General features: G+C 63.3%; 608 protein-coding genes, 9 tRNA genes, 2 pseudogenes and 5 riboswitches. Of the genes and pseudogenes, 277 read left to right on the top strand and 342 right to left on the bottom strand.

Annotated elements, in window-relative coordinates:
- The first annotated feature begins 212 nt into the window (after positions 1–212).
- The 3 genes from AC1RRJ_RS12300 to AC1RRJ_RS12290 are packed head-to-tail and all read left to right on the top strand — an operon-like array spanning position 213 to position 2593.
- Complete coding sequence (locus tag AC1RRJ_RS12300; RefSeq protein WP_493123024.1) at positions 213–563, top strand: PepSY domain-containing protein; 351 nt, start codon at positions 213–215, stop codon at positions 561–563.
- Positions 564–1229: a response regulator transcription factor gene (locus tag AC1RRJ_RS12295; RefSeq protein WP_493123022.1), complete on the top strand. Its 666-nt coding sequence runs from the start codon at positions 564–566 to the stop codon at positions 1227–1229.
- Positions 1226–2593: an ATP-binding protein gene (locus AC1RRJ_RS12290; RefSeq protein ID WP_493123020.1), complete on the top strand. Its 1368-nt coding sequence runs from the start codon at positions 1226–1228 to the stop codon at positions 2591–2593. The genes AC1RRJ_RS12295 and AC1RRJ_RS12290 overlap by 4 nt, the downstream gene beginning before the upstream one ends.
- Here the strand turns inward: AC1RRJ_RS12290 and AC1RRJ_RS12285 are convergent.
- The 3 genes from AC1RRJ_RS12285 to AC1RRJ_RS12275 all read right to left on the bottom strand — a co-directional run bounded on the left by AC1RRJ_RS12285 (position 2554) and on the right by AC1RRJ_RS12275 (position 7488).
- Complete coding sequence (locus AC1RRJ_RS12285) at positions 2554–4587, bottom strand: TonB-dependent receptor domain-containing protein (RefSeq protein ID WP_493123019.1); 2034 nt, start codon at positions 4585–4587, stop codon at positions 2554–2556. The two genes, AC1RRJ_RS12290 and AC1RRJ_RS12285, sit on opposite strands and share 40 nt — an antisense overlap.
- A gap of 107 nt (positions 4588–4694) precedes the next feature.
- Complete coding sequence (locus AC1RRJ_RS12280) at positions 4695–6875, bottom strand: TonB-dependent receptor (RefSeq protein ID WP_493123017.1); 2181 nt, start codon at positions 6873–6875, stop codon at positions 4695–4697.
- A gap of 79 nt (positions 6876–6954) precedes the next feature.
- Positions 6955–7488, bottom strand: a complete 534-nt coding sequence (locus AC1RRJ_RS12275) for a helix-turn-helix transcriptional regulator (RefSeq protein ID WP_493123015.1) — start codon at positions 7486–7488, stop codon at positions 6955–6957.
- Positions 7489–7603: 115 nt separating this feature from the next.
- Here AC1RRJ_RS12275 and AC1RRJ_RS12270 point away from each other — a divergent pair, with 115 nt between their 5' ends.
- Together AC1RRJ_RS12270 and AC1RRJ_RS12265 are read left to right on the top strand one after the other, a co-directional pair.
- Positions 7604–8365 (top strand): COG4705 family protein, encoded by a 762-nt coding sequence (locus AC1RRJ_RS12270; protein ID WP_493123014.1) that lies wholly within the window; start codon positions 7604–7606, stop codon positions 8363–8365.
- Positions 8362–9129, top strand: a complete 768-nt coding sequence (locus tag AC1RRJ_RS12265) for a transporter family protein (RefSeq protein ID WP_493123012.1) — start codon at positions 8362–8364, stop codon at positions 9127–9129. Before AC1RRJ_RS12270 ends, AC1RRJ_RS12265 begins: the two co-directional genes overlap by 4 nt.
- A gap of 20 nt (positions 9130–9149) precedes the next feature.
- On the opposite strand, the gene AC1RRJ_RS12260 is transcribed toward AC1RRJ_RS12265, so the two are convergent.
- Positions 9150–9314, bottom strand: coding sequence for a hypothetical protein (locus AC1RRJ_RS12260; protein WP_493123010.1), 165 nt, complete (start codon positions 9312–9314; stop codon positions 9150–9152).
- Between the two features lie 200 nt (positions 9315–9514).
- A tRNA-Gly gene (locus AC1RRJ_RS12255) sits at positions 9515–9588 on the bottom strand.
- A 112-nt stretch (positions 9589–9700) separates the two neighbouring features.
- Between AC1RRJ_RS12255 and dinB the strand changes: the two genes are divergently transcribed.
- Positions 9701–10822, top strand: a complete 1122-nt coding sequence (gene dinB, locus AC1RRJ_RS12250) for a DNA polymerase IV (RefSeq protein ID WP_493123008.1) — start codon at positions 9701–9703, stop codon at positions 10820–10822.
- A gap of 5 nt (positions 10823–10827) precedes the next feature.
- Here dinB and AC1RRJ_RS12245 read toward each other — a convergent pair whose 3' ends face one another.
- Entirely contained in the window at positions 10828–12423 is a 1596-nt protein-coding gene (locus AC1RRJ_RS12245) for a peptide chain release factor 3 (RefSeq protein WP_493123006.1), read from the bottom strand.
- 77 nt (positions 12424–12500) lie between these two features.
- On the opposite strand from AC1RRJ_RS12245, the gene AC1RRJ_RS12240 reads away from it, so the two are divergent.
- A complete protein-coding gene (locus AC1RRJ_RS12240; RefSeq protein WP_493123004.1) occupies positions 12501–13151 on the top strand; it encodes a hypothetical protein in 651 nt (216 codons plus the stop codon).
- A gap of 197 nt (positions 13152–13348) precedes the next feature.
- Here the strand turns inward: AC1RRJ_RS12240 and AC1RRJ_RS12235 are convergent, their stop codons facing one another.
- Positions 13349–13936 carry a DUF3885 domain-containing protein gene (locus AC1RRJ_RS12235; RefSeq protein WP_493123002.1) on the bottom strand — a complete coding sequence of 196 codons (588 nt, stop codon included), beginning with the start codon at positions 13934–13936 and terminating at the stop codon, positions 13349–13351.
- 339 nt (positions 13937–14275) lie between these two features.
- Between AC1RRJ_RS12235 and AC1RRJ_RS12230 the strand changes: the two genes are divergently transcribed.
- On the top strand, positions 14276–15076 hold the full coding sequence (locus AC1RRJ_RS12230) for an enoyl-CoA hydratase-related protein (RefSeq protein WP_493123000.1): 801 nt from the start codon (positions 14276–14278) through the stop codon (positions 15074–15076).
- An 82-nt stretch (positions 15077–15158) separates the two neighbouring features.
- On the opposite strand, the gene AC1RRJ_RS12225 is transcribed toward AC1RRJ_RS12230, so the two are convergent.
- The 3 genes from AC1RRJ_RS12225 to AC1RRJ_RS12215 form a co-directional block, all read right to left on the bottom strand.
- Positions 15159–15761: an HD domain-containing protein gene (locus AC1RRJ_RS12225; RefSeq protein ID WP_493122998.1), complete on the bottom strand. Its 603-nt coding sequence runs from the start codon at positions 15759–15761 to the stop codon at positions 15159–15161.
- Positions 15762–15825: 64 nt separating this feature from the next.
- On the bottom strand, positions 15826–16551 hold the full coding sequence (locus AC1RRJ_RS12220) for a COG3904 family protein (RefSeq protein ID WP_493122996.1): 726 nt from the start codon (positions 16549–16551) through the stop codon (positions 15826–15828).
- Entirely contained in the window at positions 16535–17110 is a 576-nt protein-coding gene (locus AC1RRJ_RS12215; protein WP_493122994.1) for a hypothetical protein, read from the bottom strand. The genes AC1RRJ_RS12220 and AC1RRJ_RS12215 overlap by 17 nt, the downstream gene beginning before the upstream one ends.
- 148 nt (positions 17111–17258) lie before the next feature.
- On the opposite strand from AC1RRJ_RS12215, the gene AC1RRJ_RS12210 reads away from it, so the two are divergent.
- Complete coding sequence (locus AC1RRJ_RS12210; RefSeq protein WP_493122992.1) at positions 17259–17705, top strand: RrF2 family transcriptional regulator; 447 nt, start codon at positions 17259–17261, stop codon at positions 17703–17705.
- A gap of 149 nt (positions 17706–17854) precedes the next feature.
- Here AC1RRJ_RS12210 and AC1RRJ_RS12205 read toward each other — a convergent pair.
- Both AC1RRJ_RS12205 and AC1RRJ_RS12200 read right to left on the bottom strand, forming a co-directional pair.
- Positions 17855–17930: transfer RNA gene (locus tag AC1RRJ_RS12205), tRNA-Ala, on the bottom strand.
- Positions 17931–18051: 121 nt separating this feature from the next.
- Positions 18052–18378 carry a TIGR02300 family protein gene (locus tag AC1RRJ_RS12200; RefSeq protein WP_493122990.1) on the bottom strand — a complete coding sequence of 109 codons (327 nt, stop codon included), beginning with the start codon at positions 18376–18378 and terminating at the stop codon, positions 18052–18054.
- Between the two features lie 124 nt (positions 18379–18502).
- Here AC1RRJ_RS12200 and aroA point away from each other — a divergent pair, with 124 nt between their 5' ends.
- The 5 genes from aroA (at position 18503) to AC1RRJ_RS12175 (ending at position 23587) form a co-directional block, all read left to right on the top strand.
- Complete coding sequence (gene aroA, locus AC1RRJ_RS12195) at positions 18503–19840, top strand: 3-phosphoshikimate 1-carboxyvinyltransferase (RefSeq protein WP_493122988.1); 1338 nt, start codon at positions 18503–18505, stop codon at positions 19838–19840.
- A gap of 112 nt (positions 19841–19952) precedes the next feature.
- On the top strand, positions 19953–20474 hold the full coding sequence (locus AC1RRJ_RS12190; protein WP_493122986.1) for a hypothetical protein: 522 nt from the start codon (positions 19953–19955) through the stop codon (positions 20472–20474).
- Positions 20474–21106, top strand: coding sequence for a (d)CMP kinase (locus AC1RRJ_RS12185; RefSeq protein WP_493122984.1), 633 nt, complete (start codon positions 20474–20476; stop codon positions 21104–21106). The genes AC1RRJ_RS12190 and AC1RRJ_RS12185 overlap by 1 nt, the downstream gene beginning before the upstream one ends.
- A gap of 288 nt (positions 21107–21394) precedes the next feature.
- The gene (gene rpsA / locus AC1RRJ_RS12180) at positions 21395–23107 is read left to right on the top strand and encodes a 30S ribosomal protein S1 (protein ID WP_493122982.1); all 1713 of its coding nucleotides are present in this window, start codon (positions 21395–21397) and stop codon (positions 23105–23107) included.
- A 201-nt stretch (positions 23108–23308) separates the two neighbouring features.
- Entirely contained in the window at positions 23309–23587 is a 279-nt protein-coding gene (locus AC1RRJ_RS12175) for an integration host factor subunit beta (RefSeq protein ID WP_493122980.1), read from the top strand.
- A gap of 112 nt (positions 23588–23699) precedes the next feature.
- Here AC1RRJ_RS12175 and AC1RRJ_RS12170 read toward each other — a convergent pair whose 3' ends face one another.
- On the bottom strand, positions 23700–24467 hold the full coding sequence (locus tag AC1RRJ_RS12170; RefSeq protein ID WP_493122978.1) for an ABC transporter permease: 768 nt from the start codon (positions 24465–24467) through the stop codon (positions 23700–23702).
- Positions 24464–25420 carry an ABC transporter ATP-binding protein gene (locus AC1RRJ_RS12165; RefSeq protein ID WP_493122976.1) on the bottom strand — a complete coding sequence of 319 codons (957 nt, stop codon included), beginning with the start codon at positions 25418–25420 and terminating at the stop codon, positions 24464–24466. Before AC1RRJ_RS12165 ends, AC1RRJ_RS12170 begins: the two co-directional genes overlap by 4 nt.
- Positions 25421–25511: 91 nt before the next feature.
- Between AC1RRJ_RS12165 and AC1RRJ_RS12160 the strand changes: the two genes are divergently transcribed.
- The 7 genes from AC1RRJ_RS12160 (at position 25512) to AC1RRJ_RS12130 (ending at position 32647) form a co-directional block, all read left to right on the top strand.
- Positions 25512–25597: transfer RNA gene (locus tag AC1RRJ_RS12160), tRNA-Leu, on the top strand.
- Positions 25598–25715: 118 nt separating this feature from the next.
- Positions 25716–27188, top strand: a complete 1473-nt coding sequence (locus tag AC1RRJ_RS12155; RefSeq protein ID WP_493122974.1) for an ABC transporter substrate-binding protein — start codon at positions 25716–25718, stop codon at positions 27186–27188.
- Positions 27189–27229: 41 nt separating this feature from the next.
- The gene (locus tag AC1RRJ_RS12150) at positions 27230–27652 is read left to right on the top strand and encodes a DUF4112 domain-containing protein (RefSeq protein ID WP_493122972.1); all 423 of its coding nucleotides are present in this window, start codon (positions 27230–27232) and stop codon (positions 27650–27652) included.
- Between the two features lie 67 nt (positions 27653–27719).
- Positions 27720–29840, top strand: a complete 2121-nt coding sequence (locus AC1RRJ_RS12145; RefSeq protein WP_493122970.1) for a prolyl oligopeptidase family serine peptidase — start codon at positions 27720–27722, stop codon at positions 29838–29840.
- Between the two features lie 131 nt (positions 29841–29971).
- Positions 29972–30688 (top strand): HAD family hydrolase, encoded by a 717-nt coding sequence (locus AC1RRJ_RS12140; RefSeq protein WP_493122968.1) that lies wholly within the window; start codon positions 29972–29974, stop codon positions 30686–30688.
- A 4-nt stretch (positions 30689–30692) separates the two neighbouring features.
- Positions 30693–31847, top strand: a complete 1155-nt coding sequence (locus AC1RRJ_RS12135; protein WP_493122966.1) for a CDP-glycerol glycerophosphotransferase family protein — start codon at positions 30693–30695, stop codon at positions 31845–31847.
- The gene (locus AC1RRJ_RS12130; protein WP_493122964.1) at positions 31844–32647 is read left to right on the top strand and encodes an FkbM family methyltransferase; all 804 of its coding nucleotides are present in this window, start codon (positions 31844–31846) and stop codon (positions 32645–32647) included. Before AC1RRJ_RS12135 ends, AC1RRJ_RS12130 begins: the two co-directional genes overlap by 4 nt.
- Positions 32648–32734: 87 nt before the next feature.
- On the opposite strand, the gene AC1RRJ_RS12125 is transcribed toward AC1RRJ_RS12130, so the two are convergent.
- The 5 genes from AC1RRJ_RS12125 to AC1RRJ_RS12105 all read right to left on the bottom strand — a co-directional run bounded on the left by AC1RRJ_RS12125 (position 32735) and on the right by AC1RRJ_RS12105 (position 38064).
- Positions 32735–33406, bottom strand: coding sequence for a hypothetical protein (locus AC1RRJ_RS12125; RefSeq protein ID WP_493122962.1), 672 nt, complete (start codon positions 33404–33406; stop codon positions 32735–32737).
- Between the two features lie 96 nt (positions 33407–33502).
- The gene (locus tag AC1RRJ_RS12120; RefSeq protein ID WP_493122960.1) at positions 33503–35236 is read right to left on the bottom strand and encodes a class I adenylate-forming enzyme family protein; all 1734 of its coding nucleotides are present in this window, start codon (positions 35234–35236) and stop codon (positions 33503–33505) included.
- Between the two features lie 317 nt (positions 35237–35553).
- Complete coding sequence (locus AC1RRJ_RS12115) at positions 35554–36408, bottom strand: DMT family transporter (protein ID WP_493122958.1); 855 nt, start codon at positions 36406–36408, stop codon at positions 35554–35556.
- 62 nt (positions 36409–36470) lie between these two features.
- Positions 36471–36611 carry a hypothetical protein gene (locus AC1RRJ_RS12110; RefSeq protein WP_493122956.1) on the bottom strand — a complete coding sequence of 47 codons (141 nt, stop codon included), beginning with the start codon at positions 36609–36611 and terminating at the stop codon, positions 36471–36473.
- 229 nt (positions 36612–36840) lie between these two features.
- Positions 36841–38064: an NADH:flavin oxidoreductase/NADH oxidase family protein gene (locus AC1RRJ_RS12105; protein WP_493122954.1), complete on the bottom strand. Its 1224-nt coding sequence runs from the start codon at positions 38062–38064 to the stop codon at positions 36841–36843.
- A 75-nt stretch (positions 38065–38139) separates the two neighbouring features.
- Between AC1RRJ_RS12105 and AC1RRJ_RS12100 the strand changes: the two genes are divergently transcribed.
- Both AC1RRJ_RS12100 and AC1RRJ_RS12095 read left to right on the top strand, forming a co-directional pair.
- On the top strand, positions 38140–38562 hold the full coding sequence (locus tag AC1RRJ_RS12100; protein ID WP_493122952.1) for a MerR family transcriptional regulator: 423 nt from the start codon (positions 38140–38142) through the stop codon (positions 38560–38562).
- A 253-nt stretch (positions 38563–38815) separates the two neighbouring features.
- Positions 38816–39631, top strand: a complete 816-nt coding sequence (locus AC1RRJ_RS12095) for an APH(3')-I family aminoglycoside O-phosphotransferase (RefSeq protein ID WP_493122950.1) — start codon at positions 38816–38818, stop codon at positions 39629–39631.
- Between the two features lie 172 nt (positions 39632–39803).
- Here the strand turns inward: AC1RRJ_RS12095 and AC1RRJ_RS12090 are convergent, their stop codons facing one another.
- Positions 39804–40244, bottom strand: coding sequence for a MarR family winged helix-turn-helix transcriptional regulator (locus tag AC1RRJ_RS12090; RefSeq protein ID WP_493122948.1), 441 nt, complete (start codon positions 40242–40244; stop codon positions 39804–39806).
- A 141-nt stretch (positions 40245–40385) separates the two neighbouring features.
- Between AC1RRJ_RS12090 and AC1RRJ_RS12085 the strand changes: the two genes are divergently transcribed.
- Positions 40386–41150: an alpha/beta fold hydrolase gene (locus AC1RRJ_RS12085; RefSeq protein ID WP_493122946.1), complete on the top strand. Its 765-nt coding sequence runs from the start codon at positions 40386–40388 to the stop codon at positions 41148–41150.
- A gap of 59 nt (positions 41151–41209) precedes the next feature.
- Here the strand turns inward: AC1RRJ_RS12085 and AC1RRJ_RS12080 are convergent, their stop codons facing one another.
- The 4 genes from AC1RRJ_RS12080 to AC1RRJ_RS12065 are packed head-to-tail and all read right to left on the bottom strand — an operon-like array spanning position 41210 to position 46522.
- The gene (locus AC1RRJ_RS12080; RefSeq protein WP_493122944.1) at positions 41210–42652 is read right to left on the bottom strand and encodes a CYTH and CHAD domain-containing protein; all 1443 of its coding nucleotides are present in this window, start codon (positions 42650–42652) and stop codon (positions 41210–41212) included.
- Positions 42631–42945, bottom strand: coding sequence for a hypothetical protein (locus tag AC1RRJ_RS12075; RefSeq protein WP_493122942.1), 315 nt, complete (start codon positions 42943–42945; stop codon positions 42631–42633). Before AC1RRJ_RS12075 ends, AC1RRJ_RS12080 begins: the two co-directional genes overlap by 22 nt.
- A complete protein-coding gene (locus AC1RRJ_RS12070; protein WP_493122940.1) occupies positions 42942–44219 on the bottom strand; it encodes a metallophosphoesterase family protein in 1278 nt (425 codons plus the stop codon). The genes AC1RRJ_RS12075 and AC1RRJ_RS12070 overlap by 4 nt, the downstream gene beginning before the upstream one ends.
- Before the next feature lie 35 nt (positions 44220–44254).
- Entirely contained in the window at positions 44255–46522 is a 2268-nt protein-coding gene (locus tag AC1RRJ_RS12065) for a TonB-dependent receptor (RefSeq protein WP_493122938.1), read from the bottom strand.
- Positions 46523–46684: 162 nt separating this feature from the next.
- Between AC1RRJ_RS12065 and AC1RRJ_RS12060 the strand changes: the two genes are divergently transcribed.
- On the top strand, positions 46685–47314 hold the full coding sequence (locus AC1RRJ_RS12060) for a TetR/AcrR family transcriptional regulator (RefSeq protein ID WP_493122936.1): 630 nt from the start codon (positions 46685–46687) through the stop codon (positions 47312–47314).
- Positions 47315–47534: 220 nt separating this feature from the next.
- Here AC1RRJ_RS12060 and AC1RRJ_RS12055 read toward each other — a convergent pair whose 3' ends face one another.
- Positions 47535–51812: an autotransporter outer membrane beta-barrel domain-containing protein gene (locus tag AC1RRJ_RS12055; RefSeq protein WP_493122934.1), complete on the bottom strand. Its 4278-nt coding sequence runs from the start codon at positions 51810–51812 to the stop codon at positions 47535–47537.
- Between the two features lie 1076 nt (positions 51813–52888).
- Between AC1RRJ_RS12055 and AC1RRJ_RS12050 the strand changes: the two genes are divergently transcribed.
- Complete coding sequence (locus AC1RRJ_RS12050) at positions 52889–53668, top strand: sulfite exporter TauE/SafE family protein (RefSeq protein ID WP_493122932.1); 780 nt, start codon at positions 52889–52891, stop codon at positions 53666–53668.
- Positions 53669–53828: 160 nt separating this feature from the next.
- Here the strand turns inward: AC1RRJ_RS12050 and AC1RRJ_RS12045 are convergent, their stop codons facing one another.
- Positions 53829–54122: a hypothetical protein gene (locus AC1RRJ_RS12045; RefSeq protein ID WP_493122930.1), complete on the bottom strand. Its 294-nt coding sequence runs from the start codon at positions 54120–54122 to the stop codon at positions 53829–53831.
- A 251-nt stretch (positions 54123–54373) separates the two neighbouring features.
- Between AC1RRJ_RS12045 and AC1RRJ_RS12040 the strand changes: the two genes are divergently transcribed.
- Genes AC1RRJ_RS12040 through AC1RRJ_RS12020 form a run of 5 tightly spaced genes read left to right on the top strand, consistent with a single transcriptional unit; the run spans position 54374 to position 60260 of the window.
- Entirely contained in the window at positions 54374–55102 is a 729-nt protein-coding gene (locus AC1RRJ_RS12040; RefSeq protein WP_493122928.1) for an AcvB/VirJ family lysyl-phosphatidylglycerol hydrolase, read from the top strand.
- A 1-nt stretch (position 55103) separates the two neighbouring features.
- Positions 55104–55499: a DUF2147 domain-containing protein gene (locus AC1RRJ_RS12035; RefSeq protein WP_493122926.1), complete on the top strand. Its 396-nt coding sequence runs from the start codon at positions 55104–55106 to the stop codon at positions 55497–55499.
- On the top strand, positions 55496–58141 hold the full coding sequence (gene mprF, locus AC1RRJ_RS12030; RefSeq protein WP_493122924.1) for a bifunctional lysylphosphatidylglycerol flippase/synthetase MprF: 2646 nt from the start codon (positions 55496–55498) through the stop codon (positions 58139–58141). Before AC1RRJ_RS12035 ends, mprF begins: the two co-directional genes overlap by 4 nt.
- A gap of 41 nt (positions 58142–58182) precedes the next feature.
- Positions 58183–58869, top strand: coding sequence for a winged helix-turn-helix domain-containing protein (locus tag AC1RRJ_RS12025; RefSeq protein ID WP_493122922.1), 687 nt, complete (start codon positions 58183–58185; stop codon positions 58867–58869).
- Between the two features lie 5 nt (positions 58870–58874).
- Positions 58875–60260 (top strand): sensor histidine kinase, encoded by a 1386-nt coding sequence (locus AC1RRJ_RS12020; RefSeq protein WP_493122920.1) that lies wholly within the window; start codon positions 58875–58877, stop codon positions 60258–60260.
- Here AC1RRJ_RS12020 and AC1RRJ_RS12015 read toward each other — a convergent pair.
- From AC1RRJ_RS12015 to AC1RRJ_RS11925, 19 genes are all read right to left on the bottom strand, one after another.
- Positions 60257–60589, bottom strand: coding sequence for a hypothetical protein (locus tag AC1RRJ_RS12015; RefSeq protein WP_493122918.1), 333 nt, complete (start codon positions 60587–60589; stop codon positions 60257–60259). The two genes, AC1RRJ_RS12020 and AC1RRJ_RS12015, sit on opposite strands and share 4 nt — an antisense overlap.
- Positions 60590–60736: 147 nt before the next feature.
- A complete protein-coding gene (locus tag AC1RRJ_RS12010) occupies positions 60737–61456 on the bottom strand; it encodes an anti-sigma factor family protein (protein WP_493122916.1) in 720 nt (239 codons plus the stop codon).
- Positions 61446–61982 carry a sigma-70 family RNA polymerase sigma factor gene (locus AC1RRJ_RS12005; RefSeq protein ID WP_493122914.1) on the bottom strand — a complete coding sequence of 179 codons (537 nt, stop codon included), beginning with the start codon at positions 61980–61982 and terminating at the stop codon, positions 61446–61448. The genes AC1RRJ_RS12010 and AC1RRJ_RS12005 overlap by 11 nt, the downstream gene beginning before the upstream one ends.
- A gap of 43 nt (positions 61983–62025) precedes the next feature.
- On the bottom strand, positions 62026–63231 hold the full coding sequence (locus AC1RRJ_RS12000; protein WP_493122912.1) for a glycosyltransferase family 4 protein: 1206 nt from the start codon (positions 63229–63231) through the stop codon (positions 62026–62028).
- Positions 63232–63372: 141 nt separating this feature from the next.
- A complete protein-coding gene (locus AC1RRJ_RS11995; RefSeq protein WP_493122910.1) occupies positions 63373–63819 on the bottom strand; it encodes an SRPBCC family protein in 447 nt (148 codons plus the stop codon).
- 4 nt (positions 63820–63823) lie between these two features.
- A complete protein-coding gene (locus AC1RRJ_RS11990; protein WP_493122908.1) occupies positions 63824–64225 on the bottom strand; it encodes a YybH family protein in 402 nt (133 codons plus the stop codon).
- 19 nt (positions 64226–64244) lie between these two features.
- Complete coding sequence (locus AC1RRJ_RS11985) at positions 64245–65288, bottom strand: Rieske 2Fe-2S domain-containing protein (RefSeq protein ID WP_493122906.1); 1044 nt, start codon at positions 65286–65288, stop codon at positions 64245–64247.
- 163 nt (positions 65289–65451) lie between these two features.
- Positions 65452–66483, bottom strand: a complete 1032-nt coding sequence (locus AC1RRJ_RS11980) for a Rieske 2Fe-2S domain-containing protein (protein WP_493122904.1) — start codon at positions 66481–66483, stop codon at positions 65452–65454.
- Positions 66483–66911, bottom strand: a complete 429-nt coding sequence (locus AC1RRJ_RS11975; RefSeq protein WP_493122902.1) for an SRPBCC family protein — start codon at positions 66909–66911, stop codon at positions 66483–66485. The genes AC1RRJ_RS11980 and AC1RRJ_RS11975 overlap by 1 nt, the downstream gene beginning before the upstream one ends.
- Positions 66912–66913: 2 nt before the next feature.
- Positions 66914–68251: an NAD(P)/FAD-dependent oxidoreductase gene (locus AC1RRJ_RS11970; RefSeq protein WP_493122900.1), complete on the bottom strand. Its 1338-nt coding sequence runs from the start codon at positions 68249–68251 to the stop codon at positions 66914–66916.
- Positions 68252–68253: 2 nt separating this feature from the next.
- On the bottom strand, positions 68254–68721 hold the full coding sequence (locus AC1RRJ_RS11965) for an SRPBCC family protein (RefSeq protein WP_493122898.1): 468 nt from the start codon (positions 68719–68721) through the stop codon (positions 68254–68256).
- A 71-nt stretch (positions 68722–68792) separates the two neighbouring features.
- Complete coding sequence (locus AC1RRJ_RS11960; protein ID WP_493122896.1) at positions 68793–70925, bottom strand: TonB-dependent receptor; 2133 nt, start codon at positions 70923–70925, stop codon at positions 68793–68795.
- 265 nt (positions 70926–71190) lie between these two features.
- A complete protein-coding gene (locus AC1RRJ_RS11955) occupies positions 71191–73872 on the bottom strand; it encodes a LuxR C-terminal-related transcriptional regulator (protein WP_493122894.1) in 2682 nt (893 codons plus the stop codon).
- Between the two features lie 130 nt (positions 73873–74002).
- Positions 74003–74710: a type 1 glutamine amidotransferase domain-containing protein gene (locus AC1RRJ_RS11950; protein ID WP_493122892.1), complete on the bottom strand. Its 708-nt coding sequence runs from the start codon at positions 74708–74710 to the stop codon at positions 74003–74005.
- Positions 74711–74973: 263 nt separating this feature from the next.
- A complete protein-coding gene (locus AC1RRJ_RS11945) occupies positions 74974–76086 on the bottom strand; it encodes an NAD(P)-dependent alcohol dehydrogenase (protein WP_493122890.1) in 1113 nt (370 codons plus the stop codon).
- A gap of 10 nt (positions 76087–76096) precedes the next feature.
- The gene (locus tag AC1RRJ_RS11940; RefSeq protein WP_493122888.1) at positions 76097–76987 is read right to left on the bottom strand and encodes a helix-turn-helix domain-containing protein; all 891 of its coding nucleotides are present in this window, start codon (positions 76985–76987) and stop codon (positions 76097–76099) included.
- The gene (locus AC1RRJ_RS11935; protein WP_493122886.1) at positions 76984–78201 is read right to left on the bottom strand and encodes a cytochrome P450; all 1218 of its coding nucleotides are present in this window, start codon (positions 78199–78201) and stop codon (positions 76984–76986) included. Before AC1RRJ_RS11935 ends, AC1RRJ_RS11940 begins: the two co-directional genes overlap by 4 nt.
- Positions 78202–78203: 2 nt before the next feature.
- Positions 78204–80423, bottom strand: coding sequence for a TonB-dependent receptor (locus tag AC1RRJ_RS11930; RefSeq protein WP_493122884.1), 2220 nt, complete (start codon positions 80421–80423; stop codon positions 78204–78206).
- A 218-nt stretch (positions 80424–80641) separates the two neighbouring features.
- Positions 80642–81523 (bottom strand): LysR family transcriptional regulator, encoded by an 882-nt coding sequence (locus AC1RRJ_RS11925; RefSeq protein WP_493122882.1) that lies wholly within the window; start codon positions 81521–81523, stop codon positions 80642–80644.
- Between the two features lie 75 nt (positions 81524–81598).
- Here AC1RRJ_RS11925 and AC1RRJ_RS11920 point away from each other — a divergent pair, with 75 nt between their 5' ends.
- The 3 genes from AC1RRJ_RS11920 (at position 81599) to AC1RRJ_RS11910 (ending at position 84041) form a co-directional block, all read left to right on the top strand.
- The gene (locus tag AC1RRJ_RS11920) at positions 81599–83047 is read left to right on the top strand and encodes an amidohydrolase family protein (protein WP_493122880.1); all 1449 of its coding nucleotides are present in this window, start codon (positions 81599–81601) and stop codon (positions 83045–83047) included.
- Position 83048: 1 nt separating this feature from the next.
- Entirely contained in the window at positions 83049–83537 is a 489-nt protein-coding gene (locus AC1RRJ_RS11915) for a nucleoside deaminase (RefSeq protein WP_493122878.1), read from the top strand.
- 165 nt (positions 83538–83702) lie between these two features.
- On the top strand, positions 83703–84041 hold the full coding sequence (locus AC1RRJ_RS11910; RefSeq protein WP_493122876.1) for a hypothetical protein: 339 nt from the start codon (positions 83703–83705) through the stop codon (positions 84039–84041).
- Between the two features lie 305 nt (positions 84042–84346).
- Here the strand turns inward: AC1RRJ_RS11910 and dmpG are convergent, their stop codons facing one another.
- The 14 genes from dmpG to AC1RRJ_RS11840 form a co-directional block, all read right to left on the bottom strand.
- Positions 84347–85369 carry a 4-hydroxy-2-oxovalerate aldolase gene (gene dmpG / locus AC1RRJ_RS11905; protein WP_493122873.1) on the bottom strand — a complete coding sequence of 341 codons (1023 nt, stop codon included), beginning with the start codon at positions 85367–85369 and terminating at the stop codon, positions 84347–84349.
- Positions 85366–86295 (bottom strand): acetaldehyde dehydrogenase (acetylating), encoded by a 930-nt coding sequence (locus tag AC1RRJ_RS11900; protein ID WP_493122871.1) that lies wholly within the window; start codon positions 86293–86295, stop codon positions 85366–85368. Before AC1RRJ_RS11900 ends, dmpG begins: the two co-directional genes overlap by 4 nt.
- Positions 86296–86299: 4 nt before the next feature.
- On the bottom strand, positions 86300–87082 hold the full coding sequence (locus AC1RRJ_RS11895; RefSeq protein ID WP_493122869.1) for a 2-keto-4-pentenoate hydratase: 783 nt from the start codon (positions 87080–87082) through the stop codon (positions 86300–86302).
- Positions 87083–87086: 4 nt separating this feature from the next.
- Positions 87087–87626: a 3-hydroxyanthranilate 3,4-dioxygenase gene (locus AC1RRJ_RS11890; protein WP_493122867.1), complete on the bottom strand. Its 540-nt coding sequence runs from the start codon at positions 87624–87626 to the stop codon at positions 87087–87089.
- Positions 87627–87641: 15 nt separating this feature from the next.
- Positions 87642–88082 carry a RidA family protein gene (locus tag AC1RRJ_RS11885; RefSeq protein ID WP_493122865.1) on the bottom strand — a complete coding sequence of 147 codons (441 nt, stop codon included), beginning with the start codon at positions 88080–88082 and terminating at the stop codon, positions 87642–87644.
- On the bottom strand, positions 88079–88858 hold the full coding sequence (locus AC1RRJ_RS11880) for a 2-keto-4-pentenoate hydratase (RefSeq protein ID WP_493122863.1): 780 nt from the start codon (positions 88856–88858) through the stop codon (positions 88079–88081). Before AC1RRJ_RS11880 ends, AC1RRJ_RS11885 begins: the two co-directional genes overlap by 4 nt.
- A 12-nt stretch (positions 88859–88870) precedes the next feature.
- Positions 88871–90349: a 2-hydroxymuconic semialdehyde dehydrogenase gene (locus AC1RRJ_RS11875; RefSeq protein ID WP_493122861.1), complete on the bottom strand. Its 1479-nt coding sequence runs from the start codon at positions 90347–90349 to the stop codon at positions 88871–88873.
- Positions 90346–91176 (bottom strand): alpha/beta fold hydrolase, encoded by an 831-nt coding sequence (locus tag AC1RRJ_RS11870; protein ID WP_493122858.1) that lies wholly within the window; start codon positions 91174–91176, stop codon positions 90346–90348. Before AC1RRJ_RS11870 ends, AC1RRJ_RS11875 begins: the two co-directional genes overlap by 4 nt.
- Positions 91173–91934, bottom strand: coding sequence for an ABC transporter ATP-binding protein (locus AC1RRJ_RS11865; RefSeq protein ID WP_493122856.1), 762 nt, complete (start codon positions 91932–91934; stop codon positions 91173–91175). The genes AC1RRJ_RS11870 and AC1RRJ_RS11865 overlap by 4 nt, the downstream gene beginning before the upstream one ends.
- The gene (locus AC1RRJ_RS11860) at positions 91919–92671 is read right to left on the bottom strand and encodes an ABC transporter permease (protein WP_493122854.1); all 753 of its coding nucleotides are present in this window, start codon (positions 92669–92671) and stop codon (positions 91919–91921) included. The genes AC1RRJ_RS11865 and AC1RRJ_RS11860 overlap by 16 nt, the downstream gene beginning before the upstream one ends.
- Positions 92668–93225, bottom strand: coding sequence for a VOC family protein (locus tag AC1RRJ_RS11855; protein ID WP_493122852.1), 558 nt, complete (start codon positions 93223–93225; stop codon positions 92668–92670). Before AC1RRJ_RS11855 ends, AC1RRJ_RS11860 begins: the two co-directional genes overlap by 4 nt.
- Complete coding sequence (locus AC1RRJ_RS11850; protein ID WP_493122850.1) at positions 93222–94265, bottom strand: ABC transporter substrate-binding protein; 1044 nt, start codon at positions 94263–94265, stop codon at positions 93222–93224. Before AC1RRJ_RS11850 ends, AC1RRJ_RS11855 begins: the two co-directional genes overlap by 4 nt.
- 2 nt (positions 94266–94267) lie before the next feature.
- Positions 94268–95188, bottom strand: a complete 921-nt coding sequence (locus AC1RRJ_RS11845) for a fumarylacetoacetate hydrolase family protein (protein ID WP_493122848.1) — start codon at positions 95186–95188, stop codon at positions 94268–94270.
- A gap of 140 nt (positions 95189–95328) precedes the next feature.
- Positions 95329–96156, bottom strand: coding sequence for a sulfite exporter TauE/SafE family protein (locus AC1RRJ_RS11840; protein WP_493122845.1), 828 nt, complete (start codon positions 96154–96156; stop codon positions 95329–95331).
- 183 nt (positions 96157–96339) lie between these two features.
- Between AC1RRJ_RS11840 and AC1RRJ_RS11835 the strand changes: the two genes are divergently transcribed.
- Together AC1RRJ_RS11835 and AC1RRJ_RS11830 are read left to right on the top strand one after the other, a co-directional pair.
- The gene (locus tag AC1RRJ_RS11835; protein ID WP_493122843.1) at positions 96340–97143 is read left to right on the top strand and encodes an aspartate dehydrogenase; all 804 of its coding nucleotides are present in this window, start codon (positions 96340–96342) and stop codon (positions 97141–97143) included.
- Between the two features lie 24 nt (positions 97144–97167).
- Positions 97168–97614, top strand: coding sequence for a VOC family protein (locus tag AC1RRJ_RS11830; protein WP_438322016.1), 447 nt, complete (start codon positions 97168–97170; stop codon positions 97612–97614).
- A gap of 324 nt (positions 97615–97938) precedes the next feature.
- Here the strand turns inward: AC1RRJ_RS11830 and AC1RRJ_RS11825 are convergent, their stop codons facing one another.
- Entirely contained in the window at positions 97939–98427 is a 489-nt protein-coding gene (locus AC1RRJ_RS11825; RefSeq protein ID WP_493122841.1) for a hypothetical protein, read from the bottom strand.
- A 94-nt stretch (positions 98428–98521) separates the two neighbouring features.
- The gene (locus AC1RRJ_RS11820; RefSeq protein WP_493122839.1) at positions 98522–99514 is read right to left on the bottom strand and encodes an amidohydrolase family protein; all 993 of its coding nucleotides are present in this window, start codon (positions 99512–99514) and stop codon (positions 98522–98524) included.
- Positions 99515–99699: 185 nt separating this feature from the next.
- Between AC1RRJ_RS11820 and AC1RRJ_RS11815 the strand changes: the two genes are divergently transcribed.
- Positions 99700–100647, top strand: a complete 948-nt coding sequence (locus AC1RRJ_RS11815) for a LysR family transcriptional regulator (protein WP_493122837.1) — start codon at positions 99700–99702, stop codon at positions 100645–100647.
- On the opposite strand, the gene AC1RRJ_RS11810 is transcribed toward AC1RRJ_RS11815, so the two are convergent.
- The 8 genes from AC1RRJ_RS11810 to AC1RRJ_RS11775 all read right to left on the bottom strand — a co-directional run bounded on the left by AC1RRJ_RS11810 (position 100644) and on the right by AC1RRJ_RS11775 (position 112329).
- Positions 100644–102035, bottom strand: coding sequence for an amino acid permease (locus tag AC1RRJ_RS11810; RefSeq protein ID WP_493122835.1), 1392 nt, complete (start codon positions 102033–102035; stop codon positions 100644–100646). The two genes, AC1RRJ_RS11815 and AC1RRJ_RS11810, sit on opposite strands and share 4 nt — an antisense overlap.
- A 17-nt stretch (positions 102036–102052) precedes the next feature.
- The gene (kynU, locus tag AC1RRJ_RS11805) at positions 102053–103261 is read right to left on the bottom strand and encodes a kynureninase (protein WP_493123052.1); all 1209 of its coding nucleotides are present in this window, start codon (positions 103259–103261) and stop codon (positions 102053–102055) included.
- A gap of 52 nt (positions 103262–103313) precedes the next feature.
- A complete protein-coding gene (locus AC1RRJ_RS11800) occupies positions 103314–104756 on the bottom strand; it encodes an aldehyde dehydrogenase family protein (RefSeq protein WP_493122833.1) in 1443 nt (480 codons plus the stop codon).
- Positions 104753–106381 (bottom strand): thiamine pyrophosphate-binding protein, encoded by a 1629-nt coding sequence (locus AC1RRJ_RS11795; RefSeq protein WP_493122831.1) that lies wholly within the window; start codon positions 106379–106381, stop codon positions 104753–104755. Before AC1RRJ_RS11795 ends, AC1RRJ_RS11800 begins: the two co-directional genes overlap by 4 nt.
- 113 nt (positions 106382–106494) lie before the next feature.
- Complete coding sequence (locus AC1RRJ_RS11790; protein ID WP_493122829.1) at positions 106495–107178, bottom strand: fumarylacetoacetate hydrolase family protein; 684 nt, start codon at positions 107176–107178, stop codon at positions 106495–106497.
- Between the two features lie 13 nt (positions 107179–107191).
- Entirely contained in the window at positions 107192–108106 is a 915-nt protein-coding gene (locus AC1RRJ_RS11785; RefSeq protein WP_493122827.1) for a hypothetical protein, read from the bottom strand.
- A 23-nt stretch (positions 108107–108129) separates the two neighbouring features.
- Positions 108130–109890, bottom strand: coding sequence for an LVIVD repeat-containing protein (locus AC1RRJ_RS11780; protein WP_493122825.1), 1761 nt, complete (start codon positions 109888–109890; stop codon positions 108130–108132).
- Between the two features lie 57 nt (positions 109891–109947).
- On the bottom strand, positions 109948–112329 hold the full coding sequence (locus AC1RRJ_RS11775) for a TonB-dependent receptor (protein ID WP_493122823.1): 2382 nt from the start codon (positions 112327–112329) through the stop codon (positions 109948–109950).
- A gap of 347 nt (positions 112330–112676) precedes the next feature.
- Between AC1RRJ_RS11775 and AC1RRJ_RS11770 the strand changes: the two genes are divergently transcribed.
- Complete coding sequence (locus AC1RRJ_RS11770) at positions 112677–114458, top strand: LVIVD repeat-containing protein (protein WP_493122821.1); 1782 nt, start codon at positions 112677–112679, stop codon at positions 114456–114458.
- A 13-nt stretch (positions 114459–114471) separates the two neighbouring features.
- On the opposite strand, the gene AC1RRJ_RS11765 is transcribed toward AC1RRJ_RS11770, so the two are convergent.
- The 3 genes from AC1RRJ_RS11765 to AC1RRJ_RS11755 are packed head-to-tail and all read right to left on the bottom strand — an operon-like array spanning position 114472 to position 118829.
- Positions 114472–115797 carry an MFS transporter gene (locus AC1RRJ_RS11765; protein WP_493122819.1) on the bottom strand — a complete coding sequence of 442 codons (1326 nt, stop codon included), beginning with the start codon at positions 115795–115797 and terminating at the stop codon, positions 114472–114474.
- The gene (locus AC1RRJ_RS11760) at positions 115794–116555 is read right to left on the bottom strand and encodes an aspartate dehydrogenase domain-containing protein (RefSeq protein WP_493122817.1); all 762 of its coding nucleotides are present in this window, start codon (positions 116553–116555) and stop codon (positions 115794–115796) included. The genes AC1RRJ_RS11765 and AC1RRJ_RS11760 overlap by 4 nt, the downstream gene beginning before the upstream one ends.
- Positions 116556–116576: 21 nt before the next feature.
- Entirely contained in the window at positions 116577–118829 is a 2253-nt protein-coding gene (locus AC1RRJ_RS11755; RefSeq protein ID WP_493122815.1) for a TonB-dependent receptor, read from the bottom strand.
- A gap of 146 nt (positions 118830–118975) precedes the next feature.
- Here AC1RRJ_RS11755 and AC1RRJ_RS11750 point away from each other — a divergent pair, with 146 nt between their 5' ends.
- Positions 118976–120862 (top strand): tetratricopeptide repeat protein, encoded by a 1887-nt coding sequence (locus AC1RRJ_RS11750; protein ID WP_493122813.1) that lies wholly within the window; start codon positions 118976–118978, stop codon positions 120860–120862.
- Between the two features lie 46 nt (positions 120863–120908).
- Here AC1RRJ_RS11750 and AC1RRJ_RS11745 read toward each other — a convergent pair whose 3' ends face one another.
- Positions 120909–122063, bottom strand: coding sequence for a CapA family protein (locus AC1RRJ_RS11745; RefSeq protein ID WP_493122811.1), 1155 nt, complete (start codon positions 122061–122063; stop codon positions 120909–120911).
- Between the two features lie 158 nt (positions 122064–122221).
- Here AC1RRJ_RS11745 and AC1RRJ_RS11740 point away from each other — a divergent pair, with 158 nt between their 5' ends.
- The 4 genes from AC1RRJ_RS11740 to AC1RRJ_RS11725 all read left to right on the top strand — a co-directional run bounded on the left by AC1RRJ_RS11740 (position 122222) and on the right by AC1RRJ_RS11725 (position 129504).
- Complete coding sequence (locus AC1RRJ_RS11740) at positions 122222–125116, top strand: TonB-dependent receptor (protein WP_493122809.1); 2895 nt, start codon at positions 122222–122224, stop codon at positions 125114–125116.
- Between the two features lie 77 nt (positions 125117–125193).
- Positions 125194–126732, top strand: coding sequence for an AbgT family transporter (locus tag AC1RRJ_RS11735; RefSeq protein WP_493122807.1), 1539 nt, complete (start codon positions 125194–125196; stop codon positions 126730–126732).
- 5 nt (positions 126733–126737) lie between these two features.
- Entirely contained in the window at positions 126738–128576 is a 1839-nt protein-coding gene (locus tag AC1RRJ_RS11730; RefSeq protein WP_493123050.1) for a CocE/NonD family hydrolase, read from the top strand.
- A gap of 1 nt (position 128577) precedes the next feature.
- Entirely contained in the window at positions 128578–129504 is a 927-nt protein-coding gene (locus AC1RRJ_RS11725; RefSeq protein WP_493122805.1) for a LysR family transcriptional regulator, read from the top strand.
- Between the two features lie 18 nt (positions 129505–129522).
- On the opposite strand, the gene AC1RRJ_RS11720 is transcribed toward AC1RRJ_RS11725, so the two are convergent.
- Genes AC1RRJ_RS11720 through AC1RRJ_RS11675 form a run of 10 tightly spaced genes read right to left on the bottom strand, consistent with a single transcriptional unit; the run spans position 129523 to position 140178 of the window.
- Positions 129523–131172 carry an AMP-binding protein gene (locus tag AC1RRJ_RS11720; RefSeq protein ID WP_493122803.1) on the bottom strand — a complete coding sequence of 550 codons (1650 nt, stop codon included), beginning with the start codon at positions 131170–131172 and terminating at the stop codon, positions 129523–129525.
- Entirely contained in the window at positions 131169–132761 is a 1593-nt protein-coding gene (locus tag AC1RRJ_RS11715) for an AMP-binding protein (protein ID WP_493122801.1), read from the bottom strand. Before AC1RRJ_RS11715 ends, AC1RRJ_RS11720 begins: the two co-directional genes overlap by 4 nt.
- Positions 132758–134167 (bottom strand): aldehyde dehydrogenase family protein, encoded by a 1410-nt coding sequence (locus AC1RRJ_RS11710; protein ID WP_493122799.1) that lies wholly within the window; start codon positions 134165–134167, stop codon positions 132758–132760. Before AC1RRJ_RS11710 ends, AC1RRJ_RS11715 begins: the two co-directional genes overlap by 4 nt.
- A gap of 12 nt (positions 134168–134179) precedes the next feature.
- Positions 134180–136396: a TonB-dependent receptor gene (locus AC1RRJ_RS11705; protein WP_493122797.1), complete on the bottom strand. Its 2217-nt coding sequence runs from the start codon at positions 136394–136396 to the stop codon at positions 134180–134182.
- 12 nt (positions 136397–136408) lie between these two features.
- Complete coding sequence (locus AC1RRJ_RS11700; protein ID WP_493122795.1) at positions 136409–136879, bottom strand: cytochrome C; 471 nt, start codon at positions 136877–136879, stop codon at positions 136409–136411.
- Positions 136876–137322: a c-type cytochrome gene (locus AC1RRJ_RS11695; RefSeq protein WP_493122794.1), complete on the bottom strand. Its 447-nt coding sequence runs from the start codon at positions 137320–137322 to the stop codon at positions 136876–136878. The genes AC1RRJ_RS11700 and AC1RRJ_RS11695 overlap by 4 nt, the downstream gene beginning before the upstream one ends.
- Positions 137319–137882, bottom strand: coding sequence for a methylamine dehydrogenase light chain (locus tag AC1RRJ_RS11690; RefSeq protein ID WP_493122792.1), 564 nt, complete (start codon positions 137880–137882; stop codon positions 137319–137321). The genes AC1RRJ_RS11695 and AC1RRJ_RS11690 overlap by 4 nt, the downstream gene beginning before the upstream one ends.
- Positions 137883–137912: 30 nt before the next feature.
- Positions 137913–138503 (bottom strand): redoxin family protein, encoded by a 591-nt coding sequence (locus tag AC1RRJ_RS11685; protein ID WP_493122790.1) that lies wholly within the window; start codon positions 138501–138503, stop codon positions 137913–137915.
- The gene (locus AC1RRJ_RS11680; protein WP_493122788.1) at positions 138500–139012 is read right to left on the bottom strand and encodes a MauE/DoxX family redox-associated membrane protein; all 513 of its coding nucleotides are present in this window, start codon (positions 139010–139012) and stop codon (positions 138500–138502) included. Before AC1RRJ_RS11680 ends, AC1RRJ_RS11685 begins: the two co-directional genes overlap by 4 nt.
- Positions 139012–140178 carry an amine dehydrogenase large subunit gene (locus AC1RRJ_RS11675; protein WP_493122786.1) on the bottom strand — a complete coding sequence of 389 codons (1167 nt, stop codon included), beginning with the start codon at positions 140176–140178 and terminating at the stop codon, positions 139012–139014. The genes AC1RRJ_RS11680 and AC1RRJ_RS11675 overlap by 1 nt, the downstream gene beginning before the upstream one ends.
- Before the next feature lie 150 nt (positions 140179–140328).
- Between AC1RRJ_RS11675 and AC1RRJ_RS11670 the strand changes: the two genes are divergently transcribed.
- From AC1RRJ_RS11670 to AC1RRJ_RS11630, 9 genes are all read left to right on the top strand, one after another.
- Positions 140329–141006: a TetR/AcrR family transcriptional regulator gene (locus AC1RRJ_RS11670; protein WP_493122784.1), complete on the top strand. Its 678-nt coding sequence runs from the start codon at positions 140329–140331 to the stop codon at positions 141004–141006.
- A 112-nt stretch (positions 141007–141118) separates the two neighbouring features.
- Positions 141119–141607 carry a hypothetical protein gene (locus tag AC1RRJ_RS11665; RefSeq protein ID WP_493122782.1) on the top strand — a complete coding sequence of 163 codons (489 nt, stop codon included), beginning with the start codon at positions 141119–141121 and terminating at the stop codon, positions 141605–141607.
- Positions 141608–141715: 108 nt separating this feature from the next.
- Positions 141716–142714 carry an acyl-CoA desaturase gene (locus AC1RRJ_RS11660; protein ID WP_493122780.1) on the top strand — a complete coding sequence of 333 codons (999 nt, stop codon included), beginning with the start codon at positions 141716–141718 and terminating at the stop codon, positions 142712–142714.
- Entirely contained in the window at positions 142698–143066 is a 369-nt protein-coding gene (locus AC1RRJ_RS11655) for a hypothetical protein (protein WP_493122777.1), read from the top strand. Before AC1RRJ_RS11660 ends, AC1RRJ_RS11655 begins: the two co-directional genes overlap by 17 nt.
- A gap of 234 nt (positions 143067–143300) precedes the next feature.
- On the top strand, positions 143301–143549 hold the full coding sequence (locus AC1RRJ_RS11650; protein ID WP_493122775.1) for a hypothetical protein: 249 nt from the start codon (positions 143301–143303) through the stop codon (positions 143547–143549).
- 53 nt (positions 143550–143602) lie between these two features.
- A complete protein-coding gene (locus tag AC1RRJ_RS11645; protein WP_493122773.1) occupies positions 143603–144868 on the top strand; it encodes a L,D-transpeptidase scaffold domain-containing protein in 1266 nt (421 codons plus the stop codon).
- Positions 144869–144914: 46 nt separating this feature from the next.
- Positions 144915–145793 carry a Rossmann-like and DUF2520 domain-containing protein gene (locus tag AC1RRJ_RS11640; protein WP_493122771.1) on the top strand — a complete coding sequence of 293 codons (879 nt, stop codon included), beginning with the start codon at positions 144915–144917 and terminating at the stop codon, positions 145791–145793.
- 89 nt (positions 145794–145882) lie between these two features.
- On the top strand, positions 145883–146341 hold the full coding sequence (locus AC1RRJ_RS11635) for a MaoC/PaaZ C-terminal domain-containing protein (protein WP_493122769.1): 459 nt from the start codon (positions 145883–145885) through the stop codon (positions 146339–146341).
- A 52-nt stretch (positions 146342–146393) separates the two neighbouring features.
- A complete protein-coding gene (locus AC1RRJ_RS11630; RefSeq protein ID WP_493122767.1) occupies positions 146394–146600 on the top strand; it encodes a hypothetical protein in 207 nt (68 codons plus the stop codon).
- 36 nt (positions 146601–146636) lie between these two features.
- Here AC1RRJ_RS11630 and AC1RRJ_RS11625 read toward each other — a convergent pair whose 3' ends face one another.
- The gene (locus AC1RRJ_RS11625; RefSeq protein WP_493122765.1) at positions 146637–146966 is read right to left on the bottom strand and encodes an SMR family transporter; all 330 of its coding nucleotides are present in this window, start codon (positions 146964–146966) and stop codon (positions 146637–146639) included.
- 140 nt (positions 146967–147106) lie between these two features.
- On the opposite strand from AC1RRJ_RS11625, the gene galE reads away from it, so the two are divergent.
- Positions 147107–148126: a UDP-glucose 4-epimerase GalE gene (gene galE / locus AC1RRJ_RS11620; RefSeq protein ID WP_493122763.1), complete on the top strand. Its 1020-nt coding sequence runs from the start codon at positions 147107–147109 to the stop codon at positions 148124–148126.
- A gap of 25 nt (positions 148127–148151) precedes the next feature.
- Here the strand turns inward: galE and AC1RRJ_RS11615 are convergent, their stop codons facing one another.
- The 7 genes from AC1RRJ_RS11615 to AC1RRJ_RS11585 all read right to left on the bottom strand — a co-directional run bounded on the left by AC1RRJ_RS11615 (position 148152) and on the right by AC1RRJ_RS11585 (position 160167).
- On the bottom strand, positions 148152–148724 hold the full coding sequence (locus AC1RRJ_RS11615) for a TMEM165/GDT1 family protein (RefSeq protein WP_493122762.1): 573 nt from the start codon (positions 148722–148724) through the stop codon (positions 148152–148154).
- Between the two features lie 17 nt (positions 148725–148741).
- Positions 148742–148921, bottom strand: a riboswitch (yybP-ykoY riboswitch).
- On the bottom strand, positions 148900–149106 hold the full coding sequence (locus tag AC1RRJ_RS11610; RefSeq protein WP_493122760.1) for a hypothetical protein: 207 nt from the start codon (positions 149104–149106) through the stop codon (positions 148900–148902). Its footprint overlaps the riboswitch before it by 22 nt.
- Complete coding sequence (locus AC1RRJ_RS11605; RefSeq protein ID WP_493122758.1) at positions 149106–153314, bottom strand: translocation/assembly module TamB domain-containing protein; 4209 nt, start codon at positions 153312–153314, stop codon at positions 149106–149108. The genes AC1RRJ_RS11610 and AC1RRJ_RS11605 overlap by 1 nt, the downstream gene beginning before the upstream one ends.
- 17 nt (positions 153315–153331) lie before the next feature.
- The gene (locus tag AC1RRJ_RS11600) at positions 153332–155518 is read right to left on the bottom strand and encodes an autotransporter assembly complex protein TamA (protein WP_493123048.1); all 2187 of its coding nucleotides are present in this window, start codon (positions 155516–155518) and stop codon (positions 153332–153334) included.
- Between the two features lie 301 nt (positions 155519–155819).
- Positions 155820–156989 (bottom strand): nucleotide sugar dehydrogenase, encoded by a 1170-nt coding sequence (locus AC1RRJ_RS11595; RefSeq protein ID WP_493122756.1) that lies wholly within the window; start codon positions 156987–156989, stop codon positions 155820–155822.
- A 115-nt stretch (positions 156990–157104) separates the two neighbouring features.
- Positions 157105–158568: a protein adenylyltransferase SelO gene (locus AC1RRJ_RS11590; RefSeq protein ID WP_493122754.1), complete on the bottom strand. Its 1464-nt coding sequence runs from the start codon at positions 158566–158568 to the stop codon at positions 157105–157107.
- Positions 158569–158700: 132 nt separating this feature from the next.
- Complete coding sequence (locus tag AC1RRJ_RS11585) at positions 158701–160167, bottom strand: hypothetical protein (RefSeq protein WP_493122752.1); 1467 nt, start codon at positions 160165–160167, stop codon at positions 158701–158703.
- Positions 160168–160320: 153 nt separating this feature from the next.
- Here AC1RRJ_RS11585 and AC1RRJ_RS11580 point away from each other — a divergent pair, with 153 nt between their 5' ends.
- The 4 genes and pseudogenes from AC1RRJ_RS11580 to AC1RRJ_RS11565 all read left to right on the top strand — a co-directional run.
- Entirely contained in the window at positions 160321–161364 is a 1044-nt protein-coding gene (locus AC1RRJ_RS11580) for an NAD-dependent epimerase/dehydratase family protein (RefSeq protein WP_493122750.1), read from the top strand.
- 92 nt (positions 161365–161456) lie between these two features.
- Positions 161457–162881, top strand: coding sequence for an O-antigen ligase family protein (locus tag AC1RRJ_RS11575; protein WP_493122748.1), 1425 nt, complete (start codon positions 161457–161459; stop codon positions 162879–162881).
- Positions 162882–162922: 41 nt separating this feature from the next.
- On the top strand, positions 162923–163666 hold the full coding sequence (locus AC1RRJ_RS11570) for a polysaccharide biosynthesis/export family protein (RefSeq protein WP_493122745.1): 744 nt from the start codon (positions 162923–162925) through the stop codon (positions 163664–163666).
- Positions 163667–163689: 23 nt separating this feature from the next.
- Positions 163690–163983 (top strand): annotated as a pseudogene (locus tag AC1RRJ_RS11565) (Wzz/FepE/Etk N-terminal domain-containing protein); the annotation flags it as partial.
- A gap of 30 nt (positions 163984–164013) precedes the next feature.
- Here AC1RRJ_RS11565 and AC1RRJ_RS11560 read toward each other — a convergent pair.
- Positions 164014–164196 carry a hypothetical protein gene (locus AC1RRJ_RS11560; protein ID WP_493123054.1) on the bottom strand — a complete coding sequence of 61 codons (183 nt, stop codon included), beginning with the start codon at positions 164194–164196 and terminating at the stop codon, positions 164014–164016.
- Positions 164197–164274: 78 nt separating this feature from the next.
- Here AC1RRJ_RS11560 and AC1RRJ_RS11555 point away from each other — a divergent pair, with 78 nt between their 5' ends.
- From AC1RRJ_RS11555 to AC1RRJ_RS11475, 17 genes are all read left to right on the top strand, one after another.
- A complete protein-coding gene (locus AC1RRJ_RS11555) occupies positions 164275–165903 on the top strand; it encodes a GumC family protein (protein WP_493123046.1) in 1629 nt (542 codons plus the stop codon).
- 27 nt (positions 165904–165930) lie between these two features.
- Entirely contained in the window at positions 165931–167205 is a 1275-nt protein-coding gene (locus tag AC1RRJ_RS11550) for a tetratricopeptide repeat protein (RefSeq protein WP_493122743.1), read from the top strand.
- The gene (gene hldE, locus AC1RRJ_RS11545; protein ID WP_493122741.1) at positions 167202–168656 is read left to right on the top strand and encodes a bifunctional D-glycero-beta-D-manno-heptose-7-phosphate kinase/D-glycero-beta-D-manno-heptose 1-phosphate adenylyltransferase HldE; all 1455 of its coding nucleotides are present in this window, start codon (positions 167202–167204) and stop codon (positions 168654–168656) included. The genes AC1RRJ_RS11550 and hldE overlap by 4 nt, the downstream gene beginning before the upstream one ends.
- A complete protein-coding gene (gene rfaD / locus AC1RRJ_RS11540; RefSeq protein ID WP_493122739.1) occupies positions 168653–169594 on the top strand; it encodes an ADP-glyceromanno-heptose 6-epimerase in 942 nt (313 codons plus the stop codon). The genes hldE and rfaD overlap by 4 nt, the downstream gene beginning before the upstream one ends.
- 87 nt (positions 169595–169681) lie before the next feature.
- Complete coding sequence (locus AC1RRJ_RS11535; protein WP_493122737.1) at positions 169682–170854, top strand: DegT/DnrJ/EryC1/StrS family aminotransferase; 1173 nt, start codon at positions 169682–169684, stop codon at positions 170852–170854.
- Between the two features lie 35 nt (positions 170855–170889).
- Positions 170890–172119 (top strand): hypothetical protein, encoded by a 1230-nt coding sequence (locus AC1RRJ_RS11530; protein ID WP_493122735.1) that lies wholly within the window; start codon positions 170890–170892, stop codon positions 172117–172119.
- The gene (locus AC1RRJ_RS11525) at positions 172116–172706 is read left to right on the top strand and encodes a D-glycero-alpha-D-manno-heptose-1,7-bisphosphate 7-phosphatase (RefSeq protein WP_493122733.1); all 591 of its coding nucleotides are present in this window, start codon (positions 172116–172118) and stop codon (positions 172704–172706) included. The genes AC1RRJ_RS11530 and AC1RRJ_RS11525 overlap by 4 nt, the downstream gene beginning before the upstream one ends.
- A 53-nt stretch (positions 172707–172759) precedes the next feature.
- Positions 172760–173491 carry an FkbM family methyltransferase gene (locus tag AC1RRJ_RS11520; protein WP_493122731.1) on the top strand — a complete coding sequence of 244 codons (732 nt, stop codon included), beginning with the start codon at positions 172760–172762 and terminating at the stop codon, positions 173489–173491.
- Between the two features lie 2 nt (positions 173492–173493).
- Positions 173494–174654 carry an AGE family epimerase/isomerase gene (locus AC1RRJ_RS11515; protein WP_493122729.1) on the top strand — a complete coding sequence of 387 codons (1161 nt, stop codon included), beginning with the start codon at positions 173494–173496 and terminating at the stop codon, positions 174652–174654.
- Between the two features lie 112 nt (positions 174655–174766).
- Complete coding sequence (locus AC1RRJ_RS11510; protein ID WP_493122727.1) at positions 174767–175648, top strand: class I SAM-dependent methyltransferase; 882 nt, start codon at positions 174767–174769, stop codon at positions 175646–175648.
- Positions 175649–175665: 17 nt separating this feature from the next.
- Entirely contained in the window at positions 175666–176730 is a 1065-nt protein-coding gene (gene gmd, locus AC1RRJ_RS11505; protein ID WP_493122725.1) for a GDP-mannose 4,6-dehydratase, read from the top strand.
- A 2-nt stretch (positions 176731–176732) separates the two neighbouring features.
- Positions 176733–177668 carry a GDP-L-fucose synthase gene (fcl, locus tag AC1RRJ_RS11500; RefSeq protein WP_493122723.1) on the top strand — a complete coding sequence of 312 codons (936 nt, stop codon included), beginning with the start codon at positions 176733–176735 and terminating at the stop codon, positions 177666–177668.
- Positions 177665–178468 carry a hypothetical protein gene (locus AC1RRJ_RS11495; RefSeq protein WP_493122721.1) on the top strand — a complete coding sequence of 268 codons (804 nt, stop codon included), beginning with the start codon at positions 177665–177667 and terminating at the stop codon, positions 178466–178468. The genes fcl and AC1RRJ_RS11495 overlap by 4 nt, the downstream gene beginning before the upstream one ends.
- A gap of 15 nt (positions 178469–178483) precedes the next feature.
- Positions 178484–179827, top strand: a complete 1344-nt coding sequence (locus AC1RRJ_RS11490; RefSeq protein ID WP_493122719.1) for a lipid II flippase MurJ — start codon at positions 178484–178486, stop codon at positions 179825–179827.
- Entirely contained in the window at positions 179824–180435 is a 612-nt protein-coding gene (locus AC1RRJ_RS11485; protein WP_493122717.1) for a sugar transferase, read from the top strand. Before AC1RRJ_RS11490 ends, AC1RRJ_RS11485 begins: the two co-directional genes overlap by 4 nt.
- Positions 180436–180521: 86 nt before the next feature.
- Positions 180522–181547: a glycosyltransferase family 9 protein gene (locus tag AC1RRJ_RS11480; protein WP_493122715.1), complete on the top strand. Its 1026-nt coding sequence runs from the start codon at positions 180522–180524 to the stop codon at positions 181545–181547.
- Positions 181529–182767: a glycosyltransferase family 4 protein gene (locus AC1RRJ_RS11475; RefSeq protein WP_493122713.1), complete on the top strand. Its 1239-nt coding sequence runs from the start codon at positions 181529–181531 to the stop codon at positions 182765–182767. The genes AC1RRJ_RS11480 and AC1RRJ_RS11475 overlap by 19 nt, the downstream gene beginning before the upstream one ends.
- 30 nt (positions 182768–182797) lie before the next feature.
- Here the strand turns inward: AC1RRJ_RS11475 and AC1RRJ_RS11470 are convergent, their stop codons facing one another.
- On the bottom strand, positions 182798–183754 hold the full coding sequence (locus AC1RRJ_RS11470) for a UDP-glucuronic acid decarboxylase family protein (RefSeq protein WP_493122711.1): 957 nt from the start codon (positions 183752–183754) through the stop codon (positions 182798–182800).
- A 376-nt stretch (positions 183755–184130) separates the two neighbouring features.
- On the bottom strand, positions 184131–186119 hold the full coding sequence (locus tag AC1RRJ_RS11465; protein WP_493122709.1) for a polysaccharide biosynthesis protein: 1989 nt from the start codon (positions 186117–186119) through the stop codon (positions 184131–184133).
- A 254-nt stretch (positions 186120–186373) separates the two neighbouring features.
- Between AC1RRJ_RS11465 and AC1RRJ_RS11460 the strand changes: the two genes are divergently transcribed.
- From AC1RRJ_RS11460 to AC1RRJ_RS11435, 6 genes are read left to right on the top strand one after another with little or no spacing between them, the layout of a single operon-like run.
- Entirely contained in the window at positions 186374–186988 is a 615-nt protein-coding gene (locus tag AC1RRJ_RS11460; RefSeq protein ID WP_493122707.1) for an acyltransferase, read from the top strand.
- 11 nt (positions 186989–186999) lie between these two features.
- Complete coding sequence (locus AC1RRJ_RS11455) at positions 187000–187224, top strand: acyl carrier protein (protein ID WP_493122705.1); 225 nt, start codon at positions 187000–187002, stop codon at positions 187222–187224.
- Positions 187217–187975, top strand: coding sequence for an SDR family oxidoreductase (locus AC1RRJ_RS11450; RefSeq protein ID WP_493122703.1), 759 nt, complete (start codon positions 187217–187219; stop codon positions 187973–187975). The genes AC1RRJ_RS11455 and AC1RRJ_RS11450 overlap by 8 nt, the downstream gene beginning before the upstream one ends.
- Before the next feature lie 2 nt (positions 187976–187977).
- Entirely contained in the window at positions 187978–189372 is a 1395-nt protein-coding gene (locus AC1RRJ_RS11445; protein ID WP_493122701.1) for an AMP-binding protein, read from the top strand.
- The gene (locus AC1RRJ_RS11440) at positions 189369–190451 is read left to right on the top strand and encodes a LuxE/PaaK family acyltransferase (protein WP_493122699.1); all 1083 of its coding nucleotides are present in this window, start codon (positions 189369–189371) and stop codon (positions 190449–190451) included. The genes AC1RRJ_RS11445 and AC1RRJ_RS11440 overlap by 4 nt, the downstream gene beginning before the upstream one ends.
- Complete coding sequence (locus tag AC1RRJ_RS11435) at positions 190448–191677, top strand: acyl-CoA reductase (RefSeq protein ID WP_493122697.1); 1230 nt, start codon at positions 190448–190450, stop codon at positions 191675–191677. The genes AC1RRJ_RS11440 and AC1RRJ_RS11435 overlap by 4 nt, the downstream gene beginning before the upstream one ends.
- Positions 191678–191681: 4 nt before the next feature.
- Here the strand turns inward: AC1RRJ_RS11435 and AC1RRJ_RS11430 are convergent, their stop codons facing one another.
- The gene (locus AC1RRJ_RS11430; protein WP_493122695.1) at positions 191682–192395 is read right to left on the bottom strand and encodes a metallophosphoesterase; all 714 of its coding nucleotides are present in this window, start codon (positions 192393–192395) and stop codon (positions 191682–191684) included.
- 349 nt (positions 192396–192744) lie between these two features.
- On the opposite strand from AC1RRJ_RS11430, the gene wecB reads away from it, so the two are divergent.
- From wecB to AC1RRJ_RS11370, 12 genes are all read left to right on the top strand, one after another.
- Positions 192745–193815: a non-hydrolyzing UDP-N-acetylglucosamine 2-epimerase gene (gene wecB / locus AC1RRJ_RS11425; protein WP_493122693.1), complete on the top strand. Its 1071-nt coding sequence runs from the start codon at positions 192745–192747 to the stop codon at positions 193813–193815.
- The gene (gene wecC / locus AC1RRJ_RS11420) at positions 193805–195100 is read left to right on the top strand and encodes a UDP-N-acetyl-D-mannosamine dehydrogenase (RefSeq protein WP_493122691.1); all 1296 of its coding nucleotides are present in this window, start codon (positions 193805–193807) and stop codon (positions 195098–195100) included. Before wecB ends, wecC begins: the two co-directional genes overlap by 11 nt.
- 67 nt (positions 195101–195167) lie before the next feature.
- Positions 195168–196235: a mannose-1-phosphate guanylyltransferase/mannose-6-phosphate isomerase gene (locus tag AC1RRJ_RS11415; protein WP_493122689.1), complete on the top strand. Its 1068-nt coding sequence runs from the start codon at positions 195168–195170 to the stop codon at positions 196233–196235.
- 50 nt (positions 196236–196285) lie between these two features.
- Positions 196286–196852: an ATP-dependent protease subunit HslV gene (gene hslV / locus AC1RRJ_RS11410; RefSeq protein ID WP_493122687.1), complete on the top strand. Its 567-nt coding sequence runs from the start codon at positions 196286–196288 to the stop codon at positions 196850–196852.
- 4 nt (positions 196853–196856) lie between these two features.
- Entirely contained in the window at positions 196857–198158 is a 1302-nt protein-coding gene (gene hslU, locus AC1RRJ_RS11405) for an ATP-dependent protease ATPase subunit HslU (protein WP_493122685.1), read from the top strand.
- 156 nt (positions 198159–198314) lie between these two features.
- Positions 198315–199175 carry a helix-turn-helix domain-containing protein gene (locus AC1RRJ_RS11400; protein WP_493122683.1) on the top strand — a complete coding sequence of 287 codons (861 nt, stop codon included), beginning with the start codon at positions 198315–198317 and terminating at the stop codon, positions 199173–199175.
- Positions 199176–199303: 128 nt separating this feature from the next.
- Entirely contained in the window at positions 199304–200245 is a 942-nt protein-coding gene (locus AC1RRJ_RS11395; protein WP_493122681.1) for a tetratricopeptide repeat protein, read from the top strand.
- A complete protein-coding gene (gene tilS, locus AC1RRJ_RS11390) occupies positions 200199–201203 on the top strand; it encodes a tRNA lysidine(34) synthetase TilS (RefSeq protein WP_493122679.1) in 1005 nt (334 codons plus the stop codon). Before AC1RRJ_RS11395 ends, tilS begins: the two co-directional genes overlap by 47 nt.
- A gap of 82 nt (positions 201204–201285) precedes the next feature.
- The gene (gene ftsH / locus AC1RRJ_RS11385) at positions 201286–203232 is read left to right on the top strand and encodes an ATP-dependent zinc metalloprotease FtsH (protein ID WP_493122678.1); all 1947 of its coding nucleotides are present in this window, start codon (positions 201286–201288) and stop codon (positions 203230–203232) included.
- A gap of 49 nt (positions 203233–203281) precedes the next feature.
- Positions 203282–203638, top strand: a complete 357-nt coding sequence (locus AC1RRJ_RS11380) for a hypothetical protein (protein WP_493122676.1) — start codon at positions 203282–203284, stop codon at positions 203636–203638.
- 59 nt (positions 203639–203697) lie between these two features.
- The gene (locus AC1RRJ_RS11375) at positions 203698–204303 is read left to right on the top strand and encodes a DUF3800 domain-containing protein (protein ID WP_493122674.1); all 606 of its coding nucleotides are present in this window, start codon (positions 203698–203700) and stop codon (positions 204301–204303) included.
- Between the two features lie 383 nt (positions 204304–204686).
- Positions 204687–205025, top strand: a complete 339-nt coding sequence (locus AC1RRJ_RS11370; RefSeq protein ID WP_493122672.1) for a hypothetical protein — start codon at positions 204687–204689, stop codon at positions 205023–205025.
- 85 nt (positions 205026–205110) lie between these two features.
- Here the strand turns inward: AC1RRJ_RS11370 and AC1RRJ_RS11365 are convergent, their stop codons facing one another.
- From AC1RRJ_RS11365 to AC1RRJ_RS11350, 4 genes are all read right to left on the bottom strand, one after another.
- A complete protein-coding gene (locus AC1RRJ_RS11365) occupies positions 205111–205383 on the bottom strand; it encodes a hypothetical protein (protein ID WP_493122670.1) in 273 nt (90 codons plus the stop codon).
- Positions 205384–205460: 77 nt separating this feature from the next.
- Positions 205461–206432, bottom strand: a complete 972-nt coding sequence (locus AC1RRJ_RS11360) for an ornithine cyclodeaminase family protein (RefSeq protein ID WP_493122668.1) — start codon at positions 206430–206432, stop codon at positions 205461–205463.
- Positions 206429–207322: a bile acid:sodium symporter family protein gene (locus tag AC1RRJ_RS11355; protein WP_493122666.1), complete on the bottom strand. Its 894-nt coding sequence runs from the start codon at positions 207320–207322 to the stop codon at positions 206429–206431. Before AC1RRJ_RS11355 ends, AC1RRJ_RS11360 begins: the two co-directional genes overlap by 4 nt.
- Before the next feature lie 54 nt (positions 207323–207376).
- Positions 207377–208528: a dipeptidase gene (locus tag AC1RRJ_RS11350; protein ID WP_493122664.1), complete on the bottom strand. Its 1152-nt coding sequence runs from the start codon at positions 208526–208528 to the stop codon at positions 207377–207379.
- A gap of 615 nt (positions 208529–209143) precedes the next feature.
- Between AC1RRJ_RS11350 and AC1RRJ_RS11345 the strand changes: the two genes are divergently transcribed.
- From AC1RRJ_RS11345 to AC1RRJ_RS11335, 3 genes are read left to right on the top strand one after another with little or no spacing between them, the layout of a single operon-like run.
- Complete coding sequence (locus AC1RRJ_RS11345) at positions 209144–211471, top strand: TonB-dependent receptor (RefSeq protein WP_493122662.1); 2328 nt, start codon at positions 209144–209146, stop codon at positions 211469–211471.
- A 48-nt stretch (positions 211472–211519) separates the two neighbouring features.
- Positions 211520–212842: a metal-dependent hydrolase family protein gene (locus AC1RRJ_RS11340; protein ID WP_493122660.1), complete on the top strand. Its 1323-nt coding sequence runs from the start codon at positions 211520–211522 to the stop codon at positions 212840–212842.
- Between the two features lie 39 nt (positions 212843–212881).
- Positions 212882–213358 carry an Lrp/AsnC family transcriptional regulator gene (locus AC1RRJ_RS11335; protein WP_493122658.1) on the top strand — a complete coding sequence of 159 codons (477 nt, stop codon included), beginning with the start codon at positions 212882–212884 and terminating at the stop codon, positions 213356–213358.
- Positions 213359–213565: 207 nt separating this feature from the next.
- Here the strand turns inward: AC1RRJ_RS11335 and rpoZ are convergent, their stop codons facing one another.
- Positions 213566–213910 (bottom strand): DNA-directed RNA polymerase subunit omega, encoded by a 345-nt coding sequence (gene rpoZ, locus AC1RRJ_RS11330; RefSeq protein ID WP_493122656.1) that lies wholly within the window; start codon positions 213908–213910, stop codon positions 213566–213568.
- Between the two features lie 156 nt (positions 213911–214066).
- On the opposite strand from rpoZ, the gene AC1RRJ_RS11325 reads away from it, so the two are divergent.
- The gene (locus AC1RRJ_RS11325; protein ID WP_493122654.1) at positions 214067–215263 is read left to right on the top strand and encodes a phospholipase D-like domain-containing protein; all 1197 of its coding nucleotides are present in this window, start codon (positions 214067–214069) and stop codon (positions 215261–215263) included.
- Here AC1RRJ_RS11325 and AC1RRJ_RS11320 read toward each other — a convergent pair.
- Entirely contained in the window at positions 215260–215898 is a 639-nt protein-coding gene (locus AC1RRJ_RS11320; RefSeq protein ID WP_493122652.1) for a class I SAM-dependent methyltransferase, read from the bottom strand. The two genes, AC1RRJ_RS11325 and AC1RRJ_RS11320, sit on opposite strands and share 4 nt — an antisense overlap.
- A 151-nt stretch (positions 215899–216049) precedes the next feature.
- Between AC1RRJ_RS11320 and AC1RRJ_RS11315 the strand changes: the two genes are divergently transcribed.
- A complete protein-coding gene (locus AC1RRJ_RS11315) occupies positions 216050–217348 on the top strand; it encodes an MFS transporter (RefSeq protein ID WP_493122650.1) in 1299 nt (432 codons plus the stop codon).
- On the opposite strand, the gene AC1RRJ_RS11310 is transcribed toward AC1RRJ_RS11315, so the two are convergent.
- On the bottom strand, positions 217345–219669 hold the full coding sequence (locus tag AC1RRJ_RS11310; protein WP_493122648.1) for a CDC48 family AAA ATPase: 2325 nt from the start codon (positions 219667–219669) through the stop codon (positions 217345–217347). The two genes, AC1RRJ_RS11315 and AC1RRJ_RS11310, sit on opposite strands and share 4 nt — an antisense overlap.
- 158 nt (positions 219670–219827) lie before the next feature.
- Between AC1RRJ_RS11310 and AC1RRJ_RS11305 the strand changes: the two genes are divergently transcribed.
- A complete protein-coding gene (locus AC1RRJ_RS11305; RefSeq protein WP_493122646.1) occupies positions 219828–220706 on the top strand; it encodes a LysR substrate-binding domain-containing protein in 879 nt (292 codons plus the stop codon).
- 8 nt (positions 220707–220714) lie between these two features.
- Here the strand turns inward: AC1RRJ_RS11305 and AC1RRJ_RS11300 are convergent, their stop codons facing one another.
- Together AC1RRJ_RS11300 and AC1RRJ_RS11295 are read right to left on the bottom strand one after the other, a co-directional pair.
- The gene (locus AC1RRJ_RS11300) at positions 220715–221800 is read right to left on the bottom strand and encodes an AI-2E family transporter (RefSeq protein ID WP_493122644.1); all 1086 of its coding nucleotides are present in this window, start codon (positions 221798–221800) and stop codon (positions 220715–220717) included.
- Between the two features lie 91 nt (positions 221801–221891).
- Positions 221892–221966 (bottom strand) — tRNA-Thr (locus tag AC1RRJ_RS11295).
- Positions 221967–222082: 116 nt separating this feature from the next.
- Between AC1RRJ_RS11295 and AC1RRJ_RS11290 the strand changes: the two genes are divergently transcribed.
- Positions 222083–222211, top strand: coding sequence for a hypothetical protein (locus AC1RRJ_RS11290; RefSeq protein WP_493122642.1), 129 nt, complete (start codon positions 222083–222085; stop codon positions 222209–222211).
- On the opposite strand, the gene AC1RRJ_RS11285 is transcribed toward AC1RRJ_RS11290, so the two are convergent.
- Positions 222201–222515: a DUF1905 domain-containing protein gene (locus tag AC1RRJ_RS11285; RefSeq protein WP_493122640.1), complete on the bottom strand. Its 315-nt coding sequence runs from the start codon at positions 222513–222515 to the stop codon at positions 222201–222203. The two genes, AC1RRJ_RS11290 and AC1RRJ_RS11285, sit on opposite strands and share 11 nt — an antisense overlap.
- A gap of 4 nt (positions 222516–222519) precedes the next feature.
- Positions 222520–223524, bottom strand: coding sequence for a peptidylprolyl isomerase (locus AC1RRJ_RS11280; RefSeq protein ID WP_493122638.1), 1005 nt, complete (start codon positions 223522–223524; stop codon positions 222520–222522).
- A 74-nt stretch (positions 223525–223598) separates the two neighbouring features.
- Here AC1RRJ_RS11280 and AC1RRJ_RS11275 point away from each other — a divergent pair.
- A tRNA-Ser gene (locus AC1RRJ_RS11275) sits at positions 223599–223689 on the top strand.
- Between the two features lie 40 nt (positions 223690–223729).
- On the opposite strand, the gene AC1RRJ_RS11270 is transcribed toward AC1RRJ_RS11275, so the two are convergent.
- The 3 genes from AC1RRJ_RS11270 to AC1RRJ_RS11260 form a co-directional block, all read right to left on the bottom strand.
- Positions 223730–224260 carry a dihydrofolate reductase family protein gene (locus tag AC1RRJ_RS11270; protein WP_493122636.1) on the bottom strand — a complete coding sequence of 177 codons (531 nt, stop codon included), beginning with the start codon at positions 224258–224260 and terminating at the stop codon, positions 223730–223732.
- Between the two features lie 176 nt (positions 224261–224436).
- Positions 224437–224646, bottom strand: coding sequence for a hypothetical protein (locus AC1RRJ_RS11265; protein WP_493122634.1), 210 nt, complete (start codon positions 224644–224646; stop codon positions 224437–224439).
- 158 nt (positions 224647–224804) lie between these two features.
- Positions 224805–225722, bottom strand: a complete 918-nt coding sequence (locus AC1RRJ_RS11260) for a LysR substrate-binding domain-containing protein (protein WP_493122632.1) — start codon at positions 225720–225722, stop codon at positions 224805–224807.
- Between the two features lie 117 nt (positions 225723–225839).
- Between AC1RRJ_RS11260 and AC1RRJ_RS11255 the strand changes: the two genes are divergently transcribed.
- The 6 genes from AC1RRJ_RS11255 to AC1RRJ_RS11230 all read left to right on the top strand — a co-directional run bounded on the left by AC1RRJ_RS11255 (position 225840) and on the right by AC1RRJ_RS11230 (position 229911).
- Entirely contained in the window at positions 225840–226709 is an 870-nt protein-coding gene (locus AC1RRJ_RS11255; RefSeq protein ID WP_493122630.1) for a pirin family protein, read from the top strand.
- A 147-nt stretch (positions 226710–226856) separates the two neighbouring features.
- The gene (locus AC1RRJ_RS11250) at positions 226857–227498 is read left to right on the top strand and encodes a hydrolase (RefSeq protein ID WP_493122628.1); all 642 of its coding nucleotides are present in this window, start codon (positions 226857–226859) and stop codon (positions 227496–227498) included.
- A 59-nt stretch (positions 227499–227557) separates the two neighbouring features.
- Positions 227558–228238 (top strand): hydrolase, encoded by a 681-nt coding sequence (locus AC1RRJ_RS11245; protein ID WP_493122626.1) that lies wholly within the window; start codon positions 227558–227560, stop codon positions 228236–228238.
- Between the two features lie 17 nt (positions 228239–228255).
- Entirely contained in the window at positions 228256–228537 is a 282-nt protein-coding gene (locus AC1RRJ_RS11240; RefSeq protein ID WP_493122624.1) for a GNAT family N-acetyltransferase, read from the top strand.
- 22 nt (positions 228538–228559) lie between these two features.
- Positions 228560–229447, top strand: a complete 888-nt coding sequence (locus AC1RRJ_RS11235; protein ID WP_493122622.1) for a pirin family protein — start codon at positions 228560–228562, stop codon at positions 229445–229447.
- A gap of 26 nt (positions 229448–229473) precedes the next feature.
- On the top strand, positions 229474–229911 hold the full coding sequence (locus AC1RRJ_RS11230) for an OsmC family protein (RefSeq protein ID WP_493122620.1): 438 nt from the start codon (positions 229474–229476) through the stop codon (positions 229909–229911).
- Positions 229912–229913: 2 nt separating this feature from the next.
- On the opposite strand, the gene AC1RRJ_RS11225 is transcribed toward AC1RRJ_RS11230, so the two are convergent.
- The 7 genes from AC1RRJ_RS11225 to AC1RRJ_RS11195 form a co-directional block, all read right to left on the bottom strand.
- Positions 229914–230849, bottom strand: a complete 936-nt coding sequence (locus AC1RRJ_RS11225) for a cation diffusion facilitator family transporter (protein WP_493122618.1) — start codon at positions 230847–230849, stop codon at positions 229914–229916.
- Between the two features lies 1 nt (position 230850).
- Positions 230851–234117: an efflux RND transporter permease subunit gene (locus tag AC1RRJ_RS11220; protein WP_493122616.1), complete on the bottom strand. Its 3267-nt coding sequence runs from the start codon at positions 234115–234117 to the stop codon at positions 230851–230853.
- 1 nt (position 234118) lies between these two features.
- Complete coding sequence (locus AC1RRJ_RS11215) at positions 234119–235288, bottom strand: efflux RND transporter periplasmic adaptor subunit (RefSeq protein ID WP_493122614.1); 1170 nt, start codon at positions 235286–235288, stop codon at positions 234119–234121.
- An 8-nt stretch (positions 235289–235296) separates the two neighbouring features.
- A complete protein-coding gene (locus AC1RRJ_RS11210; protein ID WP_493122612.1) occupies positions 235297–236505 on the bottom strand; it encodes a TolC family protein in 1209 nt (402 codons plus the stop codon).
- Positions 236506–236560: 55 nt separating this feature from the next.
- Positions 236561–236935: a hypothetical protein gene (locus AC1RRJ_RS11205; RefSeq protein ID WP_493122610.1), complete on the bottom strand. Its 375-nt coding sequence runs from the start codon at positions 236933–236935 to the stop codon at positions 236561–236563.
- A 128-nt stretch (positions 236936–237063) separates the two neighbouring features.
- Entirely contained in the window at positions 237064–237510 is a 447-nt protein-coding gene (locus AC1RRJ_RS11200) for an Lrp/AsnC family transcriptional regulator (protein WP_493122608.1), read from the bottom strand.
- Positions 237510–239450, bottom strand: a complete 1941-nt coding sequence (locus tag AC1RRJ_RS11195; RefSeq protein ID WP_493122606.1) for an isoaspartyl peptidase/L-asparaginase — start codon at positions 239448–239450, stop codon at positions 237510–237512. The genes AC1RRJ_RS11200 and AC1RRJ_RS11195 overlap by 1 nt, the downstream gene beginning before the upstream one ends.
- Before the next feature lie 184 nt (positions 239451–239634).
- Between AC1RRJ_RS11195 and AC1RRJ_RS11190 the strand changes: the two genes are divergently transcribed.
- From AC1RRJ_RS11190 to cobU, 17 genes are all read left to right on the top strand, one after another.
- Positions 239635–242364, top strand: coding sequence for a TonB-dependent receptor plug domain-containing protein (locus AC1RRJ_RS11190; RefSeq protein ID WP_493122604.1), 2730 nt, complete (start codon positions 239635–239637; stop codon positions 242362–242364).
- Positions 242365–242451: 87 nt separating this feature from the next.
- Positions 242452–242681, top strand: a riboswitch (cobalamin riboswitch).
- A gap of 182 nt (positions 242682–242863) precedes the next feature.
- Complete coding sequence (locus tag AC1RRJ_RS11185) at positions 242864–244810, top strand: TonB-dependent receptor plug domain-containing protein (protein ID WP_493122602.1); 1947 nt, start codon at positions 242864–242866, stop codon at positions 244808–244810.
- A 47-nt stretch (positions 244811–244857) separates the two neighbouring features.
- Positions 244858–245466, top strand: a complete 609-nt coding sequence (gene cobO, locus AC1RRJ_RS11180; protein WP_493122600.1) for a cob(I)yrinic acid a,c-diamide adenosyltransferase — start codon at positions 244858–244860, stop codon at positions 245464–245466.
- A gap of 32 nt (positions 245467–245498) precedes the next feature.
- Complete coding sequence (locus AC1RRJ_RS11175) at positions 245499–246320, top strand: ABC transporter substrate-binding protein (protein WP_493123044.1); 822 nt, start codon at positions 245499–245501, stop codon at positions 246318–246320.
- Positions 246317–247318 carry a FecCD family ABC transporter permease gene (locus AC1RRJ_RS11170; protein WP_493122599.1) on the top strand — a complete coding sequence of 334 codons (1002 nt, stop codon included), beginning with the start codon at positions 246317–246319 and terminating at the stop codon, positions 247316–247318. The genes AC1RRJ_RS11175 and AC1RRJ_RS11170 overlap by 4 nt, the downstream gene beginning before the upstream one ends.
- Positions 247312–248088, top strand: coding sequence for an ABC transporter ATP-binding protein (locus AC1RRJ_RS11165; protein WP_493122597.1), 777 nt, complete (start codon positions 247312–247314; stop codon positions 248086–248088). The genes AC1RRJ_RS11170 and AC1RRJ_RS11165 overlap by 7 nt, the downstream gene beginning before the upstream one ends.
- A complete protein-coding gene (locus AC1RRJ_RS11160; RefSeq protein ID WP_493122595.1) occupies positions 248085–248777 on the top strand; it encodes a phytanoyl-CoA dioxygenase family protein in 693 nt (230 codons plus the stop codon). Before AC1RRJ_RS11165 ends, AC1RRJ_RS11160 begins: the two co-directional genes overlap by 4 nt.
- 44 nt (positions 248778–248821) lie before the next feature.
- A riboswitch (cobalamin riboswitch) is annotated at positions 248822–249013 on the top strand.
- Positions 249014–249157: 144 nt separating this feature from the next.
- Positions 249158–251131 carry a TonB-dependent receptor plug domain-containing protein gene (locus AC1RRJ_RS11155; RefSeq protein WP_493122593.1) on the top strand — a complete coding sequence of 658 codons (1974 nt, stop codon included), beginning with the start codon at positions 249158–249160 and terminating at the stop codon, positions 251129–251131.
- Positions 251131–251679, top strand: a complete 549-nt coding sequence (locus tag AC1RRJ_RS11150; protein ID WP_493122591.1) for a hypothetical protein — start codon at positions 251131–251133, stop codon at positions 251677–251679. The genes AC1RRJ_RS11155 and AC1RRJ_RS11150 overlap by 1 nt, the downstream gene beginning before the upstream one ends.
- A gap of 1 nt (position 251680) precedes the next feature.
- Positions 251681–252088 (top strand): DUF1636 domain-containing protein, encoded by a 408-nt coding sequence (locus AC1RRJ_RS11145; protein WP_493122589.1) that lies wholly within the window; start codon positions 251681–251683, stop codon positions 252086–252088.
- Positions 252085–253101, top strand: a complete 1017-nt coding sequence (gene cobT, locus AC1RRJ_RS11140) for a nicotinate-nucleotide--dimethylbenzimidazole phosphoribosyltransferase (protein ID WP_493122587.1) — start codon at positions 252085–252087, stop codon at positions 253099–253101. The genes AC1RRJ_RS11145 and cobT overlap by 4 nt, the downstream gene beginning before the upstream one ends.
- The gene (locus AC1RRJ_RS11135) at positions 253098–253667 is read left to right on the top strand and encodes a histidine phosphatase family protein (RefSeq protein WP_493122585.1); all 570 of its coding nucleotides are present in this window, start codon (positions 253098–253100) and stop codon (positions 253665–253667) included. The genes cobT and AC1RRJ_RS11135 overlap by 4 nt, the downstream gene beginning before the upstream one ends.
- Positions 253664–254383 (top strand): adenosylcobinamide-GDP ribazoletransferase, encoded by a 720-nt coding sequence (locus AC1RRJ_RS11130; RefSeq protein ID WP_493122583.1) that lies wholly within the window; start codon positions 253664–253666, stop codon positions 254381–254383. The genes AC1RRJ_RS11135 and AC1RRJ_RS11130 overlap by 4 nt, the downstream gene beginning before the upstream one ends.
- Complete coding sequence (locus tag AC1RRJ_RS11125; protein WP_493122581.1) at positions 254380–255354, top strand: threonine-phosphate decarboxylase; 975 nt, start codon at positions 254380–254382, stop codon at positions 255352–255354. The genes AC1RRJ_RS11130 and AC1RRJ_RS11125 overlap by 4 nt, the downstream gene beginning before the upstream one ends.
- Complete coding sequence (gene cbiB, locus AC1RRJ_RS11120) at positions 255347–256279, top strand: adenosylcobinamide-phosphate synthase CbiB (RefSeq protein ID WP_493122579.1); 933 nt, start codon at positions 255347–255349, stop codon at positions 256277–256279. The genes AC1RRJ_RS11125 and cbiB overlap by 8 nt, the downstream gene beginning before the upstream one ends.
- The gene (locus tag AC1RRJ_RS11115; protein ID WP_493122577.1) at positions 256267–257724 is read left to right on the top strand and encodes a cobyric acid synthase; all 1458 of its coding nucleotides are present in this window, start codon (positions 256267–256269) and stop codon (positions 257722–257724) included. The genes cbiB and AC1RRJ_RS11115 overlap by 13 nt, the downstream gene beginning before the upstream one ends.
- Positions 257721–258233: a bifunctional adenosylcobinamide kinase/adenosylcobinamide-phosphate guanylyltransferase gene (cobU, locus tag AC1RRJ_RS11110; RefSeq protein WP_493122575.1), complete on the top strand. Its 513-nt coding sequence runs from the start codon at positions 257721–257723 to the stop codon at positions 258231–258233. Before AC1RRJ_RS11115 ends, cobU begins: the two co-directional genes overlap by 4 nt.
- Before the next feature lie 4 nt (positions 258234–258237).
- On the opposite strand, the gene AC1RRJ_RS11105 is transcribed toward cobU, so the two are convergent.
- Genes AC1RRJ_RS11105 through AC1RRJ_RS11095 form a run of 3 tightly spaced genes read right to left on the bottom strand, consistent with a single transcriptional unit; the run spans position 258238 to position 264019 of the window.
- Positions 258238–259653 (bottom strand): efflux transporter outer membrane subunit, encoded by a 1416-nt coding sequence (locus AC1RRJ_RS11105; RefSeq protein ID WP_493122573.1) that lies wholly within the window; start codon positions 259651–259653, stop codon positions 258238–258240.
- On the bottom strand, positions 259653–262850 hold the full coding sequence (locus AC1RRJ_RS11100; RefSeq protein WP_493122571.1) for an efflux RND transporter permease subunit: 3198 nt from the start codon (positions 262848–262850) through the stop codon (positions 259653–259655). The genes AC1RRJ_RS11105 and AC1RRJ_RS11100 overlap by 1 nt, the downstream gene beginning before the upstream one ends.
- Positions 262847–264019, bottom strand: coding sequence for an efflux RND transporter periplasmic adaptor subunit (locus tag AC1RRJ_RS11095; RefSeq protein ID WP_493122569.1), 1173 nt, complete (start codon positions 264017–264019; stop codon positions 262847–262849). The genes AC1RRJ_RS11100 and AC1RRJ_RS11095 overlap by 4 nt, the downstream gene beginning before the upstream one ends.
- Before the next feature lie 151 nt (positions 264020–264170).
- Here AC1RRJ_RS11095 and AC1RRJ_RS11090 point away from each other — a divergent pair, with 151 nt between their 5' ends.
- The 12 genes from AC1RRJ_RS11090 to AC1RRJ_RS11035 all read left to right on the top strand — a co-directional run bounded on the left by AC1RRJ_RS11090 (position 264171) and on the right by AC1RRJ_RS11035 (position 279910).
- Positions 264171–264752 (top strand): TetR/AcrR family transcriptional regulator, encoded by a 582-nt coding sequence (locus tag AC1RRJ_RS11090; protein WP_493122567.1) that lies wholly within the window; start codon positions 264171–264173, stop codon positions 264750–264752.
- Positions 264753–264989: 237 nt separating this feature from the next.
- On the top strand, positions 264990–267179 hold the full coding sequence (locus AC1RRJ_RS11085) for a polysaccharide lyase 6 family protein (protein WP_493122565.1): 2190 nt from the start codon (positions 264990–264992) through the stop codon (positions 267177–267179).
- Positions 267176–269341 (top strand): heparinase II/III domain-containing protein, encoded by a 2166-nt coding sequence (locus AC1RRJ_RS11080; RefSeq protein WP_493122563.1) that lies wholly within the window; start codon positions 267176–267178, stop codon positions 269339–269341. The genes AC1RRJ_RS11085 and AC1RRJ_RS11080 overlap by 4 nt, the downstream gene beginning before the upstream one ends.
- Positions 269338–270621 (top strand): MFS transporter, encoded by a 1284-nt coding sequence (locus tag AC1RRJ_RS11075; RefSeq protein WP_493122561.1) that lies wholly within the window; start codon positions 269338–269340, stop codon positions 270619–270621. Before AC1RRJ_RS11080 ends, AC1RRJ_RS11075 begins: the two co-directional genes overlap by 4 nt.
- 12 nt (positions 270622–270633) lie before the next feature.
- Positions 270634–271386: an SDR family NAD(P)-dependent oxidoreductase gene (locus AC1RRJ_RS11070; protein WP_493122559.1), complete on the top strand. Its 753-nt coding sequence runs from the start codon at positions 270634–270636 to the stop codon at positions 271384–271386.
- 21 nt (positions 271387–271407) lie between these two features.
- The gene (locus AC1RRJ_RS11065; RefSeq protein ID WP_493122557.1) at positions 271408–272247 is read left to right on the top strand and encodes a rhamnogalacturonan acetylesterase; all 840 of its coding nucleotides are present in this window, start codon (positions 271408–271410) and stop codon (positions 272245–272247) included.
- 120 nt (positions 272248–272367) lie between these two features.
- Entirely contained in the window at positions 272368–275193 is a 2826-nt protein-coding gene (locus AC1RRJ_RS11060) for a TonB-dependent receptor (RefSeq protein ID WP_493122555.1), read from the top strand.
- Positions 275194–275200: 7 nt separating this feature from the next.
- Positions 275201–276103 carry an alpha/beta hydrolase fold domain-containing protein gene (locus AC1RRJ_RS11055; protein ID WP_493122553.1) on the top strand — a complete coding sequence of 301 codons (903 nt, stop codon included), beginning with the start codon at positions 275201–275203 and terminating at the stop codon, positions 276101–276103.
- A gap of 83 nt (positions 276104–276186) precedes the next feature.
- A complete protein-coding gene (locus AC1RRJ_RS11050) occupies positions 276187–276933 on the top strand; it encodes a FadR/GntR family transcriptional regulator (protein ID WP_493122550.1) in 747 nt (248 codons plus the stop codon).
- 19 nt (positions 276934–276952) lie between these two features.
- Positions 276953–277744 carry a 2-keto-4-pentenoate hydratase gene (locus tag AC1RRJ_RS11045; RefSeq protein WP_493122548.1) on the top strand — a complete coding sequence of 264 codons (792 nt, stop codon included), beginning with the start codon at positions 276953–276955 and terminating at the stop codon, positions 277742–277744.
- The gene (locus AC1RRJ_RS11040; RefSeq protein WP_493122546.1) at positions 277741–278760 is read left to right on the top strand and encodes a sugar kinase; all 1020 of its coding nucleotides are present in this window, start codon (positions 277741–277743) and stop codon (positions 278758–278760) included. The genes AC1RRJ_RS11045 and AC1RRJ_RS11040 overlap by 4 nt, the downstream gene beginning before the upstream one ends.
- A gap of 166 nt (positions 278761–278926) precedes the next feature.
- Positions 278927–279910 (top strand): GGDEF domain-containing protein, encoded by a 984-nt coding sequence (locus AC1RRJ_RS11035; RefSeq protein ID WP_493122544.1) that lies wholly within the window; start codon positions 278927–278929, stop codon positions 279908–279910.
- An 84-nt stretch (positions 279911–279994) separates the two neighbouring features.
- Here the strand turns inward: AC1RRJ_RS11035 and AC1RRJ_RS11030 are convergent, their stop codons facing one another.
- Positions 279995–281290, bottom strand: a complete 1296-nt coding sequence (locus AC1RRJ_RS11030; RefSeq protein ID WP_493122542.1) for a sugar MFS transporter — start codon at positions 281288–281290, stop codon at positions 279995–279997.
- 113 nt (positions 281291–281403) lie between these two features.
- Complete coding sequence (locus AC1RRJ_RS11025) at positions 281404–281679, bottom strand: hypothetical protein (RefSeq protein ID WP_493122540.1); 276 nt, start codon at positions 281677–281679, stop codon at positions 281404–281406.
- 23 nt (positions 281680–281702) lie between these two features.
- On the opposite strand from AC1RRJ_RS11025, the gene AC1RRJ_RS11020 reads away from it, so the two are divergent.
- The gene (locus AC1RRJ_RS11020) at positions 281703–284381 is read left to right on the top strand and encodes a TonB-dependent receptor (protein WP_493122538.1); all 2679 of its coding nucleotides are present in this window, start codon (positions 281703–281705) and stop codon (positions 284379–284381) included.
- Between the two features lie 64 nt (positions 284382–284445).
- On the opposite strand, the gene AC1RRJ_RS11015 is transcribed toward AC1RRJ_RS11020, so the two are convergent.
- The 10 genes from AC1RRJ_RS11015 to coxB all read right to left on the bottom strand — a co-directional run bounded on the left by AC1RRJ_RS11015 (position 284446) and on the right by coxB (position 293189).
- Positions 284446–285336: a class I SAM-dependent methyltransferase gene (locus AC1RRJ_RS11015; RefSeq protein ID WP_493122536.1), complete on the bottom strand. Its 891-nt coding sequence runs from the start codon at positions 285334–285336 to the stop codon at positions 284446–284448.
- Positions 285329–286726, bottom strand: coding sequence for a threonine synthase (thrC, locus tag AC1RRJ_RS11010; protein ID WP_493122533.1), 1398 nt, complete (start codon positions 286724–286726; stop codon positions 285329–285331). The genes AC1RRJ_RS11015 and thrC overlap by 8 nt, the downstream gene beginning before the upstream one ends.
- A gap of 26 nt (positions 286727–286752) precedes the next feature.
- A complete protein-coding gene (locus AC1RRJ_RS11005; protein ID WP_493122532.1) occupies positions 286753–287394 on the bottom strand; it encodes an SURF1 family protein in 642 nt (213 codons plus the stop codon).
- Entirely contained in the window at positions 287387–287782 is a 396-nt protein-coding gene (locus AC1RRJ_RS11000) for a DUF983 domain-containing protein (protein WP_493122531.1), read from the bottom strand. The genes AC1RRJ_RS11005 and AC1RRJ_RS11000 overlap by 8 nt, the downstream gene beginning before the upstream one ends.
- Before the next feature lies 1 nt (position 287783).
- On the bottom strand, positions 287784–288659 hold the full coding sequence (locus AC1RRJ_RS10995; protein ID WP_493122530.1) for a cytochrome c oxidase subunit 3: 876 nt from the start codon (positions 288657–288659) through the stop codon (positions 287784–287786).
- Between the two features lie 80 nt (positions 288660–288739).
- On the bottom strand, positions 288740–289303 hold the full coding sequence (locus tag AC1RRJ_RS10990) for a cytochrome c oxidase assembly protein (protein WP_493122529.1): 564 nt from the start codon (positions 289301–289303) through the stop codon (positions 288740–288742).
- Complete coding sequence (locus AC1RRJ_RS10985) at positions 289300–289449, bottom strand: cytochrome c oxidase system small membrane protein (RefSeq protein WP_493122528.1); 150 nt, start codon at positions 289447–289449, stop codon at positions 289300–289302. Before AC1RRJ_RS10985 ends, AC1RRJ_RS10990 begins: the two co-directional genes overlap by 4 nt.
- The gene (locus AC1RRJ_RS10980) at positions 289446–290357 is read right to left on the bottom strand and encodes a heme o synthase (protein WP_493122527.1); all 912 of its coding nucleotides are present in this window, start codon (positions 290355–290357) and stop codon (positions 289446–289448) included. The genes AC1RRJ_RS10985 and AC1RRJ_RS10980 overlap by 4 nt, the downstream gene beginning before the upstream one ends.
- Before the next feature lie 60 nt (positions 290358–290417).
- The gene (ctaD, locus tag AC1RRJ_RS10975) at positions 290418–292082 is read right to left on the bottom strand and encodes a cytochrome c oxidase subunit I (RefSeq protein WP_088471516.1); all 1665 of its coding nucleotides are present in this window, start codon (positions 292080–292082) and stop codon (positions 290418–290420) included.
- Between the two features lie 15 nt (positions 292083–292097).
- A complete protein-coding gene (gene coxB, locus AC1RRJ_RS10970; protein ID WP_493122526.1) occupies positions 292098–293189 on the bottom strand; it encodes a cytochrome c oxidase subunit II in 1092 nt (363 codons plus the stop codon).
- Positions 293190–293421: 232 nt separating this feature from the next.
- Here coxB and pyrE point away from each other — a divergent pair, with 232 nt between their 5' ends.
- From pyrE to AC1RRJ_RS10945, 5 genes are read left to right on the top strand one after another with little or no spacing between them, the layout of a single operon-like run.
- Positions 293422–294009, top strand: coding sequence for an orotate phosphoribosyltransferase (gene pyrE, locus AC1RRJ_RS10965; RefSeq protein WP_493122525.1), 588 nt, complete (start codon positions 293422–293424; stop codon positions 294007–294009).
- The gene (locus tag AC1RRJ_RS10960) at positions 294006–294755 is read left to right on the top strand and encodes a pyridoxine 5'-phosphate synthase (RefSeq protein WP_493122523.1); all 750 of its coding nucleotides are present in this window, start codon (positions 294006–294008) and stop codon (positions 294753–294755) included. Before pyrE ends, AC1RRJ_RS10960 begins: the two co-directional genes overlap by 4 nt.
- Positions 294752–295153: a holo-ACP synthase gene (acpS, locus tag AC1RRJ_RS10955; protein ID WP_493122520.1), complete on the top strand. Its 402-nt coding sequence runs from the start codon at positions 294752–294754 to the stop codon at positions 295151–295153. The genes AC1RRJ_RS10960 and acpS overlap by 4 nt, the downstream gene beginning before the upstream one ends.
- A gap of 6 nt (positions 295154–295159) precedes the next feature.
- Positions 295160–296008 carry a signal peptidase I gene (gene lepB / locus AC1RRJ_RS10950; RefSeq protein WP_493122518.1) on the top strand — a complete coding sequence of 283 codons (849 nt, stop codon included), beginning with the start codon at positions 295160–295162 and terminating at the stop codon, positions 296006–296008.
- An 11-nt stretch (positions 296009–296019) separates the two neighbouring features.
- Positions 296020–297093 carry an AI-2E family transporter gene (locus tag AC1RRJ_RS10945; RefSeq protein WP_493122516.1) on the top strand — a complete coding sequence of 358 codons (1074 nt, stop codon included), beginning with the start codon at positions 296020–296022 and terminating at the stop codon, positions 297091–297093.
- A 63-nt stretch (positions 297094–297156) separates the two neighbouring features.
- On the opposite strand, the gene AC1RRJ_RS10940 is transcribed toward AC1RRJ_RS10945, so the two are convergent.
- Positions 297157–297681: an FKBP-type peptidyl-prolyl cis-trans isomerase gene (locus tag AC1RRJ_RS10940; protein ID WP_493122514.1), complete on the bottom strand. Its 525-nt coding sequence runs from the start codon at positions 297679–297681 to the stop codon at positions 297157–297159.
- Positions 297682–297863: 182 nt separating this feature from the next.
- The gene (gene rpsU / locus AC1RRJ_RS10935; protein ID WP_003047635.1) at positions 297864–298070 is read right to left on the bottom strand and encodes a 30S ribosomal protein S21; all 207 of its coding nucleotides are present in this window, start codon (positions 298068–298070) and stop codon (positions 297864–297866) included.
- A 277-nt stretch (positions 298071–298347) separates the two neighbouring features.
- On the opposite strand from rpsU, the gene AC1RRJ_RS10930 reads away from it, so the two are divergent.
- The 4 genes from AC1RRJ_RS10930 to AC1RRJ_RS10915 all read left to right on the top strand — a co-directional run bounded on the left by AC1RRJ_RS10930 (position 298348) and on the right by AC1RRJ_RS10915 (position 301985).
- Positions 298348–299115: a class II aldolase/adducin family protein gene (locus AC1RRJ_RS10930; protein WP_493122511.1), complete on the top strand. Its 768-nt coding sequence runs from the start codon at positions 298348–298350 to the stop codon at positions 299113–299115.
- Positions 299116–299142: 27 nt separating this feature from the next.
- Positions 299143–299688 (top strand): (2Fe-2S)-binding protein, encoded by a 546-nt coding sequence (locus AC1RRJ_RS10925; RefSeq protein WP_493122509.1) that lies wholly within the window; start codon positions 299143–299145, stop codon positions 299686–299688.
- Positions 299689–299821: 133 nt separating this feature from the next.
- On the top strand, positions 299822–300778 hold the full coding sequence (locus AC1RRJ_RS10920) for an RcnB family protein (RefSeq protein WP_493122507.1): 957 nt from the start codon (positions 299822–299824) through the stop codon (positions 300776–300778).
- A 151-nt stretch (positions 300779–300929) separates the two neighbouring features.
- The gene (locus AC1RRJ_RS10915; protein WP_493122505.1) at positions 300930–301985 is read left to right on the top strand and encodes a fatty acid desaturase family protein; all 1056 of its coding nucleotides are present in this window, start codon (positions 300930–300932) and stop codon (positions 301983–301985) included.
- 3 nt (positions 301986–301988) lie between these two features.
- Here the strand turns inward: AC1RRJ_RS10915 and AC1RRJ_RS10910 are convergent, their stop codons facing one another.
- From AC1RRJ_RS10910 to AC1RRJ_RS10895, 4 genes are all read right to left on the bottom strand, one after another.
- Positions 301989–302468, bottom strand: a complete 480-nt coding sequence (locus AC1RRJ_RS10910) for an asparaginase domain-containing protein (RefSeq protein ID WP_493123042.1) — start codon at positions 302466–302468, stop codon at positions 301989–301991.
- Between the two features lie 8 nt (positions 302469–302476).
- Positions 302477–302962: a DUF3291 domain-containing protein gene (locus AC1RRJ_RS10905; protein WP_493122503.1), complete on the bottom strand. Its 486-nt coding sequence runs from the start codon at positions 302960–302962 to the stop codon at positions 302477–302479.
- An 11-nt stretch (positions 302963–302973) separates the two neighbouring features.
- Positions 302974–304575 (bottom strand): lysine--tRNA ligase, encoded by a 1602-nt coding sequence (locus tag AC1RRJ_RS10900; RefSeq protein ID WP_493122500.1) that lies wholly within the window; start codon positions 304573–304575, stop codon positions 302974–302976.
- 253 nt (positions 304576–304828) lie between these two features.
- Positions 304829–305944, bottom strand: coding sequence for a hypothetical protein (locus AC1RRJ_RS10895; RefSeq protein WP_493122498.1), 1116 nt, complete (start codon positions 305942–305944; stop codon positions 304829–304831).
- A gap of 154 nt (positions 305945–306098) precedes the next feature.
- Between AC1RRJ_RS10895 and AC1RRJ_RS10890 the strand changes: the two genes are divergently transcribed.
- The 3 genes from AC1RRJ_RS10890 to AC1RRJ_RS10880 all read left to right on the top strand — a co-directional run bounded on the left by AC1RRJ_RS10890 (position 306099) and on the right by AC1RRJ_RS10880 (position 309888).
- A complete protein-coding gene (locus AC1RRJ_RS10890) occupies positions 306099–306467 on the top strand; it encodes a PilZ domain-containing protein (RefSeq protein WP_493122496.1) in 369 nt (122 codons plus the stop codon).
- An 89-nt stretch (positions 306468–306556) separates the two neighbouring features.
- Complete coding sequence (locus AC1RRJ_RS10885) at positions 306557–309286, top strand: ATP-dependent DNA helicase (RefSeq protein ID WP_493123040.1); 2730 nt, start codon at positions 306557–306559, stop codon at positions 309284–309286.
- 56 nt (positions 309287–309342) lie between these two features.
- Positions 309343–309888 (top strand): SixA phosphatase family protein, encoded by a 546-nt coding sequence (locus tag AC1RRJ_RS10880; protein ID WP_493122494.1) that lies wholly within the window; start codon positions 309343–309345, stop codon positions 309886–309888.
- A gap of 4 nt (positions 309889–309892) precedes the next feature.
- On the opposite strand, the gene AC1RRJ_RS10875 is transcribed toward AC1RRJ_RS10880, so the two are convergent.
- The 5 genes from AC1RRJ_RS10875 to rpmF all read right to left on the bottom strand — a co-directional run bounded on the left by AC1RRJ_RS10875 (position 309893) and on the right by rpmF (position 313008).
- Entirely contained in the window at positions 309893–310318 is a 426-nt protein-coding gene (locus AC1RRJ_RS10875) for a MerR family transcriptional regulator (RefSeq protein ID WP_493122492.1), read from the bottom strand.
- A gap of 14 nt (positions 310319–310332) precedes the next feature.
- A complete protein-coding gene (locus tag AC1RRJ_RS10870) occupies positions 310333–310629 on the bottom strand; it encodes an integration host factor subunit alpha (RefSeq protein ID WP_493122490.1) in 297 nt (98 codons plus the stop codon).
- Between the two features lie 180 nt (positions 310630–310809).
- Positions 310810–311775 carry a beta-ketoacyl-ACP synthase III gene (locus AC1RRJ_RS10865; RefSeq protein WP_493122489.1) on the bottom strand — a complete coding sequence of 322 codons (966 nt, stop codon included), beginning with the start codon at positions 311773–311775 and terminating at the stop codon, positions 310810–310812.
- Complete coding sequence (gene plsX, locus AC1RRJ_RS10860; RefSeq protein WP_493122486.1) at positions 311772–312806, bottom strand: phosphate acyltransferase PlsX; 1035 nt, start codon at positions 312804–312806, stop codon at positions 311772–311774. Before plsX ends, AC1RRJ_RS10865 begins: the two co-directional genes overlap by 4 nt.
- A 22-nt stretch (positions 312807–312828) precedes the next feature.
- Positions 312829–313008: a 50S ribosomal protein L32 gene (gene rpmF, locus AC1RRJ_RS10855; protein WP_011541714.1), complete on the bottom strand. Its 180-nt coding sequence runs from the start codon at positions 313006–313008 to the stop codon at positions 312829–312831.
- 336 nt (positions 313009–313344) lie between these two features.
- Here rpmF and AC1RRJ_RS10850 point away from each other — a divergent pair, with 336 nt between their 5' ends.
- On the top strand, positions 313345–313785 hold the full coding sequence (locus AC1RRJ_RS10850) for an MAPEG family protein (RefSeq protein ID WP_493122483.1): 441 nt from the start codon (positions 313345–313347) through the stop codon (positions 313783–313785).
- A gap of 29 nt (positions 313786–313814) precedes the next feature.
- On the opposite strand, the gene AC1RRJ_RS10845 is transcribed toward AC1RRJ_RS10850, so the two are convergent.
- The 4 genes from AC1RRJ_RS10845 to ygfZ form a co-directional block, all read right to left on the bottom strand.
- Positions 313815–314486, bottom strand: coding sequence for an MBL fold metallo-hydrolase (locus AC1RRJ_RS10845; RefSeq protein WP_493122481.1), 672 nt, complete (start codon positions 314484–314486; stop codon positions 313815–313817).
- A gap of 47 nt (positions 314487–314533) precedes the next feature.
- A complete protein-coding gene (locus AC1RRJ_RS10840) occupies positions 314534–315082 on the bottom strand; it encodes a retropepsin-like aspartic protease family protein (protein WP_493122479.1) in 549 nt (182 codons plus the stop codon).
- Positions 315083–315134: 52 nt separating this feature from the next.
- Positions 315135–315752: a hypothetical protein gene (locus tag AC1RRJ_RS10835; RefSeq protein WP_493122477.1), complete on the bottom strand. Its 618-nt coding sequence runs from the start codon at positions 315750–315752 to the stop codon at positions 315135–315137.
- Between the two features lie 201 nt (positions 315753–315953).
- On the bottom strand, positions 315954–316679 hold the full coding sequence (gene ygfZ / locus AC1RRJ_RS10830; RefSeq protein WP_493122474.1) for a CAF17-like 4Fe-4S cluster assembly/insertion protein YgfZ: 726 nt from the start codon (positions 316677–316679) through the stop codon (positions 315954–315956).
- Positions 316680–316739: 60 nt separating this feature from the next.
- Between ygfZ and pyrC the strand changes: the two genes are divergently transcribed.
- Complete coding sequence (gene pyrC, locus AC1RRJ_RS10825; protein ID WP_493122472.1) at positions 316740–317762, top strand: dihydroorotase; 1023 nt, start codon at positions 316740–316742, stop codon at positions 317760–317762.
- Positions 317763–317850: 88 nt separating this feature from the next.
- Here pyrC and rarD read toward each other — a convergent pair whose 3' ends face one another.
- Entirely contained in the window at positions 317851–318774 is a 924-nt protein-coding gene (gene rarD, locus AC1RRJ_RS10820; protein WP_493122469.1) for an EamA family transporter RarD, read from the bottom strand.
- Positions 318775–318796: 22 nt separating this feature from the next.
- Entirely contained in the window at positions 318797–319018 is a 222-nt protein-coding gene (locus tag AC1RRJ_RS10815) for a hypothetical protein (RefSeq protein WP_493122467.1), read from the bottom strand.
- 180 nt (positions 319019–319198) lie between these two features.
- Here AC1RRJ_RS10815 and AC1RRJ_RS10810 point away from each other — a divergent pair, with 180 nt between their 5' ends.
- From AC1RRJ_RS10810 to AC1RRJ_RS10795, 4 genes are all read left to right on the top strand, one after another.
- Complete coding sequence (locus AC1RRJ_RS10810) at positions 319199–319600, top strand: glycine zipper 2TM domain-containing protein (protein WP_493122465.1); 402 nt, start codon at positions 319199–319201, stop codon at positions 319598–319600.
- Between the two features lie 182 nt (positions 319601–319782).
- Positions 319783–320334, top strand: a complete 552-nt coding sequence (locus AC1RRJ_RS10805) for a GNAT family N-acetyltransferase (protein ID WP_493122463.1) — start codon at positions 319783–319785, stop codon at positions 320332–320334.
- Complete coding sequence (locus tag AC1RRJ_RS10800; protein WP_493122461.1) at positions 320331–320783, top strand: DUF1330 domain-containing protein; 453 nt, start codon at positions 320331–320333, stop codon at positions 320781–320783. Before AC1RRJ_RS10805 ends, AC1RRJ_RS10800 begins: the two co-directional genes overlap by 4 nt.
- Positions 320784–320869: 86 nt before the next feature.
- Positions 320870–321619 (top strand): hypothetical protein, encoded by a 750-nt coding sequence (locus AC1RRJ_RS10795; RefSeq protein WP_493122459.1) that lies wholly within the window; start codon positions 320870–320872, stop codon positions 321617–321619.
- A gap of 64 nt (positions 321620–321683) precedes the next feature.
- Here AC1RRJ_RS10795 and AC1RRJ_RS10790 read toward each other — a convergent pair whose 3' ends face one another.
- A complete protein-coding gene (locus AC1RRJ_RS10790; protein ID WP_493122457.1) occupies positions 321684–321866 on the bottom strand; it encodes a CsbD family protein in 183 nt (60 codons plus the stop codon).
- Positions 321867–322078: 212 nt separating this feature from the next.
- Between AC1RRJ_RS10790 and AC1RRJ_RS10785 the strand changes: the two genes are divergently transcribed.
- Positions 322079–322816, top strand: coding sequence for a pentapeptide repeat-containing protein (locus AC1RRJ_RS10785; protein WP_493122455.1), 738 nt, complete (start codon positions 322079–322081; stop codon positions 322814–322816).
- A 65-nt stretch (positions 322817–322881) separates the two neighbouring features.
- Here AC1RRJ_RS10785 and AC1RRJ_RS10780 read toward each other — a convergent pair whose 3' ends face one another.
- Together AC1RRJ_RS10780 and thiS are read right to left on the bottom strand one after the other, a co-directional pair.
- Complete coding sequence (locus AC1RRJ_RS10780; protein WP_493122453.1) at positions 322882–323652, bottom strand: thiazole synthase; 771 nt, start codon at positions 323650–323652, stop codon at positions 322882–322884.
- Positions 323649–323942 (bottom strand): sulfur carrier protein ThiS, encoded by a 294-nt coding sequence (gene thiS / locus AC1RRJ_RS10775; RefSeq protein ID WP_493122452.1) that lies wholly within the window; start codon positions 323940–323942, stop codon positions 323649–323651. The genes AC1RRJ_RS10780 and thiS overlap by 4 nt, the downstream gene beginning before the upstream one ends.
- Here thiS and AC1RRJ_RS10770 point away from each other — a divergent pair.
- From AC1RRJ_RS10770 to AC1RRJ_RS10755, 4 genes are all read left to right on the top strand, one after another.
- Positions 323932–324372 (top strand): type II 3-dehydroquinate dehydratase, encoded by a 441-nt coding sequence (locus tag AC1RRJ_RS10770; RefSeq protein ID WP_493122450.1) that lies wholly within the window; start codon positions 323932–323934, stop codon positions 324370–324372. The two genes, thiS and AC1RRJ_RS10770, sit on opposite strands and share 11 nt — an antisense overlap.
- A 69-nt stretch (positions 324373–324441) precedes the next feature.
- Entirely contained in the window at positions 324442–324918 is a 477-nt protein-coding gene (gene accB / locus AC1RRJ_RS10765) for an acetyl-CoA carboxylase biotin carboxyl carrier protein (protein ID WP_493122449.1), read from the top strand.
- Between the two features lie 10 nt (positions 324919–324928).
- Positions 324929–326290, top strand: a complete 1362-nt coding sequence (gene accC / locus AC1RRJ_RS10760) for an acetyl-CoA carboxylase biotin carboxylase subunit (RefSeq protein WP_493122447.1) — start codon at positions 324929–324931, stop codon at positions 326288–326290.
- A gap of 86 nt (positions 326291–326376) precedes the next feature.
- Positions 326377–327741, top strand: a complete 1365-nt coding sequence (locus AC1RRJ_RS10755; protein ID WP_493122445.1) for a L,D-transpeptidase family protein — start codon at positions 326377–326379, stop codon at positions 327739–327741.
- A gap of 92 nt (positions 327742–327833) precedes the next feature.
- Here the strand turns inward: AC1RRJ_RS10755 and AC1RRJ_RS10750 are convergent, their stop codons facing one another.
- Positions 327834–328565, bottom strand: a complete 732-nt coding sequence (locus tag AC1RRJ_RS10750; protein WP_493122443.1) for a murein L,D-transpeptidase catalytic domain family protein — start codon at positions 328563–328565, stop codon at positions 327834–327836.
- Positions 328566–328734: 169 nt separating this feature from the next.
- Between AC1RRJ_RS10750 and AC1RRJ_RS10745 the strand changes: the two genes are divergently transcribed.
- Entirely contained in the window at positions 328735–329079 is a 345-nt protein-coding gene (locus AC1RRJ_RS10745) for an arsenate reductase family protein (RefSeq protein WP_493122441.1), read from the top strand.
- A gap of 69 nt (positions 329080–329148) precedes the next feature.
- Here AC1RRJ_RS10745 and AC1RRJ_RS10740 read toward each other — a convergent pair whose 3' ends face one another.
- From AC1RRJ_RS10740 to AC1RRJ_RS10730, 3 genes are read right to left on the bottom strand one after another with little or no spacing between them, the layout of a single operon-like run.
- The gene (locus tag AC1RRJ_RS10740) at positions 329149–330549 is read right to left on the bottom strand and encodes an SPOR domain-containing protein (RefSeq protein ID WP_493122439.1); all 1401 of its coding nucleotides are present in this window, start codon (positions 330547–330549) and stop codon (positions 329149–329151) included.
- A gap of 22 nt (positions 330550–330571) precedes the next feature.
- Positions 330572–331264 carry a hypothetical protein gene (locus AC1RRJ_RS10735; RefSeq protein ID WP_493122437.1) on the bottom strand — a complete coding sequence of 231 codons (693 nt, stop codon included), beginning with the start codon at positions 331262–331264 and terminating at the stop codon, positions 330572–330574.
- A 17-nt stretch (positions 331265–331281) separates the two neighbouring features.
- On the bottom strand, positions 331282–332004 hold the full coding sequence (locus AC1RRJ_RS10730; RefSeq protein WP_088471555.1) for an AAA family ATPase: 723 nt from the start codon (positions 332002–332004) through the stop codon (positions 331282–331284).
- Positions 332005–332259: 255 nt separating this feature from the next.
- On the opposite strand from AC1RRJ_RS10730, the gene AC1RRJ_RS10725 reads away from it, so the two are divergent.
- Positions 332260–333396, top strand: coding sequence for an SPOR domain-containing protein (locus AC1RRJ_RS10725; RefSeq protein ID WP_493122434.1), 1137 nt, complete (start codon positions 332260–332262; stop codon positions 333394–333396).
- 18 nt (positions 333397–333414) lie between these two features.
- Here the strand turns inward: AC1RRJ_RS10725 and AC1RRJ_RS10720 are convergent, their stop codons facing one another.
- From AC1RRJ_RS10720 to recF, 4 genes are all read right to left on the bottom strand, one after another.
- The gene (locus tag AC1RRJ_RS10720; RefSeq protein ID WP_493122432.1) at positions 333415–334542 is read right to left on the bottom strand and encodes an energy transducer TonB; all 1128 of its coding nucleotides are present in this window, start codon (positions 334540–334542) and stop codon (positions 333415–333417) included.
- A gap of 93 nt (positions 334543–334635) precedes the next feature.
- On the bottom strand, positions 334636–336912 hold the full coding sequence (locus AC1RRJ_RS10715) for a penicillin acylase family protein (protein ID WP_493122430.1): 2277 nt from the start codon (positions 336910–336912) through the stop codon (positions 334636–334638).
- A gap of 122 nt (positions 336913–337034) precedes the next feature.
- Positions 337035–337604: a septal ring lytic transglycosylase RlpA family protein gene (locus AC1RRJ_RS10710; RefSeq protein ID WP_493122428.1), complete on the bottom strand. Its 570-nt coding sequence runs from the start codon at positions 337602–337604 to the stop codon at positions 337035–337037.
- A 70-nt stretch (positions 337605–337674) separates the two neighbouring features.
- Entirely contained in the window at positions 337675–338784 is a 1110-nt protein-coding gene (gene recF, locus AC1RRJ_RS10705) for a DNA replication/repair protein RecF (RefSeq protein WP_493122426.1), read from the bottom strand.
- Positions 338785–339051: 267 nt separating this feature from the next.
- Here recF and AC1RRJ_RS10700 point away from each other — a divergent pair, with 267 nt between their 5' ends.
- Both AC1RRJ_RS10700 and AC1RRJ_RS10695 read left to right on the top strand, forming a co-directional pair.
- Entirely contained in the window at positions 339052–339180 is a 129-nt protein-coding gene (locus AC1RRJ_RS10700; RefSeq protein ID WP_272897605.1) for a hypothetical protein, read from the top strand.
- 58 nt (positions 339181–339238) lie between these two features.
- The gene (locus AC1RRJ_RS10695) at positions 339239–339418 is read left to right on the top strand and encodes a PspC domain-containing protein (RefSeq protein WP_493122423.1); all 180 of its coding nucleotides are present in this window, start codon (positions 339239–339241) and stop codon (positions 339416–339418) included.
- 113 nt (positions 339419–339531) lie between these two features.
- On the opposite strand, the gene AC1RRJ_RS10690 is transcribed toward AC1RRJ_RS10695, so the two are convergent.
- From AC1RRJ_RS10690 to AC1RRJ_RS10675, 4 genes are all read right to left on the bottom strand, one after another.
- A complete protein-coding gene (locus AC1RRJ_RS10690; RefSeq protein WP_493122421.1) occupies positions 339532–340578 on the bottom strand; it encodes an acyltransferase family protein in 1047 nt (348 codons plus the stop codon).
- A gap of 142 nt (positions 340579–340720) precedes the next feature.
- Positions 340721–345004: a DNA-directed RNA polymerase subunit beta' gene (gene rpoC, locus AC1RRJ_RS10685; protein ID WP_493122419.1), complete on the bottom strand. Its 4284-nt coding sequence runs from the start codon at positions 345002–345004 to the stop codon at positions 340721–340723.
- A gap of 52 nt (positions 345005–345056) precedes the next feature.
- The gene (gene rpoB, locus AC1RRJ_RS10680) at positions 345057–349235 is read right to left on the bottom strand and encodes a DNA-directed RNA polymerase subunit beta (protein WP_493122418.1); all 4179 of its coding nucleotides are present in this window, start codon (positions 349233–349235) and stop codon (positions 345057–345059) included.
- Between the two features lie 412 nt (positions 349236–349647).
- The gene (locus AC1RRJ_RS10675; RefSeq protein WP_493122416.1) at positions 349648–350316 is read right to left on the bottom strand and encodes a DUF4197 domain-containing protein; all 669 of its coding nucleotides are present in this window, start codon (positions 350314–350316) and stop codon (positions 349648–349650) included.
- 184 nt (positions 350317–350500) lie between these two features.
- On the opposite strand from AC1RRJ_RS10675, the gene AC1RRJ_RS10670 reads away from it, so the two are divergent.
- From AC1RRJ_RS10670 to AC1RRJ_RS10660, 3 genes are all read left to right on the top strand, one after another.
- Entirely contained in the window at positions 350501–351025 is a 525-nt protein-coding gene (locus tag AC1RRJ_RS10670) for a DUF2975 domain-containing protein (RefSeq protein ID WP_493122414.1), read from the top strand.
- On the top strand, positions 351025–351234 hold the full coding sequence (locus tag AC1RRJ_RS10665; RefSeq protein ID WP_493122412.1) for a helix-turn-helix domain-containing protein: 210 nt from the start codon (positions 351025–351027) through the stop codon (positions 351232–351234). The genes AC1RRJ_RS10670 and AC1RRJ_RS10665 overlap by 1 nt, the downstream gene beginning before the upstream one ends.
- An 86-nt stretch (positions 351235–351320) precedes the next feature.
- A complete protein-coding gene (locus tag AC1RRJ_RS10660) occupies positions 351321–352382 on the top strand; it encodes a type 1 glutamine amidotransferase domain-containing protein (protein WP_493122410.1) in 1062 nt (353 codons plus the stop codon).
- Here AC1RRJ_RS10660 and AC1RRJ_RS10655 read toward each other — a convergent pair.
- Positions 352379–354157, bottom strand: a complete 1779-nt coding sequence (locus AC1RRJ_RS10655) for a sensor domain-containing diguanylate cyclase (RefSeq protein WP_493122408.1) — start codon at positions 354155–354157, stop codon at positions 352379–352381. The genes AC1RRJ_RS10660 and AC1RRJ_RS10655 overlap by 4 nt on opposite strands.
- A gap of 81 nt (positions 354158–354238) precedes the next feature.
- Entirely contained in the window at positions 354239–354847 is a 609-nt protein-coding gene (locus AC1RRJ_RS10650; RefSeq protein WP_493122406.1) for a TetR/AcrR family transcriptional regulator, read from the bottom strand.
- A gap of 76 nt (positions 354848–354923) precedes the next feature.
- Between AC1RRJ_RS10650 and AC1RRJ_RS10645 the strand changes: the two genes are divergently transcribed.
- Together AC1RRJ_RS10645 and AC1RRJ_RS10640 are read left to right on the top strand one after the other, a co-directional pair.
- Complete coding sequence (locus AC1RRJ_RS10645) at positions 354924–356363, top strand: 8'-apo-carotenoid 13,14-cleaving dioxygenase (RefSeq protein WP_493122404.1); 1440 nt, start codon at positions 354924–354926, stop codon at positions 356361–356363.
- A gap of 226 nt (positions 356364–356589) precedes the next feature.
- Positions 356590–357549: a hypothetical protein gene (locus tag AC1RRJ_RS10640; RefSeq protein WP_493122402.1), complete on the top strand. Its 960-nt coding sequence runs from the start codon at positions 356590–356592 to the stop codon at positions 357547–357549.
- A 106-nt stretch (positions 357550–357655) separates the two neighbouring features.
- Here the strand turns inward: AC1RRJ_RS10640 and rplL are convergent, their stop codons facing one another.
- Together rplL and rplJ are read right to left on the bottom strand one after the other, a co-directional pair.
- Positions 357656–358027 carry a 50S ribosomal protein L7/L12 gene (gene rplL / locus AC1RRJ_RS10635; RefSeq protein ID WP_493122400.1) on the bottom strand — a complete coding sequence of 124 codons (372 nt, stop codon included), beginning with the start codon at positions 358025–358027 and terminating at the stop codon, positions 357656–357658.
- Between the two features lie 59 nt (positions 358028–358086).
- The gene (gene rplJ / locus AC1RRJ_RS10630) at positions 358087–358602 is read right to left on the bottom strand and encodes a 50S ribosomal protein L10 (protein ID WP_493122398.1); all 516 of its coding nucleotides are present in this window, start codon (positions 358600–358602) and stop codon (positions 358087–358089) included.
- Positions 358603–358948: 346 nt separating this feature from the next.
- On the opposite strand from rplJ, the gene AC1RRJ_RS10625 reads away from it, so the two are divergent.
- The 3 genes from AC1RRJ_RS10625 (at position 358949) to AC1RRJ_RS10615 (ending at position 360444) form a co-directional block, all read left to right on the top strand.
- Positions 358949–359392 (top strand): acetyltransferase, encoded by a 444-nt coding sequence (locus AC1RRJ_RS10625; protein WP_493122396.1) that lies wholly within the window; start codon positions 358949–358951, stop codon positions 359390–359392.
- Positions 359393–359524: 132 nt separating this feature from the next.
- A complete protein-coding gene (locus AC1RRJ_RS10620) occupies positions 359525–360106 on the top strand; it encodes a PadR family transcriptional regulator (RefSeq protein WP_493122394.1) in 582 nt (193 codons plus the stop codon).
- A gap of 11 nt (positions 360107–360117) precedes the next feature.
- The gene (locus AC1RRJ_RS10615; RefSeq protein ID WP_493122392.1) at positions 360118–360444 is read left to right on the top strand and encodes a DUF2218 domain-containing protein; all 327 of its coding nucleotides are present in this window, start codon (positions 360118–360120) and stop codon (positions 360442–360444) included.
- A gap of 53 nt (positions 360445–360497) precedes the next feature.
- On the opposite strand, the gene AC1RRJ_RS10610 is transcribed toward AC1RRJ_RS10615, so the two are convergent.
- Positions 360498–361895 (bottom strand): amino acid permease, encoded by a 1398-nt coding sequence (locus AC1RRJ_RS10610; RefSeq protein ID WP_493122390.1) that lies wholly within the window; start codon positions 361893–361895, stop codon positions 360498–360500.
- 63 nt (positions 361896–361958) lie between these two features.
- On the bottom strand, positions 361959–362246 hold the full coding sequence (locus AC1RRJ_RS10605; RefSeq protein ID WP_493122388.1) for a 4a-hydroxytetrahydrobiopterin dehydratase: 288 nt from the start codon (positions 362244–362246) through the stop codon (positions 361959–361961).
- Positions 362247–362298: 52 nt separating this feature from the next.
- On the opposite strand from AC1RRJ_RS10605, the gene AC1RRJ_RS10600 reads away from it, so the two are divergent.
- The 5 genes from AC1RRJ_RS10600 to AC1RRJ_RS10580 all read left to right on the top strand — a co-directional run bounded on the left by AC1RRJ_RS10600 (position 362299) and on the right by AC1RRJ_RS10580 (position 365095).
- Entirely contained in the window at positions 362299–362718 is a 420-nt protein-coding gene (locus tag AC1RRJ_RS10600) for a metallopeptidase family protein (protein ID WP_493122386.1), read from the top strand.
- The gene (gene ccmA, locus AC1RRJ_RS10595) at positions 362715–363299 is read left to right on the top strand and encodes a heme ABC exporter ATP-binding protein CcmA (RefSeq protein ID WP_493122384.1); all 585 of its coding nucleotides are present in this window, start codon (positions 362715–362717) and stop codon (positions 363297–363299) included. The genes AC1RRJ_RS10600 and ccmA overlap by 4 nt, the downstream gene beginning before the upstream one ends.
- Before the next feature lie 40 nt (positions 363300–363339).
- Entirely contained in the window at positions 363340–363987 is a 648-nt protein-coding gene (locus AC1RRJ_RS10590) for a heme exporter protein CcmB (protein WP_493122382.1), read from the top strand.
- Positions 363984–364391 (top strand): VOC family protein, encoded by a 408-nt coding sequence (locus AC1RRJ_RS10585; protein ID WP_493122380.1) that lies wholly within the window; start codon positions 363984–363986, stop codon positions 364389–364391. The genes AC1RRJ_RS10590 and AC1RRJ_RS10585 overlap by 4 nt, the downstream gene beginning before the upstream one ends.
- A 101-nt stretch (positions 364392–364492) precedes the next feature.
- Positions 364493–365095, top strand: coding sequence for a histidine phosphatase family protein (locus tag AC1RRJ_RS10580; protein ID WP_493122378.1), 603 nt, complete (start codon positions 364493–364495; stop codon positions 365093–365095).
- Positions 365096–365277: 182 nt separating this feature from the next.
- Here the strand turns inward: AC1RRJ_RS10580 and rplA are convergent, their stop codons facing one another.
- From rplA to AC1RRJ_RS10535, 9 genes are all read right to left on the bottom strand, one after another.
- On the bottom strand, positions 365278–365976 hold the full coding sequence (gene rplA / locus AC1RRJ_RS10575; RefSeq protein ID WP_493122376.1) for a 50S ribosomal protein L1: 699 nt from the start codon (positions 365974–365976) through the stop codon (positions 365278–365280).
- 4 nt (positions 365977–365980) lie between these two features.
- Positions 365981–366412, bottom strand: coding sequence for a 50S ribosomal protein L11 (gene rplK, locus AC1RRJ_RS10570; protein WP_088471583.1), 432 nt, complete (start codon positions 366410–366412; stop codon positions 365981–365983).
- A 165-nt stretch (positions 366413–366577) separates the two neighbouring features.
- Complete coding sequence (locus AC1RRJ_RS10565) at positions 366578–367534, bottom strand: acyl-CoA thioesterase (protein ID WP_493122374.1); 957 nt, start codon at positions 367532–367534, stop codon at positions 366578–366580.
- Between the two features lie 73 nt (positions 367535–367607).
- Positions 367608–368144: a transcription termination/antitermination protein NusG gene (gene nusG, locus AC1RRJ_RS10560; protein ID WP_088471585.1), complete on the bottom strand. Its 537-nt coding sequence runs from the start codon at positions 368142–368144 to the stop codon at positions 367608–367610.
- 34 nt (positions 368145–368178) lie between these two features.
- On the bottom strand, positions 368179–368376 hold the full coding sequence (gene secE / locus AC1RRJ_RS10555) for a preprotein translocase subunit SecE (protein ID WP_493122371.1): 198 nt from the start codon (positions 368374–368376) through the stop codon (positions 368179–368181).
- A gap of 184 nt (positions 368377–368560) precedes the next feature.
- On the bottom strand, positions 368561–369877 hold the full coding sequence (locus AC1RRJ_RS10550; protein WP_493122369.1) for an MFS transporter: 1317 nt from the start codon (positions 369875–369877) through the stop codon (positions 368561–368563).
- 70 nt (positions 369878–369947) lie between these two features.
- Positions 369948–370373, bottom strand: a complete 426-nt coding sequence (locus AC1RRJ_RS10545) for an NADH-quinone oxidoreductase subunit A (RefSeq protein ID WP_493122367.1) — start codon at positions 370371–370373, stop codon at positions 369948–369950.
- 96 nt (positions 370374–370469) lie between these two features.
- On the bottom strand, positions 370470–370790 hold the full coding sequence (locus AC1RRJ_RS10540) for a DMT family transporter (RefSeq protein ID WP_088471589.1): 321 nt from the start codon (positions 370788–370790) through the stop codon (positions 370470–370472).
- Positions 370791–370882: 92 nt separating this feature from the next.
- Positions 370883–370958, bottom strand: a tRNA-Trp gene (locus AC1RRJ_RS10535).
- A 91-nt stretch (positions 370959–371049) separates the two neighbouring features.
- Between AC1RRJ_RS10535 and AC1RRJ_RS10530 the strand changes: the two genes are divergently transcribed.
- Both AC1RRJ_RS10530 and AC1RRJ_RS10525 read left to right on the top strand, forming a co-directional pair.
- A complete protein-coding gene (locus AC1RRJ_RS10530) occupies positions 371050–371982 on the top strand; it encodes a DMT family transporter (protein ID WP_493122365.1) in 933 nt (310 codons plus the stop codon).
- Entirely contained in the window at positions 371979–372605 is a 627-nt protein-coding gene (locus tag AC1RRJ_RS10525; RefSeq protein ID WP_493122363.1) for a glutathione S-transferase family protein, read from the top strand. Before AC1RRJ_RS10530 ends, AC1RRJ_RS10525 begins: the two co-directional genes overlap by 4 nt.
- Here the strand turns inward: AC1RRJ_RS10525 and AC1RRJ_RS10520 are convergent.
- From AC1RRJ_RS10520 to AC1RRJ_RS10355, 34 genes are all read right to left on the bottom strand, one after another.
- A complete protein-coding gene (locus AC1RRJ_RS10520; RefSeq protein WP_493122361.1) occupies positions 372602–374668 on the bottom strand; it encodes a putative bifunctional diguanylate cyclase/phosphodiesterase in 2067 nt (688 codons plus the stop codon). The genes AC1RRJ_RS10525 and AC1RRJ_RS10520 overlap by 4 nt on opposite strands.
- Positions 374669–374774: 106 nt before the next feature.
- Positions 374775–377783 (bottom strand): DUF2339 domain-containing protein, encoded by a 3009-nt coding sequence (locus AC1RRJ_RS10515; protein ID WP_493122359.1) that lies wholly within the window; start codon positions 377781–377783, stop codon positions 374775–374777.
- A 104-nt stretch (positions 377784–377887) separates the two neighbouring features.
- Positions 377888–378559 carry a spermidine synthase gene (locus AC1RRJ_RS10510; protein WP_493123038.1) on the bottom strand — a complete coding sequence of 224 codons (672 nt, stop codon included), beginning with the start codon at positions 378557–378559 and terminating at the stop codon, positions 377888–377890.
- 135 nt (positions 378560–378694) lie between these two features.
- Complete coding sequence (locus AC1RRJ_RS10505) at positions 378695–380149, bottom strand: energy transducer TonB (RefSeq protein WP_493122357.1); 1455 nt, start codon at positions 380147–380149, stop codon at positions 378695–378697.
- Positions 380150–380257: 108 nt separating this feature from the next.
- Positions 380258–381817 carry a fatty acid--CoA ligase gene (locus tag AC1RRJ_RS10500; protein WP_493122355.1) on the bottom strand — a complete coding sequence of 520 codons (1560 nt, stop codon included), beginning with the start codon at positions 381815–381817 and terminating at the stop codon, positions 380258–380260.
- Positions 381818–381917: 100 nt separating this feature from the next.
- Positions 381918–382535: a DUF938 domain-containing protein gene (locus AC1RRJ_RS10495; protein ID WP_493123036.1), complete on the bottom strand. Its 618-nt coding sequence runs from the start codon at positions 382533–382535 to the stop codon at positions 381918–381920.
- A 14-nt stretch (positions 382536–382549) separates the two neighbouring features.
- A complete protein-coding gene (locus tag AC1RRJ_RS10490) occupies positions 382550–383005 on the bottom strand; it encodes an ABA4-like family protein (RefSeq protein ID WP_493122353.1) in 456 nt (151 codons plus the stop codon).
- 13 nt (positions 383006–383018) lie between these two features.
- Positions 383019–383372, bottom strand: a complete 354-nt coding sequence (locus AC1RRJ_RS10485; protein ID WP_493122351.1) for a hypothetical protein — start codon at positions 383370–383372, stop codon at positions 383019–383021.
- Positions 383372–384919 (bottom strand): aminomethyl-transferring glycine dehydrogenase subunit GcvPB, encoded by a 1548-nt coding sequence (gcvPB, locus tag AC1RRJ_RS10480; protein WP_493122349.1) that lies wholly within the window; start codon positions 384917–384919, stop codon positions 383372–383374. Before gcvPB ends, AC1RRJ_RS10485 begins: the two co-directional genes overlap by 1 nt.
- Positions 384916–386274, bottom strand: a complete 1359-nt coding sequence (gene gcvPA / locus AC1RRJ_RS10475) for an aminomethyl-transferring glycine dehydrogenase subunit GcvPA (protein WP_493122347.1) — start codon at positions 386272–386274, stop codon at positions 384916–384918. The genes gcvPB and gcvPA overlap by 4 nt, the downstream gene beginning before the upstream one ends.
- 98 nt (positions 386275–386372) lie before the next feature.
- Positions 386373–386744 carry a glycine cleavage system protein GcvH gene (gcvH, locus tag AC1RRJ_RS10470; RefSeq protein ID WP_493122345.1) on the bottom strand — a complete coding sequence of 124 codons (372 nt, stop codon included), beginning with the start codon at positions 386742–386744 and terminating at the stop codon, positions 386373–386375.
- A gap of 3 nt (positions 386745–386747) precedes the next feature.
- The gene (gene gcvT / locus AC1RRJ_RS10465) at positions 386748–387884 is read right to left on the bottom strand and encodes a glycine cleavage system aminomethyltransferase GcvT (RefSeq protein WP_493122343.1); all 1137 of its coding nucleotides are present in this window, start codon (positions 387882–387884) and stop codon (positions 386748–386750) included.
- A 53-nt stretch (positions 387885–387937) separates the two neighbouring features.
- Positions 387938–388041, bottom strand: a riboswitch (glycine riboswitch).
- A riboswitch (glycine riboswitch) is annotated at positions 388042–388143 on the bottom strand. It lies immediately after the preceding riboswitch.
- Positions 388144–388201: 58 nt separating this feature from the next.
- Positions 388202–388837, bottom strand: a complete 636-nt coding sequence (locus AC1RRJ_RS10460; RefSeq protein WP_493122341.1) for a Rossmann-fold NAD(P)-binding domain-containing protein — start codon at positions 388835–388837, stop codon at positions 388202–388204.
- Entirely contained in the window at positions 388830–390002 is a 1173-nt protein-coding gene (locus tag AC1RRJ_RS10455; protein WP_493122339.1) for a deoxyguanosinetriphosphate triphosphohydrolase, read from the bottom strand. The genes AC1RRJ_RS10460 and AC1RRJ_RS10455 overlap by 8 nt, the downstream gene beginning before the upstream one ends.
- Complete coding sequence (locus AC1RRJ_RS10450; RefSeq protein ID WP_493122336.1) at positions 389999–391975, bottom strand: tetratricopeptide repeat protein; 1977 nt, start codon at positions 391973–391975, stop codon at positions 389999–390001. Before AC1RRJ_RS10450 ends, AC1RRJ_RS10455 begins: the two co-directional genes overlap by 4 nt.
- Positions 391976–392052: 77 nt before the next feature.
- The gene (gene ftsZ / locus AC1RRJ_RS10445) at positions 392053–393498 is read right to left on the bottom strand and encodes a cell division protein FtsZ (protein WP_493122334.1); all 1446 of its coding nucleotides are present in this window, start codon (positions 393496–393498) and stop codon (positions 392053–392055) included.
- 153 nt (positions 393499–393651) lie between these two features.
- Entirely contained in the window at positions 393652–394908 is a 1257-nt protein-coding gene (ftsA, locus tag AC1RRJ_RS10440; RefSeq protein WP_493122331.1) for a cell division protein FtsA, read from the bottom strand.
- A gap of 3 nt (positions 394909–394911) precedes the next feature.
- Entirely contained in the window at positions 394912–395853 is a 942-nt protein-coding gene (locus tag AC1RRJ_RS10435; protein ID WP_493122329.1) for a cell division protein FtsQ/DivIB, read from the bottom strand.
- Complete coding sequence (locus tag AC1RRJ_RS10430) at positions 395850–396776, bottom strand: D-alanine--D-alanine ligase (RefSeq protein WP_493122327.1); 927 nt, start codon at positions 396774–396776, stop codon at positions 395850–395852. Before AC1RRJ_RS10430 ends, AC1RRJ_RS10435 begins: the two co-directional genes overlap by 4 nt.
- On the bottom strand, positions 396773–397708 hold the full coding sequence (murB, locus tag AC1RRJ_RS10425; protein WP_493122325.1) for a UDP-N-acetylmuramate dehydrogenase: 936 nt from the start codon (positions 397706–397708) through the stop codon (positions 396773–396775). The genes AC1RRJ_RS10430 and murB overlap by 4 nt, the downstream gene beginning before the upstream one ends.
- Positions 397705–399135, bottom strand: coding sequence for a UDP-N-acetylmuramate--L-alanine ligase (murC, locus tag AC1RRJ_RS10420; RefSeq protein WP_493122323.1), 1431 nt, complete (start codon positions 399133–399135; stop codon positions 397705–397707). Before murC ends, murB begins: the two co-directional genes overlap by 4 nt.
- Entirely contained in the window at positions 399135–400316 is a 1182-nt protein-coding gene (murG, locus tag AC1RRJ_RS10415) for an undecaprenyldiphospho-muramoylpentapeptide beta-N-acetylglucosaminyltransferase (RefSeq protein WP_493122321.1), read from the bottom strand. Before murG ends, murC begins: the two co-directional genes overlap by 1 nt.
- Positions 400313–401551 (bottom strand): FtsW/RodA/SpoVE family cell cycle protein, encoded by a 1239-nt coding sequence (locus tag AC1RRJ_RS10410; protein WP_493122319.1) that lies wholly within the window; start codon positions 401549–401551, stop codon positions 400313–400315. Before AC1RRJ_RS10410 ends, murG begins: the two co-directional genes overlap by 4 nt.
- Positions 401548–402852: a UDP-N-acetylmuramoyl-L-alanine--D-glutamate ligase gene (gene murD / locus AC1RRJ_RS10405; RefSeq protein ID WP_493122316.1), complete on the bottom strand. Its 1305-nt coding sequence runs from the start codon at positions 402850–402852 to the stop codon at positions 401548–401550. The genes AC1RRJ_RS10410 and murD overlap by 4 nt, the downstream gene beginning before the upstream one ends.
- Positions 402849–403919: a phospho-N-acetylmuramoyl-pentapeptide-transferase gene (gene mraY, locus AC1RRJ_RS10400; RefSeq protein ID WP_493122314.1), complete on the bottom strand. Its 1071-nt coding sequence runs from the start codon at positions 403917–403919 to the stop codon at positions 402849–402851. Before mraY ends, murD begins: the two co-directional genes overlap by 4 nt.
- Complete coding sequence (locus tag AC1RRJ_RS10395; protein ID WP_493122312.1) at positions 403919–405295, bottom strand: UDP-N-acetylmuramoyl-tripeptide--D-alanyl-D-alanine ligase; 1377 nt, start codon at positions 405293–405295, stop codon at positions 403919–403921. The genes mraY and AC1RRJ_RS10395 overlap by 1 nt, the downstream gene beginning before the upstream one ends.
- Positions 405292–406731 (bottom strand): UDP-N-acetylmuramoyl-L-alanyl-D-glutamate--2,6-diaminopimelate ligase, encoded by a 1440-nt coding sequence (locus AC1RRJ_RS10390; protein WP_493122310.1) that lies wholly within the window; start codon positions 406729–406731, stop codon positions 405292–405294. Before AC1RRJ_RS10390 ends, AC1RRJ_RS10395 begins: the two co-directional genes overlap by 4 nt.
- Positions 406731–408425: a peptidoglycan D,D-transpeptidase FtsI family protein gene (locus AC1RRJ_RS10385; protein WP_493122308.1), complete on the bottom strand. Its 1695-nt coding sequence runs from the start codon at positions 408423–408425 to the stop codon at positions 406731–406733. The genes AC1RRJ_RS10390 and AC1RRJ_RS10385 overlap by 1 nt, the downstream gene beginning before the upstream one ends.
- On the bottom strand, positions 408422–409012 hold the full coding sequence (locus AC1RRJ_RS10380) for a hypothetical protein (protein WP_493122306.1): 591 nt from the start codon (positions 409010–409012) through the stop codon (positions 408422–408424). The genes AC1RRJ_RS10385 and AC1RRJ_RS10380 overlap by 4 nt, the downstream gene beginning before the upstream one ends.
- Complete coding sequence (gene rsmH, locus AC1RRJ_RS10375; RefSeq protein ID WP_493122304.1) at positions 409012–410004, bottom strand: 16S rRNA (cytosine(1402)-N(4))-methyltransferase RsmH; 993 nt, start codon at positions 410002–410004, stop codon at positions 409012–409014. The genes AC1RRJ_RS10380 and rsmH overlap by 1 nt, the downstream gene beginning before the upstream one ends.
- Entirely contained in the window at positions 410001–410501 is a 501-nt protein-coding gene (locus tag AC1RRJ_RS10370; protein WP_493122302.1) for a division/cell wall cluster transcriptional repressor MraZ, read from the bottom strand. Before AC1RRJ_RS10370 ends, rsmH begins: the two co-directional genes overlap by 4 nt.
- 272 nt (positions 410502–410773) lie before the next feature.
- Entirely contained in the window at positions 410774–411916 is a 1143-nt protein-coding gene (locus AC1RRJ_RS10365; protein ID WP_493122299.1) for a Gldg family protein, read from the bottom strand.
- Positions 411917–411936: 20 nt separating this feature from the next.
- Positions 411937–412311, bottom strand: coding sequence for a hypothetical protein (locus AC1RRJ_RS10360; protein WP_493122295.1), 375 nt, complete (start codon positions 412309–412311; stop codon positions 411937–411939).
- Entirely contained in the window at positions 412308–413291 is a 984-nt protein-coding gene (locus AC1RRJ_RS10355) for a cysteine synthase A (RefSeq protein ID WP_493122293.1), read from the bottom strand. The genes AC1RRJ_RS10360 and AC1RRJ_RS10355 overlap by 4 nt, the downstream gene beginning before the upstream one ends.
- A gap of 193 nt (positions 413292–413484) precedes the next feature.
- Here AC1RRJ_RS10355 and AC1RRJ_RS10350 point away from each other — a divergent pair, with 193 nt between their 5' ends.
- Complete coding sequence (locus AC1RRJ_RS10350) at positions 413485–415596, top strand: TonB-dependent receptor (RefSeq protein ID WP_493122291.1); 2112 nt, start codon at positions 413485–413487, stop codon at positions 415594–415596.
- On the opposite strand, the gene AC1RRJ_RS10345 is transcribed toward AC1RRJ_RS10350, so the two are convergent.
- The 5 genes from AC1RRJ_RS10345 to AC1RRJ_RS10325 form a co-directional block, all read right to left on the bottom strand.
- On the bottom strand, positions 415574–416458 hold the full coding sequence (locus AC1RRJ_RS10345) for a hypothetical protein (RefSeq protein WP_493122289.1): 885 nt from the start codon (positions 416456–416458) through the stop codon (positions 415574–415576). The genes AC1RRJ_RS10350 and AC1RRJ_RS10345 overlap by 23 nt on opposite strands.
- A 42-nt stretch (positions 416459–416500) precedes the next feature.
- Positions 416501–417241: a 3-oxoacyl-[acyl-carrier-protein] reductase gene (gene fabG, locus AC1RRJ_RS10340; protein WP_493122287.1), complete on the bottom strand. Its 741-nt coding sequence runs from the start codon at positions 417239–417241 to the stop codon at positions 416501–416503.
- A gap of 19 nt (positions 417242–417260) precedes the next feature.
- On the bottom strand, positions 417261–419240 hold the full coding sequence (locus tag AC1RRJ_RS10335; protein ID WP_493122285.1) for a beta-propeller domain-containing protein: 1980 nt from the start codon (positions 419238–419240) through the stop codon (positions 417261–417263).
- Between the two features lie 72 nt (positions 419241–419312).
- Positions 419313–420251, bottom strand: coding sequence for an ACP S-malonyltransferase (fabD, locus tag AC1RRJ_RS10330; protein ID WP_493122283.1), 939 nt, complete (start codon positions 420249–420251; stop codon positions 419313–419315).
- Positions 420252–420295: 44 nt separating this feature from the next.
- Complete coding sequence (locus AC1RRJ_RS10325; protein ID WP_493122280.1) at positions 420296–421123, bottom strand: LD-carboxypeptidase; 828 nt, start codon at positions 421121–421123, stop codon at positions 420296–420298.
- A gap of 91 nt (positions 421124–421214) precedes the next feature.
- On the opposite strand from AC1RRJ_RS10325, the gene AC1RRJ_RS10320 reads away from it, so the two are divergent.
- The 5 genes from AC1RRJ_RS10320 (at position 421215) to AC1RRJ_RS10300 (ending at position 425108) form a co-directional block, all read left to right on the top strand.
- Positions 421215–422603 carry a Mur ligase family protein gene (locus AC1RRJ_RS10320; RefSeq protein ID WP_493122278.1) on the top strand — a complete coding sequence of 463 codons (1389 nt, stop codon included), beginning with the start codon at positions 421215–421217 and terminating at the stop codon, positions 422601–422603.
- 157 nt (positions 422604–422760) lie between these two features.
- The gene (gene rpsF / locus AC1RRJ_RS10315) at positions 422761–423126 is read left to right on the top strand and encodes a 30S ribosomal protein S6 (protein WP_493123034.1); all 366 of its coding nucleotides are present in this window, start codon (positions 422761–422763) and stop codon (positions 423124–423126) included.
- Positions 423127–423138: 12 nt separating this feature from the next.
- On the top strand, positions 423139–423363 hold the full coding sequence (gene rpsR, locus AC1RRJ_RS10310; protein WP_088471631.1) for a 30S ribosomal protein S18: 225 nt from the start codon (positions 423139–423141) through the stop codon (positions 423361–423363).
- 13 nt (positions 423364–423376) lie between these two features.
- Positions 423377–423994, top strand: a complete 618-nt coding sequence (rplI, locus tag AC1RRJ_RS10305; RefSeq protein WP_493122275.1) for a 50S ribosomal protein L9 — start codon at positions 423377–423379, stop codon at positions 423992–423994.
- Between the two features lie 355 nt (positions 423995–424349).
- Positions 424350–425108: an energy transducer TonB gene (locus tag AC1RRJ_RS10300; protein ID WP_493122273.1), complete on the top strand. Its 759-nt coding sequence runs from the start codon at positions 424350–424352 to the stop codon at positions 425106–425108.
- 114 nt (positions 425109–425222) lie between these two features.
- Here the strand turns inward: AC1RRJ_RS10300 and folE are convergent, their stop codons facing one another.
- A complete protein-coding gene (gene folE, locus AC1RRJ_RS10295) occupies positions 425223–425819 on the bottom strand; it encodes a GTP cyclohydrolase I FolE (RefSeq protein WP_493122271.1) in 597 nt (198 codons plus the stop codon).
- A 435-nt stretch (positions 425820–426254) separates the two neighbouring features.
- Here folE and AC1RRJ_RS10290 point away from each other — a divergent pair, with 435 nt between their 5' ends.
- Positions 426255–429296: a TonB-dependent receptor gene (locus AC1RRJ_RS10290; protein ID WP_493122269.1), complete on the top strand. Its 3042-nt coding sequence runs from the start codon at positions 426255–426257 to the stop codon at positions 429294–429296.
- A gap of 118 nt (positions 429297–429414) precedes the next feature.
- On the opposite strand, the gene AC1RRJ_RS10285 is transcribed toward AC1RRJ_RS10290, so the two are convergent.
- Positions 429415–432033, bottom strand: a complete 2619-nt coding sequence (locus AC1RRJ_RS10285; protein ID WP_493122267.1) for a TonB-dependent receptor — start codon at positions 432031–432033, stop codon at positions 429415–429417.
- 357 nt (positions 432034–432390) lie between these two features.
- On the opposite strand from AC1RRJ_RS10285, the gene AC1RRJ_RS10280 reads away from it, so the two are divergent.
- Positions 432391–433179, top strand: coding sequence for a hypothetical protein (locus AC1RRJ_RS10280; RefSeq protein WP_493122265.1), 789 nt, complete (start codon positions 432391–432393; stop codon positions 433177–433179).
- Here AC1RRJ_RS10280 and AC1RRJ_RS10275 read toward each other — a convergent pair.
- Positions 433176–434795, bottom strand: coding sequence for a PP2C family protein-serine/threonine phosphatase (locus AC1RRJ_RS10275; protein ID WP_493122263.1), 1620 nt, complete (start codon positions 434793–434795; stop codon positions 433176–433178). The two genes, AC1RRJ_RS10280 and AC1RRJ_RS10275, sit on opposite strands and share 4 nt — an antisense overlap.
- Positions 434796–434908: 113 nt before the next feature.
- Between AC1RRJ_RS10275 and AC1RRJ_RS10270 the strand changes: the two genes are divergently transcribed.
- The 4 genes from AC1RRJ_RS10270 to AC1RRJ_RS10255 are packed head-to-tail and all read left to right on the top strand — an operon-like array spanning position 434909 to position 440379.
- Positions 434909–437488 (top strand): MFS transporter, encoded by a 2580-nt coding sequence (locus tag AC1RRJ_RS10270; protein WP_493122261.1) that lies wholly within the window; start codon positions 434909–434911, stop codon positions 437486–437488.
- Positions 437478–438767 (top strand): methyl-accepting chemotaxis protein, encoded by a 1290-nt coding sequence (locus AC1RRJ_RS10265; RefSeq protein WP_493122259.1) that lies wholly within the window; start codon positions 437478–437480, stop codon positions 438765–438767. The genes AC1RRJ_RS10270 and AC1RRJ_RS10265 overlap by 11 nt, the downstream gene beginning before the upstream one ends.
- On the top strand, positions 438764–439150 hold the full coding sequence (locus AC1RRJ_RS10260; RefSeq protein WP_493122257.1) for a cyclic nucleotide-binding domain-containing protein: 387 nt from the start codon (positions 438764–438766) through the stop codon (positions 439148–439150). The genes AC1RRJ_RS10265 and AC1RRJ_RS10260 overlap by 4 nt, the downstream gene beginning before the upstream one ends.
- Positions 439147–440379, top strand: coding sequence for a hypothetical protein (locus AC1RRJ_RS10255; RefSeq protein WP_493122255.1), 1233 nt, complete (start codon positions 439147–439149; stop codon positions 440377–440379). Before AC1RRJ_RS10260 ends, AC1RRJ_RS10255 begins: the two co-directional genes overlap by 4 nt.
- Positions 440380–440383: 4 nt before the next feature.
- Here the strand turns inward: AC1RRJ_RS10255 and AC1RRJ_RS10250 are convergent, their stop codons facing one another.
- The gene (locus AC1RRJ_RS10250) at positions 440384–440716 is read right to left on the bottom strand and encodes an STAS domain-containing protein (RefSeq protein ID WP_493122253.1); all 333 of its coding nucleotides are present in this window, start codon (positions 440714–440716) and stop codon (positions 440384–440386) included.
- Between the two features lie 131 nt (positions 440717–440847).
- Here AC1RRJ_RS10250 and AC1RRJ_RS10245 point away from each other — a divergent pair, with 131 nt between their 5' ends.
- The 3 genes from AC1RRJ_RS10245 to AC1RRJ_RS10235 are packed head-to-tail and all read left to right on the top strand — an operon-like array spanning position 440848 to position 443002.
- Positions 440848–441264, top strand: coding sequence for an ATP-binding protein (locus AC1RRJ_RS10245; protein WP_493122251.1), 417 nt, complete (start codon positions 440848–440850; stop codon positions 441262–441264).
- 59 nt (positions 441265–441323) lie between these two features.
- Complete coding sequence (locus tag AC1RRJ_RS10240) at positions 441324–441806, top strand: SET domain-containing protein-lysine N-methyltransferase (RefSeq protein WP_493122249.1); 483 nt, start codon at positions 441324–441326, stop codon at positions 441804–441806.
- Positions 441807–441808: 2 nt separating this feature from the next.
- Positions 441809–443002, top strand: coding sequence for a diaminopimelate decarboxylase (locus tag AC1RRJ_RS10235; RefSeq protein WP_493122247.1), 1194 nt, complete (start codon positions 441809–441811; stop codon positions 443000–443002).
- Between the two features lie 12 nt (positions 443003–443014).
- On the opposite strand, the gene AC1RRJ_RS10230 is transcribed toward AC1RRJ_RS10235, so the two are convergent.
- From AC1RRJ_RS10230 to AC1RRJ_RS10195, 8 genes are all read right to left on the bottom strand, one after another.
- Entirely contained in the window at positions 443015–444370 is a 1356-nt protein-coding gene (locus AC1RRJ_RS10230; RefSeq protein WP_493122245.1) for a serine hydrolase domain-containing protein, read from the bottom strand.
- A 122-nt stretch (positions 444371–444492) separates the two neighbouring features.
- Entirely contained in the window at positions 444493–446043 is a 1551-nt protein-coding gene (locus tag AC1RRJ_RS10225) for an amidase family protein (RefSeq protein WP_493122243.1), read from the bottom strand.
- 55 nt (positions 446044–446098) lie between these two features.
- Complete coding sequence (locus tag AC1RRJ_RS10220) at positions 446099–447580, bottom strand: amidase family protein (RefSeq protein WP_493122241.1); 1482 nt, start codon at positions 447578–447580, stop codon at positions 446099–446101.
- 56 nt (positions 447581–447636) lie between these two features.
- A complete protein-coding gene (locus AC1RRJ_RS10215; RefSeq protein WP_493122239.1) occupies positions 447637–449265 on the bottom strand; it encodes an alkaline phosphatase D family protein in 1629 nt (542 codons plus the stop codon).
- Between the two features lie 40 nt (positions 449266–449305).
- Positions 449306–449716: a hypothetical protein gene (locus AC1RRJ_RS10210; protein WP_493122237.1), complete on the bottom strand. Its 411-nt coding sequence runs from the start codon at positions 449714–449716 to the stop codon at positions 449306–449308.
- Positions 449717–449864: 148 nt separating this feature from the next.
- Positions 449865–450353, bottom strand: coding sequence for a DUF3617 domain-containing protein (locus tag AC1RRJ_RS10205; RefSeq protein WP_493122235.1), 489 nt, complete (start codon positions 450351–450353; stop codon positions 449865–449867).
- Positions 450354–450522: 169 nt separating this feature from the next.
- Positions 450523–451026: a PraA/PraB family alkane oxidation protein activator gene (locus AC1RRJ_RS10200; RefSeq protein ID WP_493122233.1), complete on the bottom strand. Its 504-nt coding sequence runs from the start codon at positions 451024–451026 to the stop codon at positions 450523–450525.
- A 123-nt stretch (positions 451027–451149) separates the two neighbouring features.
- Positions 451150–454407, bottom strand: coding sequence for a TonB-dependent receptor (locus AC1RRJ_RS10195; protein WP_493122231.1), 3258 nt, complete (start codon positions 454405–454407; stop codon positions 451150–451152).
- A gap of 619 nt (positions 454408–455026) precedes the next feature.
- On the opposite strand from AC1RRJ_RS10195, the gene AC1RRJ_RS10190 reads away from it, so the two are divergent.
- Entirely contained in the window at positions 455027–455626 is a 600-nt protein-coding gene (locus AC1RRJ_RS10190; protein WP_493122228.1) for a TetR/AcrR family transcriptional regulator, read from the top strand.
- A 19-nt stretch (positions 455627–455645) separates the two neighbouring features.
- Here the strand turns inward: AC1RRJ_RS10190 and AC1RRJ_RS10185 are convergent, their stop codons facing one another.
- From AC1RRJ_RS10185 to AC1RRJ_RS10165, 5 genes are all read right to left on the bottom strand, one after another.
- Complete coding sequence (locus AC1RRJ_RS10185; protein WP_493122225.1) at positions 455646–456584, bottom strand: sterol desaturase family protein; 939 nt, start codon at positions 456582–456584, stop codon at positions 455646–455648.
- Positions 456577–456984 (bottom strand): hypothetical protein, encoded by a 408-nt coding sequence (locus AC1RRJ_RS10180; protein WP_493122224.1) that lies wholly within the window; start codon positions 456982–456984, stop codon positions 456577–456579. Before AC1RRJ_RS10180 ends, AC1RRJ_RS10185 begins: the two co-directional genes overlap by 8 nt.
- Positions 456981–457835: a hypothetical protein gene (locus AC1RRJ_RS10175; protein ID WP_493122221.1), complete on the bottom strand. Its 855-nt coding sequence runs from the start codon at positions 457833–457835 to the stop codon at positions 456981–456983. Before AC1RRJ_RS10175 ends, AC1RRJ_RS10180 begins: the two co-directional genes overlap by 4 nt.
- A complete protein-coding gene (locus AC1RRJ_RS10170; protein ID WP_493122217.1) occupies positions 457832–459187 on the bottom strand; it encodes a cytochrome P450 in 1356 nt (451 codons plus the stop codon). Before AC1RRJ_RS10170 ends, AC1RRJ_RS10175 begins: the two co-directional genes overlap by 4 nt.
- Positions 459188–459367: 180 nt before the next feature.
- Complete coding sequence (locus tag AC1RRJ_RS10165) at positions 459368–461704, bottom strand: putative bifunctional diguanylate cyclase/phosphodiesterase (RefSeq protein WP_493122214.1); 2337 nt, start codon at positions 461702–461704, stop codon at positions 459368–459370.
- A 555-nt stretch (positions 461705–462259) separates the two neighbouring features.
- Between AC1RRJ_RS10165 and AC1RRJ_RS10160 the strand changes: the two genes are divergently transcribed.
- The 5 genes from AC1RRJ_RS10160 to AC1RRJ_RS10140 all read left to right on the top strand — a co-directional run bounded on the left by AC1RRJ_RS10160 (position 462260) and on the right by AC1RRJ_RS10140 (position 467506).
- Positions 462260–462808, top strand: a complete 549-nt coding sequence (locus tag AC1RRJ_RS10160; protein WP_493122212.1) for a Csu type fimbrial protein — start codon at positions 462260–462262, stop codon at positions 462806–462808.
- 29 nt (positions 462809–462837) lie between these two features.
- Positions 462838–463386 (top strand): Csu type fimbrial protein, encoded by a 549-nt coding sequence (locus AC1RRJ_RS10155; protein ID WP_493122211.1) that lies wholly within the window; start codon positions 462838–462840, stop codon positions 463384–463386.
- A gap of 26 nt (positions 463387–463412) precedes the next feature.
- A complete protein-coding gene (locus AC1RRJ_RS10150) occupies positions 463413–464171 on the top strand; it encodes a fimbrial biogenesis chaperone (RefSeq protein WP_493122209.1) in 759 nt (252 codons plus the stop codon).
- 69 nt (positions 464172–464240) lie between these two features.
- Entirely contained in the window at positions 464241–466520 is a 2280-nt protein-coding gene (locus tag AC1RRJ_RS10145) for a fimbria/pilus outer membrane usher protein (RefSeq protein ID WP_493122207.1), read from the top strand.
- Positions 466508–467506: a Csu type fimbrial protein gene (locus AC1RRJ_RS10140; RefSeq protein ID WP_493122205.1), complete on the top strand. Its 999-nt coding sequence runs from the start codon at positions 466508–466510 to the stop codon at positions 467504–467506. Before AC1RRJ_RS10145 ends, AC1RRJ_RS10140 begins: the two co-directional genes overlap by 13 nt.
- Positions 467507–467512: 6 nt before the next feature.
- On the opposite strand, the gene rsgA is transcribed toward AC1RRJ_RS10140, so the two are convergent.
- The 3 genes from rsgA to rtcR all read right to left on the bottom strand — a co-directional run bounded on the left by rsgA (position 467513) and on the right by rtcR (position 472138).
- The gene (rsgA, locus tag AC1RRJ_RS10135; RefSeq protein ID WP_493122203.1) at positions 467513–468508 is read right to left on the bottom strand and encodes a ribosome small subunit-dependent GTPase A; all 996 of its coding nucleotides are present in this window, start codon (positions 468506–468508) and stop codon (positions 467513–467515) included.
- Between the two features lie 119 nt (positions 468509–468627).
- Positions 468628–470403, bottom strand: a complete 1776-nt coding sequence (locus tag AC1RRJ_RS10130; protein WP_493122200.1) for a hypothetical protein — start codon at positions 470401–470403, stop codon at positions 468628–468630.
- Positions 470404–470548: 145 nt separating this feature from the next.
- Complete coding sequence (gene rtcR, locus AC1RRJ_RS10125) at positions 470549–472138, bottom strand: RNA repair transcriptional activator RtcR (RefSeq protein WP_493122197.1); 1590 nt, start codon at positions 472136–472138, stop codon at positions 470549–470551.
- A 308-nt stretch (positions 472139–472446) separates the two neighbouring features.
- Here rtcR and AC1RRJ_RS10120 point away from each other — a divergent pair, with 308 nt between their 5' ends.
- From AC1RRJ_RS10120 to rtcA, 3 genes are read left to right on the top strand one after another with little or no spacing between them, the layout of a single operon-like run.
- Positions 472447–473673 (top strand): RtcB family protein, encoded by a 1227-nt coding sequence (locus tag AC1RRJ_RS10120; protein WP_493122195.1) that lies wholly within the window; start codon positions 472447–472449, stop codon positions 473671–473673.
- A gap of 31 nt (positions 473674–473704) precedes the next feature.
- Positions 473705–474118 (top strand): hypothetical protein, encoded by a 414-nt coding sequence (locus AC1RRJ_RS10115; RefSeq protein WP_493122193.1) that lies wholly within the window; start codon positions 473705–473707, stop codon positions 474116–474118.
- The gene (rtcA, locus tag AC1RRJ_RS10110) at positions 474115–475134 is read left to right on the top strand and encodes an RNA 3'-terminal phosphate cyclase (RefSeq protein ID WP_493122192.1); all 1020 of its coding nucleotides are present in this window, start codon (positions 474115–474117) and stop codon (positions 475132–475134) included. Before AC1RRJ_RS10115 ends, rtcA begins: the two co-directional genes overlap by 4 nt.
- Before the next feature lie 24 nt (positions 475135–475158).
- Here rtcA and AC1RRJ_RS10105 read toward each other — a convergent pair whose 3' ends face one another.
- The 5 genes from AC1RRJ_RS10105 to AC1RRJ_RS10085 form a co-directional block, all read right to left on the bottom strand.
- The gene (locus AC1RRJ_RS10105; protein WP_493122190.1) at positions 475159–476487 is read right to left on the bottom strand and encodes an erythromycin esterase family protein; all 1329 of its coding nucleotides are present in this window, start codon (positions 476485–476487) and stop codon (positions 475159–475161) included.
- Positions 476484–477995 (bottom strand): serine hydrolase domain-containing protein, encoded by a 1512-nt coding sequence (locus AC1RRJ_RS10100; RefSeq protein WP_493123032.1) that lies wholly within the window; start codon positions 477993–477995, stop codon positions 476484–476486. Before AC1RRJ_RS10100 ends, AC1RRJ_RS10105 begins: the two co-directional genes overlap by 4 nt.
- Positions 477996–478093: 98 nt before the next feature.
- A complete protein-coding gene (locus AC1RRJ_RS10095; protein WP_493122187.1) occupies positions 478094–479113 on the bottom strand; it encodes an N-acetyltransferase DgcN family protein in 1020 nt (339 codons plus the stop codon).
- Positions 479110–480597, bottom strand: coding sequence for an amidohydrolase family protein (locus AC1RRJ_RS10090; RefSeq protein WP_493122185.1), 1488 nt, complete (start codon positions 480595–480597; stop codon positions 479110–479112). Before AC1RRJ_RS10090 ends, AC1RRJ_RS10095 begins: the two co-directional genes overlap by 4 nt.
- A gap of 39 nt (positions 480598–480636) precedes the next feature.
- Positions 480637–482751, bottom strand: coding sequence for a TonB-dependent siderophore receptor (locus AC1RRJ_RS10085; RefSeq protein WP_493122183.1), 2115 nt, complete (start codon positions 482749–482751; stop codon positions 480637–480639).
- Between the two features lie 189 nt (positions 482752–482940).
- Between AC1RRJ_RS10085 and AC1RRJ_RS10080 the strand changes: the two genes are divergently transcribed.
- From AC1RRJ_RS10080 to AC1RRJ_RS10070, 3 genes are all read left to right on the top strand, one after another.
- A complete protein-coding gene (locus AC1RRJ_RS10080; RefSeq protein ID WP_493122181.1) occupies positions 482941–483891 on the top strand; it encodes a MurR/RpiR family transcriptional regulator in 951 nt (316 codons plus the stop codon).
- A gap of 101 nt (positions 483892–483992) precedes the next feature.
- Positions 483993–485054 carry a dipeptide epimerase gene (locus AC1RRJ_RS10075; RefSeq protein WP_493122179.1) on the top strand — a complete coding sequence of 354 codons (1062 nt, stop codon included), beginning with the start codon at positions 483993–483995 and terminating at the stop codon, positions 485052–485054.
- A gap of 117 nt (positions 485055–485171) precedes the next feature.
- Positions 485172–486092, top strand: a complete 921-nt coding sequence (locus tag AC1RRJ_RS10070; RefSeq protein WP_493122177.1) for a M14 family metallopeptidase — start codon at positions 485172–485174, stop codon at positions 486090–486092.
- 136 nt (positions 486093–486228) lie between these two features.
- Here the strand turns inward: AC1RRJ_RS10070 and AC1RRJ_RS10065 are convergent, their stop codons facing one another.
- Positions 486229–493173, bottom strand: a complete 6945-nt coding sequence (locus AC1RRJ_RS10065) for a hypothetical protein (protein WP_493122175.1) — start codon at positions 493171–493173, stop codon at positions 486229–486231.
- A 306-nt stretch (positions 493174–493479) separates the two neighbouring features.
- On the opposite strand from AC1RRJ_RS10065, the gene AC1RRJ_RS10060 reads away from it, so the two are divergent.
- The 6 genes from AC1RRJ_RS10060 to hsdR all read left to right on the top strand — a co-directional run bounded on the left by AC1RRJ_RS10060 (position 493480) and on the right by hsdR (position 502130).
- Positions 493480–494130, top strand: coding sequence for a response regulator transcription factor (locus AC1RRJ_RS10060; protein WP_493122173.1), 651 nt, complete (start codon positions 493480–493482; stop codon positions 494128–494130).
- 13 nt (positions 494131–494143) lie between these two features.
- Positions 494144–496012 (top strand): sensor histidine kinase, encoded by a 1869-nt coding sequence (locus AC1RRJ_RS10055; protein WP_493122171.1) that lies wholly within the window; start codon positions 494144–494146, stop codon positions 496010–496012.
- Positions 496013–496299: 287 nt separating this feature from the next.
- Positions 496300–496375, top strand: a tRNA-Thr gene (locus AC1RRJ_RS10050).
- 222 nt (positions 496376–496597) lie between these two features.
- On the top strand, positions 496598–498049 hold the full coding sequence (locus tag AC1RRJ_RS10045; RefSeq protein ID WP_493122169.1) for a class I SAM-dependent DNA methyltransferase: 1452 nt from the start codon (positions 496598–496600) through the stop codon (positions 498047–498049).
- Complete coding sequence (locus tag AC1RRJ_RS10040; protein ID WP_493122167.1) at positions 498046–499818, top strand: restriction endonuclease subunit S; 1773 nt, start codon at positions 498046–498048, stop codon at positions 499816–499818. Before AC1RRJ_RS10045 ends, AC1RRJ_RS10040 begins: the two co-directional genes overlap by 4 nt.
- Positions 499815–502130 carry an EcoAI/FtnUII family type I restriction enzme subunit R gene (gene hsdR / locus AC1RRJ_RS10035; protein ID WP_493122164.1) on the top strand — a complete coding sequence of 772 codons (2316 nt, stop codon included), beginning with the start codon at positions 499815–499817 and terminating at the stop codon, positions 502128–502130. Before AC1RRJ_RS10040 ends, hsdR begins: the two co-directional genes overlap by 4 nt.
- 259 nt (positions 502131–502389) lie before the next feature.
- On the opposite strand, the gene AC1RRJ_RS10030 is transcribed toward hsdR, so the two are convergent.
- Both AC1RRJ_RS10030 and AC1RRJ_RS10025 read right to left on the bottom strand, forming a co-directional pair.
- Entirely contained in the window at positions 502390–503184 is a 795-nt protein-coding gene (locus AC1RRJ_RS10030; RefSeq protein WP_493122162.1) for a LytR/AlgR family response regulator transcription factor, read from the bottom strand.
- Complete coding sequence (locus AC1RRJ_RS10025; protein WP_493122160.1) at positions 503181–504269, bottom strand: sensor histidine kinase; 1089 nt, start codon at positions 504267–504269, stop codon at positions 503181–503183. The genes AC1RRJ_RS10030 and AC1RRJ_RS10025 overlap by 4 nt, the downstream gene beginning before the upstream one ends.
- A gap of 223 nt (positions 504270–504492) precedes the next feature.
- Between AC1RRJ_RS10025 and AC1RRJ_RS10020 the strand changes: the two genes are divergently transcribed.
- From AC1RRJ_RS10020 to AC1RRJ_RS10010, 3 genes are read left to right on the top strand one after another with little or no spacing between them, the layout of a single operon-like run.
- Entirely contained in the window at positions 504493–505482 is a 990-nt protein-coding gene (locus AC1RRJ_RS10020; RefSeq protein WP_493122157.1) for a hypothetical protein, read from the top strand.
- Positions 505479–506405 (top strand): DUF4189 domain-containing protein, encoded by a 927-nt coding sequence (locus AC1RRJ_RS10015; RefSeq protein WP_493122155.1) that lies wholly within the window; start codon positions 505479–505481, stop codon positions 506403–506405. The genes AC1RRJ_RS10020 and AC1RRJ_RS10015 overlap by 4 nt, the downstream gene beginning before the upstream one ends.
- 17 nt (positions 506406–506422) lie before the next feature.
- Entirely contained in the window at positions 506423–506869 is a 447-nt protein-coding gene (locus AC1RRJ_RS10010) for a hypothetical protein (protein WP_493122154.1), read from the top strand.
- Between the two features lie 121 nt (positions 506870–506990).
- Here the strand turns inward: AC1RRJ_RS10010 and AC1RRJ_RS10005 are convergent, their stop codons facing one another.
- The 5 genes from AC1RRJ_RS10005 to AC1RRJ_RS09985 form a co-directional block, all read right to left on the bottom strand.
- On the bottom strand, positions 506991–508535 hold the full coding sequence (locus AC1RRJ_RS10005; RefSeq protein WP_493122152.1) for a serine hydrolase: 1545 nt from the start codon (positions 508533–508535) through the stop codon (positions 506991–506993).
- Positions 508532–509605 carry an alpha/beta fold hydrolase gene (locus tag AC1RRJ_RS10000; protein ID WP_493122150.1) on the bottom strand — a complete coding sequence of 358 codons (1074 nt, stop codon included), beginning with the start codon at positions 509603–509605 and terminating at the stop codon, positions 508532–508534. The genes AC1RRJ_RS10005 and AC1RRJ_RS10000 overlap by 4 nt, the downstream gene beginning before the upstream one ends.
- Positions 509606–509980: 375 nt before the next feature.
- Positions 509981–511267, bottom strand: a complete 1287-nt coding sequence (gene lysA / locus AC1RRJ_RS09995) for a diaminopimelate decarboxylase (RefSeq protein WP_493122146.1) — start codon at positions 511265–511267, stop codon at positions 509981–509983.
- Positions 511268–511350: 83 nt separating this feature from the next.
- The gene (locus tag AC1RRJ_RS09990; protein WP_493122143.1) at positions 511351–511644 is read right to left on the bottom strand and encodes a hypothetical protein; all 294 of its coding nucleotides are present in this window, start codon (positions 511642–511644) and stop codon (positions 511351–511353) included.
- Positions 511641–512165, bottom strand: a complete 525-nt coding sequence (locus AC1RRJ_RS09985) for a class I SAM-dependent methyltransferase (RefSeq protein WP_493122141.1) — start codon at positions 512163–512165, stop codon at positions 511641–511643. Before AC1RRJ_RS09985 ends, AC1RRJ_RS09990 begins: the two co-directional genes overlap by 4 nt.
- A 638-nt stretch (positions 512166–512803) precedes the next feature.
- On the opposite strand from AC1RRJ_RS09985, the gene AC1RRJ_RS09980 reads away from it, so the two are divergent.
- Entirely contained in the window at positions 512804–513163 is a 360-nt protein-coding gene (locus AC1RRJ_RS09980) for a hypothetical protein (RefSeq protein WP_493122139.1), read from the top strand.
- A 354-nt stretch (positions 513164–513517) separates the two neighbouring features.
- On the opposite strand, the gene acs is transcribed toward AC1RRJ_RS09980, so the two are convergent.
- From acs to AC1RRJ_RS09945, 7 genes are all read right to left on the bottom strand, one after another.
- Positions 513518–515452: an acetate--CoA ligase gene (gene acs, locus AC1RRJ_RS09975; RefSeq protein WP_493122137.1), complete on the bottom strand. Its 1935-nt coding sequence runs from the start codon at positions 515450–515452 to the stop codon at positions 513518–513520.
- A gap of 14 nt (positions 515453–515466) precedes the next feature.
- Positions 515467–516768, bottom strand: coding sequence for an alkaline phosphatase family protein (locus AC1RRJ_RS09970; protein WP_493122135.1), 1302 nt, complete (start codon positions 516766–516768; stop codon positions 515467–515469).
- Positions 516769–516822: 54 nt separating this feature from the next.
- Positions 516823–520026: a TonB-dependent receptor plug domain-containing protein gene (locus AC1RRJ_RS09965; protein WP_493122133.1), complete on the bottom strand. Its 3204-nt coding sequence runs from the start codon at positions 520024–520026 to the stop codon at positions 516823–516825.
- A 155-nt stretch (positions 520027–520181) separates the two neighbouring features.
- Positions 520182–521396 carry an MFS transporter gene (locus AC1RRJ_RS09960; RefSeq protein ID WP_493122131.1) on the bottom strand — a complete coding sequence of 405 codons (1215 nt, stop codon included), beginning with the start codon at positions 521394–521396 and terminating at the stop codon, positions 520182–520184.
- A gap of 170 nt (positions 521397–521566) precedes the next feature.
- Entirely contained in the window at positions 521567–523024 is a 1458-nt protein-coding gene (gene phnY, locus AC1RRJ_RS09955; protein ID WP_493122129.1) for a phosphonoacetaldehyde dehydrogenase, read from the bottom strand.
- A 3-nt stretch (positions 523025–523027) separates the two neighbouring features.
- Entirely contained in the window at positions 523028–524266 is a 1239-nt protein-coding gene (phnA, locus tag AC1RRJ_RS09950; RefSeq protein ID WP_493123030.1) for a phosphonoacetate hydrolase, read from the bottom strand.
- Positions 524267–524285: 19 nt separating this feature from the next.
- Complete coding sequence (locus AC1RRJ_RS09945) at positions 524286–525395, bottom strand: phosphonoacetaldehyde reductase (RefSeq protein ID WP_493122126.1); 1110 nt, start codon at positions 525393–525395, stop codon at positions 524286–524288.
- Positions 525396–525497: 102 nt separating this feature from the next.
- Here AC1RRJ_RS09945 and AC1RRJ_RS09940 point away from each other — a divergent pair, with 102 nt between their 5' ends.
- Entirely contained in the window at positions 525498–526373 is an 876-nt protein-coding gene (locus tag AC1RRJ_RS09940) for a LysR substrate-binding domain-containing protein (protein ID WP_493122124.1), read from the top strand.
- A gap of 229 nt (positions 526374–526602) precedes the next feature.
- On the opposite strand, the gene AC1RRJ_RS09935 is transcribed toward AC1RRJ_RS09940, so the two are convergent.
- A complete protein-coding gene (locus AC1RRJ_RS09935) occupies positions 526603–526800 on the bottom strand; it encodes a hypothetical protein (RefSeq protein ID WP_493122121.1) in 198 nt (65 codons plus the stop codon).
- 115 nt (positions 526801–526915) lie between these two features.
- Here AC1RRJ_RS09935 and AC1RRJ_RS09930 point away from each other — a divergent pair, with 115 nt between their 5' ends.
- From AC1RRJ_RS09930 to AC1RRJ_RS09920, 3 genes are all read left to right on the top strand, one after another.
- Positions 526916–529207 (top strand): TonB-dependent receptor plug domain-containing protein, encoded by a 2292-nt coding sequence (locus AC1RRJ_RS09930; RefSeq protein ID WP_493122119.1) that lies wholly within the window; start codon positions 526916–526918, stop codon positions 529205–529207.
- Positions 529207–530724 (top strand): alkaline phosphatase D family protein, encoded by a 1518-nt coding sequence (locus AC1RRJ_RS09925; RefSeq protein WP_493122117.1) that lies wholly within the window; start codon positions 529207–529209, stop codon positions 530722–530724. The genes AC1RRJ_RS09930 and AC1RRJ_RS09925 overlap by 1 nt, the downstream gene beginning before the upstream one ends.
- Positions 530725–530798: 74 nt before the next feature.
- Complete coding sequence (locus AC1RRJ_RS09920) at positions 530799–531710, top strand: LysR substrate-binding domain-containing protein (protein ID WP_493122115.1); 912 nt, start codon at positions 530799–530801, stop codon at positions 531708–531710.
- 159 nt (positions 531711–531869) lie between these two features.
- Here AC1RRJ_RS09920 and AC1RRJ_RS09915 read toward each other — a convergent pair whose 3' ends face one another.
- The gene (locus AC1RRJ_RS09915; RefSeq protein ID WP_493122113.1) at positions 531870–532937 is read right to left on the bottom strand and encodes a citrate synthase/methylcitrate synthase; all 1068 of its coding nucleotides are present in this window, start codon (positions 532935–532937) and stop codon (positions 531870–531872) included.
- Positions 532938–533015: 78 nt separating this feature from the next.
- Here AC1RRJ_RS09915 and AC1RRJ_RS09910 point away from each other — a divergent pair, with 78 nt between their 5' ends.
- Entirely contained in the window at positions 533016–534140 is a 1125-nt protein-coding gene (locus tag AC1RRJ_RS09910) for a citrate/2-methylcitrate synthase (protein WP_493122111.1), read from the top strand.
- A 424-nt stretch (positions 534141–534564) separates the two neighbouring features.
- Positions 534565–535344, top strand: a complete 780-nt coding sequence (locus AC1RRJ_RS09905) for a hypothetical protein (RefSeq protein WP_493122109.1) — start codon at positions 534565–534567, stop codon at positions 535342–535344.
- 355 nt (positions 535345–535699) lie between these two features.
- Here AC1RRJ_RS09905 and AC1RRJ_RS09900 read toward each other — a convergent pair whose 3' ends face one another.
- Positions 535700–536224 (bottom strand): PraA/PraB family alkane oxidation protein activator, encoded by a 525-nt coding sequence (locus AC1RRJ_RS09900; protein WP_493122107.1) that lies wholly within the window; start codon positions 536222–536224, stop codon positions 535700–535702.
- A 739-nt stretch (positions 536225–536963) separates the two neighbouring features.
- Here AC1RRJ_RS09900 and AC1RRJ_RS09895 point away from each other — a divergent pair.
- Together AC1RRJ_RS09895 and AC1RRJ_RS09890 are read left to right on the top strand one after the other, a co-directional pair.
- The gene (locus AC1RRJ_RS09895; RefSeq protein WP_493122105.1) at positions 536964–537488 is read left to right on the top strand and encodes a PraA/PraB family alkane oxidation protein activator; all 525 of its coding nucleotides are present in this window, start codon (positions 536964–536966) and stop codon (positions 537486–537488) included.
- Between the two features lie 910 nt (positions 537489–538398).
- The gene (locus tag AC1RRJ_RS09890) at positions 538399–544056 is read left to right on the top strand and encodes a putative Ig domain-containing protein (RefSeq protein WP_493122103.1); all 5658 of its coding nucleotides are present in this window, start codon (positions 538399–538401) and stop codon (positions 544054–544056) included.
- Between the two features lie 198 nt (positions 544057–544254).
- On the opposite strand, the gene AC1RRJ_RS09885 is transcribed toward AC1RRJ_RS09890, so the two are convergent.
- Genes AC1RRJ_RS09885 through cyoA form a run of 7 tightly spaced genes read right to left on the bottom strand, consistent with a single transcriptional unit; the run spans position 544255 to position 551021 of the window.
- Positions 544255–544788, bottom strand: a complete 534-nt coding sequence (locus AC1RRJ_RS09885) for a response regulator transcription factor (protein ID WP_493122101.1) — start codon at positions 544786–544788, stop codon at positions 544255–544257.
- A complete protein-coding gene (locus AC1RRJ_RS09880; RefSeq protein ID WP_493123028.1) occupies positions 544785–546092 on the bottom strand; it encodes an ATP-binding protein in 1308 nt (435 codons plus the stop codon). Before AC1RRJ_RS09880 ends, AC1RRJ_RS09885 begins: the two co-directional genes overlap by 4 nt.
- Positions 546089–546814 carry an SURF1 family protein gene (locus AC1RRJ_RS09875; RefSeq protein WP_493122099.1) on the bottom strand — a complete coding sequence of 242 codons (726 nt, stop codon included), beginning with the start codon at positions 546812–546814 and terminating at the stop codon, positions 546089–546091. Before AC1RRJ_RS09875 ends, AC1RRJ_RS09880 begins: the two co-directional genes overlap by 4 nt.
- On the bottom strand, positions 546811–547185 hold the full coding sequence (gene cyoD / locus AC1RRJ_RS09870; protein ID WP_493122097.1) for a cytochrome o ubiquinol oxidase subunit IV: 375 nt from the start codon (positions 547183–547185) through the stop codon (positions 546811–546813). Before cyoD ends, AC1RRJ_RS09875 begins: the two co-directional genes overlap by 4 nt.
- Positions 547182–547811, bottom strand: a complete 630-nt coding sequence (gene cyoC, locus AC1RRJ_RS09865; protein ID WP_493122095.1) for a cytochrome o ubiquinol oxidase subunit III — start codon at positions 547809–547811, stop codon at positions 547182–547184. The genes cyoD and cyoC overlap by 4 nt, the downstream gene beginning before the upstream one ends.
- Positions 547812–547815: 4 nt before the next feature.
- A complete protein-coding gene (gene cyoB, locus AC1RRJ_RS09860) occupies positions 547816–549825 on the bottom strand; it encodes a cytochrome o ubiquinol oxidase subunit I (protein WP_493122093.1) in 2010 nt (669 codons plus the stop codon).
- A 17-nt stretch (positions 549826–549842) separates the two neighbouring features.
- A complete protein-coding gene (gene cyoA / locus AC1RRJ_RS09855; RefSeq protein ID WP_493122091.1) occupies positions 549843–551021 on the bottom strand; it encodes a ubiquinol oxidase subunit II in 1179 nt (392 codons plus the stop codon).
- Positions 551022–551195: 174 nt separating this feature from the next.
- Between cyoA and AC1RRJ_RS09850 the strand changes: the two genes are divergently transcribed.
- A complete protein-coding gene (locus tag AC1RRJ_RS09850) occupies positions 551196–552521 on the top strand; it encodes an MFS transporter (protein WP_493122089.1) in 1326 nt (441 codons plus the stop codon).
- A gap of 229 nt (positions 552522–552750) precedes the next feature.
- Here AC1RRJ_RS09850 and AC1RRJ_RS09845 read toward each other — a convergent pair whose 3' ends face one another.
- The 3 genes from AC1RRJ_RS09845 to AC1RRJ_RS09835 form a co-directional block, all read right to left on the bottom strand.
- Positions 552751–553695, bottom strand: coding sequence for a C-terminal binding protein (locus AC1RRJ_RS09845; RefSeq protein ID WP_493122087.1), 945 nt, complete (start codon positions 553693–553695; stop codon positions 552751–552753).
- Between the two features lie 74 nt (positions 553696–553769).
- Positions 553770–554609: a fumarylacetoacetate hydrolase family protein gene (locus AC1RRJ_RS09840; protein ID WP_493122085.1), complete on the bottom strand. Its 840-nt coding sequence runs from the start codon at positions 554607–554609 to the stop codon at positions 553770–553772.
- 42 nt (positions 554610–554651) lie between these two features.
- Complete coding sequence (locus AC1RRJ_RS09835; protein WP_493122083.1) at positions 554652–555377, bottom strand: SDR family NAD(P)-dependent oxidoreductase; 726 nt, start codon at positions 555375–555377, stop codon at positions 554652–554654.
- A 175-nt stretch (positions 555378–555552) separates the two neighbouring features.
- Between AC1RRJ_RS09835 and lldD the strand changes: the two genes are divergently transcribed.
- Positions 555553–556701, top strand: a complete 1149-nt coding sequence (gene lldD / locus AC1RRJ_RS09830) for an FMN-dependent L-lactate dehydrogenase LldD (protein ID WP_493122081.1) — start codon at positions 555553–555555, stop codon at positions 556699–556701.
- Between the two features lie 88 nt (positions 556702–556789).
- A complete protein-coding gene (locus AC1RRJ_RS09825; protein ID WP_493122079.1) occupies positions 556790–557524 on the top strand; it encodes a FadR/GntR family transcriptional regulator in 735 nt (244 codons plus the stop codon).
- Positions 557525–557531: 7 nt separating this feature from the next.
- Here AC1RRJ_RS09825 and AC1RRJ_RS09820 read toward each other — a convergent pair whose 3' ends face one another.
- From AC1RRJ_RS09820 to AC1RRJ_RS09775, 10 genes are all read right to left on the bottom strand, one after another.
- Entirely contained in the window at positions 557532–558860 is a 1329-nt protein-coding gene (locus tag AC1RRJ_RS09820) for an MFS transporter (protein WP_493122077.1), read from the bottom strand.
- Positions 558861–558972: 112 nt separating this feature from the next.
- On the bottom strand, positions 558973–561603 hold the full coding sequence (locus AC1RRJ_RS09815; protein WP_493122075.1) for a TonB-dependent receptor: 2631 nt from the start codon (positions 561601–561603) through the stop codon (positions 558973–558975).
- Positions 561604–561824: 221 nt separating this feature from the next.
- Positions 561825–562598 (bottom strand): alpha/beta hydrolase family protein, encoded by a 774-nt coding sequence (locus AC1RRJ_RS09810; protein ID WP_493122073.1) that lies wholly within the window; start codon positions 562596–562598, stop codon positions 561825–561827.
- Positions 562595–563443 carry a phytanoyl-CoA dioxygenase family protein gene (locus tag AC1RRJ_RS09805; protein ID WP_493122071.1) on the bottom strand — a complete coding sequence of 283 codons (849 nt, stop codon included), beginning with the start codon at positions 563441–563443 and terminating at the stop codon, positions 562595–562597. Before AC1RRJ_RS09805 ends, AC1RRJ_RS09810 begins: the two co-directional genes overlap by 4 nt.
- Positions 563444–563810: 367 nt before the next feature.
- Entirely contained in the window at positions 563811–565586 is a 1776-nt protein-coding gene (locus AC1RRJ_RS09800) for a DUF885 domain-containing protein (protein WP_493122069.1), read from the bottom strand.
- Positions 565587–565835: 249 nt separating this feature from the next.
- Positions 565836–566054 carry a hypothetical protein gene (locus AC1RRJ_RS09795; protein ID WP_493122067.1) on the bottom strand — a complete coding sequence of 73 codons (219 nt, stop codon included), beginning with the start codon at positions 566052–566054 and terminating at the stop codon, positions 565836–565838.
- A gap of 796 nt (positions 566055–566850) precedes the next feature.
- Positions 566851–568566, bottom strand: coding sequence for a UvrD-helicase domain-containing protein (locus AC1RRJ_RS09790; protein ID WP_493122065.1), 1716 nt, complete (start codon positions 568564–568566; stop codon positions 566851–566853).
- Positions 568563–570692, bottom strand: a complete 2130-nt coding sequence (locus AC1RRJ_RS09785) for an ATP-dependent nuclease (RefSeq protein WP_493122063.1) — start codon at positions 570690–570692, stop codon at positions 568563–568565. The genes AC1RRJ_RS09790 and AC1RRJ_RS09785 overlap by 4 nt, the downstream gene beginning before the upstream one ends.
- A 138-nt stretch (positions 570693–570830) precedes the next feature.
- Positions 570831–573464 (bottom strand): AAA family ATPase, encoded by a 2634-nt coding sequence (locus tag AC1RRJ_RS09780; RefSeq protein ID WP_493122061.1) that lies wholly within the window; start codon positions 573462–573464, stop codon positions 570831–570833.
- Positions 573461–574570 (bottom strand): metallophosphoesterase family protein, encoded by a 1110-nt coding sequence (locus AC1RRJ_RS09775; protein ID WP_493122059.1) that lies wholly within the window; start codon positions 574568–574570, stop codon positions 573461–573463. The genes AC1RRJ_RS09780 and AC1RRJ_RS09775 overlap by 4 nt, the downstream gene beginning before the upstream one ends.
- 301 nt (positions 574571–574871) lie before the next feature.
- On the opposite strand from AC1RRJ_RS09775, the gene AC1RRJ_RS09770 reads away from it, so the two are divergent.
- From AC1RRJ_RS09770 to AC1RRJ_RS09755, 4 genes are all read left to right on the top strand, one after another.
- A complete protein-coding gene (locus tag AC1RRJ_RS09770; protein WP_493122057.1) occupies positions 574872–575900 on the top strand; it encodes a DNA/RNA non-specific endonuclease in 1029 nt (342 codons plus the stop codon).
- A gap of 386 nt (positions 575901–576286) precedes the next feature.
- Positions 576287–578026 (top strand): hypothetical protein, encoded by a 1740-nt coding sequence (locus AC1RRJ_RS09765; protein WP_493122055.1) that lies wholly within the window; start codon positions 576287–576289, stop codon positions 578024–578026.
- A 167-nt stretch (positions 578027–578193) separates the two neighbouring features.
- Complete coding sequence (locus tag AC1RRJ_RS09760; protein WP_493122053.1) at positions 578194–580896, top strand: hypothetical protein; 2703 nt, start codon at positions 578194–578196, stop codon at positions 580894–580896.
- Between the two features lie 103 nt (positions 580897–580999).
- Positions 581000–585025 (top strand): NACHT domain-containing protein, encoded by a 4026-nt coding sequence (locus AC1RRJ_RS09755; protein ID WP_493122051.1) that lies wholly within the window; start codon positions 581000–581002, stop codon positions 585023–585025.
- A gap of 87 nt (positions 585026–585112) precedes the next feature.
- Here the strand turns inward: AC1RRJ_RS09755 and AC1RRJ_RS09750 are convergent, their stop codons facing one another.
- Positions 585113–586012 (bottom strand): helix-turn-helix transcriptional regulator, encoded by a 900-nt coding sequence (locus tag AC1RRJ_RS09750; RefSeq protein WP_493122049.1) that lies wholly within the window; start codon positions 586010–586012, stop codon positions 585113–585115.
- 118 nt (positions 586013–586130) lie between these two features.
- Between AC1RRJ_RS09750 and AC1RRJ_RS09745 the strand changes: the two genes are divergently transcribed.
- Genes AC1RRJ_RS09745 through AC1RRJ_RS09730 form a run of 4 tightly spaced genes read left to right on the top strand, consistent with a single transcriptional unit; the run spans position 586131 to position 589303 of the window.
- Positions 586131–587096 (top strand): CBASS oligonucleotide cyclase, encoded by a 966-nt coding sequence (locus AC1RRJ_RS09745; RefSeq protein ID WP_493122047.1) that lies wholly within the window; start codon positions 586131–586133, stop codon positions 587094–587096.
- A gap of 4 nt (positions 587097–587100) precedes the next feature.
- Positions 587101–587619 carry an HORMA-1 domain-containing protein gene (locus AC1RRJ_RS09740; RefSeq protein ID WP_493122045.1) on the top strand — a complete coding sequence of 173 codons (519 nt, stop codon included), beginning with the start codon at positions 587101–587103 and terminating at the stop codon, positions 587617–587619.
- The gene (locus AC1RRJ_RS09735; RefSeq protein ID WP_493122043.1) at positions 587619–588566 is read left to right on the top strand and encodes an AAA family ATPase; all 948 of its coding nucleotides are present in this window, start codon (positions 587619–587621) and stop codon (positions 588564–588566) included. Before AC1RRJ_RS09740 ends, AC1RRJ_RS09735 begins: the two co-directional genes overlap by 1 nt.
- Positions 588563–589303 carry a DUF6602 domain-containing protein gene (locus tag AC1RRJ_RS09730; RefSeq protein WP_493122041.1) on the top strand — a complete coding sequence of 247 codons (741 nt, stop codon included), beginning with the start codon at positions 588563–588565 and terminating at the stop codon, positions 589301–589303. Before AC1RRJ_RS09735 ends, AC1RRJ_RS09730 begins: the two co-directional genes overlap by 4 nt.
- A gap of 288 nt (positions 589304–589591) precedes the next feature.
- Here AC1RRJ_RS09730 and AC1RRJ_RS09725 read toward each other — a convergent pair whose 3' ends face one another.
- From AC1RRJ_RS09725 to AC1RRJ_RS09695, 7 genes are all read right to left on the bottom strand, one after another.
- Positions 589592–589801, bottom strand: a complete 210-nt coding sequence (locus AC1RRJ_RS09725) for a hypothetical protein (RefSeq protein ID WP_493122039.1) — start codon at positions 589799–589801, stop codon at positions 589592–589594.
- Between the two features lie 149 nt (positions 589802–589950).
- Entirely contained in the window at positions 589951–590172 is a 222-nt protein-coding gene (locus tag AC1RRJ_RS09720; RefSeq protein WP_493122037.1) for a helix-turn-helix transcriptional regulator, read from the bottom strand.
- A 5-nt stretch (positions 590173–590177) separates the two neighbouring features.
- Positions 590178–590591 (bottom strand): CopG family transcriptional regulator, encoded by a 414-nt coding sequence (locus AC1RRJ_RS09715; protein WP_493122035.1) that lies wholly within the window; start codon positions 590589–590591, stop codon positions 590178–590180.
- A gap of 119 nt (positions 590592–590710) precedes the next feature.
- On the bottom strand, positions 590711–592654 hold the full coding sequence (gene rlxS / locus AC1RRJ_RS09710) for a relaxase/mobilization nuclease RlxS (RefSeq protein ID WP_493122033.1): 1944 nt from the start codon (positions 592652–592654) through the stop codon (positions 590711–590713).
- Between the two features lie 266 nt (positions 592655–592920).
- Positions 592921–593814 carry a HEPN domain-containing protein gene (locus tag AC1RRJ_RS09705; protein WP_493122031.1) on the bottom strand — a complete coding sequence of 298 codons (894 nt, stop codon included), beginning with the start codon at positions 593812–593814 and terminating at the stop codon, positions 592921–592923.
- Between the two features lie 124 nt (positions 593815–593938).
- Positions 593939–594295: a hypothetical protein gene (locus AC1RRJ_RS09700; protein WP_493122029.1), complete on the bottom strand. Its 357-nt coding sequence runs from the start codon at positions 594293–594295 to the stop codon at positions 593939–593941.
- Between the two features lie 294 nt (positions 594296–594589).
- On the bottom strand, positions 594590–594913 hold the full coding sequence (locus AC1RRJ_RS09695; protein ID WP_493122027.1) for a DUF736 domain-containing protein: 324 nt from the start codon (positions 594911–594913) through the stop codon (positions 594590–594592).
- Positions 594914–595445: 532 nt separating this feature from the next.
- Between AC1RRJ_RS09695 and AC1RRJ_RS09690 the strand changes: the two genes are divergently transcribed.
- Positions 595446–596264: a hypothetical protein gene (locus AC1RRJ_RS09690; protein WP_493122025.1), complete on the top strand. Its 819-nt coding sequence runs from the start codon at positions 595446–595448 to the stop codon at positions 596262–596264.
- Between the two features lie 108 nt (positions 596265–596372).
- On the opposite strand, the gene AC1RRJ_RS09685 is transcribed toward AC1RRJ_RS09690, so the two are convergent.
- Entirely contained in the window at positions 596373–598199 is a 1827-nt protein-coding gene (locus AC1RRJ_RS09685) for a ParB/RepB/Spo0J family partition protein (RefSeq protein ID WP_493122023.1), read from the bottom strand.
- Between the two features lie 603 nt (positions 598200–598802).
- Here AC1RRJ_RS09685 and AC1RRJ_RS09680 point away from each other — a divergent pair.
- Positions 598803–599825, top strand: coding sequence for a hypothetical protein (locus tag AC1RRJ_RS09680; protein WP_493122021.1), 1023 nt, complete (start codon positions 598803–598805; stop codon positions 599823–599825).
- 249 nt (positions 599826–600074) lie between these two features.
- On the opposite strand, the gene AC1RRJ_RS09675 is transcribed toward AC1RRJ_RS09680, so the two are convergent.
- Entirely contained in the window at positions 600075–600749 is a 675-nt protein-coding gene (locus AC1RRJ_RS09675) for a hypothetical protein (RefSeq protein ID WP_493122019.1), read from the bottom strand.
- 58 nt (positions 600750–600807) lie between these two features.
- On the opposite strand from AC1RRJ_RS09675, the gene AC1RRJ_RS09670 reads away from it, so the two are divergent.
- Together AC1RRJ_RS09670 and AC1RRJ_RS09665 are read left to right on the top strand one after the other, a co-directional pair.
- Positions 600808–601305 carry a hypothetical protein gene (locus AC1RRJ_RS09670; protein ID WP_493122016.1) on the top strand — a complete coding sequence of 166 codons (498 nt, stop codon included), beginning with the start codon at positions 600808–600810 and terminating at the stop codon, positions 601303–601305.
- Complete coding sequence (locus tag AC1RRJ_RS09665; RefSeq protein WP_493122014.1) at positions 601302–602408, top strand: hypothetical protein; 1107 nt, start codon at positions 601302–601304, stop codon at positions 602406–602408. The genes AC1RRJ_RS09670 and AC1RRJ_RS09665 overlap by 4 nt, the downstream gene beginning before the upstream one ends.
- Before the next feature lie 215 nt (positions 602409–602623).
- On the opposite strand, the gene AC1RRJ_RS09660 is transcribed toward AC1RRJ_RS09665, so the two are convergent.
- The 5 genes from AC1RRJ_RS09660 to AC1RRJ_RS09640 all read right to left on the bottom strand — a co-directional run bounded on the left by AC1RRJ_RS09660 (position 602624) and on the right by AC1RRJ_RS09640 (position 606281).
- Positions 602624–603343, bottom strand: a complete 720-nt coding sequence (locus AC1RRJ_RS09660) for a PP2C family protein-serine/threonine phosphatase (protein ID WP_493122012.1) — start codon at positions 603341–603343, stop codon at positions 602624–602626.
- On the bottom strand, positions 603344–604048 hold the full coding sequence (locus AC1RRJ_RS09655) for a hypothetical protein (protein WP_493122010.1): 705 nt from the start codon (positions 604046–604048) through the stop codon (positions 603344–603346).
- Positions 604045–604608, bottom strand: coding sequence for a hypothetical protein (locus AC1RRJ_RS09650; RefSeq protein ID WP_493122008.1), 564 nt, complete (start codon positions 604606–604608; stop codon positions 604045–604047). Before AC1RRJ_RS09650 ends, AC1RRJ_RS09655 begins: the two co-directional genes overlap by 4 nt.
- 135 nt (positions 604609–604743) lie before the next feature.
- Entirely contained in the window at positions 604744–605961 is a 1218-nt protein-coding gene (locus AC1RRJ_RS09645) for a tyrosine-type recombinase/integrase (RefSeq protein ID WP_493122006.1), read from the bottom strand.
- A 233-nt stretch (positions 605962–606194) separates the two neighbouring features.
- Positions 606195–606281, bottom strand: a tRNA-Leu gene (locus AC1RRJ_RS09640).
- A gap of 200 nt (positions 606282–606481) precedes the next feature.
- Here AC1RRJ_RS09640 and AC1RRJ_RS09635 point away from each other — a divergent pair.
- The 8 genes from AC1RRJ_RS09635 to AC1RRJ_RS09600 all read left to right on the top strand — a co-directional run bounded on the left by AC1RRJ_RS09635 (position 606482) and on the right by AC1RRJ_RS09600 (position 617445).
- Positions 606482–607420 carry a complex I NDUFA9 subunit family protein gene (locus AC1RRJ_RS09635; protein WP_493122004.1) on the top strand — a complete coding sequence of 313 codons (939 nt, stop codon included), beginning with the start codon at positions 606482–606484 and terminating at the stop codon, positions 607418–607420.
- Positions 607420–608220 (top strand): undecaprenyl-diphosphate phosphatase, encoded by an 801-nt coding sequence (locus AC1RRJ_RS09630; RefSeq protein ID WP_493122002.1) that lies wholly within the window; start codon positions 607420–607422, stop codon positions 608218–608220. Before AC1RRJ_RS09635 ends, AC1RRJ_RS09630 begins: the two co-directional genes overlap by 1 nt.
- A gap of 157 nt (positions 608221–608377) precedes the next feature.
- Entirely contained in the window at positions 608378–609820 is a 1443-nt protein-coding gene (locus tag AC1RRJ_RS09625; protein ID WP_493122000.1) for an NAD(P)-dependent oxidoreductase, read from the top strand.
- A 23-nt stretch (positions 609821–609843) separates the two neighbouring features.
- Entirely contained in the window at positions 609844–611076 is a 1233-nt protein-coding gene (locus AC1RRJ_RS09620) for a DUF2059 domain-containing protein (protein WP_493121998.1), read from the top strand.
- A 63-nt stretch (positions 611077–611139) separates the two neighbouring features.
- Positions 611140–615672 carry a glutamate synthase large subunit gene (gltB, locus tag AC1RRJ_RS09615; protein ID WP_493121996.1) on the top strand — a complete coding sequence of 1511 codons (4533 nt, stop codon included), beginning with the start codon at positions 611140–611142 and terminating at the stop codon, positions 615670–615672.
- A 163-nt stretch (positions 615673–615835) separates the two neighbouring features.
- Positions 615836–616270 (top strand): hypothetical protein, encoded by a 435-nt coding sequence (locus tag AC1RRJ_RS09610; RefSeq protein ID WP_493121994.1) that lies wholly within the window; start codon positions 615836–615838, stop codon positions 616268–616270.
- A gap of 56 nt (positions 616271–616326) precedes the next feature.
- The gene (locus AC1RRJ_RS09605) at positions 616327–616998 is read left to right on the top strand and encodes a glutathione S-transferase family protein (RefSeq protein ID WP_088474170.1); all 672 of its coding nucleotides are present in this window, start codon (positions 616327–616329) and stop codon (positions 616996–616998) included.
- Between the two features lie 105 nt (positions 616999–617103).
- The gene (locus tag AC1RRJ_RS09600) at positions 617104–617445 is read left to right on the top strand and encodes a hypothetical protein (RefSeq protein WP_493121991.1); all 342 of its coding nucleotides are present in this window, start codon (positions 617104–617106) and stop codon (positions 617443–617445) included.
- A gap of 6 nt (positions 617446–617451) precedes the next feature.
- Here the strand turns inward: AC1RRJ_RS09600 and AC1RRJ_RS09595 are convergent, their stop codons facing one another.
- Together AC1RRJ_RS09595 and ubiG are read right to left on the bottom strand one after the other, a co-directional pair.
- Positions 617452–618054 carry a YdeI/OmpD-associated family protein gene (locus tag AC1RRJ_RS09595; RefSeq protein ID WP_493121989.1) on the bottom strand — a complete coding sequence of 201 codons (603 nt, stop codon included), beginning with the start codon at positions 618052–618054 and terminating at the stop codon, positions 617452–617454.
- Positions 618042–618767: a bifunctional 2-polyprenyl-6-hydroxyphenol methylase/3-demethylubiquinol 3-O-methyltransferase UbiG gene (gene ubiG / locus AC1RRJ_RS09590; RefSeq protein WP_493121987.1), complete on the bottom strand. Its 726-nt coding sequence runs from the start codon at positions 618765–618767 to the stop codon at positions 618042–618044. The genes AC1RRJ_RS09595 and ubiG overlap by 13 nt, the downstream gene beginning before the upstream one ends.
- Positions 618768–618925: 158 nt before the next feature.
- On the opposite strand from ubiG, the gene AC1RRJ_RS09585 reads away from it, so the two are divergent.
- The gene (locus AC1RRJ_RS09585; protein WP_493121985.1) at positions 618926–620173 is read left to right on the top strand and encodes an aspartate kinase; all 1248 of its coding nucleotides are present in this window, start codon (positions 618926–618928) and stop codon (positions 620171–620173) included.
- A 102-nt stretch (positions 620174–620275) separates the two neighbouring features.
- On the opposite strand, the gene pepN is transcribed toward AC1RRJ_RS09585, so the two are convergent.
- Positions 620276–622876 carry an aminopeptidase N gene (gene pepN, locus AC1RRJ_RS09580; protein WP_493121983.1) on the bottom strand — a complete coding sequence of 867 codons (2601 nt, stop codon included), beginning with the start codon at positions 622874–622876 and terminating at the stop codon, positions 620276–620278.
- Between the two features lie 46 nt (positions 622877–622922).
- Between pepN and AC1RRJ_RS09575 the strand changes: the two genes are divergently transcribed.
- Positions 622923–623714: a Rossmann-fold NAD(P)-binding domain-containing protein gene (locus AC1RRJ_RS09575; RefSeq protein WP_493121981.1), complete on the top strand. Its 792-nt coding sequence runs from the start codon at positions 622923–622925 to the stop codon at positions 623712–623714.
- On the opposite strand, the gene AC1RRJ_RS09570 is transcribed toward AC1RRJ_RS09575, so the two are convergent.
- From AC1RRJ_RS09570 to AC1RRJ_RS09495, 16 genes are all read right to left on the bottom strand, one after another.
- Positions 623711–624883, bottom strand: a complete 1173-nt coding sequence (locus AC1RRJ_RS09570) for a DUF445 domain-containing protein (protein ID WP_493123026.1) — start codon at positions 624881–624883, stop codon at positions 623711–623713. The two genes, AC1RRJ_RS09575 and AC1RRJ_RS09570, sit on opposite strands and share 4 nt — an antisense overlap.
- 190 nt (positions 624884–625073) lie before the next feature.
- Positions 625074–628490: an efflux RND transporter permease subunit gene (locus AC1RRJ_RS09565; RefSeq protein ID WP_493121979.1), complete on the bottom strand. Its 3417-nt coding sequence runs from the start codon at positions 628488–628490 to the stop codon at positions 625074–625076.
- Positions 628491–628548: 58 nt separating this feature from the next.
- Positions 628549–629754: an efflux RND transporter periplasmic adaptor subunit gene (locus AC1RRJ_RS09560; protein ID WP_493121977.1), complete on the bottom strand. Its 1206-nt coding sequence runs from the start codon at positions 629752–629754 to the stop codon at positions 628549–628551.
- Between the two features lie 293 nt (positions 629755–630047).
- Complete coding sequence (locus AC1RRJ_RS09555; protein WP_088474148.1) at positions 630048–630317, bottom strand: GlsB/YeaQ/YmgE family stress response membrane protein; 270 nt, start codon at positions 630315–630317, stop codon at positions 630048–630050.
- A gap of 121 nt (positions 630318–630438) precedes the next feature.
- Positions 630439–630702: a GlsB/YeaQ/YmgE family stress response membrane protein gene (locus AC1RRJ_RS09550; RefSeq protein ID WP_493121975.1), complete on the bottom strand. Its 264-nt coding sequence runs from the start codon at positions 630700–630702 to the stop codon at positions 630439–630441.
- 1014 nt (positions 630703–631716) lie between these two features.
- The gene (locus tag AC1RRJ_RS09545; RefSeq protein ID WP_493121973.1) at positions 631717–632889 is read right to left on the bottom strand and encodes a DUF2853 family protein; all 1173 of its coding nucleotides are present in this window, start codon (positions 632887–632889) and stop codon (positions 631717–631719) included.
- 156 nt (positions 632890–633045) lie between these two features.
- Entirely contained in the window at positions 633046–634035 is a 990-nt protein-coding gene (gene nadA, locus AC1RRJ_RS09540) for a quinolinate synthase NadA (protein ID WP_493121971.1), read from the bottom strand.
- Positions 634036–634103: 68 nt separating this feature from the next.
- Entirely contained in the window at positions 634104–634817 is a 714-nt protein-coding gene (locus tag AC1RRJ_RS09535) for an adenylate cyclase (RefSeq protein WP_493121969.1), read from the bottom strand.
- A gap of 69 nt (positions 634818–634886) precedes the next feature.
- Complete coding sequence (locus AC1RRJ_RS09530) at positions 634887–635516, bottom strand: DUF4230 domain-containing protein (protein ID WP_493121968.1); 630 nt, start codon at positions 635514–635516, stop codon at positions 634887–634889.
- A complete protein-coding gene (locus AC1RRJ_RS09525; RefSeq protein ID WP_493121966.1) occupies positions 635513–636313 on the bottom strand; it encodes a hypothetical protein in 801 nt (266 codons plus the stop codon). The genes AC1RRJ_RS09530 and AC1RRJ_RS09525 overlap by 4 nt, the downstream gene beginning before the upstream one ends.
- Positions 636314–637240, bottom strand: coding sequence for an MBL fold metallo-hydrolase (locus tag AC1RRJ_RS09520; RefSeq protein ID WP_493121964.1), 927 nt, complete (start codon positions 637238–637240; stop codon positions 636314–636316).
- A gap of 149 nt (positions 637241–637389) precedes the next feature.
- The gene (locus AC1RRJ_RS09515; protein ID WP_493121962.1) at positions 637390–639078 is read right to left on the bottom strand and encodes a M56 family metallopeptidase; all 1689 of its coding nucleotides are present in this window, start codon (positions 639076–639078) and stop codon (positions 637390–637392) included.
- Positions 639075–639443, bottom strand: a complete 369-nt coding sequence (locus AC1RRJ_RS09510) for a BlaI/MecI/CopY family transcriptional regulator (RefSeq protein ID WP_493121960.1) — start codon at positions 639441–639443, stop codon at positions 639075–639077. Before AC1RRJ_RS09510 ends, AC1RRJ_RS09515 begins: the two co-directional genes overlap by 4 nt.
- A 416-nt stretch (positions 639444–639859) precedes the next feature.
- Entirely contained in the window at positions 639860–640201 is a 342-nt protein-coding gene (gene grxD, locus AC1RRJ_RS09505) for a Grx4 family monothiol glutaredoxin (RefSeq protein ID WP_493121958.1), read from the bottom strand.
- A gap of 55 nt (positions 640202–640256) precedes the next feature.
- Positions 640257–640490 (bottom strand): BolA/IbaG family iron-sulfur metabolism protein, encoded by a 234-nt coding sequence (locus AC1RRJ_RS09500; RefSeq protein WP_493121956.1) that lies wholly within the window; start codon positions 640488–640490, stop codon positions 640257–640259.
- A 12-nt stretch (positions 640491–640502) separates the two neighbouring features.
- Positions 640503–640829, bottom strand: a complete 327-nt coding sequence (locus AC1RRJ_RS09495; protein WP_088474184.1) for a DUF1476 domain-containing protein — start codon at positions 640827–640829, stop codon at positions 640503–640505.
- A gap of 210 nt (positions 640830–641039) precedes the next feature.
- Here AC1RRJ_RS09495 and AC1RRJ_RS09490 point away from each other — a divergent pair, with 210 nt between their 5' ends.
- From AC1RRJ_RS09490 to AC1RRJ_RS09455, 8 genes are all read left to right on the top strand, one after another.
- Positions 641040–644141, top strand: coding sequence for a CHAT domain-containing protein (locus AC1RRJ_RS09490; RefSeq protein WP_493121954.1), 3102 nt, complete (start codon positions 641040–641042; stop codon positions 644139–644141).
- A gap of 3 nt (positions 644142–644144) precedes the next feature.
- Positions 644145–646232 carry a CHASE2 domain-containing protein gene (locus AC1RRJ_RS09485; protein ID WP_493121952.1) on the top strand — a complete coding sequence of 696 codons (2088 nt, stop codon included), beginning with the start codon at positions 644145–644147 and terminating at the stop codon, positions 646230–646232.
- Complete coding sequence (locus tag AC1RRJ_RS09480; RefSeq protein WP_493121950.1) at positions 646219–646983, top strand: hypothetical protein; 765 nt, start codon at positions 646219–646221, stop codon at positions 646981–646983. Before AC1RRJ_RS09485 ends, AC1RRJ_RS09480 begins: the two co-directional genes overlap by 14 nt.
- Positions 646984–647161: 178 nt before the next feature.
- Positions 647162–648946, top strand: coding sequence for a ShlB/FhaC/HecB family hemolysin secretion/activation protein (locus tag AC1RRJ_RS09475; RefSeq protein WP_493121948.1), 1785 nt, complete (start codon positions 647162–647164; stop codon positions 648944–648946).
- A gap of 30 nt (positions 648947–648976) precedes the next feature.
- Entirely contained in the window at positions 648977–656197 is a 7221-nt protein-coding gene (locus AC1RRJ_RS09470) for a hypothetical protein (protein ID WP_493121945.1), read from the top strand.
- Between the two features lie 52 nt (positions 656198–656249).
- Entirely contained in the window at positions 656250–657725 is a 1476-nt protein-coding gene (gene cysS / locus AC1RRJ_RS09465; protein ID WP_493121943.1) for a cysteine--tRNA ligase, read from the top strand.
- Between the two features lie 38 nt (positions 657726–657763).
- Positions 657764–658120, top strand: a complete 357-nt coding sequence (locus AC1RRJ_RS09460) for a hypothetical protein (protein ID WP_493121941.1) — start codon at positions 657764–657766, stop codon at positions 658118–658120.
- Between the two features lie 7 nt (positions 658121–658127).
- Positions 658128–659072, top strand: coding sequence for a D-2-hydroxyacid dehydrogenase (locus AC1RRJ_RS09455; RefSeq protein ID WP_493121939.1), 945 nt, complete (start codon positions 658128–658130; stop codon positions 659070–659072).
- Here AC1RRJ_RS09455 and AC1RRJ_RS09450 read toward each other — a convergent pair.
- The 6 genes from AC1RRJ_RS09450 to pyk form a co-directional block, all read right to left on the bottom strand.
- Positions 659069–659917, bottom strand: a complete 849-nt coding sequence (locus AC1RRJ_RS09450; RefSeq protein ID WP_493121937.1) for a metallophosphoesterase — start codon at positions 659915–659917, stop codon at positions 659069–659071. The genes AC1RRJ_RS09455 and AC1RRJ_RS09450 overlap by 4 nt on opposite strands.
- A gap of 46 nt (positions 659918–659963) precedes the next feature.
- Positions 659964–661898: a cytochrome c3 family protein gene (locus AC1RRJ_RS09445; RefSeq protein ID WP_493121935.1), complete on the bottom strand. Its 1935-nt coding sequence runs from the start codon at positions 661896–661898 to the stop codon at positions 659964–659966.
- A 16-nt stretch (positions 661899–661914) separates the two neighbouring features.
- Positions 661915–662796 (bottom strand): hypothetical protein, encoded by an 882-nt coding sequence (locus AC1RRJ_RS09440; protein ID WP_493121933.1) that lies wholly within the window; start codon positions 662794–662796, stop codon positions 661915–661917.
- Positions 662796–665234 (bottom strand): NAD(P)-binding domain-containing protein, encoded by a 2439-nt coding sequence (locus AC1RRJ_RS09435; protein WP_493121931.1) that lies wholly within the window; start codon positions 665232–665234, stop codon positions 662796–662798. Before AC1RRJ_RS09435 ends, AC1RRJ_RS09440 begins: the two co-directional genes overlap by 1 nt.
- A 204-nt stretch (positions 665235–665438) precedes the next feature.
- On the bottom strand, positions 665439–666212 hold the full coding sequence (locus AC1RRJ_RS09430) for an arginyltransferase (protein ID WP_493121929.1): 774 nt from the start codon (positions 666210–666212) through the stop codon (positions 665439–665441).
- A gap of 179 nt (positions 666213–666391) precedes the next feature.
- Complete coding sequence (pyk, locus tag AC1RRJ_RS09425) at positions 666392–667849, bottom strand: pyruvate kinase (RefSeq protein WP_493121927.1); 1458 nt, start codon at positions 667847–667849, stop codon at positions 666392–666394.
- A gap of 114 nt (positions 667850–667963) precedes the next feature.
- Between pyk and AC1RRJ_RS09420 the strand changes: the two genes are divergently transcribed.
- The 3 genes from AC1RRJ_RS09420 to AC1RRJ_RS09410 all read left to right on the top strand — a co-directional run bounded on the left by AC1RRJ_RS09420 (position 667964) and on the right by AC1RRJ_RS09410 (position 668937).
- The gene (locus AC1RRJ_RS09420) at positions 667964–668284 is read left to right on the top strand and encodes a DUF1244 domain-containing protein (protein ID WP_493121925.1); all 321 of its coding nucleotides are present in this window, start codon (positions 667964–667966) and stop codon (positions 668282–668284) included.
- 63 nt (positions 668285–668347) lie between these two features.
- The gene (locus tag AC1RRJ_RS09415) at positions 668348–668590 is read left to right on the top strand and encodes a DUF2312 domain-containing protein (protein WP_088474124.1); all 243 of its coding nucleotides are present in this window, start codon (positions 668348–668350) and stop codon (positions 668588–668590) included.
- A gap of 29 nt (positions 668591–668619) precedes the next feature.
- A complete protein-coding gene (locus AC1RRJ_RS09410) occupies positions 668620–668937 on the top strand; it encodes a heavy metal-binding domain-containing protein (protein WP_493121922.1) in 318 nt (105 codons plus the stop codon).
- A gap of 22 nt (positions 668938–668959) precedes the next feature.
- Here AC1RRJ_RS09410 and AC1RRJ_RS09405 read toward each other — a convergent pair whose 3' ends face one another.
- Complete coding sequence (locus AC1RRJ_RS09405) at positions 668960–669253, bottom strand: YciI family protein (RefSeq protein ID WP_493121920.1); 294 nt, start codon at positions 669251–669253, stop codon at positions 668960–668962.
- Between the two features lie 115 nt (positions 669254–669368).
- Between AC1RRJ_RS09405 and AC1RRJ_RS09400 the strand changes: the two genes are divergently transcribed.
- The 11 genes from AC1RRJ_RS09400 (at position 669369) to pal (ending at position 677430) form a co-directional block, all read left to right on the top strand.
- On the top strand, positions 669369–670115 hold the full coding sequence (locus AC1RRJ_RS09400; protein WP_493121918.1) for a YebC/PmpR family DNA-binding transcriptional regulator: 747 nt from the start codon (positions 669369–669371) through the stop codon (positions 670113–670115).
- Between the two features lie 106 nt (positions 670116–670221).
- Positions 670222–670716 carry a crossover junction endodeoxyribonuclease RuvC gene (gene ruvC / locus AC1RRJ_RS09395; RefSeq protein ID WP_493121916.1) on the top strand — a complete coding sequence of 165 codons (495 nt, stop codon included), beginning with the start codon at positions 670222–670224 and terminating at the stop codon, positions 670714–670716.
- An 82-nt stretch (positions 670717–670798) separates the two neighbouring features.
- The gene (gene ruvA / locus AC1RRJ_RS09390; protein WP_493121914.1) at positions 670799–671401 is read left to right on the top strand and encodes a Holliday junction branch migration protein RuvA; all 603 of its coding nucleotides are present in this window, start codon (positions 670799–670801) and stop codon (positions 671399–671401) included.
- Positions 671398–671802 (top strand): GFA family protein, encoded by a 405-nt coding sequence (locus AC1RRJ_RS09385; RefSeq protein ID WP_493121912.1) that lies wholly within the window; start codon positions 671398–671400, stop codon positions 671800–671802. The genes ruvA and AC1RRJ_RS09385 overlap by 4 nt, the downstream gene beginning before the upstream one ends.
- Positions 671795–672826 (top strand): Holliday junction branch migration DNA helicase RuvB, encoded by a 1032-nt coding sequence (gene ruvB, locus AC1RRJ_RS09380; RefSeq protein WP_493121909.1) that lies wholly within the window; start codon positions 671795–671797, stop codon positions 672824–672826. The genes AC1RRJ_RS09385 and ruvB overlap by 8 nt, the downstream gene beginning before the upstream one ends.
- Positions 672827–672927: 101 nt before the next feature.
- Positions 672928–673407, top strand: coding sequence for a YbgC/FadM family acyl-CoA thioesterase (locus AC1RRJ_RS09375; RefSeq protein WP_493121907.1), 480 nt, complete (start codon positions 672928–672930; stop codon positions 673405–673407).
- Complete coding sequence (tolQ, locus tag AC1RRJ_RS09370; protein WP_493121905.1) at positions 673401–674099, top strand: protein TolQ; 699 nt, start codon at positions 673401–673403, stop codon at positions 674097–674099. The genes AC1RRJ_RS09375 and tolQ overlap by 7 nt, the downstream gene beginning before the upstream one ends.
- Positions 674099–674608 (top strand): protein TolR, encoded by a 510-nt coding sequence (gene tolR, locus AC1RRJ_RS09365; protein WP_493121903.1) that lies wholly within the window; start codon positions 674099–674101, stop codon positions 674606–674608. The genes tolQ and tolR overlap by 1 nt, the downstream gene beginning before the upstream one ends.
- A 6-nt stretch (positions 674609–674614) precedes the next feature.
- Positions 674615–675439, top strand: coding sequence for a hypothetical protein (locus tag AC1RRJ_RS09360; RefSeq protein WP_493121900.1), 825 nt, complete (start codon positions 674615–674617; stop codon positions 675437–675439).
- 5 nt (positions 675440–675444) lie between these two features.
- Positions 675445–676803, top strand: coding sequence for a Tol-Pal system beta propeller repeat protein TolB (gene tolB, locus AC1RRJ_RS09355; RefSeq protein ID WP_493121898.1), 1359 nt, complete (start codon positions 675445–675447; stop codon positions 676801–676803).
- Positions 676804–676917: 114 nt separating this feature from the next.
- Positions 676918–677430, top strand: a complete 513-nt coding sequence (gene pal / locus AC1RRJ_RS09350) for a peptidoglycan-associated lipoprotein Pal (RefSeq protein WP_493121896.1) — start codon at positions 676918–676920, stop codon at positions 677428–677430.
- Here pal and AC1RRJ_RS09345 read toward each other — a convergent pair.
- The 15 genes from AC1RRJ_RS09345 to AC1RRJ_RS09275 form a co-directional block, all read right to left on the bottom strand.
- On the bottom strand, positions 677417–678187 hold the full coding sequence (locus AC1RRJ_RS09345) for a prepilin peptidase (RefSeq protein ID WP_493121894.1): 771 nt from the start codon (positions 678185–678187) through the stop codon (positions 677417–677419). The genes pal and AC1RRJ_RS09345 overlap by 14 nt on opposite strands.
- Before the next feature lies 1 nt (position 678188).
- Positions 678189–678905, bottom strand: a complete 717-nt coding sequence (locus tag AC1RRJ_RS09340; protein ID WP_493121892.1) for a type II secretion system protein N — start codon at positions 678903–678905, stop codon at positions 678189–678191.
- On the bottom strand, positions 678902–679384 hold the full coding sequence (locus AC1RRJ_RS09335) for a type II secretion system protein M (protein WP_493121890.1): 483 nt from the start codon (positions 679382–679384) through the stop codon (positions 678902–678904). The genes AC1RRJ_RS09340 and AC1RRJ_RS09335 overlap by 4 nt, the downstream gene beginning before the upstream one ends.
- Positions 679381–680526 carry a type II secretion system protein GspL gene (gene gspL, locus AC1RRJ_RS09330; RefSeq protein WP_493121888.1) on the bottom strand — a complete coding sequence of 382 codons (1146 nt, stop codon included), beginning with the start codon at positions 680524–680526 and terminating at the stop codon, positions 679381–679383. Before gspL ends, AC1RRJ_RS09335 begins: the two co-directional genes overlap by 4 nt.
- 1 nt (position 680527) lies before the next feature.
- Entirely contained in the window at positions 680528–681532 is a 1005-nt protein-coding gene (gene gspK, locus AC1RRJ_RS09325) for a type II secretion system minor pseudopilin GspK (RefSeq protein WP_493121885.1), read from the bottom strand.
- On the bottom strand, positions 681529–682155 hold the full coding sequence (gspJ, locus tag AC1RRJ_RS09320; RefSeq protein ID WP_493121884.1) for a type II secretion system minor pseudopilin GspJ: 627 nt from the start codon (positions 682153–682155) through the stop codon (positions 681529–681531). Before gspJ ends, gspK begins: the two co-directional genes overlap by 4 nt.
- Complete coding sequence (gspI, locus tag AC1RRJ_RS09315) at positions 682152–682517, bottom strand: type II secretion system minor pseudopilin GspI (RefSeq protein ID WP_493121882.1); 366 nt, start codon at positions 682515–682517, stop codon at positions 682152–682154. Before gspI ends, gspJ begins: the two co-directional genes overlap by 4 nt.
- A complete protein-coding gene (locus tag AC1RRJ_RS09310; RefSeq protein ID WP_493121879.1) occupies positions 682507–682998 on the bottom strand; it encodes a GspH/FimT family pseudopilin in 492 nt (163 codons plus the stop codon). Before AC1RRJ_RS09310 ends, gspI begins: the two co-directional genes overlap by 11 nt.
- Entirely contained in the window at positions 682973–683455 is a 483-nt protein-coding gene (gene gspG / locus AC1RRJ_RS09305; protein ID WP_493121877.1) for a type II secretion system major pseudopilin GspG, read from the bottom strand. The genes AC1RRJ_RS09310 and gspG overlap by 26 nt, the downstream gene beginning before the upstream one ends.
- 12 nt (positions 683456–683467) lie before the next feature.
- A complete protein-coding gene (gspF, locus tag AC1RRJ_RS09300; protein ID WP_493121875.1) occupies positions 683468–684682 on the bottom strand; it encodes a type II secretion system inner membrane protein GspF in 1215 nt (404 codons plus the stop codon).
- On the bottom strand, positions 684675–686180 hold the full coding sequence (locus AC1RRJ_RS09295; protein WP_493121873.1) for a GspE/PulE family protein: 1506 nt from the start codon (positions 686178–686180) through the stop codon (positions 684675–684677). Before AC1RRJ_RS09295 ends, gspF begins: the two co-directional genes overlap by 8 nt.
- Positions 686177–688378, bottom strand: coding sequence for a type II secretion system secretin GspD (gene gspD, locus AC1RRJ_RS09290; RefSeq protein ID WP_493121871.1), 2202 nt, complete (start codon positions 688376–688378; stop codon positions 686177–686179). The genes AC1RRJ_RS09295 and gspD overlap by 4 nt, the downstream gene beginning before the upstream one ends.
- A 5-nt stretch (positions 688379–688383) precedes the next feature.
- Complete coding sequence (locus AC1RRJ_RS09285) at positions 688384–689268, bottom strand: type II secretion system protein N (protein WP_493121869.1); 885 nt, start codon at positions 689266–689268, stop codon at positions 688384–688386.
- Between the two features lie 209 nt (positions 689269–689477).
- Positions 689478–692150, bottom strand: coding sequence for a TonB-dependent receptor domain-containing protein (locus AC1RRJ_RS09280; RefSeq protein ID WP_493121867.1), 2673 nt, complete (start codon positions 692148–692150; stop codon positions 689478–689480).
- A gap of 86 nt (positions 692151–692236) precedes the next feature.
- Positions 692237–693799 carry a beta-helix domain-containing protein gene (locus AC1RRJ_RS09275; protein WP_493121865.1) on the bottom strand — a complete coding sequence of 521 codons (1563 nt, stop codon included), beginning with the start codon at positions 693797–693799 and terminating at the stop codon, positions 692237–692239.
- Positions 693800–694106: 307 nt separating this feature from the next.
- Here AC1RRJ_RS09275 and AC1RRJ_RS09270 point away from each other — a divergent pair.
- Positions 694107–694193, top strand: a tRNA-Leu gene (locus AC1RRJ_RS09270).
- A gap of 151 nt (positions 694194–694344) precedes the next feature.
- On the opposite strand, the gene AC1RRJ_RS09265 is transcribed toward AC1RRJ_RS09270, so the two are convergent.
- The 3 genes from AC1RRJ_RS09265 to AC1RRJ_RS09255 form a co-directional block, all read right to left on the bottom strand.
- Positions 694345–694593 carry a hypothetical protein gene (locus AC1RRJ_RS09265; protein ID WP_493121863.1) on the bottom strand — a complete coding sequence of 83 codons (249 nt, stop codon included), beginning with the start codon at positions 694591–694593 and terminating at the stop codon, positions 694345–694347.
- Complete coding sequence (locus AC1RRJ_RS09260; RefSeq protein WP_493121861.1) at positions 694586–696385, bottom strand: ABC transporter ATP-binding protein; 1800 nt, start codon at positions 696383–696385, stop codon at positions 694586–694588. The genes AC1RRJ_RS09265 and AC1RRJ_RS09260 overlap by 8 nt, the downstream gene beginning before the upstream one ends.
- Positions 696386–696831: 446 nt before the next feature.
- Complete coding sequence (locus AC1RRJ_RS09255; protein ID WP_493121858.1) at positions 696832–697920, bottom strand: aromatic ring-hydroxylating dioxygenase subunit alpha; 1089 nt, start codon at positions 697918–697920, stop codon at positions 696832–696834.
- 303 nt (positions 697921–698223) lie between these two features.
- Between AC1RRJ_RS09255 and AC1RRJ_RS09250 the strand changes: the two genes are divergently transcribed.
- Complete coding sequence (locus AC1RRJ_RS09250) at positions 698224–699375, top strand: acyl-CoA dehydrogenase family protein (RefSeq protein WP_493121857.1); 1152 nt, start codon at positions 698224–698226, stop codon at positions 699373–699375.
- A gap of 1 nt (position 699376) precedes the next feature.
- Positions 699377–700150, top strand: coding sequence for an SDR family NAD(P)-dependent oxidoreductase (locus AC1RRJ_RS09245; protein WP_493121854.1), 774 nt, complete (start codon positions 699377–699379; stop codon positions 700148–700150).
- Between the two features lie 38 nt (positions 700151–700188).
- Here AC1RRJ_RS09245 and AC1RRJ_RS09240 read toward each other — a convergent pair whose 3' ends face one another.
- The 3 genes from AC1RRJ_RS09240 to AC1RRJ_RS09230 form a co-directional block, all read right to left on the bottom strand.
- Positions 700189–700749, bottom strand: coding sequence for a TetR/AcrR family transcriptional regulator (locus AC1RRJ_RS09240; protein WP_493121852.1), 561 nt, complete (start codon positions 700747–700749; stop codon positions 700189–700191).
- Positions 700750–700989: 240 nt separating this feature from the next.
- On the bottom strand, positions 700990–702117 hold the full coding sequence (locus AC1RRJ_RS09235; RefSeq protein ID WP_493121850.1) for an LLM class flavin-dependent oxidoreductase: 1128 nt from the start codon (positions 702115–702117) through the stop codon (positions 700990–700992).
- A gap of 156 nt (positions 702118–702273) precedes the next feature.
- Positions 702274–703185 (bottom strand): VOC family protein, encoded by a 912-nt coding sequence (locus tag AC1RRJ_RS09230; protein WP_493121848.1) that lies wholly within the window; start codon positions 703183–703185, stop codon positions 702274–702276.
- Between the two features lie 311 nt (positions 703186–703496).
- On the opposite strand from AC1RRJ_RS09230, the gene AC1RRJ_RS09225 reads away from it, so the two are divergent.
- The 4 genes and pseudogenes from AC1RRJ_RS09225 to AC1RRJ_RS09210 all read left to right on the top strand — a co-directional run.
- Positions 703497–704627: an acyl-CoA dehydrogenase family protein gene (locus tag AC1RRJ_RS09225; RefSeq protein ID WP_493121845.1), complete on the top strand. Its 1131-nt coding sequence runs from the start codon at positions 703497–703499 to the stop codon at positions 704625–704627.
- A gap of 27 nt (positions 704628–704654) precedes the next feature.
- Positions 704655–705470: an alpha/beta fold hydrolase gene (locus AC1RRJ_RS09220; RefSeq protein ID WP_493121843.1), complete on the top strand. Its 816-nt coding sequence runs from the start codon at positions 704655–704657 to the stop codon at positions 705468–705470.
- Positions 705457–706248 carry a fumarylacetoacetate hydrolase family protein gene (locus tag AC1RRJ_RS09215; RefSeq protein WP_493121842.1) on the top strand — a complete coding sequence of 264 codons (792 nt, stop codon included), beginning with the start codon at positions 705457–705459 and terminating at the stop codon, positions 706246–706248. The genes AC1RRJ_RS09220 and AC1RRJ_RS09215 overlap by 14 nt, the downstream gene beginning before the upstream one ends.
- 9 nt (positions 706249–706257) lie before the next feature.
- Positions 706258–706625: pseudogene (locus tag AC1RRJ_RS09210) on the top strand (acetaldehyde dehydrogenase (acetylating)); the annotation flags it as partial.

Genomic DNA, 706625 nt, shown 5'->3' with positions numbered 1-706625 from the left:
CGGCGATCGCCCATGCCCTTATCCTCGGCGTTCGCGCCGAAACCAGCTTCAACCTCCTCGGGTTCTAGAGAACGATCAGGACCCAACACCGACCGCTTGAACGGCCTCTAGCCATACAACGGAGCCGCCGTCGTGCCGATCAACACGGCGTCAGCTTCGCATCAGCGAATCACGTCCAATAAGGGGCATCATCGAACAAAGGACCCCGCCCCATGCGTATCATTGCCCCCCTCGCCATTCTGGCGCTCGCCGCGCCACCGCTCGCCTATCTCGCTGCCCCCGCGCTCGCGCACGAATCCGAAAGCAAATTATCGAAGGAAGAACGCAAGCGTGCCGAACAGGACGCAATCCGTCAGGCGGTACAGCGCGGCGAACTCCTCCCCCTGCCCCGCGTGCTCGCGCTCGCGCAGGCCAAGGTTCCCGGCGACGTCGTCAAGGTCGAACTGGACTATGAGACGTGGGGCATTAAATATGAGATCAAGATACTAACGCCGTCGGGCCGCGTACGCGAAGTCGAAATCAATGCGCGGACAGGCGCGATTATCAAGATCGAGGATGACTGAGTGCGTGCGCTTCTCGTCGAAGACGACCCGGACCTCGCCGACGACGTTGCCCGCGCGCTGACCACTGCGGGCTTCGTCGTCGATCGTTGCAGCGACGGCGACACCGCTTGGTTCCAGGGCGATGTCGAGGACTATGCCGTCGCTGTGCTCGACCTCGGCCTCCCGCGCCTCGACGGTTTGAGCGTCCTGCGGCGCTGGCGCAGCGCGGCCAGGAACATGCCCGTAATGGTGCTGACCGCGCGTGGCGACTGGACCGAGAAGGTCGAAGGCATAGAGGCTGGCGCCGACGACTATATGGCCAAGCCCTTCGCGACCGGCGAACTGATCGCTCGCGTCAAGGCGCTCGTGCGCCGCGCTGCAGGGCATGCCAGTCCGGTGCTGACGATTGGCGATCTGGTTATCGACACCTCGCGGATGACGGCAATGATCGGCGGCCAGCTAGCACAACTGTCGCAGCTTGAGTTTCGTCTGCTCAATTATCTGGGCCACCAGCGGGAACGTTATGTCCCCGCCGGCGAAATTGCGGAACATCTCTATGGCGCGGCCGACGGCAACGATACCAACGCGGTCGAGGCCATCGTCACGCGATTGCGGCGCAAAATTGGCGGCGGCATGATCGAAACGCGCCGTGGGCTTGGCTATTTGCTGGCAGGAAAGACTGAATGAAGGGCACGTCGCTGCGCTTGCGATTGCTCGGCGGCGCTGCCGTCGCCATTTTCCTTGCCCTCACGCTCTCGGGCGTCGGTATCGCCTGGCTCTTTCATCAGCATGTCGAGCGACGCGAAACGGCGGAACTGGTAAAACTTGCCGAACAGGTTGTGGCGGGCATGACCCTTGACGCGGCGGGCAAACCCGTCGTCGATCCCGCCCCTGCTGACCCGAAGTTTCAGCCCATCGCGAGCGGAACCTATTGGCAGGTGTCCGCCGCCGCGGGCACGGCCCAATCGCCATCGCTTTGGGATCAGAGCCTGCCCAAGGTGGCCGCCGCGACCGGAGGCTGGGCAACCCATACCGTGGCAGGTCCCTTTGGCAAGCAGCTGACGATGGTCAGCCGCAGCATCCAGCCCGGGCCACGGTCGCCCCACGTTATCGTGCGCGTCGCCAAGGATGACGCAGAGATGCGCGGCGCGCTGCGCGAATTCGACCGAGAACTCGCCCTGTCGCTCCTCCTGCTATGGCTCGTTCTGTCGGTCGCGGCCTATGCGCAGGTCAGTCTCGGTCTGCGACCGCTCTATCAGTTGCGGCTCGATCTCGACCGGCTGCGTCGCAGTCCAAGCGCGCGCCTGTCCGATACTCACCCGCGCGAAATTCGGCCGCTCATCGATGCCATCAACGCACTCGCAGACGCGCGCGAAACCGATCTGGCGCGCGCACGCCGCCGCGCCGCCGACCTCGCACACAGCCTCAAAACCCCATTGGCCGTCCTCGCGGCGCAAAACCGCCGGGCCGGCGAACCGGCACCCGACGGAATCGATCGCGCGATCGACGCGATGGCGGCGGCGCTCGAAGCCGAACTCGCACGTGCCCGCGCCACTGCGGCGCGCGGTGCGGGCGGCGAATCCGTGCCTCACGACATCGCAGAAGGGCTGATCGCCGTGCTCGAGCGAACCGAAGATGGCGAGGCGATTGCGTTTTCGGTCGATATCGACCCGATGCTGCGCCTTCCGGTCGATGGCGCAGACCTCGCCGAGATGCTCGGCGCGCTGGTCGAGAATGCGACGCGCCACGCCCGACGCCATGTTCGCGTTACGGCGCGAAGCGAGGCGGGCCGCCTGACGTTGGGCGTCGAAGATGATGGGCCGGGCATGAGTGGCGATGCCGTTGCCAGGGCAACCCAGCGTGGCGTGCGCCTCGACGAAAGCGGCAGCGGTCACGGACTGGGCCTCGCGATCGTACGCGACCTCGCCGATGCGACCGAGGGAGATTTCCACCTCGACCGCTCGACGATGGGCGGCCTTCGCGCAGAACTCAGCTGGCGCGCGCCCGAAGATCATCCACCAAAGGCCCGCTTGACGGTCAGCCCAAAATAGGCGCCGCTGCGCAGCGTTCGGACGTCCTGATATTTGAAAGCACTCGCCCCGCGCAAACCGGTAAAGATGTCGCGCGTGCGGGTCACAGGGCTGTCGGTCAAATTGCGGCCAAACAAGCGCATCGTCCAGTTTGCATCGGGCTTGTATTCGACGAACAGGTCGAGCCGGCCTTCGACCCGATCGGTCTGGACCTCGCGTACCTTGAAGCTCGCCTCCTTCTCGGCAAACACATAGCTCCCTCCCCAGCGCAGGCGCCATGCCGGAATGTCGTGGGTAACCGATATCTTGGCTTCCAGCGGCGCGTCGTCCGAAATGCGCCGCCGTTCGCCGGTGGTCGGATCGGTCGCCCGGCTCCGGCGAACCAGCGCATCGGCGGTGACGGTGATGCCTTTGAGGCCCATCCGGTCGAGCGGCAGCTTCAGATTGGCCTCTACCTCGTCGCGGCGCGCGTCGCCGATATTGCCGACCGCGTCATAGACGACCCCATCGGCAGCCACCGGAAGCTGGTCGACCAGATCCGAAATCCATTCGCGCCGCGCAACCAGAACGACCGACCCGGCACCGAAGCGACGCTCATAACCGACTTCGCCGCGCCACAGGCTATCGGGTTCAAGGTCGCGATTGCCGGCGCTGATCGTCCCGCTGTTGAGCGAAGCGGCACCCACGAAGTCGCCGAAATCGAGCTGCCCCACCTCGCGCTCAACAAGCAGCCGGAGCTGGTCATTCTTCCCCGGCGACCAGTTCAGTCGAGCCCGCGGTTTCAGAAACGCAAGCGACTTGGTGAGGCTCGTGTCGCCGCTTTGCGACAGCCGTGAAATTTCGTAGCGCAAGCCCGTTTCGGCGGTCAGTTGCGGGCTGAGCGCCCAGCTGGCGTTGGTGAAAAATTCGGCGCGACGCTCCTCGACGCGCACATTGGCGTTGGGCAACGGCACCGCTATATCATCCTCGAACAACCGGTTGCTACTGTCGAGGATATTGATCGCCCCCTCGGCGCCCATCTCCAGCGTCAGTGCACCGCGATGATGCCGGAATGCGGCGCGCAAGATCATCTCGCTGCTTTTCGACGCTTCGTCCGAACGATCGCTTCCCGATGAGGTTACTTCGCTTTCGATCAGGTCCTTCGCAACCGAGCGATAGTTTCCAACAATCTCCAGATCGCTGGCCGCGCCCAGTGCCCGCTCATAGCGAAGCCCCGATTCATAGGTCCGGGTATGTTGCCTTTCGCGGCCGCGGATCGTTTCCATCACCGGTGCGCTGATGTCATAGCCGATGTCGGCGAACATGCGCTTGTCCTGGAGCAGTCCGTTGAGGCGGATCGTGCCGCCCAGCAATGGCTGGCGATAGGCGGCGGTCGCTTCGACGACATCGGTCCCTTCGGGCTGGAAATAGTCGGCAAGACGAAGCGGGGCGCCGCCCGCGGCGAAGCGGTTGCGGGTGCCGAAGCCATGTTCGTCGTCGATCTCGCGATAGATCGCGCCGAACAGGTCGATCGCCCGCTCGCCGAAGTCGAGGTTGAGCTGCACCGACCCGCGCGGCGCCCGATAGCCGTGGCGGTACAGCGCCGCCTCGGCCTCGACCTGTCCGCTGATCCGCCCGCCCGATGCAAGCACAACATTCGCGAGCAACGCATAGCCCTGCATGTCATATCCCGGCACTCCGGCGCGGATCAGTTCGACCCGCTCGACGCGCGCCGCCGGGATACGCTTGAGCAGATTTTCGAGCGTCTCGGCCTTGCCCGCCGGGCGCTGGCCGCCGATCAGGACATTGCCCGCCGCGCCCGAATAGCCGCGCACGTCCGCATCGCCCTCGACAATCCGGAACCCCGGAACAAGCAGCACCATGTCGTAGGCGTTGGTCGGCTGCACCCGCGCAAAAAAGTCGCTCGAAAAGGCCGTGACGCCTTCGCCGGAAGCCTCCTGGGCCGCCGCCTGCGCCGCAGCGCCCACCACCGGCAAAACCAGCGACGCGGCGGCGAGAATATGATTGAAACGCAAAACCCTGCTCCCTGTCCCGGCAGTCGAAGACTTTTCGACTGCCGGGACAGGGCATGCCCGGGGGCGGCTGACGCGAGGCTAGCAGCCCCTGTCAGCAAGGCGTCAGATTACCAGTCGCGCTTGTAGGCGATAGTCAGGGTCGCGCCGTTGGCGGGGACGCGGCTGGTGTTGGTGTTGCTGCGCAAAAGCTGACTGTAGACCGGAAGATACTGGTTGTTCAGCAGGTTCTCGACGCCCACCGTGACCATATCCTTTTCGGTCACATGGAAGCGGGCGATGAGGTCGAGCAGCGCATAGCTTTTCACTTCGCGCCGGCCGAAGCTCGCGGTGCCGTTCAGCCGATAGTCGCGCTCGCCCGAGAACAGCCCCTGAAGGCGCACGTCCCAGCGATCACCCGGAGCATATTGGGCATAGGCGGTGAGCTTGAGCGGCGGGATGCGATAGCCGGTCATATTCTGCCATGCGACCGCGGTCGCCGCCTTCTCGCGCCCGCGCATATAGGTCGCGCTGCCACCGACACGGAAGCTGTCGCCTGCATCGCCGACATCGAGCGTCAGCTCGGCGCCCTTGATGCGCTCGGCAGTCCGCAGCAGGATGAGACCATTGTTGAAGCTCTGGACGTCGCCAAGATCGGATGTGGTGCGGAAGAGCGCGACCGACGCCTTCGCCTGGCCAAAGGTGCCGCGCCAGCCGAGTTCATAGCTGTCGATCTTGACCGGCTGAAGGTCGCTATTGTCGATGCTGAAACCCGCATTGGCGTTGCGGAGCTGAAGACCGATATCGGGCAGCTGGAAGCCTTGCGAGAAGGAAGCGAAAAATTCATGCCCCTGCACTGGCGTCAGCACGGCGCCGGCGTTGAAGGTCCAGCCGTCAAAACTGATCTTGCCGCCCTGCACCGCGACGGGGACCGGCGCGCGCGACTGCGACAGCGGCGTGAAGGTGTCGAACGACGCCTCGGCCCGGTCGTAGCGCACGCCGCCCTCGATCGCGAGCAGATCGGAGAAACGATGCTGCAGCTGGACGAAGCCGCCCTGCGTGTCGGTCGTCAGCTCGGGCATATAGATGAGGGTGCCGGTACGCTTGAAAACGAGGCCGCCGCTCGCGTCGTAAACGGCGGGATCGAACACATCGAGCGGCATGTCGCTGACTTCGCGGCCAAGGTCGCCGCCCCATGTCACCGAGGTTCGCGGCCCGACCGGCGTTTCGATGGTCAGGCGCGCGCCAAAGGTTTTGCTGTTTTGATAGACCTGATCAACGTTGCGCCCGCGGGTGGCGACGCCGCGCGCGTCGAACGGCGTGAAGCGGACGAAAAGATCGCGGTAATAGCCCAGAAGATCGACCCGGCTGCCGAGCACATCGCTGTTCCGGTAGCCGAAGGTCGCGACCGTGCTGCGCACCTGATTCTGTTCGGCGAGTTCCAGCCCCTTGAGCGGCCGCGCGAGCGCGGTTCCCGCCGGCAGGCGGCCGGGAACTGGATCGGCGGCATAGTCGCTGTTCTGATCGGCGCGATAATGATTGAGCGAGGCATGGACATAGCCGTTAGCGCCGACCTGATGGCCGAGCTTGCCGCCGATGTTCCACACATCGCTGTCGATCAGGTCGCCCTGGCTCGGTTCGGGGGCGCGGCGATTGCCGTGCCCGTCAAATCCAGCGCCGATCCGCTGATATCCGCCGTTCAGGGCAAAATCGACCCCGCCCGCCGAGCCCGACACAAATTGCTGGAGCCGCACGCCAAGGCTGTCGTCGGTGAGATTGGAAAGCGACGCGACGCCCGCAATCGTCGTTTCGATGCGCAGCGGCCCGCCCGCAGGGCGCGTGTTGATCGAGATGATGCCGCCGGTCGCCCCGCTGCCATAAATGGCGCTGCCACCGCGAAGCACTTCGACATTTTCAATGTCGTTCGGGTTGACGCTGATCAGGTTGCGCGAGCTGTCGCGGTTGGTGTTGTAGGGTACGCCATCGACCAGGATCAGCGCCCCGCGCCCGCGCAGCGTCTGGCCATAGTCGGTGATCGTGCGGCTCGAATCCGCAAGCCCCGGTACGGTCTTGGCGAGGATCGTCGAGAGCGTGTCCGATGCCCCGCGTCCCGTTTCAATCGCTTCACGATCGAGCGTCGTGATCTGATGGACGGGCGGCGTGATATCGCGGGTCGTGCGCTGAGCGGTGACGATGATCTCGCTGCCCGTCACATCCGCAGCCTCTTCGGCTGCAACCGGAGCCGCGACGACGGCGACGGACAGTGCGGCAAGGCTCGCCGCTGATAGACGAAGATTGAGACCGAATTTCATAGGGAAGACACCAGACTGCAATAGAGAAGCCGCGCCCATATTCGCAAATGCGACTGATTTGCAAGAGTGCAGTTTCGGTTCAGCCGGGAGGATTGGCGTCCAGCAGATCCTCGATGAACAGCGACATCAGCATCGCCTGGCTGCTGACCCCGGCTTTCGCATAGATCTGGCTCAATTGGGACCGCACCGTCCCGGTCGCGGAATTGCGCAGACGCGCAATTTCAGCAACATCGCACCCCTTCAGCGCGAACAGTGCCACCTCGCCTTCGCCGGGGGTGAGCCCCCATTCGACAAAGCGCAGCGCGATATGCTCGCCAAGTGCCCCGCGCGCATTGGCCAGCAACTGATCCTTCCGGCGCAATTCCCCAGTGATGTCGGCGATATGGCGCGAGCCCATCACCACCCCGCCGAGCAGCGCTAAGGCGACGAGGCACTCCATAACGATCTCCATACTGATGCCCGCACTCACCTGCCGGAGCACATCATCGACACCGTCGATCACGAAATAAGCCGCGGCCACCGCCTGAAGCGCCACGATGGCGAGGGGCACGACCACCGCCCGTTCAGGCCATTTGCGTCGCGGGGCGGCGGGGTCGTCGACGGGCCGGGGCATAGGATTTCCGCTTATAGAGAGGGATTTGAGCGCCTGCTTATAGGCGCGATCCTTCGCCGGGCCTAGCTATCGAGACATCACCCTCCCCCGACGTTCAAGCATCAGGAGCCCTTCCATGCCCCATGCCACCCTATCGACGCTGACCAAGGTCCCGGCGATCACCCTGGGATTCTGGATTCTCAAGATTTTGGCGACAACCTTTGGCGAGACCGCAGGCGACACCGTCAGCATGTCGATGAATCTGGGCTATCTGATCGGCACCGGCATATTTGCGACATTGCTCATCATGCTCGTGGCGATGCAAATCCGGGCGAAGCAGTTTCACCCGACCCTCTATTGGGCGACGATCATCGCGTCGACCACCGCCGGAACGACGATGGCCGATTTTGCCACGCGGTCGCTCGGCATCGGCTATCCGGGCGGCTCGCTGTTGCTGCTGGGAACGGTGCTGCTTTCGCTGGCCATTTGGCACCGGGCCTTGGGAACGATTTCGGTCAGTTCGGTGCACGAGCCCAGGGCCGAGATATACTATTGGCTGACGATCACCCTGTCGCAAACGCTGGGCACGGCGCTGGGCGACTGGGTCGCTGACGGCCCGCTGGGCTATCTGGGCGCCGCCGTCATTTTCGGCGCGCTGCTCGCGCTGGTCGCGCTTGCCTATTACCGGACAACGATCAATCGCGTGGCGCTCTTTTGGGCGGCCTTCATCCTGACCCGCCCGCTGGGCGCGGTGGTGGGCGACTTTCTCGACAAACCTGTCGCCCACGGCGGATTGGAACTGAGCCGCGCCGGCGCGTCGCTGGTGATCGGATTGGCGATCGCGACGCTGATCCTCATCATCCCGCAGCGCGCCGCCGAAAAGCAGATCGCGCGGTGACGAGCGCTGTCCGCATGCATCGCCGGGCGCGGATCTTGCTGGCCAATCTGCTGGGCTTGTGCCTGACCCTCCACGCCTCCGCAGCATGGGCGGGGCCGCCCTTTTTGACCGACGACCCCGAACCCACCGACACCGGCCATTGGGAAATCTATGGCCCGCTGATCGAGGGCGAAGGGCGCGGATCGACATTTGAGGGGTCGGCGGGCGTCGAGATCAACTATGGCGCCGCCCCCGACCTGCAACTCACGCTGGGTCTTCCCGCCGGTTTTGCCCATGATGATGCGGGATGGCGCTGGGGCGCGGGCGATATTGCCGTCTCGGCAAAATATCGTTTCTACCATGACGAGCAGGCGGGATTTTCCATCGCGGCCTTCCCCGGCATCACCTTGCCCACCGCGAGCAAGGCTATGGGCAATAGCAAGGTGACCGGCCTTTTGCCCGTCTGGCTGCAAAAGGACGAAGGCGCCTGGTCGGTCTTCGGCGGCGGCGGCTATGCGATCAATCCTGGTGCCGGCAATCGCGATTACTGGACCGGCGGCGCAGCGATCACGCGGCAGGTCAGTCCTAAACTTCTGATCGGCCTGGAAGCCGACCGGCAAGGGCCCGACGCCATCGGCGGGCGCCCCTCGACCAGCGTTGGGCTGGGGGGGATCGTCGGCCTGCCCGCACACTTTCGCCTGTTGATGTCGGGCGGCCCGACCTTCAGCGACGGCGAGGGCACCGACGGTTTTCATGCGTTCCTGGCACTCGGCGCAGACTTCTAGCGCCGGTCGGTGCGCGATCTTCAAGCTGAGCCCCCAAGGGCGTGGCCGTTCGTCTTGCCGCGAAGACTGGTGTCCACTTTGAGCGGCGGTTGGCTGAACCAGCAAAAAAGTCCGAGCGAATCACCCATCTTAAATAGCTTCTCCCGCAGCTTGGCGCTGCGGATCGCGACATCAGAAAGCGCCATTTTTTCAAAGGCCCTCCCTCAAAGTGGCTCCCACGATGGGGCCCACTCGAATTGAGCTACCATCCATGGCCCCCAAAGCGGCCCCAAACACGCTCGGCTGCCTCCGGACGTGGCCGGATGACGACGGATATTGGAAAGGGAATATACCGCAGTTTTCTGCGGTTTTCAAAGACAAGGTCGGACACTGTCGGATGAAAAGTTGGAGCGGGTAGCGGGAATCGAACCCGCCTAGCTAGCTTGGAAGGCTAGAGCATTACCACTATGCTATACCCGCATCTCCAAGGTCGGGGGCGATTGCCATTTTGCTTGGGCCCCGTCAAGCGTTTGCCGCAAACAGTCTGCCACCCGATGTTGAGAACATTGTAGCAACATGCTAATCCGGTGACGTGGAAGACATAGTCGATCCCGGTGACGCGGCGGATGCCCCGGTCCGCAAGATCATCCATGTCGATATGGATGCCTTTTACGCGTCGGTCGAACAGCGCGACAATCCGGCCTTGCGCGGCAAGCCCGTTGCGGTTGGCGGATCGTCACGGCGCGGGGTCGTTGCCGCCGCCAGCTACGAGGCGCGCAAGTTCGGGGTGCGATCGGCGATGCCGAGCATCACCGCGAAGCGCCGATGCCCGGATCTGATCTTCGTGCCGCCACGTTTCGAGGCGTATCGCGAAGTCTCGCATCAGATTCGCGCGATCTTTCGCGACTATGCCGATGAAGTCGAACCGCTGTCGCTCGATGAAGCCTATCTGGACGTCAGCGCCGACAGGATGGGGCTCGGCAGCGCGACCGCGACCGCACGGCTGATCCGCCAGCGCATCCGAGACGAAACCGGTCTCACCGCCTCCGCCGGAGTTTCGTATAACAAGTTCATCGCCAAGCTCGCGTCGGACCAGAACAAGCCCGACGGCATCACGATCATCCCGCCGCGCAAAGGCGCCGCCTTTGTCCAGACGCTGTCGATCCGGCGCTTCCACGGCATCGGCCCGGTAACCGCGGCGAAGATGGAGGGGCTTGGCATTTTTTCAGGCGCCGACCTCGCCGCAAAGGATGGACTCTGGCTCGCGACCCATTTCGGCAACAGCGCCGAATGGCTCTATAATCTGGCTCGCGGGATCGATCATCGGCGGGTGAAGTCGAACCGGCCGCTGAAATCGCTGGGCGGCGAACGCACCTTCTTCAACGATTTGATCAGCGACACCGAAATTCGCGAAGCGCTCGCGCATGTCTGCACCGTTGTGTGGGATCGCGCGGCGAAGAAGGGCGCGCGCGGGCGGACGGTGACACTCAAGCTGCGTTACGCCGATTTCCAGACGATCACGCGGGCGAAATCGACCCCTGCGCCGATTCTCGACGGCACGTCACTGCTGACGGCGGGCGAAGCGATCCTCGCGCCGTTGCTGCCCACCCCGCAGGGGATCCGTTTGCTAGGGGTAACCTTGAGCAAGTTCGAAGGCGAAGAGGATGAGGAGGATGAAGTAGGGGCGCCCGCCGACCTGCTCAGCCTTATCTAAAGCGGTCAGGATTCGACCGCGAACCGCCGCTCCTTGGTCGCCGTAAAGCGGATCGCGGGGTGCCGCTGTGTGACATAGCCGACTTCCCACGCGTCCTTCGCCATGAACACCGGCGCGCCGTCGCGATCGGTCGCTGCGGCGCCACGGTGATCGGCCTGAAACGCCTTCAGCGCCGCGGCATCGTCGCTGGCGATCCAGCGCGCGGTATCCCACGGCGACTGTTCGAGCTTCGCCGCGACCTTATATTCGGCGTCGAGGCGGCTGATCAGCACGTCGAGCTGGAGCTGGCCGACGACCCCGACGATCATGTTCGCGCCGATTTCGGGATAGAAGACCTGAATAATCCCTTCCTCAGCCATGTCGTCGAGCGCCTTGCGCAATTTCTTCGTCTGGGTCGGATCGACCAGCGCGACGCGGCGCAGCAATTCAGGTGCAAAGTTCGGCAGCCCGGTGATCGTGACATCGGTGCGTTCGGACAGCGTGTCGCCGACGCGCAGCGTGCCATGGTTCGGAATGCCGATGATGTCGCCGGGCCAGGCTTCCTCGGCCATTTCGCGGTCCTGCGCGAGGAACAGCATCGGGCGACTGATCGCGATCGCCTTGCCTGTCCCGCCCTGCATCAGGCGCATCCCGCGCTCGAACTTGCCCGAGCACATCCGCATGAAGGCGATGCGATCGCGGTGCGCGGGGTTCATATTCGCCTGCACCTTGAACACGAAGCCGGTGACGGCATCGTCGTCGGGCTGCACCGGCGCGGGTTCGGCGGGCTGCGGCTGCGGCCCCGGCGCGTGGTTGGCGAGCGCCGACAGCAGGTCGATGACGCCGAATTCTTTCAGCGCCGATCCGAAATAGACCGGAGCCAGGTCACCGTTGCGGTAGGCCGCAACGTCGAAGGGCGCGTAGCAGGCCGATGCCAGCTCGGTTTCTTCCTTGAGCAGCGCGAGCGCGCGCTCCGAAAGCTCCGCTGCCAGCGCCGGGTCGTCCAGCCCCCCAACTTTGGCGCGGTGGCCTTCGTACATCCGCGACGCCTCGCCGCCCGGCTTCATGATCGCGGGATCGACCAGATCGTAAATCCCCTCAAACTGTCCGCCCATCCCGGCCGGCCAGTTCATCGGGCACACGTCGAGCGCCAGCCGCTCGGCAATCTCGTCGAGCAGTTCGAACGGCGGCAGGCCTTCGCGATCGACCTTGTTGATAAAGGCAATAATCGGCACCGAACGCAGGCGGCAAACCTCGAATAGCTTGAGCGTCTGCGGCTCGATGCCCTTGGCGGCGTCGATCACCATCACCGCGCTGTCGACCGCGGTCAGGGTGCGATAGGTATCTTCGCTGAAATCCTCATGCCCCGGGGTGTCGAGCAGGTTGAACACCAGTCCCTGATGCTCAAAGGTCATCACCGACGATGTGACCGAAATCCCTCGCTGCTGTTCGATCTTCATCCAGTCGGACCGTGCGCGCCGCGCCTGCCCGCGCGCTTTGACCTCGCCCGCGATATGAATCGCGCCGCCGGCGACGAGCAATTTCTCGGTCAGCGTCGTTTTACCCGCGTCAGGATGCGAGATGATGGCGAAGGTGCGGCGGTCGGGACGTTTCTGGGACATGGCGCGGGCGGGTAGCAGGTGGCGCGGTTTGTGGGAAGGGGCTGGCGCGGTCCGGCGAACCGGCGCAGTATCGGCGGATGCGAAACATCCTGCTTGCCGCCGCCCTCGCCGTCTCGCTCGCGTCCGCCGCCGCGGCGCAAGAATCGCCCCTCGTTGGCGACTATCGGCTGAGCGAAGGCCCCGATGCGGGGGGCGGGTTGCGCATCACCGCCGACGGACATTTCCAATATGGCCTCGCGGTCGGCGCGATGGACGAGCGCGCCGAGGGGCGCTGGGAAGCGCGCGGCGATGCGATCTGCCTGTTCACCGAGCCGACGCCCGTCCCGCCCGCCTTCGCCAAGGCCGCACCCGTCGAGGTCGACGGCGCGGTCCCGACAATCTTCGTCAGCTGGCCGAACGGGCGCGGCGTCGCGGGGGTCGATTTCGTGATCGGCTTCGACCGGGGCGATCCGATCGAGGGCTATACGCAGGTCTATGGCTGGACGATGCCCGAGGGCGACACGCGCGTCCCGCGCTGGGTCAAGCTCAGCGAGCCGATCTACAACATTGCGGCACCGCGGTTCGAGCTGGTCGAGGGCGACAAGGGAAAATTGCACGCCCGGCTGGTTCCCAATGATTTCGGCGTCGCGGCGTTTGATGGCGCCTGTTTTGCGGCGCGCAACAAGGCGTTTATCCTGACCCGGCCGGAAGGCGAGATGCGGTTCGTGCGTGAGGATGGGGACGGCTAGGCTGAGATCTCTACCTTCGTTTGATGCCTGAAAACGACCAACAAAGCCGTTCCCCGGCGAAAGCCGGGGCCCATGGCGCCATGACACGACGCTTGCTCTGAAACTCACTGAGCCCCGGCCTTCGCCGGGGAACAAGGGCGGTCGCTAACGGCCAGTTGCCGACATTCCCGCGTAACTCAGCGAGAGACGTAGGCGACCTAAAGCCCGTCGGGATGCGACGATAGCCAATCGGCATATTTCGATCGCAACTCCTTCGCCTCTGCTTCTGAGGGCAGGAACAGATCTACTCCGCCGTCGTAAGGCGCAAATACTGCGCCGCTCTCTGCAGATACCCAGAGTATGGGCGCCGCCCGATCGTCGGCTATGCGCAAGAGCACTTTACCAAAGCCACCGTGCGTCCATCGAACAGGGGCCGCCATAACGTTCCAAGTAGTAGCAACAGCATCGTCCCCCTCATCAACACTGAACGAGAAGGCGTGCTTGAGTCCTAGCTCACGGGTTTCCCGGAACATCTCAGACTCATCGGTTATTTCGACAAAGCCTTCTGGCGTCATCCAGCACGCTTGCACCATCCAACAAGGGCGGTCGTTACCCAGAGTCGCGCTGGCAAGCGCAGTCTGCCTGCCCAGAAGGATCGAATATTCTTCCTCGGTTTCCGCGTAACGTTTCGAAAGTGGAAGCGAGTGAAAGCGAATCCAGTGCGGGACCTCTGCCGCTCGCATCAGCCAACCTGCAGGCTCAGTGTTAGGGTAGAGCGCTCTCCAAAAATCGGCAAACTCACTCATGCGATGCTCCCGCGCTGCTGCGTTACTTACGCCGCTATGGCGAAATCGACCTTGAGGCTCAATGTCCGCTTACCTCCCCAATTCAGGCATCCCCCTTCGTCATCCCGGACTTGATCCGGGATCCACAGCAGCCCTCGCCTTATGGCCCCCGGATCAAGTCCGGGGTGACGAGAGTTGAAGGACTGTCACGATTTCCTCCCCCTCTGTCGGCAAACGCGTCCGACGACCAAGCTACACCGAAAACCCCCTTCCCCCTTGCACTCGCTTTTCAAATCGGCCACAACTTTACGTGAACGTAAAGGTAAAGCCGAAACGCCAGCGCGAGAGGATTTCTTCCCCATGACCAGCATCCCATCCTTTGACACCATCAAGCTCGAGGTCGCCGACAATGTCGCGACGATCACGCTCAACCGCCCCGAACGGCTCAACTCGATGCCGCCCGCGATGGCCGACGACATCCGCCTCGCGCTCGACCATCTGCCCGGGCTCGGCGCGCGCGCGTTGTTGATCACCGGCGAAGGCCGCGGCTTCTGCTCGGGTGCCGATCTCGGCGGCGACCGCAGCTCGTCGATCAGCGGCGGCGCAAACAGCCGCAAGGCGCTGCGCAACCATTATAATCCGATGCTGCTCGCGCTCGCCAGCCTCGACATTCCCGTCGTCGTTGCAGTCAACGGCCCCGCCGCGGGCGTCGGGTGCAGCTTCGCACTGTCGGGCGATTTCACCATCGCGGGCAAGAGCGCCTATTTCCTTCAGGCTTTCGTCAACATCGGGCTCGTCCCCGACGGCGGATCGTCGTGGATACTGCCGCGCCTGATCGGCGTGCCGCGCGCCACCCAGATGATGATGCTGGGCGAAAAGATCGGCGCCGAACAGGCCGCCGACTGGGGCATGATCTATAAATGCGTCGAGGATGATGCGCTGCTGGCCGAAGCCCGCGCGCTCGCGACGCGCCTTGCCAATGGCCCGACGGTGTCGCTCGGCACGATGCGCAAGATCCTGCGCGATGGCCTGTCGCAAAGCTATGCCGATACACTCGACGCCGAAGCGAAGGGCCAGTTCATCGCGGGCAACAGCGCCGATGCGGCCGAAGGCATCATGGCCTTCCTCGAAAAGCGCAAGACCGCGTTCAAGGGCCAGTAAGGCCGAAACGCGAACCCCGGCCAGTGCCGGGGTTCTATCAGTTACCTGAGGAACCTGCCCCGGCGTTTGCCGGGGCATTTTTTTACGCGGCGGCTTCCTCGACCATCACCTTTTTGTAGATGCTGGTCCTGGGATAGGAGCAGACCCGGATCACCATCGGTTCGAAAAACTCCAGCGGCTCGCTGGCATATTCGGGGTCGAACGCCGGGGCGTCATAGGCTTCGCAGAAATGCGCGCAGGCGGCATAATGCGGGCTATCGCGAAACTGGTCGCGCATGTCGCGGTCGAGGCCCAGATAGTGGAAGAAATAATGGCCCTGGAAAATCCCGTGATGCTGGACGATCCACAGATTTTCTTCTGACAAAAAGGGCTTGAGGATCGCCGCCGCGACATCGGGGTGATTAAACGCGCCCAGCGTATCGCCAATGTCGTGGAGCAGCGCCATCACGACATATTCCTCGTCGCGGCCATCGCGATGCGCGCGCGTCGCGGTTTGCAGGCAATGCTCGAGCCGGTCGACCGGAAAGCCGCCATAATCGCCGCCGAGCAACTTCAGATGGTCGAGGATGCGCTTGCCATTGTTCGGGGCAAACTGCTTCTGCTCGCGCGCGATGATGTCCCAATCCTGCTGCGTCCCGTCGATCATCGATCGGAACGTGGCGTGTTCGTGCGTCATGTCGTTCATGGCCGGCTCTCCCATTACAGGGCCAGTCTACGCCATTCGTTTCTGTTTGCAACCTTGTGCGCCGCTAGTCGGCGGCGGCGTTCGCGACATTATATTGCAGTACCTCGGCCTGGGTCAGGCAGCGGCGGGTCGACTTGTCATCGCCCTGCCCCGCCACCGCCTTCTGCCGGTACATGACGTCGGTCAGCAGCTTGCGCGACACCCCCATGCGGATCAGGAAATCATTATCCTCGCTGGCGAGCAGCGCGGCGTCCTGTTCGATCTCGCCGATCAGTTCGGTCGTGGCATCGGTTCCCATCGCGACGCTCATGTCGATCGTGCCGCGGTCGCCGGTGCGGGTGAACATATGAACCATGAAAATGCCGCCGGGTTCGACGATGCGCAGCTGGCCGCCCATGAACACGAAATTGCACGCGCTGAAACAAACCCACCCCTTGGGAATCCGTGTCACCATGCCGGGATGCTGGCGAATGATCCGGCCTGCGGCATTACCGGCGCGCGCGTCGCCGCCGGGCGAACTCACCCAGAGTTCCTCGACGTCGGGATTGGCCGCAAGCGCGGCATTGAGCCGGTCGGGCAGCCCCGCATCGATGCGCCCTTCGGCCAGCAATATTTTGCGATCGCCCTGCTTGCGCGGGGTGAGCAGCATCGTCTTGTTCAGCGACCATCCGGGGTTCGCCGGGCATGTCTTGTTGACCGGGTCCATCGGCGTCGCGCCGAGCAGCGCCAGCCCGGCGAAGAACGCCGCAGCGGGGCGCAGCAAGCGCCGGCCGTCAGGCCGCGATAACATAGCGCGCTTCCCCCGGCCCCTTGCACATGCGTTTCGACACCGTGGTTTCCTCACCCTCGACGATCACGACATCGGTGACGCTCATGCAGCGCCGGCCACCCCTCTCGTCATTGCGGGCAACGACGGTCGACGATCCGCTGACATTCTCGCGCGTTTCGCTCGTCCAGTTGGCGGTCGCGCCGACCGCCTCGCCCCGCGTAACCTCTTCGGTCGCCGCCGCGGCCTGCACCTGTTCGGCGGGATCGAGCTTGCACGCGATCGCGTCGGTCAACGTCCCCGCGACCTCGGAGGTCGGCAAATAGCTGCCGAAGCCCGTCCGGCCGGCGGCGTCGCCGAGCGTATCGCTCAATATGCCGCCCAATATGTTGCGCCCGGCGCGACTGCCCTTTTTCCCCTTGGGACAGCCGCCATTGTCGCTGTCGGTGCTGGGACTCGGCGTCGGGGTCGGGGTCGGTGACGTCACCTTGCGCAGCAGACCGCCGAACTGCGCCTGTGCCGGCGCAACCGCCAGCATGCACGCGGCGAAAATCGCCGGGGCACCGAATATCTTACGTATCATCCGCTTCACCCTTCTGGTTGCCCTTAACAGGTCGTGCGCGCCCCTTTTATCCTCGCTCCATGCCACCCGCCGTGATTTTCATCAACCGTGCGCGATAATCTCATCCAGACAGGTTGAATTAAGGCTGAATATGTCACAGTAACCCTGCATGCTCTCGCAGAAGACCCGCTATACGATCCGTGCTTTCCAGCATCTTGCCGATCATTGGGGCAAGGGGCAGGTCCAACTCGCGGACATTGCGGAGGCACAGAATATTCCGCCCAAATTTCTGACCGTGATTCTGTCGGAAATGGCGCGCGAGGGATTGCTCATTTCGCAGCGCGGGCGCGATGGCGGCTATCAGTTGGCCTTGCCACCGATCGACATCAGCTATGGCGATCTGGTCCGGCTGACGCGCGGTTCGCTGGCGCTGGTGCCGTGCGCGGCGCGCAACGCGCACGAGCACTGCAAAAACTGCCTGCCCGAAGCCGAATGCCGGATGCGCAGTCTGATGCTGAAGGTCCGCGATGACACCGCGTCGATTCTCGATCGCATCTCGCTGGCCGACCCGATTTCGATGGAGCCGGTGTTCGAAACCGAGGACGCGGCGCAGTAAACACCGCGCAGCAAGAAAGGCAGCACAAGCACGGCCGCCTTTGCAGATTTCCAGTCCGTCGAAATGAAATGACAGAGCCTTGGCGGGCTCAAACCGCCTGTCGCTCGCCTGTCTTGGGAAGCGCTCGTCGGCGCCGGGTTTTGAAGAAGTGGTGGAGCCTAGCGGGATCGAACCGCTGACCTCCTGCATGCCATGCAGGCGCTCTCCCAGCTGAGCTAAGGCCCCACATCTTCAAACGATCGCTGCTGGGTGGCTGCGATCGGGAGGCCGCCTTTACCAGTGCCGGCGACCGATGCAAGGGGCCAAATGCATCATGCGATGCTTTTTTTGGCCCCTCGCGAAAAAATCAGCTCTCGACCTCATTATCATCGTCGGTCGTGGCGACGCCCAGATCGTCGTCGCCGCCGAGGTCGACGTCGTTGTCGGGCGAATCGCTGTCCTCATCGACATCGACGTCCAGATCCAGATCGTCGTCGACCGCCTCTTCCTTGACGACCTTGCCGGGCTTTTCAGCTTCCTCAAACGGCATCGGCTGTTTCGATTTCAGCACCGATTCCGGTATCCAGCTATATCCGCAGCTGATGCAGCTGATCGGATCATCCTTGGTCAAATCGTAGAATCGGGTGGCACATTTCGGGCAGCTGCGCTTGGTGCCCCATTCAGCCTTTACCATATAAGCCTCGTAACCTTCTGGAAACAGGATAGAAATATCGGAAGACGACGGTAGCTGTACAGCTTTCCGTCAAATCGGCGTGCGCCTTGCCAGATTGTAGCGGCGCTGTCAAAAGCCGCTCGCCATGACCCATAGCCCAGCCACCCCGCGCCGCTTTTCCGCCTCCACTCCGCTGAGGGGCAAGATCGCCATTCCCGGCGACAAAAGCATCTCGCATCGCGCGCTGATGCTCTCCGCGCTCGCGGTCGGCGAAAGCCGCGTCACCGGCCTGCTCGAAGGACATGACGTCCTCGCCACCGCCGCCGCGATGCGCGCGATGGGCGCGACGATCGAACGCAAGCACGATGGCGAATGGCGCATCCATGGGGTCGGGGTCGGCGGGCTGCTCCAGCCGCGCGAAGCGCTCGACATGGGCAACAGCGGCACCTCGACCCGCCTGCTCATGGGCCTCGTCGCTACCCACCCGATCACCACGACCTTCATCGGCGACGCCAGCCTGTCGGGCCGCCCGATGGGCCGCGTCATCGATCCGCTCAGCCAAATGGGCGCCGATATCAGCGCCTCGCCCGGTGGCCGCCTGCCGCTGATGGTGCGCGGCCTCGCGCCCGCCGTACCGCTTTCCTATCGCCTTCCTGTCGCCTCGGCGCAGGTGAAGAGCGCGATCCTGCTCGCGGGGCTCAACACCCCCGGCATCACCGAAGTCATCGAGCCCGTGCCGACCCGGGACCATAGCGAGCGCATGCTGCGCGGCTTCGGCGCCGAACTGACCGTCGACGTCGACACCGACGGCACGCGTCATATTCGCATTGTCGGCGAAGCCGAGTTGAAGCCGCAGACGATCACCGTCCCCGGCGACCCGTCGTCAGCCGCCTTCTTCATCGTCGCGGCACTGCTCGTCCCCGGCTCCGACGTCACCATCGCCAATGTCGGGCTCAACCCGACCCGCGCCGGACTGATCGACGTCTTGCAGCAGATGGGTGGAAACATCGAACTGCTCGACCCTCGTGAAGTCGGCGGCGAGCCCGTCGCGGACCTCCGCGTCCGTCACAGCGCTTTGAAGGGTATCGTGGTCGATCCTGCCGTCGTACCGAGCATGGTCGACGAATTCCCCATCCTGTTCGTCGCCGCGGCGCTCGCCGAAGGCCGCACCGTCACCACCGGCCTCGACGAACTGCGCGTCAAGGAAAGTGACCGCATCGCAGTGATGGCAACCGGCCTTGCAGCGATCGGCGCACGCGTTGAGGAGAGCGAAGACGGCCTGGTCATCGACGGCGCCGGTGGCGATCTGCTGCCCGGCGGAGCGACGATCGAGGGCCATCTCGATCACCGCATCTGCATGAGCTTCGCCATTGCCGGGCTCGTCAGCAAGGCGCCGGTGACGATCGACGATATCTCGCCGATTGCCACCAGCTTCCCGAATTTCGAAGCACTGCTCGCAGGCCTTCAGGGGGATCGTGGCTGAGGAGCGGCACCCCTTGCCGCCGACGTTGTGATCCTGATCATCGATTGCCAATTCCGGCTATGTGATCAATGCCCTGTCCGCTTGCCGAACATGCTGCACCGAGGAGTTCCAGATGACCAAACGCCTTCCCGCCACCCTGGTCGCCGCCGCGCTCCTTCTCGGGTTTTCGGGTGCCGCCCACGCCGCTGATCCCGCCTTCGATCGCGCCGACGCCAGCTTCTCGCGCTATCCGCTCAATCTGCCGGGCACCCCGCAGGCGGTCGGCCGACTGGTCAATGGCGACGTCTGCGACGACGACGGCATATCATGCGAATGGGAGGACGAAGTCGGCGTGCGCCACATTTTTGCCGGCGACACCCTCGCGATCAAACTGGTCGACGTCGCCACACTGGGCAATCGCGACATTGCGGCATTGGGTATCGGCGCCGCGCGTTCGCGTCCCGATGTTCTCGCGAAGGTCCGGGCCTTCCTTCCCGGAATCACCGTCGACTGCCTTGAGCCCGGCAAAGCCGGCGAAGGCGACGGCATCGCCTCGTGCAGTGGCGCGTTCGCAAACGACGCCTGGTTCAAACTCCTGTTCGGCCCCGACGACCGGCTGACCAGCGCGCGCATCGACGCGTTCCAGATCAACTGATGATCATCGCGGTCGACGGCCCGACGGCATCGGGCAAAGGCACCATCGCGCGGGCACTTGCCGTGCATTTCGGCCTGCCTGTGCTCGACACCGGGCTGCTCTATCGCGCGGTCGGCTATCAGACGCAGCTCAATCACGGCGACACCGATGATGCCGCCGACGCCCTCGCCGCTTGTGACTTTCCCGACAGCCTGCTCGATGACCCAGCGCTGCGCTACGAGACCACCGGCAGCCTCGCCAGCCGCGTTTCGATCCATCCAGCGGTGCGCGCCGCGCTGTTCCAGCGTCAGGTCGATTTCGCAAACCAGCCCGGCGGCGCGGTTCTCGACGGGCGCGACATCGGCACCGTCATCGCGCCGCACGCCGATGCCAAGCTGTTTGTAACGGCCAGCGCGGAGGAACGCGCGCGCCGCCGCCACGCCGAAATGCAGTCCCGCGGCGTCAATGTGACCTATGACGCCGTGCTCGCCGACATTCACGCCCGCGATGCCCGCGACACCGGCCGCGCCGACGCCCCGCTGCTGCGCGCCGATGATGCAATGCTGCTCGACAACACGAATCTGGATCAGGACGCGGCGATCGCCGCGGCGATCGCCTTCGTTACCGAACGCACCGCCAATACCGGCATATAGGGGCCCCTTCAGGCCACCCTTTTTTCTTTGCCCACAGGCGGCGATTGGACTATAGGCCGCCGCGTCCGACGGGTGTTTTCACCGGTTGAGGCATGGACAGACCGCCGCTCCGACCGAGCGCCGGGCGTGACGGGACGCACCCGTCGCGCGCTTTTTGCTTTACTCATGCCCGACCGCAAAGACGTTCGAAGGATGCCGCGCTCCGCATCCGGCGGGCTTGGCATATCGGCCACAAGACCAGCGGAACCAACCGCTTGGCCGGAACAAATGAAGTAAGGAACACACTCTATGGCCACTACGGCTTTCCCGACGCGCGACGATTTCGCCGCGATGCTCGATGAATCGCTCGGTGGTGCTGACGGCGGCTTTGAAGGCCGCGTCGTCAAGGGCACCGTCACCGCGATCGAAAACGACCTGGCAGTTATCGACATTGGTTTGAAGAGCGAAGGCCGCGTGCCGCTTCGCGAATTCGCCATGCCGGGCCAGAAGGCCGACATCAACGTCGGTGACGAAGTCGAAGTCTATGTCGACCGCGTCGAAAACGCCAATGGCGAAACCATGCTGTCCCGCGATCGCGCTCGCCGCGAAGCCGCCTGGGATCGCCTGGAAGAAGAATTCAACAAGGAAGCACGCGTCGAAGGCGTCATCTTCGGTCGCGTCAAGGGCGGCTTCACCGTCGACCTCGGCGGCGCCGTGGCGTTCCTTCCGGGTTCGCAGGTCGACATCCGCCCCGTGCGCGACGTTGGCCCGCTCATGGACCTGCCGCAGCCTTTCCAGATCCTGAAGATGGATCGTCGCCGCGGCAACATCGTCGTGTCGCGCCGCGCCATCCTCGAAGAAACGCGCGCCGAACAGCGCTCGGGCCTGATCCAGAACCTGGAAGAAGGTCAGATCATCGAAGGCGCCGTCAAGAACATCACCGACTATGGTGCGTTCGTTGACCTCGGCGGCATCGACGGCCTGCTCCATGTCACCGACATGAGCTACAAGCGCGTCAACCACCCGAGCGAAGTCATCAACATCGGTGACACCGTCCGCGTTCAGATCATCCGCATCAACCGCGACACGCAGCGCATCAGCCTCGGCATGAAGCAGCTCGAAAGCGATCCGTGGGAAGGCGTTGCCGCCAAGTATCCCGTCGGCGCGAAGCTGTCGGGCACCGTCACGAACATCACCGACTATGGTGCGTTCGTCGAACTGGAACCCGGCATCGAAGGCCTGGTCCACGTCAGCGAAATGTCGTGGGTCAAGAAGAACGTCCACCCCGGCAAGATCGTTTCGACCAGCCAGGAAGTCGACGTCATCGTCCTCGAAGTCGACAGCGACAAGCGCCGCATCTCGCTGGGCCTCAAGCAGGCTCAGTCGAACCCCTGGGGCGCATTTGCTGACCAGCATCCGGTCGGTTCGGTCGTCGAAGGCGAAGTCAAGAACGCAACCGAATTCGGTCTGTTCGTTGGCCTGCCGGGCGACGTCGACGGCATGGTTCACATGTCGGACATCGCTTGGGGCATCTCGGGCGAAGAAGCGCTGCACCTCCACCGCAAGGGCGAGGCCGTGCAGGTCGTCGTTCTCGACGTCGACGTCGAGAAGGAACGCATCAGCCTCGGCATCAAGCAGCTTGAAAAGGGTGCTCCGGCCGTTGGCGGCGGTACCGCTGCTGCTGGCTCGGTGAAGAAGAACGACGTCGTCACCGTCACCGTTCTCGAAGTCCGCGACAATGGCCTCGAAGTTCAGGCTGGCGACGATGGCGCCACCGGCTTCATCAAGCGCGCCGACCTTGGCCGCGACCGCGACGAACAGCGTGCTGAGCGTTACCAGGTCGGCCAGAAGTTCGATGCGATGGTCATCGGCTTCGACCGTTCGAAGAAGCCGAACTTCTCGGTCAAGGCGATGCAGATCGCCGAAGAGAAGCAGGCTGTCGCTCAGTACGGTTCGTCGGATTCGGGTGCGTCGCTTGGCGACATCCTCGGCGAAGCGCTGAAGGCGGGCAAGAAGGACTAATCCTTCCGCCTGACTAACACCTGATAAAGGCCCGCAGAGTGTCCCTCTGCGGGCCTTTTTCGTTGGGTGATATATTTTTGACCATACAATGAATCGTGATACTCTCGCTTCCGCGGTGGGAGGGGTCCTCACGCGAAAAAAGCCGGCATCGTCCGGATGGCTAGCATTTGCAGGATGCGCGCAAAAAAGCAGGGGAAGCATATGATCCGGTCGGAACTGGTTCAGAAGATCGCGAGTGAAAACAGCGATTTGCGCTTGGAAGAGGTCGAACGGATCGTCGACAGCTTCTTTGATTCCATCGTCGAGCAGCTCGCCGCTGGCGGACGCGTCGAATTGCGCGGTTTCGGGGCGTTTTCAACACGCAGCCGCGACTCGCGTACCGGCCGCAATCCGCGCACGGGGGCTCCGGTGGATGTGCAGGCGAAGGCCGTGCCCTATTTCAAGCCCGGCAAGGAAATGCGCGAGCGTCTGAACGACTGAATTTCGGCCTTCCGGGCCGTTCATGGTACCCCCGGCGAAACCCCGGGGACCAATCCCCCGCTCTCGGCCTGAAGCAAGACCGGGAGCGGGAGATCGCTGTTTTGCAGCCGCCTCAGTTCTTGAGCCGATACCCCGTCCGGAACATCCAGAAGATCACGCCCAGGCACAATGTCAGGAACAGCGCGACCGCGCCCATGCTGACGCCGATCCCGACATCACCCTCGCCAAAGAAGGTCCAGCGGAAACCGCTGATCAGATAGACGACGGGGTTGAACAAGGTCACCGTCCGCCACGCAGCCGGCAGCATGTCGAGCGAGTAGAAGGCGCCGCCCAAAAAGGTCAGCGGATAAACGACGAGCAGCGGAATCACCTGAAGCTGTTCAAAGCTCTGCGCCCATATGCCAATGATGAAGCCGAACAGGCAGAATGTTATCGCCATTAACATCATAAACCCCGCCATCCACAGCGGGTGCGCGACCTGGATATCGACGAACAGATGCGCGGTCGCGAAGATGATCGAACCGATAATCACCGATTTGGTCGCCGCGGCGCCGACATAGGCGATCAACAGCTCGAGCGGCGACATCGGCGCCGACAGCATCTCGTAAATCGTCCCCGTCCACTTCGGCATATAGATGCCGAAACTGGCGTTGCTGATGCTCTCAGTGAACATCGTTAACATCATCAGCCCGGGGACGATGAATGCGCCATAGGGCACGCTGCCGACCTCGGTCATCCGGCTTCCGATCGCCGATCCGAAGACGACAAAATAGAGCGCCGTCGTGATCACCGGCAGCATCAGGCTGGTCCAGAAGGTCCGACCAAAACGCGCCATTTCGAACAGATAGATAGCGCGAATCCCGCGGATATTGGAAATCATGCTGCCTGCTCCGCCCCATTTTGTTTTGGACTGGTTTCATGCACCAGCCCGACGAAAATATCCTCAAGCGAACTTTGCCTGGTGTGGAGATCCTTGAACCCGATACCGATGTCGCTCATCCGCCGCAGCAGCGACGGCACCCCCGTCGCCTCGGCCTGGCTGTCGAATTCATAGACCAGCTCATGCCCCTCCCCCGCCAGCTCCAGCTTCCAGTCGGCCAATTCGCCGGGCACCGTATCCAGCGGCTCGGCGAGGTTGAGCGTCAGCGTCTTGCGCCCCAGTTTCTTGATCAGCGCATTTTTCTCCTCGACCAGGATCAGCTGCCCCTTGCTAATCACCCCCACCCGGTCGGCCATCTCCTCGGCCTCCTCGATATAATGGGTGGTCAGGATGATAGTGACCCCGCGCTCGCGAAGGCCGCGCACCATATTCCACATGTCCCGGCGCAACTCGACGTCGACCCCTGCGGTCGGTTCGTCGAGGAACAGGATTTCGGGCTCATGGCTCAACGCCTTGGCGATCATCACGCGGCGCTTCATTCCGCCCGACAGTTCCATGATCTTCGAATCGCGCTTGTCCCACAGCGACAGGTCGCGCAGCAACTGCTCGATAAAGGCCGGGTTGCGCGGCTTTCCAAACAGCCCGCGCGAGAAGCTCACCGTCGCAATCACGGTTTCGAACGAATCAGTGTGCAATTCCTGCGGCACCAGCCCGATCATCGACCGCGCGGCGCGATAGTCGCGACTGTGGTCGTGCCCGGCGACGGTGACCGTGCCGCGGCTCGCCGTCACAATGCCGCAAACGATGCTGATCAGCGTCGTCTTGCCGGCGCCATTCGGCCCGAGCAGCGCGAAAATTTCGCCCTTCGCAATGTCGAGATCGACGGCGGAAAGCGCCTGATGGCCACTCTTGTAGGTTTTTCCGAGACCGGAAATGCTGAGGACTGTTTCCATGCCCGCCGGTCTAACCGACTGACGCGGCGCGGTGAAGCCCGCAAACACCGCTTGACCTCTTCGCGGTCATCCGCTTGACGGGCGTCGGTGCGCGGACGTGGCGGAACCGGTAGACGCAGCAGACTTAAAATCTGCTTTCCTTTGGAAGTCCGGGTTCGAGTCCCGGCGTCCGCACCACATTCCCCAATACGCTATCGTCCCTTCCGGTTTCGCCGCGGATGGTTATGATCGGCGTTCGCGACGCGGAGGACATAAGCGCATCATGACGACAAGAGGCAGATATGGGCGCACCGCCATGCGAATGGCGGTCGCAGCAGGCCTTGCACTGTCGGTCACAAGCTGCGGCCTGTTCGGCGCGCGCGGCCCGGTACATGTCGCGGCGATCGGCCCGCTAAGCGGCAGCGCAAACCCCTTGAACGGCGAATTGTCGGCCGCCAATGCCGCGCTGCTCGATGCGACGTCGCAGGGTCTTGTCGGTTATGACGGCGAGGGGCAGATCGACACGGGCCTTGCCGAACGCTGGACCGTCACTGCCGACGGGCGCAGCTATATTTTTCGTATCCGCGAGGCGAAATGGACCGACGGGCGCAAGGTAATGGCCGAAGAGGTCGCCGCGATCCTGCGATCCTATCTGGCCGACACCAGCCGCCATGTGCTGAAGGATGATTTTCCGGAGGTCGAGGCGATCCGCGCGATGACCGACACGGTCGTCGAAATTCGCCTGTCGGTGCCGCAGCCCGCCATGCTCGAACTGCTCGCCCAGCCGTCGATGGCGATCGTCGGCAAGGGGCGCGGCTGGGGCCCTATGCGCCCGCGCAGGATCGGCCGGGCCGCGCTGCTGTCGCCCGTCCCCGATCCGCTCGCCGAGGATCCGGAGGCTGCCGAAGCCGCGGCGAACGACCCGGCGGCATCGATCGAACTCGTCGGCACGGACGCAGCAAAGGCGCTCGCCCGTTTCAAAAACGGCTATGCCGACGGCGTGCTGGGCGGACGTTTTTCGACTTTGCCCTATTTCGCTGCCTCCAACATCGGGCGCAACCGGCTGGTCGTCGATCCCGCTCCCGGCCTTTTCGGACTGGCATTTGTTCGCGCCGAAGGCTTCCTCGCCACCGACACCAATCGCGACGCACTGGTCCGCGCGATCCGGCGCGAGCGACTGGTCGAGGCCTTTGGCCTGACCGAATGGCAGTCGCAGGTGACCTTGCGCCCTGCCCTTTTCACCCGCGAGGGCGGCCCTGCCCCGCTCCAGCCCGCCTGGGCCGATTATGACGAGGTATCACGGCAGACACAGGCGCGGCGCGTCGTCGATGCCTGGCGCCACGCGGGGCGCGAGATCGAACCGCTGCGCATCGCGGTTCCGGATTCGCCCGGTGGGCGCATATTATTCGCCTATGTCGCCGCCGACCTGTCAGCGATCGGGGTCTCCAGCATCCGCGTCGGCATGACGTCCTCCGCCGACCTCAAGCTGATCGACGAGGTGATGCCCAACGACGACCCCGTCTGGGCGCTGCGCCGCCTGTCGTGCCGGCGCGACACGCTGTGCAACCGCGACGCGCAAAATCTTATCGACCTCGCCAACCGCAATGTCGACGCCGGGCAGCGCGCGCAGCAGATCGGCGAAGCCGAAGCGATATTGGCGCGCTATGCGCCCTTCATCCCGCTCGCGACTCCACTCCGCTGGTCGGTCGCAGCCCAGCGGCTGACCGGCCTGCGCGCCAACCCCCGTGCCGTCCACCCATTGAATCGCGTGATCGCCGCACCCAATTAATTACCAAGCGTGCCCGTTGGCCCGCACCTGAAAGGACCCGAATGGCCCCTTCGTCCCCCAATCCCGAAGCCATTTTCGAAGCTCTGATCCCGAACCGCAATGATCCCGCCGCGCTGCGCAAGCGCGTCGAGATGCTGGAAATCATTCTCGAACGCAGTTTCATCGTCCCCGGCATCAACCGCCCGATCGGCCTCGACGCGATCGTCGGGCTTGTTCCCGTTGTCGGTGACCTGATCACCGCCGCGATGGGCGCCTATCTGATCTGGGAAGCCCGCAACCTGGGCATGCCGAAATGGAAAATCGTGCGAATGATGGGCAATCTGGGCATCGATACCGCGCTCGGCGCGATCCCGCTGGTCGGCGACGCGTTCGACTTTATGTTCCGGTCGAACACCCGCAATCTGAAAATCATCAAGAAGCATCTCGACAAGCATCACCCCGGAACGATCATCATCGACCAATAGGCTCCGGCTTCCCTTGGGGTGTCTAGCGATGCTAGCACAGCGCCACGACACCCCAATGGAGAATGACATGATCCGCGCCAGCCTTGCCGCGCTTGCCCTTAGCTGTTCGATCGCCGCCGTTGCCGTCGCTGCGCAGGACGACACAGATCCCTGGCTGTGGCTGGAAGATATCGAGGGCGCGAAGGCCCTCGACTGGGTGAAAAAGGAAAATGCCGCGGCCGACAAGCTGTTGCTGAACCGCCCCGGGTTCGAAGCCGACCGCAAGCGCGCGCGCGAAATCCTTGACGATGACCGGCAAATCGCAATGCCCGACGCGGTGATGGGCGACACCGTCACCAATGTCTGGCGCGACGGCGCCAACCCGCGCGGACTGTGGCGGCAAAGCCCGCTCGATGCCTGGCTTGCCGGCAAGCCCGTATGGACGACGCTGATCGACGTCGACGCGCTCGGCAAGGCCGAGAAGCAAAGCTGGGTCTGGCACGGCGCCGACTGCCTCGCCCCCGAATATACGCGCTGCCTTGTCTCGCTGAGCCCCGGCGGTACCGATTCGGATATCGTGCGCGAATGGGACCGCACCACGAAGCGCTTCGTGGAGGGCGGCTTCACGGTGCCGCAGGCGAAGAGCAGCGTGACATGGGAAAACGCCGACACGCTGCTGGTCGCGACCGATTATGGCGAAGGCAGCATGACCGCGTCGGGCTATCCGCGCATCGTCAAGCGCTGGAAGCGCGGCACGCCGCTGTCGGCCGCCGAAACAGTGGCCGAGGGAGAGGCCGAAGATGTCGGGATGAGCGTCTTTGCCGCGATGGACGGCGACACACGCTGGCCGGTGATCAGCCGCGCCAAGACCTTCTACACCACCGACTATAAAATCCCGAACATCGATCGCTCGCGCTACATCAGCACGATCATCCCCGACACCGCCGACTTCCGCGACGTGCTGGGCGGACAGGCGATCATCTTTCTCAACAAGGATTATGCCGGCATAGGTGCAGGCTCGCTGGTCTCGCTGTCGCTCGCCGACATGTCGGCCGACCGCAAGGTCGCGATCGTCAAGGTGATGGAACCGACCAGAGCGCAGGCAATCGAGAGTGTCTCGGCGAGCGATAATGTCTTGTGGGTGAAGGCGCTCGACGATGTCGAGGGCAAGCTGTTCGCGCTGCGCCGCGACCCTGCGACCGGGACATGGAGCCGCAAGGAAGTCCCGCTCGCCGCCAACGCGACGGTCGAGATCGCCGCGACGGTCGGCAAGCGCGACCTCGTCCTCGCAACTGCCGAGACGATGCTCACTCCGCCGACGCTCTATGCCGTCGGCGAAAGTGGAGCACCACACAGCGTCCAGAGCCTGCCCGCAACCTTCGACGCCAAGGATATGCGTGTCGAAAAACGCTTCGCGACGTCGAAGGACGGCACGCGAGTCCCCTATTTCCTCGTCCGCAAGAAAGGCAGCACGGGCCCCGTCCCCGCGCTCGTCCACGCCTATGGCGGCTTCCGCGCCGCGCAAACCCCGGGCTATCTCACCGGTCAGCCCTATCGCGCCGGGCCGCTCGGCCTGTTCTGGGTCGAGGACGGCAACGCCTATGTCCTCGCAGGCATCCGCGGCGGCGGCGAATATGGCCCCGGCTGGCATCAGGCGGCACTGCGCGAGAAGCGTCAGAACAGCTTCGACGACCTTCATGCGGTCGCCGAAGATCTGGTCAAGACCGGTGTGAGCACCAGGGGCAAGATCGCGATTTCGGGCCGCTCGAACGGCGGCGTTCTCGTCGGCGCGGCGATGACGCAGCGCCCCGATCTTTATGGCGCGGTGATCTCGGGATCGCCGCTCAAGGACATGCGCCGCTATAACAAGATGCTCGCGGGCGCATCGTGGGTCGCCGAATATGGCGACCCCGACAATCCCGCCGACTGGGCGTTCATGTCGAAATATTCGCCCTATCAGAATGTCCGCAAGGGCGTGAAATATCCGCCGATCTTCCTTTATCTGTCGACCAAGGACGATCGCGTCCACCCCGGCCACGCGCGCAAATTTGCCGCGCGGCTGAAGGAATATGGCAACAGCGTCTATTATCACGAATATCTGGAGGGCGGTCATTCGGTCGGCGCCGACCATGCCGAGGATGCGGTGCGTGCCGCGATGCTTCACGGCTTTCTCCAGCGCGAACTGGTCGAAAAACCGCAGCCGAAATGACCTTCGTCGCCGCGCGCCCATCAATGACCTAGCGGCGACGGCGAAAAAGACATAATCGTGCGGCCGCGGCAGACATGCCGCGGTCACCGGGCGCCGCGATGGAAGATATGACGATGGATCAGGGGCAAAGAATGACGGATGCGTTCGCACCCGCCGCCGCGCCGCGTCCCATTGCGCTGTCAGTGTTCGATCTCGACCGCACGCTGACGATCCTGCCGACCTATACGCCCTTCCTGCTGTTCGCGGCGCGCACCCGCGCGCCGTGGCGGCTGCTGCTCGCACCGCTGCTGATCCCCGCCGCGCTGCTCTATGCGCTGAAGCTCATCCCGCGCCGGACGATGAAGCCGCTGATGCACCGGCTGATGATCGGCGGTGCGCTGCCGAAGGCCGATGCACAGGCGCTCGCCGACCGCTTTGCCGACCGCTTGCTCGAAAACGGCCTCTATGCCGAAGGCCGCGCGCTGATCGCCGCCGAACGCGCCGCCGGGCGCCGCATCATTCTCGCGACCGCCGCGCCGCATTTCTATGCCGCGACGATCGCCGAGCGGCTCGGGATCGACGATGTCGTCGCGACCGCGTCGAGCTGGCGCGATGGCGTGCTACTCCCCGAACTCGGCGGCACCAACTGCTATGGCGCCGACAAGCTGCGCATGCTGCGCGCCTTCATGGACAGCGCCGGGATCGACCGCGCCGCCGCGCATATCCGCTTTTATTCCGACCATGCCTCCGACCTGCCCCTCTTCGAATTTTCCGACGAGGCTTTTGCGGTCAATCCGTCGTCCAAATTGCGCGCCATCGCAGCGGCGCGCGGCTGGTCGCTCCTCGACTGGGACAAGGACGCCCGCTGACACCATGCACATCGGTTTTCTCTTCAACCATCATGGCGGGCATCAGGTCGCGCATGCGCTGCCGATCGCGTTCCAGTTGCGGCGGCTGGCGCCCGATGCGCGGGTCAGCATCTTCACCGCCGAAGGGACCGAGGCCGAGGTGCGCCGCCTCGCCGCGACCTTCGATGGCCCCGCGCCCGACGTCATCCGCCTCCAGCCAGCATCGGGTCTGGCGCGCGCGATCCACCGCGCGACCGGGCGAGCGATCCCCGCCGACACCATCTCGTCGCTCGGGCGCAATCTCGACCTGTTTCGCGATCTCGACGCGCTTGTTGTGCCCGAGAAGACCTCGCTGATGCTGAAGACGCGCTTCGGTCTGAAATCGCTGAAGATCGTCCACACCCGCCACGGCGCCGGTGACCGCGCGATCGGCTTCGACAAGGCGAGCGGCCAGTTCGACCTTGTCCTGCTGTCGGGCGAGAAGATCCGCGACCGGCTCGCCGAGGCGGGGCTCCTCAACCCCGGCGGCTACGCGATCACCGGCTATCCCAAGTTCGATGTGACCGCGCGCAAGGAGCCGCCGCGCCTGTTCGACAATGACCGACCGACGGTCGTTTATAATCCGCACCCCTCGCCGGCGCTGTCGTCCTGGTATCGCATGGGGCCGCAAATTCTTGACTGGTTTGCCGCCAGCGACCGCTACAACCTGATCTTCGCGCCGCACGTCATGCTGTTCGCCAAGCGGGTGACCGCGTCGCTGTCGCCCTTCGCGCTCGGCTGGAACAAGCCCCCCCGCCCCGATCAATATCCGCAGGATCATATGCTGATCGACATCGGCAGCCCTGCCAGCCTCGACATGACCTACACCGACGCCGCAGACATTTATCTCGGTGACGCGAGCAGCCAGGTGTATGAATTCATCCGCCGCCCGCGGCCGTGCATCTTCCTCAACCCGCATCATCTGGCGTGGCAGGGCAACCGCGACTTCACCCATTGGAGCGCGGGGCCGGTGGTCGAGACGATGGACGAACTCGCCGCCGAACTCGCCGAACCGCCGCTGCTGTCCGACGCGCTGCGCGAACGGCAGGAACAACTCGTCAACTATAGCTTCGATCTCGATAGCCGCCCCTCATCCGAGCGCGCGGCACAGGCAATCCTCGAATATCTGGACCGCAAATGACCGTCATGCCCCACAGCCCGCCCGCGCCGTCGCCTCTCGCCGCCTTCCTCGATTACGGGATCAAGAAGACGCTGCACAAATGGTCGGCGCGCCTCGCCTCCTCCTTTCACCAGTCCAGCGAGAAGGACGTCGTGACATCGCGCTATGGCGTGAAGATGCGCGCCAACTGGCCCGACCGCACCTTCCAATATTGCCGCTATGCAACCTATGGCCGCGTGCTGTCGGACTATCTGGCGGTGCAGGATATTCCGTTCGCCTTCGCCGATATCGGCGCCAATCAGGGGCTTTACAGCCTGCTCGCGGCGAAGAACCCGCATTGCGCCTCGGCTATCGCCTTTGAACCCGTCGCGGCGACCTTTGCGCTGCTCAGCGATAATATCGCACTCAACGACCTCACAGCGAAGATCCAGCCGGTCCACGCTGCGGTCTCGCTGCAATCGGGCACCGCCAGGATCGCGACCGACGCCGCGCACAGCGGTACCGCCAGCCTGCGCGATGCGGGGACGACCGGCAGCGCGGGCACCGAGGAAATCCGCATCCTCGGCATCGCCGATGTCGACATGCTGCTCGCCGGCACGCTCCCGCTGGTCATCAAGATCGATGTCGAGGGGCATGAGGAAACCGTCGTCGAAGCGCTCGTCGCCTCGGCGCACCTCGGCCGCATCGCCGCGATCTTCTATGAAATCGACAGTCGCTGGACCGACGCCGCCGCGATCGAGGCGCATTTGCGCGCCGCGGGATTCACCCGCTTCGCGCGCTTCGGCTTCGGCCGCCATTATGATGTGCTGGCGGAGCGCTAATCGGTTCGTTTTCCGAAAGAGATACGGGCTGCGCGGCGCTGTGATCGATGTTCGCCGGCGTTCGCCACGATCCGCAAATATCGGATGTCAGACAGCTCCTTCCCCCAGCATATAATCTGCCACGCTATATGAGTGGCTGGCCTGATAGGCGTTCCTGCCGCGGTTCATGTGGGTCAGGTTGAATCTCCGAACAGCGCGCAGCGCGCGAGGGGCCGTGAGGAAGGCGCGGATGGACGCGGAGCCTCGTATTTTGATGATGAAGATGTCCGGACCGCTCGGGAACGAATAGCTCAAGTCCCCGGATGCCCCCACGCTCTGCTCGAGAAACGCCTGGTCGATCGCCTCCTGCATGAGTAGTCCGCCGGTGGTGAAATCCGAAAGGTGAACAATGAACCGTGCGCGGAGATCGTCTCCGTCAGCGTAGAGAGTGAACAGCTCCATCCAGCTCGCGTTGACGCGGACCAATGGCTTGTCCGAGGTAGATGGCAGGCAGGAAACCGACCAGTAAGTGCGCTCCATCGCGCGAGGCATGGGAATACAGGTCTGGCCGTACAGCTCGAGAATCCCGAATAGCTCGGGCGCTTGCGGTCGACGAAAAAGCTTCTGGAAGCGGAGCGCATACTTCATCCGCTGCTCTATCGAATCCTGCCGCTCCTCCGCGTCGGGTAATTCCGCCCTCCCCGCCAGCCAGTCCTCCTGCTGCTCGAGATCGAGAAACTGACGCAGCCCCTTGGCGGTCGGGCTAGCCTTCCTGTTCATGCACCAAGAATGCGGGACACGCGCCCAATCATCAATAGCGTCCGCGATTTCCACGCCATTGCGCGAGTGCGCGCTGCCCCGACCTGCGCACCTCGCTCACCTGTCAGCGAAGAGAGCCTTGAGGTCCTTCTTCAATATCTTGCCATTGGCGTTGCGCGGCAATGTTTCGGCGACGAAGCGGATCGCGACGGGCACTTTGAAGGCGGCCAGCCGCGCGCGAACCCAATCCTGCAGTTCGGCCCCGGTCGCCGACATACCGGGCGCGAGATGGACGACGGCGGCGGGTTCCTCGCCGAGCGTGCGATGCGCTAAGCCGATGATCGCGCAGTCCGTCACCGCGGGATGTTCATAGAGGACATTCTCGACCTCCGACGAGTAGATATTCTCGCCGCCGCGCAGCAGCATATCCTTTGCGCGGTCGACGATATAGACGAACCCTTCGTCGTCGAGGCGCGCAAGATCGCCGGTGCGTACCCAACCGTCAACAAAGGTTTCCGCGGTCGCCTCGGGCTTGTTCCAATAGCCTTTCACGATCATCGGCCCCCGCGCCCATAGCTCGCCGACGGAACCGGCAGGAAGCAATGTCACTCCGTCGTCGGCGCGAATTTCAAGATCGGCCACCGCGACCGGCGGCCCGGCGCTCGTCGGCCGGTTCAGATAATCCTCCGACGAGTGATTTGTCACCGTCGCCATCGTTTCGGTCATCCCCCAACCATTGGCCGGCAACGCGCCGAACTCCTCATAGATGCGCTTCACCAGTTCGGGCGCCGACGGCGCGCCGCCATAGGCGATCGCCTCAAGCGACGAGAGGTCATAGCTCGCGCGGTCGGGATGCTCGATCAACTGCCAGGCGATTGTCGGTACACCGCCGGTAATATTGACCTTTTCGCGCTCGATGATTTCCATCGCCTGCACCGGATCCCATTTGCGCATGAAGATCGTCGTATGTCCCGCCGCCATACCGCCCATCAGGCTCGCCGAGCAGGCAGTGACATGGAACATAGGAATGACCGTGAGCACGGTGAGCTGGCGGGGCCCGGGCGGCGTTTCGCCGCGACGCAGAAAGCTGCGCGCGCCCGAATAGCTGCCCGAGAGGATATTGGTGACGAGGTTACGGTGGGTACCGAGCGCGCCCTTTGGATGGCCTGTCGTGCCGCTGGTGTAGAAGATCGTCGCATCGTCGTCGCTATCGAGATCGACGGCAGGCCGGTTGACCGCGGGCAAACGGGACCAGTCTTCCGGGCGGCCGACGATGGTTTCGAGCGCGGTCGCACCGGGAGGCGTTTCGTTCGCCCGCGCGACGATCAGCCGTTCGACGGCGAGCAGTGCGCCGAGATGTTCCGCGATCCGCTCGTGGCGCTCGGCATCGACGACAAGAACCTTCGCACCCGAATCCCTGACCCCGTAGGCAAGCTCGCCGCCAGTCCACCACGCATTGAGCGGTACCGCGATAGCGCCGATCGAAGTGATCGCGAAGAAGATCATCGGCCATTCAGGGAGATTCCGCATGGCAAGGGCAACGCGGTCGCCCTTGGCAACACCCATATCCTGCAGCGCGCGGGCGAACACGGCGACCGCGCGCCAGTTCGCCTCGAAGCTGACCCGCTCGTCGTCCAATATCGTGAATGGCCGCTCGCCATGCGCGCGTGAAATATCAAGCAACGCACCCAGGTCATGCGGCGCATGTTTCCAGACCCGCGTCGGAATGTCACCAATCGCCACCATCTCCATCTCGAACGGCGCCCCCGGCGCAGTGAGCGCGGCGGTCGCCTCGGCAAGCGACATTTTGGGCCACTCGGGATCGAGCGGCACCACGGGTTCGCTGGTCATATCATTCGCCACAGGGCACTCTCTCCATTATGTTGCGCCGGCAGCTTTGTTGCCGCCCAGCCGGGTTACCGCGCAGGATCAATGGCGCGGCGGAAAAAGGCAAGCGAGAGTAAGCGGTCCCAAGCGAGGCCGGGGCGGACATCGGCGGACCCGGACCCGGGCATGCGTTGTGGGCAGCCTGTCGGTGCGATCCGAATTCCTGCCGCCTCGGCGCCAGCTTGGCCGGTTGCGGTCAGGCAGCTTTTGGCAGCACAAAGTGTAATGCCGACGTCCGACCGCTGGGGGGCCCGCTCACGCGAGCCGCGCGCCCTGCAAGGTCAGTCGCCCTTCTCGCGAAAGACGACAAGCAGCCCAACGACGACCAGAGCCAGGCCCGCGATCGCGTGAAGGGACATCGGGTTCCCCAGTATAAACCAGTCCATTGCCGCGGTTACGCCGGGCACCAGATAGAAGAGGCTCGTCACATTCACGAGGTTGCCACGGGCGATGAGCCGGTAGAGAAGGAATGTCGCACCAACAGAAATGACCAGCCCCAGCCACAGAACGGGCAGAACGAACCCGGGCTCCCACGACGCGTGGAGCGGCCCGAACGGCGCTATGGCGCCCGCGAACGCCAATCCGACCATATATTGCATGGGAAGCACGACCCACGGCGCTTGATCCTCGCCTTTCTGAAGGATCGATCCGACCGTAATTCCGACGAGCGACAGGCCCGCGAAGAGAAGGCCCAGCGCGTCGAAGCGTGCAGCAACCAGTCCGTCCCGGACCACGAACATCAGCCCTCCCAGAGCGCAGGCCAGTCCGAACAGCCTTGCCCAGCCAGCCCGCCTTTCGGTCAGCAGAAGAGTGGCGATCGGCTGCACCCCGAGAAGCGTGGCAAGCGCGCCGGGCGTCAGCCCGTTATCGAGCGCGAGAAGATAGCAGGCCGAATAGAGTCCTGCGATCGAGAGGCCGACCAGAAAAACGCGCTTCCGACTTTCGCGTGAAGGCAAGAGCGCGCCGCTCCACGCCGCAAGAGCCGCCAAGGCTGCCAATGCAACAGCATAACGGGCAATCAGAAGAGCAAAGGGCGAACCATATTGAAGTCCGATTTTGGAGACAATCGCGCCGCTGCTCCAAAGGAGCACGAACGCGGTTGTCGGCACAAGTGCCGACGCATGACGAATGAACATGAAAAATCACCTGAAGAATTGTGACGCCTGCGCACACAGCACAGGTTCGCTCGGCCGACGGATTAGCCGGCGTTGATTGTGACGGGTGCGGGCGGCGCCCCGGCAAGCCCGACGAACTTCATCACATCAGGTGGTGAAATGGAGAAAGATGCGGACGCCAACGACCCTGCAAGGTGGTGGTCAAAAATGTCGAACATCAGCATAACCCCGATTTACAAGCTCGTCTCCGTCAATTCAAGGGTCGAAACCGATTGGCGACCCGGCCACCAAATCAAGTTGTCCCGTCTCACGGAGAAGCGGCCGGACTATTGACGTGTCGCTTTTGACCGGGTGGAGACGGGCAATCCGGATCAGAATTTGCAGGCCTGTCTCGCGGGGAAAATCCGCGCGCCGCGCTAGCTCCGAGAACACAACGGGCACGCAGTTATTGGGCTACACTCCCATCCAGCGCCGATATTTCCGCGTGCGTGCCGACGCCTTCAATTGCGAGATGAGCAGGGCTTTTAGCGGCGACACCGTCAGCACAACCGGAAGACCGCGGCTCAGGCGGCGGAGCTGATACTTGACCAGTGCCATGCCAGCGAGTGACGCAAGCGGCTTGCTCTTCCAGTTTATCGGCGGAAGCTCCGGACGCGGATCAAGACCCATCTTCCAGAGCGCCGGCAGGTCAGGACGGATGGCCAGCGCCGTGCCGATCCCGGCCATCGCCACCCTACCGTCCAGTATCTGCTGGACTACGCCCCACCGGCGGATGCCACCCGTGACCATCACCGGCATTTTTGCAGTTGCCGCGATAACTTCGGCAAACTCGAGAAAATAGGCTTCGCGGGCGAGCGTCCGGCCATCGCGCGCGCTACCCTGCATCGCAGGTGCCTCATAACTGCCTCCCGACAACTCGACGAGGTCGACATCAAGATCATTCAGCATGGCAACGACCTGCCTCGCGTCTTCCGCATCGAAGCCGCCGCGCTGGAAGTCCGCCGAATTCAGCTTGATCGCCACCGAAAAACCCGGCGATACGGCAGCGCGCACTGCCTTGATCGTTTCAACCACAATCCGCGCGCGGTTTTCGAGCGAGCCGCCCCAGACATCATTCCGGTGGTTGATCAGCGGCGAGAGGAACTGGCTCAGCAGATAGCCGTGCGCGGCGTGGATCTGAACACCAGCGAATCCTGCCTTTTCGGCGATCGCGGACGCTCGCGCGAAACGCTCGATCACTTCGCCTATCTCGGCTTCGGTCATCGCCCGCGGGGTCGGGAACATCTTCGAATGTTTGCCGAGATCGAGCGGCACCGCCGACGGCGCCCAGGTTTCCTGGCCCATATTCTTCATGACCTGGCGGCCGGGATGATTGAGCTGGAGCCACATCTGCGCGCCCCTCGCCTGCCCCGTCCGGGCCCATTTCTCAAAGATCGCAAGGTTGCGCTCATCCTCCAGCACGACACCGCCGGGGCCCGTCATCGCGCGACGATCGATCATCACATTGCCTGTGAGGATCAGCCCCGCCCCGCCGTCCGCCCACGCTCTATACAGGTTCAGAAGGTCGGCGGACGGCGCATGAACGTCGTCGGCCATATTTTCCTCCATCGCAGCCTTGGCGATGCGGTTCGGAACGATGCTGCCATTAGGCAGGGTGAGCGGATCGAAAGGGGTCATTTGGGTATCCGGCAATTGACATCGCGATTCGTTTAACGTTAAAGTTAAGTTTAAGGTCAACAGAAAACCGGAGCCATGTTGAAGATCGGCGAACTGGCGCGCGATACGGGACTGGCACCGTCCAAAATCCGCTTTTACGAAGCCGAGGGGCTGATCGGGGCGGTGGACCGGACGCCCGGCGGCTATCGCCAATATTCAAATCGCACGAAGCAGATTCTCGAGCTCATCGTCCTCGGACAACAAGCAGGCTTCTCGCTCGGTGAGATCCGCGCCCTGCTACCACAAGTTCGAAAATCCGAGGTGGGCCACGAAAAACTGCTGGCCGGCCTGCGCAAGAAACTGACCGAGGTAGAAGCCTTGCAACGGAAACTCGTCGAGACGCATGCCGGTCTCATGCTGGTCATCGAACGGATCGAGAAAACACCGCCGGGCAGCGATTGTTTCGAGAATGCAGAAGGTGTGCTCGAGGATCTCCGAAGCACGGCGAAATTGGGCTAGCTATTGATGGCCGTTTGGAACCGGCGGCTTTTGGTCGAGGTTGAGAACGCGACGTTCCTCACGATCGAGGAAACGGGCCACAGGACCGGATATATACATGTCCGCGAAGGCGCGAACGATGTCTTGGGCGAGGCATGCGGCTACATTGCCCTCTTAGCAGTCGAAGGAGAGCCGGAAGGCAGAGGCGCCGCGCAGCCTTTCCCAGACGCCTGCCGCGCGCCATAGTCCGTGCCCGGCTGCCATGGGGGTCATTGTGATTAATACGGATCGGGAAGTAATTTGTGCGGTCGCGCTGGTGCCCGCCGGCATGTCGGCCGAGCTGACCGGCTATGAATGGGCGCAGGACACCGTCGGCGAATCCGGTGCTGCCGTTTACCGGCTCCATGGCGCGACCGATGCACCTGAGCTGTTCCTGAAACACGGCAGAGATGCCGTCGCCAGGGATGTGGCCGACGAAATGACAAGACTGAAATGGCTATCGACGCACGTGCCCGTGCCGGATGTCAGGCATTTCGTTCATACACCCGGCGAGGCTTGGCTGCTGATGTCGGCCATGCCTGGACAAACGGCTTATCAGATGATGGAAGCGGAGCCCGCCGCCCATCTTGCCGTGGTGGACGCACTGGCCGCATTCCTGCGCCGCCTGCACGCAATCCCGGTGAACCTGTGCCCCTACAACAGCGATCATGCCTACCGGCTGGCCCTGGCTCGCGAGCGGATCGACGCGGGTTTGGTCGAGGTCGAGGATTTTGATGACGAGCGGCGAGGCTGGACGACCGAACAGGTCTGGGAAGCGATGCAGACCCTGCTGCCTTTTGCGCCCGATCCCGTCGTAACGCATGGCGATTTCTCGCTCGACAATCTCTTCATTCACGCAGGCAAGGTGACTGGTTGCATCGATGTTGGGCGCGCCGGCATCGCTGACCGTTATCAGGACCTCGCCCTAGCATGGAATTGCCTGGGCGAGTTCGGTCCTTCGCTGCAGGCGAGATTCATGCAGCAATATGGCATCGCGGACATGGATCGCTGCAAGCTGCAATTTCACCTAATGCTGGACGAACTTTTCTGAAGGAACAGCGGCCGTTTTCGGGACTGGCCAGCCTCCCGAATGGTCAAGACTGGCCGGGAGCGGACTGGCCAACGCGTAGTAGTTGAACAAGCGCGATTCATCGCAGGCAGTTCAAAAGCGATCTGTTTCTCGAAGCATTAGCTTTGCGTGATGTCGCATCTTGCGGTGCGCCCTATTCGGTCAATGCTGCCCGCAGTCGCTGCACCTGTTCATTTAAGGCGATCATTTCAGGCGCGCTTAGCTTCGAATTGGCAAGCAACGCATCGGTAAGGCAACCGGCCTCTTCGTAGAGCGCCTTGCCCTTGCCAGTGAGGTGCACATGGACCTGTCGCTCGTCGACGGTATTGCGCCGCCGATCGACGAAACCCGCCGCCTCGAGCCGCTTGACCAGCGGCGTAATCGTGCTGGGTTCGAGGCTAAGCCGCTCGGCGATCGCGCCGATCGTCGGCCCATCGCGCTCCCACAGGGTGCTGAGCACCAAATATTGCGGATAGGTGATTCCGAGCGAATCGAGCATCGGTTTATAGAGTCGGTTGATCGCGAGCGTCGTCGAGTAGAGCGAAAAACACAGCTGCGCATCGAGCGGAAGCGGTGCGCCATCGGGTCCGGGCATAAAAACATTCCTTCCAAATCAATGTCATATCGAAATATTATTTATCGCGATAACATTTATCTTTGACAACACTGGAAGTCGAGTCCTAAAAGAATTTATCGCGATAAATGTTATCGCGAAATAATTCTAAGGAGATGCACGATGACCAAGAAAATTCTCGCCGCCGCTGCCGCCTCGCTCGCCCTGGCCGCCGCGCCCTCGATTTCCGCCAGGCAGGCTGAACCCGTCAAATCGATCGTCCTCGTCCATGGAGGTTTCGTCGACGGCTCGGGATGGGCCGACGTCTACAAGCTGCTGAGCAAGGATGGTTACAAGGTCACGGTCGTCCAGAATCCGACCAACTCGCTCGCCGAAGATGTCGCGGTGACCAAGCGCGCGATCGCCGCCGCCGAAGGCAAAGTCATCCTTGTAGGCCACAGCTATGGCGGCGTGGTCGTGTCCGAAGCCGGCACCGATCCGAAGGTTGCAGGCGTCGTCTACATCGCCGCCTTCGCCCCCGACAAAGGGGAATCGGTCGGCTCGCTGATCGCCAATCCGGTACCCGGCGCACCGGTCCCGCCGATCCTGCCGCCGGTCGATGGCTATCTCTTCCTCGACCGCGCCAAGTTCGCCTCAGCCTTTGCGGCGGACGTCGACCCCGGCCTCGCCGCCTTCATGGCCGCGTCGCAGCGCCCTTGGGGCGTCAACGCCCTCGCCGGCGCGGTCACCGCCCCGGCGTGGCGCGAGAAGAAGAGCTGGTACCTCGTTGCCAGCGACGACAGGATGATCCCGCCGCCCGCACAGCGCCACATGGCCGCCCGCGCCGGATCGACGGTCCGCGAAGTCGCCGCCAGCCACTCCCTCTATGTCTCGCAGCCCGCCGCGGTCGCCAGCATCATCGAGGAAGCCGCCAAGGGCGCCGAATAGGCCGCTGCCAGACGATCAAGGCGCCGGGTTCCGCAGGGAGCCCGGCGCTTTGGCGCCTGCTAACGCCAATACCGCTTGTTCGCAAACAGCCGTTCGCAAGCCTCTTCCGCTGCTTTCAGGTGGCGTTTCCTCCGCCCCTTCACCAGCAGCTTGGGCGCATCGGGATCGTTCGAGATTCCCAGTTTTTCCAGCAGATTGGGCGCGGTAGCGAGATCGTTGAGCGCACCGAGCTCATCCTGAAGCGCTTCGAGCGCCGCGACAAATCGCTGGCGACGCTCAGTCCGACGCTTGCCTTCGAACAGGCTCGCAAAAAACTCGGTCGCATAACGCAGAGTCTTGGCAGCCTTGCGAACCGCGTGCCGCGTCTTGTCGTCGAGGCGCGCCAGATCACCGCCCTTCCGCTTCACCTTTCGGCGCAGGCGACCCAGCGCTTCAGCGGCGAATTCGCGCGCTGGAAGGCCGGCGTCCGCTTCATCGTCGGGGGCCGTCCGCGCCGCCATCTCCGCAAGATCGAACGCGAGGCGCCGCGCGCGCGGCAGCGCAAGCATTTCGATGGCCCGGTCGTAAGCCGCTTCGCGCGCTGGCACGATATGATCGCGCAGCGGCCCCGGCCCGGCCCGCTCGAGCAGCACATCGAGATTGCGCGCATCGCCCAGCCCGGAGGCAAGCCAGGCGAGTTCCTCCCGCAAATCGCCACCCTTCTCGCTCACCTTCGGATTAAAGACGGCGAAAGCCGACCGCAGACGACGCAGCGCCACACGCGCCTGATGCAGCGCCCCGGGATCGCGACCTGCCAGCAACAGCGCTTCGTTGATCCGAAACTGCCGCAAACACGCCCCGACAATCTGCCGAAACGCCTGCCCCGCCGTCGTATCCTCGGCGAGGGTGACCGGATCGGCCTTGACCATCGTCGGCGCGGGTTCAGCCAAGCCAAAGCCGCGTTCGGCCTTGGTCAGCACGCCCAGGCGCACGGGCGCAACGGCATCGATCTTGCGCGCGAAAGCGAACAGCGCCGCAGGATCGCCCGACTTCAACTCCAGTTCGATTTCGCAGATTGCGGACTCGCGCTCACCCGCGACGACTTCGCCGCGGTCGAGAACCAGTTCGATCACCGTGTCCCCCTCGGTGAGCAGCCAGCTGCGCCGTTCGATCTTCACCTGAAATGCCGGTGCGACAGCCGCAGCGGTGTCTCCCAGCAAAGCCACGATCGGTGTGGTATCGTCGAGGACCGGTGTGTCGTCCTTGACGGGGCGCTCCCACTCCGAACGCGCGAACAGGCCGGCGGCGCTGGCGCCGCCGGCCTTGACCGTCTGAATCCGCTTCCGCCCCGATCGGCGAATACGCAGCGACACCCCCGCCTTCGCCAGATCCCGAGCGGGAGTATCGAAGTAGATCGACGTCTGCTGCGCCCGCTGTGGCTCTCCCGCCCACAAGCCCGAGGCTTCGACCTGATCGGCCGCTTCGCGCGTCAGTTCGAGCTTCAGTTCGATTTCTTCCGCCATGAACGCCTTTTCCATCCGCCGAGCCCATGTCGGTCCCGCACGCGCCGGAAATATAGCATGGCCTTCGTCACTGAACCGATAACATATTCTTTCGCCGCCAGCGGCGTCCCCCTCTCCCCCACCTTCCGCGCGAACACTTCGTGTTCCGCATCGACAATTAAGCGGCGCAGCTGGCATGCGCACGCGCCGGCATTGATATCGCCGCCGTCCAGCGCCCGCCACAGGGAGCAGTCGGATTGAACCGCAGATGCGCCAACGGCCCGCCGTCGGGGACGACGGGCCGCGTTGCTCATTTCACCTTGGCGGTCGCGTCGAAACGGGCGCGGAAATCGGCAAGGTCGATGCTGAAATCATCTTCGCCATGGAAGGCACTGTCGCTCAGCTTCGGCTTCTCCTGCTGCTTGTACCACGCCGCATAGTCCGGCGCGTCGACGCTCATTGTCTTGTAATGGGTCGAGTAGGTCCGCACCTTGATCGTGGGCGTGGCTGCGGTCATGTCGAAGGTCATCAGCCGCATCCAGCCGTCGCCAATCCCCACCGGCCAGTCGGATTTGACGCCAGCGTCCTTGGCGGTCTGACCCCGGTCCTGATAGTCGGCGAGCACCTGATGCACGTCGTGGCCGAAGCGGTTCTTGTCGGTGCGCCGGGCCTGGCCATGTTCATGGCCGCACAACAGCAGAAAAATCTGGTCGTGCTGGCTGATCAGCTTGTCCCACACCATCTGCGGATTATTGTCCTGCGGATCGGCGGCATGGCCATCAATCATCGGGTTGGCTACGCGCTTGCCTTCATTGTCCATATAGTCGTGGGTCGAGATGATCGTCGGCAGGCCGGGATTCCGGCGGATCATCGTCGCCGCCCATTCCAGCGAGGCGTTGGGCGGATCGAACTGCAGCCCGATGTGCAGGAAGCGATAGCCTCCAGCGGTAAAAATCTGCGCGCTGTCGGCACCGCCGTCATGCGAACCGACATACCAGGGCTTGTCCTTGAAAAAGGGGGTCTGATTGCCGAACACGCTACGGAAATTGTTGAGCCCGCCGGGGTGCAACATGCCCAGGGTCGCAAGATTCTTTGGATCAAAGGTCGCCGCGGGCGGGAATTTGGAATCGGTCCACATCGCATCATAGTCATGATTGCCCGGCACGACGGAAAAGGGCACCTTGCCCATCAGCTTCTCGAAGCCCTTGCGCGCGGTCGGCATCTCGACCGTCAGGACCTTGGGTGTCGGCGCGAAATGCTGGTCGAGGACCGGATTGGGCACGGCCTTGAAGCCCCGCTTTTCATGCTCGGGGTCCATCTTGAGCGTCTGGTGCTGCCAAACGTCGCCCAGCGAGGAAACGAACGCGATATCGCCGCCCGCGCTTTCCACATTGTCGGCGACATATTGCATCTGATCGAGGAACATCTCGCTGGCGTCGAAAGCAAATCCCTCGGCGGTCTGATGGGTGTAATCGGTGTAGTTCTGCGTGTCGGGCAGCACGGCGATGGTGAAGCTGCCGTCCTCCGCCAGTGCAGGCACGGTCAGCGCGAGCGCCGCCGCCAAGAGCGCCACGCGACGATTTTTCATCGTTGGAATCATGAGATCTCTCCTTTTCAGCAAGGTCAGAAGTTAAAGCCGAATTCGGCGCGAAGGGTGCGGCGGGTGCCCGCGATGAAGGTGGGAATGCCGAAATAGTCCCCGGTATTGCCGGCATCGACGAGATATTTTTTGTCGGTCAGATTGTCGCCGACCAGCGCGAACGACCAGCGGGCATCGTCGGGTGCGAAGGTCAGACGGGCGCTCAGCTGGCCAAATCCGTTCTGAAATTCATCAACCGCCCGGTCCGAATAGGCAGCCGGCGTGCGCTGCTGCAAATCGAGCCGGTCATTATCCTCGAAGAAGAACATCTTGGATTGCCAGCTATAGAGCGGCGCGAAGCCGATTTTGCCGCCCGACACGGGGATTTCGAAATTGCCGCCGATCGCAAATTTATGGTCGGGGCTGTTGCGGAAGCGATTGCCGTCATAAAGCCCCGCGCGAAAACGGGCGTGGTTATAGCCATAGCTGCCGAAGATCGAGATGCCCGGCGTCACCGCATAGCTCAGCTGCGCCTCGAAACCCGTGGCGTCGGCCTTGCCAGCATTGACCGTGGCAACGATGCCGTCCTTGAGACCTAGCGTCTGGAAGTTCGAATAGTCATAGTGAAACACCGACGCATCGCCGACGAGATGGCCGTCGAGCAGCCGGACTTTCACCCCCGCTTCCATCGACTTGAGCGTCTCGGCCGGGATGATCTGCGACGGCGTGGTCGGATTGAGCTGCATCACTTCGGGGCGCTTGCCGATGCCATAAACGGCATAGAGGCTGACGTCGGGGGTCAGTTTGTAGCGCAGCCCCGCGCGGCCGGTGATATTGCTCGAACTGTTGCTGCCGGTAATCACCGCCTCGCCCGGTGTCGGCTGCAGAAGCAGGCCGCGGCCGGTGAGCTTTGACACGCCGAGCGGAGTCAGCCCTTGTAGCGTCAGTGCCTTCTTGTCCCACGTCGCGCGCGCGCCGGCGAAGAGCTCCAGCCGGTCGCTCAGATGCGCGGTGACGTCGGCGAAGACGTCATAGGTGGTGATTTTTGCGGTCGTCCGCTGCTGATCGAGATGAAAGGCCTTGAGCGCATTTGCCGCAGGCCCGAGGAGCGCGTTGATCTCGGCATTGGTGAGGCCGCGCGGCGCCAGCTTTTGCAATGTTCCCCCCAGTAGCAGCGCCATCGCGCGTTCGTCATAGCCCATGTCCATCGTCATGCCATTGTCGGCGCGAAACACGCTGGCGCCGACAAAGCCATCAAAGATACCAAGCCCCGTGAAGTTGAGCCGCATTTCCTCGGATAATTGCTCGCCGTAATTGCACTGGTGATAAGCGATGAGGTTCGTCGGCGTTCCGTCATTGTCGCCCGACTGACAGGCATCGAACCAGCGATAACCGGTGATCGAGGTCAGGCCGAAAATATCGTCGAGGCGCCAGTCAGCCGTCCCGCTCAGCCCGAGTATCTCGCGATGGAAATAGGGATCGGGAAGCGTCCCGAAGGTATCGAGATGGGTCGGCGTCCAGAAATTGAGGTCGCCGACGACGGCGCCGGTCGCCTGATCGAGCGGCAGGAAGGTGCGCGACTTGAAAGGAACGCCCCCCTTGGTGTCGTCGACGTCATAGGTTCCGATCAGATGGAAGGCGAAGTCGCTGGAGGGCTCCCAGCTCGCAGCGAAACGATAGGCCTGCGCATTGACCGCATTATAGGTGCCCGACCCGTCGCTATCATCGACAAAGCCATCGCGCTTGCGCAGCAAGGCACCGAAGCGGACCCTGAGCATGTCGTTGACCGGCACATTGGCGACGCCCTGGATGTGAACATAGTTGTAGTTGCCCAGCCCGCCCTTGAGCTCGACGCCCAGATCGGCGGCCGGCCGCTTCTGGAAGATCGAAACGCCGCCATTGAGCGCCGACCGGCCGTGCAGCGTCGATTGCGGCCCCTTTTCGACTTCGATCCGGTCGATGTCGAACAATTCGCCATAGGCCGATGCAGTCTGCACCACCGCGACCCCGTCCTGGAACACCGCGACGCGCTGTTCCGCCTGCGGGGAAAACTCGTTGGACGTAATCCCGCGCACCGAAAAGCCGGGCGCAAACTTGTCCTGAAGCTGGATGACGAAACCCGGCGTGATCGCCGAGATTTTCGAAAGCTCGGTGCCACCGATCTGCTCGAGCAATTCGGCGCCATAAGCGCTGATCGACATCGGAACATCGGTGATACGCTGCTCGCGCTTTTGCGCGGTGACCACAATATCACCCGACGGCGCATCGCCCTCGCCCACCGGCGCTTCGCTCGGTGCCGAATCAGCTGCCACAGCGGTGCCAGCAGTGCCGACGGTCAATGCCAAAAGGCTGGAAAACATGAGAATGCGACACGTCACGATGCAAATTCCTCTATGAAATGCTATTTACGGGACGGGCATGTATCGATATTCTGTGACAGATTTGTGTGAGATCGAGCCGGTGAAAAGGATAGAATGATGGATGCACGGGTTGATCCGTTGGCGCGGGCGCGCGGACGTCCGCGCGACGAGGCCAAGGATGCGGCTATCCGTCATGCCGCCTGGACGGTGCTGGCGGGCAAGGGTTATGAAGCGCTGACCTTCGAGGCTGTGGCCGATATGGCGGGCTGCAGCCGCTCGACCCTCTATCGCCGTTTTTCGTCAAAGGCCGAACTGGTCGAGGCGATCCTCAACGAAACCTCACGCGCCTATGAACCGGCGCTCGACCCGGCTGCCTCGCCGCGCGACGGCTTGCTGGCGCATACGCTGGCGTTACGCGAATATATGTCGGATGTTCGCGGGCCGGCCACTTTAAGCATCTCCGCCAGCGCACCCGGCCATCCGGAATTGCAGGCGGCGCTCGAACGCCATGGCAGCGCCGAACGCGAATATTATTACCGCGAGTTCAGACGGCTGAAGCCGGAGGGGGTGACGCCCGAGGCAATGGAATTCATATTCTTCACGCTGGTCGGCAGCGTCATTTTTCATGTTGCGGTGCGGCGCGCAGCACTGACGGATGCGCAAGTGGCCGTGCTGGTCGATCATGCCATTTTGATGCTGTGCGACGAACCCGTTGCAGGCCGCGATAGCCACCAGTCAGCTTAGCTGACCGCTATCCTCCCTACGGGCGGGCGCAAGGCTCAAGGCCCTGCGCCACCCAATGGCGGCTGGATTGCGGCGTTGCCAGTCAAGTCCGTGGATCGATGGAACGAACCTTGATGAGGCGCGGCCCGCACATATTCACCACGGTGAAACGAAAAGGGCTGCCGCGCGTCGCAGCGCGGCAGCCCATTGATTCACGACCGGTCGCCCGATCTCCTGCCGGTCAGAAGCTGTAGGAGAAGCCCAGCTTCAGGCCCTGGTCGCTCCAGCGATCGGCGACATTTCCGACATAGGAGACACCGAGCGAACCGCCAGGCAGGATATTGGCCTGTACGCCAGCTTCCAGACGCAGCGCGTTGCGCGTGGCGGGCATGCCCTCGATGGAGAAAGCTTTGCCCGTCGAGAGACTGCGATGCCCTTCGGCAGCGACGTCACCAAAGCCGCGCAACCAAGCCGCCGAGACGCGCGGTGTGATCACCGTCTGCTCCGAGACCGGCAGCACCGCGCCCAACCGCAAGCCGAGCGTGGTGTAGGTTACATCGCGCGTATGGCTGCCCACGGTCAGTTTGCTCAATGCGCCGCCGCTTTCGACGAAGGCGTCGGTCTTGAGACGGACATGGTTTGCCCCCGCGAACGGCTCGACCATCAACTTGCCGAGCGAGGCCGCATAGCTCATCTCCGCGAACGCCGAGGCGCTCTTGCCATCATATTCGCCGGAGACATCCTCGGAGACACCGGGGAACGCTATGTTGCGCGTGCCCTTCACGTCCTGCCAGCCATAGGAACCGCCGACACGCGCGCGCAGCTTGCCCCAGCCGCCACCGGCATAGGCCGCGATGGCCGACCCGGTGACTGTCGCGCGGCTGCCACGATCATCTACCTGCACCTTGTCCTCGTTGTGGTTGAACGCCACACCGATCCGCCAGTCGCCCAGCATCGTGTCGATGCCGGTGATGAAGCCGAAGCTGCTCTGCGTCGCGCGTGCAGCATTGCCGTCGTCCTTCGCAGTGTTCCAGCTTCCCAGCGCCTGACCCCAGATGCCGGTGCGCCCGCCATCGGTCTCCCGCGCAGCGTTGCGGGCATTCGACAGCGCATGGCTGATCGTGTCCGCCTGTTCCATACGGCCGACCACCATTTCGCCAAGGCGCCGGGTGCCGTCCACCATGAAGGTGCCCGTCGTCTCCCAAAGTTCGCCGGAAAGCGCGTCGAACGCGCGCGCCGCACTGGCGACATCGGCCTGCCCGGCGACCGCCCGATAGAGAGCACCGGTCGGGATGCTCGCATCCAGCGCAAGCGCGACGGCCCGTTGATTCGCGGTGCCGGCGGCGCTGGCGAAGCTGCGGTCGTTGCGTATCAGCGTCAACGTTACATTATTGGCGCCATAGTTCAGGTAGGGAGACAGGAACGGCAGGTCGACGTTGAGGCCAGCGAATGTACCCGTCACCCCGCCGGCGGCGGTCAGGATCACATAATCGCTGGCCCAGCGATACGCACCGGCTGCCGCGAGCACCGAGACGGTGCCGCCCTGGAGTATGGCCTTTCCGCTCGCATTGACCCGGTCGCTGTTACCTGCTGCGTCTACTTCGACCGCAAAGATCGAACCCGCGTTGAACTGCACATCGCCTGCGACATTGAGCGTGCCTATGGAGTTGCCCGGCGCCAGCGTACCGCCACTCTTCACGACCAGTGTGCCGGTTGTGCCGGTGCCGCCCAGCGTGCCGCCGTTGTTCACTGCGATGCTGCCCGGCATCTTGCCATTGACGGCCAGACGGCCGCTGTTGACATCGACCTGTCCGGTAAAGCTGCTTGTCCCGGTGAGGTTCAGCGATCCCGTGCCCCCTTTGGTGAAGTTGCCCGTGCCGGTGATGCCGCCGCCGAAGCTGGTGTTTTCATTCTGCATCACAATCAGTTCGCCGGTGCCCAGCGCAAGCGTACCGCTCGTGCCGCTCAGACCAGCCACTTGCTGGTCAAGGCCACCGAGATCGAACACGCCCCCGTTCAGGACAAGGTCGGAGTCCGTATCGAGTTGCGAGGTCAGACGAACAATGCCGCCCTCGACCACGGTCGAACCGGTATAACCATAATTGCCCGAAAGGAGCAGCGTGCCCGTGCCCCGCTTGACCAGATTGCCGTTGCCCGAAAGGGCACCGGTATAGTCATAGTCGCCGACCTGGTTGAAAATCAGCGTTCCATTGTTCACGGCGTCGGCGAGCAGATTGCCGTTCTTGATCCCGTCACCGACCTGCAATGTGCCAGCAGTCTCGATCAGCACATCGCCGCCCAGCGAACCGGTGAGCAACACCGTTCCGCCCGCGATGGTCGTATCGCCGGCAAAGCCGCTGCTGTCGCCCGAGAAAGTCGTCGTTCCGACGCCCGATTTCACAACCGAACCCGTGCCGCTGAGCACGCCCCGATATGTGGTCGCCGTGGGGCGTGCGAACACCAATGTGGCCTGGTCAGCAACATAAGCGTTGCTGTTGATCGTGCCCAGAAGCACCGCAGTGCCTTGCTCCACATTGAGCTGCGTGCCGCTGATGGCGCCGGTGAAGGTCGCTGTGTTGGCGCCGGCCTTGATCACCGTTCCTTGGCCGGAGATCTGGCCAGCATAGCTGATGTCGTCGGAGCGATCGAAAACAAGGGTGCCAAAGTTGGTGACGTTTGACGTGATCGAACCGCTGGTGCCGCCCGCACCGATCTTGACGGTGGCGCCATTGCTGATGCCAAGGCCGTTCGTGAAGTCGCTGGCGCCGGTCAGCGTCAGAGTGCCGCCTTCGACCATCAGCCCACCTGTACCGGTGATCTGGCCGGCAAAGGTCTGCGACGCATTTTTCACGTGCAGCCCGGCATTGCCGACGATGATGGTGCCGCTACCGCCCAGGTCCTTGATCTGCGCCGAGCTCGCCGCCCGAACGTCGAACGTACCGTTGACGGTCACGTTGCTGGACTGGTTGATGCGGCCCTGTCCGCTCAGCGCCAGCGTCGCTCCGGCCTCGATGCTGGTCGCGCCGGTGAAGCTGTTCATGCCGCTCAGCGTAATGATGCCGCCCGCAACGGTCAGGCTGCCGCCGCCGCTGATAATGCGATTGTGGAGCAGCGCGTCGGAGCGATTGAAGACCAGCGCGCCATTGTTCACGATATCGCTGTTGAGCGAGCCGCTGGTCCCGCCATTGCCGATCTGCAGCACGCCGCCTGCATTGACCGTGGTGCTCGCAGCCCCGGTCGCCCCGGCCATAATGGCCTTGCCGCCATCCACCGTGAAGCTGCCCGAAAACAGGCTGCTGTCGCCGCTGAAAATTGTCGTCCCGGACAGGACGTCCACCGAGCCGATACCCGAAAGGGGCGCGGCCAGAACATAGTCGGTGTCGGTATGATTGAGGACAAGCCGTCCTGCGCCCGCACCGAATTTGATGCCGCTGACGGCATCGATATGGCCGGCGGCAACTGCGGCTTCTCCGGCCGCGGCGCCGATGTTCAGCGTGCCGTTGGAACCGGCGAGGAAGCCGATGGTTACACCCCGCGCGCCGTCCGCTTTCAGCGTGCCGCCGTTGGAGATCGTCGCCTCGCCATCCTTGCTATAGCCGATCATGACATAGGAGGTGCCCTTGACGACGCTGTTGGCACCATCGACCACCAGCGTACCCGAGCTCGCCGCATCGAAACCAAGAATGACCTTGTCGGCGCTCATGGTCCCGCCATTGTTGACGGTCGCATCGCCCGCGCCGCTAAATCCGACGAAAAGATTCGTTGCGGTCGTCAGCTGACTGCTTCCTCCCGACACCGTCAGGGTTCCGGATCCCGACGCCTGCCGGCCGATGCTGATGTCGCCGGTCGCGGAAACCACCGCGCCGTCACTTATCGTCATGTCGCCGGTGCCACCGCTGCCGATGGAAAGACTTCCGGTTACCGCCCAGTTCGTGTCTGCGCCCGCGATGGTGGCCGTTCCGCTCGAGCCGGCATTGACGCCTAAAGCCGAGGAAGTTGTCTGCATCGAAGTTCCTGCGGACATGACAAGTTCGCCTTCACCGCCGGTGCCGATGTGCAGGCTGCCGCCCTCCAGCCGGCTGCCAGGGTCTGAAAGGGTGATCGTTCCCTTTGCGTCAGCCATCACACCGACCGACGTCGTCGCTCCAATGGTCGCCTTGGCGCCGTCGGCAATGTTCAGCGCGCCGTCGCCATAATAACCGATGGTCAGGCCTCCGACCGAAAGCGCCGAGGCCGTTCCGGTAACGAGGATTGCGCCGCTTTCATCGTTGATGCCGGGAAAGCCGCTGTTGGTGCTGTTGCCGACAATGATATTGTTCGCGTTCAACTGGCCACCGTTGCGGATGGTCAGGTCCGCATGGTCCAGAGAGCCCAGGAAAAGTGCATTGGCCTCGCCCACAACGCCGTCGATCACGGGTGCGGGATCGGAGGCTGAAGGTGCCACAATCGCAGCGGGACCGGTAAGCGAAGGGGCGTCGCCGCCAGACCAATTGTCACCGTCGGTCCAATCGTCGCTCACGGCGCCTTGCCAAGTGGGATTGCCCGGAGCGGCGATCGCTTGACCGCCCGACGCAAGCGCGAACAAGGCTACGCCCAGACTCAGCGCCGCCTTCCGATTGACAGAAAATTTGTAGATATTTGCGTCGTTTTTCCGGTTATTCATTCTTCATTTCCCCACTTGATACAAATATTTTAGAAAAGAAATCACTCTCAAAGCCGCGCAGGCGACCTGGTTCAATTCAACAGGACTAGGATTGCGGGTTCCGGATTTCACGGCGGATCACGTCAGGACACAGGCGGCAGAATCAGCCCTCTGGTGCGCCATCAGTTCTTCCAAGCCATCAGCCATCCCTCCGCTCCTCACGCTCCCCAATTTTTGCCTATTCCACATTGGGTTACGTGTTCAGCTCCCGTTGGAGCGAGATGGCGTCGATGTCGAATAAAATCGTTCCTGCGGAACTTTTTTTGAATCTGCGAGTTTTTAGGCCCGCCGTTCATCACCACGGTATCCGCAAGCAATTTCGAGGGCCGTGTGCGGCTCGAGGTCAATCGGCGCGATGTCGATCGCGCACTCCAGAAGCCCGCGCGATATATATACCCTGCCAGTCACCGACCGGATCAAATCCCAAATATCTGTGACCTCCTTCTCCTTTTGGAATTTTTGTCCAGAAAGGGCGACCCGGTTCCAAGTATCGGTATGGCCAGCCCTGCTGGTATTCTGGTGATCTTCATCGGAGAAGCGCCGATAGACAATTTCGATCCCATTCTTGCGAACGTCCTCAGCAGGCCTCAAACTGTGATCGGATCGCCTGGTCGCTGCTGCTGATCTACGAGAGCGTAGCCTTTCCCCACCCTTGCCGCGCAGATTCCGCAATAGCGCGACAAGCCAAAGCCCCCTATGAATATCGGGACAAAGGAACCGTGCCCGTCCAGAGGAAGGCCCGTAACATGCCGCCACCCGTTGGGATCCTGCCTGCACCTCCCCCGTTTCAGTCGTGCTGATCGCCGAAATGGCCTTGCTGACAATCCCGGCTCGCACATGATCAGCACGCGCAAGGTTCGCCGGGGCACGCCGCGCCTTGAGACCACCAGGCCTTGACCGCCGAGCATTTTTCCCCGGCGTTTATTCTGGCCGGTTTCGGCGTCGGAATTCTCGTCGGACTGACCGGCGTCGGCGGCGGATCATTGATGACGCCATTGTTGATTCTCGCCGGCATCCATCCGGTCAAGGCCGTCGGGACGGACCTGTTGTTCGCGGCCCTGACCAAAACCGCAGGCAGCTCTATCCATCACCGGCTGGGAAGTATCGACTGGCAACTCCTGCGTCTCCTGGCGACGGGCAGCATTCCAGCGGCAACGGCCGCCCTGCTCTGGCTGTGGCAATCCGGCGCCGCGGCGGCCTCGCCGCCCTGGCTCCTGACGGCGCTGGGGGTTGTCCTTGCCTTCACGGGCGTGGGACTATTTTTTCAGGCGCGCCTTTCCCGTTGGGCCAAGGCGCGCGCCAGCCTCCCCGACGCCAAGCGGCGACATCTGACAATCCTCGTCGGAGCGGTCATCGGCGTGGCGGTGGCCTGCACCTCGATCGGAGCCGGGTCGCTGGCCGCGCTCGCGCTGATCGCCCTGTATCCGGAGCTTCCCGCGGCGCGCCTGGCTGGCACGGACATCGCGCACGCAGTGCCGCTCGCGCTCCTCTGCGGCGTGGGTCACTGGATCATGGGAAGCGTCGATTTCATACTTCTTGCCAGCTTGATGGCCGGCTCGATTCCGGGCGTGTTGATCGGGAGCGCATGGGCGCCCCGGATATCCAACCACCGGCTGCGGACGATACTCGGGCTGACGCTGTGCGCCGTAGGCGTACAGATGCTCCTTTCATAACGACCTTTGAGGCGGGCTTTGGCCGGATACCACGCCATAATCTGGTCTGCCCACTCATGCAGGCTGAAGTTCGCTACCGGATATGCCGAACCGGCCGGTTCCCCGGGGTCAGGGAACCGGCCGGACAGCAGGCCAGGTCAGACTGGGCGGGTGCCGGGGTTCAGCCCTTGCAAGCCTGCTTGTTCTTATTGCCCGCGAGGCGGCAGTCATAGGTGACCTTCTTGCCGTTGCTGAGCGTCGCCTTGGCGAGATGCGTGCTTTGCCGGGTAGAAGCGACTCGCTTGGGCGCAGCGGCGGTTGCAGCCTTGGGCGCCACGGCCTGCTTCGCCATCGAATGCGCGACAGGCTTGGCGGCAGTGGTTGTCGAGGCCGCCGGCGTCGAAGCGAAGACCGGGGCGGTGATCATCATCGTCGAGGCAAGACCGAGGCCGACAAGGGTACGAAAGCGTGCCATATTCTTCACTCCAGAAATCCGCGCCGATGCGGATAAGATGAACCGGGATGTCCAGGCGGAACCGGCGGCGGGAGGGAGACAGGGGGACAGCCCCGCCTTGGACGTCCTCCTTCTAACCCCTCCGATCCAACCGGGGCATGGCCGCGACATGACAATATCGTAATCATCGCGCCAGCTTCCCGACGGGGATCTACGCCTATCCTGATCCGGTCGAGGCGCGACGATCACGCCGACGGCGAAGGACATGTCGCATGAAGAAATGGCTTTTCACCCTGCTGCTCGTCATCGGCATCGCATCGGCGACCTGTGCGGGCGCAGTCTATCTGCACGCCGGCTATTATAACGGGCCGTTGTTCCACGACATGCCCGCGGCGGATGCCGGGCCAGCCAGGCCCGCGATCGTCATGCTCTCGGGCGACATGGGCAATCGGGTCGGGATGACGCCGAAACTTTCGGCGCGGCTGAACAATCGCGGCTATGCAGTGGTGACGGTCAATTCGCTGACCTATTTCTCGCCGCGCCGGACGCCGCAAGAAGTCGCACAGTTGATCGCGACGGCGATGACCCGGGCGATGCGGCTGGGAAAGACCGATCATGTCATCCTGATCGGTCAATCCTTTGGCGCCGATATGCTGCACGCGGGGCTCGCGCAATTTCCGGTGAACGCCCGCGAGCCCATCCGCTCGGTCGTGCTGATCGTCCCCGGCGAGGACATCATCTTCCGCGCCTCGCCGATCGAGCTCGCCGGATTCGAAATCCCCGACCAACGCGCGCACCCGACCGCATCGCGACTGAACTGGGTCCCCGTCACCTGCATCCACGGCGCCAAGGAAGCGGGAAGCCTGTGCCCCGAACTTCAGATGCCCAATGTCCGCCGCATCACCCTGCCCGGCGGGCACAAGCTGAATTCCGACGCACGCGCCGTCGAAGCAGCGATCCTGCCCGCGATCGAAGTGGCTCAGGCAGCAAGGAGCAAGTAAGATGAGACTGATAGCAATGGCACTGCTGCTGGCGCTGACCAGCGGGGCCAGCGCCGCGACGATCGCGGCGCCAATCGGGCTATGGCAAAATCCCAAGGGAACGATCGTCGTCCGCACACATGGCTGCGGCCAGCTCTTGTGCGGCGATATCGTCTGGGCTGGTCCAAAGGCGATCGCCGACGCACGCGAGGCCGGCGTGGCGTCGCTGGTGGGCACCGAATTGCTCAGCAATTATCACGCGAGTGGTGCGGGGCGCTGGACGGGGCAGGTCTATGTTCCTGACCAGGGACGTCGCTTTTACTCAACGATCGAAGTAATGAACGCAAACAGCTTGCGTATATCGGGCTGCATCCTGGGCGGGCTGATCTGCAAGCATCAGGAGTGGACCCGGCGATGACGGCATTCGGGGGTAGCATGGCGTGGATCCGGCACAACAAGCGGCTCATATCGATCGGCGCCGCGCTGCTTGTTGCAGCGCTTGGCCTGACGGCGCTGTTCCGGCTGCTCCATTCGGTTCGTCCGCACGAAATTCGCCATGCCTTCGACGCGCTGTCGACGGGCCAGATCGGTGCGGCGCTGCTGCTCACCGCCGCAAGCTATTTGATGCTGACGCTGTACGATCGTTTCGCGCTGCAAGTCATCGACCGGACATTGCCGTGGCGGACCTATGCGCTCGCGTCTTTCACCAGCTACACGCTCAGCCATAATCTGGGGCTGGCGCTGCTCACCGGCGGGTCGGCGCGCTACCGCGTCTATCGTGCGGCGGGGCTGAGCGGCGGCGAGATTGGCAGCGTGATCGCGCTGGCGAGCCTCAGCTTTTGGAACGGCGTTATTCTGCTCGCGGGGCTCGCCGCGGTGGCGAGCACGCATATCCTGCCCTTCTTCGATTGGGGGCTGTCGCTTCACTGGCTGCACCTGGCCGGGCTGGTCGTGCTGACCCTGAGCCTGATCCCGTTGCTGCTGCGTCATTTCGGATTGGAGGTTGTCGACATCGGCGGCTGGCGCACCCCGCTGCCCAATGTGAAGCGCAGCGCCGCGATGACGCTAATCGCCGCGCTCGACCTCGCTGCCGCAAGTGCCGCGCTCTACGTCCTGCTCCCCGCCCCCGACCCCGCCGCCTATCCCGCCTTTTTCCTAGGCTATGCGCTCGCGATCATCGCGGCGCTGATCAGCCACGTCCCCGGCGGGCTGGGGGTGTTCGAGGCGGTGGTGATCGCAACCGTCCCCGGCGACAAAGCGCAGCTGCTGGCGGCGCTGCTCGCCTATCGCGCCATCTATTATCTGTTGCCACTGCTGCTCGCGGCGCTGCTGCTCGCCTGGCACGAAAGCAAGGCGTGGCGGCGGCCAGCGCAGGAGGTCGCCCAAGCCAGTCAATCGCTGCTCCGCGAACTGGCGCCGCCGCTGCTCGCCGCGCTGGTCTTCGCGAGCGGGCTGATCCTGCTGCTATCGGGCGCCACCCCGGCCGAACTCAGCCGCATGCACGAACTCAAACATGTCCTGCCGCTGCCCTTTGTCGAGGCGTCGCATCTCGCCGCCAGCCTGTCGGGGACGCTGCTGCTCTTCCTTGCCCCCGGATTGCTGCGCCGCCTCGACGGCGCCTTTGTCGCGACGCGCGCGCTGCTTCTTGCCGCCATCGTCTTTTCGCTCGCCAAGGGTTTCGACTATGAAGAAGCGCTGATCCTGTCGGCGATATGCGCGGCGCTGCAATGGAGCCGGCCGGCCTTTTACCGCAGCACCTCGCTGCTCGACGCGCCGCTATCGACCGGCTGGATCATCGCCGCGATGACCGCGCTGTTCACTTCGGCTTTCGCAGGCTTTTTTGCTTATAAACATGTCGCTTACACCAGCAGCCTGTGGTGGCAGTTCAGCCTGAACGGCGACGCCCCGCGCTTTCTGCGCGCGCTGTTCGGCGTCGCGGTGCTGGTCGCCGGTCTTGCGATTTGGCGGCTGCTCGCGCCATCGTCGCGGGCAGCCGACGACAATCAGGTCACTGTCGACCAGCTCGGACCGGCGCTGGCCGTTGCCGATCATAGTGATGCCTTTCTTGCCTTCACCGGCGACAAAAAGTTCCTGCTCGCCGACGAAGGCGACGCCTTTTTGATGTACCGGGTTCAGGACGCGAACTGGATCGTGATGGGCGACCCCGTCGGGTGCGAGGACCGCTGGGCCGACCTGCTGTGGAAATTGCGCGAACGCGCCGACAACGCGCAGGGTCGCATCCTTCTCTATCAGATCAGCGCCGCCTGCCTTCCCCACGCGATCGACCTCGGCCTGTCGATCGTCAAATATGGCGAGGAGGCGCGGGTCGATCTTGCCGCCTTTTCGCTGGCGGGATCGCAGGCCAAGTCGCTACGTCATTCGGAGCGCCGCGCGGTTCAGGACGGCGCCATATTCGCCATCATCCCCGCGAACGAGGTGTCGCACCATCTGACCGAGTTCAAGGCGGTATCGGACGATTGGCTCGACGCGAAAAAGCAGCGCGAAAAGGCGTTCAGCCTCGGCAGCTTCGACCCCGCCTATCTGACACGCTTCCCATGCGCGGTAGTGCGCGTCGGCGAACGCATCGTCGCCTTCGCCAATATCCTGGCTACCCCCAATCATGAGGAAATGTCGATCGACCTGATGCGCCATGCGCGCGATATTCCTTATGGCGCGATGGATTTTCTGTTCGTCCGCCTGATCGAGCATGCTCAGGCCGAAGGCTATCGCTGGTTCACGCTGGGGATTGCCCCTTTGTCGGGGATCGACGGCCGAAAGCTCGCTCCGGCCTGGGCACGCGGCGCCGCTTTCCTGTTTCGGCATGGCGAGATGCTCTACGGTTTCGAGGGGCTGCGAAGCTATAAGGCGAAGTTCGCGACCCATTGGGAACCACGCTATATTGCCGGGCCGCGCGGCATGGCCTTTGCGCGCAGCATGACCGCGGTGCATCATATCGTCTCGCGGCCTGCGCGGGCAAAAGAGGGGCGCGCGGTCACCGGGCAAGCATGCGCGCCCGAGCCTGCGGCTTCATCCTCGCCATGCCCCAGCAAGCGGGTATAGATGCTTCCTCGGCACACGCCGTCAGGCTGGAAAGTTTCGCTATGTCGCAAAAGATATTGGTGATCGAGGACGACCAGACAACAGCGGATTTCATCTGCAAAAGCCTGATCGAACAGGGCTTCATGGTCGATCATGCCGCCGACGGACGCGACGGCCTGTTCCATGCGACCGACGGCAGTTACGACGCGATCATCCTCGATCGCATGCTGCCCGGAATGGACGGCATGGCAGTGCTGGCCGCGATGCGCGCCGCGCAAATCGCGACCCCGGTCATCATCCTGTCCTCGCTCGGCGCGGTCGATGCGCGGGTCGAGGGGCTGACCTCGGGAGCGAATGATTATCTGGCCAAGCCTTTCGCTTTTTCGGAGCTGCTCGCGCGGCTGAAGTTGCTGATGGCCAAGCCAATGGGTGGAGTAGCCGCCGAAACCACGCTGGCGTGCGACGATCTGGAAATGAACCTGCTCAACCGCCGCGTGACGCGCGCGGGCCAGCGCGTCGACCTCCAGCCGCGCGAGTTCAGGCTGCTCGAATATCTGCTGCGCCACAAGGATCAGGTCGTGACCCGGACGATGATGCTGGAGGGCGTCTGGGAATATCATTTCGACCCCGGCACCAACGTCGTCGACGTTCATGTCAGCCGCCTGCGCCGCAAGGTCGACGACGGCTTCGACAAGCCGCTCGTCCATACCATTCGCGGCGCGGGCTATATGCTCGGCAACCCGGACTAGCGCGCGTGCGGCACTGGATTTTCGGCAGCACGATCGTCCGCCTGACGCTGATGCTCGTGCTCGCGCAGGTTGCCGCGCTGGCGCTGGGTCTGACCGTGGTGCACCGCTTCACCTCGGCGACGATCCTTGCCGACGCCCGCACCGCCGCCGAGGTCGCGCGCGACGATCTGATCGACGATTATCGGCAGCAAGGCCTGCCGGGTCTGATCGAGGCGATCGATTATCGGTTGAAGGTGCGCGACGACCGCAATTTCATCGTCCTGCTGAAGGGGCCGACCGGCCAGCGGATTGCAGGCAACCTGCATATTTGGCCGGCGACGATCGCCGATACCTCTCACTGGCACCAGATATCGCTTTCCCGCGATGGCGCAGCGGTCGCCGAGCCGATGGGCATGGTGACGACCCGTTTGCCCGGCGGCTATGCCTTGCTGACCGGCGAACTTTTGGAAGCGCAGCACCAGTTGGCGGAGGCCAGCCAGGCAGCCTTTCTTTACGCGCTAGCCGTCGGCATCGCGATCGCGGCACTGATGGCCGGACTCGTGGCATGGATATTGGCGCGGCGCATCGATGTTTTCTCGCGCGCGACGAAGGCGTTTGTCGGCGGCAAGCTCGACACAAGGGTCGAACGCGACGAAACCGGCGACGCGTTCGATCGGCTGGCAATCTCGATCAACGCGATGTTCGGCCGCATTGCGGGACTGGTGCGCGAATTACGCATGGTGACCGATTCGATGGCGCATGACCTGCGCTCGCCGGTGTCGCGGATGAAAGCGCGCCTCGAGCAAGCGCTCGGGCGAACGCATGATGCGGAGGCGCAGGCCGCGATCGCTGGTGCGATCGAAGAGGCCGACAGCCTCCACCGCTTGCTCGACACGGCGCTCGAAATCAGCCGCGCCGAAGCGGGGATCGGCCGCGACCAGTTCACGCGCTTTGCCTTGCACCCGATGTTGGAAGACCTGGCCGAGCTATATGGCCCATTGGCCGAAGATCATGGCTTTGCGATTGTCGTCGATGCGCCGTCCGAAATCGACATATTGGCGCACCGCGAATTGCTGGTGCGTGCGCTTTCGAACCTTGTCGACAATGCGCTCAAATATGCCACCGGCGGATCGACGATCCGAATTGGCGCGCACCATTTGGACGGCAACACCATCGACCTGGTCGTGGACGATGACGGGCCGGGCCTGAACGAGGACCAAATGGTCGACGCGGCGCGGCGCTTTGTCCGTCTCGACCCCGCACGCGGCGGGACCGGCGCGGGGCTTGGCCTGTCGCTCGTCGAAACCATTGCGCATCTACATGGCGGCACGATGCGCATCGAACCCAACCCGCCGCATGGGCTGCTGGTCCGGCTGACCCTGCCGATCGCCGTCGACGGGCGCCTCGCCTAGAGATGGACGGCATAGGTGATGACGAAGCACGCGACCGTCATCAACACCATAGCGGCGATGAAGCTGGCGTCCGCAAGTTGTTCGAGCCGGTGCAGCCGCCGCGACGAATTCAGCCGCAAGGCAAAATAGGATGACAACATCGCGGTCAGGAAAAGCAGCGCGTCAATCGACAACAGATCGTCGGCAAATGTGGAGTGCCGCACAACGCTGATCGTGACCTGCAATATCCCGATCCCCGTCAGGCAGACCCCGACCATCGCCGCCGCGATCGGGCAGATCAAGCGGCAGGTGCGCTCGTCGAGTTCGGCGTTGGATACGGGTAGAGCCATGCCATCCTCCATTCGAAAGGCGTCATAGCTGTGGCCGCCCTACCCCGTCATTGGCGACATATTACGCGTCGGTAATGTTGCAGGTGGCGGCTTTGCAGAGGCGGACCCTGACGGCCCCGATTGGTTTCTCTGCCCTGCGATCGCACTTCACGACCATGTCCGAACAAGCGCCTCCGCTGTCGCGTCCATCGCCCGCGGATCGCTTTCGCCGACAAGGGCGTATGACATGTCACCGCGCCGCCAGTAGGCCACCGACTGCGAACCCGCGCGGACCGCGTCCGGGCGCTCGGGCGCGTCTGTCTTTTCGTTCTGCGCAAAAATCGAAAGACGATCGCCTGCAGTCGTCGTGACGGCCATCAGCAAGGCGGGGCCCCGCTCGGTCGGGAAGAGCTGAACATCGGTGATCTTCCAACCCGCCGGAACCGCCGGAACCGCAATATTGGTCGCCGCGCGAATCTCCTTCGCATCGAACCGGGGCACCTCGATCTGTGAATCCAGTCCTGCCCGCATAATTGCGATGCGGTGCGAAGTCAGCGCATCATCGACATAGTCGGGCCGCCCCTGTGCCACGACGAGCATCAACGCCGCCAGCCCCGCCGCGGACAGACCGCCAAGCGGCGCCCACCGGCGCCAGCGCGGCGGCCGGGCGGCGAAATGCCCGGTCATCAGATCGGTCAGTCCGGACGGCAAGGGCCGTGTGTCGCGAGCCATGAGCTGCAAAGCACTTCGAGTGCCCAAATCGCCCATGATGCGCGCCGCCATCTTCGGATGCTGGCGCAGATAATCTTCGACGGCGAACCGCCCCTCGGTATCGAGCTGGCCGTCGATATAGGCATCGAACTCCAGGTCGCTCGGATCATCGGTCATCGCGTCCTCCCACTATGCGCAGTCCCGCTGCTTCGGGCCGCTCATCTTCCTGCCGCCGCAGCGTTGCCCGCGCCCGCGCCAGTCGCGACATAATGGTCCCGACCGGAACATCGAGCAGCTCGGCGCATTGCTGGTAGCTCAAACCTTCGATCGCCGTCAGGTGCAGAACGGCGCGATGATGCTCGGGGAGCGCCGCGAACCGCTGAGCGATTTCGCTCAATCGGGCATGATGTTCCTGTGGCGCGTCCGAATGGGCCACCAGCGTATCTGCGAAATGATTGTCGCGACGCGCCTCGGCCACCTTGCGCCGCGTTCCGGAAATGAAGACATTATGGACGATCGCCAGCAACCAGCGCCGCCTGCTGCGCCCCGGTTGGAAAGTCGACTGCCGCTCGATCGCGCGCACCAGCGCATCCTGGACCACATCGTCGGCATCATGGTCGTCGCGCGCCAGCGCGCGGGCATAGCGCCGCATGGACGCCAGATCGCCCGTCACATCGTCGTCGCCGTTCCATTTGCCGGTCATCGCCGCCCTATGTGGGTTCGGGGCGGAGCTTTCGCCATCATTTTCAGGCGACCTTGGCAAATGGCAAAGCAATATCACGACCCGCCATCCGGCCATAAACGCGCGCCACCTCGCCCAATATCTCGTCCCAGCAATAGCGGTCGGCCGCCGCGCTGGCCGACCGGCCAAGCGCCCGAAGGCGCGCCGGCTGGCCGATCAGCTCTGCTGCGGCTTCGGCATAGGCCTCCGGCTTGTCGGCCGGGATGAGCATACCGGTGCGGCCATGGTCGATGAGCGTGGAAGCGCTCGCAACATCGGCCGAAAGAACCGCGAGCCCCGATGCCATGGCTTCCAGATTGACGTTTCCGAAAGCTTCGGTGACGCTGGGATTGATGAGAAGGTCGGCACTCGCAACCGCCTGCCCCAGTTCGCGGCCCTCCATGAAGCCCAGGAACGTCACATTGGGCAGATTGCGGGCCAGCCAGTCGCGCGCCGGACCGTCGCCGATGACCATCGGGCGTACCGGATGGCCCTGTGACCGCAGCGCGGCAACGGCCTCAGCGAAGACATCCAGACCCTTTTCGAGCACAAGCCGCCCGAAGAACAAGGGCACGACGTCATCGGGCGAATAGCCGAATTGTGCGCGAAGCGCCTGACTGCGCAATGCCGGGTGAAACATCTCCCGATCGACGCCGCGGGACCAGATCGACACTTTTTCGCTGCCGAACTGCGCCGTCATCTCCGCCATGATGGGCGGTGTGGGCACCAATATCCGGTCGCTGTCGCCATAAAAGCGGTCCAGATAGGCTTCAACGGGACGCTTCAGAAACCCAAGCCGATAATAATCGAGATAGGTTTCGAAGCGTGTATGCAGGCTGGCCACCACGGGGATGCCCGCCGCGCGCGCATATTTCTGCGCCTGCCGGCCAAGCAGATCAGGCGCGGACAGGTGGACGATATCGGGCGCAAACGCCGTCAGGTCTTCGCGCGCGGCGCGCGTAAAGCCGAGCGCCAGCCGATATTCGGGCCGTCCGGGGATGCTGGCCGACTTGACCGGAAAAATATCACCCACCGATGCGAAGGCCTTTTTCGGCGCCGTCGGCGAATAGATACGTACGCGTGCACCGACCTTGGTGAGCAAATAGGCGACGAGGCGGTTCAAGGCGCGGTTCGCACCGTCGCGAACGCAGTCATAATTACCCGAAAACAGCGCGATGCGCAGTGGACGGGTGCGGAGCGCCCGGATTGGGACAATGGTTTTCTCGGTCATATGCCGCTTACGCCCGCGGCATGCGTTCTATTCCATTCTCTCTACCGCCTCCGAACTCGTCACATCGCAGGACCGCCGCAACACCCCGCAGGTCAGGAGTTTCAGATCACAGATTCGACCAGAGCCACAGGAGCCTCCGTCTCAGAGACGGTCAGCTTCAGCAATTTTCCCGCGGATGAAATCGAACACCTGATGTTCGATTGCCAGCCATGACGCCCGCCAATCCTCTTCCGCGACATCGACCAGCGTCGCGCTATGCCCGAACTTCAGGCAACAACCCTCACCCGCCGGCGTCACCACGACCATGCCCTCATAGTCGGTCAACGGGAAAGGCCCCGTATCGACGAGACGATAGCGCTGCGAAAAAACACGGCCTACGCGCTGTTCGATCAGTTCCTCGACGAACGCCGAACCGTCAGGCGTGGTCACCCGGCGAAGCGCGCCGGGTCGCACCTCCGGCCCGGCCGGAAAATCCGCGCTGGTGAAGAACCCGCCCTCGGTCAGCCGGGGCATCCCCTCCCAGCTGACGAAAGACCAGACGACTTCGGCCGGAGCATCGAACCGCGCGGCGACTTCGAAACTTGCCACGGCGTCAGACCAGCGGGCCGGGAGCGAAAAAGTCGGAATCGACCCGCCACGTATCCTCGCACCGCCGCCAGGTCGCGACATAGCGATATTCGACTTCTTCCCCGCCGCCCTTGGGCGTCAGATAGGAGTTCGAAACCTCATAGGCGAGATCACCGTCGGCGCGGATGAAACGCGGTACCTGACGCGCTTTTTCGAACGCGCCCGTAAAGCCTTCGAACAAGGCAGTGATCGCGGCGTGGCCGACGAGCGCCGGGCCTTCGCCGGCCGAGACGAGCGGTTCCATGGCGTCAGGCACATAATAATCGCGTACCAGTCCGGCGGCATCGCCGGCGGCAAAATTGCGTTCGAACAGATCGCTGCGTTCCTTGATGACGGCCTTGATCGGGTCGGGGGCGGTATTGGACATGGTGGTAACTCCAGTAAGATCAGCGAATGAAATCGGCCGAGGGGTGGGCCCGCGGATAATTTTGCAAAAAGCGGAAATATTTGCCGAGCGCGGTATCGGCCTTGGTCAGGAAACCGACGCGGTGGTGGATGCTGTCGAGGATCGGCTTGTCCTCCGCCGCGGTGCGGGCGAGGAGCATTTTTCCATAGTCGAGCCGCTCCTGAATCGTCTTGCCGCCCTCCATCTCGACATTGCGGACGAGCGCCGAGATATACACGACATGCGTCCCCGGCCGCGGCATCGAAAAGCCCGCCGCGATGCCGAGCCACCAGCCGTCGGTCATCCCCTGCTGAAGGAAGATGCTGGTACCATAAATGCCGGCCTCCCACGCCAGTTCCTCGTCATCCTGGTGCCAGGCGTCGATCTTCATGCGGAAGCCCCAATCCTCCCACGCACAGGTCTTCGATGGATCGTCGGCCTTGAAACGGAAACCATGGACGACCGCGACATGCTGGGTGTCGGGGGTGTTCGACGCGAAAATCCACGGATCGCAGTTGTAGAGTTCCGACACGAAGGCGGTGGAGACGAGTTCATCGTCGGCATATTCGAAATCGGGAAGTTGCCACAGGGGCTCGTGGCCGTTGAAGACATAGATGATGCCAAAACGCTCGGTCACCGGAAAGGTGTAGAGGCAGGCGTTCGCCGGGGGCGGAAAGCCCGCGCCGGTTTTCACGCACATGCCGTTTACATCATATTCCCATTTGTGAAACGCACACTGGACGCGGTTTTCGATGACCGTTCCGACCGCCAGATCGGCGCCGATGTGCGGGCAATAAGCGCTCTGGATCCGCGCAACACCGTCGACACCGCGATAGATCACGACGCGGCCATCGAGGAAGTCACGGCCGATGATGGTCCCGACCGGAACCTCCTCCGACAGCGCGATCGGGAACCACGACTGACTGAACAGCCCGTCCTCGCCCTCACGCGGCACGTGCATGCCGGTGACGCGCTTGCGCTCGGACACGGGGATGGGTTCGCGAACATAGAGCTTGTCCTGCGGATTGGCGGTAGGGGCGTTCATGCTTACTCTCCTGACCATATTGCAGCCGGCCCCATCGGATATGGGCCGGTCCTGAAATCGCCCGCGCCCTGTTTGCGCGGTGCGGGATGAATGCGATCATATGGTTTGAAGCGATCCGGCGTAGCCAACCAAAGGGGGGACACCGCCTCCCCCCTTCCGATCGTCAATCGTCGCTTTCCATCGCCTTCAGCTTGTCCAGTATCCGCCGCACCAAAATGCCGGCATGATCGGTTTTCAGCACGACGGGTTTCATGTCCCAGAATGCGCGCCCGGCCATGCGGTCCTGAACCGCCTTGATCATTGGCTCATCTTCCGACCGGAAGGCATAGTTAGCCAAGTCTTCCAATGCCTTGGTGACCTCTGCATTGCCGGGCTGAAAGGTCCGGAACAGCATGTAGCGATAGACGCAATTTTCGGCGTCGACCGGGGTCAGCATATGGACGCTCCCCAGATAATCGCCCTCCGCGCGGGGGCGTCCGGCCAGCGTAACCCCGACTTCCAGATAATAGGCGCCCGGCGGGTCCCAGCGCATCTCGTTCCAGTAATCGACTTTGTCGTCTGCCTGCACGACGCCCGGCAGGACGAACAGCGTCGGGGCGTCGCCATCGGGATTCCAGCGATCCGAATAGACGCGATTGCCCTCCTGCCGCGTCTTGAGCGATCCGGTGGCGATCGATTCATTGCCCAATGTGGCCGGGTGCACGAACTGGCCGTGGGTCAGGTCCATAAGGTTGTCGAGTACCAGCTCATAATCGAGCGGCTGCCGCATCACATGCTCACCCGTCATCGTGTAAACGTCGGTCTGGTTGAGCCACGGAAAGTCGGGGATCAGCGCCTCATCCGCCCGATCGGCATCGCCCATCCAGATCCAGATGAAGCGGTCGCGCTCGACCACGGGATAAGCCGGGATACGAACCGCCAGCAATTTGATATTGGGATCAAAGGGATTGTGCGCGCAGCGTCCCTCGGCGTTGAAACGCAGGCCGTGGTACGGGCATTCGATCGCGTCGCCGACGATCTTGCCCATGTGCAGCGGCGCAAAGCGATGCGGACAGGTGTCGGACAGCGCGATCACTTGCCCCGCCTCCCCACGAAACAGCAGAATATGTTCGCCGATGATCTGCGCGTGGCAGGGCTGACCCTGAACTTCGCTGCTCCACGCCGCAGCGTACCAGCAATTTCTGACGAACCCCATTATGCGCCCGTGAGCTCGCGGATCTGGGCGATGATCGACTGTTCCATCGCGGTCCACGTTTTCGCCCATTCCTCTTCGGTCACCGCAACCGGGGTGAAGGAGCATTCGATCTTCACATGACAGGCGGCGGGACCACAGGGGGTGACCCGCACATAGCCGCAATAGTCGGTGACCGGCAGGTCGCCCTCGTCGATCACACGATAGCGATAGGTGCGATCATCCTCATCCACCGCTTCCAGGCGTTCGAGCACCGGCAGGCCCTCGGCCAGATGGATCAATTTGGTGATGCCCGCGACGGGCGTGTCGCCGAAGAACTCGATCCGCTTGAACAGTCCGCCCTCAAGCTTCGCCACGCCGTGCCAGTTGATATGCTCCCACACCACCTGCGCGGGGGCCTTCACATGTTCGGCAACGGTCACAATCGGCATGATCAATTCTCCTGATAGGCGGATGCCATGCGGCGGTACGAGCGGTCGGTCGCACGGCCGAGCGGCGCCGCGACATGGCGGACAAGAAAAGGGACGGCGCAGCGCATCGGCAGCGCGCGCGGTTCAAAAATGGGCAGACGGCATGCCTCCGGATCACCGCCGCCATCGATCAGTCGCGCATATTCGCGCCCCGCAGCCGTCGCCGCTCCAATGCCCTGGCCCGAAAAGCCGCCGATCGCATGAACCCCCGGCGCCAGCGACAGCAGCCGGGGAATACGCTCGGCCGATATGGCGACGGTGCCGATCCAGAAATGCGACCAGCGCAGCGCCGGCACATCGCCGTAAAGGCGCCGCAGCTTGGCTTCATAAGGCCGCGCGACCTCGGCGGCACTCAGTCCATAGGAACGCGGCGGCAACAGCGAGGCGACGATCCGCCCTTCGGCGGTGGCCATCGACCAGAAGGGATTGCTCTTGTTGGTATCGCTGACCGGGATGCCCACCGGCATCATCCGCACCGCGACCTCGGGCGCCGGTTCCGACGCGATCATGGCCATCGGCACATGATAGCAGCAGCGTTCCAGCCCGGGCCAAAGGGTGACATTCGCCTCATAACCTTCAGTCGCAATCAGGACGCGGGAAGCCGTCACCTCGCCCACTGGCGTCTGCACCCGCCAGCCTTCGCCATCGCGATCGATGCCGATCGCCGGTTGACCGCAATAGATGGAGACCCCGGCATCACATACGGCCTCCGCCAGTCCCGTCGCATAAGCGAAGGGGTTGAGCGTTCCCGCATCGCGGTAGAGTAGTCCCTGGCTGAAACGACAGCTTCCCGTGATGCGGCGCGCCTCCGCATGATCGACGAAATCGACATCGCCGCCGCGCGCGTTCCACGACGCGGCGAGCGCACGCAGCCCCTCGGCCTCCTTCGGCAGTCCCGAGGCCACCAATATCCCCGATCGCCGCATGTCGGCCGCGATGCCGTACGTCTCGATCAGCGAGGGCACCAACCGTGCGCCATCGGCGATCATCCTGTTGAGCGCCTGTCCCGGCGCATCGCCAAGAAGCGCCTCGACATCATTCGGCGTGCGATCGAGATAGGCCGGAATCCAGCCAGCAGCGTTGCGTCCGGAAGCCCCACCGCCGGGCCGGTCGGCCTCGATGATCGCGACCGCCTTCCCCAGTTCGGCAAGGTGCAGCGCCGCCGACAGCCCCGCATAGCCTGCGCCGACGATGACGACGTCGGCCGTTTGCCGTCCGCGGAGCGACTGCCCCGGTTCAAATGGTGCGGTGTGATGCGACCAGAGCGCGGCCGATAGCGACTGCGGGTCGGACTGCGCCACGATCAGGCGGCGGCGTTTTGAGCATCGGGAGCGATATTCTCAACGAGCAGCGAAATCTCGTCCATCAGGCTCGTTTCCATCTCGGTCCATATGCGCTCCCATTCGGCGGCGGTGACGTCGACGGGCGTGTAGTCGCACTCGATCTTCAGGTGACAGGCGTGGGGCCCGGCGGGGGTAACGCGCACATAGCCGCAATAATCGGTAATCGGCAGATCGCCGACATCGAGCAGCCGGTAACGATAGCTGCGTTCTGCGGCGTTCAACTCCTCGAGCCGCTCGAGGATCGGATGGCCGCCAAAGGGATAGATGGTCTTGGTGATGCCGACCTGTTCGACATCGCCGTCGAATTCGATCTTCTCGAAGAAATCGCCGGAATATTGGTCGAGCTTCGACACGCCATGCCAGCGGACATATTGCCAGACCGCATCGGCGGGCGCGGCAAATTTTCTCGCGAGGGTTGCTCTTGCCACCGGACGCTTCCTTTCCTCAAATACGAACCCCGGTACGGTCTTGCAGGACCCGTACCGGGGTTGGCGTGGCCTTAGAAATTGATCCGTGTGCTGATGCCGATCTGCCGCGGCATGTTGCGCGCGCCGAGGCCCAATCCCGCAATATGGCCGCTGGAAGCGGGGGAGACATATTCCATGTCATATTCGACATTGAACAGGTTGGTTGCGAATGCCGCGACCTCGAACCGTTCAGTGCGATAGGTCAGGCGGGCGTTCGCCAGCCAGACGGTGTCGCGCTGATCGGCATTGTCGATCTCCCAAAAATAATGGCCGCCCGACCCGCTGATATCGAAGCGCGGGATCAACTTGCCGCCACCGCCAAGCTCGGCGGTATATTGGACCGCGGCATTGATGCTCCATTCAGGCACCTGATTGAGCCGGTTGCCCTTATAATCGCCGTTGGTGACAGTGCCGGCGAACACGCTCGTGTCATATTCGTCGATGTTGGTGCGCAATATGGTGCCGCCAAAGCTGAGGTTGAGCCCCTGCACCGGCACCGCCGTTACCTCCAGCTCCGCCCCCACGATGTGCGATTTGGGAATGGGATTGGCGATGAACTGCGCGGCACCGATGCGCAGGTCGAGGCCATAGACCTGACGGTCGGTGATCGGCGTGTAGAATGCCGCACCGTTCACATAGAGCTTGCGGTCGGCAAACACGGTTTTGAAGCCGAGTTCATAGTTCCACAATTCTTCCTTCCCGAACTGGCGCGTGACCACCGAATTATTGTTGAACCCGCCGCTGCGGAACCCCTTTGCCGCAGTCGCATAGAGGAGGTTTCCGCCTTCCAGCTTGTAAGCCAGCGACATTTTGGGCTGCAACGAACGGAACGTCGCCTCATAAACGCGGGGCAGGCCCGGAACCGCTGCATAAAGCGGTGTATAGTCGTTCTGGCGTCGATCATCGATGTCGTAGCGCAGCGCCGCGGTCACTTCGAACCGGTCGGTTACGGAATAGACGAGCTGGCCGAACACGGCATAGGCGTTGTTGTCGTCCTTGGTCGCCAGCCGGTCGGCGCGCACCGGGTCAGGAAGCCCGGTGATATCGGGGCGCAGGAACAGGCTGGTATCGATCTTCTGGTCGAGATGCAGGAAATAGACGCCCGCAACCCAGCGCAGACGCGCCGCCGCGTTACTGGACGACAGGCGCAACTCCTGCATCATCGCATTCACCCGGACATCCTGCGTCGCGGCCAGAAGGTCAGCGGGCAGCCAATCCAGATCTTCCGAGATGAAGGAACGCACCGAAGAATAGGCGGTGACCGACTGGAGCGTCACATCGCCGGCATCGAGCTTGAACTTGACCGACGCATCGCCAAGCTTGCGGGTGCCAAGGCCCAATATATTGGCAAGCACGGGCTCGCGCGGACTATTGGCCGGCCCTGTTGAATAATAGGCCGCGCCGCCCTTCTGATCGAGATAGCTGCCCGAAAAGTCGATCTCGACCCGGTCGGTCGGCCGCACCAAAAGCGAACCGCGCACCGTATAGGTTTCATCATAATCGACATTTTCATCGAGCGTCTTGTTGTATATTTGGCCATCGCGATTGCGATAGCTTGCCGCAACGCGAAGGCCGACGTCCTTGCCGATCGGTGTCGAAATGAAACCGCCGATCTTGTAATCATTGCCTTCGGCATAGCTCCCCTGAACGCTGCCCTCAAAATAGTCGCGCGGCTTGCGGGTGACGATGTTGATAGCGCCGCCCAGCGCATTGCGCCCATAAAGCGCGCCTTGCGGCCCCTTCAGAAACTCGATCTGTTCGATATCGAACAGGTCCTGCGTCAGCTGATTGGGCGAAACCTGCTGCACGCCGTCGATGACGACGGCAATCGGCGGTTCGCTGAAGCGGCTCTGGCCGATCCCGCGGATATTGACCATCGAAACGCCGGGCTGTTGTGCCTCGACGACATGGAATCCGGAAACCAGGCTGGACAGGTCGTTGACCGATGTGACCCCGGCCTGTTCCAGCGTATCGCTGCCAAAGGCCTGGATAGCATCGGGAATATCGCGGATGCTTTCGCTCTGCCGCCGCGCGGTCACGACGATGTCGCCGATACCTTCCGCACCGCTATCCGCCTCGGCGGCAGGGGCATTTTGCGCCAGCGCCGTCCCATGACCGCCCACCGTCAAAGCCAGCGCCGACGACATCATCAAAAACTTCTTCATCAGTCCCTCCTCTGTGCGCGTGTTCCTCCGCGCTGTCGGGCCGGACATGATCTTCGCCTTGTCCTGTGCCCATTTGCTCCCCCACCGGGAGATGCGATCTCGTGGTCCCTTCAAACCATGTCGGCACCCACTCCCCTAGCCCTCCAAAAGGGGGATATGGGCGCGCGCGCGCTTTGCCGGCGCGCACGGACGGGCTCCCGCCCGAAGGCCGGCCTCGCATCCTCTGTCACTCCGGAATTTTTCAGCGGAAATCCGCCCGCTTCCGTCAAATGATCAACAATTCGCGCGCTCTTGATATCGCCTGCGACTTACTGATGACCCCCAGTTTTTCATGAATTTTCTTGCGATGGCTCTTGACCGTTCCTTCGGATATCTGGAGCCGCACAGCGATCTCCTTGGTCAGATAGCCTTCAGCGATCAACGCGATGATTTCGGTCTCGCGCGGGCTCAGCGCAAAATTGGGTGTGACCACCGTCGGCCCGCGCCGCGGGCGCCGCCGCAACAGTTCATCGCCTTCGTCAAGTTCGCCCGCGCTGCGCAACACCTCGTTGACGAAGGCCGCGATCGCCTTGGGCACATGGCGACCGTTGCGCACCGACCAGTCGAATACTTCGATCAACGCCAGCCGGTTCGTGATCGCGCGTCGCATCAATCCCGACTGCATCGCCAGCCCGATCGCGACCAGCATATGCTCGACCGCCGCATTGTAGCGCCGCAGCCCGAACACCGCACGCATCGCAAGCAAGCGGAAGGTGAAACGGTGGCGCACATCGCTGTCGTCCAGATAATCCTTGTTTACGCGATCGAGCCACGCAAGCGCTTCCCCCGGGCGCCCCATGTCGAGCGCGAAACGCGCCGCTTCCATTAAAGCCTGTGCCTGGAGCCGCAGCTCGGGCAGGCTATGGCATTCGCGGCCGATCAGATCGGCAAAAACCGGATCGTCGACCCACAGTGCCGCTTCTTTCCACATCCGCGCCCGAACGAGCTCGCGCATGCGCGCGATTGCTATCGATTGAGCGAGGCGCGGCAGGTCGCGTCGCCGGGCGACTCCCTCAGCCGCGACCAGATATTCGTTCGCCGCGTCATAGCCATGGCGGATACCCGCGATCGCTGCCGCGACAGAATGACCCGTCGCGCACAACGCCATCCAGCTTCCGACATGGCTGATCTGCGACATCGTCGCCTCAATCAGCGCCTGGCTGGCTTCCAGTTCATTGGCTTCATAATGAAGCTCAGCGCGCAATATCTGGGTCGCGACGACTTCGTAGAGGCCGAAGTCGCCTTCGAGCCGCGCCAGCCGCAGCCCGTCTTCGATGCACAGCACCGCCTTGCCCACCGTATCCTGCGCCAGCGCAATATTCGCCTGCTGGATGCGCAGGAAGATCGCAACCTTGGTCGGGCCGATCTGGCGAAGTGCGTTGATGCCGATGTCGCAAATCGTCGACGCCTCCGCGAAGCGCGACAATTCGATATAAGCCATCGACAATAGCGAGGCGATGCTGGCTGCGATCACCGGGTCGGACCCCAGATGGTCAGCCATCAATTGTTCGAGCGTCGCGATGCGGGTCGCATCGACCGGGCGATCCTCGGTGATGTCGACGACAATTTCGATGATCCGGGCAAAGCCGCGCACCATTTCGGTATCAGTGCTGCTGTCGAGGAGCGTGAAGCCCTCGGTCCGGGCGCGGAACAGTTCGAACGCCTGGCGGGCCTCGTGCACATGTCCGGTCCGCACCTGAAGATAGACCTGGCTCAGGAACACCATCGGCAGTTCGCAGGCCTGCCTGAAGACCGCCGGCTGTTCGGATTCCATAAAGGGTCCGCGGCCGAGTTCGGCCAGCAGCCCTCCGGCGTCCTCGATGATCCGCGTCGCAAGCTCGCCGTCTGTCAGGCGGCTCGCGTGGCGCATCGCTTCCATCGGGAAGCCATTGTCGCGAAACCACAGCGCGGCGAAGCGCTGCAAGGTGTCGAACCGACGGGCATCTGCACAGCGCAACCGCTCGCGCAGATGCTGTCCGAACGTCGGGTGAAACACGACCCACTGCCGCGCATCGTCAAGATATTGCAGGAAATGCCCGGCACGCAGTTGATCCTCGATCACTTGCCACGAGCAAGTCTGATCGGGAATGCTGGCGAACGCCTCCGGGTTGAACCGGTTCAGGACGCTCGCGTCCATCAGCGCCGCGAGCGTGACTTCGGGGATCGCCGAACAGACGACATCGTCATAATAGTGTGCCATCGCGACTGGAATCGGACCCTGCGTTCCCTTTTCCAGCAGCCGGCGGGTTGCCGCGCCATCCTGCGCCAGAAAACGCAGGCCCGCCGCCCAGCCGTCGACGATGCGATTGATCTGGTTCACCTGCGCGCGGGGCCAATCGCTTCCCAGCAGTTCCCCCGCGGCTTCATCGGTAAAGCGGAAATGATCATGGGTGACACAATGCACCATCCCGCGCAGACGCGCATCGTGCAGCATACCGCTCCGCACGGCGTGCGCAGTGATATAGCAGCCGCTGTCGTCGGGGATGCCCAGAATGAAGGTTTCGATGAGAGTCCGGGCAGGCGGATTCTGGATCCGTTCAAATCCGTCGATGAAAATATGCGCACCTTCGGGCACGCCGGGCAGTTCTGACGGATCGAGCGCCCGCTGAAACGGCCAGTCGGTCCTGGCGACGGCGCTCCCGAATGCGATCGCAAGCTTGCCGATCAGCGTGTCGCGGTCATTATCCTCATCGGTCAGCGTAACCCAGACGACCGTGTCGCCCCGCGCCTCCAGCCGCCGGTAGTGCTGAAGCAGCGCCGTCGATTTTCCGCAGCCGGGCGGACCGAGGAGCAAATTGACTGCATCGGCATGATCGTCGAGCAGTTCGCGGACCCGCGCGACTTCGACCGCCGAGGTTTTGAGCCGCGGCGGCCGGAACAGCGCCGACGAAAAGCCGTGATCAGGCAAGGCTGCACCCTTTGACGGTGGACCCGAAATCGCCACAGGCTTCGTCAAATCCGTCCCCTCCCCGCCGGCCAGCGCCGTATCGAACCTCGCCCACCTGAACTATGTCATGCCTTCGATCGGGCGCCAAGCATCACGCCGGGGCACCGACCCTCGCAGCCAGTTGCTCCACCACCACCTGGGCAACGAACGGTGCCGACGCCGGGTTCTGCCCCGTCACCAGATTGCCGTCGACCGCAACATAGGCACCGAAAGGCTCGGCCGCGCAGCCATAGATGCCGCCGAGCTCGACCAACCGGCTTTCGGGCAGCACCGGCACGACCTTGTCGAAGGTGGTCAGTTCCTCTTCCTTGTTGCTGACCGCCGTCACCTCGCGGCCCGCAACAAGCGGCTTCCCGTCGGCAGTCAGCGCGCTCGTCAACCCGAGAACGCCATGACACACGGCCGACACGACGCCGCCAGCACGATCGATCGCTTCCGCGAGGCGGCGCACATCGACGTCGACAGGGAAATCCCATGCCGCGCCGGCTCCGCCGACATAATAGATCGCACCAAAGCCATCGGCCAAAACATCGGCAAGCCGCGGGGTCGCCGCCAATGCGGCGCTGGCCTTGGCATCCGCCTGGAAGCGCCGGCCGGCATCGGTCAGCCAGGGATCGTCGAGGCTCGCTGGGTCGAGTGGCGCCGCGCCCCCCTGCACCGACGCGAGCCGGACATCATGTCCTGCATCAACCAGCACATAATAGGCAGCGGCCAGTTCTTCGAGCCACGTGCCGGTCTTCTGCCCGGTATCGCCGAGCTCCGCGTGCGACGTCAGGACGAACAGGACGGAATCAGACATGCCAAATTTCCTCTAATCAACAAACCACCGTCAATCTGCATCATTGGCGGGGGCATGGCAGCTCAACCAAAGGGGGGATGCGAACGGCGGCATCCACTCCGCGCGGCGCACGAAAACACACGAAAACCTCGGGCATCGGGCGCGATTGGGAGGCTTCAGCCCCCCCCTGCCGACTTTTGAATCCGTTGAAGCGCCCAAGCAAACTGCCACGGACATGATCGCCGCAGCGTCCGCCGCCGAGCCGAGCTTGCCCGGCTCGTGTTTCAGGGGATCAGCACAACCTTGATGCATTCGCCGCGCGCCTGCGCGGCGATCGCCGTGTTGATCTGGTCGAGCGGGAAGGTCTTGATGAGCTTGTCGAACGGGAAACGCCCCGCCGCATGATGCGCGATAAGTTCGGGAATGAAGCTCTGTGGATCGCTGTCACCCTCGATGATCCCGATAATGCGGTGGCCCGGGGTCATCAGCGCGGCAATATTGACGCTGATCGCGGCGCCTGCCTTCGACGGCACACCGACGAGCCCAATCGCACCATGGCTTCCCAGCGCAGCGAGACCGGCCTCGATGACGGGAACGACGCCGCTGGTGTCGAAGGCGAAGTCGAGCCCCGCCGGAACGATCGCGCGCAGCGCCGCGGTCAGATCATCCGCCCCGGCCGGATCGATGACATGGGTAGCGCCAAGACCGGTCGCGATCGCGCGTCGCGCGGCGACCGGTTCGACGAGGATGATCGTGTCGCAACCCTGAATCACCGCGCCCATCACCGCGGCAAGACCGACCGGGCCACCACCAAAGATCGCGATGGTCGATCCGGCCGGACAGGCCAGCGAACGCATCACCCCGCCTGCGCCGGTCTGGAACCCGCAGCCGAGCGGCCCGAGCAATTCGAGCGCGACCTTCGACGTGTCGACCTTCACGACATTGCGCGCACGCGTAACGGTGAGCGCCGAGAAGGAGGATTGGCCGAAGAAATGCGAGGTGAGGCGCGCGCCATCCTTCGCATAAGCAGTCGATCCGTCCTCGAGCCTCATCCCGGCATAGTTCAGCGGTACGAAGCTCTGGCAATAGCTCGGCAGACGCTCGGCGCAACGCGGACAAGCGCCGCAGCTGGAGAAACCGATGACGACTTCATCGCCCACCGCAAGGCCTTCAACCCCCTCGCCCACCGCCTCGATCACCCCTGCCCCCTCATGGCCGAGCACGCCGGGAAGCGCGAAGGGGGCTAGCTGGTCGCGGAAGATCAGGTCGGTATGGCACAGTCCGACACCGGTGATGCGGACGCGCACCTCGCCTGCGCGCGGCGCCTCGACCGCGATCGTCTCGATGGTGAAATCGCCGCCGGGCTGATGCGCCACGGCTGCTTGTGCCTCGGTCATATCTGTCTCCTCAATCGAGCCGCCGCGCTTCCTGCTGGCGATAGCTGCTCGGCGCCATGCCGAACCAGGCGCGAAAGGCGCGGCTGAAATGGCTTTGGCTGGTGAAACCCGTCGCTTCCGACAGCGCCGCGAGGCTGAGGTCGGTCTGGACCAGCATTTGCTGCGCGCGGTCGAGCCGCGCCTTCATCACATATTGATGCGGCGAGATGCCCGTCGCCTTTTTGAACAGGCGACAGAAATGCGGCGGCGTTACCCCCGCCACCGCAGCCATCGCCTCGAGACTATGTTCCTCTGCCGGGTTCGCGAGCACAGCATTCATGATCTTGTGGAGTCGGTAGGCCGAAAAATCGGACACCGGAATCTCGACCGGATTGCCGTGTGCGGGCGGCCCCGACAGGATATGCGCCTTCAGCGCCCCCACCATTGCCGCGACATAGGCGGTGCGCTCTTCGGCCTGCGGGGCATAAAGTTCGGCAAGAATCTGACGCGTCAGCGCGACCCCCAGCGGGTCGGCAAAGGCAAAGCGCAGCTTGTTGAACTGATCGGCATAGGGCTGCCCCGCAAGCACGTCCGATGACATCGACAGGGTGACGACGTCGAGCTCACCATCGACGAGCCAGCCGGTCGGCATCCCGGCCGGGACGATCGTCGCGCATCCGGGGATCGAACTCGTCTCGGTCCAGCCGTCGCGGTCCCAGGTCTTCACCTGCGGCTTGCCCGCAACATGGACGGTGAAGATCGGCTGCGGCAGCGCGGGCAGAGTATAGCTCCCAACGAACTGGCGCCAGCGACACAGCGACCAGCCATCGCCGATCGACCCCATCTCGACGTCGGGCGCGCGGCCCAGAACGTCGCAGATGATTTCCTTGTTCTGCCAGTCACTGCCTTGTGCTGTCGTCACGCCACCAGCCTGACCTTGAGCCGTTTAAAGCCGTTGATGAAGTTGGAACGCACGCGATCGGGCGTGCCCACCACTTCGAAGCGGCGAACATGCCGCGCCATCTGCGCAAAGGCCAGCCGCAATTGCATCTCGGCCAGTCGCGATCCGACGCAAACATGGGTGCCCGCGCCGAACGCCAGATGCTGACGGATCGGCCGCGTCACGTCGAAAGCGTCGGGGTCGGCGAAGACCGCCTCGTCGCGGTTGCCGCTCGGGTAGAAGACGACGACCTTGTCGCCCTTGCGGATCACCTGCCCGCCCAATTCGGTATCGCGCGTCGCGGTGCGGCGCATGTGGATCACCGGGCTGGCATAGCGGACCATTTCCTTGACCGCATTCGGCAGCAAGCCGGGGTCGGCACGAATCGCATCCCATTGGCCCGGATTATTCGCGAAAGCGATGATGCTGTGGTTGATCGAATTGCGCGTCGTCTCATTGCCACCAACGAGCGCGAGGATCAGATTGCCGACGAAATCGCCGAGCGGCACCGGTTTCCCCTGTATTTCGGTATTGGCAAGCAGCGAGGCGATGTCGGGACCGGGGTTGGCGCGGCGTTCGTCGAACAGCGCCCCCGAGAAGGCCATGAACTCGCCGAGAATTTGTCCCATCGCCTCAGGCGACTGGCGGAATTCGGGATCATCCTCGCCGACGAAGGCATCGGTCCAGCGGTGAAGATCGTGCCACGTCTCGGGCGGCACGCCGAGCAGTTCAGCGAGCGTTAGCAAGGGCAGCGGCACGGTGAACAGCGGCAGGATATCGACCGCCTCACCCAGCGGCACATCGGCGATGAGTCGTTCTACCCGGCTTGCAATCCTCGCCTCAATCCCTTCGAGCCGCCCCGGCGACAGCGCGGGCATCACAAATTTACGATATTGGGTATGCGTCGGCGGATCGTGCGAGATGAAGGGAATGCCGATCGCCGCTTCGCCCGCACCGGTCAGCCCGACCTCATTCTCGTTGAAAATGCGATGCCCGCCATTGGCGTGGGCGGAGGAGAAGAGATCGGCCTGACGCGACACCGCGACGATATCGTCGAACCCCAGCACCGCCCAGAAACCCGCGCCATCGCTTTCCGGATTCCAGTGGACCGAGCCCTTGGCGCGCAGCTCCGCAAGCGCGGTATAGGGCATGCCGCCGACATAGAGATCGGGGTCCTTGAGGTCGACGGCGGCCATCGTCAGAAGCCGTAGCGCAGCGAAACGCCATAGGTCCGCGGCGCGCTGGGCACGAGGAAGTTGTACGGGAAGCCCGCCCCGCGCAGATCAAGACCATAGCCATAGGTTTTGCGCTCGAAGAGATTGTTGGCGAACGCGCGGATCGTCAGATGGTCGTTGCTCCAGCTCAGCGACGCATTGACCTTGGCGTTGGCACCCTGTTGCAGTTCCGCATTGACCTGCGGCGTGCCCGGAGCGTCGATATCATTGAACGGCGAGAAATATTGGCGGCTTGAGTAAGCGACATTGGGCGCAAAGGTCAGCGTACCGCCGCCGATTTGGGCCACATCCCAGTCGAAACCGAATTGCGCAGTGAGTTTGGGTGCGAAGGGAAGTGAATTGCCCGACAGGTCGGCGCCTTGCAGCGTCAGCTCCTTATATTTCGAGTGGAGCCAGCCCAGCGCGGCGTTGATCCGCAATCCGTCGACGGGGCGTAGCGTCGTTTCGACCTCGAACCCGTAAACCTCCGACGACGGCGCATTGACGAGGAAGGAAACCGGCCCCGCGCGCGTGTCCTGCAATTGCTGGTTCGAATAGTCGTAATAGAAAGCGGAAGCGGCATAGGTCAGCAATCGCCCGCCCGCGCGCCCCTTGATCCCGACCTCATAGGCGTTGACGCGCTCGGGCTCGATATAGCCGATCCCCGCCGACGAGGTATAACCGCCGCCATTGACCGCGCCGGCGCGATAGCCGCGGTTGTAGCTGACATAGACGAGCGGGCCGTCGTCAAAGGTGTAGCTCAATGCCACACGCCCGGTCAGTGCATTATTGGTGTCGGCGAGCGCGAAACGCGCGGCCGGATTATAGGCGCAAGTGCCCGCCACCCCCGGACAAGGCACCGTCGTTGCAATCGGCGTCGGCACATCGTCGATCCCGCCGACGAACAAATAGGCAAAGGCGTCGTCGTAGCGCGACTTGTCCTTGGTATAGCGCGCGCCGATCGTCAGAACGAGCCGGTCGGCAAGGTCAATGTCAGCCTGCCCGAACACCGCATAGCTTTTGCGCACCTGCCGGTAGTGCTGGAAAAAGCCGCCCGCCGGGGGCAGCGGCAGGTTGAAGCGGTTGTCGGTGACGTTGCGGTCCCAGCCATAGAAAAGTCCGCCGACGAAGGTGATACCGTCGCCGTTATAATTGGCGCGTAATTCCTGGCTGAACTGGCGGTAGTTCGAGCGCCAGTTGATATCGAGCAGGTCGAGCGGCGAACCGTCGGCGGCCTGCTGCAAATCCTGCTTGCCGCCGTCGTAGCTGGTGATCGAGGTCAGGCTCAGCGTATCGCTGAGTTCGAGCGCGATATTGGCCGAAAAGCCCCACGCGTCGGTGTTGTTGTCGCCGATCCGGTTCTCGTTCGTCTCGAAGAAACCCAGCCCGGCGCGAAAGGGTTCAAGCCCGTGCACCGCGGCCTGTGTCCCGCGATCGCGCCCGGCATAGGCGCGCAGCACCACGTCGAGACTCTCGGTCGGCTTGACGCGGAGCGACACGCGGCCCTGCAACGTATCAACCGACGCCGCGTCGCGGCCGCCTGGAAAGACGTTTTTGATCTGCCCGTCGCCCTTGGCGTAATTCACCGCGAGGCGCAGTCCCGCAACATCCTCGGCCAGCGTCGCCTCGACCGCGCCCTGCGCGGTGATCGTATCGTAATTGGCATAGCCGAGCTGGACATAGCCATTGGTGCCCGACAGATCCGGCTTCCTGGTGATGAAGTTGATTGCGCCACCGGTCGTGTTGCGGCCGAACAACGTCCCCTGCGGCCCGCGCAGCACTTCGATCCGGTCGAGGTCGAACAGCCCCATCCCGTGGCTGGTACGCGGCGCGAGATAGACATCGTCGAGATAGACCCCCACCGGAGAGGCCTGATTGCTGTTATATTCGTTGGCGACCCCGATCCCGCGCAGCGAGAAGTTCGGCTGGGTGTTGCCATAGGGGCTGTTGATCTGAAGATTGGGAACCGCTTCGCCCAGTTGGGCCGAATTGGTGATCCCGCGTTCGGTCAGCGCATCGCCTCCGAGTGCGGTGACCGCCAGCGGCACGTCGAGCAGCGACTGTTCGCGGCGTTGCGCCGTGACGACGATGTCGCCGTCGCTCGCGCCATCGGCTGCAGGCTGCGCGTCCTGCGCCATCGCCAGCGTCGATGTCGAAACCGCCAGCGCCGCAAGCGACGCGCGTATAAATGACAAAGCTGCCACAATCCTTCTCCCTAAAAATCGGAGCTTCTGCGAGCCCGGTTGAGAGAAAATCTAGGGCATCCGATACCCTCTGGCTTTAGCCCCGCTTGCAACGAGTTTTGACATTTCTTGCGCCCGGTTGTGCGTCCCGCGCAAAATTCCGGCCCATTTATCCAGGGCCAACGTCACCACTCGCCGCGGCGCTGTCCAAATCGTACAGCGACCAAGGGCTCATCACATCATCCGATGCTATGGAAGCGATCGACCAGCACATCCGTCATTTGATCGACGAGCGCCCCGATCGGTCCTTCCTTTTCCCACGCATAGATCGAGGCGACCATCGGCGTCGCCACGCCAAGGTCGGCATAGGGCCTGATCCGGTGATCGGCCGCCGCGCCCTTAGGCAGTAGCGATATGCCCAGCCCGGCTTCGACTGCGACAAGAACGCTGCCAAGACTGTTGCCGGTGAAGGCAATGTACCAGCGACGGCGCGCCTGCTCGATCCTCTCGAACATGGCGTCGCGATAGAGTCCTCCGGCGGGGAACGTCACAAGCGGGATCGGGTCGGACCATGGAAGTACGCGTTCCGTACTTTCGAACCAGCCCATCGCCTCCGGGAAGGTCGCACGATGATCGGCACTGGCGGCTTCCTCCTTGACGACCACGATGTCGAATTCGCCCGCGCGGAAACGATGGCTCAGGTCGCGGCTCAGCCCCGTGGTCACCTCCAGACGCACTTCGCGATGCCCCTCTGCGAAATGCGCGAAAATACGGTTCATCGCCGACGTGACAATATCTTCAGGAACGCCGATCCGGATCGCCGCCGTACCCGCGCGGTCCGCCAGCACGGTTTCGGCCTCGCGCTGGAGCGCGAGGATGCGGCGGGCGTAGCCGACCAGACGCTCTCCTGATGCGGTCACGCGGACCGGTCGGGCCGCGCGGTCGATCAGCATCTGGCCGACCGCTTGCTCCAGCCGTCCCAGTTGCTGGCTGATGGTCGATTGTGTGCTGTGCAGTTGTTCAGCCGCCAGCGTGAAACTGCCGCTATCGACGATGGCGACGAAGGCGCGAAGAAGGCGAGGGTCGAGCATCACGGCATTATGAACATAAATGAAATCCATTTAAACATCGCATTGGAGAATGTCTCCACGCGCCGCTATCAGATCCCGTAACTCCATAGTTCGGGATAGCCACGCATGAGAACGCTTCTGGTCGCCGCGCTTGCAGCGCTTGTCCTCGCTCCACTTCCGGCAGCGGCAAAAGGCCGTGCCGACATATTGATCCGTCACGCCACCATCGTCGATGTCGAACGCGCGCGTCTGCTATCGGATCAGGCCGTGGTGACCTCGGGCGACAAAATCGTTGCAGTGGGCAGCGACGCCGAGGTCGCGAAGCAATGGACCGCCAGGCGGACCGTCGATGCCGGCAACCGCTATCTGATCCCCGGCTTGTGGGACATGCATGTCCATTTCGGCGGCGGGCCGCAGTTGATCGCCGAGAATCAGGCGTTGCTCCCGCTCTATGTCGCGCACGGCATCACGACGGTGCGCGATGCTTCGGGCGATCTTCCCGACGATGTGCTGCGCTGGCGCGGTGCAATCGCGGAGGGCAGTTTGTTCGGTCCCACCTTGCTGAGTTCGGGCCCCAAGATCGAAGGTCTCAAACCGGTCTGGAAAGGGACGATCGAAACGGGATCGCAGACCGATGTCGATAGCGCGGTAGCGCGGCTGAAGGCACTCAATGTCGATTTTGTAAAGATCACCGACAGCGCATTGACGCCCGACCTGTTCCTTTATGCGGTGGGCCAAGCGCGCGCCGCTGGCTTCCGCGTTTCGGGGCATATTCCGATGGCACTGACGGTGAGGCAAGCTGTCGATGCCGGGATCAGTTCGATCGAGCATCTCGATTATGCGTTCAAGGCTGGCGTGAAGGACGAGGCCGCGATTGCCGCCGATTTCGCCGCGGGGCGCATCGATCGCGCCGAAGCCAACCGCCGCCTCGACGCGGGCTTTGATCCCGAAACGGCAATGGCCGCCTATCGCAATCTCGCGGCCAGGCGCGTCTTTGTAACACCAACGCTGAACGGCGGGCGGATCATCGCCTATCTCGATCAGGACGACCATCAGAATGACGATTATCTGAGCCTGATCGGACCGGGACTTCGCGCGACCTACAACTGGCGCGTCGAGCGCGCCGCCAAAGTCGACGCGGCGGCGGTCGCGGCGCGCCACGCGCATTTCGAGCGTGAAGCTGCGGTGCTGCCGATGCTTCAGGCAGCGGGCGTAACGATCATGGCGGGGACAGACGCGGGCTTCCTCAACTCGTTCAACTATCCCGGGATCGGCCTGCATGACGAACTGACGCTTTTCGTCGAAAAAGGCCTGACCCCGGCGCAAGCGCTGGCCTCTGCGACACGCGCCGGCCCCGACTGGTTCGGCAAGCTCGATCACTATGGTTCGGTCGATCGCGGCAAGGCCGCGGATCTTGTGCTGCTCGACCGCAATCCGCTGGAGGATATCGCCGCAACGCGGGCAATCCATGCGGTGGTCCTGCGCGGCACCTTGCACGACCGGGCCGCGCTCGACGGCATGCTCGCCGATACGCGCGCCAGGGTCGCCGCCTGGAATGCCGAGGCAGCTCAGTAAGATGGCCGGGCTTGGCAAGACGGAAACCGGGCATTTCCTCCGTGAAGCGATCGCCCTCGCCTATGCCAATGCCCAAAAAGGCGGCCGGCCGTTCGGTGCCGTCGTCGTCAAGGATGGCGTGATCGTTGCGACAGGCGTGAACGAAATCGCCGCCACCGGCGATCCGACCGCCCATGCCGAACTGGGCGCGATCCGCGCCGCGAGCCGGGAACTGGGGACGCCCAACCTCGAAGGCTGCGCGGTCTTCGCCAGCGGCCATCCGTGCCCGATGTGCATGGCGGCGATGCGCCTCGCCGGGATCGGCGAGGTCGCCTATGCCTATGACAATGACGATGGCGCGCCCTTTGGACTTTCGACCGCGGCGATCTATGCCGATCTCGCAAAGCCATTCTCCGAACAGTCGATGACGATCCGCCACATCCCGGTACGGCTAGAAACGCAGACGAACCTCTATGCCGACTGGCAACGGATGCAGGGCGGGAGCGCATAGATCGACCTAGCGCAATCGCACCGCCGGCAGGGTGCACCCAATCTCTACGTCGTCATCGCCCGCGACAGGACAGATTGTGAACTCCCGAGGTGAAGATGCTCATGTGGTAATGTTGATCGCACCGCTATAGGAGGGCCGGGCCAATTCAGGCATTCAGGTAGACGCATGGCCCGCAAACACTCAAAACATGATCCCTATGGAGATTTGCATCGCGAGGAAGAGACTCCCGCAGCGATCATATCCTGCTGGCTCTGCGCCCGCCCCACGGGCAAGACCATTGTCTGGCACCATCCCGTACCGAAGAGCCGCGGCGGCCGCGATGTGGTGCCCATGCACCCTATTTGCCAGCAAACGCTGATTGCCAATTTCACCAATTCCGAACTGCAGCGCCACGGGATGGATGTGGAAGGCCTGCTGGACAACCCCAATGTCCGCAAATTTGTCGATTGGGTGGCGAAAAAAGACCCCGATTTCACCGCAACTACGGCCAAGAAGCAACGCTGATCGGGCTGCGCGTTCGGCCTCCACTCCTCATGCCGGACAGTCTGTGCATCTTTCGGGACTCCGCGAATTTTGGCAAAGAGACGATATGCGCACCCGACTGAGCATTTGCTTAAAGAAGATTTCCTATCGATCAGAGGAAGAGGCCCTCATCGTCGTGCGGCGCTCCGAATGGCAGATCCGCACATATCGCTGTGACCGTTGCCGCAAGTTCCACTTGACGAGCCGCACAAAGGGCAAGCCTTCACCTCGGTGAGGTAAAGGCGCCCTAAGGCGAAGCCCCGGCCAACCTCAATATGGCACAACGCCTATTGTTTCAGCATGTCCAGCGCGACATCGACGATCATATCTTCCTGCCCGCCAACCATCTTGCGGCGGCCAAGTTCGACAAGAATGGCGCGCGTATCCAGCCCATGGTCAGTCGCCGCTTTCTCGGCATGGCGCAGAAAACTGGAGTAAACTCCCGCATAGCCCAGCGTCAGCGTCTCGCGGTCGACGCGCACCGGGCGGTCCTGTAGCGGGCGCACCAACTCCTCGGCGGCGTCCATCAGCGCGAACAGGTCGCAGCCATGGTTCCAGCCATGGACTTCAGCAGCCGCAATGAAGACTTCGAGCGGGGCATTGCCCGCCCCTGCCCCCATGCCCGCGAGGCTGGCGTCGACGCGGATCGCACCATTCTGAACCGCGACGATGCTGTTCGCGACGCCGAGGCTGAGGTTGTGGTGGGCGTGGACCCCGCGCTGGGTCTCGGGCTTCAGCACCCGGTCATAGGCCGCGAGGCGCGCGGCATATTGATCCATCGTCATCGCGCCGCCGCTGTCGGTGACATAGACGCAGTGGGCGCCATAATCTTCCATCAGCTTGGCCTGGCTCGCGAGCGCGTCGGGCGCCGACATATGGCTCATCATCAGGAAGCCCGAGACGTCCATGCCGAGGTTCCGCGCCGCCTCGATATGCTGCTTCGACACATCGGCCTCGGTGCAATGCGTCGCGATGCGTACCGACCGCACGCCAAGCTCATAGGCGCGTTTCAGGTCATGCACCGTCCCGATGCCGGGGAGGAGCAAGGTCGTGAGGATGCTATGTTCGAGCACCTCGGCGACCGCGCCGATCCAGTCCCAGTCGGTGTGGGCGCCGAAACCATAGTTGAAGCTCGATCCCTGAAGCCCGTCGCCGTGCGCGACCTCGATCGCATCGACCTTGGCGCGGTCGAGTGCCTTGGCGATCGCCTTCACATGATCCAGCCCATATTGATGGCGGATCGCGTGCATCCCGTCGCGCAGCGTGACGTCCTGAATATAGAGTTTGGTGGTCGTGGGATCGAAGCTCATGCAGCCATCCTTTCCGCAATCTTCTCGGCGGTCCGCAGCGCGGCCGAGGTCATGATGTCGAGGTTGCCGGCATAGGCGGGCAGATAATGCGCCGCGCCTTCAACCTCGAGGAAGACGCTGACCTTCAGGCCGGTGAAGCTGCCGCCCATTTCGGGGATATGCAGCGGCGCGTTGCTGCCGATGCTTTCGAACTGCACCGCCTGCTTGAGCCGATAACCGGGGACGTAGGACTGAACCTCGGCCACCATCGCCTCAACCGACTGGCGGATCGCGGTGCGGTCGCCATCGTCGCAGAGGCAGTAAACGGTGTCGCGCATGGTCAGCGGCGGTTCGGCGGGATTGAGGACGATGATCGCCTTGCCCCGCGCCGCGCCGCCGACATCGACGATTGCCTGGCTGGTCGTCTCGGTGAACTCGTCGATGTTCGCGCGGGTGCCGGGACCGGCGCTTTTCGACGCGATCGACGCGACGATCTCGCCATAATGGACCTTGGCGACGCGGTTGACGGCCGCGACGATCGGGATCGTCGCCTGCCCGCCGCAGGTCACCATATTGACGTTGGGCGCATCCAGATGCGCGTCGCCGTTGACCGGCGGGATGGTATAGGGCCCGATCGCCGCCGGGGTCAGGTCGATCACGCGCTTGCCGTGCGCGATCAGCACCTCGCTGTGGCGCTTGTGCGCGCCCGCCGAGGTCGCATCGAAGACGATGGCGATGTCGGCAAAGCCCGGCAGCGCGATCAGCCCGTCGAGGCCTTCGGCAGTGATTGCTACGCCCAGCCGTTCGGCACGTTTCAGCCCGTCGGATTCGGGATCGATGCCAACGAAGGCGCCCATTTCGAGGGTCTTCGACAGGCGCATCACCTTGATCATCAGGTCGGTGCCGATATTGCCCGATCCGATGATCGCCACTTTGGTCTTGGTCACCGTATCAACCCTTTGCGTAGGAAAAGCGGCACACGCCGATACCGGCGATCTTCGCTTCGACATGATCGCCCGGCGCCAACGCGACCATCGGTCCCAGCGCGCCCGCGAGCAAGATATCGCCCGCCTTCAGCGGCTCGCCGCGCGCCGCGAGCGTCTGCGCGAGCCAGGCTGCAGCGTTGAGCGGATTGCCCAGCGCCGCGGCGCCGACTCCAGTCGAGACGACCGCGCCATTGATGAGCATCTCCATCGCCGCGCCTTCGAGGTCGAGCCCGGCGAGCGTAAGCCCCGCATCGGCGAGAACGAAAAAGGCCGACGAGCCATTGTCGGCGACGGTGTCGGCAAAACTGATTTTCCAGTCGGTGATGCGGCTGTCGACGATTTCGATCGCGGCGTGGACGCTGGCGACGGCAGCCGCGACCTGCTCGACGCCCGTATCGGCATCGGGAAGGTCGGCGCCGAGGATGAAGGCAATCTCGGCCTCGGCCTTGGGCTGAAGCGTGCGCGCGGGGTCGAGGTGGCCGCCATCGGCGATCCGCATATCGTCGAACAGCACCCCGAAATCGGGCTGATCGACGCCGAGCTGGGTCTGGACCGCCTTCGCCGTCAGCCCGGCCTTGCGCCCGACAATCCGCCGCCCCTGCGCTTCCCAATAGCGCGTGTTGATCGTTTGCACCGCATAGGCGCCGTCGACGTCGGTCGGCTCGAGCGCATCGCGCAGCGGCGCGATGGCGCCGCCCGAATAGGCATCGCGCAGGCGGCGGGCGACGGCTTCATGGCTGATCGTCATCGCGTCAGTCCGCCGCCGGCGGAGCAGATTTGCCCGGGTGGACCGCGCCGCAGCCACCGCAGGTGCGCAATTCCTCGCTGGCGTAGAAGGCCTCGAACAGCGGCGGCAGGTCGCGCACGATGCTTTTGAGCTGGACCTCGACGCGGTGGACGATGGCGCCGCACCCGTCGCAATACCATTGGAAGGCATCGATCAGCCCGTCGGGACGCTTGCGCTCGATCACCAGCCCGACGCTGCCCGCGACGGGGCGCTGCGGCGAATGCGGGACGTTCGGCGGCAACAGGAAGATGTCGCCTTCGCGGATCGGCATATCCTTGGGGCCCTCGTCGGTCCACAGCCGCAAATTCATGTCGCCTTCGAGCTGGTAGAAAAACTCCTCCAGCGGATCGACATGATAGTCGCTGCGCTGGTTGGGACCGCCAACGACGGTGACGATGAAATCGGCATCCTCCCAGATTTGCGCATTGCCCACGGGGGGCTTCAGCACGTCGCGATGCTCCGCGATCCATTCGCGGAAGTTAAAGGGCAGTCCATAGGTCAGCATGAGCGCTATCCTCTCTCAAATCGTGTCGGCGCGCGGGATGAAGGCGGTCGCCTTGATCTCGATCAGCAGGTGCGGATGGGGAAGCTGGTGGACGGCGACGGTCGTGCGCGCCGGGCCGGCTTCGTCAAAATATTCCGCGTAAACGGCGTTATAGCCGCCAAAGTCATTCATGTTGACGAGGAAGCTCGTCACATCGACGACATCGGCGAGCGATCCGCCGGCATCGGCAAGGATTGCGGCAATATTCTCGATCACCGCGCGCGTCTGTTCGTCAATGTCGAGGCTGACCGTGCCAAATTCGTCGGCCGAGGCGCCCGCGAAACTATTGTCGGCGCGGCGCGAGCTTGTGCCCGACACAAAGACGAAATCGCCGGCGCGGCGATAGTGCGGAAAGCGGCCGCGCGGGCGCGCCTTGCCGGGTATCACCCGTCCCCCATCATTTTTGGCCCCGCTCATGCCGCACCGCCTTCGATTGTGAAACCCACCCGGCCCAGATGCCCGGCGTCGAGCGACACCGTGCGCGCCGCGCCGATCGCCGCCGCAGCGGTCGCGCCGCCCAGCATCACGGTCCAGCCCGGCTGGAGCACCAGCCCCGCCGCGCCCGCCAGCCGTGCCGCCGCGACCAGCGAACGGATCGGGTCGCCCAGGATCGCGGCGCTCGACCCGGTTTCGGCGACCGCATCGTCGACGCGCATCGCCATCGCAACATCGCCAACATCGGTATCCGCGGCCAGCCAGGGACCGACGACAAAAGCCGAAGAGGAGGCGTTGTCGGCGATCACATCGCCGAGCGCGAAACGGAAATTCTCGTACCGGCTGTCGATGATTTCGAGCGCCGCAGCGACGGCATCGACCGCCGCCAGCGCTTCCTCGCGCGTCACTTCGCCGGTCAGCGGCGCCTTCAGCCGTACGGCAACCTCGGGCTCGACGCGCGGATGGATGAAGCGCGCGCGGTCGATTGCGCTGCCGTTCGGCACGACCATGTCGGAGGTCAAACGCCCCCAAATCTGATCCTTCAGCCCCATTTGCACCATCTTGGCTTCGCTGGTGAAACCCATCTTCACGCCAACCAGTGTCGCACCGCGCGCCAGCCGATGGTCGATCGCGGCGCGCTGGATTTCATAGGCGTCGGCGAGCGACAATTCGCCCTCCTCGCCCGTTATTTGCGGGATCGCCCGCGCTTCGCGCGCGGCGTCGTCGAGCCTTGCAGCGATTGCGATAATGTCGGCCATGTCGCCTCTTCCCTAAAGTTTCACACAGATATTGGTCGGCTCCGAATAGAAGCCCAGCGAATGTTCGCCGCCCTCGCGCCCGATACCCGATAATTTCATGCCCCCGAACGGTGTGCGCAGGTCGCGCAGGAACCATTCATTGACCCAGACGATGCCCGTTTCCATCTGTGCCGCGACGCGGTGCGCCCGCCCCACGTCGCGCGTCCAGATCGCCGCAGCAAGACCATAGGCGCTGTCGTTCGCCATTTCGATCGCCTCGTCCTCGCGGTCGAAGGGAGCGATGTGGCACACCGGACCGAAAATCTCCTCGCGCACGCAGCGCGCATCCTCGCCAAGGCCAGTCAATATGGTCGGCTGGACAAAGGCCCCCTTGTCCAGCGCACCGCCCAGTTCAGGCACACCACCGCCGGTCACCACCGTAGCGCCCTCTTCGCGCGCGAGGGCGTAATAGCCCAGCACCTTGTCGCGATGGCCGTGCGAGATCAGCGGCCCCATGTCGGCGCCCGACCAGGGATCGCCCACGGTCAGCGCCTCGGCGCGCTCGGCGAGCGCCGCGACGAAGCGGTCGAAGATCGGCCGCTCGACATAGATACGCTCGGTGCACAGGCATACCTGCCCGCAGTTGGAAAAGACCGAACGCACCGTTCCCGCCACCGCCTCGTCGAAATCGCAGTCGGCGAAGACCAGCGCGGCATTCTTGCCGCCAAGCTCGAACGACACCGGCTTCACCCCCGCCGCCGCGACGCGCATGATCGCGCCGCCGGTCGCGGACTCGCCGGTGAAGGTGATCGCGTCGATGTCGGGATTGGCGGTCAGCCATTCGCCCGTTGAATCGGCGCCGAAACCATGGACGAGGTTGAACACGCCGGGGGGCACCCCCACTGCGTCCATCACCTCGGCGAGCAACGTCGCGGTCGAGGGCGTTTCTTCGCTGGGTTTCACGACGACAACATTGCCGCAGGCGAGCGCGGGTGCGACCTTCCAGGTCATCAGCAACAGCGGCAGGTTCCACGGCGAAATGATCGCGACGACGCCGAGCGGGCGCGCGATGGCGTAGTTGATCGCGCTGCGCCCATCGGGCAGGTCGGTGCGGAAACTCGGCATCGCGCGCGCCTCGGCCAATGCCGCGAAAGTACGGAAATTGGCGGCGCCGCGCGGAATATCGATCGTCCGCGCCTGATGCAGCGATTTGCCGGTGTCGGCGATCTCGGCCGCGGCAAATTCGTCGAAGCGCGCCTCGATCCCCTCGGCGACGCGGACGAGCAGCTTGCACCGTTCGGCCTGCGACATCTTGCCCCACGGCCCCTTGAGCGCGCGGCGGCCCGCCGCGACCGCGCGGTCGACGAGCGCCCGGTCGGCGAGCGACACGCGCGCCGCGACTTCGCCCGTCACCGGGTTCACATTGTCGAAATGCGCGCCCGTCGCGGCGAAGGCCCCGTCGACATAATTGCGGATTTCACGCGCTGCGAAGGGATAGCCGGCCGTCGTCATGCCTCGTCCCCGACGCGCACATAGCCCGCGGTGTTGCTGTGCACCGCACCGCCCTTGCCGACATGGCCCGCCATCTGGAGCAGCGAAAGCAGCGTATCGTTGAACTGCACCGGCGCCTCGAGGAAAGCCGAGTGACCGACCTCATTCACCTCGACAAGGAACGAACCCGCGACCTCGCTCTGGACGAGCCGCACCGCCTCGATCGGGAAAATCACATCGTCGACGCCGCAGAGGAAGAGGATCGGAAATCCCTTGCCACCGAGGTCGGCGGCGGGCCGCGCCTCGAAGCGCCCCGTCAGACTGTGGCGGTCGACGGCGTTGAAACTCGCGATCTGCGAATAAAGCATCGCGAGCTCGCGCGGGGCCCCCGTGCCGAGCACGCGGTCGATCTGGTCCAGCCCCCCCGCCTGCGCGCGGGCAGTATCCATGATCGCCTTCACCGCGTCATTCTCTTCTATGCCGTGCAGACTGTCGCAGATCGCCAGCGCCGCGACCCGTTCGGGCGCGCGGTGCGCGAAACCGATGCATGTCCCCGCGCCCATCGACTGGCCGACCAGCGCGACCTTTTCCTCGCCCAGATGGTCGAGCAGCGCCGTCAAATCATCGACAAAGGCATCGCGTCCGCGCCCATCGAGGTCGCGCGACAGGCCGAAGCCGCGATGGTCGAACAATATGACGCGGTTCGATCGCGCCAGCGCGTCGATCTGGCGATACCAGATCGCATGATTGCCGCCGATCCCGTGCGCCAGCACCACCGCCGGCCCCTGACCGTGGGTCTGATAATAGATTTCGGCGCCTTCGGTCGCCACGACCCCGCTTATCATCATGCTACTCCCATTAATTTGCTCAGCCGGACGACATAGTCGCCGAACGCCGGATCCTCGCGCGTGACACTGGGGTCGCGCGGGCGCGGCAGGTCGATGCGGACATCCTCGATGATCGTCCCGGGCCGTTCCGACATCACCAGCACGCGGTCGGACAGCAGCACCGCTTCGGAAATGCTGTGCGTGACGAGCACCACCGTCTTGCGATCGCGCTGCCAGATGCGCAGCAATTCCATGTTGAGCCGGTCGCGCGTCAGCGCATCGAGCGCCCCGAATGGCTCGTCCATCAACAAGACCTGCGGATTGCGTGCCAGCGCCTGACCGATCGCGACGCGGTGCCGCATCCCGCCCGACAGCTGATGCGGGTGGCTCGCCTCGAACCCCGTCAGGCCCAATGTCTCCACAAGGTCGGCGAAGGCGGCGGCGTCGGGGCGCTCCGCCGCGGGGTCGAGATCGACCCCGAGCATCAGATTGTCGCGGACGTTGAGCCACGGCAGCAGGTTCGACGTCTGGAAGACGAAGCCCATATCCGCCGTCGGCTCGACGACCTCCTTGTCGTTGAAGCGGATGCTTCCTTCCTCAAAGGGGATTAAGCCCGCGATCAGCCGCAAAAGCGTGCTCTTGCCGCAGCCCGAGGGGCCGAGCACCGAGACGAACTCGGCCGCGCCAATATCCGCGCTGACCTTGTCCAGCACCTTGCGGCCGTCGAACGCCTTGCCGGCGCCGGCCATGGAGATCACCGCGCTCATGCTGCCCGCCACCAGATGAAGCGTTCCCAATAGGCAACGCCGTAGAAAAGAAGGAGCGACAAGACCGTCACCGCGATCAGCGCCGCAAAGGTCAAGGTCGTGTGGCCCGACCCCGATGCGGTCAGGATGAGATTGCCGAGCCCGTCGTTCGAGCCGACAAATTCGCCGACCACCGCGCCGATGACGGCGAGCGGCATCGCGACCTTGCAGCCGTCGAGGAAGCTCGGCAGCGCCGCCGGGACGCGCAGCCGCCAGAAGCTTTGCATCGGGGTGGCGCGCAGCGCGCGGAAATGCTCTTCGAGATGCGCCGGGGTGCTCGCGAGCCCGCCGAGGGTCGAGATGATGATCGGGAAAAAGGCGAAGAGAAACGCCATGATCAGCTTCGACGTCAGCCCGTAACCGAACCAGACAACGATCAGCGGCGCGAGCCCGATCTTGGGAATGCTCTGCAGCGCGACGAACAGCGGATAGACGGTGCGCTTCGCGGTGCGCGAGAAATAGATCAGCGCCGCGATCGGCACGCCGAGTGCCACCGCGATGATGAAGCCCCAGAACACCTCGGTCAGCGTGACGAGGCTCTGCGACAAGATCGGTCCGCGCGATTGCCAGAGTTCAGCGGCGATCGCGCTCGGTGGTGGCAGCAGATAGGATTGAACCCCCGACCAGCGGACGCCAAATTCCCACGCCAGCCCGAGCAGCGCAAAAAAGCCGACGCTGATCGCCGTGTCGCGATTGAACAGTGCCTTCATTTGCCCTCCTCCCGGTCGATCAGCGCCTGAATGCGCGCGGGCGGTGCGACGAGGAAATGTTCGAGGTTCCAGCGGTCGAAGGTTTCGAGCTGCTTTCCGTCCCACACCGACGGGGCGTAAGGATGATCGGCGTCGATCCGCGTCATGTCGGTGTAAAATTCGACATTATTGCCGTCGGGGTCGCGGAACACGAGGAAGCTGTTCGCGCCCGGCCCATGCTTGCCGATCCCGCGGTCGATGGGAACGCCGCGCGCGATCAGCATCGCCGCGACCTTCTCCATCTCGTCGAGCGTTTCGAGGCGATAGGAGAAATGCTCGACCGCGGGATAATGGCCCTCGGGGATTGCGCTATGCCCCGGCGGCAGCTGGAGCAGCGCCAGATCATGATGATCCTCGCCCGCGCGCAGGAAGACCATATTGTGATCGATCCAGTCGGAGACTTCGAGCCCGACGATCTCGGTATAAAAGGCCAGCGAGCGGTCGATGTCGCGCACCTTGAGGACGAGGTGGCCGAGCCGGGTCGGGCGCGGACGATAGGCGGCAGGATCGGTCATGGCTGCTTCCCCGTGGGCACGAAGTCGTTGGTAAACAGCGACGCCGACTGGTCGAAACCCTTGAGCTGGCCGCCCGCCTGTAGGGTGGTGACGGTGCGCGCGATCTTCTCGGGCTTGAGCTGCTGCGAGCCACCTTCGGCCGCCATCAGCTCAACCGTCTCGCGGATCTGGCGTTCGGTCACCGCTTCGTCGAGCAGCGGATAATGTTTGCGGATCGTGACGAGCGCCGCCTTCGGATCGCGCGCCATATCGGCATAACCGCGATAGGCCGCCGCGAGGAAGGCACGGACGACTTCAGGATCTTTCTCGATCAGCGCGTCGCGCGTTGCGAAGCCGCTGCCGTACACGTCGAGCCCGTAATCGGCATAGGCGATGCGCCCGATCGTCACCCCCTTCGCCTTCGCCGCCTTGTCGAACAAGGCCAGCGAATTGCCGAGCCAGCATTCGGCGGCGTCGATCCGTCCCTCGACAAGCGACGAGACGACGATCGCCGGGTCGAGCTGGATCTGTTCGACGCGCGACGGATCGACGCCATTGCCCTCCAGCCACGCGGGAAGCAGCGCCTGAACCGCCGACGATTGCCCGGCGCCGAAACGCAGGCCGGCCAGATCGGCGGGCTTCGAAACCTTGTGCCGTTCCTTGACGAAGCAGGCACCGGCGGGGAACCGCATGTTGATGCCGCCGACCATCCGTACCGCGCCACCTTTCGCGCGATTGAGCGCGACCGACAGCGGATCGACATAGGCAAATTCGAACATACCCTGATCAAGCTCGTTCGCGGTGCGGATACCGCCAAACCCGCGCACGGGTTCGACGTTCAGCCCGGCGTCGGCGAAATAGCCCTTGTCGATCGCGACGAAGATGCCCGCCTGACTTCCCTGCGGCAGCCACGCCATGTTGTAACGGACCGTGCGCGCGGCCTCTTGCTGCGCGGTCTTGGGCGCAGCGCCGCCACCCGACATGCTCCACAAAGTGGCCCCGGCGATCGCCGCAACGACAAGGACCGGCGCGATGAGCGATTTGCGACTGAAGGCGGCCATCGTCACGCCCCCCGCGGCAGATGCGGCGCCGACACGGGATTGGCGAGTTCGCCGACCCCATCGACCCAAGCGGTCATCACATCGCCGTCTTTCAGGAAGACGCCGCGCCCCATGCCGACGCCCGCAGGGGTACCCGAGGCGATCAGGTCGCCGGGACGCAGCCGCAGGATCGTCGAGAGATAAGCGATCTGTTCATAGATGTTAAAGATCATCTCGGACGTATTGCCGTCCTGCATCGCTTCCTCATTGACGTTGAGGCCCAGCCGGATCGCGTGCGGATCGCCGAGGCAGTCGCGCGGCACGAACACCGGGCCAAGCGGGGTGAAGCTGTCGAAACTCTTGCCGCGGAACCAGTCGTGCGAGAAGGGAAAGTCGGTGCGCCGGGTGCGGTCGCGCGCCGAGACGTCGTTGACGATAGTATAGCCCGCGATCAGATCATGCGCCGCATCGACCGCGACATCCTTGCCCTCGCGGCCCAGCACGACCCCCAGTTCGACCTCCCAGTCGGGGCGCGACACCTGCGGCGGGACAATCACCGTCTCGTCGGGACCGACGACGCTCTCGACGGTCTTCAGGAAGATATAGGGTTCGCTGTCGGCCTTCGCGGCGAGCTTGGTCTGCATTTCCTCGGCATGTTCGATAAAATTCGATGCCGCGCCGAAGATGCGGCGGGGTTCGAACGGCGTCTGGAGTGCCGGTGCCGCTATGGCAGAGCCCGAGGCACTTTCCAGCGCACGGGCGAGCCCGAACAGGCCTTCGCGCCGGGCTTCCCAGTCGCGGATGATCGTTGTGACATCGCCCGCGACCGCAGCAAACCCATGCGCGGCGGCGGTGTCGTGCAGATCGTGGAAGGCGTCGCCGACCTTGATCGTCGGGCGCGGCCCGTCGGGGGTGGCGCGGGTAGCGAGGGCAAACCAGGTCATAGGTCGAACATCCTTCTGAAAAATGCGGGCATGGGCTGGCGCGGCCAGACCGAGCGCGAGGCCGGCGCTGATCCGCGCGATTGCGGTGCGGCGATCGAGCCTGTCTTCTGCACGTGGGGTTGGCGCGTCGGGCATGGCATTCAACCAAAGGCCCGGATCAGCATCCGCGCCGCGACCACGGCGAGGAACAGGCCGAACAAGATGCTCAGGTGCCGCTTCGACAGCGCATGCGCGATCCGCGCGCCCCAAGGTGCGGTGAAATAGGAAACCGGCGCAATGATCGCGAGGCCGATCAGATTGACATAGCCGAGGCTGCCCGGGGGCAGTCCCTCGACATTCCAACCCGCGATGACGAAGGCGACGGTCGCCGGAGCGCTGATCAGCAGGCCGAACAGCGCCGCAGTCCCGACCGCGCGGTGGATCGGGAAATTGAACAAGGTCATGATCGGGACGCTGAGCGTACCGCCGCCGATCCCCATCATGCTGGAAATCCCGCCGATGGTGAAAGGGATGAGCTGCCCGGCGGGCCCGCTCGGGATCGCTTCGGCAATATGCTTGCCCTCAAGCGGCAACAGCATCTTGATCGCGACGAGCAGCGCGACGATGCCGAAAACCGCCGACAGCTCATCGCCGGTCACGCGCGATGCCAGCAGCACCCCCGCGATCGCGCCGAGGAAGATCGCAGCGCCCCAGCGCTTCAGCTGGTCGTGATCGACCGCGCCCTTGGCATTATGCGCGCGCGAGGAGGAAATCGCGGTCGGGATGATCGTCGCCAGCGAGGTCGCGACGGTAACGTGCATCCGCACCGAGGAATCGACATCCAGCGTCGCCAGCACAAGGTCGAGCACCGGCACAATGACAATCCCGCCGCCGACGCCGAGCATCCCGGCAATCACGCCGCCCACCGCACCGGTCAACAACATCATCACCGTCAACGTCAGCAGTTCGTGGCTCAAAAGTTCGTGCATCGGATCCCCCAAAATCAGCGTGATATTGCGGGGCGACCGATATGCAGTCAAAGATAGAAAACAGGTCTTTATATAATCAAAAACATATACAATTGCCGGTCGCGCCTTCTATATCCATTCCGGGATAGCGAAGCGGCCAAAGGATATTATCGCATATAGCAGCGACGCTTTAGCGCCGCAGACATGATCAAAGTGGGCATAGCCGGGTTCGGCACCATCGGCCGCGTTGTCGCGCGCCATATCGAAGCAAGCGCATTGCCGCTGACGCTGGCGGCGGTATCCGCTGGCGACCGCACGCGCGCCGAGACCGCGATGGCACGGCTGCAACAGCCGGTTCCCATCTTGGACACCGCCGACCTCATCGCCGCGTCCGACGTCCTCGTCGATTGCGCACCGACCGCAGCCTTTCGCGATATCGCCGAGACGACGCTGCGCGCCGGCAAGACGCTGGTCACGGTCAGCGGCGCGGCGCTGATGCAATGGCCCGAGGCGGCCGATCTGGCGCGGGCGCATGGCGGACGCATCATATTGGCAACCGGCGCGCTGCTCGGGCTCGACGCGGTGCGCGCGGCGGCGATCGGCACCATTCATTCGGTAACGATGGTGACGCGCAAGCCGGTCAAGTCGCTGGTCAAGGCCGAACATGTCGTCCGCAACAAGATCGACCTGTCGGCGCTGACCGAACCGCTCAAGATTTTCGAAGGCAGCGCGCGAGAAGGCGCCCTCGCCTTCCCCGCCAATGTCAATGTCGCGGCAGCGCTGGGTATGGCGGGCGTGGGGCCCGAACGGACGCGCCTCGAAATCTGGGCCGACCCTGCGCTCGAACGCAACACACACCGCATCGTCGTCGATTCCGACAGCGCGCGGCTCGAGCTCATCATCGAGAATATTCCGACCGACGAGAATCCCGGCACCGGCCGGATCACCGCGCAAAGCATCGTTGCCGCGCTGAATGACCTCGTTAGCCCCATCCGTATCGGAACCTGATTTCCCTAAAGAAAGGCCAATCCTATGACCACCCGCCTGCGCCATGTGGCGATCGCATCCGCCGACCCCGACAATTCGGTCGGCTTCTTCACCGACGTCCTCGGCTGGACCCTCGCCGGCAAAATCGACAGCCGCAACGCGCGCGGATATTATGTGACCGACGGCCACATCAATATCGCACTGCTCTGCTTCAAGAACCGCCCCGCTGCGGGCATGGAATTTCCCGAAGGCTATACCGGGCTGCACCACATCGGTTTTCAGTGCGACGACATCAACGCGGTCGTCGAGCGCTTCGAAAATTCGGGCTATGCGCCGCGCCACGACGTCAATCTGGCGCAGGGCCTTGGCAAGAACCCGGCCAAGGATAATGCCGAATATAAGATGACCGGTCCCGAGAGCGTGATGGTCGACGTGTCCGAACGCGGCTGGGCAGGCACCGAAAGCTATAAGGGCAATCCGCCGGCGGCTTAATCCTCCCGTCGCGAAAATCAAAAGGCCGTCAGAGCATCATGCTCGGGCGGCCTTTTGATTTGGGGAACATGCGCAGAAAATCCTTTGCACATGTGGCTAATTTCAAATGAAACTGACTGCTCCCCGGCACAAGCGTGGTCCAGAGCGCCAGGTTACGACCGAAAGCCGCCCCCGCCTTCCTCGTCATCCCGGACTTGATCCGGGATCCACAGCAGCGTTGAAGTCATAGACCCCGGATCAAGTCCGGGGTGACGAATTGGAAATGGCAGCTAACGACCATCTGTCGTCGTTGAGCATAGAGGCATCGACGCCCGCAAGCCGTCGTTAGCGGGCGAAGGTGAAAACCTCAGCTCCGGTTCCGATGACAAAGGAGCGTCCCGTCGGTGAAAATCCGAACACTCTAATTTCTGGAACGAAGCCAGTGAATACGCGCGGCTCGCAAGCTGTGCCGAGTGGAGCGATCAACCGGACTATATCGTCGCTGCTATTCGAAAGCTCACTCTTCAACCGCCAGCCATCGCCTGTTTCTCGCGGCAAAACGCCACCGTAGACTTCGCCAGCGATAAGAATTTCTTGGCCCACCATCGGACCAATCCCCTCCGCCATGCGGCTGTCTTCATCGAACGGAAACGCAGGGTCGCGATCACGCGCGACCAGTTCTCCGGAGATACAATTGACAACGCCCCTACCATCGTGGGTCGCTATCAATAACAGATCTGAGCCGCTTGCGAAGCCGACGCCGAACAACCCTCCGGCGCTGATGACGTGGCGGATTGGCCATAGTGTCTCGGCATCCTGGTAGGTCTCGTTCATGGCAGAAGCCTAGCGCGACAGATATCCGCTTCCTAACGATTATTGCTCAGAAGCGGGCTGTCTCAAATCCACCCCAAAACCGCCAACACGACGGCTAAAGATTCAGAAACGCCTTCGCATTGCCGCTCAGGATCTTCGCCTTCTGCGCGCCCGACAGGCCGTCGTGCCCGCGCACGAGCGAGCCGATATCCTGCTCGCCCAGCGGGAAAGGATGGTCGGAGCCGAGCAGGACGCGATCCTCGCCCATCACGTCGATCAGCAGGCTGAGCGCGCGCGGATCGAACACCGCTGAATCGACAAAGAAACGGTCGACATAGGTCGAGGGCGGCTGCGGGCAATCGACGCGCACGATATCGCGATGCTTCCACGCGTTCTCGACGCGGCCGAGCAGGAAGGCAAAGCTGCCGCCGCCATGACCGAAGCAGATACGCAGATTCTTCGGCAGGCGCTCGAACGCCCCCGACAGGATCAGCGACAGGATCGACAACTGCGTTTCCGCGGGCATCGCCACCAGCCAGGGCAGCATATATTTGGGCATACGCTCGCGCGCCATCATGTCCCAGGGGTGGATCAGCACCGCGGCGCCGACATCGGCGCAATGGGTGAGGAAGGTCAAAATCCCTTCGTCGTCGAGATTGCGAAGCCCCATATGATTGCCGATCTGGACGCCCAGATGGCCCGTCGCCATCGCGCGGCTGACCTCGGCGCACGACATGTCGATGTCCTGCAACGGCACCTGCGCCAGCGCCTTCATCCGGTGCGGGGCGTAGCCGCAAAAGGCGAGCGCTTCGTCATTGAAGCGCTGCGCGCTGTCGAGCGCGTCCGCCGCGGGGCGGCTGTAACCGAACATGATCGGGGTCGCGCACAGGATTTGCAGGTCGATGCCCTGTTCATCGAGCGCTTCGACGCGCCGTGCCGGATCCCAAAGGATATCCTCGACGGGGCGAAACTCCTTCGCCCCCTGCATGATGAAGCCCTTGCCGCCCCCCGCATCGCGAAGCCACGGCAGGCCATCGGCCTCTGCCCGTGCGCGATAGGCGGCATCCATCGCGGGGAAAAAATGGCTGTGCATGTCGATGACAGCCATTTGCTGTGAAGCCTCTATTGTCATGACTTTCGCCGCACCCCTGTTCAATCGTCATGCCCACAGCCGGTTTTGGCGTGTGGGCCATGAGGTTGAGTAACCGGGGTCAGCTATCAACAATAATCCCGAGACTTGCCCTCGCTATTATAAAAAGGTTATAGCGTTCCCAACGCAGACGGGGGAGCTTCATGCCAAAATTTCACGATAACTTCCTGCTCGGCCGGCTGAAGCTGCGCCAGTTGCGCCTGCTCACCGCGATCGCCGACGAAGGCACGGTGCTGAAAGGATCGCAGGCGCTGAACATCGCTCAGCCCGCCGCGACCAAGAGCATCAAGGAGCTCGAGGACGCGCTGGGCGTCCAGCTGTTCGACCGGTCGTCGCGCGGGGTGACCCCGACCGATTTCGGCAAGGTGATGATCAAACATGCCAAGCTGATTCTGACCCAGCTGCGCCATGCGGGCGAGGAATTGCAGTCGCTCGAAGAAGGGCTGTCGGGCCGCGTCCATGTCGGGACATTGCTCGCGGCATCGACGTCGCTCCTGCCCCGCGCCCTCGCGCGGCTGCGCCAGCAGCGGCCGGGCATCGCGGTGACGGTGGCCGAGGGTACGATCGACCGGCTGATGCCCGCCCTCCGCACCGGCGACATCGACGTGGTTCTGGGACGCCTGCCCGAATATCGCGAGCGCGAAGGCCTGACGCAGGAGGTGCTTTATCTCGACACCGTGTCGATCATGGTGCGCGCCGACCACCCGCTGGCTCAGCGCGCGGCGCTGACGCTTGCCGATCTCGTCGATCAGGCGTGGGTCATGCCGCCGACGCAGACGTCGCTGCGCCGCCAGATCGATCATGCCTTTCGCCACGAAGGGCTGGAACCGCCGCGCGACGTGATCGAATCGGTGTCGATCCTGACCAATCATGCGCTGCTGAAGAGCACCGACATGCTCGCCGCGATGCCGCACCAGGTCGGCATCGGCCAGGCGGGGCTGGTCGCGCTACCGGTCACGCTGGAGGGCGCAAGCTCACGGATCGGGGCCACAACCCACGCGAATGTCGAGATGTCGGCTGCGGTCCGCTATTTCATGGGGGTGATCCATGAAATAGCGGCCGAAATCCGCAGCGAGATGGAGCAGGATTAGCTGGCGGCGGCCGATCCACGCGAAACGCGCCGCCAGATCAAATAGGCGATCGAGATAATGACCAGCCACGGCACGCCCGCAATCACCGCCGTCTGCCAAAAATCGGTGTCGAGCGCCATCGTCACCGTAATCGCGGCGAGCAGTACCAACCCCAGTATCTGGGCATAAGGAAAAAACGGCATCCGCACCGGCAGGTCCGCGCCGTGATGATGGCGGCGAAAGCGAAGATGGCTGACCAATATGGTGCTCCACACGAGCAGCCCGCCGAACAGCACGATCCCGAACAGATAATTATAGGCGAGCGGGGTCAGGATCGACACCGAGGCGGCGGCAAGAATGCCGACGCCGGTGACGATCGTCGCGCGCATCGGCACCTTTTGCGCATTAAGTTCGCCAAAGGCGCGCGGCGCATAGCCACCGCGCGCGAGCGAGAAGAGCATGCGCGAGCCGAGGTAGATGCTGGTGTTCATCGCCGACAGTGCCGCCGAGGCGACTACGAAGTTCATGATGCCCGCCGCATAGGGAATCCCCGCACTCGCGAACATTTTCACGAACGGGCTTTCGGTGACGACCTTCGCCCCGGTCTCGGTCCACGGCATGAAAGCGACGATGATGAACAGCGCGAGAATGTAAAAGATGAAAAGGCGCGCCGCCATCGTGCGCAGCGCCGCCGGGATCGCGGTCTTCGGATCCTTCGCTTCGCTCGCGGTGCCGACGACGAACTCCAGCCCCATGAAGGAAAATAGCGCCATCAGCACCGCCATCCACACACCCGAGAAGCCATTGGGCAGAAAGCCGCCGGCCAGACCGGTGACATTGTGAAGGCCGATGGGATCGCCGACGACGCCAAAAATCCGGCTGAGCCCGACGATGATGAAACCGATGATCGCCGACACTTTGATCACGGTCAGCCAATATTCGACCGATCCGAAATTATGCACCGCGCGGGTGTTGACCCAGACGACGACCGCAGCGCTGCCGATCGCCCACATCCACACCGGCGTATCGGGATACCACCAGCTCATATAAATGCCGACCGCGACCGCCTCACTGCCGATCAGCAACACTTGCTGGATCCAGTATGTATAGCGGACGATGAAGCCCATCATCGGGCCGAGGTAGATTTCGGCATAGGTGCCGAACGATCCCGCGGTCGGGTGAACCACCGCCATTTCGGACAGGCTGAACACCATGATCACCGCGATCAGCGCTGCGATGCCAAAGCTGATGAGGACGGCGGGCCCCGCATAGCCGATCGCGATCCCCGACCCCATGAACAGGCCGGTGCCGATTGCGCCGCCGAGGCCGATCATCGTGATCTGCGCCTTGGTCAGCCCGCGTTCGAGCCCCGCCTCGCGGTCCACATAGGCTTGTTCGTCCATCGCCATTCCCCCTCGCCCTTCGCTCAAGTGACCGCTTCGCGTGCCTGATGCTCGGGTAGTTTCCAGATATCGCCGTCCATGATCGCCACCAGACGTTCGACCGCATCCCAGACGTCGGCATAGCCGACATAGAGCGGGGTGAAGCCGAAACGAACCGTGTCGGGCGCACGAAAGTCACCGATCACGCCGGCGGCAATCAGCGCGCGCATGATCGGATAGCCGTCGGCGTGCGCAAAGGAAACCTGGCTACCACGCGCCGCGGCATCGCGCGGCGACGCCAGCGTGAAGCCATGGCCCGCGCAGCGCTGCTCGACGAGGCGGATGAAGAGGTCGGTCAGCGCCATCGACTTGGCGCGGATCGTCGCCATGTCGGCCGACAGATGAATATCGAGCCCGATTTCGGCGAGCGTCATCGACAGGATCGGCTGGGTGCCGATCAGAAACTGACGCAGCCCCGCTTGCGGGCGATAGCCGGGTTCGAAGGCGAAAGGCGCGGCATGCCCCCACCAGCCGGTGACGGGCTGATGCGCATCGCCCTGATGCCGCGCCGCGACGAACAGGAAAGCAGGCGAGCCGGGACCGCCGTTCAGATATTTATAGGTGCAGCCGACCGCGAAATCGGCATTGCAGCCATTGAGTTCGACCGGCATCGCGCCCGCGCTGTGGCACAGGTCCCAGATCGCGAGCGCCCCCGCCGCCTGCGCGCGCGCGGTGATCGCCGCCATGTCGTGGATATGCCCGCTCTTATAATGGACATGGGTGATCGCGACGGCGATCGTGTTCTCGTCGATCGCGTCGGCAATCTCGTCCTTCTCGCACAAGCGCACAGTAACGCGCCCGCCGGTCGCGGCGGCGACGCCTTCGGCGATATAATTGTTGGTCGGAAAATTGCTGCCTTCGAGGATCAGCACGCTGCGGTCGGGGCGCATCGCGACCGCTGCCGACAGCACCTTGAACAGATTTTGGCTGGTCGAATCGCAGACGATGACCTCGCCCGCCCCGGCACCGATGAGCGGTGCGAGCTTGTCGCCCAGCCGCACCGGCAGGTCGAACCAGCCGGCGCTGTTCCAGCTTTTGATGAGGTCGGTGCCCCATTCGCGCGTCACCACATCGAGCGCGCGGGCGCTCGCCGCCTTGGGCATCGCGCCGAGCGAATTGCCGTCGAGATAGAGCATCCCTTCAGGCAGGACGAACTGCTCGCGCAGCGGCGCCAGCGGGTCCGCACGGTCCATCGCCTCACACCAGGCGCGGTCGGGGGTTTCAGCGATTGCTATCGGGGTCACATCAAGCATCATGGAAGCATATTACCTTCGTCTGGGACATTTCGCGCGCGGCAAAGCGCACGCCCTCGCGTCCCATATTGCCCCGCCCGGCGCCGCCAAAAGGCATGGCGTCGAGGCGGTAATCGGTCGAATCATTGATCATCACCCCGGCGACGCGCAGCCGCCGCGCGGCGTGACGCGCATGACGGAGCGATTCGGTGAAGATCGCGGCGTGGATCGCGTAGTCGGCGCGATTGGCGGCGTCGATGGCCTCGTCGAGGTCGGTGAAGCGAAACAGGCTGACCACCGGGCCAAAGGCTTCGTGGCAGGCGACGCGCGCATCCTCCGGTACGTCGGCGAGCAAGGTCGGCCGGACCAGCGTGCCCGCACGTTCGCCGCCGGTCAGCAGCGTCGCCCCCTGCGCAACCGCCTCGCGCGTCCATTCAACGATGCGCTCGGCCTGCTGCGAACAGATCATCGGGCCGATGTCGGTCGCCGGGTCCATCGGATCGCCGACACGCAAGGCATCGGTCGCCGCGACGATCGCATCGCGAAACGCATCATGGACGAAGTCATGCACATAGATGCGCTGGACCCCGATACAATTCTGCCCCGCCGCCCCGAAGGCGCCCGCTGCGCAAGCCTTTGCAGCCTTGTCGATATCGGCATCGTCCATCACGATCACCGGGCCGTTGCCGCCCAATTCCATCGCGACGCGCTTGATCCCCGCCGAGCGACAAATCGCCTGCCCCACATTGGCGCCGCCGGTGAAGCTGACCATCGCGACATCGTCATGGCTGGTGAGCGCATCGCCGAAATCGCGCCCGCGCCCGGTGAGCAGATTGAGAGCGCCGTCGGGCAGCCCCGTCGCGAGCATCAGCCGCGCGAGCATGATGGCGACCAGCGGCGCCTGTTCGGCAGGCTTCAGCACCACGGCATTTCCCGCAGCAAAGGCGGGACCGATCTTGTGGCAGATCAGGTTCAGAGGATCGTTGAACGGGGTAATCGCCGCGATCACCCCCAGCGGTTCGTGCAGATAATGACCCGACCGCGTCTCGCCGCCCGGAAAGCTATCAAACGCGATCGTCTCGCCCGCCAGCCGCGTCGCTTCTTCCGCCGACAGCCGCAGCGTATTAACCGCGCGCGCGACCTCTCGTGTCGCCGAGCGGATCGGCTTTCCGGTTTCCGCGGTGATCGCGGCAGCAAAGCGGGCCGCGTCGCCTTCCAGCGCCGATGCGGCGCGATGCAGGATGCGCGCGCGCTCTCCGGTCGACAGGTCGGCCATCGCGGCGGCGGCGATCCTCGCACTCGCAACCGCACGTTCGACATGGTCGACGCCCGCGCACGCCACCTCGCCCAGCGCTTCGCCCGAAAAGGGATTGGTCACCGCCATCGTCGCGGCCGCACCCTCCCAGCGCCCGCCGATCAGCAGCGATCGGCCGGCGTCGAACGGGACGTGGATCACGGCTTGTCCTTGCGCAGCACGAGCGCGTCATATTCGCGGCTGTCGAGCAGCGCCTCGACGATTACCGGCCCGTCGGAGGCAAAGCCCGCCTCCAGCGCGGCGCGGAATTCGGCGGGATCGCGCGCGACCGTCACCGGAACGCCGAACAGCGACGGTCCGCCGATCGTCCCCTCGGCGCGCACCGGCGTGCCATAGATCGGGTTCGACTTTTTTTCCTGCTTGATACGGATCAGCGCGAGGTCGTTGTCGGTGAAGATGACGATCACCATGCGCAGCTTCTCGCGCACCGCCGTCGCCAGTTCGCCCGCGGTCATCAGGAAGCCGCCATCGCCCAGTACGCAACAGACGGGCGTGTTGGGGCGACACAGCTTCGCCGCGATCGCCGCTGGTAGGCCGAAACCCATCGCCGACCAGCCGTTGGTCATGATTTGCGTTCCCGGCATCGGGGTGCGCCAATGCTGGCCGATCAAATGCGTGTGTGCGCCAACGTCGCAGGTCATGATGCCATCGTCCGGCAGGACATCGCGCAGCACGTCGAGCGCGGCGCGCGGGCCAAAGGGCCCATTGCTCCCGGCCAGCCGCGCAAACATATCCGCCTTGCGCGCCGCAACTGCCGCAAGATCCCAGTTCTTGAGCGTGCCAGGAAGAGCGAGCAGCGCATCGAGGGCAGGAGCGATGGCACCCACGACTTCGGCCGGCACCGGATGCACCGCACGATCGATGTCTGCAGCAACAATGTCAATGTTAGCGAGCGCGAGGCCATCGCGCATCCAGCCCTCGAAGTTGAACTCGATCGGATCATAACCGACCGCGACCACCAGATCGGCCTCGGCATGCGTCTGCCCGACCAGATCGGAGAGTGCGTGGAAGAGAACCCCCGCATAATTGGGATGCGTCTCCGCGACCATGCCTTTCGCCATCGGGGTCAGCAGAACCGGCAGGCCGAAACGTTCGGCAAGCGCCAAAATCTCATCCTGCACGCCCGCATGGACAGCGCCCAGCCCGATCGCGAGGACCGGCTTTTCGGCCGCAGCGAAGGCGGCGACTAACGCGTCGATATCGGCGGCGGCGGGCGCCGGCACCGGATCGGCGGCGACCGGCGCGATCTGCACCGCATCGACCGCGATCCCGCTCATCCCCTGCGGCAAGCCGACATGGACCGCACCCGGGCGACCCGACAGCGCGATCCGCGCCGCTTCGGCCAGCGTATCGACGGCGGTATCGGCCTCGATCCGCATCGTCGCCTTGGTCAGCGGCGCGAAGAGTGCCTGATGGTCGATCCCCATCTGCACCGTCCGGCCGCGCAGGGCGGCGGGCATTTCGTCGGTCAGTGCGATCATCGGCGAGCGATCGAGCGTCGCACCGCCGACCCCGGTGGCAAGATTGGTCGCGCCCGGCCCGAATGTGCCGAAACAGACCCCCGGCACGCCGGTCAACCGCCCGCAAATATCGGCCATGAAACCCGCGCCGCCCTCATGGCTCGCCAGCACGAAATCAATGCCGTCGGTGGTGCGGATCGCCTCCATATAATCGACCCAGCCGCCGCTCGGTACGCCGAAGACATGACGCACCCCCATGTCGCGAAGCGCCGCAACGACATTGCGGGCAACATTGGTCGATTTCATCCAGGAATCCTTCATCAAAGGCCATTTGCTGCGACCGGCCTAGGCCCGTCCGCCATAAACAAATAATATCAAATAGCCGCCGCGATATGTCATTCGCGTTATAGAAGAAACGATCAGACGAAGCGGTTGGCGATCGCACCTATGCCGTCGATGCCGCCTTCGACAAGGTCGCCCGGGGCGATGCGCCCGACGCCCGCCGGGGTGCCGGTATAGATGAGGTCGCCGGGCTGAAGTTCGACATAGGTCGACAGTTCGGCGATGATGTCGGCGACCGGCCAGATCATGTCGGCGATGTCGCCGTCCTGACGCACCGCGCCATTGACCGACAGCCAGATGCGCGCCGCCGACGGATGGCCGATGTCGGCGGCGGGGCGGATCGGCGACAATATCGCGCTGCGATCGAAGCCTTTGGCCATGTCCCACGGGCGTGCGGTCGCTTTGGCATCGGCCTGCAGGTCGCGGCGGGTCAGGTCGTTGCCGACCGCATAGCCGAACACCGCCGCCGCCGCATCGTCGAGAGCGATGTTCGCGCCGCCCTTGCCGATCGCGACCACCAGCTCGATCTCATGATGCAGATTGGCGGTACGCGGCGGCATGGCGATTTCGGCGGTGCCCGGAACCACCGCATCGGCGGGCTTCGAGAAGAAGAAGGGCGGCTCGCGTTCGGGATCACCGCCCATCTCGCGGGCATGATCGGCGTAATTCTTGCCGACGCAGAAGATGCGCCGAACGGGAAAACGACGATCGCTGCCTGCGATTTCAGCGCTGGGTGCGGCGACTGGAAAAATGTCGGTCATATGGTCCTCTCGATCAGGCCGGCGGATAGAGTGCGGCCTGGCATTTGCCATCGGCGCCTTCCAGCCCCTTTTCGCGGGTCGCGTTCCATGGGCTGCCCATCTTGTCTTCCGGTTGATACCAGAAACCATAGAGCCTGCCGTTCGCAGCGACCAGCGTTGCCGAACCGATACTGCCCTCTTCCTTCGAGAACCAGGAGAGCCGCATGATCCGGCCAAAGATCGTGCCGCGCAGCGTGCCGAGGCCATTGTTGTAACAGCCCCAGATATCCTGCCCCTTTTGCCGCAACGCGATCGGACCATATTCATGGGCATAGACGCCGCTGACGTCGCCCCCCCCCGCAGCGCCGCGCTGCTCGAGCTCGCCGATGACCGCGAGGTCCGACAGACGCGTCGCGCCGCTCCCCGCCCAATTGCTGTCGACGCGCAGCCGCAGCCAGCGCGCCCGGCTTTCCTTGGGCAGATTCACGGTCGTCTGCGCGTCGGCCTTGGCTTCGCCTTCAACGAGGGTTTCGAACGGCCCTTCGGGTCCGGTGGTCGATCCCAGCAGCGCAAAGCGTCGCACAGGCGACCCTTCGGCGGTCTGCGACATCGACCCGTCTTCGCGGACGACCGGTTCGAACCGGCTGTCGATCGCGACCGCGCGCACCTTGCCATTGCCCGCAAGTTCAAAGTTCAGCGTATGGGGAAAGGCGATGTCCTTCGGCGACAGCCAGCCATAGGCCGGGCCGCCATCGACAAGATTGATCGTCCAGGTCGACCAGTGCCGCTTCGCTTCATCGCGATCGGCTTCGGCGATGCCGCCCCAGCTGATGTGAAGGATATTGGCCCCGGCCGGTTCGGCCGGCTTTTCCGCCGCCTTTTTCGCGGGCGCGTTCGAGCATCCGGCGAGGAGCAGGGCTCCCGCCAACGCAAACTTCCATTCGTGCATGTTTTCAGTCCTTCAAGATGGGCCTAGCGCCGTTCGGGCCAGACCTTTGTCGGCGCGCTCAGGCGCGGTTTTCCAAGCAAGGGAGACGACAGCGCGTAAACACCGTTGACCGAGAAAGCCCAGATGATGTTGCGGTCATATTCGGTGAAGACCGCGAAGGTCGAATTGCCGAACGTATATTCGGGCAGTTCCTTGTCGGTCGGAAAGCGCGGGACGAAATAGCCCGCGATCGTCGGCTTGGCCGGGTCCTTCACATCGAAAATCTGGATGCCCGCATTGTAAAAGGCATAGACGGCAAGGCCCTGACGACCGCCCCCCGGTTGCCCCAGCCCGCCCGACCGTTTCGGTCCGAAGCTGCCGCGACGCTGGCAGAAATCGGTGAAGGAGGCGCCGGGTGGCGGGGTCGGCCGCGGGAATTTCGCCGCGACCCGCGGATTGGCGGGATCGCGCACATCGATCGAGTAAATATCCTTGAACGGCTCGTAACAATTCTCGTTCATCGGATAACCGTTGGAGAAGACGAAGCCCGTGCGGTCATATTGGCTGACGTCGATATTGTCGAATTCGGTGCCGGCATAGCTTGGCGGGACGCTGAGATGACCAAGCGTGCGCGGCTGCGCCGGGTTTCCGAGGTCGAAGCTGTAGAAGCCAAGCCCGCCCATGCCGCCGAAACCGATTTTCCCGCCCTCCTCGACCGGCTTGGTGAGCACGATCGGGGTGCGCGATCCCATCCAGCTTGTCCGGTTGCCCGCGCGCGGATTGGCGAGATAAGCGGCCTCGCTCGCCTTGTCGCCGAGCTGCTGCCCCGGCACACTGATCTGCGAGACGAATTTGGGGTTGGCCGGGTCTTCCATGTCCCATACCTGATATCCGGGCGAATAGAGATAATCGGGATATTCGGTCAGCGCATAGCTGTCGTCGGGCGCCGCCGAGAGCAGCATATATTTGCCGCCCCACCAGGTCGCACCGTCGAGCGCACCCGATCCCTGTTGCTGCCCGACCGGTGCGTCAGGATGCTGGATATCGGTCGTGCGCGTCGCGATCAGCTCCCACTTGTCGGGGGTCGGACCGTTCATCACAAAGACCTTGAAGCCCTTGAGCGAATTATAATGCCGCTGTGCTTCGACCTTGTCGGGTTGGCGCCTTTTGTCGTCCATCAGCCCGAAGCGACCGATCTCGTAGGAAGCGACCAGCACATTCCGCTGAAGCTTCTTGTTCCACGCGATGGTGACCCCGCCGAAATAGTCGGTGACAGCCGACGCATCCCAATCCTCGCTCGATCCCTTCGCATTCCAGGCGCCGCCCTGCGACCAGACGATCGTCGCCTTGCGCGGATCAGTGACGTCCATGATCCGCAGATAGTCGCGGTCGTGAGTGTATAGATAACGCTTGCCGTCAAAGTCGACGACGCTAGCCCAAGCATGCCATGGCGAAGTCACCGCGGGATAGAAAGCGACGACATCGACATTCTTCGCGTAGCTGTTCTGGTCCCAATGATCGAGCTGGCCCGGAAAGGATGGTGCCTGCGTGGTCAGCGGGGTCGCGACCGGGTGGCGGAAGGTCCCGGTCGCCGGGTCCATGCCATAATCGACCCCCGGCACCGGCGGGGCCGGCGGGTTTTCAGGGGTCAAATCCTGCCACGCCTTCAGCCAGGGATCGACGATGTTGATCGGCGCGGTATCGTGCCCGCCCTCCCCGCCGCTCGCTGCGGTCAGCACCGTCGCATGGAGCAGCGCCGCGACAACCGCGCCGCCGCCGGCCATGATCCTGAAGCTGCGTTTCATTGGCGATTCCCTCTTATTCTCGATGTGCGCGATTCAAGCGGCTGATGCTCCCGGCCCCTAAAAGCGGAACCGGGCCGTCACGCCATAAGTGCGCGGCGGAATGTACGTGCCATAGATGGTCCCGAACAGGTCGAGCTTGCTGGTGTAGTTCAGCTCGTTGGTCAGGTTTTTCGCCCACGCCGTCAGCTCCCATTTGCTGTCGGTATCGCGCACGCCGATCCGCGCATTGAGCAAAATCTCGGAATCGAATTTCAGGATCGGCGTGTTCGGATTGTCGTAGAAATTGGCGCCGGTGTACTGGAAATCGCTGCCGGCGATCAGGACTATGCTGTCGCTGACCGGCTGGTCGAGATTGGCCGAAACTCCGAACGCATGCTTGGGGGTCCGGCGGCAGGTGTTGCCGTCAAGATCGGTCCCATCATCATCGATGATCAGCTCGCCGGTGAAGTTGCACCGCGAATAGGCATAATTGCCCGAAACACTGAACGTATCGGTCAGACGCGCCTGAATATCGAGTTCAAGACCATAGGCACGCGTACCGTTTTTCGCATTGAACACGAAATTGTCAGGCGGCATACCCGGTCCGGGCGACAGGAACTGGTTGGTCTGGAGATTGTCGTAAAGCGTGTAATAGCCCGCCGCGTTAATGAAGATGCGCCGGTTGGCGAGCGCCACCTTGGCGCCCAGTTCGAAACTGTTGGCGGTCTCAGGCTCGAACGACACCAGCGCCTCTGCGGGAGTGTTCGCATCTTCGCCGGTCCAGCCGCCGGGCTTGTAGCCCTTTGCGTAGCGCGCATAGAGCGTCACATCGTCACTCGGCTCGAACCGCAGCGTCGCGCTGGGCAGCCACGCGTCCCAGCTCCGCTTGTCCGACACGGTGAAATTGACCGGCGCGCCTTCGAAGGATTCGCCTGAGCGGTTGTTCGAATAATTCTTGCGATCATAGGCATAGCGCAGCCCCGCTTCGATGGTGAGCTGGTCGGTCAGATCATAGCTGACCTCACCAAAGATGCCGATATTGTCGTTATTCGACGTGGTGACCGTGTGGTTCGACCCGGGAAACGGTGACGCGGGTGTCCCGCCAAATTCCATGGCGAAGGCAAATTCGGTAATCGCCTGAAAATCGGCGAACAGGAAGTTCACATCCTCGGCGCGGCGGATCTTCTCGCGCAGATAATAGACGCCGCCTTCCAGCCGAAGCGCGCCGCCATTGTCCCAACGCAGGCGCAGTTCCTGCGAGAATTGCTTCACATCCTCGGCCTTGCCGCTGTCGAAATAGCTGTCGGGAACCGTAGCGAGATAGGTACCCAGCCCCGCGAGCATCGCCGGAGTGACGTTGGGCGCATTGGTCGCCGGATCGATCGCGAAATCGAAGAACATTCCCCCGCCATCCTCGCGCGCCGCCAGCGAGGAATCGCGCCAGGCAGTCTGCAGCGCGATGCTGAGGCTATCGCTCGCCTCCCAATCGACCGATCCAGTGACGCCATACATATCCGAATTTTGATAGCCGGTGAAATTATGCGCACCCTCGCGGCGCTTCGCGCTCCGGAACGGCGCGTTGCGGTTCGGCAGGACAAAGCCGGGAAGGCTCGCGATCGGTGGTGCAAAGAAGCTGTTGTACGTCACCTCATGGCTGTCGCCGGGGACGATGATGTCGACCCAGCGTGCGCCGTCGCGATGCCGCGTATAATCGGCCGAAAGATTGATATCGAGCGTCGCGTTCGGTTGCCAGCGAAGCTGCCCGCGCACCGATTGCGTATTCTGATCCTCTTCATCACCGCCACGGGTGTTCTTTGCATAACCGTCGTGCATGCGCGAGCTGACGACCAGACCGAGACCCAGCGTGTCCGACACCGGCCCGCGGACCGAAGCAGCTACGTCGAGCTTGTCATAATTGCCATAGGTCGCCTCGAAGCGCCCTTCGAAATCCTTGCCGGGTCTCTTGGTCACATAGTTGATGAGGCCGCCGACAACGCTTTTCCCGAAGCGCAGCGCCTGCGGCCCTTTGAGCACCTCGACGCGCTCGAGATCATAAAGGTCGAGCAGCGAACCAGTCCCGCGCGACATATAGGCGCCATCGACAAAGATACCGACTGCGCCATCGGCGCCAGCGCCCTGAATGTCCGACCCGATGCCCCGGATGAAAAGCTCTGTATCGACGGCCCGCTCGGCGCTCAGCTTGAGGCCCGGAACGCGATAGGCGATTTCCGAAAAATCCTTGATCCCCGCTTGCTCCAGCGCCGCGCTGCTGAACGCCTGCACCGAAATCGGCACGTCCTGCAGGCTTTCTTCGCGTTTGCGCGCCGTCACCACAATCTCGTCGTTCGACGAAATGCCGACAGCGTCAGCCGGCGCCGATTGCGCCAGCGCTGCGCCCGGCATGGCATAAAGTGCCGCGGTTGCCAGTAGCGCCCGGTGCAAGTTCCTGTTTGATCCCATTGTCCCACTCCCCAGCGGCCAGGCGGGCCTTTTCCTCGTACGGGAAAACGGTCGCGCCGGCCTGATTGATTTGCCGTCTGGACATTACCGGCGTTTGTATATCGATATAATAGATTATGGATTAGTAGATATTCTTATTTGGCTATATCTGACATCGAACCCATCCCCCGTAAGGAGGAAGCCCCTATTCGAATATGAAGCCTGCGTCGCGCGCGACGCACATCGGCCGGGTCATTCCATCGCCGACGATATTTCCAACCCATTATAACGGCCCGGACATCCGCTATTGGATCAATCGTCCGTCAACGCCGACAAGTCCCGGATGTTTGTAATTTGGGGAGGCTGGCATGCGGCGTATCGAGCGTAAATATTGGGGCGTCGGCTACGTCGTTGCCCTCGCGATGGCGAGTTCAATCGCGCCCGCGCAGGCGGACGATCAGCCCGAGGGCGACACACTCTCCCAACCTTCGCTGACGGCATCCGAGCAGGAGATTCCCGACCCGGACATCCGCGCCTGGTGGAACCTCACCTATGACCGCAAGCCCCCTGCCCCCGTTCCGGGCAAGGATTATGGCATGGACGCGGCGAGCGGAAAGTTCGCCCATCCCAAGGCGACACCGCTGGTCAGAAAGGCGCCCGGCTTCCCCGGGCAACTCAGCTATTGGGACCAGAAGAGCTATAAGAAAAATGTCGACGTGCTGGCATTTTACGACTTCATCCCGTCGACCGGACATACGTGGCAGTCGATCGCCGACTTCGGCAACAAGCGCTATATGTATGTCTATTACCGGTCGGGACTGGGCATTTTCGACATCACCGATCCGCGCAAGGCCCAGCTCGTCTATCGCCGCGGCCAGCGTGTCGTCGCGCATGGCAAGCGCGACATCGTCGACCCCTATCCCAAGGGCGACGGATTTGGCGCCGCCAATATCCAATGGCACAAGGGCCTCGGCAAATATGTGATGGTGCAGGCGTTCGAAGTGCCGCGCTACGGCGTGATGGACGCCAAATATCGCGAGCCCGACGGGGTGAAGACGCTCAAGCACTGGAACGGGCTTAAGGGATTTCGCGTCTATGCGATGGACGGCCCGACCCCCGACCAGTGGAAACTGATTGCCGAACGGACCACCGATTATCGCCATCCCGATGCGCCCTATGGTGAGCAGCAGGGATCGGGGGCGCTCGACATTCCGGCGTGGACCGGCGGCAAATATATGTTCCTGTCGACCGCACCCGACGACCGCTTCATGCTGACCGAGTTCGAAGACTATATCTACACGCCGGGATATCAGGTGTGGGACATGAGCGACCCCGCCAACCCCGCCTTTGTCAGCCAGTTCGCAGCGCCGGGGCAGATCTTGGGCGATCCCGGGCATGAGGCAGCCTATCTGCAGAACCCGCGCGCGGGCAATCGGACCTCCTGGTTCGGATCGCGCATGCCGCCGTTCATGACCAAGGCGCCCGACGAAGGCGGCAAGATCGCCTTTGGCGCGATGGCGGGGCTTGGCCTCTATGCGCTCGATGTCAGCAACCCCGCCGAAATCAAAATCGTCGGCCATGTGAATCAGGTGCCCAAATTCGCGGGGACCGAATTCGATAATGTCGACCTCAGCCAATATGAGCGGACCGGCTATATCTTCAGCAACGGCTATCCGATGAACGATGAATGCTATGAGCCCTATAAAGATATTCTGGTGATCGATGCGCGCGATCCGGCCAAGCTGGCGATCGCGGCGAAATTCCCGCGCCCGACCCCGCCCGCCGACGCCGCCTTCACCGATTTCTGCCAGCGGCGCGGCAGCTTCGGGCCGAAACGCTCGGGCTATCTCACGCAGCCGGGGCGCTTCCGCAACGGCATCGTCTCCTATGCCTTCTACAATGCCGGGGTGCAGATTTTCGACGTCAAGGATCCGACCAAACCCGCGATCGCCGGCTATTTCATCCCGCGCTTCCCGACCGAAGCCGAAACCGGCGGGGAATCGCAGGGCAATCTGACTTACGGCGTTTATGCCGAATATGACCGGAACATCCTGTGGGCCTTCACCAACCACGGCTTTTACGCGCTGACCTCGCCGCTGCTCGGCAAGCCGTCGTTCAAGGCGCCCGAAAAGCCATGGCCGCCGCGATGAGAACGGCTTCGGTCTAGCGAGGCCGCGGGGGCATATGCCGGTCAATCAGCATTGCCCCCGCAGCCAATATGGCCAGCGCTGCGGCGACCATCGCGAAGAACAGCCATATGCCATGCGGTTGCGCCAGCAGCACGCCCGCGCCGAATGCGCTCAATATCGCGCCCAACCGGCCAAAGGTGATCGAATAACCGATCCCGGCGGCACGGCATTCGACCGGAAAGACATGCGCCGAGAGGGTGAGCAGCAGGACCTGCAACGACAGGATCGTCGCGCCGGTCAGCGCGAGCCCTGTCAGGATGACCGCAGGCGAAACCCCGGGCATGTGCAGAAGCGTCGCCCACAGCGCGAGCGCGGCCGCCCCGGCGCAGATGGTGCCGATGATCGTCGCTCGCGAACCGATCCGCAGCATCAGCCAGGTCAGTGCGAACGAGGCCGCAACCCCCGACAGGTTGAGGATCATCGCACCGCGGATCGCACGGTCCATTGGAAAGCCAGCGCCCGTCAGCAGGACGGGCACCCAGCTCAGCAGCGCATAGACCCCCATTAACGCCGCAAAGAAAGCGATGCCCATCCCGATCGTCGAACGCCGCAAGGTCGGGCCGAAAACCTGCGCGCCTTCCGCAACGTCGGGAGGCGGAGCGAACGGGCCCGCGGCCGAGCCGCCGGCATCGGCGACCATCTTCGCGATCCGGTCATCGCTGCCGCCGCGCCGCGTCAGCAAGATTGGCGATTCGGGCAAGCCCCACAGCATGACGATGCTCAGCAGCAGCGGCAGCGCGCCGCCGAGCAGGAACGCAGCGGGCCAGCCATAGGCCGGGATCAGCCACGATGCGATCGCGGCGCCAACGATCCCGCCGCACGGCACGCCGACCGAGATGACAGTGACGGCATAGTTGCGCGCCCGCGCCGGCATCCATTCGGCGATCAGCGCCGTCGCGTTGGGCACCGCGGCGCCCAGCCCCAGCCCCGTGACAAAGCGCAGGATCGAAAAGCTCGTCACATCGGTACAGAGCGCGGTGAGCATCGCGGCGGCGCCGAACCACAGCACCGCGCCGATCAGCGCCGGACGACGCCCGAAGCGGTCGCCGATCCGCCCGCCAATGCTGGTCCCGAATGCCATGCCGACGAGCGAGGCCGCCATCACCGGCGCCAGCGCCGCCGAACCGATGCCCCAGTCGGCGAGGATCGCGGGGGCGGCGAAGGCGGCGAGCTGGATGTCGAAACCGTCGAGCAGGATGACCGCCGCGACGAGCGCCAGCACGCGTGCGTGAAACGCCCCGAACGCAAGCCCGTCGACTGTCTGCTGAACAGGCGTCGCGGTCCCGGTCTCGACCTTCATACGAAGGCCATCGGTTCGGACAGTCCGCCCGCGCGCATCACCGATCGATGGGCCGCCGCCGCCATTTCGCTGCCCGACACCCCCACCGCGGGCTGGCAGCGCCGGATCGAAAGCCGCGAGCCGTCGCGCCCGGTTGCCTCGACGGCAAGTTCGAGATGATCGATCGCGGGATCGGCGATCAGCCGCGCGCGGCAGCGATCAAGCCCGGTTGTCGCCAGCGCACAGGCGACCATCGCGTTGACATTGTGCGGATAGCGCGCCGCCGCATCGCGGACGCTGCCGTCGAACAGCAGTTCCTCCCCCGCGCCCTGCGTCACGCCAAGGCTCGCGGGTGGTTTGCGGAAGGTGATCGCCACCTCATCCCACATTTCGCGCCATTCAATCAGGCTATCCATGCCGACGAGCGCGCCATGCGCGATCAGCAGCGACCGCCCCGACTGCGCCGCGGCGCGTTCCAGCCGGTCGCGAAACGCATCGTAGGCGAGCGCGGTGAGCGAGAGCGGCATATAGTCGGTAAAGGCGAGGAACGCCTCGCCATGGCGGCGCGTCACATCGGGGTCCGCCGCCTCGACGATCAGATCGGGGGCGAAGCGCGCTGCATCGGCGAGATCGCCCAGAACCATATCGGGCGGGATCGCGGCGAGACGGCCGGGCGTCCGGTTGTGGACGAAAACGACCTGCCCCGCTCCTGTATCTGCGGCGATGCGCCGGTACAGTTCGGCCCCGATGAAGCCGAAGCCGATCAACCCGATACGCATCGCCGCACCCCCGCTACCGGTTCAATATTTCCACCGGATCGTCGCGCCATAGGTGCGCGGCGGATTGTAGGAGACGAGGACCGAGCCGATCACGTCGGACTTGCCCGATTCATAAAGTTCGTTGGTCAGATTCTTGGCCCACACCCTGAACTCCCATTTGTCGTCTTCGGTCGCGACGCCGATCGAGCCGTTGAGCACACCCACCGACTTCTGGGCGGTGCGCAGGCTGTTCTCATTGTCGAAGAAGAAATCGTCGGTCCAATTATAGTCGGCGCGGACGAAACCGTTGAAGCGCGCACTGAGCGGCACGGTGAGGTCACCGCCGACACTGAACGAATTTTCGGGCGAACGGCGCAGAACATTGCCCTTCAGATTGGTCGGCACGGGCACCGAACAGAAGCAGTCGGGATCATATTGCAGCTCGGTGCTGATCAGGTCGCCGGTGATCTTGGCATCCATATAGGTGTAGTTGGCGAACAGGGTCAGCCCGTCGAAAGGCACCACCATGCTCTCAATCTCAATGCCCTTGACGCGTGCCTTGCCCGCGTTGGAGATGACATTGTCGGCGGGCAGATTGGGATCGAAGATCACGAACTGCTGGGTCTGGAGATCCTTATATTCGGTCCAGAAGCCGGTGATGTTGAAGCGCAGCCGGTTGTCGAGCCAGGTCGTCTTGGCGCCGACCTCATAATTCAGCGCGAATTCGGGGTCGTAAGCGACCCGTGCCTCGCCCGGGTTGGTTGCATTCTCACCGTTCCAGCCGCCCGATTTATAGCCTTTGGAAACAAGCGCATAGAGATAGACATCCTTCGCCGGCTGCCAGTGCAAGTTGATGCTGGGCGTCCAGGCATCCCAGCTCTTTTTGCTGCCCGCCGAGAAAGCACGCGTGAAATTGCCGTCCTCATCCTCGAACTCGGCGCCAAGGAAATCGCCGATCGTCTCGCGATAGACCGAAAAGCGCTTGCGGTCCTTGGTATAGCGGATGCCTGCGGTGACCCCGAGGGTGTCGGTGATGTCGAAGCTGCCCTCGACGAACGCCGCCCAGGTGTCGCTCTTCAGCCCCGTCTCGGCGATTTCCTTGCCCTGCGCGAAGAAGTCGACGAAAATATAGTCGGCGATCTCGCTGCGATCGACCTTCTCATGCTGGTAATAGAGACCCGCAAGCAGGTTGAACGGACCGGAAAAATCCGACCGGAAGCGCAGCTCCTGCGAGAAGCTGTTCGACGTCTCATCCTTGTCGTTGATGTAATAATCGTCGTTGAACGCATCCCGGTCGATCGCACCGAAATCGATCCGGCCGTCGGGGCCATAGATCATCTGCGTGAAATCGATGAAGCTGCCTGCGTCGTTGTTGACCGCCTTGAAGCTGCCCTCGCGATAAGCCGTGATCGAGGTGATCGTGCCGACGCCGACGTCCAGATTGGCGGTCAGATGGACGCCGCCCAAATCGGCATCCTGCTTGCCGTCGATATTGTTCGGCCCGCGACGGCGATCGGGGTTCACGAACGGGATATTGTGATCCGACGGGATCTGGATATCGACCCATTTGCCGCGCGCGCGGCGGCGCGTGAGATCGCCCGTCAACAGGATGTCGAGCTTGTCGTTGGGTTGATAACGCAGCTGCGCGAGTATGCCAAAGGCGGTCAGATCCTCGACGTCATTGCCTGTGAAGCTGTTGAAGGCATAGCCGTCATGGCGCCGCGCGGTCGCTGCGATGCTCCCGGAAAGTCCCTCGGCCAGCCCGCCCGACACATTGGCCTTGATATCAAAGCTGCCATAATTGCCGATCCCCGCCTCGGCGCCCGCACGAAATTCGTCGGTCGGCTTGCGTGTGATGAAGTTGATCGCTCCGCCGACGACATTCTTGCCATAGAGTGTGCCCTGTGGCCCGCGGACGATTTCAACGCGCTCGAGATCGAACAATTCGATCGCGGTGCCCTGCGCGCGTGGCAAATAGACGTCGTTCAGGAAGAATCCGATCGCCGCGTTCGACGCGGCGCTTTCGATATCGGTGCCGATACCGCGCAGGAAGATATTGGGTTCGGAGACATTGTCGGGATTGAGCGTGAACCCAGGAATCCGGCCCGCGATTTCAGAGAATTCGTCGATCCCCGCCTTTTCCAAGGTGTCGCCACTCAGCGCTGCGACCGAAAGCGGGGCCGCTTGCAGATTCTCCGCGCGCTTGCGCGCCGTGACGACAATCTCTTCGAGCCCGCCTGTCGCAGCCACCCCTTGCTGCGCAAGCGCCAGTTCCGGCACTGTCAGCGCCGACATCGCCCCCAGCAACAGCAATGTCCGATTCCCGCCACAAATTTTGCCCATCTCGTCGCCCCCTTCGCGAATGAAATATCCGGTCGCTGCCTGGTTCGCATGCGCAGTCGCAACCTGATCCAGACAGAAAATGAGGGGTCGACGCCTATGTGAAAAATAATATTGCGGCGGCTTTCTATATCGATTCAGCATATCGACATCGCCACAGGAATCCGGCCGACAGCCAAGTCTTTGTGCGGCGCGGGTTTTACCAGCCATCGGCACCAGAATTGTGTCGCATTCCCGCCTGTTGTCAGTTTAAGATTCCGCGCGGGGGATATTGCGCGACGGCTTGCGCAACAAAATCTCATCAACGGTATCCGACAGGCGCCTCAAAGCCGCGAAAGGGTGATTTGATGACTGGCATGCGTGCGAAGCTTTTGGCCGCGGGCTCCGCCCTGCTCTTCGGGCTTTTCTCAACGCAGGCCCAAGCTTCCGACACGGATATTTTTGCCAGCTGCGATGGGCTCGGCAAGCCCGGAAAATCCCCGGGTGGCATAAGCTCGCCTGCCGACACCGCGCGATATAGCGAATATTCAGGCGGCTCTTGGCAAAGCATCGTTACCGCCTGTGATACCGCCTTGGGGCACGCAAAACTGCTGCCCACGCAGGGATTGCGGCGCGCACATCTGCTGCGGGGCCGTGCTATGGCCTATGCCCGCGGTCGCGAGCTGGAAAAGGCGTTGAAGGATATTGAGGATGCCGGAGCAGCGGCCAGCACGGTTGCAAATGATCCGCTCTATTTACGCAGCTTCGCCGTCTCTCTCGATCTGATGCAGGCACTGATCTACGACCAGATGGGCAAGAGCGACGAAGCGCTGCGCCTTGCGCGCCAGAGCGCGGCGGCACGTCCATTCGCTACCGAAGTCCAGCGCGTCGCCGCCCACCTGCTCCAGACCCATCGCCAACAGGATGACAGCGCAAAGGCGACGATCCTGTCCGCCAGCCGTCTGGACCCCGATTTCATTTTTTACCAGACAAGTTTTCTCGCTTCTTTGGGCGATTTCAAGGCCGTGACGGAACTCGAAATTCCTCCACAGGCCCCGGTCGAAGCGTCAGATGACGAGAAGGCCCCGCCATCGGCGCTCGCAAATATGGATGCGGTGCGCGCTCAGCTCCAAAGCCGCCTGACCCTGTCCTATGCGCGCGCGGCCACGGGCGATGTCCAAGGGGCTCGGCGCGATCTTGCCGAAGCCAGATCGGGCTATGCCGCGTTCCAGTCCGCCGTATCGCCTTCGGTACGCGAGGAGGTGCAGACGATCCTCTTCAAGCCCGACCTCGACCTGATCGCATCCTATGAAACCCGGATCGATGCCCGCATCGCCCTGGCGGAGGGGCGCCGGCCGGCTGCGGAAGCGCTGGTCAACGACAAGAACTTTCCGCTCGACCCGGTGACCACGGACCTGTTCTCCGCAATGCAGGACAAGGCAGCCTTGCCAAGCAAGGCGCCGACTGCCGTTTCCGATATCGCCGCCGCGCAATTGACCGGCATGCGCAAGCGGATGTTCAACGGGATGATCCTGCTTGCGGTCGTTGCACCGGAAACCGCGAAGACCAATTCCGTCTACAAGCGCTCGCGGCCCAATGTGCTGGGAGCCCTTGCCAACGCCGCGGTCACAATGGGAATCTCGCTTCTTCAGGGTGTGAAAAAGACGGACGGCTTCGCGGCGAAACAAAATGCCGATGGCAGCGTGCGCGTTTCGCTGACCGGCGCAACGCCGGCGCCTGCCGTCGTCCGCGAGATGACGCTGCTGCGCGCCGCCGAATTTGCGCTGGAGAACGGAAAACCGGCTTTCGTCATTGTCGCGCGCGACGATTACGCGCGCTATCAGACCACCAGCTACCAGGGACGGGAAATCGGCCGCATACCGACCGGCTACAAGAGCGACATCGTCGTCCGCTTCCTTGATGCCGACACGAAAAACGCCCGGGCTTTCGACGCAAAGACGATCGTCGATGCATTGGGGCCATATTATTACACGGACGACAGGAAGTAGGGATAGCGAAGTTGCTTGCGGCCTCCGGCATTCTGCATCGCAAAATCTAATCCGCCGATATCACCGCCGAAACAGGACCGGCATCGCGACCCGATGAACTTGCCTTCCCGAAGGCGACGCCATCGCCCAAAACGGCGCTCAGGGCAGCGACGCGATCGAGGATCGCCTGTGCAGAGGCGCCCGTCGCAAGATTTGGGCTGCCCCGGACAAGCGATCCGTCATGTTCGACACCGCGTGCATCGAGTTGCACGGGAATAATCCGCGCGCGCGCGACTTGGCCCGCGCTGATTTCCAGTTCCGCTATAATCGATTGCCAAGCCTCGGGACCATAGGCGCCGGGCGCTTTTTCCGACTGGAAGACGAACGAGCCCAGCCCGTGAAAAAGCGGAAAGCCGCGGTAATATTCGACGCCTTGCATTTCGGGAACGCCGTGCGCCGCAAAAGCGACAGCCCCGGCATCGACCGCGCGCCGGGCGAGGTCGCGCTGCCACGCGGGGGTGTCCGCCTTGCGCGGCTCCCAATAATGATTGTGAAGATAGGCGATCACGATTGCGCCACGCTTCGCAGCCAGCCGGATCGCGGCGAGATAGCGTTCGACATCGACCGCCTGCAACGCGCCATCATCGCCGCGACGAAGTTCGTTGACGCCGGGCCGGCTGCCGGTCGCGGCGGCCCCGTCGCGGATCGCACCCGCAGCAGCGGCGACGAGCGCAACGCTTGTGCGCCCCTTCAGAAAGCCGGGAGCACTCGCCGCGGCGAGATCGCGTCCGGTGCCCGCAAAGGCGAGCTTGCGCCGCTTGAGCGCATCGATGGTCGACAATATCCCGCCGCTATCGAGGTCCCAGGCATGATTGTTCGACGTTGCGACGATATTGACGCCGATCGCTTGCAGACAGTCGATCACGGCAGGGTCGCCGACATGAAGCACTTCGCTGTCCGCCGGCCGTGTCGACTGTCCGGCCAGCGGTCCCGCGATGACGGTTTCGAGGTCGGTGAAAACAGCGTCGCTCGATTTCAACAGGTTCCGGAACGCGTCCAGCTCCTGCCAGCCGATCGTCCGCAAATCTTTCTTGATCAGCGACTGGCCCAAAAGGCTGATACGGAGCGGGCGGCCGCGCGCGGCGACCGGAACCGACAGGAAGGCGATCGATACACCGGCCGCAAGCAAATGCCTGCGCGTCGGCGTCAGCGGATGGATCATGCTTCTCCCCTTTTTTCTGATACATCCCATACCCAGAGCGCTTTCAGTGCAGCAACCTTATGCGGTTTTGTTATGGGCCCATCCGCAGCCGTCATAATATTTTCCTGTTCTCGGCTTCGCACTAGGTCAAAGGCCGAATCGCAAATGGGGAACAAAATATGACCGCCGTATCCGCTCGCTTCGCTCGGCAGTGCCATCTCGCCAGACTGGCCGCCGCGGCCGGGATCAGCCTGAGCGCCCTCGCTTGGCCGGCTCTCGCCCACGCCCAGATCGCCGAAGAAGAGACGGCTTCGGACGCCCACAGCGGCGGCGACATCATCGTCACCGGCTCGCGCATCGGCCGCAAGGACGCCGACTCGGTTGGCCCCATCCTGACGCTGACCTCGGAAGACATCAGCCGGTCGGGCTCCTCGTCGATCGGCGACCTGCTCCAGAAACTGCCGTCGGCGGGCGTCAGCCTGAACTCGAACGGCACGCAGGGCACCTCCTATGGCGCCAGCTCGATCAACCTGCGCTATCTTGGCGGCGCCGAGGGCAGCGGCAACCGCGTCCTCGTCCTGGTCGACGGGCATCGCTGGGTCGATGGCGTCGGCCAGCGCGGCTTCCGCGACTTCGTTGATCTCAACACCATGCCGCAGGGCATGATCGACGGCATCGAAATACTGAAGGACGGCGCGTCGGCCATTTATGGCGCCGATGCGATTGCCGGCGTCGTCAACATCAAGACAGTGCAGCCGTTCGACGGCCTGCGCGGTTCGGTCCGCGCCGGCATCACCAGCTATGGCGACGGCGCCGAAACATCAGCCATATTGACCGGCGGCAAGACGTGGGACCGCGCGTCGATCATCCTGTCGGCGAGCTATGCCAAATCCAACGCGATCCGCACCGATGCGCGCGACCTGACACGGCTGACGCTGGTACCGCAGACGAGCGTGGGCACCAATCCCAACGGCCTGTTCATTCTGCCCGGCCTCGCCGGCAACGGCTATTTCGGCACCGCAGCGGGCTTTGGCAATTCGTCCAATCCGATCATCCTCAACAATGGGGCAAGCATTGGCGCGGGCAATCTGGCCGACAACGCCTTCCACGTCGGCGCTCTGCCGGGCGACGCCTACAACACCCAGGCGCAGGGCATTTACTCGGCGGGTCCGTCGGAACGCTATGGCTTCTATGGCCGCTTCGACTATGAGCTGACCGACGATGTCACGATCAAGTTCGAGGGCGTCTATAACCGCCGCAAGTCGAGCCAGCTCTTCTCGCCCGTCCTGCTCGATATCGGCGGCAGCGCCGGCACAGTACGCGGCTTCTCCATTCCGGCGGGTCAAGCCTTCAACCCCTTCGGCACCGCCAACGGCGTTCCCGGGGCCAACGCCCTCGGCTTTGGCGCGAACAGCGCCTGGCGCATCCGCAAGGTGATGGGCGACGTCGGCAACCGCAACAATTCGCAGGATGTCGAAACGATCCGCTTCTCGGTCGGCGTCGACGGCACCTTCCAGATCGGCGGCGGCGAATGGCGCTGGGATGTCTATGGATCCTATTCGAAAAACAGCATCCACACCAAGGCCGAAAACGGCATCAACTATGACAATCTGTTCCTGGGTCTGGGATCGCCCGCGATCTGCGCTGCCACCGCGGGCTGCGTGCCGATCAACCTGTTCGGCCCGATGACCGAGCAACAGGCGGACTATATCCGCTACACGACGCGCGAATATAACCGCACCGAACTCTATAACGCTGCGTTCAACGTGACCGGCAATTTGTTCGAACTGCCCGCCGGGCCGGTCGCACTCGCCGTCGGTTACGAATATCGCCAGAACCGCGGTTTCGATGCCCCTGATGCCTTCGTGAATGCCGCCTCACGGTTCCTGGCCGCGCAATATACGACGACCACGTCGCAGACGCGCACAGCAACGGTCGGCAGCTATGACCTGCACGAAGCCTATGCCGAACTCAATGTCCCGATCTTCCGCGACCAGCCCTTCGCCGAAAGCCTCGAGCTCAGCCTCGCGGGCCGCTATTCGGATTATTCGACGGTCGGCAACAAGGCGACGCTGAAGGCCGGTCTCGGTTACCGCCCGATCGAGGATATCCTGATCCGCGGCACCTATTCGCAGGGCTTCCGCGCCCCGTCGATCCTCGAACTGTATCAGGGTGCGCGGCAGACCAGCTTCCAAGGCAATGATCCGTGCAACGGCGGCGCTTCGGCCAACCCGAACCTGCCCGGCTGCGCGGGCGTGCCGACCGGCTATAATCAGGCCAATTACAACCTCAACGGCCTGATCCCCGGCGTCATCAGCGGTAACAACAATCTGAAGCCCGAAACCGCGGACACGTTCAGTGCCGGCGTCGCGATCACACCGAGCGCCGTGCGCGGGCTGTCGCTGACGGTCGATTACTACAAGATCAAGATCAAGGACGCGATCGCGTCGCAGACCCCGACCCAGATCATGCAGCTTTGCGCGGTTCGCGGCGGCGTCTTCTGCGACCTCGTCAGCCGCGACAGCGGGACCGGTGAGATCCTCGAACTGCTGCAGGGCGCACAGAATCTGAATTCGATCGAGACCGACGGCGTCGATGCGACGCTGCGCTATGAATTCGGCACCGGCATCGGTCGCTTCGCGGCGGTCGTCGATGCGTCCTATCTGAATTCGTTCAAGACGACGGCGCCGAACCCGGCGGGCGGCGCCCCGATCGTCGACGAGCGGGCCGGTCGTGGCGACACGCCGCGCGCCACCTATCCGCGCTGGAAGGGCCAGGCCTCGCTGCGCTGGACCGGCGACACGGCGGATGCGACGCTGCGCGGCCGCTATATCGGTCCGACGACGGATGCCGTGAATCCGGTCAAGGACGCCCGGACCGATTCGATCATCTACACAGACGTCGAAATCGGCTTCAACATCAACGACGATGCGGCGCGCTTCAGCCTCGGCGTGAACAACCTGTTCGACAAGGCGCCGCCGGCTTCCTACGCCAACGCGCCGATCAACTATGACATCTACACCTATGATGCGCGTGGCCGCTTCCTCTACGCCAGCTTCTCGGTGAAGATGTAACCGGATCGCCGTGCCGGTTGCCCGTAGGCGACCGGCGCGGCATCCTCTCTGGATCAGGATAGCGGGGCAGCTCGACGATGCCAGCGGACAGCAAAACACGTAAATGGCTCGACCGGGTGGAGCGCTTGGGCAATGCCCTGCCCGACCCGGTCTTCATCTTCCTCGGCCTGATCGCGCTGCTCGTTGCGGTGTCGGTCGCCGCCGCGTTTTTCGGATGGAGCGCGGTCAATCCGATGACCGGCGAGACGCTGGTCGCCAAGAGCCTGCTCTCGCAAGACAATGTCGGCAAGCTGCTGACAGCGATGCCCGACACCATGGCGCATTTCCCCCCGCTCGGGCTGATCCTTGTAGTCATGCTGGGCGCGGCGGTCGCCGAACGCTCGGGGCTGTTTTCGGCGCTGATGACGCGCGCGATGCGCAATGTGCCGAACCGCCTGCTCAGCCCCGCAATCTTCCTGATCGGCCTGCTCTCGCATCAGGCCGCCGACGCTGCCTATGTCGTGCTGATCCCGCTCGCGGCGATCGTCTTTGCTGCCGCCGGGCGCCATCCGCTCGCCGGGATCGCCATCGCTTATGCCGGGATTTCGGGCGCCTTTGCCGCCAATCTCCTTCCCGGCCAGTTCGATGTGCTGATGCTCGGCATCACCAAATCGGCGACCCATTTGCTCGTCCCCGATCATATGCTCAACCCGCTCGGCAATTGGTGGTTCACCGCGACGCTCGGCGTCCTGCTGATCCCCATCACCTGGTATGTGAACGACCGCATCGTCGAACCGCGCCTCGGTGCATGGACCAGCCCGCAATTCAAGGCCGATCCCGCGGAAACGACCGACGCGCGCGCGGAAACCAAAGGTTTGCGGCGTGCAGGCGTTGCCGCGCTGGTGATCGTCCTGCTGTTTGCCGCGCTCACCCTGTGGCCCGGCTATACGCCGCTCATCAACTCCGACGCGGTGGGCCCCGCGCGGCTCGAACCCTTTTACGCCTCGCTCGTCGCGGGCTTCATGCTGCTCTTCCTCGTCTGCGGCTGGGCCTATGGCGCCGCCGTCGGTTCGGTCAGGTCGCACCGCGATGTCGTCAAGATGATGACCGAGGGCCTCGCGACAATGACGCCCTTCCTCGTCATTTCCTTTTTCGCCGCGCATTTCATCGCGATGTTCGCCTGGTCGAACCTTGGCCCGGTGATGGCGATCAACGGCGCCGACTGGCTCCGCGCGCAGCAGCTCGCGACCCCGGTGATGCTGATCATGTTGTTGATGATGTCCTCGGTCTTCGACCTCGTCATCGGGTCGGCCTCGGCGAAATGGAGCGCGATGGCGCCGATCGTCGTGCCGATGCTGATGCTGCTCGGCGTGTCGCCCGAAATGACGACCGCCGCCTATCGCATGGGTGATTCCATCTTCAACATCGTGACCCCCGTCGCATCGAACTTCGTCCTCGTGCTCGTTCTCGCCCAACGCTGGCGTCAGGATTTCGGGGTCGGGTCGCTGATCGCGATGATGCTGCCCTTTTCGATCGCGATCGGCCTTACCGGGCTTTGCCTCGTCGGCCTGTGGACCAGCTTCGATATTCCTGTCGGGCCGGGTGCACCCGCGACCTATGCGGTGACGACGCGGTGACACAGATGATGCCGATCCGGCTGCTCGCCAATGTCATGGTGCCGATGCGCGACGGCGTACATCTGGCCACCGATATTTATCTTCGCGAAGGCGCGGCGGCCCTGCCCGTGCTGCTCGAACGCACCCCCTATGACAAGCAAGGCACGAACCACGCCGATTTTTCGATCGCGAACGACACGCCGCTGTCCAAGCCCGAAATCGCGCGCATCTTTGCCGCCGACGGCTATGCCTTCGTCCTGCAGGATTGCCGCGGCCGTTACGGGTCGGAAGGCGTGTTCCGCAAATATATGTCGGAGGCCGAGGACGGCGCCGACACGCTCGCGTGGATACGCGCGCAAGACTGGTGCAACGGCAAGATCGGGACGATGGGTCTTTCCTATGGCGCGCATGTTCAGGCGGCGCTCGCCAGCCTCGACCCGCCGGGGCTCGCGGCGATGTTTCTCGATTCCGGCGGTTTTTCTAGCGCCTATCACAGCGGTATCCGGCAGGGCGGCGCCTATGAGCTGAAACAGCTGACTTGGGCACTCAAACATGCCCGGCTCGCACGCGCGACAATGGCGGATCCCGCACGGCGCGAAGCGCTCGCGGCGGTCGATATTCGCGACTGGATCGGCGTCGAACGGTGGACGCCCGGCCATTCACCGGTGGCCGCTGCACCCGAATATGAAAGCTTCGTTCTCGAACAATGGAATGAAGAGAATTTCTCCGATTTCTGGAAGCAGCGCGGCCTCTATGCCCGCGGCTGGTATGACGAATTTGCCGACGTGCCGATGGTCCATATGTCGAGCTGGTACGACCCCTATGCGCTGACCGCGATCGAGAATTTCACCGGCCTTGCGGCGCGCAAGCGCGGCCCGGTCAAGCTGATCATGGGTCCGTGGACCCACGGCAAGCGCTCGCTGACCTTCTCGGGCGACGCCGATTTTGGCGCGGCGGCGACGCTCGATCATTTGTTCGGCGACTATATCGGACTGCGCCGCCGCTGGTTCGACCATCATCTGAAGCGGGACGCGACGACCCCCGACCCGTTGCCCGAGCCCGTCTATCTCTTCACCATGGGCGGCGGATCGGGGCGAAAGCTGGCAAACGGCCGTCTCGATCATGGCGGACGCTGGCGCACCGCGACCGCTTGGCCGCTTCCCGAGACGCAGGAAACCCCCTTCTATCTGCACGCCGACGGCGAACTGACCGGCAGGGCGGCGCCAACAGCAGCGCATCGCGGCTTCATCCACGACCCGCATGATCCCGTCCCGACGATCGGCGGCCCGATCGCATCGGGCGCCCCGGTGATGGACGCTGGCGGGTTCGACCAGCGTGAGAGCCCCGATTTCTTCGGCTCGAAGCCGCCTTATCGCCCACTGGCCGAACGTCCCGACGTGCTGGTCTTCGAAACCGCACCGCTGGAGGGCGATATCGAGCTCACCGGACAGGTCGTAGCCGACCTTTTCGTCAGCTCAGACGCGGTCGACACCGATTTCACGATCAAAATCGTTGATGTTTATCCGCCGAGCGCGGATTATCACGATGGCTATGCGCTCAACATCGCGCACGGCATTTTGCGGATGCGGTTCCGAAACTCGTTCGAGACCCCCGAGCCGATGGAAGCCGGAAAGGTCTATCAGGTGCAAATCGCGTCCTTCCCGATGAGCAACCGCTTCGCCGCGGGGCACCGGATTCGGGTCGAGATCGCGGGCAGCAACTTCCCGCACTTCGACATTAATCCGAACAGCGACTGGCGCTTGCCCAACGCACAGCCGCAGCCCGCCGAAAATCGGGTCCATTTCGGGCCGGGCCAAAGCTCGCGCCTCCTCCTGCCCGTCATCTCCGCGACGGAGACCGCCTGACATGCACAAGCCGCTGGCCCCGGTTGGCACCATCGCCGACAAGGAAGTCAGCTTTCGCGCCCTGCGCGTCTTTTCGGAGATCATGCGAACCGGGTCGGCGACCGCCGCGGGCAAGCAATTGTCGCTGTCGCAGCCCGCGGTCAGCCGCCTGATTGCGCAGCTCGAAACCAACGTCGGCTTCGATCTCTTCTACCGCGATAGGGGCAAGCTGGTGCCGACCGCCGACGGCATCAAGCTGTTGCAAGAGGTCGAACTGACGCTGGCGAGCCTCGAACGGTTCAACAGCATGGTCCGCGACATTGCGGGCTATTCGGCCGGGACGGTGCGCGTCGTCGCGCCGCCGAGCTTTGCCGAGGGCGTGCTGCCCGACATCATATCGCAGTTTCGCGAGCGTTTTCCCGGGGTCGAATTCAGCATCGATTCGCGCAGCGTCGAAACCGCGCGCTCGATGATCGCGATGCGCTATGTCGATTGCGGCTTCGTCAAACTCCCGGCCGACGAAAGCGATCTTGCCGTCGAGCAAGTGGTATCGAGCGGGTCGGTGTGCGTGCTGCATGAAGATCATCCGCTCGCGGCGCTCGAGACGATCACCCCCGCCGACATCGGCGACCATGCGCTAATCCTGCTCGGCGCCGGGCGCCATTGGCGCACGCAGGTCGATGCCGCCTTCGCCTCCTTTGGCCTGCGGCCCAGCGTCGCGATCGAAACCCATACCCATGGATCAGCCTGCGCGCTCGCGGCGCGGGGCAATGGGATGGCGATTTTGAACGCACTGCTCGTAAAGCCCTATCTCCACAAGCCGCTCGTCGCCCGCCCCTTCGCACCACCGATCCTGCATCAATATGCCTTTGCGGTGTCGAATGTATCGCGGCCATCGCGCCTGACGCTGGAATTCAAGGCCGAAGTGCTGCGCTATTTTGCCGGATAATGCCCGCGAACGGCTTCGCTAGCCGGCCAGTTCCTTCACCATCTGCTCGCGCATCGCGAATTTTTGAACCTTGCCAGTCACGGTCATCGGAAATTCGTCGACGAAGCGGATGTGGCGCGGAATCTTGTAATGGGCGATGCGGCCCTGACAATGCGCGCGCACATCGGCTTCGGTCAGCACCGCGCCGGGGCGGACGATGATCCAGACGCACAATTCCTCGCCATATTTCTCGTCGGGAATACCGACCCCCTGCACATCGGCGACGCCGGGATGGGTGAGCAAAAACTCCTCGACCTCGCGCGGATAGATATTCTCGCCCCCACGGATCACCAGATCCTTGATGCGCCCGACGATCTGGCCATATCCCGCCTCGTCGATGACCGCGAGGTCGCCGGTGTGCATCCAGCCTTCGGCGTCAATCGCATCAGCCGTGCGTTCGGCGTCGTCCCAATAGCCGAGCATCACCGAATAGCCGCGCGTGCACAGCTCGCCCGTCTCGCCGCGCGCGACGACGTCGCCTGCGAGGTCGATGAGCTTGACCTCCAGATGCGGCTGGACGCGCCCGACGGTCGAGACGCGCAGCGCGAGCGGATCGTCGGTGGCGCTCTGGAAACTCACCGGACTGGTTTCGGTCATGCCATAGGCGATCGTGACCTGATCCATATGCATCCGGTCGATCACTTCGCGCATCACCGCCATCGGGCACGGCGACCCCGCCATGATTCCCGTGCGCAGCGACGACAGGTCGAAGCGCGCAAAATCGGGATGGCCCAGCGCAGCGATGAACATCGTCGGGACGCCGTAAAGCGCGGTGCAGCGCTCGGCCTCGACCGCCTCCAGCACCGCGCCGGGGTCGAAGGCTTCGGACGGATAGACCATCGTCGCGCCGTGGACCGCGCAGGCGAGATTGCCCATCACCATCCCGAAACAATGATAGAGCGGCACCGGGATGCAGATGCGGTCGGTGGCGGAGAGCCCGATCCGCGCACCGACAAAGGCGCCATTGTTCAATATGTTGCGATGCGACAGCGTCGCGCCCTTGGGAAATCCGGTCGTGCCGCTGGTGAACTGAATATTGACCGGCATGCCGGGTTCGATCGCAATATCCGCAAGCGCACCGACATCGTCGCTCGCGAGGTCCGCGAACGGCAGGCAGCCGGCGTAGGCGCCGTCGCCCAGCACGACGACGAGCCGCAGATCTGGCAAGCGCGCGGCGTGCAGCGCGCCCGGCGCCGCGGTCTTCAGCTCAGGTGCGATCTCCCCCAGCATCGCGACATAATCGCTGCTCTTGTGCGAAGGCGCGAGGATCAGCGCCGCGCAGCCGACCTTGTTCAGCGCATAGCCGAGTTCGGGGACGCGATAGGCGGGGTTGATGTTGACGAGGATCAGCCCCGCCTTGGCGGTCGCGAACTGGACGATCACCCATTCGGCGCAGTTGGGCGCCCAGATGCCGACGCGGTCGCCGGGTTTCAGCCCGCGCTGCAACAGTCCCGCCGCGACGGCATCGACCCGCGCGCTAAGTTCGCGCCAGCTCCAGCGGATATTCTGATGGCGGACGACCAGCGCATCGCCGTCGGGATAGCGCGCGACGGTCTGGTCGAAGCGGTCGCCGATCGTCATCTCGATCAGCGGGGCGGTGTCGTCACCGCGAACATAGCTGTCGGTCATGCGTCGGCTTTCCTGAACTCGTCGTCGCGCAATTCCTTGCGCCTGATCTTGCCGCTGACCGTCTTGGGCAGACTGTCGACGAATTCGATGCGGCGGGGATATTTATACGGCGCGGTGGTCGCCTTCACATGATCCTGAAGCGCCTTGGCGAGCTCGTCGGATGGGCTGTGTCCGGCCGCGAGGACGATGAACGCCTTCACCACTTCGCCGCGCGTCGGATCGGGGCTGGCGACGACCGCGCTCTCGGCGACGGCTTCATGTTCGAACAACACGCTTTCGACCTCGAACGGTCCGATGCGATAGCCCGACGACAGGATGACATCGTCGGCGCGGCCGACGAACCAGAAAAAGCCCTCGGCATCGACGGTGGCGCGGTCGCCGGTCAGATACCAGCCGTCGCGAAAGACACTAGCGGTGCGATCGGGGTCGCCGCGATAGCCGAGGAACAGGCCGGGCGGCAGCCCTTCGCCGACGCGCAGTGCGATATCGCCTTCCTGATCGGGCGGCAGGATTTCGCCCGTATCGCCGATCACGGCAAGGTCGATACCGGGCGCGGGGCGCCCCATCGCGCCTTGCCGCGCCGCGCCCGCACGGTTGCAGCACAGCAGCACGGTTTCGGTCTGGCCATAACCGTCGTGGATATCGAGCCCGGTCGCGCGCTTCCACAGGTCGATCACCTCGGGGTTCAGCGGCTCGCCCGCGCTGACGCAGTGGCGCAGATGCGGGAACGCCCGGCCTTCGAGATCGGCGCGCACGAACATGCGATAGGCGGTCGGCGGCGCGCACAAGGTCGTCACCGGATGGCGTTCGAGCAGGTCCATCGCGGCAACCGGATCGAAGCCCGGCGCATGGCTGACGAAGATCGCGGCGCCCATCAGCCACGGCGCGAACAGGCTGCTCCATGCCGCCTTCGCCCAGCCGGTGTCGGACATGTTCCAGTGCAGATCGTCAGGACCAAGGTCGAGCCAGAAGCGCCCGGTAATCTCATGCGCCAGCGGATAGCGCGCGCCATGGATCGTCATCTTGGGCTGGCCGGTCGTGCCGCTGGTGAAATAGCAAAGCGCCGGGTCGTCGAACGCAGTGTCAGCGATCTCGGCCAGCGGCTCGACCGCCGCCTTGACCGCGCCATAGTCGATCCATCCGGGTCGGGCACCGCCGATATGGATCAGCGGAATTGCTGCATCGACCGGCGTTTCGTCGACGCGCGGCGCGACATCGACGCCGGCGACGATGCATCGCGCCTCGGCCGCCCCGCAGCGATAGGCGATGTCCTTCGGCGTCAGCTGTACCGTGCCGGGTGAGGCGATGGCGCCGAGCCGCAAGCAGGCGAGCATCAGCTCCCACCATTCGATCTCGCGCGAAATCAGGATCAGCACGGTGTCGCCGCGCCCGACCCCCGCCGCCTTCAGCACCGCCGCGGCGCGCGCCGAATGGTCCGCCAATTCGGCAAAACTGCGATCGACCACCGCGCCCGATCCGTCGGTCCACAGCATCGCGCGCGCATCGGGCCGCTCGGCGGCGAGCCGCCCGATCGTGTCGCGTGCAAAATTATAATGGGCCGGCGGATCCCAGACGAACGTCTCGCTCATCCGCCACGCGCCATGTTGATCACCGACAATTGCGTATATTCCGCCAAGCCTTCCTCCGCCTGTTCGACGCCGAGGCCCGAGGATTTGACCCCGGCCATCGGTATATGCGGGCCGATCGCGACATGCTGGTTGACCCAGACCGAGCCGCTTTCGATCCGTTCTGCGACCGCCAGCGCCCGGTCGGTATCGCTCGACCAGACCGATGCCCCCAACCCGTAAGGCGAAGCATTGGCGCGCGCGACGACATCGTCAATGTCCGAATAGCGGATCACCGGCAGGATCGGGCCGAATTGTTCCTCGTCGACAATATGGTCGCCATCGGTGACGTCACGGACGATCGTCGGGCGCATGAAATAGCCCGCGCGGTCGATCAGTTCGCCGCCCGCGATGATCGTCCCCTCGGTCCGCGCACGTTCGAGGAAATCCTGCAGCTTTTCAAATTGCGCCCGGTTCTGGATCGGCCCGATCTGCGCGCCCTGCGCCAGCCCGTCGTCGACCACCGCCGCCTCGGCCAATCGCGCGAGTTCATCGCACATCGCGTCATAGATGCTGTCGTGGACATAGGCGCGCTTGATCGCGAGGCAGACCTGCCCGCAGTTGAGGAAGGCGGCGTTGAAAATGCCCTGCGCGGTGGCGCGGACATCGACGTCGTCGAGGACGATCCCCGGGTCGTTTCCGCCGAGTTCCAGCGTCAGCCGCTTCAACCCGTCGGCGGCGCTCGCCATGATCTTCTTGCCCGTCGCGGTCGATCCGGTGAAGCCGATTTTGGCGATGCGCAGATCGGCGGTCAGATAGCCGCCCAGATCATTGGCATCGACGATGATATTGACCACGCCCGCCGGGAAGATTGTCTGGCACAGCTCGCCCAGCATCAGCGCGGTGACCGGCGTCGTCGGCGCGGGCTTGAGCACGATCGTGTTGCCCGCGAGCACCGCCGGCCCGATCTTCCAGCAGGCGACGAGCAGCGGGAAATTCCACGCGATGATCCCCGCGACGACGCCCAGCGGCTTGCGCCGTATCTGGATCAGCCCGTTTTCATCGTCCTGGATCGTTCGCTCGGCGATTTCGAGCGTCGCATAATGGCGCAAATAGCCCTCGGCCCACGCGATTTCGCCCTGCGCTTCGGCGAGCGGCTTCCCCTGCTCCTGCGTCAGCGCGCGGGCGAGCGCGTCGCTGTTGGCGACAATCGCATCGGCCAGCGCGCTGATCTTCGCCCGCCGCTCGGCCATCGGGGTTGCCGCCCATGACGGAAAGGCGGCGGCGGCGGCGGTGATCGCCTCGTCGGCCTGCCGCTCGGAGGCGCGGGCGACGGTGGCGAACACCTCTTCGGTCGCGGGGTTGATGACGTCCATTTGGCTGTCGCCATCGACGAGCTGGCCGCCGATCAGCATCTTGTAGTCAGGCATGTCGCTCTCCGGTCAAAATTTCACGCCGACGGTGACGCCGTAGGTCCGCGGCGTTCCGACATGATTATAGTCGAAGCCGAAACCGGCGAGCAGGTCGACGCGCGAGGTGAAGTAGAATTTGTTGGTCAGATTCTTGCCCCACACCGACGCCGTCCAGCGCCCGTCGCCCGATTCCCAATCGATATGCCCCGACAGAAGGACATATTTATCCTGCCGCAACCGGGGGATGTTGAGCACTTCGAAATATTGGTTCGACGAATAATTAATGTCGCCGTGCAGGCTGATCTCACCGCTGTCATTGTCCATCACCGTCGCGTCGAAACCGCCGGTGAAAGTCAGCTTGGGCGCGTTGGACAGACGGTTGCCGCTGACATCAACCCCGCTGACCATGCCGCGCTTGATCTTGGTATCGAGGATGCCGACCCCGGCGCGCAGCGTCAGCATGTCGGTGGCGCGCGCGGTCAGTTCGGCCTCGCCGCCCAATATCCGCGAGCTTGGGATATTGAGCAATGTCTGGGCAGCACTCGCCGGATCGACGTTGATGAACTGCTGGTTGCTATAGCTGTAATGGAACCCCGCCATGTTCAGCGTGATGCGGCGGTCGGCGAACTGGCTCTTCACGCCGAGTTCGAAGGCGTCGATCTTTTCGGCCTTGGCCACCGACAGTTCGGACGGATCGAAAAAGGCCTGCGCATTGAAGCTCGGCGCGCGATAGCCACGGCTGTAATTGCCATAGACCATCACATCGGGGTTGATCTTGTAATCGGCGCCGATCTTCCCCGACAGATTTTCGGTGGTGTAGTGGAGCGACGAGAGCGGGATCAGGTTCATCACCAACACCTCGTTCGGGCCATAGGCATTGGCCTCGAAGTTGCTCTGCGTCCCCTTGTCGCGCGTGTAGCGCAGCCCGCCGCGCAGCGTCAGCGCGTCGGTCAGCTCAAAGCTCATGTCGGTATAGAGCGCATAGCTTTTCTTGACCTGATCGAAGCTGTTGCGGAACAGGCAGCCCAAGGGAAAGCCGATCGCGCAATCGGCGTCGGTGACACCGGGTAGCCCGTCGGAATCGACGTCCTTGCCGATTTCGAACGTCGTCTGGTTATAGACTTTCTCGCGGTTGAAATAGGCGCCGAGAATGAAGTTGAACGGCCCACCGAAATCGCTGGTCAGGCGCAGATCCTGCGCAAATTGCGATGCGCGGTCGAGGTATGGGATTTCGAGCGTTTCGCTCGCGGTGCCGTCGGTATCCTCGTAAAAGCTCAACCGCCCCTTGTCCCACGAGGTGACGCTGGTGATCGCAAGGCTGTCGCTGACATCGACGGTACCGGTCAGCGCCACCGACCAGGTGCGTGCACGGCGGCGTTCGGTGACATTCGCTTCAATCTCGCGGCGGCCAAGCCCCGGACGGTTGATCGCCTCGGGCTGCGCATAAATGCCATAGTTGCGCGGGTTCTGGTAACTGGTCGAGGCGCGGAGGACAAAGCGTACGCTGTCGGACGGTTCGAACAACAGCGATCCGCGAATGCCATATTCGCGCACGCCCGCCAGATCGGGTTCGCCGGGCAGCTGGTTCTTGAACCAGCCGTCGGCACGCGCGAAGGTGAAGGCGACGCGCGCGGCGAGCGTCTCGCCCAGCGGCACGCTGACCGCGCCATTGGCTTCGTAGCGGCCGTAATTTCCATAACCGAGGTTCAGATAGCCTTCGGTGTCGCCGAGCACCGGCGTCCGGCTGATCAGATTGACCGCGCCGCCGGTGGTGTTCTTGCCATAGAGCGTTCCCTGCGGCCCGCGCAGCACCTCGACGCGTTCGAGGTCGTACATGGCGACGCCGAGGAAAGCGAAGTTACCCTTGTAAACTTCGTCATAATAGGTCGCGACCGGGCTCGCCTGATTGAGGCTGTAATCGGACATCGACACGCCGCGCAGCGCAAAGATCGGGGTGTTGTCGCCGACGGTCGAGGTGAGCTGCAGATTGACGATCTTGCCCGCCAGTTCGTCGGCCTGCGTCACCCGCTGGCGTTCGAGCGCATCGCCGCCGAGCGCGCTGACCGCGATCGGCACGTCCTGCAACCGTTCGGCCCGCTTCTGCGCGGTCACGACGATATCGGTGCCGTCGGTGATCGCGGCGACATCGGCGGCGGGCGTCTCCTGCGCCAGCGCCGGAACCGACACCCCGGCAAGCAGCAGCAGCGCCATGGAGCGCGCCACGCGGCGCTCAGTCATTTTGGTCATTGGTATCCTCCCCTATTTTTTGATTGTTTCTTGGGTTCCGGCGAAGCTCGCGAGCAGTTTTGCCCGCACCGCCGCCGCTTCGGTCCGCAGTGGTTTCTTGCGCAATCGCCCGATTTCGGCGGGCGTGTAGGGCGTGAAGTCAGCAGGCACATGTGCGCGGTCGAAACGCAGGAGCGACCAGTTGAGCACCTCCGCCAGCGCGGCATCGGACAGGGCCGCGGTGGCAACGCCCGGCACCTGCCCCAGATATTCGCGCCCGCCCGGCACGTGCAAAAACTGCCCGACCACTCCTGCCATCGTCGGCGTCGTCTGCGGCGTCCCCGTCGCATCGGCGCGGTGGCAGCCTTGGCATTGCAAAATCCAGTTCTGCCGCGCGCGCAGCGGATCGGCGACGCCCGGCATCGCCTCCACCCCGCCGAAAGCCGGCGCCGTCACCGCCGTGCCGGTCGCCACGATCAGCGCCGAGACGGCCAGCCACTTCATTTCGCGGCGCCGCCCGGCCGCAGGCGGGCGACCGCGGCGCCGTTGAGCGCCGATCCGCCGGCGCGATATCCCGCAACCTCGCGCGGGGTGAAGGCCCGCGCCGACGAACCCTTCACCACATGGTTGAGCACCGCCGCGACCTGCGCATCGTTGAGCCCCGCCTGCGCGGGCATCGTTCCGCGATAGGCTTTGCCCCCGACGGTCAGCGGTCCCGATACGCCGCGGATCACCACCAGCGCCAGATAGCGGCGCCCGGCGGGGGTTGCGGCGAGCGCCTTCGCATCGACCTTCAGCGACGGAAAGGCACCCGGCACGCCCGCGCCATCGGCCAGATGACAGGCGGCGCAGCGTTTGTAGATCGTCGCCCCGTCGTCGGCGCGCGCGACCTGCGCGCCCGCGACCAGCCCGGCCAGCGCCAGCAATATGGCAGCGCGCCGCATCATTTCTGCTCCAGCGCGACGCCGAGGATCACCGCGGTCGAGCAATTGTAGATCGCGCTCGACGTCCCAAGGCACCAGTTGATGTCATTATTGGCCTGCGGACGGACCATCGGCCGGTCGCGCTCGTTGCGGTTGCACAGGCAGCGCCCGCACGAGGATTTGCCGCAGCAGTCGTTATAGCTGATGATATAGGCGCGATTGTCGGCGGGGTTCTGGCAGGTGCCGATCCAGGTGATCGGCGACATTTCGGTCCCCGGCGGGCAACTGCTCGCGGTGCCGCCGCAGCAGCTGCACAAAAAGCCGTCGATTGCGCAGTAACGCCAGTAATCGCACTGGGTCTGGTCGCCCGGGTCCTGCGGATTGCCGGTGGTTTGCGGTGCGATATGACCGCCGCTCCCGCCGCCATGCCCTCCCCCATGGGTCTGCGCTCTCGCGACCGGCAGGACGGGTAGCGTCGCCGCCCCGGTGATCGCACCGCCGATCAGCGTCAGCAGGCTGCGCCGCGATGTGGCGCGCGCGACCTGGCGCGTGACGGTTTCGGAAAATTTGTCCAGACGCGACATATTTGTCCCCTTCTTGTCGGGCCCCGCGGCTCAGCCGCGTGCGAGATATTCCTGAATGGAGGCGACGCGGCGTTCCTTGGCCTCGAACAGGCTTTCCAGATGCTCGCGATTGTTGACGAGGCCGAGCGAGGCGATGCGCCCCTCTTCGTCGATCAGCACCGCATAGGGCAGCTTCGACACGCCCAGCTTGCGGCCCAGATCTTCGGACAGGACATAGTCGAAACCCGCCAGCCCCTCGGCCATCACCAGCCGGCGATGCGCGGCGGCGTCACCATCGCTGGCCAGCACCACGTCGAGCCAGCCGCGCTCCGCCCCGCGCGCCGAACGGACGACGGGCAGCAAGGTTTTGCAGACCGGGCAATCAGGCGAGAGGAAGAAGATCAGCTGCCCGCGCCGCTGGCGCTTGCCGCCGATGACGACCTGTGTCCCCTCGAGCGTGTCGAGCGTCATTTCGGGGGCGGTGTCGCCGACATTGACCTTTTGGTGCAGCGTCAGCGCGCCCGCCGGGGCGATACGTTCATGAAGCACCCCGACCTGCCGGGCGAGCGCCGCGACGAGGACGGCGAGCACCGCGACCGCAATCCACAGCAAAATTTGCGAAGCGAAAACAAAGCCGGTCATCGTGCGGCACTCCTGATGGGAAGATGGGCAATCTCACCCGCTGCGAAGAGCAGCGCGAGAAAAGCGAGGGCGGCGAAGATCGACTGACTGTCGATTGCGCCGCCCCCGGCGGGAGAGAGAAGAAGCGCGAGCGCGGCGGCGGACAGCGCGAAGGCACGCCCGACGACGAAGCGCCCGATGCCCTTGCGCCGCGCGCCAAAGTCGCAGCCGCAGTCCATCGCGGCATCGCCGCGGCGGCGCGCCGCGAACAGCGCCACGCCATATCCGGCCCACAGCAGCGCCGCGAGCAAGGCTCCGGCGGGGCGCGATGCCGGAAAGAGCAGCGCGAGCGCGGCGGCAGCCTCGATCGTCGCGGCGGCCATCGTCATCGGCATCGCGACCGCGGCGTCGATCCGCAGCAGGCCCGCGGTGGCCTGCGCCAACCGGCCGCGCTCGGCGAGTTTGTGCGCCGCGGCGACGCCCAACACGGCGGCAAGGAAGAGGGTCAGGGCGGAGGTGATGATCGCCATCAGCGCGACGCCGTCATCGTCATCGGGTCATGCGCGACATCGACGATCGTGCGAACAAAAGCGCCGCTGGCCGCGTCATAGACGTCCAGCGATCCGTCGGGGCGCGAGGCGACGAGTAGCGGCGCGGCCTGCTGGGTCGCCTCGATCGACACGCTGTGGTTCTTGAGCGCGATGCGGCGGACGACCGTCCGGGTCGCCGGGTCGATCACCCAGGCTTCGGTGCCGCCATCCTTGTGCGACCCTTCGCCGCCCTTGGGGTTCATCAGCACATAGAGCCGTCCGGCGCGGTCGGAGGAGATGACCTGCCACCCGCCCGGCCGCCATTCGGGTTCGCCGCCGGGTTGAGCCGGGATCTGGAAAGCGCCGAGATCGCGCGCCACGGTCCCCGAGAAATCGATCCCGCGGATACCGCCCTTGAAACTGGCGAACCAGGCGGTCTTCCCGACCATCGCGGGGGTCATGAACAGCGGATCGTCGTCGATATTGTTGAACGCCGCGCTCGTCACCGCCTCGCCCGCCTTGCCCGCGGCATCGAGAGTGATGCTGGTCATCGTGCCGTCGGCGCAGAGCGAGGTGAAGCCGCGCGGGCCGGTCGGATAGACCAGCGAACAGCCCGGCAGTTCGATATCGGACAGGATTTTGCGGCCGTCGAGATCGACCACCGTCACCGACGATCCGGGAGTGAAGTTGAACACCAGCGCCCATTTTTCGTCGTTGGTCAGTTGCAGGCTGTTGCGCAGCGTGACGAACAGGCCGCGCTTGGCGCCGGGAAGGATGATCTCGCCCTTCGGCGCCAGCGTCTTGGTGTCCCAGATGGTGATGACATCGGTGCGCTCGCCGCGGGTCAGCCGCGACAGGAACGTTTCGCCGACATAGATTTCGCCGCGCGTCGTCGACGGCAGGATATTGCCGAACTGAGCGACGGGGATCTGCCCGCGCACATGATGATTTTCGGCGGCGACATCCACGACCGCAGCGCGCCCGTCGGGCAGGCTGTTGAAATGCAGATCGTGCACGAGGACCCAGCTGTCGGGATAGTCGGCGGGCAATTCGGCGACCGACGGAACCGGCTCTTCGGCCAGTGGCTGCGGATAGTCCGCTGCTGCCGACATGCTGGCCGATGCCATCAAAATGGCAAAGGCCGCCCCACGTGCGATGCGCTGCATCCTCACTCTCCCTGATCTGTTGTCGATGGCTCTAATGGCCGATTCGGGATAATATTGTTCACTTGTCCAAATTTAGTCAATCGTAAAAATTAGGTCACTTGTCCAAGGAGCGAGAGGCGGTTAACTAGGCCCCCGAAAGGCCACAGAAACTTGACGAATTTCATTGTTCCCGATTTGAAAATCACCCCGCGCACCGGGGGCTATGCCCGCGGCCAAGACGGCTTTGAGCATATTTTGCGCTCGGCGCTGGCGCTGCTGGTGAACCATGGATCGGCCGCGCTGACGCTGCGCCGCATCGCCACCGAGTCGGGGATGAACGTCGGCAACCTCAACTATTATTTCCGGTCGAAGGAAGAGCTGATCCGCGAACTGCTCAACGCGGTGATCAGCAGTTATGAGGAGTCTTTCGACGAGATCGTCCATGAGGCCGGCGCGACCGCCGAAGCGCGGCTTGAAAATCTGGTGATGCTGATCCTCGAGGACATCACGACCAAGAAGACGACGCGTTTCTTCCCCGAGCTATGGGCGATGGCGAACCACGATCCCTTTGTGTACGACCGGATGAACGAGCTTTACGATCGCGCGCGCGTGTCGCTCAACGAGCTGATCGGCGAGATCAACCCGGCACTTCCCGAGGATGAGCGCAAGATATTGGCGCTGTTCATTTCGGCCTCGATGGAGGGAATGACGATGTTCGCCGGTTATGAGAAACCCTGGCGCGCGCAAATGCCGATGCTGGAAATCATCGCACGGCGCAGCTTTATCCAGTTGGTGAGCACGTTGCGCCCCGGCGAGATCAAGGGCGACCTCTCGCCACGCGGATCCTGAATTCAGGCGCGAAAGCGTTCGCCATTTACTGAATGACAGTTCCCGGTATAGTTTAAGACGGCCTTAGCCTTGGCACGTTATGCGGTTCCAAAGCTTGTCACAGGGACCCGAAATGAAACTCGTCTGGAAAATCGCCACCACAAGCTTCGCCATTACCTCTTCGGTTCCAGCTCTGGCCGCCTCAGCCGCCGATCCGGAGATCGCGCTGACCCGATATTGCGAACCCCTCATATCGGGAGCGTCCGCCGCTCAGGCAAGTCAGATCGCCCGGGACGATGGCTTCAAGGAGGAACAGGTCGGAAGTTTCCCTGCACTTGTGCAGGGGGATGTCATCGTGATGCTGTCCGATGCTCCCCGGGTTTGTGCGGTGCAAGCGTCGCCGTCGATGACATTCGCCGAAGGGGTCGCGCTGGTCGATCGCTGGGCATCGCGCCATCCCGATGCGTCCAAGAGCCCGGCCGAAAAAGGTCCGGACGGTGCGCGCATCAAGGCATGGAGTTCAGCGAAGGCGAAGCAATATCTTCTCGTGACGGAACAGACCCACCCGCGCGGGCACAAGCTGTTGAACTTCATCCTCGCCCCGCTGCCATTGGGTCAATAGCGCGATGCCGGGACGCAGCGCCACTCCCCGCAGGCTGGGGTATCTGATCGGCAACGACAGGCGCGCGGCAGGCCTCTTTGACGGAGCCGGTGGCGGGAGGGGACATCCATGAGCGAAGCGGGCGGCGCGGCGGCAGGCGCATTCAAGGTCAATTCGCTGACCGGGCTCGACCGGGCCGACGCCGTGGAAGGCCGCATCCTGTGGGACGCACCGCGATCCCTCTGGAATATGGCGATGCTGGCCGCCGCGTTGCCCCTCGGCCCGTTGACCTTCAGTTGGAGTGCGCTTGCGGTGTTTCTGGTCACCTCGGCCGTAACGCTCTGCGCCGGTCACTCGGTCGGCTTTCACCGGCGATTGATCCACCGCAGTTTCGATTGCCCCAAATGGCTCGAATATATTCTGGTCTGGCTGGGAACCGCCGTCGGAATGGGCGGTCCAATCTGGACGATCCGCCTGCATGACAGCCGCGACTGGGCACAGCGCCAGCCCGACTGCCACTGGTTCCTGCGCCACGCAAAGCCGCTGGTGATCGACGGTTTCTATTATCTCAACTTCCGGCTTCAGCTCGCCCGGCCGCCCGGCTTTGATCCCGGCCCCGGAATCGGCGACGATCGTTTCTATCGCTTCCTCGATCGCTACTGGATGGTGCAGCAGCTTCCAGTCATACTCGCCCTTTATCTGCTCGGCGGCTGGTCGTGGGTTGTCTGGGGGGGCCCGGTCCGCGTTGCCGCCTGTACGACCATGCACTGGTTCATCTCCTATTTCGCGCACACCCGCGGGCCGCAGGACTGGGCGGTCGATGGCGCGGTCATTCAGGCCTATAATGTGCCGATCATGGCCATTCCGACGATGGGGGAAAGCTGGCACAGCAACCACCACGCCTTCCCAAGCTCGGCCCGCCATGGCCTCTACCCCGGTCAGATCGACCTCGGTTATCAGTTCATCCGGCTGCTCGCCCTGTTTGGACTTGCGTCGAACATCAAGCTCCCCGCGAATTTGCCCGCACGTCCGGGAATAACCCCGCTGACCGCACGGGCGCTGAGCGCGGCATCCGGTCAACAGGCAGAGATGCTGGCCGTCCCGGTGCGCGATGACGGGCGGCGCTGATCCGCTGGAAGCTTTGCGCACGGCGCATCGGCTCGAACGACCGGACGCATCACACTGGGTTTTTCATATCGGACCGCTGCGATTCAGGCTTCGCAACTTCGCATGGCGGCAAGCCGCGATCGATGCGCATGATCGCCACCATCTCATGACGGGCTATCCGCTCACGCTCGCGGGAGAGATACAACTCGCGGCCTGGGAATGGGGCGCGGGTCGCTATCCCGACTGGCGCGCGACGTTCTTCTGCGCACCGCTCATTGTCGGCGGAATCATCGCTTTGCCGCGCCGCACATGGCGCGCCTATGTCGCAGGAACACGATCCAAAAGCCTCTATCCCCGTAAAAAACCGGTCTAGAAGTCCCATGACCGAAAACGGTTCCGTATCGGCACCCGCCATGGTGTTTTTGCGAGAAACCTACCTGCTTTCCAGCCCTGATCCGCGCGCCGCCTGACCTGAAGACCATTGTTCAAAAACCCCTCCTGGTTGCGGCGTAGATGACGCGCAACCAATGCCTGCCATGGCGGGTTTCAGTGATTGGGGCACAAGCGCAGAGATGCGGATTTCATGCGCTCTTCGAAGGAATAGCAGATGCGTTTCCAATCCATCCTGTTCACCGCCGGGGCCGCACTGGCGCTTTCGGCCTGTTCGAACAAAGAGGAAGTCGCTGCCGCGCCACCGCCTCCGCCGGGAGCTGTCCCGGGCAGCACCGCCGCCGATCGCGACGGTGACGGCATCGTCGACGGCTATTACACCGCCGACGGCATTTACCATCCCAACGCGCCGATGGCACCGCCTCCGCCGCCTCCCGCGCCAACCCGGCTGGGGGAACGGGGCTGACCGCCATGTTCGGGGGAATGCGGCGGCGCTGCATTCCCCTTTTTCTGGTGTTGGTGGCAACCGGGACGACCATGGCTCCTCCGGCGATGGCGACCGACGCCCGTCCGGCACAGGCTGCTGGCGCGGTCACGACAGCGATGCGCGAGGAGGCCGACGGCGCGGTCAAACGCTTCTACGCCGAACGCGACTTCAAGCCGCTGTGGTTTCGCTCGGGCAAAATCGGGCAGTCGGCGAATATACTGATCGGCTATCTGGAATCTGCTGACCTCGACGGGCTGAAACCATCCACCTATCGGGTCGGCCAACTGCGCACGTTGATCGCAAACGCCAAATCCGGCGATCCCCAAGCGATCGCACGCGCAGAAATCGAACTTTCCAACGTCTTTGCCCGCTATGTCCGTGACGTGCGCCGCCCCGAAAAAGTCGGGATGATCTATGCCGACCGCAGCCTCAAGCCCAGGCGGCCCGACGTCGAAACGGTGCTGCGCGCAGCGGCCTTTCCGAAATCCTTTGACGCCTATCTGACGAGCATGGGCTGGATGAGCGAACATTATGTACGCCTCCGCCGCCTCGTCGGCCAGACCGGGAAACAGGGCGCATCGAAAGCCGCGCTGGCGCGCCTGAACCTGAACCTCGACCGCGCGCGCGTTCTGCCCGGTCCCTGGGTCTCTCATATCGTCGTCGACGCCTCGTCGGGACAGCTTTGGTATTATGGATCGGGAAAGCGCGTCGGGACGATGCGCGTCGTCGTCGGCGCCCCAGCAACGCAAACGCCGATGCTGGCGGGCAATCTGCAATGGGCCATTTTGAACCCCTATTGGAATGTGCCGACCTATCTCGCCAAGGGCAGCATCGCGCCCAAAGTGCTGGGCGGCCGCAGCCTCGCGTCGCTGCGCATGGAAGCGCTGTCCGATTGGGGACCAAACCCGCGCACGCTCGCCGCGTCCGAAATCGACTGGCAGGCGGTGGCGGCAGGCGATCAGGAGCTGCGGCTGCGCGAACTGCCCGGCGGCGCCAATTCGATGGGCCGGGTGAAATTTCTGTTCCCCAATGACGAGGGTATTTATCTTCACGACACGCCCGACCGCGCGCTGCTGAGCAAACCCGACCGGCATTTCAGCAACGGCTGCATACGCCTCGAGGATGCCGCCAGGCTGGGGCAATGGTTGCTGCAAAAGCCAGTGCGCGCGTCATCCGATGCCCCCGAACAGGCGGTCGCGCTGCCCCATCAGGTGCCGGTCTATCTAACCTATATCACCGCCGCCACGACCGCGCGCGGCGTCAGCTTTCGCGAGGATGTGTACGGCCGCGACGGATGAACCGGGAGCGCTGGCAGAGCCGCACCGATCGCGCTAGAGGCGCGGCATGACCGATAGCCCGACCTATCGCCAGATCGGCGTCATTGGCGCCGGCCGGGTGGCCCGCGCCCTCGCCCTCGCGCTTGCGCCCCATTCGGCGGAGTCTCCGCTGCTCTGGGCGCGGTCCGCCGACAGCGCGCGCGCGGCGGTCGATCAAATAGGCCGGGTTGTCGTCCCCGATCGGATCGAGATGCTGGTCCAGAGCTGTGATCTCATCGCCATTACGGTATCCGACGACGCAGTCGCCCCCATCGTCGCAAAGATCGCACCGCTTGTATCGAACGCCACGCCCCCCTTCATCTTCCACGTCAGCGGTCGCAGCGGCGCGGCGATCCTTGGCCCGCTGCGCGACGCAGGGGTCGCAACGGCGGCGATCCATCCCGTCATGACCTTCACCGGCGATCCGCAAAATGAAATTGCACGCATGGCTGGCGCACGCTTTGCGATCACCGGATCGAGCGCCGAGGCGACCGCGCAGGCCGGACAGGTCGTGCGCCTGTTGGGTGGCGTCGGGGTCGAAATCCGCGAAGAGCATCGACCGCTTTATCATGCCGCGCTGTGCCACGCCGCGAACCACCTCGTCACGCTGGTCAGCGGAGCTTCCCACGCCCTGACACGCACGGGCGTCGACGATCCCCACGCATTGCTGGCGCCGCTGGTCCGCGCGGCGCTCGAAAATAGTCTCGAACATGGCTTTGGCGCGCTGTCGGGACCGTTGCTCCGCGGCGACGGCGAAACAATCGGCGGCCATCTGGTGGCGCTCGAACGCGACTGTCCCGAGCTATTGCCCGCCTATCGCGCGATGGCGCGCGCGACGCTCGATGAGCTGGAACGCAGCGGCGCCCCGCCCTCCTCGCTTCGGGCTATGCTGAACGCGAAGAATTGAGCCCAAAGCAATGTCATCATGCGCCAAACGGCGCGCGCCATCTTCGCTGAAGCGAAGGCGAGATTCAAAACCAACGACAGGAAGTAAATATGCAAAATCGCTCGCTCTATCTGGAAGATCTTCATGTCGGTGACGTCTGGACCGGCGGGCCGATCTTGGTGAGCGAAGAGGCGATCATCAAGTTCGCCGCGGAATTTGACCCGCAGCCCATGCATGTCGATCCCGTCTCGTCCGCCGAAGGCCGCTTCGGCGGGATCATCGCGAGCGGCTGGCATATCGCCTCACTGGTGATGCGCGATTTCGTGGATAAGCAACCATTCGGTGCCACCCCGCTGCTCGGGCTGCGGGTCGACGCGCTGCAATGGCTGACCGCCGTGCGCCCCGGCGACACGCTGAACATCCACCGCGAAATCATCGCGGTGACCCGGTCGCGATCAAAGCCCGATCGCGGGACGATCGAAATGAAAATGACCATCACCAACCAGCGCGGCGAGGTCGCGATGAGCTTTCTCAACCTGATCCAGATGCCGGCCGCTGCGCCGGCATAATCTGTCGCCTTCGGGGTGGACGAATCGGCGCCTCCATCGCTACCGACACGCGATGAGTATCATTGCCACGATCATGAACACGACCACCGGTCAGCCCATCCAGAAATTGAGCTTTCAGCGCATGCCGAAGCCCTGGGTGACCTTCCATCTCGAGAGCGGTGAACAGGTTTCCGCCGAGCGCATCGACATCGGCAAACCCGCGCCGGGCAAATTTTCTACGCCGGTCTATATCTGGGTGACGCCCAAGTCGAACGGCTGATGCAGGGCAGCGGCCTCGCGAACGAGACCGCGCCGATCAATGCACCATAGCCTTTGAAAACAGGTTCATCACCGCGACACCCGCAACGATGAGCCCGATACCGGCGATCGCCGGCGCGTCGAGCTTTTGGCCCTGGAACAGCCAGGCGACCGCGACGATCAACACGACCCCGACCCCCGACCAGATCGCATAAGCGATCCCGGTCGGGATGGTCCGGAGCGTCAGCGACAGGAAATAAAAGGCGATGCCATAGCCGACGACGGTCACGACCGACGGCCACAGCCTGGTGAAGCCTTCGGACCATTTGAGGCACGAGGTCGCGACAACCTCTGCGACGATCGCCAACGCGAGATAGGCATAGTTCATCTGCGGAACCTGCCACCGCTTTGACCATGCCGCAACATCCGCCGCTCCGGGGCCTCTCCGATGCCTGATTTTGCAAGATTTTTGCGCTGCGCGCGCTGAGTGATATAGCCGCACCGATACACCTCTAACGGGCGGAAAAGATGAAAATCCTACTGACGGGCGGAACCGGATATATCGGCAGCCACACGGCGGTCGCGCTGGCCGCGCTGGGCCATGACCTCATCTGTTTCGACAATCTGTCGAACAGCTCGGCCGACGTGATCGAACGGGTGGAAAACATCAGCGGGGCCTCTTTCCCGCTAGTCGTTGGCGACATTCGCGACGGTGACGGGCTTCGGCAGGTCATGACCGATCATCGCGTCGAAGCCGTCGTCCATTTCGCCGGATTGAAAGCCGTCGGTGAATCGGTCGCCGATCCCGTCCGCTACTATGACAATAATGTCGGCGGGACGTTGACACTGGTTGGAGCGATGGCCGATTGCGGGGTCAAGATGCTGGTCTTCTCGTCAAGCGCGACCGTCTATGGTCAGCCGCAATATCTTCCGCTCGACGAAAACCACCCGACCTCGGCGACGAATCCCTATGGCCGGACCAAGCTGATGGTCGAAGAGATGCTGACCGACATGGCCGCCGCCGATCCGTCATGGCGCATCGGAATCCTGCGCTATTTCAACCCTGTCGGGGCTCATGACAGCGGAATGATCGGCGAGGATCCGAACGACATTCCCAATAATCTGATGCCCTATATCAGCCGCGTCGCGGGCGGGCGTCTCCCCGAACTGTCGGTGTTCGGCGCTGATTATGACACGCCGGACGGCACCGGGGTTCGCGACTATGTCCACATCCTCGACCTCGCGGCGGGCCATGCCGCCGCGCTCGATGGCCTGGCAAAACTCGACCGGCCGCTGTCGATCTGGAACCTCGGCACAGGTCAGGGCTATTCGGTCCTCGACATGGTAACCGCGTTCGAGCGGGTGAATCAGGTGAAGGTGCCCTATCGGCTTGCGCCGCGCCGCGCCGGTGACGTGGCGAGCTGCTTTGCCAGCCCGGACAAAGCCAGGGCCGAACTGGAGTGGGAGGCCAGCCGCGGGCTCGACGCCATGTGCGCATCAAGCTGGAACTTCGAACGGGCGCGCGCCATGCGCAACACCAAGGCGTAGCGCGCACCCCGTCCTAAAGCCTCGCTTAGCCGAACCAGCCGGCGGTCTGCGCCAATACCCACAGACCAATCACAAGGAACAGAGTCGCCGCGACCATCCGGACCTTGGCGAGATCGACGCGCTTCAGCAGCTCATGACCCAGGAAGATCGCCGGAACATTGGCGATCATCATGCCCAGCGTCGTCCCGGTCGTGACCGCGATGACGTTATGATATTGGGCGCCAAGTGCAATCGTCGCGATCTGCGTCTTGTCGCCCATCTCGACGAGGAAGAAGGCCACCAGTGTCGTCAGAAAAGCGCCGAATCGCGGCTTGGGCGCATCATCATCGTCGAACTTGTCGGGGATCAGCGTCCACGCCGCCATCGCGATGAACGAGGCGCCGATCGCATAGCGGAAGATCGGGCTGTCGAGGAAAGCCGCCGCCTGCGCGCCGAGCAGCGCGGCGAGCGCATGGTTGGCAAGCGTCGCGAACAAAATGCCGAGGATGATCGGCACCGGCTTGTTGAACCGCGTCGCGAGCAGGATCGCGAGCAATTGCGTCTTGTCACCGATTTCGGCAAGGGCGACGACCGCGGTCGAGGTGAAGATGGCTTCCATGAACATACTCCGGGGCCGGGCGGCGGCGAATTCCAACGGTCATCGCTACCCGCCGCCCGGCCTGGACGAAAGGTGCGATGCCATTGGTCTCGCCCAAGCGGTTTCCCGCTTCCACCGCACCACGGCCTCTCGACCGAGTATGTTGACGCGATGGCCCGTCGCGAACGACGGCTGGCTACTCCCCAGATGACTTGGGCGCGTTAGACGGCTTGGCCGCCGGGTGCAAGTCTTCGGCTTTGTCGGATTTGGCAATATCGGCGTCCATCGCCTTTGCCCGCGCCTCAATCTCTTTCGCGGTCTTGTCGTAACGCGCGTCGAAATCGGGCTCCTTCTCGCACGCCGCAAGCAGCAAAAGCGGAAGCAGAAGAACCGTGCGGGGCATCAATAATCCTTGCGATAGCGGATGCTGACGTTCGTCTGCCCCGATCCGCCCGCCTGGCTGAGCAGCGACAGCGCGCGCGTCAGGCTGATTTCCAGCTGGGTCGCGGTATACCCCTTCCCGTCGGTGATGATCTCCAGATAAATATCCTTCGAGATATATTGCCCCGCTGCGATCGCGGTGCCGCGGCCCTCAGTATCGTCGGCGCCCAAAATGCGCAGGCGATCGATCCCCGCCGCCGATTGCAGCGCGCCGAGCGGGCTCAATCCACCGCTTCCGCGCAGCGCGTTGAGCGAGGCGGCAAGCTGCACCGCCTGGATCGGCGACAATTCGGTAATCGAATCGCCGAACAATATGCGCGAAACGATCTCGTCCTGCGGCAGCCCCGGAACGCTCGAGAAAGTAATTTGCGGGTTCTGCGCACGGCCGGAGACATTGACATTCACCGTCACCGTTTCGATCGTGTCCGAAGCGAGCAGCCGGATCGCCGGGTCATAGGCATCGCCGGTCGGGAAATTGATCCGCCCCTCCTCCAGATCGAACGACCGGCCCGCAAAATCCAGTGTCCCGCGCACAAGTTCGATGTCGCCGGTGACACGCGGCGCCTCGGTCGTGCCCTGCAACTTGATATCGGCCTGCCATTCCGAGTCCAGCCCCATGCCCGAGACATAGATTTCATCCTTGGCGCGCAGCCGGATGTCGAGGCGGATGAGGTCGAACAGGCTGCCGCCGACAGCAGCCAGCCCGTCGCCGCTGACACGCGTCCGGCCGGTCGGCGCCTTGCGCCGGACACCAGTCAGCGCGGGAACCGTTGCCGCGGTCGCACGCACGATGCGATAGCGCGTTTCGGGAAGGCGCAGATCCCCTGACAGCAAGGCCGCCTGTCCCGCGACCTTCTCCAGCGTCAGATTGCCCGTCGCGCGCGCCGCGATATTTTCGCTGCGCGCCAGCCGGGCATTGTCGAGCGTCGCGGCGATGTTCATCGGATAGCCCTGATCGGACGCAAGGCTGATATAACCCTTCGCCTTGACGCTGCCCTCACCCGCGGTTGCGGTCAATTCGTCGATCTCCAGCCGGTTGCCGTCGAAGCGGCCGTTGATCGCCATCTTCGTCAGCCGCGTGCCATAAGCCTGATTGTCATAGGTCATGTCCTTGCCGCGCACGACCCCTTGCAGGCAGGGATTGGACAAACGGCAGCTGAAATCGGCGGCAACGGCGACCGGCCCCGTCACATGCTGACCCGCGGGACCAAAGAAGGAATAGAGCGTGTCGGCGGGGCCATTGTAGCGAATGCCGCCGCCGAGCGGTGCAGCCTGAAGCCGCGTCGTCCAGTCGCCCGCGCCGGCATCGAGCGGGCGCAGCGACGCCTGCATCCGGCCGATGACGGTGCCCCGCCGCCGCATCACCGCGCGTGCCTCACCGCCGTCGCTCAGCAGTTTTCCGACGAAATTGACGTCGACCGGCTGGCTCACCGATGCCGCGGTGGTGCGCGTGAAGTCGGTAACCGTCAGCCGCGCATCGGCCCGCGGAAAAGCCTCGCTGCTTGTCTGTTCGAAATCGAGGCTGCCCGTCGCATGACCGCCCAGACCCATATCGGGATATATGGCGTTAAGGATTGCCATGTTGACGCGGTCAAGCCGGCTCTGAAGCATCATCCCGCCGTCGCCGTAACGCCCCGCAATGCGCGCATTGCTGCCGCGCCCCAGATTGACCGTCGTAGGAAGCAGTTCATAGCCGTCTTTTCCGGGAATGATCCGGGCCGGCGAGGTCGTACGGAAACTGATCCCGGTGGCGCGACCCTGCACCGATGTGCGCCACACTTCAGGCTTGAGATCGGCATTCAGCGCGACGCGGAAGGGAACGCCACTCGTCCCTTCGACCAGCGCCTGCGCCTTGCCGCTGCCATCGCGATAGTCGATCTTCACCCGCGCGACCGCGATATCAAAGTTCCGGATGCGGGTGTCGGCAATCTGGATATCGGCGACAACATGCGGTGTCTCGTAAAGCGTAACATCCGCATCGACGACCGCCGCGCCCAGCGCGAGCTTCGCAGCGCCGGGCAGCACGACATTATTGGCGCGGACATTGATCGCCGCCGCCTGATATTGGCCCGCGGCACTGAGGCGCACGAGGCCGCCGAGCCCCTGCCCCGATGCGTTGAGCTGGCCAATGAACGGCCCCGCGTCGCTGCGAACGAGCCGTCCGTTGAACCCGATCCCCGACAGGTCGCCGCGTTCGATATCGATCGTCATGGGCCCCGAGGCCATCAGCAGCACGACATCGGCGGACAGCGGACCATAGTCGGTCTCGCCGGTCGCGGCGAGGCGATAGCCGTTCGGCGCTCCGGTGATTCTCGCGACCAGATTGGCGAGCCCGATGCCCAGCCCCGGGCGCGCGGCGGTCACCGTTGCGCGCGGGTCGGTGATCGTCCCGGCGAGTTCGACACCCACCGGGCCATATTCGGTTGAATGCGCACGCGCGCTCAATTGAACGCGCCCGTCGGGATTATAGCTCCCCTGCCCGCTGGTGACGCGCAGCAAGGGCGCGGTCATTCTGAGATTGCTGAAACGGATAATACCGTCGGTGCCATAGCGCACGTCGCTCGACGCCACCGCATTGCCGCCCAGAAAATCGCGCACACCCGAATTGAACAATTTGGTCGAACGCGCGCGCACCCGGCCCGCGATCGCGAAGCCGCCGCGCGGCGCGGTTTCCAGCTTCACATCGGTATTGATGTCGAAAATGCCAACGCTTTCGACGCGATAATCGTTGATCCGCCCGTCGATCGCGCCGGTGTAGAAACCGCGGTTCATGTCGGCGATCAATATCGCCTTGGCATCGATGCGCAGCGAGCGCAAGCGCAGATTGTCGCTGAGAATACGGCCATTTGCATAGGCAAGATCACCGTCGAGCCGTACCGCGGTCAAGGTGCCGCCCGCGACCGTATCGAGCCCGCGAATCCGCGCCACGCGGCCCGCAACAGGAATGAGGATCTTGTCCGGATCGACGCGCGCGTTGCCCGCGAGGCTGAGCGCCTCGACGACGATGTCGTTGACCGCGAGCATATTGGCATTGGCGGTATACTGAACCGTCGGGAGCGCAAAAGCGCCGTCGAGCCGCGCCGTCGCGCGAACGCCGTTGGCGCGCACCGCCGGAGCGACAGCCCCAGGGCGGAGCAGGTTGAAAGCGAGCCGGAGGTCCTCGTAACGACTTGCCCCCAGATCGACCCCGCCGCTGATCCCGAGCTGGAATGCATTGGACGAAACCCGGCCGTCGAGGGCGGCCTTGCGCTCATCAAGCTTCGCGGTGAGATCGACATCGGTCTGCGGACCAAGCAGTCCGGCAGTCGGGCCGGAAAAGAAACGCGAAACCTGCGTCGTCCCCTTGGCCGCAAAAGTCCCGTCGCGACCGGTCAGTGCGAGACGTGCCAGCGGACGCGCTCCCAGATCGGCAACCAGATTGCCGTTCCAGACCTTCCAGTCGCCGCGCCCGTCAAGCTTGGCCACCAGCGGTTCCTTGAACCCACCCATCGCGGCCAGCACCCCGCCCTGCGGTGCATTGAGATCGAGCGTCACGTCGAAGCGATTGGCTTCCGGCACCGCATCGAGCAACAATGCGAGCTTGTCGCCCTTTGCTTTCGGGCCGATGGTTTCAGCGTTGGCGGTCACCTGCGCGCGGCGGTCGGCGATCGCGATCTTGCCATTGAGGCGCGCTTCCTGCCGTTCGCCGGCGACAGCGGGTTCGAAAATCAGGCGATCGACGCGCACCGTGCGGACGTCGATGTCGATATCGGGCAGCAGCGGTTCTCCGTTGTCGGGCACCACTTTGAATTCGGGTATCCGCTGCATCGTCACCGTCTGCGCAGTCGCCGAGCGAACATCGATATGGTTCGACAAATAGGCGAAGGGACGCCAGTCGACCCGCACCTCGGGCGATGCAACGAACACGCCCTTGGTATCGGACAGCGTCATATTGCGCACGACCATCGCGCCGAACAAGGATCCGTCGAGACGACCGATGCCGATCTTCATCCCGTTTTCGAATTCATATTTTTCGATCTGGGTGACGACGAACCGCCGTCCCGCGTCGCTGTTGAGTCCCACGAGGAACAGCGCGATCAGCAGGACGAGGCCAAGCAAAACGATGCCGATCCCGCGCAGGATTCTCCATGGCCACGAAAGCCGCGGCGCCTTTTCGCTTTCTGCGATCACGGGCGCGTCCTCGGCCATCAGAAGGCCTGTCCGATCGAGACATAGACGCTGATCCGCGATTCACCCGGCTGGCGATCGATCGGGGTCGCGAGGTCGAGCCGCATCGGGCCGAAATTGGTATAGAAGCGCCCGCCGATCCCTGCGCCGTAGCGCATGTTCGAGAAGTTCGGGGTCGAACCGCGATAGACCTGCCCCGCATCGACAAAGCCGACGATACCGAAATTGCCGAAACGATAGCGCGCCTCGACTGCGGCTTCGTTGACGCTGCGCCCGCCGATCGGGTCGAGATTGGGATCCTTCGGGCCCAGTTGCTGATAGCCAAAACCGCGCACCGATCCGCCGCCGCCGGCATAGAAGCGCCGCGACGGCGCGAGCCGCTCGCGCGCCGCGCCAAAGATCGAACCGACGCGAACGCGGCCGGCAAGCACGATGCTATCCGTCACCGGATAATAGCCGCTGACGTCAAGCCGCCCACGCGCATAGGGGGAAAAGCGCCCGGCCAGCGAGCCTTCGGGCTGCACCAGCGCGGTGACACGGAAACCCTTGGTCGGATCGAGCAGGCTGTTCGTGCGGTCGATCCCGACCTGCCCAGTCAGCCCGAGGATCGTATAGAAATCACGTTTGCGCGCGCCCAGGTCGAAATCATAGTCATCCTCGCGGGTCGCAAGCAATTCCACGCCATAGGCATAGGTCAGCTTCTTCTGCCAGATCGGCGTCGAATCATAGCTGACCCGCGCCGCGACGCGGCCGGTGATCGCCTCAAACGCATCATAATTGCTGCGCGTCATATCGGTAATCAGTTCGAACGTCCGGTCGCGGCGCCCGGCATTCGAACGGCGCAAGGTCGCACTGACCCCCTGCTCCTTCGTCCCGATCAGAGCGCGCCCGATCAACGCGCCTTCGGGCGGCAGGAAATTGCGATGGGTCCAGCCGGCCTCGAGCCGGATCCCCTCGCCGGTCCCGTAGCCCGCGCTCGCCGCGATCGTCCGCGGCGGCCCGGCCTGCTGGGTGACCAGCATGTTCACATATTGGGTGTCGTCACCGGCGCTTTCCCCCGTGGGCTGCGCTTCGGCGGAAACCGTCGCAAACAGGCCGGTCGCGACCAGCGCCTGGCGCAGATCGTCGACCTTGCGGCTGTCGTACAGCTCGCCGCGTTTGAAGCGCGCGAGCACGCCGACATGCTCGGCATCGAAGGCGAGCTTCCCCGTCGTCTCGATATTGCCGAAGCGCGCGCGGGTGCCGATATCGACCGGCAGCGTGTAAACGCCGTCGCCGGTCGCGCCGTCGAGCAATATGTCGCGCTGTCCGACCTTGGCAAAAGGATAGCCCTCCTCGGGCAGTTTCAGCGCAATCGCCGCTTCGGCGCCCTGGACGCGCTCGGCAACGATCGGCTCGCCGATGCTCAAGGGGAAATTGTCGGCGATCAGCGTCGGCGGAACCGTCGGCTTGGCATCGATGATGATATCGGAGAAAGTGTAACGCACGCCCGGCGTGACATCGATGACCGCAGTGATCCCCCGCCCGCCTTCGCCAGGCTCGCGATCGACACGCGTTGCGACCTCCGCGTCATAATAGCCCTCCGACGCCAGGATGCGTTGCATCAAGTCGCCGTCGGCACCAAGCCGGGCGCGAACCATCGCCGCATTGTCGGCCTTGCCGTCGCCGTCGTAAAGCGCCGACAGTTCACCGAACAGGCCGGCGAGGTCCGCATCGGTGCTGTCGTCGGCCGCCGCAAGGCCGTTGACCTTGACGGTATAGGCGACGCTGCGGTTCGCTTCATCATCCTCGGCCTCGGCAAATTGCACGGGCTCGACATCGAAACTTTCGAGCGGCGGCAGCGGCGCGGCAAGTTCGCTGTCGGTGATCGGTGCATCGCCGATCACTTCGACCGCATCGCCATCGGCTAGCGCCGGGATCGGTACGCCATCGATCGTGGGCGGCCGGGTTTCCACAACGGCTTCTGCGCCGTCGGCCGAGGCAGTTCCGGCCCTCTTCGCTTCGTCCGTGGCTTGGCGCTTTTCGAAATCGGCGATCGATTCAAGCGGGCGGTCGAGTTCGGGATCACTCTCCGCGCTGATCGGCGGAATCGCCTTCTCGAATTCCTCGTCGCCGATGATCGGCGCCACCTCGGGCAGCTGCACATCGGGCGGCGGTGGCGACGGTGCTGCGATCGGTTCGCTGGCCGGGGTTTCCAGCGTGGGCACGACCTTCGGCGGCTGGACCTCCTGGCCATGGGCGGCGCCCACCCAGCCGACACACAACATCGAAACCGGGACGATCAAAAGCCGACGCGCCCCTACAGCATTGCAACGCATTGATTGTTTGCGATTTTCAGGTGGACGCATCAAAACGTCACCGGTGATGGCTATGTGACTTGCGCGGGACGACGGCGCATCCGGTTTCCACGGCGATGAAGTCCCGATGCACCCTCATTTCGTCGAATATCCCCTGCCCGGTCCGTGGCTTACTCTCCAGAACGAGTCGGTCCCGGTCAAGTTCCGAGATTCAGGAATCGACGCCGAACAAGTCGCGGCTGTATACCTTGTCCGCCACATCGGCCAGTTCTTCGGTCACCCGGTTGGCGATGATCACATCGGCCTCGGCCTTGAAAGCGGCAAGGTCGCGCACGACGCGCGAATTGAACAGCATATCCTCATCGACCAGCGGTTCATAAACGATCACTTCGACCCCCTTGGCCTTGATCCGCTTCATCACGCCCAAAATGCTGCTCGCGCGGAAATTGTCCGATCCGGCCTTCATGGCCAGGCGGTGGATGCCAACCACGCGCGGGCCGTGCTTCAGGACTTCCGATGCGACGAAATCCTTGCGGGTCGTATTCGACGACACGATCGCCTGGATCAGGTTTTGCGGCACGTCCTTGTAATTGGCCAGCATCTGCTTCGTGTCCTTGGGCAGGCAATAGCCGCCGTAGCCGAAGGATGGATTGTTGTAGAATTGTCCGATCCGCGGGTCGAGACCGACACCGTCGATGATTTGCCGCGAATCCGCGCCGTGCATCGCGGCATAGGTGTCGAGTTCGTTGAAGAAGGCGACACGCATCGCGAGATAGGTGTTGGCGAACAGCTTGATCGCCTCGGCTTCGGTATTGCCCGTCTGCAAGACCGTTGTTTCGGGCTTGAGCGATGCGCCGAGCAGCAACTGCGCGAATTCCGCGGCACGCGGATGGCTGTTGCCGATGATGATCCGCGACGGGTGCAAATTGTCGTACAGCGCACGCCCCTCGCGCAGGAATTCGGGGGAAAAGACAATGGCGTTGGTGCCATGCTCGGCACGCATCCGTTCGGTGAAGCCCACCGGGACGGTCGATTTGACGATGATCAGGGCATCGGGCGCCAGTTTCAGCGCATCGGCAATGACCGATTCCACCGAGCCGGTGTTAAAATAGTTGGTATCCGGATCATAATCTGTCGGTGTTGCCACGACCACGAAATCGGCGCCATCATAGGCGACCTGCTTGTCCGTCGTCGCGACAAGATCGAGTTCGCGGTTCGCCAGATATTCCTCAATCTCAGGATCTGCGATGGGCGAAATGCGCGCATTGATCTGCTCGACCTTGCGATTGTCGATATCCAGCGCGACGACGCGATTATGCTGCGCAAGCAGAACGGCATTGGAAATGCCGACATAGCCGGTACCGACAATTGCAATTTTCACCGGGGCGTTCGGCACTGGATATGTTCCTTTTTAATGCGAGCGCGCTCCCTAACAGGCGCGCCCCGATCGCTCAACTCCCACCGCGCGAAGCAACAGCAAGAAAGCGTCGCGGAAATCAGGTTCCGCAAAAAGTTGTGTAAGGTGCGGCTTCCGCGGGCGCCGGCTGCACATAACCGGCCCACTCCGGGCGCGCGACGAACGGGTTTCTGACGACTTCCAGCAGTTCGAGCCATGCGGCAAGGTCACCCGCCTCCGCCGCCGCAAGCGCCGCTTCGACATGATGGTTACGCGGGATATAGAGCGGATTGACGCTGTCCATGGCGTCGGCGCGCTCGCGCGGGTGCATATCCTCGCGCTCGAGCTGCGCCCACCAGTCAGCGATCCACGGCGCCATCGCGTCGGGCTTCGGCAGCAGAGCTTCGAGCGTCGAACCGTCGCCCCGCAGCAGCATGGCGAGCGCGCGAAAGAAGGATGTAAAATCGACGTGATGTTCCTCGAGCGCAGCAAACAGCGCGTCGATCAGGTCGGCGTCGCGGTCGCTCGCTTCCTCCAGCCCCAGCTTGGCGCGCATCCGGTCGAACCAGATCGCGCGGAACCGGTCGGGAATCGCGCCAACCAACGCCTTCGCCGCCTCCACCCCGGCTGGATCGACCGCATTGATCGCGGGCAACAGCGCCTCGGCAAAGCGCGCCATATTCCATTGCAGAATCTGCGGCTGGCGGCCGTAGGCATAGCGGCCATTGGCATCGATCGAACTGAACACCGTATCGACGGCAAAGCGGTCCATGAAGGCGCAGGGACCATAGTCGATCGTCTCGCCGCTGATTGCCACATTGTCGGTATTCATCACGCCATGGATAAAGCCGACGCCCAGCCAATGTGCGACCAGGTCGCATTGCAGGCCGATGACACGGTCGAGCAGCGCGAGAGGCGGGTTCGGCGCGTCGGCCAGATCAGGAAAATGCCGGCGGATGCTGTAGTCCGACAGCCGGGCGATATGATCAACGCCAAAATGCGCAGCAAAGAACTGGAATGTCCCGACCCGAATATGACTGCTCGCAATGCGGGTCAGCACCGCACCGGGATGCGCGCGTTCGCGCTGCACCCGGTCGCCCGTTGCGACTGCGGCGAGGGCACGCGTCGTCGGCACTCCCATCGCGGCCATGGCTTCCGACACGAGAAACTCCCGCAGTACCGGGCCGATCGCCGCCTTGCCGTCGCCGTTGCGTGAAAAGGCGGTGGGCCCCGATCCCTTGAGTTGAACGTCGAACCTGGCCCCGTCTGGCGCGACAATCTCGCCGATCAACAGCGCACGGCCGTCGCCCAACTGCGGCGAAAAATGCCCGAACTGGTGCCCGGCATAGGCAAAGGCGAGCGGATTGGCGCCGTCCGGCAATTCCTGCCCCGAAAAGATGCGCGCGAGTTGTTCGTCGGCGCCCCCGTCAGCAGTGAGACCAAGTCGCGCTGCAAGCGCGTGATTATAGGCCAGAAGCGCCGGCTTCGACGGCTTCGCCGTTTCCGCAGGCGCGTAAAAACCTTCCATCGAATCGTGAAAACTGTTGTCGAACGCAAAATCCATCCTGGGGGCTCCCGTCTTTCGACCATGTCCTGCTTCGGCGCCGGAATTGCAAGTATCGCCCGCTGCCTGCCGGGCGCCCGCAGACCACCCGGCCGCCCGATCGAGAAGACTGCTCCGCTCCCCCCCTGAAGTTCAGCGGTGTTTCCGGGGCAAACGATTCGTGGGATTTCCGACCGACAGGGGATCTCCAGTGTTAAGCCATGTATATTCGGCGATCTCGTTATGCGCTGCACTTTTGCGCAGTGCGACACCCCTCACCTGCCACGGCAGGCTATCCCGAATCTTGATCGAGACAATATTGTAGGAACCGGAGATATCGACAGCAAATGACGCGCCTTGCCCCCCGTTGCGCCCGTCCTCCTTACTGTCGATGATAAAATGATCGTAGCTCCCTTCGATCAACACACTTTGCCCGCCGCTACGCTGTGTCGAGACATCAAAGAAGCATCCGCGCCCGGAAATGGCAGCGCCATTGGGTACCGTGTGTACACCAGGCCCCTGCACATTTTTCGTCCGGACAGTGAATTTGGAGGAGTGAAAACGTCGCCCGACCTGCAGGCCCGCTGTCCGGCAACCGCCATCCACATCGACAATTATCATGTTGTCCTGGCTTGAATTTACCGGCTGATTGCCCGCTGTCATCCCGATTTTGACCGCGTTGAAAACCTTGGCTTCGAGATGATTGTCCCGGCAATTGTCGATCATGCGAGCCCCATGCCAACAATCGGTTACCCGCACCTTCCAGTTGCCATGACTGGAACTGTTGATGTCGAATCCAGGCCGCCCGTCACCATCGACTTGAGAAAATCCGCAATTTTCAACCACGGCCTCACCCACGTGATTATTGCTGTCAATGAACGTTCCAATTCCGCCCAAATGACAGTTTATGGCCCGGATATCATGATAGGTAACATTGCTGTACCGGGTGAAGCTGATGCCCCAGCCATGAAGATCCGTGCGCGGGACCGACGTGTTCGCCCGGTTCCCGTCGACAGTCAGACCGCTGATATGCGCGCCGGTCAGCGGCAACGAACTGTTGCCCAATCCTATGATGTTGAAGTCTACAACACAGGGAACGCCCACCGAATGCTGCTCGCCATTTTCGATCGGCACGCTGTGGCTTGCGCGATCCGGCAATTTGATCGTCGTTCGATCCGAACCGTCGCCGAGTATCCGGATATGGTTGGAGGTAACAGTCAGGAACGCGCGATAGGTCCCGGCCGGGATGCGCACAGGCTGCCGAAGCGCGGCGGCGCGCCGGACCGCGAGGTTCAGCGCGGCATGATCGATCAGATCGTCCAGCGTCATCACATCAGGATAAACCGCCTGGATGGCGCGCAGGCTGGCAAAACGACCGGTCGCAACCCACTCGCGCACCTTGTGCTCGCGACCGTCACCGATCGCGCCCAAATCCCTGACGTTGATTTCTCCGGTGCTGCCTCCCCCCGCAATTGCGTGCGACGACCGCACGAGCATCGAAGTGGAAAGCAGCGAGGCCGCAGCCAGCAAATCGCGCCGCGTGACCGGTGCCCCCCGCTTGTTTCCATCCAGTTCCGCCACAATCGTCCGCTCCATCGTTTCAATCTGCTGTTCCGACATTATTTTGACCTGCAATAATGAACTGGCCCTGTGCGCTCGCCCGACTTGCCATCGCGAAAATTGTCGCGCAGGCGAGTCCTCCCCAACGGGCAGTTAACCCACTGTTTTTCCGCCCGTGCTAACAGATAGACCAGAAACCGGAGAAAGCCGATCATGTCAGTTGTTGTAACGGGAATCGCGGGCTTCGTCGGCATGCACACCGCAGCCCGGCTTCTCCGCCGCGGCGAGACCGTGGTCGGGATCGATGATTTCAACGACTATTACCCGGTGGCCTTGAAAGAAGCACGGATTGCCGAGCTCAAGCGGATCAGCGCCGGGCGCCTGACCATTAACAGGCTCGACATCGGCGACGAATCCGCCATCGCGGCGGCCCTCACCGGGATCGAATTCGACCGCATCGTTCATCTCGCCGCGCAAGCGGGCGTGCGCTACTCGATCGACAATCCGGCAGCCTATGTCCGTTCGAATATTGCCGGCCATCTCAATATTCTGGAGATCGCCCGCCAACGCCAAATCCGTCACCTTGTCTATGCGTCATCCTCGTCGGTTTATGGCGCGAACAAGACCATGCCCTTTCGCGTCGAGGATCGCGTCGATCATCCGGTCTCGCTCTATGCCGCAACGAAGCGCGCCGACGAACTGATGAGCGAGACATATGCCCATCTGTTCCGCATTCCGCAGACAGGACTACGATTTTTCACCGTCTACGGGCCATGGGGGCGCCCGGATATGGCCTTGTGGAAATTTACCGCCAACATCCTCCGGGGCCGACCGATCGACGTCTACAACCACGGAGACATGCTGCGCGACTTCACCTACATCGACGATATCGTGGAAGGCGTGATCCGCAGCCTCGATACACCGCCCGCCGATGACGGGATCGAGAAAGCGGGCGGGTTCACGACCCCGCACCGACTCTACAACATTGGCAACAGCAAGCCCGAACCGCTCATGGAACTCATCGAGACAATCGAAAGCGCATGCGGGCAGAAGGCGAAGCTCAACATGCTGCCGATGCAGGATGGCGATGTTCATGCAACCTTTGCCGATATCGCGGCGATCAATCATGACCTCGGCTACACACCAGCCACACCCATTTCAATCGGCGTACCGGCCTTTGTCGATTGGTATCAGTCGATCGGCGTCACGCTCGTCAATGGCTCGGATGGCGCGGGCGGGAACACGCCCGCAGCTTGATTGACCAACCGGCCTGACTGCTGCTAGTGCCAAGCTATTGCCTGCTTGGCAGGGCTATTCGCAGCAAATATTCACCATAGTCCAGGATATATATGTTAATTGGTCGCAGCGCTGGCTGGCGTCGAGATTTATCCTTTCGCCGGCGCGAGAATATCCCGTTTTTCGCCCTGCTGGTATTTCTCCTGCTGACCTTTCTCACCGGAGGCGGATCGCGAAGCGATATTCAGTCGCTGGTATTCCTGCGGCCGATAGCAATCCTGTTTTGCGGCCTGGCGGTTTTGACGCTGCGCCGCGAGCACCTGCAGTCGCGGTGGGGACTTCTGGCGCTCGCAGCCGGAACATTCCTGCTTGCCGGCATCCAATTGATGCCGCTTCCGCCGGGCATCTGGTCTCAGCTTCCAGGCCGCGAACTGATCGTTCAAATCGACGCCGCTGCGGGCCTTGGGGAAATTTGGCGGCCGCTGACGCTCTCTCCCACCGGCACGCGCAACGCGCTGTTCTCCCTGTTTGTTCCGCTTGCAGTGCTGCTGCTGGGCATCCAGCTGACACGCGAGCAGCTTACGAAAGTCGCGCTTGCGGTCCTCGCAATCGGGTTGGTCAGCGGCCTGATGGGGCTGCTTCAATCGATCGGGTCGGCACAGGGGCCGCTGTATTTTTATCGCGTTACCAATAATGGCTCGGCAGTCGGCCTGTTTTCTAATCGCAACCATCAGGCGATGTTCCTCGCGACGCTCTTTCCGCTCCTCGCACTCTATGCCAGCCAAACCGCGCGATCCCCCGACCACGCCCGTTTCAAGCTTTGGGTGGCACTGGCTTCCGGCCTGTTTCTGGTCCCGCTCCTTTTGGTAACCGGTTCTCGGGCCGGTCTCGTCCTTGGTGTCGTTGCGATCGCAGTCAGCCTCAAATTATACGCCCCGCCCCTTGTGACCGGAGTCGACAGGCGGCGCCACAAGCCGAAGTCGAAAGGCCTCTTCTGGGTGGGTATCGGCGGCGGTGTGGTTGCCCTTGGGCTACTGGGGACACTCATGTCTCGGGCCGAAGCCTTGAAACGAATCGTAAATGACGATGTCGGCGAGGATCTGCGTTTTCAGGTCTGGGGGCCGATTGCGGATATGGCAGTCAAATATTTCCCTGTTGGCGCCGGGCTGGGTTCGTTTCCGAATGTCTATCAAGTCCAGGAAGCCTATGGCCTTCTGAAGCCCAACTACCTGAATCACGCACATAATGATTGGCTGGAGCTGGCCATGGAGGCGGGCCTTCCAGGGCTAATTCTGGCGGGCCTGGCGATCTTCGCCTTTTTGAAAGCTGCGCTGGGCTTGCTGAAAAATGGCACGGCAAAAGCGCCCGACAAGCAACTGGGGCTGATCGGCGCGCTCATCATCATCATTTTTGCCGCAGGCAGCGTGGCCGATTATCCGCTGCGCACGCCGTCAATCGTTTGCGTCGCCGTTCTGGCTGCCTTGTGGATGACGAACTCCCGTGCTCCAAATGCGACCAGCGCCCCAAAAGCCGCCTAAATATCTCTGGAAAAGTCTTGGCCTTGTAGCTAGGGGACGTCATGCTTTACATAGAACATCGGCGTTTTCTGCGGACTTTCGGGCTCGCTTTCACTATTCTGGCGGCATCGGCTTGCAGCTCGAAAGTGGAGCCCCTCGTCGGCTCGACTACGGTCACCGCGGTCCAGTCCGGCGAATTGCCCACGCCGCCTGCCGGGGATACCAAATCCAACCAGCGTTTGTATCGCATCGGCGCTTTGGACAAGCTCTCGGTTCAGATTATCGGCTTGCCGGACCTGAACCTCAAGGAAATCCAGACCGACGCCAGCGGCCGCATTTCTGTTCCGCTCGCGGGTTCGATCGAGGCCGGAGGAAAAACCCCGGCCGAGGTTGAGCAGCTGATCGAAGACCGGTTGCGCGCCGCTCATGTACGAGCTCCCGAGGTGACGGTTAATTTGGTGGAAGCGGTCAGCGAGACTGTGACGGTGGATGGTCAGGTCGAAAAGCCTGGCGTCTATCCCGTTCTGGCGCGGATGACCCTGATGCAGGCGGTTGCGAGCGCCAGCGGGGCGACCGAAGACGCCAAGCTGCAGGATGTCGTCGTTTTCCGGACCGTTGAAGGTCAGCGATATGCCGCACTATACAACATCAAGGCAATCCGCCGCGGATTGTATCAAGATCCGGATATCTATCCGCACGACATCGTGATTGTCGGTGATTCACCGGCGCGCCGCCTCTTCCGCGACATGTTGCAAGTGGTTCCGTTGCTGACCACACCGCTCGTCATCGCGCTGCAGAACAATTAACCCGCATATATTTGAGAAAAAACATGGCGTCGGGAACAGGACTGAATTCCGCGGTGATGGAACCGCAACAGGGCGAAACGCGCAAACAATCGACGGTGACGCCGATGCTGCTGAAATATTGGCAGATCGTTGTTCGCTGGCGGTTCGTGATCGTCAGCATCGTGATTGCGGCGCTAGCCGCCGGGCTTGTCGCAACATTGTTGATGACCCCCCAGTATACGGCTGGCTCGCGGATCGAAATCAGCCGCGATCAGAAAAAAATCACCAATGTCGAGGGTCTTGAGGCTGCGGATGCTGGCCGCGATCTGGAATTTTATCAGACGCAATATTCGTTGTTGCGCGCCCGCTCACTGGCGGAGCGCGTCGTTCGCAAGCTCAAACTGGCGAATGATGACAGTTTCTTCGAAGCGCATGGGGAGTCCGCCGACAGCGGATTGCAGATTTTCGAGGGCAGTGGCGGCGCGCAGCCGGTTTCGAATGCCAGGCGGACGGCGCGCGAACGCAAGGCCGTAAAGCTGCTTCTCGACCATATCGCCATCTCGCCCATACGCGGATCAGCGCTGATCGATATCAATTATAGCAGCGGCAATGCAGAGCTTTCGGCCAAAGTGGCCAACGCCTGGACCGAACAGTTCATCGCCACCAGCAACGATCGCCGTTACGCGTCCACCGCGGACGCACGACAGTTTCTGGAAGGACGCCTGGCCGACCTGCGCGCCCGTCTGGAAATTTCGGAACGCGAACTGGTCAATTATTCATCGAGCAAGGGCATCGTCACGCTCAGCCAGAGCGCTGACAGCAAAGGGGCTATCCGTCCCGATGCCACGCTGGTTCTGCGCGATCTCGAGGTGATGAACGAGGAACTCGCGAAGGCGACTGCGAACCGCATCATCGCGGAAAGCCGCGTCCGCACGGCTGGGACCAACAGCCAGGAAGCCCTGAACAACCTCACGATTTCCAATCTTCGTCAACGGCGCGCGGAGGCTGCGGCCGAATATCAGCGCACCCTCGTCCATTTCGAGCCGGAATACCCGGCCGCACGCGCGCTGGCAGACCAAATTCGATCGATCGACGCAAGCATTCGCCAGGAAGAAGGGCGTGTTTCCGGAACGCGCACGGCTGAATATAACGAAGCCCTGAAACGCGAATCCGCGATGCGGGAGAAAATCGAATCGCTGAAATCGCGGCTGAACGTCGAACAGAGCGACAGCATCCAGTATAATATTTTCCAGCGCGAAGCCGACACCAACCGCCAGTTGTATGAAGCGCTGCTGCAGCGCTACAAGGAAATCGGCGTGGCAGGCGTCGGCGCGAACAATATTTCGATCGTCGATCGCGCTGAAACGCCCCAAAAGCCTTCGGCTCCGAGTTTGCCGTTCAACCTTCTGGTTGCGCTGTTCGCGGGCATCCTGCTTTCGGCCCTGGCTACGCTGGCGCTCGATCAGATCGACGAAGGCATTCGCGAGCCGGGCCAGGTCAACGACCTGCTCAATGTTCCGTTGCTGGGAACCGTGCCCGATATCGACACAAGCAATGTGCTGGAGCTGGTGCGAGATCCAAAGTCCACGGTTTCGGAGGCCTATCTCAGCATCAGGTCCAGCCTGTCTTTCTCGACAGACCATGGCTTGCCGAAGTCTTTCCTGTTCACCAGTACGCGACCCGCCGAGGGCAAGAGCACGTCGAGCTTTGCGGTGGCCACCGTACTCGGCCGCACGGGCAAGAAAGTCTTGCTGATCGACGCGGATATGCGGTCACCCTCGATTCACGGCTTTGTTGACCTGAAGAACGACGTCGGCTTGAGCAATTTCCTGACCGGGAACGACAGTGTTGCCGAGCTGATCAAGAAGACGCCGATCAAGGGGCTGGACGTAATGTCCGCCGGCCTTCCGCCGCCAAGTGCAGCAGAACTGCTCAGCAGCACCCGCATGGCGGCGCTCGTCAAACTGGCGCTGCAGTCCTATGATCATGTGATCATCGACGCACCGCCGGTCCTCGCACTCGCCGACGCCCCGCTGCTGGCCCAGACCGTCGAGGGATGCATCTTCGTCATTGAAGCCGAAGGCGTTGCAGTGCGCGGAATTCAAGCGTCGATCGATCGCCTGCGTGCCGTTCATGCTCATATCTTCGGCGCCATTCTCTCCAAAGTTCAACAACGTCAGGTCGGCTATGGCTACGGCTATGGTTATGGCGACGGCTTCGAATATGGAGACAAGACGGCGACGAGCAGCCAGGACTGACATGCCAATCAAAGATGCATCACGCTCATGAAGCCGGAACGCGCAATCAAGATCCTGGTCGGAACCATGACCCTTGTCGGGGCCGGTTTTGCCGGCGCGAACGCGATCGGCAATGTCAGCCGTATCAGCAACCCGGCATTGGCCGCCCTCGTCGCGCCCAACGACGGACGCGTCATAGCCAATTTGAGCAATGCCAAGGCGCAGCTGCTGCTCGCCAAGAACCGACCTGGACAAAAGCTTCCCTATCTTGCCGCTGACGCGCGCAAGGCATTGCGACTGGAGCCGCTCAACAGCATCGCGCTCCGGTTGCTGGCGTTGGAGCATGAGCAGCGCGGCCGCCTGGACTCCACCCGGAAATTGATCGGCTTGTCGGAATTGATGAGCCGCCGCGATGGCGCGACACAATTATGGCTGATCATGGACAGCGCGAAGCGCGAGGATGTACGATCCTTTGTACGCCATGCAGACATACTTTTGCGCACGCAGCCCGAGGCGGCACCGACCATTGCTCCGATCCTGAACCAGGCCATGGAAGACCCGGCATTCCGCGATGCCATATTGCCCTACGTCAAAAAGAAGTCGCCCTGGATTCCTGACTATCTGAACTTTGCCTCGACCAACGCGCGTCGCCCGGATGCCATCAGCAAGCTGATACTGGCTTCGGGCGGTGTTCCTGATGGTCCGGTGAGACTGGAAACGGAAAGCAACCTTCTTCGCCGGCTCGTCGAATTGGGTTTTTCCACTGAAGCCCTGCGGTTCCTTCCACGTATGAAGGACGCGCGCCCCGAAATAGCCAATACCCTGGCTTTCTCGCGCGCCTCCACCGACGCCCGTTTTGTGCCGATCGCGTGGGAGGCCATGTCCCCCAATGCGATGGTCGCAACGTTCGACGAAGAAGAACAGGGGCGCCTCTCGCTGAATGTTGTTGCGAGTTCGGGCGAACGCGGAATCGTTGCCCGGAAAATGCTGTCGCTCAAGCCCGGCTCTTATCGTTTCTTTCAGCATGTGGCATTGGCGACCGCAGGCGACCGCTACCCCTTTGCGGGCTGGCAAATTCGCTGCGTCGATGCAAAGAATCAGCAACCGATCTGGCGGTCGTCGAACAATTGGCAGGGCGTAGGCAAGCAATGGACCGCAGGTCCGACGATTCCGGCATCCTGCCCCGTGCAGATGCTCGAACTCGAGACGTCAGGCGGCCTCGCTGGCGAGGGAATCGAGCTTTCGATCGCGTCTGTCGAACTGCGGCCCGCTGGCGGCGCGGCCACCCTGCCCGCTTCGTCGCGTTCCGGAAAGAACCAATGACCAAGACCTTGGCGAATGCGCCCGACCACCGGATTCTGGTGGTCGGCGATGTCATGCTCGACCGTTATCTGGAAGGCACGGCAAGCCGACTGTCACCGGAAGCACCTGTTCCCGTCCTGAAAGTCGAACAGGTTTTCGAACGCGCGGGTGGCGCGGCCAACGTCGCGATCAACATCGCCGCATTGGGCGCACGGGTCACGCTCGTGGCATATGTGGGCCAGGACCAGGACGCAGCCCAACTTCAGGCCCTGCTTGAACGGGCGGGCGTCGACTGCCGCTTTATCGTCGCCCGATCGGGCCGCACGATCGTAAAGCTCCGGGCATTGGCGATGCGGCAGCAAATCATGCGCATGGATTTCGAAGACGATTTTGCGGACGAGGATCATGGCGCCCTGCTGGACCGGATCGCGGAACTGGCGCCAACGCACGACCTGCTGGTGCTGTCCGATTACGCGAAGGGAACGCTGACCGAAGCGCAATCCATGATCCGTTCGGTCGTGCCACAAGGCATTCCGATCCTGGTGGACCCCAAGGGGAAAGATTATTCCCGATACGCCGGCGCGACCATGATTACCCCGAATGAAAGCGAATTTGTGGCCGCCGGCGGGTGTGCGGAAACCGACGAGACCTTTCGCAGCAGTGCAAAGGCGATGCTCAACGATCTGGATTTGAGCGCGTTGCTGGTAACACGCGGCGAAAAAGGCATGTCGCTGTGCTTGCCATCGGGCGAGACACATTCGATTCCTGCGGAAGCCCGAGAAGTCTTCGACGTCACAGGCGCGGGCGACACCGTCATTGCAACCTTGGCCACAAAGATTGCGCTCGGCTTTCCTTTTCACGATGCCATGCACTGGGCCAATCAGGCGGCGGCCATCGTCGTTGCCCGCAAGGGTACGGCGTCGGTCAACGCCTTTGAGCTTCAATCGCGCGTCGATGCAGGCCAGTCACGACACGGCCGCACCGATGTGCTGGATTTGATCGAGCAAGCGCGCAAGGCCGGCGAAACGATCGTGATGACCAACGGATGCTTCGACATATTGCACGCTGGCCACGTCACCTATCTGGAGCAAGCTAGGGCACTGGGAGACCGGCTGGTGGTTGCGGTGAACGATGATGCTTCGGTCGGCCGCCTCAAGGGATCCAGCCGGCCTATAAATGCTTTGCCCGATCGGATGATGGTGCTCGAAGCGCTGAGCGCGGTCGATTGGGTCGTCCCCTTTTCTGGCTCAACCGGCCCGGATGGCACGCATGAAGATACGCCGCGAGACCTTATTGCGCGAATACAGCCCAACATCCTGGTCAAGGGCGGCGATTATGTGATTGAAACGGTGGTCGGCGCCGACGACGTGATCGCACGCGGCGGCCGCGTCGAAATCCTGCCCTTCGTGGAGGGGCGATCGACAAGCGCGATCATCGAACAGGCGAAACTATCGTCGGAGGCCGACGCATGATCATCGTGACCGGCGGCGCCGGCATGATCGGCTCGAACATCGTACGGCGCCTCAACGCCGATGGCGAAACCGATATTCTGGTCGTCGACGACCTGACCGACGGCACGAAATTCCGGAATCTGGCGCCGCTCCAGATCGCCGATTATGTCGACAAGGACGATTTTCTCGACTTGCTGGCCAAGCGCCACTTTGGTCAGATCGATGCGATCTTTCATCAAGGCGCCTGTTCGTCGACGACCGAGTGGAACGGCCGGATGATGATGCGCGACAATTATGCCTATTCGCAGTCGCTGCTTCGGCATTGTCAGTCGGACAATATCCCTTTCGTCTATGCCTCATCCGCCGCCGTTTACGGGAATTCGACGGTCTTCGCAGAAGATGGCGGACACGAGGCACCGCTCAACGTCTATGGTTATTCCAAGAAGCTGTTCGACGACTATCTGCGTCGTCAGTGGCATCAGCTTGGCGCACCGGTCGTGGGCCTGCGCTATTTCAACGTCTACGGCCCCAACGAAGCCCATAAGGGTTCGATGGCATCGGTGGCCTTCCATCTGTTCAACCAGGTGATGGCGGGCGAAAATCCTAAACTCTTCGGGGCTTGGGATGGTGTCGAGGCGGGGCAGCAATCGCGCGATTTTGTTCATGTCGCCGACGTCGCGGACGTCAATATCTGGGCTTGGAAATCGGGCGTTTCGGGCATTTTTAACTGCGGCACGGGCCGCGCCGAACCCTTTTTGAACGTCGCCAATGCAGTGATCGAAACGACGGGCCGGGGCACGGTGGAATATATCCCCTTCCCCGATCATTTGAAGGGACGGTATCAGAGCTTCACGCAGGCCGATATTTCGGCGCTGCGCGGCGCCGGCTATAACGGGAATTTCCGGACCGTTGCGGAAGGGACCGGCGAATATGTCGCCGGGCTGAAATCCGGTGAGTGATCCGCACTTGGCCACGTCAATAATTCCCGGGCGCGCCGATGTCGCTGCCCATCTGAATGCCGAGCGAGATTTGGCGGAGATCTGCGCGTGACCCTGCCCTTTCTACCCTACTCATTGCCTGACATCGGCGAAGCCGAACAGGCCGCCGTGCGCGAAACGCTGGCCAGCGGCTGGGTCACCACCGGCCCAAAATGCAAAGAGTTTGAGGAAGCGTTCGCCGCTCACCTGGGCGGCGGTGTTACCGCGCTGGCGGTGAATTCGGCCACCTCGGGCTTGCATCTCGCACTTGAAGCCTTGGGCATCGGCCCCGGAGACGAGGTAATCGTCCCGACCATGACCTTTACCGCGACGGCCGAAATCGTCCGTTATCTGGGCGCCGACGTGCGCTTCGCCGATATCGATCCGGCGACGCTCAACATCGATCCCGCCGATATCCGTCGCAAGATTACCGATCGGACCAAGGCGATCATGGTTGTCCATTATGGCGGCCTGTGCTGCGACATGGACGAGATCGGCGCGATCGCCCGGGAACATGGCCTGCGCGTGGTCGAAGACGCCGCGCATGCCTTTCCAACGACATGGGATGGACGCCTCGTCGGAACGCTCGACAGCGACGCAACGGTATTCAGTTTCTACGCCAACAAGACGATGACTACCGGCGAAGGTGGCATGGTCGTGTCACGCGATGCGGCGATGATCGATCGTATGCGCGCGATGCGCCTGCACGGGATCAACCGCGACGCTTTCGCGCGTTTCCAGTCCAAGTCTCCATCATGGTATTATGAAGTGGTCGCCCCCGGCTTCAAATATAATATGACCGACGTCGCCGCGGCGATGGGGTGCGTCCAGCTGACCCGCATTGGCGAATTCGTCGAAAAGCGCGAGGCGCTGGCGCGGCGATATGACGAGCTTCTGCAAGGCTTGCCACTAATCCTGCCGCCTCGTCCGCGCCAGGGCGACGTCCATGCCTGGCACATCTATGCCATCCGGTTGCAGCACGGAACCGAAACGCTCGACACCCGCGCTCGCTTCATCGAGCAGCTCAGTGAGGCTGGCATCGGGACGAGCGTGCATTATATCCCGTTGCATCGCCAACCCTATTGGCGCGACCGCTATGATCTGAACCCGGCAGAATTCCCGCAGGCTGACCTCGCCTATCATCAGTTCGTCAGCCTGCCGCTTTATACAAAAATGACCCTTGCGGACGTTGATCGCGTAGTTTCGGCCATCCGAAAAATATTCGGGAACAGCATCGCATGATAGCGATCGTCTATACGATATTTTTTGCGTTCACCATGCCGACCCTGTTCTTTCGGAACAGGCTCGCAGGGACGATCTATGCCGTTCTTTACCTGTATAGTATATTCGCGATTGTGGGCTATCTCTATTTTCCCGGGATGTCCGAATCTATATTCGCCTATTTTGGCGATCAGGCAGGCTATATTGGCGCAAGCTTTATCTTTCTGTCGATGGTCGCTTTTTTTGCGATCAACATATTTCTCTATCGCCCACGACCGGCAAATGCTCCGCCCAAGCTAGGTTTCAGAATTTCCTTTGACCGCGAGGACTCGCTATCGGCGTTTTCCGTCCTGCTTGTCTATGGACTGGCTGGCGCATTTGCATTGTTTTTGTATGTGACCTTCGAGGACCTGTCCTGGTCAGAGGTTCAGCAGGAAAATATTCCCGTTCGAGTTGCGGTCTTCATTGCCGCATTTAAACTATCAGTTGGAATATTGTGCTTCCTCTACATTTGCATAATGTCGAAAGTTCCGAAGAACTACATAGCCATTGTACCGGCTTTCATATTTTATCTTGTAGCATTTCTCATCGCCAGCGTAAAATTGGGAAACAGAACCGACCCCGCAGCCCTTATCGTCGGCATATTGTTTTTTGAATCATCGCGAAGAGCACTGGATGCAAAGACGCTCTTGCGATCGATTTTACTCGTGCTGGTCGGGATCGTTGGCCTCAGTGTGATCGAGTTTTTCCGGTATGACACGGAAAGCAGCATTGTATCGTTGACCGACAAGATCATCCAGAACGACTATTTCGCTCCCGCGCACATGCTTTTTGCATCGATTGCATATGATTTCGTCGACTTGAAAGAAGTCATCGATTCAAATTTCAACAATGCACTAATACTTCAGAACTATCCGTACCTTCAACAATCCGTCACCGATCTTTTCAATTTCGGCGTTGCAACACGCTCTGCCGGTTACGCTTTCTATATTTTTTCGGAAGGATATATTGCCTTTGGATTTATAGGATTCCTGTACAATGCGACGGTAACATCTTTCTTTATACGAGTGTGGAACGCCCTATCCTGTACTGACAGTAAATTTTTCAATACGATCATTTTGAGCATTCTCGCGACAATGAGCATCAATGTCTGTCGCGCGCAGAGCTCACAATATGTCAAGATCATATACACCTATTTCATGCCGGTCATGATCTTGATTGTAATAATTCTGGGAGTCCGAATTGGCCTGCAGCGCAAGGTCATTCGCGACGACCTCCTGCAATGACGCACGGCACCATGCCAGACCGCGCGCCTCCCTTTCTCTTGCTTCTAGACCGGGACGGAACCGTCATAGAGGACAAGGGCTATCTTTGCGATCCGGAACAGATCACCTTGGAAAAGGGCGCGATCGAAGGCCTGACAGCTCTCATTGCGCAAGGCGCCGTCCCGGTCATTGTTACCAATCAGTCAGGCGTTGGGCGCGGATATTTTTCGATGGACGATGTCGATGCCGTCCATGGCGCACTGACATCGATGCTGGCCGACCATGATGTCAGCATTGCCGCATATTATGTTTGCCCCCATCATCCGGACGAACGCTGCGCCTGCAGGAAACCCAACCCGGCGCTTGGTTTGCAAGCCGCGGCCGAACTATCCCTTCCGCTGGAAACCGCCGTCGTTGTCGGTGACAAACTCAGCGACGTCGACCTCGCCTCGCAACTCGGTGCACTTGGCGTACTCATCCGGACCGGCGAGGGCTACCTGCATGAAGCGGCCGCCCGCGCAAAAGGACATCCCGTCGTCGATAGCCTTTTGGAGCTCTCGAAAATTTTAGACCAAAGAGATCGGAAACTCAGATGCACGCTGGCATAGGGCGCAAACTCCAAATGCTGTTATCGGCCCCCGCCTTCATTCGAAATCGCGTCATGGTGAGCCGTTATCGCAGCGAAATCGAGAACTCGGGCGAAGCAGAGCTTCGACTTCTCGCAAATTTCGTCGACCCGGACCGGCCGGCCGTCGATGTCGGATGCAATCTGGGCGTTTACGCATTTCGACTCAATCAGCTCGCAAGCGCGGTTTTTGCGTTCGAGCCCAACCCTTCGCTCGCGAAGCTGGTTGAAGACCAGCGTCTCGACAAGGTTCAGGTGAAACGCATCGCCTTGTCCGACAAAAACGGGCGCAGTGAATTATACTTCCCCAAGATGCGCAGCGCACACGTGCTGGCGAGTCTGCGCCATTCGGCACAGGAAGCGCGGGATATGGACACGATCACGGTCGAGACAGCGACACTGGACTCGCTTGCGCTTCCCGACGTCGGCTTCCTGAAAATCGATGTCGAAGGTCATGAAGAGGCCGTCCTGGCCGGCGCAGAGCAAACCATCAAAAAATACATGCCAAACATTCTTTGCGAAATAGAAGAGCGCCACAATAAAGGTGGGATTGAAAGAATTGTTTCAAAATTGAGCAGCCATGGATATCGATGCATATTCTATTTCGAAAAAAAGTGGCATGATATCGATTCATTCGACTATAAAACACATCATGATTACGAATACTCCCATTCAATTGGAGCCAATCGCCGGGAAGACATACCATATTGCAATAATTTTATCTTTATAAAGAAAGGGGCGTCCTTGCCTGAAGAGGGCGCAGCTTAGCGATGCAGACTCTAGCCGACGCGTTTTCCGGGAAGCAAAAATGGCTATTCGACGACGCCCTCCCCTTCTGGTTCGCGAAAGGCACCGACTGGGTTGACGGCGGCTTTCACGAGAAATTCACTCAGGATGGAAAGCTGGTCCATGGCATCCCGCGCCGGACACGCGTCGTCGCGCGCCAGATTTTCGTATTCATGGCAGCCGGACGGCTGGGCTGGGCTGGCGACTGGAGGCGTGCAGTAGATCATGGCGCCTCGGCGCTTTTAGAGCGTTGCATCCAGCCCGACGGGCTAGCGCTTTCGACCTATTGGCCCGACGGAACGCCACAAGATACCGGCTATGATTTCTACGACCATGCCTTCGCCCTGTTCGCGCTGGGCGAACTCGCGACGCTTCCCGAGCATAACACGACCGCTCTGACAACCGCCGAAGCCATGATGGATGCCATGGAACGGCGCTTTCGCCATAGCGCTGCGGGCTTTACCGAGGATCACGCGAGCGCCCTGCCGCTCCGCGCAAATCCGCACATGCACCTGCTGGAAGCCTGCCTTACTTTGGCACGGGCACCGGGCGCGTCGGCACGCTGGCGCCACTGCGCGGACGAGATCGTAGCACTGGCGACCAGCCGCTTTGTCGATCCGGGGCATGGCGGGCTACGCGAATTTTTCGACGCCGGCTGGAATCCCATGCCGGACGACAGCGGACGTCTGATCGAACCCGGGCACCAGTTCGAATGGTCATGGCTTCTCCACCAATGGAATATGGGGGTCGATGACCCCGCCATTGCATCGACCGCAAACCGGCTGTGCGACATCGGGGAAAGCCATGGCCTTGGCATCGACGGCGCCACGGCGATCGACGAATTGTGGGACGATTTTCGCATACGCACCGCCACCGCCCGCAACTGGCCCACCACCGAACGGATCAAAGCCTGCCTTCAGCGCGCCACAATGGCAGATGAGCCTGCCTTGTGGGAAGCACGTGCCGCCGATGGATTGGGCGCATTGTCGCGCTTCCTGCAAACCCAGAATGCAGGCTTGTGGCACGATCGCCTGACCCCCGATCTTGACGCCATTCCGGGCCCTTGCGCGGCATCGAGCCTCTATCATATTGTCTGCGCGCTCGAAACCACATGGAGCTATGTCAGGCGGACCGGTGCAGCTTGACCTGTTTGTCTCGACTGTATAGCGGAACACGAAGAAGATCGGCTTTTTAGGGCCAGACCGATTTCGATCTGTCCGGGCGATCGAGATTCGCATTTGCCCTGATGAGGAAATCATGAATATCGTCGGCAGGGCTTTGAAAAAGATCGATCAGATCGCGAAGCAATACGACTACAGGCTGGGAAATACTCCTTCAAACCTTGCCAGGATCGATCCTGAATCACTACTTTTTTACTATGGAAACATCCATAGCCAGCGCGGACAGGATGGAATTCTTGCCGAGATATTTCGCCGCATAAAAATTTCCAGCGGATTCTTCGTCGAATTTGGCGCATGGGACGGAAAATATCTGAGCAATGCCCGGCGCCTCTATGAGATGGGCTGGTCGGGTTTATTCATCGAAGGAAATAGCCGGCGTTACAAGAAGCTGGTCCGCAACTATCAGAGCATCGACGTTATCTCTTGTGCCCATGATTTTGTCGGAGCCCCCAAATATGGCGTGTCGGGAAAGACGTTGCGCCAGATTATGACGGCTGCCGAACTCGATCCCGATCATATTGATTTTTTGTCGATAGACATAGACGGTTACGACTTGGAAGTTTTCCTGGGATCCGGCGTCAAACCGAAAGTGGTTTTGCTTGAGGGCGGATTTAACTTCACGCCCTGCCTCGGAGACCCCTTGCCCGAGCCAGTGGTTCGCTCGGGCTTGCAGCACCCGCTCGCGCATATCGTGACCGCAGCAGAGAAATTTGGCTATTGTGCCGTCTGCTTTTATCAGGACAGCTTCCTCGTCCGGTCCGACCTGGCGCAGATGGTGACAACCGAACTTCGATCGCCACTGTCTTTATATTCCGACGCTTATTACTTCATGCCCGACGACTTTCGGGACGAGCTTCTCGGGCTTCGGCGCAGAAATGCGGCGATTCAGACGGTCGAAGCGAAGAAATTCGGCTTTTTTCGCGAAAACCCCGTCGATATCGATTATCTTTCGGCATAACTAAGGCCCTCTCCACCATGTCAAAAAAACGCGCGCTCATCACCGGCATCACCGGGCAGGACGGCGCCTATCTGGCCCGCCTGCTCCTCGACAAGGGCTATGAAGTCCATGGCATCAAACGCCGCTCGTCGTCGTTCAACACCGGCCGGATCGAGGACATCTACGAAGATCCGCACATCAACGATCCGCACCTGATCCTGCACTATGGCGACATGACGGACAGCACCAACCTCATCCGCATCATGCAGGAATGCCAGCCCGACGAAATCTATAACCTCGCCGCGCAAAGCCATGTGCAGGTCAGTTTCGAAACGCCCGAATACACGGCGAACGCCGACGCGATCGGCACGCTCCGCCTGCTCGAAGCCATCCGCATCCTCGGACTGGAACAGCGTACACGTTTCTATCAGGCGTCGACGTCGGAACTGTACGGACTGGTACAGGAAGTACCGCAGCGCGAAACGACGCCCTTCTACCCGCGCTCGCCTTATGCGGCCGCAAAACTCTACGGCTACTGGATCGTCGTCAACTATCGCGAAGCCTATGGAATCCACGCGTCGAACGGCATCCTGTTCAATCATGAAAGCCCGCTCCGCGGCGAAACCTTTGTGACGCGCAAGATCACCCGCGCCGCCGCCGCGATCAGCCTAGGACGTCAGAACAAGCTGTATCTGGGCAATATGGATGCCCAGCGCGACTGGGGTCATGCGCGCGAATATGTGCATGGCATGTGGCTGATGCTCCAGCAGGATCAGCCCGACGATTATGTTCTGGCGACAGGGGTCACGACGACGGTCCGGCAGTTCGTCGAATGGGCCTTTGCCGAAGCGGGCATTGATTTGCGCTGGGAAGGCAGCGGCGTCGACGAAATCGGCATCTGCAAGGCCAGTGGACGGACGATCGTTGAGGTCGACCCCCGCTACTTCCGTCCGACCGAAGTCGAACTGCTGCTCGGCGATCCGGCGAAGGCGCGCGCCAAGCTTGGCTGGGAAGCCAGGATTCCCGTACGCGAACTCGCCCGCGAAATGGTGCTCGCGGATCTGGAAGTCATGCGCGACGCCCAAATCCAGAAGGACGCCTGAAAATGGCGCGACTGGGTAAGAGGATTTTTGTTGCAGGCCATCGCGGCATGGTTGGCGGCGCGCTCGTCAAACGACTGGCCGGTGAGGATTGCGAAGTCCTGACTGCGGGCCGCGACACGCTCGACCTGCTCGATCAGGATGCGGTACGGCGCTGGTTCGCTGCCGAACGCCCCGACACGGTGATCCTTGCCGCGGCGAAGGTCGGCGGCATTCTGGCGAACGACAGCTATCCAGCCGACTTCATCTATCAAAATCTTCAGATCGCAACGAACGTGATCGATGCGGCGCATCGCGCCGACGTGAACCGGCTACTCAACCTCGGTTCCAGTTGCATCTATCCGAAATTCGCCGATCAGCCGATCGTTGAGGAGGCGCTGCTGACCGGCGCGCTGGAACCGACGAACGAATGGTATGCGGTGGCGAAAATCGCCGGGCTGAAACTCGCCCAGGCCTATCGCCGCCAGTATGACCGCGACTATATTTCGGGCATGCCGACAAATCTCTATGGCCCGGGCGACAATTATGACCTGGCATCGAGCCATGTCATGCCCGCGCTGATCCACAAGGCGTATCTCGCGAAGGAGCAGGGCGCCGACAGGCTGACGATCTGGGGGACCGGGACGCCGCGGCGCGAGTTTCTGCACGTCGACGACTGTGCGGACGCCTGCGTGTTCCTGCTCCAGAATTATTCGGAGGATATGCACGTCAACATCGGGTCGGGAACCGACATTGCGATTGCCGAACTCGCAGCTCTGGTCGCGCGCGTCGTTGGATTTGAAGGCCGTGTCGTAACCGACCCCACCAAGCCCGACGGCACGCCGCGCAAGCTGATGTCGAACGCCCGGCTGGCCGCGATGGGCTGGACCCCCAGGATTTCGCTTGAGGATGGCATCGCTTCTTCCTGCGCCGACTTCCTGACCGGACGGGTTGCCGCATGAGCGCCCGCCACGACGTCACTTTGCTGGTCAATTCATCGGACGGGTTCGAGGATTGCTGGCCGCCTTTCCTCCATTTTCTTCGCCACTACTGGCCTGCCTGCCCATATCCGATCCTTCTGAACACCGAGACGAAGGATTGGGCGGCTCCCGGCGTCGACCTGCGGACAAGCCGCGTTGGCGAAGGCAGTGCACACCGCCTGTCGTGGAGCGATTGCCTGATCCGCGCGGTTGACCAGATAGATACGCCGCTGATGCTCTATTTTCAGGAAGACTATTTTATCGAACAGCCGGTGCGCGACGACATTGTCTCGCGCGCCGTCCAATTGATGCTGGACCATCCGGAGATCGGCCACATCGCACTGACGCGCCATGGCAGCTTCGGTCCGTTCGCGCCTTCACCCTATCCCGGTTTTTCAGTCATCGGCCGGGACGCCCGTTATCGAATCTCGACCCAGGCGGCGCTGTGGCGGCCGCAGGTTTTGCGCTCATATCTCGACCCCCGGGAAAATGGATGGATGTTCGAGATTCTGGGCACAAAACGCGCCAGCAAGCGAGACGACCTCTTTCTGGTGGCCGATTTCGACGACGCATCGGGTGGTCCTGCAATCGACTATACCCATACCGGAATTATCAAGGGGCAGTGGCACGAAGCGATGCCGAGCCTGTTTGCCCGTCATGGACTCGACGTCGATTTCGCGCGCCGGGGCATCTATTCGGAGCCGCCATATTGGCGGCGGAAATGGGCCGTCTTGCGCAAGCTGGCCGAAGATCCCGTTCACAGCCTCCGACATTTTTTCTGAACGGATGGCGGCGACATGGCCTCGCGCTTACTCTCGAAATCGCAGCTGCTCGGTACGACGATCGTCGTAACCGGCATCACGCTGGCGGGCAGCGTACTGAACTTCGTCGCCCAGGCGACCCTCGCCTATCGGTTCGGCGCGGGCGCCGCGATCGATGCCTATAGTTATGCGATCAGCCTGCCCATCTTCCTGACCGGATTGGCCGCAAGCATTCTCAGCTATACCGCTGTCCCGATGATGGCCAAGGCCAGCGAAGACGGCCACCGCGCACGGCAGATCGGCCGTTCGATTTCGGCGTGGCTGATGTCAATCTGTGCGCTCATCATCTTGCTTGCCGTGCCCGCGATTGCGCTCCAACCGCTGATCGTTCCGCCGGCGCGCGATATCCTTCTGTACCCCGGTCTGAACGGAATGATCATTCTGGCCTGGGCTGCAGGAGCGATTCAGCTTCTCACCGCGCTGGCAGTCGCGCAACTCAATGCCGTCGGGCGGCCCGTGATTGCGGCAAGCCTTGCACTGACAATCAGCAGCGGCACGATTGCTGCCCTGCTGCTGTTCCCCTACGCGGGCATCACCATCGCGATGTTGGGACTTGTTGGCGGGTCCATGATTGGTGCGGCTGCGGGGCTATTTATCACACGTTCCCACCTGCTCCCCCCCGTCTTTTCGGCCGAGGTGAGGCACGAGATGATCGGCCTTGGTAAATCGGCACTATGGGCGGTGCTGGGACTGAGCTGTTTCGCGAGTTTTTTTGTGATCGACGCGATCTGGGCATCGCGGCTCGGCGAAGGTTCGCTCGCCGCGATGGGCTACGCGCATCGGCTGGTGATCGGAATCGGCAGCCTCGTTATTGCCGGCCCATCAGCGTTGTTCATTCCGCGTCTGGCGCGTCTCGTGGCCGCGAACGATAGCGCGGGCTTTCGCCGCTTTCTTTTTCGGGCGGTTGGTCTGGTCGCACTGGCCGGCGGCATTTGCGCGATCGGCATATTCCTGTTCGCGCAGCAACTGGTTGGCATCCTGTTTGAGCGCGGCGCGTTCGACCAGGCCGATACGTTGCTGGTCGCGACCGTCTTGCGGCATATGGCGCCAGGTGTCGTGACAATGCTGGTTTCCGTGATCCTGCTACGCGCAGTTTTTTGTCTGCCCGGGGTGAACATCGCCTCGGCGTTCCTCGGCATCCTGTTCGCGCTATGCTACTTCTCCTTCTCCTGGCTCATGCTCGATCTTGGGGTCGAGGGACTGGCAAACAGCTATTCATTGAGCTGGACGATCTTCGCGCTATGCAATGTGGTCCTGATCATCCGCCGATCGCGGTTTGCGCATGCACCCAATGCCCCGCCGGCGGGGGCCGCGGCATGAGCAAGCGGCTGTTCGATCTTCTGGTTGCCGCAATCGGACTGGTACTTGCCGCCCCCGTCATGGCAGTGATCGCGCTGGCCCTGCTGTCCAGCCGCGACGGCCCGATCCTTTTCCGTCAGGAAAGAGCCGGACGTCACGGCAAGCCGTTCACGATCCTGAAATTCCGGACGATGCGATCCTCACGGCCAGGCGAGGCCTCGATCACGATCGGACAGGACAACCGGATCACACGCCTTGGTAGCGTTCTGCGTCAAACCAAATTGGACGAGCTGCCGCAGCTCTTCAACGTGCTGCGCGGTGACATGAGCCTCGTCGGCCCGCGTCCCGAGGTTCCCGAATATTATGCCCTTTACGACCCGGCGTTGCGCGAACGCATCGCGCGCGTCCGCCCCGGAATCACCGACAGGGCGTCGATCATCTACCGCAACGAGTCTGAAATGCTGGCGGAGCAGGACGATCCGCAAGACTATTATCGAAACATCATATTGCCGCATAAACAGGCTATCGCGGCCGAATATGCCGACAGTCACTCGTTGCGCGGAGACATCGCGATCATCATCGATACAGTCCGGGCTGTCGCCGGCAATTCACGCAGGCCATCGACATGACGACGCGAGGCGGTTCGCCCAAGGAAATCCTGGTTTTCCGGACCTGCGGGCTCGGCGATTTCATTTTGAGCGCCCCGGCGTTCCATATGTTGCGCAAAACTTTCCCCGACGCGCGGATCAGCTTGCTGACCACCCACAGCAGTGAGAAGGCGATGCGAAGCAAGGTCGCGGCCTACGCCGGCGGCGCGAAAGCGGCGCCCTGGATCGAACTGTTGCGCCCCCATCTGATCGACGATGTGGTCCTGATCGACGACGCCCTGTCGCTCGCGGGAATCCGGACGGCGAGGCAGGTGCTTCGCCAGCGGCGATATGATCTGGTCATCCAGATGATGGACGTCGGGCTTCCATGGCGCCGTCGCTTCAAGAAACTTGCCTATATCGTCGCCCTGCTCGGACCCGTACGCCAGATCGGCTGGCGCGGTCGCGGTACGATCGAAATGGGCCATGTGCCTGCGGTCGACCCCAAATTGGGGCATCATATACACGGTCCCCTGCAGTTCATGGGGGAGTTGAACCCCGCCGCACCATATGGCGACGACGACATCCATTTCGATCTGAGGTCTTCAGCTGCCGCGCTGGGATGGGCTGAGGATTGGGTGACGAGCCATGTCGGGGCGGGACGGCGGCTGGCCGTGATAGCGCCCGGGGCGCTTCACGCGCACAAGGATTGGCCGCTCGAAAAATATGCCGCCCTCGCGGCCCAGCTGCTTGCGCGCCATAACGACCTTGTCATTGCAGTCAGCGGATCGCCTGCCGATGCTGCAAAAGGGGACGCACTGATGGCAATCGATCCAAACCGCGTTTTCAACCTGTGCGGCGTCACGAGCATCGACCAGTCAACCGCGCTATTCGGCCAAGCTGCGATGGTTGTCGGAAACGATGGAGGCGCCATGCATATGGCGGATGCCGTTGGCGCCCCCACGATATCGATCGTACCCGGTCTCGAGTTTCCGGACTCGATCGAACCTTGGCACAATCGCGACCGTGCAATCCGTCTGCCGATCGCTTGTGCCCCCTGTTACAGCTTTACCTTCTGCCCCCAGGAACATCGCCGCTGCATGACCGACATTCCGGTCGAGCGGGTGTTCGAAGAATGCGCGAGAATATTGTGAACATCTGGATCGTTAATCCCTACGGCACCCTCCCCTCTGAAGGATGGCGCGAATATCGCAGCGCACAACTCGCGCGCGCGCTCGCCGCGCGAGGGCATCGCGTGACATGGTGGATCGCCGATTTCGAACATCGCAGCAAAATCTACCGCAAGCCGGTGAGCAGCGACCCTCTCCTGCCCGCGTCGGTCGAAATTCGGTGCCTGCCCACGCCGTCCTATCAGCGTCACATCAGCCCGGGACGCATTCGGTTCGAGCAGACCTTCGGCAAAGGCTTCGCGACGGAGGCTGCGAAAACCGAACGTCCCGACGCGATTGTGCTGGCCGAGCCTTCGCTCTTCTTCGGTGTGCCGGTGCGCCGGTTTGCCGCCGAGCGGAATATTCCGCTCGTCATCGATGTCATTGATCTGTGGCCGGAACTCTTCCACATTCTGCTACCCGGCCCCTTCAAGCGGCTCGGAAAAATCGTCTTTTCTCCCCTTTATTCGCGGCGGCGCAAACTGGCGCGTCAGGCGGCAGGAATTGCTGCGGTCACGGGCGACTATCGCGACACCGTCGCGTCCGGCCTCGCCAACAAGCGGACGGGCGTCTTCTATTGGGGTGTCGATTACGCGGCATTTCAGAAGCAATATCCCGAACTTCCACCCCTGTATAAAACCGCTGGGTGGAGCGACGGGTTCGCGGGCGCCACGCTGGCCTATGCCGGCACGCTCGGCGAAGCCTATGACATAGCCACCGCCTGCCAGGCCGCCCGGCTGCTTTGCGAGCGGAATGCGCCAATCCGCTTTGTCTTCGCCGGCGACGGCCCGCTTCGGTCGACGGTCGAGGATCTGGCGCGAGACTATCCTGATCGTGTGTATTTCGCCGGATCGCTCTCGCCCGACCAACTCGTGCCGCTCTACCAGCAAAGCGATATCGGACTGTGCAGCTATGCGCCCGGGTCAACGGTGTCGATGCCGATCAAGATTTTCGACTATCTCGCTGCCGGACTTGCCGTGCTGAGTTCGCTCGGCGGAGAGATCAGCCAGATCGTAAAATCGGGGGTCGGTCTTCAATATGAGGCGGGATCGGCCACCGCGCTTGCCGATGCCATCGCGGGCATTGCTACCGATCCGGTGAAACTGGCTGAAATGAAAAGCCGATCTGCTGGCCTGGGCGAGCAATTCGACAACCAGCGCCAATATGGCGCGTTCGCAGAGTTCATCGAATCGGTGGCGGCATAGCTCGCCGCCACCGGATGTTCTCCTGCCCGTCTAGTCGGCCATGGATTTGAAATAGTCGATCGTCTTCTCGATCCCCTCGCGCAATTGAACGCTCGGCTGCCAGCCAAGCCGCGTTTGCGCGAGACTAATGTCGGGACGGCGCTGTTTCGGATCGTCTTGCGGCAGCGGCAAGTATTCGATCTGCGACCGCGAACCGATCATTTCGACAACAGTTTCGGCCAGCTCCTTGATCGTGAACTCCTCGGGGTTGCCAAGGTTCATCGGTCCGGTAAAATCGGCACCACTGTCCATAAACCGCACAAAGCCGTCGACCAGATCGCTGACGTAGCAGAAACTCCGCGTCTGGCTGCCGTCGCCGTAGATGGTGATCGGATCGCCCTTCAGCGCCTGGATGATGAAGTTCGATACCACACGCCCATCCGACGGATGCATGCGCGGGCCATAGGTGTTGAAAATCCGAACGACCTTGATGTCCAGCTGATGCTGACGGTGATAATCAAAGAACAGCGTCTCGGCGCAGCGCTTGCCTTCGTCATAGCATGACCGCACACCGATCGGATTGACGTTGCCCCAATAGGATTCAACCTGTGGATGAACCGACGGATCGCCATAGACTTCGCTCGTCGACGCCTGGAATATCCGGCACTTCAAGCGCTTTGCGAGACCCAGCATGTTGATCGCGCCGTGGACCGATACCTTGGTCGTTTGAACCGGATCATGCTGATAGTGGATTGGCGATGCCGGGCACGCCAGATTGTAGATTTCATCGACCTCGACATAGAGCGGAAAGCAGACGTCGTGGCGCATGAATTCGAATCGCGGATTGCCATGAAGATGCGCGATGTTCCGCTTGGCCCCGGTAAACAGGTTGTCGACGCACAAAACCTCATGGCCGTCGGCAAGAAGCCGATCGATGAGATGAGAACCTAGGAAGCCTGCGCCGCCGGTGACCAGGATACGCTTGTCGGCGGAATAGTTACGGGCCATTCAATCAACCTTCTGCTAAAAAATGTAGAAATGACGGTTCGGGACACCGTTACAGCGGCGGCGGCGCCGTGCATATGGCGAATGCCTTGAACAGGTACGAAATCGCTGCTCATCGCGTTGCAGCTTCAAAAATCGCAACGTTCAGAGGTTTCGGCGAAGCCGTGCGCGCAACCAATATTCTCCAATTCGGACATGGCGGGTACATGTGGTCATCACACCGACCGCGCAATTTTCTGTCACCGTCCTGGCGAGCCAGGTTTTGCCATCTACCGGATCACGCCACCACAGGCGCGGCGCTCATGTCCCGGTCCGCGAAACTGGCGAGCCATGGCCTCGCCGTCACGAAGAATAGCCGACGATCACGGAAGCCGCCGGTTCAGCGAACCGGGATTGCCGACGACATCGGGACGATGGTGGAAACAGAAGCCTCGCGACCTTTTTTCTCGACACTCGGGACAGGCTCGATGTCTGAAAGCTCCTGCATATATTCTGGGACGACTTGCTCGATTATCCGGTAAATTGCGTCGATGTCGTTTGCCGTCATTGCCGAATCGAGTTCGGCAAGCCGCTTCCTCATGACGGTCGTTTCCAGGAAAAGCTCGTTAGCGCGCATGATCTTGCTGTGTTCAGTCTGCTCCGCATCCGCTCCAATAAGCAACTCTTCATAGAGTTTTTCACCGGGCCGGATTCCGATGATGTCGATTTCGATGTCACCGTCCGGGTTGTCCGCATCGCGTACCGACAGGCCGCTGAGTTCGATCATCCGGCGGGCAAGATCGATAATCCGCACCGCGACGCCCATGTCGAGCACGAAAACTTCGCCGCCATCCGCCATTGCGGCGGCCTGAATCACCAGTTGTGCCGCTTCCGGAATCGTCATGAAATAGCGGGAAATATCGGCGTGCGTGATCGTGATCGGCCCGCCCGCCTTGATCTGTTGGCGAAAGAGGGGGACGACCGAGCCGCTTGACCCCAGAACATTGCCGAAGCGCACCATCGAAAAGCGGGTCTTTGAACGACTGGCGGCAAGGCCCTGCAATATCTGTTCGGCCATGCGCTTGCTGGCGCCCATGACATTGGTGGGACGCACTGCCTTGTCCGTGCTGATCAGCACGAAATCGGTAACACCATGCCGTGCTGCGGCCTCGGCCATGACCCGGGTACCGAACACATTGTTGCGCAATCCTTCCGCCGGATTCATCTCGACCAGCGGAACGTGCTTGTAGGCTGCGGCATGATAGACCGTATCGGGGGACCATTGCGCGAAGATGGCATCCATCCGGGTTTCGTCGAGCACCGACGCAAGCAGCGGAACCAGCTCGACGGGTTCATCGCTGATCTCCGACATCTGTTCGAGTTCGCGGTGGATCGAATAGAGATTGAACTCGCCTTGCTCGACGAGCAGCAGCGTCGTCGGTCCCAGCGCCATGATCTGTCGGCACAATTCGCTGCCGATCGATCCGCCGGCACCCGAAACAAGGACAATCTTTCCCGACACGGTTTTGGACATCAGGATACGATCGGGTGTCACCGTATCGCGGCCAAGAAGCTCGTCAATGTCGAGCTCGCGCAAATCGCTGACCGTTACGCGTCCCTGTGCTAGGTCCATCATGCTGGGAAGGGTGCGGATGACGACACCCGTTCCCTGGACGCTTTCCACGATCTCGCGGCGGCGTTGCCGCGTCGACGACGGAGCCGCCAGCAGCAGATCGTCCACCACAAGATCTTCGACAAGCTCCGCAAGATGCGCCGCAGAATATATCGGCACACCGTTCAGGATATTGTCCTGCAGGGTGCGGTCGTCGTCGACAAACCCGACAACCCGCATCTCGTGCCCGAACGACAAGGCCGCCGCGAGCTGCCGGCCCGCGGCGCCGGCGCCGAATACCAGCACGCGCCGGCGGCTCCCGCCAAGCAAGGCGAATTTGCTGCCGCTCCCCAGCCAGAAACGCGCCGCCCACCGGGTTGCCCCGACTGCCATGAACAACAGTACGGGCTGAAGTATCCCGACCGTTCTTGGCACGCCGTCGATACCGATGACGGCAAACAACGCAGCGTATGCGAGGGCATAGATCGCACAGGCCTTTATGACGCTAACGAACGCGCCCCAACCCGCGTAGCGAAAGATCGCCCGATAGAGGCCCAGGCGAATAAAAATGGGAACCGCGAAGACAAGCGCGAAGATGTAGGAAAGCCATTGGGTGCCTACGGGCCGAGGCCAGTAATCGAGACGAAGCCAATAAGCGACGCTGACCGTTGCGATGCAGAAAAAGGAATCGACGGCCAAGACCAGGGCGCGTTTTTTCGTACGCGAGAGGCCAAGAGCAGATGCCGTCAACCTGTCTGTGGGGGAGAGATTTTTCACGTCAACCTGCTACCCAACGTCGGACGGCAATGCAAATGGCAATGGAGGCCATTCGTCGCTGATATCTGCCGTTTCAAAAGCATTTTGAACCCGCGAGCGGCCATATCGGCCACCACGTTTGCCACCAGCGCCCGATTTGCTATGGGCAAGTGGACGCTTGGCAAGCAACGCACACCAGTTTGCGATAGCCGGAATAAGGAAAGCCCCACATGTTGAGGACGTTATATCTATCGCCGCTTGGGTGGCCGATTTCCATGACTCTCAACCTGATCGCGCGCCTGCTGCGCCCCTTCATGGTCTACGGCTATCGCGACAAGCCGTCGGGGAAATTCCGGAAATTTACGCGGATCAGCTCGACCGTGTCGCTTGGCCATCGGGACAAGATCGCCATCGGCGACCATGTCTGGATCTGGCATCATTCGATCGTCGACGGCAGCAATTCGGTAACGATCGGCGATGGTGTTCAGATTGGAGCGTGGTGCGGGATTTTCACGCATGGCAGCCACGTGGCTATCCGGTTGCTTGGTGCAAGCTACATCTCGGTCGCGGAAAAGGACCGCCCGGGCTATACGCGCGCGCCCGTCGAGATCGGCGAGTACAGCTTTATCGGGACTAGGGCGATCATCATGCCGGGGGCGAAGATCGGCAAGGGCTGCATCATCACGCCCGGCTCGGTCGTGAGCGGCACGATCCCCGACTTCGCAATCGCGAAGGGCGACCCCGCAAAAGTGGTTGGCGACGTGCGCGAATTCGACAAGCGCTTTTTGCGCGATCCGGCGCTTCAACAGACCTATTTCGACGCGAATGAGGTTGCAAACCTAACCTCCAGCGAAGAAAGAGGCCGCAATCAGGAATCACAAACGAAGTAAGGTTTCGCTACATGGAAGATCGCGTATTCGGCTGTTTCAAGGAGGTTATTGGGGTCGAGGATTCGACCGACCGCGCCACCATCGTCTACAATGAACATCCCGGCTGGGATTCGGTGGCGCACATGACTCTCGTTGCGGCGCTGGAAACCGAATTCGATTGCATGATGGAAATGGACGAGATCCTGGACATGAGCTCTTTTGACAAGGCCGTCGAAATCATCGGGAAATATGCCTGATCCCTGCAACCTGACCGATCAAGTCGCGGTCGTCACAGGCGCAACGCGCGGCATCGGTGCCGCGATTGCTGAAAAACTGGCGGCGCATGGCGCGCATCTGGTCCTCAACGGCGCGCGCGACGCCGCGACGCTGGATGCCATCTGCGCCAGACTGGCCGAGACCTATGGTATTCGCACCGTGGGCGTCCTCGGCGACGTCGCCGAGGCGCCGACCGCCGATGCCTTGGCAAAAGCAGCCTTTTCGACCTTCAAGCGGGCCGATATCTGGGTCAACAACGCCGGTATATTGCACGAAGGCCTGCTGGGCATGTCTCCCCCCGCCGAGATGGAACGCACCGTCGCGGTCAATCTGAATTCGGTGCTTCACGGCACCCAGGCGGCGGTCCGCATCATGCGGCGCACGAGCCGCGGTTCGATTGTAAATCTCAGCTCGATCATGGGCCGCTTCGGCAATCGGGGACTGACCGCCTATTGTGCCAGCAAAGCGGGCGTGATCGGGGCCACGACAGCTGCTGCCAAAGAAGTCGCGCCGCTCGGCATTCGTGTCAACGCGGTGGCGCCCGGCTTTATCGACAGCGATATGACCGCGGGCATGGCAGCCGACAAATATCAGGAAAAAATCGATCTGATCGGCATGAAACGCGCCGGAACGGTCGACGAGGTCGCCGACGTGGTCCTGTTCCTCGCAAGCGATCTGTCGCGTTACGTAACCGGGCAGACCATCGGCGTCGATGGCAGCATGATCGTTTGACAATGTCCGGTATTTGGGGCCTTCCGGAGGGAGCCGGTGAATCTGAACGGCCGGCCCTGATAAATGCGGCCGACAAGACGACATGGAGTTACGCGCGCCTCCACGCCACCGCGTCCGCCTGGTGTGACGCCATGTCAGGCGGCAAGGGCCTGTTGTTCCTGATGTGTCGCAATGCCCCCGATGACATTGCTGCGTTGCTCGGCGCGATCAGCGCCGGCCATGTCGTCGCGCTGCTCGATCCCGACCTCCCCCCCGCCGCGCTCGAAGCGCTCGATCATGCCTATCGCCCCGAATGGATCGTCCGGTCGGCCGATCAAGGTCCGCCGGCACGGCAGGCACGGTCCAGGGGCGATGCGGATGCGATCTTCCCGCAGACGGCGCTTCTGCTTTCCACGTCAGGATCGACCGGCAGCCCGAAGATGGTGCGGCTGACGACGGACAATCTGGCGACGAATGCCGCGGCGATCGCCGAGGTGCTCGACATCCGCGCTGAGGAAATTGGCGCAGCCCACCTCCCCCTTCATTATTCCTACGGCCTGTCGGTACTGACGAGCCATCTAATGGCGGGAGCATCGCTCCTCCTCACAAACCGGGGAATGATGGATGCACAGTTCTGGCGCGATCTGGCCGATGCCCCGGTTGCCCATTTGCCCGGCGTTCCCTATCATTATCAGATGATGCTGCGGCTCGGTCTGAAACGCCTCCCGCTCGGCAGCGTTCGTGTCCTGACGCAAGCCGGCGGCGGCCTGCCCATCGAACAGCGACAGCTATTATGGGATTTCATGGATGCCAAGCGCGGGCGTTTTCACATCATGTACGGGCAGACCGAGGCAGCGCCGCGCATGACGACCCTGTCCCACGCCGCCTTCGCGCAAGCGCCGGCATCGGTTGGGGCACCGTTGCCCGGTACCGAAGTCCGCATCGTCGATGATCAGGGACATGCCCTGCCCCCCGGACACGCCGGACTGGTGGAATTTCGCGGGCCCAATGTCATGCTGGGCTATGCCGAGCAGCGGACGGATCTCGCGCATGGTGACGAACAGCACGGCGCCCTGGCGACCGGCGACCTGGGAAAAATCGACAACGACGGCCTCCTCACGCTCACAGGACGCGCCAAGCGCATCGTCAAATATGTCGGATTGCGGATCAATGCCGACGAGTTGGAGATTTCGCTGGCGTCGCTGGGCGAGGTTGCGGTTGTGGGAAAAGACGACCGGCTAGCCCTGTTTTACGTCGCAGACGCCGATCAGAACGATGCGATGATCAAGGAAATCAAGCGCCGGCTTGGCGAAAACGCAAATTTGCCGATGTCCGGCATTTATTTCGAGCGTCTCGACGTCCTTCCGCGAACCGACCGCGGCAAGTTGGATTACCGGGCGCTGGAGGGACGATTGTGACCACACCGCTCGAACTCATGGCTCGCCAGCCCTACTCGATTCCCGCCGCCGAGCGCGCAGCGCTGCTGCTTGGCGAACTCAACGCCCTTTCCATCCATCACTATGAAAACTGCCTGCCCTATCGCCGAATAATCGACGGCGGCTGGCCCGGCAGTCGCACAGCCGAACGGATTGAAGACGTCCCCTATTTGCCCGTTTCGCTGTTCAAAACGCATAATTTGCGGTCGGTAGACGCCGCCGCAGTCAAGATGACCCTGACGTCGAGCGGCACGACCGGCCAGACGCGCAGCACCATCGCGGTCGATGCCGAAACGTCGAACCTCCAACAGCGCGGGCTCGCCAATTCGCTGGCCCATATGCTGGGTCCGAAGCGCCTGCCGCTGCTGGTGATCGATACGCCCGCCGTATTCAAAAACCCCCAACTCATGTCGGCGCGCGGCGCCGGTGTACTGGGCATGATGCGTTTCGGTTATGACTATGCCTATGCGATGGATGAGGCGGAGGCGCCCGACGTCGATGCGGTTCGCGCATTTCTTGCGAAGCACGGCGGCAAACCCTTCTTCATCTTCGGCTTCACCTTCATGGTGTGGGCGCAGCTCTTCGAAACCTTCCGCGACGAAGGGCTCGACCTGTCGAACGGCACGCTGATCCATTCCGGCGGCTGGAAGAAGATGATCGAAAAGGCCGTTGGGAACGAAGAATTTCGTGCCGGCCTGAAAGAGTCCTTCGGGCTTGATCGCATCTTCAATTTCTATGGAATGGTCGAACAGCTCGGCTCGATCTTCGTCGAAGGACCCGGAAACCTGCTCTACCCGCCCAATTTTTCGGATGTGATCATCCGCTGCCCCGAAAGCTGGGCGCCCCTGCCGCCGGGCGAAACGGGCGTGATCCAGGTCTTGTCGCTTCTGCCCCGATCCTACCCGGGCCACAGCCTGCTTACCGAAGATCTCGGCCGTATCGAATGCATCGATCCCGGCGTTGATGGCTGGATGGGCAAGGGACTGAAAATCGAAGGCCGCGTGAAGAATGTCGAACTGCGCGGCTGCAGCGATATTATCGCGACGGCAGCTGCGGCATGATTTCCGTTCTCGACCCGACCCCGCGCGCGATATCGGCGCAGGATTTGCTCGATCGTGTCGATGCGATGACGGGACGCGGCCGTGCGCCGCTGTCCGACGACGCGGCGCAGCTTCTAGCGGCCATTTCCGAACGGATCCTGGCCGACCCGTTCGGCCGCCGGTCGCCGCGCTTCGTCGCGGTCGCCTATTGGCTGAGGCGTGCGGCGATCCAGCGGCTCGTTACCGAGTTGCACGCAAAGCACGAGGCCGACGATATCGTCCTGTCGCCGCGCGGCACGGTCCTTCATCTGCCACCGACAAATGTCGATACGATTTTCCTGTATAGCTGGGCCTTGTCGGTCCTCGCGGGCAACTGCAACGTCGTGCGTATGCCAAGTCAGCCGGATCAGGCTACGCTGTGGCTGACCGAGCTTGTCTGCGCCGTGATTGCCGAGTTCGGCGAAGAAGATCGCCAGCTTTTTTGCGCCTTTCCCCATGGCGGCGACCTGGTAGCGCATATTTCCGCGCGGTGCGACGGCCGCATGATCTGGGGTGGCGATCAGAAAGTACTCGATGTGTCGCGTTTTCCGACGCGGCCGGACGGACTTTCGCTGGGCTTTCCGGATCGCACCTCGATCGCTGTATTTTCGATTGAAGCCTATACGAATGCCAGCGAAGCGGACCGGGCAAAGCTGACCGAAGGCCTGTATAACGACATCTATTGGTTCGATCAGATGGGATGTGGATCGCCGCGTATCCTGTTCTGGATCGGCGATGGGGATCATGGCGCGGTCAGCGACGACCTTGAGCGGCGGCTGGCGGCCAAGGCAGCTGAAAAGGGCTATCATGTCGATACGTCGGTCGCGCTGGGCAAGATCAATCTGGCCGCCGGCGCCTTGGCAGATGGCCTTGCCGGGCAGATGCGCCATCATTCAAACGCCCTCGACGTGCTCGACGTCGCCGACCTCGACCAACTGGGGCGCAAAAAGCACGGCGGCGGCATACTCTATGTCCAGCATGCCCGGTCACTGACGGACGTCACCGCGTGGGCGGACCACAGCCTCCAGACGATCGTGCATTTCGGTTTTCCGCACAGTGAATTGACGGGTTTGGCCGGTGCGCTAGCTGGGCGCGGCGGGTTCAGGCTCGTTCCCCCGGGCGCCGCGCTTCAGTTCCATCCGGTGTGGGATGGCGTTCCCCTTGTCACACATCTGACGCGGCAGATCGTGATCCTTTCCGGAACCTGACGCGTTAATCCGTTGCGGCGACGGGCTCCGTCGAGAGAAAGCTTCGTTCGGCGCCATGCAGGCAGATGGCGGTCAGCCGCCCTGACACATAGGCCCCCGTGTCGATCCCGATCCGGTTCGGCATTTCCTCGACTTGCGGCGAAATCGTATGGCCGTGGACGACCATGGCCCCGTGATCGGCGCGGCTTCCCAGAAATTGTTCGCGAATCCAGCGCAGATCCGATGTATTCTGCTTGTCGAGCGGGATGTTTTCGCGAACCCCGGCGTGAACGAATGCATAATCGCCATAGAGGACCATATCCTCACCGCGCCCCAGAAAATCGACATGTGTCTGCGGAACATGGTCGCGGAAAACCTCTGACAATTCGGCGAATTCCAGCCGCTCATACAAACTATCGTCGCGCAAATAACTGCGAACCGTCGCATCGCCGCCTATACGAACGAAATAGCGCATCGCGCGAATATCGCCCGACAGCGCCGTCAGCATACATTCTTCATGGTTGCCGATAATGTGATGAACCCGGTCGAAGTCTGATCGCAACCCGATGGCGCGCTCGACCACAGCAGCCGAGTCGGGGCCCCGGTCCACAAGGTCGCCCAGCAGGATCAGCACGCATTGGTGGTGACTGCGCGTCTGACGGTCGGCGGCGATCCGCTCGAGCAGTTGGACGAAAAGATCGTCGCAGCCGTGAATATCGCCGATGGCATAAACCAGCATCCCCGCCGGCACGCGAAACTCGGCCGGTACGGGCGATGGAGTTCTACGGAATCGGGCCAGAAAAGACATGAGGCGGGATAAATCCTGAACGGGTTTGAAATTCCAAGCGCCGCGCGCCTTAGCCACAGCAGCAGCGAAATACCAATGTTTCGAGGTGAAGCGATCTATTCATGGCTCCTTGCTGCACGATGAACGCAGCCCGGCAACAATCAGCTAGTGAAAAACAACGCTTACCAGCTAAGAGCCTGAGCGGCGGAGGCGCTCCCTTGCAAGCGCCCCTTTTTTGGAAAGAAACCAGGTGCCTTCTCGTATTGTCATCGTTTTTGGTACCCGGCCGGAAGCGATAAAAATGTTCCCGGTCGTACACGCACTGCGCGAGCAGGATGGCGTGGATGTGCGCGTGTGCGTCACGGCCCAACACCGCGGCATGCTGGACCAGGTGCTGGAAATCGCCCGGATCGCGCCCGACATCGACCTGGATGTCATGCGGGAGAACCAGACGCTCGACGGCCTGCTGGCGCGATTGGTAACAGGACTTGGCGAGGCATTCGACGCAGAAAAGCCCGATCGCATCCTTGTTCACGGCGATACGCTGACGACGATGGCCGCGACGCTTTCGGCCTATTTCCGCAAGATTCCGGTCGGTCATGTCGAGGCTGGCCTGCGCAGCGGCAATATCTATCACCCTTGGCCTGAAGAGGTGAACCGCAAGGTCGCAGGTGCGGTCGCCGACCTGCACTTCGCCCCCACCGCGACCGCGGCGGCGGCGCTGCGCGCTGAAAATATCCCTGCCGACCGGATTCACATCACGGGCAACACCGTTATCGACGCCCTGTTGGCTACGAAAGCGCGGATCGACGGCGAACCGGCGCTGGCGTCGGGACTTGACCCGCTGATCAGCCGCTTTGCCGGCAAGCGGATCATCGCAGTCACATCGCACCGCCGCGAGAATTTCGGCGACGGCATGAAGGCTATCGCCGATGCAATCGCCGCGATCGCGGTGAGAGACGACGTCGCTGTCGTTTTCCCTGTCCATCCCAACCCGCAGGTCCGCAGCACTATGGAGCCGATCCTTGGTGCGCTCCCCAATGTCGCGCTGATCGATCCGCTCGACTATCCGCATTTCGTCCGCCTGCTTGCGACCTCGGAACTGGTACTGACCGACAGCGGCGGTGTGCAGGAAGAAGCCCCCGCGCTCGGCAAGCCTGTGCTGGTCATGCGCGAGACGACCGAGCGTCCCGAAGGCATCGAAGCGGGAACAGCGCGACTTGTCGGGACCGACAAAGCGCGTATCGTTTCCGAAATTTTCAAGCTTTTGGACGACAAGGACGCCTATTCGGCCATGGCCCGCGCCCACAACCCCTTCGGTGACGGCACGGCGGCAAAACAGATTGCGGAGATTGTTGCGCGTGCCCATTGATACGAAACAGACGGTCACGGTCCTCGGGCTCGGATATATCGGCCTGCCCACCGCAGCGCTGATTGCGCGTTCGGGTTGCAAGGTGACCGGCGTCGACGTCAGCCAGAAGGTTGTCGACACGGTCAACGGTGGCAGGGTGCATATCGAGGAAGTCGATCTCGATGGCCTCGTTCAGGGTGTCGTGTCGCGCGGAGCGCTGAAAGCCTCCATCGAGGTCGTCGCCGCCGACACCTTCGTTATCGCCGTCCCGACTCCGCACGACGAAGAGCATCGCCCCGACATCAGCCATGTTCTGTCGGCCGCGCGTGCCATCGCGCCTGTGCTGGAACCCGGCAACCTCGTAATTCTTGAATCAACCTCTCCCGTCGGCACAACCGAAAAGGTCGCAGCTCTGATCGCCAGGCTGCGCCCCGACCTCAAGGTTCCCGGCGCCTGCACCGGCGCAGCCGATGTCTTCATCGCCTATTGCCCCGAGCGCGTGCTTCCGGGCCGCATCCTTGTCGAACTGGTCGACAACGACCGTTGCATCGGCGGCATTACCCCCCGCTGCGCGCGCCGCGCGATGACCTTTTACCGCCAGTTCGTTCGCGGCGCCTGCGTCACGACCTCAGCGCGCGCCGCCGAGATGGTGAAGCTCGTCGAAAACAGCTACCGCGACGTCAACATCGCCTTTGCCAACGAGCTGTCCATGATGGCCGGGCATATGGGCGTGGACGTCTGGGAAGTCATCCGTCTCGCCAACCGCCACCCGCGCGTCAACATCCTCCAGCCGGGCCCCGGCGTCGGCGGCCATTGCATAGCGGTCGACCCCTGGTTCCTCGTCCATGGCGCGCCCGACCATAGCCGCCTGATCCGCACCGCGCGCGAAGTGAACCTTGCCAAGACCGCGCATGTCATCGGCGCGGCCGAAATGCTCGTGTCGCAGCATCCGGAAGCCCGGGTCGCCTGCCTTGGCCTCGCCTTCAAACCCAATATCGACGATTTCAGGGAAAGCCCGGCAGTCGAGGTCGCCGCAGCACTCGCACGCCGCTTCGGCAAGCAGATCCAGATCGTCGAGCCCTATGCGCGGGGCCTGCCGATGGAGTTTTCCGGCACGGGCGCCGAACTGATCGATCTCGACAGTGCACTCGCGACCTGTGACGTGCTGATAGTGCTGGTCGATCACGAACTGTTCAAGTCGATCCCCCTGGAAGAGCGCCGCGACAAGATCGTTTATGATACGCGCGGGCTCTGGCTCGACCAACCGGGCGTCGACGCCGGTGAACGGCTGCGCCGCATCGCTTGAGCAGGCAACATGCTTGACGGCTGGTCCGCCTGATGTTCGCAGAACAACGAGAGAGCAAAAAGACACCATGATCGTCCCCGTCATTCTGTCCGGCGGTTCGGGCACCCGGTTGTGGCCAGTGTCGACCGGCACCGCACCAAAGCAGTTTCAACCGCTAACGGGCAAGGACAGCATGTTCCTGCAAACGCTCGATCGCGCAGTCGACCGTAGCCGCTTTACCGCACCGATGATCGTTTGCGGCCCGGCGCATGTCGCATATGTCGAGGCCGACCTGCTCTCGGCAGGCGTCACCGATGCGCGCATCATTATTGAGCCCGCCGCGCGCAACACGGCGCCGGCGATTGCCCTCGCGGCTTTCGCGGCGCTCGCCCAATATCCCGACGCGACGATCCTCGTCATGCCCGCCGATCATGTGATGGCCGACGCCCCCGCGTTTCTGGACGCCGTCACGGCCGCATTGCCGGCGGTAAAAGGCGGCGCGCTGGCGACGTTCGGCATCGCCCCCTCCCATCCGGAAACCGGCTATGGCTACATAGCCGCCGGCGCGCCCCTCGCCGGGACACCCGGGCTTCACAAGGTCCGGCGTTTCGTCGAAAAGCCACAGCGCGACAAGGCCGAGGCCATGATTGCAGAAGGCGGCCACTACTGGAATGCCGGCATTTTCCTGATGCGCGCCGACGCCTTCATCGCAGAACTCGAAAAACAGCAGCCTGCCATGGCAGCTTCCTGTTCTGCCGCGTTCGCCAATGCCCGGTTGGACGGCGACAAAATCCACCCCGAGGCTGGTTCCTTCCTTTCCAGCCCGTCGGATTCGATCGACTACGCCGTCATGGAAGGCGCCGGACATGTCGTAGTCGCCCCGGTCGATCCCGGCTGGTCCGACGTCGGGGGATGGGCGGCGCTGCACGAGCTTGGCGTCAAGGACGACCGCGACAATGTTTGCACCGGCGACGTCATAGCGATTGGCGCGACAGGCAATTATCTGCGCGCAAGCGATGGGCAACGCATTGCAGTGGTCGGCGTCTCCGACCTTGTCGTCGTTACGCATGGCAACGACATACTGGTCATTCCGCGTGCCCGCGCGCAGGAGGTCAAAGCTGTCGTCGAGTATCTGGCAACCAATCCGGCAAGCTGACTTCTGCCCTGCCCTTGCGGGCCGCCAAGCGATCTCCCATATCGCCGTTCATGAGCGAAACATCAGCGCAGCGTGCCGCGCCCTGGCACGGAACCACCATCCTTTCCGCCCGCACCCCTGAAAAGGTCGTCATCATCGGCGACGGTCAGGTGTCGATGGGCCAGACGGTGATGAAACCCAACGCCCGCAAGGTCCGCCGCCTGCACGACGGCAGTGTCATCGGCGGCTTCGCCGGAGCGACCGCCGACGCTTTCACCCTGTTCGAACGGCTCGAGGCAAAGCTTGAACGGCATAACGGCCAGCTTTTGCGCGCTGCGGTCGAACTCGCCAAGGATTGGCGCACCGACAAATATCTTCGCAACCTCGAAGCAATGATGATCGTCGCTGACAAGGAAGTCACGCTGGTCATCACCGGCAACGGTGACGTACTCGAACCCGAAGGCGGGATCGCTGCGATCGGCTCGGGGGGCAATTTCGCGCTCTCCGCCGCGACCGCACTCGTCGATTATGAAAAAGATGCCGAGGTATTGGTCAAAAAGGCGATGCAGGTCGCAGCGCGCATCTGCGTTTACACCAACGACCAGTTCACCCAAGAAACCATCGAAATTCAGGCCTGACCCCATGAACAAAGATCTGACCCCGAAGGCGATCGTCGCCGCATTGGACACGCATATCATCGGCCAGGACGCCGCCAAGCGCGCAGTCGCCGTCGCGCTGCGCAACCGCTGGCGCCGCCAGCAGCTGTCGTCCGATCTTCGCGACGAAGTGACGCCGAAGAATATCCTGATGATCGGCCCCACGGGCTGCGGTAAGACCGAGATTTCGCGCCGTCTGGCAAAACTCGCCGACGCACCCTTCATCAAGGTCGAGGCGACCAAATTCACCGAAGTCGGCTATGTCGGCCGCGACGTCGAACAGATCGCGCGCGACCTCGTCGAAGAAGCCGTGCGGCTGGAAAAGGACCGCCGCCGCGAAGCTGTGCGCGCCGCCGCCGAAGAAGCCGCGATGGAGAGGCTGCTCGATGTCCTCACCGGCAAGGGCGCCAGCGAAGCGACGCGCCAGAGCTTCCGCCAGCGCATCCGCGAAGGACATCTCGACGACAGCGAAATCGAGATCGAGGTTTCCGACGCCCCCAGCATGCCGTTCGAACTGCCCGGCCAGCCGGGCCAGATGGGCATGATCAACCTGTCGGACATGCTCGGCAAGGCGATGGGCGGCGCGCCCAAGAAGCGCCGCAAGCTGAAGGTCATCGAAGCCGCGACGCGCTTGATCGAGGAAGAGCAGGACAAACGCCTCGACCAGGATGATGTCGCGCGTGTCGCGCTCGCCGATGCCGAGGCCAATGGTATCGTTTTCCTCGACGAAATCGACAAGATCGCGGTCAGCGACGTGCGCGGCGGATCGGTAAGCCGCGAGGGCGTCCAGCGCGACCTGCTGCCACTGATCGAGGGCACGACGGTCGCGACCAAATATGGTCCGATGAAGACCGACCATATCCTCTTCATCGCCTCGGGCGCCTTCCATGTCGCCAAGCCGAGTGATCTGCTCCCCGAACTGCAGGGCCGCCTGCCGATCCGCGTCGAACTGAGCGCACTCACCGAGGCCGATTTCGTTCGTATCCTCAGCGAAACCAAGGCTGGTCTGCCCGAACAATATGTCGCGCTGATCCAGACCGAAGGTGTCACCATCTCCTTCACCGACGACGCGATCGCGCGCGTCGCGAAGCTCGCCGCCGAGGTGAACGAGAAGGTCGAGAATATCGGCGCACGCCGGTTGCAGACGATGATGGAACGGCTGGTCGAGGAAATCAGCTTCGGCGCAGAGGATATGGGTGGAACAACGCTCGAAATCGACGCCGCCTATGTCGACCGCCAGCTTGCCGATGTCGTGGGCGATACCGACCTCAGCAAATATGTCCTCTGATCGCGCCGCATTCTGCCAGGCTTCCGGGTGAACAGGATAAGGTGTCCATTAAGCCGTTCGTTTTGCCGAACTTCATTTGACTTTGCCGCGCCGTCAATGCGATGAACGGTGCGACACGGTCGATATGGGTTGCAGCCGACCGGCACGGAGACAGCAATGGCAGAAGAAGAGGGCGCCACCCAAGGCGAACTGGCGATCACGCGTACCGGCGATCGGCTACGCTTGGCGCGCGAGGCCGCGGGGCTGTCGCTCGCCGATATCGCCACGCGCACGCGCATCACCCAGCGCCATCTTCTGGCCATTGAAAAATCGGAATTTTCGGAACTTCCCGGGCGGACCTATGTCACCGGCTTCGCGCGTGCCTATGCCCGCGCCGTCGACCTTCCTGAAGCCGAGATCGGCGCGGATATCCGCCGCGAGCTCGAAGAAGATCAATATGGCGCGCGCCCGCTGTACGAGGCCTATGAACCGACCGACCCCGATCGCCTGCCGACGGCACGGCTGACGTGGACCCTCGTCGTCGTCGCGCTGATCCTGGTGTCGGCCTATGGCGTGTGGCGTTTCCTGTCGGTCGAACCCGACGAGGCGCTGATCGCGGCGCAGAATCGCGACGCCGATGCGTCCGAAGCGCCCGCAGCCGCTGGCGCACCCGCGACCAAGGCCGGAACTCCGGCCGGACAAACGGCGATTGCAGCCAATGCCCCCGTCGTCCTCACCGGCATTTCGGAAGTCTGGATCGGCTTCGACGACGCCACCGGCAAGACCGAAAACTGGCGCACGCTCGATGCAGGCGAAACCTATGAGGTTCCGCCGGCCTATATCGAACAGTTCACGCTGCGCACCAGCATCCCGCAGGCGCTGAAGGTCACCGTCGGTGGCCGCGATATCGGCGCGGTCGGTCCCGCCGACACGCTGGTCAAGGGTGTGTCGCTGAAACCCGCCGACCTGGTCGCACGGGCCGAGGGCAATGGCGCGCCCGGCACGCCTCCGGCTGCAGCTCCGCTCCCGAAACGCTGATCCCAGGCTCAAACGGCCGCCATTTCGGCGGACCGGAACGACCGCGCGCCGAATTGGGTTTGCGCAGCCGCCGGTTGCGGCGTTATGGGTGCAGAAGTGAATAGTTAATTGTGGGGACCGATCGGCCAATGAAAACGCGTAACATCATGTTCCTGGGCGCAGCGGCAATCGCGCTGACAGCGACGCCCGCGGCGCAGGCCCAGCAGGCCGGAATCGACAAAAGGGTCGAGCGACTGGAAAAGGAAATGCGTGCGGTGCAGCGTTCTGTCTTCCCGGGCGGCGCGCCGACGTTTTTCGAAGGCGAGATCGCACCCGACAATACGCCTGGCACCGGCGTCCGCAGCAACACACCGGTGATCGAGCTGACCACACGCGTCGATGCACTCGAATCCCAGCTTCAGGCGCTGACCGGCCAGACCGAACAAAATGCTTTCCAGCTTCGCGAACTGGAAAAGCAGTTCACTGTCTATAAGGCCGAAATGGACAAGCGCTTCGCGGATCCCGCAGCTGCGGCCGCCGTCGAAACCCCCGCCAGCCTGACCCCGACGGTCAAGCCGCCCGCCGTGACCCCGGTCGTCGCCGCCGCGCCGGCAAAAAAGCCCCCGACAAAGCCGGCCGCTGCAACGACGCCCGATGCCGCGCGACTGGCGCTGGTCAAGAAAGTCGAAGTGCCCGCGACCGGCAATGAAGTCGAGGACGCCTATAATTACGGCTATCGCCTGTGGGAGGCCAAGCTTTACCCCGAAGCGCAAACCCAGCTTAAACAGGTCGTGACCAAATGGCCCAAAGACAACCGGGCGAGCTTCGCCCAGAATCTGCTCGGCCGTGCTTATCTCGACGAAGGCAAGCCCAGCCTCGCCGCGGTCGCCTTCTACAACAATTACAAGGACCGGCCGAGCGGCGCCCGCGCGCCGCACAGCCTGATGTATATGGGGGTTGCGCTCGACAAGCTTGGCCGCAAGGCCGACGCCTGCAAGGCGTTTCGCGAACTCGACGAAGTCTATGGGGCCAAGGCCCCGAAGGATGTCCGGGACGATGCGGCTGCCGCCAAAACAAAAGCTGGCTGCTGACGGCGACGCCGCCGATCGGCTGGCCGGCGATCTGCTGGCGCTGGTCGGCCACGACTGGCACCGGCTACATTATGGCGTCGCCGTTTCGGGCGGACCCGACAGTATGGCACTGCTCTGGCTGATGGCGTCGGTGCTGCCCGGACAAGTCTGGGCGGCAACCGTCGATCATGGCCTGCGCCAGGGATCGGACGAGGAAGCGCGGATGGTGGCGGGATTTTGCGCGCGCGAGCATATCCCCCATTCAACCTTGCGCCCGGCCGAACCGATCAAGGGGTCGTTGCAGGCCGCGGCGCGCACAGAACGTTATCGCCTGCTCGAACAATGGCGTGAAGCCAATGCCCTCGACCATATCGTCACCGCGCATCATGCCGACGACCAGCTCGAGACAATCGTCATGCGCCTCAACCGCAGCAGCGGGGTCGGCGGGCTCGCCGCGATCCGCGCGCGCAACGGCACGCGCCTGCGGCCTTTGCTCCACTGGCGGCGCGATCAGCTCGTCAGGCTGGCGCTCGAAAACGACCTGCCCTTCGTCGATGATCCATCGAACAGCGACAATCGCTTCGACCGTGCGCGGCTGCGCCATGCGCTGCGATCGCAAAGCGTGATCGATCCCGAAGCGGCGGCGCGGTCGGCCCGATGGCTGGGCGAGGCCGACGACGCGATCGACTGGGCAGTCGAACGCCTGATTGCGTCCTGGCCCGACGCGTCAGACATCGCCGTGATCCGCGACGATGGCTATCCACCCGAAATTTTCCGCCGCATCGTGACCCAGCGGCTCCGCGCCAACGCGCCGCAACTGGCGCTGCGCGGCGCCTCGCTCGACGGAGTAATCGCCGCTATGCACGCGGGACGACGCGCGATGGTTGGATCGCTGCTGATCGATGTGGTGCGCGGCCTTCAGGGCACGATTTGGCGCATTTCGCTCGCCCCGCGCCGGAAAGCCCGCACAAAGGCCTGATTGGCTCATTGTCATTTAACCGGATTATCCTATCTTATATGGGTAGGATCGCGACAGACGCGACATTTTGGAAAGATTCCGCATGCAGGACGACAAGGAACCGCAGGGCAACCCCTGGATGAAGAGCGTGATGATCTGGAGCGGCATCTTGCTTGCCATGCTCCTCGTCGCCTCGATGTTCGGCGGTGCAGCACAGCCTGCGGGGAGTGCCCTTGCCTATTCCGAGTTCCGGCAAAAGGTCGAGGAGGGCGCCGTCAAGGACGTCGTTCTGTCCGACGACCGGGTGACGGGCACGCTGTCGAACGGCGACCGTTTCACCGCCAACGTCGTGCGCGATCCCGAACTGCTCAAAATGCTCAACGACAATAATGTCAAATATGACGGAAAGCCGACCGAAACGGGCAATGTCTGGATGTATATGCTCATCCAGATCCTCCCCTTCCTGCTGATCCTGGGCATCGCTTTCTTCGTTTTCCGCCAAGTGCAGAAAAACAACGGCTCGGGCGCGATGGGCTTTGGCAAGTCGCGCGCGAAAATGCTGACCGAAAAGCAGGGCAAGGTGACCTTTGACGATGTCGCCGGCATCGACGAAGCCCGCGAAGAACTCGAAGAAATCGTCGAATTCCTTCGCGACCCGACCAAATTCTCGCGCCTCGGCGGCCAGATTCCGAAGGGCGCATTGCTCGTCGGTTCGCCCGGCACCGGCAAGACCTTGCTCGCCCGCGCAATCGCGGGTGAAGCCGGCGTGCCCTTCTTCACCATTTCGGGTTCGGACTTCGTCGAAATGTTCGTCGGCGTCGGAGCCAGCCGCGTCCGCGACATGTTCGAACAGGCGAAACGCAACGCGCCCTGCATCGTGTTCATCGACGAAATCGACGCGGTCGGCCGCCATCGCGGCGCAGGCCTCGGTAATGGCAATGACGAGCGCGAACAGACGCTGAACCAGTTGCTCGTCGAAATGGACGGCTTCGAGGCGAACGAAGGCATCATCATCGTCGCCGCGACCAACCGCCCCGACGTGCTCGACCCCGCGCTGCTGCGTCCGGGCCGCTTCGACCGTCAGGTCGTCGTGCCGCGTCCCGATATTGAGGGCCGCCAGAAGATCCTCGAAGTCCATACGCGCAAAAAGCCGCTGGCGCCCGACGTCGACCTGCGCCGCGTCGCCCGCGGCACCCCGGGCTTCTCGGGCGCCGATCTGGCTAATCTTTGCAACGAAGCGGCACTGCTCGCCGCCCGCAAAGGCAAGCGCCTGATCGCCAACGACGAGTTCGAGGAAGCCAAGGACAAGGTCATGATGGGCGCCGAGCGCCGATCGATGGTGATGACCGAGGACGAGAAGAAATCGACCGCCTATCACGAAGCCGGCCACGCGCTCGTCTCGCTGCACGTCGAGGGCTGCGATCCGCTCCACAAGGTGACGATCATCCCGCGCGGCCGCGCGCTGGGCGTGACGTGGAACCTGCCCGAACGCGACCGCTATTCGACCAATATGAAGCAGATGAAGGCGCGCCTCGCGCTCTGCTTCGGCGGCCGCATCGCCGAACAGTTGATCTACGGTCAGGATGAACTCAACACCGGCGCATCGAACGACATTCAGCAGGCGACCGACATGGCGCGTTCCATGGTGATGGAATATGGTATGTCGGAAAAGCTCGGCTGGCTGCGCTATCGCGACAATCAGGACGAGGTGTTCCTCGGCCATAGCGTGTCGCGCGCCCAGAATATGTCGGAAGACACCGCGCGCCTCATCGACGCCGAAGTCCGCCGCCTCGTCGAAGAAGGCGAAAATGTCGCGCGCAAGGTGCTGACCGAGCATCTCGACGAGCTCCACCTGCTCGCCGGCGCGCTGCTTGAATATGAGACGCTGTCAGGCGAGGAATCGAAGCGCGCGATCAAAGGCGAAGACATCGGCCGCGAGGATGATGCCGACAAGCGCGGGACGCCCGTGCACGGCCACGCCGGGTCACTGCCGCAGATCAAGCGCAAGAAACCGCGCCCGTTCGGCGACGCCAATCCGCAGGGCGCATAAGCAGCAACCACTTCGCCTAATGTCGATGGGAAGGCTATCATCCGCCACGTTGGCGGTCGGCGCGGGGGTCATGCTGTGCGGCATGGCCCCCGGCGACATGAGCGTCGCCGCCTTCCTGCTCCGCGCCGATTCGGTCAGCCGACTGGGCGCACTCGCGATCGCGACCCCCGAAGGCATCCGCCTCAAGAATGAAGTCGTTGCCGCGGGCAAGCGCTACAAGGCGCGGATCGACGCCCAGCGCCGCGCAGGCCTCAGGACAACGAGCTGTCCGCCCGAAACGGGATCGCTGACTCCCGATCAATGGCTGGCGCATCTGCGCAGCTATCCCGCCCCGACCCGCAAGTCGGTTTCCATCTACGTCGCGTTCGATGCGCTGATGAAGAAACGCTATCCCTGCCCGGCCTGATCCGCCAGGAAAGGCGGGCGACCGATATATGACCGACGAACGGGGAGCCAGCGGCCAAGATGACAATTTATTGCGATGAATCGGGCGGCCTCAACGCCGGCGCCATGACCTTTTCGGCAGTGATGCTGACCCCGCAAGCGGCGGCCGCGATCCACGAGCGATTTCGCGACGTCACCGGGCTGCGAGGCGAGCTGAAAGGCAGCCGGATCAGCATCGTCGAGCGCGCATATCTGCTCGAACTCTTCGACCGCGCCGGCGGCCGTGCCTGGGTCGCAGTCGCCGACCGCGACACCCTCGCGCATAATCCTGGCGGCACCTTGCCCAGCGACCTTGCCCTCTATGCCGCGCTGCTCAACCTCGCGGTCGGGCGCTGGCTTCCCGAAACCGGCGGCGTGTGTACCGACGTCGTGATCGATGACGGCCGGTATGACGCCAAAATCCTGTCGCATGTGCGTGAAGAGATACAGGCAGGCCTCGGCCAATGGGGCCGCGCCTCGCTCGCCGACAGCAAACGCAGCAACGGTGTCCAGATCGCCGACGTGATCGCCAACAGCCTGTTCAACATCGCCGTCGAATCCCCCCGCGCCCACCGTATCCAGCGGATCATCGACCCGATGCTGGCGTCAAAGGCGATCCGCATCGCCGAACTGACGAAGTTCGGCTGAAGCCGCCAGAGCGTCAATGGCGGCTTTGGGGTGGAAAGCGGACACGTCAATTATCCTTTGGTCCCTTAGTAATCGCAACGTGCCTTTGGACCAAAACTTTGCCTACCAAGAGCAGCGCGGCGAAAAAGCCTGGAGAAGCTTGCAACCAAGTCGCGTCAAAAAATGCGATCACCACTAGGCCACCAACGACCAGACCGAGAGCTCCGTGAATAGGCTTAGGCATCGTGTATTCCTAGTCTAGCGGCGTTGCTCATCGTAACGCTAATTCTCCAATGTCCGCAATTGGTCGTTTGCAGTCATTCCGATCAGAACCGTTGCGAACGACCGAAATGGGGTGAGAAGCGGACGTTGCCAGTTAAGCCGCTAAATGGTTAGATACTCGGATGAAGTCGAAAACAGGCAAGCTGCCGAAAGGGCAGAGCTATCCTCTCAAACCCTCCTTTCTCGAGGAGGCACTTGCAAGCGCCGGTATCGTTATTGAAACGCATCTGATGCGGAACCCGGGAAATCTGTTCGACGCGCATTTCTGGCCGCCGAACCAGAATGTGCCATATGAGAGGCTTTATGTCCGCGCCGGATCGGTGCCGATCGAAGACGCTGCAAATGCACGTCACCGGGTTGAAAATCATGCTGTGCCCGCACTTGTTAAGTGGGTCGGCGACATACTGGCGCTGGATCGGGAATCGCCTGTGCGGCGCGAGACACAGCATTTGGGCTTATAGGTTTTTCTGTCTTCTATCGGTCGATTCCGGTCTTTACCACCATTCGGCAGTGCATGATCTAAAAGGGGTGGGAACGAGCGATGGTTCAGGCTGAATCCAGTTTCCAAGGCTCACGCTGAACGAAGATTTTTGGGACGCTGTATTTTTCTGCCCATTCTATCGCAGCGGCTATCGCCAACTCTAAACTGACGTCATCTTCGGATAGCGATCTATAAAACACGTTTTCTCCCGAAGGCTTCCGGGTCCAGCCGGTGCCGTAGAACCCGCCTTCGTCGTTCGCTTCGACGTGTAGCCAACGCTCCTCGTCCGGTGCTTCTGGCGCGTTTTCATGGGGTGCCAAGTAGACGAGTTCGACCATTGGTCTACTACTGGCAAATTCCCGCCAATGTCCACAACCGGTCTTTGCAGACACAGGCATTGGCCAATCTCTGCCTTTCATGATTTACTGCGGCATTCTGTCCCCGCCAACTCGCCATAGATTCGCCAGGCGCTCGCGATGTCCTGCACAACGCTGCCGAGCGACTTGTATAGCGTGACATCCCCGACGCTGGTCCGGCCCGGAAGGGTGCCCGCCATCACCTCGCCGATTTCCCCCAGAACATGATTATCGTCGATCAAGCCCGCTTGCCGGGCGTGGAGAAATTCGGCGCCCTGGGCGAGGACGCCTTCGTGGTGGTCTGCGAAAAAGCGTGCGCGGACGACGAGATCGGTGTCAATCTCGGCTGGGCCGGCGCGGCTCGATCCGACGATGTTGAGATGCGCGCCGGCCGGAACCTGCCGCGCGGAGAGGATCGGTTCCGCGGCAGCGGTGAGCGTGCAGATGATATCGGCATCGGCGACGGCGCTTCCCGTGTCCGGCGCGGCAACAGCATCAATCCCCAGCGTGCGGATTCGTGCGGCCAGAGCCTGCGCACGCTCCCCTGCCCGCCCCCAGATCGTCACCTTTTCCAGGGCGCGAACATGGCGGATCGCCTCGACATGACGCCATGCCTGTTCGCCATAGCCGAGAATGGCGAGCCGGGTCGCGTCAGGCCGGGCCAGCACATCCGTCGCCGCTGCCGAGGCCGCCGCGGTGCGGATCGCTGTGATCTCCCCGGCATCGGCGATGCACACCGGCGCGCCGGTCTCGGGATCGAAAAGCACGACGACCCCCTGATGCGACGGCTTGCCCTGTTCGAAATTGCCGGGATAGACACTGACCAGCTTGGCACCGAACGCGCCGCTGTCCAGCATCGCGCCGGGCATCACCCCGAAGGCATTGCCGCCCTCAAGGTCGATGATACCGCGCAGCAACTGGCGTGTGCGGCCTTGCGAGAGTGCGATCATCGCCTCGCGCATCAGCGGGATGCAGGCTTCATACGACAGATGCCCCGCCACATCGGCGGCGGACAGGACGACGAGGCTCATGCCGCCTCGCTAGCCTGCTCTGCCGTGATCCTCGAGCGGAACCAGCGGATCAGCAGCCCGGCATTGAGCAGCATGACGACGCCATAGATGTTTTGCATGACTGCGAGGGGAAGATTGTCCAGCACGCTGAGCGTGATGAAGATGGCAAGGGTGACGTTGTGGACACCGACCTCGATCGCGATCGTCATCGAATCGCGCGCATTGGCCCCGATGCCGCGCGCGATCAGCAGGCCGACCCCGGTGGCGACGACGTTAAGCGTCCAGATTGCCGGGCCGGCGCGCCAGAGGTTTATGAGGACGGTTTCGAAGCTTACCAGCACCGAGAAGGCGATCACGCCGACCATCACGATCAGCGCGGTCGGCCGGAGCCAGCGACTCATTCGCGCGGCGAGATCGGGCAGATAGCCTCGCACCAGCATGCCGGCGATGACCGGAAGCACGGTGATCCGCACCAACTGCATCACCGTGCTGAAAATCGACAGTTCCGGGATCTTCCCGCCGACCGGGAAGTGCTGCACCGCCCAGCTCAGCAGCAGGGGGATGGTGAACACTGTGATCAGGCTCGACAGCGCGGTGAGCACGACTGCCAGCGCGACATTGCCGCGACCGGCAAAGGTGAGCGCGTTCGAGGTCGTGCCCGCCGGACAGATGCCGAGGATGAACAGGCCGAGCGCGAGCTCGGGCGGGAGCCGGAACAGTACCCCCAGCGCAAGGGCGAGCAGCGGCATCAGCAGGAGCTGGCCGCCAAGGCCGGCGAAGACCAGCTTCGCATTGGTCAGGACCAGCCTGAAATCCCGCAGCGCGAGCGTCAGCCCCAGGCTGAACATGATCAGCATCAGGCCGATCGGTACGAACACCGTATTGACGAACATCACGTAATCGGCCGGCATATATCCCCCAATGCTCTTTTGTTTTATGATATTTTCCGGTGATTTCCCTTTGGCTCAACCGCCGCGGATATCCCCGTAGAGCCGGTAGAAATTGCCGCCGATCACCTTTTCGATGACCCGCGGCGAATGACCGGCGCCGGCAAGATCGGACGCGATCAGCTCGATACGGCGCGATGCATTGAGCTCGGGAACGGTAACCGGGCCCTCAGCCTCGAGCGGAGTCGCGATGCCGGCCGCGGTACGCTGCGCATTGATCGTCCCGACATATTTCATATACTCGGGCGAAATATCGACCGGGGTGGTGCTCTGGTCGCTGCCGATCCCGACATGATCTTCGCCGCACAGCTTCAGTGCGTGCTCAAGATGGCGCAGGAACAGCGCGCGGCTCGCGCTCTTCGGATCCTGGCCAAGAAAGGGCATGAGGTACATGCCGACCACACCGCCGCGGTCCGCCACGGCGCGGAGCGCCTCGTCGGGCGAACTGCGCTGATGATTATAGACCGCACGGCAGCCCGTATGGCTGATCGTGATGGGAGTCTTCGAGGCGGCCGCGGTGTCGATCATCGTGCGAGGATTGGCGTGCGCAACATCGACCAGAATCCGGTTCGCATTGAGCCGCTCCACCGCCTGGCGGCCGAGGTCGGTCAGTCCCCGGGTTTCGGGTTCCGAACTGCCCGCACCAAGCGCGTTGGAGCGGTTATAGGTGAGCTGCATGATCGTCACCGAGAGGTCGAGGAAGGTATCGATCAGCGACAGGTCGGTGCCGATCATGTCCAGCCCCTGGAACCCCAGGATCACCCCCATCCGTCCCTCGCGCTTGGCGGCGTCGATATCGCGGCGTGACGTAACCAGCCGGAGATAATCGGGGTGCCGGGCGATCTCGCCATGCCAGGTTGCGATCTTGCGCACCGCCTCGATGAAATTCGCATCGCTCACGGTCTGATTGAGCGCAGTGATGCCAGAGGCCCGGGCGTTGTCGAGCTGCGCTTGGGTCAACGGGGCGAGTGGCGGATACGGTACGTTGAAGGTGTTGGGCGAGGCGAGCGCGTCGATCACGATCGAGCGGTCATACAGCTTGCGGACGGCCGCGGGCACCGTCGCGTCGAGAGTGGCGGTCTTCGCTTGTGCAGATGTGCCGAAGGCCGTGGCTGCGGCGAGGCCAAGTGCAAATGTGCGCCGGTCAACGGCAAGGTTGGAAAGGGTCAAGCATATCTCCGTCCGCCCTGAGGGCGTGCTGGCGGGTGTCGCGAAACGCCGGCGGCGGAATTGCCGTCGGCGGAAAAACTGAATGGCGCTGCGATCTGTTTTGCGGCGGGGATGTGCCGCAGGTCGGTCTAGAAGATATCCGCTTCTGGCAGCCCGGCCACTTTTAACCCGGGCTTCGGACCGATCGCCACAAACTCGTGCTCTGATCCATGCCGGTTACGCATCTGATATCCCCCCTTATTATTGGACCTGCGCCGAAGCTGTCCCGTTCTTCGCGCAAGACTAGCGCACACGCTATGCACGTGCATTGCTTTTTGACAGGGCAAAACTGCCTGTCACGCACGAATTGTGCAGAAATCTCCGAATTATCGTGTTTATGATGCTGGCAATCGGCATGGTTTTGAAAAAAAGTGGCCCAAACTCACAAAAACATGCGTGCTGATTCCCCGAATCCACTTGACGCAAATGCGGTGATGTCTCACTTGCTTGTCATCAAAAAGAAGCCGGATCGGCGTGTCACGACTGTCTGTCGCTGCTGCCGAATCCGTCCGGGTCAAACTCGGCGAGCCCGTACACACGGCCCCGCCGTCAGCCACATATGGGGGAGGAACTCTAATGTTCTGTGTTTCGAAAACGGCCGCGCTCGGCCGTCCGCTGCGCCTTGTCTTGCTTGCCAGTACCATAAGCGGATTTGCGATTCCGGCCGCTGGGCAGGAGGCCGCCGGAAGTGCGGCTAGCGCCAGCCAGCAGGGAATCGAAGACAGTGCCGATATCGTCGTCACCGCACTAAAGCGCAGCACCAACCTGCAGGAGACGCCGATCTCGATCTCGGCCGTCACCGGCGAGGCGCTCGCCAATTCGGGCGCGCAGAATATTGCCGAAATGGCGGGTTCGGTGCCCAGCCTCAACTTTGTCGATGCAGGCCCCTCGCAGCGCCGCGTTGTGATACGCGGAATCCAAGCGGTCGGCGAACCCACGGTGGGCGTCTATTATGACGAAACCCCGGTGATCGGTGCGATCGGATCGACAAATGATGCCGGGGGCACCACGCCGGAACTCAAGCTGTTCGATGTCGAGCGCGTCGAAGTGCTCCGCGGGCCGCAGGGCACGCTCTATGGCTCGGGGTCGATGGGCGGCACACTGCGCATCATTTACGAAAAACCCTCGTTCGACACGGTGGGCAAGGTCGATGCGACGCTTTCAGCTACCAGGGATGGCGGCGTAAATTATGAAATGAACGGCATGATCAACGCGCCGGTCATCGACGGCAAGGTCGCCTTCCGCGCCACCGGTTTCTACCGCAGCCGCAACGGCTATATCGACAATGTCGCACTTGGCATCGACAATATCAACGACGAGAAGACCTATGGCGGCCGCGCGCTGCTGCGCTTCGCGCCGACCGAGACGCTGACTATCGACCTGGCTGCCTATATCAACCGTTCGCGCACCGACACGCCGTCGTGGAATCCGAGCGCCGGCAAATATAATACCGATCTGCTGTCACGCCAGCCGATCACCGATGATCTCAATCTGTACAGCTTGACTGCCGTGCAGGATCTGGGCGGGGTCGAAGCGACTGCGATCGTGTCATACATGACCCGCGAAATGACCAGCACGACCGACGTGTCGCGCTTCATCCGCACCAACCGGACGCCGGCACGTTGCTCCGCGCTGCTCAACGGCCCGCCGGTCGGCGGGGCCATACCGCCATGTACCCCGACCCAGCTGACGGGTTTCTACACACTGGTCGACAGCCAGTCGAACAGCACATTGTACCCGCAACAGGATATGAACACACTGACCGGCGAGTTCCGCCTGAATTCGAAGGGCGGCGGTGCGCTGAACTGGACCGCCGGCCTGTTCTATTCGCGCCGTCACAGCAATGTTCAAAATCCGCAGGTGAACACCGACCCCGTCACTGGCGAGATCATCTTTCCGCTGCAAACGGCGACAGTTCGCTTCATCGACGACAAGCTGACCCAGCTTGCTGCATTTGGCGAACTTTCCTGGGACCTCACGTCAAAGCTCAACCTGACTGCAGGCATCCGCTATTTCGACTACAAGAAGGACATTCTTGGCGAGACGACACTCGGTTCGATCTTGGTCGGTGCGCGGGTCACGCCGCCAACCACGGCCAACTCGAAGGAAAATGGCACCGTCCTCAAGTTCAACGGCTCCTACAAGATCAGCGACGTCGTGATGATCTATGCCGAGGCCGCGCAGGGCTTCCGCCCGGGCGGCGCCAATCAGGTGCTCGGCCTTGCCGCAGCGCTGACGCCTTATCAGTCCGACAGCCTGTGGAACTATGAAATCGGCATCAAGACGGCTTCCTTCGACCGCAAGCTGCTCGTCAATCTCGACGCGTTCCTGATCGACTGGACCGACATGCAGGTGACCGGCCGCACGCCCAATGGCGCGTTCAGCTATATCACCAACGCCGGTGCGGCGCGCGTGAAGGGCATCGAGTTCGAAATGACCGCACGCCCCGTCTTCGGCCTGTCACTGCAGGCCAATGCTTCCTACATCGATGCCAAGCTGACCGAAAATCAGGCCAATGCGAACCTCAACGCACCCGGCCTCAAGGGTGATCGCATCCCGTTCGTCGCGAAATTCTCGGCCGGGGCCAGCGCGCAATACAGCTGGCCGCTTTCGGAAAATCTGGGCGGCCTGTTCCGGCTCGACTTCAGCCATGTCGGGTCGTCCTATTCCGACTTCCGCCCGACGGCGACCTTCACACGCAAGATCGACTCGTATCAACTGGTCAATCTCCGCACCGGGATTGAGGGCGGCGAAGGCAAATGGGGGGCGTATCTGTTCGTCAGCAACCTGCTGAACGACACGGCGATCACTCGCGCCACGTCGAGCGCCATTCAGGTCAACCAGACCGTCGTGACCAGCGCGGCGCCGCGCACGATAGGCCTCAATCTCCGCGCCGCCTTTTGATCAGCACGGCCGCCCTGCGGGGCGGCTTTTTCCTGGCAGGGACAAATCATGAAAATTATTCGCAAGACCCCGGTTACCCTCGCTCTCACCCTTGTACTCGCGCTCGCGACCGCGCCGTCCGTTGCGGCCAAGACCATCGTCATCCATGCCGGGAAGCTGATCGACGGCCAATCGGCCAAGCCGCGCGCTTCGGTCTCGATCCTGATCACCGATGACCGGATCACTGCTGTTCGTGACGGCTATGAAACACCCGAAGGCGCGGAGGTGGTGGATCTGCGCCATGCAACGGTGCTGCCGGGGTTGATCGACAGCCATGACCACATCACCTTCGAATATAGCGGGAAAAATCCCATCGCCGCGAAATTCACGACGACGGGGGCCGATACGGCCTTCGCATCGGTGAACTATGCTGCGCGGACGCTGGATGCCGGATTCACTGCAGTGCGCGACGTCGGCGGGGATACTCAGATCGTCGTTGCGCTGAAGCGCGCGATCAACAGCGGCGTCATTTCCGGGCCGCGGCTGTTTGTCGCGGGCACGCCGCTGGGTCCGACCGGCGGGCATGGCGATGCGCGCAACGGTCTCGATCCCGAGGTCGATCATCCGCACTGGGACGACAATGTCATCGACGGCCCCGACAGCGCAATGAAGGCAGTTCGCCGCCTCGCCCGCGAAGGCGCCGATCTGATCAAGATCATGCCGAGTGGCGGCGTGCTCAGCGTGGGCGACGATCCCACGCACACGCTGATGAACGATGCAGAGATCAAGGCCGTCGTCGAAACCGCGCATGCGCTGGGGATGCGTGTTGCCGCCCATGCCCATGGCCGCGATGCGATCAACCGCGCCGCCGCGCTGGGAGTCGATTCGATCGAGCATGGCTCGTTCGGCGATCAGGCATCCTATAAGGTGATGAAAGAGCACGGTACGTGGCTCGTGCCGACTCTGCTGGTGGCGGAGACCGTCCAGCAGATCGCGAAGACACGGCCGGAGACGCTCAACCCGTCCTCAGCCAAGAAGGCTCTCGAGGTTGCACCGCTTACCGTCAGCAATCTTGGCGCGGCCTATGCGGCCGGCGTGAAGATTGCGTTCGGGACCGACCAGGCACTGTCTCCGCACGGTCGCAACGGACAGGAGTTCGCGCTGATGGTGCGGGCCGGCATGACCCCGATGGATGCAATCAAGGCGGCCACGGTCAACGCCGCCGAGCTGCTCAACGCGAGCGCCGATATCGGCTCGATCCAGCCGGGGCGCTATGCCGACATCATCGCGGTGGCGGGCGATCCGCTGGCCGACATCACGGTGCTCGAACATGTCGCTTTTGTGATGAAGGGCGGGGCGACCGTGAAAGGTTGGACTGCCCACCCCGACTAGGCTCGGGATCCCAAGGTCCGGACAGGCGAGGATGCAGGCATGACAAAAGATCGTCTCGACACCTTCGACCGCAAAATCCTCGCCGCCCTGCAACAGGATGGCGACCTTGGCCCCGCCGAGCTCAGTGCGATCATCAATCTATCGCCCTCGCAGTGCTCACGCAGGCTGGTTCGATTGAAGAACGAGAAATATATCGAGCGCGTTGTCGCCTTGCTCAGTCCGAAACGACTCAACCTGGGGGTTTCGGCCTATATTGCGGTCAAACTGCGTTCGCATGATATCGAAAATGAGCGCCGCTTTCGCGAACGCGTAGCAAAGCTGTCCGAAGTGACTTCGTGCGAGACCCTGACCGGTGAGGCCGACTTCATGCTCCGCGTCTCCACCCGGGATCTGGAATCCTATAATGCGTTCCTGACGACGAAGCTAAAGGCGGCGGAGATCGACACCGTCCGTTCAAGCATCATTCTCGAAAGCCTGAAATATACGACCGAACTGAGTCTGGATTTCTGTAGCTGACGGGAAAACGGCGCACCAGCGCGGCATGGATTCTAAGGGCCTCTGCGAATGCCACCCGGCAAAATGACCGCTTTCAAACTGTATTCGAACTTGTTCCATCGTCTGGAATCGGTCGCCTGCCACCATTTCTGCAATCGACTTACGGCCCCGCAAACAAAAAGGGCCGCGGTTTCCCGCGGCCCCCTTGGTGATCTTTAGTCGCAGCGCTTATTCGAAGTCGCTGCCGCCACCAGCCGGGCTGCGCGGCGGCGCAGCGGCGGTCAGGCGAAGCGCTTCGGCCGAACGGCTGATCGAGCTGATTTCATCGGGCGTATCGTCATCGTCGACGACAACCTTCTGCAGCGAACCGACCAGCGTTTCTTTCAGATCGGTCGGACGCACGGTCTGTTCGGCGATTTCGCGCAGCGCGACGACGGGGTTTTTATCACGGTCGCGGTCGACGGTCAGCTCCGAACCGCCCGAGATTTCACGCGCGCGATGCGCGGAGAGCAGGACGAGGTCGAAACGGTTCGGAATCTTGTCGACGCAATCCTCGACGGTAACGCGGGCCATGTTGTTTCCTTGATTGAGGAGAGACCAGCCTGGAAGGGCTGGCGGCAAGCGCTGCGCGCTAGCAGCGACAGGCCCAAATGTCAATCTAACGACGCCTCGCTTCCCCCTCGACCACCACCCTTGCCCCGGTCGCAAGCCACCGCCTATGAGCAGGTGATGACCGAAACGCCCGGCCCCGCCCCAACTCCCGACCGACTGACGGCGGATGTTGCCGGCCACCGGCTCGAACTGCTGTTCGACGGCGCCGAGCGACTGGCGCGGCTGATCGCGCTGATCGACGATGCCGCGCACAGTATCGACATCATCATGTATATTTTCGAGCATGACCGCGCCGGAACCGAGGTGCTGGACCGGCTGGTCGCGGCGGCCGAACGCGGCGTGCGCGTGCGCGCGGTGATCGACAGTTTCGGCTCGTCGGATACTCCCGATGCGATCTTCGCCCCGCTGCGCGCTGCGGGCGGCAGCGTGACCTTTTTCTCGCGCCACTGGCGGTCGAGCTATCTGATCCGCAACCATCAGAAGCTGTTGCTGATCGACGGCCGTATCGCCGTGACCGGCGGCTTTAACATCGCCGACGGCTATCTGAGCAACGAAGGCGAAACCTGCTGGTTCGACCTTGGCCTGTTCGTCGAAGGCCCATCACTGTCGCGCATCGTGCAATGGTTCGAGGATATTCATGACTATACCGTCCGGGACGACGGGAAATTGCTGATCCTTCGCCGGATGATCCGCGAATGGCCGATCGCGAACGGGCCGGTGACATGGCTGGTTGGCGGCCCGACCCAGCGCCTGTCGCCATGGGCCCGCGTCGTGCGCGGCGACCTCGACAAGGCGCGGCGGCTCGACATGGCCATGGCCTATTTCTCCCCCGGGCAGGGCATGTTGCGGCGGCTCGGTCGCGTCGCGCGGCGCGGCGCGGCGCGTTTCGTGATGGCGGCCAAGTCGGACAATGCCGCGACGATCGGCGCCTCACGCCTGCTCTATGGCTATTTGCTGCGCAAGAAAGCCACGATCTGGGAATATCGGCCGTGCCGATTGCATATGAAGCTGATCATTATCGACGATGTCGTTTATGTCGGTTCGGCCAATTTCGACATGCGCAGCCTGTTCATGAATGTCGAAGTGATGCTGCGTATCGATGATGCGGGCTTTGCAGAGCAGATGCGCGGTTTTGTCGACGGGCTGGAGGGCGATTGCGACGTCATCACGCCCGCGGTTCACAAGACGCGCGGCACCTTCCTGACGCGGCTGCGCTGGACGCTGGCGTGGTTCGTCGTCGGCCTCGCCGACTATACCGTCACACGCCGGCTGAACTTCGGGCTCACCGAAAGCGATCCGCGGCTGGAACTTTAGTCCTTCCAGCCCCAGAAGAGGAAGCATGGCGGAACATTGACCCATTCGAACGCATTGTCGATGCGGGTAAAATGTGCGGCGAGGAAATCGCGCGCGCGGGCGCGGAACTGATAGACGAGAAAGGCACCGCCGGGGCGCAACGCGCGATGCGTCGCCGCAGCGATCGCCGGGCCAACGCCGGCGGGCAGCGTCGAGAACGGCAGGCCCGAAAGGATATAATCGGCCTTCTCAAAGCCATGCGCGGCGATAATAGCCTCGACATCAGCGGCCGATCCATGAACGGCCACGAAACGGCTGTCGCGAATATCCTTGCGCAGATAGTCGATAAAATCTTCGTTGGTGTCGATCGCGATCAGCATCGCATCGCCCGCCATGCGTTCGAGAACCGGACGGCAGAAGGTGCCGACGCCGGGGCCATATTCGACGAACAGCTTCGTATTTTTCCAGTCGACCGGCCGCAGCATGTGCCGGATCAGCGTCGGCGATGACGGGACGATCGATCCAACCATCACCGGATGCTTGATGAACCCGCGGACAAACATGCCCCATGGTCCGAAAAAGCGTTGCAACCGGGTACGAATCCGGTCGGTCAGCGCGATCTTCGTAGCTTGGGCCTGCGCCCGAGGATTGGTCATGATGGCTTTCGCGTTGTTGCGGGTCCCCATGGCGTGGCAAAATCGACGCGCGGACGCAAGGAAAGAGTCAGTCTTGACTCTGGACAGGCCGCCCTTCGGCTGTAGGGTGGGCGCAAGCTTGCAAGCGATGAGCAACGGGAACGGGGCGAATATGACGACAAAAACCCCTTCCATTCCCGCCGACCGCATGGCGGTCCTCTTCGCGGTCATGCTCGTCGCGGCGGCGGGCAATACGGCTATGCAGTCGATTCTGCCCGCGATCGGTGCCAAGCTTCACATCCCCGACGTCTGGGTCAGTCTGGCATTCAGCTGGTCGGCGCTGCTCTGGGTGCTGACCGCGCCGCACTGGGCGCGCCAGTCGGACAAGCGCGGGCGCAAGGCACTAATGGCGCTTGGCGTGTTCGGTTTCCTGTCGTCGATGGCTTTGTGCGGCATCGTACTGTGGGCCGGACTGAAGGGCCTGATCGGTGCCGGGGTCACCTTCATCGTCTTTGCGCTGTTCCGTAGCCTCTACGGCGGCTTGGGGTCCGCGGCGCCGCCCGCGGTGCAGGCCTATGTCGCATCGCGCACCGAGCCCGAGGAGCGGACGCAGGCCCTGTCGCTCGTTACGTCTTCCTTTGGCATCGGAACGGTCATCGGGCCGGCGGTCGCGCCCTATTTCATCCTGCCGATCGTTGGAATGGCAGGCCCGATGCTGATCTTTGCTCTGATCGGACTGATCGTCCTTGCTCTGCTGCGCTGGCGTCTGCCCAATGATACGCCGCGTTTTGCCGCGCGCGGGGCTATCGCCTCCTACCCCTTGTCCGCCGGCCCCACCGAGCCGACAGGCGAAGCGGAGAATGATCCCGACACCCCCGTGCAAGAACCGCTAGGCTGGCGCGACGGGCGCGTTCGACCATGGCTGTTTGCGGGCCTCCTTGGCGGACAGGCACAAGCGATGGCGATCGGCGTCATCGGATTCCTCGTCCTCGACCGCCTGCATTTGCGAGCCGACCCGGATACGGGCGCGAAGCTGACGGGTACGGTCCTGATGGCGGGGGCCTTCGCGACCCTGCTCGCGCAATGGGGACTGATCCCGCTGTTCAAGATGACACCGCGCCCGACGGTGTTATGGGGTGCCGCGCTCGCCATTTGCGGAATATTGATGACGGGTCTCGCGCAGGATTTGCACAGTATCATTCTCGGCTTCGCTATCGCATCGCTCGGCTTTGGCTTGTTCCGCCCCGGCTTTACCGCGGGCGCTTCGCTCTCGGTCCCGCGCCGCGATCAGGGCGCGGTGGCGGGCATGACCGCGTCGATCAACGGCTCGGCCTATATCATCTCGCCCGCCATCGGCGTGCTGCTCTACAGCTGGCACCCGATGGCCGCTTACGGCCTGATGGCGGCGTTCTGCGGCTGGCTGGTGGCGTGGGGCTGGTCCGCGCTGAGGCTGGACCAGCCGGCCACTTAATCCTTCGCGTCGCCGTCGTGCTTGCGCTCGCGCACGGGTTTGAGCATGCCGGGCGCGAAGAAGCCGATCGGATCGACGCTCATCGCGGCCTGTTTGATCTCACCCTGAATTTTTTCATAATCTCTTTCCATCGCCTCGGTCACCGAGGCGCGGGTGTCCTTCAGCGCAGCTTCGAAATCCTCCATCGTCACCGTTTCGCTGTCGATCGAACGCTTGAGCGCGGCGAGTCCCGCGCGCCGCGTCAGATCTTCCAAGTCGGCGCCAGTGAAACGATCCGACCGTTCGGCGAGCGCCGCCAGATCGACATCCTTCGCCAACGGCATCTTGCCGGTCTGGATTTCGAGGATGCGGCGGCGCCCTTCCTTGTCGGGCACCGCGACATAGATAAGTTCGTCGAGGCGCCCCGGGCGGAGCAACGCCGGGTCGATCAGGTTCGGACGGTTCGTCGCGCCGATGACGACGACCGACTGCATCTCCTCGATCCCGTCCATTTCGGCGAGGATCGTGTTGACGACGCGTTCGGTCACCTGCGGCTCGCCTGACGTGCCGCTACCCCGCGCGGGCACCAGACTGTCGAGCTCGTCGATGAAGACAATGCACGGCGCGACCGCCCTCGCCCGCGCAAACAACCGCGCAATCTGCTGCTCGCTCTCGCCATACCATTTCGAGAGCAGGTCCGACGATTTGATCGAGATGAAATTGGCATCGGATTCGCGTGCGGCGGCTTTCGCGAGCAATGTCTTGCCGGTTCCGGGAGGACCATAGAGCAGAAAGCCCTTGGCCGGGCGGATACCAAGCCGGCGGAACGCCTCGGGATTCTTCAGCGGCAGCTCGATCCCCTCGATCAGCTTGTCGCGCGCGGCGTCGAGACCGCCGATGTCGCTCCAGCGTGTCTTCGGCGCCTGCACCATCACTTCGCGCATCGCCGACGGTTGGACGCGCTTCAGCGCATTGTTGAAATCTTCGCGCGTGACGCGCAATTCCTCGAGCACCTCAGGCGGGATCGTCCCTTCCTCAAGGTTGAGCTTGGGCATGATGCGGCGTACCGCCTCGATCGCCGCCTCCCGCGTCAGTGCCGCCATGTCGGCGCCGACGAAACCAAAAGTCGTACGCGCGAGTTCGGCGAGATCGACATCTTCGGCGAGCGGCATGCCGCGCGTGTGGATGCCAAGGATTTCGCGCCGCCCGCTCTCGTCGGGGACCCCGATCACGATTTCGCGGTCGAAGCGACCCGGACGGCGCAGCGCCTCGTCGATCGCATCAGGACGGTTGGTCGCGGCGATGACTACCAGATTGGTACGCGGCTCCAGCCCGTCCATCAGCGTCAGCAATTGCGCGACGAGGCGCTTCTCGGCCTCGCCCGTCACCTGCCCCCGCTTGGGCGCGATCGAATCAATTTCATCGATGAACAGGATCGACGGCGCGGCCTTGGCCGCCTGTTCGAAAATATCGCGCAGCCGCTTTTCGGATTCGCCATAGGCGCTACCCATGATCTCCGGCCCGTTGATCAGGAAGAATTGCGCTTCGCTTTCATTGGCGACGGCACGCGCAAGGCGCGTCTTGCCGGTGCCCGGCGGGCCATGAAGCAGCACCCCGCGCGGCGGATCGACGCCAAGGCGCCGGAAGAGTTCGGGGTAGCGCAGCGGCAACTCGACCATCTCCCGGAGCTGGTCGATCGTATCGCCAAGCCCGCCAAGATCGTCATAAGTGACATCGGTGCGGCGCGCATCCTGCGGCTCCTGATATTCGGGGAGCAGCTCGACCTCGGTATTCTCGTCGATGAAGACGACGCCTTTGGGGGTCGCCGACACGACGAGGAGGCGAACCTCGGCGAGCGCATAGGCTGGCGCATTGAGCATCTGGCGCAACTGCGGCGGCATATCCCCCGCCGAAACACGCTGCTGCCCCGCGGTCGCGACGGTATCGCCAGCGACGAGCGGGCGGCCGAAGAAACTGCGCTTCAGTGCCATCGCCGAACCTTGCAGCCGCAGATTTTCCTGCGCCGGAGCAAAGACGACGCGGGTCGCCGGACGCGTCTCGACGCGGCTCAGTTGCACCATATCACCCGCGCCCGCCCCCGCATTGGCACGCTGCAGGCCGTCGAGGCGGATAACCTCCAGCCCCTCATCCTCGGGATAGGGCGCGACGACGCGCGACGCAGTCTGGCGCTTGCCGCTGATCTGGATGATATCGCCCTCGGTCACGCCCAGTTCGGCCATCGCCGAGCGCGGGATGCGAGCGATGCCGCCGCCGCTTTCTTCGGCCCGCGCGCTGGCGACCTGCAGCTTGACCTGCTTTTCCTTACCCTCTGCGTCAGCCAATTCGCGTCTCCCTAAAAACGTCAGAATGCGAAGATAGGATGGTCGTTCCCGATTTGCGACCCCCCCTTGCCCGCCATTGGCCCGTCAGGCTTTATGCCGCACTGCACAAATTTCTGGTATGTTCATCAGCAACATGTCATCACTCCGCGGAGACGAACATGCCACGCCTTCCTCCCCTCAGCAGCATGGAGGCCTTTCTGGAGGTCGCCCGCCACGGCACGGTCAAGGCGGCCGCGACCGAGCTTGGCCTGTCGATGCCCGCGCTGTCGCGGCGCATCCAGACGCTCGAGCATGCAGTGGGCCGCCCGTTGTTCAACCGCCACCACCATGGCCTGAGCCTGACCGAAGCCGGACGCGCATTGCAGGACCAGCTATCGCCGATCCTCGACGATTTGCGCGCGGTGATCGGGCAGATCAGCAGCCCCGACGCCTCGCTGCGCCTGCATCTCAACGTCCTGCCGCTCTTTGCCCAGCAGCGCCTTTTTCCGCGCCTGCCTGAATTGCGAAGCGAGCATCCCGAATTCCATATCGATATCGAAACCATCTCGCATGCCGAAGCACGACTAGGCGACGGGATCGACGTTGCGATCGCTCTCGCCCGCTCAATCGACCCGGCGCTCTATGCGGCGCGGCTCGACCAGGACAAGATTTTCCCGATTGCGGCGCGCTCGCTCGCCAGCGGCGATCAGGCGATCACGGTACCCGAACAATTGCAGCGGATGAACATCCTGCTTCACCGCGAAATGCCCGAGACCTTCCTCGAGTGGAAGAAGGTGATCGGCATGCCTTATCTGGAACCAGCGGGGTTCGACTATTTCGATTCGGGGCCGCTGATGCTCGAAGCCGCGGCGCAAGGCATCGGCGTCGCCTTCATGCACGGCCATCACTTCGACGACGCCCACGACCCGCGGCTGGTTCGCCTGTTCGATTTCGACGTCGACAGCCCGTACAGCTACTGGTTTGTGTGCCGCCCGCGCGCGCTGCGTCAGCCTGCGGTGAAAATTTTCCACGACTGGCTGCTCGCAGCGAAAATCTGAACCGGCTGTTACGCGCTGGTTGGCGGCGGTGATTCGGCGCGCATTGTCGTCGCAATGTCCCACACAGCGATGAACATCGCCGCGATCACCGGGCCGATCACGATACCATGAAACCCGAACAGCTGGAGCCCGCCCAGCGTCGTGATCAACACGACATAATCGGGAATGCGCGTCTCGCGTCCGACGAGGATGGGACGAAGCACATTGTCGACCATTCCGATCACGAACAGGCCGCAGAAAATCAGCACCACGCCCTGCCAGACCGCGCCAGTGAACAGCAGATAGAAAGCCATCGGTACCCATACGAGCCCGGTGCCGACCGCAGGCAGCAGCGAAGCCGCGCCCATCAGCACGCCCCACAATAGTGCCGCTTCGATCCCCAGCGCCCACAGCACGATCCCGCCGATCAATCCCTGGAGGATCGCGACGACAAGGCTGCCCTTGATCGTTGCACGCACCACGACGATGAACCGGGTCACCAGCAATTCGAGGTGATCGATACGCAGCGGCACGGCATCGCTGATGCGGCGCTGCAGGCTTTCGCCGTCGCGCAGCAGGAAGAAGGCGAGGTAGAGCATCACCATCAGCTTGACGAACAGGCCCAGCAAGCTCTGCCCCAGCGACAGCGCCTGAGTCAGGATCGCGCGAACACCTTCGGCCGCGCTGCCACCGAGCATCGTCTTGGCGGCAGCGATATTCTCAACCCCCAGCCGCTCCAGAGCCGTCGACATCCAACCCGGCATGCCCGACTGGAACCCCGCCCAAATCTGGGCCGGATTGATATCACCCGACTGGATGCGCTGATAAACCGTCGCCGCTTCTTCCACCAACGCCACGGTCAGAATGGCAGCGGGCAGAATCACGACACCGATGATCGAGAGGAGCGTCAGCAGCGCCGCACCATTGTGCCGGCCCGGCATCCAGACAAGCAAACGGCGATAAAATGGCATGAACAGGATGGTGACGATCACCGCCCAGAGAATCGCCGCGAAAAAGGGCCACAGGATAAGTGCAAAAGCGGCCGAAACGGCGATCAATATGGCCAGAAACGGCCAGCGATCGTTTGTGATGGCGCGCTTGTCCTTACCCGCCATGTTCGCACGCTCCCCAAAACCGCCAAACGGCGTTCGCCGGTTCTAGACCGGCCGCCGAGCGCGCGTAAAGCGCGGAATATATCCGGAAGAATGGTGCTGCTGGGGAGGATTGAACTCCCGACCTCGTCATTACCAATGACGCGCTCTACCACTGAGCTACAGCAGCAGCTGGGCCGTCGCAAACATGTGTTCGCTGGGCAGGCGCGGCCTATGGCTGGGTGCCTTGCCCCTGTCAAGCGGCGAGACTTGACGCCGTGCCGATTTCGCAGGATGGGCTGTGCCGTGAGCAAAACACCCTCTCCTGCCGACCTCGAACGCGAACGCCGTCTGGCGGAGGCGCTCCGCGCCAATTTGCGCAAGCGCAAGGCGCAAGCGCGCGACGTAAAGGCCGACGAGCCGCCTAAAGACTGACGGTCACCGTCACCGCATCGCCCTCGGATATTCCCTCGGCCTTTCGCACCGCAGCTTTTACAGGGAGCAGCCAGCCACCGCTTTCCTTGTGCGGAAAGACCGAGGTTTTCCAGCGCGTGTCGCCAATCTGCACATCGACCCGCGCCGATCCAAATCCCTTGCGGCCATCGAGCCATTGCCCGCTGATCGCTGCCAGCCGAATCTCATCAGCGACATCGCCCGCGATGGTAACGAAAAACCACGCCGCGGGCGCCGTCGCCGATTGCCAGCGCCAGAGCGGGGTGGTGACGGTGAAATCCTCCATTGCGTTACTTCGCCGTCACAGCGCGCACGGGGACCGGAATGTTGCAAATATCGGCCCCGCCCGCTGGCTTGATGAAAAAAGGATCACGCCGGTTCTGGCGCGCGTCGGCATAGCGCGCGAAGCTGTCGCTTTCAGTCGAGAGATATTCAAATTTCGGCTGGTCGGAGGCAGGCATCTCGGTCGCAATTCGGATCGACTTGATCGGCACACGCTCAGCCTCATCTTCATAAAAGCCAAGCGCGCCGGTGCCACGCGGCAGGCTCGACAAATGCTCGATCCCGCTGATCACGCGGCCAACAACGGCAATGTTGCGATCGAGATGGCGCGGCGCATGGCCGATAACGGCATAAAGCTCGGCGCCGCTTCCGGTATCAGGCGACATGTTGCGGCCAACGCCGACCGCGCCATAGCAGTGGACGGGCCAAACTCCTGTCGTGTCTGCAGCCAAAATCCACCCGTCAGCGGCACCCGCAAATGCAGCGTAGCTATCTGTGAATTTCCCATCCGACTTTGGCATTGAGGCCGCCCTGATCGCCTCGTCGGCAGCTTCCTCTGCAGTTGGTACCTTATCCGATTCTTTTGCCAACCGACCGCTAATATATGAATATCCTCGGTCACTTGAAACATACTCCCTCTCCGGCACGATCGCCAACCCCTTCGGCAACGGCTTCTTCTCCGTCGCATCGCCCCATTGCGCCACATAGTTATCCTGCACGCGGTTGACGCTCGTCCCGTCCCACCAGCGCGCCGCCGCGAGCTTGCGGATATTGTCGATCCAGCCCTGGCTGAACGGCGCGGGCATCAGCTGAATGACGACGCGGCGCGCCTTGCCCTTCGCATCGGGCGCAAGCTCCATCACCAGCAGGTCCGAAGGCGCGATGGCGATCCATTCGTCAGCCTTCGCGGCGGCCGAGATCTCACCCGGCGACGGAATCGGCGCGGGCTCCTGCGCCTGAACCGGAAGGGCGAGCGATGCGGCGGCGGCGGCGGCGAGGAGAAGCTGTCTCATGTCCTTGATCTGCCATGTCCATGCGACTTGCGAAAGCCCCGCCAAGCGATTAGGGCGCCTCTTCCAGTGCATGCGGAGCGGTGGCCGAGTGGTCGAAGGCGCTCGCCTGGAAAGTGAGTATACGTCAAAAGCGTATCGTGGGTTCGAATCCCACCCGCTCCGCCATTTACCGCCGCAGATCTGCTGGTCCGGGCGCACAGCGCGATCAAGCGGGAACGTAGGTCAACCTGACCGCCTTCTCACCAATCAAATCGCTGGCAACAAGGCGGAGCGGCGGCCGGGGTCCGGCAAAAAATGCTGTGCCGCATCCAAGCACGACGGGATGAAGATAGAGTCGATACTCGTCGATCAGACCGAATTCGGTCAGGCTTTGCGCCAAATCCGGGCCCGAAACGGCAACCTCCCCGGCAAGTCGATCCCTCAGCCCGCGTATCACCGCCTCGACCTCGTCCGCGACAAGGGTGGCGTTGGGGCCGACGGACGTCAACGAGCGCGACACGACCCATTTCGGCTGGCGCCGCCACGCCGCCGCAAAGTCGCATAATTCTGGCGTCCACGCGGGATCGTCCTCGTCCCAATAGCGCATGATCTCATACATGCGGCGGCCGTAAACACTGCCCGTCAGGCCGCGCACATGCTCTGTCCAGTGGCGGAAAAGTGCGGGATCGGGCGCAAATTTATCGTGGTCGACATAGCCGTCCAGCGACTGGTTCATTCCAAAGACGATCTTTGCCATGCTGCCAAATCTCCGATCCGGATTATTGGACCAGTGTAATTCGCCGGGGCACGAAGGCAAAGTCGGGAGCGCATTGCGCGTAGTTCGACAGGACAGCAACAACATGCGCTATGACATAGCCATGGTCACCGCTTCGCAGGCCTCCGCCCGCCATCGCCCTTCAAGGGGCCCGCCGTCTAGGAACGAGCGCGCCTCCAGCGCAGCCCGACCATCAACACAAAGGGCCAGAAGATCGTATTGATGATATCGAACATCGTGTCGGGCATCCGCCATGCGCCATGTGCCGCCCGGTCGACGGCTTCCTTGGCCAAAGCCGCAGCCAGCACCGTCAGAAACGGCGTCCACGTCGCCAGCGATCGCCGAGTGACCAGGCGTGCCAGAAACATCACCGCCATCCCGGCGTGGACGTGAAGAAGTGAATCGGACGCCCCCGTCCGATCTCCGACACTTTGGACAACAAATTTATAGATTTCAAAATATTCAATCATCGCGTGTCTTTGGACGCGCCGGTCCCGGCTGTCTATTCTCATGCGCCGGCAGGAGGCTATGGCATCGCCTGCGCCGCACGGCCGCGCTGCACCGCGCATTCGCGTGCGAGGAAGTCGAGCAGCGCGCGTACCGACGGCAACAGTCCGCGCCGCGACGGAAAAACCGCGTGGATGATCCCGGCGGGCGGGCGCCAGTCGGGCAGGACATGAAGAAGCCGCCCAGCCTCAATATCCTGCCAGATCATCATAGTCGGCAACTGCACCACCCCGACGCCCCCGATTGCCGCTTCGCGCAGCGCCGCCATGTCGTCGGTGATCAGGCGGGGATGATGGCGAATTGCCGCGATCGCACCGTCAGCATTTTCCAGCTGCCATAGATGGTCGCGATGCGGCGGCCCGAGATCGAGACTGGGAAGCCCCTTGAGGTCGGCGGGAAAGCCGAGCGGCCCGTCGACCAGCACCGGACTTGCGACGAGGCATTGGGTGCTGTCGTCGAGCCGCCGCATCACCAGATGGCTCGATTCGAGCGGCGGGAAGCGCACGCGGATCGCAATATCGAAACCTTCGGCGACGACATCGACGCGGCGATTGCTACCCTCGAGATGAAGCTCGATCGCCGGATTCTCGGCCATGAAGCGCGCAAAGAGCGCCCCGAACTGAAACTGGAGCAATGCAACCGGACAACTGATCCGGATGACCCCGCGCGGCTCGGCGCGGCGTTCGGCGACCAGTTGCTCGGCCGCCTCGGCCTCAACGAGCACCGCGAGGCAACGCTGATAAAAGTCATGGCCGATCTCGGTCACCGAAAAATGGCGCGAGGATCGGTTGAGCAGCCGGACGTCGAGGCGGTCCTCGAGTGCAAGGATGCGGCGGCTGAGCTTCGACTTCTGCAGTCCCAGCGCGCGCGCCGCAGCCGAGAAGCCGCCATGATCGACGACCTGGACGAAATAATAGAGGTCGTTGAGGTCCTGCATCGTTCCAGTGATAGGACGCTGCGTCGGATATCGCAATCTTCTGCGCGCAGCGTTGCTCATTTATATCGGGCTCAACAGCGATGAGGCGCCTTCGTCCGTCGCGCTTGGAGACACGCTATGAGCAAGACCATTTTGGGCCGCTATGGCAATGACCGCGGCCACTGGGTGGGCGACGGCTTTCCCGTTCGCTCGCTCTTTTCGTACAATATGCTGGGCGAACACATCAGTCCGTTCCTGCTGCTCGACTATGCGGGGCCGCATTATTTCGCGCCCACGACCGATCGCCGCGGCGTCGGCCAACACCCGCATCGCGGCTTCGAAACCGTAACGATCGTCTATGACGGCGAGGTCGAGCACAAGGATTCGGCGGGCAATGGCGGCATTATCGGCCCCGGCGACGTCCAGTGGATGACCGCTGCGGGCGGCATCCTGCACGAGGAATATCATTCGCCGGCCTTCGCCAAGACCGGCGGACCGTTCAGGATGGTGCAGCTGTGGGTCAATCTGCCCGCCAGGGACAAGATGGCGCCCGGCGGATATCAGGGCATCGTCGCGGCTGACATTCCGCAGGTTGATCTGCCGCAAGGTGCGGGCACGGCGCGGGTTATCGCAGGCGAACTGCTCGGCGCGAAGGGGCCTGCAAAGACCTTCACCCCGATCAACGTCTGGGACGTCCGGTTGAAAGCCGACGCCAGTGTCACCCTCGACCTGCCCGAAGGCCATACCGCGATGCTGGTCGTGCTTGGTGGCCATGTCACGGTGGGCGGCAGCGAGCCGGCGGGCGAAGCCGAAATGATCATGCTGAGCCGCGAAGGCGGCGATGTGGCGATCCACGCCGACGGCGATGCAACCCTGCTGGTGCTGACCGGCGAACCGATCGACGAGCCGATCTTTGGCCACGGTCCGTTCGTGATGAACACCGAGTCCGAGATCCGCCAGGCGATCGACGACTTCAACAACGGCAGGTTTGCGCAAGTCGCAGCCTGACGCGAACCCGGCTCCCCCCCTCCCCCGTCCTCCCGGCGAGCCGGGTTCATCCTGTTCGGGGCGGCCGCCCGCGCCGCCCAAACCGCCGGACAAGCTCCGCGCGGCATTGATGGCGGGCATCCGACAACCGACGAAAGGAACCCCGACATGTCCAGCGAACCGATCCGCGATCCCGAGGCCGACCATCTGCTCACCCCGCAGAATTCGGCCTTCATCATCATCGATTACCAACCCGTTCAGGTGAATTCGATCGCCTCGATGGACCGGCAATTGCTGCTCAACAATATCGCCGGCTGCGCGCGTGCGGCGGTCGCCTATGACCTGCCGATCGTCCACTCGACGGTGAATGTCGAAACCGGCCTCAACAAGCCGCCGGTGCCGCAGGTCCGCAAGATACTCGGCGACTATCCAACCTATGACCGCACGACGATCAACAGCTGGGAAGATGTCGAGTTCAGGAAGGCGGTCGAGGCGACCGGGCGCAAGAAGCTGATCATGACCGCGCTGTGGACCGAGGCGTGCCTGACCTTCCCCGCGCTCGACGCGCTCGCCGAGGGCTATGAAGTCTATGTCCCGGTCGATGCCGTCGGCGGCACCTCGCTCGCCGCGCACGACGCCGCGCTCCGCCGCATCGAACAGGCCGGCGGCAAGATGATTTCGGTGCCGCAGCTGTTTTGCGAACTCCAGCGCGACTGGAACCGCAGCGAGACGGTTCCCGCCTTCATGAACCTGTTCATCGAAACCGGCGGCACCGCCGGAATCCAGTTTTCGTACGACAAGACCGACTGACACCCTTTGCCCCGCGCCGCCCGGCGCGGGGCCTCCCCCAGAATCTTTGGAGAAGCCCCATGTCCACCCCCGCCAACTTCAACGGCCAGCGCCCGGTGATCGACCCCGATGATGCAGTCATGCTGTTGATCGATCATCAAAGCGGCTTGTTCCAGACCGTCGCCGACATGCCCTTTCCGGTGCTGCGCAACCATGCGACCGCGCTCGCGAAAATGGCGACGCTGACGAACATGCCGGTGATCACCACCGCCTCGGTACCGCAGGGTCCCAATGGCCCGCTGATCCCCGAAATTCACGAAAACGCCCCGCACGCACGATATGTCGCGCGCAAGGGGGAGATTAATGCGTGGGACAATCCCGACTTTGTCGCGGCAGTGAAGGCGACGGGCCGGAACACGCTGATCATCGCGGGCACGATCACCAGCGTCTGCATGGCCTTCCCCGCGATCAGCGCGGTGCAGGAAGGCTATAAGGTCTTCGCCGTGGTCGACGCTTCGGGCACCTATTCGAAGATGGCGGAGGAAATCACGCTCGCGCGCGTGGTGCAGGCCGGGGTTGTCCCGATGGACACCGCCGCGGTCGCCTCCGAACTCCAGCGCACCTGGCACCGCGACGATGCCGCCGAATGGGCACAAGTCTATACGAAGATCTTCCCGCCCTATCAGCTCTTGATCGAAAGCTATGCCAAGGCGCAACAAGTGGCGACCGAGCATGAAATGCTCGACTCGGCGCGCGGCTGAAAACGGGAGATAGAGTGGTGAGCGACCAGATCATCGACAATGTGGACCAGCGACGCTTTGAACTGGCGCTGGACGATGATCTGGTCGCCGCCGCATATTACCGGATCGAGGACGGCCGGGTCGTGCTGACCCATACCGAAGTGCCCTATGAATTTTCTGGCCAGGGGATCGGATCGCAACTCGCGCGCGGCGTGTTCGATGCGATCCGGGCCAGCGGGCGCAAGGCAGTGCTCAAATGCAGTTTCATGGCGCGCTTTTATGCCGCGCATCCCGAATATGCGGATATTGTCGACGGCTGACCGTCGACGGAGGAGAATAAAAATGATCGAAATGGTGATCGAACAGCGGCGGCGCAGCCTTGGCGGCGGGCTCGAGGTCGGCCGGGTGCTGCCCTTCGCCAAGCGGCGCATGGTGGGGCCGTTTGTCTTCTTCGACCATATGGGGCCGCTCGACGTCGCGGCGGGTGCCGGACGCGACCTCGATGTCCGGCCGCATCCGCACATCGGCCTGTCGACCGTGACCTATCTCTTTTCGGGTGAGATCATGCACCGCGACAGCGTCGGGTCGGAGCAGGCGATCCGGCCGCAGGAGGTCAACTGGATGACCGCCGGGAGCGGGATCACCCACAGCGAGCGGTTCGAAAAGGCGCGCGCGACGGGCGACCATCTTCACGGTATCCAGGCATGGGTCGCGCTGCCGACCGCCGACGAAGAAGAAGCCCCCTCCTTTTCGCACCACGCGGGCGCCGATCTGCCGCACTGGAACGATGGAGGGGTCGAGGGGCATCTGATCGCGGGGAGCGCCTATGGCTTGACCGCCGCGGCGCGGACCCATTCGCCGCTTTTCTATGCCCATCTCGACATGGCGCCGGGCGCGGTTGCCGAGATCCCGTCCGATTTTTCGGAACGCGCGCTCTATGTTGCAACCGGTGCCGTCGAATTTGACGGCGCGCGGTACGACGCGGGCAAGATGCTCGTACTCGGCAAAGGCGCGTCAAAACTGCGCGCAACCGAGGCGGCAACGGTGATGCTGCTCGGCGGCGAGCCGATCGGCGAGCGCTTCCTCTACTGGAACTTCGTCTCCTCGTCGCAGGACCGGCTCGTGCAGGCGGCCGAAGACTGGAAGGCGGGCCGGATGAAGCTTCCCGATGCCGACCATGACGAGTTTATCCCGCTGCCCGACGGGCCGCCGCCGCCGACCAAATCCTGAAGCCGCGACCCGCAGGAGGAAAGAATATGACCGACATTGTCAGCGCCACCGTCTCCGAAAGCGGCGAGAGCGATTTTGCCGTGCGCATTACCACCGGGCGCCACAGCCTGACCGGCGACGAGCCTGCCGACATGGGCGGCAAGGACCTTGGCCCGTCGCCCTACCAGCTGCTTGCATCGGCGCTCGGCGAGTGTACCACGATGACGGTACGCTGGTTCGCGCGGCAGCAGAAATGGCCGCTCGACCATGTCGCGACTGAGGTCACGCACCGCAAGGGCGAGGTCGAAGGGCGCACCGGAAAGGTCGACATCTTCAGCAAGACGGTGGCCATCCGCGGCGATGCGCTGACCGACGAGCAGCGTACCCGCCTGCTCGACGTCGCGGCGAAATGCCCGGTGCATCGCACGCTCGAAAATGGCGCACATATCACCACGGAAATGGCCCCGGCCCCCGCGACCGCATGAAGTCAGGGGTGCATAATCCCCTCGCCGTCCTCGCAGGTCTCGGCCTCGGTCTGGATCGTCGCATGGCGAATGTCGAAGCGCGAGGCGAGCATATCGATCACCGCGCGGCGGACCGTCTCGGCATCGCCGCCGCCCGATAGCGCGACATGTGCGGTCAGGCTCGCGTCGTCGCCCGCGACCGACCACAGATGCAGATCGTGGACGTCATCGACCCCCGCAACCTCTTCCATCGCCGCGCGAATGGCCTTGAGGTCGAAGCCGCGCGGAACGCCCTGTAACAGGATATGGGTGGTGTCGCGCAGCAGCACCCAGGTTCGTGGCAACACCCAAAGGCCGATCGCAATCGCGACGATCGGGTCGATCCAGTTGTACCCGGTGAGGTAGATAGCGACCGCCGCACCGATTACCCCGACTGAACCCAGCATATCGGCCCAGACCTCCAGATAGGCGCCCTTGATGTTGAGGCTGCTTTCCTTGCCGCCTGCAAGGATACGCATCGCGATCAGGTTCACGATCAGCCCCAACGACGCGACCGCCAGCATCCCCAGCGATTCGACCGGCCGCGGGTCGAAGAAACGCGCAATCCCTTCGATCGTCACATAGCCCGCGACCGCAAACAGCAGGATCGCGTTGAACGCCGCCGCGAGTATCTCGAACCGGCGATAGCCGAAGGTGCGCTTGTCGTCAGGCGGGCGCTGGCCGATCCGCACCGCAGCCAGGGCAATGGCGAGCGCGGCGGAATCGGTGAACATATGCGCCGCGTCGGACAGCAGCGCGAGGCTGTCGAAGACATAGGCTCCGACCAATTCGGCCACGAGGAAAGTGGACGTCAGCCCCAGCGCGAGGGCGAGCCTTTTGCTGCTCGCCCCCGCACCATGATTGTGACCGGCATGACCACCGCCACCGGCGTGATCCGTATGGGAGTGGGTGTCGCTCACATCACTTCTCCTGGCTGCCTTCGCTCGGGACCGCCGGGCCCCCAAGCGTGGTGACATCGCTATAATCGCCAGCGACATGTTTCCGATATCGCCCGCGCAACAGCAAGTGGCTGATCGCCGGAAGCACGAACAGCGTCAGCAGGGTCGAGGTGATCAGCCCGCCGATCACGACGATCGCGAGCGGCTTCTGCACCTCGGCCCCCGTTCCGGTCGCGAGCGCCATCGGCACGAAGCCGATCGCGGGGACGATCCCCGTCATCAGCACCGCGCGCACACGCTCCATGATCCCCTCGCCAATCGCGACATCGACGGGCTTGCCCTCATCGATGCGCTGATTGATACTCGTCATCACGACCAGCCCGTTGAGCACGGTGACACCCGACAGCACGATGAAGCCCACCGCCGCCGATACCGAAAAGGGCAGCCCGGTCAGCAGCAGTGCAAACACCCCGCCAGCGAGCGCCAGCGGGATCGCCGAATAGACCGCAATCGCCTGTCGCACGCCGCCCAGCGCCATGAACAGGATTCCGAAGATTGCAGCGAAGATCAGCGGAATGACGACCGACAGGCGCGCCGAGGCGGCTTGCAGATTTTCGAACTGCCCGCCCCATTCGATGAAGCTGCCCGACGGCAATTTCACCTGTGCCTTCACCTTCTCCTGCGCTTCGGCGACGAACGAGCCGAGGTCGTTACCGCGGACATTCGCCTGCACCACAACGCGGCGCTTGCCATTTTCGCGGCTGACCTGATTCAGCCCTTCGGAAAAGCTGAATTTGGCGAGTTCGCTCAGCGGCACCGACGCCCGCGTGCCGCCTTCGCCGGGAAGCAGCACCGGAAGTGCCCCGACCGCATCGAGATCGTCACGCGTCGCACCGTCGAGCCGGACGACGATATCGTACCGCCGGTCACCCTCGAATATGATGCCCGCCTCACGCCCGCCGAGCGCCGCCGCAACGGTATCGCTGACATCCTGCAAGGTCAGCCCGTAACGCGCGATGGCATCGCGATCGAACTGGACGTCGAGCACGGGGAAACCCGCCGTCTGTTCGACCTTGACGTCGGCGGCGCCGGGCACGGTGTTCAGGATCGCCGCGACCTGCTGTGCTGCGGCGCCCATTTCATCGAGATCGTCGCCGTAAAGCTTGATCGCGATGTCGCCGCGCACCCCGGCGATCAGCTCGTTGAAACGCAGCTGGATCGGCTGGCTGATTTCAAACGCGTTGCCGACCAGCGGTTCGAGCTGTTTTTCGACCCGCGCGATCACATCATCCTTGGTCCGCACCCCGTCGGGCCACGCGTCGCGCGGCTTCAGGATGATGAACGTATCCGACGCATTGGGCGGCATCGGGTCGCTTGCGACCTCCGCCGTCCCGGTTTTCGAATAGATGAAGGCAACCTCGGGCAGCGTCGCCACCGCCTTTTCGACCTGAAGCTGCATCGCCTGCGACGTCGCGAGCGAGGTCGAGGGGATGCGCAGCGCCTGCATCGCCAGATTGCCTTCGCCGAGCACCGGGATGAACTCGCTGCCGAGCATCCCGAAGGCCAGCACGGCAGCGGCGAAGGTGCCACCGCCCGCACCGATCCACGGCCAAGGCCGCGCGATAACGCGCTCGAGCAGCGGCGCATAGCGGCGTTTGACCCAGCCGATCGCCTTCACTTCCTTTTCGGCGACCTTGCCGCGAATGAGCAGGGCAACCATCGCCGGCACGAAGGTCAGCGAGGCGATGAACGCGCCGCCCAGCGCGAGCAGGACCGTGATCGCCATTGGCGAGAAGGTCTTGCCCTCGACCCCGGTAAAGGTCAGCAACGGCACGAAGACGAGGAAGATGATCGCCTGACCATAGATCGTTGGCTTGATCATTTCGCGCGAGGCTTCGAACACCTCGTGCAACCGCTCGGACAGCGTGAGCAAGCGCCCTTCATAATGCTGTCGTTCGGCAAGGCGTCTGAGGCAGTTTTCGATGATGATGATCGACCCGTCGACGATCAGCCCGAAATCAAGCGCGCCGAGGCTCATCAAATTGCCTGACGTGCCGGTGATGTTCATCCCCGTCCCCATCACAAGGAACGAGATCGGGATGACCAGGGTCGCGATCACAGCGGCGCGAAAATTGCCGAGTAGCCAGAACAGCACGGCGGCCACCAGCAAAGCGCCCTCGGCCAAGTTTTTCTCGACCGTACCGATGGTGGCATCGACCAGTTCCGACCGGTCGAGGACCGGCTTTACCACGATCCCAGCCGGCATCGACCGCGCGACGTCTTTCAACCGCTCGGCCGCCGCCGATGCGACAAGGCGGCTGTTGCCGTTGGCGAGCATCAGCACGGTGCCGACGACCAGCTCCTTGCCATTTTCCGACGCCGATCCGGTGCGCAGTTCGCCGCCGATCACGACCGACGCGACGTCGCGCACCAGCACCGGCACCCCGCCACGGCTCGCCACAGTCGCACGGCCTATCTCGTCGAGGGTACGGATGCGGCCGTCGGCGCGCACGAGGAAAGCTTCGCCCCCGCGCTCGACGAAATGCGCACCGACCGAGATATTGGCGCGCTCCAGCGCTTCGGCGAGTTCGGAAAAGCTGATGCCGTAGCTTGCCAGCTTCGTCGCGTCGGGCTGAACGACGAACTGCTTTTCATAGCCGCCGATCGAATCAATCCCGGCGACACCCGAGACCGAACGCAGTTGCGGGCGGATCACCCAATCCTGCACCGTGCGCAAATAGCCGAGCTTGGCGACCTCATCGGTCAACAACTCGCCCGACGGAGTCATGTACGAACCATCGGGCTGGAACCCCGGCTTGCCCGCGCTCTTCGCCTTGCCCACGCTTCGGTCAAAATCGACCGTGTACATCAGCACTTCGCCAAGCCCGGTCGACACCGGGCCCATTTGCGGTTCGGCACCGTCAGGCAAGGTGCCCTTGGCCTGATTGAGCCGCTCGGCGACCTGCTGCCGCGCGAAATAGAGGTCGGTGTGATCTTCGAAAATCACCGTGACCTGACTGAACCCATTGCGCGAGATCGAGCGCGAGCTTTGCAGGCCCGGAATGCCGGCCATCGCGGTTTCGATCGGAAAGGTGACGAGCCGTTCGATGTCGAGCGGCCCCAGATTGGGTTCGACCGTGTTGATCTGGACCTGTTTGTTGGTGATATCGGGAACGGCATCGATCGGCAGCTTCAGAAGCTGTGTTAGTCCGTAAGCCGAAATGATGAGGGTAAGGAGGACCACCGCCCAGCGAAAGCGTAGCGACGCATCGAGAAGTTTTTCGATCATCTCAATGCTCCGCCTCGCCCTTGCCGAGTTCGGCCTTGAGCATGAAGGCGCCGCGCGTCGCGATCACCGCGCCGGGCTTGACCCCGTCAACGATCTCGATCCGCCCGCCGCCGCGATTACCGGTGACCACCGGAACCGTCTGAAAACCCTTGGAGGTCTTCACAAACACGACGTCGCGTCCCTCGACCGACTGCACCGCCTCGTCGGGTAGCGCGATCGGGCCGGCCGCAGTACCTCCGCGCGGTTTGATCCGTGCGCGCAGTCCCTGCCCCGGCGTCAGTCCGGTCACACTGTCCGGGACCAGAACGACCGTTACGGTCCTGCTTTCGGGATCGAGGCCGGGAGTCGCCGAGCGCACGACGGCGGTGACGGTTTCGCCGCCGGGCAGTTCGACGACCGCCGTGTCGCCGGGCTGGACCCGGCGCGCATCGATGGCGGGCACCGATGCCTCGATCTGAATGCGACGCGGGTCCGACACGCGGAACAGCTCGGTTCCAGCGGGAACATAAGCGCCCAGTCGCGCGTCCGATTTGGTGATCCGGCCGGAGATGAGGCTAGTCACCGCGAGCGTGCGACCATCACCCGACAGGTTGGCGGCCGACGCCGCCGATTGCGAACGCCGCGCTTCGGCTTCGGCTGCGGCGAGCGCTGCCGCCGCGCCTTCCAGATCCTGTTTCGCGGTGATGCGGGCGTCGAACAGCTTCTTTTCACGCGCATAGGTTGACCGTGCAAGCGCCAGCTGCGCCGAAGCCGAGCTGCGTTCCGAGGCAATCGCAGCCGCGTCGCGGCTCTCGATCACCGCAACCGTATCGCCTGCCCGCACAGCATCGCCGAGACGGCGGTGAATGCGGGTGATCGCGCCGTCGGCGCGCGCGGTGAGCACAGCCTCGCCATCGGGCGTCGCCGCGACGATGGCCTGCGCCAATATTTCCGACCCCAGACCGCCCGCCTGAACGGTTTCGGTCATGATGCCGGCGCCCTTCGCGCGGGCTTCATCCATCAATATCTGGCCTTCGACATGCCCCTCTTCTTCGGCTTCGGCGGGTGCCGCAGCGGCAGCAGATGGTGGCGCCATCGACCGGCCGAGCAATATGCCCCCGCCGCCCAACACGAGCGCGCCCACCGCAACCGCGGCGAGCAAATATTTCCGATTTTCCATCATGTTCATCATCACTATCCCTATTGCGCGTTCGCGCGGCCTAGCGCGGCGAGCGCGCGGGCGCGGTCGAGCTGCGCTTCAATGAGTTTGAGGTTGGCGCCGGTCAGCGCTTCTTGCGCGTCGATCAGCTCGACCAGCGTGAACTTGCCCTGCTGGTAACCAATCTCGGCGATGCGTGCGGCCTCGGTCGCCTGCCACAGCCCCGCGCCCGACAGCGCCGACAGCCGTTCGCTTGCGGCGGTCAGCATCAATTCGGCATCGCGGCGCGAGAAGCGCGTGTCGAGCCGCGCCTGGGCCAGCTGCGCTTCGGCCGCCGCACCATCGGCGCGCGCCGCCGCGATATTGCCGCGATTGCGATTACCGAACGGCAGCGGGATCGACACGCCCATCATCACCGCCGTCTCGCCGCCCTCGCGGAAATTGCGCACGCCGCCCGACGCCGTGACGTCGGGGACCCCCTCGGCCTGTGCGAGGCGGATCCGCGCCGACGCCGCGTCGCGCTCAGCCGAAGCCAGCCTTTCGTCGAGACTCTGCACGTCGGCCGCCAGCGCCGGCGGCGCCAGCACATCCTGCGCCACTGCCGACAGTTCGGGATCGTCGCTGCCAATGAGCAGCGCCAGCCGATGACGCGCCGACAAAAACTGTCCGTCGGCGCGCAGTCGTTCGGCGTTTGCCTCGGCGAGCAGCGCATCGGCGCGCAATTTGGTCAGCGGCGGATCGCGCCCGACATCGACAAGCGTTTCGGCGATCCGCGCCAGCTCGGTCGCGCGCGCAAAGACGCTTTGCGCGAGCCCCGCGCGGTCATCGGCCGCCCGCAATTCGGCATGCGCGACGCCGATGTCATAGGCGAGGTCCGCCTCGGCGCGCCGCAAGGCGAGCTGGGCAAAGTCCCGCTCCGCCGCGGCGACCGCCTTTCGCGCCCGGCGCTTGCCGCCCAGCTCGAACTGCTGCGACACCGCAACACTCGTCTCGGTCTGGCCAAAGCTGCGATAAGGGCCGGTGCCGCTGAAGTTTTCAACATTGACGGACAGTTCGGGATTCGGCCGGACACCCGCCTGCATAGCGCGCCCTTCGGCCGCCTTCACTTCGGCGCGCGCCCCAGCGATCCGCGGCGACACATCCTGTCCGCGCGCGAGTGCGTCGGCCAGCGTGACGGGTTCCGCATACGCCGGACTCCCCGTCATGGTCAGCACCCCTGCCAGCAGCAGGGGGCCCAATGATTTCAACATAAATGCTCCTGATCAATGCGTGACGACGCGGGCGAAAACCCGCGCGAAGCAGTGATCAGGCTGAAGGAGGCTGGGTCGGTGGCGCGGTGGCGCGCGAGGAGAGAACTGCCGCGTGCTCACGAAAGAAAAGGCCGCTGAAAACGGGCACATCGTGCGCTTGGGCAAAGCCGTCAAGTTCGATACAGGCCGAACAATGGTGATGGTCAATGTGCAGCGGAGGCGTACCGTCGGGCGCGGTTTCGCTCCCGGCATCATCCGCCTCGGCAAGGCTGCAATCGAGGTCGATCAGTTCCAGCGCATGATGTCCGGGCTCGGCCTTCGCGAGCGCAGGAACCGCCACGCTGCCGAACAGCAGCGAGAAAGCGAGAACAACACGGACGAGAAAAGCCGACATCGGCCGCCATCTAACATGCGCGGCATCGGACGACAATCGGGTCGCCTTTCCCGCATCCATGTTAAAACGGCCAAGCATCGAAAATTCCTGTCGATTGCGTTCGAGTCGAGTCAGCTTATGCACTCTGTAGCTGCTACAGGGTCAAGCGATGAAAATCGGCGGCGCTATCGTTCGACCTTGGTCGCCAATATCACCGACGTTGTCGTGCGTTCGACCCCATCGAGCAGGCCGATCTCGTCGATCAATTCGTTGAGCTGGGCGCCATCCTCGGTCTCAAGCATCGCAATGATGTCATATTCGCCGCTGATCGCATGGATCGCCTGGACCAGCGAAAACTGCGCCAATGCCTGTTCGACTTCGCGATGATAACGCGGCAGCGTCTTGATCATCATATGCGCGCGGACCCGGCTCGCCGCGAATGCGCTGCCGAGCCGGACGGTATAGCCCGCAACGACATGCCCCCCCTCAAGCCGCGCGAGCCGTGCATAAATCTGCCCCCGCGAAATACCGAGCTCCTTGGCGAGCTGAGCGATCGTCTGGCGCGCATCGTCGCGCAGCAGGGTGAGCAGGCGTTCGTCGACTTCGTCGAGGGTGACGCCCGGCTGCGCCATCAGTCCGCCCACTTCTCGTCGGCGAAAATCGCGGTTTCGGCCATTCTCCCGGCGCTCATCCGCCCACGATACATGCCGAGGTCGTTGATGGCAAAGGCGGGGCGGCCGTCGGGGCCCATCGCGATCAGCCCACCGTCGCCGCCGATCGCGCCGACCGCCATGATCGTTTCCTGTGCCGCGTCCTTCAGGCTCTCGCCCTTCCACGCCACGCGGTCACAAACCTGCCGCGCCGCGCTTTCGCGAATGAAATATTCGCCCGATCCGGTCGCCGACACCGCGCACTGGCCATTTTTGGCATAGGTGCCCGCACCGATGATCGGGGAATCGCCGACCCGGCCCCAGCGCTTGCCGGTCATCCCGCCGGTCGAGGTTGCGGCGGCAAGATTGCCGTCGGCATCAATCGCGACCGCGCCAACCGTGCCGAACAAATGGGTCGGGTCGACCGCCCCGAGCTGCTTCTCGCGCCAACGGAGCAGGCCCTGCCAGCGCTCCTCGGTGCGGAACCAGCCGGGATCAACTTGCTCAAGCCCGCGTTCGACCGAGAAGCGGTCGGCGCCAGGCCCCGCCAGCATGACATGCGGGCTTTTGTCCATCACCGCGCGCGCAAGATCGACTGGATGGCGGGTGCGGGTGACGCCGGCAACGGCGCCGGCCTTCTGCGTCTTGCCGTCCATGATCGCGGCGTCGAGTTCATTCTTGCCCTCGGCGGTAAACACCGCGCCGCGCCCGGCGTTGAATAGCGGATTGTCCTCGAGCACGCGGACCGCCGCGGCGACGGCATCGAGCGACGCGCCGCCCTTGTCGAGCACCGCCGCGCCCGCACGAAGCGCTTCGTCGAGCCCGGCGCGATACGCCTTTTCCTTCGCGGGCGGCAGCGAACCCCGTTCGATCACTCCAGCGCCGCCGTGGATCGCGAGCGACCAGCGCGGCACCTCGACCACCTCGCCCGCGCGCACCGCATAGTCGCGAACGAACACCGGCGCGTCGATCCGCCCCGACGGCAGATGAATGACCGATCCCGGCCCAACCCCACTCACGCGGATGCGCGGGGCATCGAGTGGACCGCGGCCGGTTATCCCGCGCAGCGACGCGCCGTCGACGAGCCACGCGAAGCCATCGGACTCGGTGGCATAGATGCGGCCCGACCCGTCGGGTTCGACCGCCAGCGCGGCGCTTTCATCGACGCCAAGGCCGAGCATCGCGGGCTGATCGGCAGCACGGCCGACCTGCGCCTTGGCGACGAAAGCGAACAGGCGTCCGAGCCGGTCGCGTTCCTTGAAATGCGTATCGGTGATCACGCCCTTGAGCAGCGCGAAGCGGAGGAAATTGCCCTCAATCGTGTTCGCGGGGCCCAGCGGATCGGCAAGCGCCTCCACGCTCGTGAGGCTGCCGTCGTCCATCGCTCCGTACAATTTCTCGCCCTGCACCGCGAGGCCCGCGCTTGTCCCCGCGAGCGGTTTGCCCCCCGCGACATGCGCGTTGAGGATTTCTTCGACCGGCGTCCCACGCCAGTATCGGACGTAACGCGCCTGATCGCCGCCAGCGATGAAAATGCCGTCGGCTTTGCGCAGACGTTCGAGGATTTTCTTGTTCGATGCCTGGGCACGGCTGTGAAAAACGAAAATTTCGGTCGACTGGATGCCACCGATATCCTTGTAGAATTCCTGACCGATCTCTTTGCCATAGGATGCGCTGATCACGACGATATGACCGTTGCCGGCCTTGCCAAAGAACCACTTCATCGAATCGATATTGCGATCGCCTCCGCCCATCAACAGCAGGCCGCCCGATACCGGGCCGGGGGTCGGCGTATTGAGCTTTCCGAAGACATAATGCTCGTACGGCTTCGCTTTGGCCTCCTTGGCCCCGGCAGGTGCGAGCGCGAGGCCGACTGCGGCGAGCAATGGCACCACCACCGCCCGCATCATCATCCGCAACATTTCATTCTCCCGACCCGATAGACTGACCGCAGGATGTTACATAATATACACAGTCAAAGACAATATGATTTCACATAATGTCATATTGATTGAAATTATCGACGGTTTCTGGTGAAGGCAGGATGAAATAGGGATTGTGTCGGCGCGACTTGAGTCGCGCCACAAGCAGCAAAAGGGGCATGTCATGAAGGGTCTGGGTCAACACTCGTTGCGCATTATGCTGGGGTTGGGCGTCTGCCTGCCGGCGATGGTCGCACCGGTTTGGGCGCAAGAAGCGGTGAGCGGTGCGGCGGTGAGCGACGAAATCATCGTCACCGGATCGCGCATCCCGACGATCCGCGATCAGGGCCCCTCGCCCGTCACCACGATCGATTCTGATACGATCCGCGCCAATGGCTATACCAGCGTTCCCGAACTGCTAGCGGCGATGACCCAGAACAGCGGCGAAACGCAAAGCCCGCAATCGGGCAGCAGCTCCGACTTCACCCCCGGCGCACAGCAGGTCGATCTGCGCGGGCTTGGCCCCAACCACACGCTGGTGCTGATCAACGGCCGCCGCATCGCCGATTTCCCGCTGCCCTATATCGGCCGCAGCAACTTCACCGACATTTCGAACATCCCGGTCAGCCTGATCGACAAGGTCGAAATCCTGAGCGGAGCGGGCTCGGCAATCTACGGATCGGACGCGATAGCGGGCGTCGTCAACTTCAAGATGAAGGAAAAGCTCGACGGCATCACGCTCGACTATCGCCACGGTCGCACCGAACATGGCGGCGGCATGTCACATCGCTTCACCGCGACCGGCGGTTGGTCGTCGGGCCGCTTCAACATTGTTGGCGGCGTCGAATATCTCGATCAGCGCCCTCTGTGGGCTTATGAACGCAGCATTCAGGATAGCACCGAAGACAGCCCGGTCGCATCGACAAGCATTGCGCGGCGAACTTTCTATCGCGCCAATAAAGCTGTCGACTATCTCACGCCTCCCGATGGCGCATGCGACACCCTGTCCTATCTGAACGGGGGGTCCGTTTTTCTGGCAAACCGCCCGAATTACGGCGACTATTGTGGCAGCAAGACCTCTGTAGGCTACGGCACGATCATTTCGGGCCGCAAAGGCTTTAACAGCTTTGGCACCATGTCCTTTGAGCTGTCCGATAACGTAAAGCTGTTCACCGACTTCCAACTCGGGATCAGCAAGGTCCGCCTGAAATATGACGTCACAAGCTGGGCGTTCGAGCAATCCTCCAGCAGCGCCAACAATGAGTTCTTCAATGAATTCACCGATCAGGTCGAGGATTGGGGTCGTCAGTTCGCACCGGAAGAAACCGGCGGACTGGAGATGCAGCGGAGCAAGCAGACGACCTACAGCATCACGCCCGGCATTCGCGGCAATTTCGGCAAGAGCTGGAATTACGAGCTGTCGTTCAACTACAGCCGCTATCAGTCGGTCGTTCGCTGGCCTCAGATCATCGCGAGCAAGGCAAACGCTCTTTTCCTCGGCACGCAGAACGGCGTCGATGCAGAAGGTCGCCCGATCTTTAATGCCAACCCCGACCGGCTCTATCAGGCGCTTACCCGCGCAGAGTATGAGAGCATTTCGGCCGACACCGTCTATCGGCCCTTCAGCTGGACGAGCAATCTGCAGGCGACGCTGACCAATGGCGAGCTGTTCCAGTTGCCCGCTGGCCCGGTAGGCTTCGCCGCGGTCGCCGAATATGGCAAGCAGGGCTATAACCTCCGTCCTGATCCGCTGGCGCTCACCGATTATTACTACAGCTGGAAAGACAGCGCCGGCGAAGGCAAGCGCAGCCATGCCGCAATCGGCGGCGAGGTCCGCGTGCCAGTGCTTGATTTCGTGACGGTGACGGGCGCTGGCCGCTACGATCATTTCCGCTTCGGCGGGGGAAGTACCGGAAAATTCACCTACAACGGCGGGCTTGAGGTTCGGCCGATGGATAGCCTGCTATTCCGCGCTGCCTATGGCACCGCTTTCCGCGCGCCCGATCTCCACTATGTGTTCACGGGTCCGGGCAATATCGAAGGCAACGTCAACGATTATCGACTCTGCGCCGACAACGGGCAGGAAATCGAGGATTGCGATTTTGCAGATATCGATATGGTCGTGAACCGCACCGGCAACCGCGACCTGAAGTCGGAAACCGGTCGCACACTGACCGCAGGCTTCGTCTTCGCGCCCTCGCGCCGCCTGCATGTTTCGGTAGACTATTTCCGCGTCACGCTCGACAATCAAGTGGACGATCTCAGCATCGACACGCTGGCACGCGACGAAGCAGATTGCGCGGCAAATAAGCTCGATCCGACCTCGCCAACCTGCGTGGACGCGTTCGCCCGTATCAAACGTTTCCCGTCAAATGTTCAGAACGGGCGTATCGAATCGATCCGTGTCAATCCAATCAACATCGCGCGCGAAAAGACGAGCGGTATCGACCTCGCCTTCCGCGGCACGCTGCCCACCAGCTTTGGCGACTTCACCCTTTCGCTCGCGCACAGCCATGTCTTCAAGCATAGCTTCCAGCAATATCCGGGCGATCCGGTCGAAAACAAGCTGGCGGCCGACAGCGGCTATTACCTGCCGCGCGACAAGTCGAACGCCAGCATCAGCTGGGCCGCCGACGGCCTGCAACTGACGGTGTCGGGCACCCGCCTCGGCAAGCTGCCCAATTATGATGAAGACGCCTTCATCAAGGCGAGCACGCTGTTTAACGCCTCGCTGCAATATGATTTCACCGATCATATGCGCGGGTCGCTGACGATCCGGAACCTGTTCAACACCAACCCGGTGAAGGACCCGACCTGGTCGAGCTATCCCTATTATAACACCAGCTGGTTCGACAGCATCGGCCGCAGCGTCTTCCTGCAGCTGACGTACAAGCTGGGCGGTTCGGCGCTCTGATCGTCCCCGCCTCCCCCGGCCGCATACCGGCCGGGGGCTTGCGCAAATGCCCCGCTACGCTATGGGCAGCGCCGTGAGGGCTTTGGCCCCCACATGATCGCGCCGGTGCCCGAAAGGGCTTAATATGGGAACGCGGTGAGAAGGATCTTCCCGGAAGATCCCTCGATTCCGCGGCTGTCCCTGCAACTGTAAGCGGTGAGCGCGATGCACCGTCCCGACTTTTTCGAGGTCCGGGACAGCCACTGGGGGGACCTGGGAAGGCGTGCATCAAGCCCTGACCCGCGAGCCAGGAGACCTGCCGGCGTGGGTCGCTCAATGCCTGGGCCCAGGGAAAGGCCACGGCACGGAGAAGTCCGTCGAGCGACGACCAAGCGGCTGGAGCCGTTTCGGTGCAGGGGACGTGGGCGCATTGCGCCCGCCCGCAGCCCATGCACTGGTCGATCGCCCCCAAGCGCATCGGCAGGCTCCCGCCCTCGTTGCCGGCGTGTGGGGGACTCCCATGTTGAAATTTACGACCACCATTTCCTTGCTGGCACTGACCGCGGCCACCCCCGCCTTTGCCCAATCGGCCGACAGCGCGAAGGCGGCCAAGCCCGGCGACGAGATTATCGTCACCGCATCGCGATCGGGCGAAGGCATCCGCGCGAGCGAACTCGGCGCATCGGTCACCGTCATCGACACCGAAGCGCTGTTGCAGCGTCAGACGCGCATCATTTCGGACGTCCTGCGCGACGTCCCCGGCGTCGCAATCACCCGCATCGGCGGGATTGGCGGCCAGACGCAGATCCGCGTACGCGGCAGCGAGAGCAATCATGTCCTCGTCCTGATCGACGGCATCGAAGCCGCCGACCCCTATCAGGGCGAATTTGATTTCGGAACGATGGTCGCCGACCCTGCCGCGCGCATCGAGGTGCTGCGCGGCCAGCAATCGTCGCTCTATGGCTCAGACGCAATCGGCGGCGTGATCAATTACATCACCCTGTCGGGCCGCGAAGCGCCGGGATATAGCGCACGGATCGAGGGTGGATCCTTCGGCACGATCAGCGGCGCCGCACGCGCCGCCGGGGCGAGTGGCAATTTCGACTATGCCGTCACGGGCTCCTATTATGGCACCGACGGCTATGCCACTGCCCGCGGCGGCTCCCGTGATGTCGGGTCGGACACAATCGGCGCCAGCGCCAAGCTGAACTGGTCGCCGAGCGAAGCGTTCAAGCTCTCCGCCGTGCTCCGCTACAACCATGTCAACGCCGACACGAACAACAGCGACAGCGATGGTCCCACCAAGGACGTGTTCCCCTTCTTTGGCTATACCGTCGACAGCCCTGGGGTCTATTATACGAGCGAGGGTTTTTACGGCCTGCTCTCGGCGCAGCTCAGCGCGCTCGACGGGCGCTGGGTCAACACGCTGTCGGGGCAATTCGCCGACACGACGCGCCAGGGCTACGCGTCCTTCGGCCTCGACTATGGCAACAAGGGGCGGCGCTATAAGGGCAGCTTCACGTCAAGCTTCAGCTTCGGCACCGACACGATCACCCACCGGTTGACCGGCGCAGTCGATGTCGAGCGCGAGACCTTCCGGACACTGACCCCCGGAGCGTTTCAGGGCGAAAAACAGGCCGACAATCTGGGGCTGGTCGGCCAATATGAACTGACCGCGGGCGACCTTTCGCTCGGCGCCTCGGTCCGCCATGACGACAACAACCGCTTCGACGATGCGACAACCTGGCGCGTTCAGGGCAGCTATCGCCTGCCGACCGGAACCCGCGTCCGCGGGGCTTACGGCACGGGGGTCAAGAACCCCGGCTTTTTCGAACTATATGGCTATATGGACGGCAAATATATCGGCAACCCGAACCTGAAGCCCGAAAAGTCGGAGGGCTGGGAAGCAGGTCTCGAGCAGAGCTTCGGCGCCGATGATTGGGCGACGATCGGTGCGACCTATTTCGACGCAAAGCTGACCGACGAGATTTTCACCGATTATCCGGCACCGAACTATGTCGCGACCCCGGCGAACCGCACCACCGACAGCAAACAGCACGGGATCGAAGCTTTCGTTAGCGCCCAACCAATCCCGCAGCTCCGCTTCGACCTCGCTTACACTTGGCTCAAGTCCAGGGAAAATGGCGTCGCCGAAGTACGTCGTCCCAAGCATATTGCCAGCTTCAACACGACAGTATCGAGCGCCGACCAGCGCTTCGCCGGCACGGTGACCATCCGCTACAATGGTCGGACGACCGACACCGCCTATACCGATCCGTCCTATGTGCCGGTGACCGTCGCGATGAGGGACTATGTCCTCGTCAACCTCGGCGCCGACTATAAAATCTCGGACAATTTCTCGCTGTTCGGACGGGTCGAAAATCTGCTGGGTGAGAATTATGAGGAAGTCTTCAGCTTCGTCGCTGCAGGCCGTGCCGCTTATGGCGGCGTCCGCCTGAGCTTCTGATGCCCTGCGCTCGCGCAGAGCCGCCGCGCACCGACGGGAGAAATCGCATGAAGACGCGTACCGACGCCGCACATAATGCGAAGATGAAGAAGATTCAGGCCGCGCAGGCCAAGAAGGTCGCGACCAAGACGATCGAAAAAGGCCTCATTATTGTCCACACAGGTCCCGGCAAGGGCAAGACCTCTGCCGCGCTCGGCATGGCAGTGCGCGCGATCGGACATGACATGAAAGTCGGCGTCGTCCAGTTTGTGAAAGGCGCGATGGCGACTGGTGAGAGGGCGGTATTCGACCAGTTTCCCGACTTGATCGAATTCAAGCCGATGGGCGAAGGCTTCACCTGGGACACGCAGGACCGCGCCCGCGACATCGCGGTCGCGCGCACCGCGTGGGAGGAGGTCAAGCGGATGATCGCCGACCCGTCGTACCGGATGGTCATCGCCGACGAGCTCAACATCGTGCTGCGTTACGACTATCTGCCGACCGACGAGGTGCTGGAGGCGCTCGCCGCCAAGCCCGCGATGACGCACGTCATCATCACCGGCCGCAACGCGCCGCAATCGCTGATCGACGCCGCCGACCTCGTCACCGAGATGGCGCAGGTCAAGCACCCGTTCCGCGAGCAGAATGTCAAAGCGCAGGCGGGGATCGAATTTTGACGCTACGCGCGAGCCTCCTCGCCACGACATTGCTGCTCGGCGGCGCGGGGGCATTGTGGGCGACGACGGCGCCTCCGGTAGCGAAAGCGCCGGCCGTCCCGGAACGCATCGTCTCGATCAACCTGTGCGCCGACCAGCTCGTCCTCGCGCTCGCTGACCGCAAGCAGATCGCCGGGCTGACACACAATGCCGCCGATCCTCAGATGTCAGGCGAAGCGACCGCCGCACGCGGGCTGCTCCTGATGAGCGATTCGGCCGAACAGATATTGGCGATCGACCCCGACCTGATCGTCGGCATGCCCGCCAGCCGCAGCGCGGCGCTCGCCGCCCTGCCGCGCAAAACCTATCCGCTGCTCGACCTCGAGACCGCCGACCAGCTCGACCAGATCTATGCGTCGATCCGCCAGACAGCGGCGGCCGTCGGCCACCCCGCGCGCGGCGAAGCACTCGTCGCGCGGATGGAGGGCGAGCTTGCCGGTCTCCCGAAACCCGGACGCGGCCGGGTCGCGGCCTATTATCAGCGGCGCGGCTATATGACCGGAACGGAAACGCTGATCGACGAGCTGATGACACGCGCCGGCCTCGTCAATCTGGCGGGCAAGCTCGGCAAGCCGCCGCTGTCGCAGCTCAGCCTTGAGGAAATGGTCGCGGCACAGCCCGATTTCCTGATCGTCGAAAGCGCAACCGACGACGTCACCGATCAGGGGAGCGAAATGCTGCACCATCCCGCACTCAAGGGCATCCCGCGCATCAGCGTTCCGCAGGCATGGACCGTGTGCGGCAGCCCCGCCTACACGCAGGCCGCGCGGAGCATCGCTGCCCAGATCGCCCGTATCGACAGGACAACATCATGACGCGCTTCGCCCCGCCCCGCTGGAGCCTGATCGCGCTGCTCGCGGCGCTCACGCTGATCGCCGCCGTCGCGTCGCTCCTGTTCGGCGCCGTCGACCTGTCGGTCGAGCGGCTGATCGCCGCCGCGACGGGCAGCGGTGACGAGGTCGCGACGATCATCCTCTTTGACCTGCGCCTGCCGCGCACCCTGCTCGCACTCGTCGTTGGCGCGATGCTCGGCCTCGCGGGAGCGGGCCTGCAGGGCTATTTGCGCAATCCGCTCGCCGAGCCCTCGGTACTCGGCACTTCGAACGCCGCCGCCCTCGGTGCGGTCGGTGCGATTTACTTCGGGGTCGCCGACCTTCACCCGACGATGCTGCCGATCCTCGCAATCGGTGGCGCGCTGCTGTCGCTCGCCTTGCTTTTCGCACTCGCAGGACGCTCGGAAAGCCCGCTGACCCTGATCCTCGCGGGCATCGCTGTCGGCACCCTCGCAGTCGCCGGGACCAGCCTCGCGCTCAACATGTCGCCCAATCCCTTTGCCGCGATGGAGATCATGACCTGGCTGCTCGGTAGCCTCGAAAACCGGTCATTCCAGCATTTCTGGATCGCCCTGCCCTGTATCGTGATCGGCGGCGCGCTGTTGCTGTGGAACGCCCGCGCGCTCGATGCGCTGACGCTGGGCGAGGATGCCGCGCAAGCGATGGGGGTCAACCTCCGGGCCACGCGCCTGCGCCTGCTGATCGGAACCGCGATCGGGGTCGGCGGCGCGGTCGCGGTGTCGGGATCGATTGGCTTCATCGGCCTGATCGTCCCGCACCTCATCCGCCCGCTGACCGACCGCAGCCCCTCGGCGATCCTGCTGCCCTCTGCAATTGGCGGCGCCGCGCTGCTGACGCTCGCCGACCTTGGCGTAAGGGTCATCCCGACAACGAACGAGCTGAAGCTCGGCGTCGTCACCGCCTTCCTGGGGGTTCCCGTCTTCCTGATCCATCTGATGCGGGAGAAAAGGCTGTGGTAATGCTGACCCTCGAACATGTCGGCGTCCAGCTCGGTCGCCGCAGCGTCGTCCAGGGCGTCGATGCCGCCTTCGCGCCCGGAACGCTGACCGGGATTGTCGGTCCCAATGGCGCAGGCAAATCGACGTTGGCACGCGCGATGCTCGCGCTCGTTCCCGCAACCGGCCGCATATCGATCGATGGCGACGCTGTTGCCACGATGCCGCGCGCGGAACTCGCACGGCGTATCGCCTATTTGCCGCAGGGGCAGACCTTGCACTGGCCGCTGACCGTCGAACGGCTCGTCGGGCTCGGCCGCCTGCCGCACCTCGCCCCGATGTCGAAGATTTCGGACGCCGACGCCGCGGCGATCGAGCGCGCGATGCTTCGCGCCGATGTCGGCGATCTCCGCACCCGGATCGCGACCGAATTGTCCGGCGGCGAACGCGCCCGTGTCCTCTTCGCCCGCGCTTTGGCAGTCGGGGCGCCCGGGCTGATCGCCGACGAACCGCTCGCCAGCCTCGACCCCGGCCACCAGATCGACGTCATGGAACTGATGCGCGCCGAGGCCGATGCCGGGGCGCTGGTGATCGCGGTGCTCCACGACCTGACGATGGCGGCGCGCTATTGCGACCGGTTGCTGCTGATCGACGACGGCCGGATCGTCGCCGACGGCACCCCGCATGAGGTGCTGACCCCGGAGCTTTTGCGCACCGTCTATGGCATCGACGCGCGCGTCGAGAGCGGCGGCGACTGGCCGACAGTCACGACTTTTGGCCGCGCGCGGTCATGACCGCCGAAGCGTTTTATGCCGAACAGGGCTATGCGGCCCTCCCCCTGTTCGATCCCGAACTGATCCGCGCGGCCGAGGCCGATATCGCCGAACACATCAACCGGCTGGCATGTGCGCTGTACCTGCCCTTCGAACGCAGTTGCCCGGACGCGCCGCTCGCGACCCGGCTCGATCGCATCTTTGAGACGGATAGGAGCGTCGCCAACCTGCTGCGCTCCGCAATCTGCACCGACGCGCATCGCGGCCCGCGTTTGCAGGAAATCGCAAACGACCCGCGCCTGATCGAGGCCGCAACCCGTCTCGGTGACCGAAGCCTGTCGGGATCGGTGGTGCGCGTCCGCGCCAGCATCGCGAGCTTTCCCGAGCATCGCCACGCCTGGCATTCTGACGTCGCGCGCGACGACGGAACTGCATGCGGCAAAGTGTGGGTCACCGCCTGGATTCCGCTGAGCGATGCCGGTCCCGCCACCGGCGGTCTCGAGATCATCCCCGGTCGCCGCGCCATGCCGATGGCCGAACTGACGGCACATGGGTATGAAATCCCTGAAGAGCAGATAGCCGGCCTGCCGCGCGTCCAGCCGCTATGTCCGGCGGGAACCACTCTCTTTCTCGACCGCTTCACCCCGCATCGTACCCTTCCGACGACCAACGCACGTTTTGCTTTGGTCGTCTGGATGAAGGCCGCCTGATCTTATTGCAACGCAGCAATTGACCCGCACGCGATATTCGATGTAACGCGCCGCCAGCGACAGGTTCCCCGAAAGGGGATTGAAAGGGAACGGGGACAAAACCCCGGCTGCCCCTGCAACTGTGAGCGGTGAGTCATCAGGCCATATGCCATTGGGATCTTCGACGATCCTGAGAAGGCGGTCCGAACCGGCGTCGACCCGCAAGCCAGGAGACCTGCCCGTCGCCGTCGTCTTTCGCGCGGACAGGGTGTGCCGAGCGGACGGGGGTAAACCCGAGCGACGACAAGTCTGGCCGCGTGTTCACGCGGGCCGATGTCGTGCGCCCTTTCGGCACCCGCATCGCCCCCGCGCGTGCACAACGCCCTGTCGATGGGGTTGTTATGTTCAAGTCAATTTGCCGTTTTTCCGTTTCCTTTGCCGCAATCGCGGCATCGTCCACGTCGTTTGCCCAGCAAGTGCCGGTATCGCATGCCGTCGCGGCGGACAGCGACAGCATTATCGTCACCGCGACCCGCGCGCCGCTGACGCTCGACGAAATTCCCGCGTCGATCACCGCGCTCGACAAGGCCGCGATCGATCGGTCGCAGGATATCGGCGTTACCGAACTGCTGCTGCGCACACCGGGGATCAGTTTTGCGCGCAACGGGGGCTATGGCACCTCGACGTCGCTCCGCATCCGCGGCGCCGAGTCCGATCACACGGTCGTCGTGATCGACGGGGTGAAGCTTAACGATCCGTCGTCGACTGGCGGCGGCTTCAACTTCACCAACCTGCTCGTCGGCGACATTGCCCGGATCGAAGTGCTGCGCGGGCCGCAGTCGATCCTGTGGGGCAGCCAGGCAATCGGCGGCGTCGTCAATATCGTGACCGCCGTACCGCAAAAGGAAATTGAAGGCAGCTTCGACCTCGAAGCCGGATCGCGCGACACCGTCAGCGCGCGGGCCGCAATCGGCGGCCGCACCGGTCCCTTGAGCTGGCGCCTCGGCGGGCAGACTTTCACCACCGACGGCATTTCGTCGCATGCGGCGGCCTTTGGCGGCAAAGAACGCGACGGCTATCGCAACCGCAATGTTTCGGGCCGCGCCGAACTCGAACTCGCCCAGAATATCAGCGTCGATGTGCGCGGCTATTATTCGAGCGGCCGGGTCGAATTCGACGGCTTCAACGCCGACAGCGCCGACTATGGGCTGAACAAGGAATTCGTCGGCTATGCGGGGCTCAATATCGCCCTCGCCGACGGACGCTTCCGCAACCGCTTCGCCTATGCCTACACCGACACCAACCGCGACAATTTCAACCCGACCCGCGCGCGCCAGCAAAGCTTCGACGCCGAAGGGCGCAACAAGCGCTGGGAATATCAGGGCAGTTTTGCGGTCAGCGACGCCATTTCGGCGATCTTCGGGGTCGAAAACGAACGCTCGAACTTCAAGAGCCGCTCCCCTTCGGCCTCGCTCGCAACCCCGCTACCGCCCTTCGCGGTCGGCAAGGCCGAACTCACCAGCGTCTATGGCCAGCTCAGCGTCCAGCCGGTCGAAGGGCTGACCCTCAACGGCGGCGTTCGCTACGACGATCATGATCGCTACGGTGGCCAGACGCTGTTCGCGGCCGGCGGCGTGTGGCGGCTGTCGACGGGAACGGTGCTGCGCGCGAGCTATGGCGAAGGGTTCAAGGCTCCCTCGCTCTATCAGCAGTTCAGCGAGTACGGGAATATCGCGCTCGATCCCGAAGACGCGCACGGCTGGGAAGCGGGGATCGAACAGCAGCTTTTCGATCGCAAACTGGTCGTCGGGGCGACCTGGTTCGATCGCAAAACGACGAACCAGATCATCTACAATGGCTGCCCGGCGCCTTCCACCGACCCTGCAGCCCCTCCTCCCAACCCGATGTGCTTCGTTCCCGGAACGACCACACCGCGCTTCGGTTATTATTCGAACGTCGCGCGCAGCGAAGCGCACGGGATCGAGGCGGCCGCCGCGCTGACCCTCGGCGGGCTGAAGCTCGACGGCAATTACAGCTGGATCGTCTCCGAGGATCGCTCGCCCGGCAACAATTTCGGCAAATGGCTGCCGCGCCGCCCGCGCAATACCGCCAACGCTTCGGTCAGCTATGACTTCGACTTCGGGCTCGGTCTGGGCGCGGCGGTGCGCTGGTCGGGCAAAAGCTTCGACAATGCGACCAATGCGACGCGGCTCGACGATTATACGCTCGTCGACCTGCGCGCCGAATATGCCCTGTCCGAGAGCGTCAAGCTGTTCGCCCGCGCCGAAAACATCTTCGACGAGGAATATATGACGGCGTTTCGTTACGGCTCGCTCGGCCGCAGCATCTATGCCGGCATCCGGGGGCGGTTCTGATGGCCGCGCTGTCGAATCGTGGCGCGTCGGCGCTGTGGGTGTCGCTGCTCACCGCGGCGAGCACCGTGACGACGCTGGCGCTCGCCTGCGCGACCCCCTTCCCGGCGCTTGCGGCGCTCGCGGCGGTGCATATGCGCCGCCGCGACGGCATCGCGCTGATGCTGCTCGCGTGGGCGGCGAGCCAGGCAGTCGGGTTCCTGCTGCTCGGCTATCCGCGCGACGGCAGCACGCTTGGCTGGGGCGCCGGGCTCGGGACGGCAGCGATCGGTTCGGCGCTCGCGGGCTATGCCGTGCTGCGCGCGCTCGATTACAAGTCGACGGCAGCGCGCCTGGCGACGGCCTATGCGGCGGGTTTCACCGCGTTCAAGGGGATAATCCTGCTCTGGGCGCTCGTCCTGGGCGGGCTCCACACCGCGATGGCGCCCGACCTGCTGGTCGAGCAATTCCTGCGCAACGGTGCGATTCTGATTGGGCTGTACGCCCTCTATCGCGCGCTCGTCGCGGTCGGCGTTCCCGCGCCGCCGCGACCGGCGACGGCCGCCGCATGACATGCTGACACCGGTCGATCCCGGACCGGCGGTGGTGGCGTGCAACACATGCCGCTACAGCAAAGAGGCGCGTGACGATGCGAACGGCGTTCGCGGCGGCGCGCGCCTCGTCGCGGCGTTGCGCCGCGTCCAGGCGAGCGATCCGCGCTACGCCGGGGTCGCGGTGCAGGAAATGGCATGCCTGTTCGCGTGCCAGGATTATTGCACGATCCATCTGCGCGCACCCGACAAGGTCGGCTATGTCCTCGGCCGGTTCGACGGCAATGACGACGACGCGCGCGCCATTCTGGACTATGCCGTCCATTATGCGGCGAGCGAGCATGGCCGCGTGCCCTTTTCGCAGTGGCCCGAAGCTGTCAAAGGCCATTTCATCACCCGCACACCACCACCGGGATTTGTTGCCGAATGACAAATTTTGCCTCCGTCGCAGCTTTCGAAACCGCCCTCGCCGATTTACGCGGGCCCGACCCGCGGGCCGAAGGCGCAGCGCGCGAGCGGCAGGCGGTGCTGACCAAGCCGGCCGGGTCGCTGGGGCGGCTGGAGGATCTCGCGATCTTTTTCGCAGGCTGGCAGAGCCGGGCGCGGCCGCGCATCGACCGCGCGCGCGCCGCCATTTTTGCGGGCAACCATGGTGTGACGATCCACGGCGTCAGCGCCTTTCCGGCCAGCGTCACGGCGCAGATGGTCGCCAATTTCGAAAGCGGCGGCGCGGCGATCAATGCACTGGCGGGAGCCGCGGGCATGGAACTCAAGGTCGTCGCGCTCGACCTCGACCGCCCGACCGCCGATTTCACCGTCGCACCGGCGATGAGCGAAGGCGAATGCCTCGAAGCGCTGAACGCCGGGGCCAGTGCGGTCGCCGATGATCTCGACCTGATCGCGGTCGGCGAGATGGGGATCGGCAATTCGACCGCAGCCGCCGCACTTTGCGCGCGCAGCTTTGGTGGCGGCGCGGCATCGTGGGTCGGCCCCGGCACCGGGGTCGATCGCGACGGCATTGCGCGCAAAACCGATGTTATCGAGCGCGCGCTCGCCTTCCACGCCGACGCACCGGCATCAGCCTTCGAAACGCTTCGCCGGGTCGGCGGGCGCGAGATTGCAGCGATTGCGGGGGCCGTCATCCGCGCACGACAGCTGGGCATCCCGGTCGTCCTCGACGGTTTCATCAGTTGCTCGGCGGCCGCCCCGCTCGCCGCCGATAATCCCGCGATCACGGACCACTGCATCGCGGGCCATTCTTCGGTCGAACCCGGCCATGCGGGACTGCTGGAAAAGCTCGACCTGTCTCCGCTCCTCTCGCTGGGTATGCGGCTCGGCGAAGGCAGCGGCGCGGCGGTGGCGACCGGCGTGATCCGCGCTGCGCTCGCCGCGCACGACCAGATGGCGACCTTTGCCGAAGCCGAGGTTTCGGCGTCGCTGTGAGCGGCTTCGCGCTCCATCTGCTGCGGCATGGCGCGCTCGAACAGCCCGGCCTGATGATGGGCCGTACCGATGGTGCACCGACGGCCGCGGGTATCGCCGCTTGTGTCGCGCAAGCGGCGGATCTTGGCGTTGAACAGCTCATCGCCTCCGACCTTCAGCGTGCACGCAAGGCGGGTGCGTCGATCGGCGACGCGCTCGGCCTGCCGCTCGCCATCGACCCGCGCTGGCGCGAGCTCGATTTCGGTGAGTGGGACGGCAAGGCGAGCGCCGAGGTCGATCCCGACACGCTGGGCGCCTTCTGGGACGATCCCGATGCCAACCCGCCCCCCGGCGGCGAGCGCTGGTCGTCGCTCGTCAGCCGCATATCGGCGGCGCTTGCGGACCTCGCGCCGCAAACCACGCTGATCGTCACCCACGGCGGCGCGATGCGCGCGGCGCTGCATGCACTGTGCGGCTTCGACCAGCGCCAGCTCTGGGCGTTCGACCTGCCTTATGCCGCGCGGCTTTCGCTCCGGATCTGGCCGGGCGAACAGCCGAGCGCACAGATTATCGGCCTCACCCGATGAAGGGTCTGGTCGTCGCGATCCAGTTTATGACCCGGCTGCCGACGCCGCGCCTGACCGTGTCGGACGCCGAATTCGCGGCGTCAATGCGCTGGTCTCCCGCGGTCGGACTGATCGTCGGCGCCATTGTCGCGGCGGGCGGCTGGGCGGGCGCGCATCTCGACGCCTGGACCGGTGCGTTTGCGGCGCTGCTATTGTGGGTCGCCGTCACTGGCGCGCTGCACCTCGACGGATTGGGCGATGTCGCGGATGCGAGCGGCGCGGCGCACAAGGATCGCGAACGCATGCTGGCGGTGCTATCCGACCCGCATGTCGGCAGCTTCGCGGTCGTCGTGATCGCTATTCAGCTCATCGCCAAGCTCGTGCTGCTCCACGCGCTGATCGATGCTGAGGCTTTTGCCGCCATCGCGCTCATCCCTTTCGCCGCCCGCATCGGCCCGCTGCTCTGGTCGCGCTGGCTCCCCGATCTCCACTCGGGGCTGGGGTCGCGCTTTCGCGGTGTCGTGCGCCCGATCGACTTTGCGATCTGGATCGCCGCGCTCATCGCCGCCGCCCTCGCCTCGCCATCGCTGCTCGTCACCCCGCTCGCCCTCGCCGGCTGGGGCTGGTGGCTGAAGCGCAAGCTTGGCGGCATTTCGGGCGACGGTCATGGCGCGGGCATCGAAATCACCGAAAGCCTGCTTCTCGCGGCGGCGCTGATCGCGGTGCGTCTGGCATGACCGATCCATGGACGTGGCACGGCGGCAGCCTCGGCGCCGCGCAACGCCATTTCGGCGGCGCAGACTGGATCGACCTGTCGACCGGCATCAACCCCGATCCATGGCCCGGCGCCGACGATATCGAGATCGATTGGCGGCGCCTGCCCGACACTGACGCGCTTCGTCATTTGGAGGAAAGCGCTGCCCGGTTCTTTGGCGTCGCCCCCGAATATGTCTGCGCCGTGCCCGGCACCGAAATCGGCCTGCGCCTGACCGGCACATTGATCGGCGACGAAACGCGATTTATTGCCCCCAGCTATCGCACCCATGGCGAGATGATCGCCGGCGCAGTCGCAATCGACCAGGCTGCCGCCGAACATCATGACGGCACGCTCATCCTCGCCAACCCCAACAATCCCGACGGCCGCGTGATCGAGGCCGTCGTGCTGCACGACATGCTCGACCGGCGCGCACCCGACAGCTGGCTGCTCGTCGACGAAGCCTTTGCCGACCCCGATCCAGCCATTAGCCTCGCGGGGCTGGTAAGCGGCACCCGAAACCTCGTCATCTTCCGCTCGTTCGGGAAATTCTTCGGCCTCGCCGGGGTGCGGCTCGGCTTCGTCCTTGCCCCGCCCTCGATCCTCGATCCGCTACGCCGCCTGCTCGGTGCATGGCCGCTCTCGGCCGCGGCGGCAGGGATCGGCACCGCTGCTTATACCGACGAGGCATGGATCGCCGCGACCCGCCGCCGCCTGCCCGAACAAGCTGCCGCGCTCGACGCGATATTGACCGATGCCGGTCATCGACCGATCGGCGAATGCCCATTGTTTCGCCTGATTGAAGTCGACGACGCCCAATCGCTGTTCGAACGTCTGGCGAAAGCCGCGATCCTCACCCGCCCCTTTGCCGACCAGCCGCAATGGCTGCGCATCGGCCTGCCCGTTGGTGATGAATTGGCGGCGCGCCTGACCGCCGCACTAGTCCATGGCTGAGCCCATCGCGCTCGTTGCGCTGGCCATCGACGCCACGCTCGGCTGGCCGCAGCCGCTCTATCGCCGCATCGGTCATCCGGTCGGGCTGTTTGCGCGGATCATCGACGGGTGCGAGGCACGGTGGAACCGGCCCGAACGGGCCTTCGCAACGCGCCGCGCGCTCGGCATCCTCACCATCCTTTTCCTCATCCTCCTCGTCGCGGGAACCGGCTGGGCGATCCAGTCATGGCTCATCGCCCTCCCTTATGGCTGGGTCGGCGTCGCCATCCTCGCGTGGCCCGCGCTCGCCCAGCGCAGCCTCTACGACCATGTCCGGATCGTCGGTCAGGCACTCGACGGCGACGACCTTCCCGCCGCCCGCACCGCCGTCGGCGCGATCGTCGGCCGCGACACCGCAATATTGGACGAAGCCGGAGTTGCCCGCGCCGCGATCGAGAGCCTCGCCGAAAGTTTTTGCGACGGCGTCGCAGCGCCCTTGTTCTGGCTGCTCCTGTTCGGCCTGCCCGGCGTCTGGGTATATAAGGCGGTCAACACCGCCGACAGCCTGATCGGTCACCGCGAGGCGCGCTGGCGCGCCTTCGGCTGGGCTGCGGCGCGCATCGACGATATGGCCAATTTCCTTCCCGCACGCCTGTCGGGCCTGCTGATCTGCCTCGCAGGTCGCGGCGGATGGCGGACCTTGTGGCGCGATGCGCGCAAGCACGCCTCGCCCAACGCCGGTTGGCCCGAAGCCGCGATGGCGGGTGCTTTGGGAGTTCGCCTCGCGGGGCCCATCGCCTATGACGGCGCAATGCATGACAAGCCCTGGATCGGTGATGGCCGCGCGCAAGCCAATGCCGACGATATCGACCGCGCGCTGCGCTTTTATCTGGGCGCCTGCCTGCTCTTGTGGCTGATCGCGGGAGGCGCGACATGGCTGCGCTGATGCTGCAGGGCACCGGGTCCGACGTCGGCAAGTCGGTGCTTGTCGCGGGGTTGTGCCGCGCGCTTGCCAATCGCGGCCTCACCGTGCGCCCCTTCAAACCCCAGAATATGTCGAACAATGCCGCGGTGACGATCGACGGCGGCGAGATCGGGCGCGCGCAGGCTTTGCAGGCCATCGCCTGCCGCGTCGAAGCGCATAGCGACATGAACCCGGTGCTGCTGAAGCCGCAGGCCGACCGCACGTCGCAATTGATCGTCCATGGCCGGGTGCGCGGCACGCTGGGCTCGGGCAATTTCCGCGAAGCGCGCGGCGCGTTGATCGCCGAGGTCATGCAAAGCTATGACCGCCTTCGTGCGCAGTGCGATATCGTCGTCGTCGAAGGCGCTGGATCGCCCGCCGAGATCAACCTGCGCGCGGGCGACATCGCCAATATGGGCTTCGCGCGCGCCGCCAATGTCCCGGTCATCCTAATCGGCGATATCGACCGCGGCGGCGTGATCGCCTCGATCGTCGGCACCCGGGCGGTGATCGATGCCGATGACGCGGCGATGATCCGCGGTTTTCTGATCAACAAATTCCGCGGCGACCCCGCCCTGTTCGAGGATGGCTATCGCGAAATAGAGCGGCGCGCTGGCTGGGAAGGTTTCGGCGTTATTCCCTGGCTCGCCGCCGCAAAACATCTCCCGAGCGAGGATGCGGTGATCCTCGAACGGCATGGCAAGGCCGAGGACGGGCGTGTGATGATCGCCTGCCCGATTCTGCCGCGCATTTCGAACTTCGACGACCTTGATCCGCTGAAGCTCGAGCCCGCCGTTCGGCTCGTGATGGTGCCGCCGGGACAGCCGATCCCGGCTGAGGCCGCGTTGATCGTCCTGCCCGGATCGAAGGCGACGATCGCTGACCTCGCCGCGCTGCGCAGCGAAGGATGGGATATCGACATCCACGCGCACCGTCGGCGCGGCGGGTTGATCCTTGGTCTGTGCGGGGGATATCAGATGCTCGGCCGCAGCGTCGCCGACCCGGACGGGATCGAGGGCGCGGCGACGCTTTCCGAAGGGCTGGGGCTGCTCGACGTTGGAACGATCCTGTCACCGGCGAAGACGCTGCGCCATGTTCGCGGCTCCGCACTCGGCGCGGCGGTGGAAGGATATGAAATGCATATGGGCGAAACCTCTGGTCCCGACACCGCACGACCATTTGCAACGATCGACGGGCGCGGCGAAGGCGCGATCAGTAGCGATGGTCAGGTGATGGGTAGCTATTTACACGGCCTGTTCGCCAGCGCCGACATACGGCGCGCACTGCTCGAGCGCTTCGGTCAGGTTGCGAGCGGCGCGGATTATGGCGCGGCGGTCGATGCTGCGCTCGACGATATCGCGGCCGAGCTCGAACAGCATGTCGCGATCGACCGGATGCTCGATATTGCGCGGGGTGCGGACCGATGACGGGCTTGTCGCATCTGATCCTCGGTGGGGCGCGCTCGGGCAAGAGTCGCCATGCACAGATGCTCGCCGAAGCCTTTGACGGCGACCTGATTTTCATCGCCACTGGCGAGGCGTTCGATGACGAGATGGCAGAGCGCATCGCGCATCATCGTGCCGACCGCGGGCCGCGCTGGGATACGGTCGAGGTGCCGCTCGCGCTCGGCGACGCCATCCGCATACAGGCGGCGCCCGGAAAATTATTGCTGATCGACTGCCTGACCCTGTGGGTGTCGAATTTGATGCACGCCGAACGCGATATCGCGAGCGCGACCGCCGACCTCGTCGCCGCGATGGGCGAAGCGACGGGACCGTTGATCCTTGTTTCCAATGAGATCGGATTGGGGATCGTCCCCGACAACGCCCTCGCCCGCCGCTTTCGCGACGAGGCCGGCCGCGTCAATCAGGCGGCGGCGGCCGCAGCGAACGAAGTCAGCTTCGTCGCCGCGGGCCTGCCATTGCGCCTGAAATAATCGCTCAGCCCGCGGCAGGGGCTTCCTGCCAGCCGCCGCCGAGCGCGAGGAACAGCGACACCAGATAGGTTCCGCGCTGCTGCTCCGACTGGGCGATGCTCGCCTGAATGCCCGCGAGTGTGCGTTCGGCGTCGAGCACGACCTGGAAGCTCTCGCGACCTGCTTCGTAGCGCAACCGCGCGATCCGCGCCGCCTCGCCCGCTTCGTCCGCCGCCCGGCGCAACGCCGCAAGCCGGTCGAGTTCGCCCGCATAACGCGCGAGCGCGCTTTCGGTTTCCTCGAGCGCGCCAAGCCATGTGCCGTCGAAGGTCGCCAGCGCCGCATCGGCGCCCGCTTCAGCCTGCCCCAGCCGCGCCCGCGCGACCGCCATATTGGGGAAATTCCACGAGATGAGCGGACCGATCGAAAAACGGAAGCCGTCGGACTTGCCGAGTCCCGAAATCGAATTTGCCGTCGATCCGATCGATCCGCCGAGGCTGATGCTGGGATAGAGATCCGCCGTCGCGACATTGACCCGCGCGGCGGCGGCGGCGAGCTGGCGTTCGGCGCGGCGAATGTCGGGACGCCGCGCGAGCAATGATGCGCCATCGCCAACCGGCACCGCCCGATTGAGTTCGGGCGCGGCCTGGCATTGCAGCACCGCTGTCGGCGCCTCTGCCGGCGGCTTGCCGGTCAGCACCGCAAGACGATAAAGCGCCGCCGAGCGCTGTGCGGTCAGCGTCGGGATCGACGCACGCGTCTGTTCGAGCAGCGCGCCCGCCTGCCCGGTTTCGAGCCGGGTCGCGCGCCCCCCCTCATAGAGGCGGCGCGTCAGGTCGAAAGTGCGCTCCTGAATACGCAGCGTCTCTTCGGCCACCGCGACCTGCCGGTTGAACGAACAGACGTCGGTATAGGCGCGCGTCGTTTCAGCGGCGACGGTGATGCGCGTCAAGTCGAACGCCGCCTGCACCGCATCGGCATCGGCCCGGGCAGCGCGGATCGCGCTGCCGACCCGCCCGAACAGGTCGATCTGATAGCCGACGTCGAGCCCGACGTTATAGCTTTCGCCCTCGACCGAACCGGTTCCGAGCGGGCTCGGCTGGCGTGCATAGGTACCGCCGGAACTGATACTGGTCGTCGGCAGGCGTCCGGCGCGCGACTCGTTCAGCACGGCACGCGCCTGCGCGAGGTTCGCCGCGGCAACGCGCAGATCGGTGTTGGCGGCCAGCGCCTCTTTAACCAGCGCGTCGAGCGTGGGATCGGCGAACAGGCTCCACCATTCGCCCGGCGGCTGTTCGCCGGTGAAGGCCGGCGATTTGCCGGTTTCGAGGAACGGCTCCTGCGATGGCGCCGCGGGGGTCGGCGACACGTAGGCCGGACCGACCGTACAGCCGGTCAGCGCGAGCGCGCCAACGGCGGTGAGCAACAATGTGCGGTTCATTATTGAGCCTCCAGCGGCGTTTCGTCCGCATTCTCTGTTTTGTCCGCGCCGCGCCGCGCCACCCGGTCACCGAGGCGACGGCAGACGACATAGAAGACGGGGGTGAAGATCAGACCAAACACGGTCACACCCAGCATGCCGAAGGTCACCGAGGTGCCCAGCGCCTGCCGCATCTCCTGCCCCGGCCCGGTCGCGATCGCGAGCGGGATGACGCCGAAGATGAAGGCAAAGCTGGTCATCAGAATCGGGCGGAGGCGCGACCGCGCGGCATGGACCGCCGCATCGAGCACGTTCATCCCGTCCTGCTCCTCGGCCTGCTTGGCGAACTCGATGATCAGGATCGCATTCTTTGCCGCGAGCGCGATGAGCACGACCAGCCCCACTTGCACGAGGATATTATTGTCCATCCCGCGCAAATTAACCCCGAGCATCGCCGCCAATATGCACATGGGCACGATCAGGATCACTGCGAGCGGTAGCGGCAGTGATTCATATTGCGCCGCGAGCACAAGGAAGACGAACACCACTGCGAGCAGGAAGATCAGCACCGCGCCACTGCCCGCCGCCTTTTCCTGATAGGCGAGGCCTGTCCACTCATAGGTGAAACCCGACGGCAGCGTCTTGGCGGCCAATTGCTCCATCGCGACCAGCGCCGCGCCCGACGAGACGCCCGGCGCCGCAGCCCCCTGCAGTTCGACTGCGGGGAACATGTTGTAACGGACGACACGCGTCGGACCGCTATCGTCGCGGAAGGTCGCGACCGATGCCAGCGGCACCATCTCACCCGAGGTCGAGCGAACCTGCAACCGTCCGACATCCTCGATCTTGCTGCGCGACGTCGGCTCTGCCTGTGCCGTCACGCGGAAGGTGCGACCGAGGAAGTTGAAGTCGTTGACATAGGTCGAGGCCAGATAGGTGCCGAGCGCGGAGTAAACCTGCCCCGGATCGACGCCCAGCATCAACGCCTTGTCGCGATCGACATCGGCAAAGATGCGCGGGCTTCCGGTGTTGAACAGCGAGAAGACCTGCGTCACGTCGGGCTCTTCCTGGGCAGCGCCCATCATCGCGCCGGTCACCTGCTCCAGCTCGCGATAGCTGCCGCCGCCCGATGCCTGAAGCATCATGGTGAAGCCGTTACCGGTGCCAAGACCCGGTACCGCGGGCGGTGCGATGACAAAGGCATTGGTTTCGGGCAGCGCGGCCGCCATGGCGCCCGACAGCTGCTGCGACAACGCCACGGCGCTGCGCTCTTTCCCGCGCTCGCCCCAGTCGGTCAGGCGGATGAACATCGTGCCGGCGTTCGACGCGGTCGAGAAACTCGATCCGTCGAGGCCCGCAAAAGTCGAAATGCTGTCGACGCCTTCGATACCGGCAACGACCTTCTGCGCGCGTTTCAGCACCTCGCTGGTCCGGTCGAGCGACGCACCCGGCGGCAACTGGACCACGCCGATCAGCACGCCCTGATCCTGATCGGGAATGAAGCCCGTCGGCGTGTCGGTCAGCCGCCAGCCAGTGAAGGCGAGCAGCACCGCATAGATGATCAGCATCAGCCCCGTCTTGCGCACCAGCGTCGCCGTCGTGCGGCCATAACGGTCGGCCAGCTTGTCGAATCCGGTGTTGAACTTGTCCGCCGCGCGGCGGCCAAAGCGCATAATCGGGTTCTTCGGCTCTTCGCGATGACCGGTTTCGTGCGGCTTCAGGAACAGCGCCGCCATCGCCGGTGACAACGTCAGCGACGTCAGCAACGAGAACATGGTCGCCGCCGCGATGGTCACCGCGAACTGCTGATAGAAGATGCCGGGGATACCGGGAACGAAAGCCGTCGGCACGAACACCGCGACGAGCACGAGGCTGATCGCGACCAGCGCGCCCGACACTTCGCCCATCGTCCGGTGCGCGGCTTCGCGCGGGCTCAGCCCGTCACGCATATGTTTTTCGACCGCCTCGACGACGACGATCGCGTCATCGACGACGATCCCGACCGCAAGCACCAGCGCAAACAGCGACAGCGAGTTGATCGAATAACCGAGCGCAAGCTGGACGAAGAAGGTGCCGACGAGCGCGACGGGAATCGCGACAATCGGGATGATCGCAGCGCGCCACGTCTGGAGGAAGACGAGCACGACGAGCACGACAAGGATGATCGCCTCGACCAGCGTTTCCTGCACCGCGGTCACCGATGCCTGGACATATTCGGTCGGGTTGAACGGAATCGAATATTCGAGCCCCGGGGGGAAGTCGTCGGAGGCCTTTTTGATTTCCTCCAGCACCAGATTGGCAGCGTTCAGCGAGTTGGCACCAGGCTGCTGAATCACCGCCATGCCGACGCCTTCGCGGCCGTCGAACACGCCGCGTACGCCATAATCCTGGCTGCCAAGCTCGACCCGCGCCACGTCCTTCAACCGGGTGATTGCACCATTTTGGGTGTCGGTCTTGATCACCACGTTCGAAAATTGCTCGGGCGTAACAAGGCGGCCGAGAACTTCGACGGGAAGCTCAAAAGCGGGATTGCCCTTGCCATAAGGCGGAGCGCCAACCGAACCGCCGGCGACCTGTACGTTCTGGCTTTGCAGTGCCGCGATGATTTCGGGCGCAGTCATGTTGCGCGCGGCCGCCTTGTCGGGGTCGATCCACACGCGCATCGAATAATTGCCGCCGCCGAAAATCTGCACGCCGCCGACGCCTTCAAGGCGAAGCAGCCGGTCGCGCAGCGTCGAATTGGCATAGTTGCCGACATAATCGACATCGATCGCCGGGTCGGTCGAGGTCAGCGCGACGATCATCAGAAAGCCGCTTTCCTGCTTGTTCACCTGCACGCCAATCTGGCGCACCTGTTCGGGCAAGCGGGGTTCGGCCAGGGCGACGCGATTCTGCACGAGAACCTGCGCGGCATCGAGGTCGGTCCCGGGCTGGAAAGTGACCGTTATCTGCGCCGCACCCTGCGTCGACGAGGACTGCAGATACAGCATATTTTCAACGCCGTTGATCTCCTGCTCCAGCGTCGCAGCGACCGTTTCGGCGATCGTTTCGGACGAGGCGCCGGGATAGGCGGCGTTGATGCTGATCGTCGGGGGGGCGATCTCCGGATATTGGGCGAGCGGAAGCTGCGGATAGGCGAAGGCGCCAATCAGCGTGATGAAGATCGCGATAACGGCCGCAAAGATCGGCCGGTCGACGAAAAAGCGACTGAAATTCACTTCGCGTCACCCTTGGGCTTGGCGGCGGGCGCGGCGGCCTTCGGCGTCAGCACCTTCCCGTCGGCGCTAATCGTCCCGGCTTCAACCTTTGCGGGCTGGCCCGGCCGCGCGCGCTGAATGCCGTTCACAATGACGCGATCCTGTTCGGTGATCCCCGAACGGACGACCCGCAGGCCGCCGATGACGGGACCGAGCTGAACCGGCCGCGCCTGCACGACGTCCTTTTTGCCAATCACGTAAACGACCCGGCGCGCACCATCGGTGACGATCGCGGTATCGGGCAACATCATCGCCGGACGCGGCGCCGATGCTGCGAGCTGAAGCTGGCCAAACAGGCCTGGACGCAGCTTGCCGTCGGGATTCTGCACCACCGCACGCACCGCGATCGTCCCTGACCCGCTGCTCAGCGCATTATCGACGAAATCGATACGGCCGGTACGCGTATAGTCGGTTTCGCCCTGCAAGCGGATGCGAACCGGCGAACCCTCCAGTTCGTCGCCCTGACGTTCATAGTCGAGCAGGCTCGCTTCCGAACCCTGGAAGGTGAAATGCAGCGGATTGGTCGAAACGATCGTCGTCAGCACCGTCTGGTCGGCAGTGACCGAATTGCCGGGATCGACCAGCCGCTGCGACACACGGCCCGAGATCGGCGCGGTAACGCGAGTGAAACCGACATTGAGTTCGGATCCACGGATCGCGGCGCGGGCGGCGGCGACATCGGCCTCGCCCGTGCGAACGGCGGCGCGGCGTGATTCGACTTCTTCCTGGCTCGCAGCCTGCGACTTGGCGAGCGTTTCGGAACGCGCGAGTTCGGTGCGGGCATTGGCAAGCGTCGCCTGCGAACGCGCCAGTTGAGCGCGGGCCTGGTCGAGCGCAGCCTGCGACGGGCGCGCGTCGATCGTGAACAGCAATTGCCCTGCGCGGACATATTGGCCATCGGTGAAATGCGAGCGCTGGAGGTAACCCGACGCGCGCGGCCGCACCTCGACGCTGTCCACCGCTTCGAAGCGGCCGACATAGTCATCCCATTCGGTGACTTCGCGCACCAGCGGCTTGGCAACCGTCACCGGCAGGGCCGGGGGGCCGCCCTGTGCATCGTCGGCGCCGGAGCAGCCGGTGAGCATGAGCGAAAGGAACAGGAGGGGCGCGAGGGCCTGGCGCTTCATCATGGCTTTGGGATCTTTTCTGTCTGGGCGGTCCGACACCGGGCAGCTGGGAGGGGGGGAGAGCTGCCCGATGCCGGGTTGCGGCGATTAGTCCGGGTTCCTTCGCAAGTCAACGGCTGTTGATTTATTTTCACAAGCGTATAAAGGCAATAGCATGGAGAGTAGCACAACTATAAAAAAACGCGATGCTGTCGCGACCCGCGCCACCATCTTAGCCGCAGCACATCAGCGCTTTCTACGCGAAAGTTATGACAGTGTCGGGTTGCGCGACATTGCCGGCGACGCCCGAGTCGATGTCGCACTGATCAGCCGTTACTTCGGCGGCAAAGAGAATCTGTTCCGCGAAGTCGTGTCAAACGACGCGCGACCCAATTTGTTCCGCGAGCCGCAAAATCTGTCCGAACTTCCAGCCTATCTCGCCCGACTCATTGCCGAAGACGAGGGTGACGATCTGCAGGAACGGATGGAGATGTTCATCATCATGCTGCGATCGGCCTCCTCTCCGCAGGCTGGCGAGATCATCCGCGACCTCGTCCATCTCGACATACTCGGCCCGCTCACCGAATTGATCGGCGGCGAACATGGCGCGCTTCGCGCCAGCATGCTGCTCGCTATCCTGACGGGTGTTAGCGTCCTGCGCACCATCATGATGGTCGATGACGTCAACGATGTCGCCAACCCCGACGAGTGCATCGCGCGCTTCCAGGGCCTGTTCGAGGCCGCCCTGACCTGCTGACCCGTGGCGGGCGCGGCTTGCTGCGCCGCCCCCGGCCCCCGACCCGTTTCGCAACGATCCTGCGTCGGCCATTCGCGCCAGCGCGCCCCCTCGCCTATCTGTCATCTGAATTGGTTCGGAAGATCGCCTATCAAAGTGGGTTGATATCGTCATACCACTTGTATAGTCCAATGACGCATAAGACATTCCTCGGGAAGGGACGCTATGCTGCTGCGGACTGCTTTAACATTGGCGATCATGGCTTCGGCGGCCCACCCGGCGCTCGCCCGCGACATATTGGTCGCCGACCAGGCCCAGTTCAAAGCGGCGGTCAAGGCCGCGAAGGCAGGCGACTCGATCCTTCTCGCCGACGGCGAATGGCGCGACTTCCAGGCCGTGTTCACCGGCGAGGGCCGTGCCGGCAAGCCGATCACCCTCACCGTCCAGACCAAAGGCAAGGTCGTCCTGACCGGCCAGTCGAACCTCCGCCTCGGCGGACGCCATCTGGTCGTATCGGGCCTGATCTTCCGCAACGGCTTCAGCCCGACGAGCGAAGTGATTTCCTTCCGCCGCGATTCCAGGTCATTCGCGCAGGATTCGCGCGTCACCGAAGTCGTGATCGACGGTTACAGCAAGACCGATCGCCGCGCCGAGGATATGTGGGTTGCGCTCTACGGCACCGGCAACCGCGTCGACCATTCGCATTTCGAGGGCAAGACGAATGCGGGCGTCACCCTCGCGGTCATCCGCCGCGCCGGCCAGCCGCTCGATAACCGCCACCGCATCGACCATAATTATTTCGGCCCGCGCCCGCCACTGGGCTCGAACGGCGGCGAAACGATCCGCATCGGCACCAGCGAAGAATCGCTTTCGGCCTCCAACACGATCGTCGAACGCAATATTTTCGACCGCACCAGCGGTGAGGTCGAAATCGTGTCGGTCAAGTCGGGCGGCAATATCCTGCGCGAAAACCTCGTCCTCGCGTCGCAAGGCGCCTTTGTGCTGCGCCACGGAAACGGCAATCTGGTCGAGCGTAACATCTTCTTCGGAAACAACGTCCCCGACAGCGGTGGCGTCCGCATCATCAACCGCGACCAGGTCGTCCGCGACAATTATTTCGAGGGCCTCGCAGGTAAGGATTTAAAGAGCGCAATCAGTGTGATGAACGGTGTTCCTGACTCCGTGATCAACCGCTATCATCAAGTCGCCAACGCCGTGATCGAGCGCAATTCGATCGTCGACAGCGCGCGCATCACCTTTGCCGCAGGCGCCGACGCCGAACGCTCGGCGTCGCCTGTCGGCAGCCGTTTCAGCCACAATCTGATCGCGGGCGTGAACGGCAGCGACCCGTTTCGCGCAGACGGGGACATCGCCGGCATCGCGCTGGCGAGCAATGTCGAGGCCAAAGTCGCCAGGCCCCTGCTGACCAGCGGCGTCGAACAGCGCGACATTGCGCTCGTCCGCGCAGCGAACGGCCTGCTCTATCCGACCGACGACGCACTCGCGAATGTTGGCGCGCCGCGCGATCTGATGCCGGTAAAGCGCGCAGAGGTCGGCGCACCCTGGTATCGGTCGACCACTGCCGAAGCCGCTTTCGGCGCCGGCCGCACCATCCCCCTCGCCCCGGCGGCGTCGCTGGCCGAGGCGATCGGCGCTTCACAGGCCGGCGATACACTGGCACTCGCGCCCGGCGCATATGACGTCATGGCCCCGGTTGCGGTCCATCATCGCCTGACCATCGCAGGCCAGAAGGATGAGAAAACCGTGCTGCACCTCGCCGAAGGCGGATTCGCGCGAATTGCGGCCGGCGGCGGTCTCCGCCTCGAGAATGTCGCGATCGACGCAAGCGCAGCACACACCGACGCAGCGCTCGTTGCGGTCGAAGCGGGTGCCGCACCCAATTACAATATTGCAATGCAAGGCGTCACGGTACGCGGTCCCGGTGCGAAAGCGCGGCTCGACGGCATCGTCATGGCGCCCGGCACCTTCGCCGATGCGATCGACATCACCGGCAGCCGCTTTGCCGATATGGCGGGCGCGGTCGTCCTCGGCACCGGCGAGCAAGCGCCCAAGGGCTGGTATCCGGTCGAGCGGCTGACGATCGCCGACAGCCATTTCGCGCGCGTCGGCATGGTCGCCGACCTGCTGCGCAAGGGCAGCGACGAGAGCACCTTTGGCCCGTGGTTTGCGATGAGCGGATCGCAGGTCATCGACAGCGGCGCCGACGGTGCGTCGCTGCGCCTGACGGGTGTTCAGCACGCCGCGATCACCGGCAATGACTTCACCCGTTCGGCGCCCGTCGCAGTGGTCCATTCGGTCGGCACCCCCGACACACGCATCGCCAAAAACCGCTTTATCGCGACCCCCGAGCCCCGGATCGAGGAACTCGCCTATAAGGGGCCGGTCCGCGCAAACCTGTCAGACAATATCGTGGAGGCCCGCCCGTGACCCGCACCCTCGCCCTTTTGCTCGCCGCCGGCGCGGCAACGCTTGCCATGCCCGCACCGGCGCAGACGCCCCCGGCGACCGCACAGAAGCTGCGCTCGCCGCCGTTCGCGGCCGAGGTCGAGCGCGCGCAAGCAAGCGTCGACGCCTCGATCCGCGCCGGCATTCATGTTCCGGTCCCCAAGGATCCGGGCGGCGGCGTCACCCACGAACAGCATAAGCGCAACTATCGCACTATCTTCGAAGGCGGCCAGTTGTACCGCCTGACCGGCGATGTCCGCTACCGCGACCACGTCCGCGACCTGCTGCTCGCCTATGCCGACCTTTATCCCAAGCTCGGCCCCCACCCCGCCGCCGCCAATCAGATACCCGGCCGGCTGTTCTGGCAGAGTCTGAACGACAGCGTGTTCCTCGTGAATGCGGCGCAGGGCTATGGCGCGATCCGCGACGCGCTCTCTCCGGCCGACCGCGCGCGCATCGACGACAATGTGATCCGCCCGATGGCGCGCTTCCTGTCCGACGGCTCGCCCGAGGTGATCAATCGCATCCACAATCATGCGACCTGGGCGGCAGCCGGCGTCGGCCTTTCGGGCTATTTGCTCGGCGACCGCGATCTCGTCGACAAGGCGCTGCTGGGGCTCGACAAGAGCGGCAAGGCGGGCTTTCTGCGCCAGCTCGACCTGCTCTTTTCGCCCGACGGCTATTATGCCGAAGGCCCCTATTATCAACGCTATGCACTGCAACCTTTTGTCGTGTTCGCATCTGCAATCGCGGCGAACGACCCCGATCGCAAAATTTTCGAATATCGCGACGGCATCGTCCTGAAGGCCGTGCGCGCCGCGATCGACGTCACCCACGACGGCTATTTCCTGCCGCTCAACGACGCGATGCCCGACAAGAGCCTGCGCACCGAAGAACTCTACCACGCGGTCGCTATTGCCTATGCCGCGACGAAAGATCCCAGCTTCCTGTCGATCGCCGACTGGCAAGGCCGCACGGTGCTCACGCCCGCGGGTGAAGCGCTTGCGGCCGACCTCGCGGCGAGTAAACAAAAGCCTTGGCCATTCGCCTCGCGCCTGTTCGGCGACGGCCCTGACGGCAAGCAGGGCGCGCTCGTCCTTTTGCGTAGCAAGCCCGATGCGACAGGGCCGCTGCTTGTCGCGAAGAACAGCGTGCAAGGCATGGGGCATGGCCATTTCGACCGGCTCGGCTGGCTCTATTATGACGAGACCGGCGCGGTCGTGACCGACTATGGCGCCGCGCGCTTCCTGAACGTCGAAGCGAAGCGCGGCGGACGCTACCTGCCCGAAAACGACAGTTGGGCGAGTACGACGGTCGCGCACAACACTCTTGTTGTCGATGAACAAAGCCACTTCGCAGGCAACTGGAAAACAGGCGAAAAATATCCGACGCAGCAGCTCGCTACCGCACTCGACGGTCCGACGCGCTATTCGATCGCCGAGATTGGCACTGCGTACAAGGATGTACGCTTCCGCCGCGCGCTGCTGCTCCTCGACGTCCCTGGCCTCGCCAATCCGCTGACGCTCGACCTGCTTCGCGCATCAAGCGGCACCAGGCACCGCTACGACCTGCCGCTCCATTTTTCGGGGCACATCATCGACAGCGACATCGCCTTTGCCCGCAACCTCGCCGAACGGCCGGTGCTGGGGAAAGCCAATGGCTATCAGCATCTGTGGGTCGATGGCGAAGGAACGAAGGCGGGCAAGGCGCGGCTCACCTGGATGCAGGGAAGCCGCTTCTACAGCTATCATATGGCGCCGCCCGCGGGCGCGCGCTTCATCGTTGCCGAAAGCGGCGCAAATGATCCCGAGTTCAACCTGCGCCGCGAACCCGCGCTGATCCAGCGCGTCGATGGCGCCGGCGACGCGACGTTCGTCAGCCTGCTCGAACCGCATGGCGAATATGACGCGTCGGCCGAAACCACCGTCGCCAGCAGCGCGCGGGTCAGCGCGCTCGAACAGCGCCGCGAAGGCACCGCCGACCTGATCCTCGTCACATTGATCGACGGGCGGCGCCTCGCGATTGCCGTCGCCGACGATGTCGCGGCGGGCACAAAGCATAGCGTGACGGTCGATGGACGCGCGCTCGCGTGGACCGGCCCCGTCGGCCGCTTTGACCTCGCCAAAACCGGAGCGAAGAAATGAGCAATATCAAGGGGCGCTTCCGCTGGTGCGTCATCGGGCTGATCGGCCTGGCGACCGTCATCAACTATATCGACCGCAACGCGCTCGCCGTGATGTGGCCCGAAGTGTCGAAGGACATCGGCGCCACCAAGGAAGATTATGCGCTGCTGGTGACGATCTTCATGATCTTCTACGCCTTCGGCCAGTCGCTCTTCGGGCGAATCTTCGACGCCATCGGCACGCGGATGGGCTTTGCCCTCTCGATCATCGTCTGGTCGCTGTCGATCGCGGCGCACGCCCTCGTCCGTTCGCTGCCGCTGCTCACCGTCCTGCGCGCGACGCTCGGCGTCAGCGAAGCGGGCAACTGGCCCGGCGCGACCAAGGCCAATGCGCTGTGGTTCCCGTCGCGCGAGCGTGCGCTGGCGCAGGGCATCTTCAACGCCGGCGCGTCGCTCGGCGGCATCGTCTCTGCCCCGCTCGTCGCGCTGCTCTTCGTCTATTTCGGCTGGCGCGGGACCTTCCTCGTCATCGGCATATTGGGCTTTCTGTGGCTGCTGCCCTGGCTCTGGTTCTACAAGGCCGATCCCGAAAAGCACCCGGGTCTGAGCGAGGAAGAGCGCGAATATATTCTGACCGGTCGCACCGAGGCGGGCCGCGATGAAGGGCGCCGTATCCCGCTCGGCGAACTGCTGCGCTATCGCCAGAGCTGGGGCGTCATCCTGTCGCGCTTCTTCCTCGACCCCGTGTGGTGGCTCTTCGTATCGTGGCTGCCGATCTATCTCGCCGAAACCTTTGGCTTCGACGTCAAGCAGATCGGCATGTTCGCCTGGGTTCCCTTCGTCGGCGCCATGATCGGCAGCCTGTTCGGCGGCTGGCTGTCGGGACGGATCATCACCGCGGGCGGCGGCGTTCACAAGGCGCGGACGCTGACCATCGCCATCGGCTGCGCGATCATGCTGCCGGCATTGCTGTTCACGATGGGCGCCGATGATCCGCTGACCGCGGTGCTGCTGATCGCGTGCATCCTGTTCGGGTTCCAGATGGCGATCGGCAACATCCAGACGCTGCCAAGCGACTATTTCGGCGGCGGCGCGGTCGGCAGCCTCGCGGGGATCAGCGGCACTGCCGCGGTCGCCGGGACGCTGATCACCACCTGGCTCGTCCCCGTGCTCACCAAGACGAGCTACGCGCCGATCTTCGCGCTGAGCGCGGCGATCGTGCCCATCTCGTTCCTCTGTTTCTGGCTGGTCGGCGGTCGCGTCGAACCGGTCACCACCACCCCCTCTAACACCCAAAAATAAGGAAAAAACAGAATGACTCTCCAGGGCAAAACTGCACTCGTCACCGGCGGCGGACGCGATATCGGCCGCTCGGTCTCGATCGCCCTCGCCCGCGCCGGCGCGCGCGTCGCGATCAACTATAACAGCGGCCGCGAAGCCGCCGAGGAAACGCTGGCGACGATCAAGGCCGCCGGCGGCGACGCCTTCCTGATCCAGGCCGACGTCACCGACAGCGCCGCGGTCAAAACGATGCTCGAAGAAGTCGGCGTCGCGTTCAGCGGCCGGCTCGACATTCTCGTCAACCTTGCGGGCGGCATGGTCGCACGCAAGACGCTGAGCGAAATGGACGAAGCCTTTTTCGACCATGTCATGACGCTGAACCTGAAATCGGTCTTCCTCGTCCTTCAGGCGGCCCAGCCGTTCCTTGGCGAGGGTTCGTCGGTGGTCAACGTGTCGTCGCAGGCCGGACGCGACGGCGGTGGCCCCGGCGCTTCGGTCTATGCGACGGCGAAGGGCGCGCTGATGACCTATACCCGCTCGCTGGCGAAGGAGCTCGGGCCGCAGGGCATCCGCGTCAACGCCGTTTGCCCGGGCCTGATCGGCACCAGCTTCCACGACATCTTCTCGAAGCCCGAAGGCCGCGCCGCCACCGCGGGCAACACCCCGCTGCGCCGCGAAGGCCATCCCGACGAGGTCGCCGAAACCATCGTCTATCTCGCGTCGCCGGCCGCCAGCTTCCTCGCCGGGGTCTGCCTCGACGTGAACGGCGGACTCTATTTTTCCTGATCGCATTTAAGGGAGAGGATTATGCGCCGGCTTCTTACCGGGGTCATGGCCGCTGCACTTGCAAGCGGCGCGCAGGCACAGGAGGGCGAGCGCAGCGATGCGCCGCCCCTTCTGCCCTACAAAGTCATTCTGGTCGGCGATTCGACGATGGCGCCGCACAGCGGCTGGGGCGGTGCCTTTTGCGCACAGCATGTGAAATCGTCGGTCGCGTGCCTGAACACAGGGCGCGGCGGACGCAGCACACGCAGCTATCGCCAGGAAGGCGGATGGGACATCGTCCTCGCGGAGGCGGGCGTGCCCGGTTATCGCGAAACCTATGTCCTCATCCAGTTCGGGCATAATGACCAGTCGACCAAACCCGAACGCCGGACGGACGAGAAAACCGAATTTCCCGCCAATTTGCGCCGCTTCGTCGAAGAGGTCCGCGCCAAGGGCGCAATCCCCGTTCTCGTCACTCCGCTGACCCGGCGCGAGTTCAAGGACGGCAAGCTCAAGAACAGCCTCTCCAGCTGGTCCGATCAGGTGCGCGGCGTTGCGAAGGCGCTCGACGTGCCGCTGGTCGACCTCAACGCGCTCAGCGCGGCGCAGGTGCAGGAAATGGGCGCCGAGATGGCCACCAAGCTCGCGCAGGAAGCGCCTACCCCCGAGGAACTGGCCGCCGCGCGCGCCGGAACCACGCTAACCGCGCGTCCTGCGCCACCTGCTCCGCCGCCGATCGAAGGCGATGGTCCGCGCGGCCAGGTCACCAGCAAGTTCGATTACACCCATGTGGGGAGCATCGGCGCAGAGGTGACCGCACGGCTGGTGACGCAGGGGCTCGCCCGCGTGGCGCCAGGGCTGCGCAGCCAGCTGGTCCGTTAGACGGTACGCTGGATTGCGCCATTGGTTAGTCCAATTTGATAGACACAATTGTTGACAATTTTGTTACGATGCTCAAGTGAATTGGTCAGAACAGATTCGTTTGACCAGGGAGAGACCGAAGTGAATTCTCAGAACCAGACCCGCGTCCGCGCGCTGCGCGCCGCCTTCCTGACCGGCGCGGGATCGACGCTGTTGCTCGTCGCCGTGCCCGCCGTGGCGCAGGACAGCGCCGCCGCCGACATTGCCGCCCCGAGCGACGAGGGCGACGAAATCGTCGTCAGCGGCATCCGCGCGACGATTCAGGATTCGATCAACGTCAAGCGGCAGGAAACCGCGATCGTCGACGCGCTGTCGGCCGACGACATCGGCGACCTTCCCGCGCTTTCGGTTGGCCAGGCGATCCAGACGATTACCGGCGCAACCACCCACCGCGAAAAGGGCGACGCGTCCGAAATCGCGCTGCGCGGCCTCGGGCCCTTCCTTTCGAACGCAACCTTCAACGGCCGCGACGCATCGAACGGCAGCGGCGACCGCTCGGTCAATTTCAACCAGTTCCCCTCGGAGCTGGTGAACAACATCAAAATCTACAAGACGCAGCAGGCCAGCCTCGTTGAAGGCGGCGTCGCCGGAACGATCGAAATCGGTACGCTGCGCCCGCTCGACTTCGGCAAGCGCCGGCTGCAGGGCGAGGTCAAGGCCCAGTACAACCCTTATGGTGACCGTATCGTTGGCGGATCGGGCGGCGTGGGCTGGCGCGGGACGGTGAGCTATGTCGACCAGTTCGCGAACGATACGATCGGCATCGCAATCGGCGCCCAGCGCAACGACAGCAACAACCCCGAAGAAACCTATGCAGCGAGCAGCACCTGGACCGCAATCCGTGACGGCAATGCCGCCGACGCGCCCTTCTACCTCGTCCCCAACGCCTATACCTTCCGCCAGATCAGCGAGACCGACAAGCGCGATGCGGTGTTCGGTTCGATCCAGTGGCGTCCCTCGGACCAGTTCAACATCAACCTCGATGTCCAGTATTCGGACCGCACCTATGTCGAGAGCCGCCGCGACCTCAACCTGTCAGAGGGCCGCAATGCCCTGACCAACGTCGAATATGACGAAAATGGCATCGTGCAGCGGCTGAACGGCCGGAGCGCGCTCGAGTCCAACGGGTCCGAACTGTCGCGCTCGGAAGAGTATCTGGGCGGCGGCCTGTCGATCGAATGGAAGCCGAACGATCGCCTGACGCTGACGGCCGACGGCAGCTATTCACGGACCATTCGCACCGAGGTCGAGCGCAACGTCCGTTTGCGCACCGATCCGATGGACGTCAACGGCGTGCGCACCGTGTTCAACGACATGCGCATCCCCTATACCTATGAAATCAAGCCGGGCAGCTTCGTCCCGACGATCACCATCGATCCGCGCTTCGACCTCAACAACCATGATCTCTTCTGGGACGACGCGCGCCTGCGCCGCGACGAAGTGCGCCGCCACAACGAAATTTTCGCGGGCCGGTTCGATGCCGCTTATGAAATGGACGGCTTCTTCAGCAACATATCGGCCGGTGCCCGCTGGTCGCAGCTGACCTACCGCGACTATGACGTCCGCAACGGCGACTTCAACTACAACCCGGCAATGAGCGAGGACCGCCGGATCAACAATCTGTGCCGCCAGGCCTTCCCGCAGACCGATTATCTGTCGGCAGCCAAGGGCAATGGCATCAACAGCTGGGCGACCTTCGACGTCGATTGCCTGTTCCGCGAATATATGGGGACCGAAGACCCCGGCAACCTCGCCGACACGCGCTCGGACGCAAACCGCGACGTCACCGAACGAACCCTCGCCGGCTATGTGATGGCAGAATATGACGCTGATCTGGGCAATATGCCCGTACGCGGCAACTTCGGCGTCCGCGTCGTCAACACGCGCGTCGTGTCCGACGGTCTGCGCAGCGGCCTCAATGTCGTAACCGATCCCGTCAGCGGCAACATTCAGCTCGTCAGCTCCGGCGAATTCGACACGGTGACGATCAAAAGCAGCAGCACGCGTGTACTGCCCAGCATCAACGCGATCTTCGAAGTTGCACCTGACACCCAAGTGCGCCTCGCAGGCTATCGGGCGATGTCGCGCCCGAACCCCAGTGCGCTCGGCGCCGGCCGCCGCTTCACGCTTGAGGACGGCACGGATTTCAATTCGATCGAAGATGCGATCAAAAACATCACTGCGACGGGCAGCCCGGGGCTGAAGCCGCTGATGTCGTGGAATGCCGACGCTGCGATCGAATGGTATCCGAACAAGGACAGCCTGCTGTCAGCGACCGTCTATTACAAGCAGTTCAGCGGCGGCTTCCAGCCAGTCGTCTATGACGAGACATTCACGATCGACGGGCAACAGATCACCGTTCCGGTGACCCAGACGCGCAACAGCCCCGACAAGTCGCGCATCTACGGCCTCGAACTGACCGCGGCGACGCGCTTCAGCTTCCTGCCCAAGCCGCTCGACGGCCTCGGTGCGAAGGTCAGCTATAATTATGCCGACTCCAATTTCGAGACTCAGGACATTCGCCTTGGCGACATCTACAATCCCGAGACCGACACGGTGACGCCGGGGATCATCCCCCCCGCCAATATCTCGGGCTATTCGAAGCATGTGCTGTCGGCGCAGGCCTATTACGAGATCGGCCCGGTGTCGTTGCAGGCGATCTACAATTATCGTTCGAAATATTTCCAGGACTTCGTCGGCGGCAACAGCCAGCTGCGCTATGTCGGGCCCAGCGAAACCGTCGATTTCCGCGCTTCGCTCAACCTGATGAAAGGCGTGTCGCTCCGCTTCGAGGCGCTCAACCTCTTCAACGAACCGAAGTCGACCTATATGCCGGTATATGGAAGCAGCCGTCAGTATCACTATTATGGCGCGAAATATTTCATCGGCATCCGGGCGCGGATCTAGGCGCGCGATGCAAGGATCCGTTCTTGGTCCGATCGTGGCGGCGGCCTTGCTGGCAACAGCATCGCCTGCCACCGCATCGGACGAGGCGGGCCCGGCGCGGATCGCCAGAGACCTTCCCTATCTGACGATCGCAGGCAAACCGCTCCACCTCGACGTCTATGTCCACCCCGCTGCGGCCAAAGCCCCCACCCCCGTCCTGATCCATTTTCACGGCGGCGGCTGGGCGCGCGGCGCGCGGCCCGAGAGCTGGACAGGCTTTCGTCCCTATCTCGCTGCGGGCATGTCGGTGGTGACCGTCCAATATCGCCTCGCCGGCGAAGCGCGCGCGCCCGCCGCGGTGCAGGACGCGCGCTGCGCGCTCCACTGGATCGGCGCGAATGCAGCGGAATTCGGCTTCGACGCCAGCCGCATCATCATCTCGGGAACTTCGGCGGGCGGGCATCTGGCGCTGATGGCCGGGCTGCTCCCGGCCGGCAATGATATCGACCTCGACGCCTGCAAAGGCGGGCCCAAGGCAGCGGCTATCCTCGACTTTTTTGGCCCCACCGACCTGACGGCGAATGGCACCGACCCGCGCCACCCAACGATCGCAAGCTGGATCGGCGGCGGGGCGGGAGCGGAGGCTCTCGCACACCAGATGTCGCCGGTCACATGGCTTACGCCTGCCAATCCGCCGATCTTCATCGCGCATGGCGATGCCGACCCCATCGTTCCGATCGCCCAGTCGATCGACCTGAAACGGCAGCTCGATGCGCTGTCGGTACCGTCCGATCTTTTCATCGCCGCCGGCGGCGGTCACGGAAAATTCTCGCGCGAACAGCATTCGGCGATGATGAAACGCGCTATCGGCTTTCTGTGCAGCCGGAAGCTGCTTGAAGCACACGCATGCGAAGTCCCGGAGAGAATATGAATTTCACCTTCGTCATGGGCTTCAAACTTGTCATACCTGATTGTATGGACTCCCCAGTACATATGTGGGGAGATGACTAAACCATGGCCGAACGCCGCCTTTTTGAGGATGTCGCCGACACGATCCGGCGCCTGATTCTCGACGGAACCTATCCGCCGGGGACCCGGTTGCCCGGCGAACGCGAATTGTCGGAGCGGTTCGAGGTCAGCCGCGTGACGATCCGCGAGGCTGAAATCGCGCTGCAAGCGACGGGCTGGATCCACATTCGCACCGGCGCCGGCGCCTATGTCCAGCCGCATCTTCCGGGCGACAATGCCCTCCTCCCCTCGGTCAGCGCGTTCGAGCTTACCGAAGCGCGCTCGCTGTTCGAGGCCGAAGCCGCCGCGCTCGCCGCGCCGACAATCTCGGCCGAAACGCTCGAAAAGCTCGAAACCCTGCTGGAAGCGATGGCCGACACCAGCGCCAGCGAGGACGAGATTAACGCGATCGATCGTGAATTTCACATGACGATCGCCGCCGCCTCGAACAACAAGGCGATCATCCATGTGATCGAAAGCCTGTGGCGGATGCGGCTGGAATTGCCCGAGGTACAGCACAGCCATGCAATGGTATGCCAAAAGGACGGCAGCGTGCGCCAGGCCGAACATGCCGATGTCGTCGAGGCACTGCGCAATCGCGACGGCGCCGGCGCGCGACTGGCGATGCGCAAGCATTTCAACCGCCTGATCGAATCGATGCTCGACGAAACCGAAGAGCGCGCGCTCGTCGACCTGCGCCGCCGCGCCGCCGAAAGCCGCGAACGCTATCTGCTCAGCGCCAAGCTCGCCTGATGTCCGGAGATTTTTTCGCATGAGCGCGTCCTCCAACGCGCAGAACATTGTCGCTGCGCTCCTCGAGGCCCGCCTGTCCGGCCGGGCGCTGCCGGCTTTCCCTGCCCCCGTCCCCGCCACCCTCGCAGAGGCCTATGCGATCCAGCACAAGCTGCGCGCCGCGCTTGGCCGGCCGGTGTCCGGATGGAAGCTCGGGCGCGTTCCACCGCCCCTCGTCGCCTTGCTCGACGCGACGCGGCTCGCGGGGCCGGTTTTATATTGCGCCGATCCCCATGCCGAGAATCCCGGCGAAGCGCGTATCTTCGCCGGCGGCGCCAGCGCGATCGAGATCGAGGTGATGCTCCGCCTGCGCAGCGTCCCCGGTCACCGCATCGACAGCGACGACGAGGCGCGGACCTATATCGACGTGGTCCGCGCGGGATTCGAGGTCGCCAGTTCACCTGCGCCCGACGTCTTCGAGCACAGCCCCTTCAGCATCATCGCCGATGTCGGCATCAACAACGGCCTGCTCCTCGGCCCGCAGATCGACCTTGCGGGCTTCGACGAGATCGAGGTTTCGACCGAGATCGACGGCGTGCATGTCGGGACCGGACGGCCGTCAGGCGTGCTCGATGGTCCGCTTGGCGCGCTACGCTTCCTCGTCGAGCTTCATCATGACGGCGTGATCACGCTCGAGCCCGGGCAATGGATCTCGGCCGGGGCGATCACCGGCGTCCATCCGATCGCACCCGGACAGACCGCCACGGCGCGCTTCGGAACCGACGTCCGCATCGCTTGCACCACCATTCCCGACACTGGATACCCACGATGACCTCGCCCACCAAAACCATCGCCTGCTTCGGCGAAACCGTTCTGCGTCTGGCCGTGCCCGCCGGCGAGTTTCCGCTGCAATCGCCACGCCTCGACGCCTATGTCGGCGGCGCCGAAACCAATGTTGCGGTCGCTCTTTCGGCGCTCGGCCATCCGGTGCGGATGCTTGGCGCCGTTCCCGAAGGGCCGATCGGGGACGCCGCGGCCAGCGAATTGCGCCGCCACGGTGTCGACGCTTCGCACATGCTGCGCCCCACCGGACGCATGGGCCTTTATTACCACCTGCCCGGCGGCGCGATGCGCCCCGCCGAAGTCGTCTATGACCGTGCCGATTCGGCCTTTGCCGCGGCGAAAGCCGACGACTGGCGTTGGAACGAACTGCTCGCCGGGGCCGACTGGCTGCACGTCTCGGGCGTGACCCCCGCGCTCGGCCCGCAAAGCGCGGAAGCGACGCTGGCGGCGGTGCGCGCCGCACGCGCTGCCGGCATCCGCATTTCGTTCGACGGCAATTGGCGCGGACGCCTGTGGAGCCGCTGGAACAGCGACCCCGCGGCGACCCTCCGCCCGATCGTCGCCGAAGCCGATGTTCTTTTCGGCAACCACCGCGACGCGACGCTGCTGCTCGGCCGCGATTTTTCGGGCGATGGTCCCGACCGGCGCCGCGACGCCGCGCTGGCGCTCCTCGACGCCTTTCCGAAGCTCGAAACCGTCGCGTCGACCGCCCGGCATATCGTCGAGCCGACGAAGCATCAGATCGTTGCACGCATCGATCGCCGCGACGACTGCGCCCAGACCGAAACGGCCGAAATCGCGCCCATCATCGACCGGATCGGCACCGGTGACGCCTTTGCGGCGGGCGTAATCGACGGCCTTTTGACCACCGAAACATTGGCCGCCGCCGTGCAGCGCGGACTGGCGCTGGCGGCGCTAAAGCACGGACTGCAGGGCGATTTCGCACCCTTCGCACGCCACATGGTCGAAAGCGTTTCGTTCACCGCAGCCGACGTTGCCCGCTAGCATCGCTTAAACCTGCCTCCCAGCGCCCGTTAATGGTCGCATGACCACAAATGCAACATCTCGCGAGCCGGTAGGGCGGCTCCTGGATTGGCTGGGGCTTCGAAACCCACGAAGCGATGCCCCGACAGACGAACCGCCACCCGACCCGCGCCAGGCCAGGCACGCGTTGGCGCAGGCGATCGCGTCCTTCCTGATCGATCATGATCTGGACGTGTCGCCCGCCAATCTGTCGCTGGCACACGCGGCCTTTTCCGGCGCTAATCCCCAACTCGCGCGCAAGATCGCAATGCGGGCGCAATCGGGGGAGGTGATCACCCAGACCTGGTTGAACGAACTCGCGGCCAGCGACGGCGCCATGCCCGATCAGGCCGATCTCGACCGGTTGATCGCGCGGCTCGAAAGCAATCTCGACACATTTTCCACCCACACCAAAGCGGCCCGCACAGTCGCGCACGATTATGGATCCGAACTCGAACAGCATGTCGTCGACCTCGAACAGGTCCAGAAAACCGGTCAGCTCGTCACCAACCTCGCCGGGCTCGCCCGCGCGATGCTCGAACGGACGCGCAAGGCCGAAAATGATATGCGCAAAAGCGAGGATGAAGCCAAGGCGCTACGCCGCAGCCTCGCCCGCGCCAAACGCGACGCCGAAATCGATTATCTGACTGGCCTGCCCAACCGACGTGCTTTTGAAATCCTGCTCGAACATCATTATGCCGAGGCGAAGTCGGAGTGCGAAGCGCTGAGCGTCGCCTTTTGCGACATCGACGAGTTTAAAAAAATCAACGATCTCCACGGACATGAGGCGGGCGACCGGGTGATCAAGCTGATCGCCGACACGCTGGCGAAAATATCCGATGATCATTGTCATGTCGCGCGGCACGGCGGCGAGGAATTCGTCATGCTGTTCCGCGGCCTGCCGCCGGCCGACGCCGCGCAGCGGCTCGACGCGGCGCGCGACAGCCTCGCCGAGCGCAGGCTGATCAACCGCAAGACCGACGAGCCGTTCGGCCAGATCACCTTCTCCGGCGGGGTCGCCGACGTCTTTGGCTATGGCGAGGCGCGCGCCGCGCTGAAAGCCGCCGACGATGCGCTGTACCGCGCCAAGGAAAGCGGGCGGAACCGCATCGAGCTGGCGACCCCGGCCTAAGTTGTCGCTTTTTCCGTGAGGGGGCGGGAGCGCCGCGGGCGATCACTCAGACAAGAGCGATCGCCCGCGGCTATCCGTGTGCGCTCAGACCGCCGGGCGCCGGGCGTAGAAGCCGAACCCTGCGATGACGGCATAGCAGAGTGCCGGGAGCAACAGCGCCGTGGCGAGGCTCCCCGTGAGATCGGCAATCGCACCGGTCGCAAGCGGCACCACCGCCCCGCCAAAGATGGCGACGTTGATGATTCCCGACCCGTCGGCAGCACGGCTGCCGAGCTTTTCGGACGCGAGGCTGAAGATCGTCGGGAACATGATCGAATTCATCAGGCCGATTGCGAGCAGACTATAACCCGAAACGACGCCGACCGTATTGGTCGAGATCAGAATCAGGCTGATCGCACCGCCCGCGACGACGGCGAGGAGCTTGCCGGGGCTGATCAGACGCATCAGGCCCGAACCAATGAACCGGCCGATCATGGCGCCGCCCCAATAGAGGCCGATCAGCTTGCCCGCGGCCTGTTCAGGAAGCGCCATCACGCCCGGCTGCATAAGATAGCTGACAATCAGCGACCCGATCGACACCTCCGCCCCGACATAGAGGAAAATGCACAGAGCGCCGAAGCCGAAGCGCGGACGCTTCAGCAAATCAAGGCCGGCAAGCCCGGCGCTCGCCTCGTGCCGTTCACCCTGCAAGCGATTGCGAAACAGCCACACCGCACCGGCAACCACCGCCAGCGCCACCGCAATGCCCAAATAGCCGTGCACGATCGCCTGGCTTTCAGCGGTACGATAGGCGTCGAGTTCGGCGCCCGACAACTGGTCGGCGCTGACGGTCGCAAGGCTACCGAGAATCAGCACCGAACCGACGATCGGAAAAATGGTGGTGCCCAGTGAATTAAATGCCTGCGCAAAAGTCAGGCGGCTGTGCGCCGTCTCGGGCTTTCCAAGCATGGAAATCAGCGGGTTGGATACGACCTGGACGATCACAACGCCGCTCGCCAGCACGAACAGCGCCAGCAGGAACAGGCCATAGACCGCGTTCTGCGAGGCCGGGATGAAGAGCAGACAGCCGACCATCATCGTCAGCAATCCCGCAACCGCACCGCGCATATAACCGATTTTCTTGACCAGTTTCGCACCGGGAATGCCGATCACCAGATAGGCGGTGAAAAAACAGAATTGAACCAGCATCGCCTGGGTATAATTGAGCGTAAAAAGTTCTTTCAGCTTCGGAATGATCACATCGTTGAGCGACGTGATTCCGCCAAAAATGAAGAACAGCCCCATGACGAACAGGCGCAGTTCGGGTGCATCGACATGCGTCCCGCCGCCTTCGCCAACGGCCGCATCGCCGCGCGGCGCAATCTCTGGCGCAAGTGCCATTTTTCTCTCCCCAATGATTGGCTTGTGCCATCCCGTATTGGGGTCTGATCATTTTGCCGCGGGCGGGCAAGACAGATTATCGCCGATGGCTTCGACATTCGTATGCATCAACGTCACCGCCAGCCCCTTGTCGCCATGGGGGCCACTACCGGAAACCCAGGAAGCGCGAATTTGACCACAGCGGACAAGTTGGCAGAATCCACAGCGACTGCCGCGATCAAGGGCATGTCCTTTGAATCCTCAGGATACATACCAATTGAGTACCAATTTTCGATTTGGCTGATTTCCGGGACGAAACCGCTGATCGACACATCGGAAATGGTCTCAATATTGACTTGCAGGGCAAGATTGTTATGACTTATACATAACCAATCAAGACCAATGCACATAAACCGATCTTTGGGAGGGTCACATGCTAAAATCAAAAGGACTTTTTGCGACTGCAAGCATCATCGCCTACGCGACGTGCCTGTCGCCCGCCATGGCGCAGGATAGTGAAACAGCCGCCGCCGACGAGATCGTCGTCACCGGCTTTCGCGCTTCGGTTGCACAATCGATCGATGCCAAGCGCAACCTCGCCGTCATCGCCGATGTGGTGACCGCCGAGGATATCGGCAAATTCCCCGACAAGAATGTCGCCGAAGCACTCCAGCGCGTTCCCGGCATCGTCGTCAACCGCGAGTTTGGCGAGGGCGAGCGCGTCTCGCTGCGCGGCACCGCGCCCAACCTTACCAAGACTTTGCTCAACGGCCATTCGGTCGCCACCGCCGACTGGTTCATCCTCGATCAGGTCGCCTCGACCCGCAGCTTCAACTATCTGACGCTGCCCGCCGAGATCGTCGGCCGGCTGGAAGTGTACAAGAGCCCGCAGGCCGATGTGGAGGAAGGCGGCGTCGGCGGGACGATCAACGTCCTCACCCGCAACCCGCTCGACCTCGATCCATTCACCGTGTCGGTCTCCGCACAGGCTGCCTATTCCGACCTGTCGGGCAAGGTCGATCCGCAGGTTTCGGGACTGGTCAGCTGGAAAAATGCCGACGAAACTTTCGGCGTCCTGGTCGGCGCCATCTACCAGAAGCGCCGCACGCGCCGCGACGGAATGGAGATTTTCGGTTATCGCTCCGCCCCCGTCGGCGGCGGACAAAGCGCGCTGGTTCCAACACTGATCGGTTCGACGATGTTCGAACAGGATCGCGAGCGCTACGGCGCCAACATCGGCATCCAGTTCCGCCCGTCGGACAAACTCGAAATTAATATCACCGGGCTCTATTCGCGCTTCAACGCCGACAACTTCAACCAGAATTATATCGCCTGGGGCGAGCAGGCACTCTTCCCTGGCAACGGTCCCGCCGGCACAATCACCAACGCAGTGATCGAGGATGGTGTTGCTGTCGCCGGCACCATCGCCTCGGCGAATGGCGGCACCACAGGCTTCGGCGTCGTCTATGACGCCATCGATCGTCAAGCGGTCGCCAAGACCGTTTCGGCCGATTTCGATCTGACCTATCGCCCCACCGATACGCTGATGGTCCATTTCAAGGCCGGCTGGACCAAGGCGAACGGCGACACGAGCAACGAGAATTTCATGGAATTCGCCGGGCCAGGCCGGTTCAGCTATGATTTGCGCAGCGGCCGCCCCGAAGTCAGCTTTGCCAGCCCCGACCCACTCAATCCCGCCGGCGGCATTCGCCCCGACTTTGCGCGCATCCAGTCGGTGACGAATGATGACGAAGAGAAATATTTCTATCTCGATATCGAGAAAGAGGTCGAATGGGGCCCGATGACCGCGCTGAAATTCGGCGTCAAATATACCGATCATGACCGCGTTGCCGAACGCTTCGCCACCAACGGCGGCGTCTTCACACCCAGCATCCGCTGCGGCAGCGTCGCCTGCACGGCGGTCGATTACGCGACCGGCGGAGGGATGCCCGGTGACTTCCTCGACAATATCGCGGCGCCCGGCACGCTGACCGACTACTGGCGCGTCGATCCCGCGAAGCTGCGCGCAATCTATGGTGCGCAAAGCGGGCCGGCGACCGATCGGTTCCTCGTCCCCGGGAACAGCTATTCGATCAACGAGAAAGCCTATGGCGGCTATGGTCTCGCCAAATTCGGCGGCGACGGCTGGCGCGGCAATGTCGGCGTCCGTGTGATCCGTACCGACCAGACCTCCGAAGGCTTTATCATCGGCGGCGCGAACCCCGAATTCACCAATCCCTTTGGCGGTTTCACGCCGAGCACCGCAAAGCGATCCTACACCGATGTCCTGCCGAGCGCGAACCTGTCGGTGGATCTGTCGGACAAGATCGTGCTGCGTTTCGGCGCGGGTAAAACAGTGACGCGTCCCGACTTCGTCGACATCACCCCGGGGGTCGACCTCAACGGCACTCTGCTGACCGGGCGCGGCGGCGACCCGAACCTCGATCCCTATCGCGCCAACCAATATGATTTGTCACTCGAATGGTATCCCGATCGCGAGACGATCGTCGCGGTCGCGCTCTTCTACAAGGATATCCAGTCGTACATCGTCAACACGACCTCGACCGAAATCCTGCCGGGCGTGTTCGTGCCCGGATCGCAGCCCGGCGGCTGCATCGCGGCGGGGGGAAGCAATCCAAATCTGTTCAACTGCCCCTATCAGATCAATCGCCGCAGCAACGGCGACGGCGGTCGCAACCAGGGCTTTGAATTCCAGGTTTCGCGCCCGATTTGGGGCGGCTTCGGCGCGGTGGTCAACTATACCTATTCGGATGCCCAAGCGAATAATGGCGACCCCATCCCGGGCAATTCGAAGCATTCGCTCAACCTGACGGGCTATTATGAAAACGACCTGCTCAGCGCGCGCGTGTCGTATAATTACCGGTCGAAATTCTTCATGGACATCGACCGTTCGGCGCCGCTCAACCAGGCCTCGCTCGCCTCGCTCGATGCATCGGTCAGCGTCAACGTGACCGACAATATCGCGCTCACCGCCGAGGCGGTGAACCTGACCAATGAATCGATCGAGCAATATTCCGGAACCACCTCGCGGCCGCGCGCAATTTTCGACAACGGCCGCCAATTCTACGCCGGTGTCCGAGCAAAATTCTAACTCTGGGCGCAGAGGCCGTATCAGTCCCCTCGGGGGCTGATACGGTGCCTCCGCAAATCGCCGTTCAGCGGCTCCAGCGCGCGAAGATCGCGGTCGGCAGCAACAGCCCCCTCGCCTCCTCGCGCACCGCCAGCTCACCACATTCGATCGTCCCCGGCAGGTCCGCGAACAGCTGGTTCAGTAACTCACCAATCGCCAGCGCCGACATGCGCACCGCATAAACGGTCAGGAACAAAGCCCGGCTGTCGGCATCGAGCAGTTTGCGGCAGTCGGCGAGCAAAGGCGCGAGCCCCTCCTCGAGCTGCCAGCGCTCGCCATCGGGACCGCGACCGAATTTGGGCGGGTCGAGCAAGATCGCATCGTAATGTTTTTCGCGCCGCACTTCGCGCGCCGTGAACTTGCCGGCATCGTCGACAATCCAGCGGATCGGCTTGTCGTCATGCCCCGCCAGCGCAGCATTCTCACGCGCCTGCGACACCGACTTTTTCGACGCGTCAACATGGGTCACCGACGCCCCCGCGGCGGCGAGCGCCTGGCTGCCGACGCCGGTATAGCCGAACAGGTTCAGAAACGCCGGATCGGGCTTGCCGGCGATGCGTTCGCGCAGCCAGTCCCACACCGGCGCCATGTCGGGAAAGAAGCCCAGATGGCGAAAGGGCGTGCAGCTCGCGGTGAAGCGCGTCTCGCGCCAGCCGAGCGGCCAGCCCTCGGTCGGCACCGGTTTGTTATAGTACCAGCGGCCGCCGCCATCATCGTCGGACGCGGGGATGAATTCGCCATCAGCGGCTTCCCAATCCGCCGCGGGCAGCGCGGGCGCCCACATCGCCTGCGGTTCGGGGCGGATGAAGCGAAAGCGACCATAGCGCTCGAGCTTGCGCCCGCCGCCGCTATCGACCAGCCCATAATCGTCCCACGCCTCACCAATCAGCGTCTGGATGGGCTGAAGCTCAGCCACGGGCGACGGTCGCCAGGATATGCGCCTTCACTATGTCATAGTCGCCCGGCAGACGCTCGTAACGCTCTTCGCGCTCGAACAAATTGCCAAGCCGCGCGGGAAGCGGCGGCCGCACCCCGGTCGCACGCTCGACCGCTTCGCGGAACTTTGCGGGATGCGCGGTTGCCAGCGTGACGATCGGTACATCAGCCTCGATGTCGAGCGTGCGCGCCGCGGCAAGCCCGACCGCGCTATGCGGATCGATGATCTGGCCGCCATGTTCCTGCGCCCAGCGCAGCGCGAGCGCCATCGCATCGCCGTCGATGCTGGCGCTTGAGAACAAGCCGCGCGATCCAGCGAGCATATCGCCGGGGATCGTCATCGCGCGGTTTGCGTCGAAATCGCCCATCATGCCGGTGATCGCCGCGCCGTCGCGGCCGGCGAGATCGAAAAGCAAGCGTTCGAAATTGCTGCTGACCTGAATGTCCATGCTCGGGGTCGCGGTCGCGGTGACCGTCCCGGCGCTATAGTCGCCGCTGGTCAGCGCGCGGTGGAGAATGTCGTTGACGTTGGTCGCGACGACCAGCCGCGCGATCGGCAGCCCCATTTGCGCCGCAACATAGCCCGCGAACACATCGCCGAAATTGCCCGTGGGAACGCTGAACGCGACCTTGCGATCGGGTCCGCCCAGCCGCACGGCGGCGTAGAAATAATAGACGACCTGCGCCATCAGCCGCGCCCAGTTGATGCTGTTTACGGCGGAGAGGGTGAGCTGATCGCGCGCCTCGGCATCGCCGAACAGCCGCTTCACCATCGCCTGCGCGTCGTCGAAGCTGCCGTCGATCGCGATATTATAGACGTTGGGCGCGAGCACCGTTGTCATCTGGCGCCGCTGGACGTCGCTGACCCGGCCTTCGGGATGGAGCATGAAGATGCGGATATGCTCGCGGCCCGCCACCGCCTCGATCGCCGCCGATCCGGTGTCGCCCGACGTCGCCCCGACGATCGTGATGTCGGTCTCGCCCCCGCTCAGGAATTTCTCGAACAGCTGGCCGAGCAGTTGCAGCGCGACGTCCTTGAACGCCAGCGTCGGGCCGTGGAAGAGTTCGAGCAGCCAATGGCGATGATCGAGCTGGACCAGCGGGGTCACCGCGTCGTGCCCGAAGCGGCCATAGGCCGCTTTGCACAGCTCGCGCAGTTCGTCCTCGTTCAGCGCGCCCGCGACGAAGGGCGTCATCACCCGCACCGCGGTTTCGACATAGTCGAGCCCCGCGAGCGCGCGGATCTCGTCCTGCGTCATTTGCGGCCAGCGCGCCGGCACATAGAGGCCGCCGTCGTTCGCCAGTCCGGCAAGCGTTGCGGCACGAAAGTCGAGGGTCGGCGCGGAGCCGCGGGTGCTGATATATTCCATGACGAAACGCGCCTAGCGGCGACAAGTCACGGCTGCAAGCGGCGGCGAACAGCGAGGGCGTATATGACGAGCGCGGCGAGCGCGAACAGGAACCATTGCCCGGCATAGGCGAGGTGGTTGTTCGGCGTATCGGCGGCCGATGGCACCGCGCTGGCACGCAGCCCCGGAAGAGGCTTGTCGGCGATCAACATCGCGCGTGCAGGCACCGCCTTGCCTGTCATCCGCTGGATCAGCGACGGCTGTTCGGGACCGGGAACAATCGTCCCCGCCACCGTTCCGCCGCTCCATTTGGGCGGGGTGAAATCGTCGGTGATGCCGACATCGACGAGCACGCCCGGCCCTTCGGCCCCGGTGCGGCAGTCGGCGATCATCCGAAAGCCCGCCTGCCCCTTCGCGTCGCTGCCGCTCCGCGGGTCCCAGCGCACCGGCTCGAGACAGACGACGCTGCTCTTGCGATAGAGCAGCGCATCGGGAACCGGGGGAAGGTCAGGATAGGCGACGGTCGCCGACATCGCCATGTTACGCTGATAGAGCGCGATCAGCGCTTCCTTCTCGGCTTTGCGCTGCAATTGCCAGACACCGAGCGCGACCATGATCGCCACGGCGGCCAGAACCAGGATCGTCGGGACCAGCGGCCAGCGACGGGAAACAACGGTCGGGTCAGTCATGCTCATCCTCCACGCGGCGCCCCTCGGCCGCCTGCCGTTGATGTTCGCTGGCGAGTAGCGCCGCCTTGGCGATACGCAGTCCATAGATCACCGCCGCGGCGGTCAATGGAACCCACAGCAGAATATGCACCCACAGAGGCGGCGCCAAGACCGAATCGAGCGTCAGCGCCAGCACGATCAGCAAGGCGCCGATGATCAGCGTCAGGAATGCGGCAGGGCCGTCGCCGACATTGTAGCGGCCATAGTCGAGCCCGCACGTTTCGCAGCGCTCGCGAAACTGCACCGGCCCGTCGAACAGGCCCGGCGCTCCGCATTCGGGACAAAGGCCAAAAAGGGCGGCACGCCAGACCGGCGGCCGCCCCTTTGGAGTTGGATTGTCTTGCGACAATTTAGTGTGCGGCGACAGGTGCGCCCCAGCCACCCCAGATGTAGACGATGATGAAGAGGAACAGCCACACCACGTCGACGAAGTGCCAGTACCATGCAGCGGCTTCGAAACCGAAATGCTGCTTGGGCGTGAAGTGGCCCTTATAGGTGCGCACGAGGCAGACGATCAGGAAGATCGTGCCGACGAGCACGTGGAAGCCATGGAAGCCGGTCGCCATATAGAAGGCCGAGCTATAGTTGGTCTGACCGAACGGGAACGGCGCGTGCATATATTCATATGCCTGGATCGTTGAGAAAACGACGCCAAGAATGATCGTCAGCCACAGGCCCTTCTTCAGGCCTTCGCGGTCACCGTGGATCAGCGAATGATGCGCCCAGGTGATCGTCGTGCCCGAGCAGAGCAGGATCAGCGTATTGAGCAGCGGCAGCGTGAAGCCGTCGATAACTTCGATGCCCTTCGGCGGCCATTGCGTGATCGCAGCAGCGCCATCCTGGCCGAACAGCGACGTCACCGCGCCGTCAACGACCTCGATCGGCACGGGGAACAGCGAGAAATCGAACCAGGCCCAGAACCAGCCAACGAAGAACATCACTTCCGACGCGATGAACAGGATCATGCCGTAACGCATGTGAAGCTGGACGACCGGAGTATGGTCGCCCGCATGGGCTTCGTTGATGACGTCCGACCACCAGCTGAAGAAGGTGCCGATGACGCCCATCAGGCCCAGGCCGAGCACCCATTTGCCGATACCGCCGAAATGATCCGCGTGCATCGACATCACGAGCCCGAAGAACATCACCAGTGCGGACACCGAACCGATCAGCGGCCATACGCTGGGGTTTACCAGGTGATAATCATGATGTTTGGCACCAGCCATGTCACTATTCCCGTTTTGCAGCCCCAGCGTCGCGATTCCCCATCGCCCGCCGGTCCTTGATTAGACTCTTGATCGCGGCCTTAGCTCGCCTTTTTACCCTCGTCTACAGGGTGGAAGGTGTAGCTGAGGGTGATTTCCTGAACATCGCGCGCGTCGGGGTCATCCATGATCTTGGGATCGACGAAGAACAGCACCGGCATGCGCATTTGCTGCCCCGGCTCCAACCGTTGTTCGGTGAAGCAGAAGCATTGGATCTTGGTAAAATATTTGCCCGCCTGGGTCGGCGTGACGTTGAAGCTCGCCGTCCCGACGACGGGGTGCGACGAATTATTCTCGGCGATGAAAATCGCCATGTCGCGCGCGCCGATGCTGACCGTATCGCGCGGATGTTCGGGATAGAATTTCCACGGCAGCTTGGGCGACACATTGGCGTCGAACCGCACCGACATCGTCTGGTTCAAAATCTCGGGCTCGGCAGCAGCGGCCACCGGATCATAACGCTGCGTCGTACCGCCAAAACCGGTCACGCGGCAGAACAGATCGTAAAGCGGCACCGCGGCAAAGCCGACCCCGACCATCGCCAGCGCTATCGCCGAAGCGAGGCTCGCCGTCTTGGCGTTGGGAGACATTTTTTCGATCTTCATTGGAAAATCTGCATCTTCGCGATGGTGATCAGAAAGAAGAGGATCGCGAGCCCGCCGAGCATCCACGCCATCATATTTGCGCGGCTGCGCTGGCGACGGCGATATTCCGCCTCGTCGAAAGGTTCTTGATTCGGTTCCTGGGTCATAGCGGCCACCAATGGTCGGCAACGACAGCGCCGAACAAAATGAAAAGATAAGCGATCGAATAGGCGAAGAGACGCTTTTCGGGGCGCATCAGATCGCCCTCACCCGTCGTCCGCGTGCCGACCTGAATCGACAGCAATACGAACAGCGCCGAGAGTATGACAGCGGTCCAGCCATAGAGCGCCCCGGTGTAGCCGAGCGGCCACGGCGCAATCGCCGCGACAGCCATGATTACCGCATACACGAGAATCTGGCGGCGGGTCGATTTCTCGCCCGCGACAACCGGCATCATCGGGATGCCGGCGGCGGCATAGTCAGACTTCATGAACAGCGCGAGCGCCCAGAAATGCGGCGGCGTCCACAGGAAGATCAACAGGAACAGCAGCACCGGCAGCGGTGCGAGGCTGCCCGTCGCTGCAACCCAGCCGATCAGCGGCGGAAAGGCCCCGGCCGCACCGCCGATGACGATATTCTGCGGCGTCCGCGGCTTCAGCCACATCGTATAGATGAAGACATAGAAAAGGATCGAAGCTGCCAATAGCAGCGCCGCCTGCCAGTTCGATGCAAACAGCATCAGGAAGACCGAAAAGGCCGCCAGCCCGACACCGAATTGCAGCGCCGTCTGCGGATCGAGCCGCCCGGCGGGAAGCGGCCGATTGGCCGTCCGCTTCATTTTTGAGTCGATCCCGGCTTCATACCATTGGTTGAGCGCGCCCGACGCCCCTGCCCCCAGCGCGATCGCGAGGATCGACGAGAAAGCAAGGATCGGATGGACGTCGCCCGGCGCAGCAAGCAGGCCGCAGAGGGCGGTAAACACCACCAGTGACATTACGCGCGGCTTGGTCAGCGCGAACAGGTCACGCCAGTCGGCGGGAAGCGCCATTTCGCCATGGGTCAGGCTCTGCGCCATGATAACTCCGGCCTGCTGGGAAACGCCCCCTGCCGCAAATTCAGCAGGGGGCGAAACCGGTCAGGCGATACGCGGCAGTTCATTGAACTGGTGGAACGGCGGCGGGCTCGACAGCGTCCATTCGAGCGTCGTCGCACCTTCACCCCACGGATTGTCGGCGGCCTTCTTGCCGGCAACCAGCGAGTAGAGGATGTTCACGAAGAAGATCAGCACACCGACCGCCATGATCACATAGCCGTAGGACGAGATCAGGTGCCAGAAGGCATAGGCTTCGGGATAGTCGGGGTAACGACGCGGCATACCCTGCTGACCCAGGAAGTGCTGGGGGAAGAACAGGACGTTCACGCCGATGAAAAAGATCCAGAAGTGCAGCTGTCCGAGGAACTCGTTGTACATCCGGCCCGACATCTTCGGGAACCAGTAATAGAAGCCGGCGAAGAGCGAGAAGACCGCGCCCAGCGACAACACATAGTGGAAGTGCGCGACGACATAATAGGTGTCGTGCAGCGCGGTATCGACGCCGCCGTTGGCGAGAACGACGCCGGTGACGCCGCCCACGGTGAACATGAAGATGAAGCCGAGCGCCCAAACCATCGGGGTCTTGAAGCTCATCGACCCGCCCCACATGGTAGCGATCCAGCTGAAGATCTTGATGCCCGTCGGAACGGCGATGACCATCGTCGCAGCGGTGAAGTACATCTTGAGGTTCACGCTCATGCCGACCGTGAACATGTGGTGGGCCCACACGATGAAGCCGACGGCGCCGATCGCGACCATGGCGTACGCCATACCCAGATAGCCGAACACCGGCTTGCGGCTGAAGGTCGAGATGATCTGGCTCACGATGCCAAATCCGGGCAGGATCATGATGTACACTTCGGGGTGGCCGAAGAACCAGAAGAGATGCTGGTAGAGAACGGGATCGCCGCCGCCCGTGGCATCATAGAAGGTGGTGCCGAAGTTACGGTCGGTCAGCAGCATGGTGATTGCGGCCGCAAGAACCGGCAGCGCGAGCAGCAGAAGGAAGGCGGTGACGAGCACCGACCACACGAACAGCGGCATTTTGTGCAGGGTCATGCCCGGCGCGCGCATGTTGAAAATGGTGGTGATGAAGTTGATCGCACCCAGGATCGACGCCGCGCCCGCAAGGTGGAGCGAGAAAATCGCCATGTCGACCGCAGGCCCAACCGAGCCGCTGGTCGACAGCGGGGCATAGACCGTCCAGCCGGTGCCGGCACCAAGGCCGCTCCCGCCGGGGACGAACATCGAACCGACCAGCATCACGAACGCAACCGCAGTGAGCCAGAAGGAAACGTTGTTCATGCGCGGGAAGGCCATGTCGGGCGCGCCGATCATCAGCGGCACGAACCAGTTGCCGAAGCCGCCGATCATGGCGGGCATGACCATGAAGAAGACCATGATCAGACCGTGGGCGGTGATCATGACGTTCCAGAAATGCTTGCCCTGGACTTCGCCAGCACCCGCATCGAAGAACTGTGCCCAGCCGGTGAGATACTGAACGCCGGGGTGAGCAAGCTCAAGGCGCATCATCCCCGAGATCACACCGCCGACGATGCCGGCGATGATCGCGAAGATCAGATAGAGAGTGCCAATATCCTTGTGGTTCGTGGACATGAACCAGCGGACAAAAAAGCTCGGCGTATCATGGTCGTCATGCGCATGGTCGTGACCATGTGCGGGTGCAGTCGCTGCAATATCGGTCATCTGTCGGACCCCTTATTAATTCTTGGCGGCCGGGGCAGCGGCGGGAGCCGCAGCCGGGGCTGCTTCGGTCGTGGCGGCAGCGGGCGTCGCAGCCGGTGCCGCAACGGCGGGCGCCGGAGCGGCAGCGGCGGGTGCCGCAGCGGTTTCACCCGAAGGATTGCCGCCCTTCGAACGGACCCAGGCTTCCCACTTGTCGACCGGCAGCACTTCGACCGCGATCGGCATATAGCCATGGTCGACGCCGCACAGTTCCGAACACTGGCCATAATAGACGCCGACCTTGGTCGCGGTGAACGTCGTTTCGTTGGCACGGCCGGGAACGGCGTCCATCTTGGTCCAGAAGGCGGGAACCGCGAAGCTGTGGATCACGTCGGCACCGGTGATGATCAGCTTCACCTGACGACCAACGGGAACGACCATGCGATTGTCGACGGCGAGATGATAAGGCTCGCCAGCGGCTTTGGCCTTGTCTTCAGGAAGAATCTTCGAGACGAATTCGCCGATGCCCTGGTCAGGGTAAGCATAGCCCCAATACCATTGATAGCCCGTGACCTTGATCGTCAGCGCGTCCTTCGACGGCGGCGCATATTGGGCGGCGAGCAGCTTGATCGACGGAACCGCGACCACCGCGAGGATCAGGACCGGAATAGCGGTCCAGATGATTTCGATGAAAGTGTTGTGCGTCGTCTTCGATGGAACCGGGTTCGCCTTGGCGCGGTAACGCGCCATCGCCCAGAGCATCAAACCAAGCACAAGAAGCGTGATCACGGTGATCACCGGCAGCAGGATATAATGATTAAACTCATATGCCTGCTGACCGATCGGCGTAACCTGCGGCTGGAAATTAATCCCGCCATCGACCGGCTGGCCGATACCCGCGGTGGGCTTCATCGGCACGTAGGTCGCGTCGCCAGCAGGCGCTGCCGCGTCGACCTTGGCCGGAGTCGCTGCGGTGGTGACCGCTGCGGGCGCGACCGGCGCCGGATTCGCGGTTGCCGTTGCGACGGGCGCTTCGGCCGGGGCCGTAGCAGGGGCCTGCGCATGGGCCGCACCGACGGCGCCAAGCGACAAAGCTGCCGCAATTACAAGGGTTTTCAAGCTCTTCATAAGGATAGTGCCGCCCGTTGCCTGTTGTTCTTTCGTTGGCCCAGCCCGTCCGCGCCAACCACCGACACAGGTCGGGGCAGCCGGCAGAGGGGCTGAATCTCGCGGGCGCTATAGACCCGCTTGCCGCTTGCCTCAAGCATCTCTAACACTATTTTACGGTCAGCAAATCTGCGCCGCCAAAACCCCGTCGCCCATCAAGAGCGACGCTCTATATATAAAGAACGCACTCCCGATGACCGACGATGAAATCCTGGCCGAATTCCGCGCTGCCGACGCCCTGCTGCAGGGCCACTTCCTGCTCTCCTCCGGACGCCATAGCGAATATTATCTGCAATGCGCGCGCGTACTGATGGACACCGAACGTGCCGGACGCCTCGCCGTCGCGCTCGCCGGGAAGCTGCCGCGTGATCTGAAACAGGCGATCGACGTGGTGGTCTCGCCGGCAATGGGCGGCATTATTATAGGGCATGAGATGGGCCGCGCGCTCGGCAAGCCCGCGATCTTCGTCGAGCGCCCAACTGGCACCTTCGAACTGCGCCGCGGCTTTGCGATCGCACCGGGGACCAAAGTCCTGATGGTCGAGGACGTCGTCACCACCGGTCTGTCGTCGCGCGAAGCGATGGAAGCAGTGCGTGCAGCGGGCGGCGAAGTGCTGGCCGAAGCGGCGCTGGTTGACCGGTCGGCGGGCAGCGTCGACCTGGGCGTTCCTTTCTATCCGCTCGTCGCGATCAATTTCCCGACCTATGCCGAGGATGAGCTTCCCGAGGCTCTGGCGGCGACCCCGGCGATCAAGCCCGGCAGCCGGAGCCCGGCAGCTTGACCCTGCCCCACTCCTCCCGGCTGCGGCTCGGTGTCAACATCGACCATGTGGCGACGATCCGCAACGCACGCGGCGGCGAACATCCCGATCCGGTACGCGCCGCCGAAATCGTCGCAGCGGTCGGCGGCGACGGCATCACCGCGCATCTGCGCGAAGACCGGCGCCATATTCGCGACGACGATCTCGCACGAATTCAGGCCGCGACCGACCTGCCGCTCAACCTCGAAATGGCGGCCACTGACGAGATGGTCGAGATCGCGCTGCGCCACAATCCGCACGCCGCGTGCATCGTCCCCGAAAAGCGCGAAGAGCGCACGACCGAGGGCGGGCTCGACGCAGCGGGGCAGCATAATCACCTCGCCCCCATCGTCGCGCGGCTCAACGATGCCGGCATCCGCGTCAGCCTGTTCATCGAACCCGATGCCCGGCAGATCGAGGCCGCGATGCGGCTGCGCGCGCCCGTCGTCGAATTCCACACCGGCCGCTATGCCCATGTCGAAGGCGAGGAACGCGCGGTGGAACTGCGCCGTCTTGCCGACGCCGCCGCGCTCGCGTGGAAAAACGGCATCGAACCGCATGCCGGGCACGGGCTGACCTATGACAATGTGGTTCCGGTCGCGGCGATCCCGCAGCTCGCCGAACTCAACATCGGCCACTATCTGATCGGCGAGGCAATCTTCACCGGGCTCGATCCTGCGGTGCGGCGGATGCGCACGTTGATGGACGAGGCGAGAGGCGCCGCATGATCATCGGCCTTGGATCCGACCTGTGCAATATAGAGCGTATCCAGGCATCGCTCGACCGTTTCGGCGAACGCTTTGAAAACCGCGTTTTCACGGACGTCGAGCGCGCGAAGGCGGCACGCCGCCCCTTCACCCGCGCCGGCACTTACGCCAAGCGCTTCGCCGCCAAGGAGGCGTTCTCGAAAGCTGTCGGCACCGGATTCAAGCGCGGCGTGTTCATGAAGGACATTGGCGTCGTCAACGCGCCCTCTGGCGCCCCGACGCTCGCGCTGACAGGCGGCGCCGCCGCGCGGCTCGAAGCGATGACCCCGCCGGGGCACAGCGCTCATATCCATCTGACACTGACCGACGATCATCCCTGGGCGCAGGCCTTCGTCATCATCGAAGCAATCAAGGACTGAACGAGCATGGCGAAAAAGGCAGCGAAGGATAAGGCCAAGGACGAAAGCTGGGGCAAGACGATCCGCGACATCGTGGTCATCCTGCTGCTCGTGCTTGGCATCCACAGCTTCATCGCCAAGCCTTTCTATATCCCGTCCGATTCGATGATGCCGGTGTTGCTGTCGGGCGACCGGCTGATCGTCAGCAAATATCCCTATGGCTGGTCCTATGCCTCGGTCAGCTTTCACCTTGCGCCCAAGTTCGCTGGCCGGCTGTTCGCCAAACTGCCCGAACGCGGCGATATCGTCGTGCTCGAACATCCAGTTACCCGCGAGGATTATATCAAGCGCGTCATCGGCCTGCCCGGCGACACCATCGAGGTGAAGGCCGGGGCGCTGTCCATCAACGGCAAGCCGGTGAAGCGCGAGATCCAGCCGATGCTGTCGATCCCCGTCGATGCCAACACGCCGTCGGGCGACGGCAGCCTGTCGCGCAACGTCGCGCGCGGCGCCGACGGCCAGCCGGTGCTTGAAGTCCCGATCGTCCGTGAAACGCTTCCCAACGGCGCGACCTTCGACACCATCGACCTCGGCGCGAGCCAACTCGACGATTATGGCCCGTACAAAGTCCCGGCGGACCATCTGTTCCTGATGGGTGACAACCGCGACGGTAGCGCCGACAGCCGTGCCCCCACCGAAATGAAGGGCCTCGGCGGCGCCGTTCCTTTCGACGCGATCGCCGGTCGCGCGGAGATCATCACCTTTTCAACCGACGGCACCGCCCAATGGTATAATCCGCTGAGCTGGTTTCAGGCACTGAGGTCAGGTCGCGCGGGAACCGACCTGCGCCCCGAACGTGACAGTAAGGGAAAATAGGGAAGAACAGCATGGCGCAGCAGAGCAAGACAACAGCCGAGACCCGCGCCGAAGCCCCCGGCCCCACCGAAATCCAGAGTCATCTGGTCCGTACAGAACTTCTTAAGGCCGGCGTCTGGCTGGGCCTCGCGCTACTGATCGGCGTCTGCATCATCCTCGTTCAGCCAATCTTGCTGATCTTTGCCGGCATCGTCATGGCATCGATGCTCGACGGCGGCACCCGCCTGCTCGGCCGCATCCTGCCAATCGGGCGCGGCTGGCGGCTCGCGATCGTCTGCCTGTCGCTCGTCATGTTCCTGATCTGGACGGTCATGTTCGCGGGATCGCAAATCGCCGATCAGGCCGCGACGCTGCAGCAGGTCATCATGATCCAGGTCGAACGCATCGCCGTCTGGGCCAGCGAGCATGGCATGGGCAATTTCCAGCTCGACACGAAGACCATCACCGACAATCTCGCCGGGACCGTAGGGCGCGTGACAGCCGCTGTGGGTTCGGTCCTCGGCGGGCTGACCAGCCTCGTCATGATCGTCGTGCTCGGCATCTTCATCGCGATCGAACCGCGACTCTATGAGCGCGGCGTTGCGTGGATGCTGCCGATGAAGAGTCGCGAGAATTTCTACATCACCACCGCGCGCATGGGCTTCACGCTGCGCCGATTGATGGCGGGGCGGCTGCTCGGCATGCTCGTCGAAGGCGTCGGAACCTGGCTTGCCTGCCTTGCCGTCGGAATTCCGATGGCGGCACTCATGGGGCTGCTTACCGGCCTCCTCGCTTTCATCCCCAATATCGGCGCGATCGTGTCGGGCGTGCTGCTCGTCCTTGTCGGTTTTTCGGCAGGGATGGATACCGGCCTTTATGCGATCGCGATTTATTTCATCGTCCAGACGGTCGACGGTTATCTGATCGTCCCGATGGTCGCCAAGCAGACCGTCGACCTCGCCCCCGCGCTGGTCCTCGGCGCACAGATATTGCTGGGCGCGCTGCTCGGCCTGATGGGACTGGCGCTCGCCGACCCGATCGTCGCGATGATCAAGGTCGCGCTGGAGCGCGAAGCCGAGCGCAACGCGAAGACCCAGTTCGCATAAAAGAAAACGGCGGCGGACTGATCCAGCCCGCCGCCGTTTTTCGCAGTTTCCTGATCGCGCCGGTTACGGCTGCGGAGCGCCCGGCGGCGGACCTGCCGGGCCGCCCGGAGCGCCGCCCTGCATCTGCTGTTGCTGCTGCATCATCTGCTGCATCTGGCGAACTTCGGCTTCCGAACGGAAATCGAGCAATTCGACCTCGAAATGCAGCGTACTGTTTGCGGGAATCGGCCCGGCTTCGCGGTTGCCATAGCCCAGCTTCGGCGGAATGCTGATCTTGTACTTGCCGCCCTTTTGCATCCGGGTCAGCGCTTCGGAAAAGCCGGGAACGACCTGCGCGACCTGCATCGGCGCCTGTTCATTGGCGTCGAACACCGTGCCATCGTCGAGCTTGCCTTCATATTTGACCAGCACCACGTCGGCGATCGTCGGGCTGGGACCGGTACCGGCCTTCACAACTTCGAAGCCGATGCGCGGAGTGCTGTAATAGGCAAAGGCCGCGCCCGCAGCGAGCAGCGCTACAAGGCCGATCCACAGCAGCCACAAGCCGCCCTTGCCCACCGGGCGCAATGGAACCGTCGTCACACTCATCGTCGCTGATCCTTCCCCTGCCCCCCAAAAGATTTCTGGCGGAGCGTAAATAACGGCACGCCTATAGGCGGAGCGGCGCAGAGCGGTCCAGAGGCAATCGCCTGCGCGCGCAGAACGAAAAAGGGCGCCGCGTTGCCGCAGCGCCCCTTTCACGAACTGGATCCCGAACGGATCGACGGGTTCTACTTGATCCCGTCGCGTTCCATCCGCTTGCGCTCCATCTTGCGGGCGCGGCGAACGGCGGCAGCACGCTCGCGCGCGCGCTTTTCGCTGGGCTTCTCGTAATGACGGCGCAGCTTCATTTCGCGATACACACCCTCACGCTGCAGCTTCTTCTTGAGCGCGCGAAGGGCCTGGTCGACATTATTGTCGCGAACGATGATCTGCATACGCCGTGTCGTCTCCTGTTCGTCGGACGCTCCATGGTTCCGGGAAAAGCCGGTTCGTCATGAATCGCCTATATTCGGGCAATAAAAAGAGCGCCGCAAGCCAGCGACGTTCGGATGAAGCGCCAACTAGAGAGATTCGCGCTCAAATGCAAGCCCCCGCGCGGCGAACCGCGCCCGGGCCGCCGCAAGCCCCGCTTCCCCGCTCCGGGATTGTGCCGCGCCCTTTTCCTGTGGCATAGGTAGCAGGACAAAACCGAAATATGGGAAGAGGACTGTCATGGCGACTCAATTGCAGCGCAACAGCAAATACAGCGAAGCCGAATGGACCGCGCGCCAGGAGCTTGCCGCCTGTTATCGCATCTTTGCGATGATGGGCTGGGACGAGATGATCTTCAACCATATCACGGTGAAGCTGGACGATCAGGAAGGTGCCTTTCTGATCAACCCCTATGGCATGCATTTCAGCGAAGTGACGGCGTCGAGCCTTATCAAGATCGATATCGACGGCAACAAGCTGGATGAGGACAATCCCTGGCACGTCAACAAGGCAGGCTTCGTCCAGCACAGCCTGTTTCACCGCGTCCTCCCCGACGCGCATGCGATCATCCACACCCACACCACCGCAACAATGGCGGTGTGCGGGCTCGAGGGCGGATTGCAGCCGACGAACTTCTACGCCTGCAACTTCATGGGCCAGCTCGCCTATCATGATTTCGAGGGCATCACGGTGCGCGAGGAAGAAGGCACGCGACTCGTCGAGCATCTCGGCGACAAGCGCATCCTGATGCTCCGCAACCACGGTCCCGTCGTGATGGGCAAGTCGCTGTCCGACGCCTTCATCAAATATTGGGCGCTGCAGCGCGCGTGTGAAATCCAGCTCGCGACGATGAGCATGGGCAAGCCGATCCTGATCAGCGACGATGTCGTCAAGGTCCACCAGCGCGACCTCTATATGGCCCAGATTCCCGGCCGCCAGTCGGGAAAGGCTGAATTCGACGCGATGGTGCGCAAGGTGGACAAGATCGACACAAGCTGGCGTGACTAATCCCGCCAGACGGCTAAACCGGCCGGCATGACGCGATTCTCTGTCAACGACCGTCCGGTCGAATATCGCATGGAGCCCGACACGCCCTTGCTGTGGGCGCTGCGCGACGCGTCAAACCTGACGGGCACAAAATATGGCTGCGGGACTGGCGAATGCGGCGCCTGCACCGTCGACATCGATGGTGAGGCAATCCGTAGCTGCATGGTGACGATCGCCGAGTGCGAGGGCCGCTTCGTCACGACGATCGAGGGGCTGGCGCGCGACCGCAGCCATCCGGTGCAGCAGGCGTGGGTCGCCGAACAGGTGCCGCAATGCGGCTTCTGCCAGTCCGGGATGATAATGGCGGCTGCCGCGCTGTTGCGGACGAACAGCAATCCGACCGATGCCGAAATTGACGCCGCAATGACCAACATCTGCCGATGCGGAACCTATCCGCGCATCCGTACCGCGATCCGCCTCGCCGGGCGCGTGCTGCGCGGCGAGGAACGCATCGCCGCGGCCCCGCCCCCGGGCATTCGTCCGGCCGACGCCGCACGCGCAGTGCCCGCACTGCGCCCGACATCGGGAAGCTGAACGGTGCGGTTCATCTAGCTGAACCGCAGGCAACGGCGCGGTCAGCCATCGATCATCTTGTGAGGCGTAAGAATCACTCCATCATCCCGGCTGGTGCCTTCAGCAATCGGGACATGGGTTGGAGAGTGGTGAGATGAAGAAGATGTTCGGAGGGTTGCTCATCGCTGCGACGATTCTGACCCCCATCGTTCCGGCGGCCGCACAGGCTTCGGGCGAACGGGCTCAGATGGCGCAGCGCGGAGAGCGAAGTGACCGTGGCGACCGCGGCGACCGTGGACCGCGCGGTCCCGAAGTGCGTCGCGGCGGCAATTGGGGTGGTCAAGCTCGCCCCGAACGCCAGCAAAGCCAGCAGCAGCAAGTCGAGCGCCAGCAACGTCAGCAGCAATGGCAACAGCGCGGCAATGACCAGCAGCGTCAGGCACAGCGCCAGCAATGGCAGCAGCAGCAGCAGCGCGACAACGACCAGCGCCGCCAGACGCAGCAGACCGATCGTCAGCGCGGCGGCTATGATCGCAACCGCGACGGCCGCACCGACCGTCAGTGGGATCGCAACCGCGATGGTCAGATCGACCGGCGAACCGACCGCAACCGCGACGACCGCACCGGCCGCCAGTGGGACCGCAATCGCGACGGTCAGGTCGACCGGCGAACCGACCGCAACCGCGATGGTCAGATCGACCGCCGCTGGGACCGCAACGACAACAACCGCGTCGACCGGCGCGCCGATCGCTACCGCGACCGCTATAACGACCGGCGCTATCGCGACAATGACCGGAACAATCGCTGGAACCGCGACTGGCGCAGCGACCGGCGTTATGACTGGCGCAGTTATCGTCAGTCGAATCGCAACTATTACCGGATGCCGCGATATTACTCCCCCTACCGGAACCACAATTACACGCGGTTCAGCATCGGATACACCTTGGGGTCGCTCTTCTATGGGCAGCGCTACTGGATCAATGATCCCGGCTATTACCGCCTCCCGCCCGCCTATGGAGGCTATCGCTGGATCCGTTATTATGACGATGCGCTTCTGGTTGACACCTACTCGGGCGAAGTGGTCGACGTTCTCTACGACTTCTTCTGGTAATATCCTTTCGGTTGCCCGAAGACAAACTGAGGGGTCGGCTCGCCGGCCCCTTTTTTACGGGTGGTAACAATGCGCTCACTCGTCAATTTCGCGCTTCGGGTGCCGGAACAGACGCTATTCCGTTTCGCTTAGCAACTTGATACAGTGCTCCATGCCTGCTGTTCGCCTCTTGCCGCCCACCCAGTTTTTCGACCGCGCCGAATGGTGCGCGATCACCACCGCGTCGCGCTGGCGCGGCATCTGGCTGGTGGCGCATGCATGGATCGTCAGCATCACGCTCGTCGGCCTCGCTGCCTGGTCGCAAAACCCCTTCGCATGGCTGCTCGCGGTGATCTTCGTCGGCGGGCGCCAGCTTGGTCTTGCGATCCTGATGCACGACGCGGCGCACGGTGCGCTGCACCCGAACCGGAAAATCAACAATTTCCTTGGCCAGTGGATGACGGGCGCTGCGGTCGGATCCGACCTCATCGCCTATCGCACCTATCATCTGCAGCACCACAAATACACGCAGCAGCCTGAAGACCCCGATCTGTCGCTGTCGAAACCCTTCCCCACCACGCGCGCCAGCCTGTGGCGCAAGGTGCTGCGCGATATGACGGGCCAGACCTTCTTCAAACAGCGCGTGGCGCAGTTCGGATATGCGCTGGTCGGCCTGAAAGCGATGCTCCGCGGCGAGCAGCCGGTGAAGAGTGGCGCGAGCACAAAGGCGGGGACGCCGTTCAACAAACAGTCCGACGACGGCATGACCTCGCCGACGGTCGACGTCGCGGGTGCGATGGCGGTCGCCCGCGCGGTCGGCCGCTTCCTTGTGGTTCAGGCGGTCCTGCTCGCGGCTTCGCTCGCGCTCTATGGCTGGACGCCCTGGCTGCTCTGGCTGGCGGGACTTGCGACAACCTTCCAGCTATACTTGCGCGTCCGCAATATCGCCGAGCATGCGTGTACGACGACGGGCAGCGAAGATCCCTTCACTCACGCGCGCACCACCCAAGCCGGCTGGCTGGCACGGGCAACGGTCGCGCCCTATTGGGTCAATTATCACTCCGAACATCATCTGTTCATGGGCGTTCCCTGCTATCGGCTGCCGGAGGTCCATGCTGCGCTCGACCGCGCCGGCCGGCACGAGGCCATGACGATCGCACCGAACTATGCGGCGGTGCTGCGGCAGGTTACAGCCAAGCCTGTCCTGAGCTCAGTCGAAGGGGGCTGAGCCCTATTCCTCGACGAAGCGCTGCCCGGCGCGATCCTTGACCGTCTTTGCGGGATCAAAGATCAATCCGTTCATCGCAATATAGACCCCGGGCGGCAACGTCTGCACCGCGGCGAGCGCGAAGCCAACATTGAATTCGGCGTCGCTCGCGCGGACCGACGCGGGCTGCATCGCCCCCGTCATCACGATCGTCTTGCCCTGCATGCCCGCCAGCACGCGCCCGGTGACAGGCATAGTGTCGGTGCCATGGGTGACGAGGATGCGCGTGGCTTCGCTCGCCGCGACGGCGGCACGAATGACCTCGCGGTCGGCGTCGTCGAGCTCGAGGCTGTCCTTGCGCATTAGCTGGGTGACGCGGTGCGGGACATGGACATTATGTTCGCGCAGCATGTCGGGGATCGCCGCTGGGCCGATCTGGAATTCGGACAGAGCATCGAAATAGACTTTGTCGATCGTCCCGCCGGTCGTGAAAATCTCGATCATGTCGCTCATCAAGCACACTCGTCCTGGACCGGCAGCGCCGGCGTGCCGTCGGGCGCGCCGAAGGGCCGTTTGAAAGTGAAAGCGTCGGCTGCCGGGCCGTTCGCTTCGAGCATCACGATCCGCGCCATGCCCTCGGCGACGGTCGGGCGATGGCCCGCGGGCACCCACCACAGCGCCTGATAGATGGCGACATGGTCGAACCATTCCTTGCGCCGCCGCATGATCGCGAGATGTTCGGGGTTGCGATAGACATAGGCCGCGAGCGCATCGACGTCGCGCCATACCGACATGTTGGCGATGACGTCCGGGTCGTTGGTCACCGGTACATCGGTCGCGTCATTGCCCTCACCCGTCAGGCGCCAGACGAAGCCGTCGGATGCCTCGGCAAGCGCATTCACGGGATCGAGCGCATCCATGAAGTCGCGGTTGGCGACATGCTCGGCGGGCAGGCGAAAACGCGCAATGTTGATCTGTGCGAGTTCATAAGCCGCCATGCCGCGCTCCCTCAGCCCAATGCCTCGGCAATCAGCCGCCGCGTGTTGTCGATCCCGAACAGCGCGATGAAGCTGCCCATGCGCGGCCCCGCGCTCGATCCGAGCAGGGTTTCGTACAGCGCCTTGAACCAGTCGCGCAGATTTTCAAAGCCATAGGCCTCGTTCTTGCCAATCTCGTACACGATGTTCTGGATATCGTCGGCGCCCGCATCGGCGGGAAGCGCCGCGAGCTTGTCGTCGAGCTCCTTGAGCGCCGCCCCCTCGCCGCCCTGCGGCTTGCGGCGCTGCAAGGTCGGCGCGACATAGTCGCGGTTATACGCCATCGCATTGTCGATCAGCCCGTCGAGTTCGGGATAGGTCGCCGCGTCCGCGCCTTCGACATATTGGCCGAGATAGCGCCAGATCTGGTCCTTCGACGCATCGGCGCCCATCACCCCGACCAGGTTAAGGAGCAGGCCGAAGGTCACCGGAAGTTCCTTTGCGGGCACCGGCTCGCCGCGCGCGACATGGACATGGTGCACCGGGTTGCCGAGCTTCTTGTCGCCGTCCTGCGCCGGATAATTGCCACGCATCTGGAGATATTCGTCGACCGCCTTCGGGATCACCCCGATATGGAGCTGCTTCGCCGCCTTGGGCTCGCGATACGCGAAGAAGGCGAGGCTTTCCTCGCTGCCATAGTCGAGCCATTGTTCGAGGCTGAGGCCATTGCCCTTCGACTTCGAAATCTTCTCGCCCTTTTCGTCGAGGAACATTTCGTAGATCAGCCCCTCGGGCTTGCGGCCGCCGAGCGCCTTGGCGATCTTGCCCGACTGGACGCCGCTGTCGGTCAGATCCTTGCCGTACATTTCATAATCGACGCCCAATGCGACCCAGCGCATCGCCCAGTCGACCTTCCACTGCAGCTTGGCACCGCCGCCGAGGATCGAATGGGTGATCGTCTCGCCCTCGTCCTCGAACGACACGAGCCCCGCGTCGGCATCGACGACGGTGATCGGTACCTGCAGCACGATCCCCGACTTCGGGCTGACCGGCAGGATCGGCGAATAGGTCGCGGCGCGCTCTGCGCGCAGCGTCGGCAGCATGATGTCGAGAATATCCTGATTGTGGCGCAGGACATTCTTCAGCGCATCGTCGAACGCACCCGACTTGTAGCGCTCGGTCGAGCTGACAAATTCATATTCAAAGCCAAAACGGTCGAGAAACTCGCGCAGCATCGCATTGTTATGATGCGCGAAGCTCTCATACTTGCCGAACGGATCGGGAATGTCGGTCAGCGGCTTGCCGAGGTGTGTGCGCAGCATGTCGCCGTTGGGGATATTGTCGGGCACCTTGCGCAGCCCGTCCATATCGTCGCTGAATGCAACCAGCCGCGTCGGTGCACCACCAGTGAGCGCCTCATAGGCGCGGCGGACCATCGTCGTGCGCAGCACTTCGTTGAAGGTGCCGATATGCGGCAGGCCCGAGGGGCCATAGCCGGTTTCGAAAATCACCGCCTCGCCGCCGGGCTTGCCGTCGGGATAGCGTTTCAGCACCTTGCGCGCTTCCTCGAACGGCCAAGCCTTGGAGGTTTGCGCGGATGCGCGCAGGGCGGGATCAAGATGCATATCAGTCATAGGAGCGCCCATAGCGGCAAGAAGGCGCGATGGGAAGAAGGGCGGAATTCTGCGCAACTTCACTCCGGAATCGCCGCGCAGCGCCCACGCCAGTACGGACTAAAGCCACAAAAGCCCCGCATGCGCGCCCGCGAAATGTGCTGTTTGTGGCTTTAGGGGGAAGGGTATCGACCGGCGGCACGGGCCGAATGAAGCATAGCCGGACAATGTAGGAAAGGCCGCATTCCTGCAGCCTTCGGCGAAACCGCACCATTCACGGTTTCAGCGCATTGCCTTTCAGAATTCGGCCAGGAATGGCGGGACGGTCCGGCGCCGCCAATGTCACCGCATCGCCATCGATCGACAGGCTGGCACAGTCCTGGTCGCGAAAATCGCGCCGCTGCTCGGCGATGCACAGCTTGCCGTCGGTCTGCAACAGCCATTTGATCGACGTCGGCGCCCCATCGCGCCATTTCGCCAGACCGGAGCCCTCGCGCAGAAAATAGACGACGCTATCGGTTTCGGCCTGTCGGTCGGCGGCCTTCAACAACATTGTATTGCCGATCAATGCGTCGGCCATCTTTCGGATCGCCGCCCCGGCTGCGGGCGAGAGGTGCCGCGCATCCCCTTTCAAAAACCGGGCATGCAGAGGCCCGATCCTGTCGTCGCGCAAGGTCACGAGGTCGCCGGCAATCGAAATGGCGGCGCAGAAACTTCCCTTCCACTGCCCTCCGCTCAGGCAGAGTTGATCATCCTTTTCGCGGATCGACCATTTTTCGTCGGCCTGAAGCACCCAATGATCGAAATAGGGCTGTTCATTATGCGCCCGTCGGACCTTGCCGGCGGGCATGAAATAATGCGCCCGATATTCCCGGCCGCCGCCCTCCGGAATGAAGACGAGGGTGTTGCCGACCAGCGCGTCGATTGCTGCTCTTCCGACGAAGCTTTCCTTCGAAACCTCCGCCGGGTCGAGCTTCCAGGCATCGCCCTCCAAAACCCGGCCGGGCCAGACCGGCCCGCTCGCCGGGGTCAGCGTCGCACTGGCACCGTCGACCGAGAGGATCCCGCAATCGCCTTCCCAGGATTTGCGCCCGACATCGCTGATACAAAATGTCCCATCCGAAACATTGGCCCATCGAATAGCGCGCGGTTCACTTGCGTCGTCCCGCCCGCGTGTCGCCGCCAGCCCGGTGCCGTCGAGGCGAAGGAAGACGCCGACCTCCTCGCCGGGCCGGTCGGGCCTGACGTAGACGAATGTATTGCCGACCAGCGCACGCGCGGCTTTGTGGGCGGCCTGGGGGTGCAACTCTTCTTCGGCATGCGCCGCAAGGCTCCCCGCGCAAGCGCAGCCCAACAGGGTCGCAGCGACCACCCATGTCCTGATTTGCATGATCTCCACCCGCTGAATTCTTTCCTGATTGCCGCCTATACTGGCCATTATCGCTTGTAATATAGCCTGAATCTTTGTTGCCGTCGGCCGACGGGTGGACGCGCGGCAGATCATGGTTACCCGAAATTTACCATGTTGGGCCTAGGGTGTCCGCATGATGACCTCACACACCCCGCAGCCCCGTGGCCACAAGCGCACCGCCGTTTCGATCGACATCACCGTCAACGGCGTGCTCAATCATGTCGACGGCCGGATCACCGACCTGTCGGAGGGCGGCGCGCGGATCGACGGGGTCAGCCTGCCCGCGCGGTCGCGCTGCGAAATCCATTATGGCGGCGCGGTCGTCTATGCCGTCGTCATGTGGTCCGAATATGACCGCATGGGGGTGCGCTTTCCTTATGAGCTGACCCACGGCCCACTGTTCAATGCCCTCGAACGCGCGCGCAACGCCGCGATGCTCGACCCGGCCAGGATTTTCCTGAGCAATCGGCCTTCGGGTTTTGGACGGCGCGGACTGAGTTAAAGCCCCTTTCATCGTCATTCCCGCGAAATATGGGCTGAGTCGCGCTTGCCGCGTTCGCGCTTTGTCCCTAGTTTGGCGCGGTGCCGCCCATCGCCCTCCCTCCCCTGCCCGCGATCCATGCGAGTCACGTCGGCATCTGGATCGCCAGCCCTGACGGGCGCGTCCAGCGTGTCGGACGCGGCGAGGCGATCGCCGCGGTCGCAGCAACACCGCACCTTCTTCTCGGCGCGACGCTGGCCGGCGACCGGCTTGGCTATCCCGAATTGTCGGGGCTCGATCTGCTCGAGCTGTTCGCTTTCCTCTATCCCGCGCGCTTCGCCGTGCCGACCCCGGCGGGAATAGCCGCCGCGATCGGGCTCGAACCTCCCAAGGCAGAGGAGGATATTGCCGCCTTCCTGCCGCAGGCCGCCGCCGCGATGCTCGCGAGCCTTGCCGACCCCGACTGGCCCGAGCGCGAGGGCGCATGGCACGGCCTGCAAGCACTCGCCCGTCAGCGTTGGCCATGGGCCTCACTGATCCAGCCGCGCCTCGGTTCGCCCGATCAGGCCGACCGCTGGCTGTTCGCGCGCCTCCCCGAATGGGAGGAAGGTGCGCCGCGCCTGCCGCCGCGACAGGTGACGATCAATCCCGACGATGTGACCGCGCGGCTCGACCGGCTGACCGGTGACGGCGCCGAACGGCGGCCGGGGCAACAGGATTATGCCCGCGCGGTCGCGGCGATCTTCGAACCGCGCGAACGCAAGGACGCGCCGCAGATGCTGGTGGCCGAAGCCGGAACCGGGATCGGCAAGACGCTCGGCTATCTTGCCCCCGCGAAACAGTGGATCGACCAGTCGGCGGGCAGCATCTGCATCTCAACCTTCACCAAGGCGTTGCAACGCCAGCTTTCGCGCGAGACCGAGCGGCTGTATCCCGACGCCGCGACGCACCGCGAAAAGGTGGTGGTGCGCAAGGGCCGCGAAAATTACCTCTGCCTCCTCAACCTCGAGGATGCGTTGCAGGGCGGTTTTTCCGGGCGCGCAGCGATTCTTGCGCAATTGGTCGCGCGCTGGGCAACCTACAGCCGCGACGGCGACATGATCGGGGGCGATCTGCCCGGCTGGCTCCCCGCCCTCTTCCGCCGCAACGGCACCACCGCGCTGACCGACCGGCGCGGCGAGTGCATCTATGCCGGCTGCCCGCATTTCCGGAAATGCTTCATCGAACGCTCGGCGCGCGCCGCGACGCAGGCCGAAATCGTCATCGCCAATCATGCGCTGACGATGGTGCAGGCCGCGCGCCCGCGCGACGGCGGCGCCCCCGCGACGCGGCTGATCTTCGACGAAGGCCATCATCTGTGGGACGCCGCCGATTCGATGTTCGCCGCCGCGCTCACCGGGCAGGAAGCTGTCGAAATCCGCCGCTGGGTGCTGGGGCCCGAAGGCAAGTCGCGCGGGCGGCGGCGCGGGCTCGCCGCGCGCCTCGCCGATCTCGCCAGCTATGACGAGGCGGGCGATCGTGCGATCCAGGCAGCGATCGTCGCAGCCGGCGAACTTCCCGGCGACGGCTGGCTCGGCCGGCTGACCGAAAATGATCCATGGGGTGCGGTCGAGCGGCTGCTCGCCGCCGTGCGCGCGATGACCTTCGCCCGCGCGGTCGAAACGAAGACTGCCGACAGCGGCTATGGACTCGAAACCGAACTCGCCGACCCCGATGCGGGGCTGGTCGATGCTGCCGCCGGGGCAAGCGACGCCCTCGATGCGCTGCTCCGCCCGCTGCTGGCGCTCGGCAAGCGGCTCGAGGCGCTGATCGACGATCCGCCCGACTGGCTCGACGGGCAGGCGCGCGCGCGCATCGACGGCGCGCGGCACAGTTTGAACACCCGCATCGACACGCTCGGCGGCTGGTTGTCGCTGCTCGGGCGCATTGGCGGCCCTGCCAACCCCGATTTCGTCGACTGGCTCGCGGTCGATCGCTATGACGGGCGCGAGTTCGACTGCGGCCTGCATCGCCATTGGCTCGACCCCGCACGGCCAATCGCCGAGGCGGTCTATCGCCCCGCGCAGGGCGTACTCGTCACCTCGGCGACGCTCCGCAACGGCGGGCACGGGCATGGCGGCTGGGCCGACGCTGACATTCGCACCGGCGCGCGCCACCTCGACGGCAGTGTCCGGCATTTCGCGGTCCCCAGCCCGTTCGACTATGCCCGCCAGTCGGAAGTGCTGATCGTCACCGACATCGCGCGCGGCGATCTGCCCGCACTCGCCGGCGCTTACAGCCGGTTGATCGAGGCATCAGGCGGCGGCGCGCTGGGACTGTTCAGCGCGATCCGGCGGCTGCGCATCGTCCATGCGCGCGTCGCCGACCGGCTCGCCCGCGCCGGGCTTCCGCTCTATGCCCAGCATGTCGACCCGCTCGATACCGGGACGCTCGTCGATATTTTCCGCGCCGACCCGCACGCCTCGCTGCTCGGCACCGATGCGCTGCGCGACGGGGTCGATGTTCCGGGCGAATCACTGCGGCTGGTGGTGATGGAGGGCGTGCCCTGGCCGCGCCCGACGATCCTCCACGCAGCGCGGCGCGCGGCGCAAGGCGGCAGCACCTATGACGATATGGTCATTCGCGGCCGCATCGGCCAGGCGTTTGGCCGCCTGATCCGCCGCGCCGATGATTTCGGGCAGTTCGTGATGCTGTCCTCGTCTTTCCCGTCGCGATTGCTTGGCGCCTTTCCCGAAGGCACGCCGATCCGCCGCCTGCCGCTCGACGAAGTGGTGAACCATGTCGCTGCCGCGAACGTCGAACGGAGAAAAAGCGCCTTTGCCGCCTTTTCACCGTCATGAGTTTGCGGCACAAGGCGGCGCAACGAGGGAATAGCGCCACGGCGCGGGGAGAGATTTTGAAGAGTTTGACGATCCTGCGCCACGCCAAATCGGGCTGGGACGCCGCCGTAGAGCGCGATTTCGACCGTCCGATCAATGCACGCGGCCAGCGCGGCGCCGAACTGGTCGGCCAATGGCTGAAGCGACAGAAGCTGCCGGTCGATCACATCCTTGCCTCGCCCGCGGTGCGTGTGACCCAAACGCTCGACATCTTCCAGCCTGCCGCCGACCTCGACCAGCTCGAACCGCATTGGGACCGGCGCATCTATCTCGCCTCGGCCGCTACGCTGATCGACGTCATTCGCGAGGGCGGCCGCGACGCGACCCATCTGCTGATCTCGGGGCATAATCCGGGGCTTGAGGATTTGATCCTGATGCTGGTCCCCGAATCGGCCGACGACGAACTGCGCGCCAAGGTGGACCAGAAACTGCCGACCTCGGCACTGGCACGGCTTGAGCTCGATATCGACGATTGGCATGCGCTCGATACCGGAATGGCGCGCTTCACCCAGTTCATCCGGCCACGCGACCTCGATCCGGCGCTGTCGCCGGCGATCGACTGAGCTTTCAGCCGAGCGCGGCCGCGAGCCGGCGGCGGAGTGTTACCAGCGCCTCGACCGGAACCCCAGAAACCCTTTGCACCGGCGCGACGCGTTCCAGCGGCGGCGTAGGCGTTTCAGCAGCGACAGGTGCCACAGCCTGTTCGGCGGCGCCCGTACCCGACAGCGCCTTGCGCGCGCCTTCGACGGTAAAGCCCTGCACATGCAACAAATGATGGATGCGTTCGGCCAGCGCGACATCCTCCGCGCGGTAGTAACGACGACGCCCCGAGCGCTGGAGCGGTTTCAATTGCGGAAAGCGGGTTTCCCAATAGCGCAGCACATGGGTCGGAACGCCGATGCGCGTCGCCAGTTCGCCGATCGCCAGCATAGCGCCGGCAGCTTTACCGCTGTCGTTGGGGCCGCCACCGCCCGCGTCGTCAAAGTCAGACATGGCGGCCACCCATATTATTTACCCGCGACGCGGGCGCGCATCGTCTGGCTGGCGCGAAAGGTCATGACCCGGCGCGGCAGGATTGGCACTTCGATGCCGGTCTTCGGATTGCGGCCGACGCGCTGCGCCTTGTCGCGCAGGACGAAGGTACCAAAGCCCGAAATCTTCACATTCTGTCCGTCAGCGAGCGCATCGGACATATGGTTCAAAATCGATTCGACGATATGCGCCGACTCATTGCGCGACAGGCCAATCTGCTGGTTGATGCGCGCCGCGATATCGGCGCGGGTGAGCGTCCCTGCTGCCATCATCTTCCCTTCCCCCTACTGAAGCGAATGCATATTCGGGATCAGGAAGGCCCCCACCTTCGCGAGTCCCGAAGCACCTTGTAACAAAAGCGAATAAATCCGCCAAACTGAAACGGATGGACGGAAGAGTTGATGCGATGAGATCATCCGGCGGCGCAAATGCGCCAATGTCGGCGATCGCGTCTAAACCCGCAGGGCCGCAGCACCCCAGGTAAAGCCGCCGCCCATCGCCTCGAGCACCACCAGGTCGCCGCGTTGGATGCGCCCGTCGCGCACCGCAAGGTCGAGCGCCAGCGGCACCGAGGCAGCAGACGTGTTGGCGTGCTGATCGACAGTCATCACGACGCGCGCGGGGTCGAGACCCAGCTTTTTGGCGGTCGCGTCGATGATCCTGCGGTTGGCCTGGTGCGGCACGACCCAGTCGACGTCGCTCGGCGACAGGCCGGTATCTTCCAGCACTTCACCCAGTACCGACGCGAGGTTGGTGACCGCGTGACGGAAGACTTCGCGCCCGTGCATGCGGACATGACCGACCGTGCCGGTCGTCGACGGGCCGCCATCGACATAGAGCATGCCCGAATATTTGCCGTCGGCGTGCAGCCGGGTCGCAAGAATACCCTGATCGTCGTCGACATCTTTCGCCGACAGCACAACCGCGCCCGCGCCGTCGCCAAACAGGACGCAGGTCGTGCGGTCTTCCCAGTCGAGAATGCGGCTGAAAGTTTCCGAACCGATGACCAGCGCGTGATTCGCGGCGCCCGTGCGCAGCATCGAATCGGCGACCGTCACCGCATAGAGAAAGCCCGAACAGACTGCGGCAACGTCAAAGGCGATGCAGTCGGGCGCGCCGATCAGCGCCTGCACCTTGGTCGCGCTGGCAGGAAATGTGTTGTCGGGAGTCGCTGTCGCGAGGATGATCAGGCCGATGTCCGAAGGCTGGAGCCCAGCAGCGGCAAGCGCCTGCTGCGCGGCGGCGGCGCCGAGCGTCGCCGTCGTCTCATCGGGCTCTGCGATGTAACGGAAACGGATTCCGGTGCGCTCGACGATCCATTCGTCGCTCGTATCGACGCGCTCGGCGAGTTCGGCGTTCGACACGCGGGTACGGGGCAAAGCCGACCCGGTGCCGGCCAATATGGCACGACGGGTCATGCTGCGTCGCCGCTGCGGAAATTGGCCAGATCCTGCGTCACCTGCCGCGTAATGTCCTTTTCGATCAGTTCGGCGCACAGGTGGACGCAATTGGCGACCCCCTTGGCATCCGCGCTGCCATGGCTTTTCAATACAACGCCGTTCAGTCCGAGGAAGACGGCGCCATTATGGTTGTTGGGATCGAGATGGTGGCGCAACAGCTCGGTCGCCGGGCGCGAAATCAGAAAACCGATCTTCGAGCGGGTCGAACTGGTGAAGGCGCGACGCAGCAGGTCGGTCACAAAGCGCGCCGTCCCCTCGATCGTCTTCAACGCGATATTGCCCGAGAAACCGTCGTGGACGATCACATCGACATCGCCGCGCGACAATTTGTCGCCTTCGATGAAGCCGGTGAAATCCATCGGCAGGCCCTTCGCAGCCCGCAGCATCGCTGCGGCATCGCGAATCTCGTCGGTGCCCTTGAGCTCCTCGGTGCCGATATTGAGCAGCGCGACGCGCGGGCGTTCCAGCCCCATCGCGGTGCGCGCATAGGCGGCGCCCATCACCGCAAATTGCGTGAGATTATTGGCGTCGCAGTCGGTGTTGGCGCCCAGGTCGAGCATCACGACGTCGTTGTCACCGAGCGTCGGAAGGAGCGCGGCCAGCGCCGGCCGGTCGATCCCCGGCATGGTGCGCAACGCGACCTTCGCCATCGCCATCAGCGCGCCGGTATTTCCCGCAGACACGGCGCCGCCGGCATCGCCGCGCTTTACCGCGTCGATCGCCAGCCCCATCGAAGTGCTCTTCGCCTTGCGAAGCGCCTGGCTGGGCTTGTCTTCGCCGGTGACGACACCATCGGTATGGATGATGTCGGTCGCCGCGCGCAGATTCGGGTGGTTTTCGAGGGCAGCCTTGATCCGCACCTCGTCGCCGACGAGGAGGAAGCGGAGGCCGTCATGCTTGTGGCGTGCCATCGCCGCGCCTGCGCACATCACGCGCACGCCGACGTCACCGCCCATCGCATCGATTGCGATTCGCGGTGTCAGGCTCATGATGACGCCCTCCGGCTAATGATTAAGCGCCGACCGACACCACTTCGCGGCCATTGTAATGGCCACAGGCATTGCACAGATTGTGCGGGCGCTTCAGCTCGCCGCAATTCGGGCATTCCTGGAAGGCTTCCACCTTCAGGCTGTCGTGGCTACGACGCATGCCACGCTTCGAGGGCGAGGTTTTTCGCTTGGGGACGGCCATGATATTTCCTGCATTCTTAAATGTTTACACGAATCGGCAAACCCGGATTTGTCGCCCCCGTTGCCGGGAATGACTGGCCCGCCCGCCGTGCCGAAGCCCGTTCCTGCCTGGATATGACAAGAAAAATCTTCCGCCGAAGGGTGCCTCAACGCCTGATGGTGTCGGGTGCCGGATTGGGCGGGGCTATAGCGTTTTTGCCCGCAAAGGCAAGCCCCGGATCGCGTTCCGGGTGACGATGGCCCCGGTGGGCGCGCTTGCCCTTCCCTTATGGGAATGCCACACCTCCCGCCTCGCCGGACCGCAGGGGACGCCGGCCGATCCACTTGGGGGATAATTATGATCTTGTTGCCTGTCAGCCTGACGATCGCCGCCGGAGCGGCGCTGCTCAACATCTGGCTTTCGGTCCGCGTCGGGCGGGTGCGGACAAAAGAGAAGATCTTCGTCGGCGATGGCGGCAACGAACTGGTGATGCGGCGCATGCGCGCGCACAGCAACTATGTCGAAAACACCGCTTTTGTGCTGATTCTTCTCGCGCTCGTCGAACTCGGCCTCGGGTCGTCGATGTGGCTCTGGGGCGCCGGGGCGCTCTATCTGGTCGGCCGCATTCTGCACGCACTGGGCATGGACGGAATGATGTGGGCCCGCCTGGTCGGTACGATCATCACCATGCTGACCCAGCTTGGCCTGGCCGCCACAGCGCTGACCGCAGTCTACCTGACGCCAACGCGCTTCACTTCGGTCGATGTCACCGAGACGGTGGTTCTGGAACAGAAGTAAACTCTTCCCCCCCCCATGCGGGAGGGGGATTAGCCCGCCGTCCCCAGCACCATATCGCCGACGAAGGGATTGCTGCGCCGCTCGTGTGCGAAGCTGCTGTGCGCGCCATGCCCGGGCAGGAAAGTCGTGTCGCCGCCGAGCGGCCACAATTTCTGCGTGATCGAATCAAGCAGTTGCTGATGGTTGCCGCGCGGAAAATCGGTGCGGCCGATCGATCCCTGAAAAATGACATCGCCGACGATTGCGAGCTTCGACGGCGCATGATGGAAGACAACATGGCCGGGCGTGTGGCCGGGGCAATGGATGACATCGATCGTCAGATTGCCGACGGTCACCGTATCGCCATCGACCAGCCAGCGGTCGGGTTCGAACGATTCGCCCACCATTCCGAAGCGGGCACCGTCCTCGGCAAATTGTTCGATCCAGAAACGGTCGTCCTCATGAGGCCCCTCGATCGGTACGCCGAGTTCCTTCGCGAGCATCCCCGCCTGACCGCAATGATCCATATGGCCATGGGTGACGAGGATCTTCTCGACCTCGACCCCGGTCTGCTTAACCGCCTCTTTCAGCTTGTCGAGGTCGCCGCCGGGATCGACGAAGGCCGCCTTGTTCGTTTCGGTACACCAGAGGAGGGTGCAATTCTGCTGAAAGGCGGTGACGGGCACGATCGCGGCGCGCAGCGGAGGATTGGGAGCGTTCATGCCGGCTGATGTGGGCAAAGCCGCGGGATTTGGCAAGCCCGGGCGCCTCAGCGCAGCGTCATCATATCGCCTGCGACATTCACCGAGTCGAGTTTCGAGAGGAAGCTCTGGCCAAGCAGCGACACCCCCATGTCGGCGTCGATCACCGCCGCCTGCACCCCGCGCACTTCGATCCCCTCGATCGCAACGCTGTCGAGCATAACGACCCGCATCGGAACCTCGCCGCCCGCCGTGCGCGCCATCCCGACGACCGGCAGCCCGTCGACGTCGATCCCGATCGCTTCAGCATCGCGGCGCGTCAACGCCACGATCGACGCGCCGGTATCAACCATCATCTTGATGCTCGCCCCGTCGACACGCATATCGGCATAGAAATGCGAATCGCCCGAGCGGCCCAGCCGCACCTCGTCCGACCCGGTTTTGCGGGCCGATGCCGACGACCAGCCGCTTCCGCCGCGCTGACTCCAGCCGCCATCGTCAACGGATTTCACGACCGATTGTCCGGCATCGTCACCGGCGGTCCGGCTGGCGCAGCGCGCCATGCCGACCGATGTAGCCGCGATCACCGCGGCCATAACAAGGATGCGCCCCAACATGAGGGCCGGTGTCGCAAAATTGGGTTGGAGAATCGTTAAACGCCGGCTCCGCTCAGCGCGTCGTCTCGATAAAGCCGCGCCACAGCGGCGCGTCGCCGCGCACCGAATAGGCGATCCGCGCGCAGGCATAGGAGCGATCCCCGCGATTATCCGCTTCGGCAGCAGTCAGCGGCCACGCCGCCGCAGGACGCGCCGACCAGCAGGCGAGCGCCTCAGCCTCAGGCCGGGCGGCGATCTCCGCCTTTTCGGCAGACGAATAGGATGCGGGGATATTCCACCCCAGTATCCGGCGCTCGATCGGCCCCGGCGCCTTCAGCAGCGCACCAAATGCGCCGCAGGGGTCATCGATCATCGACGCGATCGCGCTTCGATCGGCCTCGCCCAGCCAGCGACCGCCGAGCAAGGGCTGCCAACGGCGCTCGTCGCGCGATTGCAGCGCGGAAAATAACTGGTCTGCGGCCGCCTCGAACCGTCCCTGCCAGGGCGAATCGGCTGCCAGCGGCGCGAGCTTCACAGGCTCAATCGGCTCCTCGGGCGCGATCGCGACCAGCGGAGCCGACGCGGCGGCTTCGGGCGTTGAAAGAGGCAAAGTGACGCAACGGCCTTCAGCAGCGGCCGGCGTTGCGACGAAAGCGGCGGCAAGCGCCGACGAAATCAGGAAAGCGCGCATGGCGGTATTTTAGCAGCAAAGGCTGCATCTGTCATGAACTGGCAGCGCGCGACCTTGTAACCAGCTTCGGAGTGCAGACACTTCCCCCACTTTCGTCATGCCGGACTTGATCCGGCATCCATTCGGCGACGGCGCCATGGACCCCGGATCAAGTCCGGGGTGACGACAGAGGGGTAATCAGGCATCCATCTCTGGACGACTTCACTCCCCGACCACAAGCCCTTCGCGCATCCAGCCCGGCGCGCGGGCAGCATCGATATTCTCGACCCGGCGATGCTCGACCGACCAGCCAAGTTCGGGATAAGCGATGACCTGCCGCTTCGCGTCGGCTTCGGCCAGCGGCACGACGACCAGCCGCCGGTTGACCTTTTGCCGCCAGTTCATCCGCGCGGTATTTTCCTGTCCGACATAACAGCCCTTCGAAAAGCTGACCCCGTTGAGTTCGACGGCATTGCATTCGAGCCACAAGGTCGTTCCGTCGCCGATCTCGGCGCGGCCTTCGGTGACCCCGAGCGCCAGTCGATGGGCGCGCCATGCGGCGTCGGCGCCCTCGCCTTCGTCGACCGGGGCCAGCCAGCGCTGGCCGAGGCCGGACAGGCGCGGATCGACGACACCAAGGTCGCCCGCGGGCGCCCAATGAACGCCGATGTCATCCTCGCGCTCGATGACGATCGCGCGGCGCAGGCGATAGAGCTTTAGCCGCTTGGCCAGATCATCCGCCGCATCCTTCTCGCAGTCGATCAAGATATCCTCTTCATCGGCCCAGATCAGGAAATCGAACAAGGCCTTGCCCTGTGCGCTCAGCAACGCGGCCCACACGGGAAGATTGCCCGACACATCATTGGTCACCAGCCCTTGCAGGAAGCCGCGGACATCCTCGCCCGCCAGACGGATGAGCGCGCGATCGTTGAGGGTGGTATTGGTCATGGCGATAATCTAGGGACGCGGCAGCCAAAACCAAGCATCCATTTCACCCGCGAGAGCCATATGACCGACCGCATCACCATCCGCCGCCCCGACGACTGGCACGTCCATCTGCGCGACGGGGCGATGCTCGATCATGTCGTGCCCTATACCGCGCGCCAGTTCGCGCGTGCGATTGTCATGCCGAACCTGTCGCCGCCGGTGACGACGGCGGCCGAGGGGATCGCCTATCGCGACCGCATTCGCGCCGCGGTTCCGGCCGGGGTCGACTTCACTCCGCTGATCGTTGCCTATCTCACCGACAACAGCGACCCCGGGACGATGGCGCGCGGCCATGCCGAGGGCGTATTCACCGCCGCCAAGCTTTATCCCGCCAACGCCACGACGGGCAGCGCGCATGGCGTCACCGATATCGCCAAGATCATGGGCGTGCTCGAACGCATGGCGGAGATCGGCATGCCTTTGCTCATCCACGGCGAAGTCACCGACCATGACGTCGACATCTTCGACCGCGAGGCGGTGTTCATCGAGCGCACACTGGCGCCGCTGGTGAAGCAGCTTCCCACGCTGAAGATCGTCTTCGAACATATCACGACCGCCGAGGCCGCGCAGTTCGTCGCCGACGCCCCCGCCAATGTCGCGGCGACGATCACCCCGCAGCATCTCCACATCAACCGCAATGCGATGCTGGTCGGCGGTATTCGGCCGCACGCTTATTGCCTGCCCGTCGCCAAGCGCGAGGCGCATCGCCTTGCCGTCCGCGCCGCCGCAACCTCGGGCTCGCCCAAATTCTTTCTCGGCACCGACAGCGCGCCGCATGCGGTCCACACGAAGGAATCCGCCTGCGGTTGCGCGGGCATTTTCAACGCGCCCTATGCGCTCGAATCCTATGTTACCGCCTTCGATCAGGACGGCGCACTCGACAAATTCGAGGGGTTCGCCAGCGAACATGGCCCGAACTTCTACGGCCTGCCGCTCAACAGCGGCACGATCACGCTGGAACGCGGCGAAACGATCGTTCCCGACCGCTGCGGCGAGGTTGTGCCCTTCCATGCGGGCGAAACGCTGGGGTGGCGGCTGGTATAAGCCAACCATCGTCACCCCGGACTTGATCCGGGGTCCAGCAACGTCGGCGTAGCTGGATGCCGGATCAAGTCCGGCATGACGAAGATAATTAAGCGACAGCCACCATTTTGTCGGCGCGCATCTTGCGCCACATGTCGAAGCTGAAGATCGCGATGCTGATCCAGATCAGCAGGAAGCAGACGAGCTGTACGGGCTTCAACGGTTCGTTAAACACGAACAGACCGAGCAGGAAAACGATGCTCGGCGCAAGATATTGCACGAAGCCCAGCGCAGCAAAGCTCATCCGCCGTGCCGCCGTGGCGAACAGGAGGAGCGGTACCGCGGTGACGACGCCCCCGGCCGCGAGCAGCAGGCTGATCCCCGTACCCGTTCCAAAGCCGCGACCATCCCCGATCCAGAGATAATAGCCCGCCGCCGCGATCGCCACCGGCATCAGCAATGTCGTCTCGATCGCCAGACCCGGCAGCGCGCCCACCGGTATAACCTTGCGGATCAGACCATAGAAAGCGAAGGTGAAGGCCAGCGTCAGGCTGATCCATAGCGTATCGAGCGCACCCGCAAGCAGGATGGCGACACCCACCGCCGCAAACGCGACAGCAAGCGCCTGCAGGCGACTGAGCCTTTCACCCAGAAAGATCATCCCCAGCATCACATTGACCAGCGGGTTCAGATAATAGCCCAGGCTGGCCGCCAGCACATGATCGGTGAAAATGGCATTGATATAGACCAGCCAGTTCAATGCGATCAGCGCCGAACTCGCGATCAGCATCCGCAGCACGCGCCAATCCTTGAACGCCGCCAGATAATCGCCGATCTGCCGCCGGAAGATCATGATCAGAAAGCATAGAGGCAGCGACCAGATGATCCGCTGCGCCAGCACCTCGACCGGCGGAACGCTGGTCAACAATTTGAAGAAGAGCGGAACAATGCCCCAGATCGCATAGGCGCCGAGGGCATAGGGCAAACCGCCCTGATGGCTTCCCGGGGGGACGGGCGCCGATGGCTTGGTCATGATGCGGCTCGTTTCCGGGAGATCAGATGAGGCCGCCGCCCAGCATCAGGCGGACGACCCCGACGACGACGACGACGATGTTCAAATTGCGCCCGCTTGTCTTGTCCGACATCGCGCCCAGCGCGAGCCCGACCACCGCGAAGGGAATGATCACCCAATTCGCCCAGCCGAGGAACGGGATGAAGGCGAAAACCGCGAGAACAAGCGCGATGACGCCGATAGCGAGCGAGGCGATATTGAGCATGACCGAAGTGTCGCATGCCACCTGCGTTGCAGCAAGGCCTTTCGGTTCATCGCCGCCAGCACTCGGTTCGTCTCGTTGCCTAGGGTTAATGCAACGCCCGGCAGAGTCCAGCCGTTCTGATTTCGAAGCGCCCTTCCCCTTCACCAGGGTTCGAGGCGCAGAACCAGGAAAGGACTTGATATGCGTAGTTTCACCAAGGGCCTGACCGGCGCTTTCATCGCCGCCAGCATCCTCGCAACCGCCCCGGCCTATGCCGGAATCGCCGCCCCCGCGAAGGCGCCGGGCTATCACAATTTCGAGCAGGCGAGCGACTTCCACAAGAAGCGCAAGCATCGCGACCGCCAGTATGCGCGCGACGAGCGCCTCGGTTCGAACAGCCGCGTCTGGCGCGGCAACGACGGCCGTTATCACTGCAAGAAGGATAATGGCACGACCGGCCTGCTCATCGGCGGCGCCGTCGGCGGCCTCGCCGGCAATGAAATCGCCGGCCGCGGCGACAAGCTGCTCGGCACCGTGATCGGTGCGGGTGCTGGCGCCCTGCTCGGCCGCGAGATCGACCGCGACAAATATCGCTGCCGCTAAGCGATTAGCGAAACCATTGCAGGCGCGGGTCCGAGACCCCTCCGCCCGCACCGCGATGGAGGAGGGCGTCAACCTGGTTGGCGCCCTCTACGCGTTCAAAGAGCGCCCCCTTTCGCCTTGCCCCGCCCGGTTTCTTGCCGCAGAAGCGCGCTTTGTTGCGCACCTTCGAAAAAGGACCGACGATGTTGAACGGCCCCCTGCTCGTCACCGAACGGCTGATCCTCCGCCCACCCGCGACAGAGGATTTCGACGCCTTCGCAGAAATGAGCGCCGAAGCCGATACGATGCAGTTCCTCGGAGGCACTTGCCCCCGGTCGCAGGCCTGGCGTCTCTGGTGTACCCTCGCCGGCGCATGGCACATCCGCGGCTTTTCGATGTTTTCGGTGATCGAGCGCGAAACCGGCGAATGGGTCGGGCGGCTTGGTCCGTGGGAACCCGACGGCTGGCCCGCGCCCGAGATCGGCTATGGCGTCCGCGCCAAATTCGCTGGCAAAGGCTATGCGTTCGAGGGCGCGATCGCGGCATGCGACTTCGCGGTCGATTTCCTGAAATGGCCCGAACTGATGCACTGCATCGATCCCGCCAACACGCGATCGCAGGCACTCGCCGCGCGGCTCGGTGCAACGAACAGCGGCCCGACCCGCCTGCCCGCTCCGCTTGAGGACATATCGGTCGATGCATGGAAGCAAAGCGCCGACCAGTGGCGGATGAAGCGCAAGGAATTACGGCCGTGAGCGCCCCCTCCGGCGATCACCATATCGACCCCGAACGCGCGCAGTTCGACGCCTTTAAGGCACTGCCGCGCGATACGCCCATCCACATGCTCAACCTCGTGCGCTTCAAGGGACGGGCGACCTATCCGGCCGACCATGCGCTCGCCGGGCGGAGCCTGAGCGGCGCCGAAGCCTATGCCCATTACGGCGCCGACAGCGGCGCCGTGTTTCAGCGTGTCGGCGGCCGCATCGTCTGGCGCGGGACGATGGAGGCCATGGTGATCGGGCCGGACGGGGAATATTGGGACGCGGTGTTCGTCGCCGAATATCCGAATAGCGGCGCCTTCATGGAAATGGTGACCGATCCCGTCTATCGCATGGCGGTAGTCCATCGGCAGGCTGCGGTCGAAACCTCGCGACTGATCCGCTGCGACCCGAAAGCGTCTCAGGCCGGCACAGTTTTTGGCTGACAAATCCCTGCCCATTCGCGAAATTTGCTCATATTTCCCTGTCCCTGTACCGGTAACTCCGGTGGAAGATTAAGGGAGTGTTCGCAATGATCTCGCGCGGAAAATGGCTGGTAACCGGCTTGCTGATGGCCGCCGCGCCGCTCGCCGGCTGCCGGGACAATCCCGACGCCAAGGCGGACCTCGGTTCGATCGACGAGGGGCTGACCGATGCCGACCCCGCGATCAAGGGCGCACTCGAAGACCGGATCATGGTCGATCCCAAACTGACGGGTCAGGCAAACCGGAACGCCGCAGGGCCAGGGAATCGCCCCGTAGACGGCGGGGTTCCCGGCGTCGCGGGCGGCAAGGCCGCGACCGCCGCGGAGGCCGCCGCCGCGCTGAAAGTCGGCAAATTGCTCCCCACGCCCAAGGCGCTGCCGTTCGAGGCGGGATGCGATGGCTGCGAGGCGAAAGAGCGCCCCGTCACCATCGGCGCGCTCGCCCAGGAGCAATCGAAGGGCGCGTGCGACGCCAAGCTGACCTATGGCAATGCCTGGGCCGAACGCCTGCCCGCCGCCTTCAAAGTCTACCCGCGCGCGACGCTGCGCGAGGCTGCCGGGATCGCTGGCGGCAAATGCAATATTCGCGTCGTCAACTTTCAGACCGCGGCACCGATGCAGGTCGTTCTCGACTATTATCACACGCTGGCGGTGCGCAACGGCTACACCAGCGACCACCGCGTCAACGGCAACGAGCATATGCTCGGCGGAACCAAGGGCGATCTCGCCTACGTCCTCTTCACGCGCCGCGACGGCGGGATGACCGACGTCGATCTGGTCGCCTCAGGCGGGAAATAACAGAACAACAAAAAAGGCCCCGAGGGACCGGGGCCTTTTTCTTGCGTGACGCTCGTAAAGATCGTCAGATTTTGTCGCCGAGCGCGCCCTGGACCTTGCCCTTCAGATTCTGGGCTTCGCCCTTGCGTTCCTGCGCTTCGCCTTCAACGCGGAGGCGCTCGTTGCCGGTGGCCTTGCCGATCGCCTGCTTGGTGTTGCCGGCAGCTTCGTTGGCGAGACCTTTGGCTTTTTCGGTGAATTCACCCATGGGAGTTCTCCTTGATCCTGGCAGAGGCGGCAGTGCCTCTTGCCGGATCAACGACCCTTTACAGCCGACGTTCCCGACTATGGGACCAAGCGTGGCTGGCGAAGGATGGTCCACGGATCGAGGCCATATTTCCGCCCGCGCCACTCATTGTTCTTGATACGTTCCAATCCCGCGTTTATCGACGAAACCTTATTCGGGAGAGGGAGATGATCGTGAAGCTCGAACCCAATTGTGTCGTCCACGATACCGATCTGTCCGACCACGACTTCGCCGATGCCGATCTCGCGGGCGCGGTGCTGACCGACTGCGTGATGCGCGACGTGCAATTTACGGGGACATGCCTGCAGGATGCACGGCTGACGCGATGCCGCCTGATCCGCTGTCGCTTCGCCAATGCCGACCTGCGCGATGCGGTCTTCGAAAATTGCTCCTTCATCGACGATGTGGAGCATAAAGGCGTCCAATTCGCCTTCTCCCGCCTCGAACAGACGCGGTTCAACCGCTGCGATCTCTCCTTCGCGACATTCGATCGTTCGGCGCTGTTCGGGGTCGAGTTGGACGCCTGCAACATGCGCGGCGCCGCTTTCGACAAGGCAGATTTCAGCCGCACGTTCGGGCGCACGCTCGTCAAGACGGCGGCGACCCTGCGCGGCTGTAATCTCGAATTCGCCGATCTCAACGGGGTACGGATGCCCGACTGCGACCTCTCGGGCTCCAGTTTTCGCGAAGCGGTCCTGTTCGACGCCAATCTGGAAGGCGCAGACCTGCGCGGCTGTGATTTCGTCCTGGCGCTAACCGCCGGCGCCAAGCTCGCGCGCGCCGACTTTCGCGGCGCGGAGCTGGCGGGCTTGAACCTGAGGGAATTGGCCAGCCTCGAGGGCATGATCGTATCACCCGATCAGCAGCCCCATTTACTGACCGCGATGGGGCTGGATCTCTCCATGGGGTGAAATCGGCTTACTCGTGGCGGGGGAAAGCTTCGCAAGACATGTCCCCCGCCCTCGTCATCCCGCCGTCAGATCAATCCCGCCAACGGGCTCGACGGATCGGCATAGCGACGCACACCCATCCGCCCGGCGAGATAGGAATCGCGCCCCGCCTCGACCGCCAGCCTCATCGCACGCGCCATGCGGATGGGGTCTTTCGCCTCGGCGATCGCGGTGTTCATCAGCACACCGTCGCAGCCGAGTTCCATGGCCACCGCGGCGTCACTCGCGGTGCCCACCCCGGCATCGACGAGCACCGGCACCGACGCGCCCTCGACGATCAGACGGATCGTGACGCGGTTCTGGATCCCCAGCCCCGACCCGATCGGCGCGCCGAGCGGCATCACCGCGACGGCACCCGCATCCTCCAGCTGCTTCGCCGCGATCGGATCGTCGACGCAATAGACCATCGGGAGGAAGCCCTCCTTGGCCAGCGTCTCGGTCGCGGTCAGCGTTTCGCGCATGTTCGGATAAAGCGTCTTCGCTTCACCCAGCACTTCGAGCTTCACCAGATCCCAACCGCCCGCCTCGCGCGCCAGCCGCAGGGTGCGGATCGCGTCGTCGGCGTTAAAGCAGCCTGCGGTGTTGGGGAGGTAGGTGATCTTCCTGGGATCGATATAATCGGTGAGCATCGGCGCGGTCGGATCGGACACATTGACCCGGCGCACCGCAACGGTAACGATTTCCGCCCCCGATGCCGCGACGGCCGCCGCATTCTGCTCAAAATCCTTATATTTGCCGGTGCCGACAATCAGCCGCGACGTGAATGTCCGTCCGGCCACACTCCATTGATCGGTCAACAACCGCCTCCCACAAAATGTACAATTTCCAGTTCGTCGCCCTCAGCGAGCGCGACATCGGCCAAAGTCGAGCGCGGCACGATTTCGCGGTTGCGCTCGACCGCGACTTTTTTGACATCAAGACCCAGCGATGCGACGAGGTCGGCAATGCTGCCTTCGCGCGCTTGCCTTTGCTCGCCATTGAGCATGATCGAAATCACCGCAACCCTACCTTCTTTGCCTTTTACGATGCAGCCCATATAGGGGGAGCGTCCATCGCCGCAACCGAAAGCCCGCGCATTGTCCGACAAGCCAACCGTCTATGTCCTCTCCGGCCCCAATCTCAACCTGCTCGGCACCCGCGAGCCCGAAATCTATGGCCATGACACACTGAACGACATCCACGCGCGGCTCGAGGCACAGGCCGCCGAACTGGGGCTGCGCGTCGAATGTCGCCAATCGAACCACGAAGGCGTGCTGATCGACTGGCTTCACGAAGCCTATGTCGCGGGCGCACAGGCGGTGTTGCTCAACGCCGGCGGTTATACCCATACGTCGATCGCCCTTCACGACGCGATCAAATCGATCAAGGTGCCGGTGATCGAGGTTCATTTGTCGGACCCGATGAAACGCGAATCCTTTCGCCATATCAGCTACATCGGCATGGCTGCCGTAGCGCATTTCGCCGGACATGGCGCGCAAAGCTATACGCTGGCGCTGGACGCCGCCGCCCGTCTCTGACAAGAGGGCGCCATCATAATCGGGGTCGAGCGTTGCACCAACGACGCCGCAGCAACAGGAAATATTCTCATGGGTGACCATAAAGACAATGGCATCAACATCGATCCGGCATATGTCCGCGCGCTCGCGGAACTGCTCGACGACACGCAGCTTTCGGAAATCGAGGTCGAGGACGGCGATCGAAAGGTGCGCGTCGTCCGCACGCTGACCGCCGCGCCCGTCGCCTATGCCCCCGCGCAGATGGCGGCGCCTGCGGCCCCGGCCGCACCCGCCGCGGCGCCCGCCGCCGCTGCGCCCGCTGCTGACACATTCGCCGACGCGGTGAAGTCGCCGATGGTCGGCACCGTCTACCTCTCGCCCGAACCCGGCGCGCCCAATTTCGCGGCCCCCGGGTCGGCTGTAAAAGCCGGCGACACCGTCCTGATCATCGAAGCAATGAAGGTCATGAACCCGATCGTCGCGCCGGCGTCGGGCACGTTGAAGGCCGTACATGTCGAGAACAGCCAGCCGGTCGAGTTCGACCAGCCGCTGTTCACCATCAGCTAAGGCTCAGCCCATGGCCATCGAAAAGCTTCTGATCGCCAACCGCGGCGAGATCGCGCTGCGCATCCACCGCGCGTGCCACGAAATGGGCATCAAGACGGTCGCGGTCCATTCGACCGCCGATACCGACGCGATGCACGTCCGCCTCGCCGACGAAGCGGTGTGCATCGGCCCCCCCGCGGCGAAGGACAGCTATCTCAACATCCCCGCGATTATCTCGGCGGCCGAAATCACGGGCGCCGACGCCATCCATCCGGGCTATGGCTTTTTGTCGGAAAACGAGCGTTTCGCCGAGATTATCGAAGCGCATGACATGATCTTCGTCGGGCCGAAGCCCGAACATATCCGCACGATGGGCGACAAGGTCGAGGCCAAGCGAACCGCAGTCGCGCTCGGCCTGCCGGTCGTTCCAGGCTCGCCCGGCGCGGTCACCTATGGCGACGAAGCACTCAAGATCGCCGAAAGCATCGGCTATCCGGTGCTGATCAAGGCCGCTTCAGGCGGCGGCGGCAGGGGTATGAAGGTCGTCCCCGATGCCGACAGCCTCGAAAGCCTGATGGGTCAGGCGTCGAGCGAAGCGGCGGCCGCCTTTGGCGACCCGACCGTCTACATGGAAAAATACCTCGGCAACCCGCGCCACATCGAATTTCAGGTGTTTGGCGACGGCAAGGGCCAGGCCATCCATCTGGGCGAGCGCGACTGCTCGCTCCAGCGCCGTCATCAGAAGGTGCTCGAAGAAGCCCCCTCGCCGATCATTTCGGCGGAGGAGCGTGCGCGGATGGGCAAGGTCTGCGCCGATGCGATGGCAGCAATGCATTATCGCGGAGCCGGCACGATCGAGTTTCTCTGGGAAAATGGCGAGTTCTTCTTCATCGAAATGAACACGCGCATTCAGGTCGAGCATCCGGTGACCGAAATGATCACCGGCTTCGACCTCGTCCGCGAACAGATCCGCATCGCGGGTGGCGCGGGTCTGTCGGTAAAACAGGAAGATCTGGAATTTCGCGGCCATGCCATGGAATGCCGCATCAATGCCGAAGATCCGCGGACCTTCATGCCTTCACCGGGCAAGGTCACCAGCTATCACGCCGCGGGCGGCATGCATGTGCGCGTCGATAGCGGGCTCTATGCCGGCTATTCGATCCCGCCCTATTATGACAGCATGATCGGCAAGCTGATCGTTTACGGTCGCACGCGCGAAAGCTGCATGATGCGGATGCGCCGCGCACTCGAGGAAATGGTGATCGGCGGGGTCAAGACCAACATCCCGCTCCATCAGGCGCTGCTCGCCGACCCCGACGTCATTCATGGCGACTATACCATCAAATGGCTCGAGGAATGGCTGGCCCGCGAAGCCGAAGCCGGCGCCGCCTGATATTCATCGTCATCCCGGCTTTCGCCGGGATGACGATGTGAGGTACCTCACTTTAACTGTCGGATTTTTTTGGCTATGGCATCGCCATGGTCAAAACCTCCCCCCATTTCGCACGCCCCGCCACGGCCCTTCTCCTTCCCCTGACCCTGCTCGCGGCGCCCGCGCTGGCACAGCAGGGTGTCAAAGAAGATTCGGTGGTCCTTCAACCCGACAAGGTGAAGGATGACGCCCCCGTCGTCGAGACAGCTGCCGAAGCGAACCTGCCGGACTGGTCGAAGCAGAATGCCGAAGCGCTTCTGACCGCGATCGAACGCATCGGCACCGAAGGCCTGTTCGCGAAGGATTATAATCCCGACGCGCTGGCCGCCGCGATCCTCGGCGACGATCAGGCGCAGCTCGATCGCGTCGCGACCGACACCTTCCTGCTCCTCGCCACACATTTGCGCGACGGCCGCACGCCCAATGCCGCGCGCAAACAATGGTTCATGGTCGACAGCGACAGCAACAGCGAGCCCCTGCTTGCGCTTCTGGCCACCGCCCTGAATGCGGGATCGGTTCGCGAAACGCTCGCGTCGCTCAACCCCGCGCACCCCGATTTCGCCGTGCTCAAGGCCTCGCTCGCCAAGGCAAAAGCCCCCGCCGACGCCAATGCGATCCGCGTCAACATGGAACGCTGGCGCTGGATGCCGCGCGACCTTGGCGCACGCTATGTGGTCAGCAACGTCCCCGAATATCTGACCCGCGTCGTCCACGGCGGCACGATCATCGCGACCCACAAGGCGGTCGTCGGCAAGCCATCGACCCCGACGCCGCAGCTCAATCCGATGGCGACCGGCATCATCGTCAACCCGACCTGGACGCTGCCGCGCAGCATCATCAACGAGGGTATTGGTGCGACGATCGCCAGCAACCCCGCCCGCGCCCGCGCGCAGGGCTATACCTGGACGGGCAGCGGCAAGACATTGTCGGTCGTGCAAAAGGCCGGTCCGGGCAATGCGCTGGGCGTGATGAAGCTCGAAATGCTCAACGAACACGCGATTTACCTGCACGACACGCCGTCGAAGGGCGCCTTCGCCGCCGCCGCACGCGCGTTCAGCCACGGCTGCATCCGTACCGAGCGCGCGCTGCACTTCTCCGGCCTGATGGCGGTGATGTTCGCCGGGCGCAGCCCCGAAGAGTTTGGCGAAGTGGTCGCAAGCGGCAAGACGACGCGCTTCGCCTTCGACGATCCCTTCCCCGTCTATGTCGCTTATTGGACCGTCGTTCCCGACGGCAAGGGCGGCGTGAAGAAGCTCGCCGACATTTATGAGCGCGACGCCCCCGTGGTCGCCAGCTTCGCCAAGCCCGGCCGCCCCACCGCGACGGTCATCGCGCCCAAAGCCCCCTCTGTGATCCCAACCGTGACAACGACCTCCCGCGCAACGACGCCGGGAACTTCAGGGATTTATTGAAAAGATTGCGTCGCCCCCGCGAAGGCGGGGGCCGCTATCGGCGGTGCGCAAGGCTGCCAACGGCCCCGCCTTCGCGGGGGCGACGATTTGCGTTAATCCGCGGTCGTCGGAAACGTCCCGCTGACCGAACCCGCGTGCCGGATATTCTCCGTCCCCGGCGCGGGGATGTCGAACGGCTTGAACGCCGGCGGCGCGATGCTGAGCTTGTCGGCGAACAACAGCCGCCCGGGGCCAAGCTTGTAGAGGATCAGCGGCAGCAATTCCTCGCCGAACACGAAACAGCCCTCGCTGCGCCCCAGTTTGCCCTGCGTCGCGATCAGCGACGGCTCGGCATACCAGGCGCCGTGGACGACGATTGCGCGCGCATCGGCATTGTTGTTGTCGGGCTCCAGCCCCGCGAGCCGCATCGACGATCCGTTGCCGCCCATATAATAGTCGCTGGTACGATAGGCGCCGCGCGAAGTCGCAAGGCTGCCGACACGGTTCGAAAAGCTCTTGAGCCAGCCGTCGTGCTGCGGGTCCGACCCGCGGCCGTGAGTAACCGGGAACATGTCGATCTTCCCCGCCACCATATCGACGAGCGCGAAGCGCGGCCGTGACGACGGCAGGCCGAAATCGACGATCCCGACACGGTCGGTCTGCATGATGTTGCGCCCCTGGCGCGCCAGTTGCGTCCGCGCGATGGCGAGATAATCGACCGGCGGCGCGGCGGGCGCCGGCTGCTGGATCCAGTTTGGCATCTGGGCGCGGGCCGAGGTCGCGGCCAACACACCTGTGCTCGCCAGTCCCGTCAGCATCGCCCTGCGATCAATCAAATTATTCACTTGCAACCCATACCCCGCATTGGCCGCCTTTACGGTCCCTCGATTCCTCACAAATCATGGGTCCGGCCTTCAAAGGCAAGCAGGTGATGCCTCTTCATGCGGGCAAATGTGCCATATATGCCATGAACAGCGGGTTTACGCTGCGGTAAGCCCGCGTTAGGACGCGTCCATGAACGCAACCATCTGGCACAACCCCGCCTGCGGCACCTCGCGCAAGACCCTCGCGATTCTGCAAGAGACGCCCGGCCTCGACGTCACCATCGTCGAATATCTGAAGAATCCCTACGCGGTGGACAAGCTGCGCCAGCTGTTCGCCGACGCCGGCCTCGCCGCGCGCGACGCGCTGCGCCTGCGCGGCACCGATGCCGAGGATCGCGGCCTCAAGGACGCGAGCGAGGACGACATCATCGCCGCGATGGCCGCCAATCCCGCCTATGTCGAACGCCCGATCGTCGAAACCGACAAAGGCGTGCGCCTCTGCCGCCCGCAGGACATGGTGCGCGAGATTCTTTGACAAAAGCGAAAGGGCGCAGCTTCGCAGCCGCGCCCCTTCTCGGTCCACTCCCCCCGGAGTGCCGGTAATTTATCGCGAGGCCATCCGTACCGGGTTGGCTTTTGCTGCCCACTGGATGCTTTCGCCGCCGCCCATCTGGCGGACAAAGCAAGTCTGGCCCTGCGCCCTTAGCTCGTTGCACAAGCTCGTCGCATCGGTGCGGGTCGCAAGGCCGTTGACGGTCAGGCGATAGAAGGTGCGCCCCTTCACCGTCGCAGCGTGGCTCGATGCCGGGAAATTCGCCAGCATGACGCTCCGGCTTTTCAGGCTGCTCCATTTTTCCTTGGCGATGCCCAGACTGTCATAGGCACCGAGTTGCACGGCCCAGCCCGACGGCTTTTTCGAATCGAAGCCCATTGCGGCGGGCATGATGCGCGTCGCCAGTTCCAGCGCCTGTTGCTGATACGGACGCAATCGTTCGCCGGCTTCGCCCGCAACGTGCGGTGCGGCGCGATAAGGCGCGGCGTCGGCCAGGATCACTTCACCTGCGGCCTTCGGTTGTGGCAGTTCGGTCAGCGGCACCACGCCATCGGCGGTACGCTGTGGCATCGGCAGTTCGACGGTCCGGATCGCACTCGATGCGTCGGCCATCACGGGCGGCGGCGGAGCATAAGCGGCGACCGGCGCCGGATCGACATTGGCGAGTTCGACCGCGACGGGTGCGGCGGCCATTTGTGTGTCGGCAAAATTGCCCAGCGCCAGGCGCACCGGCATGCCGGCGTCGCCCTGTACTTTGGCGCCGATCAGACTCGCGACGCGGACCTGTGCATTCGGCTGTTCGGCGAGCTTCGACCATTCGGCCATTCGCCCCTCAAGCTTCGCGGGCGACAGATCCTGCGACGCGAGGATGCGGGCCTGCGCCCAGCGTCCCGACAAAGCGAAGGCCAGTGCCAGATTCTGCCGCGTGCGCGCATCGGCGCCGGGAGCCCGAGCGGCCTCGCTCAGCATATAGATCGCCGATTCGCTGTCGCCGGCCAACGCCATTGCCAAACCGGTGTCCGATGCGGGCACCTTGTCCTGATGCGCACCCAGCAACGCGGCCGCATCGACCGCCTTGCCCTGTGCAATCTGCGCCAACGCCAGCGCGATGATCGTGTTGCTGTCGGTCGCGCCCAGCTGCATCGCTTCGGTCAACGCCGCAGTAGCCGACGCGAAGCGCCCGTCATTCAGATAGGCCTGGCCCAGCAGCGCGCGATAGCCTGCATCGCGCGGGCTTGCGGCAACCGCGGCCTCAGCGAAGCCCACAGCCTTGCCGGGCTTGTCCTGCTCAATCGCCGCACGCGCCTTGTCGGCCGACTTGCCGGCGACGTCGGGCTTGCCCGCCGCATTGGCGGGCGCCGATGCCACCTGCCCCAAGCCGCTGCAACCCGCGGTCGTAGCGGTCAGGACAAAGCCTGATATGGCCAGTTTCATCAACATCTTGCGGTTCATGATATAATCCCCCCTTGCTGGCCTAGCCCTGCGCCGTCCGGCGCGGCGGGCGCGCCGCCGGAAGGCGGCTCGCCATCGCATCGATTTCGGGCAGAGACGCCAGATATTCGTCGAGCAAATCGATCAGGATCAGCTGCGAGGAGCGGTTCGTCACCGCGCTCGCCAGCCGCAGCCGCAAATGACGTTCGGCGTCGAGCCGCAGCGTGAAGGCCGCCTTTTCGCGCGCGAGCAATGTGCGCGGCGCCTTGGCTTTCGGTGCCTTCGGCGCAGGGCGCGCTTCGACCTTGCGTGCCACGGCGGCGACACGGTCGACCAGCGATTCCTGCTGGCGAACGATCTCGGGGATCGCGGGTGCTTCGGCGAAATAATCCGCATCGACGCCCATGATTTCGGCTGGCTCGGCTGGCTCGGCTGGCTCGATCAGCTCGGTCAATTCGCTGCCGACGCCCTCTTCGACCGCCTGTTCGGCCTCGATGTTGTGCGCCAGCACCGATCCGGTAAGCAGCGGCTTCAGATCGAGCATCTGCGCCGGTTCGCCCGACTGGTCGGGATCGACGTCATAGCCCATGTCGTTCCAGCCGAGGTCGTCATAACCGGTGCCGCTCATCGACACGGGACCGCTGCCCAGCGGCTGGCGGCGCATGGCGGGCCGTGCGCCACCCTTGCGGGCCAGCAATCCGGCGCTCAGCGATGCGAGGGGTTTGGGTTCGCCCATGATATCCACTCCCTCTCTCACTGGCCCGCGATGCGGCGGCCGAAACCACCACCCATCGGGCGGACTGCACCATAGCCAGCCTGCGCCGGGATCGGCGAACTGAACACGGTGCGGCGAAAATTCTTCTCGAGGCGGTCGTTCATATAGGTCCACAATTGGCGGATCTCCTCGGCCGACCGGCTGTTCGGATCGACCTCCATCACCGTGCGACCGTCGATCATCGACGCGGCATAATCGGTGCGGTGGTGCAGAGTGATGGGGGCAACGGTACCATGCTGCGACAGCGCGACCGCGGCCTCGCTGGTGATTTTCGCTTTCGGGGTCGCGCCGTTGACGACGAACACCAGCGGCTTTCCGGCGCGTTCGCACAGATCGACGGTGGCACCGACGGCGCGCAGGTCATGCGGGCTCGGCCGGGTCGGAACGACGATCAGTTCGGATACCGAAATCACGCTCTGGATCGCCATGGTGATCGCCGGCGGGGTATCGATGACCGCCAGCTTGAAGCCTTGCTGACGCAGGATTTCGAGATCAGATGCCAGCCGTGCGACGGTGGTCTGGGCAAAGGCGGGAAGGTCGGTTTCGCGTTCGTTCCACCAGTCGGCGAGCGAGCCTTGCGGATCGATGTCGATGAGGACAACCGGCCCCGCTCCCGCAATCTGCGCCTGTACCGCCAGATGCCCCGACAGGGTGGTTTTACCCGACCCGCCCTTTTGTGAAGCCAATGCCAAAACGCGCACAGCCGTCCCCCTGATAAATCCACGAATTGGCGGTGGAATGCCATGCGGGGCGCTAAAATTGGGTTAACGATGATAAAATGATGGTGAACGATCCGTTGGAGGGCGTGGTAAACAAAGGCATAATGCCGCATTGTCCCATTCCGGAGCAAAATTGCCGCTTTTAGGTTTCGCTAACATGATGTTAGCCATTTCCGTCTAACCGGCATGTCGGGATTGCAGCCGCCTCCAGGCGGGGCATGCCATTGGAGACTATTGATGCGCATTTTCCGCACTGCCGGTTCGCTGGCCCTGTCCTTGATCGCCGTCGCTGCGCTCGCTTCGCCTGCCCATGCCGACGTCAAGGCCGGTGTCGATGCGTGGCAGAGCGGCGATTATAAAGCTGCGGTCGCCGAATGGCGCCCGCTCGCGCTCGCTGGTGACGCCGATGCGCAGTTCAACCTGGGGCAAGCCTACAAGCTCGGCCGCGGCGTCCCCACCGACCTCGTTCAGGCCGAAAGCTGGTATCGCCGCGCCGCCAAACAGGGGCATTTGCAGGCCGAGGATAATCTGGGCCTCATCCTTTTCACTGCCAACCGACGCGAAGAAGCGATGCCGTTCATCCTGCGCTCGGCCGAACGTGGCGAACCGCGCGCGCAATATGTCCTCGGCACCGCGCATTTCAACGGCGACCTCGCCAGAGAGGATTTGCCGCGCGCCTATGCGTTGACCAAGCGTGCGAGCGACGCCGGCCTCACCATCGCCTCGGCGCGCCTCGCGCAGCTCGACCAGCTCATCCCGCTCGAACAGCGCCAGCGCGGCCTCGCGATGCTGCCCGAGATCGAAAAGGCCGAACAGCGCGCACGCCTCGCCGCAGTCAATGCCGCCGCGCCGCCCGCGACCAAGGCGACCACCCCCTCGCCAATCAAGGTCGCCAGCGTCCCGCCCTCGGTCCCCGCCGCCCGCCACACCCCGCCGCCGGTGATCGCCCCGGTCAAGCCGAGCCCGCCGAAGCCCGCAATCAATGCATCACAGCTAGGCACCAGCTATCCCGCGCCGCCCGAAAGCGACACGCCGGCGCCCGCACCGGCGAAGCCGGCCCAGGCAACACCCGCCGCGCAAACGAAACCCAAGCCGGTCGTCGCGAAGCCCGCCGCCGCGGCATCGGTGCCAAACGCCGCCGCCAGCCCGTGGCGCGCGCAGCTCGGCGCCTTCGGGGTCGAGGCGAATGCCCGAAACCTGTGGGCATCGCTCGAAAAGAAGAACTCCGCGTTCGCCGGCCGCCAGCCCTATCTGATCAAGAGTGGCAAGGTCACCCGCCTCCAGGCCGGCGGCTTCGCCAGCAAAGCCGAAGCCGAAACCTTCTGCACGGCGGTGCGCAAGGGCGGCCAGGACTGTCTAGTGGTCGACAAATAAGCTCTTCGCGATCGCGGCTCAATATTCCGGCTCGACCGCCTCGCCCTTCGCGGGTGCATCCCCCTTGCGCCCCATCGCGAAGCGCACGGCTTCGACGCAGCCGGTTGCCCCTTGCGACGAAGGCGCGGCGCGGGCGCTGCGGACGATCTGCATCGCCTGCTGGCCAAAATCCTCGGCGGGCTGAGACGCCAGTATCCTTACATTGCCAACCTCGCCCCATGGCGCGAGGTCATAGCCGACAATCGCCCACCCCTCGATCGACCGGTCGCGATAGGGCTCGGGAAAGCGCAGCGTCGGCCGGGTCGTCCATTCGGTCTTCGCGGCGCAGGTCGCGTCAGCCGCGCGGAAGGATTGCAGGTCGGGCCTCTCTGGCGCCTCCAGTATCGCCGGAGCACGCCAATAGGGATACAAACAACCGGATCGCGCGCCTTCGGTAAAGCGCGACTCCCGCACCGCCTTGATCGACGCCTTGTCCAGCGCCGGATTACCGGTGCCATGTGCGACCCGCAAATTGACCGGCTGGCCCTTGTCATTGGTGTTATACGAAATCAGCGACCAGTCGCGCACCCCGGGGGTCGCCGGTACGTCGCGATAATCGGGATAAGCGCGAACCAGCGGTCGCGGCCGCGGGCTGTCTGCGCATGTCCCGACCATGCGAATGCGGTCCCAGCCCCGCCTGGGCATCCGGCCCGAAATCGGGTTGAGGCTATAGGATGTCAGATCCTCGATCGGCGCACTGCCCAGCGGTTCAATATGCGGCACATAGCTGACGCTGCATTTCATGCGCGGTGCCCCCGCCGCAAAACGGCTGGCCGCTAGCGCCGGGCCGACATCGCGCGTGAGAGGCCTGATCCCGGCTCCGTTCCGCACAATCGACAAGGGCCGCCCCGTCCCGTCGATCGCGAAATCCAGCGTCACGGGTTGCGGTGTACGCACCGCTTCCGAAAGCATTTGATTCAACGGGCGACGGATCGGCGTCCCCGCGACGACGGCACCGTCGCACCGAACCTCGCCCGGGGTCCATGAGAGAAGCGTCGGCGGCGATGACGGCGGCGAAACAACTGGCGGCGCTGCAAAAGTCGCACCCCCCGGCACCATCGCAAGCGCTGCCGACAGTCCGAACGCGACCGACCATGGCGGCATCATCGTCCATCTCCCCGTTTTCGCGGCCAGCCTAATCGCATTTTCGGGACATACAATGTTGAAATCAGGGATGTCCAGGTCGGCTATGCGCGCACCTCACTCCCTTATGCGAACGGGCTTGCTGCCGCCATCCGCCGCAATCGCCTTCGCGCCAAATGGCAGGCGATGCCATTGTTTCACTGAATAGAGCCGCGTCTGGTCGGCGTAATGCGGCGACGCCGGGTCGGTCGACTGCGAATAGGACAGCACCGCATCGGCCACCGGCCCCGACGCGTCGAACCCGACGATCTGGATATAGCTCGACCCGTGGAAGGGGACGACCCCGCCGGGCGCCGCCGCGGCATTCTGAAGGTTCAGCACCCCCGCAATACCTTCGCCGCCGTGCACCGGAATCTTCTCGGCGCCCCGCGGCGCGTATTGGACGTCGCCCCAGCGCGCATCGAGCGCGATCCCTTCCTTGTCGAGCTGCGCGGTCGCCGCCGCGAGCGCGGCGAGCAGCTTCGTCCCGACCTCGCCCGTCGTTACCATGTCGCGCGGGGTGTGGACCGGGTCGGCTACGTCGAACTTCACCGCCCACAGGCCGGGCATCTTGTGGACGCTCTTCCAGAAGGCCGTGAACAGATAGGCGCCGCGGCTATCGAGGTTGAAGCGGCGATCCCAGCCGGCCAGTGCCGCGCATCCACGCGCGACCTCGGCCTTGCCGCGGCACAACTCAAGCAGCCGGTCGACCGCAAGGTCTGCGGCGAGGCTCTTGTTTGCCAGCGTCAGCTCCTGGGCGATCTTATGATCGATCTTCACCCCGGGCTTGCCGCCCTCCCCGTTCAGCAAATGGCCCAGCTCGATAAAATTCGACCGGGTGCGCAGCGACAGGACGCTCTCGGCCGGGCCGAGGATCGGTGACAGCGGCTTGTGCGGCGCGCTGGCATTGCTCATCCAGTAACTGTCGTTGCTGTTCGTGACATAGTCACGCCGCGCATAGACTGCCTGCGACGCCGCGGGCAGCAACCCCGGAACCGGCGTGCCCACGGCCACATCCCAGTCGCATTCGGCGCGCGATCCGTCGAGCAAGGTCGCGACACTCGCGGCGAGCGCCGAAAAGGGTGTCGCACAGGCCTTGATCTTGTCCGCGGACAAATTGGGCACCGCGGTCACATCGGCGTGCAAAATGTCGCCGTTGCGATCGGCGACGATCGTGTTGACCCAGGGAATGCCCAGCGTCTCCTCGACCGCGCGGCGTACTTCGCCGACGTTCTTCGCCCGTGCGATGCGAACCCACGTCCCCAGCGCGCGCTGATTGCCGCTATTGACGTCGCGCATGGCAAAGGCGGTCGTCGCGCTCCACGTCAGCCCCGACGACGGCAGCGCAACCAGCGCGCCGAAACGCGTCGTATAGAGCGTACGGCTGACCGGCGCAGCCCCCTCACCCACCGGCACGCTGATCGTCCGTGTGCCCATCTTTTCCGATTTGCCATTGACCAGATAGGCGGTGGGATCGGCAGGATCGAGTTTCAGCTGGAACAGCGTGAAATGCCGCGCCGCGGTCACGGTATGCGTCCAGGCAATGTCGCGGTTAAAACCAAGGATCGGCAGCGGCGTCCCCGCGAGACCAACACCCATCGTATCGACCTGCCCGGGGATCGTCACATGCATCTGCCAGAAACGATTGGGGCCGTTCCACGGAAAGTGCGGATTGCCGATCAGCAGCCCGCGACCGTCCGCCGTCGTCTCGCCGCCGAACGCCCAGCCGTTGCTGCCAAAGCGCGCATCATCGGGTCCGGGCAGCCCGCCCGACAGGCCCGCGATCGCCTTGCCCGGCGGCGCGGCGTTGGCGATCCCGTTAGCCAGCGCCAGCGATCCCGCGAGCAGCATTGTTTTCTCGTTAAGTCGGAGCAGATCGTCGCTGCTGATCGGCCGCACCCACGCCTTGCCCCGACACCCTTCGGGAACACCATTCGGGCCGATCTCCCGCAACCAGCGGTTATATCCCGCAACATATCCATCGACCATCGCGACCATCTCGCGCCCCTGTGCCGCCGCCCCCGCGCGCAGACGCGGCAGGTCGACCGTCGCGCGGAAAAACACGTCCGACGACAGATTATCTATCTCGCTGAAGCCCAGTACAGCCTTGTTCGCGGCACCGAAATGCAGCGACCGCTCGCCTGCAACGGTCGCAAACTCCTCGGCGATCAGGCACAGATTATCCTGTGCATAAGCATAGCCAACGCCATAGCCGAGGCCGCGCCAGTCCTTCGCCTTGATATGCGGGATGCCATAGGTCGTGCGGACGATCGTTGCGTCAAGGCGATCCTTCGCCGCCGCCGGTACAACCGACACCGCACCGGCCAAAGCCGTCGCCACAACCCATTTCATCATACGGAAATCCCCCGACAATTTGCGTTATCCGCGCATCTGGCTCAACTCAGCCCGCAAGTGGCACGCGGCGCGCGGGAGCGTCAAGCGCGCCGACGATACAAATGTCGGCAGCGTCGCCGGTCTTATCGCCCTCCGCCGGCGACCTGCCCCCGCAGCCGCTCCAGCTCGCGTCCCGACACAGGTGCCAGCGATGCCGCGGGCTTGCCCTCGCGCAGACGCTTGCGGTCCTTCCCGGAAGGCTCGACGCGGCGCACCCGCACCATCGCATGGCCCTGCGCTTTCATACCCAGCGCCTCGGCTGCCCCCCTCGACAAGTCGATAATCCGCCCCGCCGCAAACGGCCCGCGATCATTGACCCGCACGATGATCCGCCGCCCGCTATCGAGCGCCGTCACCTCGACATAGGTCGGCAAGGGCAAGGTCGTGTGCGCCGCGGTGATCCAGCCGGGGCGGAATTTCTCGCCATTGGCGGTGCGGTTTCCCGACTCATTTCCGTACCAGCTCGCATAGCCAACCCGGTCATAGTTTGGCGCCGCGGCGGGTACATAGGTCGTGCCTCGGACCGCATAGGCAGACCCGATCCGCACCGGCGTATCACTCACAGGGCGAAAACCGCCACCGCCTGCACAGGCCGAGAGCATCAGAACCAGCGCTGTGGCGCTCACCAATCGGGTTGTTGAATGTCCCTGCATTCGCTCGATCCTAGATACTGCGAGCGTGAGGATAAAGCCCTTTGGCGATTTTCCGTCGCTTGGGCGCGCGCTACCCCGCCGCAATCCGTCCGCCTGCAATGCGAAACCGCGTCACCGGCCCAGGCATATCGGCGAACAACGCCGCTTCGGTACCGGTGAGCCATGCTTGCCCGCCCTGCCCCGCCAGCCGCTCATAAAGCGCGCCGCGACGCGACGGGTCGAGATGCGCCGCGACCTCGTCGAGCAGCAACAGCGGACGCCTGTCCCGCGCCCGCGCGACGCAATCGCTGTGCGCGAGGATGAGCGACAGCAGCATTGCTTTTTGTTCGCCGGTTGAACAACGCGCGGCGCTGCGGCCCGTCACAGCGTGGACCGCCGACAGGTCGTCGCGGTGCGGTCCCACAGTCGCACGTCCCGCCGCCGCGTCGATCCGCCGCCGCCCCGCGAACAGCGCCTTCAGCGCCTCGACCTCGTGCGGCTGCTCGCGGGCCAGGCCGTCGCTGTCGACGAGCGTCAGCAACGGGCGAGCAAAGGGCGCGTCGGGTTGCCCCGCCAGTTCAGCCGACAGCGCGACCAGCATGGACTGCCGCGCGGTATCCATCGCCGCGCCATGTTCGGCAAGCTGCGCCTCGAGGCTCGCGAGCCATTGCGGGTCGGCGGACGACGGGTCGGAAAGCAATTTGCCTCGCGCACGCAGCGCCGCTTCATAGCGGTTGCTGTGCTGCGCGTGGCGCGGATCGAGCGCCAGCACCAGCCGATCGAGGAAGCGCCGCCGGTTCCCCGCAGTCTCGACGAACAGGCGATCCATTGCAGGGGTCAGCCACAGCACCGCGACCCACTCGCCGAGCGACGCCGCCGCCGCCGATGCTCCATTAATCCTTACTATCCGGCGTCCGGGGTGCGCGGGCTCGATCCCCGTCCCCAGCGCGACTGGCGCCAAATCGACGCCCGCCTGCACCTCGGCAAAAATCGCAAAGCCGCCGCTCGCGCCATCGCGCACCATGTCCGACAGCGCTGCGCGGCGCAGCCCGCGGCCCGGCGCGAGAAGCGAGATCGCCTCCAATATATTGGTCTTGCCCGCGCCATTGTCACCGTGAAGCGCAACCAGCCCGGCGTTGGCCGCCATGTCCGCGCCAGCATGATTGCGAAAATCGGTCAGCGAAAGGCGGATGAGCGTCATGTCGCCGTCGTCCTAGGGGATTTCGCAGTTTGAAGGAAAGAACAGTTTCCTTCTTTGCCTTGTGGGCGGCAGACCGCTCACATGAGCCTCAAAAAATTCCCAACATTGGGAAATTTCACCACCTTCGCGCAATTTTTGCAATGACGAGGAAATCAAAAATCCCGAAAACCTCACTTAACCGCCAATGAATGAAATTGGCACGCCTCCTGCATTACCTTTGGCATCCCCCGGATGGTCCGGCGGGAAGGATACAGGAAGGACAATATCATGGCATATTTCAACATCGACTCGCTCCGCAGCTACGCCGTCGCCGCCGTTGCTTCGGTCTATTGCTCGGTCATGCTGCTCGCGATTGCCGGCCAGAATGGTGCGCAGGTTGGTTCGCTGGTCATCTGACCAGCGGCCTCCCCGTCACCCAGAAACGCCGGCGCCAGCCGGGACAGAAAGGAAAGAAATGAAACAGGGTTTTCGCAAGAATCGTCGCGATGGTGTGCTCTTCGGCGTGTGCGCCGGGATGGCAGACCAGTTCGGCATCGACGTCTTGTGGACGCGCGTCGCCTTCGTGGCTCTGACGCTCCTGGGCTTCGGCCTGCCGCTGCTGCTGTACCTCGCCGTCGCGATCCTCGCGCCATAGGACAGCCCGGGCCGGACGCAAGCACGCGGCCGCACCGGCCCGCATATTCCCGAAACCAGGGGCTCACCGGCCACTCCGGTGGGCCCTTTTCTTTTATGTCCGCGACGCCCCCGTCACACTGCAGCCTGCAGGGAGCGAGCCGCCCGGGCGAGGCGCAGCCGCCTGATCCACGCCCTGACGACGCGGTCGGCCGCTGCCGCCGGCCAGGCGAAGAGCACCATGCTCGCGACATAGATCAACAACGCGGCTTCCGCCGAGCCGGTCCATTTCTCTGCGGCGTCCCCGACAAACAGCAGCGGAACATGCAGCACATAAAGCGGATAGGAGATGTCGCCGAGATGCTTTGCGACCTTTTCCAGCGCCGGCGGCAATTCCCAGCGCACCGCCAGCCAGACGAGCAACGGGAACAACAGGAGGACACTCACCCCCTGAACCTCGGCCCGCATCGCCGCGGGAGGCGCCAAACATAGCGTGATCAACACAAGCGCGACCGGAACGAAGGACAGCCAGGTCGAGCGTCGCCTGGTCGCCGCGCCCAGCCGAAAGATCAGCATCCCCGCCAGAAAGGAATAGAGGGTGCGCGGGAACCCACCGAAAAAGGCCGACCATTCCGAGCCCATGTTGAACGAATGGGGCGGCGTCGCCATCACCACCAATACGACACCCGTCACGACCATGACCGCCGTCAGCGTGATGTTTCTCAGCCTCCAAAGACCCAGCGCAAAGGCGAAGTTCACCAGCAGTTCGAAGAACAGCGACCAGCCCGGGATGTTCAGCGGGAATATCGAACGCTCCGAAGGAGCCGGCAGCATCAGAAGATTGGCGACGGTGATACCAGCGAACCATTTCGGCGAGGTTGTCGCCACGCCTTGTGTCAGGAAATAGATCACCGCCACCAGGCAACCGAGCAGCCACAGCGGGTAGAGCCGCTCCAGCCGCAGGGTCATGAAACCGGAGACTCCCAACCCCTGCCCGAGCTTTTCGGAATAGCTCATCGCGATGACGAAGCCGCTCAGGACAAAGAACAGATCGACCGCAAGAAAGCCCATCGCCCCAAAGGCACCCGAATGATAGGCCACGACGACCAGAGCGGCTAAGCCGCGAATGCTGTCCAGTGCATAGAATCTGGTTTCCCCACGCATCGTCAGTCCCTGCTTCATCAAATGCCGAGGGTGGCCCTAGATTGGATTGGCAGAAAAGAAATGAAAAATTCCGAAGCAAAATGGCCAAGAGCAGGCAAGAAAAAACCCCGCCGGATCGCTCCGGCGGGGCTCTTTTCTGTCAGCCTTCAGGCGAAGAAACTTATTCCTCGCCGCCAGCTTCCGGACGATCTTCCACCATCACATCGTCGGTGGTGAAGTCTTCGCCCTGAACCTTGCCCAGCGGATCGTCACCGATCGCGGCTTCGGGGCCCTGCGCCAGTTCGGCGGCATGCTCTTCGGCTGCGGTTTTCGGCGCGATCAGATGCTCCTGGTTCGCGGCGCGCATCGCGGCACGAAGGGCGGCATCCTTGCTCGACGCGGTAACGCGAACGCGGTTCATCGCAGCGCCGGTACCCGCCGGGATGAGACGGCCGACGATGACGTTTTCCTTGAGGCCCTGCAGCGAATCGATCTTGCCCTGCACCGAAGCCTCGGTGAGCACACGGGTCGTTTCCTGGAAGGACGCCGCCGAAACGAAGCTGCGCGTCTGCAGGCTCGCCTTGGTGATGCCGAGGAGGACCGGACGCCCGACGGCGGGACGGCCATTCTTCGGCAGCTTGGCGTTATATTCCATCATCTCCAGATAATCGAGCTGTTCGGCAGGCAGCAACGTGGTGTCGCCGCCGTCTGTGATCTCGACCTTCTGCAGCATCTGGCGAACGATCACCTCGATATGCTTGTCGTTGATCTTCACGCCCTGCAGTCGATAGACTTCCTGGATTTCCGCGACGAGATATTCGGCCAGCGCTTCCACGCCCATGACGTCGAGGATGTCGTGCGGGTTCGGCGAACCGCTGATCAGCGCGTCGCCGCGCTTGACCTGATCGCCTTCCTGCACTTCGAGGACCTTCGACTTGGGAATGAGGTACTCGATCGAATCGCCTTCTTCCGGAACGATCGCGATCTTGCGCTTCGCCTTGTAATCCTTGACGAATTCAATGCGGCCGCTGATCTTCGCGATAACGCTGTTGTCCTTCGGAATACGCGCTTCGAACAGCTCGGCAACACGCGGCAGACCGCCGGTGATGTCGCGCGTCTTCGACGCTTCGCGGCTGACACGTGCCAGGACGTCGCCCGCTTGCACTTCCTGGCCGTCCTCGACCGACAACATCGTGCCGACCGCGAGCAGATAGCGTGCCGCTTCACCCGACTGATCGTCGAGCAAGGTCAGGCGCGGCTGAAGGTCTTCCTTCTTGCTGCGGCCCGCCGAGCGATATTCGATCACGACGCGCTGAGCGATACCCGTCGCTTCGTCGACCTGTTCGATCAGGGTCTTGGTATCTTCCAGATCCTGATACTTCACGATGCCCTGCTTTTCGGTGATCAGCGGCATGGTGAACGGATCCCATTCGGCAATCCGCTCGCCCTTCTTCACCTTGTCGCCATCCTTGTGGAGGATGTGCGCGCCATAGGGCAGCTTGTGCGACGCGCGCTCGCGGCCTTCGCTGTCGATGATCGCGATTTCGCCCGAACGCGCAAGCGCCAGACGACGGCCACGCTGATCGACGATCGTCGGCATGTCACGATATTCGATCGTGCCGTCCGAAATGGCTTCGGCGTTCGACTGTTCGTTGACCTGCGCCGCACCACCGATGTGGAACGTACGCATCGTCAGCTGCGTGCCCGGTTCACCGATCGACTGGGCGGCGATAACGCCGACAGCTTCACCGATGTTGACCGGCGTACCGCGGGCAAGGTCACGGCCATAGCATTTGCCGCAAACACCCAGCACCGCTTCGCAAACCAGCGGCGAACGGATCTTGACCGCCTGAACTTCAGCGTCCTCGATCAACTGCGTCGTCGGTTCGTCAAGCAGCGTGCCCACGGGCGCGATGACATTGCCGTCCTTGTCGACGACGTCTTCGAGCGTCGTGCGGCCGAGGATGCGCTCGCCCAGCGAGGCGATCGTCGAACCGCCCTGGATGATCGCGCGCATTTCCATGCCGCGGGTCGTGCCGCAATCTTCCTCGATCACGACGCAATCCTGCGACACATCGACCAGACGGCGGGTCAGATAGCCCGAGTTCGCCGTCTTGAGCGCCGTATCGGCCAGACCCTTACGGGCACCGTGGGTCGAGTTGAAATACTCGAGAACGGTCAGGCCTTCCTTGAAGTTCGAGATAATCGGGGTTTCGATGATCTCGCCCGACGGCTTGGCCATCAGGCCGCGCATACCCGCGAGCTGCTTCATCTGCGCCTGCGAACCACGGGCACCCGAGTGCGCCATCATATAGATGGAGTTGATCGGGGCCATGCGGCCGTCGGGCAGCTTCGGCGTTGCGCGGATTTCGTCCATCATCGCGTTCGCGACCTTGTCGCCGCACTGCGACCAGGCGTCGATCGCCTTGTTGTACTTTTCCTGCTGCGTGATCAGGCCGTCCTGATACTGCTGCTCGAAATCCTTCACCAGCGCGCGGGTTTCGTCGACCATTCCGACCTTCGACGCCGGAATGATCATGTCATCCTTGCCGAACGAGATGCCCGCCTTGAACGCGTGACGGAAGCCCAGCGCCATGATGGCGTCGGCGAACAGCACGGTCTCTTTCTGGCCGGTGTGACGATAGACCTGATCGATCACGTCGCCGATTTCCTTCTTCGTCAACACGCGGTTGACGACGTCGAAGGGCACGGTGTGCGATTTGGGCAGGCATTCTGCGATCAGCATGCGTCCCGGGGTCGTTTCGAAGCGCTTGAAATATTCATTGCCCTTCTCATCGGTTTGCGGAACGCGGCTGATCACCTTGGTGTGCAGTGTGACCGCGCCAATGAACAGCGCCTGGTGCACTTCGGCCATGTCGGCGAGCAGCATATTCTCGCCGGGTTCGCCTTCGCGCTCCAGCGACAGATAATAGAGCCCGAGGACCATATCCTGCGACGGAACGATGATCGGCTTGCCGTTCGCGGGCGACAGGATGTTGTTCGTCGACATCATCAGGACGCGGCATTCCAGCTGCGCCTCGAGGCTCAGCGGAACGTGAACAGCCATCTGATCGCCGTCAAAGTCGGCGTTGAAAGCCGAGCAGACCAGCGGGTGAAGCTGGATCGCCTTGCCTTCGATCAGCACAGGCTCGAACGCCTGGATGCCCAGACGGTGAAGCGTCGGCGCGCGGTTCAGCATGACCGGGTGCTCGCGAATGACTTCGTCGAGGATGTCCCAGACTTCCTTGCGTTCCTTTTCGACCCACTTTTTCGCCTGCTTCAGGGTCATCGACAGACCCTTGGCGTCAAGGCGCGCGTAGATGAACGGCTTGAACAGCTCGAGCGCCATCTTCTTCGGCAGGCCGCACTGGTGCAGTTTCAGTTCCGGACCGGTCACGATGACCGAACGACCCGAATAGTCGACGCGCTTGCCGAGCAGGTTCTGACGGAACCGGCCCTGCTTGCCCTTGAGCATGTCGGACAGCGACTTCAGCGGACGCTTGTTGGCACCCGTGATCGTGCGGCCGCGACGGCCGTTGTCGAACAGCGCGTCAACGGCTTCCTGAAGCATGCGCTTTTCGTTGCGGACGATGATGTCCGGCGCGCGCAGTTCCATCAGACGCTTCAGGCGGTTGTTGCGGTTGATCACGCGGCGGTAAAGATCGTTAAGGTCGCTTGTCGCGAAGCGGCCGCCGTCGAGCGGCACCAGCGGGCGCAGTTCGGGCGGGATCACGGGGACGACTTCGAGGATCATCCATTCGGGGCGGTTGCCCGAATCGATGAAGCTTTCGACGACCTTCAAGCGCTTGATGATCTTCTTGGGCTTCAGTTCCGACTTGGTCGTCGCCAGATCTTCCAAAAGATCGACGCGCTCCTGTTCGAGATCGAGATTCTCGAGAAGTACGCGGATGGCTTCGGCACCGATGCCGGCGCTGAACGCGTCTTCGCCATGCTCATCCTGTGCGTCGAGCAGTTCGTCCTCGGTCAGAAGCTGGAACTTCTCGAGCGGCGTCAGGCCGGGCTCAAGAACGATATAGGCTTCGAAGTACAGGACGCGCTCGAGCTGCTTGAGCTGCATGTCGAGCAGCAGGCCGATGCGCGAAGGCAGCGACTTCAGGAACCAGATGTGCGCGACCGGCGCGGCGAGCTCGATATGGCCCATGCGCTCGCGGCGGACCTTGGTCACCGTGACTTCGACACCGCATTTTTCGCAGACGATGCCCTTGTATTTCATGCGCTTGTACTTGCCGCACAGGCATTCATAATCCTTGATCGGACCGAAGATGCGCGCGCAGAACAGGCCATCACGCTCGGGCTTGAACGTCCGATAGTTGATGGTTTCGGGCTTCTTGATCTCGCCGAACGACCATGAGCGAATGCGCTCGGGGCTCGCAATGCCGATCTTGATCATGTCGAAGGTTTCGGGCTTCGCGACCGGGTTCATGAAATTGGTAAGCTGGTTCATAATTTAGCTCCACTGCCCCTCCCGCGCGGCGGGAGGGGTGAGGCAATATCTTTTACTCGGCGGCTTCGGGAAGAGCGTCCGGGGCTTCGTCGGGATCCTGCTCCGCATAGGAGGAGAGTTCGACGTTGAGACCCAGCGAGCGCATTTCCTTGACGAGCACGTTGAAGCTTTCGGGAATGCCGGCCTCGAAGGTGTCGTCACCCTTGACGATCGCTTCGTAAACCTTGGTGCGTCCGATCACGTCATCGGACTTCACCGTCAGCATTTCCTGGAGCGTGTATGCGGCGCCATAAGCCTGCAGAGCCCACACTTCCATTTCCCCGAAGCGCTGGCCACCGAACTGGGCCTTACCGCCCAGCGGCTGCTGGGTGACGAGGCTGTAGGGGCCGATCGAACGCGCGTGGATCTTGTCGTCGACGAGGTGATGGAGCTTCAACATATAGATGTAGCCCACGGTCACCTTGCGATCGAAGCGATCCCCGGTGCGGCCATCGTACAGGTCCGACTGACCAGATTCATGCAGGCCCGCGAGGGTCAGCATGTCCGTGACGTCGGCTTCCTTGGCGCCATCGAACACAGGGGTTGCGAACGGCACGCCGACCTTCAGATTTTCGGCGAATTCGACGATGCTTTCGGCACTGCGCGCATTGATGTCGTCGGCATACTCGGCGCCATAGACATATTCCAGCGCTTCACGCACGGGTTCGGGCATCTGGCCACCGGTCGCGTCGGGGTTGGCGTTGCGCCATTCCTCGAGTGCCACCGTCACCTTTTGACCCAGACCGCGCGAAGCCCAACCGAGGTGGGTTTCGAGAATCTGTCCGACGTTCATACGCGACGGCACGCCCAGCGGGTTCAGCACGATATCGACATGGGTGCCGTCTTCGAGGAACGGCATGTCCTCGACCGGCAGCATGCGCGAGATAACGCCCTTGTTGCCGTGACGGCCGGCCATTTTATCGCCCGGCTGCAGCTTGCGCTTCACCGCGACGAAGACCTTGACCATCTTGAGCACGCCCGGTGCGAGTTCATCGCCGCGCTGCAGCTTTTCGACGCGATCTTCATACTTTGCGTTGATGCGCTTGATTGCGTCGTCATACTGCGCCTTGATCGCTTCCAATGCGGTCTGCGCATTGTCTTCGACGACGGCGAGCTTCCACCAGTCGGCACGGTCAATTTCGACCAGCATCTCTTCGGTGACGACATCGCCCTTCTTCAGGCCCTTCGGCACCGCGCTGGTCGTCTGACCGACCAGCAGGTCGCGCAGGCTGGAGAAGGTCGCACGGTTGAGGATCGCGCGCTCATCGTCGGCGTCCTGCTTCAGACGCTCGATTTCCTCGCGTTCGATCGCAATCGCACGTTCGTCCTTGTCGATACCATGACGGTTGAAGACGCGGACTTCGACGACGGTACCCGACACGCCCGGGGGCAGACGAAGCGAGGTGTCGCGCACGTCGCTGGCCTTTTCACCGAAGATGGCGCGCAGCAGCTTTTCTTCCGGCGTCATCGGCGATTCACCCTTGGGGGTGATCTTGCCGGCCAGAATGTCGCCCGGGCCGACTTCGGCACCGATGTAGACGATCCCGGCTTCGTCGAGGTTGCGAAGCGCTTCCTCGCCGACGTTCGGAATATCGCGGGTAATGTCTTCCGGCCCGAGGCGCGTATCGCGCGCGGTGACTTCGAATTCCTCGATGTGGATCGAGGTAAAGACGTCGTCCTTCACGATGCGTTCGCTGATGAGGATACTATCCTCGTAGTTGTAGCCGTTCCACGGCATGAACGCGACGAGGACGTTCTTGCCGAGTGCCAGTTCGCCCAGCTCGGTCGACGGACCGTCGGCGATGATGTCGCCGGTGCGGACGACTTCGCCCACCTTCACCAGCGGACGCTGGTTGATGCAGGTGTTCTGGTTCGAACGCTGGAACTTTTGCAGACGGTAGATGTCGACGCCCGACTTGCCGGGTTCGATCATGTCGGTCGCACGGATCACGATACGCGTCGCATCGACCTGATCGATGATGCCGCCGCGGCGTGCCGCGATGGCAGCGCCCGAGTCACGCGCAACGGTTTCTTCCATGCCGGTCCCGACGACCGGTGCCTCTGCACGAAGCAGCGGCACAGCCTGACGCTGCATGTTCGATCCCATCAGTGCGCGGTTGGCGTCATCGTTTTCCAGGAATGGAATGAGCGATGCGGCGACCGAAACCAGCTGCTTCGGCGACACGTCCATCAGGGTGATCTGATCGCGCGGCGCCATCAGGAATTCGCCCGCTTCGCGTGCCGAGATCAGCTCGTCGATGAAGCTGCCATCGTCGTTGAGGTCGGCGTTCGCCTGCGCAACGGTGTGCTTCTGCTCTTCCATCGCCGACAGATAGACGACGTCGTTGGTCACCTTGCCGTCGATGATCTTGCGATACGGGGTTTCGATGAAGCCGTATTTGTTCACCCGCGCGAAGGTCGCGAGGCTGTTGATCAGACCGATGTTCGGGCCTTCCGGCGTTTCAATCGGGCAGATACGGCCATAATGGGTCGGGTGAACGTCGCGGACTTCGAAGCCCGCGCGTTCGCGCGTCAGACCGCCCGGCCCAAGCGCCGACACGCGGCGTTTGTGGGTGACTTCCGACAGCGGGTTGGTCTGATCCATGAACTGCGAAAGCTGCGACGAACCAAAGAATTCGCGGACAGCAGCCACGGCGGGCTTCGCATTGATCAGGTCGTTCGGCATAACGGTCGACACGTCGACCGAGCTCATACGCTCCTTCACCGCGCGCTCCATGCGGAGCAGGCCGACGCGATACTGGTTCTCGAGCAGTTCGCCGACCGAACGGACACGACGGTTGCCGAGGTTATCGATATCGTCGATTTCGCCCTTGCCGTCCTTCAGGTTCACCAGCTCCTTGACGACGGCGAGGATATCCTCGCTGCGCAGCGTGGTGACCGTGTCCTCGGCGTCGAGGCCGAGGCGCATGTTCAGCTTGACGCGGCCGACGGCCGACAGGTCGTAACGCTCGGGATCGAAGAACAGGCCGCCGAACAAAGCCTCGGCGGTTTCACGCGTCGGCGGTTCGCCGGGGCGCATGACGCGATAGATGTCGCTCAGCGCCTGGTCGCGGTCCTCGGCCTTGTCGGCCTTCAGCGTGTTGCGGATCCACGGACCGGTGTTGTTGTGATCGATGTCGAGCAGCTCGAGCTTTTCGATGCCCGCGGCGTCGATCTTTTCGAGGTTCTCGGCGGTCACTTCGTCGCCGGCTTCGATGTAGATTTCGCCCGTCGCTTCGTTGATCAGGTCATAGGCGCTGTAGCGGCCGAAGATTTCCTCGGTCGGGATCAGCAGCGTGTCGAGACCGTCCTTCGCCGCCTTGTTGGCGAGGCGCGGGCTGATCTTGTGGCCGGCAGCGAAGATAACTTCGCCGGTCTTGGCGTCGACGACGTCGAAGCCGGGCTTCGCACCGCGCCAGTTTTCGAGCATGAACGGAATTTTCCAGCCGTTCGCGTCGCGCTCGAAGATCATCCGGTCATAGAAATGGTTGAGGATTTCCTCGCCCGACATGCCCAGCGCGAACAGCAGGTTGGTCACCGGCAGCTTGCGCTTGCGGTCGATACGGACGTTGACGATGTCCTTGGCGTCGAATTCGAAATCAAGCCACGAACCGCGATACGGAATCACGCGCGCGGCGAACAGGAACTTGCCCGACGAGTGGGTCTTGCCGCGGTCATGGTCGAAAAGCACACCAGGCGAACGGTGCATCTGCGACACGATAACGCGCTCGGTGCCATTGACGAAGAAGGTGCCATTGCCGGTCATGAGCGGCATATCGCCCATGTAAACGTCCTGCTCCTTGATATCGAGAACCGAACGGGTGTCGGTTTCGCTGTCGACTTCAAAGACGATCAGACGCAGCGTGACCTTCATCGGCGCCGCATAGGTGATGCCGCGCTGACGGCACTCGTCGACGTCATATTTCGGCGCTTCGAGTTCGTAATGGACGAAGTCGAGCTCGGCGGTGCCGGCGAAATCGCGGATCGGAAAAACGCTGCGCAGCGTCTTTTCGAGGCCCGAGACATAGCCGACCGACGGATCGGACCGCAGGAACTGCTCATAGGATTCGCGCTGAACCTCGATGAGGTTGGGCATTTCCACGGCTTCATGGATATTGCCGAACAGCTTGCGGATTCGCTTGGTCGCGGTTGCTTCGAGGGACTTGCCCACCGACTTCGCCTTGGTCGCCATAAGTGATTGTCTCGCCTGTCAAAAATCAAAATCGCGAGCGCTCCGACGCGAAAAAAGCCGCAGGCAACCGTCGCCGGTTTACCGCAGCTTTCCACGCCTGTCGAAATCCCCGCCGACCTATCCGTACAGCCCGCTGCGCAAAGTCAGGCTCTATCTCGGACGATGGGGTGTGGAGGCGATATAGGATTTGGGGCGCACGGTGTCAACGGGGTGGGTCGGATACCGCATGGACATGCGCCTCGACGCTGGGGTGGTTAGCGGACCTCCAATTTCGTCATCCCGGGCTGGACCCGGGACCCCGCTTTTTTGAGATATCGACAGGCTTTGGTTTCAGGTGGGACCCCGGATCAAGTCCGGGGTGACGACATATGGATGGTAGCCTCTGGTCGTTTCCGGACATTCAGGCCAAAGCCTAGAAGATACCCTTGAGCAGCCGCGTCGGATCCCGTCGCAACGCCGCCTCCTCGCCCGCCATATAGTGGAAGATGCCTTTCAGCGCCTGTTCGGTCACCGAACGGGTCAGACCGTCACGGGTCAGGCCCGCCGATGCCATCAGCTGATTGCCCTTCGACAGCTGGTCGAGCTGGCGATAGGCGCCGACATTATCGAGTGCCGACCCGATCAACGGCGATACCTTGCCAAACAGCACGTCGCCCGCACTCGACTGAAGATAGCGCGTCGCGCCGTCATTTTTAGACACGAGCGCGGGCGCGTCGGACCAGCGCAGATTGTCGATCGCGGCGCGGAACACCGGCTTGGCCTCGCCCGCTGCCCGGCCACCGGCATCGTTCAGGCTTTTGGTCAAATTGGTCGTGAGGCCCAGCTTGTCACCCATGCCGAACAGCTTCGAGGCAAGCTTTCCGCCCGCGCCAGGCAGCAGAATGCGCACCGCCGTATCGCGATAAAAGGCGCCGGGCACAGCCAATTTGTCGAGCGCCCCGTCGGAGGCATTGCCGATCAAGCCCTTCACGCCGCTGCCCGGCAGCTTCGCCAGGCTCCACGGGGCATAGGCGATCGCCAATACTCCAGCCGCTCCGGAGAGCATCGCCCGTCGTCCGGTCATTTCCTCATCCCATTTCATGGCGCACCTCCGCTGCCCTGCCTTCGGCAATCAGGCTAGCAGCAAAGTTGCGACCGCCAAAGCCCGATAGCCATGCGCCGGAAACACCCGCAGCGCCGATAATTTATCGAAAAACGATATATCGATTGACGACGTGCGATATACAGCATATCGTTATTCAATAAATTGCATATTGGAGTTCGATATGAAGACCGATAATCGCGTTCTCCTCGCCACCCGCGGGTTGATCCTTCTGATCATGGGGCTGGTCGCCGCCGCCGCGCTCGGCTTGACGGCCGCAGCGCTCGCCCTGCCCTTTTATCGAAGCGAGGTCGCCAGCGCGCTGGCCGAGCAAGCGCCGGCGCTCGACATCGGGGCGCTCTACCCGCCGCTCTATGGCGCATTCCTGTTCGGCCTGATCGCGCTGGCCCTCATCTGGGCCACCCTCGGCAAATTGCGGGCGATCGTCGCGAGCGTTTCCGAAGGCGATCCGTTCGTCGCCGCGAACAGCCGGCGGCTGAAGGCGATCGGCTGGCTGATGGTCGCGGGGCAAATCGCCGCCATGGCGCTCGGACTGATGATCGGCCGGGTCGCGAGCCTGACGGGCACGCACGGTGGTGGTTCCGACCTTTCGCTCAACGGCCTCCTCGCGATCCTGCTGGTGTTCGTGCTCGCCGGGGTGTTCGAGCGCGGCGCGCAGATGCGCGAAGAGCTGGAAGGGACCATCTGATGCCCGTTCTGGTCAAACTCGACGACCTGCTGCACGACCGGCGCATGACGCTGACCGAACTCGCCGAGCGCGTCGACATCACCCTCGCCAATCTGTCGATCCTGAAAACCGGCAAGGCAAAGGCGATCCGCTTCTCGACCCTCGCCGCCATCTGCGCCGCGCTCGAATGCCAACCCGGCGACCTTCTGAGCTTTCAACCCGACGAATAGCGCGGAGCCGTATCGATCCTGCCTGTCCACGGCGTCGCCGGCGGCGGTGCCGTACCCTTTCGCGCATCCACATGATGGAGAATGTCATGCGTTCCGTCCTGATCCTTTCGCTCTTCCTGACCAGCCTCCTCCCCTCGGCGGCGGGCGCGGCCGCCGCTAACGCCGACCGGTCGCGCATCCTGCTGGTCGTGAGCAGCCACGGCCGCGATGACGGCAAGACCCAGCCCGGATTCGAGATGGACGAGTTGGCGCAGGCATGGCTGATCTTCCGCGACAACGGCTTCGTCGCCGATATTGCGAGCCCGGAAGGCGGCGTCGCCATCCCCGACGAATATGCCGCCGACAAAGCGTATAACCGCGCCTTCGCCGGCGATCGCGACGCATCGGCACAACTTGCCGCCACGCTGCGCCTGTCGGCGGTCGATCCCGGCCGATACGCCGCCGTCTTCGTCATTGGCGGCAAGGGCGCGATGTTCGATCTGCCGTTCAGCCAGGCACTGGCGCGGCTGATTTCCAGCGTTCATGGCCGCGGCGGAGTGATCGGCGCGGTCTGCCACGGCCCGGCCGTGCTTGCACGGCTGCGCGACGCCGAAGGCAGATCCTTCGTCGCGGGTCGCACCGTCACCGGCTTCACCGACGAAGAGGAAGCACTGTTCGGCAAGAAATGGGTCGCCGAATTCCCCTTCCTGCTCGAAACCGAACTGCGGCGTCTGGGTGCCCGCTTCAGCGAAGCCACGTTCATGCTGCCCCATGTCGTTGTCGACGATCGTGTCGTGACCGGCCAGAACCCCTATTCGGTCGCCCCGGCCGCCGAAGCAGTGGTGACAATGCTGGGGAAGTCCGCCGCCCCGCGCGCGCCATGGCCGGACGAGAGGAGCATGGCACTGCTCGCGTCATCGCTGACGGCAAAACCCGAGGCACTGGTCCGCGCGCTGGCACAGGACAACCAGCAACTCGACATGCCGCTGATCGCGATATGGGGCTATTATCGCACGATCGATGCAGTCGGCGACAGAGCACGCACAGCCGAGGGTTTGCGCGTCATGGAGGCCGCCCGACCGTGGTTCGACGACGACGGACTGGATCAGGCAATCACTGCGGTACGCAAGACCCTTGCGGCACCCGGCAATATGAAACCGCCGAACTAGGCCGCCGTGCGGAGCCGGTTCCGGCCGGAGCGCTTGGCGTCATAGAGCGCCTTGTCGGCGCGCTGGAGCAAATCCTCGATGGTTATTTCACCAGCATAGACGGCGAGGCCGATGCTGACCGTCACGTGCGGCAGCCCGCTGCCATCCTCGGCCTCGACCGCCTTGCGCACCCGTTCGGCGACCATTTCCGACGACAGCGCACTGTCGCCCCGCAATATGCAGACGAACTCCTCACCGCCGAAGCGACCGACCAGATCCGCCTCGCGAAGCGGCGCCTTGGCCCGCTGCGCGACGCGGCGGATCACATTGTCGCCCACGGCATGGCCGTGGCTGTCGTTGATCCGCTTGAAATGGTCGATGTCGAAGATCGCGACCGCCAGCGGTGCCCGATCGTCCCGCGCGGCAGCGAACGCCTTTTCGAGAAAAGCAAGCGTTTGCCGGCGATTGGGCAGACCGGTCAGCATGTCGGTGTTGGCGACCCGTTCCGCCGCGCTGCGCGCCGCCTCCAGGATGCGGGCATTTTCGACCGTCTCGGTCACATCCTGGATCGTTCCGAAAATGCCGATCGCGACGCCATTGCGGTCCATTTCGATCGACCCATGCGACTTGGCGTGGCGCACATCGCCGTCGGCGCGCATGATCCGCCCCTGAAATTCGAACGGCGCGCCGGTCGCAATGGACTGTTTCAGTACCTTGCGCACACGCACCCGATCATCCTCGAGATAGCAGGCGAGGCTGCCCTCAACCGTCATCCCGGCCCCCGGCTCCAGCCCGTGGATGCGATAGGACTGGTCCGACCACTGGATCGTCCGGCGCACCAGATCGACACGCCAGTGGCCGACCAGCGCCACCGCTTCGGCCTGAAGCAGCCAGCGATTGCTTTCCTCGAGCCGCCTGGCGAGCCGCTTTCGCACGACGATCAGCGCCGCGAGCGGCAGCGCAATGGACAGCATCGTCACCAGATAAAACTGCAGGAAGAATATCTTGACCTTCTGCGGCCCGTCGATCGCCGCGATGGGGCCAAGCCCCTGCCCCGTCAGCAACGCGGCAATGACGGCGACGATCAGCATACCCGCCGCCGCGCCAAAGGGGCCGAGCCGATAGGAGGCCAGGATCACCGCAAGGCAGGGAAGGAAGGTCGCCGGAAAATGGGACTGCGAAAAGGAGGCCGCGGTCAACAGAGCCGCACCGGTCAATATTCCGGTCGCCTCGGCCTTCATCGCGATCGTCGCATTGCGCATCGCGTTGGACGTGATCATCCGTGCCAGCATGACGATCGGCGGCGTGACGATCAATATGCCCAGCGCGACCGTACTCAACCATGACAGAAAAAAATCGGCCCCGGTTCCCGCGAGCAGCGTTGCGACCACCGCGCTGACGATGCTCGCCGCCATGGCCGCGATACAAAAGCTTCCGACCGCGCGCGGCACCATGAACGAGATCATGTCGGGTTCGCGGCGCCGGATCACCCACAGTGCAACGACCGACTCGCAGGCATTGGCCAATGTAAAGGCGGCGGCGGTCAACAGCGGAGCGCCGCTCAGCATATTGGCCGACAGGCTGGCCGCGACCATTCCAGCGAACGAGCCGATGCGCATCCGCGCGGGCATCAGCAACAGCAACGCCAGAAAATATCCGCTCGGCGGCCAGATCGCGGCGATATTGTCGGCGCCCTTGGTCGCATGGAGCGAAAGACGCGCCAGCAGGAAATAACCGAGCGCCGTGAGCAGGAGCCAAAAAGCCGCCTCGACTCTGGGTGGGAGCGCTCGCGTCATCCCGCCACGCTACGAGAAGCTGGAAAAGAAGCAATAAACATCATGCACTGGCCATTCCGGCCCCGGCCGGCCGTACAGCAGCTAGTGGATACCGCCGAAGGTCAGGCCAACGACCTCTTCGACCATGGCTTCGTCCCATTGCACCCGTTTGTCGAGGATCAGCATGGCGAGGCCGTGGACAAGTGCCCAGGCATGGAGCGCCGCGGCGTCGGGATTTTCAACCCCGGGCAGCGCCTCGCCCACCCCGGCGCGCAGCAGGTTGTACGCGACTTCGCCATCGCCCTCCCCCTCGGCATAGCGTTCGGGCATTTGCCGCGTGAAACTCAGCCGGAACAACGCCGGCTCGTCATGCGCAAAGCGAACATAGGTGATGCCGATCGCCTTGAAGGCGTCGCGCCCGCCGCCCGCCTTCAACCACGCCTGCGCCTGAAGCGCACCGAGGCGCCGTAGCCCTTCGTCGGCCAGCGCGTCGAGCAGCGCCTCCTTGTCAGGGAAATGGCGATAGAGCGCGGTCGCGCTGACCCCGACGTCGCGGGCCAGCGCGCGCAGCCCCAGTTCGCCGTCGTCGCCGCCCTGCAACCGCTTCAGCCCCGCCGCGATCACCGCCGCGCGCAGATCACCGTGGTGATAAGGGGAGGCGGTTTTGACGTCTGCGCCTTTTATGTTGACACTGTTATCTTCGCTTGCCATGTTGTCACCGTAAACATTTCGAGTCGCCAGCGCAAGCCGCGACCCCCCTGCAACTTTCCGCTTAAGGAGCGTCTCCATGGCTAGCAATGTCGAAAACCTGATCCGCGGCGCGGTGACCAAGGGCATCGTCAAGGTCGCCGAATTCAACCGCAAGCGTCTTCCGAGCCCAACCGACGCGCACCCCTTCCTCACTGGCATCCACACGCCGATGACCGAAGAGTTAACACTGGAAACATTGCACGTCGATGGCGCAATTCCGACGGCGCTGACGGGGCGCTATCTGCGCAATGGCCCCAACCCCGCGGTCGCCCCCGACCCCGCCAGCTATCACTGGTTCACCGGTGCCGGCATGGTCCACGGCATTCGCATCGAAGGCGGCAAAGCCGACTGGTATCGCAACCGCTGGGTGCGCGGCGCCGAGGCCTGCGCAGCGCTCGGCGAAGAATTGCCCCCCGGCCCGCGCGAAACCAGCGACGCGCCGAACACCAATGTCGTCGGCCTCGCAGGCCGCACCTTTGCCATCGTCGAAGCCGGCGGCAAGCCGGTCGAGCTGGACTATGAACTGGGCACGATCGCGCACAACCCCTTCGACGGCACGCTCGCCGGCGCTTATACAGCGCATCCGCATCACGACCCCGCCACCGGCGAAACCCACGCGATCACCTATAAGGGCGATACGCCGACCAGGGTGTGGCACGTCGTGCTCGACAAGGACGCGCATGTGGTCCGCGAAGAAGCAGTAGCGGTCAGCGATGGCCCGTCGATCCACGACTGCGCGATTACCGCAAATTATGCGCTGATCTTCGACCTGCCCGTCACCTTCTCGATGAAGATGCTGCTCGGCGGCTATCGCTTCCCCTATGCGTGGAACGAGGCGCATCCGGCGCGCGTCGGCCTGCTTCCGCGGAACGGCAGCGGCGACAGCGTCATCTGGGTGCCGGTCGAGCCCTGCTATGTCTTCCACCCCGCCAACGCCTATGAAACCGCCGATGGCAAGGTGATCGTCGACGTCGTCGTGCACGACACGATGTTCGCGCAGTCGACGCGCGGCCCCGACAGCGAAAAGTCGCGGATGGAGCGCTGGACGATCGATCCCGTCGCCGGAACCACCGTCCGCAGCATCATCCACGATCATGCGCAGGAGTTCCCGCGCTTTGACGAACGGTTGACGACGCAGCCCTATCGCTATGCCTATACCGTCGCGATGCCCGACGGCGAGAGCATCGAATGGGCGATGGCCGACACCCGCCTGTTCCGGCACGATCTGGAAAAGGGCGTGACCGACATCCATGATTTCGGCCCCGGCCGCCATCCCGGTGAGTTCGCCTTTGTCCCGCGCAGCGCCGACGGGGCCGAAGATGACGGCTGGTTGATCGGGTTGGCCGTCGACATGAACGACGAGACGACCGATCTGGTGATCCTGAACGCCGACGACTTTACCGGCGCACCGCAGGCCGTCGTCCATCTGCCGCACCGGGTTCCGCCGGGCTTCCACGGCAACTGGATTGCCGACTGACGGCCTTGCCGGGATCGGCGGGCGGCCAGAACCGCACCGACCGGTCCCGGCGCCTCACCCGGTCGCAAAAGCGGTCGCTGCGCGCGACCAACCGGGGCAAAATCCTCGCTCAGTCGTCGCACGGCCACGGCTCACCCTGAAAACAGACGCTTTTCGGCATCGCTTTGCGAGCGCCAATCGTTTCCGTCTGACTATGACAAAAGCAATCCCACTCTCCCGCCCCACCATGAGCGCGATTGCCGCGTTCCTGGCCCTTTCCGCCCCGCAGGTCTTTGCGCAGGCCACACCCGCCGATGTCCCGGCGATGGTATCGCCCGTCGCCGCGCCCGAACCGGGTGCGCCCGCACCGGTCGCCGCACCGCAAGTCGCCGAGCCCCCTCCGCCCAAACCCGTCATTCGCCTTCCGATCGACTTGCCAGCCGAACCGGTGGCCAAGACGGCCGAGCGTCCGGCCGTGACTGCCAAGGCCGCACCGCCGCGCGCCGAACGCAGCGCAGCCCGTACGCGCAGCGCTGAACCTGCCGCCGCGAAAACCAACGTCCCGGCCGCAGCCGCTGTGGCGATCAGCGAACCCCTGCCGGTCGCCCCGCCGGTGACGGCGCCGATCGAGCCCGCCGCCAACCTTTCGCCGCTGCCCGTTGAAGCGGCCCCCACAGAGGTCGCCAAGTCGAGCGATGCCTTCCCCTGGGAAATCGCGGGCGGTGCCGCGGCCTTGCTGCTCGTGGGTGGCGCGGGCCTCGCCTTCGCACGCCGTCGCCGAGCGAATGATCGCGCCGACGATGGCGCAATGAGCCTTGAGGAAATGGCGGCTGCGGAGGCGGTTCCCTATAGCCCCCCGCGTACGGAAGCCGCGCCGCAACCCGCGATGCGCAGCACTCCGGGCTTCGCCGCCGCACCGCACGGCAGCATGGGTCGCCACGAAGCATTGGCGCTGACCGGGCCGACGCCTGACAATCCCTTCGCAACGCTCAAGAAGCGGTTGCAGCGTGCGCGCTTTCTCGATCAACAGGAACGGGCGCAATATGAAGCAACACTTGCCGGACAGAAGGACATGCAGCGCAAACCCGTCAGCGCCTGGGAAATCGCGCACCGCATTGTTCCAGCCCCGGCTGAACAGGAAGTACGCCGCCCCGAACGCGGCAGCGCACGCCCCGGCGACCTGCGCCCGGGCCTGATCCGCCACTAAATCGCGGCCCGTTCGCGACATGAAAAAAGGGCGGCGCCTCGCGGCACCGCCCTTTTTTTCGCTGGAACCCGGCCGGATCGAACCGGCCGGGGGCCCGCAAACCGAATTACTTCAGTTCGACGGTGGCGCCAGCGCCTTCGAGGCGCTTCTTCAGCTCTTCAGCTTCAGCCTTGTTAGCAGCTTCCTTGACGACCTTCGGTGCGCCTTCGACCAGCGCCTTGGCTTCGCCGAGGCCCAGACCGGTGATCGCACGGACTTCCTTGATCACGTTGATCTTGTTGCCGCCGTCACCCGTCAGGATGACGTCGAATTCGGTCTGCTCTTCAGCAGCCGGGCCAGCAGCGGCAGCAGCCGGAGCAGCAGCAACAGCAGCAGCAGCCGAAACGCCCCACTTTTCTTCGAGCAGCTTCGACAGGTCAGCCGCTTCGAGGACGGTCAGGGTCGACAGTTCTTCAACGATCTTTGCGAGATCAGCCATGTTATTTCTCCATCAAAACCGGGACATGCCCGGCACTAGTTCAAGTTCGGTTCGAAAGATTATGCAGCTTCTTTGGCGGCATATGCGCCAAAAACCCGCGCCAACTGACCCGCCGGGGCTGCGGCGATTTGCGCAACCTTGGTGGCCGGAGCCTGCACCAGACCAATGATCTTGGCGCGCAGCTCGTCGAGCGAGGGAAGCGAAGCCAGCGCCTTCACGCCATCAACGTCGAGGACCACATCCCCCATGCCGCCGCCAACGATTTCAAGTTTGTCGTTGGTCTTGGCAAATTCCACGGCGATTTTCGCAGCGGCCACCGGATCGGTGGACGATGCAAGCGCCGTGGGTCCGGTCAGCAGATCGCCGATACCGGTGTAGGACGTGCCATCGAGCGCGATTTTGGCAAGACGGTTCTTCGTGACGCGAAAGTCGGCTCCTGCATCACGCATCTGCTGACGCAGCACCGTCGACTGGGCGACGGTCATGCCAAGGTTGCGGACGACCACAACCGAAGCAGCTGACGACAGGGTAGCGTTCAGCGAGGATACGGCTTCGGCCTTTTCCGTACGATCCATGCCTATACTCCACTCATCTGCCCGGATACACACACGCCGAAACGCACGCGCCGCCGGGCGGCTAACACACGCAAATACCGATGCGAGCCAAGGCTCACCTGCATTTGCGCAACGATGTCCGAAGGGGTCGGTCAAGACGCGTCGCCTGATCAAACAGGCGGGCGACCGAAAAAGACTGTTCCCCGTCTCGGCTGGAAATTAAGAAGGGCATATTCCCTTCACCAACTGTCTCGGACGGAATCGCCACCGCCGGAGCGATGACAACACAGTCGCGCCTAATAGCGGCGACGGGCGCGGAGTCAAGTTGCGATGGCGCACCGCAGCAACGTCGGTTAATGCCTCGGCAATGACACGGATCCGTACCTCCACCCCCGCCGACGGCGCGCGCGCGCTCCAGATCTGGCGCGACGCCGTTGATGCGACGCATGACTTTCTGACGCCCGAAGACCGCGTTGCGATCGAACAGGAGGTCGCGAACTTCCTCCCCGCCGCCCCGCTCTGGCTCGCGGTCGATGCGGACGACCGGCCGATCGGCTTCATGCTGCTGGACAGCGCGAGCATGGAGGCGCTGTTTATCGACCCCGCGCATCGCGGCGAAGGCGTCGGGCGTACGCTCGTCATGCATGCGCTGACGCTCCATCCCACGCTGACGACCGAGGTGAACGAGCAGAATGTGCAGGCCGTCTGCTTTTATGAGCGCATGGGCTTCGTCCCCACCGGGCGTTCGGAACGCGATGGCCAGGGGCGCGCTTACCCGCTGATTCGCTTGCGCTTCGGCGCCCGGGACTGACCACACCTCAGGCCGCCAGCATGACAGGATACGAAATTTCACACGCCACCCCTTGCGCATCCGTCATTAAGATATATCTTAGAGCTATCACGAATCACTCTAAGGAACGATATAATGCATTTTCACGGAAGAATGAGCGGACATGGCTGCGACAAGCGGCATGCGATGCACCGCGGCGGGCGCGGCCATGGCTTCGGTCACGGCCGCGGCTTTGGCGGACGCCACCGCGATGACGACGAGGGCCGCGGCCCGCGCCGGCGGATGTTCGACAGCGGCGAGCTGCGGCTCGTCCTGCTCAAGCTGATCGCCGACGAGCCGCGCCACGGATATGATCTGATCCGCCAGATCGAAGAGCTGACCGGCGGCGCCTATGCGCCGAGCCCCGGGGTCATCTATCCCACCCTCACCCTGCTGGGCGACATGGGCCAGATCGAAGCGCAGCAGAGCGACGGCGCGAAAAAGCTGTTCGCAATCACCGCTGACGGCCAGGCCGAACTCGACACCAGCAAGGATGTTGTCGAGGCACTGATCGCGCGCCTCACCGCGTTCGGCGAAGAGCGGCAGCGGACCGACAGCGCATCGGTGCGCCGCGCGATGGGCAATTTGAAGCAAGTGCTGCTCAACCGGCTCGGCCAGCGCGATCTCGACGACGCGACATTGCATGCCGTCGTCGCGCTGATCGACGAAGCGGCGCAGAAGATCGAGCGATTGTAAGGAGCAGCATCATGACGATTTCCGCAACCGCAAGCGTGCCCACCGCGCACGCCAGCAAATATCTGCAACAGCTGTGCAAGCATTGGGAGCATAATCTGTCGGTGGAATTCACCGCCGCGCACGGTACCGTGACCTTTCCCAGGGACGCGCGCGGCGCCGACTGGCCGGGCGATGCCCTCGTCACCTTCGACGCCGGCGCCGATGCGCTGGCGATCCGTATCGACGCCAGCATCGACGGGCAGCTCGAAGCCTTGCAGGGCGCAGTGGCCCGTCACCTCGATCGCTTCGCGTTTCGTGAAGCGCCGCTGCCGTTCGACTGGCGCGCAGCGGAGGGCTAGCAGGACGCCGGAGCGGGGCCTTTTGCGCCCGGCCCCGCGCGACCCGGGGCCGATCAGCCGACCAGCGCGCGCTTCCTTGCATAAAGGAAATAGACCACCAGCCCGCCAATGTTCCACAGCAGGAACCAGAACTGCGTCTGCGCCGGCAGGCTGAAGAAAAGATAGGCACAGCCGAGCACCGCAATGGTGCCGATCACCCACGGCATCGGCGCACGGAAGGTGCGCGGCGCATCGGGGGCGCGGCGGCGCATGATCAGCATGCAGATCGACACCGCGGTGAACGCCGCGAGCGTCCCCGCATTGGCGAGTGCCGCGAGTTCGCCCAGCGGAATGAAGCCCGCGAGCACCGCGACGACCAGTGCGGTGAAGATCGTGATCCGCACCGGGGTTCCCCGCGACGACAGCTTCGCAAGGCTCGCGGGCAATAGTCCGTCGCGCGCCATGGTGAAGAAGATGCGGCTCTGGCCATAGAAGAAGGCAAGGATGACCGTGGGCAGCGCGATGATCGCCGAGACGGCCAGATATTGCGCCGCGAGCGGGCTGCCGAGCTCGCGCAGGATCAGCGCCAACGGCTCCGGGCTGTTGGTGAAACGGGTGTAGGCGATGGCGCCCACGGCAGCGACCGCGACGACGATATAGATGAGCACGCAGGCCAGCATCGAACCGACAATGCCGATCTTCAGGTCGCGGTCGGGATTTTTGGTTTCCTCCGCCGCGGTCGCGATCGCGTCGAAACCATAAAAGGCGAAAAAGATAATCGCCGCGGCCGCCATCACGCCCCGCTCCACACCGTCGGGGCCGACATGCTTGGAAAAGCCATAGGGGCTGAACGGTTCGAAATGGGCGGCGTCAAACGCCGGAAGCGCAACCGCGACGAATACGACCAGCGCAACGATCTTCACGAGCACGAGGATCGCATTGACGGTCGCGCTTTCGCGCGTCCCGACCAGCAGCATGCCTGCAACCACCGCAATAATACCGATGGCCGGCAGGTTGACGATGCCTTCCAGCTCTGGGCCCTGCATCAACGCCATCGGGACGCCGGCCCACGCCTGCAGCAAGGGCGCGGCATAGCCCGACCAGCCGACGGCAACCGCGCTGACCACCAGCGAATATTCGAGGATCAGGCTCCAGCCGACGACCCAGGCGATGATTTCGCCAATGACGACATAGCTGTACGTATAGGCGCTGCCCGACGCCGGGATCATCGTCGCCATTTCGGCATAGGCGAGCGCGGCGCAGGCGCAGATCAGGCCGGCGATGCCGAAGGAGAGGATGACCGCGGGCCCCGCCTTGTCGGCGCCGACGCCGATCAGCGTCAAAATGCCGGTGCCGACGATCGCGCCGACCCCCAAGGCAATCAGATGCGGCCAGCCCAGCGTCCGCGCCAGCCCTTGTCCATCCTGATGCTCGGGAACAATCGCTTTGCGGCGCAGCAGGCTATCGGACATTTTGGGCTTTCCTTTGAGATTTTCGCCGCTTTTAGACCAGCGCTACGACGGCGCAAGGCCGCGTCAGAGCAGCGCCTCGATCGCTTCGGCGAGCTTTGCATCGCGCTCCGACAATCCATCGGCATCGTGCGTCGTCAGCAAAATGTCGACGCGGTTGTAAACATTGGACCATTCGGGGTGATGGTCCATTTTTTCCGCGATGATCGCAACACTCGCCATGAAGCCGAACGCCTGCGCGAAATCGGCAAATTTGAACTGACGGATGATCGCATCGCGAACGGGTTCGTGCGCCCAGCCGGGGAATCGGGCCAACAGAGCGGCGCGCGCCGCATCGTCGAGTTTCTGGATCATCGTCTCTTCTCCCGCTGGCCAATCCGGCCCGCCCGCCATAAGGGTGAGCGCGATGAGCGACAAGCCCACCCTTCCAGACGGCTGGACCGGAGGCCCGCCCGACGCCGACGCGCTGTTCGCGATGGCCGAGGCGGCACTGGAAACCATGCCCGCGGAGTTCCTGCCGCATATCGCAGGTGTGGTGATTGCGATTGAGGAATTCGCCGACGCCGAAACCCTCGCCTCGCTCGACATCGAGCATCCTTACGACCTCACCGGCCTGTACGAAGGCCGCCCACTGACCGAGCGCAGCATCGACCAGAGCGGTGGCATGCCCGACCGCGTCACCCTCTATCGCGTCCCCATCCTCGTCGAATGGATCGAGACCGGCGAGCCGCTTGGCGGCCTCGTGCGCCATGTGCTGATCCACGAAATCGGCCATCATTTCGGTTTTTCGGACGATGATATGCACGCGCTGGAAGATATGGCGTGACGGCGCTGCTGCGGCTCGACCGGGTGGCGTGCATTCGCGGCGACCGCTTGCTGTTCGAGAATCTGTCGCTGACGCTGAACCGCGGCGACGCGCTATGGCTGCGCGGCCCCAATGGCACCGGCAAGTCGAGCCTGATCCGCCTCGCCGCCGGATTGCTGCGCGCCGCCGCGGGCACGGTCGAGCGCCATGAACGCTGCGCGCTGATCGACGAAGCCGCCGCGCTCGACACCGAACTGCCGTTGCGCCGCGCGCTCGATTTCTGGGCGCGGATCGATACGGTCGATGGCCATAGCGTCGACCGCGCGATGAACGTCATGGCGCTGGCGCCGCTCGCCGACGTGCCTGTCGCGATGCTCTCGACCGGCCAGCGCAAGCGTGCCGCGATTGTGCGCGTCATCGCCTCGGGCGCACCAATCTGGCTGCTCGACGAACCCGCGAACGGCATGGACGATGCAGCGCAGGCGCGGCTGGTCGCGGCGATCGCGGCGCACCGCGCGAATGGCGGCGCAGTGCTGCTCGCTTCGCATTTCGCCCTGGGGCTCGACGATCTGGCGGAACTCGACATGGGAGCGCTGGCATGATGGCCCCCAAAGTTCGTCATCGCGATCCCGGGGAAGCGAAGTGACCGCGCTGATCGCCCTCTTCTGGCGCGACCTGCGCCGCGCGTGGGGCAGCGGCGCGCTGTGGTTGCCGGTGCTGTTCTTCCTGCTCGTCGCGACAGCCTTTCCCTTTGCGGTCGGGCCGGACGCACCGCTGCTCGCGCGGACCGGCGGCGGGATGATCTGGGTCGCGGCATTGCTCGCGGCATTGCTGCCGATCGACCGGCTGGTGCGCCCCGACCTCGATGCGGGGGTGCTCGACCAGCTCGCGGTGCGAGGAATATCCGACGAGGTGATCGCTGCGGTCAAGATCGCAGCTCACGCGATCGGTTTCGGCCTGCCGCTGTTGATCGCACTGCCGCCCGCTGCGGCGTTGCTCGCGCAGGACATGGCGCGGGTCGAGATACTCGCGGCGGGCCTCGCTATCACCATCCCCGCGCTCGCCTCACTCGCAGTGCTGAGTGCGGCGCTGACCGCCAACCTCAAGGGCGGCAGCGCGATCGGCGGGCTGTTGATCCTGCCGCTCGCGGTGCCGATGCTGATCTTCGGAGCCGGAATGCTCGATCCGTCAGGACGCGGCGCAATCAAGTTGCTCGGCGCGACGAGTTTGTTGCTGACAGTGATCGGGCCGTTTGCGGCGGGCGCGGCGCTGCGGGGTTTGCGGGAATGAGCCTGGTACGCCAGTCGCTTGCGCACATCGCGCTGGTCGTCCGCGACTATGACGAAGCGATTGAATTCTACGTCGGCACCCTCGGCTTCACCCTCGTCGCCGACCAGTATCAGCCCGAACAGGACAAGCGTTGGGTGCTCGTCGCCCCGCCCGGCAACCCCGATGGCGGTGCAACGATCCTGCTCGCCCGCGCAAGCCATGAAGAGCAGGTCAAATTCATCGGCGATCAGGCGGGCGGACGAGTCTTCCTGTTCCTGCAAACCGACGATTTCCGGCGCGACTATCAGCGCCTGCTCGACAAAGGCGTCAGGATCGAACGCGAACCGGTCGAGGCCGATTATGGCACCGTCGCGGTGTTCCTCGACCTTTACGGCAACAAATGGGATCTGATCGAGTTTCGCTGATCGCCCGTCGCGGCAAAAGCCCTTGCTCGAACCCAGCCGGACGCTTTTCCTTCACGACCTCGTCATCCCGGACTTGATCCGAGGTAACGAATGGCCGGAGGATGGCAGTGGCCGCCGAAGGGCAGCCTTGGCAAGAGTACCGGAACCAGAAGTTGGAGGCATTCGTGGCTATGTCGTCACATAAGGAAATCTATCTGGTTCGGCATGGCGAAACCGAGTGGAACGCCTCTGGCCGCTTCCAGGGAAAGCTGGACTCTCGCCTTACAGAAAGGGGGGCGGAACAGGCAGCTGCATACGGAAGGCACCTTGCCGCAGTCCCGGCCGATATAGATGCGCTGGTAGCAAGTCCGTTGGGCCGAGTGCGCGAAACCACAGCCATTATCAAAAGCTTTGGAAAATTTCCGGAACCACAGTGGGAGCCTCTCATTGCCGAGGTTTCGGTTGGTTCGTGGGACGGTCTTACCCATATGGACATAGACGCCCAGTGGCCTGGCAGGTTAGACGAAACGACCCCGTTCGACTGGTTTTTCCGATCACCTGATGGTGAAAGCTACGATGCTGCCATGGCGCGCGTGACTCAATGGCTGGATAGCTTGCAAGGCGTCGTACTGGCCGTCTCGCATGGATTAACAGGACGTCTCATTCGCGGAGCCTTGGGCTGGCCCAAGATGACGCCCTCGGCTTGCCCGTTCCGCAGGACATGATTTGGCGATTGGCCAATGGGCGGGTTGAGCCCATTCGCCCCAGCTGACGCGCATCGGGAATGTCCGCTGGCCGAGGGGGTCGCTGCCAAACCAGCCAGACCCTGGCTTCGCAATTCGCGAAGCCGCACAAGAAAAGGGCCGGAGTTTCCCCCGGCCCTTCCCTGAATCTGTGCGGATCGAGATCAGACGCCGGCGACGTCGGTCGTGTCGACCTTCACACCCGGGCCCATCGACGACGACAGCGCGATCTTGCGGACATATTTGCCCTTCGCGCCAGCCGGCTTCGACTTGATGATCGCATCGACGAAAGCGTCGAAGTTCTGGCGAAGCTTCTCTTCACCGAACGACAGCTTGCCGAGGCCAGCATGGATGATACCGGCCTTTTCGACGCGGAACTCGATCTGACCGCCCTTGGCGGCCTTCACGGCTTCGGCGACGTTCGGGGTCACGGTGCCCAGCTTCGGGTTCGGCATCAGGCCCTTCGGACCCAGCGTCTTGCCGAGGCGGCCGACGATGCCCATCATGTCCGGCGTCGCGATGACGCGGCCATAGTCGAGGTTACCCGCGAGCATGTCTTCCATCAGGTCTTCGGCACCAACCTTGTCGGCGCCGGCGGCCAGCGCCTTTTCGGCGTTTTCGCCGCGTGCGAACACGGCGACCTTGACGTCCTTGCCGGTACCGGCGGGCAGCGTCACAACGCCGCGGACCATCTGGTCGGCGTGGCGCGGATCGACACCCAGGTTGATCGCAACTTCGAGCGATTCGTCAAACTTGGCCGAGGCCAGTTCGCGAACGGTCTTGATCGCTTCGTCGACAGCGTGAAGCTTCAGCGCGTCAACCTTGCCCTCGAGGGCCTTGAGCTTCTTGGTCAGCTTTGCCATCGGTTCAGCCCTCCGTTACTTCGAGGCCCATCGAGCGCGCGCTGCCCTCGATGATCTTCGTCGCCTGTTCGATGTCGTTGGCGTTCAGATCCTTCATCTTGATCTGGGCGATTTCGGCGAGCTGCGAGCGCGCGATCTTGCCACCACTGATCTTGCCGGGCTCCTTCGAACCCGACTTCAGGTTCGCGGCCTTCTTGATCAGGTAAGTCGCCGGGGGCGTCTTGGTGACGAAGGTGAAGCTCTTGTCGGCGAAGACGGTGATGATGGTCGGGGTAGGCGTACCCTTTTCCATTTCGCCGGTCGCAGCGTTGAACGCCTTGCAGAATTCCATGATGTTCACGCCACGCTGGCCGAGTGCCGGCCCGAGCGGCGGCGAGGGGTTTGCGGTCCCTGCCGGAACTTGCAGCTTGATATAGCCGCTAATCTTCTTGGCCATGATGGCCTCCTTTCAATCTATTGGCCCGCTGTTTCCATCGAGCCTCAAAATAAGCGGTCGAACAGAAGGGCATCACCCCTTCCTCCCGCGCGGAATCACACCCGTATCTGATGCGAAGCGGCGCCGTTAGCGCCAAATGGACGGCAAAGCAAGGATATTGGCGCCTCAGGCAGGCGGCGTCAGCCGCAACAGCCCTTCCTGCACCGCAGAGGCGATCAACGTGCCATCCTGCCGATAGATTGACCCGCGGTTGATACCGCGGCTGCTGCCCGTCCAGTCGCTGTCCATCACAAAGACGAACCACTCGTCGACACGAACCTCGCCATGAAACCACATCGCATGGTCGAGACTCGTCGAAAACAGGCCCGGCGTCGACCAGTTCAGACCATGCGGCAGCATCGCCGAGGACAAGAGCCCCATATCCGACGCAAAGGCGAGGAAGGCGCGATGGATCAGCGGATCGTCGCCGACCGGCGCGGCGACGCGGAACCATTGATAATGCCGGGTCGCCTTTGCCGAGGCGGGCGGACGATGGTTGCGCAGCTCGAACGGACGGCGCCGCGCCATATGGTCGAACGCCTGCTCCGAGACGTGCGGATCGGCGGCGATCGTCTCGAGGAAATCGCGGCACTCCTCGGGCGGCAACAGGTCGGGCATCGACACCTGATGCGACAGCCCCCCGGTCGGCACCTGAAAAGAGGCTGTAAGGTTGAAGATCACCTTGCCGTCCTGCCGCACGACGACACGACGATTGGAAAAGCTGCGTCCGTCAAAATCGCGGTGGACGCGAAAATGCAGCGGCTTCGTCTCGTCACCGCCGCGCAGGAAATAGGCGTGAAGCGAATGGATCTGCTTGTCAGGATCGACGGTTCGCGCTGCTGCAACCATCGCCTGCGCGATCACCTGCCCACCGAAGATGCGCTCGCGCGATGTCGTGGCGAGCGCCGGAAAGTGGAATTCGTCGGGCTCGCCCGCGGGTTCGAGATCGAAAAGTCGCGACACCGCGCCAACGACCTTTTCGACCGCGACGCTGGCGTTGATCGCGCGGGCGCGATCGATGCGCGCCTGAATTTCTTCTGGAGTCAGCGCAGTCACGATGTCGGTTTGCCCCCGCTTCGTCATCCCGGTGAAAGCCGGGATCGCTGGCAAATCCGAAGACCGCCTGCGGCCCCGGCTTTCGCCGGGGCGACGCGTCTTATTTCATGCGTTCGACCTGCTCGAAGTCGAGCTCGACCGGGGTCGCGCGGCCAAAGATCGAAACGCTGACCTTGACGCGCGCCTTTTCGAAGTCGAGTTCCTCGACCAGCCCGTTGAAGCTGGCGAAGGGACCGTCGAGCACCTTGACCTGATCGCCGATTTCGTAATCGACGCGAATTTCCTGCTTCGGACGGGCAGCAGCCTCTTCCTTGCTGTTCAGGATGCGCGCGGCTTCGGCTTCGCTGATCGCCTGCGGCTTGCCCATCGAGCCAAGGAAGCCCGTGACCTTCGGCGTGTTCTTCACCAGGTGATAAACATCGTCGGTCATCGTCAGCTTGGCGAGGACATAGCCGGGGAAGAATTTACGTTCGGCCTGCACCTTTTTGCCGCGTTTCACCTCGGTGACCGTCTCGACGGGCACTTCGACCGCTTCGACGAGCTGGGTCAGCCCCATGCGCTCAGCTTCGGCGAGCACCGAATCGCGCACCTTGTTCTCGAAACCCGAATAGGCGTGAATGATGTACCAGCGCGCCATGTCTATGCCTGTCCTGTCTGAATTATCGCGCTGATCAGCGCGCGAGCGACGTCAGCCAGCTGACGATCGCGTTGAAAACCGTATCGATACCCACGAAGAACAGCGACAGGATCGTCGTCATGATCAGCACCAGAATCGTCGTTTGCACGGTCTCGCGACCCGTGGGCCATACGATCTTGCCGGCTTCGGTCTTCACCTGATTGACGAATTCGCCGATGCTGGTCTTGGCCATGTCGTTCGTCCTGTCCTCGTAAGCGTCCAATAATCGTTCAGATGGGTCACCGCCCCCCGCGCGTCAAGCGCGCTTCGGGCAATAGTCCGCCCACCCTCCCCGAGCAGGTCGGCGAAAGGCGGAAGAAAAACGGCGCATCTGTCCGAATGGGCGGCCTTTACTTGGGCAGCGCAGCGATTGCAAGTCAAAGGCGGGGCGCGATGGTCGGCATATGCCGCCGCATCGCGACGAGCAGGATGATCATGATCGCCCAAGCCGCCGACGGCAGGAGCGCGAACAGCAAATGGAGTTCGCGCGCCGACGCTTCGCCATTCTTCGGATCGAAGCCGACAAGATCGAGCAACGCATAGCTGACCGCGATGGCGGCGGCGACACCGAACTTCTGCATCAGGTTCAAAAGCGCGAACAGAAAGGCCGAGCGGTTGCGCCCGCACCGCCCGGCGTCGCGCGGAATCAGGTCCGCGAGCATCGAGTATGTGAAAAGCAGCCCGACGAACCCGGTCCCCAGCATCAGCGAAAATCCGGCCGCCTGCCCAAAGCCGCGCGGCTGCTGCGCCAACGTCGCGACCAGCAGAACAGAGATCAGCACCCCCATCGCGATCATCATGGATGGCTTGCCATAGCGCCGCGCCAGCCACGTCCACACCGGCGAGGCGATCGCCCCGCCAATGAAACTCGCGAACAGCAGCAATGCACTTTGCGTGTCGAGGCCGAGCACCGCGGCGGCAAAGAAAATGAAAAGCGAGGTCAGCGCCCCGAAGGCGAAGCTGTTGAGGAATTGCACCCCCAGCAACAGCATCAGCGGCGGAAAGGATAGCGAGGCGCGAATCTCTTGTCGCCAACCGATTCCCGGCGCGGCAATCACGGGGCGCGGCGGCACGCGGCGGATCGCGAATAGCGCGACGGGCGCCATGACGAGGAAGATGCTGGCATAGGCCATGATCCGCCCATGCAGGCTGATATCGGGCATCAGGAACTGCGCGGCTGCGGGCGCGGCGAAAGCGACGATCAGCGCGATTTTCGAAAACCAGTCGCGCGCGCCATAGAGCAAGGCACTTTCGGCCGGGGTGCGCACCAGCGCCGAGCCCCACGACAACTGCGCAACATCATAAAGGCTGAAGCTCGAATAAAAGAGGATCATCACGACAAACAGCGCCGCAAAAGGCAGCCTGTCGCCGAGCGTTACGATGACGAGGAGCAGCAACAGCAGTGGCAAAAGCGCGCGCAGCATCCAGCGCCGGTGCGCGCCGACCCCCGTCCCCACCCGGTCAATCATCGTCCCGATCAACGGATCGACGATGCCGTCCCATATGGTGGTGAAGGAGAAGAGCAGCCCGACCAGCGCCACCGCGATCACCCCGCCCTCGGCAATATAGGGCGGCAGATAGACGCTGAACGGCAGGCCGAGGATAACAGTCGGCCCCGCAGTCGCCGCATAGGCCGCCACGGTGCGCGGCCGCAAAACCGGGGGTTCGGCCAATGACGGGACGGTGTTGGCCAAAATACAAAGCTCCCACAGGAAGCACCAAGCTCTCAGCTATTGACAGATGTGTCAACGCGATAGGCCGGTCCTATTCCCAATCGAGCGCGCCCTTCTTCCATTCATAGATGAAACCGACGGTCAATATGCCAAGAAACACCATCATCGCGCCCCACGCTTCCCACCCGAGGTCGGTCACCGTCACTGCCCACGGAAACAGAAAAGCGGCCTCGAGATCGAAGATGATGAACAGGATCGCGACGAGATAGAATCGCACGTCGAACTGCGCGCGCGGCGCTTCGAAGGCAGGAAAGCCGCATTCATATTCGGATGTCTTTTCGGGATCGGGCGCGTGGGTGCCGGTCAATCGCGACACCGCCATCGGGAGAAATACGAACAGCGCCGACAGGATCAGCGCGACTCCCAGGAAAATCAGGATCGGCAGATAGTCGAGCAGCACAAACGACGCGGGTTCGGCGATAGCGGTCGCGGATGACGGAATGGACGGCGTCGGCATGACGGCTCCCCTGTTTCATGGAGCCGGGCCGTCCCGGGCTTGAGCCTGCGGACAAGCGCAGGGGAGGACGTGGCCTCGCTCGCTATTTTGCGCAGGTCAGGCCGGCGACGAGATTTTCATGAGCACGAGACCGCTGACGATCAGCACCGCAGCGCCGATCCGCATCGCATTCGCTTGTTCACCGAGCACAAGAATGCCGACCACAAAGGCGCCAACCGCGCCAATCCCGGTCCAGATCGTATAAGCGGTGCCCAGCGGCAGCGACTTCATCGACAGCGACAGTAGCGCAAAACTCGCGACCATCGTCACCAAGGTGACGAGCGACGGCACCAGCTTCGTAAAGCCTTCCGATTGTTTCATCGAAAAGGCCCAGACGATTTCGAGCACACCAGCGATTGTGAGATAGATCCAAGCCATAAACAGCCTCCTTTGCATCGGGCTGCCGGGCCGTCCCGGACCTGTAACCCGCGACACGCGCGGGCGAGGACGTGGCCTCTGTTCATGTGGCCTGGCAGGGGCAGTAAGACTCGAACTTACGACCCTCGGTTTTGGAGACCGATGCTCTACCAACTGAGCTATACCCCTAGGCCGGATGCGCCCCTAGCCCGATTGGCCGGGCGGGGCAAGAGGGATCACAGGTTGCAACAAGCAATCGGCCTGATATGCGCATTGGCACATGACCGCAGCCCCCTCCTCCGCCGCGCCGCAAAATTATCTGGGCGGAATCGCCCTGCGATTGCTGGCGATGGCCAGCCTTTCGCTGATGTTCGTGCTGGTCAAATATATCGACGAAGCGGGCATCCACATTCTCGAAAGCCTGTTCTGGCGCCAGGCGGTGGTGATTCCCATCGTCTTTGCCTGGGCCGTCTCGCACGGCGGCATCGCATCGCTCCACACCCGTCGAATCGGTGCCCATGCCCGCCGCGCGACGATGGGCCTGATCGGCATGGCGTGCAATTTCGGCGGGATGATCTTCCTGCCGATGGCCGAGGCGACGACGATCAACCTGTCGGTGCCGATCTTCGCCGTGATTTTCGCCGCGCTGCTGCTCGGCGAGCGCACGGGAATCCAGCGATGGAGCGCGGTGATTGTCGGCTTTATCGGCGTCCTCGTCGTGCTCGACCCCAGCACGATTTTCGCAGGCGGATTCAGCGGCGAGCATGGCGTCGGCACGCTAATCGCGCTGTCGGGCGCGATCATGACCGCGCTGATCACCATTGCGGTCCGCGACCTCGGCCGCACCGAAAATGCGACGACGATCGTTTTCTGGTTCAGCCTGCTCTCGATGGTCCCGCTCGGGATCGCGCTGCCCTTCGTCATCACCTCGCATACCATGTACGAGTGGCTGCTGCTGCTAGGCCTCGGGGTTTCGGGCGCGGTGGTGCAAATGTCGCTCACCGGCGCGCTCCGCCTCGCCCCCGTCGCGGTCGTCATCCCGATGGATTATTCGGCTTTGCTCTGGTCGATCGCCTGCGGCTGGTTCTTCTTCGGCACCTTCCCCGCCGAGACGACATGGATCGGCGCGCCGCTGATCATCGCGAGCGGGCTGTTCATCGCGTGGCGCGAGCATCGCCTGCATATCGAACGCACCAAGGATATCACCGCATGACGCTGCCGATTCTTTACCACTGCCCCGACGCCCGTTCGCTGCGCTGCCTGTGGGCGGCCGAAGAAGCGGGCATCGGGATCGACCTCAAGACCCTGCCCTTCCCGCCGCGCGCCTTTGCCCCCGAATATCGCAGTGTTAACCCGCTCATGACGGTACCCGGCTGGGTCGAGGGTGACCGGCTGATGACCGAATCGGCGGCGATCTGCGAACGCATCGCCGAGGGGACCCCACTGGAGGTTCGCCGCGACGAGGCCGATTATTGGGAGTGGCGCAACTGGCTCCACCGCAGCGACGCGACCCTGACCTTCCCGCTCGCGATCATGATTCGTTACACCCGCGTCGAGGCGCCGGAGCGGCGCCTCGCCCAGGCGGTCGACGATTACAAAGCCTTTTTCGGTGGCCGCGCGAAGAGCATCGAGGCGGCTTTGAGCGATGGCCGCGAATGGCTGGTCGCGGGGCGCTTCACCGCCGCCGACATCGTGATCAGCTACGCCGCTTTCCTTGCGACGACGCTGGGCGCAGACGATGTGTTGGGCGAAGCGACGCGGGCGTGGCTGGCGCGCTGCATGGCGCGCGACGGGTTCATCCGCGCCCGCGAACGACAGAAACTTGCAGGAGCCTAGGCAACCCGCTTGCAACCCGCCCGTTGCGGCAGCGGATTGGCATCGCCGAACGGCGACTGCCCCGATACCGGCCCGGATGCCGGATAGCCGAGCAAAAAGCCCTGCGCCTCGTCGCAGCCTTCGCGCTGCAATACCTCGAGTTGCTGATCTGTCTCGATTCCCTCGGCCAGCACGGGGATCGACAGGCTTTTGCCCAGCGCCAGAACCGCGCGAACGATCGCGGTCGCCTCAGGCGAACTTTCGAGTTCGGACGCGAAAATCCGGTCGATCTTGATCTTGTCGAACGGGAAGGCGCGCAGTGTTTCCAGCGATGAATAACCGGTGCCGAAATCGTCGAGCGCAACCCCGACCCCCAGCGCCTTGATCTGGCGCAACACATGAAGCGCACGATCGCGATCGGCCATGATCGCGGTTTCGGTCAGCTCGATTTCCAGCCGCCGCGGCGGCAGCCCGGTGTCGAGCATCACCTGATGGAAGAGTTGTGGCAGGCCGGCATGGGCGAGCTGCATCGGCGAGACGTTGACCGCCACCTTTGTTTGATGATCCCATCCGGTTGCGTCGGCGCACGCGCGCCGCAGCACCCATTCGCCCAGCGACAGGATCAGGCCGTTTTCCTCGGCAATGGCAATGAAGATTTCAGGCGGAACATAGCCGCGCTCGGGATGTGGCCAGCGCAAAAGCGCTTCATACCCGGTCACTTCGCCCGACACGACCGAAGCCTGTACCTGATAATGGACCTCCAGCTGATCGGTATCGATCGCGTGGCGGAGGTCGCTCGCCAGTTCGCGCCGGTCCCGAACCGCATCATCCTGTTCGGGGTCGAAATAGCAGGGACCGAAAATGCTCGATCCCTTGGCCCGGTACATCGCCAGATCGGCATTGTTTATCAGCATTTCCGCAGTCATCGCATCGTGCGGATAGATTGCGACACCAATACTCGCGCTCAAATGCGCGTCGAAACTGCCGAGGCGCAGCGGCGCCTTCAGAACCGCATCCAGCCCGGTCACGAGCGTCGTCAACTCGTCGCGATCGACATAGGGACGCAGCGCAACGAACTCGTCACCGCCCAGCCGCGCGACAAAGCCCTGCCCGCCCACTTCCTGCCGCATGCGGCGCGCGAAGGCGACCAGCACATCGTCCCCCGCCTTGTGGCCGTGGATGTCGTTGACCTCCTTGAACCGGTCGAGGTCTATCGCAATCAGCGCCAATTCGCCGTCTGTGGCACGCGCCTTGTCCATCAGGTCGTTCAATTTTCGCTGAAAGCTGATCCGGTTCGGCAGTCCCGTCAGCGCGTCGTTCATCGCCATATGGTGCAATTGTTCCATCGCATCCGACCGCGTTTGCCGGTCGATGAACGCGGCCGACACTCCGGCAGCAATCACCACCAGCCCGACGAGCGACGTCGCGAGGCCCAGCCCGTGAAGCTGCCCCGGATCGAGCGGTGTCTGGCTGAGCGCAAGCGGCGTAATCCGCAGCGCGGTCATCCCCACGAAATGCAGCAATGCGATTGCGGCGACGAGCAAGACAGCCCCGACAAGACGGCGATATTTGATCGATCGATCGGTGCCCAACATCGCGACCGCCGCGCCCGAAAACAGCGCCGCGCAGACAAGCGACGCGATCACATAGGGCCAGCGCCATTCGACAATTCCGTCCACGCGGTACGCGGCCATCCCGACATAATGCATCGCCGAAATCGCGGCGCCGACGACTAGCCCGCCGATCGCATGAAAAAGAACATGGCGGCGCAGCAAGGCCACGCCGAAACCAAGGCCGGTGCCGACAACCGCGATGATCAACGATGCAATGGTCAGCACCGGATCGAGCGTGACGACGACCTTCGCCTGATAGGCCAGCATGGCGACGAAATGCGTACACCAGATCGTCGCGCCGGCGCCGACCGCCGTCAAAAATGTCCAGCCGGCGCGCTGCGCGCCCACCGTGTTCTGCGCGCGCTCGAACATCTGCACGATCGCAAAGGCACCGCAACAGCAGATGAAAACGGCGAGCAGCACCATCCAGGGATTGTGCTCGACAGCGATGCACAAGGCGAGATTGATCATTGATTGTCCTTGACCGCCATCACCCCAACAGAGCGATTTTGAGCGGTCGAGACCCGTGCAATACCGATGCTTAAATTTCAGTTAAGTTATTGGGCTGCAAACCTATTCAGGGCGATGGCGGCGTCGCCCCCGGCGCCAGCTGGCGGCTGTAAAGCCAGCCGATCCCGATCAGGCTGAAGCCAAGCGCGACGAATGACGCGATGCGGAGCAGTCCCTCAAGGCCCGAGGCGTCGAACAGGAACACTTTTCCGACCGCGCCGAGCATGAGCACCAGCGAGGCGATGCGCCAGTCATGACGCCCGGTACGGATGCCCCACAGGAGGAAACCGATCGCGAGCGCGAGGATCAGGATCGAGCGCAGGATATTCTCGGCCGGCGCAACCCCCGCCCCGTCGAGCAGGCTGCCATGGAACAGCTGGCGCAAGGTAGCCCAGGCGAAGCCCGCGACGAGCAGCATGGTGACAATCTGGACGCCGCGGCCGAGCCATGCGGGCGCCGACGGGAACAATCGCTCGATCCGGGTGACGCCGAACCAGGCCAGCAGGAACAATGGCGCGAGCAAATTGAGGAACGGCCAAGGGCCGACGGCTTGGGTGGCCCAGAGTGGATTGTGATGAAGCAGGCTGTACCACAGGATATGCGCCACTCCTGCGAGGATGAGCGGGCGCGCGAGCGTCACTGCTCCGCGCTTCATCGCGAGCCAGCCGCCGCCGATCAGCAGCGCCTCCCAGACAAGCCGCTGCGCAATGCCGGTCGCGGCGAAATCCTGACCCGCCACCGCGGCAAAGCCGAGGCGATAGAAGCAATGCACCGCAATACCCCCGACAAGGCCGGTCACGCCGAGGCCCGTAAGCACCAACCAGCGTGGCAACTGACCGCGAATCCACCATAGAGATGCGCCAAGCAGCAAGGCGGGAACAAGCAATCGCAGCAGCAGCTGACCGGCCGGCAATCCGGCGGCATCGACCGGCATCGGCACGCCCGAAAGCGAGAGCAGTGCGTTGGTCGACCAGGCCGCAAGCGGCAGCGCCGCCCAACCGAGGCAAAGGACCGCAAAACTCGCCGTAGCACCATCGACACGCGCGAACGTGACCCGGCGCGCCGCGAGGAGTGCCGCCGCACCGCCGAGTGCGGGAACCAGCATGAGTGCCGAGCCGGGGATGATCTGGGCGAACGCACCATAGGCGAGCAACGCGCCGGCGACCTGACCCAGCCGCCGGACGATCGCGCCGTCCGCCCGCACCGCGAAAATCGCGGTGATCAAGCCGAGCGCAGCCCAGCGCAGGAATGCGCGCGCCCCGTCCCCGTCCGCGCCATCGAAGAGCCGCGCCAGCTCGTCGAATACCGACGGGCTAGCGGCCAGCGCGAGGATCGCCGCACCGACAAAGGCTGCGGCAACCGGCTCGATGCGCCGATCCTGCGCGACTTTGCCGAAGAAGAGCAGCGCAGCCGCGACAATTCCGATGCCGATCGGGGCCAGCCAGTGCGGCATGATCAGCACGATCGCGAGCGCCAGCAAGGCGCCGCCGGTCGCGGTCAGCCACGCAAAGCGGCTGTCCGCGGCCCGGCCGCCGGCTTTCCAGCCGCGCGCGATACCCGCGCCGACCAGCGATGCGCCGCCCAGTGCGACCAGCGCCAGACCCGCATCGCCCATGTCCCACATATGCCATTTTGTCAGCGGCGGCAGCGCGAGTGCGATCACGCACAATTCCAGCGTGCGCAGCAGAGCTTTCGAACCATCCCACAGCCGCGCGAGGAGCGGCAAAGCATGGATCGCGAGCAGCGACAGCCCGATCAGGGCGAACCAGAAGGGTGTTGGATCGGGCCACACCGCGATGAGCAAGATCGACAGCGCCGCGCTGATCGTCGGCACGATGGCAAAATTTCGCTCGCGCCAGGCAAGCCACTGCGCCGCCGCAGCGAGCAGCGCGAACAGGCCCCAATGGAGCGGCGCAAAGCCGCCATAGCCAACGAGCAATGCGAGCTGCAGCGCGCCAACGATAGCCGATGTCGCCCGGAGCAAGGCCGCACGCGGTCCGTCGAACGTCATCATCGGTATCGCAATGGCGAGCAGCAGAACGAACCCGCCGATCGAAAGCGAACCCAGCACGTCGAGCGCGCTGTTCGCGAGGATCATCCAGAGCCCCCAGCCCGCGCCGCCGATCAACGCCGCCAGCGCCAGCCACGGCCAGCGCCGCATCCGCGAGACCCCCGCGAGGCCTGCGATCGTCAGCGCCAGATAGACCGCGAGCAGCGGCACATCGGGCGCGACCGCCCCGACCAGCGCCGGCGCGGCGAGACCGCCCGCCAGACCGAGCAGCGCGCTGGGGCTGCCAAAGCGAAGCGACAGCCCCAGCGCTGACGCAGTAACGAGCGCGAGCGAGGCGAAGGCCAGCAAGGGCCCAATCAGTTGATAGACATTCGCCGCAACCATGATCGCGGCGTAAAGCGTCGCGATACCGGCGCCCGCCAGCGCCTGCGGCACGCGCACGTCGCGCAATTTTTCTTCGTTTCGCCAGGCATATTCGGCGCCACCGATCAGCCCCAGCCCGAACAACAGTCCGGCGACGATCTGCACCCCGGGAGTAAAGATGCGCGCGAAGAAGCCGGCGTCGATCGCATAGCGAACGATCAGCACGCCCGCGACCGCAAGTGTGATTCCGCCGGCCCAGATCGGTAGCATCTTGCCGAAGAGATTTTCGAACTGGAGCGACAGGTTGCGGGGAGTTTTGGGGGTTTCCTCACGCGGAGCAGAAGCTTGCTTCGGCGCAACGGCTTCGGGTCTGGCCACGGGAATCACCGGCTCCGCAACCTCGGCAGGTTCGACTTCGGCCGCACCCTGCACCATCGCGGGAAGCGGCGCACTGGCCGCCGCGGCCGATGCCTTTGCGCGAGCATCAACGGGTTCGCCCAAATTGGCGTCGGCAGACGCGATCCCGGGCGCAATTGCTCCGCCCTCGCCTGCCTTGGCAGGCAGCATGCCCGCATGGCGCTGCAACGCGCCGATGCGCTTTGCGGCTTCGTCCAACGTCGCTTCGGCGCGTTTCAAACGGCCCCGCATGTCCATCAGCATGACAAACAGGATGATGATCGCCAAAAACGTCAGTGCGCCCAATATTTTGATCCCTTCGGCTCCTGCCCTCTCTATCAAGCAGGCGGGCGAATGTCGGTCAACTTGTTGTGCGCGTCACCCGCGGTGCCGGATGAGAAAGCGGTCCGCTATCGCGACCGGGCGAACCAGATCATGTGCTTTGCGCCTTTTCCGTTGCTGCGCGCCCGAACGGCGACCGGGTCGACGGCAAAGCCCGCGCTTTCCAGCCGGCGCGTAAATTGCGGATCGGCCGCGGCCGACCATATCGCCAATATGCCCCCGGGCCTCAGCGCCCTTCGCGCCGTCGCGAGGCCCGCCATCGAATAGATGCGATTATTGGCCACACGAGTGAGACCATCGGGGCCATTGTCGACATCGAGGAGGATCGCGTCATAGCGCCCGGTCGCCGCGCCGATCACGCGCGCGACATCGTCCATCACCAGTTCAACGCGGGGATCGTCGAGGCAACCCGCCGTCATCGCGGCCATCGGTCCGCGCGCCCAGTCGATGATTTCAGGCACAAGCTCGGCGACGCTGATCCGCGCCTTTGGCCCAAGCTCGGCCAGCGCAGCGCGCAGCGTAAACCCCATGCCATATCCGCCAATGAGCAGGTGGGGCGCATCGCCGCGCGGCAATCGTTCGCAGCTCATCACCGCCAGCGCCTCTTCCGATCCGCTCATCCGGCTGCTCATCAGCTCGTTGCGATCGAGCGCGATGATGAAGTCATCGCCGCGGCTGAACAGTCGGAGTTCGCTTCCCTGGGGCACCTGCGCGGTGCCGAGCAACGTGCGCGGTATCAAATCATTCAGCCCTTCATCACGCGAAACAGGCATTCCTTCGCCGCGCGGCCGCCGCAATGGGCGCTCGCCTCGGCCGCTGTCAAGGCTGGGTGGCCGGGCAGCGTGTCCGCATGGCGGGTTTATACGGCAAAAATACTAGCTGATTGGAAACTCCAAGTTCGGACGTGGAATACACCAACCGTCGACCAGCAGCGCGCCCTCGATGGCCGGTGTCATCTCTCCTTCGCCGGGGCATGGACGGATGCGGAACTGGACGGGAGGTAGTTTGGCACGGACATAGCGGCCGGGGACGGGAAGCAGATTTTTAACGCGGAGACGGCGCATCACAATCTTTTGCACCTCGTCGCCGATAGTCCTGTCAGGCGATCGGATCACGACAACCATCAGCACGCGGCCCTCGGGGGTGATGATAACCTCGCTTTCGACAACCCCCTCATGTTCCTCGCGTATCGCCCGCGCCGGATAGTCATCATTTGTGATGATGCGTGTCAGATCCGCAGCCTTCAATGTGCCGCCGTCGACAAGACCTCCCGCACGCGCGAAGGCGTTGTTCATCACCTGCTCGGCACCGGGCGTCTTTGCGCTCGTCAGCATGCCAAGGTTGCGCCAGCCGAGTGCCTTGTCGGCCTCATCGCCTTTGCGAAGCGCTGCGTCGATCCAGCGCAACAATGCCGCGACGTCCGTATCGGGATATGCGATCGCATAATCAGTCAGCGCGAGGGCCGCCACGCGCTGATCGTCCCGCACCGGAGCCGCCAGCATCGCTCGATAATGCGGAATCAGCACGGCCCGAATTGCGGCTGCGCCCTGTCCCTTTAAACGCGACCAAGGCGCATATTGCTGCAGCGCCGCAGCGCGGGAGGCGGCATCGGAACTTTTCAATCGCTGGGCGAACATCGGCGCGAGGAGCAGGCCCGCCTCGTCGGCATAGGGCGCGGCCTTCACCAGCAGCGCTTCGGCGCGCGGTGCGTCGCGCGGGAGCCCTGCGCCGTCGAGAAGGAGGCGCGCGGCGCGAACCCACGCCGCACTTTCGTGCCCCGCTTCGATCACCGCGACCCCTTCGGCCGGGGCGTAACGCGGCGACAGCGGGTCGAGCAAGGCTTCGAGCCTCGCTTGCAGACCACTCCATGATTTCTTGGTATCAGACGCGGACAAGAACGCCCAAATATCTTCGCGCACAATGAAAGCGCGCAATTTTTCGGGCGCCCAGTTCGGCTGAAGACCAGTCCGGAAGGCATCTCCGCGCACCCACAAAATGCCTTCGAGTTCGGCGAGTTCTGCACGATCGGCGAGATCAGCGCGTTTCGACAGATAATAGGCAAGCGTATCGACGGTCTCGGCCTCGCGAAGCAGCAACGCCCCATCGCCGACGGCAAAACGCTGCACCGCAATCGCGAGCCCCCTGTCTTTTCGACAGCCTTGGGTGCCATCCCACAGTCGGCCGGCGATTTGAGAGAGCGTATCGACATCCGCTTGCAAGCGATCGAGCCGGTCCGGATAGCCCTGCGCGCGTCGGCACAAACGCACGAGCTTTACGTCTTGCTTGCGTATCTCGCGCAGTTCGCGAGGCGTGGGCTCAGGCAAGAGCATGGGGGCCGTCAAAGCGAGCGGCATTCCGGCCGGCGCGGCCAGAAGTGCAAGGACGAAACCTATGGACATTGCATCGCCATATTATGGGTCAAAGCCGTCGCGCGCCTCTCAATTCACCATCCGCTCATACCCCGCCCAATAGGGCGCGCGCAGATCCTTGCGCAAAATTTTGCCGCTCGCGTTGCGCGGCAGCGCCTCGATCACGTCGATGCTACGCGGGCATTTGAACGGCGCGATGCGTTCGCGCGCCCAGGCGATGATGTCGGCTTCGTCGACGCTCATGCCGGGCTTCGGAACGCAGACTGCCTTGACCGTCTCGCCCCATTTCTCATCGGGAATACCGATGACCGCGACTTCCTGCACCGCAGGGTGGCCGAAGATCGCGCTTTCGACCTCGGCCGGATAGATATTCTCGCCGCCCGAGATGATCATGTCCTTCATCCGGTCGTGGATGAACAAATAGCCGTCGGCGTCGAGATAACCCGCGTCGCCGGTGTGGATCCAGCCGTCGGCGGTCATCGTGTTCGCGGTCGCATCGGGCAGGTTCCAGTAACCTATCATATTATTCGACGATCGCGTGACGATCTCGCCAACCTCCCCCGTCGCGACTTGTTCACCGTCGGGGCCGAGAATGCGGATCTCGACGCCGGGAAGCGGTTTCCCGGCCGAGCGCATCCGCGCATTGCCCTCGGGATCATGATCCTCGGGCGGCAGCATGCAGATCGTGCCGGTCGTTTCGGTCATCCCATAGGCCTGAATGAACTGCGCACCGAACATCTTGATGCACTGGCGCAGCAGTTCGAGCGGGATCGGCGCGGCGCCATAGAGGATATATTTGAGCCGACTGAAATCGACGCTGGCGCAGCGCGGGTGGAGCAGCAGCATGTGGAGCGCCGCGGGTACGATGAAGAAACGCGTCACGCCATGATGCTCGACCGCGTCGAACACCCCGTCGGGGTTGAATTCGGCGAGGATAATGCCCGGAAGACCGGCGCCGAGCGCCATGATGCCCAGCCCTGTGCCGCCGATATGCGCGCACGGCATCGCGACCAGCACCGCCTCGTCATCCTCCCATTTGGTATAGGGCAGGTCGAGTTCGTTCGAATGTTTGCGCAGCGCGAACAGATTGCGGTTCGACAGCACCGCGCCCTTGGGGTTGCCGGTGGTGCCCGATGTGTAGAGTTGAAGCACCGCCTCGTCGGTTCCCGACGGTTCGAACGGTGCGCGTACGGTCGCATCGATCATCGCACGCGCCTCGGCGGCGCCGACGATCGCTGGATTATGGTCCAGCTTTCCGGCAAGCTGCTCGGCCAGCGTATCGAACCCTGGCCCGGCAAAGACCATCTTCGCCTGCGTATCATTGACGATATACGCCCATTCGGTGGGCGACAGGCGCCAGCCGATCGGCGCCATCACGATGCCCGCGCGCGCTGCGCCGAAGAAAAGCGTAAAATAGAGATCGCTGTTCTTGCCGATCCACGCGATGCGGTCGCCCTTCTTAAGCCCTGCGGCGAGTAGCGCCGTCGCCACCTTCGCGGTCCGGTCATCGAGTTCGCCATAGGTGAAGACGCGATCCTCTTCGCGCATCGCGAGGCGGCCGGGCCGCTCACCCGCCCAATGGGTAAGAAATTCGTCAAAGGTGAAAAGCTCCGTAACGTCGCGGGGCATGGCATTCTCTCTCCTCGAATCGCATTTTTCATGCGTTGAGGCGAAGGCTAGCGGCTGGGCGCGCGACGTAAAGCGGCGATCAACAATCCTGTCAGCAACGTCAGGTGCGGCGGAACAGCAGCATCAAATTGTTCGCGGGCATCGCGCAGCGTCCGGCGAAGGCGAAACCGGCATCGGCGGCAGCGGCTTTGACGTCGTCGGTATCGCGCAGACCCCACGCCGGGTCGCGGCCGCGCAGGCTGGCGTCGAACGCGACATTGCTTTCCGCCGTCGGTACGCCGGGCTCGGTATATGGCCCATAGAGGATCAGCGGCGCGGCGGGCGCGAGCAACCGCGATGCACCCGCGAACAGCCCCAGCGTCGCCGCCCACGGGCTGATATGGACCATGTTGATGCACAGAATCGCATCGCTTTGCTCGACGGGCCAAGCATCAGCGGCCGCGTCAAGCGCGAGCGGCGGTGCGATGTTGGCAAGCCCCGCGTCGGCGCACCATGCGGCGATCGAGGTCAGCCCGGCAGGGTCGGGATCGCTCGGCTGCCAGTTCAGTTGCGGAAATTCAGCGGCAAAATGGACGATATGTTCACCCGATCCGCTCGCGACCTCCAGCACCGTTCCAGTCGCAGGTAACCAGTCCGCGAGGACGGCGGCGATAGCATCGCGGTTGCGTAGCGTTGCAGGGGCGTGGCGTTTGACGGCGCGTTCGCCGTCGCCGGGCATCCACGGCTGCGGGGTCACTTTGCCTTCGCCGCCGCCTTGGTCTGCGCGCGCGAACGGCGGTCGCGGACGATCAACCACGCAAACAGGCCGATGGGGCCGACCATCAGGGTCAGGAACAGGAAGGGAAGCTGCACGATGCGGCTGAAACCCTTTTGGTCGGCATCGCGCGCGATCCACATGCCGATGAACAGGTCGAACGCCAGATAATGGGTCCAGCCGATTACCGCGCCGCCCTTGCTGTCGAACAGCGCCATCACACCCGCCAGCGTGGTGAGGTCGGGGGCCTTGCTCGGCCCCCAGCCGCCAAAGAAAAACCCGCCGAACATAATCGCATAGGCCAGGCAGAGCAGCATGACGCCGAGGTAAAGGATCAGCGCGAGGATCTTGGGATTGCGCGGTGCCGCGGCGAGCGCAAGCCAACTGACCAGCGCCCAGCCATTGGTTAGCGAAAATATTGTTTCCCAGCTCATGCCCCGCCCCTTTTCAGATCAACCCGCCCAGCCCAAACAGCGCGACCCCGCCGATCAGCGCCGCGGTGCCGGCGAGCAGGATCAACAATGTCAGCCGTGCCGCCGACGCGCGCCGCGACGCCCAAAGCGCGATCACGGCTCCGCAGCCCATGGCGAACAGCGGCGCATAAAGAAAGACCCAGTCAGAACTGAACTCGCGCCGGACGCGGATCATCGCCCACTGCTCGACCACCAGCCCATAGAGCAGGATCGCGAGCAGCCAGCCGATGATTGCGGTGAAAACGAATAGCGCTACCACGCCGACGCATCCCCAGCCGCGCCCGGTCCGGGGCATATCGTCCGGACCGGGCGGCGGGGTGTCGGTCATCAGCCTTCCCAGGCCAGCACGGGCTTACGGGCCGCCAGCGTCTCGTCGAGGCGCGCGCGCGGCGCAAAATGCGGCGCCGATTTGAGCATCGGATCGCCGTTTTTCGCGCGCAGCGCAATGCTGCGCAACGCGCCGATGAACTGGTCGAGCGCCGCCTTGCTCTCGGTCTCGGTCGGCTCGACGAGCATCGCGCCATGGACGACGAGCGGGAAATAGACCGTCATCGGGTGGTAGCCCTCGTCGATCAGCCCCTTGGCGACGTCGAGCGTCGAGAAGCCCTCGGCGAGCCCCTTGTCGCTAAACAGCGCCTCATGCATGCACGGCCCCGATGCCGCAAAGGGTGCGTCGAGCACATCTTCGAGGCTGCGCAGCATATAGTTCGCGTTCAGAACCGCATCCTCGGCGACCTGCTTGAGCCCGTCGGCGCCGTGGCTGAGGATATAGGTCAGCGCGCGGGTGAACATCCCCATCTGGCCGTGGAAAGCCGTCATCCGCCCGAAGGTCTGCGGATGGTCCTCGCCCGCATTTTCTTCCTCGATCAGCCGGAAGCCGCCGTCGGCCTGCCTGGTGACGAAGGGCAAGGGCGCGAAGGGCGCGAGCGCCGCCGACAGCACGACCGGACCCGAACCAGGGCCGCCGCCGCCGTGCGGGGTCGAGAAGGTCTTGTGCAGGTTGATGTGCATCGCATCGACGCCGAGGTCGCCGGGACGCACCCGGCCGACAATCGCGTTGAAATTGGCGCCATCGCAATAGACATAGCCGCCCACGGCATGGACCGCGTCCGAAATCGCCTTCATGTCGCGCTCGAACAGGCCGCAAGTGTTGGGGTTGGTGACCATCACGCCCGCGACATCGGGACCGAGCCGCGCCTTCAGCGCCGCCAGATCGACGCGGCCTTCGGCGGTCGCCGGAATATCCTCGACCGTGAAGCCCGCAAAGGCTGCGGTCGCGGGGTTGGTACCGTGCGCGCTCTCGGGAACGAGAATGACGCGGCGGTCTTCGCCGCGTGCTTCCAATGCAGCCTTGATGCAGAGGATGCCGCACAGCTCACCGTGCGCGCCGGCCTTCGGCGACATCGCGACACTGTGCATGCCAGTCAGCGTGATGAGCCATTCGGCAAGCTCGTGGATCACCGCATAGGCGCCCTGCACCGTTTCCTGCGGCTGCAACGGGTGCGCGTCGGCAAAGCCGGGCATGCGTGCGACTTTCTCGTTCAGCCGCGGATTATGCTTCATCGTGCAGCTTCCGAGCGGAAAGAGGCCGAGGTCGATCGCGTAATTCTGCCGCGACAGACGCGTGTAATGGCGCACCGTTTCGGATTCGGCGAGGCCCGGCAGGCCGATCGGCGCGGTGCGCGCGAGCGCGCCCATGTCGAAAGCGGGAGCCGCTTCGTCGAAATCAACGCCGGTCGTCTCGGTCGAGCCGATTTCGAAGATCAGCGCCTCTTCGAGCATCAACGCGCGGTTGCCGGTGAAAGTCACATTGTCGTCGGCGCCGCCGGCGACGGTCATTTCAGGGCGCCAGCCGGCGGGGTTAAGTGCGGTCATGCCAGCACCTCCTTCAGGGCAGCGGCAAAGGCGGTGATGTCCGCCTCGGTGACGGTCTCGGTCACCGCGACGACGAGGCCGTTCGCCAGATCATGATTGTCGGGATAGAGGCGGCCGAGCGACACGCCGCCCAATATGTCGCGTTCAGCAAGCTTGTGGATCACCGGCCGCGCCTCGGTCGGAAGCAACAAGGTGAACTCGTTGAAGAAGCCGGTGTTGAGGACAGACACGCCCGGAACCTTCGCCAGTTCGGCTGCGGCCGCCTTGGCACGGCCATGGTTGATCGCCGCGAGCTGGCGCAGCCCGGCTTCGCCGAGCAAGGTCATGTGGATGCTGAACGCCAGCGCGCAAAGCCCCGAGTTGGTGCAGATATTGCTCGTCGCCTTTTCGCGGCGGATATGCTGTTCGCGGGTCGAAAGCGTGAGCACGAAACCGCGCTTGCCATTGGCATCGACCGTCTCACCGCACAGGCGGCCGGGCATCTGGCGGACATATTTGGTCTTGCACGCGAACAGGCCAACATAAGGCCCGCCGAACTGGAGCCCGACGCCGAGCGACTGCCCTTCGCCCACCACGATATCGGCGCCCATTTCGCCGGGCGCCTTGATCAGACCCAAAGCGACGGGTTCGGTGACGACGGCGATCAGCAGCGCACCAGCAGCCTGACAGGCGGCGGCGAGCGCGGTCATGTCGTCAATGCGGCCGAGAATGTCGGGATATTGAACGACGACGCAGCTTGTGTCCTTGCCCACTGCGGAGGCGAGCGCGGCCCAGTCAGTGCCGGCTTCGAGCGTCGGATCGCCATCGACCAGCACGTCGCCGGTATATTTGGCCATCGTCCGCGCGACGCTGCGATAATGCGGATGGAGCCCGGTCGAGAGCAGCGCCTTGTCGCGCTTGGTGATGCGCCGCGCCATGACGATCGCTTCCCAGCAGGCGGTCGAACCGTCGTACATCGACGCATTGGCGACGTCGGTGCCAAGCAGGCGCGCGACCTGCGACTGGAACTCAAACAGCATCTGCAGTGTGCCCTGCGCGATTTCGGGCTGATAGGGCGTGTAGGCGGTCAGAAACTCGCCGCGCTGGATCAGATGATCGACGCTCGCCGGCACATGGTGGCGATAGGCGCCCGCACCGAGGAAGAAAGGCCCGTCACCCGCCGCGCGGTTGCGGCGCGCCAGCGCCCCCATATGGCGTTCGACCGCAAGCTCGCTGGCGTGCATCGGCAGGCCGGCGATCGGGCCATCGAACTGTGCTTCGGCGGGAACGTCGGCGAACAGATCGTCGATCGACGCCGCGCCGATGGTGGCGAGCATCGCCGTGCGATCATCGGGGGTGAGCGGGAGGTAACGCATTTCACTGTCTCCCCCCTCCCGCTTGCGGGAGGGGCTGGGGGTGGGCTTCGCCGCAAAGTTGAACGCGGCCCCCTCCCGCATGCGGGAGGGGAGAAGCATCAAAGATCGTCGCAGAAGGCCTTGTACGCCGCGGCGTTCATCAGCGCGTCGAGCTGACTCTTGTCGCTCAGCGTCATGCGGAAGAACCAGCCTTCGCCTTCGGGATCCGAATTGACGAGCGCGGGGTCTTCCTCGAGCTGGCCATTGCCTTCGGTCACGGTGCCGTCGACGGGCGCGTAGACGTCGCTTGCCGCCTTCACCGATTCAACCACCGCGGCGTCGCCGCCGGCGGTCAGTTCAGCGCCGGTGTCGGGAACCTCCACGAACACGATGTCGCCAAGCTGGCCCTGAGCAAAGTCGGTGATACCAACCGTTGCGATATCGCCATCGACATCAAGCCATTCATGCTCTTCGGTATAATAACGCGGCATCGATCAACCTCCCTGTTTGCGGACATAATTGTGGGGAACAAAGGGCGTCGCGGCGACCGTCACCGGCACCCGCTTGCCGCGCACTTCGGCGGCGATCGCGGTGCCTGGCGCGGCGTGACCGCGCGGAACATAGCCCATAGCGATCGGCGCGCCGACGCTGGGGGCAAAGCCGCCCGAGGTCACGACGCCGATTTCAGTGTTGCCGTCGAACAGCTTGGCGCCTTCGCGGACGGGCATCTTGCCGTCGATCAAAAGGCCGACGCGCTTGCGCGGGCTGCCGTCGGCGAGGTGGCCAAGGATGCGCGCGGCACCCGGAAATCCGCCCTCTTCACGGCGACGCTTCGAGATGGCGAAGGCCAGATCGCCCTCGATGGGGTCAATGCCCTCGTCGAGGTCGTGGCCATAAAGCGGCAGACCGGCTTCAAGACGCAGCGAATCGCGCGCGCCGAGGCCGATCGGCTTCACCTCTTCCATCGCGCACAGCGCATCGGCGAAATCGGCGAGCGCTTCATTCGGCAGCGAGATTTCAAAACCATCCTCGCCGGTATAGCCAGAACGGCTGAACGCGATGGCGTGGCCGTTCCACGTCGCCTTGGCGGCCTGCATAAACACGAGGTCTGCAGCTTCGGGAACCAGTCGCGACAGCGCCGCGACGGCCTTCGGCCCTTGCAGCGCGAGCAGGCCATAGTCCTCATTGTGGTTGAGGGTGATGTCGTCGGGGAGGTTTTCGCGCAGATATCCGATATCTTCCCACTTCACCGCGCCGTTGACGACGATGCCGATCTGGTCGCCCTCGTTGGTGACCATCAGATCGTCGAGAATGCCGCCATCCTCGGCAAGCAGCAGCGAATAGCGCATGCGGCCGGGCTTGAGCGCAGAAATATCACCGGGGACGAGGGTTTCGAGGGCTTCGGCGGCGCCGTCGCCCGACAGGCTGATCTGGCCCATATGACTGACGTCGAACAGGCCCGCATGTTCGCGCACCCACATATGTTCGGCCATGATGCCTTCATACTGGATCGGCATCCAGTAGCCGGCGAATTCGACCATCCGCGCGTCCTTGGCACGGTGCCAGGCGTCGAGCGGCAGCGTCGCGGTTTCCGGCGCTATTTCGGTCGCAACTTCTTCATCTTCGCGCATATCGCACTCCCGTTACTGGCACGGCAAGACGCGGCAAGATGCCGCCCTGTCGCCATGCCCCCTCTGTCACGGGAACCTGAGAGTTTTCCTCCACAAATTATGGAGTTACCCCTTCGGTGGTTCCGGGATGAGCCGGAACGCTTTCCAGAGTGTTCAGTCCAACCGCGCGGTCCTGCTGACCTGAGAGTTTCCGGGGCGGTTGCTCCTTCGGTGGTGGATCGCCAGTTACCCGGCATCCACGCTCTCCCGCGCAGTTGGTCGAATCCCTTGCGGAGATCCAACGAACGCCCGAGCCTTGGCGCTGCGCTTTTGCAGAGTCAATCGGCGAGCCGCTGCATAGCGTCATTTTCATGCACAAATGTGCCCGTTCCGCGCCCGGCCGCCAGCGCGACGATCGCTTTTGCGACGGTGGCGGCGGAAATCGAGCGGTAACGGCGCAGCGATCCGTGCATCAGCATGTCGGCGAGCGGGGCCGCGACCATCGCTATCCCCTCCCCCAGCCGCGCCGGGCCTTCGCGGTCACCGGTGAGCAGGCCGGGGCGCAAGATGTCGAGCCGGTCGAAGCCGAGCGCGCGCAGTTCCTCCTCGGTCTCGCCCTTGATGCGGAGATAGAAGTTGCGGCTGTTGGCCGACGCGCCGACCGAGCTCACCACGATCATATGCGGCGCGCCACCAGCGCGGGCGCCGCGGGCCGCCGCCATGATCAGGTCGTGGTCGACGGCACGAAAGGCAGCTTGCGATCCCGCCTGCCGGATCGTCGTACCGAGGCAGGAAATGAGGACCCCGGGGCGCTCGGCGGCGATGAGATCGCTCCAGCGTTCGGGCGGCGCGACGAGCGCCGACTGTCCCGCAACCTCACGCCGCGCGAGGATCGTCAGCTTGCGCGCGCCGAAACTGCCGACCACCGCCCGCCCGACCAGCCCGGTCGCGCCGACAATGAGCGCGTCAGACATGCGCCAGCGCCGCTGGCACGGCATCGCGGCCGAAGATATCGGCATAACGGTCGATGGCAAAGCGATCGGTCATGCCGGCAATATAGTCACCGATATGGCGTATTGTCGCGCATGTTTCTTCGGGCATACGCCCCGCCCAATCGGCACCCATCAGGCGTGGGTCGTCGGCATAGGCAGCGAACAGCCGACCGACGATGTCGTTCGCTCCCTCGGCGGCAGCGATCTGTTCGGGGTGGTGATAGAGATTGGCGTACATAAAGCGTTTGAGGTCACGCTCGCGCTCGGCAAGTTCAGACGAGAAGCCACCGAGCGTCCGTCCAGCCGCGCGGACCTCCCCGACGCTTTGGACGCCAGCCGCAGCGACATTCGCCTGTGTCGCGGCGATCACGTCATTGACCATCACGCCGATCTGGTCGCGAACAAGTTCGCGCAGCAAACGATCGCGCGGTGCACCGGGAAAGCGGCCCTCGACAGCGCGGAAATTGGCGGCGACGAACGACTGTTCCATCAACTGGTCGATGCAGAGCAGCCCGGCGCGCAGGCCGTCGTCGATGTCGTGATTGTCATAGGCGATATCGTCAGCGACCGCGGCAATCTGCGCCTCGAGGCTGGCGTGGCTCGTCAGGTCGAGTGGAAAGTCCGCGTCGATCCCGGTGAGTGCCCAGCCGGGATTCTTCACCGGGCCATTATGCTTGGCGAGCCCTTCGAGCGTTTCCCACGTCAGGTTGAGCCCGTCGAAACGCGGATAGGGACATTCGAGCAAGGCCAATGTGCGCAGCGTATGGCCATTGTGATCGAAGCCGCCATGCGCCGCCATCGCGGCCTTGAGCGCATCCTCGCCGGCATGGCCGAAGGGCGGATGACCGATGTCGTGCGCGAGGCAAAGCGCCTCGGTCAGATCCTCGTTCAGCCCCAGCGCGCGCGCGATACCGCGACCGACCTGCGCAACCTCGATGCTGTGGGTCAGGCGGACGCGATAATGATCGCCATCCGGAGCAACAAACACCTGCGTCTTGTGGCGCAGGCGGCGAAAGGCGATCGAATGGATGATGCGGTCGCGGTCGCGCTGGAAGTCATCGCGCGGCCCCCGCACCACGCGGCCGAGTTCCTCATAGCGACGCCCGCGGCTTTGCGCGGGGTCGCTGGCGCACTTCGCCACACTCACTTGACGGGATCGACGGACTGGCCCGCCTCGCTGTTGAACGGGAGGCCATCGCCGCCGGCCTTTTTATAGTTCGCAAGCCAATCCTGTGCCGCCTTGCGATCCTTGAACGGACCAACGAGCAGACGACGGATCTTGCCCCATTCGACGATTCCGCCCGACTTGCCCTTGAACAAATCGGGGCTCTTCTTGGCAAACTTGCCATAGTCGGTGGCGAGCGCGCGCGCATTGGCGCCCGCGGCAATCTGCACCCAGATGCGCGCGGGGCTGGCCTTTTTCTCCGCAGCTTCAGCCTTCGCCTTGGCGGCTTGAGCCCTCGCCTCGGCGTCGGCTTCCGCCTTGGCCTTGGCTGCGGCGGCTTCCTTTTCACGCTTAGCCGTTTCGGCAATTTCGGCGCGGCGCTTGTCGTCGAGCAATTTGGCGAGCGTCGCGGCGCCGATCGCATTGTCGGGGCGGCTCAATTCCTCCGCCGGGATTTCGATCGAACCGACAATGTCGGCCAAGGAAGCGAGCGGTGCGGCAGCCGTGAATACAGGCACTGGCGTAGCGGCTGGGATCGACGCGGCAGCGGGGGGAGACCCCGTATCCGCGATGGAATAGCCCGGCCCGATCGCCCCCATATTCTGGTTCATGGCGACGCCGATCGCACCCGGCGTCGCGGCTGCCGGTGGCGGTGCGAATGCAGCAACGGGTGCCTGAGCCAGTGTCGCCGCTTCCAGCGCCGGGCTATTCGCGGACCGGGCCGGTTGAAGCGGCGAGGCAACGGCAAGCTGGCCGCCGGAGACTGCTGGCGCGGGGATGGTCGTCGGCGGTTTCGCTTCAACCGCCCATCCCGGCGCAGGAGCCGGCTGCGGCTGCGGCTGCGGCTGCGGCTTCGCTTCGACGGCCCATCCCGGAGCGGGTTGCGATGGAGCCGGCAGGGTAGCACTCGGCGGGGTCGCGCGCGCAGGCGCAGGCTGCGGCTTCGTTTCGACCGCCCAACCCGGAGCGGGCTGCGATGGCGTCGATCTGGCAGCCGCGACGACCGGATCGGGCTTGGCACGCGTGGGAGCCGGAGTGGCCGATGCCGCGAGCCTGCGCGCGTCGCGTGCAGAGGGGCGCTTACCCGGTGTCGCCACCGCCGGCGGGGGCGGCGGAGCCGCCGCCGCGATCTGTACCGGTTTGCGCTTCGGCCCCAGATTTCCTTCGGGGAAACGACCGAAATGCGCGGCCGCAGCCTGTTGCGCGGGGTTCAGCCGATCAAGCTGAGTCAGATAGGGCATGATATTCTGCGCGAGCGCCGCCGGCATCGTCGCATTGACGATCTCGGTCGCCTCTTTGTCGCGGCCATTCATCGCGAGGATCATCGCGCGCAGTCGCCACGCGCCACGATCTTGCGCGCGCAATTGCGGGGTTAGCATCTGCACCGCTCGATCGGCGTCGCCGCTGATCCCCAGCGACAGCGCGTAGCGGCGCGTGGTTTCGTCGTTGGGCGCCATCGACAGCGCGAGCTGATAATCGCGTTGCGCCGTGTCCTGCTGGCCCAGCAGGTCGCGCGCCAGCCCGCGGTCGGACAGGAATGTCCGCTCGGGCGCGCCAAGCAGCTGCGCCTCGCCGAAATAGTCGAGCGCCCGGGTCGGGTTTTCCATATGGACCATCGCCGAACCCAGCGCGGCCTTGACCGTGCCGTCGCGCGGCGCTGCCTGTTCGGCGCGGAGCAGAAAGCCGAGCGCGGCGCGATAGTCATCCAGCTCGATCGACGCCCGGCCGGCATCGCGCAGCGCCGACACGTCGCTGCTGTTCGCCGCAATGCGCGCAAGCGCGGACGACAACAGACTCCGCGCCGCGGTGCGCTTGTCCATCGCTGCCCTGGTGGCAGCGTCGGGCGATGGCGTCTGCATCGCATGGACCGGCGACAGCACGGCCGACGACAGGAACAGCGCACCGAGCGCGGCAGCATATCGCTGCGCGCGTCCCGGCCCGCCCGTTGATTTCAATCGCCGCTGGGGCAAGTCAGATCATCCCGAATTTCGGCCTGCCCTTGCCCGGAGCAATGGCCTTGGAATTGGCCCTGTTACTGGTTGTTCTGGCGATTCAGGAAACGCGGAATATCAACCCCGTCTTCCTTGCCACCTTCATCGCTGTCGGGTGCGGTCGATCCGCGCGACAGGCGCGACATGCGCTCGAACAGAGTACCACCGCTCGCCGCGCGAGCCGGAGCTTCCTCAACCGGAGCCGGCTGATAGCTGGGCACCGGAGCTGCGGGTTCACCGAGCACCAATTCACCGGCCAGATCGTCATAGGTTGCAGCAACCTGCGACAAGACCATCGGTTCTTCCTCGACCGGAGCCGCCGGGGCTTCGGGCTCGGCATGACCGCCGAGCGAGAAGCCCGGTGCCGGTTCGTTGATCGGAGCCGGAGCCGCTTCGGCAACCGGCACTTCTTCAACGGCCGGCTGGATCGCCTCTTCGACGACCGGAGCGGGCGTTGCAGCGCGCGCCGGAGCGAAGGAGAAGCTGCGTGTCGCGGGTGCGGCGGGAGCTGCCGCTTCGCCATTGTTGTCGATACCGGTCGCGACGACCGACACGCGGATCTTGCCCTGAAGCGATTCGTTGAACGCGCTGCCCCAGATGATGTTGGCGTCTGGATCGACCAGCTCGCGAATATGGTTCGCGGCTTCGTCGACTTCCATCAGGCGCATGTCTTCGCCGCCGACGATCGAGACGATCACGCCCTTGGCGCCCGCCATCGAAACGCCATCGAGCAACGGGTTGGCAATCGCCTTTTGCGCGGCTTCGAGTGCACGGCCGTCGCCTTCGGCTTCGCCGGTGCCCATCATCGCCTTGCCCATTTCGCGCATCACGCTGCGCACGTCGGCAAAGTCGAGGTTGATCAGGCCCGGCATGACCATCAGGTCGGTGATGCCGCGCACGCCCTGCTGCAACACTTCATCGGCCATGGTGAAGGCTTCTTTGAAGGTCGTGTTCGGGTTGGCGACAAGGAACAGATTCTGGTTGGGAATGACGATCAGCGTGTCGACATGTTCCTGCAGCTCGGCGATGCCCGAGTCCGCCGAACGCATGCGGCGCTGACCTTCGAAAGTGAAGGGCTTGGTCACGACGCCGACGGTCAGAATGCCGCGGTCGCGTGCCGCCTTGGCGATGACCGGAGCCGCACCGGTGCCGGTGCCGCCGCCCATGCCGGCTGCGACGAAGCACATATGCGCGCCGTTCAGCGCCTCTTCGACCTGCGCGATGCTTTCTTCGGCCGCCGCGCGCCCGACTTCGGGCCGCGAACCGGCACCCAGCCCCTGGGTGATCTGCGTCCCCAGCTGGATGCGCCGTTCGGCGGGCGAAGCGTTCAGCGCCTGCGCGTCGGTGTTGGCGACGATGAAATCGACACCCTCAACCCGCGCGGCAATCATGTTTGCGATGGCATTGCCCCCAGCGCCGCCGACGCCGATCACCGCGATGCGCGGCTTCAGCTCATCGACCTGCGGCGGGCCAATATTGATGCTCATCAATCAGTCTCCCTGCAGCGGCCAACCATTACCGCTTCCTCACTATGCAACCCTGTCTGAGCGGCGGTCCGACCACCCGACTATCTGTTACCGCATTGCACTATTGTGAAACGGGAATCACCCAAAAAATTAACCTTTTCACGTGCTCTGCCTTCAAAAACTACTTTTCAGTGCCGCCATAAGGCGATGCAGGATCGAACTGCCCTTCGGCCGATAGACGTCTTGCGACATCGTGGGCAGATCGCGCAGGTCGACGGGGTCCGACGCGGCATAGAGAACCAGACCCGCGAGCGTTGCGAAAGCCGGTCCGCTGTGTGCATCGGGCAGGCCGTGCAAGCCGCGCGGTCGCCCGACGCGAGCGGCACGCCCGAGCGCGCTCTGAGTGTAATCGGCGATGCCTTTGAGGTCCGCGCCGCCACCGACGAGGACCACCTGACGCCCGATGGGGCCGACGAAATGCAGGTCCTTCAGCGTCCGGCCAATCTCCCCCATCATCGCATCGAGCCGCTGGCGGATCACCGACACCAGTTGCGCACGCGTGATGCGCGGCGCATCGCTGCCCGCGGGCGCGCCGGGATCGAGTTCGATGATCTCGTTATTGTCGCGCGGGGACGCCGAGGCCGAGCCATAGAAGCTCTGAAGCCGTTGTGCCTGACTGCGGCGAATGCCGAAGGCCGAGGCGATATCGTCGGTGATGTCGGTCGCGCCAAAGGGCAGCGACACCATTTCGACGAGCATGCCGCCAGCATAGAGCGACACGGTGGTGACCGCTGCGCCAAGCTCGACCAGCGCGACGCCAAGGTCGCGCTCCTCGTCGGACAGGCAGGAAAGTCCCGCCGCGATCGGCGAGGCGACGACCGCGTTGACGTCGAGATGCGCCTGTCGCACCGCCGCCTCAAGGTTCCGCACCGGTGCGCCGTCGGCCATGATGATATGGATATCAACGCCGAGCCGGTCGGCGTGGAGGCCGATGGGGTTCCTCACCCCGGTCAGCCCGTCGAGCGTATAGAGCGCGGGCTGGGCGTGGAGGATCATCCGCCCTTCGGGGTCGATCCCGGCGCGGCCTGCGGCGAGCAGATCGTCGACATCTTCCTGTTCGATCCGGTGTCCGCCGAGTTCGCTTTCGATCGGCGCAACGTCGCTCATCAGGCTGCCCGCCGAAAAGCTGACCCAGACATCGTCGATGTTGAGCCCGGCGATACGTTCGGCCTGTTCGATCGCCTCGCGCACGATATGCTCGGTCTGTTCCATGTCGGCAACATAGCCGCGCTGGACCCCGCGGCTTTCGCGCTGGCCGGTACCGAGGACATGGAGCTGGCCATCGGCGGTCTGTCCCGCAATCAGCGCGCAGACCTTCCACGACCCGACATCAAGCGCGGTGATGATTTTCTCGATCCGCGGCGGGGCCATAGCCTATCCCTTCTCCGCCGCGCTGGCGACGGCGACGGCATCGACCGCGGCGCGCGCTTCGTCGAGCTTCGCCGGGGCGACCTGTCCCTCGTGCGGCAGGCGCAGCACGAAGCGGTTTGGATCGCGCATGTCGAAGCGCAATATGCCGCGCCCGAGCAGGCGATTGGCGCCGTCCATATGCGCGAATTTCGCGAGCGCGAGCTTGGCGTCAGCCTCGCCTTCGGGAAGCGACAGCGTCTCGCCGCTGCGGAAGCGCAGGTCCCAGCGGCGATCGCCGACCCAGGTCGCGCCCGCGAGCAATTCCTTGAGGCTGCTCGCTTCGGCCAGCAAGCGGTCGAGATCCTGCGAACGCTGGTTCGCCTTGGGCCCGATCACCAGAGGCAGGTCGGGCATCGTCGCGACGGTGACGGGTTCGAGCACGACGCCCTGTTCGTCGATCAGCGACAGGCGGTTATTATGCTGCCAGATCGCCGCCGGGGTCCGCTCGACGATATCGACGACCAATGTGTCGGGCAGGCGCCGCGACACGCGCGCATCCTTGATCCAGCCATAGCGCATCAGATCGTGGCGCAAATCCTCGATATCGACCGCCGCCATCGAGCGGTCCTTCTGCGCGAGCGCGATGTCATAGACTTTCAGCCGGTCGATGCGGTCAGCGCCGACGACCTCGACCTTCTTGACCTGGAACCCTGCCCGCCCGACGACCTGCGCCCATTCCTCATTGACCTTCGCGGTGACGCCGGTGGCGTGCGCGAGCAGGCCCGCGACCGCGAACAGGCTGAGCCCGATCGTCCAGTTGGCGACCTTTTGCAGCCGCTGCGGGCTGATCGGCAGCGCGTTGATGATTGCGTTAAGGCGCGAGACCTTGACCCGCCGCCGCTTCTTCGGCGTACGCGTCGGCCGCCGTGGCGGCGCGGTGGCCCGCTTGATCCGTGTGCTGCTCATGACAACGCTTCCCCCACGATGCGTTCAACCAGTTCGGCATAGTCCATGCCCACGGCACGGCCCTGTTCAGGAACGAGGCTCAATGGCGTCATCCCCGGCTGGGTGTTGACCTCGAGCAGGAAGATGCCCGCGAGGCCATGTTCGTCGTCCCAGCGGAAGTCCGAGCGCGAAGCGCCCTTGCAGCCTAGCAGGCGGTGCGATTGCAGCGCCAGATCCTTCATCCGCTGCGCCACATCATCGGGCACATCGGCGGGGCAGACATGTTCGGTCAGGCCCTCGGTATATTTGGCGTCATAGTCGTAGAAGCCCGACTTGACGCGCAGCTCGGTGACCGCAAGTGCCTGATCGGCGAGCACCGCAACCGTGAGTTCGCGGCCCTTGATGAAGGGTTCGGCGAGCAGGCGGTCGAATTCCTGCCACGGCCCCACCGCGCCGCGCGCGATCGGGTTGCCGTAATTGCTGTCGTCCTTGACCATCGCGACTCCGACCGACGAGCCTTCGTTGACCGGCTTCAGCACATAGGGGCGCGGCAAAGGGTCAACTGTAAAGAGGCTTTCGCTGTCGACCATCGTCCCCGTCGGCATCGGGATACCATGCGGCACCAGCGCCTGCTTCGTCAATTCCTTGTCGATCGCGATCACCGAGGTGACGAGGCCGCTATGGGTATATTTAAGGCCCATCAGGTCGAGCATGCCCTGCACGGTGCCGTCCTCACCCGGGACGCCGTGGAGCGCGTTGAACACGACGTCGGGTTTGGTTTCGGCGAGACGCAGGGCGACGTCGCGGTCCATGTCGATCCGCGTGACCTTGTGCCCGCGCGATTCCAGCGCGTCGGCGACGCCATTGCCGCTCATCAGCGACACTTCGCGTTCGGCGGACCAGCCGCCCATCAGGACGGCGACATGCCACGGACCCCGGCTCACTTCGCCTTACCCACTTCGTTCTCCTTTGGCGCTCCGGCAAACATGCCGACGCGCTGAATCTCCCAGTGCAGATCGATGCCGCTCTTGTCCTTCACCCGACGGCGAACTTCGTCACCCAGTGCTTCGATATCTGCGCTCGTCGCATCGCCGGTGTTGATCAGGAAATTGGTGTGCTTCTCGCTGACCTGCGCGCCGCCGATGGTGAAGCCGCGGCAACCAGCCTCGTCAACGAGCTGCCAAGCCTTGTGGCCATCGGGGTTTTTGAAGGTCGAGCCGCCGGTTTTGGAGCGCAGCGGCTGCGAGGCTTCGCGGCTCGCCGAGATGCGGTCCATTTCGGCCTGGATGACGGCGGGTTCGCCGGGGCGGCCGCGGAAGGTCGCGCCGATGACGACCGCGCCTTCGGGCAATTCGCTGTGCCGATAGGTGTAGCCGAGCTCGGCGAGCGGTAGCGTGCGACGTTCGCCCGAGCGCAAGACGAGATCGCAATCGACGAGGATATCCTTGACCTCGCTGCCGTAGGCGCCGCCGTTCATGCGGACGAAACCGCCGACGGTGCCCGGGATCGAGCGCAGGAATTCCATTCCCGCGATGCTGGCGTCGCGCGCGGTCGAGGAAACGAGGATGCCCGATGCACCGCCGCCACAGCGCAGCGTCGTTGCGTCAACCGCTTCAACCCTGGCGAACGCCTTGCCGAGCCGGACAACGACACCCGGAAAGCCGCCGTCGCGGACGATCAGGTTCGATCCAAGGCCGAGCGCCATCACGGGCACGGCGGGATCGAGGTCGCGGAGGAAATCGGCGAGGTCATCGGCGTCCTTCGGCTCGAACAGCCAGTCGGCGGGACCGCCCGACTTGAACCAGACGAGCGGCGCCAGCGGGGCCTGCTGCGTCAGCTTGCCGCGTACGGCCGGAAGGGTTTCGACTGCACTCATGCAGCCTCCACCGCCGCAGCCAAGCCCGCCGCGATCTTGGTGATATCGCCTGCGCCGAGGCAGATGATCTTGTCACCCGCGCCAAGTTCGCCGGCCTTCACCGCATCTGCGATGGCTGAAGCGAGCACAGCAGCGTCGGCGACGACATTCGCCTGACGATGCCCCCGATCACGCAATCCCGCCACCAGCGTATCCGAAGAGACGCCGTCAATCGGGCTCTCGCCTGCGGCATAGACGGGCAGCGCGAGCACAATGTCGGCGTCGTTAAACGCCTGCTGGAAATCGTCCATATGGTCGCGCAGGCGCGTGAAGCGGTGCGGCTGGACGACGCCGACGACACGGCCGGTCCCGACGCCTTCGCGTGCAGCCGAGAGGACGGCGCGGATTTCGACGGGGTGGTGGGCATAATCGTCGATCACGGTGACAACGCCCTCACCCGCCGCAATCTCGCCGACCTTGGTGAAGCGGCGCTTGACGCCGGCGAAGCCGTTGAAGCCCGATACGATCTTGTCGTCGCTGACGCCCATGTGGAGCGCGACCGCGATCGCGGCGAGCGCGTTCTGGACATTGTGGCGGCCCGACATCGGCAGGTGAATGGCCTCAATCGTCCGGCTGTTGCCATCGCGGTCGCGCACAACGACGTCGAAGCTGTTGCCCTCGGCGCCGGGCGTCACATTGGTACCACGTACGTCGGCCTGCGCGGAGAAGCCGTAGGTGACAATCCGCCGGTCGCGGATGCGCGGGATGATCGCCTGCACCTCGGGATGGTCGAGGCAGAGCATCGCGGCGCCATAGAAGGGCACATTTTCGATAAACTCGACGAAGGCGTCCTTGATCGCGTCGAAGCTGCCATAATGGTCGAGATGTTCGGGATCGATGTTGGTGACGACCGCGATCGTGCCGTCGAGGCGCAGGAAGCTGCCGTCGCTCTCGTCGGCCTCGACGACCATCCAGTCGCTGGCGCCGAGGCGCGCGTTCGAACCATAATTGTTGATGATGCCGCCATTGATCACCGTCGGGTCGATCCCGCCCGCGTCGAGCAGCGCCGCAACGAGGCTGGTCGTCGTCGTCTTGCCGTGCGTCCCCGCGATAGCGACGGTCGATTTCAGCCGCATCAGTTCGGCGAGCATTTCGGCGCGGCGGACGAGCGGAATGCGCTGCGCCAGTGCGGCCTCAACCTCGGGATTGCCGCGCTTGACCGCGGTCGAGGTGACGACGACCGCGACGCCGTCGACGTTCGATGCCTCATGCCCGATCGCGACCTTGATCCCGCGCTTGCGCAGACCCTCGATGACATAGCCGTCGGCGATGTCGCTGCCCTGCACCTGATAGCCAAGATTGTGCATCACCTCGGCGATGCCCGACATGCCGATGCCGCCGATGCCGATGAAGTGAATAGTGCCGATATCGGTTGCGACGCCGCGCATTATTGAGCTTCCTTGCGTGCAGCGGCGATGCCGCTGGTCCGGGCGCGCTGCGGGGTCGCGCCGAGACGGATCACGTCCATCATCGGCGGTGCAGCGAGCGATTCAACGAGGTCGGCGAGGTCGCGGGTCGCGTCGGGCAGGCCGCAACTCGCCGCGCGTTCGGCCGCTTCCTCGAGTGCGCCGGGTTCGAGCGCCATGCGCTGGATATGCTTAGCCACTGCGCCGGCGGTGAAATCGGGCTGCTGGAACGCCACTGCCCCTCCCGCCTCGACCATGTCGACGACGTTGTAAGTCTGGTGATTATCCATCGCATGCGGATAGGGCACGAAGATCGCCGGCCGTCCAGCGCAGGCGAGTTCGGCGACGGTAGAGGCGCCCGCGCGTGCAATCACCAGATGCGCCCAGCGCAGCCGCTCGGGAAAATCCTGGATATAGGACGCGCATTCGGCGGCGACGCCGAGTTCGGCATATTTGGCGCGCACCGTTTCGATATCATCCTCGCGGCACTGCTGGACGACCTGCAGGCGGTCGAGCAGCGCGCGGGGCAGCATCGCGATCGCGGCGGGGACGACTTCGCTCAGCACCGTTGCGCCCAAACTGCCGCCGACGACGAGCAGGCGGAAAATGCCATCCTCGGGCAGCGGCGGAAAACCGTCGTCGCGGATCGCGATGATTTCCTCGCGCACCGGGTTACCGGTCAGGTGGCGCTTATCCTCACATGCCGCGGGCAGACGCTGGATGTTGTGATAGGCGACCGCGATGGCGTTGACCCGCGAAGCGAGCAGCCGGTTGGTGCGCCCGAGCACGGCATTTTGTTCGTGAACCACGCTCGGCCGCTTTGTCGCGCGCGCGGCGAGCAGACTGGGAAGCGAAGGATAGCCGCCGAAGCCGACCGCGACGGCAGGGTCGAAGTCGCGGATCAGGTCGATCGCCATGGCCCGCCCCTTTCGGATCGCGAGCGCGGCCCTGATCCAGCCGATCGGACCGCCCGACACGCGTCCGGCAGGAAGGACATGGGCTTCCATCTCTGCGGGCGCGCCGGGAATGCGCAGCCCGCGGTCGTCGCTGACAAGCGCGACGCGATGGCCGCGCGCGATCAATTCGCCCGCGAGGGCATAGGCGGGCAGCATATGCCCTCCGGTCCCGCCGGCGGCGAGCAGGAAGTGGCGGGTTGCGGTCATTTCTTGTTCCAGTTGCGGGTCATCGACACCCGTGCCGCATAGGGGTTCCGCCGGGTCAACGACAAGAGCAAACCCATGCCGATCGACAAAGCGATGAAGGACGACCCGCCATAGCTGATGAAGGGCAAGGTCATGCCCTTCGACGGGAAGAGCTGGGTGTTCACCGCCATGTTGATCGTCGCCTGGCCGCCGAACTGTGCGATCAGCCCTGCGACCGCGAGGATCAGGAAGCTGTCTTCTTCGTCAAGCAGGCGCACCAGCACGCGGACGATGATCGCCAGATAGATGGCGACGATCGCGAGGCAGGCGATCATCCCGAACTCTTCGCCGATGACCGAGAAGATATAATCGGTGTGCGCCTCGGGCAGCTGGAATTTGGCGAGCCCCGCGCCGGGACCGGTGCCGACGAGCCCGCCCGCGGTCAGCGTCGCATGCGCCTTGTCGACCTGAAAGCTGTCGCCCTGTGCGAACAGCCAGATGTTGATGCGCTGCTGCGCCACCGGGTAAAAGAAATAAGCGAGGACGAGGCCGGCAAAGCCCGCGCCGACGAGCCCGGCGAGAATGCGCATCGACAGGCCGGCGACGAGCACGAGCACGAACCAGGTCGCGGCGAAGATGATCGTTTGCCCGAGGTCAGGCTGCCCCATCAGCAAGAGCGCGATGACGCCGGTAAAGGCGAGGCTGAGCGGCACGACGGGCAGGCTCTGGTCGTGCAGGCGCAGCGACAGGATCCACGCGAGCGACACCGCGAAAAAGGGTTTCAGAAATTCGGACGGCTGAAGCCGGAGGGCACCGCTGCCGATCCAACGCTGGGCGCCGTTCACCGTCGTTCCCACGAGCGGAACAAGGAACAGCAGCACGACGAAAATCAACGTGCCGTAAATGGCGAAGCGCCGCGCCTGCTGCTTCGGCAGCATCGACACCATCAGCATCACCGGGACGCCGAGGATCACCCACATCAGCTGGCGATAGAAATAATAGAGCGGATCGAGCGAGGCGGTCGAGGTCGACAGCTTTTGCGCCGCCACCGGCGATGCCGCGGCGACCGCGACCAGCCCGACCGCGATGAGGATCGACACGAGAAGCAGCAATACGCGGTCGATTTCCCAGAACCACAGACCCAGCGGGGTGCGGTCGGCGCGGCTGAGGCGCGGGCCGCGGCGCTTGGTCGAGCGCTGTGCCGCGATCACCGGCTTTTCCGGCGTCGCGTCGAGATTGTCCATATTGCCGGTCATGCGTCGAGCTGCCGAACAAGCTCGCGGAACACATCGCCGCGCTGCTCATAATCCTTGAACTGGTCGAATGATGCACAGGCCGGCGACAAGAGAACGATATCGCCCGGCTGGGCAGCGGCGGCAGCGTGGGCGACCGCAGTCGCCATGTCGCCTGAGCGGTCGACCGGGATCGCATCGCCGATCTCAGCGGCGAAGGGCTCCATCGCCTCACCTATCAGATAGGCACGCTTGATGTGCCCGAACCACGGACGGCACGCCTCCAGCCCATCGCCCTTGGCCTTCCCGCCGGCGATCCAGTGGAGACGCTGGTCCGGCGCCGGCGGAAATGCCGCCAGCGCCGGTGCAGCGGAAGCCGCGTTGGTCGCCTTGCTGTCATTAAACCAGCGGGCGCCATGGGCTTCGCCGACCAATTCCATACGGTGCGGCAACGCGTTGTACGTCGCGAGGCCGCGCTCAATCTGTTCGTCGTTCAGGCCGAGCACGCGGCACACTGCGATCGCGCAGACGGCGTTCTGGGCGTTGTGCGGTCCCTGCAGCGCGGGCCAGCGCATCTGGTCGACGGGATCGATATCCTTCGCCGAGACGCGGTGGAGTCGGTGGTTGATACGGCCTGCAACCATCTTCGACGGATCGTCATCGACCGCGACGATCGCGACCTGATCGCGGCGCTGCAGGCTGAACAGCCGCGCCTTCGACGCCGCATAGCCCGCGAAATCATCATAGCGATCGAGGTGATCAGGGGTGATGTTGGTCAGCACCGCGATATCGCAGGCGAGGTCGTGCGACAGGTCGATCTGATAGCTCGACAGTTCGAGGACATAGACCCCGCCCTCGGGGAGCGGGTCGCGCGAGAGAATCGGCAGGCCGATATTGCCGCCCATCAGCGACGGCACGCCCGCGCTTTCAAGCATATGGTGGACCAGCGCGGTGACGGTCGACTTGCCGTTGGTGCCGGTGATGCCGACGACGCGGTGCGGCGGCAGCTCGGCGCGGGCTTCGGCGAACAGCTCGACGTCGCCGATCACCGGGACATGCGCTTCGCGCGCATGGGCAGCGATCGGGTGGCGGTTCAATGGTACTCCGGGCGACACGACGACCCCGGCAAAGCCGATCAGGTCGACGACCAGCGGATCGCCGATGTCGGCGCCGAGCGCCATCGCTTCGTCGCGCGCGGCTTCGCGGTCATCCCACGCGGTGACCCCCGCGCCGCTGGCGATCAGCGCCTCGACGGTCGCCAGCCCCGAGCGCGCCAGCCCCAGCACCGCATAACGGCGACCGGCAAAGGCGCGCGAGGTGATCAACGGAGTTTGAGCGTCGCGAGTCCCGCGAGTGCGAGGACGATCGAGACGATCCAGAAACGGATGACGACGGTGGATTCGGGCCAGCCCAATTGTTCGAAATGATGGTGGATCGGCGCCATGCGGAACACGCGCTTGCCGGTGCGCTTGTACCAGAAAACCTGAATGATCACCGACAGCGCCTCGACCACGAACAGCCCCCCGATGATCACGAGCACCAGTTCATGCTGCGCGGTGACGGCGATGGTTGCGAGCGCGCCGCCCAATGCGAGGCTGCCGGTATCGCCCATGAACACCGCAGCGGGAGGCGCGTTGAACCAGAGAAATGCCAGGCACGCGCCGATGATCGCGGCGGCAAAGATTGCAAGCTCGCCTGCGCCGGGGACATGCGGGATACCCAGATAGCCGGCGAACTTAGCATTGCCCGACAGATAGACGATGATCAGCATCGCCATGCTGGCGATGATCACCGGGAAGGTCGCGAGCCCGTCGAGCCCGTCGGTGAGGTTCACCGCATTGCCGAAGCCGACGATGAGGACCATCGCAAAGACATAGTAAAGCGGCCCGAGCTGGATCACGGTGTCGCTGAAAAAGGGCAGATAGAGGTCGGTCCCGGTGCGCGAGACGATCAGCAGCACCGCGACTCCGGCGATGACAAATTCGATGAGAAGCCGGACGCGGCCGGGAATCCCGCGGTGACTGGCCTTGGTGACCTTGTCGAGATCGTCCATGAAACCGACCGCGGCGAAACCGCCGGTGACGAACAGGCACGCCCAGACGAACCGGTTGGACAGGTCCATCCACAGCAGCGCCGATACCATCAGCGAAATCAGGATCATCAGCCCGCCCATTGTCGGCGTGCCGCGCTTGGCGAGATGGCTTTGCGGGCCGTCTTCGCGGATCGGCTGGCCCTTGCCCTGCCGCATGCGCAGCATCAGGATGAAGCGCGGCCCGATCCACAATCCCAGGATCAGCGCGGTCGCCACGGCGGCGCCCGAGCGGAAACTCAGATAGCGGATGAGATTAAGAACCCCCGGAAAGCCAAGCCATTCCGCTAGCCAGTAAAGCATCAATATTCCCCATTGGTCAGCGCCGTCACAAGATGCGACAGGCCGACACTGTTCGATCCCTTGATCAGCACGGCATCGCCGGCCCGGATCAAGTCGCCCAGCCGCGCCTTGGCAGCCGGTTGGTCGGCCACATGCGCGAAATCGATACGCCCCTCAAGCGCTTTGGCAAGCGGCGCCATCTCTTCGCCGACGAGCAGGGCGAATTGCACTCCCGCCGCGACGAGCGGAGTCGCGAGCGCGGCATGATAGACCTCTCCGTCCGGTCCCAGCTCTTTCATCGCGCCCAGAATCGCCACCCGGCGCATCGCAGATTCGCGGCCGAGCTGTTCGATGGTGACCGCCATCGAGGCGGGGTTGGCATTATAGCTTTCGTCGATCAGCAACAGGTCGCCGCCGGGCACCGCAATCCGGTGCCGCGCGCCGCGCCCGGCAAGCCCGCCCATTTCGGCGAAGGCCAGCCCCGCGGCGGGCAGGTCGCCGCCGACCGCCTTGACCGCCGCCAGCACCGCAAGCGCGTTCGACACCCAATGCGCACCGGCCTGCGAAATGGTGAAGCAGAGCAAGGCTTCCTGCACCTGTGCGGTGACGAGCGAACCACCCTGCCCGTCGGACAGCCAGTCGACCGCGCGAACATCGGCGCCCTCGCCCAGACCAAAGCTGACGACATGCGCAGCATGTTGCTCGGCCTTGGCGCGCAGCCGCGCATAATGCGGGCTGTCGAAGGGGAGGATCGCGGTGCCGCCGGGCTCAAGCCCTTCGAAAATCTCGCCCTTCGCGTCGGCGATCGCCTCTTCGCTGCCGAAATATTCCATATGTGCGGGCGCAATGGTGGTGACGATCGCGACATGCGGGCGGACCATACGGGTCAGCTCGGCGAGTTCGCCGGCATGGTTCATCCCCATTTCGAACACGCCATAATCGGCGGTCGAGGGCATGCGCGCGAGGCTGAGTGGAACGCCGACATGGTTGTTATAGCTTTTGACCGAGCGGTGCGCCCGCCCCGGACGGAAACGGTCGAGCGCGGCGAATAGCGCCTCCTTCGTCCCCGTCTTGCCCGCCGATCCGGTCACACCGATGATCCGCCCATGGCCGCGCGCGCGCGACGCGGTGCCAAGTGCGTTCAGCGCCGCCACGCTGTCGGCGACGAGAATGTGAGGATGGTCGATCGCGGTTTCGCAGACGATGCCCGCAGCGCCCGCAGCGATCGCCTTGTCGATGAACTTATGCCCGTCGGTCGCCTCCCCGCGCATCGCGACGAACAGATCGCCTTTGGTCACTTCGCGCGAGTCAAAGGCAACGCCTTGCAAGGTAAAATCGGCGCTCGCCGTTCCGCCAGTGGCGGCAGCGATAGCGCGGGCAGTCCATAGCGGGGTCATGCGGCACACTCGCGCGCGACGGCGACATCGTCAAAGGGAATGACACGCATCTCGGCGCCCGCGCCGACAATCTGGCCCTGTTCATGCCCCTTGCCGGCGATGCAAATGATGTCATCGGCGCGCGCCTCGGCAATCGCGGCGGCGATCGCGGCGCGCCGGTCGCCGATGATTTGCGCGCCCGGCGCGCCCTTCGCAATGGCGGCACGGATGAGCGCGGGGTCTTCGCCGCGCGGATTATCGTCGGTGATGATCAGAACCTCTGCCTTGGCCGCTGCAACCCTGCCCATTTCGGGGCGCTTCACCTGATCGCGATCGCCACCCGCGCCGAACACCAGGATCAGACGGCCGGTCGCGTGCGGGCGCAGCGCATCGAGGGCGGCCTCGATGGCGTCCGGCGTATGAGCGTAATCGACATAGACCGGCGCACCCGCGCGAGTGATCGCCGCGCGTTCGAGGCGGCCGCGCACCGGCTGGAGCCGCGCGAGATTGGCGAGGGTCTGTGCGACATCGCCGCCGGTCGCGATGACGAGGCCGGCGGAAACGAGCGCATTGGCGACCTGATAGGCGCCGATCAGCGGCAGTTCGACCTTCTGCGTCAGATCGCCCGCGGCGATGACGAGTGACTGGCCAAGCTGGGTCGGAGTGCGCGAGACGAGGCGCAAATCCTTGCCGGTCGCGCCGACGGTCATCAGGCGCACCCCGCGCTTCGTCACCGTTTCTAGGGCGACGGGCGACCAGATATCGTCGTTCCAGAGCACCGCTACACCGTTCGCGTCGACCACTTCGGTAAACAGCCGCATCTTCGCGGCGAGATAGGCCTCCATTGTACCATGATAATCGAGATGATCGTGGCTAAGATTGGTGAAAGCAGCCGCCTTCACCACCAGCCCTTCGGTGCGATATTGGTCGAGGCCGTGGCTCGACGCCTCGAACGCCGCATGGGTAACGCCCTCGGCGGCGAGGCCCGACATATTGCCGAGGAAGGTAACGATGTCGGGGGTCGTGAGGCCAGTCGAGGCGCTCTCGTTCGACGTGGTGATGCCAAGCGTGCCGATCGACGCGGCCTGAAACCCCACCATGCGCCAGAGCTGGCGCGTCATTTCGACGGTCGAGGTCTTGCCGTTGGTGCCGGTGACCGCAACGCAGGTCGCGGGAAAGCGGTGAAAGAAGCGCGCGGCGATATGGGCAAAGGCGCGGCGCGGATTGGCGTCGGCAATATGGACCGCACCCTCGACCCGTGCTTCGGGACGCGCGACGACCGCGATCGCGCCCGCAGCAATCGCAGCTGCGATATAATCTTCGCCGTTGAATTTTTCGCCGACAAAGGCGCCAAAGATCGTTCCCGGTGCGACTTTGCGATGGTCGATGGCGAGCCCGGTCACCACCGGGTCCGCCCCTGCCGGCCCCTGATCGCCGAGCAGAGCGGCGAGGCGCATTACTCGCCTTCCCCGTTTTTCCAGAGCAGCGGCGTCAGTTCGGACACGTCGACGTCGCGGCTCTCGTCGGGGAAGACCCCCAGCATCGGCCCGGCGCGCATCACGACTTTCTGGACGACCGGCGCGACCGTCCAGCCCGCGGTGCGCTGGCCCGAGCTGAAGGCATTGCCCTTGGGCTCGTCGATCATCGCGAGGATGACGTAACGCGGATTGTCCATCGGGAAAGCGGCGGCGAAGGTCGAGACGAGCGAGGTGCGGCGATAGCCACCAGCGCCCGGCTTTTCGGCGCTGCCGGTCTTGCCACCGACGCGGAAGCCGGGGGCATCGGCCTTTTTGCCGGTGCCGTCGGATACGATCAGGCGGAGCAGCTGACGCATCCGCGCGCTGGTCGCGGCCTTGAACACGCGGCGGCCCTGCGGCGGCGCCTTGTCGCCCAGTTTCAAGATGGTCGCGGGGCGATAAATGCCGCCATTGACCAACGCGGCGTAAGCGCTGGCGAGATGCAGCGGGGTCACCGCGATGCCATGGCCATAGCTGGTTGTCATCGTCGTCAGCCGGCCCCAATTTTTGGGCCACAGAGGGAAAGCGCGTTCCTTGAGCTCGATGTCGGGGCGCCCGTCGAATTCAAGGCTGCGGAACATCGCTTCCAATTTTTCGCGGCCAAGCTCGTCGGCGATGCGCGCGGTGGCGATGTTCGAGCTGTGGATCAGCGTTTCGGGAACGTTGAGCCAGCGCCCCATATTGTGCGAATCGCGGATGCGGAAACCCGCAATCGGGAGCGGCTGGGTCGCGTCATAGCGGCGCGCCATGCTGGTAACCGTCCCGGCGTCGATCGCGGCGGCGACCGTCAGCGGCTTGAAGGTCGAACCCAGCTCATAAAGATTATAGGTGACCGCGTTGCGCCGCGTTGCGGGATCGCTGCCCGTCAGCTTGTTCGGGTTGAAGGTCGGCAGCGAGGTCATCGCTACGACTTCGCCGGTGTGGACGTCGAGGATGATCCCTGCCCCGCCGATCGCTTCCAAATTGGTGACGGCGTTGGACAGTTCGCTTTCGAGCACACCCTGTACGCGCGTATCGATCGACAGCGCCAGCGGTTGGCCGCGCGTCGCCTTGTCGATCAGCCGCTGGTCGAACGCGCCTTCGACCCCGGTGACGCCATGGCCTTCGGCATTGAGGAAGCCCATGACATGCGCAGCGAGCGTCAACTGCGGATAAAGCCGCTCTTTTTCGCGCGGGAAGTCGAAACCGACGTCGCCGATCGCATTCACCGCCGCGACCTGATCGGGCAGCGCGCGGCGACGGATATAGGTCGGGCGCGATCCGCTGACCTTGGCCAGCAGCTCCTCGCGGGTCATGTCGGGGAAAATCTTGTGGAGTTCGTCGGCGAGAAACTGCCGGTTGTTGAGCAGTTTCTCGGGCACGACACGGATCGAGTAGCCGTCGATGGTGCGCGCGAGCGGGACGCCGTTGCGGTCGACGATATCGGCACGCGCGGGAATGAAAGCCGCCGAGCCGTTACCGCGCCCCGTTCCGGCGTCAAAGACGACGAAATAGACGAGGCGCACCGACACCAGGAAAAAGGCCGCCATGAACAGCAACATCAGGATCATCAGCCGCTGTTGCGCGGTCAGCAAGATCTGCTGCCGCACCCCTGCGGTGCGAACCCTGGCTGGACGGACGACCAGCGTGTTCATCGGCCGGACTTGCCTCCAGCCGCTTCGGCCGCCGCCGCGCGCTTGAGATCGGCGAGGGTCGATTCAGCGAGTAGCTGATCCTCGATCATCTTCAACTGTTCGCGGCGACGCGTCGGCGTCATGCGCGGCGCGGCGTCGCTGCGAATATCCGAGGCCTCTGCCTGCGCGATCTGGATCGGCTTGGCGGCGGTGACGGGCGTGGCGACCGGGCCGGCCTTTGCCGCCGCGGGCGTTCCGACCGGCGATACCATGGCCATCAGCACCGGCGCGACATCATTCGCCCCGCGCGCGCGCGGCAGGCGATCGAAAGACGCGAGCTGGCGTTCGTTTGACAGATATTGGCCGGCCGACGGCGCCGAATAGCCGAAGGTGTCGGCGTTCCACTGTTCGAGCTGACGCATCGAGGCGCGCACCGCGAGTTCGGATTCGAGATAGCGGATATTGTCGCGCGTCCGGTCGATCTGCTTTTCGATGCGCGACAATTCGCTGCGCGTCGCCGCGACCTTCAGCGACACGGGATAAAGGATCATCGCAAAGACAAGCACGAGCAGGACCAGGCCGATTCCCTGGAGTTTACGAGCAGCCATCAACATGACATCGCCTCCTTCCCTGAATTTCCTTGGGTCGAACTGTCGGGCCAGGCAGGAGCCGCGGTGCGAACCGCGCTGCGCAGCGTCGCCGAACGGGCGCGCGGGTTGCGCGCCTCTTCGGCCTTGCCCGGCCGCACCTTGCGCGCCGGGGTCTCGAAAGTTGCGGCCCGCGCCAGAGGGAGCGGCGCGGGCCGGTGGCGCGAACCGGCGGCATCGCCCCCGCTCCGTTCGCGCAAGAAATTCTTCACGATGCGATCCTCGGTACTGTGGAAGCTGACGACCGCGAGGCGGCCGCCCGGACGGAGAAGGCGTTCGGCGGCGGCGAGACCCGCGTTCAACTCGTCGAGTTCGCCGTTGATATGGATGCGGATCGCCTGAAAACTTTTCGTCGAGGGGTCCTTGGGCGCGCCGGGCGGATGGCGCAGCGCCTTGCGGATCACGACGGCGAGTTCGCCGGTGCGGCTGAGCGGGCGTGCAGCAACGATCGCGCGCGCAACGCGGCGCGACTGGCGCTCGTCGCCATAGTGAAAGAGGATGTCGGCGATCTCGGCCTCGTCCGCACGATTAAGCCATTCGGCGGCGCTTTCGCCGTCCTGCGCCATGCGCATGTCGAGCGGGCCGTCCTTCTGGAAGGAAAAGCCGCGTTCGCTGCGATCAAGCTGCATCGACGACACACCAATGTCGAAAACGATGCCGTCGACCTCAGCAACGCCTTGCTCGGCGAGCAGCCGGTCGATTTCGCCGAAACGGCCGTGGACGAGCCGCAGCCGCCCTTCGCTGGCGTCGACCAGCGCCTGCCCTTCGGCAATCGCGTCGGGGTCGCGGTCGCAGGCGATCACATCGGCGCCCGCAGCAAGCATCGCGCGAGTATAGCCGCCGGCACCAAAGGTCGCGTCGACATGCAACTCGCCGGGGGCAATGGCGAGCGCGGAGACGATTTCATCGCGAAGGACCGGATCATGACGCGGATCGCGCGGAAGGCCGGTCATTTGCGCCCCTTCCCTTTTGCGGCATCCCATGCGGCGGCGAGACGCTGCAAGACGGGATCGGCATCTACACATTCGGCGACGGTCGGCAGCCACCAGATTTCAAAGCGGCGTCCCGACCCCACAAAAGCCGTCGCGCCGGCATCGCCGACGCGGTCGCGGTGGATGAAGCTGGGCAGAAAACGACCGCTATCATCGAGCGCGTAGGGCTCGGTATAGCTGAAGCGTTTCTTGAACTCGGCATCCTCGTCAAAGTCGAGGTTGCGGGCGAGCGCGGTGTCGCGGTCGCGCTCGATTTCGCCGTTCAGCCGGTCATATTGATCCTGGCCATAGGCGACCAGGCAGGGCAGCTTTTCGTGGAAGCCGACCCAGAGCACGCGCTGGCCATCCGCATTCAGGGGCACATTGTTGCGGAATTGTGAGGGGACGGCGATGCGTCCCTTGCCATCGATCGCGGCGAAGTTGGTGCCCGCATATTGACCCGGGGTCACAACCGCCATCGCTTCGCCCCCCGTAATCGCGCCACCGGGCAAAACTTCCCTGATCCCGGAATCGCAGATTCCGGCGCAAAAGACTCAGGTGGAGATTGCCCCTCTCCGATTCCTGACTACCAACTATAGATCGGGGTGAAAAGGGGTAAATTAGGGTGAAATAGGGTTCAGAACCCCATTTCATCGCAAAATGACATCAAAAGCCACCCAAAAGGGCTCGCCTGCGCAAAAGGGTGCGCACGCGGATAGCGAAAATGTTGAAAAGGGGCCGCGGCGGCGGCTTACTCGCCGGGTGCGCGAATCCAGAGCGGGCGCAGCGGCGCGCGGGTCGCCGCATCGCCCCACAAGCGCGCGGCGAGCCATTCCATCGTATCGGCCCGGGTCAGGTGCGACGCACCCGGCACCGCGGGCTGCCAGAGCGGCGCGAAAATCAGGTCGGCATCGCCGACCAGCCACGCCTCACCCTGCCCGATCCGGCAATGCGCGACGCGCCGCCCCGCAAAGGCGCGGCACGATGCAGGCAACCCGTCAAAGCGGCCGACACTGAACAGGCGCAGCCGTGCGCCTTCGACATCGGCCGGCAGCGCGTCCTTTCCACCAACCGCTGCAGCACCGAGGGTGATGCCCCAATGGTCGAGAAGCGGGGTAAGCAAACTGGTGACCGGCGGATTGCGCGGGTCGCCGAGCGGATAGGAAATGGGCCAACCCGACAGCGCATCGGCCAGAACCACGGCGCGCCCGCCGCCGCGCACAAAGGCGTCGATCGCCACCAGTTCGCGCGGGGCAAGGGCGCGCGGATGTGCGAGCAGCAGAACACCGCCGGGCGGCGGGACATGATCGACGAGACTGTCGACGAGCGACACCGGGCCCGCTGCCTGAAGCTGAACAAGCGCCGGATCCTCGCCCGGCCCATTGGCGATCATCGCGGCAATATCACCGCCACCCGCCCAGCGCAGCGGCAGGCTGGTGAGCATGGTGACTGCGGGGGTTCCCGCAGCGACGGGCGCGGCACGATAAAGCGCAGAGAGCAGCGCATGACCTCCGGCGAACCAGCCGGTGACAAGCAATGCGGCGATGACGAGGCGCAGCCCCCTGCCCCACTTGCGGCGCTGCACGAGCGCGTCGGCGATCCAGCCGGCCAGTGCGGCGACCGCGAGGTTCAGGAGAAGTTGCGCCGAGGCGAACGAACCCGCGAGCATGAAAGCGAGCAACGCCTGCCCCGCAGCAAGCATCAGTAGCGCAAGCAGGATCGTCCGCCGCCTGTCGGCGGCGGGATCATCACGCTGCCACCAGCCAAGCAGCAGCATCGGGAAAATGAGCAGAGGCACCGCGAGCGCCGGGTCGATCCGGCCGAGCAACGCCTGCGCGCCGGCCGTCCATGCCAGCGACAGGACCAGCGCCGCCACGACCAAAGCGCGCAACATCGGCCGCCGCAAGGCCGTCATCACTGTTTCGACTGGCGCGCGCGCTCGAGCGTGGGATCGGGTTCAAGGTCGGGGACGCTGGACGTAGTCGGTGCGGCCTGCGGCACCTTCACCGGGGTGACCGCATTTTCATCCTTGGATACCGGCTGGACGCCCAATTCCTCGAGCGGGGTCCCGCTGCTTTTCTGTTCGGCGCCGGGTATCTTGACCTCCCCTGCCGCCACCGCATCGCTGGCCGCCCGTTCGCGCGCACGGTCGCCGATCAGCCCCGCCATGCCGACGAGCAACAGCACGGTCAGCACACCGGCGATACCGATCTGGAGCCGCCGCATCGTGTCGTTCGCGGGCGCAGGCTCTGCCGCGACTGGCCGAACCTCCACCTTTCCGTTCGTCATGCCGGCGTCTCCGCGAGGCCCTTGCTCGCCAGCCATTCGGGGTTGAAAAGCGTCGAGAGATAGCGAAATCCGCTGTCGCACAGGATAGTTGCAATGCGCTTGCCCGGCCCCAATTGCCGCGCCAAAGCCATCGCTCCGGCGACGTTGATCCCCGACGACAGACCCAGACACAGACCTTCCTCGTCGAGCAGGCTGCGAACGACCGCCAGCCCCTCGGCATCCGAGATGCGGAACTGGGTGTCGATCGGCGCACCTTCGAGGTTGGCGGTGATGCGGTTCTGACCGATCCCCTCGGCGACGCTCGACCCTTCGGGCTTGAGTTCGCCGCACTGATAGTAATTATAAAGCCCGGCCCCGTGCGGATCGGTGAGCGCAATAACGATGTCGGCGCTCTTCGCCTTCAGCCCGAGCCCCGTTCCGGCAATCGTGCCGCCCGTCCCGGCAGCGCAGGTAAAGCCGTCGATCCGACCACCCATCTGTTCCCAGATTTCCTCGGCAGTGGTGTGCACATGCGCCTTGCGATTGGCGATATTGTCAAACTGATTGGCCCAGATCGCATTGTCGGTTTCCTCGGCGATACGGCGCGAGGTGTGGACGAAATGGCCGGGATTGGCGAAGGGCGCGGGCGGAACGAGCACCAGTTCGGCGCCCAACGCGCGGATCGTCGCCATTTTCTCGGCACTCTGATTGTCCGGCATGACGATGATCGTCTTGTACCCCAGCGCATTGGCAACAAGCGCGAGGCCGATACCTGTGTTGCCCGCGGTCCCCTCGACGATCGTGCCGCCGGGCTTCAGACTGCCGTTCGCCTCGGCGTCGCGGACGATATACAGCGCGGCGCGGTCCTTCACCGATCCGCCGGGGTTGGCATATTCGCACTTGCCCCAGATTTCGCAGCCAGTGGCTTCGCTCGGGCCGCGCAGCAGCACCAGCGGCGTGTTACCAATCAGCTCGAGGCTGTTTTCAGCAATAGTCGTCATCCCCCTGATCTAAGGCCGCAGCCGGGACGCCGCAAGACAGCTTCGCTTGGCGCCGCGATGTTCGGCCTTTGTCGACCAACCGTACCCTGGTTCCGACCAACGCCCTCGAAGCGGGTTTTCGGGGCTTGTCATTGTAACAGTATATCATTACTGACCCCGGCAACATCTTCCCAACTGACAGGATTTTCCGCCGATGCGACTGCTCTCTTCCGCCGGTTTCACGCTTGCCATCATTCTCTCCGTCCCCGCTTTCGCGCAGGATCGTGCCGTCGCGGGCAGCGACGATGATGTCCATGCCGGCGGACCGATCGTCGTCACCGCGCCCTATGTCCGCAGCCTCGACATCCTGGGCAATGTATCGGTGCTGGAAGGCGACGAGCTGGCGCGCGACATCCGCGGGCAGATCGGTGACACGCTGACCCGCCAGCCCGGCGTCTCGGCAACCAGTTTTGCTCCCGGCGCCTCGCGCCCGGTGCTCCGCGGCTTTTCGGGTGAGCGTGTCCGCGTGCTGACCGACGGCATCGGGTCGATCGACGTGTCGAACACCTCCGCGGACCACGCCGTCACTATCGACCCGCTGACCGTCGAGCGCATCGAAATCCTGCGCGGTCCCGCGGTGCTGCTGTTCGGCAGCCAGGCGATCGGCGGCGCGGTCAATTTGTTCGACCGCCGCATCCCGCGCAAGGTTCCCGCCGACCATGTCCATATCGACGCGATCGGCGGCTATGCCACCGCCGCCAACGACCGCAATGTCGGCGCCTCGGTCGATGTCGCGCTCAGCCCGCAGATCGTCGCGCATGTCGACGGCAGCTGGCGCAAGAGCGGCGACGTCCGCGCGGGCGGCTATGTCTTTGCCCCCGAAATCCGCGGCGACCTGCTCCACCTCGCCGAACATGCGGTCGAGGATGGTCACCAGGACGAAGCCGACGAACTCACCGCCCAGGCCAATTCGCGCGGCAAGGTCGCCAACACCGCCAGCGAAACCTGGACCGCCGGCGGCGGCCTGTCGCTGATCAACGATGGCGGCCAGCTCGGCATTTCGATCGGCTATTTCGACAGCAATTATGGCGTCCCGAGCCGCCCGAACACCTCGCACGACCATGGCGGCGAAGAGGGCGGCCACGACCATGGTGAAGGCCCGGTGACGATTGGCCTGAAACAATGGCGCGCCGATCTGCGCGGCGAAGTCGAACTGGGCGACGGTTTCTTCAGCAAGCTGCGCCTGCGCGGCGGTTTTGCCGACTATGAGCATACCGAATTTGAAGGCGACGAGGTCGGCACGGTCTTTACCAATCAGGGCGTCGAGGGACGGCTGGAACTGGCACAGAACGACCGCGGCGGCTGGCGCGGCGCGAGCGGAGTGCAATATAGCCACCGCGACTTCAACGCGGTCGGCGCCGAAGCCTTCGTCCCGCGTAACCTGACCGATCAGTTCGCGTTGTTCACGTTGCAGGAATGGACGCTGGGCTCGCTCGGGCTCGAGGCCGCTGCACGCTTTGAAACCACCGATGTTCGTGCGCCGGCGCTGGGCATCACCCGCAAGTTCGACACCGTCTCGGGCGCACTTGGCGCCAATTACGAGATTGCGGAGGGTATGAAGTTCGGCGTGTCACTGGCTCGTGCGGTGCGCGCGCCATCCGCCGAAGAGCTCTTCTCGAACGGCCCGCATATCGCAACCCAGTCGTTCGAACTCGGCAACCCCGACCTCAAGCGCGAAGCCAGCTGGGGCGGCGAAGCCTCGTTCAAATTTGCGAGCGACGCGATCAACTTCAGCCTGACCGGCTATGCCAACTGGTTCGACAATTTCATCTATTCCGAAGCGACCGGCGCCGAGGAGGATGAACTGCCCGTCTTCCAGTATTTTCAGCGCGATGCCCGCGTCTATGGCTTTGAGGCCGAGGCGAGCGCACGGCTGGCGCAGATCGGCGGCTTCAACATCGTCGGCGACGTCACCGCCGACATGACCCGCGCCAAGATCAAGGGCGGCGACCATGTTCCGCGCATCCCGCCTCTGCGCGTACTGGGCGGGATCGAGGCGCAGGGCGAGCGGATCGACGCGCGCGCCGAGGTCGAATGGACCGACAACCAGAACCGCAACGCGGCGTTCGAAACCCCGACCAAGGGCTTTACGCTGGTCAACGCCTCGATCAGCTGGCGGCCGCTGCCCGATACAAAGAATCTGACGCTGTCGCTGGCCGCGAACAATATCTTCGACGTCGATGCGCGGCGCCACGCCAGCTTTACCAAGGATTATGTTCCGCTGGCCGGCCGCGATATCCGCATCACAGCTCGGGCGAGCTTTTAACCTCTCCGGGCGGAGCGGGTTCCGGCGATGGCGCCGGGCTCGCTTCGGCCGGTGGTGGTGTGATGATGGCCGGTTCGGGTGTCCGTTCCGGGATCGCCTCCGCCGGTGGCGGCGGGGCGATTACCGGTTCAGAGGGCAGCTCCGGCGCCGGGACCGCCTCCGCCGGTGGAGGTGCGGCAATGGCTGGTTCGGGCGCGGGCTCCGGTACGGGAGCCGGGATCGCAGGCGACGGCGCGGCGGCGGGCCCGGACGCAACTGCCGGTGCGACCGGAGCGAGCCGCGCCGGTTCGGGTACAGCAAGGAGCGATAGCGGCATCACGGTCCACGCAGACAATGCCTGGCGCTGGCGCCAATAGATCGACGACGCGGCCGCATAGGTTCCGACGCTCTCCCACGCCGGCGAGCTGAGGTTTTCGGTATCGATCCCGCTTTCCATGAAGGCCTGGATCAATATTTTGACCTGCTCCTCGCCCATGCCGTCCGACAAGGGGGGATTGCTGCGGCCCGGCCCGAAATCGAGCGCCGTGTCGATGGTCGAAGCCGACAAGCCATAGCTCGCCAACCGTTTGGTCAGCCATTCGCGCAATATGTGGCTGACCCCATAGTCGAGATAGGCCTTTTTCTGCGCAGCATCGAGCACGAAGCCCGCGGTGCAGCCATCGGCGATAGTCGAAAACTGACCCATCAGCCGTTCAAAGCCCAGATTGTCGCCGTCGCCGATCAGCGCTTCGGCGAGCAGATTCCGGAACGCGGGCTCGGCCTTATCGACCGCGCAATCGAGCTTGTCCCCCAACTGCGCCGACGCCGCGACCGGCAGCACTGCCGCCGCCAGCGCCGCACCGCACAACAAGACTCTGATCATGCCGCATCCTCCCCCATCGGGGCGTCATGCACCCCGTCTGGCTCAGGACAGCATGGCCATCCCGCCGTTCACATGCAATGTCTGACCGGTGACATAGCCCGCTTCCTTCGACGCGAGATAGACGACTGCGGCCGCGATGTCGCTCCCCTCGCCCATCCGGCCCGCCGGGATACGCTGATTGAGCGCTTCCTTCTGCGCGTCGGGCAGGTCGTCGGTCATCGCGGTGGCGATGAAGCCCGGTGCGACGCAGTTGGCGGTGACGCCGCGGCTCGCCAGTTCCTGCGCCAGCGCCTTGGTCATGCCGGTAACGCCCGCCTTCGACGCCGCATAATTGGCCTGCCCCGGATTGCCCGTCGCGCCGACGACGCTGGTGACCGAGATGATCCGGCCAAAGCGCGCCTTCATCATCGGCTTGGCGGCGGCGCGCGCGAGACGGAAATTGGCTTCCAGATTGATGCGGATGACATCCATCCACTCCTCATCCTTCATCCGCATGATCAGGTTGTCGCGGGTGACCCCGGCATTGTTGACGAGAATATCGAGCTTGCCGAGCGCCTCGACCGCCGACGGCACGAGCGCATCAACCGCCGCGCCATCGCCCAGATTGCACGGCAGCGCGACATGGTCGCCGCCAAGGCTGTCGCGAAACGCATTGAGCTTGTCGGCGTTGGAACCCGACACCGCAAGCCGCGCGCCCTGCGCCGCCAGCGCCTGCGCAATGGCCGAACCGATGCCGCCGCTTGCGCCAGTCACCAGCGCGGTCATCCCAGTAAGATCGAACATATTCCCGTGTTGCTCCTCATCAACGGCGTCGCTGGCGGTCCGGGGTGAAGTCGATGCGCGCCTTTTCGCGTACCTTCCCGTCCAGCCAGCGGCCTTCGACAAGCTCATAGCCCATCAGCGCGAAGATGCGACCGCCAAAAAACACCGGTCGCGCATCGCCGTACCAGTCAACACACGACGCGAGACAATGGTCGTCGCGCTGCCCCGGCCGGGCGTCGAGCGTACCGGCCAGCGACAGGTCACGCGCGGCGCGGCGCAAATAGAGAATCGACGCGGCACTGCCGAGAAACTTCGTACCGTCACCGCCGCTCCGCATCACCGGCAGGCCGAGCAGCCCGTCGTCACCATTGCCGCCCGGATCGGGGCGATAGAAAAAGGCGTGGCTGCGATTTTCGCCTTCGGCCGCCGCCGGGAAGCTGTAGCGGCTGGCAAGCCGCGGCGTGCGGTCAAGCGCGATGGTCGTAAAGACCAGCGCGTCATCCTTTCCCGCCCCGACGATGATCGCATCGCGGCCCATGATGTCGATACGCCCGACATCATGCCCCGGATCGAACGGCACGACCGCGCCGCCCTTCACTGGCACGGCGTAGAGCGCGGCCTTGTCATCGCTCTCCTTGCGCAGATCGCGCCGGACCGCACCGCCGGCGTAGAGCAGCCAGTCGCCGACGAAACGATTCTGGCGTTCCCAGCCCTCTACCCCCGGCAGCACACGATAATCGGCGGGCGTCACCTTGGCGCCGCCGTTGCCGAAACGCGATGCGGCGAGGCGAAGCAGCGCCATGTCGCCCTTATCACTCGCTTCGGCCTTCCACATCGCATCACCGCCGCCAGCGGCCATCGTCAGCACATTGAGCGCGCCGTCGGCTTCTTCGCGGAAGGAGAATTGATCGAGTGGCATGCCCGCAACTTCGATCGCCTGCGGCGCCGCGCCGTCGAGCGGGATACGATAAAGCATCGCCCGATTGTCGTCGGCGCCCTCGCCCCATTCGGGGCCGAAACCCGTCCAGACATAGACGGCGCCTTGCGAGACGTAGAAGCTGCGCGACCGGCCGCCGAGGACATTGTTCGCCTTGCACCCCATGTCGGCGCTGCCGATGTCGCAGATCATCACGCTGTGCAATATGTCGCCGCCGAACCGGTCGTCACGCCATGCCCGATCGGGCATATAGATTTGCCGGGCGGTGGCGAAGGGTTTGAACCGGCCGACCTTTCCACCCTTTCCCCATGCGGCGAGCGCCGGCATGCTGTCGTCTTGATCGGCATGGAGATGGAGCGGCGCATAGAAGATCAGCTTGTCGCCGATCAAACGCGAGGCGTAGTTGCGCGACGAATAATAATCGCCCGAGCGCAGATAATGGGTGTCGCGCCACGTCAGCTTGCCGTCGGACGACAGCGCGAAGCGGTTCACTTCGGTGCCGCTGCGCGCATAGCTGTAGCCCAGCACCACGACCATGTGCTCGTTGACGAGCATCTCGTCATACCAGGTGGAATCGGGCTCATTCTGCCCCGGGAAGACGTCGACCGCCGCGACCCGGTGCATGCCGCCGCCCGACGTGTCGATGGTGAACAGGCGACCGCGGCGCAACACGATGAGCAAGTCGCCCTGCCTCTTGACGATGCCGCCTTCGTCCACTCCGGTGGTCTGGACATTGGTGATGCCGTCGTCGGGCGACCCTTTGGCGGCGGGCGGGGCTTCGGCGACTTCGAGCGCTGCGGGTGCCGCGGCATCGACGGCCGCGGCATCAACGCCCGGCGCCACCTCGTATTTGACCGCGTCATAGTTGACGTTGGCCGATTCCGCTTTCGCCCGCTCGGCACGTTTGACGAGAAAGGCTTTGAGTTCAGTGTCGCCGGCAAAGGCGCGCATCGTCACGCCGACGCCGGTGATCACTGCGAATTGCCGCGCGAGACCGGCCGGGCCCACCCACAGCGGCGACGCCATCAGCGCCGCGACGAGCACCCATTGCCCGAACGCCCAGATCCGCGTGAACCCGCCCATTGCCCTCTCCCCTCGCTTGAATCGAGAGGGCAATGATATGTTATCTCCTTGATTGAGAAAAGCGATATTTGATCAAAGGCTTTTCAGCAGCGCCTCGATATCGTCCATCGAGATAATGCTGGCGGTCTCCACCTCGCCCGATGCGCTGCGCTTGACCATCGGCGACAGGACTTTGCCGCCGAATTCGACGAAGTGCGTGACGCCGATCGCTTCCATCGCGCCGACGCTCTCGCGCCAGCGGACGCGGCCGGTGATTTGCTGGACGAGCAAGTCGCCGATCGTGGCGGCATCGCTCACCGGGCTTGCGGTGACATTGGCGACGACGGGGATGAGCGGCGCGGCGGGCGGGTTGGCGCCGAGGGCTTCAGCCATCGCGTCGGCGGCGGACTGCATCAGCGGGCAATGGAAGGGCGCCGAGACGGGCAGCAGGACGCCGCGCTTGATGCCATATTCCTTGACCAGCGCGACCGCGCGCTCGACCGCGCCCTTGTGGCCCGAGATCACGACCTGCGACGGGTCATTGTCGTTGGCGACGGTGCAGACTTCACCCTCGGCCGCGGCATCGGCGAGCTTTTGTGCGGTCTCGATATCGGCGCCGAGTAGCGCGGCCATCGCGCCGATGCCCACGGGCACCGCTGCCTGCATCGCCTGCCCGCGCGTCTTCAAAAGGCGCGCGGTGGTCGCGAGGTCGAAGGCTCCGGCGGCGCAGAGCGCGCTATATTCGCCGAGGCTGTGGCCCGCTACATAATCGGCCTTGGCCGATAGCGTCACGCCGCCTTCCTTTTCGAGCACGCGCAAGGTCGCGATGGCGTTGGCCATGATCGCTGGCTGGGCATTTTCGGTAAGGATGAGCTGATCCTCGGGGCCTTCGCTCATCAGCTGGAAGAGTTTCTGGCCGAGCGCCTCGTCGACCTCCTGAAACACTTCGCGCGCGATCGGCGATGCGTCGGCGAGCGCCTTGCCCATGCCGACTGCCTGGCTGCCCTGACCCGGAAAAATAAATGCGCGCATCTTGCGTCCCCTGTGGAGTGATTTGTTGCCCCGCGCCTATTGCTTCACCCGGCGCGATGCAAGCCGAAGGGGACGACCTTGTTATCGGCATCATGCCCGATGTCGGCGCGGCCGAGCCAGGGGATGCCCGCGCGCGCGCACCAGCCCTGCACGATTTCCTCGGCCTCTGCACCGAAAGGCCGGTCGTTTTCAGGCACGTCGCTGACCCGGCCGAGGCGCAAGCCGGCGAGCCCGCGCGGCGCCAGATAACTGGTGACGTGGAAAAGGGCGCGGTCGAAGGCATACAGATATTCGCTGACCTCCTCGACCAGCAGGACATGGCCCGACAAATCGGGTTCAAGCGCGGTGCCGAGCAGCATCGACAGCGTCATCAGATTGAACGCCGCGTGGCGCGCGCCGTGCTGCAACCCCGGCTCGCACGCGGTGGGGTCGCGCGCGACGAGCCAGTCGAGCGCACGCAGCACCGCGGCATCACCGCCCTCGCGGCGGATGTCGGCGACCATCGGCCCATGGGCGACATGGTCGAAACCGTCGCGATAGAGCGCGCCGAGCAAATTGCCCTGATCAGAATAGCCGAGAAACGCCTTGCCGCGCGCGACCGGAGTCATCGCGGCGACGGCATCCTCGGCGATCCGGCACGCGCCATAGCCGCCGCGCGCGAACCAGATCGCGTCGATGTCGGGGCGGTTCGCCATTTCGACGAGCGCCGCGAAGCGATGCCCGTCCTCACCCGCGAAATGGCCGTGGACGGCAAAGCACTGCGGGTCGAACTCCAGCTCGACACCCGGATAGCCGAGGCTGGCGAGCGCGCGCACGGCTTCGGCGTCGTCGGGGAGAATGGGGGTGGAGGGAGCGACGATTCCGATGCGCATAATCTAAGCCAGTCTCTCTGTCGGTTCGCATCAACGGGGTTTGCGGTGGGTGCCGGTTGCAAACCCCTCGCCGAGGCCATAACGCCGGGCCATGACCGAAAACAAATCCTATTTCTTTTGCGGCATCGGCGGGTCGGGCATGTTGCCGCTGGCGATGATCGTCGCGGCGCGCGGCGCCAAGGTTTCGGGGTCGGATCGCAGCCGCGACCAGGGCCGCTCGCCCGAGAAGTTCCAGTGGCTCGCCGATCAGGGGATCGTGCTGTTCCCGCAGGACGGCAGCGGGCCGCAGGCCGGCCAGATCCTCGTCGCCTCGGCGGCGGTCGAGGATAGCGTCCCCGATGTCGCCGCCGCCAATGCCCTCGGTCTGCCGCGCATGACGCGCGCCGACCTCAACGCCGCGCTGTTCAACGCCGCCGACAAAGCGATCGGCGTCGGCGGGACGAGCGGCAAGTCGACCGTTACCGGGATGACCGGCTGGATCCTCGAAAGCGCAGGTCGCAAGCCGACGGTGATGAACGGTGCGGTGATGCGCAATTTCGCGGGCGACGATATGCCCTTTGCGAGCGCGCTGGTCGGCGACGCCGCCTCTTATGTCAGTGAAGTCGATGAAAGCGACGGCTCAATCGCGCTGTACCAGCCCGACGTCGCGGTGGTCACCAATATCAGCCTCGATCACAAGAGCCTGGAAGAGTTGCACCAGCTGTTCGGCGATTTCGCCGCCAAGGCGCGGATCGCGGTGATCAACGCCGACGACACGGAATCGGTGCCGTTGCTGGCGGGCGACAATGTGATGCGCTTTGGCTTTTCGGATGCGGCGGCGATCCGCGGCGGCGATTTCGAGGCGCTGCCCGACGGCTGCCGCTTCACCGTCAGCTTCGCGGGCGACCGCCACGATGTGCGCCTGCGCATGCCGGGGCGCCACAATGCCGCCAACGCCCTCGCCGCGATCGCAGCGGCGCGCGCGGTCAATATTTCGGTCGGGCAATCGGTCGCCGCGCTTGCTGACTTCGCCGGCCTTGCGCGCCGCTACGAAGTGCTGGGACAAGCGAATGGCATCACTGTCATCGACGATTTCGCGCACAATCCCGACAAGGTGGCCGCGACCCTCGCCGCCGTCGCCGAGCTTCCGGGGCGGGCTTTGCTCTTCTTCCAGCCGCACGGCTATGGCCCGCTGCGCCAGATGGGCAAGGAACTGGCGGCGAGCTTTGCGGGCGGGATGCGTTCAGACGACAAGCTGTTCGTTTGCGACCCCGTCTATTTCGGCGGCACCGTCGATCGCAGTATCGGCAGCGAAGCGCTGGTCGCCGATATCGTTGCCGGGGGTGCGGAGGCCGTCCACCTGACCACACGTGCGGCGTGCGGCGCGGCGATGCTGGACGAGGCGAAACCCGGCGACCGCATCCTCATCCTCGGCGCGCGCGACGACACGCTCACCGAATTCGGCCGGGAATTGCTGGGAAAGCTGGCGGTCAGCGCTTGATTATTCCCAGCGACTCTGTATAGGCGCCGGCATCGGGGCGAGGCTCTTTTGCCGTCGCCCCGTTTGCTTTGCACCATTTCGCACAGCAACGACGACAGCCGGAGGGGTGACGCGATTGGCGCGGCACCAGCGATCGGCCAAATTGAGGAAGCGCACCATGCCGTTCTACGAGCATGTTTTTATTGCGCGTCAGGACCTGAGCCAGGCTCAGGTCGACGCGCTGGCGGAAACCGTCACCAACGTCATTACCGAATATAAGGGTCAGGTTCACAAGACCGAAACCTGGGGCCTGAAGCAGCTCGCCTACAAAATCGCAAAGAACCGCAAGGGTCATTATGTGATGCTGTCGGCCGAAGTGTCGGGCGAAGCCGTCGCCGAGATCGAGCGCCAGGCTGCCATCAACGAAGACATCCTTCGCTGGATCACCATCCGCGTCGACGAACTCGAAAAGGGTCCGTCCGTGATGATGCGCAAGCAAGAACGTCGTGGCGGCCGCGGCCGTGACCGCGACGGCGAAGAATAAGGAACAAGCACCATGGCACGACCCTTTTTCCGCCGCCGCAAGACCTGCCCCTTCAGCACGAAGGATGCACCGGTCATCGATTTCAAGGACGTTCGCCTGCTTCAGGGTTACCTGTCGGAGCGTGGCAAGATCGTCCCGTCGCGGATCACCGCGGTGTCCACCAAGAAGCAGCGTGAGCTGGCCCGTGCGATCAAGCGCGCGCGCCACATCGGCCTGCTCCCCTACATTGTGAAGTAAGGAGCGCGGAACGATGGAAATCATCCTGCTCGAACGTATCGAGAAACTGGGCGGTATCGGCGATGTCGTCACCGTCAAGAATGGCTTTGCCCGCAATTTCCTGTTGCCCAACAACAAGGCGCTGCGCGCAAACGAAGCCAACCGCAAGCTGTTCGAAGCCAACCGGTCGAAGATCGAAGCCGACAACGCTGAACGCCGCACCGACGCCGAAGGCCGCGCCAGCGGCATCGACGGCCAGCAGGTCATCCTGATCCGTCAGGCGTCGAACACCGGCCAGCTTTATGGTTCGGTTTCGGTCCGCGACATCGTCGATGCGCTGATCGAAAACGGCGTCGAAGGCGTTGGCAAGGCGATGATCGAGCTGGAACGCCCGATCAAGTCGCTCGGCCTCGTCGACGTCAAGGTCAAGCTGCACCCCGAAGTCATCGTGACCGTCAGCGTCAACGTTGCACGTTCGCCTGACGAAGCAGAAATGCAGAAGCAGGGCATCGACGTCATCGCGGCGATGTTCGAGGAAGAACAGGCCGAGGCAGTCGCCACGGCGCTGGAACCCGACAGCGAAGACGAATTCGAAGAGGGCACGCCCCCTTCGGAAGTCGCTGCAGCGGACGCAGAGGGCGAAGAAGCTTAATCGCTTCCCTCCCGCAAGAGACAGAAAAGGCTCCGGAACATCATGTTCCGGAGCCTTTTTCTTTGATGATGGGTGCTGGCGAGCGCGAACGCAGGCCCTTGCTTTGAGTTGAGAAGCCGTCACAAAGCCCCCACCCTCGTCATTCCGGACTTGATCCGGGGTCCACAGGAGGCAACGGCTGCGATGGATCCCGGATCAAGTCCGGAATGACGAAAAGGGAATGTCTGAATTGGAGTGGGAAGCAGACGTTCCGCTGTTCGCGGCACAAACACCAAGGAGAAAGTGCGGAAACGGCCTGTTAGGAACTCCATCTTATGGGTGTCGTATGATGCCGAGATTGCTGACATTGTGCATATTGGCGCTCGCCGTCGCGAGCATCCCGGCTCAAAGTAGCGCGCAGAGGCGTGTCACTTTTCAGGAATCCAGCGTTACCGTGCAACAACTTGTTTGCCCGCCGAAAGAGAAAGATCTCAAAGAATGCCGGGATCAGGCAACGTTGCGTGGAGATATTGCAACGGCCATAAGGTCAGATGATTACCCTCAGCGTGCGGGAAACGAACAGCGAGGCGGCACAGTCCGTTTTCGCTTGCTGGCTGATCCCAAGGACACGAGCAGGCCCGGAAATTGCTTGATTGTGATGTCGAGTGGTCACGAGGACCTCGACGCGGAAACTTGCAAATGGTTGAAGCGCCGCGTGCGCTTCGAAGCACAATCGGTAAACGCAATGCGAACCGGTGTCGATGGACGAGTGACCTGGGTTCCGCCGTGGTGGGGAACGGCTTATGACCCGCGAGAGCCGATCATTCACACCGGTTTTCTTTTCGGCGACGTATCAGATAAACCCGTATGCTGGACCAACAAGGTACGGCGTGAAGAAACCGGTTTCCGCGTCTACCTCGATCGCCAGCATCCAAATTTTGTTCCCGGTCCGTCGCCCACGCCCGATTTCAGGCCCGAAGAGTTGTCCGACGGGAAGCGGGGCAGTTCCTTTTTTCTGGCCCCCGGCGAGAGCGTGATGATGTCGACCAATCCGCATGACGCATGCACAATGAAAATTGTGCAAAAGGACGGTCGCCCGGCTGTGGAACAACACGCCACGTTCAGTTGGCATTGAGAATTTCAGATCGACGCGGTTGATCCCTTTGCCCGGGTTCGAATTAACATAGAACTTCCGCAACTGGTCGTTAGTGGCCATTCCCGCCATCGCAGGACCGCAAACAGCCCGCCATCAATAGCCCATCAGGCTCAGCACTTCCTTGCGGCTGCGCTGATCATCGAGGAAGCAGCCGAGCAGGCGACTGGTGACCATGCCCACGCCCGGGGTGCGGACGCCGCGCCCGGTCATGCAGCCATGCTGCGCATCGATGACGACCGCGACGCCATGCGGCTGGAGATTGTCCCAGATGCACTTCGCCACCTCGGCGGTCAGCCGTTCCTGCACCTGAAGCCGCCGCGCATAGCCGTTGAGGACGCGGGCGAGTTTCGAGATGCCGACAACGCGGTCCTTGGGCAGATAGGCGATCGACGCCTTGCCGGTGATCGGCGCCATATGATGTTCGCAATGCGACTGAAAGGGAATGTCGCGCAGCAACACGATTTCGTCATAGCCGCCCACCTCTTCGAAGGTCCGCGACAGATACACTGACGGATCTTCGGCATAGCCCTGGCAATACTCCTTCCACGCGCGCGCGACGCGACGCGGCGTGTCAAGCAGCCCTTCGCGCGCCACATCGTCGCCGGTCCATTCGATCAGCGTGCGGACGGCATCCAGCACATGGTCGGGAACAATGATCTTGCCGTCCGGTCCCACTTCAACTTCGCTCATTGCCCCGCTTTCACTGTTGCCTTGATGCCGCACATGTCGGGCCGATTGGCGCGATAAGCAAGGCCGCAGCGACAAGTTTTTGTGACCCGCGACCAAGTTTACGTTGCGGAAACCGAAGTTTTCCCGCGTTGAAACACGATGAAATTTCCGCGCATTTCTGCGCCAAACAAGTGGCTTGACGCTTTCGTCAACTAAGCGCACCTTTGGCTTCATACAGAGCTCGCTCAAGCGAGCCGTATTCCGGAGATGCCGGCGTTTTTCCCCGACGCCGGTGGGAGAGGACGATGACCAGCACTGCTGGCAAGTGGGATACACCATGGAACCGGGCCATCTGGGCCGGGCACCTTGTGCCACATCTGGTCATACCCCCTCCCCTTACCACAGATTGAGTTGGGCGATCCCGCACCTCGCGGGCTCGAAAAAGGGAGGCTATACATGAAGTTCAAGGCACTGATCGGAACGTCGATTCTTGCGATGACGGCGGCGACGCCTGTATTTGCGCAAGATGCAGCTGAAACGGAAAGGGATGCCTTCGGCGGCGAAATCGTCGTCACGGCCCAGCGCCAGTCGGAACGCCTGCAGGACGTGCCGATCGCGGTCAGCGCCTTTTCGACCGAAGCGCTGGAAGCACAGCAGATCAAGACCCCGTCCGATCTTCAGCTGACGCTGCCCAACGTAACCTTCACCAAGACCAACTTCACCGGCGCGAGCTTTACCATTCGCGGCATCGGCGACCTTTGCGTCGGCACGACCTGCGACAGCGCAACCGCGATCCATCTGAATGGCGACCCGCTCTTCTCGACCCGCCTGTTCGAAACCGAATTCTTCGACCTCGAACGCATCGAAGTGCTGCGCGGGCCGCAGGGGACATTGTTCGGTCGCAACGCAACCTCGGGCGTTGTCAACGTCATCACCGCCAAACCCAAACTCGGCGTGTTCGAAGCCGCCGCCGAAGCCGAATATGGCAATTATGACTCCATGAAGGGCAAGGCGATGGTCAACATCCCCTTGGGCGACACCATGGGGCTGCGCGTTGCGGGCATTTATCTCAACCGCGACGGCTATACGAAAAACACCTTCCTCAACACGCGCATCGACGACCGCGACCTTTACTCGGTCCGCGGCTCGTTCCGATGGGAGCCGTCGTCCGACACGACGATCGACCTGATGGGGTCCTATTTCCGCGAAAAAGACCAGCGCACGCGCATCCAGAAACAGCTTTGCCAGCGCGACCCGACCGGCATCCTTGGCTGTTTGAACAACCGCCTCGACGCTTCGCCCTTCAATGGCAACTCCACCTTTACCGCGGTGCTGACATCGAAGGAATTCCTCGCGACGCAGGGCATTCCAGCAGCGTTCGCGCTGGGCAGCATCTATGGCCCCGACGTCTATGCCAACACGACGATCCCCGCCGATTCGCGGACGGTCAACACCGCCTTCACGCCCAGCTATTTCACCAGTGAGCTCACGCTGCAGGGCCGGATCGATCATAATTTCGGGCCAGTGTCGTTGCAGGTGTCGGGCCAGTATCAAAAGATCAAGCTGGAAGCGCAGCAGGACTACAACAGCAATATCGGCAACCGCGCGCTCTATGCGGGCGGTCTCGCGACCTTGCAGGCGGCAGCGAATGGCGCTTTGGGCCCGGCTCTTGCTACCTATTTCGCGCCCGTCGCCAAGGCCCTCATCCCAAACGGTCCGACGGGGGTATTGTGCACCTCGCAATCGGACGATAGCGGCAGGGGCGTTTACGGCGGCAAGGGCATTTGCAGCAACCAATCGCTGCAATTCGACCGGTCAAACCAGTACAACACCAGCTGGTCCGCCGAAGCGATCCTGAACAGCGATCTCGACGGTCCGTTCAACTTCCTGCTCGGCGGCATCTATGCCAATTATCATCTCACCGAAAACAGCTACTATGTGAACGCTTTCCCGATCGACTATCTGACCGGCGTGCTCGGCGCCTTCTCGGCGGCCGGCGCGGGCTTGCCCCCGTCGGTTCTGGGCCAGCCGTTTTTCCGCAACAACACCGACGATCTGAAGATCAAATCCTATGGCATCTTCGGTGAAGCCTATGTCGAGTTCAACGACCGGCTGAAGCTGACCGTCGGTGTGCGGTACAATAATGATAAGAAGGACGTCCGGGCGCGCTCGCTGCTCGCCAGTTCCAACGGCAACATCTTTGCCCCGCATGCCATGACCGGGGGGCTGTTCGACACGCTCTATGGTGCCCGTTTCGATGGCGACAGCGCCACCCTCTGCCCGCCGGGATCGCCCGTCGGTGCCGTGGGCTCGGTCCCGGGCTGCGAAGCCTTCCAGGTTCGCGGCGTTTCCTATGAAAAAGTCACCGGCCGCGCGGTGATCGATTTCAAGGTGACCGACGACAATCTGATCTATGCCTCCTATTCGCGCGGCTATAAATCGGGCGGCATCAACCCGCCGTTGCAGCCCATTTTTGCGGTCCCCGAAACCTTCAAGCCCGAACAGGTCGATGCGTTCGAAATCGGGTCGAAGAACAGCTTTGGCAATGGCGCGCTCCAGCTGAACCTGACGGCCTTCTACTATAAATATAAGGATCTTCAGCTCAGCAAGATCGTCGCCCGCACCGCGGTCAACGACAATGTCAACGCCGACATTTATGGCTTCGAGGTCGAATCCATCGTTCGGCCCGACCCGAATTTGGTGATCAACCTGGGCTTCAGCTATCTGCATAGCAAGGTATCGCAGGACAAATTCACCAGCAATCCGCGCGATTTCGGCGGCGGGCGTTCGGACTCGGTGATTATCAAGGACATCACCAATGGCGCGAACTGCGCCGTCGCACCGGGCACGGCGGGCAATGCCGCAGGCAGCAACGCCTTCGTAAACTTCGTCAACAACAGGATCAACACCACCGGTGTCGACGTGAACCAGAATGGCGTGATCGCGCCGGGCCAGGGCGATATTCTCCCCGGCGCGGGATTGCAGGGCACAACGACTTTCCCGGCCGATGGCGGCATCGCCTCGACCGGCGCATTCGGCATCTGCGGCGTGTTGCAAGCCTTTGCGGCGGCGGCTGGAAACAACTTCGATCCCAATGGAATCCAGGTTTTCTCGGCCGGCATTCCCGTCAACATCAAGGGCAACGAACTGCCGCAGGCACCGAACTACAAGTTCAGCGCCGGGATCCAGTATACGGCGCGTCTGGGCGATGGCGGCATGACGCTCGTCCCGCGCTTCGACCTTGCCTATACCGGTGAAAGCTATGGCAGCATATTCAACGGCAACGTCAACAAGATCGCGGGCTATGCCCAGGTCAACGCCCAACTGCAGCTGAACGGCGCCGACGATAAATGGTATGTGAAGGGGTTCATCCAGAACCTGTTCGACGCCAACAGCGTCACCGGCCAGTATATCACCGACCAGTCGTCGGGGAATTACACCAACATCTTCACCCTCGAACCGCGCCGTTATGGCATCGCGGCCGGCGTGAAATTCTAAACGATCCGGCGGCAACGCCAAAAGAAACCCCGGCCTCTCAGTGGAGAGGCCGGGGTTTTTCCTTGTCCGCTGTTCGTGGCGGCCGGGGCAGCTGGTCAGCCGCCCCGGCCGTCAGCGATCAGAATTTGAAGCGGCCGGTCACGCCATAGGTGCGCGGCTGGTTGGGATAGCCCGATACGCTGCCTGCCTGCGCAACCGCCGGGAAGACCGTCGTCAGATATTTGGCGTTGGTGAGGTTGCGGCCCCACACACCGAGTTCGAGCCCGTTGGTGAGCGCGATGGTGAACGACGCGTTGAGCTGGTTCACTTCGCGCGTCAGGCTCTGCGCGACGCTCGGCGGGAAGCCGTTCAGACCTTCAACGATCTGGACCGGGCTTTCATAATGATAGTCGGCGTGGAAGATCGCGCGCGTTCCACCCGCGAACTCGTGGGTGTAAGTGCCGCCGACTGCCATCGTCAGTTCGGGGATGCCCGCGGGCATGGTTCCCGAAATGTCGCCAAAGGACGAGTTGGTGAACTTGTCATACTTCGGATCGAGATAGGTGACCGCCAGCGTCAGGTTGAGCCCCTGAACCGGACGCACCGAACCGTCGAATTCGATACCGAAGGTCGACTGCTTTTCGGCGTTGACCAGTTCGAAGCCCGTGCCGTTGAAGACGTTCGACTGGAACCCCTTGATCGACTGCTTGAACACCGCAAGGTTCACGGCCGCGACCGACCACTGCCCCTTCAGGCCGATTTCATAGACTTCCGATTCCTCGGGAGTCGCAAAACGGGTACCCGAAGTGAGGTTGGGCGTCGCCTTCCCCGCAGCGATGATGGCCGCCAAATCCGCGGCCAGCGGGCGGCTGTCGCGCGACAGGTTGACCGAGCTTGCCTTGAAGCCCGTTGCATAGGTCGCATAGAGGTTGACCGTGTCGGTCACTTCATAGGCGGCGCGCAAGCTCCATGCGAGATCATTGTCACGGGTCCGGTTGGGCTCGAATGCATTCGGAAGGTTGAAGAAGTCCGGCAGAAACTGGAACGCCTTCAGTGCATTGAGGGGGTTCGCAGCAGGGTTGTTCTGATTGTTGTTGGCATTGGTCTGCGCAGCTGCCGCAATCCCGCCGAACGCGACCGGATTCGCGCCGGCGAAGGTTCCGACTTCCGTTGCCGTCGCAGGGCGATTCAGCCCGAGCGCCTGCCCAACGCCCGCCGCGACACCGCCTTGAAAGAGCAGCTGATTGCGGAACGGCGCATAGGCCCCGGCATCGAGATTGATCTTCGAGAAGGCGTCGCTGCTCACCACGTCGGTCGAGAAACGCTTGCGATCCTGCGTGTAGTTCGCGCCCGCCGACAGCGTCAGGCGATCGGTGACTTCGAAGTCAACGGTGCCGAAGATCGACCAGGCGGTGTTCTTCATGCGATAGCCTTCGTCGAGGCCGGTTCCCACCTTGAAGAAGGAGCCGCTCGGCGCGCCCAAAGCGCCCTCGAGCAAACCGACGTTGAGCAAACCGCCGCTCGCCCCCTGAATCAGCGCATTGCCATAGGCGCGGAAATCATCGCCGAACTTGATCGCGCTCTGCTGCTTCACCTTCTCGTGGAAATAATAGCCGCCGAGCAGGAAGTTAACCGGACCATCGAAGTCGGAGGTCAGGCGGACTTCCTGGGTGAAGGTGTCGATGCCAACCTTGTCGCTCTTTTCGCCGATCAGGTCGGCGCTGGTGAAGTCCGAATCCTGGTTGGTGTCGGCCTGAACCTTGCGATACGCGGTGATCGATGTCAGCGCGAGGCTGCCGAGATCATAGTCGATCTGCGCCGAACCGCCGTAATTCTCGATCTCGTTCGACGACAGGAAGTTGTTGTAGACGTTGTACGAGAAGGGGTTGTTCGCATCGACACTCGGACCACCGACCAGTGCGTTGGTGATGCCGATCGTCGGACCGGCGATGACATTGCCTGCGATGCAGCAATTTTCGTCGATCTTGTCATAATCGCCGATCAGGCGGATCGAGAGCGCGTCGGTCGGTTCGAACAGCAATTGCCCGCGCACGCCCCAGCGGTTGCGGTCGTTGACGTCGGTATCGAGGTTCAGGTCCTGCGCATAGCCGTCGCGGCGGTTGAAATTGCCGGCGAGCGAGAAAGCGATGGTTTCGCTGATCGGGCCGGTGATGCTGGCCTTGGCGGTGATCGCGTCATAATTGCCGTAGCTGACTTCGGCCGAGCCGCCGAATTCAAACTGCGGCTTTTGCGTAACGATGCTGATAACGCCCGCCGAGGCATTTTTGCCAAACAGGGTCGATTGCGGCCCGCGCAGCACTTCGACGCGTTCGAGGTTGGGAAGGTCACCAATCTGCGCGGCCGAACGCGAGCGATAGACCCCGTCGATGAACACGCCGACCGACGGCTCGATCCCGGCGTTGTTGGCGCCGTTGCCGAAACCACGAATGATGAAGTTGGTGTTGGCGCTCGACTGGAGCTGCGACACGCGCAGGCTGGGCACCGCCGACTGCAGGTCGATGAGGTCACGGATCGCCGAATTCTGGATGTCGGCGGCCGAAGTCACCGAAACGGCGATCGGTGTATCTTGCAGCGTCTGCGACCGCTTGCTGGCGGTCACGATGATGTCATTGCCATAGTCGACGTCGCTCGCCGCGGCGGCATCGCCGGCGGGGGTCGCATCCTGGGCAAAGGCATAAACAGGGGTCGTTGCGGCGCACAGCATCGTGGCGCCCAACAAAATATTGCGCAAATTCATGATGTCTCTCTCTCCAAACCGGTAGAAGCGCGGCACGTTGGCCAAGGAGGGAGATGCCCCACCGGTGATTGGTTGCTGTCATATGGCGCACCACGGCGTCAACGCGATGCTTCATGTCCCGCCAAATTTTCCTAAATTTTGTGACCAAAAAGCAACAGTTTGCGCCGCAACATAAGTGTCGCAAAGGATGTGTGTTCGGCGATTTACTGGCTGCGCCCGCCCCGCTAGGGTTCGATCGACGCGCGATACAACGTCAATTGTTAAGACCACGAACATAGATTGCCGTAGCGGCCGATCGACGGCACGCGGATAAATATTAGGGGGGCCGAAATTTCGCCCGCCCATCATGGAGCAGATATGATCCGTCTTTTCCTGTCCGTCGACATGGCCGGCTCGACCGAATTCAAGGCCCGCCTTACCGGTCAGGGCAACAAGGGCTGGCTGGAGACTTTCCGTGTCTTCTTCACCAATTTCCCGCTGATGTTCGCCGGGCAAGTCGGATTCGAATTTCTCGACGATGATTCTACGCCCGCGATCGACGTGTGGAAGGCGATGGGTGACGAGGTGATCTTTGCCGCCCAGCCATCGAGCGCCACCGAACTGGCGTCGATCCTGCGCGCGCTGCTGCGCACAATGACGCTTTACGAGAAGAAATATTTCGAGCGCCTGCCGCTGCGGCTCAAAGGCACGGCGTGGCTGGTCGAATTCGGCGAGCAGAATATCGAACTCGACATCGCCGAACTGGCCGGCGACGGCGGCAGCCATATCGATTTCATCGGACCTGACATCGACCTGGGTTTCCGGCTGTCGAAATTCGCCCGCCCCTCGAGCCTCACCCTCTCACTCGATCTGGTCGAAGTACTGCTCACCGCGCCCAATCGCGATCAGTTGTCGCTCCATCTGCTCGGCAATGAGGAATTGAAGGGCGTGATGTTCGGACGCCCCTATCCGGTCATCTGGGCGTGCGACGCCGATGCGGGCTTCGATTTCCTGCCATGGGAGGTCGAAAGCTGCCCGCTGGTCGCCGCCGCGGCCAGCACCGAACCGACGGCGGCAGCGCCGCTGCAAAAAGCCATCGCCGACATGCGGCTATATCTGCGCAAGATGCACGGCGTCGATCGCGAGCCTCTAGCACTGGGCGCCTAGCGCGCTGCGGCGCCCTCGAAACAGACCACCAAAATCGCGATATCGTCCGACTGCGGCACCGTCCCGACAAAGCTGCGCACACTGTCGGCGAGCCCCTCGGCAATATAGCGCGCCGAAGGGTCTTCGCGCGCCTGTTCCAGTGCGGCCTGGATACGGTCGGTGGTGTAAAGTTCGTCGTCCGCCCCGGTCGCTTCCGAAACACCGTCGGTGAACAGGATCAACGCATCGCCCGGCGCAAGCGCGAAACGGGCGGATTGATAGGCGACATCGTCAAATATCCCCATCGCCATGCCTTGTTGCTTGGTGAGCCGTTCGACGCCACCACCGTTTCGCACGATGAAGGGCGCCTCATGCCCCGCGTCGCTATATTCGACGCTGCCGTCGCGCAGATCCAATATGCCGGCAAAGGCGGTGACGAACATTTCGGCGACATTGTCGCGCGCCAGTTCAGCGTTCACGCGCGTCATGATCGTCGCGGTCGATGCCGCGGACAGCGCCTGCGCTTTGAACAGGGTTGTCGTCATCGCCATGAACAGCGCTGCCGGAACGCCCTTCCCCGACACGTCACCGACAACGAAGAACAGCCGGTGATCGTCGATCAGGAAATAGTCGTAGAGGTCGCCGCCAACCTGCTTTGCCGATTCGAGCATCGCAAAGACATCGACGTCGGAGCGCCCCGGAAAGGGCGGGAATTTGCTGGGCAGCATGCCGACCTGAATATCGCGCGCGGCGGATAATTCGCCTTCGACACGTTCGCGCGCCGCGGTCGCTGCCTCAACCTCGATCAAATAGCGCTGCAACCGCGCGATCATCGCCGCCATCGCTTCGGCGAGGCTGCCGACCTCGTCACCGCGGCCGCTGCCAATGCGCTGGATCGCCTCCATCTCCTGATCGTCGGGGTTGAAGCTGCGCCGTTCCATGTTGCGGGTGAAGGCGGTCAGGCGCACCAGCGGCTCGACAATCCGGCCGATGACCAGCCAACCCACCGCGAGCGACAGCATGAACATGATCATCCCGACGCCAATCGACTGCATCAGCGCCTGATTGAGTTTCCGGTTGAGCTGTCCCAGGTCGACGTCGGCGCCGACGACATAGATGCGGCCATCGGCAGCGCGGACCGGCTTGTACATCGACCGGAACCGGCCGAAAGCGTCGCTATATTCGTCATAGCGCACACGCCCGTCGGCGAAGCTGCGCAGCAACGGAGCGGGCGCGGTGTCATAAAGGGCGAAATAGCGGGTCTGCGACCCCGCCTGCATTTCGGCAGTCGTCGCGCTGGTCGCCACGGTCCGCACCTGCGGCCCGAATTTCATGTAGGTATAGACATAGGCAAGTTCGGAATCGTTCGAGAAGCGTGACAGGCGATCCTGCAATGCGTCAAATTCCGCCGGCGCGACCGAATCCATGTTGGCGATCCGCTCATGATAGCCCGCCGGAATAATCTCCTGCACTGCATTCACCGCGGTTTGCAGCCGGCCATCGATACCGTTCATGATTTCGGCGCGATCGATGCCATAGAGCACGACCGAATAGGCCACGGCCGCGATCAAATTGAGCGCGAACAGCAGCAGCAGCAATTGGGGCTTGAGCCCGATTTTCCGTTTTCGTCCTGTCATTTAGACCCCGCTGCACCCACCATTGCGTCTTTGCGTGGGCCTGACAACTCTGCAGCTAACTTCATCAACAATTTGTTGCTATGCGAACGGACGAAGGCGGGAGGGCGAAGAATTTGATCGACAAACTCAATCGCCTGTTCCGCGTGAACCGGGGCGAATGGCCCAAGCTCGTCCAGTTCGGGTTGTTCGGGTTCCTGCTCCAAATGGGGCTGGGGATCGGGTTCAGCGCGGGCGACGCTGCCTTTCTGAGCCACGTCGGCGCCGACAAATTGCCCGTCATCTTCATGCTCACCCCGCTGGTGATGCTCGTCTACACCGGCATATTTTCGGTGCTGATGGTGCGTTACTCGATCGACCGGATGGTGACGATGACGCTGTTGCTGCTCGTTGCCGGGGGTCTGACGCTCTGGGCCTTGCTCGGCAGTACCGGTGGTAACTCAACGCTTTACTACGCACTGAAGCTCTATCTCGCGATGTGGTATATCGGACTCTACAGCCTGTTCTGGAATTATACCGACGCCTATTTCGATATTCAGGATGCCAAGCGGCTGTTCCCGCTGTTTGCAGCCTTTTGTGCGCTCGGCACCGCGGCCGGGGCGATGATCGTCAACCTCACCGCCGCAGTCATCCCGATACACGGCTTCATGGCGCTGTGGGCCGCGATAGCGCTCGCAACGATCCCGCTCGCGCGGATGCTCGGGCGGCGCTGGCAGCAAATTGCGGAAAATGATGCCGATGCCGGCGACGAGCCGCAGGGCGTAGTTGCGCAGCTGGCGCTGCTCGCGAACAGCTTTCGCACCTCGCGCTACACGGTCGCGTTGACGGCGACGCTGTTCGTCACGCTGCTGATGACCAACCTCGCCGAATTTCAATATTCGACAGTGCTGCAGGCGGGACGGAGCGAGGCCGAGCTCGCGGCGCTGTTCGGCGCGCTTTACGCTGCGTCGAACATCTTCAACCTGATCGTCTGCCTGTTCGTCTTCAACCGGCTGGTGTCGCGCTTCGGCGTTCGCAACATCGCCTTCATCCTGCCTCTGACCTATTTCGCGACCTTCGGTCTCTTTTTTCTCAGCGGCGGCTATGCGGCGGCGATCGCGGCCTTCTTCGCCTATCATGCGGTGCTGACGTCGATCGAATATAACAACCAGAATCTGCTGTTCAACGCTGTCCCCTCGGCGATCAAGCGGCCGCTCAGGACGGTGATCGAAGGGATGTGCGAACCGCTTGCCAGCCTGATCGCCGGCGCCTTCCTGCTCTACGCGGCGACGCGGCTCGATCTGCGCGAACTGTCGGGGATCGGGGTGATATTGGGCGCGGCGCTGATCGCGGTCGTCATCCTGCTTCGCCAGCTCTACCCCGCCGCCATGACCGCGAATATGCGGCGCGGTTGGCTCAATTTCGGCGACCCGGCGCTGACCGCGCCGGCCTTCACTCCGGATGCGGCGGCGCGGTTGCAAAGCGATGCGCGCAGCGGGGATATGGCCGCGCAGTCGTTGCTGGGGCCGACCTATAACGCGTCCACGGCGTTCGAAGGCGACGTCGACGCATTGATCATGGCGCTGCGCAATGGTGACGATAGCGCACTCGACGGGCTGCACGATCTTGCCACGACCGACGACATTTACCTCGTCCCCCTACTCGCCGACCGGCTGGGTCGCTTTCCCCGCAGTCAGCGCCAAAAGGCGATCGCGCTGATCGGCCGGATCGGCGATGTCGAGGCGATCCCCGGCATATTGACGGCCGCGCGAACGCTGGCTCCGCGCGATCGGCGGGCGATCGCGGCGATGCTCGCGGGGCTTGGCGACACCGCCATTCCGCACCTCGTCGCCGCGCTGCGCGATCGACGCTGCGACTATTCCGAACGGTCAATCGCCGCACATGCATTGGCCGAACTTTCCTATGCCCAGTTTGACGCCCAGCTCGACAGGGTGGTCGACCGCGAACTCACCGATGCCCGGGCGTTGATCGAGGGTGCCGCGCGCGCCGTCGATGGTTCGCCCCCCCTCACGCTGCTCCTCCGTGCGCGGCGCGAACGCGCCGAGGCATCGATCGACTTCACGCTCGAGCTATTGGCGCTCGGCGGGCTGTTGCCCAATTTCGACCTGCTGATCGTCTCGCTTCACTCGTCCAATCCCAAGGTGCGCGGCAATGCGCTGGAGGCGATCGAAAGCGGCGTCGGCCACGCCCTGTTCCGCAAGATCGATGCGATTTTGCACCCTCAGGGCAAAGCAACCACGGCGGCCGAGATCGATATTCTCGCGCTGGCCGAGGCCGCGCTCGACAGCGGTCGGTGGATCGAAACTGCGGCGGCGTTGGCGATCCTGCACGATCGCCTGCCCCCCGCCGGCTTCGCCCGGCTGACGAACCGTCTGGTGCGAGCCGACATGCCGGCCGTGCTGCGCCGCCAGTTGCTCTGCCTCCTCGGTCTCGAAAACGACGATGGCCCCGACATGCTGGCGCTCGTCGATGCGCTCTCGCGCATGCCGGGTTTTTCCGCCGCAACGCTGCGCGCGCTCGCCGATCTCGCCGCCGCCGCGCGCGGAGTCATTCCCGACCGCCCTGCGGTCCACGGTCATGCGGCGGGCCGTGATTTCTGGCTCGCGAACGACGATATAATGGAAGTGGCATCGCGCCACCCCGATCTCGCGCTGGTGATGCTACGCGTGCAGGATGGGCGCGCCCATGCTGCCTGAGAAAACGCCGCTCAAGAAGACCATTGGCATCCAGGGGCTCTTGCTGCGCACCTTCCTTCCGCTGGTCGTGGTGGTGGCAATCCTGCTCGCCGCGATCGTCTATAATGCGCTTTATGCCATCACACTGAAGGGGTTCGACGACCGGCTGATCGCGGCGAGTGCGTTGACCGGCGCGCTGATCGATCCCGCGGACCATGACAGGCTGGTCCGCGCGGCAATCGACAGCAAAAGCGACGCCGAAAAGGTCGAGCAGGAGCGGCCTTATCGCCGCAATGTCGAACCAATGCAGCGCATCCGGGACCAGCTTGGCCTGACCTATATCTACACCCAGATCGCGGGCGGCCCCGAAGATGTGCTCTATGTCCTCGACGGCACCGAGGGCGACGACCACACGCTGATCGGCTCGCCCGACAGCCTGCCCGCCGAAACCGTCGCGGGATTGCGGAAGGTACAGCAGAGCGGCAGCATCCACATCTCGCCGGTCGAATATCAGGAGCAATGGGGATTGCTGAAGACTGCCGCCGCGCCGGTCTATGGTGCGGATGGGCGGATCACAGGCACTGCGGGTGCCGACGTCAACGTCTCGGTCATCCAGATCGCGACGCAAAATGCCTTGTTCCAGAGCGCGATGATCGGCCTTGCATCGATCCTCGCCTGCCTGTTCGTGACGCTGCAGATTGTGCGGCGCGTTGCCCGGCCGATCGAGCGGCTGACGCAGGACGCACTCAGGATCGCCGCGGGCGACCATAGCCCACCCACGGCAATCCGCAGTCCGCGCGAAGCCCGCGCGCTGCGCGATGCGCTCGACCGGCTGAGCGGTCATGTCGCCGGTGCGCAGGGCGACGCCGCCATCGCCGCCAACCGGCACCGGCTCGCAGCCGGTGAGCAACTGTTGCGGAGCGAGGCGGGAAATCCCGAAGTGGCGGTCGTGCTGGCGGACAGTCCGGCGCAGCGGCTCATGTGGGTCGCAACGAGCGGGCCGGATCTTGCATCGGCGCTCGCCGCCCGCGCGATGGCGGAGCTGCGCGATCGCGTTGCTGCGCGACCCGGCCTGCTCGATCATATCGAAACGCTCGCCGATCTCGAGCTTGGCGCGTGCCTGGCCTTTGATCCCGCGACCCGCAAGCTCCGCCTGATCGCGAACGCGCCACTGGCCGTCGAAACCGATGGCAGTACGGCAAGACTTTCGCCCGGCGAAACCGCGCATATCCCTGCCGGTGTCACATGGCTGCGGTACGCCCATATCGCGATCGACCTCGAAAGCGGGGCGCCACGATGATCGATGTCGATGTCATCGACCGCATGGCCGCACTCGCGGCGGTCGCCCCGTTCGACCGGTTGACCGAGCACGAACTGCTGATGGTCGCGCAGCATGTCCGGCCGCGTCATTACGAGGACGGGGCGATGCTGATCGAGCAAGGCCAAGTCGCCTACATGCTCTATGTCACGGTCGGCGGCCGGGCGATGGCGGGGAACCTTCGTGCCCCGGCCCTGTTCGATGCGGCATCGCTGCTCTTCACCCTGCCCGCCGCCCATGACTATCGCGCCGGCCCCGACGGGCTCGACGCGCTATGTCTAGCCAAGCCGCATATCTTCACGATCGCGCGCGAATGCCCCGACTTCATTGTCGGGCTGATCGCCATCGAGGCGCTGGCGCGATGAGCATCCGTTCGATCATCCTGTGCGTTTCGATCCCGCTGCTGATCCTCCTCGCGGCGGTGAACGGCGCTTTGCTCTATTTTCAGGGCAAGGCCGCGATGCTCCACGGCCTCGACGATCGCGCGCGCGCCGCGGCGATCACCGGCGCCGAATTCCTCGCGGCCGGAGAGCCGCCCGAAGCGATCGCCAGCGATCCGTTACGCCGGCGCGCGATGGCGGCGGCAGCGCGGCACATCGACGGGCTCGACGGCTATTATCTGATTGGCGGCGGCGCGAAGCCTGTCGCGCTCGTTCCGTCGGCAACGCCATGGGCGATTCCAGCCTGGACACCGCCCGCCGAACCGACCGTCCTGCCCATCGCGCGCGCCGCCGACGGGCGGCGTCATGTCGTGGCGCTGGCGCCGGTATCGCCCGGTCGCTTCGTCGCGGCGCGGGTCGATGCAGAGCCGGTTTTCGTCCAGGTCGATCGTCTGTTGCACTGGATCGAGCTTGGTATTGCGCTCGCCGCCGTGGTCGGCTTGGCGGCAGGCTGGTATGTCGCGCGACGGATCACCCGCGAACTGGATGCGAGCGCCCGGGCCATGCGCGCGCTCGAAGCCGAGGCGGCCGCCGGCAACAAGGAAATGCTTTCGATCACCGAAGCCCGGGATCTGTCCGCAGCTCTGCGGCTGATCGGCGCCAACAGAAGCGCCGCGCGCGATCGGCTGGACCGGCAGTTGCGCCATGAAGATGCAGCGCGCACCGCATCAGAGGCGTGGCGTGCCTATCAACAATCGCGCTTTGCGCCGATTGCGACAACGGTGGCGGGCAGCGATGTCTCGGTGCGCCTGCTCGGCAACGCTCCGCCGGGCTGCTTCTTCGCCTTGTGCAGCGCCGAAGGCGAAGCGGCGCTGGTGATTGGCGAATGCGAGGCGGCGATGGCGCCCGACGCGCTGGCGCTCGCGATCGCGGCGCGCGGATTTTTCGAACGCCAGCTATTTGTGTTGGGCGCCGACGCAGCGCTGGCGCTTGGCCGCGAAGCTTATGCGATCACGCGGATCGAACATCTGGTGTGGCGTGAAGCCGGCCCGCCATCGAATGCTCATTTAATCGTGCTGGCCGAACCAGCGCTTGCGCAGCGCGCGCATGACTATGCCGCAATCGATCCTGCCGCGGACCCGTCAGCGATACTGGATGCGATGGGCGTTCTGCTGGAACCCGACGGCCTGTTCGCCGCCATTCGGCGTAGCTGATCGCTTAGCCTATCGCCGCAAGCCCCGATGCGACGTCGGGTTTGATCGTGAAGATGGCGGTGAAGCCGCTGATGTCGAACACTTCGTGGACCGAGGGCGACAGGCCGGTGAGGACGAGCTTGTGCCCCGTCGCCTTCGCGGTCTTCATGCCTTTCAGGAATACGCGCAGCCCCGCCGAGCTGACATAGGCGACATCAATGAGGTCCATGATCGTCGCGTCATGCTCCTGCACACGGGCCGGCAGTACGGCCTCCAATGCAGCCGCGCTGTTGCTGTCGATCCGACCCTTCGCGGCGACAAGCCACGCGCCATCGAGCTGCTGTTCGCTGATTTCCATTACCGAATTCCTGTTGCGGACGCACGCTCGCCCCGACGCTCCGGCCATTATGTAGAGATTGAGAATTTTTTCCACTCGATTATGTTGGCTTTCCGCAAGCTTAAGCCTTGCCCGTTCAAGGGATCGGTATCGTGGAGACGGAATTTGCTTGCACGCTGTCCAGCGGACGCGCCGGCTTTCAGGCGCTGATGGACGATGCCGAAGCGTTTCTGGCAGGGCGCGACGTGCCGGACGCCACCGCCAGCCAGATCATGATCGCGCTCGACGAAATGATCACCAATATATTGAGCCATGGCGTCCGCGACGGCGAACCGGTCGTGCAGGTCGAACTGCGCGTCGCAGATGGCGAGGTCACCGGCGAGATCCGCGACGATGGCATCGCCTTTGACCCGCTCCAGAATGACGAACCCGATACCAGCCAGTCGGTCGAGGATCGCCCGATCGGCGGCCTCGGCATCCACCTGGTCCGCAAGATGATGGACGGGCTGCGCTATGATCGCCGTCACAGACAGAACCGCTTACAATTCCATAAGAAATTTACTGTATAAGGCGTATCGGGGACCGGACTCGCCGCGTGCGGGGCACACGGCGGTCTATGGGGGTAATAGTGACAATCTTTTCGCCATCGCTGAACGCCATGGTCTGCGACGACGCAGCGACAGAACTGCTCGCGATCGACCATGACGCGATCGTCGGGCTGTGCGTCCGCGCGCTGCGCGACTGTCCGGAAGGAGCGGAGCTCGACCGCTTCAGCGGCGAGATCGGGCCGCAAGTATCGCAGCACAGCCTGCAGGTGCGCGACGGCCAGCATATTTCGAACACACGGTTTATCGGCTATCTTTCGCACGGCTGTGATCCGAACTGCCGCCTCGACATGGCTGATTTCAAGTTGGTTGCGTTGCGCCCTATAGCGGCGAACGAGCGCGTTACGATCGACTATGCCGCGACCGAAGATCGCCTCCATATCCAGTTCGCCTGTTCGTGCGGCGCGCCCGATTGCCGCGGCTGGATCACCGGCCGCGACGATCCCGTCAACGAAAGCGGGCGCCAGCATCTGGCCGCGCTTGCGCTCTGCCCCGCCAGCCTTTGACGATGAGCGCTTTCTGGTGGCAACGCGGCGACCTTGGTCATGTCGACGGCCGGCTGGTCTTCGCGGGGCATGATGTCGCGGCGTTGGCGGCCGACACAGACGGCCCGCTCTACCTCTATTCGGCCGACCGGGTGCGTGCCAATCTGGACCGCGTCCTGGGCGCGCTGACGGACAGCGGACACGCGCACCGCGTCTATTATGCGATGAAGGCCAATCGTCACGGTCCCCTGCTGCAAATGCTGGCGGCAACCGGCCGGTGCGGCGTCGACATCTGCTCGCCGGCCGAGCTCGACCATGCGCTGGCCTGCGGCTTCATCACCGACCGGATCAGCTTCACCGGAACCAGCGTATCACGCCGTGACCTCGAGCGACTGCTCGTTCATCCCGGTCTGACGATCAATTGCGATTCGATCGGCATGATCCGCCGGATCGGCGAACGCACCCCCGGCCGCGCGATCGGTATTCGCGTCAATCCGGCGCGCGGCGTCGGCTATGGCGACAGCGAGCGGTTGACCTATGCCGGTGCGCGAACGACCAAATTCGGCATCTATCGCGAGCAATGGGACGAGGCGGTCGCGGCGGCGCGCGCGCATGACCTTCGCGTCACCAGCCTCCATTTTCACGTCGGCTGCGGCTATCTCGACGCACAACTCGATGACTGGGAGGCGGCGCTGCAAGCCGGCCTCGCTTTCCTCGCCGATTTGCCAGATGTCCACATCGTTAACATAGGCGGAGGCCTTGGCGTCCCCCACCGCGCGTCCGACAAGCCGCTTGACCTCGCGCGCTGGGCCGCGCTGCTGAAGCGCCATTTCGCGGGCCGCAATGTCGAAATCGCGGTCGAGCCGGGCGACTATCTGGTCAAAGATGCCGGGATGCTGCTGCTCGAAGTGACCAATGTCGAGTGCAAGCGCGACACGATGTTCGTCAGCGTCGACGGCGGGTTCAACCTTCACCCGGAACCCGCCTTCTATGCCCTGCCGTGCGAGCCCGTCGCCTGTGTCCCGCGTAGCGGCGCCTCCATCCGCGTCACCATCGCGGGAAATATCAACGAGGCACTGGACCTGTGGGCCGAGGATATTGCGATGCCGCCACTCGAGGAAGGCGACCATGTCGCGTTGCTCAATGCCGGCGGCTATGGCGCGGCGATGAGTTCCAACCATTGCATGCGCGGCGAATTTACCGAATTGATGATCTGACGCCGCGCACCATCACCTGCCCCCGCGACCAGCTTGGGGCTTGAAGCCATAGGCGGCCATATCGGCGAACAGCGTCTTGAGCGTTTCCTCGCGGATCGGCCATTTCTCGCCCGGGAAATAGTTGACCATGATCGTCCCGCGCACCTTCTTCGCCGGATTGACCCATGCGACCGTTCCCGCCGCTCCGCCCCAGCCATAGGCGCCGACATTCATCGCGTTGGCCTTGTCCTCGAGCACGACAAAGCCACCCGCGCCAAAGCCCATCTTCGCATTCATTGGTCCGTCGGCACCGCGGCGGATCATCGTGAATTCAACCCCTGCGGGCAGCAGGTTGGACATGGCGAGCTTCGCGGTTTCCGCCTTCATCACCCGCGCACCGTCGAGTTCGCCGTAATTTTGCAGCATGTGCAGGAAGCGGTCATAGTCGTGCGCCGACATGACAAGGCCCGAGCCGCCGTAGGGAAAGCTGGGCGGATCGAGCCATACCGACGTCGCCGCAGGGTCGAGCGGCGTATGGTTTTCTCCGAAGATCATATAATTGGTGGCGAAGCGCCCCACCTCTCCAGACGGCACCGTCCACAGGCTCGAGCGCATCTTCAGCGGGTCGAAAATGCGTGTCTGGATGAAGCCGTCGAACGACATGCCGCTCGCCTTCTCGACCACCGCGCCGAGAACATCGAGCCCCATCGAATAGCTCCACTTGGTCCCCGGATCGGCGGTGAGCGGCAGCGCCGCCACGCGGTTCGCAAATTCCTGAAGCGACGTGGGGCGCGTCTTGCGCGCCTCGATCTCCATCGCGCGATTGACCTGAGCGGGAGCGATGCCGTTTTTGTTATACTGCTCGAGCAGCGGCCCCATGGTGAGGATATTATAGCCGAGCCCCGCGGTGTGGGTGAGCAGATGCCGTACTGTAATCGGCCGCGCGGCCGGACGCGCTTCCAGCGTATTTTCGTTGAGCTGGACGGTCATATTCCTGAACGCGGGCAATATATCGCCGATCGGCGTGTCGAGTTGAAGCTTGCCGTCCTCGATCAGCAGCATCGCCGCCATGCCGGCGATCGGCTTGGTCATCGAATAGACGCGCCAAAGGCTGTCGGGGCCAGCGGCCGGCGCGCCCGCGTCATAGGATAATTTGCCTTCGGAAATGAAGATGGTCGGCCGGTTGGCCATGCCAAAGGCTCCGACGATGCCGGGCATCTTCTTCGACGCGACATAGGATTGATAGAGCGCCGCGGTCGTCGGAAGCGGGGCGGCCGACGTCGGCCGGGAGATCGGAGCGGGCGCGCTGGTTTCTTGACGCGCTGCGGCGCTGGTGGCCAGCAAGGCCAGAATGAGGCCGCCCGTAACGGGCGCAAAAAACCGACGCATTTACCTGTCTCCCATGATTTCGCGGGGCGTGTCCGCAAAAAGGGCCGGCATCGACACGAGGCCCCCCGACCCCGCCATACCGGCCCTTTCCGTTCGCCAGGCGGCCGAAACCGCCTGTGCGATCAAACGAGTGTGGGTGCCCAGAGCGGCGGACGCCGCGCCGCCCACGGACGCGCAGCCTCCAGTTCGAAAGCCAGTTCGAGCAGATCATAATCGGCGCCCATGCGCGCTGCGAACTGTACGCCCACCGGCAGGCCGGTCTTCGTCCAGTGCATCGGCAGGCTCATCGCCGGGCCGCCGCTCGCATTCTGAAGCATGGTATAATCGCCATAATGATTGAGCCGCTGCATCAGCACCGAAATCGGCAGCGAACCGTTGATCTCTCCGATCCGGACCGGCGGCTTGAGCAGGACCGGGGTGATGAGAATGTCGATCTTGTCGAAGAGAGAGAAATAGGCCTTCGAACACTCCTCGATGCGCCCGTAAGCTTTTTCGACATCTTCCTCGGTCAGGTCGCCGCTGATCCCGACCATGGCAAAGGATGCCGGTTCGACCAGACCCTTCAGAACGGAATCCGGGATTTCCGCACCGGCTGGAAGCATCTTCTTCGCCTCTTGTGCACGCGCGGCATAGATGAGCGTGAAATCTTCGATGAAGCGCTCGCCGGGGAACGGCCATTGCTCTTCGCTGACCTGGTGGCCCAGCGACTGGAGCGCCGCGAGCGTCTTGGTCACGCTTTCCTGAACCTCCGGCGCCGGCACATGCCCGCCCATCCCGTTCATGATATAACCGACGCGCAGCCGCTTTTTGGGCGGCCCCGTGACGGTACGCAGCGGCTGGAAGGGCGCTTGCGCTCCCTTGATCTCGACCAGCGACAACATGTTGGCGGTGTCACGCACGCTGCGCGACAGAACAAAGGATTCGCCAAGGAACGAGCCGACGTTGCGCTTGCCGTCGACAAAGGCGTGATCCCCGACGATCCGGTCGCGCGATGGTTTCAACCCGACAAGCCCGCAATTGCTGGCGGGAATACGCAGCGAACCCGCGCCATCCGACCCGTGCGCCACGGGGATAACCCCCGCAGCAACCGCCACAGCCGCGCCGCCCGACGAACCGCCCGGGACGTGATCGAGGTTCCACGGATTGCGCGTGATGCCATAGGCCAAGGTCTCGGTCGTCGGCAGAATTCCGAATTCGGGCATCGTCGTGCGCCCGAAAATGTTGAAGCCGGATTGTTCCATCAGTTCGACCAGCTGGTCATTTTTGGCCGCCAGCGGCATCATCTTGTCGAGCTTCGACGCGAAATTCTTCTTCGTTCCCGCGACATCGGCTTCGGCCTTGATCAGCATAGGGACGCCGCCGAAAGGCGTCTTGGTGTCGATGATGGCGGCGCGCTTGCGCGCACGTTCGTAAAGTTCTTCACTCAGAAAGTTGGCCTTGGGCTGAATCGCCTGCGCCCGGGCGATCGCCGCATTGATCGCCTCCAGCGGCGAAATCTTGCGTGCGCGGATCGCCGCGGCGAGCGCCGTTGCATCCATATCGGCGAAATCGGTGCCGACCGCGGCCCGAGCCAGACCACCGACCGGGATCAACGCGGCCGCGCTAACCGTTCCCATCGTTTTCAGGAAACCACGCCGCCCCTGTCCGGACGCGTCATAGGAAAAAATAGTCATCTGGCCGCACACTCCCTTGATAAATTATTATTGAATCAACTGGTTATAGAGAAATTCAGACACGCGAAGGCGCCCACAGCGGCGGACGGCGTTGCGCCCAAGGCTGAGCTTTTTCGAGTTCGAAGGCGAGTTCTAGCAAGACGCGCTCGCCCCCCATCGCGCTAGCGAATTGAACGCCGACCGGCAGATTATCCTTCGTCCAATGCATCGGCAGGCTGATCGCCGGGCCGCCACTTGCATTTTGCAACATGGTGTAATCGGCATAATGATTGAGCCGCATCAGCAGGACGGGAAAGGGGATCGAGCCGTTAATCTCTCCAATCTTCGCTGGCGGCGTGAGCAGCACGGGCGTGACCAGAACATCCATCGTGTCGAACAGATGGAAATAGGCCGACGAACTGATCGCCATGCGGACATAGGCCTCTGCAACCTGTTCGTCGGAAAAATCCGAACCCAGCGTGCCGACGTCGAAGGAAACCGATTCAATCAGCCCTTTCAGAATTGCCGGATCGGGAGCCGGGCCGCCCTTGGTCATCCGCGCGCGCGTATTCTTCGCTTTCGCCATATAGGCCAGCATGAAATCCTCGACGAACTGCCTGCCATCGAACGGCCAACGCGCCTCTTCGACCTTGTGATCGAGCGCTTCCAGCAGCTTGACCGTCGACGTGATACTGTTCTGAACTTCCGGCGATGGCCGGTTTCCGCTCAGACCGTTGGTGATGACACCGATCCGCAGCCGCTGCTTCGCGGGACCGGTCACCTGGCCGATTGGCGGATAGGCTGCACCCGCGCCCCGGGTTTCAACGAGCGCCAGTTGGTTCGCCGTGTCACGCACCGTGCGCGACAAGCAGAAGGGTTGCCCCAGGAAGGAACCGCCAACGATGCGGTCGCGCGATGTCTTGAGACCGACCAGTCCGCAATTGCTGGCCGGGATACGCAGCGACCCGGCACCATCGGAACCATGCGCCTTGGGCACGATCCCCGCCGCTACCGCCGCCGCCGCGCCTCCCGACGAACCGCCGGGGACATGATCGAGATTCCACGGATTGCGCGTCACACCATAAGCGAGCGTCTCGGTCGTGGGCAGAATGCCGAATTCGGACATGGTCGTGCGGCCAAAAGGATTGAGGCCGATCTGCTCGCACCGCTCGACCAATATGTCGTTCCGCTTCGCGATCGGCATCACCTTGTCGAGGCGCGACCCGAAATGTTTGGCCTTGCCGACGATGTCGGCTTCATCCTTGATCAGATAGGGAACCCCGGCAAAGGGCGTCGAAAGATCGACCGACGCGGCGCGCCGACGCGCATGATCGAATAATTCTTCAGAGATGCAATTTATCTGAGGCTGCACCGCCTGTGCACGCGCGATCGCCGCATCGACGGCCTCCAGCGGAGAGATTTTGCGCGCCTTGATCGCAGCCGCGAGTTCGGTCGCGTCCATTTCCCCCAACGCCGTCCCCGCCGGGGCCGGTTCGGTTCGCGCAAGCGCCACAGCCGGAAGCAAGGTGGCCACGCTGAGCACGCCGGCCACTTTCATGAAATTGCGCCGCGCGGGAAATGCGCCAGGAGATGAGAGCCAGCCGAATTTGGAGGTCATGCGATGGTCTTCCGGCCGCGTTCGACATGCATCTTATGGCTCGGCTTCGTCGCGAGCGAGCGTGTCGCGATGGTGTCGAGCAGCACCCATTCGCTGGTCACTTTTTCTGGCGTCACTTCGACCGCCATATAGCCACGGTTGCTGGTATCGGCCCATTTCAGCTCGGGGCTCGCGCCCTTGATAAATTGCGCCGTCGCGGCCGGAGGCAGTGCCAGATAGGCTTCGAGTCCGGGCGAGGTCACGCTCTGTCCGCTGAATTCGACCCCGGCGGGTTTTCCGTTTTCCAGCAGATCAAAAGCCCAGGCATTGTGGCTGTCCCCGGACAGGACGACGAGGTCCGCATCGACCGCCTGTGCCGCACCGAGCAGCCGCGCGCGCGCCGCCGGAAATCCGGCCCAGGTGTCGAGATCAGGCGGCAGTCCCGCTTTGGTCGCGGCATCGATCGCTTTGACATAGGCGGCGCCCTCGGGCGGGAGCCGCAAATTCTGCATCAACTCGGGCGGGAGCGGCGGCGCGCGCCATTGCCCCACCAGCACTTGCTGCGCCAAAATCTGCCACGTAGCACCACGCTTCTTCGACCGGGCGAAGCCGTCGTAGAGCCATTTTTCCTGCGCGCTGCCCATCAAGGTCCGTTTCGGATCGGCGAGCGGTCCGTCGCGCAGCGCTTTGAGCTTCTCGACCGGATCGCCCTCCCCGGCGACGATGACCCGCATGTCGAGCGGCTCGCTGCGCGCGGTCAGGCGGGTTTCGGGGCGGAAGATCGTCGCAAGGTCGCCAATGTCATAGCTCGACCAGACCTGGCCCGACACGGGAAGCCATTCATTATAGGCCTTGATCGACGCCCGCTTGCGCGCCTTGAAACTCCCCTCGTCGGGCGAATGATTTTCGGCGCCGCCCGACCAGCTGTCATTGGCCAGTTCATGGTCGTCGCGCTGCGCAATCATCGGGAACATCTGGTGCAGGCGTTGAAGATCGGGGTCGGCGCGATAGCAGGCGAGCCGCAGCCGGTAGTCGGCGAGCTGGATGGCCTCCCCTGCGGGTTCGACCAGGCGGCCCGCGACGGCCTTTGCCGCATCGGGATAATAGCCGCGCTTGAATTCATAGAAATAGTCGCCGGTGTGGACCATCAGATCGATGTCGTCGCGCATCGCGGCGTGGCCATAGGCGTTGAACCAGCCCGAGGGCATGTTGGCGCACGAAAAGACGCCGAGTCCGAAACGCGCGACCGCTCCGACCGGCAGCGTGCGCGTGCGCCCGATCGGCGACACCGCGCCATCGGGGGCGATGAAGCGGTAATAATAGGTGCGGCCGGGATCGAGCCCCTTCACGACAACCCGCGCGGTATGATCATCGGCGCGCTTCGCGACGGCGGTTCCGCCAGCCTTGGGAGCGCTGAAATCCTGGCTGGTCGACAGCTCGACCGTCAGCCGCGCATCGCCGCGCTTGCCCGGCACATAGCGCGTCCACAGCAGAATGGAATCTGAACCGGGCTCGCCGCTCGCAACATTGTGGGTGAAGCCCGTCGCTGTGAGCAGCGCGGCGGCGCCGGGACCTGCGAACGTCAGCGCGGCAAGCCCCAGCGAGCCGGTCAGGATCAAATCGCGCCGATTAATGTCCATTGCCATGTCGGTATCCCACCCGCGCCTGTCGGCGCCCCGTCTGCGGTTAGCGTTGCGGATTGCCCCCGGCGGACGGCGCAGCATCGGCGGACGGCTGCGGCCCCGCCGTCGCGACCGGGGCAGCGGCGCTCGCGGCCGTCTCGGCCGGTGCCGCGGCGTCGGCCGGGATGGCACGCAGCGCCTTGTCGACCGCATCGATCCGCTCGCGCGGCACCGCACCCGGGAACATCGCGTCGAGCGCGTCGAGGCTCATCGTCTTGAACTGTTCATACATCGGATGGCTGGTAAAACCGGGCAGTTCGGCGTCGATCACCGCCCTCGCAGCGGGGTTCGCAGCGATCTTTTCGATCGGCGTCTTGATGCTGAACACCGGCTTGTCATCCTTGGCAAGACCGGGGGTGGCGGCCATCAAGGCCAGGGAGGCGATCACGCCGTGAACGAAAGTCAATTTCCGCATGGAACCACTCCAATTTTATAATAACCCCAACTTCCCTGCCCATTTTCAAGGAACATACTTTGATAGTCAAAACTATCTTTCTCGAAGATGAACAATGGAAAGATATCTACAATAATATCGGGATTTATTCGGCTCTCAAGTCGACGACCTAAGTGCCATTGACAGAATCCGTCACACACGGCCCTGTACGAACGTCGGACATCGACAGAACAACTTCTCCAACCGGGGACTTTCCATTCATCGTCACGACGACATCGGTCTTTTCGGGAAGCGCCGTGCCGACGATCGTCATGTCAAAGATCTGATCCTTAGACGTGCATGCGCCGGCAATATCGACCTGCCCCTTGGCGACGGTCGTTTTCGACCAGGCACATTTGCCGCCCGCGGTCGCCCGGCGAGTCAGATCAGAAAAGACATCTTCCTTGTCGAGATGCTCTTGCGTGAGACACCGGTTCTGACTGGGATTATTTCCCATCATCTCCACCATGCGATCGCGCTGTTCTGGCGGCATGCCGGGCATTTCGAATTTCACGAGCGTCCGGTCCAGCTTCCAGTTGCCAGCTTCCCGTTTGACGGGACCATCGCCCGCAGCCATTAGCACGACACTCAGCGCGGCAATCACCATGACCTGTTTCATATCCGCAAACCTCAAATTCAACCGCCATCCCGATCGGTCTGGCTTTGGATATCCGAAAAACTATGACTTCCGTGCCCAACATGAGCGCACCGGTCGGCCAAGAATTTCAATTTTTTAACAATAATATCAGAAAAAAGGGCGCAGCGGTTACCCGCCACGCCCAATATTATCAAGGAGCGATCTTAACTCCCGTCGCAGTTAGGGTCAAAGAGCTCAATGTGCAAAGAAATCCGATCGGAATACTAGAACCGGTAACCGTCGAATTAGTCGTACCATTTACCCACGCAAGCTTGACATCATACTCTGTGCACAGTCCAAACGGCGCGTTGAAATTGATTTCGGCCACGTTGATCTGCGTTGTGGAGTCCGGCGTCGCGTAGAACGTATCAAAGGTGCCTGACGTGCTGTTGCAAGGCTGATAGGTCGGAAGACCGCCATGATCGTTGGTGAGAACCGAGGTGCCGTTAACGGACGTCATATCCGCGCTGGTTACCGTAAATTCAAAGGTGTCAATCCGACAGTCATAGCTCTTCCCGCCTCCGCCAGCGGTAAGATGCCCAGGTGCGTTATGGGGGTTGGCCCCGGTCGTCACGAAGGTGGCCGCCATGGCCGGAGCGGCGCTAGCAGCCAGAGCTGCGATAGCAAGAAATGCGGTGGATTTATAGAGTTTCATTGTTTTATCCTTTAAAAGATTTGAACAAATATTCAAAAATTATCCAGTAACATTAATACTATTACCTTTCCTCATCGCCCTCTCCTCCTGTTGATAAAATGAAAGATCCTGAAAGAGATAAAATTAAAATCCGACCTTCACGTTCAGACCATAAATACGCGGGTCGAGCGTGAACACATTCGTGAAATTGGATAGCTCATCCGGACCGGTATATGCATCGGTGATCGGAGTGTCGTTCAGGATATTCTTGATATAGAATTGAAACGACAAATCTGATTCAGGGCGACTTAGCGTTAGAGCGACGTTACCGTTGCCCCATCCCTTCAGTTTGTCATAGTCCGTATTGTAAATACGCGCATAGCTACTGCCCTGACGATAATAATCGCCGCGCACCGCCAACTGCCAATCGTCGAAGAAGAAGGTATATTGCGCCCCGACGTTGAAGGTCCAGCTCGGCGCATTCGGCAGCTTGTTCCCGCCGATCGGAGCGGCGAAGCCACGGCCCTGGTTGGGTGCGCCATAATTCTCCTGTTGACCAAGCGTATAATTGCTCGGCTTGCTCGGATCATAGGGTGCGAGCGGATCGAAAACGACACGGGTACGCCTTGCGCCCTCCGCCGGTGTTCCGTCCGGATTAATGGTGAATGGCCTCGACCCAAATCCAAACAAATTGGTCGTTTCGCAGAGCGCTTTAAGGGCGATCCCATTGCTGGACACAAAAACAAGATCGTCGCCTGGCTTCCAGCCAACAGGCGGCTGTCGGGGTAGGCCCACAGCGTTGAGCATGGCTGCGACCGCTTTTTTAGGCGCGATGCAGGTATTGGGGCTTTGCGCCCAAGGACGGATCACCACCCAATCCTTATTGCCCTGGAGACGGTCCATCACATCAATCGAGCTTTGCCCCTTGCCGATCTTGGTATCGAGCAAGCCCAATGTGCCACCGATGCGGAAATGCTTCGACGGAACCCACGCTGCTTCGAACTCGAGCCCCTTGGTCACCGCATCGACATTTTCGGTAAAAAAGCCGCGATTGATAAATTGCGCGATCTGGTAATTTTTATAGTCGTTGAGGAAGGCCGCAATGCTCAGCATGAATTTTCCACCAGCAAAGCTATTCTTGGCGCCGATTTCAAAGGCGTTCACATCTTCCGCTTCGAAGGTATCCGGCAATGTTGTATAGCTCGTGGTGTTCTCGTTGAAATCATTGCCCCTGGGGTTAGCGCCCCCAGCCTTATATCCGCGCGCATAGCTGGCATAGACCAAGGTGCTGTCGGTGAAATCCAGCTCAGGCTTCCAGTCGACCGCGAAGCGCCCGGTGAACCGGCCCCATTTCTGCACCAGTTCCCCATTTTGGGGATAGCGGCTGCCAACGACGCCGCCGCCTGCCTGGCTGTTCGAGGTGAAAAATTGGGTGGGAATGCGCGCCTGCGTCTTTTTGTCGCTCGTATAGCGAAGCCCGGCGGTCACTTTCAGCGTATCAGTCATTTTCCAGTAAATTTCACCAAATCCCGCAAAGCTGCGAATCTTGGCCTGGCTGATATTGCGCAGATAATTATGCCCGTCTTGCGTACCTTCGCCGATCGGATTCTGATCGATAAAAATACATTGTTCCATTTCGCCTTTTGGGGGAGGTGTTAATCCTACGGCGTTTTCACAACCGCCGATATTATCATTGAGCCCCAGCGCCACCATCGTATTAATATTGCTGTAAACAGAATATTCTTCTTTGGTTTTGAAATCGACATAATTGGCGCCAGCGCTGAAATTGATCGGGCCGTCAAACGAGCTTTGCAACCGGAGTTCCTGCGACCATTGCCTGCTCTCCGACCTGGCAACATCGACCGCCACCGCACGGTCGAGGCAGCCATCGCCAGTCGGCGTCAAATTCGTAAATTGCTTATCACAAAAAACGCCAGTCCCGTTCTTGTCCGCTCCCAGAAAAGGGGACCAGTTTTTCCATGTAGAATAGTCTGCAGGGTTGGCGCCTATAGCGGCGAAAGCATCCAGATAACTTTGCCTAGTGGCGAAAATTGGCTGTGAAACGAACCGGAAAAAATCCTGCGACCCATAATAGCTGTCTTCCATATACAGCGTCTGCGACGTCAGCGTCAGATTTTCCGTCGGATCAAATTCCATATTGAACTGGAACAGATCGTTTTTGGCACGAAACACCGGGTCATAGGGTGTCGCAATTTCACGCAAATTGGACGATTGCATGTCGCCGGCCACACGAAACGGATCGATCGCGGGCTTGATATACCGGCCATTCGGATTCTGCTTGCCGCCGAAAAAGGGGGAGCCGAACATCACACCCAGCACCAAGGGATTACCAACCCCATTGGGGACGCCATAAGCCTCGTCGGTGAACAGCGACTTATTCTGACATCCCGGCGTCAGCGTTGACCCTGTCCAAGCATCAAAAAGCGGCGCACTATTGGGATCGAAATGGATAGGATCGATCCTCGGGTTGTTGCTGGGACTGCTGGGATTATCTCGATCTGTATATCCCGCCGGATAATCGAATTTGGCCGGTGTCTCCGCACGCGTGCACAGCTGTTTACCGGTGCGCGAACGATTGTCGTTCTCGTTGAAATGTTCCCAAAAGGCGCTGACCCGGAAATTGTCCGACGGCTCCCACAAGGCCGACAGGCGCGTCGACCACAGGTCGCGGCCGTTCACCTTGCGCGCGGTCACCGTGTTATAATCAAAGCCCTCGCGCTTGGTCCACGAACCCGCGCCGCGAATGGCAAAAGTGTCCCCGAGCGGAACGTTGATCATACCGCGCAGGCGGGTCGAGCCGTAGTTGGCAACCTCACCCTGAATTTCGCCGTCCCACCGGCCAAGCTTCGGCTTGGCGGGGATCATATTGACCACGCCCGCCGTCGCGTTGCGGCCATAGAGTGTGCCCTGCGGCCCGCGCAGAACCTCAAGCCGCTCGATATCGAAATATTCCTGCTCGAACAGGCGGTTGCGCAGCAGGGTCGTGTTGTTGAAGCTGATCGCCACCGCCGGATCGGCGCTCACCGACGTCGCCTTGGTGCCGATACCGCGGATCGAGAAGTTATAGCTGGTGAAGTTATCCTTCGAGAAGTTGACGTTGGGGATCGCGCGGAGCAGTTCCGCGCCGGTCTCGATCTTCTGATCCGCCAGCTGTTCCATCGTAAAGGCCGAGACGGAGATCGGCACGTCAAGGATGCGCTCTTCCATCCGCTGCGCGGTGACGACAATGTCGGTCGAGTTTCGCGGCGCGAGATCGGAGGCTTCCTGAGCCTGTGCCGTACCAGCCACAGCCAGCAGAGCGATCAGCGCGCTACCCTTCAGCGCGCGGCTTTTAATGGTGCTTGCTGACGCATGCCGAGCCACATTCAAAACGAGATTCATTTTTGTTCCCCTGCTCCCCCTGGTGTCGGCTGTTCGGTTGCCCCAAATCATGCCGCATCCAGTAAGCATCAACATATGAAGCATATTTTATATAGTCAACACTAGCTTTATGCATGGACCAAGGGGCCAGAACCGCCTAAATTGCTGGCGTTGAGACCAATCGCTGCAGGAATGGTTCGAATAAATTATGCAAAAAACGGGGCATCCGAGAGGCGACTCGTCACCTTTGCTGACACGAAGGTCAGCATCATCCCATGGGTGATTCGGGCCACGCCGCGATGACGATGGTTGCATCGACGAGCGCCTTGCCGCACAAGATGTCGAAGTGTCGCCCGGGATCGGCACGAGGCGGATTGACCACCCGCGACCCCGGCGACAGTCAAAACAATGATCTCGTCACCCGAATCCTCCTCATTCGGATCACAGCCCGGAGCGCCCGCGACACAGGTCGGCAGGTCGGTCAGGCGCGATCCCTTGAACGAAGTTTGGGAGACTCATATTGCGTCGCGCGACCATGCGAGAATATTTTGGGGAGTGTGGCCCCATCGCATAGAATCCGGAAGCCAAACCCTTGACCAAAACAAACGAAAAACGTGAACCTCCCAAGCGAAAATCGATCATGGTGCCCAAACAGGCACGCGCCATTCAGACGCGCGAACGCCTGCTCGACATCGCCGGCGAACTTCTGGCCGAAGTCGGGCTGGAGGATATTTCAACGAACATGATCTGCGCCCGCGCCGGCGTCAGCCCGCCCGCGCTTTACCGCTATTTCGAGGACAAGCACGCCGTTCTCGAAGCGCTTGGCACGCGCCTGATGGAGAGGCAGAATGATTTGCTGCTCCGCTGGCTCGAGCGCCATGCCCCGCTGGGCATTCAGTCGATGATCGACAATGTCGAGGAAGTTCTGCGCGAAACCGCCGAAGCGACGATCAGCGAGCCAGGCGGCGCATGGATCGCCCGCGTTCTCCACGCCTCGCCCAGATTGGCGCATATTCGTATCGAATCACACCGCCTGGTCACCAATGCCCAGTTGGAAGTCTTCGCCGATATGCTGCCACATATCCCGCGCGAGACCCTGTGGGGGCGCATCCGGATGATGGTCGAGTTCGGCTATGCCGCGCTCGAAATGATGAGTGAAGAAGATCGCATTCCAAGCGACGAGGTGTTCGCCAAAGCCGCCCGCGTGATCAAGTTCACGCTGCTCGAAGGCGAAGCATAGTCCGGACGGCCGTCAGCGCCTAGACGCTCTGGCGGCCGTCGGCGGCGTGATCGCGGTGCAGCGGGTCGGCGGCCCCGCTCTGCGCCGCCCAGCGCGCGAAAATGGCCTCGCTCGTGTCGCGTGACCCGTCGTGGCTCCAACCCGGCGGCGCGACCAGATAGGCGATCTTGTTCTTCAGCCCGGGCGCCGCCCACGCATCCCGCGCCATCTCGACCCATTCGTGGAACGCCGCCCATATCAGATTGAAGCGGCCCAGATTCTTGACGATGCCATAGCGCGGTGCCTCCTCGTCCCGCTCGCTTGCGAATGTCCCGAACAGCCGGTCCCACAGGATGAAGACCCCCGCATAATTTCTATCGAGATAGCGCGGGTTCGTCGCGTGATGGACGCGGTGGTGCGACGGCGTGTTCATCACGCTTTCAAACCAGGCCGGCATACGGCGCACCGCCTCGGTGTGGATCCAGAATTGATAGATGGTGTTCAGGCTGCCGACAAAGAACAGCATCGCCGGCGGGAAGCCGAGCAGGAACAGCGGCAGAAAGAAAATGAAGCCAAGGCTGATCAGCCCGGTCCAGCTCTGCCGGAGCGCGGTCGAAAGATTATAATGCTGGCTGCTATGGTGAATGACATGGCTGGCCCACATCCAGCGAATTCGGTGCGAGGCGCGATGGGCGAAATAAAAAGCGATGTCATAGAGGATGAAGGCGAGCACCCACGCCCACAGGCTGAACGCTATGTCGAAGAGCGCAAACTGCCGCGCCCACAGTCCGATCGCCAGCACCGCCCCAGCCGTCAGGGCACTCGCGACAAGGCTGCCCAGCCCGAGCAACAGCGATATCCAGGTATCCTTGACATTATAGCGCGCCCGATCCTGAAATCGCGCCAGCACCATGTCGGTCAGGACCATCACGATAAAGGCGGGGACCGCATAGGCGATGGGTTCGGGCAGGTCAGGCATGGCTTTTCTTCCCGAGTACTTCGAATCTGGTCACCCATGCGGGCGTCTCTTTCCCCAGATCGAGCGCGACATCGTCGAACATCGTTTCGGCAAACGACAGGATGAGTTCGCCCCGTTCGAGGCGCCACGAGGTGGATGGATCGAGCAGGCGCGAGACGAAATGATTGCCGTGCGGGCGGATCACGATCAGGCGATCGACACGATCGCGGAGCAAGGCCGTCGCGCCATCACGGGCGATCGCGACATCGACCGCCTGAAAGCCGCAACAGGCTTCATCGGCGAGGCGGCGGGCATGATCCGGGTCAATGATACGCGGTTCAACCCCGAGCCCGAGCCAGCCCGCCGCCAATGTCATTGCGATGATCGCCACCAGCGACCCCGCAAGCAGCATCCAGTTCATCGCCCACCCTCGCCCGGCCCGGCATTCTCGCGCCGCCAGTACAGATACATCATCACCGCAGTGACCCCGGCGAGGACGTGCCACAACAAACCGTGCGGCTGGAACCAGCTATGCGGATCACACAGCGGCCCGCCAGTCTGCGACAAGGTCCAGAATAGCGTCGCGGTCGCGATCGCCGCGATGCCGGCGCTCCAATAGCATCGGGCAAGGCGATCGGCGATCAGGCCCGCAAAACCGAATTCGAGCAGCATATAAAGCACCACGGTGATGCCGATCAGGATAACCGAATCCACACCCGCAGCCGAAACCGCAGCGAAAGCCGCCGACGTCAATGGATAACCGATCCAGAAGATCCGGTCGCGCGCCGCAGCGCTCACGCCCGTCCGCACCAATCCCCGGTTCAGCGTGTAAAAGATCAGATAGACGGTGAAGGTGTACATCGACAGGCCGTCGATCCACGACACGTCGCGCGCAATCGAACCGTGCATCCACATGCTGCCGAGGCCGAGGAATAGCACGACGAACACGTAAAGATCAGCGATCGGATCCGCCGACGATATGACATTGGGGGCTGCAGGCGTGCGGCGGTCGCGCGCCATTTGCCAGCCGACAAACAAGCTGGTGCCGATCGCGTAGAGATTGGACCAGGTGTTGACCGGCTGGCGCACTCCCGTCGCGCCGCCAAGGACATCGGCCAGCTCGAAATGCTCGCAATAGCAACCATGGGCAACGCATTGATCGGGCGTCGTTGGCCAGCCGATGCCATAGGCGAAAAAGAGGAACGCCCCCATGACGACGATCAGGCTCGCCCCCCAGACCATCAGGCTGCGCGGGATCGCCCGACCGGTCAAACCGGGCTCACCAGCAGCGGCATCCCGCCCCTCGGCCGCAGCGTCACGCTGCCCACCGGATCGGGCGTGAAGCCCGCAGGGAGTGCGAAGCGCCGCGCGCTCAGCCACTCGGCCATGATCAGCAGCGCCTCCATCGTCGCAAAGCGCGCGCCGACGCAGACGCGCGGCCCTCCGCCGAAGGGAAGATATTGGAACCGGTGCTGCGCAGCGCGGCGCTCGGGCGCGAAGCGGCGATGGTCGAAGCGATCGGGGTCATCCCACAACGCACGATGGCGGTGGATGATCCATGGCCAGATTGACACGAGGTCGCCCTTGGCGATCGGCGTATCCGCCAGTTCATCGGGCGCCTCGGCCTCGCGATCAAAACGCGGCGCGGGTGGATAGAGGCGCAAGGTCTCTTCGAATATCTGTTTCAGCAGCGGCAAATGCTCGAACCGCGTTGCGGCCGGATGAGCCCTCGCCGCCACTGCCTCGGCCCGCGCTTCCTCCTGCAATTCGGGCTGGGCAGCGAGGCAATACATCGTCCATGCGAGGGCATTCGCGGTGGTTTCATGCCCTGCGACATAGAAAGTGATCGCATTGTCCGCCGCCAGCGTCGCGGCCTGCTCGGGTGGATAATGCTCGCCGAGCGAGCGGATCAGGCCACCGAAAAAGTCATCGCCGCCGCCATCCGGACCGCGATCGCGCACCACTTCGGTCAGCGTTTGCCGGAGCCATAAGCGCGACTTGCGGGCGCGCCGCATCACCGGACTGGGGTCCCAATCCTGCCAGCCGAGCAATGTCATGAAACGTGCCTGCCCCGCCGCCGCGAGCATTTGCTCAATGTAGCGCGCCGCCTGCGGATCGACCAGTCGCCGGTCGCCTGCAAACAGGCTGTTCGCGATGATCGCCATCGTCGCGCCGGTCGCCTCGGCAGCGATGTCGATCCGCGCGCTGTCCCTGGGCCATTTCGCCATATTGTCGGTCGTGCACCGCACCATCGTCTCGGCCATATTGGCGACCGCAGTGGGCGCGAAGGTCGGCGCTACTATGCGTCGCTGGGTCCGCCAACCCTCGCCCTCCGCGCTCAGCAAGCCATTGCCGACCAAAGGAGAAAGCAGACGCTGCGCTAAGCGCGGGCGGATGTAATTCGCCTTGTTCCCCAGCAGCACCCGTTCCACCGCGGCCGGATCCATCAGGATGTGCACGGTGAATCCCAAAACCTTGCGCGTGCGGATGGGAATATCGAAGATGGATTCGGGCAGCCCGTAAACGGTATTGCGTAACCGCTCGCCAAAAAGGCCACGCCATACAGGCACCCATTCCGCCGAACGCGGTGGCTGCACCGGAACAAAAGATGATAAGCTAGCCATGACTAGCACTTATCGCATAATAGTAAATCAGGAAAGAGCGATTATGCCGCCTGATCGGCCGATCGACGCATCGTGAAAACCGTCCTCGCCATGAGGTTGGGCCAAGCAATGTTGCGGGAGGGAGCCCGCGCCATGCTCGGGCGCAAAACCCGCGTCGAGATGCCCCGCGCGCCCTCCCGGTCAAATCTCCGCGCGAATGTCGCGACGAGAATCCTCGAGAAACGGGTTCTCGGCCGGATACCCAAAGAAATAGCCCTGCGCCTGCGGGCATCCTTCATCGAGCAACATCTGACGCTGTTCTTCGGTTTCCACGCCTTCGGCCACAATCGGCATGTTGAAGCTGCGCCCCAGCCCGACGATGGCGCGAACGATCGACCGCGCCGCCTCGTCATCAGCGATCGCGGCGATGAAGCTTTTGTCGATCTTGATCTTGTCGAACGGAAAGGCCTTGAGGTTGCTGAGCGACGAATAGCCCGTCCCGAAGTCGTCCATCGCAACCCGCACGCCGAGCGCCCGTATTTCATGCAGCGCCTTCAGCGCGCTCTGCCGGTTGCGCAAAAAGGCGGTTTCAGTGATTTCCAGCTCGAGCCGGCGGGCATCCAGCCCCGATTGCGCGAGGGCATCGCGGACGACGGCGGGCAAATTCGGCACCTGGAACTGGACGGTCGAGACATTGACCGCAATCGAGACATTGTCTGGCCAGGTTGCAGCGACGGCGCAGGCTTCGCGAAGCACCCATTCCCCGATTGCGACGATGGCGCCGGTTTCTTCGGCGATCGGGATGAATTGATCGGGCTCGATTGCGCCCATTTCGGGATGATCCCAGCGGAGCAGCGCCTCATAGCCAACGATCGAACCGAACGCCGTCGCCACAAGCGGCTGAAACACAAGGTGAAGCTGGTCGCGGGCGATAGCATGGCGCAGGTCATGCTCGAGCGCGCGGCGTTCGCGCGCATGTTCGTCCATCTCCTGATCGAAGAAGGCGGCGCTCCCCCGCCCGTTATTCTTGGCGCGATAAAGCGCCGTATCGGCGTTGCGCTGCAGCGTTTCGGCATCCTGACCGTCCTGCGGAAAAAGCGAGACCCCGATGCTCAGACCGACCGCCATCGGGTCGCGCGCGACATCCATCTCGATCGCCAGATTGTCGAGAATACGGCTGGCGAGCTTGCGTGCTTCATCGGGCTCCGAAACCGCCGTCTGGATGATCAGAAACTCGTCGCCGCCCACGCGGGCGATGACATCGTCAGCGCGAGTCGATGCCCTCAAAACATTGGCGACACGGCACAATATCTCATCGCCCGCGCTATGTCCGAAAATGTCGTTGACCGCCTTGAAGCGATCGAGGTCGAGAGCGAACATCGCAAAGGGTTCTTTGGCAAGGAGAGCGGCATCGAGAGCGCGACCGAAATGGGTGCGATTGGCGAGATCGGTCAGCGCATCGTGCGAGGCGAGATGCTCGATCGCGCGCTGCGCCCGCTTCCTGTCGGACAGGTCTCGAATAGCAAGGACCCGGCAGCTGCGGCCCCGATATTCGATGGTCTGGGTCGCGATCTCGAGGATATGATCATCGTCCGAACTGCTGCGGACACGAGCCTCGACGGAACACCCGTCGGGCGTCCCAAACGGACCGCCGTCCACTGCCACGAACCAGTCGGACGGCGCGCTGCCGATCAACGCGCCGCCGCTGACGCCAAGGAGCGTGCAAAGCCGGTGGTTCACCTCGACAATCCGATCGTCGTTGGTGATCGCCAGCGCTTCAAGCGTGGCCTCGGCAAGGCCATGCGCATCGGTGAGCCACCGATCGATGACCGAACCGGCCAGAGCAAGCGCGACAAGCACAAGCGCAGCCAGCACGACGGCCAACACCAACCAGTCGCGATTGAACGCGGTGGAGAATGCGACGGCGCGCGTCGGATCGGGAACCAGTGTGGTCGCGGACATGGCGGTAAAATGCATTACGACGATGGCGAGAACCGAGAACGCGGCCGGCAGGGCCACCTTGCGCCAGCCTGCGGTCTTCGCGAAGCCGAGGAAAGCGACCCAGAAACAAAGACCGGACAGGAATATCGAAACCATTATCGGTACCGGGTCATAGCTCAGCCGTGCGGGTGCGATGATCGACGCCATGCCGGTGAAGTGCATGCCGGCGACTCCGATCGCGGCTCCGGCGCCGGCGCCGGCGCAGCGCCATATACCGGGCGCCTTGCCGAGCCAGCGAAGCGAGCACCAGAAAAACCCGATCGCGATCGCTACCGAAAGGACGGTGAGCCCCACATCGAACCGTATCGGCATCGATCCCCGATAAGCGAGCATCGCGACAAAGTGAGTCGCCCACACGCCCACGCCCTCCGCGACCGCAGCGACGACCAGCCAATGGCGACGACGGATGTCGATGCAGAACGTCGACCGGTTCAGAACAACGAAAAGACAGATATTACCCAGAATACAAACAAGTGCCGCAACAAGAACGAGACGCGGGTCATGCTGATGGGTCACGCATTCGAGAACGCTGAACATATCTTTCCTCCCAGGTCCCCATAGTCTTCTTGAACACAACCGGTAAATATTGCCTTAGCCCTGCTGCCCTTCTCTTGCGGGAGAGTATAGTTCAAATCGGAGAAAAAACGATTTATCGACAGAAGAACAGTCAGTTCGCCATGTCGAATGGCGTGACGAACAGACAACGGCTGAAAGCACATTTTTGATCAGCGGCGCACCTCGAGGCCGTCTGGACTGATGACGTCTCCGGGGAAGATTGCCGTCACATCGAAATCCACCGGCTGCCAGGCCCTATCACTTGGCGACAGCGCCGCTTGGCCGAAAGGAATTCATGCTGCATGCGACAAGGCCACCTGGAATCCTGTTCACCGGAAAGCCGCTGCGCCTTGCCGGAATGGCCTATAAGTCTCTGACTTAACAAAACTATATAAAGTTTCATTCGAAAACCATGTTCTTTCCTATGGATATTTTCCGATTAACTCAAAGGCAAATTATTAACCTGTTTTTTCTAAAGATGATCAAGTCTTGTGGGGAAGACGAATTGAAAGGCACCGACCCTTTTGAGGAGTTTTCATGATGACTATGAAACCTATAATCTCATCCGCGCTTTTTTCTGTCATCGCACTTACTGTTTCACCTGCAAATGCTGCCATCACCGGAACAGTTGATGCGACAATAACGCTGGAAGCAGGTTGCAAAGTCAATGGACAGACTTTCGACAACGGGACGGCAGGCGCCGATTTCGGTACGATCAATTTCGGCACGCAGAACACGCTCTTCGTTCAAGCCGACTCGCAAATATTGAGCGGCGCCTCAGCCTTCACTGTCCAGTGCAGCAACGGCATCACTCCCGTCCTGTCATTCAACGCGGGGCTGCACGATGGTGATGGCGCCGGCCTGGGCCTCCACGCCATGGCGCATCAGACCCAAGCGGGCCAGTTCGTTACCTATAACCTCTATTCAGACGCGACCCGCCTGGCCGTCATTCCGGTTGGCGGCGACGTTGCTCTTGCGGGCGGCGGCGCACAGCAAACCGTCAACATCTACGCCCGCGCCTTTGGCGAAGCTGGCCTGATGCCCGGCGTCTATGCCGACGTCGTCACCGTGGTGCTCGAGCTTTAGGGCGAAGAACCGACGCAGGATCCGCAGCGATGGCACGCGCCCTCCAGCCGACGATGCGCCCTATACTCGCCACCCTCTTCGCGTGCGGGGCAGGCATTCCCGCCGTGAAGGCGGAAACGTCGGCGCAGTTCGAGGTTTCCGCAACGATCGTCGCAGGCTGCCTAGTCGATGGACTGGGCGGTAGCGGCGCCGCCGGAACCATCGGAACGCTGAATTTCGGAACAGATTCGACATTTTCGACCGCGACACACACGGCGACCACGACCGCTTCGCAAGTAATCCGCCTGCGCTGCACCCCTGGCGTCAATCTGACGATCGGCGTCGACGGCGGCAGCCATGCCGCGACGGGCGCGCGCCATTTGCAGCGTGGCGGCGATACAGCGGCACGGATCACCTATGCCCTGTGCCGCGATGCGGCCTGCAGCCAGCCGATCGCAATCGGCGGCTCGGCTGCGATGTTGATCACGGGTACCAACAGCGAAGACGTGCGCCTGCCACTTTTCGCTTCGCTCAATCTCCCAGGCGGGCTGCCGCCGGGAAACTACACCGACACGTTGATGGTCACGCTGACATGGTGATCACCCCTCCTTTTTCGGAGAAGCCGATGAAACACGGTCCTGCCTCCATCGCCCTGTTGCTGGTCGCAGCATTTTTTCTCGTTGCGATACACCGCCCTGCGAGCGCGCAGCAGCCCGGCTCGCTCCTGATCTGGCCGGTCAACCCCGTCATCGAAGGGGACGACCGCGCGGCCGCGCTCTGGCTCGAAAACCCGGGCACCGCGCCGATCACGCTTCAGGTCCGCATCTTTGCCTGGGCCCAGCAAGGCAGCGAAAATGTCTATGCGCCGCAAAACGACGTCGTGGGGACGCCGCCGATCGTCAGCGTTGCAGCCGGCGAACGGCAATTGATACGACTGACGCGCACGACGCCGCCGCCCGAAGTCGCCGAAAAGCCCTACAGGATCGTGGTCGACGAAGTCCCGACCGGAACGGCTTCGACCGCGCCGGGTGCTTCAGTCAGCTTTCGCATGCGCTATTCGCTGCCGCTTTTCTCCTATGCCCAGCGCAGAGACAGCAAGGCCCGGCCTGTGGCGCCCGCACCGCAAATCGCATGGAGCACCAGCGCGGACGATGACGAACGCTTCCTCGAGATCCGCAACACGGGAGCCGGTCATGCACGGCTGACCGACGTGAGCTTTGCAGCAGGATCGAAAAAGTCACCCGTCGCCCAAGGCCTGCTCGGCTATGTTCTTCCCGGCGCATCGATGCGCTGGCCGTTGCCACACGATATCGACACCACGGGCGAGTTGGTCGCAACGGTCAATGGAATGGTCGGAGTTCCCATCGCGCGCCGGCAGGAATGATGACCCATGGCCGGTTTGCTCCATCTGCCGGTGTATTTCCGATGGGCAACGCTGTTTGCGGCCGCACTCATGGCGCCCACCCTGGCCCACGCAACGGATGGGCGTGATGGCTATGGCGACCTGCCGCCGCCGCCTCAGCATATCGATGTCGACGCCAATCAGCAGCTCGAACTGGAACTGTTCGTCAACGGCATGCGCAGTGGCATTGTCGCGGCGGTCGCAAAGCAGGGGATGCGGTTCCAGCTCCGTACCGCCGACATGCGCCGTGCCGGCCTCCAACTGCAAACCGCGGACGAAGCGCTGTTCCTCGACAGCCTCGAGGGCGTTCGCGCCGACTATGACGCCCCGAGCCAGCAATTGCACCTGACCGTGTCGCCCGAATATCTCCCCAACCAGCGGATCGGCCGCGCAGCGAAGAAATTCGAGCGTGCGAAATATGATATGGGGGCGCTGCTGAACTATGACGTCTATGTCAGCGGCGGTGGCACGACGCCCACACAGGCGTCGTTGTGGCATGAAATCCGCGTTTTCGGTCCGGTCGGCATCATGTCGACGACCGGCGCGCTGCGGACAGGCGGCACGAAAAACTATGTCCGTTTCGACACCTATTGGCGCTGGTCCGACGAGCAGAGCATGACGACAGTCGAGGCCGGCGATATCATCACGCGCAGCCTGCCCTGGGCCCCCGCGGTCCGTCTTGGCGGACTTCAGGTCTCACGCGATTTTTCGGTGCGCCCCGACGTCGTCACCTATCCGCTTCCCGAATTCGCCGGCAGCGCCGCACTGCCCTCGGCGGTCGAGCTCGTCGTGGGCGGCCAGCGGATCTCGGGCTCGGAGGTGAACCCCGGCCCCTTCGCGATCGACACGCTGCCGCCGGTCAATGGCTATGGCGAGGCAAATCTGATCGTCACCGACATGCACGGCCGCAGCGTCGCGACCACCATGCCCTTCTATATCAGCAGCGCATTGCTGCGCCCCGGACTCACTGACTATGCGGTGGCCGCCGGTTCCTTTCGCCGCAATTATGGCACCCGCAATTTCGACTATGGCGCAGCCGCTGCCACGGCTTCGGCTCGCCATGGCGTGACCGACAGCGTGACACTCGAAGTGCGCGCCGAGGTCGCCGACGACATGCGCCTCGCCGGCGGCGGCGGCGTCGTCAAGCTCGGCAATTTCGGCGTCCTTAGCGCATCCTACAGCCGCAGCTTTCGCAAGGAGGCCGACGGCGGCGAGCTGACGATCGGCTATGATTTTCAGACGCGCGGCTTTTCGATCGGGCTGCGGCACAGCCGGCGCGACGGCGACTATACCGATCTTGGCCTGCTCGATCGCGGCACTCGAGGTGGCTGGGAGCGGCTGACCGCCGCGACTGCCAGCCTGTCGCTCGGCCACGCGGGCACGCTCGGCATCGGCTATTTCGACCTCGAGCAGGAACAGGGCCGAGACGCCCGCCTCGCGAACATCGCCTGGGCATTGCCGCTCTGGGGCGAAAGCCGCCTCTACACATCCCTGTCGCGCGACTTCGTCGATCGTAGCTGGTCTGGCGCGCTGACGTTGAGCGTCGCGCTAGGCGGCGGCACCTTCGCCGCAGGCGTCGCGCAGGGCGCCGACGGCCGGACCGGACTGCGCGCCGACTATTCGCGCGCAGCCCCGATCGAGGGCGGCATCGGGTGGAATGCAAGCGCAGTGAGCGAAGACGGCGCCAGCCCTTATTGGCGCGGCGACATGACCTGGCGGATGCAGCCGGTCCAGCTACGCGCCGGAGTCTATGGCCGGGGCGACGTCACCGGCTGGATGGCCGCCAGCGGCTCGCTCGTTTTCATGGACGACGCGGTCTTCGCCGCCAATCGCGTCTCCGACGCCTTTGCCGTCGTCAGCACGAATGGCGAACCCGGGATTCCGGTGCGCTATGAAAACCAGCTGATCGGTACCACCAACGAAAAGGGCCAGCTGCTCATTCCCTCGGCGAGCGCCTATTATTCCGCGCGTTACGACATCGACACGCTGGCGCTGCCCGCCAACGTCAAGGCGTCGGTGGTCAGCCAGCACGTCGCCGTCGCGGCGGGCAGCGGTCATGTCATCCGTTTCCCGGTCGAACATGTGACGGCGGCACGCGCGACGATCAGAAGTGTTGCCGGCGAACCGCTGCCCGCCGGATCGGCCGCGACCATCAATGGAACGATTTCGACCTATATCGGCTGGGACGGCCTGCTCTTCATCGAACGGGTGGCCGCCGACAATCTGGTGGAGGTGAAGCTCCCCGACGGCGACACCTGCCACATTGCCTTTGCCGCCGATGCAAAGGCCGACGATCTCATCGAACTGGGGAATCTGACATGCCGACCCTGACGCGCCTTATCTGCGCCCTGTCCGTATTCATCGCTGCGGCGCTGATAACCAGCGCCGCGTCGGCGGCGTGCACGACCGCTACAGCGAGCACCAACCTAGTCAATGCCAGCTCCTATGCCGTCGGCACGACGCCGCAACAGGGAAGCGGATCGGCGGGCCTTCAGTGCGACGTAACGCTCGCCTTGCTCGCCACACATTATATTGCCCTGCGCGTCGATGCATCGACTTTTCTACTCACCGGCCCCACCGGACAGACAATCACCTACGCCGCCTCGCTCACCGCAGGCGGCACGCCGCTGACGGTCGGCAATTTCCAGAATCTGTCCTCGACCAGCCTCCTCAGCCTCTTTTCCGGCACTAACAACAGCATCCCCATCTATATCCGCACCACGGCCACGCCAGGATTGCAGGCTGGGACCTATTCGGGTTTCCTCGATATGCGCTGGTATCATTCGGTCTGTTCGCTGGGCGTGCTCGCGTGCCTCGCCTATTCGAACAGCCCCGGCCTCGTCCGTCCGCTGCTCACTCCGCCGACCGTCTGGGGCACCGGCGTCGCCGTCCGGATCAATGTTGCGCTGGTAGTGGAAAATGATTGCGTCATCACCGCCCCCAATGCGGGCTTCAGCCCGGCGCCGCTCGCCGGCAGCTTCAATCCGATCACGCGCACCATCCTGATCCGTTGCAGCGCGGGGGCGAGCTACACAGTTGGCCTCGGCGACGGCAATAATCCGGATAGTGGCGTGCGCCGCATGCGCAACGGCAGCAATTATCTGCGCTATGAAATCTACAAGGGCACCAACTCAACCGACCGCTGGGGATCGATCGGCACCGCCCGGCGCAGCAGCGGGACGGCCGATGCCAATCCCGGCGTCCATGATTCGGTGACTACGCAGGGCTTCAACTATCGCGCAGCCATCCTTCCGGGTCAGCTCACGCCGCCGCCTGGGCCCTATACCGACACAATAATGGTCGACGTCGCCTTTTGAACCGACCTATCGAGTCCGCTTCGTATAGCGCGCAGCGCTGGCGTCTTCCTCGGCCGCCAGCTTGCGCCAGCGATCGAAACGCTCCGATGTCAGCGCGCCCTCGGCAATGGCCGCCCGAACGGCGCAGCCCGGCTCGACGCCATGTGCGCAGTTCGAGAAGCGGCAGTGTTGCGCCACTTCGATAAAATCGTCGAAAACCTCCGATATTCCTGCGCCCGCGTCGGAAAGCTGCAGCTCGCGCATACCGGGCGTGTCGAGCAGCCAGCCGCCGCGCTCGAGCCGGTGCATTTCGCGTACGGTGGTCGTGTGGCGCCCCGTCCCGTCGCGGGCGCGGATCGCCTGCGTGGCGATGCTGTCCGAACGCCGCAAACCGTTGACGAGGGTGGATTTTCCCACACCCGATGATCCCAGAAGCGCAACGGTTTCGCCCGGGCCGCACCAGGATGCGAGGTGCGCCACGCTGGCGGGATCGCGGCCGTTGACGGTTTCGACGCGCAGCCCCGGCTCGATCGCGCGCGCAGCCGCCGCGAAAACTTCCGGATCGTCCGTCAGATCGGCCTTGGTCAGAACCACCACCGGGTTCACCCCCACTTCGCGTGCCAGCACCAGATAGCGCTCCAGCCGCGCGACGCTGAAATCCTGATTGCACGATGCGACGATGAACAGCGTGTCGACGTTGGCGGCGATCATCTGATCCTTGCGCGGATCGCCCGGTGAGCGACGCTTGAACAGGTTCATCCGGCCAAGGACGCGGACGGGCAGGTCGGTGTGACGATCGACCAGTAACCAGTCACCAACCGTCGGATGATCGTCAGATGGTTTTGCCCCGGGAATATGAGGGGTGATAAAGCCCTGCCCCCCCGCGCCCGCCACGGCAATCTTGCCGCGATGGACGGCCATCACCCGGACGGGATGACATTGCTCCTTTTCGTCGGGCGCGACCTGTTCGCTGAACCAGTCCCTCCAGCCAAGCTCTTCCAGGGTCTCATTGGTTGATTTCATATGGCTGCAGAAGCAGCTTTCATGCGGCCCAACAAGCGGATTCCCCACATTTGACACTCATATGAGCAGATGCCGGCTTCGGAAGGCGGCACGGGGCCGCTTGCTCGATATTGCAAGATCTAGAGCCGCTCCATGCGCAGCCAACTCGCATCACCCTGCCATTCGCGCTCAAACGCCCGGCGCGCCGCCGCGGCTTCGAGACCATGTTTCTGCGCCTCCTCGCTGCGGGTCAGCCCGTAGAGCGCCCAGCCGTTTCGCGGTGTTTGCAAGAGCGCTGCGCGGAAGGCCTGACCGGCTTCGTCATAGCGCCCGGCCTCGAACAGCGCCGCGCCCAGCGACTGGCTGACCGGATAATACCAATAGGCCGGTTCCTGATACGGAATCTTGCCCTCGAAAGTCATCGCTGCGCGATAGTGGCGCACCGCATCGTCGAAGCGTCCCTCAGCCCGCGCAAAACGCCCGCGCGCGACGGCTTCGGCGAGCGAGAGGAGGTCGGGCGCGGGTACGCCCTGTGCGATCATCGACGCAAAGGCATCCGAATTGCGCAGCGCCGCCAGCGCCGCGATTTCGCGGTCAAACGCCGCGCGGTCGCGCCGCCCGGCTTGCGCCACTGCGCGGGCGTAGTGCCGCATCGCCACCGCATAGGGCAGGCGCGGATCGGCTGGCGGCATGGCGAGGATCGCATCGGGCTGCGCGAACTGCGCCATCGCGAGATAGGGCGCGGCATCGATCGCCTGAATCCATGCAATCCGTGCAGATGTTTCGGGGTCGAGCACCGTGCGCAGGCGCTTCGCCTCGCGGATCGCAGTGCCCATGTCGCCCGCCATTTGCGCCGAGGTGACGATGAAATGGATATTGTGCGGATAATAGCCGTAGCGGACGAGGCCGCGATCATCGGTGTCGCGGATGAAAGTTTCGTCGGCGCGCGCCGCCGCGATATTCACTCGCATCGCATCGGCATAGCGCCCCCGGACTGCATAGATATGCGACGGCATATGGACGAGATGCCCCGCGCTCGGCGCGAGCGGCCGGGCGAGCCGGTCGGCGGCGGCTTCGGCGCGCTGCGGATCGGCGCTATTCTCCATCAGGTGGACATAGAGATGCGCGGCCTGAAGATTGCCCGAATTGCGGGCGAGAACGGCCTCGACCAGACGGACTGCCTCGCCGCTGCGGCCCACTGGCGTTTTTTTGTCGGCTTCCCAATAATTCCATGGGCTGGTGTCCATCACCGCCTCGGCCGTCAGCACCGCGACGTCGTCGTCTTTCGGGAAACGGCGCGCGACATCCAGCATCGCATCGGCATAGGCGGCGTCGAGCGCGACGCGGTCGGCGTTCGGGTCGCGCGCATAGCGAAGCGCGATCGCGTCGATCAACGCCCGCTCCATTGGCGACGCCTGCGCACGCAGCGCCAGCGCCCGATCCATCGCGGCCAGCGCCGCATCGCGGTCGCGCTCATCCATCGGCGCGTTGATATTCGGCCCCAAAGCGAGCGCCTCACCCCACCAGCACATCGCACATTTGGGATCGAGCCGCTGCGCTTCGCGGAACGAGCGGACCGCACCCGCATGGTTGAAGCCATAGGTGAGCAACAGGCCCTGATTGAAATAATCGCGCGCCCGCGCGTTGGCCGTCGTGACCGGCATGCGCGGGGCCTTGAGATCGGGGTAGAGCGGTATTGGAGCAGATGCTGCACCGACCGGACCGGCGACCGTCGCCGCGAACGCCAACTCCTGTCGCAGCGTCGCCACGGCGGCCCTGCCGCCGCAAAAAGACGACGCCAGCCGCGTCGGGTCGAGCATCGCGAGCGCTTCCGGCGAGAAATAAGCTCCGGACGATGAACTGGAAAGAAAAGCTGATGAACTTAAAAGTATAGTTCTTTTCAAGAATTTGCGCATTTGACTCTCCACTTCAGGAAATCACCGCACAACAGAGCGCTATTTTTCTATCATTTCGCCACAAAACTCTCAACGTGCGAATAAATGCAACCGCTACGTTTCGAAGCCCATCCAGCTCCCTGTGACCGGCATTGGGAAACAGCGCCTAGCGCGCAGTGACAGCGCTCCAGTCGAGGTCGAAGCGGGCAAGATACTTCCGCAATCGATCCGCATCATTGGTTGACCTGCGCTCCTCCCGCGAGGCCGAGAAGAGCGCCCGCCCGGCGGCGGACAGGCTGCTGTTCTGTCGGCAGATGTCGACGACATAGGCGAGCTGCACCCGGTCGAAAGGATCGATCCGTTTGAGCCGGTCGGACGACAGCCAATGGTCGAGTACGTCGCCCCCGACATCGCCGGTCGACCACAGCGATCGCAGCCTGCCAGTCTCGAAGGCCACCGCATCAGAATCGATGCGCCCCGTCAGGCTGAGTGTCGCCATGCGGGTGACGCTGGCAGCAAGGTCGCGGAAATTGCCTTTCCACAACGCAGCCGCACTCTCGGCGAAGCCCAGATATTTGTCGCGCGCCTCCTTGTTGAAGGTGACCCGGGCCCCCTCGCGTTCGGCGAAGCGCTCCAGCTCGTAATCGAGATTGGGGGCAATGTCCTCGCGGCGCTCGGCGAGCCCCGGCAGACCGAACGTCCAGAGGTTGAGGCGCGCAAACAGATCGTCGCGGAAGCGGCCAGCGGCCACTTCCGCGACGAGGTCGCGGTTGGTGCCGGCGAGCAGCTGGAACTCGCTCTTCGCTTCGCTGTCGGCGCCGACGGGAAGGAAACGTCCTTCCTCGATCGCGCGCAGGATCATCGCCTGCTCGTCGAGGCCGAGTTCGCCGATCTCGTCGAGAAAGAGCAGCCCCTTGTCGGCCGACCTGAGCAGACCGGGGCGATCCTGCGCCGCGCCGGTGAAAGCACCCTTGCGGTGGCCGAACAGCGCCGACATCGCGCTGTCGCCTTTCAGCGTCGCGCAATTCACCTCGACGAATGGTCCTGCAATCTGGTGGCGCAGTTTCTTGAGCTCGTATATTTTACGCGCGAGCTGGCTCTTGCCAGCACCGGTCGGGCCCATCAGCAGGATGGGCGCGCGACTGCGCACCGCGACCTGCTCGATCTCCTCGATCATCCGGTTGAAGGCGGCGTTGCGGGTCTCGATGCCGCTTTTCAGGAAGCTCGTGCTCTCGGCGCTCGCTTCGGCAAAGCGCGTCGCGATACTGTCGTAGCGCGAGAGGTCGAGGTCGATGGCATTCCACGTCCCGATCGGCTGCGGCGCACCGCGCTGTGGCTGGGTCTGCAGAAGGCGCCCCGGCAGATAGCGCGCCTCGGTCAGCAGGAAGAGGCAGATTTGCGCAACATGGGTCCCGGTCGTGATGTGGACCAGATAATCCTGATTGTCGGGATCGAACGGAAAGCCGCGCGCGAAGTCTAGCAGTTTTCCATAGACCTCCTCGAAGTCCCAGGCATCTTCGAAGTCGAGAAGATGCTGTACCACCTCAGTCTCTGGCGACACGTCGCGGATATCGTCGGCGACATGTTCGGCGAGGCGGCGATGATAGCTGCCGTGGAGCAGGATGAAGCGGTCGACCCGCAAATCTTCCTGCATGCAGATGCTGACCGTCGGCCGCCACTTGCTCCAGCGCGACGGGCCAAATTTTGCGGCATCGAGAGTCGAGCCGAGGAATCCGATGACGGTGACGGGCTTCATAGCCAGTTTATATGTCAGGATAAATTACGATACAATATAATCATATTTGTCACACTTCCCATTTCCGCGTTGAAAACGAAATGGAAATTTTTCACCTGATAACAATGAATTATATGATATCATCGTCCACTTTCTGAATTTGGCACGCCTCCTGCAATTCTCTCTTTCGTCGGGGTTCACGTCTCCCGGCACGAGCGGAGCGAAGGGGCGGCCGGAATGGGCTGGCCGCCCCTAAAGTCCTCCAGGCACATAAAATTGTCTCGCTACCTCTGGTTGCTGGCACCATGAAAACAAGAAGGAGGTCAGCCATGACCCAGACGACCTACGAAGTTCAGCACGTCGACGGCGGCAAGCCGGTCAAGATGTGGACCCGCGGTGTCCCGGTCGAGGATGGCGCGCGCGCCCAGCTGGCGCGCGCGGCGCAAATGCCGTTCGTGTTCAAGCATGTCGCGGCGATGCCCGACGTCCATGTCGGGATCGGCGCGACGGTAGGCTCGGTGATCCCGACCAAGGGTGCGGTGATTCCCGCGGCGGTCGGGGTCGACATCGGCTGCGGCATGATGGCGGCGCGCACATCGCTGTTGGCGCACGACCTGCCCGACACGCTCGAAGGTATTCGTTCGGCGATCGAACAGGCGGTTCCGCATGGCCGTTCGGTCGGACGTGGCCGGCGTGACCATGGCTCGTGGGGCGATCCGCCGCCGGCGATCGTCGACGCGTGGGCGACGCTCGCCGAGCGCTTCGGCCATATCGTCGCCAAGCATCCGCGGCTCAAGAACACCAACAACCTCACGCATCTGGGGACGCTCGGCACGGGCAATCATTTCATCGAGCTATGCCTCGATCAGGATGCGCGGGTGTGGGTGATGCTCCATTCGGGGTCGCGCGGGGTCGGCAATGCGATCGGCACCTATTTCATCGAACTGGCGAAGAAGGACATGCGCAAATGGTTCATCAACCTGCCCGATGAAGACCTCGCCTATTTCCCCGAAGGGACCGACCATTTCGACGAATATGTCGAGGCGGTTGGTTGGGCGCAGGACTTTGCCGCGCTCAACCGGCGGATGATGATGGCCAATGTGATCGCAGCGCTGCGGCGCCAGATCGCCAAGCCCTTCGAGGCCGAGATGGAAGCGGTGAATTGCCATCACAATTATGTGACGCGCGAGAACCACTTCGGCGAGAATGTGCTGGTCACCCGCAAGGGCGCGGTGCGTGCGGCGAAGGGAACGCTGGGGATCATTCCGGGCTCGATGGGCGCGAAATCGTTCATCGTGCGCGGGCTCGGCAATCCCGAAAGCTTCGACAGCTGCAGCCACGGCGCCGGCCGCGTGATGAGCCGGACCGCGGCGAAAAAGCTCGTCACGCTCGACGAGCATATCGCCGACACCGCGGGCGTCGAATGTCGCAAGGACGCGGGCGTGATCGATGAGACGCCCAAGGCATACAAGCCGATCGAGGCGGTGATGGCGGCGCAGGCCGACCTCGTCGAGATCGTCCATACGCTGAAGCAGGTGGTGTGCGTGAAGGGGTAACCCTTCACGCCGCCATTACCGGAGATTTTCCGTGAAGCAGATATTGTGCTGTGCCGCCTGCGAGGCGCGATTGACGCACCCACTGAGTATCGTTTCAGGCAAGGCGCCCGGCGTCATTCCGCCAGAGTATGAGGAGGGCAAGCCGCTCACTCCGCGTGGGATCGCGTTCAAAAGCTGGGAAGCGATTGAGCGATCCTATAGCGATGTGCCGGCCCTGCTCGATTTCGTTCCGCAATATTGGCTGAATCCTGACGATCTCACTGAAGCCGTGCGCCAAACGCGCAATGCGCGTCGGCTCAACGGATGTTGTGGACTCGATGGCTGTGACGGTCCCAATCAGATTTGCCAATGCGGCAGCGACGTCGGCACATTGCGCACCGATTGCTGGACGCCGCGGGTATTTGTCCCCGACCCGCATCATACGAACTGGATTACAGAAACATGATCATCATCGACGGCTCCGAAGGCGAAGGCGGCGGACAGGTGCTGCGCTATGCGTGCGCACTGTCGCTGCTCACCGGCGAGCCCTTCACGATCGAGAATATTCGCGGCGGCCGTGAAAAGCCGGGGCTCATGCGCCAGCATGTCACCGCGATCGAGGCCGCGTGTGTCATCGGCGCCGCCGAATGTACGGGCCTCGCGGTCGGATCGACCCGCATCGGCTTCCGGCCCGGCACGGTCATGCCCGGCGACTATCACTTCGCGGTCGGCACCGCGGGCAGCACCGGACTTGTCCTCCAGACGATCCTCGTTCCGCTGATGCTGGCGGACGCACCGTCACGCGTCGTGATCGAGGGCGGCACCCATGCGATGGCGGCGCCGCCGTTCGAGTTTCTCGCGCGCTCGCTGCTCCCCATCATCAACCGCATGGGGCCGACCATATCGGCGCGGCTGGTCCGTCACGGTTTCTTCCCGCGCGGTGGCGGGCGGATCGAGGTCGATATTGCCCCCTCCCCGCTGCGCCCGACCCTGTGCATCGATCGCGGCGAAGCGCGCGGCGTGTCGGCGACCGCGATCGTTGCGGGCGTCCCGTTCGACATCGCCGACCGCGAACTCAAGGCCGCGCGCAAGGTCCTCGCCGACTGGCCCGACAAGGCCTTTGTCGCGCGCCAGCTGCCGGCCGAACAGGGGCCCGGTAACGCCCTGCTGATCGAGGCGGAATTCGATCAGGTGACCGAAGTCATGTCGGGCTTCGGCAAGCTCGGCGTGCCCGCCGAACGGCTGGCGCAGACCGCGGCCAGGCGCATGGCGGGCTATCTCGCGTCGGGCGCCTTTGCCGGTCCCTATCTGCAGGACCAGCTGCTGCTGCCGATGGCGTTCGCGCATGACGGGGCGTTCACGACGGTCAAGCTAAGCGAACACACGCGCACCGCGGCGCGCCTGATCGAACGCTTCACCGGCACCTGTTTCCGCGTGTCCGAGCGGGAGGACGGACGCAATCTGATGGAGGTGATCCGCTAGCCTGTTCGCGCCAATCGCATCGACCTAGGTCGCGGGCGTCAACCGATGATAATAGACGAGCGCATCGAAAGCCGTCGCCGGAGCGACCAGATTTTCGGTATCGAAATTGACCCGCAGCGATTGGGTCTGCGCCAGCCATTGCGCCGCCGGCGCATCCTTTCGCGCCCTCCTCAGGTCGAGAAGAAAATGTTCGAGACCGATCTTGGTCAAGGCGGCGTCGAGGCTTGCGGGCTTCCCCTGGCCCGGCAATTCCCGTGTGACCACACCGCCGCTACTCGCCATGATCAACAACTTTTGGCCCAGCCCGGCACGCAGATGCTCCCCCATCGCGGCGGGGGCCTGCGCATAAACCGACCAGATACCGCCGCGGGTGCGGGCGTTCATGACATGGCCGTTGTGCGCGAAGACCAGGATCCGGCCATGCGTCCCTTCGCGGTCCAGAACCCAGCCGACATTGGCCGCCATCGCTGCATCGCGCGCCGCATCGGCCTTATAGTCGTCGGGCGACAAGCCACCGTCCGCATTCGGCAATCCCGACACTTGAAACAGGGCTTCGAGCTGGCGCGCCGCGACAGCATTCTGACGCGCCCAGTCATAGTCGGTCTGCGATGATGCGGCGATCAACGCCGCGCGATGCCGATCGAAAAAGGCGATCAGGCCGCCGATTTCCGATCGCAGCCTCGCCCGCCCGCTGACCGTCATCCCAATATAGCCGGGAACGCTGAACTGGTCGAGGAACGGCTGAAGACGCCGTATCGCGCGTGCGGATTGCTGCGGCGCAGCCCTCGACAAAAAGGCGAGACTGTCATCCAATGTCGTACGCGCATTCTTCCATGCGCCGCTGGCGTCGCCGCCGCTCATGTCGATGCCGTAGAGGCGGATTTTTCTGCTGTGCGCAGAGTCTGTATTGTAGCTTCGGATCCAGTCGAGCAGTGCGATATTCTCGGGATAGCGCCAGAAGCCCCAGGTGAAACCGCGCCGCGCAATATCGCGCGCATCGCCCGCGCCGCCTGCGGTGTAATCGTGGAGTTGGCGCGATTCGTTCAGGCCGGTTTCGAGCGCGATCGCGGTGAAGCCCTGCTGCTCGACCAGATAGCGGAACAGGCAGTTGCGCAGCGCCAGTGGCTCGCGCATCCCGTGCGCAGGCTCACCGAGCGCGACGACGCGGGCATCGCCGACGGTCTTCGCCAGCACCTTCGATACCGCCGGTTGTGACCACCCATCGCACGCGGGAAGCGCGACCGCGTTCGCACGCGCCCAAGCGACGAAGCCGCTGTCCTCCGACGTCGCATTTGCAGGCGCCGCTACCGACATCGCGCAGGCAAGGCCGGCCAGCCGCAGCCCGAACCTCATGGCAGGTCGATCCGGTAGAGCGGGACACCGCTGAAAGTCAGGCGCTGCGCCTGCCCGTCGATGACCGTGTCGAAAGCGAGCCATTCAGGTGCGTGTTCAGGCATGGCAAAACGGAAGCGGTGCGGCGCCTCCTCGATAAGCGATGTTGCGGAACTCGCGTCGGCGTAGGCCATCGTCAGCTGGCCGCTACGCACGAAGATGCGGACGCCCGGGCCCTCCTCGCCGTGCGCAGCATAGCGCCCCACAAGTGCGCGATAGGCGGCGGGAGCTTCCGCTGGCGGATGCTCGCTGCCCGGCATTGCATAACCCGAAGCCCCCTCCGACACGTCGGTCACCTTGCCCGCCGCATCACGGAAGAAGAGAAAAGCGCGCGGCCCCTTCGGCGTAAGATACAGCCCCCAACTCTGCTTCCCCAAGCGCGCCAGCGGCGCAGACGCACCATCTTGCGCAAGCGCAAGTCCGCCCGGGCGATCGGTCCGGAAAACCAGCTCACGCCCGTCGGCAGCGACGAAGCGACCGGTAAAGCTTTCCGCGTCGGGCCATGCGGTGGTCGGTGATGCGGTCGCCGTTGCAGCCTTGGCTTTCGACAGTCGCGCGACGATGCGTTCGCGCAGCGCCTTGTCGAGCGGACCATTGCCAAGAAATGTCACCGCGAAGCCTTCATCGAGATACGCGATCAGGTAGGCCTGAAACCCCGCGATCGATCCACTGTGCGCAAGCACCCGGCCGCTGTCCAGCACATCGACTCCATAACCATAATCGCCGCGCACTGCGGTCGCGAAGCGGTCGAAGGCGCGTGCCGAAATCAATTGTCCGCCCGGCGCCTTGCCGCGCGCAAGCAACATGCGCGCATAGGCACCCATGTCGGCGGCGTTCGAGACGATCGCACCATCAGCCGACAGATAGTCGAACCACGGCGCCTCGGCATAATCGCCATCGGGGGTGCGCACATAGCTCGTTGCGATCCGGCCGCGCAGCCGGTCGTCGATCTGCGGCGCAGTGGACGTCATGCCCAGCGGGTCCAGCACCCGTTGCTGGAGGGTCAGCGGGAAGGGTCGGTGTTCGATCGCCTCGGCAGCATAGCCGAGCAGCTGATAGCCGGTGTTTGAGTACCAGAAATGTGCGCCGGGAGCATAATGTGGTTCGAAATCGCCGAGCGCCGCGATCAGGAAGCGCATCGAGGCGACATGCGCCAGATAATTGGGAAGCCCCGCGGTGTGCGTCAGCAACGCATGGCCGGTGATCGGCGCGAATTTCGAGCGTGGATGGAAATCGGGAAGATAGCGCGCGATCGGCGCGTCGGGATCGAAGCGCCCCTCGTCGGCCATTTGCATCAGGGCGATCGCGGTGAAGGATTTGGATATCGACCCGATCGCAAAGCGTGTGTCGGGCGTCACCGGCTGCTTGCGTGCGATATCGGCATAGCCGCGCGTCGCGACGAGCCGCATCCGGTCGCGATCGGTGACCGCGACGACGAGGCCGATGTCGGCTGGCGCCGCTTCGACCATTGCCCGCACATCGTCGAGCGCCGATTGCGTAATGCCGCCCTGTGCAGCCGCTCCCGCGCCAAACCCGAGCATTAGCGACAGGGCGAGAAGCAGGCGGATCATGCGAGGCATGCGTCCGCCAGCCGGTCGAACGCCACCCCCGGCCGCATCGGATCGGCAACCGGCACGCCCCACTCGTGCGACAACGCGATGACGGCAACAGCCGCCTCTTCGACTGAAAGTCCAGCGGTGTTGAGCGAGACCCCGGCACAACGCACGTGCGGGTTGGTGAGCCGCGCCTGCTCCAGCGTCACCTCAATCGCGCGGCCAATCGACGGCAGCGGATAATCCGGCAGGCCGACGATGCGCTGGCGCCCGTGGGCGTGGCACAGTATCAGCACATCGGGCTGCGACCCATGCAACAGCCCGAGCGAGACCCCGGCATAGGAAGGGTGGAAGAGCGAACCCTGCCCCTCAATCACGTCCCAATGCGCGGGTTCGGCGTCGGGACTCAGCGCCTCGGCCGCGCCCGCAACGAAATCGCTGACGACGGCGTCGATCGGAATGCCCGATCCCGCAATCATAATCCCCGTCTGCCCCGTCGCGCGAAAATCGGCGTCGACGCCGCGCGCGCGAAAGGCGTCGGCGAGCGCCAGCGCGGTATATTTTTTCCCCAACGCACAGTCGGTGCCAACCGTCAGGAGGCGCTTGCCGCTCCGCCGCCGTCCCGTTGCGATCGGAATTTCCGGCGGGGGTGTCCGCACGTCGATCAGGCGGCGGCCCTTTGCTTCGGCAACGCTTTTGAGGAGCGGGTTGTCCGCCAGCCGATCATGTGCGCCGCTGACGATATCGAGCCCAGCTTCGAGCGCCTCGACCAGATAAGGAATCCATGCCGGGCGGATCGCACCACCGATCGACGCCGCCGAAATGACCAGCGCCCGCGCACCGGCGGAATGGGCCTCACGCGGATGCATCGCGGGCAGGCCGAGCGTGGCCGCGGCGCCGTCGCACTTATGCTCGGCGAGGCACAGATCCGGCGCCCAATCGCGCAGGCCAAGCCCGGTCTTGAGAAAGGTCGTGTCGTCGGCATCGCCGAGGAACAGCAGATAGGGTTGCGGCAGGTCGGTCGTATCGCTCATGGCTTGGCCCGCGAAATGACCGGCCGTCCGGGCCGCACGTCTTCGACCAGCATCCCGCCTTCGACGACCAGCACACCATTGACCATCACATAGTGAAAGCCGTCCGACATGCGCGCAGCGTCGCCATAGGTCGCGTTCGTGCCGACCGTCGCGGGATCGAACAGCACGATATCGGCATCGGCGCCGGACTGGAGCCGCCCCTTGCGCGCCATCGCGGGTACAAACCCCTGCAATCGTCGCGCGGGCATCAGCGTCATCTTGCGGATCGCCTCGTTCAGGCTCAGTGCCTTCGTCTCGCGCACATAGTGGCCGAGCACGCGGGCGAAGCTGCCCGCCGAGCGCGGATGGCCATTCGGACCCTCGATCCGGCCGCCATCGCTCGCGACGATGACCGTCGGGTTGGCCAGCAGCGCTGCAATGGTCGCCTCGCTGTTCATATGCATGATCACGCCGTCGTCGCCGGCACCCAATCGCAGCGCGTCGAATTCGGCCTGCGTCAACCGCTTGCCGGTCACGCGCGACTGAAGGTCGCCGACGCCGACGCCCCAGCGTTTTTCCCAGCCGGGATCGAAGAAATGGCTGCGCACCGCATCGACCGATCCACCCCATGGATAGGTTTCGGTCGAGACATCGACGCCGCGCGCATGCGCGTCGCGGATCAGCCCCGCCATCATCGGCGCATCCGACATCGCCATGCTGTTGATATGCGCGATATGGACGCAGGCACCGGTGATCGCGGCGTTCGCGATATTTTCCTGCACCGCTTCCAATGTGCTGTCGGGCTCGACGAGGCTGCCATGACGGATATGGGTGAAGAGGCAGCTTTGTGTGTTCGCGGCGGCGCGGGTGACGGCCAGCATCTCCTTGTGGCTGATCCCCGCCGCATATTGGGTGCCGCTGCCAATCCCGATCGCGCCCTCGCTTACCCCTTGTTCAAGCAATTGCGACAACCGCGCTGAGGCCGCGTCGGAGATCGGCTGATCAGCCTCGGGCGCGCCGAATTTTTCCATCGGATCGCGAAGCGCCGCAAGCCCCGCCGCGCCCTCACCCTTTTGCACATAGTAACGCACGGGTGTGTGGCCCACACTTGTCCCGTAGTTCAGAAGCTCATGCCCCTGTTTTTTTTCGTACCAGGCCGACACTGGCCAAGTGCCGATCTCCAGCTCGAGCCGGGTCGTCACGCCGTCCTTCACCTGATAGCGCGCGGCTTCGAGGGTAGTTGCGTGCGAATGCAGGTCGATGAAGCCCGGCGCGGCGACCAGACCGCGCGCGTCGATCGTCCGCTTTCCCCTGAGCGGTGTCTCGACCACCGCAACGACCCGGTCGCCGTCGACCGCGATGTTGCGGATCGCATCGAGCCCGGTTTCGGGATCGATCGCGCGCGCGCCGATGAAGACGATGTCATGGACCGGCTCGGCCCGCGCCGCAGCGGGAAGCCCTGCCAGCGCCGCCGCCAGCAGGAGGATCGGTCGCCGCCGCGTCATGACAGCGCGCTTTTCATTGAGCTGACCTACCACGAATGGTCAGAAGTTCGCGCGCAGCGAGACGGTCACGCTGCGCGGTTCACCGACGACATTGCCGTAAAACAGCGTCTGATAATTGTTCACGAAATAATGCTTGTCGAAGAGATTCTTGACGTTCAGCTGCACGCGGAAGCGCTCGAAATCATAACCCGCCGACGCATCGACCAGCGTGTAGGACGCAATGTCGCGTGTCGCGCGGTCGAAGTCAGTCTTGACCGAGCCGACATAACGGATACCGCCGCCAACGAAAGCGCCGCCGCCGAATTCATAGCTGGTGTAGATGCTCGCGGTGCTCCTCGGCAAAAACGTCAAAGTCTTGCCGATCATCGTCGCATCATCATCCTCGCGGATCGTCGGATCGAGAATAGCCACCCCGGCATTGACCTGCCAGCCCTTGGTGATCTCGCCCACCGCCTGCACTTCGAACCCGCGGTGACGGACCTTGCCCACCGGAGCATAGCGGTCGATCAGGTCGATGGTCTGGTCATACCGTGCCTGATTGGCCTGTCGGACGTCGAACAGCGCGGCGGTCAAAAGAATCCGCCGGTCGGGCGATACATATTTGATCCCGAGCTCATATTGCTCGCCGGCAAGCGGCGGCAGGACGTCGCCGACGGCATCGATGAACAGCTGCGGCTGGAAGGATTCGCTATAGGAGGCATAGAAATTCAGCCCTTTCACAGGCTCCAGCGTTGCAGCGAGGCGCAGGCTGGTCTGGCTGTCGCCGCTGAAATCCTGCCAGGGGCCGGTGCGTGACTGCTTGCTGACATCGGGCTTGGCCCATGAAATGCCGCCAAGCAGGGTCAGCGGCTCCGCCACCTTGATGCTCGCCTGCGTCGACAGGGTAAAATAACGAAGCCGGCGGTTCAGGCCATAGTCGAAGCCCGGATAGGTCCGGCTGTTGAAGAGCGCTTCGATCGCGTCGACGCCATCGAAGAGGTTGGCGACATCGCCCTGCGACATGTCGGGGATCGTACCGGCCTGCTGCGTCTCATAATCCTGATAATTGGCCGCGACGGTGATGAAGCTGTCGGCGAGCCCGAGATCGTCGAACTTGTAAACGCCCGACAGCCCGGCGCTGAACGCCTCTGTCGAACTTTTGGTGATCCTGTTGACCGCAATCAGGAAGTCGCCGTTCGGCTGCAGATCATATCCGAAACCGCTTTCGCCCGTCGTGTTCGAGCGGAGATAATTGACCTTGAGGCTGACCGAGAGCGCCGACGACGCCTCCCAGTCGAGGCCGCCATTGACCCGGACCACCGGCGTCACCAGTTCGAAATCGCCGGAGCCAATGAAGAAGGACCGGCCAACCGGCGCAGGTGACCCGTCGGGCAAGGTCGGAATGCCATCGAACGAGGTCCGCCGATAGCGCTCATACCCGCCATGGATATAACCGGTCAGGTTGGACGACAGATCGGCGTCGATGCCTGCATAAAGCACCGTCTTGGCCGAACCGATCCGATCCATGAAACTACCGCCCTCTTCATGGACGGCGATGCCGATGACATGGACTGTCTCCGCAGTGTTCAACGCGCCCGCAAGCTGACCCTCGATACGCCAGCGGTCCCAAGAGCCGCCGAGCAGTTCGATATGCGACGGCGTTCCCGCTCGTGCACTCTTGGTCACCTGATTGATGATGCCGCCCGGATTGGCCGCGCCATACACCACCGACGTCGGCCCCTTGACGATTTCAAGGCGCTCGAGCGTCGCAAAATCGGGCTCATAGTCGAGCGCCCCCACATTCAACCCGTCGATCGCATTGCCTGCCGCGAAACCGCGCAGCTTGATGATCGAAGATGTCCCGCCCGGATTTCCGTCGAACAGGGCGCCCGGCGTATATTGCGCGACATCGCCCAAGGTCTTGGCGTCGGTCGCTTCCAGAAAATCCTCGCTGATCAGCGTGATCGACTGGGGCACTTTCTCCAGCGACAGCGGCAGGCCAGTGGTGCCGCTCGTATCCTCGCTGAGATAGCGACGGCCGCTGACGACGATCGTATCGCCTTCGGCAGTTGCGGCGGGCTCGGCTTCTTGCGCTTGCGCGGGTCCGGCCAAAAGCCCCGCTTGCAACGCGAGCGCGCCCACCACCACCAGATGGCGCCTGCGGCCCGTCCGCATTGCGCTTCCGAAGCCCCCATTCCGCCCAAGCCTGTTCATCGCATATCCCCTCAACAAATTCTGAAATCTGGCGGCCCCCTTCGTTGTTCGGATGACCGATATCCACCCGACTAAAATAGAGTTGCTATATTTCTGTCAATTGATAGTTTTGAAGGGTTAACTAACATAATTGAGATGGGAGAGCTTCGGATGAGTGACAGCCAGCATGGAGCGGCCCCACTGTCCGGTGCATCCAGCGCCGAGCGTCCCGCAATCCCCAATGTCCCGCTGTTGCAGCGACTGCAAACCGACCTGGACAATTATTCGTCCGCCGACCGCGCAGTCGCCGCCTATATGCTGGCGCATTACGCCACCCTCGCCTTTGAAACCGCAATGTCGCTGGCCGACAAGGTCGGGGTCAGCGAAATCACCATCGGTCGCTTTGCCCGCAAGCTGGGCTATCGCAACTTCAAGGCGTTGAAGAACGAGCTCAAGGACAGCAGCGAAGAAGGCTTCCCCTGGCTGATCGGCGACGACCTGGCGGAATTCGTCGAATCCGTCGACGGATCGGACGAAGGCGAAAGCAATATCCAGCGCGAGGTAAAATCGCTCCTTGCGGTCTATCGCCTCGCCGAGACACCGCAATGGGCTGCTGCGGTCGAGTTGCTCGCCAAATCGCGCACCGTCCAAATCGCGGGTTTCCAGACCGAGCGCGGCATCGCGATGCTGCTCGCCAATCATTTGCAATTCATGCGCGACGGGGTCCGGCTCGTTGACCTGAGCGCAGGCAATTATGCCGATGTGTTCGCGAGCGACGAAGAGGATAGCTGCCTGGTTGTCATCGATATCCGCCGCTATTCGCGCCAATCCTATCTGATCGCCGAACAGGCGAGCCAGCATGGCGTTCCACTGATCGTCCTGACCGACCTGTTCTGCGACTGGGCCGGGCGCTTCACCCCGCATGTGCTGGCGGTGCCAACGCAGACCGGGCTGTTCTGGAGCTCGCCCGTGGCGCTGGTGTGTGCGGTCAATCTGATGGTGAACAGCGTCATCAAGGCGATCGGAACGCGAGTCGAACAGCGACTCGAAAAACTGACCCGCCTCCATCAGACCTTCACCGGCTATGCAGGGCACCAGCCGCCGCGCCCGAAAATGTCCTGACCCCATCGCGAAAACCCGCTTCGATCAATGCGATGGATGTGACAGTTTTATATCTTTAAAATTCATAGACAGAAAAAATGCGCTTCGGTAGCCCATCGGGCATGACCAAAGCCCCTCCCTCCGCGCTGGATGCGATCGACCTCGCCACTGCGCTCGCCGCACTCGAACCATGCGCGCCGCGTATCGAGATAGAGATCGCACGGCTTCCGCTGAACGAACCCTTCCGCATCAGCGACCATGTCTTCCAACATATCGAGACGGTTGTACTTCACCTCGAAGCCGACGGCTGTGTCGGTCGCGGCGAAGCGGCCGGGGTTTTCTATCTGGGCGACACGCCTGCAATCATCGCGCAAATGCTGGCCGATGCGCGGCCCGCTGCAACGCAAGGCGTCGATCACGCGCGGCTGGCCCAACTCCTCCCCGCCGGCGGCGCGCGCAACGCCTTCGACTGCGCGCTATGGGATTTGCAAGCGCAGCGCATGGGGACCCCGGTATGGAGCCTGCTCGGCATGGCGCCGCCGGAACCGCTTCTCACAACCTACACTATCGGCTGCGCCACGCCCGAGAAGATGGCCGCTCAGGCTACAGGCTATGCACAGGCGCGGGCGATCAAGATCGAGCTGTGCGGCGACGCAGAGGACGGTAGCCGGATCGCCGCGGTGCGCGCGGCGCGGCCCGACGTGTGGCTGGCGGTCGACGCCAATCGCAGCCTGACCCCCGCGACATTGCGGCATTTGGTCCCTGCCCTCCGCGCCGCCGACGTCCGGCTGGTCGAACAGCCCTTCGCGATCGGCGCCGACGACGCGCTCGCCGGTTTCGACCTGCCGATGGCACTCGCGGCGGACGAAAGCATCCAGACGATCGCCGACCTCGATCGGCTCGCCAGCCTCTACGGCATCGTCAATATCAAACTCGACAAATGCGGGGGCCTCACCGACGGGCTGCGCCTCGCCCGGCGCGCACGATCGCTGGGGCTTGAGGTGATGGTCGGCAATATGCTCGGCACTTCGCTCGCGATGGCGCCCGCATGGCTGCTCGGGCAATTTTGCGAGGTCGTCGATCTCGATGGCCCGATCTTCCTCAAGGCCGATTGCACGCCGGGCGTGATATATGAGGATGGACATATTGATTGCCCCGCCACGCTGTGGGGAAGCGGACGATGACATCACACCGTCGCTTGAAAAGGTAAGCGCGAACGGCAAAGGCTACACTTTCCGTCTGCTCTGGGCTAGCGACCGCAGCATCGCAACCAACGCCCGCAATGAACGAGTGACAACCAGATGACCCATTCCAGCTTCTATCCTGTGGGCACTTTCGGCCAGCCTTGGGGTGAGGCCGAGCTCGACCAATGGCGGGGCCGGCAATCGCGCTTGCGCCGCTATGATGTGGATGTCCTGCCGCGCATCGACGCTTTGGCCGATCGCTATGAGAAGATCGCTTATGGACAGCTCGACTATGCAGGCGAGCGGTACACGTTGTTCGCGCTGCGCGACCGACACTTCGATCCCGCGCTTCCCACCGCGCTGGTGACCGGCGGCGTACACGGATATGAAACCAGCGGCGTCCTCGGCGCGCTCGATTTTCTCGAAACTTGCGCAGCGGATTACGCCGGCCGGATCAACCTTCTGGTCGCGCCTTGCGTCAGCCCGTGGGCATATGAGCGCATCAATCGCTGGAACTATGACGCCATCGACCCCAACCGGAATTTTCGTGCCGATGGGCCGGCGCGCGAAGCCACCGCGCTGATCGAGCTTGTCGGATCGGTGCAGGGTCCGTTCCTGGTGCATGTCGACCTGCACGAGACGACCGATAGCGACGCCAGCGAGTTCGGTCCCGCGCTAGCCGCGCGCGACGGCAAGAGCTATGAGACCGATGCCATTCCCGATGGTTTCTACCTGGTCGACGACAGCGAAAATCCGCAGCCCGAATTTCATCGGTCGATCATCGCCGCGGTCGAACAGGTAACCCACATCGCCCCTGCGGATGCAAAGGGCGAGATTATCGGTTCGACCGTCGTTGCACATGGCGTGATCGAATATCCGATGAAAAAGCTGGCGCTATGCTGTTCGATCGCGGGCGCGCGTTACACGACCACCACCGAAGTCTATCCGGACAGCCCGCGCACAACACCGACAGAATGTGTTCGGGCGCAAGTGGCAACCGTGTGCGCAGCGCTGGACTTCGCACTGACGCACCGCTGATGATGCGTCCGTCGTCCGGGTCCTCCTCGACCGGAAAATCCTGACTTCGCAATCAGGAATGCGGCCCCTGACTCACGCCGGTCCGGTGCAAAAACACCGGACCGGACCGTAGAGACCGCCGCAAAGGGGCGCTTATTTAGAAGTTGAACCGGATCCCGCCATTGACCGTGAAGGCGCGGAAATCCGAACCATCGTCGACATTACCAACGAGGAAGGCTGACACACGCCCGCCCCGCGCGTGGCCCATGATGCCGACCGAATAGCGCTGCGCATCGTCCCAGGTCGTCGTAGCCAGCGAGAAGTTCGTTACAGGAGCCCCGAAGGTGAAGTTCCCCGCATCGTCGCGCGACCAGTTCTTCATCCACGCGGCGCTGGCGAAGGGTTCAATCTGGATCTGGTCCACGCTGCCGGCACGATAGGACAGCCGCAGGCCCGCCCGACCAACCTTGGTCTTGTCGCTGCCCGGCGAATAGACGCTGTTCGCATCGATCGTCAGATCGTCGATCCGGCTGTCGGCATAGCTGAACCCGAGGAACGGCGTCGCGGCGAACCCGCTTTGGCCACCGAAGCGATAGGATGCGTGGACCGATCCGGCGGTAGCCTTGCCATCGACCTCCTGCTTCGTCGCGCCGAAGACCGTCGGCAGAACCAGGTCATAGTCGCGCCATTCGCGGCGTATCTGGCCGTCGATCGTCAACGCCCCGTTGCTGATCGCAACATAGCCGCCGACGAAACTGGTATCCACGGCCAGCCTTTCGGTGACCGACGGACTGGCCGCACCGTCATACCAGCCGCCGGTGATGCCCACGTGAACATTCCAGCCGCTGCCTCCCATATTGAGCAGGCCCAGATCGGCACCCATCTGGATTGCCTGATGCTCGGTCCGCACGTCACCGGCCGGATTGATCGTGAGCCCGCCGCCGGTCAGCGTCGATGCAATCGCCTGCTTCGTGTGGCCGCTGGCCCCGCGCATCCACAAACCGAAACGTTTGTCTCCCGCTGCCGGGTCGCTTCGCACGGTAACATAGGGGCTGATCGGCTCGTCGATCAGCATCGATGCAGCTTCGGCCACATAGCTCATGGCGCCCAATGTCGCCGCCGACGGATTGATCCTCTGGATCAAGCCGAACTGCGTGGCGTTGGCCGGGTTGCGACCGAAGCCTTCGAGAAGGAGCCCGCCGGAGAAAATCGTATTCGAGGTGAAGCTATTGTCCGCCGCAGCCCCGGCAACCGTCACGACCGGCAGGAAGCCGCCCGCGATGAGGTTGGTCCCGCCGACCCGGTTCAGCGTGACATTGGTCGTGCCCGAAGCCGAACCCGCAATATTCAGCCGGTCAGCGGTCATGGTGCCGGTGTTATAATCGGCAAAGAACTGGCCGCCGCCGGTATAGTTGCCCCCGACAGTGACGACATTGGTCGTCAGACCATTTTGCGCGTTGATGATCCCGCCGTTGGTCATCGAGCCATTGGTGGTGAAGGATCCGGCGCCGGCAAAATTGATCCGGTTCATATTGTTGGTGTTGCCAAGGAACAGGACCGTGCCGCCGGCGCCGATATTGGCCGTGCCGGCATTGGCGAAGTTGCCGGAAAAGCTCGATGCGCCTGCACCGAAATTCACCGTGCCGCCCGCCGCATTGTTCATCGTCGAGGTTACGACATTCGATCCGGTCACATTGACCGCGCCATTTAATGTGCCTGTGTTGGTCAGCATAAAGCTGCCATTGTTGAGCGTCGCCTGCACGGCGTTGCCCGTACCGGTGATCGTGCCACTGTTAGTGATCGCAGCACTGCCGCTTCCCGTCGGGGTCAGGCGAATACCGGTCGTGCCGGTGACGAGCCCGGCGTTGGTCACCGCGAGCGCCGCGTTGACGCTGGCGAGATCGATGCCGATCACACCCCGGATCGTGCCGGTGCCAACCTGGTTCACCGTGAGCGCGCCCGCCGCGCCGGCCCCTGTCGAGGTCAGCCGCACCCCGACATTGTCGCCTTCGACCAGGCCGGCATTGTTCACGGTCAGTGCGCCGGAAACGGTCGTCTGGTCGATCCCGACCAGCGGATCGATCACGCCGGTCGCAGCAACGTTGGTGATGATGTTGCCGACGGTCGAAAGGCTGCGAACCCCAGCCGCGCCAGCGTTGATCGTGCCGTTGACGTTGATCGTCGTGGTGCCCGACGACTGACCGCTGTCGGTGAAGATGCCGAATGCCGCCGGTGTATTGGCGATCAGCGTGCGTCCCGCTGTCAGGGTCACGTCGATCGTTCCGCTATTGGCAGCCGCCAGGATGTTCTGCGCCACGACCGCTGTCGTTGTCGTGGACGTCACATTGCCCGCGGTCACCGCAATATTGCCGCCGTTCGCCTCGGCCAATATGCCATTGCCGGTGGTTGCTGCAACCGGCCCGACGGTGGTCACCATGGTCGACCCCGTGCCGAGATTCCGGGCGGAGACGCCGACTCCGGCATTGACCGCCGCATTGGTGGTCACTGCGATATTGCCCGTCCCCGCCGGAGAGATCGCCGCGATGACCCCGGCATTGCCTGCGGCAACGGCCCCGTTTGCCACGATCGTTACATCGGCGGTCGTCGACAGCGTCTGGACGTCGATCCCATTCTTGCCGCCCGTCAGCGCGGTTACTGCCCCGGTGGTGACAGAGATGTCGCCGCCCGCTGCAGTATCCTGAACGAGGATTCCGGTTCCAGCCGCCGAACTGCTCGCCCCCGATATATTGACGACGACCGTGCCATTGCCATTATTCTGGATGCCCGCGCCGTCGCCGGTGCCGCCGACGAAACCGCCCGCGCCGGTCACCGAGATATTGCCGGTCCCGTTGGTCCCGCCAACGAGGTTCAGCCCGCGCGTCGCGCCGGTCACTATATCGCCCGCGACGACGTTCACCGCGCCGTTGCCGGTTATATTGATGCCGGCGGCGGCCGTGCCGTTGACGGTGCCGGTGGTGGTGACGCCGATCGCGCCATTGCCCAGGTTGACCGCCACGACGCCGATCGTCCCCGACACGGTGTCCGCGGTCACGTTCACCGCACCCGCCCCGCCGGGGCCCGTCTGCTGCGCGAAGATCGCGGCTCCGCCGGTCGACGTCACATCACCCGCGTTGACCGTAACGTCGCCGCCGGTCGACAACGCAAAGATGCCATTGCCCGTCGTCGCCGTCACCGGACCGGCCGTCGTCACCTTCGTGTTGCCGGTGCCGAAGTTCTCGGCATCGATCCCGAACCGCGCATCAATCGCGCCATTGGCGGTCACGTCGATATTGCCCGTGCCGCCCGCCGGGAAGATCGCGCCGACGATCCCGGCATTGCCCGCCTTGATGTCGCCGTTCGCAACGATCGTCACATCGCCGGTCAGCGACTGCGTCTGAACGTCGATCCCGTCCTTGCCGCCCGCCAGCGCGGTCACCGCGCCCGTCGTCACGCTGATATTGCCGCCCGCAGCGGTGTCGCGCACCGTAATGCCTTCGCCGGCCGTCGACGAGCTTGCGCCCGATATATCGACCAGCACATTGCCCGAGCCGTTGTTCTGGATCGTCGCCGCATTGCCCGTCCCGCCGGCAAAGCCACCCGCGCCCGTGACACTGATGTCGCCCGCGCCGCCGGTCCCGCCGGTCAGCAGCAGCCCGGTGGTCGCCCCGGTCACCGTGTCGGCGACCTTGATCGTCACCGCATCATTGCCGGTTGCCTTGATGCCTTCGGCGAACGTCCCCGTCACCGCACCGGTGGCGGTGACATTGGTCGCACCGGTCCCGCTGTTGGTCGCCTCGACGCCGGTCGTGCCCGATGTCGTGCCAACGGTTACGTCGATCACGCCCGCACCTGCAGCGCTGGTCTGCCGCGCAATGACGCCGATGTTGCCGGTCGAACTGACGTCGCCCGCCGCCACCGTCACATCGCCGCCCGTCGACAACGCGAAAATGCCATTGCCGGTCGTCGCCGTCACCGGACCAACTGTGGTAACCGATGTGCTGCCGGTGCCGAAGTTCTCGGCGTCGATCCCGAACCGCGCGTCGATCGCGCCGTTCGCGGTCACCTCGATATTGCCCGTGCCCGCTCCCGGGAAGATGGCGCCGACGATCCCGGCATTGCCCGCCTTGACGTCGCCGTTCGCCACGATCGTCACATCGCCGGTCAGCGACTGCGTCTGAACGTCGATCCCGTCCTTGCCGCCCGCCAGCGCGGTCACCGCGCCCGTCGTCACGCTGACATTGCCGCCCGCAGCGGTATCGCGCACCGTAATGCCTTCGCCTGCTGTCGACGAGCTTGCGCCCGATATATCGACCAGCACATTGCCCGAGCCATTGTTCTGGATCGTCGCCGCATTGCCCGTCCCGCCGGCAAAGCCACCCGCGCCCGTGACGCTGATGTCGCCCGCACCGCCGGTCCCGCCGGTCAGCAGCAGCCCGGTGGTCGCCCCGGTCACCGTGTCGGCGACCTTGATCGTCACCGCGTCATTGCCGGTTGCCTTGATGCCTTCGGCAAACGTCCCCGTCACCGCGCCAGTGGCGGTGACGTTGGTCGCACCGGTCCCGCTGTTGGTCGCCTCGACGCCGGTCGTGCCCGATGTCGTGCCGACGGTTACGTCGATGACGCCCGCACCCGCAGCGCTGGTCTGACGCGCAATGACGCCGATGTTGCCGGTCGAACTGACGTCGCCCGCCGCCACTGTCACATCGCCGCCGGTCGACAACGCGAAGATGCCGTTGCCCGTCGTCGCCGTCACCGGACCGACCGTCGTCACCTTCGTGCTGCCGGTGCCAAAGTTCTCGGCATCGATCCCGAACCGCGCGTCAATCGCGCCATTGGCGGTCACATCGATATTGCCGGTACCCCCGGCCGGGAAGATCGCGCCGACGATCCCGGCATTGCCCGCCTTGACGTCGCCATTCGCCACGATCGTCACGTCGCCGGTCAGCGACTGCGTCTGAACGTCGATCCCGTCCTTGCCGCCCGCCAGCGCGGTCACCGCGCCCGTCGTCACGCTGATATTGCCGCCCGCAGCGGTGTCGCGCACCGTAATGCCCTCGCCTGCCGTCGACGAGCTTGCGCCCGATATATCGACCAGCACATTGCCCGAGCCATTGTTCTGGATCGTCGCCGCATTGCCCGTCCCGCCGGCAAAGCCACCCGCGCCCGTGACGCTGATGTCGCCCGCACCGCCGGTCCCGCCGGTCAGCAGCAGCCCGGTGGTCGCCCCGGTCACCGTGTCGGCGACCTTGATCGTCACCGCGTCATTGCCGGTTGCCTTGATGCCTTCGGCGAACGTCCCCGTCACCGCGCCAGTGGCGGTGACGTTGGTCGCACCGGTCCCGCTGTTGGTCGCCTCGACGCCGGTCGTGCCCGATGTCGTGCCAACGGTCACGTCGATCACCCCCGCACCTGCAGCGCTGGTCTGCCGCGCGATGACGCCGATGTTGCCGGTCGAACTGACGTCGCCCGCCGCCACCGTCACATCGCCGCCCGTCGACAACGCGAAAATGCCATTGCCGGTCGTCGCCGTCACCGGACCAACTGTGGTAACCGATGTGCTGCCGGTGCCGAAGTTCTCGGCGTCGATCCCGAACCGCGCGTCAATCGCGCCGTTCGCGGTTACGTCGATATTGCCGGTTCCTGCCGCCGGGAAGATCGCGCCGACGATCCCGGCATTGCCCGCCTTGATGTCGCCATTCGCCACGATCGTCACATCGCCGGTCAGCGACTGCGTCTGAACGTCGATCCCGTCCTTGCCGCCAGCCAGCGCGGTCACCGCGCCCGTCGTCACGCTGATATTGCCGCCCGCAGCGGTGTCGCGCACCGTAATGCCTTCGCCAGCCGTCGACGAGCTTGCGCCCGATATATCGACCAGCACATTGCCCGAGCCATTGTTCTGGATCGTCGCCGCATTGCCCGTCCCGCCGGCAAAGCCACCCGCGCCCGTGACGCTGATGTCGCCCGCGCCGCCGGTCCCGCCGGTCAGCAGCAGCGCGGTGGTCGCCCCGGTCACCGTGTCGGCGACCTTGATCGTCACCGCATCATTGCCGGTTGCCTTGATGCCTTCGGCGAACGTCCCCGTCACCGCACCGGTGGCGGTGACATTGGTCGCACCGGTCCCGCTGTTGGTCGCCTCGACGCCGGTCGTGCCCGATGTCGTGCCGACGGTTACGTCGATCACGCCCGCACCTGCAGCGCTGGTCTGCCGCGCAATGACGCCGATGTTGCCGGTCGAACTGACGTCGCCCGCCGCCACCGTCACATCGCCGCCCGTCGACAACGCGAAGATGCCATTGCCCGTCGTCGCTGTCACCGGGCCGACGGTCGTCACCTTCGTGCTGCCGGTGCCAAAGTTCTCGGCATCGATCCCGAACCGCGCGTCAATCGCGCCATTGGCGGTCACATCGATATTGCCCGTGCCACCCGCCGGGAAGATCGCGCCGACGATTCCGGCGTTGCCCGCCTTGACGTCGCCGTTCGCCACGATCGTCACGTCGCCGGTCAGCAACTGCGTCTGAACGTCGATCCCGTCCTTGCCGCCAGCCAGCGCAGTGACATTGTTGGTGACCACCGAAACGCCAGTGCTGGTTGCGACGTCGCGAACGACGACACCTTCGCCGGTCGCTGCCGTCACATCGCCGGTGAGGGTGATGTCGATCGATCCCACGCCGCCGGTCTGTGTTACATCGAAGCCGTTTCCGGTGCCATTGTTGACGATATTGCCGCCCGTATAGACGATCGGTCCGCCCGCAGCGGTGACTGACAGGGCTGCTGTGCCGCCTGCGGTGGGCGCGTTGCCGGCATCGACGCTGATCGTGCCGTTGTTGGTGACGGTGACACCGCCGGTGCTGATATTGGCAACCGCAAGGCCGTTTCCGCTGACCGTTTCGCCCGCATCGACGTTCAGGATGATCGGCGTCGCTATCGGCCCCTGATAGGCGCGGTCATTGGGGGCGTTGGCGGGAAAGGTCGTGTCGGTGGTGCTGGTCGTGCCGCATTGAACGGTGACGGCGCCGACGGTGCAACTTGCCCAGGCTTGCTCCGGAGCGAGCAGGCTGACGCCGGCCAGGGCGACGATACCGATGGTCGATCGCAGCGCCATCCGGCTCGATTGCGAGAATAATTTCCTTCGGAACGCCGATTTCGACGCATCCTGTTCAGGAACAACAAACAAACGGCCAGCAGGATTGCGATCGCAAATCATAGAAAATCCCCTTAATTATTAAGGAAAATGCCGCTCATTTTTTTGAAGCGTGCTTATCCGATGCTTGGACCCTTCATTTTCGCTAGCACGAACACGGACCATCACCCCCCACATGAACATGTAGGTTCCCCTACCCGTAGGTGTAGGTTTACTGCGGTCCTCACACGCCTATCATAAGGGCGACCTCAAGGACCGGAGACGGCAATGATGATCCGCGTTGCGATTATCGAGGACGATCCCATCCTGTCGGCGCGCTTCGCTGACGCGATCAATGCGGCACCCGACATGATGGTCGTCAACACGGCGAACAGCGTGATCAGCGGCAGCGGCCTCGTCGACGCGGGCGGCTATGACGTGCTGCTGTGCGATCTGGGATTACCCGATGGCGACGGCACCACGCTGATCGCCAGAGAAGCGGCAATGGGTCGCGACACCGATATACTGGTCATCACCCAGTTTGCCGATCAGCAAAAGGTGCTCAACAGCATTCGCGCCGGCGCGCGCGGCTATCTTCTCAAGGACCAGCGGATCGAATCCTGCATCGAGGCGATCCTGGAAATCCGGCGCGGCGGCTCGCCGATATCGCCCGTGATCGCGCGCCGCATCATGGAGCAGATGGTCGAGGGTCGTTCGCCGACGCTACCATCGCCCGTTTCGCCCCTGTCGGAGCGCGAAACCGAGGTCCTGCAACTGCTGGCGCGCGGCTTTTCCTATGCCGAATGCGGGGACATTCTGCATGTTTCGCTCAATACAATTGGTTTTCACGTCAAGAATATCTATCGTAAGCTCGAGGTGAACAGCAGGGCGGAGGCATTGTTTGAAGCTGGGAGCCAAGGCCTTATCTCACGCAATTAGGGCGCTGCTCCTGTTGTTACTCGTTTGGCCGGCGCCAGTTCTGGCCGCGCCCCTGCTCAACAACTTCGTTCGCGAGCATAGCGATGGCGCAGTGATCCTGCGCTTTACCGACGCCGACTATGCGCGCACCGACAGCCCCCGGATACCGACCGAAGGCTGGGAACGCGGCCCGGCACGACGGGGTTTTGCCTTTGAAAAAACGGGTGCGACTTCGGCAACCAAAACGCTATGGCTGCGACTGCGCTTCGATCGCCGGATGCTGCCCGCCGGACCCGTCGCGCTGTATACCGAAAATAACTATGAACGCATCGCGGTCCGGCTGAACGGGCAGGAGATTTTCCGTAACTTCACCGAGGGCGACGACCACGCACTTGGCTGGTATCGCCCCGAGATTGCCAGGCTGCCCGATGCCTTGCTTGCCGAGGGCCTCAACACCTTGCTGGTGAAGGTGGAGAGCAATTACGACCTGGTCAGCGGCGACTATTATCTTGGCCCGGCAGCGGCTCTCGACGCGCGGCACGAGCGAAAGCAATTCTGGCGCATCACGGGTGTCCAGGCGGCCAATCTGACGATGATCGTGCTCGCAGCGGCGGCGCTCTGGTTCTGGCTGCTCCGCCGCGATGAGCCGGAGCTGCTGCTCGTCGCCATCCTGGGTCTGATGTGGTTCGCGCGCGACTATAATTTCACCGCCGTGCGCGCGCCTTTCGATGTCGTCGCCTTCAAGACGATGACCTATTACACCGTCTATCCGGCCATGTCGGCGAGCCTTGCATTTTGCCTCGTCTATGTTCGCCTGCCGGGGTGGAGGCTCCATAGCGTGATATTGCTGACGGCCGGCGTGCTCCTGTGCCTGATACGCTTCGTGACCGTCGAGCAGGGTTGGACCGGCCCCTTTGGAACCGATGCGATCGGGAACATACTTGCCGTAGTCTGCGTCGCCTATACCGCCTTCCTGTTGCTGACCCATTGGTGGCGCACCCGCAGCACTGGCGCCGCCGTCATGACGCTTTGTCTCGCAGCGATCATTGCCGGGACGGCTCACGATATCGGCAGGCAATGGGACAGCCGGCTCTGGGATGGCCTGGGCTTCTTTCTGCAGCCCTATATCGGCAGCCTGTTCTGCCTTGCTCTGCTGCTGTCGTTCGGAAGACGGGCCAACCTCGCCTTCGGGCGGCTGGAAGGCGTCAATGCCGAGCTGGAAGCCAGGGTGGATGAAGCCCGCCTCGCCCTTGAAGAGCGCGAAAAGAAGCTGCGCGAACTGGAAGTCGCACGGGCTCTCGCAACCGAACGCGGCCGCATTATGCAGGAAATGCACGACGGGATCGGGTCCAACCTTGTCGCCGCCCTGACGGTGGCCGAACGGCAGAAGCATCCGGCTGCATCGATCGCCACGCTGAAACGCGCACTGTCCGATCTGAAACTCACAGTGGACTCGCTCGAACCGCTTGCAGGGGATGTCGTGGCATTGCTCGGAAATTTTCGCCACCGCGCTGAACCCGACCTGGTTGAAGCGGGCATCAAACTCCATTGGAGGGTCGACCGATGCGAAAAGATCAGCTGGCTCGACGCGACCAATTCGCTGCACCTGCTGCGCCTGTTCCAGGAAGCGCTGGCCAATGTGATGATGCACTCAAGTGCGACCAGAATCGACCTCGCGTGCGTCGAGGAGACGCGCGACGGCGCTTCCGGAGTGACTGTGTCGATCGAAGACAATGGCTCGGGATTCGACACCGACCGCGCCGAGCCCGGCGGTCAGGGCCTCAGCGGAATGCGCAGCCGGGCCGAAGCGATCGGCGGTACGTTTGCTTTGTCCTCCACCTCGGGCGACGGAACGGTCATCATGGTATGGCTCCCCTATGCTCGGAAAGCCGCAGACCAGTAATCGCCCCGCGCCACAGATCGCCTGCATACTTCCAACCATCGACGAACAGAGCAAATCCACGCCCGTCACCAACGCACTCGCCCGGCCTTCGATGGACACTCGGCAGCACAAGTTCGGCCCACTGGTTGGGGCCGCTCAACAGAGCCAGGACCGAACCGGAACAACGGCTCGCGACAACTCGCCCAACGCCTGACCTTCATTGCGACGGACCGCATGTTTCGGCGCATCAACAAATGCTCATCGGCGCTTGTCATTGGCCAATCACGCTGCTAGTGGCGCCCCTCGTTGCCGCTTTAGCTCAGTTGGTAGAGCACATCATTCGTAATGATGGGGTCACAGGTTCGAGTCCTGTAAGCGGCACCATCCCTTTCAGAAGGGATTTCCAACACATCCGGCGGAAAGGCCTTTCAGCAGGGAACCCATTTGGGTCCGGCTTGCGTCACTTTAGGCAGGGAAATCGGCTCCACCCATGCGACACCCCTTCAAGCCGATGCTAAGTGCTTCAATCTGGCGGAAATAGCTTCGATCTCGGTCAGCGTGCCGATGCTGTTGCGGCCAGCGCTGGTTTCGGGCTAACCCCTGCCCATGTTTGAACAGACCTTCAAGAATATCGACGACGTCCTGCGCAAGGAAGCGGGTTGCACCACCGAGCTGGATTATACCGAGCAAACCAGCTGGATTTTGTTCCTCAAATATCTCGACGAACTGGAAGCTGATCGCGAGATTGAGGCTGAGCTGCGCGGCAAGCCCTATGCGCCGATCATCGACGCCGATCATCGCTGGAGCGTATGGGCTGCGCCCAAGGACGCGGCTGGCAAATTTGATCACAACGCGGCGCTGACCGGGCCGGACTTGATCGACTATGTCGACAAGACCCTGTTTCCCTATCTGCAAGGTTTCAAACAGCGCGCGCCTGCGCCCAATACCATCGAATATAAGATCGGTGAGATTTTCGGAGAAATCAAAAACCGCTTCAACAGCGGCTATTCGCTCCGCGACGCACTGGAACTGATCGACCAGCTATCGTTCCGCAGCCAGGACCAGAAGCACGAACTGAGCCACCTGTACGAAGCCAAGATCAAGAACATGGGCAACGCCGGGCGCAACGGCGGCGAATATTACACCCCGCGCCCGTTGATCCGCGCCATGATCAAGGTGGTGAAGCCGCAGATCGGCGACAAAATTTACGACGGCGCGGTCGGTTCGGCTGGCTTCCTGTGCGAAGCCTATGACTATCTGAAACCACTCGCCAAATCGACCGGCGACAATGAAACTCTCCAGCGCCGCACCTTCTATGGCAAGGAAAAGAAGAGCCTCGCCTATGTGATCGCGATCATGAACATGATCCTGCACGGGATCGAAGCGCCGAACATCCTGCACACCAATACGCTGGGCGAGAATATCAACGACATCCAAGAGAAGGATCGCTTTGACGTAATCCTGGCCAATCCGCCGTTCGGGGGGAAAGAGCGCCCGGAAATCCAGCAGAACTTCCCGATCAAGACCGGCGAAACCGCCTTCCTGTTTCTCCAGCATTTCATCAAATCACTGCGCGCGGGCGGCACCGCCGCCATCGTCATCAAGAATACGTTCCTGTCAAACAGCGACAATGCCAGCGTCGCGCTGCGCAAGGAATTGCTGGAAAGCTGCAACCTCCACACCGTGCTCGATATGCCCGGCGGCACCTTTCAGGGCGCGGGGGTGAAAACCGTGGTGCTGGTCTTCGACAAGGGCGAGCCGACCAAGCGCATCTGGTATTACCAGCTCGATCCAGGTCGCAACATGGGCAAAACCCACCCTCTGAACGACAATGACCTGACGGAGTTTGTGGAGCTGCAAGCTAGCTATGCCAACAGCCCAAAAAGCTGGAGTGTGGAGCGCAGCGAGATCGATCCGATCAGCTTCGACCTGTCGGTCAAAAACCCGGATGCGGGCGAGGAAGTGCCATTGCGCAGCCCGGTAGCAATATTGGAGGAGATCGCCGCGTTGGATAAAGAGAGCGTGGAGATTTTGGCTGAGATCAGGGCACTACTGTGAAGGCGGGGTGGCGTGAAAAACCGCTCGGTGAACTTTGCACCATCCAAAGCGGTAGTTCCAATACGCAGGATGCAGTTAGCGACGGTGCATATGCATTTTTTGATCGGTCAAAGGCACCAAAGCGCAGCAACCGTTATTTGTTCGATTGCGAAGCTCTGATAATCGCCGGTGAAGGTGCGGAGTTTAAACCCAAAAAGTATCACGGAAAGTTCGACCTGCATCAACGCGCATACGCAATCCATGGATTCGGGGACGGCCTGATCGGCGACTATCTCTTCTATTATCTTGAACACACTCACGAATATTTTCAAAAGGTTGCGGTTGGAGCGACGGTCAAGTCGCTTCGGCAACGACACTTTGATCAATTGCCGGTGGTTTTTCCAACTTCCCTCAACGAGCAGCAGCGGATTGTGGCGGCGTTGGACAAGGCCTTTGCAGCCGTCGCCACCGCGACGGCGAATGCGCAGAAAAACCTGACTGACGCCCGCGCCCTTTTTGAAGGCTACCTGCAATCGATCTTCACAGAGCGCGGCAAAGAGTGGGCAGAATATAGCTTCGATCAAATTTGCTCGATTTCATCCAAACTGGTCGATCCGCGATTGGATGCCTATCGCGACTTGCTGCACATTGGCGCGGGCAACATGGAATCGCGCACAGGCGGCATCGTGGATGTTCTCACCGCTCGCGAAGAAGGTTTGAAGTCAGGAAAATTTCTATTTGACCCTTCGATGGTGCTTTACAGCAAAATCCGCCCCTACCTCATGAAGGCTTGCCGTCCCGAATTTTCTGGATTGTGCAGCGCAGACGTTTATCCGCTAGTCCCGAAGGTCGACTTGCTTGATCGCGATATGCTCTTTCACATCTTGATGAGCGACGAATTCACAGCATACGCAGAGGCGGGTTCAGCGCGCGCCGGGATGCCCAAGGTGAACCGGGACCATCTGTTCAAATATTCTGTTTGGTTGCCCGATATTACGACGCAACGGGCTATTTGTCACAAGCTGGACGGTCTGTCAGTGAGGTGTCAGAATTTGGCAGAGGTATTTCAAACCAAACTCGCAGCCCTGACCGAACTCAAACAATCCCTCCTTCAAAGGGCCTTCGCCGGGGAGTTGACGACAGCGGTTGCAACGACAAACAAGTCGGTTGCCAATGACGCTTTCGCCACACCACAAGGTACGGCGCGCATCATCGCTTTTGGATATCGTCGGCACCAAATGCAGAGTCAGCAGCAGACCTATGGCCGCGTTAAAGCTCAGAAATCTTTGCATCTGGTTGAAAGCCTCGGCGGCATTGATCTTGGGCGTCAACCAATGAAGGATGCAGCAGGGCCGAACGACTTCCCGCACATGCTACGCGCTGAGGAGTGGGCAGAAGCACAGGGGTTTTTCAAATTTGTGCCGCGTGCCAGCGGCAATGGCTATGATTTCAAGAAGCTCGCGAATTACGACACTCTGTGGGCGGATGCCGTTGCAGCAACCGAACCTGTTGCGACGGCGCTTGAAAAGGCAATTGATCTTATCGTGCCGATGGTATCACTCGATGCCGAGGTCTTCGCCACCGTTCACGCGGCATGGAATAACTTGATCCGAGATGATGCCGCCATCACCGATGATATTATCGTCAAGGCTGCTCGTGACGACTGGCATTCGGCAAAGCTGAAAATTCCCGAACATAAATTCCGTAACGCGATCCGCATAATCAAAGCCAAGAACATGGAGCCGGACGGTCGTGCCAAATATGTTGATGGACAGGTAAAGCTGATTTGAACGAAGCCGAAACCCGCGCCGAACTGATCGACCCCGCGCTCGCTACCGCTGGCTGGGGTGTGGTGGACGGGAGCCGGACGCGGCGGGAAGTTATCGCTCCCGGCCGGTTGACTGGCTCGGGCAAGCGCAGCACGCCCAAGGCGGCGGACTATGTACTGGTCTATCGCAACACCAAACTCGCATGCGTCGAAGCCAAGGCGGCGACCAAGGGCGTGGGCGAAGGTGTCGGTCAGGCCAAGGATTATGCGGAGCGCCTGCAAACTCGCTTTGCCTATGCGACCAATGGCAAGGCGATTTATCGCATCGACATGGCGACCGGCCGGGAAGGACTGGTGGACCGCTGGCCGACGCCGCAAGAGCTGTGGGACGCCACCTTTGCCGAGGCGAATGACTGGCGTGATCGCTTTGCTGCCGTGCCCTATGAAACTGGCGGAAAATTCGAACCGCGCTATTACCAGTATAATGCCATCGAAAAGACGCTGGCCACCATCGCGGCGGGCAAGGACCGGGTGCTGCTGACCCTCGCCACCGGCACCGGAAAGACTGCCATTGCTTTCCAGATCGCATGGAAGCTGTTTCAGGCCCGCTGGAATTTGCAGGATTGGAAGACCGGAGCGGAACCGACACGCCGCCCCCGCATCCTGTTTCTGGCCGACCGCAACATCCTGGCCGATCAGGCCTACAATAGCTTTTCCGCATTCGATCCCGATGCGCTGGTCCGCATCACGCCCGCCGAAATCCGCAAGAAGGGTCGCGTACCCAAAAATGGCAGTATTTTCTTCACGATCTTCCAGTCGGTGCTGACCGATGGCGGAAAGGAGGAAGAACCGGCCTTCAACTATCAGGATTATCCGCCCGACTTCTTCGATTGCATCATGATCGACGAATGCCACCGCGCCGGGGCCAAGAATGGCAGCGAATGGCGTGGAATTCTCGAATATTTCAAGGCAGCCTTACAGATCGGTCTGACCGCCACCCCCAAGCGCAAGGACAATGTCGATACCTATGCCTATTTCGGCGAGCCGGTTTACACCTATTCGCTAAAACAGGGGATCAACGATGGCTATCTGACCCCGTTCAAGGTCGTCGAGTTGGGCACCACTATCGACGATTATGTCTATACCCCCGACGACGTGGTCGAGGCTGGCGAAGTTGCCGAGGGCAAACGCTATGCCGAGGGCGACTTTAATCGGATCATCGAGATGGAGGCACGCGAACGATACCGCGTCAAAATCTTCATGGAACGGATCACCCAGCGCGAAAAGACGCTGGTATTCTGTGCGACACAAAAACACGCCGCGATCGTCCGCGACCTGATCAATCAGGCAAAACACAACACGGACCCCAATTATTGCGTGCGCGTCACCGCCAATGACGGCGCGATGGGCGAGCAATGGTTGCGCACTTTTCAGGACAACGAAAAGACCATTCCAACGATCCTGACCACTTCCCAGAAGCTGTCCACCGGAGTCGATGCCCGCAACATTCGGAACATCGTCTTGATGCGGCCGGTGACCAACATGATTGAATTCAAGCAGATCATCGGACGCGGCACGCGGTTGTTCGACGGGAAGGACTATTTCACAATTTACGATTTCGTGAAGGCTTATGAGTTGTTCAACGATCCCGAATGGGATGGCGATCCCTTGGAGCCCGATCCCCCCGGTGTGCCCAGACCAAAGCCGCCCGGCGAACCCAATCCGGAACCGCCGGATGATCCCTCGGAACCCAAGGAAAAGCTGGTGATCCGGCTGGCCGACGGGAAAGAGCGCTTGTTCCAGCATATGAGTGCGACAACTTTCTGGGACGCATCGGGCAAGCCAATTTCCGCCGCGCAGTTTATCCAGAATCTGTTCGGTAAACTGCCTGAGTTGTTCCGCGATGAAGACGATCTGCGCCGCATCTGGGGTCAGCCCGATACACGTGCAGGATTGGTCGCCGGGCTGGCGGAGCGCGGCTTTGATGGCGAAGCCTTGGCATCAGTGCGAAAGATGATCGACGCCGAAGATTGCGACCTGTTCGATGTCTTGAACTATATCGCTTACACCAAAGCTCCGATAAAGCGCGCCGAACGTGCCGCCACCCACCGCACAAATATCCTGTCACGCTATGACGCCAAGCAGCAGGCGTTCCTCGAGTTCGTACTTTCACAATATGTGGCTGAGGGCGAAGAGGAACTCGGCACCGACAAGCTGCCCGATTTGCTCGACCTGAAATACGGGTCGCCATCCGATGCGGTGCGCGAATTGGGGAGCGTCGCCGAAATCCGTTCAACCTTCACCGGATTTCAAAAGGGCTTGTACGAGAACTAGCCAAATCCATCGACTCGCCAAGTGCGCGCCGGTCGCTGCCGGAACACCAGAAATCATCACGCGCAGCGTCAGATGCCTTATCTGAATATATTGGATTTCAAATGCGGGGCGTGCGGCTCGATGTCGAGCGCAGCGAGCCGGAGAGTGCTCGCATCCCGTTGTGGAGACGCAAGCCTACCGTTACGCCGGTCTGTTGCTGGCTGAAGAGGCGGCTGAACGGCGACAAGCGATGCGTTCGTCCTGGCGCCCTTCCCGACATTCAGCGCAATTCCGGAAACCTGTCGCGCGCCAGTTCGGCGCGTATTTTGGCCACATAAGTTCGTCCGATGCGTATCTCGCTGCCGCCGGCCAGCTCTGCGATCAGCGCCGAAAATTGCGCAGTCTTCAAACGAACGATGGCGTCCCGGCGGATAATCGCGCCGCGATGGACACGGATGAAAAGCCGGGGCGGAAGGCGTTGCTCCAGCGATGTCAGACTTTCCTGATGCAGGTGGCTTTCGCTGTCGCTGAAAATGCGGACATAATCGCGCTCGGCGATGATGTGGGTGACGTGCTGCAGGGAAAGTCGTCGATAGTCGCCGCGCGATCGCACCCAGAAATCCGGTCCGGCGCTTTCGATCTGCCGGAGCGCCTGACGCAGCGACCGGACCATTTCCTGAAGCTCGCCCATGCGCTCCTCGTTCGAACGGGCGCGCAGTCGGGCACAGGCGCGCGCGACCGCTACCTGCAAGCGGGCCGGCTCGAGCGGCTTGGTCACATAGTCAATCGCATGGGCGTCGAAAGCGCGCTGGGCCTGATGGTCGAATGCGGTCACAAATATTGTTGCCGGCGCCGCGGCACCAAGCCGTTCGAGAAGATCGAAGCCAGTTCCGCCCGGTATCTGAATGTCGAGCGTGATGATGTCGGGGCGCAATCGATCGATCAGCCTTTCCGCCTCATCGAGATTCGCCGCCTCGCCCACGACATGGACATCCGCCATTGTTCCAAGGGCGCGCCGGATGCGGCCACGCGCGAGTGGCTCGTCCTCGATGATCAGGACCGAGAAGCCACTCATTCGGTGCGTAGCGGCATTTCGATCATCGCCTCCCACTCTCCCTTGCCATTATAGCCTGCGCTGCATCGTCCGCGGTCACCGAACCGGGCAACCAGTCTTTCCCCGACATTGGCCAGCCCGATCCCCGTGGAGGGAAGGTCGGCCATTCCGCAACCCGGCGTCACATCATTGATTACCGTCAATATCAGCTTCTGTTCCACCATCCTGGCAGCGACCCGAACCCCGACAGGTGCGCGGGCCTGCCCAACACCATGTTTGATCGCATTTTCAACGAGCGGCTGCAGAATCAAACTGGGCACGAGTGCGCCGGACAGTGGAGCAGGAATATCGAATGCGAAGTTCAGCCGGTCGGAAAAACGTTCGCGTTCGATCGCCAGATAGTCCTGTTGCAGTGCGATTTCCCGGTCCAGGCGCACATCGCTGAACGGATCCAGCGTCAGCGTCGTCCGCAGGAATTCGGACAAAACGACGACCATTCGCTTGGCTTCGTCTGGCATACCTTCCTCGATCAACGCCGCGATGGAGTTGAACGTGTTGAACAGGAAATGCGGATTGATCTGATAGCGCAGCGCTCGCATCTGCGCCGTCAGCGCCTCTTCGCGGATCGCGGCCAGCCGTCGCTCCTGCTGGCGCACCTCATGGCTGTAGAGCATCGCGACGTAGAGGCATGCCCAACCGAAGAAGAAGGAGCTGTTTTCGATCAGGCTATAGACAAAATCGCGCGGCGCGAACGCCGGTTTAGCTGGCCACATATACCAGGATGCGATGAGAAAATCGATGCTCGCGGAAAAAGGCGAGCAGAGCAATGTGAGGGCAAAGCACAATGCGGCCTTGTGCAGGAAGGACAAATGACGCCAGCGAAGGAGCAGTGCCGAAATGCCGAAGGTGATGGCGACGCTTGCGCCGATCCAGACGAGCTTTCCCGGCGCCGATATCCACGCGTCGACGCCGACAAAATGCCAGAGAAGACTGGTGATCAGAAAAACGGAAGACCAGTAGACAGCCCCAAGCTGTCGGGTCATCCGGCGCAGCTCGGTCCGCGAATCCGCGTCTTCGTGCAACGCGCTGAGGCCGTCGGCATTCATCCCATGTCTTATTTGCATGTTGCCCCGCCAAGTCGAGTGCCGTTCGCGGCGATTTCAAGCCGTTCGCAGATTTTTTGCTCCACCAAAGGCCCGAATGCAGCGGATCGCCGAAATTCCCTTTCGGGATGCCTCTTCCCGCTGCGAAAGTTGAACCATGTGTCCATTCCGGCACTGTCGTTCCTCCTCGCCAGCAACGAGAGCCAATATGCCATCGCTTCCCCACATGATGTCCCTGAAAAGATCCGGACTGGCCGCCGCGGCCGTCATCCTTGGCATGGCAACGCCCGCGCACGCCAACCAGTGGCTCGTCTATACCGGCGGCGACCGGCCGAACCGCACCTTCACGGTGATCGACGAGGATTATATCAGCCCCGAATTCAACAGCGACACGAGCTTCAAGGTCGAGGCCGCGACAATTTACGAGGCCGCCTCGCAGCCCGACTGGTCGACCGCCAACTACCATGTCGATTGCACCAAAAAGACGGTACGCATCGATCTTGTCCAGATCAGCCCACGCACCGGCGCGCTGCGCCGCGGCCCCGATGTTGCCGACCATGCGCCCGCCAACGTCACCGAACATCAGATCATCACCTTCGCTTGCGACAAGGGCCCGAAAAAGACCTCCCAGCGCGTCAGCGAGCGCGAGGCCAACAATGATCCGCGCAATTTCATCTACCTTGGGCCGATCAGCCTGCCCAAGGTCGTCGATGTCGCGTGGGAGAAATTATGGACCGATGGAAAGCGGCCCGCCTACAGCAGCGACGTCTCCATCGCGGATCAGAATGCCCAGGTCGAAAAGATCATGAAGGAAAAGCAGGCGCTGGTTGCGCAGGCGGGCGCGATCGCCGGGCAGAGCCAGCGCGATGCCGACGCGATCGCAGCGTCACAAACGCGCCGCAAGGACCGGCTGAAGCGCGAGAAGGAGGTGGCGCCTGCCCTGGAAGAATGGATCGGTAAAAGCGAGGCGGAGGTGACTTCGGCATTTGGCGCTCCGGCAAGCAGCAGCAACCGCGGCGCGTTGCGGGCGCTGGTCTATCGCCGGACCCACAGCGAAACCTATGATGCCCAGGTCGGACAGGTGGGCAAGACGGGCTATTTTGAAAAACGCGAGAATCAGTTCCACTGCGATCTGACGTTCGGTTTCCGCAATGATGTCCTCGAGGATTATTTTACCGAGGGCGACCGGTGCCAAATTCTTTGGGGCCCACGATGATGCGTCACTTCGATCTGTACCGGGTCGGACAAATCCTCCTGATCGGGCTGGCGTGGTGCTTTTGGCCGGCAACGGCACAGGCACAACATTATCCGTGTAACGGACCCGGTCCGGGCGAACGGCTGGTCGGGATGGTTCCCGGTGGTCCCGGCGTCGCCCCGACCCCGCTGTGCGTGCGCGACGATGGCGGCGGGGCGCCTGCACAGCCCTCGGCGCCCAGTGAAAGCCATGCGGCCATCGCCTGGCATGTCGACGCCGCCGACGTCTGGGTCGACGGCAACTACACCGGCGCCAATAATGTCGCCGAACAAGGCGCGCTCGACGCGTGCAACAAGGCAATGGGCGGCGGCTGCACCTCGGCCGGCGCATGGTGGAATTCGTCGATCGCGATCATCCGCGACCGAAGCGGATATTTCTATAAGGGTTGGACCGGCGATGGCGGCGCGGAACGCGACCGGGTGATGGCGGAGTGTTCGGCCAAGCAGTTGCTGCCCTGCGAGCTTTTTGCGACCATCCGCTCCAGCACCAACCGCCGTTTCCCCGGTCCCGCGGTCCGCAAATATTTTGCCGCGTCGGCGTGGGTCGATGGCGGTGCCGCCGATGGATATAACGCCAAACTCTATGTCGCGACCGGCCTTCGCAGCGCCGATGCCGCGACCGCGGCGGCGATCAAGGCGTGCAGCGATGCGACATCGCGTCGCTGCGAAAGCAACGCGCTGACTGGCAACGGATTTATCCAGGCCTATCGACTGAACGGCGACGGCGACAGCGCAACTGTAGAAACCACGGCCAAGCGTGCGAAGGAGGCCGCGCAGGCGAATTGCAAGAAGCAGAAGAGTGTGATGTGCGAACTTCAGGCGCTGTTCGACAGTCGCAAGCCGGGGACGTTTGTGCATGATTTCGCAGGCGCCACGGCGCGATAGCGCCGCCGCTTCTCTCAATGATCTGGAAACGCTTGTCTCTGGCTGCGATCACATTGGCTGGCTTTGCCGATCCGCAAGAACTTCGCCCGGAGTCATCGCCTACTGCGACGCCCGACCGGATTTCCTACGTCGGCACCGGCAATGGCTGGAGTGGCGGACGTACCGAATGGTGGATCAACCGGTCGGGGCGCGGCGCTTACCGCTCGACGATCCGCGTCGAGATGGCCGGCAAGTTCAACGCCGGCCCGGAGGGCTTCGAACGCATCCACGCGATATTGCGCCCGCTCGAAGATGTACACAAATTGCCATGTGCTGGAGCGGTCACCGACCAGGGAATGGGCGCACTCAGCTGGCGACGCGGCGATCATGAAGCCTCACTGCGCTTCGATTTCGGCTGCAACTTTCGCCAGCCTGACGCTGCCCGAACCCGGCCAGTTCAGGCAAGCGAGCTCGTACAGCAGTGAGCAAAGGCGAAATGATCGGAGGAACCCCGACACCCCGGTTCAGGAGCACCTGACCGGGGTTGCTGGCGCGGGAGGTTAGAAGCGGTCATCCGGGATAGGACCGGTAGCCATTCGCGAACGTCTATTTGCGTGTAAATGTGTCGCCGCCGAGTTCCAGAGTGGATATCTCTCCATTCGGGGCGAAGGTGAAACCCACCGGGGTCTGGCCGCCAAGACTCATTTGGCCCGGGCTATTCCACTGCGCCTTGAACATGTCGTTGCGATCATGGTCGAGCACTGCGGTCGCCTGTGGCCGTGCGAGCCTGAGCTTGCCGTCGGCCAACGTGATCGCGACCTCACCGAGCAAGTCGCTCGAATAGGTACCGGCATAACGATCGAGCGGCAGCCGGGTGGGTGCAATTGCCGCAGTAGGCGCTGCGGCCGCTGCCCGTTCACGCGCGATCCGGACCGCGTCGTCGTTCGCCTGCTTCATGACGGCGCTGTGGTCGATCACGGCGCCACCAAGGAAGGCATCCAGCACGCGGAGTTCGACGGCCGCAGCCAGCTTTGTCCGCAGTCCGTTGGTCAGCACGACCACCCCGAGCTTCCTTTCCGGTATCATCCCGACCATGCTCTGCATCCCGTCAATCGCGCCGGAATGCTGGACGACCTTTTGTCCGCGATACTCCTGCACGCCCCAGCCGAGACCATATTCGCTAAACTTGAAGGTTGCGTCGGCCCCTCCGCGCGGGACGATCTGACCGCTATGCATTTCGGTCAGCGTCGAGCGCGCGATCAGCTGCTTGCCCTCGAACGTACCACCGCCCAGTTGCAGGCGCACCCACTGCGCCATGTCGCGCGCACTGGAATTGATCACACCGGCGCCGCCGACATTGTCGATCATGCGATATTCGACCGGTATCACCTTGCCGTCGAGCAGCGCATGCGGGGTCGCGACATTGGCCAGTCCCTTGAGGGCGGAGATACTGGTGCTGGTGCGACGCATGCCGAGCGGTTCAAAGATGCGGCCGGCGATGAACCGGTCAAAGCTGGTACCGGTCACCGCGGGTACGACCTCGCCCGCGACGATGAACATCTCGTTCTGATATTGGAACTGGTTGCGAAAACCGAGCGTTGCAGTCTGGAAGCGCAGCCGCCGGATGATTTCCTTGCGGTCGAATCCCGATCCGTACCAGAGTCCACCATTGGTGACGACGCCGGTACGATGCGACAGCAGGTCGCGCACCGTCACATGACGGGTGACATAGGGATCGTGAAGCTCGAACGACGGCATATAGTCGTGTACCGCGCCATCCCATGCGATCTTCTTCTCGTCGACCAGCATGCCGAGCGCTGCGGCGGTGAACGCCTTGGTCGCAGATCCGATCGCGAAGACCGTGTCGGCATCGACTTTGCCCGGCTTGCCTTCCTCGCGGACGCCGAAGCCCTTGGCATAGACGACCTTGTCATCCTTGACGATAGCGATGGAAAGACCCGGTATCTGCCATGCCTGCCGGGCGCCCTCGATATAGGCGTCGAGCCCTTCGAGCGCCGCTGCGATCGTCGGCGATGCTGTGGACGCCTCGACGGGCATCTCAACGACTGTTTGGGCCAACGCCGGACTGGCGAACAGCGCAAAACTCGCGGCAGACAGAATGATATGTCTCATCGGCGTATTCAGTGTCATGGTTTCGCTCCCTTTTCGGCGCTCACCATATCGACGACCTCGCGAACGGCAGCGGTTACCACTTCGGGACGATCGACCTGGATAAAATGGGTCGCGTCGGGCACGATCTGCTGGCGACCGCGGGTTGAGAAGGCGGCCTGTTCGGCATGAAGCGCCTTCCATTCTTCCTTGAAGCGCGCACCTTGTTCCGGCTTCAATCCCAGCCCGGTCAATTGCTCGGGCTTGAATGGCGCCATCGCGGTCAGCACGATCAGCGGCCGGTTGCCGAAGCTGCGAACCGCGCGCGCCTGTACCTGTGTGCGATCATAGCCATCGAGCTCGGAGGTCCCGCCCTTCACCGACGAGCTCATGTAAGCGAATTTCCTGATCGTCGCATCGCCCAGCTTTTTGGTTTCAGCCACGGTCCGAAGTTTCGGCATTTCGCTACGCGAGGCCACGAAGCGGACGATGCCCGTCCAGCCCAAAGCCGTCGCCGCATGCATCAGTGTCGACGCCTGCTTCGGATGGACATCTATGCCCACCACTTTCCCGAGCCGCGCGACCTGATCGGGATGCGACGGATCGACCATCACCAGCCCGGCGACCTGGTCGCCATATTTGCCAACATAGGTCCGTGTGTAGGGACCGCCGATCGAGTGGCCGACGAGCACCAGCGGACCGGATATCCCGGCGCCCTTCAGCAGCCTGTGCAGATCGTCGGCGACCGCGGCGGCGTCCTGCGGCGTATTCTTGGGATCGCTCCACATGATGCCGGCCCGGTCGTAAGCACAGGTACGGGTAAAGCCCGCAATCTCGTCATGGACAAGCGCCCAGTCGAGCGAGCCCCCGGTGCCGAGGCCCGATTCGAGGATCACCGTCGGGGAACCGGTGCCGCGGCAATCGATGTGCATCTTGCGCCCACCCACATCGACCAGCATTCCGGGCGCAGGAAAGTTCGCCCGGGCGCTTCTGCGTCCCAGCATTTCATAAATCGCGCCCACAGCGACCACGAGGAGAATGAGCGCCAAAAGTCCCAGCAGAATCCGTTTCGCCCAGCGCCGAACGCGCCGCCAGCCTGTCAGTTTCGTCATTTTGCGCTCCGCGGAATGGCAGGCTGAAACCCTTGGCTGTTCTTGGCAAAGCGGCTGTGCCACAGCCCGCATGGACCTGAATTCTGCACACGCCCCCTCTTCCGGTTTCGCCGCCTATCGACGCGAAACAAAATTTCTAAATTGGAAATATTTTCCACTTGAGACATAAATGCCGAATATGGAAATTGTCAATGGCGGCTGAAGATGGGACAGTCATGAGCAGCGCACGGCAGGGCGTTGAAGGCGCCAATCCGGCTTGGAAGCGGGGAAGCAAGGACGCAGGTCCGGCAATATTGAGGCGATGACGTTACTGGCAACCGCAGACGGCCATGAGCGCCGCGATCCCGTCCAGCCGCCGCAAAAGATCGCTCTGGTTCACGCAGCCGCTTGCAGGGTTGGTGTCGGCTTCATCCAGTCAGGAAAATGTTGCGCTGCGAGCATCGCCTCGGGCGCAATCCGGTCCGCAACGACCGCGAACCGGTCGCCATCGACAAGAACCTCCGGCACCAACGCGCGGCAATTATAGGTCGATGCCATCGTCGCACCATAAGCACCCGCCGTCCGGAACACCGCCAGGTCCCCGCGTTCGACAATGTCGATCTCGCGCGCCATCGCGAAGGTGTCGCCGCTCTCGCAAACCGGACCCGCGATGTTGGCGATCATCCGCCACCCATGCCGGCGCACCGCGACGAAATCGTGAAAGGCATCGTAAAGCGCCGGGCGCGCAAGATCGTTCATCGCCGCGTCGACGATGACATAGGGGTGGGTGGCGCCGGGCTTCACCCACAGCACTTCGGTCAGCAGCACCCCGGCCTCGCCCGCGACGAACCGGCCGGGCTCGAACATCAGCATCACGTCCCAATCGGCCGTGACGCGGGCGACCATCGCGCCATAGGCCGCCGGGGTCGGGCAGACATCGCCGGTACGATAGGGAATGCCGAGTCCGCCGCCCAGATCGACATGGGTGATGACATGCCCCGCCGCGCGAAGCCGCCCGATCAACGCGCCAACCCGCCGATAGGCTGCTTCCAGCGGGGCAAGATCGCCAAGCTGACTGCCGATATGGATCGCGATACCGCGCAGATCGAGGCCGTCACGCGGGGCCAGCCGGGCATAGATCGCCTCGGCATCGTCCAACCCGACGCCAAATTTATTGTCGCGGCGACCGGTGGAGATTTTGGCATGGGTGCCGGCGTCCACGTCCGGATTGACCCGCAGCACCGCCGGTGCGCGAATGCCGCGCATGCGGGCGAGATCCGCGAGAATCAGCCCCTCCTCTTCCAGTTCAAGGTTGAACTGTCCGATTCCGGCGGCCAGCGCGGCGTCGAGTTCGCGGCGCGTCTTGCCGACGCCCGAAAAGATGATGCTCTCCGCCGCCATCCCAGCCGCCAGCGCGCGCATCATCTCGCCGCCCGAAACAATGTCGGCGCCATAGCCTTCTTCCGCGAGCAGGCGCAGAACCGCAAGATTGGGATTGGCCTTCACCGCGAAGGCCAGATGCTTGCGTTCGACCGCCGCCAGCCCGTCCCGAAAGGATCGCGCTGATTCCCGGAATGCAGCGGCCGAATAGACATAGGCCGGCGTGCCGACCGTCTTGGCGATCTCGGTCAGCGACACTTGCTCGGCGTGCATGATGCCGACGTGATGGTGGAAATGGGACATGGGAACTCCGTCACGAAACAGGAAGGCGGTGCGGCAGCGGAATGGCGACGCGCCGAACAGCAATGGGAGTAAATGCTTGGGGGTCAGCGCCGGTCGCTGACCCCCGAGGACGGCGACCCCCGTCGCCGTCCCCTGATCTCCCGGATCGCCAGCACCAGATCGCGATGGCGGCTGCGCTCGACGCGCAATATCCGGAAGACGCGATCGCCCTGCACCAGCAGGAGTGCGCCGACGATCGCAAGCGGCATGCCAATCAGGACCGTGACCGCTTCATAGGTCGCGCTGCCGGGGACGAGATAACCGCCCAGAGGAATGGCATAGCCCGCCCCCATCAGCGCCAGTCCGCCAGCGCGCCATGCCCGGTTGCGCGCGTTCATGCCGCCACGCCCTGCATCGGGGCCCGGCGACACGGCGGGCCGGTGATGATGATATATCCCGCGGCCGCGACCGCTTTCGCGACCCGCGTCCGGCAACCGACTTCGCCGCACCATAATATGATGTCGGCGGGGAACTCGGCTTCTTCGGCGAGCGTCGCGACCAGATCCTGCGAATCGAATATGATGCCGATCGCCGGGTCGCTCAGTTCAGACGCCGCCGAACGCCCCCGCTCGACCAGCGCCGGAATCGCATCGATCCCGCGGGCCTCGATCGCCGTGAAGCCGAGCGCGCGGGCGTGCCGCACCGCATGGAGCAGCAGATCGCCCGATCCGCAATCGGCATCGACGATGCGCACGCTATGGCGCCCGGTCGCATGAAGATGCGCCAGTGCTTCGGCGACAGCGGGCCAGCGATCATCGTCGATTTCGGTGACCGCAACCGGTGCAATGGAACGAACCTCGCGGATGAACGCGGCTTGCCGGGCGAACCGCACTGCCGAACGCAATGATGTCCGGTTCATATCCGCGACTCCGCTATCCATTGGGCAGGCGCAGGGCTGCGCGCATATCCGGATGCGGTTTCCCATGGGGCCACGGGAGCGAAAGATATCCGAGGGACCAGCGGCGTCGTGGCGACCGCGATGCAGGCTCCTGGAAATCCGTGCCGCTCGGCACGGGCAAAGCCCATGGCGGCGGCGAAGGAAATGAACCGCCCTTCCAGTCCACCACCGCTTTCCTGAACCAGCCAATGGCCAGCCTCGTCTTGCCCTACGCTAAGGATCGTAATGCGAGAGTCGGGCTCCGGATCGGTAACCGTTGACACTTTTCTTGCTCCTGATGCCGGCGCAAATGCGCCTGTGTGCATCGGCTTCGCGCTCCTCTCCTCACGCTGTCGCGAACGGTGCCAACCGATCCGCCAAAGTTGAGAATGCTTGCGCGTTACCGCGTGCAAACAATCAAGTAGGAGGCGGCGCATAGCGTTGCGAGATCGATTTCGGCGCACCGCATAGAGATTGCGTAAGCTTTTTCGCCTTTTAGCGCCGCGCGCGCCTTCCGGGCGTATAGCTGGCCGGCGGTTGCCGACTGCATCGAACCTGACTTCTGGCTTCTGCCCTCATCTCATCTATTGGGGCAATGCTGACAAGATTTGGAGAGAGTGATGAACAATCCGTCAAAGGCGTGGGATGGGGAGCAGGTCCGAAAATGGCTGGAGCGCCGGTCCGAGGCTTCGAAGCTGGATCAGGCGGCTGCAGACAGGCGCGGGTACGAGGCACAGGACGAGTATGACAAGGCCGCCGCGGAGGAGTGGGTCTGCCGTGCACTGATAGCCGCGCATTGCACGAATGAGCAGACCGCGTTTTCCGGGCGCCTCAAGGAGCTGATCGGCCAGGAAGATTATCAAGCGACGGGCATCTATGACGATACGCGGTTCCAGCGGCATGTTCGCGGCCAGCTTCGGAAACTGGCAAAAATGACCAAGGCAAATGAAGGGTTCGAGAAGACGCTGCGCTATCAGTGAGCGCTACGCGGCGGGGCTCATCGTTTCCGGTATGCGGCCGATCAAGCTCCGCACGGGCAGCGCAGGTTCATGGCGACCATCCGCCGCGACCTTCCGTAGGCAGCGAGCCCGTCTTGCGCTCCAATCTCATCGATCGGACGGCTGTCAATGCACCGATTTCATCATTTTCCAAACGCTCGCCATCGCCAATCGGATCAACTCCCATGCCCCATTTTGGACGAAACGGCACGACGGCTTTGAAACAGATCAGTGCAAAACCAGACGTCGATTACTCGACGTCGCCTTCAATTTTCTCGGCCCGGAAACACTTTGGCAAAGGCGCGCTTGTCTACCGCGGCGTCTTTCCCTCGCTCTTCATCCGCGCCGGTTCACAACCAGATCGTCCACCACCTTCGGATCGGCAAGGGTGCTGGTATCGCCGAGGTTCGCGACGTCGCCTTCGGCTATCTTTCTGAGAATACGGCGCATGATCTTGCCCGAGCGCGTCTTGGGCAGGCCCGGTGCGAACTGCACTGCATCGGGGGTCGCGATTGGACCGATTTCGCTGCGAACCCATTTTACGAGATCGACGCGCAGCGTATCGTCGGAAATGCAGTCGGCATTGAGCGTGACATAGGCGTAAATGCCCTGCCCCTTCACATCGTGCGGCATGCCGACCACCGCGGCCTCGGCAACCTTGGGATGAAGTACGAGCGCGCTTTCGATCTCCGCCGTGCCCATGCGGTGGCCGCTGACGTTGATCACATCATCGACCCGGCCTGTAATCCAGTAGTCGCCGTCAGCATCGCGGCGGCAGCCGTCGCCGGTGAAATATTTGCCGGGGTAGGTCGTAAAATAGGTCTGGAAGAAGCGTTCATGATCGCCCCAAACGGTGCGCATCTGCCCCGGCCAGCTCCGCGCGATCACCAGATTTCCTTCAGCCGCGCCATGCAGGACCGCACCCTCGCTGTCGACGAGTTGCGGATCGACCCCGGGAAGCGGCCGGGTCGCGCTACCGGGCTTGAGGTCGGTCGCACCCGGCATCGGTGCGACCATCGCACCACCGGTCTCGGTCTGCCACCAGGTGTCGATGATCGGGCATCGGGCTTCGCCCACTATCTCATGATACCAGCGCCACGCCTCCGGGTTGATCGGCTCGCCTACCGTGCCGAGCAGTTTCAGCGACTTGCGCGAGGTTGGCGTCACATAGCCGTCACCGTCCTTCATCAGCGCGCGAAGCGCTGTGGGGGCGGTGAAGAGGGTGTGGACGTTGTGGCGATCGACCACCTGCCAGATGCGGCTGGCGTCGGGCCAGTTGGGTAGCCCCTCATACATCAGCGTCGTCGCGCCATTGGCGAGCGGGCCGTAGAGGATATAGCTGTGCCCCGTAACCCAACCGATGTCGGCGGCGCACCACCAGACGTCGCCGGGGCGATAGTCGAAGCACCACTGATGCGTCAGACTCGCCCAGAGCAGATAGCCGCCGCTGGTGTGGAGTACGCCCTTGGGCTTGCCGGTCGATCCTGACGTGTAAAGGATGAACAGCGGATCTTCGGCGCTCATCGCCTCTGCCGGGCAGTCGGCCGAAACTGTCACCACGGCCTCATGATACCAGACATCACGGCCTTCGGTCATCGCGACATCGCCGCCGGTCGCACGAACCACGATCACCGTCTCGAGCGTGGGCGCCCGCTTGGCCGCCTCGTCGACTTGGGCCTTGAGCGCGATGCGCTTGCCGCCGCGGCGGCCCTCGTCCGCTGTCACCACGATCTTGCTGTCGCAATCGGTGATGCGTCCCGCCAGCGCCTCAGGCGAGAAGCCGCCGAAGACGACCGAGTGGATCGCACCGATCCGTGCGCAGGCGAGCATTGCGAACGCCGCCTCGGGGATCATCGGCATATAGATGGTGATGCGGTCGCCCTTCCCGACGCCCTGACCCTTTAGGACATTAGCGAAGCGGCAGACCTCGCGGTGAAGTTCCAGCCAGGTGAAGCGCTTCGGCTCCTCGGCGGGATCGTCGGGCTCCCAAATGATCGCGACATCGCTGCCGCGACTGGCGAGGTGGCGATCGATGCAATTTGCGGCGACGTTAAGCGTGCCGTCGGCGAACCAGTTGATCCGGAAATCGCCCCTGTCGAACGACCAGTCGCCCGCTTTCGCCGGCGCCGTCATCCAGTCGAGCCGCTTCGCCCGCTCGAGCCAGAAAGCGTCGGGTTCCGTCATCGAGCTTTCGTACATCGTACGGTACGCCGCCGCGTCGACGGTTGCCTGCTCTTTCCACTCAGCCGGGACAGGATATACATCGGACACGCGCAGCTCTCCCGTCATTGGCCGCGGATGGGCAAGACGGGCGCCTTTGCGGCGGGAAGCGAAACCTTCAATTCTCCCGCGATCGTCGGGGCAATCTGCCGCATGTCGATCGTACCGAGGTTCTTGCCCGCGACCACCCCCGGCCCGGTGATGAAGAAGGATGAGTGCATGTCCGGACGGACATCCCGCGTCGAAAAGGCACCATGGGCGCCGCCCTTGGACGGTTTCACGAACGATCCTGTCATCGCGTTGCCCATGCGGTATCCGGGCTTGAACGCCACGACATATTCAGCCGCCGGCGGAAGCCCCCGTTTGGCATATTCATCACGGGCGTAGATGCGCTCGATCCCGTTCGCCGGATCGCGCGCCAGATTCTGCAGATATTCCAGCACGCGCTTGCCGGTCTTCTGATCCTTCCGATCCTCCAACACGACTATAGCCGAGCCGCCGATATACCAAATGAACGCCTTCCACGACGTGACCTCGGCATCGTCTCCCGCGCCGCTCAGCTTGATGAAACCCGCCTCGACCAGCGCGGCGTTCAGATTGACCTGATGCGACACCGTGTCGAAGCCGTGATCCGACACGACCGCAACGACGCTGTCGGGATAACGCTGCCGGTGCGCCGCGACGACCCGGCCGAGCGCGGTGTCGATCCGTTCCAGCGCGGCGTTGCCCTCAGCGCTAAACGGACCATGTTCATGCTGCTGATGATCGAGCGACACAAAATGGACGGTCAGCAGTTCGGGGTTCTTCTGTTCGATCAGCGCAATCGCATCGTCGGCGATCTTCTGATCATCCTCGTCATTGCCCTCGACCAGGTTGAAGTCGATGTCGGCCGCCTTCCTGGTAACGGGCCAGAAAATGCTGGCGGTCGTCAACCCCGCGCCCTTCGCCGCACCCCAAAGCGTGAGGGCCTTGATCTGCGCATAGGAGCCATAGCTTTTCGGCAGCTTCGCCGTCGGCGCGAATGGGCGGTTGTTATAGATGCCATGTTCGGCGGGCAGCACCCCGGTCACCAACGTTGCATGGTTGGGGTTGGTGACCGTCGGGTTCACATTGATCACCTGCTGCGCATAGCTGCCCTTCGTCAGGAAGCTGCGCAGCACCGGAATCTTCAGCCCATATTTGTCCGCCTGAAGAACCGCGTCGGGTCTCAGCCCGTCGATCGAGATCAGCAGAACCGGATGGCGGACCGTGACTTCGGCACTTTGCGGTGCGGTGACGGTGCCCGCTTGGGCAGCCGCCGGGCCCGCCGGCAGACTCCCCGCGAGAACGAGTGCGATCGAATATGGGATTGTCGGCCACAATTTCATGACTGGCTCCACAAATGGATGATGGCTGGACGAAGACCGCCGCGCGCGCGAAACCTAGAACCGGTGCTCGAGGCGCAGTTTGAACTGGCGACCGCGCGGATTGGCGGTGCCGACGAAAAAGCCCTCATCCTCGTCCGCGACCGGCGGCCAACTGTCGAACACATTGTTCACGCCGAAAGTGACGCGCGTATCGTCGCCGGGGCCGAAGGCATAGGTCACGCGAAAATTGTGCAGGATCGCTGGCTTCACGCGCATGTAGAAGCGCTTGATGCCATTGTCGTCAAAGGTCATGATGCTCTTCGGCCGGCCGAGCGCTTCGTAGATCGCCTCGGTCGTCGACGCCGACGTGTCGGCATAGGGACCATAATAGCTGGTGAACCAGCCCAGCGACCAGCCGCCGCTCTTCCAGTTGACCGACGCATTGCCCTTCCATTTGGCACGCTTGTTCTTGCCAAGATCGTCATTCACGATGCCGTCTTCAGCCAGTTCTTCGTCCCGCTTCAGATAATGCGTGGCTTCGGCCCTCAGGGTGAACTGGCCGAGGCCGAAGTCAGGGACGCGATATTGCAGGGCAAGATCGAGCCCCGCCAGCTTGCGCGACCCGAGGTTGATATAGTCGTTGATAAGGCTCGTGATTTCGCCAACCACAGCGCGCTTCGTCGCGTTGGTCGGCTGCGCGGCGTTATAGGCGTTAAACGCCGCAATGTCGGTTGCGGTCGGAGCACGGCGGGAAACGCGGCTGTTGCCGGCATAGCCGGCGGTACCCGAACCCAGATCGACCTGATCGATCGTCTTGCCCGACGCGAGCGCGGCCTGGGTCGCAAGGTCGAGCAGCAGCTCGTCGGTTGCCAGCACCTCGGTGTTGCCGAGCGCGGTGATCGCGTCACGCTGGTGCAGGCGCCAATAGTCGGCGGTGAAGGACAGCCCGCGAATGCCCGGGACCTCCATCACGATACCCGCCCCGAAATTCTTTGCCCGCTCGGGATTGAGCTTGTCATTGCCCTGACGGAAGGTGCGGCGCGGCGCGCTGTCATCCGCCGCCGAACCCGTGACATCCTGACGATAGGGATCCGCCGTATAATTCACGCGCAGCAACGGCGTCGTGTTGGTCTGGGCCAAGTTCGGCGCGCGGAAGGATTCATTGTACGATGCACGCAGCTTGAGCCAGGATGCCGGGCCCCAGAGGATGCTGTATTTCGGGGTCGTGCTCGCCCCGTGGATCGAGAAGCGCTCGTGACGGATCGCCGCGCCGATTTCGAGCCGGTTGAACAGGAAGAAGCTGTTGTCCTCGGTGATCAGCGGAAGCGCGACCTCGGCATAGGCCGCCTGCACATTCTGCCGCGCGTTGATATCCGAGTTGGGGCTCATCGCAATGAAGTCGTTGTCGTCTTCGCGAAGATAAGGGAAATCGGCGCCCGAGCCCGGGGGGTTGATGCCTGCAAACGGCGCCTTCCACGCGTGATATTTTTCCCATCGTGCCTCGGCGCCCGCGGCAACCTGAACACGCCCGCCGCCAAAGGGAAGCTGCCACAGTTCGCCTGCAACCTTGGCGTCCCAGACGATTATCTGTGTTTTGCCGTAGCGGTTGTCGGTGTCGTACATCGGATCGGTGACCGAGTCCGGATTGACATAGGGCTGATCGACCACGACGCGATTGTTCACCACTTTGAAGGTGACCGGGAACGGGTTGTAAGCAGTCCCATCGGTGCGGCCGAGCGCCCTGCGCAACAGCGATTCACGATAGATATTTTCTTCGGTCTCGTGGCTGTAGGCGCCGGAAATGAGCAGGCCGCTTTCCCACGACCAACTGTCACCGAACCGGCCGCGCGCGCCGGCCATCGCGCGGTAGAAGCTCGAGTTCACCTGAATATAGCGGTTTTTGGTTCCCGGCGGAATCAGGCCGGACACGATGGTGACGTCGGCCGGCGTACCCAGAATGCGTGTCGTCCCGTCGGCGTTGGGCAGACCTTGCGGGTGATAGAAGCGCGTTCCGAACGGGTTATAGGGGTTGGACGCCGGAACATAGAGCCCCGGTTCGTTGACATTTTGCATATTGGCCGCTTCACGCTGGCTGTGCGAGCGCGACCCCGAATAGATGACGTCGCCGAAGATCGTGAAATCATCGTTGAATTCATGCTCCGCGAAGAAAGCGAGGTTGAGCCGCTTGATCGCGGGGACCACCGTCCGGTTCGGCAGGCGGTTGTCATAATATTCGTCTTCGGGACTGCCGAGCGCACGCGATGGCGCCGTCTGCTTGAAGTTGACCGCACCCTCGGCGCCCGGATAAAGAAAAAAGGTGCCGTCGGTCGCGACCGTAGCCACGCCCCCGGTCGGCGAGGTCGATGTCGAAATGCCGCGGTTGCCATCGGGCCGGCCGCCGTTGAAGGTCAGATAATCCGACTGGATGAACCCGCGCCGATACTGGCCATAATGGGTGATGGTGCTGCCATTATCGAGATCATTGTCGAGCGAGAAATTGGTGCCCGTCGCCGGATTGACGATCGGCAGGCCATTCCAGGGTGCAGGCAGGTCGCGCGTGCGGCGAAGGTCCGACTGCGACCCCCATTTGCGGTCGCCGAAGAGAAGGTCGTTGCGACGGAAAAAATCGAGCGAGATTCCGAGCGACGTCTTGCCGAGCTGGAAGGTCTTCGCTGCGGTGACGCGGAACTCTTCGGCACCACCATGCTGGGTTACCGAGCTTTCCATGGCGATGCGTCCGCGATCCTTTGCCGGATTGATGATGTTGTTGATCACCCCCGCCGCGGCATCGGCGCCGTAAATCGCCGACGCGCCGTCGCGCAGCACCTCGACGCGCGAGACCAGCGCCGTAGGGACCACATTGGCATTAGGCGAGAGCGAGGGTACGCCCTGATCGGTTCCCGACAGCGGGTGCGGCGCCATCCGGCGACCGTTGATCAGAAGCAGTGTGCTGCCCGAGCCGATACCGCGCAAATCGGGAGACGACACGTCGCCGCGCGCGCCCTGCGACGCGATGGTGCCTTCATTGATTTCGGGCGGCGCCGCCGACGGCAGCGTTTCATAGAGGTCGGCCCCCGTCGAACCCCCGCGCAAATCGATGTCCGACTGGTCGATGACGGTGACAGGTAGCGCGCCTTCCTGGGTGCGGCGAAGGTTGGACCCGGTTACGACGATCTCCTCGCCCGGTGCGGCCTTGTCGCCTGCTTCCGGCGCCGTGGCATCAGCAGGCCCTGAAAGATTTTGCGCGTGTGCGGCCGAAGTTGCGGCCAACACGGCCATGATTGCGGTTCCGCATAATATCGAACGACGAGACATTGGTTTTCCCCTTCGCTTTTGAAAAATTGCATTTTTGTCGGGAAGGCGATTGCCCGTTGGCATGACTGCATCCCCTTCGGCAGCGCCGAACTTCACCTGCCCACGCGCCCCGCGGTGGCTCATCGGCGTATGAACAGCGCCACCGTCGCACTCGCCGCGCTCGCTGCCGCGACGATCAGGAACACCAGCGACGTATCGTGATGGGTATCCATGAAACCGCCGATCAGCGGCTCGCCGAGCCCGGCAAAAAGATAGGCGAAGAAGTTCATGATCCCGATTGCGGTCCCCGCCCGCTTGTGCCCGACAAGGTCGGGGCACAGCGCCCAGAAGGAGGATTGCGGGCCGTAGACAAAGAAGCCGCAGAGGAAGAGCGTGGCGAGACCGAGATACACGTCGCTGGCGGGAATTGTGTACATGAACAGCGAGGTCGCGGTGGCGAGCACCATGTAGAGAACGATCGCAAGATAGCGCTTCGACCCGAAGACATTGTCCGAGACCCAGCCGTTGGTGGCGGCACCGATTGCCATTCCTACCGGCAGAGCGACGCTGATCCACTGGGGATCGATGAAGCTGCTGGATGCAGCCGCCGTGTCGCCAGAACCGCCCAGAAAATGGACCGGCACCCAGACCAGCAAGCCGTAGCGCGCCGAGTTCTGGAAACCGATGGCAAGACCACCGAGCAACAACCGCCAGTTGGAGAGGACGGCCTTGTAGCGCGCCCACGAACTTTCGTCATCGGCAACGCCGGCATCATTGCTCTCATCAGCGTCATCGTCGGCGTGCGGCGATTCAAAGCCCATATCCTCGGGGCGTTCACGCGCGATCAGATAGAAGGAAACACCGCCGACCAGCATCAGCAGCACCGGCAGACGGAAAATCCAGCGCCAGTCGAGCTGCAACACATGGACCACGACAATCGAGGTGACGAAGGAGAGGACCGACGCCATGCCGGCCGCGAACACATAGAAACCGAAAACCTTGCCGCGCTCATGCTTGCCGAACCAGTTCGACAACAACCGGCTGCCCGGCGCCCAGCCCATCGCCTGAAAATAGCCGTTGAGCCCCCACAGCGCGCCGAGGCTGAGAACGCCGGTCGCGAAGCTCGCGGCCCAGTTCGCCATGCAGGACAGGATCGCGCCCGCACTCATCACACGGCGTCCACCAAATTTGTCGCCGAGATTGCCGTTGATCGCCTGCCCGATGGCATAGCACCACAAAAGCGCGGCACTGACCCAGCCTAGCGTTTCCTTCGAAACCCCGAATTCGGCCTGGATGCCGGGAATGGCGAAACCGAAAGTCTGCCTTCCCGTATAAAAGAACAAATAGCAAAACATTGCCGCAAAAAGCATACGATGCTGCGCTTTACGAAATAATAATTTACTATCTGCCGAGTTACGGAGATTCGTAACACCTTGCTGAACTATGTTCATTTGCATCAATCCCGTAAACAGGCACTTTATGTGCTCTCTATTTAGTGATTCTTGTAAAACTTTTATGACAGTTATTAAATATTCCAGGGCAAAGACCATGTTCGGACATTGGTGAAGCCCTTCATGGCTTCGACGACACCCTCCTTGTCACCCAACCCCGAATCCTTGATCCCGCCAAAGGGGGACATTTCGATCCGGTAACCAGGGACTTCCCAGACGTTGACGGTGCCGACCTCAAGCTCGGCGACGAAGCGCGAGATATAATCGAGACGGTTGGTGCAGACCCCCGACGACAGGCCATAGGCGGTCGAATTCGATACGCGGATCACCTCCGAAATATCATTCGGGCAGCGGATGATCGGGATCACCGGTCCGAACGTCTCTTCCAGCACCAGTTCGCAGTCGTACGGCACATGGTCGACCACGGTCGGGGCGAACAGCGCACCCTGTCGCGGAGCGCCGTGCAGGATATTCGCACCGTGGGCGACCGCATCATTGACCCGGTTTTCGAACAGGATCGCCGATCGCTCGTTGATCACCGTGCCGACGTCAGTCGCCGGGTCCATCGGGTCGCCGCATTTCAGCTTTTTTGCCTTCTCGGTGACCAGCGCCGAAAATTCGTCGGCGATGCTTTCGACCGCGAGGATGCGTTTGACGGCGGTGCAGCGCTGGCCGGAATTTTTGGTCGCCCCGGCGACCGCAAGCTCAGCCGCCTTGGCGAGGTCGGCGTCTTCCATGACGATCAGCGGATCATTGCCGCCCAGCTCCAGCACGATGCGCTTGTAACCCGCCGTGTTGGCGATGTGCTTGCCGACGCGCACCGATCCGGTGAAGGTCACCAGGTCGGCGTCTGGATCGGTGATCATCGCATCGCCCATCGTCGCCGGATTGCCCGTGACGACCGACAGCATTTCGGGCGGCAGCCCGGCTTCGTACAGCACATCGGCCAGCGCCAGCGCGGTGAGCGGGGTCAGTTCGGTCGGTTTCAGCACGACGCGATTGTTCGTCGCGATCGCAGGCGCCAGCTTGTGGCTCACCATGTTGAGCGGATGGTTGAACGGCGTGATCGCCGACACCACACCCAGCAACGGCACGCGCGTCGTGAAGATCTTGCGCTCCTTGCCCATCGGCGAGATGTCGCAGGCGTAAATCTCGCCATCATCCTTAATCGTCAGCTGTGCCGCGAACGACCATACGTCATAGGCGCGGCTCGCCTCGTACAGCCCGTCCTTCCAGCACAGCCCGGTTTCGGCGACGATCAGCCGGGCGAATTTCTCGCGGCGATCGCGCAGCAATTCGGCGGTGCGCTGCAATATCTGCTGGCGCTCATAGCGGCTGAGCGCGGGCTTGAAGGCCCTCGCCGCGCGAAATGCCTCGCGCACATGTTCGGGGCGCCCCGCAGGGACCATCCCGACCAATGAGCCGTCATAGGGGTTGCGGACCTCGATCGCGTCATCGGTCTGAACGAGCTTGCCCGCGATCCGCATCGATTCAAGCCGGACAGGCTGGCTGGGGGTGGCGTGGATGTTCATGGCTCAGCGCACCAAGTTCAGTGCGATGTCGAACGCATCGAAATTGCGCAGGACGCGGCCGGGCGCGATGTCGGTGGCGCGGTTCGAGATCAGCGGGACATTCTGCTCGGTCAGCCCGCCATGGCTGCGCAGCGGTTCGGTGAGCCCCGAAAAATCGTGCCGCGCGGCGGTCGTGCCCAGCACCTTGTGGCGATCGCAGATGACGACGACATCGCCGATGCGGTCGATCGGCAATTCGAAGCGTGCTCCGGCCTCCACCGCATCAATCGCGACCGTAATGCCCTCGATCGCTGCGGCTGCGTCGATCACCGATTGCACCTTGTCGGCATCGACATAGACGGTCGCGAACGACCCAAGCGCACCGTGATGCGCAACATAGGGATCGGTGATCGGCAAGATCACGCGGGCAACACCCCCACCCAGCGCTTCGTCGAGAACATCCTGAAGATAGATGACGTCCGGCTGCTGGTCGCTGTCATGCTTGTCGTTCATGCCATGGTCGGCGGTGATGACGATCGTGCAACCGGCAGCATCAAGCTCGCCGATATAGCGGTCGAACATCGCGTAAAAATCATTCGCTGCCGGTGCACCCGGCGCGGCCTTGTGCTGCACATAATCGGTCGTCGACAGATACATGATGTCGGGACGGAAGCTGTTCAGCAGCTTCACGCCCGCCGCGAAGATGAATTCGGAGAGGCCCGCCGAATAGACGTCGGGGAGCGGCAGCCCAACGAAACCGAGTACATCTTCGATGCCATTGTCAGCCTTGGTGGCCTTGTCGGCCTTTTCCGACGAAAAGGCGATCGCGGTGCCGCCACTGAAGTCCAGCCCCTTGCCGAGCAGCGTCCGCAATTTGTCCTTTGCGGTCACCACCGCAATCTTCATGCCCGCCTTCTGAAACGCAGCGAAGATCGTCGGAACGCGCAGGAATTTCGCGTCGTTCATCATCACTTCGACGCCCGCCTCGCGGTCATAGAAGAAATTGCCCGAAATCCCGTGCACCGACGGCGGCTGACCGGTGACGATCGACAGATTGTTCGGGTTGGTGAAGGTCGGGACGACCGACAGCGCGGTCCGATTGGTCCCGGTTTTGAGAATCCGGTCGAGGTTCGGCGCAACCCCCGCCTCAATCGCGCGCTCGATATAGCCGGGCTCCGATCCGTCGAGGCAGATGATAACGACCGGCCGGTCGGGGCGGCGATAGCTGCGGTCGTTGACGATGATGTCGGTGGTAATGGGCATGTTCACGGGGGTATTCTCCTCAGGCCGCGCTAGTCAGAAAGGCATCGCGGGTGCCGATAAAATTGCGTCCGCGCTCGCCATCGAGCGCGTCGTCGATCGCGGCGAGCCAGTTTTCGGGGGTGACGCCATAGTCGGTCGCCCGGGTCGATATGCCGAGATCGGTAAGGAAAGCCTCGAGCCGATCGGCACCGGCGACCAGATCGGCACCGAAAATCTGCTGGAGCGCGAGGTCGCAAACCGCATCCTGCCCGATCACGCTGCGCATCACCGCGGGCAGCATGAACGAACAGGCGATGCCGTGGACGGTGCCATGATGCAGCGTCAGATAATAGGACAGCGAATGCGCGAGCGCGGTCTTGGTATTCGAGAAGGCGAGCCCGGCGAAAAGGCTCGCCTGCGCCACCCGGGCGCGCAGTTCGATGTCGCCCAGCCGGTCGACCAGCTTGGGCAGCGCGTCGAGAAGCTCGGTCGCGGCCATAACGGCATGATTGGCCGACACCGGGTTGGCATTGACGTTCCAGATGCTTTCCAGCGCATGCGACAAGGCATCGAGGCCCGTGGCCAGCGTCAATCCGCGCGGCACCCCAAGCGATGTCTTGGGGTCGATGATCGCATGCTCGGGGTAAAGATCCGGGCGGTTCAGCGAATATTTCTTGCGGGCATCGGTGTCCCAGATCGTCGCCCACGACGTAACCTCGCTGCCGGTCCCGAAGGTCGTCGGCACCGCGATGATCGGGGCTGCTTTCACGGCCTCCCCGCTCGAACGCCCCTCAAGGATCGCCTGAACCTGCGAAAAGTCTCCGTCCGAAACCGCCAGCGCCTTCGCGGTGTCGATCACTGACCCGCCACCGAATGCGACGATGACTTCGGGCAGGGTGGCGGCGGAACCGAAGGTGCGGCAGGCGACCCGCAGGCCGTTGAAGCTGGGGTTCGCTTCAACGTCGCGCACCACGACCGCAGGGGCACCAACCCCGGCGGAGATCGCATCGACCATCTCGCCAAAATACGGATGATCATTATAGGTGACGAGGGCATAGGCGCGACCCGCAACCTTGTCCCGGATCGCCGCCACGGCGTCCTCGCAAACCGTCACCTCGACCGGATTTCCGTATTTCCACGCAGCGACCATCGGCGCCTTCCCCTTTTTCCGTGTTTTGTTCTGGGGCCATAAAAGACGAAGGCGATATGATTATCCAATTGATAGTTTTCACCACTTCTATAGAAAAAACCTATGCGATATACCCAGCTCCGATCCTTCCATGCGGTCGCCGAGGCCGAGAGCGTCACCGCTGCGGCGAACCGGCTCAACGTCAGCCAGCCGACGCTGACCACGCAGATCCGCCAGTTGGAGGAGGAATATGCGATCGAGCTGTTCGTGCGGACCGGCCGGCGGATGCGGCTCACCGACGCCGGCCGCCAGCTCCAGCAGATCACCCGCCGAATGATCGCCGACGAGGCCGATGCGCGGCATTTCCTGACCGAGAGCCGCGAACTGCGCACGGGCCGGTTGCGCGTCGGCGCGGTCGGCCCGTTTCACGCGACCGAGATGCTGGTCGCATTCCATGCCCGCTATCCCGAAATCGAAATCTCGGTGTCGGTCGGCAATTCCAATGTCGTTCTGCGCAATCTGCTCGAATTCGAATCCGACGTCGCGGTGCTCGCCTATGTCGAGGATGACGAACGGCTGTGGTTTTCACCCTATAGCCAGAACGAGATTGTCGCGTTCGGGCGCCGCGACCATCCGCTTTTCGCGCCGCACCGCGACGGCATCCGCATCGCCGAACTCCACGACGAACCGATGGTGGCGCGCGAGCATGGATCGAACACCCGCCGCGCCTGCGACGAAGCGATGGCCAAGGCGGACGTCCGGCCAAAGATCGTGATGGAGATCGGAAGCCGCGAGGCCGTGCGGGAGGCAGTGGCGAGCGGGGTCGGCTTTGGCTTCGTCTCCAGCGCCGAATATATCGGCGACGAACGCATCAGGAGCTTGCCCGTCATCGATGCAGAAATCTTCAACCACGCACACATCGTGTGTCGCCAAGATCGAGTGCAGTCGCGATTGATATCCGCATTTCTTGACGTCACGCGCACACTACGCGGCCCGTAAACCCGCTCCGCGCGAGGCGACGACGTTCCGGTTTCCGTTCGAATCTCCGGATATGATCCAGCCATCTGATTCTATCAATGACGCCAGATCAACCGTCTCGCAACACCCCGCCAAGCCCAACGCGCCTTCGACGTAGTCGAACCACCACCATCAACATATGCCCGCGGTCTGTGACTATAGTAAAATAACAATAATTGTACATCGTTGAAAATAGAAATATCAAAAGCAATCAGTGAAATACGACCAATTCGATATCGCACGCAGGGCAGGAAATGGCCGACAGCTGGCCGGATTCTCTGGATATCGGAGTGATTAAAGCTACCACCCGCAAAGCAGGCTCGACGCGACCAAGATTCAAGCCCCAAAAGAGGATACCACCTTTTTCTTTTCCGAAATCATTGAATGATCTGCCATCGACGCGCGCCATATTCGGATAAGGCTGCAGCGTTGCCGCGCACGCAACAACTGTTGCCGACAGAGCGATACCGACCCCTGTTCGATCGAAGCTAGAGGCCCCCGGACCGAAGCATCCGGGGGTAATCATGATTCGTATATTGCTGCTGACCACTGCCGCATTTTCCGCGTTCGCAGCGCACGGCCAGGAAACAGGCCCGGAGGTATCGAGCGGTGACGATATCGTGGTGACGGGTACGCGTACCGAAGGGCGCGCTGCGCTGGAATCTTCGGCGCCGATCGATGTCGTAACGGGCGAGGAGATACTCGACAGCGGCTTTCCGGATATCGGGCGCGCCCTCAACTTCCTCGAGCCCGGGGTGAATTTCGCCCGCGCGGCAACCACGGCGAGCGCAGCGAACACGCGGCCCGTCACATTGCGCGGCCTATCGCCCGACCAGACGCTGGTGCTGGTCAATGGCAAGCGCTGGCATGCCAATGCCGTGCTCAACGTCAACAACAGCGTCGGCCGCGGATCGGCAGGCGTCGATCTCGACACGATCCCGCAAAGCGCCATCCAGCGGATCGAGGTGCTCCGCGACGGCGCGGCAGCGCAATATGGATCGGACGCGATCGCCGGCGTCGTCAACATCATCCTCAAATCCAACGCATCGGGCGGCTATGGCGAATTGCTTGCCGGCATCACGGAAGAAGGCGACGGCGCGAACGCGATGGCCACGGCCAGCGCCGGTTTTGGCCTCGGCGACGGCGGCCATCTGACGCTGACCGTCCTCGCGCGCGGGCAGGAGGCGACCAACCGGGCCTTCGTCGACCGGCGTTTCAACCGCGTGACCTATCGCATCGGCGACCCTGAGGCGAGCGTCGCCAATTTCGCCTTCGATGCCGGCTTGCCGCTCGGCACGGCGGAGCTTTATGCCTTCGGCGCGGTCACCCGGAAGATTTCGAACAATGCCGCCGGGTTTCGCGTACCGGGCTTTTCCCCGCTCTATCCCGACGGCTTCCTTCCGATCATCGAACCGCACATCCAGGATGTCGGCGGGACCGTTGGTGTGCGGACCGAATTCGGCCGGCTGCGCGCCGATATGAGCTATGGTTATGGCGAGAATCAGGCCGACTTCCGCGTGTATGACACCGCCAATGTCTCGCTGGGGCGGGCAAGCCCGACGACTTTTGACTCGGGCGGCGTGACCTATGCCCAACATGTCGGCGACCTCGCCTTGTCACTCCCCCTCGATGGCGTGCTCGCGGGCGGCAATATCGCGGGGGGCGGGCAGTACCGGCGCGAAAGCTACAGCATCCGCAGCGGCGAGCCGCAGGCCTACTTCGGCCTGGGCGCCGACGGCTTCGCGGGTTTCAATCCGCGCAATCCAACCGACGCCCGCCGCGACGCCTATGCCGGCTATTTCGATGTCGAACTGCGGCCGGTCGCGGCGCTGCTGCTGGGCGGGGCGGTGCGCTATGACCATTATGACGATTTCGGCGGCAAAGCCACGTGGCGCGCGACGGCGCGGCTCGACGCCGCCGAAGGCATCGCGCTGCGCGGCACCCTCGGCACCGGGTTCAAGGCACCGTCGCTTCAACAGCAATATTTCAGCGCGGTGCAGGGCGCGACGAGCCAGGGCCAGCTTGTCACCGTCGGCACGCTGCCCGTTTCCGATCCGGTGGCGCGCGCGCTGGGGGCCAACGACCTCAAACCCGAACGCTCGCGCAACGCCACGGTCGGCGTCGTGTTTGGACCGTTCGACGGTTTTTCCTTCACGGCCGACTGGTTCCGCATCCGCATTCGCGACCGGATCGCGCTCAGCGAGCAACTCGGCGGCGCGGCGGTGCAAGCGGTGCTGAAACAGGCCGGAATAACCGGTTTTCAGCAGGTGCGCTTCTTCACCAATGCGGTCGACACCACCACCCAGGGGGTCGAAGTGACCGCGCGCTGGCAGGGCGATCTTGGCCCCGAAACGCACGCATCGGTCCAACTCGGCTATGGCTGGTTCAACTCGAAACTCGACACGCTGCGCGCAAATCCGGCGCTGCCGTCGCTGCCGCTGCTCAGCACCAAATCCATCCTGTTCCTCACCGAGGCGCAGCCGCGCAACAAATTCACCGTACAGGCGAGCCTTGAGCATGGGCCATTTGACCTGCGCGCCAATATCGCGGCCTTCGGCACCTATACGTCAGCGCCGCTGACCGGGGTGCAGACCTTTGGCGGTAAGGAGACGATAGACCTTGCCGCGGGCTATACGCTTGCGGACGGCGTCCGCTTCGTGCTCGGCGTACAAAATATGTTCGATGCCCATTCCGACGAGATCGATGGACAAGAACTGGTCATCGGCGCGACGGGCGGCAGCTTCCCGACCGGCGAAGAAACGCCGATCGGGCTCAACGGGCGCGCCTATTATGCACGCCTGACGGCGCGCTTCTGATGCTCGGGCGGCGACAGTTGCTCCAGCGCGCGGCGGCGCTCGCCGCGACGCAGTTCCTCGTTGGCCCGCTGTATGCCCGCCCGGCGGCAGGTCGCGCGCGGACTGCGGTCGACCCGTTTGCACTGGGCGTCGCGTCGGGCGAACCCGCGGCGGACGGCTTCGTGCTCTGGACACGGATCGCGGGACTGAACGAGGATCGGCTGGTCGGTTACGAGATCGCCGAAGACGAAGGCTTTCGTCGCATCGCCCGGCGGGGAAACGCCCTTGCCGCGCTAGCGCGCGGCGGGGCTGTGCACCTCGAAGCACGCGGACTGAAGGCAGGCCGCCGCTATTATTATCGTTTCCATTTCGCCGGCTCCGTCAGCCGGACCGGGACGGTGGCGACCATCGCCGCAACGCCCGCGCGGTTGCGGCTGGCCCTCACCTCGTGCCAGCATTGGGAACATGGCTGGTTCACCGCCTATCGCGACATGATCGCGAATGATGTCGAGGCCGTGCTGCAGGTCGGCGATTATATCTATGAGCGCTCCTTCGGTGGCGGACCGAATGTGCGAAGCTTTGGCGCACCCGATCCGCAGACGCTCGATGATTATCGTGCGCGCCATGCCCTTTACCGCAGCGATCCCGATCTTGCCGCAGCGCATGCAGCGATGCCGTTCCTGGTGAGCTGGGACGATCATGAGGTCGAGAACGACTATTTTGCCGATCGGGCCGGCTACACCGGCGACCCGCAAGCTTTCGTTCGCCGCCGCGCCGCCGCCTATCGCGCCTATTTCGAACATATGCCGCTCCGCCCCTCGGTGCTCCGTCCCGATGGCGAGGTACGGCTTTATCGCAGCATCAATTGGGGCGACCTAGCTGCGCTGCACATTCTCGACACGCGCCAGTATCGCACGCCAAGCGCCTGCGTCGCACATGATCAGGCAGCGGACGGCCCAATCGCCCGATGCGCACATGTTGGCAAGGACAATGGATCGATGCTCGGGCCCGCGCAGGAGGCATGGTTTGAGCGGGCGGCCGCAGCGCGGCCAGCGCGCTGGTCGCTGGTAACCCAGCAAACCCTGTTTTCGCGGCTCGTGCTGCCCGCAGGCCCCGATTCACTCTATTCGCAGTTCTGGGATGGCTATGCAGCGTCGCGCACGCGGCTGCTCGATGCCCTGGATACTGCAAAAACGCGTAATCCCGTCATCCTCGGCGGCGACGTGCATTCCTTCTGGCTAAATGATGTGAAGCGCGACTTTGCGCGGACCGATGGCGCGACGGTTGCCACCGAAATCGTCACCAGTTGCCTCGCTTCGCACGGCGGGCCCGAGGCATTGTTCGGACCCGCACCGGCGCTAAACCCGCATGTGCGGTTCCGCGACAATGCGAACGCCGGCTATGTCCTGCTCGACATTCAAAGCGATCGCATCGAAGGCAGCCTGCGTGCCGTTTCCAGTCTCGCAGATCCGCAAGCCACGTGCCAGGCATTGTGCAGCTTCGCGATCGAGGATCGCCGCCCCGGCGCGTTGATTTAGCGCGTTCTTCCACACTGCACGGGCTTCGCAGCCTGTGTCGCATAAATGTGACACTCGCCGCCTATGGCGATGCCATGCTTCGGAAGGCACCACCGCTCGAGTCCATCGAGATATTCGTTGCCGCTGCGCAAGGTGAAAGCCTGCGCGCGGTGGGGCGCCGGCTCGCGCTCAGCCCGTCGGCGGTCAGCCGGCGGGTCGGCGCGCTTGAACAATTCCTCGGGACCCGGCTGTTCGACCGTGCCGACCAGTCACTGACCCTGAACGCCGTCGGCGCGCGCTATCTCGAGGATGTGGCGCCGGCGATCCGGAGCATCCAGAATGCGACCGAGGCGATCCGTTTCAGCGAGAATCGCTTGCTGCGCGTCGCCACCTCACACAGCCTCGCGGGTTGGCTTCTCCCGCGCCTTCCAACGCTTCAGGCCCAAGCGGGAGTATCTGTCGAAATCACAGCCACCCGCGACGTTCAAGCGCTCACCTGCGGCGAGGTGGATCTTGCTATCTGGGGCGATCTCAAGGTGCCGTCCGGAATTGAAACAACCCATCTGCTGACCCCGGAGGCGATACCTGTCGCGGCTCCCCGCCTCGCCGACGGGCGCACCGCGCCGCGTATCGAAGCCGAACTGTCCCGCTACCCCCTTGTCTCGGTCCGCAAACCGGTCGGTCTTTGGGAGCGATGGTTCGCCATGGCAGGTCTCGAGGCAAGCGCACTGAGCCTGCGGAGCTTCGACACGCTGCAACTTGCCTATGAGGCTGCGGCCGCTGGAGGCGGGATCACGCTGGCGGTTCCGTTGGTGTCGAACAGCTTCCTTGCCGGCGGCAGGCTGACGGCCTGCACGCGCCGCGCCTTTCCGCTGGGTGCACGCTATCAGTTATACCGTTCGACCGAACGCCGGCGACACCCCCAAGGCGCCCCCTTCAAGGCGTGGCTCCACGAGCAAATCGACAACTCCGTCGCAGAGTTTCGAGACATGTTGCGCGCTCAATAGCATACGGGGCTCGCCTGCATCCGGAACACTTGCGCCCCCGGCTCAGATTGGCCGGTTTGAGACGGTCCGCTTTCAATAAGGAAATACGGAAGTGTCGAAAAGCGGACATCGCGACATATCCCCACATGTCTGTGACCCGCACAAGACGCTGGACTACCTTCAGGCTGCGTCCTTCGTCAAAGGCTCCACATAGCGGGATGCCGGGCGGATCAACCGGCCGGTCAGCGCCTGTTCGCGGGCATGCGCCAGCCAGCCCGCGACGCGGCCCATGGCGAAGACTCCGGTGAATACATGCTTTGGAAATCCCACCGCTTCCAACAGCAATGCCGTATAGAATTCGACATTGGTTTCGAGCACGCGATCGGGTTTGCGACGATGGAGCGCTTCGAGCGCAACCTGCTCGACACCTTCCGCAAAACGCAATCGCGCATCGACATCTCCGAACAACCGGAGCGCGGCCTTGAGCGCATCGGCGCGCGGGTCGCGCGTGCGATAGATACGGTGTCCAAATCCCATAAGCCGTTCGCCCTCGTCCAGCGCACGCTCGATCCAGCCGGCGCTGTCGCCCTCCTCCGCAATCGCATCGAGCATCTCTATGACCGGACCGGGCGCGCCGCCGTGCAGCGGGCCCTTCAGCGCGCCCAGTCCCGCGAGGACAGACGAGGTCAGCCCCGCCTGCGTGGAGGCGACCACCCGTGCAGCGAAGGTCGAGGCGTTCAGACCGTGATCGCTCACAGCAACGAGATAGGTGTCGAGCGCGAGCGCGCCGTCCGATCGGCCCAACATGCGGATGACATCCGCCGCGTGGCCGGCATTGGTCGAAGGCTCGATTGGTTCATCACCAGCCTGCAAACGAATCAACGCCGGAAGGAGCACCGCGGGAGCCGCGAGCAGACGCAACGCATCGGGCAGCACTGTGCCATCGGGCAGCATGGCCATCGCGGCGCGCATACCGTCATAGGCGGGCAGTCTCGACATCGGCCCTAGCAACTCCCGCACCCTTTCGAACACATCGACGCGAGCGGCGCCCAGCCTTGCAGCAAATTCCGCCGCGTCGGGCAAATCGTCGAAGAAGCCGGTAAACAGCAAATGCGCAGTCTGTTCGAAGGTCCAGCGCCCGGCCAATGCGACAAGCGGATATCCGCGGATGATCAACTGCCCCTCGGCACCGCGTACGTCCGACAGGACCGTTTCGGCCGCCACGACGTCTTCAAGACCATTGTTCATTTTCTTCGCTCCTTGACTGGCGAGAAGCAAAATGATCCCTTGAGCATAGTGAATCAATCTTGATCAAATGAATCAATCATGCGCGAATGGATGACCCGGGACGAAGTACTGGCCAGGCTCAACGTCCGGCCCCAGACACTTTATGCCTATGTCAGCCGGGGCCAGATCGAACGGCGCGCCGATCCCGCAGACCCGCGGCGCAGCCTTTATCGGGGCGACGACATTCTGGCGCTGGCCGATCGGCGCGCACGCGGGCGCCGACAGACATCGGTTGCGGCGAGCACATTGGCATGGGGCGAGCCGGTGATCCCCACGGCTATTGCCACGGTCAGTCACGGGGAGTTGATCTATCGCGGCGCGACCGCCACGACCCTCGCCGCGCACATGGGGCTCGAAGAGGTTGCGGCGCTGTTGTGGGAACAACCGGACGTCATTGTCTTTCCGGAAGTCGCCGTTGAAGGCGATCCGTTTCAGGCTCTCGCCGCATTGGCTGGAAGAGCTCGGTCGCTCATCGGCAGGCCCGCCGCGAAGCTGGTGAACGAAGGCGCGATATGTGTTGCCGCGATGGCCTCGGCTTTCGGCGCCGTCGGGAAGGGACCGATCCATGAGCGGCTTTCCGCGGCGTGGGCCGTCGACACTGAGGGCGAGGAACTGGTTCGACAGGCGCTGGTCCTGCTCGCCGATCATGAACTCAACCCATCGACGTTTGCGGTACGTATCGCGGCCTCGACGGGCGCCGGCATGCCCGCCGGCATCCTTGCCGGGCTCGCGACCCTGTCCGGACCGAAACATGGCGGCGCGGGGTCAGCTCTGGAATCGTTGCTCACTGAGGCGACCAATATGGGCGCCGACGCAGCGATAGAGCGCTGGCTCGCGGCCGGGCACGGGCTGCCGGGATTTGGCCACCCGCTTTATCCCTATGGCGACCCGCGTGCGGGCGCCTTGCTCGCGCATATCCAGCCGGACGGAGAGCTTGCGATGCTACGGGATGCCGTCATGGACATGTTGGGACTACAAGCCAACATCGATTTTGCGCTCCTCGCGATCGCGCGCCGATACACCTTGCCACCGCGATCGGGCTTCGCGCTGTTCGCTATCGCCCGAACGGTGGGCTGGGTGGCGCATGCGCTGGAGCAGGCGTCAACCGGCGCAACCATCCGGCCCCGCGCGCGATACCAGGGCCGAAGTCAAAAAAGCACCTGAGCATGGCCTCCCAATATAGTTTTCGATCATGGACCGGACGCCATGCAGAGCGCCCGGCTAAGCCGCGAATGACGATCGACGGGACTGTTCAGCGAACAGCCGGCGGGACCTGACCGTTTTTAGGCCTGTGGAGCTTCAATTTCCACGAGACGATCTCCGCAATCAAGTCAGAAAGCCTTCAGCCGGTGATGCGGGATCGTTGAAACCGGAGGATTCGAGCCGACAATCATTCATCGAGCGCATGCGGCGAAGCCGCAGCCCTTCGAGATTGAGCATCGCGCCAAAGGGCGGTGGCGTCGTGTTTCCCCTGACCATTTGCCGCACCGGGCGACGATGACCGGATTCATGGTTGGCCAGAATGGCTTTGATGCCTTAGAGCCTTATGATCGCGGGGGTTTTGTGGCTTTAAAAGGACAGGATCGGAATGACAGGGATCAAAATGAAATGGCTGGCCAGCGCTGTCGTTGCAGGTGCTTTGAGCTTCGGCGCGCCTGCGCTCGCACAGAAAGCCGACAGGCAATTGCCGGGCCAGCTCGACGAAAACAGCCAACGCGACGGTCGGCCTTATCAGGTGCGCACAATGACGCTTGAAGCCGGTAAGCGCTATGCTTTTACTGCGGAGTCGGAAGAGTTTGATCCCGCACTCAGACTCTCTTTCGCCAATGCCGACGACGAGGAAATCGCCGAAGACGACGATGGTGGCGAAGGCCGCAATGCCTATCTCGAATTTGTACCTGCACGGAGCGGCGAATACCGGTTGCGTGTGATCTCGGTGGGCGACGACATGGGAAGCTATACGCTGAATGTGCGTGAACTGGCGCCTCTACCGGCGCCGCAGCAGCCGGTGGTGGTGGGCAACAGCTCTATCGCCTTCAAACATTATGCCGGTGCCCTTACGCGGACCGACGGCGAAATTCGCGGTCGCCGTGTCGATGATTATCTGTTCCGCTTCGAAGCGGGCAAGCAGGTCATGATCTTCATGGACCGTGACGCCGACGGCCTCGATCCGGTCATCGAAGTCCATGCCGGCAGCGACCGCTATAGCACCGACCCGATCGCGAGCGACGACGATGGCGGTGACGGGATGAACGCCTTTCTGACCTTCACGCCGGAAGAAAGCGGCGAGTATATCGTCCGCGCGACCAGCGCGGGTAGCGAGCGCGCCATTGGCGGCTACAAGCTGCGGGTCGGACAACAGCCCTGATCGACGGGCGGGGGCGCATGGCGCGCGGTTGCGTGCCAGCTCCGGCGCCTGTGCCTTGATGCTCACCATGTGCAGGCCAGCCGCAGCAACGGGCAGTTCGGCGGCCTGCCAATGGGCATGGACCTTTATGGCGAAGTGCCTGGAACAAGGAGGCGAAGATCGTTTGTCCTCGCCGCTGATATCGTGGCTCGAGATCGTCTCCGCGCCATCCTCCACCCGCCGGCCAAGCTTCATTGCGACGGAAGCGATCGATACAAGCGCAGCCTATGCCGGGTGACGGTGAATGGGCGTGATGCTGGCGACGTGCTCGTACGCGAGGGGCACGCCGTGATCAGAAACGATTGGCGCTAGGCAATCAGTTTATGCTGACGTTCCCCGTCATTGAACCAGTCACTCTCAGTCGCGATCCGGCGTGCAAAGTGCACGGTGTGGCTGCTGTTACATTGTACATAAGTACAGCTTCGGATGCTGTAGCATTGAACCAAGGAAAATTAATTGTGGGAGCAATGCAGGTTCCGACTGGCGTGTTTAAATAGACGTTCTGTACTAATACCCATCCGCCCGGTTTCGCCAATAGCTCTATAGGAAGGTCGACATATCCTACGTCATCAGGGTCGCAATTTGACCAAAATCCCAGTGTTGTGTTGGTCAGCATGATAGTGCTCGAGTCCGCGACATAGCCATCGATTGAAACGTTACAGGTCGTCCGGCCTAACCAGCCGAACAGACTGATGTCCAACGAACCGGAAATTTTTATCAACGTACCGGTTGCCAACGGACTCCCGCTCGCATCGGTCCACGTCTGAGCTTGTACCGGAGACGCTGCTGCCATGCCCAACGCAGATATTGCCATGATGCTTTTGATGATGCCCATTTTCATCGACTGCCCCCTCCCAAGTCCGAAATGATTGCGAAGAATCCGCCTCCGCAACTGATAGCATACATCAAAATACGCAGTTTAGATAGTCAATGCTATCGTTTCAAACTTTCGCTGAGGATTGTCGTCATTCGGAACGGCTAGAAGCTAGCCGGCGGCGGGAAGGCTATCAGCTTGCGCGCGATGTGCGGCTTCAGCGAGAGTCAGGCGCGCCTCTTCGGTCTGGATACACAGCGTTTGTGCTATCCTCGTGCGCTCTTCTGTGCTCGCAGCGACAAGCGCTCCCAATCGAGGTGCATGGCGCCGCAGTTCGAAATGACCTGCCCCTTAATCAGGGGCCTATTCCCACGGGCCGCTCGGCGTGGCTAGGCTGTTTCTGAAGATCGATACGACGATAGCCGCGTGGCGGGATCTTCCACGCAATGGCCGCAACTTCGGATACCCGCGCACGCTGGAAACGCGTTCTTGCCAACGGCAGCCCTCGATCTCAGCCACCAATTGTATTACTCTACATACAAATTGACAAATGGGAGGCGTCCGGTCAACTTGCTCCTCAACGAGGAGCTTCCGTGTAAACACCCGGAACGGTGGCAACTCCCACAAACTGACCCTGCTTCGGCGGGGTTTTTCGTACCCCCGAAAAAGATAGTCAGCGCTATCCAAATCTCAAATTTCACGTACAGGGCGATATGCGTAGAGATTAATCTACACATTTTTCTCGTAATTTGAGAGGGGAAAACCGATGAAAATGACATACAGAAGCATAATTTTTGCAATTTCGGTGTTCGGAATGGTCACTTCATCTGAACAAGCTCAAACATGGACCAATTTTAGCGGCACGCCACTGTTACTCGGTGAGATGATAACGGCAACTGGTTCGATAGACGTCAGCGCATTGGGCTGGATGGGCCGTAAAACTTGCAACGTTTCATTCACGGGCCATGTTTCTGGATCAGATGAAATCACCCTCACCAATCAATCCGATGGCTTCATTTCGAACTGCACGATCGATTTTGAAGGAGAGCTAGAACTTCCGATCATTTTAAATGCAGAATATAACGGATCCGGATTTCGAGCAGTTGCCTATAACGTCAACTACCAAACACCAGTCAGTACATGCCTCTTTTTAACGTTTCCGTTTAACTGGAACAATTTTACGTCGACGGCGGCGCTTACGAATAACCTTACGTCCGGGATATGCTCAATTCATAGCTTCTCAAATCTGCATCTGACGGGTGCTACGGTTGGCACCCTCAAAATCAACTGATCGACAGGCCAGAGGAACGGCTCAGCAAGACGATTGCCGGGTAACCATTCTGTTTCGGCATGCGTGGTGCACGCGAGCTCTGCGTTGACCGCATCGACATCTGCCGGAGGCATAAAAATCAATTGACCTATAACATCTGAGCGCCGGCACTCCGGCGAGCCTCGCCGTGCGCTGCCAATATTACATGAGACCGAAAAAGCTCCGTCGAAAGGCGGGGCTTTTTGGTGAGCGCTGACTATCCTGCAAATCCAGGGAACAGTTTCGCAGGGTTGACGGGGAAGTGCCAAACGCGATGCATGACAGCAATCGTGTGCCCCTGATCGTGGTCGACAAATGTCACCATTTGAAATTCACCCGCGCCCAGGCAAGCTAAGGATTTATGAGCCGGCTCCTGTACGGGTGGGAACGACATTGGCGAAGCAGTGACAATCGACGATTGCCCCGCGCTGAAGGAAGTCACGAAAAATCTAATAATTTCAATATGAAAAAATGTAATATTTTGAAATATATGGACATTATTGAAGCCGCCATGAAAATAAATTTCCCAGAATTTTCAACTTATTAAACAAAGTTGTCCGACTTTTTACAGAAGTATTTAAATGAAACCTACTCCTCCGGACAGGAACAATATAATTTCATAGATATAATTTCATTTTGAGCTATAGTTGTTGCGGGGAATGCCGCATGACTGGCATATATATAGTGCAATTCACGGCGCCCGGGTCAGAGTCTTTCACGCATGCCAGCGCCGTCGCGCTGCATAGTGCACGATGAGAAACGGCGGGGGCCAACGATGCAGCAGCGTTTGCAGCGAAACAGCATCCATCACTTTTCCTGGGCAACGCCCGCGAGCATCTTTTTCTTTGCACTCATTGCAGCGATAATATTTCTTGTCGCGCCCGACCGCGCGATGGCTGCGGGCGGAACCTGCAGTATCAATATGGGGACGGTCGCCTATCGCTCTACCGGCAACACCCATGTGCTGAGCGGGACCCAGAACACCGCAGAGTTTCTGGCATGCGATCCGCGATATCCGGCCCCCGACAGCGGCATAGCCGCACCGAACAGTGGCACCACGACCGGAGGCGGATCATGGTCCGCCGTCACCAATGTGGCTGACGATACCATTACCTATACTCCCCATCCGAATTTTTCGGGAACCGATACATTCACAATGTATTTCTGTAACGACGTGAACTGTTCGGGCGCAGGTCGTCTTACCGCAACCGTCACCGTCACCGTCGCTCCACCGGTTCAGACATTGACGCCGACATCCTTGCCGTCGGGCACCGTCGCCATAATCTATAGCGCAAGCACGCTGACGGCATCGGGCGGCGCATCCCCCTATAGCTTCAGCGTTTCCGCCGGCAGCCTGCCCCCCGGCCTTTCGCTGGGAAGCGTTTCTTCGCCCAATGCAACGACAAGCACCGTCGTGCTTTCGGGTACGCCCACGGGCGGCGGCACCTATAATTTCAGCATTCGTGCGCGCGACAGTTCGACGGGCAGTGGTCCCTTCGATGTCATCAATGCCTATACCGTCACCATCGTGGCGCCGACAATTTCGGTTTCACCAGTGACCATCCCCAATGGTACGGTCAACACGGCCTATAGCGCCACGCTGACGGCGTCAGGCGGCACCGCCCCCCGTAGCTGGTCGGTCAGCAGCGGCGCCCTGCCCAGCGGGATGACGCTGAGCGCCGCGGGCGTCATCTCGGGCACACCAACCCAGAGCGGATCCTTCACCTTCGTCGCACGCGCACAGGATAGCAGCAGTGGCGGCGGACCCTATGCCGGAACACGCAGCTATACATTCAGCATCGCCGCCGTTCCCGTCGTGGCCGGTGCGGTCAGCGCGACAGTGGGGCATAACAGCAGCGGCAATCCGGTCACGCTCAACCTCTCGGGCGGCGCGCCGACCAGCGTGGCGGTCGCCACGGCCGCGGCTCACGGAACGGCGACCGCCTCCGGCACAAGCATTACCTACACGCCAACGCCGGGTTACGCCGGTGCGGACAGCTTCACCTATACCGCGACCAACCCGGCCGGCACGTCCGCCCCCGCCACCGTCACCATCACGGTCAGCCCGCCAACGATTACGATTGCACCAGTGACGCTCTCGGCGCCCGTCATTGGTAGCCCGTACAGCGCGACGATCACCGCAAGCGGTGGGCAGCCGAATTATGGTTTCCTTGTGACGGCGGGGGCTTTGCCTACCGGCTTGTCTCTGTCGGGCACGGGCGCGATTTCGGGCACGACAACGGCAACGGGCACCTTCAACTTCACCATTACCGCTACCGACAGTTCGACGGGCACCGGTGCGCCCTTTACGGCCAGCCGCGCCTATGGCTTCACGATCGTAGCACCCGTGGTGACACTGACCCCCGCAGCAGGGGCGCTGCCCGGCGCGACCGCGGGCGTTCCCTATACGCAAAACATCACCGCAACCGGCGGCACGACACCTTATGGTTTTGCGGTGACTGCGGGTTCGCTGCCCGCCGGAGTGACACTGTCCGGCACCGGGGCGCTTGCGGGCACCCCAACGGCAGGCGGCACCTTCAACTTCACCATCACCGCTACCGATGGCAATGGCTTCATCGGGGCGGGGGCATATTCCGTCGCTGTGGCGCTGCCCGCGCTCACGCTCGGCGGGGCATTGCCAAATGGGGTTCCCGGTCAGGCCTATAGCCAGAACGTGAGCGCAAACGGCGGCCTCGCGCCCTATAATTACATGCTGCAATCCGGGACCTTGCCTTCCGGGATCACGCTGTCGGCCACAGGCTTGCTTTCGGGCGTTCCCAGCCAGACGGGCTCGTTCAACCTTGTCATTCGCGCCAATGACAGCACCACGGGAACCGGCCCGGCCCTTGTGGATCAGAGCTTCACCCTGGTCATCGACCCGCCCATACTTGCGATTGCGCCCACAACCCTGCCCGACGGGCTGATCGCCGCCGTTTATAACCAGGGGCTGACGGGCAGTGGCGGCACCACGCCTTACAGCTTTACCCTCGATAACGGTGCGCTTCCGGGCGGGGTGACACTTTCTACGGGCGGCGTGCTGTCGGGTACGCCGACAACGCAGGGCAATTTCGCCTTCGATGTCCGCATGGCCGACAGCACCACGGGCGGCAGCTATAATGTGGTCAGAAGCTATACGATCGCGGTCGCTTCACCGATGTCGGTGACACCGCCAAGCCTGCCTGCCGGACAGGTGGGCAGCGCGTATAGCCAAACCATCGGCGCGATAGACGGCGCGGCACCCTATAGCTTCTCGGTCAGCCCGGGAGCGCTGCCCGCCGGACTCTCGCTGTCAAACGGCGGCGCGCTCACGGGCACGCCCAGCGCCAGCGGCAGTTTCAACTTCACTGTCACCGCCACCGACAATGGCGGCGCAACGGCTACCCGCAACTACACTCTGGTCATTGCCGGAGCCACGCTCACAATTGCACCCTCAACGCTCCCCGCCATGACCTTCGGCACGCCGGTTTCGGCGACGATCACGGCCAGCGGCGGCACCGCTCCCTACAGCTATGCAGTTCCGCCCGGAACTTTGCCGCCCGGCCTCGCGCTCGCGACCGACGGCACGCTTTCGGGCACGCCAGGCGCAGCAGGCAATTTCAGCTTCACCGTCACCGCGACCGACAGTTCGACCGGCGTCGGCGCGCCCTTCTCGGTCAGCCAGGCTTATAGCGTCACCGTCGGCGCCGCGACGCTTCTCATCGCGCCGTCCGGGCTTCCGGCCGCCACAGTCGGAGCCGCCTATAGCCAAAGCGTGTCAGCCAGCGGCGGTACGGCGCCCTATAGTTTCAGCATCGGCACCGGCTCGCTACCCGCAGGACTGACATTGGCGAGCAACGGCGCAATTTCGGGCACGCCCATAGCAGGCGGCAGTTTCGCCTTCACGGTCGACGTCATGGACACGTCGCCTGGCGGCCCCTTTACGGCAACCCAATCCTACACGCTCGCTGTTGCCGCCGCCACGCTCACAATCGCGCCGGCGACGCTGCCCGCGGGGATGGTCGAAGCCTCGTATAGCGCCACGCTCAGCGGATCGGGCGGCACCGCGCCCTATAGCTATGCGATCACATCGGGGGCGCTGCCTGCCGGCCTTTCGCTTTCCCCCACCGGCGTCATTTCGGGCACGCCCGCTGTGCATGGCAGCTTCGCCGTCACCGTGACCGCAACCGACAGTTCGAGCGGCACCGGGCCGTTTACAACGGCACAGAGCTACACTTTGACCATCTCGCCGCCCTTGCCGCCGATCGCCAACAATGTCAGCGCCAACATCGCCTATGGCGCCACAGCGACCCCGATCGCCCTCAGCCTGTCTGGCGGGACCGCGGCGAGCGTCGCCGTGGCGACGCCGCCTTTGCATGGCACCGCGACGATTGCCGGGCTGACCATCAGCTACACCCCCGCGGCGGGCTATGCCGGCCCCGACAGCTTCACCTATGTCGCGGTCAACGACGGCGGCACGTCGGCGCCCGCGACAGCGGCGATCACGATAGGCGCTGCCGTCGTCGCGGTCGGCCCCGCCAGCCTTGCTGCCGGGCAACAGGGCGCCGCCTATTCGGCCACGCTGGCCGCAAACGGGGGCATCGCACCGTACAGCTATGCTGTCAGCGCGGGCGCTTTACCCACCGGCCTGTCGCTCGGCAACGCAGGTGTCATTTCCGGCACCCCGACGCAGAGCGGTGCCTTCGCTTTCACCGTGACCGGAACCGACAGCTCGACTGGCGCGGGGCCGTTCAGCGGCGCCACCGCCTATACGCTCCAGATCGCATTGCCCGCGGCCCCCAGCGCGCGGGATGCGCCCGGCACTTCGGTTCCCGGATCGACGGTTCAGAGCGCCACGTCGGTCGATATCGATCTGTCGGCGCTGGTCGACGGAAACTACAGCAATATCCTTATCGATACCCAGCCGCAGCATGGCGCCGTGACTATCGCAGGCAATTTCGTGGCCACCTATCGCCCGACGCCCGGCTATCAAGGCGCCGACAGCTTTACCTTTGTGGCGACCGGCCCGGGCGGCAGTTCCACGCCGGCGCGCGTGACGCTGTCAGTCGTCGGCGCAGTACCCGTCGCGCGCAGCCTGTCGGCAACATTGCTCAACGGCCGCGAATTGACGCTCGACCTCACGACGGGCGTAGCCGATGGGCCGTTCACCGCCGCAACCATCGTCTCGATCACACCGGCGAATTCGCTTTCGGCCGAACTGGTTCCGGGCGGCAGCGCGAATAATCGCAGCTATGCGATGACATTGAAAGCGATCGGCCGCTTCAGCGGATCGGCGGTGGTGCGCTATACACTCAGCAATGTCTTCGGCACGTCGCAAGTTGCATCGGTCACCGTGATGGTCGAGGCGCGCCCCGACCCCTCGCAGGACCCCGTGGTGAATGCGTTGAGCGCGGCGCAGGTCGAGGCGACACGACGCTTCGCGAGTACCCAGCTCGACAATTTCGCGCGCCGTAACGAACAGCTCCACGGCAACGGCAGCGCAAGCCGCGGAAAACAGCTTGGCATGCGCGTCACCGGCGGCGATCCCACGATAACCCGCGACGGACGGTTGACGGCCGACGGCCGTGACGAACCCGAGACGATCGTCAGCATGCGCGGCCTGCGCGGCGTGCAACTGGCTGATGCGTCAGACGGCACCTCGCCGGTGCTCGCCGACATGGCCACGACGGACGGCGCCACCAACCCGTCGTCGGGCGAACGCCCGACCGGTTCGGTCGAAATGTGGACGGGCGGCGCGCTGTTGATCGGCACACGCGACGCGAGCACGCGGCGATCCAAGCTGCGTATTTCGAGTTCGGGGCTGAGCGCCGGGCTCGACCTCAAAGTCGGCGAGGCTGTGACGATCGGCTTGGGCGGGGGCTATGGCTTCGACCGCACCAAGGTCGGACAAGATGACGAAGGGCGGCTGGATGGAGAAAGCTGGGTGGGAGCGCTCTATGGAAGCGTCACGCCGGCGAAAGGCATGTTCATCGACGGCGTCGTCGGCCTTGGCGGACTGGACTTCAAGACGCGTCGTCTGGTGGGAGCCAATGGCATGACGGCATATGGTCGGCGCGACGGAAGCATGAAATTCGGTTCGCTCGCAACGGGGTTCGAGTGGTCAGGCGATCGCTGGCGCTTTTCCGGCTATGGCCGCGCCGAATATATGGCGGCAAAGCTCAAGGCCTATGCCGAAAGCGGCGCCGACATTTACAACCTCTCCTTCGCGCGGCGCGAACCCGAATCCTTTGCCGGCATACTCGGCGGGCGGGGCTCGATCGCGCTACCCGCGAGCATCGGCCTGCTCACCCCGCGCGGCCGGATCGAGTGGCGCCACGAGTTCAACCGCAGCGGGGCCCAAGCGCTGGATTATGCCGACATCGTCGGCGCCAACGGTCTGGGCTATGGCTATCTGATCGATGACGACCACTGGGCCCGTGACGAGATCCAGCTGGAGATCGGCACCACGCTCGACATCGAGAGCGGCTGGACCTTCGGCATTGACCTTGGTGGACGTTTGGGCTCGGGAACCGCTTTGGGCACCGCCAAAATCAGCGTGGCAAAGGAGTTTTAGGCAGCAGACGCCTTATACAAATGAATGACCGCTTTCGGGCAAAGAGCAATTACGGCTCGAATAACCGATATGGGGCGCAAAGCCGTCAGTCTCCGTCTGGCCGCACGCGGACCAGCGGCACTTGCGCCGCGCACAACAGAAGCAGGCATCTGCAATCTCGCTTTACCTTATCGACAACCGCGCTTGCCCTGCCGCGGATCACCGCACCTGCCGCTTCTCCAGTTTGCGCGCGAGTGTGCGCCGGTGCATGCCGAGCCGGCGGGCGGTCTCGGAAATATTGAAATCCGTTTCGACCAGTGTCTGATGGATATGTTCCCACTCGACTGTCTTGATCGAAGACTGGCGGCCATCGAGCGGGGCCTCGGGATTGCCTTCGGCGCGGTCGAAAGCGGCTTCGATATCGTCGGTATTGGATGGTTTGGCGAGATAATAGGATGCCCCCAGCTTGATCGCCTCGACCGCCGTAGCGATACTGGCAAAGCCGGTCAGCACCACGATCCGCATGGCGGCGTCGACAGCCCGCAATGTCTGGACGCAGGCAAGTCCTGACGCGGCGCCAAGCTTGAGGTCCACGACCGCATAGCCCGGACGATATCCTTCCAGAGCATGCGCCAGCTCTTCGGGACTGTGCGCCACGCGCACATCATAGCCGCGCCGTTCGAACGAACGCTTGAGTGTCCGCGCAAAGGCTTCGTCGTCCTCGACAATCAGCAGTTGTCGTTTGCCACTCATGACGTTTCTCCGTCCGGCCGTGCTATAGACGAAATCGGCAGAAAAATCCGCACCAGCGCCCCCCCTGCATCGCGATTGGATACGCTGGCACCGCCGCCCAGCTTGCGCAGCACATTGACCAGCAGGAACAGCCCCAGCCCGCCGCCGGGCCGCCCCTTGGTCGAACGATAGGGCTGACCGAAGCTTTCGAGCATGTCTTCGCTGAATCCCGGCCCCCGGTCGGCGATTTCGATCACCACCATGTCGCCATCACGCGAGGCCGAGATGCTGGTCCAGTCCGGCGACACTTCCGCGGCATTATCGAGAACATTGCCGATCACCTGCCGCAACGCAGGATCCGACACGATGGCGACATCGGCGCCGAAGCGATCATTAAACTCGACGGTGCCGGGCCGGCGCACGGCACTCGTATGCGCCACCATTTCGGCGAGAAAGGCACGCATAGTCGTCAACTGGGGCGCCTCGCCCCGCGCCTCGCCCGCCGACATCAATATGCCGCTGACGATCGCCTTGCAGCGCCGGACCGCTATGTCCATCTCGACGAGATCTTCCTGAACCTCGCGGTCGTCTGCGAGGCGCGGCACCGCCTTCCAGTCGCCGATCAGGACCGACAGCGTCGAAAGCGGCGTGCCCAGTTCATGCGCCGCGCCCGAAGCCAGCAGGCCCATGCGCACGATATGATCCTCTTCCGCCGCGCGCTGCCGGCTGGCGGCAAGCGCGGCGTCGCGCTCGCTGAGGTTCCGGCTGATCCTGGTGACGAAGGCGACAAGCAGCACCGCGATCAGCACAAAGCACACAAGGCTGCCCGCAAGATACAGGCCCATCGGATCGTCGACATAAGCGGCCGGCAGGACCAGTGGCGTCGGGTCGATGCGCAGCGCGGCGATCGTCACCAGCGTCGCCGTGACGATCATCCACGAAGAGCGCGGCGTCAGCAGGATCGCACCGATCACGATTTGCAGAAGGAAGAGCGAGGCAAAGGGATTGGCGAGGCCGCCGCTGTGATGAAGCTGCCAGCCAAGCACCGCCACATCGAGCAGCAGCGCTGCGGTGAGTTCGATATTGGTAATCGCGCGGCCGCGCTGCAGGAGCAGCTGGCTGGCGAGATTGATTGCGACGAGAATGGCAATTGCGCCGAGCAGCGGAGCCAGCGGCGGCCTGATATCCATCGCCATGCTCACCACCAGGATCGTGAGCAACTGGCCGCCGACCGCGAGCCAGCGCAGCTGGATCAGCAGCGACATGTTGCGGCGTCCGGCGTCGGCCTCGGGCAGCGCGACAGATGGGGTGACGACCTTGCTCATTCGTCCGCCATATTGAACCCGCGCGGCGTCGGGCGCCACAGGCGCCATGCAAAAAAGAGGCTGAGCAAGGCGAGACCGAACCAGGTCAGGGCATAGACCATATGATTGTCGGAAAAGCGCACGACGGTCAGCCCCCCGACGGGATAGCCACCCGCATTGGGCGTAGCGTCGGCATCGATGAAATAGGGCGCAGCATGGCCCAGCCCCCTAGCCTTCGCAATGGCGGCAATGTCACGCGAATACCATCGTCCTGCCGCCGGGTCGTTGGAGCGCAAAAAGGCCCCGCCGGGCTCTGTGATGCGCAACAAGCCGGTGACGGCCACCATCCCCGCGGGATTGCCGGCGGCGCGTGTCGCCGGATCGCGCCGCTCCGGCGGCACGAAACCGCGATTGACTAGCAGCGTAAAGCCGGGCGTTTCAAGCGGCGTCAGCACCCAATAGCCACCGCCGCGACCGGTCACCGCCTGGACGAGCGTCTCGCGGTCGTGATCGAACCGCCCGGTCGCGCGGACGCGGCGATAGGCATGGCTGGCGGCGCCGACAGCCTGCCATTCCCGTGGCCCTGGCGCCGCCGCCGGTTCGGCATGGATGCGTGTTTCGACCGCAGCGACCAGCTCGTGCTTCCACGCGCGCCGATCGAGCTGCCATACGCCCAATGCGACGAGGCAGGTTGTCAGAACCAGTGCCGCCGCGGCAAAAGCTGCGCGGCGCGCGCGCGTCACGGCAGCTGGCTGACGTCGTGCGGCATCGGCATCATATTGGTGTTGAGATGGTGCATTACCCATAGGGATCCCGCGAGCATGATCACGACGACGATGATCGTGAAGACGAGCGAGGTCAGCGACCATCCGCCCTCCGCCTTCGGCGTCATGTGCAGGAAATAGACCATGTGGACGACAATCTGAACCACCGCGAAGGCCATGATGATCGCGGCCGTAGCCCCCGCGCCCATCGGACGCGTCATCACCAGCCAAAAGGGAATGGCGGTCAGGATCACCGAAAGGGCGAAACCGATCGCATAGTCGCGCATCGACGCATGCGGCATCTCGATTTCGTGATGCCCGTCATTGGCGGAGTGATGGTCGGAACTCATCGCAGCATTCCCATGAGGTAGACAAAGGTGAAGACGCCGATCCAGATGACGTCGAGGAAGTGCCAGAACATCGACAGGCACATGACGCGGCGACGGTTCGCGGCGACCAATCCGTGCTTCGACAGCTGGACCGTCAGCGTTATCAGCCAGATGAGGCCGAAAGTGACGTGCAGTCCGTGGGTGCCGACCAGCGTGAAGAAGGCCGACAGAAAGGCGCTGCGCTGCGGCGTCGCGCCCATCTCGATCAGGTGATGAAACTCATAGAGCTCGATCCCCAGAAAGGCGGCGCCGAACAGACCGGTGACGCCGAGCCAGATCTGGGTGAGACGCAGCCTGCCCTGCTGCATCGCCAGCACCGCGAAGCCATAAGTGATCGACGAGAAGAGCAGCATCGCGGTGTTAAGCGCGATGAGGTTGAGGTCGAACAAATCCTTCGGTGCCGGGCCCGCGGCATAGCTGCCGCCGAGTACGGCATAGCAGGCAAAGAGGATCGCAAAGATGAGGCAATCGCTCATCAGATAGATCCAGAAGCCCAGCATCGTGCTGTGACCTTCGGGATGCGGATGCTCGTTCAGTTCATAGAAGGAGACGGGCTCGGCGGTTGCGGGCAGCGTTGTCGTACTCATGGCCTCAGGCTCCGGCCGCCAGCTGGCGGGTGCGCGCATCCTCGACCGCCGCAACGGTCGCGGCGGGAATATGGAAATCGCGCTTGTAGTTGAAGGTGTGGATGATCGCGCCGGCGATCAGGGCGATGAAGCTCCCACCGACGAGCCACCAGATATGCCAGACGAGCGCGAAACCCATAACCAGGGCGATGCCCGACAGGATGATCCCCGCACCGGTGTTGCTCGGCATATGGATGTCGCGGAAGCCCGCAACCGGCCGGTCGTGCCCGCGACGCTTCATGTCGTGCCACGCATCAAGATCGTGAATCACCGGCGTGAAGGCGAAATTATAGTCGGGCGGCGGCGAACTGGTCGCCCATTCCAGCGTACGGCCGTTCCACGGGTCGCCGCTTTCGTCGCGAAGCTGGTCGCGGCGCCAGATGCTGACCGCGAACTGGACGAGCATCGCGGCGATGCCCACAGCAATCACGGCCGCGCCAATGCCGGCGATGACGAACCATATCTGCAGGCCCGGATCGTCGAACACGCGCATCCGGCGGGTGACCCCCATCAGGCCCAGAATATAGAGCGGCATGAAGGCAAGCCAGAAACCGACGACCCAGCACCAGAAGCTGATCTTGCCCCAGAAAACGTCGAGCTTGAAGCCGAAGGCCTTGGGCCACCAGTAGTTGATCGCCGCGAACAGCCCGAACAGCACACCGCCGATGATCACATTATGGAAATGCGCGATCAGAAAGAGCGAATTGTGCAGCACGAAGTCGGCAGGCGGCACTGCGAGCAGCACGCCGGTCATCCCGCCGACGACGAAGGTCAGCATGAAGGCAACCGTCCACATCATCGGCAGATCGAAGCGGATGCGTCCGCGATACATGGTGAAGAGCCAGTTGAAGAGCTTGGCCCCCGTCGGGATCGAAATCACCATCGTCGTGATGCCGAAGAAGCTGTTGACGCTCGCCCCCGACCCCATGGTGAAGAAATGGTGCAGCCAGACGAGATACGACAGGATGGTGATGCACACCGTTGCGTACACCATCGATGTATAGCCGAAGAGCCGCTTGCCCGAGAAGGTCGACGTGATCTCCGAGAAAACGCCGAACAGCGGCAGGATCAGAATATAGACCTCGGGATGACCCCAGATCCAGATCAGGTTCACATACATCATCGGCGATCCGCCGAGGTCGTTGGTGAAGAAATTGGTCCCGGCATAGCGGTCGAGCCCGAGCAGCGCGAGCACGGCGGTCAGCACCGGGAAGGACGCGACGATCAGGATGTTCGCGCACAGGCTGGTCCAGGTGAAGACGGGCATCTTCATCAGCCCCATTCCGGGCGCGCGCAGCTTAAGGATCGTGACGATCAGATTGATGCCCGACAAGGTCGTCCCGACACCGGCTATCTGGAGCGCCCATATATAATAATCGACCCCGACATTGGGGCTGTATGCGATGCCCGACAAGGGCGGATAGGCTAGCCACCCCGTTTGCGCGAACTCGCCGACGAACAATGAAACCATCGTCAGCGCCGCGCCCGAAGCGGTCATCCAGAAGCTGAAATTGTTGAGGAAGGGAAAGCTGACATCGCGCGCGCCGATCTGGAGCGGAACGATATAGTTCATCAGCCCGGTAATGAAGGGCATCGCGACAAAGAAGATCATGATTACGCCGTGTGCAGTAAAGATCTGGTCGTAATGATGGGCGTTCAAATATCCTTCGGACCCGCCGAATGCCATCGCCTGCTGGATGCGCATCATGATCGCATCGGCAAAGCCGCGCAGGAACATGATGAGGCCGAGGATCATGTACATGATCCCGATCCGCTTGTGATCGACGGTGGTGAACCATTCCTTCCACAAATAGCCCCAGAGGCGGAACTTGGTGATCAGGCCGAGCATGGCGATCCCGCCGATCACCACTGCGATGAAAGTGGCAACGAGGATCGGCTCGTGCAGCGGCAGCGCCTCGAGCGACAGTTTGCCGAGGATCGGACCGGTTTCGGGTGCGGGATGCGGAATGGTCATGATGATCTCGGCTCGGTTCAGGACATCGGACGGGTAGCGGCGGCGTTCAGCACCGTGCGCTCGGGCTTCGCCGGGACGGGCAGCCCCTCACCCTTCAGCTTTTCCGGGGCGACCGGCTTCGCGTCGGGACGGTCGTTCGACATCACCGGCGAGCTGCAATAAGCGGCGACATAACGCATGCTCCAGCGTGCAGCGTCGACGGTGCCGCGCGCCGCGAACTTGTCATAGGTGACCTGCCGGACATTCCGGATGCCCGCGATCCCCGCACCGCCCGCGGCGTCGAGCGACATCATGTCGTGCATGCACATCTTGCCAGGCTCGACGCACATGTTCACGACCGCGTCGAACAGCTGCGGATCGCTTGCGGCAAAACGGCGGACGGGTTCTTTCTGCGTCGGCTTTTCGAGCTTCAGATAGGCATCGCGGCTCAGGTCACCCTCGGCCGACGCCTTCGCGGTCGCGACCCATTTGTCGAACTCGCCCGCAGGCAGGCTCTTCACCGCGAAACGCATATTCGAAAAGCCCCAGCCCGAATAATTGGCCGAAAAACCTTCAAACTCTCCGGTCTTGTCGAACACGCCGTGCAGCTTGGTTTCCATGCCGGGCATCGCGTAGATTTGTCCCGCGAGCGCCGGAACATAGAAGCTGTTCATCACCGAAGAGGAAGAGATGCGGAACCGGACCGGCCGGTTCACCGGCAGCGCCAGCTCGTTCACCGTCGCTACGCCCTGTTCGGGATAGATAAACAGCCATTTCCAGTCGAGCGCGACGACCTGTACATCGAGCGGCCTGACGTCCGCCGCGACCGGCTTGCCCGGCGCGGTACGCGCGAGCGGGCGATAGGGGTCGAGCAGATGCGTCGCGACCCAGGTCACCGCGCCCAGACAGATGATGATCAGCAGCGGCGCGGCCCAGATGACAAGCTCGAGCTGGGTCGAATGATCCCAGTCGGGTTTATAGGTCGCCTGCTTGTTCGCAGCGCGGTAGCGCCAGGCGAAAAAGACAATCAACACCATCACCGGCACGATGATCAGCAGCATCAGGACCGTCGAGAGGACGATCAAATCGCCTTGCTGGCGCGCGACATCGCCCGCCGGGTCGAGCACCACCATGCCGCAGCCGGAGAGCAGCGGCAGCGATGCAATCAGGGGCAAAAGCCGGAATCGACCGGCGGAGCGGGAGAGCTTTATGGCCATAGCCGCGCGCCTAGGCCCGCTTTGCTGCACCGCACATAGGACATTTTGTCCAATCCCTTGATCGCCATCAATGACGCAGGGGCATTTCCATGACTGGGGCCCTTGCCCTATAAACCGACTCGCGCTGTCCCTCTGGACATTCCGGGACAGCGCCCGATGCAGGACCGCGACACAATGTCTGCCGATACCGTGCCCACCACCCAGGCCGAACGCGACGCGCGCGCGCTCCACGACGACGGCCATCCGATCGCGCCGGCCGAAATCGCAATCGGCGTCATCATCGGCCGCACGTCGGAATTTTTCGACTTTTTCGTCTATGCCATCGCATCGGTGCTCGTGTTCCCGAAGCTGGTCTTCCCCTATATGGAGCCGCTCGAAGGCACGCTCTGGTCTTTCGCCATCTTCGCCCTCGCCTTCGTCGCGCGTCCCGTCGGTACGATCATCTTCACCGCGATCGACCGCGCCTATGGTCGCGGGGCAAAGCTGACGATCGCGCTTTTCCTGCTCGGCGGATCGACTGCCGCCATCGCCTTCTTGCCCGGTTATGCCTCCATCGGCATCGGCTCGGCGCTGCTGCTCGCACTTTTTCGCATGGGTCAGGGCGTCGCGCTGGGCGGATCATGGGACGGGCTGGCCTCGCTGCTGGCGCTCAATGCGCCCGAAAAGAAGCGCGGCTGGTACGCGATGATCCCGCAACTGGGGGCACCGCTCGGCCTGATCGTCGCGAGCCTGCTCTTCATGTTCCTGATTTCGGCGCTGCCAGCACAGGATTTCCTTGAATGGGGCTGGCGCTATCCCTTCTTCGTCGCCTTTGCGATCAACGTCGTCGCGCTCTTCGCGCGGCTGCGCATCGTGGTCACGCCCGAATATGCCCGCCTGTTCGAGAACCGCGACCTGCAGCCCGCACCGCTGATGGAAACGATGCGCTCGGAATGGAGAATCATCGCCGCAGGGGCTTTCGCCCCGCTTGCCAGCTTCGCCATGTTCCACATGGTGACGGTATATCCGCTGTCATGGGTGTTCCTTTTCACCGACGAGACCCCGGTCCGCTTCCTGATGATCGAAGCGGTCGCCGCGGTCGTCGGCATCTTCTCGATCATCGCCTCGGGCTATCTCGCTGACCGGGTTGGGCGACGGACCGTTCTTGGCGTCACCGCAGCCGCCATTGCCGCCTTCAGCGGCTTCGCTCCGCAATTGCTCGATGCCGGCGAGTTTGGCGAAGCCGCCTTCATGATCCTGGGCTTTGCGCTGCTCGGGCTCTCCTTCGGCCAGTCGTCGGGCGCGCTGTCATCGAACTTCCAGCCGCGCCATCGCTATACGGGTTCGGCCTTCACTTCCGACCTAGCGTGGCTTTTCGGCGCCGGCTTTGCCCCACTCATCGCCCTTTGGCTATCGAGCCAATTCGGGTTGATTGCCGCTGGCGCCTACCTGCTGTCTGGCGCGATCGGAACGCTTGTTGCGCTCTGGCTCAACCGGGAGTTGGCTCGCACCATCGGCTGACATCCGATGCTCAGCCGCTCTGGCCATCGACAGCGCGAGTTCGGCTTTAGATGGCCAACAAGAGCGACAGCATCATATGCTGGGCAAATGGCAATCAAAAACAAGGGCCGCCTGAATGACGTAAAGAGTGCTGCCCCTGTCCCGCAGGAAACTTGCGTCCGCTTTTGGGTACCTATCGGCGACGGATCAGCTGCATTTCATCGACCTTCGCAGCCACCCCCTTCCCGCATTAGTCGCCGGTTGCGGATCGCCGCATCGGCTGCCCCGTGAGATGACGCCTGACTTCGTCGGCCGCAAGCGACTGCAGGCGCTCGATCGCGCTGGTGGAATACCAAGCGGCGTGCGGGGTCAGGATCAAATTCGGGCAATTGCGCAACGCTGAGTCCTGCGGCAGCGGTTCGACCTCGAACACGTCCAGCGCAGCCGCGCGCAACTGACCTGACCCCAGCGCATTGGCGAGTGCGTCCGGGTCGATCAGCCCGCCGCGGGCGGTATTGACCAGCGCAGCCCGGTCCGGTTTGCGGGCCAGCCGTGCGGCGTTCACCACATGCCGCGTCTCGGGCGTAAGCGGGCAATGCAGCGTGACGACGTCGGCGCGGTCGAACAGCGTGTCGAGATCCACGGCCTCGGCGCCCAGTCTGTCCAGCATGTCCGGATCGGCGAAAGGGTCCGCGACGATAGCCTTGAAGCCGAATGGCTTGAGGCGGGCAAGCACCTCCTGCCCGATGCGCCCGAACCCGACGAAGCCTACGGTGGTTTCCGGAAAAGCCCGCAGCGCGCCGGCAACCCCTACCGCGTCCCATTTTCCGTCGCGCACCGACTGGTCCAGCGGCACCACGCAGCGCAGCATGGTAAGGACCAACGCGGTCGTATGATCGGCCACCTCTCCGGTAGCATAGTCGGGCACATAGGCGACCTTCACCCCATGCGCCTGCGCGGCCGCAAGATCGATATTGTCGAGTCCGATGCCATAGCGGACGATCAGCGAACCCGGCGCCAGCCGGGCAATCGCATCCGCCGTGACCTGCGCGAACTGGACGATCAGCACGTCAGTGCCGTCCGCCGCCGCGATGACATCATCAGCGCTGGCGCATTTCGCCTCCACGAACCCGGCGCCGAATTCCTCCGCAACCGCGCGTTCGTGCGCAAGAGATGGAAAGGTCGCGTCGGTCACTGTGATTTTCATGTTTGTTCCTTGGAAAGATCGAGAAGGCGTCGAGGATCTGAAGGGGGAAGCGAGCCGCCCCCCTAGTCCGTCAGACGCACCACCTGCTGCTGGGTGCCGAGCCCCTCGATGCCGAGCGCCACCTGATCGCCCGGTTTCAGATAGACCGGCGGCTGCTTCCCCATGCCCACGCCCGGCGGGGTGCCGGTGGAAATGAGATCGCCCGGCTCGAGCGTCATGAAACGGCTGATATAGGAGACGAGAAATGCCACCTTGAACACCATCGTCCGCGTCGAGCCGTCCTGCATGCGCTGGCCGTTCACGTCGAGATACATCGCCAGATCCTGCGGATCGGCGGCGTCGTCGCGCGTAACGAGCCAGGGGCCGACGGGGCAGAAGCTATCAAGGCTTTTGCCCTTCAGCCATTGCCCGGTTCCTTCCAGCTGGAAACCGCGTTCGGAAACGTCATGGACCACCGTGTATCCGGCGACATGATCCAGCGCCTCCGCCTCGCTCACACGCGTCGTCCGTTTGCCGATGACGACGCCCAGCTCGACCTCCCAATCCACTTTCGTGGCGTCGACCGGGATGCGGATATCGTCATTCGGACCGCAAACCGAGGTATTCGCCTTCATGAACAGAACCGGCTCGACCGGCACCGCCATGTTGGTTTCGGCGGCATGATCCGAATAGTTCAATCCGACGCAGATGACCTTCCCGACCCGCGCAACGGGGCATCCAAGCCGTGCATCTTCGGGCACGGCGGGCAGGTCGCGCGGGTTTACGCGGCCGAGAACTTCAACAACCCTGCCGAAATCGCCAATATCATCGCCCAAAGCCGACGATGCGTCACGAACGACACCGGCGTCGTCCAGCAGGCCATATTGCTCCGCCCCTTCCGGACCGAACCTTAGAATATGCATATCTGTCCCTTCTGATTGTGTCGTCTGTCGGCAGGTTTTGGTTCAATAGGTCGCCCGGCCGCCGGAAAGATCGAAAACTGCCGCGGTAGTGAACGAGTTTTCTTCGGTCGCGAGCCAGCAGATCATCGACGTCGCTTCGGCGATATCGAGCATGCGGCCCCGCGGAATCTTCGAGAGTATATATTCGATATGCTGCGGCGACTGGGTCATCGCGAGCGCGGTTTTTGCGAACGCCGGGGTCACCGCGTTGACCGCAATGTCATGACCGGCCAGTTCCTTGCCGAGCGATTTGGTCAACGCGAGCAGGCCAGCCTTCGCCGAGCTGTAGGCGACGGCGTTGGGATTGCCCTCCTTGCCCGCGATCGAGCTCACATTGACAATCCGGCCATATCCCTTCTGCATCATGTGCGGCACCACCGCGCGGCAGCAATAAAATGCACCCGTCAGCCCCACATGCACGACATCGCGAAAGGCATCGGGCGGATATTCCCAGGTCGGAACATTCGGCCCGACCAGCGCTGCATTGTTGATCAATATGTCGATCCGGCCGAAATGATCGACCGCTTCTTGCGCAGCAGCCTCGACCGCTTCGAGATCGCCTATGTCGACGCGCTGACGCAATATGCTTGCGTTATTGCCGAACCGCGCGCCGGCATCGTCGAGCATCTTGCCGTCGCGATCCCACAGCGCGACCGCCCCGCCACCGGCGACGATACGCTGGGCGACACCGAAACCGATACCCTGCGCACCGCCCGTGACGACAGCCACCCGGCCTTCAAAATCATAATGGTTCCCCCCGGCGTGACCTCGGCCTTCGGCAGGGACGGAACTTTGGGTCGTCATCGCGATCTCATTCTATTAATTACCTTTGATGCGGATAATAAGTATGATTATATACCCACTGTCAAGCCAATATTGAAGGCGTAGGAGGTGTTTTCCGGATATGAGGGTTGCAGCATCGATATTCGACTATCGCGAGCTGGCGCGGCGCCGGCTGCCGAAATTCCTTTTCGAATATGTCGATGGCGGATCCTATGACGAGGTAACGCTCCATCGGAACCGGGCCGAACTGCAGCGCGTAGCGCTGCGCCAGCGCGTACTTCGCGATGTTTCCGACATCGATCTGGGGATCGAGATTTTCGGGCGGCGCCAGTCGATGCCCATCGCATTGGGGCCGATCGGTCTCGCCGGCATGCTTGCCCGCCGCGGTGAGCGGCAGGCGATCGCGGCGGCTGAAAACGCAGGCATTCCTTTCTGCCTGTCGACCGTATCGGCCTGTTCGCTGGCGGAAGTGGCGGCGGCCGCGCGGGCGCCTTTCTGGTTCCAGCTTTACATGATGCGCGATCGCGGCTTCGTGCGCGATCTGCTGGCACAGGCACGCGCACACGGTTGCGCAGTGCTCGTCTTCACCGTGGATATGCCGGTGCCCGGCACGCGCTATCGCGACTACCGGTCGGGTCTTGCCGGCGCCCCCGGCCTGAAAGGAGCTCTTCGCCGCGCATTTCAGGCGCTGCGCCGTCCGCACTGGGCAATGGATGTCGGACTGCTAGGCAGGCCGCACAGCCTTGGCAATGTCGCGCCATTGCTTGGCAAAAGGAGCGGCCTCGACGATTTTCTGGGCTGGATGCGGTGCAATTTCGACCCCGGCGTTACGTGGCGCGATCTGGAATTTATTCGCAGCGAGTGGACGGGCCCGCTGGTCATCAAAGGGATACTCGACCCGGAAGATGCGAGCACCGCCGCAGCGGTCGGCGCCGACGGGATCATCGTCTCGAATCACGGGGGCCGGCAACTCGACGGCGTGCCAGCGACCGCCGAAGCGCTTCCCGCAATTGCCGACGCGGTAGCAGGAAAGCTGAAGGTCCTCGCCGATGGCGGGGTTCGCTCGGGACTCGACGTCGCCCGCCTGCTTTGCCTCGGTGCCGATTGCGTACTTTTGGGCCGGGCCTGGGCCTATGCACTCGGCGCCGGCGGCGAGGCGGCGGTTAATCATATGCTGTCGCTATTCGAAGCAGAGTTGCGCGTTGCGCTCAGCCTTACTGGCGTCAATCTCATAACAGACCTCAATCGCCAAATGCTTGTTCAGCAATAGTGGAGCCGTGACATCAAGGCCTATGTTCGATCATATTTATGTGCCATAATTCCAGTCTTTCATATGTTAACGGGCGAGCCATAAGCCAATGAAAGCCGTTGAAAGCAAAGGACTGCATGGCCGGGTGATCCAGGACCTCGGTCAGGCCATATTGTCCGGAGAATTCGCGCCCGGAGCGACGCTGCCCGGGCAAGAGGAGTGCTGCGCCCGGCTGGGTGTCAGCCGTACCGTGCTCCGCGAAGCGCTGCGCGTGCTCGCAGACAAGGGCCTTGTCGATGCGCGGCCAAAAGCTGGCACCTTCGTGCTCCCGCGCGAGAACTGGAACTTCCTCGACCCGGATATTCTCGAATGGCGGCTTCACTCGGAAGATCGCGATGCAGTCCTCGAGCAATTGTACGAGCTTCGCCATATGGTCGAGCCAACCGCCGCCTTTCTGGCCGCGTCGCGCGCAAAGCTTCACGACTTCCGCCGCATGGGCGAAGCCTTTGATGCGATGGCCGCGGCGGGACGCACGCACGACAGCATCGAATCCGATCTCGCCTTCCACCGCGCCATCATCGAGGCGTCGGGCAATGACCTGTTCGCGTCGCTGGGGCGGGTCGTGGAATCGGCGCTGGTCATCAGCTTCCGGATCGGGGCGGACAATCCCGACGGCACCGAACATTCGCTCGCGATGCACAAGGCCATCCTCGATGCGATTGTCGATCGCAACGGCACAGAGGCCCGCGTCGCGATGCGCAAACTGATCGATTATTCGAAGGGCACGGTCGCGCGCGTGTCGGAGGCGAAGCGAAGCGAAGCCCGCCGCCAGTCGAAACGCTAGCGCCCCGTCAAGGCATGCCGCGAGCGTGCCTCGTGCGCAACCGTTTCGCGATCAGAAGGAGCGCGGCGATCGCAATCGGCGTCCATATCACCATCACGAAAACCAGTGACAGGCCGATCCTCGATTTGTCCTGCAAGACGCCCTCGGTGAACCAGCTTACCATCGTCGGCCCGATGAACAGGCCCATGACCGACAGGAAGGTCACATAGACCGCACCGACACTGGCCCGCAAAGACGCCGGTGTCCCCAGCTGCAACGCAGCCGGCGCATAACCCGCATAGGTATAGGTCACACCCCAGAAGAGAGTCGAGGCGAGCAGAAAAGCCGTCGGACTCCCCGAAAGGATGCCGGCGATCATCGCCGGGATCGAGAGGCATAAGCCGATCGCCGGAACCTTGGCATGCGCATCGGCCATGCCACGATTATAGAGGCGCTCGACCAGCCACCCCATGGCCAGCAGCCCGATCACCCCGGCAATCCCCTGCGTCGCACCATAAGCGATCCCGACTTCTTCGATGTTCCAGCCATAGGTGCGTGCCATGAAGGTCGGCGTCCATACGTGAAACGCCGTCACGATGACATTCACCGATCCGAACGCGAAAGGGTAACCGAGATAGAACAGCGGATCGGTACGGATCAACGCCCACAGGCCTGGTGCCTGCCCGCCATCGGCAGATGTTTCGGATGCCGCCGGACGCAGATTCTCGCGCAACAACAGCGCCAGCGGCGCGGCCAGAATAGTCAGCCCCCCGACCAGCAGGAAGGTCAGCTGCCATGGGTAAAAGTGTCCCAGCAGCGGCACTGCGACCGTCCCCGCGTGCGCCAGCTTGTGAACGAGCCAGCCGCCCCCCACTATCGCGAGACCGCCTCCGGCAAAGGCGCCGATGGTGTAGAAGGAATAGGCTGTAGCAAGGCGTCGACGGGGCACTTGCTCCGCCATGAGCGAATAGGCGGCGGGCGACAGACCCGCCTCCCCGGCGCCGAGACCAAGCCGGCTGGCAAAGAACAGCGAGAAGCTGGTCGCCATGCCCGAGACCGCGGTCGAAAGGCCCCAAAATGCCACCACGCCCATGCACAGCCAGCGCTTGGAATAGCGGTCCATCAGCCGGCCGAGGGGGATACCGGCGGCGGCATAGAAAATACCGAAAGCGGGCCCGAGCAGCAGGCCCATCTCGACATCGGTGAAATCGAGATCGCGCTGAATCGGTTCGACCATCAGCGAGATCAACGCGCGATCGACGAACGACAGGAAGTAGAAGAACATCAGGATGGCGACGAGCGGCCATCCCGAGAGCAAGCCCCTCGTTCTGGGCTCCGGTCCGCTCGCGTCACTCATTCGCCGGCTCCTCCCCACCCCGTCCGTACTGCTATGCGCATCTGATCCGCGGCCCGTCTACCGGTCGCTCGCCCGCGACCGGCCTCGGGCCAGCGGCCAGATGCGCCTTCGCTCAGAGCTTCATCGAGAGGGTGAGATAAAATGCCCGGGGCTGGTTCGGCAGGACCGAAAACAGCTGCTTCGGATCGGCCTCTACCTGCGCCGGCGTCAACGTCTGCCGGTCGAGAGCCGTCAGCAGGCTGCCGCCCTTCGCCCAGCCCATGATACCGACGGTGTTGAACAGGTTGGTGACATTGCCCTGGACGCTGAAGTTGCTGCTCACATCCCATGCAACACCGACGTCGACCGTGCTGAAGGCGGGCAGATACCAGGCATTGCGGCGGTTCGCGGCGCGCTTGCCGAGATAGGAATAGGTGGCGAACAGCGAAACCGACTCGACCGGCCGATAGGTTGCCGTCGCGCGGGCGATGACCTTCGGATTATTGTCGGCCGTTCCCGCCGGAACCGTGCTGACGATGTCGTCGGTGCCGTCACCCTTGGGGCCCTGCGTATAGGTGCTGAACCCGCTCGCCTTCGGGTCTTGCAGCGTCAGATCGGCGTGAAGATTCAGCTGGTCGGTGACGTCGAAATCACCGGAAATCTCGATGCCATAGGTTTCAACCTGACCGAATACCGGCGGCGGCGAGTAATTTGTTCCCGCGTTGGGCGTCCCCGGCTTGTAGGTGAAGGTCTGATTGTCTGCGATATTCGAATTCTTGCTCCAGAACGGGAAGGCCTGGATGAACATGCCGTTGTCGCGATATTTCAGCCCCATCTCGATCTGCTGGATTTTCTCCGCCGACGGGAAAATCGTCGAGATCGCCGCCGTCGTCGTGATCCCCGACAAGATGCCAAAGTCGGGTGCCTTTTTGCCGCTGGTGTAACGGACATAGGCCTGGAACGCGTCGGAGAATTGATAGGCAGCCGAACCCGAGAAGGCGAAATAGTCGTATTTGCGCTTGAACGGCAGCCTTGCACCACGCACCGTGGTTGCGTTGTCGTACAGCGTCAGCGGGTTTCCGTCCCGCCCGCCGGTGGTCAGCTTGTTGCCCGTGAACGGCACGGACAGATACGTATACGAGTCATAGTTCAGGCTTTCATAGCGACCACCGACATCGATGGTGAGCTTGTCCGTCACCTCCCACGTATCGCCGCCATAGACCGCAATGTCGGTCATCTTCGTTCCGCTCTCGCGAATGGCGAGACCCTGCCCGATCCCCGCCCAGCCCGACGAATCCGTGACGAGATAGACCGAACCGTCGGGACGTGTCAGCGTGGTGCTCAAAAGCACCGGCCGCGGCGTCAGGGTCATGACACCGCCGCCAGCGCCCGAAAGACGTTGATGAAAGGTGGACTGATCAAAATAGGCGCCGAGCGAAAGGCGATGGCGCCCGAAGGTTCCCGATATCGTCAACTGGTCCTGAAATGTCTGCGACCGGTAATCCGGCTGATAAGCAAGACCCGCCATAATCCCGCCGGCAAGGATGTTCTGGCTGGGCAAATTGTTGACAACCAGCGTACGCGTCGCGCCCACCTGTGACACCACCGCAGCGACGGAGCCGTCGGGGAGGCGATAAGTATAGGTGCCGTCGATCCCGTTGGTGCTCTGGATCGTTCGAATACCACCGTCGGCGTCGGTCAGGGGCGTCGCGAAGTTAACGGCAACCGTGTTCCAGTGCGCCTTGTTGCGCGAAAAGCGGAAGCTGTTGCTGATCTGGATATTGTCGGTCAGGTCGTGACGCCAGTTCACGTCGAATGCCACCGCCGTACTCTTGACGAGTTTTGATCCGTCCCAGTCGCGAAGCTCCCCGGTTCCGAAATCGGGATAGCTGTGCGGCGATGCGGGAGGAAGAACCGACGACAAATTGGTGTAAGGCGCCAGAATCTTCGGGTCCTTGAAGTCACGCGCCGGCAGCGTCTCGAACCAGCCGTTGTGATCGTTGAGATATTTCGCGCGGACCGTCAGCGATCCTTCGCCATAGTCCCACAGCAGGTTGCCGCGGATCTGGCCGCCCTTGTTGAGCTTGTAACCGGGATAGCGCGCCCCGTCGCTGACGCGATAAAAGCCCCCGATCGCATAATAGAGGTCGCTGTCGGCGATCTGCCCGCCGGTGTAACCATCGAAGCGATAAAGCGGCGATTTGCCATCGCCCTCGAGGCCGAGCTTGAACTGGAACTGCGTGCCCGGCGCGGATTTCCCGGTTTTCGAGATATAGTTGAAAATGCCGCCCGGGGCGTTCGCCCCCGTCACCACTGCCGTGCCGCCACGCAGCGCCTCGATGCGATTGTTCATCAGGTCGAGGCGGCTGAAATAGTCGGGACCGAAGTTCGTCGCCGTCACCGGCTCGACGGGCAAGCCGTCCTCCTGCAACGATATGTAGAAATAGCCGCCAGCCGCCTCAAGCGAGCGTGCGGACACCCCGCGCGAAAAGACGATGTTGCGAATTTCACCCAGCGACGAGTTGACGAACACGCCGGGGACGCTTTTCAAGGCGTCGGCCGAACTGATCGGCGCCTGACGCCGGAGCGCATCTTCGGTTACCGCGGTGATCGAAATCGGTGCCCGTTCAATCGAGGTCGCACTGAAGACGCCGGTGACGATGATCTCCGGATCCTCCGTCCCCGAAGCCTCGCTCTGCGCCGGCGCTGCCGATGCGACCTGCTCCTGGGCATTCGCCACGCCCGCCAGCGACATCATCGCCATTGCGGACACGGATACGAATAGTGCTCTACGCAACATGCTTTCCTCCCATTTGGCCGGCCTGTGATTCCGGCCGATTTATCGTTATCTTAAGACCGCACAATTCCGACTACCGCGAGTCATAATACCATATTGTTTATCATATTATGGAGCATTTAATATGCCCAATTATTTTTGACGTCAAGCCGCTCTTCCATGGCCCATCGATTGCGATGCGTGCAGGATTAGCCGGGCAGCTGGACGTCAGGGCCGCGGCCGGCTTCGAACCATGCCAGCGCCTCGCTCCACATCCACGGGGTGAACCGGTGTGCGATTCCGGGTTGGCGCGCGATCGCCAGATGCCCCGCGCCGTCCGGATATATATTGCCCAGCATCGCGACGAACGCCTCGGCTCCTTCGGGAGGCACCTGCCGATCGTCCGCACCGCAGACAAACAGCATCGCGGGGCAATGCCGATAATGCGCGGGATTGCTCAGCGGATCGAGCCGGCGATACAATGCCCATTGCTCCTCCCCAGCCACGCCCTGTGGTTCCTGCGATCCCGGACGCAACCAGTCCGGCGTAGCCAGAACCGCCGCCACGCGCCCGATGCGGCGATCGATCCCCGCTGACGCGACCGCAATATCTCCCCCCATCGAGATCCCGCCGATGCCCACGCCCCCGGCGCAGCCGAGATGTGCGACGGCCCAGTCGATGATGGCGGGCACCTCTTCGGCCGCCTGCGCCAGAATCGGCCAGAAATGGCGGCGCAGGTCGCTGCGGACACGCAGCCTGATCTCGTCGGGCGTTTCGTCGCTTCGCGCGCCATGTTGCGGCAGATCCCAGCTCACCGCTACAAAGCCACGCGCGGCAAGTTCGAGCAGCTGCGGTGCGACATCCTCCTTCGACCAGCTGAAGGCGTGCAGCCAGAGTACCAACGGCCGCGTGCCCGCGCCTGCCGGTTCGGCCCAGAGGAGGGGAATATCCCCGAGCTGCGCGGTTTGCAGACCGGTTTTCATGGCTCCAGTGCGGCGCGGTCCTCGGCGATCCACCTGCCCCACATCTCTTCATCCGGCCTGAGGAACAGGCTGTTGGCGCGCGCTTCGATCAGGTCGTCGACACCGAAAAGCCGCATCAACCGCCGGTCGTTGCGCACACGCGCCGCTTCGACGATCCGCTGGACGGCTGGTCCCTTGTGATTGTCGCGCGTCGGCAGACCCACGCGATTATAATAGCTACTGAAGAAATAGCGCGGCTTGCCCGAGGTGTTCGGGGTGCCCGAGTGCAGCAACGAGCAATGCGTGAAAACCACGTCGCCTGCCTTCACATTCAGCACCGTTTCTTCCGGATGCGGCAGGGTGCGATGCCCATCGGATTCGATCGTCACCGCTCGCCGATGCGATCCTTCGACGACGCGCAACGGGCCATATTCGTCGGTGAGATCCTGCAGATAGCAGATCGCGTTACAGGCGATGGGGCGGACATATTGCGGCCCATCGGGCATCCAGCCCCAGCGGTCGCGATGCCAGAAGCTGACCCTGCCCTCCGCCTGCTCCTTCGGCTCGGACGGGAAGGCCATGAAGGTGAGATTGTCGAGCTGGACGAAGGGGCCCATGACCCGCTCGGCGAAATCGAGGACCGCCTGATTATTGACCGCCGGCAACATCAGGCCGGGCTCCTGCTCCAGCGCGCTGGTCACGCGCAGGCGCGGCTCGGCCGCACCCGGCGGGGTGTTGCGCCGGACCATATCGTCATACCGATCCTTCCACGCCTGCATCTGCCCCGCATCATAGGCGCCTTCAAAAATCGTATAGCCGCGCTCGCGAAATTCCACGAGACGCTGTTCCAGGGCCTTCACTGACATTCGCCACCTCTCTTGCATGGGTCGCCCGAAGCGATATTCTTTATATGATTATTATCAAGGTCAATTGGTATATAATATGATTATATTTTGCAGCAAGTCAATCCGCAGAGAACCTGCTCGGAAGTTGCAAGGCGCAGGGTGACATGCCGTCCCCGGCACCATAATCCGCCCCCTACAGGCGGCCGCGCCCCCGGTCCCGGAGAGCCATCACCCAAGCGTGCTCAAATTAATACATGCGGCGCCGCGCAAAAGTGCACGACAGCTATCGGAAAATGATCGAGGCTACGGAAACGACGAAATTCGAGCGCAAAGCAGCCCGTCGCAATCTGGTCAAAACAAGCGGCCCGGCTTCTTCGAGCCCCCTCTCCTAGCGCCCCTTCGCGGCGATGTACCTGTCGACCTGCTCCTCAAGCACACTCAGCGGCAACGCTCCCTCGCTCAGTATCGCTTCATGAAACTCGCGGATATCAAAGCGCGATCCCAGGCCGCGTTCGGCACGCGCACGGAGTTCGGCGATCTTGAGCTGACCGACCATGTAGCTCGTCGCCTGCCCCGGCCAGTTGAAATAGCGGTCAACCTCGCGCGCGATATCGGTGTCCGACACCGAGCTGTTCGCACGAAAATAGGCAATCGCCTGCTCGCGTGTCCAGCGCTTCGAATGAATGCCCGTATCGAGTACCAAGCGGATCGCACGCCACACTTGAAGCGACAGCATTCCGAAGCGGTCGTAGGGACCTTTATAGACTCCCATCTCGCCCGCCAGCCGTTCGGAATAGAGTCCCCACCCCTCGACATAGGCGCCATAACCGCCGAACTTGCGGAACTTCGGTATGCCCGCCAATTCCTGCTGACGTGCGATCTGGAAATGATGGCCTGGGGCACCTTCATGTGCTGCAATCCCGGCAACTTGCACCTTCTGGGTCTGATTCATGTCGACCAGGTTGACATAATAGATGCCGGGCCGCGACCCGTCTGCCGAGGGCTGATTGTAGAAGGCCGTTGACGCGGTCGCTTCGCGCCATTTCTCGACCGCGCGCACCTCCAGCGTGGCCTTGGGCAGAACACTGAAATAGCGCGGCGCGGCGGCCATCGCTGCCGCGATCACCGCGCGTGCATCCTTCAGATACTCTTCGCGGCCCGCCTCGGTGTTGGGATATTTGAACTGAGGATCAGTGCGGATATGGTCGAAAAACTGCTCGAGCGTTCCGTCGAAACCGACCTCGTGCTTGACCGCTTCCATTTCCTGGCGGATCGCCGCAACCTGCTTCAACCCGAGGTCGTGGATTTGGTCGGCCGTGAGATCGGTGCTTGTCGAGCTTTTCAGCCGGTCCGCATAATAAGCGTCGCCACCCGGCAAGCTCCAGACGCCGAGATTCCCTTTGGACTGGGGCTCGACCTCGTCGATCGCCGCGATCAGCACATTGTAGCCGTTCCAAAACGGTCCCGTCAGCGCCGTGCTCGCATCGCTCAGCAGCTTCGCCTTCACCGCGGCGGGCGCATCGAGAGCCCCGATCTTCTTTCGGAAATCGGCGAGCAGCGTCGAATCCGGACCGCCGTCGAACGGCGCCCCGACAAGGACCTTCCTTGCGTCTGCGCGGGCGGGCGCGAAGTTGACCTTGTTGGGAATGATACCCGCCGCGGCCTGTTCGCGCATCGTCGCGGCGACCTCGCGCATCACGCGATTGGTATCGCGCAGGCGGGCGATATAAGCCTCGGCATCGGCGACCGTATCGATCTTCTGAGTGTTGATCAGCAGAACCGGAATGTCACCTGCGGGGCTGCCGTTGGTTGTCACCTGGAAACGCAGTTTGCGGAAGGCGAAGGACTCGCGGCGGCGCTCGACGTCATATTCGAACAAACGGAAGCTCACCCGCGCACTGTCGCTCAACTGCTCGGGCCGAAAGCGCGCGCGCATTTCCTTGAGCTGCCGCTCGGCCATATTCTGCTCCTGCACCGCGCCTGCGTCCGTATAGTCGTCGAGGCGGTCGTAGTTCGTCTTGTACCCGAGCTGGGTTTGCGTCTCGGGCTGCAAGTTCGCCCGTTCGTCAAAGGCCTGATCCAGGAACTGGAGCAATGCAGCGTCCAGGGCATTTTCCGGTGCCGCCTGAGCCATCGCGGGCGCACAGACTGAAGCGAGTGGCATTACGGACGTCAGCAGCAAAGCAAGGGCGAGGCGCATGTAATTCTCCTATCGAATGCCCGCTTGTTGCCTACCGCCCCGAGCGACGCAATCGTTCGTCCGTCTTTTCCTGACAATGTCGTCAAACACGCGACGGAGTCTGATAGAAGCGCAAAGCAGCCAATCGCATCCTAGCCCAACGCGGAACACTTGCTTCCCAACACAAAACGGGGAAGCAAACAGATAATTGCAGCCTACTTATCGCCTCCCACGCTAGCGCAGCATGGCGACCCGGCTCGCTGTCAGCGGCACGAGAATCAGCAGGCCCGCGACAATCCGGAATGCGGTCGGCAAGCCCACGGCTTTGCCCAGAAAACCGGTACCAGCCGGGCCGACGAAAATGCCGGCATAACCCAATGTCGTCAGCGCGCTGATGGCAAGCGCCGTCGGCATGCTGCCCTCGACCCCTGTACGCCGGAACAACGCGGGCACGATATTGGATGCCCCCAAATCTATGAGCAGGAAACCCGCCAGTGCGAGAAGGGACCGGGACCGCGAATATGATCGAAAATCCATCACAGCCACCACGCTACAGTCGTGCACCGGTTGGATCGACCTCCAGATAGAGGCTGTTGGCATCGGAAATTTTGTAGACGCGATCCCGCGGTTTTGGGGACCGGGTTTGAACATCGCCAAGAGGCACGGCTCAACTCCTTTAAAAGGGTTAGGACCGGCACCAATCACAGCGCTCGAGGCGAACGGGCCATCGAGCAATACTCACTTCGAAAAAGACGGGCCATTATGGCTTTTTTGATGGCCCGTTTCGGGGTGAGATTGTGTGAGACACCCTCGGACAATTCGGAACAAAACCCACGGAAAACTAACAGATTTCCGGGATTTTGTCGATTGCCCTGAGAAGGGTAAATGGTGCAGAAGAGGAATCGATAGTTAAGCTTATGATTTTGAAAAGAAATTTTTTTCTCTTCAACAGGTAAAGTGATGGCCCCTTCAATGGCCCGCATCAACATTTTGTGGAGTGGCTCGAGTGTTGGAAGGCTCAACAACGCTCGCGAATTCTCATAGCATATCGAACACCAACCCGCAATTAGTACGCGCAGGCATTAGCGTGCCTCGTTCGCTTGCCAGATGATGCGAGGAAGGCGCTCAACGCCCTTGGCGCCCGGTAGGAACCTTCGCGGCGCGCTGCACGGGTCTCGCTGCGCGAAGCATTGAATGCCGCGCCCCTAACTAGACCAGCGGCCGTATCGGCGTGAACGATGCATATTTTCTACAAGGTAAGGCCAACGACATTCTCAGGTCCAAATAGTTTTTCGGCTGTCCCCAACGCCGTTGTAGACATGGTTTGCGTTGCGATCACGGCCAGCCGCACCTTCGGCCGCGATACCGAAACATAGAAGAGATTGCGCGCCCGGTAGTAGCCCTTCTCATTCTTGGATGTCAGGGCACCGGTACTCAGAAGCTCGAGCAGCTGCGGCCAATTATAGTGGTTCCATCCGCCGCCGAGAACGACGATGACGTTCTCGAATTCGGCACCCTTGACGCTATGCTGAGTCGCAAAGGGCGTCTGCCCGTCGATGTATTCGGCAAGCCGGGTGAGTTCCCGATAAGGTGCTTCGCGAACCAGCTTATGCTGCTCCAGGCTTCGGGGGAGCTCCGTCTCTTCATCGGCATTCGCCAATTCCTGCTCCCGTTTCACGATCCGGTCGGGAAGCTGCGGACGCCGGGTCTGCTTGAGAAGATCGATCACATCACCGATACTGCCCTTGTCACGCGCGTCGAGCAGCGAAGCCATATCGGCGGCCCAGCTGGCCTTGTCTTCATGGCTGCGTAGCTCCGGCCGGTTGCCGAGTACGCGAAACATATCGCCGAAACGCTTCTCCGAAAAGGCGAGGGCCATCGGCTCGACCATCTCGACGAGAAAGGCAATGAGGGGGTCCTCCTTTTTCGCAAAGGAGTCATTGTACCGATAGGACGCCGCGATGGTCGGATAACCGCGTTCCGCGGCAATCGCATTGTGCGTGAGCATCAGAATCTTCGTCTTTTGCGGCAAAAGATCCCATCCATCATCCGTCAGCCTCGCCATAAGCTTCGCCATGAAATCGCGGCTGATCTCCGGCGGCGTATCATTCTTTGAGGATGAACTGCTGGTCCTTGCACCTTGATAGGAATTGGCGTGGAAGAAGCGCGCCTCGCCGACGGCTTCCGGGTCCTTGACCGCCTGCTTCAATTCGGGGCGCAGGGCATTCAGGACATTGACGACAGCGGGAACCGAGCGAAAATTCGACCCCTTGTCGATGGGGTCTAGCGACGGATAGCTCACCAGCTGATAGTCGCTGCGGTAGATGGTCTGCCAATGATCGCCGAAGAAGCCGATCTGGGGTCCGGTTCCGGTCGCGAGAAAATGTTCCGCCAGCGCCGACATGAAATGCGGATCGGTGTCCTGATATTCGTCGACAAAGATGACCGGATAGGTGGCAGCGAACAGCGCCCGATATTTGGGATTGTCCAGCAGGCGGGCCATGAAGCGCGGCACATCGTCATGATGCAGGCTGATCCGCTGCTCGTCGATCGCGAAGAAACCGAGCTGATATTGGACGATCTGATCCTTGACTCCGCCAGCCTCCTCGATCTTGTCCTGCCGGTCATCGAGCTCGGCGACGAGCGCGCGCAGTTCCTTCTGGAACCGCGACATGAAGCCCCAGCTAAAGGCGTGAATGGTCTCGACGAGGATTGCGGGGTGCTGCTCGATCTCCCGCGCGATTTCCTCGCGCGCCACCTCTGTATAGGTAATGCAGGAGACCTTCTGGCCCGCGCGCTGCAAATCGCGCCCACGCTCCGTGATCAGCTTCTTGAGCGCGAGGATCAGCGAAAAGGTTTTACCCGCGCCGGCTCCGGCCTCTAGGCGAAAATTGCGCCCTCCATCGAGGCAAGCATCCACACGCGCCTGCGCCTCCTGCGCGGCAACGATAGCCGGATTGGTCACAGGTCGTACTGCGGCCCGGCATCGTCGCCGGCTGCATCGCTATCGTTCGAACCCGGGGTTCCGATTTCGATTGCCGTACCCTCCGTACCGTCGAGAGGGATGGCGGGCGGCTCTTCGGGCGGCGGGGGCGGCTCGGAGAGCCAGGTCAAGCCTTCCCTGATATATCTGGGAACCGCCCAACCCTGTTCCTGGATCGCAAAACGCAGCGCCGTTTCGGACTTGCTGAGGTCCTGCGCCATCTCCCAGGCGATCATTCCATGGTCGCCCTCCGCGGGCAGTTCGAACCGTTCCGGATTGGCGAGGATGAGCGCATCCTCATAGCTTCGCGCGCACCATGGCGAGTCATTCTCGGGAATCTGATAGGCAAGGCGCCGATATCGCTTCAGCTTGTCGTCAGGCGTCTTGGCGCCGAGCGCTTCGATACTGATTTGCGTCCCCTTTCCAACGGCGAACCAGTGACGGATCCCCGCGTTGGAACTATGCTCGCCGATTGCGCACGGGCATTTCACCGCGCGAGGCTTCTCCTTGCTCTTGTCAATCCGTACCGCATCGATGTCGGTGATGATGAGGCTCTTGAGTTCGAGAAAGTCGAGCAGCGGATAGAAGATATGGGCATAGGCCCCGCCAACCTCGATGGTTGTGATATATTGCCGAGCGAGCCGGTTCTCAGGCTCGAGCTCCTCATCGACAATCTTGAGGATACGCGGCATCAGGATGCGTTCGGTGGTGCCTTCAACCAGAATGGCCTTGTCGGCAAAATATAGGTCGCACTGGGTCAGCGTCATATATTGGTGAAGGAAGTCGCGATCTTCCGGCGGAATAGCTGTGCTGCCCTTGCGGAAATCCTTGATCTTGGTGTGCCGGCTCCCTGCCGCGTCGGGCGGCGAACTCAGGAAATAGCGAACAGCTTCAAACGAGGCCGCATTCGCGACATGCGGCGAGTGGGTCGAGATGATGAATTGAACCTGCCAAGCAGGTTCGCCGGCATATTTGGCGGAGAGCGCTGCGACAGCAGCGTTCAACTGGGCGACCAGAACCTCCTGCATCTGGGGATGAAGATGCGCCTCGGGCTCTTCGATGAAGACGAGGTGCGTACCCGGTCGCACCGCGCGCGCACGATACGCTTTGTGAAAGGTCTCGAGCTGCAAAAGCATATAGATGAGGTTGCGTGTGCCGAGACCATTATATCCCTCAGGGAGATGCACGCCATGCTGGCCCGTGTAAAAAATCTTGGTGTGGTCTGAGAGCAGCGTTTCGACGTTGAGCGACGTTTCAGGCCGCAGCTCGGCATCGTTAAGGCCCGGAAACCCGAACACACTGAGTGCCGGAAGCAAGTCCTTGACCATGGTATCGAAGTCGTGCTGGATCGTCTGCTCGATCTGGCTGACCGATGCCTTGAGCGCCGTGGCGAGCGCCTGATCGGCCTCCCCTGCGGTAAGGGAGTTCGCCGTCTGGAACAATGTGCCGAGTAACCGTCCGATGACCGCCGTGTCGCTGGGCTTGTTGCCATCGAGGGTACGCTGCGCGCGCACGAAACCGCATTGCACCAGCGTGGAGAGGGCAGCGGCGCTGTCGAGCGTACGGATATTCGACGGGTCGGTGGGATCGATGGCGGTGACGCTGACGCGATAGGCCCGCGGTAAGGTGTCGCGGAGCTGGCGATAGAAATGCGCGACGCCATCGCCGCCCTCCTCGACCTCCGGGATGTCGAACAAGGTGGCCAGCGATCCGGAGAAGGCGGCATATTCGATACGCGCAATTGCTGTCGAACAGTCAGGATCGAGATCGATCACGAAAGGCGCCAGCGGTCCGAGCTCACCGGCAGCGGGGTCATAGCTGAAGGTGAGCGTCACGGCGATCGTCGGCAGCAGCGCCAAGACCTCTTCCGGGCTGCTGCCGCTATCGCGCTCGGCTTTGGCAGCAAGGAATTTGCCGCGCGTACCGGCGGAAAAATCCTCGAGCCGAAACCTGGGACCCTGTTCGCCCGCGAGGCGGTCGAATATCTCGGTCAGCGAGGTCTTGCCGCTGTTGTTCCGGCCGACAATGACCGTGGCGGTGGGCTCGAGCAAAAGCTCGATATCCCCGAGCAGCCGAAATCCCTCGACCCGAATTTTTTCAACACGCATGGCGAACGATCTCGACGCAAAAATAAGGAGCAACATCGCCCCGGCGAGGGGATAGGAAAGCGTGCGAACAAAGCAAACGCCAAAGCCAATAAATTTTACGTCCGTAGTGGTTATATCGTGCGCGCCGCCACTAGCTAATCAAGTCGCAACGCCCAATATGATCCTATTTCCGGCCACATGCCGGAAGGCGCGATCGCGGCAAGTGAGAAGAATGACCTGCATGCGGGTCGCTGCGTCGCTCAGGATCTCGATCATCGTCTCGAGCCGGCCATCATCGGAATAGACGAGAGGGTCGTCGAGGATCAGCGACACCGGCCGTCCTTGCTCGAGGAGCATGTCGGCGAAGGCGATGCGAGTCAGCACGGCGAGTTGCTCCTGCGTTCCGCGCGACAGATCGGCGCAACTTTCGTCGATGCCGGCGCGGGTCACGCGCTCAAGCGCCAGATCTTCCGAGAATATCAGCTCGCAATCGGGCAAGAGCTGCGCGATGTAGCGCTTCGCTCGTTTCGCGACCGGACCGACGAACTTTGCCGAGGTCTCGCTGCGCGCCGCCTCTAACGTGTCGCGAAGAAGCTTGAGCGTATCGGCTTCCTCGGTGACGCGTTGCAGCGCCTCGCGCGCAGCCTCCAGTTCGTCCTGCGCCGCCGCCGCGCGGTCGGCGAGACCAAGACCGCCTTCGCTCTCGATCGTGCCTTCGAGACGGGCGACATCGGTTTCGAGCCTGGTCCGGGTTTCGACGGCGGTTCGCGCCCGCGCGTCGATGATCTCGACCTTCCGATTGATCGCGGCGACATCATGCGCGGACGCGTCGCGTTTTGCCTCTTCGAGCTTCACGGCCGCCGCGGCAGCATCCTCGCGTGCCTGGACAAGATCCTCTTCAAGCGAGACCCATTCGGGGCGGGCCTTGATCGCCTTAATCAGGTCCGCCGCATTCGCAAGGTCGCTCGCCGCGCCAGCTTCGGCGGCAGCAAGCGGTCCATCCTCTTCTTCGGCACGCTGCAGCGCCTCGATTGCGCTGTCCTGCGCGCCCTCGGCGCGGGCCAGCGCAGTATCGGCCGTATCGAGCGCTTTCTTCAGCGCGGCGATATCGGGAAGCGCACTCTCGGCGTTCGGGATACCATCCTCGAGCGCCGCGACGAACAGCTTCAACGGCTCGGCGCCTGCCGCAAGTCCGATGATCTCGTCGGCGGGCGTCACCGCGCCGATGCGCGCCTCGAGCGTGCGGAGCTCGGCCGCCGCGTCGCGCGCCACTTCATTGCGGGCTCGCGCTGCAGCAAGATCGGCGACCCCCAGTTCCTCCAAGGCGGCATGTCGCTTGCGCAGCGCTGAAGCCAAGGTTTCCTCGGCGCTTGCCGCGGCCGACGGCGGGCTCACTATCAGCTCGACTTGGCCGATCCTGATATGCGCCGCGCGCGCGAGGGTGAGCTCACCCGCCGGCATCGGTTCGCCATCGATGGTGACGCCCTCGGTCGTGCCCGAAAGGGTAAGCCGTGTCGCGCCCGCACTCATGATCGCCTGCGCCTCGGCAACGGCGCGCTCGTTGACCTCGAGCTCGGCGACATCTTCGGCAGCGATCGCCGTGGCAGCGACCGCTTTCGCCTCTCCATATTGCCCTTCGAGCGCCAGAAGTTCCTCATGACGGCGCCGGGCGGCTTCGGTCGCCGCCTGCCTACGGTGATGCAGCAGCCGCTCCTCGCCCGCCGCCAGCGCCGTGCGAGCTTCCTGTCGGGCGGTCCGCGCCGTGTCGAGTTCGGTTCGGACCGACGCGACCTTGCTCTTTGCGGCCGCAAGTGCTTCGGTCACGCTGGCGCGCGCCTCACGTGTAGCGGCGAGCGCGGCAGTCGCCTTCTCATGGGCCGTAGCGGCGGTCTCGTAGCGCTCTTTCAGATCCTCAAGCGTCTGCAGTTTGCCGGCTGCTACCGCCTGTTCGGCCTTCCGCGTCTCGAGGATCTGGGCCGCAGCGCGTGCTACCCCCAACGAGCTCAACAGATCCGACCGCACCTGCGCATCGCTATCGTCCGCGATCTCGCGCTCGACGATCTTGAGCCGGCCACGCACCGCGTCCAGATCGGCGAAGCTGCGTTCAAGGGCGGCGAACCGCTCGCTTGCTTCGCGCGCGGCTGTCTCGGCCGCTTCGGCGCGATCGCGCGCCTCATTCTGGCGCCCGCGCTTCTGGCCGGTCGGGGACCAATGGAGATCGAACTGCGCGTCGATGCGTTGGCGGACGCGGCGATAAGCGTCGCCGCCCATGATCGCCCCGACCTCCGCTTCGAGCGTGGACGCGATCGTGTCGCGGACGATCTGGCCGGGCCCGGATACCGAGAGGGCCTCGGTCTGGCCGACCCACAGTAATCCGAGTGCGCCATAGGTGGAAACGTCGCCGCCGCGGCTTGTGTCGCGCACTGATCCGAGCAGCCCGTTGAGCCGGGCTTCGGCGTCGTCACCCTGGGCCCGGCCTTGCGGACCGGTGATTTCGAGTGAGGCGCTTCGCAGGAAGCGCTTATTGATCGACCAGGAGGCACCATCGACATCGAACCCGACTTTGATCTCGGGGCCGACCGCTTCGCCATAGGGTGCGAAGGATTGGGCAAGCTGGTTGCGCGTATTGTGGCGAACGAAGAAAGCGGCGCGCAGGGCTTCGAGCAGCGTCGACTTGCCGGCCTCATTGGGCTCGATAACGATATTGAGCCCTGCGGCGAGACCCTCGATTGCGAAGGGCTCGCGAAATTTGCGAAAGCCGTCGACCGCGATTTGCCGGATGATGAGGCTCATGCCCGCTCGTCCCGGCCATATTCGACGAACAGCCGCTCAAGGGCGCGCTTAGCCATCAGACCATCGGGCCCGCCTTGCTCGATTCGTGCGTCGAGCTTGGCGGCGGCCGCCCCCAGCATGCCTTCCACCGCGAGCTCGGCCAGATCCTCCGCGCTCGGACGCCCGGCAAGATCATCGGCGCGGACCGCGAGATATCGCAACTGGTGACGCAGGTCATTCTCGAGCCGCCCGAGCATCGCAATCCTGTCGCTAAGACCGGTGATACCGGCAAGCCTCAGCTGCAGCAGCGTATTGGGTGCATCGATCGCAGCGAGCAGCTGGTCACACTCGGCATCGAAGGCCGCGCGATCATTTACCATCCAGTCGCGCATCAGCCACTGGAAGCGGCCAGTCCGGATCGGCGTGACCATCGGCTCGCGGCCCGAATCGACATCGACTACGAGGGCCTGTCCAGGATCGTCACGCTGGAATCGATCGGTCTCCGGCGTGCCAGAGTACCAAGTATGCGCGTCGATCCTCAGCGTCCCATGCCAATCGCCGAGCGCCAAATAGTCAAGATTTGAACGCCGCGCGCGATCGGGCGCAAGCTGGTTCTTGGTCTCTCCCCGCGATCCGAAATCGCGGATCGACCCATGGGCGAGCCCGATCCGCAGCTTGGCGCCCGGCGTCTCCATCATGTCGAAGAGCTCGGTCGGATCTTCAAGGTTGTGACGATGGAGGAGCGGCGCGGGCAGCAGCCAGACACCGGGTTCGATTTCGACCGGCTCCGGCTCCGAGAGAATGGCAATCCCTTCGCCAAGCCGCGGACGGATGCGATCCCACACGCCACCGCTCCGCGCAAAATCATGATTGCCTGGCAGCAACCACCAGCGGCACGCGTGCCGCGACATGCGCGAAATCGCCTGCACGATTGTCCGATCTTCGGGCCCCTCAGTATCGAATATGTCTCCGGCGACGACAATATGCTGCGCGCTTTGTTCGGCCGCCAAGCGGCCGAGTGTATCGATCGCATCGAAACGCGCCTCGGTGAGCGCGGCGCGAACATCGGGTTCGAAGCGGCCATAGGGTTTGCCGAGCTGCCAATCGGCCGAGTGAATGATCTTCATTGCGCCGTTATAGCGGTGCCCGTAGGCGAGGGAATAGGCTGCGGCCTACCCGCCGCTCAGTCTCACGGCGGCTTCACGGCAAACAAAAAGGCGCGGCCACGCGCTCCGGACGGGTCCCGCCAACCATGGCGTCGCCGGCAGTGGAACCATTATGGATGCGATTTGCTACGCGTCGATGCCTTGCTGCGTTACGCGATACACCGAATGTGGTACACGCGAGATGCCTACGCTCGTACCAATCAGTCTGTCGTGATCGATATTGGCAGCATCCATTTTCCGAGTATGGCATTGGGGGGGGTCCATGCGTGGAATAGTGGCTGCGATTCTGCTCGCGGGCTTATCTAGCCCTGCCTTTGCTCAAAGCTTCCCGTGCAGCGGTGCGTCAGTTTCGCCCTATCCGGCGCTTGTTACGACCGACCATGATCATGCCCGTGTTGAACCTAAGGCCGATGGGCTAACAAAGAAATTCACCGCTTTCGTCTCGACGTTCGACACCGCGGACGATGACGACGGCGACGGCAAGGCCGATCTGCGGCTCAACCCAGAATATGTGGCCTACGAACTGCGAGGCGTCGGCCCCGATCCAGAGGGTGACTATGCCGAACCCCGGGTATCGATTGAGAGGCCCGGGCGCTGGTATGCTTCTCCAGAACTGGGACCGCTCGTCGACGCGATACCGGACGTCTCGACCCGCCGGCTCGACGACAGCTACCGCGGAGCGGGCGAAATCTGGAATCGCGGTCATTTCGCAATGAGCGATCACGCGCAGAGAATCAGCCCACAGGCGAGTTGTAACACCCATGTCTTCTGGAACGCCTCGCCACAGGCGAACGATCTCAACCAGGGTCCTTGGCAGCATCTCGAAAATTACTCAGCGGCCGCGTCGAACAAATATCGCAGCCTCTGGGTTGTTGCCGGCCCAATTTTCGATCCTGCCACGCCTCGGCTGACGATCGGCGACGCGGGCGAGCTTCCGGTCGAAATTCCCGATGCCTTCTTCAAGATACTGATCCACGAAAGCCCGTCGGGGATCGATACACTAGCCTTCATATTCGAGCAGCCCAACGCACTCGACAGCAATGGCGTCCCGGTGCCAACGGCAAACTGGGTCAATTGTAAGAAGGCGAGCGATATGGGCCATGTCTTTGATCATCGTCCGCAGCTTGTCAGCATTGCGGACATAGAAGAGCGCACCGGCCTGCGTTTCTTCCCGACAAGGGCCGACCGCAAGGGCCTGGTCGAGGCACGTGCAACGGGGCTCTGGCGGGTTGAGGAGAGATATTGGGACCCGGGCCTAGCGGTATGCGCACGTCAGCGCAGCCACCCTTGAACCCGGGATCGCGGGAGGGGGCATCGACCATGGCGAAGAATATCGTGATCCTGCTCGACGGAACCTCGAATGAGATCAGCTCGGACCGGACCAGCATTTTCGGCTCTACGGCGTGCTCTTCTAAGACGCGAAACAGCTAGTCTATTATGATCCAGGCGTCGGCACGATTGGATCCGCCGCCTCGCGAGTACATAAGGACTTGATTGGAATATGGGGCGCCTATCGTTTCCTCGTTGAGAATTATGGCGATGGGTACCGAACCGATGCGCTAGCCGCACTCGCATAAATTATTCCGTGACAAGTGAAACAGCCGCGGTGCGCGGATTTACCAGCCCGCGTTTAACAGCCATCTCGCTTTTTTTCGAACTTCGGGTTATCGTCGAAGGGTGACAACTGTTCAGGCGTTTCTCGCGATCGATATGGATAGTTTTTCAATTTATGCGCGCCGCAATAGCGTCAAGCGAGCGTGGCTAACGCGCTTCTATGGGGAAGCGCCTCCCGATGGCTGTAGCGACCAGGACTGGAATAAAATCCTGCAATGTGCGGTCCTTGCTCAGTGGCTCGAACGCGAAAAGGTCTACGGCAATAGGTTGATGATCGCCTCCATCAAGGACTTGATGACAAAATTGAATTTTGCAGAGAGACGGGAGACCAGAGCGTTCGCCATAGCCGACGCAAGGCTCATTCAGGGCAGCGCATCGATGATGAAGGCACTATCGCGCCTCGAACGCTTTCTGGAAAAACGCCGCGCGCTGAATCAAATGATCGACGCGGCGTCGCGCGCACGGACGCCTCTGCGCGGCACTCTGGCCCGGCATCTGGTAGGATCACGCGACACGCTTGGTCATGCGCGTTATCAGTTTCCCGTCGGCCAGGGTGGGTTTCACGCCGGAGGCCTGACCTGTCTGCCGAGCCAAGCCCAGTCTTCTTGGTGCGGGGATGACGCGGACCGCATCGCGAATGCTGAATTTCTTTATGTTTATGATTGCGGGAGCGAACCGCGCAGGCATGTCGATCGAGAGATTGCCGAGCTGATCAACGCTCGCAGATCGAGGCAGCTGGATTTTCTCTTTCTGTCACATTTTGATCGTGATCACATCTGCGGCGTATCGAAGCTGCTAGATCCCGATGCCGGAATGAACGTCGACACGATCGTCCTCCCCTTTGTGGACGACGTCGAACGCATGATCGCCTTCGGCCGGGTGGCCGACGCCTATCCAGCTGGCCATCACGGAGGTTTCTTCCGCGACCTTATAATCGACCCTGTCTCGTCGCTCGAGCGTTTTGGCCCGCGGCGGATCATATTCATCGATACGAACGGTGAGGAAGGCCCGGGCGATGGCGGCGAGATTTTTCCGGTCGAGCCGACAGGTGGAGACGGCGACAGGTTCAGCTGGAAGATCCGGGGTGCGCGCTCGGCCGATAGCGGTGCCCGCGGATGGCGCCCCACCGACAGCGGAATTGCGGAAGTCATGATCGATGGCGAGTTTGTAGTGGCTGCCTTGTCGTCGGGACTTGGCTGGAGGCTGAAGCCTTATGTCAGGAAAGCCGACAGGCGCGCCGTGGAAGATTTCAGTCTTTGCGCAGAGCTTCTCCTCGACTGGCCCGCGAACAGCTTTCGCCAGCGCATGAAAAATATCGCCATACGAAAACGGGTCGTTTTTCGTCACAAGAATGTGCTGGCGCGAGCTTACCGCCATGCATTCAGGGACAAAAACCTCACCTCTCTCTGCCTCTATTCCGGCCCGGTTGACCCTGAGAATACTGGCGCGATTTCAGTCGCGCCCGAACTGCCGCCGGCGCCAGAGACGAAGATTGGATGGCTGGGAACCGGCGATGCGCACCTGAAGGACGATGCCTCGATCTATGCGTTCGAGCGTCATTTTCGCAGACAACTCCCCCATATCTCGACATTTGTCCTTCCGCACCATGGGTCGATCCACAACAGCGCGCCGGATCATCTCGTCAGCGAGGCGGAAAACTGGGTGGTATCGGCAGATCCGATCCACCGAAAATGGAAGCATCCCGATCCGGAGCTCGTAAAAGCAGCGAAGGCAAAGGGCACGCTGCGGCACGTCAGGAACAGCGTGGGAACGGGATTTTCGGAATATATGCTCGTGTTCTGAAATACCGCTCCGCGAGTAACGATCACAGCGGACCATCTTTCGCATGCTATGCTCGCCCAAATACAATATGGTTCGAGAGTTATACTGGCTCGACAAGGGGGAGTCGCCATGGACGCCTGCTATCCCGATCGCTCGCGGATCGATCTTCGTTCGAAGAGGGGCAAGCGTTGAGCAAGGCGCCGTCCGCGCCGGCCCCCAAGCCTGTTCGCGCTCGCAAGCCCGCCGCAAAAACCGCCAAGGCGGACGGTGCGGCGGCAGCAGCAGTTCCTGCAGCTGCGCCCGCTGCTGTTCCGCCAGCTGCCCCCGCCGCCGTTCCCGCAGCACCTCCCCCATCTGCTGCGTCCGGGGTCTCGCCCGATGCGACCGATTTCGGCACGATCACTAGCGACGAAGTGATCCGGATCAACGCGCGCCGGAAAAAATATGACATTCCGCTCCATGAACCTCTCGCCGACGAGGCGCAGTCGAGCCACCCCCGCGTGGGCCTCGCCCTCTCGGGCGGCGGGATCCGGAGCGCCACCTTCAGCCTGGGCTTACTCCAGGCGCTGAGCCGGCATGGCTGCATCCCGAGGATCGACTATCTGTCGACGGTTTCGGGAGGGGGTTATGTCGGTTCCTTCTTCGGCGCGCTCTTCATCCCACCCGAGAAACGCGGCGGCGCGGCGATGGACGCCGCGACGCGCAAGGCGTTTCTCGCCGACCCGCTCAGCTCGCCGCACGGACTGGCCGCGGTTCGCCAGCTCAGGGAATCGGGACGCTATCTGACGCCCGGCGGCACCAGCGACGCCTTCTTCGGGGCGGCGATCGTGCTGCGCAACTGGGCCGCGGTGCAGTTCGTCATCGGATCGGTCGCGTTCCTGCTTTTCTGGTTTCTCTTGCTCGCTGACGCGAACGAGATCTTTGAATGGCTCGTCGGCTCAGGGGCCGGAAAATTCAGTGCGACCTTGCTCGCGGTGAGCTTTGCAACCCTCGTCTTCACCCTTTCCGCCGCTATCGGCTACTGGCTCACCAAAAGAGATTGGATCCAGGGTAATCGCCTGTGGCGAACGCTCGCTAATGGCTTCTTCTGGGCAGTCCTCATCCTGTCGGCGGCCGCGATCGGGGCTGGCCTGTCGACAAGGATCGAGCTCTGGTGGCTCGGACCGGTCCAGGGTTCCGGCAGCCGCGGAAGTCTCGTCGCCGGGATCATCGGCCTCGGCGCAATCGCGCTCTATGTGATCGCCGAGGGCTGGCGCGGCGCGGTAGACGGCAATCTCAAGGACCCGAGCGCGCTGGTCGCCGCCGAAGACCGCGTTCGCGCGCTGCTCAGCCGGCTCATGAGCAACGGCCTCTTCCTATTCATCCTGATGGCCGCGCTGCTCCTCGTCGATGCCTTGGGATCGCAGCTTGCCGAGACCTATCAGAAGATCGTCGATCTACAGGCGGATAACGCGATATCCTCGCAAGGCTTTTGGGGTCCCATTTTCGATACGGCCAAGAGCTATTGGGCTATAATCACGGCGATCGCGACGCCGCTGCTGACCATCGCCGGCCATTTCGCACTGAAACGCGAAGGCGAGGCGGGATCGGCGAACCTCAAGCTGTCGCGCCCGACGCGGATCATGATCTGGGGCTTTGCCGTCGTCGGTCTCTGGCTCGCGCTCTGGAGCGCGGTTGCGCATCTTGTCGGATATTATCTCGACACATTTGCTTCGCGGACGATCATGACGATTTGCGCGGTCTTGCTCGTTGCCATCCTCTCGATCTGCTACTCGTTCATCAACCTGTCCTCGCTTGCCACCTTCTACGCAGCGCGACTGCAGCGCGCCTATATCGGCGCGTCGACGCCAGATCGGCCGCATGGGAGCGACGTCGACCTGCCCGGCGACCGGGTCGCATTGAAGACCTATAATGCGAAGGAGAATATCGCCCCCCTCCATCTAATCAATGTGACGATCGCTCAGACTCAGGAGGCCAATTCGAACATCGTGGCGCGCGACCGCAAGGGCAAGCCGATGCATGTGTCGCCTGCCGGCATCGTCTATGAAGGCGACGCGCCCGGTGACACCGACTGTTTCAAGCGCGAGCGCGGCGAGGAGATGCTGGTGGGCAGCTGGATTGCCGTGTCGGGCGCCGCAGCATCTAGCGCGGTGGGGGCCCAAACAACGCTTGGCCTCTCGATCCTCGCGACGATGACCAATGTGCGGCTCGGCTATTGGTGGAACCGGTCCTCGCATCGCAGAGAGCCCGGCGCTTTTTCGCTCGCGAACAGCGTCCAATCCTACCTTCTCAATGAACTGCGCGGCCGGTTCGTCGGCACCAAGGCGCAGCGCTGGTATCTGACCGATGGCGGCCATTTCGAGAATAGCGCGGCCTATGCGCTTCTTCAGCGCGAAATTCCCTATATCATCATCAGCGACAATGGCGCCGACCCCGAATACCGGTTCGACGACCTCGTCCGCCTGATCAATCGGGCCCAGAATGACCTTGGCGTGCGCATCTCGCTTTTTGCCGAAAATGAGCTCAATCAGGAACTCGGCCATTCACCAGCCCTGCGTGAGTGCTTTGGGACCTTCGACCAGCTTGCGCAAAAGCCTGTTCGGGGCACCACGCCTGCACCTTTTGCACTGCTCGCGCGCGTCCAATATAGGGCAGGCGTAGGGCGCCTCCTGATCGTCAAGCCGCGGCTGAGTTTCGCCGAACCGCCGGAGGTCCTAGCCTACCAGGTACGCGAGGAAGGACGAGATTTTCCGCAACAGACGACGGGCGACCAATTTTTCGACGAGGATCAGTGGGAAGCCTATCGGCGGCTTGGCGAGCTCGCCGGCGACCGCCTGTTTGGTGCCCAATCGCCGAGGCAAAACTGGTCACCCGCTCGGGACGTTCGGTAAGCACAAGCCGCCACTCGCCCTTACTCCCCAATGTCATCCAGTCCCGATCCACATAACATGACGGGAAGGCGACATTTGATGGCAACGCCGCTATTCGGCGGCAATGGCCAATGACGACACAGCGACGGAAACAGCCCCGCCAAAGGATGTAAGCGGCGGCAGCCGGGCCGCGGGCGGCCTCGGATTCCAGGCCGATGTGACGGCCTATATGCTTGCTCATCTCCTGACCGGCGAAAGCCTCGGGGGACTGAGCCGCTTTCTCGACGCCGCGCCGGTCGAGGTGACGGCCGAAAGCGGCGGTCCCGGCGACGATATCCGGCTCGAACTTGCCGACGGCCGGGTCATCGAAGCGCAGGTGAAGCGCGGCCTCCGACGTGGCGCCGAGCTTTGGAAAGCGCTGGACGCGCTCGCCGCCGGCATCGACGGCCGCGATATCGATTTCGGTTTACTATTGACCTGCCCGCAGGCCAGCGGGCCGGTGCTGCGCGACCTGGCCCGCGATATCGAACGGCTCGGCGACGGACTTTCCGACGCGCTGAGCGCGATCGGCCGCCAGTGGAAGGACCGGCTCGATAGTGCTGGCATTCCCATCACAGCCTGCGCCCGTATCCGCGTCGCCGCGCTCGCGGTCACTGACACGCAAGGCGGGGATATCCGCGTCGCACAAGGCCTTCTTAGAAGCGTCATTGCCGATCCCGGCGACGCCGCCCGAGCCTGGGCTGGTCTTGCCGAGGACGGCTATCGCCTCATCGAATATCGCGGGCGGCGCACGCTCGAAACCACGCTCTACGCCCTCACCTGCCGCGGCATCGCGATGCGGTCGCTCGACGGCGCCGGTCGCGGCGCTCCGCTCCTAGCCCGCCTGCTCACATGGACGGTCGCGGTCAATTCGACCTATTCGGTTATCGGCATCCCGGCGCCGCTGTCGGTGATGACGAACTGGATCCCGCTTTCTGCGCGCATCCTCGGCGATACCGATAGTACGCCGGCTGATTTCAACGAAGCGCTGCGGCGATATCGCGGCCAGCTCGACGAGACGGCCGACCGGCGCGCCGATCTCGTGCATGGAGAAACCCTCGGCCGCTTCAAGACACGCTGCGTGGTCCTCGCCGGGCCGGGCATGGGCAAAACCACCTTGCTCACCAAATTGGCGCGGACCTATGCCGCGGATGGCTATCCCGTCCTCAAGGCACGCCTCCGTATCCTCGCCGAGCGTATGAACAGCCTCAGCGAAACGTTTGAAGAGGCGCTGTTCGTCTCGGGCCTCGACAAGAGCGGCGTCACGCCGGCCGCGGCGCGCGCAGCCGGCTTTTCGAACTGGGTCATCCTGCTCGATGGTCTCGACGAATGCGGAGACCGGCGCGGCGCGATGGCGCGCCACATCGCGGACTTCACCGCCGCACACCCCCGCTACCGGGTGATCGTGACCAGCCGGTCGATCAGCTATGAGACAGGCGCGCTCGCCGCCTCGCAGCATTATGCGCTATCGAAACTCCCGGACAGCAATCTCAAAACTTCGGTCCGCACGCTGATCGGCCCGACCGATCCGGAAGCCCCACCGGGCACGCCGACCGTCGAGGACATTGCCGCAATCCTCGAGGCGAGCCCTGCTTCGGCGACGATTGGGAGCAATCCGCTCCTGCTCGGGCTCGCGACCGCGCTCGCCTATACGCAAGGGACGATCGGAAAGAGCGAGATCGATCTCTACAAGCGCATCTTTGTCCTGATCGAGGCCTCGGCGAGCGAACGCGCCCACAAGGGCAGCCTCAGCGACGCTGAGCTCACCCGAACGATCGACGTCATCGGCCATTCGCTGATCGCTAATCCTGAACAGTCGGAGGAGGCCGCCCTTGACGGGGTAACGGCGATCCTCGCCGAGGAGCTCGACATGAAACCGCTCGCGGCGCGCCGGAATTGCGAGCTGGCAGTCCATTATTGGCGCGAGACGGGCCTTCTTGAGCGTATCCATCACCAAGGTGCGCAAATGCTCGCCTTTGTCCACAAGACGCTCGGGGAGTTCGCCGCAGCTCGCTTCATCCGCGGCGCGCCCGCGGCGGACCGGCGCGCGCTGCTTGCGCGCGCGGTCGAACTACAGGCGGATCCCGCAATCGAGTTCGCCGCGGCGCTCGGCTGCGGCGCCGATGCCTTTGCTGTGCTCTTCGGCGACCTGAACCCGCTCCCCGTGGAGATCGTCGTGCGCGGACTGTCGCTCGCCGCCTATGCGAGCACGTCCGATCTTGACGATATTCTAGGCCCGCTCGTCATGCGGGCCTTTGAGCTGCTGGCAAGCGAGAACGACGACTGGGCCGAGCGTATCGCCGACGAGCTGCGAGCGCTGGCGCCCTTTTACGGCCAGCAGCTCGCGGCGGTCGCCGCGCACCATCTCGCCGCGCCTGCGAACAACGCGCGCCTCGCTGCCTGGGCGATCATGATCGATGCATGTCCGGGCACGGTCGACACCGCCGCACTTCTCGCCGCGGTGGTCGATGTCGCGGCGCAGCGCGATGAACCTCGAAAGCGCAAGCAAAGCGGGATGGGCCTCCGCCATATCGACCTGCCGCCGGCTTCGGCGCTGCGCCAAGGCTTCGCGCTCGCCGCCGCCAGCTTGCTCCTCGACGTGCACGACGCACGAACCGACGAGGCCCTGATCACCCTGTTCCAGCATCCGAGGCTCAATTCGATGGGCTTCGTTACGCCTTTGCAGGAATTGCTCGAGGAAAAAAGGCGCGCCGATATCATGCAGCAGATGCGTTCCCATTGGTATGGCAGCGCCGACCGCATGAAATTTCCGGCCATCGACTTTGAGGGTTATGACAAGGCAGCGGCGACCAGCGAGATCACACAGCTGACGGCACTCGCCGGCGAGGCGGCACCCGACCCGCGGCTGGTCGCCGAGACGGCCATTCTCCCTCATTTGAGCGCCTTCATGGCGATGACCGAATGGTTCAAGACGCCCGCCAACGATGTCTGGCAATGGGTTGACGAGAATTGGCGGCCCTATGAATATCAGCTCCTGCGCGCCGCCGCGCGCGCCGGCATCGTCGATCCCGACCGGCTCGCGACCGAGGCCGCCTCGATGCTCGCGGTGCGCGAAGAGGCCAAGAAACATCATCTGTTCGCCCTGTTCGAGCGAACCGCGACCGTCGACATTCCGGAAGCCGACTGGTCGAAGGTGCCGGCGCATCTCGTCGATCGCGCCGCATTCGAGTTGATGCTCCATCATGGCGCCGAATATCTGGTGCGGCTTGCCGCGAACATTCTCGATGCCGGCATCGATCAGGAGGAGCGGCGCGGCATCGTCGAACGCACACTCGAAAAAGGCAGCGGCGATACGCTCTGGGCTGCAATCTTCCTCGCCGAGAAATTGCCCGCCGAACAGGCCATCGCCCCTGTCCTGACCCGCCTCACGGTCGATCCGGGCTATGGTGCGGAATATCTCCCCGCCATCTTCGGCACGCATCCCGTGGAAGCCGGGCCCGCACTCACCGCGGCGATGCGGGCCGCGCTTTGGGCCAAGAGGTCCGAAGTCGCCCGCGCAGCGGCGGTCGGCCTACATGCGCTCAGCAAAGCGCCTGCGGACATCCGGCAAATGCTGTTCGACGCGCTGGACCATTGGACCGCCAATCCCCCGGCCGAGCGCAAGGTTGGACAGGCCCCCGACCCCCGGAACGAGATCGCGAACGCAATCGCCGCGATCGGACATCCGGACGATGCCGAACTCATCGCTCTCCAGCGCTACGCCGGCCGGGGAATTGGCCCCGGCACCATCAAGCCGGCATCGGAGACGCGCTGGCGCGAGCGGCCGTCATTCCGCAGCGCCGTCCTCGAAGCCGCCGGCCGCGGCACGCTCGCACCGGACGCCCTGGCCTCCTTCGTCGCGCAACCGGTAACGCTCGACGCCGCCGAGCGCGACGTCGCCCTACGCCTCGCGCGCGAGGGGCCGGCCGATCTGCGTCAGACCCTCGCCGGCCTGTTCGACTGGCCGGGCTTTCTCAACGCCGACAGTGCTCCAACGCTCGCGATCATGGCACGCGATCCCGAACTCGATTTACCCGATCTCGCCACCATGCTAGCCCGCTTCGAAAGCGGGGAACTCCCGCTAGGCGACGATCCCGATGCCGCGTCATAAGGCTCAGCTCGTGCCAGCGCTTGAGATAGGCGCCGCGTTCCTTCCGGGCAGGAAGTGCACCCGGCGCAGCCTTGCGGATAACGCGATCTATTCTACCGGGAACCTAGATCGTTCCGCGATCCGGCGCTCGGTTTCCTCTCTGGCCTCGATGATCGCCCGCTCGACCGCGGCGAGGTTCTTCAGGCTTATCTGTACCCGCGTCGGCGGCAGGTCGGGCAGATCGAGATTCATTCGCTTGATAAAATAATAGGCCATCGACAGGCGAACCTCGATCTCGCGGCACCCGTCCTTCATGTCAAAATCACGCTGAATGGCGAGGCGCTGCTCGTCGGTCAGGCCGGTATGCGGGTGGAGTTCGAGCGTAATCCGCGAATTCCATGCGACATCGTCAGCCGGATCGTAATCTGCTCTCGCTGACGAACCGATTTCGCTGATGCGGCTGAGAACAAAATCGCGGAAATCCGAACGGTCGCACGCCCAGGCGCGCATGTGCCACCGATATCCGTCGAATGCCAACGCGTGCGGCGCCACCTCCCGCCAACGCGAATTGGTGAGCGACTGATAGTGAATGTTGAGGCTTCCGCGCGACTTGATCGCCGCAAGAATGCGCCGCAGGCATTCGGCATCCACATTGCGCGCGATGTCCGGGACCATGTCGATCGAAGGGATCGACTTGAACCACAGGTCCCGATCCTGAAGCGCGCCTGTCAACCAGGCCCGCAGTTGCAGCAACAGCCGATCGGCTGAGATTTTGAGGAAGCGCGGGGCGAAATGCGAACCGGGCAGGAACGCCTTGTTCGACGAATTATACTCGATATTGCGACCCGCCATCTCGCGATACTGGCGAAGATCGACGGATGCCTGAGGCGTCGAGATGTCGAAGACCTGCTCCAAATCCGCGCGGTTCAGCATCCCCTCCCAGAACAATTTCCACTCGATGAACTCCATGCGGCGCTGATGCGTCCACGGCCGTTTGTCGTCGCTCATCCCGAAACATCCCTATAGTATCTTGACGGGTCAAGAAATAATACCCATCTAGTTTTAATGCGGATCACCCGATTCGCTCATTCTGTCTCTCAGGTCAAGGGACGCAAAGGGGATTACAGTGAGCCGGGATCATGTTTCGCATGCCGATATCCAGCGCTTTGCGGTGGACCGGGTAAATCTGCCGAAGGACAAGTCGGACGAATATCGCGCCCAAGCGAAGCGGCTTCGCGAGAAGCTCGAGGGATATCTCGACGAACATCCCGATTTCACGCTCCGCAAGATGATGTTGTCGGGCAGCCTCGCCAAGGGCACGGCGTTGCGCTCGCTCAACGATATCGATGTGGCATGCTATATCAGCGGGGCCGACGCGCCGCATTCGATCGCCGAACTGCTTGACTATCTTGCGGAGCGGCTACGCAAGGCATTCCCGAATTTCACGCCCGATCAGGTCCAGCCGCAAACCTACTCGGTCACCGTCTCGTTCAAGGGGTCGGGGCTCGATGTCGATGTCGTGCCGATCCTCTACGATGGCGACCCGAACTGGTACGGCAATCTGGTGAGCCAGGATGATGGATCCTTTCTCAAGACGAGCATCCCGCTGCACCTCGAATTCGCGAAGAAGCGCAAGCAGGCGCAGGAAAAGCATTTCGCGCAGGTGGTTCGGCTCCTCAAATTCTGGGCGCGGCGGCTCAAACAGGAACAGGATGGCTTCCGCTTCAAATCCTTCATGATCGAGCTGATCGTCGCGAAGCTCTGCGACGATGGCCACGACCTGTCGGACTATCCCGAGGCGCTGCAGCATTTCTTCACCTACATAGCAACGAGCGACCTGCGCCAGCGCATCGCGTTCAGCGACTATTACGACCCGTCGACCGTCGGCACGCTGACCGACCGGCTCCAGATCATCGATCCGGTGAACGCCGAGAATAACGTCAGCCGGCTCTATTCGAACCAGCAGGCCGACGCGATCGTCGAAGCCGCGCTCGACGCCGGCGATGCCATCGATGCCGCGCTTGCGGCCCCCACCAAGCAGCTAACCGTCGCCTATTGGCAGAAGGTCTTCGGCTCCTCCTTCCAGGTGTAATCAGATGTCGAGCTCAAGCTTTACCGATACCGGTTCCGTCACCTTCACCATCACCCACGCACGCCATATGGCAGCGAAGATCGCCACCGACCTCAAGCGCATGCAGCGCCTCTACGGCGGCATTAACGACGATACGATCGCGCTCTTCGAGGCCGAAGCGACGGTACTGATGAAGGCCGGTTTTCTCGACTATGTCATTTATGGCTTCAAGCGCAGCGGCACCTGGATCGAGCCGACGCTGCGCTACGACGCCCGCGATCTCGCGGGCGGCCTCGCCGCAGACGATGATCCGGGCCGCATCCGCCCCGGCAGGGACGTGTCGGGCGCCGAGTTCGCAAGTTTTCTGAGTTACAATGCGGCATATTACGCCGCGTCGCAAAGCGACCGTGAGCAGTTCGCGCGCGATCTTCCCTTCCACCGGTCATCGGGCAGCGAACCGCTGATCAGCGGCGTGCTGCAAAGCGACCGCATCTATTCGGCAGGCGGGCGCTCGCTCGACCGGTCAAGCGTCAGGAGCTACTAATGCAGGGCCAGACCTCTCTCGACGACCTGTTTGAACGGCGCATGACCTATCCCGACATCGAACCGCGCGAACGGCTTGCCCGTCTCATCGGGCTCGACGACCAGAAGCTGCGGCTAACCAAGATGCTCGGCCTCCTCGTCAACCCCGCCGGCCTCGAGAGCTGGTCGAAGACTTTCCACCCGTCGGGTGCCGAGAGGCTGCTCGATACCGTGCTGCGGCGCCCGCCGCTCGTCATCCTGGCGGGCGACGTCGGGTCTGGGAAAACCGAGCTTGCAGAAACGATCGGCGACGCCGTGGCGCGCCAGGAGCGCATCGACATCACACTGTTTCCGCTCAGCCTCGCCGCGCGCGGCGAAGGCCGCGTCGGCGAAATGACCCGGCTGCTTTCCGCAGCCTTCGATCATACGATCGATGCGGCGGCAAAGCTCAAGGCCGGGAGCGGCAAGGCACGCGGCGCGGTCGTTCTCCTCGTCGATGAGGCCGATGCGCTGGCCCAGTCACGCGAATCCGCCCAGATGCACCATGAGGACCGCGCCGGTGTAAACGCCTTCATTCGGGGGATCGACCGCCTGGCCAACCTGCGGCTGCCCGCCGCGGTCATCATGTGCACCAACCGTTTGGGTTCGCTCGACCCTGCGGTGCGGCGCCGCGCGGCCGATATCCTGTCTTTTGCCCGCCCCGATGACGACCAGCGGCGCCACATCCTCACGGAGCAGCTCCGTCCGCTGGGTGTCTCGGCGGCCGACATCGACAGCTTGGTCCGCTTGACCGGCGCCTCCAAAGCGGAGCCCGGCTTCACTTTCTCGGACCTGATGCAGCGCCTGCTTCCGGCTATTGTGCTCGACGCCTACCCCGACCGCGCGATCACCGGCCCCGGCGCGATCGCGATCGCGAAGACCCTGTCGCCCACCCCGCCGTTTCGCGATATCGAAGGAGGCGTCCGATGAGCGCTGCATGGTCCCTCACGACCCTCCTTTCGGGACTCCACGACGATATTCAGCAGCGCCTCTCCACGGCGCGGCAGGCCTTCGCTCACCCGGGAACGAAGGGCGACGCGAGCGAGCGCGTGTGGCTCGCCCTGCTCCAGACCTATCTCCCCGAGCGATACAAGGCGGCATCCGCTCATGTCGTCGACAGCCTCGGAAACTTCAGCGACCAGATCGACGTCGTCGTCTTCGACCGGCAATATTCCCCCTTCATCTTCCAGTTCGAGGGCCAGACGGTGATCCCCGCCGAAAGCGTCTACGCCGTTTTCGAAGCGAAGCAGTCGATCAATGCCGAGCAGGTCGCCTATGCCAAAAAGAAGGTCGCGAGCGTCCGCCGCCTGCGCCGAACGAGCCTTCCCATTCCGCACGCGGGCGGCACCTATCCGCCAAAACCGCTTGCGCCGATAATCGGGGGGCTACTGACGCTCGGCAGCGACTGGAGTCCGCCCCTCGGCGATCCGCTGCGCGGTGCGCTCGCCCTTGGCAGTGACGATGAGATCCTCGACCTGGGGTGCGTCGCGGCGCACGGCATCTTCAGCTGCGACACCGGGCGCGGCCAGATCCTGACGCGCATGAACAAGCCTGCGACCGCGTTCCTATTCGAAATCATTGCGCGATTGCAGGAAAAGGCGACCGTGCCGATGATCGACGTGCGAGCCTATGCAGAATGGCTCGACGTCGAGATTGAAGCCGACTGAACCATCTCGGACTGACGGCCCGCCCCGCCGACAAGCGCACGGTTGGCAAAACAATTGCGCGTCGATCCAGCGCATATGTGCTTCGCCGATGCCGCTGATCGGCGGATCCGCGCAAGCTTGGCCCCGCCAGCCTGCAGGCAGGCAGCGATTTCAGGGTAGATGAAGAGACGTGGGGCGGCTTCGCCCAGTTCGACTTCGACCTGTTGCTGGGCGACATGCGGCTGCGCCAGTGAGGGGCTGCGCTATTATTCTGGATATTTCGCGTACCCGATGCGTTCCTTGCCAGGCCTAAGCGGCTCCAAGCCGCTCCAGAACGTCGATTTGTTCCGCGATCCGGTGCGTCGCCTCGTTCAGACCGGTAATCACTCTATTCTGCTCACCTTCGGTGGTTTCCTTCGTGGCCAATTTTCCCAGCTCACCTTCCCACAGGTTCAGGCGATCAAGCTGAACCTTCAGATTCTGCCTCACCTTTTCAACGCGTTCCTGCCAACTTTCCATTCTTCTTCTCCGATCGATGCAACGTGGGGCCGTTCAGTAAGGCCCATCAGATTGCATCACAATCCTGTCTGGCGAGACCGCCGCCGAGATTCTCGCGAGGTCTACGGAACAGCGGCAACGAGGCAAAACGAAAACCGCGCCGCCCGGCGTTACCCGTCCAGCATGCCCGTGGCGTAAATATTGGTGATCCAAGCATTGACCTCGGACTCGCGCCAGGCCGCGCAGCGCTCGGATATCTTGACCTGCTTCGGGAACGAGCCGTCGGCGATCTTCCGGTAAAGCGTCGCCCGGCTGAACCCCGTGCGGTCGAGCACGACGCCGATCCGCAGGAAGCGCTCTGGTACCGGAAACGTTGCAACATTGTCATCCATGATTGTCACTCCTTGTGGGCATCCGCGGCTTGCCCGCGAGACGATAATCCGGCGACGCCGCCGCGCCGTTCGACGACATCGAGCAGGCGCGCGAACCGCTCGCGGCCGAGCGCGGCGGTTTCGGGATCGAACGGCGGCTGATGTGCGACGAGCGTCAGCTGATGCTGGACGAACACGCCGACGAGTTCGGTGAGCGTATCGACCTTCGTCTCGAGCCGCTCGGCGGCGCGCTGCTGGCGATCGAGACGCGCGCCGAACCGGCCTTCGATTTCAGTGGCGCCAAGGCGCTCGACCCAGGCTGAAAACGCCTCCGCCATGATCGCGGATTTCGTAGCGCCGGGCCGGCTGCCGAGGGCTTCCAGTTTCTCGGACAATTTCTTGTCGAGATAGAGCTGATGACGATATCGCTCGCGCCGCATTTTGCTCTCCTCGTGACAGGGCGTCTCGAATGGAGGCAGGATGGTCGGGCGCGCGGGATGGGAACATAGTCTCTTCGCCGCATTTCAGCGCATGTGAAGGCACGCTATTTCAATGCCGATCACATACTAATTCCGATCCCGCGCGAACGCCCGATGGTCCAGTCGATGCCGCCGGGTTTGGCGGTGCCGGCGATCTCCTTGCCGATCGCTTTTTCCAGCACCGGGCGCCACGGCACGAGGGTAAATTCCTTCGCCTTCTCGATCAGGCCATATTTGCGGTCGCCGATCATCACGCTCCGCGCGAGCTTGCCCTCGACCCGCCCGCCCGCTTTGGGCTCAACAAAGTCGAGTCCGAGTTCGGCGCTGATCTGCGCGGCGACGCGCCGGAGCTCGCGCTGACGGAGCGTCGCGACCATGTTGCGTGCATAGACGGTCCGCTCGCCGTCGGTCTCGGCGAGCCCCTCTTCGATCAGCCACTGGCGGCGGGCATCCTGCGCCCGGCGGACCTCCGCCCCGAAACCGCGCTCGAGCCGCACCGGCTTCGCGGCGGTGAGTTCGCTGTCGAGCCAAGTGGCGCCATCGTGCCGCGCAATGTTCCGCAGCCCGCGCTCGGAAAGTATATCGACGATAACCGGCGTTTGCCTGCGCTGGTCCCGCTCATAAGCGGCGGCGCGCTCGAGATGATCGGGCGCAATCGCCCAGCTGCCATCCGGGTTCCGGTCGGCGGCACGCGCGAGCTTGCGCATCGACTCGAGGCGGCGGATGTGGGCCTCGATAAACTCGGGCGATGCCTTCGGGTCGTGCAGGCAATGGAACTCGGCGCTGTAGCGACCGTCATTGGCCGCCGCGATCGCGGCGACCGTGCGGTCGACCTCGCGCGGCACCGCGGGCCTCGGCGTAATCGAGACGATCGCGCCCGAGAGGGCGCGCTCCTCGCCGGTGCCGATGTCGACATAATGACTGTGTCCGTCGACACCGTCGACGATCAGATAGTGACGATCGGCATGCTCGTCGGCGAGGCCGCGCGTCACGACGCGCCCGACGATCGGCACCCCATGCTTCGGGTCGAAGATCGCCTGGTCGATCGCCGAGCGGCCCGGCAGCTTCGTGCGAAGCTCGCGCTGCATCGCAAGGATGATGTCGCCGCGTTCGCCCATGCGGCGGAGCGTCGCTTCGATCTCGCCGTCGAGCTTCCAGCTCCCCTGCCCGATCTCGGCGGCGAGCCCGAGCTTGCCGAGCGTCTGGAGCCGTCCGGCGCGGAGGCTCTGTTCGTGCGGATCGGGATGCACGGCGCGCGCGATGCCATGCTCGGCCGAGGCGAGCAGCCGGCGATCGATCGCGGTGAAGCGGTGCTGCGTCACCTCGCGCGCGGCGGTGCGCTCGATTTCGAGACGGGTGCGCGGGCCGAGATCCAAGCTCACAATGTCTATGGCGCGCTGGCGCAGGCCATGCGCGATATAGGCGGGCGCGATGACGAGATTGGCGCCGCGGTCGGTGACGCCGCGCAGCATGATATGGCTGTGCGGATGGCCGGTGTTGAAGTGATCGACCGCAACCCAGTCGAGCTTCGTTCCGAGATCGGCTTCGGCCTGCGCCATCAGCCGCCGCACAACGGTCTTGAGGTCGTCATATTGGTCGCCATCCTCGGGCGCGACGATGAAGCGGAACTGGTGACGATCGCCATCGCAGCGTTCGAGGAAAGTCTTGCCATCGGCGGCGTCGGTTTGAGGACCGTATAACACACCGCGTTCGCCCTCGCGCGTCGTGCCGTCGCGCTGCAGATAGGAGAGATGCGCACGCGATGGCCCGATGCCCTTCGCGCCGAGCCGGACGAGCCGCGTCTTGACGATCACGCGGCGCGCGTCCGAATGAGCGAAGCGATCGGATATCGAGAGCAAGGCCGCGACCGGTCCGCCGCGACCGATCCGCTCGCCGGTGAAGCGGCGGCGCGACGACGCCTTCCCTACCCCGGCACGGTTGCGGCGGAGCAGCAGTTCCACCCGCACCGATCGGTCCCGCCCGATGCGGCCGAGCCAGAGGTCGAAGTCATATTCATCGGCCATCGTCGGTTCCTTCCCGTCAAAAGCACCGATGAGGGAGGCGCTGCGCACCGCTTCAAGAGCCTCCACTTTTGTCTCTTCGGAGAGGCGCGGCTAACTGCCGAAAATAGGGAACGAGTCCCGCAGCGTGGAGGCTGCGCCATTTGCAGTCTCCATGTAAAAGGATGTGCAGACAGTGGCTTAGGGTCGACGGAGGAGATCCACCCTGTATCTTGCCATCGCCCTGAATTCCCGACTCCGCGCTCAAATCGTCTCAACCAGCCAAGCGATCAAGCCGACAGGCGCGCCTCGCAGACCTGCTTGACCATGGCTTCGAGGACACCGACGCGCTCGCCGATCCACGCCAGTTCCTCGGCGCTGATCTGGTAATGCGGCGAGTAGCGCGCATTGACATAGGCAAGCCGCAGAAGCTCGAAGCAACGGCGCTCGAACTTGTCGCCGCGCGGCCAGGCCTCGACCAGCTCGGGTGCGATCTGCTCGCATTGCGAGCGCAGGAAATTAAGCCGATGCGACTTGGGGCTGTAGAGCGAAAGCACCAAAAGGACGCAGTGATAGAAGCGCTCCGTGGCCTGATGATAGTTGAAAGCAGCAAGCTTCGCGCTACCCCGGCTACGATGAAATTCGGCACCCGCAAGGAACTCGCTGGCAGTCGAAAACCATTCGTCGAAATGCTTCTGCGCTTCGATTTTGGCTTCATCGGCGGGCAGCTTCCGCGGCTGAGCAAACTCATAGCCTTCGGCTTCGTAGAGTGCGACGCCCTGCTCGACGATATCGATAAAGAAAGGCCGCCCGCGCTCGAGCTGCGCGTTCACATCCTTGAGCGCATGAACGATAAAGCTGACCGGCGCGGTGAGCGTCTGGTTGATCGTGACCTCGCGCATCAGCCGATCTTCCGCCACCGACCAATGCTCGAATTCAGTAAGTCGCTCGTAATTGACCACGACCAGAATGTCATAGTCGGACGTGTAACCGCCGACCGGATCGTCGACCCAGTCGCCGCGCGCGTAGCTGCCGTAGAGGACGATCTTGAAGATGCGACCCTTGCGGTTCCAGTCCGCATTGCCCCGCGCATGCGCCGTTTCAAATTCCTCGAAGAGGATGCGCACCACATCGGCGAGCTCGCGCTGTTTGGACTGCGGAAGATGATCGAGGGACGTGCGCATCAGGAGGCCAGCCTAGCAAGGCGGAGTCGCGAGCGCACCCCGATTATGACCGGGGTGGACGCAATATTTTCGGCGAGGAAAAAGAGAGAAGCAGCGCCCTTGCGGGCGCCGCCTCCCGAAGCGTTCATCGCGCCGCCGTATAGGCATCGAGCGCCTCTGCCTGCGTTTCAAACTCGCGTTTGCCGAGCAGCCCCTGCACCCGATCGCGTTCATCGACGACCACGACCGCGACATAGAAGCTATCGCCCATCTGCCCCATCACGACCATGCGGTCGAGCAATTCATCCTCCTCGTCGAGACTTTCATAGCAGCCGAGCCAGCGCTGCGCATGCCGCGCCTCCCAGGCAAAATCGGCGTCCTCTGCATCGACAAAGTGCCGCGCCAGCCCTTCCGCAGCCTCCCGCCCGAACTCGAATTGCAGCCCTGCAATTAGGCGCTCAAGCACGCGATCCGATGCGGTTTCAATGACCGAATGAAACATGGACTTTCTCCTCCGTAACGTCCTCCTCATCGAGGACATCGTCCCGACGACGGGCGGCGGCGCGGCTGTCAGGGCCGCCGGAGCGCAGCGCAGGCGCCGCGAAGCGGCGGTGGGAGGAGCCGATTTTCGAAGAAAATTGGAGGGCACCCGCCGGCCTTGCACAGCCGCGCCGCCGCCCGTCATACTCGGCCTTGCCGAGCCGAGCCCCCACCCTCCCCGCCTTGCGCCGCCGCCACAGGCGGGCACGGAAAAGCCCCCGCGCCGCGATGGGCGCGGGGGCGTGAAGAACCGCGATCAGTCGGCGGGATTCCAGATGAGCGCATAGGCATCGTCGTCATCTTGGCCCGCCGCGCGGCCGAGGTTCGCGTAGAGGCGGCGCGGCCCGAACTCGGGGGCGGCGAGGCTGAGCGACACATAAGGTTCGCCCGAGATCTGCCCGGTGCGGATCCAGCCGGCGCCGATCTCGACGCCGTCCGAATAGACGCGGTAGTCGGGCTGGACGTCGCCGCTCTTCGAGCGGTTGGGGCGGATTTCGAGGGCGGCGCGGATCGAAAGCGTCTTGAGCTGCCCGACATATCCCTCGCCCATGGTGCCGTTCACAAAGCCGATGGAAGCCATTGGTCGTCTCCTTGGATAGTGCCGGCAGGACCATTCCCGCGGCATGGGCGAACCCGGGGACCGGCGCGCCGGGCGCCCCGCGCACCCGCAGGGCCGCAGCACAGCAAAGGACCGGAGGGACCGCGATTATTTGAAGCGAAGCGTCCGCGAGGAGGCGGCACAGCCGCCGGGGACATAATCGCGGTCCCGATGGTTGGGCGGGGCGCCGCGCCGGTCCAAACGGATCGCCGCTGCGGGATGTCCGGGCGGCAAATCGGGCCGGGACGATCATGGTCCGGCATATGAACGGTAACCGGGCGATTGGCAGGGCAGCCGGCGCTGATCGCGGCGCATGCACTCTGCGCCGAACGCCAAGACCCCTTGTCCTGGCGCGCGGTCGCACCTATTATCGACGCGAGGTTAGGCACCCATGACCTGTCGCCGGGTCAGACGTCTGATAGAATTTAAGTCTTCGAAACAGCACTCACGCAACCCTTCCAGCGGGCTGCTGCGTAATCGGCGAACAGCAATGCCCGGTCATTGGAGGCGTTTCGTGTTCACCCTTTCCATTCCCGTTACCGAGACCAATATCGATATCGTCAAGCGCGCGCTTGCGAAGACGATGCCGCAGGTCAAATCCTCACACCGCGCCGAAGCCATGGCCCGCGGCCTTGGCTTTGCGAGCAATGCAACGCTGCGCGCGCAGCTCGATGGGCCTGTGTCCATCGAGCGCCAGATCGATGGTGAGGCGTTCGAGCGCTATCTTCGGGATCGCCGGTTCGATGTGCCGGAATCGATGCTGTATCGTGCGGCGGCGAAGGCGGCGCTGGCGGTGGTCTTCGACATATGGCCCCGTCTCGTTCGTCACGGATTTGGTATCGGCAACCATGAGCGCAGAGACGATGGCGCGTGGGAAACCGCACCCGAATATCTCGCCCGCTTCGATGCGGCGCGGCGGGAGTTTCTCGACAATGATAACATCCCGCCCTTCCTTGCGAGCCTCGCTTTTCTGTCACGCGTCGAACGGACGAAGACGACCAGGCGCGATATATCGAGCCATGGCGTGAAGCATATCGCCGAGAATTATATCTGCACCTATCCTCGCGGCGAGACGCTCGGGCCGGTCTATGTACCCAATGGATTGCTGATCGCCGCCGCTGTCCATGCAGGCTTCATCGTGAAGCCCGCGACCAACGAATATGGTGCCGAATTGCAGGTCGCGCACTTCAACATGAGCAAGATGTCGCTCGTCGATCTCGACTGCGGAATCCGCCCCGAAGGGTCGCGCGCGCAGGATCGGCGCCGCACCGAAGAACGGCGGGCAAGGCACAAAGCCTATGGCCGTTCGGCGGGCGTCATCTTCTTCGATTGAGACAAGATCGCGCCGCCCGGTCCGCTTGCGGACGGGCGGCGCGCCGGATTTTTGAGGGTCCGGGTCCGATAGCGGATTGGGGGCGGCGCGAGGCCACACCCTGCCCTGTCAGGCAGCGAGCGGCGGCGCCTCGCCAAGGTCCGGTTCGCCCTCCGCTTCGGCGTCATCGACATCGAACGGCGGTTCGTCGTCGGGGTTCGGCGCGATGCTGCTGGCAATGGCCTTGGCGACGCGCGCATCCGCGCCGATGCTGCCGACCCCGCCGCGCGCCGTATAGGCGGAAGGGGGGAACACCATCCATCGGGGTACCCAGCCCTCGACTTTGGCGCGGCCAGTGTTGCCCGCGAGGCAGTCGGCGATGATCGCTTTCAGCGCCTTCGTCTTCGCGTCCCGGTTCGCCGCCGCGACATCCTTGCCCGCGACCTCGGCAACGATAGCGAGCAGCACTTCGCGGTCGCGAAGCTGGCCGAAGAACGCCGCGTCGGCCTGCCAGTGGCGGCGCATATCGGTTCCGAGATGAAGTCCGATCATTTCGGTCGCCTCGCTTCCCGCCTGCAGCGTCTCGCCCATCACGATGGCGACGATCTCCAGCACCACCGGGTCCGGAAGTTCGAGCAATCGCTCGAACAAGGGTGCAAAAGGGGGACGGTGCATCGGCCTTCCCGTGACGGTCGGCGCCTCGGGATCGAAGCCGAGCACGGCGAGCACCGCGCGGCGCTTGAGGTCGAACGCGGTTTCGGCGGGGCAGGTTTCGACGCTTTCGGCGATGTCCTCCTTGGGCGCCTTCTGCGGTTCGACATCGACGCGCCAGAGGTCCGCGCCCGCGATGACATGCGCGAGCATCGCGCGGAGCGCGACCCCGCCGTGGCTTGCGAGATCGGCGCGCACGGCGGCATGGCGATGAAGATCGATATAGGCGTTCATCGCCGATGTGACCTCGGGCCGCGTCGGCTTGCCGGGGTCCGGCGACGCGCTGCCACCGCCCTCGCTCCGCGCGATCCGCGCCGCTTCCTTCGTCGTCAGATAGCCTTCGTGGAACGTCACCTCGCCGCTGCCACGAACCTCGACATAGATACGTCCGCCCTTGCGCTTTGGCGCGTGAACATGGTCGTAGGAGCGGAACCAGTCGCCGCGTTCCATGATGACGACATCGGCCCATCCGGCCTCGAGATAGTCGGCCCGGCGCGCCTCGATGACCGTCATTTGCGCCGACCAGAAGGCATCGCCGTCGGTAAAGAAGCTGTCCTCGCCGAACAGGTCCGACACAATGGCGAGCTTGGCCTCCGCGACATCGAACAGCGCGTGCTTCACCGCGATGGCGGTGCCGCCGAACAGCCATGCTTTCAGCTGATGACCGGTCGGGCAATAGGCGCCTTCATCGTCGAACAGGCCAAGCCATGCCTTCTGCTGGCGCTTCGAGGCGAGGGTGAGATGCCGGACGGTGCCCGCATCGATCTCGCCGCCGCGATAGAGAGTGCGGATGCGCGGCAGGAGATTGCCGAGCGCAAGGATACGCTTCACGGCGGGCGGCTCGAACCCGAAACTGCCCGCAACCTCCTCGACGCTGCGCCCTGCCTTGACCAGCGCCACGAAAGCTTCCCACTGGCTCACCTCGTCAGGCTGCACCCGCGCGAGATTTTCGAGCATCGACGCTTCGAGCGCATCGGCATCGTCGCCCTCGTCGAGGATGGCGCAGGGAATGGGCCGGACCGCCCCGCCCTCGCGCGCGACGGCACTGACGGCGGTGAAGCGCCGACGCCCCGCGACGATCTCGAAGCGGCCTTCCGAACAATTGGGGCGGACGAGCAGCGGCACGAGCACACCGCGCGCACGGATGCTCGGCATCAAATCGGCGACGTCGGGGTCTTTCCCCTTCGCGCGCATGTTGGCGGCGGCAATCGACAGATTGCCAAGGTCAATGAAATCGAGCTTCATGACGGTCTTCCTTCTCTCAAGCCACACCCGGCCCCGGACGGCGAGGCGGGCGGCGAGAAAAGGCGACGGGACCGCGCCAAAGGACGGCGCGCACCCGAGGGGCCGCAACGAAGTGAAGGAGCCGGGTATCGCCCGGCTTGCGCGACGGCCGAGCGGTCCCATAGCCGTGCGCCGAACGACACGCTGTCCGGGGCCGGCCAAACGACAAGGCCGCCGCGCGGTCAGCGCGGCGTCAACACCGGATAACAGACGCGCCCTTGGCGAAGCCGCAGGCGGGGCGGCGTGCGCGCGGATATGGGCTTAGCCGCCGCCCCGCCAAGACAAGCGAGCCGAGAGCGCTGCGCGGCCCACCGTGCAAACGCGCGACCTCTGGCGGCAGCTTGCCGCCGCCAGTGCGCGCCCATTTGAGGCCGCGCTCATTTACGGGCAGCTGTGCGCCCGATGTCGGTCTTTTAGGCTGTCTTCCAACGATGTTTGAAAAGGAAGTTCGATTTACAATGAGGTCGCAATGCAGGTGAGTGAAAATCGCGGCAGATCATGAAGTTATTATCGCTCTGGATTGAGGGCCTTTCCTGGCGCTATGCTTCAATGGGAGGAGACATCATGCCGACCGAGGACAGGTTTAAGCAAGCCGTCATCGTCACGCTGGCGAAGCGGGCGGCGAACATCTGCTCCAATCCCGATTGCCGCGCGATCACGAGCGGGCCCGCGGACGATCCCACGAAGGCCGTGAATGTCGGTGAGGCCGCGCATATCTACGGCGCCAATCCCGGGTCTGCCCGCTACGACGAGGCGATGGTGTCCGCCGATCGCGCGGCCATCACCAACGCGATCTGGCTCTGCGGAAATTGCCACACGCTCGTCGACGCCGACGAGGCCGGATTTCCTGCCGGCCTGCTGTTTGAATGGCAGCGTGAGCATGTGCGCCATGTGTCGGAGCAGGTCGGCAAGACCGGTGCCGCCATTCGCCAGCGCTACGAGCGCCGGCATCTGGAGGAGTTCGGCAAGCTCAGCTATCTCGCCGAGCGCTTGATCGTCGAAAAAAACGATCTTTGGGAGTATAGGCTGACCGCAGAAGTTCTCCGCTTCGAGATGGCGCCGGTCCTGCGGCGATGGGATGCGCTGAAGCGCGGGCTTTACATCAAGCCGCGAGTGCGGATGGGAATCCGCGATGTCCCCGATTTCTTCAGGGATCGCCTGTCTGAGGCCCAGCAGATCTGTGCGGCCTTCGAGCAGCTGCTCAATCACGAGTTCGACCGGGCCTGGGGTGAGAAGGGCGTGCCAGGCGACGATGCGCTGATCCTCGCGACGTGCCGGCTGTTCGCCGAACTATGCGGCAGCGCGCTCGCGTGGGAAGAACAAGTCCGTTTTGTCTCGGTGCACGAATATTATCGCGACTTGTTCGCGTTGATGCCCGGCGTCGGGGGGCAATTCATCGAGCAGGCCGAGCGGGTTCCGGTCTTCCTGGCAGAGACCTTTGCCGGCGATGGCCCCACGTCTGGGAAGCATATTCTGACAATTGTCTTCCGATTGCCGGACGGCTGGTCCGAGAAAATGACAGCTGCCCTCGAAGAGGCCGCAGACAAGATCATTGCGGGGATGGAGGCCGGAGAAATCTCATACTAGGCGAGTTGCGGCCGCATCGGAGCCGCGGCTGGCGCACCTTCTTCGACTTATACAAGATCGCGCCGCATTTTTAGGGATCCGGGTAGGGGGCAGGAGCGTCGGCGCCTCTTCGAGGCCCGGTTCGCTCGCCGCTTCACCGATGCAAGAGATGCAAAGCCCGAAAGACGTTGGACAGCAACTCTTTGATCATCGGAGCTTTGCTCGGCCGGCCCGAGTAATCGGCGCCCCTACCCCCACGCAAATCCGCGCTCAGAAATAATCGGGATCGATGATGAGGTCGAGCCGTGCCGGATCGCGCGGATCTTTCGCCACCGGCCCGCGTCCGCCCGCATTGGCAAGCCGGATTCCCCGCCCATCGGGCGACCAGTCGGTCGCCTCTTCCAGTTCACGCAGATATTGTAGCAGCCTCGGCCAGTGCCGATTTTCTCCTACACGCGGACGCCGCCGATCGCTCCCCGCGAACAGCGCGTCGAGTGCTTTACGCAGAATCTGGCGAAGCGGGTGCCTGCCCGCGCCGCACCGGTAAATTTCTTCGAGTATGGCGCCCTTGATCGCCTTGGGGGTGAGATCATCGAGATCCACCCATCCGAGAAGGACCTCGCCGACGTCTTCGCCGGACTCGATATCGAGCGCGTCGAGGAGGCGTTTACCACCCTCCGCGTCCTTGCGGAGCCGCGCCTTCATCGTCTCGAGCGCATTCTCGAATGTCTCCATTGCGCGACTGCCGTGCGCCTCGAGTTCGTCGTCGAAGACGTCACGCCACGCGTCTCGCAGCTTCCTGAGCGCATTCCAATAGGCCTGCGACGCAGGCTTTCCGCCGCCGTTAGATTCCAGAAATTCGTCGAGCCGCATGCCATTCCCCCCAAACAGGCTGGCGCAAGTGCGCAGAGCTGTGCTCAGTAGACCGCTCAGCCACAGCGTCAATCGCGAGACTCCGCCAGAACGGTGGCACGGACGGGCGTCTGCGCAAAGGGGGAGCGACATGCTAGGAAACGACTGGAAGAGCCGCGACTATTTCGCGGAAATGTATGTCGCTGGCGTAATGGCCGATGCCGGGTGGAATATCTATTTTCCGCACCGCGACCAGGGGTTCGACCTCATCGCGACCTTGCCGACCGACGGGGGAACGATCGTCCGTCCGGTCCAGGTGAAGGGCAAATATCCGACCGAAGGCAAGACCGACAAGGCCCGCTACGGCTATGTCGGCAAGCTGACCGCCTTTCACGAGGACATGGTGCTGGCGATACCGCTCTTCGAAGGCATGAGCGATCCGGCCCCGACGCATATAGCCTGGATGCCCCGCCACGAGATCAAGCCGATGTCGGGCGATCGCTGGCGCTGTGAACCGGCGCGCTTCGTCGGCGGCCATCCCGAACCGCGGCCCGGCCTCGCTTTCTATTTCGGCGCCCCCGGCCTGCTCCGGCTCGCCGCGTCGACGGGCATCGACCTGATCAGCGCCCCCGGGGAGCGTGAAACATGACCATCGCGGCCCCGCATTTCGAGCGCGAGTTCGCGCGCTTCCGCGATATCATCTATCCGCGGTTTGGCGATGGTCCCTTCACCAGTTTCCACGACGGCGCCGCGCGCCATTGGGAATCCTACAAACCGCGGCTGCGCGAGGTCGCGCTAGGCCGCCTCGGTGCCGACCGCTGGAGTGTGGCGGACGTCGGGAGCGGCGTACCGCTCGAAGGGATGATCGCCGCGATCGAGATCGATGGTGACGAGCAGAGCCGTAATAATCTGCTCCCATGGAAAGATCGCTACGGTCCCGGCAGCGCCGCCCATGCGGCGCTTCTCGCCGCGCGCGGACAACCGGCGGCGCGGCGAAGGCTCGACGAATGGCTGTTCGACGCCTTCGTGACGCGAAACGAGCCCGACATGCTGTTCGAGCGGTTCCGCGCGCTTGCCGGCGATGGCTATCCGCTCGCCGCCTATGTCTTCTTCCTGCTCGACATCGAACGGTTCGCGCCGATCGCACCGCAAACCTTCGACCGCGCCTTTGAGCGCCTCGGCATCGATTTGGCGATGAGCGGGCGCTGCTCATGGAGCAACTATGCCAACTATAACGAGGCGATCGACGCGGTGCGGCGCGCGCTCGCCGATATGCCGGGCTTCGAAGACACCCGTCCTATTGACGCACACTCCTTCTGCTGGATGCTTGTGCGCATGGAGGACGCAAAGCCCGGCACAGGACAGGCGCCCGGCCTCGTGCGGCACGCGAGCGCCCGGCGCCGCGCGATCTACACGATGGCGGACAACGCGGCGCATGCCGCCAATCGGTCGGGTCAGCAGGCGACGACCACCGCCAAGACCAAGGAAATCCATCATGCGCGCGAGGAGCTCGTTGCGATCATCGAGGCACTGATCGAAGAACAGAACGGACTATGCGCGCTGACCGGCCTGCCGATGCAGTGGCGCGGCGACCATGACGACAGCGAGCTCTGCGCCTCGCTCGACCGGATCGACAGCGATGGTCACTACCGAAAGGACAATCTCCAAGTCGTCTGCTGGTTCGCCAACCGGTGGAAGGGCAAGAGCGCCGACGGCGAATTTCGCCGACTGCTGGGGATGATTCGCGGCTGATCGATATTGGTTGCCTGCCAACGGCCGGTCAGCAACACGTCGAAATGTCGGCATCGCCTCATTGGTCATTGGTTCAGGCTGATCGGCCGCACTAGGTATCCCACGCGAGGTTGAGCACGACCGCCGCCATCGCGGCTTTGTCGTGCGGCAGAAATCGCCATAATGCTTGGCAGCGATCGCGGGGCTATCCTGAATCGCATATCTGAAGGGCATCATCACTTGGGCTGAGCAACGAAGTTCTCCGTATGCCTGTCCAGAATGATGCTGGCTTGGCCAAGCTCGAACCTCAACGACAGCGCGCTGCAATCATCGACGAATTCGGTATTCGCAAGATCCATATTGGCCAGAAAATCGATCTGAACTTTCGGATCCAGAGTTGCCCAGAAGCCGTCTGTTGCCAAGACAAGCGCTTCATCGCCTTGCAATTTCAGATCGTATATATCCGGGACCATGAATTCGCGGCTTCGAAAACTGCGCGTCAGCCGGTGCCGCAGCGGGGAAACCGCTATCTCGGCGATCGGTAAATCCTCGATGGGATTGGCAAGGGTGTGCGGTCTCGTTCTCCAGTCAATTCCGTCAGCTTTGCATACTCCCGCCACGCAGTCGCCTGCGTTCAACAGGAGCACCGCACCGTTAACTTGGACACAGGCTACGATAATGCTGGCGGAATCCTTGCGAAATTGAGGTGCCAGCTCGCCATGCAGCCCGCGCATTCGGTCGATAATCTTATCCGGACCCGTCTCGCCTTCGGCTACGAACCAGTTGACGAGCTCCTCGGCAATTTGGTGGGCGAACTTGCCGCTTTCGGAGCCTGATGTCGATCCATCGAGCAAGACACAAAGAGCGGACGTTTCTCGCAGTCCGACCCCGCACCAATCCCGGTTGTCCTTGGTGTGCTGGCCCTGCACGCCGCGCCAGCTGATCGCTATACCCATTCAGGCGTCGCCGCCGGCCGCAATCAAGGCCGTTATGCGTTCCTGGACTATATCGACACGGCCTTCCGGGCCATTGATGTTGCCGTGCAAAAAATGCTCGAACTCCGGATGCTCTTGAAGGGCAAGAAGATGCTCCGCAATGAATGCGCGCACATCTTGGTCAGCGGCCTCTACCTCCGCGACCAGTTCTTCCCGTCCATCGATAACGATCAAGACGTCTTCCAGATCGTGGCTGGATAACGGGTCATTTCCTCCGCGGTCGTTGTAGGCGTCAAGTTTGGTAGCGATGAAAAGGGGCGAGATGAGACATTTGATCTCGAGCCCTCCCGGCAGCGTATATGAGACTGCAGTTGCGACCCCTTTCTCATACCATCGATTGCTGAACCCCAGGATTTCCCCGTCGACAGGCATAAAGTCGACTTTGAGTTCTCCGAGCCGTAGTCGGCACATCAAATTGTCTTCCGAGGATGCGGTAAAGCCTTGCGCCCTCAACTGTTGTTCAAGACGCATCCATTGTGCAGGCCCTGTCAGGTCGACGATCAAGTCGACGTCATCGGTGGTCCTGATGTCCTCCAGGGTAATGTCGTCGGTCACCAACAGCGCAGTCGAGCAACCGCCGACGAATATCAGCTGCTCGCGAAGCTCGTCACCAAGGGCGGCAGCCACGGTTTCGAGCATCGCCAGAAGTTGTCCCTGCACGGTCATTGCTTCAACAGGTCCTCTTCAAGCCTGCGCCTGGCGAGATTCGTCTCTCGCTGGTTTCCCAATCGTATTGCATCGATCAGAGCGAGATACTCGTACAGGTGCGCGTCTTTTGGCGCCGCTTCTGGCACAGATTTGAAGAGTGGCTCGATGGAGAGACCTTTCTCCCTGCCTTTGGCATAGGGCCAAACATAGATATCCTGTCCGGCACTTATGAGTTCGCCTTTGAGCATTGGCGCGGCAAATGCGGTTGCGATGCCGCGCTGCGGAGCACCCGGCTTTGCGGGGAAGGCATATTTGAGCCCGTGCGCGATGAACTCAAACAGGTTCCGGCGATTAGGTTTGGGATAGCCACCGCTCTTTATAGCAAGAGCGGCATCAATGCTCCGGTTGAGCGAGGCACTCACTTCCGTTTTGCTTATCCCCAAGGCAGCTCCTAAACCGCGAACGGAGTATGGATCGACTGGCCCGGATGGGGTTTGCGGGCTGCCTAAAAAGCCCTGTCTTTCTTGTTCCTGCATGCTCACAAGCTTAAGCAGCACCACAATATCTTGGCTTTTCATCCTTCAGAACTCCGAAGCGTCCCCTGTCCGCGGACTGAGGACAGCTACGCTCCCAACTGACTTTTTGTCAATGGCGACCAGCAACGGAAGGAAGCGACTCCCATACCCTCGAGACGCTGCCTTTTCGAGTCACGATCACGCTGCCATCAACTCATTAATCGCCGCCTTCTCACCGCTGCGCAGCGCGTCGAGATAGTCGCTCCACCATTGGTGCATGGCAACACGCTCGTCCCAATAGCGACCCCGATTATAGGTTCCCCTGATTGCATTGGCATCTGCGTGCGCAAGCGAGCGCTCGATGGCATCAGGGTGCCATTTGCCGCTCTCGTTCAAAAGCGACGAAGCCGTCGTACGAAGACCATGGGCCGTCACTTCACCGGCCGCATAACCCATCCGCCGGAATGCCTGATTGAGCGTGTTCTCGCTCATCGGACGGCGGAATGTATGAAATGCCGGAAAGACGAATCCTTCGGGACCTGTAAGCGCGTGGAGCTGCTTCAGATAGGCGAGCACTTGACGCGACAATGGAACAGCATGGGGGCGACGCATCTTCATGCGATCCGCGGGAACGTTCCAGACCGCTTTTTCGAGGTCGATTTCAGACCATATTGCTTTGCGCATCTCGCCGGGCCGGGCCATCACATGCGGCGCGATCTGACAGCCGAGCCGCGTGATCGCGTTACCGGTATACGCATCGATCGACCGCAAAAGCGCACCGACCTCGTCCGGTTCCACGAGGGCCGCATGATGCGTCACGCGGGGGGTAATCAACGCGCCCCGCAATACGGCGGTTGGATCGCTTTCGCCCCTTCCCGTCGCGACAGCATAGCGGAACACCCTGCTCGCGAAGGAACGGGCACGACGTGCCGTTTCATATTTCCCTCGCGCTTCGATCCTCTTGAGCGCGGCCAGCACATCGACCGGCTTGAGGTCTACAACAGGTATTGCGGCAATCGGCTTAAGTTGATCGAGAAGCCAATTGGCTTTCACGATCGTCGCATCGGCTCGTCCCTCGGCGACCGACTTGTCGATATATTCCTTGGCGATGTCGCCAAAGGTGTTCGCGGCATTGAACTGCGCCACCAGCTTTTTACGCTTACGTTCGGCCAAGGGGTCGATGCCCTCGCGTAGCTTGCGCTTGGCTTCGTCCCGCAATTGACGTGCCTCCGCCAGCCGCACTTCGGGATAGGCGCCCAACGCGATACGGTTGTCCTTTCCAAGATACCGATATTTGAAGCGCCAGAGCTTCGCGCCCGTCGGGCGCACCTCCAGATAGAGGCCGCCAGCGTCCGCGCGCTTGTAGGGCCGGCTCTCCGGTCTGAGTGAACGGATCAGAACATCGGTAAGGGACATCGACTCAACTCCTGCAAGCAGACCTTGGCCGGCGCGGAATCATCGACGCGACAACATCAGCGAGGGATGGGGCCACCGAGGCATTTGGCCGTGGGGCCATCGCCTATTTCGGTGGCCCCATTTCGAGTGAGATCGAGTGAAACTTCCTCGGACACCAATAGACAAGACCAAGGATAAAATGGCAGATTTCCGCCATTTTGTCGAGGGTTCTGGGGTGTCATGGGAAGGAAAAATGGTGCCCAGAAGAGGACTCGAACCTCCACGACCTTGCGATCGCCAGCACCTGAAGCTGGTGCGTCTACCAATTCCGCCATCTGGGCACGGGGTAGGAGCGGGCGATTAGCTGCGGGGTGCGACACTTGTCAACAACGCTGCAACCATCGATGCAAATTTTATTGCAAAGCGACGGTTTCGCGTTGGAATCGCAGCGCTCCCCTTGCCCTGCCCGGTGCTTCGCGGCATGGGGAGCGCGGGCGGCGCGCCCCTCGCGCCGCGAAAGAATCGACGACAGGCGGACGCGATGCGAAATCTCGATGGACAATTGATCACCATTTTCGGCGGCAGTGGCTTTGTGGGCCGCTATGTCGTCCAGCGACTCCTGTCGCGCGGCGCGCGGGTGCGCCTTGCCGAACGCGAGCCGCGCAAGGCGCTGTTCCTCAAACCGCTCGGCGGGCTCGGCCAGACGCAATTCGTGGCCGCCGATGTCCGCGACGCGGCCAGCGTCGCGCGCGCGGTCGCGGGAAGCGATGCAGTGATCAACCTTGCCGGCAGCTTCGACGACATGTTCGCGGTTCAGGCCGATGGCGCGGGCCATGTCGCGGCGGCGATGAATGCCGCCGGCATCCCCACCCTCGTCCATATCTCGGCGATCGGCGCCGATGCGGACAGTCCGTCGAACTATGGTCAAAGCAAAAGCGTCGGCGAAACCGCCGTTCGTTTGGCCTTCCCCGACGCCGCGATCCTGCGTCCCTCGATCATCTTCGGCCGCGAGGACCAGTTCATCAACCGCTTCGCGGCGCTGATCCGCATGCTGCCGGTCGTCCCGGTGATCGCGCCGAAGACGAAATTCCAGCCCGTCTATGTCGGCGACGTCGCCGATGCCGTCGTCGCGGCGCTCGATCCATCGTCCGCGGGCCGGACGTTCGAGCTTGGCGGGCCGCAGCAGTTCAGCATGGCCGAACTCCTCGCATGGATCGGCGAAGCAACGGGACGCAAGCCCCTGTTCTTCCCCATCCCCGACGCCGTCGCCTCGCCGCTCGCGCGCGGCTTCGGCTGGATGCCCGGCGCGCCGATCACCAAGGATCAATGGCTAATGCTGCAAAACGACAATATCGTCGCCGACGGCGCGGCGGGGCTCACCGAGCTTGGTGTCACCCCGACCGCGCTCGCCTTGGTCGCCGATAGCTGGCTCGTCCAATACCGACGCAACGGCCGCTTCGCTCAGTTCGCCGCGCACTGATGAGCATCTGGCTGACCGCGATCATCCTCGGCATTGTCGAGGGCTTGACCGAATTCCTTCCCGTCTCATCGACCGGGCACCTCATCCTCGCGACCGAGCTGCTCGGCTATGACGCCTCGCGCTGGGCGATCTTCAACATCGCGATCCAGCCGGGAGCGATCCTCGCGATCGTCGTGCTGTACCGAAAGCTGTTCTGGGACATGTTCACGGGTTTCTTCCGCAAGGACCCGGTGGCGATCGCCTTTGTCCGCAACCTGTTGCTCGCTTTTTTCCCTGCCGTCATCCTCGGCCTTGCGCTGGGCGACTATATCGAGGTGATGCTGGAAAATGCGGTGATCGTCGCCTGGGCGCTGATCGTCGGCGGCTTTGCCATTCTGCTCGTCGAACGCTTCGCCAAGCCGAAGGAAAGCGGCGGGGTTGCCAAATTGTCGGCGCGCCAGTCGATGCTGATCGGCCTCGTCCAATGTATCGCGATGATCCCCGGGGTCAGCCGTTCGGGCGCGACGATCCTCGGCGCGATGTCGCTCGGCGTTGATCGCAAGACCGCGGCCGAGTTCAGCTTCTTCCTCGCGCTGCCGACGCTGACCGGCGCCACCGTGCTGCAATTGTTCAAGCATCGCGACGCGATCACCAGCAATGATATCGGGCTGATCGCGGTCGGCGCCTTTGTGTCGTTCATCGTCGCCTGGGCGGTGATCAAGGCGTTTCTGGCGGTCGTCACCCGCTATGGCTTCACCCCCTTTGCCTGGTACCGAATCATCGTCGGCGTCGCTGCGCTCATCTGGCTGGGAATGAGATAGGGCCGATCCGGTATTAACCGTGAAAGATAGTTGCGCAAGAGACTTTAATTATCTCAAGCACATCATTTTAAGGTCAGCAATACTGACCTAACTCGCATTTCGTCCGTGACAGCGATCCGGCGTCCATGCATTTGCCCCGCAACGAAGGGGAATTTGAATGGCTGCCGATCGCATGCTCCAGTTTGTCGGGCGCGAACAATCCTATCCCGACAAACGCTCCGCCGCCGAGCGCGCGCGTGATTTCAACGAAATCGCCGAACGCTATGCGGCGCCCGATGCCGATGAACAGGCATCGCGCTGCTCGCAGTGCGGCGTGCCTTACTGCTCGGTGCACTGCCCGCTCCACAATCATATCCCCGACTGGCTGCGCCTGACCGCCGAAGGGCGGCTGCGTGAGGCCTATGAGCTGAGCAACGCGACCTCGACGATGCCCGAAATCTGCGGCCGCATCTGCCCGCAGGATCGACTGTGCGAAGGCAATTGCGTGATCGAATTCTCGGGCCATGGTGCGGTTACGATCGGCAGCGTCGAGAAATATATCACCGACACCGCCTGGGCCGAGGGCTGGGTCGAACCGCTCCAGCCCGGCCGCGACACCGGCCAGTCGGTCGGCATCATCGGCGCCGGCCCCGCGGGCCTCACCGCCGCCGAATATATGCGCGTTCAGGGGCATGAGGTTCATGTCTATGACCGCCACGACCGCGCCGGCGGCCTGCTGACCTATGGCATCCCCGGCTTCAAACTGGAGAAGGATGTGGTGATGCGCCGCATCGACCGGCTTGCAGAAGCCGGCATCCACTTCCACCTCGGCTTCGAGGTCGGCGGCGACGCGACGCTCGACCAGCTACGCCAGAAGCATGATGCCATCCTGATCGCGACCGGCGTTTACAAGGCGCGCGAAATCAACGTCCCGGGCAATCAGGCCGATGGCGTAATCGCCGCGCTCGACTATCTGATCGCCTCGAACCGCAAGAGCTTCGGCGACGAGGTCGCAGCGTTCGACAGCGGCCAACTCAATGCCGAAGGGAAGCATGTCATCGTCATCGGCGGCGGCGACACCGCAATGGATTGCGTTCGCACCGCGGTGCGTCAGGGCGCCAGGTCGGTGAAGTGCCTCTATCGCCGCGACCGCGAAAATATGCCGGGCTCGCAGCGCGAGGTTTCCAATGCCGAGGAAGAAGGCGTCGAATTCGTCTGGCTCTCCGCCCCCGAAGCCTTCACCGCAGACAAGGCGGTCAAGCAAGTTGCGGTCGCCGGCATGCGTCTCGGCGCGCCTGACGCCAGCGGTCGCCGTAGCCCCGAACTCGACCCGGAGCGCAAGTTCGACCTGCCCGCCGACATGGTGATCAAGGCGCTGGGCTTCGACCCCGAAGAATTGCCACACCTGTTCGGTTCGCCCGATCTCAGCGTCACGCGCTGGGGCACTCTCCGTGTCGATCATCAGACGATGATGACCAGCCTGCCCGGCGTTTTCGCCGCGGGCGACATTGTGCGCGGCGCCAGCCTGGTCGTCTGGGGCATCCGCGACGGCCGCGACGTCAGCGAGCAGATGTCGAAATGGTTGAAAGCCAAGGTGAAAAGCGAAATGAGGGCGGCATGACCATCTTGAGAAGGACCATGCCCATGTCGACGTTCAAATCGCTGCTGCTCGCCGGCATGATCGCCCTCGCCCCACTCGGCGCGCAGGCGATGGCGAACCCGAAGGAATCCGCCAAGGAAGCCCCGCCCGCCGAAATCGTCGCCCCCGTCGTGATCGCAAGCCCCGAAGGCTCGGTCGACATCACAACCGACGCCGACAGCGAAGCCACCGCCGCCGAATCCAAGGCGAAGATGCAGCGCGAGATGGACGAAGCCGTCGCGATGGTCGAAAAAATCTTCGACGTCAGCAGCCTGCCGCCGATCGAACCCGCACGCCTGACGCTCGCCGAAAAGACGACCACCGCGCTCGTCGCGCCGGGCAGCCTCGAACGGATGATCGACAATCTCTACGGCAAGCTGTTCTCGCGCTTCATGAAGGAGTTCGACGGCACCTCCGACCTGATGATCTCGATCAAGACCGGGGTCGAAAGCGACGAGATCGCGAAGCTCGATGAAAAGAGCAAGCAAGCGATCGCCGACATGTTCGACCCGCACCGCAAGGACCGCGAAGACCAGATCACCAAGGTCATCAAGCCGTTGATCAGCGAAGTGCTCGCCGACGTCGAACGCCCGATGCAGGGTGGGCTGGCCAAGGCCTATGCCCGCAAATTTTCGGTCGGCCAGCTGACCGATATCAACGGCTTCCTCGCGACCCCGACCGGTAAAGTCTATGCCCAGGAATGGATGGCGCTTCAGGCCGACCCCGAAGTCATGCTCGCGGTGGTCAAGGCGATGCCGCCGCTGGTCAACAAGTTCATCGATCGCGCCCCGTCGATCGAGGCCGATATGAAAGACCTGCCCCAGGACCGCGCGCTCGCCGACCTCAGCGAAGCCGAGCTCAAGAAGCTCGCCAAGCTGATGAAGGTCAAGGTCAAGGTGCTCAAGGATCATCGCGATCTGTGGAGCGAAGACGCGACGGAGGCTGTTGCGGCGGCGGATGACGCCGCAGCGGCGGTCGATATCGCAGCCGATGCCGCAGATGCCGCCGCCGACGCTGCGGATGTGACTGTCGATTATGAGGCCGACGCGGTAGCAGCGGTGAAGGCTGCGGCGGATGCGGCTGCCGCCGATGATCCGGCTTATGATCGCAGTAACTGGTCGGCCGCGGACCTGAAGCGTGTCGAAGATCTCGAAGTCGCATCCGATAATGCCTCACTCGCCGCCCAGGAAGCCGCCGAAAAAGCTATCGAGAACGCCCGCAAGAAGCTTCCAGAATAAAGTTTCCGTCATCCTGGTGAAGGCCGGGATGACGATAGGGAATTAGAACCCGTCAGGACAAAGATGATGACCCACTACCCCACCACCGAGCACGCACGCCTCGCCAATGAAGGCATGTATCGCCCCGACATGGAATCCGATGCCTGCGGCGTCGGGCTCGTCGCGGCGACCGACGGCAAGGCCTCGCGCCGCGTCGTCGAGGCGGCGATCGAGGCACTGCGCGCGGTGTGGCATCGCGGTGCGGTCGATGCCGATGGCAAGACGGGTGACGGCGCGGGCATCCATGTCGACCTGCCGGTGCGTTTCTTCGACGATGCGATCGCGGCGTCGGGCCACAAGGTGCGCCCGAACCGCCTCGCGGTCGGCATGATCTTCCTGCCGCGCACCGATCTGGGCGCGCAGGAAGAATGCCGCACGATCGTCGAGGCCGAAGTCATCGACGCGGGCTTCACCATCTATGGCTGGCGCCAGGTGCCCGTCGACGTGTCGGTGATCGGCGACAAGGCACAGCGCACGCGTCCCGAGATCGAACAGATCATGATCGCCGGCCCGCTACCCGATGCCCAGTCGCTCGCCGAGTTCGAAAAGCAGCTTTATCTCGTCCGCCGCCGGATCGAGAAAAAGGTCATCGCGGCACAAATCGCCGACTTTTATATCTGCAGCCTGTCGTGCCGCTCGATCATCTACAAGGGCCTGTTCCTTGCCGAAAGCCTGTCCGATTTCTTCCCCGACCTGACGAACAAATTGTTCGAAAGCCGGGTCGCGATCTTCCACCAGCGCTATTCGACCAACACCTTCCCGCAATGGTGGCTGGCGCAGCCCTTCCGCTGCCTCGCGCATAATGGCGAGATCAACACGATCCGCGGCAACAAGAACTGGATGCGCAGCCACGAGATCAAGATGGCGAGCCTCGCCTTCGGCGAACATTCGGAAGACATCAAGCCGGTGATCCCCGCGGGCGCCAGCGACACCGCCGCGCTCGACGCGGTGTTCGAAACGCTGTGCCGCGCCGGCCGCGATGCGCCGACCGCCAAGCTGATCCTCGTTCCTGAAGCCTGGGCGCATGAGGTCGATACGCCTGAGAGCCACCGCGCGATGTACACCTATCTCGCCAGCGTCATGGAGCCGTGGGACGGCCCCGCCGCGCTCGCGATGACCGACGGCCGCTGGGCGGTTGCGGGCATGGACCGCAACGCGCTCCGCCCGCTGCGCTACACGCTGACCGCCGACAATCTGCTGATCGTCGGGTCGGAAAGCGGGATGGTGCTCGTCCCCGAAGCGAGCATCCGCAAGAAAGGCCGCCTCGGCCCCGGCCAGATGATCGCCGTCGATCTCGACGAAGGCACACTCTACGAAGACCGCGCGATCAAGGATCTGATCGCCGACGCGCAGGATTATGGCGCGCGCGTCAAGGGCTTCCGCACCATGACCGACCTGCCCAAGGGCGGCAAAGCCAGCCTGCCGGTCTGGGATCGCAAGGACTTGCTCCAGCGTCAGGTCGCCGCCGGACTGACCATGGAAGATATGGAACTGATCCTCAGCCCGATGGTCGAGGACGCCAAGGAAGCCATAGGCTCGATGGGCGACGACACGCCGCTCGCCGTTATCTCGGACAAGCCGCGCCACGTCGCGCAATTCTTCCGCCAGAATTTCAGTCAGGTCACCAACCCGCCAATCGACTCCTTACGCGAACGCCATGTGATGAGCCTGAAGACGCGCTTCGCCAACCTCGGCAACATCCTCGATGCCAAGGGCCAGAGCGCGCACGTATTGGTGATCGACTCCCCCGTGCTCGTCGGCGACGATTGGGACCGGCTGCGCGCCTATTTCGGCGATGCGGTCGCCGACATCGATTGCACCTTCAAGGTCGGCGGCGACGCCTCGACCTTGCGTGAAGCGATCGCCCGCGTCCGCCGCGAGGCCGAGGATGCGGTGCGCGCCGGACGCAGCGAATTGTTCCTGACTGACCAGAGCATCGGCGAAGACCGCGTCGGCATGGCGATGGTGCTCGCCGCCGCCGCCGTCCACACGCATCTCGTCCGCAAGGGCCTGCGCAGCTACGCCTCGATCAACGTCCGCTCGGCCGAAGTGCTCGACACCCACGCCTTTGCCGTGCTGATCGGCGTCGGCGCGACCACGGTCCACGCCTATCTGGCCGAAGCCGCAATCGCCGACCGCCACGCGCGCGGATTGTTCGGCAAGGAACTGTCGCTCGACGATTGCCGTCTGCGCTTCCGCAAGGCGATCGATGACGGCCTGCTCAAGATTCTTGCCAAAATGGGGATCGCGGTGATCTCCAGCTATCGCGGCGGCTATAATTTCGAAGCCGTCGGTTTGAGCCGCGCGCTCGTCAACGACCTCTTCCCCGGCATGCCGGCGAAAATTTCGGGCGAGGGCTATCAGTCTCTGTTCATCAACGCGACCGAGAAGCATGAAGCCGCCTACGACCAGCGCGCCACCACTCTGCCGATCGGCGGTTTTTACCGTCAGCGCGCGGGCGGTGAGACCCACGCCTATTCGGCGCAGCTCATGCACCTGCTCCAGACCGCGGTCGCGACCGACAGCTATTCGACCTATCTGCAATTCGCGCGCGGCGTCGCCGACCTGCCGCCGGTGTATCTGCGCGATCTGATGGAGTTCAACTATCCGGCGCAGGGTGTCCTGCTCGACAGCGTCGAGGCGATCACCGAAATCCGCAAGCGCTTCGTCACCCCGGGCATGTCGCTTGGCGCGCTGTCGCCTGAGGCGCATGAGACGCTGGCGATTGCGATGAACCGCATCGGTGCGAAAGCCGTGTCGGGCGAAGGCGGCGAAGCGAGCGAGCGCTATCAGCCCTATGCCAATGGCGACAATGCCAACAGCAACATCAAACAGATCGCGAGCGGCCGTTTCGGCGTTACCGCCGAATATCTCGGCGCGTGCGACGAGATCGAGATCAAGGTCGCACAGGGCGCCAAGCCCGGCGAAGGCGGCCAGCTTCCGGGCTTCAAGGTCACCGAGTTCATCGCCCGCCTGCGCCATGCGACGCCCGGCGTGACGCTGATCTCGCCCCCGCCGCACCACGACATCTATTCGATCGAGGATCTGGCGCAGCTCATCTATGACCTGAAGCAGATCAACCCGAAGGCCCGCGTCTGCGTCAAGCTCGTCAGTTCGGCGGGCATCGGCACCGTCGCGGCGGGCGTCGCCAAGGCGCACGCCGACGTCATCCTCGTCGCCGGCAACACCGGCGGCACCGGCGCAAGCCCGCAGACCAGCGTCAAATATGCCGGCACGCCGTGGGAAATGGGCCTATCCGAAGTCAATCAGGTGCTGACCCTCAACGGCCTGCGCCATCGCATCCGCCTGCGCACCGACGGCGGGCTCAAGACCGGGCGCGACATCGTGATCGCTGCGATCCTCGGCGCCGAGGAATATGGCATCGGGACGCTCAGCCTCGTCGCGATGGGCTGCATCATGGTGCGCCAGTGCCATTCGAACACCTGCCCCGTCGGCGTCTGCACGCAGGACGAGAAACTGCGCGCGAAGTTCACCGGCAGCCCCGAGAAGGTCATCAACCTGATGACCTTCATCGCCGAAGAAGTACGCGAAATCCTCGCCAAGCTCGGTTGCCGCAGCCTCGACGAGGTGATCGGCCGCACCGAATTGCTCCGTCAGGTCAGCCGCGGCGCCGAACATCTCGACGACCTCGACCTCAACCCGATCCTCGCAAAGGTCGACGCACCCGACAGTCAGCGTCGCTCGTCGGGACCGAGCTTCCGCAACCCGGTGCCCGACAGCCTCGACGCCCAGATATTGAACGACGCCAAGCCGCTGTTCGATCGCGGCGAGCGGATGCAGCTCACCTATAATGTCCGCAACACCCACCGCGCCGTCGGCACCCGCCTGTCGGCGGAAGTCACCGCGCGTTTCGGGATGACCGGGCTCGCCGACAACCATGTTCAGGTCCGCCTGCGCGGCACCGCGGGCCAGTCACTCGGCGCCTTCCTGTGCAGCGGCATCACCCTCGAAGTCTTCGGCGACGCCAACGACTATGTCGGCAAGGGCCTGTCGGGCGGACGCATCGTCGTGCGCCCGACCGTGTCGAGCCCGCTGGTCAGCCAGCATAACAGCATCATCGGCAACACCGTCCTTTACGGCGCGACCGCGGGCACATTGCTTGCGGCGGGCCAGGCGGGCGAGCGCTTCGCGGTCCGCAACTCGGGCGCGAAGGTCGTCGTCGAAGGCTGCGGCGCCAATGGCTGCGAATATATGACCGGCGGCACCGCCGTCATCCTCGGCCCCGTCGGCTCGAACTTCGGTGCCGGCATGACCGGCGGCATGGCCTTCATCCTCGACAGTGACGACAGCTTCGAACGCCGCGCCAACGACGAATCGATCGTCTGGCAACGCCTCGACAGCGCGCATTGGGAAGCCGTGCTGAAGGAACTGGTCGAGGACCATGCCCAGGCAACCGGCAGCAAATGGTCGAGCGAAATCCTCGCCGACTGGGACCGCTGGCGGGGGCGCTTCTGGCAGGTCTGCCCCAAGGAAATGCTCAGCCGCCTCGCGCACCCGCTGAGCGATGCTGCGGCGGAAGTGGTTGCGGCGGAGTAGGCCTGAACAATCCTCCCTGTCGCGAAGCGATGGGGAGGAGATGGCTTGGTCGCGCTCCCGCCCCGTCCCACCGCACCATCAGCCCCGTTCACGCCAGCGAAAGCGTTGCCCCTTTAAAGAACGCGCCATTCCCAGACTCGCGTCCTTTGAAAGGATGAAGCCGATGCCCCGTTGGACCCTTGCCGCCCTCCCGCTCCTCGCGCTCGCCGCGCCGCTGCCCGCGCACGCCGCCGACACGCGAACGCAAAGCACGGTCGAACGGCTGAACGACCCGGCCCAGCAGGACCGCATGGCCGACACTGTCGCCGCGATGGTCCGCGCGCTGATGCAGCTCAACGTCGGCCCGCTCGCCGAAGCGGTCGCGCGCGTCGATCCCGAATCCGACGCCGCCTATATCCCGCCCGACGCCACGCTTGGCGAAATCGCGGGCAAGGATGATCCCCAGTATGCCGACCGTGTCGGCGACGATGTCCGTGCCGGTTCGCGCATGGCGGGTCAGGCGGCCAGCACGCTCGCCTCCTACGCCCCCGTCCTCAAGGACATGGCGCGCGACCTTGCCGCGCAATGGGAAAAAGAACGCGACGCGGCGCGCCGCTGACACATTCCTGCCCATAGGCGTTGCCACCCCGCCCCCGCTGCCGCTATGCCGGAATCATGTGGCAACTCTATCAATTCCCGCTCTGCCCCTTTTCGCGCAAGGTTCGCCTTTTGCTGGGCGAAAAGGGCGTCGGTTATGATCTGGTGCGCGAATCGCCGTGGGAACGGCGCGACGAATTCATCGACCTGAATCCCGCCGGGCGCACCCCGGTGATGGTCGACCAGGCGCGCGGGCAGGTGCTGATGGACAGCAACGCGATCGCCGAATATTTCGAGGAAACCGTCGAAGGCAAGGCGATGATCAACGGCACCGCGGCCAACCGCGCCGAGATCCGCCGCCTTACCGCGTGGTTCGACCATGATTTCTATTACGAAGTCACCGGGCCTTTGCTCTTCGAACGCATGCAAAAACGCATCGTCCACCGCCAGCCCCCCGACGCCGGCGCGCTGCGCGAGGCGATGAAGGCCGCGAACAACCATCTCGACTATGTCGACTATCTGATCGACCACCGCACTTGGCTCGCCGGCGCCACGATGAGCCTCGCCGACCTTGCCGCCGCGGCGCATATCTCGGTCGCCGACTATCTGGGCGGGATCGACTGGACGGGGCACGAGCAGACCAAGGGCTGGTACTCGGGCCTGAAATCGCGCCCGAGCTTCCGCCCCCTGCTCGCCGAGCGGATGGAGATCGTCAGCCCGCCGAAATATTATGAGGATGTCGACTTCTGACACCTTCCGCCATTCGGGCGAAGGCGACGGCCCCCTTGCGGCGATGATTTTGCCGCCGTTGAATTCAAGCCAGTGACCCCGGAGCCGCTGGAACAGGAGGATTCGATGAGCGACACTTGCCCCATCCCCACACCGGCCCAAAGACAATATCTCGACGTGCAGGACACGGCCGAACGGACTATGCTCGCCACGATTTACAAGGCGATCGAGGATGCCGCCAGCCAGGCCGCCGAAGCACTGCAAGCCACCGAATTTCGGGACGATCCGCCCAGCCATGACTATTTTGCCGCTGTCGCGCATCAAAAGCTGTTCATTCGGCTCTGCGGCGGCAATCCGGATAGTTTTGAGGGCGGCGACCCCGATATCGCTGCGCACATCATCGATAATGGCCGGAAAATATCCGACCATTACTGGATGAATGGCGGCGCGGAAACGCATGTCGGATAGGGCGCTTCAACAGCCCTTATATTTCCAGTTCCGCTCCTTGCCCTCGGCAACCTGCTGGGCGATCGTTGCGATCCGCTTGGCGCGGGTTTCGTCGCGCTTCGCGTCGATCACCCATTCGACATAGTCGCGGCGCTTGCCGGGCGAGAAGGCATCCCAATGTGCCTGCGCTGCGGCGTCGGCCTTCAACGCCGCCGCAAGATCGCCGGGCATATCGAGCGCCGCCTTGGGCTTGGGCGCCGCGCGCTTCGGCTTCCCCTCGGCGGCGAGCGCCACCGCCTTGGCGATCATCGCCGCCATCGCCGCATCATCGGGCAGGTCGGCGATCGAAGCGAGCCGCCCCATGCTCCCCATCGCGCCGGTATCGCGCGGCGAACCCGTTACCTCCTCGTCGCGCCAGAAGCCGAAGGTCGCATGCTCCTTGAACGCCGCCATGCTCGCCAGATTCTGACCGCCCAGCGTGAAGTGCGGAACACCCCATTTCAGCGTTTCTTCGACGTCCGGCGCATGGGCATGCACCAGCGCGCGCAAATGGGTCAGGATCGGCTGCGCGAAGGGCTGCGCCTTCGCGATATAGGCGTCGACGCGCGGGTCGCGGATTACCCCGGCCACCGCGCCGCGAGCAGATAGTTGAGCGCCTCGCTGCCGCCGAGTTTGAAGCCCTTGGCGGCCGACGGCGAAAGCCCGCTGCGATCGATCACCTTCAGCCCCGCGCCTTCGAGCATGTCGGTCAGCTCCTCGGGCTTCAGAAACTGGTCCCAGTCATGCGTCCCGCGCGGCACCGCGCCGACACGCTCGGCCGCCTCGACGAGCAGCAGCTTCGACCACATCGTCCGGTTCGGGGTCGACAGGATCATCAGCCCGCCCGGCGCCAGCCGCGCCGCGAGTTCGCCGATGAAGGCCGCGGGATCGGTCACATGCTCGACCACCTCCATCGAGGTGACGAGGTCGAAGGTTGCCGCGGGCAGCGCCGCGAGCTCGCCCGCATGATAGGTGATCGCCAGACCCTGCCCTGCCGCATGCGCCTTCGCTGCGGCAATATTCTCGGGCGCCGCATCGACCCCGGTCACCGCGGCGCCCATCCGCGCGAGCGGTTCGGCGAGCAGCCCGGCACCGCAACCGACATCGATCGCGCTCCGCCCGGCAAGCGCATAACGCTCGCGCGCATCGACATGCCAATGCACGTCGACCTGCTCGCGAATATAGGCCAGCCGCACCGGATTGAGCTTGTGCAGCATCGCCGAGCTGCCATGCGGATCCCACCAGTCGGCGGCCAATGCGCCGAAATGGGCGGCTTCATGCGGATTGATCGTTGCAGCGCTCATCCCCGCGATGTGGCACTGCGGCATCATCGACGCAAGAAATTCTATCCGTCGCATACGAAGCGAGGCTTGCCTTCGCCGCCCCCCTTCCGTAACAGCGGCGCGCCGCGGAAATGCTTGGAAAAGTTGCGGTGGAAACCAGATAGAGAAAGCAGGGCGACATGGCGCGGATCGTGATGAAATTCGGGGGCACGTCGATGGCGGGCACCGAGCGGATTCGCACGGTCGCGAAACTCGTCTCGCGCGAAATTGCCAATGGCAATGAGGTCGCCGTCGTCGTCTCGGCAATGGCGGGCGAGACCGACCGCCTCGTCAATTTCTGCCGCGAAGCCAACCCGCGCTATGACCCCGCCGAATATGACGTCGTCGTCGCCGCGGGCGAACAGATTACGTCGGGCCTCCTCGCGCTGACCCTGCAAGCGATGGGCACCCCCGCGCGCAGCTGGCTCGGCTGGCAATTGCCGATCCGTACCGAGGAAGCGCATGCCCGCGCCCGCATCTCAAACATCGACACCGGCGCGCTTGCCGCCTCGATGGCGAAGGGCGAAGTCGCCGTCATCCCGGGCTTTCAGGGCCTGATGGAGGATGGCCGCGTCGCGACGCTCGGCCGCGGCGGGTCGGACACCAGCGCGGTCGCGGTCGCCGCCGCACTCAAGGCCGATCGCTGCGACATCTACACCGACGTCGACGGCGTTTACACCACCGACCCGCGCATCGTCGCGCGGGCGCGGAAGCTCGACTTCGTCACCTATGAAGAAATGCTCGAGCTCGCGAGCGTCGGCGCCAAGGTGCTGCAAACGCGCTCGGTCGGGCTCGCAATGAAAGAGGGCGTGCGCGTGCAGGTGCTGTCCAGTTTCGTCGAGGGCGACGAAGCCCCCAAGACAGGCACCATGATCGTCAGCGACGAGGAAATAGAGGAACATCAGATGGAACGGCAGCTGATCACCGGCATCGCCCACGACAAGAATGAAGCGAAGATCATCGTCACCCGCGTGCCCGACCGGCCCGGCGGCGTCGCCAACATCTTCGGCCCGCTCGCCGCGGCCGGGATCAATGTCGACATGATCATCCAGAATGTCGGCCGCGATAAAGGCGAGACCGACGTGACCTTCACCGTCCCGGCTGCCGACCTGATCCGCTCGATCGACATGCTCGAAGCGGCGAAGGACAAGATCGGCTTCAACCGCATCATCAGCGATGACAAGGTTGCGAAAATCAGCGTCGTCGGCGTCGGCATGAAGAGCCACGCGGGCGTTGCGAGCACGATGTTCCGTGCATTGGCCGACCGCGGCATCAACATCCAGGCGATCTCGACCAGCGAGATCAAGGTCAGCGTGCTGATCGACGAGGATGAAACCGAACTCGCGGTGCGCGTCCTGCACACAGCGTACGGGTTGGACGCCGACTGAGGCCGACCCAAGCCTCTACATGATTGTCATTCCGGCGAAGACAGGAGGACGAGCGGCCTGCCCCGAATAGCCAACGCCTCGGGCAAGCCGCTTTCCGCCAACTCACCCCAGCAGGCTCTTGCCCGCCTGCTCAGTCACATCGCGCGATAAACCCGGCTGCGCCAATATCCGCTCCAGTTCGGCCTTCATCATTACGGCGCGGGCTTCGTCGAAGCGTTTCCAGCGACCGAGCGGCGGGATCATCCGCGCAGCGGTCTGCGGATTCTTCGGATCGAGCGCGATGACGAGATCGCCTATCAGGCCATAGCCTGCGCCATCCGCCTGATGGAACGCCGCCTGGTTCGCAGACAAGGCACCGTAGAGCGAGCGGACACGATTGGGATTGGTGAGCGTAAAGTCGGGGTGCTGCGCCAGTGCCGCCACCGCAGAAACCGTATCGGGTCGCAGCGACCAGGCCTGCACCTGGAACCATTTATCGAGCACCAGCGGATTGCTCTGATAGCGCTGATAGAAAATGTCGAGCGCGCGGGCGCGCTCGTCGCTTTCGCCGTGCGCGAGCGTTGCGAGCGCGGCCTGCCGTTCGGTCATCCCATCAGCGTCAGAGAAGATGCCGAACGCCAGCGCCGGAACATCCCCCGTGCCGGTCGCGGCCAGATAGGCCAGTGCGACGCCGCGGAGGCGCCGGCGCCCCTTGGCGAGTGGGGTTAATAGCGTCGCTGCCGGTGCGGGCTGATAAAGGATCGCGCGCCATTCGCTTTCGAGGGCAGTTCCGATCGCCGCCTGCAGCGCCAGTCGTTCGCGCCGGATCGCGTCCGGATCGACAATGACCATCTGGTCGCCGATAAAGGCTTCGCTGGGCAGCAGCACCGCCTCGGCGACGAAGGCGGGATCGGTCGCCGCGCCCGCCAGCGTCTGACGGACGGCATCAATGACTGCCTGGGCATCACCCTTCTTACCCGACACCGCGGCAACGAGCGTGTCGAGCATCAGTTGCTGCAAAGCCTCGTAGCGTGCGAAAGGATCGTCGTCATTTGCGGCGAGCCACGCAAGCTCGCCCTCTTCGCGCGCAAAATCGACGATCACAGGCGCCGAAAAGCCACGGTTGAGCGACAGCACTGGGGTGCCGCGATACCGCCCAAGCGGCACCGTCATTTCGGCGCGGTCGAGGAGGATCAACTGCTCTTCCTCGACGCCGTGGCCGCCATCGAGGTCGTAAGCCTTGATCCGCAGTGGGATGAGCATCGGCACCTTGTCGGGCTGCCCCGGAGTCACAGGCACCACTTGCGTCAGATGCAGCCTGCGCTCGCTATTGCTTTCTTCGGTCACGATGCGCGCGGTGATCCGCGGAGTGCCGGCCTGGCTGTACCAGAGGCGGAATTGCGTCAGGTCGATGCCTGCGCCATCCTCGATCGCCCGGACGAAATCCTCACACGTCGCTGCCTCGCCATCATGGCGGTCGAAATAGAGATCGGTGCCTTTGCGGAAACGTTCGGGACCGACCATGGTCGCCATCATGCGGATGATCTCGGCGCCCTTGTTATAGATGGTCGCAGTGTAGAAGTTCGAGATTTCCTGAAAACTGTCGGGGCGGATCGGGTGCGCCAGCGGCCCGGTATCCTCGGGGAATTGCGCTGCGCGGAGCAGGCGGACATCCTCGATCCGTTTGACCGGCGGCGATCCCATGTCGGCCGAAAAGCTCTGGTCGCGATAGACGGTGAAACCCTCTTTCAGGCTGAGCTGGAACCAGTCGCGGCAGGTGACACGGTTCCCCGACCAATTGTGGAAATATTCATGCGCCACGACACCCTCGACGCCGTCATAGTCGACGTCGGTCGCGGTATCGGGATCGGCAAGAATGTAGCGGGTGTTGAAGACGTTGAGCCCCTTATTCTCCATCGCCCCCATGTTGAAATCGCTGACCGCGACGATGTTGAACAGGTCGAGATCATATTCGCGGCCATAGACGCGCTCGTCCCACGCCATGCTGTCCTTCAATGCCTGCATCGCATGGCCGGTCCGATCATCATCGCCCGCGCGGACCCAGATGCCCAGTTCGACCTTGCGCCCCGACATGGTGGTAAAGCTGTCGCGATTGACGACAAGATCGCCGGCAACGAGCGCGAAGAGATAGGAAGGCTTGGGCCACGGATCTTCCCACAAGGCCCAATGGTTGCCGCCCTCGCCTGTGCCCTGTTCGATGCAATTTCCGTTCGACAGCAGGATCGGGAAAGCCGTCTTGCCGCCTTCCATGCGGACGCGGTAACGGCTGAGCACGTCGGGGCGGTCGGGGTGAAAGGTGATGCGACGGAAACCCTCGGCCTCGCATTGGGTGCAAAGCATGCCGTTCGAGGCATAGAGGCCCATGAGCTGGGTGTTCGATGCCGGGTTGATGACGGTGTCGACCTCGACCGTCGCCGTGGTCCGCTCGCCAAGGTCGACGATCAGGTCGGCCCCGCCCATCCGCCAGTCGTTCCACACCACGCCATCGACGCGCACCTCTGTGGGCGTGATGCCGTCGCCGCGCAGAAGCAGCGGCACCGGGGCATCGGCACGACGCTCAACCGCAAGCGTTGCACTGACCCGCGTCTCGTCGATCCCCAGCGCGAAATCGAGCGCGATGTCGGGCACCTGCCATTCGGGCGGGCGATAATCGCCGCGATGGATGGTGACGGGAATGGCGGGCGAGGAGGAGGCGTCAGTCATTGATGGGGTCTAGGCTTGCGCCGCGGGGCACGCAATAAGGGCAAGCATGGGACAGATACTGATTTTCGGGCTCGGCTATGCCGCGGGCCATCTGGCGAACCGCCTCGCCGCGCGCGGGTGGAATGTGGCCGGGACGACGCGCGCGGGCGGCGGCGACAGCATCGCCTTTGCCGATGAGGCGGCGGTGCTCGCCGCGCTGCGCCCGGCGACACATATATTGTCGTCGGTTCCCCCGTCCGACGGCGTCGATCCGGTACTCGCCCGCTATGGCGAAGCGATCGCCCTGGCGAATGCCCAATGGGTCGGCTACCTCTCCTCGACCGGGGTCTATGGCGATGCCGGCGGCGCATGGGTCGACGAAAGCGCACCGGTCACCGGGCGGCGACCCGACCGGAACGCGGCCGATGCGGCGTGGCAGCAATTGCGCAGCGATGTGTCGGTCTTTCGCCTGCCGGGCATCTATGGCCCCGGCCGCTCGATGCTCAATCGCATCGAAGAAGGCCGCGCGCATCGCATCGCCCTGCCCGATCAGGTCTTCAGCCGCGTCCATGTCGACGATCTCGCGAGCGGCGTCATCGCTTCCTTCGCGGGCCCGGCCGGGGTCTATAACCTCGCCGACGATGAACCCTGCCACCAGAACCGGTTGATCGAATGGGGATGCGCAATGCTCGACGCACCGTTGCCGCCGCTACAAGCGCTCGCGGAGGCCGGCCTGTCGCCTGCCGCGCTTGCCTTCTACGCCGAAAACCGCCGTATCGCGAATGGACGGGCGAAGCGGCTTCTCGCCTGGACGCCGCGCTTCCTGACCTACCGTGAGGGGCTTGCCGCCTGCCGCTAGATCAGCACGTCGACCGTGTGGATCAACACTCCAACCAACCCGCCGACCAGCGTGCCGTTGATGCGGATATATTGCAGATCGTCGCCAACGGCGTTTTCCAGCCGGTCGGTGATCGTCTTGGCATCCCAGCCACGGATCGTGTCCGACACCAGCTTGAGCGCGGTTTCGCCATAGCTGTCGACGACCCCGACGACCGCGCGGCGCGCATAGCGGTTAAGCGTGCGCTTGATCGCGGCATCTTCACCCAGCATCGCCCCGAACTGGGTGACGAGTTCGCCGATCCGCCCGGCAAGCATGGTTTCGGGATCGCGCGCGGCCTTGAGCAAAGCGCTGCGTCCCTGTTCCCACAGGCCGTCGAGCCAGCGTTTGACCGCCTTGTTCTCGAGCAGTTCGTCGCGGACCTTTGCGACCTTGGCCTTCACCTCGGGATCATGCTGAAGGTCGAGCGCCATTTTGGCGAGCCCTTCCTCGACACGAATGCGCAAGGGATGCGTTTCGTCGACCGCCATTTCGCTGAGCAGCCTGGAGAGCCCCGCGACGATGCGGTTCGAGATGCTTTCGTCGAGCCCGGTGAAGCGCACGATCGCATTGCTGTTGTCATGCACCATCTGGTGGATCAGATTTTCGTTGAGTTCGAGCGTCTTCGAACCCCATTTAACCATCGCATCGAGCAAGGGCTGATGCCGCCCCTCGGCGAGTGCAGCCTGCAACGCCTGACCGAGCAGCGGCGCAACGTCGAGTTCGCGCAGCCGGTCGGCGATCGCCGATTTGACGATACCGCCAAGTCGTTGCTGGTCGAGCGCGCCGAGCCCGTCGGCGATGATCCGCGACGCGCCGAGCCGCAACCGCCCGCCGCCTTCGCCCGGTTCGGACAGGAACTTGCCGACCGCGCCGGCGACGTCGACCGTCTGCATTTTGCGCGCGATCAGGCGCGGCAGCAGGAAATTGGTGAGCAGGAAGCGCGCGAGCGTGTCGCCGATGCGGTTCTTGTTGCGCGGGACGATCGCGGTGTGCGGGATCGGAATGCCCATCGGGTGGCGAAACAGCGCGGTCACCGCGAACCAGTCGGCGAGCCCGCCGACCATCGCCGCCTCGGCAAAGGCGCGGACGAAACCCACCGCGGGGTGGACGTTCTGAAAATATCTCGCGCCGAGAAAGACCAGCGCCATGACGACGAGCAGGCCCGTCGCGACGACGCGGATGTTGAGCCCGCCCGTTGGAACGGCGACGCCGAACCCCGGCGGGTGCGACAGTTCTACGGCGGACGATGCGCTATCGGTCATGGGCAACCAATGGCGAAGGGCGGGAAAGGTTGCAACCGGCGCGGCGCGCGACCCCGCAAAGGGTCGCGGCCGGTCCTCATTCCGCGGGCTGCGGCGCGGGTTCGCCGTGCGGTTTTGTATCGTCGCCCTTCTTGTAGGTGAGCAGATTGCTCGAGAAGAAGCGACCCAGGCGCTTTTCGATGCTGTCGGCCAGACTGAAGCCCGCCGGAACGATCAGCAGCGTCAGCAGCGTCGACAGGATCAGGCCGCCGATCACGACGACCCCCATCGGCGCGCGCCACGCGCCGTCACCCGACAGCGAAAGCGCGGTCGGCACCATGCCCGCAACCATCGCCACCGTGGTCATGACGATCGGCTGCGCGCGCTTGCGTCCCGCATCAAGCAATGCCTCGCGCTTGGCGACGCCATGGTCCATTTCCTCGATCGCGAAATCGACGAGCAGGATCGAGTTTTTGGCGACGATGCCGAGCAGCATAAGGAGCCCGATATAGACAGGCATGGAAACCTCCATGCCGGTGACCCACAGCCCCAGAAGACCGCCGAGCGGCGCCAGCAACAGCGACGACATGTTGACCAGCGGCGACAGGAAGCGGCGATAGAGCAGCACCAGCGTCGAGAAGACGAGCAACAGGCCTGATACCACCGCAATGGCGAAATTCACCGCCAGTTCGGCCTGCCACTTCTGGTCGCCCTGGATGACCTTGCGGATCCCCTGCGGCATATTCTTGACTGCGGGCAGCGCATCGATCTTCTTTTGCGCCTCACCTGTCACCAGCCCCGGGGCGAGGTCGGCGCCGATCACGATGCGCCGCGTCTGGTTATAGCGGCGCAGTTCCGTCGGACCGGCGCCAAAACCGATTTCCGCGACCGACTTCAGCGGCACGGTGGTCCCGCGCGACGTCGGCACCGGCAGATTTTCGATCGTCGCAAGGCTGCGCCGCGAATCTTCGGACAAGAGAACGCGGATCGGAATCTGGCGATCGGACAGCGAGAATTTGGCCGCATTCTGGTCGATATCGCCCAGCGTCGCGATACGGATCGTCTGACTGAGCGCCGCAGTGGTCACGCCGAGTTCGGCGGCGAGGTCCATACGCGGATTGACGATGATCTCGGGACGCGGAATATCGCCCTCGATCCGGACCCCGCGAACTTCCTTCAGCTTGCTCATTTCGCCGACGACCGTCGTCGCATGCTTTTCGAGCGCGACCGGGTCGTCGCCGCCAATGACCATCGTAATGTCGCGGCCCGAAAAGCCGCCCGATTGGCTCTGGAACGACACGCGCGCATCGGGAATGGCCGCGAGCTTTGGTTGCAGGCTGCGCTCCCATTCAACGCTGCTCATCGGACGCTCTTTCTTGAGTGTCAGAAAGGCATTTCCGTTGCCGACATTGACGTCGTAGAAAGCGGTTTCCACCACCGGATCGGCGTCAAGAATCGCCTCGATCTGCCGGACGATCTCCTCGCTTTGCGCCAGCGTCGTCCCCGGCGGCAGCTCATATTTCACTTGGCTATAGTCGCTGTTCATCGTCGGCTGGAATTGCTGCGGCAGCGTCCAGAACAAAATCAGACTAATGCCGAACGCGACACCGCCGATACCGACGATCCATACGCGATGGTCGAACAATCGCGCCCACGCGCGCTGGACCATGAACGTGGCCCAGCCGGTAAACGCCCATTGCCGCATGCCGATCAGCCACGCCAGCGCACCAAGCAGGATGGAGAGAAGGCTTGCGGCCAGAAAGGCAAAAATGGCGGTGAAAGGAACCTGCAGAAGGAAATACAGCGCCGTGTTGGGGGCATCCTGCCCCGACGGGACCGGCTGAAAATAGGCATAGATGGCATAGAGGACATAAAGGACCGCCAGCCCAAACGGCACCACGAAATAGGCAAGCCGGGTCGGCTCTTCGTCATAGCGCGCGCGCACTGCCTTGTGCTTCGAACTATCGAGCGTCCAGCTCAGCACGCGCTCATAGCGGTCGATCCACGGCCCGCCGGCATGATCCTGTTCGCCCTGCGCCGACAGGAAATAGGCCGCGATCATCGGCGTGATCATGCGCGCAACCGCGAGGCTCATCAGCACCGCAAAGACGACGGTCATGCCGAACTGGATGAAGAATTGGCCCGAGATGCCGGGCATCAAGGCAACGGGCAGGAAGACCGCGACGATCGACATCGTCGTCGCGACGACGGCGAGGCCGATTTCATCGGCGGCGTCGATCGACGCCTGATAGGCGGTCTTGCCCATTCGCATATGTCTGACGATGTTCTCGATTTCCACGATCGCATCGTCAACGAGCACCCCCGCCACCAGACTGAGCGCGAGCAGCGACAGGCTGTTCAGCGAAAAGCCCATCATGTCCATGAACCAGAAGGTCGGGATCGCCGACAGCGGGATCGCCATCGCGCTGATCAGCGTTGCACGCCAGTCGCGCAGGAACAGGAAGACGACGACGACCGCGAGCACCGCGCCCTCGACCATCGCGAGCATCGAACTGCGATATTGTTCCTTGGTATAATCAGTGCGCGTAAAAAGGACCTTGAATTCGATCTTCGGATTGTTCTTCTTGATCTCCTCCAGCTTTTTCATCGCCTCGTCATGGACGGTGACGTCCGACGCGCCCTTCGCCTTTTCGATCGAGAAGGACAGCACCTGCCGCCCCTTGATCATCGCGAGGTTGCGCTGTTCGGCATAGCCGTCGGAAACCTTGGCGACATCGGCGAGGCGGATGGTGCGGCCATTGCCGACAGATATGCGCGTTTCGCCGAGTTGGAAGGCATTTTGGGCATTGCCGAGAACGCGCACTGCCTGTTCGGATCCGGCGATTTCGGTTCGCCCGCCCGCCGCATTCACATTTGTCTGGCGCAGTTGCTGGTTCACCTGGCTGGCGGTCAGGCCATAGCTTTGCATACGCGCGGGATCGAGGATGACGCGAATTTCACGGCTGACCCCGCCCGACCGGCTGACCTTGGCCATGCCGGGAACCGACAGCAATTCCTTGGCGACCGTATTGTCGACGAACCACGACAGCTGTTCCAGCGTCATGTCGGCGGTTTCGACGGCAAAAAAAGTGATCGGTCCACCCGCAATATCGACGCGCACGACCTGCGGTTCCAGAATTCCCTCGGGCAGGTCGCTGCGAATCTGCGAGATCGCCTGATTGACGTCGTTATAGGCACGATCGATAGGCGTTCCGATCGCGAACTGGACGAAAGTGCGGCTGTTGCCTTCGCTGACATAGGACGACATTTCATCGACGCCGCTGACGCCGCGCACCGCTGCCTCGACCCGCTGGGTGACCTGCGTCTCCAGCTCGGTCGGCGCGGCGCCGGGCTGCACGACGACGACCTGCACCGCCGGGAATTCGACATCCGGCTGGTCGTTCACGTCCATGCGGTTGAAGCTGACGAGGCCCGCCAGCAACAACAGGACGAACACCACGATCGGCGGGACCGGGTTGCGGATGCTCCAGGCGGAGATGTTACGAAAGTTCATGATTCAAACGCCCTTGTCCGCGTGCGATCTATACGCGTGCGATCCGAATATCGGCCGATTATTGCGACGATTTCTGTACCACCGGCTTCACCTTGTCGCCGACGTTGAGGAAGGCGCCGGCAAGCACCACAACCCGTTCAGTCCCGGTCAGCCCCGAAGCGATCGCCACGCCGTCGTCGGTGATCGTGCCGACCTTGACCGGCCGGCGCTGAATGGTGTTCTTACTGTCGACGATCAGCACGAAATTTCCCCCAGGCGCGCTCTGTACTGCGCTTTCGGGAAGCAGCGGTGCTTCGGCCGAACCCGAGACGAGCCGTGCGTCGGCGAAACCGCCGGGACGCATCGCCGGGCTATAGGGAACCGCAATTCGCACCAGCCCCTGCCGCGTTTCAGGGTTGATAACCGGCGACTGCTGCCACACCTGGCCCGCGATCTGCAGGTTGGAGCCGACCGGCGTTACGGTAGCGCGGGTACCGACCGGTACGCGCGGCAGATCGGCTTCGGCCATCTGCGCGAGCATTTCCATTTCGCCGCCCTTTGCCATGCGGAACAGCACACCGCTGCCCGCACCGACAATCTGGCCGGGCTCGACAGCGCGCGTCAGCACGAGGCCTGCCGCCGGGGCGACGATGTTGAGCCGGTTGTTGCGTGCCTGTGCCTCGGCATATTGAGCCTGCGCGACGCGGACGCGCGCATTGGCGGCATCGCGGGTCGCGCGCTTGCGATCCATGTCGGCCTTTGAGATAAAGCCGCGCGAAACCAGCGCCTCTGCACGTGTGAGTTCGGCCTGTGCGAGGCTGGCGTCGGCCTGTGCGACACGGATCGACGCCGCGAGGCTGGCCGCCTGCTGTGCCTGCACCGAACGGTCGATGACGGCCAGCGTCTGGCCGGCGCCGACCCATTGGCCCGGCTCGACAAGGACGCTGACGACCTGCCCGCCTTCGCCGGCAACGCCGACAGGCATCTCGCGCCGCGCCGCGATGGCGCCGTTGGCCGAGATCACCGCCTGGACCGACTGGCGACCGGGAACGACGACCGTGACATTGGGAATGCTGGCCGCGCCTTCGCCGCCTGCCGCCGCGCTGTCGGCGGCTCCGCCCTTGATCGACGTGAAGGCATACCATGTTGCCGCCAGCGCGAGCGCGATCAGCACCAGCGCAACGATCAACCGCGTGCGCTTGCGACGGCTGTCCGCCTCGTCATAATAATCCTGAGCCGAGCCCGCCAAGCTGTCCATCACATCCACTTTCCGCTCGTAGTTCACGCCGAATTCCTCATCTGCCGTTCGCGGCAGCCGGCCCGACAATCGCAACGCAGCGATCCCCCCAGCCCGCATGACAGGACCGATTATCCCGTTGAAGGTGTATTATCCAATTAAGCCACCGCTTGCAAGAGGCGAAACATCGCCGCCCCGCCCGCCCGCGCCGGCGACCTGATACGGAAGTCGCGCCGTGATTTCCAGTGCTTACATATATGTAAAAAGGGCGGCTCGCCCCGTGGCGGCCGCCCTTCATGGCCAGGCTTGTTCAGATCGCCCTGGCGATCGGCGCAGGGCGCCTAGCGGACGCGGCCGCGGCGCACCAGATTGACGATGCCGAGCAGGATCACGGCGCCGATAAACGCAGTGAGCAAGGTCATCGGGTCAAAGGCATTGCCACGCAAATGGCCGCCGCCGAGCACGCCCTGCAACAGGAAACGGCCAAGGATCGACCCGATACAGCCGACGACGATGTTCAGGAAAATGCCTTGCTGCGCATCGGTTTTCATCACGATACTGGCCAGCCAGCCGATGATGCCGCCCATTACGATTGCGATAATCCAAGTCATATAATGACCCCCTACGATCGATAGTGCCGCCTGTGTTCACAGGCATGCCATTGGTAACGCAAATATTTGAATTCACCTAGCAGAATGGCGGCGGCGCGAAGCCCGCGCCGCCGCCGCCCGCTCAGCGCACGCTGCCGCGCCGCACGAGGTTGATAATCCCCAGCAGCACCACCGCGCCGATGAACGCCCACAGCAAGCCGACCGGGCTGAAGGTGTCGAGGCTGGCGCCCATCCCGAAGAAGCCGCCGAGGAAATTGCCAAGGAAAGCGCCGACGATACCAACGACGACGTTCAGGAGAATTCCCTGCTGCGCATCGGTCCGCATGACGATACTCGCCAGCCAGCCGATGACGCCGCCGACGATCAAGGTGATAATGAGGCCCATGGTCTCTCCCTTTCTGAACCGGTCGGGCGAGCGCCCGGTAGCCGGACATGTGCAGGCGCCTGATCGCGCCTGAACATCGTTTCAACGATAAGGGAATAATCGCAGGGAAAGCGAAAAGTTCCCGGCCGCTCCCGAAGGACGCGGCCGGGGAAGTGAGATCGGTTCCCGGTCAAGGAACCAGTCTGGGTCGCGATTGCACGACTAGACGGACCGGTTGGACCGGGGTGTGATGTTCGTCACAGGGCTGGAAATATATGGCGGCGGGGTCCCGCGATACCGACGGACCAAATGGTCGCGCGGCCCGAAATATGCCTGCCCCCGCGGAACAGGCATGCGCGGCGCACAAACGAAATGGGGGTCGGCATCGCTGCCAACCCCCACTATCCGGTGCTGTTCCGGGCGTTGCCACCCCGCCTCATCCCGGCCCGCTTTTCTTGCGATCAGCGGTCCGCAAAACGAAGTGTTGCGGCACGATCCGGAACAATCCGGCGACGGTTTGGTCGGCCCCCTTTCGGGGGCCGGCCGCACCTGGAAAGCCCTTCATCATCTCTTCTTGCGTCTGCCGAAGCATTCGCGGCCCAAGCGATGGACTGCATTTCCTGTACCCGATCGGGTCCGCGTCAACTCGTGGGAATCGCTGCGTTCCGTGATCAGGCTATCGATCGATTTCCTCGTCAATCCGACCGTTCTCTTCTGGCTGGTCTTGCAACCACCCTTGATGTCCCAGCGGTCCGACGTCTCTGTCGTCCGATGATTGAAAGCTGACATGAAGCGAACCGGCGGCCAAGCGAAAAGCGGCGCAAAACAGCTTTCGACCCCTCGCGCTTGTGGATAAGTCCGGCATTAGCAACATGCCTGTGCTGCGCAGCATTTTTGTAACAGCAGCGCAATATTTCGGGACTCGTTTCCACAGGTTGCCAAGACGACTCAGCCGGGCGACTCGGCCCTCGTGCAGAACAAAAGCGGGGCCCGCAGGCCCCGCTCCCCCCTTTGACTTGTAACGGCCGGCGATGGTCAGTCGACCACCACCACCTCGACGCGGCGTGATTCGGCGTTGTTCGCCCCCGCGCCCGTCGTGTCGGCGGGTTTGGCCAGCACAACCTTGTCCGCCGCGATCCCAAGCTTCTCGAGCGCCGCCTTGACCGCCTGCGCCCGGGTCTTCGACAGCTCGGCGTTCGCAGCCGCATTGCCGGTCGGATCGTTGAACCCCGAAACCGCCAGCGTCGCGGCCGGATTGCCGGCGATATAAGCCTTCACCGCGGTCGCCGCGACCGTCAGATCATTGTGCACCGCCGATTTCCCGACATCGAAATAGACCGTCAGCGTCGGCTTGCCCTGCCGGTCGGCGGCAACGACGCCCGCGCCCGCGGGGACTGCGGCAACCGGCGCTGCCGTAGCCGTAGCGTCACCGGGCGCTCCAGTGGCAGCGGCGGGATCGACGGGAGCGCCGACAACGGCGGCATCGCTTGCAACCGGCGCCGCTACCTCCTGCTTCGAGCAATGGCGCAGCCCGAAGAAGATCAGCGCCAGCAACAGCAAGCCGAGCAGCAGCCAGGGGAGCCAGCCCATGCCGCCGCCGGATTTTTCATCTTCGCCGCTCGAATAGGCGGCCTGCGGAGCAGCCGAAGCCGGCGGCGGGGCCGCTGGTGCTGTCGGTGCGGGTGCCGCCACTGCCGGCGCAGGAGTGACCGCCGCCGCAGCCGATGTCGCCGCAGCGCCCGCTGCTGCCGCTCCGCCAAGCCCTGCCGCCGCAAGGGGTACAGCCGAAGCCGCGTCGTCGTCACCCGTCCTCGCGTCGCCATCGGAACCGCCAAAGGAACCCAAGGCCGCTGCAGCTCCGGCAGCTCCGGCAGCCGCGCCCGCGACACCGCCGAATATGTTGAGCAGACCAAAATGCTGCGCGAGAAGATAATAGACGGTGACGCGGTTCTTGGTCCGGTCCGCCTTCATTTGCGTCCCGACATCGGCGATCGCGGCATCGAGCGTCGCATCGTCGTGGGTCAGCCCGAGTTTCTTTTTGAGGAAGTTTTCGCGAACCCGGTCGGTTTCCTTTTTGTCGCTGAAGGAAACGAGCGAGGAATCGCGGTTTCGCAGCGCTATCCCGAGATATTTGACGATCTTGTCGACCACCGCTTCATCAGCGTTCGCGACATATTTCCTGACGTCCGCCAGCCAATCTTCTGCCATGCGATCATGCTCCTTCACGGGACGCAAAATTTCGCCGTTCGGCGCTCGCACAGAAGGCGAGACTCGCGCCTTAGATGTCGGAACCTATGGTCTTTTTCGCAGAAGGCAATCACCAACGGTCGGCGGCCCGCTTTCGCACCGCCGACCGCCACGCGACTATCGCTGGCCGAGGTCGCCCTTGCCGATCGTCCCCGACGCCATTTCGAGCATCCGGTCGAGACTCTTGCGCGCGCCCAAGCGCAGTTCCTCGTCCATCTCGATCCGCGGCGACAGGTCACGCAGCGCGATGTACAGCTTTTCCATCGTATTGAGCGCCATATAGGGGCAGATGTTGCAGTTGCAGTTGCCGTCGGCCCCGGGCGCGCCGATGAAATTCTTCTCGGGGATCGCCAGCTCCATCTGGTGGATGATGTGCGGTTCGGTCGCGACGATCAGCGTGTCGCCCTCGAACGTCTTGGCGAATTGCAATATGCCGCTGGTCGACCCGACATAATCGGCATGGTCGACGATGTACGGCGGGCACTCGGGGTGCGCCGCGACGGGCGCGCCGGGATGCTGCGCCTTGAGCTTCAACAGCTCGGTTTCGCTGAACGCCTCGTGGACAATGCACACACCGGGCCACAGCAGCATATCGCGCCCGAACTTGCGGTTCATATAGCCGCCAAGGTGGCGGTCGGGGCCGAAGATGATCTTCTGCTCGGGCGGGATCTGGCTGATGATCGTCTCGGCGCTCGACGAGGTGACGATGATGTCGCTGAGCGCCTTCACCGCCGCCGAACAGTTGATGTAGGTCAGCGCGATATGGTCGGGGTGCGCTTCGCGGAAGCGTTTGAACTGTTCGGGCGGGCAGCTGTCTTCAAGGCTGCAACCGGCGTCCATGTCGGGCAGAATGACGATCTTTTCGGGCGACAAGATCTTTGCCGTTTCGGCCATGAACTTCACGCCGCAAAAGGCAATGACATCCGCATCGGTATCCGCCGCCTTGCGCGACAGCTCGAGGCTGTCGCCGACGAAGTCGGCGAGATCCTGAATCTCGGGTTTTTGGTAATAATGCGCCAGGATAACGGCGTTGCGTTCCTTGCGCAGCCGGTCGATTTCGGCGCGCAGGTCGAGGCCCGAAAGATTCTCGCGAATGGGAGCAGTCATGGCTTGTCCTTATATGGCTTGTGCCCGACGTCCCCCTACACCGCGTCCGCCGACAGGGCAACGCGGCGTCAACTGCCAGCGAGCCTTTCGGCCAGTGCGATAACGGGCGGCGTCATCGAGAGAAAATAGATGGTGGCGCGGTCCGCCACGACAATGGCAGCGACGCTTTTTGTCGCCGGATGTACCCGCCCAAGCGTGCGCCGATCGTGGAGCGCGATGATGCCAACGACGACGAGTTGGCAGAAGGCAACGGGCAGGTCGGACCAGCCGATCATGAACGGCATCGGCAATATCCGCCCAAGCGCAGGTTCGAGGATGATCACCGTCGCCCCGATCATCACCCGTCGGTGCCAGTCGGTCGTGCGCCGGAGGCTGATTGCCCAACCGACCATGGCGATGAACACCACCGCCTCGACAACGCACAGGACGAGAAAATAGGGCGGCGTAAAAAAGGGCGGAAAACGATGCAGCATCAACGAGGCGACGCCGGTGAAAATCGCAAGCCCGGCAATGACGAGCGCGAGCCCGGCGCCTATTCGCCCGAGACGGCGATGGAGTGCCAGATGGTCGCGCAACACCAGCGTTGGCTGAACAATCAGCAGTGCGAGCCAGGCCAGCATCAAGACGCCATGCAAATGCACCCACCAGGGCGCCTTTGCCGGATCGACGAAACCACGCAGCGCAAATTGCAGGAAACCAAAAACAATGAAGATGGCGAGGCCGATCGCCATTCGCTGCCAGAAACGCTCGGCGCGCGGCGCGCCTGCCGACATCGTCGCCATGCCATTTCCCCCATTGGCCGGACCCGCGGGAATATCTAGCGTAACGACGACAGCGCGAATAGCTCCGATTTAGTTGGCGAAACGCGCCGTCACCTTGGCATCGATCCCCGCGGCCTTCAGCGGCATCGCGAAACTCTGCTCGACCGCAGTGCGCGCGGCACCCTGCGCGAGGCGCATCGGGGTCGCCCCCTTCGCCTGCTTGATCAGTTCGTCCTGCGCCGCCTTGCGGTTGGCGGCATCGAGCGTCTGTTCGGCGTCGGTCAGCGTCAACAGGATCGCGCCGTCGCGAAACTCGCTGATCGCGTCGATGTCGATTTCGGGGCCCGCAAGGCGCAACGGCGGCAGGGTGACGGTCAGCGCATTGGTGGCCGCATCCCAGTCGAGGTCCGATTGCTTGAGCTTGCCGAGGTCGACCTCGTACCGCACGGTCCCCGGCATGATCAGTGTCTTTTTCGCACTCAGCCCCATCCGGCTCTGCGTCGAGGTCACCACCGCGACATAGCGCGCTGTGAAGGGTACGAGGATATTCTGTTCCTGAAGCCCCTGCAGGCTCGCCGCAACGACGGTTTCAGGATCATAGCCCTTTTGCCAGTCGCGCCATGCCGAGACGACCCACCATGCCGCGAGCAACATCACCAGCGCCGCCGCCAGCAGGATCAGGCGCGAGACGATGCGCGAAGAGGATGAGGTTGAGGTCATGGCGTCGTATAGCTCGAACAATCGGGCGCCGCACGGTCCATTTCATAGCGCGACGTCGCGGGGTCATAGTGGAGAATCCGCGAATAGCTGCACTCGGGATCGGTCCATTGGGCCAGATCGCTCTTCTTCAGCTTGTGACCGCTATTGTCCTCGGTACGCCGCGACGTCTGCGGATAGGCGGTCGCGATGCTGCGATAGGTGAGCGACGGCAATTTGCCGCCGTCATCGGGAGCGGCCGTCAGGGTCGCCTTGAAACCATAATCGTCGTGGCAGGCGCCGAGGCGATCCTCCATATCCTTTTCCGAGAAACAGGCACGGATCAGCAGCGAACTGTCCCACTCGATATCGAGCACCTCGTCGCCGAGCGCGATCGCATGGGGCGCGGTGCCGAGACGCAACAGATGAAGCCGCCCGCCCGAGCCCCCGCCGCCGGAATACATCGTCCGCACTTCTTCGATCACGCCGACGAGATATTCGGGCGACAGAGGCGCGTCATCCTCGCCGTTGCGCGGGACGGCGATCAGGTTCGGCCAAAGGCTTAGCGCCTGCCCGTCCGAACCATAGGCCAAGGCGAGCGAGATCTTCCCGGCATCGCCTGACGTCGGCGAGGAAACAAGCAACTGATACGGACCATCGTTATCGCTCCCGGGCAGTTCAAGACAAAGGCTGCGGTCGGGCAAACACTGTGCATCACCCTCGCCCGCCACCAGAGTGACGATGGCGGAGTCGGAGGCGGCGACAGATACGGCCTTGTCCGCCGCGGGCTGGGCAGCGGCAATCAAAAGCGCCCAGAGCATTCAGGCGAGTTCCCATTCTTCATCACGCGCCCGCACCATCCCGCGTGTCCGGAGATCGAGCAGGTGCGCGAGCACCGATCGGCCCGCAGCGCCGGTCAGACGCGGATCCAGGCCTTTGTACATATGCCCCACCATCACGGGGATCACAGTGGGGCCCTTTTCCAGTTCGCGCAAAATTTGCCGCTCGCGCTGCCGACGGTGACCCAGCATACTGCGCACAAGCTGTTGGGGCCTGGTCACCGCACGGCCGTGCGCGGGATAATAGATGCGGTCCTCGCGATCATAGAGTTTCGCGAGGCTCGCCATATAGGCCGCCATGTCGCCATCAGGCGGGCTGACGACGCTGGTCGACCAGGCCATGACATGGTCGCCGGTGAACAATGCGCCGCTTTCGATCAGCGCGAAGCAGAGATGGTTCGACGTATGCCCCGGGGTCGCTACCGCCTCGAGCGTCCAGCCGTCGCCCGATATGCGGTCGCCGTCGGCGAGCACGCGGTCGGGCGCATAATCCGGGTCGAACGCCGAATCGGCGCGCGGGCCATCGTCGCGAAGCGCGAGCGGAGCGCAGCCGATGATCGGCGCGCCGGTGGCGGCTTTCAGCGGCGCTGCGGCGGGACTGTGGTCACGGTGGGTGTGGGTGCACAGAATCGCAGCAATACGCTGCCCTTCGGTCGCGCGCAGGATCGCCTCGACATGCCCCTCCCCATTGGCGTCGCCCGGGTCGCCCACGCTCATCCCCGATCCGGTCGGGCCGGGGTCGATCACCGCGACATCGGTTCCCGCCCCTACGATCCAGGTCTGGGTGCCGGTGAAAGTATAGGGGGACGGGTTGGGCGCGAGGACACGGCGCACCAGCGGCTCATGCTGTTCGCAATCGCCGGCGCGGATTGTGTCGGGCCAGGGTTTTTCTTCGCTCACATCATCCATGTGGCATCGCGGGCCCCAAAGGAAAAGGGCTGGAACGAGAAAAGGGAACGGACATGCCGCTCCCTTCCCCACCCCGGTCGCCGACCTCGAAAGGGACTTCGGGCCGGTGACACAATATTTTCAAGGCATGATCGTCGGGCGCGCGGCCCTTAGCTGCCGATGCGTTCCAGATCAGCGATCGCGCGCTCCATATCGGCGATGGCCCTGGCGCGGTCTGCGGCCGATATGGCGCGCGCTGCATCGCTCCTCGCAAAGTCGTCACGCGCCTCTTTCAACGCCACAATCTGGGTCGCGGTGATCCCGGCCACATCGCCACAGCCGGCGATCGCGACACGGCTGCGCTTGTTGCCATTGCGATTTTCGATATTGACGGTCGACCGCGACTTTTGCTTCGCACCGCAGTTGACCACAGCGATCGCCTTGTCGTCGAACGCCGCCCAGACCGATGGCAGAACCGGCCGAACGGGAGGGATCGGCGGGATCCGCGGGATTGCAACGCGAAAGCGCGCCTGATGCCTGGCGTCCAGCTGATCGGCGATCCGGTTGGCGCGATCGCCGGTAACACCCTGCTCCTTCAGCGTCGCGAGAATCTCGGCGCGCGACAGGTTACCGGGCACGCGAACATCGACCTGCCGCGCTGCCGAGGCGGTGTCGTCATCATCATCGACTTCGGTCCGCACCACAGTACGGGTTACTTCGCGGCGGGTTTCACCTTTCTCCGCGACGGGTTCGCCATCGTCGTGCGACGTGAAGAGCATCGCAGAATGCGTGTCTTCGGCCACCTCCGGGGCAACGGGCGCTTCGGGAGGCGCCGGTGCGGCAACAGGGACGGGTGGCGCTGGCGGTGCCGGCGGCGCGATCAGGTCGCCCGACTCGACGCTCGCATTCGCAATACCGGCGGGAACCAGCGTCGCCGTCGTCGCCAGCACCGCGAGCGTCGCGCTGCCCACGAGCAGCCGGCCAACGAGACCGCGCTGTTTCGAAACATCCTGCCGCATCAGCATTGTCAGCCGCTCCTGCAGATTGTCGTGGACCGCCATCGGCGCCGCGAGCGACAGCCGCGAACCCACTGCAGATTTGGCGATGGCGGTCGCGTAGCGCGCCGTCCGTATTTCGCGCGGGCCGGTGTCGGCCATCGTCAGCACCCGCGCATCGCACGCGGCCTCCTGATCGAAACGAAAGGCGCGGATCGCGCGCCAGGCGAAGGGATTGAACCATTGCGCGGCGAGCAGCAGCAACGCTGCCGCATTGGCCCACAAATCGCCGTGGCGGTGGTGCGCCAGTTCATGGTCGATCGCCAGTGCACGCTCGTCGGCAACGTAGCGCGCGAAGAAATCGTGCGGCACCGCGACATAGCGGCGCAGCAAGCCAAAAGCGACCGGGCCATCGACCGCATCGGTCATCACCAGCCGGATCGTACCGATCGGCTCAAGCTTCACCGCTTCGCCAAGAACGGTCCGCAAAAAGCGCCGGTGCGACAGCATCGCCGCGACGAGGACGGTCGCGAGACCGACGGCCCAGACGGCAAACAGGATCGGCAGCAAGTCGGCGGACGTCCAGAGCGGCGCAGCGGCGGGCGCAGCGGCCATCGCATCGACCGGGATCAGATAGGCCGCATCCGACGGTTGCAGCGCGGCCGCAGTTTCAACGATGACGGGGTCGCCGAAGGGCAGTGGCGGAAGCGCCAGCCGCAGTGCGGGCACAAGCCACAACGCATAGGCGAGCCGCGGGCCGAAATGGCGGGCAAAGGGCTTGCGGATCAGCAGCACCAGCAGGACGAGTGCGGCGGTGGTGACAAGCGTGTCGGCCCACGCCTGAAGCAGCATCGCGATGCTCATGACTTGAGCTTCCTCAGCAGCGCCTCAATCTCGGCGATATCGGTGTCGGACAGCGCCTCGCGCTGCGCGAGATGAGCGATCAGCGGGCTGACCCGGCCGCCGAACAGCCGGTCGACGAAGCGCTGCGATTCATCGCCCACCGCTTCGGCGCGATCGACCGCCGGACGATAGAGAAAGCGGCGGCCATCGGCCTCTGCCCTCACCGCGCCCTTCTGGACCAGCCGGGCGAGCAACGTCTTGACCGTCGCCTGCGTCCAGCCATTGAGCTTGCCGATGCGGCCCGTCAGCTCGGCGGCGGTCTGCGGCGCATCCTCCCACAGGGCCGACAGTACCTGCATCTCTGAATCGCTTGCTCGCTCGGCCATTGCGGAACCCCTCCCTTTGGCGTCTCCATCTACATCGACTACAGATGTAGTCAATAGCCTGAATGCGACATGAATGGGGCGGCGTCGGATTTCTTTACAGAGCCGGGGAGCGTTAGGAAGATGCTAACCATAGAGGGAGGCCAAAACCGGTGAGCCCGGCAATTTGGCACGACAATTGAATAGTATGGAATGTTCCCGAGTGTTCCGCTCAATGGAGCGGCGGGGGGTGTCGGTCTGGTCCCTGACACCCCCGGCCCCCACCCGGGAAATCTTCACTTACCCCCGATGCAAACGGGGGGCGAGCGGCCGAAAGGCCCCGCCCCCCGGATGCTCTTCCCTTGCAGCGCCGCACCACGAAAAACGCCGCCCCCGCGCAGGCAGGGACGGCGTCGATCGGCGCGATTGCGCGGCTGTGCTTATTCGGCGCGGGGCGGGAGGTCGCTGACCGCAGTGTGAAGCTCGCCCGCTTCCCACATTTCCATCATGATGTCAGACCCGCCGACAAATTCGCCCTTCACATAAAGCTGGGGGATCGTCGGCCAGTCGGAAAATTCCTTGATGCCCTGGCGGATTTCCATGTCCTGCAGCACATCGACGGTTTCATATTCGACGCCAAGGCGGTCGAGCATCGCGATCGCTCGCGACGAAAAGCCGCACTGCGGGAAAAGCGGCGTGCCCTTCATGAACAGCAGCACGGGATGGTCAGCGACCAGCTTCGCAATACGGTCGCCAACGGCGTCGGGGGTGGCTTCGGTCATCGTCGTATCTCCGGTCGGGCGCGAACAAGGCGCGCCGCAAATTAAGTCATGGCCCCTATGAGGGGATGGCCGTGGTCAATTGCAAGGCATGAAGTTCGCCGCCCATGCGCCCACCCAGTGCGGCATAGACTGCCTTGTGCTGGGCGACGCGGCTCATCCCGCTGAAGGCGGCACTGACGACATGCGCGGCATAATGGTCGTTGTCCCCCGCAAGGTCGGTTATCGACACCTCCGCATCGGGGAAGGCCGCGACGATCATCGCCCGCAAGTCCGATTCGCGCATTCCCATTGGTGCGCTCCCTTAGCTCTGGCTGTCCATGAACTGGCGCCGTGCCTCGACCGCCTTTTCACCCAGCGCTTCGCGGATCTCGGCGTCGCTGATCTCGACCTGCGCCGCGGTCAGGTCGCCCGCGAGCTTGCGGATCACATCCTCGTCGCCGGCTTCCTCGAAATCGGCCTGCACCACCGCCTTGGCATAGGCGTCGGTTTCCTCGGGCGTCAGGCCCATGCGTTCGGCCGCCCATTCACCGACCAGCCGGTTGCGGCGTGCGGTAATCCGGAACTGCACCTCCTGGTCGCGTGCGAATTTCGCTTCGAATGCCCGTTCGCGATCGTCGAATTGCGTCATCATGTCCTCATTCGGATTAAAAAATGTCCCAGTGCAGATAGGTCGCGCACCACCTCGGCGCAAGCCGCCTGTGAGGCAGATCACTTCCCTTTTTATTCCGAAGGGTTTAGTGTCTTTCGCAGGGAATGGGTCGCATCGCAGCAATGAAGACTGCGCCTTGCCAAAGGAATGGCACGGTGCCTCTGCGCGTGTGTTTGGGGGATTTGCGTAATGACCGCTCGACGTCCGTATCAATTGCCGATTCTGGCGGCGTTGTGCCTGACAGCACCCCAGATTGCGCTGGCACAGGGCAGCGACCCCACGCTTCAGGACAGTTTTTCGATCGGCGACCAGGGCGGATCGCTCTGCGAGGTACAGGCGACCGTGCGCGACAGCGTGGTCAAGGGCATGTTCGACCGCGCCTGGATGATCCTGTGCCGCGATGCGAGCCAGCCGATCGGCTATGTCCGCATGCTGCGCGCCAGCCCCGCCGAGGCGCGCACGCGGATCGAGCAGGCCCGCGCCGGCAGCATCAACTGCACCGCCGAAGACGCCTGCACCGTCAGGAATAGCCCGATCGCTTGGAAGACGCGGATCGAAACCGACGGCGACATCGCCTATACGGTCGAAGGCTTCGCCGCCTATGACGACGCGTTGAACCTCGCGCTTGAATCAGTGCGCCAACGCAAGGTCGTCCCGGGCGTGATCAAGGTCGCGACGACATCGATCGGCGGCAATGACGGCTTTGCCCGGACCCTCGCCGGCGCGATCGACGTCGACAAGGCGCTGGCCGAGGGATATCGCCGCAACCACAGCGGCGACTATGCCGAGGCGGCCGAATTTTTCGAAGCGCTATCGCGCCGCACCCTCGACGAACAGGCCGCCGCCGATCTCGACCCCAGCGAATTTACGCTCAACCGCGCGTTGCAGAAATCGAACCTTGGCGAGTTCGCCGAGGCCGCGCGGCTGTTCGCCGAAGTTGAGGCTTCGCCGACGAACGACCCCGTCCAGCTGCGCCTGCGCCGCAATTTTCGCGCGATCGACGCGCTGAACCAGCGCGACTATGACGGCGCCGCAGCCCTGCTTCAGGCGCCGATCCGGGCGATGAGCGGCGGAGTTTCGGTCGAAGGCAGCGCGGTCACCCTGTCCCCCGACATTGCCTCTGCGGTCAACAGCGCCAACGACAGCGGCATGGTTCGTCAGGGATCGGGCCGCGAGCGCCTGTCCCCCGCCGAACGCGCGCAGATCATCGACGCACAGGCGGGCCACTTGCTCGGCACCGTCGAACGGCTGCGCGGGAACCCGCGCGCCGCCAAGGCGGCGCAACTCAAGGGATTGTCCGACGCCATCGCCGTTCGCGAAGGCCGCGTGACGTCGATCATCCGCCTGCGCTCGCAAATGCTGGGCGAACTCGCGCTCACCGAAGAGGCGCTGGGCGACAATGGTGCCGCCGACGCGCGTTTTCGCGAATCGGTCAATGCGCTGGCGGTCGAATATCCCGAAACCAATGCCCTCGCCTCTGCCCGCGCGCGCTATGCCGCCTTCCTGACCCGGCACGGGCAGGACGACAAGGCGCTGGGCATTTACCGCGAAGTCGTCACCGCGCTGGCGCAATCGCAGCGTTCGACGACCGGCATGGCCAATATGATGGGCCCCTATTACCGCCTGCTCGCGGACCGTGCCGCCAGCGATCCGGGCGCGGTCAGCGATTTCTTCGTCGCCAGCCAGTTGCAGGTTCGCCCCGGCGTTGCCGACACACAGGCAATCCTCGCGCGCGAATTGTCGAGCGGCAGCGGCGAAGGCGCGCGGCTGTTCCGTCAGGCGACAACCCTCAATCGCGACATCGAGCGCGCGCGGATCGAGGATTCACGGCTGGCGCAACTGCCCGCGTCGCCCGAAATCAACGCGCTGCGCGCCAATGTGAAGACCCAGCTCGACAATCTGTCCTTTCAACAAGCCGAAACCGTCGTCGCGCTCTCGGCCTTTCCGCAATATCGCGTTGTCGCATCGGGCAAGCTCGACCTTGCCGAGCTCCAGGCGGCTTTGCATGCCGATGAAGCCTATCTGAAAATGCTCGTTGTCGGCGACGCCGTCTATGCGATGCTGATCGCGCCCGACAAGGCACAGCTTTGGAAGTCGGACATCAGCGCCGCCGGGCTCGAGACCTCGGTCGACAGCATCCGGTCGACCATTTCGATGGTCGAGAATGGCCGCCGGGTCACCTACCCCTTCGACGCGGCGGGTGCCTACAAGCTTTACGGCCAGTTGTTCGGCCCCGCCGCCGCGCAATTGCCGGCGGTTCCGCATCTGATCTTCGAGCCCGATGGCGCAATGCTGCGGCTGCCGATCAACCTGCTCGTCACCGCCGATACCGGCCTCGCCGACTATGCAAAGCGGGTTCTCGACCCCGACGCCGATCCGTTCGACATGCGCCAGATCGCGTGGCTCGGGCGGACCTCCCGGCCGAGCACCGCAGTGTCCGCCCTCGGTTTCCGCAATGCGCGGCAGGCGGCGCCATCGCGCGGCAAACAGCAGTATCTGGGCCTGGGCCAAAATCTGCCGGTCACCGGACCGCTCCCTTCGCTCGGCATTCGCGGCGCGGCGACTGGCGGCGTCGATGGCACCTGCCAATGGGACCTCGCACAATGGAGCCGGCCGATCTCCGCCGACGAACTCGTCACCGCATCGAGCACGATGGGCCGCGATGCCGCAACATTGCTGACCGGTGGGGCCTTCACCGACACGGCGGTCAAAAACCGCACCGACCTTGATGATTATCGCATCATCCATTTCGCCACACATGGTCTGGTCACCGCACCGCGCCCGTCGTGCCCGGCACGCCCGGCCTTGATCACCTCGTTCGGCGACAAGGATTCGGACGGACTTTTGACCTTCCAGGAAATCTTCGACCTCAAGATCGATGCAGATCTCGTCATCCTCTCGGCCTGCGACACCGCCGGCGCCGCGTCTGTTGCGGCGACCCGCGAAGCGGGCGTCGCCAGCGGCGGTGGCAATGCCCTCGACGGGCTGGTCCGCAGCTTCATCGGTGCAGGCGGACGGTCGGTGATCGCCAGCCATTGGCCGGCGCCCGATGATTTCAACGCCACCAAGCGGCTGATCGGCGGCCTGTTCGCGGCAAAGCCGGGCGAAAGCGTCGCCGACGCACTATGGGCGACGCAGGTGACGCTGATGGACGACGCGCAAACCTCGCATCCCTATTATTGGGCGGGTTTTGCAATCATCGGCGACGGCGGCCAGGCGCTGCTCGGCAACAACAGCGTCACCGCAAAGGCTCCGTCGCCTGGAGAGACAGCCGGCCGCGCGGCCCGCTGACCCATGACCACCATCCAGACGATCGAACCCGCGCCCAGCATCGCGCAGCCCGAGGGCCAACCCGCCGCCGTGCCGCTGGGCAAACGTATCCGCCGGCTGGCCAGGCAGCTCGGCCCGTCGCGCATGGCCGCAACGCTTGTGTTTCTGATCGTCGCGATGCTGATCGCGCGGTCGAGCTGGGATCTTCCCCTGATCGGCGATGCCGAACGCGCGCTTTACGATGCCCGGGCGACGGTGATGGCGCCGCATGTCGGGCAGGACAAGCGCATCGTCATGGTCACCTATAATGACGAAACCCTGTTCAAGACGGGCATCCGGTCGCCGCTCGACCGCACCCTGCTCGCCCGCGCGCTCGGCAATCTCGACCAGATGGGCGCGAAAGCGATCGGCATCGATATCGCCTTTGATTCGCCGCGCCCCGACGATGCGCTGCTAAAGGCGCAATTGCGCGCGATGACGACGCCGACCTGGCTCGCCTATGCCGAACAGGAAAGCAATCCCAACACCATCTTCTATGAACAGCAGAAATATCTGCAATCCTACCTCGCCGACGTCACGACCAACAAGACGAAGCCGACGAGCGTCTTGTTCCGCACCGATGGCGATAGCGTAATCCGGACCTGGCCCGACCGGCCGAAGGGCCTGCCGCCGCTCATGGCCAATGCGCTGGCGCCGGTCGATCCGGCGCACGCCAATTACCAGGGCAATATCCGCTTCCTTGTTCCGGCCCGTGCCACCAAGGGGCAGGAAGAGCCGGTCTTCGCCAATATCCCGATCGACACTTTCGCGATGCCGATGGACGCCGACATGCGCGCCGGTTTTTCGGAGCTGGTGAAAGGCCGCTATGTCCTGATCGGCGGCGACATCATCGACAACGACCAGTTCAACACGCCGCTCAGCCGCTTTCCCGATGCGCTGACCGGGCTGCATGAAACGATGATCGGGCTCGAAGTCCACGCCCATATGCTGGCGCAGCAACTCGACAACGCCTGGCCGAAACCGCTGCCCGGCCTCACGCTGTGGGCACTCGCGGTGCTGGTCGTGCTCGCAGGCGGGCTCACCAGCCTGATCGACGTGCGCGCGCGCTGGGTCGCGATCGCCTTTCTGGGTCAGATGGCCTTTTTCGCCGCTTTTCCTTTCTGGCTGCACGGGCGCGGGGTCGACACGACGACCCTGCCCGCTTTCGGCTGGGCGCTCGGCTGGCTGTTCGGCTATGCTGCGGTCGGCACCGCGGCGCGCACCATCGGGTCGCGCCAGCGCGCCTTCGCGCAATCGGCGCTCGGCAAATATCTGCCCGCCGACGTCGCGGCGCAGATCATGCGCGACCCCGACCAACTGTCGCTGCACGGCGAACGGCGCAATATTTTCTGCATCTTCACCGACCTTGAGGGCTTTACCAAGCTCAGCCACGCGACAACGCCGGAAACCGTCGCGCGCCTGCTGAACGAATATCTCGACCGATTGTCCGACATCGTGCTCGATCATGGCGGCACGATCGACAAATTCGTCGGCGATGCCGTGGTCGCCTTCTGGGGCGCGCCGCTCAGCCGCCCCGACGATGGCGAGCGTTCATCATCGGCCGCGCTGGCAATGTATGAAGCGGGCGAGAAGTTCCGTGTCGATCTAGCCGAGGGCGTTCCGCCCTTGGGCATGACCCGCGTCGGGTTGCATGTCGGCGATGCGATCGTCGGCAATTTCGGTGGCGAGGGCCGCATCCAGTATACCGCGCTCGGCGATGCGATGAACACCGCCTCGCGGCTTGAGGCGGCGAACAAGAGCCTGAAGACCGGGGTGCTGATTTCGGCCGAAGCCGCGGCACGTTCGGGACGCGACGATTTGGTGCCGATGGGCCGCGTCACGCTGCGCGGCCGCGCGCAGCCGGTCGACGCACTCACCCCGCGCCCCGACCTGTCCTCCGAACAGCGCGAACGCATCGCAGCGCTTGTCGCGGCGCACATGGCGGGCGATAAAAAAGCCTGTGTGACCTGCGCCACAGCGTTAACCAGCGAATTTAGTCAGGATGCAGCCATCATGTTCCTGATAGAACGCCTCAACCAGACCAAAATGGGAGAAAGCTATGTCCTTTCCTGATATCCGGACGCGTCGCCTGAGCCTGACCGCCATAGCCGCCGTCATGGCGGTCGCGGTCGTTGGCACCGCCGCCGCCCAATCGATGGTCATCCGGTCGACCGGCCCTTCGGCCAGCAAATATCCAACCGGCGCCAAGTTGAAGCCGACCGACAAGCTGACCTTGGTCGCAGGCGACAAGGTCGTGCTGATGCAGGCGGGTAAAACCCGCACCCTGTCGGGGCCCGGCACCTTTGGCGCAACGGGATCGATCGCATCGAGCCAGTCGATGGGCACAACCGTCAGCCGCATGCTCGCCAAAGGCCCCACAATGCGGTCGCGCGGCGGATTCTCGCGCGGTCCCGGCGAACAGGCTGCCGCAGATGTCCGCGCGCCCAACCTGTGGCTGCTCGATTATCGCGACGCCGGAACCTTCTGCGTCACCGATCCGGCCTCGCTGATGTTGTGGCGTCCGCATATGGACAGCGACGAACTGCTCAAGATCGAACGCGCCGATAAAAGCGCGACAGTTGCGTTCATCGAAGGCGCCAATTTCCGCAAATGGCCCACCGACGTGATGCCGGTCCAATATGGCGTCGACTATCGCCTGTCGGGCGCCGGTTTGACGGCGCCGGTGACGGTGCGCTTTGCCGCACTCGAAAACGCACCCGACACGGTGGAGGGATCGGTCGACATGCTGATGGCCAAGGGCTGCACGCCGCAGCTCAACCGCCTGGTCGATACGATGTCGGACAGCGAAGCGGCTGGGGGTTGACGGGTTGGGCGGGCATTGAACCCGCCCAACCCATCTGATAACAATGGGATGAAGAGCTGCCGTACAAGCGGCACCTCCATTCCCTGGGTCGAAAATTCGTCCTGCCGCTCCTGTGGCGGGGCTGGTTGAAACGGCACGCTGCGGTGGCGGCGCGTGCTTTCCTACGCAAGGGGTGGTGATGACGGGCATGGGGGATTTGGGCAAGATCACACTAGGATCGGCCGGGCTGTTCGCAGCCGCGCTGCCGTTCGCCGCACAGGCGCAGCTGACACCGCAGATCCCGACACGCGAGCAAATCCAGCAACCGACGCTTGCGCCCGCCGCGCCCCCAAGCGAACGGATCGTCACCGCCGACGACAGCATCGAGCGTGCGCCCTGCCCGCTCGCCAACCCCGAATTCGCCAATGTCCGCATCACCCTGCGCGGCGTCCGGTTTTCGTCGGTCGAGGGCATCGATCCGGCGCTGCTCGACCCAAGCTGGTCCGACCGCGTCGGGCAGGAAGTACCGATTTCGGCCGTCTGCGACATTCGCGACCGCGCCGCGACGATTTTGCGCTCGAAAGGCTATCTGGCCGCCGTCCGCGTTCCCCCGCAAACGATCGGCGACGGCATCGTCCGCCTCGACATCCTTGCCGCCCGGATGACCCGGATCGAGGTCCGCGGCGACGCGGGCAGCAACGAGGGACTGCTCCAACGCTATCTGTCGCGGCTCGACGACCAGCCGGTGTTCAACATCAACGCGGCCGAACGCTATCTGTTGCTGGCGCGCGATATTCCGGGAATGGACGCGCGGCTGACGCTGCGCCCCGGCGATGCGCCCGGCGAAGTCGTCGGCGAAGTCACCGTCGCGCGCACGCCCGTCATGTTCGATGCCAATGTCCAGAATTTCGGAACGCGCGACGTCGGTCGGTGGGGCGGGGTCGCACGCGCGCGTTTCGCCGGACTGACCGGCATGGGCGACCTCACGACGCTCAGCATCTATTCGACCGCCGACCTCGACGAACAGCAGGTCGTGCAGGCCGCGCATGAATTTCGCGTCGGCGGCAACGGCTTGCGGCTGGGCGCCGGCTATACCTATGCCTGGACACGCCCCGACATTGCGGGACTGCCGCTCAAGTCAGACACCCAGATCATCAGCCTGTTCGCGACCTACCCGGTCACGCTGACGCAGGCGCGGCGCTTTACCCTCGGCGGCGGGCTCGACATCATCGACCAGGACATCGCGCTGGGCAGCCTTCCGCTCAACCGCGACCGTCTGCGCGTCTTCAACGTGCGCGCCGATGCGAGCTGGATCGACCCTGCCTCGATCGCGGGGCGCAGCGGGTACAACCCCGCCGAACCCCGCTGGTCGCTCGCCTCCTCGATCGAGGCGCGGCAGGGCGTCAATTTCCTCGGTGCCAGCAAGGATTGCGGCCCCACCGGCGCAGCCTGTTTCAAGCCCGGCGCCGTCCCGTTGACTCGTATCGAGGGCAAGCCCGATGCCTTCCTGATCCGCGCCAATGCGCAGGCCGAGTGGCGGCCGGTTCCGGACTTCACCCTGTCGATGGCGCCGCGCGCGCAATGGGCAAGCGACCCGCTCCTCGCCTATGAGGAATTTTCGGGCGGCAATTTCACCGTCGGGCGCGGTTTCGATGCCGGGACGGTGATCGGCGACAGCGGAGCCGCCGTAGCGCTGGAGGCACGCTACGGCTCTTTCGTTCCCGCGAACACCAAGAGCTTCGTCTTCCAGCCCTTCGTCTTTTTCGACGCGGCGTGGGTGTGGAACGAGGACAAGGCGTTCAACGGCCTCGATCCGCAGAAACTCTATTCCGCCGGCGGCGGCATCCGCGCCGCCTATGGCAATCTGGGCCGTGTCGACATGACGTTGGCCGTGCCGCTCAACCGCGCAGGATTTCTGACCCAAAGGCCCGACCCGCGGCTGCTGGTTTCCTTTACGACCCAGTTCGGCGTGCGGGCGCGCTGACCCGTGAATTTTGCATCGAGGACGACTGTCATGCGTGCCACTGCAACCCCCGTATCGAACCGCAAGGGCAAAGAGCGCCTGCTCGAAAGCTGTGCGATCGCGGCGGGGCTGATCGCCCTCGCCTTTGGCGGACCCGCGCTGGCGCAGGTCAACGGGACCGGCGCATTCGTCAGCGGCGGCGGCGCAGGGAGCGGGATCAGCGACAACACGGGAACCAATACGACTACGGTGACCGTTGGTGGGACCGAGAGCATCATCAACTGGACCCCGACCGACACCGCGCCGACCGGCGGCGCGATCGACTTTCTTCCGACCGGTGAAAACTGGCATTTCTCAGGCCAAGGCGACTACACCGTCCTCAACCGTTTCGTCGACGGCAGCGGCGGATCGCTGAGCCGCGAGATCGCGCTGAACGGCACCATCAACAGCATCGATACCAACACCTCGGGCCAGCGCGGCGGCAACATCTGGTTCTATAACGCCGGCGGGATTCTGGTCGGCAGCACCGGCGTCATCAATGTTGGCAGCCTTGTGCTGACCACCAACAACATCGACACCACCGGCGGCTTGTTCGGACCCAGCCGTACGATCCGTTTCAACGGGGCATCGGGCAGCACCTCCGCGATTACAGTGAACGGCGCCATCAACGCCAACAATGCGATCAATGCAGGCAGCGCCTACGTCGCTTTGGTCGCGCCCCGCGTCATTCAAGCCGGCACCGTGCGCGTCGACGGATCGGCCGCCTATGTCGCCGCCGAACAGGTCGACATTCGCATCGGCAACATCGGCGGGTTGTTCGACATCAATGTGACCGTCGGCGCCGAAGGCGGCAATGCCATCACCCATACGGGCAGCACGACCGGTCCCGCACACCAGCAGGGCGATAGCGATCAGAGCCGCATCTATATGGTGGCGATCCCCAAAAATGATGCGGTGACCATGCTGGTGTCGGGGACGATCGGTTATGACGATGCGTCATCGGCGCAGGTCGATCCCGACGGCGCCGTGCGCCTGTCGGCGGGTTACAATATCACCGCTGGCGAACAGAATTTGAACCCCGCGAACGCAACCGCGGCCAATATCATCGTCAACGACACACTGTTCCGCAGCAGCACGGTCGCTCGTGCAAGCGGCACCTTTGTCGGCGAAGCGCTGCAACAGATACCGGCATCGCCGCCGCCTCTGTCGTCAACAGGACGAATCTTCGTCGAAGGCAACGGGGTCTTCAGCGGCGACGCCGGTGCTTCACTGACCATCGGCGCGGGTCAGCAGGGCGGTGCGACAGGCAATCTGACTGTCCGGTCAGACGGCGCCCCCGGCGCGGCAGGCAATGTTGCCGTGAATGTCAGCGGCGGGACACTGTCGACAGGCAATTTGTTACAGATCACGTCTTTGAGCCAGCCCGCCACCGCGACCGGCAACAGCGTGGGCGGGACTGCCAGCCTGACGATTACCGGGGGCACCGTGACAACCCCGATCATCTCCCTGTCCGCCACCGCAGTTGCCGACTTCGGGACAAATGGCCTGGCAGGAAACGCACAGGGCGGAACGGCCAGCATTTCTGTCAACAATTCCGGCACCGTGCTGGACACTGGCGCCGTTACCATCAGCGCATCCGCCTTCGGACCAAATAATATTTCCGTCGCGACGGGCGGCAACGCGCAGGGTGGCACGGCAACACTCACGGTTTCCAATGGCGCAAGCTTCCGCGCGACCAACAATGTTTCGATCGACGCAAATGGCAGTGGAGGATTCGGCCCCGTTCAGTCTGGCAATGGAACGGGCGGCACCGCGCGCATCTCCATCAGCGGGGCGAACACATCGTTCGAATCCCCAAACACATCCATTGTGGCGCAAGGCAACGGCGAGGGCTCCTTTCCCCCCGTCGACGCCCGGAACGGCGGCGACGGATTGGGAGGACGCGCAGAACTGATCGTCGACGCCGACAATAGCGCGACGATATTGCTCGATACTCTCTCCCTCGATGCCAGCGCACAGGGCGGCGATGCGAGCAATAGCGAGAATACCACCGGCGGCGACGCGCAGGGCGGCGTGGCAACGGTCACCGTCAATGGCGGCGTCACTTTGCAAACGAGCCAGTTGACGCTCAGCGCCATCGCGCAAGGCGGAAGCGGCACCAGCCCCAGCGGCACGACCGGACAATCGGGGAATGCGCGCGCAGGCACCGTCACATTGAGCGCCGCCAATGGTTCGGCGATCGACGCCAGCGGCGGTATTGCCCTTTCCGCCAATGTCGACGACCTCCCCGGTGAGAATTTCGGCACCGGCACCGGCGGTGATGTGACGGTCAGCGCAACGAGCGGCGGCACCATCAGCGCGGCAGGCCAGATGCAGGTTGATGTGCGGAGTGGCCGTTTCACGCCCCAGATCCCACAAAGCGCGGGCGGCCGAACCGGCGGCAATGTCGATTTCATCGCCGACGGCGGCACGATCAGCGCGGACAGTTTCGACGTCAACGCCAGCGCAACGGTCGCCAATGTCAGCGGCAACAATGGCCCGGCGCAAGGCGGCACCATCGACCTGCTCGCGTCCAACGCCGGACAGATTTTGTCGACGGGCAGCCTCGGCAACCGCTTCGATGTCGGCGCCGTAGCCGGGGTCAGCAGCGCCGGAAGTTCGGCCACCGGCGGCGCGATCCGCCTGATCGCCAATGCGGGGAGCATCGACCTTTCGGCGGGCAATATTTTGATCGCGGGCGGCATTTCGGGCGGCGCGACCGTCCCCGGCCCCAACATCGTGACCGGCACCGGCGGATCGATCCTTGTCCGGACCGTCGCCGGGGCATCGAACAGCAGCGCGATCAACTTCGGCCAGCTCAACGCATCCGCCGACGGCAACTCCGAAATCATCGCCGAAGTCCCGCCCGGCACATTCCCCAATCCCACAGGCAACGGCCACGGTGGCATCATCACCATCGACATGCAGGGCGGCTCGCTGACCGGCGGTTCCATCCGACTGTCCGCCGACGGCGAGGGCGCTGCGATCGGCACCAGCACGGGGCGGGGCGGAACCGCGACCTTTACGCAGACCGGCGGCACCGTAACGATCACCGATCTGAATGTCAGTGCCAACGGCGCCGGCGACGTCGGAACAGGTCAATCGGGCGACGGCATCGGCGGAACAGCAACGATCAACCTGCTCGGCGGGACGATCAGCGCTGCCGACATCTCGGCGACGGCGGATGGCTTCGGTGGCTTCGGCTTGCCCGGCAATGACATTGACCCCCTCAATCCCGTCGCGGGCGGGCGGGGCGGCGCGGGCCAGGGCGGCACCGCGACGATCACCATCGACGGCTCGGCGACGGTCACCGCAAGCGCAATCGGCGCATCGGCAATCGGCGGTGGCGGCGCGGGCGGCGACTTCCTCCCCTTCTCCAGCGGAAGCATCGCACCGGGGACGACCGGGGACGGCGGCAATGGCACCGGCGGCACCGCAACGATCAACCTGATCAGCGGAACGGTTTCCTCCGGCAATATGATCGCCGACGCGACGGGCACCGGCGGCAATGGCGGCAGTTCCTCTTTCCTTGGCATGACAGCGGCAACAGGGATCGGGTCCGGCGGACGCGGCGGTAACGGCCAGGGCGGGACCGCGACGGTCAGCCTCGCGGCAGCGGCCAATGTCACCGATCTCACGGCCAGCTTCGCTCGCGGCGTCGGCGGCGATGGCGGATCGCACAATGTCGGCGGCGCGGGCGGTAACGCGGTCGGCGGCACCGCCCAGGCAATCGTCAATGGTTTCGACGCCGGGGCGCTCGCCGTCACGCTCGATGCCGGCGCGCAGGGCGGCGCAGGCGGCAACGGCGCCGACGGCAATGGCGGCAATGGCGGCAATGCCCTCGGCGGCACCGCACGTGCACGCGCCGATGGCACCAACGCCAATGTCACGATGGAACAGGTCAGTTTCACCACCGATGCGATCGGCGGCGCGGGCGGCCGCGGCGGCCTCTCCTTTTTTGCAAACCCGGCGGTCGCACCCGTCGGAGGCCTGGGCGGCAACGGCCGCGGCGGCACGCTGGAAATCGGCGCCGACAATGGCGCAACAATTATCCTCCTGTCCGGCAGCAGCGGTCCCGTTTTGCTGAGCAGCACCGGTACCGGCGGTACCGGCGGTACCGGTGCCAGCAATGAAAATGCGGGCGGCACCGGCGGTACTGGCGGCAATGGCGGTACCGCCGAAGGCGGGACCATCCTGTTGCGCGCCAATGGCGGCACGATCACCTCGAACGGCACGCCCGTCGACATCGTCGCCAACGGCACGTCTGGCGCCGGCGGCAATGGCGGCGGCGGTGCGGCCGCGCCCGGCGCCGGTGGAACAACAACGCCCACGACCGGTGGCCGTGTGGTGATTGAGGCAGCGACCGGGCAGATCAGCCTCGGCGACACGAATATCAATGCCAACGGCGACAATGCCGGCCGCATCGAGCTGCGCGCCGGTGGCAATCTCACCATGGCCAGCCTGAACGCGACAGCGACCGGCATCGCGCCGCCGACCAACAATGACACGGGCAGCGCGACGACAGGCATTTTCCTCGCCGCGAACGGTGGCACGATCACGACCACCGCCAATATGTCGCTGACAACCGACGGCTCGATCGGGGTCTATGCGCAGGGCGCGGGCGCGGTCAGCGCCGGGACCGGCCTGACCATGAACGCCGCCGATCAGATCGACATTCGCCACGATCAGCGCAGCGGAACCGCGCCGACGATCCAGGCGGGCGACGAGCTGACGATCGCTGCCGGGACCAGCATCAGCGGCGCGGCGGGCAGCCTGCTTGGCTCCGGCGCGACCTTGTCGCTCGCCGTGACTGGCCCCAATGGCACGATCACCCTCGACCGGCTCGACGGCACCAATATCGTTATCAACACGACCGGCGCCGCGAGCGTCGAACATGCCGAAGCGAGCAATGACTTCACCGCGACGGCTGGCAGCTTCCGTACCGGGCTCAATTCGATCATCACCGGCGGTGATATTATCGTCAGCTCGCCGGGCGCAGTCGACCTCGGCAATTCGACCGCGGGCGGCTTTGTCGCGGTCGATGGCCAGTCGATCGCCTTCAACAGCATCGGCGCGGCGGGCAGCGTTTTCCTGAACGCATCGGGCACCGCGCCCGGGGCCGAAGGAATCAACGGCAGCATCATTACGTCCGGCGGCAACGTCCAGCTGCGATCGGCGGGCAATGTGACGATCGCGACCTCGGTTGCCGCAAACGGCGGCTGGGTCGATCCGAACGGCACAACCGCCGAGGGCAATTTGTTCGTCGATGCGGCGGGCAACGCCCAGCTCACCGGCGCCAGCGCAGCGCGCATGGTCGGCGTCAACGCCGGTCAGGCTGTAACGATCACCGGCGGGTCGGCGGGCGAGGATCTGCTCGTCGTCGCGGGCACAACTGCGAACCTGTCGAATTTCACCGCGGGCGATGATGTCGAAATTCGCGCACCGGGAGCGATCACCGCGCAGAATGTCAGCACGACGGGCACGGGCGTCGATACACGCGAACTCAGCTATTTGTCGGGCAGCGGGTTCACGATCGGAACCGTGGCCGGCGGCGACAGCAGCATCATCACGCAGGGCGGCAATACGACGCTGGGTAATCTGAGCGCTTCGGACGACATAATTGTCGCTTCGACCGGCACCGTGTCGGCCACCGCCCCGATCGCCGCCGGACGGAACATTGTTATCGACGGTGCGAATGGCGTGACCGCCGGCACCGTGACGAGCGGCGGGACGACCAGCCTGAACAGCGCCGGCGGCGCGATCGCGGTCAACAGCCTCACCTCGGCTGGCGCGGTCAGTGCGAGCGGCCAAAGTATCCAGATCGGCGGCGGAAACAGCGGAAATCTGGTCTTCAACCAGCTCAACGCCACCACCGGAGATGCCGTCGTCACCAATGGTGGCGACATCACGCTGACGAGCGGCACGGTCGCAGGCCGCGCCGCGCTGACCTCGTCCAATGGTGCGGTCAATATTTCGCAATTGACCGCGAACAGCGTCGACCTGTCGGCGCGGACCAGCATGACGCTGGGCAGCGTCGCTGCGACCCAGGGGCTGACCGCCCAGACCGGCGGCATGCTGACGCTGGCGGGCGCCGTGACCGGCCGCACCATGGCGCTGACGTCGGGCGATATCACCATTGGGGCCAATGGCCGCGCAGGCACCCCCGGCGTGACGACAGTGCTGCAAATCACCAACGGCGGCAGCCGCCAGACCTTCGTCGGCGGCACCGGCACGCGGGGCGGCTATCACATCGATGCCGACGAAATGGCACGCCTCTACGGCAGCGATATCCGAATTGCGGGCCCCGTCGCGGGTACCTCCGCGTCGGGTGCCCCGGTAGACACCGACGTCATCATCGACAGCTTCACGATGACAGGCGGCAATTCGGCATCGAACCTCGGCGGCAATGGGTCGCTGACGATTGCGACCCCGGGCAAAGCGCGGGTGATCGGCAATGTGCAACTGACCGGCCTGTCCGATACCAGTGCGCTCAACCTGTTCGCCGACACGGCGCTGGAGGTTATTTCGGGCCAGGGCTCGGTCCGGCTGACGGGCGCCAACAACGCACCGGGCGGGCGGCTCAACATGGCCTCGGACGAGATCATCGTCGCGACACTGGCGGCGATCGCCGACGTCCGCGCCGCGACGACGACCGATGCAATCAACACACGGCTGGCGGAGAATGACGGCGTGACCAGCGACGAAGGCGCGCTGTTCGCACGCGGCATCAGCGCCGATGCGGGCCGCGGCTTCTATGTCCAGAACAGCGGCCTCGGCACGACTTTTGCCGAACGCCGCGGGATGACCTTCGGCGCAGGCGGGCTCGATGTCGTGACCGCAGGGCAATCGACGCGGATCGTCGTCAACGGCGTTCAATTAAGCGCATCGGGGGGACAGGCCACCGGGTTCGACACGCTGGCCTTCCTGACCGTCTCCGGCGCGGCGCCGTCGGGCACGGCCAGCAATTTCGACCGGAGATCAACGCTCAACGGCTGCCTCATCACGAGTGTCGGGGCCTGCATGACCTTCTCGCCGGGCTCCGAAGCGAGCTTCCCGGTGCAGGATGTGGTCGACGACCCCGCCGATCCCGACGCCGAAGAGGGGGAAGGCAACAACCTGCCAACCCCGCTGATCACCGTCCGCGACATCGATCCGCTGACCGGCGAGCCGCTGCTCGACGATCCGGTGACCGGCGCGGGCAACGACGATCTGTGGACGCCGCCCGCACAGTGATCTCCCGCGTTTGGGTTGACGCAGGCGGGCGCAGCAAGGCATGGGCACGGCTATGACCGACGCCCATGCCTCCGCTTCCGCAGCACCGCTCCGGCTGTTCAACAGCCTGACGCGCAGCCTTGAGGATTTTACGCCCGTCCATACGGGTGAGGCCCGTGTCTATTCGTGCGGGCCGACGGTCTATAACTTCCAGCACATCGGCAATATGCGCGCCTATGTCTTTGCCGACACATTGGGCCGCACGCTGGCGTTCAAGGGCTATAAGCTGCGCCACATTATCAACATCACCGACGTCGGCCACCTGACGTCGGACGCCGATGCCGGCGACGACAAGATGGAGAAGGCAGCCGCGCTGCAAGGCAAGTCTGCGTGGGACATTGCGGCCTTTTACACCGCCGAGTTCAAGCGCGACCTGCAATGGCTGAACGTCCGCGATCCCGCCAAATGGACGGTGGCGACCGACTATGTCGCCCGGATGATCGAATTCGCCAAAAGCATCGCCGACAAGCATTGCTACGAGCTTGAGAGCGGCCTCTATTTCGACGTTTCAACCGTGGCCGATTATGGACGGCTCGCCCGCGCCGTCACCGACGAAGGCGAAGGCCGGATCGAAGAGGTCGATGGCAAGCGCCACGCGGCCGATTTCGCGATCTGGCGCAAGACCCCGGCGGGGGAAACCCGGCAGATGGAATGGGACTCCCCCTGGGGCCGCGGCGCGCCCGGCTGGCACCTCGAATGCTCGGTCATGGGCGAAGCCGAACTCGGCATGCCGTTCGACATCCACACCGGTGGCATCGACCACCGCGAGATCCACCATCCCAACGAGATCGCCCAGAACCAGGCGTTTCGCGGGTGCGGCGGGCTCGATCACGCCGAACATTCGGGCGCGCGGTTGTGGATGCACAATAATTTCCTGATCGATCGCGGCGGCAAGATGTCCAAATCGTCGGGCGAGTTTCTGCGGCTGCAGCTGCTCGTCGACCGGGGCTATCACCCCCTCGCCTATCGCCTGATGTGCCTGCAGGCGCACTATCGCAGCGAGCTGGAATTTTCGTGGGAAGGCTTGGCCGCAGCGCTGACGCGGTTGAAGCGGCTGGTGATGGCGGCCGCGTCCGTCCGCGACACCGAGGAGGCCGAGGTTTCCGACCGTCGCCTCGCCGACCTGCTGACGAAATTCGATGCCGCCATGTCGGACGATCTCGGCACGGCGGTCGCGTTGACGCTGGTCGAAGAAGCGGCGGCGATGAAAAAGATCGACGCGGAGCAAAAGCGCGCCGCGCTCGCCATGATGGATGCGGTGTTGGGGCTTGAGTTGCTCTCAATCTCGCGCTCCGACCTGCGCCTGCGTCCGAAAGCCGCAACCATCAACGAGGACGAAATCGAGGCCATCCTTGTACGTCGCAAGGAAGCCCGCGCGGCAAAGGATTTCGCCGCATCCGATGCGCTACGCGATGAACTCATCGGCGCGGGAGTCGAGGTGATGGACGGCGACCCGCTCGGCTGGGACTGGCGGCTCGACGCCATATAGGGGCTTGCCCCGGCTTCACGGGATGCTAGCTTCGTTGCATGTCGCAACTGATCTGCTGGCTCCTTGTCGGTCTTGTCCATCTGGTTCCGGCGCTGGCGCTATTCCGGCCGGCCCTGATCACGCGGCTTTATGGAATCGCGCCGGACAGCCCGATATTCCTGCTGATGCACCACCGCGCGGCGCTGTTTTTTGCCGTCCTCATCGCCTGCGTTTGGGCGGCTTTCGATCCCGGCGGGCGCATGCTCGCGACATTGCTCGCCGCGATCAGCATGTTGAGTTTCCTTGCACTTTACGTCACCTACGGGCGCCCCGCCGCGCTCGGCACCATCGCGCTTGTCGACCTGATCGGCCTTGTTCCGCTCGCCTGGGCGGGCTGGTACGCATTTCAGCAGTAGGAAAACTATGACCAAGACCGTCACCGTCCTTTCGGGCCTGATCCGTCCGCTCGTTGAAAGCCGCCTCCCCGACTGGGTCGAACCGCGTTTCTTCATGTCGAAAGAGGAAGCGATGGCGCTCGCACCCACCGCCGAGATCGGCTGGTTCGACATGTACGACAAGAAGGACATGGGCGCCGTCATCAGCGCCGCGACGCAACTCAAATGGCTCAATTCGATCTATGCCGGGGTCGACGGCATGCCGCTCGAGCTGTTGCGCGAACGCGACACGGTGGTGACCAACGGCGCCGGGATCAACGCGATCACCATCGCCGAATATGTCGTGATGGGAATGCTGACCGTTGCCAAGGGCTATCGCGAGGTCGTGCGCGCGCAGGAACGCCGCGAGTGGCTCATCGATTCGCCGGGCAAGGTTGAGCTGTTCGGATCGAAGGCGCTGCTGCTCGGCTATGGCGCGATCGGCAAACTCGTCGAAGAACGGTTGAAGGCTTTTGCCGTCGACGTCACCGTCGTCCGCCGCTCGCCCGGCCCGAACACACTCACCCCCGACCAGTGGCGCGAAAGGCTCGGCGATTTCGACTGGGTGATCCTCGCGGTCCCCGCGACCCCCGAAACCGACGGCATGATCGGCGCCGCCGAACTCGCGGCGATGAAGCCGAGCGCGACACTCATCAACATCGCCCGCGGCGCGGTGGTCGATCAGGATGCGCTGGTCGAAGCCCTGAACAGCCAGAGCATCGCCGCGGCCTTTCTCGACGTCACCACCCCCGAACCGCTGCCCGCCGACAATCCGCTATGGAGCCTCGACAACGCCCACATCACCATGCACCTGTCGGGCCGCGCGCAGGACAAGATGTTCGTGCGATCGGCCGAACGCTTCCTCGAAAATCTGGACCGCTGGCACAAGGGCGAAACCGTCGCGCCGCTGGTCGACCTGACGCTGGGTTACTAACCCGGCCGCTCGGCTTTCAATTCGCGCACTAGCGGCTGCAAATTCGCGTCATATTTGGCAAGCATCGTGTGCGCGCCGGCATGGTCGTAAAAGCTGACCAGTTCGCGCCCGTTCCAACGGTGGAGCGCGTAGGCGGGGTCTTCGGCGACGATCATCGGGCGATCATCGGGACGGTTTTCGTCGATCGGGCGGAGGTCGAGGGCGACCTGCGGTGCCGTCGACGAGCAAATGGCAATCGTGCGCCCTTCCCATGCCACCGTGACGCTGCGGTGAAGATGACCGCAAATCAACCCGCGCACCTGGGGATGCCGGCGAACGACATTGGTGAAGGTCGCGACCCAGGGTTCATCCGCATGGGTGTTCATCCACTCGATCCCACTTTCGATCGGCGGATGGTGCATGATTATGTAGGTCGGCTTGTGGGGCAGTTTCTGGAGTTCGGCCTCTAGCCAGGCGGCGCGGACGTCGCAGAAAGCGCCGCCGTGGCGGCCTTCCTCGAGCGTATCGATCGTCACCAGCCTGAGCTCGGGAAGCTCGATTGTGTATTGAACGAAGCCGTTTCCGTCGTCGAAACCCGGAAAACGGTCGTGGAAATTGTCGCGCAAATCATGGTTGCCGACGCTCGGCCACACCGGAAAGGGACAGCGCGAAAAGGCGGTGGCGAGGCGGCGATAGCTGTCGGGGTCACCGCGGTCGCTGATGTCGCCGGTCGCGAGCAGCAGGTCGGGGCGGTTCGGTCCGTCGATCAGCACGTCGAGCACTTCGTCGAGCCGCTTGCGATTATATTCCGCCGGATTGTCGGGATCGAACCCGATATGCAGATCGGTGATCTGGGCGATCAGCATGTGCGTCCCCTGCTCCAGCCGCCTCGTCCCAGCCGCCCCATTGTCATCATCCACCTCGCCTCGCGCCGTTCAGCGCCGGTGCGCGCCACGTCACCTCATAAAGCCCCTGCCGTTCGGGGCCTGTGATCAGGCTCACATCATAAGCGCCGCGCTGCGGACGATCTGTGATCGCGGTCACATTTTTCTTGCGCTGGCGCGACGGCATCCACGGTTTTCCGCCATCCGAGTGATATTCATGGCACATCGCGCACGGCGATTCAGTCGCGGTTTTGACCTTGACCAGCCGCGCCCCGGTTTCGCCGACATGGCAATCACGGCACTGGCGCAGCCCGGGCACGAGCAGGTCGCTCGACTGCTTCGAGCCAGTCGCGCTGGTGTGGCAGTCGGCGCAGTCGGTTTCCTTGTGCGCGTCATGATCGAACCAGCCCTTTTGCAGGAAGCGCTGGGTCTGGATCACCGGCGTCACGCGCCAGCCATTGCCCGCCTGCGGCGCAACGACGGTGTGGCAGTCGTAACAGGCGCCGCCCTTTGAGAAGACCGCGCGCACCGCATCTGCGGCGCGGTTCGGACGCACCGCAACCTCGCGGAAATAGATATTATAGACCTGGCCCTCGGCATAAGCGCCGGGGCGCCGCCGCTCCATTCCGCCAAGCTGGAGCGGCCGCGTCGGCGGGGTCGAACGATAGTAAGCGGTGAGGTCGGCGACGACCTGATCGGGCTCGCCGTGGCGCAATGTTCGCGTCACACCGCCGACGGTTTCGAAGGCGAGGCTGTGGCACATCGCGCAGTCGCGTTGCATCTCGACCGGCTTGATCCGCACGCCGTCGGCTTCGGGCTTGTGGCAATTGCTGCACTCAAGCTTTTGCCCGAAATCATAGCGGCCGCGGAAACTCGCCGCCATGCGCGCAACCCCGCCGGTCGCCTGCAAATGCATGTCGTGCGGGAATTTCAGGCCACCGAAATCGCGCACGGCCTTGCCCGGCATCGCACGGGTCGGCTTCGCGCCCAGCGCCGCGCGAACGAGCGGGCGGAATTCGGGATGCCCGGTGCCAAAATCGGCAGCGTCGGCGAGCGTCGTCGGATGCCCCGCGGTCTTGAGCCGCGCCGACATGCCGTCATGACAGTCGGCGCAGAATTTCTGCGGCGTCGCGGGCATCGGCCCAGCGCCCTCATGCTCGGTATGGCAATCGACGCAGCGCCCCTGCGGTTTGTTGAAGGTCTTGGCGAAGCCCTCGAGAATCCGTTCGCCCACCCCCGGTGGGTGGCGCGCGGCGAGCAGCATCGCGGTCGGCGCATTGGCATGCGCCATGCTCATCGCCTTATGCTCGCCGGTGTGACAGCCCACGCACGCCTTGTCGGTCACCGCCACGAACGGCTCGACATGACACGACTGGCAATCCTTCTTCAGGCTGGCGTGCGCGCTCGACAAATCGCCCGAAAGCCAAGCGCTGTCGGCATGATAACCGTCGGGGCGCTCGTCGACATTCTTATAGCTGTGCCACGCCCAGATCGGCCCGATCAGGAAGGCGAGCAGCATCAGCAGGCCGAACGCCCATGCTCCGACGCGCTTACCGATCATCACGCCCTGCAGCGAAAAGGCCTTTACCTCGTCGACATCCTTCGACGATTGCGACACATCGTCGATCCGCTCGACGAGCAGGATGATATTCTCACCCTCGCGCGCGATCGTCAGCCGGTGCCCGCCAAAGCGCAGTTCGCCGCCCGCGGCGCTGTCGATGTCGGCGACGTCATGGGTGCGGCCGTTGAGGTCGAAGCCCAACCCCTCCTGCGCCACGACGCGCACATGGCGGCCGTCCTTGCTCGTGATCGTCGCATGCTGCGGGTTCACCGCCAGATCGGCGATATGGATGATGTTGCTGCCGTCACGGCCCAGCGTGATCACATCGCCGGGCAGCGCCTGATCGCGGATGATTTGCTTGCCGGTTTTCGTCGTCGAAATGCGGCGCAGGATGAAGCTCATATTTCCCCTCCCCGCCTTACCAGTAGAAAAAGACGCTGATGATATGCGCCGACAGCGCCGCGATCAGCGCGAAGGTCAGCGGCACATGCACATAAAGCCAGATTTCGAGCAGCCCGCGAATCCGCAGATGCTTGCGCAGCCGCGTCAGCGCCGCTTCCTTTTGCGACAACAGGCCGACGACCTTTTCGCGCGCCTCGGCATCGCTGCTGCGCGACGCCGACAGGGTGCGAAGCGCAGCGGCGGTCGCGCACCCGGGATAGCGCCCCGACAGGCGCGCGCGGATGCTGCCCGCAAACGGGTCTTCCTCGAGCGCCGCGAGCACTGGCGCGGTATCTTCAGGCGTCAGCGGCTGCGCCGCCGCGTGCAATTGCCGGTCGAAGGCGCGGATCGCCTCGAGCATCTGCATCTGCGTCATTTCATCGCGGTTATTCGACAGCGCCTTGGGCAAGGTCGCATAGGCGATGACGCCATAAAGCCCCGAGAGGATCACCAGCATCATCAGCGCCCATGCGAGGGTGTGGACGTTCCAACCAAGCTGAAACCCGGTGTGCCAGGTGCCGATGACGATCAGGCTGAGTCCGAGATAGACATGCGCCGAGGTCCACGCCTTCAGCGACCAGGCGGTGCTCGTCATCTTGCGCTTGCGATAGCCAAGCGCAGTGAGCCAGAGGATCAGTCCGGCGCCAATCGTGCCGAGCGTATAGCCATACCAGCTGCCGCCATTGTGCCGCGGCGTGACATCGACCAGTGCATAGCTGACGATGACCAGCAGGCAGAGCCCGCCCGAAATCTTTGCCCAGCGGAAATCGGCGTGGCGCAGAAAGCCTTCATGGCGCCGCTCGCGAATCCGCTCGGTCTGGGTCGCCTTGTTACGGCGGCGTTGGAAGAGCGACGCCATCAGCCGGCATCCTCTTCGAGCCGCGCGATCGACAGAAATTCCTCGGGCGAGACGCGGATCGCCGCGCCGGTCGGGCACGCGCGAACGCAAGCGGGACCGCCCGATATGCCCTTGCACATATCGCACTTCACCGCGATTTTCTTGGGCTTCTTGCCCTCGGGCATATTCGCCTTGGTCCATTTGGGCGAAGGCTCGCCCGGGCCGGGGCCGAACCCGGTGAGCAGCCAGCGCAGCAGGCTGGGCTTCTCGGGCGGCGCCGCCTCCATGCGGATCACGCCATAGGGGCAGTTGCGCATGCAGTTGCCGCAACCGATGCAGCCTTCCTCCATGAATACTTCGCCGTCGGGGCCGCGATGGATCACATTCGGCGGGCAGTCGGCCATGCAATGCGGATGCTCGCAGTGGCGGCAACTGGTCGGCACATGAAGATGCGCGAAGGTCTTGCCCGCCTCGCGGTCGAGCCGCGACAGGCCTTCATGGCTGTCGGCGCACGCCTTTTCGCAATTGTCGCAGCCGACGCACAGATTTTCGTCGATCAGCAGCGCGTCGGTCGCCTCGCCCAACCCCTCCTTCATGATGAAGGTCGCGGTGTCCGAATAGAGATCGACCGCGCTCGAATAGCTCGCCTTGCGTGATTCGATGAAGCTGTTCATCTGCGCGCGCTCGGCGACGGCTTTCTCGGTCGCCTCGCGCACCTGCGGCCGCGCCGCGAGCATCGCCTTGAAGCCCGCGCCGGTCAGCTTGATGACCTCGCTGCCGACCGCGGCCTTGACCGTGGCATTGCGCGGCGCGCCGCTGAGCACCGCCATTTCGCCGAAATAGCTGCCGGCGGGCAGATAGCGCAGGAAGATCGGTTTGCCGCCGATATCCTTTTCGACGACCATCGATCCCGACCGGATGACATAGACGTCGTCGCCCGCGTCGCCCTCCTGAAGCACGACCTTGCCCGCGGGGACGCGGATCACCTCGGCATCGTCGACGACCGGCGCCAGATCCTCGACCGTCAGGCCGCCCTTGAAAATCTGAAGCAGCTGGCGCTCGAGCGAGATGCGGTTGATCACGCGCTTGGCGCCCGGAACCGATCCCATCAGTTTCAGCGCCGCGGTGCGCGATACTTCGACGAAGATGCTGTCGGCGCCCGCGCGGATCGTCGCGCCGCGCTTGCGGCCCGAGATCAGACCGACTTCGCCGAAGATCGAACCCTCTTCGATCGGAACGGTAACGCCGGGCGCGACTTCGACCAGCGCTTGCCCGTCGGCGATCGCGAAGAGAGACGAGCCCGGCTCGTCCTTTTCGAACACGACGTCGCCGGTGCGATAAAATGCAACCTTCGAATCGAGCATGAATTCGCGCATCTGCAGCGGCGAGACATCGGCGAAGATGCGAATGCGCGTGCGCAGAAATTCCAGCCATTCGCTGACCGACTTCTGCTGCGGCAAGCCCGCGAAGATCGCTGCCAGATCCTTTTCGTCGGCGGGGGTCAGCGCCTGATTGCCGTTCAGAAACTCGACGACGTCATAGCCCTGATTCATGCAATGCTTGATCAGCGGATAGCCCGCGAGCGCACCGATGACATAGATGCCGGGCACCGTCGTCTCGAACGTCGGCGACAGCTTCGGAAAGGCTTCGCGGTCGGGCCCCGTGAACTCGATCCCCATCGATTCGACGAAGCCGCGCGGCGCGACCGAACCGAGGCGCGCGACAATGACGTCGCATTCGATCTTCTCGTCGCCCGTTGGGGTTTCGAGCGTCAGCCAGCCGGGTTCAACCAGCTTGGGCTGGGTCTCGGTCCGAATGCTCATCGAGCCGTTTTCGCCCGCCTCCATCATGTCGGACACATTCTTCGGCTTGGCGCGCGCGAAATCCTTGGATCGGTTGAGGATGGTGACCGTGTTTTCGAGCGCTTCTTCGGCGACGCCGAGCGCGTTTTCGATCCCCGCATCGCCCGATCCGACGACGGTGATATGCTTGTCCTTGAAATCTTCGGGGTCGTCGACGGTATAGATGATGTGCGGCAGATCGTTTCCGGGGCAGCGCATCCGGTTCGGATTGCCCTGCGTCCCGATCGCGAGGACGATATGCTCGGCGACGATGACATCGCCCTTCGCGGTCTTGATCTGGAACGCGCCCTTCGCGCCCGTCACCTCGACGACTTCGGCGTGATAGGCGACGCTGATCTTGTTGGCAGCGGCATCCTCGTCCCAGATGCCAAGGATCGTCTCGCGCGCGCCCTCGTCGAAACGGCAGTCGGAGCGCAGGTCGAGGCGATTGGGCGTCGCCATGACATGCTTGCCCTTTTGATATTTATAGATGGTGTCGGACAGATGGTCGGTCTTTTCGAGCAGGACATGGCTCAGCCCAAGCTGCGCGGCGCGCGACGCGGCGCTGAGCCCCGCAGGCCCCGAACCGATGATCGCGACCTTGACCGGCTCGCTCATGCGCGCAGACTCCGATTGCCGAAGCGCTCAGCCAAAGCGGCTGCCATGCTGTTGAAAAGATTGCACTTAGGCATCCCTATCCCCCCTTCGCCAGCCCCCCGGCGAGATCACAATGGATGCGACCCGGACTTATGTCCTGGGTGAGAAGCTATGCCCTTGAAAGCGGGGCAAGGTCAATGGTGGTCGAGATATTCTGGCGACGCTTCAGGCGAGTTCGAATATCTCCGCGATGCGATCCGACGCGACAGGCTCGAAACGCGACCAGCCGTCGGGACCAAGGCGCTCAAGCGGACGGAAGCGCGCCTTATACGCCATCCGCGACGACCCTTCGATCCAATAGCCCAGATAGACATAGGCAAGTCCAGCCTTGGCGGCGCGCAGCACATGGTCGGCGATGATATAGGTACCCAGCCCCTCGCGCAGCGGATGGTGGGCATCGAAGAAGCTGTAGATCATCGACAGGCCGTCGCCCTGGCGATCGGTCAGGCAGCAACCGACGAGGCGGCCCGGAGCACCATCCACTGACGGTTCGCGATATTCGATCATATGGCTGTCGACCGGGGTCTGTTCGACCATGTCGGCGAAATCCTGTTCGTCCATATCAGCCATCCCGCCATTGGGATGGCGCGACCCGAGATAGGAGCGCAGCAGCGCATATTGCTCTTCGGTCGCCCAGGGCTTGCAGGCGGTGGCGACGAGATCGCCGTTGCGACGCAGAGTGCGCTTCTGCGAATTGCTCGGCGCATATTCGCTCGCACAAACGCGCACCGACACGCAGGCCGAGCAATCGGCGCAGCTCGGGCGATAAGCGACCGACTGGCTGCGCCGGAACCCGATACGGCCCAACGCATCGTTCAGCTCGTTCGCATTATTGCCGCTCAGTTCGGTGAACACCTTGCGCTCGGTCTTGCCCGCCAGATACGGGCAAGGCGCCGGGCTGGTCACGAAGAAGCGCGGGAAACGAAACGGTGCGGACACGCGGGCTGGACCTCCGGACTTGCAATGCCGATCCCCCGATGCGGGTCCGACGCACTACATCCACCAACTATGCCGCTCCGCGTCAATGGTGCAAAGAGCATTTACCATTTTTGAACGTCCCGTTCTGAATCACCCCGGAAATTTTCTGAATCGGCCGGAAACTCTTGTGCCAGACTGAGTCAATCCGCGTAGTCGCGCAGTTCGTCTCCGGTCAGCGTCGCGACGTGGAGCACGTTGGTCGACCCCGGCGTACCGAACGGAACCCCCGCCATCATCACCAGCTTGGCGCCCGCACGGCCGATGCCGTGGCGCAGCGCCATGCGCTTGCCCTTGGCGATCATTTCTTCAAAGCTGCCGATATCCTTGGTCGGGACGGCATGCGCACCCCACAGGAGTCCAAGCCGCCGCGCTGCCTCGCGCTTCGGCGTCAGCACGAGCAGGGGCGCGCCCGGTCGTTCGCGCGCGACGCGGCGCGCGGTCGAACCCGATGCGGTGAAACAAATGATCGCGTCGGCATCGATCGTCCCGATGATGCCGCCCGCCGCTTCGGCGAGCGCATCGGCGGTCGTCGCATCGGGCAGGGTTTCGGTGAAATGCAGCCGCCGATAATAATCGGGATCGCTTTCGACCGAGCGCGCAATACTGTCCATCATCGTCACCGCCTCGACCGGCCAAGCACCCGCCGCAGTTTCGGCCGACAGCATGATCGCATCGGCGCCGTCATAAATGGCGGTCGCGACGTCGGACACTTCGGCGCGCGTCGGCGAGGGCGAGACGATCATCGATTCGAGCATCTGGGTCGCGACGACGACGGGCTTGCCCATCCGCCGCGCGGTCGCGACGATGCGCTTTTGCAGCGGCGGCACGGCTTCGGGGGGCAATTCGACCCCCAGATCGCCGCGCGCGACCATCGCGGCGTCGGCGAGCTCCAAAATCTCTTCGAGCCGCTGGACGCCCGCGGGCTTTTCGAATTTCACGAGCAGCGCTGCCTTGCCGCCGATCAGCCGCCGCGCTTCGGCGACATCCTCGGGCCGCTGCACGAACGACAGCGCGACCCAGTCGACATGCTGTTCGAGCGCGAAGGTCAGGTCCTTGCGGTCCTTTTCGGTCAACGCCGCGAGCGGAACGACGACGTCGGGGACGTTGACCCCCTTGCGGTCCGAAATCTTGCCGCCGACCTCGACCACCGTCTCGATCCTGTTCGCGCTGACGCTCTGGACGCGCAGCACCAGCTTGCCATCGTCAATCAGCAGGCGCGTGCCCGCCTCGGCCGCCGCAAAAAGCTCGGGGTGCGGCAAGTGAACGCGCGTCACATCGCCCGGCACCGTGTCGGTATCGAGCGTGAAGAGCGCGCCCTTCACCAGCTCGACCGGCCCATCCTTGAACGCGCCGACGCGCAATTTCGGCCCCTGCAGATCGACGAGGATCGTCGTCGGGCGGCCGGTACCCTTTTCGAGCGCGCGGATCGCCGCGATCACCTTGGCGTGACCGGCGTGATCGCCGTGGCTCATATTGACGCGAAAGGCGTCGGCGCCGGCGCGGTGCAGCGCGGCGATCATCTCGGGGGTTGCGCTCGCGGGGCCAAGGGTCGCCAGAATGCGCACCTTGCGCTGGCGGGGGGTAAATTGTTGGACCACATTTGCTCCGCTGGTTGAACTGCCGTTACGTCCGGGTGGCATGACGCGTTGATCGCGCCAGCGCAACCGCCGTATAGCTATTCATCCACCCGAACCGACGAACGGAGAATCCCAATGTCCTGCAGCGACGACCAGACCGCACCAAACGACGCGCTCGACACTTTGGACGATGCGGTCGCGGCTGCGGCCTTTCGCCGCCTCGTCCGCCTGCTCCGGCATCGCAGCGACGCCGCGAACATCGACCTGATGGGGCTCGCCGGATTTTGCCGCAACTGCCTCGGTGACTGGATCGCCGAAGCGGGCGACATGGACAAGGAAGCCGGCCGCGCGATCGTCCACGGCATGCCTACAGCAGCATGGAAAACCCTCCATCACACTCCTGCGACACCCGAACAGCTCGCGCGGATGGAAGAAAGCATGGCCAAGAATCCCTGACCTCGCTACTGCGACGCCGAGGCGATTCTCGCGCCACCCCATCCAGACTTAGCGGAGTTAAAAATGAGCGAAGCCACCGTGTCCGACCAGCAACTGCGTCTTTTCATCGAACGCATCGAGCGGCTGGAAGAAGAGAAAAAGGGCATCGCCGACGATATTCGCGACACCTATAATGAGTCGAAATCGCAGGGTTACGATCCGAAGATCATGCGTCAGATCGTTCGCCTGCGCAAATTGCCGCCGCACGACCGCAAGGAAATGGAAGCGATCCTCGACGTGTATAAAAGCGCACTCGGGATCGACTGACCCCCGTCATCCAATCAGGGAGAGAGACGATGTTCAGTACCACCACCAACACGCTCGAGGGCCGTCCGGTCCGCGAATATCTGGGCATCGTCACCGGCGAAGTAATCGTCGGCGCCAATCTTTTCCGCGATTTGTTCGCCAGCATCACCGATATCGTCGGCGGGCGGTCGGGCAAATATGAAGATGTCCTGGCCCGCGCGCGCAAGGAAGCCATCGCCGAGATGGAAGCCGAAGCGGCGCGGCTGGGCGGCAATGCGGTGGTCGGCGTCGACCTCGACTATGAAGTACTCGGCCAGAACGGGTCGATGCTGATGGTCTCGGCCAGCGGGACGGCGGTCGTCGTTTGACCTTCGCAGCCGGGCCCGGACGCTAGTCGACGGGCAGCGCGCGAATCTCGACCGTACCACCGCATTCGAACACCGGGTTCCCGATCACCAGACGCCGCGCTTCGTCCACCGATGCGGCCTCGACGCGGATGTATCCGGTCAGATGGTCGGATGCCTGTGCCGGGTCGCCGTTTTTTCGGAGGCAGATTCCCGCCCCTATCGCGCTCCCGCCGCCGAACGCCCCACTGGCTTGCAGCTGGCCGATATAGGCCTGCCACGCGGAGTCGCTTTCCTGCGCGACCGTATCGTCGTGCATCAACAGAATATAATCGCCCATCGCTCGCCTCCTGATTTTGGTTAGCATGCCGCATCGGCGCCGTGGTTGCCACCTTCCGCGCACCAAGCTAGGAGCCGCGATAAATCTTGTCCGCTATTCGTCAAAGGAGCCAGCCGTGGCCGGCCATAGTAAATTCAAGAACATCATGCACCGCAAGGGTGCGCAAGACAAAAAGCGCAGCTCGCTGTTTTCCAAGCTTTCGCGGGAAATCACCGTCGCAGCGAAAATGGGCCTGCCCGATCCCGACGCGAATGCCCGTCTCCGTGCAGCGATCAACGCCGCCAAGGCGCAGTCGGTGCCCAAGGACAATATCCAGCGCGCGATCGACAAGGCATCGGGCGGCGAGGGCGATAATTACGAAGAAATCCGGTACGAAGGCTATGGCCCCGGTGGCGTTTCGCTGATTGTCGAAGCCCTGACCGACAACCGCAATCGCACCGCGACAAACGTCCGCACCGCGTTCAGCAAAAATGGCGGCAACCTCGGCACCTCGGGCAGCGTCAGCCACGGTTTCGACCGGCTCGGCCTGATCAGCTACCCCGCCAAAGCGGGTGATGCCGACACGGTTTTCGAAGCCGCGCTCGACGCGGGCGCCAACGATGTTGAATCGTCCGAAGATGGTCATGAAATCTGGACCAACGTCGACGGCCTGCACGAAGTCGCGAAAGCGCTCGAGGGCAAGCTCGGCGAAGCCGAGGGCGTGAAGCTCGCATGGCGCCCGACGCTGAAGAGTGAAATCACGGACCAGTCGATGGCGCAAACCTTGTTCAAGCTGATCGACACGCTCGACGACGACGATGACGTCCAGACCGTGTGGGGTAATTATGAAATCCCCGACGCAGTGATGGAGAAATTGGGCTGATGCCTACCTCCCCTCCCGCTAGCGGGAGGGGCCGGGGGTGGGCCCTTCAGGGGCAACGCCACTTGCCCACCCCAAACCCCTCCGGCAAGCAGGAGGGGCTTTTCTGATGATTATCCTTGGCCTCGATCCCTCGCTCACTTGCACCGGCTGGGGCATCATCCGCGTCGAGGGCAGCCGGATCAGCCATGTCGCCAACGGGCAGGTAAAAACCGACACCAAGGCGCCCCTGCCCGACCGGCTCGCGCATCTCGACACGGTGCTCGCGGCGGTGATCGCCGATCATGGCCCGGAGTGCGCCGCGGTCGAGGAAATCTTCGTCAACGACAATCCGCAATCGACGCTGAAGCTCGCACACGCGCGCGGCGTGGTCCTGCTCGGCTGCGCGCGCGCCGGATTGCCTGTCGGCGAATATGCGCCGCGCCTCGTCAAGAAAGCGATCGTCGGCACCGGCGGCGCGGCGAAGGAGCAGGTGCAGGCGATGCTGCGCGTGCTGCTACCCGGCGCGAAGGTCGTGGGGGCCGATGCTGCCGATGCGCTGGCGGTCGCGATCTGCCACGCGAACCATCGACCGCGCTATAATATTTCGTCGCCCCGGACTTGATCCGGCGTGACGAAGCGGGGGTATATCTGACGAGGAAGGGAAATTGATTCCCTTTTCGTTCTCCTCGCGCTAGGCAAAGCGCATGATCGCAAAACTCACCGGACGGTTGGACAGCAGCGCCGCAGGCCATGCGGTGATCGATGTTGGCGGTGTCGGTTATCTGGTCGAAGCCTCGGCCCGCACCCTCGACGCCTTGGGCCCGACGGGCGGCGATGTGACCATCCACACCGAAATGCTGGTCGGCGAGGATTTCCTGCGCCTGCTCGGCTTTGCCAAGGCCGAGGAACGCGACTGGTTCCGCCTGCTCACCCACGTCCAAGGCGTCGGTACGAAGGTCGCGCTCGCGATCCTCTCCGCACTGGAAATCAGCGACCTCCAGCGCGCCCTCGCGAGCGGCGACAGTGCGATGATCGCGCGCGCGAACGGCGTCGGGCCGAAGCTCGCACAGCGGATTACGCATGAACTGAAGGACAAGGCAGGCGCGCTCGGCGGGATATCGGGTGGCGGAGGTGGAACCCTGTCCTCCGCCCCCGGCCCGCTCGGCGACGCCGTCACCGCCCTCACCGGCCTTGGCTTCAAGCCCGGTGAGGCGAGCGCCGCCGTTGCGGCCGCGAGCGAGGAACTGGGCGCCGACGCGAGCCTCGACGCGCTGGTTCGGGTGGCGCTGAAGAAAGCGGCGAAGTGATCGACCGGGTCCGCCACGCATCCTGCCGTTGCGGCCAGCTCCGCATCGCCTGCACCGGCGAGCCCATCCGCGTGTCGGTCTGCCATTGCCGCGAGTGCAAGGCGCGGAGCGGTAGCGCCTTTGCCGCGCAGGTTCGCTTCCCCGCCGAGCAAATCCGCACCGAGGGCGAGCCGAAGATGTGGCAATACACCGGCGACAGCGGCAACATCGCCGATTTTTTCTTCTGCGGCACCTGCGGTTCGGGTGTCTGGTACAGGGCGAGACCCTATCATGAGGCCTATGCGGTGCCGCTCGGCAATTTCGAGCCGGGCCACGGCTTTGTGCCCGACTATTCTGTCTATGAGGAGCGGCAAGAGCCTTGGGTTTCGATTACTGGCGATGCAATAGAACATCATGACTGAACCCGTCGGCCTCACCACCCCGATCCGCACGCCCGAAGATGCCGACGCAGCGCTGCGTCCCAAGACGCTGGCCGAATTCGTCGGGCAGGCGGCGGCGCGCGAAAACCTCCGCATTTTTGTCGAGGCTGCGAAGGCGCGCGGCGACGCGCTCGACCATGTGCTGTTTTTTGGCCCGCCGGGGCTCGGCAAGACGACGCTGGCTCAGATCGTCGCGCGCGAGCTTGGCGTCGGCTTCCGTTCGACCTCGGGCCCGGTGATCGCCAAGGCGGGCGATCTTGCCGCGCTGCTCACCAATCTCGAGGACGGCGATGTGCTGTTCATCGACGAGATCCACCGGCTGTCACCTGCGGTCGAGGAAATCCTCTATCCCGCGATGGAGGATCGCGCGCTCGACATCATGATTGGCGAAGGGCCCTCGGCGCGATCGGTGCGAATCGATCTGCCCAAATTCACCCTCGTTGGCGCGACGACGCGGCAGGGGTTGCTGACGACCCCGCTACGCGACCGCTTCGGAATTCCGGTACGGCTCAATTTTTATACGCATGCCGAGCTGCAGCAGGTGATCACCCGCGCGGCGAAACTGCTGTCGCTGCCGATCGCACCCGATGGGGCACTGGAGATTGCAAGGCGCGCGCGCGGAACGCCGCGCATCGCAGGGCGACTGCTCCGCCGTGTGCGCGATTTTGCCACCGTAGCCGGGCACGCGATCGTCGACCGCAAGGCCGCCGACTCCGCGCTCAACCGGCTGGAGGTCGACGCGCTCGGGCTCGATGCGATGGACCGCCGTTACCTCACCATGATCGCCGATATTTATCGCGGCGGGCCGGTCGGGGTCGAAACGCTCGCGGCGGGCTTGTCCGAACCCCGCGACACGGTTGAAGACGTCATCGAACCCTATTTGCTGCAGGTCGGGCTGATCGCGCGCACCGCACGCGGGCGCATGCTCAACGCCAGCGCATGGAAACATCTGGGGCTCAATCCGCCCGCCGGATCGCAGGACGGATTGTTCGATCAGGGCAAGTAGCGCGCAATTGCGCGGTTTTCTTCCGCCAAACGGCACGAAGGTGCGACGAATCGTTGATCAGGGGTTTGCGGCGAGTCCCCCACCGGCTATCGGTCAGAACAATGGTCGACGTTCCTCCCCCCTTCGTCCCCGGCGCCTTCGTCGGGGCCGCGCATCATTACCAGGCGCGGGTCTATTTTGAAGACACCGACCTGTCGGGGATCGTCTATCACGCGAATTATCTGCGTTATATGGAACGCGCACGATCCGACATGCTGCGCCTCGCCGGGATCGACCAGCGCGCGGCGATGGAGGGCGGCGAAGGCGCCTGGGCGGTCACCGATCTCGCCATCAAATATCGTAGTCCCGCGAAGCTCGACGACGACCTGCTCGTCGTCAGCACGGTGGAGGCGGTGCGCGGTGCGAGCGTGATTATCGCGCAGCGCATCCTTCGCGGTCATGACACGTTAAGCGACCAAACGCTTACAGACGGACGTGTTACCGCCGCATTCCTGTCACCCGAAGGCCGGCCGCGCCGCCAGCCCGCGGGCTGGGCCGACCGATTTACCGCCATCATGAATGGAGAGATTTTCCCTTGCTAGACAATATCTCGCTGGCCGCCGATGCGGCGACGCTGTCGCCCGTGGCGCTGTTCCTGCAAGCCGACATCATCGTGAAAGCGGTGATGATCGGGCTTCTCGGCGCCTCCATCTATGTCTGGACCGTGATCATCGGCCATGGCCGCGGCGTCAGCAAAATGATGAGCGCGTCCGAACGCTTCGAGCGCGATTTCTGGCGCGCAGGCAATATCGACAAATTTTTCGAAGAAAATGGCCGCGAGGAATTGCCGAGCGCGAAGATCCTCGGCGCAGGCATCAGCGAATGGCGCCGGTCGACGGTGGGCAAGACGGTCGATCGCGACGGCACCCGCGAACGGCTGGGCATTGCGATGAACAGTGCGATCGCGGGCGAAGTCGACCGGCTCGCCGAAAAGATCGGGACGCTCGCAACCATCGGGTCGGTTGCACCCTTCGTCGGACTGTTCGGCACCGTGTGGGGCATCATGCGCAGCTTCACCGCGATCGCGGCGGAAAATAACAGCAGCCTTGCCGTCGTCGCGCCGGGGATCGCCGAGGCGCTGTTCGCGACCGCGATCGGCCTGTTCGCAGCCATCCCTGCCGTCATCGCGTACAACAGCTTTTCGCAGCGCCTGAACCGGCTCGAATCGCGGCTGGGCCGCTTCGCCGACGGGCTGCACGCAACCTTCAGCCGCGAACTCGAGGTCGAAGCCTGATGGCGATGTCGGGCCCTTCCGGCGGCGCCAGCGCGCGGCGTGGCCGCGGGCGACATCGCGCGCCGATGTCCGAAATCAACGTCACCCCGCTGGTCGACGTGATGCTGGTGCTGTTGATCATCTTCATGATCACCGCGCCCTTGCTTGCTTCGGCGGTGCCGATCGACCTGCCCGAAAGCCGCGCAAAGCCCGTCGAGACCGAAGAGCAGGAGCCCGTACAGTTGTCGATCAACGCCGACGACACGCTGTACATTGGCGAAGAGGTGGTGTCCGAGGCCGATTTGCCCGCGCGGCTCGACGCGATCGCGCGCGAGGCGAAGGAAGGGGACAAGCCGCGCCAGATCATGCTGCGCGCCGACAAGGGCCTCGACTATGGTCGCGTGATGCGCGTGATGGGCGAGCTCAACCGCGCAGGCCTGTCGCGGATCGCGCTGGTGACGACCGGGTCCGAGACCGCACCGGCGGCCGCTGAACCGGCGGTCACTGCGGGTTCAGATAGCGGACAATAGGCAAGAATGATGACCGAAACACGGGCAGCGGGGGGAAATGAAGGACGCGGCATCGCCATCGCGGTGGCGGCGCATATCGTCATTGTCGGCCTGCTTTCGGTGCAATGGACCGCGGGCGACCGCCGCTTCGACAATCCGCCGATGGAGGTCGACCTGATCGCCGAAACCGCGCCGACTTCGACCGCACCGGTGATCAGCGATACCCCGCCCGCCGCGCGGCTGGGAGAAGAGGAAGCCGTCGACATCGCGGCGCCCGAACCGATGCCCGCGCCGCCCGAGCCCGAACCGGTGGTGCGGCCAATGCCAGCACCGACGCCCAAGCAGGTCGCGCGTCCGGTAGTGACTCCCAAGAAGACTCCACCTGCTGCGCAAAAGGCGCAGCCCAAGGCGGCACCGAAAGCACCTCCGGCGAAGAAGACACCGACGCGGCCCACCGGCAGGCTTGATGGTCTGGTCGATGGTCTGGCGAAAGACGCCCCCAAGGTTCCGCCCAAAAAGGGGGCCCCGGCGGCCGCGACGGCGGCCGAGGTTCGCCGCTCGATCGACGTCAGCATCAAGGCCGCCGTGGCGTCGCGCTGGAACCGATGTCAGGTCAGCGGCTTCGATGCCGACCAGCTCAAGACCGTGGTGAAGTTCCGCCTGACCCAATCGGGCGCGTTGGCCGGTTTCACCAGCGTCACGACCACCGGTGAGAATGACAGCAACAAGAACCTGGTCCAGCGCCATCAGGAATGCGCCAAACGCGCGGTCGAACTCGCCGCGCCCTTCGACCTGCCCGAAGAAAATTACAGCTTCTGGCAGAATTACACGCTCGATTTCATCAAGAGGTAAGTGAGATGATCCTCCGCACCAGCCTTTCCTTCGCCCTGTTGCTGACCACCGCTCCGGTGTTCGCCCAGACCGCCGTGCCACCCGCAGTCACGCCAACCGAGCCGCGCGAAACGATCGAGGGCACACTGTCGCAGGATCGCACCGTCATCGCCGTTCCCGCGCTCGCAACCCCGGCGGTAACGACCGTCGCCGGGCTGCGCACCGATAGCCTCGGCCGCCAGATCGCCGAAGTCATCGCCGCAGATCTCGAGCGCAGCGGGTTGTACGCGCCGCTCGGCCCCGGCAGCGTCCGCGCGATCAGCATGGCCGAAGTGCGCGCGCCGCAATTTGCCGACTGGAAAGCGCGCAACGCCGAAAATGTCGTCCATGGCTTCGTTCAGGCGAGCGGAACCGGCGGGCTCGTCGTCGGCTGCTATCTTTACGACACCGACCTCGGCACCGAACTGGTGCGCCAGGGTTTTGAAATCCAGCCCGGCGACTGGCGCCGCGCTGCGCACAAATGCGCCGACGCCATTTATTCGCGGCTGTCGGGCGAAGCGCCCTTCTTCGACAGCCGCGTCGCCTATATCGCCGAGAGCGGGCCCAAGGGGAACCGCATCAAGCGGCTCGCGATCATGGACAGCGACGGCGGCAATCACCGCTTCGTCACCAACGGTCAGGCGCTGGCAATCAGCCCGCGCTTCTCGCCCGATTACAAGAAGATCGTCTATGTCAGCTATTTGAACAACCGCGTTCGCGTGTTCATTTACGACGTCGCCAGCGGGTCGCAGAAGCTGGTGACCGAAAGCGGCAACACGACCTTCGCGCCGCGCTGGTCGCCCGATGGGTCGCAGATCCTCTATTCGATGGCGGTCGGCGGCAACACCGACATCTATCGCATCTCGGCGAATGGCGGAACGCCCGTGCGGCTGACGAGCACCCCCGGGATCAACGTCGGCGGCAGCTTCTCGCCCGATGGCAAGAAGATCGTGTTCGAAAGCGACCGGTCGGGCAGCCAGCAAGTCTATACGATGAACATCGACGGGTCGAACCAGCAACGGATCAGCTTTGGCGGCGGGCGCTATGCGACCCCCGAATGGTCGCCGCGCGGCGATTTGATCGCCTTCACTCGCCTCGGCGGCGGCGAGTTTCGTATCGGGGTGATGACCCCGTCGGGCGGCGGCGTGCGCATGCTGACCAACAGCTGGCAGGATGAAGCGCCAACATGGTCGCCGAACGGTCGCGTGCTGCAATTCTTCCGCACCTCGCCGGGCCGCGAGGGCAAGTCCAGCCTGTGGCAGGTCGACCTGACCGGCGTGAACCTTCGCCGCCTGCCGACCCCGCAGGACGGGTCGGATCCAAGCTGGGGCCCGGTGCTGCCATAACGTGCAGAAAATCAGAGGAACCAAAGGAAATCTGCGGGATTGAAGAGTCGCGTTCAACATGAGTTCATCGCGGTCACCCTTTACAACGATCGCAACAACAAGAGGACAGAAAACATGACGATACGCAAAACCACCGCGATGATCGCGGCGATCACCATGCTTGCTGTTGGCGCCTGCGCAAAAAAGGCGCCCGAAGTGCTGCCGCCGGCTCCCGAGGGTACGGGAAGCGATACCGGCACCGGAACCGGCACGGGGGTCGTGCCGGGATCGCAGGAAGATTTCGTCGCCAACGTGTCTTCGGACCGCGTATTCTTCGGTTTCGACCAGTATAATGTCGATGCCGAAGATCAGGCGACGCTGCAGAGCCAGGCCCAATGGCTGCAACGCAACCCCGCGGTCCGCGTCACGCTCGAAGGCCATGCCGACGAACGCGGCACGCGCGACTACAACATCGCGCTAGGCGAACGCCGCGCCAACGCCGCGAAAAACTATCTCTCGTCGATCGGCATCGATCCGAACCGCATTCAGGTCATCAGCTATGGCAAGGAACGCCCGGCCGAACTCGGTTCGACCGAAGAAGCCTATGCAAAGAACCGCCGCGCGGTGACCGTCATTATCGGCCGCTGATCAGCAGCCAGACTGGCACCGCTGCAAAGGCGGCGGTGCCGGCAAAGAGACCAAAGGGGATCCGCCGCTGAACCAGCGGCTGGTCCCCTTTTTCTTGTGTGGCGAGCGCCCAGACGATCCCCCCGAGGCTGGCGAGCAACAGCATCAGCGGCAGCGCCTGCCAACCCAGCCACGCGCCGATTGCTGCGACCAGCTTGGGATCGCCGCCGCCCATACCGTCTGCGCCGCGCGCACGGCGATAGGCCCAGGCGACCAGCGCCAGCGCGCCCCCGCCCGCGACGGCGCCAATCCAGCGATCGGTGAGCGCCGTCTCCATCAGCGGCCCCGCGAGCAACAGGCCGGTGGCCGCGAGCAGCGCACTCAACCGGTCGGGAAGCCAGAAATGACGTGCATCGAGCAACGCGAGCGGCAGCAACAGCCAGCCGAACAACGCCCAGAGCCAGCCCGGCACGCCGGGCATGACGGCAAGCGCCAGCGCGCCGATTAGCGCCGATCCGATCTCGACCCGGCTGTGAAACGGATCGATCCGCGCGCCGCACCGTCGGCAGCGGCCCCGCGATAAAAGCGCCGAGAGCAGCGGCACCAGATCCCATGGCGCCAGAGACCGCTTGCACGCGTCGCAATGCGAACGCCCGAGCACCGAGCGCCCGGCAGGCCAACACAGCACCAATGTTGCAATGAAACTACCGAGGATCAGCCCGATCAGCGCGGCAAAACCGACGCCCAAGCCATAGGGCAAGGCGTCGAGGGCCGGCATGTTAGAAACGGCCCGAGGTCGCCAGCACGAACCCGCCCGATCCCGCCTTGAAACCGAGCACAGCGAGCGCCGCCGCCATCGCCGGATCGCGGTCGACATTGATAGCGAATTGCGCGCGCCAAGTGCCGCTGCCGTCGAACCACAGCGTCAGCCGCTCCATCCCCGACTGGCTGGCGAGCGCCGCCTGCGCGCGGCCATTCACACACGTCAGCGGCCCCGACAGGCCGCGCGACAGGTCAAGCCCGGCGATCGGTGCCGTAACCGACAGCTGGAGCCGCCCGCTGGCCACCGCGCATTTCCCGGCGTCATCGAACTGCACCGTGGCGCCTTCGAAACGGATCGTATCGACCGGGATCATGCCAAGCCCGCCCGACATCGAGGTGACGCCATTGACGTCGGACACCCCGCGCGGATTGCTGCCGTGCAGGCGCCCCGCCAGCGCGCCAAGCCGATCATCGGCGCGCACAAAGGCCATTTCGACCCGTCCCGTCAGCAGCGCAAGCGGCGACAGGCTGGCGCGGACGGTGCCGAGCGGAAGCGCCCCGAGCCGCGCCTCGACAAGCTGCCCCGACCACACCGACCCGTGCACTTCACGCGCGGTTATGCCAGCATCCGCTGCTCCCGAAAGGCCCAGCGCGAGCCGCATCGGGAAGGTTGCGACAATGAGCAGCAGCGCAAGCAACAGCGCCGCAATAATCCAGCGACGACGCGGCATCATTGTCCGCCTTTCCTGAGTTCGGCGGTCATGCCGACGGTGCCGTCGGCGGCGGGGGTGATCGTCAGCTGATCGACGACAAAACCCTGCGCTTCCAGTGAGGCGAGCCAGTCGGTCAGCACCGGTGCCTTTGCCGTGGCGATAGCAATCGTCGCCTGACCCGAGCCCCGTGCTTCGTTGCGGTCGAGGGTCAGCCCGATTTCGCCAGCCGATTGCGTCAGATATTGATCGATCGCGACCGCATCGAGCGCCGCCGCGAGTGATTTCGCGGGCCGTTGTGCCAGCAATTGCGCCTTCGCCGTCACCCGGCCTTCGCGTTCGATCGCCGCGCGATGCTGTGCCTCGAGGTCGGTGAAAGCGGCATAGGCCGGACGCCCGAGGCCCCAGATAATAACGCCGAGCGCGAGCACCCCGGCTATGCCGACCAGCCAGCGCTCGCGCAGCGACAGGGCAATCCACCAATTTTGCAATTTCTCGGTCATGGCACCGCCCGGATCGTGACATTGGCCATTTGCTGGCCATCGGTGCCCGCCATTGGCTGCGCCGTAATGCGATAGCCGCGCGCCTGCAGCGCGAGCAGGACCTGGTTGATATCCTCGACGCGCGGCGCCGCCAGCGTCGTCGACAGCGTCCCGTCGGTGCGGTGCGACAGCGTCTTCAGCGTCACCCCCGGCGTATCGGCCATCGCATCATAGAGCGCCGATGCGGGCACCGAGAAAGCGAGCGGTCCACCCCCCGCCGCGGCGAGGCGGCGGTCGAGTTCACTCTCTGCCGCCGCTGCGTCGGACGACTTGATCCCCGCCTTCGCCGCTATGTCGATCACTGCACTGTCGGCGCGGCTGGTGTCGGCGGCGAGCCGCACGGCATGGATGATCGGGATGAGGAGGCTGACAACAAGCAGCGCGATCGCCAGAAACTTCACCAGCCGCAGCATCGCCGGATCGACCGACCAGCTACGCTTCGGCTTCCATCCCCCGCTGAGCAGATCGAGCGGCGGCGCGGCGAGCGTCAGGACCAGCGCGTCGCGCATCCGGTCGGCGTCCAGCGGCGCGATATCATGGCCGCACGCAATCAATGGGTCGAGTTCGGGGTCGGAGGCATAGGCGCGGTCCGCGGTGCGAATAATCTGTTCGCCGCCGAGTTCGGCCAACCACAAATGGTCGGGTTCGGGCGGCGGCACCGCGGCGCCCGCCGGGATGATCGCCGCCGGGGAGAGGTCCCGCGCGTTGAGCCATTCCGTCCAAGCGGTCATCGCGGCGTGGGTCGTCACCGCGACCGGTACCGCCTGCCCCGCTTCGGCGGGCTGGCCGGCGACGACGTGCAGCGCCGACGCGTCGCCAAGGCTCGCCTTCAGCGTGTCGATGCGCGCCGCGGCGGCGGCCTGCGCGGGCGCAGCGTCGGGATATTGATGCCAGCAGAGCGGCGCATCGGCGACGGGCGCGAGCGCGACCAGCCGGGCGCCGGCGCCGTTGTCCTCCGGCTTTTCCCAGGCATCGACCCAGCCGTCGTCCTGACCCGAATCGATGACCACACCGTCGTCGATGCAAAGCCACGCGGACTGCGGAACATCTTTACCGGCGAGCGCCGCCACAGGGGGCAGCCAAAGGACCAGCGTGCGCGTCATATCAGTCGCTCTCGCCCCAGTCGCGGCGGACGATGACGGGCGATGCCTGCCCGGCGCTCGGTGCGCCGCCATTGGCATCGATGAGCGAAACTGCCGTCAAAAACCCGTCCCCCATCGTCACATTCGTCGTCAGTGTCAGCCAGCGGCTCGTCACCCCGGCCTGCTCGCCGGCCTCGCCCGGCGCAAGCCGTTCGAGCGCGCGCGCCTTCCAGAATCGTTCGCTGCTGCCATAGCCGTCCGCAGGCCGCGCCGCCAGCGCCGCCCGCGCATCGGCAATGGTGATTTGATCCGGCATCAGCATCGCAACCAGCGGCGCCTGTTCGGGCGCGAGCGTGTTAACGTTAAGCCGCACCGGTTCGGCAACCGGCAGCACGCAAATCCAAGGCTTCAGCCGTGCATAGATTTTTGGGCTGACGCCGCGCACCGCGCGCAACTCGCTGATGTCGGCCATCTTGCGGTTGGCGGGCAGATAGGAATTCGGCATCGACCGATAGACGCCGTCCTCGGCGCCCAGCGGGCCGTCGTTGCTGTCGCTGTCGATCCAGTCGGCGGTCGCCCCGGCGATCGCCTGCGCCTCGCCCGGATCGATCCCGAGCAAGGTCATCAGCGCGCCGAACTGGCGCATCGCACCCGACCGCTGACTGAGCCGCCCCGGCGCGGTTTCGGCAACCAGACTGTTGAGATTGAAGCAGTTGTTCGCATCTGCAAGCCGCGCCTTTCCCTCGCCACCGGGCAGCGGCAGGATAAAATCGCGCGCCAGCCAGTCGCCCGCGAGCGTCAGCTTGGCGGGGTCGCGCCCGACCAGATCGCCGACGCGGCGCAGCGCAATTTCTTCGGCGGCAAAGCTGTATGCCCGCCCCTGATCGACCGCCGCCGCGCTGCCCGCAATCCGCGTCGCAAGCGTCAGCCGGTCGAGCGCGGTCGCGGCGATCACCGCCATCACCGCGACGAGCAGCAGCACGCTGAGCAGCGCCGCGCCGCGTTCACCCTGTGTGCTGGAAGTCATGGTGCAGGCACCGGGGCAGGCGGCGGGGGCGACGACGGCGCGGTCAGGAAAAGCAGGAGCAGCGGCGCGCGGCCTTCGCGGGTCAGCCGCACTTCGACTGCGCGCGGCAGGCGGTCCCCGGGCTCCGACGTCCAGACACTTCCCCACGCGCCCTTTTCATCGCGGTAGCGCACGGCCACCGCGCTCACGTCGCCGACCAGCCGGTCGCCCTCCCCCATGGCTGTGCCGTCGAGCATCGGCTGGACGGCGCGGCGCCATTCCGTGCCGACGCGGGCATAGCCAACACGTTCGACCGCCGGGCGCGGCCCGCCATCAAGCGCACCCGCGCCGCCATGGACGAAAGCGAAACCGCTTTCCGATCCGATGAAGGCGGGAACGCTCTCTCCCGCGCTGCCCCGCGTCGAGCGCTGGACCGCTTGCGCGAGATCATTCGCCATCACCGCGCGCAACCGGTTGACCCCGCCCATGGTCTTCAGCCGTCCCTGCACCGCATCCTGCGTATCGACGCTGCTGCGCAGCAAGCCAACGCCCATCGCAGCGATCGCGGCGAAGAGCGACAGCGAAATGAGCATTTCGACGAGGGTGAAGCCGCGCTCGCCGACGCAAGGCCGTTCCACTTTCATCGCGACGGCCTGATGATCGTCAGCACCGCCTGCCCGCGCCCGGCCTCGGGCCGAACGATCAGGTCGATATGCAGCAGGCTGTCGTCGGCAGTCCGCTTGACCCGCTGTTCGATACGCCAGTTGCGGCCGGCGTTGGCGACCAAGGATGCACTGTTGCCGATCGTCGGCGGCGCGGGGTCGGTCCACAACTCGACCGCGCGGTTCTGCGCGACAATGCCCGCCATCGTACTTTCGTCGAGGTCGCCCGCGGTGCGCACCGCATAGGCGTCGAGCCGCACCAGCGTCAGCGCCGCGATGCTGATGATGCTGAGCGCCACCAGCATTTCAAGCAGGGTGAAGCCGCTTTCGCGATCACCGCCCACGGCTGACCTCCCCCGTCGCAGAAACGCGCACGACCTCGCGCGCGTCACCGCCCGACAGGACGACAGTCTGCGGCGTCGGACTGGTGCCGACGCGGTCGAACAATATGCGCGCCGCGCCCTGTCCGTCGCCTGCAGCAAAACGGATATCGGCAGGCCAATTGCGCTGTGCAAAGGCGCGTCCGGGCAGTGGCTGCCATTCGCCTGCAATCCGCCGTTCAAAACCATAGCCCGAGGGTGCGAAGTTGACCGACACGCTGCGCCCCTCGATCACCGCGACATCGCGCGCGCCGGCAAGCCGCGCGGCGAGGCGGTCGGCCTCGCTGCGCACGCTGCGTTCTTCACCGGGAATGGTCAGCACCACCGCGGTCGCGGCAAGTCCGAGGATCGCGAGCACAACCATCAGTTCGACCAGCGTAAAGCCGCTGGTCTCTGTCTTGCGACGGTCGCTTCGCCCCTCAACTGTCTCCGCGAATATCGGCATTGTCGTCGGTCCCGCCCGGTGCCCCGTCGGCGCCCAGCGACCAGACGTCGAAGGCGGCGCCGTTCGGGCCGGGCGTCTGGTAATTATAGGGGCGGCCCCACGGATCGGCGGGCAGTTTCTTGATATAGCCACCGCGGCGATAGCGTTCGGGCTGCGCCAGCGCCGGCGGGGCTGTGATGAGCGCGTTCAGCCCGTCGGTCGAGGCCGGATAGGCCAGATTATCGAGCCGATATTGTTCGAGCGCGGTCTCCAGCGTCGCGATATCGGCCTTCGCCTTGGTCACCATCGCCTTGTCCTGACTGGGCAGGACGTTGATCATCACCACTGTCGCGAGCAGCCCGATGATGAAGATGACGACCATCAGCTCGGTCAGCGTAAAGCCGCGTTCGTCGCGCTTGCGCTGCCGTTTGACGGGCGGACGGGTCGGATCGAGCATCAGGCGAAGGAAAAGCTTCATCAAGGACATGGGCTATAGACCTGCAAGGTTCTGCAACTGAAGGATCGGCAGCAGGATGGCGAGGATGATAAGGGCAACGCACGACCCCATAACGACAATTATGACAGGCTCGAGTAGCGCCATCGACGCCGCCGTGAAACGGTCGAATTCGCGCTCGAGATAATCGGCGGCGCGCTCGAGCATCTGCTCGAGCCGACCAGCGCTTTCGCCACTGGCGGTCATATAGACGAGCAAGGGCGGGAAGACCCCGGCATCGCGGAGCGCCGCCGACAGGCTGCCGCCGGCACGCACCTGATCGACGATCGCGGCGGTGGCGCCCGCGAGCGAGGCATTGCGGATCGTCGGGAGGGTGAGACGCAGACCATCAACGAGCGGCAGGCGGCTCGACACCATCGTCGACAGCGTCCGCGCGAAGCGCGCGGCGTAGAGATCGCGCAGCAGACGGCCGAGCAATGGCAGACGCAGCAGGCGCGCATCGACGCGCGCCTTGAACGCCGGACGGCGCATCGCGCTCACCCAGCCGAAACTTGCGGCAGCAAACAACAACGCGATCAGCCACCACCAGTTGGCGGCGAAGCTTGAGATCGCGATCACCGCGCGGGTCAGGAAGGGCAATTGCTGGCCGACGTCGGTGAACTGCTCAACGACGCGCGGGACAACGAAGATCATCAGCGCCGCAACGACGCCAACCGCAACCACCGCGAGAACAATCGGATAAGCGAGCGCAGCAATCAGCTTGCCGCGAACCTCGGCCTGGCGTTCGAGAAGATCCGCGAGACGTGCAAGAATCGTCGTCAGGCTGCCCGTCGTCTCGCCCGCCGCGACCATCGCGCGATAGAGCGGCGGAAAGCTGTCCGGCTGACGCGCCATAGCGTCGGCAAGGCGACGCCCCTCGAGCAGGCCGGCGTGGACGTCGCCAACCACGGCGCGAGCGCTTTCGGCCTCGCTCTGGCGGGTCAATGTGCGCAGCGCTTCTTCGAGCGGCGCGACTTCGGCGAGCGTTGCGAGTTGGCGGGTGAAGAGCGCCAGCTCCTTGCTGCCCAATTTGTTCCGGCGGAAGGCGAGCAGCGAACGGCTTGCGGGTTTCGCGCCCGCAGCTTCGACCGCAACGATATGGAACTTCCGCCGCATCAGGTCGGCGCGCGCGGCATCGTCGTTCGCGGCCGTCAGTCGCCCCTTACGCTCGCGCCCTTGGGGATCGATCGCCACATAGCGATAATCAGGCATCGATTTCCTCGCGCCGCGCGACACGGATCGCCTCCTCGGCGGTGGTCAGCCCCTTGGCGACCATCGTCCGCGCCGCCGAGGCGAGCGTTGGCGACTTCAGGAAGGCGTGGCGCGCGATCATCGCTTCGTCGCCGCCGTTATAGATGTAGCGGCGCACGGTTTCGTCGACCTTGATCGCCTCGAACACGCCGATGCGGCCTTTGTAGCCGGTGCCGTTGCAATGATCGCAGCCCTTCGGGCGCCAAATCACGGTACCGATGTCGAGCCCGAGGATCGCAGCGATGCTGTTGTCCGCCTGGACGGGTTCGCGGCAATTGTCGCAAAGTTTGCGTACAAGACGCTGCGCAATGACGGCGCGCAAGGTAGAAGCCAGAAGAAAAGGTTCTACTTTCAAATCCTTAAGACGCGTTATAGCACCCACCGCATCATTGGTGTGCACCGTCGAGAGAACGAGGTGGCCGGTCAGCGACGCTTGCACCGCAATGTCGGCGGTCTCGCGATCGCGAATTTCGCCGACCATCACGACGTCGGGGTCCTGACGCAGGATCGCGCGGAGACCCGCGGCAAAGTCGAGCCCGACCTTGCTGTTCACCTGCGTCTGGCCGACGCCGTCGACGGCATATTCGACCGGATCCTCGACGGTCAGGATGTTACGCTGGCCATCGTTCAACTGCTTGAGCGCGGCATAGAGCGACGTCGTCTTGCCCGAACCCGTCGGCCCGGTGACGAGGATGATGCCATTGGGTTCGGCGAGCGCCTCGCGCAAAATCTGGTCGGCAGCCCCCGACAGGCCGAGGACGTCGAAGTCGATCCCTGCGGCATCCTTGTCAAGAATACGCATCACGACGCGTTCGCCGGCACGGCTGGGGAGCGTCGAGACGCGGACGTCGACCGCCTTGCCCGCGAGGGTCAGCCCGATGCGACCGTCCTGCGGCACCCGGCGCTCGGCGATGTCGAGACGGGCCATCACCTTGATGCGGCTGACGACGACGGGCGCGACGTGCGGCGGCATGCGCAGATGCTCGCGCAGCACCCCGTCGGTGCGCATCCGCACGACGAGGCCGCTTTCATAGGGCTCGATGTGAATGTCGCTGACACCCTGTCGCACCGCTTCGGCGATGATCGCGTTGATCAGGCGGATCGCGGGGGCGTCGTCGGCGCTGTCGAGCAGATCTTCGGCGCTCGGCAGACTGAAGTCGATATCACTGCCGTCGAGCGACCCCGCCATCGCGGCCGCCGAACTGTCGACGGCATAATGGTCGGAGAGCAGCCGATCGAAATCGGCGACACTGGCGGTTGCAACGCGCAGCGGCTGCGCAAGATAGCGCTTCACCTCGATCAAAACCGCCGGGTCGGCGCCGTCGCGCAAGGTTGCGAGCCATGCGCCGCCTTCGCCCTGCGCGATCACGACGCCATGCGCCCGCGCAAAGCCATAAGGGATATCGACCGGCGCCGGGGGAGGCGCCGAAGCAGGCACCGCCGGTTCGATGTCGGTCACGGATAGTCTCCGGCCGGCGGCGCGGGCGCTTTCGAAATCGACGGCGGGACGTCGGTCGTCGTGACGCTGCCCTCGGGACCGCGCAGCGCGGGCAGGTCAACCGGGCCAACGGTGATGTCGGCGGCGGTCTCGGCTGTCGGCACCGGCGGCACCGCGCCCAGATAGTCGCGCACCAGCGTATCGATCGCGGGTTCTTCGTCGGGGTTCCGGCGCAGCTGGAAGTCGCGGATATAGCCGTAGCGGCGCGCGGTGAGCGCGGCATTATCCTCGCGGTTGCGCAGGATCGTCGGGCGGATGAAGACCATGAGGTTGGTTTTCGACCGGGTGCGGCTGCGCGATTTGAACAATTCGCCGAGCAGCGGAATATCGCTGAGCAGCGGGATGCGCTCGATCGTCTTGCGCTCGTCATCGTTGAGCAGCCCGCCGATCGCGAGGATTTCGCCATCGTCGACGGTCAGCACCGTTTCGAACGAGCGCTTGTTCAAAATAAGGTCACTGTTGCGCGACGAGACCGGGCCGGCGACGCTCGACACTTCCTGACGGAGGAACATCTTCACTTCGCCCGCACCATTGACCTGCGGGGTCACTTCCAGCTTGATCCCGACCTCTTCGCGCTGAACGGTGCGGAAGGCGTTTTCGAAATTGTCGCCCAGTTTTTCGCCGGTCGTGATCGGAACATCCTGTCCGACGAGGAATTTCGCCGCCTGATTGTCGAGGGTGACGATGTGCGGGGTCGCGAGCAGGTTCGACGTCGTGTCCGACTTCACCGCATTGATGATCGCGCCGAAAATCGTGTTCTTGCCGATGTCCCCGGCAAAACCGGCAAAGCCGCCGGTCGCCGCGAGCAGCGACGCCGCCGCCGCTTCCTGCAGGCTGTTACCAAGCGAGCTGTTGGTCTGCGTCACCGTGGTGGTGCCGTTGACGGTCGTCGTCTGCTGCGACAGCTGGTTCGCGGCATAGGCGCCGCCAAGGGTCAGGATGTTCGGCGACGCATTGCTGTAGCTCGTCGCGACGAACGGAATGTTCTTGCCGCCGAGGAGGAACTGGACCCCGAGCCGCTTCGCGGCATCGTCACCGATCTCGACGACGATCGCCTCGACCAGCACCTGTTGGCGGCGGCTGTCGAGCTGGCGGATCAATTCGCCGAGCATGCGCTGTACTTCGCTGTTGGCAGCGACGATGATCGCATTCGCGCCTTCGTAGCGGGTGACGATCGCAGGGCCGCGGGTCGAGATGCTGCCGCTGCCTCCGCCACCGGTCGAGACCGCGGTGGTCGCCGCGGGCGCCGGCGTCGGCGTGCTGTTCCCGCCGGACGAGGATGACGTGGTCGCAGGCGACAGACCCGCCTTTTGCGCGGGGTCGCTGCCGCCGCCGATGAGCTGTTGCAGCGTCGGCAGCAGCGTTTCGGCATTGGCATGCTCGAGCCAATAGACGCGCAATTCGGTGCCGCCCGCGGCCTTCGCATCGAGATCATGCGCCATCGACACGAAGCGCGCGACCAGCGCCTGATCGCCGCGCAGCGCAATCGCATTGCTGCTGTCGATCGGCACGATCGCGACCGGCGACTTCGCGCCTTCGCCTGCCGCGGGGACCAGTGCTTGCAATGCAGCGGCGATTTCGCGCGCACCGGCATTTTTCAGCGTGACGATCTGGCTGGTCGAACTGTCGCGGTCGATGCTCGACGCCAGCGCGCGAATGCGGCGGATATTGTCGGCGAAGTCAGCGACGACGAGGCTGTTGGCGTTGCGGTTCGCGGTCAGCGAGCCCTGCGCGCTAACCAGCGGGCGCAATGTTTCGACCGCCGCGACGGCGTCGATATGGCGCAGCCGGATGATTTCGGTGACGAACTGATTCTGCGCTGCGCCGCCGCTGCCGATCCGGCCAGGCTGCGCCGCAGCGCCGTCGATTGGCTGGACGCGGTAGCTGCCGTTCGGTCCGGGGACCGCGACGAGGCCGTTGGAGCGCAGGGTGGAAAGGAAGATCTCGAAATATTCGCTGCGCGAAAGCGGCCGGTCGGTGACGACCGAGACCTTGCCGTTGACCCGGCCGTCGATGACGAAAGTCCGCCCGGTGATCCGCGCGGCATCCTGAATGAAGGCGCGAATATCGGCGTCGCGGACGTTGAGCGTATATTGCGCCGACGCCGGGGTCGCCGAAATCAGCGCCGCAGCAAGCATGAGGGACAGTTTAAAACGCATGTGGGTCAGGGCTTTGCAAGAAAAATGGCAACCGGAACGACGCTGGCGCCGCGTTCGACTTCAAAGGACAGGCGGGCGCCCGGAGTGAGCTGATTGGCAAGTGCCGCCGCGTCGGCCGCCGAGCCGATCGGACGGCCACCGACCGAGCGGATGACATCGCCGGGGCGCAGGCCCGCAGCACGGAAAGCGGCGCCGTCACCCTGTGGCTGGACAACGAGACCCGTGACACGGCCATTTTCGGTGCGCGGAGCGAAAGCGACCCCGGCCTTGAGCGCGGCGGGCGACATTTCGCCATTGGCACTGACCCCGCCAGCCGCCGCACTGCCGATTTCGGGCGTCGGTGCGGGCAATGGGGTCGCGGCGCCGGCAACCGGCGCCCCGCCGCTCTGATCGAGAAACAGGCTTTCGCGCGCGCCGCCGCGATCAAGCGTGACATGGTCGAAGGCGACCCCGGCGAGCTTTACCCCCGGCGCGATTTCGTCGCCGACAGCGTAGCTGTTCTGCACCCCGTCCTCGCCCGCGATGATCGCCGAGCCGCCGCCGGTCGCTTCGTTGAGGTTGATGCCAAACAGCGTCAGCCCGAGCGCGGTGACCGTCGCGCTGGCGGGGCCCTGCGCGGCGCCGCGGAAAAAGGGATCAAGGCTGGTGAACAGCGCGCGGCGTTCGGCGGGCGAGACGATCACTGCCGCCTGCGGCTGCCACGCACCGAGCGGCGACAGCGGAACGATCAGCACCCAGAGCAGGCGCACCAATTGCCAGACGAGCAAGGCGCCAACGAGCCCGGCGAGCAGCAACGGCCAGACCTGACGTGGTGCGCGCACGCCGCTGCGGAGCCAGGCGGGCAAGCCACGTGGCAGTCGCACGGCTGATCCAGACATCAGCGTCGCCATGAAAATTCCCCGGTCCCCCACGTGAAAATGCCGTCCCGAATCGCCTAGGCGGGATTAATGACAGGCAGTTGACGCAAAGATGACAGTTTTTTTACAGCCGGGCGAGTCTGGAGGCAGGGGAGCGATGACGCAAATCCCTCCCCGCTGCGGCTAGCGAGCAAGCTCGCAAGTCTCGCGGCCCCTCCCGCTAGCGGGAGGGGCACACCAGCCTAAAATTTCAGCGACGCGCTGAGCGAGAAGGTACGGCCCAGCTTGTAACGGTTGAAGTAGATTTTGTTGTCACCCGAGGTCTGGACTTCCTGATATTTGCGGCCGGTCAGGTTGCGTGCCTCGAACTTCAGTTCGACCTCTTTGCCCAGCATGTTCAGCCCCTGGCGCGCGACGAAGTCGAGCTGGATGCCCGGCTTTTCGAGCAGGTCGGGCTGGCGCGACGGACCGCGGCTGGTGACGCGCGGGCTGGCGTAGGTCAGTAGGAAAGTCTGCTGCGACAGCTTGTCCTGATCCTCGAGCCCGATCTGGACGTTGACCAGGTGATCGGACTGGCCGGTCATCGGAGCGCCGTCGAAGAAATAATTGCTCGCGGCCTCGGTCACCCCGTTGATCACCGTGGTGTCGCCTTCGCGAACCGAAATGTCCGACTGGGTATAGGTATAGTTGCCGATCAGGACGAGGCGGCGGCTTTGCCAGAAGGGCGCATCCGACAATGTATCGAGCGGAACATATTTCTGGACCTCGATCTCGGCGCCATAGAGCGTCGCCTTCGGCGCATTGGCAAAGCCGGTGCTGACCGACGAATCCGACAGCGAAGTGAAGGCTTCGATCGGATTGTCGATCGACTTGTAGAAGCCGGCGACCGACAGGCGCTGATCCTTGTCGAAATACCATTCATAGCGCGCCTCGGCATTCCAAAGCTCGCTGTCGGTCAGCGAGGGGTTGCCGCGGTACAGGCGGTTCGATTCGGGATCCTGATAGACTTGCGCCACCAGTTCGCGGAACTGCGGGCGCGCGATCGTTTTCGACCCGCTGGCGCGCAGCTGCATGTCGGGGGCCACTTCCCAGGTCAGGGTAACGGCGGGGAGCCAGTAATTGTTGTCGAGGTTCGTTTCCACGATCGCCGACGAGCCGGTGTTGAACAGGTCGATCGGCGCGACCGTCTGCTTCGCCGTTTCATAGCGCACACCCGCGTTGATGTTGACGCCCGACGTCAGTTCGGCCTGCACCTGCGCATAGCCGGCGTGGGTCGTGAGGTCGGCCGCGAAGGCCGCGGTGCCGTCCTGTGCCGAGGTTTCGAGCAGCGTGATATCATACAACTGGATCGTCGCGTCGGAGAGGAGATAGTCGGGGCGGAGCTGCTGCACCGCGAGCGGCAGGTTCGAGGCGCGAAACTGGAACGAGCGGCGCGCCGAGGTCCGGTGCGTGTCGCTATAGGCATAGCCGACCGTCGCGGTGATGCGCGGGGCCAGTTCGTAAGAGAGGTCGACGCCGCCCGACCACAGATCCTCGTTCAGGTCCGAAAAGGCGATGCTCGCGTCGCCGCGGCTGCCGCCGAGATCGTTGACGAACTTGTCGCCGAGCGGATCCTGCGCGGTGGGCAAATTGGTGCGGACATAGGTGAAGCTGCGCTCATAGGGCGCTTCGCGCTGCGAATTGGCATAGCCGCCGCGCAGGTCGAGCTTGAGCTGGTCGAAGTGGAATTCGCCGACGAACTGGGTGTTGATCAGCTGCCGCTCGTACCAGGCGGTGTCCTGCTTCATGATGTCGCGGCCCTGCTGGTTCGCGTCGGTGCCGAGCGCGAGGCGGGCCTGTTTCAGCGTGTCGCGGATATAGAGGTTGGTCCAGCGCAGCTTGTGCTCGCCGATCTCCAGCCCGAAGCCGAGGAGGCCGTTGACGACAACGCGATTGTCGGTGACGACGCGGTTATAGCTGGTCTGCGGATCGCCCGACAGGTCGCGTTCGACCGACGTCTGTTGCAGCGTGTCGCGGGTGCGCCACTTGTTGCTCATCCCGGCGGTCGCGATGATGCCGAGTTCGCCATCGCCAAGTGCGATAGTCGTGCCGCCGGTGACGCCCGCCGACCAGTTGACCGGGATATGATTGTTCTGCTGAAGCAGCGAGGTTGGGGAGTTGGACAGCTCCATCGCCATCGCCTTCAGATCGTCCTGGCTGAAGTCGGCGCCCTCGAGGATCGGCTTGCCGCTTCCGAACGCGGCCTTGAGCAGCGGCGGCACGTCGCGGGTGCCGTCGTCGAAGCCGGTCCAGTCGGTGTCGCTGCCATAATAGGTATAGCCGAGCTGGTTGGTCGTCTCGCTGTCCCAGCCGATCCCGCCGCTGAAGGTCAGGAAGGGTTCGCGCGGGATCGCCTTGGTCGTGAGGTTGATCACGCCGCCGCCAAACTCGCCGGGGAAATTGACCGAATAGCTTTTCTGGATCAGCGTCGAATCGATGACGTTCGAGGGGAAGATGTCGAGCGGGACGACGCGCTTCAGCGGTTCGGGGCTGGGCAGCGGCGAACCGTTGAGCAGCGCCAGCGAATAACGGTCGCCAAGGCCGCGGACATAGACATAACCGCCACCAACGACCGACAGGCCGGTGACGCGTTGCAGCGCGCCCGAGATGTCGCCCTCGCCCGTCCGCGCGATGTCGGCGGACGACAGCGCCGACACCACTTCGGGGGTCGCGCGGACGATATTGGGGGTGAAACGGCCGGTGACGACGATTTCGGCATCGGCGCCGCCTGGGATCGAGACATCGCCGTCTTCCTCATCCGGTTGCGCCGCCGCGTCGGCGGCCGGTTCGGCGCCCGCGTCCTGGGCAAGCGCCGCGGGCGCGACAAGGGCGGAGCTGAGGAGAAGCAGGCTGGCGAAGATCGGCCGCTTGGTCATGGTCGAATGTCCCCGAAGATAATGTGGGAAAGGAGCGGGCCAGTCCGGCATGGACCTGCCCGCTCCCCCGATTGGTTATTGAGCGATCAGGTCGTCGGCAGCGCGGTGCAGCTGCCGCTGCTGGCCCCGAACGATGCGGTCGCCGAATTGCAGGTCCAGCCCTGATACCAGGTGTCGCTGGCGTCGCGGACAGCACCGACATAGGCGGTGGTGTCGAAGAAGGCGTTCAGCAGCTTTGCATTATAGGGCGTCAGTGCGGTTTCGGTCGCCCCGTTGACGAACAGGTTCGTCAGGCTGGGGGTATAGGCCGCGCTGTTGTTCGTGCCCGCGCCGAAGATCGCCTGCACTTCGGCATTGGTCACGCCGCTGGTGCCGAGGAACGGCGTGGCGCCGCACTGCATCGAGACCGAGAAGAATTTCGGCGGCCCCTTTTCGTCGGTTCCCGTGGTCTGCGTCGTCGTCGCGCTGTTGAGACGCAGACAGCCGATGCCCGGCGATATGACGAGGCCATTGGCCATCGTATAGTCGGCGCCGCCGCGGATCAGCATCGCCGCGGTGTTGCCCGCCGCCGCGTTGCGCTGGATGAAGGTGAAGTTCGCGAGCTGGACGAACTGGCGCGGAACGGCGTTTTCATTGCCGTTCGAATCGACCTCGAGGATCGAGTCGCCGATCGTGCCGCCGGCGCGCTGCACCGCGATCACATATTGGATATTGCCCTTGTAACCGACGTCGGTGTCGAGATTGTCATCCTCGGCGCCGGTGATCACCAGATGCTTCATGTTCACGCGGCCGCCGAACACTTCGATGCCGTCGTCCGAGCTGTTGTGGACCTGGATATGGTCGATCTGGGTGCCCGAACCGGTGCCCGACGGGGTCAGGCCCTGCAATTCCTTGTCGGGCGCAAGGGTAAAGCCCGAATAGCGGATCTGGACATAGGACATGCGGCCCGAGCTGTCGGCCGGCTGTGCGCCACCGTATCTTGCGCCCGTCGCACCTTCGGTGTCGCGCTGGCAATCGACAGTGCCTTCGACCGCGCCCGCTGCTTCGCAATCAGTGACCGGCGCGCGGCCGAGCAGAACAACGCCGCCCCAGAGCTGGGACGTGTCATCATCGATCGGACCGACCACGTTTTTGCGACCGGTGAAGATGATCGGCTGGGTCGCGGTGCCGACAGCGTTGATCTGGTTGCCGCGGTTGACCGCGAGCCACGACACGCCGGTCGCGCCAAAGATAGTGACGCCCGGATCGATAGTCAGCGTGGCTACGGTGTTGGTGCTCGCGGCGCCCTGGTCGGTGCCGACATCGACGCGGCCGCCCAGCGAATAGATGACGCCCGCAACTTTCGGGATCGCCGTGGAACTATTGAAACGCTCAGGAAACTCGCAATTGCGCCACGTACCCTGCGGGCCGCTGATTGTGCCACGGTCGGTCAGCTTATTGGCACCCGAAATATCCGGGCAGCTCGCCGCCGGAGTAACAACACCCGGGGTCGGCGTGGGCGTCGGGGTCGGCGTCGGCGTGGGGGTCGGCGTCGGGATCACGATCACGCCTTCACCCGGCGAAGCAACGCCGTCGGCACCGCAGGCCGCAAGGATGGAACAGGCCACGCCGCTGAGCATGACCAAACGAATGCGTGCGAAAGCCGCCATGAAATTCTCCGTTCCCGGTGTGCGCCCCCGAGGCGCTGATGAAATACCACCGGCGAACGAGAGAGGATCATCGTCGCCTCGCCCCCGGTGAGGACGCCACTAGGGTGATTCGATGACGGTCTGACGCCAGAGCCGTGACAGTTGGATGACTCTTTGGAGTCGGTTTGGTGACAGCCACAGGCACGGCGGGCCGTGCCTTTGCCCTTTCAGAAAAGAAAAGCGGAGAAGCTCGCTTGCATCACCCGAAAAGCTTTGCTAGGCGCCCGCTCCTACCTGGTGCCGGACCCGATCCGGACCATCATGATGTGCGGTCGTGGCGGAACTGGTAGACGCGCAACGTTGAGGTCGTTGTGGCCGAAAGGCCGTGGAAGTTCGAGTCTTCTCGACCGCACCATCATCGCCATTTTGTGGCACCGTTTAAATGATCTGGCTTGTGAATGCCGGTTTCTGGCCCGCCCTTGCGGCCGGCCTTTTTGACAGGCCGTGCGGGCCTGCCAGTTGCACGCCCAAGGCTTGCCTCGCTCACATTCGTTCCTTCTGCTGCTTTACTGGCTTCGTGCGAAGCGCAGAACATCCCGCAGAAAATGGCCGATAGCGGACGGACAGCTTGAATGTGGCGGCGACGAAAAAGCGGCGGCTCCGGCGAATTGCGGATGCTCGCCCTCCCCACGGCCATTCCATCGACGATCAAAGATCGGCCTGCCTGCAAAACCGTCGCCGGCGAACGGCATGCTATCGATCATCGACCAGAGGTCGACGATCGATAGCACCACTTTGCCGGTCGGCTCAGCCATCAACAAAGACCGGGCTTTCATCCACGATGTTCCCAGACTGCCGGTCGAACAGACGGCGATACTGGCCGTCCGCATTCGTGAGCAGCGTTTCGTGATCGCCATCCTCGACGATCCGGCCCTGATCGAACACCAATATGCGATCGAGCGTGCGCACCGTCGAAAGCCGGTGCGCGATGACGATCGCAGTGCGGCCCTTCATCAACCGGTCCATCGCCTGCTGGATCAGGGCCTCGCTCTCCGAATCGAGGCTTGAGGTCGCCTCGTCCAGAATGAGGATCGGCGCGTCGGCCAGAAAGGCCCGGGCCAGCGCCACGCGCTGGCGCTCGCCGCCCGACAGCTTGACGCCGCGCTCACCAACCGGCGTTGCATAGCCGCGCGGAAGCCGTGCGATGAACTCATGCGCATTGGCGAGCCGCGCCGCCGCCTCGACTTCGGCCTGGCTCGCCCCGGGGCGAGCATAGGCAATATTGTCGGCAAGGCTGCGGTGGAACAGGATCGGCTCCTGCTGAACGATTGCAATCTGCGCGCGCAGCGACTGCTGGGTTGCGTGCGACACATCCTGCCCGTCGATCGTCACCCGGCCTTCGTTCACATCGTAGAGGCGCTGGATCAACTTCACAAACGTCGTCTTGCCCGATCCCGAATGGCCGACCAGACCGATCCGCTCGCCACCCCGGATCAGGACGTCGAGATGCTCGTAGAGCGGCTTTTCGTGTCCGCCGTACCGGAAGGTGACATCCTCGACACGCACCTCGCCCGCCGCGATGCGGATCGGGGCCGCATCGGCGCGATCCTCGATCCCGAGCGGCTGGTCGTGGAGATCGACCAGTTCTTCCATCTCGTTCACCGCGCGCTGGAGGTGATGAATATGAAAGCCGATGTCGACGAGATAGCCGTGGACGACGAAATAGCTGGTGAGCACATAGGTGACGTCGCCCGGCGTCGCCGCCCCGCGCCACCATAGCCACAGGGCCACGCCGGTGATTGCGCCGCGCATGATCCACAGAAGAAGGATCTGCGCGCTGCCCGACCAGGTATAGCGCATCCACGTGCGCCGCGTGCGCTTCGCCCATTTGGCAAGCAGCCCGCCGACGCGCTCCTCCTCGCGATCCTCGGCGCCGAACGCCTTGACGACGGCGTTGGAGCCGACCGCATCCGACAGGAGGCCGCCAAGCTTGGTGTCCCATGCGTTGGACAGCGTCGCGGCAGGAGATGCCCAGCGCGTGGCGAGCGTGAGGGTCATCGCCACATAGGCGGCGGCACCGATACCCATGACAAGCCCGAGCACCGGCCAATGCCAGCCGAGGAGGAGCATCGTGCCGACGAGCACGACCGCCGACGGCAGCAATTGCAGCAGAAGCACATCGTTGAGCGTATCGAACGCCCACATGCCGCGCGTGATCTTCCGCACCGTCGAACCGGCGAAGGCATTGGCGTGCCAGTCGGTCGAGAAGCGCTGAACGCGATGGAAGGCGCCCTGCGTTACGCCCTGCATCATGCGAAGCGTGAAGGGGATGATGCCTGCCCAGGCGACGTGACGGAGCAGGACCATCGCGAGACCGAGCGCCGCCATCGCTGCGAACAGCGCGAGCGCGCTGTCGCGCTGGTCGGCCGCCAGCGCGTCGATCAAACGCCCCGCGAACAGCGGCACGAAAATCTCCGTGACCGTCGCGGCGGTGATAAACAGGCCGACGAAGACTGCGCGTCCACGCTGCGCAGCCCAGTGGCGGAAAGTAAAATCGAGAACGCGGCGGATCGAATCCGCGCGACCATTGTCGTGTGTCGATGTCATATCATGAACCGGCGCAGATGCGCCGTCTCCAATGCGTTTATGTTCAGGGGGTGATCCGGACGAAAAGCCGGATCACGGGGGCTTCAGGACCTAGTGGTGGAAGCGCCCGTTGGCAGGAAACCCGCCGAGAGGGCATGTGGTCGGAAATTTCATCTATGCCCTCCTTTCTTCGCGTTGGAATGATTCGGATGTTTACCGGCGTTCCATGCCGTTGGCAATCCTCATGTTTTTGCCAGCGGGCCAAATCGGGATTACCCGCTTGCCGATTGTGGCCGTTCACCGCCCGTCCGGCCCTGACCAGAAAATTGACAAAGCGGAGGTTGAGGTTTCGTCGACGACGATCATGCGCGCCGCGGGCAAAGGAGTTCAAGTCGCCCCAAGCCGGTATCGGACGAGCATCCTTCGGAACTGCCGAATCCGGATTGCCCGCCACGCGCTTCGACCTGTCAGGCTCCTTGGCCGCCCTCCAGTTCGAGGGAGGCCTGAGGCGGCCGTTCCTTATGGGTCGGCACATGCTTTCCGTCAGCGCGTCGGCGAAACTCTTCGACGCGAGCCCGCGGGTTATAGAATTGGCGATACCAGATACGGCCGAGCTGGAAATTGCGCTCGGTTGGCAAGCCCATGATCCGCACCGCCGGCTTCTTGTTCCGCCATATATCGAAATCCTGCTGGAATGCTGCCAGCACCTCGTTCTGAACCGCTTTCGCCCGGGCACGGTCATCATCTCCCGGCGCCTCGCTTGCGGTCATCAACAGATTATTGTGCCAGACCTTGGTCACCCCATCCTCAACCGGTGTGTGAAAGATGAATTCAATCGAACGGATATCGCCGATCGCCTGCCTCGAAAGCAAAAGTCCCGGGCCGGTATACCAGGTATAAGTCATCAGGAACGCGTCATATTCCCGGCGAAACCCGCCCTGTCTCTGGGCGTAGAGATGCCCCTCGAATTCATTCTCGAAATATTCGCACGGCGATCCGTGCGTTGGCCCCAAGTGATTGGAATCAGCCATATTATCGAGTATTTCCTGCGGATGTATTCCCAGACATCCCAGATGATCATAGGCTCCGTTGACCCAGTTGGGCGCGTCCCATTCGGGTAAAGCGGGAAACTCGAAGTCCGGCTCGCCGCCTTCCGGATCATGCCACATCATGATCGCCCCCATCGCTTCCTTCACGCGATAGGAACCGAGCTTTGCGGCCTTCGGGCACGGCCCGTCATAGCCCGGAATATCGTCGACATCGCCCTCATGATTGAAGCGCCAGCCATGATAGGGGCAGCGGATGGAATCGCCGACGATCTGCTCGCCATGAACGACGAGCGACGCGCTGGTCGACGCCGCCAGATGCGCGCCCATATGACTGCAATGGGCATCGAGCAGAACAAGGCGGCCGCTGGCACCCCGGAACAGGGCAAAATCCTTTCCGAAAAATCGCAATGGCAACGGCGCATCGTTCAGTTCGGAGGCTTCCGCGATCATGAACCAGCCTCGCGGAAAGTCGAAATCCCCCAGCCCGTAATCCTTGGTCGTGGCCACTATCGCAATTCCCTCTCGCTATTGAAGTCGAGCAAGAGAGAGCGAAGCCCGCTCAGCTGAAACTCGCATTCACTCGCGAAATGTCGAGCCGGCCCTCATGATGGCTCCTGCCGTCACGCGACGGTTCACTCGACGAGTTTTCGCGCAGTCGCGCACGCGCGCGACAGTCCCGTCGCCCCGAATACGAGTTCTAATTGAGTGAAATCGGGATGTAGGAATTTCGGCAGGGATTTTCCGGCCGCTGACTTGGGTCGGATTTGATCATCGAAACGAATATTCCAACCGACAGAATTGCAGGTGATCGTGAATCAGTTTTTTCCCATCGAGCGAACGATATTCTCTGCGGAACATGAAATGTTTCGCAGCAATGTGCGGCGCTTCATGCAAGATTCCGTCATTCCCAATCTGGATAAATGGAACAAGCAGGGCCATCCCGACCGCAAAGTCTGGCTTGAAGCGGGCAAGCACGGGTTTCTTTGCGTGACCACGCCGGAACAATATGGCGGAGCTGGCGCGGACCGGAAATATAGCGCCGTGCTGATCGAAGAGCAGCAGCGCGCCAACGCCGCGGGTCCCGGCTTCGTCATGCACTCGGAAATCGTCGCGGGATATATCGAGCGCTTTGGAGACGAGCTGCAAAAGACGACATGGCTGCCAAGGATGGCTCGCGGCGAAATCATCGGCTCGCTGGCCATGACGGAACCCCGCGGCGGATCGGATCTGCGGGCCATTTCCACGCGCGCCGTCGTCGATGGCGACGACTATCTCATCAACGGCGCCAAAACCTTCATCACCAACGGCTACATCACGGACCTCATCATCGTCGCCGCTAAAACCGACCAGAAGGACGGGAAAAGCGGCCTGTCCCTCTTTCTCGTCGAAGCCGATCGCAAAGGCGTCAGCAAAAGCCTGCCGCTCGACAAGATCGGCCAGAAAGCCCAGGACGCGGCCGAGCTTTTCTTCGACGGGGTCCGGGTCCCCAAAGCCAATCTGCTCGGTATCGCGGGCGAAGGGCTATCCTATCTGATGCAGGAGCTCGCGTGGGAACGGCTGATGATCGCCATCCGCGCCGTCGCCGGTTGCGAGGTCGCGCTGGAATCGACCGTCGATTACACCAAGTCGCGCGAAGCGTTCGGGCAGAAGCTGATCGATTTCCAGAATACGAAATTCAAACTGGCGGAGTGCAAGAGCAAGACGCAAATCGCCCGGGTCTATGTCGATCGCTGCATCGAGCTTGCCTCGGCAGGCCAATTGAGCGCCGAGGCATCCGCGATGGCCAAATGGTGGTGCACCGAGTTGCAGAACCGCGTGCTCGACGACTGCGTCCAGCTCCATGGCGGTTATGGCTATATGCTCGAATATCCTGTCGCGCGGGCATGGATCGATGCCCGCGCCCAGATGATCTACGGCGGCACCAACGAGATCATGAAAGAAATCATCTCGAGGAGCTTTTGACATGACCGCCGCTCCCGATTTCCCCGCCGGCGGCGTGGCGCTCGTCATCGGAGGCAGCGGCGGCATCGGCCGGGCGATCTGCGAAAAACTCGCGGCAGCCGGCGCCGATGTCGTGTTGACCTATCGCACCAATGCAGCGGTCGCCGAGGAAGTGGCCCAGACCATCAGCCAATACGGACGCAAGGCCATGTGTGTCGCGCTGGCGCTGGAAAATGCCGTCGACGTCGCGGCCGTTTGCGCCGGGATCATTGCGGAGCATCAGCGCATCCACACCGTGGTGAACGCCGCCGGATCGCATATTGCGATGAAGTTCATCGGCGATATCGGACCCGACGAATTCCGGCGCGTCCTCGACGCCGACACCAATGGTTTTTTCAATCTGGTCCATGCCATGCTGCCCCATATGCGGGAAAGCGGCGGGAATTTCGTGACGATCAGCACAACCGGCCTGCTCCGGTGGCCCGCAAAGGACGCCCTGTCGGTCGTGCCCAAGGCCGCGATCGACGCCTTGATGACGGGGATCGCGAGGGAAGAAGGGCGAAACGGCATTCGCGCCAACACCGTCGCGCTCGGTCTGATCGACGCCGGACTTTTCCGAAAGCTGATCGGCGTCGCCTATGACGATAAATATATCGAGGCGGCGATCCGGAACTCCGCACTGAAACGGCTGGGAACCGCCGAAGAGGTTGCCGAAGCCGTCTTGTTCCTTGCATCGCACCGGGCACGTTTCGTGACCGGCCAGACGCTCACCCTCGATGGCGGATACAGCCTCTGATTCCAGCGGAGCTGCCCGATTGGCAGCCCGCGCCCTTCTCACGCCTTCAGATAAGCGAGGGTCAATCTGACCATTTCGTCGATGAATTCCTCGTCGGTCATGTCCGCCGGGCTTTCCACAATATAGCGCCGGATGTTCGACAGGACCGCGATTTCGAGGATGTTGAGCGATCGATCGAGGTTCGTCACGGTAATCTCGTCGAGATGATTTTCGAAAAGCGCCTTGCTGGTGGCCTGGGTAAACCGTTCGACCGAAAGGTTGCGGGTCAGTTCGATCAGCTCGGGCGTCTGCTTGGAAAGCGAGTAGAGGAGCACCTTATGCTCGCGGAAATTTTCCAGCAGATAGGTCAATATCCGGCGGCTCGCGATATGCAGCGGGCCATCCATCGAGTCCCGCAGGACGGCCCGCACACCATTGGCAAGGCTCGACACCCTGAGTTCGATCAACGCCGATATGACGGAATCCCTGTTCGGGAAATACTGGTATAGCGAGCCGATGCTGACCCCGGCCCTTTCGGCGATATAATTGGTTGTCGCCTTGTCATATCCATCCTTGAGGATGATGAGTTCGGCCGCTTCCAGAATCGCTTCTGACGTCACCTTGGCCCGGCTCTGAATGGGTGTTTTCCGTCGCAATGCTTCTATCCTGGATTCAAAGCCGCATTTCCCGGCGCACGCCGCCAGATCGCAGAATCAAATGCTTACTCCTGAAATCCGGCGTACAAAGATCGTAGTCGCCCGGCTTTGTCGACTGGTTTTTCTTCGCCATCGCCGCGGCCGGGAGAGAGGTGGAACGCCCCTCCCCCCCACCCTGCGATTTCCGGCCCCGCCCGCAACGGGTCAGCCGGTTCCGGGCGCCTGTCGCAGACCCGATTCCTCGAGGCACGGCAAGACATCGCGCCCAAGCCTGTGCAGAGTGTCGGCATAGTCAATCGCACTCAGAATGACCCCGTCGATCCCCGCGGCCGAGATATCCTCCAATATGCGGGCGACGGTTTCGGCATTGCCGACAACGGGCATGCCAGCCCCCACAGCGACCGTCCGGCGAAGAAAACGCATCTGGTCGGAATCTTCCGCAACGCTGTTTTCGCGCGCCATGGTCGAAATAAAGCTATCGACGGCTCTGCGATCGACCTTGTCCTCGGAATAATGCCGGACATAATCCCGTGCCTCGTCGTCGCCGTCCTTCAGGACCAGCTGAATATTGGTCCAGACCTGCATCTCGCGCCCGTAGGTCCCGCCGGCCAGTTGCTTGTATTTGTCGACCTGCGCGCGCCATTGCTCGCGATTTTCGCCGAAGAGGCCGATCAGGCCGATATCGGAATGGCGTGCAGCAAAATGCATGCCGATATCCGAATAGCCTGCATTCATGATCGGCACCCCCGCACCGCGCAGCGGCTGCGGTCGCGACAGCGCAGCTTTCATGGAAAACCATTCGCTCTCGAAATCAAACTCCTGATGGTCCGACCACAAGCGGCGGATCAGGGTCAGCCATTCGGCCAGATATTCATAGCGCTCCTTGTGCCCGAGCAGGTCGATCCCGAACATTTCGAACTCGCGCCGGTTCCAGCCGCCGACGATATTCATTCCGAAGCGGCCGCCGGAAACCGCGTCGATCGTCGCGGCCTGCTTTGCAACGATCAGCGGATGAACAGTCGGCGCGTGCGTGGTCGCAAATACGCCGATGCGCTTCGTCGCCTGCGCCACCGCGGCGGCGTAGATGAACGGGTCGATCACCTCATGCGAGGAATGATCGAAGTCGCCGTCAACATATCCCTTCCATCGCGCGATCGGCACGGCCACTTCGAACCCCGCGTCATCGGCCATTTGTGCAACGCGAAGACATTCCTTCCAGTCGGGTTTGAACAATTCGGGCACGGTCGTGAGCGCCGGTGCGGTGTTGATGCAGAAGACGCCCAGTTTCAGCCGGTTCGCCGAATTGACGGGATGCGGAAGAAGGCCGGTCATTGCACTGCCTCCGCACTAACGGAGGATGGCCCTGTCGCGGGCCGTCCTTCCGCTACACGGCAGCGGCATGAATGCACCGAAGTAAAATCCATAATGGTCATGATCACGATACCCTCCCTCTCGGCAATTTCTACGTTTGAAGCGGCCTGACCCGCGTCAGGATTGGTGTTCAGCGGCCTTTTGCCACGCCCACACATGCCCCCATTCGCTGGGCGTCCCATGCGCGGTCGGCACCCAGGTCGCAGGGTCGATCACCAGCGGATCGCAACCGATTTCAAGATCGAACCCCGATGGAGTCTGCATGTAGAAACCAAAAGTCTGGTCGTTCACATGGCGACCGATCGAGGCACTCTCGGCGATATTCGCCTGCCGCATCCGGTCGTGGCATTTGCCCACGTCGGCCTGTGTCTTCATTTCCAGCATCACATGAACGCATCCGAAGGGCGACTGGGGGATATCGCCCAGCGCAAGCGAATGATGCCGGCCGTTGTCCGCATGCATGAAGATGAACCCCATGCCGGGATCGTCGGGGTCCTCACTGAAGCGGTAACGCGCGATGTCGGTGTCGCAAAAGCCGATGCTCACATAGAAGGCATGGGTTTCATCGAAATTCGGGGCCGCGAACACGGCATGCCCCATGCCCATCTCGCCGGTGACGAAACCGGTGACTCCCGCAGGTGAAGCAAAGGGGCTGTCCGCCTGTGCGCCACCGTGAAAAAACTCCAACCCGTTTCCGGCGGGATCGCTCGTCCTGAAAAACGCGGTCACCGCGCGCTGGCGCGCCTCTTCCGCCGTCCCGTCCTGAACGGGGCGCCCCGCCCGGGCGATCCGGTCGCGCAGCCCCGCCAGTTCCGCAGGGCCTTCCACTTCATAGGCGGCCGCAATCAGGCGTTCCGCGGTGCCCGCCTGGACCCAGAAGCGGAGCGGCCTGTCGTCGATCCGGTAAAAGGCAACGCCATCTGGCGCCCCGTCACCGCGCATGGCCCCCACCACCCGGGTCAGATAGCCGTCCCACGCCTCCGGCTTTGCCGTCTCGATCAAAACATACCCCAAAGCCCTGATTCCCATGCGCTCACTCCCCTTGCAGCAACCGAAAACGCCCGCCGATCAATCGACACCCGCCCCGCTGAACTCCCCCGCTATCGCCAGCAGGCGGAGACTCGCGCCGCGCCTTTGCGATGACAGCAATACGAATATACAACTTTATAGACTTTTCAAATCATCTTTTTCGTAATATTTACCGATTCGATTACGAATTTTGAGACGAGAGCACCTCGTTCATCAAGGGAGAGGCAGACGCAATGACTCAAGCAGCATCCAAAAACCTGGATTCCGGAGCGGTTCCGACGGCAGAAGAGCTGGTCTTGCGGGCAAGCGCCTTGGTCCCCAAGCTCAAGCAACGCGCACGACAGACGACGCTCGACGGTGACGTGCCGGCGGTGACGATAGCCGAACTGAGGGACGCGGGCTTTTTCCGCATCCTCCAGCCGCGACGGTACGGCGGCTATGAAATGGAACCCGGCGTTTTTTACGAAGTGCAAAAGCTGCTCGCCGAGGGCTGCATGTCAACCGGCTGGGTCTATGGTGTGCTGGGATGCCATCCCTATCAGCTGGCGCTGTTCGACGACCAGGCCCAGCGCGAGGTTTGGGGTGATGATGCGGACATGCTGGTATCCTCCACCTATCAGCCGGTCGGAAAGGTCGAGAAGGCAGACGGCGGTTTCCATTTATCGGGTCGCTGGGGATTTTCTTCCGGCTCCTCGCATTGCGGCTGGGTGTTGCTCGGTTCGCTTTACTTTCCGGAGGATGGACCACCCGATCTGCGCACATTCCTGCTGCCGGCTTCGGACTATCAGGTGATCAAAGGAACGTGGGATGTGTTCGGCCTGCAAGGGACCGGCAGTTTCGACATTGTCGTCGATCGCGTCTTCGTTCCCGAATATCGCACCCACAGGTCGAGCGACGGTTTCGTCTGCTCCAACCCCGGGCAGCAGGTGAATGATGCCCCGCTCTATCGCCTGCCCTGGGCCCAGATTTTTGTTCGCGCCGTGTCGACGGCAGCTTTTGGGAGCACCCGGGCGGCGATCAAGGCCGGCCTCGAAATCGCGCACAACCGCGTGTCGACCAACACGGGCAAAGCATCGAAAAGCGACCCTGTTCTCCAGTCCGCACTGGCACGCGCTATCGCCGAAGTGGACGAGATGGAACTCAGGCAGCAGACCAGCTTCGACACGATGATGGGTTATGCCGAGCGCGGCGTCGCGATCCCCATGGAACGCCGCGCCCTGTTTGCCTACCAGTCATCGACCGTGGTGCGGCGCATGGCCGATCTGGTCGACAATATCGTGAAGCTGCTCGGCGGCCGGGCCATCTACATGTCCAGCCCCATCCTCCAGCCCTGGCTCGACCTCAATGCTGCGCGGGCGCACGTCGCCAACGATCCGGGGATCCGTGCCGCCGACGTCCTTGGCACCATGGCCGGGGAGCAACCGGCCTTCAACTATCTGTGACCTGTCGGGGATGAAATGATGAACGAGATGAAAAGCGCGACGTATCGGGTCGCCGGCGGATACGACATTCACATCAAGGAAACCGGGTCGGGGCCAGCGGTCGTGTTCATCCACGGCAGCGGCCCCGGCGCATCGGGCCTGTCCAACTTCCGCGAAAATATCGACGCTTTCGTCGCTGCGGGATATCGCGTCGTCCTGCCCGACATGATCGGTTACGGCGCCTCGTCGAAGCCGGAGGGTATCGACTATACGCTCGCGCTATTCACCGGCACCTTGCTCGAAGCCCTGAAGGCGCACGGACTCGAAACGGCCGCGCTGGTCGGCAATTCACTGGGTGGCGGCGTCGCGATCCAGATCGCGCTCGACCATCCCGAATTTGTCGAACGCCTCGTCCTGATGGCGCCGGGCTGCGTCGCGCCCTTCGAAGTCTATATCGCAATGCCCGGGATTTCCCGGATGCGCTCAAGCTTCGGCGAGGCCGACTTCGACATGATCCAGCAGAAACGGCTCATATCGAATCTCGTACATCCGGACTTCGCGCCCGCCATTCCGGACGCGCTCGTCGCCGAACGCTTTGCCGTCGCCCGCACCCAGCCGAAGGATGTGCTGACCCGGATGCGCACACCCGATCTCGGCGCGCGCCTCGGCGAGATCGACAAGCCCATGCTCATACTGTGGGGCCGCGACGATGAGTTTTGCCCGGAGACGCACAGCCGGCTGTTTCTCGAACGCTGCGCCAATGTCCGGACCATCAGTTTCGCGCGCACCGGTCACTGGGTGCAGCTCGAACGCCGGAACGAGTTCAACCATTATTCGATCGGCTTTCTCCATGAACATCGCTGAGCAATTCGGGCATGAGCTTTTCGGGGCGCTGCGCGACCGACGGACCCTCCCGCCACTGATCGAACGCGTTCCCACGCTGACGATCGACGACGCCTATGCGATCAGCCTCGACTTTCTGTCGCGGCGGCGAAAGGAAGGCGAACGCGTCGTCGGCAAAAAGATCGGCGTCACGTCGAAGGCGGTTCAGGACATGCTGGGCGTGCGCCAACCCGATTTCGGCTTTCTCACCGATGCCATGCATATTCGGGGAGATGCGATCGATATCGACGCGCATGGCCTGATCCAGCCGCGCGCCGAAGCGGAAATCGCGTTCATCCTCGCCACCCCGCTCAAGGGGCCCGGGGTGACCGCGGCCGACGTGATCGCGGCGACCGAGAGCGTCGCGCCCTGTTTCGAAATCGTCGACAGCCGCATCACCGACTGGAAGATCGGTATCGTCGATACGGTGGCGGACAACGCCTCCTGCGGGGTTTTCGTGATCGGCCAGGGGCGGCTCGACCCGCGTGCCCTGGATCTGCCAAATCTGCATGTCGCGGTGGTGAAGAACGGCGCGGCGCTTTCGGAAGGCTACGGCCATGCCGTTCAGGGCAACCCGGCCGAGGCGGTCGCCTGGCTTGCGAACACATTGGGCGCGCATGGTGTGACGCTCGATGCCGGCGACATCATCCTGTCGGGCAGCCTTGTCCCGCTGGAACCGGCTGCGCGCGGCGACATATTCGAGATGATCCTTGGCAATGGCCACCGCACGCTGGGCCATTGCGTCGCGCGTTTTGTATAAGGAATGACAATGACACGGGTGCAAGCCGTCATCATTGGCTCGGGCAATATCGGCACCGACCTGATGATGAAGATGATCAAATATCCGCAGAATATGGAACTGGCCGCGGTGGTCGGGATCGATCCCGACAGCGAAGGGTTGGCGATGGCGCGCTCGCACGGCATCGCGACGACGCATGAGGGGATTGAGGGACTGAAGAAGCTGCCCTGTTACAAGGATATCGGCATCGCCTTCGACGCCACCTCGGCCTATGCGCACAAGCTCCACGACGCCGCGCTGCGCGCCGACGGGATTCAGGTCGTCGACCTGACCCCCGCAGCCATCGGCCCCTTCACCGTGCCGCCGGTCAATATGGAAGCGCATCTCGATCAGCCCAA

Source organism: Sphingopyxis sp. GW821-FHT12C06 (assembly GCF_058807415.1).
This window is presented reverse-complemented; position numbering and strand designations above follow the sequence as displayed.

Bases quoted from the DNA above. Each gene is read 5' to 3' on its own strand.
- AC1RRJ_RS11230 (WP_493122620.1), top strand. From the start codon at position 229,474: ATGACCGACATTGTCAGCGCCACCGTCTCCGAAAGCGGCGAGAGCGAT.
- AC1RRJ_RS11075 (WP_493122561.1), top strand. From the start codon at position 269,338: ATGAGCAATATCAAGGGGCGCTTCCGCTGGTGCGTCATCGGGCTGATC.
- AC1RRJ_RS11215 (WP_493122614.1), bottom strand. From the start codon at position 235,288: ATGATGAACATGATGGAAAATCGGAAATATTTGCTCGCCGCGGTTGCG.
- rplL (WP_493122400.1), bottom strand. From the start codon at position 358,027: ATGGCTGATCTCGCAAAGATCGTTGAAGAACTGTCGACCCTGACCGTC.
- rplA (WP_493122376.1), bottom strand. From the start codon at position 365,976: ATGGCAAAGCTGACCAAGAAGCTCAAGGCCCTCGAGGGCAAGGTTGAC.
- AC1RRJ_RS09500 (WP_493121956.1), bottom strand. From the start codon at position 640,490: ATGGGAATGCGCGAATCGGACTTGCGGGCGATGATCGTCGCGGCCTTC.
- AC1RRJ_RS10070 (WP_493122177.1), top strand. From the start codon at position 485,172: ATGACCCATTCCAGCTTCTATCCTGTGGGCACTTTCGGCCAGCCTTGG.
- AC1RRJ_RS11710 (WP_493122799.1), bottom strand. From the start codon at position 134,167: ATGCCTGACTACAAGATGCTGATCGGCGGCCAGCTCGTCGATGGCGAC.
- AC1RRJ_RS11875 (WP_493122861.1), bottom strand. From the start codon at position 90,349: ATGACGACGGCCGGCTATCCCTTCGCAGCGCGTGAAATCCGCAATTAT.
- rpoC (WP_493122419.1), bottom strand. From the start codon at position 345,004: ATGAACCAGCTTACCAATTTCATGAACCCGGTCGCGAAGCCCGAAACC.
- AC1RRJ_RS10170 (WP_493122217.1), bottom strand. From the start codon at position 459,187: ATGGCTAGCTTATCATCTTTTGTTCCGGTGCAGCCACCGCGTTCGGCG.
- AC1RRJ_RS09455 (WP_493121939.1), top strand. From the start codon at position 658,128: ATGACCAAGACCGTCACCGTCCTTTCGGGCCTGATCCGTCCGCTCGTT.
- AC1RRJ_RS09440 (WP_493121933.1), bottom strand. From the start codon at position 662,796: ATGGCGTCGCTCTTCCAACGCCGCCGTAACAAGGCGACCCAGACCGAG.
- AC1RRJ_RS11625 (WP_493122765.1), bottom strand. From the start codon at position 146,966: ATGAACTATGCCTATCTCGCGTTGGCGATCGTCGCAGAGGTTGTCGCG.
- AC1RRJ_RS11895 (WP_493122869.1), bottom strand. From the start codon at position 87,082: ATGACGATCAGCCATGAAGCCGTCGCCCGCCGCCTGCGCGATGCCTAT.
- AC1RRJ_RS10610 (WP_493122390.1), bottom strand. From the start codon at position 361,895: ATGTCCGATAGCCTGCTGCGCCGCAAAGCGATTGTTCCCGAGCATCAG.
- AC1RRJ_RS10160 (WP_493122212.1), top strand. From the start codon at position 462,260: ATGATGACTATGAAACCTATAATCTCATCCGCGCTTTTTTCTGTCATC.
- AC1RRJ_RS09450 (WP_493121937.1), bottom strand. From the start codon at position 659,917: ATGCTGATCGCCCAGATCACCGATCTGCATATCGGGTTCGATCCCGAC.
- AC1RRJ_RS10530 (WP_493122365.1), top strand. From the start codon at position 371,050: ATGACCGCAGCCCCCTCCTCCGCCGCGCCGCAAAATTATCTGGGCGGA.
- AC1RRJ_RS09235 (WP_493121850.1), bottom strand. From the start codon at position 702,117: ATGACCGGCCTTCTTCCGCATCCCGTCAATTCGGCGAACCGGCTGAAA.
- AC1RRJ_RS11055 (WP_493122553.1), top strand. From the start codon at position 275,201: ATGCAAGGATCCGTTCTTGGTCCGATCGTGGCGGCGGCCTTGCTGGCA.
- AC1RRJ_RS09230 (WP_493121848.1), bottom strand. From the start codon at position 703,185: ATGGGAATCAGGGCTTTGGGGTATGTTTTGATCGAGACGGCAAAGCCG.
- rpoZ (WP_493122656.1), bottom strand. From the start codon at position 213,910: ATGGCCCGCGTTACCGTCGAGGATTGCGTCGACAAGATTCCGAACCGT.
- AC1RRJ_RS10265 (WP_493122259.1), top strand. From the start codon at position 437,478: ATGCTGCCTGAGAAAACGCCGCTCAAGAAGACCATTGGCATCCAGGGG.
- AC1RRJ_RS09885 (WP_493122101.1), bottom strand. From the start codon at position 544,788: ATGAGTGGCAAACGACAACTGCTGATTGTCGAGGACGACGAAGCCTTT.
- AC1RRJ_RS09980 (WP_493122139.1), top strand. From the start codon at position 512,804: ATGAACAATCCGTCAAAGGCGTGGGATGGGGAGCAGGTCCGAAAATGG.
- AC1RRJ_RS10900 (WP_493122500.1), bottom strand. From the start codon at position 304,575: ATGACTGATATGCATCTTGATCCCGCCCTGCGCGCATCCGCGCAAACC.
- AC1RRJ_RS12125 (WP_493122962.1), bottom strand. From the start codon at position 33,406: ATGAACAGGAAGGCTAGCCCGACCGCCAAGGGGCTGCGTCAGTTTCTC.
- ctaD (WP_088471516.1), bottom strand. From the start codon at position 292,082: ATGACCGATATTGCAGCGACTGCACCCGCACATGGTCACGACCATGCG.
- AC1RRJ_RS12010 (WP_493122916.1), bottom strand. From the start codon at position 61,456: ATGACCGATGATCCGAGCGACCTGGAGTTCGATGCCTATATCGACGGC.
- AC1RRJ_RS11200 (WP_493122608.1), bottom strand. From the start codon at position 237,510: ATGGCGCAGCCGGGCGTCACCCTCGACGAAGTCGACGAACGCCTGCTC.
- AC1RRJ_RS10665 (WP_493122412.1), top strand. From the start codon at position 351,025: ATGCCCGTTCTGGTCAAACTCGACGACCTGCTGCACGACCGGCGCATG.
- AC1RRJ_RS10255 (WP_493122255.1), top strand. From the start codon at position 439,147: ATGAGCATCCGTTCGATCATCCTGTGCGTTTCGATCCCGCTGCTGATC.
- AC1RRJ_RS12000 (WP_493122912.1), bottom strand. From the start codon at position 63,231: ATGACCGAGAAAACCATTGTCCCAATCCGGGCGCTCCGCACCCGTCCA.
- AC1RRJ_RS09655 (WP_493122010.1), bottom strand. From the start codon at position 604,048: ATGACCGTGCAGGGACAACTTCTGGCGATGCTCGAAACCGTGGCTGCC.
- AC1RRJ_RS11220 (WP_493122616.1), bottom strand. From the start codon at position 234,117: ATGATCGAAAAACTTCTCGATGCGTCGCTACGCTTTCGCTGGGCGGTG.
- AC1RRJ_RS11660 (WP_493122780.1), top strand. From the start codon at position 141,716: ATGAGCGAAGCGGGCGGCGCGGCGGCAGGCGCATTCAAGGTCAATTCG.
- AC1RRJ_RS10155 (WP_493122211.1), top strand. From the start codon at position 462,838: ATGGCACGCGCCCTCCAGCCGACGATGCGCCCTATACTCGCCACCCTC.
- AC1RRJ_RS10930 (WP_493122511.1), top strand. From the start codon at position 298,348: ATGGCGACTCAATTGCAGCGCAACAGCAAATACAGCGAAGCCGAATGG.
- cysS (WP_493121943.1), top strand. From the start codon at position 656,250: ATGACCGACGCCCATGCCTCCGCTTCCGCAGCACCGCTCCGGCTGTTC.
- AC1RRJ_RS09985 (WP_493122141.1), bottom strand. From the start codon at position 512,165: ATGAACCGGACATCATTGCGTTCGGCAGTGCGGTTCGCCCGGCAAGCC.
- AC1RRJ_RS11445 (WP_493122701.1), top strand. From the start codon at position 187,978: ATGTCCGGTATTTGGGGCCTTCCGGAGGGAGCCGGTGAATCTGAACGG.
- AC1RRJ_RS11810 (WP_493122835.1), bottom strand. From the start codon at position 102,035: ATGGCGATGGACGAACAAGCCTATGTGGACCGCGAGGCGGGGCTCGAA.
- AC1RRJ_RS09525 (WP_493121966.1), bottom strand. From the start codon at position 636,313: ATGCTCTGGGCGCTTTTGATTGCCGCTGCCCAGCCCGCGGCGGACAAG.
- AC1RRJ_RS11880 (WP_493122863.1), bottom strand. From the start codon at position 88,858: ATGGCCGACATTATCGCAATCGCTGCAAGGCTCGACGACGCCGCGCGC.
- AC1RRJ_RS09740 (WP_493122045.1), top strand. From the start codon at position 587,101: ATGTCGAGCTCAAGCTTTACCGATACCGGTTCCGTCACCTTCACCATC.
- AC1RRJ_RS09970 (WP_493122135.1), bottom strand. From the start codon at position 516,768: ATGAAATTGTGGCCGACAATCCCATATTCGATCGCACTCGTTCTCGCG.
- AC1RRJ_RS10460 (WP_493122341.1), bottom strand. From the start codon at position 388,837: ATGTCTGACGCGCTCATTGTCGGCGCGACCGGGCTGGTCGGGCGGGCG.
- AC1RRJ_RS11305 (WP_493122646.1), top strand. From the start codon at position 219,828: ATGCCACGCCTTCCTCCCCTCAGCAGCATGGAGGCCTTTCTGGAGGTC.
- AC1RRJ_RS11335 (WP_493122658.1), top strand. From the start codon at position 212,882: ATGACAAAAGATCGTCTCGACACCTTCGACCGCAAAATCCTCGCCGCC.
- nadA (WP_493121971.1), bottom strand. From the start codon at position 634,035: ATGACTGCTCCCATTCGCGAGAATCTTTCGGGCCTCGACCTGCGCGCC.
- AC1RRJ_RS11400 (WP_493122683.1), top strand. From the start codon at position 198,315: ATGGCAGAAGAAGAGGGCGCCACCCAAGGCGAACTGGCGATCACGCGT.
- AC1RRJ_RS10250 (WP_493122253.1), bottom strand. From the start codon at position 440,716: ATGGAAATCAGCGAACAGCAGCTCGATGGCGCGTGGCTTGTCGCCGCG.
- AC1RRJ_RS12215 (WP_493122994.1), bottom strand. From the start codon at position 17,110: ATGATACGTAAGATATTCGGTGCCCCGGCGATTTTCGCCGCGTGCATG.
- AC1RRJ_RS11515 (WP_493122729.1), top strand. From the start codon at position 173,494: ATGCAGACTCTAGCCGACGCGTTTTCCGGGAAGCAAAAATGGCTATTC.
- cyoB (WP_493122093.1), bottom strand. From the start codon at position 549,825: ATGACCATTCCGCATCCCGCACCCGAAACCGGTCCGATCCTCGGCAAA.
- AC1RRJ_RS11510 (WP_493122727.1), top strand. From the start codon at position 174,767: ATGAATATCGTCGGCAGGGCTTTGAAAAAGATCGATCAGATCGCGAAG.
- AC1RRJ_RS12270 (WP_493123014.1), top strand. From the start codon at position 7,604: ATGCCCCATGCCACCCTATCGACGCTGACCAAGGTCCCGGCGATCACC.
- AC1RRJ_RS10020 (WP_493122157.1), top strand. From the start codon at position 504,493: ATGATGTCCCTGAAAAGATCCGGACTGGCCGCCGCGGCCGTCATCCTT.
- AC1RRJ_RS11485 (WP_493122717.1), top strand. From the start codon at position 179,824: ATGAGCAAGCGGCTGTTCGATCTTCTGGTTGCCGCAATCGGACTGGTA.
- AC1RRJ_RS11270 (WP_493122636.1), bottom strand. From the start codon at position 224,260: ATGGCAAAGATCGTCTTTGGAATGAACCAGTCGCTGGACGGCTATGTC.
- rlxS (WP_493122033.1), bottom strand. From the start codon at position 592,654: ATGGCCGATGAATATGACTTCGACCTCTGGCTCGGCCGCATCGGGCGG.
- AC1RRJ_RS11435 (WP_493122697.1), top strand. From the start codon at position 190,448: ATGATTTCCGTTCTCGACCCGACCCCGCGCGCGATATCGGCGCAGGAT.
- AC1RRJ_RS09245 (WP_493121854.1), top strand. From the start codon at position 699,377: ATGACCGCCGCTCCCGATTTCCCCGCCGGCGGCGTGGCGCTCGTCATC.
- AC1RRJ_RS11040 (WP_493122546.1), top strand. From the start codon at position 277,741: ATGACCTCGCCCACCAAAACCATCGCCTGCTTCGGCGAAACCGTTCTG.
- rpsR (WP_088471631.1), top strand. From the start codon at position 423,139: ATGGCACGACCCTTTTTCCGCCGCCGCAAGACCTGCCCCTTCAGCACG.
- AC1RRJ_RS10985 (WP_493122528.1), bottom strand. From the start codon at position 289,449: ATGACCCAGGAACCGAATCAAGAACCTTTCGACGAGGCGGAATATCGC.
- AC1RRJ_RS12130 (WP_493122964.1), top strand. From the start codon at position 31,844: ATGACCGTCATGCCCCACAGCCCGCCCGCGCCGTCGCCTCTCGCCGCC.
- AC1RRJ_RS10370 (WP_493122302.1), bottom strand. From the start codon at position 410,501: ATGGCGGTTGTGACCCCGGGTCAATATGCGGGCACCAACTTCGCCGCG.
- AC1RRJ_RS10045 (WP_493122169.1), top strand. From the start codon at position 496,598: ATGTTTGAACAGACCTTCAAGAATATCGACGACGTCCTGCGCAAGGAA.
- AC1RRJ_RS10525 (WP_493122363.1), top strand. From the start codon at position 371,979: ATGACGCTGCCGATTCTTTACCACTGCCCCGACGCCCGTTCGCTGCGC.
- AC1RRJ_RS12085 (WP_493122946.1), top strand. From the start codon at position 40,386: ATGACCAAGAAAATTCTCGCCGCCGCTGCCGCCTCGCTCGCCCTGGCC.
- AC1RRJ_RS09705 (WP_493122031.1), bottom strand. From the start codon at position 593,814: ATGCGCACGTCCCTCGATCATCTTCCGCAGTCCAAACAGCGCGAGCTC.
- AC1RRJ_RS11325 (WP_493122654.1), top strand. From the start codon at position 214,067: ATGACCGAAACGCCCGGCCCCGCCCCAACTCCCGACCGACTGACGGCG.
- pal (WP_493121896.1), top strand. From the start codon at position 676,918: ATGACGATACGCAAAACCACCGCGATGATCGCGGCGATCACCATGCTT.
- AC1RRJ_RS10080 (WP_493122181.1), top strand. From the start codon at position 482,941: ATGAGTGACAGCCAGCATGGAGCGGCCCCACTGTCCGGTGCATCCAGC.
- lldD (WP_493122081.1), top strand. From the start codon at position 555,553: ATGAGGGTTGCAGCATCGATATTCGACTATCGCGAGCTGGCGCGGCGC.
- AC1RRJ_RS11470 (WP_493122711.1), bottom strand. From the start codon at position 183,754: ATGGCCCGTAACTATTCCGCCGACAAGCGTATCCTGGTCACCGGCGGC.
- AC1RRJ_RS10000 (WP_493122150.1), bottom strand. From the start codon at position 509,605: ATGACGAAACTGACAGGCTGGCGGCGCGTTCGGCGCTGGGCGAAACGG.
- kynU (WP_493123052.1), bottom strand. From the start codon at position 103,261: ATGGACCGTGCGGACCCGCTGGCGCCGCTGCGCGAGCAGTTCGTCCTG.
- AC1RRJ_RS10285 (WP_493122267.1), bottom strand. From the start codon at position 432,033: ATGAATTTGCGCAATATTTTGTTGGGCGCCACGATGCTGTGCGCCGCA.
- AC1RRJ_RS09530 (WP_493121968.1), bottom strand. From the start codon at position 635,516: ATGACCTCAACCTCATCCTCTTCGCGCATCGTCTCGCGCCTGATCCTG.
- AC1RRJ_RS10910 (WP_493123042.1), bottom strand. From the start codon at position 302,468: ATGATCGAGATTTTCACGACCGGCGGGACGATCGACAAAGTCTATTTC.
- galE (WP_493122763.1), top strand. From the start codon at position 147,107: ATGAAAATCCTACTGACGGGCGGAACCGGATATATCGGCAGCCACACG.
- AC1RRJ_RS12140 (WP_493122968.1), top strand. From the start codon at position 29,972: ATGACGGATGCGTTCGCACCCGCCGCCGCGCCGCGTCCCATTGCGCTG.
- dmpG (WP_493122873.1), bottom strand. From the start codon at position 85,369: ATGAGCTTCGATCCCACGACCACCAAACTCTATATTCAGGACGTCACG.
- AC1RRJ_RS11915 (WP_493122878.1), top strand. From the start codon at position 83,049: ATGGCCGGGCTTGGCAAGACGGAAACCGGGCATTTCCTCCGTGAAGCG.
- AC1RRJ_RS09770 (WP_493122057.1), top strand. From the start codon at position 574,872: ATGCGTGGAATAGTGGCTGCGATTCTGCTCGCGGGCTTATCTAGCCCT.
- AC1RRJ_RS12260 (WP_493123010.1), bottom strand. From the start codon at position 9,314: ATGGCGCTTTCTGATGTCGCGATCCGCAGCGCCAAGCTGCGGGAGAAG.
- gltB (WP_493121996.1), top strand. From the start codon at position 611,140: ATGATGACCCACTACCCCACCACCGAGCACGCACGCCTCGCCAATGAA.
- AC1RRJ_RS11985 (WP_493122906.1), bottom strand. From the start codon at position 65,288: ATGAACGCCCCTACCGCCAATCCGCAGGACAAGCTCTATGTTCGCGAA.
- AC1RRJ_RS11780 (WP_493122825.1), bottom strand. From the start codon at position 109,890: ATGAAACGCAGCTTCAGGATCATGGCCGGCGGCGGCGCGGTTGTCGCG.
- AC1RRJ_RS12100 (WP_493122952.1), top strand. From the start codon at position 38,140: ATGTTGAAGATCGGCGAACTGGCGCGCGATACGGGACTGGCACCGTCC.
- AC1RRJ_RS10350 (WP_493122291.1), top strand. From the start codon at position 413,485: ATGCGACTGCTCTCTTCCGCCGGTTTCACGCTTGCCATCATTCTCTCC.
- AC1RRJ_RS11105 (WP_493122573.1), bottom strand. From the start codon at position 259,653: ATGAACCGCACATTGTTGCTCACCGCCGTTGGCGCGCTCGCGCTGACC.
- AC1RRJ_RS09510 (WP_493121960.1), bottom strand. From the start codon at position 639,443: ATGGCCGAGCGAGCAAGCGATTCAGAGATGCAGGTACTGTCGGCCCTG.
- AC1RRJ_RS10225 (WP_493122243.1), bottom strand. From the start codon at position 446,043: ATGACTATTTTTTCCTATGACGCGTCCGGACAGGGGCGGCGTGGTTTC.
- AC1RRJ_RS09900 (WP_493122107.1), bottom strand. From the start codon at position 536,224: ATGAAAATGGGCATCATCAAAAGCATCATGGCAATATCTGCGTTGGGC.
- AC1RRJ_RS10945 (WP_493122516.1), top strand. From the start codon at position 296,020: ATGGCGCAGCAGAGCAAGACAACAGCCGAGACCCGCGCCGAAGCCCCC.
- AC1RRJ_RS12060 (WP_493122936.1), top strand. From the start codon at position 46,685: ATGATGGATGCACGGGTTGATCCGTTGGCGCGGGCGCGCGGACGTCCG.
- AC1RRJ_RS11845 (WP_493122848.1), bottom strand. From the start codon at position 95,188: ATGACCTGGTTTGCCCTCGCTACCCGCGCCACCCCCGACGGGCCGCGC.
- AC1RRJ_RS09680 (WP_493122021.1), top strand. From the start codon at position 598,803: ATGCCGACCGAGGACAGGTTTAAGCAAGCCGTCATCGTCACGCTGGCG.
- AC1RRJ_RS11755 (WP_493122815.1), bottom strand. From the start codon at position 118,829: ATGTCGGCGCTGACAGTGCCGGAACTGGCGCTTGCGCAGCAAGGGGTG.
- AC1RRJ_RS09780 (WP_493122061.1), bottom strand. From the start codon at position 573,464: ATGAGCCTCATCATCCGGCAAATCGCGGTCGACGGCTTTCGCAAATTT.
- AC1RRJ_RS12040 (WP_493122928.1), top strand. From the start codon at position 54,374: ATGAAGAAATGGCTTTTCACCCTGCTGCTCGTCATCGGCATCGCATCG.
- AC1RRJ_RS11820 (WP_493122839.1), bottom strand. From the start codon at position 99,514: ATGGCTGTCATCGACATGCACAGCCATTTTTTCCCCGCGATGGATGCC.
- AC1RRJ_RS11065 (WP_493122557.1), top strand. From the start codon at position 271,408: ATGCGCCGGCTTCTTACCGGGGTCATGGCCGCTGCACTTGCAAGCGGC.
- AC1RRJ_RS11700 (WP_493122795.1), bottom strand. From the start codon at position 136,879: ATGAAGTGGCTGGCCGTCTCGGCGCTGATCGTGGCGACCGGCACGGCG.
- AC1RRJ_RS11005 (WP_493122532.1), bottom strand. From the start codon at position 287,394: ATGACTGACCCGACCGTTGTTTCCCGTCGCTGGCCGCTGGTCCCGACG.
- AC1RRJ_RS11725 (WP_493122805.1), top strand. From the start codon at position 128,578: ATGCACAAGCCGCTGGCCCCGGTTGGCACCATCGCCGACAAGGAAGTC.
- AC1RRJ_RS11085 (WP_493122565.1), top strand. From the start codon at position 264,990: ATGGCTTCGGCGGCCCACCCGGCGCTCGCCCGCGACATATTGGTCGCC.
- AC1RRJ_RS11025 (WP_493122540.1), bottom strand. From the start codon at position 281,679: ATGTGCATTGGTCTTGATTGGTTATGTATAAGTCATAACAATCTTGCC.
- AC1RRJ_RS10870 (WP_493122490.1), bottom strand. From the start codon at position 310,629: ATGATGGCAGCAGGGACGCTCACCCGCGCCGATATCGCGGCGCGCATC.
- AC1RRJ_RS09700 (WP_493122029.1), bottom strand. From the start codon at position 594,295: ATGTTTCATTCGGTCATTGAAACCGCATCGGATCGCGTGCTTGAGCGC.
- AC1RRJ_RS11815 (WP_493122837.1), top strand. From the start codon at position 99,700: ATGCCAAAATTTCACGATAACTTCCTGCTCGGCCGGCTGAAGCTGCGC.
- AC1RRJ_RS11675 (WP_493122786.1), bottom strand. From the start codon at position 140,178: ATGCAGCGCATCGCACGTGGGGCGGCCTTTGCCATTTTGATGGCATCG.
- AC1RRJ_RS12245 (WP_493123006.1), bottom strand. From the start codon at position 12,423: ATGTCCCAGAAACGTCCCGACCGCCGCACCTTCGCCATCATCTCGCAT.
- ftsH (WP_493122678.1), top strand. From the start codon at position 201,286: ATGCAGGACGACAAGGAACCGCAGGGCAACCCCTGGATGAAGAGCGTG.
- plsX (WP_493122486.1), bottom strand. From the start codon at position 312,806: ATGAGCCTGACACCGCGAATCGCAATCGATGCGATGGGCGGTGACGTC.
- AC1RRJ_RS09535 (WP_493121969.1), bottom strand. From the start codon at position 634,817: ATGGCGACGATGTCGGCAGGCGCGCCGCGCGCCGAGCGTTTCTGGCAG.
- AC1RRJ_RS09880 (WP_493123028.1), bottom strand. From the start codon at position 546,092: ATGAGCAAGGTCGTCACCCCATCTGTCGCGCTGCCCGAGGCCGACGCC.
- AC1RRJ_RS11960 (WP_493122896.1), bottom strand. From the start codon at position 70,925: ATGAAGAAGTTTTTGATGATGTCGTCGGCGCTGGCTTTGACGGTGGGC.
- AC1RRJ_RS09910 (WP_493122111.1), top strand. From the start codon at position 533,016: ATGCGCGAATGGATGACCCGGGACGAAGTACTGGCCAGGCTCAACGTC.
- AC1RRJ_RS09605 (WP_088474170.1), top strand. From the start codon at position 616,327: ATGTGGCAACTCTATCAATTCCCGCTCTGCCCCTTTTCGCGCAAGGTT.
- AC1RRJ_RS11125 (WP_493122581.1), top strand. From the start codon at position 254,380: ATGACCGATCCATGGACGTGGCACGGCGGCAGCCTCGGCGCCGCGCAA.
- accB (WP_493122449.1), top strand. From the start codon at position 324,442: ATGGGTGACCATAAAGACAATGGCATCAACATCGATCCGGCATATGTC.
- pepN (WP_493121983.1), bottom strand. From the start codon at position 622,876: ATGACTGACGCCTCCTCCTCGCCCGCCATTCCCGTCACCATCCATCGC.
- gcvH (WP_493122345.1), bottom strand. From the start codon at position 386,744: ATGCCGCGTTATTATACCGAAGAGCATGAATGGCTTGATGTCGATGGC.
- AC1RRJ_RS10845 (WP_493122481.1), bottom strand. From the start codon at position 314,486: ATGAACGCTCCCAATCCTCCGCTGCGCGCCGCGATCGTGCCCGTCACC.
- AC1RRJ_RS11935 (WP_493122886.1), bottom strand. From the start codon at position 78,201: ATGGCCGCCGTCGACCTCAAGGACCCCGATCTCTATGTCGGCGGCATG.
- AC1RRJ_RS11320 (WP_493122652.1), bottom strand. From the start codon at position 215,898: ATGACCAATCCTCGGGCGCAGGCCCAAGCTACGAAGATCGCGCTGACC.
- AC1RRJ_RS10600 (WP_493122386.1), top strand. From the start codon at position 362,299: ATGAGCGACAAGCCCACCCTTCCAGACGGCTGGACCGGAGGCCCGCCC.
- AC1RRJ_RS12045 (WP_493122930.1), bottom strand. From the start codon at position 54,122: ATGGCACGCTTTCGTACCCTTGTCGGCCTCGGTCTTGCCTCGACGATG.
- aroA (WP_493122988.1), top strand. From the start codon at position 18,503: ATGACCCATAGCCCAGCCACCCCGCGCCGCTTTTCCGCCTCCACTCCG.
- AC1RRJ_RS09360 (WP_493121900.1), top strand. From the start codon at position 674,615: ATGATGACCGAAACACGGGCAGCGGGGGGAAATGAAGGACGCGGCATC.
- AC1RRJ_RS09720 (WP_493122037.1), bottom strand. From the start codon at position 590,172: ATGGATGACAATGTTGCAACGTTTCCGGTACCAGAGCGCTTCCTGCGG.
- AC1RRJ_RS09570 (WP_493123026.1), bottom strand. From the start codon at position 624,883: ATGGCGCTGGTCTTTCTCGGCGCGAGATATTTTCAGAACGTCCACCCC.
- AC1RRJ_RS10615 (WP_493122392.1), top strand. From the start codon at position 360,118: ATGACGATTTCCGCAACCGCAAGCGTGCCCACCGCGCACGCCAGCAAA.
- gspJ (WP_493121884.1), bottom strand. From the start codon at position 682,155: ATGAAAGTGGAACGGCCTTGCGTCGGCGAGCGCGGCTTCACCCTCGTC.
- AC1RRJ_RS11255 (WP_493122630.1), top strand. From the start codon at position 225,840: ATGAGCAAGACCATTTTGGGCCGCTATGGCAATGACCGCGGCCACTGG.
- tilS (WP_493122679.1), top strand. From the start codon at position 200,199: ATGTCCGGGACGATGCGGCTGCCGCCAAAACAAAAGCTGGCTGCTGAC.
- AC1RRJ_RS10640 (WP_493122402.1), top strand. From the start codon at position 356,590: ATGAGCGCGATTGCCGCGTTCCTGGCCCTTTCCGCCCCGCAGGTCTTT.
- AC1RRJ_RS11855 (WP_493122852.1), bottom strand. From the start codon at position 93,225: ATGACCGATCCTGCCGCCTATCGTCCGCGCCCGACCCGGCTCGGCCAC.
- AC1RRJ_RS11990 (WP_493122908.1), bottom strand. From the start codon at position 64,225: ATGTCCAATACCGCCCCCGACCCGATCAAGGCCGTCATCAAGGAACGC.
- AC1RRJ_RS09935 (WP_493122121.1), bottom strand. From the start codon at position 526,800: ATGGCGCGCGTCGATGGCAGATCATTCAATGATTTCGGAAAAGAAAAA.
- AC1RRJ_RS11345 (WP_493122662.1), top strand. From the start codon at position 209,144: ATGTTCTGTGTTTCGAAAACGGCCGCGCTCGGCCGTCCGCTGCGCCTT.
- AC1RRJ_RS11585 (WP_493122752.1), bottom strand. From the start codon at position 160,167: ATGTCGGAACAGCAGATTGAAACGATGGAGCGGACGATTGTGGCGGAA.
- gspF (WP_493121875.1), bottom strand. From the start codon at position 684,682: ATGCCTGATTATCGCTATGTGGCGATCGATCCCCAAGGGCGCGAGCGT.
- AC1RRJ_RS10795 (WP_493122459.1), top strand. From the start codon at position 320,870: ATGATCTCGCGCGGAAAATGGCTGGTAACCGGCTTGCTGATGGCCGCC.
- gspK (WP_493121885.1), bottom strand. From the start codon at position 681,532: ATGACTTCCAGCACACAGGGTGAACGCGGCGCGGCGCTGCTCAGCGTG.
- AC1RRJ_RS09495 (WP_088474184.1), bottom strand. From the start codon at position 640,829: ATGACGCAATTCGACGATCGCGAACGGGCATTCGAAGCGAAATTCGCA.
- AC1RRJ_RS10995 (WP_493122530.1), bottom strand. From the start codon at position 288,659: ATGGCTGGTGCCAAACATCATGATTATCACCTGGTAAACCCCAGCGTA.
- AC1RRJ_RS12210 (WP_493122992.1), top strand. From the start codon at position 17,259: ATGCTCTCGCAGAAGACCCGCTATACGATCCGTGCTTTCCAGCATCTT.
- AC1RRJ_RS11550 (WP_493122743.1), top strand. From the start codon at position 165,931: ATGAAGCCGGAACGCGCAATCAAGATCCTGGTCGGAACCATGACCCTT.
- AC1RRJ_RS10140 (WP_493122205.1), top strand. From the start codon at position 466,508: ATGCCGACCCTGACGCGCCTTATCTGCGCCCTGTCCGTATTCATCGCT.
- AC1RRJ_RS12175 (WP_493122980.1), top strand. From the start codon at position 23,309: ATGATCCGGTCGGAACTGGTTCAGAAGATCGCGAGTGAAAACAGCGAT.
- pyrE (WP_493122525.1), top strand. From the start codon at position 293,422: ATGACCGACGATGAAATCCTGGCCGAATTCCGCGCTGCCGACGCCCTG.
- rpmF (WP_011541714.1), bottom strand. From the start codon at position 313,008: ATGGCCGTCCCCAAGCGAAAAACCTCGCCCTCGAAGCGTGGCATGCGT.
- AC1RRJ_RS11745 (WP_493122811.1), bottom strand. From the start codon at position 122,063: ATGATCCATCCGCTGACGCCGACGCGCAGGCATTTGCTTGCGGCCGGT.
- AC1RRJ_RS10500 (WP_493122355.1), bottom strand. From the start codon at position 381,817: ATGCCCCGCGACGTTACGGAGCTTTTCACCTTTGACGAATTTCTTACC.
- AC1RRJ_RS09725 (WP_493122039.1), bottom strand. From the start codon at position 589,801: ATGGAAAGTTGGCAGGAACGCGTTGAAAAGGTGAGGCAGAATCTGAAG.
- AC1RRJ_RS12070 (WP_493122940.1), bottom strand. From the start codon at position 44,219: ATGAAAAATCGTCGCGTGGCGCTCTTGGCGGCGGCGCTCGCGCTGACC.
- mraY (WP_493122314.1), bottom strand. From the start codon at position 403,919: ATGCTTTACTGGCTAGCGGAATGGCTTGGCTTTCCGGGGGTTCTTAAT.
- AC1RRJ_RS10150 (WP_493122209.1), top strand. From the start codon at position 463,413: ATGAAACACGGTCCTGCCTCCATCGCCCTGTTGCTGGTCGCAGCATTT.
- AC1RRJ_RS09635 (WP_493122004.1), top strand. From the start codon at position 606,482: ATGCGAAATCTCGATGGACAATTGATCACCATTTTCGGCGGCAGTGGC.
- AC1RRJ_RS12145 (WP_493122970.1), top strand. From the start codon at position 27,720: ATGATCCGCGCCAGCCTTGCCGCGCTTGCCCTTAGCTGTTCGATCGCC.
- rsgA (WP_493122203.1), bottom strand. From the start codon at position 468,508: ATGAAATCAACCAATGAGACCCTGGAAGAGCTTGGCTGGAGGGACTGG.
- AC1RRJ_RS10185 (WP_493122225.1), bottom strand. From the start codon at position 456,584: ATGCCTGACCTGCCCGAACCCATCGCCTATGCGGTCCCCGCCTTTATC.
- AC1RRJ_RS10365 (WP_493122299.1), bottom strand. From the start codon at position 411,916: ATGTTGCGCGCTTTGGTCGTGGCGGCGCTGGTCCTGTCGCTGGCATGG.
- AC1RRJ_RS10145 (WP_493122207.1), top strand. From the start codon at position 464,241: ATGGCGCCCACCCTGGCCCACGCAACGGATGGGCGTGATGGCTATGGC.
- AC1RRJ_RS09940 (WP_493122124.1), top strand. From the start codon at position 525,498: ATGCGATATACCCAGCTCCGATCCTTCCATGCGGTCGCCGAGGCCGAG.
- AC1RRJ_RS11265 (WP_493122634.1), bottom strand. From the start codon at position 224,646: ATGTTTCTGGCACGCCTGGTCACTCGGCGATCGCTGGCGACGTGGACG.
- rfaD (WP_493122739.1), top strand. From the start codon at position 168,653: ATGATCATCGTGACCGGCGGCGCCGGCATGATCGGCTCGAACATCGTA.
- AC1RRJ_RS09920 (WP_493122115.1), top strand. From the start codon at position 530,799: ATGCTTCGGAAGGCACCACCGCTCGAGTCCATCGAGATATTCGTTGCC.
- AC1RRJ_RS10410 (WP_493122319.1), bottom strand. From the start codon at position 401,551: ATGACCGGCAATATGGACAATCTCGACGCGACGCCGGAAAAGCCGGTG.
- rplI (WP_493122275.1), top strand. From the start codon at position 423,377: ATGGAAATCATCCTGCTCGAACGTATCGAGAAACTGGGCGGTATCGGC.
- AC1RRJ_RS10725 (WP_493122434.1), top strand. From the start codon at position 332,260: ATGCGCATTTTCCGCACTGCCGGTTCGCTGGCCCTGTCCTTGATCGCC.
- AC1RRJ_RS10875 (WP_493122492.1), bottom strand. From the start codon at position 310,318: ATGTCTGACTTTGACGACGCGGGCGGTGGCGGCCCCAACGACAGCGGT.
- coxB (WP_493122526.1), bottom strand. From the start codon at position 293,189: ATGAAGAGCTTGAAAACCCTTGTAATTGCGGCAGCTTTGTCGCTTGGC.
- AC1RRJ_RS09645 (WP_493122006.1), bottom strand. From the start codon at position 605,961: ATGTCCCTTACCGATGTTCTGATCCGTTCACTCAGACCGGAGAGCCGG.
- AC1RRJ_RS11130 (WP_493122583.1), top strand. From the start codon at position 253,664: ATGAAGGGTCTGGTCGTCGCGATCCAGTTTATGACCCGGCTGCCGACG.
- AC1RRJ_RS11640 (WP_493122771.1), top strand. From the start codon at position 144,915: ATGACCGATAGCCCGACCTATCGCCAGATCGGCGTCATTGGCGCCGGC.
- lepB (WP_493122518.1), top strand. From the start codon at position 295,160: ATGGCGAAAAAGGCAGCGAAGGATAAGGCCAAGGACGAAAGCTGGGGC.
- AC1RRJ_RS12190 (WP_493122986.1), top strand. From the start codon at position 19,953: ATGACCAAACGCCTTCCCGCCACCCTGGTCGCCGCCGCGCTCCTTCTC.
- AC1RRJ_RS10695 (WP_493122423.1), top strand. From the start codon at position 339,239: ATGAAACAGGGTTTTCGCAAGAATCGTCGCGATGGTGTGCTCTTCGGC.
- AC1RRJ_RS09420 (WP_493121925.1), top strand. From the start codon at position 667,964: ATGTCCTGCAGCGACGACCAGACCGCACCAAACGACGCGCTCGACACT.
- AC1RRJ_RS11950 (WP_493122892.1), bottom strand. From the start codon at position 74,710: ATGTCTGATTCCGTCCTGTTCGTCCTGACGTCGCACGCGGAGCTCGGC.
- AC1RRJ_RS12035 (WP_493122926.1), top strand. From the start codon at position 55,104: ATGAGACTGATAGCAATGGCACTGCTGCTGGCGCTGACCAGCGGGGCC.
- murG (WP_493122321.1), bottom strand. From the start codon at position 400,316: ATGACCGCAACCCGCCACTTCCTGCTCGCCGCCGGCGGGACCGGAGGG.
- rtcA (WP_493122192.1), top strand. From the start codon at position 474,115: ATGATCATCATCGACGGCTCCGAAGGCGAAGGCGGCGGACAGGTGCTG.
- wecB (WP_493122693.1), top strand. From the start codon at position 192,745: ATGTTCCCGGTCGTACACGCACTGCGCGAGCAGGATGGCGTGGATGTG.
- hslV (WP_493122687.1), top strand. From the start codon at position 196,286: ATGAGCGAAACATCAGCGCAGCGTGCCGCGCCCTGGCACGGAACCACC.
- AC1RRJ_RS12110 (WP_493122956.1), bottom strand. From the start codon at position 36,611: ATGCTGATGTTCGACATTTTTGACCACCACCTTGCAGGGTCGTTGGCG.
- AC1RRJ_RS12185 (WP_493122984.1), top strand. From the start codon at position 20,474: ATGATCATCGCGGTCGACGGCCCGACGGCATCGGGCAAAGGCACCATC.
- AC1RRJ_RS11825 (WP_493122841.1), bottom strand. From the start codon at position 98,427: ATGAACGAGACCTACCAGGATGCCGAGACACTATGGCCAATCCGCCAC.
- AC1RRJ_RS12200 (WP_493122990.1), bottom strand. From the start codon at position 18,378: ATGGTAAAGGCTGAATGGGGCACCAAGCGCAGCTGCCCGAAATGTGCC.
- AC1RRJ_RS11115 (WP_493122577.1), top strand. From the start codon at position 256,267: ATGGCTGCGCTGATGCTGCAGGGCACCGGGTCCGACGTCGGCAAGTCG.
- AC1RRJ_RS10085 (WP_493122183.1), bottom strand. From the start codon at position 482,751: ATGCGGACGGGCCGCAGGCGCCATCTGGTGGTGGTGGGCGCGCTCGCG.
- cyoA (WP_493122091.1), bottom strand. From the start codon at position 551,021: ATGGCCATAAAGCTCTCCCGCTCCGCCGGTCGATTCCGGCTTTTGCCC.
- AC1RRJ_RS09520 (WP_493121964.1), bottom strand. From the start codon at position 637,240: ATGGATGATGTGAGCGAAGAAAAACCCTGGCCCGACACAATCCGCGCC.
- AC1RRJ_RS09660 (WP_493122012.1), bottom strand. From the start codon at position 603,343: ATGGGTATAGCGATCAGCTGGCGCGGCGTGCAGGGCCAGCACACCAAG.
- AC1RRJ_RS11280 (WP_493122638.1), bottom strand. From the start codon at position 223,524: ATGAGACAGCTTCTCCTCGCCGCCGCCGCCGCCGCATCGCTCGCCCTT.
- AC1RRJ_RS11635 (WP_493122769.1), top strand. From the start codon at position 145,883: ATGCAAAATCGCTCGCTCTATCTGGAAGATCTTCATGTCGGTGACGTC.
- rpsF (WP_493123034.1), top strand. From the start codon at position 422,761: ATGCCGTTCTACGAGCATGTTTTTATTGCGCGTCAGGACCTGAGCCAG.
- AC1RRJ_RS12240 (WP_493123004.1), top strand. From the start codon at position 12,501: ATGCGAAACATCCTGCTTGCCGCCGCCCTCGCCGTCTCGCTCGCGTCC.
- AC1RRJ_RS10980 (WP_493122527.1), bottom strand. From the start codon at position 290,357: ATGGCGCAGAGCCTGACCCATGGCGAAATGGCGCTTCCCGCCGACTGG.
- AC1RRJ_RS10585 (WP_493122380.1), top strand. From the start codon at position 363,984: ATGAGCCTGGTACGCCAGTCGCTTGCGCACATCGCGCTGGTCGTCCGC.
- AC1RRJ_RS09715 (WP_493122035.1), bottom strand. From the start codon at position 590,591: ATGCGGCGCGAGCGATATCGTCATCAGCTCTATCTCGACAAGAAATTG.
- AC1RRJ_RS09755 (WP_493122051.1), top strand. From the start codon at position 581,000: ATGGCCAATGACGACACAGCGACGGAAACAGCCCCGCCAAAGGATGTA.
- AC1RRJ_RS10025 (WP_493122160.1), bottom strand. From the start codon at position 504,269: ATGAATGCCGACGGCCTCAGCGCGTTGCACGAAGACGCGGATTCGCGG.
- AC1RRJ_RS10090 (WP_493122185.1), bottom strand. From the start codon at position 480,597: ATGACGCGGCGGCGACCGATCCTCCTGCTGGCGGCGGCGCTGGCAGGG.
- AC1RRJ_RS11690 (WP_493122792.1), bottom strand. From the start codon at position 137,882: ATGTCGCGTCTGGACAAATTTTCCGAAACCGTCACGCGCCAGGTCGCG.
- AC1RRJ_RS11705 (WP_493122797.1), bottom strand. From the start codon at position 136,396: ATGACCAAAATGACTGAGCGCCGCGTGGCGCGCTCCATGGCGCTGCTG.
- AC1RRJ_RS09695 (WP_493122027.1), bottom strand. From the start codon at position 594,913: ATGGCTTCCATCGGCTTTGTGAACGGCACCATGGGCGAGGGATATGTC.
- AC1RRJ_RS10890 (WP_493122496.1), top strand. From the start codon at position 306,099: ATGATGACCTCACACACCCCGCAGCCCCGTGGCCACAAGCGCACCGCC.
- ubiG (WP_493121987.1), bottom strand. From the start codon at position 618,767: ATGAGCGCTGCAACGATCAATCCGCATGAAGCCGCCCATTTCGGCGCA.
- AC1RRJ_RS09685 (WP_493122023.1), bottom strand. From the start codon at position 598,199: ATGAAGCTCGATTTCATTGACCTTGGCAATCTGTCGATTGCCGCCGCC.
- AC1RRJ_RS11775 (WP_493122823.1), bottom strand. From the start codon at position 112,329: ATGGGATCAAACAGGAACTTGCACCGGGCGCTACTGGCAACCGCGGCA.
- lysA (WP_493122146.1), bottom strand. From the start codon at position 511,267: ATGTCCCATTTCCACCATCACGTCGGCATCATGCACGCCGAGCAAGTG.
- AC1RRJ_RS11360 (WP_493122668.1), bottom strand. From the start codon at position 206,432: ATGAGCCTCGTCGTCCTGTCCGCCGCCGATGTGGCGGGGCATCTGTCG.
- AC1RRJ_RS10165 (WP_493122214.1), bottom strand. From the start codon at position 461,704: ATGTTCAGCGTTCTCGAATGCGTGACCCATCAGCATGACCCGCGTCTC.
- AC1RRJ_RS10895 (WP_493122498.1), bottom strand. From the start codon at position 305,944: ATGCAAATCAGGACATGGGTGGTCGCTGCGACCCTGTTGGGCTGCGCT.
- AC1RRJ_RS10275 (WP_493122263.1), bottom strand. From the start codon at position 434,795: ATGACAGGACGAAAACGGAAAATCGGGCTCAAGCCCCAATTGCTGCTG.
- folE (WP_493122271.1), bottom strand. From the start codon at position 425,819: ATGAGCGAAGTTGAAGTGGGACCGGACGGCAAGATCATTGTTCCCGAC.
- AC1RRJ_RS10505 (WP_493122357.1), bottom strand. From the start codon at position 380,149: ATGCTCTTGCCTGAGCCCACGCCTCGCGAACTGCGCGAGATACGCAAG.
- AC1RRJ_RS10235 (WP_493122247.1), top strand. From the start codon at position 441,809: ATGAGCGCTTTCTGGTGGCAACGCGGCGACCTTGGTCATGTCGACGGC.
- AC1RRJ_RS10905 (WP_493122503.1), bottom strand. From the start codon at position 302,962: ATGGCGGCTTATGAACTCGCACAGATCAACATTGCGCGTTTTCGCCTG.
- AC1RRJ_RS12155 (WP_493122974.1), top strand. From the start codon at position 25,716: ATGCGAATGGCGGTCGCAGCAGGCCTTGCACTGTCGGTCACAAGCTGC.
- AC1RRJ_RS10335 (WP_493122285.1), bottom strand. From the start codon at position 419,240: ATGGGCGGGTTCACGCGGATCTGGGCGTTCGGGCAATGGGTGCTCGTC.
- ftsZ (WP_493122334.1), bottom strand. From the start codon at position 393,498: ATGAGCATCAATATTGGCCCGCCGCAGGTCGATGAGCTGAAGCCGCGC.
- AC1RRJ_RS10540 (WP_088471589.1), bottom strand. From the start codon at position 370,790: ATGGCTTGGATCTATCTCACAATCGCTGGTGTGCTCGAAATCGTCTGG.
- AC1RRJ_RS11315 (WP_493122650.1), top strand. From the start codon at position 216,050: ATGACGACAAAAACCCCTTCCATTCCCGCCGACCGCATGGCGGTCCTC.
- AC1RRJ_RS11840 (WP_493122845.1), bottom strand. From the start codon at position 96,156: ATGCACGAACTTTTGAGCCACGAACTGCTGACGTTGACGGTGATGATG.
- AC1RRJ_RS09375 (WP_493121907.1), top strand. From the start codon at position 672,928: ATGGTCGACGTTCCTCCCCCCTTCGTCCCCGGCGCCTTCGTCGGGGCC.
- AC1RRJ_RS11160 (WP_493122595.1), top strand. From the start codon at position 248,085: ATGACCGCCGAAGCGTTTTATGCCGAACAGGGCTATGCGGCCCTCCCC.
- AC1RRJ_RS11475 (WP_493122713.1), top strand. From the start codon at position 181,529: ATGCGCGAGAATATTGTGAACATCTGGATCGTTAATCCCTACGGCACC.
- AC1RRJ_RS11980 (WP_493122904.1), bottom strand. From the start codon at position 66,483: ATGGGGTTCGTCAGAAATTGCTGGTACGCTGCGGCGTGGAGCAGCGAA.
- AC1RRJ_RS10130 (WP_493122200.1), bottom strand. From the start codon at position 470,403: ATGCGCAAATTCTTGAAAAGAACTATACTTTTAAGTTCATCAGCTTTT.
- AC1RRJ_RS09435 (WP_493121931.1), bottom strand. From the start codon at position 665,234: ATGAGCGAGCCGGTCAAGGTCGCGATCATCGGTTCGGGGCCTGCGGGG.
- AC1RRJ_RS10700 (WP_272897605.1), top strand. From the start codon at position 339,052: ATGGCATATTTCAACATCGACTCGCTCCGCAGCTACGCCGTCGCCGCC.
- AC1RRJ_RS10745 (WP_493122441.1), top strand. From the start codon at position 328,735: ATGAACGCAACCATCTGGCACAACCCCGCCTGCGGCACCTCGCGCAAG.
- AC1RRJ_RS09575 (WP_493121981.1), top strand. From the start codon at position 622,923: ATGGGACAGATACTGATTTTCGGGCTCGGCTATGCCGCGGGCCATCTG.
- AC1RRJ_RS11170 (WP_493122599.1), top strand. From the start codon at position 246,317: ATGACGCGCTTCGCCCCGCCCCGCTGGAGCCTGATCGCGCTGCTCGCG.
- gmd (WP_493122725.1), top strand. From the start codon at position 175,666: ATGTCAAAAAAACGCGCGCTCATCACCGGCATCACCGGGCAGGACGGC.
- AC1RRJ_RS10660 (WP_493122410.1), top strand. From the start codon at position 351,321: ATGCGTTCCGTCCTGATCCTTTCGCTCTTCCTGACCAGCCTCCTCCCC.
- AC1RRJ_RS10290 (WP_493122269.1), top strand. From the start codon at position 426,255: ATGAAGTTCAAGGCACTGATCGGAACGTCGATTCTTGCGATGACGGCG.
- AC1RRJ_RS11150 (WP_493122591.1), top strand. From the start codon at position 251,131: ATGGCCGCGCTGTCGAATCGTGGCGCGTCGGCGCTGTGGGTGTCGCTG.
- AC1RRJ_RS11920 (WP_493122880.1), top strand. From the start codon at position 81,599: ATGAGAACGCTTCTGGTCGCCGCGCTTGCAGCGCTTGTCCTCGCTCCA.
- AC1RRJ_RS12135 (WP_493122966.1), top strand. From the start codon at position 30,693: ATGCACATCGGTTTTCTCTTCAACCATCATGGCGGGCATCAGGTCGCG.
- AC1RRJ_RS11190 (WP_493122604.1), top strand. From the start codon at position 239,635: ATGAAGGGTCTGGGTCAACACTCGTTGCGCATTATGCTGGGGTTGGGC.
- AC1RRJ_RS11020 (WP_493122538.1), top strand. From the start codon at position 281,703: ATGCTAAAATCAAAAGGACTTTTTGCGACTGCAAGCATCATCGCCTAC.
- AC1RRJ_RS11860 (WP_493122854.1), bottom strand. From the start codon at position 92,671: ATGAAGGCACTGTTCAATCGCGACACGGCGATCAGCGTCGGCTTTTTT.
- pyrC (WP_493122472.1), top strand. From the start codon at position 316,740: ATGACCGACCGCATCACCATCCGCCGCCCCGACGACTGGCACGTCCAT.
- AC1RRJ_RS10190 (WP_493122228.1), top strand. From the start codon at position 455,027: ATGGTGCCCAAACAGGCACGCGCCATTCAGACGCGCGAACGCCTGCTC.
- AC1RRJ_RS11455 (WP_493122705.1), top strand. From the start codon at position 187,000: ATGGAAGATCGCGTATTCGGCTGTTTCAAGGAGGTTATTGGGGTCGAG.
- AC1RRJ_RS12280 (WP_493123017.1), bottom strand. From the start codon at position 6,875: ATGAAATTCGGTCTCAATCTTCGTCTATCAGCGGCGAGCCTTGCCGCA.
- rtcR (WP_493122197.1), bottom strand. From the start codon at position 472,138: ATGAAGCCCGTCACCGTCATCGGATTCCTCGGCTCGACTCTCGATGCC.
- AC1RRJ_RS10925 (WP_493122509.1), top strand. From the start codon at position 299,143: ATGACGCGATTCTCTGTCAACGACCGTCCGGTCGAATATCGCATGGAG.
- tolB (WP_493121898.1), top strand. From the start codon at position 675,445: ATGATCCTCCGCACCAGCCTTTCCTTCGCCCTGTTGCTGACCACCGCT.
- AC1RRJ_RS09585 (WP_493121985.1), top strand. From the start codon at position 618,926: ATGGCGCGGATCGTGATGAAATTCGGGGGCACGTCGATGGCGGGCACC.
- murC (WP_493122323.1), bottom strand. From the start codon at position 399,135: ATGCGCGGCGTCGCAACCGATATCGGCACTATTCACTTCATCGGCATC.
- AC1RRJ_RS09825 (WP_493122079.1), top strand. From the start codon at position 556,790: ATGAAAGCCGTTGAAAGCAAAGGACTGCATGGCCGGGTGATCCAGGAC.
- AC1RRJ_RS11665 (WP_493122782.1), top strand. From the start codon at position 141,119: ATGAAACTCGTCTGGAAAATCGCCACCACAAGCTTCGCCATTACCTCT.
- AC1RRJ_RS10990 (WP_493122529.1), bottom strand. From the start codon at position 289,303: ATGAAGATCGAAAAAATGTCTCCCAACGCCAAGACGGCGAGCCTCGCT.
- gspG (WP_493121877.1), bottom strand. From the start codon at position 683,455: ATGAAGCTTTTCCTTCGCCTGATGCTCGATCCGACCCGTCCGCCCGTC.
- AC1RRJ_RS10650 (WP_493122406.1), bottom strand. From the start codon at position 354,847: ATGGCAAGCGAAGATAACAGTGTCAACATAAAAGGCGCAGACGTCAAA.
- AC1RRJ_RS10220 (WP_493122241.1), bottom strand. From the start codon at position 447,580: ATGAAAGTGGCCGGCGTGCTCAGCGTGGCCACCTTGCTTCCGGCTGTG.
- AC1RRJ_RS09775 (WP_493122059.1), bottom strand. From the start codon at position 574,570: ATGAAGATCATTCACTCGGCCGATTGGCAGCTCGGCAAACCCTATGGC.
- AC1RRJ_RS10345 (WP_493122289.1), bottom strand. From the start codon at position 416,458: ATGATCAGAGTCTTGTTGTGCGGTGCGGCGCTGGCGGCGGCAGTGCTG.
- AC1RRJ_RS09805 (WP_493122071.1), bottom strand. From the start codon at position 563,443: ATGTCAGTGAAGGCCCTGGAACAGCGTCTCGTGGAATTTCGCGAGCGC.
- AC1RRJ_RS11045 (WP_493122548.1), top strand. From the start codon at position 276,953: ATGAGCGCGTCCTCCAACGCGCAGAACATTGTCGCTGCGCTCCTCGAG.
- rarD (WP_493122469.1), bottom strand. From the start codon at position 318,774: ATGACCAAGCCATCGGCGCCCGTCCCCCCGGGAAGCCATCAGGGCGGT.
- AC1RRJ_RS11095 (WP_493122569.1), bottom strand. From the start codon at position 264,019: ATGATGAAGCGCCAGGCCCTCGCGCCCCTCCTGTTCCTTTCGCTCATG.
- secE (WP_493122371.1), bottom strand. From the start codon at position 368,376: ATGGCCAAGACCAGCATCGGCGAATTCGTCAATCAGGTGAAGACCGAA.
- AC1RRJ_RS10485 (WP_493122351.1), bottom strand. From the start codon at position 383,372: ATGACCGACACCCCGCCGCCCGGTCCGGACGATATGCCCCGGACCGGG.
- AC1RRJ_RS12300 (WP_493123024.1), top strand. From the start codon at position 213: ATGCGTATCATTGCCCCCCTCGCCATTCTGGCGCTCGCCGCGCCACCG.
- AC1RRJ_RS10015 (WP_493122155.1), top strand. From the start codon at position 505,479: ATGATGCGTCACTTCGATCTGTACCGGGTCGGACAAATCCTCCTGATC.
- AC1RRJ_RS11590 (WP_493122754.1), bottom strand. From the start codon at position 158,568: ATGGATTTTGCGTTCGACAACAGTTTTCACGATTCGATGGAAGGTTTT.
- AC1RRJ_RS11195 (WP_493122606.1), bottom strand. From the start codon at position 239,450: ATGTTGCGGATGATGATGCGGGCGGTGGTGGTGCCATTGCTCGCCGCA.
- AC1RRJ_RS11630 (WP_493122767.1), top strand. From the start codon at position 146,394: ATGAGTATCATTGCCACGATCATGAACACGACCACCGGTCAGCCCATC.
- AC1RRJ_RS11850 (WP_493122850.1), bottom strand. From the start codon at position 94,265: ATGGCCGCCTTCAGTCGCAAATCGCTCATCGCGCCGGTCCTTGTCGTT.
- AC1RRJ_RS10095 (WP_493122187.1), bottom strand. From the start codon at position 479,113: ATGAGCGATACGACCGACCTGCCGCAACCCTATCTGCTGTTCCTCGGC.
- AC1RRJ_RS10720 (WP_493122432.1), bottom strand. From the start codon at position 334,542: ATGATGCCGCCATGGTCGGTCGCGTTCGGACTGTCGGCAGCGCTTGCG.
- fabG (WP_493122287.1), bottom strand. From the start codon at position 417,241: ATGTTCGATCTTACTGGGATGACCGCGCTGGTGACTGGCGCAAGCGGC.
- AC1RRJ_RS10065 (WP_493122175.1), bottom strand. From the start codon at position 493,173: ATGGCGCTGCGATCGACCATCGGTATCGTCGCCCTGGCCGGCGTCAGC.
- AC1RRJ_RS11365 (WP_493122670.1), bottom strand. From the start codon at position 205,383: ATGGTCGAACTCGTCTACTTGGCACCCCATGAAAACGCGCCAGAAGCA.
- AC1RRJ_RS11260 (WP_493122632.1), bottom strand. From the start codon at position 225,722: ATGCAGGACCTCAACGACCTCTATTATTTCGTCCAGGTCGTCGATCAT.
- AC1RRJ_RS12165 (WP_493122976.1), bottom strand. From the start codon at position 25,420: ATGGAAACAGTCCTCAGCATTTCCGGTCTCGGAAAAACCTACAAGAGT.
- AC1RRJ_RS09410 (WP_493121922.1), top strand. From the start codon at position 668,620: ATGTTCAGTACCACCACCAACACGCTCGAGGGCCGTCCGGTCCGCGAA.
- AC1RRJ_RS11785 (WP_493122827.1), bottom strand. From the start codon at position 108,106: ATGCACGAATGGAAGTTTGCGTTGGCGGGAGCCCTGCTCCTCGCCGGA.
- AC1RRJ_RS09810 (WP_493122073.1), bottom strand. From the start codon at position 562,598: ATGAAAACCGGTCTGCAAACCGCGCAGCTCGGGGATATTCCCCTCCTC.
- tolR (WP_493121903.1), top strand. From the start codon at position 674,099: ATGGCGATGTCGGGCCCTTCCGGCGGCGCCAGCGCGCGGCGTGGCCGC.
- AC1RRJ_RS09490 (WP_493121954.1), top strand. From the start codon at position 641,040: ATGACCGCTCGACGTCCGTATCAATTGCCGATTCTGGCGGCGTTGTGC.
- AC1RRJ_RS10835 (WP_493122477.1), bottom strand. From the start codon at position 315,752: ATGCGCGCTTTCCTGATTTCGTCGGCGCTTGCCGCCGCTTTCGTCGCA.
- AC1RRJ_RS10390 (WP_493122310.1), bottom strand. From the start codon at position 406,731: ATGCGCCTCGCCGCTCTGCTCGGCGATCAGGGGCCGGCAGGGGCGGAC.
- AC1RRJ_RS09850 (WP_493122089.1), top strand. From the start codon at position 551,196: ATGTCTGCCGATACCGTGCCCACCACCCAGGCCGAACGCGACGCGCGC.
- AC1RRJ_RS11685 (WP_493122790.1), bottom strand. From the start codon at position 138,503: ATGACCGGCTTTGTTTTCGCTTCGCAAATTTTGCTGTGGATTGCGGTC.
- AC1RRJ_RS09445 (WP_493121935.1), bottom strand. From the start codon at position 661,898: ATGAGCTTCATCCTGCGCCGCATTTCGACGACGAAAACCGGCAAGCAA.
- accC (WP_493122447.1), top strand. From the start codon at position 324,929: ATGGCCATCGAAAAGCTTCTGATCGCCAACCGCGGCGAGATCGCGCTG.
- AC1RRJ_RS11680 (WP_493122788.1), bottom strand. From the start codon at position 139,012: ATGGCGATCATCACCTCCGCCCTGACCCTCTTCCTTGCCGCCGTGTTG.
- AC1RRJ_RS12015 (WP_493122918.1), bottom strand. From the start codon at position 60,589: ATGGCTCTACCCGTATCCAACGCCGAACTCGACGAGCGCACCTGCCGC.
- AC1RRJ_RS10360 (WP_493122295.1), bottom strand. From the start codon at position 412,311: ATGACGAACGGAAAGGTGGAGGTTCGGCCAGTCGCGGCAGAGCCTGCG.
- AC1RRJ_RS10120 (WP_493122195.1), top strand. From the start codon at position 472,447: ATGACCCAGACGACCTACGAAGTTCAGCACGTCGACGGCGGCAAGCCG.
- AC1RRJ_RS11050 (WP_493122550.1), top strand. From the start codon at position 276,187: ATGGCCGAACGCCGCCTTTTTGAGGATGTCGCCGACACGATCCGGCGC.
- AC1RRJ_RS11415 (WP_493122689.1), top strand. From the start codon at position 195,168: ATGATCGTCCCCGTCATTCTGTCCGGCGGTTCGGGCACCCGGTTGTGG.
- AC1RRJ_RS09340 (WP_493121892.1), bottom strand. From the start codon at position 678,905: ATGATGCCGCGTCGTCGCTGGATTATTGCGGCGCTGTTGCTTGCGCTG.
- AC1RRJ_RS10200 (WP_493122233.1), bottom strand. From the start codon at position 451,026: ATGAAACTCTATAAATCCACCGCATTTCTTGCTATCGCAGCTCTGGCT.
- AC1RRJ_RS11210 (WP_493122612.1), bottom strand. From the start codon at position 236,505: ATGTTGAAATCATTGGGCCCCCTGCTGCTGGCAGGGGTGCTGACCATG.
- grxD (WP_493121958.1), bottom strand. From the start codon at position 640,201: ATGACCGAAGCCACCCCCGACGCCGTTGGCGACCGTATTGCGAAGCTG.
- AC1RRJ_RS11870 (WP_493122858.1), bottom strand. From the start codon at position 91,176: ATGATGATAAGCGGGGTCGTGGCGACCGAAGGCGCCGAAATCTATTAT.
- gcvT (WP_493122343.1), bottom strand. From the start codon at position 387,884: ATGCGCGAAGATGAAGAAGTTGCGACCGAAATAGCGCCGGAAACCGCG.
- AC1RRJ_RS11235 (WP_493122622.1), top strand. From the start codon at position 228,560: ATGATCGAAATGGTGATCGAACAGCGGCGGCGCAGCCTTGGCGGCGGG.
- AC1RRJ_RS11925 (WP_493122882.1), bottom strand. From the start codon at position 81,523: ATGGATTTCATTTATGTTCATAATGCCGTGATGCTCGACCCTCGCCTT.
- AC1RRJ_RS12150 (WP_493122972.1), top strand. From the start codon at position 27,230: ATGGCCCCTTCGTCCCCCAATCCCGAAGCCATTTTCGAAGCTCTGATC.
- AC1RRJ_RS09820 (WP_493122077.1), bottom strand. From the start codon at position 558,860: ATGAGTGACGCGAGCGGACCGGAGCCCAGAACGAGGGGCTTGCTCTCG.
- AC1RRJ_RS10690 (WP_493122421.1), bottom strand. From the start codon at position 340,578: ATGAAGCAGGGACTGACGATGCGTGGGGAAACCAGATTCTATGCACTG.
- AC1RRJ_RS11090 (WP_493122567.1), top strand. From the start codon at position 264,171: ATGGAGAGTAGCACAACTATAAAAAAACGCGATGCTGTCGCGACCCGC.
- gspD (WP_493121871.1), bottom strand. From the start codon at position 688,378: ATGCGTTTTAAACTGTCCCTCATGCTTGCTGCGGCGCTGATTTCGGCG.
- AC1RRJ_RS10645 (WP_493122404.1), top strand. From the start codon at position 354,924: ATGGCTAGCAATGTCGAAAACCTGATCCGCGGCGCGGTGACCAAGGGC.
- AC1RRJ_RS09405 (WP_493121920.1), bottom strand. From the start codon at position 669,253: ATGGGCGATTATATTCTGTTGATGCACGACGATACGGTCGCGCAGGAA.
- AC1RRJ_RS10395 (WP_493122312.1), bottom strand. From the start codon at position 405,295: ATGACCCCGCTATGGACTGCCCGCGCTATCGCTGCCGCCACTGGCGGA.
- AC1RRJ_RS11430 (WP_493122695.1), bottom strand. From the start codon at position 192,395: ATGCTGGTTTATGCCATCGGCGATATTCACGGCTGCGACGATCTTTTC.
- AC1RRJ_RS11695 (WP_493122794.1), bottom strand. From the start codon at position 137,322: ATGATGCGGCGCGCTGCCATATTGCTGGCGCTGGCCGGGCTGGTCGCG.
- AC1RRJ_RS10215 (WP_493122239.1), bottom strand. From the start codon at position 449,265: ATGGCAATGGACATTAATCGGCGCGATTTGATCCTGACCGGCTCGCTG.
- AC1RRJ_RS09415 (WP_088474124.1), top strand. From the start codon at position 668,348: ATGAGCGAAGCCACCGTGTCCGACCAGCAACTGCGTCTTTTCATCGAA.
- AC1RRJ_RS09750 (WP_493122049.1), bottom strand. From the start codon at position 586,012: ATGAGCGACGACAAACGGCCGTGGACGCATCAGCGCCGCATGGAGTTC.
- AC1RRJ_RS10325 (WP_493122280.1), bottom strand. From the start codon at position 421,123: ATGCGCATCGGAATCGTCGCTCCCTCCACCCCCATTCTCCCCGACGAC.
- AC1RRJ_RS09545 (WP_493121973.1), bottom strand. From the start codon at position 632,889: ATGGCAGAAGATTGGCTGGCGGACGTCAGGAAATATGTCGCGAACGCT.
- AC1RRJ_RS10565 (WP_493122374.1), bottom strand. From the start codon at position 367,534: ATGACGAAGCGGGGGCAAACCGACATCGTGACTGCGCTGACTCCAGAA.
- cobT (WP_493122587.1), top strand. From the start codon at position 252,085: ATGACAAATTTTGCCTCCGTCGCAGCTTTCGAAACCGCCCTCGCCGAT.
- AC1RRJ_RS10740 (WP_493122439.1), bottom strand. From the start codon at position 330,549: ATGAACCGCAAGATGTTGATGAAACTGGCCATATCAGGCTTTGTCCTG.
- AC1RRJ_RS11615 (WP_493122762.1), bottom strand. From the start codon at position 148,724: ATGGAAGCCATCTTCACCTCGACCGCGGTCGTCGCCCTTGCCGAAATC.
- AC1RRJ_RS10735 (WP_493122437.1), bottom strand. From the start codon at position 331,264: ATGGGCGAACCCAAACCCCTCGCATCGCTGAGCGCCGGATTGCTGGCC.
- AC1RRJ_RS10105 (WP_493122190.1), bottom strand. From the start codon at position 476,487: ATGAGGTTCGGGCTGCGGCTGGCCGGCCTTGCCTGCGCGATGTCGGTA.
- AC1RRJ_RS10710 (WP_493122428.1), bottom strand. From the start codon at position 337,604: ATGCAGGGACATTCAACAACCCGATTGGTGAGCGCCACAGCGCTGGTT.
- AC1RRJ_RS11885 (WP_493122865.1), bottom strand. From the start codon at position 88,082: ATGAGCGGGGCCAAAAATGATGGGGGACGGGTGATACCCGGCAAGGCG.
- AC1RRJ_RS10380 (WP_493122306.1), bottom strand. From the start codon at position 409,012: ATGGCTGCTCGTAAACTCCAGGGAATCGGCCTGGTCCTGCTCGTGCTT.
- AC1RRJ_RS10805 (WP_493122463.1), top strand. From the start codon at position 319,783: ATGTTGAACGGCCCCCTGCTCGTCACCGAACGGCTGATCCTCCGCCCA.
- AC1RRJ_RS11765 (WP_493122819.1), bottom strand. From the start codon at position 115,797: ATGAAGGTCGAGACCGGGACCGCGACGCCTGTTCAGCAGACAGTCGAC.
- ftsA (WP_493122331.1), bottom strand. From the start codon at position 394,908: ATGGCCCCGCCGCGGATCGAGAAAATCATCACCGCGCTTGATGTCGGG.
- AC1RRJ_RS09990 (WP_493122143.1), bottom strand. From the start codon at position 511,644: ATGAACGCGCGCAACCGGGCATGGCGCGCTGGCGGACTGGCGCTGATG.
- murB (WP_493122325.1), bottom strand. From the start codon at position 397,708: ATGAGTGCAGTCGAAACCCTTCCGGCCGTACGCGGCAAGCTGACGCAG.
- AC1RRJ_RS11395 (WP_493122681.1), top strand. From the start codon at position 199,304: ATGAAAACGCGTAACATCATGTTCCTGGGCGCAGCGGCAATCGCGCTG.
- AC1RRJ_RS09965 (WP_493122133.1), bottom strand. From the start codon at position 520,026: ATGGCCGTGTTGGCCGCAACTTCGGCCGCACACGCGCAAAATCTTTCA.
- AC1RRJ_RS11655 (WP_493122777.1), top strand. From the start codon at position 142,698: ATGACGGGCGGCGCTGATCCGCTGGAAGCTTTGCGCACGGCGCATCGG.
- AC1RRJ_RS10320 (WP_493122278.1), top strand. From the start codon at position 421,215: ATGACCGAAAACAAATCCTATTTCTTTTGCGGCATCGGCGGGTCGGGC.
- rpoB (WP_493122418.1), bottom strand. From the start codon at position 349,235: ATGGCGACCAAGGCGAAGTCGGTGGGCAAGTCCCTCGAAGCAACCGCG.
- AC1RRJ_RS09730 (WP_493122041.1), top strand. From the start codon at position 588,563: ATGAGCGCTGCATGGTCCCTCACGACCCTCCTTTCGGGACTCCACGAC.
- gspL (WP_493121888.1), bottom strand. From the start codon at position 680,526: ATGACGCGCACGCTGGTCCTTTGGCTGCCCCCTGTGGCGGCGCTCGCC.
- AC1RRJ_RS10435 (WP_493122329.1), bottom strand. From the start codon at position 395,853: ATGAGCAGCACACGGATCAAGCGGGCCACCGCGCCGCCACGGCGGCCG.
- AC1RRJ_RS09915 (WP_493122113.1), bottom strand. From the start codon at position 532,937: ATGAACAATGGTCTTGAAGACGTCGTGGCGGCCGAAACGGTCCTGTCG.
- AC1RRJ_RS09815 (WP_493122075.1), bottom strand. From the start codon at position 561,603: ATGGCGATGATGTCGCTGGCGGGCGTGGCGAATGCCCAGGAGCAGGTC.
- AC1RRJ_RS10625 (WP_493122396.1), top strand. From the start codon at position 358,949: ATGACACGGATCCGTACCTCCACCCCCGCCGACGGCGCGCGCGCGCTC.
- AC1RRJ_RS10005 (WP_493122152.1), bottom strand. From the start codon at position 508,535: ATGACACTGAATACGCCGATGAGACATATCATTCTGTCTGCCGCGAGT.
- AC1RRJ_RS11525 (WP_493122733.1), top strand. From the start codon at position 172,116: ATGACGCACGGCACCATGCCAGACCGCGCGCCTCCCTTTCTCTTGCTT.
- AC1RRJ_RS09565 (WP_493121979.1), bottom strand. From the start codon at position 628,490: ATGAACTTTCGTAACATCTCCGCCTGGAGCATCCGCAACCCGGTCCCG.
- cobU (WP_493122575.1), top strand. From the start codon at position 257,721: ATGACGGGCTTGTCGCATCTGATCCTCGGTGGGGCGCGCTCGGGCAAG.
- hslU (WP_493122685.1), top strand. From the start codon at position 196,857: ATGAACAAAGATCTGACCCCGAAGGCGATCGTCGCCGCATTGGACACG.
- AC1RRJ_RS09800 (WP_493122069.1), bottom strand. From the start codon at position 565,586: ATGCCACTCGCTTCAGTCTGTGCGCCCGCGATGGCTCAGGCGGCACCG.
- AC1RRJ_RS12005 (WP_493122914.1), bottom strand. From the start codon at position 61,982: ATGACCGGCAAATGGAACGGCGACGACGATGTGACGGGCGATCTGGCG.
- AC1RRJ_RS09945 (WP_493122126.1), bottom strand. From the start codon at position 525,395: ATGGTCGCTGCGTGGAAATACGGAAATCCGGTCGAGGTGACGGTTTGC.
- AC1RRJ_RS10180 (WP_493122224.1), bottom strand. From the start codon at position 456,984: ATGAACTGGATGCTGCTTGCGGGGTCGCTGGTGGCGATCATCGCAATG.
- AC1RRJ_RS11890 (WP_493122867.1), bottom strand. From the start codon at position 87,626: ATGCTGACCTATGGACTGCCCTTTAACTTCCGCGAATGGATCGCGGAG.
- AC1RRJ_RS10840 (WP_493122479.1), bottom strand. From the start codon at position 315,082: ATGTTGGGGCGCATCCTTGTTATGGCCGCGGTGATCGCGGCTACATCG.
- AC1RRJ_RS10075 (WP_493122179.1), top strand. From the start codon at position 483,993: ATGACCAAAGCCCCTCCCTCCGCGCTGGATGCGATCGACCTCGCCACT.
- recF (WP_493122426.1), bottom strand. From the start codon at position 338,784: ATGACGCTCATCCGCCTTTCGCTGACCGATTTTCGCAATCATGCTGGC.
- AC1RRJ_RS09925 (WP_493122117.1), top strand. From the start codon at position 529,207: ATGCTCGGGCGGCGACAGTTGCTCCAGCGCGCGGCGGCGCTCGCCGCG.
- AC1RRJ_RS09650 (WP_493122008.1), bottom strand. From the start codon at position 604,608: ATGAAAAGCCAAGATATTGTGGTGCTGCTTAAGCTTGTGAGCATGCAG.
- AC1RRJ_RS12235 (WP_493123002.1), bottom strand. From the start codon at position 13,936: ATGAGTGAGTTTGCCGATTTTTGGAGAGCGCTCTACCCTAACACTGAG.
- AC1RRJ_RS10230 (WP_493122245.1), bottom strand. From the start codon at position 444,370: ATGCGTCGGTTTTTTGCGCCCGTTACGGGCGGCCTCATTCTGGCCTTG.
- AC1RRJ_RS10655 (WP_493122408.1), bottom strand. From the start codon at position 354,157: ATGACGCGAGCGCTCCCACCCAGAGTCGAGGCGGCTTTTTGGCTCCTG.
- AC1RRJ_RS09895 (WP_493122105.1), top strand. From the start codon at position 536,964: ATGAAAATGACATACAGAAGCATAATTTTTGCAATTTCGGTGTTCGGA.
- AC1RRJ_RS10260 (WP_493122257.1), top strand. From the start codon at position 438,764: ATGATCGATGTCGATGTCATCGACCGCATGGCCGCACTCGCGGCGGTC.
- AC1RRJ_RS09600 (WP_493121991.1), top strand. From the start codon at position 617,104: ATGAGCGACACTTGCCCCATCCCCACACCGGCCCAAAGACAATATCTC.
- AC1RRJ_RS10355 (WP_493122293.1), bottom strand. From the start codon at position 413,291: ATGACGACTATTGCTGAAAACAGCCTCGAGCTGATTGGTAACACGCCG.
- AC1RRJ_RS11830 (WP_438322016.1), top strand. From the start codon at position 97,168: ATGACCACCCGCCTGCGCCATGTGGCGATCGCATCCGCCGACCCCGAC.
- AC1RRJ_RS12225 (WP_493122998.1), bottom strand. From the start codon at position 15,761: ATGAACGACATGACGCACGAACACGCCACGTTCCGATCGATGATCGAC.
- AC1RRJ_RS10715 (WP_493122430.1), bottom strand. From the start codon at position 336,912: ATGATGAAATGGGTTGTGGCGACGGCTTTGGCCGGTGCGGTGTCGGTT.
- AC1RRJ_RS11580 (WP_493122750.1), top strand. From the start codon at position 160,321: ATGTCAGTTGTTGTAACGGGAATCGCGGGCTTCGTCGGCATGCACACC.
- AC1RRJ_RS11730 (WP_493123050.1), top strand. From the start codon at position 126,738: ATGATGCCGATCCGGCTGCTCGCCAATGTCATGGTGCCGATGCGCGAC.
- AC1RRJ_RS10580 (WP_493122378.1), top strand. From the start codon at position 364,493: ATGGCAGTGGCCGCCGAAGGGCAGCCTTGGCAAGAGTACCGGAACCAG.
- AC1RRJ_RS12220 (WP_493122996.1), bottom strand. From the start codon at position 16,551: ATGTTATCGCGGCCTGACGGCCGGCGCTTGCTGCGCCCCGCTGCGGCG.
- AC1RRJ_RS10545 (WP_493122367.1), bottom strand. From the start codon at position 370,373: ATGCCGACGCCGTCCATTCCGTCATCCGCGACCGCTATCGCCGAACCC.
- AC1RRJ_RS11285 (WP_493122640.1), bottom strand. From the start codon at position 222,515: ATGGAGGATTTCACCGTCACCACCCCGCTCTGGCGCTGGCAATCGGCG.
- AC1RRJ_RS09275 (WP_493121865.1), bottom strand. From the start codon at position 693,799: ATGGCGGCTTTCGCACGCATTCGTTTGGTCATGCTCAGCGGCGTGGCC.
- AC1RRJ_RS12275 (WP_493123015.1), bottom strand. From the start codon at position 7,488: ATGCCCCGGCCCGTCGACGACCCCGCCGCCCCGCGACGCAAATGGCCT.
- AC1RRJ_RS09345 (WP_493121894.1), bottom strand. From the start codon at position 678,187: ATGCCGGCCCTCGACGCCTTGCCCTATGGCTTGGGCGTCGGTTTTGCC.
- AC1RRJ_RS10675 (WP_493122416.1), bottom strand. From the start codon at position 350,316: ATGAAATGGGATGAGGAAATGACCGGACGACGGGCGATGCTCTCCGGA.
- acpS (WP_493122520.1), top strand. From the start codon at position 294,752: ATGATCATCGGCCTTGGATCCGACCTGTGCAATATAGAGCGTATCCAG.
- AC1RRJ_RS11650 (WP_493122775.1), top strand. From the start codon at position 143,301: ATGCGTTTCCAATCCATCCTGTTCACCGCCGGGGCCGCACTGGCGCTT.
- AC1RRJ_RS10490 (WP_493122353.1), bottom strand. From the start codon at position 383,005: ATGAGCTGGGAAACAATATTTTCGCTAACCAATGGCTGGGCGCTGGTC.
- AC1RRJ_RS09905 (WP_493122109.1), top strand. From the start codon at position 534,565: ATGACAGGGATCAAAATGAAATGGCTGGCCAGCGCTGTCGTTGCAGGT.
- AC1RRJ_RS11030 (WP_493122542.1), bottom strand. From the start codon at position 281,290: ATGGCACTTGCGCCAGAGATTGCGCCGCGCGGCGATGCGGCCGTTGGC.
- AC1RRJ_RS10385 (WP_493122308.1), bottom strand. From the start codon at position 408,425: ATGAACACGCTGGTCGTCCGTCCAGCCAGGGTTCGCACCGCAGGGGTG.
- AC1RRJ_RS11835 (WP_493122843.1), top strand. From the start codon at position 96,340: ATGATCAAAGTGGGCATAGCCGGGTTCGGCACCATCGGCCGCGTTGTC.
- AC1RRJ_RS10210 (WP_493122237.1), bottom strand. From the start codon at position 449,716: ATGCGGAAATTGACTTTCGTTCACGGCGTGATCGCCTCCCTGGCCTTG.
- AC1RRJ_RS11145 (WP_493122589.1), top strand. From the start codon at position 251,681: ATGCTGACACCGGTCGATCCCGGACCGGCGGTGGTGGCGTGCAACACA.
- AC1RRJ_RS09480 (WP_493121950.1), top strand. From the start codon at position 646,219: ATGTCCTTTCCTGATATCCGGACGCGTCGCCTGAGCCTGACCGCCATA.
- AC1RRJ_RS09280 (WP_493121867.1), bottom strand. From the start codon at position 692,150: ATGACCAAGCGGCCGATCTTCGCCAGCCTGCTTCTCCTCAGCTCCGCC.
- AC1RRJ_RS11460 (WP_493122707.1), top strand. From the start codon at position 186,374: ATGACTCTCAACCTGATCGCGCGCCTGCTGCGCCCCTTCATGGTCTAC.
- AC1RRJ_RS11715 (WP_493122801.1), bottom strand. From the start codon at position 132,761: ATGAGCGAGACGTTCGTCTGGGATCCGCCGGCCCATTATAATTTTGCA.
- AC1RRJ_RS09555 (WP_088474148.1), bottom strand. From the start codon at position 630,317: ATGACTTGGATTATCGCAATCGTAATGGGCGGCATCATCGGCTGGCTG.
- AC1RRJ_RS11480 (WP_493122715.1), top strand. From the start codon at position 180,522: ATGTTGCGCAAAACTTTCCCCGACGCGCGGATCAGCTTGCTGACCACC.
- AC1RRJ_RS11740 (WP_493122809.1), top strand. From the start codon at position 122,222: ATGACCGCCGTATCCGCTCGCTTCGCTCGGCAGTGCCATCTCGCCAGA.
- AC1RRJ_RS11770 (WP_493122821.1), top strand. From the start codon at position 112,677: ATGCGGCGTATCGAGCGTAAATATTGGGGCGTCGGCTACGTCGTTGCC.
- AC1RRJ_RS09285 (WP_493121869.1), bottom strand. From the start codon at position 689,268: ATGGCGACGCTGATGTCTGGATCAGCCGTGCGACTGCCACGTGGCTTG.
- AC1RRJ_RS11250 (WP_493122628.1), top strand. From the start codon at position 226,857: ATGTCCAGCGAACCGATCCGCGATCCCGAGGCCGACCATCTGCTCACC.
- cyoD (WP_493122097.1), bottom strand. From the start codon at position 547,185: ATGAGTTCCGACCATCACTCCGCCAATGACGGGCATCACGAAATCGAG.
- AC1RRJ_RS12170 (WP_493122978.1), bottom strand. From the start codon at position 24,467: ATGATTTCCAATATCCGCGGGATTCGCGCTATCTATCTGTTCGAAATG.
- AC1RRJ_RS10195 (WP_493122231.1), bottom strand. From the start codon at position 454,407: ATGAATCTCGTTTTGAATGTGGCTCGGCATGCGTCAGCAAGCACCATT.
- AC1RRJ_RS11760 (WP_493122817.1), bottom strand. From the start codon at position 116,555: ATGCGTATCGGGTTGATCGGCTTCGGCTTCATCGGGGCCGAACTGTAC.
- AC1RRJ_RS10520 (WP_493122361.1), bottom strand. From the start codon at position 374,668: ATGATCAATCTCGCCTTGTGCATCGCTGTCGAGCACAATCCCTGGATG.
- AC1RRJ_RS09890 (WP_493122103.1), top strand. From the start codon at position 538,399: ATGGCTGCGGGCGGAACCTGCAGTATCAATATGGGGACGGTCGCCTAT.
- AC1RRJ_RS11520 (WP_493122731.1), top strand. From the start codon at position 172,760: ATGGTGAGCCGTTATCGCAGCGAAATCGAGAACTCGGGCGAAGCAGAG.
- AC1RRJ_RS12105 (WP_493122954.1), bottom strand. From the start codon at position 38,064: ATGACCCCTTTCGATCCGCTCACCCTGCCTAATGGCAGCATCGTTCCG.
- AC1RRJ_RS09310 (WP_493121879.1), bottom strand. From the start codon at position 682,998: ATGCCGATATTCGCGGAGACAGTTGAGGGGCGAAGCGACCGTCGCAAG.
- AC1RRJ_RS10205 (WP_493122235.1), bottom strand. From the start codon at position 450,353: ATGAAACAGGTCATGGTGATTGCCGCGCTGAGTGTCGTGCTAATGGCT.
- AC1RRJ_RS09460 (WP_493121941.1), top strand. From the start codon at position 657,764: ATGTCGCAACTGATCTGCTGGCTCCTTGTCGGTCTTGTCCATCTGGTT.
- AC1RRJ_RS12120 (WP_493122960.1), bottom strand. From the start codon at position 35,236: ATGACCAGCGAACCCGTGGTGCCGCTCGATCCCGAGTGGCCCAAAATG.
- ruvC (WP_493121916.1), top strand. From the start codon at position 670,222: ATGATTATCCTTGGCCTCGATCCCTCGCTCACTTGCACCGGCTGGGGC.
- ygfZ (WP_493122474.1), bottom strand. From the start codon at position 316,679: ATGACCAATACCACCCTCAACGATCGCGCGCTCATCCGTCTGGCGGGC.
- AC1RRJ_RS09630 (WP_493122002.1), top strand. From the start codon at position 607,420: ATGAGCATCTGGCTGACCGCGATCATCCTCGGCATTGTCGAGGGCTTG.
- ruvB (WP_493121909.1), top strand. From the start codon at position 671,795: ATGACTGAACCCGTCGGCCTCACCACCCCGATCCGCACGCCCGAAGAT.
- AC1RRJ_RS10030 (WP_493122162.1), bottom strand. From the start codon at position 503,184: ATGAGTGGCTTCTCGGTCCTGATCATCGAGGACGAGCCACTCGCGCGT.
- AC1RRJ_RS10865 (WP_493122489.1), bottom strand. From the start codon at position 311,775: ATGACCCGTCGTGCCATATTGGCCGGCACCGGGTCGGCTTTGCCCCGT.
- fabD (WP_493122283.1), bottom strand. From the start codon at position 420,251: ATGCGCGCATTTATTTTTCCGGGTCAGGGCAGCCAGGCAGTCGGCATG.
- AC1RRJ_RS11945 (WP_493122890.1), bottom strand. From the start codon at position 76,086: ATGACCGAGGCACAAGCAGCCGTGGCGCATCAGCCCGGCGGCGATTTC.
- cobO (WP_493122600.1), top strand. From the start codon at position 244,858: ATGAAGACGCGTACCGACGCCGCACATAATGCGAAGATGAAGAAGATT.
- AC1RRJ_RS09930 (WP_493122119.1), top strand. From the start codon at position 526,916: ATGATTCGTATATTGCTGCTGACCACTGCCGCATTTTCCGCGTTCGCA.
- phnY (WP_493122129.1), bottom strand. From the start codon at position 523,024: ATGAACATCCACGCCACCCCCAGCCAGCCTGTCCGGCTTGAATCGATG.
- fcl (WP_493122723.1), top strand. From the start codon at position 176,733: ATGGCGCGACTGGGTAAGAGGATTTTTGTTGCAGGCCATCGCGGCATG.
- AC1RRJ_RS10810 (WP_493122465.1), top strand. From the start codon at position 319,199: ATGCGTAGTTTCACCAAGGGCCTGACCGGCGCTTTCATCGCCGCCAGC.
- cyoC (WP_493122095.1), bottom strand. From the start codon at position 547,811: ATGAGTACGACAACGCTGCCCGCAACCGCCGAGCCCGTCTCCTTCTAT.
- rsmH (WP_493122304.1), bottom strand. From the start codon at position 410,004: ATGACCGGCCTTCCGCGCGATCCGCGTCATGATCCGGTCCTTCGCGAT.
- AC1RRJ_RS11610 (WP_493122760.1), bottom strand. From the start codon at position 149,106: ATGCCCCGCACGGTTCTTCTGCTTCCGCTTTTGCTGCTTGCGGCGTGC.
- AC1RRJ_RS09265 (WP_493121863.1), bottom strand. From the start codon at position 694,593: ATGGCTGAGCCGACCGGCAAAGTGGTGCTATCGATCGTCGACCTCTGG.
- AC1RRJ_RS12090 (WP_493122948.1), bottom strand. From the start codon at position 40,244: ATGCCCGGACCCGATGGCGCACCGCTTCCGCTCGATGCGCAGCTGTGT.
- AC1RRJ_RS09470 (WP_493121945.1), top strand. From the start codon at position 648,977: ATGCGTGCCACTGCAACCCCCGTATCGAACCGCAAGGGCAAAGAGCGC.
- AC1RRJ_RS11340 (WP_493122660.1), top strand. From the start codon at position 211,520: ATGAAAATTATTCGCAAGACCCCGGTTACCCTCGCTCTCACCCTTGTA.
- AC1RRJ_RS11910 (WP_493122876.1), top strand. From the start codon at position 83,703: ATGGCCCGCAAACACTCAAAACATGATCCCTATGGAGATTTGCATCGC.
- AC1RRJ_RS11720 (WP_493122803.1), bottom strand. From the start codon at position 131,172: ATGACCGACAGCTATGTTCGCGGTGACGACACCGCCCCGCTGATCGAG.
- AC1RRJ_RS10280 (WP_493122265.1), top strand. From the start codon at position 432,391: ATGATCCGTCTTTTCCTGTCCGTCGACATGGCCGGCTCGACCGAATTC.
- gcvPB (WP_493122349.1), bottom strand. From the start codon at position 384,919: ATGACCGCACTTAACCCCGCCGGCTGGCGCCCTGAAATGACCGTCGCC.
- AC1RRJ_RS09620 (WP_493121998.1), top strand. From the start codon at position 609,844: ATGTCGACGTTCAAATCGCTGCTGCTCGCCGGCATGATCGCCCTCGCC.
- AC1RRJ_RS12290 (WP_493123020.1), top strand. From the start codon at position 1,226: ATGAAGGGCACGTCGCTGCGCTTGCGATTGCTCGGCGGCGCTGCCGTC.
- AC1RRJ_RS10920 (WP_493122507.1), top strand. From the start codon at position 299,822: ATGAAGAAGATGTTCGGAGGGTTGCTCATCGCTGCGACGATTCTGACC.
- phnA (WP_493123030.1), bottom strand. From the start codon at position 524,266: ATGCCCATTACCACCGACATCATCGTCAACGACCGCAGCTATCGCCGC.
- AC1RRJ_RS11570 (WP_493122745.1), top strand. From the start codon at position 162,923: ATGCTTTACATAGAACATCGGCGTTTTCTGCGGACTTTCGGGCTCGCT.
- AC1RRJ_RS11185 (WP_493122602.1), top strand. From the start codon at position 242,864: ATGTTGAAATTTACGACCACCATTTCCTTGCTGGCACTGACCGCGGCC.
- AC1RRJ_RS10060 (WP_493122173.1), top strand. From the start codon at position 493,480: ATGATGATCCGCGTTGCGATTATCGAGGACGATCCCATCCTGTCGGCG.
- AC1RRJ_RS11530 (WP_493122735.1), top strand. From the start codon at position 170,890: ATGCCGACCCTGTTCTTTCGGAACAGGCTCGCAGGGACGATCTATGCC.
- AC1RRJ_RS10755 (WP_493122445.1), top strand. From the start codon at position 326,377: ATGGTCAAAACCTCCCCCCATTTCGCACGCCCCGCCACGGCCCTTCTC.
- AC1RRJ_RS11975 (WP_493122902.1), bottom strand. From the start codon at position 66,911: ATGCCGATTGTGACCGTTGCCGAACATGTGAAGGCCCCCGCGCAGGTG.
- gcvPA (WP_493122347.1), bottom strand. From the start codon at position 386,274: ATGCGTTACCTCCCGCTCACCCCCGATGATCGCACGGCGATGCTCGCC.
- AC1RRJ_RS09610 (WP_493121994.1), top strand. From the start codon at position 615,836: ATGCCCCGTTGGACCCTTGCCGCCCTCCCGCTCCTCGCGCTCGCCGCG.
- AC1RRJ_RS12115 (WP_493122958.1), bottom strand. From the start codon at position 36,408: ATGTTCATTCGTCATGCGTCGGCACTTGTGCCGACAACCGCGTTCGTG.
- AC1RRJ_RS09485 (WP_493121952.1), top strand. From the start codon at position 644,145: ATGACCACCATCCAGACGATCGAACCCGCGCCCAGCATCGCGCAGCCC.
- AC1RRJ_RS10495 (WP_493123036.1), bottom strand. From the start codon at position 382,535: ATGCCCGGCGACGGCGAACGCGCCGTCAAACGCCACGCCCCTGCAACG.
- AC1RRJ_RS11355 (WP_493122666.1), bottom strand. From the start codon at position 207,322: ATGCCGGCCGATTACGTGATGTTCGTCAATACGGTGTTCGTACCGATC.
- AC1RRJ_RS09260 (WP_493121861.1), bottom strand. From the start codon at position 696,385: ATGACATCGACACACGACAATGGTCGCGCGGATTCGATCCGCCGCGTT.
- rplJ (WP_493122398.1), bottom strand. From the start codon at position 358,602: ATGGATCGTACGGAAAAGGCCGAAGCCGTATCCTCGCTGAACGCTACC.
- rplK (WP_088471583.1), bottom strand. From the start codon at position 366,412: ATGGCCAAGAAGATTAGCGGCTATATCAAGCTGCAAGTTCCGGCAGGG.
- AC1RRJ_RS09960 (WP_493122131.1), bottom strand. From the start codon at position 521,396: ATGTTTTGCTATTTGTTCTTTTATACGGGAAGGCAGACTTTCGGTTTC.
- AC1RRJ_RS11735 (WP_493122807.1), top strand. From the start codon at position 125,194: ATGCCAGCGGACAGCAAAACACGTAAATGGCTCGACCGGGTGGAGCGC.
- AC1RRJ_RS09840 (WP_493122085.1), bottom strand. From the start codon at position 554,609: ATGCATATTCTAAGGTTCGGTCCGGAAGGGGCGGAGCAATATGGCCTG.
- AC1RRJ_RS10940 (WP_493122514.1), bottom strand. From the start codon at position 297,681: ATGAGTGTGACGACGGTTCCATTGCGCCCGGTGGGCAAGGGCGGCTTG.
- AC1RRJ_RS11495 (WP_493122721.1), top strand. From the start codon at position 177,665: ATGAGCGCCCGCCACGACGTCACTTTGCTGGTCAATTCATCGGACGGG.
- AC1RRJ_RS10790 (WP_493122457.1), bottom strand. From the start codon at position 321,866: ATGGGTGAATTCACCGAAAAAGCCAAAGGTCTCGCCAACGAAGCTGCC.
- thrC (WP_493122533.1), bottom strand. From the start codon at position 286,726: ATGGAATATATCAGCACCCGCGGCTCCGCGCCGACCCTCGACTTTCGT.
- AC1RRJ_RS11155 (WP_493122593.1), top strand. From the start codon at position 249,158: ATGTTCAAGTCAATTTGCCGTTTTTCCGTTTCCTTTGCCGCAATCGCG.
- cbiB (WP_493122579.1), top strand. From the start codon at position 255,347: ATGGCTGAGCCCATCGCGCTCGTTGCGCTGGCCATCGACGCCACGCTC.
- ruvA (WP_493121914.1), top strand. From the start codon at position 670,799: ATGATCGCAAAACTCACCGGACGGTTGGACAGCAGCGCCGCAGGCCAT.
- AC1RRJ_RS10620 (WP_493122394.1), top strand. From the start codon at position 359,525: ATGAGCGGACATGGCTGCGACAAGCGGCATGCGATGCACCGCGGCGGG.
- AC1RRJ_RS09625 (WP_493122000.1), top strand. From the start codon at position 608,378: ATGGCTGCCGATCGCATGCTCCAGTTTGTCGGGCGCGAACAATCCTAT.
- AC1RRJ_RS10010 (WP_493122154.1), top strand. From the start codon at position 506,423: ATGATCTGGAAACGCTTGTCTCTGGCTGCGATCACATTGGCTGGCTTT.
- AC1RRJ_RS11795 (WP_493122831.1), bottom strand. From the start codon at position 106,381: ATGAAATCGACCAATGTTGCCCGCAATGTCGTTGCGGCGCTTCGCGAC.
- AC1RRJ_RS10815 (WP_493122467.1), bottom strand. From the start codon at position 319,018: ATGCTCAATATCGCCTCGCTCGCTATCGGCGTCATCGCGCTTGTTCTC.
- AC1RRJ_RS11575 (WP_493122748.1), top strand. From the start codon at position 161,457: ATGTTAATTGGTCGCAGCGCTGGCTGGCGTCGAGATTTATCCTTTCGC.
- AC1RRJ_RS09515 (WP_493121962.1), bottom strand. From the start codon at position 639,078: ATGAGCATCGCGATGCTGCTTCAGGCGTGGGCCGACACGCTTGTCACC.
- AC1RRJ_RS09670 (WP_493122016.1), top strand. From the start codon at position 600,808: ATGCTAGGAAACGACTGGAAGAGCCGCGACTATTTCGCGGAAATGTAT.
- AC1RRJ_RS12230 (WP_493123000.1), top strand. From the start codon at position 14,276: ATGACCAGCATCCCATCCTTTGACACCATCAAGCTCGAGGTCGCCGAC.
- AC1RRJ_RS11450 (WP_493122703.1), top strand. From the start codon at position 187,217: ATGCCTGATCCCTGCAACCTGACCGATCAAGTCGCGGTCGTCACAGGC.
- AC1RRJ_RS09785 (WP_493122063.1), bottom strand. From the start codon at position 570,692: ATGCGTGTTGAAAAAATTCGGGTCGAGGGATTTCGGCTGCTCGGGGAT.
- AC1RRJ_RS09215 (WP_493121842.1), top strand. From the start codon at position 705,457: ATGAACATCGCTGAGCAATTCGGGCATGAGCTTTTCGGGGCGCTGCGC.
- AC1RRJ_RS09550 (WP_493121975.1), bottom strand. From the start codon at position 630,702: ATGGGCCTCATTATCACCTTGATCGTCGGCGGCGTCATCGGCTGGCTG.
- AC1RRJ_RS11245 (WP_493122626.1), top strand. From the start codon at position 227,558: ATGTCCACCCCCGCCAACTTCAACGGCCAGCGCCCGGTGATCGACCCC.
- AC1RRJ_RS10915 (WP_493122505.1), top strand. From the start codon at position 300,930: ATGCCTGCTGTTCGCCTCTTGCCGCCCACCCAGTTTTTCGACCGCGCC.
- mprF (WP_493122924.1), top strand. From the start codon at position 55,496: ATGACGGCATTCGGGGGTAGCATGGCGTGGATCCGGCACAACAAGCGG.
- rpsU (WP_003047635.1), bottom strand. From the start codon at position 298,070: ATGCAGATCATCGTTCGCGACAATAATGTCGACCAGGCCCTTCGCGCG.
- AC1RRJ_RS11790 (WP_493122829.1), bottom strand. From the start codon at position 107,178: ATGACCGACATTTTTCCAGTCGCCGCACCCAGCGCTGAAATCGCAGGC.
- AC1RRJ_RS11375 (WP_493122674.1), top strand. From the start codon at position 203,698: ATGACAATTTATTGCGATGAATCGGGCGGCCTCAACGCCGGCGCCATG.
- AC1RRJ_RS10850 (WP_493122483.1), top strand. From the start codon at position 313,345: ATGATCTTGTTGCCTGTCAGCCTGACGATCGCCGCCGGAGCGGCGCTG.
- AC1RRJ_RS12080 (WP_493122944.1), bottom strand. From the start codon at position 42,652: ATGGCGGAAGAAATCGAACTGAAGCTCGAACTGACGCGCGAAGCGGCC.
- AC1RRJ_RS09335 (WP_493121890.1), bottom strand. From the start codon at position 679,384: ATGACCGAGAAATTGCAAAATTGGTGGATTGCCCTGTCGCTGCGCGAG.
- nusG (WP_088471585.1), bottom strand. From the start codon at position 368,144: ATGGCGCGCTGGTACATCATTCACGCCTATTCGGGTTTCGAGAACAAG.
- AC1RRJ_RS12075 (WP_493122942.1), bottom strand. From the start codon at position 42,945: ATGAGCAACGCGGCCCGTCGTCCCCGACGGCGGGCCGTTGGCGCATCT.
- AC1RRJ_RS11370 (WP_493122672.1), top strand. From the start codon at position 204,687: ATGAAGTCGAAAACAGGCAAGCTGCCGAAAGGGCAGAGCTATCCTCTC.
- AC1RRJ_RS09475 (WP_493121948.1), top strand. From the start codon at position 647,162: ATGACGGGCATGGGGGATTTGGGCAAGATCACACTAGGATCGGCCGGG.
- AC1RRJ_RS09665 (WP_493122014.1), top strand. From the start codon at position 601,302: ATGACCATCGCGGCCCCGCATTTCGAGCGCGAGTTCGCGCGCTTCCGC.
- AC1RRJ_RS11300 (WP_493122644.1), bottom strand. From the start codon at position 221,800: ATGGCGGGTAAGGACAAGCGCGCCATCACAAACGATCGCTGGCCGTTT.
- AC1RRJ_RS11070 (WP_493122559.1), top strand. From the start codon at position 270,634: ATGACTCTCCAGGGCAAAACTGCACTCGTCACCGGCGGCGGACGCGAT.
- AC1RRJ_RS10100 (WP_493123032.1), bottom strand. From the start codon at position 477,995: ATGGTCGAAGCGGCGCCAGCCGACATCGGCCTCGTCGTCGCGGTCACC.
- AC1RRJ_RS12025 (WP_493122922.1), top strand. From the start codon at position 58,183: ATGTCGCAAAAGATATTGGTGATCGAGGACGACCAGACAACAGCGGAT.
- AC1RRJ_RS10670 (WP_493122414.1), top strand. From the start codon at position 350,501: ATGAAGACCGATAATCGCGTTCTCCTCGCCACCCGCGGGTTGATCCTT.
- AC1RRJ_RS09220 (WP_493121843.1), top strand. From the start codon at position 704,655: ATGAAAAGCGCGACGTATCGGGTCGCCGGCGGATACGACATTCACATC.
- AC1RRJ_RS11560 (WP_493123054.1), bottom strand. From the start codon at position 164,196: ATGGTCGAGAAGCAGCTTTACGGCCTTGCGTTCGCGCGCCGTCCGCCT.
- AC1RRJ_RS11490 (WP_493122719.1), top strand. From the start codon at position 178,484: ATGGCCTCGCGCTTACTCTCGAAATCGCAGCTGCTCGGTACGACGATC.
- AC1RRJ_RS09735 (WP_493122043.1), top strand. From the start codon at position 587,619: ATGCAGGGCCAGACCTCTCTCGACGACCTGTTTGAACGGCGCATGACC.
- rpsA (WP_493122982.1), top strand. From the start codon at position 21,395: ATGGCCACTACGGCTTTCCCGACGCGCGACGATTTCGCCGCGATGCTC.
- hldE (WP_493122741.1), top strand. From the start codon at position 167,202: ATGACCAAGACCTTGGCGAATGCGCCCGACCACCGGATTCTGGTGGTC.
- AC1RRJ_RS10605 (WP_493122388.1), bottom strand. From the start codon at position 362,246: ATGATCCAGAAACTCGACGATGCGGCGCGCGCCGCTCTGTTGGCCCGA.